This is a genomic window from Streptomyces sp. NBC_00576, assembly GCF_036345175.1.
Classification (GTDB): Bacteria; Actinomycetota; Actinomycetes; order Streptomycetales; family Streptomycetaceae; genus Streptomyces.
The window spans coordinates 2,991,525-3,914,270 of sequence record NZ_CP107780.1 but is presented as its reverse complement, the minus strand read 5'-3'; the positions used below and the strand labels follow the sequence as shown (position 1 = coordinate 3,914,270).

Below are 922,746 nucleotides of genomic sequence, written 5' to 3'. Positions count from 1 at the left end.
GCCGGGGCTCGGCCATCGTCGGCAGATCGGCGGTCGCCTGGCGCCAGCGGTCCGGGTCCAGCGGCATCTCGTCCCGTACGCAGACCACGGGTACCGGCTCGCGGTCGGCGCCCGGCACGATGACGACCTCGCGCAGCTCCTCCAGCCGGTCCATCAGCGTGTCCTCGACCTCCAGGTTGCTGTGCACGGAGTCGATCTGGTCGATCTCGCGGTCGATGAGATACAGCGCGCCGAGCCTGCTCCGGTACCCCATGTCGCCCATCTGCCACCACCCGCCGCCGTCGAGCTGGCGCTGGTACTGCTCGCGCGCGCCGAGGTAGGTGAGGATGCGGCCACGCGTACGGGCCTCGATGCGGCCCGGTTCGCCCGGCGCGGCGGGCCGGCCGTTGTCGTCCGTGACGCGGACCCGGGTGAAGCCGGGTATCCCGATCCCGACCCGGCGGCCGTCGGCCTTCGCGGCGTTTCGCCGGGTGAACCACTGGAAGGCGACGGGCCCGGTCTCGCTCTGCCCGTACAGCTGGATCAGCCAGGCGCTCCGGCGCTTCGATGCGCCGAGCAGCCGCCGTACGGTCCGCGGGTGGATCGCGTCGAACGTCGACCCGTACGACCGTACGCGCGACAGCGGTTGACCCGGTGCGTCCGCCAACTCCTCCCACAGGACGAAGGTGTTGGGGTGGGTCTCGACGATGCCGGGGCGGTGGCGGGCGAGCAGCGGGCCCACCGAGGCCGGGGTCGGATCGGTGATCAGGAGCAGCGGGCTGCCGAAGTGCAGGAGCACGCCGAGAAGATGGTAGAAGCGCGAGTGCACGAAGGACATGTGCAGCGCGGCCGTCTCCCCGCGCGTGGGCCAGCCCATCGCCTGCTGCGGTACGAGCCGGTTCCACATGGTGTTCGCGCAGTGCACGGCGAGTTTGGGGATGCCGGTGGTGCCCGAGCTGTGGGTGATCAGGGCGGGTTCACGGGGGTGGAGGCGGACGGGGGCGGCGGGCTCGGCGACGGCGTACATCGCCAGGGGTTCGGCGCCCGGTACGCCGGCGCCGGCATCGGCGTCCACGGCGAGGGTCCGGCGTACCAGCGGGGAGAGGTCCAACTCCGCGAGCGGACCGGTGAGTTTGGCGCTGTCGGTGAGCAGCCAGGGGCGGTGCAGACGGGCCAGCAGCTGGCCGACGACCGGTCCGGCGAGGCCGGGGGACAGCAGCACGGGGACCGCGCCGATACGGGAGACGGCACAGGTCAGCAGCACGATGTCGACGTTGTCCGTCTTGTGGACGACCACCTCCTCCGAGGGCCGCACCCCGGCCGCCCACAGCCGCGCCGACAACTCCTCGACCAGATCGGCCAGTTGGGGATAGCTGAGGTCGACGCCGAGGTCGGGGCTGACGTCGAGCGGCCGGTCCAGGGTGACGAAGACGGCTCCGTGGCGGTCGGCGGCCCGCCGGAAGACCGGGCCCAGATAGAAACCGCGGTCGGCGAGCAGGGGCTGCTGCTTTGGCATGCGCCCGTTCCCTTCTGAAGTACTGCGGGGGGTTGCAGTGGCTGCGGTGGTCACCAGGCGCCCTGGCGGACCAGATGGCGGCGGAGTTTCCCGGTCGACGTGCGGGGCAGCGACGGGACGAAGCTCACGCTCCGGGGCACCTTGAAGGCGGCGATACGGGCGCGGGCCAGCTCGATGAGTTCGGTCTCCAGTCCTGCCCGGGCCGGTCCGACGGGCACGACGAAGGCACGCAGCCTGCTGAAGCCCCGCTCGTCGGTGAGAGCGGCCACGGCGACCTCCTTCACCGCCGGGTGGGTGCGCAGTACGGCCTCCACCTCCAGCGGCGAGACCGTGATGCCGCCGACCATCTCCATGTCGTCGGCGCGGCCCAGGTGCCGGTAGCTGCCGTCCGGTTCACGGACCGCCCGGTCCCGGGTGGCCAGCCAGCCGCCGACCAGTGAACGGGCCGTCTCCTCGGGCCGGTTGAGGTAGCCGCTCGTCAACGTGGGCCCACGTACCCAGAGTTCACCCTCGGCGCCCTCGTCGGCGTCGGGCAACGGGAGCCCGGCGCGGTCGCGCAGCTCGACCTCGAAACCGGGGACGGGGCGGCCGACCGTACCGGGGTGGTTGTGGTCGAAGCTGTTGGCGCAGAAGGCGTGCCCTGCTTCCGTGGAACCGATCTGCTCCAGCACCGGAGCGCCGAGCAACTCGCCGATCTGCTGCCCGAGTCCGTCCGGCAGCCCCTCGCCGGCCGACACGGCGGCCCGTACGGAGGCGAAGCAGCCCTGGTGGCCGTTGCCCCGGTCGGCGACCAGGGCGGCGTACGCGGACGGCACGGAGTAGAGCAGCGTCACCCGGTGCCGGGCGACGAGTTCGTCGACGGCGGCCGGGGCCGGACGCCGGTCCACCAGGACGGCCGACGAGCCGGAGAAGAGCGGGAAGACGAAGGCGTTGCCGAAGCCGTAGGCGAAGAACAGCTTCGACACGGAGAGGGAGACGTCGTCCTCGGTGATCCGAAGGAGGCGGCGCCCGATGAGATCGTGGTAGGTCTTCGGGTCGCCGTGACTGTGCACAACTCCCTTGGGGCGTCCGGTGGTTCCGGACGTGTACTGCACGTATAACGGCGTGTGCGCGTCCACCGGGTGGGCGGTGGTGGTCGGTTCGGCGGTGGGGGCGAGGGCGGCGAGCTGATCGGCGCCGAGGAGCGGCCGGCCCGCGAAACGCCCCTCGTCGCCCGCGCCCTCCTCCATCCAGGGTCCGGTCACGCACAGCACGGCTTCGGCGTCCTCGGTCATGAACGCGTGGTCGGCGGGCGGGAGTTCGGGGTTGACCAGGACGGCCACGGCACCGAGCCGGGCAATGGCGAGGAAGGCGGTCACCCAGGTGATGCCGTCGGGCAGCGCGAGGACCACCCGGTCGCCGGCCCCCACACCGTGCCGGGCGAGCACCGTCGCCGTACGGGCGGCCAGCTCGTGCACCTCGCCGTGCGTCCAGGAACGGTGCCCCTGGTGGCTCTGGTGGAAGGCGGCCCGGTCGCTCCAGCCGCGCCGCTCGGCGAGAGCGGCGAGATGGGCGGCGAGGTTGCCGGGGGCGTCGGCGTCGGCAGGGGCGGGGGCGGGCGAGGACGCGGGTGCTGGGGGAGCGGTGGTGGCCGGGTGGGTCGTCATCGGGCGGCCTCCTCGGCGGCGGCCGACAGGGACGAGGACGGCTGGTAATCCTGGTATTCCTGGTACTTCTGGAATTCCTGGTACCGCTTCTCGTCCTCCTGGTAGGCCCGCATCTGCGCGGCCGTCTTCAGCAGCATCTCGTCGTACTCCGCGACCGGGTCCGAGGCGAGGACGATCGCGCCGCCGGCGCCCAACTGCATCTCGCCGTCGGCGATCACGGCGGTCCGGATGACGATGTTGAGATCCGCGCCGCCGCTGCATCCCAGGTAGCCGAGGGCCCCGGAGTACACGCCCCGCGCCTCGGTCTCCAGCGAGTCGATGATCTCCATCGTGCGGAGCTTGGGCGCGCCGGTCATGGAGCCGCCGGGGAAGCAGGCGCGGACGGCGTCCACCGAGTCGGTGCCCTCGCGCAGCCGTCCCTCGACGTAGGAGACGAGCTGGTGCACGGTGGCGTACGTCTCGGCGACCATCAGCCGGGAGACGCGTACCGTGCCGGTGCGGCAGACCTGGCCCAGGTCGTTGCGGAGCAGGTCGACGATCATCAGGTTCTCGGCGCGCGTCTTGTCGTCGGCGGCGAGCGAGTCGCGCAGGAGGTCGTCCTCCTCCGGGTCGTGGCCACGCGGGGCGGTGCCCTTGATGGGCCTGGCCTCGGCCATGCCGTCCCGGGTGATCCGCAGGAACCGCTCGGGGGAGGAGCCGGCCACATCGAGGTCCCCGAACCGCAGGAAGGCCGCGTACGGCGCCGGGTTGAGGCGCCGCAGGACCCGGTAGTAGTCGTACGAGTCCGGCGGGGCCGGCATCCGGGCCGCGTTGGTCAGACAGACCTCGTAGCTCGTGCCGGCCGTCAACTCCCGGTGGCAGGCCTCGATGTCGGCGAGATAGGTGGCCCGGTCGCGCACCAGCCACGGCTCGGCGGCGACGGGGTCCGGCTCGGCCGCCGGTACGGGCAGCGGCGGCTGTTCCCCTGACACGAAGGTGAGTTGGGCCAGCGCGCTGTCGAGCCAGTCGGCGGCCTCCAGCGTGGCCTGGGGGGTGTCCTCGGCGACGCAGACGGCGTACGTGTAGCCCTCCTGGTGGTCCACCGCGATCAGCCGGTCGGCGAACAGCCAGCAGGCGTCGGGGGTTTGGGCCCGGTGGACGTTGGGCGAGGCTCCGCAGTCGGCCTTCGTCTCGTATCCGAAGTAGCCGACGTATCCGCCGGTGAAGTCGAAGGGCAGTCCGGTGGCGTCGACATAGCGGGTCGTCAACTGCCGTTTCAGGTAGTCGAAGACGCTCGCCTTCACCTTGCGCGTGGGCCGTCCGTCCCGCTCGATCTCACAGACGCCGCTCGTGACGTCGTACCGCACGTACTCGGAGAGCGGACCGGACCCGTCCCCGAAGAACGAGAACCGCGACCGCCCCTTCTCGACCTGCGAACTGTCCAGCCAGAACGCGCGCGGCGAGTCGGCGTACATCCGGCCGAACGCGGCCTCCGTGTCCACGGCCGTGGCGATCCGGCGGGTGTGCAGACGGTGGGTGGGGCGCCGCTGCGGGGAGCGGCGCTGGGCGGGGATGCGGGCGGTGCGGGGGATGAGCACCGGGGAGGAGTGCTCGGGCATCGCCGCGGCGGTGCGGGTGACGGCGGTGTTCTTCGTACGGAGCTTGCGGGCCCGTTCCGCCGTGAGGTTGCGGAAGTTCATGAGCATGCGGCGGCCGTACTCGGTGAGGACCGACTCCGGGTGGAACTGCACTCCCCACAGGGGGCGCGTGCGGTGCCGCAGGCCCATGAGGACCCCGTCCTCGGCCCAGGCGGTGGCTTCGAGGGTCTCGGGCAGCGGCTCGCGCACGGAGAGGGAGTGGTAGCGCACGGCGGTGAAGTGCTGCGGCAGCCCCTTGAAGAGGTCCTGCTCGTCGTGCCGGATCGTCGACAGATGCCCGTGCCGGGGCTCGGGGGCCGGCACGATCCGGCCCCGCTCGCCGAGCGCGATCCCCTGGTGACCGAGGCAGACGCCGAGTACGGGTATCCGGGACTCGGCGAGTACACGTGCGCTGATCCCGAAGTCGCGAGGGGTGGCCGGGTGCCCGGGGCCCGGTGAGACGACGATGTTGTCGAAGTTGCCGAGGTTGTCGAATTCCACAAGAGTGTCGAATCCGCTGGTCGGCGCATCGTTACGGATCACCACCGGCTCCTCGCCGTTGACCTCGGCGATCAGCTGGAACAGGTTGTACGTGTACGAGTCATAATTGTCGATGAGCAGGGTCTTCACCCGCCCACCTCCCTTGCGTCGTTCATACCGTCGGTCATGCGGTTCGCCTTTTGTGGCGTCCACGAAGTGCCTGGAGCGGCGGGTAGAGCCATTTCTTGAAGAAACGCTGAAGACGCGGCATGAGAATCCAGGTGACGAGTGCCGTCACGGCCAGACAAAGCAGCAGAGTGCGAATGAGTGCATTGACACCGCCGAGGAAGGGAAGAATGGTCAGATTGAATATGAGCACGGGTGGAAAAACTGCGCTCATATTCACGAACCACAGCTTCCATTTGTCCGGGGGGCGTGGCGGAGCCGGCGCCTGGGCGGCGGCCGGTAAGTCGGTCTGGGAGTCGAACCACACCTTGGAGCCCTCGACGCTTCGGCGCCCGGTCTCCCGGGCGAGCCCCTCCACCCTGGCCGCCCACTGCGCCCAACTGGCGGAGTTTTCCCAGGCCAGGGCCGAACTCTCGCTGTCGAAGCGGTAGACCACATGCCACTCCGCCTCTCCGTCGACAAGGACACCACCCCCCAGAAAGCCCGGCTCACGCGCCCTCGCGCGCAGCACGGCCCACCCCCAGGAGTGGAACTCGGTCTCGCGGCCCGGGATCACTTGATACGCCACCGTGATGGTGACGGGATTCCTGGTCACGCCGTCGTATACGCAGCGGCAAGCGATCGCGCTCAAATATTCAACGAAGATTTTCGAAACCTCCGTACGAATGTCCGGAAGATGGCTGTTTGTCGTTCTTTAGGGTGGCTTTCTGTCTTCTTTCGAGTGATACCTGGGGTAACTTTTTCGGAATTGAGGAAAGGGCTTGCCGGGGTGAGTGGTAAAGCGGCACGATCGCCATTCGACCAACGCGAGGGAGATTTCATGTCCAGGTACGACTGGGATATGACCCACGAGGGAATCGAGCGGGCCCGGTCCGTGATCGAGCCGGTGCGAAAAGAAGTGACCGCCCACCCGATTTACCAGCGGATAAACACCAGGGAACACATGGCGACGTTCATGGAGCACCATGCGTTCGCGGTATGGGATTTCATGTCCCTGCTCAAGTCGCTGCAGCGGGAGCTGACCTGTGTCGACGTCCCCTGGGTGCCGCGCGGGTCGCAGGTGAGCCGGCGTCTCATCAACGACATCGTGCTCGTGGAGGAGAGCGACGAGCTGAACGGTGGCTTCACCAGCCACTTCGAGCTGTACTGCGCCGGTATGAGCGAAGCGGCGGCGGACACGTCCCGTATCGACACGTTCGTCGGTCTGGTGGGGGAGGGGCACGACGTGAGCTCGGCGCTGCGTGTCGCCCAGGTCCCCGGCCCCGCAGCCGAGTTCGTCCGTACCACGTTCGAGATCATCAACGACCGGCCGCTGCACTGCCGGGCCGCGGCGTTCGCCTTCTCCCGCGAGGACCTCATCCCGGACATGTTCGACCAGGTGATCAAGGAGGAGGGCACAGACCGGTTCCCCCTGTTCTGCGACTACCTGTCCCGGCACATCGAGGTCGACGGCGAGGAGCACACGCCGATGGCCATGCAGATGGTCGCCGATCTGTGCGGTACGAGTGACGCGCGGTGGGCGGAGGCGGCGGAGACGGCGACGGACGCGCTGGAGGCGAGGGTGCGGCTGTGGGACGGGGTGCTGGGGGCGATGAGGTGACCGTCTGCAGCCTGTCCGGCGTCTGAGGACGAGCGCCTTCGGAGTGGCGGGGGCACAACTGGCGCAACTCAGTCCGGCGCCTCACCGAAGCGCGCCAACGCCAGCGCCCCCACCACCGCCACCCCGAACCCCGCCACCGCCAGCCACCCCAGCCCCTCCCGCGTACGATCCCCCAGCCACACCACGCCGATCACCGCAGGCCCGATCGTCTCCCCGATCACCATTCCCGCCGTCGGCACCGTCACCGCCCCCCGCTGCAACGCCGACGTCAGCGCCAGAAACGCCGCCGCACCCCCCACCACCAGCGCATACACCGCCGCGTTTCCCACCAGCGCCCCCACCGACACGTCATCGACGAGCCGCACCGAAACCTCGACCACCCCGAACCCGAACCCCGCCGCCAACCCGAGCACCAGTCCCCGCCCCCGCTCCGGCAACCGCCCGCTCAGCAACCCCAGCACCAGCACACCCACGCCGGTCGCGAGCATCGCGTACCTCAGCGCGTCCGACCCGGCCTGCTCCCCCTCGGTCCCGGACGCCAGCCCCAGCATCCCCAGCCCGGCGCACACCACCCCCACCGCGGCCCACTCCACCCCGCTCAGCCGCACCCGCAGCAGCCGGGCGGCGACCACCGCGGTGACGGCGAGACTCGCGGCCAGCGCCGCGCCGACCGCGTAGATCGGAAGGGACCGCAGCGCCGCGATCTGGAAGAGGAAGCCGAGCCCGTCCAGGGCCAGCCCGGCGATGTACCGCCACTGCCGCAACGCCCGCAACAGCAACGCCGCGTCGCCACCCGGACCGCCACCCGCACCGGCGACATCGACCGCCGCCCGCGTGGCCATCGCCTGCAACACCGTCGCCGTACCGAAACAGACCGCCGCGCCGAGCGCGCACACCATTCCAAAGAGCACGAAGCGACTCTAGGCGGGCGAGGCGGGCGAGGCGGGCGAGGCGGCCGAGAAGAGGACAGGAGGAACAGGGGGCCAGCCGAGGGCAGCCCTTGGGCGATCTTTAAGCTGAGCGAAACACCAACGGGGAGACACGAACATGGCTGACGCACGCAGACAACTCCGCTCGGGCACCGTCGTACTCGGCGGCATGGGCCTGCTCGCCGCCGCCCTCACCGCCTGTTCCTCGGACGACCCCGACAAGCGCTGTGTCGACCGCGACAGCTACAACGCCGCCAAGGGCTACCAGGTCGTCGCCGACAAGAACTGCAAGACCGTCACGACCACGAACGGCGCCTACTACTACGGCGGCAAGAAGAAGTCCGGCTGGGTGAAGGGCGGCTCCTTCACCAAGTCCCGTAAGAGCAGCGGCAGTTCGAGCGACGACGACAGCAGCGGCACCGGCGTCCACCGCGGCGGTTTCGGCGGCGGCGACACCAGCTCGGGCGGCTGAGCCGCCGTGCAGCGCCGCACGATCGAGCCCCGCCCCGGCTGGCAGCAGACCGTCGAGGCGCAGGGGCTCATCTACCCGCTCACCCGCCTCCCCGACGACTCCCTGCGCCCCTACTGGGACGAGAGCGCGTACTACGTCTTCTCGCTCCCGGAGGTGGAGGCGCTGGAAGAGGTCGTCGAGGAACTCCACGGCATGTGTCTCGCGGCGGCCGACCACATCGTCACCACGAACCGTTTCGCCGACCTCGGCATCACCGACCCGCGCATCGCGGCAGCGGTCGCCGAGGCCTGGCACCGTCGCGCCGAACTCCCGTCCGTCTACGGCCGTTTCGACCTCCGCTACGACGGCGGCACGGAGCCCGCGAAGCTCCTCGAATACAACGCCGACACCCCCACCTCCCTCGTCGAGGCCGCCTCCCCCCAGTGGTTCTGGATGGAGGACCGCTTCCCCGGCGCCGACCAGTGGAACTCCCTCCACGAACGCCTGGTCGCCGCCTGGCAGAAACAGGCCGCCCTTCTGCCGCCCGGCAGCCCCCTCCACTTCGCGCACTCCGCCGCCGACGAACTCGGCGAGGACCTGATGACCGTCGCCTATCTGAAGGAGACGGCGGAGCAGGCGGGACTCGACACCGACTGGATCTCCATGGAGGAGATCGGCTGGGATCCGCTCTCCGGCCGCTTCGTCGACAACCAACTCCGGTTCATCCGCAGCTGCTTCAAGCTGTACCCCTGGGAATGGCTCACCACCGACGAGTTCGCGGACCAGGTCCTCGGCACGCTGGACAACGGCGGCGGCACGGGCAGCACCCTGTGGATCGAACCGGCCTGGAAGATGCTCCTCAGCAACAAAGCCCTCCTCGCCGTCCTCTGGGAGCTCTACCCGGATCACCCGAACCTCCTCCCCGCCTACCTGGACGGCCCACGGGAGCTGGCGCACACCACCGGCTACGTCGCCAAGCCGCTGCTCGGCCGGGAGGGCGCCGGCGTGACGATCCACGAGCCGGGCACCGCCCCCACCGCCGTCCTGGCAAGCGCCGAAGAACCCCGCTGCTACCAGGAGTTGGCACCCCTGCCCACCTTCGACGGCAACCACGTCGTCCTCGGCGCCTGGGTCGTCGAGGACGAGTCGGCGGGCCTCGGCATCCGTGAGTCGGCCGGCCTGATCACGGACGAGTACGCCCGCTTCCTGCCCCACGTCATCCTGTGAAGCCCGCACCGGTGACGTCGCTCGCATGGTGGACAGGACGGCCCGGACCTCCGGCCTGCCCGGTAGGCTGACCAGCGGGCCGTGACTGGCGCGCTGGGATGGGACCGACCATCGGGAAGCGGCCCCAGGATCCGTCGCAACCTGTTGTCGGGGTCCGTGAGTGAGTGCCGTGCGCCTGGGCCGAGCCGTGAACGCCGAACGCCACGTCCGGAGGTCCCCATGTCAGCAGAGCCCCTCTCCCCCGAATCCACCGCCTTCCGCAGCGCCCTCGACGTGATCCGCGCCGTCGAGCCGCGGGTCGCCGACGCCATCGGCCAGGAGGTCGCCGACCAGCGCGAGATGCTCAAGCTGATCGCCTCCGAGAACTACGCCTCCCCGGCCACCCTCCTCGCGATGGGCAACTGGTTCAGCGACAAGTACGCCGAGGGCACCATCGGCCGCCGTTTCTACGCCGGCTGTCGCAACGTCGACACCGTCGAGTCCCTCGCCGCCGAGCACGCCCGCGAACTCTTCGGCGCCCGGCACGCCTACGTCCAGCCGCACTCCGGCATCGACGCCAACCTCGTCGCCTTCTGGTCCGTACTCGCCGACCGCGTCGAGGTCCCGTTCCTGGAGAAGACCGGCGCCCGCCAGGTCAACGACCTCTCCGACGCCGACTGGGCCGAGCTGCGCCAGGCCTTCGGCAACCAGCGCATGCTCGGTATGTCCCTGGACGCCGGCGGCCACCTCACCCACGGCTTCCGCCCCAACATCTCCGGCAAGATGTTCGACCAGCGCTCGTACGGCACCGACCCGGCGACCGGCCTGATCGACTACGAGGCGCTGCGCACCTCGGCCCGTGACTTCAAGCCGCTGATCATCGTCGCGGGCTACTCCGCGTACCCCCGGCTGGTGAACTTCCGGATCATGCGCGAGATCGCCGACGAGGTCGGCGCGACGCTCATGGTCGACATGGCGCACTTCGCGGGCCTGGTCGCCGGCAAGGTCCTGACCGGCGACTTCGACCCGGTCCCGCACGCCCAGATCGTGACGACCACCACGCACAAGTCGCTGCGCGGCCCGCGCGGCGGCATGGTCCTGTGCGACGACTCCCTCAAGGACCAGGTCGACCGCGGCTGCCCGATGGTCCTCGGCGGCCCCCTCCCGCACGTCATGGCCGCCAAGGCCGTCGCCCTCGCCGAGGCCCGCCGGCCCGCCTTCCAGGACTACGCCCAGCGCATCGTCGACAACGCCCGCGCGCTCGCCGAGGGCCTCATGAGCCGGGGCGCCACCCTCGTCACCGGCGGCACCGACAACCACCTCAACCTGATCGACGTCGCCTCCTCGTACGGCCTCACCGGCCGCCAGGCCGAGACCGCGCTCCTCGACTCGGGCATCGTCACCAACCGCAACGCCATCCCGGCCGACCCGAACGGCGCCTGGTACACCTCGGGCATCCGCATCGGCACCCCCGCGCTGACCACACGGGGCCTGGGAACGGCGGAGATGGACGAGGTGGCCGGCCTGATCGACCGTGTCCTCACGGCCGCGGAGCCGGGCACCACGAAGTCGGGCGCACCGTCGAAGGCGTCCCACGTGCTGGACGCGAAGATCTCCGACGAGATCTCCCAGAGGGCGACGGACCTGGTGGCGGGCTTCCCGCTGTACCCGGAAATCGACCTCGGCTGAGATGTCTTCAGGGGCGCGGGGCCGCATCGATCTGCGGCTCCGCGACGGGGCGCGACCAGCCCCCACCGGCCCGCAGTCCCCCACGCACCGAACCACCCCCCACCTCCTGGGCCAATCTCACCCTCACCCTCTGAGAGAATGGTGAACATGGCCTCTGACCGTCCCCGCGTGCTCTCCGGAATCCAGCCGACCGCAGGCTCGTTCCACCTCGGCAACTACCTCGGCGCCGTCCGCCAGTGGGTAGCCCTGCAGGAGTCCCACGACGCGTTCTACATGGTCGTCGACCTGCACGCGATCACGATGCCGCAGGACCCGAAGGAGCTCACGGCCAACACCAGGCTGGCCGCCGCCCAGCTCCTCGCGGCCGGGCTCGACCCCGATCGCTGCACGCTGTTCGTCCAGAGCCATGTCCCCGAGCACGCCCAGCTCGCCTGGATCATGAACTGCCTCACCGGCTTCGGCGAGGCGTCCCGTATGACCCAGTTCAAGGACAAGTCCGCCAAGCAGGGTGCCGACCGGGCGAGCGTCGGGCTGTTCACGTACCCGATCCTCCAGGTCGCCGACATCCTGCTCTACCAGGCCCACGAGGTGCCGGTCGGCGAGGACCAGCGCCAGCACATCGAGCTGACCCGTGATCTCGCCGAGCGCTTCAACGGCCGCTTCGGCGAGACCTTCACGATCCCGAAGCCGTACATCCTGAAGGAGACGGCGAAGATCTACGACCTTCAGGACCCGTCGATCAAGATGAGCAAGTCGGCGTCCACGCCGAAGGGCCTCATCAACCTTCTCGACGAGCCGAAGACCACCGCCAAGAAGGTCAAGAGCGCGGTCACGGACACGGACACCGTGATCCGCTTCGACCCGCAGGAGAAGCCCGGCATCAGCAACCTGCTCGGCATCTACTCGACCCTCACCGGCACGGACATCGCCGAACTTGAGCGGAAATACGACGGCAAGGGCTACGGTGCGCTGAAGGTGGACCTCGCCGACGTCGTGGTCGACTTCGTGACGCCGTTCCAGGAGCGCACCCAGCAGTATCTGGACGACCCGGAGACGCTCGACTCGATCCTCGCCAAGGGCGCGGAGAAGGCACGAGCCGTCGCCGCGGAGACGCTCGCCCAGACCTACGGAAGAGTCGGCTTCCTGCCCGCGAAGCACTGAGAAGCGTTGAGAAGCACTGAGAAGCACTGAACCCCAGCCGCACGGGTACCAGTAGCACCGCACGGCGCACGACGCGGCATCAGAGCGCTGCACATCACTATGGTTGCGCCTGCCCGCAGACCCGCCGTGCCCGTACAGTCGATAGCCGACCGGTACGAGCAACAGCCCATATGAGCACCACAGGTACGAGCAACACCGAGCCGACGAACAGGAGACGACGTGGGGACCGTAACGATCGGTGTGTCGATCTCGGTCCCGGAGCCTCACGGCAGCCTGCTTCAGCAGCGGCGTGCGGGCTTCGGCGACGCCGCGGCTCACGGCATCCCCACCCACGTCACCCTGCTGCCGCCCACGGAAGTCGACTCCACGGCGCTGCCCGCCATCGAGGCCCACCTCGTCGAGGTGGCCGCCGCGGGCCGGCCCTTCCCGATGCGGCTCTGCGGTACCGGCACCTTCCGGCCGTTGTCGCCCGTCGTGTTCGTCCAGATCGTCGAGGGCGCGGAGGCCTGCACCTGGCTGCAGAAGCAGGTCCGTGACGCCTCCGGGCCGGTCGCGCGCGAACTGCAGTTCCCGTACCACCCGCATGTGACAGTCGCGCACAGCATCTCCGAAGAGGCGATGGACCGAGCCTTCGCGGAACTCGCCGACTACGAGGCCGACTGGCCCTGCACCGGCTTCGCGCTCTACGAGCAGGGGGCCGACGAGGTGTGGCGCAAGCTGCGCGAGTACACCTTCGGCGGGCCCGTCGTACCGCCGCAGGCGGCCCACGCGGAGCACGGCACCCTTCCGACCAGGTAGAACCACCACGATCAGGCACTTCCGGGGTACACGCTCACCATGGACTGGCTGAAGAAGCTCCCCGGCATCGGACCGATAGTCGTCCGCCTGATGGCCACGCACGTGTGGCGGTCGTACGAGCGTCTGGACCGCGTGAAGTGGTCGCAGCTCGCGGCGGCAATGACCTTCATCAGCTTCGTGGCACTGTTCCCGCTGCTCACCGTGGCCGCCGCGATCGCCGCCGCCACACTCAGCACCGGACGGCAGAACGAGCTGGAGGACAAGATCTCCGAGCAGGTGCCCGGCATCTCCGAGCAGCTGAACATCGAGGGTCTGGTCCAGAACGCCGGCACGATCGGCGTGATCGCGGGCGCCGTACTGCTGTTCACCGGCATCGGCTGGGTCGGCTCGATGCGGGAGTGTCTGCGGGCGGTGTGGGAGGTGCCCGAGGACGAGGGGAACCCCGTTCTGCGCAAGGCCAAGGACACCGGTGTGCTGGTCGGGCTCGGCGGCGCGGTCCTCGTCACGATCGCCGCGTCCACCGTCGCCTCGGCCGCGGTCGGCTGGACGGCGCGGGGGCTCGGCGTCGACGAGGCAGGCTGGGGCGCGGTCCTGCTGCGCCTGGCCGCGTTCGCCGTCGCCGTACTCGCCGACTTCCTGCTCCTCCTGTACGTCCTCACCCTGCTGCCCGGCGTGGAACCGACCCGGCGCCGTCTGTTCGTCGCCGCGTTGATCGGCGCGGCCGGCTTCGAGCTGCTGAAGCTGCTGCTCAGCAGCTATCTGCAGGACGTGGCGGGGAAGAGCATGTACGGCGCGTTCGGCGTCCCCGTGGCCCTGCTGCTGTGGATCAACTTCACGTCGAGACTCGTCCTGTTCTGCGCGTCCTGGACGGCGACACCGAGCAAGGACGCGTCCGGCGGGGCTGAGTAGTTCAGCCCGTCCGGCGTTTGAGGACAAGGCCCGTTCAGGGCCGTAGCGGGGGTCTGGGGGCGCAGGCCCCAGGGATGGAACGGGGGTAAGGGCGGCGGGGGCGCAATCCGCCGTCACCGCCTGCGCAGCGGCCAGCGCCGGTTGATCAGGAACGCGCCCCCCGCGAGCAACACCACCACACCACCGGTGATCCCGAGGGCGACACCGATGCCGCCCGCATCCGACCCGGACCCGGCGGACGCCTTCGCGACCGGGGACACGGAGGACCTGCCCTTGTCCGAACCCTCGCCGCCCCCCGCCTCACCGGAGTCGGAGTCGGTGGCACCGTCGGTCGACCCAGGCTGCGCGCTCGACCCCGCCACGCCCTTGGGAGCGACCAGCTCGCCCACCGGCCGCACCTTTCCGCTGGCCCGGAAGCCCCAGTCGAGCAGCCGGGCGGTCTCCTTGTAGACCTCGTTGTGCTCGCTCTTCTCCGGGTTCATGACTGTGACCAGCAGCACCTTGCCGCCCCGCTCGGCGACGCCCGTGAAGGTCGCGCCCGCGTTGGTGGTGTTGCCGTTCTTCACACCCGCGATGCCCTGGTACACGGAGATGTCCGGGGCACCGGCGAGCAGCCTGTTGGTGTTCTGGATCTCGAAGGAACTGCGAACCAGCTTGCCCTTCTTGTCCTTCTTCGTCTCGCCCGGGAACTTGGCCGAAACCGTCGAGCAGTACTCGCGGAAGTCCTTCTTCTGCAGCCCGGAGCGGGCGAACAGCGTCAGGTCGTACGCCGACGACACCTGCCCCCGCTCGTCGTAGCCGTCGGGGCTCACCACGTTCGTGTCGAGGGCCTGGAGCTCCTCCGCGTGCTCGTTCATCTCCTTGACCGTGGCCCCGACGCCACCGTTCATGTGGGACAGCACGTGCACCGCGTCGTTGCCGGAGCGCAGGAAGACGCCGAGCCACAGGTCGTGGACCGTGTACGTCTCCTTCTCCTTGATGCCGACCATGCTGGAACCGGCGCCGACATCCGCGAGCTCGGCGGGCGTGACCTTGTGCTTCATCGTCCTGGGGAACTTCGGCAGCACCGTGTCTGCGAACAGCATCTTCAGCGTGCTCGCCGGGGGCAGCCGCCAGTGCGCGTTGTGTGCGGCGAGGACGTCGCCGGACTCGGCGTCCGACACGATCCACGAGCGGGCGGTGACGTCCTTGGGGATCACCGGCACCCCGGCGGAGAGGTTCACCTGGGTCCCGGCCAGCCCGAGCCGCTGCCCGCCCACGCTCGACATGTTCGCCGGGGGCGTCACCGTCGGCGTGGTGCTCGGCGTAGGCGTGGCGCTGGGCGTCGGTTTGGGGGCCGCGAACGCCGGTACGGGCGCGGTCAGCGCGGCGGACAACAGGGTGGCGGAGGTGACCAGCAGGGTTCGCTTGGCGGTCTTTTTGGAGGCGGGCACGACGGAGAACGTACATGTACCGGCCCGTGAAATCGTACCGGCCACCCCACCCCGGCCACGGGCACCAGTACCGGGCGGCGATACTGGACGCATGAAGCTCAGCCGCCCCGTCTCCTGGTTCCTGCTCGCGTTCGGGGCGTGGAGCTGGGTCATCTGGGTCACTTTCATCAAGAATCTGGTCAAGGACGGCAGCGGACTCGCGTTCAATGACGCGGGCACTCCGACGGCGTACTTCTGGGTGCATCTGGTGCTCGCGGTCGTCTCCTTCGTATTGGGGACGATCGTCGGGGGCATCGGGTTGCGCGGACTGCGCGCTTTGCGCCAGACGTCATAACGGGGGACACACCCGCATGGTCATCGTCTTTCTGCTCGCCGGGCTTGCCGCGGTCGCCGCTCTTGTCGGGCTGCACTGGTACGTCTGGCGCCGCCTGGTGCGCGACACGACCGCCGGTCCCGGCCGCGCCCGCCGCGTCGGCACGGTGGTGTTCGTCGCGCTGCCCGTCATGATGGTCGGGGCCCTGGTCGCCGAGCGCGGCGGCGCGCCCTTCTGGCTCCAGCGCACGCTCGCCTGGCCGGGTTTCCTGTGGCTGGCCCTTTTCATCTATCTGGGGCTGGCCCTGATCGCGGGCGAGGCCGTACGGCCACTGCTGCGACGGTTCCTGGAGCGGCGCCGACCGGCCGGGGCATCCGTACCGCCCGCACCGCTGCGAAAGACGGAAACCGTACCGGCGGGGGCGTCCGAGACCCCGGAACCGGCACCGGGCACTCCCGACGCCCCGAGCGACCCGAGCGCCCCGGACACGCCTGCCTCCCCCCGCCTCCTCGCCGCTCCCTCCCGACGCCTCTTCGTCTCCCGTGTGGTCGCCGGCACGGCGGCCACCGTGGCGGCCGGGACGGTCGGATACGGCACGTACGGCGTCGTGCGCGGCCCCCGCGTGAAGCGCGTCACCGTGCCGCTGGCCAAGCTCCCGCGCGGCGCCCACGGGTTCAGGATCGCCGTCGTCAGCGACATCCACCTCGGGCCCGTCCTCGGCCGGGGTTTCGCGCAGAAGGTCGTCGACACGATCAACTCCACCCAGCCCGATCTGATCGCGGTCGTCGGCGACCTCGTCGACGGCAGCGTCAAGGACCTCGGTCCCGCGGCGGCGCCCCTCGCCCAACTCCGGGCGCGTCACGGGGCGTTCTTCGTGACCGGGAACCACGAGTACTTCTCCGGCGCCGAACAGTGGGTCGAGGAGGTACGGCGGCTCGGTCTGCGCCCGCTGGAGAACGCGCGCGTCGAACTGCCCGCCTTCGACCTCGCCGGGGTCAACGACATCGCCGGTGAGAGCGAGGGTCAGGGCCCCGACTTCACCAAGGCGCTCGGCGACCGGGACACCTCACGGGCGAGCGTGCTGCTGGCCCACCAGCCGGTGCAGATCCACGACGCCGTCGAACACGGCGTCGACCTCCAGCTCTCCGGCCACACCCACGGCGGCCAGCTGTGGCCCGGCAACATCATCGCCGACCTCGCCAACCCCACCCTCGCGGGCCTGGAGCAGTACGGAGACACGCAGTTGTACGTCTCCCGGGGCGCCGGCGCATGGGGCCCGCCCACCCGGGTGGGGGCGCCGTCGGACATCACCGTGGTGGAACTGGCGTCGACCGCGTGATCGCGACTGGGTGGTGCGGTCGATGATCACGTACTGTCGGCGGTGGTCCGCCGCGTCGCGCCCGTCGCCGGGCTGATCGCCCTCGTGGCCGGCGGGGCCATGCTCGCGGTGCTGCTCGTCGGAGACGGGGCGCCTTTCGCGCCCGCGCTCGGACAGAGCGCGCTCGCCGCGCTGACCTGTGGTGTTGTCTTCCTGCTGGTCGTGCCCGTGCCGGAAACGGTCACCGCCGTCCGAACGGCCTCCAACTACGGGCTGTCGCTGGAGCCGACGGCGGCACGGCTGCCCGCGGTCCGCCGGGTCACGGCCGACACGTCGGACGCCACGGCGTTCCAACTGGCCGACAGCGTCCTGCACGCCATCAAGAAGGCGCAGACCCCGGTGGTCGCCGAGGTACTGGAGCTGGGGCACGGAAGGGTCGCCCTGATCTGCGAGGCTCCGTACGGGCCCCCGGTCCAGGTGTCCGTAGACATCACCGTCGCCGGGGGCAAGGCCGTCGCGGATATCACCTGCCGACCCACGATCACCTGGAAACGCCTTGACGGCGGGGCGAGTTGGGCGATTGCGGGCATGCTGGAACGTCAGGTGCGGGCAACGCTGAACGAGAACTGAAACCGGCCGGACGCGAGCGACCAGCCACAACGCGTCCGCAGCCGACGAATCGGCCCACTCACACCTCACTCACGGGCGAACAACCCGCTCCGGCAGAGTGACCGTCACGGCCAACCCCTCGCCGGAGGCGGTCCGCACCGCGACCTCCCCACCGTGCGCCAGCACAACCCCCTGCACGATCGCCAGCCCCAGCCCGCTCCCCGCCCCACCCCCCGCCCGGAAGAACCGGTCAAAAATCCGCGCCGCGTCCTCCCGCTCCAGCCCGGGCCCCTCGTCCGCGACACACAGCCGCACGACACCGTCCACGCGTTCCACGCCGAGCCGCACGGGCACGTCGGCCGGAGTGTGGGTGCGGACGTTGCCGACGAGATTGCCCAACACCTGCCTGAGCCCCGACTCGTCGGCCCGCACCAGGATCGCCCCGTCGGCGTTCACGCTGACCGGCCGGTCCGGTTCCTGGACCCGCAGATCCTCCGCCGCGTCCCGCACCAGACGGCTCAGGTCGACGTTTCTCAGCCGAAGTTCGGGCCGCTGGTCGAGGCGGGCCAGCGTCAGCAGCTCGTCCACCAGGCGCCCCATGCGGTCCGCCTCGCCGTTCATCCGGTCCCAGGCGCGCCGCCGCTCCTGCGGGTCGGTCAGCATGCCCTTGTCGTACAGCTGGAGGTAGCCGCGTATCGCGGACAGCGGGGTGCGCAGTTCGTGCGAGGCGTCGGCGACGAACTGCCGCAGCTGGGCGGCGCTGCGCTCGCGGGTCCGGTACGCCGACTCGACCTGGTGGAGCATGGTGTTGAGGGCGACCCGCAGCTGTTCGACCTCAAGGGTGGCCTCGCGGCTGGACGGGACCCGACGGGTGAGATCGCCCTCGGCGATGGCCGTCGACGTCTCGACCATGTCCTCCAGGGGCGCCATGCGTCGGCTCACGCTGAACATGGTGAGCACGGCGAGCAGCGCCAGCAGCAGCGTCCCGACGGTGAGATCGAGCTTCAGGGCCTTGCCGAGGACATCGTGCAGGGCGTCCGTCGAGGTGGCCAGGAGCACGGTCGCACCGTCGGCGAGGTGGGCGGCGGTGACGCGGTAGGGGGCGTCCCGTACCCGGATGTCGTGGGGTTCGTCGTCGCGCGCGAGGGCGGCCGGGTCGGAGACGGCGCCGGCCAGGGCGCGCTGGTCGGCGGTGGCCTCGAACCCGGCGACGGGCATGGCCCGCCCCTTCTCGCCGACGACCACGAAGATGCCGTCGGACGCGAGGGAGTCGGTGCTCGGCGAACTACCGGCGCCGTCCCCGGAGTTGGACCGGTATCTGTCGGTGAGGGCGGCGAACGCGGTCAGCGAGTCGATCTGCTGCAGCGTGATCCGGGAGCCGCCGATCGAGTCCCGGGTGCTCATCAGCTGGGTGTCGACGCTGTCCTGCAGATACAGCCGCATACCCATCACGCTCACCGTGGTCGCCACGACGATGCCCAGGGCGAGCAGCGCGACATTGGCCAGCGTGAGCTTGATGCGCAGGGAGTGGATCCCGCGCTTGCAGCGGAAGGTGCGCCCCCATCCCGCCCCGAAGGCGCGCCCCCATCCCACCCCGATCCCCAGGAGACTCATGCCAGCCCGTATCCGACACCGCGCCGGGTGGTGATCACCGGCGGTCCGAGCGCGTCGAGCTTGCGCCGCAGATAGCTGATGTACGTCTCGACGACCGTCGACTCGGGAGGCGTGTGTTCGTACTGCCAGACGTGCCGCAGGAGTTGCTCCTTGGGCACGATCCGGCCGCCGTTGCGCACCAGGAACCGCAACAGCGCGTACTCCGTCGGGGTCAGCTCGACGGTGCCGCCCGCGCGGTGCACGCTGTACGTCGACTCGTCCAGCTCCAGGTCGCCCCACCGCAGGGGCGGCCGTTGCGGCAGCACGTCGGCGGGCCGGGTCCGCCGCAGCACGGCGGTGATCCGTGCGATCACCTCGTCGATGTTGAACGGCTTGGTGATGTAGTCGTCGCCGAAGCCGAGGGCGCCGACGATCTCGCCCGGCGCGTCCCGCGCGGTCAGGAAGACGAGGGCCAACTCGGGTCTGCGGTCGCGCAGTTCACGGCCGAGGGCCCGCCCGTCACCGTCCGGGAGCATGATGTCGAGCAGGGCTACGTCCGGCCGGGTGCGCTCGGCGAGGGTGAGCGCCTCGCGGACGGTGCCGGCGACCATCACCTCGAAGCGGTGGTAGCGCAGGGCGATGGCGAGGACGTCCGCGATGCTCGGTTCGTCCTCCACCACCAGCACGGTGCCTGTGCCTGTGCCCGTACCTGCGCCTGGAGCCGTCATGCCCCCAGTATCGGCGGGGCCACTGACAGCCGGGCCCCGTTCGCGCTTTGGAGTTCCTTGAGAGTCATGGCGGGCCGGTGTCCATGCCCGCGCGCCGCCACCAATCCTGTTGCCCAGGACCTGGGGGACCGACCGAACCAACCAACCAAACCAACCAGTCTGACGAACAAGGGGTGTTGAGCGTGGCGGCATTGGCGCGGTGGTGCTATCGGCACCGGCTGGTGGTCCTGTTGATATGGGTGGGGGCCGTGTTCGGACTGGGCTTCGCGGGCTCCGCCGCGGGCACGGACTACGCGAACACGTTCTCCCTCCCGAACACGGACTCCACACGTGCGTACGACCTGATGGAGAAGGCCTTCCCACAGGCCGCGGGCGACACCGACACAGTCGTGTGGAAGGTCGACGAGGGCACGGTGCGGGACGAGTCGGTACGGTCCCGGATCGAACCGAAGCTCGCGGAGATAGGGAAGATGGCTGGGGTCGGCGAGGTCACCAGCCCGTACGCCTCCGGCGGCGCCGCCCAGATCAGCGAGAACGGGCGGATCGCCTACGCCCAGATCACCTTCACCGAGCAGGCGAACGGGGTGCCCAAGAAGACGGTCGAGGACGTCGTCGACACCGCCCAGGCCGCCGAACGTGACGGACTGCAGGTCGAGTTGGGCGGCCAGGCGATCACCAGGACGCAGGAACCGCCCACCGGCATCGCCGAGATGGTGGGCATCCTGGCCGCGGCGGTCGTCCTGTTCCTCGCCTTCGGCTCGCTCTTCGCGATGCTGCTGCCGCTCGTCGTCGCGATCGCGGCCCTCGGCACCGGCCTGATGACGACCTCGCTGCTCAGCCATGTCACCGACGTGCCCGAAGTCGCCCCGCTGCTCGGCTCGTTGATCGGCCTGGGCGTCGGCATCGACTACGCGCTGTTCATCGTGACGCGCCACCGCCGAGGCATCCTGCGCGGCGCGCAGCCCGAGGAAGCGGCGGTGACGGCGCTCAACACCTCCGGTCGGGCCGTACTGTTCGCCGGCGGCACCGTCTGCATCGCGCTCGCCGGCATGCTGGTGATGAACATGCGCTTCCTGGACGGCGTGGTCATCGCGACCTCCCTCACGGTCGTCCTGAGCGTCCTCGCCGCGACGACCCTCCTCCCGGCGCTCCTCGGCCTCCTCGGCATGCGCGTCCTCAGCCGCAGGCAGCGCCGCCGGCTGGCCGCGACGGGACCGGAGTCGGCCGAGGCGAGCGGACTGGCGGCGCGCTGGTCGTCGTACGTCGAACGGCGCCCGCGCTCCACTGCGGCCATGGCCCTGGTGGCGATGCTGATCCTCGCGTTGCCCGTCCTCTCCATCCGCCTGGGCGCGACCGACCAGGGCAACCACCAGGAGTCGACGACCACCCGTCAGGCGTACGACCTGCTCGCGGAGGGCTTCGGTCCCGGCTTCAACGGCCCGCTCCAGGTGGTGGTCGCCAAGGGCGACGCGAACGCCCTCGTCTCGACGATCCGTACGACGGAGGGCGTGGCGCAGGCAGCGGCGGCGCCCCCGTCCCAGGGCATCACCGTGATCCAGGTGGTCCCGACGACGTCCCCCCAGTCGGAGCGCACGGACCAGCTGATCGACCGCCTGCGCGACGAGGTCATCCCGGCCTCCGGGGCCGAGGCCCACGTCGGCGGGGTGACGGCGATCTTCAAGGACTTCGCGGCGGTGACGGGCGACCGTCTGCCGTACTTCGTGGCGGCGATCATCTCGCTGGGCTTCCTGCTGTTGCTGATCGCGTTCCGCTCCATCGTCGTCCCCCTGACAGCCGCGCTGATGAACCTGATCGCGGCGGCGGCCTCCTTCGGCGTACTGGTCGCGATCTTCCAGTGGGGCTGGGGCACGGAGCTGCTCGGCGTCGGCAAGGAGGGCCCGATCACGGCGTTCCTCCCCGTCATCATGCTCTCCCTCCTCTTCGGCCTCTCGATGGACTACCAGGTGTTCCTGGTGAGCCGTATGCACGAGGAATGGGTCCACACGAAGGACAACGCACGGGCGGTCCGCGTCGGCCTCGCCGAAACAAGCAGGGTCATCAACTGCGCGGCCCTGATCATGATCTGCGTCTTCTCGGCCTTCGTCCTGAGCGGCGACATGGAGGGCGCGATGGCGGGCATCGGCCTCGCCGCAGCGGTCGCGCTGGACGCGTTCATCCTCCGTACGGCCCTGGTGCCGGCCGCGATGCACCTGCTCGGCAACTCCAACTGGTGGCTGCCGGCGGGCCTGGAGAAGCGCCTGCCGCATCTGGCGGTGGAACCGAAGGAGGAGACCGAGGTCCAGGAACCCGCCCGGCTGGAGGGCGGCGCCTCGGTGGTCCACGGGTTCGTCCGTGACTCGGAGGGCGCGCCGGTCGAGGACGCGTCGGTGACCCTCCTGTCGAAGGGCGGACGCCAACTGGACCGGGTCACCTCCCTGGCGGACGGCTCGTACATCCTCTCCGTCCCGTCCCCGGGCGCCTACCTGCTGGCGGCGACAGCGTCGTCGTACGGCTCCCGGGCCCGGCAGGTGACCGTGGAGGACAGTCCGCTGGTGTACGACGTGGAGCTGACGGAGGCGTCGGAGGAGGGAGCGGACGAGGTGGACGCGGTGAACTGACCGCGCTGGGCGCCTACTTGTCGACCTGTTCGCCCTTCCCGGACTCCTCGGGCTTCTCAAACTCCTCGGACTCCTCGGGAAGGGCGTTGGTCATCCCCGGCAGGAAGTCGCTGAACAGGTCGTGTACCTCGCGGACGAGCGGGCGCAGCACCCGGAAGCGGGCCAGGGACACACCGCGCGCGGTGAGCCGGGCGCCACGCCCGGCGAGCCGGTAGGTGCGCTCACGGCCCTCCGTACGGTCGTAGATCCAGTACATGACCATGCCCATCTGGGACAGCCACATCAACTCGGGCAGCACGTCCCGGAGTTCCTCCGGCACCTTGGCCTTCGACCCGGCAAGCACTTCCCGGTGGACGTCGATGGCCTGCACGCGCGCATGCTCCGACTCGGCGGAGAAGGGGCTGAGCGGACTGTTCGGGTCGGCGGCGGTCTTGAAGAACTGCACGGCGAACTCGTGGTAGGGAGCGGCCACATCGAGCCAGGCCCGGTGCACCCCGGCAAGCCGGGCCTCCAGCTCGGTCTCCCGGTCGAGTACCTCCCGCGCGGCCACCTGGTACTCGCGGGCCAGCTGGTCGTAGAAACCCTGGATCAGGTGTTCCTTGCCGGCGAAGTAGTAGTAGGCGTTGCCGACGGAGACCCCGGCCTCCTGAGCGATGGCCCGCATGGTCGTCTTGTCGTACCCCCGCTCCTTGAACAGCCGCATGGCCGTCTCCAGGATCAACGCACGCGTCTGCTCACTCTTGGCGGGAGCAGACGCAGGAGCAGATGTCTCAGGGGACCCAGGAGACTCAGGAGGCTCAGGGGACTTGGGGCTGTCTTTCGCTGCTGACACGGAAGGAGCCTAACCAGTGGAGCAGGTGCCGCTGTCACAGCCGGGTGGGGTGTGGACCCACCCGAAGCGCGGATCGTACGACCACCCGTCGGCCCGCTGGTACACCGGCCGGCCACCCCTGTCGGTGCCCCACTGGCGCCCGCGCCACTTGGCGGCGGCAAGCACGGCCCCCTTGGCGAGCCGGGCCCCGGCCGGGGTGGCGAACCGATGGGCGAGCGGCCGGTGCTCGCGCAACGCCCACAGCACGACGACCCAGGCACCGGCGCCGCGATAGACCTGCCCGGAGTCCCCGACGACGGTGATGTCGGCGAGGGTGGCGGAGTGGTCCAGGGTCGGGAACAGCGTCCGCGCCCGCTCCGAACCCGCCGGAACCATTGCCAGCGGCACCAGCTGAGGCTGCCGTACGAGCCACTCGCGCACGAAGGTGCACAACTCGCACTCGGCGTCGTACAGAACGGTGAGCCGGCGGACCGGGACGCCCCCCGTGGCGTCCCGGTCCGCGCGGGCGGTGGTGTCCCCCGACCCCACCGCGTTCATGTGGCTCATCGTGGTCACACCCCGGCCGTGGGGGCGACCCAGCCCTGCGGCGCGACGGGCGGCACCTGCTCCCGCTCCATGACACCCCGCCGACGGATCTTGCTGAGAACGAACACGTTGGCGAGGTGCATGACACCGAGCACGAGCAGCACGACACCGAGCTTGGTGGAGAGAGCCTCGAACACCTCCCGGGTGCTGCCGATGTCCCCGTCACCGCTCAGATAGAGGGCGACGAACCCGAGGTTGACGAGATAGAAGCCGACGACGAGCAGATGGTTGACGGCTTCGGCGAGCTTCTCGTTCCCGCGCAGCACATCGGCGAGAAAAACCCGCCCGTTGCTGCTGAGGGTCCGCGCGACCCAGACGGTCAGCGCGACGCTGACCAGCAGGTAGATGACGTATGCGACGACTGTGAGGTCCATGTCTTCGTCCTTGTCCCCGTACCCCTTGAACGACTTGAACGCGTTCAAAAGTGCTTACGGTGATGACTGTAGACCTGTTTTTGAACACGTTCAAGTGGCATCAGAGGTGGGCTGTTGTCGATGAGCCACGACGGGACGCGACGCGACTCGCCCTTGGGGGGCTGGACTTGGAACCGCCGTGGACGTCCTGGACGCCGTACGGCAGACGACCGCGCGCGGAAGATGTTCTACAGGCCGCCGAGTCCCGCAATTAGGCGGCGGCCGGGGGCTGCACTTCTGGAGGGTCGAGCAGGGCGGAGCAGGACACCGCCCTGACGGCGATCAACCGTCGGTGACCTCGTTCATGACCGCGCGAGCTCCGGCCGCTTCCGGTAGTCCGTGAAGCCGATGACGTTGCCCCACGGGTCGGCGATCTCGACGGTCCAGCCCGTGGCCACGGACACCGGGGCGTCGAGCGGGGTGACACCGGCCGCGGCCAGGGCGCGGGCCGCCGCCTTGGCGTCCGGTACCTCCAGCCACACCCGGGGCGAGGCCCACGGTGGCGGCCGGTGACCGAGCGCCTCCTCGACCCGCAGCAGCAGCCCCGGCGTCTCGGCGCCGACCCTCAGCACGGCGATCCCGGCCTCGTCGAGCCGGGCGGTGATCCCGAACCCGGCCCGCTCGTAGAAGGCCACCGCCTCGGCGAGGTCCCCGACGGGCAGCAGTACGTTGTCGAAACCGAGCAGTTCGTACGACTCGTGATCTGACATGGCGTCAGGTTAACGGGACGGTCGGCGGAATCCTGGGAGGCTGGAGATGGCAGGAGGGTGCGGTGACCAGCGCGATCAGGGAGTCCGCTTCGACTGCCCGGCTTCGAGGATCTCCGCCACATCGAGGCTGACCTTGGCGCCGATCGAGTCGGGGAGGGTGACGATCTCGCCGGGGGCGTGGATGCGGTAAGTGGTGTACGTGCTGCCCTCGGGGTTGGTGAGCACGTGGAGGCGCTGGTGCTTGCGGTCGACGACGACATAGACGGGTACCTTGGCGTCGGCGTACGCAGCGACCTTGATCTGTAGGTCGGCCTTCCAGTTGCTGGAGGTGACTTCCAGGACGAGTTGGAAAGCCACCGGCTCGTAGCAGTTGTTCTCGACGAAGTGGTCTTCGATGTCGGCGTCGACGACGACGAGATCGGGGATGGCGTAGTCCTCAGTGCCGCTGGGCAACCACAGACCGACGCCCTGAAGTACCTCTGTCTCGCTTCCGTCGATACCGGCTGCGATGAAGGGGTGCGTCAGCCTGCCCAGAGCGCGGGCGTGGGCGACGTCCGGGGGCGGGGACACGAGAATCAGGCCTCCGATGATCTCGACGCGGTAGCCCGGATTGCGCTCCATGAGACGGTTCGCCTCCGCGATCAGCGGACGTTCGCCGTGAGGCTGCTCGACAGCTGTTGCGGACATCAGGTGCCTCCCGTTGGGCTGGTGTCGAGGCCATCATCGTAGGCCGGAGGAAACAGTCGTGCCCCCTTCACACCGCGTCACCCGAACGTGTGCCCCCGCACGCCCGAGGGCCCCGTCTCCTGCGGAAACGGGGCCCTCGAACCCCGAGACCGACACCGAGATCTACCGCCCCACGCAGGACGACGGCACCCGTGTCGAGCACAAGACCGGCGGCAGCAACGGCGACAACAACGGTGAGTACTGGGTCGTCACCACCACGGACGGTACGAAGTACTACTACGGCCTGAACCAGGTCGGCGGCGGTCACGCCAACACCACCTCGGTCTCCACCGTCCCCGTCTTCGGCAACCACCCGGGCGAGCCCTGCCATGCGGACGCGTTCGCCGACTCCCGCTGTGGCGCGGGTAAGAAACAGGCCTGGCGGTGGGGTCTGGACAAGGTCGTCGACGTGCACGGCAACGCGATGGTGGTGAGCTGGAAGCAGGAGTCGAACTACTACGCGGTGAAGAAGAAGTTCAAGACCCCGGAGCAGTACGACCGTTTCGCGTACCCGTCGGTCATCGAATACGGCATGCGGTCGGACCTGACCAAGCCCTCGGCAACGGTCGAGTTCGGGGTGAGGCAGCGCTGCCTGAAGTCGGACGCGGTCTGTGACGCGGCGAACTTCAACAAGACCGAGGACCCGGGTGCGTACCGCCCCTGGTGGGACACCCCCGGCAACTTCAACTGCAAGTCCTCCTCCAAGTTGTGCCCGCCCTTCCCCTCCTTCTGGACGCAGATGCGTCTGGACACGGTGACGACGAAGGGCGCCCGCGCCGGCCAGACGGGGCTCGGCAAGGTCGACACGTACGAGCTGCACCAGTCGTTCCCGGAAGACTGGTACGACACATCCCCGGGCCTGTGGCTGAACTCGATCACCCGGCGCGGCTTCGCCCCGGGCGACACCACCGGCACGCTTCAGCACAAGGACGGCGTCAGCTTCGCCGAGTACTCCGTCGGTTCGAACTCCCCGCTGCGCACCCGCCTCCAGGACCGCCAGTTGCCGAACCTGGTCCTCACCGGCCCGAATGACCAGCGCCCCGGCTTCACTCGGCCGCGTATCGGTACCGTCGCCACGGAGTACGGCGGTGACATCGAGATCGAGTACAAGGGCGGCTGTGCCACCGAGCCGTCAGAGGACAAGGGCAGGAGCAACGGCACGTGCTACCCGGTGCGCTGGTCGCCGGATGGTGACGAGAAGACGCCGGCGAAGTCCTGGTTCAACAAGTACGTCGTCCACTCCGTGACCGAGACCGACAAGGTGACCTCGCACGGCAAGCCCGTCGTTACCAAGTACGGCTACTCCAGCCCCGCCTGGGCCAAGAGCGTCGACGAGTTCACCCGCCCCGCTCTGCAGACTTACAGCGACTGGCGCGGCTACCGCCAGGTGGCCGTCATCAAGGGCAGCAAGTCCAGCTCGCAGCAAGGCGACCCGCAGGCCCAGTCGTACTCCGTGACGCGCTACTTCCAGGGTGTCGGCGGCGCGGTCAAGGACTCCACCGGTGCCTACACGCTGGTGGACGACGACGCCCCGCAGTACGCGGGCCTGACCGCGGAATCCATCAGCTACCTCAACTCCGACAAGAAGGTCCAGCAGCGCGTCCTCAACTACCCTTGGTCGAAGCAGACCGCGTCCCGCGCCCGCGAGGCCGAGACCGGCATCGACCTTGAACCGCTGCTCGCCCACCGCGGCGCCATCAAGCGCACGGACGCGATCCAGACAGTCGACACGAGCTGGCGGGCCGTACGCACGCTCACCTCGTTCGAGGACACCTACAGCCTGCCGTACCAGGTGGAGACGGCTGTAGTGAAGCCGAACGGCTCTGGCGGCGAGACCCTCTCCGACCAGACCTGCACCAAGACGTCGTACGTCCACAACACCTCGGCCTGGCTCATCGGCCTGACCAAGGAACAGCGCTCCACAGGCACTTCCTGCGCGAGCTACGACTCGGCCGACCCGGCCAAGCAGCTCAAGTCCGCAGTGCGGTACAGCTACGACAAACTGGACCACGGGGCCACCCCGACGAACGGCGACATCACCTCCGTGGCCACGATCGACGGTGCCGGCACCTCATATTCGAAGGTCATCACGACGACCTACGACGACCTGGGCCGCAAGCGCTACGTCACCGCGCCCGGTGAGGGCACCAACGAGACCCAGTACGTCCCGGCGGACGGCGGCCCGGTCACCTCGATCAAGGCGATCAACGCCAAGGGCCACGCCACCACCACGACCTTCGACCCGGGCCGCAGCCTGGCGCTCACGGTCACCGACCCCAACGGCCGGGTGCTGAAGACCGAGTACGACGCGCTCGGACGTTCGGTGAAGGGCTGGTCGGCGTCCCGGTCGTCCGGCGGCAAGTCCGCAGACGTCCTGATCGAGTACCAGAACGCCATCGCCACCTCCGAGACGACGCGTCCGGCGGCGGTCACCACCAGGACCCTCAAGGACGACGGCACCTACAGCAAGCAGGTCACGATCTACGACGGCCTGATGCGCAAGGTCCAGGTTCAGGAGGAGGCCCACGGCCCCGGTCGGATTGTCACCGACACCTCGTACAACGACCACGGCCTCGTCGACGAGCAGACCGCCGGATACCTCGCCAAGGGCGATCCCGCGGTGGAACTGTTCACCCCGAAGTCGACCACGTCGATCCCGAGCTGGACCAAGACCCGCTACGACGGCCTGGAACGGCCGGTCCGTAACTCGACCTACTTCGACGGCAACTACCGGTACGCCACGTACACCACGTACACCGACACCAGCACCTATGTGGACCCGGCTGGCGGGACGGCACCCCGAACCCGCACGTACACGGACGCCCTAGGCCGGATCACCTCGGTCAAGCACTACAGCCGGGACGACTCCGACAGCGACACCGGTCGTACGACGGCCTACGGGTACGACGCCCGTGGCAACCGCGACAGGGTCACAGACCCGGCCGGCAACAGCTGGTCGTACACCTTCGACGCGCGCGGCCGTGTCACCTCCGCCACCGACCCGGACACCGGCAAGACGGAGACCTGGTACGACGCCGCCGACCGGCCCAACAAGACGACCAACTCCCGGGGGAAGACGACCTACACGGAGTACGACGACCTGGGCCGGCCCATCAAGGTCCGCGAGGGGTCCGAGACCGCCACCCCGGTCAAAGAGTTCACCTACGACTCCCTGCCCGGCGCGCTCGGCAGGCCGGTCGCCTCGATTCGCCACACCGGGAACGGCGACTACATCAGCCGGGCCACCGGCTACGACAGCGAGTACCGGGTCACCGGCCGGGAGACGGTCATCCCACCCCACACGATGACCACGGGCGTCGCCGGAACCTACACCTACGGGTACACCTACACCCCGGTAACCGGGCAGCCACTGTCGTACACCATGCCCGCCGTCGGTGGCCTGCCCGCCGAGAAGGTCATCACCCGCTACAACAGCGACGGCCTGGCCGAGTCCACCTCTGGCCGCGCCTGGTACACCTCGGACGTCACCTACTCGCCCTTCGGTGAGCCGCTGCGCACGGTCTCCGGCTCCCAGCCGTCCCGGGTGTGGACGACCAATTTCATCGACCCGCACACCGGCCGCCTCCAGCGCACGATCGCCGACCGCGAGACCGCGAGCCCGCACCGCATCAGCGACAGCTACTACTCCTACGACGTCTCCGGCACCATCACCTCCAACGCCCGCGGTTTGACCGAGGCCTCAGGCACCACCTGGGACACCCAGTGCTTCACCTACGACGCCATGGGCGAGATGGTGAACGCCTGGACGTCGAAGATCACCCCCGACGGCAAGGCCACAGGCTGCAAGGCGTCGAACGGCACGGCCTGGGGGCCCCGCACCGACTACGAGGCCTCGACCGGGCCGGTGGCCGACGCCCCCGACGCCGCGACGGACGTGTCGAGCCCGGACACTTCGCTGAGTTCGACCTTGACCGCCGCCGCACCCGCCTCCGCCACCGTCGCTACGGGCGCCAGCACCTACCGCCAGTCCTTCACCTTCGACTGGCTCGGCAACCGCGCCGCCATGACGGAGTACGACCCCGCGGATGCCACCAAGAACGTCGGCTACAGCTACGGCTACGACAGCAAGCAGCCCCACACGGTCGACTGGATCAAGTCCAGTCCAACCGGCAAGGGCGGCTCCTATACCTATGACACGGCCGGCAACACCGAGGTCCGCGACCTGTCGAACACCACGCAGAACCTGACCTGGACCCAGGAGAACCGGCTCGACACGATCACGGACGACGGCACCAAGACGACATACGTCTACGACGCCGACGGCAACTCTGTCCTGGAGAACTCACCGGCGGGCTCGACCCTGTACCTCGGCGAGACCGAGGTGACGACCAATGCGAGCGGGGCGATCACCAACGCCGCCCGGTCCTACGCCCAGTCCGGCGCCCCGACGGTCATCCGCAGCACCGCCAACGGCGCGACCACCGGCCACAAGATCAACGTCCTGCTCGCCGACCACCTCGGCACGGCCAACACCGCGGTCGAACTCGCCGGCACCCAGCTGGTGGCGCGCCGCGCCTACAAACCGTACGGCGAGATTCGCGGCACGAAGCCGTCGAGCTGGCCGAACAAGCGCGGCTACCTCGGCGTCGGCATCGACGACGCGGCGACCGGCCTGACCCACATCGGCGCCCGCGAGTACGACCAGTCATCCGGCCGCTTCCTCTCGGCCGACCCGGTTATCGACATCGCGGACCCACTCCAGATGAACGGGTACGCGTACAGCAACAACAGCCCGATCAGCAAGAGCGACCCGACGGGTCTGATGCTCGCTCCGGAGGACGGCGGAGGCGGCGGGTACGTCCACCCCAACCCCAATAAGCCCAAACTGAAGGAGAAGGTACTCGCGGACGGCCGCACGGCGATTTACGACGAGTACGGAATCGGTCACGTCAAGGGCGGCAAGTTTGCCAACGACGCCGAGCGACGGGTTCTGCAGAACTTGAACGCCGACCTCAAGGCGGCCGGACTCCTCACCGATGGGAAAAAAAAGGGCACAGGTGAAATCTATTACTTGCAGTCCGACAATAATCCGGTGGTAGGTAAAGGATATTTCACGGACAAAAACGGAAATCGGCGGTACAACGGCACGACGTCCGACTTCATTAAAGTCACATACGTGAGTGGGAAGATCGTCGACGTAATCGACTTCGATGCCACGAGCGCCGGGTCACCGACAAAGGATCTCGCTGAGATTACGAAAGACATCAACGGCAAGATGATCCCCAAGCCGGGAGGCAAGGAACAGGCCAACAACGTGGTATTCGTTGGCGCGAGCGAGGATCAGGCCAAGCAGGTCGCCGCCTTGTACGAGAATGACTCCCGAGTATCAGCGATCCATCCGGAGAGCGGCTACGACTCGCGAAGGGTATTCAACCCTTCTACCGGTAGTGCGAGCTCCGGGCGCGTCAGCCCGCGGATCCGTGGCCGTGTATTCGGTATCGCGGGATCACTGATGCCGTTTGCCCAGGCGAACAGCTATGTACGGAGCTTCGGCGTCTGGGGTGGAATGACGGAGATGGGTAAGGACTTCTTCGATCCGTTCGGATTCCACGACGCCCTGGAAGTCCCTACCGCGCAAAATCCGCCGATCTGATTAAATTTCCCGGGTCAAAAGTGTGCCCCCGCCTGCGTCCGGCGGGGGCACACTTTTGACCACAACAGACACCCGGTACTTCAGTACGGAGCCATCTCTAGGTCGCCGATCACGCTCAGACCAACCTGAGCCGCGAGCCAAGGCGCGCGTTCGGCCTCGTACTGCTTGACATGGACCCAAACCGTGTGATCGGTAGAGGGCTCTTCCAGTTCGAGGTCACGGAGGTTCACGCACAGCGTCACGAACGCGCCCCTGGCGCCACCGACACCCAGGCCCACTTCGGGGGCCTCAGGCCAGCCCATAAAGTCCCACCGCACGGTGGCCGGGCTGTCGCCCGCGACATCGAGGAACGGCCCCACCGTCTCAGGCGGCTGGCCCAAGGCCCTCAGTCGGACGGGGAAGTGCTCTGATGGGTTGTCCCCCGTCGCCGACGAGCCACCTGTGTCCCCTTTGGCGTGCCAGTTGGCATGTGCAAGCGTTTCCAGCATCGGTGCGAGGACTTCCGCAGAGGAGACAAGGGCCTCGAAGTCGATTTCGAGATCCCGGAGATCGGCGATCCCGAGCAGCCGCTCGACAATGTGCAAGGCCTCCGAGAGATCGGGCGTCCGTAGGATGGGCTGTGCGTAAGAATTAGACATGGGGGCCATTCTGCCACTGGCATGTCCTTGGCTGGTGGGCTACCCGACCTCTGCGTGCGTGCGTGCGTGTGTACGGCAGGCGCTCAGTACGGAGCCATCTCCAGGTCGCCAATCACCGTCAGGCCGACCTGCGTCGCGAGCCACGGTGCGCGCTTGGCCTCGACCTGCTTGACGTGGACGAAAACCGTGTGGTCGGTCGCAGGCTTCTCCAGGTCGAGGTCGCGGGCATTTACGCACAGCGTCACGAACGATCCCCTGGACCCACCGTACCCGAGGCCCACTTCAGGGGCCTCGGGCCAGCCCTCGAAGTCCCACCGCACTGCGGCTGGGCTGTCACCCAGTGATTTGATGAATGGCTCCACGATGTCGGGCGACATGGCCCAGCCTCTCATTCGGATGGGGAGGTGCGCCGTGGGGTCGTCTCCGTACTCTTTGGAGCCGTCGCTGTCCCCTTTGGCCCACCAGTCGGCGTTCGGCAAGAGTTCCATCAGCGTAGACAGAGATGGTGTCGAGGAGACCTGTACGTCGACATCGATTTCGAGCTCAGAGGTGTCGGCGATTCCGAGCAACTGCTCGACAATTCGCAATCCCTCCGAAAGGTTGGCTGTTCTAAGGATGGGTTGCGCGTATGAGTTGGACATGGCGGTATTCTGCTACTCGCATGTCAATCGGCCGGTGGGCACCCCGACTGCTGGGGTCGAACTCGCAGTGGCGGTCCGGTGGATCATCCGCCGTCCATGATCAGTTCGGCCTCGATTAGGCAGCCGTCGATCAGGTCCGGCCGGTACTGGATCTTCCGACGATGCCGGCTCGACCTGACGAGACGGTCTGGTCGCGTTCGCGGGCCATGCGAGCGCGGGGGCGGGGGTTTCGTCTTGCATTCCGCGGCCCGCGCCCCGAAATTCGGGGCTCGATGCGTCAGGAGTTGATGCGTTGCCCTGAAGCCGCGAACGTGCTGATCACACTCTGATCAGCCCTGCCGGCGTTGCGATGGTCGATCAGTACGCGGGAGAACTTTCCCCGGCTCATAAACCGGTTGCGAGATACGCTCGTCCACATGCCTGACTTCGTGCAAGTGTCGACGGCGACCGAGACGCGTGAGCAGGCGGTGGAGCTGGCTCGGTCGGTGGTGACCGGTCGGTTGGCGGCTGGGGCGCAGGTCGTCGGGCCAGTTGGCTCCGTCTTCTGGCATGAGGGCGAGTTCGGGACCGGTGAGGAATGGCAACTCCTCCTGAAGACCCGGGCCGACAGGTACGCCGAACTTGAGGCCCACCTCCTGGAACGCCACCCGTGGAAGAACCCGGAGATCTTGGCCGTGCCGATTGTGGCCGGGTCGGACGCCTACCTGCGATGGGTAAACGCGACCCTCCGGCATATGCCCGCAGAGTGATCGACTGTCAGGCTTGAGCCTTGTCCAGTGCCTCGGCAACTTCCGGAAGCGCCCGATGTCCACCAAGTCGTCGCAGAACTGGGGCAAGTCGCTCCCGCGGCCGGACAGAGGCCACCCCAGCGGAGAGATCGAGGGCGCGGCTCGTCACGGCGGCCGCCTGTTCGATCTCCCCGGCAGCCAGGTAGGAGTCGGCGAGCCAGGACATATACAGGCTCTTGTCCCGTGCGTGCGCGTCGTCGTACTCCGCCAAGGCCGTCTCCAGAGCCGGGACCGCGCGGAGCGGGCGCCGGAGTTCCGTCCAGCACCGGCCCGTCATGATGCTCAGTTCGTTCCGGTCGACCCACGCCACCCAGTCAGGCTGCGGCGCGTCGTCGATCTCCGCGAGCGCCGACTCTGCGGCAGCGAGGGCGCGTTCAGTCTCACCTGCGAGTCCCGCGACCGCGTACGCCCAGGCAAGCCGTTCCTGTAGCAGCGCGCGTACCCCTGGCGCCGCGTCAGGCCCCGCAGTGGCACACGAGCGGGCGGCTGTCTCTATGCCGGCTTGCCTATCGCCGCTGACTGCCTGGTAGGCGAGGAAGGCGAGCGCGTTGCCAGCGAGTGCGGTGTCTTCGGCCTCTATGGCAGTCGTGCGGCTTGCTTCGTACAGCCCGGTCGCATCGGAGTGTCTGCCGCTGTCGAACGCGGCCCAACCGGCTTGCTGGGCCTGTTCGGATAGCACGGAAAGCAGCGACTTGTACGTACCTTCGCTGTAGGTCGCGTCGCGGATCAGAGCCTTGGTGGCCTGGTACTCGCCCAGGTAGACGCGGTACGTGTCCCCGCCTCCGAGCACGTCGTCCAGGCGGCGTAGTCGCGTGGTGCGCTCCCGCAGCCGCTCGGGGAAGTCGCTTCCGACGCGGCGGCCCACCTTGGGGCGAGAAAGTTCGGGCAAACCCACGGCGAGCCCAGCCCCGGCCGATGACTTGAAGAACTCCCTACGCCGCACTTCGTTTCCGCCTCCTTCGGTGGTGATCGGATGTAGATGTCTGGGGAGCGCGCGGTGCGGTGCCGACGGTTCCTCCCACTCACGTCGGGCGAGACCGAGCATGGCTCCGGGGATGCGCAGCGCGTCGGCGATCCGGGCGACCTTTTCGAAGGTGGTCACACTGCCGTGCCCACGTGCCAGCAACCCGACGCGCTCCGGCTTGATGTCGCACTCGGCAGCGATCTTCGAGTAACTGATCCCCGCCTCACTCCGAGCGAGGCGGAACACCGTGCCGAAGTCGTGCGCCCTGATCGCGGTTCTCATGTCCGCACGGTCCAGGAGCCCGTGCGGGAGCGCGGTAGATGGTACGTAACCGGTCATGAGGCGTCCCGTCGTGCCCGCTGATGACAGTGTGCTGCACTCGGCTGGACCTCAGCCTACCCATGATGGGGATACCCACAGGTGGGAAGTCAGCAGCCTTACCAAGGCGGACAGTTGACGCGAAATACCCCGGCAACCGCGCGAACGGCCCCGGGGCGTGGCCAACACTGACCAGGAGCGTCGACATGTCGAAAACTACAGCCCCCGAGCGAGAACGTGACCCCGGGGCCAGGATGACGATCCACGTCTACACCGTGCGCAGCGGGACCGGTGAGATCGTCGAGGACCGAGGCACCGTCAGGGTCCTGGGGAGCGACGAGCCGATCCCCCTGAGGATCGCGTTCCCGCCCTGCGCCTGCCCGCTTCACCGGAAGCAGGAGCCCGCGCTGTGACCACCCGTGCCGCCCAGGACACCCCACCCCCCTCGGCGGAATGCACAGTCGCGCAGCGGCCGGAGTACGCGGAGCTGCACCGCACCTGTCGCCAGACCGAGGACGTCCCCTTGCCCCATGGAGGCGGGCTGCTGCTGATGCGCCGCTGTGGCTGCACCTGCCACGCCCGGGCCGCGGACGTGTCATGACGCCGCCGGGGCTGCACATGTGCCGTCACTGCGACCGTCTGATCCTCGACCCCGACGATGCGGTCGTGGTGGCGTACGTGCACGCCAACTCCGGGCCAGGCTGGGTGGTGTGGGCGCACAGTGCGCACGCGCACCTCGTACAGCCTGACCCGTACCCGCTCGCGCTGCTGGCCCGTATCCGCGCGCTCTGCGCGGAGAACTCCGCCACCTGAATCGGCGCCCCAGGGCCCGGTGACCGACAGACAGCACACGTCAGTCACCGGGCCCCTCATCGGACCGGACCGCCCCCTACTGCGGGAAGTCGGCCCGAACCGAGATTTCACTCGCAGCCCTCGTCGTTATGCCGCCAGCCCCCGCCCGAAGCAGCACGTTCCCGGTGCCGTACTGCCCCGAGATCAGTAGGTCCGCGTCGCCGTCCCGGTCGATGTCCCGCAGGCGGACGCCGAGGCCGAACATCTGCTGCTGCGCTGCGTTCCCCGGCACTCCCGCCGAAGCCCGCGTGAACCACTGGGAACCCGCGCCGGGCAGCCCGTTCCTGCCGCCGCGCAGGACATGGACGCCACCGGCGTCCGAGACCGAGCCGACCTTCTCCCCGATGGAGCTGACCGCGAGGTCCGGATAGCCGTCGCGGTTGGTGTCGCCGGCGGAGAGGGCGTAGCCGAAGGCGTCGCCCTTCGTGGCGTCCGTGTGGACACCCGAATTCGCCTGTGTCAGCCGGGAGTACCTGCTCACCGGGCCGGTGCTGCTCCCGCGCAGGATGACGACCGAACCTGCGCCCCTGTTGTACGGGACGTCGCTGACCACGAGGTCGCCGTAGCCGTTCTTGTCGAAGTCGGCGATGACACCCGTCGGGCTGTAGTCGGGCTGCGAGTTGTTGTACGTCGTGAGCCTGCCCGACGTGATCGTGGCTCCGCCGCGCAGGAACCAGGCGGCCTGCGTCATCCGGTCGTCCTTGTAACCCTGGCCGAGGACGTACAGGTCCGTGGCCTTGTCCTTGGTGACCCTTCCGGCGACGAGCCCGGTGGGTTCGCCCAGGTCCCAGTTCTCGTGCCGGGTGACCCTGCCCGTCGTACCGGTCGGGGAGAAGCCGCCACGGTAGATGTAGACCGTCCCGATCCCGTCCGCGATGGCCAGGTCCGGCTTGCCGTCGCCGTTGAAGTCGCCGGTCACGACTTCGTTGCCGAACCCGTAGTCGGCGCGGGTCGTGACGGGGACGCGGGACGCCTTGGCTCCCAGACCGGCCCTGGCACCCCACAGGATGGTGACCGCACCCGCCCCGGCCTTGCCGATCACCTTCTCCGACCGGTCGCCGATGGCCAGGTCGGCGTACCCGTCCCGGTTGAGGTCGGCGTTCGCGAGCGAGCTGCCGAACGAGTCGCTGTACCCTCCGGCGTCCCCGGCGACGCCCGGTATGCCGGCGCTGTTCTGCGTGAACCTCTTGCTTCTGGTGCCGGGACCCGTCGCGGTCCCGTAGGTCACGGTGACCGAGTCGCTGTCCCCGACCGCGTAGTCGCGGTAGCCGTCGCCGTTGTAGTCGTCGGCGTACCTGGCCGGGGTGGCCGCGTTCACGGGGCCTGCTGAGAGGGTGAGCAGTCCGCCGGTCAGCGCGACGGATGTTGCCGTCGCGAGGACCAGGCGAGCGGTGGCGCGTATGGACATGTGTCTCCTGCGGTACGCGGGGCCTTGCGGCTGCCCGCGGTGGTCTGGTCGCCCCCGTCCGGACAGGCCGTACGGCCGGGCCGCGCCGCGCGCGAACGGCATCCAGGAGTACCTGAGCCGAATTGAGCTGCTGTGGGACTGCGGCGCGCGCCGGACGGGGAGCGCACATAAGACCTGCGCGGTGTTCAGAGGGTTGTACGCCGTTGGGAGGGAGCTACGGCCAGTTTGTTCGGCAGTCCGGATCGGAGTGACTCCCGACAGCGGCAGCGCGCCACATCGTTCACCCTCCGCCTCCGCCTACGCCTACGCCTCCGCCTACGCCTACGCCTACGCCTACGCCTACGCCTCCGCCTCCGCCTCCGCCTCCGCCTCCGCCTCCAAGGCTCGCTACGCCCCGTCGACCCCGTCCCTCACAACCTCCCGCGCCACAACCTTCCGTGCACCCGCCAACTCGGCGGCGATACGCGCGCTCCGCTCGTCGTCCGCCGCAACCAACGCCGGAACCGCCGCCCCGTCGAGCAGCCGCCGGCGCCTCAAGTGGGTAGGCGGGTGGGTCGCGTCGACGCTGTGACCGCGCAACGCGCCCACGCGGCGCTGGCGTTCGTACTCGAACTCCGGGATGGAGTCGATATGCGCCGTCAACTCCTCCCACAGGCCGTCGCCTTCGGTGCCCCGGGTCTGTCCGCCGCGGCGCACGCGTCGGCTGTTCACCTCGCGGCGCAGGGTGATGACGATGGAGTCGGTGACGAGGAGACGGTCCATCAGGCCGACCGCCGCGCTCGTCGAACCGACCCGCGCCGCAACCGAGTCGGCGAGGTACTCGGCGCGCTGCTTGGCGCGCAGGGTGAGGGTGTCGAGCAGCATCAGTACGCCCAGGACGAGCAGCCGTGGCACGACGTACGCCAGGTTGGTGATCATCTGGAGGGCGTTCGTCGGGTTCGCGATGGGGGAGACGTAGTGGAGCCAGAGGCCGAGTGAGCGGTACGCCGTCCCCAGCACCAGGCCGCGCTGCGCGTCGCCGTTGCTGTAATGGCCCAACTCGTGGCCCAGCAGGGCGATTCGGTGCTCGGGGGTGAGGGACTCCCACAGGGGGAGGCCCAGGGTGAGCAGGCGGCCACGGAGGCCGTATGTCCGGACGCTCGCGTTCGTCTCGGCGTTGACCGCCACGGCATCCACACCCCTCGTGCTCGACGCCTCGGCGATCTCGTCGATCAGCGCGAACAGTTCGGGCGCGTCGGGGCGGCGCAGGACGACACCGTCGTCCTCATCCTTCGGGAGCCGGTTCAGCCTGGGACGCAGGGCCCAGCCCAGCAGCAACAGGAACACCCCGGGCAGCATGAAGAATCCGCCCCAGCCCCTCACCAAGCACCAGGCTCCGGTCACGAAGAGGACGGCCGTCACTCCGTGGATCAACAGCGCGACCGCGTACGCCAGCACGCCGTACACGTCACGACGAGCCCGCTGCTCCTCAGCCGTGTCCGTACTCATCGTGGCCAGCAGCTTCTCGCCGTGCCGCTGCGCCAGCGTGCGGCGCAGTGACTCAAGCCTGCCCTTCTTCTCCTCCGGGCCGCCCGGATCCACGTTCCAGTCGCAGGCCGGACACCACTTGGTGAAACGGCTGTCCGCCTGGATCTCCGTACCGCACTGAGGGCACCGACTGGACTCCAGCACGCCTTCTGTGATGGTGCGCATCGCTGCGTACCTCCCCCCGACCTCTCCCCAGAGGTCGCTCTGCTCATGACATGTTGGGGTCGATCATGTCAGGGACTCGAATGCGCTTGTCCGCCGTTTCCGTCCCGCAATACCGTGCTGAGGTGGATCTCTTCTCGCGCTCCTGGACGGCATTGCTCACCGCCGTCGCCGAAATCCCCGACGAGGACTTCGCGCGCCCCTCCGGCTGCACCGGCTGGCTGGTACGGGACCTGGTCTGTCACCTGGTCATCGATGCCCAGGACGTCCTGATCACCCTCGTCACGCCCACCGAGGCCGAGCCGACCGTCGACGCCGCCACCTACTGGGACGTCCGCACCGAACCCCCGACCGGCGACGACCCGCTCGACGCCCTGATCCCCCGCTTGGCCGCCGCCTACGGCGAGCCCGCGCTGCTCAAGTTCCACCTCGACGACGTCGGTTCCGCCGCAGGCCGCGCCGCCCAGCTCGCCGATCCCGCCGTCCGTGTCGGCACCCGCGACGAGGTGCTGACCGTCGGGGACTACCTCTCCGCGTACGTCCTCGAATGGACCCTGCACCACCTCGACCTGATCGCGTATCTGCCGCAACCTGTGCAGACGCCACCCGCCGAGACTCTCGCGGCGGCACGCGCATCGCTGGAGGCGATCGCGGGTGCGGGGTTTCCTGCCGCCTTCTCCGACGAGGACGCGCTGCTGATCGGCACCGGCCGCCGTACGCCGACGGACGCGGAGACAGTCGCCCTCGATGACCTCGCCGCGAGGCTCCCGCTCATCCTCGGTTGAGCGGACCGTCACCCGGGCCGGGGTGATTCCAAAAGGGGTACGGGGTGAGGCAGGGCACCGCCTCACCCCTACACCGACCGGGTCAGAGGCCCCGCCTCAACACCCGCCCACGCGCCCCGGACTCACCACCACATCGTCCATCCGCACGTCGTACGACGCCGGCGACGGGTTCCCCTGATACAGCTGCCAGCCCAGCTTCAGCTTGTCGAACGTCGGGAAGGCGAAGTCGGAGTCCTGGGCGCCGCCGTGATGGGTGGCGTCGACCGTCAGGTCGGACTGCTCGACCCCGTCGAAGTACACCGTGACCCGGCTGTCCGCGGCGTCGAGATGGAATTCCACGCAGTTCCACTTGTCCGCGACCGCCGGTGCCGACGTCTTCCACGACGTCCAGTCGCCCGTCGGGCCCAGATCGGAGCCGGCGCCCCAGAAGTTGCCCTTGTCCGTGGGGGCGTACTGGCCGCCCAGCGGGCGTACGAGGGTGGGGGAGTCGGCGCCGGAGGCCTCCGCGATCGTCCAGTGGGCCCAGTCGGGGGCCGTGGGGAAGGCGTCCACGCGCAGGCGCAGGCGGGCCCAGTAGCTGTTGCCGGGCGGGGCGAGGTCGGGGAAGACGACGAACGCGCGGCCGTTGCCCTCCGTACGGATGCGGAGTTCGCGGCCCTTGCCGTTCGCGCTCCGGGCGACGGTCAGGGTGCCGTTGGAGGTGTCCGTCGTCCAGCCGTGGCCGGCGGTGACCGGGCCGAGGGGGAGGTGGTCGAAGTTCTCCCGCGCGAGGGGTCGTTGGCCAAATGCCGTGTCTGTCGCGGGAGTTGCCGAGGCAGTGGGGGGTATCGCGAGCAGCGTGGCTGTCGTGGCTGCGACGGCCGACAGTGCTGCGATCGATTTCCTCAGATTGTTCATGTGCCCAGTCTGTAACGGGAGTTGACCAAGTTCCTAGTCATACTGATGGGTATTCAGGTACGTATGGGGCGCGAGTTGTCCGAGCGGCGTTGGTCGAAGGCGTTGGTCGAAGGGGGAGGGCTTCGTGCGGCGGCTGCTTGTGGTCGGGTTCGTGCCGTGCGGGCTCTTCGTCGGATGCCTCTGGGCCCTTGTGCGCGCGGGGAGTTTCGGCGGGCGTCGCAGCGACTGGGGTGCCGTCGTCCCCGCGACCTCCGGTGCCGTCGCCGCCACCCTCCTCGCCCTCACCGCGTGCGCCGGTCTCCTCGCCCTTCTCCTCCAGCCCTTCCAGGTACGGGCCGTACGCGTCCTGGAGGGCTACTGGGACCGGTGGCCGCTGACCGCTCGGCTGGCCGGCGTACTCGTCGAGGTGCAGCGGCGGCGCTGGGAGGCGTTGCGGGAGCGGGCGCAGGGCGGCAGGACATCGAGCGGGGCATCGAGAGGAGCGGCGGGCCGTCGCGTACGCGCTGACGCAGGTCGACGGCTCGGCGCCCGCCCACCCGTCGACGTACTTCTCCCCACCGCTCTCGGCAACGCCCTGCGCGCCGGCGAGATGACTGCAGGGGAGCGCTACGGCCTCTCCACCCTCGCCTCCTGGCCCCGCATATACATGCAGGTCTCCGACCGTATGTCCGACGTCCTGCGCTCCACCCGCGACGCCCTGGACGTGGCGACCAACCTCTGCTGGAGCTTCCTCGCTCTGACGGTCGTCTCGGCGACAGCCCTGTACGACGAACCCGCGTACCGCTGGCTCAGCGCCGCCGCCCTGCTGCTGGCGGCGGTCGCGTACAAGGGTGCGGTCATCGCGGCGCAGTCGTACGCGGGGCTGATGCGGGTCGTGTTCGACGTTCACCGGTTCGACCTGGTGGACGCGCTGCACCTGCCGCTGCCGGGCACGCCCGAGGAAGAGGACGCACTCTTCGCGGGCGTCTCCGACCTGCTCACCGGTCGAGGGCGGCCCGATCTCCCGTACGACCACCATCGCGCCGACCGCCGCCCGCGCGGGCTACACCCGGACGATGCCCACCGCGCCGCAGACCCCCAGCACATGGATCGTGAATCCCCTTGAGAGGTCGGCCGGTTCCACCGGGTCGACGCCCGTCTCCCCTATGTGCGTGAGCACCGCCCCGGACGCGTGCACCCGCACCGCCCGGTCTTTCGGGACCGTCACCTGTACATGTCCCGCGATCGCCGTGAGGTGCACGGTCGTCTCGCCGTCGGCCGGCGCCTGGGTCAGGTCGGCACGCAGGTCGCCCAGTACGGCCCGGACGGTGACCGTCCCGCGCGACCCCTTCGGCATGGTGACCCGGCCGGTCGTCAGGAACCGGGTCCAACTGGTCGTCCGGGCATCGTGCGAAGCCGCCAGCGCGAGCCCGGCGCCGGCCACGACGAGTACGCCGGGCAGCGCGATGTCCTTCACCTCTCGGGTGCCGGCGCCGTCGGACATCGCCAGTCCGACCAGCGCCACGGTGCCGAGGACGAGCGGTCCGATGTACGAACCCGTGGGCATCGCCGACCTGAGCAGGTTCAGCAGAGCCACGGCCAGGAGGATCCACGGCCACCAACGGGCGACGAACATCAGTGCCTCGCCGGTCCGCCGAGCGGAGTCCCCGGCGAGAAAGCAGCCGACGCCGAGCACGACGATCCCCGTCCACACCCGAAACCGAGACGCCCGGTTCCCGACGCCGCCGTTCACCATCGCCCGTCCACTTCCACTTCGGCCGCAATGGGGAGGCGGCGCGTGGCGCAATCGTAGTGGCCGGTTGTGGAGGGGCTGTGATCAGGGGGAGGACTGCTTGGCCCCGGAGAGCTTGGTGCGTATGTGGTCCATGAGATCGAGGTCCTGTTGCCAGAGTGCGATGGGCGGCAGATCGCGGTAGTCACAGGTGGGTGTGTGACGGCCGGCCTTTCCGTGCAAATCGCGGAAAACCGTGTTCCGTGGCGCACTGCGTGGCCGGATGGACTCCTCCCATTTCTTGAATTCGGCCTCGGTATAGACGACGTACTCGCCCTCGGGGAAAAGTGGGGTGTCGCAGTAGAGGCAGCAGGGTCTGCCGTCCTCGGGCGGGAATCCGGGGAGTTCGATGTCAGTCAGCATCTGGCGGCTCCTTGTGAAGGATTCGGCGGACTGTGCGCAGAATTCGGCTGGGCGGATCGGCGACTCTCAGATGGAGATAGCTGATCCAGACACCGTCCACGATGGTCGCGACGAGGACGACCGCAGCGGCTGCCCAGCGCCACTCCGACTGCATACTGCACTTGGGCGGTACGAGCGCCGCGGCGACCCCAAGTCCCAGCAGGAGGGTTCCCCCGTTGAAGCAGTGGACCGCCGCGGTGTTGTACTTCCGCCACTTCTTCTGATCTTCCTGCTGCCTTTTGAACAGCGACATCTGTTCGGCATCGACGAATTCGATCGACTTCCAACTGACCAGGTCGTCGTACGAGTACAAGTAGAGGCGCCCCTGATAGCCCAGCTGAATGCTCGCGACCAGCGCCAGCGCCGAGATGACGAGCAGCAGGAGAATGGGGCCGGGCCAGCGGAATTCGTCGTCCGCTCCACCGACCACACCCGCGAGAGACAAAGCGGCGGCCGTGAGCAGTGGTGATGCCACGAAGAGCGCGGAACTGCTGGCCGGCCCGTAGCCCAAGGGTCTGGGCGCGTGCCAGGGCAGCCGTCTTCTCTGCGTGGATTCCCCGCCAGGTTCCAAGCCAGCCCCCTCCGAAAGCGCCGAAGACCACGCGTTCGGAGTGTGACCTACAAATGCGCCCCCTGGTAGCAGCGCAATCACGCCAAAAACGCCTGAGGGCCCTGTTTCTGTTGATACAGAAACAGGGCCCTGGGGCGAACTCGGTAACTCCGAAAGATCAGAACCGCCGAGTGATCAGCGCCCTCTTCACTTCCTGGATCGCCTTCGTGACCTCGATGCCACGAGGGCACGCGTCCGTGCAGTTGAACGTCGTCCGGCAGCGCCAGACGCCGTCCCGGTCGTTCAGGATCTCCAGGCGCTGCTCGCCCGCCTCGTCACGCGAGTCGAAGATGAACCGGTGCGCGTTGACGATCGCCGCCGGGCCGAAGTACTGGCCGTCGTTCCAGAACACCGGGCACGACGACGTGCACGCCGCGCACAGGATGCACTTCGTCGTGTCGTCGAACCGTTCCCGGTCCTCCGCCGTCTGGAAGCGCTCGCGCGTCGGCTCGTTCGTGTCCTTCGTGATGAGGAAGGGCATCACGTCGCGGTACGCCTGGAAGAACGGCTCCATGTCGACGACGAGGTCCTTCAGGACCGTCAGGCCCTTGATGGGCTCGACCGTGATCGGCTTGGCGGGGTTGATGTCCTTGATCAGGGTCTTGCAGGCAAGGCGGTTCTTGCCGTTGATCCGCATGGCGTCCGAGCCGCAGATGCCGTGCGCGCAGGAGCGACGGAACGTGAGCGAACCGTCCTGGTCCCACTTGATCTTGTGGAGGGCGTCGAGGACGCGTTCCTTCGGGTCGATCTCCAGCTGGAAGTCTTCCCAGACCGCCTCGGCCGCCAGCTCCGGGTTGAAGCGGCGGATGCGGAAGGTTGCTGTGATGTACGGGGAGTCGGCGAAGCCGGGCTCGGGCTCGCCGGCCGCGTCCGTCTTGTCCAGAACAGGGGTTGCCATCAGTACTTACGCTCCATCGGCTGGTAGCGGGTCTGGACGACCGGCTTGTAGTCGAGACGGATGGACTCGGTGCCGTCGTCGCCCACCTCGCGGTACGCCATCGTGTGGCGCATGAAGTTGACGTCGTCGCGGTTCGGGTAGTCCTCGCGGTAGTGACCGCCGCGCGACTCCTTGCGGGCCAGGGCCGACACCGCCATGACCTCGGCGAGGTCCAGCAGGTTGCCGAGCTCGATGGCTTCCAGCAGGTCCGTGTTGAACCGCTTGCCCTTGTCCTGGATCGAGACGTTCAGGTAGCGCTCGCGGAGTTCCGCGATCTTCTCCACCGCCGTCTTGATCGTCTGCTCGGTACGGAACACCATGACGTTCGCGTCCATGGTCTCCTGGAGCTCCAGGCGCAGCGCGGCGACCCGCTCCGTGCCCGTGGACTCGCGCAGGTGCTCCACCTGGGAGATCACCAACTCGGCCGGGTTCTCGGGGAGTTCGACGAAGTCGGCCTTCTGGCTGTACTCCGCCGCCGCGATACCGGCCCGCTTCCCGAACACGTTGATGTCCAGGAGGCTGTTCGTGCCGAGGCGGTTGGCGCCGTGCACCGACACACACGCGACCTCACCGGCGGCGTACAGGCCGGGCACCACGGTCGTGTTGTCGCGGAGCACCTCACCCTCGACGTTCGTCGGGATGCCGCCCATCGCGTAGTGCGCGGTGGGCTGGATCGGGATCGGGTCCGTGTACGGCTCGATGCCCAGGTAGGTACGGGCGAACTCGGTGATGTCGGGCAGCTTGGCGTCCAGCTGCTCCGGCGGGAGGTGGGTCAGGTCGAGGTAGACGTGGTCGCCCTCGGGGCCACAGCCACGCCCCTCGCGGATCTCCGTGTAGATGGACCGCGAGACGACGTCACGTGACGCCAGGTCCTTCATCACCGGCGCGTACTTCTCCATGAAGCGCTCGCCGTCCTTGTTGCGGAGGATGCCGCCCTCACCGCGGGCGCCCTCCGTCAGCAGGATGCCCATGCGCCAGATGCCGGTCGGGTGGAACTGGAAGAACTCCATGTCCTCCAGCGGCAGCCCGCGACGGTAGACCGCCGCCTGGCCGTCACCGGTCAGCGTGTGGGCGTTCGACGTCACCTTGAAGAACTTGCCGCAGCCGCCGGACGCGTAGATCACGGCCTTCGCCTGGAAGACGTGGATCTCACCGGTCGCCAGTTCGTAGGCGATGACGCCGGCCGACCGCTTCACACCGTCGACCTCGACGATCAGCTGGTCGAGGACGTAGAACTCGTTGAAGAACTCCACGCCCTCCTTCACGCAGTTCTGGTACAGCGTCTGGAGGATCATGTGACCGGTGCGGTCCGCGGCGTAGCAGGACCGGCGGACCGGCGCCTCGCCGTGGTTACGGCTGTGACCGCCGAAGCGGCGCTGGTCGATCGTCCCGTTGGGCGTGCGGTTGAACGGCAGGCCCATCTTTTCCAGGTCGAGGACCGAGTCGATGGCCTCCTTCGCCAGGATCTCGGCGGCGTCCTGGTCGACCAGGTAGTCACCGCCCTTGATCGTGTCGAAGGTGTGCCACTCCCAGTTGTCCTCCTCCACGTTGGCGAGCGCGGCGGCCATACCGCCCTGCGCGGCGCCCGTGTGGGACCTGGTCGGGTAGAGCTTCGTCAGTACGGCGGTACGGCTGCGCTTCGTCGACTCGATCGCGGCGCGCATGCCGGCGCCGCCGGCGCCGACGATGACGGTGTCGTACTTGTGGATCTTCATCAGGATTTCCTCAGTCCCTCAGCACCGTGGCCTAGCGGATGTTCGGGTCGAAGGTGAAGATCACCAGCGTGCCCAGCAGGATCGTGAACACCGTGGCGGTGTAGAGCAGGCCCTTGAGCCACAGCCGGGTGTTCGCGCGCTCCGCGTAGTCGTTGATGACGGTGCGCAGGCCGTTGGCGCCGTGCAGCATCGCCAGCCACAGCATCAGCAGGTCCCAGACCTGCCAGAACGGGGAGGCCCAGCGGCCGGCCACGAAGGCGAAGCCGATCTTGGAGACACCGCCGTCCAGCACCAGCTGGATGAGGAGGTGGCCCAGGACCAGCACGACCAGGACGATGCCGGACAGCCGCATGAACAGCCAGCCGTACATCTCGAAGTTGCCCCTGGTGGACTTCGGGGTCTTCTTGGTGCGCTTGCGCGGGGCCTCGATCAGGAGCGCCGGGTTGTCGGCGTCGTATCCCGAGAACGCGCCCGCGCCCTCGACGGGCCCGACGCCCGAGGCGGTGGATTCAGTCGTCGCCATGTCGTCAGCTCCCGAACAGTTCACGAGCGGCGTGACCGAGGACGGGGTAGATCGCCCCGATCATCAGCACGACCCACAGGCCGACGACGGTCCAGAGCATGTGCTTCTGGTAGCGCGGGCCCTTCGACCAGAAGTCGACGGCGATGACGCGCAGGCCGTTGAGCGCGTGGAAGAGGATGGCGGCGACGAGGCCGTACTCCAGCACGGCGACGATCGGCGTCTTGTACGTGGCCACAACCTTGTCGTAGGCCTCGGGGGAGACACGGACGAGAGCGGTGTCCAGGACGTGTACGAACAGGAAGAAGAAGATGAGGACGCCGGTGACTCGATGAGCCACCCAGGACCACATTCCTTCCCGGCCGCGGTACAGCGTTCCAGCCGGCACGGAAAACCCTCCGGGAGCGGGGATTGGGGCCGCGCCGGCTTGGGTGTCGGTCGGGCCCGGCCGGGTACGGTCCACCGGCCCTCGCCATCGTAGCGACGTGTTGTCGGAACGCTTACGGCGGCCCTACCGATGTGATCAAACAGGCTTCTTACGGGCTACTGGGGGCGGCTACTGGGGAGGGGGTGCGGTTCGTATGCCCGGTGACAGGTCAGCTGTGGCTGGTCGCGCCCCGCGGCGGAGCCGCAATATGTTGCCGCCCCGCGCCCCTCAGGGCGTTCCCCAACCGTTGCCTTGCCAGGCGCCGCAGCTCCTCCGCCGCAACCACCCGCTCCTCTTCCGGATCGTTCGTCAACCGTGACCGGATGCCTGTCAGGACCTGGTTGAGGGCCTCGTCCGGGGAGGTGCTGTCGACGTGGATGACGAACACGTGCCCGAAGCGACTCTCGTACGCCGCATGCGCCGCGCTCAGAGCCGTGTGGGCCGCGGAGTACACGCCGTCGGGCAGCGCGGGCAGCGCCTCCGCCGCCAGGGCCTCCGACAGGTCGCCCGGGGTCAGGTCGTACGCCGCCTCGTCCGCTGCCGCGAGCAGGGAGTCCAGGTCGGGGTAGGGGCGGTGGTCGGCGAGGCGGTGGGCCCAGCGGAGGCTGCGCAGGCAGGTGAGGAGCGCGCGCTCCACATCCTCGGCGGGGTCGGTGTTGAACCGCTCCAGGCTGGTGGGCGTAAGAGAACCCGGCAGGGTTGGACAGGGGGACTCGGTGCGCGTCTGTGCCGGCATGGCGAGCTGGCCGGAGAGGTGGGGAAGACGGGGCGCGGACAGCGTGAGTCCTCGGGTTCTGGGATTGATGTGTGGGATGTGCGGGAGAAGCGCCGCAGTGCCGCTCACATTATCGAGAGCGGTCAGGAGCCGTCCGATGGACGTGTCTGAATTTCACCCGAACGGGAGGTTTTCGGAACGTACGGTGGACGCTACCGGTGTAGTGGGGTCGTAGGTTCAGAGGTGGAGGCGATCCAGGAGGTGCGTGGCATGCGGGCGATACATGAGGTTCGGACAGGTGGGAACCGATGACCGGGCGGAGGCGGCGGGCTCCTGAGCGGAAACGGGGTCCAAGGAGGAAGACGTACGGACAGGGGTCCAGGTTGCTTCTCGGGGCCGGTGTTCTCGTCGCCGCCGGGGCGGTAGGGGTGTCCGTCGCTTTCTGGCCGGTCGGCGACGCGGGCACCGACACCGACACCGGCAGCACCGCCGCGTCGACCGGCGCTGCGCGCTCCTCGAACGTGGCCGAAGCGGCCAGCTCCGCACCCGCGGTCGGATCCCGCACCCCTTCCCCCGCCGCCCCCTCTCCAGCCCCCGCCCGCGTCTACCCCCTCTCCAAGGCCCCCCGCACCATCCCCGCCGTACGCGAGCACATAGCCGCCCGGGGCCCCGGCTGGCGCCCCGCCTCGACCGCCCGTGTGGTCGTCGGCGCCGGCGCTCTCGCCGACGAGGGGAGGCTGCTCGCCGGCGAGCTGAGGATGACGTACGGCGGGAGCGCCGCCCCTCGTGCCGGGGACGTCCAGCTCAAGCTGGACCCGGGACAGGCGCAGAAAGGCCCCGAGTCCTACACCCTCACCGTCAAGAACCGCCGCGTCACCGTCGCCGCGCCCGCCGAAGCCGGCGTCTTCTACGGCACCCGCACCCTCAAGCAGGAGGTGAGCGGCGGGAGCACCGCCCCCGAGGGCGTCGTGCGCGACCGGCCCGCCAAGCCGCAGCGCGGGCTGATGCTGGACATCGCGCGCAAGCACTTCACGGCGTCCTGGATCGAGGACCGCGTCCGTGAACTGGGCGACCTCAAGTTCAACGAGCTGGGCCTGCACTTCTCCGACGACCAGGGCTTCCGGATCGCCTCCGACACCCACCCGGAGATCGTCTCCAAGGACCACCTCACCAAGGCCGAGGTCCGCCGCATCCTCGCCCTCGCCGCGAGCCGTCACATCACCGTCGTGCCCGAGATCGACTCCCCGGGCCACCTGGGCGCGGTCCTCGCCGCGCACCCCGACCTCCAGCTGACCAACGCGCTAGGTACGCCGGCCCGCGGGGCGATCGACATCTCCAAGCCCGAGTCCGCGAAGATCGTCGACGACCTGCTGGGCGAGTACGCAGACCTCTTCCCAGGCCCCTCCTGGCACCTGGGCGGCGACGAGTACCGGGCCCTGACGGTCTCCAACCCGGCGGCTTCCTACCCTCAGCTCGCCGCCGCGGCCACCAGGAAGTACGGGTCCGGCGCCGGCGTCTCCGACCTGGCGACGGGCTGGCTCAACGACCGCGCCGCCACCGTCCGTGCCCACAACCGGACGGCTGTGCGCGCCTGGAACGACGGCTTCTACCAGTCGAGTTCGGTCCAGCCGGCCAAGAGCATCCAGGTCGCCTACTGGACCGGCAAGGAGATCGGCGCCCGGCAGCCGGCCGGGTATCTGAGCGCGGGCCGCAAGGTCGTCAACTACAACGACGAGTACCTCTACTACGTGCTCGGGCAGCCGAACACCTTCGTCTATCCCACCGGTGAGCGGATCTACCGGCAGTGGACCCCGCGGGTGCTGCGCGGCAGCACGGCCGTCTCATCGACGTACGACAGTCAGATACTCGGCGGAGTCTTCGCCGTCTGGTGCGACCTCGCCGGATCACAGACACAGAACCAGGTGGCCGTCGGAATCCGGATGCCGCTGCGGGCGACCGTCCAGAAGCTGTGGGATCCCCGGGCCCAACCACCCCTGTCCTGGACCGACTTCAAGAAGCTGGCGAACCGGCTGGGCTGATACGGCTGGACGCGGGGGCCGGGTGAACCGTAGGTTCCGCACGAGTAGTACACGTATTCGTATGCCGGGCGTGTCCCTGGGGGGAAGCGCCCGGCTTCTTGCCGACGGCACGGCCTCCCGTACCGTCGGTCTCGGGGGATTCACATGTTCAGCAAGCGCGGCCAGGATTCCGCTCCGACCGGCCCCGTCATCCAGCCGCACGGACCGGCATGGCTGCGTTCGCCGGTCGGACTCGGCAAGGCCGTCGCGGCAATGCTCGGCCTGGTCATCGCCGTCGACCTCTTCGCCGTCTACGCCGACATCACCATGTACGACGTGATGGGGTCCCTCGCGAAGAACAGCCACCCCTACGACATCTACGGCATCGTCCAGCGCGACGCCGATCGCGCGGACTCGCTCTACACCGCCGCCGGATACATACAGACGGCGACCTTCTTCGCGACGGCCGTCGTCTTCCTCATCTGGTTTCTGCGCGTGCGGGTCAACGCCGAGGTGTTCAACCCGTTCGGGCACAGGATGAAGCGCGGCTGGACGGGCTGGTGCTGGTTCGTGCCGATCGTGAGCCTGTGGTTCCCCCGCCGGATCATGCTGGACATCTGGGACGCGAGCAGCCCTGCGGGCACCCGCGCCCCGCACGTGCTCGTCAACGCCTGGTGGGCGGTGTGGCTCGTCGCGCTCTTCACCAGCCGGGACGATTTCGGCACGTTCGACCGCGCCGACACGGCGATCAGGATCCGGGACGGCGTCGTCCAGGTGCTGCTCTCCGACGCCACCGACATCGCGGCCGCCGTACTCGCGATCCTCGTCGTGCTCCGGCTGACCCGCATGCAACAGGAGAAGGCCCTGCGCGGCCCCGTCCCCGCGGACGTCTGACACGCCCGGCGTCAGATCACTGGCCAACCTCCTTGTCTCTGTGGTGTATTCGGCGCGGGCAGAGCGAGCAGAACCGAAACGCCAGGGGGATGGCATTGGGTTACTGGGGCTACTTGATCGTGGGCAGGAGCGAGCGGCCGCTCGCCGAGACCGACGCCCTGCGGGCGGTGCGCGACGGGCTGACCTCGCGAGAACGGCGGGACGACGGCTGGCAGGTGTGGGAGTACCCGAGCGGCGACGGTGACGTCGGTAGCATGAACACCCTCGCCCTGGAGACCGGCGCGCCCGCGCTCTTCGGGTACGTCATGGACAGCCACTGCGTGGTGCTGGAGGCGGCGGCGCCCGAGAGCGGGGCGTGGACCACCTGTCTCGCGCGCGGCGCCATGGCCGGGTACCTGGGCGCCGGACAGGGCGACGGTGCGGGGGCGGGTGAGGAGGACGGCGGGCTCACACTCGACGACTACTTCCTGGAACCCGGCGACGCCGCCGAACGCGCGGTCGACTGGGCCGCCGAGGCCGGCCATACGGTGAACGCCGGGCCGCTCCTCGACGTACTGACCTCAGAGCCCGACCCATTGGCCGAAAACCTGTTCTTCCGGTTCCTCGACCGACTTGGTGTTCTGCCCCTGTGACGCTCCGGGTACGTTGCACGCAGTAAGGGACAGCACGGGCTCCGTAAGGGATGGCGCCCTCGGAGGGAGGCGTGCATGAGCCTGGTGGAACTGATCGCTGATGCCGACGAGCGCGGCCTGACAGTCAGCGGACTGGCTTGTTTGGATCGGTGCGTGTCCCTCCTGGGCGGTGACGACGAGATCCTGCGCCCCCTGTGGGCCGGCCTCGCCGACGGCAGCGACGCGGAGGAATGGGCGACCCGGCTGGAACAGGCCCGCGTCAAGCTCAACGCCGAAGGCACCGCGGACGCCGTCGACCCGGCTGCCCCCGCCCCCACCTCTCCGGCCTCCGCCGAGAGCGAGGCCACCTTCCTCGCCCGGCGGATGCTCGTCGACGCCCCCGCCATCCGGTCCGCCGCCGGAGTGCGCGAGTGGGCCGACGCCTGTTCCGTCGCCGCGCTCCGCATCCACCGGCTCCTGGACGCCTCCGCCTCCGCCTCCGCCGCCGACGCGGCCTCGGTCGACTCCTGTCGTGAAGGCCGTACGGAGGGCATTTCGCCCCTCGTATCGGCCGAACTGCGGCGCCAGATCAGGGTCCTGGAACTGATCGCCAGTCATGGTTCCGGCGGGCTGCGGCAGGCGCTCGCGGTGTCGACGGAGGGCAGGCGCGTACTGCGCGCGGTGGTGTCGCGACGGGCACGCGGACGGGCCTGACCTCCCGAAACGGGTGGGCCGTGTGGTTTTCCTGTGTCGTTCCGGGATGGACCTGGGGTGGTCCCGCACCGATTTCCGTCGATCGCCGGAATCGGGTGCCACCGACCGCCACCTGCGCGCTTTCCTGGACTGTGACAGCACACCGAGCACCAGAACGAGCGATACGCCCGCAGGCCGCCGCGAAGCCCGTGCGGTGGGCCGCCGACACCGTCGCGACGATGCGCGAGGGCGCGCGGCTGCGCCTCGACTACTCGACCCAGAGCCTGTGGCGCGTCGACCGGATGATCGAGGAACTGCGCCGCGAGCAGACGCCGTACGCCGCCGTGGAGTCGGTGTTGCGCGGCTTCGGGGCGTACGCGGGTGAGGTGATCGTGCGGCAGGCCGGGGGCGCCGCGGAGTGGCTGGAGACGGACGGCGGGCACTGGATTCGTACGGCCGACGGGCGGTTCTGGGACCCGGTCGACGAGGCCCGCCGCTGTTTCGGCGGCCACGGGTCGCTGCGGCTGCTGTGCCTGGACGCGACGGCGATCTGAGCCGGCCCTGGGGTATGGACGTGGACGGCGGGTCCTGCTGGCCGCCGATGGCAACGACCGGGGCCGCCACCCCCCACAGGAGAGGCCCCGGCCGTCGCGCGGCACGGGCCGCGCGGCGGCCCGTATCTCCTACAGCGCCGCGGGCGCGTTTTCTGTCACACCGTCACGGCATCACGAGTTAGTTGCACGCTGGACGGACATGGACGAGGAGCACTTTGACGCCGTAACGTGCCTTTCGCTACAGGCTGCGGACAACAGGCAACTGCATCCACTGAGGTCTTGAGGTGTACGCGGTGCAGGGGGACGACGCGGAGCTGACCACCGCGGTGCTTGCGGCACAGGCCGGGGACGAGACCGCGTTCCGGACTGTGTACCGCTCGGTGCACCCACGGCTGCTCGGATATGTACGGACGCTGGTCGGCGACCCGGACGCCGAGGACGTGACGTCCGAGGCCTGGCTCCAGATCGCCCGTGACCTGAACCGATTCAGCGGGGACGCGGACCGGTTCCGGGGCTGGGCCGCGCGGATCGCCCGCAACCGTGCCCTCGATCACATACGTATGCGTGGGCGCCGTCCGGCGATAGGCGGCGACGAGACCGAGCTGTCCGGCCGGGCCGCCGACTCCGACACGGCGGGCGAGGCCATGGAGTCCCTGGCCACCGACAGCACCCTTTCCCTCATCGCCCGGTTGCCGCAGGACCAGGCCGAGGCCGTCGTCCTGCGCGTGGTCGTCGGCCTCGATGCCAAGACCGCCGCCGAGACCCTCGGCAAGCGCCCCGGAGCCGTCCGCACGGCGGCGCACCGCGGTCTGAGACGGCTCGCGGAGTTGCTCGGGGAGGACCCGGACGCGACCGCCTCGCTCGACGCGCTGCCACCTCCACGGGAACCGCACGGACGTGCGGTTACGTCGGCCGGTGTGACGCATACGCGTTCGCGGACGCAGAAGGACATGTGATGGCCGACGACGACCGGTACAGGTGGCTGGACCGCGCTACGGCGGAACGTTTGCTGAGCGGGGAGCCACTGGAGATTTCACTGGCGTCCGCGGGCCCCGAAGCCCGCGACCAGGCCCAGCAGCTCGCCAAGACCCTGGACTCGCTCTCCGTGGAGACCCCGCCGGGCAGCGCCGAGCTCCCCGGCGAGGCCGCCGCGTTGGCCGCCTTCCGCAAGGCCCGCCCGGTCCCGGACCCCGCCACCGTTGCCCCCGCGACCGTTACGCGACCCTCGTCGGACATGGGTTCGGACATGGGTCTCGTACGGGTGGGACGGTTCGGGAGTTCCGGCGCCGCCCGCCACAGTGGTGTCCGCCCGGCCCGCTGGGGCCGTCCCCTGCGCCTGGGGCTCGGTGCCGCGCTGGCCGCAGGCATGGTCGGCTCGGTCGCGATGGCCGCAGGCGTCGGCGTCCTGCCGAACCCGTTCGGCGGTGACGAGCCCGGCCGGCCCGCCGCCACCGTGTCGGCCGCCGAGTCACGCGACCCCATGCTGGCCTCGCCGTCTACGGACGGCGGCACCCGGGGCAAGAGCGTGCCGTCCCTGCCCGACGCCACGACCGGGGGCTCCGCCGACCGGGGCGCCGACGGGCGCGACGAGCCCCGGGCCCATCCGACCGACGGGGGACAGGGCTCCCGCTCCGACATGAGCCTGCCCGGCGACTGGCGCGGCGGCCTCGTCTCCTCCTGCCGCGACATGCGCAGCGGCAAGAGACTGGACGCGGAGCACAGACGGGCCCTGGAAAGGGCGGCCAAGGGCTCCACGAAGGTGCCGAAGTACTGCGAGAACGCCCTGAGGCATGAACCGGCCGTCCGCTCGAACGCCGACATCGGCACGGGCACCGGGGAGGGCAGGGGGGACATCGGCGCCGACGGCGGCCAGAGCGGCGCCGGTGACAACGGCGGCAAGGGCGACGGCGCGACCGGCGGCAACGGCCACGGCGACAGCGGTGGAAACGGCGACGGGAACGACCAGGACAACGGCCAGGGCAACGGCAACGGCCATGGCAACGGCGGAGGTCACGGCGGCCGGGCCGCGACGAGGCCGACGCCCACACCGACGTCCTTCACCGCCCTCAAGCCGGACGAGCCCCGCAACGTACCGGCCCCGGCCACCGACCCGTCGTACGGCATCCTGCCGCTGCCGACGGCCACCTGAGCCCCGCACGCCGCAGAAGACCTTTCCCCGCACAGCGCCGGGATTGACCGCAGCGCACCCTTCTGACCTGCGTAGACGCGAGCCGGGGACGTTCTCGCGTGCCGGGTGTGACATTTTTGGCGGTGCCGACGCAGTAGACAGTGAGCCGACTGGTCATCGGTTCCTCGCACAGAGCCGGGGTTCCCCCCGTACCTACGGCTCGTGCACCTGGCGCGGGCGGGACACGTTCCCCCGGTCCCGTCCGCGCCCCAGATCATCCCCTCCGCCGTCGCCGGCTCACCAGTAGATGACGACCTTGTCGCCGTTGCTCACCTCGGCGAAGATCGCGGCGATCGCCGTCTCGTCCCGTACGTTCACACAGCCGTGCGAGGCGCCGCCGTAGCCGCGGGCCGCGAAGTCGGCGGAGTAATGGACCGCCTGTCCGCCGCTGAAGAACATCGCGTAGGGCATCGGGGAGTCGTACAGCGTCGACACATGGTGCCGTGACTTCCAGTAGACCTCGAAGACTCCTTCCCGGGTCGGGGTGTACTGGCTGCCGAACCGCACGGACACCGTCGAGACGGTCCGGCCGTCGATCATCCAGCGCAGCGTGCGGCTCGTCTTGCTGATGCACAGCACCCTGCCCCGGAGGCAGCGCGGGTCGGGATAGGCGGCCGGCTGCCCGCCCATCAGATACAGCTCCCACTGTCCGGGCTCGCGCGTCATCCGCAGCAGCCGCTGCCAGGTGACGGTGTCGGTCCTTCCGGTGCGCGGCAGCCCGCGCTTGCCCTGGAAGCCCTTCACGGCGCTCTCCGTCAGGTCGTCGTACGACCCGGTCGGCCCGTCGTAGAGCCAGGCGACCTGGCGCAGCCGTGCCTGGAGTTCGCGCACGTCCCGCCCGCTGTCACCGCGCGACCAGAGAACGGCGGCGGGCGGCGCGGGGGGCGCCTTCTTCGGCGCGGGTGTCGAGGCCGGTGTCGGTGTCCGTGTCGGCGCCGGAGAGGTCGTGGCGCCGGGTTTGCCGTCGGCGGGCGGGTGTGAGACCTGGATGTGCACGGGCGACCGAGCGTCGCCGTCCGGGTCGGTGGTCTGCACCGTGCAGCCGCCCACGGCGAGAGCCGCGAGAACGGCGGAAATCACCTTTCGCATGTCCGTAGTACGCAAGCCGGACCCCCCGAAGCTCATCGTCCCTACCCCCATCCGTCCGTACCCCCATCCGCCCGTCCCATCGATGTTCCCCGCACATGACCGGGGACGAACTACGCGGCATTGTTGTGTGCGGCGACTGGCAAGCTACGCGGAGGCACACACCATGACGCGTGAGACCGAGTCGGGACTACCCATCGAACCGGTGTACAGGCCCGACACGCTCGCGGACTGGGACCCGGCTCAGAAGCTGGGCGAGCCGGGCGAGTACCCCTTCACCCGGGGCGTGTACCCCTCCATGTACACCGGCCGCCCCTGGACGATGCGCCAGTACGCCGGTTTCGGCACGGCTGCCGAGTCCAACGCCCGCTACAAGGACCTGATCGCCCACGGCACCACGGGCCTGTCCGTCGCGTTCGACCTGCCGACCCAGATGGGCCACGACAGTGACGCCGCGATCGCGCGCGGCGAGGTCGGCAAGGTGGGCGTGGCGATCGACTCGGTCGACGACATGCGGGTGCTGTTCGACGGGATCCCACTGGGCGAGGTGTCGACGTCGATGACGATCAACGCCCCCGCAGCGCTCCTGCTGCTGATGTACCAGCTGGTCGGCGAGGAACAGGGCGTCCCGGCCGACCGCCTCACGGGCACGATCCAGAACGACGTGCTCAAGGAGTACATCGCGCGCGGGACGTACATTTTCCCGCCGAAGCCCTCTCTGCGCCTGACCGCGGACATCTTCAGGTACTGCGGGGCCGAGATCCCGAGGTGGAACACGATCTCGATCTCCGGCTACCACATGGCGGAGGCGGGTGCGAGTCCCGCACAGGAGATCGCGTTCACGCTCGCGGACGCTGTCGAGTACGTCCGTACGGCGGTCGCGGCCGGTATGGACGTCGACGACTTCGCCCCGCGCCTCTCCTTCTTCTTCGTGGCCCGTACGACGATCCTGGAGGAGGTCGCCAAGTTCCGTGCGGCCAGGCGCATCTGGGCGCGGGTGATGAAGGACGGGTTCGGCGCGAAGAACCCCAAGTCGTGGATGCTGCGGTTCCACACGCAGACCGCCGGGGTACAGCTGACGGCTCAGCAGCCCGAGGTGAACCTGGTCCGGGTGGCGGTCCAGGGCCTGGCGGCGGTGCTCGGCGGCACCCAGTCCCTGCACACCAACTCCTTCGACGAGGCGATCGCCCTCCCGACCGACAAGAGCGCCCGCCTGGCCCTCCGTACCCAGCAGGTCCTCGCCCACGAGACGGACGTGACGGCGACGGTGGACCCCTTCGCCGGCTCGTACGTCGTCGAGAGGATGACGGACGACGTGGAAGCGGCGGCGGTCGCCCTGATGGAGCGGGTCGAGGACCTCGGCGGTGCGGTGGCCGCGATCGAACACGGCTTCCAGAAGAGCGAGATCGAGCGCGTCGCGTACCGCATCGCCCAGGAGACGGACGCCGGCGAGCGGGTCGTGGTCGGCGTGAACCGCTTCCAGCTCGACACGGAGGAACCGTACGAGCCCCTCCGCGTCGACCCGGCCATCGAGGCCCAGCAGACGCAGCGCCTCGCGAAACTCCGCGCGGGCCGGGACCAGCAGGCGGTCGACACGGCCCTGGCCGCCCTGAAGCAGGCGGCGGAGGGCACGGCCAACGTCCTGTACCCGATGAAGGACGCCCTGCGGGCCCGGGCGACGGTGGGGGAGGTGTGCGGGGCCTTGCGGGAGGTTTGGGGGGTTTATGTGCCCTCCAATGCCTTCTGAGCTGGGCGATTCGTCTGAATGGGTGATCGGAGGAGGAAAGCGCACGCCCCCGGTTACTCTCGTGAAGTGTGAGCCCTGAAAAGGAGGACGCCGTGGCCGTACTGCAACACGAGCTGACGTTGGGCGAAGCCGCCGACCAGCTTTCCCGTGCACTGCCTGGGCACCGCGTGGAGATTCTCCAGGGGAGGCTCACTGTGACACCACCGCCGGACGGCTCGCACGCGCTGTCGCTGACGAAGCTCAGCAGGGCGTTCGAACGCGCAGGTATCGAGGGAAGCGGGGTCGAATGGGTCCAAGGCGTCGGCCTCTGGCTGCCCGCGTTGCCCGAGGACTTCGCGATCCCTGACTTCTCCGTCGTCGACGAGGACTTCCGCGACGCCCACGTCACGAAGAACTACTACGCCCCGAACGTCTTCCGCCTAGTGGTCGAAGTGACCTCCTCCAACTGGTCCGACGACCTCTATGTCAAGGTCGAGTGCTACGCCCAGGCCGGCATCCCCGCCTACCTCATCGCGGACCGCAAGCACGGCGAGGTGCTCCTCTACGCCGACCCGGTCGACGGCAAGTACCCCGACCCTCAGCGCTTCAAGCGGGGCCAGAGCGTGCCTGTTCCGGAGTCCGTCGGCGTTCGCGTCGAACTCTCTACGGACACCCTCCTCGACGGCTGACCCAGCTGTACTGCCCAGCCAGGACGCCCATCCCCGCCGCGTACTCCGTCAGCCCCTCCGTCGTGGTGCCCGCCCAGCCGACGTAGCCGTCCGGGCGGACGAGGAACACCCCGGGGCCGTACGCCTCGTGCGAGCTGAGGTGGACGCTGGGGATGGGGAGCGGGTGCGGTGCCCTGGCCTCGCCCACCGTCAGCAGGGTCCAGTGCGGGCCGCGGAACGCGTCGAAGAGGCGTACGCCGTTCTCCTTGCCGTCCGGTGCGCGGTCGCCCGCGCGGACCTGGCCCGGGGCCGGGCGGGTCTCCCTCGTCAGTGACGAGTCGCGGTAGCCGAGGGTGAGCTGCCGGGTCGCCTCGCCGCGCCTGATCTCGCCCCGGTGGACGCCCGTCGAGATGCCGAGCATCTGCCCGGCGATCGGCCGGCGCTCCTCCTCGTACGTGGCCAACAGAGCCTCGGGCGCCCCGCCCCGCAGTACCGCGCCCAGCTTCCAGCCCAGGTTGTACGCGTCCTGGACGCTGGTGTTCAGGCCCTGGCCCCCGGCGGGGGAGTGGACGTGCGCAGCGTCCCCGGCGAGGAACACCCGGCCGGAGCGGAAGCTGTCCGCGAGTGCCGCGCGCGGGCGGAAGTCCGAGGACCAGCGGACCTCGGTCACGTCCTCGGGGGCGAGATGCGAGCGGGCGGCGGCGACCTTCCGGATGCCGTCCAGGGACAGGTCGAGATGTTCGCCCTCCGGGAACTGGGCCACCAGCTGGAAGTCCTCGGTCCCCGCCAGCGGGCAGATCGCGAGGAAGCCGCCGTCCCCGTGCGGCGGGAAGACGTGCCAGTTGTCGCGGTCCAGGCCCGTGATCCGTACGTCCGCAACGAGGATCGGGTTCGGGTCGACCGTCTCGCCCGTCATACCGATCCCCAGCGACCGGCGAACCGTCGAGCGCCCACCGTCGGCCGCGACCACGTACCGCGCGCGGACCGGCTCACCGGCGGCGAAGCCGACCGTCACACCCTCCGCGTCCTGCTGAAGCCCCACGACCTCGCGGCCGAAGACCACCCGCTCGCCCAGCTCGGTCAGCCGCGCGAACAGGATCTCCTGCGTCCTCCACTGCGGCACCATCCACGGTTCGGCGCCGTACGGCGAGTCCTCGCCGCCCTCCGTTTCCTCCGCCGGGTCGAACATCCGGTGCTCGCCCACCCGCTCGCCGCCCTGCCAGATCATCCCGACCGGGTACGGGCCGCCGGCCGCCCGGATCGCGTCCACCACCCCGAGGTCGTCGAAGACCTCCATCGTGCGCGGCTGGATCCCCTTGCCCCGCGACCCGGGGAACAGCCCCTCGGCCCGCTCGACGACCACCGCGTCAACCCCGCGCCGCGCGAGGTCCACGGCGAGCGCCAGTCCGGTGGGACCCGCGCCCACGACCAGTACGTCAACCATCATGACCTTCTCCTTAACGTTGTTAAGTTGCCCTGCCCTCCGAGCGTGGACTTAACGGTGTTAAGTTGTCAAGCGTGAGTACGGAATCACCGGAACCACCGGAATCACCGGAGCGACCCGAACGGTCCGGACGGCGCGCCCCCCTCGACCGCAAGCGCGTCGCCGACACCGCCCTGAAGCTCCTGAACGAGGTCGGCCTCGACGGGCTCACCCTGCGTGCCATCGCCAAGGAGCTGGACGTCAAGGCACCCGCCCTGTACTGGCACTTCAAGGACAAGCAGGCCCTGTTGGACGAGATGGCCACGGAGATGTACCGGCGTATGGTCCGAGGCGCCCCCCTCGACCCGGGCCTCGGCTGGCGGGAGCGGATGCTGGTGTCCAACCGCGGACTGCGTGCCGCGCTGCTCGGCTATCGCGACGGCGCGAAGGTCTTCAGCGGCTCGCGCTTCACCGGCACCGAACACGCCGTCCAGATCGAGGCGAACCTCCGCTGCCTCGTCGACGCCGGCTTCACCCTCGCCCAGGCGGTCCGCGCCACCATGACGGCGTACGTGTACACCGTGGGCTTCGTCACGGAGGAACAGGGCGTCCACCCCGTTCCCGGTGAGCGCCGCGAAGGGTATGACGTTGAGGAGCGGGCCCGGCGGATGGCCGACTTCCCGCTGGCGGCCGCGATGGGCGGCGAGCTCTTCGAGGGGTACGACCGACAGTTCGAGGAGGGACTGGACCTGCTGCTCGCGGGGATCGAGGCGAAGTACGTGGGCACGCCGTGACCCGGCGTCCGGGCCCGCGCCGACTTCGCCACCGCACAGCTTCCTGCGGGCTGGATCACAAGTCACGGCTGTAGGACTGGCGGTGAAGAGCCGACGTCCGGCGTCCGAGCAGCGCCTGCCGTCACTCGGTCTGCCGTTGAGAGAGCCCAGGTGTCCCCGTGTCCATCCGCCCCCCGACACTTTCAGTGATCGTCCCCTGCTACAACGTCGAGTCCTACGTCCCGGAGACGGTGACCAGCCTCCTCAACAACGACCAGGACGACTACGAGTTCATCTTCGTCGAGGACCGCTCGACGAAGGACAAGACCTATGAGGCGCTGCTGCAACTGACGAAGCGGCTGAGGAACAGCAGGGTCGTCCGGCACGAGCACAACGGTGGTCTGGCCACCGCGCGCAACACCGGGATCGACCTGGCCGAGGGCCGCTACCTCGCCTTCCTCGACGGCGACGACTGGCTGGCCCCGGGCTACCTCAACAGCCTCGTGGACGCCGTCGAGCGCTTCGACGTGGACTTCGTGCGCACCGACCACGTCCAGGTCACTGGCATCGAGCGCGCCGTCCACCGCGCCCCCGAGGGCCGCCGGCACCTCGCCCTCGACCCGCGCGACTCGATCCTCCCCGTCGACGAATCCACCATGGTCGACTACCCCTACGCCTGGGCCGGCATCTACCACCGCCGGCTCCTCGACAGGGGACTGCTGCGCTTCCACGACGGGTTGCGCACCGCCGAGGACCGCCCCTGGATCTGGGACCTGCACCGCAGAGCCGACTCCTACGCCGTCGTCGGCCTGCGCGGCGTCTTCTACCGCCGGGGCGTCATGACCTCCCTGACCCAGATCGGCGACGTGCGCCAGCTCGACTTCTTCCGCGCCTTCGATCTCGTACTCGCGGAGCTCGCGGGCGACCCCGAGGCCGGGCGGCTGCGGAAGAAGGCGCTGCGCAACTACTGCGTCGTCATCGCGCACCAGCTGCTCGAACGGGACCGGTTCGAGCGGAACGTGGCCGCGAGGCTGCGGCAGCTGAGCGCCGAAGCGCTGAACCGGATGACCGAGGACGAGCTCCGTGAGGCTCTCGTCGGCATGGGCGAGACCCGGATGCACATGCTGCGGCGCGTGCGGGGCGGCATGAGGGGAATCGCGGCATGATCCAGCTCTTCTTCTCGGCGACGCAGTACGCCGCCGCGACCGTCACGGCCGCGATCCGCGCCGGACTGTTCGGCCCGCGCGAGGACCACAGACGCATCCTCGTGGTCAGCAACACCGCCCCGATCCCCGAGGTCAGCACCCCGCTGGACCGGATGGCAGGGTTCGAGAAGCTGCGCCCCGAGTTCGACGAGGTGCGCTCCTGGAACGAGTTCGTCTTCCCGCACCACCCCACCGCCTGGTCCCCGACCGCCCAGGACGCCCCGATGTGGGAGAAGGCCGTACGCCTCGCCTGGAACCTCGGCGACCAGCCCGTCGAGATCGCCTGCGAGTCCATCCAGGCCAACCCCTCCCGAGCGGTCGCCGACATCTTCGCGGACAGCCCCATCCACGTCTACGCGGACGGCCTGATGAGCTACGGCCCCACCCGCAACCGCATCCCGCACGGCATGAGCAGCCGCATCTACCGTGTCCTGCACCTCGACCTGATACCGGGACTGCGCCCCATGCTGCTCGCCGAGTACGGCGTGGAGCCGGTGGCGATCCCGAACGAGCCGATCGTCGCCGTACTGAACGAGATCGGTGCACACGGCGCGGACCTCCTCGCCGAGTGCCTCCCGGCCGAGAACCGGCCCACCGCCGTGCTGCTCGGGCAGTACCTCTCCGCCATCGACCTGATCTCGCAGGAGGAAGAGGAGGAGCTGCACGTACGGATGCTGTGCGCGGCGGCGAAGGCCGGCCACACCGGCATCCTGTTCAAGCCCCACCCCAGTGCCCCGGCCGCGTACTCCAGCTCCCTGGAGACCGCCGCGAGGGAGCTGGCCGTGCACCTGACCGTGCTGCGCGAGCCGGTGCTCGCCGAGACGGTCTTCGCCTGTCTGAAGCCCGCGCTCGTCATCGGCTGCTTCTCCACCGCCCTGATGACCGCCGCGACCTTCTACGGCATCCCCGTCGCCCGCGTCGGTACGGAGATGCTGCTGAGCCGCATCACACCGTACGAGAACAGCAACCGGATCCCGCTCACCATCATCGACGCGGCGCTGCCTGACGCCGAGCACGGGCCGGCGGACTTCATGGCCGCGCCGACCGACGCCGGGGTGGTCGAGCGGCTGACGCCGCTGGTGCGCGCGGTGGGGTACTGCATGCAGTCCCGCAAGCATCCCGACCTGCGCGACGAGGTCGCCGCCTGGCTGAGCACCCAGCTGGCGGCGAACGCCCACTACTTCAAGCGCCGCCGCCTGACCAGCCTCCGCCTCCCCGGCGGAAGCCCGATCCGCGCCGAGACGCTGCGCCGCAACCCGACGGTACGGAAGGTCGTACGGCGTATCCGTGCCGTACAGGCGCAGCGCTGACCCGGTGGGGCCGGTTCAGGCCTTGTGGAACCGGGCCGCCTGAACCGTCATCGCGCGCTTCAGTCGGGGCCCGAACGGCTTCTCGACCAGGCGGTAGATCGCATAGGCCAGGACGAGCATGCTCGTGATGGTGGCGGCCAGTGTCAGGTACGGGTCGAGGCCGAGGCCCCGGTGCAGCACCCGGATGAAGAACCAGCCCAGGTGCTCGTGGATCAGGTAGAAGGGGTACGTCAGCGCGCCCGCTATCGTCAGCCAGCGCCAGTTCATCCAGCTCAGCCAGCCCAGGGCCACCACGGCGACGGCCACGAAGGCGAGCAGCACGAGGACCTGGATGACGTGCGGGTTGCGGTGGAAGTCGCCGGTCGCGCCCGGGTGCCACAGGTCCGTCACCGCGTAGCGCTGGCCGAGCAGGAACGAGACGATGACTATGCCCCAGGTCAGCAGGTCGCTGCCGAACTTGTGGATCAGGAAGAGCGCCAGGCCGCCGATGAAGTAGGGCGCGTACTCCGGCATCACGGTCGCGTTCACCAGCGGGTCGTCGGTGACCCCGGCGAACGCGCTGGCGAGCGTCCACAGGAGGCAGAAGATCACCACGCTCCGGTAGTTGACGCCCTTCCAGACCACGAGCAGCGCGAACAGTGCGTAGAAGCGCACCTCGGCCCAGAGCGTCCAGCACACGCCGAGCACCCGGTGCACGCCCATGGGCTGCTGCAGCATCGTGAAGTTGACCAGGATCTCGTCGGTCCGCAGCGGGTGGACGACCACGGGCAGCAGATACGCGGCGACGGTGATGATGACGATCGCGACCCAGTACGCCGGGTAGAGACGGGCGATACGTGAGCGGAAGAAGTCGCCGATCGTCCGGCCCCAGCTGCTCATGCAGATCACGAAGCCACTGATGACGAAGAAGAACTGCACGCCGAGACAGCCGTAGACCGCGGCCTGGGACAGGGTCGGGAACATCAGGCCGGGCGACTGGTCCCAGGACTCCGAGATCGTGCCGCCACGACCGGAGTAGTGGTAGAAGCAGACCATCAGGGCGGCCAGGAGACGCAGCCCGTCCAGCGCGCGCAGGCGGCTACCGCCCCCGCGCGGGGCGGGCACGGCGGGCACGGCTGGGCCGGCCGGTTCGGCGTCCCCGCGCGTACCCGGCGGCGATGCCGGATGCGGGGGTGCCATGGTCTGGTCGGCCGCGGTCATCGTGAAGCCTTTCGGGACAAGGGCTGTGGGCAGCAGGGACCGAAGGGGTCAGGGGCAGCACACGGCACCCGCACAGGAGTTGTACGGGTGAAGGATAGGACAGTGTATTGACGCCCGAGGGCACACATGGGTTGCCCCCCGTTTCGAAACGAAACGGGGGGCAACTGTCGTGCGGTTCAGCCCGCTTCTACTTCTTCACGGTCTTGCCCAGCGCGCGCGCCCGGCGAGCGATGCGGCGCACGGTCGCGTTGCGCGGGATGAACGCCAGCTGCACGGGTACAGAGCCCGGCAGGGCCAGCGCGGTCAGACGGCGGCGCTTGAAGTAGCGCCAGGTGTGCGCGTCGAGCCGCGTGGAGAGGTACTTCTCCGCCTCCGGCCGCAGCCGGGGATAGATCTTCGGCTGCATGCAGAACCCGACGGCCTTGACCAGTCCGGCCAGGTCGTCGTCCACCTGCTTGCGCGAGGGCATCGCCCACTTGGCCACCGCGGAGGCGTCCTCGAGATCGGGCAGCAGCGCGTCGACGATGGTCAGGGGCACCCGGTTGCTGTTCTGGTAGGGCGCGAGCCGCTCCAGCAGGGTGTCCGTGCCGACCCGGGCGACCGGGATCCCGTACAGACCGGCCGCGGTGAGCAGTCCGGTGGAGAAACAGCCGACGACGAGCGAGGGCCGGGTGTGCTGGAAGAGCACCTCGGCGAGCACGGGCCGGTCCAGCACGGTGAGCTCGGCGCCGAGCTTCTTCGCCTCGTTCTCCAGGGTGTGCGACCAGTGCGCGGGCGCGACCGGGTGCGGCTTGAAGACGATCCGGCGGTGTCCTCGCGCCACGGCACCGCGCATCATGCGCAGGTGCAGCTCCTCCTCCTCCTCGGGGGTGAGGATGCTGAGCGCCGAGAGGTACTGGCCGAGCAGCAGGGCCGGGCGGTCGCCGGAATCGGCCGCGGTGACCGTCTCGCCCTCGGCCTCGTCCTCGGTGGCCGCGGCCTCCGCGAGTTCGCCGAGGACCTTGAGGAACGCCTCGGACGGCACCAGTTCGGGCTCCACCCCGAACTCGGTGAGCAGCAGCGGCTTGAGCCCCGGTACGAGATCGAGGTGCAGCAGCCGTCTGATGCTGGTGCCGACCAGCGCGTCGATCTTGTCGCGAGTGGGGCCGTAGCTCATCAGGCCGTCCGCGTAGACATCGACGGGCGCGCCGGTGAACAACCGGCACAGCGCGAGCGCGGGATTGACCTGGACGGACTCGACAGCCAGCTGGATGTCGTCGTCACCGAGGTTCCACAGCAGCCGCAGATGCCGCTCCCATATGGGGATGTCGTCGGCGCGCGGGCTCCAGCCGCTGGGGTGGAACGGGGAGATGGCCTCGTTCCACGAGAGGACCTCGTCGAAGCGCTCCCGGACCCGGTCGAATCCGGACATCTCATCGAGACCGGGGGTGATCTCGGGGGCTGCGGTGTTGTTGGTGACCAACAGCAGCCGCCGGTCGGCCGGTTCGAACAGCCCTGCGTCCAGCGCGGCGGCCACCGTGGCGGCGCCGTACAGCGTGGACGCGCAGAAGATCTGAGTGGTGCGAGCCATCAGCCGGCCACCTTCTCGGCGGCAACGGGCCTGCGCCGTACCCGGCGCAGTCGGCCGGCGCGCGTGGCGTCCATGGAGTTGATCGCCTCCGTGAGGACATCCTGCGGCATCCGCTTCAGGGCGGCGGAGCTCAGTGAGCGCAATTCTCGAGCCACGGCGGGTTCGAACCTCTCGATCGATCCGAGATGATGGGCCATGATCGCGCAGTACGTGCGCACTGCTTTGGGCAGCAGCCTATCGGCCTCGGCATCCCGGGCGGTCTCCTCGATCACCTGGTCGAACGCCCGGATGAAGTCCAGTTGCCGTACGTCACCGATCTGCGTGAGCGACGACGTGACCCCGCGCCGGTAGAAGACACCGAGCAGCCCCACCGCGGCGAACGACTCCGCCTCCCGGTGCAGCTTCCAGATCCACGGCCGGTCCTCCGCCGTCCGCAGCCCGTCCGTGAAGTGCAGGACGCCACGGTCGACGAGTCGACGGTGGTAGATGCCCGCCCAGGCATAGGCGTAGTCGACGGACGTGGTGCGGTCGGTCGGCAGAATCGCTTCCCGCGGCGACATCACCACCCCGCGCCGGCCGTGCGGGACCCGGTGGATCGTGCGTGCCTTGCCCGTGCACTGCACATGATCCGTACGGACGAAATCGCAGCCCAAGTCCTCAATAGAGGCGAGGAGTTGGGAGAAATAGCCGGGTGCGAGCCAGTCGTCGCCGTCGAGGAACGTGAGGTATTCGCCACGCGCTTTGTCGATACCGGTGTTGCGGGCGGTGGCCAGTCCTCCGTTCTTCTCGTGGCTGACCAGCACGGCGCCCGGCAGCTCGCGCTCTGCGCGCGCGAGGATGTCCGGAGTCTCGTCGCGCGAGCAGTCGTCGACGAGAATGAACTCGAAGTCCTCGCGCGCGTTGGCGCTGAGGCTCTTCAGAGTGTCGGGCGCATATTGCTGCACGTTGTAGAACGGCACGATGACGGAGAGCTTGACCACGCGTCCAGGTTAGAGCCTCTCCGGACCTCCTACTTTACCCGGGGTTTGATGTGGGGCGAACTACATGTGTCGGGCTGGTGAATCACGGGGGTTTCTGCATGTATGGCGCCCCGAATCAAGCTGAGTCGATCTTTTGTTAACCCTTTGTTGCCTCGGGATTGGGCGGAAGCACCCCATGTCGGCTTAAGGTCTTGGGCGTGCCAGCCAGTACCTCGAGCCCCATGCGGGTCGCCGTCCTCGCCGATTCCGACACTCGGTGGAAATGGGGTGCACTCACCGCCAGTCGTATTTCTCCTGATAATTCAGACATTCACCTCGACGGCTACCTCCTCAGAGGCAGGGCCACGCCCACGGCCCGCCAGCTCCAGGAGGTCGGCGTCAAAGCCGACTCGCTGCGCGAGGTGACCGCCCTGGAGTTCCTGCGGGCCATGGAGCAGGAGTCGTACGACATCCTCGTGCTCGCCCTGGTGGGCGGCGGTGTCCAGGCGATGCTGCACGGCCTCGGCCAGGTCTGGGCGGACAACGCCGAGCGACCCGTGGTCGTCACCGGCTATGTCGGTGTCGTCTACGAGAAGCTCACCGACGGCCTCCTGCTTCGCCACGGCGCCGACCTGGTTCTCGCCAACTCCCGCCAGGACGCCGACCGATTCAAGGCCGTATACGACGGCGTCGGTGCCGATTCGTCCTCTGTGACCGAAGTCGCACTCCCCTTCCTGGGTGGCGCGTCCTACACAGGTGAGCATGGTCACCCGTACACGGTGGTGTTCGCCGCTCAGCCCTCCGTCCCGGAGAGCCGCAAGGACCGTACGTATCTGCTGGACCGGCTCGTGCAGCACGCCACGCTGCACCCCGAGCGCGAGGTGCTGCTCAAGCTGCGCTCCAAGCCCGGCGAGCACACCACGCACATCGAGGAACTGCCGTACCAGAAACTGGCCCAGCGCGCCGACCTTCCGCCCAACTTCAAGCTCGTCTACGGGCACATGGGCGAGGTCCTGGACCGTACGGACCTGCTGGTCACCATCAGCTCCACGGCCGCGCTGGAGTCCCTGCACCGCAGCATCCCGACCGTCGTGCTGAGCGACCTGGGCGTGCGCGAGGCGCTCGGCAACCACCACTTCGTGGGCTCCGGCTGCCTCGCCTCCTGGGAGCAGCTCGACGCGGGTCACCAGCCCGCTCCGGACGCCCACTGGGTGGCCCGCCAAGGTGTCGCTGCTGATGGCTCGTACGAGACGGCGTTCGACGCGGCACGCGACAGGATCGACCGTCTTCTGGGATCCTCGAAACTTCCGCCCCTGGCCCCGTACTACACACCGATGACGGCTCCCGGATATTTGCCGGGTATTCTCGCTCGGCACCACCTCGGCCCCGACGGCGTTCCGCTGCCCGGAGCGCCGGCCGCCGACAAGGAGCCGGGAGCGGTGCGGCAGATCGTGCGTCGCGCGGCCCGCGGCGCCTACCGGCACGGCGTGCAGCGCGTCGCGCCCGTGATCCGGCGGATGGGGGAGCTGTGACCCACCGGATTCCCCGTCAAGCACGCGAAGAGCGTCAAGGAGTACAGGCAATGTCCAACCCGGAGTCCAACCCGGAAGCGGGCCGAGCGACCGCGCGGCCCCGCGTGCTCGCGGTCATTCCCGCGAGAGGCGGCTCCAAGGGCGTCCCCGCGAAGAACCTGCTGCCCGTCGGCGGGGTCCCGCTGGTCGCCCGCGCGGTGCGCGAGTGCCTCGCGGCCAAGCTGGTCACGGACGTCGTCGTCTCCACCGACGACCAGGCGATCGCCGCCGCCGCCCGCCAGGCCGGCGCCGAGGTCGTGCTGCGCCCCGCCGCCATCGCCGGTGACACCGCGACCTCCGAGGCCGCCGTCCTGCACGCCATGGACGCCCACGAGACACTGCACGGCACCAAGGTCGACGTGGTCCTGCTCGTGCAGTGCACCAGCCCGTTCATCGTCCGCGAGGACGTCGACGGCGTCGTCAACGCGGTCGTGCACAACGGTGCGGACAGCGCGCTGACCGTCGCCCCCTTCCACGGCTTCATCTGGCGCGACGCCGCCGACGACCCGCAGGCGGTGCCCGGCGAGCGCACGGCCGTCGAGGGCGGCACCGGCTCCGTGGCCACCGAGACGGTGACCGTCGGCGGCGGCTATGGCGTAAATCACGACAAGTCCTTCCGGCCCCGCCGCCAGGACCGCCCCCAGGACCTCCTGGAGACCGGCGCCGTCTACGCCATGAACGCGACGGGCTTCCGCCGGTCGAAGCACCGTTTCTTCGGTCACACCGAACCCGTGCGTACCGACCCGGCCCGCGTGCTGGAGATCGACGACCCGCACGACCTCGCCCGCGCCCGGGCCCTCGCGACGCTCTTCGACGCGAACCGCCCCGGCGCCCTCCCGACCGCCGACGACATCGACGCGGTCGTACTCGACTTCGACGGCACCCAGACAGACGACAGGGTGCTGATCGACTCCGAGGGACGGGAGTTCGTCTCCGTGCATCGCGGAGACGGACTCGGCATCGCAGCGCTGCGCAAGAGCAGCCTCAAGATGCTGATCCTGTCCTCGGAACAGAACCCGGTAGTCGCCGCCCGCGCACGGAAGCTACAGCTGCCCGTGCTGCACGGCATCGACCGGAAAGACCTCGCGCTGAAGCAGTGGTGCGAGGAGCAGGGCATCGCGCCGGAGCGCGTGCTCTACGTCGGCAACGACGTCAACGACCTCCCGTGCTTCGCCCTCGTGGGCTGGCCCGTGGCGGTCGCGAGCGCCCACGACGTTGTGCGCGGCGCCGCACGCGCGGTCACCACCGTTCCCGGCGGCGACGGCGCGATCCGAGAGATCGCCAGCTGGATCCTCGGCCCCTCTCTCGACCCCCTCAACAAGAAGTAAGGAACCAAAGTCATGACCTCCACCCGCTTGCGCTCGTTCGGTTCGAAGACCGCCGGCCCCGGTCAGCCCGTCTACATCTGCGGCGAGATCGGCATCAACCACAACGGTGACCTTGAGAACGCCTTCAAGCTGATCGACGTGGCCGCCGAAGCCGGCTGCGACGCGGTCAAGTTCCAGAAGCGCACCCCGGAGATCTGCACCCCGCGTGACCAGTGGGACATCGAGCGCGACACCCCCTGGGGCCGCATGACCTACATCGACTACCGCCACCGTGTGGAGTTCGGTGAGGACGACTACCGCCAGATCGACGAGCACTGCAAGAAGCGCGGCATCGACTGGTTCGCCTCCCCGTGGGACACCGAGGCCGTCGCGTTCCTGGAGAAGTTCGACGTCCCGGCCCACAAGGTCGCCTCCGCGTCCCTGACGGACGACGAGCTGCTCGTCGCCCTGCGCAAGACCGGCCGTACGGTCATCCTGTCGACGGGTATGTCCACCCCGAAGCAGATCCGTCACGCGGTCGAGGTGCTGGGCAGCGACAACATCCTGCTCTGCCACGCGACGTCGACCTACCCGGCGAAGGCCGAGGAGCTCAACCTCCGCGTGATCAACACGCTGGAGAAGGAGTACCCGAACGTCCCGATCGGCTACTCCGGCCACGAGACGGGCCTGCAGACCACGCTGGCCGCGGTCGCCCTCGGTGCCACCTTCGTCGAGCGTCACATCACCCTCGACCGCGCGATGTGGGGCTCCGACCAGGCCGCCTCCGTCGAGCCGCAGGGTCTGGTCCGCCTCGTCCGTGACATCCGCACCATCTCCGAGTCCCTCGGCGACGGCGTCAAGAAGGTCTACGAGTCCGAGATCGGCCCGATGAAGAAGCTCCGTCGCGTCACCGGCGTCATCGCCGACGCCGAGGTCGCGGCTGCGGCGGGCGAGCCCGTCACCGCCTGATCCGCACCACTCAGCGGCTTCACCGGCGTCAGCCGGTGACCACTCCGTCCACGCGGATCCCCCAGTCCGTACTCACGGAAGCGACGGTTGTACGTCGATGAGCCCACGCGCCGGTACCACCGGCCCCCAAACTCTCGCCTTCGTCGAGAGCCCGGTCCAGCTTCTGAACGTGCTGGAATGGGCGCATGTGCATGCGCATGCGCCTAGCCCGGAGGGGGCCGGCGGTCCGGCGCCGGCTGTTTCCGCCCGCAAAAAGGGCAAAGTCCCCGGACAGGCGTCGCGTCGCTGGCGCAGAGGCCAGAGCCGGCCGGAGATCCTCCGGGAACCTGCCGGTGGCGGACTGACCCTGGTGGTCCTCTCCCCGGTCGATCCGATGACCCGGGGCCAGCTGCGCCGTATGGCCGAGCTCGCCCGCGAGGAGGGCCACGAGGTCCGCTGGGAGGACGCGCGGGACGGTACGTCGGCGCCCTTCCGTACGATCGGCGGCCTCGCCCCCCTGCTGCGCAGGACACGGCGGATCGTGATGGGGGACCCGTTCTCCCGTTACGTACAGGTACTTCTCAACATCACCAAGGCCCGCGACCTCGTCGTGGTCGACGACGGCACGGCGACCATGGAGTTCGTCTCCCAGCTCGCCCGCGGTGAACGCCTGGTGCGCTGGCACCGCAAGTCCCAGCGCCCCGGAGCGCGGGACCTGCTGTTCATCCCGGTGTCGTCGAAGGCCCGCCGCCGGCTGACCCCGGGCGGCAGGCGCCGGGTCGAGATCTTCTCCTCGATGCCGATCGAGGAGACTCCCAAGGGCGTCGAGGTCACGTACAACGACTTCGCCTGGACCCGCTCCCGCTTCGGCCCCCCGCACATCTCCGAGGGCGCGGACATGGTCGGCACCTCGCTGGTCGAAACAGGCGTGGTCGACGCCGACCGCTACCGCGAGGCGGTCCGCACGCTGGCCAAGGCCCACGGCGTGACGCGCTACTTCGCCCACCGCCGCGAAAGCCCCGAGAAACTCCACGACCTGGCGGCCTGCACAGGCCTGGAGGTGGTCCGCCCGGACCTCCCCCTGGAACTGATCGCCCGCCGCGGCCCCATCGGCCGTACGATCCTCAGCTTCCCCTCGACGGTCGTCCACACCCTCCCCCTGGCCCTGGCGGGCACGGACGTCAAGGTCGCCGTCTGCGACATCGACCCGGCCTGGCTGACCGCGAACGCGTCACCACGGGCACAGGGGTTCCTGTCGGGCGTCACGGGATCGGCCCGGGACGTGCAGCGCGTGTCGACGGAGTCGGGCCGCCCGACGAAGGAAGCGAAGGCGACGGGCTGAACGCCCGTTCCACCGCCACCCCGCGACACCTCACCCCGTGAGGTTTCTCACGCGCCCGCCGCCACACAGAACTCGTTGCCCTCAGGGTCCAGCAGGACGACATGGTCGTCGTAGCGGGCAAAGACGGTGGCGCCCAGAGCCGTGAGCCGGTCGAGCTCAGCGCTGAGGTCCGGCGTCGACAGGTCCAGGTGCAGCCGGTTCTTGACGCGCTTGGGCTCCGGGACGAGCTGGACCCACAGCCGGGGGCCGCCGTCCCGCGGCACCAGAAGAACCGTCGGGTCGTCCTCCGGTCCGGCGATTCCCAGCCCGCGAAGACGGGCGAGTTCGGCCTCGTCGTACGGGGCGACGGCGTATCCGTCGAGCGCGGCGGCCCAGAAGCGGGCCAGCGAGGCGGGGTGGGCCGAGTCGACGACGATGTCGTGGAGGCGTGCCATACGCCGATGATGCTCGCCACTGCCCCGGGCTACGCCACCGGTTTCCGCGCCAGCAAGTACGCGCGCAGGCGCGTCTCCTCCTCGTACGGCTCCCGGACCGTTTGCGCGTGCAGGGTCAGGCCCGCCTTGGTCAGGAGTTCGGCCACCCGGTCCGGGGTGCGGAAGTAGTAGTCCAGGGACATCTCGTGGCCGAAGCGTTCCGTGAGGTGCAGGTGGTCGTCCTCGGGGCCCGCCTGGAAGCCGAGCAGTACGTGGCCGCCGGGGGCCAGGACGCGGTGGAACTCCGCGAACACCGTGGGCAGGTCGCTGTCCGGGACGTGAATGATCGAGTAGAGGGCCAGGACTCCGCCCAGAGTCTCGTCCGGGAGATCCAGAGCCGTCATCGAGCCGACATGGAACCGGAGTTCGGGGTGGGCCTGGCGGGCCAGCGCCACCATGCGCGGGGACAGGTCCACGCCGAACACCGGTACGCCGAGGGCGTGCAGTCTCGCGGTCACGTAGCCGGGGCCGGAACCGATGTCCGCGACGGGCTCGGGGCCCCGGGCCCGCACCAGCTCGGCGAAGGCGGCGACGAGGGCGCGGTCCAGGGGGAGGTCCGCCAAGTGGTCCGAGTATCGCTCTGTGTAGTCGGCGGCCATGGCGTCGTAGGACGCTCGGGTGGCGTGGAGGAAGTCCGGTGAGTCCGGTACGGAGGCCTGTACGGAGTCCGGTACGGACGTCTGGTTCGGGGCGGTCACGTAGGTGCACGTTACCCGGGGGCGGTGCGGGGGAGGGGGCGTTCTCGCGGGCGACGGCGAGAGTTCATGTGATGTGACCGTGGACGTTTCGGTGGGTGGACGGTTCCGTCGACGCGGTGGACGGCGTGGCATCGTGGACGCAGGGAGACGGAAGCGGCTGCCGGGAAAGGGCCGCGAGTCTACCCATCCCAGTTAGCGAGTATGCCTCTGGCGGTCAGATTTTCTTCCTCTAACAGGTTGAAATTTTGTTGATCGTGGGTCATTCCACCGCCAGGGCGTCCTACCCTTCAGAGGGTGAACCAATTGATGTACCGAGAGTCCGAGGCCGATCTCCCCGGGGAAGCCGCGCTTCCCGGCACACTGCCGGAGGCGTTGCGCGCCGAACTCGTCGCGTTCCGACGCGACCTGCACATGCACCCGGAGCTCGGCAACCAGGAGTTCCGCACCACCGCCGCGATCAAGGCACGGCTCGAGAAGGCCGGCCTCAAGCCGCGTGTGCTCGACACCGGAACCGGGCTCATCTGTGACATCGGTGACATCGGCGTCGACCCCGAGGGCCAGGACAGCGGCACCGCCGTGCCCGTGCTCGCCCTGCGTGCCGACATCGACGCCCTCCCCATCCCGGACACGAAGAGTGAGTGTTCGTACCGTTCCACCGAGCCCGGCCGCGCCCACGCCTGCGGCCACGACGTGCACACGACCGTCGTTCTCGGTGCCGGGCTCGTCCTCGCCGACCTGCACCGGCAGGGCCTGCTGCCGCGGCCGGTGCGGCTGCTCTTCCAGCCCGCCGAAGAGGTGCTGCCCGGCGGCGCCGTCGACGCGATCGAGTGCGGCGCGCTCGACGGGGTCGGGCGGATCATCGCCGTGCACTGCGACCCGAGGGTCGACGCCGGACGGATCGGGCTGCGCCACGGGCCCATCACCTCCGCCTGCGACCGGCTGGAGATCTCCCTCGACGGCGCCGGCGGTCACACCGCGCGCCCCCACCTCACCACCGACCTCGTCACCGCCGCCGCCCGCGTCGCCACCGACGTGCCTACGCTCGTCGCCCGCCGCGTGGACGCCCGCAGCGGGTTCTCCGTGGTCTGGGGGCGGATCGAGTCGGGGCACGCCTGCAACGTGATTCCGCAGCACGCCGAGCTCTCCGGGACCGTACGGTGCCTCGACCTCGAGACCTGGCACCAGGCGCCCGACCTCGTCCACGCGGCCGTCGACGAGATCGCCAACCTGTACGGGGCCAAGTCCGAGATCACCTACGTCCGAGGGGTGCCGCCCGTCGTCAACGACGCGGACGTCACCGAGCTGCTGCGCGACGCCATGACCTCCCGGCGGGGCGCCCACTCCGTCGAGGACACCACCCAGAGCCTCGGCGGCGAGGACTTCTCCTGGTACCTGGAGCACGTGCCCGGCGCGATGGCCCGGCTCGGCGTGCGCAAGCCGGGGGAGCGGGGGGTGCGCGATCTGCACCAGGGCGACTTCGACGCCGACGAGCACGCGATCACGGTCGGCGTGGAAATGTTCACGGCCGCCGCGCTGATCGACGCGCTGGAGCGGAAGGCGTAGGAACGGCTGGGGAGGGGTACTTCCAGGGCACCAGGCGCGGCGCCCCTCCCGTGCCCGTTTCGGGCGCCTTCATCCTTTTGCTTCACTCCCGCGTAACCGTGAGTGCGTAAACGTAACCCCTCTCGGCACGAATCGATAACGGCCTTCCACAACCCCGTTCCCCTCCCTGTCTACGCGCGTTACTGTGCGCCGCAATCGCTGCCGCAGGTGGCGCATTGGGAAAGCGGGCCGGGGACGGTGCCGTGGGGATGAAGGGGTGCCTGCTGTGCGTCTTATTTCTCGGAGGACTCGGTTCTCTCAAGCTGCGGTGACCGTCGCGGTCGTCGCCCTCACGGCTGTCGGTTGCGGTAAGACCAGCACCAGCGCGGGCAGCTCCGACGATGCGTCCGGCAAGTACACGGGCAAGGGCATCGGCCTCGCCTACGACATCGGCGGCAAGGGCGACCAGTCCTTCAACGACGCCGCCTACGCCGGCTTCGAGAAGGCCAACGCGGAGTTCAAGATGGGCGGCCGGGACATCGAGCCGCAGGACGGCGAGTCCGACGCGGACAAGGTCCAGCGCCTCACGCAGCTCGCCCAGGCCGGCTACGACCCGGTGATAGGCGTCGGCTTCGTCTACGCGCCCGCCGTCAAGGAGGTCGCCGCCAAGTTCCCGAAGATCTCCTTCGGCATCATCGACGACGAGCAGGTCAGCGCGAAGAACGTCACCGACCTCGTCTTCCACGAGGAGCAGGCCTCCTACCTGGCCGGCGTCGCCGCCGCCAAGGTGACGAAGGTGAACCACATCGGCTTCATCGGCGGCGTGGACATCCCGCTCATCCACAAGTTCGAGGCCGGCTTCGTCCAGGGCGCCAAGTCCGTCAACCCCAGCATCAAGATCGAGTCGCAGTACCTGACGGAGACCCCGCAGGAGGGCGGCTTCTCCAGCCCCGACAAGGGCAAGGACGCCGCGAGCGGCCAGATAGAGTCCGGGGCCGACGTGCTCTACGCCGCAGCCGGTCTGTCCGGTCAGGGCGTGATCTCCGAGGCCGCCTCCAAGAAGATCTGGGCGATCGGTGTCGACTCCGACCAGTACAGCCAGCAGGCGCTCGCCGCGTACAAGGACTACATCCTCGGCTCGGCCCTGAAGAACGTCGGCGGCGCGGTCTACGACCTGGCCAAGTCCGTGTACGAGGGCAAGCCGCTGACCGGTGTCCAGCGCGCCGACCTCAAGTCGGGCGGCGTCGGGTTCGCCGACACCAACCCGAAGTACAAGGCGATGACGGACGTCGTGGCCGCGGTCGACAAGGCCAAGCAGGACATCATCGACGGCAAGGTGACCGTCAACACGAAGTGACACCGACAGGGCGATGAGCCGAGTCGGACAGCGAGCAGCGCCCCGGTCCACGAGACCGGGGCGCTGCTCGTCGTTCTGGAGAAGTCGTACGCCAGAACCGGGGAAAACCGCCGCTCACGCCATCCAGAAGAAGACCGCCGTCATCCGCTTCTCCGCCAGCGTCGTCCCGCAGTAACCGGTCGCGCTGTGCACGAGGTTGGCGTTGTACAGGAGCAGACGGTTGTACTTGTGCGGGACGCGTACGTCCTCCTCGAAGGCGTCCGGTGCCACGAACCGCGTGCCCAGCGCCTCGACGAGGTTGTTGTGCGGGGCCTGGACCGTGTTGCCGCCGAGGCGTCCACCGGGCAGGGACTGGCGGAAGAAGCTGGTGCCGCAGTCCTTGGGGACGCCCGGGTTGAGATAGAGCACGGCCGCGTACCGGCACAGTGCCCGTGAGTCCGTGTGCGGACGGGGCGTGCTCTCGCCCTCGCCGACCACCTGGACGCAGTTGTGGTTGAGGGTGCCGCCGCCGGGGGCCTGCTGGACCCAGAGTTCCTTCGCGCCGGTCGCCTGCCGGACCAGCCGTTCGATCCGCCCCAGCTCGGCGGGTTCGAGACCCGGCATGGCCCGCAGCCCGGGCCAGCTCTCCGAGGTGTACGGGTGGCCCTCGGTCCAGTCGTCCTTGGCGAGGCACCGCTCGCGTACGGCGTCCACGCCGGGCAGGACGTCGTCGAGGACCCAGTAGTCGCGGCCCTTGGTGGGCTTGCGGTACGGCAACACGGGTAGTGGGGGGCGGGAGGCCTGCGCGGTACGGGCAAGGGGCGCCCTGGAGGAGGGAGGTGGCTGTGGGGGCATGCGCCAGAACGTAGGGCGGGCTTGGTTTTGACTGTGTCTGTACTCGGTCAACCTTGTCCCGGCTTTGGTCAACCTTCGGTCAGCGGACCGCTGACCCGGTCTCGCTTGATACGCCCGGCCGGGCATCGTTCCTGCGTATACGCCGCTTGCTTCCCGCGAGGGGCGCGTTCCTGTCCGTAGTGTGGGCGGCGACTGCGGCCACAGCTCGATAACGGACCGGACAGTTGGGGTTTTCCGTCTGGTCTACGCGCGTTACGCTGCGGCGGAACCTGCGCCTGGTATGGCGCTTGCACAAAGGAGTCCCTTCCCATGCGCCGGCTGTCCCGAATCGCGGTTGCGGGTATCGCGTCCGCCACCCTCGCCCTCACTGCCTCTGCCTGTGGCAGCTCGTCCTCGTCCTCCAGCAGCAGCGACAGCGAGGGCAAGGGTCTCGCCCTCGCCTACGACGTCGGCGGCAAGGGCGACCAGTCCTTCAACGACGCCGCGACCGCAGGTATGGACAAGGCCGACGCGGAGTTCGGCTACAAGAGCAAGGCCGTCGAGCCGCAGGACGGCGAGTCGGACGCGGACAAGGCCCAGCGCCTGGAGCAGCTCGCCAAGCAGGGCTACAACCCGGTGATCGGCGTCGGTTACTCCTACGCGCCCGCCGTCAAGGAGGTCGCCGTCAAGTTCCCGAAGGTGACCTTCGGCATCATCGACGACGACCAGATCAAGGCCGGCAACGTCGCCGACATGGTCTTCACCGAGGAGCAGGGTTCCTACCTCGCCGGTGTCACGGCCGCCCTCACCACCAAGACGAACGTCGTCGGCTTCGTCGGCGGTGTGGACATCCCGCTCATCCACAAGTTCGAGGCCGGCTACAAGCAGGGCGTCGAGGACACCAAGAAGGGCATCACGGTCAAGTCGCAGTACCTGACCGAGACCGCTCAGGAGGGCGGCTTCGCCAGCCCCGACAAGGGCGAGAACGCGGCCGAGGGCCAGATCGACGCCAAGGCGGACGTCATCTACGCCGCCGCCGGTCTCTCCGGCCAGGGCGTCATCAAGGCCGCGGCCGCGCACAAGATCTGGGCGATCGGTGTCGACTCGGACCAGTACAAGCAGGACGCGCTGGCCAAGTACAAGGACTCGATCCTGACGTCGGCCCTGAAGGACGTCGCCGGGGCGGTCTACAACCTGGCCAAGTCGGTCAAGGACGGCAAGCCCGCGACCGGTGTCGTCCGCGCCGACCTTGCCTCCGGTGGTGTGGGCCTCGCCGACTCCAACCCGGTCTTCAAGGACAACGCCGAGCTCCAGGCCGCGCTGAAGAAGGCCGAGGCCGGCATCAAGGACGGTTCGATCAAGGTCAAGACCTCCTGACGTCAGGGGACTTGAGCGTGACCGGTCGGGCGCTGTAATAACAGCGATACGGCCACGGAACGGGGTGCGGAGAGGATGGCCGATCCGCACCCCGTTCGCGCAGCAGAACGCCCGGACTGGCACAGTACGGATCGGTACGGATCAATCAGTAAATGATCAAGTCCGATCAGGTCCGGGCACTATTTTAAAGCAGGGGCGCTACGCGCGTAGAGAGGCCCCTTTCCCAAGGAGAGTGCGCCATCGACGCGTCCAGCAGCCCTCCGCCCACCGCTCAGTCGACGACCGCGGTCGAGCTGGCGGGCATCACCAAACGGTTCCCCGGTGTCGTCGCCAACCACGACATCCACCTCACGGTCAAAAAGGGCACCGTGCACGCCCTCGTCGGCGAGAACGGGGCCGGCAAGTCCACCCTGATGAAGATCCTCTACGGCATGCAGAAGCCGGACGAGGGCACCATCGCGGTCGACGGTGAACAAGTGGCCTTCTCGTCGCCCGCCGACGCCATCGCGCGCGGCATCGGCATGGTCCACCAGCACTTCATGCTCGCCGACAACCTCACCGTCCTGGAGAACGTCGTCCTGGGCAGCGAGAAGCTCCACGGCATCGGCGGCGGCGCCCGCAAGAAGATCAGGGAGATCTCCGACCGCTACGGGCTCAGCGTCCGCCCCGACGCCCTCGTCGAGGACCTCGGCGTCGCCGACCGTCAGCGCGTCGAGATCCTCAAGGTCCTCTACCGGGGCGCCAGGACCCTCATCCTCGACGAGCCGACGGCCGTCCTCGTCCCGCAGGAGGTCGACGCCCTCTTCGAGAACCTGCGCGAACTCAAGTCCGAGGGCCTGGCCGTCATCTTCATCTCCCACAAGCTGGGCGAGGTCCTGTCGGTCGCCGACGAGATCACCGTCATCCGGCGCGGTACGACGGTCGGCACGGCCGTCCCCGCCGAGACGACCCCGCGTCAGCTCGCCGAGCTGATGGTGGGCAGCGAGCTGCCGACGCCGGAGACCAGTGAGTCGACGGTGACGGACCGCCCGGTGATCGAGGTCCGCGACCTCATCGTCATCGACAAGGGCACGATCCAGCTCAGCAACCAGACATCGGCCGGCCTGCTGATGTCCGAGGTGCACAGCGGCACGGTGAAACTCGCCGTGGACAACGTCACGTTCACCATCCACGCGGGCGAAGTCCTCGGTATCGCCGGCGTCGAGGGCAACGGCCAGACCGAGTTGATCGAGGCCCTCATCGGCCTCAAGAGCGCCGACTCCGGCACCATCGCCCTCGCCGGTGACGAGATCACCGCCTGGCCCACCCGCAAGCGCCGCGAACAGGGCATCGGCTACATCCCCGAGGACCGCCACCGTCACGGCCTGCTCCTCGAAGCCCCGCTGTGGGAGAACCGTATCCTCGGCCATGTCACCGAGAAGCCCAACAGCAAGGGCAAGCGCGGCTTCTGGCTCGACCCGAAGGGCGCCCAGGAGGACACCCGCCGGATCGTCGAGGCGTACGACGTCCGCACCCCCGGCATCGACGTCACCGCCGCCTCCCTCTCCGGCGGCAACCAGCAGAAGCTGATCGTCGGCCGTGAGATGACCCACAAGCCGCGCTTCCTGATCGCCGCCCACCCCACCCGCGGTGTGGACGTCGGAGCCCAGGCGCAGATCTGGGACCAGATCCGCGAGGCCCGCCGCGAAGGCCTGGCCGTGCTGCTGATCTCCGCCGACCTGGACGAGCTGATCGGCCTGTCGGACACCCTGCGCGTCATCTACAACGGCAGGCTGGTCGCCGACGCCGACCCGGCCACCATCACGCCGGAGGAACTGGGCTCGGCCATGACGGGTGCCGCGTCCGGCCACCTGGAGCACGTCGAAGAACCCGCAGCGAGCACAGCGACCGAAGCCAGCGCGGCAGACACCGCCCCGGAGGACGAGGCCCGATGAAGAAGTTCGACAAGGAGCGGCTGCTCCTCGCGCTGGCCGGGCCGGTCATCGCGCTCGTCGCGGCGATCGCCCTGACCTCGATCGTGCTGCTCGCCTCGGGCCGAAACCCGTTCGAGCCGTACTCCCTGATGCTGGAACAGGCGTCGTTCTCCGACGTCCAGGTCCTGATCGTCAACCAGGCGTCGATGTACTACATCGCCGCCCTCGCGGTCGCCCTCGGCTTCCGCATGAACCTGTTCAACATCGGCGTCGACGGCCAGTACCGCCTCGGCGCGATGATGGCCGCCGCGGTCGGCGCCAACGTCTCGCTGCCGTCCTTCCTCCAGATCCCCCTGCTTCTCCTGGTGGCCATGCTCACCGGCGCCTTCTGGGCCGGAATCGCGGGCATCCTGAAGGTCACCCGGGGAGTCAGCGAGGTCGTCGCGACGATCATGCTCAACGCGATCGCCACCAGCCTCATCGGCTGGCTGATGCTCTCCGACAACTGGGGTGTCCAGGTCGGCAACAACAACACGACCGGTGTGCTGAAGGAGTCCGGCTGGTTCCCGGGCATCGACCTCGGCGCGGACGTCGGCGAGATCTACGGCCTGGTCTTCCTCGCCGTCCTCATGGGCATCCTGTACTGGGCCGTCCTCAACCGCACCCGCTTCGGCTTCGACCTGCGGGCCACCGGTGAGTCCGAGTCCGCCGCCGCGGCCTCCGGCGTCGACGCCAAGCGCATGGTCCTCATCTCGATGCTGATCTCCGGCGGTGTGGCGGGCATGTCCGGCCTGCCGCTGCTGCTCGGCGAGGTCCACACCTACAGCCTGAGCTTCCCCGCGGGCCTCGGCTTCACCGCCATCGGCATCGCCCTCCTCGGCCGCAACAACCCCGGCGGCATCGCGTTCGCCGCCCTGCTGTGGGCCTTCCTCGACAAGGCGTCCCCCGCCCTCGACTACGCGACCCCGGTGGCGTACGAGAAGGAGATCGCCACCATCATGCAGGGCCTGATCGTCTTCGCGGTCGTCATCTCGTACGAGGCCGTACGTCAGTGGGGCCTGCGCCGCCAGCAGCGTCAGGTGGGCGCCGAACTGGCCGCAGCCGCCGCCGACAACCACACCACCCAGAAGGAGGTGGCGGCCCGATGAGCACCCAGACCATCGCCAAGCCGCAGGCGCAGCAGCCCGGCAAGGGCAGCCGCCGGATCTCGCTCCCGGTACTCCTGCTGATCATCGCGGGTGTGCTGATCCTGACGTCGATCGTGCGCCTGATCACAGGCGCCGACGGCATCACGTCCACCGGTCAGATGTCGACGGCCCTGCGGCTCGCCGTCCCGATCGGCCTGGCCGGCCTCGGCGGTCTGTGGTCCGAGCGCGCGGGCGTCGTCAACATCGGCCTCGAAGGCATGATGATCCTCGGCACCTGGTTCGGCGCCTGGGCCGGTTACCAGTGGGGCCCGTGGGTGGGCATCGTCTTCGGCATCATCGGCGGCTGCCTCGGCGCCGTCCTGCACGCCATCGCGACAGTGACCTTCAACGTCAACCACATCGTCTCCGGTGTGGCCATCAACATCCTGGCCCTCGGCACCGCCCGGTACCTGTCGAAGTTCACCTTCGAGGAGGCTGAGGGGGGCTCCTCGAAGCAGTCCCCGCCGATCGACTCGCTGGGCACCTTCGACATCCCAGGGCTGTCGAGCTGGCTGGACACGCTCAACCAGAAGCACTGGTTCCTGATCTCGGACATCGCGGGCCTCGTCGGTGGTCTGGTCACCGACCTCTCGCCCCTGACGGTCATCGCGGTGGCCCTCGTACCCGGCACCTGGTGGGTCCTGTGGCGCACCGCCTTCGGCCTCCGGCTGCGTTCCTGCGGTGAGAACCCGGTGGCGGCCGAGTCGCTCGGCGTCAACGTCTACAAGTACAAGTACCTGGCCGTGATCATCTCGGGCGGCTTCGCCGGCCTCGGCGGCGCGTTCCTGTCGATCGTCGCCTCGAACGTGTACCTCGACGGCCAGACGGCAGGGCGCGGCTATATCGGCCTCGCTGCGATGATCTTCGGCAACTGGATGCCGGGCGGACTCGCCCTCGGCGCGGGCCTGTTCGGCTACACCGACAGCCTCAACCTGCGCGGCGGCACGACCAACGTGCACGCGCTGATCCTGCTCCTCGCGATCCTGCTGGTGGTCGGTGCGGCCTACCTGGTGTGGAAGAAGCGGTACGTGCCCGCCGTGGTCACCGCGGCCATCTCGGCCCTGATGTTCGTCTGGTACGTCAACACGAACGAGGTCCCCCGCCAGCTCGTGACGGCGGCGCCCTACATCGTGACCCTGCTCGTCCTCTCCTTCTCGGCGCAGCGCCTGCGGATGCCGAAGGCGGACGGCATGCCGTACCGCAGGGGGCAGGGCAAGTGACGGAGACCGGGCCCACGAACGCCGAGCCGGTCGAGCCGGTCGACTGGGAGAAGCTGCGGGCGGTGGCCCGGGACGCGATGTCCCGGGCGTACGCCCCCTACTCCGGTTACCCGGTCGGCGTCGCGGCCCTGGTCGACGACGGCCGCACGGTCTCGGGCTGCAACGTCGAGAACGCGTCGTACGGGCTGGGCCTGTGCGCCGAGTGCGGACTCGTGTCCGAGCTCCAGCTCACCGGGGGCGGCCGGCTGACGCACTTCACGTGCGTGGACGGCAAGGGCGACGTCCTCGTCCCGTGCGGTCGCTGTCGGCAGCTGCTGTACGAGTTCGGCGGCGCGACCCTGCTGCTGGAGACCCCGGCGGGCATCCTGCCCCTCTCCGAGATGCTTCCCCAGGCTTTCGGCCCGGACCATCTCACCAAGTAACTCCCGTACGGCCCCCCGGAGTTGGTCGCGCGCCTACTCCGGGGGGCCGCACCGTTTCGCAGAACAACCGGTTCGCAGAACCACCGGAAGGAAGCCAAAGCCATGACGATGCTGTCGATGGATGTCATCTCCGTCATCCGCACCAAGCGGGACCGCGGCGAACTCAGCGACGAGCAGATCGACTGGGTCATCGACGCGTACACCCGCGGCGAGGTCGCCGACGAGCAGATGTCCGCGCTCGCCATGGCGATCCTGCTGAACGGCATGAACCGCCGCGAGATCGCCCGCTGGACGGCGGCGATGATCGCGTCCGGCGAGCGCATGAACTTCGCCTCCCTGTCCCGCCCGACAGCCGACAAGCACTCCACGGGCGGCGTCGGCGACAAGATCACCCTCCCGCTCGCCCCCCTGGTCGCGGCCTGCGGCGCCGCCGTACCGCAGCTCTCGGGCCGGGGCCTCGGCCACACGGGCGGCACGCTGGACAAGCTGGAGTCGATCCCGGGCTGGCGGGCGCTGCTCTCCAACGAGGAGATGCTGAGCGTCCTGGACGGCACGGGCGCGGTCATCTGCGCGGCGGGCGACGGTCTGGCCCCGGCCGACAAGAAGCTGTACGCGCTGCGGGACGTCACGGGCACGGTCGAGGCGATCCCGCTGATCGCCTCGTCGATCATGTCGAAGAAGATCGCGGAGGGCACCGGCTCCCTGGTCCTGGACGTGAAGGTGGGCACCGGCGCCTTTATGAAGACCATCGAGGACGCGCGGGAACTGGCGTCCACGATGGTGGGCCTGGGTACGGATCACGGGGTGAAGACGGTCGCGCTGTTGACCGACATGTCGACGCCGCTCGGTCTGACGGCGGGCAACGCGCTGGAGGTGCGGGAGTCGGTCGAGGTCCTGGCGGGCGGCGGCCCCTCGGACGTGGTCGAACTGACGCTCGCCCTGGCCAGGGAAATGCTGGACGCGGCGGGAATCAAGGACGCGGACCCGGCGAAGGCACTGGCCGACGGTTCGGCGATGGACGTGTGGCGCCGGATGATCGCGGCCCAGGGCGGCGACCCGGACGCCCCGCTGCCGACGTCGAAGGAACAGCACGTCATCAAGGCGCCGTCCTCGGGCGTCCTGACCCGCCTGGACGCATACGGGGTCGGTGTCGCCGCCTGGCGGCTCGGCGCGGGGCGTGCACGCAAGGAGGACCCGGTACAGGCGGGCGCGGGCGTCGAACTCCACGCCAAGCCGGGCGACGCGGTCACGGCGGGCCAGCCCCTGCTGACCCTCCACACGGACACGCCGGAGCGCTTCGAGTACGCGCTCCAGGCAGTCGAGGGCTCGTACGACATCGGCGCGGCGGGCACCGACTTCGCGGCGGCGCCGGTGGTGCTGGAGCGGATCGCGTGAACCGGTAGGCAGAGCGGTGCGCCCGGGCGGAGGAGTCCCTGCCCGGGCGCTTTTTCGGTCAGCCCAGCAGGGCCGCGACGACCACCAGTACCGGTACGGCCAGGACGGTCGACAGCAGGATCGACTCGCGGGCCAGGGTCACCCCGACGCGGTAGCGGCCCGCGTACGTGAAGAGGTTCTGGGCGGCGGGCAGGGCCGAGGTCACCACCACGTCGAGCAGCGGCGCGCCGTGCAGACCGAAGACACCCACGCCCAGCGCCCACGCGGCCACCGGCTGACCGACCGACTTCAGGGCGACCGACAGCAGTACGGGAGTCCGCTCCGATCCGCGCAGCGGCCACGTGCTGCCGGACAGCGAGATACCGAAGGCCAGCAGCACCGCCGGGACGGACATGTTGCCGATCAGGGTCAGCGGGTCCATGACCGGCGCGGGCAGGCTGAGCCCCGTCGCCGACACCAGCACCCCGGAGAGCGAGCCCACGGCGACGGGATTGCGCAACGGCGTGATCAACTGCCGCCACAGGGGGCCCTTCTCAGCGGTGCTCGTCAGATCCAGGACGGTCAGCGCGATCGGCGTGACCACGATCGTCTGGAACAGCAGCACCGGCGCGACGAGCGAGGCATCACCCAGCACATACACGGCGATCGGGATACCGAGGTTGCCGGAGTTGACGTAGCTGGAGCAGAGGGCGCCGATCGTCGTACGTCCCGCACCCCAGCGGCGTACGACGCCCACCGCGACGAAGACACTCGCCGCCGCGATCGTGCTCAGCGCGGTGATCAGGAGCCGGCTGGAGAAGATCACCGACAGGTCGGCCCGGGCGAGCGTGGTGAACAGCAGGGCCGGGGTGGCGACATGGAAGGCGAGCTTGGTCAGAACCTCGCGTCCGTTGTCCCCGAGGTAGCCGCGCAGCCCGATCGCATAGCCGACGCCGATGACCACGGCGATCACCGCGAACCCGGTCAGCACGCCCTGCACGGAGCCTCCTTCGCGGAGGAGGAAAGAAGGCCGTGGGGTATCGCGGGCGGGGTTGGTTCGTGGGGCATACACGTAACCCTCCGGGGGAGGAGGGTGGCGCGTCAAAGCGATCTCAACGGGTGGGCGATGAGTTACGCGCACCTGCCCGGTCTACCGTTCGTGGACGCCATGACACCCGCTGTACTCGTGCTGGCCGGCCCCGTCACCCGTGAGGAGGTGCCGGGGCTGTGCGAGGTCGTGCGTACGCTGCTGGGTACCGGCCTGACGGCCGGCGGTGGGGGTGGTCGTGACCCGGTCGTGGTGTGTGATGTGGCGGGGCTGGGGCCGCCGGGGCTGGGCGCCGTGGAGCTGCTGGCTCGGCTCCAGCTCACCGCCCGCCGGGCCGGAGGCCGGATACGCCTCCGGGACCCGGCACCCGCCCTACTGGCCTTCCTTGACCTGGTCGGTCTCAGCTTCGATGTCGCTGTCGAGGGGGAGCGAGAGGGGGAGGCCGAACAGCGGGAACCAGCGCTTCGTGTCGAGGAAGCAGTGGAACCCGGTGATCCGGCCGTCTGAGATCTCCAGCACCTGGACCGCCCAGGGGGAGAAACCGCCCGTCTCCTCGTCCGGCTTGTACTGGGCGAAGCCCGGCAGTCCGTTGACGGCGACCGGCACGAGGTGCGAGCCCGCGCAAGCGGCGCCGAGCGTCGTCATGAAGCCCGTGATGTCCTCCGGCCCGGTCAGCCACAGGTCGAACGGCGGCATCGTCATGACGGCGTCCTCGTGCAGCAGCGCGGTGAGGGCCGTCATGTCGTAGCCCTCGAACGCGGCGACGTAACGGTCGAGCAGTTTCTGCTGCTCTTCGCTGAGCGGGTCGGAGACGGTGGCGTTGGCACCGACGCCGCTCCCGTCCCGGTCCCGCTCGGCGAGGGTGGCCCGGGCCCGCTGCAGGGCGCTGTTGACGGACGCGACCGAGGTGTCGAGGAGTTCGGCGACCTCGCTCGCCTTCCAGGCCAGCACCTCGCGGAGGATCAGCACGGCCCGTTGTTTCGCGGGGAGTTGCTGCAGGGCAGCCATGAAGGCGAGCCGGACGGACTCCTTGGCCACGGCGGCCTCCGCCGGGTCCTCGACGGTGGGCAGCACGCGGGCGTCCGGCATCGGTTCCAGCCAGGTGTTGTCGGGGCGAGGGGAGAGGGCGGCCCGGGCGAGAGGGCTGGAGTCGGTGAGGTCCATGGGGCGGGCGCGTTTGTTGCCGGCGGTCAGCATGTCCAGGCAGACGTTCGTGGCGATGCGGTACAGCCACGAGCGGAGGCTGGAGCGGCCCTCGAACTTCTCGTAACTCCGCCAGGCGCGGACCATGGTGTCCTGTACGGCGTCCTCGGCCTCGAAGGAGGAACCGAGCATGCGGTAGCAGTACCCGGTCAGTTCGACGCGGTGCCGTTCCAGTTGTACGTCGAGGTCTGTCGCAGTAGCCGTACTGTCACCCATCGCCAACCCACCCCATGGCTGCCTTCGTCGCCCCATCGCGACCCAACACGATGAAAGCTAGCGCAGCCCACTGACAACGGCCCGTGGAGTGGGAAAAGGTGCAGGTGAGGAGCATTCTCTTCGCCCCCGCCGCCCCTACCCGTCCCATCCCTGGGGGCTGCGCCCCCAGACCCCCCTTCGCGCTGAACGCGCTCGTCCTCAAACTCCCCCAGAGGGGGGACCCCCAGACGGGCTGAACTACTCAGCCCCTCCGGCGATCGGGACGGGTAGGGGCGGCGGGGGCGTGGAAGACCCTTCGGTCACGCAGCCGTCGGCACCCGCACACTCCGTGCCGCCCGGGACCCCATCACCGTGACCGTCACAACCCCGAGCACCGCCAGCAGTCCCAACGCCACGGTCCCCGACCAGCCACCCGCGTGGAACGCCACCGCGCCCAACGTACTGCCGGCGCTGGAGCCGATGTAGTACGCCGACTGATACAGCGCCGACGCCTGCGCCCGCCCCTCCTTCGCCGTGTGACTAACCGCCGACGACGCCACCGCGTGCCCCGCGAAGAACCCCGCCGTGATCAGGACCAGGCCCAGCAGAACCACCGCCAGGGTGTCCGACAGCGACAGCAGCAGGCCTGCCGTCGTCGTACCGCCGGCCAGGTACAGCGCACCCCGCCGCCCCAGGCGGGCCACCAGCTTCCCCGCCGTCGACGCCGACACCGTACCCACCAGATACACCAGGAAGACCGAGCCGACGATGCCCTGGGGCAGGCCGAAGGGGGCCTCCGTCAGGCGGTACCCGATCACCGTGTAGACCCCGCCGAACACCGTCATGAACAGCGCGCCGATCGCGTACAGGCGCCGCAGCAACGGGTTCGCCAGATGCGTACGCACCGTGCGCGCCAGCACCCCGGGCCGCAGCGAGCCCGTACGGAAGTGACGCGGCGCGGGGAGCAGCAGCCGGAAGGCCACCGCGCAGCCCACAGCCACGACGCCGATCACGGCGACGGCGACCCGCCAGCCCCACTCCTGCGCGACCCAGCCCGTGATGACCCGGCCGCTCATCCCGCCCACGCTGTTGCCGGCCACGAACAGACCGATCGCCGTGATCAGCGCCTTGGGACGGACCTCCTCGGCCAGATACGCCGTCGCCGACGCGGGCAGCCCCGCCAGCGCAGCGCCCTGCACCGCCCGCAGCGCGATCAACGCGCCCAGCGAGGGGGCGAACGGCACCAGCAGCCCGACCGTCACCGCCACCACCAGCGACGCCGTCATCAACGTACGCCGCCCGAACCGTTCCGACAGCGCGCTCATCGGGAGGACGAAAAGGGCCAGCGCACCGGTCGCCGCCGACACCGTCCAGCTCGCGTCGCTGGCCGGCACCCCGAACTCGCCGGAGATCAACGGCAGCAGTGCCTGCGTGGAGTACAGGAGGGCGAAGGTCGCGACGCCCGCGAGGAAGAGCGCGAAGCTCATCCGCCGGTAGCCGGGCCCACCCGGGGCCATCCGGGAGTCGACGACGGGAAGCGAGGGGCGGGAGGGAGAGGCGGCGCCCGTGATCACGGACGCCCCGGTACTGGCAGCAGGCATGCCTCGAAGTTACGTACGCCCCCGTTCATCCGTCCAATGCATGGAAACCCCATAATCGTTCCCATGGTGCATCAGCAGAGGTCAGACGCCCGCCTGTCACCGTCCAGTGACACAGAAGACATCGTCACCGCTCTCGCCCCACGCCTCTCCTACTTCGCCGGAGTCGCCCGCACGGAGCACGTCACCCGCGCCGCCCACGAGATGCAGGTCCCGCAGTCGACGCTCTCCCGGGCGATGGTCCGCCTCGAACAGGATCTCGGCGTGGACCTCTTCGCCCGCCGGGGACGGACCGTCTCCCTCACCCCCGCGGGCCGTACGTTCCTCGCCTCCGTCGAGCGGGCCCTCGCCGAGATCGGGCGGGCCGCCGACGAGGTACGCGCCGACGCAGACCCCGCCACCGGCAAGGTCGCCTTCGGATTCCTGCACACCATGGGCGCCGAGACCGTCCCCGGCCTGCTGCACGCCTTCCGCGCCGACCACCCCCGCGTCCGCTTCACCCTCGTACAGAACTACGGCGAGGCCATGATCGAACGCCTGCGCTCGGGCGAACTGGACCTCTGCCTCACCTCCCCCGTCCCCGACGCCCCTGACCTGGTCGCCCGCCGCCTGGACGAACAGAAACTCCGCCTCGTGGTCCCCGCCGACCACCGCCTCGCCACCCGCAGACGAGTCCGCCTCGGGGAAGCGGCCGACGAAACCTTCGTCACCCTCGAACCCGGCTACGGCCTCCGCCGCATCACCGACGACCTCTGCAAAGAGGCCGGCTTCCGCCCCCGAATCGCCTTCGAGGGAGAGGAGGCGGAGACCTTGCGGGGCCTGGTGGCCGCCGGGTTGGGGGTGGCTCTCCTCCCACCCCCGGCCGTCCCCCGCCCGGGCGTGGCAGAACTGACGGTCACCTCACCAAGAGCGGCGAGGGAGATCGGCGTCGCTTGGCTCGACGGCCACCCGGACACCCCGCCGGTGGCAGCCTTCAAGCGTTTCCTGCTGTCAAGAAGGGGCAACCTGCTCCCGACGTGAGGGCGCGCGGACCCGCTTTCAGGGGCGCGGGGCTGTGACATTTGCGGCTCCGCCGCGTGGGCGCGACCAGCCCCCACCCACCCGCACCCCGAACACAACCCAAAGCCCCCGAACCTACCGCCGCAAAGACCCACCGAACCCCGCAGCCAACGGCATCCTCAACCCCAGCGGCGGCGGAGCCATCAACGCATCGTGCACAGGCCGGGAAAACCCGTGCCCGAACAGCACCCCCATCACGAAGTCCACCGCCAGCGCGTGCACTTCGCGCCGGTACTGATGCAACCCGTGCCCGTCCGCATGCACTTCGAACCGGCAGATGTCCCGGTTCGCCTTCTTCGCCCGCGCCGCGAACCGGAACGACAGTTCGGGATCGGTCCGTTGGTCGTTCGTGCCGTGCACGATCAGCACCTGCCGTCCGGTCAGCTGCCGTACCGGTTCCGGCGGCGCCGCCACGTCCTCCTCGGGCAGCCAAGGCGCCAGCGCCAGTACGGAGTTGACGGCCTCGTGATCTGCCGCGCGCAGTGCCGCCCGGCCGCCCATGTCGACGCCGGCGAGGCACACGGATACGTCGCCGTACCGCCGTACGATCTCGTCGACGGCCCATCGCGCGTCGTGTGCGAGCTGCGCCTCGCTGCCGTTCCAGCCGCGGTAGCGGTAGTGGACGACGTGCACGGCCAGTCCGTCCGTACGGCCCGCGCGGGCGAGCCGGCGGCCCAACGCCCTTACGGAGGCGGCCGCCAGCACGGGCGACGGCTTGCGGGTCGAAACCTCGTCACCGCTGGGAAGCAGCAGGACCACGCCGCTGACCGACGTCGGCTCCGGGCCCAGTACCTTCCCGAGCCGGGCCCGTCGTACCGGCGTCACTTGGTGTGCCATGGCAGAACAGTGTCAGAAGCAGCGGTGTACGCCACCCGTTCTCGCGGTCACCGTTACGTATCGGCGGAAACGTACAGGCGAAGAAAACGTACAGGCGAAGAAACGGAGAAGAGGAGGGAGGGACAGCGGGTGATCTACGCGCGTAGGAGTTAGAGTGCGGAAATGACGAGCCAGAGTGATCGGACGACGAGTCAGACGGGCCAGGCGAGTGAGACGAGTCAGGCGAATGAGACGAGTCAGCAGACGAGCCAGAGCGTGAACACGAGCGGGAGCTCCGGTCCCAGTCCTACCCCGGACCAGATCCGCCGCGCCCCCAAGGTCCTTCTCCACGACCACCTCGACGGCGGCCTGCGCCCCGGCACCATCGTCGACCTGGCCCGCGACACGGGCTACGCCCAACTCCCGCAGACCGACCCCGACAAGCTCGGCGCCTGGTTCCGGGATGCCGCCGACTCCGGTTCCCTGGAACGGTACTTGGAGACCTTCGCCCACACCTGCGCCGTCATGCAGACCCGCGACGCCCTCGTCCGGGTCGCCGCCGAGTGCGCCGAGGACCTCGCCGAGGACGGCGTCGTCTACGCGGAGGTGCGGTACGCGCCCGAGCAGCACCTCGAAGGCGGGCTCACCCTCGAAGAGGTCGTCGAGGCCGTCAACGAGGGCTTCCGGGAAGGCGAGCGGCGGGCCCGGGAGAACGGTCAGCGCATCCGGGTCGGGGCCCTGCTCACCGCCATGCGGCACGCCGCCCGCTCGCTGGAGATCGCCGAACTGGCGAACCGGTACCGCGATCTGGGCGTCGTCGGCTTCGACATCGCCGGTGCCGAGGCCGGCTTCCCGCCCACCCGGCACCTCGACGCGTTCGAGTACCTCAAGCGCGAGAACAACCACTTCACCATCCACGCCGGTGAGGCCTTCGGGCTCCCCTCCATCTGGCAGGCCCTCCAGTGGTGCGGCGCCGACCGGCTCGGCCACGGTGTGCGCATCATCGACGACATCCAGGTCCAGGACGACGGCTCGGTGAAACTCGGACGCCTGGCCTCCTATGTACGGGACAAGCGCATCCCCCTCGAACTGTGCCCCAGCTCCAACCTCCAGACCGGTGCCGCGGCCTCCTATGCCGAGCACCCCATCGGGCTGCTGCGCAAGCTGCACTTCCGCGCGACCGTGAACACCGACAACCGGCTGATGTCCGGTACCGGAATGAGCCGAGAATTCGAGCATCTTGTCGAAGCGTTCGGTTATACGCTCGATGACCTGCAGTGGTTCTCGGTCAATGCTATGAAGTCAGCATTCATTCCTTTCGATGAACGACTGGCGATGATCAATGACGTCATCAAGCCCGGATATGCCGAGCTGAAATCCGAATGGTTGTTCCGGCAGACCGCTTCCACCAGCGGTTCTGTCGAGGCGCAGACCTGATCAGGAGGTTCGGAAAGCGGTCGGGTCGGGTCGGCTCGGCTGCTTTTCGATGTTTGCGGCGAGTGGCTTCTCGTGTTTACGGTCGTGGACCGCTCACATCCTCGTCATCGCATTCAAGGACGCATTCACTATGAAGCAGTCTGCTGCCAAGACCCTCGGTGTCGCCGCTCTCGGTGCCGCCTTCGCCGCGGCGGGTGCGGGTGCCGCCAACGCAGCCCCGGCCCTCCCCGCCCTCCCCGACTCCGCCGCGCTGGGCTCCGTGACCCAGACGCTGCCCGTGGAGAGCGCGTCGAAGGCTCTGCCGGGTGCCGCCGAGGCCGTGGCCACGGGCCAGGGCGCGGTCGGCGCGGGCGTGGCCGCCGCGCAGCCTGCCGTCACGAAGCTGCTGGCCGAGGGCCCGACCGCGCCGGTCGCCGGTCTGCTCGGCGGCCTCCCGCTGCAGGGCCTGCCCACCCACGGCCTCCCGGTGAACGGCATTCCGCTGGGCTGACCCACGCCGTGAACGCGCCGATGGGGCGCACCCCTTCACCCGGGGTGCGCCCCATCGGCGTACCAGCGCGTCGTCAGGGTCGGCTACCAGGCAGCGTGGGCCTTGTTCTCGTACTTCTCGGAGGGCAGCAGGATCCACATGGCTATGTAGAGCAGGAACTGCGGGCCGGGCAGCAGACACGAGAGCACGAAGATCACGCGCATCGTCGTCGCGGAGGTGCCGAAGCGCCGTGCCAGCGCGGCACACACTCCGCCGATCATGCGGCCGTTGGTGGGGCGGGCAAGGGCGGTCATGGCGTCTCCTCGGTGAGTCCGGTGAGGGGACCGGCCTTTTCCGGTCGCCTCATCTGTACTCAACGTTACGGACGCACAGCGGACGAAGCGTCGCTCTACGGGGCGATCCCGACCCTGGGAATCGTCGGGGTCCTACCCTGAGTCGCGTCCTCCGTACGGACGGCAGCCAGGCGCCTGCGGTCGCTCCTGCGGCGGAGCCAGGACCGTGCGGCGGGCACCATGGCGACATGCGCGAGACCCACGCCCACCGTGTTCAGGAGCAGCGCGTCGACGTCCATGACCTGACCGGGCACGCCGGTCTGCAGCAGCTCGATGCCGAGCGAGATCAGGGCACCCGCCATGACCGTACGCACGAGCGACGCGAGCGGGGAGACATCGAGCCGCCCGTCCGCCATCGGCAGCAGCACACCCAGCGGAGCCAGCAGGGCGAGCCCCTCGATGATGTGCCGGGTCGCGTCCTGCCAGCCGAGGGTCAGATCGGCCCGTATGCCCGCGAAGGGCTGCAGGTTGGCGGGCAGTTGCCACGGGACGTCGAGCGGACGCAGCGTGATCCAGGCGACGAGCGCGAGATGGGCGACGAGGAGGACACCTCCCGCCGCGCGGATGCGAATGACGGCACTTTCGCCGCCCGAGCCTTGACGCTGCACGCCCCCCAAGACGCGAGGGTCGGCACGATCGGTTCCGGGTTGCCCCGGTGCAGGGGGGTGAGTCGTGTGCCACACGGGGGCCGGCGTCGCTCCGGCCCCGTCCGCCAGGGCCCCGCGGTCAGGTGGCCCTTTTGCCGCGCGCCCCGCGGCGGAGCCGCAGAAAGATACAGCCCCGCGCCCCTGAAGGGGCGCGGTTGTGCACCCGGACTCACCGGGACCGGTCAGCTGCCGTCTACCCCCGACGACGGCGGTACCTGGGCCCCCGGCCTGGAACGGACCTCCGGTGTGCACGCGTACCGGCGCAGCGGGTCGGTGTCCGGGCCGCCCAGGACGACGTGGCCGTCTCCCTCGGCGGCGGCCGAGTCGGAGAACGTGCAGACGATCTGGGCGAGGGCGTACGACGCGAGGTCGTCCGGGGTGGTGCTCAGGCGCAGGGCGTCCTCGGGGTCCTTCGGGCCCGGGCCGCGCACGCTCATCCCGCCCCGTACGTCGGTCGTGTAGCCGGCCGCGGTCTCGCTCGCCGCCGGAGTCCTGGCCAGCTCGTCCAGCAGCCCCTGGGCCACCAGGACGCGCCGCTGCGCCTCCGCCGTACCGTCCGGGACGCGCACCGCGCGGTCGACGGTCACCAGCTGGGAGGCGCACAGGAGGAACACCTGGACCGGGACGCCCGCCGACGTCTGCGCGGCGACGTTCGGCGCGGAGGGCCCGGGGACGTCGGAGAGGGAGCACGGGACGCGGGAGGGCGCCGGACCGAAGTCCGTCGGAACCTCGGTGGCGCGGATCCCGCAGCCGGCGAGCAGCACCGCGAGCACCGCGAACAGCGGGACGGCCGCCGCCCAGGGGCGTACGCCCCGCACTCGTCGTACCCCCTGTACGCCCCGTACGTGCCGTACGCCTCGTATGTTCGTCACGCGCTCTCCCCGTCGCCGTTCGCCCCGTCCGGCTCGGCCGGTGTCTCCGTCAGTGCCGACGGGTCCCTGGGGAGCCGCAGGGTGAACACGGCGCCGCCCTTCGGGGAGTTGGCGGCGGTGATCTCGCCGCCGTGGATGTGGGCGTTCTCCAGGGCGATGGACAGGCCCAGGCCGCTGCCCTCGGAGCGGGGGCGGGAGGCGCTCGCCTTGTAGAAGCGGTCGAAGACGTGCGGCAGGACGTCCTCGGGGATGCCCGGACCGTGGTCCTGCACCTCGATCAGCAGGTCGCTGTCGGACGCGCGCACCGACACCCGTACCGGCGAGCCGCCGTGCTTGAGGGCGTTGCCGATGAGGTTGGCGAGGATGACGTCCAGGCGGCGCGGGTCGAGGATGGACATGATGCCGCGCTCGGCGTCCAGTTCGACCGCGTCCAGCCAGGCGCGGGCGTCGATGCAGGCCGTGATCTGGTCGGCGATTTCGACGTTGTCGAGGACCAGCCGGGCGGTGCCCGCGTCGAAGCGGGTGACCTCCATCAGGTTCTCCACCAGGGAGTTGAGTCGCCGCGTCTCGCTCACCACCAGCCGTACCGCCGGTTCGATCATCGGGTCGACGCTGCCGGTCTCCGCGTCCAGTTCCTCTTCGAGGATCTCCGTCACGGCGGTGATCGCGGTGAGCGGCGTACGCAGCTCGTGGGACATGTCCGCCACGAACCGCCGCGAGGCCTCGTCCCGGGCGCTCATGTCGGCGACCCGCGTCTCCAGCGACTCCGCCGTGTGGTTGAACGTCCGGGCGAGGTCGGCCAGTTCGTCCGTGCCCGACACCCGCAACCGGGTGTCCAGCTTCCCCTCGCCGAGCCGCCGGGCCGCGATACCGAGGCGGTGCACCGGCTTCAGTACGGTCGTGGCGGCGGCCTGCGCGAGCAGCGCGGAGCCGATCAGCGCGAGGCCGGTGGCGATGCCCAGCGACCAGGCCAGCGAGTTGAGATCCTTCTCCTCGGGCTCCAGCGACTTCAGCATGTAGCCGGCCGGACCGCCGCCGATCACCTTCGTGCCCGCGACCAGGTACGGCTTGTCGCCGTCGATGGTCCGCTGCCAGTACAGGTGGTACGGGTCCTTGTTGTTCGAGGTGACCGACTGCCGCTTGCCGACCGCCGTACGCAGCGACTTGGGCACGTCCGTCAGCGAGAAGGTGTCCAGCGCCCCGGAGTTGCCGACGACCGTCCGCCCGCTCTCGTCCTCGGCGACCAGCAGCACACTGAACCGCTGGCTGCTGGCGGCCATCTGGCCCGCCGTGTGCTGGAGTTCGTCCTGCGTGGGGTGTGTCGGCAGCACGCCCGCGCGATTCTGCATCTCCTGCTGGAAGTCGCGCAGCACCGCGTCCTGGGTACGGGTGAGCACGGCCTCGCGGTTGAGCCAGTACGCGATCCCGGACGCCGACACGGCCGCCGTCAGCGCCACCAGGCCGAAGACCACGACCAGGCGCAGCCGCAGGCTGGTGAAACGCAGCCCGGAAAGTATCGCCTTGCGCGCCGCGGCCCAGCCACGGAGCTTGCCCTGCGGTTTGGTCACTGAGGCGAGTCCAGTCGGTAACCGACCCCGCGGACGGTACGGATCAACGTCGGCGACGACGGCACGTCCTCGACCTTGGCGCGCAGCCGCTGCACACACGCGTCCACCAGCCGCGAGTCGCCCAGGTAGTCGTGCTCCCACACCAGCCGCAGCAACTGCTGGCGGGACAGCGCCTGACCGGGCCGCCGGCTCAGCTCCAGGAGCAGCCGCAGCTCGGTGGGCGTCAGCTGCAGATCCTCGCCGTTCTTCGTCACCGTCATCGCCGAACGGTCGATGACCAGCGAACCGAAGGTCGCCGAGTCGTTCGACTCACGCTCCCCGCGGCGCAGCACGGCCCGGATACGGGCGTCGAGCACGCGCCCCTGCACGGGTTTGACGACATAGTCGTCGGCGCCGGACTCCAGCCCGACGACCACGTCGATGTCGTCGCTGCGCGCGGTGAGCAGAATGATCGGCAGTTGGTCGGTGCGCCGGATGCGTCGGCACACCTCGAATCCGTCGATGCCGGGCAGCATCACGTCCAGAACGATCAGATCCGGCCGCTGCTCACGCAGCAGCTTCAGACCGTCCTCACCGGTGGCAGCGGTGGCAACCCGGTGGCCCTGGCGCGTCAAAGACAGCTCCAGGGCCGTACGGATGGCGTCGTCGTCCTCGATCAGCAACAGGGAAGGCACGGATGCATTCTGGCCCATGGCCGGGCCGGGCTGCGACTGCCAGGGGGTTGTCGGGTGATTTGGGGGTGCGCGCGGGCGTCTACCGCGTGTTGCTGTGACCCAGCCGTGATGTTCCTGAGACGGGGCCCTGTTGCACGCCTGTGACAGTCGGCGGACACCGTCATGAAGTGGCGTGGGCAAGCTTCTCGGCACAGGCAAGGAAGCACCACGAACCGAGCCGAAGACCGGGAAGTCCACGACGGGGGGCGCGAGATGAGCAAGCTGCACAGCACTAGCGCGAACGCAGTGATCACGCGTCTGCACGACGTCACCCGGACCACCGAGAAGTCCGGTGCCGTAAACGGGCGGGGGTGCGTTCGCGGCACCGGGCGTCAGCACACCACGTACATGTCAGTGGTTGACGCGCACACCGGGGGAAGCGTAAGCGGCGCCACGGGGGAAACGGGGCGCACGGGGGCGGCGTACAGGGAGTCCACGGGGGAGCGTTGCTCGCTGTCGGAGGCGGAGTTCACCGCCTACGTCCAGGAGCGCCGCGCCTCCCTGTACGCAACCGCCTACCACCTCACCGGTGACCGCTTCGAGGCGGAGGACCTGCTCCAGAGCGCGCTGTTCTCGACGTACCGCGCCTGGGAGCGGATCAGCGACAAGGCGGCGGTCGGGGGCTACCTCCGCCGCACTATGACCAACCTGCACATCAGCGCGTGGCGTCGCCGCAAGCTGAACGAGTACCCGACCGAGGAACTGCCGGAGACGGCCGGCGACACGGACGCGATGCGCGGCACGGAGCTGCGCGCGGTCCTGTGGCAGGCGCTGGCCCGGCTCCCCGAACTCCAGCGGACGATGCTGGTCCTTCGTTACTACGAGGGCCGCACGGACCCGGAGATCGCGGAGATCCTCGACATCAGTGTCGGCACGGTGAAGTCCAGCATCTGGCGGTCGCTCCGCCGGATGCGTGAGGACGAGGTCCTCAGCTTCGGCCGTGACGAGGAGGAATCCTTCGGGGAGCTCGTCGCCTGAGGGTGTGGGGGAAGCACCGCTCAACGGGGGAGCGGTCAACGGGGGAGCGGTAAACGGGGGGAAGCACGGGGGAGCACCACCAGAGGGGAACCACCGGGGCTGGGGGGCCGCGGGGGTAGCACCACACGGGGGAAGCACAAAGAGAGCGGGACTGGAGGGCCGGGGGGTCCAACCAGTCCCGCTTTTCGTGTACGTGTACGTGTGCGCGAGTGCGGGGTGAAGTACGGGGTCAGGCTGCCGTACTCGTCTGTGGGCGGCGGCCCGCTGCCGCGTCCGCCAGTCTGCCCATCGCCTCGTCCCGGTCGCACGCGTGCGCGCCCAGGGCCGTCTGGCGGGCGACGATGGAACGCTCGGCGCGCATCAGCCGCCAGCCGCGGCGCAGCAGGAACGGCACCGACTTGCGGCCCTCGCGCAGGTCCCGCAGGAAGCGCCGGCGGAACGTCTTGACCGGCCCCCGGCTAAGACAGAGCGCGTCCGCGAGGACGCCCTCCTCCTGGCAGCGCGCGACGATCTCGGCGGCGAAGATGCCCTCCGCGATGAACAGCGGGGTCCGGCCGATCTCGACGCCCTCCTCGCCCGTACGGGCGCTCTGCGAGATGTCGTACACCGGGACGTTCGTACGACCCGTGCGGCACAGCTCGGTGATGGCGGTGACCGCCGCGTCCGCGTCCCACGACTGAGGGTGGTCCCAGTCGATGTCGGTGCTTCCCAGGACCTGCGGCAGCGTCGGGTCGGTGCCCTCCTTGTAGAAGTCGTCGAGCCGCAGGACCGGGAGACCGGAACGGGCGGCGAGGAGGGACTTGCCGGAGCCGGAAGGGCCGCAGAGCAGCACGACTCGCGTGGGTATGGGCGGGTGGGAGGTCACGAGACACCAGTGTGAGGCATCGGGCGCCCACCTGCCCACACCCACGCGAGTCGGCTTGCGTCACACCTCGACACCGTTCCTGTGGACTGAGCGGGAGTTGAGCCCGTTCAGCCGCGCGCCCCGAACGGTCTTGGGCGAGCTGGTACCCGGTGTCCCAGGTCGCACGACCACGCCAACCCGAACGGCCCAGCGCGCCGCAAGCCTGGAAGTCGCCCATCACGCGATCGAGCTAATCCAGCCTCGCCCTCCTCGGCGAGCAACTACTACCCTTCGTGTCGTCCTGATTACCCAGCGCACCAGAAGGCGGCCACCACTCATGGCACGACGCACGTCCACCCAGAACCAGACCGCTCAGCGCGCCCTGATCGCCCTCGCGGCCACCGGCGCTGCCCTGGGGGCGGGCGCCGCGACGGCCTCCGCCGCAGAGGGCGGACCCGCGGTTGACGTCGTTCGCACCAACCCCAGCACCTCGTTGGGCCAACTCGCCCCGCAGTCCGGCCTGGCGGCGCTCACCGGCTCGGTCGGCTATGTCACGGGTGCGATCCAGGGCCTCAAGCCCAACCCCCTTGCCGGTACGGGTGTCGACCCGCTGGACAACGGGGTGGGCACCCAGCTCGCCGACTTCCAGCCGCTGACCTCGCAGGCGTTGACCGGTCCGGTCGCGCAGGCGCAGTCGATCGGCAGCATCCCGGTGCTGGGCCAGGCCGCGGGGCTGCTGGGCGGCTGAACGCCCGCCCGACGACAGAAGAGGGCCGCGCCTCCCCGGACGGTGGGAGACGCGGCCCTCGGCTTCGGCGGCAGACGCCGTCGGCCGGTCGGTCAGTACGAGGAACCCGACGCGCCAAGTGAACCCGTCGGGTGCCAGACCGTCTTCGTCTCCAGGAAGGCGGTCAGTCGTTCGGTGCCCGGGGTGGCGAACCAGTGCGCGTTGTCCACAGCCTGTGGACGGAGGATGCGCTTGAGGTTGTCGGCCGCCGCGATCTCCAACTCCTTCGCGAGACCGTCGTCGGCGCCCGCGCCCGCCAGGTCGATCGCGTTGACGTCCTGGTGCGCGGCCAGGGACGGGGCGATCTCCGCCGTACGGCCGGAGAGGATGTTGACGACTCCGCCCGGTACGTCCGACGTGGCCAGGACCTCGCCGAGGGAGAGCGCGGGAAGCGGTGACTTCTCGCTGGCGATCACGATCGCCGTGTTGCCGGTGGCGATCACCGGTGCGAGCACCGACACCAGGCCCAGGAAGGACGACTCCTGGGGGGCGAGGACGACGACCACGCCGGTCGGTTCGGGGGAGGAGATGTTGAAGTACGGCCCTGCTACCGGGTTTCCGCCGCCTACGACCTGGGCGATCTTGTCCGTCCAGCCCGCGTACCAGACCCAGCGGTCGATCGCCGCGTCCACCTGGGCGGTGGCCTTCGGCTTCGACAGGCCCTCGGCGTCCGCGACCTCCCGGACGAACTGCTCCCTGCGGCCCTCCAGCATCTCGGCGACGCGGTAGAGGATCTGGCCCCGGTTGTACGCCGTGGCCCCGGCCCAGCCGCCGAACGCCTTGCGCGCGGCGACGACCGTGTCACGGGCGTCCTTGCGGGAGGCGAGGGGCGCGTTCGCCAGCCAGTTGCCCTTAGCGTCGCTCACCTCGTACACCCGGCCGCTCTCGGAACGCGGGAACTTCCCGCCCACGTACAGCTTGTAGGTCTTGAAGACGGACAGACGTGTGTCCGGTCGTGTGTCCACTCGTGCGTCAGACATCGAGGTACGCCTCCAGGCCGTGGCGACCGCCCTCGCGGCCGAAGCCCGACTCCTTGTAGCCGCCGAACGGCGAGGTGGGGTCGAACTTGTTGAACGTGTTGGACCAGACGACGCCGGCGCGAAGCTTGTTGGCCACGGCGAGGATCCGTGAACCCTTCTCCGTCCAGATGCCCGCCGACAGGCCGTACTGGGTGTTGTTGGCCTTGGCGACGGCCTCGTCCGGGGTGCGGAAGGTGAGGACCGAGAGCACCGGGCCGAAGATCTCGTCGCGGGCGATGGTGTGCGCCTGGGTGACGTTCGTGAAGAGCGTCGGGGCGAACCAGTAGCCGGAGGACGGGAGTTCGCAGGCCGGCGACCAGCGTTCGGCGCCCTCCGCCTCGCCCGCCGCGACGAGCGAGGTGATCCGGGCGAGCTGCTCGGCGGAGTTGATCGCGCCGATGTCCGTGTTCTTGTCCAGCGGGTCACCGAGGCGGAGCGTGGACAGACGGCGCTTGAGCGAGTCGAGCAACTCGTCCTGGATCGACTCCTGTACGAGGAGCCGGGAGCCCGCGCAGCAGACCTGGCCCTGGTTGAAGAAGATGCCGGTGACGATGCCCTCGACCGCCTGGTCGATGGGGGCGTCGTCGAAGACGATGTTGGCGCCCTTGCCGCCCAGTTCGAGGGTGAGCTTCTTACGACTGCCGGCGACGGTGCGCGCGATCTCCTTGCCGACGGCGGTCGAGCCGGTGAACGCGACCTTGTTGACGTCCGGGTGCGCGACGAGCGCGGCGCCCGTGTCGCCGTAGCCGGGAAGGATGTTGACGACGCCCTTGGGCAGGCCCGCCTGGCGGCAGATGTCCGCGAAGAAGAGGGCGGAGAGAGGCGTCGTCTCGGCGGGCTTGAGCACGACCGTGTTGCCGGTAGCCAGGGCCGGGGCGATCTTCCAGGCCAGCATCAGGAGAGGGAAGTTCCAGGGGATGACCTGGCCCGCGACGCCGAGGGGGCGCGGATTCGTTCCGAAGCCGGCGTGGCCGAGCTTGTCGGCCCAGCCGGCGTAGTAGAAGAAGTGCGCCGCGACGAGGGGCAGATCGGCGTCCCTCGTCTCCTTGATGGGCTTGCCGTTGTCCAGGGTTTCCAGGACGGCGAGCTCACGGCTGCGCTCCTGGATGATGCGGGCGATGCGGAAGAGGTATTTGGCGCGCTCGGAGCCGGGCAGCGCCGACCACTTCTCGAACGCCTTGCGGGCGGCCTTCACCGCACGGTCGACGTCCGCCTCGCCCGCCTGGGCGACCTCGGAGAGGACCTCCTCGGTGGAGGGGGAGACCGTCTTGAAGACCCTGCCTTCGGCGGCTTCCACGAACTCGCCGTCGATGAACAGGCCGTAGGAGGGGGCGATGTCGACGACGGCGCGGGACTCGGGCGCCGGGGCGTACTCGAATGCGGAGCTGAAAGGGGATGCGGATACGGATGCCATGGTGATCAGTCCACCGTCACGTAGTCAGGGCCGGAGTAGCGGCCGGTGGCCAGCTTCTGACGCTGCATCAGCAGGTCGTTCAGCAGCGAGGACGCGCCGAAGCGGAACCAGTGGTTGTCGAGCCAGTCCTCGCCCACGGTCTCGTTGACCACGACCAGGAACTTCACAGCGTCCTTGGTGGTGCGGATCCCGCCGGCCGGCTTGACGCCCACCTGGATGCCGGTCTGCGCGCGGAAGTCGCGTACGGCCTCCAGCATCAGGAGGGTGTTCGCGGGTGTCGCGTTCACGGCGACCTTGCCGGTGGACGTCTTGATGAAGTCGGCCCCGGCGATCATGCCGAGCCAGGAGGCGCGCCGGATGTTGTCGTACGTCGACAGCTCGCCGGTCTCGAAGATGACCTTGAGCCGGGCGGACGCCCCGCAGGCCTCCTTCACGGCGACGATCTCCTCGTACACCTTCAGGTAGTCGCCCGCGAGGAAGGCGCCGCGGTCGATGACCATGTCGATCTCGTCGGCACCGGCGGCGACGGCGTCACGCACGTCGGCCAGCTTCACGCCGAGGGCGGCGCGGCCGGCGGGGAAGGCGGTGGCGACGGAGGCGACCTTGACGGCGGAGCCGGCGACGGCCTCCTTCGCGACGGCCACCATGTCGGGGTAGACGCAGACCGCGGCTGTGGCGGGCGCGGTGCGGTCGGTCGGGTCGGGGCGGACCGCCTTGGCGCCGAGCGCCCGGACCTTGCCCGGGGTGTCCGCGCCTTCCAGCGTCGTCAGGTCGACCATCGAGATGGCGAGGTCGATGGCGTACGCCTTCGCGGTCGTCTTGATGGAACGCGTGCCGAGGGAGGCGGCGCGCGCCTCCAGGCCGACCGCGTCGACGCCGGGCAGCCCGTGAAGGAAGCGGCGCAGCGTGCTGTTGGACGCGGTCACGTCCTTGAGCGGGAGTGCGGTGGATGCAGTGGTGGGCATGGTCACAAGCCGAGCATATCTACGCGCGTAGCGGCTGTACAGCCCCGGAGAAATAGCTGGGGGTGGGTGTGGGTTTTCTCGCCCCCGCCGCCCCTACCCGTCCCATCCCCAGGGTTCCGCCCCTTCGACCCCGCTGGAGCTGCGCCCCAGACCCCCTTCGCCCCAGACCCCTTCGCCCCAGACCCCTTCGGCCTGGACGGCCGCGTCCTCAAAACGCCGGACGGGCTGGGTACTGGCACCGGCGGCAAGGGTTGTTCGAGGTGTCGGGCAGAATCGGGGGCATGACGACCCCGGACCACCCGTCGCCCGCGCAGGGCCCTACGCAGCCCGAGTCTCCCGACCGGATCTATCGGGCACCCTCCTCCCTCGTGGCCGGAGTGCTGCTGCTCGGGCTCGCCGGCTGGCTCGGCGGTGACGCGCTGATCGTCGGCCACGGGCGGACGCCTTGGCTGGCACTCGCCACGCTGCTCTTCGCCGTACCCCTGGTCGTCGCCTTCACGCTGCGGCCCGCCGTGTTCGGGAACGACCACCGGCTGCGCGTGCGCAACCCGTTCCGGGTCGTCGTGGTGCCCTGGGGGGCCGTCGCCGGGTTCCGGTCGGGCTTCTCGAACGAGGTCGTCGTCGAGTCCGGTGCCAAGTACCAGCTCTGGGCCGTCCCCGTCTCGCTGCGCGCGCGCAAGCGCGCCAACCGGGCCGAGACGCGTGCCGCCCGCGAGGCCGACGGAGGTGGCGGACGGCCGTCCCTGATTCCGCCCGGTCCGACCCGGGCCCAGAACGACCAGATCATGGACGACCTGAGCCAACTGTGGGAGGCCCGGCAGAAGGCGGCCACCTCACAGGGCGAGGTGACCGTGAAATGGGCGTACGAGATCATGGCGCCCGCCGTCGCGGGTGCGGTTCTGCTGGCGATTCTGCTCGCGGTCGGCTGAGCCGCGTGGCCTTCCCCGACGAGTCGCTGCGGCTGCCCTCCGCCTCCATACCCGACGGCTGCCAGGACTGGACCACCGCCCGTGCGGCGGGCTGGTCGGCCGCGCTGCCGCCGCGCTGGACCTTTCTGCGGGTGCGCCGGTCGGTCGCGGCCGGTCTGGCCACCCTTGTGCTGTGCGTGGGCGCCCTGGTGGCGATGGCCGGCGGCCTGTGGCCGTTCGTCGCGGCCGGGTTCGCGGTGTACGTGCTGTGGGTGCTCGCCCGGCCCGAGCTCGTGTGGGTCGGCGCGCCCCTGCTGTTGCTCGCCCTCGCCGCGGAGGCCTCCTCGAAGTCGTGGGGGCTGACCGCCTTCGGAGTCGTGGTCGTGCTGGGCTCGTGGGCTGTCGTGGCCGTACGGCTGCGGGCGCGGAGCGAGCAGCTGGAGCGGGCCGTGGAGGCCGCCGGGGGCGTCGCCGTACCGGTGCCGGGCGCAGACGTTCCCGTACGGCGTGGGCAGCTGCTGTTCGTGCTGGGGTTCGTCGTGCTCGGGCTCGGCCTGTTGACCGGGAGCACCGCCGGATTCTGGGGCTCGGCCGAGGACCAGGAGGGTGCCTGGGTCGTCACCGTCTTCCTGGCCGGCCTGGGGGCGACCGCGCTGGCCTCGGCATGGCTCGGCCGGCAGCGGGCGGGCGCGCTGCGCGCGACTCCGGTGCCGGTGCTGCGCGTGCTCGTACGGGACGACGCACAGGGCACTACGGAGGTGTACGCCGCCGACGATCTCACCACCGAGCGGCCCCTGTTCACCGTCGACCTCACCTCCTTCGACGAGGACGACGACGATGATGACGACGACGGCGTTGACGTTGACGATGACGCGGGGGACGGGGACGGGGATGAGTCGGACGGCGACGACGAGATTCGGCGGATGCTCCTCGGTCTCGACGACGACACCCTCGGGCCGGTCCGGGAAGCCGTTCTCTACGGTGCTCCCTTCGACGGCGCCGAGGTTCTCGTCGTCAGCGCAGACGAGGATCCCGAGCAGCCGCCGCTGACGGAGTGGTCGGCGGGGCCGGTCCGGCCGCTGTCGCCGGACGCGGGGCGTCGACGGGTTGCCAAGCACCGCGAACACGCGGCGGACAGCCTCCAACTGGAGCTGCAGGGCCGGGAGTTGGCCGGGCAGCAGGCGGCCGACGGCAAGGTGCGGCGGTGGCGGGCGGGGTGGCTGGACTGGCTGGCCACCGCGTTTCTCGTGCAGTGGGGCCTGTGGCTGGTCTGGGGCTGGTTCGACGAGCCCGGCATGTCGATGTGGAAGCTGGCGCTCATCCCCCTGCTCGGGCTGTACGGGGCGGTCCGCGTCCCCATGAAGCTCGCCTGGCGCGTCACGGCCGACCGGTCCGGTGTCTGGGTCACCGGGCTGCGCGGACCCCGCCATGTGCCCTGGGACGACCTCCGTTTCGTACGCTGCCGGTCCCTGGAGCTGAAGATCGACTGGCAGGACGGCGACTGGGCGGTCTCCGCGCCCCGCTGGGCCTGGCTCCAGCGCCGCCGGGGGCTCACCCACCCGTACGACGCCCTGGCCGCCGAACTGACCGCCATGCGCCTCGACGCCGGACTGCGGCCGACCGGCGAGAGCGGCGCGGCGGAACGGGGTCGGCCGGTCTGGCCTATGGCCGCGGTGCTCGCGTGCGTGTGGGTGGTGGCGTTGGTGGCGACGCGCTGAGCCGGTGAGGGTGCGATCTGCCAGGCCGGCCCCTAGGAGCCCTAGGGTGCGCTCGGCCAGACCAGGACCATGTACGCGCCGCAGTACGCCGACAGCGCCACCGCCGTCGCCAGGGCGATCGTACGGAAGCGGCGGGACGCACGGGCGAGATGGACCGCCAGGGGCAGCAGGAGAGGGAAGGCCGGGACGAGGAAGCGGGCGCGCGGGTAGTAGACGCCGCCGCTGCCCAGGACGATCGCCAGCAGGACGCCCGTGAAGACCAGCAGCGGGAGGGGCTGGCGGTCCCAGACCGACAGGACGAAGAGGCCGGCCGCCCCCAGCAGGACCGCGGTCACCATCACCAGGAACAGCTCGGGTGTCGAGTCGTACATCAGCAGCTCCCGCATCCTGCGCAGGGTCAGCGCGCCCCCGTCCATGTCCTGGCGCCACAGGCGCTGTACGGCGAAGTAGCCGTCCCAGCGGCCCAGCCGCAGGCCCACCCACCCGACGTACCCGAGCCAGCCGAGCGGGGCGAGGACGGCGGCCGCGAGGACACGGGGGGAGCGGTGGCGGCGGAGGGCGAGGAGTGCCGTGAGCGATACGGCGGCGGCCACGGCGACACCGGTGGGGCGGGTCAGTCCGGCGAGGACCGCGAGCGAGGCCGCCCACAGCCAGCGGCCCGTGAGCACCGCGTACAGCGACCAGGCCGCCAGCGCAGTGAACAGGGACTCCGTGTACCCCATCCACTGGACCGAGCCCACCGGGAACGCGGCCCACAGCGCGGCCAGGACGATGCCCGTCCGGCGGTCGTACAGGCGCTCCCCGACGGCGAAGACGCCCCACGCGGCGACGAGCGACGCGACGACGGCGAACGCCAGGCCCGTACTGGCCCGGGTGCCCGGGGTGAGGACGGCGAGCGCCTTGACGAGGGCCGGGTAGAGCGGGAAGAAGGCAAGGCTGCCCGAGTCCTGGACGGAGCCCAGGGTGTGCGGGTAGCCGTGGTCGGCGATGCCCAGGTACCAGTCGGCGTCCCACCGGGTGGCCAGGATCGGCCAGACGCCGTGGTGCTTGTGGTGCGCCCAGAGGGTGAGGAGGAGCAGGCCGGTGGCGCGTACCGCCGTGTAGGCGAGGAGGGCGGGGATCGCGCGGCGGAGGGACTGGAGGACCGAGCGGGAGAGGCGCGCGGGTGGGGCGGCGACTGTGCTGGTCGCGGTGGCCGGGGTGGGCTTCGGCCGGGTGACCGTCGAGGACACGGGGCGGCTCCAGGTACGTGGCGACGGGGCGGTACCGGGTCACCGTTCCCCGGAGGGCGGTGGGAATGGGGGAGCGTGCGGCGGTCGTGCGTCAGCTGGCGTGCGCAAATCACTCGATGGGGTGCCCCCGGTCGGGGGACCCCATCGAGTGCGAGGGGTTTTCGTGGTTGGCTGGCCGGTTGGTTGGCTGGCCAGCAGCTCAGATGCCTGCCGCCGCGGAGAGGTCCCGCTTGATCGTCTCCAGCAGGTCCGTCGCCTTCGTCCGGGCCGCCGCGAGGTCCGCGTGCGTGGGCACCGGGAGGACGACCTCCAGGTAGCACTTCAGCTTGGGCTCCGTACCGCTGGGACGGACGATGACACGGGCCCCGTCGAGCGTGTAACGCAGGCCGTCCGTGGGCGGGAGCGTCTCCGTGCCCTTGGTGAGGTCCTCGGCCTTCGTGATCGGCAGGCCCGCGAGGTGGGTCGGGGGCTGCTCGCGCAGACGGCTCATGGCGTTCGCGATGACCGACAGGTCCTCGACGCGGACCGAGAGCTGGTCCGTGGCGTGCAGACCGTGTTCGACCGCGATGTCGTCGAGCAGGTCGAGGAGCGTACGGCCCTCGGCCTTCAGCTCGGAGGCGAGTTCCGTGATGAGCAGCGCGGCCGTGATGCCGTCCTTGTCGCGTACGCCCTCGGGGTCCACGCAGTAGCCGAGGGCCTCCTCGTAGCCGTAGCGAAGGCCCTCGACCCGGGCGATCCACTTGAAGCCGGTGAGGGTCTCCTCGTACGGCAGCCCCGCCTTCTCGGCGATCCGGCCGAGGAGGGAGGACGAGACGATCGACTCGGCGAAGGTGCCGCGCGCTCCGCGGCGGACGAGGTGGGTGGCGAGGAGGGCTCCTACTTCGTCGCCTCGCAGCATGCGCCAGCCATCCGCTCCCGGCACAGGTACGGCTGCCGCGCAGCGGTCCGCGTCCGGGTCGTTCGCGATGATCAGGTCCGGGTTCGTCTCGCGGGCCTTCGCGAAGGCGAGGTCCATCGCGCCGGGCTCTTCCGGGTTGGGGAAGGCGACGGTCGGGAACTCCGGGTCGGGGTCGGCCTGTTCGGCGACCAGCTCGGGGGCGGGGAAGCCGGCCCGGGCGAAGGCGGCGAGAAGGGTCTCCCGGCCGACGCCGTGCATCGGGGTGTAGACCGTGCGGGCGGTACGGGGGGAGTCGGGGGCGAGGACGGCGTCCGTACGGGCCAGGTAGGCGTTCAGGACGGTGTCGTCGAGGGTTTCCCAGCCGGCTTCCGGGCGCGGTACGTCGCTCAGCGCGTGTACGGCGTCGATCTCGGCGGCGATCTCGGCGTCGGCGGGCGGGACGATCTGTGAACCGTCGCCCAGGTACACCTTGTAGCCGTTGTCGCGGGGCGGGTTGTGGCTGGCGGTGACCTCCACGCCCGCGACGGCGCCGAGATGCCTTATGGCGAACGCCAGTACGGGGGTGGGGAGGGGGCGGGGGAGAACGGCTGCCTTGAGACCGGCGCCGGTCATCACGGCGGCGGTGTCCTGGGCGAAGTCCGCCGACTTGTGGCGGGCGTCGTAGCCGATGACGACGAGGCCGTCGGTCTGGCCCTTGGCCTTGAGGTACGCGGCGAGGCCGGCGGCGGCGCGGATGACGACGGAGCGGTTCATTCGCATGGGGCCGGCGCCGAGTTCGCCGCGGAGGCCTGCGGTGCCGAACTGGAGGGTGCCGGTGAAGCGGGTGGTGAGTTCGGGGAGGTCCTGGGCGTCGATGAGCTTGGCGAGTTCCTCACGGGTTTCGGCGTCGGGGTCCTCGGCCAGCCACGCCTTGGCCCGGGCGATGAGTTCGTCGTCGTGCACGTCGGGTGCCTCTCGTTGTGGTGGTGCGGGGCGGGGCGGGGCGATGTGGTGCGGTGCGGTGCGTGGTCGGGTGCGGGTCCATTGTTCTCGCCCCCGCCGCCCCTACCCGTCCCATCCTGTACCTGGGGGCTGCGCCCCCAGACCCCCCGTCGCGCTGAACGCGCTTGTCCTCAAACGCCGGACGGGCTGAGGGTGCGGGCCGGTGCGTGGGGTGTGGCCCCGGGCTGGGGGGCGCCTGGCCCGGGCTGGGGGCGCCTGGGCTGGGGTGTGGGCGCTGGTGGTGGGGGTGTGGGGCGGGGCTTGGGGTGGTGGCTGGTGGTGGGGGTGTGGGGCGGGGCTTGGGGTGGTGGCTGGTGGTGGGGGTGCGGGGCGGGGCTTGGGGGTGGTGGCCGTGTTCTGGGGGTGCCGGTCGGTGTCTGAGGGGTGCTCGCCCGGGCTGAAGGAAAGGAGCAGCGGGGGCGGGTGAGCTGAAGGAACGGTGGGGGCGGGTGGGTGGAAAGTGCGGCTGGGCCCGAGGCGCTTGTCCTCGAACGCCGGACGGGCTGGAGACGCCGGCCGGCGTTTGAGGGGTGCGGCCAGGCTGAAGGAACGGTGCGGGCGGCCGGGTGGGAAAGGGAGGCCCCGTCCCGTACCCGCTACAAGCGGTCCAGCACCTGCGCCAGCAGCGAGCCCATTTGCGTCGCGCTGTCGCGGCCCGCCTGGAGGACCTCCTCATGGTTCAGAGGCTCCCCCGTCATCCCCGCCGCGAGGTTCGTCACCAGGGAGATGCCCAGGATCTCGGCGCCGGCCTCACGCGCCGCGATCGCCTCCAGCACCGTCGACATCCCGACGAGGTCCGCGCCGATCGCCCGCGCCATCCGGATCTCCGCCGGCGTCTCGTAGTGCGGGCCCGTGAACTGGGCGTACACGCCTTCCTCAAGGCTGGGGTCGATCTCCTTGCACAGGGCGCGCAGTCGCGGCGAGTACAGGTCCGTCAGGTCGACGAAGTTCGCACCGACGATCGGGGACGTCGCCGTGAGGTTGATGTGGTCGCTGATCAGGACCGGCTGGCCGGGGCGCATGTCGGCGCGCAGGCCGCCGCAGCCGTTGGTCAGGACGATGGTCTTGCAGCCGGCGGCCACGGCGGTACGGACACCGTGCGCCACGGACGCGACGCCCCGGCCCTCGTAGTAGTGCGTGCGGCCCAGGAAGACCAGCGCGCGCTTGTCCCCGATCCGGTACGAGCGGATCTTGCCGCCGTGGCCCTCGACTGCCGGCGGCGGGAACCCCGGCAGCTCGGTCACCTGGAGCTCGGCCTCGGGGGCGCCCAGGGCGTCCACGGCCGGTGCCCAGCCGGAGCCCATCACGAGGGCGACGTCGTGGGTGTCGGCGCCCGTGAGCTCCCGCAGGCGCGCGGCGGCGTCGTCGGCGGCGGAGTAGGGGTCGCCCTGGATGTCGTCCGGAAGAAGAGATGCGTTCACGCGCATGAGGGTATCCGGTTCGAGCCTACGCGCGTAGATGACGGAGGTTACGGGATGGTGATCGTTGTCTTGTCGTTTCCAACCAAAGGGCGGAGGGAGTCCGGGGAGGACTCAACAGGGACGTTTTCTCAGTTCCATCACATAGTCGTGCGGAGCCCCCGCCGACTCCGCGGCGTCGGCGATCTCGCCCAGGTTCCGGGCCGACGGCAACCCGCCCTCGTACCCGTTGAGGACGTACACCCACGCCGGTTCCTCGCCCTCCAGCGTGTCGACGCGCAGCCGCATCCGGCGGTAGATGTCGAGGCCCACGCCCTCCCACCGGTCCAGCGAGTCCTCGTCGAGCGGGGCGATCTCGTACAGGGCGACGAAGACCTGCGAGCGGGGGGCCTCGACGATCGTCGGGAGGGCGCCCTCCCAGCCCATGTGCTCGCCGGCGAAGGTCAGCCGCCAGCCGGTCAGCCAGCCGGTGGCACGCAGCGGCGAGTGAGGTGCGCGACGCGTCATGAGCCGCGCGTCGAGATTGCCGGCGTAGGCGGCGTAGAGCGACATGGATCGAGAGTACGGCAGCGGGCACGGCCGTCACTCCGACAGCACACGCCTCTTCCGCCCCCGCACAAGCGTCCGCCTGTGCCCGGCCACGCACCCGTCGGCCACTCCCTCCTTGTACCCGTCCACAGTCCGCCTCGTACCCGGCCCGGACCCGTACGGTGGCCCCGGGGCGTCGGCACGCCGGGGCGTACGGGACAATGGAGTACGTGACTCGGATCGTGATCATCGGTGGCGGACCCGGCGGCTACGAAGCGGCGCTGGTGGCAGCGCAGCTCGGCGCGGAGGTGACCGTCGTCGACTGCGACGGTCTGGGCGGGGCGTCGGTGCTGACCGACTGCGTACCGTCGAAGACCCTTATCGCCACGGCCGAGGTGATGACCACCTTCGACTCGTCGTACGAGGAGCTGGGGATCATCGTCGCCGACGACACCCCACCGGAGCAGCAGGCCGCTCGTGTCGTCGGTGTCGACCTCGACAAGGTCAACCGACGGGTGAAGCGCCTCGCCCTCGCCCAGTCGCACGACATCACCGCCTCCGTCACCCGGGCCGGCGCGCGCGTCCTGCGCGGCCGCGGGCGGCTCGACGGTCTGCAGGGCGTCGACGGCTCCCGGAAGGTCGTCGTACGGGCCGTGGACGGGAGCGAGGAGACGCTCGTCGCCGACGCCGTGCTGATCGCCACCGGCGGACACCCGCGTGAGCTGGCCGACGCGCAGCCCGACGGTGAGCGCATCCTCAACTGGACCCAGGTCTACGACCTCACCGAGCTGCCCGAGGAGCTCATCGTGGTCGGTTCCGGTGTCACCGGTGCCGAGTTCGCGGGCGCATATCAGGCCCTCGGGTCCAAGGTGACCCTCGTGTCGTCGCGCGACCGTGTGCTGCCGGGTGAGGACCCCGACGCCGCAGCCGTCCTCGAAGAGGTCTTCCGGCGCCGCGGTATGAACGTCATGGCCCGCTCCCGCGCCGAGTCCGCCAAGCGCGTCGGCGACCGGGTCGAGGTCACCCTCTCCGACGGGCGGGTCATCACCGGCTCGCACTGTCTGATGGCCGTCGGCGCGATTCCCAACAGTGCCGGAATGGGGCTGGAGGAGGCCGGGGTCAGGCTCCGCGACTCCGGGCACATCTGGACCGACAAGGTGTCGAGGACGACCGCCCCGGGCGTGTACGCCGCCGGTGACGTGACCGGCGTCTTCGCCCTCGCGTCCGTCGCCGCGATGCAGGGCCGTATCGCCATGTACCACTTCCTCGGCGACGCGGTGGCCCCCCTGAACCTGAAGACCGTCTCCTCCAACGTCTTCACCGACCCCGAGATCGCCACCGTCGGCTACACCCAGGCCGACGTCGACGGCGGCAAGATCGAGGCCGTGGTCGTCAAACTGCCGTTGCTGCGCAATCCGCGCGCGAAGATGCTCGGCATCCGGGACGGCTTCGTCAAGCTGTTCTGCCGACCGGGCACCGGGATTGTCGTGGGCGGGTGTGTCGTGTCGCCGCGCGCCTCCGAACTCATCCATCCGATCTCGATCGCCGTCGACAACAATCTGACGGTCGAGCAGATCGCGAACGCGTTCACCGTCTATCCGTCCCTTTCGGGATCGATCGCCGAGGTCGCCCGGCAGCTTCACACGCGCAAGGCGACGGGCGAGGCCTGACGGCCGGGAGGCGGAGGGGAGAGCGACTTCCCGCTGGTCATGGGGAGTTGTGGTCCATTCGCACGGCATAAGCGGCCGAGATAGGCGCGTATACCACTTCCCGTACCTCCATGCGAACAACTTCTGTTATTCGGCGCATACTGCTGAAAGCAGACGGTCGTTGGGGTTACTGTCAGTTTCGTGTTCGCTGCAGAACGTCGTCAATTGATCCTCGAAATGGTGCGTGCCAATGGAGCCGTGTCGCTCCGTGAGCTCGCCCGCGTCGTCCAGACCTCCGAAGTGACCGTACGGCGGGACGTGCGCGCACTGGAGGCAGAAGGACTCCTCGACCGCCGGCATGGCGGTGCGGTATTGCCGGGCGGGTTCACGCGGGAGTCCGGCTTTCCGCAGAAATCTCATCTCGCGACCGCCGAGAAGACGGCCATCGCCGACCTCGCCGCGAGCTTCGTCGAAGAGGGCGAAGCCATCGTGGTCGGGGCGGGGACCACCACGCAGGAGCTGGCACGCCGGCTCGCGCGGGTTCCCGGGCTGACCGTCGTCACCAACTCCCTGTTGGTGGCCCAGGCGTTGGCCCACGCGAACAGAGTGGAGGTCGTGATGACCGGCGGCACTCTGCGCGGTTCCAACTACGCCCTGGTCGGCAGTGGCGCCGAGCAGTCCCTGCACGGGCTGCGGGTGTCCAAGGCCTTCCTCTCCGGAAGCGGGCTCACCGCCGAACGCGGGCTGTCCACCTCCAACATGCTGTCGGCGTCCGTCGACCGCGCGCTGGTGCAGGCCGCCGCCGAGGTCGTCGTGCTCGCCGATCACACCAAGCTCGGTTCGGACACCATGTTCCAGACCGTGCCCACGGATGTGATCACCCGCCTCGTCACCGACGAACCGCCCGTCCACGACGACCGCGCCGGTACGGAACTCCAGGCCCTGGCCGACCAGGGAGTGCAGATCGCCGTGGCCGGATCGTCGGGCTCGGGAAACGGTTCCTCGGGAAACGGGGCGCAGGGCGGTGATCACGCTCCGGCGCGCCAACAGCGCCGGGACGTGCCGCTTCCGAACCCTCGCCGGGGACAGCTGCCCGGCGGCGCGGCGGGCCATCCGCTGCGCGGCACGATGCTGGGCGAGCAGCCCGGCGGACCCGGTGAGCGCGAGCGGGAACGGGCCCGGGTGGCGGACCTCCGCCGCCGCTGACTGTCGTACGGACCCGGGGCATGCGTACGGGGGCATGCGTACCGGGCCGTACGAAGCGGGTCAGCGGGGTACGGCCTTCAGGCCCCGCAGTGTCAGGGTCAGGAGGCGGTCGGCCAGGTCCGGGTCGTCCGGGGTCTCCTCCGCCGCCAGCGCGATGGCGTTGGTGAGCTGGAGCAGGTCGCCGATGGCCACGTCGGTGCGGAGGGTGCCGGCCTGCTGGGCGCGGGTGAGCAGGGCCGCGCCCGCCTCCCGCATCGGGTTGCTGCACCTGGCCAGGGCCGAGTCGGTGTCGTGCGACACCGACATGAGCGCCCGTGCCAGGCCGCGGTACTCGCCGGCGTGCGTGACGATCTCGCGCAGCCAGGTCACCAGCGCGGCGCACGGCTCCGGGGCGGTCAGCAGTTCGCGGGAGCGGGCCAGCAGGTCGCTGACCGCGTCCTCGAAGACAGCGCTCAGCAGGGCGGGCCGGTTGGGGAAGTGGCGGTAGAGGGTGCCGATGCCGACGCCCGCGCGCCGTGCGACGTCCTCCAGGGAGGCGTCCGTCCCATGCTCGGCGAAGGCGGAACGCGCCTCGGCGAGCAGCCGCTCGTAGTTGCGGCGGGCGTCGGCACGTAGGCCTGCCGGCGGCTGGGCCATGGTTCACCTGCCCTTCCTGTACTTGTTCCGTGGGTTCAGCATGCCATCGGCCCGTCGCCGTGGGGTGCGGTGGGTGGTTGCCGGGTGCGGGTCCGGTGGGGGCTTGTCGCGCCCACGCGGCGGAGCCGCAAATCGATACAGCCCCGCGCCCCTGACGTACGGGCGCTGCGCGCACCGTACGTCAGGAACGGAAGCGCCCGGTGCACTGATCGCTCAGTGCACCGGGCGCCCTTCTCAATGTCGTACGGTCTGTCAGTCCTTGATCTCGCAGATCGGTGCGCCCGAGGTGAGGGAGGCGCCGACCTCGGCGGCGAGGCCCTTGATGGTGCCGGCCTTGTGCGCGTTGAGGGGCTGTTCCATCTTCATCGCTTCCAGGACGACGACCAGGTCGCCTTCCTTGACCTCCTGGCCCTCCTCGACGGCCACCTTGACGATGGTGCCCTGCATCGGGGAGGCGAGGGTGTCACCGGAGGCCACCGGGCCCGACTTCTTGGCCGCGCGGCGCTTCGGCTTGGCGCCCGCCGCGAGGCCGGTGCGGGCCAGGGACATGCCCAGCGAGATGGGGAGGGAGACCTCCAGGCGCTTGCCGCCGACCTCGACGACCACGGTCTCGCGGCCCGCTTCCTCGTCCGCCTCGACATCGGCGGGCGCGGAGAAGGCCGGGATGTCGTTGACGAACTCGGTCTCGATCCAGCGGGTGTGGACCGTGAAGGGGTCCTGGCCGCCGGTGAGTTCGGGGGCGAAAGCGGGGTCGGTGACCACCTTGCGGTGGAAGGGGATGGCGGTGGCCATGCCCTCCACCTGGAACTCCTCCAGGGCGCGGGCGGCGCGCTGGAGGGCCTGTTCACGGGTGGCGCCGGTGACGATCAGCTTGGCGAGCAGTGAGTCCCAGGCCGGGCCGATGACCGACCCGGACTCGACGCCGGCGTCCAGGCGGACACCGGGCCCGGAGGGCGGGGCGAAGGTGGTGACGGTGCCGGGGGCGGGCAGGAAGCCGCGGCCGGGGTCCTCGCCGTTGATGCGGAACTCGAAGGAGTGGCCGCGCAGTTCCGGGTCGCCGTAGCCGAGCTCCTCGCCGTCGGCGATGCGGAACATCTCGCGGACGAGGTCGATGCCGGCGACCTCCTCGGTGACCGGGTGCTCCACCTGGAGGCGGGTGTTGACCTCCAGGAAGGAGATCGTGCCGTCCGTGCCGACGAGGAACTCGACGGTCCCGGCGCCGACGTAGCCGGCTTCCTTCAGGATCGCCTTGGAGGAGGAGTACAGCTCCGCCACCTGCGCCTCGGACAGGAACGGGGCGGGCGCCTCCTCCACGAGCTTCTGGTGGCGGCGCTGGAGCGAGCAGTCACGGGTCGAGACGACGACCACGTTGCCGTGGGAGTCGGCCAGGCACTGTGTCTCCACGTGGCGGGGCTTGTCGAGGTAGCGCTCGACGAAGCACTCGCCCCGCCCGAACGCGGCGACGGCCTCGCGGACGGCGGAGTCGTACAGCTCCGGGACTTCTTCGAGGGTGCGGGCGACCTTCAGACCGCGTCCGCCACCGCCGAAGGCGGCCTTGATCGCGATGGGCAGGCCGTGCTCCCGGGCGAAGGCGACGACCTCGTCCGAACCGGAGACCGGGTCGGGCGTGCCGGCCACCAGCGGCGCGCCGGCGCGCTGGGCGATGTGGCGGGCGGCGACCTTGTCGCCGAGGTCGCGGATGGCCTGCGGGGGCGGGCCGATCCAGGTCAGCCCGGCGTCGATGACGGCCTGGGCGAAGTCGGCGTTCTCGGAGAGGAAGCCGTATCCGGGGTGGATCGCGTCCGCTCCTGAATCCTTGGCGGCCTGCAGCACCTTGGCCATGTCCAGATAACTGGTGGCCGGGGTGTCACCGCCCAGGGCGAACGCCTCATCCGCGGCGCGGACATGCAGAGCGTCCCGGTCCGGGTCGGCGTATACGGCCACGCTCGCGATCCCGGCATCCCGGCAGGCCCGGGCAACGCGGACAGCGATTTCGCCACGGTTGGCGATGAGCACCTTGCGCACGATTGAGGCTCCCTCCTTGAAACAAGCCGAGTTTAGGGACTGCCGACACGATGCATCGACCCGTCCTCACTGGTGAGCTTGCCCACACGGAGCGTGATGCGAGGCTAGCTCGACCCGCGAAATCCCTTGTCGCACCTATGTACGCAGGACTCCATCCGGAAACCCTAGTCCCCTGATGTGGTCAAGGTCTCTGTGAGAGCGTGCTGCGGCCCACTCGGTTTCTTTGTGGGGTCCCTACGAACGGCCCAGTGATTCTTTGCCCACCGATGAACCTTCCCCGAACCCTTGTCCACGCGTATACCCGTGAGTAGCGTTCAAGATGTACCGAACGTACTAGTGGTAACAGCAGACTTGCTCGGGCGGCGCTCGTGCGGCAGTCGAAAGTGGGTGGGGGCCGGTGGTCCGCAGACCGGTGGCATGGATCGTGGCGGTCGTCCTCTTCGTGGAGGCGTTCGGCATCGCTGCGCTGAACTGGTTGCTCGGGATAGTCGTCGACCGCCAGAAGATGTCCCTCGCCGGCCTCGACCCGGACATGATGTCCGTGTCCTCGAAGATCGGCGGCCTGGTCTTCGGCGCCTACTTCGCGCTGTGCGGCGTGGTGGCCCTGCTCGTCGCCCTGCGCGACCGCTCCCCGGCCGGCCTCGGCCGCATCCTGCTGATCAGCGTCGCCGTGGTGCACGCGCTGCTGGGGGCCTTCGCCTGGGGGCTGGTGGGTGTGCCGGCGTTCCTGACCATGGTCGCGGTGCTGACGCTCGTGGTGCTCCTGCTGATGACGTACGACAGGCAGAACGGCACCGCGGCCAAGGCTCCCCATGACGGCACGGACGGCACGGGCGGCGGCTCCCCGGCCGCGGACAACGCCGGCTCGCCCCTGACACCCCCGCCGACCCCCAGCACCCCCTGACCGCTGCTTCCGCTTCGACTGCTACTTCTCCCGGGGCGTCCACAACTCCGTGATGCCGACGCCCAGTTCGGCGAGCAGCTTGCGTACGAGCGGCAGGCTGATGCCGATGACGTTGCCGTGGCCGCCGTCGATGCCGTCGATGAACGGTGCCGAACGGCCGTCGAGGGTGAACGCCCCGGCGACGTGGAGCGGCTCGCCCGAGGCGACGTACGCGGCGATCTCCTCGTCCGTCGGCTCGCCGAAGCGGACCACGGTGGACGCGGTGGCCGAGACATGGCGCCCCGCGGCCGTGTCGTAGACGCAGTGCCCGGTCTGGAGCGTGCCCTCCCGGCCGCGCATCGACTTCCAGCGGGCGGTGGCCTCCTCGGCGTCGGCGGGCTTGCCGTACGCCTGGCCGTCCAGGTCGAGGACGGAGTCGCAGCCGATCACCAGCGCGCCCCGCACCCCGGGCTGCGCGGCCACCACGGAGGCCTTGGCCTCGGCGAGGGCGAGGGCCAGTTCGGCCGGGGTCGGCGCGGTCACGGCGTCCTCGTCGAACCCGCTGACTATCACCTCGGGGTCGAGTCCGGCCTGCCTGAGCAGATTGAGCCGGGCGGGGGACTGGGAGGCGAGCACGAGACGGCGGCGCGGCTGATCGGTCATGCGGCCAGGGTATCGGCGGCCTGCGGGCCTACCGCACGCCGAGCACGATCATCGCGAGCAGCATGGCCAGCGCCATGAGAAACCCGAGCCGCCGAAGCATCTGCTGCGCGTCGCGCAGTTCCTTCGGCGGCTCGTTCTTGGGGTCGGACCACAGCATTCCACTAGCGTGCGGCTTGGCGGGTCGGGGGCGCCTGAGTACGCGTACTCAACTTGCCCGAACGGTTCCGCTCAGCCCGGCCAGTAGGTGCGGCTCCAGGATGTCGGGCTCGGGTGGGGCAGGTGGTGGGCGGCGATGCGGGACGGGTCCGCCCACGCGTCCGTGGTGCCGGGTGCGCCGGGCGGTATGGAGGACGCCGCCACGGCGCGGGCTCGGACCACCGCCAGGGCGGCGGCGAGCTCCTCGGGGGTCGGGTTGCCCCGTACGACCTTGATCGTCATGACGCCGGCTCCTTAAAGCGGGATGTTGCCGTGCTTCTTCGGGGGCAGGGACTCGCGCTTCGTACGGAGCTGGCGCAGCCCTCGTACGACATGGCGGCGGGTGTCGGACGGCAGGATCACCGCGTCGACGTAGCCGCGTTCGGCCGCGATGTAGGGGTTGAGGAGGTGGTCCTCGTACTCCCGGATCAGCCGGGCGCGGACCACGTCGAGATCCTCGCCGTTCGCCTCCGCCTCGGCGATCGTGCGGCGGTGCAGGATGTTGACCGCGCCCTGGGCGCCCATCACGGCGATCTGGGCGGTCGGCCAGGCGAGGTTGAGGTCGGCACCCAGGTGCTTGGAGCCCATGACGTCGTAGGCGCCGCCGAAGGCCTTGCGGGTGATGACCGTGATGAGGGGGACGGTCGCCTCGGCGTACGCGTAGATCAGCTTGGCGCCGCGACGGATGATGCCCGTGTGCTCCTGGTCGACGCCCGGCAGGAAGCCGGGGACGTCCACGAAGGTGATCACCGGGACGTTGAAGGCGTCGCAGGTGCGGACGAAGCGGGCCGCCTTCTCCGACGCGTCGATGTCGAGGCAACCCGCGAACTGCATCGGCTGGTTGGCGACGATCCCGACCGGACGCCCTTCCACCCGGCCGAACCCGGTGAGGATGTTGGGCGCGAACAGGGACTGCGTCTCGAAGAACTCGGCGTCGTCCAGGACGTGTTCGATCACCGTGTGCATGTCGTACGGCTGGTTCGCGCTGTCCGGGATCAGGACGTCCAGTTCGCGGTCCTCGTCCGTGACGGTGAGGTCCGCCTCCTCAGGGAACAGCGGGGGCTCGCTGAGGTTGTTGGACGGCAGGTACGACAGCAGCTGCTTGACGTACTCGATGGCGTCCTTCTCGTCGCCGGCCATGTGATGGGCCACGCCCGAGGCGGAGTTGTGGGTGCGCGCACCGCCCAGCTCCTCGAAGCCGACGTCCTCGCCGGTGACCGTCTTGATGACGTCCGGGCCGGTGATGAACATGTGCGAGGTCTGGTCGACCATGACCGTGAAGTCGGTGATGGCCGGCGAGTACACGGCGCCACCGGCGCACGGCCCCACGACGAGCGAGATCTGCGGGATGACACCGGAGGCGTGGGTGTTGCGGCGGAAGATCTCGCCGTACGCGCCCAGGGACGCCACGCCCTCCTGGATACGGGCGCCGCCCGAGTCGTTGATGCCGATGACCGGACAGCCGGTCTTCAGCGCGAAGTCCATGACCTTGACGATCTTCTGGCCGTAGACCTCGCCCAGCGCACCGCCGAACACGGTGAAGTCCTGGGAGAACACGGCGATCGGACGGCCGTCCACGGTGCCGTAACCGGTCACCACACCGTCTCCGTACGGGCGGTTGTTCTCCAGCCCGAAGTTGGTCGAGCGGTGCGTGGCGAACTCGTCGAGTTCCACGAACGAGTCCTCGTCGAGGAGCAGTTCGATCCGCTCACGGGCCGTCAACTTTCCCTTGGCGTGCTGCTTCTCGACAGCCCGTTCCGATCCGGCGTGCGTCGCCGCCTCGACGCGGCGCTGCAGGTCCGCGAGCTTGCCAGCGGTGGTGTGGATGTCGATCTGCGGCGGCTGTACCGGCTCGGCCATCGGGATGCGGCTCCCTGCAAAGAGTGACGTGCTCAGAAGGGGGATGGGCTACTCATCCGTAGCGTAGTGGGGTGCCTACCCATCGGCAGTGCGGCGTTTACCACACTCATCTCCTCTTCACAGAAGGGCAGGGAAGATCTCCGGAAGGTGGCACGTGAACACGCGGCCACGCATATGCTCAGGATGTCGCGGCGGGACACGCCGGAGAGGTGACATCGCGAGACCGGTCGAGCACCTGTGAACCTCAGCCCTCAAGGGCTGGAATCCATCCCCCTCTGCGGGATCGAGGATGTCAAATCTAGTGTGGCTTGCATGATGGAGACGCCACCGAACGATGAAGGTAACCCGCCCGACGGGCACGGTGAGCCGAGGTCGGACCGCTGGTCCGACCTCGACCGCCCCCCTCTGAACGCCGCTGGCCTGCGCAGGGCTCTCGTGCGCGAGGGCAGCCTGTGGTCCGACGTGAACGTGGTGCGGAGTACCGGCTCGACCAACGCGGACCTGGTCGCCCTGGCGACCGCGGGCAAGGCAGCCGAGGGCGTGATCCTGCTCGCCGAGGAGCAGACCGCCGGACGCGGTCGGCTGGACCGGCAGTGGACGGCGCCTGCTCGTTCCGGACTGTTCTTCTCCGTGCTGCTGAAGCCGACACAGGTGCCGGTGACCCGCTGGGGATGGCTGCCGCTGCTCACCGGGGTCGCGGTGGCGACGGGGCTGTCACGCGCCGCGGGCGTCGATACGTCCCTCAAATGGCCCAATGACCTGCTGGTGAGCGTGGGAGGCGCGGAGCGCAAGGCGGGCGGGATCCTCGCGGAGCGGGCCGGTACGGACGGTGTGGTGATCGGCATCGGCATCAACGTCACCCTGCGCGAGGACGAGCTGCCGGTGCCGACGGCGGGGTCGCTGGTCCTGGCGGGGGCTGTGGGGACGGACCGGGATCCGCTGCTGCGGGCGGTGCTGCGGTCGCTGGAGCAGTGGTACCTGCGGTGGCGGGCGGCGGAGGGGGATCCCGTGTTGTCGGGGCTGCAGGAGACGTATGCGGCGGGGTGCGCGACGTTGGGGCGGACAGTGCGGGCGGAGTTGCCGGGGGACCGGAGTGTGGTGGGGGAGGCGGTTGCTGTGGACGGCGACGGAAGGTTGGTGCTGGCCACGGGGGAGGGGGTGCAGGAGCCGGTGGGGGCGGGGGATGTGGTGCACTTGCGGCCGGCGTGAGGTGGATTTTCAGCCCGTCCGGCGACTGAGGACAAGGCCCGTTCAGGGCCGGAGCGGGGTCTGGGGGCGGCAGCCCCCAGTGAGGCTCACACCAACTCCGGCGCGTCGTCCCTGCTGGACCCAGCGGAGCGAGGCCGTATCGTTGAGGGCGGTCGATATCTGACCGTGACAGATCGGAAGGGCAGCAGGCGTGACCGTCGACGACACGGGCTCTGACGCGGCGGGCAGCCGGGTGGATGGGCAGGACGCCGACCCCGGTGATGACCCGCTCGCCCTGCGTCTGGAACAGCTCATCCTCGGTGCCGAGCGGCGCTACACCCCCTTTCAGGCGGCCCGCAGCGCCGGTGTCTCCATGGAACTGGCGTCCCGTTTCTGGCGGGCGATGGGCTTCGCCGACATCGGGCAGGCCAAGGCGCTGACGGAGGCGGACGTACTCGCGCTGCGCCGGCTCGCCGGTCTCGTGGAGGCGGGGCTGCTGAGCGAGGCGATGGCCGTGCAGGTGGCGCGCTCCACGGGGCAGACCACCGCCCGTTTGGCCGAGTGGCAGATCGATTCCTTCCTGGAGGGGCTGACCGAGCCGCCCGAGCCCGGAATGACGCGCACCGAGGTGACGTACCCGCTGATCGAGCTGCTCCTGCCCGAGCTGGAGGAGTTCATCGTGTACGTCTGGCGGCGCCAGCTCGCCGCCGCGACCGGGCGGGTCGTGCAGGCCGCCGACGACGAGGAGATGGTCGACCGGCGGCTCGCCGTCTGCTTCGCCGACCTGGTCGGGTTCACGCGGCTGACCCGTCGTATGGAGGAGGAGGAGCTCGGCGAACTCGTCGAGGCCTTCGAGACCACGGCCGCCGATCTGGTGGCGGCGAACGGCGGGCGGCTCGTCAAGACGCTCGGCGACGAGGTGCTGTACGCGGCGGACGAGCCGGGTGTGGCCGCCGAGATCGCGCTGCGGCTGATCGAGACGATGGCGCACGACGAGACGATGCCCGAGCTGCGGGTCGGGATGGCCTTCGGCACGGTGACCACCCGCATGGGCGATGTGTTCGGGTCGACGGTGAATCTGGCCTCGCGGTTGACGTCGATAGCGCCACGGGATGCCGTGCTCGTCGACGCGGCGTTCGCGGAGGAGCTGATCCGTACCGGGGACGCGCCCGCCTCCGAGGCGGAGGCGGCCGAGGCCGCTGCCGCCGCGGAGAAGGAGGGCGAGGAGCCGCCGGTGTACCGCTTCGCGCTCCAGCCGATGTGGCAGCGCCCGGTGCGCGGGCTCGGCGTGGTCGAGCCCTGGCTGCTGACCCGGCGGGCCGGCCCCGTCGCATAGGGCCTGCACAGGGCTGACCCGGCCGCTCGTCAACCCGCCTGACCCGCCTACTGAGATTTGCCGCGTGATGTCGCGAGGGGGCGCTGACCTGCGAGGGCTGGCATCGTTCCGGGCCATCAGACGAAGATCACCTGTAGTCGCGAGCCGAGAACCTGTCTTCGACGGCAGGCGCCTTGTGCGATCTTCGGCGACCTTCTAGCCTCAGTCCACCATTGGCGATCAACGTGACGGGGGACGTGACGCGGTGAACGACGCCATCACAGCGGCTGAAGGCACCGGCAAGCCCGATGCGTCCAGTCGTTCCATACGTAGTCTGCTGGCCCACTGGGGCCCCACGATCGTCTTCAACATCGCCGGGCCGATCCTGCTCTACGGCTACCTGACCGATCACGGGTGGAGCAAGGCGCATGCACTGATGCTCGCCTCTCTGCTGCCGTTGGGGGAGATCAGTGTCGTCTACGCGCTCCGCCGCCAGATCGACGACTTCGGCGTCTTCACATTGATCACGATGGGCTTGACGCTGGTGAGCATGGTGGCGTTCAACAGCGCCCGTGCGATCCTGATCAAGGATTCGCTGCTGATCGGCATCATCGGCCTGGGGATTCTGCTGACGCTGGTGATGGCGCGTCCGTTCGCGTACTACATGGGCCGCAAGTTCGCCACCGACGGCACCGAGGCGAGTCGCGCCTGGTGGGAAAGCTTGTGGCGGTACGACGGCTTCCGGCGCACCCAGCGGACGATCACCATCGTGTGGGGCGTCGCGTTCGTGGTCGAGGCCGCCGTTCGCGTCCTGCTGACGTACATGTTGTCGACGTCGATCATGGTGAGCGTCAGCAGCATCGGGCCGTTCGCGGTGCTCGTCTCCCTGGTCTTCTGGACGATCCGCTACAGCCGGCGCAAGCAGGCCCAGGCTGAGCGGGCGCAGGGACCGGTCGAGGCGCCTGGTGCCACGGGTCTGGCCGGGAACGGCACCGTGACCTGAGAGCAGCCCTTGCTGGTGATCATTGCGTGAAGTGCCGGAGCGGCCTGATCCCTCGCGGGTCGAGGCCGGTCCTCTGCGACATCGCGCGGCGAAACTCAGTAACCCGCCTCCGTCGTGATGGCTCAGTGGCGGTGGTTCAGCGCGTCCACGCACAGGCCGATGAGCGGTACGCACACCCCGCCGGGCGCCGAGGCCTCCGGTGCCGGTGCGGGGGCCCGCGAGGGCTCTGGCGTCGGCGTGGGGGCCGGTGCCGCCTGCTGCGGGGGCTGTGGCTGGGGCTGAGGCGCCATCGCGGCCGGTGCCGGAGCCGTCGGCCGCAACTGGCCGGGGGTGGTGACAGGCGCCGGTGTGCTGGGCTGCTGCGGGATCGTGGTGGCGTCGGCGGCGGGCGCGAGAGACGTGGGCAGCGCGCCGAGGGGCATGGGCCGCAGGGGGCCGGTCGTACTCGGGAGAGCCGTCGGGAGCGCGGGCGCGGTCGGGACGGGGGTCGCGCCGCCCATGGGGGCGCTCGCCGACGGGTTCGCCGTGGGGACTCCGTCGACGGTGGCCACCGTGTTGCCGGTGCGGTCCGCCGAGGTGTCGTCAGCCGTGGTCGCGTTGGTGTCCGTGGCCAGGTCGGTCTGGGCCTGCGCCCTGCCGACGCCGCCCACTCCGCCGTCGGGCGTCATCCGTACGAGGCTCAGGACCCCGGCGGCCAGCGCGAAGCCGCCCGCCGCGAGCAGCACTTTGCGGGGGCGGGGCTTGCGGTGCCGGCCCCGGGGGCGGTTGACGAGGGGGGTGGTGGGCGTGGTCTCGGGTGCCGGGGGCGTGGCGCGGGGCGGGGGAGGCGTCCATGCCCGGGCAGGGGGCGGGGACTGAGGCGGTGACTGGGGCGGGACCCGTGGCGGGACCTGGGCGTGCCTCGGTGTGCCTGTCTCGACCGGCCTCGTCGCTGTGTCCGTCATCGCGATCCCTCCCCGTTGCGCTCGTGCCCCGGGTGCGCCGTGGCGGAGCGCACGTTATGCGCTCCTGGCAGCGGATTTCGGGAGACCGGTGCGATGTCACCCGAACGAGGAGAGGGGGTCCCTTCTCCGTCTGTTCTTCCCCTGGGCACGGGCGGGCTGCGATGATCGGGGCGGCTGTAGTTAACCTGCGTTAACCAGGAGGGTGTCATGGGTGAGGAGCGGTCCGAGGAACGGTCCGAGGAGCGGTTCGGGGAGTTCGTTGTGGTGCGGCGGCACGATTACGTCGCCGAGCTCGTCCTCGATCGGCCGAAGGCCATGAACGCGGTCTCCTCCGCCATGGCCCGGTCCATCGGCGGCGCGTGTGCGGCGCTGGTCGCCGACCGTGACGTACGCGCGGTGGTGCTGACCTCCACCCATGAGCGGGCGTTCTGCGTCGGGGCCGATCTCAAGGAGCGGAACTCGATGTCCGACGCCGAGCTGGTCCGGCAGCGGCCGGTGGCGCGGGGTGCGTACACGGGTGTGCTGGAGTTGCCGATGCCGACGATCGCCGCGGTGCACGGGTTCGCGCTGGGCGGCGGGTTCGAGCTGGCGCTGTCCTGCGATCTGATCGTGGCGGACTCCACGGCCGTGGTGGGGCTGCCGGAGGTGTCCGTGGGGGTGATTCCGGGGGGCGGCGGTACGCAGTTGCTGCCCCGGCGGGTGGGGGCGGCGCGGGCCGCCGAGCTGATCTTCACGGCGCGGCGGGTGGAGGGGGCCGAGGCGCGGGAGCTGGGGCTGGTGGACGTGCTGGTGGAGGAGGGGCGCGACCGGGAGGAGGCGCTGACGCTGGCGTCCCGGATCGCGGCGAATTCCCCTGTCGGGGTACGGGCGGCCAAGCGGGCGTTGCGGACGGGGTTCGGGTTGGACCTGCGGGCGGGCCTTGAGGTGGAGGACGCCGCGTGGCGTTCCGTTGCCTTTTCCGGCGACCGGGCGGAGGGGGTGGCGGCGTTCGCCGAGAAGCGGGCGCCGGTCTGGCCGGGTGAGTAGGGGGGCGTTGTCAGAGCTCCTCCGGGCGTTGTAAGGGCCCTTCCGTAAGGGCCCCCTCGTTCGCCCTCTCGATGTCTCAATTCATCCCAAACATTCCTAACCTGGGTCAATGGGTGAGGAAAGCCGGCTCCGCGCCGTCGTGACGCTCGCGCAGGGCATGGCCGCCGCGCAGAGCCCCCGCGAGTCCTGGCGTGCCGCCGCGCTCGGTGGGTGTCACGCGCTGGCCGGTAACTTCGCCGCGCTGTCGGTCTGGGAGCGGGAGCTGGGGCGGCTGCGGGTCCTCGTGAACGTGGGGGAGCGGGCCGCCGACGAGGAGGAGTTCCCGGAGGGGGAGGCCTACCCCGTGCACGAGTTCCCGGAGATCGCCGAGTTCCTGCACGAGCGATGGGCGGGCGGTGGTGAGCCCAACGCCTGGGTCGAGACCGCCGAGGGGCCGGCACGAGGGCCGTCGGCGGGGCGCGCCGGGTACTGCCATCAGCGCGTCGCCGCCCTACGGCGCCGGGGGCGCGGCTGCTGTGTCGTCGCCCCCGTCGTGCTGCATGGCAGGGCCTGGGGTGAGCTGTACGTCGCCCGGCCCGCCGGTGCCCCCGTCTTCGGCCGTGCCGACGCCGACTTCGCCACCGTCCTGGCCTCTGTCGTCGCCGCCGGGATCGCCCAGACCGAGCGGCTGGAGGAGGCGCGGCGGCTCGCCTTCACCGACGCGCTCACCGGGCTCGCCAACCGCCGCGCGGTGGACGCCCACCTCGACGAGGCGATCGAGCGGCACCGGCGGGACGGTGCCGTGGTCAGTCTGGTCGTCTGCGATCTGAACGGGCTCAAGCGCGTCAACGACAGCCTGGGGCACGCCGTCGGCGACCGGCTCCTCGAACGGTTCGGATCCGTGCTGTCGCTGTGCGGGGCCATGCTGCCCGGCGCCCTCGCCGCCCGGCTCGGCGGCGACGAGTTCTGCCTCCTCGTGGTCGGTGCGCCCGTCGACGACGTGGTTCGGGCGGCGGGCGAACTGTGCCGTCGCGCCGCCGAGTTGGAGCTGGGGGAGGGGGTCGCCTGCGGGATCGCGTCGACCGCCGACGCGATCGGGCCGGTGCGGACGGCTCGCCGGTTGTTCCGGCTCGCCGATGCGGCGCAGTACCGGGCGAAGGCGGTCCACGCGGACCGGCCCGTGGTCGCGGGGCGCGAGGGCCCCGACGACCCGGTCGTCCGGCTCGCTGACGCGAGGCCCTCCGGGGAGGAAGTTGTTGAGCGGCGGCGGTTCCGTGGGCGGCGGTTGTGAGGTGCGGGGGGTTGGTGCGGGCCCTTGCTGGGGGCTGCGCCCCCAGGCCCCCTCCGGCCCTGAACGGGCCTTGTCCTCAATCGCCGGACGGGCTGGGGGTGCGGGCCGGTGCTTGGGGGTGAGGGCGGGTGCTAGGCGTGCGGGCGGGTGCTGGCGTGTTGTAAGGGGTGTACCGGGCACCCGGTAGTGACATCTTGGAATTCACTGCGTACGCTCCTGAATATGGATATGCACACTGTGGTGGTGGGGACGTCCGGGACGACCGCGGCCGACGTGCTCGCCGTGGCGCGCGGCGGGGCCCGGATCGAGCTGTCCGGCGAGGCTGTCGCCGCCCTCGCGAAGGCCCGCGGAATCATCGACGCGCTGGCCGCCGAGCCCACGCCCGTCTACGGCGTGAGCACCGGGTTCGGTGCCCTGGCGAGCCGGCACATCAGCCCCGAACTGCGGGCCCAGCTCCAGCGCAACATCGTCCGCTCGCACGCCGCCGGCATGGGTCCGAGGGTCGAGCGGGAGGTCGTACGGGCCCTGATGTTCCTGCGGCTCAAGACCGTCTGCTCGGGGCACACCGGCGTACGGCCCGTGGTCGCGCAGACCATGGCCGACCTGCTCAACGCCGGCATCACCCCGGTCGTGCACGAGTACGGCTCCCTCGGCTGCTCCGGAGACCTCGCACCCCTCTCCCACTGCGCCCTCACGCTCATGGGCGAGGGCGACGCGGAAGGGCCGGACGGGGTGGTGCGGCCGGCCGGTGAACTTCTCGCCGAGCACGGCATCGCGCCCGTCGAGCTGCGTGAGAAGGAGGGCCTGGCCCTCCTCAACGGCACCGACGGCATGCTCGGCATGCTGATCATGGCCCTCGCCGACCTCGACACCCTCTATAAGTCCGCCGACGTCACCGCCGCGCTCTCGCTGGAGGCGCTCCTCGGGACCGACAAGGTGCTCGCGCCCGAGTTGCACGCCATCCGGCCGCACCCGGGTCAGGGGGCCAGCGCGGCCAACATGCTCGCCGTGCTGAGGGGTTCGGAGCTCACCGGGCATCACCAGGACGGCGCGCCGCGTGTCCAGGACGCCTACTCCGTGCGCTGTGCCCCGCAGGTCGCCGGTGCCGGGCGGGACACCATGGCACATGCGCGGCTCGTCGCCGAGCGGGAGCTGGCCTCGTCCGTCGACAATCCCGTCGTCCTTCCCGACGGGCGCGTCGAGTCCAACGGGAACTTCCACGGCGCTCCGGTGGCGTACGTCCTCGACTTCCTCGCCATCGCCGTCGCCGACCTGGGGTCGATCGCCGAGCGGCGCACGGACCGTCTCCTCGACAAGAACCGCTCGCACGGGCTGCCGCCGTTCCTCGCGGACGACGCCGGGGTGGACAGCGGGCTGATGATCGCCCAGTACACGCAGGCCGCTCTGGTCAGCGAGTTGAAGCGGCTCGCCGTACCCGCCTCGGCCGACTCGATCCCGTCCTCCGCGATGCAGGAGGACCACGTCTCGATGGGCTGGTCGGCGGCGCGCAAACTCCGTACGGCCGTCGACAACCTCGCCCGGATCATCGCCGTCGAGCTGTACGCCGCCACGCGCGCCATCGAGCTGCGGGAGGGTCTGACGCCCGCGCCCGCGTCCCAGGCCGTCATCGACGCCGTACGGGCGGCCGGGGTCGAGGGGCCGGGGCCGGACCGGTTCCTGGCGCCCGACCTCGCCGCGGCGGACGTGTTCGTGCGGGGTGGGCAGGTGGTCGCGGCGGTGGAGCCGGTGACCGGGCCGCTGCAGTAGCCGCCGCGGTGCGGGGGTCGGGGCCCTGCCGGTGCCGCCGGACGGGGCCCCTTTTCTTCGACGGTCAAAAAAACGTCAAGTTCTCCAAGTTCCGCAAAAACTTGGTATCCCGCGTCCCGATCCCGCTCAGAACCCCAGGCGTTCCCGCCGCAGCGAATACACCACGAACCCCGCGCCCAGGGCGAGGCTGAGTGTGCCGCCGTAGACGTACGGGGTGGTGTCGAAGGTGCCGGTGTCGGCGAGGCGGGTGCCGTCGTCGGCGGCCGAGTCCGAGGTCGTCGTGGATGTCGACGTGGCGGTGGTCGTGCTCCCACTCGTGCTCGTGCCGGTGGTCGTACTGGTGCTTGTGTTCGTTTTCGTCACGGATATCTGACGAGTGAAGTCCGACATCGTGGACATGGACGTGTCCGCTCTGTGCTGCCGCTCCACCGACTTCTCGGCCGTCGCGTTGGCGGACGGGACGAACCACAGAGCACCCAGGAGGGTGCCTGCGGCGGTGGCGGTCAACAACGATCGATGTGCGGATGACACGGAATATCGATCCCCTTGTGGCGCTGGCGAATTGGCCGTGGCCCCGATGCTAATGAAAGGCGCGGGTCGTGGGAAAGTTGCGGGAGCTGTGAGCCGTACGCTCTCCGACCATGAGCACATCAGAGACATCACGTTTTGTACGACTTCGGGTGGAACTGGTCGTCGAGGTCGACGACGTGGACGCCCTGACGAAGGCCGCGCTGCAGCGGATCGCCGGTGACGCCGAGATGCCGGCCGACGAGCGGGTGCACGCCGAGGACGCTGTGACGGAAGACACCGCGGAGGCGCTCGCGTACCTCGTGGACCCGTTCGACCTGATCGGAGAGGTGCCGGGGACCGAACTGGCACAGGCCTCGTGGAGCAGCGAGGAGATCGACTACGACCCGGATTCGCCGGATTGGGATCTGGACGAGGATGATGACGTGGAAGGCGACGAGGTGGTCGGGGAGCGGGTCGACGGCTGACGCGGCTGGGGAGAATTCGTGACCCCGGGCGGCAACCGCCGACCGGGGTTTCGTCGTCTCAGAGGGAGCAGTGACCGGCATGGGCACCACGCGACCCGGTGGAGTACAGGACGGGCGGACAGCCTCCTGTGACCCAGGCGACGTGGTGTGCCCCACACATCAGGTGAATGTGGAACGGGACGAACCGGTCGTAGCGTTGAAGCTTGTTACGGGTACTTGTCAGGTTCCGTACGGGGACTCGTGAGTCCCGGCGGTTGACGGTTCGGGGATTCGGCAACGATGGAGAAGCGTGTGATGACGGACAGTAGGCGGCGCAAGGGTCTGATGGCCGCGTCCGCCCTGCTCGGTGGCGTGCTGGTGCTCTCTGCGTGCAGCGGAGGCGACAGCGACAGTGCCTCCAAGGGCGACAGCGGTACCGACACCTCGCAGGCCAAGGCCGACGAGGCGGCGGCCGAGAAGGCCTCCGAGGCGCAGATCAAGATCACGCCAGGGGACGGTTCGAACAACGCCTCCATCAACAACGCCGCCCAGGTGGCGGTGACCAAGGGCACTCTGACGGCCGTGGAGATGACGACGGCGGACGGTACCGCTGTCGCCGGTGAGATATCGGCCGACAAGACCAGCTGGAAGCCGAGCGGCCAGCTGGAGCGCGCCACCACCTACAAGGTGACGGCCGAGGCGAAGGACGCCGACGGCCGCGCCGCCCACGAGAACGCCTCGTTCACCACGGTCGCCGCCGCGAACAGCTTCGTCGGCTACTTCACTCCCGAGGACGGCTCGACCGTCGGGGTGGGCATGCCCGTGTCGATCAACTTCGACAAGGCGATCACCGACAAGTCTGCCGTGCAGAAGGCCGTCACGGTCTCCTCGACCAGTGGGCAGGAAGTCGTCTGCCACTGGTTCAACGACACCCGTATGGACTGCCGGCCCGACGACTACTGGCAGGAGAACTCCACCGTCACGCTGAAGCTGGCGCTCGACGGAGTGGAGGGCGCGAGCGGTGTCTACGGCGTGCAGCAGAAGACGGTCACGTTCAAGATCGGCCGCAACCAGGTGTCCATCGTCGACGCCAAGACGAAGACGATGAAGGTCACCCAGGACGGCAAGGTCGTCAAGACCATCCCGATCTCCTCCGGTTCGCCCGAGAACAAGACGTACGAGGGCAGGATGGTGATGTCGGAGAAGTTCAAGGAGACGCGCATGAACGGCGCGACCGTGGGCTTCACCGACGACGACGGCAAGGGCGAGTACGACATCAAGGACGTGCCGCACGCCATCCGGCTGACCACGTCCGGCACCTTCGTGCACGGCAACTACTGGAGCCCCGACGGGACCTTCGGCAGCGCCAACGTCAGCCACGGCTGCGTCGGCCTGAACGACACCAAGGGCGCCAACGACCCGAACAGCGAGGGCGCCTGGTTCTACGACCACTCGATCATCGGTGACGTCGTGGACGTCCGGAACACCGGTGACAAGACGGTCGACCCGGCCAACGGCCTCAACGGCTGGAACATGAGCTGGGCGGACTGGAAGGCGGGTTCGCAGGCCTGACGATCCGTCGGCCCGGACTCTCCTGACTCCCCGATTTCCGAGGGCGGTCGCTCGTACGAGCGACCGCCCTCGGCGTTTTCACAGCAGTTCTGACGCTGATCACAGCCTTCTCATGCGTCTCTTATGCGGGGCTTATCGCGTCATCACGCGGCGTACCTAGCTTGCGGCCATGTTCTTCACCTACCTGAGGCGCGAACTGCGCCGCCGCCGTAAAGCGGCACTCGTCGTCGCCTCCGGGCTTGCGCTCGGCATCGCCCTGGTCATCGTGGTCACCTCCGTGTCCTCGGGCATGTCGAAGGCGCAGGACAAGGTCCTCGAGTCGTTGTACGGACTCGGTACCGACATGACCGTCACCAAGGCCGCCGCGGCCCAGACCGGCACCGGTGACACCCAGCGCCGGCGCTTCCAGTTCGACGCCCAGGGCAACGACTCCGACACGGAGCAGAGCAGCGACCGGGTGTTGGTCCAGGGCTTCGAGACCCTGGCCGCCTCCACGGTCACCAAGGTCGGTACGCAGAAGGGCGTTTCGGACGCCGTCGGCGGGCTGAGCCTCCAGGTCATCAAGGTCAGCGGCCAGTTCAGGCAGGGCCAGTTCCGGCAGGAGGAGCAGAGCACAGGCGGCAACCAGGGCGGCGGATTCCCCCGCGGCGGCTCAACGGGCGCTCCGGAGGGGCGGGTTGAGGGCGGTGGCGCCGAGTTCGACGTCAACAACTACTCGGTGTACGGCGCCGACGTCACCAAGCCGGAACTCGGGCCGCTGACCTCCTCGAAGATCACCAGCGGACGCACCTTCACGACCTCCGAGACCGACGCCAAGGTAGTGGTCGTCGACGCCTCCTACGCCAAGGAGAAGAAGCTCAAGGTCGGCAGCACGGTCACCATCAAGAGCGTCAAGTACAAGGCCATCGGCATCGCCACCCCCGAGAGCGGCGACGCGGCGGCCAACCTGTACATCCCGCTGAAGCAGGCCCAGACCCTCAGCGACTCCAAGGACAAGGTCACCACGATCTACGTCCAGGCGACGGACTCCCAGCAGATCAGCTCCGTCAAGTCGACCATCCAGAAGAACATCTCGGGTACGACCGTCACGACATCTGCGGATCTCGCGAGTACCGTCTCCGGGTCCCTGTCCACCGCCTCCGACCTGGCCTCCAGCGTCGGCAAGTGGCTGTCCATCGCGGTGCTCGTCGCCGCCTTCCTGGTCGCGGGCCTGCTCACCTCCTCGGCCGTCTCCCGGCGGGTGCGCGAGTTCGGCACGCTGAAGGCGCTCGGCTGGAAGTCCGGCCGGGTCACCCGGCAGGTCGTCGGCGAGGCCATCGTCAACGGGCTGGTGGGCGGTGCCCTCGGGATCGCGCTGGGCCTCGCGGGTGCGTATGCCGTCACCGCGATCAGCCCTGAACTCCAGGCGGAGCTGGGCAGTTCGGGCGGCAACGCCGGTCCCGGCGGCGGGGGCGGCTTCCCCGGGGGTGGTGGCGGCTTCGGCCGGCAGGCCGCGTCCAAGGCCCTGACGGTCGCGCTCACCGCGCCCGTCGCCGTCTCCACCATCGTCCTCGCGGTCGGCCTCGCCGTCACCGGCGGCCTGATCGCCGGCGCGTTCGGCGGCTGGCGCGCGTCGCGGCTGCGTCCGGCGGACGCGCTGAGGCGCGTCGAGTAACGAGGGGCTCGGCTGCGGCCGGCGGGGACTGGACCCACCTGAGGGGCGCGGGGAACTGCGCGACCAGCCCCCACCGGCCCGCAGCCGACAAACGACCGCCACCACCCCGAATCTCACGCAGGAGCCACCATGTACGAACTCAAGGGCGTAACCAAGCGCTACACCCGAGGAAAAGAAGCCGTCGACGCCCTCGCGGGCATCGACCTGACCATCGCCGACGGCGACCGCCTGGTCATCCAGGGCCCCACAGGCGGCGGCAAGTCCACGCTGCTGCAAATGCTCGGCGGCCTCGACCGCCCCACCGAGGGCAGTATCGATCTCGACGGCACGGATCTCGCCAAACTGTCCGAGAGCCGCCTCACCAAAGTCCGTAGCGAGAACATCGGGTTCGTCTTCCAGAGCTTCAATCTCATTCCGACACTGTCGGCCCAGGAAAACGTCGAGACCGCTCTCGTACCGCTCGGCGTCAAGGGCAGGGAACGCCGCGAACGGGCCGCCGAGGCCCTGAAGTCGGTCGGGCTCGGAGAGCGCCTCGGGCATCTGCCGGGGGAGATGTCCGGCGGCCAGCAGCAGCGCGTCGCCATCGCTCGTGCGCTGGTCAAGCAGCCCAAGGTGCTGCTCGCCGACGAGCCCACCGGGAACCTCGACGAGTCGATGCGCGACGAGATCATGGACGTACTGGAAACCATGTGGAAGGAGCTCGGGCTCACTTTCATCATGGTCACGCACGATTCGGCGATCGCGAAGAAGGCCCCGCGGGTGGCCACAATCCGTAAGGGAAAGATCACCGTGAAGGAGAACGCGGGCGCGTAAGGGAGAACGCGGGCGCGCAAGGGAGAACACCGGCGCGTAAAGGGAACAGCGGCGCGCAGGAATTCGTCACTGCCTCGTAACAGCCGACTCGTCAACGTCCAGTCTATTGAGCGGCTGATCACCCCTCGGCATAATTCACGGTCGGGGGGTGTGTGCGCATGCGTGCGGAACTCCCCCAGCCGGGTGAACGGGGAACTTGCCCGGCACTTCAGCCAGCGCTCCAGGGGGAGACTTGCGCAAACAAGTGAAAAGAGTATGCGCGGCAACCGTAGCCACGGCAGCCGCAGTTGCCCTCGCGGCGGGCATGACCGGCCCGGCGTCCGCGAAGGGCGAGGCGAAGGCCGAACAGCAGCGCGTGACCAGTGCTGCTGCCCAGAAGCTCAAGCCGGCGCACCGCATCACGCTGATCACCGGTGACCGGGTCGCCGTCGACGCCAAGGGTCGCGTCGTCGGCCTGGAGCGGGCGGCGGGCCGCGACAAGATACCCGTACAGATCCGCAAGGTCGACGGGCACACGCTCGTCGTTCCGGCCGACGCGGCCCGTCTGGTCTCGGGCGGCAAGCTCGACCAACGGCTGTTCGACATCACGGAGTTGAACAAGGAGACGACCCGGAAGTCCCAGCAGAAGGGACTGAAGGTCATCGTCGGTTACGCGGGGGCGGCGACCGCCACCAAGGCCGACGTCCGCGACGCGGGCACGCTGCGCCGGACGCTGAAGTCCCTGAACGCGGACGCCGTGCAGACACCGCAGAAGGACACTCCCGAACTCTGGGACGCGGTGACCAACGGCGACAGGACCGCCGCCGGGATCGCGCACATCTGGCTCGACGGCACCCGCAGGGCGAGCCTCGACAAGTCCGTGCCGCAGATCGGCGCGCCGAAGGCGTGGGCGGCCGGCTACAACGGCAAGGGCGTCAAGATCGCCGTCCTGGACACGGGTGTCGACGCCACCCACCCGGACCTCAAGAACCAGGTGATCGCGGCCAAGAACTTCTCCACGGCCACCACCACCGCCGACAAGGTCGGCCACGGCACGCACGTCGCGTCCATCGCGGCGGGCACCGGCGCCAAGTCCGGCGGCAAGTACAAGGGTGTCGCACCCGGCGCCAAGATCATCAGCGGCAAGGTCCTCGACGACACCGGCTCCGGTGACGACTCGGGCATCCTCGCCGGCATGGAGTGGGCGGCCGAGCAGGGCGCCCAGATCGTCAACCTCAGCCTCGGCGGCCAGGACACCCCCGAGGTGGACCCGCTGGAGGCGACGGTCAACAAGCTGTCCGCCGGGAAGGGCATCCTCTTCGCGATCGCGGCGGGCAACTCCGGTCCGGAGTCGGTCGGTTCACCGGGCAGCGCCGACGCGGCGCTCACCGTCGGCGCGGTCGACGACAAGGACCTGCTGGCCGACACCTCCAGCACCGGCCCGCGCGTCGGCGACGGCGCCATCAAGCCGGACGTGACCGCGCCCGGCGTGGACATCACGGCCGCCTCCGCCAAGGGCAGCCTCATCGAGCAGGAGGTCGGCGAGAAGCCGGCCGGGTACCTCACCCTCTCGGGTACGTCGATGGCGACACCGCATGTGGCGGGCGCGGCGGCGATCCTCAAGCAGGAGCACCCGGACTGGACGTACACCGAGATCAAGGGTGCGCTCACCGGGTCCGCGAAGGGCGGCAAGTACACGCCGTTCCAGCAGGGTTCGGGCCGTATCCAGGTCGACAAGGCCATCAAGCAGACCGTGATCGCCGACCCCGCGTCGGTGAGCTTCGGCACGCAGGCGTGGCCGCACACCGACGACACCCCGGTCCCCAAGCAGCTGACGTACCGCAACCTCGGCAAGACCGACGTCACGCTGAAGCTGGCGGCGACCGCGACCAACCCGAAGGGCCAGGCCGCTCCGGCCGGCTTCTTCAAGCTGTCCGCGACGACGCTGAAGGTCCCGGCGGGCGGCAAGGCCTCCGTCGGCTACACCGTCAACACCAAGGTGGGCGGCACCCTCGACGGCACGTACTCCTCGTACGTGACGGCGACGGCCGGTGCCCAGAGCGTCCGTACGGCGGCGGCGGTCAACCGTGAGGTCGAGTCGTACGACGTCACGGTCAAGCACATCGACAAGGCTGGGCAGCCGACCGGCGAGTACTACACGGTCGTCGATGGCTACAGCGGCCTGGCCACCGGCCGCTACTACGAGGTCCCGCCGGCGGCCACCGGCACCACGATCGTGCGGCTGCCCAAGGGCACGTACCTCCTGGACGCGTGGATCGCGAAGGACTTCACCAAGCCCGACCTGGGCGGTGACGGTCTCGACTGGCTGGTCCAGCCGAAACTGACGGTCACCAGGAACACCTCGGTGACGATCGACGCGCGCACCACCAAGGCGGCCGACATCACGGTGCCGGACGCAGGTGCCAAGCCGCAGAGCGTGACGGTCGACTATCTGTACGAGGTGCCGGGCATCACCGTGGGAGTCAACCTCGACTCCTTCGCGAATCTGCGGATGGCCCACATCGGCGCGGAGGTCACCGGCCTCTCGCAGACCTGGTTCGGCCAGTTCAGCAAGGGCGCGGGCGCGGAGTACGACGTGATCACCACGGCCAAGGTGAAGAAGATCCAGGGCAACAAGGTCCGCCACTTCAAGGCGAGCGAGTTCGCCACGGTGTCGAACCGCCTTGGTGCCGGGTCGCCCCACAAGACCGGTGCGCTCGGCGTGATCGCCCTGCTGCCCGAGGACGTCAGCTTCGGCGGGCTCGTCGAGCAGGCGCTGCCGGGCACGCGTACGTCGTACATGTCCACGGGTGAGAAGGTCCAGTGGATCTTCGAATTCACCCAGTTCAAGGGCAAGAACGCACAGGGTGTCCCGATCCCCGAGGCCTCCTACACGCTCGGTACCCCGGAAACGCTGAAGGCGGGCAAGAAGTACACGCGCACCTTCAACACCGCGGTCTTCGGCCCGCGGCTGCTGCCCGACTACGGCCTCTTCCGCGACGGCAACTTCATCTACGGTCTGGTGCCGCTGTTCGCCGACGGTGCGGGCCACCCAGGCTCGTCCGACTTCACGTCGGTGACGACGACGCTCTACCGCAACGGCAGGAAGGTCGCTACGAACGACGATCCGCTGTTCGCCGAGAAGGCGTTCACGGTTCCGGCGGGCGACGCCGCGTACAAGCTGACGACGTCGGTCAAGCGCAGCGTCAAGGTCGCCCAGGCGTCCACCCGGATCGACGCGAGCTGGACGTTCCGGTCGAAGAAGCCGGGGGAGGACGGGGCTCAGCTGCCGGCCTCCTCGGTCCGCTTCAACGCGGCCGTCGGCCTGGACAGCAAGGTCGCGGCGGGCAAGAGGGCCACGTTCCCGGTCGTCGTCGAGGGCGCGGCGCGCGGCCGCAACCTGAAGACGCTGTCGGTGTACGCGTCGTACGACTACGGCAAGACCTGGAAGAAGCTCACCGTGAAGAACGGGAAGATCACCGTCGTGAACCCGAAGAAGGGGGCGGCGATCTCCTACCACGCGAAGATCACCGACAAGAAGGGCAACAAGTCGACGATCTCGATCTACAACGCGTACTACGGCAAGTAGGTCGCCGGAGGCGTGTGGGCGGACGGCCTGTCGGGGGGATGTCTCCGGCGGGCCGTCCGTCCGTGTTTCTCGCCCCCGCCGCCCCTACCCGTCCCGTCCTCGGGGGGCGCTGCCCCCGAACCCCCGAACCCCCGAACTCCCGCTCCTCAGACGCCGGAGGGGCTGGGGGAGCAGCCCCCAGTTCAGGAACTCGCGCCCGCCTTCGTCGCGTCCCGCCCCCAGCTGGCCAGCAGGCGCAAGCCCTCCGCCGACGGTGATCCCGGTTCCGCGCTGTAGACGATCAGTATCTGGTCGCTGTCGTCCGGGAGCCTGAACGACTCGAAGTTCAGGGTCAGTTCACCCACCAGAGGATGCTGGAACCGCTTCACCCCGTGGCTCTTCTCCTTGACGTCGTGGGTCGCCCACAGCCGCCGGAACTCCTCGCTCTTCACCGACAGCTCACCCACCAGCGCGGACAGCCTCGGGTCCTCCGGATAACAGCCGGCATCCATACGCAGATGGCAGACGATGTCGATCGCCTTCTGCTCCCAGTCCAGGAACAGGTCGTGGTACTCGGGCCGCAGGAACACCAGCCGCGCCCAGTTGCGGTCCTGCGGCGGCAGCTCGGCCCAGTCCCCGAAGAGGGACGCGGTCATCGCGTTCCACGCCAGGATGTCCGTACGCCGCCCTGCGATGTACGCCGGTACACCGTCCAGCGTGTCGAGCAGTTGCCGCAGCGTCCCGCGTACGACCTGCGTCCGCACCGACGGCTTCTTCTTGTGCTGCTTCGGCTTGGCGAGGTGGGTGAGGTGGGCGTGCTCGGCGCCCGTCAGCCGCAGGGCGCGGGCGATGGCGTCGAGGACCTCCGCGGAGACGTTTCGCCCGTTGCCCTGTTCGAGTCGCGTGTAGTAGGCGACGGACACCCCGGCCAGCTGGGCGAGCTCCTCGCGGCGCAGCCCGGGCACCCGGCGGTGCCGCCCGAAGTCCGGCAGCCCCACGTCCTCCGGCTTGAGCCGGGCCCGCCGGGTGCGCAGGAACTCGCTGAGCTCGGCACGCCGGTCCAGCGCACCGCCGGTGTTCCGCCCGTTCGCGGAGGCGTTCGCCGGATACGCTGATTCGGGATGTTCGTCCATACGGTCCAGTATTCCCGGTCGTACGAACACGAGCCTGACCCCGCCAGTGGTAGGACCGCTGGACGTACGCAGAAGCGTGGACTGGGTGAAAGCTCAAACGTTCGGCACACTGGTTGTCGCACCCGGTCAGAAGGCGGCCGGGCGTGAACCCCCTCTAGGAGAACTCCCGGCATGACCACCACAGTCGCTGCATACGCCGCCCCCTCCGCCAAGGCTCCGCTGGAGCGCACCACGATCGAACGTCGCGAGGTCGGCGAGTTCGACGTGCTGATCGACATCAAGTTCGCCGGTATCTGCCACTCCGACATCCACCAGGCCCGCGAGGGCTGGGGCGAGGCCATCTTCCCGATGGTGCCCGGCCACGAGATCGCCGGTGTCGTCGAGGCGGTCGGCTCCGGCGTCACCAAGTTCGCGGTCGGCGACCACGTGGGCGTCGGCTGTCTGGTCGACTCGTGCCGCGAGTGCGAGAACTGCAAGGCCGGCCTGGAGCAGTACTGCCTCAAGGGCGGTGTCGGCACGTACAACGCCCTCGACAAGAACGGTGAGCCGACCTACGGCGGCTACTCCGAGAAGGTCGTCGTCGACGAGAGCTTCACCGTCCGCATCCCCGACGGCCTCGCCCTCGACGTGGCCGCGCCGCTGCTCTGCGCCGGCATCACCACGTACTCCCCGCTGAAGCACTGGAACGCCGGCCCCGGCAAGAAGGTCGCGATCCTCGGCATGGGCGGCCTCGGCCACATGGGCGTCAAGATCGCGCACGCGCTCGGCGCCGAGGTCACGGTCCTCTCGCAGTCCCTGCGCAAGAAGGAGGACGGCCTGAAGCTGGGCGCCGCGCACTACTACGCCACCAGCGACGAGGCCACCTTCAAGGAGCTGCGCGGCACCTTCGACATCATCCTGTCCACGGTGTCCGCCCCGCTGAACCTGGACAGCTACCTGTCGCTCCTCAAGACGGACGGCGCGTTCGTGAACGTGGGCGCCCCCGAAGAGCCTGTCGCGCTGAACCTCTTCTCGGTGATCGCCGGCCGCAAGACCCTCGCCGGCTCCGGCATCGGCGGCATCCAGGAGACCCAGGAGATGCTGGACTTCTGCGCCGAGCACGGCCTGGGCTCGGAGATCGAGCTGATCAGCGCCTCGGAGATCAACGACGCGTACGAGCGGGTCCTGGCGAGCGACGTCCGCTACCGCTTCGTGATCGACGCGGCGACGATCTGATCCGTCGGGTGAGACGCGGGTGATACGCGGGTGAGTCCCGTGTGAGGTGAGGGCCCCGGCGGGTGGTGAACGCCGGGGCCCTGCCTACGGGGCGTACGGTCATCCGGCCCCGCTGGTGTCGTCGAACGTCCACACGGCGTGGGCGCCCGGGCCGACGACCAGGGTCGAATGCCCGAGCCGTTCCTCGTGCCGGTGTTTCACGGGCCGGTTGAGGGACATCTCGACCCGTCGCATCCCCGCGTGTTCGCGCGCGACGACGTCGTAGCGGATCGTGGTGCCGCCGCCCTGCGCGACGACGCCGCCGTTCGCCACCGGCCGGACGGCGAACCCGCCGGCCCGCAGCAACGGCACCGTGGCGGCGAGGTCGCGTGCGGTGACGGCGAGGCGTACCGAGGTGACGTCCCGCATCAGGTGGTCGCGGTAGAGATCGGGCAGGTAACGCTCCCGGCCGACGTCACCGGGGAAGGCGGCCGGCTCGGTGTTGCTGCGCGGGTCGGCGAAGTACTCGGGCGTGTACTCCATCGCCCAGGCGCCGTACGCGTCGTACTGGAGGGTGGTGAGGACAGCGTCGAACCACGGCACCGGGACGCCGTCGCCGAAGTCCCGCGTCTGGCGGAACAGGACCGGGTCGGTGACCCCTTGCTCCCGCAACCGCTCGATCACGGTGGCCTGGTCACCGGCGCGCTCGGTCGACAGCCCCGTTCCGGCGGAGCCGAGGGTGCCGTCCTGGCCGGGTACGTCCCCCACCCCGAACAGCTCGAGATAGGTCTCGCGACCCATCAGATACCGGCCGGTCCAGGTCTCGCCGCCGGCCCCGGTCGTGGTGCGGACCTGGAAGTTGGCGAACTCCCGCAGATAGGCGGAGTGTTCGACGGCGTCGGCGGTCTCCCGGTCGAACACCCCGTAGGCGTGGTTGTAGTAGAGCAACTGCCGTTCAGGCGACGGTGGTTGGTCCTTCTGGGCGGGCGCCGCGTTCGCGGCGCCTCCCTGCACCGCCGCTGCGAGGGCCACCGCGATGACCATGATCATCCGTAACGTTCTTCGAAGCAGCATGCGAGCGATCGTAGGCCGGAGGATTTGCGTCCGCTGTCGGTTTTCGGGACGCCTGTGCCGGTGCTCGTACCCGTACCCGTACCCGTATCGCAGGTCGCTCGTGTCGCACAATTGCTTGGTGATCGACGGGACTTCGCCGACAACGGCCCGAGACTCGCCTCAGCTGGTCAAGGACGACGAGTTGACCGCGCACTCCGTCGTGGCCAACAGCACGATGAACCGCGAACGGGTGCTCACAGGCGTCAACAGCTACACGCGCGAACTCGGCTTCGACCCGGCCGAGTTCCTCGGCGGGTGCGGCCCCGCCCCCTCCTGGCTCGACCTGTGCAGCGGAGAGGGACTGGCCCTCCGCGCGGCGGCCCCGCACCTTCCACAGGCCACCACGATCACCGGCGTGGACCTGGTGGGCCCGCTGCGGCCGGCAGCCCTGCCCGACGGCCTCGAACTCATCACCGCCGACCTCGGCCAGTGGTCCCCGGCGCGCTGCTACCACCTCATCACCTGCGTCCATGGCCTCCACTACATCGGCGACCGCCTCGCCCTCCTGGAACGGGCGGCCTCCTGGCTCACCGACGCGGGCCTGCTGGTCGCCCACTTCGACCCCGTGACACTACGGCGCCCCGACGGCACCGACGCCTCCCGCCCGGTCCTCGCGGCACTGCGCGCCGCCGGCTTCGCGTACTCGGCCCGGCATCACCGGCTGACCCTGCGGGGCGGGAGGCCGGTCGGGCTTCCCTTCACCTACCTGGGCGCCGACCCCGACGCGGGCCCCAACTACACCGGGCAGCCCGCTGTCGCGTCGTACTACGGGGATCGGGGTGTGGGGCAGGTGGTGTAGCCGCGCAGCCCTTTCAGCGCACGGTGTCGCCGACGAGCACGAACGGGGCGCGAACCTCGCTGCCGTCCGGCAAGCGCCAGCCGGCGGTGACGTGCCCCTGAGCCTCGCTTGTGTCGATGCCCGGGGCCTGCTGCTCCGGCGTCGGGAGGGTGCGCGTCACTTGGAGGGTCAGGGAACCTGCAACGGTTTCCACGACCACGGCGGTGCCGTGCTGCCCATCGGTGACGGCAACCGACGCGACCTCGGCGGAGACCCCGGCCCCCGTGAAGTAACCGGTGACAGTGGGGTCGGGGGTGTCGCTCAACCCCTGGGCCTGCGCCTCGGCACGGCCTTGGAGGAACGCGAGGAGCTGACCGACGACCACCGGGTCGTGGGTCCCGTCGTACACCCACCGCTTGCCCAGCACCCCGTGCTCGGTCGTCCCGACGAGCGCCTGGTCGGCTCCGTCGAGCGGCGCGCCGCGGTAGCTGAGCGGCACGTGGTAGGAGACCGGCGTCTCGCCCGAGGCGTCAGTGACCACCATGAACTCGATGCCGACCTCCCCGTCCGGATCATCGAGCCGAAATCCGCCGACCTTGGTCAACTCCGGCTCACGCGCCCCACCGACGTACCAAGGCCGCGTGGGAAGCCAGGCCGCCAGCAGCTCCAGCTTGGTGGGGGTCAGGGTCGTGTGGTGGATGAGAGCCATGCCTCGTGAACTTCTTCCGGTGACGGAAGATTCCCCTCTGTTACCTCCTCCTGTTACCTCCTCAACAGCGCATCGGCGAAGTCGTCCGCCGACGCGGGTGACACGAACTCGCCTGGCGGAAGCTCGGCCTGCTGGCGATCAGGCCCCGACCGCCACGAGCACGCCGGCACCGGCCCACGCCAGTCCCGCGACCTGCAACTTCAGGTTGGACAACTCTCGTTGCGGGGTCACTCCTCCTGCTTCTGCTGCGCCGAGTGAGCCGCCGCTCGCAGGGCGCGTACGGCAGGCAGGTCGCGGTTCGCCGGGAGCCACGCGAGGAAGGAGACCGACTCACCGAGCTCGGGGACGTCGACATAGACGAGCCCCGGGCGTGGATAGAGGCGGCGTGCCGAGGCCGGAAGGAAAGTGATGGCCTGCCTTTGCAGGACCGCCAGGACCATGGCCTCGGTGTCCCGCACCAGGGGCCCGAATCGCACCCGAGTCCCGTCGGGTCGGGGATTGACGGTGAGGTGATCCCACCATGTACGGGGCACTTCCCGTGGCATGTCGACGACCATGCGGTCCGCAAGCTGAGCCAGTGTCAGAGTCTCCTCGCAGGCCAGGGGATCAGCTGCCGCCAGGCACACGACGCGCGATTCCGTGGCCAGTCGACAGCTCTGGAACCCTGAGGGCAGCGGACCGCGCAGGAACGCCGCGTCGACCTCTCCGTTAACCAGAAAGTCGAACTGCTGGACAAAGCCGAGGGTGCGCACCTCGACCTCAAGGTGGGGATGATGGTCACGTAGCTGGGCAAGCACAGCACTGGCATGCGGCATGGCGGCCTCAGCGCCGAGCGACCCGACCCGTACTTTTCCGGTTACCGCCCCGGCGTGTGAGTCGGCCACCTGAAGCAGCCGATCCAGCTTGTTGATGACCGCCCTGGACTCCTCAGCAACCGCGCGTCCCGCGGGCGTCAGCCGTACGACCCCACCCCCGCGTTCGATCAACGAGACTCCCAGGCGCTCCTCCAGAGCACGGATCTGCTGACTGAGTGCGGGCTGCGAGATGAACATGCGTGAGGCCGCCCGCCCAAAGTGCAGTTCCTCCGCCACGACGAGCAGTAGGCGCAGTTGGTGAACACTCGGATGACGCAGGCTTCGATGACGCCTGTTCCCGGCAACCATAGAGATGAGGTTATCGGACCATCGACGTATCCTCCCCGGTGCTTCTCTGGCGCAGTCGACCTGTTCCGGGTCAGCATGGCGGGGCGAGATCCGTGTTGCTTCGCAGTCCGACCCACTGCGAAAAATCGGGGGGAAGTCTCACTTGTTGCACCCCATATGCCCGATATGGCGGAGAAGCCTGCTTCCGATGCGGCATAGGTATGGGCATGGGCACGACTCGTCCCTCCGGCCCTACCCCCGATGGCCTGCACTGCACATCGCGCCGTGAGCGCCCAGGGGGTCACGGCGACGCCAACAGCGACGCCAACAGCGACGCCATCGGGGAACCACCACGCGTTCGACGGCAGCGTCCAGCCGGAGGTCGACACCCCACACTGCCCATCGCCAAGGAGGTATCCGTGCTCCGTCTGCACTTCACCGCCGACGACCTGAAGAAGATCCGGCTCCTGCGCCACCCTGATCCCACGTGGGAAATCATCTGCAGCATGTGCCGATTAAAGACCGACGAGGGGCAGACGGCGTTCGGTACGTGGCGGAGCACGACGCGTCACCGGCTGCTCCGTGACGAGAGGCTGCGCGCGGCTCTGTCTCCCCTGCGTGGGCTGGTGCCCAGCGTCGGCTACATCCCTGACTTCTTGACTCCCTCAGCCGCGGATGGACTCCCGGCAGCGCTGGACACGATCTGCAGCACTTCACCCCGTGAGGTCTCACACCAGCTCACCCGGCTGGACACCGTCCAGCGCGGGATCGGCAGGCCGGGCACGGCGCCACGCCCGAGCGACACCAACCTCCTTGTGATCGCCAGGGCCCTGGATACGTACTTCGAGACGACGGTTCGGCCGCACTGGCCGCGCATGCGTGCCGTGGTGGGAGCCGATGTGGACGTGCGCACAAGAACGTTGCTCGACGGCGGTGTCCAGGCGCTCCTCGAAGGTCTGGCTCCGTTCGCCCGGTGGCGGGACCCGGTCCTTGAGGTGGACTACCCGGTCGACCGTGACGTGTCACTGGACGGCCGGGGGCTTCTCCTCATTCCGTCCTTCTTCTGCTGGCGGCGTCCGACCGCCCCGGCCAACCCGGCACTCCCGCCCGTCCTCGTCTATCCGGTGGCCAAGAGTCCTTGGGACCTGGCCCAACCGTGGGGAACGGGGGCCGCCCGTCTCCTCGGGCGCACCCGTGCCGCCATCCTGTCCGCCATCGCCCGCCGGGACGGCCGCACGTCCTCGGACGTCGCTCACGCCGTCGGGGTCGCTCAGTCCAGCATCTCCTACCAGATCACAGTCCTGCGCGAGAGCGGTCTGGTCAGCAGTCAGCGCAGTGGGAAGTGCGTTGTTCATACCGCCACGCCGCTCGGCCTGCAGATCCTCGAAGCCGGCCACTGAGGTTTTCGGCTCAGCGTCGGATGGTGATCTCCGCCGTATGCCGGGCCCCCTGACTTGACGTGGCGGGTGCTGCGGACGGCTCGTCCTCTGCGCCCGGCAGGCCTCCCGGGCGTGACACCCGGAAGGCCCGACGGCGGGAGTGCGACGGTCAGAAGCCGCAGTTGGTGACCCACTTGTGGGAGGAGATGCGGTCGTTCCACTCCGACGGGATGTTGCCCGAGCCCCCGTTGGGAGCGCAGGTGGAGGCGCCCACGTAATTGATGTCCGCGTACACGCGCACGTCGCCGAAGGAGCCCGGGTAGCCGCTGTTCGACCAGAGGGGGCTGAGTTCGTATGCCGAGGAGTTCGCGTAGTTCGCGGACCCGAAATGCCGCGACGCACACGAGTTGTTCACGTTCTCGTTGTCGATCTTCACGGAACAGGGCGGGGCTGAGGGCCCGAGAGCAATTACCGTGCCCGGAAGATCGACGGACCGCACAGTTCCGGCACAGGGACATGCGTGACATCCGTGCCGCTCCCGCGGCCAAGTCCAGCGCCGGAGTTCAGAGTTCAGAAAACGTTCTGGAGACAAGCCCGATGAAACTCGCCAAGCGAATCATCCTCACCACCACAGCTCTCGCCGCCGTATCGGCCGGCACGCTCCTGAGTGCGACGGTCGGCCAGGCCGCGGTCTCGCAGCCCGCCCGCCACGGTGTCGACGCTCCCGCCGCGCTGAAAGTCCCCGACGGCAACAGACTGACCGGCGTTTTCTCCGCCGAAGGCGTCCAGACCTACACCTGCACCGACGGCGCCTGGAAGCTGCTGGAGCCCGCCGCCACCCTCTGGGCCAAGAACGACCACTCCCGCCGTGCCGTGGCCCTCCACTCCCGCGGCCCGGTCTGGGTGTCCACCGTGGACGGCAGCGCGGTCAACGCCGCCGCCGTCGCCAACTCCCCCAAGACCGGCACGATCCCGGAGCTCCTCCTGAAGTCGACCGCCACGCGCGGCACCGGTGTCTTCGCCGACGTCTCCTACATCCAGCGCCTCAACACCCGCGGCGGCGTCGCCCCTGCCGCTGCCTGCACCGGCACCGACCAGGTGAGCGTTCCCTACTCCGCGACGTACACGTTCTACAAGCCGACCAAGTAGTCATCGCTCGTCATCGCTCGTCAACTTCCTTGAATCCAGGGCCACAAGCGACGTAAGCGACGGTCCCCGGTACCGCCAGGCACCGGGGACCGTCGCGTACCCGGCTGATGCGGGCATTCCTCGCCGGCACAGACCAGCCCTTTCCAACTGCTCCAACGGGACGAGTCGCCGTGTCGCCGTGGCGCCGCATGGGGGCGACGCCACGGCCAGTCGGACGAGGGCGCAGACTCCCGCAGAGTCCGCACCGCTCGCCCGCTCGCCCGCTCGGACAGCGTTAGCGCAGGTCATGACACCGGCCGAGTGCGGTGCGGCGTACCAGACGTCCACGGTCGGATCGTCATGCGGTGGCGCAGGAGCCACCGCTGTACAGCCATCCGATCTGGCCACGCCGATCGGGCAGGAGACACCGATCCCGACGAGGCCGCGCGGCCATGCCCCTCGGCTGCCGCGTCCGCCCGGGTGTCGTGGCCGGGGATGCGGAGCCTGGGGGAAGGGAGGACGATGGAAAAGCAGGCCGCGGCGCGATCACTGTCCTGGGGGACGTGGAGATGCGACATGCCGGTTCACAAGGTCCGCCCGGACATCAGCGTTCTGACTGACAGCCTTGAGGTGCCGGGGATTGGGCACCTCCCGGTGAACGCCTTCGTACTGCTCGCTGCGCAGCCCGTCGTCATCGACACGGGACTCGGTCTGCCCGACCGGAACTTCCTGGAGGCGGTCGGTTCCGTGGTGGATCCGGCCGATGTGCGATGGATCTGGCTCACGCACCCGGATCGTGATCACACGGGTGGGATCTTCGACCTCCTCGCTGCGGCGCCCGAGGCGCGTGTCGTGACCACGTTTCTCTCCGCCGGGCTCATGTCCTGTGAGCGGCCGCTGCCGCTAGATCGTCTGTATCTGCTCAATCCGGGCCAGAGCCTGGATGTCGGCGACCGTACCCTCACGGGGTTCAGACCGCCGTTGTTCGACAACCCGGCGACCGTTGGCCTCTTCGACGACCGGTCGGGCGTCTGTTTCAGCTCCGACTGCTTCGGTGGGCCGATGTCCAGTACCGAACTGGCACAGGCTGACGACGTCCGCGCGGTCGGGGTCGAGGACTTGCGGGCCGCACAACTGCTGTGGGCCACGGTCGACAGCCCGTGGGTGCACAACGTGGACGTCCAGAAGTTTCTCGATACCTTCCGACTGCTGCGGGACAGGAATCCGGAGCTCGTCCTCTCCACGCATCTGCCGCCGGCCCCGGGAGTAACCGGGGCGATGATCGACACGCTGGGCTCGGCACCAGGAGAATCGGCGTTCATTGGGCCGGACCAGGCGGCGCTGGAACAGATGCTGGCCGGGTTCGAGCCCACCGGCGGTGCGCACCAGCCCGCACCCGGCAGCCCGGCATGACTCCAACGCCGCCTCGGGCAGCGGCCGAGTTCCGATGCCGGAGCAACACCGGTCGGGCGAGACACCCCCGAGTGCGTCTCGACGGGGTCACGGCCTCACGGCGTGTAGTAGGCGGCGTACTGGGCCGAGTGTCCCTCGACAGAGAAGGCGTCGAAGTCGCCGGCCGCCTCAGCGTGCGGCAATCGCCGCAGCGCCGTGCTCCTTGTCCGCGCGTGGCGACCGGGGCGCCAGCGCTCTGGAACGTGTCACGCCGATCGCGCAGCGCCCGCTGATCAGCCGGTGTGCCGGTCCGTGGAGAGTAGCCACCACCACCGTCGGCGTTCCGTGACGAGGGTGGCGGCCACCAGGAGAGACACGAGGACTGCCGCATAGACGGGCCATACCGACCACGCGGCGATCACGGCAGCAGCGAGTTGGAGCAGCACGAGCAGGATCGTGACCGTACCCGAGACAGGGATGATCACCTGTGCCTTGTCCCCCGGCGTCGAGAAGACGGTCGGCAGACCGACCAGCACCACCACGGCCAGGACGGCGAGCAGCCACGAGTACGTGGACAAGGCCCACGGGGTGGCCACCCAGGCGACGAGTTCCGCGGCGAAGCGCAGAACGGATGGGATGCGGTCGTCCGGTCTTTCCATGTACGCCCCCCAGACTGTGCCGAAGACTGTGCCGACCAACAGCGGGAGATCCTACGACGAGTCACGCGACGCCAAGAGCCCAGCCCAGTAGGCGGCTCAGTCACAGCCGCTCCCACCACCACAGCTGAAGTTGCTGCCCGAGCCGGTGTCGGAGTCGGAGTCGGAGTCGGAGTCCAGGGCCTTGCCCATGCGGATCAGAGCCCGGCCCAGACCGGACGGGACCGGCCGTGCGCTGACGACGCCGCGTCGGACCGGGCCGTTCGGGAGGGCAGCGGGACCGCCGAAGACGTAGTCCGCCAAAATCCTCGCCCTGCTGGGCCGCCCGTAGTCGCCGTCTGCCCAGCCGCGTCAGTCGGCGCCCGGTCTCCTTCGCCAGGCTCCGCGCAGCGAGCCGGGCCGTGCTCACAGACCTTTTGAGGCGCTGCTCTCCTGGGCTTCGAGAAGCTCGTCAGCGTGCTCGATCGCCCAGCGGCCGAGCGTCATCATCGGGCCCTCGACCAAACTCTGTCCCAAGCTGGTCAGGGCGTACTCGACGCGAGGCGGCGCCTCGGCGTGTGCGTGGCGTTCGACCAGTCCGGCGGCGAGCAGACGGTGCAGGGACTCGGTAAGAACCTTGTCGCTGATGCCACCGATCGCGGTGCGCAGCTCACGGCGTCGGCGCGACCCCACGCGAAGAGCCGCCAGTACGACGGGATCCCAGGTGTGGCTGAAGAGATCAGTGGCCGCGCGCAGACGGCAGTCGGCGACGAAATCGAGGCAGTGGGCGTCGTGATCAGTCATCTCGCCGCCCATCATCCGGTGTTGGTCACGCACCGATCAGTGCGTAACGCTCTGCATACCGTGCCTACCCAACCAATCACTGTTTGAGAGGCGGCGACGATGCGCATCGGGATCCTGGGAACGGGGACACTTGCGGCGGCCCTGGGCGAGGGCTGGGCACGTGCGGGGCATGAGGTGGCGATCGGCGGGCGGTCGCAGGTGAAGGCGGAGAGGCTTGCCGAGCGGCTGGGGCACAGGGTGCTCGCCGTTCCGCCGCGTGAGGTGGTCGTCGGGCGCGATGCGGTGCTGCTCGCCGTGTCATGGGACGGTGTCGAGGACACTCTGAAATCGGTGGGCGCGTCGGACGGCGTACTCGACGGGACGCCGTTGATCGATCCCACGAACGCTGTCGCACATGGTGTCGGCACTCTGCTCACCGGACAGGGGGAGTCGATGGCGGGGCGGATCGCCGGGCTCGCTCCAGGCGCCCAGGTCGTGAAGGCGTTCCATCTCTTCCCCGCCGGCCAGTGGACAAGCCCGCCCGACGGCGGCCGGTCCCGGGTGACGGTGGCGATGTGCGGCGACGACCCGACGGCGCTGCGTGTCGTCGGCGAACTGGTCCGTGACGTCGGCGGGATCCCGGCGACTCTGGGGGCGCTGGATCGCGTCCGTCAGTTGGAGGAGGTGGCGGGTTTCGTCATCGGCCTGGCTTTCGCGGGCTTCGACCCCAACTCCGCCGTCCCTCAGGTCCCTTCACAGTCATCGGGTGCGTAGTAGGCGGCGTACCAGGCCGAATTCCCTGCGACGGAGAAATCCTGTCCTTCGGCAGGCCGATCACGTGACGTTGCCGCCACCGAGGCAGGAGACTGGCCTGATGGAGTTGATCTTTTCCGGCCGAGTGGTCGAATGGCGCGGACCGTCGCCGTACTACTTCGTTCCTGTGCCGGACGAGGATTCCGCCGACATCCGCGAGGTGGCCGCAATGGTCACCTACGGCTGGGGCGTGATCCCAGTAGAGGTTCAGATGGGCGAGGTCGTCTTCCAGACATCACTCTTCCGTTGCTTTGATCATCAAGTGCTCTCAGTAATCCCGGCGTTTCTGCCGGAATGGTCCGTAACGGTTTCACCAGAGTGCGAGTTGCGTCCTGGTGGCCTGTTGACGGTCTCCCGTTTCCTTCCCGGCCCGGGGGCTGGGGATTGCGCCACCTGCCTGCCCCGTCCCGGCTTTGCGGCGCGGGCGGGTGGTGCGGGTCTTGCGGTCGGCTCCACGGGGCTTCGACTCCGCCTCGACGGCGTTGTCCAGGTCTCCGGCCACTCCGGTACCTGTCGTGCGGGCCGCGAGGGCGACCAGGTTGTGTCCTGCGTTGGCGTCCCGGTCAAGGACGAGGCCGCAGTTGTCGCACTCGAAGACGCGCATGCTGAGGGGCAGTTTGGCTTTCACCACACCGCAGCGTGAGCAGGTCTTCGAGGAGGGGAAGAAGCGGTCGGCGACGACAAGGCGCGTACCGTGCCGACGGGTTTTGTAGGTGAGCTGGCGTCGGATCTCGCCGAACGAGGCATCCGCGATCCGGCGGGACAGGCGCCGGTTGCGGCCCATTCCGGCGACGTTGAGGTCTTCGACGACGATCGTGCCGTACTGGGAAGCGAGGCGGGTCGTCATCTTGTGGAGGGTGTCCTCGCGGAGGTTCGCGACCCGGTGATGGATCTTGTTCCGCGCCTGATTGGCCTTTTCCCAGCGCTTCGATGCCTGCTGCCCGGTGCGCCGGTCCGGCCCCTGTCGGCGCGAGACGGCACGGCTGGCATGGCGCAACTGCTTCTGGGCGCGGTCGAGGTGGCGTGGGTTCGGCTCCTCGCTGAGAACACCGTCGCTGTCCGCGTAGACGGCGAGGGTCTTGATGCCGAGGTCGATACCGACCGCCGCATCCGGACGGGTCACTTTCACCAGCTGGTGCTTCTGCTCGACCTGGAGAGACACGAACCAGCGGCCCCGGTCCAGGCATGCGGTCGCAGACAGGACCCGCATGTTCCCCGCGTCGATAAGAGCTCGCAGGTCAGCTCGGTTCTCGTGGAGGCGCACGGTGCCGATCCTGGGCAGGGTGATGTGCCTGCCGTCAGGCTCGATGCGGATCGTTCCGGTGGTGAACCGGCAGGCCAGGCACGCTTTCCGTTTCGGCTTGAAGCGGGGGATACCCATCTTTGGGCCCTTGCGCTTGCCGCTCTTCGACTTCGCATAGTTGTCGAACGCCGCCGACGCGTTTGCCAGGCCGGTGTTGTACGCCTCCTTGGAGTTCTCCTCCCACCAGCCGGCAAAACGCGCGTTGATGCGCTTGTCCTCGTTGAACGCCTTGCGCAGAGAGGGCAGCGACCACGACCGCCACGGCGTCAGCTCGTCCTCGCAGATGCCGTACGACTGCTCGGCCTTGCGCTGCCACCACGCGGCGGTGATGTACGCGACCGCCCAGTTGTACGCTGCTCGCGCGGCACCTGCGTGCGAGTGCAGGTGGCGGGTGGTCGTGGCGTTCGGGTCCAGTGCGAGCTTGTGCGCGAGGACGGTGAAACCCGGCTGCGGCGTGAATTTCTTCATCCGGCCGCCTCCGGACCAGTGGCGGCGGCGACGGCCCGGGCGGCGCGGTTGTGCGCGGAACTACGGCCGTACAGGCGGGCGCACATCGAGGTCAGGACCTCGGTGATGTCCCCTGCGAGGTCGTCGGCGGTCTCTGCCGGGTCGAGGACAAGCAGGCGCCGTCCGGTGGCGGAGAGAGCGGCTTCCAGGTGTTCGACGCCGAACCGGGCGAGGCGGTCCCGGTGCTCGACCACGATCGTCCCCACACCCGGATCGGCGAGCAGCCGGTGCAGCTTGCGGCGGCGCCCGTCCACCCCCGAGCCGACCTCCGTCACCACATCAGCGACCGCATACCCCTGGGCCGTTGCACCCTGCACGGTACGGGCGACCTGACGTTCCAGGTCCGCTTCCTGGTCACCGGACGAGACACGGCAGTACGCCACGACCCGCCCGGCAGCCGACGCGGCGGGCTCGGTCACCAGCCAAGTACCGGACGGCGTCTGGACGACCGGGACCGGCATACGGCCCTCTCTCGCCCAGGTCCACGCGGTCTGGTAATGCACGCCGTTGCGTACTGCCCACTCGGAAAGCTTCACGACATCAGGCTATTCACTGAGAATACTGGATATCCACTGAAAGAAATGGGAACTGTTGTCCACCCCAAGGACAGCGGCTACCTGCTGCCCCTCAAGGTCGCTGTGCGCAAGCAGTGCGCCCTTGCAGCAGGGGATGACGTGACAGTGAAGATGACCGTCTCCCTCCAATGAATCCCCACCCCGCCAGGGTCCGCAGTCACAGTGCCGGTGAACTGGTTGTGGTCTGCCCGTGCGGCTTGTTGATCCATGTTGGCGACAGTCGTCTACCGGTTTCCAGCCAGACGCCGTAGCATCTCGACGACGTTCTGGATCGTCAACTCGACTTGTTGGCGGGCCTGTTGGGATACAGCAGTGCGCGGGGGAGTGACGATGGGGGCTCGAAATCCATGGGGCGAGATCCCGGAAACCGTGCCGGGCGCGGCGGTGGAGCGGCAACTCGGCGCCGGTCGATACGCCTTTCGCACACGGACCAGTGCGGTGTCCTGGTGGGGCTCGTTCATGCTCCTCCTCGTCACGGCGTTCTGCGTGATGATGTTTTTCGTCATCAGTGGTGAGAGTGAATGGACGAACGCGATCCTCTTCATCATCCTCGGCGCGTGCACCTTTCTCGGGGCGATTGCCGTCCCCCTGGTCGCACGGTTCAGACCGGTCGCATGGTGTGCCGTTTTCGAGAATGGTGTCGTCTACCAGTACGGTTCGCAGCCACCGATCGCCGGGGCCTGGGACGAGATCACCGGATGTCAGCGTCAGGCGACGGACCTCGTACGCAACGGGGTCACCATGTCCACTACACATTCCGTGTACGTCCAGATGCCCGTCGGCAACTTCATGGTGTCGGGTGACACACCCGACGCTCAGGAAATCGGCGCCCTGATCGCGAACAGCTGGGTCGCGATCCAGAACCGGATCGCCGAAGAGGACGCCACGGTCCGAATGGCCGAACTGGGCGCGTTGTTGGAGACCGGTGGGCGAGTGGAGTTCGGGCCGTTCACGGTGAGCCTGGCCGGACTCGAGCACGAGGGCACTGTCATGGACTGGAAGAAGATCAGCGAGATCGAGCTGATGGGATCGACCGTCTGCGTGGTGGTGACCGGTGAGCGTAAGCCGGTCCGAGAGCCGGTCGAGGCCGTGCCGGACGCTGTTCTGTTCCTCACCGTGTCGGACGCCTTGTGGCGGGCTGCGCGGCAGACCGGGTGAGTCGGAGGCCGCTCGTCCCGACCACTACCCATCAGAACTGAGCTGGCCCCGCGGACCAGGTCGGCAGGGGCTGTCGGGCGGGCACGGAATCGCCTGGAACCCTCGCGCGTTGAGGGGAGTGGGCATGGCATGCCGGTGGTGTGTGAACCGAGTGGCCCGAGTGACCGAGCTACAGATACTGGAGGGGCCTCGATGACTGCGCAGACGCAGAGGGCGGTGCTGGCGGGTGGATGCTTCTGGGGGATGGAGGACCTGATCCGCCGACTCCCGGGCGTGACGGCGACCCGGGTCGGATACACCGGCGGGGACGTGGCGAACGCGACGTACCGGAACCACGGCACGCACGCGGAGGCCATTGAGATCCTTTTCGACCCCGCGGGCACCGATTTCCGCGCCCTCCTGGAGTTCTTCTTCCAGATCCACGACCCCAGCACCAAGAACCGCCAGGGCAACGACATCGGTCTCAGCTACCGCTCGGCGATCTACTACGTGGATGACGAGCAGAAGCGGGTCGCCGAGGACACGATCGCTGATGTGGACGCCTCCGGACTGTGGCCGGGCAAGGTCGTCACCGAGGTGGAGCCGGTCGGCCCTTTCTGGGAGGCCGAGCCCGAGCACCAGGACTATCTGCAGCGTTACCCGAACGGCTACACCTGCCACTTCCCGCGCCCGGGATGGCGACTGCCCGCCCGCACGGAGGGCTGACCGCGCGGCGGCCAGGCGGAAGGCGGAGGCAAACCGGCCGACCGGCCGACCGGCCGAGGTGGTGGCGGCGCCATCGACGCCGCCCGCATGCCGTCCGTAACCGTCGCTGCGGCCGGCTGGGTCAGTCCGCCATGGCCCCGAGTCCCGCCCCCGCCCCCGTGGCCTCCTGTTTCGCCCCCGCCGACACGACCGCCTGCGCCGACAGGTTCCGGATACGGCAGTAGCGCGCCGTCATCCCCGCGCCGTGATAGCGCCACGGCAGGGCTTCCACGTACCCGTCGACCAGTCTGAACTGCTCGATCGCGGCCTCGTCGCGGTCCTGGAGGGCGAGGTAGTACGCCAGGAGGTGCCGGAGTTCCGGCAGGCGCGGGTGGGTCGGGTCGGCCGCTGCGGCGTCGGCCAGGCCGGCGTTCACGCGGGCGATCATCTCGGGGGTGCGGTCGGCGGCGCTGTCGGCGGATTTGTCGGAGTCGTCGTGTTCGAAGTGGGCGATCAGCGGGAGGACCGTCAACAGGCTGCCCAGCGGGGCGGAGGCCGCAGCGCGCTCGGCGAACTCGGTCGCGAGCTGCTCCGAGCCGCGCCACTTCTTGCACCAGTACTGCAGCGCCGAGAAGTGGGCCTCGTAGTGGTGCGGGTCGCGGGCGGTGAGCTGCGACCACAGCCTGTCCATCTCGGAGTGGGGGTAGCCGAGCCCGAGCGCGGTCCAGATCTCCGTGACGTACGGGGTCGGGTCGTCCGGGTTGAGAGCCGCGGCCCTGGCTGTCTCCTCGCGGGAGCGCTGCAGCAACCGGTGGAATCCCGCGAACTGTTCGCCCGTCGTGTTGCTGGCCACCTTGGCGCCCCGGATGTTCCAGGCGAGGATCACCGTGCTGCGGGCCCGGACCAGGGCCGCGTCCGGGTCGTCAGGGCTGTTCGGCCCGGCGGCCTCCCAGGCGAGCAGCCAGCCGTCGTCCTCGGCTGCGATGTCCGCCAGCAGGTAGGTGGCGAGGGAACGGCGCTCCCAGTCCCGGCCGATGGCGCGCAGCAGTTCGGCGGCCGCCTTCCAGCTGCCGTCGCCGCCGCCCCGTACCGCGTCGAGCGCCGCGTCCCAGCCGACCGGCAGCGGTCCCGCGGACTTCGTGCTCTGGCGTTCGGCGGGGAGCAGTCCGAGTTGCTCGGCGGCCTCCGCACCGCCGTCACCGTTCTCGCTGCCGCCGGTTCCCGACGTCTGAGCGGCGAACTCCTTGACGAACACCCCGCCCAGCCAGAGCACGACGATCAGGGTGGGCACGGCCAGGATGCCCAGGATCCACAGCAGTACGGTCATCGGGGGGCGTCCGTTTCTCGGGAGGCGGGGTCGCGGGGAGCCGGGGGTAGCAGGGCGCGCAGCGGGACGGTGTCCGGCGGGTCGGCGAGAGCCCTGTCCACGGCGGTGGCGATCGCGGCGTCGAGCCCCGGGTCACCGTCGTCCGGCGTGCCGCCCGGCGCCGGGAGCAGGCGGGCCTTCGCCGGCTGCGCCCAGGAGAACTCCCAGCGCATCCGCGACCGCGCGCTGAACTCCGCCATCACCATGCTGTGCAGCGAGTTGTGCAGGGTCGGGCGTACGAACTCGCGGAACGCCCGCCCCTTCGCCGCGGCCGCCTCGTCCGACAGCGGCAACCGGCGTGCCAGCTGCCACAGTTGGCCGTTGTCGATGAGGGTGAGCAGGGCCGGGAGCGCGGGACGGCTCTTCGTGTAGAGGGCCAGGGCACGGTGCAGCGGGGTGTTGAGGGCGGCGAGGTTGCCCGCCATCGCGTCGTCGAGGAGTTCCTGCCAGTCGGCGGTACGCGGCAACAGCCGTACCTCGTCCGTGAGGACCGCGTCCTCCAGTGCCGCGTACGTGCGCTCCTCGTCCGTGAGGAGGCTGATGGCCGCGCCGTGGGCCTCGTCCGCGCGGCCGTCGGCGGGGAGCAGCTCGATCCGGCGTACACGGTCGGCGACGGGCGGGTGGGAGTCGTACGGCGAGGCCGGTTCCGTGGACAACTCGCTGCGCAGGCCCGCCAGTTCGAGCTGGCGGGCGGTCAGCATCCGGCCGAAGCCGCCGAACACCTCACCGCGCGGCGGCAGCAGCCCGGCGTCGGTGCCGAGGGTGGCGTAGCTGCGCACGTAGAACCCGAACGCGCCGTCCAGCACCGGGATTTCGCGCAGTGCCGACGCGATGGCGTCGCGGCCGGTGATCCGGGCGGCCGAGGCGTCGGCGGCGTACTCCTGGCGGCGGGAGTCGGTGAGTGTGGCGCGGAGGTACAGCTTGGCGTACGCGGTGTAGATCCGGGCCAGTGTGCGATACGTGATGCCCGCGCCGCCCGTGTCGATCTCCCGCGCTTCCTTGCCCCTGGCCTCGGCCTTGGCGTTCTTGCGCTCCTGCCGGGCCCGCTCCCGGGCCTCCGTGCTGCCCGCGCGCTCCTCGAAGTTCCTTACCGTGCGCTGGAGTTGGACGCGTCCGCGCAGGGTGAGGGCGGCCAGGCGGGTGTCGGAGCCGGCGTAGTGGCCGAGTTCGTGGGCGAGGACCGCGCGCAGCTGGGCCTCGGTCAGGCCCTGCATGAGGGGTACGCCGAGGTAGAGCCGGCGCGGACCGGGCAGAAGGCCGAGCAGGTGGGCGTCCTCGCTGACGGCGGCGTTGACGTCGCCGGTGAGGACGATGCGGGACGGGGCGCGGGTGTCGACCTGGTCGGCCAACTCCCTTACAGTGCGCCAGAGTTCCGGCTCGTCCGCCTCGGACACGGGCAGCCCCGAGGGCTCCTCGCCCTTCGGTGTACGCAGCATGAGCAGGCCGCGGACCAACGGAATCGCCAGCAGTACGGAGACGACGGCCAGCTTGGTCGCGACGGCGGCCGGCGCGTGCGCGAAGAGCAGGTAGTCGGTGCCGGCGAGCACCGCCAGCAGGAGCACGCCGAGCAGATAGAAGCCGGCGAGCAGTACGAGAGCGCGCAGCGCGCGCAGGGTCGAGCCCATCGGGCCGGGATCCCTCCACGGGGAACGGGGACGGTAGGAAGGGCGCGCGGCCGAGCGGTGGGGTCATGACCGGCGGGTGGGGGAAAGCGGAGTATCGCCTACAGGCCCGGGGGCAGGCAAGACATGACCATGCCACCCGGTGTCCACTTACCCGCGGGCCCCCTCGCGGACGTTCCCCTGCCCTCTCCCTGCCCTGCCCCCTCCCTCACTTCAGCAGCGTCGCCGGACTGCCGCCGTTCGCCTCGTACCCCGCCACCGCCAGTGCCCGGTACACCGCGAACTCCCCCGCCGGGTCGGCGGTGAGGGTCCACGGGAGGGCGCCCACATGGCCGTCGACGTGCACCAGCTGGTTCATCGCCTCCGCCCAGCGCTCGGAGCGCACCAGGAAGAAGATCAGCAGGTGACGTACGTGAGCCAGCATCGGGTCGCCCGGCCGGGCCGCGTGGACCGCGTACAGGGCGCCGTGGATCGACTTCGTCACCACCTCGCTCTGGTAGAAGCCGCTGACCAGGTTCACCTCCGGGAGATGCTCGAAGACCGCGAACAGGGGCATCGCCGCAAGCAGCGAGCCCTGCGGAGCACGGGCCGCCGCCGCTTCAGCGAACGACATCGCCAGCGCCCGCGAGCCGTGCCACTTCTCGCACCAGTAGTGCAGGGCCGCGAGATGGGCCCCCATGTGTTCCGGCGCGCGGTCGAGGATCTTCAGCCAGAGCTGCTCGAACTCCGGCCGGGAGTACGCCAGTCCGCGCGCGACCGACAGCTCGACGATGTACGGGACCGGGTCACCGGGGGAGAGGAGCGCCGCGTCGCCGCACGCCGCCTTCGCCTCCTCCATGATGATCCGGAACTCGTCCGTCCCGGGCGTCGACGTCCGCCACGCCTGCTGCACCAGGAACTCCGCGTGCACCGCCGCGCCGCCCGCGTCCTTGGGCGCCTCCGTCCGCCACACCCGCAGCCACTGGCCGCCAGGCGACTCGCTCACCCCGCCGGGGCGCTGCTGCAGCTCCAGCGACGCGGCGCCCGCGAAGGCCTGTACGCGCTGCCAGCGCCGCTCGCCGTCCTTCTCCGTGCCGGCCAGCAGCTGCGCCGCCGCTCTGTAGTCCTGCGTGCGCTGCACGACGTCCAGGACGTCCAGCAGGTCCTGGTCGGGGCCGGGCATACGGATGTCCAGTGCCTCCTGCCGGACGAAGCCGTAGTTCGCCGGGTCCGCGGCGTCCGGGTCACCGGGGGCGACCTGCTGAATACCGGCACTCCTGCGCCGCATGAACGGCAACACCACGAAGCCGATCATGACCAGCGCCATCAGGACCCAGAGAATCTCCATGCCTCAAGCGAACCAGACGCCTCTGACAATTGGCGAACCCGGTCGGAATAGTCGGGACAGTCGGGACAAAGACCTCAGGAAGCGTTCCGGAGCCCTCTGGAGCCGTCCGGCCGGCCGGCGGGCCCGTCCCGGCACCCCGGTTCCGTCCCGTGCCGGTCCGCCCCCGGGGCCCGCTGCGGCCCTGAACCGCCCCAGCAACCCGGATATCCCGGAGCCGGTCCCGGTTCGCCCGGCACCAGACCGATCTGCCCTGGGGCCCGCATTCGGCCCGTGCCACTAGCGCTCGGTCCGCCGGGCCGCAAACCTCTCCGGTCCGTCGTGCGTCCCGTGCCGGTCCGCCCTCGATCCCCGAGCCCGCTCACCCCGGCCCCGGATCCAACCAGTCCCAGCCTCCAGAGGCCGTGGCCGTCACCAAACCCGCGGGCGCACTACCCTCGGTGCACATGAGCGACAGGCACATCAGTCAGCACTTCGAGACCCTCGCGATCCACGCGGGCAACACCGCGGATCCCCTCACCGGCGCGGTCGTCCCGCCGATCTACCAGGTCTCGACCTACAAGCAGGACGGCGTCGGCGGGCTGCGCGGCGGTTACGAGTACAGCCGCAGCGCCAATCCGACCCGTACCGCCCTCGAAGAGAACCTCGCGGCCCTGGAGGGCGGTCGCCGTGGTCTCGCGTTCGCGTCCGGACTGGCGGCCGAGGACTGCCTGTTGCGTACGCTGCTCAGCCCCGGTGACCACGTGGTCATCCCCAATGACGCCTACGGCGGCACGTTCCGTCTCTTCGCGAAGGTCGTCGCCCGGTGGGGAGTGGAGTGGTCGGTCGCCGACACCAGCGACCCCGCCGCCGTACGCGCCGCCCTCACCCCGAAGACCAAGGTCGTGTGGGTGGAGACCCCCTCCAACCCCCTCCTGGGCATCACCGACATCGCCGCCGTCGCGCAGATCGCCCGCGAGGCCGGCGCCCGGCTCGTCGTCGACAACACCTTCGCCACGCCCTATCTCCAGCAGCCGCTGGCGCTCGGCGCGGACGTCGTCGTGCACTCCCTGACCAAGTACATGGGCGGCCACTCGGACGTCGTCGGTGGCGCGCTGGTCACCGGTGACCAGGAACTCGGCGAGGAACTGGCGTACCACCAGAACGCGATGGGCGCGGTCGCCGGGCCCTTCGACTCCTGGCTGGTGCTGCGCGGCGCCAAGACGCTCGCGGTGCGGATGGACCGGCACAGCGAGAACGCCACCAGGATCGCCGACATGCTCACCCGGCACGCGCGCGTGACGCGCGTTCTGTACCCGGGGCTCCCGGAGCACCCCGGTCACGAGGTCGCCGCCAAGCAGATGCGGGCGTTCGGCGGCATGGTGTCGTTCCAGGTCCAGGGCGGCGAGGAAGCGGCCGTCGAGGTCTGCAACCGCGCCCAGGTATTCACACTCGGCGAGTCCCTCGGCGGCGTGGAATCCCTGATCGAGCACCCGGGGCGCATGACACACGCGTCCGTCGCCGGGTCGGCCCTGGAGGTGCCGGGCGACCTCGTACGCCTCTCCGTGGGCATCGAGAACGTCGACGACCTCCTGCAGGACCTCCAGCAGGCCCTCGGCTAGACACCGGCCGTGACCCGGTCCCCGCGACCGGGTCTCACCAGCCCGTCGGGGGTGGTGTCGTCTCTGACGGCGGCACCACCCAGGGCTGGACCGTCGCCGCCCACACGGCGAAGACGACCACCGCGGCGACCAGCAGCACCCACATCAGCCGCCGTGCCGCCCGCCTGCGCCGCAGCATGCGGCTGCCGCGCCGTACGACCTCCACGTACAGGTCCGGCGGCACCGGAGGCGGCGTACCCTCCATGACCTGCCGCGCGGCGACCTCCCGGTCCCGCCGGCTCATGACGGCACCACCTTCGGGCCGGCCACGGCCGGCGCCGGGCCCCGCGGCGGGTGCAGAAGCGTCGCCGTCGCCCGGTCGCAGATCGCGTGTACGCGTTCCGTGGGCAGGCCGAGCAGCGCCGCCGTCTGCTCCTCGCCGACCCCCTCGTACAGCCGCAGGACCAGGACCAGCCGTTGCTGGGGGGTGAGCAGGGCCAGGGCGCTGCCGGGGTGCGGGCGGGCCCGGCCGAGACCGCCGTACTGGTGCCAGGCCCCGCGTGCGAAACGGACGGCGAGGTACTGGCGGGCCCGGTCGTACGGGTCCTCGCCGCGCATCCGGTCCCAGCACGCGTACGTGTGCGCGAAGGCGTGCGTGAGCAGGCGCCGCGCGCGCGGGTTGTCGCCCGGCGCCTCTGCCGTGAGCAGCGTGGCCGTATGCAGCAGTCGGCCCGCCGCGCCCGCGACGAACGCTTCGAAGTCCCGGGCCGGGCCGGCACCTCGGGACGGCTGCCGTTCTCGCACCGTGCCTCCCGCCGTACGACAAGGACCCGGTCTCATCTGAGGCCAGATGCCGCCGCCGGTCAAGGGTCAGGAGGCACCCACGCACGCGTGTGCACGACGCCGATCACGACGATTCGGCACCGGCGGCGTCAGGAGCTGGGCTCCGGTTCCCCCACCGGGATGCCCTGGGCCGCCTGGCGGGCGGAGAGCGCGGTGTTGAAGCGGGTGAGGAGCGTGCAGAACACCTCGCGCTCCTCCGGCGCCCACTCCTGCGTCAGCTCGGCCATCAACTGACGCCTCGACGACCGCACTTCCTCCAGCCGCGACAGCCCGCGCGGGGACAGCTGGAGGACCACCGCCCGGCCGTCCTCGGGGTGTGAAGTGCGCTTGACGAGGCCCGTGTCGACGAGCGGAGCCACCTGCCGGGTGACCGTCGACGAGTCGATGCCCATGCTCGCGGCGAGCGCCTTGACGCCCATCGGGCCTTCCTTGTCGAGGCGGTTGAGCAGCAGATATGCCGCACGGTCCATCGAGTTGCGCACCTGCCCGACTCCCCCGAGCCGGGTCTGTTCGGCACGGCGCGCGAACACCGCGACCTCGTGCTGCAACGTGTCGAGGAGACCGCTGTCACCGACGGTCGTCATGTCCATCGACATTTCAGGTGTTGTGGGCATGGCCGGGGGCTCGCTTCATCAAAGGGGTGCTGGGTTGGGGGACAGGGTACGCGGCCGAAAGGCGGCCCGTACCGACGCTGCGAAAACCGATCTCGGAGCTTGGTCACACCGCGAGCCCGCGCCTGTGAACTGCGAGACTTGAGTCATGAGCTACAGCACGGCTGACTCCTTGCACTCCCTGAGGCCCGTCACACTCGACGACGTACGCGGTGCCCGGAAGATGCTCCTGGGCGTGGCGCGGGTGACGGCCATGGAGGGCAGCCGGCATCTGTCCCAGCTGGTGGGCGCGCCGGTGCACCTCAAGTGCGAGAACCTCCAGCGGACCGGGTCCTTCAAGCTGCGGGGCGCGTACGTCCGTATCGCCGGGCTGCTGCCCGAGGAACGGGCCGCCGGGGTCGTCGCGGCCAGCGCCGGCAACCACGCGCAGGGGGTCGCGCTGGCATCGGCGCTGCTCGGGGTGCGTGCCACGGTGTTCATGCCGCAGGGCGCCCCGCTGCCGAAGATCAGCGCCACCCGTGAGTACGGCGCTGAGGTGAGGCTGCACGGTCAGGTCGTCGACGAGACGCTGGCCGCCGCGCAGGAGCACGCGGAGCGGACGGGCGCGGTTTTCATCCACCCCTTCGACCACGCAGACATCATCGCCGGGCAGGGCACGGTGGGCCTGGAGATCCTGGAACAGTGTCCCGAGGTACGCACGATCCTCGTCGGGATCGGCGGCGGCGGCCTGGCCGCCGGGATCGCGGTCGCCGTGAAGTCGGTGCGGCCCGACGTACGGATCGTGGGTGTGCAGGCGGCCGGCGCCGCCGCATATCCGCCCTCGCTGGCGGCCGGGCGGCCGGTGTCGGTCGCGAACCCGGTCACCATGGCCGACGGGATCAAGGTCGGGCGGCCCGGTGACGTGCCGTTCGGGATCATCGGCGAGCTGGTCGACGAGGTCCGCACGGTCAGTGAGGACGAGCTGTCGGCCGCGCTGCTGCTCTGCCTGGAGCGCGCCAAGCTCGTCGTGGAGCCGGCCGGGGCGAGCCCGGTCGCCGCGCTGCTGAGCGATCCGGGGGCCTTCGAGGGGCCGGTCGTCGCGGTGCTGTCCGGCGGCAACGTCGATCCCGTGCTGCTGGAGCGCATCCTGCGCCACGGTATGGCCGCACAGGGCCGCTACCTGGCGGTTCGGCTGCGTCTGACGGACCGGCCGGGCGCCCTCGCGACGCTTCTCGGGGTGTTGTCAGTGGTCGACGCTAATGTCCTCGACGTGAGCCATGTACGGACCGATCCGCGGCTCGGGCTCACGGAGGCGGAGGTCGAACTACACCTTGAGACGAAGGGGCCGGCGCACTGCGCCGAGGTCGGCCTGGCCTTGCGCGAGGCCGGTTACACGGTCATCGGCTGAGGCCGGAGCCACAGCCTCGCCCGGATCCCGCTGGGATCTCACTCGGACGGGTGGCTCTGGGAAAAACGCATTGAGAGACGCGATACATCGCGTTATGGTGTGTGTCACGCCGCTGCGCGCCGCCCTTTTCGAGCTCCTTATGTTCCTCCTGCTGGCCGGGCGGGGCAATGGAGAAAAATTTAGGCTGCTCGCGGTAATCCCCAACGACGTGGAGAACTGATATGCCAGGCGCCATCTATGCCGAAGGCCTGGTGAAGACCTTCGGTGACGTAAGGGCTCTGGACGGCGTCGATCTGGACGTCCCGGAGGGTACGGTCCTCGGCCTGCTCGGGCCGAACGGAGCGGGCAAGACCACCACGGTCCGCTGTCTGACGACCCTGCTGCGGCCCGACCGCGGCTCGGCGGTCGTCGCGGGCATCGACGTCCTGAAGCACCCCGACGCCGTCCGCCGCTCCATCGGCCTCTCCGGCCAGTTCGCCGCGGTCGACGAGTATCTGACCGGCCGCGAGAACCTCCAGATGGTCGGTCAGCTGTACCAGATGAAGGCGAAGGCGGCGAAGGTCCGCGCGACCGAACTGCTGGAGCAGTTCCACCTCGCGGACGCCGCCGACCGCCCCGCGAAGACGTACTCCGGAGGCATGCGCCGCCGGCTCGACCTCGCGGCGGCCCTGGTCGTCTCACCGCCCGTGATGTTCATGGACGAACCGACGACCGGCCTCGACCCACGCAACCGTCAGCAACTGTGGGAGGTCATCAAGCAGTTGGTCTCCGGAGGGACGACGCTGCTGCTGACCACGCAGTATCTGGAGGAGGCCGACCATCTCGCGCACGACATCGCGGTGGTCGACCAGGGCCGTGTCATCGCCCGCGGCACCTCCGACCAGCTCAAGGCCCGCACCGGCGGCGAGCGCGTCGAGGTCGTCGTGCACGAGCGCGAGCACATATCGACCGCCTCCGAGGTGCTCAGCGCCTTCGGCAAGGGCCAGGGCGAAGTCGCCGTCGAGGAGCACATGCGCAAGCTCACCGTGCCCGTCACCGGCGGCGCGAAGCTCCTCGCCGAGGTCATCCGCGAACTGGACACCCGAGGCATCGAGATCGACGACATCGGCCTGCGCCGCCCGACCCTCGACGACGTCTTCCTCTCCCTGACAGGCCACGTGGCCGAGGTGAAGGACGAGGGAAACGGCGCGGAGAGCGGCAAGCAAGCCGGCAAGCAAGCCGGGAAACAGGGCGCGAAGCAGAGCGGAAAGGAGACCGACAAGTGAGTGCCGTCACCGACGCGGTGCCCGTAGTGGCGTCCACGAACCCCCTCAGCCAACTGATCCGCGACTCCCTGGTCGTCGCGAAACGGAACCTGATCCGGATGTCCAGGATTCCCGAGATGGTGATCTTCGGGTTGATCCAACCGATCATGTTCGTGGTGCTGTTCGCGTACGTCTTCGGCGGCTCCATGAACATCGACGGCTCGGCGGACCCCGGCACCTACCGCGAGTTCCTGATGGCCGGCATCTTCGCCCAGACCGTCACCTTCGCGACGGCGGGGGCGGGTGCGGGCATCGCCGACGACATGCACAAGGGCCTCATCGACCGCTTCCGCTCCCTGCCCATGGCACGCGGCGCGGTACTGACCGGACGGACGCTCGCCGACCTCGTGCAGACGGCGCTCACGCTGCTCGTACTCGCCGTCGTCGCCCTGCTGGTCGGCTGGCGCACGCACACCAACATCGGTGAGGTGCTCGGTGCCTTCGGGCTGCTGCTCCTGGCGGGATACGCGTTCACCTGGATCGGCGCCCTGATCGGCCTGTCCGTGCAGACGCCCGAGGCGGCCACTTCCGGGGGCCTGATCTGGCTCTTCCCGGTCACGTTCGTCTCGAACGCGTTCGTGGACTCCAGCAATCTGACTCCCTGGCTGCGTCACATCGCCGACTGGAACCCCTTCAGTGCCACCGTGCAGGCCTGCCGGGTACTGTTCGGCAACCCCGGCGTCTCACCGTCGGACGCCTGGCCCATGCAGCACCCGGTGTGGGCCTCGGCCATCTACTCGGTCCTGATCATCCTCATATTCAGGACCCTCGCGGTCCGCAAGTACCGCTCGGACACTGCATGACGGCGCCCTGGGCATGACGATGCCCCCGGCGCCGGGAGGGCGCCGGGGGCTCGCAAGGGTCGAGGCAGGGGGTCCGAGAGGTCAGGCCTGGTAGGGCACGGCCTTCAGGATCTTCACGGAGGCGAGCTTGCCGTTGGGCAGCTCGTACTGGGCGTCCGCGCCGACCTTCTTGTCGCTCACTCCACGGCCCAGCGGGGACTGCGGCGAGTAGGTCTCGATGTCGGCGCTGGCGTACTCGCGCGAGGCGAGCAGGAAGGTCAGCGTGTCGTCCTCGTCGCCGTCGAAGGCGATGGTCACGACCATGCCGGGCGCGACCGCGCCGTTCGCCGCCGGAGCCTCGCCGACCTTCGCGTTCTCCAGGAGCTGGGTCAGCTGGCGCACACGGAGCTCCTGCTTGCCCTGTTCCTCCTTGGCCGCGTGGTACCCGCCGTTCTCGCGCAGGTCGCCTTCCTCACGCGCAGCGGCGATCTTGGCGGAGATCTCCGTGCGCGCAGGACCAGTAAGGTGCTCAAGCTCGTCCTTGAGCTTGTTGTACGCCTCCTGGGTCAGCCAGGTGACGTTCTCGCTGGTCTGGGTCACAGGTGCTCCTCGTAGGTACTGGGATACAAAGCATCGCCCTACCAGAAGAATGTTCCTTCACGGATGGGCGAAACCACGAGCCTAACAATTCAGCGGCGGCAGGGGGAGGACATAAGCCATCAGAAATACGTCAACGCAGGTCAGCGCTTGTGTGATGAGAGTGACCCCGTCGATTGCCCCAGGTGCTGACCCCCGGCGGCGGCCTCAGGCGGTGTGACAGCCGAGCAGTTCGGCCGTAGTGCCCTGGGACGTCGTCCGGAGGGTGACGAGCCTGTCGATACGCGTGGCGTCGCCGTCGAAGCGGAAGTCGGCGCGGCCGACCTCGGCGCCGTTCTCGGCCTGGGAGCGGACCGTGCAGTAGCCGTTCGTGCCGGAGTCCTTGCGGACCTCCAGATGAACCTTGACCGAGTCGTCGTACGTCTTGAAGGTGATGATCTCGGCGCTGATCTTGTTGCCGACGACGTAGTGGTAGCCGAACCAGCCGAGCACGACGAGCAGTACCGCTCCGAGGACAGCGGCGGCGATCTTGAGCTTGCGGTCGGCGCGCTCGTCCGTGGAGCGGCCGTACCGTCCCTCGGGCACTCGCGTGGTCGCCGTACTCATGATCGTCCTCTCCGCGAGGGCCCTGGAAAGGCGGGCCCCGGAATTATTGGCCGCTCGGTTCGGTCACTATAGAAGCCGCTCATCGCACCCGCTCACACCGGATGCCGACTTACGAGGATTGAGTCTTGACTGACCAGCTGCGACTGATGGCCGTGCACGCGCACCCCGACGACGAGTCGAGCAAGGGTGCGGCCACCATGGCGAAGTACGTGTCCGAGGGGGTGGACGTGCTCGTCGTGACCTGCACGGGCGGGGAGCGCGGATCCATCCTCAACCCGAAGCTGCAGGGCGACAAGTACATCGAGGAGCACATCCACGAGGTACGGAAGAAAGAGATGGACGAGGCCCGCGAGATCCTCGGCATCAAGCAGGAATGGCTCGGCTTCGTCGACTCCGGCCTGCCCGAGGGCGACCCGCTGCCGCCGCTGCCCGATGGCTGCTTCGCCCTGGAGGACGTGGACAAGGCGGCCGGCGAGCTGGTGAAGCAGATCCGCGCGTTCCGCCCGCAGGTGATCACGACGTACGACGAGAACGGCGGGTACCCGCACCCCGACCACATCATGACCCACAAGATCTCGATGGTGGCCTTCGAAGGCGCGACGGACACCGAGACCTACCCGGAGTCGGAGTTCGGCCCGGCGTACCAGCCGCAGAAGCTGTACTACAACCAGGGCTTCAACCGGCCGCGTACCGAGGCGCTGCACAACGCGCTGCTCGAGCGCGGGATGGAGTCGCCGTACGGGGACTGGCTGAAGCGGTGGTCGGAGTTCGAGCGCACCGAGCGCACGCTGACCACGCATGTTCCGTGTGGCGAGTTCTACGAGATCCGCGACAAGGCGCTGCTCGCGCACGCCACGCAGATCGACCCCGACGGGGGCTGGTTCCGGGTGCCGCTGGACCTTCAGCGGGAGGTCTGGCCGACGGAGGAGTACGAGCTGGCGAAGTCGCTCGTGGACACTTCCCTCCCCGAGGACGACCTCTTTGCGGGCATCCGCGACAATGCCTGACATGAGCGCAAGCGCAAGCCTGGCAATGACGCACCTCGTCTCCTTCGCGGCGGAGGTCGACGAGGACAAGGTGACCCCCGGTGTCCTCGGCTTCATCGTGTTCGCGGTGATGGCTCTCGCGGTGTGGGGGCTGATGAAGTCCATGAACAAGCAGATGGGCAGGATCGAGTTCAAGGAGGCGTCGGACTCCGAGGAGACCTCCGGCGCCGCCAAGGAACCGGCCAAGGGCGCGGTCAAGGGAGCGGCCAAGGGCTCCGCGCCGGAGTGAGGCCGCACCGGGTGCCCGGCACCCGGTGTCCGCACCTCCCGCCCTACCGCCGGCCGGCCGCCGCCACCGGTACCCCCATGACCTCCCGGGCGTGCCGGTTGGGGATCATGCCCAGCCGCCATGCCTGCCAGCCCGACTCCAGGGAAACGCCGCGCTCCAGGAGGAGCTGGTAGGCCTCGGCATAGTCGTCGAGTTTCTCGTCGCGCGAGGGGTGGCGGGCGCGGGAGAGCTGCGTCAGCTCCTCCTGGGCCACCGCCGTGCCGATGTCGACGCCGCCGGGGGCCGCGTACGGCAGGAGGGTGCAGCGCAGGAAGCGCGCCCAGTCCTCGCCGCGCCGGTCGCCGTACGAGGTGAACAGGCCGATCGCCTCGTCGCACAGGGCCAGCGCCTGCTGGGTACGGGCGTTTCCCGCGTCGACCACCGCCAGCTCCAGGCAGGTCCAGGCCTCGCCGTGGGCCACCCCGATGCGCTGGAAGTCGGCGCGGGCGTCCACCAGGAGCTGGCGGGCGAACCCCGAGTTGCGCAGTGAGCCTGTCTGGACGGCCCGCTGGTCGCGGGTGACGCGGGCCGAGTGATGGCGGGCGCAGGCCAGGCCGTAGACGTCCCGGATACGGGAGAACATGGTGCGGGAACGTTCCAGCTCGCGGACCGCGAGATCCAGGTTGCCCGTCTCCTCCAGGGACTGGCCCAGGTAGTAGACCGACCACGCCTCGCCGCGCGCGTCCTCGTTGTCCCGGTGGACCGCCGCCGCCCGGCGCAGCCCGTCCACCGCCGCCGACGCGTCCCCGGCGACCAGCCGCGCCCGGGCCAGCTGGGTCAGGGCCCAGGCCTCGCCACGGGCGTCGCGCGTACGGCCGTACAGCTCGAGGGCCGTGCGCAGTTCGGACTCGGCGCGCGGTACGTCGCCCATCCGCAGGCCCAGTTGGCCGAGCTGGAAGTGGGCCCACGCCTCGCCGTGGATCGACTCGCCCTCCCGGTGCAGGACCAGGGAACGGGTCAGCAGGTCCCACGCCTCGGCGAGGCGGGAGCGGTCGCGTTCGACGGCGGCGAGGGCGTGCATCGTCCAGGCGCGGTCGGTCGCCAGTTCGGGGGCCTGCTGGAGATCCAGGGCCTCCTGGAGCTTCGCAGCCGCCTCGACCAGATTGCCCTGGTGGTGCAGCGTGATGCCGAGCGAGCACAGCGCCCGGGCGGCGCCCGCGTCGTGATGGGCCTCCATGTACAGCTCGACGACCGAAGTGAGCGTCGTGCGCGCCTTGTCCAGCTCGCCCAGCTGACGGGCCGCGATACCCGTACGCCACTGCACCGAGCGCACCAGCAGACCCTGGTCCACGGACTCCGCGAGCTCACTGATCTCGCCGAGCCGGTAGAGGTCGCCGCGCAGCAGGCAGTAGTCGCACAGGGCGCCCAACAGGTTGAGTACCGCGGCCTGGTTGACGCCCTCCGCGTACCGCAGGGTCGCCGTGATGAAGCTCGACTCGTCGTCCAGCCAGCGCAGCGCCTCGTCGAGGGAGGTGAAACCGTGCGGGCTGAAGCGGTCCGAGCGGGTCGACATGTTGCCGTCGACCAGGCGCAGCACCGAGTCGGCCAGCTCTCCGTAGCTCACGATCAGACGTTCCTGTGCGGCCGTGAGCTCCGCCGCTTCCTCCTCGTCGAGGAGGCGGGCCTGCGCGAAGGCGCGGACCAGGTCGTGCAGGCGGTAACGGCTGCCCCGGACGTGGTCGATCAGGCCGGCGCGGGCGAGCGCGTCCAGCTGACGGGTCGCCTCCGTCCGGTCAGTGGCCAGGAGGGCCGCGGCCGCCGCGGCGCCGAGCGAGGCCCGCCCGGCCAGCGCCAGCCTGCGCAGCAGCCGCCGGGCAGGTTCCGACAGGTCGGTGTAGCGCAGCCACAGCACCCGCTCCACCGGCTCCACCGGGCCGTACGCGCCCAGATCCGTGGCCAGTTGGCGCTGGCTTCGGGGGCCCAGCGACGAACCCGCGATGCGCAGCGCCAGCGGCAGCCCGCCGCACAACTCCCGTATCCGGTCGGCGGATTGGGAGTCGTAGGGTCCCGGCTCGGCTTGCGCGGACGCGCCCAGCAGTTCCTCCGCGCCCGCCGGGTCCAATGCCTCGACGGGCAGTTGATGAACCCAGAAAGGCAGGTCGGCCGGAAGATCGAGGGGCTCCCGGGCGGTGACGACGACGAGGCTGTCGGAGCGCTCCGGGATGAGCGTGCGGACCTGCTCGGGGTCCTGGGCGTCATTCAGGACGATGGTCACCGGGACACTGGTGAGGTGCTGGTTGTACAGCTCGCTCAGCCTTCTGACCTGCTGGTCCGGTGACGAACGCTCACGGAAGAGCAGTTGCTCGCGGGAGGCGCCGAGCCGGTTCAGCAGGTGCAGCAGGGCGTCGCGGGTGGGCAGCGGCGGCTCCCCTGGGCTGTCGCCGCGCAGATCCACCACGCAGGCACCCCGGAACTGGTCCCGCAGATCGTGCGCCGCGTGGATCGCGAGCGCGCTGCGGCCACTGCCGGGCGCGCCGTGCAGGACGACCACGGTGGGCCGGGTCTCCGTACTCGCCCGGGCCGCGTGCACCCACTGCCGGATACGGGCCAGTTCCTGCCGCCGGCCCGCGAACGGCTCTTCCGGATCCGGGAGTTGGGCGAACGACTGCTCAAGAAGGCTGCGGCTGCGGGCCGCCGCGCTCTTGTCGCTGCCGCGCAGCCTCGGCCCCGGCTTCGTCGGCCCGGTGGACGCGCTGAGCACCCGCTGCTGGTCGAGGAACGGCCGGATACCGCGTACCTCAAGCGCCGTCAGCCACGTCAGCCGAAGCTGCTCGGGACCGCCGGGCTGGCTCACCGCACCGGCGCGATGGTGGGCGGCCGGCAGATGGGCGGCGGTCACCTTGAGGACGGTCGCGGCGGCGCCCACCACGCCCACGGTCAGCGCCGCGCCCACGGCGGTACCCGTACCGGTGCCGAGCGCCACGTCGGCGATGCCCGCAGCGAGCGCGGCAACAGCAGCCACCAGCAAGGGAGTTCCGGCGCCCTCCCGGGCGTAGCGCTGCCCGAAGGTGAGCTGCCCGGCCTTCGCTTCGTCGAGCGCCCGCGTGTACGCCTCGTACTCCGCCGCGGACGACTGCGCCATGGTGTCCAGCGCCCCGCGCGCCCGAGTGAGCAGCACACCCCCGTCGGTACGCCCCCCGGACCGCCGCACCTCTTCTTCCACGGCCCGGCCCAACAGCCGCTCGGCTTCCGCCCGGTGGCTGTCCCGCATGGTGTCCCCCTCTGACGTCACCTGCTTTGCCTATGAGTGTCCGTCGCGGAAGGCAAGAGCGCGAGAGGGCTGTCGATCAGTGGAGCCGGTTCCGTGACGTTCGAGTGACTCGCTCGTTCATCCGTATGTCGAGATCATTGTCGATCCGGGGGTGTTGTGGACAAGCGTGCCGAAGGTGGACAGGCCGGACTGATTCCAGTTGTTTCCTATGCGCGGACGTCCGAGGACATCCGCCGACGTGACGGGCACGGCGTGCGCCATCAGTTGCGCATCAATGAGCGGACCGCGCAAGAACATGGCTGCACGGTGGTCGAGGCCTACAGCGATAACGGCATCAGCGCGTCCAAGGCGGGGGTGGTGCGGCCTGAATTCAACCGTCTGGTCGCCGACCTGGTGCGTGGGCACACCGACAGCGGACAGCTGATCGAAGGGGTCGTCTGCGTCGCGGACGACCGGCTGTATCGCCGGGCAGAGGATCTTGCACGGTTCTTCGAGGCACTGACCTGTCGGCCGGGACGCGTTTACGTCGATGCGGAGGGCGTCCGAGATCCCTACTCGCAGGATGGGTTGATGCAGGCCGTGCGATCGCTGAACGAGGCGATCACGGAAACGCGAATCCGGAGCAGGCGGCTGACGGACTGGCACTGGGCGCGCGCCGTCGAGGGGGTGCCGCACAGTGGGCCGCGTCCGTTCGGCTGGCGAGAGGACAGGATCACCCTTCACCCGGATGAGGCGCTACTCGTTGAGCAGGCGATCACGGACCGCATCAAGGGGAAGGCGATCCGGGCCATCGCGCGTGACTGGTGTGATCTCGGAGTTACTGGCACCCGTGGCGGCAGACCCAACGCTCAGACCGTCACGCAGATCATTACCGCACCTCGCGTGTGCGGCTACCGGGCGAACAGGGGCGAGCTGCTGCTGGTGCCGGAGACGCGGCAGCCAGTGCTGGGCCAGTGGGAACCCATCGTGGCTCCAGATCAGTGGCAAGCGGTATGCGGGACGTTTTCGCCCGGCAGTCTCTACCTGCACAGGGGCAGCGGTGCTCCGAGACTCACCGACATGAGAAAGCCTGCCCCCAGTCGCCTCGCCACTGGCTTTCTCCGTTGTGGGGTGGAGCGCCCCGACGGCACGATGTGCTGTGGTGCGATGTGCGCCCAGAAAGGGAGAAGCAAGCGGAGTCCCTACGTCTATGCCTGCCGTAGCTGCGGGCGATGTGCCATCAGCGGGCCGTTGGCCGACGAGAGCCTGGAACACCTGCTGTTTCCCGAAGCTACAGAGCATGTGAGGCTGCCGGAGTCTGTGCGACAACGCTGGCAGTCCGGCGAGATGGGCCTCGAGGAGAAGCGACGAGCTATCGCGTCCGTCTTCACCCATTGCATCGTCCGACCTGGTGCGAAGGGAAACCGCGAGTGGGACTACGCGAGGCTGGAGCCCGTCCGGCGCTGAGCGGATCGGGTGGTATCGGTGGGCGTGACCGTATGAGAGGTGGCCGTCCTACGGTTGGCCGGGCCTGTCCGGCAGGATGGACCCCATGGCGAACCGACTGGCCCATGAGACGTCCCCCTATCTCCTCCAGCACGCCGACAATCCGGTCGACTGGTGGCCCTGGTCGGAAGAGGCCTTCGTGGCGGCACGACAGCGAGGGGTTGCTGTCCACCTGAGCGTCGGGTACTCGAGTTGCCATTGGTGCCACGTCCTAGCTCGTGAGAGCTTCGAGGACGAAGCAGTCGCCGCCTTCATGAACGAGCACTTCGTGAACATCAAGGTCGACCGCGAGGAGCGTCCCGACGTCGACGCCGTCTACATGGAGGCCGTCCAGGCGGCGACCGGCCAGGGCGGCTGGCCCATGACGGTGTTCCTCACGCCCGACGCCGAACCCTTCTACTTCGGCACCTACTTCCCGCCCGAGCCGCGCAGCGGCATGCCCTCCTTCCAGCAGGTGCTGGAGGGAGTCCGTGCCGCCTGGGCCGACCGGCGGGACGAGGTCGCCGAGGTCGCCGGGAAGATCACGCGGGATCTCGCCGAGCGGGAGGTCCAGTACGGCGGCACCGAGGCGCCCGGCGAGGAGGAGCAGGCGCGGGCGCTGCTCGGGCTCACCCGGGAGTACGACGCCCAGCGCGGGGGATTTGGTGGTGCCCCGAAGTTCCCGCCGTCCATGGTCCTGGAGTTCCTGTTGCGGCACGGCGCCCGTACGGGCGCCGAGGGGGCGTTGCAGATGGCCCAGGACACCTGTGAGCGCATGGCCCGGGGCGGGATCTACGACCAGCTCGGCGGCGGCTTCGCCAGGTACTCCGTCGACCGGGAGTGGGTTGTGCCCCATTTCGAGAAGATGTTGTATGACAATGCACTTTTGTGTCGCGTGTACGCCCACCTCTGGCGTGCCACCGGCTCCGAGCTCGCCCGGCGCGTCGCTCTGGAGACCGCCGACTTCATGGTGCGCGAACTCCGTACGAACGAAGGGGGGTTCGCGTCCGCGCTCGACGCCGACAGCGATGACGGGACGGGCAGGCATGTCGAGGGCGCCTATTACGTGTGGACGCCGGCCCAGCTCGCCGAGGTGCTCGGCGCCGAGGATGCGGAGCTTGCCGCGCACTACTTCGGGGTGACGGCGGACGGCACCTTCGAGGAGGGGGCCTCGGTTCTCCAACTTCCGCAGCGCGAGGGCGTGTTCGACGCCGATAAGGTCGAGTCCATCAAGGCGCGGTTGCTCGACGCCCGTCGCGAGCGGCCCGCTCCGGGGCGTGACGACAAGGTGGTCGCCGCCTGGAACGGGCTCGCTGTCGCCGCGCTCGCCGAGGCCGGCGCCTACTTCGAGCGGCCCGATCTCGTGGACGCCGCGCTGGCCGCCGCAGATCTCCTCGTACGGGTTCATCTGGACGACCGGGCCCAGCTCGCCCGTACCAGCAAGGACGGGCAGGTCGGGGCGAACTCCGGGGTGTTGGAGGACTACGCGGATGTCGCCGAGGGGTTCCTCGCGCTTGCCTCCGTGACGGGGGAGGGGGTGTGGCTGGAGTTCGCCGGGTTCCTGCTCGACCATGTGCTCGCGCGGTTCGTCGATGCGGAGTCGGGTGCTCTGTACGACACCGCCAGTGATGCCGAGCAGCTCATCCGGCGGCCTCAGGATCCGACCGACAACGCGGTGCCCTCCGGGTGGAGCGCGGCGGCCGGGGCGCTGCTCGGTTACGCCGCCCAGACCGGTGCCGAGCCTCATCGGGCCGCTGCCGAGCGGGCGTTGGGGGTGGTGAAGGCGCTCGGGCCGCGTGTGCCGCGGTTCATCGGGTGGGGGCTCGCTGTGGCCGAGGCGCTGCTCGACGGGCCGCGTGAGGTTGCCGTGGTCGGGCCTTCGCTTGCTGATCCGGCCACAACGGCTCTGCACCGTACGGCACTTCTGGGCACCGCTCCGGGGGCTGTCGTCGCGGTGGGGGTCGCGGACAGTGACGAGTTGCCGTTGCTCGCCGGGCGGATTCTCGTCGGCGGTGAGGCGACCGCGTACGTCTGCCGTCACTTCACCTGTGACGCGCCGACGACCGATCCGGAGGGGTTGCGTATCGCGTTGGGCGGCTGAATCCGGCCTGGGCGGCCTGAATCCGGCCTGGGCGGCGGCCGGCAGGCGTGTCCGCGTCCTTGCGGTGTTTCGCCCCCGCCGGACGGGCTGGAAACGCGGGCCGGCGCTGAGAGGGTGCGGGTGGGCGGGGAAGAATCGGTGCAGGTCAGAGCGTTGGGAGCCCGTGTTCGAAGACGTTCACCGTGCGGTCCACCAGGTCGGCCAGGTTGTCCTTGAAGTCGTTCTGCGCCCAGTAGACGGTGACCTCCGACAGGCCGCCGATCAGGGACATGGCGTAGACGCGGACCTCCAGGTCGGCGGGGTCGCGGCCGGTGCGTTCCGCGATGACGCGGCAGAGGAGGCGGCCGGTTTCGGACATGCTCTCGATCATGCGGGAGCGGACCGCCGGGACCTCCAGCATCAGACGGCTGCGCAGCCGGGTCACCTCGGGCTCCTCGACCCTGCTGACGCCGACCGCCTTCTTCAGGATGTACCGCAGGGAGTCGAGCCACGGTTCGTCCGCCGGGCGGGCGCGCAGTTCCTCCTCCATCACGGAGTCGTACTCGTCGGTGAGCACGATGTCCTCCTTGGTGGGGAAGTAGCGGAAGACCGTGGACTGCGACACCTCGGCGCGCTCGGCGATCTGCTCGATGGTCGTGGCGTCGTACCCCTGGTCCTCGATCAGTTCGTACGTCGCGGCACGGATCGCCATCCGGGTCTTGATCTTCTTCCGCTCACGCAGGCCCAGCTGGGGGCGGTCGGCGAGGGGAGAGGTGCGTGCGGCCGTCATGCGCTCATTGTCGGCCATCGGGTTGGGCAGTGGCTATTTCCGGGGTGGCGGCCGGGGTGTTGGGGAGGAACGCGGCGGCCAGCAGTGCCGCGACCAGAGCGGCCACTCCGCTCACCAGCAGGACGACGCCCATGCCGTGGACGTACGCACTGTTCGCGGAGGTCAGCAGCTGCGCCGATTCCGTCCGCTCCGCGATCAGGTGGGCCGCCACCACCGAGTCGCCGGCCGTGTCCTTGAGGCCGGCGGGCAGGCCCGTGACGTCGAGGCGGTCGCGGAACGTGCTCGCCAGCAGGCTGCCCAGCAGCGCGATGCCGATCGCGCCGCCGACCTGGCGCAGCGTCATCAGCAGCCCCGAGCCGCTGCCCGCGCGGTCGGCGGGCAGCGCGGCCAGGGCGCCGTCCATCGCCGGGACGACGGCGAGGCCGAAGCCGACGCCGGCGACGGTCAGCCACAGGGCCGTGTAGCCGTAGCCCGCGTCGACCGTCGTACGGCTGCCCAGGATCGCCGCGAAGGCCAGGATCACCAGGCCGGCGGTCACCGTCGCCCGGGAGCCGAACCGGGCGACCACGGGCTGCGCCGCCCGCGCGGCCACCGTCAGACCGGCCATCAGCGGCAGCAGCCGTACACCCGTGCCCAGGGCGTCGCTGCCCAGTACCGCCTGGAGATACGGCGGCAGCACGAACATCAGGCCGGACAGGACGAACATCACCAGCGTCGCCGTGACCGTGTTCAGCAGGAAGCCCCGGTGGGAGAGCAGCGTCATGTCGAGCATGGGGCGGGCGGCGCGGCGTTCACGCAGGACGAGGGCCGCGAGGAGTACGGCCGCGGCGGCGAACAGGGTGAGAACCAGCGGGTCGGTCCAGCCCCGGGTGGGGGCTTCGATGATCGCGTAGATGAGCGCGCCCAGGCCCGTCGCCGTGAGCGCCGTCGAGACCACGTCCACCCTGGGGGAGGCCGGGTCGCTGGTCTCGGGGAGCAGGAACACGCAGGCCGTGATGCCGATGGCGACCATCGGGACGTTGATCAGGAAGACCGAGCCCCACCAGAAGTGGTTGAGCAGCCAGCCGCCGATGATCGGGCCCAGCGGCATCCCGAGAGCGGAGCCGGCCGAGATGACACCGACGGCCTTGGTGCGCTCGTGGGGCGGGAAGAGCGAGGGCAGGACGGAGAGGGCCAGGGGCATGACCAGGGCCGCGCCGATGCCCATGAGCGCGCGGGCCGCGACGATCCAGTTCACGTCACCGGCCAGCGCCCCGACCAGAGACCCGGCGAGGAAGACGCACAGCCCGGCGATCAGCATCCGGCGCCGCCCGAAGCGGTCGCCGAGGAGGCCGGCGGGGAGCATCAGCGCCGCGAACACGACGATGTAGGCGTCCGCCATCCATTGCTGCTCGCCGGTGGACGCGCCGAGCTGCTCGGCCATCGTGGGCAGCGCGACGTTGAGGATCGTCATGTCGAAGCCGAGGACGAGCATGCTCGCGACCAGGGCGCCCAGGGCCCACCAGCGGCGGGGATCGAGGGGTGGGGTGGTGTGCGTACCGGTGTCCGCACCAGTGACAGTAGCCATGAAATGAGAGTAACTCCCAAAAGGTTGTTACTGTCAATCGAATGTGGGCGTCGGTACGCAAAAAATGGCCGCGGCTCGGAAGCCGCGGCCATGCAAGGGGAGGTCAGGGACTGCTACTGCTACTGCTACTGCTGGTAGGCCACCATCGAGATGCCGATGTAGTGCGCGACGAAGGCCGCGAGGGTGAGGGAGTGGAACACCTCGTGGAAGCCGAACCAGCGTGGTGACGGGTTGGGGCGCTTGAGTCCGTAGATCACGCCGCCCGCGCTGTAGAGCAGCCCGCCGACGATGACCAGCACCAGGACGGCGATGCCGCCCGCGCGCATGAAGTCCGGCAGGAAGAAGACGGCCGCCCAGCCCATCGCGATGTAGCAGGGGGTGTAGAGCCAGCGTGGGGCGCCGACCCAGAACACGCGGAAGGCGATGCCGGCCAGGGCCGCACCCCAGATGCCCCACAGGAGCCACTGACCCTTGCTCGCCGGGAGCAGCAGCATCGTCAGCGGGGTGTAGGTGCCCGCGATGATCAGGAAGATGTTCGCGTGGTCGAGTCTGCGCAGGACGCCGTCCATGCGCGGGCTCCAGGTGCCGCGGTGGTAGAGCGCGCTCACGCCGAACAGCAGGCAGGCGGTGAGAGCGAAGATCCCGCAGGCGATGCGTGCCCGGCTCGAACTGGCGAGCGCGGTCAGTGCCAGACCGGAGATGAGTACGGCCGGAAACATGCCGAGATGCAGCCAGCCGCGCAACTTGGGCTTGATCTCATCGGAATGTGGCAGCGAAAGCGGCCGTGGACCGTGGCCGACGGCCGGCGAGTCCAGGGGCGCGTCGGGGGCGGACGCAGTCATGACGGCCATCGTACCTACGTAACCGTAAGTTACGCGTCAGTTCGGGGGTGGGAAGGGTCGGAAGTGGCCAGCCTCTCATGTGTATTGGGGCTGTGTCGGGGCTGTATGGGGACTTCGTCGGGGCCTCGGGTGCGCGAGGTGAATGCGTGGTGACCCAGAGGAAACGCCTGGGCGGGCGTCGGGTGAGTGGCGATGGTCACGTCGCTCACGTGTGAGGCCCTCTGGACAGATGGGCGCTCCGGTCGGATGATCAAATGAGTGCGGTCGGCACCGGATGAGCGCCATTGATCAACATCGTGAAGCATCCGGGTCGCAGCCCCCAAGGGGCAGAAGACAACAAAACCCTCATTCAAGGAGCAATCGTGGCGCGCGACATCGCGGCTCCCGTTCCCCCTGACACCTTCCGCTCAGGCACCGTCCCGACCAACCACAAGCAACTGATCTCGTGGGTCAACGAGATCGCAGAACTGACGCAACCGGACAACGTGGTCTGGTGTGACGGATCCGAGGCCGAGTACGAGCGACTGTGCGAAGAGCTCGTCCAAAAAGGCACCTTCAGGAAACTGGACCCGATCAAACGCCCCAACTCCTACTACGCGGCCTCCGACCCGTCCGATGTCGCGCGTGTCGAGGACCGCACCTTCATCTGCTCCGAGAAGGAGGAGGACGCGGGTCCGACCAACCACTGGAAGGATCCCGCCGAGATGCGGGACATCTTCGCGGGGGAGAAGGGCGTCTTCCGTGGCTCGATGAAGGGCCGGACGATGTACGTCGTCCCGTTCTGCATGGGCCCGCTCGGCTCGGACCTCTCCGCGATCGGTGTCGAGATCACCGACTCCGCGTACGTCGCCGTCTCCATGCGCACGATGACGCGCATGGGCAGCGCGGTCCTCGACGAACTCGGCAGTGACGGCTTCTTCGTGCGTGCTGTGCACACGCTCGGGGCGCCGCTGGCCGAGGGCGAGGCCGACGTACCGTGGCCGTGCAACTCCACGAAGTACATCTCGCACTTCCCGGAGAGCCGCGAGATCTGGTCGTACGGCTCCGGGTACGGCGGCAACGCGCTGCTCGGCAAGAAGTGCTACGCCCTGCGCATCGCGTCCGTCATGGCGCGCGACGAGGGCTGGCTCGCCGAGCACATGCTGATCCTCAAGCTCACGCCTCCGCAGGGCGAGTCGAAGTACGTGGCGGCGGCCTTCCCGTCGGCCTGCGGCAAGACGAACCTCGCGATGCTGGAGCCGACGGTCGGTGGCTGGACCGTCGAGACGATCGGCGACGACATCGCGTGGATGCGCTTCGGCGAGGACGGGCGCCTCTACGCCATCAACCCCGAGGCCGGCTTCTTCGGCGTCGCACCCGGCACCGGTGAGCACACCAACGCCAACGCGATGAAGACGCTGTGGGGCAACTCGGTCTTCACCAACGTGGCGCTGACCGACGACGGCGACGTCTGGTGGGAGGGCATGACGGAGGAGACTCCGGCCCACCTGACGGACTGGAAGGGCAACGACTGGACGCCGGAGTCGGGAGTGCCGGCCGCCCACCCCAACGCCCGCTTCACCACCCCCGCCTCCCAGTGCCCGATCATCGCGCCCGAGTGGGAGGACCCGAGAGGCGTGCCGATCTCGGCGATCCTGTTCGGCGGGCGGCGCGCCACCGCCGTACCCCTGGTCACGGAGTCCTTCGACTGGAACCACGGTGTCTTCCTGGGCGCGAACGTGGCCTCCGAGAAGACGGCCGCCGCCGAGGGCAAGGTCGGCGAGCTGCGCCGCGACCCCTTCGCCATGCTGCCGTTCTGCGGCTACAACATGGGCGACTACATGGCGCACTGGATCGACGTGGCGAAGGACAAGGACCAGTCCAAGCTGCCGAAGATCTACTACGTCAACTGGTTCCGCAAGAACGACGAGGGCAAGTTCGTGTGGCCCGGCTTCGGTGAGAACAGCCGTGTCCTGAAGTGGATCGTGGACCGGCTGGACGGCAGGGCCGAGGGCGTCGAGACGCCGATCGGTGTTCTGCCGGCCAAGGGCGCGCTCGACACGGACGGTCTCGAACTCTCCGAGTCCGACCTCGACTTCCTGCTCACGGTCGACAAGGACGTGTGGCGCGAGGAGGCGGCGCTGGTTCCCGAACACCTCAACACGTTCGGCGAGCACACCCCGAAGGAACTGTGGGACGAGTACCGGGCGCTGGTGCAGCGTCTGGGCTGAGGCCCTGACTTCCCGCAGTAGTTGAAGCTCCGCGGCCGGTCGGACTTGCCCTGACCTGCGACGTCGTCATGACCGGCCGCGGTATCAACGTTCCGATATCGCTCATTTGTGCGATTGATCACCCGTGGTGATGGTTTTTCGGCGGCCAGAGAGCGCAATACGGCCCTCGGGCCGGCGAAACTCCGCGCGGCCGGCGCAAAGCTGCCGACATGCTCACATCGGCCAGATCACGCGCATCACGCGCATCACGCACATCGCTCATCTCTCGCCTGAGACCGGCGGCCCGCACCGGCGTTGTGGCGGCCATCGGCCTGGCGCTCGTCCTGACCCTTCCGGGCACCGCGATCGCGGCCCCGGGCGACCTGGATCCCACCTTCAGCGGCGACGGCAAGGTGCTCACCGGCATCGCCGACGACGACCAGGCCCGCGACGTGGCCGTGCAGTCCGACGGCAAGATCGTCTCTGTCGGCTCTTCCGCCGACTACTCGGTGTCGGAGAGCCGCTTCGCGCTGACCCGCCACAACGCCGACGGCACCCCGGACACCAGCTTCGGCGGCAACGGCGGCGACGCGGCCGGCACGGTGACGACCCTCATCAACAACATGGGCCCGAACCTCCAGTGGAGCGAGGCCAACGCCGTGGCGCTGCAGGCCGACGGCAAGATCGTCGTCGTGGGCATGAGCTGGCGGGACTACGAGGACTGCTGCTGGTTCGTGGTGGCCCGCTACAACGCCGACGGCACCCTGGACAACACCTTCAGCGGCGACGGCAGAGTCTTCGCCGACATCCCCGGCCCGACCGAGGCCCGCGACGTGGCGATCGACTCCAGCGGCAGGATCGTCGCCGCCGGCTACACGGGCGGCAACATGGCGGTGCTCCGCCTCACCAGTGACGGCACCCCGGACACCACGTTCGGCGGCGACGGCACGGTCACCGCCAATCCGGCGGGGCCGGTCCTTCAGGAGGGCGGCGACGGCCGTGCACTGGCGTTGCAGCCCGACGGGAAGATCGTCGTCGGGGGCCAGGTGGGTTCGACCCGTTTCGACTTCGCTCTGATGCGCTTCAACACCAACGGCAGCGTGGACACGAGCTTCGACGGCGACGGCATCGTCCGCACCGACTTCGGCGCCTACGAGGCCGTGGAGTCCCTGGCGGTCCAGCCCGACGGCAAAATCGTCGCGGCGGGCTCCAGCGACGACCGGGCCGCGCTGGCCCGCTACAACGCCAACGGCAGCCTGGACACGAGCTTCGACGGTAACGGCCAGGTGATCACGCCCGCCGCCGGCGTCGCCGACATGGCGCTCCAGCCGGACGGGCGGATCGTCACCGCCGGTGGCAGCGGCGGCAACTTCTCGATCCTGCGGTACACCACCGGCGGCAGCCTGGACAGCGGCTTCGGCACCGGCGGTCGGGCCACCGCGGACTTCGGCGGCTCCGACACGGCGTACGGCGTGAAACTCGACTCCGCCGGCAGGATCGTCGCGGCCGGCGCGGGCGGACCGAACAGCGACTTCGCCCTGGCCCGCTTCGAAGGCGGTGGCAGTACGCCGCCGCCCCCGACCGGCCCGGACCTGTCGGTCACGAAGAGCGGCACCAGCACGGTGTCCATCGGCGACCGTGCCACCTACACCCTGACGGTCACCAACACCGCCGCCGCCACCACGGCGACCGGCGTCACCCTCACCGACACGCTCAGCGGCCCCGCCGCCTCGGTCGTCTCCGCCGCCACCACCCAGGGCACCTGCACGACCAGCGCCACCGGCGCGACCTGCAACCTCGGAACCCTCCCCGCCGGTACCCCCGGCGCCACGGTGACGATCGTCGTGGAACCCCGCGCCACCGGCACCCTCAGGAACACCGCCACGGCCGCCGCGACCCAGAACGACCCCGCCCCGGGCAACAACACCGCCACGGCGACCACCACCGTGAACAACTCCCGGGGCTGCACGATCATCGGCACCAGCGCCGCCGAGACCCTGAACGGGACGGCCGGCAACGACGTGATCTGCGGTCTCGGCGGCAACGACATCATCCGGGCCGGGAACGGCAACGACACCGCCCACGGCAACTACGGCAACGACAACATCGATGGCGGCTCCGGCGACGACACCCTGAACGGAGGCCCGGGCAACGACACCCTGACCGGCTACATCGGCAACGACCGGCTCATCACCTCCGACGGCGTCGGAGGCAACGACACCGCCAACGGCGGTGCCGGCTTCGACACCTGCACCACCGACCCGGGCGACACCCGCATCAGCTGCCCCTGAACAGCAGCACGCTGTACGTCAGTCGCCGATCCCGCCGCTGCGCGGCCCCCGGCCCTCCAGGTAGCGGGTGTGGGACTCCTGACGGCGGGCCTCGATCTCCCTGAGGCCCGCCGCCAGCCCCTCCGCCTCCTGCCGCAACAGCCCGAGCTGCCGCTCCAGCTGCCGTTCCGGCGGCTCCTGCCCCGGCGCCAGCCGCGTCCACCACCGCGCCCGTACGAAACTGTCGACGGCCTCGGGCAGGTCCTGCCGCACGATCCGCGACAGCGCGTACACCCCTTCCGGATCCTGGGCCAGCACCTCCGTCACCCACCCGGGTTCCAGCAACGCGCCGACGAGTCCGGTCAGTTCGGTGACCTGCCCGGCCGCCGCGGGCGGCAGCTCGATTTGCCCCAGATAGGTGTCCAGCCGCTCGAAGTCCCCCCGCAGTTCGTCGAGTTGGGCGGAGAGCTCGGCCGACGGGTCCGGGAAGTCCGGCAGGGGCTGCCGCTCCGGCGGGGCGATCAGCGCGCCCGCGCCGTACAGCCCCGCGACGACGAGCGGCCAGTACGGCCCCGCCAGACCGGTGAAGGTCAACACCAGGCCCACCAGCCCGCACGCACTGCCGGCGATGTTCTTGCGGGACTCCAGCAGCCCGACGAACCCCGCGAACCCGACGAACCTACTGGTAGCCACGGATCTCCTTGAACGCGCCGTCGAGCGAACCCTGCTGGGCGTCGAAGAGACGGCCGCCGGTCAGCTCGGCGATGTGCGTCAGCTCGGAGCGGTCGGAGTCGCCGAAGAGGATGGGGAAGACGGGGATCTCCCGCTGCCGGCCCGGGAGTTGCCGGTAGAAGCCGTCGAACTCCGCCGCCTTCGCGCCCGCCGTGTTCTCGCCGTCCGTCATCAGCACGATCGACGTGAACGTGTCGCGGTCGGCGCGGAGTTGCTCGTACGCCTGCTCCAGCGACGTGTAGATCGCGGTGTCGCCGTCCGCTTCGAGCGCGTCGGTGTCCCGGCGGATCGCGTCGAGTCCGCTCTGCGGATCGGTGGGGCTCACGACATGTGTCCGCACACTCTTCACGTCCGACCCGAACGACATCAGCGTGACCTCCTCGCGGTGCCGGAAGTCCCCGGTGAGGCCGCGCAGCGCCTCCTTGAGGCCGGACAGCCGGTCGCCCTCCATCGAACCCGAGGTGTCCAGGACGTACACGGTCCGGGAGGGGCGGCGCAGCTTGTTCTCGTACGCGTCGAGCAGACCGTCGGCGACGGACCGGCTGCCGGGGAAGGGGAGTTCACGACGGCGGGAGGTCCCCAGACCGGTCGCGGGCGGTACGGAGGCGACGACCGGGCGGCGGTGCGTGACGTCGGTGATCTCGCGCTGCGTCGCCGTGGTGCGCAGGGCCTCCGTCAGCCGGCGGACCTCCTCCCGGGTCGCGGCGTCCGTCGACGCGAGCGAGGTGATCGGGTAGTCGGCGGTGACGACCCCGTCGCGCGGGCGGATCACCGTGAGCCCCGGAATGCTCTTGAGGACGGACTCGTAGTTGAGCAGGGCGTCCACCGTGCCGCGCCGGTCGTAGGCGGCGGCCAGCCAGCCCGACGAACTGGATGTCAGCTTCTGCCCCTTGAAGAACTCCTTCAGCCGCGGGGACGCCTTCTGCACGTCCGCGTCGGTCAGCGCGGACTGCGCTCCGGAGAGTCCCGAGGCTACCGAAACCAGCGTGGAGAAGCCGGAGTTGGAGCGCGCGGGGTCCGTCATGCCGTACGTCAGCTTCCCGTCCCGTACGGCCTCCTCGACCTGGGACCAGGTGACCTGGTCGGGCTTCCAGCCCAACTCCCTTACGGTGGCGGCCTTGACGCCGATGGCAACCGGGCTCGACATGATCGGCGTCTCCGACACGACCTTCTTCGCGGCGTCGGGACGCAGCCGCAGATAGTCGTTGGAGGACAGCCACAGCGCGTCGTACCGCCCGTCCGTCTTCCCCGTCGCCAGCATGTCGATCGCGTCGAGGGTGCCCATGTAGGTGGGCCGGACCTTGATGCCGGTGTCCTTCTGGACCTTGTCGAGGACGGGCGTCATGTCGGAGAGCTCGCTGGAGGCGAGGACGCGGAGGGTGCCGGGCTCGGGGGAGCCGTTGTCGAGGAGGGGATCCGGCTCGTCCTGCGGTGTGCAGGCGGTCAGCATCAGCAGGATGGTGGCGGCGATCAGTGCCGCGGCGGCCGGTCGCCGTCTCATATCTGGCCTCCGTCCAACGCGCTCCGCGACCGGCTGCGCTCCAAGTAGGCGCTCGCGTGCTGGAGTTCGGAGGTCAGCGACTCCACGGTCGCCGCCATCGCCTCCGTCGCCTGGACCTTGTAGGTGTCAATGGTGTCGAGGGTGCGGTAGATCTGCTGGAAGGCGTTCTTGAGGGTCTCCGCCCCTACGGCGGGGTCGGCGGCGATGCGCTGGATCTCCCCGCTCTGGGTGGCGAGCATTTCCGCGTTGCCCCTGATGAGGTCCTCGGTCGTGCCACGCAGCGCGTTGACCTGCTCGATGACCTTCTTCTGGTTGTCGAGGGCGGCGGCCAGCATCACGGAGATGCGCAGCGCGGACACGGTCGTGGTGGCCGCGCGGTCGACGCCCTTGATCAGCTCGTCGTTGTTGCGGCGTACGACGTCCATGGCGAGGTAGCCCTGTGCGCACACCGCGAGCTGGGTCAGCAGGTCCTGGTGCTTCTGCCGGACCGGGAAGAGCACGTCGGCGCGCAGGTTGTCGGCGCCCGCCGGGTCGGCCGCGTCGACGCCGCCGATGTGCTGCTCGACGGCGGAGTCCAGGGCCTCCGTCAGGACGACGTACTCCTGCAGCTTGCCCATGGTCTCCCACAGGCGCACACGTTCGGTCTGCAACGCCGCGCTGTCTCTGCGCAGTTCGTCCTGTCCGCCGCGCAGTGAGCCCACGATCTTGTTCAGGGTCGCCTGCGAGGAGGCGTACTTGGCGACGTGGTCGCGCAGTCTGTTGCCGCCGGGAAGCTTGGAGAGAAGCTTCCGCCCCTTGCCCGTGGGCAGGTCACGGGGGTCCAAGTCCTCGACGACGCGCCGGAGTTCGACGAGCGAGCCCGCCACCTGCGACTGGGCGTCCCCGCCGTTGCTCGGCAGGCTGCGCACGGCCCGTTCCAGCATGCGGTTGGACTGCGCGGCCGCGGTCCGCATCTCACCGGCGCCGAGTCCGGTGATCTCCCCGACCCGGCCCGCGAACTCGGGCGAGCGGGCGTCGAGGGCGGCGAGCTGTCCGACGTACTCGGCGGCCTTGCGGGCCATATCCGTACGGACACTGTCGTCGACGGGGACGAGACCGCCGGCCTTCTCGCGCGGCACTGCCGCGACGGGCTCGGGCGGGGTGAGCGTGAAGATGTCGTCGCCGCTCTGACTGCTGTTCTGGCTGGTGTTCGGGTTCGGTCCCTGGCCCGGCTGTCGGCCCGGCTGCTGGTTCGACTTCTGGTAATTCACGGGTGATCCCCCCTGCTTACGACTGTCCTCGGGCCCGGCGCGCCATCTCGTGCAGCACCCCGGAGGTGGGCACGGGCGCCTGCCGGACGCCGGTCAGTCTCTGGTTGAGGTAGGCGGCGTGGGCCGCGGTGGCCGCGACGAACTCGGCGGCGTCGCCCTGCGGCCGGAACCCGTGCCGGACGGCGAGCTTGCGCAACACCGGGTCGTCGCTGAGGAGTTCACCGAGGGCGCGGCCCTCTTCGGTCAGCGGTACGACGGTGTGGTCGCTGTTGGCGGTGGTGTCGGGGTAGAGGACGGTGAGGTCACCGGCGTCCTGTTGACCGCCGTTGCCGTTTCCGTTACCGCTTCCATTGCCTTCGCCGAGCAACGAGGCCACCTGCGACTCGTACACCAGCACCAGCGGGTTTCCGGCGCCGCTCACGAAGTCCCGGAACGCCGCGTCCGAGCTGGGCTGTTGGGCGCCCTGGACGCTGACCAGCTTGCGCATCAGGGGCGCCGTGCGGTTCACGTCGGCGCCGCTCGCCACCACCCGGCCGCCGTTCGCCACGTAACTGGTGGCGGCGAGATAGAGGGCACCGGAGCTGGAGCTCTCCGGGTCGGTGGAGGCGATGTAGAGGGTGCCCGTCAACTCCCCGTATTTGTCGGCGCCCTTGAGCTGCTGCCAGGTGCGGTCGTTGTCGGCGGCGGCGAGATAGGCGCCCATCTTGAGGGTGCCGCGGTGCTGGCCCTTGTCGAGCGTCGCGAGTCCGCCGGCGGCCAGTACCTCGGCGGCGTTGCGGTGGGCCACGACGACGAGCGGCGAGTAGAAGGGGCGCGGCAGGGGCTGCCGTGCCTTGTACTTGGCGGCCAGCTCGTCGGCGGGCGCCTGGCTGGACGGGAAGGCGAAGTCGTAACCCTTGAGGTCGAGACCCTCCATGGCCCACGACCCGGAGGTCTCCGTCCGCACGGTGTAGCCCTTGGCGGCAAGGGCCTTCACCACGTCGGGATCGGCGAAGAACTCCGCCTTCTCCGACCCGATAACTCCACGCACGGTCTTCGTTGCCGTGCTCTGGTCCCCGTTGTCCCGGCCCGCCACGACGGCTGCCACCACGCCGCCGATCAGCAGGACCGCGAGGACTATCCCTGCGATTCGTCTCACGCCGGGAGCGTGCTCCCGGAATCCAACGTTCCCCGGCTAGAAGGATGAACGGACGGTGAAGCACTGGTCCCGGTACGCAACGGGAATCGGCCACGGCGCGCCCGAAGGGGCGCGGGGAACTGCGCGACAAGCCACGACGCACCCGCACTCGCCGAACAACATGTACCCCTACGGCGAATGGGCGCCCCGGCCCAAGCGAACGCAGTGCTGTGGCACCCGGTCCGCGCGTCGCTGCGGGAGCGCGCGGACCGGGGCCGTCGAGGGGAGCCCGGGGAGGAGGCGGGGGCTCAGTGGGACGCGAGGGCGCGGGGCCCGGTGGCCTCGGCGTGGGCGTCCATGCGTTCGGCGGCGAGGATCGCGGCGGCCGTGTCGGCGCGGGAGGCCGCGACGACCAGGGCCCGTCCGGCGAGCGCGTGGGCCCGCTGGTGCAGGGCGGTGAGGTCGGGGCCGACGGTCGCGGGGGCCGAGGCGCGGAGCGGCGTACGGCCCCGGCGCAGCCTGCTCACCTGGGAGGCGAGGCGCTCGGCGGCGGCTTCCAGGTCTGCGGAGGGTGCGAGGGTGCGCAGCTCGTCGGTGGCGGTGAGGAGTGCGGCGAGATGGCCGGCCAGCTGAATGTCCAGCTCCTCCTCGCGCGTCCTGTGAGGGAAGTCCGAGGCTGTGTCGGCCAACGCGTCGCGGGTGCTGTGCACCGACGGGGTGCGGATCGGTTCGTACATGGGGAGCTGGCCTCCTGTGCGCTGACAGGAAGCCATCCTAGCTTAGATTCAGTCTAAAGTTGAGCCCGATCGCGGACGGGGTGTCGTGCCCGCGGTTACGGCTGGCTGTAGCCGTCCAGGAAGGTGCCGATGCGGGTCACCGCGTCGCGCAGGTCGCCGACCGTGGGCAGTGTGACGACGCGGAAGTGATCCTTCTCCGGCCAGTTGAAGCCCGTACCGTGCACGACCATGATCTTCTCGCGGCGGAGCAGGTCCAGGACCATGCGCCGGTCGTCCTTGATCTTGAAGACGTTCGGGTCGAGACGCGGGAAGAGATAGAGCGCGCCCTTCGGCTTCACACAGCTGACGCCCGGAATCTGCGTGAGCAGCTCGTACGCGACATCCATCTGCTCCTTGAGCCGCCCGCCCGGCAGCACCAGGTCGTTGATGGTCTGGCGCCCGCTGAGCGCCGCGACGACACCGTGCTGGCCCGGCATGTTGGCGCACAGGCGCATGTTCGCCAGGATCGTCAGGCCCTCGATGTACGAGTCGGCGTGCGCGCGGGGCCCGGAGATCGACATCCAGCCGACCCGGTAACCGGCGACGCGGTACGCCTTCGACATGCCGTTGAAGGTGAGCGTGAGGAGGTCGGGGGCGATCTTCGCGGTCGAGGTGTGCGTGGTGCCGTCGTACAGGATCTTGTCGTAGATCTCGTCCGAGCAGACGAGGAGGTTGTGGCGCCGGGCGATGTCCGTCAGCCCCCGGAGCATGGCGTCGTCGTACACCGCGCCCGTCGGGTTGTTCGGGTTGATGATGACGATCGCCTTGGTGCGGTCGGTGACCTTGCGCTCGATGTCCGCGAGGTCCGGCATCCAGTCGGCCTGCTCGTCGCAGCGGTAGTGGACCGCCGTACCGCCGGAGAGGGAGACCGCCGCCGTCCACAGGGGGTAGTCGGGGGCGGGTACGAGCACCTCGTCGCCGTCGTCGAGCAGGGCCTGCATCGACATGACGATCAGCTCGGAGGCGCCGTTGCCGATGAAGACGTGCTCGACGTCCGTCTCGATACCGAGGGTCTGGTTGTGCATGACGACCGCGCGGCGCGCCGCCAGCAGCCCCTTCGCGTCGCCGTACCCGTGGGCCGACGACACGTTGCGGAGGATGTCCTCCAGGATCTCGGGCGGACACTCGAAGCCGAAGGCCGCCGGGTTCCCGGTGTTCAGCTTGAGGATGCGATGCCCCGCCGCCTCAAGCCGCATCGCCTCTTCGAGAACCGGGCCCCGGATCTCGTAACAGACGTTGGCTAGCTTGGTCGACTGGATCAGCTGCATGTCCGTGAGCTTACGGCCGGGTAACGCATCCTGCGTCGTGTTTTCCACCACTTGAGACGGGGAAGAGTGGGGCGCCGGGTGGGTTGCCGGGCAGGTCACACGCCCGCGCCCCCCTGATCAAGAGCGCTTGTCTCCGACCACGCAGAAGGGGTGACCGGCCGGATCAGTGAGGACCCGCCACCTGTCCTCATTCGGCTGGTGATCCGGTTTGCCCGCGCCCAGTTCCAGCAGGCGGGCCTCGGCCCTGTCCAGGTCGTCAACCGCGAAGTCGAGATGAATCTGCTGGGGAACCGTCCGGTCGGGCCAGCGCGGAGCCTGGTAGTCGTCGACGCGTTGGAAGCCGATGAAGAGCCCGTCCTCACCGGTGAGCCCGGCGAAGTCGGCGTCGGATTTCGGGTGGGGTTCGAGGCCGGTGGCCTGCTGATAGAACGCCACCAGAGCCAGTGGGTCAGGGCAGTCGAGTGTTATCGCACGCAACTTCATCTGCAGGGACACAGCACCTCCGGGCGATCGGTTGACTGCGGCGGGTCAGTAATAGTGGACCAGGCAGAACTCGTGATCTTCGGGATCGGCCATCACGACGACCACGCCCTCGTCGTAGTCGTGCCGTTCGCCGGTGAACCGGCCGCCGAGGGCGAGGACCTGGGCGATGCCCGCTTCGATGTCGTCGACTGCGACGTCGAGGTGCAGGCGGACCTTGCCGTGCTTCGGCTCGGTCACGGGCTGGAAGACGAGACGGGGCTGCGGGTCGCCGGGATGGCCGAGGTAGACCCAGCCGGGCTGGGCCGACCCCGGCGGGCGGTCCAGCAGTACGCTCCAAAAGGCCGCCGTCCTTTGCACGTCGACGCAGTCGACCGTCACTCCGACCCAGCGGTTCGCCATGCCGTCAGTACTCCTGTGAAACGCGTGGGTTCCCGGATTCCTGCGGGTCAGACCTTCAGAACTCGGACGAGACTTCCGCTTTTGGGGAGTCAGGTAGATGGGTTCCTCGATGCTGGTGTGTAGATCGACTGTGCAGACCGCGCCCTCATCTGTGTGATACCGGGGTCTGACGGGATCCGCCGACAGGGGTACGACCAAGTAACCCTGGAGCCGGACGTGTTGTGGAGAACCAGGGCCTAGCTTCGACTGCATGATCTCCAGACATCGCAGGGCCACTGTGGCCACTCTGCTCACCCTGGCCCTGTCTGCGCCGCTTTTGGGTGCCACACCGGCCGCCTCCGCCAACGCCGCGCAAGCCGCGCCCCAAGTCCCATACAGCAGCGGGTTAGAACTACCGTCCCCCGCCGGTCCGTACCCCGTGGGCCGCCGCACCCTGCACCTGGTCGACCGGAACCGCACCGATCCATGGGTGCCGGCGGCCGGTAACCGGGAGCTGATGGTGACGGTGTCCTACCCGGCACGCTCGGCGAGTGGACTACCCGCGGCATACATGACCGACGAGGAGGCGCAAGTCCTCTTGGAGGCGAGGGGACTCGGTGGTGTGGTGCCCTCCGAAACGGTTGCCGGGGCGCGTACCCATGCGTACGTGGGCACTCGCCCGGCGCCAGGGCGCTTCCCCCTGGTGCTGCTCTCCCCGGGCTTCTCGATGCCGCGCACCACACTGACCTCGCTCGCTGACGATCTCGCGAGTCGAGGCTACGTCGTCGCCTCGGTGGACCACGCGTACGAATCCGTCGGCACTGCTTTCCCCGGGGGCCGGATGCTGACCTGTGTGGCCTGTGAACGGGTCGACACTCCAGAGGAGCAGGCGGCTGTCGTGCGCGGCCGGGCCAAGGACATGTCCTTCGTGATCAGCGAGTTGACCAGCGGCCGACAGGCCGGGGTGCTGTCCCAAGTGATCGACCCGAACAGGATCGGAATCGGCGGGCATTCGATCGGGGGTGCGACCGCGGTGGCAACCATGGCCGCCGACGGTCGTGTGCGGGCGGGGTTCGACCTGGACGGTGACTTCTTTCTGCACCCTGCTGCGGCAGGGCTCGGCGGGCGCCCGTTCATGATGCTCGGCGCCGAGTCCACCCACAGCCCCAGCAGCCCGACAACCGACTGGCCTAAGGCATGGAAACACCTGAACGGCTGGAAACGCTGGCTGACCGTGGCTGGCGCCGAACACTTCTCCTTCACGGACCTGCCGTATCTGGCCGGGCAGTTGGGCCTGTCGGACCCTGCTATACCGCTGTCCGGAGAACGCGGGTGGCGCATAACCCGCGACTACGTATCAGCCTTCCTTGACCTTCACCTGCGGGACATATCGCAGCCGCTCCTCGATGGCCCCACGGCCACTCATCCTGAGGTCGCATTCCAGCAGCCGTGACCTGGCGCCCGGTAACAGTGCCGCTACCTGAGCAGCTTCGCGGTTCGCTCCGGGTAGGCGGTGCCGACATAGCGCATGGCGGTCGCCTCAGTGATGCCGAGGAGCCTCATGAGTGTGAGCGGGTCGCCGGTGGTGAACGCTTCGTCGAGGATCCGGTCCTGGCGCAGCCTGTCGAGGGTCTGTCCCTTGGGCAGGACCTTCTGCATGGTGATTCGGTGCACGGCCGGGTAGTCCGGGTCGGGGGCGGTCTTCTGGGTGACCAGCAGGTGGGGGTTGGCGCTGGTGGGCCAGCGCTGGTGACGGTAGGTGAGCCAGTCGGCGGCCAGGCGGTGGGTGAGTTCCTCCAGGTAGAGGGTGTGCCGACGCAGGCCGCGGCGCAGTTCGAGGGTTCCGCGGGAGAGGTTCAGGTCGGCGGTGAGTGCGGTGCGGATCTCTGCGGCGGGGACAGCATGGATGGCTGCCAGAGCGATGGCGAGCCGCGCGAACGGGGTGGCGGCTTGGTCGAGCAGGCCGGCCAGCACGTCGGAGGGAACCGGCCGTGGGATGCCGGTCAGATCGCCCACGGGAAGGTGGCGAACAAGATCGCGGAAGACCAGCCGTTCGCGCTTGAGCGCCCGGAACAGGCTGCGCAAAGCGGTGGCGCGCTGGCGGCGGACGGTCCCCTCCAGACCGTCCATCGTGGCCTGGATGTGGTCTGCGGTGACTTCCCGAAGCGTCGTCATGCCGGCCGCCGTCCACGCATTGAGGACGGGCCGCAGGTTGCTCAGGTAGCGGCGGATGCCCTCCCAGCTGCGCGGCTCGTTTTCCCGGGGGCCCTGGCCGCGCAGCGCCTGCACCCATGCGTCGACCTCCTCGGCGACGGGTTGGGGCAGCGTGGCCAGAGCCCTCTCGATCCAGGCCAGATCGCGGTCCCGGTGCAGTCCGGGGTCGTCGACGAGCAGGCCACGGGTGCGCAGGAACTGGCAGACAGGCTTGGCCGCGAGGTGCGTCTGGAGGCGAGCCAAGTCGTGGACGTCGCGCTCGTGGAGGGCGTTCTCGACTCCGAGCCAGTGAGGTTCACCAACAGTTGGCGGGAACCCGCGCGTACTCCATTAGTTGTCGTGCGGGATGTCGGCGGTTCGGGCTCCATCGGCCCATCGGCCCGGCGACCCACGGGGGCCAGAAGCTGCGCTGAGGCGGAGCAGCCCGACGAAGTGGGCGCCGACCGCACCGAGGCCTGTCACTCCGAAGGTCCGACCCCTCACACGTTGCCCCGCGGGGTGTACTCCTGCACCGTTCGAAGCACTGCCACCAGCACCGGCTCAGGCAGTGGACGGCGGGTGTCTCGCGTCATCGTGCTCAGCCGCCGAACTCTCCATCATTGACGCCCGTGCTGAAGGCATTCCACTCCGCGGGGGCGAAGAAGAGGACGGGGCCGTGAGGTGCCTTGCTGTCGCGTATCGCGCGGCCTCCGTCGGCGGTTTGGGCTACCTCTACGCAGTCGTTGTTGCCCGTCGCCGACGAGGCCGACGACTTCCTGAAGGCCGTGACGATGTTCCGGTTCTTACTCACTTGCCTCTTCTTCCTGGGAGATGCTGTCAATCGTCTGCCGGAGGAACGCGAGGCTCTCCTCGGGGCTCAGCGCGGCGGACCGCAGCGTGTCGAAAGCGTGCCCGTAGTAAGCCAGTTCTTCCTCGTCCTCGATGATCAGTGTGCTTCGCAGCGCGTCGAAAGCTACGGCTTCGGGAGCCCATTCCTTGTCGAAGGAGAAGGCGACGAAGGGGTTGGCGACCCTTGCCGGTGCCCATTGGCTCTGCGGAAGGATCTGGATCGTCACGTTCTTCCGCCGCGCGACCTGGACGATGTGCTCGATCTGTTCGCGGTGATCCGAACGGCTCGGCATCGGGGAGGTGAGCACGGGCTCCCAGATGACGGCGGCGAAGCGCGCGCCCGTCTCCTCGAAGGTCCGGCGGCGCTCCTGGCGGACCTTGATGCTCTCTTCGATTCTGTCTTCCGGCATTATCGACGGATTTCCCTCGAAGATCACTCGCGTGTACTCGGGGGTCTGGAGGATTCCGGGGATGAACATGGTCTGCCAGGTACGGATGAAGGACGCGTCCGCTTCCAGCGTCACGAAGTCGGCGAACTCGTCCTTGAACGTCGCTTGGTAGTCCGCCCACCAGCCGCGCTTGTTGCTCCGGCGCGCCAGGTTCTCGAGCTGAGCGCGCCGCTCCGCGTCCTCGATCTGGTAGAGGTCGAGGAGGATGCGTACGTCCCCTACGCGTGCCGCCGACTGCCCCGACTCCAGTCGGCTGATCTTGGACGTTGAGCAACCGACGGCTTCGGCCGCGTCCTTCAGGTCGAACCGAAGACCTTCGCGGTACTTGCGCAGCGCGGTCCCGAGTCGTCGGCCACGAATCGCAGGCCGTCCACCTGATGACATGCCGCCCCCTTTCAGTGCTGGTTCCCAGTCTGCCCACCAGCTTGGTGTGCCCGCCAGCGAGTTGCCTGATGAGTGTGATGCAAGCTTGCATCGAGATTTCATTGCGTAGCTACTCGATCCCACGCTACGTTCGTTGCGTGACCTTCCGTTCTTGAGTGAACACGGGAGGTGACTGGTTCCGCGTGTCCGTAACCCGCAGGAGGACGCATGTCCGGGCGCACGCACAACAAAAGGTTCCGTTTACGGAAGGAGTCGGTGCCGGTCGCCCGTGACCACGTCCGCGCGATATTGACCCTGTGGCTGCTCGGCGAACTGGCCGACGACGCGGAGTCGATCGTGTGCGAGCTGGCGGCCAACGCGGTCGTGCATGCCAAGGGGGTCGGCGAGTTCTTCGAGGTGGGGCTGCGTCGGCGTGACGGCGTACTGATCGTCGAGGTGTCGGACTCGTTCCAGTGGCGGATGCCCGAAAGGTGCGACGCGGATCCTGGTGGCGTCGGCGGGCGCGGGCTGGTCATCGTCGAGGGGCTGTCCGACAAGTGGGGCGTGCGGCCCAGGGAGACCGGCAAGACGGTCTGGGCTCACCTGGTCATCAACCGTGGGGGAGCGGCGTGTTGAGCGCGGGGCTCGCGCCGCCCACCGCCTTCGATGTGGGCTGCGTGGCGTACACGGTCTCCAATCGCTCGCTGTACGAACTCGGCGGCCACCGCTCCAAGTCTGCCTGGCTCGCCATGGTTTGGCTGGTGCGGCGGGCCGGACACATCGTGGACCAGCTCGACCCACCGGCTGCCGCTCCGGTGCGGGCGTGGATGTCCGACGGTTGCGAGCACGCGCGAGCCTTGCTGCGGCTCGGCCAGCAGGAGACGTACGCGTACACGATCTGCGACGGCGACGTGCGGTACGTACTAGCCGTCGCCCCCGTTGTCCTCGTACGCCACGATGCCGACCAGGAGGCGACGTGCGCCGCAGCCTGATGCACCGTCCCGGGTCCTTCGTTCGGCAGGGCTGGTGGTGCGAGTTCACCGCGTACGCCATGGCAGATGGCGGCAACGGCGGGGCAAGACTCCGAGCGAACGCGGTCGATACCCCGGAACGGGCGCTGGTGTGGATGCGCCTCGCCGTGCGTGTCCTGCTCTCCGCGTTCGACCCCGAGGACACCGAGCGGGCGTTCCGGTGGCTCGACCACGGTCAGTGGGAGGGGGTCATGCGGCTCCGGGCCGGCGAACCGTATGCGTTCGTCGCGTCCTCAGGGGAGACGCGTGTCGAGTGGTCCGCCCGACCTGTGCTGTTCCTGCCTTTGATCTGCGCCGATGATGGTCAGCAGTGTCCGTGTCCGCCCATGACTTCTGCGTCTCCAGGCAACCGGCCAGGTCAGTGACCTGCGGAGATCTTCCCCGCGGGTCGCTGACCTGGCAGTCGGGAGGGAGAACGCCTCACTGAGTGCCGTGGCGTCAGGCCGGATCCCCGTTGGTCTCCTCGATCTCCTTCAGGAGGGCCTTTCGCTTCTTCGCTGAAAGAGAGTCGCCGGCCACGCTGTTCATTGCCCAGGGGATGGGACACGGACCTTCATGCCGCGGGTCCGGGCACAGTACGTCTACGAGCCGGTCCATGAGCTCCTCGTGCTTGGCCGATGTTGTCACCAAGGCGATATTCACCTGCCACAGCCTCGGCTCCTCCGCCACACTCTCGGGTTCATGCTTGTCCGCGTCGTTCATGATGTGGTCCTTGTGTACGGAGCTCTTTCCCATGTGCCGCGCCTTCGCAGGTCGGGCGGCGGGCGGAGCGGTAGCGGGGTGGTGCCATGACGTACTGCGCGCAAGTCGAACGTGTTTTCGGTACGGGGTGTCGGCCGGGTGTGGTTCGCTGCCGGGATGACTCAGGACAGGGAGACCGTCGTCTTCGCATCCGCCGAGGCGTTCGAGACATGGCTCGGCGAGAACCACGCCGCCTCGCCCGGCATCTGGCTCAAGCTCCGTAAGAAGGGCCCCGGAATCGTCGCGCTGGACTACGCCCAGGCGCTCGACGTGGCGCTCTGTTACGGGTGGATCGACGGCCAGAAGGCTGGGCTCGACGATGAGTGGTGGCTGCAGCGGTTCACCCCGCGCAGGGCGCGCAGCAGGTGGTCCAAGGTCAACCGGGACAAGGTGGCCGCCTTGATCGAACAGGGCCGGATGCGTCCGCCCGGGCTGGCGGAGATCGACCGGGCCAAGGCGGACGGCCGCTGGGAAGCGGCGTACGACAGCCCGAGGACCGCCACCGTGCCGGACGACCTCGCGGCGGCCCTGACCGCCGAGCCGGCCGCGGCTGCGTTCTTCGAGACCCTGGACCGGCAGAACCGCTACGCGATCCTGCACCGCGTCCAGGAAGCGAAGAGGGCCGAGACCCGGGTGCGTCGGATCGAGAAGTACGTGGCGATGCTGGCGAAGGGGGAGAAGTTGCACCCGTAGGGGTGAGGGCGCGCGCGGCGCTGTGGGGCCTTGCCGCGCCTGTGCTCTGCAAAGGGGCCCAACTAGCTCTGGACCTGGGTATGTTGACCTCGGCGATCTTATCGAGGGGGGCGGCGGCGCATGAGGTTCTCGCTGCTGAACGACGAGCCCGTGACCGTGCCGCAGGCCGATTTGCTCGGCACCGGGCGGGCCGCGCGGGAGCTGGCCCGGCTGCTGCACGACTCCCGGACGGCGACCCCCTTCACGCTTGCCGTCGACGCCGGGTGGGGGATGGGCAAGAGCAGCCTCATGCGGCTCGTCGAGGCCGAGCTGCGGCAGCGCGAGGACGTCGAGATCGTCTGGTACAACGCCTGGACGTCCACCGGTGCCGATGCGCTGGAAGGGCTCATCAAGTCGGTGCTGATGAAGTTCGACCGGCGCCTGCTGCGGCGGGTGATCCACGGCGCGTCGGAACACGGGACCTTGATACGGGCCCTGCGGACGATCCTCACCGTGGCCTCGGCGCCGTTCGGTGTGGCCGGCCTCGTCGACCAGTTCTGGCGTGACCTCTCGGTCGATCCGAAGGCCCGCAACGAGATGCGGGACGCGCTGCGCGACCTCGCCACCGAGTGGGCCGACTCTGCGCAGCACGAGCCGCGCCGCCTCCTCGTCGTCTTCGTCGACGACCTCGACCGCTGCTCGGAGGAGACGGTCCTCGCGGTCTGTGAGGCGGTGAAGGTCTATCTGGACGTGCCGGGGCTGGCCTTCGTCATCGGCTGCGACCGGGCCGCGCTCGGGCCGGCCGGGCTGCTGCGGGACCTCGGGCCGGCCGGGTCCGCGTTCATGGAGAAGGTCTTCCAGACGAGCTACCGGCTGCCGGTGGCGGGCGGACCCGACCTGGAGACATACGTCCGCCACTGCGCCGAGCGCGCCGGGCTGCGCGAGCTGCTCGACGACGACATGGTCCGGCTCATCGCCGACCGTTCGGCCCGCAACCCGCGCCGGATCAAGCGGCTCATCAACGGCTTCGGACTGGAGTGCGCGCTCAACCCGGTCTGGGCGCGATTCAAGTCGGAGGCGGTGATCCGCACGCTGCTGCTCCAGCACCTGTACGCGGACTTCTACCGGCTGCTCGTCGCAGGTGACGGCACGTACGCGCACGCGGCCCGTGAGTTCCTGGAGTACCGGACGGCCCGGCACGTCCTCAGCCAGTGGGCGCGGGCGGCTCCGGAGGCCTGGCGGACCACCCTCGACTCCGTGACCGGGCACGGTCTGCCCGAACCGCAGCCGGACGACTCGGACAGCTGGGAGGCCGTCCTCGTCCGGCTGGAGGAGGAGCTGCCGACCGCGTTCCCGGTACTCGCGCGCGATCAGAACTTCGTCCACCTCGTCGAGGAGTGGATGGCGCTGCCGCAGGTGGACGAGCTGGTGAAGCAGTTGCAGGAGGGCGGCGCGCCGCCGGTCACCGCGATCCGCGCCGACGGCGATCGGGAGACCCGCGAGACGGTCGCGGGCTCGGCCGCCTACCGAGGCATGCGCATCCTCTGGGTCGACGACCATCCGGAGGGGAACCGGACCTACCTCCGCCAGCTGGAGGCCCACGGAGCCGATGTCCTGGTGGCCGAGAACGGATGGACCGCCCAGCGGATTCTCGGCACCCACCCGGTGGATGTGCTGATCTCCGACGTGGCACGCGGCACGGACCGGGACGCCGGTTTCACGGACCTTGCGAGCTGGCGTGCGCTGCGGCTTTTCGACGGGCCCGCGGTGTTCTTCTCCGGTCGGGTCACGCCCGCCCGCGAGCGGCGGTCCCGTGAACTCGGGGCGCGCATCGCGGACGGCGGCAACACGCTCTTCGCGTACATCGACGAGGCATGTACGGAAATCCGCCAACGCCCGTCCTGAAACAACTCCTTGCCCACCAGCCTCTCTGTGCTCACAATGCACATGACAAGTCGGAAAGTGGCCGGAAGACCTCCGTTCACTGCCGTCTCAGAGTCTCAGAGGGGACCCCCACACATGAACAAGCCTCTCCTTGCCGCGCTCGCAGCCCTGGTGATCACCGGGGCGGGAGCGGCACCCGCGGTCGCCGCGCAGGCCGACACGGCCGCGCCGGTCGCGAAGAGCGCTGTCACCAAGGCGGCACCGGCCATCCAGGCCGTCAACTTCGCCGGTACCGTCTCGCTCTCCAACTGTTCCGGCTCGCTCGTCCGCTTCCCGAACTCCGAGGCCAACGACCCGGCGCTGGTCATGTCCAACGGGCACTGCCTGGAGACGGGCTTCCCGGAGGCCGGCGAGGTCATCGTCAACCAGGCGTCCACCCGCACCTTCGGGCTGCTCAACGCCTCGGCCACCCGCGTCGCCACCCTGCGCGCCAGCAAGATCGCGTACGCCACGATGACCGACACGGACGTGTCGATCTACCAGCTCACGACCACCTACGCGGCGATCAAGAGCTCGTACAACATCAACCCGCTCACGCTCAACACCACCCACCCGGTCGTCGGCACCGCGATCACCGTCGTCTCCGGCTACTGGAAGCGCACGTACGCCTGCAACGTCGACGGCTTCGCCTACCGCCTCAAGGAAGGCGAGTGGACCTGGAAGGACTCGGTCCGCTACACCTCCGCCTGCCAGACCATCGGCGGCACCTCGGGCTCGCCGGTCGTCGACAACGCCACCGGCAACGTCGTGGCCGTCAACAACACCGGCAACGAGGACGGCGCGCGCTGCACCGACAACAACCCCTGCGAGGTCGACGCCAACGGCACGGTGACCGTCCGCGAGGGCATCAACTACGCCCAGGAGACCTACCAGATCCCCGCCTGCTTCGGCCTCGGCAACAAGCTCGACCTGAGCGCGAGCGGCTGCACCCTGCCGAAGCCGTAAACAGGTAGTAGGCAGCAGGTCGCAAGTAGTACGTGGCTCAGGCGGGCGGTCAACTGCCGGTACGGCGGACCGCCCGCCCCGCCAGTACGTCCGTTCTGCGGCCGTCCTCCATCACGAACCGGCCGTCGATCAGCACGTACGGGATGCCCGTCGGGAGTGTGCGCGGCGCCTCGAAGGTGGAGCCCGCCGCCACTGTCGCCGCGTCGAAGAGGACCAGGTCGGCACGGTAGCCCTCGCGGACCAGGCCCCGGTGCGGCAGGCGCAGCCGGGCCGCCGGGCGCGAGGTCAGGTGGGCCACGCACTCCTCCAGGGAGAGGACCTCCAACTCCCTTACGTACCTGCCCAGATACCGCGGGAACGTGCCGTACGCGCGCGGATGCGGCTTCGTGCCCTGCAGGATGCCGTCCGAGCCGCCCGTGTGGACGCGGTGGCGCATGATCGCGCGGACGTTCTCCTCGTGGCCGACGTGCTGGAGGATCGTCGTGCCCAGGCGGTCGGCCAGGAGGAGGTGGCGGGCCGTCGTCCAGGGGGTCTCCGCCCGTCCGGTCGCGGACTCCTGAACCGTGCGGCCCACGAAATCGCTCAGCGCCGGGTCCGTCACCCCCGAGATCTCGATCGTGTCCCACTCGACGGGCACGCCGTGGCAGCCGTCCGCGCCGACGACCTCCAGGTGGTGGCGGACACGTTCGGCGGTGTCGGCGTCCGTCAGGCGGCGCAGGATCGCCTCCGGTCCGCCCTCGCTCGCCCAACTCGGCAGCAGTGCCACGAGCGTTGTGGAGCCGGGGGTGTAGGGATAGGTGTCCAGCGTCAGGTCCGCTCCCGCCGCCAGCGCCTCGTCGAGCAGTGACAGCAGCTCCGGTGCCCGGCCCTCGTTCACGCCGAAGTTCATGGTGGCGTGGGCGAGATGGAGCGGGCAGCCCGCCTCGCGGGTCAGGTTCACCATCTCCTCGTACGCCTCCAACGCGCCCGCTCCGTACGAGCGGTGGTGAGGGCAGTAGTAGCCGCCGTACGACGCCACCACCCGGCACAGCTCGGTCAGTTCGGCGTCCTTGGCGTACATGCCGGGTGTGTACGTGAGCCCGGACGACATGCCCACCGCGCCCTGCTCCATCCCCTCCGCGACCAACTGCCGCATCCGGTCCAGCTCCTGGGGTTTCGCCTCCCGGTCCTCCCAGCCGACGGCGAGCATCCGAACCGTGCCCTGCGGGATCAGATACGCCGCGTTGACGGCGATGCCCGCGCCGTCGAAACCGTGGTCCAGGCGGTCCAGGTACTCGCCCACGGAACGCCAGTCGAAGTCGATGTCGTCGCCGTGGCCGTTCCAGCCGGTGATCGCGCGGCGGACCTCGGCGAGGGTGCGGTCGTCGACCGGGGCGTACGACAGCCCGTCCTGGCCCAGGACTTCGAGCGTCACCCCCTGTGCGGCCTTCGCGCTGTGGTCGGGGTCGCGGAGCAGGGCGAGGTCGCTGTGGGCGTGCATGTCGATGAAGCCGGGCGAGAGGGTCAGGCCCTCCGCGTCCAACTCCCGGCGCGCCTTGGGGCGTTGGCAGCCGGCTGCGGCGGCCTCCTGGACGATCGAGACGATCCTGCCGCCGTCGACCACGACATCGGCGCGGTACGACGGCCCGCCGGAGCCGTCCACGACGTCCGCGTCCCGAATGACGAGCTCATCCATGGCTGAGTCCCCTAGAAGAACGTACGGATGTAGTCGACGACCGTGCCGTCCGCCTCGGCCAGCGGAATCAGCTGCCACTTGTCGAAGGACGTGCACGGGTGGGACAGGCCCAGGCCCAGCCAATCGCCGACCTCCAGGTCCGCCTCCGGGGCCGTACGCAGCCAGGCGTGCTGGTCGGAGAGACCGGTGACCGAGATGCCGGTGGCGGGTCGTTCCGGGCCCCCCTCCCTGCGGACCACCTGGGGAAACGGCAGGTCGAGGTCGTACGCCGCGTCCCGCTTGCCCGCGTTCACGAAGGCCTGCTCGGGAGAGGGGCGGGAGACGACCTGCGTCCAGAGCCGGAAGGCGGGCTCCAGGGCACCCTCCTCGGGGACCCGGTTGAACGGGGTGATCTTGCGATAGTGGCCGTCGTCGTGCGAGACGTACGCCCCCGAGCGCAGCAACTTCAGGACGGGGAGCGACAGTTCGGGGATCTCCGCGAACACGTCGGCGACCGCGTCGAACCAGGCGCTGCCGCCGGCGCTCACCACGATCTCCTCGATGGACGCGTCGGCGAACCGCCCCGCCTTGTCGAAGTCCGCCGCCAGCGCCACCAGCCTCCGCAGCCACGCCCGCACCCGCTCCGGGTCGGCCCGCGGCACCTCACCCTCGTACCCCGCGACCCCGACCAGCCGCAGCGTCCCTGCGGCGGCCACCGCGTCCGCGACCGCCGCGCACTCCGCCTCCGTACGCACGCCGGTCCGGGCGCCCTCGCCGGCGCCGAGTTCCACGACCACGTCCAGTGGACGGGCAGCCGTCCCCGTGAGAGCCGCGTCCATCAGTTGCACCCCGCGCACGGAGTCGACGTAGCAGATGAAGTGGAAGCCGGGGTCGGCTGCCAGTTCCGTGGCGATCCAGCGGAGAGCCGCCGGGTCCATCAGCTCATTCGCCAGGAAGACCCGTTGGACGCCGAAGGCGCGGGCGACGCGCACCTGGTGCGGGACCGCGAGAGTGATGCCCCAGGCGCCGTGGTCGAGCTGGCGGTGGAAGAGCTGGGGGGCCATGGAGGTCTTGCCGTGCGGGGCGAAGGAGAGGCCGTGGCGGGCCGCGTACGTCTCCATCAGTTCCAGGTTGTGGGTGAGGCGCTCGGCGGAGAGGGCCAGCACGGGGGTGGTGAAGCCGCCGGTGAAGAGGTTGCGGCGCTGGGCGGTCAGCTCGTCGACCGTCAGGCCGTCGGCGTCCGGTGGGAGGCCCTTGAAACGGGCGTCGACGCGTTCGGCGGCCAGACGCGCGAGCGCCCCGGTGCTCTTGCTGCCCTCGGTGCTCCCGGTGGCCATGGAACCTCCCCGATCGGATGCGATGCGTTGCGCTACATGCAACGCTCATTGCGTATATCGCTCACTGCTGTCTAACATCTCGCCCAACGCGGGGTCAACGGAGCCGCCGCCTCCCCCGCACCATCTAGGAGCTACGACGATCGTGACCCTCACCGGACCCTGTAACGCCCCCGACGTCGTGGACGTCGTCGCGCTCGGCGAGTCCATGGTCACCTTCCTGCCCTCCCGGCCGGGCCGCCTCGCCGACGTCCCGTCCTTCGACCGGACCATCGGCGGCGCCGAGTCCAACGTGGCATGCGCTCTCGCGGCCGCCGGCCACTCCGCCCGCTGGATCAGCCGCGTCGGCGACGACGGCTTCGGCGACCACCTGGTCGAGGCGATCGGGTCGTACGGGGTGGACGTGGCGTTCGTACAGCGTGATCCGGCGCGTCCGACGGGGGTGTACTTCCGTACGGCGGGGGACCGGGCGACCGACGCGCACGAGGTGGCGTACTACCGGGCCGGGTCGGCGGCCTCGGTGATGTCGGCGGGGAGCGTGGATCTGGAGGCGGCGCGCGCGGGGCGGGTGCTGCATCTGTCCGGGATCACGGCGGCCTTGTCCGGCGACTGCCTCGACCTTCTGTGGGAGCTGACGGAGCCCCGGGCGGGGCGGCCACTCGTCTCCTTCGACGTCAACTTCCGCCAAGGGCTGTGGGCCGACAGCGACGGTCCCCGCGTTCTGCTGGATCTGGCCCGGCGGGCCGACCTCGTCTTCGTCGGGGCCGATGAGGCGGAGGCCGCGTGGGGGTTGCGTGGCGCGGGCGATATCGCGGGGGCGCTGCCCGAGCCGGGGCTCGTGGTCGTCAAGCTGGGCAAGGGCGGGGCTGTCGCCTTCCACAAGGACTCCGACGGGCAGGCCGGACTGGCCGGACTGGCCGGACTGGCTGGCCTGGACGGGCTGGACGGGCTGGACGGACCGGAAAGGCTGGAGGACGCCGACTGCGTCTCCACCCACGTCCGGGCGCCCCACGTCGACGTCGTCGCGGCAGTCGGCGCCGGTGACGCCTTCGCCGCCGGGTTCCTCGCCGCCACCCTGCGCGGCCTCCCCGTACCGGACCGCCTCCGGCACGGCCACCTCATGGCCGCCGCCGTCCTCACCGCCCCCGGCGACCTGGCCGCACCGCCCGCCCGCGACCACGCCGATCGACTGGTCGCTCTCGACAAGCGTGCGTGGGAGACACTTCGACTCGGCCCCGGCTGGACCACCCAGGCCCAGGATCCGCACCAGGATCCGCACCAGGACGTGCACCGGACCGAGGAGGAGGTACGCACCCCATGAGCCAGACCGTCGACCGCGCGCTGAGCATCCTGCCGTTGCTCGCCGAGGGCCCCGCCGACCTCGGCAAGGTCGCCGACCGGCTCGGCGTCCACAAATCCACCGCCCTGCGGCTGCTGCGCACCCTGCACGAGCACGGGCTCGTCTACCGCCAGTCCGACCAGCGCTACCGTCTCGGCGCCCGCCTCTTCGCGCTCGCCCAGGAAGCCGTCGAGAACCTCGACATCCGGGAGATCGCCCACCCCCACCTCGTACGCCTCAACGAGCAGTGCGGGCACACCGTCCACCTCGCCGTGCACGAGGAGGGCGAGGTGCTGTACATCGACAAGGTCGAGAGCCGCTACCCGGTGCGCATGTACTCGCGGATCGGGAAGCCCGTCGCCATCACCGTCGCCGCCGTCGCGAAGCTGCTGCTCGCCGATCTGCCCGAGACCGAGCGGCGCGCGCTCGCCGACAAGTTCGACTACCCCATGTACACCTCCCGCTCCACCCCCAACGCCCTCGCTTTCCTAGGGGAGTTGGAGAAGGTGCGCGACCAGGGCTGGGCCACCGACCTCGGCGGTCACGAGGAGTCCATCAACTGCGTCGCCGCCCCGGTCCGCGGTACCGACGGACGCGTGGTCGCCGCCATGTCCGTCTCCGCCCCGAACGTCGTCGTCACCGCCGACGAACTCCTCACCCTGCTTCCGCTGGTGCGCCGTACCGCGGATGTCATCAGCGGTGAGTACTCCGGCAGAACTCCAGCAGCCAAGGAAGCCAAGGAATCCACTCCATGACAGACATGACAGACATGACAGGCAAGACGGACAAGATCGCGCTCACGCCGAAGACCCACGCCACCCCGCCCGCCAGGTTCTCCCACGGTGTGCGGAAGGGGAACATCCTGCAGGTCGCCGGTCAGGTCGGCTTCCTGCCCGCCGTCGAGGGGCAGCCGCCGACGCCCGCCGGGCCGACCCTGGCCGAGCAGACCCTCCAGACGCTCGCCAACGTCAAGGCCATCCTGGAGGAGGGCGGCGCGAGCTGGGACGACGTGATGATGATCCGCGTCTACCTCACGGACGTCGATCACTTCGCCGAGTTCAACGCGATCTACGACCGGTACTTCGCCGGGCTGGAGGGGGCGGCTGCCGCCCGGACCACGGTGTACGTCGGGTTGCCCAAGGGGCTCCTGATCGAGATCGACGCTCTGGCGGTGCTCGGCTAGGTGAGCGTGTTCGTGTGGGCAAGGGGCTGTGGGCGAGTGATCTGTCTTGATCTCGCTTGATCTCTCTGGCCCCTGCTGTCCCATGACACAGCAATGTCCGCCATACTTCCGCCTGTGGAGCAGCGCATAGGTTCGAGCAGCCAGCCCCTGGAAACCGCCGCGGTCGACCCGGCGGCCATCCCCGGGCTCACTTCACCCGTGCCGGCCGAGCCGGAGGACGGGGTCCCGGAGTCGGCGGAGGAGGCCGCGCCGGGGGAGGCCACCTCGGCGGCCGAAGCGGAAGAGGAAGCGGAAGCGGAGACCGAGGCAGAGATCGAGACAGAGGCCCCCGAGGGCCCGGTCTTCGAGGCGTCCGACCGCCGGGCGAAGATCATCGCCGACCACAGCGGCGTACGGCTCTACCTGGACGACCAGGAGTGCGAGTTCCGCTGGGACGAGATCGGGGCCGTGGAGACGGAGACGTCACGCTTCGGCAAGCGGTTCACGGTGACGGTCCACACCCCGGACCGCCGCTGGTACCCGGTCGAGATCGAGGCGAAGGCGAAGTCCCAGCACCAGGAGTGGGAAACGGAGCTGGACGCGGTCCTGGACACCTACTTCGAAGACGAGAAAGACGAGAAAGACGAGAAAGACGAGAAAGACGAGAAAGACGAGAAAGACGAGAAAGACGCCGAAGAGGCGGTAGCCGCCGAAGAGGCTGAGGAGAGCGCCTCTTAAGGGGCGCGGGGAACTGCGCGCTCAGCCACAGCGGAGCCGCAGTTCCCCGACCACCTCACTCGGCAACCCCTAGCTGCAGTACTGGGCCTGCTTCCCGATGGACCGGTACATGCAGTCCGAGTTCTCGAGAAGCTGAAGCACCGCATCCCGGTTACGGGCCGTCTCCCGGTCGATCACCTCGTCGGGCGGATAGAACCCGCCACCCGAGCTGGACGACGGGTACATCTCGAAGGTGTACGAGAAGATCTTCTGACTGCCCCAGAGGTAGTCGTCGATCGAGCCGTCCGTGATGTACAGGTCGCTGGACTGCTCGGGCGTGTAGCCGTTGCTCGCGGCCATCTTCCCGCCGACCGTGGCGAAGGCGTCCCGGTCGTCCTGGGTCATGCCTGTCGTGGTGTTGGCGGTGGTGTACCCGAAGGGCCACAGCACCAGTTCGCTGTACGTGTGGAAGTCGATGCCCGTCTTGATCTGCTGGACGCCGCCGACGACCCGGCTGCGGACGAAGTTGGCGACCACCTTGACCTCGGGCGCGGACTCGGCGGACGCACCGCGGTACGTCTCCGACGAGGTCGAGCCGGAGGAACCGCCGCAGCAGCCGAAGCGGTAGTTCCAGTTGCGGTTGAGGTCCGTGCCGACGTTGGACGAACCGCTGTTGGGCTGGCGGTTCTTGCGCCACGAGCGGTACGAGCCGGTCGCGATGTCGTACTCGCCGCCGTCCGGGTTGAGGTCCGGGATGATCCAGATCTCACGGGAGTCGATCATCGACTTGACCCGGGAGTCGGTGGCGTAGGTGGAGGTCAGATTGCGCAGCAGGTAGAGCGCCATCTCGACGGTGAGATGCTCACGGGCGTGCTGGTGATGGGTGAACAGCACCTCGGGCTCGGCCTCGTCGGTGCCGACGTTGTCGCTGAGCTTGATGGCGACGATGTTCCGGCCCGAGTACGAGGTGCCGATGACGCGCTGGCTGGCGATGGAGGAGTTGGCCGAGACAAGGGAGTTGATCTCCGTCGTCATCTCCGCGTAGTTGTGATAGCGGGAGTCGGCCGTGGGGAAGTCGAGCAGCCGTACGTCGTCGGCGCTGCTGGAGCGGTCCGGGGCCGAGCCCGAGCCCAACAGGGTGATCTCGTAGCCGCGTTGGGCCAGTTTCTTGGCCTGGTCGGCGCGGCCGGAGACCACGACCCTCTCCTCGTCGGCCTCGTCCACGGTCACACCCGACGCCATGATGTCGGTACGGACGTCGGACGTGGAGTTCGCGAAGTTGATCTCGTACTGGCGGATGTCGTCCGCCGAAGCCGCTGGGCGCTTGGCGCTGGTCGCGATGGCGTCGGGTGTCGTGGAGGTGACGCCGACGGCGAGGGCGAGGGACAGCAGGCCGACGGCGGCGGCGGACCGTCGGCCGCTGCGGGCGCCTGAGCCTCGTATGCGAAGTCGCATGAAGTCTCCTGATTTCTCCGGGAGTTCCGGGTTCTCCGGAAGCTGGGGAGTGGAGCGGGGGGTGGTTCTTCGGTGCGACGGACTGGTGCGGGTGTGCGGCTCATCGTGCGGCTATGACATGGGCAGGTCAAGAGCGCATAAAGGGTGAGGACGTGAACCGGCTGGCCGAGAAGGGGGGAGGATACGCGTGCCCACGCCGTCCGTCGTGGCTCCTCGCCAAGTGCACACGTGCGTGTGACCTGCGTGTGTGAACTGCAGGGAGCTGTTGGAAGGTACTGATCATGGGCGGATCAGCGCCACGAACGGATCGCCGATCACCGGCGACGGTCTGCCGAACACCGGCCGAACCGCCCGTCGAGACCACGAGCTTCGTCGACCGCCGCGCCGAACAGGCCGAAGCCCGCGCCCTGCTGGCAAGAGCCCGCCTCGTCACCCTGACCGGGCCGGGCGGCGTCGGCAAGTCGCGCCTCGCCGCCCGTGTCGCGGCACGCATGACCCGCGCCTTCCCGGACGGCGTCCGTTTCGTGCAGCTGGCCGGTCTGGCCGACCCTGACCTCGTACCGCGGGCCGCCGCCGAGGCGTTGGGCCTGTACGACCACTCCACGCGCCATCTGCCGCAGACCCCGGACGCCCTGGCCGACCAGCTGGGAACGCGCCGCCTCCTCCTGGTCCTCGACAACTGCGAACACCTGCACAGAGCCTGCGCCGAACTCGCCGGCGCACTCCTGCACCGCACCACCGGCGTACGTGTCCTCGCCACCAGCCGGCACCGCCTGGGCCTGACCGAGGAACACCTGCTGGACGTACGGCCGTTGCCGACCCCCGATCCGGACAGCGACCTCTCCGCGGCCCACCGCCACCCGGCCCTCGCGCTCTTCGCCGACCGAGCCGCGGCAGCGGTCCCGGGCTTCACGCTCACCCCCGCCAACCGCACCACAGCGGCCCGCCTGTGCCGCCGCCTGGACGGCCTCCCCCTGGCGATCGAACTCGCCGCGGCCCGCATGACCGACCCAGGCGGCCTCAACCTGAACATCGACGACCTGCTCGCCCGCACAGACGACGACCACCACACCGACACCGACACCCACACTCACATTCACGCCGATCACCGCCATCGCAGCCTGCGGGCGGCGGTCGACTGGAGCCACCAACTGTGCACGCCGGACGAGCGGTTGGTGTGGGCACGGGCGTCGGTGCTGGCCGGAGACTTCGACCTGGAGACGGTGGAGGCCGTGTGCGGGGAGGGCACCGACGACATCCTGGAAGCCGTGACCGAACTGGTCGGCAAGTCCGTACTGAGCCGGGAACCGGGCCCGGCCGGCGGCGTACGGTACCGGCTGCTCGACACCCTCCGGCAGTACGGCCTCGACCGGTTGGGACAGCGCCCCGGGGAGGAACGGGCCACCCGGCGCCGGCACCGCGACTGGACGCAGGCTCGGGCGGCGGCGTACGAACGGGCCTGGTTCGGCCCCGGCCAACAGCACATGGCCGCCCGCCTCCACGCCGACCGGGCCAACCTGCGCGCCGCTCTGGACTTCAGCCTCGGGGCGAACGGGGGCGCCCCCGACGACGCGTTCGCCGCCCTCCGTCTCGCCGGCACCCTCTGGTTCCACTGGTACGCGTGCGGCGCCCCCGGCGAGGGTCGGTACTGGCTCGACCGCGCCCTCGAAGCGAACCCCGAGCCGAGCCGTGAGCGGGCCCGGGCGCTGTGGGTCTCCGGGCTGCTCGCTCTGCTCACCGGGTCACCGGAAGACCGCGCCCGGGGCAGGCGGCGAGCCGAGGAAGCGCGCGACCTCGCCCGGCGACTCGGGGACGCCGCCGAGGCCGCGCACGCCGGGTTCGCCGTCGGGGTCGGCCTGCTCCTCGACGGCGAACCGGCCGCCGCCCTGCGGCACTTCGAGGACACCGTGGCGCAGGACCCCGTACCCGGCGGGCATACCGGCCTCGCCGGCCTCGAACGCGTCCAACTCGCCTGTGCACTGGCCTCGTTGGGCGAGACGGACCGGGCGGTCCCCTTCTGCGAGGACGCCCTGCGGGTGTGCGAGGAGTACGGCGAGGAATGGGTCCGCTCGTGCGTCCTGCGGGCCCTCGCCCTCGCCCACACGGCCCGCGCGGACTGGCACCGGGCCGAACCACCCGCCCGAGAGGCCCTGCGCATCGGGCACACCCTGCACGACGTCCTCGGCATCGCCCCCACCCTCGACCTGCTCGCCCTCATCGCGGCCTCCGACGACCACGACCACGAGCGCGAGCACGACCGTGAGAACGGCCACGAACGCGCCGCCGTCCTGCTCGGCGGCGCCGACAGCGCCAGGGCCACCCCCTTCGACTCCGTACGCCAGGACGCCGAGACCCGGGCACGCGAGGGCCTCGGGCGACGGGCGTACGAGCGGGCGTACCTTCGTGGGAAGGCCTTCGACCTCACAGGGATCGTCAACTACGCGTTGGGGGAGGGCGAGTCGGCCGACCGGAGCCCCGAACCGCCGTCCGGCCTCACCCGCCGTGAGACCGAGGTCGCCGCGCTCGTCGCCGAGGGCCTCGCCAACCAGCAGATCGCCGACCGCCTGGCGATCGCCCGCCGTACCGCCGAAGGCCACGTGGAACGCATCCTCGGCAAACTCGGCTTCGCCAACCGCACCCAGATCGCCGCCTGGGTGGCAGCGCATCGCTGACGCCGCGCTGTGCGTGCGTACGGAAACAGGTATTTCTACCCGCGCGCGGGGGCGCCCGTGGAGGCGATGCTGAAGACATGCTGCAACTCTCCGGGGACTCCGGGGGACACGGCCCGGATCCCGTCCCTCGGTATGGCTCGTACCTCCAACCCCCGCTGGGGGCAGGCCATCTGAGCGTCGAGTACGACCCGTGCCCCACCGCCGCCCGCGAGGCCCGGGCCGAGATACGCAGGCAGTTGGAGGAGTGGGGCCTGACCGGCCCGAAAGACCTGACCGGCCGGAAAGACCTGACCGGCCGGAAAGACCTGACCGACCGGGACGACGACCTCCTCCATGTGGCGGAACTGCTCGTCAGCGAGCTGGTCACCAACGCGGTGCTGCACGCCGCGAGCCGGTTCACGCTCACCCTCTCGGCCGCGCACGGCGTCCTGCGCTGCGAGGTCACCGACACCGGCCGCCGTACTCCGCGGGTGCAGTGCGCGGGGGTCGCGGAGAGCGGTCGGGGGATGTTCCTGGTGGATGCGCTCGCGAGGCGCTGGGGCTGCCACCAGGACGGGCCGGGCAAGACCGTGTGGTTCGAGCTCGGCACATGCGGGTCCGACGGCTGTGGTCGGCGACAGCTGTAGCAACCCGTGGGTTCCGGACGCCGGATGCCCTGGCTGTCCACCTCCGGCTCCGGAACGCCCTCTTGTGCGCCTCCACCCCTTTGCGCTTTCTTTGCTCCATGGCGGACACCACAGGAAACACCTCGGCAGCAGGGGCTACCGGCACCCCGGGTACCTCGGGCGCCAACACCGCTCCACGCAAGTCCAGTTGGAAGTACATCGGCCCGGGAATCGTGGTCGCCGCGACCGGCGTCGGCGCCGGCGACCTGGTGGCGACGCTCATCGCGGGCAGCAACTTCGGCTACACCCTCCTGTGGGCCGCCGTACTCGGCTGCCTGGTGAAGATCTCCCTCGCCGAGGCGGCCGGCCGCTGGCACCTCTCCACCGGCCGCACCCTCTTCGACGGCTGGGCGAGTCTCGGCCGCTGGACGACGTACTTCTTCGTCGCGTACGTCGTGATCTGGGGCTTCGTCTACGGCGCGGCGGCGATGTCGTCGAGCGCGCTGCCGCTCCAGGCGCTGTTCCCGGACGTCATGGACCTCAAGGCATGGGCGATCCTGTGCGGCTTGTCGGGCCTGGTATTCGTCTGGTTCAACAAGTACGAGGTCTTCGAGAAGGTCATGACGGTGCTGGTGGGCGTGATGTTCGTCGTCACGGTCTACCTGGCGATCCGGGTCACCCCGAACCTCGGGGACGCCTTCGCCGGCCTGCTGCCCGTCCTCCCCAACGAGAAGGACTCGATCCTCAACACACTGGGCCTGGTCGGCGGTGTGGGCGGCACCATCACCCTTGCGGCGTACGGCTATTGGGTCAACGCGAAGGGCTGGACCAACACCGGCTGGATGAAGGTGATGCGCCTCGACAACCGCGTCGCGTACGCGACGACGGGCATCTTCGTGGTGGCGATGCTGTTCGTGGGAGCGGAACTGCTCCATTCGGCCAATGTGGCGATCGCGAGCGGCGACAAGGGCCTGATCCAGCTGAGCGACATCCTGGAGGACAAGTACGGCTCGGCGACCGCGAAGTTCTTCCTGATCGGCTTCTTCGCCACCTCCTACACGTCGTTGATCGGCGTCTGGCACGGCGTGAGCCTGATGTTCGCGGACTTCGTGGAACGCTTCCGCGGGACCCGGACGACGGGCGAGGAGGTCGCCTCGGGCACGCGCGAACGGTCGTGGCCGTTCCGCGCGTACCTGCTGTGGCTGACCTTCCCGCCCATCGTCCTGCTCTTCCAGGGCCAGCCCTTCCGCCTGATCATCCTGTACGGCGTCCTGGGCGCGGCCTTCCTCCCCTTCCTGGCCGGCACGCTGCTGGTCCTGCTCAACTCCTCCCGCACGCCCCCCGAATGGCGCAACCGGCTGCTGAGCAACGCGATGCTGGTGATCGCGGGCCTGCTGTTCCTGGTGCTGTGCGTGAAGCAGGTCTGGGACCAGCCGTGGTCAGAGTTCTTCTGAGCCCGTTCAGCCCTTCGGCGGCGGCTCAGTTGGGGGCCGGCAGCAGCCCCGCCCACTTCGAGTCGGTGGCGATCGTCTTGAGCTGGTCGAGGGTCAGGGCGGGATTCTCACGGGTCGGGCCGGTGATCTGGCTGGCGGAGTTGAAGGCGCTGACGACCACCCGCAAACCGTCGGGCCAGATGGCGTCGGCGGTCCGCATGACGAGCCCCTTGCCCTTGTTGTCTCCGGCGCCCTGACGGACGACGACCTTGATCCCGTCGGGCAGGGTCACGGCGCCCGAGCCCTCGCCGAAGAGATCGTCCTCGATGTCCTTCATGTTGGGCTGCACGTTGATCTGGACGAAGCTCTTGCCCTTGCCGTCGTCGACGACGACATACCCGAACCCGGTGCCCGGGCCGCTCTTCCCGACCACGCTGAGGCCCTTCGGGAGCAGGCCGGTGAGTGTCGTCACGATGGCGTCGCTCTCGACCTCCGCGGGCTCGCTCGACGTCGGCGGCTTCGAGGACTCGGCGGCCTTCGGGATGGCGTTGATGGCCCTGAGCCATGCCGGATCGGTGACCACGGTCTTCAACTGCCCACTGTCGAGGGGAGGTTCGGGTCGACTGATGGGCGCGTCCTTCTCGGCGGCGGCGTTCCACTCCATCACCGTCACCTGCTCCCCCTCGTTGGTGACGAGGTCCGCCGTCCACAGTTTCGTGTCGACGCGGCGGTCCGGATACTCGTACCCCTTGAGGATCCTGAGCAAGGCGCCCCCGGGCAGCGGGCTCGTCACGCACTCGTCGTACGGGACGAACGCCTTGTCCGGGCACTCGGCGATCTCCCGGGCCTGCTGTCCCCCCGGCTCGATCCGGCCGAGGTTGACGGAGAGAGCCGCGGCGCCCTTCCCGTCGTCGAACACGGCATACGCGTACGGACCCAGCTTCGAGGCGGTGCCGCGCGACCGCTCCTCACTGTAATCGCCCTGAGGCAGCAACCCCTTGAGGGTGCTGAGCAGTTGGGCGCCGGAGACAGGCGACGGGGCGGCGCTGGTAGTGGCACTGGGGGTGGCGCTGGCGTCACCGGGTCCCACGGTCGTCCCGCCGGCCCCGACGGCCCGCTGCCCGGTGCCGTCCCCTCCCCAGGGCGCGACCAGCGCGCCGCCCACCCCCACCAGCGCGATCGCGGCGGCGCCGCTCACGACAGCGGTCCGGCGCCGCATCCGGAGCCTGCGCCCGCGGGTCTCGCCGCCGGCGACGAGGGCGGCACGATCGGCGTCGAAGGCACCGCCGGCGTTGCGCAGGGCGGCACCGAGCCGGTCCTCGAACTGGTCGTCTCGATGATCAACGGACATGGCGAACCACCATTTCTGCTGTGTACGGGAATGTGTACCGGAACGGTGAGGGGATGCGGGGGAGGAGGGGAGCGGGAGCTTCTCGGGGGAACGTGGGCCTCAGCGGGCGGCGTACTCGCCGAGTTCCTCGCCGAGGAGGGTGCGCAGCCGGGCGAGGGCGCGGACGCAACGGGTGCGTACGGCGGCCGAGCTGACGTTCATCGCGCCGGCCGTCTCCTCGATGGAACGGTCCTCCCAGTAGCGCAGGACGACCACCGCCCGGTCCTTGGGCGCGAGTTGGGCCAGCGCCTCCACGAGGGTGAGCCGCATGGTCACGTCGGCCCCGGCGGAGGGAACGGGCACGTCGGGCAGCACGGCGGTGGCCCGCTCGGTACTGCTGCGGCGCCGCTGATGCGCGAGAAAGGTGCGGGTGAGCACGGTCTGCGCATACCCCGCCGGGTTGCTGGCCCGGGAGACGCGCCCCCAGTTGACGTACAACCGCCCGAACGTCTCCTGCACCAGGTCCTCGGCGAGGTACGTGTCCCCGGCGGTGAGCAGACACGCGGAGCGGTACAGATGCCCCGCGCGTGCCGCCGCGAACTCCGCGTACCCGTCCGCGCGGACCTTTCTCATACGTTCCCCCTGCTGCCTGCGGTGCGCTCAGGTTTGGGCGCGTGGACTGCCTTCACCTCATTGATGCGGTGGGTGGGGGGAAATGTTTCAGAGGAGAGGGGACTGATTTACGCCGGGGCGGCGATGTGCCGCCCGGTCAACGGGCGGGGGAGTCGGCGCAGCGACTGAAATGTCGGAGAGCGTGCCGTTGCCATCGGCGTTGCGGTGCGTGTCGGTGGCTCGAGGGGGACCCGAAGTCCCGCCCTCGATCCCGTTGTCGGCGCAGGCCGGGGCGCCGCCCAACAGCACCGAACCGACCCCTATCGATGAGATCAGCGCGTGCGACCGCGTTCTCAGGGCTGGCACTTGTCGCTCCCTCTTTGCGAAATGATCTTCTCGATGGCCCAGACGCCCTTGTCGTTCCTGTGCAGCTGGGTGTTGTAGAGGACGTAACTGTTCTTCGTGACCGGGGTCTTGTCGATCTTCTTCGGGCTCAAGTACATGTCGTACGCCTTGCCCTGGTCCTCGCAGTACACGAGGGAGGCGCTCTCCTCCCCGCTGACGGTGGCGACCGCGTCGTAGTAGCGGTAAGTGCCGGTGACCCGCGCTTTGGCGTCGACGTACGCCCTGATGAACGTCTCCGTGGCGGCCGCTGCCTCGCCTTCGTAGTAGTGGAGGTAGGACTTGTCTAGGGCGTTCTGGTTCACGATCGCGAGGTCCACGGCCTTGATGGACTGTTCGCTGTCGGTCAGGATGGCGTCCTTGTCCGTGTCACCGGTCCTGGGCCAGTCGAACGTGTACGTCAGGTCGGACGGCAGCTCGATCTTCGGCCGGTCGGTGGAGGCGGCTGAGGCGGTCGCTGTCGGCGATGCCGAGGTGCCGCTGCCGGTATTGGCGTCGGCGATCTTGTCGTTGTCCGTCGACTTGCTGTCGCCGCTGGCACAGGCAGTCAACAGCAGGGCCGCGGACACGACGAGTGCGGCAGCAACGGGCAAAGAGCGGCGCTTCAAAGTGGACTCCCCGTGAGACAGATGTGTTGCAAAGCCCATACGGTATCGGGGGCCTCGGACAACCCTGCCCGAGACCTTCTGGTCGCGCCGAGCCCGGCCGGTGCCGGTAGGGGTGTGTGGGCCCGGGTAGGGATTGAGAGCATGGAGTACTGGAAGGTGGACTGGCTGCACGATTTCCAGTTCGAGGCGACCAGGATCTACAACGAGATCGGTGACGACGGCTACGAGGTCCGAAAGGTCTACCAGTACAGGGACGGGCGCAATCTGAAGGCTGACGAAGTCCACGAATCCGATGAGATCGGCCTCGGTACGACTCCGGTCGGCCCCATCGAAGACGTGGTTGCCCAGTCCGAATTCGAGGCCGTCGTGATCGCCCGTCAGGAATTCGAGACGGAGTGGCAAAGCGCGTCCTGGCCAGCTGGGACACACGCGTAGGCGCGGCCTGTGACCAGCTCACCGACTTGTAGCACCTTCACCTCGAACTCCCGTGTCCAGTAAGTTCGCGTGTGTGTACGGCTGTTGTCGTTGAGGTTCGGGGTGACGGGGGTTGCGGATGGCGGGGTACCGGCCGGCGGACTGGCATGTGCTGGACCTGGACCTGGATCCGACCCCGGGTGATCCGGACCGTGTGCGTCAACTGGCCCGTACGCTGCACGACTTCGCCGATGATGTCGCGGACGCGCTGCGGTTGATCAAGGGGATGGCGCAGGAGAACGAGACGCTGGAGTGGGCGGGCAAGACCGCCGAGGTCTTCCAGGACGAGTTCTCGGATGTGCCGAAGAACCTGAAGAAGCTGAAGAAGTCGTACGACCTGTGCGGCGACGCGCTGGTGGATTACTGGCCGAAGCTGGAGCGGGCGCAGGCGCTGGCCGACAAGGCGCTGGCCAAGGGCCGGGAGGCACAGGCCGATCTGTCCTCGGCCAAGTCCCGCCTGTCTTCCGCCGATTCGTGGGTGACGCGGGCCGGCAAGGAGTCCGACAAGTACAAGGACGATCCCACTGGCAGCAAGGTCGCGGATCCGCCGGACGAGGCGAAGGTCCGGGCCGCCACCCGCGACGCCCAGCACGCCAAGACCGCCCAGAGCAGCGCCCAGTCGGACGTGGACGGCGCGCAGTCGGCGTTGGACGCGGCGAAGAAGATGGCCGAGGACGCGCGCAAGATGCGTGAGGACGCGGCGGGCGAGGCGAAGCGGAAGATCGACGAGGCGTCGGACGCCGGTATCCAGAACCGGAGTTGGTGGGAGGACGTCGGCGACTGGTTCGTCGACAACTGGGACAGCATCGTCGCCGTCTGCAAGGTTGTCGTCGCGGTGGTCGGGGTCGTGGCGATGATCATCGGAGGGCCGATCCTCGGTGCCATCGTGCTGATCGCGGCCCTCGTCGTCCTCGCGGACACGCTCTACAAGTATTCCAAGGGACAGGCGTCCCTGTGGGATGTGGGCTTCGCCGCGCTCGACTGCATACCGGGCATGAAGGGGCTGACCACCCTCGGCGGCCTCGCCAAGGGCATGAAGTCGTTCGGCAAGCTGGGCCTCAAAGGCATGGCTCTGGGCGCGCGCGGTCTGGGCAAGAGCGCCAAGGGCATGGTTGGCGACGGCGCCAAGGGCGCCTACAACCGTCTGAAGAGCAAGATCAAAGGCTGTGGAGACCCGGTCGACGTTGCCACCGGACAGATGTTCCTGGTGGAGCGGGACGTTTCACTCCCCGGAACTTTGCCTCTCTCCTTCACTCGGCGTGTTGCCTCTGGTTACCGGACCGGTTGGTGGTTCGGCCCCACCTGGGCCTCCACGATCGACCAGCGTCTGGAGATCGACGATCAAAACGTCGTCTTCGTGACCGAGGACGGCATGCTGCTGGAGTATCGGCGCCCTGAGGTTCCGAACGTTCCAGTGCTTCCTGAGGCGGGCCCGCGCTGGCCGCTGGTCCGCCTGAACGCAGGTGGCTACCGTATCGACGACCCGATCTCCGGCCGTAGTCAGCACTTCGCGACGCCCGAAGGGCAACTGGCCCTGCTGGAGTGCATATCCGACCGGAACGGCAACACGATCGAGTTCGACTATGACGACGACGGCGTTCCCGGTGCGATCCGGCATTCCGGCGGCTACCACCTCAAACTGACCGTGGAGGATGGCCGGGTCACAGCCCTCAGCCTGGCCGACGCGGCCGAGGACGGCTCCGATGCCACGATCAAGCGGTACGGCTACGAGGACGGCAATCTCACCTCGGTGACCAACTCATCGGGCCTGCCCATGGCGTTCACCTACGACGAGCGCTTGCGTGTCACGTCCTGGACCGACACGAACAGCAGCAGATATGAATACACCTACGACGACCAGGACCGCTGTGTGAAACAGGGCGGGGAGGCTGGGTACGCCACCAACTTCTTTGCCTACGACGGTACGGATCCGGCATGGCCAGGGTGCCATGTCACAGCGGTCACCACTGGCGAGCGAACAGTGTCGAGCTTCATCATCAACAACAACTGTCAGGTCGTCGCCGAGATCAACCCGCTGGGCGGCACCTTGCGTGCCGACTATGACGCCAACCACCATCTCATCTCCACGACGGATGAACTCGGCCTGACCACGCGCCTTTTGAACAATGCACTCGGCCAGGCCACTGAGGTGATCGATCCCGACGGTGCCGCTATCCGCTATACCTTCAGTGATCTGAATCTGCCGATCTCCATGGAATTGTCGGATGGTTCCCGCTGGCTGCGGCAGTACGACCAGGCCGGAAACTGCACGGCCGTAACTGACCCGGCTGGCGTGACCACCCGCTACGTGTACAACGAGCGCGGCCATCTCTCCGCGGTCACCGACGCACTGGGCTGCACTACCACTGTGCGATGCGATCCGGCGGGTCTGCCCGTAGAGAACGTCAACCCTCTGGGTGCGACCACCTCTGTTGAGCGGGATGCCTTCGGCCGGCCTACCGTACGGGTCGATCCACTGGGACACGCCACACGGTTCTCCTGGACCGTCGGGGGACTGGCGTCACAACGGATTGCACCGGACGGAGCCGTCGAGTCGTGGATGTATGACGGCGAAGGGAACTGCACGAGCCATACCGATCCGGTGGGCGCTGTCACCACGTTCGAATACACGCACTTCGACCTGGTCGCCGCACGCACCGGGCCTGACGGTGTGCGCCACGAATTCATCCACGACACAGAACTGCGACTTGTACGGGTCATCAACTCCACCGGGCTGAAGTGGAATTACGCATACGATGCGGCTGGGCGCCTTGTCTCCGAAACCGATTTCGACGGCCGGACCCGCACCTACACTCTCGATGCCGGCGGGCACCTGACCAGCCGTACAAATGCCCTCGGCCAGACAGTGCGCTATGAGCGCAACGCACTTGGACGGATGATCCGCAAGGACGCCGAAGGGCAGATCACCACCTTCGACTACGCCGCTTCCGGCCGACTCGTCGGCGCCGTCGGTCCGCTTAGCACGTTTTCGCTCGAACTCGACGAGCGCGGCCTGCGCCGATCCGAAACCGTCAACGGCCGCACGCTCAGCTGTGCGTACGATGCCGTGGGGCGCCGGACACGCCGTACCACACCCGGCGGTGCGATCAGTACGTGGAGTTATGACGCGGCGGGCCGCTCGGCGGAACTCACCACTTCAGGGCGTTCGATCGGCTTCGACCATGACGAGTCCGGCCGGGAGACCGCACGTCGCTTCGGTGAGTCGATCACCATGGCCCACACCTTCGACATGGTGGGCCGACCTACTACGCAGCAGGTGCTCACAGACGCGGGTGTGATCCAGCAACGTGCCTTCACATACCGCCCGGACGGCTCCCTGACCGAGATCGACGATCAGCTGAACGGCGTCCGGCGTTTCGACCTTGATGTCGCCGGGCGCGTCACCGCTGTCCACGCCGGGAAGTGGTCCGAGACCTATGCCTACGACGACGCGGGCAATCAGACCTCGGCCAACTGGCCTACGACCCACCCTGGCCACGAGGCCACCGGGCAACGCACCTACATCGGCACCAGGATCACCCGAGCCGGAGGTGTCCGCTACGAACACGACGACGCGGGTCGAATCGTGCTGCGCCAGAAGACCCGGCTGTCCCGCAAACCAGATACCTGGCACTACACATGGGACGTTGAGGACCGACTGACCTCCGTCACCACACCCGACGGCACGCTCTGGCGCTACCAATACGATCCCTTGGGGCGCCGCATCGCCAAACAACGCCTTGCCGCCGACGGCGAAAGCGTTCTCGAGGAAACCTCGTTCACTTGGGACGGCCACGTTCTCTGCGAGCAGTCCACCACGGCCGAGAACCAGCTCCACACGGTCGTCCTCACTTGGGACCACGACGGCCGACGCCCCCTGGCCCAGGCGGAACGCATTACCACCGCGGATTCTCCCCAGAGCGTCATCGACCAGCGGTTCTTCGCCATCGTCACCGACCTCGTCGGCACGCCGAGCGAACTTGTGGACGAAACCGGCGACATCGCCTGGCGCACCCGCGCCACTCTCTGGGGCACCACTACTTGGAACAACGACGCGACGGCCTATACGCCGCTCCGCTTTCCAGGCCAGTACTACGACCCCGAAACCGGCCTACATTACAACTACTTCCGTACCTACGACCCGGAAACGGCTCGCTACCTCACTCCCGATCCCCTCGGTCTGGCACCCGCCCCCAACCCGGTCACCTACGTGGACAACCCGCATACGTGGATGGACCCCCTTGGCCTGGCGCCGGGATGCGGAGAACCAGTCGGACGTACTCTGGAGGAGGCAAAGGCACAGGCTTTGAAGGATGCTGGCATTCCTGAAGGATCCGTACCTCTCGAAGTCAACAATCATGTCCCGGCCACCACACCGGAATGGCAGGGATCAAAGCAGTTGATGGGGGAGGACCACCAGCCCATCTACTACACGGAAGAGGTTTACGAGCACCCCAATGGAGAGGACCTCGTGGTCTTCCAGGATCACTGGTTCGGGCATCAGAAGCCAGGTGAACCTGGCTATCAGGGACCACATGTGCACGTGAGACCTTTCGAGGACACCCGCAACGGCCAGATCCCCGGTGCCGAGGAGCATTACTACTATGACCGTTGAGAGTTTTCTCGTGAATCCGGAAGCACTCAATTCGCTCTATGGCCATGTCCCGGATCTCGTTGACGTCAGGATCAGATCGATCAATCTGAACTGGCGCGGACCCACGGTAACCCTCCGCATCGACCTGCCCTTCTTTCCCGGCTCGGCGCCACAGGAGTGGACCGATGCGGGTACGGACACGGTGCAGTGTCAACTTCAGTTCCTGGCAGTGGAGAACATCTCCCTCACCGGCTGGGACCCGCCGGCCGTCGGCCGCGTCGAGATGTCTTCGTGGGGCAGGGAGAGTCGTATGCGGGTAACCGCAGACGGTCGAGGGGTGGCGCTCCGATTTGACTGCAGTGAGTCCGTGCGCGTCGGCCATGTGAGCGCATTCAGAATCCAGGCCGACGGATCGGACGATGGACCGCATCTCTTCGTGAGCAAGATCGACGCCCGGCGGCACACCTTCCTTCCCTCGACCGATGAGAAGACGTTCTATGAGCGCTGACTGGTCGCAACTCCTCGCATCTGCCGAATACTTGGGGGAGCTGTACGACGGTGCCCCGCCCCCGACTGACGCGTACGACCTCTTCTACGTGCACATCGACGAACGGGAGGACTCGGTGACTCTGGGCTTCGACACCAGGGCCTTCCCGCTGAAACTGCCCCCCGAATGGAGGGGAAAGGACTTCAACGCCTTCGAGTTCCACCTGTTCTTCACGGGGGTTACCGGTCTCCGGGTCACGGGCTGGGGGGCTTCTGAAGCCAAGGTGATCGATCTGACCGTCGACGATGGAGGGCACTTCGACGTGGCCCTCGGGTCTGAGGCCTCCGGTATCGCGTTCCGTGCTACTGCGGCCCGTCTGGCCAGAACGCGCGCCTATCTCGCTTCGGGCAACCTTTGAAATTGAGGGGAAAGCCGCCCACGGCGCGGGTATGTCCCTGGTCCAGCACCCGTGCCTGTCCTGGATGGGTGTGGCTCTCCTGCGGGGAAGCTCTGAGCTGGGAGAACGCTGGTTGGCGATGTGGGCCGGGTTGGTGTCCTTCTACTGTGGCGGGTGAGGTAGGGGGCGTCGACGGTGTCGTTGATCGAGGAGTTGGAGGCGCGGGAGGCGGCAGCCCGTGTCCGGGTGGAGGAACTCGAGGTGAAGATCGTCGAGTTGACCTCACGGCTGGTGGGCGAGCGGGAGGCGTGGTCGCGGCTGCGGGTGACGCGCGAGACGGTGGCCGAGGTGCTCGCCGAGCTGTCGGGGCAGGACGTGACCGAGGCTGCGCCGTTGCGGGAGAAGGCGCCTGCCGCCACTTGATCGGCGACCGCCTCGACAACACCGGCAGCCGCTGGGGCCTGACCGGCGCTGAAGATGTACTCAGGCTCCGTGCACTCATCGACAACGGCGACTTCGACGCCTACTGGGCGTTGCACCTCGCCCGCGAGCACGACCGCCTTTACCCCACCCCCTACCAGCACGACTGCGACCTCATGGCTTGATCAAGCACTCCCCCTGAACACGAATCGCATCCAACTGGGACTGGACCTCACGGAGGCTTTGATGCAGATCGCTTCGTTGCCGCACATCGATGAGCACGCGACGGTCATTGAGGCGGGGGTCGACGACGTCTGGCGCAGTCTGGGCGAGATGCTGGACCGATCCTTCTCGCGTCCTGGTGTGGTGGGCTACGCGAGACTGGTGGGATGCGCCGACTGCACAGCGACTGGGCCACGGCCCCTTGCCGAAGGCTCGACGGTGCCCGGTTTTCGAGTGGTCGCTGCGGTCCCGGGACGGGAGCTGGTCCTCGAGGGGCGCCATCGTTTCTCCTCCTACGCCCTGATCTTTCGCCTCGAACACGTCAGTCCGGGTCGATCACGGTTGCGCGCCGAAAGCCGAGCCGTTTTTCCCGGCCTGGCCGGCGGCATCTACCGACGGCTCGTCATCGGGACGGGCGGGCACGTGGTTGGCATGCGGCGCCTCCTCTCAGCAATCCGCCGCCGATCCGAGTAGCGCACACACGATCACGGTCCCGTCCTCATAGACGAGCTACACCCGTCTTGGATCGCCCCGCGTGCGGTCCTCGCCTAGAGGAGGTGGTCGGCCTTGCCCGCCTTGATGTCGAGGATGAGTGTGCGGAGCGCTTCACGGGTGTCGGTGAGGTAGGTGTCCTCGGCACCGGCTACGGCTATGTAGGCGTTGCCGGTGGGATCGGTGCCGAGGCGGAAGCAGGAGTTCCCCTCGCCGCAGAACGGTTCGTCCCAGGTGATGTCGTTCATGGACGGCTCCCTCAGAGTTGGTCGGCGATGTCCTGGACGAAGTTGCGCGATGCCTCGGGTGACAGGGCGAGGCCCACGCTCGCGCCCACCTTCCCGGCGGACCCAAACCGTCCAACCCCCGAAACCCTCCGCTATAGCCTGACCCTCCCTGCGGCTCTGGCTAGCCCGGCGATGGCGAGGGCGACGGCAGGGGCAGCCCTACGGGCGCACGGACTGACCGACATGCTGGACCCGGCGCTACAAGCGGAGCCGAACTGACAGCCACCGCCTGCCAGTTCACAGAGTCCCCGGACTTTTACCTGTCCCTCCGCTACCGCTCCGCCACCCTCCGGGTGATCGTCTACGACAGCCACCCGCGCCACACCCAACCGAACCTGGCGGCAGCGTGCGACACCTGTCGCCGAGCCGCCCTCCGGGTCCTGGCCTGCGTATGCCGGGCCTGCGAAGGCACTGGGGCTTCGGCGCGTCCCGCGAACCAGGCGGCGGGACGCGCATGTGGGCGACGCTGCCGCGAGAGACGGCAGCGAAGTACGGGCGGAAGGGGAACGGGAGTCGACTCAGCGGTTGACGGCCTGGATCTCCTGAACCACGACGGCTTGCTCGGCCCCGAACTCACCGTCGGGCAGTGCCTGCGGGTTGTTGACACCCGTACCGGTCCAGTGGATCTTCCAGGTGATGGTGGCGCGGAGCGGGTAGGTACCGTCGCCGGAGGAGCGCAGGTACTTCACACCGCAGGGCGGCGTCTGGCTCGCCTTCCCGGCGGCATACGGCTCCCCGATACGCCCGTTGACGAACGTGCACACACCGGACGCGGGGTAGACCTGCGCGTCGGCGGTACCGGGCTCGATCTTCAGGGAGACGGGCTCGGCGACGGTAGTGGCCTCCATCCCCAGAATCTGAACGCGCGCGGTCACGGAGACGGGCTTGAACTGCGCCGAGTCCAGCCAGGCCCAAGTCGGAAGGTTCACCTTGGTCGCGGCGGCGGGGGCGAGGGTCACCTTGGTGGAGGGGACGCGGATCTCGTTGTAGGCGAGTCCGGCGAGGATTGCCGGGGTGATCACGTTGTCGATGTTGGCGGGCGGGGCGTCGCCGGTGTCGACCCAGAAGTAGTCCTCTTTGCAGGCGTCCCAGCCCGGCGGGTAGGACTTGTTGACATACGGGCCCCACCAGTAGCCCTTGCCCGTCTTGTCCTTGTTGAAGTCCTTCGAGTGGTCGTCCTCGTCGAGGTACTTCTTCCGCTGCTCGGCATCCCACTCGTAGCCCGTGGACTCCGCCTCCCAGACCGGCTCCTTGACCTTCTGGAGCTGCTCGGGGGAGTAGGTCGGGGCATACCAGCAGGCGGGCGGCGTCCAGTTGGTGGAGGCGGTGACAGGGCCGACCGACTGCCCGGAACCGTTGTTGTCGCGGTCGAAGACGACAGCGCCGGCGGTCGCGGAGAGGGTGCCGTCGGCGCTGGCGTTGCCGTTCGGTCCGTTGGCGCCGGGGTTCTGGGCGTTGCCGTCCAGTGTGTCGTCGGCGTGCGCTACTCCTGGAAGCGACAGGAGCGGCACGAGCATTGCGACGGCTATCGTGGCCGACAGAGTCCACGGCTTGCGTGTCAGGGCTGGCACTTGGCACTCCCCACTTCAGAGACCATGTTCTCGATGACCCAGACACCCTCGCCGTTCCGCTTGAGGGACGTGTGGTAGATGACGTAGCTGTCTGCGGTGACCTCGGTCTTCTTGACCTTGTTGGTTTCCAGGTACTTGACGTATGCCTTGCCCTGGTCCTCGCAGTAGCTGAGCGAAGCCGTTCCGTCGTTGTCGACCTTGAGGTCCGGGGCGTAGAAGCGATAAGCACCCGTGATGCTTGCCTTGGCGTCCACGTACTTCTTGACGAACTTTTCGGTGCCGGCCGCCGCTTCGCCTTCGTAGTAGTAGAGGTAAGCCTTGTCGAGGGCGTTCTGATTCACGATCGCGAGGTCCACGGCCTTGATGGACTGTTCGCTGTCGGCCAGGACCGCGTCCTTGTCCTTGTCGCCGGTCTTGGGCCAGTCGAAGGTGTACGTCAGGTCGGACGGCAGCTCGATCTTCGGCCGGTCGGCGGAGGCAGCCGATGCCGACGCGGATGCCGTCGGTGATGCCGGGGTCTCGCTCCCGGTGTCGGCGCCGGCGATCTTGTCGTTGTCCTTCGATCCGCTGTCGTCGCCGCCACAGGCAGTCAACAGCAGGGCTGCGGACGCGACGAGCGCGGCAGCAACGGGCAAAGAGCGGCGCTTCACAGTGAACTCCCCGTGAGACAGATGTGCTAGCAAAGCCAAGACGCTATCGCTGGGACCGTTGGTTCCGCCAGGCTGCCGAGGTTGCGCTGTGGCAACGGCAAAGGTTGATCGCCGTACCGGCGGTCCCCCCGACGTCGCTCTTCCCATTCCCCGTTCAGTGCCGGTGAGCGCGAGATCCCACACTCAGGACTGGCATACGGAGCTCCCCCGTTGGGACGTCAGGGTCTCCGTGATCCAAATGCCGTGCTCATCACCCCGCAGGCGGCTGCTGTAGAGGACGTAGCTGTTCTTCGACGCCGCGGTCACGTTGGTCTTGCCGGTCGTGAGGCTCTTGTTGTACGCCTTGCTCTGGTCCTCGCAGTAGACGAGTCCGGCTGTGCCGTCACTGTTGACGTTCACTTTGGCGTCGAAGTACTGCTTGGCGCCGGTGATGCGGTCCCTGTAGTCCACGAACTCCTGAATGAACTTCTGGCTCCCGGCCGCCGCCTCGCCTTCGGAGTAGAACTGGTACGCCTTGTCCAGCGGGTTCTGCTTGGCGATCGCCATGTCCACGGCCTTGATGAACTGTTCGCTGTCGGCCAGGACCGCGTCCTTGTCCTTGTTACCGGTCTTGGGCCAGTCGAAGGTGTACGTCAGATCGGACGGCAGCTCGATCTTCGGCCGGTCGGCGGAGGCGGCTGAGGCCGAGGCGGATGCCGTCGGTGATGCCGAGGTCTCGCTCCCGGTGTCGGCCCCGGCGACCTTGTCGTTGTCCTTCGATGTCGATTCGCCGTCGGCGCCGCCACACGCCGTCAGCAGCAGCGCCGCCGTCGCGACGAGCGCGGCGGCAACGGGCAAAGAGCGGCGCTTCACAGTGGACTCCCCATGAGACAGATGTGCCAGCAAAGCCCTTACGGTATCGGGGGGTTCTCGGTGAGTCGGCCCGGGCACGACTCTGGTCGCTCCCAGCGAGGACTCCCACTTCCTTCACCTCGAACTCCCGTATCCAGTAAGTTCGCGTGCGCGTACGGCTGTTGTCGTCGAGGTTGGCGTGACGGGGGTTGCGGGATGGCGGGGTACCGGCCGGCGGACTGGCATGTGCTGGACCTGGACAAGGACCCGACCTCGGGTGATCCGGATCGCGTCCGTCAACTGGGCCGTACGTTGCATGACTTCGCCGATGATGTCGCGGACGCGTTGCGGTTGATCAAGGGGATGGCGCAGGAGAACGAGACGCTGGAGTGGGCGGGCAAGACCGCTGAGGTGTTCCAGGACGAGTTCTCGGACGTACCCAAGAACTTGAAGAAGCTGAAGAAGTCGTACGACCTGTGCGGTGACGCGCTGGTGGATTACTGGCCGAAGTTGGAGCGGGCGCAGGTCCTCGCCGACAAGGACCTGGCCAAGGGGCGGGAGGCACAGGCCGATCTCTCCTCGGCCAAGTCCTGTCTCTCTTCCGCCGATTCGTGGGTGACGCGGGCGGCCAAGGAGTCGGACAAGTACAAGGACGATCCCACCGGCAGCAAGGCCGCGGAGCCGCCGGACGAGGCGAAGGTCCGGGCCGCCACCCGCGATGCTCAGCACGCCAAGACCGCCCAGGACAGTGCCCAGTCGGACGTGAGTGGCGCGCAGTCGGCGTTGGACGCGGCGAAGAAGATGGCCGAGGACGCGCGCAAGGTGCGTGAGGACGCGGCGGGCGAGGCGAAGCGGAAGATCGACGAGGCGTCGGACGCCGGTATCCAGAACCAACGGCGCGGGCGAGTCCATCGACTACATCCGCGACGCCTTCGGCACGGTGGCGCAGCAGCACACGACGGAAGGGGCCACCACGTACACGTATGACCCGGTCGGAAATCTGCTTCGAGTGGTCGGCGGCCAGACCGAGTTGACCTACGAGCGGGACGCCCGCGGCAGGGTCCTTGCCGAAACCTGCAACGGCGCGACCGTGCGCTCGGTCTACGACGTGCTGGGCAGACGTATCCGCAGGGTGACCCCGTCGAACGCGGAAAGCACCTGGGAGTACGACGGAAACGACCGGCCCACGCACGCGTTCGTCACCCTCGGGTGCGCCGTCATCTGCTGGCGACGACTGCGCACTGCACTTTGTCGAGAGTAAGGGCGGGCGATCGCCCCAGGGAATGGCCTGCTCGATGCGTCAGAACACATTCGTAGCAATCGGGCCCGCACAGCCTCACATCCGGGATCTCAGCACGTCGATCTCGCAGCCCGGCGCGGAGGGGTCGAAGCCATGCTCGATCAGCCAGCGAACTGCCAGCAGGCTTCGCAACGACCACCACGCGTGGATCACGTCGAGGTCGATGTCGGTGCCATAGCCGGCGATGACGTCGTCGAGGCGCTCCTCGTGTCCGAGCGTGAAGGTGGCGAGGTCGTACAGGGCATCACCCTGGCCCGCCTCGGACCAGTCGATGATGCCCGTGACCTCGTCGCCGTCGACGAAGACATGCGCGATCTGCAGGTCGCCGTGCGTGAACGCCGGAATCCACGGCCGGAGTGCGGCCTCGGCGACCTGGCGGTTGCGGGTGACCAGGTCGGCGGGCAGGACACCGTTCGTCACGAGCAACTCGCACTCGTCGTCGAGTTCCGCCGCCAGCGCGACGATGCTCCGCCCGGCCCGGCCCGGCAAGGGCGGCAGGGGCGCTTCGTGCAGCTTCCGGATGGCGGCGCCCGCCGCGGCCCACGCCGCCGGCGACCCGGTCGACGGCCCGCCGAGGCGCCCGAGCGTCGTACCCGGGAGTGCGGCGATCGCGAGCACGGGCGGCTTGCGCCACAGGACCTCCGGGGTCGGGACCGGCGCGAGGGACATCGCTTCGACCTCGACGTCGATGCGCGCCTGATCGGCGTCCACCTTCAGGAACACGTCACCGACGCGCAGAGTCGCGCGCTCGGAATGGGCGACGACGACTTTGACCTCATCCATGGGCGACCAGTATCCCGGGGATGATCGCCGACGTCGCCAGGTTTATCGCGTGCGCGGAGTGATGGCGGCGGTGAATGTGCGCGCGGCGGGCAACCCCATGCATGGGGTGCCGAAGCCCATTTGCGACTCCTGCCAAGATGTTCTTGATCGGTTGGGGGTTCGAGGGGTGTCCTAGATGAGTGAAAAAGTTCGGCATTGGTCCACAGAGACCGAACAAGTACTCCGGAGGGCCGGATGGCAGCCAGGCCGTTCGGTGCCCACCGCCACGTGGGAGTCGATTCTGCGTGAGCGTGGGGAGTTCGAGGTCCACGAGGCCGCGCGACGATTCCTCGCCGAATTCGGAGGCTTGGTGACCTATGGCTGGCCGCCGGACTCGATCCTGACCCGGTCAGCCATCAGGTTCGACCCGCTCAAGGCCGAGTGGGACAGCGAGGCCTTCGCCAGGCTGAGCGAGGAGGCCGGGACTCTTCTCTGTCCCGTCGGCCAGGCCGACAGCGGGAACAGTTATCTGGGCATCGCCGCCGACGGGGCGGTCTACCTGGCCAGGGAGCACGCGGAGTTGCTTGCCGGAGGCGTTGACCAGGCGCTCGATCGACTCGTGCAGGTGCAAGGAACGCAAGCGGGTGTCTGGGCGCCTGATGTTCCGGTGTCAGCTCACTCGTTCTGGGACCGGATCGAGGCCGTCACACCAGGTGCCGATGCTGAGCGGCGTTGGCCCGCGGAGACGGACCGAGTGCTGCGCGCGGCCGGCTGGTACCCCGGCCGTTCGGTTCCTACAGCCACGTGGGAGAGCATCCTGCGCCAGCAGGGCGAGTTCGGGATGCATGAGGCAGCACAGCGGTTCCTTGCCGAATTCGGGTGTGTGGGCATCCCGCATCGGGAGCCGCGGGATTCGATGCCATGGGGTGAATTCCGGCTCGATCCACTCCTGGCCATGTGGGACGACGAGATCCTCGATGACCTCAGTGAGCAAGCAGGTGCTTATCTCTACCCCGTCGGCATGATTGACCGAACCAACCAATACCTTGGCGTTGCGGAGGACGGTGCGGTCTATGTCGGAATGGACTCCGTAAGGTTGCTCGCCGCCACGCCTGACGAGGCTTTGAAGGAACTTACGAGAAGAATTCGATAGCTGAAGGAGATCTCGTCACCCGAACGGATTGATCACGAGGGTCCCTGTACTCGGTCCCGAGGTCGACCCACCGTCCGCCCTGCCGACTGCAGGACACCGCCTCCTCTGTCACATGCTCGATACGCTCACGCCATGACTGCGGACGAGCGTATCGAGCAAGCCGAACTCCTCTACGAACGTGCCGTGTTCGGCGGAGACAGCAGTGCGCTGGTGTCCGCTGACCGGAACCTCGACGAGGTCGAGGCGGACCTCGCACTGACCCGTGGCAAGGTGATCCACGCCCGCTTTCTGGGGAGGCGCGTCGAGGACGCACGGGAGTTGGAGCTCTTCGAGCGTGCGGCGGAGCTGTACGGGCGGCTCGGTGATGTGCGGGGCGAGAGCGAGGCGGTGTTCTGGGTCGGCGCCTTCCACCAAGTGGTCCGCGACGACACCGAGGCCGCAGTGCCCGCCTTCGAACGTGCCCTCGATCTTGCCAACCAGGCCGGCGACCGCCTGACGACCTCCTACGCGTTGCGGCACCTCGGTTTCGTCGACCACGTGGCCGGCCGCCTGGACGAGGCCCGTGCGTGCTTCGAGGAGTCCACCCGTCTCCGCCGGGAGCTGGGATTCCTGCCGGGGGTGGCCGCCAACCTGATCGGGCTGGCATATCTGGCCGCCCAGCAGGAGCGGCGCGATGACGCGGCGGCGCTGCTCGAGGAAGCGACAGAGCTGGCCGAGAACACCGACTCCCATGGCGTACTGCGCTGGGTGGCAGAAGCCCGCGAGGAGATCAAGCTGCCGTGAGGCGCCGTCCTTCCGGCGTGGCCCGCAACTGTCGCCCGGATCACCCTGGTTGAGGGGTCAGCCGTGGTGGTCCGCTGTCGTCGGAGCTTCTGCGGCGGCTCTTATGGCCGCCCGCCGCGATCTCAACTCCCCTCTGAACATGAATCCCCGCAGGACCGCGACGGCGAGAAACAGGACGCCGAAGCCGAATCTGGCCCACCCTCCGACTTGGATGGTCCAGTAGAAGCTGATGCCGCAGAAGAAGAGGCAGATGGCGATGACCAGGGGTTCGCGGATGTAGAAGGGCAGGGCGCGGAGTATCAGGTTGAAAAGCATCCGGGCAGTGGATCAGGCGTGGACCCCGCACGCTGTGATGGAGGCCACAATTCCGCAGGTGAGGATTACGCGTGGACCTGTCGAAGGTGTGAAGAATCCTGGCAGACCTGCCCTCGAAAGGTGCATCGGCTCCGTCGGGTGGCCGCCGTCAACTACCCTCCCCGGCACCCGACTTGTGGCATATTCGCCTCACTCTGCGTCGATCAAGCTCCACCTTCCGTTAGTTGATCTAGAAGATTCGGTGTTGAGCGGGCCATGCCGTGGATAAGGTGCTGATGCAAGAGGACGTCACAGGGGCGATCTGAGGCGGTGGCCGACCACCCCGCCGCAGTGAACGGGGTGGTGTGCAGCGTGCCGACCGCGATAGCCGTCACCAGTACCGATCTGGTGCTCCCACCGCATGACCGGCAGACGCCACCCGCCGCCGTCCCGTCACTCGACAGCCTCGACGGGGCCCTCATGGGGATGCACACGCTCGTCGAGCAGCACGGGTATGTCATCGCCCTCTACCCGGCGTCCACGGACGCGGCCGTCACCCGGCGGCTGCACACCGTGCGTTCCGTCCTGGAGAGCGACCGCATCGCGCTGCTCGCCGTCGATCTGCCGCCCCTCGGACTCGCCCTGCTCGCCCAGCAGTTGAGGCAGCTCTCCATGTGCGACTTCAGCCCGGGCGTGCTCGCCTCCTCTGCCCGGCTGCTCGCCCACTACATCTACGCCGGCGCCCATCTCGGCTCCGTCGCCAAGCTCGACCGGGTGCCCGTTTCGCTCAAGTCGCACGCCAAGTCCTGGGTGCCGGGCGCGCAGTTCGCCGTACTGGCCAACCCGCGCGCCCAGCTCGTACGGGTGGGTCAGGAGGAGCTGGCCGGGCCCGAGTTCGGGACGCGGCTGCTCGTCGCGCAGGGGCAGGCGCCCTCCGACTGGGTCACCGCGACCCTCGCACCCGCCTGGCGCGTGCAGGGAGTCGCCCCTGTTCCGCTGCCCGCGGAGTCCGCGCGCTGGTGGGGGACCGGGAAGATCGTGGAGTTCGCGGCCGGGCTGCACGACGTCTCCGTGCTCTACCAACTGGTCTCCTCCGTACGCCGCGAGGAGTGCCATTGGTGCGGCCTCGAACTCATCGGCGACCGCTGCGGATTCTGCGCCGCGCCACTCGCCCCGCCTCCGGAGCTTCCCGTGGCCCTCGGGCGGGCAGGAACCCCGGCAGGAGCATCAGGAACATCAGTACGAGCGCTGCCCCGAGGTACGACGTAAGAGACGTAAGAGACGTAAGAGACGTAAGAGGCGCACGCACAACTCAACACGAGACACAGCACAGCACAGCCCAACCCACACCCAAGAACAGCCCGACCCTCGCCAAGCACAGCCCCACCCGGCACGACCGCTCGACCCCGTCCGTCCCCACCCCCGATCGAGGTTGTCCGCGTCATGAACTCACGCCAGCGCCGCGGCGTCATCCTGCTGGTCCTCTCGACCCTGTGCGCCATCGGTGCCTTCGTCGGAGTGCTCTCGGTGATCCGCGACGTGAACTCCAAGGTCGGCCCGGAGGTGACGGCGTACCGCCTCAAGAGCGACATCGCGCCCTACAAGGAGCTCACGGCCGACCAGTTCGAGAAGATCTCCATGCCGAAGCGGTGGTTGTCGGAGACCGCTGTCACGCGCGTCTCCCAGATCCGCGGCAAGGTGGCGGTGACCCAGTTGGAGAAGGGCTCTCTGCTGCAGACCGACATGATCGTCGACCGGCCCGAACTGGCCGCGGGTGAGCAGGAGATCGCGATCATGATCGACGCGTCGACGGGTGTGGCCGGAAAGATCAACCCGGGCTCGGTCGTCAACATCTACGCCACCTTCGAGTCCAAGGACAGCGACAAGGGTGTCGACGAGGCCAAACTGCTCGTCACGAACGCGCGCGTCATCGACGTAGGCAAGCTCACCGCCCTCGAATCGGGGCAGTCGAGCAACGAACGCCGGCGTACGGCGACGGAGGCCGTCCCGATCACCTTCGCGCTCAAGACGCTGGACGCCCAACGCGTCGCGTACGCCGAGTCGTTCGCCGAACACGTCCGCCTGTCCCTGGTCGCGGGCGGCGAGCTCACGGCCGTCCCCGGCGCCGCCGACCGTACGTACACCCTCGACAAGGACAAGTAGGAGGCGGGCATGAGGTCCGTACGTACGAAGCCGCAGCCCCAGCGACGGTCGTCGCAGCCCCAGCGCCAGTCGTCGCAGCCTCAGCGACGTTCGCAGCCGCAGGCATGCCTTCCGAGGGCGCGCCGATGACCATCCGCATCCTCCCCGCCACGGCCGACATCGAGTCGGCCCGTGCCCTGAGCACCCTCCTCAGCCGCCTCCCCGACGCCGAACCCGCCCCGCCCGTCGCCGACTCGACCGCGCTGCTCGACACCCTGGCCAGGATGGCCGCCGAGTCCCTGGACGAGTTGCCGGAAGTCGTCCTCGTCCACGAGCGGATAGGGCCCCTCCCGGCCCTCGACCTCGTACGCGACCTCGTGATGCGCTTCCCGGCCGTCGGCGTCGTCCTCATCACCGCCGACCCCAGCACCGGCGTCCTCACCGCCGCCATGGACTCCGGCGCCCGCGGCATCGTCCAACTGCCCCTCACCTACGACGCCTTGGCCGAGCGCGTACAGGCGGCGGCGGCCTGGTCGTCGGGGATGCGGCGCCATCTGGGCAGCAGTGCACCGGAGTTGTACTCAGGACCGGGCGGTACGGTCGTCACCGTGACCGGCGCCAAGGGCGGCGTCGGCGCCACTGTCACGGCCGTCCAACTCGCCCTCGCCGCAAGGGCGTCGGGCCACACCGTCGCCCTCCTCGACCTTGACCTCCAGTCGGGGGACGTGGCCTCCTACCTGGACGTCCAGTTCCGCAGGTCGATCGCCGACCTGGCCGCGATCACGGACATCAACCCGCGCGTCCTCCAGGACGCCGTCTTCACCCATGACACCGGCATCGGCCTGCTCCTCGCCCCCGCCGAAGGCGAACGCGGCGAGGAGGTCACCGACAGGGTGACCCGCCAGGTCGTCGCCGCCCTGCGCTCCCGCCACGACGTCGTGGTCGTCGACTGCGGCGCACGGATGGACTCGGCCACGGCCGCCGCCGTCGAGATGGCCGACCACGCCCTGCTCCTCGTCACCCCAGACGTCGTCGCCGTACGCGCCGCCAAACGCATGGTCCGCCTCTGGGACCGCCTCCAGATCCGCAAGGCCGAGGAGACGTTGACGGTCGTCAACCGGCAGTCCAAGGGTGCGGAGATCCAGCCCGCCCTCGTCGAGAAGGTCACCGGCACCAAGGTCGCCCGCGCGACGATTCCCGCCGCGTTCAAGGAGCTTCAGGGCGTTGTGGACGCGGGACGGCTCCAGGACCTGGACGCCCGGTCGACCGTGAAGCAGGCCCTGTGGGCGCTCGCGGGGGAGTTGGGGCTGGTCGTCGTTCACGAGGGGGGCGGCGGCAAGCGACGTAAATCGTCCTCGTCGTCCTCGTCGTCCTCGGACCGGGGCGCACTGTCCCTGCGCCGACGAGGGGAGCGCGGCGACCGAGGAGCGGTGACCCTCGAATTCGCGGGCATGTTCCCGCTGTTGCTCGTCGTGATGAGCATCCTGTGGCAGTGCGTGCTGTACGGCTACACGTACTCCCTGGCCGGCAACGCGGCGGACGAGGCGGCCCGCGCGGCGACCGCGGCGTACGCCCTCGACCCCACCGTCTACGCGGGAGCCTGCGAGGACGCGGGCGGCGAGAACCTTCCCGGAGCCTGGAACGGCGCCTTCATCCGCTGCGATCCCGACGGCGGGGTAATGAAGGCCACCGTCCGCGCCCAAGTACCACTGTTCTTCCCGGGGTTCGACGTGAACTGGAAGGTGATCGGCGAGGCGGGCGCGGCGCTGGAGGGAGACGAGGGCTGATGAGGACGAGGAGCTTTCGGAGCCGTCTTGCGAACCGCATCCGGGATGAGCGGGACCGGGGTTCCTCCATCCTGGAGTTCACCGGCTTCCTCCCGATCCTCATCATCATCGGCCTGGCCTGCATCCAGCTCGGCCTGATCGGCTACGGCATCAACCAGGCCGGTACGGGCGCCCGCGCGGCTGCGCGGGCCACCTCCCTCGGAGGCGACGGGGTGGCAGTGGGCGCCGCCTCCGTCAGCGACTGGCTCAACCCGGAGGTGGACGCGCCACTGGGCGCGGGCGACACGACCACCGCCACCGTGATCGTCCATGTCCCCGCGATCATCCCGATCTTCGACGAGTGGGACGTACGACGATCCGCCACCATGCCCAACGACGAAGACAACTGATCGTGAACCGGCAACCAATGGAGAGGAGTTGAGACAGAGACCATGAGCCTGCGCTCCCGCATAGCCTCCGCCGACGACAACGGCAACGGAACCGCGCGCGAGGACGGCCACCTCGTCGCCGTCTACCGTGCCAAGCTCCTCGAAGAGATCGACCTCGCGGAGATGTCCAGCCTCGCCGCAGCCGAACGCCGCGTCCGTCTGGAACGCGTCCTCGGCCACATCATCAGCCGCGAGGGCCCGGTACTCTCCTCCGGCGAACGCTCCCAGCTCATCAGACGGGTGGTCGACGAAGCCCTCGGCCTGGGCGTCCTCGAACCGCTCCTCGCCGATGCGTCGATCACCGAGATCATGGTCAACGGCCCGGACTCGATCTTCGTGGAACGAGCGGGCCGCGTCGAACAGCTCCCCATGCGCTTCGCGTCGAGCGAGCAGCTGATGCAGACCATCGAGCGGATCGTCTCGACGGTCAACAGGCGGGTGGACGAGTCGAATCCGATGGTCGACGCCCGCCTGCCCACCGGCGAGCGGGTCAACGTCATCATCCCGCCGCTCTCCCTCACCGGCCCGACGCTCACCATCCGCCGCTTCCCCCGCGCCTACACACTCCCGGAGTTGATCGACCTCGGCTCGCTGGACGAGCAGATGCTGATGCTCCTGGCCGCGTTCGTCCGCGCCCGCTTCAATGTCATCGTCAGTGGCGGAACGGGCACCGGGAAGACCACCCTCCTCAACGCCCTCTCCGGCCTGGTCCCCTCCCGCGAGCGCATCATCACCATCGAGGACTCGGCCGAACTCCAGCTCCAGCAGGAGCACGTGATCCGCCTCGAATCCCGGCCGCCGAACGTGGAGGGCAAGGGCCAGATCACCATCCGCGACCTGGTCCGCAACAGCCTGCGCATGCGCCCCGACCGCATCATCGTCGGTGAGGTCCGAGGCGGCGAGACCCTCGACATGCTCCAGGCGATGTCCACGGGCCACGACGGTTCTCTCGCCACCGTCCACGCCAACTCGGCGGAGGACGCGCTGATGCGGCTGCAGACCCTGGGCTCGATGTCCGAAGTCATGATCCCCTTCGAGGCGTTGAAGGACCAGATCAACTCGGCGGTGGACGTGGTCGTCCAGTTGGCCCGCCACGCCGACGGCTCCCGCCGCGTCGCGGAGATCGCCCTGCTCGTCTCCCACGGCCGCGAACAGTTCCGCATCGTGACCGTCTCCCGCTACGTCTCCCGCCCGACCGGCCCCGACCGCGTCGCCCAGGGCTATTTCGAACACCTCCCGGTGCCCCGCCCGGTCGCCGAGAAGCTGTACCTGGCGAACGAATCGCTGCCCCCGGCGTTCGGCGTGGCCGAGTTGCTCGACGTACTGGACTCGAGGCAGGCGATCGGATGAACACGCGGACGGCGACGACCATTTCAAGGATCAGTACGAGTACAGGGATCAGTACCAGTACAGGGGTCAGTACCAGTACAAGGACCAGTACGACTATGCGGAGCGAGCAGCCATGAACAACTCGGTCCCGCTGGCGTTGGGTGCAACCGTGCTGTGCTGCACACTCGCCGTCGCGGGCGTGCACACGTACGCCACCGGCCGCGCCCAGCGCCAGGCACTCGAGGACCGCCTCTCCGGCGGCGGTGTGCTGCGCATGGCGTCCGGCCGCGTACGCCGGTTCGCGGCCGTCGACCGCCGACTGCGCCGCACCCGCCTCGGCCGCACGATCCACCTCCGCCTCTCGGCGACCGGACTGGACCTGACAGCGGGCGAGTTCTTCACGTACGTCGCCGGTGTCGGCGTCGCGCTGTGGCTGCTGGCAGCCTCCGTACTGGCCCCCTTCTTCGGCCCGATCGCCGCGCTGGTGACGGTCTGGGGCGCGGCGATCTTTCTCAACTGGCAACGCCAGAAACGTATCGAGGCGTTCATCAACCAACTCCCCGACGTGGCCCGCCTGCTGGCCAACGCCACGGCGGCCGGCCTCGCCCTGCGAACGTCGCTGGCGATGGCGGCGGAGGAGCTGGAGGCCCCGGCGGGCGAGGAACTGGCCCGGGTGGCCGACCAGTTGACGCTGGGCCGGACGGTGGACGACGCGCTGGGAGAACTGGCGGAACGCCTGCCGTCCCGCGAACTGGTCGTACTCGTCACCACGTTGGTGCTGGCGAACAAGGCGGGCGGCTCGGTGGTCAGCTCGCTCCGCAACCTCACCCAGACCCTTGAGGACCGCAAGGAGACGCGCCGAGAGGTCCGCACGATGCTGTCGGAGGTCAACGCGACCGCCTTCACGGTCCCTTGCCTGGGCCTCGGCTCTCTCCTCCTCGTCAACTCCTCGAACGAGGGCGCGCTGGAGAAGGTGACCGGCTCCGCCCTGGGCCAGGGCCTGATCCTCCTCTCTCTGGGCCTGTACACGGTCGGCTTCTTCGTCATCCGCCGCCTGGGCAAGATCGAAGTCTGAGGGGAGTGAGTGACCGGATGCTGCCACTGCTGCTGGCCTTGTTGATGGCGATCGCCGTCGGGGGCGCCCTGCTGGGCATCCGCATGATCCGAGCCGACGCCAAACTCCCCTCCGACCTGCTCCTCGCCCTGGAGGTGGGCGGCACCCGGGTCTCGAAGGCCGACTCGGCGGTGGACCGCATGGGCATGCGCTTCGCCCCTCTGGTCCTGCGCCTGATGGGCCCCCGCCGGGTCGACGCGAAACGCCTGCGCATCGACATGGCGGGCAACCCCGGCGGCCTGACCATCACCCGCTACGCGGCCCGTCGAGCGGTCTACTTCACCTTCGGTATACTCCTCGGTCTGATCTTCCTCACCAACGGCCAACTGATCCTCGCGGTCATCACGTTCGCCTTCGGAGTGACGGCTGCGGACGCGGCGATCTGGCAGGCGGTACGGGAACGCAAGGACGTCATCGACCGCACACTCCCCGACTTTCTGGACGTGCTCGCGGTCGTGGTGTCGGCGGGCCTGGGCTTCCGGCAGGCCCTGGACCGGGTGGCGGAGAAGTACGAGGGCCCCTGGGCGGACGAACTCCGCATCACACTCCGCCAGATGGACATGGGCGTCAGCCGCCGCCAGGCCTTCGACCAGCTCCGCAAGCGCAACTCCAGTGAACAGGTGGCCCAGTTCGTCTCGGCGCTCCAGCAGGGCGAGGAACTCGGCTCCCCGATCGCCGAGACCCTGATCCAGATCGCCGCCGACATGCGCCGCACGGACGCCCAGGAATCCCGCCGCCGCGCCGCGAAGACGATCCCCAAGGCAACCCTCGTCACCCTGGTGTTCATGCTCCCGGCGACGATGATCCTCATCGCAACGGGAATGTTCCTCGGTTCGGGTACGAACTTCGGCTCGATTCTGGGGCGTTGACGATGATGAAGACGTTGGTGACGAGGATGCGGCGCCGGGGGGAACGAGGCTACGACCCGACCGCCGGCTACCTGGCCGACGACGCCCCGGCCCCCGCGACCGTCCGTCTCCAACTGAACGCCCTGCAGGCCCTGTGCCGCCAGGCGTTCGCGGTGCGCATGACGATGATTGCCCTCGGCACCCCCTTCGCCATGACCAACACGGTGGAAGGCCCCCCGCGTTACACGGTCCTCGTGGCGGCCGTGCTTGGCATCACGGCCTCGTACGCCATGTACCGGGACTGGGACCGCCTGGCCCCCCGCCTCCTCGCCCACCCCGCCCTGATGGCGGCGGACCTGACGCTCGCGGCCATACTCCTGCTCACCGCGTCACCCGCCTCCCCTCTCGCCTACGCCACGGCGTGCACCCCCCTCCTCGCCGGCCTCCTCTACGGCTGGCGAGGCTCGGGAGTCTTCACGGGCCTGCAACTGGTGGTACTCCTCACGGTCTACCGAGCCTGGGAAGCCCGCCCGGGAACAGGCACCAGCACGCTCCTCATAGCGGGCTTCTGCATCGGCGCCGGCATCATCGGTGTCACCTTGCGCAACCTGATGTTCCGCTTCGGTACGGCGAGCGAGGCACTCGCGGAGGCGAACTCCCGTCTGGCGGTCGCGGAGGCGGTGGAGTCCGAACGGGCGCGCCTGGCAAGGGAGATGCACGATTCGGTCACCAAGACCCTGTACGGCCTGTCGTTGGCGGCAGAGGCCCTCGCGGCATCGGCGAACGGCGGAACTGCGAACCCGGACCCGGAATCGGTACGGCGCCACGCGGCGCTGGTGGCCTCGGCGGCCCGCCGAGCGGCGGCGGAGTCCCGCGACCTCCTCACCGACCTGCGCCACCACACGGACCTGACGGCACCGGACGTAGATCTGGTCGCCGAACTGACCCAGAGGGCGGCGGAGTTCGAGCAGAGCACGAGAATCCGTACGCGTCTGAAGACGCCCACCGGAAGGCTCGACGCCCTCCCGCACCGGACGGCACACCACCTCCTGGCGATCGTGTCGGAAGCCCTGGAGAACACGCGCAGGCACGCGGACGCGACGAGCGTGACGCTGGAGGCGGAACCCTCCGGGGACGGCCTGACGCTCCGCATCACAGACGACGGAGTAGGCCTCCCCGCCCCACTGAACCTCGAAGCGACCACCAGAACAGGCCACTTCGGCATGCTGGGCATGGTGGAACGGGCGAGGTCACTGGGTGCGGTGATTCACCTGGGCCGACGGGAGGAAGGGGGCGCAGAGATCCGAGTCGACGTGAGGTCACCCGGACTCGACTACGTGCCCCGGCCCCGGAAGGAGGTCGTATCGCATGCCCGGAGATGAATGGCCACAGCCGCTACGGGTGTTGGTGGCGGACGACAACCCCGTCGTACGGGCAGGCCTGACGGCACTGCTGGGCGGCCACCCGGACATCGATGTGGTGGCGGAGGCGTCGAACGGCACCGAGGCGGTGTCGGCGGCGGAGCGCGTACAGCCTGACGTGGTGTTGCTCGACGTACGCATGCCCGGCACGGACGGCCTCACGGCCCTTCCCCAACTGGTCTCGCTGGCCCCGGTGATGATGCTGACGTACAGCAGCGAGCCGGAGATTGTGCGGCAGGCGCTGCGCAGAGGCGCTTCGGGCTACCTGATCCACGGGGGTTTCACGGCGGAGGAACTGGCGGAGGCGGTACGGGCGGTAGGCAGGGGGGTGAGAGTGATGGCACGGGCGGCGAAGGCACCGCACGCCTCCGTACTGAGACCGGACGTCGCGGATTCGCTCAGCGTTTCCTACGAACCGAACGAAAGCTCTTCGCATTTGCAACCATTTGTGGCACCCTTGCGGCAAACTCGAGATGCCCGGCTCGGCCGCGTGGCGACACTCGCCGCCCGCGACCACGGCCGACCGGACTTCGGTTTGAGTTTGAGGGAGGTGGAGGTCATGGATCTCATCGCAGCGGGGGTGAACAACCAGCAGATCGCCGCCACCTGTTTCATCAGCGAGAAGACAGTCAAGAACCACATCAACCGCATCTTCGCAAAGCTGCAGAGTACGACACGGAGCGAAGCGATCGCCCAGTGGCTGGGTACGGCTCGGGAGTGGTGGCTGTGATGAGGCGTACCGCAGAGGGAAGTTGGGTCCCCGGACCCACGCGGAGTAGACCGTCTTTCACGTACGGTGGCCGGGTCAGTATTGACGTTCGGCGGAAGGGCAGGCGCAGTGGACAGGTTCAACAGGTGGACGTGGACTGTCGTTTCCCGGATGCAGGGCAGGCAGCGGGACAGGGGAGCCGGGTTCGTGGAGTATGCCGGCCTGATGATCATCGTCGCCGGGATCTTCGTGCTGATCAAGAGTCTCAATCTGGGCGGCCTGATCTCGGGGGCGATTCGCACTGCGGTCACCAGCGTCACCGGCGGCTGACCGCCGCACGAGTTCTCAGCGACCGTGGGCAGACTCTGCCGATCTACATCTGGCTGACGGGAATCCTGCTCTTCGCCGCCGTCGCCTTCTTCGTGTTCGCGCAAGCAGCGTCCGTCCGCAACGGAGCCCAGTCCGCGGCGGACGCTGCGGCGTTGGCGGCCGCACAGGACGCCCGGGACGAACTGGTGGACGGCTTGGTCGCCGCCATCGAGGCGGACGACGATGACTGGCTCGACTGGCTGAACGGTGACGAGTCAGTGGGCGATGGCGCCCAGGCCGCTGCGCAGGCACTGGCAGCCGACAACGACTCCGTCCTTGAGGGCGAGGCCGTGCAGGTCATGCAGGACGGATATCCCGGATTCCGGGTCAACATCCAGACCAACTACACCGTCGGCAACTCGATCATTCCAGGCACCGAGAGCATGAAGGGCAGGGCCCACGCGACCGCTGTCATCCAGCCGCGCTGCGAGAACGTTCCCCCCGTTGATCCCCTGGATCCCTTCGAGTTGGACTGTGACGGCGAAACCGTGACCATCGACCCCGGTCATTTCAATCCAGGCGACTTTCCCGACGCGTCTGAGCTGTTCTCTGTGCATCTGGTCCAGTGAGAGGAAGTCGTACCGATGAAGTTTCGGCACACCATGAAGAGCCGTAGGGCAGTGACCGCGGTGGCGATCGCGACCGGGTTGCTCCTCACGGTGGCGGGCTGCGGGGGAGGAGACGGCGGCAAGACGGACGAGAAGGCGTCTTCATCGGCACCCAGCCAAACCCAGAGTGGCGGAGACGAGAAGACGGAGTCCCCGGCGCCGGCCGCCGAACCCGCACTGGCCGAAGTGAAGAGCGGCGACATCACACTCACCGTCACCTCGGCAGTTCGTGATCAGGGTGGCTTCGTGACGGTGAACGGCACGGTCACCAACAGCGGCGGGAAGTTCTGGGTCGCGGCGGACTGGCTCGGTGACGAAAATGAGCTGATCAAGAACGGCCCCTCTCTCGCCGGAGCGTCGCTGGTAGACAGCAAGGCCAAGAAGAAGTACCTCGTCCTTCGGGACACCGATGGGCGCTGCCTGTGCACGAAGTTCGAGGGAGGAGGCGTCGACACGGGACAGACGGCCGACTGGTTCGCCCAGTTCCCCGCTCCTCCGGAGGGTTCCAACCAGGTGAACTTCCAAGTCGGCACGATGCCCCCGGCGTCGATCGAAATCTCCGAGGGCGAGTGACCATGGCCGTCACCTGTCGCTCCACCTCAACAACCGTTCTCACGGCCTTGGCGGTACTGGCCACCCTTTGCCTGACGGGTTCACCCGCTGCCGCGGACGACGACCCAAACGCACTCCTGGGCACGGTCACCACATCTCCACCCCCAGAGGTGGACCCGAACAGCCCCGGCCTGAAACTGGCGGACGGCGCCACGCTCGCCGAATCCAAGGTCCTGGACATCATGTCGGTCGTGGAGGACATGGGCGGCGAGGAACGCCGAGTGGACACCAGTGAGAGCGTGACTTTCGCGCTCCAGGCCGAAGTCCTGTTCCCGAAGAACAGCTCAAAACTCAACCCCGAGGCCCGCTCCCGCATCCGGGCGATCGCCGACGAGATCAAGGCCCAGAAGGCCACGAGCGTCAGGGTCTTCGGCTTCACCGACAACCTGGGCTCGTACGCCCACGGTCTGACCCTCTCCAAGAACCGCGCGGAGGTGGTCCACGACGAACTGGCCGCCGGCCTGGGCGCGGACATCACCTTCCAGGTACGCGGCTACAGCGAGGACTACCCGATCGCCGACAACACCTCGGAGCAGGGCCGCCGCAAGAACCGGCGCGTGGAGGTGACGTTCCAGAAGGCGGACTGAAACCGAGTCCGAGTCCCTACGACTCATGCCCCCGCCACCTCAAACCACGCCGAACTCAGCCGGCGAGCAAGGCACGCGCCCACTGTTCTTCGCGCTGTTCGATGTATTCGGCGTCGCTCCGCCAGGCGTCGCCGTGCCCTTCGGCCCAGAGCGTCGCCCACGGCTGGTTGCCCTCGGCGGCCTGCTGACGCAGGAAGTCATGCATGGCCCGGGTACGGCGTCCCAGCAGGGGCACCAACTCACGCCGCTCGCCCTCGTCAAGCCCGTAGGCGTCGGCGAAGACCCGCAGTCGGCTGTCGGCATCGGCACGCTGCCAATGCGGATGCGCGGACAACTGAATGAAGCCCCGCATTGCGTAGGCGACGTCCCAGAGGCGAGTACCGGGCCCGGCGGTGTCCCAGTCGATGAAGGCCCACGCGTCCTCCCCCTCGGCCACGAGGTTCCAGGGGGCCAGGTCGTGGTGGGCGATGATGTCAGCCCCCTCGACGGGGATCAGCACCTGCCACTGGGCGTCGGGCGGCGGGGTGAACCCCTCCACGGCATCGTGGAAGTCCCGGACCAGACGCGCCACGCGAGCCAGTCCTTGCGAGGTCTCCACCAGCGCGAACCGGTCGGGCCAGATCACCTCGCCCCTCACAAAGCTCAACACCTCCCGGCCCTGCTCATCGATGCCAAGGGGCCGAGGCGCCGCCCGGAAGCCCACCTCGTGAAGATGGGCCAGCAGCGCATGCACCGCTGGAGTCCACGGTCCCGCCGGGCGCCGGACGGTATCACCGACCCGGACGACACCGGCGCTCATGTTCCCGCCGGACAATGGCTGCTCTTCGTCGTGTCGCACGGTGGCAGTCTGGCCGACCTGCCTTTGCCGATCACCTCAATTAGAGGGGACTTCTCCACCTGGAAGCGCCAGGGTTGGGGGGGGGCAGGGACCTGTCGTGCCCGAGGGAGCGGGTCGGCGCTCCTCCTCGTTCACACCAGGTGGTCCGCTTTCCCGGCCTTAATGTCCCGGACCAGCGCGAGGAGGGCCTCGCGACTGTCTGTCAGGTAGCGCTCTTCTTGTCCCGCGACGGCTATGTAGGCGTTGCCGTCGTTGTCGGTGCCCAGGCGGAAGCAGTTGTTGCCTTCCCCGCAGAAGGGCTCTTCCCAGTGGATGCCGGTCACGATCTCTCCCCTAAAGTTCGCGGGCGATCTGGTGGATGAGATCGCGGGAGACCGTCGGTGACAGTGCCGCGTTGTCCATCCAGTCCAGGTGGACACGGTACTTGCTGAGCTGCGCTTCGGCGTGGGTGAATTCGGGCCCGTGTGCGGAGTCGAGTTGCACCGTGTCGAGCTGAGCCACCACCCCGTCCGCGTAGAGCAGCGCGTGTCCCGCTCCGGGGAAGCCGCTCACGGTGAACGGGATGACTCGCACCTCCACGTTCTCTTGCTCGGACGCCGCGCACATGCGCTTCAGTTGATCCCGAGTCACTTCGGAACCGCCGAACGGCATACGGAGGGCCGCTTCGTGGACATAGGCGGCGTACGGGACTGGCTGGGGACGCGCGAAGACCTGTTGACGCTCCAAGCGGTGGGCGACACGCAACTCGATCTGCAGTCTGGACAGGGGCGGTAGGACCGCGGCGAAGACCGCGCGAGCGTATTCCTCGGTCTGGAGCAGTCCTGGTACGTGCATGATCTGGACCGTGCGTACGCGCGCGGCGTGCCACTCCAACTCCGCGATGTCGAGCAGCCCGGCGGGCAAGCTGCCCCGGTGCTTCTCCCACCACCCGCGTTCCTTGCTGCCGACCATGTCGGCCAAGGATGAGAGCGCCTCGACGTAACGAGCGTCCGTGCAGCTGTAGTTGCAGGCGAGCGTGCGGACCCGTTCGGCTGAGAAGGGCCGGATCCCGGACTCCATGTTGGACAGCCTGGTCCGGTCGATCCCGAGCAGACCGGCTGCGTACTCGGTCGTACAGCCGGCCGCGAGACGCATCTTGCGCATCTCGGCACCGAGCCGTTTCTGCCGCTCTGTTGGCGTGGTCCTGGTCGACATGCCATCCCCTCTAGGCCTGGATGGCTCACAGTCTGCCCACCAGGCATTCCCCCGGTCCACTCGGTAGGGGGTAATTATCACTGAATCGATGGACACTGTGACTCCAATACCTTTACCTTCGGTGACGTAGTGACTACACAACGCACTGCCGGAAGTGCATCACGTGTGCCTGCTCGCACCTCCTTCCCTGGAGGGGCAGGCTCACGTCAGGGAGACGGGCCGCCGGCTGCATGTACCGCACGCGCGTCGAATCGCCTTCGAACGCGCCACTCGCGCAATGGAGTTGCCATGACTACAGCTGCCCTCGCAATCACCTGCCCACTGTCCAACGACCTCCTGCCCACCGCGCCACCCGAGCCGGAGAAACTCGCGTACAGCCTCACCCTGCCCGCCGCGCCGACGAGCGCGGCGATCGCGAGGGCGGCCGCCCGCACGGTGCTGCGCATGCACGGCCTGCACGACGTAACCGACGCGGCGGTCCAGGTCGTGAGCGAACTGACGTCCTGCGCCTGCCGTTTCACAACCGCCGACGACATCTACGTCTCGCTCCGTTATCGCGACGGAGCGCTGCGCGTGATCCTCTACGACGCCCACCCCCGACACGCCCACCCCCGCTTGTCGGCAGCCTGCGACGCCAGGCGCCGCGCGACCCTGCGGGTGCTGGCCTGTGTTGTGCGCGCCTGTCAGGGCAACTGGGGCTTCGATGCCGCCCGGGAGCCGGGTGGCGGTACGCGTTTGTGGGCGGTGCTGCCGAGGTCGGGGGCGCGGACGTACGGGGTGCCGGGGGGAGGGTGCGAATGAGTGAAGCAGGACCGGACGCGGTAATCGCGACGCGAGGTGATGCCTGTGTTCGGGGTGTGTCTCGGTGGGCACTGGGCGAGCGCCTTGGGATGACCATTGACGTGGTGGAGGTGCTGGAGTTGGGCGGCATGTTGCCTGTCGTTGTTGGCCTTCTGGCCCGGTTGGCTGGAGCGCTGGTTGGCGCGGTGAATCTGCATGCCGGGTCGACGGCGTCAATGCCCTGACCTTCGGGGAGCGGGTGGCGTAGGCCGCTGAGCACCTCTTCGCCCACTTTGCCGTGCAACCGTTAAACGGCCTGCTCACTGCGCTCAGTGGTGAGCAGGCCGCCGCGTTATGTAACTGTTGTAGGCCTAGCGGGCTGAATGTTGGCCGGTTTGTTCACATACGTCCTGATGGTTGACAGGCTTCAACATGGTCTCTCCCGACGCGGACGGATAGCGTTGGTTCGCCAATGAGAACCCTCGCCCCACCGGGAGTTGACCGTGACCCGCCGTCCCATGTTGCTCGCAGCGATCGCGCTGACCGCTGCTGCGGCCCTGTCACTGTCCGCATGCGGGAGTGATGACAGTTCCAACAGCAAGGACAACGACAAGATCGCGGGAGCCGACACCGGAAGCGAGGCGCCAGCATCCCCGAGTGCCTCAGCCTCGGCGACCCATGACCGCCCGAAGATCGCATTGCCGTCGGATGTCACGTACAGCTTCGAGTGGACGAAGACCGGCAACGCGGACAAGGACGCTGTGCTCGACGATGCCGAACAGCGCATCAAGGCCGTGGACTTGGCCATTGCTGAGCAGGACCCGCTTCACACGGCTTACCGCTTCTACTCCGAGGGCACAGCAGCAGCTGGAAGCCAGGCGTACATCCAGGAGTTCGTCGACCACAAGGCGCGCACAACAGGCCTGACCCGCTATTACAACGAAAGCGTGACGGTCAAGAGTGATGGCACCGCTGCCCTCCTGTACTGCGAGGACCAGAGCAAGGCGTACAACAAGTTCTTGAAAACCGGCAAGACAGACGTCACGCCGGTCACGAAGGACAGCTACGTCATCTATGCCAGCACGCTGCGCAAGAACAAGAACGGCGTCTGGGTCACCGAGACTCTGGACTCGCAGCGGGGGAGCGCAAAGTGCCAGCCTTGATTCAGCGAAAACACCTGCTCGTTTCAGGACTGACGGCCCTGGTCCTGGCAGTTGCCACTCCCGCACACGCCGAGAAGGGATTCGGCGGCACTGACGGCCAGACGAACCAGAAAGCCGATGCCGACGGCGCTGGCAACCTTTCTGTGTCCGCAGGTGGTGTTGTTTTCGACCGCTCGAAGAACGGCAGCGGCAATTCCTCGGGCGCGTTGACGCCAACGACGTCCTGGACGCCGCCCGCCTGCTGGTATGCCCCGACGTACACGCCCGAGCAGCTCCAGAAGGTCAAGGAGCCGGTCTGGCAGGCGGAGTCCACGGGGTATGAGTGGGATGCCGAGCAGCGGAAGACGTTCCTCAACGAGGACGACCACTCGAAGGACTTCAACAAGGACAAGACCGGCAAGGGCTATTGGTGGGGCTCGTATGTCAACAAGTCCTACCCGCCGGGCTGGGACGCCTGCACCAAGGACTACTTCTGGGTCGACACCGGCGACGCCCCGCCCGCCGACATCGACAACGTCGTCACCCCGGAAATCCTCGCCGGACTCGCCTACAACGAAATCCGCGTCCCCTCCACCAAGGTGACCCTCGCCCCCGCCGGCGCCACCAAGGTCAATCTTCCGACCTGGGCCTGGCTGGACGGTGCTGACTTCAAGCCGGTCTCCGTCACGGCGTCCGTACCGGTGCTCAATTTGTACGCGACCGCGACGGCAACGCCAGTGTCACTCAGGATCGAGCCAGGCACTGCGGACGCGATGACCTACCCGGCTTCCGGCGCCTGCGAGATCAACAACGGCAGCATCGGCGAGCCCTACGCCCAGGGCAAGGCCCACGACACTCCGCCCTGCGGTGTGAAATACCTGCGCTCCTCGGGTGACGCCTCGTACCCGCTCAGTGCGACGGTCACCTGGAAGATCACCTGGACCGGTTCCGGTGGCGCCGGCGCTGACCTTCCCGACGGCAGCTTCGGCGCAACCCAGGATGTTGTCGTACAGGAGATCCAGGCCGTCAACCGCTGAGCTACGTGAAGGAACTGTCGCGAGATGCCCACTTCCGTGTAGGAGGCGGGCATCCACGCGATGTCTCACAAGCGGCACGGTTAGAGTTCCCTGCCAGTGCCCTACTCATGGCAGCAGGGGATAGGGAGAAGGGACGGGCGTGTGGCGGACCGGTTGGCCGTTGATGGCGATGAGCTCGCGCACTTCATGAAGTTGCTTAAGAAATCCAGCAATTCTTTGAAGGGCCTGCGTAAGGCGCTGAGTGATGCCAATGTCAGCGGGCTCGGCACGGACGATCTAGACTCCGCATGCCAAGACTTCCAGGAGGACTGGAAGTACGGAGCCGAGGAGATCGGTAAACAGACCGATGATCTTGCCGACATCATCGGGAAGAGCAAGGACAGTTACCGTGAGGTCGACAAGGCGCTTGAAGAGGCTTTGAAGAAGGCCCGGGATGGCAAGGGCGGAGCCAAAAAATGACGCTCGCACCCGGGGTTGAGCCTTCCCCTTACCCGGACTCCCAGGCCCGCAGGAACGGCGATCTTCCGCAGGGCCTGAAGTCATATCCGCCCCTCCCGAATCCCAACTACCATCACCTGGGGTTCAACCCCGTGCCGGGCGACACTGAGACAGTGCGAGGGCTGCACAAGAAGCTCTCCAGTTGCGCGAAGGTGCTCGAAGAAGCGCATGAGCTGGTCACCAAGTTGATGGACGGCAGCTACTGGGAAGGTGACGCGGCCGTCGCCTTCCGGGAGCAGCTCGACGGTGGCCCGCTGCCGCTCAACCTGAAGAACGCGGCGCACTCCATCCGTAAGGCGGCCAGGCAACTGGGCAGCTGGGAGGACGAACTCGACGACTTCCAGCGTCGTGCGAAGCGTCTCGAAGAGGACGCAAAGGCAGCCCAGGACGCGGTGGACCGCGCGAAGGGGCGCGCGACCGAGGCCGGCGATGCTCCGGGCCTGGACAAGAAAGGCGCCGATCACGACGCCGCGAAGAAGGCGCTGAGCCGCGCGAACTCGGATGTGGAAGAGGCCGAGGCCGAGCTGGAGAAGGTTCGCGGTAGGGCCCGGACGCTGGCGGAAGAGCACGAGGACAAGGCGAAGTACCGGGCGTCGAAGATCCACGACGCGACGAAGAAACTGGCTCCGCACGAGCCGGGGTGGTTCGACGACGCCCTTGATTGGATCGAGGACAACCTTCCAGACATCCTGAGCTTCGTGGCAGGAGTCATCGGATTGGTGGCCATCGTATTCGCTGGTCCGCTGGGAATCGCGATGGTAGCGGCGCTGATGCTCACAGCGTCTGCTCTGAGCGCAACTGCGTTGGGATATCGACTCTCTGCGGATCCCGAAACATGGGCGTCCTTGAAGGACGGCTTCACCAAGGGGGAGTTCGACGCTGATTTCTGGAGCAACGCGGTGTCGGTGGGGGCAGACGCGATGGGCATGCTGCCAGGAATCGGGGCGGCAGTTGTCGGGGTCAAGGGGACAGTGACGGCTGTGCGGACGGGGAGTGAAGTGCTCTCACTCGGGCAGAAGATGGCCACGTTCGGTACCAAGACAATGGACAGCATGGGAGGCATCGCCCAGTTGGACAACCCGCTCATTGCTCGGGCGGTGCGAGGCTTTAGCAATCCCGAAGCGGCGGCCAAAGCGGTCGCAGTGACATCGAGTGCGGTCGGCGTAGGTACTGGGGGCTTCGGCCTGTACAACAGTGCGGTGGACGCGGACGACGATGGCGTCAAGGACGGAGCCGTTGCCGGCATCGACGGCGCACGTCTCATCCTCGACAACGGTGGCATCCTCGATCTCGTCCGCCATGTCTTCTGACGCTTCCTGATTGGAGAGGTACAGTCCATGACTCCCACTGACCACCCGATTGCCTGGGAGAATTCAGCCACCCGTCGGGCTTGGACGGTGCACATGGCGATGAATGTTGCTGGCTTCATCGGCTGGATTGCCGCTTGGGTCGGCCTGCTGTATGTGCTTATCGTGTTCTTGTCACCAGGGTTCGTTTTCCTTTTCGTGTTGCCTCTCGGATATTGTTTCTATCGAGCCGTAACTCAGCTGCGCTACTTTCCTCCGGCGTTTCGCATGCGGCGCATTCTGCGGACCTATCCGTGGCAGGCAATGCGCGATGCTCCACATGGATTGAGTGGCCATCCCGACGTGCCCGACAAGCATCACGGTTGGTTTGAGTTCCCCAACCCTGCTCGGCCCGATCAGCTACTTGCCCTAGTTTTCTCTCAGCATCTTCGTACAGAATGGTGGCACCGCCGGATGGCTCCCCGAGCCAAGCCGCAACTGAAGTCGCAGATTAGTGTTATCTGGTTCGCTGGCGATCCGCGCTTCATCGGACTTATCGCCGCATCCACTCACGATGAAGATGCGCCTCGTCGTATGCAAGTTCTTGAACAGCGGACAGAGGTAGTGGGCGGCCAGGGTCTTGCGGACTGGGGTGCTACTCCGGAGGACATCGAGCGCGGTCGAAGCGTAGGTATTTACCCTGCCCATTCCTGATATGCGTTCGGAATGTATCGTGAAGACTCCCATGTTTGTCCTGCATAACTCCGTCAATGACCCTCAAGCGGAACTCTGGTTTGCCGAACTCGCCGGATTTACTGCCCTCCCCTTCGAAGCCTTTCTCTCCGCGCCCGGCTCCCCAGCCGCTGACAGCCTGCGCGTAGCCATCGCTCCATTTCTCGACTCGGCGCCTAATGACCTGGTACGCCAACAGTTCATCGCCAACGTCGCGTCGGGACAGCAGCTGCTGGGAGCTCTCCGCGAGATCGGTACGGTGCACTGCTCCATCGGCCTGCACCGTGACGACGTGGGCGAGACAGGCGCGAGCGGCAACCACCCGCTGCTCTCCTTCTTCACGATCTCCTGGCGTGACACGGCCGTCGCCCCGCGCGGCGTCACGGCGGCACGCGCGGTGACATCCACCGACGGGCACACAGGCATCGAGTTCCTCGAACTCCCTTGTGGGCCTGCGACGATCAGTGAGACTACGCTCAAGCCTTCAATCGAGAGCGGCCTTCCACAGCAGCCCCTTATCCAGATTCATGCGCATCTGCCACATCCTGATTGCAAGCGCTTGGCCGTTCTTACAGTCAGTACGACTGCGGTGGCCCGCCGAGCAGAATATCGCGCGATTCTTCAACAGATCGCCGAGACAGTCAGCTTTGAGAATCCCCTGGACTCCGGGACGCTAACTACGTGAAAGTGCGCGTGGCAACAGCACCTTGAGGGAGATTCGGTTAGTACCGTGAGTCCCAGTGCCGCTAATAATCGGTGAGGTGTGTGTGCCGTGCGGAAAGTCGTATTGATGATGTCCGTCTCCCTCGACGGATACTTCGAGGGTCCCAACCGCGAGATCGACTGGCATATGGTCGACGAAGAACTTCACCGGTACTTCAATCTGCGGACCAAAGCCATGGGTGCCTTCCTCAGCGGGCGTGTCACCCATCAGCTCATGGCCGACTTCTGGCCCACTGCGGACTCCGACCCCGGCAGCACGACGGAAACCATGGTCGAGTTCGCCGGTATCTGGCGGGACATGCCCAAGTACGTGTTCTCCCGGACCCTGGAGCATGCCGACTGGAACACCACCATCGTGCGGGAGGTCGTTCCGGAGGATATTCGGGCGCTCAAGGAGCAGCCGGGCGGGGATCTCGCGGTCAGTGGGGCCGAGCTTGCCGCCGAGTTCATGCGGCACGACCTTATTGACGAGTTTCAGCTGTGCGTTCATCCCGTGCTGATCGGACGCGGCAGGCCGCTCTTCCTCCAGGCCGACAGCTTCATCCGGCTCCGGCTCATCGAGTCACGTACCTTCGGCAACGGCGTCGTACTCCTGCGGTACGAGCGTGTCAGCAGCGACGGCCAGTAATGGTGTTGTACTGCGCAGCCCCGCTCGATAGGAAGGCCCTATGACCACCCTCGGCGTCGTCTTCCGCCCCCAACTCCCGCCCGAGCGGCTGCGTGCCCTCGCCCAACTCGCCGACGCCACCGGGATCGAGGAGCTGTGGCTCTGGGAGGACTGTTTCCGCGAGGGAGGTATCTCCGCTGCCGCGGCTGCCCTCGCCTGGACCGAGCGCGTCCGAGTCGGGGTGGGCCTGCTCCCCGTACCGCTCCGGAATGTCGCCCTGACCGCGATGGAGGCCGCCACCCTGCACCGTCTGTTCCCGGGGCGGGCCATCCTCGGCCTCGGGCACGGTGTGCAGGACTGGATGGGGCAGGTCGGGGCGCGGGTCGCGTCGCCGCTCACTCTGTTGCGGGAGTATCTGCTCGCGTTGCGCGCACTGCTCGACGGTGAACGGGTCACCGCCGAGGGGCGGTACGTGAAGCTGGACGACGTCGGCCTCGACTGGCCGCCCGAGCCCGGGCTGCCCCTTCTCGCCGGGGCCACCGGGCCCCGTTCGCTCCGGCTGGCCGGGGAGGTGGCGGACGGGACCGTTCTCCATGCCGGTACCGCTCCCGACGGGGTGCGTCAGGCCCGGCAGCTGATCGAGGAGGGGCGGGTGGCCGCCGGCCGGACGGACGCGGCGGGGCAGACCCATCGTGTCGTCGTCTATCTCCTCGTCGCCACCGGGGTCGACGCCGACGACCGGCTCCGTGCCGAACTCGCTGCCGAAGGACTGGCCTCCGTCCCCGATCTCGGCGTCGCCGGGGACGCCGGTGCCGTTGCCAAGGCCGTGGGGCGCCTCGTCGAGGCCGGGGCCGACACTGTCATCGTGCAGCCGACCGGGGACGAGCCCGACCCCGAGGGCTTCGTACGGTTCGTCGCCGAGGAAGTCCGGGCGCTCGTCCCCTGACTCCGGTTCCCCTGACACCGGTGACCCGGTGACCCGGTGACCCGGTGACCCGGTGACCCGGTTCCCCGGACCCGCTGTTCCCCAGGCCCCGCTCGCCATCCCGGCAATGTCAGTGGCCCCTGCCAGACTCCCCACCATGACCGAAACCGATGACGTACAGCTCCGCGACGTCGTGGAAGCCGACCTGGAGTTTCTGCTCGCGTACGAGAACGACTCCGAGGCCGTCCGGCGGTCGCGGTTCACGCCCCGGCCGCGGGACGCCTTCATGGCGCACTGGAAGTCGAAGATCCTGGGCGACAGCACCGTGTTCGTGCAGACGGTCACCGTGGACGGTGAGCCCGCCGGCCACATCGTCGCCTGGTGGGAGGGCGAGCAGGGCGTCGGCGGACATCGCTTCGTCGGGTACTGGCTCGGGCGGCCGTACTGGGGGCGGGGCGTCGGGAGCGTCGCCCTCGGGCTGTTTCTGCGGCGCGAGACCAATCGGCCCCTCTACGCCGATCCCTTCGCCGAGAACACCGCCTCGGTCCGTCTCCTCGAAAAACACGGCTTCCGTCGCACCGGCACGGTCCGCCACGGCGACAACGAGCACCTCATGCTCGTCCTGGACGCCGACAGGTCATGAACTGTCAGGGCAGGCAAAGGCAGGCAATGGCAGTTCATGACACGCGTCATGACGGTTCGTACTCGCCCGTCGCCCCGTCGATCAGCTCCCGCACGACGTCCATGTGCCCCGCGTGCCGCGCCGTCTCCGCCGTCATACGGACCAGGACCCAGCGCAGCGAGCACTCGTCGTCCCGCCACGTCGGCTTGCCCAGGGTGTCCAGGGGGAGTTCCGTCAGTACGCGGTCGGCGGCGGCGCGGGCGCGGGCGTAGAAGTCGGTGATCTGGGCGGTGGTCTCGTCGGGGCCCGCGGTCATGTCCTCGCCGAGGTACGGGTCGAACCAGAAAGGCTCCGTCTCGCGGCCGAACGTCTCCACGAACCAGCCGTACTCGACCGACGCCAGATGCTTCACCAGCCCCAGCAGACTCGTGCCCGACGGTGTCATCGGCCTGCGGACCTGCTCCTCGTCCAGGCCCTCCAGTTTCCACAGCACCGCGTCCCGCTCCTGGTCGAGCTTCGCGCGCAGCGTCGTCGTCTCGTCATCGGCGTACAGCATGTCCCGGACCACCTCTGCTTCTGTTCCGCTTCCGCGTACTTCCGTCGTTGCGGCGGAAATTATCAGCGGCCACTGACAACCAGCTGCGAATATCACCCTCATGTCTGCGCCCGAGCCCACCACCCCCGTGCATGCATCCACCCTCGCCCCCACCCACACCTCCGCCTTCGAGCAACTCCTCGCCGAAGGCGCCGCCGTCCCCACCGACGGCTGGGACTTCTCCTGGTTCGACGGGCGGGCCACCGAGGCGCGGCCCTCCTGGGGGTACGCCCGGGCCATGGGGGAGCGGCTGGCCCGCGTGTCCGCCGCGCTCGACGTGCACACCGGGGGCGGCGAGGTACTCAACACCGCCCCGAAGCTGCCCCCGCTCACCGTCGCCACCGAGGGCTGGCCGCCGAACGTCGCCAAGGCCACCGCGCTGCTCCACCCGCGCGGCGCGGCGGTCGTCGCCGTACCGGACGACGCGCCGCTGCCCTTCGCCGCCGACGCCTTCGACCTGGTCGTCAGCCGGCACCCCGTCTCCGCGCACTGGACCGAGATCGCCCGAGTCCTGCGACCCGGCGGTACGTACTTCGCCCAGCACGTGGGGCCCGCCAGCGCGTACGAACTCGTCGAGCACTTCCTCGGACCGCAGCCGGACGAGCGGCGCAGCGGGCGCCACCCCGACCGTGAGCGTGCCGGCGCGGAAGCCGCCGGGCTGGAGATCGTCGACCTGCGCGCCGAGCGACTGCGGATGGAGTTCTACGACATCGCTGCCGTCGTGCACTTCCTGCGCAAGGTGATCTGGATGGTGCCCGGTTTCACCGTCGATGCGTACCGCCCGCAACTCCGGTCCCTGCACGAACGGATCGAGGCCGAGGGTCCTTTCGTGGCGCACAGCAGCCGCCATCTCTTCGAGGCCCGCAAGCCGTCCGGCTGACCCGCTGACCTCGACCGACCGGAGCCCCTGCTTCCGGTGCAGAAGAAATCTGGCGCGAACTGGCGAGTGACTGCCGATCGATCTGCCGAGCGCCTGCCTTGGCCAAGCCGGCCCTTGAGTCGCACCTTGATCTTCGCGTCGCCGGATAATTGGGGCGATCTACTGCATTACGTAACTTATCTCCAGCAAACTTCCGGATATCGTTCGCTGGCGTCCGAATATTGGCGAAATCTCAGCGAGGGGGGTGGGGGTGACCAGGGTCGACCGGGACCCCTCGCTCGATGCGCGAGACATGTGTGCGTATGCCCGAAAAGGCTTCACGAGGTTTCCACATCGTTATCGCGGGGGTTCGTGAGCGCGGGGTGTCGTCGCGTAAATTTAGGTAAAGGTAATTCGCGTGAGCAAAGCGCGCGGGTGGCACCGTGCAGAGGAGGGGCCTGCGCGGTGCCGTACCTACCCCCCTCGGGGCTCGTCCGAGTCTGCCCCGCTCCTGCTCAGTGGTCCTCCGGTGCCGCGCCGTCGGCCCGGATCAGGAGCCGTACGCCCCGCCGTACCCCCCATCGTTCCAGCGCCCCGGCCTCCGCCTCCAGGACCGACCGCACCCAGGGGCGGGGGAGTCCAACTCGGCCCGGGCGCATGGTTCTTACCGTCCGGACCCGCGCGTTTGCGTCCAGATAGGCGACGTCGATCGCGAACCGCATCCCGAATGTGTGAACCGAACTCGCGGGCGTCAGCAGCAGTGCGCCCTCGATTCCGTCCCGGCCCAGCAGCCCGCGCCGGCGTGCTCGTCCCGACTCGGCGAGCTCCAGCGGAACCGGCTCCGGCGTCTGGGCGGTGGTGAATGTGGCCATGGCTGCGAAGTTAGCGAGGGCGTCAAGCCGGCGTTCGCGACCGGGTCGCCCTTGGGAGGGACGCCGGGCCCGAAGGCATCGCCCGCACCCGTCCGGTATCCGAATCGCGCTGAAGCGGCCGGGGGTCTGCGCCATGGGGGTGAAACGTGCCGGATCCCTCTGGATGTCCTCGGATCCCTCGATTTTTCCTGGGAATCAGCTGTTTTCCAGCCATGATCCGGCCATGAAAACGGCCTTCCGGGGCCATCCACGCGTCGTCGGGCGACTTCGGAGAGTAGTTGTTCGGCGCTGATGCGCGCAGCATCACTCACGAAGGGTTATGGTGGAAGCCCCCCCTCGGGCCGGTCCGTCTCCCCCCCCACGGACCGGCCCGTTTTTTTGTGCCCGCGACGAAGCCAGCCGGATACCGCCGCCCTCCGACCCCTTCTCCCCGGGCGCAGGGACCCGTTCCCCAGGCCTCGGTTCCCCCAGGCGCAAGACCCCCCGCCTCGCAGCGGTACGCTTCCTCCTCCGGGGATCGCCACCCCCGAGGACCGCCATACGGGCAGGGATCGCGCCAGGGATTGCGCTCGGCCGCGCCTGTCCGATCCGTACGGAGGGGCTGACAAACACGTGAACCTGCGCGAAAACCTGCGCCGGCTGCTGGTCAGGGTCTACACACGCAGGGTGGAGGGCCACCTCGACCACGACCAGGTGCCCAAGCACATCGGCGTCATCGTGGACGGCAACCGGCGCTGGGCGAAGGCGGCGGGCTCCACCACCGCCCAGGGGCACAAGGCCGGTGCGGACAAGATCGAGGAGTTCCTCGGCTGGTGTTCCGAGACGGACGTAGAGGTCGTCACTCTCTGGCTGCTCTCCACGGACAACCTCACCCGTCCGCAGGCGGAGCTGGCACCGCTTCTCGGGATCATCGAGAACGTTGTGACCTCCCTCGCCGCCGACGGCCGCTGGCGCGTCCACCACGTCGGCAACCTCGATCTGCTCCCGGGTCAGATGCAGAACCAGATCAAGGAAGCCCAGGAGTCCACCGCCCATGTGAAGGGCGGAATACTCGTCAATGTCGCCATCGCGTACGGCGGCCGGCAGGAGATCGCCGACGCCGTGCGCTCGATGATGCTCGACGCCCACGACAAGGGCACCTCGCTGGAGGAACTCGCCGAGAACGTGGACATCGACCTGATCGGCAAGCACCTCTACACCAGCGACCAGCCCGACCCCGACCTCGTCATCCGTACCAGCGGCGAGCAGCGGCTGTCCGGGTTCATGCTCTGGCAGACGGCCCACTCGGAGTACTACTTCTGCGAGGTCTTCTGGCCGGCCTTCCGCAAGGTCGACTTCCTGCGCGCCCTGCGCGACTACGCGGCCCGCCACCGCCGCTACGGCAATTAAGAGCTCCGCCGGTCAGGTGGTTTTTCGCTGCCGGCAGGTGGGGGCTGGTCGCGCCCCGCGGCGGAGCCGCAGATCGACACAGACCCGCGCCGCTTAACGGCTTTGGGACGGAAGTAACAAGGAGTTCACCAGCGCGCCGCCATGTGGTGTGGCATGGCCGCGCATGTTCGAGGGCATAAGGCAAGCAGGTCGACACCCGAACCACGGGTGTCGTATCTCAGCGGACGGCACGGGGCCGTCCGCCCGGGAGGCCCTTTGCACCAGCCCGACCGTGTGGTCACAGCACGGGCGAACAGGCGGAGGGCCGGTTCTCGGCCCGCGCATTGCGGCCGTCGACCGGTCCAGATCTCCTTCGTCGCTCCCCGACCTCATCCGAGGGGGTACGTCCTTCCGTGGTGACCAGCACAAAGCGCCGTATGCCAGACCGGCGCACCTATGTTCTCGACACCAGCGTCCTGCTGGCCGATCCAGGCGCCCTGAACCGCTTCGAGGAGCACGAAGTCGTGCTGCCGATCGTCGTGGTCACGGAACTGGAGGCCAAGCGGCACCATCCCGAACTCGGGTACTTCGCCCGACAGGCGCTACGCCTGTTGGACGAGTTCCGGGTCCGGTTCGGTCGTCTCGACGCCCCGATTCCGATCGGGGAGCTGGGTGGGACCGTCCGTGTCGAGCTCAACCACTCGGACCCCAGCGTGCTGCCAAGCGGCTATCGCCTGGGGGACAACGACTCCCGCATCCTCGCGGTCGCCCGCAACCTGCAGGCCGAGGGGTACGACGTAACTGTCGTGTCGAAGGACCTGCCACTCAGGATCAAGGCCTCGTCCGTCGGTCTTCTCGCCGAGGAGTACCGCGCGGAGCTGGCCATCACGGGCTCCTCCGGCTGGACCGGAATGTCCGAACTGACCCTGGCCGGCGAACAGGTGGACCTCCTCTTCGAGGAAGGGCACGCCTACGTCCCCGAGGCCGCCGAACTACCGGTGCACACCGGTCTGACGATCCAGTCGGAGCGAGGCAAGGCTCTGGGGCGCGTCACGTCCGAGGGCAACGTCCGCCTCGTACGCGGGGATCGCGAGGCGTTCGGTATCAAGGGGAGGAGCGCCGAACAGCGGATCGCGCTCGACATCCTTCTCGATCCGGACATCGGGATCGTGTCGATGGGCGGCCGGGCCGGCACCGGCAAGTCGGCGCTCGCGCTGTGCGCCGGTCTGGAGGCCGTGCTGGAGCGGCGGCAGCACCAGAAGGTGATGGTCTTCCGGCCGCTGTACGCGGTGGGCGGGCAGGAACTCGGCTATCTGCCCGGCTCCGAGTCCGAGAAGATGGGCCCCTGGGCGCAGGCGGTCTTCGACACCCTGTCCGCGGTCACCAGCCGCGAGGTCATCGAAGAGATCACCTCGCGCGGCATGCTCGAAGTGCTGCCCCTCACCCACATCCGCGGCCGGTCGCTCCACGACGCGTTCGTGATCGTGGACGAGGCGCAGTCGCTGGAGCGGAACGTCCTGCTCACCGTGCTGTCCCGAATCGGCGCCAACTCGCGGGTGGTTCTCACCCATGACGTGGCACAACGGGACAACCTGCGCGTCGGCCGGTACGACGGTGTCGTAGCCGTCGTCGAGAAGCTGAAGGGCCACCCGCTCTTCGCGCATGTCACCCTCAACCGGTCCGAACGCTCCCAGATCGCCGCCCTGGTGACCGAAATGCTGGAGGACGGGCACATCTGACCCTCGTTGTGTAGATAGGGGAGTTGGCGATATCGGCGCCGTCCGGCAAAAGGCGAAGAGCCTAGCTGGGCGGCGCTTCCGCGTCTGCGGCTTTCCTTAAATCACCTGGGGCAAACGAGGTGTGAGCTTTCACACGCAACTCAGAATTGCCACCCGGCGTCCGGTTGCGGCAGAGTCTCACTCCTGTCAGGCCCCGCATACGACACATCTGTACCCCCAGTAGTACGGCACCACAGAAGCACCGCCTTCAACTCCATACCGTCGTCGTATGCCGCCCGCACACCACGCGGCGCTCCCCGCAAGGGAGTTGCCCGGCGGGCCCGTGCCTCCCGTGACCCCGCAGTTGGGAGGACAGCGTCTTGGGGCAAGATTGCGTCCGCCAGGGTCACCGAAGCGGGCGATGCTGGAAGGAAACCGTGTGAGCCGGATTTCGGTCCGGGGACTGGCAGTGGCCTCGGCCACCGCGGTCACCGCTGTCGGCGCAGTGACTGGTGTGGCCTCGGGCCAGACCGCGACCCCCAACGACGCCGAGGCACTGGTAGGCGACACCACGCTGCTCACGGACATTCCCGTGGGTTCCCAGGCCCAGGTGCAGACCGCGTCCCTGACGCAGCAGGCCGACGTTCAGGCCATCGCCGCCGACGTCACCGCCAAGAAGGACGCCGAGGAGTCTGCCCGCAAGCAGGCCGCCAAGGACGCGGTGGCCAAGCAGAAGGCCGCCGAGAAGGCCGAGGCGGAAGCCAAGGCGCGCAAGGAAGCGGAAGAGGCGGCCAGCCGTTCCGCGGCGCGTGAAAACGCCTACTTCCCGGTGCAGAACTCGTACTCGATCGCCGACGTCCAGGACATGGCGCGCCAGATCGTCCCGGCGGACCAGTTCCAGTGCTTCAGCAACATCGTGGACCACGAGTCCAGCTGGAACTACCAGGCGGACAACCCCAGCTCCGACGCGTTCGGCCTTGTGCAGGCGCTCCCGGGTTCCAAGATGTCCTCGGCCGGCGCCGACTGGGCGACGAACCCGGCCACCCAGATCAAGTGGGGCCTGAGCTACATGAACGACCGCTACGACAGCCCGTGCGGCGCGTGGAACTTCTGGCAGGCCAACAACTACTACTAAGTCTTCTGGGCCCGCTGCGTCTGCTTCGGATTCTGCGCTCAGTTGTCTCAACCTTTCCGAGCCCCTCGCCGTCCTTCGGTGGGGGGCTTCGGCCGTGTACGGTCAGACGCGGACCGCTGCTCCCGAGGCTCGCGAGCTGTAGGGGAGAGCGGTGGGCAGAGGGAGAGACGGGGGACGAGGGCGGATCATGTCGCGAGTGCCGCAATGGCTCGGCCGGATCGGTGTCCGGCTGACCGAGATGGGCGAGCGGTTGGACGCACGCCGGGCCGAGGTGGAGAAGGAGCACACGGACGACGGGCTCTCGCCGCACGGCACTGAGCCACCGCGCCGACCGGACAGCTCACGGCCCGCGCCACACTCCGCCCCCGGACGCGGGCCCGAGGACACGCCCGGGCACACGTCCGCGCACCCGCCCGAGCACGAACAGTCTCCGTCCGCCGTCACCGCTAGCACCCTCACCGATTCTGGCGCGGTCGCGGTCGCAGTCCGGCCCGAGCCTGCCGCCGTCGTCCCGTGGGGCGTACGGGTCGCGGCCGAGGCGGGCTGGCGGTTGCTGGTGCTCGCGGGCACCCTCTGGGTGCTGATGCGGGTCATCAGTGCCGTCCAACTCGTCGTCTTCGCCTTCGTGGTGGCGCTGCTCATTACCGCGCTGCTCCAGCCCGCGGTCGCCCGCCTCACCCGCTGGGGCATGCCGCGCGGGCCCGCGACCGCGCTCACCGCGATCCTCGGGTTCGTCGTGATGGGGCTGATCGGCTGGTTCGTGACCTGGCAGGTCATCGAGAACACCGACCAGCTCTCCGACCAGGTCCAGGACGGCATCGACGAACTGCGCAACTGGCTGCTCAACAGTCCCTTCCACGTCACCGACAAGCAGATCAACAAGATCGCCGAGAACCTGCGCGACGCGATCGGCGCCAACACGGACTCGATCACGTCGGTGGGCCTGGAGGGCGTCACGGTCGTCGTCGAGGCGCTGACCGGCATACTCCTGGCGGCCTTCTCGACCCTCTTCCTCCTCTACGACGGCAAGCGCATCTGGGAGTGGACGCTGAAGCTGGTCCCGGCGGCGGCCCGTCCCGGTGTCGCCGGCGCGGGCCCGCGAGCCTGGCACACACTGACGGCCTATGTGCGCGGCACGGTGATAGTGGCCCTGATCGACGCCATCTTCATCGGCCTCGGCATCTACTTCCTGGACGTGCCGATGGCCGTCCCGCTGGCCGTCTTCATCTTCCTGTTCTCCTTCATCCCGCTGGTGGGTGCGGTCGCCTCGGGCGCCCTGGCGGTGGTGGTGGCGCTGGTGACCCAGGGCGTCGTCACGGCGGTGGCGGTGGTGGCGGTGGTGCTGGCCGTGCAGCAGATCGAGGGCCACATCCTGCAGCCGTTCATCCTGGGCCGCGCGGTCCGGGTCCACCCGCTGGCGGTGGTGCTGTCCGTGGCGGCGGGCAGCATGGTGGCGGGGATCGGCGGCGCGGTGGTCGCCGTACCGCTGGTCGCGGTGACCAACACGGTCGTCGGCTATCTGCGCGTGTACTCCCAGGCCCACACCCAGGATTCGGCGGTGCTACGCCACGCACCGCAGCCGCGCGGAGCCACGTCGGCGGAGATCGCGCTGACCAGGGCTCAGCGGGTTGCCGCGCAGCCTGAGCAGGGTGCGCCGCCCTCCGACCCGCCTGCGTAGGCCCCAAGGGGCGCGGGGCTGTGACACTGGCGGCTCCGCCGCGTGGGCGCGCGACAAGCCCCCACCGGCCCGCAGGCGAATGAACCCGCACAAGGGGTCAGTTGAGCACCTTGAGGGCCGGCCCCAGGGCGATGAACAGCGGGATCAGTGGGGCCAGGGCGGCGGCCAGAAGGGTGGCGGCACGATAAGGCGCGTCCAGGCGCGGTGGAGGCGCCAGGAGACGCTCGACCCGGTCGCCCAGCTGCCCGCGGGTACACGCGCAGGACAACACGCCCCGGTGCCGGTTGAGTTCGATCAGGGCGAGTGCGGTGGTGCGGTGGCCGCAGCGCCGGGACGCGGTGTCGTCGGCGGCCAGTTCGACCAGGCGGTGCGTCTGGTTCCGGAAGTGGGTGAAGACCGGGACACGCGGGAAGCCGGTGGCCAGCGCCTGCGAGAGGTTCAGCAGCCAGTCGTGGCGGGCGCGGGCGTGACCGAGTTCATGGGCGAGTACGGCGTCCAGCTCGTGGTCGGACAGCCGGCGCAACGCGCCCGTGGTGACGACGAGTTGGGGCGTCGGCCCGGGCATCAGCCAGGCGTCGGGATACTCGTCCTCCAGAACCAGCAGCGGCCCCCGGGCAGCCGGGAAACCGGCGGGCAGGTCCGGCGCGCGCTCCCGCAGATGTACGCGCCGCAGTCGACGCCGCCTGCGCGCCTCCGCGAGTTCCCGGGCGAGCATGGCGACCGTCCAGGCCGCCCCGCAGGCCAGCAGCAGCGTCAGTACGGTGAGCCAGACGGGCGCCCGCCCCAACTGGTAGGCGGCGGTGACCGAGGGCGGCGCCGGCGCGAAGGCGTGGGCCCGGACCGTGCCGAACGCGGCCGTCGTGCCCAGCAGCAGCGCGGCGAGGCAGCACACCAGGACGGTGGCGACCAGGCACTGCCACACCCACAGCCCCAGCACCGGCTCCCGGTCGGGCCAGCCGGCCCGGGTCAGCACGCGCGGCAGGACGGCGGCGGCGGTCAGGGCGACGGCGGCCATCAGCGCCAGGACGACGGTCATGCGGGTGGCTCCCTCAATCGGAGAAACACGGTCCTCGCGGCCGGTACGACGAAGGCGGCGACGAACGGAGTGAGGGTCCGTCCATTGTCGGACGTACCGCGTGCCGCGTCCAGTCACCCGCCCCGACCGGCGAAACGCGGCTGCCCGGCGGCTACTCGGCGAGGATCGCCTCCGCGTCCAGGGTCGTGCCGACGGCCTGGACGACCGCCGCGATCCTGAACGCCGCCTGTACCGTCTCCCGGTCGACGCCCGCGCCGCGCAGCACCCGCTCGTGCGCGTCCAGACAGGCTCCGCAGCCGTTGATCGCCGACACCGCCACCGACCACAGCTCGACATCGGTCCGCTCGACGCCCGGGTCGCCGAGGACGTTGGCCCGCAGACCGGCGCGCAGCCGCACGTACTCCGGGTCGGAGAGCAGATGGCGGGTGCGGTGGAAGACGTTGCTCATCGCCATCACGGCGGCGGTCGAGCGGGCGGCTGTGTACGCCTCCGGTGAGAGGCGCGCCCTGGCCTCCGGCGCCAGCTCGCGCAGCACATGCGGTGAACGGGACGCGATCGCGCAGACGAGCACGGTGCCCCACAGCCGCTGCCCGGTGAGCCCGGAACGGTCGATGACCGAGCGCAGATTGAGGCGCAGGTCCGCCGCGTAGTCCGGCAGGGCGGACTCGAGTTCCGCGAGGCTCATACCCACTCACCACCATTGATCAGGGGAATCGATACAATCTGTCATGTTGATCAGTGAAAGCTATCAGTTCGGGTGAGGGGTACGGGTATGGCCGCGGCCAGGAACACCGATGGGCGCCGTCGGCCCAGTCTCGCCCAGTTGCGTGCCTTCGTCGCCGTCGCCGAGCAGCTGCACTTCCGGGACGCCGCCGCCGCGATCGGCATGAGCCAGCCGGCTCTCTCGGGCGCCGTCTCCGCCCTGGAGGAGGCCCTCGGTGTCACCCTGGTGGAGCGCACCACCCGCAAGGTGCTGCTGTCGCCCGCCGGTGAGCGGCTCGCCGTACGTGCCCGGGCCGTGCTGGAGTCCGTCGACGCGCTGATGGAGGAGGCCGAGGCCGTGCGCGCGCCCTTCACCGGCGCCCTGCGGCTGGGCGTGATCCCCACCGTCGCGCCCTACCTCCTGCCCACCGTCCTGCGGCTCGTCCACGACCGTTTCCCGGACCTCGACCTCCAGGTCCACGAGGAGCAGACCGCCGGCCTCCTCGACGGGCTCACCACCGGGCGCCTCGACCTGCTTCTGATCGCCGTCCCGACCGGCATGCCCGGCCTCCTCGAACTCCCCCTGTACGACGAGGACTTCGTGCTTGTCACGCCCCTCGACCATCCACTCGGCGGGCACACGGACATCCCGCGTGAGGCGCTGCGCGAGCTCGACCTGCTGCTCCTGGACGAGGGGCACTGTCTGCGCGACCAGGCGCTCGACATCTGCCGCGACGCCGGGCGCGTGGACGCCCCGGTCACCGCCACGGCCGCCGGTCTGTCGACCCTCGTCCAGCTGGTGGCCGGCGGCCTCGGCGTGACGCTGCTGCCGGACACCGCTGTCAGGGTCGAGGCGGGCCGCAGCGACCAGCTCCGCACCGGTCGCTTCGCCGCCCCGGCCCCGACCCGCCGGATCGGCCTCGCGATGCGCGCGGGCGCGGTGCGGGGCGCGGAGTACGAGGAGCTGGCGGCGGCTCTGCGGGAGGCGCTGAGACCGTTGCCCGTACGGGTGCTGGGCGACTAAACAGGTGACTGTTCGATCAAATGAGCGTCGAACAAAGACCGTTGAACGGCGAGAGATTTCAACTTCCGTCAGGTAGCAAGACCCCGGTCTGCATATGCGCCCGGACTGATACACATACCCCCTCAGTGCTACGCGTCAGGCGTATGTGCGAAATGGCGATGGGCAAGGCCAAGGGGAGTGATGTCGGTCATCCGCGATTCCATATCCGCCACCGCCGCCGCGTCCGCATCCGCCCGTGACTCCAGACCCGAATCCGAATCCCCGGATTCCCTTGGCCGGATCGGCTACGGCCTGCTGCTGAACTCCCTGGCCGACTGCGGGCGCGAGGAGTTCACCGGGGCGCTGCACGCGGCCGGCAGCCCCGGCGGGACCTTCCACTTCCGGCGCGGTCTCGTCGTCGGCGCCGAGAGCCCGGGCGCCCCCGGCCCGGAGGCGCTGCTGCTGCGTTCCCGCCGGATCAGCGGGGAGGACTGGGCCGAGCTGGTGCGGGAGGCCGGGGGAGCGCGCTGGCCGGGCGCGGAACTGATCAGGCACGGGTACGCGGGCGCCGTCCAGCTGCGCGTCGTCTGCATGATGGCGTTACGGGACGCCGTCTTCGCGGTCGTCGCCGGCCGCGTAAACGCCTGCGAACGCGACCCCGGGGCCGAGCCGCTCGCCCCCGTCCCGGTGGGCGAGGGGCCGGTCCGCCTGCTCCAGGACGCCAACCGCAAACTGGCCGCCCTCGCCGCCCTGCCCCACCCGGTACGCCCGAACCGTGAGCGTCCGAGCCCGAGTTCGGCACCGGTTGCAGTCGCTGAGGGGCGACTCACCCCCGTACAGCAGGAGTTGCTTGCCCACGCCGACGGCCGGCGGACCGCCCGTGACCTCGCGTTCCGTACCGGCCGGGGGGTGTACACGGTGACGGTCGAGGTGGCGCGGATGACCGGTGCCGGGCTGCTGGAGTGCGCCGAGGGCGCCGCGCCCCTCCCGGTCGTACGGGTGCCGCAGGAGGGACTGCGGCAGCGCAGGCCGCCCCCGCCGTCACCACCTCCGCCACTGCCGCCCCCGTACGTCGACCCTGCCGTCGTCACCCCGCTTACCGCCCTGCCCCGCCGTGAACCCGGCGCCAGTGGCATCACCGAAACTCTCGTCCCGGAAAAGCGCGGGACGAGCTGGAAAGGGTTCTTCCGCATGCGGAACGGAACTCATGATTAATAGAAGTCATAGGGGAGTTGAGTACATGGACCACAATGCGCTGGCCATGGAAATGCGCGATCTGCGCGAAAAAGTGGAAGGAATCACCGACACGGCAATTGCCGCCACCGACGGACTGCTCATAGCGGCGGACACCGCGGAGTCGATCGACCCCGAAGGCCTCGCCGCCATCGCCGCCGCGGGGCTCGGTCTCGCCCGCCGGGCCGCCCAGGCGACCGGCCGCGGCACCCTGCGCCGGACGGTCACCTACGGCAGTCAGGGCTGTGCCGCGTTCTACGCCGTCGGGGACACCGCGCTGATGGTCGTACTCGGCGACGAGGGCGTCGACCTGGACCGGCTGCACCGCGCGACCCAGCCGGCGCTGCGCCGTATCGGCTCGATCCTCACCGCGACGGACCCCGCCGTGGCGACCGAAGGAGTGTGAAGGAAAGGATGGCGACGAAACGCATGACCACAGGTTTCTCCGACCAGGTCATGAGCCTGGTCAAGGCGCTCCGTACCGATGCCCCCGAGTGTGTCGCGTCCGGGGTGGTCGACATGGCCACCGGGATGCTGCTGTCGTACGAGACGGTCGACAACCATCCGCCGGAGGTACTCGACCTGCTGGCGGGCGCGACCCTCGACCTGTTCCAGGGCCGTACGGTCGTGATGATCGAGGACGTGTTCAAGGAACGGCGGGGCACCCCGAGCGACCAGCACTTCTTCCAGGAGATCCTCGTCAACAGCGAGAACCTCACTCACCTGTTCGTGCGGCTGAACGAGCAGCAGGACGTCGTCGCCGTGGTCGTCTGCCGCAAGGCGGTCAACGTCGGCATGCTCTTCGCCCAGGTGCGGCGGGTGGTCAAGGAGTACAGCCTCTGAGCGGAACGCCGACGGGCCCCTCGAGGGGCCCGTCGGCGGGGGTGCGCGGGAGGGTCACTCCGTGCGCAGGCCCTCCGCGCGCATCAGCCGCAGCAGCGGCGGCAGGCTCAGCAGCGTCACCAGGAGGACGACTCCCGCGCCGATGCCGGTCATCGCCAGTACGGCGGCCCAGTCGACGTGGACCGACCTGCTCGTCATCTTCAGCAGGACGACGCCCAGGGTCAGTCCCACCACCGACGACAGCATCAGCCCCAGTCCGATCGGGATCGCCGTCTGCCACAGCACCGACAGGCTCAGGGTGCGCCGCCGGGTGCCGAAGGCGACCAGGGACGACAGCAGCTTCCGGCGCTCGCGCAACTGCTCCAGCTGCGAGACCAGCAGGCTCACCCCGATCAGCAACAGGACGCAGGTCGCGCCGACGAAGAGGCCGGTGCGGATCGAGTTGAACTGCTTGGTGCGGTCGCTCGACGTCCAGGTGTCGGGCGCCGTGAGAGGGTCGATCCGCGCCGCCGTGTTGCGGACCAGGTCGTGGGCGTCCGCCACCTCGGGGTCGAGGCCGATGAAGATCCGTCCGGCGGCCTCCGCCACGGTCTCCTTGGGCAGGGCGCCCGGCGTGGCGAGGATGCCGCCGTGCTCGACCCCGGACGGGTCCTCGCGCACGCCGGCCTGCTTGAGGCCCGCCGGCACCGTCCAGGCGTCCGACGGCTTCGTCGTCGCCAGGGCGCGGTCCGAGCTGATCCACAACTCCCGGCCCGGCTTGACCATTCGGGGCGTCACCGTGTCGTACTCGGCGCCCCGCACGGTGAAGGCATCGCCGTCGCGGCACGAGGGCAGATGGCCCATCTCACGCAGCGTCGCGCAGTCGCCGATGGTCAACTCGACAGAGTTTTCCGGGTCTTTGGCCTTATCGCCGACCGAGGCGGAGGAGATCACGGTGATCTTCCGTACGCCCTTGGTGCTGGTGAGCTTCTGGGCGGCCGAGGCCGGGGAGACGTTGTCGGGAACGCTGAACTCCATCTGGGCCCGGTCGAGGTCCTGGTCCGACGCGGTCGTGTAGGCGCCGGAGACCCCGGCGAAGAACATCTGCAGCGCGATCGCACCGGCCACCGCCACCGCGATGCCGTTCACCATGCGCGCCGCGGTACCGCTGCTCAACTGGAGACGCCGGACGGCCAGTTGCCAGGAGAGCCCGCCGGAGCCGAGCCGGGCGACGGTCGCCTCGACGACCCAGGGCAGCAGCGCGGTCACCCCGACGAGCAGCAGCGTGACACCGGTGATGACGAGGAGGTCGTTGAACTGCCCGGCGTCGTTGCCCTGCCCGATCATGGGAGAGAGCGCCGCGATCCCGCCCAGCGGCATCAGCAGCCGCCACCACAGCCGACGGCGCGGCGGCCTGGCCGTACGCACCACGCCGAGCGGTTCGATCACGACACCGCGCAGCGCGAACAGGGTGACCAGCACTGCGGCCACCGGGACGGCGACCCCGACCAGGACGGCCAGCGCGGGAGCCGGATTCAGATCGCTGGGGAAGACGCTCATGTCGAGGATTTCGACGTAGCCCGCGGCCTGACGGCCGATCAGGAAGAAGACGGCGCCGAGGACGAGCCCGACCGCGGCGCCCGCAAAGGCCTCGCCCGCCGCGATCCGCCGGGTCATCATGCCGTCGGCCCCGACCAGCCGCAGCGCGGCCAGCCGCCGGTCGCGCCGCTCACCGCCGAACCGTACGGCCGTGGCGATGAAGACACCGACCGGCATCAGCAGCACCACGAAGACGACGAGGGTGAGGAGGAGCAGGACGGGGTCCATCCCCTCGGAACTCGATTCCAGATCCCCGAACCGGTTGATCCGCGCGTTCACACCGTTGGTGAGGTGCTCCGCGAGATTGTCGGCGCCCCGGTAGAAGGCGAGTTCGGCCGGTCCCCTGAGCCCGTTGTCGTCGATGGTGCCGACGATCCGGTCCGGCAGCCGCTCCCGCAGCAGCTTGCCGTCGCCGGACTTCAGCAGCCTTTCGAGAGCGGGCGAGACGACCATCTCCCCGGCCGCGGGGAGTTTGTCGACCCCCGGCGGCAAGGGCGCCCGTGGCCCCTCGGCCTCCAGTGCCCGCCCGCGTATGTCGTCGGCGCGGAAGTTCGTGTCCGCCATGGCGACGAGCAGCGTGTTGTCGGCCTTCGGCATCTGCGTGTCGACGTACATGATGTTCGTCCGGGCGCTCTCGCGATCGCCCCGGGCCGCCAGGGCGCTCGGGATGGCGGTCGTCAGCAGCAGCAGCGCCACCCCGAGCCCGACCCCGACGGCCGTCAGCAGGACCCGCCCCCAGCCCTCGCGCCCGCCCGTGAAGGCGAACCGGACCCCCAGCCCCAAGTCCCTCGTCCACTGCCGAGCGCTCATACGACGCGCTCCATGTCCCGTGACTTCCCGTCCCGTACGACGATCTCGCGGTCCGAGTAGGCGGCCACCCGTGCCTCGTGGGTGACGAGCACGACGGCCGCGTTGGTCGACCGGGCGGCCTCGGTGAGCAGCTCCATCACGCGCTCGCCGTTGAGCGAGTCGAGGGCACCGGTGGGCTCGTCGGCGAACAGCACCCGGGGACCGGTGACCAACGCGCGTGCGACGGCAACCCGTTGACCCTGACCGCCGGACACCTCGCCGGGCCGCTTGCCCTTGAGGTCGTCGACCTCCAGCCGCTCCATCCAGGACAGTGCGGTCCGCTCGGCCTCCTTGCGGGAGGTCCCGTTGAGACGGAGCGGGAGCGCCACGTTCTCGACGCAGGTGAGTTCCGGGACGAGCTGCCCGAACTGGAACACGAACCCGAACTCGGTGCGCCGCAGCTGACTGCGCTGCGCGTCGCTCATGCCGGCCATCTCACGCCCGTTGTACGTGATGGACCCCGAGTCGGGCGGCACGATCCCGGCGAGACAGTGCAGCAGGGTCGACTTGCCGGACCCGGACGGGCCCATCACGGCGACGACCTCGCCGGGGTGGATCGAGAACTCGGCGCCGTCGAGCGCGTTGGTCGGGCCGTAGGCCTTGCGCAGTTCGCTCGCGACGAGCAGGGAACCGGGAGGAGGGGTCGAGGTCATCGGGCCGTCACCGCCAGAGCGAGTTTGTCGAGACGCGCGGCGGTCAGTTCCAGCCAGCGCAGATCGGCTTCGAGGTGGAACAGGGCGTGGTCGCAGATGAGCTGGTCGGCGAGGTCGCCCTTGCGCTTGCGGTCGGTCAGGATGCGCATCATCCGCAGGTGCTCGGAGCGCTGCGTGTCGAGGATGTCACCGGCGTTCCGGTGCGTGAGCAGCGCGAGGACGACCTTCGTGTAGAGGACCGACTGCAGATACGGCTCGGGCTTCTCGGGCGTGGCGAGCCACCGCTGTACGTCGGTGATCCCGGCGTCGGTGATCGCGTAACGCTTCCGCTCGGGGCCGTCGCCGGCCTCGATCCCGTCGACCTCGACGAGCCCGTGCTTCAGCAGTCGGGACATCGTCGAGTAGACCTGCCCGTAGTGCAGCGGGCGATCATGACCGAACTTCTCGTCGAAGGCCCGCTTCAGGTCGTAACCGTGTCGGGGGCCGGACTCCAGGAGTCCCAGAAGGGTGTGACCGATGGACATGGGGAGGACTATACGCACGGGGTATACGTGGTGTGTATACCTGCCGTGTATAGAGCGTGGGAGGGGGTGCGGGATGGGGTGTGAGTGCGCAGGTGGGAGCCGATTGTCACGGTTCTGTCACCGGGCACTCTCCGGCGGCGGGCGGGTGCATCTCAGTGCCGGACGGGCATCTTCAGCCCGTCCGGGGGTCCCCCCTCTGGGGGAGTTTGAGGACGAGGCCCTTCAGGCCGACGGGGGTCTGGGGGCGGAGCCCCCAGGGGGACGCCCGCGCCGAGGAATCGGCCCCGCTTCCCCCGGCAGCCTTCCCGCCTCCGCCAACGCCCGCCGCAACAGAAACTCGATCTGCGCGTTGGCCGAGCGCAGCTCATCCCCCGCCCACCGGGCGAGCGCCTCGTACACGGCAGGGTCCAGCCGCAGCAGCACCTGCTTGCGCTGCTGTTGCGGCCGCCGCTCGGGGCGCTCGGGGCGTTCGAGGTCCTCGGGGTTCTCACCCGCCGAACCCCCGGAGGGACCACTCACTGGTACAGGGACCCCGTGTTCAGGACCGGCTGCGCCGCTCGGTCGCCGCACAGCACCACCAGCAGGTTCGACACCATCGCCGCCTTCCGTTCGGAGTCCAGCTCCACGATGTCCTGCTCGGTGATCCGGGCGAGCGCGGCCTCGACCATCCCGACCGCGCCGTCGACGATCAGCCGCCGTGCGGCGACGACCGCCCCCGCCTGCTGCCGCTGGAGCATCGCGGAGGCGATCTCGGGAGCGTACGCGAGGTGGGTGAAGCGGGACTCGATGATCTGGACGCCGGCCGCCGCCACGCGCGCGTGCAGCTCGACGGCCAGCTTCTCGGTGATCTCCTCGGCGTTGCCGCGCAGCGAGAGCCCGTCCTCCTCGTGGGCGTCGTACGGGTACTCGATGGCGATGTGCCGGACGGCCGCCTCGGTCTGGGTGGCGACGAACTCGATGTAGTTGTCCACCTCGAACGTCGCCTGCGCGGTGTCCTTGACCTTCCACACCACGACCGAGGCGAGCTCGATCGGGTTGCCGTAGGCGTCGTTGACCTTGAGGACGGCCGTTTCGTGGTTGCGGACCCGGGTCGAGATCTTCGTGCGCGAGGTGAGCGGGTTCACCCAGCGCAGTCCGTCCTGCCGGATCGTCCCCCGGTACCGCCCGAAGAGCTGGACGACCCGGGCCTCGCCCGGCGCCACCGTGTTCAGGCCGCACATGGCGATGAAGGAGCAGAGGCCGACCAGGATGCCGGGCACGATCAGCGCGGCCTTGGCCCCGCCGCCGGAGACGGCCGTCGCGCTGACGACCATGCCGACGCCGAGCGCGAGTCCGACCAGCCCCACCAGCAGGGCGAGTCCGCCGCCGATGCTGTGGGCGGGAAACTCCCGGACCTGCGGGTCGGGCATGTCGGGCAGATCGGCGTCGGGATCGGTGGTCGGAGTGGAGTTGTCCGTGGTCATGGATGGCCCCCGTTTCATGGTCTGGTGTCGCCAGACCCTAGCAGTGTTCTAGCTAAGTGATATCACTTTAGCTCGCCCGGCAACCTTCCGCACCCCCCAGTAGTCGGTTCCAGTGGGGTGGGTGCTGATTGTCACGTCCGGAAAAGGCGGGATCGAAATCTCGTCGTCTTATCTGCCGGTGTTATTTTTCTGAGCTGACCTGAGCCACGAACCTGTGTGACGTGCGAGACGGAACACAAGAAGGAACCGGAGCGAAGCGAACTCATGGGACGAGCGGACGAGAGACGAGCGCGGCAGCAGCGCGGTGGCCGCCGCGCGGCGCCCAAGCGCTCGCCCAGAGACACGTCGACCGGAACCGAGCACGGGACCGAATCCGAGACCGGGACCGGGGGCGGCACCGCGACCGCGACCGCGACGGCGCCCCAGGGCCGGGCAGCCAGCAGGGCGGCGGCGCGGGGCAAGAGTGGCAAGGGCGGCAAGGAAGGTAAGAGTTTCATCCGCCGGCTCTTCACCTGGAAGAAGATCCTCGGCGCGTTCTTCGGCTTCATCCTGCTCGGCATGGGCGCCTTCATCGTGCTGTACCTGATGATCGAGGTGCCCGCAGGCAATGCCGCCGCGAAGCTGCAGAGCAACATCTACAAGTACAGCGACGGCACCGTCCTCGCCCGCACCGGCACGGTGAACCGCGAGATCGTGGACCTGGCCGACGTACCCAAGAAGGTCCAGTTGACCTTCGTCGCCGCCGAGAACAAGTCCTTCTACAAGGACTCCGGCGTCGACCTCAAGGGCACCACCCGCGGTCTGATCAACACGCTGTCCGGCAAGGGCAAGCAGGGTGGTTCGACGATCACCCAGCAGTACGTCAAGAACTACTACCTGGACCAGAACCAGACCGTCACACGCAAGCTGAAGGAACTGGTCATCTCGCTGAAGGTGGACCGCGAGAAGTCCAAGGACTTCATCCTCGCCGGCTACATCAACACCAACTACTACGGCCGCGACTCCTACGGCATCCAGGCCGCCGCGCAGGCCTACTACGGCGTCGACGCCAAGCGCCTCACCGTCGCGCAGGGCGCGTACCTCGCCGCGCTGCTCCAGGCGCCGAGCCAGTACGACTGGGCGGTCGCCTCCGACACCGGCAAGAAGCTGGTGACCGCGCGCTGGAACTACGTACTCGACAACATGGTCGAGGAGGGCTGGCTCGACAAGACCGAGCGCGCGGCCATGAAGTTCCCGGTGCCGAAGCCCCCGAAGGGCGCCCCGGGCCTGGAGGGCCAGACCGGCTACCTCGTCGACGCCGCCAAGGGCGAGCTGGCCAAGCAACTCGTCACCCAGGGCACGGCCAGCGACGCCGAGGACGCCAGGGCGCAGGTCGACGCGGGCGGCTGGACGATCACGCTCAACATCGACCGGAAGAAGCAGGTCGCGCTGGAGCAGGCGGTCAAGAGCCAGCTCACCAGCAAGCTCGACGCGAAGAAGCGCAAGGTCGACGGCAACGTCCAGGCCGGTGCCGCGTCCGTCGACCCGAAGACCGGGCGGGTGCTCGCGCTGTACGGCGGTGTCGACTACTTCAAGCACTTCATCAGCAACGCGACCCGGCGTGACTACCAGCCCGCGTCCACCTTCAAGCCGATCATCCTCGCGGCGGCCATGGAGGAGCAGGCGCGTACGCAGGGCGGCGATCTGATCAACCCGGACACGATCTACGACGGCACGAGCGGCCGGCAGGTCGTCTCCGACGGCAAGAAGGTCGGCTTCGGCCCGCCCAACGAGGACGACGACGACTACGGCGACGTCACCGTCCAGACCGCGATGAACAAGTCGATCAACTCGGTGTTCGCGCAGATGGGCGTCGACGTCGGGATGTCCGAGGTCATGAAGGTCGCCGACGAACTCGGCCTGGACACCGAGGGGTTGCAGGCGGTGCCCGCGCAGACCCTCGGCACGATGGGCGCGAGCCCGATGGAGATGGCCGGCGTCTACGCCACCCTCGCCAACCACGGCCGCAAGGTCACCCCGGCCGTCGTGCAGTCGGCCGAACACAAGGACCGTACGGTCGAGTTCGACTCCTCGCTCGGTGAGCAGATCATCACCCGCGAGGCAGCAGACACCGTCACGTCGGTGCTGACAGGCGTGGTCAACGACGGTACGGCCCGCGTCTCGGTGGCCCAGGCGAAGAACCGCAAGGGCCAGCAGGTGGCCGGCAAGACGGGTACGTCCGACGAGAACAAGTCGGCCTGGTTCACCGGCTACACGCCGGGTCTGGTCACCTCGGTCGGCCTGTTCGGCGAAGACACGAAGGCCCGCAAACAGGTCTCCCTGACGGGCGCCACGGGCCTCATCACGGCGGGCGGCGGCCGGATCAACGGCGGCGGTTACCCGGCGAAGATCTGGGCGGAGTACACCTTCGGCGCGATGGGCAAGGTGACCAAGTTCGACCTGGACGCCACGCAGGGCGCGGGCGTGAAGCCGACGCCGACGCCGACACCGTCCCCGACGCCGTCCCCGACGCCGACCCCGACGCCGACCCCGACGCCGACGCCGACGCCGACGCCGACGCCGACCCCGACCCCGACCCCGACGCCGACCCCGACGCCGACCCCGACCCCGACGCCGACCCCGACCCCGACGCCGACCCCGACCCCGACGGGCGGCGGGCCGGGCGGGATCACACTGGAGCCCGGAGACCCGGGCGACGGGCAGTAGGTACGTACGAGGAAGGGCCCCCGGTGATCACCGGGGGCCCTTCCTCGTACATGCGACCTCGTTCATACGACCGTGACCGCTCACGTCCGGTTCAGTTCGAACCAGACCACCTTCCCCGTGCTCAGCCGGGTCGCACCCCAGCGCCGGGCCAGCCGGTTGACGAGATACAGGCCACGCCCGCCCTCGTCCGTGGCCCGCGCCTGCCGCAGCCGCGGCAGCTGCGGTACGTCGTCGCCGACCTCGCAGCGCAGTACGTCGGTCCGCAGCAGCCGGAGGGTGATCGGCTTGGTCGCGTAGCGCACCGCGTTCGTCACGACCTCGCTGACCAGCAGCTCCACCGAGTCCGTCAGGTCCTCCAGACCCCAGCGGGACAGGGCGCGCCGGGCGAGCCGGCGGGCCCGGCCGGGAGCCGCGTCCTCCGGGTCCAGGTACCAGTACGCGACGTCGCTCGGCGCGATGCCGTCGAAGCGGGCGGCGAGCAGCGCGATGTCGTCGTCCCGGTCGCCCGGGCCGAGCATGTCGAGGACCTCGTCGCACAGGGCTTCGAGGGGCGGCGGATGGTCGGGCCCGGTCAGCTGGGCGGTCGCGGCGAGCTTCTCGCGCAGCTGCTCGATGCCGGTCCAGACGTCCCGCAGCCGGGACTCGACGAGCCCGTCGGTGTAGAGGAACAGGGTGGCGCCGGCGGGCGCGTCCAGCTCGACGGCCTCGAAGTCGACACCGCCGACGCCGATGGGCGCGCCGGACGGCACCTTCAGCACCTCGGCCCGGCCGCCCAGGTGCAGCAGGACGGGCGGCGGATGACCGGCGTTGGCGATGGTGATCCGGTGCGATACCGGGTCGTACACCGCGTACAGGCAGGTCGCCATGCGGTCCGTACCGAGCCGCTGGGCCTGTTCGTCGAGGTGGTGCAGGACCTCCTGCGGGGGCAGGTCGAGACCGGCGAGGGTCTGCGCAGTCGTCCGCAGCTGGCCCATGATGGCCGCGCTGGTCATGGAGTGCCCCATGACGTCGCCGACGACGAGCGCGACCCGGCTGCCGGGCAGCGGGATGGCGTCGTACCAGTCACCGCCGACGCGGGCGGTCTCGGCGGCCGGGAGATAGCGGGAGGCCAGCCGCACGCCTGTCGGGCGCGGCAGGGTCTCCGGCAGCATCGTGCGCTGCAACTCGTCGGCGATGTAGGCCTCGCGGCCGTACAGCACCGCCTTGTCGATGCCGAGGGCGCTGTGGGTGGCGAGCTGGGCGGCGACCAGCAGATCGTCCGTCTCGAACGGGATCCGCTCCGGCCGGCGCAGGAAGAGCGCGGCCCCGATGACCCGCCGCCGGCCGCGCAGCGGGGCGAGGATCGCGCGCTGTCCGTCCGGTACGTCCAGATCGCAGCCCTCGCCGAGCAGTTCGGGCAGGGCGGCGCGGGCGGCGGGCGCGTCCGCGAAGACGGGCCGTACGCCGCGCAGCACCTCGGCGAGCGCGCCGCCGGGACGCACCTCGCACAGTTCGGCGCTGACCGGGGACAGCTCGGGCGGGGGCTGCGGGACGGCGGAGGTGGCCAGGAAGCCGTTCTCGGTGTCCCGCTCCGCCGGAAGCCGGTCGGTGCGGCGCAGCCGCAGCACCAGCGGTCCTGTGGGCCGCTCGTCGCCGACGGGCAGCGGGTCGCGCAGATAGACGAGGATCGTGTCGGAGAACGTCGGCACGGTGGCCCGGCACAGCCCCATCACGATCTCGTCGAGGTCGATGCCCCGGGCGATCCGCCGGGTGGCGGCACCGACGAACCGCAGCCGGTCGCCGTCCCGCCGCATCGGCAGGGGGGTGCCGGCGGGGTTGCCCTGCCCGGAACGCCGCTCCTTGCCCGCAGATGCGCCCGAGAGCGTCTCGGCGCTGTCGGTGGGCCCGGGGACCTCGGCGGGCGCGCCGACGCCCGTGTGGTTGCCCGTGGCGTGGTTCTCGGCGGCGTGGTTCTCCGTGCCGGGGCGGGCCGTGTCACCGTCCGGCTGGACAGGGATGCTGTCCGGCGCCGGACGCGGGCGGTGCGCGTCGGGCTCGGTCGAGGACTGCTGGTCGGGCTGCGAGTGCTCGGGGCCGGGGATGGCCGGGGGGCCTGCGGAGTTGGGGCCGGTGGAGCCGGACGTACCGGTACCAGTACCCGAGCTGGATGCCATCGCGCCTGTTCCCGCCTCTGTTCCCGCTGTTCCCGCGTCGTGCGCGGCCGTACCGGCGCCGCCGACGGTCTCGGGGCACTCCGAGCCTGTCACAGAGCCTGCGGCGGCCTCCAGCCCACCGGCGGCCCCTCCCTGCCCTGTTGTCTGCTTCGGCAGCGGCAAGGCCGCCGCCTCCGGGGAACGCAGAAGCGCCCCGCGGGTGTCCGCGGGGTTGTCCGGCCGGCCGTTGTCCGGTCGCCGGTGCTCGTGCGAGGTGGGTTGCTCCGTCACGCGTGTCGAATCCATCCGTCCGGGGCTGCGCGTTGTACACGCAGTTGGTCCCGCCGACTTCCCGATACCCGGAATACGTGCCCCAGGAACGGAAAACCGGCGTGGTCAGGGGTTGTTCCTGATGCACCGGCGAGCCCTGTTCGGCCCGGACCGGTGTTGCCCTCGTACGCCTCGCTCACGTCCTGCCGCCCCTCGGTGACGTATGGTCAGGCCCAGCGCATGTTCCGGGAGTTACGGTTGTGCGCCCTTGTGGAGGACGATCCTACGGTTGTGCACCGGGGGCGCATCAAGGGTCTCATGACGACATGTGCGCGGGCGTACGGTCCCAGTCCTCCGGCAGTGACGGTACAGCCCACGACGGATCCGGGCGCCAGTGCTGCCAGCCATCAGCGAACGGTGCCCCCCAGGCCTCGATGACCTCCACCGCCGAACGCCCCGCTTTCCTTACCCGTTCGGCGAGTTGGGCGTCCATCAGTCCGGCCTGCTGGGCCTGCGCGAACTCGTCCTCGTCACGCCATTCCCAAGTCCGGTCGGGATTCACGGTGATGTCGAGGAAGTGGTCCTCGGAGTCGACGCCGCCGGCCCAACGGGCAAGCGGCTCCTCCAGGTTCACGTACCAGTTCTTGAACTGCCAGCCCGGCTCCCAGAAAAGCCACACCGACCAGGGCTCGGCGGGTCGCGCCAGCTTCAGCACCCCGGTGCCGAACCAGCGGTCGCGCTGCACGGTCCGGGGCTTGGTGTACCGCGACTCCAGCGGCTCCACATGCACGGGCGTACCGTCCGCCAGCACGGGTTTGACGCACTCGGTGCCGGGGGCCATCCACACCGCGAGCACCTCGGGATCATCCCGTACGACGGTGACGGGCCGCGCGATGTGGAAGCGCTCGCCGGAGTTCTCACGGTACCGCCACAGGACTTGACTCCCGGGGGACCAGTACGCCGCCGATCCGCCCGCTTCCACTCGTCTCAACGCTCCGTCGTCTGTCATGGAGAGATATTAGGTGCCCCGGGCATACGATGCTGCGGTGCGTGTCACGGTTCACGCCGGTGGCCGGATGACGTTACGGGCGCGTCATCCGCAGGACATCAAGCGCCGTGTCGAGCTGCTCCACGGTGAGGTCGCCGCGCTCCACATACCCTGATTCCAGGACGACTTGGCGGATCGTCTTCTTCTCGGCGAGCGACTTCTTGGCCACCTTGGCGGCTTCCTCGTACCCGATGTACTTGTTCAGCGGCGTGACGACGGAGGGCGAGGACTCGGCGTACTCACGCGCCCGCTCCCGATGGGCCACGATCCCGTCGACGGTCCGATCGGCAAGCAGCCGCGAGACGTTGGCTAGCAGCCGCACGGACTCAAGAACATTCTTGGCGATGACCGGCAGCATCACGTTGAGCTCGAAGTTCCCGGCGGCACCGGCGGTGGTGACGGTGAGGTCATTGCCGATGACCTGCGCGGAGACCATCAGCACGGCCTCGGGGATCACGGGATTGACCTTGCCGGGCATGATGGACGAGCCCGGCTGAAGATCGGGCAGGCTGATCTCGGCGAGCCCGGTCCGCGGCCCGGAGGCCATCCACCGCAGATCATTGGCGATCTTCGTCAGCCCCACGGCGATGGTCCGCAGCTGCCCGCTGGTCTCGACGATCCCGTCCCGCGCCCCCTGAGCCTCGAAGTGATCGCGAGCCTCGGTGAGGGGCAGCCCGGTGGCGTGGGCGACCTCCTCGATGACGGCGGCGGAGAACCCGGGCGGGGTGTTGATGCCGGTCCCGACGGCGGTACCGCCGAGGGGCAGCTCGGCGAGCCGGGGCAGCGAGGCCCGCAGCCGCTCCACGCCGTACCGCACCTGCGCCGCGTACCCCCCGAACTCCTGCCCGAGGGTCACGGGCGTGGCGTCCATGAGATGCGTACGCCCCGACTTCACGACGTCGGCGAACTCCTCGGACTTGCGGGTGAGGGCGTCGGCGAGGTGGTCGAGAGCGGGGATCAGATCGCGGGTGACGGCGGCGGTGGCGGCGATGTGGATCGAGGAGGGGAACACGTCGTTGGACGACTGGGAGGCGTTGACATGATCATTAGGGTGTACGTCTCTGCCGAGCCGCTCACTGGCAAGGCCGGCGATGACCTCGTTGGCGTTCATGTTGGACGAGGTCCCGGAACCGGTCTGGAACACGTCGACGGGAAAGTGCTCGTCCCAAATCCCGGCAGCGACCTCGTCGGCGGCCTCCTGGATGGCGTCGGCGATGTCCTTGTCGACCACACCGAGCCGCGCGTTGACCTTCGCGGCGGCACCCTTGATCCGGGCGAGCGCCTCGATATGGGAGCGCTCGATACGTTGCCCGGAGATGGGGAAGTTCTCGACGGCACGCTGCGTCTGGGCCCGCCACTTGGCGTGGACGGGGACGCGTACCTCCCCCATGGAGTCGTGCTCGATGCGGTACTGCGGGTCGGGCGTTGTCATCGTCGTACCTCCGGAAGGCACAGCGCGGGTCCGGGGGGACGTATTCCCCGTACCTGTGGCTGTCAGCCCGTTGGGGGTCCCCCCTCTGGGGGAGTTTGAGGACGAGGCCGTCCAGGCCGAAGGGGGTCTGGGGCGCAGCCCCAGCGGGGCCGAAGGGGCGGAGCCCCTGGGGATGGGACGGGTAGGGGCGGCGGGGGCGAAACAAACTGACGCGCACCCCCACCTCCACCGCCCCGAACCCGCCTACGCCAGCCCCGGCCCCCGCACCGGAATCGACGTGAACGTAGGCGCCGGCGCCGGATCCTTGAAGAAGTCGTTGCCCTTGTCGTCGACGACGATGAACGCGGGGAAGTCCTCGACCTCGATCTTCCACACCGCCTCCATACCGAGCTCCTCGTACTCGACGACCTCGACCTTCTTGATGCAGTCCTGGGCGAGTCGCGCGGCCGGGCCGCCGATGGAGCCGAGGTAGAAGCCGCCGTGCGCGTCGCACGCGTTGGTGACCTGCGCCGACCGGTTCCCCTTCGCCAGCATCACCTTCGACCCACCCGCCGCCTGGAACTGCTCGACGTACGAGTCCATGCGCCCGGCCGTGGTCGGCCCGAACGACCCCGACGCGTACCCCTCAGGAGTCTTCGCCGGCCCGGCGTAGTACACCGGGTGGTCCTTCAGGTACTGCGGCATCTCCTCGCCCGCGTCCAACCGCTCCTTGATCTTGGCGTGCGCGATGTCACGCGCCACGACCAGCGGCCCGGAGAGCGACAGCCGCGTCTTCACCGGGTACTTGGTCAGCGCGGCGAGGATGTCGTCCATGGGCTGGTTGAGGTCGATCCTGACCACGTCGGACGCCTCGTCGAGATGCTCGTCCGTCGTCTCCGGCAGGAACCGCGCCGGATCGGTCTCCAATTGCTCCAGGAAGACACCCTCCGCCGTGATCTTCGCGACGGCCTGCCGGTCGGCCGAGCAGGACACGGCGATGGCGACGGGACAGGAAGCCCCGTGCCGAGGCAGCCGAACCACCCGTACGTCGTGGCAGAAGTACTTGCCGCCGAACTGCGCGCCGATCCCGATCTTCTGCGTCAGCTCGAAGACCTTCTCCTCGAGCTCCTTGTCCCGGAAGCCGTGACCGAGCTCGGACCCCTCGGCCGGGATCTCGTCGAGGTAGTGCGCGGAGGCGTACTTGGCGGTCTTGAGCGCGTACTCGGCACTCGTGCCGCCTACCACGATCGCCAGGTGGTACGGCGGACAGGCGGCCGTACCCAGCGAACGGATCTTCTCCTCCAGGAACTTCATCATGGAGGCCTCGTTCAGGACGGCCTTCGTCTCCTGGTAGAGGAACGACTTGTTGGCCGAGCCGCCGCCCTTGGCCATGAACAGGAACTTGTAGGCGCCACCGTCGGTGGCGTACAGCTCGATCTGGGCCGGCAGGTTGGATCCGGTGTTCTTCTCCTCCCACATGGTGAGCGGAGCCATCTGCGAGTAACGCAGGTTCAGGTTCAGATACGCGTCGTAGATGCCCTGGGACAGGGCCGCCTCGTCCCCGCCCGTCGTGAGGACGTTCTGCCCGCGCTTGCCCATGACGATCGCCGTGCCGGTGTCCTGGCACATGGGGAGCACGCCCGCCGCCGCGATGTTGGCGTTCTTCAGCAGGTCCAGGGCCACGAACTTGTCGTTGCCCGACGCCTCGGGGTCGTCGATGATCCGCCGCAGCTGCGCCAGGTGGGCCGGCCGCAGATAGTGCTGGATGTCGTGGATGGCCTCGGAGGCGAGCTTGCGCAGCGCCTGCGGCTCGACCTTGAGGAACGTGCGCCCGTCGGCCTCGAAGGTGGAGACACCCTCGGAGGTCACCAGCCGGTACGGGGTGGTGTCCTCTCCCATGGGGAGCAGATCGGTGTACGCGAACTCAGGCATCTCGCCCATTCCTCACTCGACGAAGACAGCGGCCTGCCTTCATTGGCGGGCGCACACCAGCGTATGACCTGCCGGACAGGAGGAGCTTGTTAGGTAAGACTCAGTTGAGAGGGGACCAGCTCGAACGAGGTCGCCCGTCGGTCTGTCCACATGTCTGTCCACGCGTCCGTCCACACCCCTAGTCGCGATCTATCGCGTTTGGGTACGCTGCTTTCGTGGACCTTCAGAAGCACACCGAACCACGCCCCTCGGAACTGCGCGCCTCGGACGCGGACCGCGACCGCATCGCGGACCTCCTGCGCGAGGCGCTGGCCGAGGGCCGCCTCACGCCCGACGAACACGCCGAGCGCGTCGAGGGGGTGCTGAGCGCCAAGACGGTCGGCGAACTGGAGGTCTTCGTACGGGACCTGCCCGCCGGCCACCAGCCCTATCAGTCCTACCAGTCCCGCGCGCCCCGGGACGCGGGATGGGCGTACACCCCCGCGCCCAACCGCCCCACCCCGGGCGCGATCCCGCTCGACCCCGACGAGAACGTGGTGGCGGTCTTCAGCGCCGCCGTCCGCAAGGGCCGCTGGCGCGCGGGCCGCCGTATGCACGCGTACGCGATCTTCGGCAGCGTCGAGATCGACCTCAGCGAGGCGATATTCGAGTACCAGCAGGTCGTCATCAAGGCGATCTCGGTCTTCGGCAACGTCGAGATCCGCGTCCCGGAGAACGTCTCGTTGCGCGGCACCGGCGGCGGTGTGCTCGGCAACTTCGAGGTGAGCACGCTGGATTCGGGTGATCCCGACGCGCCCGTGGTCTATGTGGACGGGCTGGCGATACTCGGAAATGTCGAGGCGAAACCCAAGCGGGGCAAGATGATCGAGGACATCCTCGACCGGGTCTCCCGCAAGGTCGACAAGGGTTTGCGCAAACATCTGGACCGTTGACGGTTGTGAATTCGGTCGCACCCGAAGCGATTCGGTCAGGTCGCGACGCCTCGACAACGCCCTGGAACCTCAGTGGTCGGGAACTCAGTGCATAGGCGCGCGCACAGCGGGTAGGGCTTGCTGCATCGTCTCTTGGAGGGTGCCGTGGGCTTCACGCGGAACCCGGTACGCCCGGCACGCGCGCGCCTTGCGATCGCACGCCCCGGACGCACCGGACCCGTCGCCCCGGTCCACGTAGGCCCCACGGCTCCCTCCAGCTCGCGAAGAAGCCGTCGTCAGGAGTAGACCGTGCTGCAACCGCCGCATTCGTCCCTGCAGGTCGCTGCCGTTCCGCCCCAGCGGGTGCCAGTGCGAGAAAGGGACCAGGACGCCCCATGGCACACCGAGGCGGTGTGCCGGCGCGACGAGGCGGGTCTCTTCTTCGCCCCTTCCAAGGAACCGACCGCGGCCCGGCTCTCCCGGGAGGAGGCGGCCAAGCGCGTGTGCGGTGGCTGTCCGGTGATGGTCGAATGCCGCGAACACGCACTGCTGCAACCCGAGCCGTACGGAGTCTGGGGCGGCCTCACCGCCGCCGAACGCCGCGTGGTCCTGGCCAGGCGCCGCCGCCGCGAAATGGAACTCAAGAAGACCAGCCACGACACGATAGCCGCGGCGGGCTGACCCGACCTGTCACAGCGAAAGGGGCGCCCCTCCGCACAAGGGGCGCCCCGACAGGGGTGCGGGGCTGTGACTACTTGGCGCGATCGAAGTCGATCGCGCTGTACGCCCGCAGCTTGCTGAGCCGATGCTCGGACGAAATCTGGCGAACCGTCCCCGACTTCGACCGCATCACGATCGACTCCGTCGTCGCCGTCTCCGACCGATAACGAACCCCCCGCAGCAACTCACCGTCGGTGATCCCGGTCGCGACGAAGAACACGTTCTCACCGGAGACCAGGTCGTCGGTCAGCAGAACGCGGTCGAGATCGTGCCCCGCGTCCACCGCCCGCTGCCGCTCCTCGTCGTCCTTCGGCCACAGCTTGCCCTGGATGGTGCCGCCGAGGCACTTCACGGCGCAGGCCGAGATGATGCCCTCGGGCGTACCGCCGATGCCCAGCAGCAGATCGACGCCGGTGCCCTCGCGCAGGGCGAGGATCGAACCGGCGACATCGCCGTCGGAGATCAGCTTCATGCGCGCGCCGGTCTCCCGGATCTCCTGGATGATGCCGACGTGGCGCGGCCGGTCGAGGATGACGACGGTGACGTCCTCGGGCGTGACCCGCTTGGCCTTGGCGACCCGGCGGATGTTCACGGAGACGGGCGCGTTGATGTCGACGAAGTCGGCGGCGTCCGGCCCGGTGACCAGCTTGTCCATGTAGAAGACGGCGGACGGGTCGAACATCGACCCGCGGTCGGCCGCCGCGAGGACAGCGATGGCGTTCGTCATGCCGTTGGCGGTCAGGGTCGTACCGTCGATGGGGTCGACGGCGATGTCGCACTCGGGCCCGGTCCCGTCGCCGACATGCTCCCCGTTGAAGAGCATGGGCGCCTCGTCCTTCTCGCCCTCACCGATGACGACGACGCCGTTCATCGAGACGGTCGAGACGAGGGTCCGCATGGCGCGCACCGCGGCACCATCGGCGCCGTTCTTGTCACCGCGGCCGACCCAGCGGCCCGCGGCCATCGCGGCGGCCTCGGTCACCCGGACGAGTTCCAGGGCGAGGTTGCGGTCGGGAGCCTCGGAGGGGACTTCGAGTTCGGACGGCAGATGATGATGCTCGGTCATCGAGACGCACCTTTCTGATACGGCGACGGCCGGACGAGGGTGTTGGCCCCGACTCTATCGTCAGGCAGACAAAATGAGCAGGGGGCCCCACGGATGAGCGGACCGGTGCACCTGCGACGATAGGGAGCGTGGCAGGTTCGAACGGCAAGAACGGCAAGCAGAAGACGGTCCGGGACATGATTCTGTCCCTGGGCCTCATCAGTCTCGCGGCGGGAGTCATCTACCTCTTCCTCCCGCACGACGACTCCGCTCCCGACCTCAAACGGGTCGACTACCGCGTCGAGTTGCTGACGGCTCGCCGCGCCGCGAGCTACCCGGTGGTCGCGCCCCAGGGCCTGTCGGCCGACTGGAAGGCGACCTCGGTGCGCTTCTCGGGCGCGAACTTCGACGCGTGGCACCTCGGCTTCCATGACTCCGAGGGTGAGTACGTGGCGGTGGAGCAGTCCGCTCAGAAGCCGTCCGTCTTCATCGACGAGGCCACCCAGCGCGCCCGGGAGACGAAGGTCACCCAGCGCATAGGGGACGCGACGTGGACGCGGTACGAGGGCGGGCAGTACGACGCGCTGGTCCTGCGCGACAAGGGCTCCACGACGGTGGTGACGGGCACGGCGTCGTTCGACCGCCTGACGAAGATGGCCCAGGCCCTGAGGACGACGTAGGAAACCAGGCAGGTGCGACTGAGGCCCCCGGCACGAGCCAGGGGCCTCAGTCGTGAATGCGTCGGTTGCGTCGGTGTGCCTCAGACGGTGGTGATGACGTCGTCGTACGCCAGACGCGGGGAGCGCGGGTACCAGGCGTCGGCGCCCGGCTTGCCGATGTTGACGACCATCAGCGGGGTGTGGTCGCCGTCCAGGAACTCCTTCTGGACACCGGCGAAGTCGAGACCGGTCATCGGGCCGGCGGCGAGGCCGGCGGCACGCACGCCGATGATGAAGTACGCGGCCTGCAGGGCGGCGTTGAGGCCGGCGGCACCCTCACGGGCGGAACGCTCGCTGAAGAAGAGGTCCTTGGCCTGGGGGAAGGCCGGGAGCAGGGCCGGCAGCTCCTCGTGGAACTCGTTGTCCGCGGAGAGGATCGCGACCAGCGGGGCGGTGGCGGTCTTCGCCTGGTTGCCCTCGGCCATGTGCTGCACGAGGCGCTCGCGGGCCTCGGCGGAGCGGACCAGGGTGATGCGCAGCGGGGTCTGGTTGAAGGCGGTCGGGCCGAACTTGACCAGGTCGTAGATCGCCTGCACCTGCTCGTCCGACACCGGCTCGTCGGTGAAGGTGTTCGCGGTACGGGCCTCGCGGAACAGCAGGTCCTGGGCGGCGGGGTCAAGAACGAGGGACATGGCAAACCTTCTGTAGACGTGCGCCGGATCCGTCGGGATCGGCTGACGACATCGACAGTACAAAAATGAAGTTCAAGGTTCAACAAAACCCGGCGGATGGTGATCCGCTTCACAGAAAGCGAGGCGGGACCACCGCCAGATCACTCGGAGCCGGAGCCGGACCCGTCGTCCTCCTCGCCGCCCGCCCCGGACCGGCCCTCGGCCAAGGCCGCGTCGAGCCGCTTGCGCGCACCTTCCAGCCACTGCCGGCACACCTTGGCCAGCTCCTCTCCGCGCTCCCAGAGGGCGAGGGACTCCTCCAGGGTCGTACCGCCGACCTCCAGTCGCCGTACGACCTCGATCAGCTCGTCCCGTGCCTGCTCATAGCCGAGCGCCTCGCTCACGTTGCTGGTCATGCGCCCACCCTAGACATCGACTCGGACAGTGAACTCACCCTCGGCGACCCGCGCCCGCAGCGCCTCGCCGGCCACCACCTCACCCGGATCCCGGACCACGTGCCCGTCGGCCTGTTGCAGCACCGCGTACCCGCGCCGCAGGGTCGCGGCGGGGGAGAGGCCCACCACGCGCGCGTGGGTGTGGGACAGCTCGGAGTCGGCGCGGTCGAGAAGGTGACCGAGGGTGCGCCGCGATCGCTCGACGAGGGAGGTGACCTGGTCGGCCCGCTCGTCGATCATCCGATGCGGATCCTCCATGACGGGCCGCGCGAGGGCGTGCGCGAGTCCGCGCTCCTCCCGCTCGACGAAGCCGTGAACGGCCCGCCTGGCCCGATCGAGCAGCAACCGCACCCGTTCGTACTCCTCACCCACGTCCGGGACGACCTTCTTGGCGGCGTCGGTGGGAGTGGAGGCCCGCAGATCCGCCACGAAGTCGAGCAGCGGCTGGTCGGGCTCGTGCCCGATGGCGGAGACGACGGGCGTACGACAGGCGGCGACCGCCCGGACGAGCTGCTCGTCGGAGAAGGGCAGCAGATCCTCCACGCTCCCGCCGCCCCGGGCCACCACGATCACATCCACCTCGTCGAGATCGTCCAGCTCCTTCACGGCCTGGACGACCTGCGATACGGCGTGCACGCCCTGCACGGCGACGTTGCGCACCTCGAAACGGACGGCCGGCCAGCGGCGCCGGGCGTTCTCCAGGACGTCCCGCTCGGCGGCGGACGCCCGTCCGCACACGAGCCCGATGAGGTGGGGCAGAAAGGGCAGCGCCTTCTTCCGCTCGGCGGCGAACAGTCCCTCGTTGGCGAGGGCCTTCTTCAACTGCTCCAGCCGGACGAGCAGTTCCCCCACCCCGACGGGCCGTATCTCGGTGGCCCGCAGCGACAACTGCCCCCGAGGCGCGTACCACTCGGGCTTCGCGAGTACGACGACGCGGGCCCCTTCGCTCACCACATCGGCGACGGCGTCGAACACCTGCCGATAGCAGGTGACGCCGACGGAGATGTCGTGCGAGGGGTCACGCAACGTCAGAAACACCACGCCCGCGCCGGGCCGCCGTGACAACTGGGTGATCTGCCCCTCGACCCACACGGCACCGAGCCGGTCGATCCACCCCCCGATGAGCCGCGACACCTCACCGACAGGCAGCGGAGCGTCAGCTGACGTATTGAGAGCCATACCGCGAGACTAACGGCCACCACTGACACACCGGGCACCTTGCAACCCGTCCGGCGTTTGAGGACGAGGCCCCTTCAGGGCCGACAGCGGGGGTCTGGGGGCGCAGCCCCCAGGAACAGGATGGGACGGGTAGGGGCGGCGGGAGCGCAAACCGCACAATCATCGCCACACCGAGCGCGGCCTTACGATGGTTCACATGACCGCTTCGCCTGGCCGCCGTGTCCTGCTCGCCGCCCCCCGAGGCTACTGCGCGGGCGTGGACCGCGCCGTGATCGCCGTCGAGAAGGCCCTCGAACAGTACGGGGCCCCCATCTACGTCCGGCACGAGATCGTGCACAACAAATACGTCGTACAGACCCTCGAGAGGAAGGGCGCGATCTTCGTCGAGCGCACCGCGGAGGTCCCCGAGGGATCGATCGTCATGTTCTCCGCGCACGGCGTCGCCCCCGTCGTGCACGACGAGGCCGCCGCAGGCAAGCTCGCGACCATCGACGCGACCTGCCCCCTCGTCACCAAGGTCCACAAGGAAGCCGTCCGCTTCGCAGGCGAGGACTACGACATCCTCCTGATCGGTCACGAGGGCCACGAGGAGGTCATCGGCACCTCCGGCGAGGCCCCGGACCACATCACGCTGGTCGACGGGCCGAAGGACGTTGCCAAGGTCGAGGTCCGCGACCCGTCCAGGGTCGTCTGGCTGTCCCAGACCACCCTCTCCGTGGACGAGACGATGGAGACCGTCGACGCCCTCAAGGAGAAGTTCCCGCAGCTGATCTCCCCGCCCAGCGACGACATCTGCTACGCCACCCAGAACCGCCAGCTCGCGGTGAAGCAGATGGGCGAGGAGGCGGAGCTGGTGATCGTCGTCGGCTCCAAGAACTCCTCGAACTCGGTCCGCCTGGTCGAGGTCGCGAAGCTCGCCGGCTCCCGCGAGGCGTACCTCGTGGACTTCGCCGACGAGATCGACGAGGCCTGGCTGGACGGAGTGTCGACGGTCGGCGTCACCTCGGGCGCGTCGGTCCCCGAGATCCTGGTCGAGCAGGTCCTGGAGTGGCTGTCCCGGCGCGGCTTCGAGGACGTGGAGCTCGTCAAGGCGGCCGAGGAGTCCATCACGTTCTCCCTGCCGAAGGAACTGCGCCGCGACCTGCGGGCGGAGGCGGCGGAGCTGGTGGGCCGGCGCAAAGGCGCGGCGCCCGCACATACCCCCTCGGGTGAGTGACTGTCAGTCGTACGCCGTAACGTAGAGCCATGCACATTTTCGGCGTGGACATCGGCGGGTCAGGGATCAAGGGCGCCCCTGTGGATCTGGACAGGGGCGACCTCGCGGAGGAGCGCTTCAAGGTGCTGACCCCGCACCCGGCCACGCCCGACGCGGTGGCGGACGGCGTGAAGGAGGTCGTCGGCCACTTCGGCTGGACGGGCCCGGTCGGGATCACCTTCCCGGGCGTGGTGACGGACGGCTCGACGATCCGTACGGCGGCGAACGTCGACAAGAACTGGATCGACACGGACGCGCGCGCGTTGCTGAGCGACCGCCTTGGCGGCCTCCCGGTGACGGTGCTGAACGACGCGGACGCGGCGGGCGTCGCCGAGATGCAGTTCGGCGCCGGCCGCGACCGCAAAGGCACGGTCGCCCTCCTCACCTTCGGTACGGGCATCGGTAGCGCCCTCTTCGCCGAGGGCGTCCTGGTCCCGAACACGGAGTTGGGCCACCTGGAGCTGCACGGCCACGACGCGGAGACCAGGGCGTCCACCAAGGCCAAGGACGACCACGAACTGACCTGGGAGCACTGGGCCCAGCGCGTCCAGAAGTACCTGGCCCACGTCGAGATGCTGTTCTCCCCCGAGCTGTTCATCATCGGCGGCGGCGTCAGCCGAAAGTCCCAGAAGTTCCTGCCGCTGATCGAGGGCATCCGGGCGGAGATCGTCCCGGCGCAGCTGCAGAACAACGCGGGGATCGTGGGCGCGGCGATGCGGGCGGCCAAGAAGGCGTAACCGGGCGGGGAGATGCGGGACGGGCGGCCAGGAGAACCCCCGGTAGGGCGACCGGAGAACCCGGTGCCTCACACGGGCGTGCGGGTCCGCCCCGGCCGCCGGTTCATCAGGCGGACCTTCCGCACGGTCGCGATGGCACCCGCGACGAGCGTCCCCCCGTACAGCCAGCCGGCCTCGGTGGCGAGTGCGGTGACGATGCCCATCAGGCGGGCGAAGACACCGTCACCGTCTGCCACGGGCAACAGGCCCACGGTGAAGGCGATGGGTGCGACGACGGGCGCGGTCACCAGGTCCGCGCCCCGCACCCAGGCCGCGGTCAGCACGCACACCGGCAGGAACAGCACTCCGTACGCCGTCAGGGACGCCCCGAACAGCAACTGGTCGAGACAGCCGAGCGCGAACATCAGCGCGGCGCAGAACAGCCCGCCGCCGAGACCGGTGAGCCGGGGGTTCGGCATCCGCCGCAGAGCCTGCACGACCGGTGGAGCGGACCGTCGGGCGGTGGCCGCGGGCCGCCGGGATCCGGCCGCCGCCTGCCCTGCGGCACGGCCGCCGCGCGGGGCCGGCGGGGCGCCGCGGCCGGGCCGGGCGGGGCCGGAGCGCGGGGGACGGTGTCGGATCCTGTGTTGCTCCACTGGACCAACCTAGGTGGGCCTGTGCACGGAACAACCCCTCAGACACGCCGAACAGGCGGTCAAGACACGCCGACGGACAGACCGCGGACCGACCTTGGCCAAGGGTTCGATACGGCGCCGGACGGGGGGTACGGCAGCCCGTAGACTGAGGGATCGTCTCCACCCTCCTCACCCTCCTCTCGTACGGGAAGTCGCAACGTGTCGCTCACGATCGGAATCGTCGGTCTGCCGAATGTCGGCAAGTCGACCATGTTCAACGCCCTGACCAAGAACGACGTGCTGGCGGCCAACTACCCGTTCGCCACGATCGAGCCGAACGTCGGCGTGGTCGGTGTCCCGGACGCGCGCCTCGCGAAGCTGGCCGAGATCTTCGGCTCCCAGAAGATCCTTCCGGCGACCGTCGACTTCGTCGACATCGCGGGCATCGTGAAGGGCGCCTCGGAGGGTGAGGGCCTGGGCAACAAGTTCCTCGCGAACATCCGCGAGTCGGACGCGATCTGCCAGGTCATCCGCGCCTTCCAGGACGAGAACGTCGTGCATGTCGACGGCAAGGTCTCGCCGAAGGACGACATCGAGACGATCAACACCGAGCTGATCCTCGCCGACCTCCAGACGATCGAGAAGGTCCTGCCGCGCCTCCAGCGGGAGTCGCGCATCAAGAAGGACATCGGGCCGAAGGTCGCGGCGGTCGAGGCGGCGAAGGAGATCCTGGAGAAGGGCGACACCCTGTTCTCCGCGGGCATCGTCCAGGGTTCCGGCAACGAGGAACTCCTCCACGACCTGCACCTTCTCACCACCAAGCCCTTCCTCTACGTCTTCAACGTCGACGAGGACGAACTGGTCGACGAGGCCTTCAAGGACGAGCAGCGCGCCCTGGTCGCCCCCGCCGAGGCGATCTTCCTCAACGCGAAGCTGGAGGCGGATCTCGCCGAGCTCGACGAGGAGGAAGCGCTGGAGCTCCTGGAGTCGGTGGGCGTCGAGGAGCCCGGCATGGCCACCCTGGCCCGCGTCGGCTTCGACACCCTGGGCCTGCAGACCTATCTGACGGCCGGCCCCAAGGAATCCCGCGCCTGGACCATCAAGAAGGGCGCCACCGCCCCCGAGGCCGCCGGAGTCATCCACACCGACTTCCAGAAGGGCTTCATCAAGGCGGAGGTCATCTCCTTCGACGCCCTGGTCGAAACGGGCTCGGTGGCCGAGGCCCGCGCCAAGGGCAAGGCCCGTATGGAGGGCAAGGAGTATGTGATGCAGGACGGGGACGTGGTGGAGTTCCGGTTCAATGTATGAATTTCGCCACGTCGCTGACCTGGGGAAATGAGATACAGAAGGAGAAGCGGCCGTCGATGCCGGGCTGGTCTGGCCCGGCATCGACGATTCGTTGTCGTCTCGCATCCCTCAACCGGCCGGTGTGCGAAGACGAAACCGTGCGGCCGTTCGTCGGCACCGGCCTTCAGCGGATGATCGAGGTCAGCACGTCCACGCCCAGATGCGTGAGGCGGTCCGTGTCCAACCGGTGGTAGATCTGTCGGCCGTCCCGCCGGGAGGTCAGCAGACCCACCTCGCGCAGGCGTCCGAGGTGGCGGGAGACCTGGGACAGGGTCATCCCGGTCCGTACGGCCAGGTCGGATGTGGTGATGGGTTCGTTCACCAGGTGCCGGCAGAGGGACAGTCGCGCGGGGTCGGACAGGGGCGCCCTCCGGGTCGTGGAACTGCATCCGATCGAACTGCAACGGGACGGCCCGCGCGATGCCGACCGTGGCATCCCCCGGCTCGCCGACCCGCCCACCGCGGAGCGCATCCTGCGACACCTGCAACGACTCTCCAACGGTGGATCACTGACGCATTGACGTAATGTTTGCGTCACTATACGGTGTGTGCATGCTCTTCCCCACGCCTGTTCTCAATGCCGAGGATCAGCGCGTTCTTGGCGAAGTCGACGATCTTCGCCACTCGTTGCGCCTACAGGTCCGGTCCGCTCCGTCGAAGTGGACTGAGGGGCTGCGTAAGTTCTTGACAGCCGACGCGGTGGCGGCCTCCAACTCGATCGAGGGCTTCAAAGTGTCCACGGTCGACGTCGAGGATCTTCTCGAGGGCGAGCGGGATGTCGATGTCTCCGAGGAGGACCGCGAGGAGACGCTCGCTTATCAGCGGATGATGACCTATATCCAGACGCTGCACGATGCCTCGGACTTCCGTTATGGCAAGGAGCTCCTCAACGCGCTCCACTGGATGCTGCAGGGACACCGGCACAGCCCGAGGAAGCCGGCCGGGCAGTGGCGACGCGGAGCGGTGTACGTGACGGACGTCCGCGACTCAAGCATCGCGGCATACACGGCGCCGGACGCGGCCGATGTGCCTGCGTTGACGGGCGAACTGGTCGAGTGGTTGAACACGGACGATGGCACCCACCCACTGGTGCGGGCCGCCATGGCGCATCTGCATCTCGTTTCCATCCATCCGTGGGCGGATGGAAACGGCCGTATGTCCCGGTCCCTCCAAACACTCATGATCGCGAGAGAGGGAGAACTGGCCCCCGAATTCTCCTCGATCGAGGCTTGGCTGGGGCGCCCCGGCAATACATGGGAGTACTACCGGGAGCTGCAGCGCCGGGGTGCCACCTACCGCCCCGACCAGGACGTCTCCGACTGGGTTCGCTTCAACCTCACTGCCTACCACCAGCAGGCGCAGACCGTACGTAGTCGCCTGGATCGTTCGAGTCGGGTGTGGGTCCTGCTCGGTGAGTTCGCGGAGGTCCGGGGGCTGGAGGAGAGGGTGGTTTCTGCTCTGCATGACGTGGCGATGTCCGGGCGGGTGCGTCGTACACGCTACGAACGAGCGGAGGACCTGAGCCTGCAGCGGGCCCAACGCGACCTGCGGGATCTGGTTGCGGCCGACGTCCTGACACCGGTCGGCCGTACCCGTGCCCGCTTCTACACCGTCGGCCCCGCCTTTCCGGAGCCAGCTCTGGAAGCGGCTCGGACACCGCTGCCGCTGGCCGATCCGTACCCGCGCTGAGGACGTCGCGCGGTCACGTCCGCCGATATGGTGGAACTGTTCGGAGTTCGCGACGGGCAGGGTTTCTGACGCTCATCAAGAAACGTGCCCGGCCCGCCGGAGGATGCCGGCGGGCCGATGCCCCATCGTGTGCCGTTGTCGGTGGCGGGTCGGGTCAGTCCTTGCCGGAGAGCCGCCAGATCTGGTTCTTCTTGGTGTTCAGGGTGCTGCCGGTGTCGCAGGTCCACTGGTGGACGAGGGCGCCGGGTGCGGTGGAGATGGTGCTGACGTCGACGCACTTGCCGCTGTGCGATGCGACGAGTTGGTAGTCGTGGCTGTTGCCCAATGCGGTCACCGTGCGCAGGTTGAACCGCTGGTTGGTGCCGCCGTTGCAGGTCCACTGCTCGACGATGGCGCCGTCGGCCGTCGAAGCGTTCGCGACGTCCAGGCACTTGCCGCTGAAGTGGTTGACGACGGTGTAGGTGCCGGCCGCGCCGGTGACGGGGTGGAAGTCGAAGCGCTGCTCCTGGCCGGTGCCGCAGGTGTTCTGCCGGTACTGGGTGCCGTCGGCGGTCGACTGGGCGGGGTTTTCGAGGCAGAGCCCGCTGTGCTGGGCGACGGCCGTGGAGGAGAAGCCGGTCGAGGCGCCGATGTGCAGGCTCGCGGGCGCGAAGGAGACCTGGTCGAGGTGGGGCGCGGAGCTGGAGCGCATGGGCTGTCCGATGTCGCTGCCGCCGCCGGAGTAGACCAGGCCGATGGTGGTGCCGTCGTAGTCGTAGAGCTGTGAGGCGGTGAACTTGACGGCGTTGGCGCCCTTGGTGAGGGTCACGGGGACGGTGTAGTCGTTGAACTGGTTCCAGTGCAGGGTGTTGGCGAAGTTGACGCGCTTGGCGGCACCGCCGTTGACGCTGACGTCGGCGTGCTCGGCGTACAGGTCGGGGTTGTAGTGGTTGGAGGGCAGTTCCTCGGCGTTGGCGTAGCGCATGGTCATGGCGTACGTGCCGGCCTCGGGCGCGTTGACGTTGAGGGTGAGGGAGTTGGCGGTTCCGTTGCCGATGCCGGTGACGACGCCGCCGTTGGCCTGGCTGTAGGTGGTGTCGGCGGCCGCGGTGCCGGCGAGGGTACCGCTCTCGGCCTGGTAGGTGACGACATTGCCGGTGGTGACGGCGTCGGTGGCGCTGAACGGGGTGACGGCCAGGTCGTCCAGGGCGAGGGTGCCGCCGGTGCCGGTCACCTTGACCTTGTTGATGCCGCTGTTCAGGTAGACCCGGTTCGCGGAGGTGGACCAGGCGCCGGTCGTCGCGCCGGAGAGGGTCTGGTCGTCGGTGGCCTTGCCGTTGACGGTGAGGTCGGCCTGGCCGGTGTTGCGGTAGCGGGCCGTCAGGTCCGCGTAGCCGTCCCGCTCGGAGTACACCCAGAACGTGGCGGACTTGCCGGAGGTGAGGTTCACCGCGCCCGCGCCGGACTGGCCCTGGGAGGCGTAGGTGGCGGTGCCGCTGTCCGAAAGGTTGGCCTGCTCGGCCTCGTAGAGCTTGGTGCCCTGGACCGCGGCGTCCTTGTACCGGAGGTCGATCTTGTCGACGATGGCGTCGCCGACCGTGGTCGCGCCGTTGTCGCCGGTGGTGGCCAGGGTGATGGTGTGGCTGCCCGCGGTGAGGTGCACGGTGGTGTCGCTGTGCCCCCACACCACCCACTGGAAGCCCACCGGGATGTCGATCCTGGTCGAGGCGCCGCCGTCGACCCGCGCGTACACGTTTGTCGGGCCCTTGACGTCGGCGTCCTTGGCGTAGTTGTTGCCGAACACCGACAGGTCGTAGTCGCCGGTGGTGGGGACGGAGACGGGGAAGGAGATCACCGTGGTCGAGCCGGTGCGCAGGCCGCCGACGTCCTTGGTGCCGGAGGTGGCGAACTTGTCGAGCCTGCTGGGGGTGCCCTCGGTGTTGATGTTGTAGCCGCTGCCGCTGAGCGTGGCGTTCTCGGCCTCGTACGTGCCCGTCCAGGTGCTGTCGGAGGCGGTGGTGCTGCCGGTGCCGCCCGGGGAGACGATCACCTGGTACGCGGACATCGCGTCGAGGGTGACGGGCACGGTGATCGAGCCGTCGGTGCCCACGGAGACGTCGGCGTCGGAGAGCCGGGTCGGGGTGGCCGCTGCGCCGATGTAGCCGCTGTAGCGGTCCTGGAAGACGCTGACGTGCACGGTGCTGCCGAAGACCGCGGGGTCGATGTTCTTGATGACCGTGTTCGAGTCACCGCTGGTGCCGCCCCCGGCGAGGATGACCCGGGCCTGCTTCTTGGCCGTGTCGAGGCTCGCCAGACCCTGAAGGGTGTATGCGGCGTCGTTCTCGGCGCCGGTGACCTTGACGGTGTTGCCGCTCATGGAGGTGTACCAGTTGTACAGCCACCACTGGGCGTTGGGCGTGTTCTGCGCTGCGGCGGAGTCACCGAGGTTGCCGTTGATGTTCCAGTACGGCAGGTTGCCGTCGATCTTCTCGTCCTCCATGGCCGAGATCCACTGGACCATCTGGCCGGGGTCGGTCAGGTGGTAGCGGAAGGCGTACTCGTTGAGGTTGATCGGCAGGTGCGAGGGGATCCCCACCGAGGTCTCGGCCGCGCGGTAGTTGTCGACCGTGCTGCGCACGTCCGCCGGGCTGCCGAGGGTGTGCCAGGTCACGATGTCCGGCAGGCAGTTGTTGGCCTTGCAGTAGGTGAGGAAGCCCTTGAGGGCGGACTCGGTGTAGCTGGAGACGTTGGGGCCGGCCAGCCGCGCCTGGGGCCAGATGCCCTTGATGAAGTTGTAGGTCTGCCGCCACTCGGAGTTGAAGGCGGCCAGCGGCCCCGCCTGGGTGCGCATGCCCTGGAACCACATGCCGTCGGGCTCGTTGTAGGGGACGAGGACGACGCGGTCCTTGTAGGGGCTGGCCATCACCTGCTCGATCTGGGTCCTCATGGCTGCCTGGTAGGCGGCGTAGCTGGTGCGTTCGTAGCTGAACGTGCGGTACACGTCCGTCATGTAGATCATGACGTCCTTGCCGCCGCTGTCCACGAAGGGCTTGGCGATCTCCAGCGTGTCCGAGCCCGGGTGTTGCTGTCCGTCCTGGGCCTTCGTGTTGGTGGTCTGGAGGCCCATCCCCTCGATGAGGTTGTTGGTCGGCACGTCCGGGCCGTACAGGCCGTACAGCGCGCCGGAGGCGCCGTAGTGGAGGGCTCCGGTGGTGGTGCCCAGGTCCACGGTGAGGGTGGGGGTGGCGGCGGAGGCCGGCGTCGCCATCACCGTGGTGGCGCCGGCTGCGACGGTGAGTGAGAGCAGCGACGTGGTGATGCCGTGGAGAAGGCGTCTCGCGGTCGAGCGCCTTTGCCCGATTCTTGGCATGTGCTGATGTCCCTTCAGGGATGGGGCTTCTTGGTGCTGTGCCGGCCCCCGTGCCGGACGTTCTGGGTGGGTTGTCGCGCGCGGTTCAGACGACGGCGGCCGCGGTCTTCGCGTCCGCGCCGCGCCGCTGGTGGTCGCGGGCGAGGAGGAGGTAGCTGCTGGCGGTCCAGGTGTAGGCGCGGTCGCGTAGTCCCTCGCCGGTCAGGGCGTCGAAGTTCTCGGCGAAGCCGGAGGTTTCGCACAGGGCGCGGAAGCGGGCGCTGATCTCGTCCGCGAGGCGTTCGTGCCCGGCGCGGCGCAGGCCGTCTTCGATGAGGATGGTGGCGGGGGCCCAGATCGGGCCGCGCCAGTAGCCGTCGGGCTCATAGTGGGGGGAACCGGGGTGTTCGGTCGCCAGGCCGAATGCGGTGAGGTGGCCTTCGAGCTGTTCGGCCAGCCGGTCGCGGACCTTGGGGGGCAGGCGGTCGCCGAGCACGATCGGCATCAGGTCGAGCAGGCTGGCGCTCGGCGCGGGGGCTCCGCCGTGGGCCGGGCGGCTCAGGAACCGTTCGCCGTCCCACAACTCGTCCAGCAGGGCGGCCTGGAGGGCGTCGGCTGTCTCGGTGCGGCGCCGGGCGTCGTCAGGGAAGCCCAGTTCGGCGGCCAGCCGGGCCAGTTCGTCGAGTTGGAGGATCAGTACGGCGGCGAGGTCGGCGGTGACGGCCACGCGTGCGGGGTCGAAGGTGGTGGCGTTGTCCCAGCCGCTGTCGTTGCCGTGCTGGTAGTGGGGCAGGACCGCCGAGGGTGCGCGCCGGGCGGTGAGCCAGAAGTCCGTCCAGCGGGTCAGTCTGTCGTACGCCTCGTGCAGTTGCGCCGGAGCGAGCGGCTCGGGGAGCCGTCGGCGCAGGTGGCCGAAGGCCCAGCCGTGGATGGGCGGTTTGACGAAGTTGTACAGGACCTCGGAGTGGGTGACCGAGTCGGGCAGGGCCCCTGTCTCGTCCTGGTGGTCGAAGGGCAGCTGGTACTGGTCCCAGGCCAGTTCGGGGCGTCCAGGAGCCAGGGCCAGGGCGTTGAAGCAGTGGTCCCAGCTCCAGACCTTGTCCATCCAGTGCTTGGACATCAGGACGGCGGGCCGGGTGACCAGCCCCGCCGGGCGCACGGTCGCGGACCACACCACATACGCGGCGAGTTCGGCTGCCTGGGTGGCGGACGAGCGCCAGGGGGCGACCGCGTCGACAAAGTCCGCGAAGGAGTTCTGCCCTTCCTCGACGAGCTTGGCGAACGCCGCCGCCGACGCGTACGGCGGGCGGGACGTGTCGAGTTCCTCGACCGCGATCTCCCACGATCCGTCAGCTTCGGCGGCGACCGTGAGGCCCCGGTCGGCACTGCCAAGGGCCTGGCTGCCGGAGGTGTCGGTCACCGTGCCGGAGAGCACCGTGACGCGGTAGCGGCGCCCGGTCTCGTACGACGTGAACACGTGCGCGTCGGCGGCCGCGTCGTGGAAGAAGTAGGTGCCGCTGAAGGGGGTCAGCGCCCTCGCCGCCGCGGAGATGCGCAGCGACAGCCCCGTACCTTGCAGGCGGACGGTGTCCGGTGATTCGTAGGCGAGGTCGATGCGGCCGTCCGTACCGGTCCAGCTGAGCAGGCCCGGGGTCGCTTCGACGCGGGTCTCGGCGCGGTCGCCCGTCGCCCGGTCCAGGGGAATCAGGCTCAGGACGGCGTGCATGCCGTTCTGGTGCGAGACGAGGTGGAGGTCCTCGGCGTATGTGTTCTCCGCGACAACGGGAGAGATGTCGAACCAGGATCCGTGTGTGCTGAACGGGATGTCGTGGACGGAGAAGGCCGGGCCGGACGGAGCGGCGGTCATGGAGCGGCACTCGATTCTCGGGCAGGGTCGGCCGTCCGTCCGGTGTACGGACGGTGGGGACCGGGAGGAGATGGTGGGGGTCAGTCCTTGACGGCTCCGGCGGTGACGCCGGCGGCGACGTAGCGCTGGGCGAGGACGAGGATGACTGTGGCGGGCAGTGAGGCGACGACGGCGGTGGCCATGATGGCGTTCCACTGCTGGTTGTTGTTGCCGATGTAGTGGTAGATGCCGAGGGTGATCGGCTCGTTGGCGCCGCCGCCCGCGAGGGTGCTGGCGAAGATGAAGTCGGACCAGGACCACAGGAACGCGAACAGGGACACCGTGACGACCGAGTTGCGGCTCATGGGCAGGACGATCGAGCGGAAGGTGCGCAGCGGGCCGGCGCCGTCCATGGTCGCGGCCTGGAGGAGTTCGCCGGGGATGTTGGACATGAACGCGGTGAAGATGAGGACGGCGAAGGGGACGGCGAGGGTGGAGTCGGCGACGATCAGGCCGGGCACGGACTGCAGCAGGCCGAGCTGGAGGTAGATGGCGTAGAAGCCCATCGCCATGATGATGCCGGGGATCATCTGGGCGGCCAGCAGGACGAAGCTGAGGAGGCCGCCGCCGCGCGGGCGCAGTTTGGCCAGCGCGTAGCCGGCGGGTGCGGCCAGCGCCACGGTCAGTGCGACGGTGCCCAGGCCGATGACGAGGCTGGTGCCGAGGTAGGGCAACTGCTGGTCGAGGACGGCCCGGTAGCCCTCCAGCGTGGGCCGGGCGGGGAACAGGTCCGGCGGGCTTTTGCGCATGTCCTGGTCGCGGGTGAAGGACACGTTGATCATCCAGTAGACCGGGAAGAGCATGAACGCGGTCAGCAGGAGACCGACGGCGGTCTTCCACCAGGTACGGGGGCGTCGGTTCATGGCGATTCCTGTCATGACAGGGCCTGCTTTCGCTGGACCCGCATGTAGACGAGGCCGAAGAGCAGGGCGGCGACGACGAGGAGGTTGCCGACGGCCGCGCCGGGGCCGAAGGCGGGCAGCAGGTTGCCGAAGCCGAGCTGGTAGGACCAGGTGGCGAAGGTGGTGGAGGAGTCGGCGGGGCCGCCCTTGGTCATGATCCAGATGATGTCGAAGACCTTGAGCGTGTAGACCAAGCCGAGCAGGAGGGTGATGGCGGAGACCGGGCGCAGCAGGGGGAAGGTGATGCGCCAAAAGCGCTGCCAGGCGTTGGCGCCGTCGAGGGCGGCGGCCTCGTACAGGCTGGTGGGGATGGACTGCAGGCCGGAGTAGAGGACGACGAGGTTGAAGGGGACGCCGATCCAGATGTTCGCGATGATCACCGAGGTCAGTGCCCAGGACGGTGAGGTCAGCCAGTTCACCGGGCCGATGCCGACGGCGTGCAGGGTGGCGTTGACGATGCCGGAGTCGCTGTTGAGCATCCACGACCAGGTGGACGCCGACACGATCAGAGGCAGCAGCCACGGCACCAGGAACAGTGCGCGCAGGGTCGCGGAGAGCCGGAAGTGCTGGTTGAAGAAGACGGCGAGGGCCAGGCCGATCGCGTACTGGAAGACCAGGCACACGGCGGTGAACACCATGGTGTGCAGCAGGGCCGGGGCGAAGACCGGGTCGTCGAACACCGTCAGGTAGTTCTTCAGGCCCGTGAACGGGGCGTCCCCCTGCACGAAGGAGCGGACCGTGTAGTTGCGCAGGCTCAGATCGATGTTGCGGTAGAGCGGATACGCGTAGAAGAAGGCGAGATAGGCGACCACCGGGGCGAGGAAGGCCCAGGCGGCCCACTGCGGGGAGGCGGGCCGGCGCTGTCGCGGGGCGGCGGCCGGGGGCGGGGCGGCACTCGCCGCCCCGTTCCCCTCGCGCACCGGCAGCGGGTGGGGCGCTGGTGGGTTGCGGTTCATCAACGGGCCTCTGGCACTGGTTACTTGACGGCGGACTGGGCCGAAGTGAGCGCGTCCTTGGGGGACTTGGCGCCGCTGAGCGCGGACTGGACGGCCTTCCACATCTGCTCGGAGATCTTGGGGTACTTGGTGCCGAGGTCGTCACTGGTGCGGCCCTTGGCCGCCTTGACCGCGTCCACCCACGGCTTGAGCTTTGCGTTGGCCGCGACCTGCTTGTCCTGGACCTCACCGGTGGGGGCGACATAGGACAGGGTGGTGTCGGTGTCGTACAGGTTCTGGGTGCTGGTCAGGCAGGAGACGAGCTTTTGTGCGGTGGTGTAGCGGCCGGTGTCGTCCTGCACCGGGATGGTGACGAACTCGCCGCCCGTCGGGGCCGCCGCGTTGCCTCCTGCGGCGGCGGGCACGGGGATGACGCCGTAGTCGAGACCGGCCTTGTCGGCGCCCGCGAGCTGCCAGGTGCCGTTCTCCGCGAACGCGTAGTCGCCGCTCGCGAACTCCTGCCAACTCGTCGTCTGGGTGTTGTTGAGCACCGAGTTGGGGGCGTAGCCCTTGCCCAGCCAGTCCTTCCACAGGGCCAGCGCGGACACGCCCTGGGCGGAGTCGAGTTCGGTCAGTTTCGCGCCGGAGCCCCACAACCACGGCAGGAACTGGAAGCTGCCCTCCTCCGTGCCGATCGCGGAGAACGTGATGCCCTTCTTGCCCGCCTCCTTCACCTTCGCCAGCGCCGCGGTCAGCGACGTCCAGTCCCTGACCGAGGAGATGTCCACCCCGGCCTCCTTGAGCACCTTGTTGTTGTAGTAGAGGGCGAGGGTGTTGGCGCCGATCGGCGTGCCGTAGGTCTTCCCGCCCGACTGGCCGGCGCCGAGCAGGTTGGGATCGACGCCGGAGGTGTCGAGCTTGTTGTCGCCGGTCGTGGTGAGCACGCCCGCCTCCGCCAGCGTCGACACCACCGGGTTGTCGACGATCAGCACATCCGGGGAGTTGCCCTGCTGCGCCGCCAGCAGCGTCTTGCTGGTCAGGTCACTGGTGTCGAACGCCGTCCGCTTGACCTTCACACCCGCCTCGGTGCCACAGCCCTCCAGCAGCTTCGCCCACGCCGAACCCTTCGCGAACTGCGGGTACGGGTCCCAGATCGTGTACGTGGCGTCGTCCGCCGCCTTCGTGGAGGAGCCGCTCTTACCGGAGCCGCAAGCGGTGGCGCCGACGGTGACGGCGACGACGGTCAGGACTGCGGCGGTGAGACGCCGTCTGGCAGATCGGTTCATTGCGTGTTCCTCGTGGTTTTTGGCACAGGTGTGCCGTCGGATCGGCACAGGTGTGCTCTGAAGGGTGATCGCGGGTCGTCGGCTCGCCGAGCCCGGCGGTGAGCCGCTCAGCCGTCCGGCACGGGGAGCGGCGGGAGCAGGGGAGAGTGCGGGAGGAGGGAGGAGGGAGGAGGGAGGAGGGAGGAGGGAGGAGGGAGGGTCAGCGGTTCGTACGGGCACCTAAGCCCGTGGCCGGGCCGGTCGGCGTGGTGTCCGGGGGTGCGCTGCCGACGGGTGCGGTGCTCGCCCGCAACGAGATCGGCGGCGCGAGCAGGTGGTGCCGGGCCGGTGCGTCGGGGTGGTCGAGCCGCTCGACGAGCAGGTCGACGGCAAGGCGGCCGATCTGTTCCGCCGGTACGTCCGCAGCGGTGAGCTGCGGGGTCACCGTCTCCGCCCAGCGGCCGGCCACGACCCCGGTGACGGAGAAGTCGCGCGGCACATGGAGGCCGGCCTGGGCCAGCCCGCGGTAGAGACCGCCGAGCGCGGCCTCGTTCAAGGTGACCAGGGCGGTGGTGGCCGGGTCGTCGTGCAGGATCCGTTCCAGACAGGCCTGGCCGGACGCGGGGTCGTCCCCGCAGCAGTACGTCCTCACTGTCAGCCCGCGTTCCGCCGCGGCCTTGGTGAACCCTTCCAGGCCCCGGTGCGCGGACTCGTACCCGGCCTGCAGGAGCTGCTCCGGCCGGTTGACGAAGGCGATCCTGCGGTGGCCCAGGTCGGCGAGGTGGTGCACACACGCTGCCGCGAGTGCCGTGTGGTCCAGACCCACCCACCAGCTGCCCTGCGGGTGGGCGGTGCGGCCGATGGCGACGGAGGGGAAATCCACCGCGGTGAGGTGGTCGAGCCGGTCGTCCTCAAGCCGGATCTCCATCAGGATCGCGCCGTCGACCCGACGCTCGCCCAGCAGCCGCTGGAACGAGCGGTCGCTGTCCACACCGCTCGGAGAAAGCAGCACGTCGTAGTCGTAGGCCGCGGCGGCCTCGGTGACGCTGCCGATGAAGTCCAGCTGCATGCCTGTGTAGTGGTTCCCGGCCGGCGGGAAGACCAGACCGATGGTGCTGGTCCGGCCGTTGGCCAGGGCCCGCGCACTCGCGTTGGGCTGGTAACCCAGCTCGTCGATGACGCGCTGGATCTTCTGTCGGGTGTCCTCGGACACGGGACGCTTGCCGCTGAGCGCGTACGACACGGTGCTCCGCGAGACACCGGCCCTCTTGGCGATCTCACCGATGTTCACGGAACTCCTTGCTGAGATGTCGAACCGATTCGATGTTGTCAGGGAGAAAGTTGATCAAGCGCCGATGGTTGAATCGGTTTGCTGATGTCAGGGGTGTAACCGTTCCGGTGTCGATCGTCGAACCGGTTCGCGTGAAGTGAAGGTAGGAGCCGCCCGGGCCGGTGTCAACGCCTTGTTCCGAAATTTTCGTAACAGCCCGGAAATGTCGGTGTGCGGGAGCGTGGGAGCCGGCCCGCCCGGATTCGCGCGCGCTCACCAGCAGGTCAGGTGCCGGATCCGGCGCGGCCCGGGCGACGGAACCGGAACGGCTCGTCACCGGTCTCGCCGACGACACCGGCGCTTTCGTCGATGGGTTCCGCGCCGCGATGGGGCCACAGGTCCGAGCCGCGCACTCAGGTGGCGACCGTGCGGATGGTCGTGGAGGGACGCGCGGAAGGTGGAGAAAATCTGGTCAGTGGCAGTCAGGGAGGGCATCATCCTGGGAGTAAATTCTCCCCCTTTCGCCGATGCGTTCGGTGTCATGCTGGGACGCATGACCAGCAACGTTCCCCTCAATGAGCTGGGAGAATTCCTCAAGAAGCGCCGCTCCGAGCTGAGTCCGCGCACGGTCGGACTCCCCGAGACCGGCGGGCCTCGTCGGGTGGCCGGGCTGCGCCGTGAGGAGGTCGCCCAGCTCGCCAACATCAGCACCGACTACTACATGCGTCTCGAACAGGGCCGTATGCAGGCGTCCGCACCCGTCCTGGACGTCCTGGCCCGGGTGCTCCACCTGGATGACGACGAGCGTGGCTATCTCTTCCAGCTCGCGGGCAAGACCACCACCCGTACCCGGCGCCGCGGCCGGCAGAAGGTCCAGCCCCAGCTGCAGCGGGTCCTGGACGACCTGACCGCCACCCCGGCCATCGTGCAGGGCAGACGCGGGGACATTCTGGCCTGGAACACACTGGCCGCCGCGCTGGTCATCGATTTCTCCCGCCTCCCGGAGAAGCGCCGAAACTATCCCCGGATCCAGTTCACCGAACCGGCGATGCGCACCCTGTACGCCGACTGGGAGACCTCGGCGCAGATCTCCGTGGCCCAGCTGCGGATGGAGGCGGCGAAGTATCCGGAGGACCCTCGCCTGATCGAGCTGGTCGGTGAACTGTCCACGAGGGACGAGAAGTTCGCCCGCTGGTGGGGCGATCACCGTGTCGCCGGCCGCACCGTGGGCACGAAGACCCTCAACCATCCGGTCGTCGGCGAACTCGTCCTGGACTGGGACACCCTGACCGCCAGCACCGACCCGGACCAGCACCTGACCGTCTGGACCGCCGAGCCCGGCTCCCCCACCCACGAGCGGTTGAGCATCCTCGCCTCCTGGGCCGCCGACCAGAACCTGCCCGCGTCCCGGCCGATTGCCTGACGCAACGTCAGGAGCGGTTGAGGGTCTTCGTGTCCATGGAAAACCAAGGATGAAATCCAAGGATGGAAGACCAAGACGGAAGACCAAGGGGGGACAAAAATCTCCCAGTCACAGGCATGACTTGCGATGCCAGACTTCCCACCTGGACGGCCGCAGCCAGACGCTCGGTCGCCCAGGTCTGCGGTGACGACGATCCCGTCTCCTGCCGTGCCGCTCTGTACGGCCGATCCGTTCGTGATGCGAAGGCATGCCTATGTCCATTGAGCTCCCTGAATCTGCTGTTCCACCCCCCACCGGATCCGGCGAGTCCTCCCCGGCGCCCAGTCGGCGCACCTTCATCGCCACCAGTGCCGCGGTCGGCGGTGCGGTCGTGGCCGGAGGGACCTTCCTCGCGGACCCGGAAGAAGCCACCGCGGTGGGGGCGTCGCCCTCCAGCCGGGTCTCGTTGACGGTCAACGGCACCCGCCGCACCGTGACGGTCGACAACCGCACCTCGCTGCTGGACCTGCTGCGCGAGCACCTCGACCTGACCGGTTCGAAGAAGGGCTGCAACGCCGGCGCCTGCGGGGCGTGCACCGTGCTGGTCGACGGCCACCGGGTCAACTCCTGTCTGACGCTGGCCGTCCGGCTGGAGGGCACCGAGGTCACGACGATCGAGGGCCTGGCCGACGGGGACCAACTCCACCCGTTGCAGCAGGCGTTCATCGACGAGGACGCCTTCCAGTGCGGTTACTGCACGCCCGGCCAGATCCTGTCCGGTGTGGGCTGCATCCAGGAGGGTCACACCGGTTCGCACGAGGAGATCCGGGAGTGGATGAGCGGCAACATCTGCCGTTGCGGCTGCTACGTCAAGATCGTGCGCGCGGTCGAACAGACCGCCGCCCGGAAGTAAGGAGCGGCCCACCATGCATCCCTTCACCTACACCCGGGTCTCCGACACCCGCGAGGCAGTCAACGCCGGTCGCCAGGGCGGGCGTTACATCGCCGGCGGCACCACACTGGTCGACCTGATGCGCGAGACCGTCGAGCGTCCCGAGACGCTGGTCGACATCTCCGGCCTGCCCCTGCACGACGTCACCGTCACCGGGCGCGGGGGGCTACGCATCGGCGCCCTGGTGCGGATGGCCGAGGCCGCCGCCCACCCCAAGGTCCGCACCCTGTACCCGGTGATCTCGCAGGCACTGGAGCTGAGTGCCTCGGCCCAGCTCCGCAACATGGCGACCATCGGCGGCAACATCATGCAGCGCACCCGGTGCACGTACTTCCGTGACGTGAGCGCCGACTGCAACAAGCGTGAGCCGGGCTCCGGTTGCGCGGCACTGCACGGTGTCAACCGCTCGCACGCGATCCTCGGCACCTCCGACCACTGCGTCGCCACGCACCCCTCCGACGTCGCCGTGGCCTTCGCGGCACTGGAGGCGACCGTGCACCTGCTGGGCCCGGCCGGGCAGCGTGAAGTCCACTTCGCCGACTTCCTGCTGCGGCCGGGAAGCACCCCTCAGCGGGAACAGGCCCTCAGACAGGGCGAGTTGATCACCGCAGTGGAGATCCCGGCGCTTCCGCGTCCGCTCAGGTCGGGCTATCTGAAGGTGCGCGACCGGCAGTCCTACGAGTTCGCCCTGACGTCCGCGGCGGTCGCCCTGCACATCCGGGGCGGGGTGATCCGGGAGGCGAAGGTCGCCGCCGGGGGAGTGGGCACCGTCCCCTGGAAGCTGACCGGCGTCGAACGGGCCCTCATCGGCCGACGCCCCTCGGACGCCCTGTGGACAGCGGCCGCGGAGAAGGCGACGGAGGGGGCACGCCCGCTCACGCACAACCGCTTCAAGGTCGCGCTGTTGAAGCGGACCGTCGAACGTCAGCTGCGCATCGTAGGAGGAACCAAGTGAGCCCTCAGCCGCAGGCAGCCGTGGGCGCGCCGCTGTCCCGCGTGGACGGGCGGCTGAAGGTCACGGGCAAGGCTCGGTACGCCGCCGAGTTCGACGCCGAGGGGGTGGTGCACGCCGTCATCGTCGACGCGAGCATCGGCCGCGGCCGCATCACGTCCATCGACACCGGTGACGCCGAGGCCCATCCGGGCGTGCTGCGGGTGATCCATCACGGCAACGCGCCGACGCTGCCGTACCGCGACAACTCGGGCGGGTCGAACAACCTGCCCGGCCGCAAGGTGCGGGTGTTCCAGGACGACCGGGTTCTCTTCCACGGCTACCCGGTCGCCGTCGTGGTGGCCACCACCCTGGAGGCCGCGCAGCACGGCGCGAGCCTGGTGAAGGTCGGCTACGACCCCGAGCAGTCCTCGACGGACCTCGCCGAGGGCGAGCCGGGTGAGCCGGCCACCTATGCGCGCGGCGACGCGGAAGCCGGGCTGCGCGACGCGGACGTACGGCTGGACCTGACGTACAACCTGGCGCGCAACCACCACAATCCGATGGAGCCGCACGCCACCGTCGCCCGCTGGGACGGCGGCAGGCTCACCGTGTGGGACAAGACCCAGTGGGTGCCCGGCACGCAGCTGGAGCTCTCCACGGTGTTCGATGTGCCGCTGGACGACGTCCGGGTCATCAACCCGTTCGTCGGGGGCGGCTTCGGCAGCGGGCTGCGCTGCTGGCCGCACACCGTGGTCGCCGCGCTGGCCGCCCGGGAGACAGGCCGTCCGGTCAAGCTGGTCCTGACCCGGAGGCAGATGTACTTCGGCACCGGCTTCCGGCCCTCCTACGACTACCGGCTGAGCCTCGGCGGCGACCGGAACGGCCGCCTGGTCGCCGCGGACCACCGGATCGAGGCGGAGACCTCGTCGTACGAGACGTTCACCGAGGCCGTCATGTCGCCCGGCCAGATGCTCTACAGCACGCCCGGCGTCCGCCAGGCGTATCGGACGGTGCCGCTGGATGTGAACAGCCCCATCTGGATGCGCGGCCCCGGTGCCGCCACGGCGGTCTACGCCGTCGAGTCGGCCATGGACGAACTCGCCCACGAGCTCGGCATCGACCCGATCGAGCTGCGCCGCCGCAACGAGCCGGCCCAGGACCCGTCGAACAACGCGCCGTTCTCCACGCGCCGGCTGCTGGAGTGCTACACGGTCGGCGCCCGCGAGTTCGGCTGGGACCGGCGCAAGGCGAAGCCCCGCTCGACGCGTGACGGGGACTGGCTGATCGGCATGGGCATGGCCTCGGGCGTCTACCACACCGGAGTCGCCCCGGCCCAGTCACGGGCCCGCCTGAACGCCGACGGCACGGCGGTCGTGGAGTCCGCCACCAGCGACATGGGACCGGGCACCTACACCGCCCAGACCCAGGTCGCCGCCGACGCGCTGGGGCTGGCCGTGCGCGCGGTCGAATACCGGCTCGGCGACTCCCGGTATCCGCAGACCCCGCCGCACGGCGGCTCGATGACCATGGCGAGTGTCGGTTCCGCCACCCTCGACGTCTGCAACCAGCTCCGGCGGCAGGCGATCCGACTGGCCGTCGAGGACGAGGAATCGCCGCTGTACGGGGCCTCGGCCGACGAGGTCGTGGTCCGGGGCGGCCGACTGCACGTGGAGGGGGATCCGGCGCGCGGTGAGTCGTACCGGCGGCTCCTGACCCGCAACGACCGCGACCGCCTCGAAGCGAACACCTCCTTCTCCCCGCCGGGCGGCGAGCGGTTCTCCATCAGCGCCTACAGCGCGACCTTCACCGAGGTGGCGGTGGACGCGACGCTCGGTCTGGTGCGGGTGCGGCGGATGCTCTCCGTGTACGACGCGGGCCGCATCATCAGCCCCAAGCTGGCGGACAGCCAGGCTCTCGGCGGCATGGTGGGCGGCATCGGTGCGGCCCTGCTCGAGCACACGGTCACCGACCACCGTGACGGCCGGATCGTCAACGCCAACCTCGCCGACTACCTGGTCCCCGTCAACGCCGACGTCCCCGACCTCAGGGCGATCTACCTCGACGGGGAGGACATGCACGCCGACGCGCTCGGCGTGAAGGGCCTTGCCGAGCTCGTGATCTGCGGCGTGGCGCCCGCCATCGCCAACGCGGTCTTCAACGCCACCGGCCGCCGGGTGCGTGAACTGCCCATCACGGCCGAGACGTTGCTCTGACGCGCCGCGCCCCGGTCGGCGCACGGCTCACCGACCGGAACGTACACCGATCCGTCCGGTTGAGGGTCCCCAACGCCAGTCCGGCAGTGAGGAAGGCCCCTACCGCTGCCGGACTCCAGGGCCGTCGCCGCGCGGACCGCCCCTCCCCGGCGGCGTGGCGGCGGCCCGCCACCCCTTTGCACGAAGGACCCGTTCATGCTGAACATCGCGGACACACTGCACCGTTGGTGCCGCGAAGAACGCCCCTTCGCCCTGGCCACCGTCGTCAAGGTCCGGGGCAGCGCGCCCCTGCCCGTCGGTACGTCGGTCGCCGTGGACGAGGACGGCAACGCGGTCGGCAGCATCTCCGGCGGCTGTGTCGAGGGCGCGGTGTACGAGCTGTGCCGGCAGGTGCTCGACGACCGGGGCGCCCCCCAGCGTGCCCGGTTCGGCTACTCCGACGACGACGCCTTCGCCGTCGGCCTGACCTGCGGCGGCGAACTCGACGTCCTTGTCCAGCGCGTCGACCCCGGGACCCGGCCGTACCTTGCCACCGCCCTCGCCGACGTGGTGGAGGGGCGGCCTGCTGCCGTGGCCCAGGTTGTGGAGGGCCCGGAAGAGCTGCTCGGCGGGATGCTGTGCGTCGACGCCGCCGGAGGCATCCGTCACGGTCCGCTGACCGGAGTACTGCGCCGGGAGGTCGGCGCCCAGGCGTGGTCGCTGCTGCGGGCCGGACGTACGGCGCGGGCGGAGGTCGGCGGGGATGCCGAGACCTGCCCGGAGCGGCTGTCCGTGCTGGTCCACGTCCACGCCTCCCGCCCCCGCATGCTGATCTTCGGCGCCGTCGACTTCGCCGCGGCCCTCAGCCAGGCCGGCCGCTTCCTCGGCTATCAGGTCACCGTGTGCGACGCGCGTCCCGTCTTCGCCACGGCGGCCCGTTTCCCCCACGCCGACGAGATCGTGGTCGACTGGCCCCACCGCTACCTGGAACAGGCCGAGGTGGACACCCGTACCGCCGTCTGCGTCCTCACCCACGACGCCAAGTTCGACATCCCCCTGCTGCGCCTGGCCCTCGGCCTGCCGGTCGGCTATGTCGGCGCGATGGGCTCCCGACGTACCCACGACGAACGCCTGCGCCTTCTGAGCGAGGCGGGCGTGCCCGAGGGGCAACTGGCCCGGCTGCGCTCCCCGATCGGCCTCGACCTCGGCGCCCGCACTCCCGAGGAGACAGCGATCTCCATCACCGCGGAGATCGTCTCCCGAACCAACCGGGCAACCGGCCTGCCCTTGTCCGCCCTGGCCGGCCCGATCCACGCGGGTACGTCGAGCTGACTCGCCGCTCGCACTCGCCGCTCGCACCAGCAAAGTTGTGCATTATCTTGACGGCCGCAAGAAATGAGCCCTACATTCCTCCACGTCTTCGTTCAGCGCACTGAGCACCTGTCCGGTCCCGCTCCGTTACCCGCCCCCACGCAAGGAGCCGCTCCATGCCCGCAGGCACCCGCACCCGCACTCCCCGCACCCGTTCGCGCATCGCCCTGGCCCTCCTGGCATCGCTGACCTCCGCAGCGCTCACCACCCTCCCCTCCTCGGCCGCCCAGCCGGACGCGGCCGTCGCCGGCCACCTCACCGGCACCCTCTCCGACGGCGCCATCTGGATCGCCGACGTCCCCGAAAACTGGAACGGCACCCTGCTCGTGTTCAGCCACGGCTTCGGCACCCTGGTCGCCAGGAACGCCCCCACCGACGCCGTACGTACCGCGCTGCTCGCCAAGGGCTACGCGATGGCCGGATCGTCGTACGACCCGGGCGGCTCCATGTGGGCCCTGAACAGCGCCGAACGCGACCAGTTCGCCACCATCGACGCCGTCGCCGCGAAGATCGGCAAGCCGTCGCGCACGCTGGCCATCGGCAGTTCGATGGGCGGCCTCGTCAACGCGCAACTGGCCCGGGACGGCGGCGGCCGCATCGACGGCGCGCTCGGCCAGTGCGGACTGGTCGCGGGCGGCAACGACCTGGAGAACTACCAGCTGGACGCCGAGTACACGATCGCCCGCCTGCTGCTGCCCGAACAGGACGTGAAACTCGTACGGTTCGGCACGGCCGCCGAGGCCGCCGCCACCGCCGACCTGCTCACCAAGGCGGTCACCGCCGCCCAGGGCACCCCGCAGGGCCGCGCCCGCGTCGCACTGGCCGCCGCCTTCCTCAACCTGCCTGCCTGGGCGCCCGGAAAGGACCGGCCCGCCGCGACCGACTGGGCGGGGCAGCAGGAGCAGCAGTACGCGTGGTTCGCGCAGGGCATCCTGTCGTTCGTCGAGGGCGGCCGGTACGCCATCGAGCAGTCCGTCGGGGGCAACAACTCCTGGAACCGGGGCGTCGACTACGCCGGCCTGCTCGCCGCTTCCCAGCACGCGCCCCAGGTCCGCGCCCTCTACCAGGCGGCCGGCCTCGACCTGCGTGCCGACCTGCGCACACTGACCAAGAGGGCCACGATCACCGCCGATCCCGCCGCCGTCCGCACCGCGCAACGGACGTCCTCCGCAGGTCAGGGACTTGAGGTGCCCCTGCTCAACATTCACACCACCGCCGACAACCTGGTTCCCGTGGAGCAGGAGAACCGCTTCGCCGCCCGCGTCCGCGCCTCGGGTGACGGCGCGCTGCTGCGGCAGGCCTACATCGAGCGGCAGGGCCACTGCACGTTCACCACCGCCGAGACCGTGGCCGCCCTGCACGCCCTCGAACACCGCGTCGACACCGGCCGCTGGGACGACGTCGCGACCCCGGCCGCACTCCAGAAGTCCGCCACCGCGCTCGGCCTGGACGGGGCGGCGTACGTCCCGTACCGCCCGGCGAACCTGTCGGTCGGTCGCGACGCCTCGGCGCACAAGGCGGAGCGCTGACGAAGACCGCCTGATCTCCTGGCCGTCGGTGTACCCGTCCGCGAGCGTGGCGCCCGTGGAGGGGTACACCGACGTTTGTCATGGGCCGTCACCCGTGCGAAGTAGCGGTCGTTCAGGCGCGTGACCCCTGGGATGCGGTCGGTGCCCCGTTCCAGGGCTGGAAGGTCTCGGTGACCTGTCGCAGGCGCAGCTGTTCCAGAGTCTCCAGATGCCGTTCGGCGCGTTCGAGGAGGCCGTCGAGGTGCACGGGGTCGAGGCGGGCGTCGGCGTCGGCCAGCCGGCGCAGCGTCCGCCAGACGGCGGCCTTTCCCTCGACGCCCAGACGCAACAGCTCCAGCTCAAGCATGGGAGCGAGCGGAGAACGCCGGACGACCCGGCCGTTGGCCTTGAGCCGGCCCACCCGCTCTGCCAGCCGGCCCGCGACGATCTTGTAGCGGCGCACGGGGACATCGAGCGACCGCATGATCCGCAACAGGTCGGCACGGTCCTCGGCGATCTCGTCGGCGATCGGCCCCACGGCGTCGGCGAGCGCCGGGTCCCGCTCGGCCTCGGACTCGGCGAGCGACCGGGCCCGGTCGGTACCGAGGGTGGCTCCGGCGAGATGGTCGTTGAGGTAGATGCCGAGCAGGTCTGTGTCTGTTCGGTCCGTTCGGTCCGAGCGGTCGTACATGGGACCACTTCCCTTGGGATCGATGGCCGCGATCGACGGCACGTCGGCGGTGTCACCCCCGTTTGAGGGGGGCGAGCCACTCCTCGGAGTGCCCACGTCGGCGTGATCCACACGGACGGGCCCTGGTGGCCCGGGTTCACGAGAGACCCCGTAGACGTGTGCGTACACGTGTGCGTGGTGACAGCACCTGGTTCCGCGAGGGGCCGGTTTGAATCCGGGGACCGCGGGGCAGCAGCGTGCGTGTCGCCCACGCACGACCCGCGCAACGCGGGGACGGCCACAGCGCCCCCGCCCCGACCACCACCGCCTCGGCCCCAGTCGGCCTCGGCGTGCCATCCACAGACGCTGCGTCAGCTGCGCTGGACCAACACCATGATCAAGACTCTGTCCCCGCAGATCCTTTCGAGCCGGTGACGAGTCGAGTCCGCTACGAGTCGAGCTCGTGCCGCGGGGGTCCCGTTTCGGCCCTGTGGAGGCGTGCGCCACCTGCGGAAGCCGCTGTCCGTCTAGGCTGCTGCCCGAGCGTCTGAGCGGGTTGGCGCAGTCAGCGGACAGTGGTCTACGGGAGGGCTGACCTCATGAGCAGGGTCTGGTTCATCACCGGTGCGAGCAGCGGTTTCGGGCGGGCCGTCGCCGAGGCGGCGGTCGCCGCGGGTGACGTGGTCGTCGGCGCCGCACGGCGTACGGGCGCGCTGGACGGCTTCGTGGCCGCCCACCCCAAACAGGTCCAGGCGCTGCGCCTGGACGTCACCGACCTGGCCGCGGTCGAGACCGCCGTACAGGATGTCCTCGCCTGGCACGGGCGGATCGATGTGCTCGTCAACAACGCGGGGCGTACACATGTCGGTGCCGTCGAGGAGACCACGGACGCCGAGCTCCGTGACCTGTTCGACCTGCATGTGTTCGGGCCCGCCGCACTCGTACGCGCCGTGCTGCCGCACATGCGGCAGCGGGGCTCGGGCGCGATCGTGCAGATGAGCAGCGTGGGCGGGCAGCTCTCCGCCCCGGGCTTCGGGGCGTACAGCGCGACCAAGTTCGCGCTGGAGGGGATGTCCGAGGCGCTCGCGGCGGAGGTCAGGCAGTTCGGGATCAAGGTGCTGATCGTCGAACCGGGGGCCTTCAGGACCGAGTTGTTCGACGGCGGCCGTGCGGGCGCCAGCCGGGACCTCGGTGTCTACACCAGCACGGTCGGCGCGACGCGCCGGATGGTCGCGGAGAACGACGGCACCCAGGCCGGCGACCCGGCGAAGGCTGCGGCCCTGATCCTCGCCGCCCTGGACGCCGACGCCGGGCACACCCCGCTGCGCCTGCCCCTCGGCGACGACGCGGTCACCGCCGTACTCGGCCATCTCGACCAGGTACGGGGTGATGTCTCCGGCTGGGAGAAGCGCGCGCGGGCGACGGGTTACGACGACGCGTGACGTTTCGGTCGCGCGGAACGTGCGGAACGTCAGGCCGGTGACGCCGGCGCCAAGCCCGTCTTGAGCCCCGCCCCGCACAACGGCACCACCGCCGTTCGCGCCCCCAGCGCCCCCTCCCGTACCGCGGCCCAGCAGGCCACGCCGGTGGACTCCACGTACAGCCCCTGGGACGCCAAGTCCCTTTGCGCGTGCCTGATCTGATCCTCCGTCACCGTCAGGAAGGTGCCGCCCGAGTCGCGCACCGCGCGCAGGATCTGGCGGGCCCGGGGCGGGTGGGGGATCGCGATGCCCTCCGCGAGGGTGGGCGACATCGGGGGCGGGGCGGTGCCGGTGAGGTCGCTGGCGCCCTCCGCCCAGGCGTGCGCGAGCGGGGCGACCGCCGCGGCCTGCACGGCGTACAGCGCGGGGCGCCGGTCGATGAGGCCCGCCGAGTGCAGCTCGGCGACGGCGAGGGCCGCGCCCAGCAGCAGGGTGCCGTTGCCGACCGGCACGACGATGACGTCCGGGAGGCGGCCGCCCATGTCCTCCCACAGCTCGTGGACGTATGTCTTCGTGCCGTGCAGGAAGTACGGGTTGTAGACGTGGGACGCGTAGAAGGTGCCCGGGGCGTCCGCCGCCTCGCGGGCCGCCGCAGCGGCGGCCGCCCGGTTCCCGTCGACCAGGATCACGTGGGCCCCGTGCGCCTGGATCTGCTCCAGCTTCTTCGCGGAGGTGCCCTCGGGCACGTACACCGTGCAGGGCAGCCGGGCACGGGCACAGTACGCGGCGATCGCCGTCCCCGCGTTGCCGCTGCTGTCGGCGATCACCTGCCCCGGGTTCAGCCGGAGAGCGAGCTCGGCCAGGAGCACGGCGCCCCGGTCCTTGAAGGAGAGGGTCGGCATCAGGAAGTCGAGCTTGGCCGAGATGCCGTCGCGCAGTTCGACCAGGGGGGTACGGCCCTCGCCGAGGGTGGTCGTGGGGGTGGGGAGAGGGAGCGTTTCCGCGTAGCGCCAGAGGGAGTTGACCCTGCCGGTGAGGGATTTGAGGGCCGCCGGGGTCGGTGCGAAGTCGAGATCCAGGGGGCCGCGGCAGAGGGGGCAGCACCACGTGAGGGTGCCTGCGGGGACGCGGGTGCCGTCCGCGGGGCAGTAACAGTCCGGCAGTGGGGTCATGTACGCAGAGTAGTTGCGTACGGCTTTCCCGGACATTTCAGCCCGACCGGCGTTTGAGGACAAGGCCCGTTCAGTGCCGTAGCGGCGGTCTGGGGGCGGCAGCCCTCAGGGATGGGACGGGTAGGGGCGGCGGGGGCGAAACTCCCTTACCATGCGCCAAGTCGCACGCCAGTTCACATCACCCGACGAGGAGCCCGGCACTCGTGGCCATACCCCCGCCCCCCGGACCCGACCAGCCGCCGTACCCCTCGTATCCGGGCCACCCCCAGAACCACCCCCAGGGCTACCCGCAGAATCACTCCCAGGGCCACCCCCAGGGCTACGCCCAGAACTACCCCCAGGGCCCCTACGCCCCCTGGTCCCAGGGCTACTCCCCGTACAACCGCCCGACCCCCGTCAACGGCGTCGCCATCGCCTCCCTCGTGCTCGGCATCCTCTGCTTCCTGCCCGCCCTCGGCCTCGTCCTCGGAATCGTCGCGCTCGTGCAGATCCGGAAGAAGGGGGAGCGCGGCAAGGGCATGGCCGTCACCGGGTCCGTGCTGTCGACCGTCGGGCTCGCGCTGTGGGCCCTGCTGTTGGGCACCGGGGGCCTGTCCGAGGCCTGGGACGGTTTCAAGGACGCCGCGAAGGAGAACAACAGCACCTTCTCCCTCGCCAAGGGCGACTGTTTCGACGCCCCGGAGGGCTCCCTGGAAGGCCTCGCCTACGACGTCGACACCGTGCCCTGCTCCGGTGCGCACGACGGCGAGGTCTTCGCCAGCTTCCAGATGCCGGCCGGTTCCTACCCCGGCGACGACCGCGTCACCGACATCGCCGACGACAAGTGCTACGCCCTTGAGGACCGTTACGCGATGGACGCCTGGGCCGTGCCCGACGACGTCGACGTCTACTACCTCACCCCGACCCGCCAGAGCTGGCGCCTCGGCGACCACGAGGTCACCTGCGTGTTCGGCAACATCGACACGAACGGCAGCCTCACCGGTTCGCTGCGCAAGGACGAGACGACGCTCGACGCCGACCAACTGGCGTACCTGAAAGCGGCCCACGTGCTCAACGCGGCGATGGACACGGCGCCCGACGAGGAGTACGTCGAGGACGACCTGCCGGGGCACAAGAAGTGGGCACAGCGGGTGACGGCCGCGCTCGACGAACAGGCCCGCCTGCTCACCGAACACCGGTTCGCCGCGGCCCCCGCGCCCAGCGTCGCCGCACTCGTGAAGGACCTGCGCAACGCACGCGGGGAGTGGGCGAAGGCGGCCGAGGCCACCGACGCGGACACCTTCTACGACCACTACGACACCGGCGACAAGCTGCTCGACGTCGGCCGGACGGTCACCGCGCGCAAGGCTCTGGGGCTCGCGACGACCCCTCCCTCGTACGAGCAGGAGGGTGACAGCGGCGGCAACGGCGGAGGTAGCGGGGGCGGTGGGGAGGGGGACACCGGGATCGAGGTGTGAGGTGTGGGGTGTGATGACGGCCGGAACGGGGAGAACGTGCCTGCGTCGTCGAACTTGCTTCGTCGTGCCTGCGTAAACGCCTGCGTCCCGCCCGCGTCATGCCATCCGGAGACGCAAGTCATCACATCGAGTGATTCTCTGGCCTTTGCTTGCATGTCACAACCCATGGTTGCCACGCTGTAGCTGTCTGTACAACCTGATGGGAGCGGCCCGTGACATTCGGTGAGCAGCCGGCCTACCTGCGTGTCGCGGGTGATCTACGAAACAAGATCGTCGACGGTTCGCTGCCGCCCCACACCCGCCTCCCCTCCCAGGCCAGGATCAGGCAGGAGTACGGCGTTTCGGACACGGTCGCCCTGGAGGCGCGCAAGGTGCTCATGGCCGAGGGTCTCGTCGAGGGCCGCTCCGGGTCGGGCACGTATGTGCGTGAGCGGCCCGTGCCGCGCCGGATCGCCCGCTCCGGCTTCCGTCCGGACGGCGGCGCGACCCCGTTCCGCCAGGAGCAGTCCGACACGGAGGCGCGCGGCACCTGGGAGTCCAGCAGCGCGCAGGCCGCGGCGAGCGGCGCCGTCGCCGAGCGGCTCTCCCTGCTGCCGGGCGACCGCGTGATGTGCACGAAGTACGTCTTCCGGGACGCCGGCGAGGTGATGATGCTGTCCACCTCCTGGGAGCCCCTGGCCGTCACCGGCCGTACGCCGGTGATGCTGCCCGAGGAGGGCCCGCTCGGCGGGATGGGTGTTGTCGAGCGCATGGCGGCCATCGACGTGATCGTGGACAACGTCACGGAGGAGGTCGGCGCCCGCCCCGGCCTGGCCGAGGAACTGCAGGCCCTGGGAGGTGTCCCCGGGCATGTGGTGCTCGTCGTGCAGCGCACGTACTACGCCTCGGGGCGCCCGGTCGAGACGGCCGACGTGGTGATCCCTGCCGACCGCTACCAGGTGGCGTACCACCTGCCGGTGAAGTAGCTCGCCGGAGGCGGGTGCGCGAACAGGTGGCGCACCAGCAACCGCTGGGCCTGAGGTCACCCCAGGTCCGCTTCGAACAGCCGGCCCCTGAACCGGTCTGAGCCGACCAGTTGCAGCCGGATCCGGCCGGATCGAGTCGGATCCAGCGGGATCCAGCGGATCCAGTGAAGTACCCCACACGCCGGGGCGGTTGGCCCCCCGAACGCTCCCCTCTTCACCTGCGCCCCGCCAATCGCCGCCGCCCGCCGGGCCGTTGGATTCTGGCCGTTCTCGCAGGTCGTCCCAAGGGGCCCGGCGTGCCGCTGACCGGACACACCGTGCTCTTTCGACGGCGCGTTCGATGTAGTGCGCCCCCGCGCCCCTGGCCGGTTGGCGTACCTCTTTGTGAAAAGCCGTGTTCGCTGCGTAAAGGTTAGGCGTAGGGTCGGGCATATGCGGATTGCGGTTTCCTTAGCGGGCGGGGCGCGGCGCAAGCCGGGGGCGGAAAGTGGAGGGGCTCCATGAGCGACGGGACGATCACTCTTCCCTGGCTCGTCATACGGCAGGACGACAACGGCAATCGCTACCGCGTGGGCCGGTATGCGACGCGTGCGGAGGCTCAGAAGATCGCCGACAGTCTCGATGACCGCGGCCACAAGCAGCTCTACTGGGTCGAGCGGATCGGGCAGAACGGAACCCGGTGATCCGGCTCCCGTAGGCTCCGGCCCATGACGGAACGGACGGAGCGGACAGACCCCGCGGCAGGACCGAGGCGCGCGGCCGAGAAACGGATCGTGGTCGTGGGCGCCGCCCTGCTGCGCGACGGACGCCTCCTCGCCGCCCGCCGCAGCGCACCCCCCGAGCTGGCCGGCCGCTGGGAGCTCCCCGGAGGCAAGGTCGAGCCGGGTGAGGAGCCCGAGGACGCCCTCGTGCGCGAGCTCCGCGAGGAACTGGGCGTCGACGCGGAACCCGTCGAGCGCATCCCGGGGGAGTGGCCCCTCAAGGCGCCGTACGTCCTGTGGGTCTGGACCGTGCGGCTCCCGGCCGGCTCCGCCGAGCCGAAGGCTCTCCAGGACCACGATGAACTGCGCTGGCTGACCGCTGCCGAGATCTGGGACGTCGACTGGCTGGATCAGGACGTGCCGGCGGTACGGGAAGCGGCCGCCCGGCTGGGATGACGCTCCCGGGTCGATGTGCGGGCTTGTGAGGCGTGTGGGGCGCCCGATGTGTGCGCCTCGTACGCCGTTCGTGCCACAGTGCGCCCTCGGGAGCGGTAATGAGCGTCACATATCGGGTATGTGCCCAATAACCCCACGAAACCGGATATGGGTGGGTTGCTGGCCTGGGAAGTGATCGGCGTGATCGACACCGAAGGCGACTGCGTCGAGTGGAGCTTCCCGGCGGAGCCCGGCGCCGTCCGTGGGGCTCGGACGGTTGTGCGCGGACAGCTGCGCAGCTGGGGGCTCGACGCCCTGGGTGACATCACCGCGCTGCTGGTCAGCGAGCTGGTGACCAACTCGCTGAGGCATGCCACGGGGCCCATCGGTGTCCGGCTCGTGCGGCCCGTCGGCATCGTTGCCACGCTCCTGGTCGAGGTCTCCGACCCGCTGCCCGACCTGCCCCTCGAGCGCGCTGCCGGCCTCGACGAAGAGGGCGGCCGAGGGCTCCAACTGGTCGCCCACTCGTCCAGCCGTTGGGGCACCCGCCCCGCAGATGCGGGCAAAACGGTGTGGTTCGAGCTGTCGGTACCCGGATGAGCGGGTCGGGAACGGCCCTGGAGCGCCGGGCGTACCGACGGTGGCGGACCGTGTGCCGGGGTGAACAGACGTTGTACGTCCGCCCTCGCTCTGTCGACCGAGTGGTTCAGGCCACTGGCAGTTGTCGACAAGAGGGATTCGACCGGTGGTCCCCTGGTTAGAAGACTGGGAGTGTTGTCGCGGGCCGGTCCGAAAAGCATCGGGATCGTCCTGTGATCGTGAACACCGTGTTGTGGGGCGCCGTAGTGCTGGATACTGCGGGCAGCCGCCCCCGGTGACCGGTGCCGGACGCGGTGAGCTGGAGGGGACGGTTCGCGTGAGCGAGATACCAGCGAAGGCCACGGAGTCCAAGGACCCGTCGGGCGGCGCGAGTGGGAGGGCCACGGGTGATGCCGCGGCCGGCACGCCACGCCGTGCGTCGGATGTCCGGGGCCCTGGCGGCGGTGACGCGATACGCGATGCGACACGTGAAACCACGCGTGACACCATGGGCGATCCGGTGCGCGATACGACTCGTGACACCGCGCAGGACCACACGCGTGACGTGACAGGTGACCCCATGTGGCAGAGCAGCCCACCCGGCTCGATCTACGACTACATCAAGGTGGCGTCGTTCTCCATCGGCCCCGACGGCCTCGTCGACCAGTGGAGCCTGCGCGCCGAGAAGATCTTCGGCATCCCCGCCGCGCGGGCCGTGGGCATGGACCCCATCGAGGCGTTCATCGACCCCGATCTGCGCGAGCGCGGCCAGCGCAAGATGGCGGAGATCCTCGACGGCCGGGAGTGGACCGGCGTGGTCCCGTTCCGTATCCGCGAGCCCGAGCTGGGCGAGGGCGGCCAGCGGGAGGGGCTCGCCGAGGTCTATGTGATGCCGACGCGGACGGAGGAGGGCGAGAGGGCCGCCGTATGCATCGTCGTCGATGTCCGTACGCTGCGGCAGATCGAGACCGACCTTGCCGCCTCGCAGGCGATTTTCGGACAATCCCCGTTCGGCTTCCTGCTGATCGACACCGATCTCCGGGTCCGGCGCGCCAACGAGCGCTTCGCCTCCATCTACGGCGGCACGGTCGACGACCACCGGGGCTGCGGTGTGTACGACTACCTGCGCTCCCCCGAGGCCGAGCGGGTCTCGGCGACGCTCCGCCGGGTCCTGGAGACCGGTGACTCGATAACGGACATGCACATCACGGGCTTCGTGCCGGGTTCCGACGAGCGCCGGCACTGGTCGATCAACCTGTACCGCGTGCACAGCGGCACCGGCCGCCCCATCGGCATCGCCTGGCTCGGCCTCGACATCACCGCCCGCCGCGCCGCCGCCCGCGAGGCCGCCGCCGCACGGCGCAATCTCGCCCTTCTGAACGAGGCCGGCTCCCGCATCGGGAACTCCCTGGACCTGGAAACGACCGCACGCGAACTCCTCGACGTCGTCGTCCCCGGCTTCTGCGACCTCGCGACCGTCGACCTGTACCAGGGACTGCTGGCCGGCGACGAGACCCCGCCGGGCCTCGCCGACGGCAGCGCCGAACTGCGCCGCGTCGCCTTCGCCAGCGCCGTCTCCGACGCGCCCTTCGCCGGCGGCGGGGCGCCGGTGTCCGTCGGCGCCGTGCACCACTTCCCGTTCAACTCGCCCTGCGCGGACGCCCTGCGCACCGCCCGCCCCCAGCTCGTCCCCGCCGAGGACAACGGCGCCATCCAGTCCACGCTGGCCGTCCCGATGGTCGCCCACGACACCGTGGTCGGCCTCGCGCAGTTCTCCCGTACGAAGGGCAGCGAGCCGTTCGGGGAGCGGGACCGGTCGCTGGCCTGGGAGTTGGCCGCAAGGGCCGCCGTCTGTATCGACAACGCCCGGCTGTACAGGCGTGAACACGAGCGGGCGCTGATCCTCCAGCGCTCCCTGCTGCCCCCGGGCGACCCGGAGGCCTCCGGCCTCGACATCGCCTGCCGTTACCTGCCCGGCAACGCGGCCACCGAGGTCGGCGGCGACTGGTTCGACGTCATCGAACTCCCCGGCAACCGCACCGCGTTGGTGGTCGGCGACGTGATGGGACGAGGGCTGCGCGCTGCCGTGGCCATGGGGGAACTCCGTACCGCCGTACGCACCCTGGCCCTCCTCGACCTCGAACCGGCGGAGGTTCTCTCGGCGTTGGACGAGATCGCGCGCGGCCTCGGCACGCCCGGTGGGGTCCAGCAGGCCACCCGCGCCGCCCGCCAGCCCCGCGACGCCGATCTCTCCGAGGTGTACCTCGCGACCTGCATCTACGCGGTCTACGACTCGGTGACCCGCAGGTGCACCTTCGCCAACGCCGGCCATCTGCCGCCCGTGCTCGTCGAACCGGGCGAGGACGCGCTGATGCTCGACGTGCCGCCGGGCATGCCGCTCGGTGTCGGCGGGGAGCCCTTCGAGGAGGTGGAGGTCGAACTACCCGAAGGTTCGCTGTTGGCGCTCTACACGGATGGACTGGTCGAATCCCGCGACCACCCCCTCGACGAGGGCCTGCAGGCGTTCGTCGGCGCCCTCCGCGACCCCTCCCCGCAGCTGGAGGACGTCTGCGACCACGTCCTCAGCACCCTCGACACCCACCACGGCGAGGACGACATCGCCTTGCTGATGGCACGTGTCCAGGGGCTGCCCGCCGACTCCGTCGGCGACTGGACCCTTCCGCGCGAACCGCGCAGTGTGGGCCGCGCCCGCGAGTACACCCGCACCCAACTCACCGCCTGGGGCCTCGAACCCCTCATCGACACCACGGAGTTGCTGGTCAGCGAACTGGTCACCAACGCCCTGCGCTACGGCGAGGGCGAGATCCGGCTCCGGCTCCTCCTCGACCGCATGCTGGTGTGCGAGGTGTGGGACGCCGGCCTCGTCCAGCCGCGCCGTCGCCGTGCCCGCGACACCGACGAGGGCGGACGCGGCCTCCAGCTGGTCGGCCTGCTCAGCGCGGCCTGGGGCTCCCGCCGGACCCCGCGCGGCAAGACGGTGTGGTTCGAGCTTCCCCTGCCGGACGCGGGAACGGTCCTCGCGGACCCGGCGGAGGCCTTGCTGAGCCTGTTCTGAGCAGCCTGTTCTGACCAGTCTGTTGCGGAGGCACCGACGCGCTCTTACGGAATTCCTGGCGGATTCTTACGGTGCGACACCCCGCCGCGCACGCGTGGCGGGCCCGCCGAACGAACCCGGCGTGCCGCCGGTCAGCGCCTCGGCCTCCGCGTCCGGCAGATCGCCGAGCAGGATTCCGCCGAGGACCGCCCCGGCGACCCCGTTCGTGTGCTCGGGCCGGCCGCCGTACGGATTTCCGTGCGCGCGAACGTCCCGCTCTGCCAGCTCGCGGGCCTGCCGGGCGAAGGCGTCGGCCTCCGCCGGGTCCCGGTCCAGCAGCCGCCGCGCCTCGGCCAGCCGCGTCCGGGCCTCGGCGCCCACCGCGCCCCGGTGCGTGCCGACGAAGACGTCCGCGGCGTCGGTGGCCCACCGTGTGACGAGCCGGAGGGCACCGGGCACCGTTCCGAGGGGCGCGGACACGACCGAGACCCGGCGCAGGGCCTCCAGGGGGTCGTACGGCCCGGCGGCGGCCTCTTCCCGTACGGCGGTCAGCGCGGCCTCGGTGCGGCTGACATGCCCCTCCAGCGCACCGACGGGCTCCCTGTCCGCCGTGCCCTCGGCCAGCCGCTCCCGTGTCTCCACGACCGCCGTCTCCGCCTCGTCCAGCGCGTCCGGCACCGCCTGTGCGGCGGCGGCCAGTGCGGACGCAAGGCGGTCGACGCCGTCCACGAACATCTCGGCCTGGGTGATCGCGCCCTCGGCGGCGCGCAGCTGCAGCACAGCCCTTTCCGGGTCGCCCAGGTCGGCGGACTGACGGGCCCGGTTGAGCCCGGTCGTGGCGAACACCAGCCGGTCCTTCGCCTGTTCGACCTGGCCGGAGACGAGGAGCGAGGCGCTGGGCGCGTACCGCTCGCGCAGGTCGGCGAGGGTGGCCTCCGCCGCACCCGTACGGCCGGTCAGCTCGCGAAAACGTACCTCGGCGTGTCGGAGCGCGCCGCTCATGTCCTGTTCCAGGGCACGCAGTTGGTCGAAGCCGGCGGCCTCCGCGTCCAGTCGCCGCCCCGCGTCCACACACCGGGCGACGATCTCGTCGAGGGCGTCCCGGTAGGCGTCCGTCGGGTTGTCGTCGTACGTCTGGCGCAGTTGGAAGGCGGCCGACAGCTCGGTCTCCGCGTACCGCACGGCCTCCGTGAACGGCGCCACCGCCTCGGCTCCGAACAGCCCCTCCACAAAGCCGAGTTCCTCCCGGCTGGTGCGCAGGCAGTCGTCGGCCGCGACCAGTGACTTGCGCGCCTGCCGGTCGAGTTCGGGGGCTGTGGGCTGCGCGACCGGAAACAGGGCGGCGGGAGCCGTACGGGTCCTGACACGGCGTCTGCGGCGGGCGTAGCTGTACGCGGCCACAGCCGTCGCCGCGCCCGCCGCCACCAGGGGCAGGACCAGATCGCCGGTGGAGGTCTCCTCCTCCTGAGCGGCGACGGCCGGGGCCTCGGACACGGCCGGTGCGCTGCCGAGCACCGACACGGGAACCTCGTGGCTCTCGTGACCCTCTTGGTCCGCCGTCATCCCGGGCAGCACCAGCCACATCACGCCGATCAGCCCGCCCAGGGCGGTGTGCGCCACGCGCACGGGTATGTGGGAGGCGGCTCGCCGAGGCCGGCCCCTGGTAAGGGAGGGCGTCACATTTGTGAGCGTATGGGGGTGATCGCGGTCCCGCGACCGGGGTGAGGCAGGGGTGGCCGGAGAGGGGGAATGGGTAGGGTTTCCGGATACACGTTCGAAGGGGGTGGGGGATGCACGGGGACTGGTACTGGTACATGTCGGGAGCGTCGGCGCTGATTGCAGGCGTCCTGGTCGTGTCCGGTGTGGTGGCGGTCAGCACCGGACGGGTGCTGCCGTGGCAGCGACGGCAGATCTTGCGACCCGAGCTGTGGGGCTACTCGTCGATGCTCGTCGGCACGGGCCTGCTCCTGATGACGTGGGAGTCGTCGGACACGTTCGACGGCACCCCTCCCCTCGACGGGGCAGTTTGGTTCACCGGCCTGCTGCTGATGATCGCGGGCGGCTGGTTCCAGGAACTGTCCACGCGCCAGCCCCTCGACGCATGACCGGCACGCCCCGCAGGGAACTCACCGCCGCCGACCTCACGCCCCTCGCCCGCGCCGCCCTCGGCCGGAACCGTTCGCTGACCGGTGTCACCCGGGTGCGTGGCGGCAGCAAGAAGGGCGTCTACCGGCTCGCCCTCGACGACGGCACGACGGCCATCGCGTACGTCTGGTCGCCGGACGAGGACTTCTGGGACGCCGGCCCCGTCGACCACCGCGACCCCCTCGCCCACGCCACCGGCCTCGACCTGTTCACGGCCTCCCACGACCGCCTCACGGCCATCGGCGTCCGCACCCCGCGCCTCCTGTACGCCGACGCCGCGCACACCCACCTCCCGGCGGACGCGGCGGTCGTCGAGGACGTACGGGGACACCCGGGCGGCGGTGATCTGGAGGTGCTCCTGGAGCGCGACCCGAAGACGGGGGCCGAGGTCCTGGACCGGCTCGGGGGCCTGCTCGGCACGCTGCACAGCGCTACCGGACCCCGCCTCGGCAAGGTCGGCGTCGTCGACAAGGGCGGGACGTCCCACGGGAGTTCCTGCGAGCACGTCATCACGGACCGCGCGTTCCACGACCTCGACGACCTCGTCGTACGGCAGCCGCGAGCCGCCGCCCTGCACAGCGAACTGGCCGCGCTGCTACGACACCTGGCGGCCGAGGTCCGCCCCCGGACCGGCCCGCTGTCCCTCATCCACGGCGAACTCGGCCCGGACCACGTCCTGGTGACCCCGGACGGCGAACCGGCGCTCATCGACATCGAAGGCCTGCTGTACTTCGACGCGGAGTGGGAGCACGTGTTCCTGCGGCAGCGGTTCGGGACGCTGTACGACAGGCTGGCCGTCCCAGGCCTCGACCCGAACCGTCTGCGCCTCTACCGGCTCGCGATGCACCTCTCCCTGGCCACCGGCCCACTGCGGCTGCTCGACGTCGGCGCGTTCCCGGACCCCGCCTTCATGCGCGAGATCGCCGAACACAGCCTCGAACAGCTCATGAACTCTCTGAACGCCTCCTGATCTTCGAGCCCAGCCACACCAGCGGGTCGTACTTGCGGTCAACGGCCCTTTCCTTCAGGGGAATCAGCGCGTTGTCAGTGATGTGGATGCCCTCCGGGCACACCTCGCTGCAGCACTTGGTGATGTTGCAGTAGCCGAGGCCGTGCTCGTCCTGGGCGGTGCGCTTGCGGTCGAGGCCGGACTCCGCCGCCGCGTCCAGGGGATGCATGTCGAGTTCCGCGACGCGCATCAGGAAGCGCGGGCCGGCGAACGCGGGCTTGTTCTCCTCGTGGTCGCGGACCACATGGCAGGTGTCCTGGCACAGGAAGCACTCGATGCACTTGCGGAACTCCTGCGACCGGTCCACGTCCTCCTGCATCATCCGGTACTCACCGGGTGCCACCCCGTCCGGGGGCACGAAGGACGGCACCTCGCGGGCCTTGGCGTAGTTGAACCCGACATCGGTGACGAGATCCCGGACCACGGGGAAGGCCCGCAGGGGAGTCACGGTGATCGTCTCCTCGCGGGTGAACACCGACATCCGGGTCATGCACAGCAGCCGGGGACGTCCGTTGATCTCCGCCGAGCACGAACCGCACTTGCCCGCCTTGCAGTTCCAGCGGACGGCGAGGTCGGGGGCCTGGGTCGCCTGGAGCCGGTGGATGATGTCGAGGACCACCTCGCCGTCGTTCACCTCGACCGCGAAGTCCTTGAGCCCGCCGCCCTTCACATCACCGCGCCACACCTTGAACCGGGCCTCGTAGCTGCTGCTCACTCGTAGAGCTCCTCGTCGGTGAGGTACTTGACCAGCTCCTCTTTCTCGAAGAGGGCGAGCAGGTCGGGGCGGACGGGTTCGGTGGTCTCGCGGGTGAGGGCGATCAGGCCGCTCACCGGATCCGTGCCCGCCAACCCACTTGCGGGATCGGAGAGTTGGCACAGCAGGTTCACGTTGCGCCACCCGCGGTCCATCGCCGGATGGTCCTCCCGGGTGTGGCCGCCGCGCGACTCGGTGCGCTCCAGCGCCGCCAGGGCCACGCATTCGCTGACCAGCAGCATGTTCCGCAGGTCGAGGGCGAGATGCCAGCCCGGGTTGAACTGGCGATGCCCCTCGACGCCGGCGCGCTGGGCCCGTACCCGCAGCTCGGCCAGCTTCTCCAGCGCCTGTTCCATCTCGCCCTCGCGGCGGATGATGCCGACCAGGTCGTTCATGGTCTGCTGGAGCTCCTGGTGGAGCGTGTACGGGTTCTCCGGCGGGCGGCTGCTTTCCCCGTCCGGAGCCGGTTCCTCCGCCGAGAAGGGGCGCAGGGCCTCAGCCGCCGCCGTGTCGATCTGGTCGTCGTCCACCGGTGGGCGGGCATCGACCGAGTTCGCGTACTCGGCCGCGTGCAGGCCCGCACGGCGGCCGAACACCAGCAGGTCGGAGAGGGAGTTGCCGCCGAGCCGGTTGGAGCCGTGCATCCCGCCCGCGACCTCACCGGCCGCGAACAGCCCGGGCACCCCGCGGGCGGCGGCGGTGTCGGACTCGACCGCGATACCGCCCATCACGTAGTGGCAGGTGGGCCCGACCTCCATCGCCTCGGCGGTGATGTCGACGTCCGCCAGCTCCTTGAACTGGTGGTACATGGAAGGCAGTCGACGCCGGATCACCTCCGCCGGCATCCGCGTCGAGACGTCCAGGAAGACACCGCCGTGCGGGGAGCCGCGACCCGCCTTGACCTCGGAGTTGATGGCGCGGGCCACCTCGTCCCGGGGGAGCAGTTCGGGGGGCCGGCGGTTGTGGTCGGGGTCCTCGTACCAGCGGTCGCCCTCGGCCTCCGACTGGGCGTACTTCTCCTTGAAGACGTCCGGGATGTAGTCGAACATGAACCGCTTGCCGTCGGAGTTGCGCAGCACGCCACCGTCGCCGCGCACGGACTCGGTGACGAGGATGCCCTTGACGGACGGCGGCCAGACCATGCCCGTCGGATGGAACTGCACGAACTCCATGTTGAGCAGCGGCGCCCCGGCGAGCAGCGCGAGCGCGTGGCCGTCGCCGGTGTACTCCCACGAGTTCGACGTCACCTTGAAGGACTTGCCGATACCGCCGGTCGCGATGACGACGGAAGGGGCCTCGAGAACGAAGAAACGGCCGGTCTCGCGCTCGTAGGCGAAGACACCGGAGACTCGGTCGCCGTTTTTCATGACGCGGGTGACCGTGCACTCCTGGAAGATCTTCAGCCGGGACTCGTAGTCGCCGGTCTCCTTCTTGTCCTGCTGCTGGAGGGAGACGATCTTCTGCTGCAGCGTGCGGATGAGTTCGAGGCCGGTGCGGTCGCCGACGTGGGCGAGACGCGGGTACTCGTGGCCGCCGAAGTTGCGCTGGGAGATCCGGCCGTCCTTCGTACGGTCGAAGAGGGCGCCCCAGGTCTCCAACTCCCAGACCCGGTCCGGCGCTTCCTGCGCGTGCAGCTCCGCCATCCGCCACTGGTTGAGGAACTTGCCGCCGCGCATGGTGTCGCGGAAGTGGACCTGCCAGTTGTCGTGAGCGTTCACGTTGGCCATGGCGGCGGCGATCCCGCCCTCGGCCATCACCGTGTGCGCCTTGCCGAAGAGGGACTTGCAGATCACCGCCGTACGGGCGCCACGCTCGCGTGCCTCGATCGCGGCGCGCAGCCCGGCGCCGCCGGCGCCCACTACGACAACGTCCCATTCCTGGCGGTCGACCACGGACATCAGAAGCTGTTCCCTTTTCTTCTAGAAGATGGTCGGATCGTCGAAAGCGCCAGAGGCGACCAGGTACACGTAGAAGTCGGCGAGCGCCACGCTCACCAACGACGCCCAGGCGAGCAGCATGTGACGGGCGTTCAGTTTGCCGACCCACTGCCAGGCGCGGTACCGCACGGGGTGCTTGGAGAAGTGCTTGAGCTTGCCGCCGACGATGTGCCGGCAGGAGTGGCAGGAGAGCGTGTACGCCCAGATCAGCGTGATGTTGAGCAGGAAGACGAGGGTGCCGAGGCCCATGTGGCCCCAGTTGTAGTGCTCGTCGCGGAAGGCCAGGACCGTGTCGTAGGTGAGGATCCCGGCGACCACGAGGGCCGCGTAGAAGAAGTACCGGTGCATGTTCTGGAAGACCAGCGGGAAGCGGGTCTCGCCGGTGTACTTCTTGTGCGGCTCGGCCACCGCGCAGGCGGGCGGGGACGCCCAGAAGCCGCGGTAGTAGGCCTTGCGGTAGTAATAGCAGGTCAGACGGAAGCCCAGCGGGAAGATCAGGATGATGATCGCGGGCGAGATGCCCCACCAGCCGCCGAACAGATCGGCGTTGGGGCCGTGCCGCATGGGCGCGCAGTTGTCCGCCAGACAGGGCGAGTAGAACGGCGAGACGTACGGGGCCGCGTAGTAGTCGGCGTTCGCGAACGCCCGCCAGGTCGAGTACACGATGAACGCCAGCAGACCGGCGGCCGTGGCGGCGGGCGCCAGCCACCAGCGGTCGGTCCGCAGATGCGGGGCGTCGATGGCGGCGCGCGTACGGGTCCGTACGCCGCCGCTCTGCGGATGGGGGTCCGTATCCGGTGGTTCGGTGCCAGTGGCCAAGGGAGAGCTCCGGTCGGATTCTCAGGGGGCGTGCCGGTCACGGGCGCCGAGTCCTTCGTCGTCCGAGTCCGTCCACAGCGTGTTGTCGTACGGAGTGTCGGAGATGGACACGAGGTCGGGGCGCCGGGGTTCCGCGAGCCCTGGGGCGGCCTCACGGAGGAGCGCGAGGCTTTCCCGCAGGTGGTTGGCGTCACTGCGCAGGCGGCGCAGTTCCAGGCCGCCCTTGCCGATCTGCTGCTCCAAACGGCCCATCGAACGGAACAGGTCGTCGAGGCAGCGCTGGATGGATGTCAGTTCGTCGTTCACGGACATGACGTGACCTCACTTCGTAGGCCGGGGCCTTGGACGGCAACGTTCATGCGCCTGCGAGTGTTGCGCGTCACACCTGTCGGTGGGAAGGGATGTGCACCGATTGGCCGAGGCGCATCGGTGCATCCCGAGGGGTGCACTGCGCCGCACGGGTGGGCTTCCCGGCTGTCGCCGCCGTGTCGCCGTCGGTTGCCGAACCCTTTCCTCTTCAGTGGCGGCATCCATGTGATCAGCTCCATATACCGCCAAAAGTGATCATAACGCCCGCGGCTCCCGGAGGTAAGCAGAGATGTCCCACCATGGCGTCGGACTGCGCGCGGTAACGCGCTCGGTCGTCTTCCTCACCGCCGGCGTACTCGCCGTGCCCCTGCTCACCGCGTGCGGCGGTGACGAGGACGAAGAGAGCAAGCCGCTCGCCGGGCAGGACATCGCCCCCGCCGACCGCGCCCTGCTAGCCGACGGCGGCACTCTGCGCTGGGCCGTGGACTCCGTGCCGGAGACGCTCAACACCTTCCAGGCGGACGCCGACGCGACGACCACCCGCGTCGCGCAGGCCGTGCTGCCGTCGATGTACCGGCTCGACGCGAACGGGCGGGCCAAGCGCAACGAGGACTTCCTGGAGTCCGCCAAGGTCGTCGACACCGAGCCCAAGCAGGTCGTCCTCTACAAGCTGCACCAGCAGGCCGTCTGGAGCGACGGCCGGGAGATCGGCGCCGCCGACTTCGCCGCCCAGTGGCGTGCCCTGTCCGGCAAGGACTCCGCGTACTGGACCGCCCGCAACGCCGGGTACGACCGGATCGAGAAGGTGCAGCGCGGCGCGAACGACCTTGAGGTCAAGGTCACCTTCAGCCGGCCCTACGCCGACTGGAAGTCGCTGTTCTCGCCCTTGTACCCCAAGGAGGTCATGGGCACCCCGGACTCCTTCAACGACGGGGCGCGGCGCAAGCTCAAGGTCACCGCGGGGGCGTTCAACTTCAAGAAGGTCGCCAAGGCGGACGGCGACGTCGTCCTGGTACGCAACCCGCGCTGGTGGGGACGTGCCCCCCGCCTCGACAAGATCGTGCTGCGCGCCGTACCGCGCGACCAGCGCACCGAGGCGCTCGCCGCCGGCAAGGTGGACGTCGCCGAGGTCGACCCCGACGAGGCCGCGCGCATCGTTCTTGCCGCGCGCGGCAAGTCCACCCCGCAGCAGGGCCCCGCCGCCGCCCTCACCCCGGCCCGTGCCCTGCGTTCCTGGGCCCGCGCCCACGGTTCCGACAAAGCCGCCGCCAAGGAGGAGATCGGCGCCCAGCGAAAGCAGCGCGCCGCGGTCGCCGAGTACGCCGGGCAGCAGCAGTCGCTCAGCGCGTTCGAGGTGCGCAAGTCCCTCGAACCGGCCTACACCCAGCTCGCCCTCAACGGCGCCGACGGCCCCCTCGCCGACGAGCGCGTCCGCCGGGCCGTCGCCCGTGCGCTGGACCGCAAGGAGATCGCCGGTCTCGTACTCAAGCCGCTGGGGCTGCCCGCCGTACCCGTCGGCAGTCATCTCGCGCTCTCCGGACAGGCCGCCTACGCCGACAACAGCGGTGCGCTCGGCGGTCAGGACACCGACGAGGCCGAGGAGCTGCTCGCCGACGCGGGATGGGTGCGCGGCGGCCCGCTCAGGAAGCCCAAGCAGAAGGACGGCGAGAAGGTCGCCGGGGGAGAGGGGAAGAAAGCCAGCGCCAAGCCCGCCACGCCCAAGGCCTCCCCGAAGGCCAGTAAGCCCAGTAAGGCCAGCCAGGCGAGTGGCGCCGACGACGGGACCTACGTCGTCGGCGACGACGACAAGCCGTACGGCGAGCCCGTCCGTGAGGATCACCAGGACCCCCGGGATCTTCAGGGCGGTCAGGGCGGTCAGGGCAGTCATGGGGAGAAGAATCTCGCCCATGACGGCACGCAGTCCGTCCGCGAGCATCCGGACCAGGGCAGTGCGCCCGGTGCCTACGCGCCCAAGGGCACCCCTGTTCCCGCCGGGGCCGCCGCCGGGGCGCTCGCCAAGGACGGCAAGCCGCTGACCTTGCGGTTCGTGCTCCCATCGGGGCCGGGCTCGGCCACGCTGCGAGCCGTGGGCGGGCGGATCGCGCGGATGCTGGACCGGGTCGGTATCCGTACCACCATCACGAAGGTGTCCGACGCCAGTTATTTCAAGGATCACATCGCCAGCGGACAGTACGACCTGGCCCTGTACTCGTGGCCCGCGTCCGCCTTTCCCGCCACCGACGCCCGGCCCATCTACGCCAAGCCGGTGCCCGCCGCCGACGGGTCGCTCAACGTCGAGCAGAACTACACCCGCGTCGGCACCGACCAGGTGGACCAGCTCTTCGACCAGGCCATCGCCACTCTCGACGAGGGCAGGTCGGCCTCGCTGGTGCGCAAGGCCGACGCCCGGATCTGGGCGGCCGGCGGGTCCATTCCCCTCTTCCAGCGGCCCCAGCTCACGGCCGTGAAGAAGAACGTCGCCAACGTGGGCGCCTTCGGATTCCAGACCCCCCACTACGAGGACATGGGGTTCCTGAAGAAGGGCGCGACACCGGGCAGCAGGCCCTCGCCCCGACCGTGACGGTCGCCTCACCCGTACGGCCCGGCGAGCCCCTACCGCGCCGGGCCCGTACGATGGGGTAAGGCCGTGGCATGTTCAGCCCGGCAGGGCCCGCGTGACGCAGACGCATACGCAGGCCGTCCTCACCACTCCGGGAGTACGCCGCACTATGGCCACGCGCCACGACATCCGCAACGTCGCCATCGTCGCCCACGTCGACCACGGGAAGACGACACTGGTCGACGCCATGCTGAAGCAGGCCGGTGCCTTCGCCGCGCACGCCGCCGAGTCGCTCGACGACCGCATGATGGACTCGAACGACCTGGAACGTGAGAAGGGCATCACGATCCTCGCCAAGAACACGGCGGTGAAGTACCACCCGAAGGACGGGGGGGACGTCATCACCATCAACATCATCGACACCCCGGGCCACGCCGACTTCGGCGGCGAGGTCGAGCGCGGTCTGTCGATGGTGGACGCCGTGGTCCTGCTGGTCGACGCCTCCGAGGGGCCGTTGCCGCAGACCCGGTTCGTGCTGCGCAAGGCGCTCCAGCAGCGTCTGCCGGTCATCCTCTGTATCAACAAGACCGACCGCCCGGACTCCCGGATCGACGAGGTCGTCAACGAGACGTACGACCTCTTCCTGGACCTGGACGCGGACGAGGAGCAGATCGAGTTCCCCATCGTCTACGCGTGTGCGCGTGACGGTGTCGCCTCGCTGACCAAGCCGGAGGACGGCACCGTCCCGGCCGACAGCAACAGCCTGGAGCCGTTCTTCTCCACGATCCTGTCGCACGTCCCGGCCCCGTCGTACGACGAGGAGGCCCCGCTCCAGGCGCACGTCACCAACCTGGACGCCGACAACTTCCTCGGCCGTATCGCGCTGCTCCGCGTCGAGCAGGGCGAGCTGCGCAAGGGCCAGACCGTCACGTGGATCAAGCGTGACGGCACGATGTCCAACGTCCGCATCACCGAGCTGATGATGACCGAGGCGCTCACCCGCAGGCCCGCCGAGATGGCCGGCCCGGGTGACATCTGTGCCGTCGCCGGTATCCCGGACATCATGATCGGCGAGACCCTCGCCGACCCCGAGAACCCGATCGCGCTGCCGCTCATCACGGTCGACGAGCCGGCGATCTCCATGACCATCGGTACGAACACCTCGCCGATGGTCGGCCGCGGTGGCACCGGCAAGGGTGCCGAGAACAAGGCCGTGGTCAAGGACCGCAAGGTCACCGCCCGTCAGGTCAAGGACCGTCTCGACCGCGAGCTGATCGGTAACGTCAGCCTCCGCGTCCTCGACACCGAGCGTCCCGACGCCTGGGAGGTCCAGGGCCGTGGTGAGCTGGCGCTCGCCATCCTGGTCGAGCAGATGCGCCGCGAGGGCTTCGAGCTGACCATCGGCAAGCCCCAGGTGGTCGTCCAGGAGATCGACGGCAAGGTCCACGAGCCCGTCGAGCGCATGACGATCGACGTGCCCGAGGAGCACATGGGCGCGGTCACACAGCTCATGGGCGTCCGCAAGGGCCGGATGGACAACATGTCCAACCACGGTTCGGGATGGGTGCGTCTGGAGTTCGTCGTACCGTCGCGCGGCCTCATCGGCTTCCGTACGGAGTTCCTGACCGGTACCCGTGGCACGGGCATCGCGCACTCCATCCACGAGGGCCACGAACCCTGGTTCGGTGTGCTGACGACCCGTAACAACGGCTCGCTGGTCGCCGACCGCGCGGGTGCCGTCACCGCGTTCGCGATGACGAACCTCCAGGAGCGCGGTGTGCTGTTCACCGACCCCGGCACCGAGGTGTACGAGGGCATGATCGTCGGCGAGAACTCGCGCTCCGACGACATGGACGTGAACATCACCAAGGAGAAGAAGCTCACCAACATGCGGTCGGCCTCGGCCGACACGTTCGAGGCGATCGTCCCGCCGCGCAAGCTCTCCCTGGAGCAGTCCCTGGAGTTCTGCCGCGACGACGAGTGTGTCGAGGTCACCCCGGAGGCGGTTCGCATCCGCAAGGTGAGGCTGGACGCCCGCGAGCGCGCCCGCTCCGCGAGCCGCGCCAAGCACGGCTGACCAGGTACTGATCAGGTGCTGAAACGACGTTGATCTGACGTCACGAGGACCCGGCCCCCCAGTGGGGCGCCGGGCCTTCGGCGTGTCCGCGATGACACGCCGGAAGCAGGTTCTCCCGCCCTGACAGCATCTCTGTCCGCGCGCTGTGCGAGGCTGTTCGGATACCGGTGAACCAACGATCAAGTTTCGGACATGTAAACAGAAAACGATCCCTTTATGTCCGTTTGGTGGATTTACTGTTCGACGTGTCAAGCGCGCGTAGGTGTCAATCTTTGCAATTTTTGCTCAAAATATCGACGGTAGGGAGATCCCTATGCCTTCCGGCCTTGACGCGCGTTGACTTACTTGGCGAAAGTTCCCCCAAACCACAGAACCCGCCGGTATCTGTGCTGCGCTCAACTCTCCAACCCCCCGGGGGAAGAACACACATGACCAGTCCAGCCAAGGCTGAAGGCTCCGGGCCCTCGATCGCCTTGGACCCCGAGCTCGATACGATCCCCGGGCCGTCCAAGGACGTGAAGAACCTTGAGGGCCGTTCCCCCGGGCAGCTGATGTGGCAGCGCTTCAAGCGTGACCGTACCGGTGTGATCTGCGCCGTGGTAGTGATTTTGTACTTCGTGGTCTCACTGCTCGCGCCGCTGCTGGTCAAGCTGAGCGGGACCAACCCGTACACGCTGTACGGGCAGGACCCGACCTATGCGGACAAGCCCATCCTGGACCAGTTCGGGCTGCCGCTCGGCTACTTCGGCGGGGTCTCGGGGGACCACTGGTTCGGTGTGGAGCCGCAGTACGGACGTGACCTGTTCGCCATGCTGGTGTACGGCATGCGCACCTCGCTGTACATGGCGGTGGGCGTGACCGTGCTGCTGATGGTCACGGGCGTGATCATCGGTCTGATCGGCGGCTACTTCGGTGGCCGTACCGACTACTGGATCGGCCGGGTCACCGACTTCTTCCTGTCCTTCCCCCAGCAGCTGTTCTTCATCGCCTTCATGCCTGTGGTGACCGCGTTCTTCGTGGACCCGCGGGAGGAGACCCCCACGTACTTCCGCGCGTTGGCGATGTTGATCGTCCTGTGGCTGCTGGGCTGGATGAGCATGGCCCGACTGGTCCGCTCGACGGTGCTGTCCCTGCGGGAGCGGGAGTTCGTCGAGGCGGCCAAGGTGTCCGGCGCCTCGCCGTGGCGGATCGTCCGCAAGGAGATCCTGCCGAACGTGGTGACGCCGATCCTGGTGCAGTTCACGTTCCAGCTGCCCAGCACCATCCTCACCATCGCCTTCCTCTCCTTCGCCGGTGTCGGCTTCGTCGAGCCGACCCCGGACTGGGGACGACTGTTCGCCGCAGCTGCCAACTACACCGAGCAGGACGCGGCGTTCCTCTTCTTCCCCGGACTGGCGCTGGTGATCTTCGTCCTGGCCTTCAACCTCCTCGGAGACTCGGTCCGGGACGCTTTCGACCCCAAGTCCGGGCGCTAGACCGTCCATTGGTGGGGGGTGACTGCCGCCCCCGCGTCGGCCTACCAGCCGCGTCAGGCAGTACTCATGGATAACAAACGACAGGTAGGTATTCGCCACATGAAGTCCAACAGTTCGCGCAGAGCGCGCGCCGCAATCGTCGCCCTCGCAGCCGGTTCCCTCGCTCTCACGGCCTGCTCCAAGAACGAGGGCGGCAGCTCCGATACCGACTCGAAGAAGGACCAGCAGGAAGCGTCGGTGCAGTCGAAGCCGGTCGTCTACGCGGACGCCGCGGGCTCGACCGGTCCTGCCGAGGTGGTCGCGGGCGCCAAGACCGGTGGCACGATCAACGTGTACCAGGAGGCGGGCCTCTCCCACCTGGACCCGAGCCAGATCTACGTCTCCGACGCCGGTCAGGTCGCGAACCTGCTCTTCCGTCGCCTGACGCAGTTCAAGGAAGACGCCAAGGGCAACGTCACGGTCGTGGGTGACCTCGCCAGCGACTCGGGCAAGTCCTCGGACGGCGGCAAGACCTGGACCTTCACGCTGAAGGACGGCGTCAAGGACCAGAACGGCAAGGCCATCACCTCCGCCGACGTCCGTCACACCGTCGAGCGGCAGTTCGCGAAGTTCATCTTCGACGGCCCGCCCTACCTCCAGACCTGGCTCGCCGGCGAGAAGTACGCGTCCGACTACCGCAAGCTCCTGCCGGGCGGCGGCTTCGACGGCAAGCACCTGCCGGCCTCGGTCCTGGACACCCCGGACGCCAAGACCGTCGTCTTCCACTTCGACCAGGCGCGCCCGGACCTGCCGCAGACGCTGGCCATGGCCGGCTACGCCGTCGTCCCGGAGAAGACGGACACGAAGGAGAAGTACGACAAGGCCCCGGTCGCCACCGGCCCGTACAAGATCGCCTCGTACAAGGTCGGCAAGGAACTCGTGCTCGTGAAGAACACGAACTGGGACGCCAATTCCGACTCCGTGCGCCACCAGTACGCCGACGGTTTCGACTTCCAGTTCGGTGTCACCGAGGCGACCCAGACCAAGCGCCTGATCGCCGACCAGGGCGAGGACAAGAACGCCATACAGCTCACCGGCAGCGTCGAGGCCACGCAGATCCAGGACGTCATCGGCAACGCGTCCGTCAACAAGCGGGCGGTCAAGGGCTACCAGCCCTACGTCATGCAGCTGACGTTCAACCTCGACCGGGTCAAGGACATCAAGGTCCGTCAGGCCATCACCTACGCGGTCAACTCCAAGTCGCTCATCGCCGGTGAGGGCGGCGCCTACGGCGGCGACGTGGCCCCGAACTACTTCGCCCCGACCCTGCCGGGCTACGAGGCCTCGTACGACCCGTACGACCGTCTGAAGGCTCCGCAGGGCAACATCGCGAAGGCCAAGGAGATCCTCAAGGACGTCCCGGCGGCCGAGAAGAAGGTCGTCTTCGCCTACTCCAGCACCGAGGCCGGCCAGAAGCGCAAGGTCGCCATCGAGGACGCCCTGACCAAGGTCGGCTTCGACGTCGTGGCCAAGGAAGTCGACTCCGCGAGCTACTACGAGCAGATCGGCAAGCTCGACAACCCGTACGACATCTACATCTCGGGCTGGGGCCAGGACTGGCCGTCGCCGGGCACGGTCATCACGCCCGTCTACGACGGCACCCAGGTCGCCGACGGTTCCCCGAACTACTCCCACGTCAAGGACCCCAAGGTCGACGCGCTGATCAAGAAGGCCCTCTCCGAGGACCCGGTCGCGGCCGCCAAGACGTGGAAGGAAGCCCAGCACTACCTGCTGGAGAAGGTCATCCCGGCCGCTCCGCTGTGGTACACGAAGCAGTTCCAGCTCTCCGGTTCGAACATCGGCGGCGCCCGCTACGGCTCGGTGTCGAGCCTCATCGACATCACGCGCCTGTACGTGAAGTCGTAACTCTCTACGGCTGATCGCGGGGGTGCGCACCAGGCGGAGCGCATCCCCGCGGTTCCGTGAACCCTTCCCCACATCGTCTCCACCGTCTCCGCAGAGAGCAGCCCTCCCGCCATGTTTCAGTTCATCCTCCGGCGCACGGTCGGTGCCGTCGTCACCCTGTTCCTGATCGGTGCGGCCACCTTCTTCCTGTTCGTCGCCGCGCCCTCCGACTACGCCTCACTGGCCTGTGGCAAGGACTGCTCGCCCGCGAGACTCGAAGACATCCGTACGGCGCTCGGGCTCAACCTGCCCATCGCGCAACAGTTCTGGGACTTCATGTCCGGCATCGTGATGGGCCGTGACTTCCCGACCGGGCACTGCAGCGCACCCTGCCTGGGACAGTCGTTCTACTCGGGCGACATGGTCTGGCCGACCATCATGGACCGCTTCCCGACGACCCTCACGCTCACCGCGGGCGGTGCGATCGTCTTCGTCATCGTCGGTGTCGGCGCGGGTATGATCGCCGCGTACCGAAGCGGATCGATGGTCGACAAGATCGCCACCGGCGTGTCCATGGTGCTCAGTTCGTTCCAGATCTACGTGCTCGGCCCGATCGTTCTGCTGATCTTCGTCTACAGCACGGGCTGGATGGACAACCCTCAATACCACCCGGTCACCGAGAACCCCTGGACCTGGTTCACCGGCATGCTGCTGCCGGTGCTGGTGATGGCCACCATCTTCACCGCGCAGTACACGCGTATGGCACGCTCCTCGATGATCGAGCAGCTCGCGGAGGAGCACGTCCGCACTGCCCGCGCCAAGGGGATGTCCCAGAAGTACGTGTTCTTCCGGTACGCCTGGCGCGGCTCGATGATCCCGATCGTCACCGTCCTCGGCATCGACATCAGCGGCATGCTCGGCGGCGCCGTGGTCACCGAGCTGACCTTCTCGCTCCAGGGGATCGGCCGTCTCGCCGTGGAGGGCGCGCGGACCAAGGACCTGCCGCTCACCATGGGCGTCATGATGTTCGGTGCCTTCTTCATCCTGATCGTCAACATCCTCACCGACATCGCGTACGCCTACATCGACCCGCGCGTCCGGCTCTCCTAGGAAGAACGAACCACCGTGACCACACTGACCAAGACCGAGGACGCCCCGGCCCCGACCGGTCCGGAGAGCTTCCTCTCGGTGCGTGATCTGAAGGTGCAGTTCTCCACCGAGGACGGCATCGTCAAGGCGGTCGACGGCCTCTCCTTCGACGTCGAGCGCGGCAAGACCCTGGGCATCGTCGGCGAGTCCGGCTCCGGAAAGTCCGTCACCAACCTGACGATCCTGGGCCTGCACAACGCGCGCTCCACCACTGTCGACGGCGAGATCGTGCTCGACGGCAAGGAACTCGTCACCGCCACGGAGCGGGAGCTGGAGCAGCTCCGCGGCAACAAGATGGCGATGATCTTCCAGGACCCGCTGACCGCCCTCTCGCCCTTCTACACGGTGGGCCGGCAGCTGGCCGAGCCGTTCATGAAGCACCGGGGCGCCTCCAAGAAGGAGGCCAAGGACCGCGCCGTCGAGATGCTGGAGAAGGTCGGCATCCCGCAGCCGAGGATGCGCTACGACGACTACCCGCACCAGTTCTCCGGCGGTATGCGCCAGCGCGCGATGATCGCCATGGCGCTGATGTGCGACCCCGACCTGCTGATCGCCGACGAGCCCACCACCGCGCTGGATGTGACGGTGCAGGCCCAGATCCTGGACCTGCTCAAGGACCTCCAGCAGGAGTTCGGCTCCGCGATCATCTTCATCACGCACGACCTCGGCGTCATCTCGAACATGGCCGACGACCTGCTGGTGATGTACGCGGGGCGGGCCGTGGAGCGCGGCTCCGTCCGCGAGGTCCTGGGTGCGCCCAAGCACCCCTACACATGGGGCCTCCTGAGCTCCATGCCGCGCCTGGACGGCGACATCAACGAGGCGCTGGAGCCGATCCCCGGCTCGCCGCCGTCGCTGCTCAACCCGCCCTCCGGCTGCCCGTTCCACCCGCGGTGCGCCTTCAAGGACGAGGTGTCGGGCACACTGTGCACCGATGCCCGTCCGTCGCTGGGCGAGGGGCGCGCCTCCGCGTGCCACCTGACGGCCGAGCAGAAGCAGACCATCTTCATCGACAAGATCCAGCCCCGGCTGCGCTAGGGAGCACCGAGACATGAGCGACAACCTCACCCTCCCCACACAGCAGGGTTCCACCGGTACGTCGACCGAGGAACTGCTCAAGATCGAGGGCCTGACCAAGCACTTCCCGATCTACGGCGGCTTTCCGATCAAACGGAAGGTCGGCGCCGTCCAGGCCGTCGACGGGGTCGACCTGACGGTCGGCGTCGGCGAGAGCGTCGGCCTGGTCGGCGAGTCCGGCTGCGGCAAGTCGACGACCGGCCGGCTGATCACGCGGCTCCTCGAACCCACTGCCGGCAAGATCACGTACGCGGGCCAGGACATCACGCACGCCTCGCGCAGGCAGCTGGCGCCGGTCCGCTCCGAGATCCAGATGATCTTCCAGGACCCGTACTCCTCGCTGAACCCGCGGCAAACCGTCGGCACGATCATCAAGTCGCCGATGGAGGTCAACGGGATCGAGCCGACGGGTGGTCGGGAGGCGAGGGTCCGGGAACTGCTGGAGCTCGTCGGCCTCAACCCCGAGCACTACAACCGCTTCCCGCACGAGTTCTCCGGCGGTCAGCGCCAGCGCATCGGGGTGGCCCGCGCGCTCGCCCTCCAGCCGAAGCTGATCGTGGCGGACGAACCGGTCTCCGCGCTCGACGTGTCGATCCAGGCGCAGGTGGTGAACCTGCTCAAGAAGGTCCAGGACGAGCTGGGCATCGCGTTCCTGTTCATCGCCCATGACCTGGCCATCGTCCGGCACTTCTCGCAGCGCGTCGCGGTCATGTACCTCGGCAAGGTGGTGGAGGTCGGCGACCGGGAGGCCATCTACAACGCCCCCCGGCACCCCTACACCCACGCCCTGCTCTCCGCGGTGCCGGAGGTCGACATCGACGGGGACAGGGCGGGCCGCGAGCGCATCCGCCTCGCCGGTGACGTCCCCTCGCCGATACACCCGCCGTCGGGCTGCCGTTTCCGTACGCGCTGCTGGAAGGCCCAGGACAAGTGCGCGAGCGAGGAGCCCCCGCTGCTCCAGATCTCGGGCAACCGTGAGGGCCACCTGACGGCCTGCCACTTCCCGGAGGACCCGACGACGGAACCCCGCGACGAGGACGTCATCCTGGACCCGGCGCTCAAGGCGCTGGAGGCGGACGCCACGGAGGGCTGACCCGGAGTTCCGCGCGTCGTGCGGCGGTGGCGAACTCGGAGTGGGGGCGGGGGTCACGGACCCCCGCCCCTCGTCGTTGAAGGGACTCGGGAGCGCGGTGTTCCACCACGTCGAGCTGTGGGTGCCGGACCTGAACCGTGCGGTCACCTCCTGGGGCTGGCTCCTGGAGCGCCTGGGGTGCGTCCCGTACCAGAGCTGGCCGGAGGGCAGGAGCTGGCGGCACGGGGACACCTACGTGGTGGTCGAGCACTCGCCGGCCCTGCGCGGAGACCGCCACGACCGCCTGTGTCCAGGCCTCAACCACCTTGCTTTCCGCGTCCCTTCACGTCCGGCCCTGGACGCCCTGGTGATGGAGGCCCCGGCCCACGGCTGGACCCTGCTCTTCCCCGACCGGCATCCGTATGCGGGCGGGGCGGGGCACTACGCGGCATACCTGGAGAACGTGGACGGGTTCGAGGTGGAACTCGTGGCGGAGGGCCGACGGGCGGTGGCCCACTCGGCGTCCGTGACCTCGGCCGCGGTCGGCCCGTCCGCGGCCGGCTGAGGGCGACGCCGACGGCCGCGGGGCGGGCTCCGGTTCACCGTGGCAGGCGGTACTCGTCTCGGCGGGAAACGCGGACATCTTCCAGCGGGAGGACGTGGTGTGCCGGCCGGTGACCGGTCTCTCGCTCAGCCGTCTCGCGGTCGTCCGGCGGACGACGGACGACGGACGACCGCAAGGCTGTATGGATCTTCGTGGACGACGCCTGTGTCCAGTGCCTCTGCGATCAGACCTGGGGCGATGCGCACTCGGATGCGCCTGCCTCGTCACCGTCTTAATCGTTCGACATTCCGGGCGGGGTCCGGGACGCTGCGAGGCGGTGTTCCTCACATGGCCTGGAGGCCTCGTTGTCTTTCCCCACGATCCACAGCATCACCTTCGACTGCACCGGTGACCCCTACGATCTCGGCCTGTTCTGGAGCGAGTTGTTCGGCCGGCCGCTCGCCGACGACGACAAGCCCGGTGACCCGGAGGCGTTGATCGCCGACCCGGACGGCGGGCCGAGGCTGCTGTTCATCCGGGTCCCGGAGGGCAAGACGGTCAAGAACCGCGTGCACCTCGACCTGCAGCCGCACGGCCGCACCCGGGACGAGGAGGTCGAGCGCGTGGTCTCCCTCGGCGCCCGGGTCGTCGCGGACCACCGCCGGGCCGACGGCGGCGGATGGGTCCTCATGGCCGACCCCGAGGGCAACGAATTCTGTGTGGAACGCGGGGAGCTGGGCTGATCAGCAGACCTGCGCGGTGACGTAGTCGGCGTGGTACTCCGTGCGCTGCGCCGGCGTCAGATGGCAGGCGGCGCCGTGGGCGGCGGTGCCGGGCAGGAGGGGGCTCCGGTTCGCACAGCGGCCCGCCGGCACCTGTTCCGTGAACGCGCAGCGCGGTTCGAAGCGACAGCCCGGGAGCGGGTCGAGGAGCGACGGAGGTGTGCCCGGGATCGGGGACAGCGGGACGTCCACCGGGGCTTTCAGCGTCGGCATCGAACCCAACAGACCCCAGGTGTACGGGTGTTCAGGCGTCCGCAGTACCTCGCTACGGGTGCCGCGCTCCACCGCCCGGCCCGCGTACATCACCAGGATGTCGTCCGCCATACGGGAGATGACGCCGAGGTCGTGCGTGATGAAGACGATCGACGTGCCGAACTCCTGCTGGAGGTCTTTGAGCAGGTCCATGATCTGGGCCTGGACCGTGACGTCCAGGGCTGTCGTCGGTTCGTCGGCGATCAGGAGCTCCGGGTCGCACACCAACGCCATGGCGATCATCACCCGTTGGCGCATACCGCCGGAGAACTGGTGGGGGTAGTCGTCGGCGCGGAGCTGCGGCTGCGGGATGCCGACCCGCCTCAGCATCTCGACCGCACGGGCCCTGGACTCCCTGCGCGAGGCACCGGTGTGCTTGGCGTACGTCTCCGCGATCTGCCGGCCCACCGTGTGGTACGGCGACAGGGACGCCAGGGAGTCCTGGAAGATCATCGCCATCTTGTTGCCGCGCAGCTTCTCCAGCTCCCGTTCCCGCGCCGTCAGCAACTCCTGGCCGTCCAGGACGATCTCCCCGGCCAGCGTCGTGCGCGTACGGTCGTGCAGGCCCAGGATCGCCAGGTTCGTCACCGACTTGCCCGAGCCGGACTCGCCGACGATGCCCAGGGTCCGGCCGCGCCCCACGTCGAAGGACAGGCCGTCCACCGCCCTCACCACACCGTCGTCGGTGGCGAAGTGCACCTTCAGGTCCCGTACGGAGAGGAAGGGGGCGGCAGCCACCGGTTCGGCCAAGGTCACCAAGCCCCCTATGCCAGCCTGATCCGCGGGTCGATCAGCGCGTACACCGCGTCCACCAGGATGTTCGCCACGACGATCGCAGCCGCGGCCACCAGGACCACCCCCAGCAGCAGCGGCAGGTCGTTGTCCCGTACCGCCTTGATGGACAGGGCGCCGATGCCGTGCAGGCCGAAGGTCTCCTCGGTGATGATCGCGCCGCCGAGCAGATAGCCGATGTCGAGGCCCAGGATCGTGACGATCGGGCCCATCGCGCCCCGCCAGGCGAACCGGAAGAACACCGTGCGGCGGGACAGGCCCTTGGCGCGGGCGGTACGGACGTAGTCCTCGGCGAGGGTCTCCACGAGCTGGGAGCGGGTCATCCGGGTGTAGTTGGCGGTGAAGATGATCGCGAGGACGAACCAGGGCAGCAGCAGGCCCTTGAACCAGGCCACCGGGTCCTGGGTGAAGCCGACGCTGTCCTGGGGGCGGGGGAGGATGCCCCACTGGTCGGACAGGTAGTACATGGCGACGACACCGACGATGTAGATCTGCAGGGACGAGCCGACCAGCGAGATCGACGACGCGATCTTGTCCACGGCCCGGCCCTGCTTCACCGCCGCCAGCATGCCCGTACCGACGCCGAGGACCACGAACACCACCGTGCTGCCCAGCGTGAGGGACAGGGTGGTGGGGAAGCGGTTGGTGATCAGACCGAGGACCGGTTCGTGGTTGGTGAACGAGTAGCCGAGGCAGGGCGCAGAACAGTGGCCGAGGCCGGTGTAGTCGCGGCCCACGAACACGCCCGCCAGCCAGTGCCAGTACTGCAGCGGCAACGGGTCGTCGATGCCCAGGTTGCGCCGGACGAGCGCGAGCGTCTCCGGTGTGCAGAGCTTGCCGCAGGCGCTGCGGGCCGGGTCGCGCGGGGCGACGTAGAAGAGGACGAAGGTGATCGCGCTGATGACGAGGAGGATCATCAGCGCGCTGAGCGTCCGGCGGAGGATGAAGCGGTACATGGCGATCGGATTCCCTGGCGGAACCCCCGACACCGGTCCCTGGTGGTCGGGACCGGCGCCGGAGTGGTCGGGTTGTGCGGGGGTGGGGGTATCGATGAACTCCGGTGCGGTAACGCGCCCCTTAAGGGGCGCGGGGAACTGCGCGACCAGCCCCCACTGGGCCCGCAGCCGAAGAACCGCAGTTCCAGCTCTACTTCGCGTACAACTTGTAAAGCACGAACGACGAGTACAACGGGTCGTACTCGGCGCCGCCGACCTTGCTGCCGTACAGGTAGAAGCGGCGCTGATACGTCTCGGGGATGATCGGCGCCTCCTTCTCCATGAGCTCCTTGTCCAGGGCCGCCCACGCCGCGTTGGCCTGCGTCGGGTCGGTGATGGCCGCGGCCTTGTCGATCGCCGCGTCGACCCAGTTCACCTTCAGCTGGGAGACGTTGTTGGCGCCGTTGGCGATCGTCCGGCCGTCGAAGAGGGGCTGGAGCATGGTGTAGCCGGTGGGCCAGTCCGGGGACCAGCCGAACCACATCACGTCGAAGGAGTTGTCGACCTGCTGGGCCTGGTCGTAGTAGCTCGTCGACTCCACCGGCTTGATCACCGGGTCGAAGCCCGCCTCCTTCAGGGCGTTGGCGATGACGACCTTGGTCTTCTCATAGGCGTCGCTCCCGCCCTGCGGGTAGGTGTAGACGATCTTCTGGCCGAGCTTGCCGGCCTCCTTCAGCAGCGCCTTGGCCTTCGCGGTGTCGCCCTGCGGCTTCGTCAGCTTGCCGTAGATGTCGAACTTCACCCGGCCCGCCATGTCCGGGCCGAGGATCGTGGTCGCGTAGTCGCCGGCGGACGGACCGCCGTAGATGGTCCGGATCTGCTGCAACGGCCAGGCGTAGTTGAGTGCCTGACGGACCTTCAGGTCGGTGATACGCCTGCAGTTGATGGCGTAGTAGTACAGGCCTGTCAGCAGTCCGTCGACGGTACGGCTCTTCAGCGCGGGCGTCGTCAGCACCTTCTGGATGCGCTCGGCCGGCACCCCGCTGTACGCCATCAGCGCGTACTGGTCGGTCCCGGAGTCCGCGATCAGCCGGTCGGTGGTCTGGAGCGCCTCGGGGCCGAACTCGAAGGTGAACGAGTCCGGGTAGGCGTTGCGGATCGAGTCGGTCGCCGGGTCCCAGTGGGTGTTGCGGACCATCGTCAGGGACTTGTCGACGGAGTGCGCCTTGAGCCGGTACGGGCCGCAGGAGAACGGGTCCTTGTCGTACTTCTCCTTGGTGTCGTGCTTGGCGGACACCGCTCCGTAGGACTGCATCGCCAGCGTCCAGTTGAGGTCCGGGCGGGCCGTCTTGAGGTGGAAGGTGATCGTCTTCTTCGCGGTGTCCGTGACGACCGAGTCGAGGTGCTTGCCGTCGTACGGGCCCTTGTAGACCGAGCGGAAGTCGTTGCTGCCGGTCAGCGCGGCCTGGAGGTAGGTGGCGCCCTCGGTGGTGAAGCTCGCGAAGCCGCGCTCGATGCCGTGCCGTACGTCCTCGACGGTCAGCTCGCTGCCGTCCTCCCACTTCAGCCCGTCCTTCAGGGTGAAGGTCCAGGTCTTGCCGCCGTCCGCCATGGTGCCGGTGTCGGTGGCGAGGTCGCCGACGAGCTTCATCGCGCCGCCGTCGACGCGGTAGCCGGTCAGGCAGCGGATGTAGAGGTTGCCGACCTCGGAGTTCCACGAGTAGTAGATGCGCTGCGGGTCGAGGTGCGAGAAGTCCTGCGGGCCGATCGGCCGGATCGTGCCGCCCTTCTTCGCCCCCGGGATCTCCGGCGCGGGCCCCGTGGAGTCCTCCTTGGTGCCGATGCTGACCGCCGCGAACTTGGCGGTACCGGCCGCGCCGCCCCCCGACGTACCGCCACCGCCTCCCCCACCACTGCTGCACGCGGACAGGACCATGGAGCCGCCGGCGGCTACCGAGGTGGCTATGACGAAGTTTCTGCGGGAGAGAGACATGGGGTGTCCTGCCTGAATCAGGGAGAAGGGGTGTTTCTCGGTGTATCTCGGTGCTTCGGTGGTTCCGGATTTTCTGCGGGGCCGGTGGGGCGCGGGTGCGGGGCCGAGTGGGGCGGTGACGCGGCGCCGCTGTTCAGCGCCTGGTCTTCGGGTCCAGTGCGTCGCGCACGGAGTCGCCGAGGAGGTTGAAGGCGATCACGAAGAGGACCATCGCCAGGCCGGGGAAGAGCATGTACGTGATGTCGTTCTGGTAGACCTGCGCCCCGCGCTGGATCATCACGCCCCAGTCGGGCGTGGGGTCGCTGAGCCCCACCCCGAGGAAGGCGAGCGCCGCCTCGGTGGTGACGTACATGGGCAGCGCGAGGGTGGCCTGGATGAGGACCGGGGTCCACAGGTTGGGCAGCAGTTCCTTGAAGATGATCCGGGCCGGGGAGGCACCGGTGACCTTGGCGGACTCCACGAACTCCCGCTCGCGCAGGGCGAGTACCTCACCGCGCAGCAGCCGGGCGATGGGCGCCCAGCCGAACGCGGTCATCACGGAGATGAGGCTGACGACGGTCAGCCAGGTGGGGGTGTTCTCCTCCGGCGACACGAAGACGGAGATCATCACCGGCCAGAAGGCGATGAAGAACAGGGTGGAGGGGAACGCCAGCAGGATGTCGATGACCCGGCCGACGAAGCCGTCGATCCGCCCGCCCAGATAGCCGGCGGTGAGGCCGACGACGATGCCGAGCAGGGTGACCAGCACGGTCGTCACCGTGGCGATGAGCAGCGAGTTGCGGATGCCGTAGAGCAGCAGGGTGAAGACGTCCCGGCCGAGCTGCGGCTCGACCCCGAACCAGAAGTCGCCGCTGATACCGCCGTTGGGCCGGATCGGGAAACCGAATTCGTTGAGCAGACCGGTGCCGTTCTGGCCGTACGTCGTGTACGGGTCCTTGCCGTAGAGCTTGGCGATCAGGGGGGCGGCGATGCCCGCCACGAAGAACACCACGACCACGACGGCCGAGACGACCCCGGTCCGGTCGCGTCTGAAGCGCAGCCAGGCGATCCGCCCCGGCGAGCGGCCGGTGCCGCCGTGAGCCGGCGCGGTGGGCGCCGGTGGTACGGCACCGGATTCGGCCGCCACCTGGGGTGCGGTGGCGGAAGGTGTAGGCGAGGTCACATTGGGGACTTTTCAGCGCCGCTTCAGTCGCCGTCAATGATTTGTTGACGCCTTTGATCTGGACTTTTGCCCTTTGACTCAAGGGTGGCGCGCCACTTGGTTCAGCTTTGGACGGTCATGACCAAAGCGGGAGGGAGGCCTGGAGGGAAGCCCCGAGGGGCTTGAGTGGCCCCAGAAATCCGGGACGATCTTGCCAACGGGTTGAAATAACCGCATAAACACGCACGAACCGCGTTAACACGGAGGCAACTTGGCCGACCCGATCTCGATATATGGACGGGCCACTCTGAGGAACGTACGGCCGTGCGGGTGCCGTAAACGGGCCGGGGCTCGCCATGTAGCCCCGGCCCGTTGCCGTGCCTGCAGGAGATCTACGCCAGCCCCAACGCCCGCTTCAGGAAATCCACTTGAAGCAGCAGCAGGTTCTCCGCGACCTGTTCCTGTGGGGTCATGTGCGTGACGCCGGACAGTGGGAGCACCTCGTGCGGGCGGCCCGCGGCCAACAGCGCCGAGGACAGCCGCAGGGCGTGCGCGAAGACCACATTGTCGTCGGCGGTGCCGTGCACGACCATCAGCGGCCGATGCGGCTCGGCGGGGGACGACAGCCCGGCCTCCGTCACCAGCGAGCTGTTCGCGTACGCCTCCGGTGAGGTCGCCGGGTCGCCCAGGTACCGCTCCGTGTAGTGCGTGTCGTACAGCCGCCAGTCCGTCACCGGGGCCCCCGCGATGCCCGCGTGGAAGACGTCAGGGCGCCGCAGCACCGCAAGCCCCGCGAGCCAGCCGCCGTACGACCAGCCCCGGATCGCCACCCGGGAGAGATCGAGCGGGTAGCGCTCGGCGAGGTCCCGCAAGGCGTCGATCTGGTCGTCCAGCGAAACCGTGAAGTCCCCGTGGACCGCCTTCTCCCAGGCCGGCGAGCGTCCCGGTGTTCCGCGCCCGTCCGCGACGACCACCGCGAAACCCTGGTCGGCGAACCACTGTGAGGTCAGGTGCGCGTTGTGCGCGGCGACGACACGGGGTCCGTGCGGACCACCGTAGGGGTCCATGAGGACGGGGAGGGGAGTGACGCCGTCGTAGTCGGTCGGCATAAGCAGGGCGCATGGAATTCTGCGTGCGCCCCCCTGGGTGAGGGTCATGCGCGGGGACAAACCGGGGTCTTCGGCGTACGAGACGACGGCCGCCGCCTGCTTCCCCTCACGCAGCACCTGTACCTGGGCCCCCGGCCGGTCCGGCACCGCCGACACGAGCACGGTCACGCCCCCGGCGCGAACCGCCGAGTGCACGCCGGGCTCTTGCGAGACGCGCTCCAGCCCGAGCTCGTTCACTCGATAGACGTGCACTTCGCCGATCTCGGTGCCGACCGCCTCCGCACCTGCCGACGCCGCCACGAGCACATCGTCAGCCGATACGTCCAGCACCGCCCGGACGTGCAACTGCGGCCCGGTGAGCGGGCGTTCGCCCACCGCCAGCACTCGTGCGCCGCCCTCGTCGGCGATGCGCACCAACTGTCCGGAGGGGCTCCAGCACGGCACCCCGGGGAAAAGATCAAGCCAATGTGGATCTTCCTCCGCGTGCACCATCCGGGTCGCCCCCGTGTCCGGGTCCACGGCCAGGAAAAGCTGCCCGCGCTGGTCCCGCGACTGCACCAGAATCAGCGGCGCACCTGCCCCTGACCAGTGCACACGCGCCAGATACGGATAGCGCGCCCGGTCCCACACAACCTCCGTCCGCACCCCCTCAAGGGTGAGTACGAAGAGCCGCACCTCCGCGTTCAGGGTGCCCGCCGCCGGATACGCGACCCGCTGCGGCTCCCGTTCCGGATGCGCCGGATCGGAGATCCACCAGCGGTCCACGGGGGCGTCGTCGGCCCGCGCGACCAGCAACCGGTCGGACTCCGGGGACCACCAGAAGCCCCGCGACCGGGCCATCTCCTCGGCCGCGATGAACTCGGCCAGCCCGTACGTCACCGTCTCCGACTCGGGCTCCGCGAGCGCGAGGGCCTGCTCGCCGACCAGGTCGGTGAGACACAGGGCGCCGTCCGCGACGTACGCAACGAGCCGTCCGTCGGGGGAGGGGTGAGGGTCGATGACGGGCCCCAGGGTGGCGATCTCGCGCACTGTCCCGGCTTGCAGTTCGGCCACGAAGAGCCGCCCGGACAAGGCGAAGGCGGCCAGTTCGACGGCCGAGTCGGTGGCGTAGCCGACGATCCCGGCGCTGCCTTCACGGCTGCGTTCCCGGCGTGCCCGCTCCTCGGCGGACAGCTTCTCGTCGGCCCCGCCGAGGAGCGTGAACGGGTCGGCGGCCACGCGCTCGCCGCCGTCCGGGAGGTCGAGCACCCACAGCTTGTTCGCCCGGTCGGTACCGGAGGAGGACCGCAGGTAGGCGACCCGTGAACCGTCGGGCGCCACGGTGAACGCGCGGGGCGCGCCGAGCGTGAATCGCTGGGTGCGGGCGTGCCGGCGGGGGAAGGAGACAGGCTCGGTCGTCATGCCCCGACCATATTGGCCATGCGCCCCCTTGTGCGGCAGTGCGCCGACCGATGCGCGCGGGCGAATAGTTATGATCACTGGCGGCGAGTGGGTATGAACCTGCTGGCCACTGTATGGATCTACTGCCCCCATAGTCCGACCCCCCGCGTCCCTGGGCCCCTTGGAGGTGAGCCGCCGTGGCACTCTCGATTTCGGCGGTCGTGCTGCTGGCGATCATCGTCTTCTTGCTGATCAAGAAGTCAGGACTCAAGGGAGGGCATGCGGTTGTCTGCATGCTGCTGGGGTTCTACATGGCCTCATCGACCTTCGCCCCGACGATCAGCGACCTGACGACAAGCATCGCGGGCATGATCGGCGACCTCAAGTTCTGATCCCGGGCCCGCTGGGCAGCGCCGGTGGGTGGGCTGCCGGTGGGTTCCGGTGGACGCTGGTGGGCTCCGGAGGGTGAGAGGCCGGGGCCCGGCTTGTCCGACCTTCGGGCGAACACGACCAGGAACGGAGCGCTCGTTCAACGCGGCCATAATTGCCGTGGCGCCGTCGTGTTCACATGCCAAGCCGGTCTACAAGGCGCGAACTACCGGGCCGCGCGGGCCTTTCCTTTGCCCTTCTTGCGGAGCTTCCGTATCCGCTCACGCTCACGTGTCTGGCGCTTCTCGGCCCGAGCGTTCTGGATTCGGTAAAAGCCCCATCCCAGAAGTGCTGAGGTGGCCAGGCAAGCGATGAGGGCACTTCCCGTTCCAGGGATGTACTGGCAACCGTCCCTGTATGACGGGCAGTTCTTGCCGGGCAGAGAGGCGAGAAGGTACATCAGTATGGCGAATGCCGTTCCCCCGCAGGCCGCCGTGCCGACCCCATGACCTACCCGCCGCAGCCGCGACCCCCTGACGGTCAGTCCAGAGAGCCACGAGGCGCCGAGAAAGCCGAGGGCCACGACCACTCCGGCGGCAACCCCGAACGCCCATGACCCACCGGGCCAGTTGAGCGCCACTGGCGCTGTCGTCCGGGCGAACCACTTCCACAAGCCGAGCGCCATGACGACCAAACCACCGAGGGTGATCACCATCCCGGCAAGTGCGAAGCCCTCCCAAGCCCTGAACTCTCTGTTGGGCTCACTAGCCATCATTCACGCCCAGTGCAACGGTTCGGCCATCGTGTCGCCCAGCTCGGTCGAGTACGGCACGAACTCGGCCCAGGTGGCGGGGGCGAAGGCAAGACGGGGGCCTGTCTCTATGTTCTTGGAATCGCGCACGTGGATGGTGCCGGGGGAGGTGGCGATCTCGACGCAGGAGTCGCCCTCCGTGCCGTCGCTGTAGCTGCTTTTGAACCAAGCCAGTTCGGAGGGGGCGCCGGCGAGGTGCTTGCGGATCATGTCTCTCCCAGTAGTTGCTCGATGAAGGCGAGTGACTCCCCGGAGGTGAGGGCCTCGGCCCTGATGGTGCTGTAGCGCAACTCCAGGATGCGCAGTTCCTTCGGCTCTGTTGTCGGACGGCCGCTGAACGCCCCGTCGGAGCGCCCCACAGCCGTACCGTCTGCGAACTTCAGCAACTCGATCTTGCCATCCACCCCAGGATGCGCGCCGCTTTCCGTTGGCATCACCTGGAACGTTACGTTGCGCAGACGCGCCACTTCCAGCAAGTGTTCGAGCTGTCGGCGTCGCACCATTGTGCCGCCGATGCGACGACGCAGTGCCGCCTCTTCCTGGACGAAGCTCAGCGCAGTCACGGGTGATTTGTCGAAGACCGTTTTCCGTGCCATGCGGGCGGCTACCAGGCGCTCCACTTCCCCCTCCGAGTACGGCGGTTGACGAGCCTCGAACAGGGCACGCGCATGCTCGGGCGTCTGCAACAGGCCGTGGAGGCTGAGTCCGACGTACACGCCGATCTCCACCGCCTTCGCCTCCATCTTCGCGATGGCCCGAACCTTCTTCGGGTACTGGACCTTCTCCAAGTCCTCGTTCATGGCGGAGATCAGCCCGTCCGCCCCCAACGCTTCGTCCGCCTTCACCAAGTACTCGGGCCGAGCGATCCGCTTCCCGCCCTCGATCTTGTAGACCATGTCCTCGCCGTACCCGAGCGCCTTGCCGAAGTCGGCGGCGCTCATCCCCACCGCCTCCCGCCGCAGCTTCAGTTGCCGCCCGACGGTCTCCACGACGGCCACACCCCACGCGTCGTCCGGGTCCACCTCCCAACCCGGCTCGTCCGCCTCGCCCTTGAGCTGCCCCGCGTCGCCGTCCGCGCTCATGCCGCACCTCTCCGTCGTACCGCGCTGTACTTTGCCCCCGCCCTACCCGTACGCCCCGTCCGGACAGGCCGGACACGGCCGGACAAGCTCCGGACAGTCATCGTACGTATCGGCTGAGTCACTGCTCACGGTAAGCAGGTGCGGCCACTCTGAGTGACGTGAATCAAGAAACCGCCGCTCCCGAGGCCCAACCCGGACACGCCTTCCGCAACTTCAGCGTGCGTCTGTCTCCCACGCCCCGTGGCGCCCGTCTGGCCCGGCTGCTCGTCGCCGAGCAACTCTGTTCCTGGGGACTGCCGGTGGACCCGGCGCGTCAGATCGTGGCCGAACTGTCGGCCAACGCCGTCACGCACGGACGCGTCCCGGGCCGCGACTTCCGGCTCACCATGTACGTCATCGGCACCACCCTGTGCATCGAGGTGACCGACACCTGCGGGGATCTCCCACCCCGCCCCCAACACCCGTCAGACGACGCGGAGTCCGGGCGGGGCCTGGCTCTGGTGGAGGCGCTCGCCGACCGGTGGGGGTGGGGTCCGGGGCTGCGGCCGCACAAGACGGTGTGGGCCGAGGTGACCGTCGTACGGCAGGGAGGGAGCACGTGATGCCGAGGTCCCAGTGACGGCGCGCGATGTTCCACGGGAGCTGTGCGCGCCGTACTGGAGTAGGCCGCTCGGAGTGTTCCCGCTCCGGATCCTGGCCGCGTGGGTTCCGGCGTGACCGGCGCTCTTTCCAAAGGAACATCTGAAGAGAAAGAACCCCAACCAAGCCCCACCCCTCCCGCCCGCCGGGATGGCCACCGAGGGCCAGGCCGCCGCCAACGCGCAAACTCACCCGCGCGAGTGAACCTGGCCAACTCGGCTGGATTTGTGACCGGTTGCCTGCCCTACGCTCAGCGCAGCACCATCACCACAAACAACCGTAGACATGCGACGGCCCTCGCCGGGAAGGCAATCCCAAGGCGAGGGCCTGACCACCGAGGAAGAGGCAACTTCCTGATGGATACGAAAAACCTTAGCGTGCCCTCGCACGCCCAAGCCCGTATCGCGGGCAAGAATCACCCCCGCCAGCGTCCCAGTTCCGGCGTCTCCGGCATCGTCCACGACAACGCCCGCCACACCACCCGCTTCACGGTGATCGGCAACCACCTCGCCCAGCACCCCGAGTTGTCGCTGCTCGCGATCGGGCTGTCCGTGCACATCCAGTCGCTGCCCACGGGTGCCCGCGTCGATATCAAGACCCTAGCCAGGAAGTTCCCGGAGGGCCCGGACCGTATCGCCGCAGCCCTGCGCGAACTCGAAGCCCACGGCTACCTGCGCCGCCCCCGCGAACGCACCCCCAGCGGCCACATCGTCACCCGCACGGTCTCCTGCAACCAGCCCGGACGTCACGCTGAGGGCCACACCGATCGCCGTACGGAGGACGAACCCGAGCCGGGGCGTCCCACTCACGACGAGCCTGCGCCTGCCCCCGCCCCCGGACCAACCCGTCTAGCGCAGCCGAAGGCCCCCGTCCCGCCCAGGAAGCGCACCCCGCGCAAGCCTCTCCCCGCCGTACCGCAGCCCGCGTACGCCGGACCGGGCCTCCTCCAGGCCGCCACCGACCTCCTCGCCGGCCTTCGCCGCCTCGACCCCGACCTGCTCCTGTCGGCCTGCGACACGGCCCACCTCGCCCCCGGAGTCGCCGCCTGGCTGGAGCGCGACGTCAGTCCCACCGCCGTACGACAGGCGCTGACCAGTGACCTGCCGCCCGAAGGGATGCGCCGTCCGGCGGCCGTTCTGGCCCACCGCCTCACCGCCCAGTTGCCGCCCCTGCCGCCGTTCCGTGCCCCTGCCTCGCCCTCAGCCGTCCGCCACCCGCTCCAGAACTGCGGTGGCTGTGAGCGTGCCTTCCGTGCGCCCGAGCCCGGTCGCTGCCGCGACTGCCGATCCGATCTCCTGGAGGCCGCCTAGCATGAAAGTGACGATCCTTGCCCCCGGGCACAGACGACGAGGAGCGAGCGCCATGACCATCGCCCCGGACGATGCGCGACAGGGCGCCTCTCGCCTGTACCGGACCATGCGGGACTTCGTTCAGTCGACGGACGACGCCCTCCCCGGGAAATTCGAGATCACCAAGGAAGGGATCGTTCACGACATGATGTCGCCGGGGGGGCCTCACGAGGTGACGGCAGCGCACGTCAGCCGCCGTCTGGAGAAGTCCATGCCGGACGAACTGCTGGCCCACAACGGCACGCCCGACGTGGAGGACGAGCCAGAGGGCATCATGCGTCACCCCGACGTCATGGTGATCGCGTGGACCGATCTGAACGTCGAGGGCTCCATCGATCCCCGTACGGTCATCGCCGCCATCGAAGTGGTCTCCAAGTCCAACCCCGAGAACGACTGGGTCACCAAGATGCGTGACTACCCCCTGATCGGCATCCCTACCTACGCGATCTTCGACCCCCGCACCGGAACCGGCGCCGTCCTCACAGACATCCACCCCACCCCCGGCGGCCCTCGCTACGCGACCCGCAAGGACTTCGTCTACGGCGAGGACGTCACCATCGCCGACTGGACGATCCCGACGTCCGGTTTGCCGCGCTACCGGGACGAGGCCTCCTCCCCAGGGTGCGAGTCCTGAACGCACAGAAGTGCGCTGCGCAGCAGTAGAGCGGGGCCCGACCCCGGCCGATGTCGCGACTGCCGATCCGATCTCACCGGAAGCGCCCTCATGGTGCACAGTGCGACGACTACAGTGGTGGCATGAGTGTATTCACAGTTCGCATACCGGATGATCTCGACGTCGAAGTGCGCAAGGCCGCGGCTGACGCGGGGCTTTCGCTGAACGCCTACATGGTCCGCACCCTGCGCGAGCAGACACTCCGGGAGGCGCTGGCCGCTGTGGACGCTGAAGGTGCTCTGCTGGTCGACACCGGTGACGACGATCCGGCGGGGGACATCCGTTGAAGCGAGGCTCTGTCTGGGAGGTTCCGGTCGGCGAGGCCACTCGTACGGTCGTAGTGCTCTCCATCGACGAGGTGAATACGAAGTTCCAGGCAGCCGTGTGTCTGCTCCTGCATCCAGCAGGCGCCTACCCGGACACACTGGTCTCCGTGCCGATCACCGATCCGGTGCAAGCGGTCGCAGTTCCCGTGAACATCACCCAGTACGCCGCCCGGCGCTTCGAGAACGCCAAGCAACTGGGCGCGGTGACGCCCGAGACGATGGAGCGCATCGAGCGTGCCGTTCGCTCCGTTCTCGACCTGTAGGGCACCGATACCGGGTATTCGGAGCGGCGGGATCCGGAGGCCGACGAGCCGGAATCGGACAGTTTCGTCCGCAGTCCCGCCCGTCGGCTTGTCCGGGTGCTCGACGACGACCACCCCAACGATCACGACGAGGGGTGACGGGCGCCCAGGGGGCATCGGGCCGAAGCCCGCCGCCTCGTAGGCTGACCCCATGACGGAACTGCCCGACCGGCGTCTTCTTCTGGTGCACGCGCACCCGGACGACGAGTCGATCAACAACGGCGCGACCATGGCCAGGTACGCGGCCGAGGGTGCCCACGTGACCCTGGTCACCTGCACCCTCGGGGAGCGTGGCGAGGTCATTCCGCCCGAGCTCGCGCATCTCACCGGTGCCGCCCTCGGCGAGTACCGGCTGCGTGAGCTGGACGCGGCGATGCGCGCCCTCGGTGTCGCCGACCACCGTCTGCTCGGGGGAGTCGGCCGCTTCGGTGACTCCGGGATGATGGGGCTCGCCGACAACGACGACCCCGGCTGCTTCTGGCAGGCGGACGTCGACGAGGCGGCCGGGTACCTCGTCGAGGTGATCCTCGAAGTCCGCCCCCAGGTCGTCGTGACGTACGACCCGGACGGCGGCTACGGCCACCCCGACCACATCCAGGCCCACCGCGTCACCATGCGTGCCGTGGAGCTGGCCGCCGAGGCCGGCTGGAGCGTCCCCAAGGTCTACTGGAACCGCGTGCCCCGTCCGGTCGCCGAGAAGGGCTTCGCGCGTCTCCAGGAGGCGCTGCCGGGCCTGCCCTTCGCCAAGGCCGGCGCGATCGACGACGTACCGGGTGTCGTGGACGAGGAGCACATCACCACGGCGATCGACGGCACCGCGTACGCAGCCGCCAAGGCCGCCGCGATGCGCGCGCACGCCACGCAGATCGAGGTGGCCGAGCCCTGGTTCGTCCTCTCCAACCAGCAGGCCCAGCCGCTCTTCACGGACGAGTACTACGAACTGGTGCGCGGGGACCGGGGGAAACACGACTCGGCACGTGAGACGGATCTGTTCGACGGGCTCGCAGAGAGCGGTGCGCGGTGAGTGCGATGAGTGCGGTGAGTGCTATGAGTGCGAACGGAAAGATTCCTGCGGACGGAGCGCGTGGCAAAGCGGTGACCGGCGCTGGAAGAGGCACTGGAGGAGGCGCGGCCGGCGGTGGCAGTCTGCTGGCGCAGCCGCTTGTCGGGCCCTCTCCGGGGCGGGCGGTGGGCTACCTGGGGTTCTTCGTCCTCGGGGCCGTCGTGGGGGCCGCGGGCGCGCTCCTCCAGGCCGCGTGGTTTCCGGGCGGGCTATTGCTCGCGCTGGGCGGAGCGGCCGGGCTGTTTCTCGGCGGGGCGCGTGCCGTCGGCAGTCGCGCCGGGGCGGTCGCGCCCGCGGCCGGCTGGATGGTCGCCGTCGTCCTGCTCACCGCCAGCCGCCCGGAGGGAGACTTCCTGTTCGCCGCGGGAGTCGGCTCGTACCTCTTCCTCCTCGGCGGGATGGCTGTCGCTGTGATGTGTGCCACCCTCGCCCAGACGCGGCAACCGGACGGCTCCGACGTCCGACTTGGCAAGTGACGTACTACTTCGCCGCCGCAACCGCGTGGGGGTCCAGTGATGGTTTCTCCGGCGGTCGTGGGATACGCACCAGGAGTGGCCAGTATGGTGGTGCGCGCCGCCGAGCTGCCCGCGTGAGGTCGCGTCGGGCGGCGGAGCCAACCGGGAGAACCTGCCTTGAGTCGTGAAACTGACAGTCCGTCCTCCGGGCCCAACGGGCGCGGAGGTGCCGCCTACCCCTCGGGGACACCGCCGTACGGCACGCCCATGGCGTCCGACGGCGGTCCGGACGCGGGCCGTTCGGCCGCGGAGCCGGACGGGCCCAAGACCGAGACCACGCTGACGACCCGGATCCGGATCAACATCCCCGGATCCCGGCCCATTCCGCCGGTCGTGGTCCGGACGCCCGTCGCGGACACCGAGTCCTCCGAGGACACCGGAACGCATGCGCGGCCGAAGACGGGAGGCGACGGCAGAACGCCGGGCACGCCCCCGTCCAACGGCGCCGCCGATCCGTCCGCCGAACCTCCGGGCCAGCCCGGGGAGAAGACCAGCGACTGGTTCGCGCCGCGCAAGTCCGGTGCGCCCAAGGGTGGTCCGGGCGGCGGCGCGAGCAACGGCGCCGGTATGCCCGGCGGTTCGGGCCCCGCACCTGCGGCCCCCCGTCCTGGTGGTTCCAACGGCACCGGCCCTGTGGGCGCTTCACGTCCCGGCGGTCCCAACAGCGGCGGTTCCACGGGCTCTTCGCGTCCGGGTCTGGGCGTCATGGGCGCCGCGGGCAACGCGGGCGGCCCACGCGCCGCCGGCGGCGGTACGAAGGGTGCCGGGCTCGGCGGTGCCACAGGCGCCGGTCCCGTGGCGCCAGGGCACGGTGGCGGCACCGGTTCCTTCGACGTGTCCGCGCTGGCGGCCGGGGCGGGACCGCTGAGCACGCCTTCCTACCCGTCGGCGGGCAACCCCCGTAACCAGGGTGGTCCCGGCGCGGGTGCCGGTACCGGGGCTCCCGACGGCCGTGGTGAGCCGCGCCGCGACGACCTGCCGTACTTCTCGGACAACGGGCAGGGCGGCCAGGGCGGCCCGAACGGGCAGGGTGCCCCAGGCGGCCAGAACGGCTTCGGCGGTCACGCCGGCGGGTTCGGCCCTCAGCACGACTTCGCCGCCCAGAACGACTTCACGGCGCCCAACGACTTCGGTGACTTCGGCGGTCAGAACGGCCAGAACGGCTTCGGTCCCGGTGGTCCCGGAGGACCGGGTGGACGAGGCCCCGCGGGCCCGACCGGCGGTCCCGTCACCGGAGACGGCCCGGTCGTCCCGCCCGTCACCGGCAACGGCTCCGTCGCCCCCGGCGTGTCCGGCACCGGCCGGCTCGCCGCCGGGCTCAGCGACGACACCGCGATCCTGACCCCGCAGAAGCACGCCCACGAACCGGGCGGCGGCTACGGCGGCTCCGTGGACAACGTCTCCAGCTCCACCCTCACCAGCGGCATGCCCGTCGTCCCGACCGACCGGAACTCCCCGTTCGGGACGGGCACGCACCCCGACGGACCGCTTCCGCACACCCCGCCGAAGCTGCCCGAGCCGGTGTCGCCGAACACGCCCGCCGCTGCCGCGCCCAAGGGCAAGAAGAAGGCGAAGAAGAAGGGCCGCAGCAAGGTGACGCTGCTGTTCGTCGGCGTCATCGTCATCGGTGGTGGCGCGTACGGCGCCGGGCTGCTGATGAACCACTCCGACGTGCCCAAGGGCACCACCGTGTTCGGCGTCGACATCGGCGGCGGCACCCGTGACGAGGCCGTCAAGAAGCTCGACGACGCCTTCGACGACCGGATGACCCAGCCGCTGAAGCTGTCCGTCGACGGCAAAACGGTCGACCTCAAGCCGGACCAGGCGGGGCTCCAGTTCGACACCCAGGCCACGGTCCGGGCGGCGGCCGTCAGCGACTACAACCCGATGTCGGTGATCGGCTCGCTCTTCGGGCAGCAGCGGGTCGTCGAACCCGTCATGCCGGTCGACGAGGAGAAACTGGCCGCCGCGCTCCAGCGGGTGGCCGGCGGGGCCAGTTCGGCGAGTGACGGCACGATCAAATTCGTGTCCAGCAAGGCCGTCGCCGTCTACGGCAAGGCGGGCAAGGGCATCAACGCCGCCGCAGCCGCGGAGTCGGTCGAGAACGCCTACCGCAGCCAGGTGGAGAGCGGCACGAGCACGCCGATCCAGGTCCCCACCAAGGCGCAGGAGCCGACGATCTCGAACGCTGAGGTCGACCGGATGATGAAGAAGTTCGCCACCCCGGCGATGTCCGCCAACGTCACCGTCCGCGTGGACACCGGCGCGCCGGAGCTGGAGTTCAGCCCGAAGAACTCCCTGTGGAAGTTCCTCCAGGTGAAGCCGGTCAACGGCACCCTCGTCGAGGCGTACGACAAGGAAGCGCTCAAGGAGTTGTACGGCGCCACCTTCAGCCAGGTCCTGATCCCCCGCGGCAACGGCAACAAGACCCCGGTCACCGTCGAGGACGTCATCGGCGCGTTGCGCCCGGCCCTGATCAGCACGACCAACCGGGTCGGCGTCATCAACACCAACCCGACGTAGGGCTCCGCCGGTTACGCGGGTTCTCGGCCGCGGCTCCGGTGGGGGCTGGTCGCGCAGTTCCCCGCGCCCCTTCAGGGCGCGGGGAACTCACCCTCGTAATCCCTCCCGCACATGACATCTGTCACCCGCGAGTCAGGATCACCGGCACTGCCGGGCGGGTCGGGCCCGCGGCCACGATGGACCACATGGAAACCCCTTCCGTGGTCGCGTTCGACCAGGTCACCAAGAGCTACGGCGAGGTACGGGCCGTCGACGGGCTCACGCTCACCCTCCGGCCAGGCGAGACCGTCGCCCTTCTCGGCCCCAACGGCGCCGGCAAGTCGACCACCCTGGACCTGCTCCTCGGCCTCAAGCAGCCCGACAGCGGCACGGTCCGCGTCCTCGGCAAGAGCCCCCGGGACGCCATCGTGGGCGGACACGTCGGCGCCATGCTGCAGAGCGGCGGCCTGATGGACGAGGTCACTGTCCGCGAGCTCGTGTCGCTGGTCTGCGCCCTGCACCCGCGCCCCTTCCCGGTCGGGGAGGTCCTCTCCCGGGCCGGCATCACCCATCTCGCCGACCGCAAGGTCAACAAGCTGTCCGGCGGTCAGGAGCAGCGCGTCCGGTTCGCCCTCGCCACGGCCGGGGACAGCGCTCTGATCGTCCTGGACGAGCCCACGACCGGCATGGACGTCACCGCCCGCCAGGCCTTCTGGGCGACCATGCGCGAGCAGGCGGACCAGGGCCGTACGGTCCTGTTCGCCACCCACTACCTGGAGGAGGCGGACGCGATAGCGGACCGTGTCCTCGTCCTGCACCGGGGCCGCCTGCTGGCCGACGGCACGGCCGCCGAGATCAAGGCGAAGGCGGGCGCGCGCCGCATCTCCTTCGACCTGGAGGCACTGGCAGAGGAGGCGGTGTTGCGGACCCTGCCCTTCCTCACCTCCCTCGACGTGTCGGGGCAGACCGTCCGCATCCAGTCCTCCGACGCCGACGCGACCGTCCACGCCGTGTACGGACTCGGCCTCTACCCGCGCAACCTCGAAGTGGCCGGCCTGGGCCTTGAACAGGCGTTCGTCACCCTCACCGCCGCAGCCGAGGAGGCGCGCACAGCATGAACGACCTCATCCGACTCGAAATCACCCGGGCCCTGCGCAACCGCAAGTTCCTGTTCTTCTCGGTGATCTACCCCTCGGCGCTGTTCCTGCTGATCGCGGGCAGCGCGGACAGCACCACCAAGGTGCCGGGAACCGCTCTCAACCTCCCGACCTTCTTCATGGTCTCCATGGCCTCCTTCGGCGCCCTGACGGCCGTCCTGATGGGCAACAGCGAGCGCATCGCCAAGGAGCGCGAGAGCGGCTGGGTACGGCAGTTGCGGCTGACCCCGCTGCCGGGCCGGGGCTATGTGCTGGCGAAGACGGCGAGCGCGGCCGTGATCAGCCTCCCGTCGATCGTGATCGTCTTCGCCGTCGCGGCGGCGGTGAAGGACGTACGCCTCGACGCCTGGAAGTGGCTGGCGCTCACCGGGGCGATCTGGGTGGGCAGCCTGGTCTTCGCGGCCCTGGGGGTCGCCATCGGCTACCTGGCGAGCGGGGACGCGGTCCGTCCGATCACGATGATCGTCTACTTCGGCCTGTCCATGCTCGGCGGCCTGTGGATGCCGACGACGACCTTCCCCGGCTGGCTGCAGGACATCGCGAAGTGGCTGCCCACGCACGCGTACGCTGCCCTGGGGCGGTCCATAGAGCTGGGCGACGCCCCGCAGGCGAAGGATGTGGCGATCCTGGCCGTCTCGTTCGTCCTCTTCGCGGGCGGCGCGGCCTGGCTGTACCGGAAGGACACGCTGAAGGCGTGAGCAGCGTTGGCATCGGGCAGCGCCCGACGACCCCCAAGCGGCGGCTGGTGAAGTCCCTGTGGATCGGCATCTGGCTGGTCTACCTGGGCGCACCGGTCAGCGACCTCCTCCACGGCGGCCACAGCACGGGCGTGCGGGTCCTCGGCTGGCTGGGCCTGGTGGCCTTCGTGGCCTGGTACGCGGCTCTGGTCTTCCGTACGGGCCGCGGCGAGACGACCCGCCTGGTGGTGGCCTCCCTGGCGGTCCTCGCCGCCCAGTCGACCGTCCTGGCCCTCAGCCTGGGCCGCGAGTGGCTCGTCCTGTTCGTGTACGTGTCCACCGCGTCCGGCGCCGCCCTGCCGGTCCGGATGTCCCGCTGGGCGATCGCCGCCACGTCGGCCCTGATGACGGCGGTCGCGCTGGCGGTCCCCGGCGGTCACTCCTACCTGGCCTCGCTCCTCATCCCGGCCCTGCTCGGCGGCGCCGCCATGGCGGGGGTACGACAACTCGTCCGCACGACCATCGAGTTGCGCGAGGCCCGGGCCACGGTCGCCCAGCTCGCGGCGAACGAGGAACGTCTGCGCCTGGCGCGGGACCTGCACGACCTGCTGGGCCACTCCCTCTCCCTGATCACCCTGAAGAGCGAGCTGGCGGGCCGGATGCTCCCCGCCCACCCCGAGAAGGCGGCCCAGCAAGTGGCCGACATCGAGAAGGTGAGCCGCCAGGCACTGGTGGACGTCCGCGAGGCGGTGAGCGGCTACCGTCGGCCCCGGCTGGCCGGTGAACTGGCGGGCGCCCAGGTCGCGTTGACGGCAGCGGGCATCACGGCGGCGCTGCCCTCGGACATGGCCCCGACCGACGTCGACGAGGAGGCGGAGTCCGCCCTCGCCTGGACGCTGCGCGAGGCCGTGACGAACGTCGTACGGCACAGCGGGGCCCGGCGCTGCACGGTGGAGGTGCTGAGCCGGCAGACTCTGGACGGCCCGGTGCTCGAACTGTCGGTCGAGGACGACGGCTCGGGCAACGGCTCCGCCGGCGCCCCCGGGAACGGTCTCACCGGCCTCGCGGAACGCCTGGAGAAGGCGGGCGGCTCCCTGGACGCGGGCCGCATGAAACACGGCTTCCGCCTGGTGGCAAGGGTGCCGGTGAATCCGTCGCCCACTCCGGCGGACGTAGGATCCGGTTCATGACCCGCATGATCAAGGTCCTGTTGGCGGAGGACCAGTCGATGGTCCGCGAGGCGCTGGCCGCGTTGCTCGGCCTGGAACCCGACATCGAGGTCGTGGTCCAAGTGGCGCGCGGCGACGAGGTGTTGCCGGCCGCCCGGGCCCACGCCGACCTGGACGTGGCCCTCCTGGACATCGAGATGCCGGGCGCCACGGGCATCGAGGCGGCGGCCCAGCTCCACCGGGAGTTCCCGTCCCTGAAACTGGTCGTCCTCACGACCTTCGGCCGCCCCGGCTACCTCCGCAGCGCCATGGAGTCCGGCGCGGACGCCTTCCTGGTCAAGGACGCCCCGGCGGCCCAACTCGCGGAAGCGGTACGCAAGGTACTGGCCGGGGAGCGCGTCATCGACCCCACGCTGGCGGCAGCCGCGCTGGCGGACGGCGCCAACCCCCTGACGGACCGCGAACGCGAGGTCCTGCGCGCGGCAGCGGACGGCGCGACCAACGCCGAACTGGCGACCACTCTGCACCTGTCCCAGGGCACGGTCCGCAACTACCTCTCCACGGCCATCCAAAAACTGACGGCACGGAACAGAACAGAGGCAGTGCGGATAGCGAGGGAAAAGGGCTGGTTGTAGTTTTTCGTTGAGCTGACGGCAGGCTCACTTACCAACAAGGGCTGCGGGCAACTCCCCAGGGGCGCGGGGCTGTATCTATTTTGCGGCTCCGCCGCGTGGGCGCGACCAGCCACAGCGCACCCGCACCCGAAACGCAACCTCAGTTCAGCCGCGCTCGGGCCGCTCGCGCCTGCCCCCGCATCCGCTCGGCCGACGGCGGGTCGAACGTCGAAACCACCTCCGCGTACCCCTCGAGCTCAGCCGCCCCCGCCACGAACTCCCCCCGCCGCACCAGCAGCTGAGCCCGCTCATACCGCAACCGAGCCGGATGCGACGGCAACAGCAACGCCAACTCCACCGCCCACAAAGACACTTCCGACCGTTCCGGCCGCGCCGCCCCCCACGCCCGAACATTGTTCAGCACCCGCAACATCACATCCAACGGATCCGCGGGCCCCAGCATCGACGGATCCAACGCCTCCCCCGTAGCCCCGGCCACCAGCAACTCCGCGTCACTCCCGCTCAACACCCGCCCCCCGTCGAAGGGATCGGCAAGCACCTGCTCGTCGACCGGACCGAACCCCACGACGAAGTGCCCCGGCAGCGCGACCCCGTACACCGGCGCTCCCGCCCGCCGCGCGACCTCCATCCACACCACGGACAGCAGAATCGGCAACCCCCGCCGCCGCACCAGCACTTCGTGCAGCAGCGACGACTGCAGTCGCTGATAGTCGGCGGCGCCGCCACGGAACCCCTCCCGCCCGCCCAGGAGTTCGTGCAGAGCCGTCGCCCAGGAGCGCGGCCCGCCCGGCCGGAACGGCAACTTCCCTGCCAGCCGGTCGAGTTCCATCTGCACGGCGTCGACGCCGGCGTCGTCCAGCGCCCGGTCCGCGACCGCCCCCATCAGCAGACACAGCGTCGTCAGATCGGGCCGCTCGGCACGCGCCTCGGCGGCGAAGAGCCTGCGCAGCTCGGCGGACCGTTCGGGCCCCGGCGGATACGGAGGGGGATGAGGGAAACGCATACCAGGCCCGTGCCCTCTCACGCCGATCGATAGTGATGGTAGGAGTGATGCGCTCCGAACCCCATCGCGGCGTACAGAGCACGCGCCCCCGAGTTGTCTGCCTCCACCTGAAGCCAGGCAGCCGACGCCCCCTCCTCCAGCGCCCGCCCGGCCAACGCGGCCATGACAGCAGTGGCCAGCCCCTGCCGCCGCCGGCCGGGGTCCACCTCGACCGCGCCGAACCCGGCCCACCGCCCGTCCACGACACACCGCCCGATCGCGGCGGGAGCCTCACCCTCACCGCCCGGCACGGTCGCGAACCACACCGACGGCCCGCTCCCCAGCACCGCCAGTGCCACGTCGCTCACACCCTTGCGCTGATACCGCGAGAGCCATGCCTCATCGGCCTCCCGGGACAGCACGACCTCCGCCGTGTCCGTGCCCAGGTCGGCCACGGGCGCCAGCCCCCCGACCCACAGCTCGGCCGTCACCTCACGCGTCCACCCGCGCGCCTCCAGCTGCGCGCACAGCAGCTCCTGCGTGCCCTCGGCGCCGGTGGCGGTCTGGACGTAGGCGGGCAGGCCGCGCTCGCCGTACCAGCGCCGTACGACGGTCAGCGCCTCGTCGAGGGGGAGGCCGGGGTCTCCGACCGGCAGCACCGAGTTGGCCCGCCGGGTGAACCCGGAGGCCGCCCGCAGCTCCCACTCGCCCAGCCGCTCGCTCTCCACCGGCTGCCAGGACCGCGCGGAGACCCGCGCCAGCTCCTCGTACGAGGCGGCGGGACCCCGGCGGCGGGCGGGGGCCGCCGGGACGACCTTGCCCGCCACCAGGGACGCTTCCGCCACCCGGACGCGCTCGCCGTCCCGCCGTGTGATCAGAAGCACACCGGCGTCTTCGTCCCATGATGTGAGAACACCGACCGTGTCGGTGAACTTCTCACTACCCGGAGCTTCTTCGTTCAGCCGTCGAACAGAGACACGTTTGCCCACGTCAGCAGCGGTGATGCGGACCTTGAGACGGCCGGCCGCAGAGATTTCCACAGGTCAGTTCACCCCTCCTGTATGGATCATGCCCGGGAACGGAGATACTAGAGGCGGGCATCGACGACGCCGCGCTCCCGCGCGCCAGGTGGCGGAGCCTGTAGACGGCTCGCCAGCGCCCTATCGAGGAGGAACGACAGCGTGACCTACGTCATCGCGCAGCCTTGTGTCGACGTCAAGGACAAGGCGTGCATCGAGGAGTGCCCGGTCGACTGCATCTACGAGGGCTCCCGGTCCTTGTACATCCACCCGGACGAATGCGTCGACTGTGGAGCCTGTGAGCCGGTCTGCCCGGTCGAGGCGATCTTCTACGAGGACGACACTCCGGAGGAGTGGAAGGACTACTACAAGGCGAACGTCGAGTTCTTCGACGAGCTCGGCTCGCCCGGCGGCGCCAGCAAGCTGGGACTGATCGAGCGCGATCACCCCTTCATCGCCGCGCTGCCGCCGCAGAACGGCTGACCGGCGGCCCGCAGAGCCTGCGCCGCCTCGGTCCCGTACGGCCTGATCATCTTGATCTTGACCGCCGTACGGGACCGAGGCGTTTGGCGTACGCATGTACGCACGCACTTCGTACTTGAAAGTGAGCCAGATCCCGTGTCCGCAGTCTCCGACCGCCTCCCCACCTTCCCCTGGGACAAGCTGGAGCCGTACAAGAAGACGGCTGCCGCGCACCCGGACGGCATCGTCGACCTGTCGGTCGGCACGCCGGTCGACCCGGTCCCCGAGCTGATCCAGAAAGCGCTGGTCGCCGCGGCCGACTCCCCGGGCTATCCGACCGTCTGGGGCACGCCGGAACTACGCGACGCGCTGACCGCCTGGGTCGAACGACGACTCGGCGCCCGGGACGTCACCCACCGCCACGTCCTGCCGATCGTCGGCTCCAAGGAACTCGTCGCCTGGCTCCCGACCCAGCTGGGCCTGGGCCCTGGCGACAAGGTCGCCTACCCGCGCCTGGCCTACCCGACGTACGAGGTGGGCGCCCGCCTGGCCCGCGCCGAGTACGAGGTCTACGACGACCCGACGACGGACCTGGGCCCCACCGACCTCAAGCTCCTCTGGCTCAACTCGCCCTCGAACCCCACGGGCCGGGTGCTGAGCAAGGAGGAGCTGACCAGGACGGTCGCCTGGGCCCGCGAGCACGGTGTGCTGATCTTCTCCGACGAGTGCTACATCGAGCTGGGCTGGGAGGCCGACCCGGTCTCCGTACTCCACCCGGACGTGTGCGGCGGCTCGTACGAGGGGATCGTGTCCGTCCACTCCCTCTCCAAGCGCTCCAACCTCGCCGGCTACCGCGCCGCCTTCCTCGCCGGTGACCCTGAGGTCCTCGGCCCGCTGCTGCAGATCCGCAAGCACGGCGGCATGATGACCTCGGCGCCCACCCAGGCGGCGGTCGTGGCCGCGCTCGGCGACGACACGCATGTGCGCGAGCAGCGCGAACGGTACCTGGCCCGTCGTACGGCCCTGCGCGAGGCCCTGGTGCGGCACGGCTTCCGGATCGAGCACAGCGAGGCCAGTCTCTACCTGTGGGCCACCCGCGAGGAGTCCTGCTGGGACACCGTCGCCCACCTCGCCGACCTGGGCATCCTGGTGGCGCCGGGCGACTTCTACGGCACCGCGGGTGAGACGTTCGTCCGCGTGGCTCTGACGGCGACGGACGAGCGGGTGGCGGCGGCGGTCGCCCGCCTGTAGTCACCCTGTAGTCAGTACGACGGAGGGGCCCGGGGAAGATCCCCGGGCCCCTCCGCCATCACCTGGTCACCGCTGCTCGGGTCAGCCCAGCGGCAGACCCTGCAGGGGCAGCTGGCCGGCGCCCGGCAGGCCCTTCGTGGGGAGCGCGTCCGTGGGCAGGCCGCCCTTCGTGGCGGTCTCCGCGGTGTCGCCGAGGAGGGCGCCGGCGTCGCCCGTCGCTCCGCCGGCCGTCTTTTGCGCGGCGGGCGTGGCCTTCTTGGCGACCTTGCCGCCGGTCTTGGCCGCTGTCGGCACGGACTTCTTGACCGCGTCGCCACCGGTTTGGCCCGCGAGCCCGGAAACGTTCTGAGCCGCACCATCGACGGTGTTGCCCACGTTCGCCCCGTCCAGGGCGGTCAGGCCGCCGAGGTTCGGGGTGGCCGGCAGACCTGCGGGGGCCGCGCTGGCGGCGCCGGCCGCACCGACCCCGGCTGCCGCTCCCGCCGCTACGAGCAGCGCTGCACGGGCGATCCGGCGGGTCAGGGGGAGGGACATGATGCTCCTGAGTGTCGGTTGACTGTTGATCGTCCGGACTCGGACGCAGTGACTACCGCTCGAAGCCCCCTGAAGGTTGCGGCGCCGCAATGTAAAGAATTGGCAATGCGTCGCATTATCGGCTGCGGATAAAAACGGGCAAAGGGCACCCGGTCCGAAAGTCGGGTGAATCCTTGTGACGGGTTGCAGCCCTTTGTTCGCAAGGGTTCTGGCGGACAGTGCGCGGATGTGGGAGTGACTCGGCGAAAACCCGCGCAGACTTACACCGGGACCCGCCAGGAGTAACCCTCGCGAGTGACGTCCCGTACTCCTGTTCGTACTACTGCGCGGTGACGATACGGACCACGTCCGTGCCCTCACCTGTGCCCTTGACCGGGCCGTTCTCCGTGCCGACCGGGCGCCACTGGCTGTCGGTGTTACCGGCCGTCCATCGCCGCCCCGCGTACGAGACGTTCTCGATGTGCAGCGCGGAGGCGTTGGCCACCGCCCAGTGCGCCAGCTGCCAGCCGTGCTGCCGGACCGTCGACCCGGCGGCCTTGCCGGTGCCCGAGGGCACGGGAATCGTCACGGTCCGCCCCTCGGCGGCCGTCGTCGTGGTGGGGGAGGGCGAGGGGGCGGCTGCCTTGCGGCCCACCTCCGCACCGGCCACGGCGAGCACATCGCGGCCGAAGTCCCGTACGAGCGCCGCCCGTACGGCCTCCGGACCGCCGGTCGGGGTGTCGCTCGGGCGGCCCTCGCAGGTCAGGGTGGCCGCCGCGCGCCCGGTCAGGGCCGCCGCCAGCAGCACGGCGTCCGGCTCGTGCTTCGCGTATGCCTGCGGATAGCCGCTGCGCTGGACGCGCTGCGCGGCCACGGTGAGGGGGAGGCGTGAGTAGTCGGAGACCTTGACGAGATGGTCGTAGAACTCGCCCGCCGAGTAGGTCGGGTCCTGGATCTCCTTCGCCGTTCCCCAGCCCTGTGAGGGGCGTTGCTGGAACAGGCCCAGTGAATCCCGGTCGCCATGGGTGATGTTGCGCAGCCCCGACTCCTGGAGGGCGGTCGCCAGCGCGATGGCGACGGCACGTTCGGGCAGCCCACGCGCGGTACCGACCGCGGTGATCGTCGCCGCGTTGACCGCCTGCTCGGGGGTGAACTCGTACGCGGCTCCGTCGCCGTCGGCCGAGACGACCTCGCAGGCGGGTTTCCCGGTGCCGCCAGTGACGTACTGCACCGCGAGATAGCCCGCGACGGCGAGCAGGACCAGGAAGGACGCCCCACGGCGGAGGGGGCGGCCGCGACGCGTGTAGGTGGCAGACGACTCCGGCATTCGTACAAGGTACTGGAGAGTAGGGAGTGCGGCTTCAGTGGCGGGTGAGGGGGTGGCCGGAAGGAGGTGAAGGGGTGGTGTGAAGTGGTTTGCGGGGCAGCGGAATGATGTGCGGTGGGGCGGCGCGTTAGGGTCGTCGGCATGGCCGATACCCCGCTTGACCTCTCGTTGGACGCCGCCCTTCTGACCGCGTGGCTCGTCGACTTTCCCTCGGAGAGCGGCAGCGAGAAGCCGCTCGCGGACGCGATCGAGACCGCCCTGCGTGCCCTTCCGCACCTCGTGGTCGAGCGGTACGGGAACAACGTCGTCGCCCGGACGAACCTGGGCCGCGCGGAACGCGTGATCCTGGCCGGCCACATCGACACGGTCCCGATCGCCGACAACGTCCCCTCGCGGCTGGACGAGGACGGGGTCCTGTGGGGCTGCGGCACATGCGACATGAAGTCGGGGGTCGCGGTGCAGCTGCGGATCGCGGCCACGGTGACGGCACCGAACAGGGACCTGACATTCATCTTCTACGACCAGGAAGAGGTCGCGGCCGAGCTGAACGGCCTCAGGCATGTGGCCGAGGCGCACCCGGATTGGCTGGCGGGCGACTTCGCGGTGCTGCTTGAGCCGTCCGACGGCCAGGTGGAGGGCGGCTGTCAGGGCACGCTGAGGGTGCTGCTGAAGACGGCGGGGGAGCGGGCCCACTCGGCGCGCAGCTGGATGGGCTCCAACGCGATCCACGCGGCGGCCCCGATCCTGGCGAAACTGGCCTCGTACAAGCCGCGTTACCCGGTGATCGACGGACTGGAGTACCGGGAGGGGCTGAACGCGGTCGGCATCGGGGGTGGAGTGGCGGGCAACGTCATCCCCGACGAGTGTGTGGTGACGGTCAACTTCCGTTACGCGCCCGACCGTTCGGAAGCGGAGGCCCTCGCGCACGTACGGGAGGTGTTCGCGGACTGCGGAGTCACGGAGTTCGTCGTCGACGACCACAGCGGCGCCGCCCTCCCCGGCCTCTCGCACCCCGCGGCGGCGGCCTTCATCGAGGCGGTCGGCGGCACTCCGCAGCCCAAGTACGGCTGGACGGACGTGTCCCGCTTCAGCGCGCTCGGCATCCCCGCGGTCAACTACGGCCCGGGAAACCCGCACTTGGCGCACAAGCGGGACGAACGGGTAGAAACCGCAAAGATTCTGGCGGGCGAGGAACGACTGCGGGCCTGGCTGACGTCATGACCCGGCAGGGGGTCCGAAGTTGCCGGGAGGCGGCGCTTCATGGCGGACATGCTCACGTCCCCCGTCCGTAACCGGCGGAGATCTACGCTGAGGTGGAACGACAGTAGGTGGAGGAAGGGAGCGGCCATGGCTACCGGCAACCCCGAGGGCAAGAAGCAACCGCCGGAGGAGCAGCGGCTCGGACCGGTGCTGCGCAGGCGCGATCAGGTCCAGGCGAGCACCACCGACCAGCGTCTCCTCGACGCGGGCGGCCCCTCCGACTGGGTCCACACGGACCCGTGGCGGGTACTGCGCATCCAGTCGGAGTTCATCGAGGGCTTCGGCACCCTGGCGGAACTCCCGCCCGCGATCAGCGTGTTCGGCTCGGCGCGTACGCCGGCGGGCTCCCCGGAGTACGAGGCGGGCGTCCGTCTCGGCCGAGGCCTGGTGGAGGCCGGGTTCGCGGTGATCACGGGCGGCGGTCCGGGGGCGATGGAGGCGGCCAACAAGGGCGCGTGCGAGGCGAAGGGCGTCTCGGTGGGGCTGGGCATCGAGCTCCCCTTCGAGCAGGGGCTCAACCCCTACGTCGACATCGGCCTGAACTTCCGCTACTTCTTCGTCCGCAAGATGATGTTCGTGAAGTACGCGCAGGGCTTCGTGGTCCTGCCCGGAGGCCTGGGCACCCTCGACGAACTCTTCGAGGCGCTGACCCTGGTCCAGACGCAGAAGGTCACACGCTTCCCGATCGTGCTCTTCGGGAGCGAGTACTGGGGCGGCCTGATCGACTGGCTGAGGAACACGCTGATCGCCCAGGGCAAGGCATCGGAGAAGGACCTGATGCTCTTCCACGTCACGGACGACGTCGACGAGGCGGTGGCGCTGGTGTCGAAGGAGGCGGGGCGCTGAGCGCTGGGCTTGAGCGGCGGTGTCTCGGGGGCGCCGCCCCCGAACCCCCGCTCCGGCCCTGAAGGGGCCTTGTTCTCAAACGCCGGACAGGCTGAATATCCAGCCCCTCCGGCGTTTGAGGAGCGGGGTCCGGGGCGGAGTCCCAGAAGGATGGGACGGGTAGGGGCGGCGGGGGCGAAGACCCCCCTACGCCAACCCCCGCCGCGCCACCGCCGGGGGACGGTGGCCCGCGATCGACGTCACCATGTCCAGTACCTGCCGCGTCTCCGCGACCTCGTGGACGCGGTACACCCGCGCCCCCAGCCACATCGACACCGCCGTCGTCGCCAGCGTGCCCACCAGCCGTTCCTTCAACGGCCGGTCCAGCGTCTCGCCCACGAAGTCCTTGTTGGACAGGGACACCAGCACCGGCCACCCCGTCTCCACCATCTCCCCCAGCCGCCGCGTCGCCTCCAGACTGTGCCGCGTGTTCTTCCCGAAGTCGTGCCCGGGATCGATCATCACCGACTCCCGCGGCACCCCCAGCGCGACCGCCCGTTCGGCCAGCCCGACGGTCACCCGCAGGATGTCGGCCATGACGTCCTCGTACGCCACCCGGTGCGGCCGCGTCCGAGGCTCCGCACCGCCCGCGTGCGTGCACACCAACCCCACTCCGTACCGCCCCGCGACCTCCGCGAGCCGCGGATCGACGCCGCCCCACGCGTCGTTCAGCAGATCCGCACCGGCCTCGCACACGGCCTCGCCCACATCGGCCCGCCAGGTGTCCACGCTGATGATCACGTCGGGGAAACGGCGCCGCACCTCCGCCACGAAGCCGACCGTCCGCCGCGCCTCCTCCGTCGCGGTCACCTCTTCGCCCGGCCCTGCCTTCACCCCGCCGATGTCGATGATGGCGGCACCCTCTGACATCGCCTGCTCCACGCGCGCGAGCGCAGGCTCGTCGCGGAAGGTGGCTCCCTGGTCGTAGAAGGAGTCCGGGGTCCGGTTCACGATCGCCATGATCACCGGCTCGTGCGCGCCGAATTCACGCCTGCCCAGTCTGAGCATCGCCTGTGACCCCTCCTAGTACGTTTCCAGCACGTTCCTGTGCCCGGCCCGGCAATCAACCCTGTATTCGGCCGCCTGCGACCATAACTGCCAGACTCGCATGGCACGATCGGACCCTGCCGCATTCGGCACAGGCACTTTGATCAACCCGATCAAGCCGAACGAACCCGATCCACCTGATCAACCCGATCCATCCGAATCCCGTGGGGACCCAGCGATGTTGATGTTCTTGTTCCTGGTCGTCGCGCTCGCCGTCGTGGTCGCCGCGGTGACGCTGGCCGTGGTCGGCGGCGGCGAGAGCGCCGTCCTGCCCGAGGTCGCGCCCGAGCGGCTCCAGGACCCCCTGCCGCTCGACCGTCCGGTCGGCCGCGGCGATGTCGAGTCCCTCCGCTTCCCGGTCGCCGCCCGCGGCTACCGCATGTCGGACGTCGACGACGCGCTCACCCGCCTCGGTGCCGAACTCGCCGAGCGCGACGCCCGGATCGCCGACCTGGAGTCCGCGCTGGCCGGCGCCCAGGCCGCGCCGCGGGTCAGCATGGACAAGTCGGTCGAGGGGAACGAGCAGTGAGCGACGAAGGCGTGACCCTGGCCGGCCCCGACGGCGCTCTGCGCTGCCCCTGGGCGCTGTCCACGGAGGACTACGTGACGTACCACGACGAGGAGTGGGGCCGCCCCGTCCACGGCGACGACGCCCTCTTCGAACGGCTCTCCCTGGAGGCCTTCCAGTCCGGCCTCTCCTGGATCACCATCCTGCGCCGCCGGCCGGGCTTCCGTACCGCCTTCGCCGATTTCAAGATCTCGTCCGTAGCGGTCTTCACGGACGCCGACCGCGAACGGCTCCTCGCCGACGCCGGCATCATCCGCAACCGCGCGAAGGTCGACGCGACGATCGCCAACGCGCGCGTGCTGGCCGAGTGGGCCCCGGGTGAGCTGGACGAACAGATCTGGTCCCACGCCCCCGATGCCGCGACCCGGCCGGTCCCCAGGACCCTGTCCGACGTCCCCGCGATCACCCCGGAGTCGACGGCCCTGTCGAAGGCCCTGAAGAAGCGGGGCCTGCGCTTCGTGGGCCCGACGACCGCGTACGCACTGATGCAGGCGTGCGGGTTGGTGGACGACCACCTGGAGACGTGCGTGGCGAGAAGCACCCCGTAAGGGGGCTTCCGACGGCGCTCCGCCCCCCGAACTAACGACCCAAGTACTTCGGCTTCTCCTTGTTGACGAACGCCTGCACCGCGATCCCGTGATCCTCCGACGCGCCCGCCCGTGCCTGGAGTTCGTCCTCCTTCTCCAGGGTCTCCTCCAGGGAGTGGGTGAACCCGTACGCCATGGCCTCCTTGAGGGCCGCGTACGCCACCGTGGGGCCGGCTGCCAGGGCCCGTGCCGTCTTCTCGGCCTCGGCCCGCAGCTCCGCCGCCGGGACGACCCGGTTCGCGATGCCCAGTTCGTACGCCTCCTGCGCCTTGATGCTGCGCGGGAACAGGAGCAGGTCGGCGGCGCGGCCGGGGCCGACCACGCGCGGGAGCGTCCAGGAGACGCCCGAGTCGGCGGTCAGCGCCACGCCCGCGAAGGACGTGTTGAAGGCGGCCGTGTCCGCGACGACCCGGTAGTCCGCGGCGAGCGCGAAGCCGAAGCCGGCCCCGGCCGCGACGCCGTTCACGCCCGCCACCACCGGCTTGGGCATGCCCGTCAGCGCCCGCACGATGGGGTTGTAGTGCTCGCGGACCGTCGTCATGGTCTGGCCCGTGCCGGCCTCGCGGTCGGCGGCCAGCAGCCCGATGTGCTCCTTGAGGTCCTGGCCCACGCAGAACGCCCGGTCACCAGCGGCGGTCAGCAGCACCGCCCGTACGGCGTCGTCGGTGGCCGCCGACTGGACCGCCTCCCGGAGTGCGACCTTGGTCGCGATGCTCAGCGCGTTCATCGCCTCGGGGCGGTTCAGCGTGATCGTCGCCAGCCCGTCGTGCACCTCGTAGAGCACGGTGTCGGCCATGGGGGTCCCCTCCGGTGTCGCGGCTGCGTCGTCGTAGGTACTGATCAGTAAGTCCTCGTCCCATGACAGCATGGCGGAGATCACGAGCCGAGGAGAGGGTCGGTCATGTGACCTGCGTCAAAGAATTTCGGTTCGGCCGTGGTCGGTACGAGTCGGCGCGGCGGCGAAGTATCGCAGCCACATCGCCGAATTGAGTGGTTTTGCTCGCGCGCGTTGCCCAAGCGATGCCGACTGATGTTGGTCATAGGGTCCTGAGATGCGGGATAATGGCCTGGAAGCAATGTGTTCGATGCCGGTGACGTGCGTCCCATGAGGGGATGCGCGTGCCCTCCTAAGGGGCCGTCGGCGACGATGAGCTGGTTTCAGGAAGGGGAACGAGCATGGCGGCCATGAAGCCGCGGACGGGCGATGGCCCGCTCGAGGTGACAAAGGAGGGGCGGGGCATCGTCATGCGCGTTCCGCTCGAAGGCGGCGGTCGGCTCGTCGTCGAGCTGACCCCTGACGAGGCTGACGCCCTGGGCGATGCCCTCAAGAAGGTCGTCGGCTGACGCGCGGACGCGTCCATACCCTTTCAGCTGCCCCGGCATCGTGAACCTACGGTGCCGGGGCACTGTTTTGCCGTCCGTGAGCCAGTACGTGAACCACGAGACCCAAAGGGCTCAGCGCTTGACCGCGCACAGCAGTCCGTCACCCACGGGCACCAGGGACGACACCAGTTCCTGGCTCTCGCGCACCGCGCGTAGCAACTCCCGCAGCCGTATGACCTCGGTGGGCTGGGGACCCGAATCGACCGTCCTGCCGTTGGCGAAGACGCCCTCGAAAACCACCAGGCCACCCGTACGGAGCAGACGCAACGATTCAGCTAGGTAGTCCAGGCTCTCCAGCCGGTCGCCGTCGCAGAAGACGAGGTCGTAGCCGGCGTCCGCGAGCCGGGGCAGCACGTCCAGGGCGCGGCCCGGGATGAAGCGGGCGCGGTTGCTGGCGAAGCCGGACGCGCGGAAGGCCTGGCGGGCGAACTGCTGGTGATCCGGCTCGGGGTCGACCGTCGTCAGGACCCCGTCCGCGCGCATGCCCTGCAGGAGGTACATGCCCGAGACGCCCGTCCCGGTCCCGATCTCCGCCACCGACTTCGCGTCCACGGAGGCGGCCAGCAGCCGTAGCGCGGCGCCCGTGCTGGGCGCGACCGAGCGCAGCCCCGCCTCGCGGGCCCGGTCACGGGCCCAGCGCAGTGCTTCGTCCTCGGCGACAAAGGCGTCGGCGAACGCCCAGCTCGTCTGCCGGTTGCCGGTAATGACCCTCTCCTGTCCCCGCAGTTGCCTGGGCGTGACTGTATCCGTTGCGGCCGGGAACCTGCTGATGGGACCGGGCGTTTAGAGGGGTGCGGGACGAGGTGGGGCAGACAGGATAAGGACTAAGGGGGATGAGCGGATGGACCGGCACACCGAGAGCGCAGGAAACGCGGTGCAGGTGCTGACACGGCCGAACGAGCCGGATCAGCGCCCATCAATTTCTCCGAAAACCGCTTATCCGGAGCTAACGGGCGAGGTGGCTATGGTAGGGGCTCCACTGGACACCACCAGAGCCGACAGGGGAGGTGCGGCTGCGCCTGTGGATCGAGGAGGAGCGCTCCGGCGCCTTCTTGGATCAGCGGGCAGGCCGAAATCCGTGAACAAGACTGCTGCTGACCCCAGCCACGCCGCTGACCGAGCCCAGACCGCGACCTTCACCACCGACGCGGACGGGCAGGCGTGGACTCCGCCCACGTGGGAGGAGATCGTCAGCACGCACAGCGGCCGCGTCTACCGCCTGGCATACCGCCTGACGGGCAACCAGCACGACGCCGAGGACCTCACACAGGAGGTCTTCGTCCGCGTCTTCCGCTCGCTGTCGACGTACACGCCCGGCACCTTCGAGGGCTGGCTGCACCGCATCACCACCAACCTCTTCCTGGACATGGTCCGCCGCAAGCAGCGCATCCGCTTCGACGCCCTCGGCGACGACGCGGCCGAGCGTCTGCCCAGCCGTGAGCCCTCCCCGCAACAGGTCTTCAACGACGCGCACTTCGACGCGGACGTCCAGCAGGCGCTGGACACGCTCGCGCCCGAGTTCCGCGCCGCCGTCGTCCTGTGCGACATCGAGGGACTGTCGTACGAGGAGATCGCCGCGACTCTCGGCGTGAAGCTCGGCACCGTCCGCTCCCGTATCCACCGGGGCCGCTCCCAGCTCCGCAAGGCCCTCGCGCACCGCTCTCCGGAGGCCCGTGCCGAGCGCCGCTTCGCGGTGCCACAGGTGGCCGCGCTGGGAGGAGGGGGCGCGACCGCGTGAGTGGATCACGGCAGTACTCTGCCGAGCGTCGCCTCGCAGAGCAGCATCTGGGAGACCGCCTCTCCGCCCTGGTGGACGGAGAACTCGGTCATGAGACGCGTGAGCGCGTCCTGGCGCACCTGGCCACCTGCGCGAAGTGCAAGGCGGAGGCCGATGCACAGCGCCGTCTGAAGAACGTCTTCGCGGAAATGGCCCCGCCACCGCCCTCCGAGAGCTTTCTGGCCCGTCTGCAGGGCCTTCCCGGAGGAGGTGATTCCGACTCCGGCGGCTCACCGCTGGGCGGGGGAGGATTCGCCGACGGGCTCTCCGGATTCCCCGGGGGTCCAGGAGTCGGCTCAGGAGTCGGTTCAGGAGTCTTCGGGATGAGGGGGGAAGGGTTCGGGTACGTTCCCGCCCGTCCGCACACCTCCGTGCTCCCGTCCGCTCCGGGCCGGGGATTCCGTATCCACGACGTCGGTCGTCACGATGCCGACCGGTCGTCCTCGCGCGGCCTGCGGTTCGCGTTCGCCGCCGCCGGTGCGGTGTCGCTGGCCGCGATCGCGCTGGGCGGGGTGTCGACGGGCGTTCCCGGCGACACGACCGACGCCCGGGGCACCTCCGGGGGCAGCAATGTGACGCCGATGCGTCCGCAGGGCGGTGGGACCTCGACGGCTCCTGACAGCCAGCGGCGCCGATCGGGCGGTCCGCTGTTCTCGCAGGGACTGGGGCAGGGGACGTTCGGACAGACACCCTTGTCGTCGACAGAGGCGTCCGCGCCGCTGCTGCCGGGCATCCCGGCGCCGCCCACCGGGGGCCGGGAGCGCGAGGCCATGCATCCGCTGACCACGCCGGTCGTGGCCGCCGCCGCGGTGCTGTCCCCGCTCATACGCCCGCTGGCGGTCCCGCAGGTCTCCCTGAGCTCCTGGTCTTCGGCGCCCGAGGTGGCGGTCCAGGGTCTGCTGATGGCACCGGCGCCCGACTCGTCCCCCGCACCGTCCCCGTCCACCTCGGACACGGTCCGCTGACCCCGCGAACCTGGTTGAATCCGAGGTGCGGGCCGCACAACGGCGGGCCAGGTGTGGGGAGAGCATGAACGAGGGGAAGCCCGCGAAGGCCAACTGGTGGAGTCGGCCCCGGGAGGAATCGGCGCCCGTCCAGGAGGCGCCGATTTCCGGCCAGGATGCTCAGGAGGCTTCGGCCTCCGCTCCGGCTTTTGGTGAGGGAGTGTCAGGGGCGAGCCCGGCCGCCGCCGGTGACGAGGGTGACTTCGAGCTGCCGCCGCCTGTACTGCCTGCAGGGGTGGCCGACACGGCTGACGCGGTGCCCGCTGTCGAGGCAGGCACTCAGTCTCCGCACGACCCCGATCCCTACGGCACCCCGCCCTACGGCCATCCCGGCCCCTGGGCGCCCGCTCCGCCGGTTCAGCACCCCGCGATGACCCCGGCGCACGGTACGGCCGTGCCGGAGCCGCAGGCGCCCGCTGACGACCCCTGGCACCGCTACGACCCCTGGGCACCCTCCGCCCCCCTCCAACAGAACGGAGCCGGCCCCGTCGGCGGCCGGCCGGGGGCGCGCAAGCGTGGGTTGGCAGTCGGGGCCGTGTTGCTCGCGCTGCTCTCCGGGGGCATCGGTGGGGCGGCCGGGTCGTATCTGGAGCGTCATCAGGGGGACGGCGACCGTATTCAGCTGCCGCAGGCCGAGCGGGACGAGTCCGTCGGGCGGGCTCCGGACAGCGTGGCCGGGATCGCCGCGCGTGCGCTGCCCAGTGTGGTGACGCTGCATGTGCGCGGGGCGGGCGCGGAGGGCACCGGCACCGGGTTCGTGCTCGACGGCCGGGGACACATCCTCACCAACAACCACGTCGTCGAGCCCGCCGGCGCCGGCGGCGGGATAACCGTGACGTTCAGCGGCGGCGAGACAGCCCAGGCCGAGGTCGTCGGACGGGACAGCGGATACGACCTCGCCGTCGTCAAGGTGAGCGGAGTCGACGGGCTGCGTCCCGTGGTCCTCGGGAACTCCGACAACGTGGCGGTCGGCGACCCCGTCGTCGCCATCGGAGCCCCCTTCGACCTCGCCAACACCGTCACCTCCGGCATCATCAGCGCCAAGGAACGGCCCATCACCGCCGGGGGCGGAAGCGGCGACGGGAGCGACGTCTCGTATGTCGACGCGCTCCAGACCGACGCGTCCATCAACCCGGGCAACTCCGGCGGGCCGCTGCTCGACGCCCGGGCCAGGGTCGTCGGGATCAACTCCGCGATCCGTTCCGCCGACAGCGGCTCGGGACTGGACGGCACGCAGGCCGGTTCGATCGGGCTCGGGTTCGCCATCCCCATCAACCAAGGCAAGCGTGTCGCCGAGGAACTGATCAACACCGGGAGGGCGACCCACCCCGTAATCGGCGTCACCCTGGACATGGACTACACCGGCGACGGCGCGCGCGTGGGCACGAACGGCGACGACGGCAGGCCCGCGGTCACCACGGGCGGCCCGGGTGACCGGGCGGGCCTGGAGGCCGGCGACGTCATCACCGTGGTCGACGGCCGGCGCGTGCACTCCGGCGAGGAACTGATCGTCAAGATCCGCGCCCACCGTCCCGGCGACCGACTGGAGCTGTCCCTGGTGCGCGGCGGCAGGGAACAGACGATCTCCCTCGTCCTCGGCTCCTCCGGCGGGAACTGACAGAAACCTCACAGGTGGCGGGCCCGTACGGCCCTCCACAAGGCAAACATCCCGGAAAACCGGTCGCGTACACGCACTCTTGGGCCCCCGGACGGTACCGGTGGGACAGGATGGCCGGGTACCGTGGAACCGGCCCGGACCACGGAAGACCGCGAAGACCGCACGGACCACCGAGGGCCGAGGACCGAGGACATCGCAAGGAGCTTCAGGTGTTCAATGACATAGGACCGCTCGAGCTGGTGACGCTCGTGCTCCTCGCCGTGCTCGTCTTCGGTCCGGAGAAGCTTCCGAAGATGATCCAGGACGTCACGCGCACCATTCGCAAGATCCGGGAGTTCTCGGAGGGCGCGAAGCAGGACATCCGCCAGGAGCTGGGCCCGGAGTTCAAGGACTTCGAGTTCGAGGACCTGAACCCCAAGACGTTCATCCGCAAGCAGCTGGACAACGACGAACTGGGGCTCAAGGAGATCCGCAACGGCTTCGACCTGAAGAAGGAGATGGCCGAGGTCACGGACGCGGTCCACGGCCGCGAGTCGGACGCGCCGTCCTCCTCCCCGTCCTCCCCCTCCTCTTCTTCGTCGGGTTCCTCCGGTGGCACCGTCGACATGACGAAGAAGCCCGAGCCGGACGAGCGCCCGCCCTTCGACGCGGACGCCACCTGACCTTCGTAGGTCCGCGCGTGACGTGACTCATACTCCGACCGGGCCCCGGACGGCCCGATCCGGACGTCTGCGAGGCCCACGCGCCGGGCGCTTTCTCTGCTGCTCGGAGCGGTGTGGCTATGCTGCCGAGTTGTTGTGGGCCCGTGCATGAGCGAACGACGCCGCCCGAAGGGGGGCGGGCCGCTCCGGGCCGACGAGAACGAGGAGGCGTCCGGGTAAATGGAGACGACAAGTCGGGTGGGCGCGCAGGCGCCGGCCGCGGAGGGCGGACAACAGGTCCCCTCCGCCCGGCGCACGGTCGACGGCTATCTGCTGGCGCCCTTCCCTTGGTACGGCCTCGACGAGGCCTTCACGGGACCGCGCTGGCTGATGCAGGTGGGTACGGCGGCCGACGGTGCCGTCGCGCACGGTTCGATCGGGCACGGCGACGAACCCTCCGTACGGCACGAAGCCATGGGGGAGGACAAGGAGCGGTTCGCGGTGGTCGTCACCGTGGCCGCCAACCCCGTACGGCGCAGTGCGGACGGCACGGGGCTGCTGGAGGCCACCTCGGTGTCGTCGGCGGCCTGGCTGGCCGGTGTGGGGCTGCTGTCGTTCACCTGGCCCGGCCAGATGGACCACACCCTGCGCGACGACTGGCTGGACCAGCAGACGGAGACGGCGTGGGTCCTCGCGGACGATCTCGGCGGCGATGACTGGTCCACCCTCTCCCTCCCGGTCGACGGGGTGCCGACGCCCTTCCACTACCGGGAGTCCGAGTTCGGGTGGGTTCTCGCCGGGTCGACCCAGGAGGGTGTGCACGTGGGTGCGTACGGGCGCGGGATGAGCGCGTACGGGTTGGGCTTCGCCGTGATCAAGGATATTGGCGTGTACGCGTAGTCGGCGGTACGCGCTGGGGGCGCCCTCTTGGACGAGAGGGCGCCCCCAGCACGTACCAGGTACTGAAACTCAGAACTTGTTCCTCGGGGTGATCCCCAGCGACATGCCCGACAGGCCGCGCTGCCTGCCGCCCAGCTTGCCCGCGATCGCGCGCAGCGCGGACCCCGCGGGGGAGTCCGGGTCCGTCAGGACGACCGGCCTGCCGTCGTCGCCGCCCTCGCGCAGGCGGACGTCGATCGGGATGGAGCCGAGGACCGGGACCGTCGCTCCCGTCGTCCTCGTGAGGCCGTCCGCGACGCTCTGGCCGCCGCCCGTGCCGAAGACGTCGACCATCTCGTCGCAGTGCGGGCAAGGCAGGCCTGCCATGTTCTCGACCACGCCGACGATCTTCTGGTGGGTCTGCACGGCGATGGCGCCCGCACGCTCGGCCACCTCGGCCGCCGCCTGCTGGGGCGTCGTCACGACCAGGATCTCGGCGTTCGGGACCAGCTGGGCCACCGAGATCGCGATGTCGCCCGTGCCCGGGGGCAGGTCCAGGAGCAGAACGTCCAGGTCGCCCCAGTACACGTCCGCCAGGAACTGCTGGAGGGCCCTGTGGAGCATCGGGCCGCGCCAGACCACCGGGGCGTTGCCCGGGGTGAACATGCCGATGGAGATGACCTTCACGCCGTGCGAGGACGGCGGCATGATCATGTTCTCGACCTGGGTCGGACGACCCTCCACGCCCAGCATGCGCGGCACGCTGTGGCCGTAGATGTCGGCGTCGACCACGCCCACCTTGAGGCCGTCGGCGGCCATCGCCGCCGCCAGGTTGACGGTCACCGACGACTTGCCGACGCCGCCCTTGCCGGACGCGACCGCGTACACGCGCGTGAGGGAGCCCGGTTTGGCGAAGGGGACCTCGCGCTCGGCCTGGCCGCCGCGCAGGGCGGACGCCAGATCCTTGCGCTGGTTGTCGCTCATGACGTCCAGTTCGACGTCGACGCGCGTGACGCCCTCGACCCGCGAGACCGCCTCCGTCACCGTCTTCGTGATCGTGTCGCGCATCGGGCAGCCGGAGACCGTCAGGTACACGGCAACCGCGACCACCCCGTCCGCGCCGATCTCCACCGACTTCACCATCCCCAGTTCGGTGATGGGTCGCTGGATCTCGGGGTCGTTCACCGTCGCCAGTGCTTCACGCACCGCGTCTTCCGTAGCCATGACCCCGATGGTACGGGGCCGCACCAGCCCCCCGGAAAGCCCGTCACCGGTCTTCTACGTCACGCCCCCGCGGCCGTTCTGCCGGGAATATGCCGGGTCGGTCCGGCAGCGCGTCCGCATACCGCTCCTCCAGCTCCTTGACCAGGTCCTGGAGCTCGGAGCGGATCCAGTCCCGGGTCGCCACCTCGCCGAGTCCCGCACGCAGGGAGGCGATCTCGCGGGTCAGGTACTCGGTGTCGGCGATCGACCGCTCGTTCTGTTTGCGGTCCTGTTCGAGATTGACGCGATCGCGGTCGTCCTGCCGGTTCTGCGCGAGCAGGATCAGCGGGGCCGCGTAGGAGGCCTGGAGCGACAGCATCAGCGTCAGGAAGATGAACGGGTAGTGGTCGAAGCGCAGGTCGGCCGGTGCGGACACGTTCCACACCACCCACAGGATGATGACGACCGTCATCCAGACGATGAACCGCCCGGTCCCCAGGAAGCGCGCGATGCGCTCGGACATCCGTCCGAAGGCCTCCGGGTCGTACTCGGGCAGCAGCCGACGCCGGGGCGCGCGCGGCTGGTCGAGGCGCACCCGGGGACGGGGGGCCGCCGTGGCGCCCGTGGCCATGCGCTCGCGGGCGCCGGTCTCGCGCTCAGGAGTCATGGCCACCCGCTTCCCCGGCCTCGGTGCCATCGAGGTGGAACTCCGTCTCCCGCCAGTCCTCGGGCAGCATGTGGTCGAGGACGTCGTCCACGGTCACCGCGCCCAGCAGCGACCCGCTCTCGTCGACCACCGGCGCCGCCACCATGTCGTACGTCGCGAAGAAACCGGCGACGACCGGCAGTTCGGCGTCCGGGCGCAGCGGTTGCAGGTCGTCGTCGACGAGCGAGCCGACCAGCGTGTACGGGGGGTCGCGCAGCAACCGCTGGAAGTGGACCGCGCCCAGATACTTGCCGGTCGGTGTCTCGTCCGGCGGACGGCACACGTACACCTGGGCGGCGAGCGCGGGGGAGAGGTCGGGGTTGCGGACCCGGGCCAGCGCGTCGGCGACGGTCGCGTCCGGGCGCAGCACGATCGGCTCGGTCGTCATCAGACCGCCCGCCGTGTCCTCCCGGTAGGCCATCAGCCGGCGCATGTCGGCCGCGTCGGCGGGCTGCATCAGGCTCAGCAGCCGCTCCTTGTCGTCCTCGGGCAACTCGCCGAGCAGGTCGGCGGCGTCGTCGGGGTCCATCGCCTCCAGGACGTCGGCGGCGCGCTCCTCCTTGAGCTTGCCGAGGATCTCGATCTGGTCGTCCTCGGGCAGCTCTTCGAGTACGTCGGCCAGCCGGTCGTCGTCGAGGGCGGCGGCCACTTCGGCGCGCCGTTTCGGCGACAGGTGGTGCAGGACGTTCGCGAGGTCGGCGGGGCGCAGCTGCTCGAAGGTGGCGAGGAGGCTCTCGGCGCCCTGTCCGTCCTCCTCCAGGGAGAACCCGGTGACGGCGGACCAGTCGACGGTCAGCGTCTCGCCGGTGTTGCGCCGGAAGGCACCGCCGCGGCCCTTCTTCCGTACGAAGACCCGCTCGATCTCCCAGTCGCGGCGGGCCGGCAACTGTCGTACCGCCACATCCAGGACGGTGACCTCCTCGCCCGTCTCGCCGAGGGTGACGCGCCGGTCGAGGAGTTCGCCGAGGACGAGCCGCTCGGTGGGGCGCTGCTCGAAGCGCCGGACGTTCAGCACGCCCGTCGTGATGACCTGGCCGGACTCGATGCCGGTGACGCGGGTCATGGGCATGAAGACGCGGCGCCGGGTGGTGAGTTCGACGACGAGACCGAGCAGCCGGGGCGGACGGTTGCCGACGCGCAGCATGGCGACGAGGTCGCGCACGCGGCCCACCTGGTCGCCGTTCGGGTCGAAGACGGCCGTACCGGCGAGGTGCGAGACGAAGACACGGGGTGAGGCTGCAGCCATGCCGCGCCTCCTGCCTCGGTGTGCGCTGCGGGGAGCGCGTCGGATTGCGTCCAAGGGTTCCGAATTGCCTGCTCGGATGCGCTTCAGGCTAGCCCGTCCGGTTCGGCTCCGCCCTGGTGGGGGGTCCGGACGGACTGGCTCCGCCGAGGGCCGACGGCGGCGGTACGCTGCCGTCCACACCCCCTCAGGACACCCGTACGAGAGGCAGCCCCACCTGTGTCTGCGATTTACCGTGGCCGTACCCGCAGCGCCGGACTGGTGAGCGCGATGTGCGCCCTGGTCGTGACGGGGACAGGGCTGCTGACGGGTTGCGGTGCCGACCCGGACGAGGGCACGAACGGGGTCGGCAAGCTGCCGGCCGACACCATCCAGACCAAGACGCGTAAGGCCGCCACATCCGCCGACGCCGTACGGCTCTCCGGGACCGTGGTGACCAGCGGGACCACGTACACCCTCGACATGCGCCTCAAGGACGACGGCGGTACCGGCTCGGTCACCGCGAAGGGGTCGACGTTCCGGCTGCTGCGGGTCGGAGAGCACCTGTTCCTGAAGGCCGACGCCGCGTTCTGGAGCCACGAGGACAGCGGCAAGGGCGACGACGGCGACTCGGACGCGGCCGCCGCCGCGAAGCTCGGGGGCCTGTTCGTGAAGGTGCCGACGGGCGACCCCTCGTACAAGAAGTTCAGCGGCTTCACCGACAAGGACGTGCTCCTGGACGGACTGCTCACCCTGCACGGCAGCCTCGCAACGGACGGCCACCACAAGCAGTCGGGCGTCCGCACGATCCGCATCACCGGCGACAAGGGCTCCGGCGGCACCCTGGACGTCTCCCTGGAGGGATCCCCGTACCCCCTGCGCCTTGTGCGCGCGGGCGGCGCGGGGACGCTGCTGCTGAGCGACTGGGGCAAGGACTTCGCCCTGGAGGAACCGGCGAAGAACGAGACGGTGGACTACGGCCAGCAGCTCCCGTCGTCCTGAAGGGCGCTCTGCGCCCCTTCAGGGGCGCGGGGAACTGCGCGACAAGCCCCCACCGGGCCGCAGTGAACGAACCGCCTACCCCGCGGAGCGCTTGCGCTTCTTGAAGAGCAGGCGAGGCAACCCCGCCGGGATCGGCTCCCGCGTCGTCGCCGGCGTCGGCAGCGGCGGTGCCGACAACGAGCCGTCCGGCAGAGGGCGTGTTTCCCCCGCGCGCGGCACCAGCCGCACCACCCGGCATTCACGCGCCCATCGGTCCGGCATGCCCTCGCCGTCCGGCGCGTTCAGGCGCTTCCCCTTCAGCTCGGCGACCGCGGCCTCCCACTCCGGGGACTCCGGGGCCAGCTCCACGACCGTCGCCGCCCACGTGACGAGGCGCCCGCCCTTGTCCTTGCTGCGGACGGTGACCTCCGCCTCCGCCCCGTCGGCCAGCCCCGGCAGCGGCTGCTCACCGGGGCCGTCGCCGACCAGGACGGCCGCGCCCTCGTGCCATACGTGCCACAGGGCACGGGAGGGTCCGACGGGGCCCTTGACCCAGATGAGCCCGGACTTCTTCGTGGCCTCCTCGACGAGGGCCCGGTCGAGCAGCGTGTCAGTCATGGGCAGAAGGGTAGCGATGCCTGTCACAGCCAGCCGTTGCGCTTAAGCGTGCGGTGGATGCCCACACACATGCCGATCATGGCCGTCATGACCACGGGGTAGCCGAACTTCCAGTGCAGCTCCGGCATGTAGTCGAAGTTCATGCCGTAGACGCCGCACACCATCGTCGGTACGGCGATGATCGCCGCCCAGGACGTGATCTTCCGCATGTCCTCGTTCTGCGCGACGGACGCCTGGGCGAGGTTGGCCTGGAGGATCGAGTTGAGCAGCTCGTCGAAGCCGATCACCTGCTCCTGGACCCGGGCGAGGTGGTCGGCGACGTCGCGGAAGTACTTCTGGATGTCGGGGTCGATCAGCCGCATCGGGCGCTCGCTCAGCAGCTGCATGGGCCGCAGGAGCGGCGAGACGGCCCGCTTGAACTCCAGGACCTCGCGCTTGAGCTGGTAGATCCGGCCGGCGTCGGTACCGCGCGGGGCGCCCTTGCGGCCCGGCGAGAACACCTCCGTCTCGACCTCGTCGATGTCGTCCTGCATGGCGTCCGCGACCGCGACATAGCCGTCGACGACATGGTCGGCGATGGCGTGCAGCACCGCGGAGGGGCCCTTGGCGAGCAGCTCGGGGTCGTCCTGGAGGCGGTGGCGCAGCGCACGCAGGGAGCCCTGCCCGCCGTGCCGGACGGTGATGAAGAAGTCCCGCCCGGTGAAGCACATCACCTCGCCGGTCTCCACGACCTCGCTGCTCGCGGTGAGTTCGGTGTGGTCGACGTAGTGGATGGTCTTGAAGACGGTGAAGAGCGTGTCGTCGTACCGCTCCAGCTTGGGCCGCTGGTGGGCCTGGATCGCGTCCTCCACGGCGAGCGGGTGGAGCCCGAACTCGCTGGCGATACCGGAGAATTCGGCCTCCGTCGGCTCGTGCAGCCCGATCCACACGAAGCCGCCGTCGCGGCGCACCTTGCGCATCGCCTCGTGCGGCGTGAGCGTCCTCGGCGTCTGGACCCGGGCGCCGTCGCGGTAGACGGCGCAGTCGACGACGGCGGAGGGCGTCGAGGGGTCGCGGGTGGTGTCGTACGTGCTGCCGTCCTTGCGAAGGGAGGGACGGGACGGGCGGACCGCGGCACGCAGGTTGTGGATCATCGACATTTGGCAGGCTCCTTCGCGACAGGCAACGAAAGACCGCCGACAACGACTGGAACTGCCCGGAATGGGGACGTCCTGACTGAGGATGTTTGGCACGTCCACAAAGCGGGGAGCACCGCACCGTCGCGGTGGTGAGCTTCGCTACTGATTCAGAACTGACTGAGATCACATGGATCAGGCAAAACGAAACCAAGTGCTCTTCCGCGATGACGCGAATGCGAGAGGTGACAGCCAGCGGGAGTAGGCCGGAGCAACTACATCAGCGGGCGGAAGAGCGGGTGCTACTGCACGGATGACTTCGATCCATTGCAGCCCCACCTCCTCCGGCCGGTCCCTCGTGAGGGACGATCCATTTCCCCGTCAAGGGGAGCCCCCTAAGGGGAACTTCAGCGGTGTCGGGACTCGATCGCGACGCTTCTGCGTGCTGCCCCGAACCCGGCCAAGGGTAACAGCCGACGGAACTGTCAAGGTGCTCGTTTGCCCGTAACTGACGAGTTCTATGCTCGCGGCATGTCTGATGTTCTTCCTCTGGTCGAGGCCCGGCTGCGTACGACGCTGGGCGAACCGGACGCGCGCGCCGCGGTCACCTTCCTCGGCACCGACCGCGTCGAGGTGTTGCGTTTCCAGGACCGGGACCAGGACGGGGAGCTCGTCCGCTACGCCACGCTCGGCATGTCCGCGCAGCCGATGGCCGACCCCACCGCGGTGCTCGCCGACCCGGTGAAGGGCCCGCGCGCCGAACTGGTCATCTCCGTGCGGGCCGGCCTCGCCGACACCGACAAGGTGCTGCGTCCGCTCGCGATCCTCGCCGCGTCCCCGCAGGTCGAGGGTGTGATCGTGGCCCCAGGCGCTTCGCTCGACGTCGGGGAGCCGCTGTGGCCCGGGGCTCCCTTCACCTCGGTGCTGGTCGCCGAACCGGGCGGCCTGGTCGAGGATCTGGAGCTCGACGAGCCCCTGGACCCCGTACGGTTCCTGCCCCTGCTCCCGATGACCCCGAACGAGGCTGCCTGGAAGCGTGTCCATGGCGCCCAGGCCCTCCAGGAACGCTGGCTCACGAACGGGACGGACCTACGGGACCCGGCCCGCAGGTCCGTCCCGCTGGACTGACCCTCGTACGTGGCTTCGGAGTGACCGATCTCACCAACCGGCGGCGGAAACACGCCAGTTGGACTGGCTCTACCTCGCGAAGACGGCGACGCTGTCCTCGGTCGCGTGCTTGGTCTCCAGCTCCTCGGCATCGTGAGTGAGGGACTTCCGCCGTACGACGACCACGACCGCGCCGAGCACGGCTGTGACCGCGGCGACCACGAACGGCATGTGGATGTCGCTCCACTCCTCGATCTTCGGTGCGAAGTACGGGGCCGCGGCCGCCGCGAACCAGCGCACGAAGTTGTAGCCGGCGCTCGCCACCGGGCGCGGCGCGTCCGAGACGCCCAGCGCCAGCTCGGTGTAGACGGTGTTGTTCACGCCGATGAACGCGCCGGACAGGATCGTGCAGACGACGGCGGTGGTGTGGCTGCCGTAGCCGAGGGCCAGTACGTCGACGGCGAGCAGGACCAGCGAGCCGCCCAGCACCGTCAGTGAGCCGAACCGCCGCTGGAGGCGCGGTGCCACGAGCACCGAGGAGACGGCGAGCAGCAGACCCCAGGCGAAGAACACGGCCCCGGACTTGTACGGCGTCATGTCGAGCACGAACGGGGTGAAGGCCAGCACGGTGAAGAACGTGTAGTTGTAGAAGAACGACGAGATCGCGGCAGAGGCCAGGCCGCCGTGGCCGAGCGCCTTGATCGGGTCCAGCAGCGAGGTCTTCTGGGCCGGCTTCGGCTGTTCGTTCAGGAACACCGTGATGCAGAGGAAGCCGACGGCCATCAGGAACGCGGTGCCGAAGAAGGGGTAGCGCCAGCTGGCGTTGCCGAGCAGTGCGCCCAGCAGGGGGCCGCACGCCATACCGAGGCCCAGGGCGGATTCGTACAGCAGGATCGCCGCCGCGCTGCCGCCGGCCGCCGCGCCGACGATGACCGCGAGGGCCGTCGAGACGAAGAGGGCGTTGCCGAGCCCCCAGCCGGCCCGGAAGCCGACCAGCTCGGCGACCGATCCCGACGTGCCGGCCAGACCCGCGAAGACCACGACGAACGCGAGGCCGAGCAACAGGGTCTTCTTGCCGCCGATCCGGCTGGAGACGAAGCCGGTGACCAGCATCGCCACGGCGGTGATCAGGAAGTACGACGTGAAGAGCAGGGAGACCTGGCCGGCCGTGGCGTCCAGACCCTTGGCGATGGACGGCAGGATCGGGTCGACGAGCCCGATGCCCATGAAGGCGACGACTGACGCGCCGGCGGTCGCCCAGACGGCCTTCGGCTGCCGGAGGAGCCCTTCCGTACTTTCCGTGCTGCTGTGCATGCCTTCTCCTTCTCCTTCACGACTCGCGGGTGCGACCTGCGAGGAGATCGTTGGTGTATGCACATAGTAAGTTAGGGCGGCTAATTAATGCAAGCTACATCTAATTTCACCTGACGGAAGGGGTGGAAACGTGTCACTCCGGACGGGTGATCGTCCTTGACGGGAGGAAGGACGGAGAGGACCGTGGGGCTCTATGAGGGGCGAACCCAGTTGCCCGAAGTGTGGTGGCCGGGTCAGGGCTCCCGGACTCTTTTCCGACTCCTGGCAGTGTGATGTGCACGGGACGGTGCATCCACTGCAGCCCGTGATCCCGCCCAGCGTCGAGGCCCTCGATGTCGTGGTGCACCGCACCCAGGTGCCCGTGTGGATGCCGTGGCCGCTGCCCGTCGGCTGGCTGTTCACGGGTGTGGGCTGCGCGGGCGACGACCGCAGCGGCGGCCGTGCGACGGCGGTGGCCTGTACGGGCCCCGGCCCGCTCGGGGGCATGGGCGAGCTGATCCTGGTCGCCGAGGAACTCGGTGTCGGGCTCGGCGCGCGCTATGCGGGCATCGATGGGCCCGACCCGGGGCCGTACATGAACGTCGAGAAGCCGGCCGAGGCGAAGGTGCTGGCGGCGGGGCGGCCCACGCCGTTGTGGCATGTCACGGGTGGGCCCGATGATCGTGCGGTGTTCGCGGGTGAGGCGCTCGGGTTGTGGTTGTGGGCGGTGGTGTGGCCCGAGCAGTCCGGGTTGCTGATGTATGACGAGCTGGTGCTTACGGATCTGCGGGATGCCGGGGCTGAGGTCGAGCTGGTTCCCTGTGGGGCGCTGTCCCCTCGGTTGCTTCAGCCGTAGCGCTCCCCTGGGCGAGCCCCCGGGTGAGTCCGCGTAAGGGTCTCTCGCGAAGTTCAGGTGTGACAAGGTGGCCCCTGGGCCCGTTATGCTTGACGCGTCTCGTTCACCCCCGTCGTCGCCTGGAGTTCGCACCGTGCGCATAGATCTGCACTGCCACTCCACCGCCTCCGACGGTACGGACACGCCCGCCGAGCTGGTGCGTAACGCCGCTGCGGCCGGACTCGACGTCGTCGCGCTGACCGATCACGACACGACTCGGGGGTATGCCGAGGCGATCGCCGCATTGCCCGTCGGGCTCACGCTGGTCACCGGGGCCGAGCTGTCCTGCCGGCTCGACGGAATCAGCATGCACATGCTGGCCTACCTGTTCGATCCCGAGGAGCCCGCTCTGTTCGCCGAGCGTGAGCTGGTGCGGGACGACCGGGTGCCGCGGGCCCAGGGGATGGTGGCCAAGCTTCAGGTGCTGGGCGTGCCGATCACCTGGGAGCAGGTCGCGCGGATCGCCGGTGACGGGTCCGTGGGCCGGCCGCATGTCGCGACCGCGCTGGTCGAGCTGGGCGTCGTACCGACCGTGAACGACGCCTTCACCGGCAACTGGCTGGCCGACGGCGCCCGGGCCTACGTACCGAAGCACGAGACCGACCCGTTCGAGGCGCTGCGGCTGATCAAGGGCGCCGGCGGTGTGGCCGTGTTCGCGCATCCGGCTGCGAACAAGCGGGGGCGGACGGTTCCGGAGTCCGCGATCGCGGAGCTGGCCGCCGCCGGGCTCGACGGCATCGAGGTCGACCACATGGACCACGAACCGGCGACCCGGGCGCGGCTGCGCGGCCTCGCGGCGGAGCTGGGACTGCTGGGCACCGGCTCCTCCGACTACCACGGCAGCCGCAAGACCTGCGTGCTCGGGGAGTACACGACGGACCCCGAGGTGTACGGCGAGATCACGCGGCGGGCCACCGGGGCGTTCCCGGTGCCGGGGACCGGCGGAGTCTGAGGCCTCGGCCCCTCCGCTCGCCTTCCTCACCCCCCTGCCCGCTGCCCGCTTCCCCGTACCTACGCAAGGCTTGCCCACCCATGTTCGACGTCGCCGTCTTCGGCTCGCTCTTTCTCACCCTCTTCGTGATCATGGATCCCCCCGGGATCACCCCGATCTTTCTCGCGCTCACCGCCGGTCGCCCTGCCCGCGTCCAGAAGCGGATGGCGTTCCAGGCGGTCTGTGTGGCCGGCGGTGTGATCACCGTGTTCGGGCTGCTGGGGCATCAGATCCTGGACTATCTGCACGTCTCCGTGCCCGCGCTGATGATCGCCGGCGGGCTGCTGCTCCTGCTGATTGCCCTCGACCTGCTCACCGGCAAGACGGATGAACCCAAACAGACCAAGGACGTGAACGTCGCCCTCGTACCGCTCGGCATGCCCCTGCTCGCCGGGCCCGGCGCGATCGTGTCGGTCATCCTGGCCGTGCAGAAAGCGGACGGCGTGGCCATGCAGGTGTCGGTGTGGGCGGCGATCCTGGCCGTCCACGTCGTGCTGTGGGTGGTGATGCGGTACTCGCTGCTGATCATCCGGGTCATCAAGGACGGGGGCGTGGTGCTGGTGACCCGGCTCGCGGGGATGATGCTGTCCGCGATCGCCGTGCAGCAGATCATCAACGGAGTCACGCAGGTGATCCAGCAGAGCTGACGGCTGTCGGCCGTCAGGTGTGGCTCAAAAGCAGAACCCCCGTACGGCGTCGATGCCGTACGGGGGTTCTGAAGTCTGCTCGTCGTCCGCGAGCGTCGTTCGCGCGGTCGCGCGTTACGAGGCCGAGGTGTCGGCCGGGCGGATCCAGAGGCGCTGCCCTATGGCGGCTGCTTGCTGCACGATCCGGTTGACGGAGGCGGCGTCCACGACCGTACTGTCCACGGGGGTTCCGTCGACGTCGTCGAGACGCATGATTTCGAAGCGCATGGGCTTCTCCCTTCGTCTGGTCATCCTCCTGAGGAGAACTACTTGGTTACGTAGGTAGTCAACTACCCGCGTGTTACGAACATTCCCTACGCTAAGGAAATTTTTCGAACGTCTAACTACCACCCGGTAAGAGCCGTACAGAAGGTGTACAGGAGACTGACCGGGACCGGTTGTGTTCGAAGCGTGACCGCCGAGACAATGGAGGTATATGAACAACGACGACCACGCGGAGCTGAGCGCCCGCATCGACCGCACGAACGAACTGCTCCAGCGCATGCTCGCCGAGGTGGCGAAGACGCCCTCGACCCATGCGATCTTCGTCGACGCGGGATATCTGTACGCGGCGGCGGGACGGCTCGTCGCCGGAACCGAGGACCGCCGCTCCTACGAGCTGGACGCGGAAGGTCTCATCGAGGCGCTCATCGACAGGGCTCGCACGATCTTCGCGGACAGCCGGCTGCTGCGGGTCTACTGGTACGACGGTGCCCGGCGCCGCATCCACACCATCGAACAGCAGTCGATCGCGGAACTCCCCGATGTGAAGGTGCGCCTGGGCAACCTCAACGCCAACAACCAGCAGAAAGGCGTCGACTCACTGATCCGCACCGACCTGGAGTCCCTGGCCCGGCACCGCGCGATCAGCGACGCCGCGCTCATCGGCGGCGACGAGGACCTGGTGTCGGCGGTCGAGGCGGCGCAGGGGTACGGGGCCCGCGTCCACCTGTGGGGCATCGAGGCGCCCGAGGGGCGTAACCAGGCCGAGCCGCTGCTGTGGGAGGTCGACAGCCAGCGCACGTTCGACCTCGACTTCTTCAAGCCGTACGTCGCCCGGCGCACGGCCGCGTCCTACGAGTCGTCGGGTGGGACACGCCCCACGCGCGAGGACGTGCGGTTCGTGGGCGCTCAGATCGCGGCGAAGTGGCTGGCGGCGCGGGGGCGCGAGGCGCTGGTCGAACTGCTGCCCGGGCATCCGTATCTGCCCGGGTCCGTCGACCAGGACCTGCTGGTGGAGGCTGAGGGGCTGCTCCAGTACTCGCTGCGCGGACAGGCCGAGCTGCGGCGGGCGCTGCGGGACGGCTTCTGGGAGCACCTGCAGGCGCAGTACTAGGCCATTCCGGTTGTTACTGACCACTGCTGGGTTGCTGACTACTGCTACTGCTCAAGGGTGTCCCAGAAGTCGGCCAGGGCGCGCGCGGTCTCCAGCGGGCGGTCCGTGTTGGGGGAGTGCTCGGCTTCCGCGATGACGGTCCGGTGCGCGTGCAGTCGTAGCGCCATGTCGTCGAGCAGCGGGACGGCCCAGGTGCCGTCCTCCGTGCCGGACAGCACATGGAAGGGCAGCGGCACGGCGGCGAGTTCCGCCACCCGGTCCGGCTCGGCGCACAACTGACGCCCCGTGGCGACGAGTTGGGCCGGGCTGTTGCCCATCCAGCGGCGGCGCAGATCCTCGCGGTCGTCGAGCCCGGCGTCCACGGCGTCCACCGAGTCGAGGTCGCCGCCGCCGCTCTGCGGGTCGTCCATGGCCTGGATGGCCGCCCAGACGTCGGCCATGCTCATCACGGCGAGCGCGTCCCGCAGCAGTTTCGCGCGCTGCTGCTGCGCCTCGGAGATCTCGGCGGGGCCCGAGGAGATGAGCGTCAGCGAGACGAACGGGGAGTGGTCGCGGAGGACGGCGGCGCGGGCGATCTGTCCGCCGAGCGAGTGCCCGACGAGATGCACGGGGGTGCCGACGGCCGCCGCCTGGGCGAGCACATCCTGCGCCAACTCGGCTTGTGCGTACGCCGATTCGTCGTCCCGGGGGCCGGGCGACTCGAACTGCCCGCGCCCGTCCACGGCGACGGTACGGTACCCGCGCGCGGCCAGCGGCTCGTGCAGCGAGATGAAGTCCTCCTTGCTGCCGGTGAACCCGGGCAGCAGCAGAACGGTCCCCTTCGGCTCGGTGCCGGCGTCCGCGGAGGCATCGACGACGGCGAACTCACCACGCGCGGTACGCAGGGCGTACGCACGGGCGCCGGGGGGCGGGGCGAAGGTCGCAGGCCTGCTCATGCGTCGAGGTTATCCGGCGGACCCGAGGGGGAGGGCGGCGGCTCGGCACGGGGGCGGGGCGCTGCAGGGCCGGATCCGATCCGGTCGGAGGAGGACAGCGGCGCCTCAGAGGCGTAGGTGAGCGGGATGCGGTGCGGGCAGCCTCAGGCTGGAGGAGACGCCGACATCAGCCGCTGCCGCAGCGGGCGAGGGCGGGCCGTGGCCTGCGTCTCCGCCATGAACGCCGGAGAGGCCCAGGGGAACGCCGACGGCCCGGCCACCTGGTGGGCGGTTTCTAGGGGTCGTTGCAACACGTGGTCGTGTTGATCAGGCCGTGAGTAGTTTATGCAGGCGCTCGGCTGGGGTTTCCCAGCCGAGCGTTTTGCGTGGGCGGCCGTTCAGCTCGGTGGCGACGGCGTCGAGGTGTTCGCGGGTGTGGGCCGCCAGGTCGGTGCTTTTGGGGAAGTACTGCCGGAGCAGACCGTTGGTGTTCTCGTTCGATCCGCGCTGCCAGGGGCTGGCCGGGTCGCAGAAGTAGACCGGGACGTCCGTGGTGACGGTGAAGGAGCCGTGGGCGGCCATCTCTGATCCCTGGTCCCAGGTCAGGGACCGTCGGAGGTGGGTGGGCAGAGTCTGGACGGTTGTGACCAGTGCGTCCCGGACGCTTTCGGCGCCATGGTCTGCCGGCAGGTGCAGCAGCATGACGTAGCGGGTGGCGCGCTCGACCAGGGTGCCGATGGCCGACTTCCCGTCCTTGCCGATGATCAGGTCGCCCTCCCAGTGACCGGGCACGGCCCGGTCCTCCGCTTCGGCGGGGCGTTCGCTGATCATGACCATGGGGGTGGCGTATCGGGGTTGGCGCCGCTGGGCCTGGCGGCGGGGTTTGCGGTGGGCGCGGCCGGTGCGCAGGGCGCGGGCCAGTTCGCGGCGCAGCTCACCCCGGCCCTGGACGTAGAGGGCCTGGTAGACCGTTTCGTGGACCACGTGCATCTCCGGCCGCTGCGGGAACTGGGCCCTCAGAGCCTGGCAGATCTGCTCAGGGCTCCACCGTATGGCCAGGTGGTCCTGGATGAAGTCCCGCAGCTGGGGGTTCTGGCCGATCTTCCCGGGTTTGGGTCGGGGTCGGCGGGCATCGGCACGGGCCTGCGCGGCGTGCGGCCGGTAGTGGCCGCTGACCGGGTGGCGGTTGCGGCGGATCTCCCGGCTGACCGTGGACGGGCTGCGGCCCAGCTCGACGGCTATCGCACGGACCGTGGCCTTCTCCCGCAGCCGGTCGGCGATGTAAATGCGGTCGCTCTCGCGCAGATACCGCGAGGGACCGGGAGGAGGCGCCACCACGGTGACCGGTGACGCCCCGACGTTCCTGCCGGACGGCGCCCGGCCGTTACGCCAGCGCCGCCCGGTCTTCTCGTTGATGCCGACGATCCGGCATGCCTCGGTGTTGCTGTACCCCTGCTGCATGAGCTGAAGGTAGAGGCGCCGTTCCTCGGACAAGGGACGGCGCCCCTGGACAACGGACCGGTCCCGGACCTTGAAGTCCATCGCATCCCCTGAACTGGGGTGTTGCGACAACCACTAGAACCCAAGGTGGGGTGGGCCGGGCCGTCGGGGTGTGGCCGGTGCTGCGGAGGGCCGGGGCCCTCGGGTGATCAGGCCTCCACGGAGTCCGTGGCCGGCGCGGTGACCGTGGCCTTGCGGGTGGCGCGGCGCCTGGGCTTCGCCTCGGCGGCCTCCGGTGCCGTCTCCGCCACGACGACCGCCGGTTCGGCGGCCTTACGGGTCGTCCGGCGGCGCGGCTTGGCCTCCGCCTCGTCCGCAGCCTGTGCCGGGATGTCCGCGACGACCTCGACCGCCTTGCGTGCCGTACGGCGGCGGGGCTTGGCCTCGGTCGCCTCGGCGGTGTCTACGGCGGCTTCCGCGGCCGGCGCGGTCACCGTCGCCTTGCGGGTACGGCGCGGCTTGGCCTCCGCGGCCTCCGGCTCCACGACGACCGGAGCCTCGGCGACCTTACGGGTCGTCCGGCGGCGGGGCTTGGCCTCGACGCCCTCCGCGGTGTCCACAGCGACCTCCGCGGCCGGTGCCGTCGCCTTGCGCGTCGCACGGCGCTTCGGCTCCGGGGTCTCGGCCGAGGTCGGCTGGGCCGGGATGCCGGCCGTCTCCGTCACGACCACCGGTACGGCGGCCTTACGGGTGCGGCGCGGCTTCACCTCGACCGCCTCGACGGTGTCGAGGGCTGCCTCGGCGGCCGGGGCGGTCGCTGCCGCGGCCTTGCGCGCCGTACGACGCGGCTTGGCCTCGATCGCCTCGGCCGTTTCCACGGCGGCCACCGCGGCCTTGCGCGTCCGGCGGGGCTTCGCGGCCTCGGGCTCCGGAGTCTCCGGGGCGGCCTCGACCACGGCCACGACGGGCTCGGCGACCTTGCGTGCCGTACGGCGGCGGGGCTTGGCCTCGGTCGCCTCGGCGGTGTCCACGGCGGCTTCCGCGGCCGGGGCGGTCACCGTCGCCTTGCGCGTGGCAGTCCGGCGAGGCTTGGCCTCGACACCTTCCGCGGTGTCCACGGCGGCTTCGGCAGTCACCGTCGCAGCCACTGCCGTGGTCTTGCGGGGGGCACGGCGAGGCTTGGTCTCCGTGACGACCGGCACCTCGACGGCGTCGACGACCGGCTCCGCCGTCTTGCGGGTACGGCGGCGGCGCGGCTGCTCCTCCGGCGTCTCCGCCTCGGGGACGGCCGGGGCCTCGACCGGGATGACCTGGGCCGGAGTGGTCAGCGCGGGCTCCGCCGTCTTGCGGGTACGGCGGCGGCGCGGCTGCTCCTCCGGCGTCTCCGCCTCGGGGACGGCCGGGGCCTCGACCGGGATGACCTGGGCCGGAGTGGTCAGCGCGGGCTCCGCCGTCCTACGGGTGCGGCGGCGGCGCGGCTGCTCCTGCGGCGTCTCCGCCTCGGGGGCCGCCGGGGCCTCGGTGACGACCTCGGCCGGGGTGCCGGCCGGCGCGGACTCCGCCGTCCTGCGGGTGCGGCGTCGGCGCGGCTGCTCCGTGGCCTCGGGTGCCGGGGCAGTGCCCTCGGCCGTCGCGACCGCGGCCTCGGCCGACGGCTCGACGAACGTCGTCGTGGGGACCGTCACCGGCTCCGCGGCGGTACCGCGTGTACGGCGACGACGGCGCGGCGTACGGCGCTCTGTGGGCTGCTCGGACGAGGCGAGTGCCTCGGTGACCGGGGTGCTCGACGTGACCGGAGTCGTCGGCGCGTCCGAGGCGGCACCGCCACGGGTACGGCGGCGACTGCGCGGCGTACGCGCCGGGCGCTCACGCTCCGCCGACGGCGCGGCAGCAGCCGCCGGGCCGGAGGAGTGACCGGAACGACCACCGCGACCGCGCGGGCCACCGCGTCCGCCCGTCTCACCGAGGTCTTCGACCTCCTCGGCGCCCAGGCCGGCGCGCGTGCGCTCCGAACGCGGCAGCACACCCTTGGTGCCGACCGGGATGCTCAGCTCCTCGAACAGGTGCGGGGACGTGGAGTACGTCTCCGGCGGGTCGTTGAAGTTCAGCTCAAGCGCCTTGTTGATCAGCTGCCAGCGCGGGATGTCGTCCCAGTCGACCAGCGTGATCGCGATGCCCTTGGCGCCCGCGCGGCCCGTACGGCCGATGCGGTGCAGGTACGTCTTCTCCTCTTCGGGAGACTGGTAGTTGATGACGTGCGTGACGCCCTCGACGTCGATACCGCGCGCGGCCACGTCCGTGCAGACGAGGACGTCGACCTTGCCGTTGCGGAAGGCCCGCAGCGCCTGCTCGCGGGCGCCCTGGCCGAGGTCGCCGTGGACGGCGCCGGAGGCGAAACCGCGCTGCGCGAGCTGGTCGGCGAGGTCGGCCGCCGTGCGCTTCGTACGGCAGAAGACCATGGCCAGTCCACGGCCGTCGGCCTGCAGTATGCGTGCGACCAGTTCGGGCTTGTCCATGTTGTGCGCGCGGTAGACGTACTGCGCGGTGTTCGCGACCGTCTTGCCCTCGTCGTCCGGCGCGGCGGCGCGGATGTGCGTGGGCTGCGACATGTAGCGGCGCGCGAGACCGATGACGGCGCCCGGCATGGTCGCCGAGAACAGCATCGTCTGACGGCGGGCCGGCAGCATGTTCATGATCTTCTCGACGTCGGGCAGGAAGCCCAGGTCGAGCATCTCGTCGGCCTCGTCGAGGACGAGCGCGCGGACGTGGCTCAGGTCCAGCTTCTTCTGGCCCGCGAGGTCGAGAAGACGCCCCGGGGTGCCGACGATGATGTCGACGCCCTTCTTGAGGGCCTCGACCTGAGGCTCGTACGCCCGGCCGCCGTAGATGGCGAGAACGCGCACGTTGCGGATCTTGCCCGCCGTCAGCAGGTCGTTGGTCACCTGCTGGCACAGCTCGCGCGTCGGGACGACGACGAGGGCCTGAGGGGCCTCGGTGAGCTGCTCGGGCTTGGCGCGCCCGGCCTCGACGTCGGCGGGGACGGTCACGCGCTCCAGGAGCGGGAGGCCGAAGCCGAGCGTCTTGCCGGTGCCGGTCTTGGCCTGGCCGATGACGTCCGTGCCGGTGAGGGCGACGGGGAGCGTCATCTCCTGGATGGGAAAGGGAGTGATGATGCCGACGGCTTCGAGCGCCTCGGCGGTCTCGGGAAGAATTCCGAGATCCCGGAAAGTCGTAGTCAGGGCAATGCCTCTTCTGTGTACGCGGTGCGAGGCGAGCGCGGGGGTCGTGTCGGGACCGGGCCGGAAACTTCGGCCGCCTCACGGGCGGGCCGAGTGGCACGGGACCACTGCCGACGCTCGAGCGCTCGTACCGCTGAGGGTCCCTCCGAATTCCGTACGCATCGTGCCGTACGGACGAGGAGAGCTGTCGGGTCGGAGCCGATCGGGCCACCGACCGGGCATCCTCATTCGTGTGGCCCGTCGAGATACGTCTTTCAGCTCAGCGGGCGCATTACCACCATACCCCGGAATCGCGCACATGCGATGGCCGATTCGGTCACGTAGTGGTCGTCACACTGATTGAGCAGGAACTTCCGCCTTGCGGCCAGCGGGCTATTGTGCGCTTCATGACGACGCCTGACAACGCCTCCGGTACCCCCGAAACCCCCACAGAGACCGCGGCCGACGCCGCTCCCGCACCCACCGGAGTCGCCGCCCAGGACTGGGCGCAGGCAGCCACCGATCCGCAGTACCATGCTGCGGTCGTGGATCTCCTCGGAGCGCTCGCGTACGGCGAACTGTCCGCGTTCGAGCGGCTCGCCGAGGACGCCAAGCTGGCGCCGACGCTCCTCGACAAGTCCGAACTGGCCAAGATGGCGTCGGCGGAGTTCCACCACTTCGAGCAGATCAGGGACCGGCTCACCGAGATCGGCGCCGACGCGACCCAGGCGATGGAGCCGTTCGTCGCCGCGCTCGACGGCTTCCACAAGCAGACGGCGCCCTCCGACTGGCTGGAGGGACTCGTCAAGGCGTACGTCGGTGACTCGATCGCCAGTGACTTCTACCGTGAGGTCGCGGCCCGCCTCGACGCGGACACCCGCCAGTTGGTGCTGACGGTCCTCGACGACACCGGGCACGCGAGCTTCGCCGTGGAGAAGGTGCGCGCGGCGATCGACGCGGAGCCGCGGGTCGGCGGGCGCCTCGCGCTGTGGGCGCGGCGGCTCATGGGCGAGGCACTGTCTCAGTCGCAGCGGGTCGTGGCCGACCGGGACGCGCTGTCCACGATGCTCGTCGGCGGCGTCGCGGACGGGTTCGACCTCGCGGAGGTCGGCCGGATGTTCTCCAGGATCACCGAGGCGCACACGAAGCGGATGGCGGCGCTGGGACTTGCCGCCTAGCTTCCCTCGGCTTCCGTGGGGGCGGCTACGCCGTTGCCGATGATCGGCGGAGTCTGGTCGTAGGGCGGAGCAGCAGGGAGAGGGACGCGGCGGAGACGGCCGCCGCGCCCAGCAGGATCAGCACGAAGTGGCCGCCGCTCAGCGCGCTGTGCGTGACGAAGGCGCCGAAGAGGGCTCCGGCCACACCGGTCGACAGGACCAGGTGGCGTGCGGGGAGACGGTCGGGCAGCCGGCGGGCCGCCGCCCATGCCAGGGCGAGGCCGAGGATCGCGGAGCCGAGCGCTTCCAAGAACATGTCGGGGTCCCTCCCACTGCCTGCTGCGCATGACCTTCGTAGCCCGTCATACCCGTGACCTGCGGCGAGCAACCCACTTGTAAGGGTGACGTGTGGTCAACCTGTGAATGCGTATGGATGTCCGTATGCGTATGCGTATGCGGACATGGGTGGGGCCCGGCGGTTCGAAACCGCCGGGCCCCACCCATTGCGTATCCCTACAGCGCGCTGAAGCCCACCTTGCGGGCCGTCGGCTCGCCCAGCTCGACGTACGCGAGGCGGTCTGCCGGGACCAGGACCTTGCGGCCGTGGTCGTCCACCAGACTCAGCAGCGCCGACTTGCCGGCCAGCGCATCGGCCACGGCCTGCTCGACCTCCTCGGCGCTCTGACCGCTCTCCAGAACGATCTCGCGGGGCGCGTGCTGCACGCCGATCTTGACCTCCACGGCTATGTCCCTCCGACGGTCAGTGAAGTGCGCGGGCGTCCGCGCCGTACCCAGCACACATTAGCCCGGTGAGGGGACGTACATGTTCCGCGTGGGAACGCCAGGAGCGAACAACCAGTGGGAACAAACGGGCGGTCAGTGGTGCTCGGTGCCGTGCAGCGGGAAACCGGCGATGCCGCGCCAGGCCAGCGAGGCCAGCAACTGGACCGCCTGATCGCGCGGGACACTGCGGTCGCTGTGCAGCCAGGACCGTGCCACCACCTGGGAGAGGCCGCCCAGACCGGAGGCCAGCAGCATCGACTCCGCGCGCGAGAGGCCGGTGTCCTCGGCGATGACGTCGCAGATCGCCTCCGCGCACTCGTTCGTCACCTTGTCGACGCGCTCGCGCACGGCGGGCTCGTTCGTCAGGTCGGACTCGAAGACCAGGCGGAAGGCACCACCGTCGTCCTCCACATACGCGAAGTACGCGTCCATCGTCGCCCGGACGCGCTGTTTGTTGTCCGACGTCGACGCCAGTGCGGTGCGGACCGACCCGATCAGGGACTCGCAGTGCTGGTCCAGCAGGGCGAGATAGAGGTCGAGCTTGCCCGGGAAGTGCTGGTAGAGCACCGGCTTGCTGACTCCGGCGCGCTCGGCGATGTCGTCCATCGCGGCGGAGTGGTAGCCCTGCGCCACGAACACTTCCTGGGCGGCGCCCAGCAGCTGGTTCCGTCGGGCGCGACGCGGCAACCGCGTGCCCCGAGGGCGTGCCGCCTCAGTTTGCTCGATGGCTGTCACGCCGCCTCCCAATTTCGTCCACATGCGGTGTGCGCCGCGCCGCCATCGTACTTTTCGGTAACCCTGGTGTGCGCGGTCAGAGCGCAGAAATTCCTCGACCAGGCGACTGTATGTTCCGGCCTATTTGCTCAAATAGCAATAAATCCTGTGCGGGGTGCGGAGTGCGGGGACGGCTATCGGTAGTCGTCCTCGTCCAGTTTCACGACGCGGGCCTGTTCCGCGAGGTCGGCCTCGTTGGCCCGGTCCGTGTTCTCGCCGGTCAGTGGTGCGTCGTGCTGCGGGGTGACGTCCTGGTGCTGTTCGGCGGCGTCGCCCTCGGGGGCCTCGACGGCGAACTCGGTGGCGCTGTCCTCGGCCTCGTAGTCCTCGGGGTTCCTGATTTCCTCGAAGGTCTCCGGGCCGGTGGGGTCGACGGCCATGCTGGGCTCCCTTCCCGGGGGGTGCGGTTCCCCTACGGGTGCCCTGTTTACGAGCGTAGGAGACACAGGGACGGGATGCCATGCGATCGGGATCGCAGTCTGTGATGCCGAACACACGAACCACTGCGTGATCGTCTCGTAACATTGCCGCATGTCTTCGACCGAGCTGCCGTACGTGCCGGCCACCAATGTGCTTCCCAAGGTGGCGCCCGTCAGGGTCGCCGAGGGCGAGCGGCTGCGCTCGGTCGGTCTGCCGGGACTCACCCTGACCGTGCGGTCGCGGCCCCCCGCGCGCGAGGGGCTGCCGCCCGCGCTGTACGTCCATGGCCTGGGCGGTTCCTCGCAGAACTGGTCGGCGCTCATGCAGCTGAACGACGAGCTCGTCGACAGCGAGGCGCTCGACCTGCCGGGCTTCGGCGACTCCCCGCCGCCGGACGACGGCGACTACTCGGTCACGGGGCACGCGCGTGCCGTCATCCGCTACCTCGACTCATCCGGACGCGGTCCCGTGCACCTGCTCGGCAACTCGCTGGGCGGTGCGGCCGCGACCCGCGTCGCGGCGGTGCGGCCCGACCTCGTCAGGACGCTCACGCTCGTCTCACCCGCGCTGCCGGAGATCCGCGTGCAGCGCAACGCGGTGCCGACCGCACTGCTCGCCCTGCCCGGCGTGGCTCGTCTGTTCACCCGACTGACCGAGGATTGGAGCGCCGAACAGCGCGTCCGCGGGGTCACGGCGCTCTGTTACGGGGATCCTGGGCAGGTGACGCCCGAGGGATTCCGCAACGCGGTCGAAGAGATGGAACGACGGCTTCAACTGCCGTACTTCTGGGACGCCATGGCGCGTTCCGCGCGCGGGATCGTGAACGCGTACACGCTCGGCGGTCAGCACGGGCTGTGGCGCCAGGCCGAGCGCGTGCTCGCGCCGACGCTCCTCGTCTACGGCGGCCGGGACCAGCTCGTCTCCTACCGCATGGCCCAGCGCGCGGCACGCGCCTTCCGCGACTCCCGGCTGCTCTCGCTGCCCGACGCCGGACATGTGGCGATGATGGAATACCCGGAGACGGTGGCGTCGGCGTTCCGCGAACTGCTCGGAGACACGGCCGAGTTGACGGCGGATGCCGGTACTGTGGCACCGAGGACGGTCGGCAGTCGGGCCGACGCCGCGAACGCGGGGAGCTGAGACGCGAGGTGGGACGTCACAGCCGCCGCGGGCGAACCGACGGCAGCGCGAGTACGGGCAACACGGAGAACATCCCTGTGGTTCAACAGGGGCGGCAACCTCAACAGGGTCAGGCGCAGGGGCCGAACCAGGGGCAACGGCGGCAAGAGGCGCCGCGCTTTCCGGTTCCTGACGGCACCCCCGCTCATGGCTTCCCCCGCTTCTCCGAGGGCGCCCCCGCGCATGGGATGCCGCGTTTCCCGGAGGGAACCCCTGCACACGGCTTCCCCCGGGTCCGGGGAGGCGGACACCCCGAGCAGCGTGAATCCGGCGGCGGCTGGGGCGAGTTCGGCGGGCAGGCCGGGGTCGGTCCCGCCATACCGCGTCAGCGTCCCGCGCCCCCGAACGCGCACGGACCCCGACAGGCGTACGTCGATGCCTTCGACGCAGCCGGCCGGCCCGGTGCCGCAGTCGGCGATGCCGACCTCTTCGCGCCCCGCGCCCGGACGCCGCATCCCGCCGACACGCCCGAGACCGCCGACGCGTATGTGCCGCCCGCCGAAGTGGCGGTCAAGGGCAAGGGCGGCAAGGGGCGGGCGTTCACCGGGATCGCGGCTGCCGCCGTCACCACCGTGCTGGCGGTCGTCGTGGCCGGGCAGGTCACCAAGGGTGAGGACGACGGCGGCGGCGTACGGACCCAGACCGCGAGGGGCTCGGGCCAGGACGTACAGGGGTCAGGGGACTCCGCGGCGCGCAGTGACGGCCTTCCTGCCGCGCCCGGTGCGCCGGACGCGGTGACGACACTGACGTACGACCAGAAGATGGCCAAGACGTACGCGCTCGGCGCGGCCCTCAAGGGCTCGGGGAAGTTCGACGCGATCCGCGGGTTCGCCAAGGCGCCGGGGGCCGGGCAGAAGTACACGTACCGGGTGGACGTCGAGCAGGGGCTCGGACTCGACGGGGAACTGTTCGCACAGGCCGTGCAGAAGACGCTCAACGACGACCGTAGTTGGGCCCACAACGGTGGTCGTACGTTCGAGCGGATCTCCTCCGGCAAACCCGACTTCGTGATCACGCTGGCGAGCCCCGGCACCACCGCCTTCTGGTGCGCCAAGTCCGGACTCGACACCACCGAGGACAACGTCTCCTGCAACTCGACCGCCACCGACCGCGTGATGATCAACGCCTATCGATGGGCGCAGGGGTCCGAGACCTACGGCGACAAGATCTACGCGTACCGGCAGATGCTGATCAACCACGAGGTCGGCCATCGCCTCGGATACGGGCACGTGACCTGCGACAAGGACGGTGAACTCGCCCCGGTCATGCAACAGCAGACCAAGTTCCTCGACCATAACGGGATTCACTGCCGGGCCAACCCCTGGCCGTATCCAGGGAGTTGACGCGGGGCTCAAGGGCCACGTTGACATGGGTGGAAAGTTCGTTCATATTTTTGCGCATGTGGTCTAGTCATGCTGTCCGTCGCGCCGCCATCGAGCTGGCGCTGATCGGCGTGACCCCGCTCTGCGTGGCCGACATTCTCTGTCGCTGACACCCGCCCCCGGGCATGCGTGTCGCGACGTTCACCTTTGCCGTCACCGACTGACTTCTGTCATCGGCTGGCGGTTCTCGACGACCTGATGCGACCTGGCGCCCGGGCGGACGTGTGTTCACTTCCGTCTCACTCCTCGTCATTCCGTCTCATCATTCGAGAGGTCGTCTTCCGATGCGCCAACCGTCCGTCAGAGCGCGCCGCGTCGCAGCGGTGTCCGTCAGCCTGTTCCTGGCCGCGGGCGCCGCCGCGTGCGGTCCGAAGGACAACGATGCCAAGGGCGCGGACAGCGGCGACTCCAAGCCGCAGAAGGGCGGCACGCTCACCGTCCTGAACTCCAACCCGCAGGACGACTTCGACCCCGCCCGGCTGTACACCTCCGGCGGCGGCAACGTCCCCTCGCTCGTCTTCCGGACGCTCACCACACGCAACCGCGAGAGCGGGGCGGCGGGCGCGGAGGTCGTCCCCGACCTGGCCACCGACACCGGGCGCCCGAGCGAGAACGCGACCGTGTGGACGTACACCCTGAAGGAAGGGCTCAAGTACGAGGACGGTACGGCGATCACCAGCGCCGACATCAAGTACGGCATCGAGCGCTCCTTCGCCCCCGAACTCTCCGGCGGTGCGCCCTATCTGAGGGACTGGCTGATCGGCGCCGCCGACTACCAGGGGCCCTACAAGGACAAGGGCAAGGGCCTCGACGCGATCGAGACGCCGGACGACCGCACGATCGTCTTTCACCTCGACAAGCCCGAGGGAGAGTTCCCCTACCTGGCCACGCAGACGCAGTTCACGCCGGTTCCGAAGGCCAAGGACACCGGGACGAAGTACGAGGAGCACCCGATCTCGTCGGGCCCGTACAAGGTCGTCAGCAACGAGGGTGACGGCGAGCGGCTGATCCTGGAGCGCAACACCTACTGGTCCGCGGCCACGGACTCGGAACGCAAGGCGTACCCGGACAAGATCGACGTGCGGTCAGGGCTCGACTCGTCGGTGATCAACCAGCGGCTGTCCGCGTCCCAAGGGGCGGACGCCGCGTCCGTCACCACGGACACCAACCTCGGCCCCGCCGAACTCGCCAAGGTCACCGGTGACAAGGAACTGGCCGCGCGTGTCGGCACCGGGCACTTCGGCTACACCAACTACATAGCGTTCAACCCGAAGATCAAGCCGTTCGACAACCTCAAGGTGCGGCAGGCGATCTCGTACGCCATCGACCGTACGAGTGTCGTCAACGCGGCCGGCGGATCGTCGCTCGCCGAGCCCGCCACCACCTACCTGCCGAACCAGAAGTCCTTCGGGTACACGCCGTACGACCACTTCCCGGCGGGTGCCTCCGGGAACGCGGCCAAGGCCAAGGAGCTGCTGAAGGAGGCCGGTCACCCGAACGGTCTGACCGTCACCCTGACCCACTCCGACTCCAAGGACTTCGAGACCAGCCCGGAGATCGCGACCGCCGTCCAGGACTCGCTCAAGAAGGCCGGCATCACGGTGAAACTGGACGGGCTGGAGGACAACGACTACTCCGACACGATCCACGACGTGAACAAGGAGCCCGGGTTCTTCCTCGCCCACTGGGGTGCCGACTGGCCCTCCGGCGGTCCGTTCCTCGCCCCGATCTTCGACGGCCGGCAGATCGTCAAGGACGGCGCGAACTTCAACACCGGCTTCCTCGATGACAAGTCGGTCAATGCCGAGATTGACGCGATCAACAAGTTGACCGATCTTGACGCTGCCGCCAAGAGGTGGGGTGCGCTGGACAGCAAGATCGGCGAGCAGGCCCTGACCGTGCCGCTGTTCCACCCCGTCTACAAGCGTCTGTACGGCAAGGACGTCAAGAACATCGTGATCAGCGACTGGACGGGTGTCCTGGACATCTCCCAGGTCTCGGTGAAGTGACGACGCCGTGAGCGAGGTCCTTCTCGCCTCCCAGGCCGCCGGGACGGGTACGACACCCGTCCCGGCGGCCTCGGGGGCCCGTCAGTTCTGGCGGCGGTTGCGTTCGCAGCGTGCCGCCCTCGTCGCGGCGGCCGTCGTCGCGCTGCTCGTCCTGGTCGCGCTCGGCGCGCCGCTGCTCACCGCGCTCGCCGGCCAGGACCCGACCACCTACCACCCCGCCCTTGTCGACTCCGCGCGCGGAGGTGTCCCGACCGGCTCCTTCGGCGGGATGAGCGGCGACCACTGGCTCGGCGTCGAACCGCAGACGGGGCGCGATCTCTTCGCCCGGCTCGTCTACGGAGCCAGGGTCTCGCTGGGCGTCGCGCTCGCGGCGACTCTCGTCCAGGTGTTGATCGGCGTCGTGGTCGGCATTGCGTCCGCCCTGGGCAGTCAATGGGTTGATCAACTGTTGAGCCGTCTCACCGATGTCATCATCGCCCTGCCGCTCATGATCATGTCGCTGGCCCTGCTGGCGATCGTCCCCAGCAGCTTCCCGCGGCCCGTTCTCGTAGCCCTCGTCATCGGACTGATCGCCTGGGGTGGGGTCGCGAAGATCGTGCGCGCCCAGACGCTCACCCTCAAACAGCTCGACCATGTGGCCGCGGCCCGGCTCAGCGGCTGGGGCCCCTGGCGGATCGCCCGCCGCGAACTGCTGCCCGGCCTCGCCGCGCCCGTCATCACGTACGCAGCGCTTCTCGTCCCGACGAACATCACGGTCGAGGCAGCCCTGTCCTTCCTCGGCGTCGGCGTGAAGCCACCGACGCCCTCCTGGGGGCAGATGATCACCGCCGCCGACGTCTGGTACCAGGCGGCACCGCAGTACCTGCTGCTGCCCGCGGGCGCCCTCTTCGTCACCGTCCTCGCCCTCACCGTCCTCGGCGACGGCATCCGCACCGCCCTCGACCCGCGCGCGGCCTCGCGCCTGCGCGTCGGTACGGGCCGCAGGCGCGAAGCCAAGGCCGCGACGGAGAAGAAGCCCGAGGTCATGGTGGAGAAGAAGGAGGCCGGAGCGTGAACATCTCCGGTTTCGGCGGGTTCGTCGTACGCCGGGTCGTCGGCGCGGTCGTCACCCTCTTCGCCATCTCGGTGATCATCTACGTCGTCTTCTACGTCGCCCCCGGCAACGTCGCCCAGATCACCTGCGGGCCGCGCTGTTCCCCGGCCCAGGTGCACCAGGTCGCCGAGCAACTGCGCCTCGACGACCCTCTGTACCTGCGCTACTGGCACTTCCTGGAGGGCGTCTTCGTCGGCCAGGACTACTCGACCGGTACGTCCGTCGAGCACTGCTCGGCGCCCTGCCTGGGCCTGTCCTACCAGAGCGACCAGCAGGTCACCGAGCTGATCCTGGCGAAGCTGCCGGTCACCGGTTCGCTCGCGCTCGGCGCGATGGTGCTGTGGCTGCTCATCGGTGTCGGCACCGGAGTGCTCTCGGCCTGGCGGCGCGGCCGGCCCACCGAGCGCCTGCTGACCGGGCTCACGCTGGCCGGCACGGCCACGCCCGTCTTCGTCATCGGCCTGATCCTGATGATCGTCGTCTGCGGACAGCTGGAACTGCTCCCGTTCCCGCAGTACGTGCCCTTTACCGACGACCCCGAGCAGTGGGCCTGGAACCTGCTGCTGCCCTGGCTGTCGCTCGCCCTCATCGAATCCGCCAAGTACGCCCGCCTGACCAGGGCGTCGATGCTGGAGACGCTGGCCGAGGACCACATACGCACCTTCCGCGCGTACGGCGTCGGGGAGCCGTCCATCATCGGGCGGCACGCGCTGCGCGGGGCGGTGGCGCCCCTGATCGCCCTGAGCGCCACGGACTTCGGGTCGATGTTCGGCGGCGCGGTGCTCACCGAGACGCTCTTCGGGCTGCCCGGCCTCGGACAAGAACTCGTCGAGGCGGTCAAGGTCGTCGACCTGCCGGTGGTCGTCGGCATGGTCCTGGTCACCGGTTTCTTCGTGGTCATCGCCAATGCCGTCGCGGATGTGCTGTACGCGGTGGCCGATCGACGGGTGGTGCTCGTATGAGCCTGGACAAGGCCTCAATTGAGGCTCCGGCGGAGAACGTGGAGAGCAGTGCTCTTGTGGAGGTCGACGGCCTGACGGTCGCCTTCGGCTCCCTGCGGGCCGTGGACGGACTGTCGTTCCGGCTCGCGAAGGGCGCCGCGCTGGGCCTGGTCGGCGAGTCCGGCTCCGGCAAGTCCACGGTCGCGTCCGCCCTGCTGGGGCTGCACCGCGGTACGGGAGCGGAGGTCGGCGGCACGATCCGCGTCGCCGGAACCGACGTACAGCAGGAGTCCGAGGCCGGGCTACGGCGGCTGCGCGGGGCGAAGGCGGCGATGGTCTTCCAGGACCCGCTCTCCTCCCTCGACCCGTACTACGCGGTCGGTGACCAGATCGCCGAGGTGTACCGGGTGCACACGAAGGCGTCCCGGCGGGCCGCACGCGCGCGTGCCGTCGACGTACTGGACCGCGTCGGAATTCCGGACGCGGTACGGCGGTCCCGGTCGCGGCCGCACGAGTTCAGCGGAGGGATGCGGCAGCGCGCGCTGATCGCCATGGCGCTCGCCTGCGAGCCCGACCTGCTGATCGCCGACGAGCCGACGACCGCGCTGGACGTGACCGTCCAGGCCCAGATCCTCGACCTGCTGCACACTCTGCGCGAGGAGACCGGCATGGGCCTGCTGCTCGTCACGCACGACGTGGGTGTCGCGGCGGAGAGCGTCGACGACGTGCTGGTGATGCGGCACGGGCGCGCCGTCGAGCGCGGCCCGGTCACCGCCGTACTGGGGGCGCCGGCCCAGGCGTACACGCGTGAACTGCTCGCAGCGGTACCGCGCGTAGACGCGCGGCGGGTCCGTGGGGACGCCTCCGGCTCCGAGGAGGTCGTGCTGGAGGCCGTCGGCCTGCGGCACGAGTTCGGGCGTGGGAAGCGGGCGTTCGCGGCCGTGGACGACGTGTCGCTGACCGTTCGCCGGGGCGAGACCCTCGGGATCGTCGGAGAGAGCGGCAGTGGCAAGACGACGCTCGGGCGGATGCTGGTCGGGCTGCTGGAGCCGACGGCCGGTGAGGTGCGCTACGAGGGGCGTGTGCGGTCCGGGGTCGGTCCGGCCGTGCAGATGGTCTTCCAGGACCCCGTCTCCTCCCTCAACCCCCGACGCAGCGTGGGCGAGTCGATCGCCGACCCGCTGAGGGCGCGCGGCGAGAGTGACGAGGGGCGTGTTCGGGGGCGCGTGGGGGAGCTGCTGGAGCGCGTGGGGCTCGACCCGGCGCACTTCGACCGCTATCCGCACGAGTTCAGCGGCGGCCAACGCCAACGCGTGGGCATCGCACGAGCGCTGGCCGCCGAACCGCGTGTCATCGTCTGCGACGAGCCGGTCTCGGCGCTCGACGTCACGACCCAGGCCCAGGTGGTCGCCCTGCTCGGCGAGTTGCAGCGCGAACTCGGCCTCGCGCTGGTGTTCGTCGCCCATGACCTCGCCGTCGTACGCCAGGTCAGCGACCGCGTCGCGGTGATGCGGCGGGGACGGATCGTCGAGTCGGGCCCCGCCGACGAGGTGTACGACAACCCGCAGGACCCGTACACCCGGCAGCTGCTGGCCGCCGTACCCGCTCTCGACCCGGAAATCGCGGCCCGGCGCCGCGCCGCCCGGAGGGAGTTGACCCTGGCGTGACCGCACATGCGTTCGTGACCATGTGTGCGCGAATGATCCCTTAGCGCGACGGAACGCGGTCCGCACGGGAAAGTTACGACCGTTCACCCCTTTTGGTGGTGCGACGGACAACCGTCCGTCGCACCACCGCCATGTCCGCATACGTTCGTCCCGCTGCGAGCCGCCGGGTCAACGGCGGCTCCTCATACGGGAGATCGGGGGTGTGCTCGTGCGCATCGGACTGCTGACGGAGGGTGGCTATCCGTATGTGAGCGGTGACGCCAGACTCTGGTGCGACCGGCTCGTGCGCGGGCTCGGCGGACACGAGTTCGACATCTACGCGCTCAGTCGCAGCGAGCGGCAGGAGGACGAGGGCTGGATCGAGCTGCCGCCGCAGGTCAGCAGGGTCCGGACAGCTCCACTGTGGACGGCCGAGGACGACGGCGTGGCCTACGGCCGCCGTGCACGGCGGCGATTCGCCGAGGCCTACGGGGAGTTGGCCTCGGCCCTGGGCGGCGGGCCCGGCGCGGGAAACGCCGCGGACGGATCGAACGCGTCCACCGCTGAGGCGGACCGTTTCGGCAACGCGCTGTACGGGCTCGCCGAACTCGCCCGCGACGAGGGTGGGCTGGTGGGAGCGCTCCGCTCCGAGGCCGCCGTACGTGCTCTGGAGCGCGCCTGTCGTGCGCCCGGCGCGCAGGGAGCGGCGCGCGAGGCGCGCGTACCGGACCTGCTCACCGTTGCCGCGCACCTGGAACGCGCCCTGCGCCCCCTCTCGCTCGACTGGTACGAGGACGACGGACTCGGCTCGGTCGACCTGTGCCATGCCGCGGCCGGTGGCCCGGCGGCGCTCCCCGGACTGCTCGCCCACCACTTCTCCGGCGTACCCCTGCTGGTCACCGAGTACGGCGTCCCGCTGCGGGCGCACTACCTGGCCTCGGGCGCCGAGGACAGCGCCCCTGCCGTACGGTCCCTGCTCGCGTCCTTCCACGGCAGGCTGGCCTCGGAGATCTATCGGCGGGCCGCGCTCGTCACCCCCGGCAACACGCACACCCGCCGCTGGCAGGAGAGATGCGGGGCCGACCGGGAGAAGCTGCGCACGGTGTACCCGGGCATGGACGCGTCCCACTTCGCGGAGGTGGGCGAGTCGCCGGAGCCCACGGACACCGACACGCTGATCTGGGTCGGCCGCATCGAGCCCGCCAAGGACCTGATCTCCCTCCTGCACGCCTTCGCCGAGGTCCGCAAGGAGGAACCGAAGACCCGCCTGCGCATCATCGGCGCGGCCACGGGAGCCGAGAGTGAGGCATACCTCGGCCACTGCCGGGCGCTGGCCGCGCAGCTCTTCCCCGACGAGGCCGACGGCATTCACGCGGTCGGCGACAACCCGGTGTCGTTCGAGGAGATCGGCGGACCGGAGGCCCCGACGCTCGCGGAGGCGTACGCGGCGGGCGCGGTCGTCGTCCTGTCGAGTGTGGTCGAGGGCTTCCCGATCAGCCTGGTCGAGGCGATGTTCTGCGGACGGGCGACCGTGTCGACCGACGTGGGCGCGGTGGTCGAGATCATCGGCGGTACGGGGCTCGTGGTGCCCCCACGCAACCCGCGGGCGCTCGCGGAGGCGTGCGTGGCGCTCCTGCGCGACCCGGCGCGCCGAGAGCGTCTGGGCGCCGCCGCACGCGCCCGTGCCCTCGAACTGTTCACCGTCGAGCAGAACGTCGAGGCATTTCACGGCATTTACCTGGAGGTCGTCTCGCGCTGCCCGGTCAGCAGAGTGGTTTTCGACGACGCCGGCGAACCGCTCCCGTTCGCCGTCCCGGCGGAGGCCCACGTTGCCGGGCGCTGGACGCAGGCCGGCATAGGCGTGGTGGCCCGGGGCGGGCCCAGCTGGGCGACAGGACGCGCTTCCGCACCGGTACAGGCGACCCCCGTACCGGCCGGGGAGGGCGCGCGATGAGCGAGCTGGGAGAAGTGGACCGTCCCGGGACGCCGGACAGCCCCGGAGCCTGGGACGAACACTCGGAGGAGTGGCTCATGGGCGCCGCGGACACGAACGTACGAGTCACGGAGACGCCACAGACGCTGTCACAGACGTCCACACCCTCCACCCGTGCCGCGCGCCGAGGGACCGGAGACCCCGTGAAGGCGCTCATGCACAGACACCGCGAGCTCTGCGAGCGGGCGGTGGACCCCCTGGAGATCGCCGCCGGCCTGGAGGCCCACGGCGTGACGGACCGAACGGCCGCCCGCTTCCGCCACCGGGACGTGTTCTCCCTGGCCGAGGAGATGTACGCCCGGGTCTCCCAGGACGCGGAAACTGCACCGCGGCCCACCCCGCCGCCCGCCCCCGGCGTACGGGCCGACTGGGTCCTGCTCTCTGTGCTGCCGGGCGCCCTGGGCGCGGCGACAGTGACGGGCCTGCACTTCACCGAGGGCCGGGTCCGGCTGGCCGTGGCGACGCTGGGCGCCCTGACCGTCGCGCTGGCCGTACGCGCGGCACTCGGCCGGGGGCCGCTGAGCGCCAGGACCCATCCGGCGCCCGCAGGCACGTACACGAGCCGCACCCCGGCCTCCACGCGCGCGTGGACCTACTGGCTCCTCGCGTACGCACTCCTGGGCGACGCCCTGCTCACCGCCGCGCTGACGGGCGGCCCCAGCGGATTCCCGGCCGCGGTCCGGGATCTGTCCACCGCCCCTGTACTGGCCCTCACTTTCGCCGTTGCGCCGGCGGCCTGGTGTGCGCACCTCTTCGCAGCAGGAGCCCATCGCAAGCTGGCCGCCAGCCGTGGCCTGGCGGACTTCACGGCAGCCGTGAAACCCCTCCTCCTGGGCGCCTTCGCCCTCTTCCTGTGCATGTCGACAGTGCTCGTGGCGCTCTCCACGACGGTCCTGCACGAACCGGCGGCCTACACCACGACCGTCACCCTGGGCGCCCTGCTCCTGCTGGCCCGCCTCCTCACGGCACACCGCTTCACCCACGCCCCGGCGGTCGTCCTCGGTGTGGCAGCCGCAGCCGAGGCAGTGACCCTGACCACCGCCTTCGCGTCCCACCTCCCCGGCTGCGCCTTCCTGGCCGCCCCGGTGGACACGGTCGTGGCCGCCTGGGGGCCAGCAGGTATACCGGCCGCGGCGTGCGGAGGGGCCGCAGTGGTCCTCCTGCTCCACGCGATCCGCTCGCTGACCAGAGCGTCGGCGCACGCGATGCCGGGTGAGGCCGGATGACGCCCCGAACCACGACCACGGCAGACGACCGATTCCGCAACGCCAGGCCCCCCGTCACGAACGCACCCGCAACCCCCGAAGGAGTACACCGATGATCACCTCCCGACCCGGAGCCGGAGAATCCGCCGAGGGAGCCGTCCGATGAGGGTTCTGCTGATCGGAGCCAACGGCTATCTCGGCCGCTTCGTCGCCGACCGACTGCTCGCCGACCCCGCCGTGCAGCTCACCGTCCTCGGTCGCGGCGACGACGCCGACGTCCGGTTCGACCTCGCGTCCGGCAGCCCCGGCGCACTCACCCGCTTCCTCGACGCCGTCCATCCCGGAGTCGTCGTCAACTGCGCGGGCGCCACCCGTGGCGGTGCCCGCGAACTCACCCGGCACAACACGGTCGCCGTCGCCACCGTCTGCGAGGCCCTGCGGCGCAGCGGCTGCGGCGCCCGTCTGGTCCAGCTCGGCTGCGGTGCCGAGTACGGCCCCAGCCAGCCCGGTTCCTCCACGGCCGAGGATGCCGTCCCCCGCCCCGGCGGCCCGTACGGTGTCAGCAAGCTCGCCGCGACCGAACTGGTCCTCGGCTCCGGCCTCGACGCCGTCGTCCTGCGCGTCTTCTCGCCGGCCGGCCCCGGCACGCCCGCCGGCTCCCCGCTCGGCCGTCTCGCCGAGGCGATGCGCCGCGCGATGCAGTCCGGCGACGGCGAGCTCAAGCTGGGCGGTCTGGGCGCGCAGCGCGACTTCATCGACGTAAGGGACGTGGCGCGGGCCGTCCACGCCGCCTCGCTCTCGGCAGCGCAGGGCGTCATCAACATCGGCTCCGGTCGTGCCGTGCGCCTGCGCGACGCCGCCTCCGTCCTCGCCCGCGTGGCCGGATACGGCGGCACGCTGCACGAACTCGACGGCCCGCCCGGCCCCCTGAGGGCATCCATCGGCCACCCCCGAACCGACCCGGACCACGCCGCCCCGGTCGCGCACCCGTACCCGGACGGCTGCGGCAGCTGGCAGCAGGCCGACGTACGCACCGCGCGCGACCGGCTCGGCTGGCGGCCCCGGATCAACCTGGAGGAGTCCCTCGCAGACATCTGGATGGAGGCGGCATGCCGCATCTGACCAGTGCCAAGGCGGGCACCGCGAGCACCGGCGTACGCACAGGCTTCGGCATCCCGGGCTTCGCGCATCCCCTCGTCGCCCCGACCGAGTGGGGCCAACTGGCCCGCCCGGGCACGCCCCTGCACTGGGTCGTCCTCAACGTCGCCGACGGCCCGGGCAGCCGCCCCGATCCGCACTGCCTGGAGGCCGTCGGCCGTCTGCGCAACGCGGGTGTCCGTGTCCTCGGTCACCTCGACACGGTCCACGGGGCCCGCACTCACGGTGAGTTGACCGTCGAAGCGCAGCGGTACCGCGAGTGGTACAAGGCCGACGGCTTCCTCCTGAACCGCTGCCCGAACGACCGCACCGCGCTCCCCGAGATCCGCCGCACGGTCGGCGAGCTCCGCGCGGCGGACGACGACGCGCACATCGTCCTGGGCCACGGCACCCATCCGCATCCCGACTATGCCGAGCACGGCGACCAGCTCGTCACGTTCTCGGGCCACTGGAGTGACTACCGCTGGTCGCAGGTGGCCGAGTGGACCGCCGACCATCCGCCCGAGCGCTTCTGCCACTTCGTGCACGGACTGCCGCTCGGCCATCTCGACGAGGCGCTGCGAGTCGCACGCTGGCAGGGCGCCGCCACGATCTACTTCACCGACCGTACGGATCGTGGTGGCCGCACCGATGCCTGGGAGACCATGCCCGGCTACTGGGACGACCTCGTCTCGCGCCTTGGAACGGGTGTCTCGGAATGAAGAAGGGCGTGGCAGTGTTACGGGGAGAACAACTGTAGTGATTGACCGACCAACGGAGTCCCCGTGTCGCTGCCACCCCTGGTCGAGCCCGCTGGCGAGCTCACCGTAGACGAGGTCCGCAGGTACTCCCGCCACCTGATCATCCCCGATGTCGGGATGGACGGGCAGAAGCGGCTGAAGAACGCCAAGGTGCTCTGTGTGGGCGCCGGCGGCCTGGGTTCGCCGGCGCTGATGTACCTGGCCGCGGCGGGCGTGGGCACGCTCGGCATCGTGGAGTTCGACGAGGTCGACGAGTCGAACCTGCAGCGCCAGATCATCCACAGTCAGGCGGACATCGGCCGCTCCAAGGCCCAGTCCGCCCGCGACTCCGTGCTGGGCATCAACCCGTACGTCGACGTGGTCCTTCACGAAGAGCGGCTCGAAGCCGAGAACGTGATGGAGATCTTCAGCCAGTACGACCTGATCGTCGACGGCACGGACAACTTCGCGACCCGCTACCTGGTCAACGACGCGTGCGTGCTGCTGAACAAGCCGTACGTGTGGGGTTCGATCTACCGTTTCGACGGCCAGGCCTCCGTCTTCTGGTCCGAGCACGGCCCCTGCTACCGCTGCCTCTACCCGGAGCCGCCGCCGCCGGGCATGGTCCCCTCCTGCGCCGAGGGCGGCGTTCTGGGCGTGCTGTGCGCGTCCATCGGCTCCATCCAGGTCAACGAGGCCATCAAGCTCCTCGCGGGCATCGGCGAGCCGCTCGTCGGCCGTCTGATGATCTACGACGCCCTGGAGATGCAGTACCGCCAGGTCAAGGTCCGCAAGGACCCGGACTGCGCGGTCTGCGGCGAGAACCCGACCGTCACCGAACTCATCGACTACGAGGCCTTCTGCGGCGTCGTGTCCGAGGAGGCCCAGGAGGCGGCGGCCGGATCGACGATCACTCCCAAGCAGCTCAAGGAGTGGATCGACGACGGCGAGAACATCGAGATCATCGACGTCCGCGAGATCAACGAGTACGAGATCGTCTCGATCCCCGGCGCCAAGCTGATCCCGAAGAACGAGTTCCTCATGGGTACCGCCCTGGCGACCCTCCCGCAGGACAAGAAGATCGTCCTGCACTGCAAGACGGGTGTCCGCAGTGCGGAAGTCCTCGCGGTCCTGAAGTCCGCCGGTTTCGCGGACGCGGTCCACGTCGGCGGCGGTGTGATCGGCTGGGTCCACCAGATCGAGCCGCACAAGCCGGTCTACTGACCCGCGGTTCACCACCCTGTTCGGCCGGCGGGGGTCTCGCGCACCACAGGTGCCCGGGGCCCCCGCCGCCGTCATGAACAGACCTTGCCGTCCTGCGGCACCGTCCCGTCCAGCAGATACGCGTTCACCGTGGAGTCGACACAGTCGCTCCCACTGCCGTACGCCCCGTGTCCCTCGCCCTTCCAGGTCAGCATCACGCCGACGCCCTTGCCCAGTTCGTCCGCCATCTTGCGCGCGCCCTCGTACGGAGTCGCCGGGTCCCCGGTGTTGCCGACCACCAGGACGGGCGCCGCGCCGGGCGCGCCGACCTCGGGTGTGTCGTACTGACCGGCCACCGGCCAGTCGTGGCACCAGCCGGCCGTGTCCCAGCCCATGAACTCCCCGAACACGGGCGAGATCTTCCGGAACTCGGGCAGCAGCTTCTTGGTCCCCGTCACCGTCGGCCGCTGCTTGTCGTCCAGGCACGATATGACCCGTTGCGCATGTGTCGTCGTGCCGTAGTGGCCCGACGCGTCACGGTCGTTGTAGTTGTCGGCGAGCGCCAGCAGGTCCGATCCGTCGCCCTGCTCGGCCGCGTCCAGCGCGCTGGTCAGCGCCGGCCAGCTCTGCTCGCTGTACAGCGGCACGACGACGCCGGTGATCGCCAGGCCCTGGGTCAGCTTCCGCCCGGAGGACGTGGGCAGCGGCGCGGCGTCGATCCGCTTCAGCAGCGCCGCGATTTTCCGCGAACCCTGCTCCGGGTCCTGACCCGTCGACTTCAGATAGTCGTCGAGGGCGCGTTGGAAGCCCCGGGCCTGGTTCTTCGCGTGTCCCACCATGTCGGCGCTCGGGTCGACGACGGCGTCGAGGATCAGCCGCCCCACGTTCTTCGGGAACAGGTGGGCGTACACGCCGCCGAGTTCGGTGCCGTACGAGATGCCGAAGTAGTGCGTCTTCGTGTCGCCGAGAACCTGGCGCATCAGGTCCATGTCTCGGGCGGAGTCGGTGGTCGAGACATGCGCGATGAGGTTGCCGGCGGCCTTCTCGCAGCCCTTCCCGAAGTCGGCCGCGTCCTGGAGGAAGGCCTTCTCCTCGGCCGCGTCGTCCGGCGACGGGTCCACCGAATCGGCGGCCTGGATCTCCTTGTCGCTGCGGCAGCGCACGCCTTCGCTGGCGCCGACCCCGCGCGGGTCCCAGCTCACCAGGTCATAGCGCTGGCGGAGTGCGGAGACCGTGCCGGCGTACGAGGGCATCACGGAGATCCCCGACTGGCCCGGTCCGCCGAAGTTGAACAGGAGGGATCCGATGCGGTTGTCTCCGGTGGCCTTGGCGCGGATGAGCGCCAGGCCGATGGTCTCGCCGTCCGGCTTCGCGTAGTCCAGTGGCACCTTGAGTGTCGCGCACTGCCAGTCGCTGCCCGGTGTGGGGGAGTCCGACGTGCCTTTGCAGCGGCCCCAGTCCGGTTTCTGCGAGGTCAGTGAGGCGGGCAGTCCGGGCGAGGCCCGGGACGAGGAGGAGGCCGACGAGGAAGGGGCGGCGCCGGACCCCTTGCCGTCACCGCCGTCGGACGTGCCGCTGCTGCATCCGGCCACCAGCAACGCGGCGGCGCTAGCGGCCGTCCACCGTACGAAACGAGACATGCGAATTTCCCCCCTGCGGGCCGTCCGATCGGATCAGCGGATGGCGTTCCGGCCATGGTAGGCGGATCGCGTCGAGGCCGTATCAGCCTGTGGATAACGTTCTGACCTGCAATTTCTAGGTGCAGACGGTACCTGGTGCCGGTACCTTCCCGTTCAGCAGATAGCTGTTCACCGCCGTGAGTACGCAACGGTTCCCGCTGTCGTACGCGCCATGCCCCTGCCCCTTGTACGTCAGCTCGACACCCACGCCCTCACCCAGCGCCCCCACCATTTTCCGCGCGCCCTCGTACGGCGTGGCCGGGTCGCCGGTGTTGCCGACGACGAGGATCGGCGCCGATCCGGTCGCGCTGACGTCGGGGTGCTCGGCGGCGCCGGGCACGGTCCAGTCGGTGCAGCGGACCATGGACCAGGCCATGAAGTCGCCGAACAGGGGCGAGGCGGCGCGGAACTCGGGCAGCCTCGCCTCGACGTCCGCGACGGTGTAGCGCGCCTTCGCGTCGGAGCAGCTGACGGCCGTGTTCGCCGCGGTGATGTTGCTGTACTCGCCGTTCCGGCTGCGTCCGTTCAACGAGTCGGACAGCAGCATCAGGACCGTGCCGTCACCGTCGTACGCCTGTTCAAGGCCCTGGATGAGGTAGGGCCACAGGTCCTGGGAGTACAGCGCCTGCGTGATGCCGTTGGCCGCCGCGCTCTGGGTCAGCTCGCGCGGGAAGACGCCCGGGATCGGCTTCGCGTCAAGGTCCTTGAGGAGCTCGGCGATCCGATCCTTGACGTCCTGTGGGGTGTCGCCGACCGGGCAGTCCTCGGTCTTCGAGGCGCAGTCCTCGGCGAAGTTGTCGAGTGCGAGCTGGAAGCCCTTGGCCTGTCCGAGCGAGCCCTGTTCAGGGGTCTGGGTCGGGTCGACGACCGCGTCGAAGACCGCACGGCCCACCTTTTTGGGGAACAGGTGGGCGTAGACGCCGCCGAGTTCGGTGCCGTACGAGATGCCGAAGTAGTGCAGCTTGTCGTCGCCGAGGACCTGGCGCATCAGATCCAGGTCACGAGCCGCGTCGGTGGTCCGCACATGCGGCAGCACCCTTTTGGAGTGCTTCTCGCAGGCCGCGTTGAACTTCCGTGTGCTGTCCAGCAGATCGGCACGCTCGGCGGCGTCGTCGGGTGTCGTGTCCTGCTGGAAGTACACGTCGAGCTGTTCGTCGTCCTCGCACTGCACACCCGCGCTGCGGCCGACCCCGCGTGGATCGAAGCTCACCAGGTCGTAGCGCGTGCGCAGGGCCGCGTAGTCCGCGCCGAACGAGGGGAGCGCGCTGACTCCCGAGCCGCCGGGCCCGCCGAAGTTGAATATCAGGGATCCGATGCGCTTGCTCGTGCTGCCGCCGGCCCTCGCCCGGATCAGCGCGAGCCCGATCGTGTCGCCCTTCGGTTCGGCCCAGTCCAGCGGTGCCTTCATGGTGGCGCACTGCCAGGTGTCGCCGCCCGGCAGCGGGGACGGGGCCTCGCCACCGCCCTCCGACCCGGACGGCGCGGGACAGTCCTTCCAACTCAGCTTCTGGGCCGGCAGATCCTCGTCCGCGGGTCCGGAATCGTCGCTGCACCCCGCTATCAGTGACGACAGCATGAGCGCGGTGACCGTCAGGACAGCGGCACGCGGCCGGAAGGGTCTGGGCATGCCCCCATCCTGCGGTGGTACCCCGTGGGGCGCTCGGGGCGCGAGCCGTACGAGGTACCGCGCGCCCCAGGGAGTATCGGCACGAAGTCGCTCTCCCTAGAGGGAGCCCTTCCTCGTCAGGTGGTTGAAGAACAGCCAGCCGGGCAGCACCGGAATCCACAGGGTCAGCAGCCGGTAGAGCAGCACGGCGGGGGCGGCGACCTCCTTGGGGAGGCCCACGGCGATCAGACCGACCGTCAGGGTCGCCTCGACCGCGCCCACACCACCGGGAGTCGGCGCCGCGGACCCCAGCGCGTTTCCGGCGAGGAAGACGACGGCCACGCTGGCGAGGCTGAGCGAGGTCGACTCGTCGCCGAACGCCCGGATCGACGCGTCCAGGCACATCACGAAGCACGCGGTCAGCAGCAACATGCCGCCGATACCGGTGACCAGCTTCTGGGGGCGCTGCAGAACATCCAGCATGCGCGGGATGACACCGGCGAACAGCGACCTCACGCGCGTGGCGATGAATTTCCGCAGGAACGGCACCGAGGTCACCACGAGGACGAGCACCGCGACGGTCAGCAGACCCGCGATGACCGTCCGGGACGGCGACAGCGACGGTGTCTTCTCGGTGCCCGTCAGGTAGCCGAACGACAGCAGCATCAGGATGTGGCAGCCGAGCCCGAACAGCTGCGACGCGCCGACGCTGGCCACCGCGAGCCCCGGCCGCACGCCCGCGCGCTGCAGGAAACGAGTGTTGAGGGCGACGCCGCCCACCGCCGCGGGCGCGACGATCTTCACGAACGACCCGGCGACCTGCGCCGCCACGGTCCGCATGAACGGCACCCGCTCCGGGACGAAACCGAGCAGACTCATCGCCGCGGCGAAGTAACTCAACGCCGAGAACAGCACGGCCGCGATGACCCAGCCCCACTCGGCATTGTCGAACAGAGTGCCGAACTCGATGTGGGTGAGCTGGGAGAGCAGGAAGTACGCGCCGAACGCGCCGGCGATGAAGCTGATCAGCGTGCGGGGTCTCACCCGTTCCAGCCGGGCCGGTTCGACCGGCGCCTGGGGTCTGATCAGCAGTACCTGGTGGCGGATCTGGGTGAGCAGATCTTCTTCGCGGGCCCCCTCCAGGGCCTCGTCGATGGCCCGCTTCTCGGCTCGCTGCTCCGCCCGGACGGCCTTCTTGTCGGGCTTTTCCAGTACGACGGGCCGGGCATCGGCTTGGGTTGCCTCAAGCCGGGCCTGTTTGGCCAGCTGGGACGCCTCCAGGACCGCCTCGCGCTGACGCTGGGCGCGCTCGCGGGCGAGTTTGCGCAGCGTCGCGCGCGTGGAGCGCGACAGCGCGATGGGCTGGAGCATCGGCAGACAGTCCGCCACCGCGTCCGGGCCGAGCACCCCGACCGCCGACGCCACCGCGCGCTCGGCACCCACGCGCAGCCCCAGCGTCGACACCAGCTGGGCGATGTCCATGCGCAGCAGCAGGTCCCCGGCCGCGATCTCGCCGACCCGGAGGTCAGTGAGGATCACTTTGCCGGAACGATCCACCAGAATCGCCTCGCCGACCAGCCTGCGATGCGCGATGCGCCGCGACTGCAGGGCCTTCACCTGGTGCCAGGTGTTGCGCAGCAGCTCGTCGGTGATGTCCTCGTCGTTCAGCGAGTCCAGCGTGCGGCCTCCGGTGTGCTCGTAGACGAGCATCACGGCGTCGGGGCCGAGCTCGGAGGTCGCGATCAGCTTGGGCGCGTTGGCCCCGGCGGCGATCGCCGCGTAGGCGAGGAGAGCCTCCTGCTCCAGCGCCTGGCGCAGCGACTGGAGGCTGCTGCGCGTGGCCAGGCCACGCAGCGTGATGTTGCGCCACATGCGATAGAAGAAGTGCTGCGCCTGTTGCTCGCGGTCGACCACGGTGACGTCCAGCGGAGGGCCGTCCTCCAGGGTGACGAAGTACCGTCGGCCGCGGTCACCGCTGTCCGTCGTCTCCGGCACCTCCTCACGGGCCGCGCTCACCGGGCGGAAACCGACGTGCCGCAGGCCCGCCATCAGGTTGCGCCCGGTGGGACGCACGTTCGGCGAGCCGACCGCGTACAGCGTCCCGTACGCCACCGACCAGCCGATCAGCACCGTCAGGATGATCGAGAACGGTGTCGTGTAGCCGGTGACCAGCATCGAGAAGGCGTCGAGCAGCAGCACCACCCACAGCACGGCGCGCCAACGCGGCCGACGGGACATACCGACGGCCGTCATGTATGCGATGACCGGCGCGAGATAGCCGTGCACCGGGTCGGTGAGGGCGTGGATGTCGCCGGGGGAGGGCTGGGTCAGCGCCTCCTGGATGGAGTCGGGGGCGGCCTTGGCGACCCACAGATCGGTAGCGAGGGTCACCCCGTGCGCAAGGACCGCTGCGAGGACACCGTCGGCGATCCGCAGCCCGTCCCGCTTGATCAGCCGCTCGATCGCGAAGGCGACAGGCACCAGGAGGATCGCGATGCTCGACGCCAGACCCGCGATCTTGATCAGCAGGTCGGGTGCCTGGCCGGTGCCCTTGTTGATGTCCTGTTCGAGCCCCGAGGTGGTGCCGTGGGCGAACGCGGCGATCGCGAGCAGGACGACGATCGCGAAGACGCCCGCCAGGAGCCGCATGAGATCGGAGGGGCGGTGCACGCGCGCGGGGAGCAGCGGTTCGTCGCCCTCGACCTCCTCGGCGTGGGCGTCTTCGTCGGCGCAGTCGACGGCCGGTCCGGCCGGTGTCCGCTCGTCCTCGTGGCCGACGCCGTCGGCACCGGGGCGCGACGAGACCTCAGAGGTGTCCTCCGCGCCTTCGGGGTGCACGCCCTGATGCTTCATGGTCTCTTCTTGGTCTCGTATCACCGGTCACCGCCCGCACGATGGTGGCATGCCCCACTGACACACAGGGGCATCAGGGTGCGATGCGAGGGCGCACAGTCTGCCGCAAGCGCCGCTCCGGGGCGAGGGATACCGACGGTCGCCGCCTCGTCACATTGTCGGTGGGGTGGGGCAGGATGGGTCGGATGAGCGACGAGAGCCTTCCGGTGGACGCCCTGCCGGAGTACGCCGAGCGGGCCCTGGAGGCCGCGGAACAGATCCCGCCCGGGCGTGTCATGACCTACGGCGACGTGGCCGAATGGCTGGAGGAGGGCGGACCGCGCCAGGTCGGGCGCGTGATGGCCCTCTACGGAGGGGCTGTTCCGTGGTGGCGGGTCGTCCGCGCGGACGGCGTCCTGCTCCCGGGCCACGAACTGGAAGCCCTCGACCACTACCGCGCGGAGGGCACACCCTTGAAGGAGGCGAGCACGTCCGCCGAGGGGCATCTGCCGCGCCTCGACATGAGACGGGCGCGGTGGGACGGCGGCGAGCGGGCGGAGAGGCACACCTGACAGCTTCCGCCATCCGGCGGGCATCAGGGGGACCTGTGGCCCGTACGGGGTATACCGGGCACGTCCGTGCCATGGCGTACGTTCGTGGGGCGAGGGGCCCGGGTGGCGCGCGAGGCCGGAGGGAACATACGGAAGCCCTGCTTCCCAACCGCCCGGCGGCGTAGCGTCGGCCGCACCCACCCCCCTCACCTCCAGGCCACCGTTCTCCACGCGTGCCGCTCATCCCATCCGGCACCCGACCACCACCCCTCAACGACGGCGCTTCGCGCCGACAGTGATAGATGGCACACCCACCAGGACCGGCGAACCACGTGAGCTCCTCTTCCTCCACCAGGCGCCTGTCGCACCCCCAGGGGCGACAGGGGAACCGTGGCGCTTACCGACTGGTGCGTAACCCGCCCACGCGGCAGGATCCCCCTCGTCTGGACGCCGCACAGCGCGCGGTGGTTGACCACGCGCGGGGACCACTGCTCGTCCTCGCAGGCCCGGGAACCGGGAAAACCACCACACTCGTCGAGTCGGTGGCGGCCAGGATCGCCCGCGGCGGAGACCCCGAGCGGATCCTCGTCCTCACGTTCAGTCGCAAGGCGGCCGTCGAACTGCGCGACCGCATGGCACTGCGCATCGGAGCCGCCCGCGCTCCCCGCGCGACGACCTTCCACTCCTTCTGCTACGCCCTGGTCCGCGCCCACCAGGACAGCGACCTGTTCGTGGAACCCCTGCGGCTGCTCTCCGGCCCCGAACAGGACGTGGCCGTACGGGGACTGCTCGCCGGCCAGCCCGACCTGGAGCGGCTCGGGCTCGCCCATGTGCGCTGGCCGGACGAACTGCGCGCCTGCCTCACCACCCGCGGCTTCGCCGACGAGGTCCGCGCGGTTCTCGCCCGCAGCCGCGAACTGGGCCTCGGCCCCGACGCCCTGGACGCCTTCGCCCGGCGCATCGGCCGCCCCGACTGGCGCGCCGCTGCCGCCTTCCTCGCCGAGTACCTCGACGTACTCGACATGCAAGGAGTCCTCGACTACGCGGAACTCGTGCACCGCGCGGTACTCCTCGCGTGCCGCCCCGACACCGCCGGGCAGCTCGCCGCCCGCTACGACGCCGTCTACGTGGACGAGTACCAGGACACCGACCCGGCGCAGGTACGGCTGCTGCACGCGCTCGCCGGAGGCGGCCGGACACTCGTCGCCCTCGGTGACCCCGACCAGTCGATCTACGCGTTCCGCGGGGCGGACGTCAACGGCATCCTGGATTTCCCGGACGCCTTCCCGCGCGCGGACGGCCGCCCTGCCCCGGTCGAGGTCCTCAGGACCTCCCGCCGCTCGGCCGCCACCCCGCTGACCGCCACCCGCCTCCTCACCCAGCGCATGCCTCTGACCCGCCTCCCGGCCGAGAAGGTCCGCGCCCACCGCGGACTCGCCCCGGTCCGCGACGGAGGCCGCGTCGAGGTCTGCACGTACCCGACGTCCGGAACGGAGCTGGACAACATCGCCGACATCCTCCGCCGCGCACACCTGGAGGACGGTGTCCCGTGGGGCGAGATGGCTGTCCTGGTGCGGGCCGGCGGCCGTACGATCCCGACGGTCCGGCGCGCCCTCACGGCCGCCGGGGTTCCTCTGGACATCGACGGCGACGACCTGGCCCTGCGCCACGAACCGGCGGTGGCACCGCTGCTGACGGCGCTTCGAGCCGTGGCGACTGCGGAGGCGTCGGGCGCGGGCGAGGAGACGGACGTCCACGAGGCAGGGAACGACAACGGCGAAGCTGTCGACGTCGCCGTGCCGGGAGACACCGTCTGGCTCAGCACCGAAACCGCCCTGACCCTGCTCACCTCTCCCCTCGCCGGCATGGACGCCGCCGATCTGCGTCGCCTCGGACGCGCCCTGCGCGAGGAGGAGCGGGCCGCGGGCAACCCCGTACCGCCGCCCTCGGACGAACTCCTGGCCCGAGCGCTGGCCGAACCGGAACGCCTCGTCGCCCACGACCCGACGTACGCGCGAGGTGCCCAGCGCCTCGGTGCGCTGCTCAGGAAGGCACGTGAGCGGCTCGCCGGCGGCGGCACGGCCGAGGAGGCCCTCTGGGACCTGTGGAACGGCACACCCTGGCCAGGACGGCTGGAGCGGGCCGCCCGGCGCGGCGGCGCAGCCGGACGCAATGCCGACCGCGACCTCGATGCCGTGTGCGCGCTGTTCGCGACCGCTGCGCGCGCGGAGGAGCGCACCGGCGGCCGCGGCGCCCTCAACTTCCTGGAGGAGATCGACGCCGAGGACATTGCCGCCGACACCCTCACCCGCCGTGCCGTACGTCCCGACGCCGTACGCCTGATGACCGCGCACCGTTCCAAGGGCCTGCAGTGGCGCCTCGTGGTCGTCTCCGGTGTCCAGGAGGGCCTGTGGCCCGACCTGCGACGGCGTGGCTCCCTCCTGGAGGCCGACCGCATCGGCCGCGACGGCCTCGCCGAACCGCTGACCCCGGGAGCACTGCTCGCCGAGGAGCGGCGGCTGTTCTACGTGGCCACCACGCGCGCGCGTGAACGCCTCGTCGTCACCGCGGTGAAGGCTCCCGCCGACGATGGCGACCAGCCCTCCCGCTTCGTCACCGAACTCGGCGTCGAACCCAAGGACGTCACGGGCCGCCCGCGTCGTCCCCTCTCTGTCGCCGCCCTTGTCGCCGAACTGCGCGCCACAACAGTCGATCCGCGCGTCTCCGGCCCCCTCAGAGAGGCCGCGGCCCGCCGCCTGGCCCGGCTCGCCGCGCTCACCGACGAGGAGGGCCGCCCGCTCGTGCCGTCCGCCCACCCGTACCGCTGGTGGGGCATGTACGAGCCGACCGAGAGCAAGGTCCCGCTGCGCGACCGCGACCAGCCCGTCGTGCTCTCCGGCAGCGCCCTCGACCAACTCGCCAACACCTGCGCCCTCCAGTGGTTCCTGGGCCGTGAGGTGAAGGCCGACGCCCCCGCGACCGCCGCCCAGGGCTTCGGCAACGTGGTGCACGTCCTCGCCGACGAGGTCGCCTCCGGACACACCCCCGCAGACCTCGACGTCCTCATGGAACGCCTCGACTCCGTGTGGAACGCCCTCGCCTTCGACGCGCCCTGGAAGTCGACGCAGGAGAAGGCGCACGCGCGCGTGGCGCTCGAACGCTTCCTGACGTGGCACGTCGACTCCAGGCGCACCGGCCGCACCCCCGTGGCCAGCGAGCACGACTTCGACGTGACCCTCGGGGCAGGCGACTACGAAGTGCGCATCCGCGGTTCGATGGACCGCGTCGAGGCCGACGGCGAGGGCCGCGCCTACGTGGTCGACTTCAAGACCGGCAAACAGGCGCCCACCGCCGCCGAGGTCGCCCGCCACCCCCAGCTCGCCGTCTACCAGCTCGCCGTCCGTGAAGGTGCCGTCGACGACGCCTTCGACGGTGTGCGCCCTGAACCGGGCGGCGCCGAACTCGTCCAGCTGCGCCAGGGAGCCGCAAAGAGGGACGGCGGCGAGTCGCTGCCCAAGGTGCAGGCGCAGGCCCCCCTTGAGAGAGGGACAGGGGCGGAAGGGGAGGGGGAGTGGATCGGCGACCTGCTGGCCACCGCCGCCGGCAAGGTGCTCGACGAGCGGTTCACCCCGACCGCCGGTCAGCACTGCACCCACTGCTCTTTCAGGGCGTCGTGCAGCGCCCGCCCGGAAGGCCGGCACGTGGTCGAGTGATACCCACTGTCAGTGGCCGCCGCTAGCCTCTCTGACGTGCCAGCCAGTATCAGTGACCCCGAACAGCTCAAGGAGCTCCTGGGTATCCCGTTCACCCCGGAGCAGACGGCCTGCATCACCGCGCCGCCCGCCCCGCAGGTGATCGTGGCCGGAGCGGGGTCCGGCAAGACCACGGTGATGGCGGCACGCGTGGTGTGGCTCGTCGGCACCGGCCAGGTCGCCCCCGAACAGGTGCTCGGGCTCACCTTCACCAACAAGGCCGCCGGTGAACTCGCCGAACGCGTCCGCAGGGCACTCGTCAAGGCGGGCGTCACCGACCCGGACGTCATCGACCCCGACAACCCGCCCGGCGAACCGGTCATCTCGACCTACCACTCCTTCGCCGGTCGCCTCCTGACCAACCACGGCCTGCGCATCGGCCTCGAACCAACGGCCCGCCTCCTCGCCGACGCGACCCGCTACCAGCTCGCCGCGCGCGTACTGCGCGAAGCCCCCGGCCCGTACCCGGCACTCACCCGCTCCTTCCCGGACCTCGTCAGCGACCTTCTGACCCTGGACGCCGAACTCGCCGAACACCTCGTCCGCCCCGAGGAACTGCGCGCGTACGACGCCGAGCTGGTGCGCGCCCTGGAGGGCGCCAAACTCACCAACGCGGACCTGCGCAAGGTCCCCGAAACGGCCGCCGCCCGCCGTGAACTCGCCGAACTGGTGACCCGCTACCGGGCCGCCAAGCGCGAGCGCGACCTGCTGGACTTCGGCGACCAGATCGGCCTCTCCGCGACGCTGGCCCGCATCCCCGAAGTGGGCCGCGTCCTGCGCGAGGAGTTCCGGGTGGTGCTCCTCGACGAGTACCAGGACACGTCCGTGGCCCAACGCGTCCTCCTGGCAGGGCTGTTCGGCGGCGGCACCGGCCACCCGGTGACCGCGGTCGGTGACCCCTGCCAGGCGATCTACGGCTGGCGCGGCGCCTCCGTCGCCAACCTCGACGACTTCCCCGAGCACTTCGCCCACGCCGACGGCGGCTCAGCGGTCCGCCAGTCGCTCAGTGAGAACCGCCGCAGCGGAGGCCGCCTCCTCGACCTCGCCAATGGCCTCGCGGAGCCCCTGCGCGCCATGCACGCGGGCGTGGAGGCCCTCCGCCCCGCACCCGGCGCAGAGCGCGACGGCCAGGTGCGCTGCGCGCTGCTGCGCACCCACGCCGAGGAGATCGACTGGCTCGCCGACTCCATCGCCCACCTCGTACGCACCGGCAAGGCACCCGGCGAGATCGCCGTCCTGTGCCGCACCGCCACCGACTTCGCCGAGATCCAGGGCGCGCTCGTCACCCGGGACGTCCCCGTCGAGGTCGTCGGGCTCTCCGGGCTGCTGCACCTGCCCGAGGTCGCCGACCTCGTGTCCGTGTGCGAGGTGCTCCAGGATCCGGGGGCCAACGCCTCCCTGGTCCGGCTGCTGACCGGCCCACGCTGGCGCATCGGCCCGCGCGACCTCGCCCTGCTGGGCCGCCGGGCCCGTTTCCTCGTGTCCCACGCGCGCGTGGGCGACGCGGACGACCCGGACCGTCGGCTCGCCGAGGCCGTCGAGGGGGTCGACCCCGCCGAGGTGATATCGCTCGCGGACGCTCTCGACACCTTTCTGGAGACACCTCTGAGGGGCGAGAGCGACAACGACGGGCTGCCCTTCTCACCGGACGCGCGTGTGCGATTCGCCCGGCTCGCCACCGAACTGCGCGACCTGCGCCGCTCCCTCGCCGACCCGCTGATGGACGTGCTGCACCGTGTGCTCGCCGTCACAGGCCTGGAGGTGGAGCTTTCGGCGTCCCCGCATGCCCTGGCCGCCCGTCGCCGCGAGACCCTTTCCAACTTCCTGGACATCGCCGCCTCGTTCGCCGCTCATGAGAGCGAGGCGAGTCTGCTCGCCTTTCTCGGCTTCCTGCGCACAGCGGCGCAGTACGAGAAGGGCCTCGACAACGCCCTGCCCGGCGGCGAGAACACCGTCAAGGTGCTCACCGCCCACAAGTCCAAGGGCCTGGAATGGGACGTCGTGGCCGTCCCGGGCCTGGTCACCGGAACCTTCCCCAGCGACCGGGGCCGCGAGAAATGGACCTCCCAGGCCAAGGTCCTGCCGCACGGACTGCGCGGCGACACCGACACGCTGCCCGACATCGAGGCCTGGGACTCCCGGGGCATGAAGGCCTTCCAGGAGGCGATGAAGGACCACCAGCACACCGAGGAACTCCGCCTCGGCTACGTCACCTTCACGCGCCCCCGCTCCCTCCTGCTCGGCTCCGGACACTGGTGGGGACCCTCCCAGAAGAAGCCCCGGGGCCCATCCGACTTCCTGCAGGCCCTCTACGACCACTGCACGGCCGGACACGGGGAGATCGAGGCCTGGGCGGACGAACCGGAGGAGGACGAGGAGAATCCCGCCCTGCACGCGACGAGCGCCGACCAGTTGTGGCCCCTGCCCCTGGACGACGCCGCGTTCCGCCGCCGCCGGGCCGCTGCCGAGACGGTCCTCGCCCACCTGGAGACGCTCCCCTCCCACGAGGACGGCCACCCCGCCGCCGCGCAAGACCCCGATGCGTTCGACGACCCGGACTGGCCCCCGCCGCCGGACGACGAGCCTCTGTACGAGGATGACGGGCCCCTCGGCGACGGCCCTCTCGACCAAGACGCCCCTTTCCCCGCGGAGGACGACGCCGACTGGGACGCCTGGACCACGGACCGGCCCGAACCGCCCGCACAGACGCCACCCCACGCGCGCGTGCCCCGCACCGGACACGGCCACGACCGCCCGCCCACCGTGCCACACGCCCGCAGACACCCCGCCGAAGCGGATCTCACCCCCGAGGAGGCTCGCGCAGTCGCCTCCTGGGACCGCGACCTCGACGCCCTCACCGGGGAACTGCTGCGCGCGCGGGAGAGCGTCACCGACGTTCCCCTGCCCGCGTCGCTGACCGCGTCCCAACTGATGCTCCTGGCCGCCGACCCGGATGCCCTCGCGCAGGAGCTGGCCCGCCCCATGCCACGCCCCCCGCAGCCCGCCGCCCGTCGGGGCACCCGCTTCCACGCCTGGGTCGAGGCCCGCTTCGAGGAACTGCAGCTCCCCATGCTGGAGCCTGAGGAACTGCCCGGCAGCGACGCCGAGATCGCCGACGAACGCGACCTGGAAACCCTCAAGGACGCCTTCGAGCACACCGTGTACGCCCAGCGCACGCCTTATCGGGTCGAAGCACCCTTCCAGCTCGACATCGCCGGACGTGTCGTACGGGGCCGGATCGACGCCGTCTACAAGGAAGGCGACGGCGAGGAAGCGACGTACGAGATCATCGACTGGAAGACCCACCGCGCCCACACCGCCGACCCCCTCCAGCTCGCCGTCTACCGGCTGGCCTGGGCCGAGCAGCAGGGCGTGCCGCTGGAGGCTGTCGGGGCCGCCTTCCTCTACGTGCGCAGCGGCGAGACCGTACGGCCCGACGATCTCCCGGACCGGGCCGCGCTGGAGCGGCTGCTCCTGGACGAGCCGGCCGCGTTCGAAGTACCGGACGAGGATGTCAGCGCGGGCCGATAAGCTCATGACCATGAGCCAGGCCCCGGACAGCGCCGTCCGTACGTACATCGAGCAGCACCGCGCCGTCTTCCTCGACGACCTCGCCGAGTGGCTGCGCATCCCGTCCGTGTCGGCCCAGCCCGACCACGCCGCCGATGTACGCCGCAGTGCCGACTGGCTCGCCGCCAAACTCAGGGAAACCGGCTTCCCGACCGTCGAGGTCTGGGCGACACCGGGTGCACCTGCGGTCTTCGCCGAGTGGCCCGCCGACGACCCCGCCGCCCCCACCGTTCTCGTCTACGGCCACCACGACGTGCAGCCCGCAGCCCGCGAGGACGGCTGGGACAGCGACCCCTTCGAACCGGTCGTCCGGGGCAACCGCCTTCACGCGCGCGGAGCCGCCGACGACAAAGGCCAGGTGTTCTTCCACACACTCGGCGTCCGCGCCCACCTCGCGACCACCGGCCGCACCGCACCCGCCGTCCATCTGAAGATGCTCGTCGAGGGCGAGGAGGAGTCCGGTTCCATCCACTTCCGCTCCCTCGTCGAGGAGCGCGTCGACCGGCTCGCCGCCGACGCCGTGATCGTCTCCGACACCGGCATGTGGGCCGAGGACACCCCCACGGTGTGCACCGGCATGCGCGGCCTCGCCGAGTGCGAGATCCAGTTCCACGGACCGGACCAGGACATCCACTCCGGCTCCTTCGGCGGCGCGGTGCCCAACCCGGCGACCGCCGTCGCCCGACTCGTCGCCGCACTGCACGACGAGCACGCGCGCGTGGCGATACCTGGCTTCTACGAAGGCGTCAGCGACCTCACCGACCGCGAGCGCGAACTCCTCGCCGAACTCCCCTTCGACGAGGAGCAGTGGCTGCGCACCGCCAAGTCGTATGCCACCCACGGGGAAGCCGGACACACCACCCTGGAGCGCGTCTGGACGCGGCCCACTGCCGAGGTCAACGGCATCGGCGGCGGTTACCAGGGGCCAGGCAGCAAGACGATCGTCCCCTCTTCGGCCATGGTGAAGCTCTCCTTCCGACTGGTGGCCGGCCAGGACCCCGACCACATCGAGAAGATCGTCCGCGACTGGACCGAGAACCGCGTCCCTGCCGGAATCCGGTACGAGATCACGTTCGCGGCGGCCACGCGCCCATGCCTGACCCCCCTGGACCACCCGGCCCTGCAGTCCGTCGTACGCGCCATGAGTCGCGCCTTCGACAAACAGGTCCGCTACACGCGTGAGGGCGGCAGCGGCCCGGCCGCAGACCTCCAGGACGTCCTTGGTGCCCCCGTGCTCTTTCTGGGCATCTCCGTTCCCTCCGACGGCTGGCACGCCCCCAACGAGAAGGTGGAGATCGACCTGCTCCTCAAGGGCGTCGAGACCACCGCCTACCTGTGGGGCGACCTGGCCGGGAACTGGCGCCATGAGTCCTGACGACCCTGTCCGGTCCGGACAGGCAGACGCCCCGGGGCACACTGGAAGCACCGCCCCGAACCCGCGCGAACTCGCCCGAAAACCGCCATCCTCCATCCGTCCCCACCCACGTCCCGCTGAACCGCCCGCCGAAATATCCGTTCCACCGGGGGAGTTGGAAGCACCTGTGACCACCTGGACCGACCACACCGCCGACCGTCCCATCTCGCTCACCGCCCCCAGCGGCATCGACCGGGCCGCGCACCACCGGCTCGACGAGGCCTGGCTCGCTGCGGCGTGGAGCCACCCCACCACCCGCTGCTTCGTGGTCTCCGGCGGCCAGGTCCTCATCGACGAGACGTCCGAAGGGCGTACCGAACTCGTCATGACCCCCTCCTTCGAAGCCCCGCTCACCGAAGCGCACCGCTACTTCCTGGGCAGTGACGACGACGGCACCAGCTACTTCGCCCTTCAGAAGGACGCGCTGCCCGGCCGCATGGACCAGTCCGCCCGCTCTGCGGGGCTGCGCGAGGCCGGCCTGCTCCTCTCGCCCCGCGACGCGGGCCTCATGGTGCACGCCGTCGCCCTGGAGAACTGGCAGCGCCTGCACCGCTTCTGCTCCCGCTGTGGCGAGCGCACCGTCATCGCCGCCGCCGGCCACATCCGCCGCTGCCAGGCCTGCGGCGCCGAGCACTACCCGCGCACCGACCCGGCCGTGATCATGGCCGTCACCGACGAGGAGGACCGCATCCTCCTCGGCCGCCAGGTCCACTGGCCCGAGGGCCGCTTCTCGACGCTCGCCGGTTTCGTCGAGCCTGGTGAGTCCATCGAACAGTCGGTGCGCCGAGAGGTGTTCGAGGAGGCCGGCATTGTCGTCGGCCAGGTCGAGTACGTCGCCAGCCAGCCGTGGCCGTTCCCGTCCAGTCTCATGCTCGGCTTCATGGCCCGTGCCGTCTCCACCGACATCGAGGTCGACGGCGACGAGATCCACGAGGCTCGCTGGTTCTCCCGCGAAGAACTGCGCGCAGGGTTCGAATCGGGCGAGGTCCTCCCGCCGTACGGCATCTCGATCGCGGCCCGCCTGATCGAACTCTGGTACGGCAAGCCGCTGCCGAAGCCGGGCAGCGCGCTCTGAGACGCGAGGGCAGCCCCTGAGCCGGTCTGCGGGGCGCGCCGCGCATGCGAAGACCCCCGTACGGCCACCGGGCCGGTCGGGGGTCGGGGACACGCGGGTCAGGCGCCGAGGGCCTGCTTCACCTGGGCGAGGCTCGGGTTGGTCATCACGACCTCCGGGCCGGCGTTGGAGGGAACCACCAGCACCGTCGGAACGGTCTGGTTGCCGCCGTTCGCCTTCTCCACGAACGCCGCAGAGTCCGGGTCCTGCTCGATGTTGATCTCGTTGTACGCGATGCCCTCGCGGTCCATCTGGCTCTTCAGCCGACGGCAGTATCCGCACCATGTGGTGCTGTACATCGTCACAGTGCCCGGCATGTCTTTCGCGCTCCTCAGCAGTTCGGGGGACGGGTGCTCGCTGTGGTGGAACGTACGCGAAGCGGCCACCATTCCCGCGGGGGGTATCCGAAAGAACGACGCCTGCCGCATTAGTACGACTGGAAGGGCCTGCCTGTGGACAACCTGCTCACCCGTCTCCGGCGACCTGGCAGCATGGCGGTGTGACAGCAGCAACGCACTCCACTCTCTTCCCGCAGGTTCCGGACTCGGCCGACGCGGTGCTCGACGGACTCGATCCCGAGCAGCGCGAAGTGGCCACCGCCCTGCACGGTCCGGTGTGCGTGCTGGCAGGGGCCGGCACGGGAAAGACCCGGGCGATCACCCACCGCATCGCCTACGGCGTACGCGCCGGAATCCTCCAGCCCTCCAGCGTGCTCGCCGTCACCTTCACCAACCGAGCCGCCGGTGAGATGCGCGGGCGACTGCGCCAGCTCGGCGCCGGCGGAGTCCAGGCGCGCACTTTCCACTCGGCCGCGCTGCGCCAGCTCCAGTACTTCTGGCCGAAGGCCGTCGGCGGCTCCATGCCCCGCCTCGTCGACCGCAAGATCCAGCTCGTCGCCGATGCCGCAGCCGCCTGCCGTATCCGCCTCGACCGGGGCGAACTGCGGGACGTCACCGCCGAGATCGAATGGTCCAAGGTCACCCAGACCGTCCCCGCCGACTACGTGCCGGCCGTCGCCAAGTCCGGCCGTGTCGCCCCCCGCGACCCGGCCGAGATCGCCCAGCTCTACGCCGCCTACGAGGACCTCAAGCGGGACCGATCCGTCATCGACTTCGAGGACGTCCTGCTCCTCACCGTCGCGGTCCTCCAGGACCGGCACGACATCGCCGAACAGGTCCGCACCCAGTACCAGCACTTCGTGGTCGACGAGTACCAGGACGTCAGCCCGCTCCAGCAGCGGCTGCTGGAGCTATGGCTCGGGGAGAGAGACAGCCTGTGCGTGGTCGGCGACGCCAGCCAGACGATCTACTCGTTCACAGGAGCAACTCCTGACCATCTGCTCGACTTCCGCACCCGCCACCCCGGTGCCACTGTCGTCAAACTGGTCCGCGACTACCGCTCCACCCCCCAGGTCGTCCATCTCGCCAACGGCCTGCTCGCCCAGGCCCGGGGCCGCGCCGCAGAACACCGCCTGGAACTGGTCTCCCAGCGAGACCCCGGACCCGAACCCGGCTACACCGAGTACGCGGACGAACCCGCTGAGGCCGAGGGCGCCGCCCGCCGCATCCGTGACCTCGTCGCCATCGGCGTCCCGGCCAGCGAGATCGCCATCCTGTTCCGGACGAACGCCCAGTCCGAGACGTACGAACAGGCACTCGCCGACGCCGGAGTGCCCTACCAGCTGCGCGGCGCCGAACGGTTCTTCGACCGGCCCGAGGTGCGCAAGGCCATCAGCGCGCTACGTGCCGCCGCCCGCTTCGGAGGCAACGACTCCCTCCTGGACGACGTCGTCGACCTGCCCTCCCAGGTGCGTGCCGTGCTGTCGGGGGAGGGGTGGACCAGCGAACCGCCGGCAGGCTCCGGGGCCGTCCGGGAGCGCTGGGAGTCGCTGGCCGCACTGGTGAACCTCGCTCAGGACTTCACGGCTGCGAAACCGGGCGCCACGCTAACCGACCTCGTCGCCGAACTCGCCGAGCGGGCGAACGCCCAACACGCCCCGACCGTGCAGGGCGTCACCCTGGCCTCCCTCCACTCGGCCAAGGGTCTGGAATGGGACGTCGTCTTCCTGGTCGGAGTCGCCGAGGGCATGATGCCGATCACCTACGCAAAGACCGATGAACAGATCGAGGAAGAGCGGCGCCTCCTGTATGTCGGAGTGACGCGCGCGCGAGAACGCCTGCACCTCTCCTGGGCCCTCTCCCGCGCGCCCGGGGGCCGACCGAACCGGCGCCCCAGCCGCTTCCTCGACGGCCTGCGCCCCGGCTCCGTCACCACCGCCGTCCGGACCGGCACGGTCGGTTCCGGCGGCATCGAGCGCGGCTTCGGAAGCAGCCCCGGGGCGGCCCCGCGCCGGACCCAGAGAACCCCGGCCCGGTGCCGGGTCTGCGGGCGCACACTGACCGACGCGGGCGAGATGAAACTGATGCGCTGCGACGAGTGCCCCTCGGACATGGACGAGGGGCTCTACGAACGGCTGCGCGAGTGGCGGGCGGTCCAGGCGGCGCGCAGTGGGCAGCCTGCCTTCTGCGTCTTCACCGACAGGACCTTGATGGCGATCGCCGAGACCATCCCGGACGAAGAAGGGGAGTTGGCACGCATCCCCGGCGTCGGAGTGCGCAAGCTCAACCGGTACGGAACCGACGTTCTTGCCATCTGTGCAGGTCAGGAAGTTGCGAGGGAGGGTGGGGGTGACTGATTCAAACTCGTCGGAAAAATGGTTTGCGCATGCCCCGGCAATCCCCATAGGTTCTTAGCCACGGGTACAGAGTCTTCTCAGAAGGCCTGGCTCCGTGCTGTACTTCATAGTCGTATATCCGTTGGACTGGTTCACCCCAGTCCCCCAAGACGCCGAGAGGAGGCGAGTCCAGTGATCAGCATCAACACCAGCTCTGTCAGCACGGTCAAAATGACCGATCTCTCGGCCGTCTCCCTGTGCATGCTCGGCGTCTCGAACCTGGGCACCGGTCTGTCCGGCATTCCTGCCGTCCGGCCGGCGTCCACCGTGTCTCTCGCGGGTCTCCCTGTCCGTGAGCGCAATGAGCGACCGAGTAAGGCACTGGAAGCAGGAGCAGTAGTGGCACAGGCCCCGGCCTATGCCTTTGCGGCCGGTGCCGGATCCCTCAAGCAGACGACGCAGCACCACACGATGTGGGCCTTCCGTGGGCCAGAACCCTGGAGTGATCCAGCCTGATTGATCAGGCCGGCGCCTTCAGGGCCGCGGAACCCCATCCGGGATCCGCGGCCCTTCTGTTTTCCCCGAACGGGGACGACGGAGTGAAGGGGCCTCGGGACAAGAGAAACCCGCCGGTACCAGCCGCACCCGGCCCAACAGGGCCGGAACGACCAGACGAGGAAAACAAACCGTGCAACTCGAAGCGCACGCCCCGTCCGTACCGCCTTCCGAAACGATCCCCCCGCCCGGCCTCACGGAGGACTGCACCTTGATCCCGCTCACTGCGCTCACCGCGCTCGACGACGCCATCGAGAACCTCGGCGTACCCGTCCCCTGCCGCTCCTACGACCCGGAGGTCTTCTTCGCCGAGTCGCCGGCCGACGTCGAGTACGCCAAGTCCCTCTGCCGCACCTGCCCGCTGATGGAGGCCTGCCTCGCCGGCGCCAAGGAGCGGCGTGAGCCCTGGGGCGTCTGGGGTGGCGAACTGTTCGTCCAGGGTGTCGTCGTGGCCCGCAAGCGGCCCCGTGGCCGTCCGCGCAAGAACCCGGTCACAGCATGAGCATCACAGGAACGATCGACCGCCCCTTCACGCACGACCCCAAGAAGCAGGCCCCTATGACGCCGACCAGCAGCGAGCCTGTCGGCTCCGCGACCCAAGACTTCACCACCACCGGTGCGAACGACTCGCGCCAGAACAGGACCCGAGAGATGCAACTCATCCCAGAAGCCCTGGCTCGTGCGCATATGCACGACCGCCTTCAGGAGGCCGAGCGGGAACGCCGCGCGCACAGCGTGGTGACCGCCCGTCGGCTCCAGCGCCGAGCGGAGCGTGCCTCGCTGCGCGCCCGCCGTGCGCTTGCCATGGCGGTCATGCAGTAACGACCACGGCAGCTCGGCAGTAACAGCAGCCGCTTCCCGCGGGGGCCGGTCCGTCCGAACGGACCGGCCCCCGCTGTGCGTTGCGCGCGCCCGACCGCCGGTCACGGCGATACCGTCGCCGGGTGACGAGTCTTCCCGGTGACAGTGACGTTCCCGGCGGCGGTGACGACAGAGATTCCTCGGCAGGACCCCGCCCCGTCGCGTGCGCCCGCTGCAGCACGTGGGCCGAGGGACCGCCGCTGACCTGGACCTGCTCGGTGGAGAACGGCACGCGTCACTACCTCTGCGACACATGCGCTCGGGAGAACCTCAGGGCGATCGAGGGGCGGCCGGACTCGGCTTGGTGGTGAAGTCGGCTCACGCCTCGGCAGCCGCCGGCTCCTCCTCGTCCTCCGGCAGGAAGCCCGGCAGCCACTCCTCCAGTTCCGCACGCATGCGGACCGTAGCTCCCAGTTGGCACAGGACGCCGATGGTACTCAAGGTCACCCGGTGTATCAGGAGGTACGAAGGGGGCAGGTTGAGGCGCTTGCCCAGTTGGTGTGCCGGGGAGCGCGGGTCGGCTATACGGGCCGCCTGGCTGCGCATCCAGCCTCGGCTGAAAGTGAACTCGTCCGCCTCGGCCGGTTCGATGATCGGCAGAAGATAGTCGAGTACCGCCTCGGGATCCAGGTCGATCGAGTCCTTGACGAAGCCTTCCGCGCGGAGAGCCTCATAGACCGCATCGGCCTGGCCGTCCAGGGTCAGGCGCAGTGAGTGGCCGATCGTCGGGGGCAGACCGCCCGGGAGGCGGTCGACGGTGCCGAAGTCCAGCACGCCCAGACGCCAGTCCTCCTTGCCGGCCGGGCCGCCGGGCAGCAGGCGGAAGTTGCCGGGGTGCGGGTCGGCATGCAGGAGACCCGTGCGCGCGGGGCCCGAGAAGAGGAACCGGGCCAGCAACTGGCCCGCGCGGTCGCGCTGCTCCCGCGTACCGTCGGTGATCACCTCCGACAGTGGTATGCCGTCTATCCACTCCGTCACCAGGACCTGGTCGCACTGGTGGACGACGGCCGGTACCACGACATCCGGATCGTCCGTGAACTCCTCCGCGTGGGCCTGCTGGGCCTGGGCCTCCAGGCCGTAGTCGAGTTCCTCCGAGACACGGTCCCGGAGTTCGGCGATGAGCGGCTTGATGTCCATGCCGGGAATGAGGGGCCCCAACAGGCGGGCGAAGCGGCTCAACTGGGTCAGGTCGGAGAGCAGTGCCTCGCCGGCGCCCGGATACTGCACCTTGACCGCGACCTCGCGACCGTCGTGCCACACCCCCCGGTGCACCTGGCCGATCGAGGCCGCGGCGGACGGCTTGTCCTCGAACTCCAGGAACAGGTCCTGCCAGTCCACGCCGAGCCGTGCCTCCAGTACCGAGTGCACCGTGCGTGTCGGCATCGGCGGGGCCGCTTCCTGGAGCTTCGTCAGCGCAGCGCGGTAGGGGCCGGCGACCTCCTCGGGGAGGGCCGACTCGAAGACGGACAGGGCCTGCCCGAACTTCATCGCGCCGCCCTTGAGCTCGCCGAGCACCTTGAACAACTGTTCCGCCGTGCGCTGTTGCAGCTCGCGGCCGACGATGTCCGCCGACTCACCGACGATCCGTTTGCCGAGTCCCCAGGTGGCCCGCCCGGCGATGCCGAGCGGGAGCGCGGCAAGCTTGGCGGTACGGGTGACCGCCTTCCGGGGAAGATCAGACATGAGCCCTCCAAGTTCCGGACAGCCGCGCCGCGTGTGCCTTACGGCGTAACTCCGTCGACGGCCGTTGCTCCGCCATTGTCTCGTGCGACTCCCCGTCCTTAGAGGTGTGTTCCTCCTTACTCTTCTCCTCGGCACCGCACGGGCATGCGGGGTGCGCCCAGACCAGGCGGGCGTGCCAGTCGAGCCCGGGTACGGAAACCTCCCAACGGGCGCCCGCGGTGGACGGGGTCCTGCCGTCCAGGAAGGCGAGCGCGTGGCTCGCGGCCAGGCCCGCGACCGTCGTCGCCAGGGCCAGGTCACAGGCCCTGACCTGGCGTGGCCGTGCGGAACGCCACTGCGCCACCAGGCGCGGCCAGACGGGGTCCCGGTCGACGCGCCACCGGTCCAGACAGCCGGCGCAGGCCGTCTCGCCCGGCAGGACCAGCGGGCCCACGATGCCGGTTCCTTCCACGACGCCCACGTACAGATGCGGTGTGCCCGAGGTCACGAATGGTTCGGCGGCGGCCGGGTCGGGCGCGTGCACGGCGAGGTCGTCGCGTGGAGCGAGGATCACCAAGGAGAGACCGGGGTCGCTCTCACCGGGCGGCGACTGAGCGGCCGTACGCCGCGGTGGGCGGTCCGGCGCCGCCCGTCGGGCAGCGCGCCGCGCGGACTCGTCCCGGCGTTCGCCCACGGAATCGACGGGCAGGCCACCCGGTGCGACGTCCCATGGCTCGACCACCCCGCCGTCGCGCACATCGACGTGGCCCACGCCCGCACCCGCCAGCAGTGAGGCCACCACTGCGCCCACCCGGCCCGCGCCCCGGACCTGCACGCGCAGGGACCGCCGAGCGGCCAGCCGTGCCATCGCCTCACCCGGTGCCGGGGCGACCAGGGAGAGGGAGGCAAGATCGGGACCCATCCGCTCCAGAACCTTCTTCTTACCGCGCAGCGTTTCGACGGCCGGGCCGCCGCCAGTCGCGTCGTCGAGGAGGCCGGCGTCGCTGAGCCGCTCCACCAGCCCGTCGATATGGGCGGCCGGCAGGTCCATGCGGTGCCCTTCCTCATGGAGGAGCGGCAGCCCGCGAGTTCCGTCGAGCAGACTCAGGAAGCTGCCCGTGGCCGTGTCCATCGGGCCGAGTGTCATCGCATGAGCGGGCGTCATCCCGAACTGCACCGTGTTCAAATCCCGCCAGCAGGTGCGCAGCGCGCCCTTCATCATCGGGTGGGTGACACGCGGGTGGGTTTCACCCAGGTGGGTTGTGGCCGACAGCGCGACAGCTGTGTCCGACGCAGGCGCAGGTGTGGTGGTTGATCGCATGACAGGCCCCCGTAGCCAGTGAACGTCCCGGTTGAAAGTCCCTGTTTGTCGGTTGATTTCGGTGCTTGTTCCGCCGACGAGTGCCAGCATGCCCGGTTCGTTCATCGGGCGTCGAAAGTTGTCCACAGGTAGTGGATATTCGTCGTACAAATCAAACGCATGGTGGGGGATCACCGCGGAACCGTGCGGGAGTCAAGACTTCCCCCATGCACAGCGGGTAACGTCGTGCCGTGCCCGCCGACCCACTGCACCGCGCCGGAAACCCACAGCGCAGTACGACGAGCCAGCCGCCAAGCGGCTCGGGGGCGAGCGCGATCGAGGTTCGCAGGAGTGACCGGCGACGCCGGACGGTCTCCGCGTACCGCGAGGGCGATCGCACCGTTGTGCTCATCCCCGCCCGGATGTCCGAGGCCGAGGAACAGCGCTGGGTGACTGTCATGCTCGACAAACTGGCCGCCCAGGAGAGCAAGACCAAACGTGTGCCCGGCGACAACGAGTTGGCCGAACGCGCCGAGCAGCTGTCGGCCCAGTACTTCGACGGCCGCGCCCGACCCGCCTCGGTGCGCTGGGTCACCAACCAGAACACGCGCTGGGGCTCGTGCACCCCGGCCGAGGGCAGCATCCGTCTGTCGCACCGGCTGCAGGGCATGCCCGAGTACGTCGTCGACTACGTCCTCCTCCATGAGCTGGCACATCTGCTGGTGCCCGGGCACGGGCCCCGTTTCTGGCGGCTTCTGGACGCGTATCCACGGACCGAGCGGGCCCGTGGCTACCTCGAAGGAGTGGTCGCCGCCGACCGGCTGCCGCATCCGCCCTCCGCGCGCGGGGAGTGATCTCCGGGCCGCGAGTGCGTGGTGGCGAGGCGGCGTTGTGTACCGGGTTTGTACCGGCTCCGGCCGCGTCCGGAATTAGCCGTTAGCCTGACCCGACGCATTCGGCATTCGGGATGGGGGACGGTCGGTACGCATGGCCAGGGAATTCCAACGCGGCCACAAGGCCAGGATCAGTGATCTCACAGCGGGCACGGATCTGTACGTAGGCGTGCAGATCTCCGGACCGGGGCTGACCTTCGACATCAGCTGCTTCGGCCTCGACGCCGACGAGCGGCTCTCGGACGACCGGTACTTCGTCTTCTTCAACCAGCCGAAGTCCCCCGAGGAGTCCATCCAGATCCTGGGCGCTCAGGCGGGCGACACGGAGTCCTTCCGCGTCACGCTCGACCGGATCCCGCCGCAGATCCAGAAACTGTCGTTCACGGCCACGCTCGACGGCGCCGGGCAGATGTCGCAGATCGCCCCCGGATACGTCCGCATCGTCGCCGGCGGCGAGGAGGTGGCCCGCTACCCCTTCAACGGCTCGGAGTTCTCCACCGAGCGGGCCGTGATGCTGGGCGACTTCTATCTGAAGGACGTGTGGCGGTTCGCCGCGGTCGGACAGGGTTTCGACGGCGGCCTCGACGCGCTGCTGAAGAACTTCGGCGGGGAGGTCGCCGAGGAGGAGACGCCCCCTCCGCAGCAGCCCCAGACCGGTGCCGCTCCCAGCTTCGCACCGCCCGCGTTCGGCGCTCCGGCACCGGCCGCTCCGCAGCCTGTCGCCCAGGGTTTCGCGCCCCCTCCGGCAGCCATGGCGCCCCCGGCTCCGGCCCCCGCGCCGTCGATGCACGCGGCCCCCACCATCATTGCGCCCCTGACACCGCCCGGCGGCGCCCAGGTGCCGCCCCCGGCTCCGGCGCCCGCGCCCTACGGACAGCAGGGGCACCCGCAGCCCCCGCAGACTCCTTACGGCCAGGTACCCGGCCAGACCGGGTCGCTGCCCCCCGGCTACGGCCAGCCGCAGGCGCCCCAGGCCCCGCCCGGCTACGGGCAGTCGACCCCGCCCCCGGGCTACGGTCAGCAGCCCCCGTTCGGGCAGGTCCCCGGTCAGCAGGCTCCCTACGGGGTGCCACAGGGTGTACCGCAGGGCGGCGGGCAGGGCGCCGGCGTCACAGCCGCGCTCCAGCAGTTCAAGGAGACGCCGACCGGGCAGCGCTGGACTCAGCAGAACAAGAAGCTGATCCGCGTCGACCTGGGCATGGGCGGTCAGCCCGTGCTGGCCCGGCAGGGCAGCATGGTGCTCTACCAGGGCAAGGTCGACTTCAGCTACAAGGGCGCCGGATTCGCCGGCCGGATCGTGGGCAACGCGACCGGCCAGGAGATGCAGCTGATGCGCTGTACCGGCCAGGGCCAGGTGTTCCTCGCCGACAACTCCACGATGCTGCACCCCATCGAGCTCCAGGGCGACGGCATCTGCGTCTCCGCCGAGAACGTCCTCGCCTTCGACGAGAGCCTCCAGCACGAGGTCCGCCGCGTCGAGGGACACGGCATCCCAGGCGGCGCTCTGTTCACGATGCAGTTCCAGGGCACCGGCACCATTGTCGTGAAGACACACGGCGTCCCCGTCGTCCTGCCGGTCACACCCACCACATTCGCCGACTGCAACGCCGTGGTCGCCTGGTCGGCCGCCTCCCAGGTGGTCGTCTCCAGCCAGGTACGGATGCGCCGCAACGCCTACCCGGGCGACACCGGCGAGAGCGTCAACCTCCAGTTCCGAGGCGCGCCCGGCAACTTCATCGTCGTTCAGCCGTACGAGGTCTGAGGGAGCCCGTCATGAACCAGCCACTCGCGGGCTACGCTCCCGCACCCGTCACCGCTCGCATGGAGAACCACGGCAACCACATGCTGAAGGTCGCCATGCAGACCGGAAACGACCTCCTCGCGCGCGTGGGGTCGATGGTCGCCTACGAAGGGTTCGTCCAGTACGAGCCCAACCCGCCGGCCGTACGCCAGATCGCCAAGGACTGGATGACCGGCGAGGGCGCGCCCCTGATGAAGTGCTCAGGGGACGGCCTGCTCTATCTCGCCGACTACGGCGCGAACGTGGTCGTGATCAACCTCAACGGCGACGGCATCTCCGTCAACGCCACCAACCTGCTGGCCTTCGACGCGCACCTCACCTGGGGTGTCGAGCGGGTCAAGGGGCTGGCGAAGTTCGCCGGACAGGGCCTGTGGAACACCAAGATCTCCGGGCAGGGCTGGGTCGCACTGACCTCCCGGGGCAAGCCGATCGTCGTCGACTGCGGGGGCGGCGATGACGAGACGTACGTCGACCCGGACGCCCTCGTCGCCTGGTCCCCGAACCTCAAGGTGAAGGGCAAGCGCAGCTTCAAGGCGCAGTCGCTCATCGGCCGGGGCAGCGGCGAGGCCTACCAGATGGCCTTCTCCGGCCAGGGCATCGTCGTCGTCCAGCCCAGCGAGGACAGCACCGACCGTCTCCGGGTCCGGGGCTGAGGGGGAACCAGAACGCCATGCAGAGCCCACTTTTCGCGCACAACGACTCGCAGACCCAGGAACGCTGGAGTCTGCAGAACAAGCAGATGCTCCGGATCACCCTGGAGGGCCACGACGACATCCTCGCCCGCAAGGGCACGATGGTCGCCTACCAGGGACTGATGGAGTTCGACGCCGAATACCAGAGCAGCAACCAGGGCCGCTCGCGCGCGCACACGGGCGAGGGCCTGGACCTGATGCGCTGCCACGGGCAGGGCACGGTCTATCTCGCCAACCTCGCCCAGCACATCCATGTGATGGACGTGGAACAGGACGGCCTGACGGTCGACAGCAGTTACGTGCTGGCGATGGACTCCGGGCTGCACCACGAGGTCATCGCCGTGGACAGCCTGTACGGCATCTCCGGTTCCGGGAAGTACCAGCTCAACATCACCGGCCGCGGCAGGGTCGCCCTGATGACCTCGGGCGCGCCGCTGATGATGCAGGTGACGCCGGACAAGTACGTCAACTGTGACGCCGACGCGATCGTCGCCTGGTCGACCGGCCTGCGCGTGCAGATGCAGGCCCAGACGCACACCTCCGGAGTGTGGCGGCGCCGCGGCAACACCGGCGAGGGCTGGGAGCTCAGCTTCATGGGCAGCGGCTATGCGCTGGTCCAGCCCAGCGAGTTGCTGCCGCCGCAGAACGCCCAGGTCGGCCAGGGCGCCGCCGCCCAGTTCGGCATGGGACAGCACGGAGCCCGGGCGCAGAACCAGGGCAACGCCTGGAGCTAGCAGCACCGGGCAGGCAGGTAAGGGGCGACCACCAAGGCGGTCGCCCCTTACGCATTCACAGTCTGGCGCGGCTCGCTTCGAGCAGTCGTACGACTGAGTCGTCCGCTACGTCCGCCACCTCGGCGTAGGCGAACCAGCGCAGATCCAGGGACTCGTCGCTGATCGCCTCCACGGCTCCCCGCGGGGCCACGGCGGCGTACTGCACGTCCAGGTGCCAGGCACAAGGCGTGTGGTGCCGGTCCAGGCGGACCGGAGTGCTCTGGAGCAGACGCAGCGAGGGGATACCGGACTCCTCCGTGGCCTCACGGAGCGCGGCACCGGCGAGCGTGTTGTCGCTCCGCTCGCAGTGCCCGCCCGTCTGGAGCCACATTCCCAGCTTCTTGTGGAGCGTGAGCAGGACCCGCTCACGCTCCACGTCGACCACCAGAGCGCTGGCTGTGATGTGTCCGTCCTTGCAGTCCTTCCACATCCCGTCGGGATGGCCGTCCAGATGGTCCAGGTAGACCTGACGGAGATCCTGCTGATCCTCGTACTTCTCCAGCACCTGGACCGCGTTGTGGTGGAGAGTCACTCGGAGTCGTCGTCCTTCTTCAGGTTGGGCTTCTCGGCGGAGCCGCCCGCCGCCTCACCGAGCATCTTGTCCAGCTCGGAGAAGTCGAGCTGCTCGCGGTGCACGAAGCCGTCCGGATCGTCGAGGTCGGACGCCGTCGGCAGCATGTCCGGGTGGGCCCACAGGCCGTCCCGGCCGTCGACACCGCGCGCGTCCGTCAGCGACGCCCACAGGCGCGAGGCGTCACGCAGCCGACGCGGGCGCAGCTCCAGACCGATCAGGGTGGCGAACGTCTGCTCGGCCGGGCCGCCCGAGGCACGGCGGCGGCGCAGCGTTTCGCGCAGCGCGTCCGCGGACGTCAGACGGGGCTTGGCCGCCGCGTGCACCACCGCGTCCACCCAGCCCTCTACGAGGGCCAGCGCCGTCTCCAGACGGGCCAGAGCGACCTTCTGCTCCGGGGTGTCCTCCGGCTGGAACATGCCCTGCTGGAGTGCGTCCTGCAGCTGCTCCGGGTTCTGCGGGTCGAACTGACCGACCACGTCCTCCAGCTTGGCCGTGTCGACCTTGATCCCGCGCGCGTAGCCGTCGACCGCGCCGAACAGGTGCGAGCGCAGCCACGGCACATGGGCGAACAGGCGCTGGTGGGCGGCCTCGCGCAGGGCGAGATACAGCCGTACCTCCTCCTGCGGCACACTCAGGTCCTTGCCGAACGCCTCGATGTTCGCCGGCAGCAGCGCGGCCCGGCCCGTCGGGCCCAGCGGCAGACCGATGTCCGTCGAGCCGACGACCTCACCCGCGAGCACCCCGACGGCCTGCCCGATCTGCGTGCCGAACATGGCGCCGCCCATGGAGCGCATCATGCCGATCAGCGGGCCCGCCATGGCCTGCATCTCCTCGGGCAGGACATCGCCCATGGCCGCGCCGACACGCTCGGCGACCGGGTCGACCAGCTCCTTCCAGGCGGGCAGGGTCGCCTCGACCCACTCCGCGCGGCTCCACGCCACCGCGGAACCGGCACCGGACGGCAGCGACGTCGCGTCGTCCAGCCACAGGTCCGCCAATCGTACGGCGTCCTCGACAGCGGTGCGCTCGGCGGGACCGATGCTGGAGTCCTTGATGCCGTCGGACGTCCCCTGGGAGACCGTCTGGCGGGCGATCTGCTTGGCCATGTCCCAGTTCACCGGCCCGCCCTCGTACGAGAGCATCTGGCCCAGCTGCTGGAACGCGGCACCCAGGTCGTTGGGGTTCATGGAACCGAACATGGCTGCGAGTGGATTGTCGCCTCCGGGACCACCGAAGCCGGGCAGTCCGAAACCGAACGGTCCCTGACCACCACCGCCCTGTTGGTCCTCCTGCTTGCCCTCGTCGCCGTTCTCCGGCTCCTCCGGCGGAAGGCCGAATCCGAATGGGGTGTCACTCACGGGATTCCTCGGCTGGTAAGGCCGTCGGCTCTTTCGACGGCGGCTGCCCGACAACACCACCTAGCCTAGACACCGCCACCGGTTGGGGGCTCGGTGCTTCGCCGACTCCTGGCCTGCGGCAGGATGGATGTCACCTGGTACGTACGCGTCACGCGCGTCCTTACTGAAGACAACCGCTGGAGACGCCGGTGAGTTCCCCAGATCCGCAGGTTCGCGCAGCGCGAAACCACTCAACCAACCCGGGCGTACGCGGGCCAGTCGTCGCGGTCACCGGTGCCGCGACCGGGATCGGGGCGCTGCTCACCGAGCGGCTCGCCGCGTCCGTGGAGATCAAGCAGGTCGTCGCCATCGACGAGCGGCGCGGCGAGTGCGCGGCGGCACAGTGGCACATCCTCGATGTGCGGGATCCGGCCATCGCGGAGAAGCTGCGCGGCGCCGACGTCGTGGTCCATCTGGCGCTCGATCTTGACCTGGAGACGGACGGGGCCGCCCGAACGGCGTACAACGTGCGCGGGACGCAGACCGTGCTGACGGCTGCCGCCGCGGCCGGGGTGCACCGGGTCGTGCTGTGCACGTCCGCGATGGTCTACGGGGCGTTGCCGGACAACGAACTGCCGCTGGCGGAGGACGCCGAGCTGCGGGCGACCGCCGAGGCCACCGGGGTCGGGGACCTGCTGGAGATCGAGCGGCTCGCCCGGCGCGCACCGCGGGCACATCCCGGGCTCAATGTGACGGTGGTGCGGCCCGCAGTGTTGATCGGGGGTACGGACACCGCTCTGACCAGGTACTTCGAGTCGCCTCGGCTGCTTGTCGTGGCCGGGTCACGACCCGCCTGGCAGTTCTGTCACGTCGAGGATCTGTGCAGCGCTCTGGAGTACGCGGTGCTGGAGAAGGTCGAGGGGGAGCTGGCTGTCGGGTGCGACGGATGGCTGGAGCAGGAGGAGGTCGAGGAGCTCAGCGGGATCCGGCGTATGGAGCTGCCGTCCGCTGTCGCTCTGGGCGCGGCGGCCCGGCTGCACCGGATCGGGCTCACGCCTTCTCCGGCCGGAGATCTGGCGTACACGATGTACCCCTGGGTGGTGAGCGGGAGCCGGCTGCATGATGCCGGGTGGCGGCCTCAGTGGAGCAATGAGGAGGTGCTCGCGGAGCTGCTGGAGGAGGTTGCGGGGCGCCATACCGTGGTTGGGCGCCGGCTTGGGCGCAAGGACGCGACGGCTGCGGGGGCCGCGGGGGCGACGGTGGCGTTGTTGGGTACGGCGGCGTTGGTGCGGCGGGCTCGGAAGGCTCGGCGGCGGATCTGAGGCGGGTAGGGGGTGGGTTGTGTTTCGCCCCCGCCGCCTCCACCCATCCCATCCCGTTCCTGGGAGTGCGCCCCCAGACCCCCCCTACGGCCCTGAACGGGCCTTGTCCTCAAAACGCCGGACGGGCTGAAACGCAGTGGGGTGAGGCACGATGGGGGTATGGCATCCCTCAATGATCATCCCGGTGAGCAGGCGGCTCTGGAACCCATCAAGCTGGTTGCCGTTCGGGACGCGCCGCTGTCCCTGGACGAGGTTTTCCGCGCTGTCGGGGACGACTCCGCCGGGGGGACCGCCCTGTTCGTGGGCACCGTGCGGAATCACGACGGGGGTGCCGATGTCGATGCGCTCGGCTATTCGTGCCACCCCAGTGCCGAGGCCGAGATGCGGCGTGTGGCCGAGAAGGTCGTCGCCGAGTTCCCGGTGCGGGCGCTTGCCGCTGTGCATCGAGTCGGGGACCTGGCAGTGGGGGATCTGGCCGTCGTCGTCGCCGTGTCCTGTCCTCACCGGGGCGAGGCCTTCGCGGCCTGTCGGAAGTTGATCGACGACCTCAAGCACGAGGTGCCCATCTGGAAGCATCAGACATTCTCCGACGGGACCGAGGAGTGGGTCGGTGCCTGCTGACGGGTCTCCGGTTGCGTAACCACCCCCCGGGCGTGAGCGTTAACACGGTGGAGGTTAATCTGCTGATCAGTCAGTTGCGGTCGCTTGTTGGGGTTGGGAGGTCGGCATGGCTGCACTCGCCTGGTTGCTGATTCCGCTTGTGGCTGCGATCGGTGCCGGTCTCTGGGGCAGTTGGGCCAACCGGACGCGCAGGGCGCGCGGTGACGGGCCCGAACTCGACGGCTACGAGCGGTTCCGCGAGGCCATGGAGAAGTCCCGTACCTGAGCCACCGCACGGGCGGCCCTGACGGTGCGCCGACAGGACCGTCCCGTACTGTCGTGCCATGCCACGCCGCACCGCGACGCTGCTCGCCTCCACCCTGATGCTGATCGCGCTCCTGTGTGCCGGAGTGTTCATCCGCGTGCCGTATTCGGAGCTGTCGCCGGGGCCGACCGTGAACACCCTCGGGGACCACGGCGGCGAGCCGGTGCTGCAGATCTCCGGGCGCAAGACCTACGCGGCCACCGGGCACCTGAACATGACCACCGTTCGCGTCACCAGCGCCAACTACAAGATGAACCTCGTAGAGGCCGTGGCCGGGTGGCTCACGCACGACAGCAAGATCGTGCCGCACGACACGCTCTACCCGAACGGCAAGACCGAGGAGCAGTCGACCCAGGAGAACGCCGAGGAGTTCAGTGAGTCCCAGGAGAGCGCCAAGGTCGCGGCGCTGGAGGCACTCGATGTCCCGCTGCAGTCCTGGGTGATCGTCTCCACCGTTCTGAAGGGGTCCCCTGCCGAGGGCGTGCTGCACGCCGGTGATGTCATCAAGGCCGTCGACGGTACGACGGTCAAGGAGCCCGCCGACGTCGCCAAGCTGGTGACCAAGCACAAGGCCGGCGAGAAGGTCGTCTTCACCATCGTGCCCGCTGCGGAGCAGGCCGCCGCCGAGAAGGCGAAGCGGGCGGCAGACAAGACGCAGGACATCACCATCACGACCACCAGGTCCGCCGCCGACGACGGCGCCGAGCGCGCCATCGTCGGGATCTCCGCAGGCACCGACCACACCTTCCCGTTCACCATCGACATCAAGCTCGCCGATGTCGGAGGGCCCAGCGCGGGGCTCATGTTCGCCCTCGGTATCTACGACAAGCTGACGCCCGGGAGCCTCACCGGCGGCAAGTTCGTGGCCGGCACCGGCACCATCGACGACGACGGCAAGGTCGGCCCCATCGGCGGGATCGAGATGAAGACCGTCGGCGCGCGGGACAAGGGGGCTCAGTACTTCCTGACGCCGGCCGACAACTGCGCGGCCGCCGCCAAGGACACCCCCGAGGGGCTCACGCTCGTCAAGGTGGGAACCATTGGCGATGCGTTGAGCGCCCTCAAGGACATCCGCTCCGGCGACACCGGTGATCTGCCGAAGTGCGGCACCAAGTAGGCAGTCCGTAGGACTGCCACTCGCTATTCCGCGAACGTCGCCGACAGGGCCTCCGCCAGGCCGGGCACCAGGCCCGAGCCGGTGAGCACCTCCGTCGCCGCGTCCTTCTCGCGCAGGCGTACCGCCGAGTCCCGCGTGCCGTCACGCAGGACCGCGACCGTCATCCGGACCTCCTGACGGTTCGGGTGCGCGGCGACCCAGGCCGCCAGCTTCTTGTCGCTCAGCCCCTGCGGAACCGTCGCCTCCGCGGACGGCGGAAGCATCAGGCGCTCGACGGCGAGGGCGCAGCCGACCACCGCGTCCGGCCAGGCGATGGTGGCGAGGAACTCGTCCAGCGGCTTGCCCGCGGGGATCTCGTCCTGCTCGATGGGAGTGAGACCGGTGGTTTTCTGCTCGTCCGACAGGCCGAGCTGGGCCGCGAGAGCCGGTTCCTGGACCCTCAGTCGGGCGGTGTCTACAAGGGCGAAGAGACGAGCCGGCTGGTCCCAGCCGAGGCCGGAGGCGTACTCGTCGATCTCGAGTACGGCCCGGGTGAGCGGGTTCGCCGCCATGGGAGTGTTGGACATGGTCACAATCCTGCCTCGTTCATGGGCCGAAACGGGAACCGAGTAAAGCGTGAGTAAGTTGCATAGGTGAGGCCTCTACGATCACGAGGCCTGACGGATGGTCCGCGATCACGGGGGCCTGACGGACCGACAGCGACTTTTGAGGTGCCAACCTTGGCTTTCCAGATGCCGGACCGCGGCGGAGGCCCGCAGGGGCCACGGATCAGAGTGGGCCGCCCGTCCCGGCGCGTCCGGACCCTGCTCATGACGCTGGGCGTCCTTGCCGTACTCGGCATGGCGTTCATCATGTTCGCGGGGTTCTGGACGGACTGGCTCTGGTACCGCTCGGTCAACTACTCGTCGGTGTTCAAGACCACACTGTGGACCAAGATCGGTCTCTTCTTCGTCTTCGGCCTGCTGATGGCGACCGCGGTAGGTGTGAACATCTGGCTGGCGCACCGGCTGCGCCCGCCGCTGAGTGCCATGTCGATGGAGCAGCAGAGCCTCGACCGGTACCGCATGGGCATCGCCCCGTACAAGATGTGGCTGCTGCTCGGTATCACCGCCCTGGTCGGCCTCATCGCGGGCGCGTCCGCGTCCGGGCAGTGGCGGACCTGGCTGATGTGGGTCAACGGAGTGTCCTTCGGGCAGAAGGACCCCCAGTTCGGTCTGGACGTGTCCTTCTACGCCTTCGACCTGCCCTGGTACCGCTTCCTGCTGGGCTTCGGCTTCGCGGCCACGATTCTCTCCCTGATCGCCGCCGCTCTCACCCACTATCTGTACGGCGGGCTGCGCGTCACGAGCCCGGGGGCCCGTGCCACGGCTGCGGCGACCGGGCATCTGTCCGTGCTGCTGGGGCTGTTCGTCGCCCTCAAGGCGGTCGCGTACTGGCTCGACCGGTACGGCCTCGCGGTGAAGTCGAGCGACTTCAAGGCGACCGGCAACTGGACGGGCCTGCGGTACGTCGACGCCAACGCCTATCTGCCGGCCAAGACGATCCTGTTCTGCATCGCCATCATCTGCTCACTGCTGTTCTTCGCGACCCTGTGGCGGCGCACCTGGCAGCTGCCCGTCATCGGCTTCGGACTGATGGTCCTCTCGGCCATCCTCATCGGCGGGCTGTACCCGGCGATCGTGCAGAAGTTCCAGGTCCAGCCGAACGAGCAGGCCAAGGAAGCGCCGTACGTCACCAAGAACCTCAAGGCGACGCGCGAGGCCTATGGCATCGACGACGCGAAGGTCAGCGAGTACGCCGGACGCAGTGACACCGAGGACAAGACCAAGCTGCGCGACGACGTCGACGCCACGGCGAGCATCCGCATCGTGGACCCGAACATCGTGTCGCCGACGTTCCAGCAGCTCCAGCAGATGCGTAACTACTACGCGTTCCCGACCAACCTTGACGTCGACCGGTACGGCAAGGACGGCAAGGAGCAGGACACGGTCATCGGTCTGCGTGAGCTGAACCTCAACGGCATTCCGAAGAACAACTGGATCAACGACCACTTCCGCTACACACACGGCTTCGGTGTGGTCGCGGCCAAGGGCACCACGGCCGACGCCGAGGGCCGCCCGGTCTTCACCGAGTCCGACCTGCCGTCCATGGGTGACCTCGGGACGTATCAGCAGCGGATCTACTACGGCGAGAAGACCAGCCAGTACTCGATCGTCGGCGGTCCCCAGAAGGAGATCGACTACTCCGACGACGCCGGTGAGAAGACCACCAGCTACAAGGGGAAGAGCGGTGTCAACCTCTCCAACCCGATGAACCGCGCCGCGTACGCCGTCGCGTTCAGTGAGCCGCAGATCCTCTACTCCGGTGCCATCGGCGAGGGTTCGCGCATTCTGTACAACCGCACGCCCAAGGAGCGGGTCGAGGCGGTCGCGCCCTGGCTGACCATCGACGGTGACGCCTACCCGGCTGTCGTCGACGGTGAGATCCAGTGGATCGTCGACGCGTACACGACGACGAACGGTTATCCGTACGCCTCCCGCACCACCTTGGGTGACACGACGGCCGACTCCCTCACCGCGAACAACAACCAGCGTGCGGTGGTGGCCCAGCAGAACCAGGTCAACTACATCCGCAACTCGGTGAAGGCGACCGTCGACGCGTACACCGGCGAGGTCAAGCTCTACCAGTGGGACACCAAGGACCCGGTCCTGAAGACCTGGATGAAGGCCTTCCCGAACACGGTCGAGCCGAAGAGCGACATCTCGGCCTCGCTGATGGCCCATCTCCGGTACCCGCAGGACCTGTTCAAGGTCCAGCGCGAGCTGCTGACCCGGTACCACGTGAAGGACGCGCAGACGTTCCTCTCCGGCAGCGAGGTGTGGCAGGTGCCGGACGACCCGAGCAACAAGTCGGGCGACGCGGTGCCGCCGTACTACCTGAGCATGAAGATGCCCGACCAGAAGGCGCAGGCGTTCTCGCTGACGACGACGTTCACGCCGAACGGACGGGACAACCTGAGTGCCTTCATGGCGGTCAACGCCGAGGCGGGGACGAGTGATTACGGCAGGATCAGAATCCTGAAACTGCCGACGAGCAGAACGGTCGACGGACCCAAACAGGTCCAGAGCCAGTTCAACTCCGAACAGGACATCGCCGAGTCCATCAGGCTGCTGAGAGGTGGCGACTCGGAGATCGAGTACGGCAACCTGCTGACGGTGCCGCTCGACGGAGGTCTGCTGTACGTGGAGCCTGTCTACGTACGCGGCAGTGGACTCAAGTACCCGCTGTTGCGCAAGGTGTTGGTGACCTACGGCGGCCAGACCGCCTTCGAGGACACTCTCGATGCCGCGCTCAACAAGGTCTTCGGGGCGGAGGGCACGACCACCGAGCCACCGGACGAGGGCGGTGGTACGACGAAGCCGCCGCCGGCGTCCGACAACCCGACGGTCCAAGAGGCGCTCAACGACGCCCAGAAGGCCTTCGACGACGGCCAGGCAGCCCTCAAGAAGGGCGACTGGGAGGCGTACGGCAAGGCGCAGGCGGACCTTGAGGACGCGCTCAAGCGGGCCGAGGAGGCGCAGTCCGCGGCCGACAAGGCCGGCAGCGGGAGCGGTACCGGTGGTGCCGGGGACGGTTCCTCCGGTAGCGCGAGCCCCAGTCCCAGCAGTAGTCCAAGTACCAGGACAAGCAGCAGTCCCAGCAGCAGTTCAACCAGTGGTTAGTGCTGGTCGGAGGCCCTGCTGAGGCTGTGTCCTCCGCTCCTCCCGCGCCGTGGTACGGTTGCAACACAACGGCGCGGGGTGGAGCAGCTCGGTAGCTCGCTGGGCTCATAACCCAGAGGTCGCAGGTTCAAATCCTGTCCCCGCTACTGATCGCGAAGGCCCGGATCCTCCAAGGATCCGGGCCTTCGTGGTGTGCGAACGCATGTGCCGACCTGGTGAAGGCCGCGCCTTCCCGGGGCAGTTGAGGGTAACTGTGTTTGACTTGTCTCTCTGTGGGCATGTCGACAAAACGCTGTAGAGACCTCACTGGCTGCGGTATACCAGGTGTACCCAGGTTGCAGGTGGTGCGACGATGGACGTTATGGGGGACAAGGCAACTCTGTTGGAGACAGGGCGATTTGTGCAGCCTTCCGACCGGGACGAAACCGGCGAGGCGGTAGAAGAGGCACGCCAACGGCTCGCCGCCGAGGCAGGCGACGTCGAGGCGATGAGTGTCCTCGGAGCCATGCTGCTGCGCCGCGGTGATCTCGACGGAGCCGAGCCTCAGCTGCGTGCCGCCACCGCCGCCGGTGACCGCGCCGCCGCCAACAACCTCGGCGTCCTCCTTCACCAGCGCGGGTACGCCGACGACGCCGCCGGATGGTGGCGGATCGCCGCCGTCGCCGGCTCCGCCCCCGCCGCGCACGCACTCGGCCGCCACCACCGCGAGCGCGGCGACGAGCCGGCCGCCGAGTACTGGCTGCGTCAGTCCGCCGAACAGGGGCATGTGCTGGGCGCGTACGCCCTCGCCGATCTGCTGGAGCACCGCGGGGACGCGGCCACAGGCCAGTGGATGAGGGTCGCCGCCGAGCGGGGGCACCGGGAGGCCGCTTATCGGCTCGCCCGTGCGCTTGATCGGAAGGCTGCGGAAGGCCTGGAGGGTGCGGGCGCCGACGGCGGTGCGAGTGGCGGTGGTGCGAGTGACGGTGGAGTCGGGGAGGCCGAGCAGTGGTATCGGCAGGCTGCCGCGCGGGGGCATCAGCGGGCCGCGCTGCATCTCGGAGCCATTCTGGAGAAGCGCGGTGAGCTCAAGGAGGCCGGGCGCTGGTATCTGACGTCCGCCAAGGACGGCGAGGCCCGGGCCGCATGCGCGCTCGGGTTCCTGCTGCGCGACGCGGGGGACTCCGAGAGCGCCGCCGTGTGGTGGCTGCGGGCTGCCCAGGACGGGGACGGCAACGCCGCCAACGCGCTGGGCGCGCTGCACGCCGAACGCGGTGAGACCCAGACCGCCGAGCGCTGGTACCGGGCGGCCATGGACGCTGGGGACGTGAACGGTGCGTACAACCTCGGTCTGCTGTGTGCCGAGCAGTCGCGTACGGCGCAGGCCGAGCAGTGGTATCGGAGGGCCGCGTACGCCGGGCATCGCGAGGCCGCGAACGCGCTTGCCGTTCTGCTGCTTCAGGGTGGGGACGCGGCCGGGGCTGAGCCCTGGTTCTCGAAGGCCTCGGATGCGGGGAGCGTGGATGCTGCCTTCAATCTGGGGATTCTGTACGCCGGGCGGGGCCAGGATGCCGGCGCGCTGCGGTGGTACGAGCGGGCTGCCGGCGCCGGGCACACCGAGGCGGCGCTGCAGGTCGGGATCGTGCGGTTGCGGGACGGGGACGAGCGGGAGGCCGAGCGGTATCTGCGGTGTGCGGCGGGCGGGGGGAGCCCCGAGGCCGCGTATCGGCTGGCCTCGGTGCTCGACGCGCGGCGTCCGCAGGCGCCCGCGCATGAGCTCGGTGAGATCGCGCACGAGAAGACGGAGTGCGAGGAGTGGTACGAGCGGGCGGCATCCCAGGGACATCGGCGGGCGCAGGTGCGGGTGGGGATGCTGGCATCGGCTCGGGGGGACGTGGTGGAGGCGGCTCGGTGGTATCGGGCTGCGGCTGAGGCCGGGTCTCGCAACGGGGCGTTCAATCTCGGGCTGTTGCTGGCCCGTGAGGGGAGTGAGCCCGAGGCTGCGGTGTGGTGGGCTCGGGCGGCTGAGGCGGGGCATGGGCGGGCTGCGTTGCGGCTGGCGCTGGTGTATGCGCGGCGGGGGGAGTTGGCGGAGGGGCAGCGGTGGGCTGATCTGGCGGTTTCGCTGGGGCCGGGGGAGGTTGCGGAGCGGGCGGCTCGGTTGCGGGATGCGTTGCGGGAGGAGCTTTCTGCTTGAGGGTGCGGTGGGTGGGGGTGCGGTGGTGGGCGGTGGCTTTTTTCGCCCCCGCCGCCCTTACCCGTCCCATCCCGTTCCTGGGGGCTGCGCCCCCAGACCCCCCATCGGCCCTGAACGGGCCTTGTCCTCAAACGCCGGACGGGCTGGAGAGGCTGGCCTGCGCTGGAGGTGAAGGCCCGTGCTGGAGATGTAGGCCCGTGCTCAAGCGATTTGCCTTTGTGGGTGGGGTCGACGTAATGTTGCGTTTACCGACGCGGGGTGGAGCAGCTCGGTAGCTCGCTGGGCTCATAACCCAGAGGTCGCAGGTTCAAATCCTGTCCCCGCTACTTTAGGCCGAGGGCCGGAGTCCGATACAGGACTCCGGCCCTCGGTGCGTTTCCCGTTCAGGCGGGCGCGTGCTGTCGTACCGGGGCCCAGCAGCGGATGATGTCGCGGACCGAGACGATGCCTGTCGGTTCGCCGCCGTCCAGGACGATGAGGTGGCGGAAGCCGCCGTGGGCCATCGCGTATGCGGCCTCCTCCAGGGTCCAGGAGGGGGCGGCGAAGACGACGTCGTTGGTGGTGTGGGCGTGGGCGCGTTCCGTGTCGGGGCTCTGGCCGCGGCCGACGGAATTGAGGATGTCGCGTTCGGTGAGGATGCCGATTCCGCCGGCGTCCGGGTCGAGGACCACCGCCGCGCCGATGCGCCGCGCGGCCATCAGCGCGGCCGCCTGGCGGAGTGTGTGATCGGGGCCGATGGTGAGGACCACGGTGCTCATGGCGTCACGTACGAGCATGGGGTGGAGCCACCTCCTAGAGAGTTCCCGCCCCTGTTCAGTTTTTCACAAGTTCACAAGTGGGGGGAACTTCAGAGTGGCAGGTAAAGCGACGGTCAACAAGGGGGCGTGTGCGGCTGTTACAGGGCGTACGGGGGATCAGGGTCAGGATCAGTAGCGCTGGTTCAGATAACCCAGCATCTCGTCGTGCAGATGGCCGTTCGACGCTGCCGCGTCTCCGCTGTGCGGGCCCGGGCGGCCGTCGAGGCCGGTGAACGTGCCGCCCGCCTCCGTGACGATGATCGCGTTGGCCGCCATGTCCCACAGGGACAGCTCCGGCTCCGCGCAGATGTCGATCGAGCCCTCGGCGACCATCATGTACGGCCAGAAGTCGCCGTACGCGCGCGTGCGCCACACCTCGCGGGTCAGGTCCAGGAAGCCGCCCAGGACGCCGCGGTCCTCCCAGCCGGTGAGCGACGAGTACGCGAACGACGCGTCCGTCATCTTCGAGACGTTCGAGACGCGCAGCCGGGACGACGAGGAGAGGCTGCGGCCGGTGAAGGCGCCGTGGCCCTTCGCCGCCCACCAGCGGCGGCCCAGGGCAGGAGCGGAGACCAGGCCGACCACCGGCTGGAAGCCGCCCTCGCCCGCCTCCATCAGGGAGATCAGCGTGGCCCAGACGGGCACACCGCGGACGTAGTTCTTGGTGCCGTCGATCGGGTCGATCACCCAGCGGCGGGGGCCGGTGCCCTCGGTGCCGTACTCCTCGCCGATGATCGCGTCGCGCGGGCGGGCCCGCTGCAACTGGCCCCGCATCAACTCCTCGGCCGATTTGTCCGCCTCGCTGACCGGTGTCATGTCCGGCTTGGTCTCGACCTTGAGGTCGAGTGCCTTGAACCGGGCCATCGTTGTGGCGTCGGCAGCGTCCGCGAGGACGTGGGCAAGGCGCAGGTCATCGAGATAGTCGGGCATAGGCGAACCGTATCTTTCACGGCTGCCACCGGGCTACAGGGGGCGGCGGGTGCGATTACCCGCGAATACCCGCAGTTGTCCGGCTCAACCGGCTCTGTCGGCAGGGCTCGCGACAGCGTCGGGGTGCGAATGTCGATACGCGCCCCCCGGCGCTGTCGCGAACCCTTGACAGTGACTCCGTGCGCGTCAAACCTAAGGCGCAGAGCCGCTCGCCCCTGGGAGGCGGATGATGCCTGCAGCGCGGGATTCCTTGCTGGACGCCGCTTACACGGCGCTCGCGCGTCGTCCGTGGTCCGCGGTGCGGATGGTCGACGTCGCGGCGGCGGCCGGAGTGTCCCGGCAGACGCTGTACAACGAGTTCGGCAGCAAGGAGGGGCTCGCCAGGGCCCTGGTCCGCAGAGAGGCCGACGCCTACCTCGCGGGCGTCGAGCGGGCGCTGACCGGGCCCGCCGACCCAAGTGCCGGTGCGCGGGAGCGGCTCACCGCGACTGCCGAGTGGACGATGTCGGCCGCCCGCGACAACGTCCTCGTACGGGCCCTGCTGACCGGCTGCTGGAGCGAACGGCTGCCTTCGCCGACGCTGTCCGCCGTGCCGTCCTCCGCGGCGGTGCCCGCGCAGCGACGGGCCGACGGGCCGCTGCCCTCGCCCGGGGACTTCGTGGCCCTCGTCAGGGACCGTGCCGTGACCGTGCTGTCCGGTGGCGGCGCGGCCAGGTCGGAGGCGGCCGAGATGTCCCGTACCTGCGAACTGGCTGTCAGGCTTGCCCTGTCCTGTGTCGCCGCGCCCCCGGGGGAGGAGGGTGTCGCCGACCTCGTGCGGAGCGTGTTACGGCCCTCGGACGCCGCGGTGTGGAACTGAGCGCGCCTGGCGCCCCGTCCGGTGCGGCTAGTGCGACGAGCCCGACAGCTGCAGGCCGATCACGCCGATGATCACCAGGCTGATCGAGACGATCTTCAGGACGGACACCAGGTCGTCGAGGAAGATCATTCCGTAGATCGCGGTGCCCGCCGCGCCGATGCCGGTCCACACCGCGTACGCCGGGCCCACGTCGAGCTTCTTCAGGGAGAGGGTCAGCAGGCCGAAGCTGCCGAGGGCGAATATGCAGAACGCGATCGTCGGCCAGAGGCGGGTGAAGCCGTGGGACAGCTTCAGGCAGACCGCGAAGCCGACTTCGAGGAGTCCCGCCACAACGACCAGCAGCCACGCCATGTCTTGTCCCTCCCGTGTGCCACGTCGACTGCTTCGTCTGCTTCGTCACGCTCGGATCCGGCTCGGTGCGAGTATGCACTTACCGGCCCTCGCCTCTGCCAAACAACGCGGAGGTCAGTCGCCTTCCGTTCGCTCCCTTGTCGACAGCAGCCGACGCAGCGAGTAGAGCCGCGCCGGATCGGCGTGCCCCTTCTCCACCCACTCGTCCAGCGCGCAGTCGGGCTCGTCGTGACTGCACGCGCGCGGGCAGCCCTCCGTACCCGGTTCCAGGTCGGGGAAGGCGTGGATCACCAGGGACGGGTCGACATGGTGCAGTCCGAACGAACGTACGCCCGGGGTGTCGACCACCCAGCCCGCGTCGCCCGAGAGGGGGAGGGCCAGGGCGGAGGTGGTGGTGTGGCGGCCCCGGCCCGTCACCGCGTTGACGATTCCCGTCGAGCGCCGTTGGTCGTTCGACACCAGGGCATTGACCAGGGTCGTCTTGCCGACGCCCGAGTGGCCGACGAACGCCGTGATCTTGCCGTCCAGTTGCTCGCGTACGCGGGCCACGGCGGCCCCGCTCTCCAGCTCCTGACGGCTGGTGACGACGTACGGGATGTCCAGGGCGCCGTACAGCTCAAGGAGCTTGTCGGGCGGGGCCAGGTCCGACTTGGTCAGGACCAGGAGCGGGGTCAGGCCGCCGGCGTACGCCGCCACCAGGCAGCGGTCGATCAGACGGGGGCGGGGTTCCGGGTCGGCCAGCGCCGTGACGATGGCCAGTTGGTCGGCGTTCGCCACGACCACCCGCTCGTAGGGGTCGTCGTCGTCCGCCGTGCGGCGCAGGAGCGAGGTGCGCGCCCCGATGCGGACGATGCGGGCCAGGGTGTCCTTCTTGCCGGAGAGGTCGCCGATGACGGACACGTGGTCGCCGACCACCGCGGCCTTGCGGCCCAGTTCGCGGGCCTTCATCGCCATGACGATCTGGTCGTCGACCAGGACGGTCAGCCGGCCCCGGTCGACGGTGAGGACCATGCCGTCGGCCGCGTCCTCGTGCTTCGGGCGGATGTTCGTACGGGGTCGGTTGCCCTTGGGGTTCGGGCGAGAGCGGATGTCGTCCTCGTCGGTGTTCTTGCCGTAGCGGCGCATGATCCAGGTCCGCCCGTCAGTTCCCGAGCATTCCGGCCCACAGATCGGGGAAGTCCGGGAGGGTCTTCGCCGTCGTCGCCACGTTCTCGATCCGTACGCCCTCCACCGCCAGTCCGATGATCGCGCCGGCCGTCGCCATGCGGTGGTCCTCGTACGTGTGGAAGGTGCCGCCGTGCAGAGGGCGCGGGCGGATGTGCAGGCCGTCGGCCGTTTCAGTCACGTCGCCGCCGAGTTCGTTGATCTCCTTGGTCAGGGCCGCCAGGCGGTCCGTCTCGTGGAGGCGCAGATGGGCCACCCCGGTGAGGGTGGAGGGGGAGTCCGCGAGGGCCGCGACCGCCGCGATGCCCGGGGTCAGCTCACCGACCTCGCTCAGATCCACGTCGATACCGTGGATCGCGCCGGAGCCCGTGAACTCCAGCCCGTACGGCGTCAGTTCGCAGGAGCCGCCCATCTCCGTGAAGATCTCGCGGAGCCGGTCGCCGGGCTGGGTGGTGCGGGCAGGCCAGTCGGGGATCGTCACCTTGCCGCCGGTCACCAGCGCCGCCGCCAGGAAGGGCTGGGCGTTGGAGAGGTCCGGCTCGATGGTGAGGTCCCGGCCGAGCAGGGCGCCCGGCGTGACCCGCCAGACGTTCGGCTCGCCGCCCGACTCCGGGGTGTCCACCTGGGCGCCGACCGCGCGCAGCATGTCGACCGTCATCCGGATGTGGGGGAGCGAGGGCAGGGTCGCGCCGGTGTGGCGGACCTCCACGCCCTGGTTGAAGCGGGGGGCGGAGAGCAGCAGGGCGCTGACGAACTGCGACGACGAGGACGCGTCGATCGACACCGGGCCGCCGTCCAGGGCGCCGCTGCCGTGCACCGTCAGGGGGAGCGCGCCGCGACCGTCGTCGTCGATGCGGGCGCCGAGGGCGCGCAGGCCGTCGATCACACCGTGGAGCGGACGCTCGTACGAACGCGGGTCGCCGTCGAAGCGGATCGGGCCGTCGGCGAGGGCGGCGACCGGGGGCAGGAAGCGCATCACGGTGCCGGCGTTGCCGACGTCGACCGTGGCGGGGCCGTGCAGGCCGGAGGGGATGACGCGCCAGGCCTCGCCGGAAGTGGCCGGGTCCCCCGCGACGGAGGAGCTCGATGACACCGTTTCCTCGATGCCCACGCCCATCGTGCGCAGGGCGCCGGCCATCAGGAGGGTGTCGCGGGACCGGAGGGGGCGGCGCAGCCAGCCGGGCTCCGAGGCGAGGGCGGCGAGGACGAGGGCCCGGTTGGTGACGGACTTGGAACCGGGCACGTGGACCGTCGCGTCGACGGCTCCGCTTGCGTGCGGGGCGGGCCAGAGGGCGGTGTCTGCGGGGTTCGGGGCCATGGGGCCCACTTTAGTGGGGGTTCGGCGTACTGGGTTTGGCTGGGGAACGTGGGTCGTTTGTCGGCTGCGGGTGCGTTGTGGCTGGTCGCGCCCCGCGGCGGAGCCGCAAACAGACACAGCCCCGCGCCCCTGATAACGACGCCCCTACGGGGCGCGTCATACCTCCAGGAGCCAGCGCCCCCCGCCTATCAGTGAGCACAGGCTCACCGCGTGGAACAGGAACAGCCACATCCCCGCCGGTACGTGCGTGAGCCGGGACAGTTGGTCCGCGTCCGAGTCGCCCGCGCCGCCCCTCCTGCGCTTGGCCTGGAGTTCGAAGGCCGGGCGGACTCCGCCCAGGAGCAGGAACCACACCACCGCGTAGGCGAATGCCGCCTGGATCTGGGGGCCGGCGAGCCAGGACACCACCACGAAGGTGCCGCCGGTGACGAACACGGTGAGGGCGCCGTACGCGTTGCGGATCATCACCAGCATCGCCACCAGCAGTGCTGTGGCCAGCCACAGGAGGGCCGTGATGTGGCCGGCGGCGAGGAGCGCGGCGCCGCCGAGTCCGAGCAGCGGGGGAGCGGTGTAGCCGAAGGCGGCCGTAAGGATCATGCCGATGCCGTGGGGCTTGCCCCGGCTGACCGTGAGGCCGCTGGTGTCGGAGTGCAGGCGTATGCCGGTGAGGGTGCGGCCGGTCAGCAGCGCGACCAGACCGTGGCCGCCCTCGTGCGCGATGGTGATGGCGTTGCGCGAGAGGCGCCAGACGGGATGCGGGACGATCACGGCGAGCGCGGCGGCCAGGGTCGCGATCACCACCCACAGGTCGGGGTCGGGCTGGCTGCCGAATATCTCGTCCCAGAGGCCGACCAGCGAGGTGGATGCGGTGCTGTCCATTGTGGGCGGAGGCTCCCTAGCGTCGCGTCGAATCTGGCAGTGTGGCACGTATGTGCGGTAGGTATGCAGCGAGTCGTGCGCCCGAGGATCTCGCAGGAATCTTTGAGGTCGACAAGTGGGAGCCCGAGGAGACACTCGCCCCTGACTACAACGTGGCCCCGACCAAAGAGGTCTACGCGGTCCTCGACCGTCCTCTGAAGGACGCCGACGCTGCGTCTACAAGTTCCTTCGTCATGGGGAAACCGGTTCGGCAGCTGCGCAAGCTGAAATGGGGCCTCGTCCCCTCCTGGGCCAAGACGCCCGAGGGCGGCGCCCGGATGATCAACGCGCGCGCGGAGACCGTCCACGAGAAGCCCTCGTACCGTCGTGCCTTCACCACCCGGCGCTGCATCCTGCCCGCCGACGGCTACTACGAGTGGGTCACCGCGGCCGGCGAGCGTGAGCTGGAGGTCGAGGGGAAGAAGAAGCGGCCGCGCAAACAGCCCTACTTCGTGACCCCCGCCGACGGGTCGGTCTTCGCGATGGCGGGCCTGTACGAGTTCTGGCGGGACCGGACCCTGCCCGACGACCACCCGCGGGCCTGGTGGGTGACGTGCTCGGTCATCACCACCGAGGCCGAGACCTCCCCGCTCGCGACCGCCCCCGCCGAGGGCCCGCGTGCCCTGGCCGACATCCACCCGCGGATGCCCCTGATGCTCACCCCGGACCACTGGGACGCCTGGCTCGATCCGGCGCGTACCGATGTGGACGACCTGCGCGAGCTGCTCGCACCGCCACCCACGGGGCTGATGCGCGCATACCCCGTCTCCACGGCCGTGAGCAACGTCCGCAACAACGGGCCGGAGCTGCTGACCGAGCTGGAGGGGCCCGAGGAGGGCACACTCTTCTGATGTGAGCCCTTCTGACACGCGTACCGAGACCGTCGAGACCGACGCGGGCACCGCCCGCATCACCTGGCGACCCGCGGCGAAGGCCCGACTCGTCCTCGCCGTCAGCCATGGCGCCGGCGGGGGCGTGGAGGCGCGCGATCTCCAGGCCCTCGCCGGGGAGCTGCCCGCGCACGGTGTCACCGTCGCGCTCGTCGAGCAGCCCTGGCGGGTGGCCGGGAAGAAGGTGGCGCCCGCGCCGAAGACGCTGGACGTGGGCTGGCGGGGAATCTGGCCCGCGCTCGCGAAGCCCGGGCTGCCGGTGATCGCGGGCGGGCGCAGCGCCGGGGCCCGCGTGGCCTGTCGTACGGCCGGGGAACTGGGCGCCGTGGCCGTGCTCGCCCTCTCCTTCCCGCTGCACCCGCCAGGGAGCCCTGAGAAGTCGCGGGCCGGTGAACTGCTCGGGGCCGGGGTGCCCACCCTTGTCGTCCAGGGCGGCAACGATCCGTTCGGGAAGCCGGCCGAGTTCCCGACGGGGGAGTACGAGTTGGCGGAGGTGCCGTACGGCGATCATGGTTTCGCCGTGCCGAAACGGGCACCCATGGGGCAGGAGGAGGCGGTGGCGGTGATCACTGGCAGGGTCGTTGAGTGGATCGCGTCACTCGGGTGAGGGCCGGGAATGCCGGGCGGCGGACCACTGTTGTGCGGATCAGACACCACGAGCGTGGGGTGACCGTTCGTACGAGAGGAAGTCCGCCGCATGGGTTCGACCATCTGCCCGAATCGCCGCAGCAGTGCTGACCTGGACTGGACGGTGCTGCACGCGTCGAAGACCGCCCCTATTCGGGCGGCGGGCGGACCGGGTATTCGTCTATCCTCCGATTCGAGTGGGATCGGTTTCGGTTCCATCACATCGTCTGAGGAGGTGGGTCCGGTCACTGGGACCGACGCAGGGACCGAACACGGCCAGGCGGAGCAGCCCGAGGGCCCGGGCAGGAGTGAGTCGACCGTCGAGCGCAGCGCGCGCTTCGAGCGGGACGCGCTCGAATTCCTCGACCAGATGTACTCGGCCGCGCTGCGCATGACACGCAACCCGGCCGACGCCGAGGACCTGGTGCAGGAGACGTACGCCAAGGCGTACGCGTCCTTCCATCAGTTCCGTGAGGGCACCAACCTCAAGGCGTGGCTGTACCGGATTCTCACGAACACGTTCATCAACTCGTACCGCAAGAAGCAGCGCGAACCCCAGCGCAGTGCGGCCGAGGAGATCGAGGACTGGCAGCTCGCGCGTGCCGAGTCGCACATGTCGACCGGTCTGCGCTCCGCCGAGTCGCAGGCGCTCGACCACCTGCCCGACTCGGACGTCAAGGAAGCGCTCCAGGCCATCCCGGAGGAATTCCGCATCGCGGTCTATCTCGCGGACGTAGAGGGCTTTGCGTACAAGGAGATCGCGGACATCATGGGGACACCCATCGGTACGGTGATGTCCCGGCTGCACCGCGGCCGTCGTCAGCTGCGCGGCATGCTGGAGGACTACGCCCGTGACCGTGGCCTGGTCCCGGCCGGTGCCGGAGAGTCGAACGAAGCGAAAGGCTCGGGCTCATGAGCTGCGGAGAGCCGCATGAGACGGACTGCAGTGAAGTACTCGATCATCTCTACGAGTTCCTCGACCGGGAGATGCCGGACTCGGACTGCACCAAGTTCGAGGTCCACTTCGAGGAGTGCTCTCCGTGCCTGGAGAAGTACGGTCTCGAACAAGCCGTGAAGAAGCTCGTCAAGCGCTGCTGCGGTCAGGACGATGTGCCGACCGACCTGCGCGCCAAGGTCATGGGGCGGCTCGACATGATCCGCTCAGGGCAGGTCGTGCCCGACCACGACGTGGCTGCCGAGAGCTGACACCGTCGAACGTCGTCGGCCCCGCGAAAGCGGGGCCGATCGTCGTTTTTCTTTCAGACGTCCAGCCCGTTCTCGATCTTCTTCAGGCTGTGCCGGGCCAGCGCCAGGTTGCTGCGCGCCCGGTCGAGCGCGACGTACAGGAAGAGCGCGCCCTTGCTGCTGGCCAGCGGGCGGATCAGGTGGTACTGCCTGCCCAGCGTGATCAGGATGTCCTCGATGCTGTCATCCATGTCCAGCGAGGCCAGCGTGCGCATCTTCGCCCGTACGACCTCGGTGTTGCCGGCCGCCGCGAGCTCCAGGTCCAGGCCCGGGCCGCCGCCGAGGGTGCCGAGCGACATACCGCTGTCGTAGTCCACCAGAGCGACTCCGAGCGCCCCGTCCACGGTCATGGCTTCCTTGAGCGCTGTCTCGATGTTCATTCTGCTGCCCCAATTCCTCAGTGACGCTGACCGGTCGCTGTCCGTGCAACTACGATCGAACTCAAGCGACTTACGGGTCGCAAAACATCAACTTTGTTGTGTGTTACGAAAGTTGTCGTTCAAAGTACTGTGCAGCGGTGGTGCGCGAAGGGGGAATGGCGAAATGTCGACGGCAGTTGAGGCTTCGCTGGCCAGGTTCCTCGACTCCCCCGGCGTCACCGGTGTCGCCCTCGTCGACGCAGTCACCGGCCTCACCTACGGCGTGGCGGGAGACACCGTCGAGGCTGGGGACGGCCAGGAGAGCTCCGAGTTCGCCGCCCTGGTCGCCGAACGGCTGGGCCGGGCGGGCGCCGAGGGCGAGTTGGAGAGCGTCGTCACGACCAGCGTGCGACGCCATCAGGTCCTGGTCATGGTGGGCCGCCCGGCCGGCGATCCGCTGCTGCTGACGGCCGGACTCGACCGGGAACGGGCCAATCTCGCGCTCGCCGCGCGCAGCATGGGCGATCTGGCCGGCGAGGTGCTGGCATGACGGGCCCAATCGGCCCAATCGGCCCAATAGGCTCGGCCGGCCTGACTCGTACGACGGGCTTGAGAGCGCGGGTGGGTGCATGAAGGCGTCCGCCGCGCGCAACCTGCCCGCACTGCTGCTGGAGCTTCGCGAGGAGGAGTTCAGCGGCACGGTACGGGTCGCGGGCACGCCGGGCGGCACGCTCCATCTGCGCGACGGCCTGGTGGGCGCCGCCGAGACACCGGGTGCGCCGACCGCCGCCTCGGCCCTGCTGACCTCGGGCCGGATCGGCGACGAGGACTGGCTCGCCGCCTGCGCCGCACAGCGCGACGCGGATCTGCTCGGTAAACGCCTGGTGGCCGACGGACTGGTGGGCGCCGCCGAGCTCGAAGTCATCTGCACGGCCGCCGTGTTCGACGGGGCCTTCGCCATGTCGCTGGGCGCGCCGGGCAGTTGGGAGCTGAGCGACCGGGAGCCGACACTTCTCGCCCGACCGGGCGTGGAACCACGGCGGTTGACCGACGAGACCACACGGCGCATCGCGCTGCTCATCCACCTGTGGGGACCCCCGGGCGATCTCGCCCGAGTGCGCCCCATACCGGGCACGGGGGTCGTGGAGGGGCCGCTTTCCGGCCGGCACGAGGACATTCTGAACCAGGTCAACGGGCGCCGTACGGCCCGGGACATCGCCTTCGCGCTGGGGCGCGGGCTGTACGCCGTGATGCTGGACCTGATCCGCATGCAGACGCTCGGGCTCCTCCGGTGGGAGACCCCGACCGTTCCCGGCGGTCGGCCCAGCACGGCGCCGCGCGTCACCCCCGGCCGTACACCGGCCGCCGGCCCGCCGCCGTCGAGAACCGAGCCGCTGCCGAGGCGTATGCCCCGTGGCGGAGAGAAAGGGGGGAAGTGAGTGCGGACGATGGAAGAGATGACCCAAGCACCGACCGAGGTGCTGACAGCAGCACCGACCGAAGCGCTGACGGAAACGATGAGGGCCCCGCTGAGGGAAATGCGGGAATCGAGGGAAACGCCGGAAACGCGGCGGACCACGACGACCCGGGTGTGACCACACCCCCTCTGCCCGTACGGAAGCCGCTTCCCGTACGCGGTGCGGCGAACCCCGCCCTGCTGGGCCCCACGGCCGAAGAACTGGCCGCCGACCAACCCTCTGTCGAAACGCTGCGGCGGGTCCGCCACGCGTTGCGCGCTCTTCCGGAGCCCGACTGACCGCAAGGAGTACGTCCCATGGGTCCCCTGAGCTCCCCGAGTCCCCTGAGCGACAACCCGCAGTCCCCGCAGTCCTCCCAGTCCTCTCAACTGACCGGCATCCTGATCTCGTTGCGGGATCGGGTGATGGGAGTCTCAGAGAGCGTTCTGTCCACGGTGGACGGCCTTCTCGTCGTGGCCGACGCGGACGCCGTGCACCCCGAGTCGGTCGCCGCACTCGCCGCCGCGACGCTCGGAGTGAGCCGTCGAATCGCCGACCAGGCGAAGGTCGGCCCCCTGCGTGAAGTGGTCGCACGGTGCGGTTCCGGGCACGTCATCGTGCTGGCCGTCGGCGAACGCGCGCTGCTGACCGTGGTGGGCGACGACGGGCTGGACCTCGCCGCGTTCCAGCGTGAATCCCCGGCCACGGTCGAGGAGTTGACCAAGGTGCTGGCCGCGGATGTGGCGTACTGAGACGGTATGTCGCCGGCTCACTCGAACGGGCTAATCTGCGGCTCCTGAGGCCTGAGATTCGCCCAATGCCTCCGTACGGCCGCTGTCGGCCGCCCTATCCTCCGTGTCCTGGAGCCTGAACAGGCTGGTGCCGAACGTCAGCCCGGTCGGCCCCGGTCCGGGACTCGGGGGAGGGGAGCGCCATGCGGTCGATCACACCGTGGGCGCGTGTCTACGTCATCGCTGTCGCCGTGGGGGCCGTCCTCTGCGCGGCGCCCGTCCGGTTCACGCACACCCCCTGGGGCGCCGTGGCGCTGTTCGCCGCGCTGTGCGCCGCGTGCGAGCAGCTCGCGGTCGGCCGGTTCGGCGGGGGCCAGGGGTACGAGGGCCCGGGCGCCGCCGGTCCCGGGGGTGCCGGCAGCGGTCCGCCCCGGTGGCACACGCCCGTCCTGCTCGCCGGTGCCTTCCTGCTGCCGCCCGAGGCCGCCGCGCTCGTGCCGCTGCCGGGTGCGCTGCTCGTCCGGGGCGGGGAGCCCACGCCGTGGCTGCGCCGGCTCTGGCGGGCCGGACAGCTCGGGATCGGCGCCTGGACGGCTTCACGGGTACACGGGGCGCTCGGCGGGCCGGACACGGTCGTCACCTCCGACTTCCCGTACACGCTGGTCAGCGCCGGGGTGTCCGTGGTCGCGTTCTGCCTGGTCCTGGCCCTGCTCGACGGAGGCATCCTGGCGCTCGCCGAACGGGTGCCGGTGCGGCTGGCCTGGCGTGGACTGTTCGTACGGTCACTGGTGCCGGTCGGGGTGCACGGGCTCGCCGGGCTGATGATGGCCGTCCTGTGGCGCGGTCCGTACGGGCCGGTCGCCGCGCTCCTCGTACTGCTGCCGATGTGGGTGTCGTGGTGGGTGTTCGCGCAGTACCACCGGGAGCGGGCGGCACACCAGGCGACGATCAGGGCGCTCGTGCAGGCCGTCGACATCAAGGACGGGTACACGCGTGGGCACAGCGAGCGGGTCGGGCAGGCGTCGATGATGATCGCGCGGGAACTGGGCATGGACGACGAGCGGGTGGAAGTGCTGCGGTTCGCCGGAATTCTGCACGACGTGGGCAAGCTGGGCGTTCCCACCCGGCTGCTGCGCAAGGACGGGCCGCTGACGCCTCAGGAGCGGCGGGTGATCGAGCTGCACCCGGAGTACGGGCACGAGATGGTCCGGGGGATCGGTTTCCTCGGGGAGGCCCGGTCGGCGATCCTGCACCATCACGAGCGGCTGGACGGGAGCGGGTACCCCTACGGGCTCGTCGGCAGCCAGATCCCGGAGTTCGCGCGGGTGGTCGCCGTCGCGGACGCGTTCGACGCGATGACGTCGACCCGCTCGTACAGCAGGGCCCGGCCGGTGCAGGTTGCTTTGGCGGAGCTGGAACGGTGCGCGGGGACGCACTTCGACCCGGTGATGGTGAGGGCGTTGGTGCGAGGATTGGAGCGCGAAGGCGGATGGCATCCGGCGGTCACAGCGGACGGGGTCCAGTCGCAGGGTGATCACCCACCCACTGCACCTGTTGCCAGTCCGGCAGGAAAGCACCCCAAACGCATTCCCGGGCAGGTAGGCAGCAAAGGCGGGCCGGCATGACCTCGGCCTCGCGATTCCTTACCCTCATTCACACCGCCGCCGCCCTGCTCACCCTCCTCTCCCTCGCCCACACCCTCTGGTCCGGTCTCGACGAACGTGCCGTCGCGCTCTCCTTCGGGCTGCTCGTCCTGCTCGGCGAGCTGACCCGGTGGAGCGGGCCCGAGTCGCGGGAGGTGGCGCCGCTCGCCGCCGCCGCGGCCCTGTCGTACGCGCTGCTCGGGGAGGACGCCGGACGGGCCACGCATCACGGGGCGCTCCAGGTCGTCGCCGTCGTCGTCGCGGCCACCCTCGTCGGCTGCGTACCGCACGTCGCGCGCGGACAGGGGCCGACCGCCGACCACCTCGCCCGTCGGGTGCTCACCGCCGGGTTCGCCGCCAGTTGCTTCCAACCCCTCTACAACCAGGGCGTGTTCGAGGCATGGGGCGGCCCCGCCTACGTCCTGCTGCTCGTCGCGCTGCTCGGGCTCACCACGCTCTGCGACGCCGTACTCGCCGCCGCGCTCGCCCACTCGCGCACCGGCTGGCCCTTCGGTCCGCTGCTGCGGGACGAGCTGCGGGCCATGCTGGGGATCGGGACCGCCGTGTGCGCCACGGGGGTGGTCATGGCGCTCGCCGTCGCCGTCGTAGGGCTCTGGGCGCTGCCTGTCTTCTCGCTGCCGCTGCTCCTGACCCAGTTCGCCTTCCGGCGGTACGCGGGCGTGCGGGCCACCTATCGGCAGACGATCGCCTCCCTGGCCCGCGCCACCGAGATCGCCGGGTACACCCCGGCCGGGCACGCCCGGCGCGTGGCGGTGCTCAGCCGGGCGGTGGGGCGGGAGCTGGGGCTGTCCGAGCCGGAGCTGACCGTGCTGGAGTACGCGGCCCTCATGCACGACATCGGGCAGCTCAGCCTCGTCGACCCGGTACCGGCCGGGGCCACAGCCGTACTCCCGGTGGAGGAGCAGCGCCGGATCGCACTGCTCGGCGGGGCCGTCGTACGGCAGACGGGGGTGGCCGCGGCGGTCGCCGTGGTCGTCGAGCGGCAGGCCGATCCGTACCGGGAGCAGCCGGTCTCCGCGTGCATCGTGCGGGCGGTCAACGCGTACGAGGAGAAGGTGCGGGACGCCGGAGCGGGCGGGCCGCTGCGGGCGCTCGAAGAGCTGCGACTCGGTACCGGCCGGGATTATCAGCCGGAGGTGGTGGAATCCCTCGCCCGGGTACTCGCCAGGAATGGCGGAGTCGTTCACGAGCGCATCGGTTGAAGGTGGTGGTGGGAGAGGGGTGGACGGTCTTACGCTGCCCTCGGTTGGGTAACCCATGGGTAATGAGCGCCCCTCCAGCGGTCCGTGGTTGGATGCGAGGGAGAGGCTGTACGGGGGCAGAAGCCGGCCCACTCCACGGCACTGGCAGGCGGGAATCGTGAGGATCTTCGGCAAGGGGCGGCACCGGCCCTCCGCCTCATGGCGGCAGGCCACCGACCGGGCGTTCACGCTGATCGGCGACGGGCGGTACGAGGACGCGGGCGCGTTGCTGACACGTGCCGCGGATCTTGAACCCTGGCTGTCCGAGTCCTGGTTCAACCTGGCCCTGCTGCACAAGTTCCGGCACGACTGGGAGCAGGCCCGGGCGGCCGGTCTCCGCGCCGTCGCGCTGCTCGACCGGGAGACCGGGGCCCCCGATTGGTGGAACGTGGGCATCGCGGCCACCGCCCTCCAGGACTGGCCGCTGGCCAGGCGGGCCTGGCAGGCGTACGGGCTGCGGGTGCCCGGGGGCGCGACGGCCGCCGGTGAGCCCGTCGGGATGGACCTGGGCAGCGCGGCCGTACGGCTGTCGCCGGAGGGGGAGGCCGAGGTCGTGTGGGGGCGGCGGCTCGACCCCGCCCGTATCGAGGTGCTGTCGATCCCGCTGCCGTCCTCCGGGCGGCGCTGGGGCGAGGTCGTGCTGCACGACGGGGTGCCTCACGGAGAGCGGACCACCGCGGCCGGGCACTCCTACCCCGTCTTCGACGAGATCGAGCTGTGGGCGCCCTCGCCGGTCCCCACCTGGGTGGTCCTCCTGGAGGCCGCCGCCGAGGACGACCGGGACGCTTTGGAGCGGCTGGCGTCCGACGCGGGTTTCGCCGCGGAGGACTGGTCGTCGTCGGTGCGGTTGCTGTGCCGTATGTGTTCGGAGTCCCGGATGCCGTCCGACGAGGGTGACGGGGAGCATCTTGATCCGCACGATCACAGTGAGCCGGGGCATCCTGGGCCGCTGGGGCATCGTACGGACGGGCAGTTCTGGGCGCCGGAGCGGGAGTGTGGCATCGCTGCCCCGGCGTCGCTGGTCAGGGGGTTGCTGGACGGGTGGGTTGCCGACAGTCCGGAGACTCGGGCTTGGCGGGATCTCGAAGAGGTGTGTTAGGTCTCGTCTCGTGCCGGCTGCGGGTCCGTTGTGGCTGGTCGCGCCCACGCGGCGGAGCCGCACATCGGAACAGCCCCGCGCCCCTGTAGGGGCGGCCCCTATGGGGCGCTGCCCGTACCCTGTATCAGCAACTCTCCCCCCGAATGTTTGAGGAAGGCATCGTCGGTCATGGCGCAGCAGGACACCGATCAGCAGCACGTGGGCGTGCTTCCCGTGGACGACGAGGGCTTCGTCATCGACACCGAGGACGGCGAGGAGCGGGAGGCCGCCTGGCGTGAGCGCGGGACCTCGCGGCCCATCACGGTCGTCGGAAACCCGGTGCTGCACAAGGAGTGCCAGGACGTCACCGAGTTCGGCGCGGAGCTGGATCAGCTGGTCGCGGACATGTTCGCCAGCCAGCGCACCGCCGAGGGCGTGGGCCTGGCCGCCAACCAGGTCGGCGTCGACCTGAAGGTCTTCATCTACGACTGCCCCGACGACGAGGGTGCCCGGCACACCGGTGTGATCTGCAACCCGAAGCTGGTCGAGCTGCCCGCCGACCGGCGCCGGCTGGACGACAGCAACGAGGGCTGTCTCTCGGTGCCGACCGCGTACGCGCCGCTCGCCCGGCCCGACTATGCCGAGGTGACCGGGCAGGACGAGAAGGGCAACCCGATCAAGGTGCGCGGCACCGGCTACTTCGCACGCTGTTTGCAGCACGAGACCGATCACCTGTACGGCTACCTGTACATCGACCGGCTCTCCAAGCGCGAGCGCAAGGACGCGCTGCGGCAGATGGCCGAGAACGAGCCCCGGTACCCCGTCGTCGCGAACGACTGAGCACTTCTGAGGCACACGCACACGAACGGCCCCTGACCAGGGGCCGTTCGTGTGTCTGTCGTAGCGCTTCTGGTGATTCGGAATCAGTCAGACATGAGGCGAATCCTGGCAGCTTGGGGTAGTGAAGGAAGCAAATCCCTTCCCAGAACGGTCAGTTGTGGTGCTCGAGGCGGCGTTTCTCACGGCCGAGGTGGCCAGGAAGTGGCGCTTCGAACGGGTGCCCGGATCGCGCGACGCGGTCCGCGTGGGCATTCTCAGGCGGCCTCCGGGCCCTTGAACGTACGCCGGTACGCCTGCGGGGTGGTCCCCAGCGACCGTACGAACTGGTGGCGCAGCGCCGCCGCGTTGCCGAACCCGGTGCGCCAGGCGATCGCGTCCATCGTCTCGTCCGTCGCCTCCAGCAACTGCTGTGCCAGCAGCACGCGTTGCCGCAGAATCCAGCGGTAGGGCGTGGTGCCGGTCTCCTGCTGGAAGCGGCGGGCGAAGGTGCGGGGCGACATATGGGCGCGCTCGGCGAGCTGCTCGACGGTCACCTCCTCGTCGAGATGGCGCTCCATCCACACCAGCACCTCCCCGACGGTGTCGCACCGCGACCGGGGCAGGGGCCGCTCGATGTACTGGGCCTGCCCGCCGTCCCGGTGCGGCGGTACGACCATCCGGCGGGCGATGGCGTTGGCGACCTCGGGCCCGTGCTCCTCCCGTACGAGGTGCAGACAGGCGTCGATCCCGGCGGCCGTACCGGCGGAGGTGATCACCGGCCCCGCGTCGACGTACAGCACGTCCGGCTCGACCTGGATCCGCGGATAGCGCCTGGCCAGCTCCTCGGCGTGCCGCCAGTGGACCGTGCACCGCCGGCCGTCCAGCAGTCCCGCGGCGGCGAGCACGAAGACCCCGGAGCAGACGCTGAGCACCCTGGCCCCGCGCTCCACGGCCCGCCGCAGCGCGTCAAGCAGCTCCGGCGGATACTCCCGGTTCGCATAGGTCTGCCCGGCAGGTACGGCGATCAGGTCGGCGCTCTCCAGCCGCTCCAGCCCGTGTTCCGTAGCGACGGAGAAGCCCGCGTGGGTGCTCAGTGTCGGACCCTCGGCCGAGGCGACCGCGAAGTCGTACACCGGCAGGCCCTCGTCGCTGCGGTCGAGGCCGAAGACCTCGCAGACGACCCCGAGTTCGAAGGGATGCACTCCGTTGAGCAGGACGACGGCCACGTTTTCGAGCATGCTGCCAGTGTGCCTCGACAGTGGCAGGAAATCGAGGGTGTACGGCAGTCCTGCCACTGACGGTCAGGAGCATCCGGCGCGAGACTGATGTCCATGAACACAGCAACGGACAACATCGTCGGAATCCTCGCCGTCGTCGCGATCTTCATCGCCCTCGCTCTCCCGTCCCTGATCGGCCTGGCCCGCGACCGGCGCATCGACCGCCAGCTACGCGAGGCCCAGCGGACTCGCCGGGAGGCCGAGCGAATCGGCCCCACGGCGTTCCCCGCACGGCGGCAGCGCTACTTCACCACCACGGTGACCCGCCACTCCTGAATCCCCCGGCATGAGACCTGGCCGGTCCGGGCGGCGCACAGTGGCCGCGTGGACTCCAGCCGGATTCTGCCTGTCGATACGGCCTTGAAGGCGGCGCTCGCGTCGCCGGGTAGCAGGACGAGCCCGCTGTTGGTGGCCGCCAGGCCGAGACCGCTCACGGTGACCGGTTTCCAGGGCCGCTCGGAGGTCCCGTCCAGGCTGACACGGACCGTGTCGCCCACCGCCAGGCACAACGTACGGCCGCTGTCGCGGGCGCCGAGCGTCGTCACTGCCGTACAGCCCGCGGAACTCGGCGTCGGGCTCGTCGGGTTCGTGGTGGGGGTGGGGGCGAGGGAGAGAGAGGGAGCGGACGACACGCTGTTGCCGCCGTCCTTGCCGCTGTCGGTCCGGTCGGCGCAGCCTGCGACGGTGAGTGCGAGTGTGAGTGCCACGAGGGCGAGGGTCGTGCGGCGGCGGATCGTTCGGCGCATAGGGGGCCTCCTCTTCTCTTCGACGTGTCACCCGCACGTCCGGATCCCACACCTGGTCCCACAGCTGATCCCACACCGGAGCCCCGGCCGCGAAGGCGGCGACCGGGGCCCGGGGCGGAGCGGTGGTCAGCTGGTCGTGACGGCGGTGTCGTCGAGGACGAAGCTGGTCTGGAGCGAGGAGTCCTCGACACCGCTGAACTTCAGGGTGACGGTGGAGCCGGCGTACGAGGACAGGTCGAAGGACTTCTGGGCGTAGCCCGAAGCGGCGTTGACGTTCGAGTACGTCGCCAGGGTGGTCGATCCGGCGGTGACCGTCAGCTTGTCGTAGGCGGTGCTCGTGGAGGTCTCCTTGGTGTCGACGTGCAGGTAGAAGGTGAAGGTGGCCTTGCAGCCGCTGGGCACGGTCACCGACTGGGACAGCGTGTCGGTGTGCGCGGAGCCGTAGCCGTCCAGCCAGGCGTAGTACGAGCCGGCGTGCGCCGCCTCGCTGGTGGAGTTGCTGATGACGCTGGTGGACGCGGTCCAGGTGGTGTTGCCCGACTCGAAGCCGGGGTTGCCGAGCAGCTGGGACGAGGTGCAGGTGCTGCTGCTCGACCCGACGGTCCAGCTGAAGGAGGCGGAGCCGGAGGCGCCGGTGCTGTCTTTCGCGGTCACGGTGACCTGGTACGTGCCCGCGGTGGACGCCGTACCGGAGATCAGGCCGGTCGAGCCGCTGATCGACAGCCCGGTCGGCAGACCGCTCGCACTGTAGGTGAGGGTCGCCGCCGCACTGTCGGTCGCACTGATCTGCAGGCTGACCGCGCTGCCGGTGGTGGTCGACCGGCTGCCCGGGTTGGTGACGGTCACCGTGTTGCCCGTGGTGGTGCCCGAGGCGAAGGCGGTGGTGCCGTTGGGGGTGCCCCAGCCGGTGGGACCGTCGTAGCCGGTGGCCGCGGTGCAGAAGTACGAGGTGGAGCAGGAGCCGTTGTTGCCGCTGGTGACGTCGTACAGGTTGCTCGTGTGGCTGTAGGGGTACTTCGCCGGGTAGTCACTGGAACCCGGGGTACCGGCCAGCGCGTACACGCCCGCGATGATCGGTGCCGAGGCGCTCGTGCCACCGTAGACGGCCCAGCCGGACCCGCCATAGGTGTCGTAGACGGCCACACCGGTGGCAGGGTCGGCGACTGCGGAGACGTCCGACTCCATGCGCTTGGTGCACCCGGTGTCGGTCTGCCAGGTCGGCTTGGCGTCGTACGCCGAGCAGCCGGACCCGGTCCCCTCCGTGCTGCTGGTCTTCCACACGGACTCGGTCCAGCCGCGGGAGTTGGAGGACGTGGAGAGGGCGGTGCCGCCAACGGCGGTCACGTACTGGGAGGTTGCCGGGTACTCGGCGCCGTACGCGCTGTCACCCGCGCTGACCGTGATCGCGACACCGGGGTGCTTGAAGTACGAGGTGTCCTCGGTCGTCTGGGAGGACGCCTCGTCGCCGCCCCAGCTGTTGGACACGAACTTCGCGCCGAGCGCAACGGCCTCGTTCTCGGCGGTGCCGAGGTCGGAGTCGGTGGCGGAGCTGGCCTCGACGAGGATGATGCTGCAGTTGGGGCAGACGGCGCTGACCATGTCGAGGTCGAGTGCCTCTTCACCGGCCCAGCCGGTGTCGTTGGTCGGCAGCGAGGTCGTCGAACCGGTCTGGCTGACCTGCTTGAAGCAGCCGCTGGCCTTGGTGCAGGCGGACAGGCCGTACTGCGAACGGTAAGTGGCCAGGTCCGACTCGGCGTTGGGGTCGTTGTACGCGTCGACCACGGCGACTGTCAGGCCGGATCCGCCCGTTGACGGGAGGTTGTAGGCGCTGTGCAGATTGGCCGGGCTGAGCCCGGACGGCGCGGCGGCAGCGGCTGCTGCGGCCAGCCGCTGCTTGATGTCGGTCCGGCGCTGGGCGAAACAGGACACGTGACCGGGCTCTGCGGTGGCGCAAAGGTGCGTGGTCGGCACCTTCTGGCCGGCCTTGCCGGTCGAGTGGAACGTCTGCCGGTCCGGGGAGGTGAGGGCCTTGGAGTTCTGAGTGACACGGGAGGTGCTCGCGGCTGCGTGCGCTGCGGGTGCCGCGTGCGCCGGCGCCGCGACGAGTCCGGTGAGGCTGAGGGCGAGGGCGGGTGTGGCCGCGACCAGGAGTCTTCGCAGGCTCCGTCTGGGCTTACCGGTGGGTGTCTTACGCATGGGGGTACTGCCTCCGTCGTGGGAGTGGGGTTCTCGACGCTGGTGGCAGGCCTGTGACGCGCGTAGCGGCGGCAGAGCGCGTTATCGTCAGGGGCATGACACTTGGATGTTCCGTGATGCCGTTGTGCGCATGACAGGATGGCCAGAAAGTAGCCGGGGTCGACAAGGCCGGAACAGATGCGTCGGAAGAACTTTGCCGCTCCATAGGAGGTCCATGGACGGCCGATGGACGGTCCATGGACGAGGCCTCGCGCTTCATGGGGCCGGGCTTACCCTTCGGTAAGCCCGATCCCATCAGTGACGTGGCGTCAGAAATCCTCGTCGAGGTCGACCGTGCCCTCCACAGCCACCTGGTACGCCGAAGGGCGGCGCTCGAAGAAGTTGGTCAGCTCCTGGACCCCTTGCAGCTCCATGAAGGAGAAGGGGTTCTCGGAGCCGTACACCGGGGCGAAGCCCAGGCGGGCCAGGCGCTGGTCGGCGACGCACTCCAGGTACTGCCGCATCGACTCGGTGTTCATGCCCGGCAGGCCCTCACCGCACAGGTCCCGGCCGAACTGGAGTTCCGCCTCGACCGCCTCCCGCATCATGTCGGTCACCTGCTGCTGAAGCTGCTCGTCGAAAAGCTCCGGCTCCTCCTTGCGGACGGTGTCGACCACCTCGAACGCGAAGCTCATGTGCATGGTCTCGTCCCGGAAGACCCAGTTCGTGCCGGTGGCCAGGCCGTGCAGGAGACCCCGGCTGCGGAACCAGTAGACGTAGGCGAAAGCACCGTAGAAGAACAGTCCCTCGATGCACGCGGCGAAGCAGATGAGATTGAGGAGGAAACGGCGGCGGTCGGCCTGGGTCTCCAGCCGGTCGAGCTTCTCGACCTCGTTGATCCACCGGAAGCAGAACTCGGCCTTCTCGCGGATCGACGGGATGTTCTCCACCGCGTCGAACGCCGCGGCCCTGTCCGCCGGGTCCGGGAGGTAGGTGTCCAGCAGAGTCAGGTAGAACTGGACGTGCACGGCCTCCTCGAACAGCTGTCGGCTCAAGTACAGCCGCGCCTCCGGGGAATTGATGTGCTTGTAGAGCGTGAGCACCAGGTTGTTCGAGACGATCGAGTCGCCCGTCGCGAAGAACGCGACCAGCCGGCCGATCATGTGCTGCTCACCCTCGGACAGCTTCGCCAGGTCGGCGACGTCCGAGTGGAGGTCGACCTCCTCGACGGTCCAGGTGTTCTTGATGGCGTCCCGGTAGCGCTCGTAGAAGTCCGGGTAGCGCATGGGGCGGAGAGTCAGTTCGAAACCCGGGTCGAGCAGGTTCTTCTCAGCGGCGGTGGTCATCACTGGCAGGCCTCGCAGGACTCGGGGTTTTCCAGGGAGCAGGCGACGGCGTCGGGGTCGGCGGCCTGCTGGACGGGGATGGTCTTCTCGGGCTGAGCCTGCGCCTGTGCGGCGCGGGCGATACGGGTCGCCGGGCGTGAGCGCAGGTAGTACGTCGTCTTCAGGCCCGACTTCCAGGCGTACGCGTACATCGAGGAGAGCTTGCCGATGGTCGGCGTCTCCAGGAACAGGTTCAGGGACTGCGCCTGGTCCAGGAACGGGGTCCGGGCGGCGGCCATGTCGATGAGCCCGCGCTGCGGGATCTCCCACGCCGTGCGGTACAGGGCGCGTACGTCGGCGGGGATCCAGGCGAAGTCCTGCACCGAGCCGTTCGACTCGCGCAGCGCCTCACGGGTGCGGGCGTCCCACACGCCGAGGTCCTTGAGCTCCCGCACCAGATACGAGTTGACCTGGAGGAACTCGCCGGACAGCGTCTCGCGCTTGAACAGGTTGGAGACCTGCGGCTCGATGCACTCGTACACGCCGGCGATGGAGGCGATGGTGGCGGTGGGCGCGATCGCCAGGAGCAGGGAGTTGCGCATCCCGGTCGTGGCGATACGTTCCCGCAGCGCCGACCAGCGCTCGGGCCAGTTCAGCTCGACGTCGTAGTGGTCGGGGTGGAGCACGCCGCGGGCCGTACGGGTCTTCTCCCAGGCCGGCAGCGGGCCGTTGCGCTCGGCGAGGTCGGCGGAGGCCTCGTACGCGGCCAGCATGACGCGCTCGGCGATGCGCGTGGAGAGGGCCTTGGCCTCGGGCGAGTCGAAGGGGACGCGCAGTTTGAAGAAGACGTCCTGGAGGCCCATCGCGCCCAGACCGACCGGGCGCCAGCGGGAGTTGGAGCGGCCCGCCTGCTCGGTCGGGTAGAAGTTGATGTCGACGACCCGGTCGAGGAAGGTGACGGCGGTGCGGACCGTCTCGTCCAGCCGCTCCCAGTCGATGTCCCCGTCGACCACGAACGCGCCGAGGTTCACCGAACCCAGGTTGCAGACCGCGGTCTCCCCGTCGTCCGTGACCTCCAGGATCTCGGTGCACAGGTTCGAGGAGTGGACGACACTGCCCGGCTCGGCCGTCTGGTTGGCGGTGCGGTTGGCGGCGTCCTTGAAGGTCATCCAGCCTTGGCCGGTCTGCGCGAGCGTACGCATCATGCGGCCGTACAGATCACGGGCCGGGATGGTCTTGCGGGCGAGCCCGGCCTCCTCCGCCTTGCGGTAGGCGGCGTCGAACTCGGCGCCCCACAGATCGACCAGTTCGGGCACGTCGGAGGGGGAGAAGAGCGACCAGAGCGCGTCCGTGTTCACCCGGCGCATGAACTCGTCCGGGATCCAGTGCGCGAGGTTCAGATTGTGCGTACGGCGGGCGTCCTCACCCGTGTTGTCGCGCAGCTCCAGGAACTCCTCGATGTCGGAGTGCCAGGTCTCCAGGTACACCGCGGCCGCGCCCTTGCGCCGGCCGCCCTGGTTCACGGCGGCGACGGAGGCGTCCAGCGTCTTCAGGAACGGCACGATGCCGTTGGAGTGCCCGTTGGTGCCGCGGATCAGCGAACCGCGGCTGCGGATCCGGGAGTACGACAGCCCGATGCCGCCGGCGTGCTTGGAGAGGCGGGCGACCTGGTGGTAGCGGTCGTAGATGGAGTCCAGCTCGTCGACGGGCGAGTCGAGGAGGTAGCAGGACGACATCTGGGGGTGCCGGGTACCGGAGTTGAAGAGGGTGGGGGAGGAGGGGAGGTAGTCGAGGCGGCTCATCAGCCGGTAGAGCGCGGCGACTTCGTCGAGTGCGTGGACACCCGTCTTTGAATCAAGCACAGTGTCGTCGGCGAGACCGCTCGCGACGCGCAGCATGAAGTGCTGGGGCGTCTCGATGACCCGGCGCGTGATCGGGTGACGCAGGAGGTACCGGCTGTGGAGGGTGCGCAGCCCGAAGTACCCGAAGCGGTCGTCGCCCTCGAGGTCGATCAGGGCGTTCAGGCGGTCCGTGTGCAGCCGTACGAACTCGGCGGTGCGGTCGGCGATCAGGCCCTCCCGATGCCCGACCGCGACCGACTCGGAGAAGGATGTGACGCCCTGTGAGGCGGCCTCCGCGGCGATGGTGACGGTCAGCAGCCGGGCGGCCAGCCGGGAGTAGGCGGGGTCCTCGGAGATGAGGCCTGCCGACGCCTCGGTGGCCAGCTCGCGCAGCTCCGACATGTCGGCCCGCGCGGACCGGCCGCGCAACGCGGCTGCGGCGACCCGGCCGGGGTCGGTGTCGGGGAGGTCGGCGGTCAGCTCGGTCAGGGTCCGAAGCAGCGCGGTACCGGGACCGTCCGTCTCGCCTCTGGCCACTGGGGTCGCTGAAGCCGGTTCGGCTGGCGCGATGGTCACGTGGGGGCTCTCCCTCGCTCGGCACGGGGCCTTGCGGAGGGCAGCGGGGCACACGGACGCCTTACGGGTACGCGCGCGTCCACCGGCCCACTCCGCGAGGCCCGGACGTCAGGCACCCGGACCGGTCGGCCGGGCGCACTGTCGACAGGTCCTCGGACTGGACACGCGCACAGTCGTGCGGAGGCACGAATGGGCATGTGTACACCGTTGCGGGACAGTTCCGGATTCGCACCGGATTCCCCTGCGGCGACAGCGAGCATGAGCATACATCTTGTGCTGGGCCCTGGAAGCACCCCCACATGTTGTGTCGTATCGGTGAGTTGAGTGGATTGGAGGGGTACGACTACGGGCCGCCGGAGAAATCCGGCGGCCCGTAGTGGCGCCCCTTGAGCGGCGCGGGGCTGTATCGATATGCGGCTCCGCCGCGCGGGCGCGACAGGTCCCCACCGGCCCGCGGCGAACGAACCGCGTATCCGGCGGAGCCCTCAGTGTGCGGAGCCCGCTGTGGCCGGCGGCAGCTCCACTGCCACGCCCGGCTCGCCCGCGTCCGCCGTGTAGTCCGACGGCTTCGTCTCGTCCACGCCGTCCGGGGCCTTCAGCGCCTTCAGTGCGAAGGTGAGGACCACCGTGACGACGAGGTTCAGCACGAACGCCGTCAGGCCGATGTAGCCGATCTCGCCGATCCCCGGGATCTCCTTCGCGCTGCCACCGAAGTGCTTCTGCGTCGGAGACGCGACCCCGTACGCCGCCAGCGTGCCGTACAGCATGCCGACCGCCCAGCCGGCCAACAGGGCCCAGCGATGGAACCAGCGGGTGAACAGGCCGCCGACGAGCGACGGGAAGGTCTGCAGGATCCAGATGCCGCCCAGCAGCTGGAAGTTGATCGCGACCGTCTTGTCCATGGTCAGGACGAAGACCAGCGCGCCCACCTTCACCAGGAGCGAGACCAGCTTGGAGACCTTGGTCTCCTGCGCCGGTGTCGCGTCGGGCTTGAGGAAGTCCTTGTAGATGTTGCGGGTGAAGAGGTTCGCCGCCGCGATGGACATTATGGCCGCCGGGACGAGGGCTCCGATGCCGATCGCCGCGAAGGCCACGCCCGCGAACCAGGACGGGAACATGTCCTCGAAGAGCTGCGGGATCGCCAACTGGGGGTTGGTGACCTTGACTCCGGCCGCGATCGCCATGAAGCCCAGCAGGGCGAGCAGCCCGAGCATCAGGGAGTACAGCGGCAGGATCGTGGTGTTGCGGCGGATCACCTCACGGCTTCTGGAGGACAGCGTCGCCGTGATCGAGTGCGGGTACATGAACAGCGCGAGCGCGGAACCCAGCGCCAGCGTGGCGTAGGTCCACTGGCCGGCCTCGGCCGGGACCAGCGCGCCCGCCTTGGCGGCGGTGTACTTCTCGCTCGCCGCGCCGAAGACCTCGTCGAACCCGCCCAGTTTGATCGGGATGTAGATGATCGCCACCGCGATGACGATGTAGATCAGCGTGTCCTTCACGAACGCGATCAGGGCGGGGGCCCGCAGGCCGGAGGAGTACGTGTAGGCCGCCAGCACGCCGAACGCGATCAGCAGGGGGAGGTCCTTCACGAACCAGTTCGTGTTCTCACCGCCGCCGACGCCCATCACGTCGAGAACCGCCTGGATACCGACCAGTTGGAGCGCGATGTACGGCATGGTCGCGAGGATGCCGGTGACCGCCACCGCCAGAGACAGGCCCTTGGAGCCGAAGCGGCCGCGTACGAAGTCCGAGGTCGTGACGTATCCGTGCTTGTGGGAGACCGACCACAGGCGGGGCAGGAACGTGAAGATCAGGGGGTACACCAGGATCGTGTACGGCACCGCGAAGAAGCCCGCCGCGCCCGCCGCGTAGATCGCCGCCGGTACGGCCACGAAGGTGTACGCCGTGTAGAGGTCGCCGCCGAGCAGGAACCAGGTGACCCAGGTGCCGAACGACCGGCCGCCCAGGCCCCATTCGTCGAGGCTGTGCTCGTTCTCGGCCTTGCGCCAGCGCGTGGCCATGAAGCCGATGACCGTGACGGCCAGGAAGAAGATGATGAAGACGGCGAGTGCCACGCCGTTCACGCCGTCGTTCACGCGGACGCACCCCCGTCCTTGGGAGCGGCCTTGCGGGCGCGCTGGTCACGCTGCCAGAGCTGGTACGCGGTCATCGTCAGCGCGGTGGAGACGACCACCCACAGCATCTGGTACCAGTAGAAGAACGGGATGCCTATGAAGGCCGGATCGGCCTTCGCGTACGAACCCACCCACAGCATCGCGACGAAGGGTGCGAAGAGGCAGAGCCCGATGACTATGCGCATCGGAGTCACCACCGGTTGTTCTGCCACCGGTTGTCTCACTTCAGGCGCTTCTGGCATGTCAAGGCTCCGTCCCCTCACCGATTACCTGTTTATCTGTGATCGCGTGTGCAACGCGCAGGAAATCTACGGGACGGCATCGCTTTAGGGAACCGTCCCCAGGGGCTGATCGGGGGTGGATCCTGTGTGGCCGAGTGGCCCTACTCGGTGGGCCGCTTGAGCCGTGCCACGAACTTGTACCGGTCCCCCCGATAGACGGACCGCACCCACTCCACCGGCTGCCCGTCCTTGTCCAGCGAGTGCCGGGACAGCATCAGCATCGGCAGGCCCACGTCCGTGCCGAGCAGGCCGGCCTCGCGCGGGGTGGCCAGGGAGGTCTCGATGGTCTCCTCGGCCTCCGCGAGGTGGACGTCGTACACCTCGGCGAGGGCCGTGTAGAGGGACGTGTACTTCACAAGTGACCTGCGCAGGGCCGGGAAGCGCTTCGCGGAGAGGTGGGTGGTCTCTATGGCCATCGGCTCGCCGTTCGCCATCCGCAGCCGTTCGATGCGCAGGACGCGCCCGCCCGCCGTGATGTCGAGCAGCTCGGCGAGGGCGTCGTCGGCGGTGATGTAGCCGATGTCGAGGAGCTGCGAGGTGGGTTCGAGGCCCTGGGCACGCATGTCCTCGGTGTAGGAGGTGAGTTGCAGCGCCTGGGAGACCTTCGGCTTGGCGACGAAGGTGCCCTTGCCCTGGATGCGTTCGAGCCGCCCCTCGACGACCAGTTCCTGAAGGGCCTGACGGACGGTCGTGCGGGAGGTGTCGAACTCCGCTGCCAGCGTGCGCTCGGGCGGGACCGGAGTGCCGGGCGCCTGGGTCTCCGTCATATCGAGCAGATGTTTTTTCAGACGGTAGTACTTGGGTACGCGCGCGGTACGGACGGTAGCCCCACCCTCGTTCTCCGCACTGCTCACGTCGGTGCTCATGCTCCGCCTTCCCGGCTTCTGGTGCCGCTACGGCCGGCACCCCGCCGGTCCAAGTTCACATCGTGACACGGCTCACGCCGCGATTGACCTGTGAATGGTCTCGTCGGACCCCCGCGCACTCCGTGATCCCCTCTGTATACCTTCACGCCCCGCGCTGGTCTAGTCCACCGCAGGGAAAGCTGCGCCAAAGGCCGCACTCGGCGCTCCTTTGGAGTGGTCTACCTCGAACCAGATGGGTGTGCAGGGTATTTCCGCCACTTTCTTACTTAAAGGTTCCTGCATATGTAGGTCGCATAACGGCTGGTCAAAGGCGTTCCAGCACCCTTGACACGCTGTTTGGTCTGAGCCAAGCTCCGCCTACTGGTCTACACCATTGGTCCAGGTCCCTGAGGAGGGTGGCGTGAAGCGCAAGCTGATAGTCGCGATCGGTATCGCGGGCATGATGGTCTCCATCGCGGCATGCGGCGACAGCGGCAGCGGCAGCTCGGACAACTCCGGGGCCGACGCCAAGGAGCTGACCGTCTGGTTGACCGTGGACGCGCAGAACAACTGGCCCGAGCTGGTGAAGGCCGCCGACGCCACGCTGACGAAGGCGCACCCCGGCATCAAGATCAACCACGAGTACTACGGCTGGCCCGACAAGAACGCCAAGCTCGACGCCGTCCTCGCCACGGACAAGGCCCCCGACGTGGTCGAGATGGGCAACACCGAGATGCTCGGCTACATGGTCAAGGGCGCCTTCGCCCCCGTCGACCCGGCGAAGTTCGAGAACTCGGCCGCCTGGCTGGACGGCCTCAAGGCCTCCGTCACCTATGACGGCAAGACGTACGGCGTTCCGTACTACGCCGGTGGCCGCGTCGCCAACTGGCGCAAGGACGTGGCGGCTTCGGTCGGCGTCAAGTCCGCGCCGAAGACGTACGCCGAACTCACCTCCGCCCTGGACAAGATCCAGAAGAAGGAAGGCGACAAGTACAACGCCTGGTACCAGCCCACCCGCGACTGGTACGCCGCCATGTCCTTCGTGTACGACGCCGGCGGCTCGATCGCCGAGGAGTCGGGCGGCGAGTGGAAGGCGAGCCTCTCCTCGCCGGAGTCCCTGAAGGGCCTCACCGAGTTCAAGAACGTCGTCGACAAGTACATGCACGGCGACAAGACCAAGGACGAGTCCGACCGCTACATCGTCTACGGCCAGGGCAAGACGAGCATGATCTTCGCCGCCGCCTGGGAGGGCGCGACCGCCGAGACGCCGGAGAACGACAAGACCGGCAAGCTCAAGGGCAACCTGGAGAACTTCGTGATGCCCGGTCCGTCCGGCAAGAACATGCCGGTGTTCCTGGGCGGTTCGGACCTCGCCGTCCCGGTGAAGTCGAAGGCGCAGACGGTCGCCGCCGAGTGGATCAACGCCTACACCGGAGCGAGCGGCCAGAAGGGCCTGATGGCCAAGGGCAACCTGCCCAACAACAAGACCGACCTCGCCACGCTGAAGAGCGACCCGGCGACGGCGGTCCCGGCCACGGCGGCCGAGTCCAACTGGTTCGTGCCGATGGCGCCGGGCTGGGGCCAGGTCGAGAAGGCCCAGATCCTCCAGACGATGCTGCAGAGCATCGGCACCGGCAAGAAGTCGGTCGAGGCCGCCGCCAAGGAAGCGGACGCGGCGATCGACAAGGTCATCAACGTCAAGTAGCGAGCCGACGCGGGGCCCTACCACGGGGAGGGCCCCGCTCGCCCGCCAACTGAACCGACCTGGACGACCGCAACGACCGTACGACCTGAGGGACCGCTGAGGAGCGCGCGGATGAGTGCCGCTGATACGACCACACCTGCCAAGCTGCCGCCGTCGACACGGCACGCGCCGCCGTCACCGCCGCCCGGCACGGGCACACCACCCAGAAGACGGACGCCGAAGGGTGCCGCCGCGATTCCGTGGGCCCTGCTGGCCCCCTGTCTCCTGATCCTCGCCCTCGTCCTCGGCTATCCGCTCGTCCGTCTGGTCACCCTGTCCTTCCAGAAGTTCGGGCAGTCCCAGCTGTGGGGCTTCCAGCCGGCCGAGTCGGTGGGCTTCGACAACTTCAGCAACGTGCTCGGCGACGGCGAGTTCTGGGACGTCGTCGTCCGCACCATCGTCTTCGCCGTCGGGTGCGTGGTCTTCACGATGGTCGGCGGCATGCTGATCGCACTGCTGCTCCAGCGGGTGAGCGGCTGGATGAAGACGCTCATCAACATTGTCCTGGTCGCCAGTTGGGGCATGCCGATCATCGTGGCGACCACCGTCTTCAAGTGGCTGTTCGACTCCGACTACGGGATCGTCAACGCCCTGCTGAGCAAGCTGCCGGGCGTCGAGCTGATCGGCCACAACTGGTTCGCGAGCGGACCACAGGGCCTGGCTGTGATCATGCTGCTCGTCGTCTGGGGCGCGGTGCCGTTCGTGGTCATCACCCTCGGCGCGGGGCTGACCCAGGTCCCGAAGGAACTGGAGGAGGCGGCCCGGCTGGACGGCGCGGGCGCCTGGGGCGTCTTCCGTTACGTCACCCTCCCCATCCTCAAGCCGATCATCGTGATGCTCACGACCCTGTCGGTCATCTGGGACATGGGGGTGTTCCCCCAGGTGTTCGTCATGCGGAACGGCCACCCGGAGGCCGAGTTCCAGCTCCTGACCACCTACTCCTACGACCGCGCCTTCGCCGTCAACGACTACGCCCAGGGCTCGGCGATCGCCCTGCTCACCGTGGTGCTGCTGCTCGGCGTCGTGGCCGTCTACATGCGCCAGATGCTGAAGATCGGGGACGTTGAATGACCAGCATGACCAGCATGACCAGCACCACCGGCATGAGAGCGGTAGCCCCCTACGTACCCCGCAAGCCCCGCAAATCGAAGGCCGGCTGGAACCTGCTGGGCCTGCTCGTCTTCCTGACGGCCGGCTTCCCCGTGTACTGGATGCTGAACACGGCGTTCAAACCGGCGAAGGACGCGATCGACCCCGACCCGAGCCTGCTGCCGACGGGCTTCACCCTCGCCAACTTCCGCCGCGCGCTGAACATCGCCGACTTCTGGGGCCCGGTCGGCCGCAGCCTCATCGTGTCCCTGACGGTGGTGGTGATCGGCATCGTCGTGGGCATGCTGGCGGCCCTGGCCATCTCGCGGTTCGCTTTCCGCGGCCGGAAAATCGTCATCGTCGGCATTTTGGCCGTGCAGATGGTCCCCCTGGTCGCGATGATCATCCCCGTGTTCCTGCTCCTCAACGACCTCGACCAGTACGACCGGCTGACCGGCCTGATCATCACCTACCTCACCTTCATCCTTCCGTTCACGGTGTGGACCCTGCGCGGCTTCATCGTCAACATCCCGAAGGAACTCGAGGAGGCGGCGATGGTCGACGGCTGCTCCCGCACCTCCGCGTTCCTCCGCGTCGTCTTCCCCCTGCTGGCCCCCGGCCTGGTCGCCACCTCGGTCTACGGCTTCATCCAGGCCTGGAACGAGTACCTCTACGCCCTGATGCTGATGAGCCAGAAGAACCAGACCGCCACCGTCTGGCTCGGCAACTTCACCACCAAGCACGGCACCGAGTACGCCCCGATGATGGCCGGTTCCACGATGATGGCCGTGCCGATCGTCGTCCTCTTCCTCCTCGTCCAGCGCAAGATGGCCGCGGGCCTGACCGCGGGCGCCGTGAAGGGATAACCCCACCCGATGACGACACTCGCCCGCCGCCCGGACACGTTGACCCGCGACGCGCTCACGGTCCTCCAGCCCGGCTTCACCGGCACCACGGCCCCCGACTGGCTGCTGCGCCGCCTCGGCGAAGGCCTCGCCTCCGTGGGCCTGTTCGGCCGCAACATCACGTCTCCCACCCAACTGGCCGCCCTCACCGCCCAGTTGCGCGCCGAACGCGACGACGTCCTGGTCGCGATCGACGAGGAGGGCGGCGACGTCACCCGCCTGGAGGTCCGCACCGGCTCCTCCTTCCCCGGCAACCACGCCCTGGGCGCGATCGACGACGTCCAGCTGACGCGGGAGGTGGCGCACGAACTCGGCCACCGCCTCCGTGCCTGCGGGGTCAACCTCAACTGGGCCCCGTCGGCGGACGTCAACTCCAACCCCGCCAACCCCGTCATCGGCGTCCGCTCCTTCGGCGCGGACCCGGAGCTGGTCGCCCGGCACACCGCCGCCTATGTCACCGGTCTCCAGACGGCGGGCGTCGCCGCCTGCACGAAGCACTTCCCGGGCCACGGAGACACGTCGGTCGACTCCCACCACGCCCTCCCACGGATCGACGCGAGCCGTTCAGTGGTCCTCGACCGCGAGCTGTCCCCGTTCCGCGCCGCTTTCGCCGCCGGCACCAAGGCGGTGATGAGCGCCCACATCCTGATCCCCTCCCTGGACCCCGACCGCCCGGCCACCCTCTCCCACCCGGTCCTCACCGACCTCCTCCGCGGCGAACTCGGCTTCACCGGCCTGATCGTCACCGACGGGATGGAGATGCAGGCCATCGCGGGCACTTATGGCATCGAACGCGGCAGCGTCCTCGCCATCGCCGCCGGCGCCGACGCCATCTGCGTAGGCGGCGGCCTCGCGGACGACGAGACGGTACGCCGCCTGCGCGACGCCCTGATCAAGGCCGTCCGTACCGGCGATCTCCCGGAGGCCCGCTTGGCGGACGCGGCGGAACGCGTCAGGACCCTGGCGCACTGGACGTCGACCCCACCACAGGAGCCCTCTGCCACGAGGTCCACGGACGTCGGCCTCCTCGCCGCCCGCCGCGCCGTGGAGGTGACGCGCCGGGCGGACTCCGCCCCGTTCGACCCCCTCCGCGAGCCTCCGTACGTGGCCGCCTTCACCCCCGTGGCGAACTTCGCCGTCGGCAACGAGACCCCGTGGGGTGTGGCCGCCGAGCTGCTACGCCTCCTGCCCGGCACCCGCACCGGCACCTTCACCGGCGACGGGGCGGCCCAGGCGGCCCTGGCGGAGGCGGGCCCGAGCCGCATCGTGGCCGTGGTCCGCGACGAACACCGCCACCCCTGGATGTCCGCCGCGCTGGACACCCTCCTCGACGCCCGCCCCGACACGATCGTCGTCGAGATGGGCGTCCCCCAGGCCCCCCGCCGGGGCACCCTCCACCTGGCAACCCACGGCGCGGCCCGAGTCTGCGGACGCGCGGCGGCAGAGATCATCGCGGGGACCTAGCAGCCCGTACGACCACGAAGGCGCCGGCCCCCTTGAAAGGGGACCGGCGCCTTCCTTTAGGGGCGCGGGGCTGTGACATCTGCGGCTCCGCCGCGCGGGCGCGACAAGCCACGGACAGCCCGCACTCACCAGAAAACAGAACCCGGAAGACGCTTAGATCCCTTGCCACTCAGGCTTATTGACAAAAGTGTGCCGAAAGTAATCCGCAAGCTTCAGCTTGGAAGCCGCCCCCTCATCGACAACCACCGTCGCATGCGGATGCAACTGCAGCGCCGAGGCAGGACACACCGCGGCGACAGGCCCCTCCACAGTCGCCGCCACCGCATCAGCCTTACCCTCACCCGTCGCCAACAGCACCAGATGCCGCGCCTCAAGAATCGTCGCGATGCCCTGCGTGATGACGTGATGCGGCACCTGCCCGATGTCACCGTCGAAGAACCGCGCGTTGTCGATCCGCGTCTGCTCGGTCAACGTCTTGATCCGGGTCCGCGAGGCGAGCGACGAGCACGGCTCGTTGAATCCGATGTGTCCGTCGGTCCCGATCCCCAATAGCTGGAGATCGACCCCGCCGGCCTCGGCCAGCGCCCTGTCGTAGGCCTCGCACGCACCCCGCACGTCCTCGGCGGTCCCGTCGGGCCCCATGAAGGCGTCCATCCCGATCCCGAGCGGCTCCAGCACCTCGCGCCGCAGCACCGAACGGTACGACTCCGGATGCTCGGCCGGCAGGCCCACGTACTCGTCGAGCTGGGCTATTCGCGCCCGGGACACGTCCGCGGCACCGGAACTCACCTGGGCCGCGAGGGCCTGGTAGATGGGCAGCGGGGTCGAGCCGGTGGCCACGCCGAGCAGGGCGGTCGGCTTGTGCCGGAGCAGCTGTGCCATGGCCCCGGCGATGAGCTCGCCACCCGCCTTGGCGTCCGGAACGATGACAACTTCCACGCTGGGCCTGCCGATCTGGAGAGAGAACTCAAGAGAACGCGGGCGAACTCAGGAGCCGACGCAAGTCTCGATTAGAGGTCTCGGCCGAGACCTGGAGGGGGCTACGAAGGAAACATGTGGTTTAGACCAATCTAACAGAACTGGGTCCTGCGGCCCAGGTTCTACGTCAGTGAACCTCCCGTGGCATCCACCCAGCTTCCGGTCGTCCATCGCCCACCGTCCGACGCGAGGAACGCGACTATGTCGGCCACGTCCGCCGGCGCTCCCACCCGCCCCAGCGCCGACAGGGCCGCCGCCTCTTCCCGTGCGTCCTCGCTCGCCCGCAGCATCTCGGCCGTGCCGTCCGTTTCGATGATTCCCGGGGCGACCGAGTTCACCGTGATTCCCCTGGCGCCCAGAAGCTTGGACAGGTCCCGGCTGAGAATGTCCAGCGCGCCCTTGGTCATGGAGTACGCCGTGAGGCCCGGCATCGCCGCGGTGCGGGCGAGGCCCGACGAGATGTTGATGACCCGCCCGCCGTCCCGCAGCCGGTCGAGGCCGTACTTGGTGATGAAGTACGACGCCTTCACGTTCACCGCGAAGACCCTGTCGTACTCCGCCTCGTCGATCGCCTCGATCGACGTCGACACACCGATCCCTGCGTTGTTGACCAGGATGTCCACCCCGTCCGCCTGCTGATCGAACGCCTTCCACACCGCCTCGGCGTCCCCCGGCCGCCCCAGTTCGACCCCGATGGTGAACGCCGAACCGCCTGCCGCCTCGATCGAGGCGACCGTCTCCTTCGCGGCCGCCTCGTTCCGGCCGTAGTGCACCGCGACCCGTGCCCCGTCCCGCCCCAGCCGCTCGGCGATTCCCCTCCCGATCCCCCTGCTCGCACCCGTGACCAGTGCTGTCCTGCCCGTGAGTACACCCATGACTGACGCCCTCTCGTATTTCCATAGCGATCGCTACAGAAAAAACTGTACAACAGCCCGCCGACATTTCTCTAGTGCCCGCTATAGAATTCACTCCATGGTGAACGAGCAGCCCCCTGCCAGGGCGCATTCCGCATCCGTGCCCGCGTCCAAGCCGCGAGGCAGGCCCCGCTCCTTCGATCGCGAAACCGCGCTGGAGCAGGCGGTCCTCGCTTTCTGGGAGCGCGGGTACGAGGCGACCTCCGTCTCCGACCTCACCCGCGTCATGGGCATCGGTGCCCCGAGCCTGTACGCGGCGTTCGGCGACAAGCAGTCCCTCTTTGCCGAGGTCGTGCAGGTGTACGGGGTGACGCACGGTGCCTTCGGTGACCGCGCCCTCGCCGAGGAGCCCACCGCCAGGGCCGCGATCGGGCGGATGCTCAGGGAAGCCGCAGCCGAGTACACGGACCCCGGCCACCCCCACGGCTGCCTGGTGATCCACGCGGCCACCAACTGCACGACGCCCGAGGTCGAGGCCTCCTTGCGCGATCGGCGCAAAGCGGCCATCGCCGCCTTCGGGAGCCGTATAGAAGCGGATGTCGCGGCGGGCGAGCTGCCTGCCGGAACCGACGCGGGTGTGCTCGCCCGGTATGTGGGGGCGGTCCTCCAGGGAATGTCGCAGCAAGCGCGCGACGGTGCGAGCCGGGAGGAACTGGAGGCGCTCGCGGAAATTGCCATGGCGATCTGGCCCCGCACATGAACCAACAGGGCTAGGCTGCATGGTGGATGCTGGGACGTCCGAGTAGTTCCAACGGGCGGCCCGGAGACATCCGAACCGCTCGCGAAGCCACAGCAACAAACACTCTTCAACGCATGGACACGACTTGTGGTCTAGTCCACAATGCGTAGAGAAACGCACGATCGATCAGCTGTATGTATGACCAGAGCCTCCGTCTTCCCCGCACAGGAAGACGGATCGAGGAACCGGGGCTCTCTGCCCTGACTGCGCCGGCTCCTCATCCATCGGCCGCCCGGGACCGCACACCCCACGGCCGTTGCTGCTCCGGGCTGCGGTGCCGGGAGGGCTGAGGGTCCCTCTCAGGCGCCGCGGCCCGCGGGTGTCTCCGGGCCAGTTCGAGACCTCCCGCCCGCCACGGTTTCCGGCTATGTCCGAACCGGCGGGTACGCTCGCCACGTGCCCTCCATGAACGAACTCGTACGCCAGCACACCGCGCTCAGTGACTCCGACCTGGAGTGGCTGCACCTGCTGGTGTCGGAGTGGCAACTGCTCTCCGACCTCTCCTTCGCCGACCTCGTCCTGTGGGTTCCCACGCACGACGGCACCCGCTATGTCTCGGTCGCCCAGATGCGGCCCAACACCGGCCCGACCTCGTACCAGGACGACATGGTCGGCCACCTCGTCCCCCGTGGCCGCCGCCCCCTGCTGGACGCCGCCCTGGACGAGGGCCGGATCGTGCGCGAGGGCGACCCGGAATGGCGCGAAGAGGTCCCTGTCCGCGTCGAGTCGATCCCCGTGCGCCGGGAAGGGCGCGTCCTCGGGGTCATCGCCCGCAACACCAATCTCCTCACCGTCCGGACTCCGAGCCGCCTTGAGCTGACGTATCTCCAGAGCGCCTCCGACCTGGCCCAGATGATCGCCGCCGGATCGTTCCCCTTCTCGAACCAGGTGGTCGACATGGACGCCTCGCCGCGTGTCGGCGACGGACTGATCCGGCTCGACGCCGACGGCATCGTCCAGTACGCCTCGCCCAACGCACTGTCCGCGTACCACCGCCTCGGCCTCGCCTCCGACCTCGTCGGCCATCACCTGGGCGTGACCACGGCCGAACTCGCTCCGTCCCGGGGGCCGGTGGACGAGGCGCTCTCCAAGGTCGCCAGCGGCTGGGCGCCGCGCGAGTTCGAGATCGAGTCCGCCGACGGGGTCATTCAGTTCCGTGCCATTCCCCTCAAGCCCAAGGGGACGCGCATCGGTTCGCTCGTCCTGCTCCGGGACGTCACCGAACTGCGCCGCCGCGAGCGCGAGTTGATCACCAAGGACGCGACCATCCGGGAGATCCACCACCGCGTCAAGAACAACCTCCAGACGGTGGCCGCCCTTCTGCGCCTGCAGGCCCGGCGCATCGACTCGGAGCGCGGGCGCGAGGCCCTGGAGGAGGCCGTACGGCGGGTGGGGTCCATCGCGATCGTGCACGAGACGCTCTCCCAGAACCTGGACGAACGCGTGGAGTTCGACGAGATCGCCGACCGCGTACTCGCGATGGTCTCCGAGATCTCGCCGGGCACGGTCACCGGGCGGCGCACCGGGCGCTTCGGCATTCTGGACGCGGAGGTCGCGACTCCGCTCTCCATGGTGCTGACCGAGATCCTGCAGAACGCCCTGGAACACGGCTTCGGACCGGGCGACACCGGCTCGGTCGAGGTCTCGGCGGTCCGCGGCGGCACGACCAAGGAGTCCCGCCTCCTCGTCACCGTTCAGGATGACGGCGTGGGTCTCCCCGAGGGCTTCGACCCGCACCGCTCGGGCAACCTCGGCCTGCAGATCGTACGGACGCTGGTGGAGGGGGAGTTGGGCGGCACGTTCGACATGGTGCCGGCGCCCGAGCGCGGTACGCAGGTGATTCTCGACATCCCGGTGCGCGCCAACAAGTAGCCCGCGCACGGAGATGAGCCCAGGCAAAGCGATGAGCCCCGGACCATGGAACGGTCCGGGGCTCATGTGCTTGTTCGCGCTGTTGCTATGCGCATCGGGGGAACTGCGCGCTGCGGCTCGGGGGCGGGAGATGCGTACTCGCTGTACGCGCCGCCAAGCTCAGGCTGTTAGCGGGGTGGGTTGTCAGGCGGTTGCCTGGCGGGCCCGGTTGCGGGCGGCGCGACGCTTCATGGCACGGCGCTCGTCCTCGCTGAGACCACCCCAGACGCCGGAGTCCTGGCCGGACTCAAGCGCCCACTGCAAGCACTGCTCCATAACGGGGCAGCGGCGGCAGACGGCCTTGGCTTCCTCGATCTGCAGCAGCGCAGGACCGGTGTTGCCGATGGGGAAGAAGAGTTCCGGGTCTTCCTCGCGGCAAACGGCGTTGTGACGCCAGTCCATGGCTGCTACCTCTCCTTGGTATTACATGCACGTTGCTTGTGAATGTGAACGCTTTCACGAATCCCTCAACAAGTGAAGGGCCGATCATCAGACGGACTGATGTGGTCCTGTGAAGTGAGGAGGGGTTCTGGCTCTCTGTGGTGGCCGGTGTTGCGGGCCGTCCCGAGCGCCACGTAGAGACTCGCAAACCTCAGCGGCGGATACAACCCCTACCGGAAAGTTTTTTTTGATTCCTCGGTGTCGGCTCAGTCACAGCCGTACTTCCATGGGGTGGACCCTGGCCTAAACGTTCGAGTGGAAGGACTTTAGCCCGTTCCGCTCACACAATCACACGCAGTGCACGGCGTACGCCTGTGAACGTCACGCTCGTTCGCAGTCCAAGGTGGTCGCCGTCCATCTGGAGGGGCAGAGGGACCTTCGAATGCAAGGTGAAGTCCGTCAGGTCATGCAGGGACGTGGCATGCCTGCCATGGGGTCCCCGCTCGGGGGACGAAGTGAGCAACTGCATGCCATACCGGGCAACAGCGCTCGTCGACATGCGACTGAGACCGAGTACGTCGAGCCCGGTATCGAACGAAGCCTTAGGCGACGCGTACACCGGACGATTACCCAGATACGTCCAGGGGGACGTGTTGCAGACTATGGACAGCACCAGATCCGTCACCGGGTCGACGCCCGGCTGTTCCAGGGTGATCGTGCCGTGCCGGCGATTGGCCTCACCCAGGAACTGGCGCACGACCTGCCGCAGGTAAAGGGAATGTGTGGATTTACGGCCGCGCTCCCGCTGCTGTTCCACCCGGCCGATCACACCGGCGTCGAATCCCAGACCGGCGCAGAACGTGAACCAGCGCTCCGGCACGGACTCGTCCTCGGTGCCCGGTGTGCCCCTCGCGACACCGAGGCCCACTGTGCGCTCGCGGTTCTCGCGCAGGGCGTCCAGGAGGGCGCCGGTGGCCTCCACGGCGTCGTTGGGCAGACCGAGGGCGCGGGCGAAGACGTTCGTGGAGCCGCCGGGGACCACGGCGAGGCCGGGCAGCCGGTCCGGATCCGGCCCGTTGTGCAGGAGGCCGTTCACGACCTCGTTGACCGTCCCGTCTCCGCCGAGGGCGACGACCAGGTCTATGTCCTTGCTGTCCGCCGCCTGCCGGCCGAGGTCACGCGCGTGGCCCCGGTACTCGGTGGTGACCGCCTCGAGTTTCATCTCGCTAGCGAGAGCATGGGTCAGCACATCGCGCGTACGTGCGCTTGTGGTGGTAGCCGCCGGATTGACCACGAGAAGTGCACGCATGCGAAGCAGGGTACCTACTGGGTGGTACCCGGCCCAGGGCAGGTCAGAGATCAGTAAGAAACGCGGGGTCCAGCGCCGGAGTGCCCCCGGCTACCCTTCAGGGGTGAGCGCTGAGCAGACCCCCGCCCCGGAAACTCTCGAACCGACGGGGCCGCGGCCCCTGCGGCTGACCGCGGCTGCCGTGCTCGCCGCTCTGGAGGGGCTCGCCCTGGTGGTCGGCGGGGCCTTCATCCTCGTACTGGGGCTGACCGGCGATCCGGACGACCGGCAGCAGGCTGTCACCGGTGGCGTCACGCTGATCGTGCTCGCGCTCCTGCCGCTGCTCGCCGCGCGCGGGTTGCTGGGGCGGCGGAGTTGGAGCCGGGGGCCCGCCGTCATCACCCAGATCATGGCGCTGCCCGTCGCCTACGACCTGCTCCAGGCCGACAGCATGGCCATTCCGGGCGGGATCGTGCTGGGTGTCGTGGCGGTCACCGCGCTGGTGCTGCTGGTGAACCAGGAGGCGACCCGGGCCCTCGGGATCCGGGGGCCCGGCAACGCACCGGAGTAGACCCGAAGGGTTACTCCTCCACCAGAAGCTTCTCCCGCAGCTGGGCCAGGGTCCTGGCCAGCAGCCGGGAGACGTGCATCTGGGAGATGCCGACCTCCTGCGCGATCTGCGACTGCGTCATGTTGCCGAAGAAACGCAGCAGCAGGATGCGCTTCTCGCGGGGCGGGAGATCCTCGAGGAGCGGCTTGAGCGACTCGCGGTACTCGACGCCCTCCAGGGCCTCGTCGTACGAGCCCAGTGTGTCCGCGACCGCCGGGGACTCGTCGTCCGTGTCGGGGACGTCCAGGGACAGCGTGGAGTAGGCGTTGGCCGACTCCAGGCCCTCCAGGACCTCCTCCTCCGAGATGCCCAGCTTCTCGGCCAGCTCGTGGACCGTGGGGGAGCGGCCGTGCCGCTGCGAGAGCTCCGCCGTCGCCGTGGTGAGCGAGAGGCGCAGCTCCTGGAGCCTGCGCGGGACGCGGACCGCCCAGCCCTTGTCACGGAAGTGCCGCTTGATCTCGCCGACGACCGTCGGGGTCGCGTACGTCGAGAACTCGACGCCGCGGTCCGGGTCGAAACGGTCGACCGACTTGATCAGGCCGATGGTCGCGACCTGGGTCAGGTCGTCCAACGGCTCCCCGCGGTTGCGGAAGCGGCGCGCGAGGTGCTCCACCAGCGGAAGGTGCATACGGACCAACCGGTTGCGCAGCTCCGCGTACTCGGCGCTGCCGTCCGGCAGCGCGCGCAGCTCGTAGAACAGGGCGCGTGCTCCGCTGCGGTCCGTCGGGGAGTGGTGCGTGACCTGCACCGTCTGTTGTGCGCCCTGCGCGTCGTCTCGTTCGTGCTCGCTCATCGTCCCGCCCGTCGACCCTCCCCGAGTCCGCGCACTGGCGCGCACAAGGGAGACCTCACTTGGCCCTTCCAGGGGCGCACTCTGCACGGCACCTTTCCGATCCAGCTGCCCGTCGTCCACGAAGCCGGCCTCCGAGGGGTCGTCCTCCGGGTGCGGCCGGGCCTGCTCGGGGATGCCGGAGATCCCGGCGGTGGCGTCCGCCGTGTCCCGCGGCCCGTCCGGGCCGCCGCTGCCCGCCGCGGGCAGCTCCCGTGTGCCGCGTTCTTCGTCCCGCACCGGCCCGTCCCCGTTCCTCACGCCGGCCCGGGTCCCGCGCCGCGCTTCTTGTAGAGACTGATCGACACGGTCTTGTCCTCGGCGACGGTCGAGTCGACCTGGCCCGCGAGGGCCGACAGAACGGTCCAGGCGAAGGTGTCGCGCGCGGGGGCGTGACCGTCCGTGGTCGGGGCGGAGACCGTGACCTCCAGGGAGTCGTCGATCAGCCGGAACACACAGCTGAGTACGGAGCCGGGCACGGCCTGCTGAAGCAGGATCGCGCAGGCTTCGTCCACTGCGATGCGCAGGTCCTCGATCTCGTCGAGGGTGAAGTCCAAACGGGCCGCGAGACCGGCCGTGGCCGTACGCAACACCGACAGGTAGGCACCCGCGGCCGGCAGCCGGACTTCGACGAAGTCCTGGGTCGCGGGCTCGCCTGCGAACTGGGACACCCTCACCTCCAAGGTGGTACAAGCTCTTTCGGGGGCCGAGGGTCGCCCCCCGGGGGTAACGCGTACGTGGTTCAGCGGTGACGCTACCGCGCTCTCGACTTTCCTGTCCCCGAGACCCCAGCCCCTTGCTGTCACTCATAGTAAACCTATGGATACGCACAGTGGCTAGGGGTCTGCGGGCCCAATTGGGAAGAGCGCGCGCCGGGTTGACGTACCCAGACGTCAGACGGTCGAACCGTCCGGATCCAGGGTCACACGAGTACGCCCTCGGTCACCAATGCCCCTGCTCACGCGGGTGCGGGGCCGGGTGCGCGGCAATGTACGGTTTCCGCGCGGTCATACGAGAACGTGGTCGACGAAGCACCAGCGCCAGCTTTCGCCGGGTTCGAAGGTCCGCATCACCGGATGCCCGGTCTTCTGGTGGTGCTCTGTCGCGTGGCGCATCGGCGAGGTGTCGCAGCAGCCGACGTGGCCGCAGTCCAGACACAGGCGCAGCTGCACCGGGTGGGTACCGGCCGCCAGGCACTCCGGACAGGTCTCGCTCTTGGGCTCGGGTTCAGGGAGCGGCAGCGCGTCGGCATGCGTGCACTGTTTCATGATTGCCAGGTTACGACGGCTGTGCGCAAAGCCGCGCGGAAAGCCGGAGTGCGTGAAGTACCAGGGTGGGTGGAAACGAGAGTGGGCCGAAACCGATGCATGTGATGCCACTGCTCCTGCTGGTCGCGGGGAGCGCCGCCATTGCCGCCGGGGCCCGCCGCACCCCTGTCCCGCCCCCGCTGCTGCTGGTCGCGGCCGGCCTGGTGTTCGCGTACGTCCCTGGGGTGCCCGACTACGCCCTCGACCCGCATGTCGTCCTGCCGCTGATGCTGCCCCCGCTGCTGTACACGGCGGCCGTCGACAGCTCGTACCTCGATCTGCGCGCGCAACTGCGGCCCGTGGCGCTGCTGTCGGTGGGGTACGTACTCTTCGCGACGCTCGTCGTCGGCTGGGCCGCCTATCTGATCGTGCCCGGGTTGCCGCTGACCGCCGCGCTGGTGCTCGGCGCGGTCGTGGCACCGCCGGACGCCGTCGCGGCCACGGCGATCGCCCGCCGGGTCGGGCTGCCGTCGCGGGTCACCACCATCCTCCAGGGCGAGTCCCTGGTGAACGACGCCACCGCGATCACCGCGTACCGCGTAGCCCTCGCGGCGGCCGTGGGAGAGGGCGCGACCTGGGCGGGCGGGATCGGCGAGTTCCTGCTCGCGGCAGTCGGCGGTATCGGGATCGGCCTGATCCTGATGATGCCGATCCACTGGCTGCGCACACACCTGAGGGAAGCGCTGTTGCAGAACACGCTGTCCCTGTTGATCCCGTTCGCGGCGTACGCGGTCGCCGAAGCGGTGCACGCCTCCGGGGTCCTCGCGGTGGTGGTCGTGGCGCTTTATCTGGGCCATCGCGCGTGGCAGGTCGATTTCGCGACCCGTCTCCAGGAGGAGGCGGTCTGGAAAATGGTTGCCTTCGTTCTCGAATCGGCTGTCTTCGCCCTGATCGGGCTGCAGCTGCCGGTCGTCCTGGAAGGACTTGGGGACTACGAGGGTGTCGATGCCGCCTGGTACGCGATCGCCGTCTTCCTCGTGGTCGTCGTCACCAGGTTCGCGTGGGTGTACCCCGGGACGTTCGTGCCCCGGCTGCTGTCGGCGCGGATCAGGGAACGGGAGCCGAACCCGACCTGGAAGGGCGCGTTCGTCATCTCCTGGGCCGGGATGCGGGGGGTCGTCTCGCTGGCCATCGCCTTCTCGATCCCGCTCACGGTCGAGGGCGGCGAGGCGTTCCCGGAACGGAACCTGGTCCTTTTCCTGACCTTCACGACGGTCATCGGCACGCTGGTCCTCCAGGGCCTGACACTGCCCCCGCTGATCCGGCTGCTGAAGCTGCCCGGGCGGGACGCGCAGGCCGAGACGCTTGCGGAGGCGAACGCCCAGGCGCAGGCGTCCAGGGCGGCACAACGGCGCCTCCAGGGCCTGCTGGAGGACGAACGCAACGCACTGCCGCCTCCACTGGCCGATCGGCTGCGCTCGGTGCTGGAACGCCGTCAGAACGCCGTCTGGGAGCGTCTGGGCTCGGTCAACCCCGTTACCGGTGAAACGGTGGACGACGCGTACCGGCGGCTGTCGCGGGAGATGATCAGCACGGAACGCGAGGTGTTCGTGCGGCTGCGGGACGGGCGCCACATCGACGACGAGATGCTGCGGACGCTGCTGCGGCGGCTGGACCTGGAGGAGGCGGCGGCGTTCCGGGAGACGGAGTAGGGGGAGGCGGCTCCGGTCGTCTACGGGAACGGGCGGCCCGTGATCACCGCCGCGACGGTGGTCCCGTTCGCGAATGCGCCTGTCTCCGCCAGGGCGACAAGTCCGTACAGCATCTTGGCGACATAGAGACGTTCCACGGGTACGTCGTGACGGGCCTCGAAGTCGTCGGCGAAGGTGTGCAGTTCGGGGGGCGTACGGGCGTAGCCGCCGAAGTGGAAACGGTGGTCGAGGGTCCAGGAGCCGCGAGGCCCGCCGAAGGTGAGGTCCTGGAGGGCCCGTATCTCCGCGTCCAGGAAGCCCCCTTTGAGGACCGGGATGCCGAGGGCGCGCTGCTCGGGGGCGAGGCCGGCGGCCAGACCGGCGAGGGTGCCGCCGGTGCCGCAGGCGACCGCGACGACATCGGCGTGGCCGCGCAGCTCCTCACCGAGGGCTCGACAGCCGCGTACGGCGAGGGGGTTGCTGCCGCCTTCCGGGACGACGTATGCGTCCTTGGCGCCCGCCTCCAGGCGGACGGCGGCGAGGGTGTCGGGATCGGCTTTGCGCCGGTACGTCGATCTGTCGACGAAGTGCAGACGCATCCCGTTCGCCGCGCAGTGGGCGAGGGAGGGGTTGAGGGGGCGGTCCGCGAGTTCCTGACCGCGGACCACGCCGAACGTGGGCAGGCCCAGGAGGCGGCCGGCGGTGGCTGTGGCGCGCAGGTGGTTGGAGTAGGCGCCGCCGAACGTGAGGATCGGACGCCCGGCGGCGGCTTCCAGGTTGGGGACCAGCTTGCGCCACTTGTTGCCGATCAGGTCCGGGTGAACCAGGTCGTCGCGCTTGAGGAGCAGACGGAGGCCGTGGCGGGTGAAGCGGGGGTCTCTGAGTTCCTGGAGGGGCGTGGGAAGGGGCACGGGCCCATTGTTAGCCTCGGCCGGCACCTCCCGCCTCGGCCGGCACCCTTCCAGCACCGGCCCGCGCCTTCAGCCCGTCCGGCGTTTGAGGACAAGGCCCGTTCAGGGCCGTAGCGGGGGGTCTGGGGGCGCAGCCCCCAGGAACGGGATGGGACGGGTAGGGGCGGCGGGGGCGAGAAACCCCTACTTCAACCGATCCCGCACCCTCTCCCGCAGCCACTGCATGCTGAACCCCCGGGGATCAATCTTGCCGGGCTGCCATTCGCGGTGGCCGATGACCGACCGTTCCGTCCACCCGTGGTGGCGGCACAGCGCCGCGGCGACCTTCTCGATGGCGTCGAGCTGGGCCTGCGGCCAGGGATCCTCGCCGTCGCCGAGGTTCTCGCACTCGAAGCCGTAGAAATGACGGTTGCCGTCGGTGTTGGCTTCGTTGTCCGGCGGGAGGGCCTTCTCCACGATCACCGCACGCAGTACGTCGTCGTCGCCCAGGCCCGCGTGGTTGGCCCTGCCGTAGCCGACGAGGTGGACGCAGCCGTCCTTGGTGATGACGCCGTGGCACAGGGGGCCCGGCAACTCGGCGTAGCCCTCGCGGCAGAGTTCCACCGTGCGCTCGCTGCCCTTGGTCACCGTGTGATGGATCATCACGCCGTGGACCGGGCCCCAGGGGCCCTTGTGATTGCGGTTGTGGTGGGCCCAGTCGCCGACCTCGACGACGGTGACGCCTTCCTCCCTGAGCTGGTCCAGGAAGCCGGCAGCGGACATGGGTGGGGCCATGACCGTCTCCTTCGCGCTGCGCGACGGCCACCGGTCGTGACCGCCTCGTATCGCAGCTTGTACCGGAATCCAACGGTCAGGGGCGAATTGTTCGTACGGCGTGCGAGCCGATCCGGTCAGTGACGCCCCTATGGCGTCACCGGCCGTCACTGGCGCAGGAACGCGTCCCCGTTCACCGCGATGTGGCTCTCCAGGGCCTGCAGGGCCCGCTGCGTCGCGTCGGGGGAACCGCTGCCGCGCCGCTCCGCGTAGTACGCCGCACCCACCTTCTTGAGCAGGTCGCTGCCCGCCCGCTGGGCCTGTACCTCGTCGAGCTTCTGCTTGCCCTGCGTCAGGCCGCGCTGTGCCTGTTCCTTGGCGCGGTCCAGGAAGCCTGCCATCGGTGTCTCCTGTTCGTCGTCCGTCAATGGCTCAAACGCCCGGCCCGATCTTGAAGTTCCCCCGCGAGGCAATTCTCGTTCGCTCGGTCGAACGAGCTGACGAAGAACTCCTATGTGCCCACTTCGGAGATGATCCATTCCCGCTCATTCGTGTAATAGCACTGGCACGTTCGGTAAGGAAGGCTGGTGCGTGCAGGCGTCCGATGCGGGCGGACCCGATGGGAATCAACGCATCGACGCGTTACGTGTTTATGGGAGGCAGTTCTTTATGTCGGTAGGCGAAGAGATCCGCACTGAGCAGGACAAGCCGCAGCAGAGTCTTGGCACGTCGGCCGCGCGGAACCTGGCCACCACCACCAAGTCCGTACCCCAGATGCAGGAGATCAGCTCGCGCTGGCTGCTGCGGATGCTCCCCTGGGTGAACGTGCAGGGTGGTGCATACCGTGTGAACCGGCGGCTCACCTATTCCGTGGGAGACGGCCGTCTGACGTTCGTGAAGACCGGCGACCGTGTGGAAGTGGTCCCCGCTGAGCTGTCCGAGTTGCCGGCGCTGCGGTCCTACGAGGACGAGGAGGTGTTCGCCGAGCTCGCCCGGCGCTGCCAGCAGCGGGAGTTCGCACCCGGCTCGGAGATCGCCTCGTTCGGCAGCACGAACGACGAGGTGTTCCTGCTCGCCCACGGCAAGGTCGAGAAGATCGGCACGGGTCCGTACGGGGACGACGCCGAACTCGGCATGCTGGCCGACGGTGCGTACTTCGGCGATCAGGCGCTGCTCGACCCCGATGCCCTGTGGGAGTACACGGCCCGCGCGGTCACCGCGTGCACCGTGCTGACCCTCTCCCGTTCGCACTTCGAGCAGGTCGCCGAGCGTGCCGACTCGCTGCGCGAGCACCTCCAGGCGCTGAGCGCGATCCCGGAGCAGCACGCCAACAGGTACGGCGAGAAGGAGATCGACCTCGCGGCCGGCCACAGCGGCGAGCCCGACATCCCGCGCACGTTCGTCGACTACGAGGCCAGGCCCCGTGAGTACGAACTGAGCATCGCCCAGACCGTGCTGCGCATCCACTCCCGCGTGGCCGACCTCTACAACCAGCCGATGAACCAGACCGAGCAGCAGCTCCGTCTCACGGTCGAGGCACTGAAGGAGCGCCAGGAGCACGAACTCATCAACAACCGGGAGTTCGGGCTGCTCAGCAACTGCGAGTACGACCAGCGGCTCCAGCCGCACGACGGCGTACCCAGCCCCGACGACCTGGACGAACTGCTCAGCAGGCGGCGCGGGACCAAGTTCCTGCTCGCCCATCCGCGCGCGATCTCCGCGATCGGCCGTGAGCTGAACAAGCGCGGGCTCGTCCCCGAGACGATCGACATGAGCGGCAACCGCATCCCCACCTGGCGCGGTGTCCCGATCTTCCCGTGCAACAAGATCCCGGTCACCGAGGCCCGTACGACCTCGATCATCGCCATGCGTACCGGCGAGGCCGAGCAAGGGGTCATCGGGCTCCAGCAGGCCGGTATCCCGGACGAGATCGAGCCCAGCCTGTCCGTGCGGTTCATGGGCATCAACGAACAGGCGGTCATCAACTACCTGGTGACGGCCTACTACTCGGCGGCCGTCCTGGTGCCGGACGCCCTCGGCGTGCTGGAGAACGTCGAGATCGGTCGCTGGCGATGACCCGGGCCCACGGCCCGGCCGAGACCATCGAGACTCTGGATCCGGAGAGGCGGAACCCCATCGGCAGTCCGGCTCAGAGCCCTTCGGAGAGATCCCCGGAGTCTGTGGCAGGGGAGTGGCCGACCGTGGGTACAAGGCGCGCAGGCCAGGCCCCTTCCCCCGTACATGTACGGGGGAAGGGGGAGGAGCGGGTGGCGTCCGGCGGGTCGGACGGGCAGGACGCCGCCCTCATCCTGGAGCAGGCCCGGACAGTGGTCGATCCCGAGTTGCGTGGGGCGATCGAGTCCCTGCCCGGGGCCATGCGCCGCGTCGCGCTCTACCACTTCGGGTGGGAGCACGCCGACGGCAGCCCGGCGGCGGGCAACGCGGGCAAGGCGATCCGCCCCGCGCTGGTGCTGACCGCGGCCGCGGCACTCGGCGGCAGGCGGGAGGCCGCCGTACGGGCGGCCGCCGCGGTGGAACTGGTCCACAACTTCACCCTGCTGCACGACGACGTCATGGACCGGGACACCACCCGCAGACACCGGCCCACCGCGTGGACCGTGTTCGGCGACGCCGACGCGATCCTCGCGGGGGACGCTTTGCAGGCCCTGGCGCTGCGGCTGCTCGCCGAGGACCCGCACCCGGCGTCCGCCACCGCAGCGGCCCGGCTCGCCTCCTGCGTCGTCGAGCTGTGCGAGGGGCAGCACGCGGACACGGCCATGGAGAAACGGGGCACCGACGAGGTCACCCTCGACGAGTGCCTCGCCATGGCCGAGGCGAAGACGGGCGCGCTGCTCGGTTGCGCCTGTGCCCTCGGGGCGCTGTACGCGGGTGGATCGGCCGCGGACGTCGAGGCGATGGACGCGTTCGGCCGGGAGGCCGGGCTCGCCTTTCAGCTCATCGACGACGTGATCGGGATATGGGGGGACCCGAGCCGCACCGGCAAACCGGCCGGGGCGGATCTGGTCGCCCGTAAGAAGTCCCTGCCCGTGGTCGCCGCACTGGCCTCCGGCACTCCGGCGGCCGCAGAACTGGCCGAGTTGTACGGAGTTCCGTACGACGAGGGGCAGGAAGGGGCGCTGGAGCGGACGGTGCTCGCTGTCGAGCGGGCGGGTGGCAGGGACTGGGCGCAGCTCCAGGCGGCCGACCGGATGGCCCGCGCGATACACGAACTGTCCCGCGCGGTCCCCGACCCGGAGGCGGCGGGCGGCCTCCTGTCGCTGGCCGAGTTCGTGACCCGCCGCACCACCTGAGCCCCGGAGCCACCCGTGGCGGGGCGTACGGCCCTGACTCCGTACGCCCCGCGGCGGCGCTCCGGTCGACGGGTCCCGCACATCCCCACGGTGTGCGGGACCCGTCACATCTCGCACACCCGTTAGGCTCAACCGCCGAACGATCAGCGGCGGTTGAGACAAAAGGGGCGCGGCATGGGCGTGGCGATACGTACGGCGGGCGAGGGTGACCGGGAACTGGTCGTCCGGTTGCTGGACCGGGCGTTCCAGGACGATCCGGTGAGCGGCTGGGTCTTCCCGGACCCCGCGCACCGCCGCGCGACGCATCCCAAACTGATGGCCGCCTTCCTCGACATCGTGCTCGCCGAGGGGCGCGTCGACCTCACCGAGGACGGCACGGCATGCGCCCTGTGGCTGTCCGTCCCCGCCGACGCCCACCCGGAGAACGCGGAACAGGGCGACGATGCCGCCCAGTTGCGCGAGGCAGTCGATCCCGACAACGAGCGCGTCGAACTGATCGGGCAACTCACGGCCGGGATACACCCCTCCGGGCGCGCCCACGAGTACCTGTGGATGATCGCCGTCGCACCGGACAACCAGGGCCGGGGCCTGGGCACAGCTCTCGTTCAGCACGTCCTCGACCGCTGCGACCGCGAGGGAGTGGCCGCCTATCTGGAGGCGAGCTGCGCGCGCAGCCTCAAGCTGTACGAGCGGCTCGGTTTCGACCTCCTCGGCCGTCCCCTCGACCTCCCGGACGGCCCCCAGATGTGGCCCATGTGGCGCGAGCCTCAGGCCTGATCCCCGCTCACTGTCCCCGATGCGTCCGTCTGCGGTACGACCGTCGCCACGATCCGTTCCACCAGCCCCTCGGGGACGGTGACCCCCGGCAGCACGCCGTCCAGTACGCCCGGCAGTGTCAGGTGTTCCAGGAGCAGCCCGAGCATCGCGAGATAGAGCACCATGACGGTCTCGTCGCCGCCGGGCAGCCCGGCCGCGCGATGGAACTCCATGCCTTCTTCCAGGCCACCGCGGACCGATCTGGTGTACGAGGCGCGCAGTTCGGGGCGCCGGGTGGCTTCGAGGCGCATCTCCAGGAGGGCGAGGTACCCCGTGCGGTCGCGGGCGGCCCGGCCCATCAGGTCGTGCATGAAGGCCACGACGAGTGAACGGTCCCTGGGCAGTTCCAGCAGCCCGGCCAGCACCTCGGGGTCGGGCGCGAGCCGCTCGTGCAGCCGGGCGTCGATCTGCCGCAGCAGGTCGTCGCGCCCGGTGAAGTAGTTCGAGACGGTACCCACAGGTACGCCGGCCTCCGCGTCCACCGCCCGGAAGGTCAGCCCGCGCGCCCCCTCACGCGCCAGCACCTCGACCCCGGCGTCGACGAGACCCGCCCTGCGCTCCGGATTCCTGACCACCCGAACCTCCTTCCCGGTTTCCGAACTGTTCGATAAACCGCTTGTAACCACTACAAGTGAAGCACTATAAATGAAGTGGTCCAAGCGTCACACGACACCCTGCGGAAAGAGAACAGCTTGCGAAAGCTCACCTACTTCATCGCCTGCTCGATCGACGGCTTCATCGGGGACGAGAGCGGCGACGCCGCCTTCATGTACCCGTTCGTCGACGAGGCGTTCCTGGAGTTCCTGAAGACCGAGTACCCCGAGACCATCTCGACCGGAGGCCGCCGCGCCCTCGGCCTCGACGACCTGCCCAACCGCCGTTTCGACACGGTCGTCCAGGGCCGGGCCAGCTACGAGGTGGCCCTGAAGGAGGGCGTCACCAGCCCGTACGCCCACCTGCGCGAGTACGTCGCCTCGCGCACCCTGGGGGAGTCACCCGACCCGCACGTCGAGATCATCGCCGCCGACCCGGTCGCCAGGGTCCGCGAACTCAAGGCGGAGAACGGCGGGTTGGGCATCTACCTGTGCGGTGGATCGTGGATCGCAGGTGAACTGATCGACGAGATCGACGAGCTCGTCATCAAGACGTACCCGATCGTCCTCGGCGCCGGCATGCCGATGTTCGGGGCCGGCTTCGACGTCTCGGAGTTCGCTCTCGACGAGGTGCGCCCGTTCAAGAACGGGGTGCTCGTGCGGACGTACAGCAGAAAACGCTGAACCGGCAGAAAACGCTGAACCGGCGGAATGCGCCGAACCGGCGGGGAGCGCCCCCGCCGCTCCCGCAATACCCTGGAAGCATGGGCCGAGATGAGCACAACTGTCCCGACTGCGGACAGCATGTGACCACGGTGGTGCGGCGGTACAAGACCCTGGGCGCATGGGTGCCGAAGTGGGTCGCCGGGCCGTGCCGCAACGCCGAGTGCGAGGCGTACGTCGATCCGGCTGCCGAGGCGGAGGACGGCTCCGGCAGAGCCGCCCGATCGCCGCGGCCCGAGCCGAAGGAGCGGTCATGAAGTACCTGGTGACGGTCCGCGGGACGCAGGCGGACTACGAGGCCCAGAGCGGCAGGGCGATTGAGGGCGTCCCCGCCTGGACCGAGGACGACGTGCAGGCCATGTACACGTACATGGGTGCGATCAACGCCGACCTCGCCGAGACCGGCGAGTTCCTCGACGGGAACGGCCTGGCCGAACCCGTGCGGATCCGACACGTCACCGTCGGCGAGGACGGCGGCACGGTGATCACCGACGCTCCCTACAGCGACACAGAGGAGCTGACGGCTGGCTACTGGCTGCTGGAGTGCGAGAGCCTGGAGCGGGTCACCGAGATCGCCGCGCGCGTCACCCGCTGCCCGGTCCCGGAGGGTGCGCCGGCCCACCCCGTGGAGATCCGGCCCGTCATGGACGGTGCCGGGGACGTGTGAGCGCTCGTACCCCCGGCGCTATTTTGGGTTCATGCCTGAACTCCCGCACATACTCCACATCACCGAACGCGCCCTCTGGGACGCGGCCCGCGAGCGAGGCACGTACGAGATGTCGACGCGTGGCCGCACCCTCCAGGAGGAGGGTTTCATCCACTGCTCGACCCGGGCCCAACTCCCCGCCGTGGCGGCCTTCCTGTACGGCTCCTACGACGGTCCCGACGACCTGGTGGTGCTGGTCGTGGACCCCGCCCGGCTCGACGTACCCCTGAAGTACGAGGCCCCGAAGCCGGGTGGCGAGGAGTTCCCGCACGTGTACGGGCCGATCCCGGTGGCCGCCGTGGTGGACGTCGAGGCGTGGGGGTGAGCCGCAGGGCGTGGCGGCGGGCTGTGCTTGTGTGGGTGGTCGCGGTGGCAGTCGGCGGTGGGCTCACGGTGTGGCTGCGGGACTCGGCGGAGCCGCCGCAGACGTACGGCCGGTACGGGACGGGCAAAGACGATCCGGCACCGCTGCTTCGGCAGGACCTGGAGGATCTGTGCTCGGCGACACCGGGGGCTTCCCCGACGCCGGAGGAGACGTCCGGGGTGATCGTGGTTTGTGCGTCTGCGCCCCTTCGCTAGGCGAGCCTGTCCGCTGTCGTCGGCTTCGGCAGCCCGCCCGTCTCGGGGTCGCGGCCGGTGAGGCAGTACGTGGCGCCAGCCGGGTCGCGCATGACCGTCCAGTGGGTGCCGTGGGCGACGACCGTGGCACCCAGTCGCTCGTGGCGGGCGCGGGTCGCCCCGATGTCGGCGCAGGCCAGGTCGATGTGGGCGGAGGCGGTGGGCCGTTCGGCGCCGAGGCGCTGGAGGAGGATGCGGATCGGGAGGTTGGCCGGGGGCCGCAGGACGTGGAACTCCGGGAGTGAGCCGGTGAGGGATTCCCAGGCGGTGAGGCGCTCCCAGAAGGCGACTTCCGTGGCGTACGCGGTCGGCGGGATGTCGATGGCCACCTGGTCCAGGCGGCTGCCGTCCACCACGACGGGCCGTACCGTCTCCCCGTGCCAGGGCACGGCGCAGAACAACTGCCCAGCGGGGGACCGCAGCACGGCCCACCCGGCGTGCGTGGCGACGACCGTCGCTCCGAGCGCCGACGCCGATCCGACGAACGCGTCGACATCCTCGACGGCGAAGTCGAGATGGGCACCGCCGTCCCCGGCGTCCACCCCCTGGACCTTGACGCAGGCGTCGCCCTCGCCCGGCAACAGGGTCGCGAACTCGCCCTGCTCACCCCGGGTTTCGGACATCCGGGTGGCCGTGACGGCGGCCCAGAAGGCCTGTGCGGGGCGGAGGCGTCCGGCGGGCCGGTCGATGAAGGCGTAGGTCCAGCGGATGCCGTTGCCGTTGCCAGTGCCAGTGCCAGTGCCAGTGCCAGTGCTCATGGGATGATCGTAGGGTGGCGATCGTCCACGTCACCTGCGTTTTTTCCAGGAACAGGCTTTGCCCGCAGTTCGCCGCGAGTACGCCTGCGCTTGCTTCCATCGAACACATGGACCACATCACGTTCCTGGTGGCGGTCGTCATCGTGACGGCCCTGGCCTTCGACTTCACCAACGGCTTCCACGACACGGCCAACGCGATGGCCACCTCCATCGCCACCGGCGCCCTGAAACCGAGAACAGCGGTCCTGATCGCGGGCGTCCTCAACATCGTCGGCGCGTTCCTGTCCACCGAGGTCGCGAAGACGATCTCCGGCGGCATTGTCGACGACACGCTCGTCACCCCGGGGATGATCTTCGCGGGGCTGGTCGGGGCGATTCTGTGGAACCTGATGACCTGGCTGGTGGGCCTGCCGTCGAGTTCCTCGCACGCCCTGTTCGGCGGGCTGATCGGCGCGGTGTGGGTGGGCGCCGGCGCCGACGGTGTGCACTTCACCAAGGTCGTCGAGAAGGTGCTGATCCCGGCGCTGGCCTCGCCGCTGGTGGCCGGAATCGCGGCCCTGATCGCCACGTACCTCGCCTACAGGCTCACGGCCCGCGCCCGCAAGGACTCGGTGACCAAGGGATTCCGGGCCGGTCAGATCGCCTCCGCCTCCCTGGTCTCCCTCGCGCACGGTACGAACGACGCGCAGAAGACCATGGGCATCATCACCCTGACCCTGATCTCCGCGGGCGCGCTCGGCCATGACGCCGGCCCGCCGGTGTGGGTGATCGCCTCGGCGGGGCTCGCCATCGGCCTGGGCACCTATCTGGGCGGCTGGCGGATCATCCGGACCATGGGCAAGGGCCTGACCGAGATCCAGTCGCCGCAGGGCTTCGCCGCCGAGACGGCGTCCACGGCCGTCATCCTCACCTCCGCCCACCTCGGCTTCGCCCTGTCCACCACCCAGGTGGCCTCGGGCAGCATCCTGGGCGCGGGTCTGGGCAGGCGGCTGGCGGAGGTGCGCTGGGGTGTCGCGGGCCGCATGGTCATGGCGTGGCTGATCACCCTGCCCGCCGCGGCACTGGTCGGCGGGGTCTCCGCGGGCGCGGTCAGGTACGGCGGCGACTTCGGCACCGTGGTCGTCGCGCTGGTCGCCGTGGCGGTCGCGGCGGGCATCGTCCTCGCCGCGCGCCGCAACCCGGTGGACGCGCACAACGTCAACGACACCCACGAGGTCAGCATCAGGTCGACGGCGCCGACGAGCGTCGGTACGGCCGCGTGAGCGAGGGAGAACCCACATGAAGCTGGACTGGACCGCACTGGGCCAGGTCGCCGCGGTGAGCCTCGGGGTCACCGTCGCCGTGGTCGTCGTCTTCGCCCTCGGCGTCCTCGGACTCGCCCGGGTGGAGGGCGCGCGTGAGAATGACGGGAGTACCCACTCGCTCGGGTTCGCCCAGGCGGGGCTGTGCTTCCTGGCGTGTGCGGCGGTGGTCGCGTACGGCATCTACCTGATCGTGCCGCAGTTCCACTGACTGCCGCTGATGGCTACCGATCGCTACTGACCATTGATGTTGATGCCAAGGAGGCCGACGGTATGACACCCCTGATGTCCGGACTGAAGGTCGACTACAGCGACTACGACGAGCCCGTCCTCATCCGGCCGGACGGCAGTCCGGTCGAGACCTGGCGGGAGAACTACCCGTACCCCGAGCGCATGGAGCGCAGGGAGTACGAGTTGCACAAGCGGCTCCAGCAGATCGAACTGCTGAAGCTGCAGAGCTGGATCAAGCAGACCGGCCGCCGACTGGTCGTCGTCTTCGAGGGCCGGGACGCGGCCGGAAAAGGCGGCACGATCAAGCGCTTCACGGAGCACCTCAACCCGCGCGGCGCCCGCGTGGTCGCCCTGGAGAAGCCCACCGAGCGCGAACGCGGCCAGTGGTACTTCCAGCGCTACGTCGAACACCTCCCGACCGCCGGCGAGATAGTCCTCTTCGACCGCTCCTGGTACAACCGGGCCGGCGTGGAACGGGTCATGGGCTTCTGTACGGACGACGAGTACCGCCGCTTCACTCGCCAGACCCCGCTGTTCGAGCGCATGCTCGTCGACGACGGCGTCGACCTGATCAAGTTCTGGTTCTCGGTCTCCCAGGGCGAACAGCGCACCCGTTTCACGATCCGTCAGGTCGACCCCGTACGACAGTGGAAGCTGAGCCCCATGGACCTCGCCTCCCTCGACCGCTGGGACGACTACACGGCGGCCAAGGTCGCCATGTTCCGCGAGACGGACACCGAACAGGCCCCCTGGACGGTGGTGAAGAGCAACGACAAGAAGCGGGCGCGGGTGGAGGCAATGCGCAGTGTGCTGGCCCGTTTCGACTACACGGGCAAGGACGAGGAGGTCGTCGGCAGTCCGGACCCGCGCATCGTGGGCGCGGCGGCGAACCTGCTGGAGGCGGGGGAGGATGACGACGGTATGTGAACCGTCCACAGCAGGGAGCCTCTGACGTGCCCGACCGCTTGACCGCCACCGACCGGACCCGCCTCGCCGGGAGTGCGTACAGCAGCGACCGTGACCTGGCTGCCCGGCAGTCGCTCTACCAGTGGCAGACGCCCCGTCACGACCTGCCGGGCATTGCTGCCGAGCAGTTGAGCGGGGTGCGGGGGAGCGGGCGCGTGGTCGACGTCGGCTGCGGCAACGGCAAGTACGTCCAGCGACTGCGCGCGGACCGGCCCGACCTGGCCGTGCTGGGCCTGGACATCGCGCCCGGCATCCTCGCAGTCGTCCCCGGCCCGGTCGCCGTCGCGGATGTCACGCGGCTGCCGCTGGCCACGGGGAGCGTCGACGCGGCCCTGGCGATGCACATGCTGTACCACGTGCCCGATATCCCGCAGGCGGTGCGGGAGTTGGCCCGTGTCGTCGACCGTGACGGCCTGGTGATCGCCTCGACCAACGGCGAGCGGGACAAGGCCGAACTCGACGATCTGTGGCAGCGGGCCGCGAGCGACGTGCTCGGCACCGGACAGGAACCGACCCGGTTCTCGATCGGGGCCCGCTTCTCCCTGGAGAAGGCGCCGGCCTTCCTCGGGGAGGAGTTCGGCCGGGTGCGGACGATCGAACTGCCCAGCACCGTAACGGTCCACGACCCCGAGCCGGTCGTCGCGTACCTGGCGTCCTACCGTGCCTGGGCGGACCAGTACGACGTGCCCTTCGACGCGACGATCGAGCGGGCCCGCGCCATCGTCACCGACCGGATCGCCCGGCAGGGGGTGTTCGAGGTCGGTTGTCGGGCGGGGATTCTCGTCTGCCGACGTTGAGCGGGCTCGTAGCGGCCTGGGGCAGCGAAAAGGGCCGGTCGACTTCGACCGGCCCTTCCCTGAAGCCTCGCATCAGGCCTTCTTCGTCTCCCAGAAGATCTTGTCGATCTGGGCGATGTAGTCCAGCGCCTTCTGGCCCGTCGCCGGGTCGGTGGACGCCTTGGCGGCCGAGAGGGCCTTCAGGGCGTCGTTGACCAGCTGGTGCAGCTCCGGGTACTTCTCGAAGTGCGGGGGCTTGAAGTAGTCGCTCCACAGCACCGAAACATGGTGCTTGGCGAGCTCTGCGCGCTGCTCCTTGATGACGGTGGCACGCGCCTGGAAGTGCGGGTCGTCGTTGGCTGCCATCTTGTCCTGCACGGCCTTCACCGACTCCGCCTCAATGCGGGCCTGGGCCGGGTCGTACACACCGCAGGGCAGGTCGCAGTGAGCGCTGACCTTGACCTTGGGGGCAAACAGGCGGGAAAGCATGGAGCGTTCCTTCCTCGTGATCGTCTTCTCAGGTTGGACATTACTCCCTGAGGGAGGGGTTTTCGCGAGTGCCCCCATGGGCTTAGGACAAAAGTAGGGGGTGACACTGGGACTGGTGGAGGATGGAACCGGGGAGGTGCCGGGATGCCGGAGCTGTCGCAGGAGAGCGAACATGGGAGCGAAAACGGGAGCGAGCGCGGAGGGGTTGCGAAGCGCTTCGGATGGGTCGCCGTGACCGGCCCGTCGATGGTGCCCACGCTGTATCACGGCGATTTTCTCGTGGTGCGGTACGGGAACCGGGTCAAGGCCGGGGACATCGTGGTCCTGCGCCATCCGTTCCAGCAGGACCTGCTGGTCGTCAAGCGGGCCGCGGAGCGCCGTGAGGGCGGCTGGTGGGTCCTTGGGGACAACGCCTTCGCCGGCGGCGACAGCACCGACTACGGGACCGTGCCGCACGAGCTGATCCTGGGCAGGGTCCGGTTCCGGTACCGGCCGCTCAAGCCCGGTCAGCGTTCGCCGCTGGCGCTGCTGCGCTGGGCGGTCTCGGCCGCCAGGCTCGTCTTCTCGGACCGGTCCGCCTCCAGTCGTTTGCGGGCGCGGTAGGCGGCCACGTTGGCCCGGGTCGCGCAGCGGTCGGAGCAGTAGCGGCGGGAGCGGTTCGTCGAGGTGTCGAGGTAGGCGTTGCGGCAGGGCGGCGCCTCGCACAGGCCCAGGCGGTCCACGCCGTACTCGGTGAGATGGAAGGCCAGGCCCATCGCGGCGATGGCCGCGAAGCCCGCCGTCGCGTTCGACGGGTGGTCGGCGAGGTGCATGTGCCACAGCGGGCGGCCGTCGTCGTCCCGGAAGTCGTGCCCGGAGATCTGCGGGCTCACCGGGAACTCCAGCAGAAGTGAGTTCAGCAGGTCCACCGAGAGCGTCTCGTCGCCGGCGTCCGCCGCCTCGAAGACCGCGCGCAGACGGGCCCGTACGGAGCGGAACCGGGTCACGTCGGCGTCGGTGGCGCGACGGGCGGCCTGTTGGTTGACGCCGAAGAGATCGCGGACGGAGTCGATCGAGGTCAGCGAGTCCTTTCCGCGTGCCGGTTCCTCGGTGTTGACGAGGCGCACAGCGTAGTCCGAGTAATAGGCCAGTTCCACTTGTAGTCCTTACGAGGGCGTTCTATGGTCGTGGATGCGAGGAAGTAACGACTGACATTGCTTCCAGGGTATTACGCGTGCGTTCGAAGTGAGCGGCCGACGGAGGGGCTTCGATGACCACCAGTACCGGTACAAACGCCGAAATCGACTGGAATGCCTGGCAGGCGAGCTGGGACCGGCAGCAGGAGTGGTACATGCCGGACCGTGAGGAGCGGTTCCGGATCATGCTCGACATGGTCGAGGCCCTCGTCGGCCCCGCCCCGCGCGTGCTCGACCTCGCGTGCGGCACGGGAAGTATCACGGCCCGGCTGCTCGACCGGTTCCCGCAGGCCACCAGCACCGGCGTCGACCTCGACCCGGCTCTCCTCGCCATCGCCGAGGGCACCTTCGCCGGCGACGACCGCGTCACCTTCGTCACGGCCGACCTCAAGGACCCGAGGTGGACGAGCGGGCTGCCGTACGACTCGTACGACGCCGTTCTGACCGCCACCGCCCTGCACTGGCTGCACAGCGAACCCCTCGCGGACCTCTATGGCCGGATCGCGGAGGTCGTCCGCGACGGCGGTCTGTTCATGAACGCGGACCACATGATCGACGACAGCACGCCCCGGATCAACGCGGCGGAGCGCGCACTGCGCCTCACACGTATGGATCAGGCCAAAGAGAGTGGTGTCGTCGACTGGGCGCAATGGTGGCAGCTCGCCGCCCAGGACCCCGTCCTCGCCGGACCGACCGCCCGCCGCTTCGAGATCTACGGCGAGCACGCCGACGGCGACATGCCCTCCGCCCAGTGGCACGCGCGCGTGCTGCGCGAGAAGGGGTTCGCGGAGGCCCGTCCGGTGTGGTGCTCGCCCTCGGACACGCTGCTGCTCGCGCTCAAGTAGGCCGGCAACACGGAAGGGGCGGTACGAGGGATCTCGTACCGCCCCTTGCGCAAGTCTGCTGTCGTCAGAGCACCTTGGACAGGAACGACTGCGTGCGCTCGTGCTGCGGGTTCGTCAGGACATCGCGCGGGTTGCCCGACTCGACGACCACGCCGCCGTCCATGAAGACGAGACTGTCGCCCACCTCGCGGGCGAAGCCCATCTCGTGGGTGACGACGATCATCGTCATACCGGACTCGGCCAGGTCACGCATGACGTCGAGGACGTCGCCGACCAGCTCCGGGTCCAGGGCCGAGGTCGGCTCGTCGAACAGCATCAGCTTCGGGTCCATGGCCAGGGCCCGGGCGATCGCGACGCGCTGCTGCTGACCGCCGGAGAGCTGCGAGGGGTAGTTGCCGGCCTTGTCGGCCAGGCCCACGCGCTCCAGGAGCTGGCCCGCACGCTCGCGGGCCTGCGCCTTGGTGACGCCCTTGACCTGGACCGGGGCCTCCATGACGTTCTCCAGCGACGTCATGTGCGGGAACAGGTTGAAGCGCTGGAACACCATGCCGATGTCCCGCCGCTTCAGCGCGACCTCGCTGTCCTTCAGCTCGTACAGCTTGTCGCCCTTCTGGCGGTAGCCGACCAGCTCCCCGTCGACGTACAGGCGCCCGGCGTTGACCTTCTCCAGGTGGTTGATGCACCTGAGGAACGTCGACTTGCCGGAGCCGGAGGGGCCGATGAGGCAGAACACCTCGCCCGACTTCACCTCCAGGTCGATGCCCTTGAGGACTTCGACGGGGCCGAAGGACTTGTGTACGCCTTCGGACTTGACCATGGCGTTGACGCTGGTGCCGTCGGTCTTCTCCACTGAGGTCATGGGGGTCACCGCCGGTAGCCGGAGAGGGAGAACAAATTGGTCTTGATCTTCTGGAACGGCGTTGGCGGCAGCGTACGGCTGGAACCGCGCGCGTAGTACCGCTCGATGTAGTACTGGCCGACGCTGAGGATCGAGGTGAGGATCAGGTACCAGGCCGCGGCGAGGAAGTACATCTCCACCGGGGCACCGGACACCTGGCCGATGTCCTGGGCGTAGCGGAAGAGCTCCGGATACTGGACCACCGAGACCAGCGAGGTCGTCTTCAGCATGTTGACGACCTCGTTGCCCGTGGGCGGCACGATCACGCGCATCGCCTGCGGGATCACGATCCGACGCAGGGTCTTGGCGTGGCTCATGCCCAGGGCGTGCGAGGCCTCGGTCTGGCCCTCGTCGACCGACAGGAGGCCGGCGCGGCAGATCTCCGCCATGTAGGCGGCCTCGTTCAGGCCCAGGCCCAGCAGCGCCGTCAGCAGCGGCGTCATGAAGCTGGACCAGTAGTCCTTGTAGATCGGACCGAGGTTGATGTACGTGAAGACCAGGCCCAGGTTGAACCAGACGACGAGCTGGACCAGGACCGGGGTGCCGCGGAAGAACCAGATGTAGAACCAGGCGATGGTCGAGGTCACCGGGTTCTTGGACAGGCGCATGACGGCGAGCAGGATGCCGCCGACGATGCCGATCACCATCGAGAGAACCGTCAGGAGGAGGGTCTTCCAGACGCCCGTGATGATCCGGTCGTCGAAGAAGTAGTCCGGTACGGCGCCCCAGTTGATGTTGCCCTGGGCGAACGCGTAGACGATCGCGACGAAGATCGCGATCGCGACGACGGCCGAGACGTACCGCCCGTAGTGCCGGACCGGGATGGCCTTGATGGCCTCCGGTCCGGCCGGGGGAGTGTCCGCCGGTCCTGTCGTCTTGTCGATGTCAACAGTCACGGGTGTTGCCTTTCAGTGCCCGTAGCTTCCGTGAGCCTCGGGTCACTTGCCGCCGTTGACGGCGGCCGAGGTCACGGCGCCGTCCTCGACGCCCCACTTGGCGATGACCTTGCCGTACTCGCCGTTCTTGATGATCGCGTCGAGCGCGGCCTGCAGGGCGTCCCGCAGCTGCGTGTTCGTCTTGGCGACCGCGATGCCGTACGGAGCCGCCTCGACCTGCTCGCCGACGACCTGGAAGTCGTTGCCGCCGCCCGAGGTCTTCACCGCGTACGCCGTGACCGGGAAGTCCGAGGAGCCGGCGTTCGCGCCGCCCGCGCGCACCCGGGTCTGGGCCTGCTGGTCGTTGTCGTACGACTCTATGGCGATCTTCTTGCCACCCGTGCACTTCTTCGTCTCGGCCTTGGCGAGGTCCTCGGAGACCGTGCCGCGCTGGACCGCGATCTTCTTGCCGCACAGGTCGGACCAGGTCTTGATGCCCTGGTCGTCGCCCTTCTTGGTGTAGATCGACACACCGGCGGTGAAGTAGTCGACGAAGTCGACGCCCTCGCCGACCTTCTTGCCGTTCTCGGTGCCTTCCTGGCGGTCCTTGGTGTCGGTCATCGCGGACATGGCGATGTCGTACCGCTTGGAGCGCAGACCCGTGATCAGGGTGTCGAAGGTGCCGTTCTGGAACTCGAACTTCACACCGAGCTGCTTGCCCATGGCGTCCGCCAGGTCGGGGTCGATACCGACCGTCTTGCCGGAGCTGTCCTTGAACTCGACCGGCGCGTACGCGATGTCGGAGCCGACCGTGATGACGCCCTTGTCCCGGATCGCCTGGGGCAGCTTGGCGGCCAGCGGGGCAGAGCTCGTCGAGGCGGTGTCCGAGCCAGTGCCCTTGTCCTTGGTCTGGTCACCGCATCCGGTGAGCAGCAGGGCGCCCGCGACCGCGATCGCACCGACCGCGGCTAGCCGGTTCTGCGCAGCGGTCGTACGAAGGGTGGAGCTTGCGGTCATGGTGGGTTCCTCCGGCGGATGGATGGTGTGCCATTGGGGCCGGGGCCTACCCAGAGGGCGGACCGTACCGGCGGGTCGACTGGTGCACGCATCTTTGAGTGTCGCGACCTTGTGTGATTACGGCATCTTGCCATTCGGACTTGGTCCTTCAGGCAACCGGCTATGTCAAAATCGGATAACGGGTGACCCCCGTAGAGCGTCAGGTCGGTGCATCAGAGCCGGACCTTCCCGGATCTTCTACGGGAATCATTCGTTCCGGCCGGAAGATCTTCGGTGTATCTCGCCAGGTGAGCGGCTGTTGCATCCGCACGTACGGCTGCGTCAGGACTCCTGCTTCGACAGGGCCCCGACTCCTGCCCCGACATGCCCCCGACTCCCGCGCCGGCTGCTTCTCGATTTGATCGATCATGCCCGGGTATGTGGGCATGTGTGGTGATGAGTCGTGTCGCCCACGTGTGACCTTCGCGTTATGGGGTCGTCGTCGGTGTCCTCCGTCCGGTAAGAAGGTTCTTTACACCCCTCATCAGGGGCTCAGGGCGCGTGTGCGGCGCGCCCGTCGCGTTCGTGCCCGTGCGCATCACTCACCGGGGCCTTGCGCGGTGCCCGCCCACCCCTCACCAGGAGTGGCCACCCTCAAACCGTGAAGACCTAAGGGGTACAACAAAGTGGCAGCGGAGATCGTCAATCCTCGCAGCGACATCCACACCGACAGTGATGCCGGTGAGTTCGACCCGGCGTTCGCCCTGCACCGGGGCGGCAAGATGGCCGTGCAGGCCACCGTGCCCATCCGTGACAAGGACGACCTGTCCCTCGCGTACACACCCGGCGTGGCCCGCGTGTGCACCGCCATCGCCGAGCAGCCCGACCTCGTCAACGACTACACCTGGAAGTCATCGGTCGTCGCGGTCGTGACGGACGGTACGGCGGTGCTCGGACTTGGGGACATCGGCCCCGAGGCCTCCCTTCCGGTCATGGAGGGCAAGGCGATCCTGTTCAAGCAGTTCGGCGGCGTGGACGCGGTCCCGATCGCGCTGGCCTGCACGGGCGTGGACGAGATCGTCGAGACGGTCGTCCGGCTGGCGCCGTCCTTCGGCGGGGTCAACCTGGAGGACATCTCGGCACCGCGGTGCTTCGAGATCGAGCGGCGGCTCCAGGAGCAACTGGACATCCCCGTCTTCCACGACGACCAGCACGGCACGGCGGTCGTGACGCTGGCGGCCCTGCGCAACGCGGCTCGGTTCACCGGGCGGGAGCTCGGGGAGCTGCGGGGTGTGATCTCGGGCGCGGGCGCGGCGGGCGTCGCCATCGCGAAGTTCCTCCTTGAGGCGGGGCTCGGCGATGTCGCCGTCGCCGACCGCAAGGGCATCGTCTCGGCGGACCGGGACGACCTCACGCCGGTCAAGCGCGAGCTGGCCGAGCTGACGAACAAGGCCGGGCTGACGGGGTCGCTGGAGAGCGCCCTGGCGGGCGCCGACGTCTTCATCGGCGTCTCAGGCGGTACGGTCCCGGAGGCCGCGGTCGCTTCGATGGCCAAGGACGCGTTCGTGTTCGCGATGGCCAACCCGGACCCCGAGGTGCATCCCGATGTGGCGCACAAGTACGCGGCGGTCGTCGCGACCGGGCGCTCGGACTTCCCGAACCAGATCAACAACGTGCTGGCGTTCCCGGGGATCTTCGCGGGGGCGCTGCAGGTGCGGGCGTCGCGGATCACCGAGGGGATGAAGATCGCGGCGGCGGATGCGCTGGCCGCGGTCGTGGGTGAGGATCTGGCGGCCGACTACGTGATTCCGTCGCCGTTCGACCCGCGGGTTGCTCCGGCGGTGACGGCGGCGGTCGCTGCGGCGGCTCGGGCGGAGGGTGTCGCTCGCCGCTGAGGGTTGTTCGTCAGGTGTGGCCCCGTCGGTTGCGGCGGGGCCATTTCTTTCTCGCCCCCGCCGTCTCTACCCGTCCCATCCCTGGGGGCTGCGCCCCCAGACCCCCATCGCGCTGAACGCGCTCGTCCTCAAACTCCCCCAGAGGGGGGACCCTCGGACGGGCTGAAAGAGCCGGCGAACTCAACAGGGCGTGTGTCACAGCGCCGCCTCGTTCCCCCGGCCCCGCCGGGCCCCTATCGTCAAGGTCATGTTCGCTGCCTACGCCGCCCGCATCGACCCCGACCATCCGCTCAACGGGCTGGAGTTGGGTGATCGCCCAGCCCCGGAGGCGCGTCCCGGCTGGACGACGGTCGACGTCAGGGCCGCCTCGCTCAACCACCACGACCTGTGGTCCCTGCGCGGAGTGGGACTCCCCGAGGACCGCCTCCCGATGATCCTCGGCTGTGACGCCGCCGGCATCGACGCGGACGGCAACGAGGTCGTCCTGCACTCCGTCATCGGCCAGACGGGCCACGGCGTCGGCCCCAAGGAACCGCGTTCCATTCTCACCGAGCGCTACCAGGGCACCTTCGCCGAACAGGTCGCCGTACCGGCGTGGAACGTCCTGCCCAAGCCCAAGGAGCTCTCCTTCGCGGAGGCCGCCTGTCTGCCCACGGCCTGGCTGACGGCGTACCGCATGCTCTTCACCAACGCAGGCGTACGCCCCGGCGACTCGGTGCTCGTACAGGGCGCCGGCGGCGGTGTCGCGACCGCCGCGATCGTGCTCGGCAAGGCGGCGGGCCTGCGCGTGTTCGCCACGAGCCGGGACGAGGCCAAGCGGAAGCGGGCGGTGGAGCTGGGCGCCGTCGAAGCCGTGGAGTCCGGGGCGCGGCTGCCGCAGCGAGTGGACGCCGTGATCGAGACGGTCGGGGCGGCCACCTGGTCGCACTCGGTCAAGTCGCTGCGGCCCGGTGGCACGCTGGTCATTTCGGGCGCCACCAGCGGCGACCGCCCCTCGCACGCCGAACTGACCCGCATCTTCTTCCTCGAACTCAAGGTCGTCGGCTCGACGATGGGCACGAAGGATGAGCTGGAGGACCTGCTGTCGTTCTGTGCCACCACCGGCGTACGCCCCGTCATCGACGAGGTGCTCCCGCTGGACCGGGCTCGAGAGGGCTTCGAACGCCTCGAATCCGGTGACCAGTTCGGCAAGATCGTCCTCACCACGTCCTGACCACCGATCACGCGCATCCCCCTGCGGCGGGCCCGGGTTTCCGGGCCCGCCCTTCGCGTTCACTGCCGCATCGCGTCAACTGGGGTTGACAGTCGCAGTGCGTCAACCTAAGTTGACAATATGACCGAAGCAACAGATCTCGCCGAGCGCGCGGGCGACCGCGACCCGCGGGTCGGGCTGAGGGCCGTCTCCGCGCTGCGGAAGCTGGTCGAGCAGTTGGAGTCCGTGCAGGTGCGCAGTGCGCGCAATCAGGGCTGGTCGTGGCAGGAGATCGCCGCGGAACTCGGTGTCAGCAGGCAGGCCGTGCACAAGAAACACGGGAGGCAGTGATGTTCGAACGGTTCACGAACGATGCGCGCGCTGTGGTGCGGGGTGCCGTCGTGCACTCCGAGCGCGTCGGCAGCCGGTCTGTCGGCGCCGAGCACCTGCTGCTCGCGCTGCTCGACCGCGAGGCCGGCCGGGCCTCCTTCGCGCTGGCCTCGCTCGGGCTCGCCGACCGCAAGGAGCCGGTGAGGGCCGCTCTGGCCGACGCCCGGCGCCGGGCCGGGCTGTCCCAGGCCGAGGCCGACGCCCTCGCCGGGCTCGGAATCGACGTGTCCGACATCGTCTCCCGGGTCGAGGAGGTGCACGGCGTCGGCGCGATGTCCGGCGACCGCCGGGACGGGGGGTGGTTGTCGGGGCGCCGAACCTTCGGCCAGGACGCCAAGGAGGTGCTGGAGAGGTGTCTGCGCATCGCGGTGGCCCACCGTGACCGCCGTATCGGCGACGAGCACATCCTCCTCGCCCTCGCGGCCCGCCCCGGCGTCCCGTCGGAAGTCCTCACCGATCAGGGAGTCACGTACGAGGCCCTGGACCGTGTGCTGTACGGCGGGGGCGAGGCGAAGGCGGGCTGAGAAGGCGGGCGGCGAGGGGGTGTTGGCGGGGGCCCCGCGCCCTGGCCGCACCCCCCTCTCGCTCCGACTGTCACTCCCCCTCCTCCTCCCTTCACACCTTCGGTGTCCGTAGTTCCGCCCCCACCAGAGCCGCCGCCGCTGACAAGTGGCGGCGGATCTCGTGGAGTTGGGGTTCCGTGACGCCGTGGTCGCGGGCCGTGTCGCGGATGTCGTCGCGGAAGCGGTCGAGGAGGCGGTCCAGGTCGCGGGCCGGGTCGCCGGTGGGCGTCTCGTGGGCCCAAGGCGGTTCGTAGCCGGCCGGGAAGTCCGGGGGGGTGTCTGTGTACTCCGGACGTTCCGGGTGTTCCGGGTGTTCCGGGTGAGCCGGTTCCCGGGTCGCGGAGGGCGTGGTGGCGCCGGGGCGGGGGAAGCCGAAGTCCTTGCCCAGGCCCTGGCCGATGTCCTTGCCCAGGTTCTTGCCGAAGTCCTTTCCGAACTCGCCGAACTCCTTGGCCAGTTCGGTCAGGCCCTCCCGGACCCCCGTCGGCCAGTCGCCCCTGCTGAAGTGCTCCTGGACCTGTTCCTGAACGCGCCTGGCGATGCGCTGCACTTCCTCCTGGGCCTGGGCGCGGGCGTGGTCCTGGGCCTCCTTGGCCTGGCGCCTGGCCCGCTGGGCCTCCTCGCGGGCCCGGCGGCTCTCGTCCTTCGCGCGCCGGGCCTGCTCCTTCCACTCCTGCTTGGCGCGCCGCATCTCCTCCTTCGCGACACGCCACGCCTCCTTGTCACCGACGTCCGAGTGGTCCCCGTTCTCCCCGTGGTCCCCGAACGGAGCGCTCCGCCCGGCCCCGGGGCCTCTGCGGGCCTCGCTCGCCGCCGCGCGCACCTCCCGGCGCAGGTCGCCCGCCGCGCCCCGGACGTCGGCCCGGATCTCGGCGGCGAGTTCGGCGACCGAGTCGCGGATCTCCAGTTCCAGGTCGGCCAGTTCACCGCTGCGGTCGGCCAGTTCGGCGCGACCCGCGTCCGTGATGGAGTACACCTTCCGGCCGCCCTCGGTGGTGTACGTGACCAGGCCCTCAGCCTCCAGCTTGGCCAGGCGGGGGTACACGGTGCCCGCCGACGGGGCGTACAGCCCCTGGAAGCGTTCTTCCAGAAGGCGGATCACCTCGTAGCCGTGGCGAGGGGCCTCGTCCAGCAGCTTCAGCAGGTAGAGGCGCAGGCGGCCGTGGGCGAAGACGGGAGGCATGTCAGAGCACCTTCTTGTTCGTCGGACCGGAAGCGTCCGCCGGGGCCGACTGGTTCTCGGTGGACAGGGTGGAGTCGGTCGGCTCGTCCTCCCGCTGGGGGCGGCGGAGCAGGGCGATCGAACCGGAGACCGTCGTCGCCCGGAGCTTGCCCGTGCCCGCGCCCAGGCGACCCGTGACGCGGTGGGCGCCCCACTGGCCGTGGACGCGGAGGTCGTCGAAGGCGTTCGAGATCTTGCCGCTCGCCGTGTTCGCCTCCACCTCGGCGTCCGCCGGATGCGGGAGCCGGATGGCGATCTCGCCCGAGACGTTCGTCAGCTGTACGTCCGTCGGGCCCTCGGGGTCGAGGTCGACGATCATGGAACCGCTCACCGACTCGGCGCGCACGGACGGTCCGGAGCCCTCGACGACGGTGAGGTCGCCGGAGACGGAGTTGAAGCGAAGGTCGCCCGTGACCGCCTGGGCCTCCAGGTTGCCCGAGACCGTGTCGGCGCGGACCGGGCCGGAGAGGCCCACGAGTGTCGTGTCGCCGGTGACGCCCTTCACCACCGTCGGACCGTCGACCCCCGAGACCACGGCGCCGGCGCCGACCACGCCCACCTCGACGCGCGTGTCGGCCGGGACGGCCAGGGACACCACCGCGGAACGGCGCCAGCCCTTGCGGTCCAGCCATTTGAGGAGGCCCTTCCAGGGCAGGTCCTCGTACGCCACCGTCAGGACGCCGTCCTCCTGGGTCACCAGTAGAGGTGGGCCCTCGATTTCGGACACCTCCAGGCGGGCGGAACCATCGTCGGTGCCCACCACGTTCACTGTTCCGTTGACGATGCGTACGTGCAGGCCCGTGACGGGCTCGTCGAAGGTGAGCTTGCCGGGCTCTTTGACGGACCACTCGGACGTCGTGGACATGATGCGGACCCCCTGGGTGAACGGACAGGCTGAACAACTGAGGAGGCGACAGGGCGCAACGCGCCATATCGCGTCTTCTGCTATTCACGATATATCGCGCTCACGGGAAGTCAAGACACCCGTTCGGGGGATCCGGCCCACTCCCGACCGCTCCGGCTTACTTCGGACTACTCGTCGTCCTCGTCGTCCAGCCGTGCCAGCCAGGTCGCCAGGCGCTCCACCGGTACTTCGAAGTCGGGATTGAGGTCGACGAAGGTACGCAGCTGCTCGGCGAGCCACTCGAAGGTGACCTCCTCCTCGCCGCGCCGCTTTTCCAGTTCTTCGATGCCTCGGTCGGTGAAGTACACGGATGTTCTCCTGGGGACTGCTCGGGATTGCTCGGGGCTGGTGGGGGCTGGATCGGGTCCGGCTGAGTGGGGAACTCTCGAAGTCCGGTTGTCGTGCCCCTCCAGGTTATGCGCACGCATCAGGGGCCCGGCCTGCCGGAACCGCCCTCAAAGCCTGGGCGTCCACTACGACCCACCCGGCCGGGCATGACGAAGGGCCCGGCACCGGATCTCTCCGGTGCCGGGCCCTCCCCGCTGAACTGCTGAACTGCTGAACCGCTGTGCTGCCGGAGGCCTACGCCTCGAACACCTCACGCACCAGCTGCTCCTGCTCCGCCTGGTGACGCTTCGCCGAACCCACCGCCGGGGACGAGCCCGCCGGGCGCGAGATGCGCCGGAGGCGTTCGCCGTGCGGGATGTCCGCGCCGACCGCCAGGTCCAGGTGGTCGATCAGGTTGAGGGCGATGAAGGGCCACGCGCCCTGGTTCGCCGGCTCCTCCTGCGCCCACAGGTACTTCTCGGCGTTCGGGTACTTGGCGATCTCCGCCTGGAGCTCCGCACCCGGGAGCGGGTACAGGCGCTCGATACGGATGATCGCGGTGTCCGTGTTGCCGCGCTTCTTCCGCTCGGCCTCAAGGTCGTAGTACAGCTTGCCGGCGCAGAAGACGACCCTGCGGACGTCGGCCGGGTTCACGGACTCGTCGCCGATGACCGGGCGGAAGGCGCCCGTCGTGAACTCCTCCGCCTTCGAGGCCGCCGCCTTGAGGCGCAGCATCGACTTCGGGGTGAAGACGACCAGCGGCTTGTGGTGCGGGTTGTGCACCTGCCACCGCAGGAGGTGGAAGTAGTTCGACGGGAGCGTCGGCTGAGCGACCGTCATGTTGTTCTGGGCGCACAGCTGGAGGAACCGCTCGATGCGCGCGGACGAGTGGTCCGGGCCCTGGCCCTCGTAGCCGTGGGGGAGGAGCAGGGTGACGCCGGACGTCTGGCCCCACTTCTGTTCCGCCGCCGAGATGTACTCGTCCACGACCGTCTGCGCGCCGTTGACGAAGTCGCCGAACTGCGCCTCCCACATCACCAGGGACTCGGGACGGGCCAGCGAGTAGCCGTACTCGAAGCCCATGACCGCGTACTCGGAGAGCAGCGAGTCGTAGACGTTGTAGCGGGCCTGGTCGTCCGCGAGGTACTGGAGCGGGGTGTAGTCCTCGCCCGTGACCCGGTCGATCAGCACCGCGTGGCGCTGGCCGAACGTGCCTCGGCGGGAGTCCTGGCCGGAGAGACGGACAGGAGTGCCTTCGAGGAGCAGTGAGCCGATGGCGAGGGTCTCGCCCATACCCCAGTCGATCGTGCCGTCCTCGATCATCGCCGCCCGGCGCTGCAGCTGCGGCAGCAGTCGCGGGTGGACGGTGACGTGGTCGGGGATGTTGACCTGGGACTCGGCGATGCGCTTGACGACCTCCTGGGAGATCGCGGTCTGCACGGCCACCGGGAACTCGGCCTGCGGGTCCGGCACATGGGCCTCGGGAGCCTGCGAGATGGCCTCGCGGACCTCCGTGAACACCTTCTCCAGCTGGCCCTGGAAGTCCTGCAGCGCCTGCTCGGCCTCTTCCAGGGTGATGTCGCCGCGACCGATGAGGGACTCGGTGTAGAGCTTGCGCACCGAGCGCTTCTTGTCGATCAGGTCGTACATCAGGGGCTGCGTGAACGCCGGGTTGTCGGACTCGTTGTGACCGCGGCGGCGGTAGCAGATGAGGTCGATGACGACGTCCTTGTTGAACGCCTGGCGGAACTCGAAGGCCAGGCGAGCGACGCGGACGACGGCCTCGGGGTCGTCGCCGTTCACATGGAAGATCGGCGCCTCGATCATGCGGGCCACGTCCGTGGCGTACATGGAGGAGCGCGACGACTCCGGGGCGGCGGTGAAGCCGACCTGGTTGTTGATGACGATGTGGACGGTGCCGCCGGTGCGGTAGCCGCGCAGCTGCGACATGTTGAGCGTCTCGGCCACCACGCCCTGGCCCGCGAAGGCCGCGTCACCGTGCAGGGCGACCGGCAGGACCGTGAAGTCCGTGCCGCCCTTGTTGATGATGTCCTGCTTGGCGCGGGCGATGCCCTCGATGACCGGGTCGACCGTCTCCAGGTGGGACGGGTTGGCGGCCAGCGAGACGTTGATCTGCTCGCCGTCCAGGCCCGTGAACACGCCCTGGGCGCCCAGGTGGTACTTCACGTCGCCGGAGCCGTGCATCGACTTCGGGTCGAGGTTGCCCTCGAACTCCCGGAAGATCTGGGCGTACGACTTGCCGACGATGTTCGCGAGCACGTTCAGCCGGCCACGGTGGGCCATGCCGATGACGACCTCGTCGAGGCGCGACTCGGCCGCGCTGTCGATGACGGCGTCGAGGAGGGGGATGACCGACTCGCCGCCCTCAAGGGAGAAGCGCTTCTGGCCGACGTACTTCGTCTGCAGGAAGGTCTCGAAGGCCTCCGCGGCGTTCAGCCGGCGCAGGATGCGCAGCTGCTCCTCGCGCTCCGGCTTGGAGTGCGGGCGCTCGATGCGGTCCTGGATCCACTTGCGCTGCTTCGGGTCCTGGATGTGCATGAACTCGACGCCGGTGGTGCGGCAGTACGAGTCGCGCAGCACGCCGAGGATGTCGCGCAGCTTCATCAGGGACTTGCCGGAGAAGCCGCCGACCGCGAACTCGCGCTCCAGGTCCCAGAGGGTGAGCCCGTGCTCGGTGATGTCCAGGTCGGGGTGCTTGCGCTGGCGGTACTCCAGCGGGTCGGTGTCGGCCATGACGTGGCCGCGGACCCGGTAGGAGTGGATCAGCTCGAAGACGCGGGCGGCCTTCGTGACGTCGTCGTCGTGCGAGGCGTCGATGTCCTTGAGCCAGCGGACCGGCTCGTAGGGGATGCGCAGCGCCTCGAAGATCTCGTCGTAGAAGCCGTTCTCGCCGAGGAGGTAGTTCGCGACGACGCGCAGGAACTCGCCGGAGGCGGCGCCCTGGATGACCCGGTGGTCGTAGGTCGACGTGAGGGTCATGACCTTCGCGATGCCGAGCTTGTTCAGCGTGTCCTGGGACGTGCCCTGGAACTCGGCCGGGTAGTCCATGGAACCGACGCCCATGATGACCGACTGACCGGGCATCAGGCGGGGGACCGAGTGAACGGTGCCGAGGCCGCCGGGGTTGGTCAGGGAGACCGTCACGCCGGTGAAGTCGTCCATCGTCAGCTTGCCGTCACGGGCGCGGCGGACGATGTCCTCGTAGGCCTGCCAGAACTCGAAGAAGTTCAGCGTCTCGGCCTTCTTGATGCCCGCGACGACCAACTGCCGGTCGCCGTTGGGCTTCACCAGGTCGATGGCCAGACCGAAGTTGACGTGCGCCGGCTTGACCAGCGTCGGCTTGCCGTCCTTCTCCGCGAAGGAGTAGTTCATCGACGGCATGGCCTTGATGGCCTGCACCATCGCGTAGCCGATGAGGTGGGTGAAGGAGATCTTCCCGCCCCGGGCGCGCTTCAGGTGGTTGTTGATGACGATGCGGTTGTCGAAGAGCAGCTTCACCGGGACCGCGCGCACGGACGTGGCCGTGGGCACCTCGATCGAGGCGTTCATGTTCTTCGCCACGGCCGCGGACGGACCGCGCAGCGTCACGAACTCCGGGCCGTCCGCGGCCTGGGGCGCGGGAGCGGCCTGCGGCTTGGCGGCAGCCGGCGCGGGCGCCGCTGGGGCGGGCTTCGCGGCCGGAGCGACTGCCGGAGCGGCAGCGGCGGGCTTGGGAGCCGCCGCCGGGGCCGGAGCCGGGACGGTCGGGGTCACGGGAGCCGCGGGGGCGGCCGGAGCCGCTGTGGCGGTCGTGAGGGTCGGGGTGGTCTCTGCGGCCCCCGCGGCCGCAGTACCCGCCGTAGCCGTGGGAGCGGAGGCCGCTCCGGGCTTGTAGTCGGCGAAGAAGTCCCACCAGGCACGGTCTACGGAGTTCGGGTCCTGGAGGTACTGCTGATAGATCTCGTCGACGAGCCACTCATTGGGTCCGAACGCCGCCGCAGGGTTACCTGCGGGTTCGTCGGTCGAGATGCTCGATGAGTTACTGGGGGACTGTGGCGACACGGCGGCAACCGCCCTCTTCCGCTTCACATGGTGGCTTCACAAGGTGATGGACAGCGGGAATCAAGGCTACGCCCCCGTGGCCGAAAGGTCAGTCCGGGTTCGTGCATCGTCGCGTAAGTCACATCAACAATCGTGTTTCGGGGGGTGAAATGGCGGGAAACAAGCGGGGTTCCGGTCCGAAAGGGACACTCGAGGGAAGCCCTGATTGTCGCCCGGGCGCACGAAATGCGCGGGCCTGTGACCAATCACACGTGTCCACGCGCGTCCGCCAGCGCGGACGTAGGTGGATCTTGTGGCTCCGCTTCGAACTTTACGTCAACTTGGGACGGATGACTCTCCCGGAAGGGTGACCAAAATCCGGCAACCCCGCTCGGATTCGGCCACACCGATCCGGCCGCCGTGCAGATCGACCGCCCAGCGGGCGATCGCCAGCCCGAGCCCCGTACCGCCGTCGCTGCCCGGACCGTGTGGCGCACTCACGCCGCCGCGGTTGAACCGCTCGAAGACGCGGTGCCACTCCGAGCGCGGGATGCCCGGACCCTCGTCCAGGATCTCCAGCTCCAGCGACTCGGGCGGCGTCCCGCGCCGCGCCTTCACCGTGACCCGGCCGTGCGCGGGGCTGTGCTTGACCGCGTTGTCGATCAGGTTGGCGACGACCTGGTGGAGACGCTCCGGGTCCGCGTGCGCGATCAGCTCGGGCGGGTTGACGTCGAGGTGCAGATGGACGTCGTTACGGGTGTGGCCGCCGGAGCCCGACGCGATGCCCGCGCGCGTGGCGGCGAGCATGTTGGCCTCCTTGAGCACGCCGGAGAGATACGGCCAGACCTCGAACCGGCGCTTGCGCAGGGGTACGACCCCGTTGTCGAGCCGGGAGAGGTCCAGCAGGGTCTCCACCAGCCGCCCGAGTCGCTCGGTCTGCTTGAGCGCCGTACGCATGGTCTCCGGATCGGCGGCCGAGACCCCGTCCACGACGTTCTCCAGCACGGCGCGCAGACCCGCGATCGGGGTGCGCAGCTCGTGCGAGACGTTCGCCACCAGCTCTTTGCGCTGACGGTCCTGGGCCTCCAGCTCGTCCGCCATGACGTTGATCGTCTGGGCCAGGTCGCCCAGCTCGTCCCAGCGGTTCTCGCGCACCCGGCGTGTGTAGTCGCCGTGCGAGATGGAGCGGGCCACCGCGTTCATGTCGTCCAGCGGCGCGGTGAGCGAATGGGCCACGAACTGCGTTATCAACAGTGTGGCGATCATCGAGAAGACCGTGATGAAGCGGAGCTCCGTCTTGGTGTGCACCGCGATCATCGACAGACCGGTGGTGATCAGCACCGAGACGACGACCAGAGCACCCAGCTTGGTCTTGATCGAGAACGGACGGACGCCGCCCCAGGACTCTCCCCCGGGGCTCCTCCGTGCGGCCGGCCGCCCTCGGTTCATGGCGTCGGTGTCTCCAGCGCGTAGCCGACCCCGTGCACCGTACGGATCCGTTCGGCGCCGATCTTCCGGCGCAGCGCCTTGATGTGGCTGTCGACGGTGCGGGTGCCGGAGGCGTCCGCCCAGTCCCACACCTCGGCGAGCAGCTGCTCACGGGAGAGCACGGCGCGGGGCGTGTTGGCGAGACAGACGAGCAGGTCGAACTCGGTGGGCGTGAGATGCACGTCCTCGGAGCGCACCCGCACCCGCCGCTGAGCGTGGTCGATCTCCAGCTCGCCCAGCCGCAGGATGCCGGAGCGCGGCGTCGACGCGGCGATGGCGGCCCGCTCGACCCGGCGCAGCAGCACATGCACCCGCGCGGCCAGTTCACGCATGGAGAAAGGCTTCGTCATGTAGTCGTCGGCGCCGACTCCGAGCCCGACCAGCATGTCGGTCTCGTCGTCGCGCGCGGTGAGCATCAGTACGGGTACGGCCCGCTGGGCCTGTACCCGCCTGCATACTTCCAGCCCGTCGAACCCGGGCAGCATGATGTCGAGGATCAGCAGATCGGGCTGCCAGGCCTCGGCGGTGTCGACGGCGGCCGGCCCGTCGCCCGCGGTCTGCACGAGGAATCCCTCGGCGCGCAGACGGGCCGCGATGGCGTCGACGATCGTCGGGTCGTCCTCGACCACGAGAACCCGGCGCTGGGCGCCCGGAGTCGCCGTCGCGCCGTTCTGGGAGGTGTGTGTCTGCTCCATCGCCCGCCCCTGAAGTGTGCTTTCCGGAACCAGTGGGGTGATTCCTTGGCTGCGCTTGTCCGCGCATGACTGCGATTGACGCACGACTGATCGGATGAGTGATCGGCGTCGGGAAGCAGAGTACGGGCAGTCACCGCATCAGGGCTATCCAGGTCTTACGGCGAGGTGGACGACGTCGGGGACTCCTCGGGCAACCGGGATCTCTTCGGTGCGTACTGCCCGGAACCCGGCATTCCGTAGAGTTTGCTCAAATTCCAGGGAAGGTTGCGCGGACCACACAGCGAGCACCCCGTCCGGCCTCAACGCCCTTGCACAGCTTGCCAGTCCGGCCTGCGAGTACAGGCCTTCGTTGTCCTCCGTGACGGTCCAGCCGGGCCCGTTGTCGATGTCGAGACACAGCGCGTCAAATGTGGCGTAGGTCTCATTGACGTAATTCACGAGGTCGGCTGCCACGACCTCGGTACGGGGGTCTGCGAGGGCGTCGGAGCAGAGCGGGGCGAGCGGGCCGTCCCGGTGCCACCCGATGATCGCGGGTTCACGCTCTACGACGGTGATGCGTCCCCAGAAGGGGTCGGCGGCGGCGTGCGCGAGCGAGAACCCGACGCCGAGTCCGCCGATGAGGACACGCGGGGCGGGGGCATGGGGGGCGGTGGCGAGGGCGTCGCGGGCGGCGTCGATCAGCAGGCGTTCGGACCGGCCGTCCGAAGTGTCCATCAGGAAGCATCCGTTGGCGATGATCTGGAGTAACTCCCCGTGGCGCCGCAGCACTACTTCGCCGTACGGACCCTCGCGACGGTCCAGGACTTCGGGGGCTTCATGGAAGTCGGTCGTACGGGTCATGAGGCCATTTTGGCAGCCGGGTGGGGGTCGGACGTGGCCTTTGGCGGGACCTGTCGGCTTCCTGTGAATCGGCCGGTGCGTGGCGCGGGTCACAGACAGCGGCATGGGTGGAGGCGAAGGGTGGGGCGAAACGGAAGGAGCGCCTCACCGTGGAACGGGCCGACGCGAAGGGTGACGTGACGCCGGGTTCGCCGGCGCCCTCGGGCATGCCCGTCGCGGAGGGCGGACGGCTGCTTGACGGGATGCCGAGGCAGCGGGGCCCGGTGGAAGCGGTGTCCGCGCGGCCCGTGGTCGAGGAAGCCGCTGCCCCCAGGAGGCGGGTCCTCCGCCCTTGGCGCGTCCTCCCCACGCCCACCGGAACTCCGTTCACGTTCACGTTCGCCGCCGTCCTCCTGGTCACGGCCTTCGTCGCCGAACACGCCGACCCGGCCCTCGTGCACGTCCTCCACCAGGGCTCCAGCACGGATGTCGCCCATCTCGTACGGATGCCCGTGCCCGTGCTGGTCGCCAGCGCGCTGTGGGTCGTGGGTGGCGTGACCTCGCCGTATGCCGTCGTCTTCCTCCTCGTCCTCACTGCGCTGGAGCGGCGGATCGGGGGGCTGCGCACCGCTGGGGTGTTCGCGCTCGGGCATGTCCTGGCCACCCTGGCGACGGAGGTGCCGGTGGGGCTCGGCGTGCTGGTGGGGTGGCTGCCCGGGAGTTCGTTGCACCGGCTCGACTACGGGATCAGCTTCGGGGTCGCGGCGAGTGTGGGGGCGCTGGCCGGGCTGCTGCGGCCCTGGCTGGGGTGGCCGTTGCTCGTGTTGTTCGGCGGGACGCTGGTTCAGGATCTCGTCGCGTACACCGATCCGATGACCAACTGGGGGCATGTGATGGCGCTGGCCATCGGGGTCGCCATGTGGCCGTGGGTGGGTCTGGCCGGAGGCCCGGGCAAATCACGGAAAGTGACTGTCTGACTACTCTGATCCGGATAGCCTGCCCGAGAAGGGTGGGGTCGGCGAGTGCGCGGTCCCACTGGAGGTCGATGGTTACCGAGGGGGCCGGTGTGGGGGAGAGGCTGCGTGTCGCGGATGTCGAGCGGGTGCCGACGGAGAGGCTCGTCGCGCTGATCACCGAAAGCTTCGACAACCTCGTGACCGTGGCCATCGCGGAAGCCGTCCACGGGAGGTTCCTCCCGCCCCGCACCGGCCGTCTGTTGCGCAAGGCGGAATGGCGGCTGGACTGGCAGGACGCTCTGCTGTGCGCCGGCGGAGAGCTTCAGGTCGCCACCGAGCGGATGCGTTACTCCGGCGACCCCCGACTGGAGGTCACCGAGCACCGGCTGGGCCGGGTTCGCCATCGCGCCCACGAGGCCGCCGTACTGGTAAAGAAGTTGCGGCGCAACGACTTCAACAACAGCCGGGAACGCAAGAGCGGTATGAACTCCCACCTCACGGCCCAGGGTTGGCTGAGGATCGCGTTCCCGGACGAGTACGCCGAACTCGTCCAGCGGGAGCGCGCCCGGCGGTTCGTGAGCGACATGGCCGAGCCGCCCGCGTTCCGTGACGTGCACGACGAGATCGCGTACGCCGTCGGCGAAGGCCGGCTCGCCGCGCCGCGCTCCCCGGAAGTCGACGCGCTGCTGGCTGCCGGCGACACCGCCGTGCGGCTGGCCGCGGCCGACGACGCCAAGGAGCAGGACGAACGCGACATGGCGCTGCGTCACCCGCTGATGCTGAAGCGGTGGGAGAACGCCCTGCGGGAACTGGGGGCGATGGCCGCGGACCGGGCCTGCGCGGAGACGCCGCATGCTCTGGGCACGCTCCCCGACGACTTCTGCACGCTGCCTGAGGCAGAAGCGGTCGCGGTACTCAACGCCCGGCGCTTCCTCGCGGCCGTCCAGCAGCGGCGCATGGAGTGCAAGCGGTACATCCGGCAGATCACCCAGGCGTTGCGCGAACGAGCACTCGAAAGTCCGTACACGAGGGCTGTGTCCGAGGCCAAAGCGGCGGCCGACCGGCTCCTCGTCGACGGACATCCGGCCGAGTACGCCTTCATCCGCGCCGAGCTGCGCACGCACGAGGAGCACGTCGGCTATCTGCCCCTGTCCCTCGTCAGCAGTCCGCAGCGTGCCGAGATCAAGCGCCGGGTCCTGGCCGCCCTGTCGGACGGCACCTGGATGTACTCAGCGGTGCCGGAAGCGCACTGACACCGGCCTGATCCGCCTTCGCCCCCATGTACTTCGCGCTCGTCAGAAACGCCTCCACCCGCCAGCCCAACGCCTCGTACAGCGCCCGGCCGTCCGGTGTCCCGGCCAGAACGCCTCTCTCCGCGCCCTGGGCGACGGCCTCCTGCGCGAGCGTTCGCATCACGAAGGAGCCGAGTCCCCGGCGGCGGTGCGCGGGGGAGGTCTCCACCTGGTCGACGACCGCCGTGCTGCCCGTCGGGGCGAGCTGGCCGCGGGCCGCCCAGGAACCGTCGGGCGCCGCGAGCAGGACGCGGGTCACCCCGGCGCGCGTCCAGACGCGGACCCGGTAACCGTCGGGGGCGGGCGGCGCCTCCGTGGGCGTCAGCGGAACCGACATCAGGTAGCCCGGCTCGGGATCGACCCACCAGCCCTCGCCGAGCCAGCCGCCGACCCTCGCCGGGTCGTCGAACACCTTGAGCCATACGCCCGAGCCGGTCACCGCGTCGGCCACCTTCCGGACGGTCCGTTCGTCGACGTCGTCGTTCACCGCGTCGAGGACGTGCCGGGTGACGTGCTCGGCCGTACCCACGTCGATCGTGTATCCCCAGGGCTCGACCAGGGGCGGAGATGCCCCGCGCGAGACGACCCAGCCGTCTACCCAGGCCCGCACGGTTCCGTCCTTGTTTCCGCCCACGCCGACCCCTTGTGTAATAGCTGTTATGCGTTAATGAGTGTTACGTAGATGACTGTAGGCGGGTGCCCGGCAGTCGCGGCAGAGGTGATCGCTCACGGCGAACACGCCCCGGGGAACAATCAACCGCCGCCAAGCATTGAGTCGGCATAGCTCAACTTGAATGCCGAAGGGGAGATCATGGCTTCGACGTCCACACCGCTCACACTGCCCGTGCTGCCGCTCGACGACGAGGTCGTGCTGCCCGGCATGGTGGTTCCGCTGGACCTGAACGACGCCGATGTGCGTGCCGCGGTGGAGGCCGCCCAGGCCGCCGCGCGTACCGAGCCCGGCAAGCCCAGGGTTCTGCTGGTGCCGCGCATCGACGGGACATACCCGAGTACCGGTGTCCTCGGCACCGTGGAGCAGGTCGGCCGACTGGCCGACGGGGATCCGGGCGCCCTCATCCGTGCCCTGGGGCGCGTGCGCATCGGCGCCGGGACCACCGGGCCGGGGGCCGCGCTGTGGGTGGAGGGGACGCGGATCGACGAGACCGTCCCGGACCCCGTGCCCGGTCATGTCACCGAACTTGCCAAGGAATACAAGGCACTTGCCACCGCCTGGCTCCGCAAGCGCGGCGCCTGGCAGGTCGTCGACCGGGTACAGGCCATCGACGATGTTTCCACCCTTGCCGACAATTCCGGTTACTCGCCCTTCCTCAGCACCGACCAGAAGATCGAACTGCTGGAGACCACCGACCCGGTGGCCCGGCTGAAGCTCGCCACCCAGCAGCTGCGCGACCACCTCGCCGAGCAGGATGTCGCCGAGACCATCGCGAAGGACGTCCAGGAAGGCGTCGACAAGCAGCAGCGGGAGTTCCTGCTGCGGAAGCAGCTGGAAGCGGTACGCAAGGAGCTGCGCGAGATCAACGGTGAGCAGGACGGCGAGGAGTCCGACGACTACCGGACCCGCGTCGAGGCCGCCGACCTGCCCGAGAAGGTGCGCGAGGCCGCCCTCAAGGAGGTCGACAAGCTGGAGCGGTCCTCCGACCAGTCGCCCGAGGGCGGCTGGATCAGGACCTGGCTCGACACCGTTCTCGAACTGCCCTGGAACGAGCGGACCGAGGACTCGTACGACATCCAGGGAGCCCAGGCCGTGCTCGACGCCGAGCACGCGGGCCTGGAGGACGTGAAGGAGCGCATCACCGAGTACCTCGCCGTGCGCAAGCGGCGCGCGGAGCGCGGGCTCGGGGTCGTGGGCGGGCGTCGTGGTGGCGCCGTGCTCGCGCTCGTCGGGCCGCCCGGCGTCGGAAAGACCAGCCTCGGCGAGTCCGTCGCGCACGCCATGGGCCGGAAGTTCGTCCGGGTCGCGCTGGGCGGGGTCAGGGACGAGGCCGAGATCCGCGGGCACCGGCGTACGTATGTCGGTGCGCTGCCCGGGCGCATTGTGCGGGCCATCAAGGAGGCCGGGTCCATGAACCCCGTCGTTCTCCTCGACGAGATCGACAAGGTCGGCTCCGACTTCCGGGGCGACCCCGCCGCCGCGCTGCTCGAAGTCCTCGACCCGGCGCAGAACCACACCTTCCGCGACCACTACCTCGAAGTCGAACTCGACCTCAGCGACGTGGTGTTCCTCGCCACCGCCAACGTCCTCGAAGCCATTCCCGAGGCCCTGCTCGACCGGATGGAGCTCGTCCGGCTGGACGGGTACACCGAGGACGAGAAGGTCGTCATCGCCCGGGACCACCTGCTGCCCCGGCAGTTGGAGCGGGCCGGCCTCGAAGACGCCGAAGTAGCCCTGGACGAGAGCGCGTTGCGCAAGCTCGCCGGGGAGTACACACGGGAGGCCGGCGTCCGCAACCTGGAGCGGTCCATCGCGCGGCTGCTGCGCAAGGTCGCAGCACAGCACGAACTCGGGGAGCGGAAGCTGCCGTTCACCGTCACGGACGACGATCTGCGCGGACTCATCGGGCGGCCCCACCACGTGCCCGAGTCCGCCACCGACCCGGCCGAGCGGCGCACCGCCGTACCGGGTGTGGCGACCGGGCTCGCGGTCACCGGGGCCGGGGGCGACGTCCTCTACGTCGAGGCGTCGCTGGCCGATCCGGAGACCGGCGCCGCCGGACTGACCCTCACCGGGCAGCTCGGCGACGTCATGAAGGAGTCCGCGCAGATCGCGCTCTCCTTCCTGCGCTCGCACGGCGCCGAACTGGAGCTGCCCGTGGGTGATCTGAAGGACCGGGGTGTGCACATCCACTTCCCGGCGGGGGCCGTGCCCAAGGACGGTCCGAGTGCGGGCGTCACCATGACGACCGCCCTCGCCTCGCTGCTCAGCGGACGGCTCGTCCGGACGGACGTCGCCATGACCGGCGAGGTGTCGCTGACCGGGCGGGTGCTGCCCATCGGCGGTGTGAAGCAGAAGCTGCTCGCCGCCCACCGGGCCGGCGTCACCACCGTGATCATCCCGAAGCGCAACGAGGCCGACCTGGACGACGTCCCGGCCGAGGTCCTGGAGAAGCTCGACGTCCACGCCGTCACGGACGTCCGCCAGGTCCTCGAACTGGCGCTCACCCCGGCGGAGAACCCGGCGGAGGTGAAGGTTCCGGCAGCGGCGTGACGGACGCTGCCGGTCGGTGAGGGCCCGGGTCCCGGAAGGGGTCCGGGCCTTCCCGTACGCCGAATCGGTGCTTGGAGGGACCTGGATGACATGGTCGCTCCGAGCCTGCGAAATACTGTCCGAGCTGCGGCGACGGCCGTGTACGACGGAAACTTTCTTCAGCGGCGAAACCGGATCAGGGGTGCTGGCGTGCACGAGGACGGGAACGGCGAGGGGAGCCTCGGCAGGCAGCGTGTCGAGTCCACGGCGCCCGGGCGCGGGGTGGAGCGGGAATTCCTCGCCCTGGAGCGCGAGTTGACCGTGTTCCTGCGGCGCGCCCGGGCCAACTCCGGGGAGATGGCCCGCGAGGTCCATCCCGACCTGGAGTCGTCGGCGTACGGACTGCTGGTGCGGCTCGACGAGTGCGGGCGCCAGCGTGCCACCGAACTCGCGGCCTACATCGGCGTCGGCAAGGCCACCATGTCCCGCCAACTGCGCGCCCTGGAGCAGCTGGGCCTCATCGCCCGCGAGCCGGACCCGGCCGACGGCCGCGCCTGGCTCGTCCACCTCACGGACGAGGGCCGCGTCCGTTTCCGTAAAGTCCGGGAGGCGCGACGGGCGCGGTACGTGCGTGAGCTGGCCGCCTGGGACCGCGTCGAGGTGGCCGAACTGGCCAGGCTGCTGCATCAGCTCAACCTCGGCATGGAGAAGTAGCCCCCGCCGCCCCCACCGTAGCCGGCAGTTCATCGCCGCCGGGCTTCACAGCTCGACGTAGACCACCGTCGCGTCGTCGTGCGTCTTGCTGCGGCCCAGGCGCGGTCGGCCCCCGTCCGCGTCCGCCCGCTCCAGCTCCCGTACGCGGTGCACCAGCGCCCCGGCGCCCTCCTTGCGTACGGCGGTGAAGCAGGCCGTCCAGTCGCCCTCGCCGAACCTCTCCACCCAGCGGGTCGCACCGTCCGTCAGCGCGGCCAGGGCGCGGACCTCGGCGCGCGGGAGCGAGCCCGTCACCGCGCGGGACGCCACCGAGGGATCGGCCGCCGCCGTGAAGAAGCCGCCCTCCTTGTTACGTACCGTCGCGTCGGCGATCGCGTCCGTGGCCAGGGAGGCGCGGGGGACACGGGACAGCCGGTCGTCCAGGTGTGCGGTGACCGTGCCGTCGGGGGACCCGGTCAGCAGGGCCGAGTCGGACAGGACCAGGTGCTCGACGGTGGCCGGTGACCAGCGGGCGAGAACCACGGTCGCCTGAGGTGTACGCGGGTGAGAAAGGTCACAGGTTTGCACGTGGGCCTCGGCGGTACGAGAGATCGCCGCCGCCAGCACCTCGGTCAGGGGCATATCCCGTTGCGAAACCGACAGTTCGGTCAGGGCGCCGCCGAGGCGGGCCGTGTACCAGGGGACGGAATGCAGACAACCCGTCCCGGTCCTGGGGGGAGTCACCCCGTCCAGGAGGACGAGCGAACCGCCCTGTCCGGAGGCGGGAAGTCCGATCGCTGCGAAGTCCTCATTGGGGCGGGCCGGATCGCCGGGCTCCGTGACGAGTTCAGTGCGCATCCGGCCAGTCTGCACGAGCCCTCCACAAGCTTCTCAAAAGGCTGGCAACAATTGCCGAAACAGCGTGTAGCCGCTGGTCAGTCGCCTGATTTGGAAGGGAATGAGCTACTCCGTGAAGACGTCGCGGCGGATAATGTCAAAGCCCGCCGTCCACGTCCAACCGGCCTGCCGGGCACGGTGGCAGCACAGGCCAGAGGAACTTGCCGCCAACTCCCGGCCGAGGTTGACTCCTTGATGTTCACTCCTTTGAGTGGCGGGTCAGGTGACGCGCGCTCCCCGCCCACCGGCATGGGAGGGTCGGGAGCCGGACCGTGCCGGGGAACCGGAACCGTACCGGGTGAGCGGCAGGCCAGAACCATCCGGGCGGCCATGCAGTTGACGGATCGTCACCCCGGTCCCCACGGATCGTCACCCGGGCCCATGGGCACACGAGTCAGGAATGCGAGCACCGGTGCAGAAGACGCGGCCTCGGCGCACAGGCAGGCAGACAGCTCCCGCGGGGAGCGCTACCGGTGGCGCCCCGACCGATCCCGCGGGCCGGGGACGCCCCGCCCACGTCCGCAACCGGCTCATCGTGGCCGTCGCCGTCGTGGCCGCCGCGATCGCCGGGGCCGGCGCCCCGTCCGTCGTCGCCGCCTCCTCCCAGCTCCACGACTCCCAGGATCTGGTGACACTCGCGGCGCAGACCCAGGACTCCCTGACTCTCGCCCACTCGCTCGCCGACGAACGCGACGAGGTCACCGTCTACCTCGCCGCCGGCCGAGCCAAGGTGAAGGCGCCCTCCGAGCAGCGCACCACCCGCGTCGACCGGCAGGTCGGCGATCTGCTCGCGAACCCCGACACCCCGGCCGCGCTGCGCGCCGACCTGGACGACATCGCGTCGCTGCGCAAAGAGGCGCTCGCCGGGAAGAGCACCGCTCTCCAGGCGCACGAGACGTACTCCGCCGCCATCGTCGGCCTGCACCGTCTCGCCGAGCAGTTGGCCGAGCAGCAGCCGTCCCGTGCGGGCGCAGGCGCGTACGCATTCGCCGAGCTCGACTCCGCCGTCCAGCAGGCCGCCGCCGCCCGGGGCCTTCTCCTCGCCGCGCTCAGTGTGCCGACGTCCACCGAGTCCGTGTACGACCCGGTCACCGGACTGACCTCCGACCAGACCGTCACCACACCGGCGAACACCAAGCAGCGGGGCGCCCTCAGCGCCGCCGCCCAGCAGGCCCGTCTGCGCTCGGACGCGGCGCTCGCAGACTTCCGCGAGAGCGCCCCCGAGGCCGCCGTCGGCAGTTACGACTCCACGGTCACCGGACCCGAGGTCGACACCGCCGACAAGTACCTCGCCTCACTCACCGACCAGCCCACGCTGTCCACGCGCGAACTGGCCACCGGCCTCAGCGCCGTGGACGCGGCCCTCTCCGCCCGCGTCGAGCTGATGCGCGGCGTCGAGTCCTCCCTCTACGACCGCCGCACCAAGGCCCTCATCCAGCTCCGCGACGACGACGTCACCGACCTGGAGATCCGGATCGCCGCCCTCGGCGCCCTCCTCCTGGTCGCCGTCGGTATCGCCACCGCCATGGCCCGCACCCTCACCCGCCCGCTCTCCGTGCTGCGCCGGGGCACCGCCCGGCTCGCCGAGGCCGCCGATCCGCTCGTCGAGGAACCGGTCAAGTTCACCGGCCGCAACGACGAGTTCGCCCAGGTCGTCCGCTCCGTCAACGCCCTGCACACCCGTGCCCTGGCCGTCCACGAGCGCATCGCCACCCTGGAGGCCGACCGCAAGCACCTGGTCGGCCAGCGCCAGAAGATGGCCGACGCCCGTGAGGAACTGCGCGCCGAACTCGCCGACGCCGCCACCCAGTTGGCGCGCACCCGGGACAGCATCCACGGCACCTTCGTAAACCTCGCGCTGCGCACCCTGGGCCTCGTCGAGCGCCAACTCGCCGTCATCGAGGGCCTGGAGGAGCGCGAGCAGGACCCGGACCGGCTCGCCACCCTCTTCAAGCTCGACCACTTCGCCACCGTCATGCGCCGGCACAGCGAGAACCTCCTCGTCCTCGCCGGCGCCGAACACGGCCACCAGCACGTGGGTCCCGTCCCGCTCGTCGACGTGGTCCGCGCCGCCGTGAGCGAGATCGAGCGGTACGAGCGGGTACGCATCTCCGCGCTGCCGCCGCACGCGCATCTCGCCGGGTTCGCCGCCGACGACGTCAGTCATCTGCTGGCCGAACTCCTGGAGAACGCCACCTCGTTCACCCCGCCCGAGCTCCCGGTGGAGATCTCCGGCTGGCTCCTGGAGAGCGGCGAGATCATGCTCTCCGTCCAGGACGAGGGCATCGGCATGACCGCCGAGCGCCTGGTCCGCCTCAACTCCCGCCTCGCCGACTTCGATCCGGACGCCCCGCACGACACGTACGAGACGAGCGAAACGGGTGAGGCCGCCGAGAAGGAGGGCGGCGACGGGATCGGGCTCGGACTGTACGTCGTCGCGCGGCTCGCCCATCGGCACGGTGTGCGGGTGCAGTTGCGGGAGCAGAAGCAGGGTGGTGTCGCGGCGGTCGTCATACTGCCGAAGGCGCTGCTGGTCCCGGACCCGGCCGCCGTATCGCCGTCGGCCACGTCGACGCTCGGCGGCTCGACACTGTCCTTCCCGGGGGCCGACGCAGAGGTCAACTCCAATGTCCTGCAAGGGCGTTCGGAGGCCGAGGAGCCGGGCGGGGAACTGGAGGCGGAGCCGGACGAGGCGCCGGCCGACGACCTGATCCCGGCCGACGCACCGGACCCGATGATCGCCCTGGCGGAGCGAGCCGTACGGAACGCGGAGGCCGACGCCGAGGCTGACTCGGACTCGGACACCGGCTCGGACACGGACGTGCCAACGCCGGAGTCCGACCCCGCGCCCCTCCCCGCGTCCGAGATCACCATGGAACTGTTCGCGCCGGAACCCCCGGCCGAGGACACCGCCGAGCCGACCGTCCCCACGGCTCCCGACACCGACACCGACACCGAAACCGTCTCGGACCCCTATGCCATCGGCCCCGACGCGCACGAGCGCGCCGAGGAGGAGCCGGTCACCGACAAGGGGTTGCCCAAGCGGACCCCGAAGATCACCGCGCCCGCGGCGCCGCCGAGACCACGTATGGGATCCGTCGATGCCGAGGCACTGCGCCGCAGGCTCGGCGGGTTCCAGCGGGGTGCGCGCGACGGACACCGTGACGTGGAGGCGGAGATCGCCGAGCAGACGGGACGGTCGGCGCAGACAACACAGACAACACAGGCAACACAGACGGAAGAACCGGCACGTACGGCTCAGCCGGCACGCGCCGAAGAAGCCACGGGGGGAACAGTCGAGGAGGCAAGCAGTTGACCGCGCCCAGTACCTTCGGCCTGAGTAGTGAAGCCCGCAACCTGCACTGGCTGCTGACCAATCTCGTCGAGGAGGTGCCGGGACTGACGTCGGTCGCGGTCGTCTCCTCGGACGGGCTGCTCCTGCTCTCGTCCGACCCAGACAGGAACGCGGAACGTCGGCCTGACCAGCCGACCGGCCCCAAGGGCTCCGCCGCCGACCTCGCCACGATCGTCTCCGGTATCGGCAGCCTCACCATCGGCGCCGCCAAGCTGATGGACTACGGCGGCGTCAAGCAGACCATGGTCGCGATGGAGGACGGCACCCTCTTCGTGATGTCGATCAGCGACGGCTCGCTGCTCGGTGTGCACGGCTCCCCGGACTGCGACATGAGCGTGGTGGCGTACCACATGGCGCTCTTCGTGGGCCGCGCCGGCCACGTCCTGACCCCTGAACTCCGCAGTGAACTACGGGAGTCGATCGAGCGGGGGGCGACGGACAACGAGCCGGTCGGGGTCGGTCCGATGGCGGTCCGGGCAGTGCGGGACCGGTCGGCGGGGGGTGCCAAGTGAGTACGCCCGCCGTGCCCAGGTTGCCCGTCCGGGGCGGCGACCGCAAACCGGCCCGGGTACGCCCGTACTCGCTGACCGGCGGCCGGACCCGCTTCGGCCATGTACTCCTCGTCGAGACGTTCGTCGCCGCGATCGAAGCGTCCGAGGAGCGCAAGGAGTTGGAGAATGGTTCCCTCAGCACCCGGGTCATGCCGGAGCTGCGGGCCATCGTCGAACTGTGCCGCCGGATGCGTACGGTGGCCGAGATCGCCGCGCTGCTGAGGACGCCGCTGGGTGTGGTCCGCGTGCTTCTGAGCGATCTCGCGGACCAGGGAAAGATCCGTGTGTACGGAACCGGTCACGGGCCGGGGCAGCCGGACCGCGCGCTGCTGGAAAGGGTGCTGAGTGGACTCCGTCGTCTCTGACGTCGCCCGTGGCGTCTCCCCGCTTCTCCACCTCCCGCCGGAAGGTCAACTTCCTGCGGAGAAAGAGGAGTTGCGGCCGTGGCAGGAGGACCGCACCCGTGCGCCGATCGCCACGAAGATCGTGATCGCGGGCGGCTTCGGCGTCGGCAAGACCACGATGGTCGGCACCATCTCGGAGATCGAGCCCCTCCAGACGGAGGCGCTGATGACCGAGGCGAGCGAGGGCACCGACGACCTCACCGCGACCCCGGACAAGCAGACGACCACCGTGGCCATGGACTACGGCCGCGTCACGCTCGACGACGACCTGGTCCTCTACCTCTTCGGTACGCCGGGACAGCAGCGGTTCTGGTTCATGTGGGACGACCTGGTACGCGGCGCGATCGGCGCGGTCGTACTGGCCGACACTCGGCGGCTGAAGGAGTGTTTCCCGGCGCTCGACTACTTCGAGAGCTGCGGGCTGCCGTACGTCGTGGCCGTCAACCACTTCGACGGCAGCGCCGAGTTCGACGCGGCGGACGTGCGGGACGCGCTCACGGTGCCGGCGCACATACCTGTCATGATCATGGATGCGCGGCGCCGCCTCCCGGTGATCGAGACCCTGCTCGCCCTCGTGGGGCACGCGCTGGACGTCAGTCCCGAGTAACTGCGACAAGGGGAGAGAGCAGACCGTATGCGGAAGATACTCGTCGTCGGAGCCGGTCAGGCCGGACTCCAGATAGCCCTCGGACTCCAGTCGCACGGGTACGAGGTCACCCTGATGTCCAACCGGACCTCGGACGAGATCCGGTCCGGCCGGGTCATGTCCACGCAGTGCATGTTCCACACCGCCCTCCAGCACGAGCGCGATCTCCAGCTGAACTTCTGGGAGTCCCAGGCCCCGAAGATCGAAGGACTCGGCGTCTCGGTCGCGGCCCCCGGCTCGCACGACCCGGGCCCGACACAGCGCGCGATCGACTGGCTCGGCACGCTCGACGGCTACGCCCAGTCGGTCGACCAGCGGGTGAAGATGGCCGGCTGGATGGAGACGTTCGCCCAGCGCGGCGGCCAACTGGTCATCCACGGCGCGGCAGTTGGCGACCTCGACTACTTCTCCCGTACGTACGACCTGGTCCTCGTCTCGGCGGGCAAGGGTGAGCTGGTGTCGATGTTCGCCCGCGATCCCGACCGTTCCCCCTACCGCGAGCCGCAGCGCGCGCTGGCCGTCGCCTACGTCCACGGCCTGGGCCCGCGCCCCGAGCACCCGGACCTGGACGCGGTCCGCTGCAACCTGGTCCCGGGCGTCGGTGAGCTGTTCGTCATGCCGACGCTCACCACCTCGGGCCGCGCCGACATCCTGTTCTGGGAGGGCATACCCGGCGGCCCCCTCGATGTCTTCAACGGCGTCCGCGACCCGGCCGAACACCTCTCCCTGACCCTGGAACTCATGGAGCGGTTCACGCCGTGGGAGTACGCGCGGGCCACAAAGGCCGAACTCACCGACGCGGGCGGCACGTTGGCCGGCCGCTACACCCCCACCGTCCGTAACCCGGTCGGCCGGCTGCCCGGTGGCGGCCTGGTCCTCGGGGTCGCCGACGTGGTCGTGGCGAACGACCCCATCACCGGCCAGGGCTCCAACTCCGCCTCGAAATGCGCGGCTTCGTATCTCGCGTCGATCATCGAACAGGGCGAGAAGGAGTTCGACGAGACCTGGATGCGGGCCACCTTCGACCGCTACTGGGACACCGCCCAGCACGTCACCAAGTGGACCAACGCGATGCTCGCCCCGCCGCCGGAGCACATCATCAACCTCCTCGGCGCGGCAGGCCAGTTGCCCCCCGTGGCCAACCGCTTCGCCAACGCCTTCGACGACCCGTCGGACTTCGAGAACTTCTTCTACGAGCCAGACAAGACGGCCGCTTACCTGGGTTCGGTCGCGGGGGCGTAGTCACCGGATCCCGTGGGCTCTGTGGGCTCTGTGGGCTCCGTGGGGAGGGCGTAGCCCTCGTCCGAGCCCGCTGTGGCGTCGGCGGGGAGCTTCGGCGGGGTGTACCGCCCCAGGGGCTCCCCGTCCGGGTCCGGCCGTACGGCGCCCAGCACCGGGTTGGCCGCGACCGGCGACACCTTCACCTTCGCGCCCGGCCGCGGCGCCTGTACGACCATCCCGTCCCCGAGATACAGGGCCACGTGCGTCGCCTCGGGGAAGTAGACCACCAGGTCACCGGGGCGCAGCTCGGCCAGCGGGATGTGCGGCAGCCGCGCCCACTGCTCCTGGCTGGTCCGGGGGATGGGCCGCCCCGCCTTCTCCCAGGCCTGCGAGGTCAGCCCCGAGCAGTCGAACGTCGCAGGCCCCTCCGCACCCCACTCGTACGGCTTCCCGAGCTGCGCCACCGCGTGACGCACCGCCCGCTCACCGTCCTCGGACGGCTTCCGGTCGGCGCTGAGGGCGCCGGAGGTGATGAACTCCCGCTGTTTACCGGCTACTTGGTCGCGCTCCAACTCGGCCAGTTCGGCGAGCTGTTCGGTGCTCAGGGAGGCGAGCAGCTCCTCGACCGCCCTGAGGCGTTCCCGTACGAGGTCCCGGTCCCTCTTCTGCTTTTCGCCGAGGGTGAGTTGCTCGTCCAGGGCGGCACGGGCCGTACGCGCCAGACCGTCGGTGCGCCGCTCACCCCCGACCAGCCTGCCCACTGTCTCGGCCCGCTTCAGCGCCAACTGCCGGATCACATGGTCTTGTTCGAGCGCGTGCTGCGGATCGCGGGCCAGCAGCAGCCGTACGTACGGGGAGATGTCGGTGCTGCTCTGGTACTGCTGCCGGGCGAGCCGGCCGAGGGCGCCGCGCCGCTCGCGCAGGGAGAGCCGGGCGTGCACGAGCTGCCGGTCCAGCCGCCGCACCTCGGCGCGCTGCCGCTTCAGCCGCTCGGCGGTGGCGGCGTAGGTGTCGGTGGCCTGCTCGGCCTCGCGGTACAGCCGTTGAAGGTCCGTCAGGAGGGCGGCGACGGACGGCTCGTTGGCTTCACGGGGGGCGAGGGCAGGGGATCGGGTCGCTGAGGGGCTCGGGTCCGGTACGGCCAGTGCTGGGACCGGTGCGAGGAACGTGCCGGCCGCCATCGCCGCCGTACAGACCAGACGCAGAAGCCTTCCTGACACGTCATCACCTCCGGTGCGAGGCGGACCTTCCGCTCCGCACCGCGAGCTTGTGACGTGGGCGCGAGGTCCGCGCGGCGAGCGTGCGCGGTTCGGCCCAACCTCGTCACCCGTCGGTGTCGTCCGGCTTGCCCTGCGGCGTGGCGTTCAGGGCCTGCTCAGCGGATCATGCCGGAGACGCGGGGCCGCGGTGACATCAGCCGCTCCGCGGTGGGTGCCCGTCTGTGGCCTTGTCGTCGGGTGCCGAATCGCCCACTCTCGACTCCGCTCACCTGCGCTTATTCGGCACCGTGGCCATCCTCGGACCTGCTCGGCCGGGCAGGCCCTGGTCCCGTGGTCGGTTTCGACCACGGCCAGCGCAGTTTGCCGTCGCCGGGCTTGTCTCCCTCGGGGTCGTACGCGTACTTCCAGCCCGGGTGCAGGCCCAGCTTTCCCGGCCCGCCCCTGGGGACGCGCCGGTAGACCAGCACGGTCGGCGGGCCGCCGGCCGCGTCCGGCACCGGGACCTTGTACGTCTTCGGCGGGTGGCCGGTCGGCCCGAGCAGGATGGGCAGCACGCGGCCGTCCAGGGGGCCGCCCTCGAAGGCGGTGTCTTGGCTCTTCACGGGATCAGTTTCCGGTATCCGCGCCCAGCGCGTCGCGTACGACCGCCGCGGTCTGCGGGTCGCGTCCGGCCGTCACGGCGAGGGCCGCCATGAACTGTTCCACCAGCCAGTCCCGCAGCTCGTCGACCGGCGGCTCCTTGTCCTCGTCCAGCCAGATCAGCGAGGCCGCCTCGACCGAGGTGATCCACATCCGTACGGTCATCCGCAGCCGGGGGCCGGGTTCCGTGACCCCGAGATGGCTGAGGATGTGCTCGGCGGCGGTACGGCGGACCCGGTCCACTATGGCCGTCGTACGTGACGTCTCGACAACGCTGCCGCCCTGGAGGAGGGCGCTGAAGCCGGCGTCGTGCTCGTCGACGAAGGCGAGGTAGCGGTCGAGGGCGCGGGAGAGGCGCTGGGGGAGTGGGCCCTCGGGGGGTTCGTCGAAGCAGAGTTCGAGTTCCTCGGCGGCGGAGCGGAGCGCGGCCTCGTACAGCTGCTGCTTGCCGCCGGGGAAGTAGCGGTAGACGAGGGGGCGGGAGACTCCGGCCGCCTCCGCGACGTCGTCGAGGGAGATGTCCTCCGGGGGGCGGTGCGCGAAGAGGGAGAGGGCGGCTTCGAGCAGTTGGTGTCTGCGTTCCTCGACGCCGAGTCGTCGGTATGCGGGAGCGGGGGCGTCCGGGGTCATGACGAGCAGGTTAATCGCGGCACCGACTTGGGGCTGCCGCCCCAGCCCTCGCTTCGGCCTGAACGGCCTCGTCCTCAAGCCCCGGACGGGCTGGTTGGTCCCAGCAACCCCGACGAGATCCACAGCCTCCGCCCCACGCCCCGCAACACCCCGATGTCGTCCAGGAAGTCCGTGAGCCGCCGGGCCCCCGTCTGCATCACTTCCCGCCGGTGCCCGCTCGCCCGCACCTGCGCCACCGCCTCCGCCCTGTCCAGGCCCACGTTCGCGTAGACGTCCGGGTTGACGAACGCGACCGAGAACACACGGGCGAACTCGCCGGAGCTGACGCGGGTGTACTCCTGGGACCACCTGGGGGCCGTCACCATCTGGCGGCGGAGTTCCTCACGGGCGTAGCGGACGTGGCGGGCCTCCTCCACGACGTGGATCCTCGTCACGCCCCTGATCAGCGGCTGGACGCGCTCGTCCGGGAACGTCAGGCGCTGCATCCAGTCGAGGACCTCCTCGCCGAGCAGGGTCGCCGTGAAGGAACCGGGGGTGGTGGACACCGTCTTGAAGAAGCGGCCCAGGTTCTGGTGCATGCGGCTGACCGGGTAGTACGGGGTGCCGCCGCGGCTGATCAGGCGGGCGAACATCTTCGAGTGACGGCACTCGTCCTCGATCTCCGTCAGGGCGTAGCGGACGTGCGCGCTCGTCGCCGCCTTGTCGTAGATGTGCCGTACGAGGAGCTGCATCAGGATGATCTCGAACCAGATGCCGAGCGAGGCGAGCGCGGCCGCCTCGTGCTGGGAGAGCAGGATGCGCTGCTCCTCGCTCATCCGCTTCCACATCGGAGTGCCGTACAGGGAGACCAGCTCGGGCGGCCAGAACCACTTGCCGTCCTCGAAGGGGGCGTCCCAGTCGAGTTCCTTGTCCGGGTCGAAGGAGTGCTTGGCGGACGCGTCGAGCAGCCGCTCGGCCACCTGTTCCCGGTCCTTGAGCACGCCGAGTGCGTCGCGGAGTATCTCGGCTTCCGTCACTGTCGTCACATTCTTATGAGACCGCTTGTCAGCAAGTCGGTCAATCCCCTGGGCGCTACTTACGCGTAGCTTTACGCGCAGCCCAGTCCGGGGCTGTCCGGGGCTTATTCGGGGCTTATGGAGTCACCCAAGTGCAGTAGCGTGCTGGCGTGTCCACGACTCCGCCGCCCCAGCCGCCCGACAACCCCTACGGCCCGCCCCCGACTTCAGGGCCCTACGGCCAGCAGCAGCCGCCTCCGCCGCCGCAGCAGCCGTATCCGGGCCCGCCACCGGGGCCGTACCAGACCCCGGGCCCGACCGGCCAGAATCCCTACGCCCAGCAGCCGCCGCCCCCGTTCGCCTACGGGCAGCAGCAGCCCTACGGCGCGCCGGCCCCCGCCCCCTGGGGCGCGCCGCCTCCGCCGCCCAAGAAGAGCCGGCTCGGGCTCATCCTCGGCATCGTCGGCGGTGTCGTCGTGCTGGCCGTGGCGGGCGTGGCCGCCCTCTACTGGATCGGCGTGAAGTCTGACGCCGGCTTTCCCGACGCGGAGTACAAGCTGACGCTGCCGCAGAAGGTGCTCGACGAGAAGTACGAGCTCGCCGGCGACCTCTCCGGCGCCGAGGGCAAGGCCATCGAGGACGAGGCCGACGGCGCCTGGGACGCCCGGGACACCAAGGCCGTGGTCGGTCAGTACAGCCTCGGCGGCGACCAGGCCCAGGGCACGCTGGTGGTGTCCGGCATGTACGGACGGTTCAAGAACACCGACCTCGCCCGCAACAACATGATGAAGGGCGCGGCCGGCGGCGACGGTGCCAAGGTCGCCGTCAAGCCCAAGGACTTCAAGCCGGCCGGCTCCGACGTCACCGTGACCTGCGAGGTGCTCGTCCAGACCCAGCTCGGTACGGAGATCACCATGCCCGTCTGCGGCTGGGTGGACGGCAACACCGGTGCCTCGATCGCCGAGATCACCGCGGACACGGTCACGCAGAAGCCCGCCCAGGTGGACCTCGCGGCGGCCGCCGAGACCGCCGTCAAGATCCGCGGCGAGATCAGGAAGCCGATCGGCTGAGCGACTCCGGCACCGGAGTCGCGAGGCCGGGCGGGAACGACGTACGCAGGGTGAACGCGTACTCCGTCGGCCCGTGCGCACGCAGATGGAGGAGGCGGGTCTCCGCCTCCTCCACCGTCGGGCGGTGCCCTGCCGGCACCCACCACAGAGTTGTGACCGCCTCTTCCAGCCGCTCGAAGAACTCACGGCGGCGCGCCAGCAACTCCCGGTGCTGCCCCTGGTACATGAACGCCGTGAGAGCGTTCGTGTCCCGCCACACCGACATGTTCACCAGGATCCAGTCGTCGTCGAACATGTGCGTGTCGGTCGCGTCGCCCGTCTCGCCCTGCAGCCGCCAGACGAATCCGTCGGAGGCGTCGGCGACGGCGTTGACGGGGTCAAGGCCGTCGGCAAAAGGCTTCAACCGGTCCGAGTCCAAAGGGGCTTTGAGGCGGCCGATGTTGACCTGGGCGAGTTCGTACGCGGCGTCCGATGATGGAGTCATGGCCGCACGGTAGGTCGGGGGCCCGACCGTCGCACCCCCTTTTCTCACCCGCCGAGCACCGCCTCCATCACCGCCCGCGCGATCGGCGCCGCCGTCCCGCCCCCGCTGATGTCCGTACGGTCGGCGGAGGCGTCCTCGACCACCACCGCCACGGCCACCGTCGGCTCGACGTCCCGTTCGCCCTGCGCCCAGGAGACGAACCAGGCGTACGGCGTACCGGCGTTGCCGATGCCGTGCTGGGCCGTGCCCGTCTTGCCGCCGACCGTGGCGCCGGGAATCGCCGCGTTCGTTCCGGTGCCCCGCTCCACGACGTCCCGCATCAGCTCGCGCATCCTCGCGGCGGTAGAGGGATACATCGCCCGGAGCCGGCTCCGTACGCCCGAGGTCGCAACTGTCGTGCCGCTCGCGGTGGTTGTCCGCTCCACCAGGTAAGGGGAAGGCACCTGGCCGCCGTTGGCGACCGCCGCCGCGACCATCGCCATCTGCAACGGAGTGGCCCGCGTGTTGTACTGGCCGATCGCGGACAACGCCAACTGCGCCTTGTCGACATGGCGGTCGAAGGTGCTCCGCGCGACCGAGAAGGGAATGCGCAGCCCCGAGTCGTTGAACCCGAAGCCGTCCGCCGTGGCCGCCAGGTCGGCGACCCCCACGTCCACGCCCAGCTTGGCGAAGACCGTGTTGCACGACCAGGCGAACGCCTCCCGCAGCGAGACGTCCGCACACCCGGCGCCCTCGTTCGTCAGGGCCGTGGACGTACCGGGGAGGCGGTACGGGTCTGGGGAGTGGGTCGTCTCGTCCAGATCGGTGACCACCCCCGCGTCGAGGGCCGCCGCCGCCGTGACCACCTTGAACGTCGAACCCGGCGGATAGGTCTGCCGCACCGCCCGGTTGAGCATCGGCTTGTCCGGATCGCCGTTCAGCCGCCGCCAACTCCGTTCCACAGAACGCCTGTTGCCGGACAGCGCCGCCGGGTCGTACGACGGCGCGGAGACCAGGGCCAGGATGCGCCCGGTCGACGGCTCCACCGCCGCCACCGCGCCCTTGCGCCCGCCGAGACCCTCGTAGGCGGCCTGCTGGGCGGCCGGGTCGATGGTGGTCACCACCTTGCCACCGGGGTTCAGCGCGCGCGTCACGTCGTTCCACAGGGGGAACGGGGAGAGGAACGGATCGGTGCCCGACAGGATGCCGTCCTCGGCGTGCTCCAGGAACGTCGTGCCGTACACCTGGGAGGCGAAGCCGGTGACCGGGGCGTACAACGGGCCGTTCTTGTACGTCCGTTCGTAGCGGAGCTGCTCCCCGGTGTCCGTGGACCCGGTGACCGGCCGGTCACCGACCAGGATGGCGCCACGCGGCTGGCCGTAACGGGCGATCACCTGGCGGCGGTTGGCCGGGTTGTCGTCGTAGCGCTGTGCCTGGACGACCTGGACGCGGGTGATGTTGACGAGGAGGGCGAGGAGCAACAGGGCGCAGAAGAGGGCGGCGTGCTCGATGCAGCGGGTCATCTTCCGGGGTTTTCTTGCCCGTTCGGGTTGTCTCGTCATGCTGTGCCTCGTCGTGCTGTGCCTCGTCGTGCTGTGCCTGATCGTGGTGTGGATTGCCCGTCGTCGTCCTCTTTGTGCCGTCCGCGCGCCGAGTCGCTGATCCGGATCAGCAGCGCCACGATGATCCAGTTGGTGACGACGGACGAGCCCCCCTGCGCCAGGAACGGCATCGCCATGCCCGTGAGCGGGATGAGGCCCGACACCCCGCCCGCGATCACGAACACCTGGAGCGCGATGATCGAGGCGAGGCCTACGGCCAGCAGCCGGCCGAAGGGGTCGCGCAGCGAGAGGCCGGCCCGGTAGCCGCGCTCCACCAGGAGGGCGTACAGGATGACGATCGCGGAGAGGCCGGCCAGCCCGAGTTCCTCGCCCGCCGTCGCCAGGATGAAGTCCGACTTGGCCGCGAAGCCGATCAGGATCGAGTGGCCGAGGCCCAGGCCGGTGCCGAGGATGCCACCCGCCGCGAACGCGAACAGCGACTGGGAGAGCTGGTTGGGGCCCTGGCCGGCCTCGATCGACGCGAACGGGTGCAGCCAGTCCTCGACGCGGCCGTGGACATGCGGTTCGAGGGTGCCGACCGCGAAGGCGCCCAGCGCGGCCAGCAGCAGACCGACCGCGATCCAGCCGGTGCGACCTGTGGCGACGTACAGGAGGACCACGAAGAGGCCGAAGAAGAGGAGCGAGGTGCCGAGGTCGCGCTCCAGGACCAGTACGCCGACGCTGAGCAGCCAGATCGCGACGATCGGGCCGAGGACGCGCCCGGTGGGGAGCTGGAGACGGCTGAAGCGCCAGATCTGGCGGCCGGTGTAGGCGAGCGCGCCCCGGTTGGCGGCGAGATACGCGGCGAAGAAGACGGCCAGCAGCACCTTCGCGAACTCGCCCGGCTGGATGGAGAATCCGGCGATCCGGATCCAGATGCGGGCTCCGTTCACCGACGGGAAGAAGACCGGGAGGGCGAGCAGGACGAGGGCGGCGGTCACACAGACGTACGCGTACCGCTGGAGGACGCGGTGGTCGCGCAGCAGCACGACGACCACGATGAACAGCGCCACGCCGACCGTGGACCAGACGAGTTGGGCGGGGGCGGCCCGGTGCCCCGGTGTCTCCAGGTCGAGCCGGTAGATGAGGACCAGGCCGAGGCCGTTGAGCAGCACGCCGATGGGCAGCAGGAGCGGGTCGGCGCAGGGGGCGCGCCGGCGCACCGCCAGATGGGCGAGGAGCGCGAGTACGCCGAGCCCGGCGCCGTAACCGGCGGCGCCGGGCGGGACGGTGCCGTTCTTCGCGAGGCCCACGTCGCAGTAGCCGTACACGGAGAGGAGGACGGCGACGACGAGCAGGGCCAGCTCGATGCCACGGCGCCGGGGGACGCGCGGGGCTGGAACGGGGGGATCGGCGGGCTCCGAGAGCCAGGGCTTCGGGGATTCCTCGTACTCCGCCGCCACGGTGGTTCCGGGCTTCGTCATGTCCGGAATCTACCCATAACTCATGGAATGTTGCGTGCAGGTCAGCAGAAGCGCGGTGCGGCGCCGATGTTGTCGATGTACCGGGCGGCGCCCCAGGCCCAGGTGCCGTCCGTGAGGAGGTACCAGAGCGAGTTGCCGTCGACGTTCTCGCCGCCGGTCTTGCAGAAGATGTTGACGATGGAGCCCTGCGGGACGACCCGGATGATCGCGCTGCCACGGTTGGGCGCGCTGCGCAGCCGCAGTCCGCCGATGGCGGTGACGATCCCCTTGTAGGGACCGACGTTGTTGCTACTGGTGTTGTTGTTGTGCTGGCCCCAGTCGTTGTTGCTCGGCTGTTGCTGTTGCTGGTGGTTGTTGCTCGGCTGCTGCTGCTGGTTGTTGTTCTGCTGATTCCAGCTGTTGTGGCTCTGCTGCTGCCCACCGCCGTCGTTGTCGCTCTGGTTGCTCTGGTTGCTCTGGTTGCTCTGGTTGCTCTGGTTGCTCTGGTTGCTCTGTTGCTGCTGCTGGTTCCAGCTGTTGCCGTTGTTCTGCTGGCCCCAGTCGTCGTCGGCGGGACTCGCGAGTGCCGGGGCGATGGTGCCGACGGAGAGCGCGGTGGTGGCGACGGCTATGCCGAGGCGGGTCAGGGTGGTCCGCGGTGACATGTGGGCTCCTTTGTCCGGACAGAGCTGACTAACCGCCACGCTAGGAGCGGGTCGTGTAATGCGCCCGTCACGCTGGGCCGTTGGTGGCGAGTCCCCGCGATTCGGCCAGGGTGAGCGTCGCCAGAGCGCCGCCGCCCTCGCGCTGCGGCACATTGGCGAAGGTCAGCCGGGCGCCCAGTACCTCCGCCTGGCCCAACGCGATCGTCAGCCCGAGCCCGTGTCCGGTCGCCCCGCCCTCCGTACGGAACCGCTGCGGCCCGTGCTCCACCAGGTACTCCGGATAGCCGTCACCGTGGTCCCGCACGCTCACGACCGGCCCGTCGACGGCCAGCGTCACCGGCGTACGGCCGTGCCGATGGGCGTTGGCGACCAGATTCCCGAGCACCCGTTCGAGTCGGCGTCGGTCGGTGTCGACGAGGGCGTCACGGACGATGACGATCTCCGTGTCGGCTCCGACGGTTCCCGAGGCCCGTACGACCCGTTCGGCGAGGGCGCCGAGTGGCTCGGTGTCGGCCTCCAGCCGCTCCTTGCCCGTGTCCAGCCGGGAGATTTCGAGCAGGTCCTCGGTGAGCGTACGCAGCGCGGCGACCCGGTCCCTGACCAGTTCGGTCGGTCGCCCGGGCGGCAGCAGTTCGGCCGCCGCGTGCAGCCCGGTGAGTGGGGTGCGCAGCTCATGGGCCACGTCGGCGGTGAAGCGCTGCTCGCTCAGGAGTTTCCGTTGCAGCGAGGCGGCCATCGTGTCGAGGGCGGCGGCGACGGCGGCGACCTCGTCCGGCGGACGGCTCGGATCCTGCGTACGGACGTCGTCGACACGGGCGTCCAGGTCGCCGGCGCTGATCCGGCGGGCCACCTGGGCGGTCGCGTGCAGCCGGCGGGTCACCCGGGTCACCGCGAACGCGCCCACCAGCAGCGTCGCGCCGATGGCGAGGCCCGACGACCACAGGATCGCCCGGTCGAGGCCCTCGATCGTACGGGCGCTCTGCGAGTAGTCGAGCGCCACGGCGAGAGCGCGCCCGCCGTCCGCGGGTCCCGCCGCCCACATCGTCGGCACGCCGTCCTGGTCGGCGACCATCGTGCCGCGCTCCCCGGCCGCCGCGAGCGCCCGCAGCTCCGTGGGCAGCCCCTCGGGATCGATACCGGTGCGCGGCCGGAGGGCGTCCCCGGCCTCGTACGCCGCCGTGGCCTCCACGAGCCGGGACAGGGCACGGTCGCGGGCCTGGTCGACGGTCTGATGGGTCACCGAGACATGCACGAGGACGCCGAGCAGGGCGGCGAGGGCGCAGCACATCCCGGTGATGAACAGCGCGGCCTTGGCGGCGAGGGTGCCTGCCCATCCGGGCAGCGCGACCCTCACCGGGTGCTCGCGGACGAGGAGGCGGTGGGGGAGTGCGGGGCGCGCTTGGGTTTGTCGGGTTTGCCGGTACGGAGGAACTCGTCCCGGGTGAGCAGCATCGCCTTCTGTTCGGAGTCCCAGGTCCACTGGGTGCGGTACTCGTACCCCGGGATCTGCGACGGCGAGCGGATGATCACGGCCCGGCCGGCCAGTTCCACAGCGGTCACGGCGTCGTCGTTCGCCATGATCTGCACCAGCTTGTGCCGCTGGAAGGCGTACACGCGTACGGCCGTTCCGTTGCCCGGCAGCAGCCGGAAACCGAGGGCCATGTCGTCGCGCCCGTCGCCGGTGAGGTCGCGGTAGTAGGCCCTGAGGACGGGACAGGCGCCGGCGCCTTTTCCGCTCCCGCTGCCGCCCTTCCGGCCGCAGGACGCCATCCCGGAGGCCGTCCCTGCGTACGGGGGGTTGTCGGCGTACAGCTCGGGGTGCGCGGCGATCTCCGCCCGTACGACGGCCACCGGGTCGACCTTGCGGATGTCGTCGCCGGGGGCGGTGACGCCCTTCACGGTCTCGGTCTCGGCCTCGCCGTAGTCCCAGGCGGGGCTGGAGGCGGCGGGCAACTCGGGCCAGAGCCTGGCGGGTCCGACGGCGGTGGGGGTCGGCCCGGCGCCGTGCAGCCCACCGGCGTCGCCGCAGGCGGAGGTGGCGGTGGCGAGCGCGAGAACGGCGAGAACGGCGAGGGCGGCGCGGGAGGTGCGGCTGGGGTTCACTGCGCTCCTGCGGGCCGGGACGGGCGTGGCGGGCGTGACGGGCGATGGTCGAGCGACCCTCGACTCGTAGGCCACACCTTATTCGGATGGATGTCGCATTTACCGGATGGGTTGCTCCGGCCGTTCGGCCAACTCCGCCGGTTGCACCTGCCCCGCTTACTCCGCGAGCTCCTCCAGCAGGCGGGCCGTGGGCAGGCCCGTGCGCAGATACTCCACGAAGAGCTGGTTGTGCAGGGCCCAGGGGGAGCGGCGGGACCGGATGAGCCGGATCGCCTCGTCGACGCTGTGCCCGTCGCGGACGAGTGCGTGCGCGACGACGAGCCCCGAGCGGTTGTAGCCGCTGTAGCAGCGCACGAGCACCCTGCGCCCGTCCTCCTGCGCGGCGCACGCGGCCTCGGCGAGCCGGATCACGCCGGCCAGCTGCGTCCCGTCGAGCGGCCCGTCCGGGATGGCCCACACATGATGCTCAACGCCGGGATCGGGCCCGTACCCAGGCAGCTTGAGCAGAGTCATGACCAGGTCGAACTCATCGTGCACGACGGCGAATTCAAGCTCCCCCGGGCGCCTGGTGAACTCGTGTCCGCCCATCCACAGCCCGGGCACGATCTCGCTCCACGGCTCGCCCGGAGCCGGTACGTCGGGCTGCTTCCCGCGGGTCCGCAACTACGCCGCCTCCCCCACTCGGGCACCCAACTCCGCCCTCAACTCTCTACAAAGGTAACCGGGTTCTTGCCGTCGCAGCACCCCGCCTGTTCCCATGGTCGTGCGGGGAATGGGGTGAGGTGGATGAGCGGACTGCGCGTCGTACCGGCCTGGCGCCAAGGACACGACCGGTTGTACGTGTGCCTGACGGACGGGCGGAGCGTCGCCTGGTACGACCGTGAGTCGTCCCGGGTCAACCTGCTGAGCGACGACCTCAGAGGGGACGTACTGGAAGCCCTGGGACCGTTTCTGACGGGCCCGGTGACGGTGGGCCCGCCCCCGGTCCCCACTCCGGCGGAACTGGCCCGCCTCTCCCTCCATCCCGACGACGACCTGGCTCCGAACCGTCCCGGCGAGGCCCTCCAGATAGCCCTGGACCGCGACCCGGGCCCACCCCACCGCCTCCGCCCCGACCCCCGACGACGTGCCCTGACGGCCGAACAAGCGGTGGGCGACGCCCTGGAGGCGCTGGAGGGCGCGGGCTGGCACACCCTGCACTCGATCCCCCTCCCCGGCGGCGACCGGATCCACCACCTGGTGATCGGCCCGGGAGGGCTGTTCGCGGTGCACACCCTGTACGCCCGTAAGCAGCGGGTCCTGGTGGCCGACCCGATGGTCTCCCTGGGCCGCCGCGACCCCCGCCCACTGCTCCGCGGAGTCCGCTCGTACGCCGACCGGGCCGCGTACGCGCTGACAGCCGAGGTCCACCCCGTCCTGGCCCTGACGGACCCGGCCGACCTGAAGGTGACGGTGCCCCTGAGGGACGTCAGGGTCCTCCGGGACACGGATCTGTCGGGGCTGGCGCGGCTGGGAGGCCTACTGAAACCGGCGGATGTGGAGGCACTCCATGCGGTGGCTCGGGATCGGGGGACTTGGGGGCGGGTGTAGTGCCGTGACCGGATAGGTCGACCGTGTTGTGATCCCCCTGACATGGCACCAGAACAGACTTGCCTGACCACGAGGTGTCTGTAAGCACTTGTTTTGGGGTCTGGCCCAAGTTGTGTAAGCCGGCTACTCGTTGTAGCTGTTGATCTTTATGGCGGGGGTTCGGAAGTCGCCTTGATTTCGCTCCTCGTATGGCTGAGGTGCTCGACATTCGGTTGCCGTGAACGAAGATCCGTCTCCAGTGCAAGAGTTGTTGTTCCCGTCGAACACGAAGGTCGTGTTCACGTCCGCCGAGATGGACGGCGAAGCGATACGCGTCGAGGTGCGATGCACCGCAAGCGGCGCTTGTTGCCCGGCCTGCGGGGACTGGTCGGCTCAGATCCACGGCTCCTACCTGCGCTTCCCCGCGGACCTGGCCTGTGCCGGACGGCCGTGCGTACTGGTACTGCGAGTCCGCCGGTTCGTCTGCGCGAGCGCGGCATGCCCGCGGCGCACGTTCGTCGAACAGGTGCCGGGACTCACCAGGCGCCACGGCCGGGCCACCGAGCGTCTGCGGTCCACGATGAGCAAGGTCGGGCTGGCACTGGCCGGCCGGGCCGGCGCCCGCCTCGCCACACACCTGGGCATCGTCACCAGCCGCAATACGCTGCTGCGGCGGGTGATGGACCTCCCCGACCCGCCTGCGACCCGGCCGAGGGCGGTCGGGGTCGACGACTTCGCACTGCGCCGCGGGCACGTCTACGGAACCGTGGTGATCGACGCGGAGACGCACCGGGTCCTGGACCTGCTGCCCGAACGGGACGCCGCCACCCTCGCACCGTGGCTGGCCCGGCACCCGCAGATCGAGGTCATTTGCCGCGACCGCTCCGGGGCCTACGCCGACGCGGCTCACACCGCCGCACCACAGGCTCTGCAAGTCGCCGACCGCTTCCACCTGTGGCAGAACCTCGCCAACGCGGCCGAGAAGACGGTCGCCGCCCATCGCCCCTGCCTCCGTGACCTTCCCGTCCCGGCACCTCGGCCCGAACCTGAGTGGGAGACCACGGACGCGCCGGCCCCTGAGGACGACGAGCCGTCCGGAAAGTTCGCCGAACGCGCCCGGGTGCATCACGCGCTCGTCCACGACCTGCTCGCCCAGGGACTGGGGCTCCGGGAGATCGCCCGGCACCTGAGCTGGGGACGGCATACCGTCCAGCGGTACGCCCGCGCCGCCCGCTGGCAGGACATGGTCAAGGGCCGAAAGCGCCAACAGCCCAGCAAACTCGACCCGTTCAAGCCCTACCTGACGCAACGCTGGGCCGAAACCGAAGGGAAGGTGACCATCCTCGATCTCCACCGCGAGATCACAGCCCGAGGCTTCCGCGGTCACTACTCCACCGTCCAGCTGTGGGTCCGCAAGGCCCTGCCCGCGTCGAACGGCACCCCGCCGGCGCCGGCCGCGCCGTCGATCCGCCAGGTCACCGGCTGGCTCACCCGGCACCCCGCAACCCTCACCGAAGAAGAGAAGATCCGCAGGAAGACGGTCCTGGACCAGTGCCCGGAGCTGGAGACGACCGCCCATCTGGTCGGCTCGTTCGCCGAGATGCTCACCACGCTCGACGGCGGCCGGCTCACCGACTGGATCACCGACGCCATGACCGCCGGCCTCCCCGGCGTCAGCACCTTCGCCGTCGGCCTGGAAGCCGACTTCGACGCAGTGACCGCCGGACTGACCACCGACTGGAACTCGGGCCCAGTGGAAGGGGCAGTGAACCGGATCAAGATGCTCAAGAGGCAGATGTTCGGCCGAGCAGGCTTCCCGCTCCTCCGGAAACGCGTCCTCCTCGCGTGACCCTGCGTAGTCGGCCCACACAACTTGGGCCAGACCCCCAAAGAAGTGCTTACAAACAAACACCACGAGGCGAGTTGCGTCGCTCCGGGCGCTGCCCGTGTCAGTGGCACCCACTACATTCCCGGAATGGTCGAACTGGACTCCCTCCCCGCCACCCGCGACGCCTACGACGCCGTCGCAACGCGCTACGCGCAGCACTTCGCCGACACTCTGCGCGACCGGCCGCTGGAGCGTGCGCTGCTCGCCGCGTTCGCCGAGTCGGTGCGCGCTGGTGGGGAAGGCGAGGTCGCGGATCTGGGCTGCGGACCCGGGCATATCACCGCTCACCTACGGCGGTTGGGACTGCGTGCCTTCGGTGTCGATGCGTCGCCCGCGATGATCGGGCTGGCCCAGGAGGCCAACCCGGAGCTGCGGTTCGAGGTGGGCTCGATGGCGGCGCTCGACATCGCGGACGGCGCGCTGGGCGGGGTGCTTTCGCGATCCTCGATCATCCACATCCCACCGCAGGACCTCCCGACCGTGGTCGCGGAGTTCGCCCGGGTCCTGGCCCCTGGCGGTCACCTGCTGATCAGCTGCTTCGCCACCGACGACTCCGCGATCCCCACGCAGTCTTTCGACCACTCGGTGATGACGGCCTATCGCTGGTCGCCCGACCGCCTGGCGGGGCTGCTGCGTGATGTCGGCGTGAGCGAGATCGCCCGGGTGCTGTGCGAGCCGAAGCCCACCGACAAGCGGCAATTCCAGGAGCTGCAATTGCTGGCGGCCAAGAACTAGTGTGATGCGCCAGAAGTCTTGAGGGTTAGTTCTTCTCTGTTTTCTGGTTGTCGGTTCCGACCTTGGTGAGGTAGTCGGCGAGGGAGTTGAGGATCTCGTCGGCGGTCTTGGTCCAGGTGAAGGGCCGTGGGTTCTCGTTCCAGGTGTCGATCCACGCGGCGATGTCGTCCTCCAGGGCCTTCACGGACGTGTGGACGCCCCGACGGATGAGCTTGTCGGTCAACAGGCCGAACCACCGCTCGACTTGGTTCATCCAGGAGGAGCCGGTCGGGGTGAAGTGGACGTGGAAACGGGGGTGCCTGCCCAGCCACGTCTTGATGTCGGCGGTGTTGTGCGTGGCGTAGTTGTCGCACACGAGGTGGACGTCGAGGCCGGCGGGCACCGCCTTGTCGATCGTGACCAGGAACTTCTTGAACTCGATCGCCCGGTGGCGGCGGTGCAGTGCCGATATGACGGTGCCGTCGGCGATGTTGAAGGCCGCGAACAGGCTGGTGATGCCATGCCGGTAGTAGTCATGGGTACGCCGCTCGGGCATGCCCGGCATCATCGGCAGCACCGGCTGCGAGCGGTCCAGCGCCTGGATCTGGGACTTCTCGTCGACGCACAGCACCACAGCTTTCTCAGGCGGGTGGTGGTACAGGCCGACGACGTCGACAACCTTGGCGACGAACTGCGGGTCGGTGGAGAGTTTGAAGGAGTCCTGGAGGTGCGGCTTGAGGTCGAAGCGCTTCCAGATCCGCCCGATGGTGGATTTCGACAGGCCCGTGCGCTGGGCCATCGAGGCCCTTGACCAGTGCGTGTCCTTGCCCGGAGTGGACTCCAGGGTCGCCACGATGACGTCCTCGACCTGATCGAGCAGGATCGAGGGCGGCCGGCCCACCCGGGGCTCGTCGGACAGGCCGTCGAGGCGCTTGACGATGAACCTCGCACGCCAGCGTTCCACCGTCGACTCGTCAACACCCAGGTCGATCGCGGCCTGCCGGTTCGTCCCGCCCTCTGCACAGCGCAGCACGATCCTTGCGCGCAACGCCAGATACTGGGCCGTCTTCGCCCGCCTCGCCCACCGGATGAGCTGATCCCGCTCAGCCTCAGTCAGGACCAGGTCGGCCTTCGGTCGGCCGATACGAGCGGCATCCTCAAGCCCGGCCAGCCGCTCAGCGGCGAACTTCCCGCGCCACTTCCTCACCGTCGACACCGTCACGCCGACCTCTGCTGCCACACGCGCATTCGGCGCACCGTCCGCGCACGCCAGCACAATGCGCGCCCGCTCCACAAAACGTGGCGCCACCACCCCACTGACCCAACGGGACAACTCCGCGCGCTCCTCAGCGGACAGAGTGACTTCAACAGCACGAGGACCCGGCGACATACAAACAGGCTAGCGACTTAGCCCCGATATTTCTGGCGCATCACACTAGTGCTGCCACCAGAATGGTTCACCGGCTTGGCGGTACTGTCCGCGCATGAAGCAGCTCCCCTGCACTTTGGAAGCCCTTGTTGTGCGCACTGACTTCTCGGCGGACGGTGCCTGGGACGCTCTTCGGGCGGCAGTGTATTCGCCCAGCAAGGACGGCTTCTTGGCCAACGTCGCGCTCGTCGATGACCGGAGGTACGAGGGCTTGACGCCTGACCAGGCCATCGACCTGATCCATCCCTCGTACCGGCATCCCCTTCTTGTGCTGGCGGACTCCGCAGCTGTCACCTCGGCCGAACTGCCGCTCCTTGTGGTGGACCTGCGGGGTGATCGTGGGTGTTGTATCCGCGTTGTGGCAGCCGAGCTGTGGAGCATTGAGAACAGCCTCTCGGGCGCGAACATGGAATTCGAGGAGTTCGCCGGTTCCGTCGACGACGACGGTGTCTTCCGGGGCTTCTGAGTCACTGGCCGTCAGACTGCGGCGGCGAGGGGGCGTCCGCCCCAGTGGATGCCCTGCTCGCCGCGGATGCGGGCGCGTTCCCTGCGCTGGGCGGCGAGTACGTCGGGGTGGCGGGCGTTGGCGTTGCGCCAGCGCGGGTAGCGGTGCAGGGCCAGGGTGGTGGCCGTCTGTATGACGAAGTCCTCGTCGTCAGGGCTGAGTTGGCGGGGACGGCCTCCCGCCCACAGAGGGTCCAGACAGGCCAGGCCGATCTTGTTGAAGCGGTGGATCACATCGCGGACGGTGTCCTCGTCGGCCTGGACGAGCTGGGCGATCAGCGGGACGCGGTTTCCGCCGGCCGAGGCCAGCATCATCATCGCCCCTCGATAGCGCACCGAGCTGGTACTGCCCCGGCGCACGATCTGCTGCAGTTTCTGCCCTTCCTGATCGGTCAGTCGGCGCACCCGCACAAGCTCGGCCACCACACCTCCAGCGGTTGGAACGAACGTCACCATCCAGCCGCTCCAAAGGCCCACCCGGCGAACCAATGTGGTCAGAGCACTACTAGGTGGCGGTTCTGGGCGCTTGCATTGCGCGTGGTGGCCCGTCCCGTCGCCAGGGTGCGCTCGCGCTGATGGCCGCCCATTCCGTCGTACCTCGGAACGGCGGCCATCGGGAGGCGTACGTCCTACGCGCGGCCCATGATGTGCGAGGTGCCGGGTGACGTCTGGACGGGGCTGCGGCAGTCCAGTGCGGACGGTGGTGCCGGTTGGCCGTCGAGGGCGCGGCACAGGGCGGCGTGGAGGTGCTCGGCCTCGGCGGGGGTGAGGGTCAGGGTCGTGTCGGTGGGCTGGTCGCCGGTGCGGGTCAGACGGAGAGGGAGGGCGAAGCGGTTGTCTTCGGTGCGGTGGAGGGGGCGGCCGGGGGTGCGCTCGACCTTCCAGGTCATGACGGCTGCCCCTTCTCCTCGGGGTGCGCGATCCGCGAGAGGCGGTACGTACCCCATAGCTCCCGCCCGTCCTCGCAGCCGTCCCGCGCGCTGGTCACCCGCTTGCAGGTGTCGCACTTGCGGGCGTGCTCGAACCAGAGGCGGTAGGCGCGCAGCATGGTGTCTTCGACCTGCTGAGCGGCCGCCCTGACTTTCCCCGTGCTCATCGGCCAGCTCCGTTCAACTGCTGTCGAAGCGCCGTCTGTTGTGACCCCGTAGGCAGCAGCACGTAGGCGCGAACGAGCCCATCAGCATGCGACTGTGCCTCGAAGGGAGGTGGAATGGTGGGGGACTCCGCCTGCGGCGCCCTGCGGCGTCGGGCTCCGGCGAGGATGGCTTCCCACATCTGGGGTGATGGGTAACGGGGTGCCGGGTGCTGGACGACCTTCGGTAAGAGGCCCGTACGGGCGGACTTGTTGGGTGTGCGTGGTCCCGAGAACCAGGCTCTTACCCGTTTGAGGGTCTGGGCTGCGTAGCGCACGTTGCGACCTGTGGTCATGGCGTTAATGGTGGCCGCGTCAAGTCCCCATAACGAGGACTTCTAAAGGGCTTTGCGTTGCCGCTAAAGGGACTTCTGGTGACCTTTTCGAGTGAAGGCTGACATGGAGGAGGGCTCACTGTGACACTGTCGGCAGTGCTCTAGGAGGTGGAACAGTGGCCCGGTCCGCAGGAAACACCCGTCTGAAGTCGGCCCGACTGGCCGCGGGGTACACGTCACAGCAGGCACTTGCCGACGCTCTCGGCGTGGGAGTACGGCAGGTGCGGCGCTGGGAGTCGCCGAACCCGCCGTGGCCGCAACCGGACGTGCAGCAGGCGCTCACCCGTACGCTCGGCCAGGACCTTGAATCGCTGGGATTCACGCCACCGGACGGTGTGGCCGTGAACAGAGGGCATCGCACTGTGCTTGCCGCGACGCCCGTGGCAGCCAGTCTTGCCACGATCCCTACGCAGGTCGTGGCCCCTCTCCAGCCCGCCACCGTCGCAGCGGACTATGCGGTGGTGACGCGGTCGCACCGTCGCCTCTATTGGTCGGTTGCTCCGGCCACGCTGCACCCGCCAGTGCTTGCGCACGCGACCCTCGGGTGTGCGCTTCTGCCGGAGACGGCGGGGCAGACGCGTACGGCCGTTGCGGCTGCGCTTGCCGAGACCTTCATGCTTGCCGGCCGGATCGAGTTCTTCGACTTGCGTGAGCCGGAGCGCGCCGCGCAGACACTGCTTCGCGCGCTGCAAGCAGCAGCCGAAGCAGATGCGCCGCTGCTCGGCTCGGCGATTCTCGCCCACACCGCGTTCATCCCGGGGCGGGACGGTCGCCGGGACGAGGCTGCCGAGCGTATGACTGCAGCCCGAACCTACGCGCGCCGTGGCCCCGCCTCCGCAGAGCTCCTGGCGTGGCTCGACGCAGTGGAGGCCGAATGCGAGACCCGGTGCGGCAACTCCCGCACCGCACTGCATCTGATCGGGCACGCCGAAGATGTCTTGGCCTCGGGCTCTGAGCACGCATCGCCCGAATGGCTGGACTGGTTCAGCCCCGCACGGCTGGCCGCCTTCAAGGGCAACACGCAGCTCACGGCAGGGCACTTGCCACAAGCCCGCGAAACGCTGCTCGGCGTCCTCGACGCACTCAGCTCCGGCGAGGAGAAGCAGACAACCGTCATCCTGGGCGACCTGGCCGCCGTCGAGGCCGCGGCCAACGACCCCGAGGCCGCGTGCCGATATGCGCTGCGGGCGCTCGATCAGCTGGAACGTACCTGGTATGCGATGGGCATGGACAGGGTGCGCGAGGTGCGGCGGGCGTTGGTGCCGCACCAGCACAAGCGGTGCGTACGGGAGTTGGACGACCGGCTGTACGGCTGGTCGACGACGGTCAGCGCGCTGGCTCGCTGATGCTGTTGAAGTCCCGGATCAATGCGGGCAGTTCACGCAGACTTTCGATCCTGAACGTCGGCAGCTTCTCCGCCTCCTCGGTCCGCCACTGGATCGTTGCCCAAGGCCCGCGATGCACCAACGCGGTGTGCATGCCCGCCGCGACCGCCGGGCGCAGGTCGTTGTCGACCCGATCGCCGACGTACAGGATCTCGTCGTCTGTGAACGGGACGACTTCGGCGACGCGGCGGAAGAAGGCGGGGTCCGGTTTGCTTGCGCCCCAGTCGTCCGACGTCCCGATCAGATCGACGTCGTCGCTGAAAAGTTCCCGGAGGATTCTCCCGGCCCGGACCGTCTGGTTGCCCGCGATGCCCAGCCACAGCCCGTCGGCCCGGAGTTGAGCGAGCGCGGGTCGTACGTCGTCATAAAGATCCGCTTCGTCGAACGCTTCGGGATGTCCGGCGGCGGCACGCTTCCCGCGCTCCTCCTCCAGATCGAAACCAGGCCGGAACTCCTGGAAGGTCTCCCGGTAGTCACGACCTTGGGCGATGACCGCACCGAACACGGCTGCGAAGGTGTGGCGGGGCACCTGGAGCCAGTCGGCCCAAGTGCCGTACTCCCTGGTCTCGTCCACGAGACACTCGCCGACGTCGAAGACCACTGCGCGAATCATGAGAGCCAGCCTATCCAGGGCTTTACAGGGTCCTCACTTGCTTCGATTCGGTGCATGGACAGGAGCGCGATGAGCACCCGGCGTTCGTACTCCGCAAGGCCTCTGGCGAGTGCGGCCGCCGGAGGGCTGCCGGAGCTGTAGCGGGAGTGGGTTCACTCCTGTGTCGGCCCCGCCGCGAAAGCGTCCAGCTGCTCCTTCGACCACGAGAGCCTGCCCGCCCGCAGGTCTTCGACCACCGCGCGCACCCACTCCAGCTCCGCGGCCGTCATGGCCCGCAGGTACTCGGTCTCCAGGCGGGTGATGCGCGGTAGCCCCTGCTCCGCCTCAGCGGCCAAGGACGCTTCCAACGCGTCGAGCTGCTCCGCGAGGGCGTCGACCCGCCGCTCCAGTACGTCCGCCATCTCGGCGGACGTGAGCAGCAGAAGATTCGAGAGGGCGGCCGGGAACTCCGGGAACTCCTCCTTGGGCGCGGCGAGCATCGTCTCCAGCCAGGCGCGGGCGGTCTCGCGCCCCGCGTCGGTGACCTCGTACACGGTCCGCTCGGGGTACTGCTGATCGCGCCCGGTCTCGCGGACCGCGATCAGCCCGTCGCCATTGAGTCGCTCGATCGTGCGGTAGAGGCCCGCACGCTGCCTGACGTTGACGACCCGCTCCTTGCCCCAGTCCTTGACCAGCCGCTGGATGCCGTACGGATGCAGCGGCTGGTAGTGCAGCAGGGCCAGGACGGTCAGGGCGAGGGGCGAGCTGCGGGGAGCAGATGGGGTCATGGGCTTCACTCTAGGACTTTAGCCTCAGGTGAACTAGTTGACGAGATACTAGTTTCAATGTGACTATGAATCGTCAGTGCGACACCGCACAGAGAGGAACCATCGAGATGCCTGAGATATCCGAAGCGTCCTTCACCGAGCGCATCCACTCCGACCACGACCTCGTCAAGCACCTCGGCGACTGGACCGAGGCCGGCCGCTTCGAGGTCAAGGCCCGCCATGGCGCCGCCGTCCTCGACCTGCGTTCCCCCGGCCTCCCCGACGACGTCGAGATCCACCTCGACATGGACCGGGCGATGGTCAAACTGCTCGTCGACGACGGCACCGCCGTCGACCACTGGAACCTGAGGTGGACCGCCCGCGGCAAGATCAAGGACTCCCGGTCCTCAGCCACGGGGTCCATGGGCGCCAAGACGGCCGGCCGCCGCATCCACTTGTCCGGATCGGCGACGAACAGCGAGATCCGCATCCACCGCGGCGGCATCGCGATCCTGTCGGCGATGTTCTCCCGCGCGTATGTCCAGGATGTGCGGCACGCCCACAGGACCGGCGGCGTACCGACGATCGACGACCCGACCAGGGGCCACCAGTCATGACCCGCATGAGCAAAGCCCGCACCGCGCTGGTCATCGGCGGCGGCATCGCCGGCCCGGTCGCCGCGATGGCGCTCCAGCGTGCGGGTATCGAGGCCGCTGTCTACGAGGCGTACGACACCACCGCCGACGGGGCCGGCGGCGGCATGACCATCGCCCCGAACGGTCAGGACGCCCTCGACGCGATCGGCGCGGGCGACCTCGTCCGCGCCATCGGCACCCCGGTCACCGCCATGGGCCTACGGAGCTGGACGGGCAAGGACCTCGCGCGGTTCGCCCCGCCCGCCCGCCTTCCGGTCCCGCAGTTCGTCTGGCGCGCCGATCTCTACCGGGCGATCTACGACGAGGCAGAGCGCCGCTCCGTTCCCATCCACCACGGCAAGCGGCTGACCGGTACGACGGACACTGGCTCCGGTATCACCGCGCACTTCGCGGACGGTACCCGGGCGAGCGCCGACGTCCTGATCGGCGCCGACGGCATCCGCTCCACGGTCCGCTCGCTGATCGACCCGGCCGCACCATGGCCGAACTACGCCGGCCTGGTGTGCTTCGGAGCACGGCTGGACCCGTCAGCGACGCCCTCCATGCCCTCCATGCCCTCCACCGACGGTGTCATGTACCTGTGCTTCGGCAAGCGCGCGTTCTTCGGGTACCAGGTCTTCGACGACTCCTCGGCGGTGTGGTTCGTGAACCTGCCCCACCGCGCCCCGATGACCGTCGCGGAGGCTCAGGCGATCGGCGCGGAGGAGTGGATGCGCACCCTGCGGACCGCCTTTGCCGACGACCGCACCCCGGCCCTCGAAATGATCAGCCGTACCGACGCCGGCCAACTCCTCATCACCGGCCCGATGGAGAACATGCCGAGCGTCGCGAACTGGACCCACGGCCGCATGACCCTGATCGGCGACGCGGCCCACGCCGCCTCGTCCAGCTCCGGACAGGGCGCCTCCATCGCCGCCGAAAGCGCTGTCGAACTGGCCCGCTGTATGCGGGACCTGCCCTACGACCAGGCTTTCGCGGCGTACGAGCGACTGCGCCGGCCCCGCGTCGAACGGATCATCAAGCTCGGCGCCCGCACGAACAGCAACAAGACCGCGGGTCCGGTCGGCCGCGCCCTGCGTGACCTCGTGATGCCGATGGCCATGAAGCTGATCAACCCGGAGAAGATGGCCTGGCAGTTCGACCACCACATCGACTGGGACGCGAAGTCAGCCCCGCTCACCTGAACTCCAGCCGTCCGCCGTCCGCCGTCCGCCGTCCGTCGCAGGCCGCTCCCGTAGCCAGAGCGCCACGTCGCAGCTGAGACACCCGCCGACGTCGAAGACCACTGCGCGAATCCATGAGAGCCGCCCCAGCCATGGCTCGACAGGGGTCTGATGTGTCCGGAGTCGAGGTAAGGGAGACATGACGCCGTCCGGAACGGGCCCGGTCGAGCCCGTTCCGGACGGTGGTGGTCCGTCGGTTACGCGGTCACGAGTTGAACGGAGTGGCGCCGTCATCGGTGACGAGTCGCCACAGATGGTCGGCAGTACCGGTGTCGTCCCACTGCAGAGCCTGAGCGCCGGACGACGTGGACATCCCGTCGATCCCCAGAACCATGCCGCTGTTCTTGTTGATGATCTTGCAGTAGCCGCCCCCGGCGTCCACCACGGACCAGAGGTGGTCGGCGGTGAGGGTGTCGCCCCACTGCAGTGCGGTGGCACCGGCGGTCTTGGAGGCGCCGTTGATGCCGAGTACCTGGCCGCTGTTGGAGTTGAAGATCTTGTAGTAGCCGTTCTCGGCGGGAACGATCTTCCACTTGTGGTTCGCGGAGGTGGTGGCCGTCTGCTGCTGGATCGCGCCTCCGGGGGCGATCGAGGAGCCGGCGACACCGAGCTCCAGGTTGCTGTTCTTGTTGATGATCTTGACGTCCGGTGTCTCCGGGTACCAGGACTCCAGCTCGGTGACACCGACGAACTTGCCCGCCTGCGGGGTGAAGACGACCCGGAACTGGGAGGTCGTGATCGTCGGGAAGGTCACCTCGTTGGAGTTGTCGGCTCTTGGCGTGGCCGGGCTCTTGACCTGGCCGGGGACGGACACCCACGAGCCGTTGTTGAGGTACTGGACGGTGTAGCTCGCCGGGACGCGGATGTTCGCGCCGTCGTCGTACGTGTAGAACTTCACCTCGTTGATCTTGCGCGGTGCGCCGAAGTCGACGCCGAGGTGATCGCTGCTGTTCGGCGAGCCGGAGTTGGTCCACCGGTCGTCGGGGATCTTGTCGTACCGGATCCAGCCGTCGGTGGCCCGCAGCGGGGCGTCGAAGGTGTTGGGCTTGCAGGTCTGGCCGCTGTGGCAGTGCGGGCCGTTGGAGACGGTGTTGGTGTAGGAGGCGAAGGCCTTCGGGAAGGGCTGGGTGACGGTTCGGCCCAGCCAGTCCTGCTCGGCGGTCAGCGGGTTGGCAGCCACGTTCATCAGCCGCTGCTGCGGCGCCGGCGTGACGGGAGCGGCCACGTTGACGGTGGTGTTGCCGATGGTCGAGGACTGGTGGATGCGCTGGCCGTCCTGGAAGACCTGCAGGCCGCTGCCCTTGCCGTAGTGCGAGCCGTCCCGGTCCCAGCGGATCGAGAGGGTGTGTCCGTGGTACGGCACGTTCTCCACCGCGAACCAGTCCCAGCCGGACGGGATCAGCGGCTTCAGTACCAGCGTGTTGTCGGCCTGGGGCTTGATGCCCAGCAGACCGGAGAGCACGAGGTCGTTGAAGCTGGAGTGGTTGTAGTTCTCGCTGAAGTTGAATCCGTCGTAGATCCAGTCACCGGTGTCACCGTTGGCGGCCTCGGCGATGTAGGGCTTGCCGTCCTTGTGCTGGAGTTTGGCGAACTGGCTCAGCATGGACTGGTAGTTCTGCTTGGTGACGTAGCTCTGCGCCGGGTAGTCCTGGAGCAGGTTCGCCATGCCGGTGAGGATCTGGCTGGTCTGGAACGGCCAGCTCGGGCCGTTCCAGTGGCAGCAGTTGGCGTCGTCGCGCTGCTGGGAGGCCGGGATCGCCTGGTAGTTGAAGTAGGGGTTCGTCGCGATCCGGTCGATCTCGGCGAAGCCCGTCCCCTTGGTGAACTTCAGCGTGTTGGCCCCCGCCTTCATCGGGACCTGCACGGTGACGGACTTCGACTCCGAGAACTGCCCCCAGCTGCCGGTGGGGGCGTAGCTGACGGTGAGCGGGTTGGCGGTGTCGCCGTTCACGACGACATTGTGGGTCGAGGTGCTGGTGGTGCCGTTGGCGTAGTGGACGGTCACCGGGTACGTGCCGTTGCCGGGTGCGTTCACGGTGAAGGTGACGTCGCTGTCGGCGAAGTCGATCTGGCCGATGTACTTGCCGTTGGATGCCGTCGACGAGTCGTGGACGTTCGCATGAGTGACGGCGGCCTGCTCGGCCTCGTAGTCGTGCACCCGCTCCAGCGTCGTGGGCCCGAACGCCGCTCCGAACCGCTTCGGGTCCGTCAGGTACTTCCACGCCGTCGAGTACTGCGCGTCGGGCAGGTTGAACGCCCAGGGGGCGAAGCCCATCGCCTCACGCCAGGTCGTCCTTGTTTGCTTCAGGGTGCCGTTGGTGTTGTTCGTGTTGTAGACCTGCATGAAGAACTGGCGCTGCGGGTCCCAGAGCGAGTTCTGCACCCCGGCCTTGAGTGAGGCGGCCTTGTCGCTGTACTCGGTCGCGGTCGCGGAGTCCCCGGTCATGGTGGCGATCTTGCTGATCGCCTGGGCGGCGCCGAACATGTACGCGTTGATGGTGGGCCGGTAGCCGGGGCCGCCGCCGAACCAGTCGCTGCTGTGCATCGACGTCTCGGTGTACTCCGTGGCGTCGGACAGCGGGGTCTGGTGGTACAGGTCGCTGGTCGAGGCGGTGCCGTTCACCGTGATGTCGTTGGTGAAGTTGGAGTCCCACTTCTTGTACAGCGCGACGAGGTGCGGGAGATCGGCCTTGATCTCGGCCGCGTCACCGGTGACGAGGTAGCGCTGGTATGCGGCGCTCGTGATCCACTCACTGAAGTTCCGCGCCCCGGAGTTGCCCGCGCCGCGCAGCCAGAAGTCCAGGTAGTCACCGGCGTAGTCCTGGTTGCGCAGCCAGCGCCCGTCCAGGAGGTGGTAGCCGGTGGCGTCCGGCAGTGCGGTGTACGGGTTCCCGGCGTAGCCGATCGGCACGTCGTACTCGGTCGACACGTACCCCGTGCCCGGCACGGTGTAGCGGAGCGCCCGCTTGTAGGTGCTCCACCGGTAGTAGTAGACATCGTCGATGTCGTTGTCCGGGGTGTCCAGGAACGGGATGTTGTCCTTGTACCACTGCGGCTCGTCGAGCTGGTTGGCGGCGAGGATCGCGTCCTTGTCCAGTGCCACCGCGTTGGGATCGTCGGCCGCCTGGGCGGGACCTGCCCCCGGCCCTCCGACCAGCAGGGCTGTCGCCAGAATCGAACTGGACAGGGCGGCCGCCACGCGGTTGCCGCGTCTGGGTTGGTAGCGCATAGGGGGTGTCCTCCATTGGGCACGCATCCGAACCGTTCGAAATATCGAACCTTGTTCGAAATCCTGCGAGACCGTAGTGACACGCCGGAATCAATGTCAATAGAGGTGGCGATGTGGACCTTCTGGGGTTTCCGGTCGAGCCGGTCAAGCTCCCAGCAGGGGCGACAGCAGATCCCCGTACGACCGCAGCCTGGGCGCGATGTCCTCGGCCCGGAACGCGAGCTGGGCCGGGTTCGTGCACCCCGCCACCTCCTCCCATGTCACCGGGGTGGACACCGTCGGTTCCGTGCGCGCCCGGAGTGTGTATGGCGTCGCCGTGGTTTTCCGGGCCGCGTTCTGGCTGTAGTCGACGAAGACCTTTCCTGGGCGCAGGCTGCGGGTCATGCGGTGGACGACCAGGTGGGGGAGGGTGCGTTCCGCCTCGACCGCCAGTTCCTTCGCGTAGGCCGTGATCTCGCGGGACGGAGTCCGGTTCGCCGGCGCTGCCAGGAGGTGCAGGCCCTTCGAGCCGGACGTTTTCGCGTACGCCTCGATGCCGTCCGCCGCCAGCCGCTCCCGTAGCCAGAGCGCCACCTCGCAGCACTCGACGATCGTCGCCGGATGGCCGGGGTCCAGGTCCATGACCAGGCGGTCGGCCTCACCCGGGGCGCCGATCAGCCACTGGGGGGTGTGGAACTCGGTGACCAGGTTCGCCGCCCACATCAGCGAGGGCAGATCCTGGATCAGGACCATGCGTGCCGGGCCCTCCGAGCGTGGAACCTGCGCCGTCCTCACCCAGTCGGGCGTACCCGGTGGCACGTTCTTGGCGAAGAAGACCTGGCCGTCCGGGCCGTCCGGGTAGCGGAGGAAGGAGAGCGGGCGGTCGTGGAGGTGGGGGAGGAGGGCGTTTGCCGTGGTGGCGTAGTAGTGGAGCAGCTCCCCCTTGGTGAAGCCTGTCGCCGGGTGGATCACCTTCTCCAGATTGGAGAGGGCCACCCTTCGCCCCTCCACCTCCGTGATCGGCGTCATACGATGAGAATCCCATGAAAGTGGGGCAAAGCCACCCTGTTTGTTCTGTTCCTTCCCCTCGTGCGATCCATGTGACTCCTCCCCGTCCTGAAGGACGGGGCTTCCCGCTATGCCGGGTTGGCGTTGCGGCGGACCAGCCCGGCCCGTAGAACGTTGGTGGCTGCCACGGTGTCGGCGTGTGCGTGGTGGCCGCAGGCGAGGCAGTGGAACTTTTCCTGGGTGGGCCGGTTCTCCTTCGCGGTGTGCCCGCATTCGGGGCAGGTGCGGGAGGTGTTGCGGGGGTTCACGGCGATCACTTCCCGTCCGGCGCTTTCAGCCTTGGCGTGCAGGATCGTCAGGAACACCCCCCAGCCGGCATCGTTGATCGAACGGTTGAGTCCGGCCTTCGCCGCTGCTCCGTTGGGCAGGAACAGGCCTGCCCGGTCGGGGTCGGGCCTGGGTGTGGGGGCCTTGCTCATGTTGCGGATCTTGAGGTCTTCGTGCGCGATGAAGTCGTGTGCGCGGACCAGGCCGAGGGCCGTCTTGTGTGCGTGGTCGAGGCGCTGGCGCCGGACCTTGCCGTGCAGCTGGGCAACTTTGTCCACGGCCCGCTGGTGGTTGGCGGTGCGGTCCTTGGCCTTGCGGCGCGGGAACCGGGACAGGGCCTGCTGCGAGGCTTCGAGCTTCTGGGCCGCGCGGCGGCCGTGGCGCGGGTTGGGGACGAACTCGCCGTTCGAGTCGGCGAGGAAGTTCGCGATGCCCAGGTCGATGCCGACCACGCTGCCGGTCGCGGGCAGCGGTGCGGGCTGGTCCTGCTCGGCGGTGAGCACGACGAACCACTTGCGGCCCTCGCGCTTGACGGAAACGGTCTTGACCCGGCCGGTCACCGGGCGATGCTGGTTGACCTTGACGTGGCCGACGCCTTGGAGGCGGACACGGGTGACGGGGTCGTGCGGGGTGGAGTTGAACCGGCAGCCGTCCCCGTCCTTGGGGAAGTCCACCGTGTCGAACCAGTTCACCCCACGAAAACGCGGATAGCCGAGCGTGTCACCGGACTTGACCCGGCGGAAGAACGCGGCGAACGCCTTGTCGAGACGGCGCAGGGTGGCCTGCTGCGAGCTGAAGGACCAGCGGCCCTGACGCTCCGGGTCGAACGCCCGGATGTCCTTGAGCTGCCCGGACTGCATGCCGTACTTGACGCTGGTCTTCGACGGGTGCCGCCAGGCGTCACGGCGTTCCTGCAGGGCCGCGTTGTAGAGGGAGCAATGATCCCGCAGCATCTCGCCGAGTGCCTGGGCCTGGCGGACGGTGGGCCGCAGGAGGAACTTGTATGCACGGATCATCCAGCCCACCCCCTCCGGTCGAGTTCGCTCGATCTTACTACACTTGGTGTATGTCACCGCGCTGGGAACCAGATCCCGATGTCCGAAGAGGAAATCATGTCGTTTTCAACCTCCACGCGCACTTGGTGTTTGTCACGAAGTACCGGCGTGAGGTCTTCAACGACGAGATGCTGACGCGCTGCGAGGAGATCATGCGGGACGTGTGCCAGTCCTTCGAGGCCGAACTGCGGGAGTTCAACGGCGAAGGCGATCACGTCCACCTGCTCGTGCACTACCCGCCGAAAATCGCCCTGTCCAAGCTCGTCAACAGCCTCAAGGGCGTCAGCTCCCGCTACCTGCGCGCGGAGTACACGGGCCGGATCGGTACGGGATCCGTCTTCTGGTCCCCGTCGTATTTCGCGGGATCCTGCGGCGGCGCACCACTGAGCACCGTCAAGGACTACATCGACAACCAGAAGCGACCGACCTGAGCGTCACCCCACAGACGCAGAGAACTCCGGCGCTACGCGACGGTAGATCCACGTCGAGGACGGTGGTTCTCTGGGGGTGTGAGGCGTTCTGTTAGGCGAGTGCGTGGTCAAGCCGCAGGCAGAGGAAGGTTTTCTGAGCGCGAGGTTCTGCGACAGTTGTGATGGATCTCGTGGGTGCCCCCAGTTGGGGTGCCAGGAACGGTGTCACCAGCCGCGAACGGCGGATTACTCAGCCGACTTCGAATGTCGGGGTAGCGCGGATGTGGCCGTGGCCTCCGCGAGTGTGCCTCGACCACCCTTCAGTTCAGGCGCGTACCTGTGGATCGTGTTCCTGCTGGCGGCCAGGAGCTTCACAATGGAGCTGAACCGCAAAGGATTCTTCGCGAAGGTCTCTTTGCGAAGAACCCTTTGCGGACTACCGTGTGTCGCATGGCTGATGCAGTGGAGAGGCCGGATGGCCCGAACGTTGAAGAGGACTCGGTTGTCCTGGATGCCAAGGGGCTGCGTGCCCTGGCGCATCCGGTGCGCGTGCAGTTGGTCGGGCTGCTGCGGAAGTACGGTCCGTCGACGGCCACCCGCCTCGCGGAGCGGCTGGGTGTGAATTCCGGTACGGCCAGCTACCACCTCCGGCAGCTCGGCGCGGCCGGTTTCGTCGAGGAGGACACCGAACGCGGCAACGCGCGAGAGCGCTGGTGGCGGTCGGTGCACCGGACTACCTGGTTCAACGATCCGGAGCTGGCCGAGCGGGAGCCCGAGGCCGCACTGGCCTACCAGCAGTCCGTCGCCGCCATCTACACCCTGCGCACGCAGCAGACTCTGAACGAGCTTCAGACGATGCCCCGCGCATGGCGCAACACCTTCGACATGAGCGACTGGGCCTTGCGGCTCACGCCCGAGGAAGCCGCCGCCCTGTACCGGGAGTTGACGGAAGTCATCGCGCGCTACCGGCGAGACGCGCCGGAGACGGCGGCAAGTGCCCCCGAGGGAGCCGAGCGGGTCGCCGTGATCACGCAGATCCTGCCCGAACTGGATGCGCCTGCCGCGTCGTCGTTCCCTTCCGACCCTCAGGAAGAGGAAGGAAGCCCGACGTCATGACCGACGACGCCTCGGAGGCCGGCGTCATACCCGGCAAGAGGTCCTTACGGCCGCTGGGCGGGGTGCTGACGGCCATGGCCGTGTCGCTGACCGGCACGCGGATCTCCGTTGTGGCACTGCCCTGGTTCGTCCTCGTCACCACCGGCAGCGCCACCCAGACCGGACTGGTCGCCTTCTGTGAGATGACTCCCTACGTGGTGGTCAAGGCGTTCACCGGACCGCTGGTGGACCGGATCGGCCCGCGGGCTGTTTCCTGGACCACCGATCTGGCCAGCGCGACCGCTGCCGCCGCGGTTCCCCTGCTCCACGCTTTGGACCTGCTCTCCTTTCCCCTTCTGCTGGTTCTGGTCGCGCTGATCGGCGCGGCCCGGGGACCCGGCGACCTGGCCAAGGAGGTAATGGTCCCGGAAGCAGCTGAGCGCGGCCGGGTGCCACTGGAGCGCGCCACCGGTCTGGCCGGTGTGATCGAGCGGCTCGCCTCTACCGTCGGCCTGGCGGTCGGCGGATCCCTGGTGGCGCTGATCGGTCCCCTGACCGGACTCGCCGTCAACGCGGGCTGCTTCGCCCTCGGATCGGTGATCATCAGACTCGCGCTGCCTCGTGGCATGGGGCACGCGGCCGAGGAAGCCCCCTCGAAGACCGGGGGAACGGGACCGGGTTATTGGCGGCGGTTCGGCGAGGGCTTCACCTTCCTGCGCGGCGAGCCGCTGCTGCTCACCTTCATCGTCATGGTCGGCATCACCAACCTGCTGGACGCGGCGTTCACCTCGGTGCTCGTACCCGTCTGGGCCAGGGAGTCCGGCAACGGGCCGACTGCGATCGGCCTGATGGGCAGCGTGATGGGGGCTGCGGCGGTCGGCGGGAGCCTGATCGCCGCGGTGGTCGCGCACCGGCTGCGGCGGCGGGTGGTGGTTCTCACCGGGTTCCTGCTGGCTGGGGCACCGAGGTTCCTGATCCTCGCCTTCGATGCCCCGCTGGGGGTGGTATTGGCCGTCTTTGCGGTCAGTGGGTTCGGTGCCGGCTTCGTCAACCCAGTGATGGGGGCCGTCCTCGTCGAGCGGGTGCCGCGCCGGATGCTGGGCCGGGTCAACGCGCTCGGTGACTCGCTGGCCTGGGCCGGTATCCCTCTCGGCGGGCTGATCGCCGGGGCGGCGGTGACCGCTGTCGGACTCGTGCCGGTGCTGCTCACCTGCGGCGCCGGCTACTTCCTCACCACGAATCTGGCTGGACTGCGGCCGGAATGGCGCGAGATAGACCGTACGCGTGGGCGGGGCGTCCTGAAAGCGCGCGCCAAGGAAGACATCTCACAAAATAGTACAAATATGGCGAAATGATGTTTACGGGAGGGAGGTAGACCCTTTGGTTTCCTTCTCTCCGACCGCTCAGATAACTGCTCTTGTCTGACATTCCGTCTCCGCTTTCCCATCGAGCAGGACGGTTCCCTGGCGCGCCGATTTCAGGAGGCTCGTGCTTTGCGCCGACCGCTCTTGCCGGTGAGAGCTTTGATCAACTCCTCGCGGGTCATTGATGATCGACCGGGGATGTCGGCTTCGGATGCGCGCTGGTAGAGCTCGGCCTTGGTCAGCCCTTCCAGCCCTGAAATCTTCGAGGACTTCCCTGCTCTTCCTGGCGTACGGCCGGCGCGTTGTTCGGCCGCTCTCTTCAGCCGTGCCGGTGGACGGCCACCCGCGGCTTCGGGTGCTTCTTCTTCGCCGTTCTTCCTCGTGGTTTTGGCCTGCTCGACGCTGGCCCGCAGCGCGTCCATCAGGTCGATGACATTGGTGGAGCGCGGCGGCGGCTCGCCCTTCTCCACCGTCTGACCGGTGCGCTTGGCCTCCACGAGTTGGAGCACCTTCTCCTGGTAGGTGTCGTGGTACTCCTCCGGATTCCACTCGATGCTCAGCGCCTCGACCAGATGCACCGCCGTCTGTAGCTCCTTGTCAGAGACCTTCGTCTCCTCCGGAAGACTCCCGATCTCCCGGTGAGGGTCGCGGACCTCGTCCGCCCAGTGCATGGTGTGCATCGCCAGGACATCACCCTCGGCCTTCACTGCGACCAGATACTCGTGGTTGCGCATGACGACGGTCGCTATACCGACCTTGTTCGCCTGGGCCAGGGCGCTGTGGAGCAGGGCGTAGACCTTGGCGTACTCCTTGCCCTTGGGTGCCAGGTAGTAGGTCTTGTCGAAGAAGACCGGCTCGACCTGGTCCAGGTCGACGAACCCGGTGATCTCCAGCGACTTGGACTGGCCAGGGGCGATCTCGTCCAGTTCGCCCGGCTCGACGACTACGTACTCGTCCCCCATGTCGAAGCCCTTGATGATCTCCTCCATCGGGACTTCCTCGCCGGTGCGCTCGTTGACTCGCTTGTTGCGCACTCGGTCGGACGTTCCGCGTTGGAGCTGGTTGAAACGGATCGTGTGGCTTTCCGTCGCCGTGAACAGCTGCACTGGCAGGGCGACGAGCCCGAATGAGAGAGCACCGCTCCAGACCGCTCGGGCCATGGCCTTCCCACCTCCTGTATTTCCATGGCACCTCCCCTGGCCGCTGATCGCATCCCGGCATGCGCCACCTGGACGGTTCGGAGGAACAGGTGCGGTCAGCGGTGGGTCTGGTTGAGGGTTCGGGTCAGTTCTCGGTTGGCGGCACGTGCGGCCTGTAGTTCCTCGGTGCGGTCTTCGAGTTGGCCTTGGAGTTCCACCACTCGCTGTTCGAGGGTGGTGATCTGCCGCTGGAGGTGGTCGATGTCGGTGGGCGCTCCGAGGCCGGAGTCGCGCCAGGCCTGTTCACCGAGCTGTTGGGAGAGCCGGTTCTCCAGTTGCCGGACGCGGCCGTGAGCCGGGCGTTGCGTTCCAGGGCGTTCGCCAGGTCGGCTTGCAGGGAGGTCCTGCTGACCTGGGTGTGTCCTTCGCCGGACGGCGGCGCCGTTGCCGCGGTGTGGATGAGTTGCAGCAGGTCGCGGTGGCGGTAGACCTGTATCCCTGCGGAAATGACCGCAGCCCACGCAGCGGAATCGGACGGGACAGTCGCGTCGGCGTGACCTCTTCCCCCCTCCCCTCCCTACGTCACCCGCCGTAACGCCAGTACCGCGTTGTGGCCGCCGAATCCGAAGGAGTTGCTGAGGGCCAGATCCCCGTGGTCCGGCAGCGGGCGCGGGCCACCCCTCACCACGTCCAGGTCGATCGCCTCGTCCTGTTCCCCCGCCGCGCAGCCGATCGTCGGCGGGATCGTGCCGTGGTGCAGGGTCAGGGCCGTGGCCACCGCCTCCACTCCGCCCGCGGCGCCCTGAAGGTGTCCGAGGTGGCCCTTCAGGGCCGTGACGGGGACACGGGGTGTGCCCACCGTGCCCAGTACCGTCCGCAGCGCGTTCGCCTCCGCCAGGTCGCCGTCGATCGTGGCCGTGGCATGGGCGTTGATGTGGACCACGTCGGCGGGGCGGCCCCCGGCGTCCCGCAGGGCGCGGCGCAGGGCCAGGGCCACTCCGGTGCCTGAGGGGTCCGGCGCCGCCATGTGGTGGGCGTCGGCCGACAGGCCCCAGCCGGCTGCCTCGCAGTAGATGCGGGCGCCCCTCGCCCGTGCGTGTTCCTCGGACTCCAGGAGCAGGAAACCGGCGCCCTCGCCGTTGACGAAACCGTCGCGGTCCCTGGCGAAGGGGCGGGACGGCAAGTCCGCGGCGGGGCGCGTCGACAGGGCGCGCATCGCGGCGAACGACGCCATGATCGCCGGGGTGACGACAGCCTCGGCGCCTCCCGCGAGGGCGACGTCGACATGGCCGTACCGTATGCGGTCGATCGCCTGCCCGATCGCCTCCGTGCCCGACGCGCAGGCGCTGGTCACCGTGCGGGCCTCGCCCGTGATGTGCAGTGCCAGGGAGATCTGGGACGCCGTCTGCGACGGCACCGTCATGGGGGTGGTGAGCGGCGAGACCGTCCGGGGGCCCTTCTCGCGCAGTCTGCGGTCGCCGCCGACGAGGACCGACGCGTCGCCCAGGATCGCGCCCACCGACACCCCTACGCGCTCGGGGGCCAGGCCGCTCGCCACCGTGCCCGACCCGTCGAAGCCCGCGTCCCGCCAGGCCTCCCGCGCCGCCAGTACGCCGAACTGCGCGGCCCGGTTCATCCGGCGGGCCTGGGAGCGGGGGAACAGGCCGGCCGGGTCCACGGGGACCGTGCCCGCCACGCGGACGGGCAGGCCGGTGAACTCCTCGCCCGTCAACTCCCTTATCCCGCACCGGCCTTCGAGGAGGCCCTGCCAGAGGTCGGGGACTCCGACGCCGAGCGGGGTGACAGCGCCCAGGCCGGTGACGACGACCCGGCGGGCGACGACGACCCGGCGGGTGCCGGGGTGGCTGAAAGGTCCGGGGACGTCCGGCTCGGAACGCATGGCGAGGCTGCCTCCCGGAGTGCGGCGCGGGACGGTCGGCGCACCTCAACTCTGCCCATGCCAGGGGCAATTCATGCCGGGATGGTTCACGCTTCAAGCGTTAACGTGCGTTCACTACTTGCATGTGGGACTTGCGCGCGGGGTCTGCGCGCAGGGCCGGCCGGCCCCTCAGTCCCGCGGCCACGGCCGTCCGTCCAGCCGCTCCACATCACGGTTGAGGCGGCTCAGTTGGGCGGCGAAGTCCGCGACCTCCTCGGCCGTCCAGTCGTCCAGCACCTTGGCCAGGCCCTCCAGGTTCTCCGCGCGGTTGGCGGCCAGGCGGCGCTCGCCCTCCTCCGTCATCGCGAACTTTCGGGCCATACCGCCGTCGGGGTCGGGGATGCGTTCGACGATTCCGGCCCGGAGCATCGAGGCGGTCTGCCGGTTGAGCGTGGACGCGTCCAGGCCGAAGGCGGCGCTGAGCTGGCCGATGGACATCGGCCCCTCCACCTGGATACGGCCGAGCAGGATGTAGGCGCTGCGGTCGAGCCGCCACACGGCACCCCGCGCCGTCGGGGAGAGCAGGTGCATGTGCCGGCCGAGGAGCATCATCTCGAACTCGATCAGATCAACGGGTTTGTCCATGCGGCTACTTCCTTCGGCTCCTGAACGGGCCTTCCCCTCGGCGGGCCCTCCCTCAAGTTAGTGCGTTCCCCCGCAATATGTATGATGCACTTCTCGTGCATAATGCACATCTCTCCGAGGGAGCGCCAAGTGGACAGTCCCAAGCCCGACGCCGGCTCCGGCAGGGTTGTCGGCATCCTCGCCTTCGCCGGCATCGTGGCCGCGATCACGCAGACCCTTGTGGTCCCGCTGATCGGGGAACTGCCGAGCCTGCTCGACACCTCCGCCTCGAACGCCTCCTGGGTGGTCACCGCCACCCTGCTGGCCGCAGCGGTCGTAACCCCGGTCGCCGGTCGGCTCGGCGACATGTACGGCAAGAAACGCATGCTGCTCGTCTCGCTCGTGCCGCTCATCCTGGGCTCCGTCGTCTGCGCGCTGTCCTCCTCGGTGCTCCCGATGATCGCCGGGCGCGGACTCCAGGGCATGGGTATGGGCGTCGTACCCCTGGGCATCAGCCTGCTGCGTGACGTCGTACCGGCGGAGAAGCTCGGCTCGTCCATCGCGGTCATGAGCGCCTCCATGGGGGTCGGCGGCGCGCTCGGGCTGCCGTTCTCCGCGGCGATCGCCGAGAACGCCAGCTGGCGGGTGCTGTTCTGGGTCGTGGCCGCGCTGGCCCTCGCCGTCGCCACGCTGATCGCCCTCTTCGTGCCCGACGGGCGCGAGAACACCGCCGCCGGGCGCTTCGACGTGCTCGGCGCGATCGGGCTCGGCACCGCCCTGATCTGCCTCCTCCTCGCCGTGTCGAAGGGTGCCGACTGGGGCTGGGGCAGCGGCACCACCCTCGGGCTGTTCGCCGTCGCCGTGGTCGTGCTGCTGGCCTGGGGCTGGTGGGAGCTGCGCAACACCGAACCGCTGGTCGACCTGCGTGTGACCGCTCGTCCGCAGGTGCTGATGACCAACGCGGCCTCGATCCTCGTCGGGTTCGCGATGTACGCCCAGGCCCTGGTCATCCCCCAGCTGATGCAGCTGCCCAAGGAGACCGGTTACGGCCTCGGCGAGTCCATGCTGGCCATGGGGCTGTGGATGGCCCCGGCCGGTCTGATGATGATGGTCATGTCGCCGCTCGGCGCCATGCTCTCCGCCAAGTCCGGCCCCAGGATCACGCTCTCCGTCGGCAGCCTGGTCATCGCCATCGGGTACGGCATCTCCCTGCCGCTCGTCGGCTCCGGCTCCACCTGGGGTCTGCTCGCGGTGACCATCGTCTGCAATACGGGTGTCGGCTTCGCCTACGGCGCCATGCCGGCGCTCATCATGGGCGCGGTCCCGCAGTCCGAGACCGCCTCCGCCAACAGCTTCAACACCCTGATGCGTTCGATCGGCAGCTCGGTCTCGGCCGCCGTCATCGGCGTCGTCCTGGCCCAGATGACCACCGACTTCGGCGCCTTCGCGCTGCCCTCCGAGGCCGGTTTCCGGTCCGCCATGATGATCGGCTGCGCCGTGGGCCTCGCGGCCTCGATCGTCGCCTTCCTCATCCCGGTCCGCCCGGTGGAAGCCCCTGCGGCGGCCGAGGCGGCTCCGGAGGCACTCGCTGCCGAGGAGATGTCCGAGGCGTCCGAGGCCTGACACGGCCAACCGGCCCTCGCAACGAGCCGATCTCCCCGGGTTTCCGCCGGGGAGATCGGCTCGTTCTGTCGTGTCCTGCCTCTTGTTCGGGGAGGGGGCATGGAATTAGATGGTCTGTCAGTGTCGCCGGGCAGGCGCCTTTGGCCGTCCCGAACGGGCCTCTCAGGCATGCCCGGATTCGGCCGCCGCGATGCGGACATGAAGAATTTACAAGGTTCCCTTCGCCCGCCCACCGTGTTTCCCAGGCGTGAGGCGGAAGTGAATTCAACCGGGTTTCTGGCAGCTCGCTGACGGGCAGGGCGTGCCGCCGGGTCTGCGGTGACGTCGAAACTGATTGGAATTGGGCGGTTTTTCGGGACTTGGGATGGCCGGACGGCGGTGGCCGAATGGAATCGGCCGCATACGGAATGTTCCACGCCATGTTGACTCGTGAGTAATGTCGGCGCTAGCTTCCCGTTGGTTTCCCCCTGAGGTGAAGTGCGTCCGCGCCACACAAAACCCCCACCGTGCAGTTTCACCGAATATTTCGGAGAATCATGACGTCTGCCGTGCGCGCCGTTGACATGATCATTGGAGTCACCCCTTTCGGAGAGCCCGACGCCCGGCTCGCCGCCGCCGTCAGCCGCGCGGGCGGCCTCGGGGTACTCGACCTGGGCCTCGGCGACCGGAGAGCCAGAGACGCGCTGGCGCGAATACGCCGCCACGCGCCCCCTACTCCTGGCTCCTCCTCCGGCGCCTCCGGATTCCGCTACGGCGTACGGATCGGCCCGCACTGCCGGCTCACCCCCGCCGACCTGGTCGGTGACGACGGCCCCGACACCGTGATCCTCGCCCCCGATGTCGCCGCCGCCTCCGCCGCCTCCGACGTGTTCTGGCCGGTCGCCGAGATCGCCGCCCACCACCGCGTCCTCGTCGAGGTCACCGACCTGGCGGAGGCCCTCGCGGCCGTCCGCGCCGGTGCGCACGGGCTGATCGCCCGGGGCAGCGACGGCGGCGGCCGGATCGGCGAGCTCAGCACCTTCGTCCTGCTGCAACGGCTCCTCGCCGAACCGGGCATCGACCTCCCCGTCTGGGCCCGCGGCGGCATCGGCCCCCGTACGGCCGCCGCCGCCGTCGCCGGGGGAGCGGCGGGTGTCGTGCTCGACAGCCAACTCGCCCTGCTCGCCGAGTCCTCGCTGCCGGAGGCGACGGCTGCCGCGCTCCGCTCGATGGACGGCTCGGAGACCGTCGTCGTGGCCGGTCACCGCGTACTGCACCGGCGCGGCCCCGACGCCCCGCCCGTCCCGGCCGGTGATCCGGCGGCGGTCGCGGCGCTCCTCGGCGCCCAGGACCCACGCACCCAACTCCTCCCGGTCGGCCAGGACGGCTTCCTCGCCGCCCGCTTCGCCGCCCGCTGGGGCGACACCGGCCGCACGGTGCGCGCCCTCACCGACGCGGTGCGGGAGGTCGTACGCGATGTTGTACGGGGTGACGGGTCCGTACGTGCGTTGCGCGCCGGTTCCCCGATGAGCCGGGCCCTCGGCACCCGACTCCCCATTGCCCAGGGGCCGATGACCCGTGTCAGCGATCAGGCGCGATTCGCCGCGGCCGTCGCCGGGGGCGGCGCATTGCCGTTCGTCGCGCTGGCCCTCGCGAGCGGCGAGCAGACCCGGACCATGCTGGCCGAGACCCGGGAAGCCGTCGGCGACGACCGCCCCTGGGGTGTCGGTGTGCTCGGGTTCGCGCCCGAGGAGCTGCGAAACGCCCAGCTCGAAGCCGTACGGGAGCTGCGGCCGACCCATGCCATCATCGCGGGCGGCCGGCCCGCCCAGGCCGAGGCGCTGGAGCGGGCCGGGATCAGCACCTTCCTGCATGTGCCGTCGCCGGGGCTGCTGAAGCAGTTCCTGGAGGCCGGGGCCCGCCGGTTCGTGTTCGAGGGGTCCGAGTGCGGCGGCCATGTCGGACCGCGCGGCAGCTTTCCGCTCTGGGAGGCCCAACTCGCCGTCATCGAGGACTACTTGGACGGGGCCGAGGAGAGTGACGGCGAGCGGATCGAGGTGTTCTTCGCGGGCGGTGTCCATGACGAGCGGTCGGCCGCGATGGTCGCCGCCCTCGCCGCTCCACTGACCGCACGTGGTGCGTCCGTCGGGGTGCTGATGGGCACCGCCTACCTCTTCACCGAAGAGGCGGTGGTCTGCGGAGCGGTCCAGCCGCTCTTCCAGCGCCAGGTCGTCGACGCGACCAGTACCGCACTGCTGGAGACGGCGCCCGGTCATGCCACCCGGTGCGTGCCCAGCCCGTTCAGCGACAACTACCGTGAGTTCGAGGCGGAGTTGAGGGCCGACGGGGTGCCCGAGCGGCAGATCTGGGAGCGGTTGGAGCGGCTCAACGTCGGTCGGCTGCGGATCGCCAGCAAGGGCATCGAGCGGGACGCCGAGGGCGAGTTGGCGGGCGTGGACGAGCAACGGCAGCTCGCCGAAGGCATGTTCATGGCCGGGGAAGTGGCCGTACTGCGCTCGGCGACCACGAGCATCGACGCGCTGCACCACTCCGTGGCGGACGGCGCCGCCGACTTCCTCACCGAGCGGGCGGCGGAGCTGCGGGAGCGGCTCGGCGTGCATCCGCCCGAAGAGGCCGCGGCGCCCGCGCCCCTCGATGTCGCCGTCGTGGGCATGGCCTGCATGTTCCCGGACGCACCAGACCTCGCCGCCTTCTGGGCGAACATCCTCGGCGGCCACGACGCGGTGGGGGAGGTGCCGGCCGACCGCTGGGACCCCGCCGTGCACTACTCGGCGGCGGACGGGGACGGCGGCGTCACGTCGTCCAAGTGGGGCGGCTTCCTGCCCCGCATCCCCTTCGACCCGCTGTCGTACGGCATTCCGCCCACCTCGCTCGGCAGCATCGAGCCCGTCCAGCTGCTGGCGCTCGAAGCCGCCCGGCGGGCCCTGGCACACGCCGGATACGGCGAGCGGGGGCGGGAGTTCGACCGCTCGCGCACCTCGGTCGTCTTCGGTGCGGAGGCGGGCAGCGACCTGTCCAACGCGGGCACGCTGCGGGCCGTACTGCCTTCCTACTACGGCAAGGTGCCGGACGGGCTCGCGGATCAGCTGCCCCGGCTCACCGAGGACTCCTTCCCCGGCATGCTCTCCAACGTGATCTCCGGCCGGATCGCCAACCGGCTCGACCTCGGCGGCGCCAACTACACGGTCGACGCCGCGTGTGCCTCGTCCCTGGCCGCCGTCGACGTGGCCTGCAAGGAGCTGGTGGGCGGGACCAGTGACGTCGTGCTGTGCGGGGGTGCCGATCTGCACAACGGCATCAACGACTACGTGCTCTTCTCCTCGGTGCACGCGCTGTCCCCGACGGGGCGTTCGCGCGCCTTCGACAGTTCGGCGGACGGGATCGCGCTGGGGGAGGGCGTCGCGTGTGTCGTGCTGAAGCGGCTGGCGGACGCCGAGCGCGACGGTGACCGGATCTACGGGGTCATCAAGGGGGTCGGCAGTTCCAGCGACGGGCGTTCGCTCGGGCTGACGGCTCCCCGGCCCGAGGGCCAGCGGGTCGCGCTGCAACGGGCGTACCGCAATGCCGGGGTGTCGCCCGCCGAGGTCGGGCTCGTCGAGGCGCACGGCACCGGGACCGTGGTCGGCGACCGCACCGAACTCACCATCCTGGGGGAGGTGTTCAGCGAGGCGGGAGCCAAGTCGGGTTCTGTCGCGCTCGGTTCGGTCAAGTCGCAGATCGGGCACACCAAGTGCGCCGCCGGACTCGCCGGACTCATCAAGACCGTGCTCGCCCTGCACACCGGGGTCAAGCCGCCCACCCTGCACGTCAACAAGCCCAACTCCGCATGGGAGGCGGGCAGCAGTCCGTTCGTGTTCCACGGGCAGGCGCGGCCCTGGGTGACTCCGGCGCGCGAACGCGTCGCGGGAGTCAGCGCGTTCGGCTTCGGCGGCACCAACTTCCATGTGGTGCTGGAGGCCTACGCGGACTCCGCCCCACCGGCCCACACGCTCGACGCCTGGCCTGCAGAACTGTTCACCTTCCGGGCGGCCGATCCGGCGGGGGCGCGGCGGGCCATCGAGGACGTGCTGAAAGCGGCGGAGGACGAGCAGTCCGCCTGGCGGCTGCGCGATCTCGCGCTCGCCGCCTCGCGCCGCTCCGATGCCCGGTACGAGCCCGTGCAGGTGGCGGTCGTGGCGACGGATGCCGCGGGGCTCGTCGGGCAGTTGCGGCGGGCGCTGGCGGGGGAGCACGATCCGCGCGCCGGCGTCCATCTCGCGCCACACCGGCAGGAGGCCTCGGGCCAGGTCGCCTTCCTCTTCCCCGGGCAGGGCAGCCAGCGGACGGGGATGCTCGCCGACGTGTTCGTCGCGCTCCCCGAACTCCAGTACTACCTGGAACTCGGCCGCGACCACACCGACCTCCTCTACCCGCCCACCGCCTTCGACGACACCACCCGCGACCGCCAGCACACCGCGCTCACCGACACCCGGGTCGCGCAGCCCGCCCTGGGCATCGCCGGCCTCGCCGCCCACGCCCTGCTCACCACGGCAGGCGTCCGCCCGGACATGGCCGCCGGGCACAGCTACGGCGAACTCGTCGCCCTCAGCGCGGCCGGCGCCCTCGACCCGGAGGCCCTCCTCGCACTGAGCGCGGAGCGCGCGACCGCGATCCTCTCGGCCGCCGGTGAGGCAAACGGCGACGACCCGGGCACCATGGCGGCGGTGTCGGCGGGCGCCGAGGACGTCACGGCGGCCCTGCGCACCGCCGACGCGCCCGCCTCGGTCGTCGTCGCCAACCACAACTCGCCCAAGCAGACGGTGATTTCGGGTCCGACGGAGGCGGTCGACGAGGCCGTACGGCTGCTGCGCGCCGCCGGTCTCGGCGCGAAGCGCATCCCCGTCGCCTGCGCCTTCCACAGCCCGCTGGTCGCCGGGGCCGGCGAACGGTTCGCCGCGTCGCTGGCCCAACAGTCGGTGCATGCACCCGAGTTCACGGTGTGGTCCAACCGTACGGCCGCCCCGTACGGCGCCGACGGGGACGCCGTACGTGCCGAACTCGCCGCCCAGATCGGCGCCCCGGTCGGTTTCGTGGCCCAGATCGAGGCCATGTACGAGGCGGGCGCCCGGATCTTCGTCGAGGCCGGGCCCGGTTCCGTACTGACCCGGCTGGTCGGCCAGATCCTCGGCGACCGCCCGCACCGCACGGTCGCCTGCGAACCGCGTCCCGACAGCGGACTGCGCGGCTGGCTGGACGCACTTGCCCAACTGGCCGTCGCGGGGCTGCCGGTGCGCACCGGCTGGCTGTTCCACGGGCGCGACGCTGTCGACGCGACCCGGACCAAGGCACCCAAGCGCCCCGGCTGGACGGTCGACGGCCACCTGGTCCGCACCGCCGCCGGCGACCTCCTCCCCGGTGCCCTCGCACCGGCCCGACGCGTAGTGGAGACGACGACAGTGACCGCGAATCACCAGGACGGCGCCCCGGGCGCCGATGGCAGGGACGCGCTGATCTCCGAGTTCCTGCGCACCAGCCGGGAGATGGTCGCCGCCCAACGGGACGTCCTCCTCACGTACTTCGGCGCGGCACCGGGGCAGTGGATACCGGGGCCGGCGGGGCCGGAGGCCCTGGGGGTGGCTCAGACTCAGGTTCAGGTCCAGCAGGCCGTGCCGGTGTCCGCGCCGACGTATCCGCCGGCGCTCTATGCCGTGCCCGCGGACGCTCCCGCCCCCGCTGCCGTGGGATTCACGGAGGCGGATGTGCTGGCGGTGGTGCTGGAGATCATCAGTGAGCGGACCGGGTATCCGGTGGACATGATCGAGCCGGATCTCGATCTGGAGGCCGATCTCAGCATCGACTCCATCAAGCGCGCCGAGATCGCCGGTGAGTTGGCCCAGCGGCTCGGAGTCGGGGGCGGCGGCGACCTCACCGTGCTCGATGACGTCGAGTTGGAGGATCTCGCCAAGGCCCGTACGGCGGCTTCGGTGACGGGGTGGCTCGCGGCGCGGCTCACGACGGACGAGTCCCAGCCGGTGCCTGCTGCTGTCCCCTCCGCCCCCGCTGCCGTGGGATTCACGGAGGCGGATGTGCTGGCGGTGGTGCTGGAGATCATCAGTGAGCGGACCGGGTATCCGGTGGACATGATCGAGCCGGATCTCGATCTGGAGGCCGATCTCAGTATCGACTCGATCAAGCGTGCCGAGATCGCCGGTGAGTTGGCCCAGCGGCTCGGAGTCGGGGGCGGCGGCGACCTCACCGTGCTCGATGATGCCGAGTTGGAGGATCTCGCCAAGGCCCGTACGGCGGCCTCGGTCACCGCATGGCTGGCGGCGCGGCTCGCCGGGCCGGCCGAAGCACAGGAACAGTTGTCCCCACCGCAGCCCCTGCGGCCGGAGGCGGCAGACACGCCCCCGGAGGTCACCGGTGAGGCGCCGAAGCGCTTCCAGCTGCGGCCCGTACTGCTGGAGCAGCAGGACGGGAACGTGACCGGGAACGCTGCCGGTACCGGCGACCCCGCCGCCGCATTGAACGGGAAACGATTCGCACTCCTCGGTGACGCCGACGCCGGTGAGGTGGCCCGCGAGGTCGTGGCGCGGCTCGCCGGACATGGCGCCGACGCGGTGGTCCTGGGGCCCGAGCATCTGCTGACCGGGGCGGACGGGGCCGTTGACGGTGTGCTGTACCTCGACCCGCTGGCCTCCTCCCGGCCGCCGGTGCTGCCCGACGCGTTCCCTGTGTTCAAGGCGGCCCTGGCGCTCGGCCCGCGCTGGCTGTTCGCCGTACGGGTGGCCGCGGAAGGCGGCCCGGACGGCGCCGAGTTGAGGTCGGCAGGCCTGCACGGGCTCTTCCGGACGGTCGCCCGGGAGTACCCGGAGACGGACGCGCGGATCATCGACCTCGCTGTCGGTGACACGGGCGCCGCCGCGGTCGCCGACGCCCTGCTGGCCGAGTTGCTGGCCTCCGACCGCACCCCGGTCGTCCTGCGAACGGCCGCCGGGCGCCACGGACTTGAGCTGGTCGAAACCCCACTGGGCGCACTCGGCACCACCGGCGCCGGACCCGCCGGGGACGGCGCCGCCGAGGCAGCCGCCCTCGGACTGGACCGGGACAGCGTGGTGCTGCTGGTCGGCGGGGCGCGGGGCATCACCGCGAAGTTCGCCGCCTCGCTTGCGTCCGCCTCCCGCTGCCGGATCGAACTCCTCGGCCGGACACCCGCACCGGACGGCCCCGAGGACGCGGCCACGGCAGTCGCCCGGACGCGGACCGAACTGCGCGCGACCCTCGCCGCCCGGGGCGGACTGACCCCCGCCGAGATCAGCCGCGAGGCCGAACTCCTGCTCGCCCAGCGGGAGATCATTGCCACCCTCGACGAGCTCAAGGCCCTCGGCAGCCCGGCCCGCTACCACTCCGTCGACTTCAGGGAACAGGACGCGGCGCTCCAGGCCGTGAAGGAGATCCACGCCGAACACGGCCGCCTCGACGGGGTCGTCTACGCGGCCGGGGTGATCGAGGACCGGCTCATCGCCGAGAAGACCACCGAGTCCTTCCAGCGTGTGTACGGGACGAAGACCACCGGCGCCGAGACTCTGCTCGCGGCGCTGGAGCAACTCCCCAACAGCCCTGCTTTCGCCGTCCTGTTCGGGAGCATCTCCGCCGTCCTCGGCAACCGGGGTCAGGTCGACTACGCGGCTGCCAACGACGCCCTCCAGAGCCTCGGCGCCGCCTGGGCGTCCCGTACCGGGCAGCGGGCGCTGACCGTGCACTGGGGTCCGTGGGCGCCGACCGGCGGCCACACCGGCATGGTGACCCCCGAACTCGGGCGCGAGTACGCCCGGCGCGGGGTCAGGCTCATCGACCCCGAGGAGGGCACGGCCGCGCTGCTGCGTGAACTGGCCTGGGGCGAGGAGTCGGCGGACGCCGTCGTCTACACCTCGTCGGGCTGGTAACCGACATGACGGATCGTCACAATCGTCACGCACGGTCAGCGGACGGCACGTCGACGCCCGTGGCCATCGTGGGCATGTCCGTGCTGCTGCCCGGCGCCGCCGACCTCGACTCCTACTGGCGGAACCTGCTCGCCGGTACGGACGCCATCACCGACGTACCGGACGGGCGTTGGGACGCGGACGCCTACTACCGGCCGGACTCCGCCGGTGGCCGTGCCGTCGCCGACCAGGTGTACTGCAGGCGCGGTGGGTTCGTGGACGGGCTGGCGGAGGTGGAGGTCACCCGGTTCGGCATCATGCCGAACTCCGTCTCCGGCACCGAACCCGACCAGCTCATCGCCCTCAACGTGGCCGCCGCCGCCCTCGCCGACGCGGGCGGCGACGACCACCTTCCCGACCGGCACCGCATCGGCGTGGTCCTCGGCCGGGGCGGCTACCTCACCCCAGGCCTGGTCCGGCTCGACCAGCGGGTCCGTACGGCAGGTCAACTCGTCCGCACGCTGGGCGAGTTGATGCCGGAGCTGGATCCCGCCCAACTCGACCGCGTCCGTACGGCGTTCACGGACAAGCTCGGTCCCGACAGCCCCGAGTCGGCGATCGGGCTCGTCCCCAACCTCGCCGCCTCCCGGGTCGCCAACCGGCTCGACCTGCGCGGACCGGCGTACACGGTGGACGCGGCCTGCGCCTCCTCGCTGGTGGCTGTGGACCAGGCGGTCAACGAACTGGCCTCCGGCCGCTGCGACCTGATGCTTGCGGGAGGGGTCCACCACTGCCACGACATCACCCTGTGGAGCGTCTTCTCGCAGCTCCGCGCCCTCTCGCCCAGCCAGCGCATCCGCCCCTTCCACCGGGGCGCCGACGGCATCCTGATCGGTGAGGGCACCGGCGTGGTCGTCCTCAAGCGCCTCGCGGACGCCGAGCGCGACGGAGACAGGATCTATGCCGTCATCCGGGGCACCGGCGTGGCCAGCGACGGCCGCGCCGCCGGGCTCGTCAACCCCGACCCGGGTGGTCAGGCCCACGCCGTACGCCAGGCCTGGCGGGCCGCCGGACTCGACCCCGCGCAGCCCGGCTCACTCGGTCTCCTGGAAGCCCACGGCACGGCGACCCCCGCCGGTGACGCGGCCGAACTGGCCACGCTGCTGGAGGTGTTCGGGCCCGGCGAGAGCAACGGTGTGGGTGCCGGTGACCCGGCGGTGATCGGCTCCGTGAAGTCGATGATCGGGCACACCATGCCCGCCGCCGGGGTCGCGGGCCTCGTCAAGGCCGCCCTGGCCATCCACCACGGCACGCTCCTTCCCACCCTCCACTGCGACGACCCGCACCCGGCCCTCGCGGCCACCCGTTTCCGCCCACTGGACACGGCGGAGCCCTGGGAGACCACGGCCGAGCAGCCGGTACGACGGGCGGCGGTCAACGCGTTCGGGTTCGGCGGGATCAACGCGCACGTGGTGCTGGAGGAGGCACCGGGGGCGCGTACGAGGACGACGGTTTCCCCGAGCCCGACGGTGACCGTAGTCGAGCCCGAGCGTGTCCTGCTGCTCGCCGCCGACACCCCCGAGGGCCTCGCCGCCCTCCTGGACGCCGATGACACAGCCGTACTCGCCGCCGGTCTCGACGCCACCCGTACGCATCCGCAGGCCGGACGTACCCGGCTCGGCATCGTCGACCCGACCGCGAAGCGGCTCACGCTGGCGCGCAGGGCGGTCGCCAAGGGACGGGCGTGGCACGGCCGTAGCGACGTCTGGTTCCGCCCCGAGCCGCTACGCGGGGACACAGAAGGCGAGTTGGGCGGGCTGGCCTTCGTCTTCCCCGGCCTGGAAGGCGACTTCGAGCCGCGCGTCGACGACATCGCCGCCCACTTCGGTCTGGACGGTGTCCTCCCGGCCGGTGAACGGGCCGAGGTCGGAGACGTGGGCCGGCACGGATTCGGGGTCGTCGGGGTCGGGCTGCTGCTCGACCGGGCGCTGCGCCGCATGGACGTCGTCCCGGACGCGGTGGCCGGTCACAGCGTCGGCGAGTGGACGGCGATGACGGCCGCCGGGCTGTACGACGGCGACGAGGTCGGCGCCTTCATGGCGACCTTCGACCCCGACACGGTGACCGTGCCGGGGCTGGCGTTCGGGGCGCTCGGCGCGCCCGCCGACCGGGTACTCGTGGCGCTCGCCGAGGAGGGCTGGGCGGACGTCGGCATCGTGCTCTCGCACGACAACGCGCCCGGCCAGTCGATGGTGTGCGGCCCGGCCGCGGCGGTCGAGGAGTTCGTCCGGGCGTTCCGTGCCCGGGGTGTGCTCAGCCAGGTGCTGCCCTTCCAATCCGGATTCCACACACCGATGTTGGCGCCCTACCTGGCCCCGATCGAACAGGCGGCGCGCCGCTTCCGGCTCCGCCCGCCGACGGTTCCGGTGTGGTCGGGGACCACGGCGGCACCCTTCCCGGCGAGCGAGTCGGCGGTGCGTGAGCTGTTCGTACGGCATCTGCTGGAACCGGTGCGCTTCCGGCAACTGGTCGAGGCGATGTACGCGGCCGGACACCGGACCTTCATCCAGGTCGGCACCGGCCAGCTCGGCTCCCTCATCGGCGACACGCTGTCCGGGCGCGATCATCTGGTCGTCGCCGCCAACTCCCCGCACCGCGGGGGGCTGGCGCAACTCCGGCGCTTGGCAACGGCGTTGTGGGTATCGGGGAGGACGACGGCGCCGGCGCTGCCGCTCTCCGCCGCAAGTTACGCCTCCGGCGACTCCGCTCCCCATGCTGCCGGTCCCTCCGACCGCTCCACGGAGCCGGCCCGCCTCGGGAACTCCGTGCGGGGGGATCGGCCGTCCGAACGTCCACCCGTCCGCCTCGACCTGGGCGGCGCCCTCGTCTCCCTCGACGAACCGACGCTCACGCGACTGCGCGCGGAACTGGGTTCGGAACTGAACCTCGCGGGGCCTGCGGTCACCGGGGCCCCGGTGACCGCCGCGCTGCCGCGCGTCGGAGGGTCGCCGGTCGCCACTCCTGCACCAGTGACGGTGACTGTCCAACGAAGGCGTGCCGCAGGGGTGTTGGGCGTTACGGAGACACCCGGCGCGGCCGGTCTCCCGGGCGCCGCCGGGCTGACCTCGTCGCTGGACGCGCTCGCCGGCCGTTTCCCGGCCGCCGCCGAACTCGGCGCCCTGCTGCGGGAGACGGCGGACACCGCCGCCGAGCTGATCGGCGTGGGTCACCGCCGTCCGGGTTCCGCCGCGGCCTACACAGGCGGCGCCGCGCAGGGTCCGGGCGGCCCTGCCGGGGGCGCCCACATGGTCGGCCCCGCAGGTACCGCGCTCACCGGAGCTTCCCGAGAGGCCTCCGCGACGCCCGCCGAGGCTTCCCGGCAGGCACTGGTCCCGCCCGACGGCGCCTCCCCGCAAGCCCCTTCGATACCCGCCGGAGCCTCTCCCCAGGCCCATAGCACGCCCACCGGCACCTCCGGACCGTCCCCCACTGCCCCGGGCACCGCGCCCTCCACCGCCCCGGCCACCGCTCCGTACCCCGCCCCGGGCACCGTGCCTTCCACCGCGGTCCACCGCACCCCGGGCTACCCGGCCCCCGCGCCGGGCACCGTGCCCTCCACCGCCCCGGCCACCGCTCCGTACCCCGCCCCGGGCACCGCGTCCTCCACCGCGGTCCACCGCACCCCGGGCTACCCGCCCCCCGCGCCGGGCACCGCGCCCTCCACCGCAGCTCACCGCACCCCGGGCTACCCGGCCCCCGCGCCTCGGTCCCCGCTCCCGCGTCCCCGATCAACCACCCCCGGCGCCCGACCGTTCCCCCCGACGCCGCCCACGGCCCCCACGGCCCAGGCGGCCCCACCCCCCTGGCGCACCACGGTCCACGTATCCCCGGACACCATGCCGTACCTCCTCGACCACTGTTTCTTCCCGCAGCGCCCAGGCTGGCCGGACGTGTCCGACCGGTGGCCGGTGGTCCCGGCGACGACGATCGTGCAGCACATGATGGAAGCGGCCGAGCAGTCGGCGGAGCGGACGGACCCCGGAGCCCGAGCGGTAGCCGTAGCCGTCGCCGTCCACGGAGCCCGCTTCGACCAGTGGCTCACCGCCACCCCGCCCCGCGACGTGGACGTGACCGTCACCCCCGTCCCCGCCACCCCCACCCACCGCGCCGTCGCCTTCGGCCCCCGAGCCCGGGCCACCGTCGAACTGGCCACCGCCTACCCGCCCCCGGCGACCCGCCCCACCCCCTGGCCCACCGACCCCACCACCGAAACCGAACGCATCCCCGACCACACCGCCGCCCAGCTCTACGCCGAGCGCTGGATGTTCCACGGCCCGGCGTTCCAGGGGGTCACCGAGCTCACCGCGCTGGGCGAGGCGCACGTGCGGGGAGTCATCACGACGCCGCCCGCGCCCGGCTCGCTGCTCGACAACGTCGGGCAGATCCTCGGGTACTGGATCATGGCGACGCGCACCGAGCGGACGGTCGTGTTCCCGGTCGGGATGCGCGAGATGCGGTTCTACGGGCCGCACCCCGAACCCGGCACCGACGTCGACTGCTTCGTACGGATCACCTCGCTCACCGACACCGTCCTCGAAGCCGACGTCCAACTGACCGTCGGCGGCCAGGTCTGGGCCGTGCTGAGCGGCTGGCAGGACCGACGCTTCGACAACGACCCGCAGACCAGGCCCGTGGAACGCTTCCCCGAGCGCAACACCCTCTCCCAAGCCCGCCCGGGCGGCTGGGTACTGCTCCACGAACGCTGGCCCGACCTCGCCTCGCGGGACCTCATCATGCGCAACTCCCTTGGCGGGGAGGAGCGTTCACAGTACGAGCGACACGCGCCGCGCGGTCGTCGGCAGTGGCTGCTCGGCCGGATCGCGGCCAAGGACGCCGTACGGCGGTGGCTCTGGGACCGGGAGGGCGAGGGGGACGTGTTCCCGGCGGAGATCCGGGTGCACAACGATCCGACCGGGCGGCCGTACGTCACCGGGCTGCACGGCCGGACCCTGCCCCCGCTGGACATCTCGCTCGCCCACTGTGCCGAGGCGGGCGTGGCGATCGTACGGCCGCACCGGCCCGGTAGCTCCGCCCCCGCCGGAGGCCCGGGTACGGGGCCCGGTATCGACATCGAGGAGGTCGTCGAGCGGGACGCCTCGACCCTGGCCACCGCCCTCGGCCCGGCCGAACTCGCCCTGGTCCGCGCCCAGTCGGCCGCCGCCGGTGAGTCCGAGGCGCTCTGGTTCACCCGCTTCTGGGCCGCCAAGGAAGCGGTGGCGAAGGCGGAGGGCACCGGATTCGGCGGCCGGCCAAGGGACTTCGCGGTACGGGAGGCCTCGGACGCGGGCGACCGGCTCACGGTCTCCGGGCGGCTCGCACCCGCCTACACCGTGCACTGCGAGCAGACCGGCAATCCCCCCGGACTGCCGGACAGGGAGTACGTCGTGGCCTGGACAACCGGATCACCCACCGAGGAAAGGGAGTTGGAGCGATGAGCCTCAACGGGCAAAGGACCGGAACCGTCGGCGAGGAGGCGGTGCTCGCCGACCTCACGGGCATGCTCGCGACCCTCCTCGACGAGTACGGCCTCGACGACGTCGAGATCCGTATGGACACCACCTTCAACCGCGATCTGGAGCTGGAGAGCATCGACCTGGTGACCCTGGCCGGGCTGCTGGAGGAGAAGTACGGCAACCGGGTCAACTTCGCCGAGTTCCTGGCCGGGATGGAGTTCGACGAGATCATCGAACTCACCGTCGGGCGGCTCGTCGAGCACGTCGTCGCCAGTCTCAAAGCGGCGGAGGCGGGCTGACCATGGCGATCGTCGACATCGGCGGCGGCCTCAGGCTGCACGCCCAGCGCATCGGCCCGCGCGGCGGACGGCCGGTCACCGCCACCGCCGTCCTCGTGCACGGCCTCCTCACCGACAGCCTGGCCAGCTACTACTTCACCGTGGCACCCGCGTTCGCCGCCTCCGGCATCAACGTCGTCATGTACGACCTGCGCGGCCACGGCCGCTCCACCCGCCCCGCCACCGGCTACACCCTCGACGACAACATCGACGACCTGGAGGCACTCCTCGACCGTCTGGAGGTGACCGGCCCGGTCCATCTCGTCGGCAACTCCTACGGCGGGACGGTCGCGTTCGGATACGCGGCCCGCCACCCCGAGCGTGCCGCCGGCGTCTCCCTCATCGAGTCGGAACCCGCCACCGCCGCCTGGGCGGGCAAACTCGACGGCATCCTCGGCCGGGTCATGCACCAACTGGCCCACAACGAGGCCGACGCCATCGCCTGGATCACCGCCAACCGCAGCCAGAACACCGCCCGCCTCGCCAAGGGCGCCGCCAGACTGGCCCGCGAGACCACCCTCGCCCAGGACATCCCGGCCAGCCGCGTACTGACCGAGGACGAGATAAGTTCCGTACGCTGCCCGGTACTCGGCGTGTACGGGGGTGACTCGGACCTCGCCGAACTGGCGCCCTGGATGGAGTCGGTGCTGCCCGACTGCCGGACCGTCGTCGTGCCGGGGCACGAACACTCGGTGCTCGTCGAGGCGTCGGGGACGGTCGGCGGGCACATCCTGTCGCTCGTTCTCGGTGCGGCTGCTCCGGTTCAGCTGGCGGGGGCGGAAGCGCGGTGAGCCGGTTCCTGTTCGTCGTGCCGCCGCTCGTCGGGCACATCAACCCGGCCGTCGGGGTCACCGCCGAACTCGCCTCACGCGGCCACGAGTCGGCCTGGGCATGCGCCGATCCGGGGCTCGTGCGGCGGCTGGCCGGAGAGGACGCCACCGTCTTCCCGTGCGCCGGGCCCGTCCCCGGCTCCGGTGACGGCGTACGGCCGCCGGACATGCGTGGGCCCGAGGCGCTGAAGTTCCTCTGGGAACGGTTCCTCGCCCCGCTCGCCGAGGAGATGGCCGCCGGAGTCGCCGCCGCCATAGGGGAGTTCGGTCCGGACGTCGTCGTCGCCGACCAGCAGGCCCTCGCCGGTGGCCTCGTCGCCGAGCGCCTGGGCCTGCCGTGGGCCACCTCGGCCACCACCTCCGCCGAGTTCACCGACGTACTCTCCGGCATGCCCAAGGTCGCCGAGTGGCTGGACGAGCTCCTCGCGGGCCTCCGTAGCCGCGTCGGCGACCCTGCGGGCACCGCAGACCCACGGTTCTCCCCGCACCTCGTACTCGCCTTCAGCACACCGGAGTTCGTCGGCCCCGACGCCCGGACGGGCGACCAGATCCGGTACGTCGGCCCGTCCGTCGCCGACCGGCCCGCCCCGCCCGGCTTCCCCTGGGACTGGCTCGACCCCGCCCGCGCCACGGTCCTCGTCACCCTCGGTACGGCCAACACCGATGTCGGCGCACGCTTTCTGACTGAATGTCATAGCGCTGCACGGGAGCGGGCGGACCGGATGCAGACGGTGATCGTCGACCCGGCGGGCGTACTCGGAAGCACCCTGGGCGGGGAGGACGAGAAAGGCGTACTGATCGTCCCCTCCGTCCCCCAACTCCCGCTCCTCGAACGGGTCGACGCCGTCGTCTGCCACGCCGGGCACAACACCGTGTGCGAGACCCTCTGGCACGGGGTGCCGCTTGTCGTCGCGCCCATCCGGGACGACCAGCCCGTGGTCGCCGGGCAGGTCGTGGCGGCCGGGGCGGGTATCCGGGTGCGGTTCGGGCGGGTCACCGCGCCGAAACTGGGCGCCGCGATCGAGGCTGTACTGCACGAGCCCGGTTATCGCTTCGCGGCGGGCCGGATCCGTGCCGCGTTCCGGGCCGCCGGAGGTGCCTCCGCGGCGGCCACCCATCTTGAGCAACTCGCCATCGGCGCGCCCGCCAAGGAGACGGTATGAGTGACGACGAGCACGAGACCAACGCACCGGAAGCACAGGCCACTCCGAGCCGGACCGAGCAGGTGGCCGCCGTCCGGCCCACGTACCAGGCCGACCTGGCCTTCGGCCTCGACCGGTTCTTCGAACCCCCGCGCACCCGTTGCCCCTGGTGCGGCTCGGCCCGGCTGGAGACGCGGCTGCGGACCACCGACCTGCTCCAGCACAAGCCCGGACGGTTCGTGCTCGACCGCTGCCAGGACTGCCGCCACACCTTCCAGAACCCCCGGCTCAGCGCCGCCGGGCTGGAGTTCTACTACCGGGACTTCTACGACGGACTCGGCGAGAAGCAACTCGGCAACACCTTCGCGGGCCGCACGAAAATGTACGAGCAGCGGGCCCGGGCGCTGCTCCCCTTCGACGACGCGCCCAAGAACTGGCTCGACGTCGGCACCGGCCACGGCCACTTCTGCGAAACCGCCCGGGTTGTCCACACAGGCACGACCTTCGACGGGCTGGACTTCACCGACGGCGCCGAACTCGCCGAGCGGGCGGGGCGCGTCGAGCGCGGCTACCGGGGGAGCTTCACCGAACTGGCCCCCGAACTCGCAGCCCGTTACGACGTCGTCAGCATGTTCCACTACCTGGAGCACAGCACCGAGCCCCCGCTCGAACTGGAGGCCGCACGGCAGGCCATCCGCCCCGGCGGTCATCTGGTGATCGAGGTCCCCGATCCCGACAGCCGCTACGCCAGGCTGCTCGGCCGGTGGTGGCTGCCCTGGCTCCAGCCCCAGCATCTGCACTTCGTCCCCGTCGACAATCTCCGGCAGCGGCTCACCGACCTGGGCTTCACCGTCGTCCTGGAGCAGCACGCCGAGCCGCACGACCCCGTCGATCTGCTGGCCGCCGTCTGGCTGGCCCTCGACAACGCCGCCCCCCGCGACAACCTCCCGTGGCTGCCGCACCCCCCGAACGCCCTGCGCCGCGTCCTGCGCGGAGCCCTGCTGCTGGCCGGTGTCCCGGCCCTGATCCTGGGCACCCTGCTGGACCGCTTCGCCGTCCGGCCGATCTCGCACCGCCTGGGAGTATCGAACGCGTACCGCCTGGTGGCCCGCCGGGACTGACCGCGCCGCGTGTCACAGCACCTTGGCGCGCACCAGCATCGACAGCACGAGGGCGCCCGGCAGCAGCGGCAGCCAGACCGTCAGGACGCGGAAGCCGACGACGGTCGCGGTGGCCAGGGACAGCGGGGCGCCCAGCGCGGCCAGCGTGAACACCAGGGCCGCGTCGACGGGCCCGATCCCGGCCGGCGCGGGTACGGCGCCGACCGCGGCGCTCGCGGCGAGGTAGGCGAAGAGCACGTCCGGCCAGGCGATCGGCAGCCCGAGCGAGGCCCCGACGCAGGCCAGCACCGCCGCCTGGCACAGCGAGAAGCCCGCGGCGCCGCCCCAGAGCGCGGCGACCCGGACGGGCCGGGTGTGCAGCCGCCGCGCGTCGGTCAGGGCGGTGCGCAGACCGTCGAGCAGGGGGCGCCGCAGCGGACGTACGAAGGCGAGAACCAGCGTCACGACGGCCACCGTGGCGGCCACGCCCAGGACGATGGGCAGCAGTGTTCCCTGGTCCGGGAGGAGGTCGGCGGTGCCCAGGGAGGTCGGGAAGGTCGCCAGGAGCGCGAGGATCAGCAGGAGCTTCGCCACCGGTTTGACCAGCGAGTACAGGGCGAGGGACGCGGTGGCGCGGGCCAGCGGGATGCCGCGGCCGGTCAGGAAGCGCAGCGTGACGGCGTGGGCGCCGAGACCGGCCGGCAGGACGTTGTTGGCGGCGCCGGCGGCGAACTGCGAGGCCAGCAGCAGCCCGGGCGGCAGGCGCTCCGGGATCGCCCCCTGCCGGGCGAAGGCGGCGGAGACCCAGCACAGGAACGTGAACGCGGCCCCGATCGCGAGCCACCCGGGGTCGGCGGTGGTGAGCTGCCAGGCCCCGTCGTGCAGGACCCGCCAGTTGTCCGCCGCCCAGATCCCGATGAGCAGGAGCGGCAGCAGACAGAGCACCCGGCGGGCGTGCCGGGCGGCGGGGAACCGGGAGAAGAAGGAGGCGCGGGAAACCGCGACGGGACAGTCCGCGGCGCCCAGGGAAGGGGGCTGGACCGTCGGAGCGGGCGGGGCTATGGGGACTATGGGCAATGAGGACACAGCGCGCGTCGTCCTTCCACGTGGCGCCCACGCGCTGCGGGGGCGGACGGGGGGAAATTGAAGAGCGAAGCAAGGGGGACGGCAGGAGCGTTCCCGGTCCGCGTGACGGGGTGGTGTCCAGGAAGAGAAGGGGTGCGGGCGGACGGGCGACACAGGTGATACCTGAAGCTATCTGTCAGAGTCTCCCCTCGTCGCCTCCTGTCAACCGGTCAATACGTTCTTTTCGCGACGTCCGTTCAACGCCCGCGTGCGGCCCTCGGTTCCCGCCGCCTCGCCGAACTCGCTCAGCGCACCCTCGACGATCGCCTCCAGCCGCGCGTGATGCGCGCCCCGCCAGTACAGACGCTCGCAGACCGCACACTGCGCGAAGACGTCGTACGTACGCCGGGTCCCGTCCTCCAGCCGGTCGCCGACCGTCTGCTTGTCGGCCTGCTCCAGCCGTCCGTTGCAGGCGGTGCACCGGGTCCACGGGGCGAGTGCGGGCGCGAACCGGTCCAGTACGTCCCGGAGCTGGTCGTCCGGACGGTCGCTGTAGATGTACGCGCCCGCCCACAGCTCCCGGCGCCGCAGCAGCCCCCGGTCCCGGGAGAGCAGCACGCGTTGCTCGGCCGCCGACAACGCGGCCAGCGCCGGATCGCCGATGTCCTCGCTCTCGTACGCCGCGTCGACACCCAGGAGCCGCAGCCGGCGGGCGAGCGTGCCCAGATGCACGTCGAGCAGGAACCGCAGCGGCGCCCCCGGCACCGACTGGGGTCTGACGACGGCACCGACCTCCACCGTCTCGCCCGCCCCCGGCACATGGGACACCGCCACGTCCCGGCCGTCGACCAGCAGTTGCCCGGCTTCCGTGAGCGGTACGCCCAGCGACTCCACCACGTGCCCCAGTGAGGACGATCCGTCGGTGACCACGGTGGTGGGCCCGGCACGTCGCTCGGACGGGACGAAAAGCCGCAGCTCAGGGGCGAAACTGATGACGATCTCCGGTCTGCTCACCCTTTCAGCATGTCATCGACCCGGCCGGGAACGCCCGGTGGTTTCCGGTGCACTACTCTCGGCGCTCTCAACACCCCGGTCCGGTTACCGCGACCTGGGAGGTCGACCTCGCTGGTGGGGGAGTACGGCAGCATGCAGTTCGAACGTACGGGCGTGCCCGGTTACGAGGTCGTCGAGGTCCTCGGCCAGGGCGGGTTCGCCACCGTGTACCGGGCCCGCCAACTGGCCGTGGGCCGCGAGGTCGCCCTCAAGATGGACAGCCGGGTCCTGGCCACCGACCGCGACCGACAGCGGTTCTTGCGCGAGGTCACCGCGGCCGGTCAGCTGTCGGGCCACCCGCACGTGGTGGCGGTGTACGACGCCGGGGTGCTCGACGACGGCCGCCCGTTCATGGTCCTGGAGCTGTGCTCCGGCGGCTCGCTCGGCGACCGGCTCCACCGGCAGGGCCCGCTCCCGGCCGCCGAGGCGCGTGACATCGGCGTACGCATCGCCGACGCGCTGGCCGCGGCCCACGCCGGCGGTGTACTGCACCGCGACATCAAGCCGGGCAACATCATGATCGACCGGTACGGAAACGTCGGCCTCGCCGACTTCGGACTGGCCGCGATGCCCCGCCCCGGCCAGGAACTGTCGGTCACCCGGGAGGCGTTGACGCCCGCGTACGCCCCGCCGGAGGCGTTCCGGCTGGCCGAGCCCACCCCCGCAGGGGACGTGTACTCCCTCGCCGCCACGATCTACGCCCTCGTGCACGGCAGGCCCCCGCACTTCCCGCAGGAGGGCAGCCTCGGTATCGCGGAGGTCATCGTCCGGCACACCTGGCCGCTGGCGGACCTCCCCGGCGTGAGCCCACGCTTCACCGAGGTCCTCCGCCACGCCATGGCCCCGGACCCGGCCGACCGCCTGCCGAGCGCGGCGGCGCTCAGGGAAGCGCTGGCCGCCGTGGACCTGGCGGACCCGGGCGGCGCCACCCCGGCCCCCGTTCCCGCCTCCGTTCCTGTCCCCGCGGTCGCTCCGCCCTCCGTCCTGCCCACCACCGTCCCTTCTTCCGCCGCCTCCCCGCGCCGGAAGAAGGCGCGTCTGCGGGTGTCGGTCGCGGCGGTGGCGGTGGTCGTCGTCGGTACGGGCGGGACGGTGGCGTACCAGTACCTGCCGCCCTCGACGACCGAGGCACCCACCACCGGACCCTCTGCTTCCGCTTCCGGTACGGGCGAGCCGAGCGGGTCGGCCCAGGCCGCGAACGCCGGTTTCGGCGTACCGACGACGACCGAGGACTGCCCGGCGGCCAACATCGCCGGCCTGGACGGCCGCTGCACCACCACCGCCGAATGCTGGGGCGGCATGGTCGTCATCGTCGGCATCGTCAGCGTGAACCGCTCCGACTGCCTGGTGTCACACCCGTGGGAGACCTTCGCGATAGCCCCGCTCCCGTCCACCGGGATGACCAACAACCAGCGGGAGCTGGAGAACCACCCGGACGTGCTGAATCTCTGCTCGCTCAAGGTCCTGGCCGAGTCCAGACGGGGCGACGCGGTCAAGATCGACCCCGCCCGCTGGACCGTCGACGTACTCCCGCCCACGCAGACCGAGTACGCCGACGGCCTGCGCGTCATGCGCTGCGTGGCCACCATCACCGGGGAGCAGTCGACGGGGGCGCACTTCCGGCCACGGTCGTGAGAGTCACAATCCACTGTGATCCACCTCACAAAAAAGCCGTACGGGTCTACAGTGGAATCGCTTGAAGGAAGTGATCCCGTTGTCCGTCGCCTGGGACGCCATCGGCGGTCTCGTCGATGCCCATGAGCGTTTTCTGGCCGGTGCGCGGGTCGACTCGGATGTACGGGACTCGGTGCTCGACTCGTGGAAGCGATGCCGGTACGCAGGGGTCGAGCCGGACCGGCTGCTGATCCCGTACGCCCCCGACCTGACGCTCGACCATCGGTTCCTGCGTGCCGCCGAGCCCGTGCTGAAGCGCCTCACCGTATCGCTCGCGGAGCTGAACACGACCGTCGCGCTCTGCGACGGACAGGCTCGTATGATCCAGCGGTACGGCGGCGACCGGGCCCTGCGCGCCCGCCTCGACGGGGTCAACTTCGCCCCCGGATTCGACGCCTCCGAACGAGCCGCGGGTACGAACGGTGTCGGCACCGCCCTCGCCGGCCGCAGCCCCGTCTATGTCGCCGGCCGTGAACACTTCGCCGACTGTCTGCAACCGTTCGCCTGTGCGGGCGCGCCCATCCGCAACCCCCTCAGCGGCCGCATCGAAGCCGTCCTCGATCTGACCTGTCTGCACGACGACGGTGACCCCGCGATGATGCGGTTCGTCCGGGAAGCCGTCCGTGACATCGAGACGCGGCTGCTGGAGCAGGCCACCGAGCGGGAACGGGCGCTCCTCACCGCGTACCGCCGGGCCGACCACGCCGCGCACGGCCCGCATGTGAACGAGGGTGCCGTCGGCGGCTGGCCGCCCCGGCTCCAGACCCGGCCTCCGCACGTAACCGCAGGTCATGAGCCCGCCCGCGACGGCGACGCGCTCGGCCCGATCGACCTGGCGGTCCTGCGTGAGAAGGCCGAGGCGCTGATCGCCGCGCCGCACCGCACCCTCGACGAGGTGCTGCTGTCCGGCGGCCGTAGCGCCACCCTGCTGCGCCGCCAGATCGAGGGAGCGGCCGGCGAGACGGGTGTGGTCGTCGAGGCCCGGGTCCTCGGCGGCCCGCGCCTGCGCCACACCGCTCCCACCGCCAACCCGGTCGCGGGCGTCCCGACCGTTCCGCAGCCGACCCGGACGCCCCCCGTCGTCCTGCGCGCGGTCCCCGACCAGCCGCCCCCGTCGCCGGCGCCCACCGAAACCGACGCATGGCTGCTCCTCGTCGGCGAGCCCGGCGTGGGACGGCTCGCCGTGCTGGCCCGCAGGCGGCTGGAGCTGCTGCACGACGCCGGGGTCCGGATCGGCACCACCCTCGACGTCACCCGCACCGCCGAGGAACTGACGGAGGTGGCCGTCCCCCGCTTCGCCGACTTCGCCGCGGTCGACCTGCCCGACTCCGTGCTGAGGGGCGAGGAACCGGGGCCGCTCGGCGCCGACACCCCGCTGCGCCGGGTCGCGCTGGGCGCCGTGCACGAGGAGTCCTGGCTGTACGGGATCGGTGAGGGGGTCCGCTACGTCGCCTCCACACCGCAGGCCCGCGCCCTGGAGAGCAGGCAGCCCGTGCTCGAACCGACGCTGACCGCGGACAGTGACTGGATCGCGCAGGATCCCGTGCGGGGCGAGCGGGTGCTCCGGGCAGGCATCCATTCACTGATCACCGTGCCGCTGCGAGCCCGGGGCACGACCCTCGGCGCGGTCCAGTTCTACCGCTCCGAGCGACCCGCGCCCTTCGAGGACGACGACGTCTCCCTGGCCCAGGAGCTGGCCGGACGCGCGGCGATCTGCATCGACAACGCCCGCCGCTACACGCGCGAACGCAACACCGCACTCGTCCTCCAGCGCAGCCTGCTGCCCCGGGGGCGGTCCGAGCAGAACGCCGTCGAGGTCGCCTACCGCTATCTGCCCGCGCAGGCCGGGGTCGGCGGCGACTGGTTCGACGTCATCCCGCTCTCCGGCGCACGCGTGGCGCTGGTGGTCGGCGATGTCGTCGGGCACGGGCTGCACGCCGCCGCGACGATGGGGCGCCTGCGTACCGCCGTACACAACTTCTGCGCGCTGGACCTGGCCCCCGACGAACTCCTCACCCACCTCGACGACCTGGTCGGACGGCTCGACCGGGGCGAGGGCTGGGCCGTGGAGAACACCTACCAGGACTCGGGGATCATCGGCGCCACCTGTCTGTACGCCGGCTACGACCCGGTGTCCCGGCGCGTCTCCCTCACCCGCGCCGGGCACCCGGTCCCCGCGGTCGTCGCTCCCGACGGCACCGTGGACTTCGTCGACCTGCCGCCGGGACCGCCGCTCGGTCTCGGCGGGACGCTCTTCGAGACGGTCGAGCTGGAGCTTGCCGAGGGCAGTCAACTGGTGCTCTACACCGACGGGTTGATCGAGGACCGGCTCCGGGACATCGACGTCGGCATGGACCGGCTCCGGACCGTTCTGGGCTGCGCGGGGCGGGCCCCGGAGGACACCTGCGAGGCGGTCCTCGACGCCCTGCTCCCCGCCCGGCCGGCTGACGACGTGGCCCTGCTGGTCGCCCGTACACACGCGTTGGGACCGGATCAGGTCGCCCAGTGGCCGGTGCCCCGCGATCCGGCGTTCGTCTCCCACGCCCGAGCGTCGGTCACCGACCAGCTCACCGCATGGGGCCTCGAAGAACTGGCCTTCAGTACCGAACTCGTGGCCGGCGAACTGATCACCAACGCCCTCCGCCACGCCTCCGGCCCGGTCCAGCTCCGGCTGCTCCGCGACCGCGCGCTGATCTGCGAGGTCTCCGACGGCAGCAGCACCTCGCCACGACTGCGCCGCGCGCGCACCGAGGACGAGGGCGGCCGGGGCCTGTTCCTCGTCGCCCAGCTCGCCGAACGCTGGGGTACCCGCTACACGGCCGACGGCAAGATCATCTGGACCGAACAGCCCCTGCCGCGTCCGATCCCGTGACCTGCTTCCGTGAGCCGGTCCGACTGTCCGGCATCCGGGCGGTGGTTGACGTACGGCGAGACGTACTGCTCAATTGTTCGCATGGATGCCCAGCAGCAGCGCTTGGTTACGCGCGGCCACATCGACCTCTGTCGAGTGTGCTCCGCCGCGTGTCGCGCCTGACTCGGCAGCGGGTCGTCTGACCGGCCCCGTCTCTCCCTTCTTCTCTTCTCTCCCCTTCTTTCCTTTGCGCCTCCCCCTTTCCTGACGAGCCGTCAAGTGCGGCCGTGCGCAGGGCTGTTCCGTGCTGCCCGCGTGCGAGGGCCGCCCCTCCAGGCAGCTCCAGGGAACCTGAGAAAGGCCGTTTCCCATGCCCGTGGAATTCCTTGGCATCGCCGCGACCAACGACGGCTCCGAAACCAACCCGCGCTCCGGCGCCGCCTTCGACAGGGAGTACACGCTCCGACTCGCCCGGGCGCACGAGGACCACGGCTGGGACCGGGTGCTGTTCGCCTACGGATCGGGATCGCCGGACCCCGTGCCGGCCGCCGCGTACATCGCCAGCAGGCTGGAACGCCTCCAGATCCTGCTGGCCCACCGCCCCAACGTCTCCTACCCGACCTTCGCCGCCAAGACGTTCGCCACCCTCGACCAGATCAGCGAGGGCCGCCTGACCGTCCACTTCATCACCGGCGGCAACGACCAGGAGCAGGGCCGCGAGGGCGACACCCTCACCAAGGACGAGCGGTACGCCCGCACCCGCGAGTACATCGGGCTGGTCAAGAAGATCTGGACCACCCACGAGCCCTTCGACCACGAAGGCGACCACTACCGCTTCCACGACTTCGTCAGCGACGTCTTCCCCGTCCAACAGCCGCGCCCGAACGTCTCGTTCGGCGGCTCCTCGCCCGCCGCGTACGCAGCCGGGGGCGCCGAGGCCGACATCTACTGCCTCTGGGGCGAGCCGCTGGAGAAGACCGCCGAGCAGATCGAGGCCGTGAAGGCCGCCGCCAAGGCGGCGGGCCGCACCGACGTACCGCGTATCCAGGTGGCGTTCCGCCCGATCATCGCCCCGACCGAGGAGCTGGCCTGGGAGAAGGCCCACCGCACGGTCGGTGCGATCAAAGACCGTAAGGAGCGGGGCGAGTTGATCAGCAGGCGCCACAACGGGGGTGCACAGCCGCAGAATTCGGGCTCACAGCGCCTGATCGCCATCGCCGAGGCCGGCGAGCGCTACGACCGCGCCCTGTGGACCCCGACCGCCGCCGCAACCGGTGGCGCGGGCAACTCCAACGCTCTGGTAGGCACCCCCGAGACCGTGGCCCGGGCCCTCCTCGACTACTACGACCTCGGCGTCGACATCCTTTCCGCCCGCGGATACGACCTGCTGGGCGACGCCATCGACTTCGGCCGACACGTGATCCCGATCGTCCGCGAGGAGGTCGCAAGGCGTGACGCCGAGCGCGCGGCCCGGGGTACGCAGATACTCGCGGCGGCGGTGAACGGATGACCTTCGTAACGCAACCACCTGCAAAGACGCGCCAGTTGACGGTACGCCAAGTCACCGTGGCCGACGCTCTAGCGGCACCCCTGCTGCGTGAACTCGGCGACGAGTACTCCGCCCGCTACGGCAAGGACGCCCACGCCGAACTCGCCCGCTACCCCGACGAGGAGTTCACGGCGCCGTACGGCGGTGTCCTGCTCCTGCTCCTCGAACACGGCGAGCCGGTCGCGGGCGGCGCGTTCCGCCGGTACGACGCGGGCACGGCGGAGCTGAAACGGATCTGGACACACTCCGCCCATCGGCGCCGCGGCCTGGCCCGCCGGGTCGTCGAGGAGCTGGAGCGTGAGGCGGAAGTCCGGGGTTACCGGCGGATCTACCTCACCACCGGCCCCCGCCAGCCCGAGGCTCGCGGCCTCTACCTGGCCACCGGCTACACACCTCTCTTCGACACGACGGCCGACCCGGAAACCATCGGCAAACTGCCCTTCGAGAAGCACCTGAGCGGTCCCGGCTGAAGTGGGGTGCGCGCAGCGCCCCCACAGGTGCGCGGCCGCATCTGTCTGCGGCTCCGCCGCGGAGCGCGACCAGCCCCCACCAGCCCCCACCGGCCCACGGCAGACCGTCAAGCCCCGATCACCCCTCACCCTCGGACAGGAACCCCACCATGGGCCTCACCACCGACTCCACCGCACCACCCGGCAGCCGCGAGGCCTCGCAGGCCCCGCCATCCCCACCCGCCCCGGAGGACCCCGCCTCCCTCAAGGTCGTCCCCGTCCGCCACTACGCCCGATGGGCGGCAGCCGTCGCCGTAATCGTGCTGATCGCGCAGTTCGCGCACGGGCTGGTCACCAACCCCGTCTGGGAGTGGGGCGTCTTCCGCGACTACGTACTGTCCGAGACGATCGTCCAGGCGGTCGGAGTGACCCTCCAACTCACCGCCTACGCAACGGTGTTGGGCTTTCTCCTCGGCACGGCACTGGCCTTCATGCGGCTGTCGCGGAGCCCGGTGCTGCAGACCGTCGCCTGGACGTACATCTGGATCTTCCGGTCGATCCCGATGATCGTCCAGCTGGTCTTCTGGTTCAACCTGGGCGCTCTGTACGACCGGTTGGGCATCGGCATCCCCTTCGGGCCGGTGTTCTGGTCCATCGACAGCAACACCCTGATCGGCACCATCGGCGCCGCGATCATCGGACTGACGCTGCATCAGGCCGCGTACGCCGCCGAGATCGTCCGGGGCGGTGTCATCGCGGTCGACCAGGGCCAGCTGGAGGCCGCCGCCGCGCTGGGCATCCCCCGGCTGCGGCAGATCCGGCGGATCGTGCTCCCGCAGGCGATGCGCGCCATCCTGCCCACGGCGGGCAACGAGATCGTCGGCCTGCTCAAGGGCACCTCGGTGGTCTACGTGATGGCGATCAGCGAGCTCTTCTACCAGGCCCAGGTGATCTACGGCCGCAACGGCCGGGTGATCCCGCTGCTGCTGGTCGCCACCGCCTGGTACGTCGTCCTCACCTCCCTGCTCACGGTCGCCCAGTACTACGTGGAGCGCCACTACGCCCGAGGCGCCAACCGCACCCCGCCGCCCACCCCGCTCCAGCGTGTACGGCGCTTCGTACGCGACCTGCGTACGGCGGCGGCCCAGCGAAGCCAGTACCCCCTAGGAGGCACCCGATGAGCGATGTGATGGTGGATGTCCGGGGCGTCCACAAGAGCTTCGGCCCGCTGGAAGTGCTGCGCGGCGTCGATCTCCAGGTCCGCGCGGGCGAGGTCACCGTGATCCTCGGCCCCTCCGGCTCCGGCAAGTCCACACTGCTGCGCACCATCAACCACCTGGAGAAGGTCAACCGCGGCTGGATCAGCATCGACGGCGAGCTGATCGGCTACCGGCGCTCCGGCGACAAACTGCACGAGCTGCGCGAGAAGGACGTACTGAAGCAGCGCACCCACATCGGGTTCGTCTTCCAGAACTTCAACCTCTTCCCGCACCTCACCGTGCTGGAGAACCTCGTCGAGGCACCCGTCTCCGCGCTGCGCCGCCCGCGCAAGGAGGCCGTCGCCACAGCCGAACGACTCCTCGAACGGGTCGGTCTCACCGACAAGAAGGCCGCCTATCCACGGCAGTTGTCCGGCGGGCAGCAGCAGCGCGTCGCCATCGCCCGCGCACTCGCCCTCGAACCCAAGGTGCTCCTCTTCGACGAGCCCACCTCGGCCCTCGACCCGGAACTGGTCGGCGAAGTCCTGGACGTCATCAAGGACCTGGCCAGCACCGGCACCACCATGATCGTCGTGACCCACGAGATCGGCTTCGCCCGCGAGGTCGCCGACACCGTGGTGTTCATGGACGGCGGAGTCATCGTCGAACAGGGCACCCCCACGGCCGTCCTGGACGCCCCGCAGCACGAACGTACCCGCGCGTTCCTCTCCAAGGTCCTCTGACCGCCCTTACCCGGTATCCCACCTGTCCCACTCAAGGAGTACGACCGTGTCCATCAACCTCGTCCGCCGATCCACCGCAGCCGCCCTGGGACTCGTCTCCGCACTGGTCCTCGCCGCCTGCGCCAACCCTTCGGACGGCGGTACCACCGAGGTCGCGGCCACGAAGGGCGCCGGCAGCGGTACGAAGATCAACCTGAGCCCCGACCAGAACCGTGTCACCACCGGAAAGGTCGACTCCATAGCCGCCGAACTCCCGGCGAAAATACGCGACAGAGGCACGCTGGAGATCGTCTACTCCTCGGGCAGCGCCGCCCCGTTGGGCTTCTACGCCACCGACAACAAGACCAGGATCGGCGTCGAGTCCGACCTCGCCCACCTCGTCTCCGAAGTGCTCGGCCTCAAGCCGGACTTCAACACCGTCTCCTGGGAGAACATCTTCGTCGGCCTCGACAGCGCCAAGTACGACGTCGGCTTCAGCAACATCACCGTCACCGAGGAGCGCAAGGAGAAGTACGACTTCGCCACCTACCGCGAGGACAACCTCGGCTTCGAGGCGAAGAAGGGCAGCGGTCTGAAGATCACCGGGCCCAAGGACGTGGCGGGCAGGACCATCGCCGTGGGCAGTGGCACCAACCAGGAGAAATTGCTCATCGAGTGGAGCAAGGAGGACGAGAAGGCCGGCCTCAAGCCGGTGAACATCAAGTACTACCAGAACGACAGCGACACCTATCTCGCCCTCCAGTCCGGCCGGATCGACGTCTACCTCGGCCCCAACCCGACCGCCGCCTACCACGCGGCCGCCACCGGGAAGACGGAGGTCGTCGGCACCTACTCCGGTGCCGGCTCCACCCTCCAGGGCCTCATCGCGGCCACCACCAAGAAGGACAGCGGCCTGGTCAAGCCGCTCGCCGACGCGATCGACGAGATCATCGAGAACGGCACGTACGGCAAGGTGCTGGAGCGCTGGGGCCTGTCCAACGAGGCCGTGACCAAGTCGGAGATCAACCCGCCGGGGCTGCCCAAGACCAACCAGTAGCCGATACGGGCAGACCCGGGTCCGGCCGACCCGGTACGGGCGGACTCGGGCCCGGCCGACCCGGTACGGGCAGACCCGGGTCCGGCCGACCCGGTACGGGCAGACCCGGGTCCGGCCGACCCGGTACGGGCAGACCCGGGTCCGGCCGACCCGGTACGGGCAGACCCGGGTCCGGCCGACCCGGTACGGGCAGACCCGGGTCCGGCCGACCCGATACGGGCAGACCTGGGCCCGGCAGACCTGGGCCCGGCAGACCTGGGCCCGGCAGACCCGGGCCCCGGCAGACCCGGGCCCCGGCGGATCGACGTCCCGGTGGATCGACGCCCCGGGGGGGCTCAGCGCCAAGGCTCCTCGGGTGTGCACACGAGGTGGAAGTCGGTGAAGTCGGCGGTGAAGGTGGCGTCGACGAGATCCGTGGCGTGGATCCCGGCCATCGAGCCGGTGAAGCGCAGCCGGGAGCCGTGGTCGTCGGAGAGACGGCTGAAGTCCAGCGGCGGGCCCACGGGCCGGCGGGTACTGTCCTGGACGTACCAGAACGACGCGTCGGCGCCGTCGACGGTCACCCCCAGGGTGAGCGGACCCGTCGCGTCGACCTCCGTGGCCGCCACCTGCCGCGTACCGGACTCGTCGCGTTCCCGCAGGCTGAGGACGGTACGGCCGGCGCCCTGCCACTGCTGGCCGCGCTGCGGTTCACCCGCCGGCTCCGCCCACGTCACGTCGAGGCTCAGCCAGGCTTCGGCGCTGTACCGGAGGACCAGCCCGGCGGCCTGGGTGAAGGTCAACGGCCTTGCCTCGACGGTGACCTGGGCCGTCGCCCGGTGCTCGGTGATGCGCTGCGCCAGCAGGCTGTGCGCCCACCGGGACTCGGGTCCGTGCCGTCCGCGCAGCCGTATCCAGCCGGGGCGGGTGGCGGTGTCGGCCCACGACGGGTCGGGCGCGGCCCGCAGGGTGCTCCAGGGCCAGCCCAACGGCTCGTCGGTGAACGGGAGTCGGGGCACATCAGTGTCGGGATCCGGGTCGGGGTTGGGACACGTGGGTACGTCGATATCGACCTCGACCGCCGGGTGATGGCCGCCCTGCCGCAGCCTGGGCCAGCCCTCGGCGTCCCAGGTCAGCGCCTGGATCGCGGTCTCCCGGCCGAGGGTGCAGCGCATGCCCTCGGGGGTACGCAGCGGGCGGGCCGCCAGATGGCTCAGGATCCAGTCGCCGTCCGGTGTCTCGACCAGTTCCGCGTGCCCCGCCTTCTGCAGCGGCACCGACGGGTCGTCCCGCGTCGTCAGCAGAGGCCGGCCGTCGAGCTCGTACGGCCCGGTGATCGCGCGACTGCGCGCGACCCGCACCCCGTGCTCGAACCCCGTACCGCCCTCAGCCAGCACAAGGAGGTACCAGCCGCCGTGCCGCACCAACTTCGGTCCCTCGATGAGGCGTTCGTGCTGGAACAGCAGATGCGTGTCGCCGGTCCGGGTCAGGGTGTCGCGGTCCAGCTCGGTGAGCACGATGCCGGCGAAGCGCTGTCCGCCGGGGCGGTGGTCGCTCTGCATGTTGAGCAGCCACAGCCGGCCGTCGGCGTGGAAGAGGGCGGGGTCGAAGCCGTGGCTCGCGACCCGGCGCGGAGCCGACCACTCGCCGTCGACCTCCGCGGCCGTACTGACGTACGTGTCCAGATCGAAGTAGGGCGTACCGACCGAGCGCACGATCGAGAAGACGACCCAGAACCGCTCGCCGTCCCAGCTCAGCGAAGGCGCCCAGACACCACCGGAGTCGGGCACCCCGGCGAGCGAGTCGCCCGGGACGGCACCCCGCACGTGTCCGGCGTACTCCCAGTGCGCCAGGTCCCGTGAGCGGTGGATCGGGATCGTCGGGAACCACTCGAAGGAACTGGTCGCCACGTAGTACCAGTCGCCGACCCGCACGAGGGACGGGTCGGGAGCGAAACCCCGGATGACCGGATTGCGCACGAGGGTCACTTGAGGGCTCCCATCGTGACGCCGGTGCGCCAGTAGCGGCGCATCGCGACCATCATGATCGCCATCGGGACGATGGAGAGAAGGGCGCCGGTCAGGACCAGGCTGGTGAGGTCGATGCCGGACTCCGCGCGTTTGCCGGACCAGTTGTAGAGGCCCAGGTTGAGCGTCCAGTTCTCCTGGCCGCGCAGCACGGTCAGCGGCAGGAAGAAGGCGTTCCACGTGTTGACGAAGGCCAGCAGGAAGACGGTCGCGCCACCCGTCGTCATCATCCGCAGCACGATGCTGAAGAAGATCCGCAGCTCACCGGCCCCGTCGATACGGGCCGCCTCCAGGAGTTCGAAGGGGATCGTCGCCTCGGTGTACACCTTGGCCAGGTACACGCTGAACGGGTTGATCAGACAGGGGATCAGCATCGCCCACGGGGTGTCGACGAGCCCGATCTCCGAGAACAGCAGGTAGAGGGGGAGCGTGAGCAGCGCGATCGGGATGAGGAACGAACCCACCACAGCCGCGAACACCACACCGCGCCCGGGGAAGTCGAAGCGGGCGAGGCCGTAGCCGGTCGCGAGGGCGATCAGTGTGCCGCCGAGGGAGCCGACACCGGCGTACAGGAACGAGTTGGCCGTCCAGCGCAGGAAGATGCCGTCCTCGTAGGTGAACACCTGATGCAGGTTCTCCCACAGATGCCAGCCCGAGAACCACAGCCCGTTGCTCTGGTAGAGCCCCGTACGGTCCTTGGTGGCGGCGATGATCAGCCAGTACACGGGGAAGAGGCTGTACGCGCTGGCCAGCACAAGTCCGACCAGGACGAACCGTTGACCGCCGCGCGAACGGCCCCTGGAATCAGGGCGGTTGAGGCGCCGTGCGGCAGACGACTGGGACCGCTTCGGGGACTCGGCGGTGGCGCTGGTGGTCGTCGTGGTGGCCATCAGTCGGTCTCCTTCGAGGTCAGCCGGTAGAAGAGGAAGGAGGCGACGCCGAGGATCAGGGCGAGCAGGACCGACAGGGCGGCGGCGTAGTGGTAGTTGCCGGCGTTGAAGGCCTGGTTGTAGATGATCATGATCGGGGTGAAGCTGTCGTCGACCGTCTGCGGCGTGATGTTCCGGAACAGCGCGGGCTCGTTGAAGATCTGCAGCATCTGGATGATCGAGAGCATCCCGGTCAGCACCAACGCCCCCCGCACGAACGGGATCTTGATGCTCAGCGCGACCCGCCACTCGGTCGCGCCGTCCAGACGCGCGGCCTCGAAGAGCTCACGCGGCACGCCCTGCAGCGCCGAGTAGATGATCACCATGTTGTAGCCGATGCCGTGCCAGGTCAGCAGATTGCCGATCGACGGCCACACCATCGACGGCGAGAAGAAGTTCCAGTCGAAGCCGAGCAGATCGCCGAGCGGGGTGAGCGGGCCGACGTCGGGGCTGTAGAGGTTGATCCACACGACCGCGGCGACCACCCCCGGGATCATGTACGGGACCAGCAGCATGATCCGGAACCGGCTCGCCGCCTGTGCGGTGAGCGCGTCCAGGAACAGGGCGAGGACCAGGCTGACCAGCAGCATGACCGGGATCTGCACGCAGGCGAACACCACCACGCGCAGCACGGAACCCATGAACTTCGGGTCCGTCAGGCCCTGTCGGTAGTTGTCGAGGCCGGAGAACTCGTCGGTGGTGCCGCCCAGACCCAGCCCCGAGGACTGCGAGTGGTACAGCGACTGGTAGACGGCGTACCCGATCGGCAGCAGATAGAGGAAGACGAAGCCGAGCTGGAAGGGCACCGTGAAGGCGGCGCCCTTCCAGCGCAGAGAACGAATCATCGGGATGTGCCTCAGCCCTTGACGTTGATACCGCGGGACTTCAGGTCCTTGACCGTCCACTCCTGCATGTGCGCCAGGAGTTCGGTGACCGTCTGCTTCTTGCTGACCACCTGGCCCCACTGGCTCTGCAGCTCGGAGAACATCGCGGTCCAGTCCGGACCGAAGGTCCAGTCGGTCGTCACGGTCGACAGGCTGTCCTTCACGATCTGCTGGGCAGGCTGGTAGTTCGAGCCGAGCAGCTTCTCGGAGATCGCCTCGGGCACGTACGTGTCACTGTCGGCCAGCGCCGGCATCACCCCGCTGCCGGTCTCCGGACTCGCCATCGTCTTGACCGCGCCCGCGTCGGTGGACATCCACAGCGCCGCCTCGGCGGCCTGCTCCGGGTGCTTGCACTGCTTGGACACCAGCGTCAGGTTGCCGCTCTGGTTGGTCCCGGCCGGCGTCTTCGCGGCCTCACCCTTGTACGTCGGCCAGGGGGACAGCGCCCACTTGCCGAAGGAGTCGGTGAAGTTCTGCACCATCCCGGACATCTGCCAGGTGGAGATCTGCCGGGTCGCGGTGCCGCCCTTGTCGTAGTTGCGCTGCACGGCCGCGTAGTCGGCGAAGGACAGCTTCGAGTTGAGGTCGTTGTCGATGATCTCCTGGATCACCTTCGCCGCCTTGAGGGTGCCGGCATCCTGGAAATCCACCTTCCAGGCGTCGCCGTCGATGGCGTACCAGTGGGCGCCCGCCTGCATGGCCAGCACCTCCAGGGTGCTGGGGTCCTCACCGGCGTAGTTGGTGATCTTGACGCCGTGCTTGTTGAGGACCTTGCCCGCCGCGATGAACTCGTCCCAGGTCGCCGGGGCCTTGAGCCCGTACTTCTTGAAGATGTCGGTGCGGTAGATCGTGAAGGCGGGCGCCGAGGCGGTGGGTACGCCATAGACCTTGCCCTGGACCTGGCCGACGGCCCACGAACCCGGGTTGAACTTGTCCTTGCTCGACCCGACGTACTCCGTGATGTCGGCCAGCGCGCCCTGCGCGACCCAACTCGTCACGTACTCACCGGTGTTCTGCAGCAGGCAGGGAGCGTTCTCGGCCTTGACGGCGTTGCTCAACTGCTTCTGCATCGTCAGCTGGTCGGTCACCTTCGTGTACTTCAGCTGGACGTCCTTGTGCGACGCGTTGAACGCCTTGACGACCGCCTCCTGACCGTTCGCCCACCCCCAGAAGTCGAGGGTGACCGGCCCGGAGGCCCCCGAAGCGTCGTCACCGGACCCGGAGCCGGACCCGCCGCAGGCGGAGACGGTGAGCGCGAGAGCGCAGACAACTCCGGCGAGTGCGGGGCGCCTGAATCTGACGGACATGAGCGTGCTCCTTAGGTATCACCACGACGTTCCACAGGAGTGGGGGGCGGGTCATGCAACCGGGGGTCATGTAACCGTTTGCCGTGCTGGACGCTAGGCCGGGTGCGGTCGAGAAGCAAGAGGTCGTGAGATCCCCGTTTCGCGCATCTTGCTCGCAAGTTACGGTCCGACACCGGTGACCTGCAGGTTTTGCTTCGGTGTCAGTCGGTATCGGTTCGGGAAAGCGGCAGGCCTCTGATCGCGCTTCCGGTGGCGCCATTGACCGATTCGAAGAGTGGACCCTAGCGTGGAATACGTTTACATCACTTCGTTTCCGTCCTCGATCCCGTTTCCAGTTCTCGTTCCCAGTTCCCGTTCCCGGTCCTAGTGCGCTTCCGCACCGAAGCAGGAGTCCCATGTCTCCCGAGCCCGTCGTGTCCACCCCCCACCTCCCGGTCGCCCTGTTCGCGATGGACCCGGTGCACCTGCCCGAACTCTTCCCGCCCGCCCTGATGGAACGGCTGCTGGAAATGGCACGGATCGATCCCGCACTGGTCGTCCAGGACTTCACCGACCCGGGGGCCGCTGCCGCGCTGGCCGAGGCGGAGGTGCTGATCACCGGCTGGGGCTGCCCGCACATCGACGCCGACGTCCTGGCCGCCGCACCCCGGCTGCACACCGTCCTGCACGCCGCGGGCAGCGTCCGCAGTCTGCTCGGCGACGCCGGCTGGGAGCGCGGGCTCACCGTCTCCAGCGCGGTCCGGGCCAACGCGCTCCCCGTGGCCGAGTACACCCTGGCCGCCGTCCTCCTCGCCGGAAAGGACGCCTTCGGCCTGCGCGAACGCTTCCGCCGCGAGCGGGTCCACCCGGCCCCCCACGAATACACACAGGTGGGCAACCTCGGCCGCCGGGTGGGCGTGATCGGCGCCTCACGGGTGGGCCGCCGGGTACTGGAACTACTCCGCCCGTTCGAACTGACGACCACGCTGTACGACCCGTACGTGGACGCCGAGGAGGCCAAGGCGCTGGGCGCGACCTCCCTCTCCCTCACGGAACTGCTGCGCACCAGCGACATCGTCACTCTGCACGCCCCGGACATCCCGGAGACGTTCCGCATGCTCGACCGCGACCGGCTCGCCCTCATCCCGGACGGCGGCGTCCTGGTCAACACCTCGCGGGGCGCCCTGGTGGACCACGAAGCGCTCACCGCGGAACTGGTCTCCGGCCGGCTCGGCGCGGTACTGGACGTGACGGAACCGGAGCCCCTGCCTGCGGGATCCCCTCTGTACGAGCTGCCCAACGTATTCCTCACGCCGCACATCGCGGGCTCCCTCGGCAACGAACTCGCCCGTCTCGGCCGGACGGTGGTGGAGGAACTGGCACTGCTCAACGCGGGGTTGCCGCTCGCGCACCGGGTGCGGCACAGCGATCTGGCGAGGAGCGCGTAGGCGCGGGCCGCGCGGGGGTCACGTCCGGACATGTGATCGCGACATGTGATCGCCATATGTAATCGTTCTCACCGAGAAGGGAGGGAGTTGCTGCACAGCCCCGGTCGGCATACCGGCGATGCAGTAACGTCGGAACGTGACGGAGAACGGAACCGAAGCCCGGAAAACGGGCCCTCGCGCCACCCCGGGCAAGCGCAGACGAAACGGCGCCGACGGCGACGGCCCCAGCACGATCCGCGACGTCGCGGCCAAAGCGGGCGTGTCGGTGGCAACCGTTTCCAGGGCCCTGGCCGGCAGCCACCCCGTCTCCGTCGCAACCCGCGCCCGCGTCATGGCGGCGGTCGAGTCCCTCCACTACGTGGTGAACGTCCACGCCAAGGCCCTGTCCGGCGGAGTCGCCGGTCCCGTCGCCCTGGTCATGGACCAGATCATCGGCCCGTCCTTCGCCGACGTAGCGGCAGGAGTGGAGCAGGAGGCCGCGGCCCGAGGCCGACTGAGCCTGGTCTGCACCACCCACGGTGACCAGAACCGCGAGCACGATCTCGTCCAACTGATGCGGGAACAGCACGCGGCGGCCGTCATCCTCGTAGGCGGTGCGGTACTGGACGAGGCGTACCACGAACGCATGGCCGACTACGCCAGAGCGCTGGACGCCGCCGGCTCCCGCCTGGTGCTGTGCGGCCGCCCGCCCCTACCGGGCGACCTCCCGGTGACCGTCGTCGAGTACGACAACCGCGGCGGCGCCTTCCAGGCAGGCGACCACCTCCTCACGGCCGGCCACCGCCGCATCCTCTACCTCGGCGGCAACCCCGCGATGAGCACCGCCGAACAACGCCGCGCAGGCTACCTCCAGGCGCTGCGCGCCCACGGCGTCCCCTACGCCGACGAGTTGGACATCCCCGGCACCTACACCCGCGCCTCGGGCTACGACCGAATGCGGGCCGCCCTGAATGCGGGCCTGGACTTCACGGCGGTCTTCGCGGGCACGGACATGGTGGCCACGGGGGTACTGGCGGCACTGCGGGAGGCGGGGCTCGACGTCCCCGGCGACATCTCGATCATGGGCTTCGACGACGTGCCCTTCGCGGCCGACCTCTCGACGTCGTTGACGACCCTCCGGGTGCCTTACGAGGACCTGGGGCGCACGGCGGTACGGCTGGCACTGGACGGGGAACGGCGCGCCGCGGGGGGCGATCACGTGATCCTGGGGACGCAGCTGGTTGTGCGGCAGTCGGTGCGGGCGCCGGGGGCGGGACGGAAGAGGCGGGGGCGGGGGTGACGGGGGACCGGCACCGCTCTTTCGGCGAAGCCACTGCGGACGCGCGCCTGTTGGCGGCCGCTTCGGCCACGACTGACGGCACAGTGGAAGCATGAACGCAGACGACAGGAACCTTCTCGGCCGCGGACGCGTGGCGACCAGGCTGCCGGCCCAGGACCTGGACAGGGCGCGGCGTTTCTACTCCGAACAGCTCGGTCTGGAGCCCGTCGATGAACGGCCCGGCGGGCTGCTGTACCGGTGCGGAGACACGGAGTTCGCACTGTTCGCGTCGTCGGGAGCCTCCTCCGGCACTTTCACCCAGATGGGATGGCAGGTCGACGACGTCGAGAGGGTGGTGGCGGAACTCAGGCAGCGCGGAGTGGTGTTCGAAGAGGTCGACGTGCCCGGGATCCGGACGAAGGACGGGATCGCCGAGATCGAGGGGAACTACCCGAGCAAGGGCGCGCGGGGTGAACGTGCTGCCTGGTTCCGTGACAGCGAGGGCAACCTGCTGGGCATCGGCGAGCCGGTCGTCTGAGTCGTCCGGCCGGTCGTCCGAGACGAGTGCCGGACCGGTGCGGTGCCCGGGTGCTCGTCTCGTCTTCCTGGGTGCGGGGGCCTGAAACGTCCTGGGGGAGGAGACTGGGGGAGAGGCTGTCGGTGCTCGCGAGGCGGTGTCGACCATGGCGAAGACATGTCGTACGAGAGTGCGGATGTGGCGCTGGAGGCGGAATTCTCTCCGGCGGCGCAGTGACGTCATCGAAGCCTGGGTCGTGCTGATCGCCGCGATCGTCGCCATAGTGGGGGGCCTGGTCGCGGGGGTGACGGTGGCACAAACAGCGGAGGAGAGCCTGAATCGCCAGCGACTGGAGCGCCGTACCGCCTCGGCCGTACTGACCGAGGACGCGCCGGGAATGAACGTGGCGCGCGTCGTCGGCGAGGACCGTGTGTGGGCCACTGTGCGGTGGACCGCGCCGGACGGCTCTGCCCGCACCGGTCTGACCCAGGTGCTCCCCGACACCGCGAAGGGCACCCCGGTGACGGTGTGGACGGACCGGCAGGGCCGGCTTGAGCCGAAGCCCGGCAGCCCTGCGGCAGCGCGCTTCCAGGGAGCCTGGGCGGGCACTCTGGCCGCCATCAGCGCCGGCGTTGTCGTGATCGGGGCCGCACAACTCGTGCGCGGACAAATGGACCGACGGCGCATGCAGGAATGGGCCGACGAATGGCAGCGCGTCGATGGACGCTGGGGCCGGGCGACCAGTTGAACGGCCATTCGGGGCGTGAGAACTACCCCGCGGCTACTCCTCGGCTACCCTGCGGCGCCCGTGTGCAGCGCGGTGAGCACGTCCTGGTCGGTGAGCTGGTCGAAGTGCTCGTACCACAGGCCGACGGCCATGAAGGAGACCGGACGGTACAGGCAGACCACGTCGTCGGCCTCGGCGCGCAACAGGTCCGACGCCTCGGGTGAGCCGACCGGCACGGCCAGCACGATCCGCTCGGGCGCCTGCCGCCGTACGGCACGCACCGCGGCCCGGGCCGTGGCACCGGTCGCAAGGCCGTCGTCGACGACGATCACCGTACGTCCCCGCAGATCGGGGGCGGGGCGGCCCTGCCGGTAGAGCTGCTCGCGGCGGTGGAGTTCGGCACGCTCCCGCTCGATGGTCTCGGCGAGGTCGGCCCGGCTCAGGCCCAGCTGGTCCAGGGCGCCCTCGTTGAACAGCGGCTCGTCGTCCCCTGCGATCGCCCCGACGCCGAACTCCTCCTGGAAGGGGGCGCCGATCTTGCGTACGACGAGCACGTCGAGCGGGGCGTCGAGCGCCCGGGCCACTTCCTGGGCCACGGCGACACCGCCCCGGGGGAGGGCGAGGACGACGGGGTCCGGGAGGGCGCCCTTCTCCTGCCGGATCCGCAACTGTTCGGCCAGTCTGCGTCCGGCCTGCCGTCGGTCACGGAACTGCATGACGGATGCCACCCCTTTCGCACATAGGAGTCAGCCCCCTGGGCCGAACCCGTAAGTCCGGTGCCTCCGCGTACCCCGTCCCGCACAGGTCGATGCGAGGCAAGGCGGCGGTTCTCACCCGGTCTCACCCGGCCGCGGTCTTCAGACGGTCGTCGCACCACTGCCGGGCGGTGTCGGCGACCAGGTCCAGCGCGCCGGGCTCCTCGAACAGGTGGGTGGCGCCCGGCACGACACGCAGAGTGTGCGGACCGCTCAGCCTGCGGGCGGCCTCCTGGTTGAGCCGCAGCACATGGTGGTCCTCTCCGCCGACGATCAGCAGGACCGGGATCCGTACGGCCTCCAGGGCGTCACCGGCCAGATCCGGCCGTCCGCCGCGCGAGACCACGGTCAGGACCCGGGAGGGCCGCTCGGCGGCGGCGACCAGGGCCGCGCCGGCACCGGTGCTGGCGCCGAACAGGGCGACGGGAAGGCCCCGGGTGTCGGGCTGGACGTCGAGCCAGTCGATCGCGGCGACCAGCCGGCGAGCCAGCAGGGTGATGTCGAAGCGGTGCTCGCCGGTCGCCCTGTCGTGCAACTCCTCAGCTTCGGTGAGCAGGTCGATCAGCAGGGTGCCGAGTCCTGCGGTGCGCAGTTCGGCGGCGACCGCACGGTTGCGCGGGCTGTGCCGGGAACTACCGCTGCCGTGCGCGAACAGCACGACCGCTCGGGCGAGCGTCGGCACGGCGAGATCGCCCGCCAGTTCGGTTTCGTTGACGGGCACCGTGACCAGTTGGGAGATCATCTGCCTCGTCTTCCTCCTCGATAGTTATGACATGACCTGATGTGTCCTTATCGCTCCAGGAAGCGTCGCAACCGGGAGTGCGGCCAGGTGTTGATCACGTCCTCCTTGGTGAGCCGGCCGCGCTGTGCCGTACCCACGCCGTATCGCATGTGGGCCAGGTGGAGGGTGGAGTGGGCGTCGCTGTCGATCGCGAACTTCACGCCGTGCCGCCGGGCCCGCAGGATGTCCTCGTCGCGCAGGTCGAGCCGGTTTGGATGGGCGTTGATCTCCAGTGCGGTACCGGTGCGGGCGCAGGCGGCGAAGATCTCGTCGAGGTCGGCGTCGATGCCCGGCCGCTTGCCGAGGACGCGGGTGGTGGGGTGGCCGATGATGTCGACGTACGGGTTCTCGCAGGCCCGGACGATCCGTCGGGTCAGCGCCTCGCGGTCCTGGTTGAAGTGCGAGTGCACCGAGGCCACGCACAGGTCGAAGCCGGCCAGGAAGCCGTCCGGCCAGTCCACGCCGCCGTCGGGGGCGATGTTCAGCTCCACACCGTGCAGCAGCCGCATGCCGCCCCGCCTGCCGTACGCGCGGTCGAGCCGCCGTACCTGATCGCGCTGGGCCAGCATCCGCTCGTCGGTCATGCGCTGCATGTACAGGTCAGGACCGTGGTCGGTGATCGCGTAGTAGGCGTAGCCGCGCTCCGCCGCAGCCCGGACCATGTCCTCCAGCGGGGCGAGCCCGTCGGTGAGGTCGGTGTGGGTGTGCAGGTCGCCCCGGATGCCGGACTCGGTGACGAGGTCGGGGAGATCGCCGCGCTGTCCGGCCTCGATCTCGCCGCGGTCCTCGCGCAGGGGCGGCGGGATCCAGGGCAGGCCGAGCCGTGCGTACACGTCCTCCTCCGTCCGGGAGACGATCATCTCCCCGCTCTCGGCGTCGAACAGCCCGTACTCGGAGAGCTTCAGCCCCTGGCGCACGGCGATCTCACGGATGCGGATGTTGTGCGCCTTGGAGCCGGTGAAGTACAGCAGGGCGGCGCCCCACGAGTCGGGCGGCACGACCCGGAGGTCGATCTGCAGCCCCCTGCCGGTGCGTACCGATGTCTTCTTCGCGCCGTGGGCGATGACCTCCGTGACGTAGGGCAATTCGGTGAACGCCCGCATGAGGGGCATCGGCCGCTTCGCCGCGGCGAGGACGTCGATGTCGCCGACCGTCTCCCGGAAGCGGCGCAGCGACCCGGCGTAAGTGCACCGCAGGCAGCCGGTCACCCGGGACAGCTCGGCGACGGTCTCCTCGGCGAGATCGAGGGCCACGTCGAGCTGGACGCGGTCCCCGGAGGACCGCAGCAGCTCGATGCCGTGGAGGAGGTTCTCCTCCGTCCTGGGGCCGAAGCCCTTCAGGTCGCGCAGCCGCTCGGCGTGGATGGCGTCGGCCAGTTCGTCGACGGAGGAGATCCCCAGCTCCTCGTGCAGCACCAGGGCCTTCTTCGGACCGAGTGCGGGGATGGCCGTCAGCTGCCGGACGCCGGCGGGGATCCTCGCCCGCAGCTTCTCCACGGCGGACACACTGCCGTCGCGGAAGTACTCGACGACCTTCTCGGCGATCGACCTGCCGACACCGGGGATCTGCTGCAGGCCCTTCACGTCGAGCGTGCCGACGTCGGCGTGGTGACCACCGATCGCGCGGGCAGCCTTCTCGTAGACACGCGCCTTGAACGCGTCTCCGCCGGTGATCGAGATCAGGTCCGCATACTCCCGGAACAGCGCGGCGACCTCGTCGTTGGACCGAGCCACACCTCCAGGGTAGGACGGAGCCGGCGGTTGACGGTGGTGTATCGATCGGCCTTGGACGGGTACACGAATCGGGCGGAAACCGACGCCCGTGGGAAAACCGGTGAAATGAGACGTTGAATCGGTGACAGGCGATGACTGCGAAGACCGACAGGAAGTCCGGTAGAAAGACGACCGGCGCAGCAGACAAAGCGGTGAGGAGAGCGGCGGACGAAGCAGTGGTTCGTGCCCTGCTGGACCGGCAGCGGCGCACCTATCCGGCGCAGGCCGGCATCCGGCTGCGCAATACCCCGGCCCCGCTGTACCAGACGCTCGTACTCGCGATACTCCTCAGCGCCCCCATCAGGGCCGACACCGCGGTGTCGGCAGCCAAGGCGTTGTTCGACGCCGGAATGCGTACCCCGCGGTCCATGGTGGACGCGTCCTGGCAACAGCGCGTCGACGCACTCGGCGAGGGCGGCTACCGGCGCTACGACGAGCGGACCTCCACGATGCTGGGCAATGGAGCCCAACTGCTGCTGGAACGCTACGGCGGCGATCTGCGGCTCCTGCGCGAGGAACCCGACCCGAAGAAGGCCCTGTTGGACATACCCGGGATCGGGCCCACAGGGGCCGACATCTTCCTTCGTGACGTACAGGGCGTATGGCCGGAGCTCGCGCCGTACATCGACCACAAAGCCCTGGACGGGGCCGGCCGGCTAGGCCTGCCGACCTCACCCGACAGGTTGAGCGGCCTCGTCCCCGGCCGCGAACTGCCCCGGCTGGCGGACGCCCTGGTCCACGCGGCCCTCGACAACACACTGGCGGACGAGGTGCTCGCTGCGGCCGGGGGCGCGTGAACAGTCCCTCCGGACAAAACCTTGCGTGCGGGCCACTGCCACTGACAGTGGCGCAGTTCCTGGAGCGCGACCTGAGGAAGGGTGGGAGTCAGTGGGACTGCCTCCCCCTGGCTGACGTGAGTACGACGGCCTGGTGCGGGACATGCTCGCGGTGCCCGGCGCCGAACCGGGCACGGCGCTGGTGGCGGTGTCCCGTTGTGGTGTCGAGGCCGGTCTGCCTCTTGCGGCGCACTGGGGTCCGGAAGACCTCGTCCGTGCCTGGCGGTAGTCAGGGAACCGCCAGGGCGGTCATGGTGATGGAGCCGGGCCTCGGGCGGCCCGTGGCAGTAGGCATCGACCGTCCTCTGAGAACCTTCCGGGCATCGAAGCTCATACACGCGGCCGTGTACGCGCTGTCCAGCGCTACGTCTGGCTCCACCACCCGGGATCAGCACCGTTCGCAGGTCTATCGCGATCAGCGCGCAGCAACGACAAAGAGCCGGACCCAGTGAGACTGGGTCCGGCTCTTGAAGTCTGGCACTTCAGCAGGTCAGCAACTAATTCACGCTGTTCCGGCTTCTGTGCCCCCGGCAGGATTCGAACCTGCGCACACGGCTCCGGAGGCCGTTGCTCTATCCCCTGAGCTACGGGGGCGTGTCTGGCGCGTTGCGCGGCGACGAGTAGAACCCTACCAGCTCGTTCGGGGTGATCAGGAACGGGTTTTGGGGGTCGCGTCGGACCTTGTCGGCGCCCGATCGTGCCGGTGGAAGTAGGGAAAAGCCGGACGCGGTGGCCGGTCTCGACCTACCCTCGAGTTGTGCCGGGCGTGTCCGGCCGGGTGCTTGTTGTGGACGACAACAAGGTGATCCGGCAGCTGATCAGGGTCAACCTCGAACTGGAGGGTTTCGAGGTCGTGACCGCGGCTGATGGTGCCGAGTGTCTGGATGTCGTTCATCAGGTGTGCCCCGATGTCGTCACCCTCGACGTCGCGATGCCTCGGCTCGATGGTCTGGGCACCGCCGCTCGGCTGCGCGCCGACCCCCGTACCCGCGACCTGCCCCTCGCCATCATCAGCGCCTGTACGCAGTACGAGGTCGAGGCCGGGCTCGATGTCGGGGTCGACGCGTTTCTCGCCAAGCCGTTCGATCCCGCCGAACTCATCAGCCTCGTACGGCGGTTGGCGGAGCGGGGGCGAGACGACGCCCCCTTCGAGAGCGCCCTCGCACCACCCCTCGGCGCCCCGAGCGAGACCGAGCGCGTCGGCCGGGCCGCCAGCGGCTGACCCGGGCACTGTTCCGCCGAACCCTGGTCCCGCACCCCGTTCCGCCCTGATCACCTCCACCCTCACCCCCAAACCCAGTCGCCGACCCACCCCCCTCCTCCCATACGCTTGTCCCGTGACCCCCGTCGAGCTCTCCCGTACCGTGCTGTGCGCGGTGCGTCGTGCTGTCGACGCGGGAGAGCTGAGTGTCGCCGTCCCCGCACGCGCCGTCGTTTCCGCGCCCGGGCCTGGTGGTACCGGGGACTACGCCACCAACATCGCGCTGCAGCTGGCCAGGCCCGCAGGCCGCACCCCCCGCCACGTCGCCGAAGTCCTGCGCGACCGGATCAGCGCCGCCCCCGGCGTCCGTGGCGTCGAGATCACCGGGCCCGGGTTCCTCAACATCAGCCTCGACAGCGCCGCCCCCGCAGCCCTCGTACGTGAGATCCGCACCCAGGGTCTGCGCTACGGGCACAGCGACGCCCTCGCCGGACAGGTGCTGTCGGTGCGGCTCCCCGTCGCGCACGAACCCCGGGCCGAAGTCGTCGCCGACGCGCTCGTACGGATCGCCGCCACCCAAGGCGCCCGCGCCCATCTCCACCGCGGCACCGGCACTCATGACGATGACGTTGCCCCCCAAGGCGCCCGCGCCCATCTCCACCCCGGCACCGGCGCCCACGAGGATGAGGACGACGTCGAAAGCGTCGACCTCCGCACCCTTCCCCCCGCCCCCCGCGACCCCACCCCCCTCGGCCCCGACGCCGCCCGCTGGGCACTCCTGCACCCCGCCCCGCACGACCGGCCCCGTATCGGCGCCGAGCATCTGGTCCAGCGGGAGAGGAATCCCCTCTTCCGGGTGCGGTACGCCTACGCCCGTACCCGCGCCCTCGGTCGCAACGCCGCCGACCTCGGCTTCACCGCGTACGCCGGTGACCTCACCGACGTACCACCACCCCCTCTTCTTGCTGTCCTCGCCGACCACCCCCGCCAACTCCTCGGCGCCGCCACCCATCGCGCCCCGGACCGGCTTGCCCGGCATCTCGTCACCCTTGCCGATGCCACACTCGCCTTCCTGCCCACCGTGCTGCCGCTCGGCGACGAGAAACCCTCGGCCGCCCACCGGGCCCGGCTCGCGCTCGTCGAAGCGGCCGGGACGGTGCTGGCCGGCGGCCTGTCCCTGCTCGGTATCGACGCACCCGAACACCTTTGAAATACCTCTGACACCACCGAGGAAGCCGTACAGCCATGAGCCGTTCCGCACACCCCGCCGGGCCCCGTCACGCTGATGTGCTGCCCGAGGGGCACCCCTCCGCGCCGCCCGCCGACCTCAACCACCTGGACCGGAAGGTCTGGGCGTCGACCGTCACCCGTACGCCCGACGGTGTCGTCAGTGTCGGAGGGATCGAGGTCACCCGGCTCGCCGAGGAGTTCGGGACCCCCGCGTATCTCCTCGACGAAACCGACTTCCGTGAGCGCGCCCGTGCCTGGCGTACCGCCTTCGGGCCCGACGCCGACGTCTTCTACGCCGGCAAGGCGTTCCTCTCGCGTGCCGTCGTGCGGTGGCTGCACGACGAGGGGCTCAATCTCGATGTCTGTTCAGGTGGCGAGCTCACCACCGCCCTCTCCGCCGGTATGCCCGCAGACCGCATCGCCTTCCACGGCAACAACAAGTCCGTCGACGAGATCGAGACCGCCATTCGCGCCGGTGTCGGCCGGATCGTGCTCGACTCCTTCCAGGAGATCGTCCGCGTCGCGCACATCGCGCAGTCCCTCGGTAAGCGGCAGCGGGTGCAGATCCGTATCACCGTCGGTGTCGAGGCTCATACGCATGAGTTCATCGCGACCGCCCACGAGGACCAGAAGTTCGGTATTCCGCTTGCCGGTGGGCAGGCCGCCGAGGCCGTGCGGCGGGCGCTGCAGCTCGATGGGCTTGAGCTCATCGGTATTCACTCGCACATCGGGTCACAGATCTTCGACATGTCGGGCTTCGAGGTCGCCGCGCATCGCGTTGTCGGGCTGCTCAAGGACATTCGCGACGAGCATGGGGTCGAACTGCCCGAGATCGACCTCGGGGGTGGGCTCGGAATTGCCTACACCAGCGACGACGATCCTCGTGAGCCGCACGAGATCGCCAAGGCGCTCACCGAGATCGTGAGCCGTGAGTGCGAGGGCGCGAAGCTGCGCACCCCTCGTATCTCCGTCGAGCCCGGGCGCGCCATCGTCGGACCCACCGCCTTCACCCTCTACGAGGTCGGCACGATCAAGCCTCTCGACGGGCTGCGTACGTACGTCTCCGTCGACGGCGGGATGTCCGACAACATCCGGACCGCGCTGTACGACGCCGAGTACAGCGTCGCTCTCGTCTCGCGGACCTCCGAGGCCGCGCCCATGCTGGTGCGGGTCGTCGGCAAGCACTGCGAGAGCGGGGACATCGTCGTCAAGGACGCCTTCCTGCCCGCCGACCTGGCACCGGGTGACCTCATCGCGGTGCCGGCGACCGGCGCGTACTGCCGGTCCATGGCCAGCAACTACAACCACGCCCTGCGCCCGCCCGTCGTCGCCGTGCGGGACGGGGAGGCTCGGGTGATTGTCCGGCGGGAGACCGAGGAGGATCTTCTCCGTCTTGACGTCGGATGACCGTGGGACAACCCAGGACAGGCGGACGGCGGAAGATCTCCTGTCTTCCGCCGCTCGGAAAACGAAATAAACATCTCACGATCCGGACGATGGGTAGAAAGTTCAGTCCGGTGAGTGAGACTTGTCGAACCTAGACGGTATGAGGAAACGAGGTCGGATGATGCGTACGCGTCCGCTGAAGGTGGCGCTGCTGGGCTGTGGGGTTGTCGGCTCAGAGGTTGCGCGCATCATGACGACGCACGCCGACGATCTCGCCGCCAGGATCGGCGCTCCCGTCGAGCTTGCCGGGGTTGCCGTGCGGCGGCCCTCCAAGGTGCGTGAGGGCATCGACCCCGCCCTCGTCACCACTGATGCCACCGCTCTCGTCAAACGCGGCGACATTGATGTCGTCGTCGAGGTCATCGGCGGTATCGAGCCCGCCCGCGCTCTCATCACCGCGGCCTTCGAGCACGGGGCGTCCGTCGTCTCCGCCAACAAGGCCCTCCTCGCCCAGGACGGCGCCGCTCTGCACGCCGCCGCCGAGGAGCACGACGCGGACCTCTACTACGAGGCCGCCGTCGCCGGTGCCATCCCGCTCATCCGGCCGCTGCGCGAGTCCCTCGCCGGCGACAAGGTGAATCGTGTGCTCGGGATCGTCAACGGCACCACCAACTTCATCCTCGACAAGATGGACTCGACCGGGGCCGGCTATCAGGAGGCCCTCGACGAGGCCACCGCCCTGGGGTATGCGGAAGCCGACCCGACCGCCGACGTCGAGGGTTTCGACGCCGCCGCCAAGGCCGCCATCCTCGCCGGAATCGCCTTCCACACGCGCGTGCGTCTCGACGACGTCTATCGCGAGGGCATGACCGAGGTCACCGCCTCCGACTTCGCCTCCGCCAGGAACATGGGCTGCACCATCAAGCTGCTCGCCATCTGCGAGCGGGCCGGGGACGGCCAGTCCGTCACCGCGCGCGTGCATCCGGCCATGATTCCGCTGACGCATCCCCTCGCCTCCGTGCGCGGCGCCTACAACGCCGTGTTCGTCGAGTCCGACGCCTCCGGGCAGCTGATGTTCTACGGGCCCGGAGCCGGCGGTGCGCCGACGGCCTCCGCCGTGCTCGGTGACCTCGTCGCCGTGTGCCGCAACCGGCTCAGCGGGACCACCGGGCCCGGCGAGTCGGCGTATGCCGCACTGCCCGTTTCGGGCATGGGCGATGTGGTCACTCGCTATCACATCAGCCTTGACGTCGCCGACAAACCGGGTGTTCTCGCCCAGGTGGCCACCGTGTTCGCCGAGCACGGGGTTTCCATCGATACGGTTCGGCAGACGGGCAAGGACGGCGAGGCCTCCCTTGTCGTCGTCACCCATCGTGCGTCCGACGCCGCCCTGGGCGGAACCGTCGAGGCGTTGCGCAAGCTCGACACCGTGCGGGGTGTCGCAAGCATCATGCGGGTTGAAGGAGAGTAACCAGCAATGACCCACCAGTGGCGCGGAATCATCGAGGAGTACCGGGACCGGCTGCCCGTCTCCGACAGCACGCCGGTCGTGACGCTCCGCGAGGGCGGCACGCCCCTCGTACCCGCGCAGGTGCTCTCCGAGCGCACGGGCTGCGAGGTCCACCTCAAGGTGGAGGGCGCCAACCCGACCGGGTCCTTCAAGGACCGCGGTATGACCATGGCCATCAGCCGGGCGAAGGAGGAGGGCGCGAAGGCGGTCATCTGTGCCTCCACGGGCAACACGTCCGCCTCCGCCGCCGCGTACGCCGTGCGCGCGGGCATGGTTTCGGCCGTTCTCGTGCCGCAGGGCAAGATCGCCCTCGGCAAGATGGGGCAGGCGCTGATCCACGGCGCCAAGATCCTCCAGGTCGACGGCAACTTCGACGACTGCCTCACCCTCGCCCGCTCCCTGAGCGACAACTACCCTGTGGCGCTGGTGAATTCGGTCAACCCCGTGCGCATCGAGGGGCAGAAGACGGCCGCCTTCGAGATCGTCGACATGCTCGGCGACGCGCCCGACATCCACGTCCTGCCGGTCGGCAACGCGGGCAACATCACCGCGTACTGGAAGGGCTACACCGAGTACGCCGCCGACGGCATCGCCCGGCGCACCCCGCGCATGTGGGGGTTCCAGGCGGCCGGCAGTGCCCCGATCGTGCGCGGTGAGATCGTCAAGGACCCCTCGACGCTCGCCACCGCGATCCGTATCGGCAACCCGGCCTCCTGGCAGCAGGCGCTGGCCGCGCGCGACGACTCGGGCGGTCTCATCGACGAGGTGACGGACCGTGAGATCCTGCGCGCCTACCGGCTGTTGGCCGCGCAGGAAGGCGTTTTCGTCGAGCCGGCGTCCGCCGCGTCCGTCGCCGGTCTGCTGAAGCTGGCCGAGCAGGGCAAGGTCGACCCGGGCCAGACCATCGTCTGCACGGTCACCGGCAACGGCCTGAAGGACCCGGGCTGGGCCACCGAGGGCGCACCGAAGCCCGTTGTCGTCCCGGTGGACGCCGCGACCGCCGCCGAGCGACTCGGACTCGCGTAGACCGGGTACTGACCACCTGAACCGGGGTTCTCCCTACCCAGTCCCTAGGACGGGTGCACAGGGGGCTTACGACACGCATCGTGCGCCTCCTGTGCGCCCTATGTCGCCACAGAACCTTCCTTCGATAAGCTGGGGTGAACCCGCCCGCCGCATATGCCCCCGCGTATGGCACGGCGCCGCGTTGCCTCAGCGGCCTGAGGGCCCCCATGTACGTCCTCAGCCGTATTTCAGTGTCGTATCGAGTGTCATCGAATGTCTTCGACGAAATCGCAGCTCAAGGAGAGTCATCGAGCGATGGCCGGTCCAGCGTTCCGAGCCGCCGCCGTCCGGGTGCGCGTCCCCGCCACCAGCGCCAATCTCGGTCCGGGCTTCGACGCCCTGGGCCTGTCGCTGGGGTTGTACGACGACGTAGTTGTCCGGGTGGCCGACTCCGGGTTGCACATCGATATCGCGGGCGAGGGCAGCGAGACCCTCCCGCGCGACGAGAACCACCTCCTCGTACGGTCCCTGCGCACCGCCTTCGACCTGTTGGGCGGGCAGCCGCGCGGCCTTGAGATCGTGTGCGCCAACCGCATTCCGCACGGGCGGGGACTCGGGTCCTCCTCGGCCGCCATCTGCGCCGGCATCGTCGCCGCGCGGGCCGTCACCATAGGTGGCGACAGCCGCCTCGACGACGAGGCGCTGCTCGAACTCGCCACCGAGATCGAGGGACACCCCGACAACGTCGCCGCCTGTCTGCTCGGCGGGTTCACGCTCTCCTGGATGGAGTCCGGAGCCGCCAGGGCGATCAGGATGGAACCCGCGCGTTCCGTCGTTCCGGTGGTTTTCGTACCCGGGAAGCCGGTACTCACAGAGACCGCGCGGGGTCTCCTGCCGCGTACCGTCCCGCACGTCGACGCCGCGACCAACGCGGGGCGCGCCGCCCTGCTCGTCGAGGCGTTGACCAGGCGTCCCGAGCTGCTGCTTCCGGCCACCGAGGACCGGCTGCACCAGGATTACCGAGCCCCCGCCATGCCGGAGAGCGCGGCGCTGGTGGAGCGGCTGCGGGCCGACGGCATCCCCGCGGTGATCTCGGGCGCCGGGCCCACGGTCATGGCGCTGACCGACGAGGCCACGGCAGACAAGGTCTCCCGGCTGGCGGGCGAGGGCTGGGCCGCCAACCGGCTCGGCCTCGACGCCCGGGGCGCGAGCGTTCTGCCGCTCGCGGCGCCCGGAGAGAGCTAGGCGACGACATCAACGGGGTGACAACAAGCGCTGCGACAAGCGGCGCTGTGACATGCGGCGCTGAGGCACGAGGCGCTGAGACATTCAACTACATACGGTTGCCGGATTTGGAGAGGGGGAATGTTTGTTGGATCCGGTAGTGTTAACCTCAAGTCTGCACCCGACCCCACCATGGCGAGGTGCTTTGTGTCCCCGTCCGGGACAGACATTCTTCCGGGAGCCCCCCAAGCCACTCTGTGTTTCACGCGGCGTTTCATTTGTCGTGTGCAGGCGCTGAGCGGCATTCAGGGCACGCTCCGGAACCGGTGTGACCAAGCCGCCTGACACGGACACTCAGTGTCATTGGCTTTGGGAAACGCCATCACCAGAAACCTCTTCCGCCGCTTCGGCGGACCACCGCCCCGGCACGGTCCACTCATGAAGGACCGATGCCGGACAGCAAAACCGGTCGCCGTGCCAGACAGGCCGACGTCCGCTCCAGGGAAGGACCCTTCGTGAGCGACACCACCGATCTGATGGGCGCACGTGTCGAGGAGACCGCTGCGGCGCCCTCCACGGACGCCTCCGCGCCTGCCACGGGTGCCGGCTCCCGGCGGCGCCGCGGTACCGGCCTCGACGGCATGGTGCTGGCCGAGCTGCAGCAGGTTGCATCCGGCCTCGGTATCAAGGGCACTGCGCGGATGCGCAAGAGCCAGCTGATCGAGGTCATCAAGGAGGCGCAGGCCGGGGGCGGAAGCCCCAAGGCCGCAGCTGCCCCCGCCGGGGACGCCGCCGAGACCAAGCCGAAGCGCCGCGCCACCTCCAAGGCCCGTACGGGCGAGGACACCGCGCCCGCCGCCGCCGAGAAGAAGGCGGCCGTGCAGGTCGTCGAGGCGCCCGCCGAGAAGGCCGTGGCCCAGCAGCAGATCGAGATCCCCGGCCAGCCCGCCAGCGACGACGCCCCGGCCGAGCGCCGCCGGCGCCGCGCGACCGCCGAGGCCGGCAGCCCGGAAACGGTTGTCGCCGAGGCGAAGAGCGAGCCGAAGGCCGAGACTGCGGCCGCGCAGACGCAGACCGACACCGGTGACGGGGACGGCCGCCAGGGCCGCCGCGACCGCCGGGACCGCAGCGACCGCGGCCGGGACCGCGACCGTCGGGGCACCAAGGCCGACGAGCAGCAGGGCGGCACCCCGCAGCGTGGGACCCAGCAGGGCCAGGCGCAGGGCGGCGGCCGTCAGGACCGCCAGGACCGTCCCGAGCGCCAGGACCGTCAGGACCGCCAGCAGCGGGACACCGGGCCGCGCGACACCGGGCCGCGGGACAACGGGCCGCAGGACGACGACGACTTCGACGGCGGACGCCGTGGCCGTCGTGGCCGCTACCGGGACCGCCGTGGCCGTCGCGGACGCGAGGAGTTCGGCCCGAACGAGCCGCAGGTCGCCGACGACGACGTCCTGATCCCCGTCGCGGGCATCCTGGACATCCTCGACAACTACGCCTTCATCCGTACGTCGGGCTACCTGCCGGGCCCCAACGACGTGTACGTCTCCCTCGCTCAGGTCCGCAAGAACGGCCTGCGCAAGGGCGACCACGTCACCGGCGCGGTCCGTCAGCCGAAGGACGGCGAGCGCCGCGAGAAGTTCAACGCGCTGGTACGTCTGGACTCGACCAACGGCATGGCCCCCGACTCCGGTCGCGGGCGCCCCGAGTTCAACAAGCTGACCCCGCTCTACCCGCAGGACCGCCTCCGTCTGGAGACCGACCCGGGCGTCCTCACCACCCGCATCATCGACCTCGTCGCGCCGATCGGTAAGGGCCAGCGCGGTCTGATCGTGGCCCCGCCGAAGACCGGCAAGACCATGATCATGCAGGCGATCGCCAACGCGATCACGCACAACAACCCCGAGTGCCACCTGATGGTCGTCCTGGTCGACGAGCGTCCGGAAGAGGTCACCGACATGCAGCGGTCGGTGAAGGGCGAGGTCATCTCCTCGACCTTCGACCGCCCGGCCGAGGACCACACCACGGTCGCCGAGCTGGCCATCGAGCGCGCCAAGCGTCTGGTGGAACTGGGCCACGACGTCGTCGTACTCCTGGACTCGATCACGCGTCTGGGCCGTGCGTACAACCTCGCCGCCCCGGCCTCCGGCCGCATCCTGTCCGGTGGTGTCGACTCGACCGCCCTGTACCCGCCGAAGCGCTTCTTCGGTGCGGCCCGCAACATCGAGGACGGCGGCTCGCTGACCATCCTCGCCACCGCGCTGGTGGACACCGGGTCCCGCATGGACGAGGTCATCTTCGAGGAGTTCAAGGGCACCGGCAACGCCGAGCTCAAGCTCGACCGGAAGCTCGCCGACAAGCGCATCTTCCCGGCGGTGGACGTCGACGCGTCCGGTACCCGTAAGGAAGAGATCCTGCTCGGCAGCGACGAGCTCGCCGTCACCTGGAAGCTGCGCCGGGTGCTGCACGCGCTCGACCAGCAGCAGGCGATCGAGCTGCTGCTCGACAAAATGAAGCAGACGAAGTCGAACGCCGAGTTCCTGCTCCAGATCCAGAAGACGACGCCGGGCGGCAACAACGACTGACCGTCGGCACAGCGGCGGACCCGCGTCCGTCGAGCAGTAACCAGCAAAGGGTCACCTCCCGTTCCGGGAGGTGACCCTTTGTGACGTATGCGACAAGTGTACGATCGCGCTCTTCGGGTCCGTTCTCGTGATGTGCCCGAACTGACGATCCCTAGGGGGGACTTGAGTGGGAACAACCATGTCTGGTGACGGTCGGCACAGACGTCGTATGCGCGTCCTCGTGCCCGTCGTCGCGGCCGGCCTCGCCGCCGCGGTCACCGGCGCGCTGATGATGTCGTCCGCGAACGCCGCCACCGCCCTGCCGCAGTCCACCGTCGCCGTGGGCCACAGCACGACCGGTGCCGCCGAGTTGAAGCAGCGGATCGCGGGCGCGGTCGCCGGTGACCGCACGCCGGGCGCCACGACGAAGAAGTCGGCGCCGACCGCCGGCGCCGTCGACGGCACCAAGGACGCGAAGATCATCGGTGGTTCGACGACCACCATCTCGGCGGCCCCGTTCATGGCCCAGCTCTTGTACCGCGACGACCGGGGACTGGCCTTCTTCTGCGGCGGCGCCGTCATCGCGCCGACGAAGATCCTCACCGCCGCGCACTGCGTCAAGGGCTACAACTGGGCGGACTACGGCGTCGTCATCACCGGTAGCGCGACGCTGCCGGACGCCGGCGGGAACACGAACGGGGCCGTGGCCGCCGTTTGGCGCCAGTGGAACTACCCGACGTACAACTCGACGACGCTGGACCACGACATCGCCGTCCTGACGCTCGACCGCGCCGTCAAGGCCGCGCCGATCCGGATGACGACGGCCGGCGACACCGTCTCCTACAAGGCGCTCACCAACGCCAAGGTCTACGGCTGGGGCCGCACCAGCTCCACCAACGAGAACGTCTCCCGGACGCTGAAGACGGCCACGCTGCCCATCCAGTCCGACGCCACGTGCTCGCGCGCCTATGGCCGCGGCTTCTTCAAGGGCCACATGGTCTGCGCGGGCAAGCCCGCCACCGGCAGCGACGCCGGCACCACCAGCGCCTGCAACGGCGACTCCGGCGGCCCGCTCGTGGTCGGCGGCAGGGTCGTGGGCGTCGTCTCCTGGGGTGTGGCGAACTGCGTCGAGAGGGGCGCCTACAGCGTCTTCTCGAAGGTCACGTCGTACGTCGGTGCCGTGTACCCGCGGGTCGAGGACGCGAACCTCAACGACGACCACCGGGCCGACCTGTGGCTGCGCCGTGCCTCCACCAAGATCGGCTACGAGAAGTACTCCACGGGCGCCGGGTTCGGCCCCAGCCAGCCCGGGGACAACCGGGGCGCCGTCAACGTCGTCCTCCAGACGGACCTGAACCGGGACGACTACCAGGACCTGGTGTTCCGCGACAGCGCCTCGGGCGCCGTCTACTGGGAGCACTTCGTGCCCGATCTCGAGGGCGGCGAAGGGGTCTGGGCCACGAAGAAGATCTACAGTGATTGGAAGACCCGCACCCAAATCATCACCCCCGGTGACGTCACCGGCGACTACAAGCCCGACCTCCTCTCGGTCGACTCCGCGGGCGCCCTGTGGATCTACCCGGGCGACGGCAACGGCGCCTTCGGGGCGCCGTCCAAGGTCTCCACCAGCTGGAACCAGTTCAACTCGGTCGTCGGCCACGGCGACTTCAACGGTGACGGCAAGGCCGACCTCCTCGCCCGCAGCAAGACCGGCTCGGTCGGCTACCTGTTCAAGGGCAACGGCAGGTCCGGCCCCCAGGCCTTCGCGGCCCGGGTCAAGGTGCGCACCTGGAACACCTTCAACACCCTGGTCGCACCCGGCGACGTGACCGGCGACGGAAGGGCCGACTTCCTGGGCCGTACGGTCGCCGGATCGATGTACCTCTACCCGGGCACAGGCAAGGGCACGAGCGAGATCTTCGGCACACCGAAGGTTGTCGGAACCGACTACAAGCAGTTCGACATCATCAGCTGAACCCGCAGGTGAACGGGGTTCTCCGAGAAGTTTCGGAAGAGTATCCCGCCCGTACGGTCGTGCACTGTGCCCTTCGCACCACGCGAAGGGCACAGTGCGTTGTGCAACCCTTTTTCCGTAATGACCGTCTGACTGAGCGGTTACGACGGAAACAGGACTGTCCCTGAAAGCAGGGGGTAACCGACCGGACGAGACCGAGGGAAGCGCATGTCCGCCGAGAGCAATCCGCTTGATCCAGCGAAGAGGCGCAGCCGTCGCAAGCCCCGCGGCAGGCGCTCCAAGGCGCTCCTCGTCGCAGCCTGGGTCGCCGCGGGCATCGTCGTGCTCGGCGGCACCGGCCTCGGATACGTGTACTTCAAGCTCAACGGCAACATCAAGAGTGTCGACATCAACCAGGCCCTCGGCACCGACCGCCCTACCAATGTCGACAACGGCTCCGAGGACATCCTGGTCCTGGGCTCCGACACCCGCTCCGGCGCCAACAAGAAGCTCGGCGGCGGTACGGACGACGGCAGCGCCCGCTCGGACACCGCGATGATCGTCCACGTGTACGAGGGCCACCAGAAGGCCAGTGTGGTCTCCGTCCCCCGGGACACCCTCGTCGACCGCCCCCGGTGCGCCGACGCCAAGGGCGTCACGCACGACGCGGCCTCCGGCGTGATGTTCAACTCCGCGTACACCACGGGGGGCGCCGCCTGCGCGGTGAAGACCGTCGAGTCGCTCACCGGGCTCCGTATGGACCACTACATCGAGGTCGACTTCGCCGGCTTCCAGAAGCTCGTCGACGAGCTGGGTGGCGTGGAGATCACCACGACGAAGGACATCAAGGACTCGGACAGCCACCTGAACCTGAAGGCCGGCACGCACAGGCTGAACGGCAAACAGGCCCTCGGTCTGGTCCGTACCCGCCACGGCGTCGGCGACGGCTCCGACCTGGGCCGCATCCAACTCCAGCAGGCGTTCATCAAGGCCCTCGTCGACCAGATCAAGGACGTGGGCGTCCTGACGAACCCCAAGAGGCTCTTCGATCTGGCAGACACCGCCACCAAGGCCGTCACCACCGACTCCGACCTGGGCTCGGTCCGCTCCCTGACCTCCTTCGCGACGGGCCTCAAGAGCATCAGCTCCGCCAACATGACCATGATCACCATGCCGGTCGAGTACGACCCGGCGAACCCCAACAGGGTCATGGTCGACAAGAGCAGGGCCCGCTCGGTCTGGAACGCCCTGAAGGCCGACCAGCCCATTCCGGCAACCGCGACCAAGGGCACGGCAAAGGGCGACGCGGCAGGCGTGGTGAGCTGAAAACAGGGGGCGCAGCCCCCGTTTCCAGGGGCGCGGGGCTGTGAATTTACGGCTCCGCCGCAGGGCGCGACAAGCCGCAGCGGACCCGCGCCGAAGCCGCAGGGAATACCTGAGGGCAACCCCCGGTTTTGGGGGATGCGCCCAGTCCTGGCAGACTGGTACGTCGGCCCCGGTTCACGCCACCGCACCCCGCGGCAGCGACCCGGCGCCCTCCCGAAACTAGGAGAATCCCTTGAAGCGCGAAGTCCACCCCGAGTACGTCGAGACGCAGGTCAGCTGCACCTGTGGCGCGTCGTTCACCACCCGCAGCACGATCACGAGCGGCAACATCCGCGCCGAGGTCTGCTCCGAGTGCCACCCGTTCTACACGGGCAAGCAGAAGATCCTCGACACCGGTGGCCGCGTGGCCCGCTTCGAGGCCCGCTTCGGCAAGGCCGCTGCCGGCTCCACGAAGTAGCGAGGCACCAGCGCCGGTCCACGGTCGCCCTCCGGGGCGTACCTGGACCGGCGTTTTTGGTCGCCCGCCATCCCCCACGCACCACACGTTTTCAGGAGCCACCATGTTCGAGGCCGTCGAGGATCTGCTCACCGAGCACGCCGACCTGGAGAAGAAGCTCGCCGACCCGTCGGTCCACGCCGACCAGGCCAACGCGCGCAAGCTCAACAAGCGCTACGCCGAGCTGACCCCGATCGTCACGACCTACCGCTCCTGGAAGCAGACCGGGGACGACATCGTCACGGCGAAGGAGTTCGCCGTCGACGACCCCGACTTCGCCGCCGAGGTCAAGGAACTGGAGAAGCAGCGCGAGGAGCTCACCGAGAAGCTGCGCCTGCTGCTGGTTCCGCGTGACCCCAACGACGACAAGGACGTGATCCTGGAGGTCAAGGCGGGCGCCGGCGGCGACGAGTCCGCCCTGTTCGCCGGGGACCTCCTGCGGATGTATCTCCGTTACGCCGAGCGCGTCGGCTGGAAGACCGAGATCATCGACGCCACCGAGTCCGAGCTGGGCGGCTACAAGGACGTCCAGGTCGCCGTGAAGACCAAGGGCGGGAACGGTGCCACCGAGCCCGGCCAGGGCGTCTGGGCCCGCCTGAAGTACGAGGGAGGCGTGCACCGCGTACAGCGCGTGCCCGCGACCGAGTCCCAGGGCCGGATCCACACCTCCGCGGCCGGTGTCCTGGTCACCCCCGAGGCGGAGGAGGTCGACGTGGAGATCAACCCGAACGACCTCCGCATCGACGTGTACCGCTCCTCCGGTCCCGGCGGCCAGTCCGTCAACACGACCGACTCCGCGGTGCGCATCACGCACGTTCCCACCGGAGTCGTCGCTTCCTGCCAGAACGAGAAGAGCCAGCTGCAGAACAAGGAGCAGGCGATGCGTATCCTGCGCTCCAGGCTCCTCGCGGCAGCCGTGGAGGAAGCGGAGAAGGAGGCCGCGGACGCCCGCCGCAGCCAGGTCCGCACCGTCGACCGCTCCGAGAAGATCCGTACGTACAACTTCCCGGAGAATCGCCTCTCGGACCACCGCGTCGGCTTCAAGGCGTACAACCTCGACCAGGTGCTGGACGGCGACCTCGACGCCGTCATCCAGGCCTGTGTCGACGCGGACTCCGCAGCGAAGCTCGCGGCAGCGTAAGCCCCGTACGAGCCCCGTACGAGTGACGAGTACCGGAGGACCAGCGTGCAGCAGAACATTGGGGGACGGCCCCCGAGCCCCCGCAGCTTGCTGCTCGCGGAGGTGGCCCAGGCCACCCAGCGGCTGGCCGACGCGGGCGTGCCCTCGCCGCGCAACGACGCGGAGGAGCTCGCCGCGTTCGTGCACGGTGTGAAGCGCGGCACGCTGCACACCGTCAAGGACATCGACTTCGACGCCCGCTACTGGGAGGTCATCGCCCGCCGCGAGGCCCGCGAGCCGCTCCAGCACATCACCGGGCGCGCCTTCTTCCGCTACCTGGAACTCCAGGTCGGGCCGGGCGTGTTCGTGCCGCGCCCCGAGACCGAGTCGGTCGTCGGCTGGGCCATAGACGCGGTCCGCGCGATGGACGTCGTCGAGCCGCTGATCGTCGACCTGTGCACCGGCTCCGGCGCCATCGCGCTCGCCCTCGCCCAGGAGGTCCCGCGCTCCCGGGTGCACGCCGTGGAGCTGTCCGAGGACGCCCTGGCGTGGACCCGCAAGAACATGGAGGGGTCCAGGGTCGACCTGCGGCAGGGCAACGCCCTGGACGCCTTCCAGGACCTCGACGGCCAGGTCGACCTGGTCATCTCCAACCCGCCGTACATCCCGCTCACGGAGTGGGAGTACGTCGCTCCGGAGGCCCGGGACCACGATCCCGAACTCGCCCTGTTCTCGGGCGAGGACGGCCTCGACCTCATCCGGGGCCTGGAACGCACCGCCCACCGTCTGCTGCGGCCCGGCGGCGTCGTCGTCGTCGAGCACGCGGACACCCAGGGCGGCCAGGTGCCGTGGATCTTCACCGAGGAACGGGGCTGGGCCGACGCGGCCGACCACCCGGACCTCAACAACCGCCCGCGCTTCGCGACCGCCCGCAGGGCCACGCCGTGAGCATCACCCAGACTCTCTACCCCCAGCAGTACGTGTACGAGGAGGCCCGCTAAATGGCTCGGCGATACGACACCAACGACGCGACCGACCGCACGACCGGTCTGCGCGAGGCCGCGTCCGCCGTCCGCCGCGGCGAGCTGGTGGTCCTCCCGACCGACACGGTGTACGGCATCGGTGCCGACGCGTTCTCCTCCGAGGCCGTCACCGACCTGCTGGAGGCCAAGGGCCGCGGCCGTGGCATGCCCACGCCCGTCCTGATCGGTTCCCCGAACACCCTGCACGGCCTCGTCACGGACTTCTCCGAGATGGCCTGGGAACTCGTCGACGCCTTCTGGCCGGGCGCCCTCACCCTCGTCGCCAAGCACCAGCCGTCCCTCCAGTGGGACCTGGGAGACACCCGCGGCACGGTCGCCGTTCGCATGCCGCTGCACCCGGTGGCGATCGAGCTGCTGACCGAGGTCGGCCCCATGGCGGTCTCCTCCGCCAACCTGACGGGCCACCCGGCCCCCGAGGACTGTGACGCCGCCCAGGAGATGCTCGGCGACTCGGTCTCCGTCTACCTGGACGGCGGCCCCACGCCCGGAATCGTCCCGTCGTCGATCGTCGACGTCACGGGCAAGGTGCCGGTTCTGCTGCGCGCGGGCGCACTGTCGGCCGAAGAGCTGCGCAAGGTGGTCCCCGACCTTGAGGTGGCGAATTGACTGCCCCTGACGCGGGGCGTGGCATAGGCACGCGTACGGGGGGCACGGGGGCTCAGCACTGGAACGGGGCCTCGCGGGACGCCTTCCGCATCCTCTATGTCAGCACCGGCAACGTCTGCCGCTCACCGATCACCGAGCGGCTGACCCGGCATGCCCTGGCGGACCGGCTCGGCGACCCGCTGTGGGGCGGCCTGATCGTGGAGAGCGCCGGTACGTGGGGCCACGAGGGCGCGCCCATGGAGGCCAACGCGGAGGCGGTCCTCGCGGAGTTCGGCGCGGACCCCTCCGGGTTCACGGGGCGCGAGCTGCTCGACGAGCACGTGATCCGGGCGGACCTGGTGCTGACGGCCACGCGGGACCACCGCGCGCAGGTCATCTCCATGGGCCACTCGGCGGGCCTGCGCACCTTCACCCTGAAGGAGTTCACCCGCCTGGTGAAGGCGATCGACCCGGCGACCCTGCCGCCGCTGGACGACGGCATGATCGAACGCGCGCGCGCCCTGGTCCGCGCTGCGGCCGCTCTACGCGGGTGGCTTCTCGCGCCCACCGCGGAGGCGGACGAGGTGTACGACCCGTACGGGGCGCCCCTGACGTTCTTCCGGTCGATCGGGGACGAGATACAGCAGGCGCTGGACCCGGTGGTGACGGCACTGACGGGGGTCGCGGCGCGTACGTAGGCGGTTCGTAGGTGCACCGGGCGCACCCGCTCTCCCAGGCCTACATTGGACATACGTCACCGTCGACGTCCGGAGTCCACCATGTCGGTCACGCGTGCCCTTGAGGGCGATGTCGCTGTTGAGGTACTGCGCCGGCAGGACCCCGAGCTTGCCGAGGTGCTGCTCGGGGAGATCGAACGGCAGTCGACGACGCTCCAGCTGATCGCCGCCGAGAACTTCACCTCGCCGGCCGTGCTGGCCGCGCTCGGCTCGCCGCTGGCCAACAAGTACGCCGAGGGGTATCCCGGCGCCCGGCACCACGGCGGCTGCGAGATCGTCGACGTCGCCGAACGCGTCGCCGTGGAACGGGCCAGGGCGCTCTTCGGGGCCGAACACGCCAACGTCCAGTCCCACAGCGGGTCTTCGGCCGTTCTGGCCGCCTACGCCGCCCTCCTGCGCCCCGGTGACACCGTCCTCGCCCTCGGGCTGCCCTACGGCGGCCATCTCACCCACGGGTCGCCCGCCAACTTCTCCGGGCGCTGGTTCGACTTCGTCCCCTACGGGGTGGACGCGGAGAGCGGGCTCATCGACTACGAGCAGGTGCGCGCCCTCGCCCGTACGCATCGCCCCAAAGCCATCGTCTGCGGTTCCATCACCTATCCCCGGCACATGGACTACGCCGCCTTCCGTGAGATCGCCGACGAGACGGGCGCCTACCTCATCGCGGACGCCGCCCACCCCATCGGGCTCGTCGCCGGGGGAGCGGCGCCCAGTCCCGTGCCGTACGCCGATGTCGTCTGCGCGACCACCCACAAGGTGCTGCGCGGGCCGCGCGGCGGGATGCTGCTGTGTGGCGCGGAGCTCGCAGAACGGGTCGACCGGGCGGTTTTCCCGTTCACGCAGGGGGGCGCGCAGATGCACACGATCGCCGCCAAGGCCGTCGCCTTCGGCGAGGCGGCGACCCCGGCCTTCACGGCGTACGCCCATCAGGTGGTCGCCAACGCGCGGGTGCTGGCGGCGGGGCTGGCCGCCGAGGGGCTGGTCGTCACCACGGGCGGGACCGATACGCACCTCATCACGGTGGATCCGGCGCCGCTGGGAGTGGACGGGCGCACCGCACGGGGGCTGCTGTCCGCCGCCGGCATGGTTCTGGACTGCTGTGCGCTGCCCCATGGGCAGGCGCGTGGGCTGCGGCTCGGGACGGCGGCGCTGACCACGCAGGGGATGGGGGACGCCGAGATGGCGCGGATCGCGGTGCTGTTCGCGGGTGTGCTGCGTGGGGCTGTCGAGAGCGGTGGGGCGCGTGAAGAAGTGCGAGAGCTGGCCGGTAGATTTCCGCCGTATCCCGGGCGGTGAGGGGTAGTCGTCAACTCGTGCACAGGCACGCGTGCAACCATCGTCGCTACCCGGAAGTCCCCAACCTTAAGCGTCCCTCGCTAGGGTGTGGGGCCTGGATGACCAGCGAGACCTGTGGGGAAGCCCGTGCGTGAATACCTGCTGACGCTCTGCATCACGGCCGCGGTGACGTATCTGCTGACAGGGCCGGTACGGAAGTTCGCGATCGTGGCCGGAGCGATGCCGGAGATCAGGGCCCGTGACGTGCACCGGGAACCCACTCCGCGGCTCGGCGGGATCGCGATGTTCTTCGGGCTGTGCGCCGGACTGCTGGTCGCCGACCACCTCACCAACCTCCACGAGGTGTTCAAGAACTCGAACGAGCCGCGGGCGCTGCTCTCCGGCGCCGCGCTCATCTGGCTGATCGGTGTCCTGGACGACAAGTTCGAGATCGACGCCCTGATCAAGCTGGGCGGCCAGATGATCGCCGCCGGCGTCATGGTGATGCAAGGGCTGACGATCCTGTGGCTGCCGATCCCCTCCGTGGGCAACGTCGCGCTGACCCAGTGGCAGGGCACCCTGCTGACGGTGGCGCTGGTCGTCATCACCATCAACGCGGTCAACTTCGTGGACGGCCTCGACGGCCTCGCGGCCGGCATGGTGTGCATCGCGTCGGCGGCGTTCTTCCTCTACGCCTACCGGGTCTGGGTCTCGTACGGCATCGAGGCCGCCGCCCCGGCCACCCTGTTCTCGGTGATCCTGATGGGCATGTGCGTCGGCTTCCTGCCGCACAACATGCATCCCGCCCGGATCTTCATGGGCGACTCCGGGTCGATGCTCATCGGGCTGGTGCTGGCCGCCGGCGCGATCTCCATCACCGGACAGATCGACCCCGACGCGATGAACCTGTTCTCCGGGTCCGAGCGCAACACCGTGCACCAGATGGTGCCGGTCTACATCCCGCTGCTGATGCCGCTCACCATCATCGCGATCCCGGCCGCCGACCTGGTGCTGGCCATCGTGCGGCGCACCTGGCGCGGACAGTCGCCGTTCGCGGCCGACCGGGGGCATCTGCACCACCGGCTCCTGGAGGTCGGGCACTCGCACAGCAGGGCCGTCCTGATCATGTACTTCTGGTCGGCGCTCATCGGCTTCGGCGCCTTGTCCTACTCGGTCAACAACGCGTCCATGTGGATCGTCCTCAGCGTGGTGGCACTGAGCGCGATCGGACTCGTACTCCTGCTGCTGCCGCGCTTCACGCCGCGCACCCCGCGCTGGGCCGAGCGCTTCGTGCCGCCCCGCTACCGGCGCAGCCGGACAGCGGAGGCCGGGGCGACGGCGCCCGCGATGGCCGGTGAGGAGGCCGCTCCGGAACACCGGGCTCCGGTGCGGGCCGGCGTCTCGGGAGTCAACGGGGCGACCGCGATCGGCGCCCGTTCGCGGCTTCTGGACCAGCGCAAAGCAGGGTCGTCGCGCTGACGCAAGGTAAGAATCTGACTAACACTTTGCTTGAAACAGAGAGAGTAGGCAGAGGGTAAAGCGTCCCAATACCAGACAAGTCGGCGCTGGTTCTGCACAGACGTGCAGGTTCACTCTCATGTGTGACGCCGAGCACACCATCCAGGTAAAGACCTCATCAAATAGTTTGTGATACGGTTCACGAGAACCCCGGACAGAGCCGAAGGACCGCAGTGCGACGGTCGGTTGGCGTGAGTTTCACCGCTCGAACCGGGGACTACGCTCGTCCATGACGACACCCCACGCCCCCTGCGAAAGCGGAGTTGCCGCCATGCCGTCCAATGACGTCCGGACCCTGCTTCAAGCCGCTGTGCCCACAGCCGCCGTCGGCGCTCTTGCCGCCGTCGTCAGTGCTGTGGTCGCCGGTGCCGAAGGGGCGATCGGGGCGGTCGTCGCGACGCTGGTCGTGATTCTCTTCATGGGAATCGGGTTTTACGTTCTGCAGCGCACTGCCAAAACGCTTCCGCATCTGTTCCAGGCCATGGGCCTGATGCTGTACGCGGCGCAAATTCTTCTGCTGTTCATCTTTCTCGCGGCGTTCAAGAACACGACGCTGTTCAACCCCAGGGCTTTCGCGCTCACGCTGGTCGCAGGCACACTCGCCTGGATCGCGGCGCAGGCGCGTGCCCACATGAAGTCGAAGATCCTCTACGTTGAACCCGACTCCACGACGGGGGACAGGCCCGAAAAGACGGGGCACTCGTCGTGAGAGGTAGGGCCGGGATAAGGGCGTGTGAGAGATCCTGCTATCGTCCGGTGCCAACTGCGGCATCGCGGGCGCGGGCATCTGAGCTGACGCCTGCTCAATCGCGAGGCTTGATGCCCCACAGCCGCCCCCACATCCGTAACACCAGTCCAGTGCCGACCCGCGGCTGCGTGCCGCGCCGACACAACGAGGTTGCCGTACCCATGCGTCACGCCGAAGGAGCCCGTGGTGAGTGCTGACCCGACGCAGGTGCTCGCCTTCGAGACCGATTGCCACCTCTTCGACGGTTGTGGCTTCCCGGCTCCGGGCCTGCATTCGTTCATGTTCGAGCCGCTTTGGGGCGACGCAGACGGCAACGGGCTCTACTTCAACAAGCCCATGCTGCTCGCTCTGCTCGGGTCCATCATCGTGGTGGGATTCTTCTGGGCGGCGTTCCGCAAGCCCAAGATGGTTCCCGGCAAACTGCAGATGGTCGCCGAGGCCGGTTACGACTTCGTCCGGCGCGGCATCGTCTACGAGACGATCGGAAAGAAGGAAGGCGACAAGTACGTACCGCTTGCCGTCTCGCTCTTCTTCTTCATCTGGATGATGAACATCTGGTCCATCGTCCCGATCGCCTCCTTCCCGGTGACCTCGATCATCGCCTACCCGGCGGTTCTCGCGGCCATCGTCTACATCACCTGGGTCTCTCTGACCTTCAAGCGGCACGGCTTCGTCGGCGCCTTCAAGAACTTCACCGGTTACGACAAGTCGCTGGGCCCGGTGCTCCCGCTGGCCATGACGATCGAGTTCTTCTCGAACCTGATCGTCCGCCCGTTCACGCACGCCGTGCGACTGTTCGCGAACATGTTCGCCGGTCACACCCTGCTGCTGCTCTTCACGATCGCCAGCTGGTACATGCTGAACGGCATCGGCATCGCGTACTCGGGTGTCTCCTTCGTGATGGTCATCGTGATGACCGCCTTCGAGCTCTTCATCCAGGCCGTCCAGGCGTACGTCTTCGTCCTCCTGACGTGCACCTTCATCCAGGGCGCGCTCGCCGAGCACCACTGAGCACCGTCCCCAACGCATACCTAGTCGTCCGGTGGCCAACCCCCACCGGTCCGTAAAGAGAAGGAAGAACTGGCATGTCTACCCTTGCTGCTGTCACCGGTGACCTCGGTTCCGTCGGTTACGGTCTCGCTGCCATCGGTCCCGGCGTCGGCGTCGGCATCATCTTCGGTAACGGCACCCAGGCTCTCGCCCGTCAGCCCGAGGCCGCCGGCCTGATCCGTGCCAACCAGATCCTCGGCTTCGCGTTCTGTGAGGCGCTGGCCCTCATCGGCCTCGTCATGCCGTTCGTCTACTAAGACGAATCACGACGACAGCCCCATTCGACGAAAGGCACTGATGTGAACCACGCACTGGTTCAGCTGGCGGCCGAGGCGGAGAAGGAAAACCCTCTCATTCCGCCGTGGCCGGAGCTTGTCATCGGCCTGATCGCCTTCGTCATCGTCTTCGGCTTCCTCGCCAAGAAGCTCCTCCCGACCATCAACAAGGTTCTGGAAGAGCGGCGCGAGGCCATCGAGGGCGGTATCGAGAAGGCCGAGGCCGCTCAGACCGAGGCCCAGAGTGTCCTCGAGCAGTACAAGGCTCAGCTCGCCGAGGCTCGGCACGAGGCCGCGCGACTGCGCCAGGAGGCGCAGGAGCAGGGCGCCACGCTCATCGCCGAGATGCGCGCGGAAGGCCAGCGGCAGCGCGAGGAGATCGTCGCCGCCGGTCACTCCCAGCTCGACGCCGACCGCAAGGCCGCCTCGTCCGCGCTTCGCCAGGACGTCGGCAAGCTCGCCACCGAACTGGCCGGCAAGCTCGTCGGTGAGTCCCTTGAGGACCATGCCCGGCAGAGCCGCGTGATCGACCGTTTCCTCGACGACCTTGAGGAGAAGGCCGAGGCGACTCGATGACCGTGCACGGAGCCAGTCGCGAGGCTGCCGCCGCCGCACGGGAGCGTCTCGACGCGCTGACGGACTCGACGTCCGCCGACGCGAAGAAGCTGTCCGAGGAGCTGGCCGCGGTCACCGCGCTGCTGCACCGCGAGGTGTCCCTGCGTCGGGTCCTCACCGACCCGGCGCAGTCCGGAGAGGCCAAGGCCGAGCTGGCCCAGCGCCTCTTCGGCAGCCAGGTCGGCGGGCCCACCACCGACCTGGTGGCCGGCATGGTGCGCTCCCGCTGGTCGCGTTCGCGCGACCTGGTGGACACGCTGGAGGAGCTGGCGGACATCGCCGACCTCACGGCTGCCCAGCAGGCGGGCGCGCTCGACAACGTCGAGGACGAGCTGTTCCGGTTCGGCCGGATCGTCGCTTCGAACACCGGTCTGCGCGCCGCGCTGACCGACCGTGCCGCGACGACCGGCGCCAAGGGCGAGCTGCTGCGCAGCCTGCTCGGGGGCCGGGCCGCCGCCACGACCGAGCGTCTGGTGACGCGCCTTGTGACCGCGCCGCGGGGACGTAGCCTGGAAGCGGGACTCGAGTCCCTGTCCAAGCTCGCCGCCGAGCGCCGGGACCGCATGGTCGCCGTCGTCACCTCCGCGGTTCCGCTGAGCGACCCGCAGAAGCAGCGCCTCGGCGCCGCCCTCGCGAAGCTCTACGGCCGTCAGATGCACCTGAACCTGGACGTGGACCCCGAGGTCCTCGGCGGGATCCGGGTGCTGGTCGGCGACGAGGTCATCAACGGCAGCATCGCGGACCGCATCGAGGACGCCGGCCGCCGCATGGCGAGCTAGCTCGCCCGGCAGCCACGCAGAACGCAGCAACTCAATACTCGTAGTACGTACTTGACTACGGCCCTGGTTGGGCCGTGCAGAGGATTCACCTCTTATTGGGGGGAGTCCCCATCCCCCCAAGTGAAACTTCGGGCCCAACAAGGAGAGCAGGGAACCCAGATGGCGGAGCTCACGATCCGGCCGGAGGAGATCCGGGATGCGCTGGAGACCTTTGTCCAGTCGTACAAGCCGGACGCGGCCTCGCGCGAGGAGGTCGGTACGGTCACCCTTGCCGGCGACGGCATCGCGAAGGTCGAGGGCCTGCCCTCGGCCATGGCCAACGAACTGCTGAAGTTCGAGGACGGCACCCTCGGTCTCGCGCTCAACCTCGAAGAGCGCGAGATCGGTACCGTCATCCTCGGCGAGTTCAGCGGTATCGAGGAGGGCCAGCCGGTCACCCGTACCGGCGAGGTCCTGTCGGTGGCGGTCGGCGAGGGCTACCTCGGCCGTGTAGTCGACCCGCTCGGCAACCCGATCGACGGCCTCGGCGAGATCGAGACCAGCGGTCGTCGCGCCCTTGAGCTGCAGGCTCCGGGCGTCATGGCGCGCAAGTCGGTGCACGAGCCGATGGAGACGGGCTACAAGGCCGTCGACGCGATGACCCCGATCGGCCGCGGCCAGCGTCAGCTGGTCATCGGTGACCGTCAGACCGGCAAGACCGCTCTGGCCGTCGACACGATCATCAACCAGCGTGACAACTGGCGCACCGGCGACCCGAAGAAGCAGGTCCGCTGCGTCTACGTCGCCATCGGCCAGAAGGGCTCGACCATCGCCTCCGTGCGTGGCGCCCTCGAAGAGGCCGGCGCGCTGGAGTACACGACCATCGTCGCCGCCCCGGCGTCCGACCCGGCCGGCTTCAAGTACCTGGCGCCGTACACCGGTTCGGCCATCGGTCAGCAGTGGATGTACGAGGGCAAGCACGTCCTCATCATCTTCGACGACCTCTCGAAGCAGGCCGACGCCTACCGCGCCGTGTCCCTGCTGCTGCGCCGCCCGCCGGGCCGTGAGGCCTACCCGGGTGACGTCTTCTACCTGCACTCCCGTCTCCTGGAGCGCTGCGCGAAGCTCTCCGACGAGCTGGGCGCGGGCTCGATGACCGGTCTGCCGATCGTCGAGACCAAGGCCAACGACGTCTCGGCGTTCATCCCGACCAACGTCATCTCCATCACCGACGGCCAGTGCTTCCTGGAGTCGGACCTGTTCAACGCCGGTCAGCGCCCCGCGCTGAACGTCGGTATCTCCGTCTCCCGCGTCGGTGGTTCGGCCCAGCACAAGGCCATGCGCCAGGTGTCCGGCCGACTGCGCCTCGACCTCGCCCAGTACCGTGAGCTGGAGGCGTTCGCCGCCTTCGGTTCCGACCTGGACGCCGCGTCGAAGTCCCAGCTGGAGCGTGGTCAGCGACTGGTCGAGCTGCTCAAGCAGGCTCAGTACGAGCCGATGGCCACCGAGGACCAGGTCGTCTCCATCTGGACCGGTACCACCGGCCGGATGGACGAGGTGCCGGTGGGCGACATCCGCCGCTTCGAGAAGGAGCTCCTGGAGTACCTGCACCGCAAGGAGCAGGGCCTCATGACCTCCATCAAGGAGGGCGCCAAGATGTCGGACGACACCATCACCGCCATCGGCGACGCCGTCGCGGAGTTCAAGAAGCAGTTCGAGACCTCGGACGGCAAGCTTCTCGGCGAAGACGCTCCGGCCGCCGCGGCCAAGTGACGACGGAAGGGACCTGACTCATGGGAGCCCAGCTCCGGGTCTACAAGCGTCGCATCAAATCCGTCACCGCGACCAAGAAGATCACCAAGGCGATGGAGATGATCGCCGCCTCGCGTGTCGTCAAGGCGCAGCGCAAGGTGGCGGCCTCCGCGCCGTACGCGACCGAGCTCACCCGCGCGGTCACGGCGGTCGGTACCGGGTCGAACACCAGGCACCCGCTGACCACCGAGGCCGAGACGCCGACCCGTTCCGCGGTCCTGCTCCTTTCGAGCGACCGCGGTCTGGCCGGCGCCTTCAACTCCAACGCGATCAAGGCCGCCGAGCAGCTGACGGCGCGCCTTGAGGCGGAGGGCAAGGAGGTCGACACGTACATCGTCGGCCGCCGCGGTCTGGCCCACTACAACTTCCGCGAGCGCAAGGTCGTGGAGTCGTGGTCGGGCTTCACCGACCAGCCCACGTACGCGGACGCCAAGAAGGTCGCGGCTCCGCTCATCGAGGCCATCGAGAAGGAGACGGCGGACGGCGGCGTGGACGAACTCCACATCGTCTACACCGAGTTCGTCTCGATGATGACGCAGAACGCGGTCGACGGCCGTCTGCTGCCGCTCCGCCTCGACGAGGTGGCCGCGGAGTCGACGGGGAAGGGCGAGATCCTTCCGCTGTACGACTTCGAGCCGTCGGCGGAGGACGTCCTCGACGCTCTGCTGCCGCGGTACGTCGAGAGCCGTATCTACAACGCGATGCTCCAGTCGGCCGCTTCCAAGCACGCCGCCACGCGCCGCGCGATGAAGTCGGCCACCGACAACGCGGGAGACCTCATCACGACGCTCTCCCGACTTGCCAACGCGGCCCGACAGGCCGAAATCACCCAGGAAATCAGCGAGATCGTCGGTGGCACCGCAGCCCTGGCCGACGCGACCGCGGGGAGTGACAGGTAATGACGACGACAGTTGAGACGGCCGTTGCCACGGGCCGCGTCGCCCGGGTAATCGGCCCGGTCGTCGACGTGGAATTCCCCGTCGACGCCATGCCGGAGATCTACAACGCCCTTCACGTCGAGGTGGCCGACCCGGCCCTGGACGGCGCGAAGAAGACGCTGACCCTGGAGGTTGCCCAGCACCTGGGTGACGGCCTGGTCCGCACGATCTCGATGCAGCCCACCGACGGTCTGGTCCGCCAGGCCGCGGTCACCAACACGGGTACGGGCATCACCGTCCCCGTCGGTGACTTCACCAAGGGCAAGGTGTTCAACACCCTCGGTGAGGTACTGAACTCCGACGAGCAGTACGAGGGCGAGCGCTGGTCCATCCACCGCAAGGCCCCGCGCTTCGACGAGCTCGAGTCGAAGACCGAGATGTTCGAGACCGGCGTCAAGGTCATCGACCTTCTCACCCCGTACGTCAAGGGTGGAAAGATCGGCCTGTTCGGCGGTGCCGGCGTCGGCAAGACGGTGCTCATCCAGGAGATGATCTACCGCGTCGCCAACAACCACGACGGTGTCTCCGTGTTCGCCGGTGTCGGCGAGCGCACCCGTGAGGGCAACGACCTCATCGAGGAGATGGCCGACTCGGGCGTCATCGACAAGACCGCGCTGGTCTTCGGTCAGATGGACGAGCCCCCGGGCACCCGTCTGCGCGTGGCCCTGGCCGGTCTGACCATGGCGGAGTACTTCCGCGATGTGCAGAAGCAGGACGTGCTGTTCTTCATCGACAACATCTTCCGCTTCACCCAGGCCGGTTCCGAGGTCTCGACCCTGCTCGGCCGTATGCCCTCCGCGGTGGGTTACCAGCCGAACCTGGCCGACGAGATGGGTCTCCTCCAGGAGCGCATCACCTCGACCCGTGGACACTCGATCACCTCGATGCAGGCGATCTACGTCCCCGCGGACGACCTGACCGACCCGGCCCCGGCCACCACGTTCGCCCACCTCGACGCGACGACGGTTCTCTCCCGTCCGATCTCCGAGAAGGGCATCTACCCGGCCGTGGACCCGCTGGACTCCACGTCCCGCATCCTGGACCCGCGCTACATCGCGGCGGAGCACTACAACACCGCGATGCGCGTCAAGACGGTTCTGCAGAAGTACAAGGACCTCCAGGACATCATCGCGATCCTCGGTATCGACGAGCTCGGCGAGGAGGACAAGCTCGTCGTCCACCGTGCCCGTCGCGTGGAGCGCTTCCTGTCCCAGAACACCCACGTCGCCAAGCAGTTCACCGGCGTCGACGGGTCGGACGTACCGCTGGACGAGTCGATCGTGGCGTTCAACGCGATCATCGACGGCGACTACGACCACTTCCCGGAGCAGGCGTTCTTCCTCTGCGGTGGCATTGAGGACCTCAAGGCCAACGCCAAGGAGCTGGGCGTCTCCTGACCCCCGCGCTCTTGGGAGAGGGGCAGGGGGGCACCCTTCGCGGGGTGCGTCCTGCCCCTCTCCGCACACCCACTAGAATTGATCCCAACACCCGGTACAACAGCCGGGTGGTGACCCGAGGAGCCAACCTTGGCTGCTGAGCTGCACGTCGAGCTGGTCGCTGCCGACCGTCAGGTCTGGTCCGGCGAGGCCACCCTGGTCGTCGCGCGCACCACGTCCGGCGACATCGGCGTCATGCCCGGTCACCAGCCGCTGCTCGGTGTGCTGGAGTCGGGCCCGGTGACCATCCGTACGAGTGATGGTGGAACGGTCGTCGCCGCGGCGCACGGCGGTTTCATCTCGTTCGCGGACAACAAGCTGTCGCTGCTGGCGGAGATCGCTGAGCTGGCGGACGAGATCGACGTCCAGCGCGTCGAGCGGGAGCTCGAGCGTGCGAAGGCTGAGGGCGACGCCTCTGCCGAGCGGCGCGCGGATGTCCGACTGCGGGCCGTGGCGGCGCGCTGACCACAGCGCACCAGTGTGATGCTTTGCCTCAGCCGCGGCTGGGACCGGTTACCGCCGGTCCTGGCCGCGGCTGAGGCGAATCCGGGTGTTTTTTCTTTTCCGTTACCTAGGAGACGAGGAGGTCGGTGTCGATGATCCTCGCTCTGACTGTGTGCGGCTTGGTAGTGGCGCTCGCGCTGGTGGGCCTGTTCGTCTTCGGGCTGCGCCGCCGACTCATCCAACGCTCCGGCGGTACGTTCGACTGCAGCCTGCGCTGGGACGTACCCGAGAAACCCGACCCCAGCGGCAAGGGCTGGGGCTACGGTGTCGCCCGCTACAACGGTGACCGGATCGAGTGGTACCGCGTCTTCTCGTACTCCCCCCGTCCGCGCCGCGTCCTGGAACGCTCGTCGATCGAGGTGGCCGGCCGTCGCGCCCCCGACGGCGAGGAGGAGCTGGCACTGCTCTCGGACGCGGTCGTGCTTGCCTGTGTCCATCGGGGGACGAGACTGGAGCTGGCGATGAGCGACGACGCGCTGACCGGTTTCCTCGCCTGGCTGGAGGCGGCGCCTCCCGGGCAACAGGTGAACGTGGCCTGACATGCATGCGCAGGAGGGCGGGGCTGGTTCCGTACGTACGGAACCCGCCCCGCCGCCTGTTGCCTGCCGTGCCGGTGGCTACGCCAGGCCGCCGCTGATCGCGCTCACCAGCTCCCCGTTGCTCGTGTCGCCGCTGAACTCCCAGAAGAACGCGCCGCCCAGGGACTGGTTCTTGGCCCAGGTCATCTTTCCGGCGATCGTCGCGGGAGTGTCGTACGACCACCAGTTGCTGCCGCAGTACGCGTACGCGGTGCCGGCGATCGTGCCGGTGGCCGGGCAGGACGTCTTGAGGATCTTGTAGTCCTCGATGCCCGCCTCGTATGTGCCCGGTGCCGCGCCGGTCGCCGTGCCGCCAGGGGCGGACTGGGTGACGCCGGTCCACCCGCGGCCGTAGAAGCCGATGCCCAGCAGGAGCTTCGCCGCCGGGACGCCCTTCGCCTTCAGCTTGGCGATGGCGTCGGCGGAGTTGAAGCCGGCGGCCGGGATGCCGGCGTACGAGGTGAGCGGCGAGTGCGGGGCGGTCGGGCCGTCCGCGTCGAAGGCGCCGAAGTAGTCGTACGTCATCACGTTGTACCAGTCGGCGTAGGCGGAGGCGCCGCCGTAGTCGGCCGCGTCGATCTTGCCGCCGGAGGAGCCGTCGGCGGTGATGGCCGCGGTGACCAGGTAGTTCGCCCCGAACGTCGTACGCAGCGCCGACATCAGGTTCTTGAAGGCCGCCGCACCTGACGTGTCACAGGTCAGGCCGCAGGCGTTCGGGTACTCCCAGTCGATGTCGATGCCGTCGAAGACGTCCGCCCAGCGCGGGTCCTCCACGACCGCCTTGCAGGAGGCGGCGAAGGCGGCCGGGTTGGCGGCGGCCTGGGTGAAGCCGCCGGAGTAGGTCCAGCCGCCGAAGGAGTACAGCACCTTGATGTTCGGGTACTTGGCCTTCAGTTGGCGCAGCTGGTTGAAGTTGCCGCGCAGCGGCTGGTCCCAGGTGTCGGCCACGCCCGACACCGACTGGTCGGCGGTGTAGGCCTTGTCGTAGGCGGCGTAGGTGTCGTCGACGGTGCACTTGCCGTCCTTGACGTTGCCGAAGGCGTAGTTGATGTGCGTGATCTTCGACGCCGAGCCCGAGGTGACCAGGTTCTTGACGTGGTAGTTGCGGCCGTAGACGCCCCACTCGGTGAAGTAGCCGAGCTTGACCTTGTTCCCGGTGGGCGGGTTCGTGGTGCCGCCGGTGGTGCGCACGGCGACCGCGCCGCTCACCGGGCCGGTCTGGTCGGCGGTGTCCCGGGCCTGGACGGTGTACGAGTAGTCCGTACCGGCGGTCAGACCCGTGTCCGTGTACGAGGTGGCCGTCACCGTCGCGACCTTGGTGCCGTCGCGCAGGACGTCGTAGTTCTTGATGCCCTTGTCGTCTGTGGCCGAGGTCCAACTCAACTTGGCCGAGGTGTTGGTGATGCCGGAGGCCGTCGGAGTGCCTGGCGCGGAGGGGGTGTTGTCGCCGGGCACCGTGCCGCCGCTGCAACTGCCGCCGTTCAGCTTGCAGTTGGCAGGGGAGCCGGTGCCGCTGCCGTTGAAGCCGAAGGAGACGGTGGCGCCGGGGGCGAGGGTGCCGTTCCAGGACTTGTTCTTGGCGGTCCAGTGGGTGGAGCTGGAGGTGACGTCGGCGTCCCAGGCCGAGGTGACGGACGTACCGGAGGGGAAGTCCCACTCGACCGTCCATGAACTGATCGACGTGGTACCGGTGTTGGTGACCGTCCACTTGCCTTCGAAGCCGGTGCCCCAGTCCTGGGTCTTGGCGTAGGTCGCGGTGGCCGATGAAGACGCAGCTGCCGCCTGTGTCGGTCCCGCCAGGCCCACCAGGGCGGCGAGGGGGAGCAGCAGGGTCGTCAGGCCTGCCGTACATCTTTGTCCGAAGCGCATGCCGCGCCTCCTTGGAGGTGTAGGGGGTGGGGGTGAGACTGAGCCTTCGCACCCACAGTGCCGCGAGAATAGGAAGGTCTGGACCATGGGTCAATAGGTCTGGACCACTTCGCGTGAAGGCTCGCCTGATTCCCCTAAACCCCCAACTCCTGTGCCAGTACCGCCGCTTGGACCCGACTGCGCAGCTCCAGCTTGCCCAGCAAGCGGCTGACGTGCGTCTTCACCGTCGCCTCCGCCATGTCGAGGCGGGTCGCGATCTCGGCGTTGGACAGTCCCTCGCCGAGACACGACAGCACCTCGCGCTCACGGCGGGTGAGGGCGTCCAGGACGGCGGGCTCGGCGCTCGGCTCCCGTACCGGCCCGGTGGCGAACTCGGCGATCAGTCGCCGGGTGACCGCCGGCGCGATCAGCCCCTCGCCGCGCGCCACCGTCCGTACCGCCTCGATCAGGTCCTTCGCCTCCGTGTTCTTCAGGAGGAAGCCGGAAGCCCCCGCGCGCAGCGCCCCGAAGACGTACTCGTCGAGGTCGAAGGTGGTCAGCACCAGGACGTCGGCGAGCTGTTCGGCCACCACCTGCCGCGTCGCCGACACCCCGTCCAGGCGCGGCATCTGAATGTCCATCAGCACCAGATCCGGCCGTAGTTCACGGGCCAGCGCCACCGCCTGCTCGCCGTCCGGCGCCTCTCCGACCACCTCGATGCCGGGCGCGCTGCCCAGAATGAGGACGAGCCCCGCCCGTACGGCCGACTGGTCCTCGGCGACGAGCACCCGGATCGCCGCTCCTGCTGCTGTCATACGTCTTCTCCTTCGGTGAGGGGCAGCGCGGCGCGCACGGCCCAGTGGGCGCCGTTCGGTCCCGCCGTGAAGGTGCCGCCCAACAGCGAGACCCGCTCCCGCATCCCGACCAGACCGGCACCCGAGCCCGGTGCGCGCGGACTGTCGTGACCCTCGTGCGGGCTGGTCACGGCGACGCTCAGCGAACCGTCCCGCCGGGTGAGCGCCACCGTGACCCGGCCGGGGGAGGCGTGCTTGAGGGCGTTGGTCAGGGACTCCTGGACGATGCGGTACGCGGCCAGCTCGACCGGGACCGGCAGGGCGGCGTGGTCGGTATCGGTGTCCAGGGTGACGTCGAGGCCGTTGGTGCGGGCACCGTCCACCAGTGCGCCGAGACCCTCCAGCGTCGGGGCCGCCGCCGGTTCCAGGTCGCCGCCGCTGTCGCGCAGGATGCCGATCAGGCGGCGCATCTCGGCCAGTCCCGCCACGCTGTTCTCACGGATGACGCCGAGGGCCTGTTTCGAGGTGTCCGGGTCGTCGATGGAGAGGGCGGCCGTGGAGTGGATCGCGATGGCGGAGAGGTGGTTGGCGACCAGGTCGTGCAACTCCCTTGCCATCCGCGCCCGTTCGGAGGTCACCGCCTGGGTGCGGTCCAACTCGGCAAGCAGGGCGGTCTGTTCGGCGCGCAGCCGGGCCGAGTCGGCGGCGTCGCGGTGGTTGCGTACGATCAGACCGGTGGCCGCGGGCGTGAACGCCACGATGCCGACGACCACACCGACGAGCAGCGCCTCCGGCACCCGCCAGACCGCGAAGGGCACGATCGCGGCGGCCACCGCGAGCAGCCCGGTGATCCAGGGGACCCGGCGGGCGGTGGCGGGCGGGCCGTACAGCACGGCCGCGTACACGAGGTCCGTGAACATCACGACAGTGGCCAAGTTGCCCTGCGTGACGACGTCCACGGTCAGCGCGGCCATGCCGACCAGCAGGCCCGTACGCGGACGGATCCGCCGGAGCAGTTCGCAGCCGGCGGTCACGACGAGCGGCAGCAGGATCGGCCAGCGCCCGTCCAGGAGCACGAGCGGATCACGGGCCGCGCGGGTGCCGAGACCGACGCCCCAGATCAGCAGTCCGCCGAGCAGCCCCGCGAGCGCGATGCGCACGTCGTCGCGGTGCGGGCGGGGAGGTCGCGGGGCCATGACTCCATCCAACACGGCCCGGGCGCCGCCCGCCTGATCCCCGGGAAGGGTCCCCAACTGCATCTTTCGATGTACCGCGACTTCCTCACCGCCGACGACGAATCCGGCACGTCCCGCCGGGAGCCTGGAAAGGTGACGGAGAGGAGCGAACTGTGATCGTCACACTGATCATCGCCTGCGAGGTCGGCTTCTGGGTGCTGCTGGCGCTCGGCCTGACCGTCCGGTACCTGCTCAAGTGGCGCCGCACCAGCGTGGCGCTGCTGCTCTGCGAGCCACTGCTGGAACTCGTGCTGTTCGTCGTCACGGCGATCGACCTCAGGAACGGCGCCGAACCGGGCTGGGAGCACGGCCTGGCCGCGCTCTACATCGGCTTCACCGTGGCGTACGGCCACTACATGATCCGCTGGCTCGACGGCCACGCCGCCCACCGCCTGGCCGGGGGCCCGCCCCCGCCGAGCCCGCCCCGCTACGGCATGGCGCGCGCCCGCCACGAGGGCCGCCTGTGGCTGCGTACCGTCGTCATGGCGGCGGTCGCGTGCGCGCTGCTCCAGGCGGCGGTCTGGTACGTCGGCGACGGGGACACGTCGTCGCTGCGGTCCTTCCAGGGGACGGCCCTGCGGATCGCCGGCATCCACGGGCTGATCGCGCTGACGTACACGATCTGGCCGAAGAAGGACCCGGGCGGGCCCGGAGGAGAAGCCGGGAGCGCCGGCCGGGTCACCTTCGAGAAGGAGAGCGCACGGCGATGAGCGGGACGACGAAGAACCTGCTGGAGGGCGCCGCCACCCTGGTGACCGGCCTGGTGCTGTGGCTGTTCGCCGGGGATGTGGAGCTCCCCTTCGTCACCTTGACGAAGGTGGGCGTGGTGATGATGTGCGTCGGGGGAGCACTGCTCCTGACAGGCCTGTTCCAGGTGGCACGCTCACCGAGGGGCAAGCGATAGGGAGGCGAGGCCGGTCGGCCCCCTCAGCGCTCCCCGCCCGGGACCCAGAGCACGTCCCCGACCGCCTTGTTGGCGGTACGCGCCAGGATGAACAACAGGTCCGACAGCCGGTTCAGGTACGTCGCGGTGAGCGGGTTCATCGCCTCGGCGTGGACCTCCAGCGCCGCCCATGTCGAGCGCTCGGCCCGGCGTACGACCGTGCACGCCTGGTGCAGCAGGGCCGCGCCGGGGGTGCCGCCGGGCAGGATGAACGAGCGCAGTTTCTCCAGGTCTTCGAGGAACCGGTCGCAGTCCGCCTCCAGCTTGTCGATGTAGGACTGCTCGACCCGCAACGGAGGAAACTCCGGGTTCTCGGCCACCGGCGTCGCCAGGTCCGCGCCCACGTCGAACAGGTCGTTCTGCACGCGCGTCAGCACCTTGACGACCTCCACCTCCAGCCCGCCCAGCGCGACGGCGGTCCCGATCACCGCGTTCGCCTCGTTGGCATCGGCGTACGCCGAGATCCGCAGATCGGTCTTGGCGACCCGGCTCATGTCACCGAGGGCGGTGGTGCCCTTGTCGCCGATCCTGGTGTAGATACGCGTCAGATTGACCATGCGGCCAATCTAGACGCTCCTCCGATGTGGGCCGAGTGGTGACCAAGTGCCCTCGGACAGAGGTCGGCCCCGGCTGACATCTTCGGGCTCGCGCATGCGTTCTGGGTTCGTATCCGCGTGGACATACGGGTTACAGGGCGTGGAGACCTCGGCATCAGCCGGTCTGTGAAGCGCCAACCAGCGTGAAACCGCAAGGAATTAGCGCTCCGACCGCTGAGGTCGGAATCCCTTCGGCTTCGGCCGTCGAGAGGATCGTCAAGTCCGTCAGATGAGACGTGGCCAACGTGATCGGCGTCTCACGCCATGAGACGTGAAACGCGTTACTAAGCGGTCACACAACCGCTCACGACCGCTAAGGTCCGCCGGAGAGGCCTTGTCGAGGCCCCTATCAAGGCACACATAAACAGCGCGTCAGGGGAGTCGCACAGTGGCACGGAAGCTTGCCGTCATCGGAGCCGGCCTGATGGGTTCCGGCATCGCCCAGGTATCCGCCCAGGCGGGCTGGGACGTCGTACTGCGCGATGTCACCGACGAAGCGCTCACCCGTGGCACCGACGGCATCAAGTCCTCGTACGACCGGTTCGTCGGCAAGGGCAAACTGACCGCGGCCGACGCCGAGGCCGCCCTCGGGCGCATCACCGCGACCACCGACCTGGATGCGGTCGGCGACGCGGACATCGTCGTCGAGGCGGTGTTCGAGAAGCTGGAGGTCAAGCACGAGATCTTCCGCGCGCTCGACAAGATCGCCCGCGACGACGCCGTGCTCGCCTCCAACACCTCCGCCATCCCGATCACCAAGATCGCCGCCGTCACCGACCGCCCGGACCGGGTCGTCGGTGCGCACTTCTTCTCTCCGGTGCCGATGATGCAGCTCTGCGAGCTGGTCCGCGGTTACAAGACGAGCGACGAAACCCTCGCCACGGCACGGGAGTTCGCCGAGTCCGTCGGCAAGACCTGCATCGTCGTCAACCGGGATGTCGCCGGTTTCGTGACGACCCGGCTGATCTCGGCGCTCGTCGTCGAGGCGGCCAAGCTGTACGAGTCCGGTGTCGCCACCGCAGAGGACATCGACCTCGCCTGCAAGCTCGGCTTCGGGCACGCCATGGGCCCGCTGGCCACCGCCGACCTCACCGGGGTCGACATCCTGCTGCACGCCACCAGCAACATCTACACCGAGTCCCAGGACGAGAAGTTCGCTCCTCCGGAGCTGATGCGCCGGATGGTTGACGCCGGTGACATCGGCCGTAAGAGCGGGCAGGGCTTCTACAAGCACTGAGCAGTACCGAGCGCTACTGAGAAACGACGAGTAGTACTGCTGCACCGCAGTACCGCACGTAGTCAACAGACAGGGAAACCGCACGAACCCCTGGGGTATCACCCTGTGGGGTGAATTGAGTATCGGTTCGCTCACAGACGGCAACCTGACCGCCCCTCAGGCAGTCAGAGGTTGCATCACCTACCTACGCGGAGCACGACACGCACTGACGGGGAGCGCATATGTACATCAGGGGCGACCACGCCGAGCTGGTCGTCGGGGGCCGCCTCGACGTCCGCAGCGCGGCGGACGCCCGTACGGTCCTGCATACGGCCGTCGACACCGGCGTCGGCGATCTCGTGCTGGACCTGTCCGAGCTGGACTCCTGGGACGCCACCGGACTCGGGGTGATCATGGGGGCCCACCGGCGGTGCGGGCGGTGCGGCAGACGGCTCGTGCTGCGCGACGTACCACCGCAGATGCAGCGCCTGCTGGTGGCGACCCGGTTGCACCGGATTCTGGCGATCGAGGGTGGTATCGGGGTGGAGTCACTGCCCAGAGTGTGAACCAGAGTCTGAAAACGCGCTTCATGCACAATACTCACGAGACTGTGACGTCTCGGACGGCGCGGTACCCCGGCCTGTCGTAGATACTGTGCGAAGGTTTAGGGTTCGGTCGCCCGCTGCCTGACATCCCACGCGGGCCCGGACCAGAAGCGACAGCGCAGTGTGCGGCAAGGCCGGGAGGGGCCTGGGTCTTGTGACCACACGACGCTTTTGGGGGGCTTGAACCTTATGGACCCGAACAACCAGGGCTCCGAGGAGTACGGCCACGACGCCGACGGCACGACGCCGCGTCAGCGCCCGCCTCGCGACGCCCTCACATCCGACTTCGGCCAGCACACACCCGCGCTCGCCCGCACGGTGCAGCTCGTCTCGGGCGACTACCTGCTCACGATCAACCCGGTCGACGGCAGCGAGATAGAGGTCTGCCCGCCCGGCGAACGGCCCGGCCGGCCCGTCAAGCTCACGGCGGCCGAGCGCGCCGAGATCACCCGCGCCGCCCGGCCATCCGTACCGCCCGGGCCCCCGCAGCCCGAACTGCCGCTCCTGGAGCGCGACGGCGAGCGCGAGCGGCTGGTGCGGCTGCTGGCCCGCGGCCGTTCCGTACGCCTCACCGGCCCGGCCGGCTCTGGACGCACCACACTCCTCGACGCCGTCGCCGCCGACTGCGCGGACCTCGCGCCCGACGGCGTGGTCCGACTCACCGGCTTCCACCGCACCCAGAGCGACCTGCTCTACGACCTGTTCTACGCCGTCTACAGCGCACCTCTGTACCGGCCGGAACCGGACGAACTGCACGCCCTCGTCCGCGAGGTCGGCGCGGTCGTCGTCCTCGACGACGTGGAGTTCGGCGGCGCCGCGCTCGACGAACTCCTCGACGCGACCCCCGAGTGCGCCTTCCTGATCAGCGCCACCCCCGACGTGCCCGCGCCGTCCGCCGACTCGCTCATCGAGGAACAGTTCCTCGACGGCCTCGACCGGGCCGGCGGCCTGGAGCTCCTGGAGCGCGCCGTCGGCCGCGTCCTCACCGAGGAGGAGTCCAACTGGGCCGGCGACCTCTGGTTCGAGTCCGAGGGCCTGCCCCTGCGGTTCGTCCAGGCCGGTGCCCTGCTCAGGCAGCGTGACGGACTGCGCGCCCGCGCCGACGCCTTCGACGAGTTCGGCGTCTTCGAGGACACCCCGGTCGACGCGCCCTTCGAGACCGGCGCCGAGGACGACGTACCGCTGCCCTCCCTCGCCGAGGGCGCCGCGCCCGCGCCGCTGCTCGCCTCCCGGCTCAGCACGTCCGCGCGGGAGACCCTGCGGTTCGCCGTCGCGCTCGGCGGCGAGGTGCCCCACCAGGCCCATCTGCCCGCGCTGGTCGACGACGCCCACGCGGACGCCGCTCTCGGTGAGCTGCTCGGCTGTGCGCTGGTCTCCCCGGTCGGCTCCCACTACCGGCTCGCGGCCGGGGTGCAGACCCAGTTGGAGGCCGCCGGATACGGCGACGGCGCCCAGGACCGGGCGTTCACCGCCGCCCAGCACTACGCCTGGTGGGCCGGACACCCGTCCGTGGCCCCCGAGCGGGTCTGCGCCGAGTCCGACGCCCTGCTCGCCGCCCTCGCGGTGCTGGTCCCCGCGACCACACCGCCGGGGGAGGACGAGGAGAGCACGGCCGTACAACTGGCGCGCACGGCAGCGCCCGCCTTCGCGGCCGGCCTGTACTGGAGCGCCTGGGAACGCGTCCTGCTCTGCGGCGCCGAGGCCGCCCGGCTCTCCGGAGAGGTTGCGGAACAGGCCTATTTCCACCACGAGTTGGGCATTCTCGCGCTCTGCGGTGAACAGCTCGACATGGCCCGTACCGAGCTGGAGGCCGCCCTCGGCCTGCGCGGTGCCGTCGCCGACAAGCGCGGCACGGTCGCGGGCCGCCGCGCTCTCACCCTGGTCGCCGACCGGGCCGGCGACACCCCCGGCCTCGGCTCCGGCCCGGTTTCCACGGCGGGCGAGGAGGTGCCGGACGCACGGTACGAGGAGTCGGCGTCGCCTCCCGGCGGCGTCCCGGCCGTCTTCGGGGCCGCGGGCTATCCGCCGCTCAAGCCGTCGCCCGCCGGTTCCGGTTCGGCTTCCGGTACCGGTTCTGGTTCCGGCTACGGGGCCGGTGACTTCGCGCCGACCGTGATCGCGTCCCGGTCCGGGGGCGGCGGGGCGCACAAGGTCTCGGGCATCCAGCGGCTCGTGGGCGGTGCCCGGCGCAACCTCGTGGCGGCCGGTGCGGGCGCCCTGCTCGCGGCCGTGCTCGGCACGGTGGTGACGCTGGGCGCGACCTCGAACCCCAACGACGCGCCGTCCGACCAGGTCGGCGTCAACCCGTCCGCCAGTGCGGGCACCGACGACGACAGCCTGGGCGCCGACAAGGCCGACAACGGCGGCAGCGGCGGCAGCGACAGCAACGGCGACACCGGTACGGCCACCAGCCGCCCGACCGACCCGGGCCCCGACGGGACGATGGGCACCTCGGACGACCCGACGCCGCCTCCGACGGGCGGTGGTGAGGAGCCGTCGGACGAGCCTTCGGGGACGAAGACGACGCCGGGTGGCGGGGGCGGCACCGGGGGAGGCGGTGGCGGCGGTACGGCGACCTCGTCTCCGACGGACCGCCCGACGACGACCCCGCCCACCGACGATCCGACGACCACGCCGCCCACGGATGATCCGACGACGACCCCGCCGACGGATGATCCGACGACCACGCCGCCCACAGACGGTCCGACGACGTCGCCGGAGCCGTCCACCACCCCGGACACCACGACCACGGCCAGCGGCCCGGCCTCCAGCCCGGTCCAGACCGAGACGGCGAGTGAGCCGGCGAGCGCCCCGGCCGCCGACACCAGCGCACCGGTGATCTGACAGCACGCGGAAGGGGGCGGGCCCGTAACAACGGGCCCGCCCCCTTCCGCGTCAGCCACAGCCAAGCCCCGCAGCCGTGAACCGGCGTCAGAACAGCCGCAGTTTGTCGTCCTCGATGCCGCGCAGCGCGTTGTAGTCCAGGACCGCGCAGCCGATGCCCCGGTCCGTGGCGAGGACGCGGGCCTGGGGCTTGATCTCCTGGGCGGCGAAGATTCCGCGGACCGGAGCGAGGTGCGGGTCGCGGTTCAACAGGTCCAGATAGCGCGTGAGTTGCTCCACGCCGTCGATCTCGCCGCGCCGCTTGATCTCCACCGCGACCGTCGCACCGTCGGCGTCCCGGCACAGGATGTCGACCGGGCCGATAGCCGTCATGTACTCGCGGCGGATGAGGGTGTAACCGTCGCCGAGAGTCTCGATGCGGTCGGCGAGGAGTTCCTGGAGGTGTGCTTCCACGCCGTCCTTGATCAGGCCGGGATCAACGCCCAGTTCGTGCGAGGAGTCGTGGAGAATCTCCTCCATCGTGATGATGAGTTTCTCGCCCGCCTTGTTGATGACGGTCCAGATCCCCTCATCGTCTCCGGCCCCCTCCTTCAACGTGCAGGGCGGAGACATCCAGTTGAGAGGCTTGTAGGCGCGGTCGTCCGCGTGGATCGAGACGCTGCCGTCAGCCTTGACCAGGATGAGACGGGGGGCCGACGGGAGATGAGCGGTGAGCCGGCCCGCGTAGTCCACGGAACAGCGCGCAATGACGAGACGCATGGTCGGCAACGCTACTCGACGTGCGGTGGTCCACGCGATTCGCCCACCTCACAGTGGTGACGGGGGCTCGGTGGTCCGAAGGAACATGCCAGTGGCAACTGTTCGTTGTTGGCTGATTGTGTTCCTACGGGGACGGTTCTGACCGGTCCTGTATCCGCGTTTTCCTGGTGCCGTCACGGTCCGTTGCTTACGGTAGTAACCGGGAGGTCGCGATGCATGTACGGAGCGTGCTCGGTGTCGCGGGCTCCCTTTCCCTGTCAGGCAGCCCCCGCGACCCGGGGGTGCGAGAGGAGAACTCATGTCGCTCGACGTCTCACCGGCCCTACTCGAACAGGCCGAGCGAGGCGAGGTCGACGAAGCTGAATTCGTCGACTGCGTCCGGACCTCCCTGCCCTACGCATGGGAGATGATCAGCTCCCTGGTGGCACAGCTGAAGGTGGACGGCGGAAACTTCGCCGACAACCAGACGCCGCCGCCGGACGAGCAGGCACGTGGCCAGCTGCTGCGTGCGCTGGCGAGTGACGCGATACGCGGCGCGCTGCAGCGGCACTTCGGTGTGCGGCTGGCCTTCCAGAACTGCCACCGGGTGGCGGTGTTCCCGCTGGACTCCTCGGTGGACGTCAAGCTGGCCCGCTTCACCTCGGTACGCAGTCAGTTGCTGAACCAGTCCCCGGAATTCCGGGACTGCTGAAGCGATTTGGGGCAACGGCTTGCCGCTCCGTACGCGGGAGGTGTTTCTGTACGGGGCGGCAAGCTCCCTGCGGCAGCCGGGTGTTCAGCGTGGTCAGCGCAGCTGGGTGATGACCTCGGCCCCCAGCCGCCGTACGTTCTCCTCCGTGGCCGCCAGGTCACCGGAACCCTCGACGAGCAGGGCGAAGCGCGAGATGCCCGTCCGTTCCGAGGTCGCCGCGAGGCGGTCGGCGCACAGCCGGGGGGTGCCTACCGGGTGCAGTCCACAGAGGAGTTCGGTGTAGGCCACCGGGTCCCGCATCGAACGCTGCCGGCCGTCCACCGTGACATGCGCTTCCAGCCCCTGTCGCAGCCAGCCCGGCATCGCCTTCATCAGCGTCTCCACCGCGTCCGTGCGCCGGTCCGCGATCTGGCAGACGCCGGCCGACACATGGGCGGCGCCCCGGATCTCGTCCCCAGGACGTCCCGCCGCGCGCGCGTACTGCCGCCACAGGGCGACCATCTCGGCCTTCTCCTCGTCCCCGACATGCATCCCGAGGAGCATCGGCAGCCCGCGCTCGGCGGCCAGCCGCACGCTCGACGGCGAGGTGCACGCGACGACGACCTCGGGCCCCGCGGTTTCCGTCAGCGACTCCGACGGGCGGGGTACGACGGGCACTTCGCGGAACCCGAACCGGTCGCCGTCGGCCGACACGGACGGTTCGCGCAGCCAGCGGAGCAGCAGATCGAGTGATTCCGGGAACGCCTTCTCGTACGCCTCAAGACCCGTCCCGAACACCTCCAGGTCGACCCACGGTCCGCCGCGCCCCACGCCCAGCGTGAACCGCCCGCCGGACGTCAGATGCAGCAGCGCGGCCTGTTCGCCGAGCGCCACGGGGTGGGTGGTGGGCAGCACGCTCACCGCCGTACCGACCCGGATGCGCCGGGTGTGGCCCAGCAGCAGAGCGGCCAGGGTCGTCGCGGACGGGCAGGTGCCGTACGGCACGAAGTGGTGCTCCGCCAGCCAGGCAGTGTCGAGCCCCGCCTCGTCGGCGACCTCGGCGGACCGGACCGCTCGGTGCAGTGCCTCCCCCTGGCCCTGGCCCGGGAACTGGGCCGCCAGCACAAAACTTCCTACGCGCATCGCTCTTTCCTGCTTCCTAGGCCCCGACACGGAGCTCCCCCGCACGGCATAACCGTGCGACACGTGCCGAAGTCACGGCTTGGCGGAGAGATTGGCGGATTGTCTGCAGAATGAGGCAGCCGAGTAGGGAGCTTCCTGGGGTCTGCCTGGGGGAGGCCCGGGAACCGACGCGGGATTCGAGCGAGGATTCGGGCAGAAGTTCGAGAGAGTTCGAGAGAAGTCGTGCGGAGATGGTGACTTACATCTACCCCGGATCGCGCCGCGTAGGCTGGAGACGCCCCATGCCCCCTGAACCGCTCCGTGAGGTGTCCTGTGTCCCCGCGTCGCAACCGCCCCCAAGGCCCCGGCGGCTCGTCCGGCCGGAGCGCCGACGAGGACGACTCCGGCCGCTACGGCGGCTTCCAGTCCTCGGAGAGCTGGCAGGGTGAGAACTGGAACGTCCGGCATGTGGCGGGGGCCAGCGCCCAGGGCAAGACGTACCGCTGCCCCGGCTGCGACCAGCTGATCCCCTCCGGCGTCCCGCACGTCGTCGCGTGGGCCGAGCACGCGGGCGTGGACGACCGGCGGCACTGGCACAAGGCGTGCTGGAACGCGAAGGACCGCCGCACCACGCGGGTGCAGCGGTCCCGTAACGCACCGAGGTTCTGACCGGGTTTGTCGAACTCGCCCAGCAGCCGGGGGAGTTCACGCGTCCGGGTGAATCACACGTCCCGGCGGTCCAGCAGCACGAAGGCGCCGACGATCGCCGCGGCGGTCACCCCGACGAGCAGGCCGAGCTGTGCGCCGCCGGCGGCGTTCTCGTTGTCCAGCCCGAAGATCTTGGCGAGGGCGTTGGGCGCGTTGTACTCCATCATCTTCTCGCCGATCGTCCGCATGCTCTCGGACAGCATCAGGAACGCGGGCAGGATCGCCGGCACCAGGACGAGGCCCAGCATCGCGGTGATCGCACCCGCCGAGTGACGCAGCATCGAGCCGACCGCCAGGGCGAGCACACCGAGCAGCGAGACGTACAGCGCGCCCATGACGACCGTGCCGCCCCACGCCTCGCCCTCTTTGCCGGTGTGCATCGCCTCGGTCACCAGGCCGATGAAACCGATCGCGAAAGCGGACGTGACGAACGCGACCGCGAAGAAGATGATCAGCTTGGCGGCGAGCACCCGGTGGCGCTGCGGCGAGGCCGTGAACGTCGTACGGATCATGCCCGTGCCGTACTCCGACGAGATGACCAGCACGCCCAGCGTGATCAGGCAGATCTGTCCGAGGACCAGCCCGAAGAACGCCGGGATGGTGTACGGCACATCGCTGAAGTCCTCGCCGGTCGTCTGCGCGGCGACCAGCAGGCCGATGCCGATGACGAGGACCAGGAAGACCCCGAGCGTCCACAACGTGGAGCGCACCGACTTGATCTTCGTCCACTCGGAGGCGAGGGCATGCCCGAGGTGCGTGCGCGTGATCGGGATCGGCGAGGTGTACGGGGCGTACGAGGGGCCGGGCGCCGCCTGCCAGTTGGGCGCGGCCTGCGGTGGCCGCTGCTGCGTCGGGGGCTGCTGGGGCGTGCTCATCGGGCGTCCTCGGGCTTGGTCAGGGCGGGGGCGGCGGGAGCGGCGGGCGCCTGCTGAGGGGCGGCGGCGGGCTGCGCGTACGGGTTCGGGTGGTCGCCGACGGGAGCGCCGGGCCCGCCAGGTGCGCCGTACGGCCCGGCGGGCCGGCCGTGCTGGCCGGGGTCCGAGAACGGCGGCTGACCGCCCTGCTGGGGCGGCGGCGGGGCGTACCAGTCCGGCTGGCCCTGCCCCGCCACCGGCATCTGCATCGGCGGCTGTGCGCCAGGCGGCGGCAGCTGCTGGAGCCCGGCCTTCTGGTCGACGGTCGAGCGGTAGTCGACGGCGCCCTGCGTCATCCGCATGTACGCCTCCTCCAGCGACGCCTGGTGCGGCGACAGCTCCCACAGGCGTACGTCGGCGGAGTGCGCGAGGTCGCTGATCCGGGCCAGCGGCAGGCCCATGACGCGCAGCGCGCCGTCCTGCTCGGGCAGCACCTGGCCGCCCGCCTCGGTCAGCGCCGCCGTGAGCTTCTCGCGCTGCTGAGGCTCGGTCTCCGGGGTGCGTACGCGCGCGAAGTCGGCCGAGTTGGTGGAGATGAAGTCCCGCACGCTCATGTCGGAGAGCAGCTGTCCGCGCCCGATCACGATGAGGTGGTCGGCGGTCAGCGCCATCTCGCTCATCAGGTGGGAGGAGACGAACACGGTCCGGCCCTCCGCCGCGAGCGCCTTCATCAGGTTGCGCACCCAGAGGATGCCCTCGGGGTCGAGCCCGTTGACCGGCTCGTCGAAGAGCAGCACCTGGGGGTCGCCGAGCAGCGCGGCGGCGATGCCGAGCCGCTGTCCCATGCCGAGCGAGAACCCCTTGGAGCGCTTGCGGGCCACGTCCTGGAGCCCGACGACCCCCAGCACCTCGTCCACCCGCCGCGCCGGGATGCCCGACAGCTGGGCCAGGCAGAGCAGGTGGCTACGGGCGGACCGGCCACCGTGCACGGCCTTGGCGTCGAGCAGCGCGCCCACCTGGCGAGGGGCGTTGGGCAGCTTGCGGTAAGGGAAGCCGCCGATGGTCACCTGGCCCGAGGTGGGCTGGTCCAGGCCGAGGATCATCCTCATCGTCGTCGACTTGCCCGACCCGTTGGGGCCGAGGAAGCCGGTGACCGCCCCCGGCCGCACCTGGAAGGAAAGGTCGTACACGGCCGTCTTGTCGCCGTAGCGCTTCGTCAGCCCGACTGCCTCGATCATGCTCCGCACCCACCGAAAAATTCAGGACAGCAGGGCATACGCCCCCGTAAGGGTTAGGAGCTTAACCGGGCGCTGACGGTTCCCCCCAAGAAGCATCAAAAAATGTCGGGTCCATGACCGGGCGAGGGGGACGGGGAAAGGTGGGCGCGGGGAACTGCGCGCCCAGCCCCCACCGGGCCGCGGCGAATCAACCGCCTGGCTGGCGAAGCGCCTACGCATCCCGCTTCTTCAGCAGCACGTAACCGCCGAGCAGGGCCACGACGACCCACCCCACCATGATCGCGAGCCCGCCCCAGGGCCCGTACGGAGTGTCGTTGTCGACCGGGGTGACCACCTGCATGATCTTGCTGCCGGCCTGGTCGGGCAGGTATCGGGCGACCTTCTTCGTCGCCGAGACGGCGCCCAGGATGTTGGAGATCAGGAAGAAGAACGGCATCAGCACCCCGAGCGACAGCATCGGGCTGCGCAGCATCGCGGCCACGCCCATGGAGAACAGGGCGATGAGCGTCATGTAGAGCGCCCCGCCGATGACCGCGCGCAGTACGCCCGTATCGCCGATGGACGTCGAATGGCCGCCCAGCATCGCCTGCCCGAGGAAGAACGCGGCGAAGCTGGTCACGACCCCGACCACGAAGGCGAGCCCGGCCGCCACCGCGAGCTTGCCGGCGAGGAACATGCCGCGCTGCGGTACGGCGGCCAGCGAGGTGCGGATCATGCCGGTGCTGTACTCGTTCGACACGACGAGCACCCCGAACACGATCATCGCGAGCTGCCCGAGACCCATCCCCGCGAAACTCGTGTACGTCGGGTCGAAGGAGAGCCGGTCCTTCTCGCTCAGGTCGCTCCACTGGTTCTTGAAGAGCAGCGAGATCAGCGCGCCGAGCGCGATCGTGACCACGGCCGCGAGTCCGAGCGTCCACACGGTGGACGCCACCGACCGGATCTTGGTCCACTCGGACCGGATGACCTGGGCGGCCGTCATGACCGGTCCTCCTTCCAGCCGTCGCCCCACGCCCCCACGGGGGAGCCGGGCGGGGGACCGGCCGGGAGGCCGGGTGCGGTCGGTGCGTCGGAGTGCGCGTGGTACTCGACCGACTCGGCGGTCAGCTGCATGAACGCCTCCTCCAGGGAAGCCTGCTGGGGGCTCAGCTCGTGCAGCACGAGGTGATGCTGCGCGGCCAGCTCACCGATCCGCTCGGCCTTCCCGCCGTCCACTTCGAGCGTCTCGCCGCCGGCCTGAACCGCGGTGATCCCGGCGGCGTACAGGACATCGAGCAGCCGTTCGCGCTGAGGGGAGCGGATACGGACGTACGAACGCGAGTTCTGCTCGATGAAGCCGGCCATGGAGGTGTCGGCGAGCAGCCGTCCCTGTCCGATGACGACGAGGTGGTCGGCGGTCAGCGCCATCTCGCTCATGAGATGGGAGGAGACGAAGACCGTACGGCCCTGGGCGGCCAGCGATTTCATCAGGTTGCGGATCCAGTGGATGCCCTCGGGGTCGAGGCCGTTGACCGGCTCGTCGAACATCAGGATCCGCGGGTCGCCGAGCAGCGCGCCCGCGATACCGAGCCGCTGCCCCATGCCGAGCGAGAACCCCTTCGCCTTCTTCCGGGCGACCGAAGTGAGCCCGACGGTGTCCAGGACCTCGTGCACGCGCGCGCGGGGGATGCCGTTGCTCTGAGCGAGACAGAGGAGGTGGTTGAAGGCGCTGCGTCCGCCGTGCATGGCCTTGGCGTCGAGGAGGGCGCCGATGTACTTGAGGGGGTCCTTGAGCCGGTCGTAGTGCTGACCGTCGATCCGGACGTCACCGGCGGTGGGGCGGTCGAGGCCGAGCATCATCCGCATGGTGGTGGACTTGCCGGCGCCGTTGGGGCCGAGGAAGCCTGTCACGATGCCCGGTCTGACGGTGAAGGTCAGATGGTTGACCGCCATTTTCTCGCCGTACCGCTTGGTCAGCCCCTCTAGCTCGATCATGCGGCCACGCTAGTTCGGGGGTTGGGGCGGTGCCAGTTGGCTCTGCCGGGCGGGGGGTCACGTGTGCCGGAACTTTTGGTGAACGTGGGTTCGTCTTTTTTTGGGGGGTGGCCGCCGGTGGGTGGGGTGCCCCGCCGTCGTGGCTTGTCGCGCCCGCGCGGCGGAGCCGCAAGTGTCACAGCCCCGCGCCCCTGAAACACGCCGGCACCCCTCGTACGAGGGGTGCCGGCGTCTACAGCTGTAACGCGACCGTTCGTCCTACTGCTTACCGCGACTGCTGGGCCGGAACCCCACGCGTGATCGGCTCGTCGTCCACGGCCGGGGCGCCGGCGGCGGCGACCGCGGCTCCCGTCAGGGTGGCGAGCATCTCGCGGACGTTCGTCAGCTGGGCGTTGATCGAGTCACGGCGGTTGGTGAGAGCCGCCAGCTCGCGCTCCGATTCCGAACGGATCCGGTCGGCCTTGGCGTTCGCGTCGGCCACGATGTCCTCGGCCTGGCGCTGGGCCGTCTCGACGGTCTGGCGGGCGCGGCGCTCGGCGTCCGTGCGCAGCTTCTCGGCCTCCAGGCGGAGCTGCTCCGCGCGGTGCTCGATCTCCGCGAGGCGCTTCTCGGCCTTGGCCTGACGGGACGCGAGGTCGCGCTCCGACTGCTCACGGCGCTTGGCGAGGTTCGTCTCGAAGTCCGCGGCGGCCTGGGCGGCCTTGGCGCGGGTCTCCTCGAAGAGAGCGTCCGCCTCCTCGCGCTTGGACTGCGCGTCCTTCGTGGCCTCCTGGCGCAGCTGCGAGGCGTCGCTCTTGGCCTTCTCGACGATCCGGACGCCCTCGTCCTCCGCCTTGGACTTGCGGTCCGCAGCGAACGATTCTGCGTCGTTGCGCACCTGCTGGGCCGCCGACTCGGCGAGCTCACGGTGCTGCTCGGCCGCGCGACGGGCCTCCTCGCGCAGGTCCTTCGCCTCCTCCTCGGCGAGTCGGAGGATCTTCTCGACGCGCGCGCCGAGACCGGCGTACGACGGCTCTGCGTCGCTGACCTGAGCCTGGGCGTTCTGCGTTTCGAGGTGGAGCTCCTCGATGCGCTTTTCCAGAGCAGTGATACGAGCCAGAGCGCTGTCACGGTCGGAGACGAGCTTCGAGATGCGTTCGTCCACCTGAGCGCGGTCGTACCCACGCCGCACAAGCTCGAAGCCGTAGGGGGAAGTGTCGCTCATGGGGTTCCTGTCGAATGAGACCGGTGAGGTGATAGGGGGAATCCTAGGGGTCCAAGCGGCGTGTCATCGAGCAGTCACCCGATTGATATGGAGAATGAGACCCCTTTTGAGTGGCTAACCGGCGGACTCCTTGCCAAAGAATTGGTCAAAGACCCCAGAAAGCCCCACAGAATGCACGCAACGCACCCTCCCGGCTAGCCCTCTGACGACTTGCCACCCGAACGAGTCACCCCTGCGGCAGCGCCCGCCTTGACGCCGCCGTCCTTGGCCGCCGACGGGGCCTCAAAAGACTCCAACGCTTCCAGGACGTCCTGGACACGGGAAATCTCCGCCTGGATGTCCTCGCGGCGCCGGACGAGGATCTCGAGCTCGCGCTTGCCCTCCTCGACCGTGGCCTTCGCCTCGCGGATCGCCTCGGCCCGCAGCTCCTCGGCCTCCCTGATCAGCGAGCTCTTCTTCTGCTCGGCCTCCTTCAGGAGCCCCTCGGCCTTCTTGACGGCGGCGATCCGGACCTTGCCCGCCTCGGAGTTGGCCTCCGAGACCAGGTCCCTGGCCTTCGCCTCCGCCTTGGCGAGCTGCTCCTCGGCGGCCGTGATCAGCGCGTCGCAGCGGTCGCCGGTCGACCTCATGGTCTCGGCGGCCTCACGGCGGGCCCGCTCGTGCAGGCTTTCGATCTCGGTCGTGATGCGGTCGCGCAGCTCCTCCGCGCGCTCCCTTATGGCGGTGGCGTCCCGGCGCGCGCCGACGAGCAGCTCGTCCGCGTCCGTACGGGACTTCTCCACCGTCGAGTTGCCCCGGGCCGTCGCCTGGGCCACCAGCCGGTCGGCCTCGGTGCGGGCCGCGCCCACCATCGAGTCGGCCTGCGCCTCCGCCTCCGCGGTCGTCTTCTGCGCGGCCTGCTGCGACTCCGACAGGAGCTTGTCGGCCTCGGCGGCCGTCTCCGTGATGAGCGTGTCGACCTGCTCGGCCGCCTCGGAGCGCCGCTTGTTGGCCTCCTTGCGGGCCTCGTCCAGCGTGCTGTCGGCCTCGTCGCGCGCGGTCGACATGAGCCGGTCGGCCTCCGCGGCCGCCTCGGCCTGGACCCGCTGTGCCTCGGCACGGACCCGCTCCGCGTGCTGCTGCGCCGAACCGACCGTGTCGGCGGCCTCGGCGCGCAGCCGCTCCGCTTCCCCGGCCGCCTCCGAGATCAGCTGCTCGGCCTTGGCCGTGGACTCGGCCCGGACGCGCTCGGCCTCGGCGTTGGTCTCCTCGGTGAGCCGCTCCGCCTCCGCCGTCACCTCGGTGATCAACGTGTCGGCCTGCGTCGCCGCGTCCGAACGGATCCGGTTCGCGTCCTCGCGGGCCTCCGCACGGCTGCGCGCCGCGTCCTGCTCGGCGCCCGCGATGGTGTCCGAGGCCTCGGTACGCACCCGCTGGGCGTGCGCGGAGGCGTCCTGGCGCAGCCGCTCCGCCTCGGCGATCGCGTCGCCCACCGTGCGCTCGGCGAGCGCCTTGGCGTGCTCCGACGCCTCCGCCGCCTCGCGCCGCACCCGACTCGAGTCCTCCGAGGCCCGCTCCCGCTCGGAGTAGGCATCGGCGCGGACCCGGTCCGACTCCTCCTGGGCCTCTCGCCGCATCCGGTCGGCGACATGCTCGGCGGCGGAGCGCAGCCCCTGGATCTCCTCCTGGGCCTGCTCGTGCAGCCCGGACACCGACTCCCGTACCTGCTGGGCGTGCTGTTCGGCGGCAGACACCATCTCGTTGGCGCGCCGGTCCGCCTCCTCGACCAGCCGTACGGCCTCGGCCTGGGCGTCCTCCACGCGCCTGCGCGCCGACGCCAGCAGCTCCTCGCTCTGCTCGCGGGCCCGCTCGCGCTCCTGGTCGGCCTCCTGGCGGGCGGAACCGAGGGTCTCCTCGGCCTCGCGCCGACGCCGGGTGGCCTCCTCCTGAGCGGCGGCCAGCGTCTCCGACGCCTCCGTCGCCAGTCGCTCGGCGGCGGCCTGCGCCTCTGCCCGTACCCGGTCGGCGGTGTCCTGGGCCTCCGTCTTCAGCCGCTCGGCCTCGGCCACCGCCTCGGACCGCAGGCGTACGGCGATGGCCTCGCCCTCCGCCCGGGACGCGGACGCGTCCGCCGCCGCCTCGTCGCGCAGCCGCTGGATCTCCGCGTCGGCCTGCGCCTGCAGGCTCCGGATGCGCTCGGCGGCCTCGGCGCGCAGCCGCTCCGACTCCTCGGAGCCCTCGCGGCGGATCCGGTCGGCCTCCGCGCGGGCGTCGGTGAGCGCCTGCTCGGCGGCGGTGAGCCGGTTCTCGGCCTCGGCGTGCAGCCGGGTCAGCTCGGCGCCGGCCTCGTCGCGGCGCGCCTCTATGGTCCGCTCGGTCTCCTCGCGGAGCTCGCGCGCGGCCTGCTCGGCGTCCGCCGTGATGCCCTCGGCCTGCTCGACGGCCTCCGCGCGGTGCCGCTCGGCCTCCTTGCGGGTGCGCTCCAGGGTCTCCTCGGCCTGTCGGCGCAGCGTCGTCGCGCGCTCGATGGCCTCCGTACGGACCTTCTCGCTGTCCGTCTGGGCGGTCTGGCGCAGCTCGTCCGCGTCCGCCTTCGCCTTGGCGAGCAGCTCCTCGGCGGTCCTGGCCGCCTCCTCGATCTGCTGGACGGCCTCACGGCGCGCCTCTGCGCGGATGCGCTCGCCCTCGGCGACCGCGTCGGCACGCAGCTGCTCGGCCTCGCCGCGCAGCCGCCGGGCCTCCTCCTGGAGTTCGACGGTCTTGGCGCGGTACTCCTTGGTGTCGTCCTTCGCCGTGCCCTTGAGCTGCTCGGCGATGTCGTGCGCCTCGGCGCGCAGTCGGTCCGCCTCGGCCTCGGCCTCGGCGCGGATGCGCTCGGCCTCCTCGGTGGCCGCCTTGGTGGTCGACTTGGCGTCCTCGGACGCCTTGTTCAGGACGTCCTCGGCGGTGCGGGCCGCCTTCGCGAGCTGGGAGGCGGTCTCCTCGGCGGTGAGACTGCGGGCCGTCTCCTCGGCCTCCGTGACGATCTTGTCGGCCTTGGCCTTGGCGTCCGCGACGATCTCTTCGGCGGACGCCTTGGTGGCCTCGGCCTCCTGGCTGGCCTCGGTGACGAGCCGGGCGACCTGCTCCTTCGCCGTACGGGTGCGCTGTTCGTTGGCCGACTCGGCGCTGGAGGTCGTCTTGGCGGCGGTCTCCTTCGCCTCGGTGACGACCTTCTCCGCCTCGGCGCGTGCCTCGCGCAGGGCGGCCTCGGCCTCCTGCATCCGCTGCTCGGCGGCGCGGCTCAGCTCGGTGGCCTGACGGCGGGCGCTGTCCGACTCGGTCGCCGTGGAGCTGCGCAGGTGCTCGGCGTGGTCGGCGGCCTCGCGGGCCTCGGAGGTCGCGCTGTTCAGGAGGCGCTCGGCCTCGGCGCGTGCCCGGCGCAGCAGTTGGTCGGCCTCCGCGCGGGCGGATTCGCCCTCGCTCTGCAGCCGCTGCCTGGCTTCGTTGGCGACCCGCTCGGCCTCGGCGCGGGCGGCGGCGAGCGCCTGCTCGGCCTCGGCGCGCGACTCGTCGACGAGCCGGCGTGCCTGGGACTCGCTGCGGGCCCGCAGCTGCTCGGCCCACGCCACGTTCTCGTTGACGTGCGACTCGACGGTCTGGCGTCGCTCGGACAGCTCCTGATCGAGCTGCTGGCGACGGGTGACCGCCTCCTGGTGCAGCTCGGCCTGCAACCGGGCCGCCTGCTCGGCGTGCTCCTGCAGGATGCGCTGCGTCTGGGCGCGCGCCTGGGACATCTCGCGCTCGGCGTCCTGGCGGAGCTGGTCCGCCTGGATCTGCGCGTTGCGCAGCAACTGCTCGGCCTGATATCCGATGTCACCGCCGTCATAGGCGGGCCGGGACATGAGGGTGCGGCGCGCCTCGTGAAGCTTGGCGCGCAGCACCTCGACCTGGTAGCCGAGGTCCTCGGCGTGCTGAATCGCCTTTTCCCGCTCGGTCTTCAGCCGCTCCATCTCGGCCTCGAACCGAGAGAGGTGGTCGACGTCAGCCGCCGGCTCTCGCTCCTGGCGTTCGTAGCCCCGCACTGCGCGGTCCCATCCGTCCCTGGTCGCAACCTTCTCCGAACGAGCCACGTCCGTCCACTGAACGGGGCCCCCCGGGGAATGGTGTCAGATCAACGGTGATGCACGGTCTCCCGCCCTCACCCTCGGCCCTCGAAACCCGTACCCCGGCCCTCGGATCCCGCACCTCCACACACCGGGATCCGGGCCGCTTCCCGACAACACGGCAGCGGCCGTCCCCAACCCTACCGGCCCATATGTACGAGGGTCAGTGCTCAGGTGACTCAACAGCCACCGAAGTGACCAGTTCTGTCAGTACTCCGTGGCAATCCTTCGGGTGCAGGAAGGTGATCCGCGACCCCATGGAGCCGCGCCGTGGCTCCTCGTACAGAACGCGTACGCCCTTGCTGCGGACGTCCGCGGCATCTGCGTCCACATCTGCCGTACCGAAAGCGATGTGGTGCACGCCCTCCCCGTTCTTGGCGAGCCACTTGCCCACGGCGGAGTCCTCGCGGGTCGGCTCCAGGAGCTGGAGGTAGGAGGCGCCGCCGTCGTCCGTGTTGTTGATCTTCAGCATGGCCTCCCGCACGCCCTGCTCCTCGTTGACCTCGGAGTGGAACACCTCGAAGCCGTACGTGGCCCGGTAGAACTCGACAGTTTTGTCGAGGTCGAAACAGGCGATCCCGATGTGGTCGATTCGCGTCAGCATGATGTCAGTGCAGCGCTCCGGTGACGGTTACGCAACGTGCGCGCGATCACACCGACGGCTGGATGACGGCGGGACTACCGCTCAGTACATTCAAGTAAACCCTCGTTCACACTCCTCAGCTCCCCAGCTGAAAGGGGATCGCACCTCATGTCAGGAACGAACAGCAGTACCTCGGTGATCGTCGCGGGCGCGCGTACGCCCATGGGACGGTTGCTGGGCTCGCTGAAGACCTTCTCCGGAGCCGACCTCGGCGGCTTCGCGATCAAGGCCGCCCTCGACCGTGCAGGAATCGGTGGCGACCAGGTGCAGTACGTGATCATGGGCCAGGTCCTCCAGGCCGGTGCGGGCCAGATCCCGGCCCGTCAGGCGGCGGTCAAGGCCGGCATCCCGATGAGCGTCCCGGCGCTGACCATCAACAAGGTGTGTCTGTCGGGCCTGGACGCGATCGCGCTGGCGGACCAGCTGATCCGCGCCGGCGAGTTCGACATCGTGGTGGCCGGTGGCCAGGAATCGATGACGAACGCCCCCCACCTGCTCCCCAAGTCCCGTGAGGGCTTCAAGTACGGCGCGATCGAGATGCTCGACGCGATGGCGTACGACGGTCTGACCGACGCCTTCGAGAACATCGCCATGGGCGAGTCGACGGAGAAGCACAACACCCGACTGGGCCTTCTGCGCCCCGAGCAGGACGAGATCGGGGCCCTCTCCCACCAGCGCGCGGCGGCGGCCCAGAAGAACGGGGTGTTCGAGGCGGAGATCACGCCGGTAGAGATCCCGCAGCGCAAGGGCGATCCGATCGTTTTCAGCCAGGACGAGGGCATCCGGGCGGAGACGACGGCGGAGTCGCTCGGCAAGCTGCGCCCGGCGTTCACGAAGGACGGCACGATCACGGCGGGCACGTCGTCGCAGATCTCGGACGGCGCGGCGGCCGTGGTCGTGATGAGCAAGGCGAAGGCCGAGGAACTCGGCCTGGAGTGGATCGCGGAGATCGGCGCCCACGGCAATGTGGCGGGCCCGGACAACTCCCTCCAGTCCCAGCCCTCCAACGCCATCCTGCACGCGCTCAAGAAGGAGGGCCTGGGGGTCGAGGATCTTGACCTGATCGAGATCAACGAAGCCTTCGCGGCGGTCGCGGTCCAGTCAATCAAGGACCTCGGCGTGTCCACGGAACGGGTGAACGTCAACGGCGGTGCGATCGCCCTGGGGCACCCGATCGGGATGTCCGGCGCACGGCTCGTACTGCACCTGGCCCTGGAACTGAAGCGGCGCGGCGGCGGCGTGGGCGCGGCGGCCCTGTGCGGGGGCGGCGGCCAGGGTGACGCGCTGATCGTGCGGGTACCCAAGGCGTAACGGGTATCGATACGGCTGTGATCGGAACGGAGTTGTGATGCAGGACGTCCCCACGCTGGTGGCCCAGGCCAGGGAAGGCCGGCCACGGGCCGTGGCCCGGCTGATCTCCCTGGTGGAGGGGGCGTCCGAACAACTCCGCGAGGTCATGGCCGCGCTGGCTCCGCTGGCGGGCAACGCGTACGTGGTCGGCCTGACGGGATCACCGGGCGTGGGCAAGTCGACGTCGACCTCGGCGCTGGTGACGGCATACCGGCGGCAGGGCAGGCGGGTCGGTGTACTCGCCGTCGACCCGTCGTCGCCGTTCTCCGGCGGCGCGCTGCTCGGCGACCGGGTGCGGATGTCGGACCACGCGTCGGACCCGGGCGTCTACATCCGCTCGATGGCGACCCGCGGCCACCTCGGCGGCCTGGCCTGGGCGGCCCCGCAGGCGATCCGCGTCCTGGACGCGGCGGGCTGCGACGTGATCCTGGTCGAGACGGTGGGCGTGGGCCAGTCCGAGGTGGAGATCGCCGCGCAGGCGGACACCAGCGTCGTGCTCCTCGCCCCCGGGATGGGCGACGGCATCCAGGCGGCCAAGGCGGGAATCCTGGAGATCGGCGATGTGTACGTCGTCAACAAGGCGGACCGGGACGGCGCGGACTCCACGGCCCGGGAGCTGAACCACATGCTGGGTCTGGGCGAGTCCAGATCCGCCGGCGACTGGCGCCCCCCGATCGTGAAGACGGTCGCGTCCAGGGAAGAGGGCATCGAGGAACTGGTCGAGGCCCTGGAGAAGCACCGCGCGTGGATGGAGGAGCGCGGGGTGCTGGCCGAGCGCCGCCGGGCCCGCGCGTCCCACGAGGTCGAGACGATCGCCGTCACGGCCCTGCGCGAACGCATCGGCGACCTCCATGGCGACCGACGCCTGAGCGCCCTGGCGGAACGGATCGTGGCGGGCGAACTGGACCCCTACCGGGCGGCGGACGAACTGGTCGCGGGCCTGACGGACCTGATGGAGAAGTGACGGCGACAGCCAGGCAGCAGACAGGCAGCAACAGCAGACAGAGGAGGGCCGGTTTTCCGGTGGTCGACTCGCTGGGCCCGCTGCTACGTTGACCGGCATGTTCCTCCTCTTGGCATAGGTGCCGCCCCACACCACGGCGCCCGGCCCGCACTCGTAGCGCGGCCGTCGTGGTGATCCGGCGTCCCCTTTTCTGCCACGGCGCTCGCTCGACGCGCCGCCTCCCAGAGGAACTTCGCATGTCTGCGCCCTCGACGAACTCGACGACCTCGACGCGGCCTTCCTACGCCGCCGTCCTGCGTATCCCGTACGCCCGCCGCACCTTCGCCACCGCCCTGCTCGGCAGGCTGTCCTACGGCATCGTCCCGCTGTCCGTGATGCTCGCCGTGACCCGGGCCTCGGGCTCGTACGCCGTGGCCGGCGCCGCGATGGCGCTCTTCGGTGCCACCGTCGTCCTCCTGGCGCCCGCCAGGGCCGCCCTCATCGACCGGTACGGGCCGCGCCGGTCGCTCGTACCCCTGCTGCTCGCCCACCTCACCGCGCTCGGGCTGCTCACCGTGGCTGTCTGGAGCCCGGGTGCGCCCGCGTTCGTGCTGGGCTCCCTCACCGCCCTCGCGGGCGCCTGTGCGCCGCCGCTCGGGCCGACCATGCGGGCCGTGTGGAGCAGGATCGCCGAGGATCGGCAGCTGCTGCAGCGGGCGTACAGCCTCGACGGTGTCGCCGAGGAACTGCTGTTCGTCTCGGGGCCGTTGCTGGTGGGTGTCCTCGCCGGGTTCACCGTGCCGGCCGTCGGCATCGTCGTCGGGGCGGCCTTGATGGCGGCGGGCACCGCCGGGTTCGTGACGTCGCCCGCGGTACGGGCGATGCGCCCCGCCGCACGCAGTGCCCCACGGAGGACGGACGGCGGCCGGCGTGTGCTGGGCCGCATCCGGGGGCCTGTCGGCGCCGCCGCGGGTGTCGGGCTCGCCCTCGGCTCCCTCGACCTCCTGGTCGTGGTGTTCGCCGGGCAGCACGGCCACGGCGGCGCGAGCGTGGCCTGGGTATTGGCCGCACTGTCCGCCGGAAGCGCCGTCGGCGGGTTGCTCAACGGCGCGGTGGCCTGGCGCCGGCCCGCCCGGATCCGGCTCGCCCTGCTGGCACTCGGCCTGGCCCTGGCACTCCTCGGCGCGGGACTCGCCCCCGGCCTGGGCACCCTCGCCGTCACCATGGCGGTGGCCGGGTTCTTCGTGTCCCCGGCCCTGACCACCGCGTATCTCATCGCCGACGAGACGGTGGCACCCGAGGCGCGCGTCCGAGCCGGGACGTGGGTCAACACGGCGACCAACGCGGGCAGCACGATCGGCTCCGCCGGGGCCGGGGTCCTCGCGGGGCACCTGCCGGTGGCCGTCTGTTTCGCCCTGACCGGCGGGGCGGTTCTGCTGGCGGGTCTGGGTATCTCAGCTGATCCGGTGTTCCGAGGGCGAGGCCTGTTCGGCCCGGGTCCTTTTTCCCACCCACCCGCCTCCACCGCACTTGCAGCCCAGGCCGTACCCCTCCAGCACCGGCCCGCACCTCCAGCCCGTCCCGGGGTCCTCCCTCTGGGGGAGTTTGAGGACAAGGCCCGTTCAGGGCCGTAAGCGGGGGTCTGGGGGCGGTAGCCCCCAGGGATGGGACGGGTAGGGGCGGCGGGGGCGTTCTTCTCAGTCGTCGTCGGAATGGTCCTGCGTGACCTTGCCCGTGTCCAGGGCGACCTTCCATTCGCTCGCCCTGCCGTCCTTCACGGTCTCCACGCTCCACGCCACCGCGCCGCTCTCCTCATCGGCGCCGACCTCGGTGACCGTGCCCTTCGCGGCGGCGCCGAGGGCAGCCTCCCGGGCGTCGAACCTCGCGCCCTTCAGCGCGGCCAGCTCGGCGCGGTCCTCGCTGTCGCTGTCGTCGTCGGTGTCGCGGTGTGCGCCCAGCACCTTCCCGGTGCCGGAGACGTCGACGTCGTACTCGGCCCCGTCACCCCGCACGACATCCACGCCCCACGTGCCGGCACCGGCGCCGTCGTCCTCCAGCTCGGCGGAGACGGCGGTGCCCGGCGTGTGCCGGAGCGCCGCCGCGATCGCCTCGGCGGCGGTGACGCCGCTCCCGCTGACCGCCGTACGGTCGTCGGCGTCGTCGCTCCGGTCGTCCGTGGCGTCGTCTGCGTCTGCGTCGGCGTCTGCGTCGTCGTCCCGGTCGGAGACCACCTGCACGTTCGCGCCCGTCGCAGGCCGCGTCGCTGTCTCCTCGTCGCCCGCCGCGAAGGCCGCGACGGTGCCGCCGGCCAGGGCGGCGGCGGTGAGGGTGGCGATGACGATGTTCCGCTTCATGGGGTTTCCTGCCTTTTCGCTCGCTTCGATGACGAGAACCAAGCTGCCCGAGGCCGCCTGAAGCAGACCTGAAGTCACCTGAAGGCGCCTTCAGGTTCGTTTTGCGAGGCTGTACGCATGCGACTGTTGATCGTCGAGGACGAGAAGCGACTGGCCCTGTCGCTCGCCAAGGGCCTGACCGCCGAGGGCTACGCCGTGGACGTCGTCCACGACGGCCGCGAGGGCCTGCACCGGGCCACCGAGACGCCGTACGACCTGGTGATCCTCGACATCATGCTGCCCGGCCTCAACGGCTACCGCGTCTGCGCGGCCCTGCGCGCCGCCGGGCACGACGTACCGATCCTCATGCTCACCGCGAAGGACGGCGAGTACGACGAGGCGGAGGGCCTCGACACGGGTGCCGACGACTATCTGACCAAGCCGTTCTCCTACGTCGTCCTGGTCGCCCGCGTGAAGGCGCTGCTGCGCCGGCGCGGGTCGGCCGGGGCCTCGCCCGTCCATGTGGTCGGCGAGCTGAGAGTCGACACCGCGGCCCACCGCGTCCACGTCGGCGAGGACGAAGTCACCCTCACGGCAAAGGAGTTCGCCGTCCTGGAGCAGCTCGTCGTGCGGGCCGGCGAGGTGGTGTCCAAGGCGCGGATCCTGGAACACGTCTGGGACTTCGCGTACGACGGCGACCCGAACATCGTCGAGGTGTACGTCAGCACCCTGCGCCGGAAGCTCGGCGCCCCGCTCATCCGGACCGTGCGCGGCGCCGGATACCGGCTGGAGGCGTCGCGGTGAGACGCGCTCTCGGCTCCGTACGGGCCCGGGCGACCCTCGGTGCCACCGTCGTCGTGGCCATCGCGCTGTTCGCCGCCGGGACCGCCGTACTGCTCTCCCTGTGGTCCAACCTGAGCGGCCAGGCCGGTACGCAGGCGGAGCGGACCGCGCGGGCGGTCGCCGCCGACCTGGCGGCCGGGACGGCGTACGACAAGCTGTCGCTCGATCACGACGACCGGCCCGTCCAGGTCGTCGACACGTCCGGGCGGCTGGTCGCGGCCAGTGAGGACCTGGAGCGGATCAGCGGCACGGGCGTCGAGGCGGTGCGCCCGAAAGCGCCGACGGGCAACGGCGGTGACGACAGCGGGACCGCGGACGACGATGACGACGGCTCCCTCTCGCCCGGGGAGATCGACGACGACGTCGTCTTCACCGACGGGTCCGCGACCGTCGAAGGGGACGAGGCCGACTACCGGTTCGCGGCCGTGCGGGTCGAGGTCGACGGCAAGGGCACGCTCACCGTGTACGCGGGCGCGCCGCTCTCCGTCGAACAGAGCGCGGTCAGCACCGCGTTGACCGTCATGCTGATCGGGTTCCCGCTGCTCCTCGGTGTCGTCGCGGGCGTCACCTGGCTGGTCACCCGGCGTGCGCTGCGCCCCGTCGAGGGCATCCGGGCCGAGATGGCCGCGATCACCGCCTCCCAGGACCTCGCCCGGCGCGTCCCCGTGCCGGACACGCACGACGAGGTGGCCAGGCTCGCCCGGACCACCAACGAGACCCTGGCCGCCCTGGAGGCCTCCGTGGAACGCCAGCGCCGGTTCGTCGCCGACGCCTCCCACGAACTGCGCAGCCCCATCGCCTCCCTGCGCACCCAGCTCGAAGTCGGCGCCGCGCACCCGGAGTTGCTGGATGTCGACGGCGCCGTCGAGGACACCGTACGGCTGCAGCGCCTCGCCGCCGATCTGCTGCTGCTCGCTCGCCTGGACGCGGGGGAGCGGCCCGCCGGCGCGTGTTTCGACCTCGCGGAGCTGGTCCGGGAGCAGGCGGAAGGGAGGGTGGGGGTGACGCCGGGAACAGGGCCGGAAACAGGGGCGGTCGTGGAAGTCGCCGGGTCCCGGACGCAGTTGGGGCGACTGGTCGCCAATCTGCTGGACAACGCGCAGCGGCACGCCCGGTCGGCGGTCACCGTGTCCGTGCGGCGGGAGGGCGAGCGGGCCGTGGTCGAGGTCGCCGATGACGGGGACGGGGTGCCCGAGGACGACCGGGAGCGGGTCTTCGAGCGGTTCGTACGGCTCGACGCCGCCCGCAGCCGCGATGACGGCGGCGCCGGGCTCGGACTCGCCATCGCCCGGGACGTCGCCGTACGGCACGGCGGCACGCTGACCGTGCGGGAAGCGACCGCAGGCGGAGCCCTGTTCGAGCTCCGCCTGCCGGTCACCTGATCCGTCGGAGGGGTCCTACGGGCGGCCTCGGTGGCCGCGCAGGTGCTGCGAGATCGGCTTGAGCGACGAGCTGAGCTCGGCCAGTGCTTCCGGGGTCAGCAGATCGATGAAGTGCCGCCGTACGGACGCCACATGATGGGGCGCGACCTTGTTCATCGTGTCCATGCCCTGTTCGGTGAGCACCGCGTACAGGCCCCGCCGGTCGGACTCGCAGTTCTCGCGGCGGACCAGGTTCGCGTTCTCCATGCGGGTGATCTGGTGGGACAGTCGGCTCTTGGACTGGAGGGTCGCGGACGCGAGGTCACTCATCCGCATGCGTACGTTTTCGGACTCGGAGAGGTTCACGAGGATCTCGTAGTCGTTCATCGTCAGGCCGAACGGTTGCAGGTCCTTTTCGAGCTGGTAGGTCAACAGCCTGTTGACCTCCAGGTGGGTGCGCCAGGCGCACTGCTCCGCGTCGGTCAGCCAGCTTGTGGCCGTCTCGGTCTCCATGAATGAAGTCTACCTAAAAGGTTGAAAGGCGAACTAGTGAGGGTTGGGTGACGGCGCGCACACGTTCGACGTCACACTCCGCAGACTACCGCTCACAGCCCGAAGCGACGCTGGAGGTCGCCGAGCTGTCCGGGAAGGCGTGGTACGCCCGGTTGCTGTGGATGGCCCGCGGGGGCCCCGCCGCCACCCGGCACTCCGGGCTCGTGCGGAACCGCGCCCGTGGCCTGCTCGGCCATGAGTGTCTCGGAGGACTGCAGCAGCACCGTACCGGCCCCGACGAACTCGAACTGGTGCTCCTCGCCGGAGGCCCCGCCGATGCCCGTCATCGCACGTAGACCGCCCATCAGGCCCGTCATGTACCCATGGTCGTAGTGGTGGCAGGGGGAGGGGCAGTCGGCCCAGCCGACCAGGGCCTGCGGGTCCACCCGGATCGGGGGTTCCATGAACACCACTGGGCCGTTCGAGGCGGCCACGAACTTGCCCGTTCCGATGAGGGTCAGGAAGCCCGGCACGATCGACTGCTTGAGCGCGAGACTTGGCTGAAAAGCGAGAAGGTTGCCTGAGCGAATGGTCAGGTTGCCCTCCTCCAGGTCGTACGAATTCACGTCGAAGGCCCGGTCGGCGAGCAGCATCTTGCCCGAACCCTCGGCGACGACCCAGTCGCTCGCGTGCAGAGGCGAATGAAAAGACGTACGGACAAGACGGTCCAGGCGGCCGTGTCCGATGCCGTTGAAGTCGATCGAGCCGTAGTAGGCGATCATCTTCCCCTTCTGCAGGAACCACTGGCTCCCCTTGAGCTCCACACAGAAGGTGTAGTTGTTGACCTTGTCGTCGGACGGCAGCGTCATCGGGTCGTGGACGACGGGCCCCGCGCCCGGGTAGGTGGTCACAGCTTCTCCTCCGACGCCTGTACGTACACCGCACCACTGCCGCTGAGCTCCAGCTGGAACGCCTCGCCCGAGCCGCGGCCCACCATGTCGCGCCAGCCGAGCGCGGTGGACAGCTTGTTGCGTACGTCGCCGTGGTGCGCGACGTACGCCTGCGGGTCGACATGGACCGGGCGCTGGGGGGTGATCGGCACCTCGATCACGCCTCCGTGCGCCATGACGGCGACCGCGCCGTGCCCCTTGAGGGTGGTGGTGAACAGCCCCTGGCCCGTCACCTGCCCTCGGACCATGCCCATGACGCCGCCCTGTGAGCCCATGAACATCGTGCCCTGCTGGAGTGTGCCGTCGAAGGCGAGGAGGCGGTCCGCCTCGACGCACAGCGTGTCCCCGGTGAGGCTGATGACCTGGATGTGGTGGCCGCCGTGCCCGAAGAGGACCGTGCCGCTGCCCTCGACGGTCATCAGCGGGGTGGCCTCATTGGCGACCCGGCGGCCGATCATCGACATGATCCCGCCCTGCCCGCCCTGCATGTTGGGCGTGAAGGACACCTCGCCCTTGTAGGCGAGCATCGCCCCGCGCTGACTGAACAGGCGCTGACCGGGCATGACGGTCGCCTCGATCATCTTGGAGTTGATCTCAGTGAAGGGCATGTCACACGTCCCCGGCGATCGTGTTGCGCTCACTGGGCTGGACGTACACCAGGCCGTCGCCCTCGAAACGGATCTGGAAGGCCTCGCCGCCGCCCTCGCCCATGAGCGTGCGGAACGTCACGCCCGACTGGAAGGACTGCCGGACGTTGCCCTGGTGCGCGATGTACGCCCCCGGGTCGACCGTCAGCGGGAACTGCGGGCTCACCCGCAGCACCACCGCCGGCCCGTCCGACATGATCGCCGCCTGGCCGTGCCCCTCGACGGTCGTCGTGAACAGACCGTTGCCCTGGGAGGCGCCGCGCATCCCGGTGAACGACGTGCCGGTGCGCAGGCCCGCGTCGGTCGCCAGCAGGTTGCTCGACTCGACGTACAACTTGTCCCCCTGGAGGCCGACAAGATTGATCTCGGAGGCCCGGTCGGCGAACCAGCACGTCCCGTGCCCCTTCACCTCCATCAGTGTCATCTGCTCACCGGTGATCCGCCGGGTGACCATCCCCCGGATGCCCTCACCGCCGCCGCTGAGCTTCTTGAAGTCCATCTGCCCGTCGTACGCCACCATCGAGCCGTTCTTCGCCTTCACGGCGTCCCCGGTCATGTCGATGGCCAGCACCTTGCTGCCTTGAAGTCGAAACATCGCCACGGGGCGAAGGTAGCCCGCCGGACACCCCCGGCAACAGATCCCGAAGGTGGAGATCGCCCCTGAACCTCCCCCTAAGGGACGCCCGACCCCGGGAGGGAGACACCCCCGCCCCGGCCGTCGGGCCGCGAATGCCACAATGGGCAAACGCTTGTGCGTCCGTTCACAAAGCGACCCCCTCGCAAAGCGACCCACCGAAGGTGACCCGTGGACATCAAGACCGCCTCCGCCCTCCGCCGCCTGCGGCTGGTCTCGGCCCCCGAGGCCGTTTCCTTCCTCCTCCTGCTGGTCTGCTCGGTGCTGAAGCGGACCACGGACTTCAACGCGGTGCCCGTCATGGGCATGGTCCACGGCATCCTCTTCGTCCTCTACGTGATCTTCTGGGCGGACGCCTGGAACCGCACCAAGTGGTCCCTGAAGACCGCCGCCCTCTACTTCGTCCTCTCCGTCCTCCCGACCGGGGGCTTCTTCGCCGAGCGCAAGCTCCGCCGCGAGGCCGAGCACGCGGTCAACGCGGCCATCGCCTCCCGGGTCCGCCAGGAAGAGGCCTACAAGTCATGATCGTCGCCTTCTCCGTTACGCCCCTCGGCGTCGGCGAGGACGTGGGGGAGTACGTCGCCGACGCCGTACGCGTCGTCCGCGAATCCGGGCTCCCCAACCGCACCGACGCGATGTTCACGTCCATAGAGGGCGACTGGGACGAGGTCATGGACGTCGTCAGACGCGCCGTCGCCGCCGTGGAGGAACGCGCGCCGCGCGTCTCCCTCGTCCTCAAGGCCGACATCCGCCCCGGAGTGACCGACGGTCTCACCTCCAAGGTGGAGACGGTGGAGCGCCACCTTTCCCCGTGATCCTCTCCTCGTAACCCTCAGCCGGTAACCGGCCGCGCATTTCCACCCGCATGGACGCACCCAGTTCGACATGCCGACCTGTCTCCACTTTCGTGGGGATATCGGATTCGTTCGATCACTGGAGGGCGCTGTGCGGCCGGAGGGCTACGACTACGACACCCACAGCCGACTGGCCGGACCCCTCACCGAGGCGCCGGCCGGATCCCCGTACCGCGTCCGGTACACCTCGCTCCTCTCCCGTGAGCCACGCCGAATACGCGCCGTCCTGCTCATGACCCTCGCGCCCCTGCTCACCGGCGCGCTGCTCGTCTACCTCGTCTGGCCCACCCACTGGGTGGAGCGCGAGGGCGGTGAGAGATGGCTGGTCCATCTCGACATGGTGATGCTCATAGCCATCGGGCTGATCGAGCTGTTCATGCTCGTCAACGTGGTGTCCATCGCCCACGCCACCATGGTCGCCCGCGACCCCGTGCCCGTCGTACCCGAGTCAGGCACCCGCGTCGCCTTCCTCACCACGTACGTCCCCGGCAAGGAACCCCTCGCGATGGTCCGGGCCACCCTCGAAGGCGCGACCCGCGTCCACCACCCCGGCCCCCACGGCGTCGACGTATGGCTCCTCGACGAGGGCGACGACGAACAGGCCAAGGCGCTCTGCGCCGAGCTGGGCGTACGGCACTTCAGCCGCTACGGGGTGCCCGAGTGGAACCGGGCCAAGGGCGTCCACAAGACCCGTACCAAGCACGGCAACTACAACGCGTGGATCGCCAGGCACGGCGACGAGTACGACTTCTACGCCTCCGTCGACACCGACCACATCCCGCTCCCCAACTTCCTGGAGCGGATGACGGGCTTCTTCCGCGACCCGGACGTCGCCTTCGTCGTCGGCCCCCAGGTGTACGGCAACTACACCCACCCCGTCACCAAGGCCGCCGAGTCGCAGCAGTTCCTCTTCCACGCGCTCATCCAGCGGGCCGGCAACCGCTACCGCGCCCCCATGTTCGTCGGCACCAACAACGTCGTACGCATCGCTGCGGTCAAACAGATCGGCGGGCTGTACGACTCCATCACCGAGGACATGGCCACGGGGTTCGAGCTGCACCGTCGCCGCAATCCGAGTACCGGGCGCCACTGGCGGTCCGTCTACACGCCCGACGTCCTCGCCGTGGGCGAGGGGCCCGCCTCCTGGACCGACTTCTTCACCCAGCAGATGCGCTGGTCGCGCGGCACGTACGAGACGCTCTTCAAGCAGTACTGGAAAGCGCCCTTCACGATGCCCCCGGGCCGGCTCTTCTCGTACACGCTCATGCTCGTCTACTACCCGATGACGGCCGTCAACTGGTTCCTCGGCATGCTGAGCTGCTTCCTCTTCCTCTGGTTCGGGGCCTCAGGCACCCAGGTTGCGGCCTCCGTCTGGCTGATGCTCTACAGCGACGCCGCCGCCCTCCAGATCGGGCTGTACCTGTGGAACCGGCGGCACAACGTCTCGCCCCACGAACCCGAGGGTTCCGGCGGGCTCGCAGGCATGGCGATGTCGGCGCTCTCCGCGCCGATCTACCTGAAGTCGTTCGGCGCGGCCCTGCTCCGCCGCCCCAGCCGGTTCGTCGTCACGCCCAAGGGCGGGGACGTCAGCCCCGACCGGCTGCTCACCTTCCGCGTCCATCTCTTCTGGGCCGCGCTCCTCACGACGTCACTCGTCGCCTCCGTCCACCTCGGCCACACCCATGGGGCCATGCGCACCTGGGCCGTCCTCGGCACGGCGATCTCCCTGGCCCCGGTCGGGGTGTGGATCGCCACCCGCCGAAAGGAGCGCAAGGAGCGCAAGGGGGGCAAGGAGCGTGGCGAGATCAGGGAAATCAGGGACATCAGGGAGGTCGGGGAGGTCGGGGAAACGAGGGAGCGCGAGGAACCCGCGATCGTCACCAGCTCGGTCGCTCCGGTCGCTCCGGTGGCCCCGGCCTCCAGCACCCCGACAGGAGGGAACTAGGCCATGGCCTTCCAACTGTCGAAGAAGACCAAGAAGACCGCCCTGGGCATCGGAGGCGTCACTTTGCTCGCCGGTCTCAACGCCCCCGCCATGCTCGGCTTCGCCAGCGAGCGGTACCACGAGTACAAGATCGCCCAGCCCGGCTACCAGGCCAAGTACGGCTCCTGGAGCGCGATCGACATCCCCGAGGAGTTCCGCACCAACGCCATCCACGCGGCCCTGCTGCACACCGGCAAGGTGCTGATCGTCGCGGGCTCGGGGAACGAACAGAAGAAGTTCGACAAGGGGTCGTTCGACACCATCCTCTGGGACCCGAGGACGGACACCTTCAAACGGATCGCCACCCCCGACGACTTCTTCTGCGCCGGACACGCCCAACTCCCCGACGGACGGCTCCTGGTGGCCGGCGGCACCGCCCGCTACGAGCTCCTCGACGGCGAGGTCGAGCGGGCAGGCGGCGGGATGCGCGTCAAGAACGAGAACCCCGACAAACCGGTGGTCCTGAAGAAGGGCACCCGCTTCCGCTCGCCGTCCGGGGTCGAGTACGTCAGCAGGTTCGACGTCACCGTCCCCAAGGCCAAACGCACCCAGAAGATCACGTACAACGCGGCCGGGGTCATGCAGCCCTGGGTGACGAAGGTCGTCCCGAGCGAGGCCCGGGTCTTCGTCGAGGCGGCCCAGGCCGGGCCCGTGTCGATCACCGCCAAGCAGGCGCAGTACGAGATCGTCGGCCTGAAGGGCGAGGACGCCGACAACACGTACGGCCTCTCCGAGAAGATCACCATGGACAAGCAGGACTTCCAGGGGATCAGGGCGGCCTACGAGTTCGATCCGAAGGCCGAGAAGTACCTCCCGGTCGACCCGATGGACAAGGCCCGCTGGTACCCGACCCTCGTCGGCCTCGACGACGGACGGGTCCTGGCCGTCTCCGGTCTCGACGACGTCGGGGCGATCGACCCCGGGGACAACGAGATCTACGACCCGAAGACCAAGAAGTGGACCCCGGGCCCCAAGCGCTACTTCCCCACCTACCCCGCCCTCTTCCTCACCAAGGGCGGCAAGCTGTTCTACCCGGCCTCCAACGCCGGTTACGGCCCCGCGACCAAGGGCCGCGCGCCGGGCCTGTGGGACCTGAAGAAGAACACCTTCGAGAAGGTGCCGGGCCTGACGGACGCCGACGAGACCGAGACGTCCGCCTCCGTCCTCCTTCCGCCCGCGCAGGACCAGAAGGTGATGATCATGGGCGGCGGAGGCGTCGGCGAGTCGAAGAAGGCGACGCGCCGCACGGCCGTGGTCGACCTGAAGAAGGACAACCCGGTCTTCGAGGCCGGCCCCGACCTCCCCCAGGGCACCCGCTATCTGAACAGCGTCCTCATGCCGGACGACACGGTGTTCACGTCCAACGGCTCCGCCGACTACCGGGGCCGCAGCGCCAGCAACATCCTCAAGGCGCAGTTCTACGACCCCAAGGCCAACGCGTTCCGTGCGGCGGCCTCCCCGAAGGTGGGCCGCAACTACCACTCCGAGGCGCTGCTCCTGCCCGACGGCCGGGTCGCCACCTTCGGCTCCGACCCGCTCTACGACAACCAGCAGAACACCAAGCTCGGTCACTTCGAGCAGCGGATGGAGATCTTCACCCCGCCCGCGCTGCACAGATACGGCAAGAACCGTCCCGTACTCGGGGACGGCCCCCAGGAGACCGACAAACTCGGCCGCGCGACCTTCGCCACCACGCACCCCGAACGGATCTCGAAGGCCCGCCTGATGCGCCCCAGCGCGGTCACCCACACGACGGACGTCGAACAGCGCTCCATCGACCTCCCCCTCAGCAAGGACCGCACCTCGGTGACGGTCGACGTACCGAAGGACCGGACGCTCGTGCCGCCCGGCTGGTACATGCTGTTCGTGACCGACGCGAAGGGGACGCCGTCGGAGGCGAAGTGGATCCAGGTGCGGTGACGTGTGACGCGAAGACTGTGCTGAACCGGCTTACCGGGTACGGAAGTTACGGGCCGGCCCGAGCGCGTACTCCGGCCACCACCGCCCGGCCGCCGGTCCGCCCCGGCGGGTTGCACCAGGCGTCGCTCCCGGGGCCGCCCGGCGGCCCGTTCAGGGTCGGTGGTGAGCGTTGGCGATCAGTCGGCAATCGCGCGATAAGCGGACCGACCGCCACGGATACGACACCGGGGGCGGCCTGGGGCACGCCGGGCGGGACCGAGGGGCGAGACGGGGGCTGACCGCGATATGACCGGCCGGTAAGGTCTGGTGCCGTGCCGAAGCCGCTCAGTCTCCCCTTCGACCCCATCGCACGCGCCGACGAACTGTGGAAGCAGCGCTGGGGAAACGTCCCGTCCATGGCCGCCATCACCTCGATCATGCGCGCGCAGCAGATCCTGCTCGCGGAGGTCGACGCGGTGGTGAAGCCGTACGGTCTGACGTTCGCGCGATACGAGGCGCTGGTGCTCCTCACGTTCTCCAAGGCGGGCGAGCTGCCGATGTCCAAGATCGGCGAGCGTCTGATGGTCCACCCGACCTCGGTCACCAACACCGTGGACCGCCTGGTGAAGTCGGGCCTCGTCGCCAGGCGTCCCAACCCGAACGACGGCCGCGGCACCCTCGCCACCATCACCGAGAAGGGCCGCGAGGCAGTCGACGCGGCGACCCGCGACCTGATGGCGATGGACTTCGGCCTCGGTGTGTACGACGCGGAGGAGTGCGCGGAGATCTTCGCGATGCTGCGGCCGTTGCGGGTGGCCGCGAGCGACTTCGACGAGGATTAGGCCGGGCGGCAGGGGTACCGGGGCCGACCGGGGCCGCCGGAAGATCGCTGGAAACCGGTGGTTACGCTCGTACGCATGAAGAAAAGCGTGCTGACCCGCTACCGCGTCATGGCCTACGTCACCGGTGTGCTGCTGGTTCTGCTGACCCTCGGGGTGTTCGCCAAATACGTCCTGGACATCAAGGGCGCCGACAGCTTCACGAGCGTCGTCGGTATCGCGCACGGCTGGCTGTACGTCGTGTACCTGGTCTTCGCCTTCGATCTGGGCTCCAAGGCGAAGTGGCCGGTGAGCAGGCAGCTGTGGGTCCTGCTCGCCGGCACCGTCCCCACCGCCGCGTTCTTCGTGGAGCGCAAGGTCAGCCACGAGCTGGCGGCGCAGTTCGCGGAGCCGACGCCGGTGGCCGCCAAGGCGTGACGGCGTAACGACGTATCGGCTACTGGTTGCGGCCCAGCCCCAGTACCAGCACCCGGGTGAAGGCTTCCGCCCACTCCGGGTCCACCGGCTCCGCACTCACCAGCGTGCGGTGCACCACCGCTCCCGCCACCATGTCGAAGATCAGGTCCACCGCGCGGGCGGCCTCCTCCGGGTCCGTTTCCGGGGGGAGTTCGCCGCGCTGCTGGGCGCGGGCGCGGCCTTCCAGGACGAGGCGCTTCTGGCGGTCCACGATCGACGCGCGGATGCGCTCCCGCAGGGCGTCGTCGTGCGTCGACTCCGCGACTACCGCCATCAGGCCGCTCTTCGTCTCCGGGCGCACCAGGATCGCCGCGAACTGGAGGACGACGCCCTCGATGTCGGCCGCGAGGCTGCCCCGGTCGGGCATTTCGAGTTCGTCGAAGAGTGCCGCCACCGCGTCGACGACCAGTTCGTTCTTGCCGGGCCAGCGGCGGTAGAGGGTCGTCTTCGCCACCCCCGCACGCGTGGCCACGTCCCCCAACGTCAGCTTGGACCAGCCCAGTTCGACCAGGGCGTCCCGCGTCGCCGCCAGGATCGCCGCGTCCGCTGTGGCGCTGCGGGGGCGTCCCGTACGGCTGACGGGCGTGCGGCTCTGCATGGCACGACCATAACCGGCCAATCCTGTCCTGTGAGGTCGTGAGGGAGGTCACTTGGGGGCGGTTCCCAGGAGGCTGCGGCTACCGTTACGCTACGGCTCGTAGCGAAAGCAGTGTCCATCGACCAGGAATCGACCAGGACCGCTTTTCACGACGGCTTTCACATGTACGCGCCGGACGGGGGAGGATAGACGCATGCAGCCACGGAACATGTCCATGAGCGGGGTCGTCGACCTCGCCGCGGTGAAGGCGGCCCAGGAGGCCAAGTCGAAGGCGGAGCAGGCGCGCGCCGAAGCCGCCCGCCAGGGTGGGGGAGGGGCCGTCTCCCCGGCCGACCTCGTCATCGAGGTCGATGAGGCCGGGTTCGAACTCGACGTCCTGCAGCGGTCCACCGAAGTGCCCGTCGTCATCGACTTCTGGGCCGAGTGGTGCGAGCCGTGCAAGCAGTTGAGCCCCGTTCTCGAGCGGCTGGCCGTCGAGTACAACGGGCGCTTCGTCCTCGCCAAGGTCGACGTCGACGCCAACCAGATGCTGATGCAGCAGTTCGGCATCCAGGGGATCCCGGCCGTCTTCGCCGTCGTCGCAGGGCAGGCGCTGCCCCTCTTCCAGGGCGCCGCCGGCGAGGTGCAGATCCGGCAGACCCTGGACCAGCTCGTGCAGGTCGCCGAACAGCGCTTCGGCCTCACCGGCCTCGTCGTCGACGCGGACGCCGCACCCGGTGACCGGCCCGTCGCCGCCGCTCCCCAGGCCCCGGTCGGGCCGTACGACGCGCTGCTCGAAGCCGCCGTGCAGGCCCTGGACGCGGGGGACTTGGGCGGTGCGGTGCAGGCGTACAAGAACGTGCTGAGCGACGACCCCGGGAACACGGAGGCCAAACTCGGCCTCGTGCAGGCCGAGTTGCTCCAGCGCGTGCAGGGCGTCGACCCGCAGCAGGTGCGCAAGGACGCCGCCGAGAAGCCGCAGGACGCGGGGGCGCAGATCGCCGCCGCCGACCTGGATCTGGTGGGCGGCCATGTAGAGGACGCCTTCGGGCGACTCATCGAGACGGTGGGGCGTACGGCGGGCGACGACCGGGATGCCGCGCGGCTGCGGCTGCTGGAGCTGTTCGAACTGGTCGGCGCGGACGACCCACGGGTCGCGGCGGCCCGGCGGGCGCTGGCGCGGGCGTTGTTCTGACCGGTCGGTCGGGTGGCTGTCCGGGGTGGGCTGCGGATCGACGATCGATCAGTGGTCTGACCTGTCGCTAAACATGGCGGCGGGTGTTGTCCGCGTGAAGGATTTGCGGATCGAGTGTCAATGCGGCCGCGCTTTACCAAATCTTGGTAAACGCGGCCGCTGTTACTTGGAGTAAGCCAGGGGCGTCGCGCTGTCGGGTTTGAGGCAAGAAGTTGCTGGTTTGTCACCCCCCTGAGGACCACCCAGCGTTGTCGAACGACACCCGCGTGTCGTTGCTCGGTTATCTGCCCGTTACTAGCCAGTAACGAACCCCCTTGTGCGGGCGGCGAGAATGCACCACGATCGGCGACGCTCGGTCCTATCCCGTACGCCGACAGCCAGTCGGCCGGACGGGAGTTGTTGGGTCCCCACCGGGCAGAGTCGGCGGCAGTGGCGCCGGCTCTCGGACAGGGGGGTCTTCGCCTTCGGGTGGAGCCTGTCCGGCAAGGTTGTGCGTGATGTGCGTCAGGCGCGACCAGTGGTTGTCGCTCGGGGGTGATCGCCGGTGATTCGGGCGCTGTTCGCGCCGTCGAGCGCGGGCGCTCTCCTTACCGAGGACGTAGCACTTCTCCCATCCCTGCCCGGCTGAGCCGCCGTTATGGGGCAGTCAGGGCCAGGAGATGTACGTCCGAGAAGGAGGAAATATGGAGTCCCAGGTGCGTGGCGGGACCAGATGGAAGCGTTTCGCTGTGGTGATGGTGCCCAGCGTTGCCGCTACGGCATGTATAGGTGTTGCCCTCGCGCAGGGTGCTCTCGCCGCTTCGTTCAGCGTTTCCGGTCAGTCGTTCAAGGTGACGGCGGATCAGCTCAACGGTAAGGGTTTCTCGCAGTATGGGGCGATCGACACGGGTTACACCCTGTCGGGCGACCAGGCGATGCACCCTGTCGCGGTCTCGGCGTTCAACAGTGCCGAGATCACCAAGATGTGCCAGTCCGTGGTCACGCCGAACATCCCGATCATCGGTTCGGTGACCCTCAGGCTGGAGGCCGGCGGCGGCGGTACGCCGGTCAAGGCCGAGAACCTGTACATCGACGTCGAGGACCTGGAGGCCAACGCGGTCTTCCACGGCATCGACATCGGCGTGGCAGCCGGTTCCTTCAACAAGGGACCGAAGGTCAAGTCGGACGAGATCACGGGTAAGAAGGCGAACCCGTACGGTTTCGGCCAGCAGGCCGACTCCGTGGAGCTCTCCAAGGTGAAGCAGACGGCGTGGGCCACCACTGCCGGAACCTTCGAGCTCAGTGGTCTCTCGATGAAGCTGTCGAAGGGCACTGGCGCCGAGTGCTACTAAGCACTCAGTGACGGGCGGGGCCCGATGGTGCCCCGCCCGTTCGCTCTCCTACACCGCATCAACACTCATCACGGCAACACCGCTCCAGGGAGCTGTTTTCCATGAACGCCGAGTCGCCCGCGCAGGACGAGCACTATCTTCACGTCTTCAAGCGGAAGTTCCGCGACTGGCGGGGTACCCGCCCGTTCTGGGCAGGCCTCCTGGTCCTGCTCGCCGGCTTCCCGATCATGTACTTCCCGTACTTCAACCTCCAGATCGGCCATCTCACGATGGCGATGTCGACGACGGCGGGCGCGGGATCCCTGATCATCGGTGTGCTGCTCGTCGTACTCGGTATCAACCTCTGGTTCCAGAAGCACGTACGGACCTTCGCCGGCACCGCCGCGATCCTGCTGGGACTGGTGTCCCTCCCGGTCTCCAACTTCGGCGGGTTCATCATCGGCTTCCTGCTGGCCCTGGTCGGCGGCGCGCTGGCCATCGCCTGGGCGCCTGGTGAGCCGGAGTCGAAGTACGGGGAGCCCGCGCGCAAGGACACGGATGCGGCCCTCGCCGCTGCGGCCCCTGTGTCTGCCGAGGCCACCGACGGAGCGGACCCGGTTGCGGCGCAGAGCCGACTGGACATGAGCAAGCCGAACGAGCCGTACGAGCCGAACGATCTGTCAGGAACGAGCCCGGTGAACGGGGCGAACGGGAGGCACAGTGCCGGCTGACGAGGTGACCCATGGGACTGACGTGGACACGTCCCGCGGGAGAACCGGGCCGCGGCATGCGGCCCCGAAAAAGCCGCTGTTCACCAGGTTCCAAATGCCCGCCGGCAAGGCGATAGCCCTGGCGGCGATGCCGACGGCCGTGTTCATGGGCCTGGGGTTCACGCCGACGCTCGCCAACGCCGATGACGCTCCGGCGTCCAACAGCCAGGCGGCCGAGGAGTACAAGGACTGCGTCGCGGCGATGGAGGACGACGCCTCGGCGTCGGCCACCCCGTCGGCGTCCCCCACGGACAGTACGTCCGGCGAGGACTCCGACGAAGCGACGCCGACTCCGTCGGCCACCGCCGGCGACTCCGACTCGGGCGACGACTCGGCCTCGGGCGACTCCTCTTCGTCGGATTCAGGTTCCGACGACGCGGCCGAGCCCACCCCGACCCCGACGCCCTCGGCGGGCAAGACGACGTCCACCGGCAGCACCGGCGGCGACAGCGACAAGGCCACGCCCACCCCCTCGGCGAGCGCGAGCGCCCCCGAGGAGAAGAGCGGCGGCCTGCTGGACACCATCGGCGACGCGATAACGGGCATCTTCACGGGCGGCACCGACTCGTCGAGCGACACGGCGTCCACGACCTCCACGGAGTCGACGGAGACCACCGATTCGGCCCCGGCCGCCAGCCCGACGCCGACCGCGTCACCGGCGGCGAGCCCGGAGACGGCGGCCAAGGACACGACCGACACCGCTACGGTCAAGGACACGACGCCGAAGGTCACCGAGGTCCTCAAGGACGCCACCGACACGGCGGCCAAGGCGGCCGAGGACGCTACGAAGGCGACCAAGGACACCACGAAGGCGGCCGCGGACACCACGAAGGCGGCTGAGGACGCCACAGCCTCCCCGAGCGCCTCCGCGAGCCCCACGCCGGACGCGGACGACTGCCCTGTCGCTACCGACGACGAGGGCGGTGTCGACAACACCATCCGGCTGCCCGACGACCCGTGGATCCTGCAGGCCAGTTCGCTGCTGCTCAAGGGCGCGGACTACCAGGGCATCGTCAAGGTGCGCACCGCCAGCGGCACGGTCAAGGAGGTCCTGAAGTACGTGATCTCCAACGGCACGGAGATCGGCGACCTGCACCAGATCGTCAAGGACGACCTGTCGGGCAAGACGTACCACGTCGAAGCCAGGAAGGGCGACCCGAAGTCCACGATCACCGACGGCAAGACGATCATGTACACGGAGAGCATCTCCGGCAACCTGTTCGGCCTGATCCCGGTGACGTTCAGCCCGAAGAGCCCTCCGCCCCTGAACATCCCCCTGATCTACTTCACGAACGTGAAGGTCATCCAGGCAGGCCAGTTCGGCGGCACGCTGACGGTCCCCGGCCTGCACCAGTACACGACCTGAGCGCCCACCACCCCGTTCGGGAGCCGCACCGAGGCCTGTGGCCCGACCCACCGCTGTTGGCGGGGGTCGGGCCACAGGCCTGTGCTGAGGTGAGAGCGGTGGTCGAACGGAATGGCGAATTCAAGGGTTGGCTCGGCAAGGTCATCGAGAAGTGAGAGGCGGCGGAATGCGTCATCGATGAGGTGACGCCGTCGAGCAGCAAGGGCGTCCAAGGCTCGGTGAGCAGTGCCGTATACCGCGCTGGGAACGGTGCGTGCGGGGCTCGCCACGCAGGCCGATGCCACCCTCGCTGCCATCAAGCCGGATCCTGCTCGCGTTTCGGATCTGTCCGGCTGACTGCTCACCGACGTCATACGGCCCACGCGAGGATGGGTGCATGAACAACCGTTCCAGCGAAGTACCTACGGAGCTCTACCGGGATCTGGTTGGACCGGGCGGCCTGGTCGAAGCGTTGGCTCGCGAGATGCCTCCACGCGGGCACTGTGTCGAGCTCCTGGCTCCCGTCGAGGGGGCCGATCCTGCGGTCGCTGCGTGCTGCACCCGTGGGGAGGCGCGGTTCGCCGTGTACGCGACCAACCGCGAGGAACGCGAGTTCCGTCTCGAAATATCAACCGACACCGGCTGGCGGTGGGGTGCCTTCGGGAGCACGTCCGACCTCGCCGTGGTCGCGGCAATCCTGCACGCCTGGTGCGGTGGCGCGTCGATCGACCGACTGCGGCGTGACTGGCCGCTTCTCGCAGGTGACCCGCTGGACGCGGCACCGCCAGGCAGGGTGGTGTCGACCGCTTGGCGGCTGACTTTGGAACGCTCGCCGGTAATCCGGCTCGGCGACGCCGAACTAGCCGAGGCTCTGTACGCGCAGCCAGCGCTACGCGTGTTCTTCCCGTTTCCGTCACACGGCGAGTTCGGCCTGCTGAGCAGCACTGCGGATCCATTCCACGAGGAGGTCCCGCGGGTGAGACCAGCGGGAGATAGTTTGTGGGACGTGGTCACACCGTGGTCGCGGCAGGCGCAGTCATGTGTGCTCGGAACTCGGCTCAGTGCTCGCGAGGCCGCAGCATTGGTTGCCGCGAACGTCCCCGCCGGCAGCGGTCCGGCCATCGAGGGAGGTTGGCCGACCGACCCCAGTACCGCCTGACTCGGGCATCGAGCGCTCCTGGGCGGGCCAAGCTGGCGCCCGGAGCGCGCTACTTGGCCAACCTGGCCAACTGCGACGTTCAGTCACAGCTCGTGATCGTGTTACGAGCTCATTGGGGGAGGGAAATGAGTGCTGCGGACGAGCTTTCCCGAGCCTTGGTGACGGGCACGTTCCTCGGCGTTGGCGCCGGATCTCCGCTGGCTGAAGTGGAGAATCGGCTCGGAGTCGGTGTGCGGCAAATCCACGGGCGGAAGCCGAATCGATTCCTTCGGGTCGATTTCGGATTGGTGGAGGTCACCTTCGACGGTGAATCAGAGCGGTTATGCCGGTGGCTGACCATTCACCTACACCGGCTCGACGACGTCCCCGGGATGGCTGTGGAAGTTCTTGAGAGATACGATCTCGACTTCTCCGGCGCAGTCACCTGGGGGCAGTTGTCGGCCGAGGTCCGGCATGCTGCTGAACCTGTAGTCCCGCCGACCGTTGAGGGGCTGCGTCCCCCGGTGGCGCCGCTGCGCTACAGGATTCCCACGGTGAAGGCGACTGTCCATCTGTCCCAGCTCGTGGAAGGCGATGAGCGCAGCAGGGTGATCGAGATGATAACGATCGGCGTCTGAGCAGCGCATCCATGGGAAGGGCAACTCCTCCGGGAGCGGCCCTTTTCGGTCGGCCGGAAGTGAGCCGCACGCGCTCCTCAGCCCAACTGGGAGAACGTTCGAGGTGCCATGGAAAGGTATAAGGCGCGTGGCTGCTGATCTCTCTCCGGCTCTCGGCGAGGTGCTGCGGCAGCTCGCCCAGGCCGTCGGCCAGTACGAGGACGATGCCTCGTTCGCCGACGATCACGACCGCTGGTCCCTCTACCGTGTGGCGATGGACACCCCAGCCGCCCTGCCGCTGCTGTTCGAGGCGGTGTCCCTGGAGCCGGACGGTCCGCTGGCATCCGGAGTCGTCGGTGACGTACTGGAACGAGTTCCGGGGGACGAGCGCGAGCGATGGGTACGGATCCTCCCGCCGACGGTGCGCGACTTCTCTGCGCGCCGGGCGCGGGACCTCGGGGTCCTGGAATCGCTCAAGCAGGGCGCCATGTCGGCAGAGGCCGTCGACGATCTCATCGACGGATGGTCCGACTGGCTTCAGCTGCGAGCGGTCCGTGTGACCACTGACCAGGACGCCCTGCGTGTTGTCTCTCAAAGGGGCCGGACCAAGAGGATCAGGCAGGCTGCCATCGACGCCCTCCGGCAGCGCTGAGTGCTCCGCAGGAAGCGCCGCGATCGGACGGCTGTGCCCCGCCGGGCGTTGGCCGACGCTGTTGGTTAATTCGGGGCTTCTATTTCGGCCCCGCTGAGCTTCGGCTCTGCGGGGCCGAATGCTGCGAAGTGGCTGGTGCGGGTGCGGATCCGGGTGTTCGGTGAGGTGGGCGAGGCTGATGGCGGCGCCAGTAACCCGCCGCACCCCCGCTTCACCTCCTCACACGCCCGCCCCCGCAAATTCCCGAGCCCCCTGCCAAGGCAGCACAGCCCACATCCGCGTGCCACCCCCAGGCTCCCGAGCCTCCCCGAACCCCCACTCCCCACCGCACCCCTCCACCACGCACCCCAGAACCCGCAACGCATCCCCCCTCCGCTCATCGCAAGCCGCAGCCAGCCGGGGATGAGTGTGCCTGCGGTGTCCGTCGTAGAGAACGACCTGCAGCTCCCCCTCCCACCACCGCAGCGACACGTACACCGAGGCATCCGCAGCGAACCGGAACGCGCAAGCCGTCAGCTCACCCACCACCTGCACCGCAGCGTCCGCCATCTCCTCCAGCCCATGCGTCTGGAGAACAACCCGAGTAGTAGCCCGGGCAACCCTTGAACTCACCGCCTCGGCAGGCAGGGTGAAGCCGTACGTGAGCGTGTCCGGGGAGGGCGGCGGCGCCTTCGTGAGGTCGGTCGAGATGGGACAGGCCGAGGCGGCGAGCGAAGCGGACATAGTGAACTCCCTTGCTGGACAGCGGACTTGACGCAGCCGACGTACACCCGACCGGTGGCTTGTCTCCCTGGCGCGAGCGCACCCCTCCCAGGGAAGGAGGACGCAGGCAGGCTCGCGCGATGCGCTTCCGAGTGATGCCGGGCCGTAAGCGACTAGTAACCAACCGTAGACCATGGCAGGAGTACATGTACTACTCTTCGCGGAAGTCCGGGTGGACCAGGGGAGCACCGCAGCGGCAGACTGGCCCCGTCACGCAGCCGAACAGGAGGGGCGCATGCCGCCGAGGAGCAAACCGACGGAGCGTCAGAGGCGGTTGGGCGCCGAACTGCGCAGGATGCGCACCTCGGCCGGGATCAAGACGGAGCACGCCGCCCGGCTGCTGAACGTCCCCCGTACGAACGTGCCCAACATGGAGTCGGGCCGCTCCGGCATCAGCGCCGACCGCGTGCGTACTCTCGCCGCCAACTACGGTTGCGCGGACGAGGAGTTCATCGAGGCCCTGGCAGCCATGGCCGCCGGGCGCGACAAGGGCTGGTGGGAGGAGTACCGGGACCAGCTCCCGGACGGCTTCCTGGACATCGCCGAGATGGAGTGGCACGCCAAACGACTGCGGATCACCGTCAGCGTGCACCTGCCGGGACTGCTCCAGACCGAGGACCACGCACGCGCCGTGTTCCGAGCCGTGATCCCGCCCCTGCTCGCCCCCGACCTCAACGCGCGCCTGGCCCACCGGGTCGACCGGCAGCAGGTACTCGACCGGACGGATCCCCCGGCCCTCGACGTCATCCTTCACGAGGCCGCGCTCCGCATGGAGTTCGGCGGATCCCCCGTCGCGCGGCGGCAGTTGCAGCACCTGCTGCACGCGTCCGAACGTGAGGCTGTGACGATACGCGTCATCCCGTTCAAGGCGGGCGGCTTCCCCGGCGCAGGACAGTCCGTCGTCTACGCCGAGTCGGCCGTCCCCCGCCTCGACACCGTGGAACTCGACAGCACACACGGCCCGGAGTTCATCGACACCCAGGCGCAACTCCACAAGTACCGCGCCCACCTCGACGCGGCCGAAGCCGTCGCGCTCGCCCCCGCGCCCTCACGGGACTTCATCCGCACCCTTGTCAACGACCTCTAGGAGACCCGTGCCCGACATCACCTGGGAAGAGCCCTACTGCGGCGAAGGCGCCAACTGCTTCCGCATAGGCACCGACCCCCACAACAACGCCTACATCGCCATCGCAGGCCAGGAGGACACCTACCTCACCGACACCCGAGACGCCCTCCGCACCCTCATCCAGGACATCAAGGCCGGCAAAGCCGACCACCTCCTGTGACCAGTTCGCCAAGACCTGTTGCCGAATTCAGCGCGAGTTCGACGTCCTACCGCGGGTCCTCCGCGGAGTCGGACAGGGCCTGGTCCTGGTCCTGGACATGGTCGGGTGCCTTCTGGATCGGATGGAGCGTGACCTCTCGTTCCTCCGGCAGCCAGTCGGCGTCGTCCTGGCCGAGTTGGATCGCGGCGGCGACGAGCTTTCCCGTGTCGACGTGGTAGGCGCCGTCCTCGTCCGGTTCCGCCTGCATCACCGCGTCGGTGATCGGGACCGAGACGTACCGCTCCTCGACGACCGTACGCCGCAGCCTGAACGACACCGAATACGTCGCCATGATCTCCCCCTGTTGTATCTGTTGCTCGCCGTCTCCGGCAGGTCGAACGCCAACCTATGACACCTCCCGGAGCTTGAGGAGTGCGTCTTCTGGCGCCCGGTCCCACGGCCGGCCGGATAACACCGAGGGCGCCCCCTGTCGCAGGGGACGCCCTCAAAAGCCGTACAAGCGCCCGATCAGGCGTGTTCGCCCTCGCCCAAGTGGTGCACGCGGACCATGTTCGTCGTGCCCGGGACACCGGGCGGGGAGCCGGCTGTCATGACGACGATCTCGCCGACCTTGAAGCGGTTCAGCTTCAGCATCTCCTGGTCGACCAGGGAGACCATCTCGTCCGTGCTGTTGACGAACGGGACGACGTACGAGTCGACGCCCCAGCTCAGGGCGAGCTGGTTGCGGGTGCCCTCGTCGGTGGTGAAAGCGACGATCGGCTGGGCGGCGCGGTAGCGGGAGAGGCGGCGGGCCGTGTCGCCGGACTTGGTGAAGGCGACCAGGCCCGTGCCGCCGAGGAAGTCGGCGATCTCGCAGGCCGCGCGGGCGACCGAGCCGCCCTGCGTCTTCGGCTTCTTGCCGGGGACGAGGGGCTGGAGGCCCTTGGAGAGGAGTTCCTCCTCCGCCGCCACCACGATCTTCGACATCGTGCGGACCGTCTCGAGCGGATACGCGCCGACCGACGACTCCGCGGACAGCATGACCGCGTCCGCGCCGTCCAGGATCGCGTTCGCCACGTCGGAGGCCTCGGCGCGCGTCGGGCGGGAGTTGGTGATCATCGACTCCATCATCTGGGTCGCGACGATCACCGGCTTGGCGTTGCGCCGGCACAGCTCCACCAGGCGCTTCTGCACCATCGGGACCCTTTCGAGGGGGTACTCGACGGCGAGGTCACCGCGGGCCACCATCACACCGTCGAAGGCCGCGACGACGGCGTCCATGTTGTCGACCGCCTGCGGCTTCTCCACCTTGGCGATGACCGGTACGCGGCGACCCTCCTCGTCCATGATCTTGTGGACGTCGTCCACGTCCCCGGCGTCACGGACGAAGGACAGGGCGACCAGGTCGCAGCCCATGCGCAGGGCGAAGCGCAGGTCGTCGATGTCCTTCTCGGAGAGTGCCGGGACGTTCACGGCCGCGCCGGGCAGGTTGATGCCCTTGTGGTCCGAGATGACGCCGCCCTCGATGACGATCGACTTCACCCGCGGACCCTCGACGTCCAGGACCTTCAGCTCGACGTTGCCGTCGTTGATCAGGATCTGGTCGCCGCGCGACACATCACCCGGGAGGCCCTTGTACGTCGTACCGCAGATGGTCTTGTCACCGGGGACGTCCTCGGTGGTGATGACGAACTCGTCGCCCCGCACCAGCTCGACGGGGCCCTCCGCGAAGGTCTCCAGGCGGATCTTGGGGCCCTGCAGGTCGGCGAGGACACCGATGGCCCGGCCGGTCTCCTTGGCGGCGGCCCTGACCCGGTCGTACCGGCCCTGGTGCTCGGCGTGTGTGCCGTGGCTGAAGTTGAACCGGGCCACGTTCATTCCGGCCTCGATCAGCGACACGAGCATTTCATGGGAGTCGACCGCGGGGCCGAGAGTACAAACGATTTTCGAACGGCGCATGGGGCGATCCTATCGGTTTGTTTCGCTTCGGAATATTCCGCCTGGTGGACGACGTAGAAGGCACGGACTGGACACAAAGGGGCGGGATAGCGCTCAGGTGAGGCTCTTCCTGCAATGTCACCTCAATGTTCGTCCAATATCCGTTAAGTGTCTTCACTTGTCCGTTCTCACAAGCGCGTACGTCTGTGTCGCGATCTCCAGCTCCTCGTCCGTCGGGACGACCGCCACCGCGACCCTTGAGCCCGCGGGAGAGATCAGCCGGGCCTCCTGGCTCCGTACGGCGTTCAGGGCGCCGTCCACGGCCACGCCGAGGCCCTCCAGGCCCGCCACCGCCGCCTCGCGCACCGGCGCCGCGTTTTCGCCCACTCCTGCCGTGAACGCGATGGCGTCCACCCGGCCGAGTACCGCGTAATAGGCGCCGATGTACTTCTTCAGACGGTGGATGTAGATGTCGAAGGCCAGCCGGGCCGCCGGGGCGTCCGCGCCGCCCTCGTCGATACGGCGGCGGATTTCCCGCATGTCGTTGTCTCCGCACAGGCCGAGCAGGCCGCTCTTCTTGTTGAGAAGAGTGTCGATCTCGTCCGTGGACATTCCGCCAACACGCGTCAAATGGAAGATGACGGCCGGGTCCAGGTCACCGGAGCGGGTACCCATGACGAGCCCCTCCAATGGCGTCAGCCCCATGGAGGTGTCCACGCACCTCCCGCCCCGCACGGCGGACGCGGACGCCCCGTTGCCCAGGTGCAGCACGATCACGTTCACGTCCTCGGGCGCCCGGCCCAGCAGCCGCGCCGTCTCCCGCGACACGTACGCGTGAGACGTGCCGTGGAACCCGTACCGCCTGATGCGGTGCTCGTCGGCCGTCTTCACGTCGATCGCGTAGCGGGCCGCCGACTCCGGCATCGTGGTGTGGAAGGCCGTGTCGAAGACCGCGACCTGGGGGAGGTCGGGGCGCAGGGTCTGGGCCGTGCGGATGCCGGTGAGGTTCGCCGGGTTGTGCAGCGGAGCCACCGGGATCAGCCGCTCGATCTCCGCGAGGACCGTGTCGTCGATGACCGTCGGCTCGGTGAAGGACAGGCCGCCGTGCACGACCCGGTGACCGATGGCCGCCAACTCCGGGGAGTCCAGGCCCAGTTCGTCCTTCGCAAGCTCTTCCGCCACCGCCTTCAGAGCCGCCTCGTGGTCGGCGATCGGGCCCGTGCGCTCGCGGGACGCGCCGCCGGTCGCCAGCGGGGTGTGCTTCAGACGGGACGTCTCCTCGCCGATGCGTTCCACCAGGCCCACGGCGAGGCGGCTGCTGTCGCGCATGTCGAGCAGCTGGTACTTCACCGACGACGAGCCGGAGTTGAGGACGAGGACGCGGGTCGCGGTCACTGGTGGGGCACCTTCTGAGTGGGGACCTGGCTGGGGACTGACCCGGCGGTCTGGGCCTGGATCGCCGTGATGGCGACCGTGGTGACGATGTCCGGGACCAGGGCGCCCCGGGACAGGTCGTTGACCGGCTTGCGCAGGCCCTGGAGGACCGGGCCGACGGCGATCGCGCCGGCCGAACGCTGCACGGCCTTGTAGGTGTTGTTGCCGGTGTTGAGGTCCGGGAAGATCAACACGCTTGCCTGGCCCGCGACTTCGGAGCCGGGCAGCTTGGTGGCGGCCACGGTCGGCTCCACGGCCGCGTCGTACTGGATCGGACCTTCTATCCGGAGGTCCGGGCGCCGCGAGCGGACGAGTTCCGTGGCCTCGCGCACCTTGTCGACGTCCGCGCCCGAACCCGACGTACCCGTCGAGTACGACAGCATCGCGATCCTCGGCTCCACGCCGAACTGCTCGGCGGTGGCCGCCGACTGGATGGCGATGTCGGCCAACTGCTCTGCGTTCGGGTCGGGGTTGACCGCGCAGTCGCCGTAGACCAGGACCTTGTCGGCCAGGCACATGAAGAAGACGGACGACACGATCGACGCGTCCGGCTTGGTCTTGATGATCTCGAAGGCGGGGCGGATCGTCGCCGCCGTCGAGTGGACGGAACCCGACACCATGCCGTCGGCCAGGCCCTCCTGGACCATCAGGGTGCCGAAGTAGTTGACGTCCGAGACGACGTCGTACGCCAGCTCGACCGTGACGCCCCGGTGCGCGCGGAGCGCGGCGTACTTCTCGGCGAACCGGTCCCTCAGCTTGGAGGTCTGCGGGTCGATCAGCTGGCAGTCGCCGAGGTCTATGCCCAGGTCGGCGGCCTTCTTGCGGATGCCGTCGACCGGGCCGAGCAGCGTCAGGTCGCACACGCCCCGGCGCAGCAGCACCTCGGCGGCGTGCAGGACGCGCTCCTCCGTGCCCTCGGGGAGGACGACCCGGCGCTTGTCGGCGCGGGCGCGTTCGAGGAGCTTGTGCTCGAACATCATGGGCGTGACCCGGTCGCTGCTGGGTGCGGAGACGCGCTTCAACAACTCGGTGGTGTCGACGTGGCGTTCGAACAGACCCAGCGCCGTCTCCGCCTTGCGTGGCGTGGCCGCGTTCAACTTCCCCTCCAGGGAGAAGAGTTGGGTGGCGGTGGGGAAGCTCGTGCCGGCCACGGAGACGACCGGGGTGCCCGGGGCGAGACGGGCGGCGAGGGTGAGGACCTCGTCGCTGGGGCGCTCGTTCAGGGTCAGCAGGACGCCCGCGATGGGCGGCGTACCGGCGCTGTGCGCGGCCAGGGCGCCGACGACCAGGTCGGCGCGGTCACCGGGGGTGACGACCAGGCAGCCGGGGGTCAGCGCGGTCAGGAAGTTGGGCAGCATCGCGCCGCCGAAGACGAAGTCCAGCGCGTCACGGGCGAGGCCCGAGTCGTCGCCGAGGAGCACCTTGCCGCCGAGCGCGTGGGTGATCTGGGCGACCGTCGGTGCGGAGAGGGCGGGCTCGTCGGGGAGGACGTAACAGGGCACGGGAAGGCGGGGGAGACGAGGGAGGCCGGAGTTGAGACCCTCGGCGATGCCGGCGCGGTCCTCGCGGGCGACACGGTTGGCGACCATGGCGAGGACGTCACAGCCCAGCGCCTCGTACGCTCGGTACGCGTTGCGCGTCTCGGCGAGCACCGACTCGGCGGTCTGGTCGCGTCCGCCGACGACCGCGACGACGGACGCGCCGAACTCGTTCGCGAGGCGGGCGTTGAGGGCCAGCTCGTCCGGGAACTGGGTGTCGGCGAAGTCGGTGCCGAGGACGAGGACGACGTCGTACTCGCGGGCGACGCGCAGGAAGCGGTCGACGAGGGTGGAGACGAGTTCGTCGGTGCCCTGCTCGGCCTGGAGCGCGGACGCCTCCGGGTAGTCCATGCCGTACACGGTCGCCGGGTCCTGGGAGAGGCGGTAGCGGGCGCGCAGCAGCTCGAAGAGACGGTCCGGGTTGTCGTGCACCAGGGGGCGGAAGACGCCCACGCGGTCGACCTGCCGGGTCAGGAGTTCCATGACTCCCAGCTCGACGACCTGGCGGCCGTCTCCCCGGTCGATCCCGGTCACGTACACGCTGCGGGTCGTCACGCGTGCTCTCCGTTTCCTTGTTCGTGGTTGATCGTCGTCGCTCGTCGTAGATCGTTTTGGTGCGCGCAAAAATCGCCCACCGGAGTGAGCGGAACCCTCTTGACAGTACCCGCGGCACTGGCTACGACGCCCGACAGGATCGAGGGCTCCGCCGGGGCGTGAAACAATTGGAGTGGCTCACCGGCATCACAAGCGAGCAGAGCGATCACCACGATCACAGCGAGCAGGAGACACAGCACGATGCGCATCGGAGTTCTCACCGCAGGCGGCGACTGTCCGGGCCTGAACGCAGTGATCCGGTCGGTCGTGCACCGAGCGGTCACTCAGTACGACGACGAGGTCATCGGCTTCGAGGACGGTTACGCGGGGCTCCTCGACGGCCGCTACCGCACCCTCGACCTCGACGCCGTCAGCGGCATCCTCGCCCGCGGCGGCACCATCCTCGGCTCGTCCCGTCTCCAGCGCGACCGGCTGCGCGAGGCCTGCGAGAACGCGCAGGACATGGCCCGCGAGTTCGGTATCGACGTACTGATCCCGATCGGCGGCGAGGGCACGCTGACGGCGGCCCGGATGCTGAGCGACGCGCGCCTCCCGGTCGTCGGCGTCCCCAAGACCATCGACAACGACATCTCGTCGACGGACCGCACCTTCGGCTTCGACACGGCGGTGGGCGTCGCGACGGAGGCGATGGACCGCCTGAAGACCACCGCCGAGTCGCATCAGCGCGTGATGGTCGTCGAGGTCATGGGCCGGCACGCGGGCTGGATCGCCCTGGAGTCAGGCATGGCCGCCGGCGCGCACGGCATCTGCCTGCCCGAGCGACCCTTCGACCCCGATCACCTCGTCAAGATGGTCGAGGAACGGTTCGCGCGCGGCAAGAAGTTCGCCGTCATCTGCGTCGCCGAGGGCGCGCACCCCGCCGAGGGCAGCATGGACTACGGCCACGGCGCGATTGACCAGTTCGGCCACGAGCGCTTCCAGGGCATCGGTACGGCACTGGCGTACGAGCTGGAACGACGGCTCGGCAAGGAGGCCAAGCCGGTCATCCTCGGCCACATCCAGCGCGGCGGCACGCCCACCGCGTACGACCGCGTCCTCGCGACCCGGTTCGGCTGGCACGCGGTGGAGGCCGCGCACCAGGGCCAGTTCGGGCGGATGACGGCGCTGCGCGGGACGGACGTGGTGATGGTGCCGCTGGCTGAGGCGGTCACCGAGTTGAAGACGGTCCCGAAGGACCGGATGGACGAGGCGGAGTCGGTCTTCTAGGTCTGGATGGTCAAGGGGCGTAGAGGCGAAGGCGTCGATCCTCGCCCAGAAGTGCTCCACGATCCGGTCGAGGAAGTCGCGTCCGATGTGACTCGCCTCGGTCGCCGCGGAACCGTCCGACCAGGTCAGGGTGGCGGTGAGCTGCCCCCGGTAGTAGCGGTGCAGCTCCTGGAGGGTGCTCTCCAGGAGACGCCGGTTCAGCGGGACCAGCTTGTTGACGGGGCGGACGTACGCCTGCCAGCGCGTCGTGACGGCGCTGCGCAGCAGGCCGGCGAGCTTGCCGTCGAGGCCGGTGAGGGTGATGAAGTCGGCGAGCGAGAGAGCGAGCACCTCGGCGAGAATCGCGGACTGCCGCTCGGTGCCGCGCCACTCCCCGCTCTCCTCCATCCGTATGTAGACGAGGAGTTCGAGCCCGACGGCCCGGGCGACGTCCTCGGCCCTGAGGCCGCGCGCGGCGCGATGCTCGCGCAAGGTGCCGGGGTGGCCGATGAGTTCGCAGGGCGCACACCACAACACACCTGCGAGAGCGGTGAGTTCATGCTTGCCGGGGGCCATGATGCCGCGTTCCCAGGCGATCACGTGGTCGGGCGTGATGTACGGCAGTCCGTACGAGACCCGCATCCCGTACGCGACATGTTCGGGGCCCATCCCGAGGGCGGTACGGAGTCTGCGGGCGGCGTGGGCGTCGAAGGGCGGGGTCGGCGGCGTGGGCGGTGGGGGCGGAACTGTAGGTCGGCGCACGCGCCACAAGCTAGGGGTGCCAGGCGGCGGTGACTACGTTCTGTTCGGCCACAATTACGGATTGTAGGAAGCTACGGCCGGGCGGGTGTTCCGGGGTGCTTCAGGGGTCGCCTCGGGGTGGCTGACCGTCGCGGGGTGGCGGCGTCGCGAGGACTCTTCGCGGTGGGTGATCGTGCAAACGGCAAGGTGGTGGGGCATATGCACGCCTGTCCGTCGGTTGCGCGTGCGGGATCGGGGCGGCTGGGGTGTCGGTCGTGTGGGCATGTTTCGAAGATCTGTACGGTACGGTCGGGGGCTCGGCCGGGCGGGTAACTGGCCGGTACTGGCGAGTACTTGCGGCGCGATCCTTGCGGTTCGGGGGTGGCGGACATGATGAGGCCGGGTGGGTGGCTTCGGAGGGTGGTGGTCGTGTGAGCGGCAAGGCGGAGCAGGAGCAGGGGCAGGGAGTGGGCGCGGGCGGAGTGCAGAAGGTGGAGGGGCATATTCGTGAGCGTCTGCTGGCTCCCAACTTCTGGCACCTCGCGACGGTCGGCGCCGACGGGATGCCGCAGGTGTCGCCGATGTGGGTCGACATCGAGGGCGACCACGTCATGGTCAACACGGCCATCGGCCGCGTGAAGGAGGAGAACCTCCGCCTCAACCCCAACGTCTCGCTCTCCCACCACGACCCCGAGAACCCGTACGACCGCGCGGAGATCCGGGGGTGCGTGGTGCGGTTCGTGGAGGGCGAGGAGGCGGAACGTTCCATGGACCGGCTCACCAAGAAGTACATCGGCGAGGACCGGTATCCGTGGCTTCTGCCGGGGGAGCGGCGCGTGATGCTGCTCATCGAGGTGACGCGGGTGCGGCGGGTTGTGGGGGTGGAGCCGTTCCGGCCCGGGGTGCTGCCTGAGGTGTGAGCGGGGTGCGGTGCTACGGGGTCGGGGCGGGGGCGCTACAGCCACGCCCCGTCTCCATGATGGACGCCCTTCGTCCGGGCCCCGCCCGAGCGGCCCGGGGTGGCGCCGGTGGGGACATGTAAGGGCGGCGGATCCCGCGCGGCAGGGACATGTAAGGGCGGCGGATCCCGCGCGGCAGGGACATGTAAGGGCGGCGGATCCCGCGCGGCCGGCGACCGGAACGCGAAGAACGCGTCTCGCTGGGGACACCCGGTATGGGCCGCCGCATGACCGAGGCCTCGAACCAGTGGGTTCGTGCGCCCTGATGGACTGCGCCCCGCCCGCCGGTCACTCGGGACAGTCGCTGATTTTCATGACGCTCACCTATTGCTCGCGCCGGTGATGGCGCCGTAGCCTCCCTGAGGCCACCATACATCCGATGACTTTGGGCGTAGGGCGTACACGGCCTGGTCCGGCTATCGGCCGATCCGGCCGCGCCACGCCCAGCCACCCAGCTCCGCGAGCCTCCCCATCCGTCATTCCCCCTGCAGGCCAGGCCACCGCCCCCTCAGGCGGGCAGACAGTCCAGTCCGCACTGCACCCCGCAACATTGTTCAGCCAGCAATCATCGGATCTATCTCGTAGAGATCCGTACCTAAAGGGGCATCAATGCCGCTGTTCCCTCAAAAAGCCACCGGCTGTTTCGGTGTGCTCGGCGCGCTGCTGTGCGCCGCGGTCGTCGCACCCACCCCCGCGGCCGCTGCCACTTCCACCCCGCTGTACGCGTCGCCCACCGGCTCGGGCAGCACCTGCACGGTCAGCGCGCCCTGCAGCCTGGCCGGCGCCAAGACCAAGGTGCAGGGCCTGGTCTCCGGTATGGCTGCGGACATCGACGTGTATCTGCGCGGCGGGACCTACCGACTCGCGGAGGCGTTCGCCCTGGGCCCCTCGGACTCCGGGAAGAATGGTCACAAGGTGGTCTATGCCGCCTACCCGGGCGAGAAGCCGGTACTCAACGGCGCAAAGAAGATCACCGGTTTCTCGGTGTACGACAGCGCGAAGAGCATCTACCGGGCCGCGGTGCCGGCCGGCACGCAGAGCCGACAGCTGTTCGTCGACGGGGTGCGCGCCCAGCGGGCCCGCGGCCCGCTCAACCCGGGCGGCTTCACTCTCAGCGGGTCCAGCTTCACCACCAGCGACACCTCCTACGCGTCGTTCACCAACGCCTCCTCGGTGGAGGTCGCGTACGACAAGGACTGGAAGCACATGCGGTGCCCGCTGGCGGGCATCACCGTGCCCAGCGGCGGCGGATCCAGCCTCAACGTCGACCCGGACTGCTTCGTGGACAACAACACCTCGGTGGTCAATCGGGGCTTCCCCTTCAACGGCGCCGGTCTGCCCAAGCTGGACGGCGTCACCTGGGTGGAGAACGCCTACCAATTGCTCGACGAACCGGGCGAGTTCTATCTGGACAGCGCGGCGGACTACCTCTACTACAAGCCGCGCACCGGTGAGAACCTCAGCACTGCGGACGTGGAACTGCCCGTACTGGAGAAGCTGGTGGACGCCAGCGGCACCCCGGGCCACCTGACCCCGGTCAACGACAATGACTCGAACGCCATGTACACCGGCGCGTGGTCCACCTCCACCGGGCGCACCTACGGCGACCTGAACGCCGATGTGCACGCGGCCACCACCAACGGGGACTCGGTGAGTTACACCTTCACCGGCACCGGCCTGGACGTGCTGTCGGAGGTCAACAGCGACGAGGGCGGCATCGACGTCTACGTCGACGGCACCAAGACCCAGAGCGTGAGCGCGGCCGGCTCCACCCGGCTCGCCCAGCAGGTCATCGCCTCGGTGAGCGGGCTGACCAAGGCGCAGCACACCGTCAAGCTGGTCAAGACCAGCGGCACCTACATGGTGATCGACGGCTTCACCGTCATCCCCGACACCGTGGCCCCGGTCCACGACATCACCTTCCAGGGCCTCACCTTCGCCTACACCACCTGGATGCTCCCCTCCACCGTCGGCTACATCGACAATCAGGCGGGAGTGCTGTGGGACGCCGCCACCCAGGCCCCGCTCCGCATTCCCGCGGCCGTCCAGATCCACCGCGGCTCCGACATCAGCCTCACCGGCAACGAGATCACCCACACCGGCGGTAACGGCGTCGACCTGGCCGACGGTACGCAGGACACCTCGGTCACCGGCAACTTCATCCACGACACCTCCGGCGGCGGCGTCTACGCCGGAGAGGTCGACGACTACTACCTCACCGACACCGCCCGGATGACCACCGGCGACACCATCTCGCAGAACTGGATCGAGCACGTCGCCCTGGACTACCGAGACGCGGTCGGTATCTGGGGTGGCTACACCCGCGACCTGACCATCGCGAACAACGACATCGGCCACACCGCCTACTCCGGGATATCGCTCGGCTGGGGCTGGGGCTACGCCTCCCCCTGCAGCATGCAGTCGGCCCAGGGCCTGTCGACCTGCCGCCACGGCACCATCTACGCGGGTGACAACCAGATCCTGAGCAACCACGTCCACGACGTGATGAACGTCCTGCACGACGGCGGCCCGATCTACACCAACGGCGGCCAGGGCAACGGCGACGGCTCCGCCACCTCCGTGACCTCGGGGAACCTGCTCGAGGTGACCAACCACACCAACCAGGTGATCTACCACGACGAGGGCAGCTCCTACTGGAACACCCACGACAACGTCGTGCGCCTCGGAGGGGGCAACTGGGTCGGCATGTGGACGCCGACCATCCATGACAACAACATCCACGACAACTACGCGGACCGGTCGTCGTACGACAACCGGGGCACCAACATCACCCTGGCCCAGTCGACAATCGTCTCCGGCGGCGCCTGGCCCGCCGCGGCACAGGCGATCATCGCCGCGGCCGGACCGACAGCCGCGTTCCGGCCGCTCACCGGCCTGATCGACGACGACGACACGGCCATCAGCTACACCGGCTCCTGGAGCGGCAGCGGCTACCGCGGCCTCGGTGACCTTCACGACGCCCTGCACGCCACCTCCACCAACGGTGACAGCGCCACCCTGACCTTCACCGGCACCGGGGTCTCCGTGATCGGGGAGAAGTACAGCGACCAGGGCCAGATCGAGGTCTTCGTCGACGGCACCTCCAAGGGCCTGTTCGACACCTCCGCCGCCACCCGCCAGGCGCAGCAGACCGTCTACAGCGTCAATGGTCTGACCGCCGGCAGCCACACCATCCAGGTCGTCAAGCGCAGCGGCGCGTACGCCACCGTGGACGGTTTCGAGGTGACCGGCACCTACAACAACACCAACGCCTCCGTCGCCTACAACGGAAACTGGGATCGCTTCGCCAACCGCGGCCTCGGCGATTACCAGGACGACGTCCACGCCGGCACCGTCAACGGCGACTCGGTCACCGTCACCTTCATCGGCACCGGGATCGACGTGATAACCGAGACCAACACCGACGAAGGCACGATCGCGGTTTCCCTCGACGGAGCCTCGAAGGGAACCGTCAACGCCAACGCCACCAGCCGCCATGTCCAGCAGACCGTCTACACAGTCAGCGGTCTGCTGACCGGACGGCACACCCTCACCCTCACCAAGAACAGCGGCACCTACATGGTGATCGACCGGTTCGACGTGAAATGACCCGACCGCGGCCTCGGTCGCACAGCAGCCGCCCGGCCATCCCTGGCACGGGCGGCTGTCCTGTTTCGCTCCCCCCGCAGCCGAGCCGCTGTCTCCCTCACCCCTTGACCGCCCCACCCAAGGCAAACCCCCCACCCACCCGCCGCGCCACCAACACATACAGCAAAATCACCGGCGTCGAATAAATAACCGAAAACGCAGCCAACTGCCCATAGACAACCGTCCCCCGATTCCCGAAGAAATCATTGATGCTCACGCTCGCCGGCATCTGATCCGGCGTGAGCAGCAACATGAACGGCACAAAGAAGTTCCCCCACATCATCACGAACGAGAACACCGTGACGACAGCCACTCCCGGCCCCATCAACGGCAACACAATCCGCACCAGGGACTGAAACGACGAAGCCCCGTCCGTCCAGGCAGCCTCTTCCAGCTCCCTCGGCACCCCGTCCATGAAATTCTTCATCAGCCAAATAGCAAAGGGAAGCTGAGAAGCCGCAAAGAAGAAGATCGTGCCCTGCATGGTGTCGATCAGATTCACCCGCACGAAAAGCGCATAAACCGGCACCATGATCGCGGTGATCGGCAGACAGGTGGCGAACAGCACCGTCAGCAGAAACGGCCGGTTGAACCGCGACCGGAACCGCGACAACGGATACGCGGCCAGCGCCGCACACACCACCGTCAGCAGCGTCCCACCCCCGCACAGCACCAGACTGTTGAGCAGCGGCGTGAACGTGACGTCGTCCGTGAGCACCGCGTCGAAGTTCCCCAACGTCAAACCGTCCGGAACCCTCACCCGCAGATCAGCCCGCGGATCCAGAGCCGACAGGACAACCCACGCGAGAGGCAGCACGAAAGCCCCCGCCAGAACCAGAAGCCCCGCATCGGCCGCCAACCGGCGGTTCGCGCGCCGGGACTTCATCGTCGCCCTCGTGACCACGGCGTCTCACACCTCCGTACGCAGCAGTCGCATGTACACCACCGAGAACAGAGAGCCGACGACCAGCAGCAACAAAGCCACCGCAGTCCCGTACCCGATCATGCTCTTCTGGAAGGCCTGTTCGTACATGAACAGGGGCAGCGTCTGACTCCTGTTCCCCGGGCCGCCCCTCGTCATCACCCAGATCAGGCCGAACACCGACAGGGTCTGCAGCGTGTTGAGCATCAGGTTCGTGCCGATCGAGCGACGGATCATCGGCAGCGTGATGTGCCACATCCGCCGCCAGCCCCCCGCCCCGTCGACCTCCGCGGCCTCCGTGATCTCCTTCGGGATCTCGTTCAGCGCCGCCGAATACACCAGCATCGAGAACGCCGTACCCCGCCACACGTTCGCGAACGACACCGCCAGGATCGGCAGCGTGAACAGCCAGTTCTGGGACGGCAGATGGAGCCAGTCGAGGATGGCGTTCAGGGTGCCCTCTCGCCTGAAAAAGGCGTACAGCAGGAACCCTGCCACCACCTCCGGCAGTACCCATGCCGTGATCACGATCCCGCCCACCACCGTCCGCACCGGCTTCGACGCGCGCTGCATCAGCGCGGCCAGCGCCAGTCCCAGCGTGTTCTGGCCGATGAGGGACGACAGAACCGTGAAGACGAGCGTCAGCCATACGGCGTTCAGGAACGCCTCGTCCTTGAACGCCGTACGGAAGTTCTCGAAGCCGATGAACGACGACTCGGCCTGGCCCGTCAACTGCAGGTCGGTGAAGGCGATGTAGGCGCAGTACGCGATCGGGCCGGCGAGGAAGAGCACAAGCAGAACCAGCGCCGGTGTGACCGGAAGCGTGCGGGTCAGGGTTCTTGTCAGAGAGCGCCCGGTCGCGCTCACCGCTTCTCGACGACCTGGTCGCCCGTCGCCGACTTCAGCGCCTCGTCGTACGCGCTCGCCGCCTCCTCCACCGACGCGTCGCCCGTCGTCACGCCCTCCATGGCCTCCTGGATGGCCGTCGAGACCTTCGGGTACGCCGGATACGCCGGGCGGTAGTGCGTGCTCGCGACCAGGTCCGTGAAGAACTTGATGCCGGGCTGGGCGTCGACGTACGCCGGATCGGCCGCAACGTCCTTCCGGACCGCGATGCCCGAGTTGGCGACGTACCACTTCTGGGCGTTCGCCTTCGTCTGCATCGTCTTGATGAACTCGAAGGCCAGGTCAGGGTTGGCCGCCTTCGACGGGATCGCCCATGTCCAGCCGCCCGACATGCTCACCTTGCCCGGCGCCTGGCCGTTCTGGGTCGGCATCGCCGCCAGGCCCAACTTCGTCGACCACTCCGGCCATTCGTGACCGCTGCCCGGCAGCCAGTCCTGGGGGAGCCAGGAGCCGTCGAGGTTGATGCCCAGCTTGCCCTCCGGGAGCAGTTCGCCGCGTACCCGGGTGCCGATGTTGGGGTCGAGGGCATCCCCGACGTCAGGGCCCAGCTTCTCCTTGTACACCGTTTCGACGAAGGTCAACGCGTCCTTGAAGGCCTTGCTCCCGGCGATCCACTTCTTCGACGAGCCGTCGTACAGCGGGTCCGAGGTTCCCGCGCCCTCCGTCCCGTACAGGAGCATCTCGAAGCCCTGCATGGTCGCCCCTTCGCCCACCGGCTTGCCCGTGTAGACGTTCAGGGGGATGGCGTCCGGGACTTTCTCCTTGATCGTGCGGGCCGCGGAAAGGACCTCGTCCCATGTCTTCGGCTGCCAGTCGGCCGGCAGGCCCGCCTTCTTGAAGATGCCCTTGTCGAACCACAGTCCACGCGTGTCCGTGCCGTCCGGGACGCCGTACGTCTTGCCGTCCTCCGCCTTGGCCGCGGTCTTCGCCGTGTCGATGAACTGGTTCCAGTCCGGCCACTTGGCGAGGTAGGCGTCCAGCGGCTTCAAGTACCCGCTGGTGATGTCCGAGTTGATGAGGAAAGTGTCCTCGTAGACCAGGTCGGGGGCCGTCTTGGGGGAGCGGAGCATCTGCTGGACCTTGGTGTAGTACTCCGAGTCCGGGGCCTTGATCGGGACCAACTCCACCTTCTTGCCCGGGTTGGCCTTCTCGAACTGTTTCCTGATGTCCGCGAGGAAGGTGTCCATCACCCTGATGGAGTTGTCGGTCGACTGTTTGAAGGAGATCTTCACCGTGTCCGGATCACTTCCGGAGCCGCCGCCGCAGGCTGTGAGGGAGCCGGCGGCGATGGTGAGGGTGGCGGCAAGGAGTAGACGGAACGGGGTAGTTGGGCGGGCGGCGGTGGGGCGCACGGGCACGACCTCCTACTGGCCTACTGGCGACGTCGTTGTGGCCGAGATGGCTGCCCCGTGAACGTAGAGCGATGGTCCAGTCCGGTCAATGACCTTGCAGCGTCTACCGGTTGCTTCGCTCAGCGTGCCCGCTGGGCCTTCGCTAGCCCTTGACCCACCGGTACTGCAGCTCCGGCCGCCCCACCTGCCCGTACTGCGGGCTCCGCGCCGCCCGCCCCGCGTCCACCAGGTGTTCCAGGTAGCGCCGGGCCGTGATGCGTGAGATGCCGACCTCCTCGGCGACGCCGGCCGCGGTGAGCCCCTCGGTGCTGGCCCGGAGGGTCACCGTGACCCGTTCCAGGGTGGGGGCGCTCAGGCCCTTGGGGAGGGCGGCGGGGCCAGGTGCGCGCAGGGTCGCCAGGGCGCGGTCGACCTCGTCCTGGCCGCTCGCCTCGCCGGCCGACGCGTGATACTCGGCGTACCGGACGAGGCGGTCCCGGAGGGTCGCGAAGGTGAACGGCTTCAGTACGTACTGCACGACCCCCAGCGAGACCCCCTCCCGTACCACCGCCAGGTCCCGCGCCGACGTCACCGCTATCACGTCCGCGTGGTAGCCGGCCGCCCGCAGCGAGCGGGCCAGTTGCAGACCGTGGCCGTCCGGGAGGTGCAGGTCGAGGAGGAGCAGGTCGACGGGCGTACGGTCCAGCGCGCGCCGCGCCTCCGCGCCCGTGTGCGCCTTGCCGACGGCCGTGAACCCGGGCACCCGGCCCACGTACATGACATGCGCGTCGGCGGCGACCGGGTCGTCCTCCACGACGAGAACGCGGATGGGGTCGGTCGTCGTATCTCTGCGCGTCGTATCTCTCGGGTCGGTCATACGTCGCCTCCTGGCAAGGCGGGCTCGGCGGCATCGCCGGGTTCGGCGGGTTCGGCGGGTTCGGCGGACTCAGTGGTGGACCTGGCGGTGGATCCGGCAGTGGGCTTGACGGGCGCGCGACGCCCCATAGCGTCTGCCGAGGCCACCGTAGGCGCATCGCCCGCAGACGCGGCCACCGTTGGCGCCGCCACCTTAGGCAACGGCAGCCGTACCTCGAACTCCGCCCCGCCGCCCGCCGCCTCAGCCACTGTCAGCGTGCCCTCGTGACGGGCCACCGCCTGCCGTACGAGGGCCAGCCCGAGACCCCGCCCGCCCGGTCCCGCCGGTTTGGTCGTGAAGCCCCGTTGGAAGACCGCCTCCGCGTGCGCCGGGTCGACGCCCGCGCCCGTGTCCGAGACCCGCAGGACGAGCAGGGAGTCCTCGGTCAGGGCCGTCACCGTCACCCGTGAGGCCCCCATGCCGCCCTCCACGCTTCCCTGGGCCGCGTCCACCGCGTTGTCGATGAGGTTGCCCAGGATGGTGACCAGGTCGCGGGAGGGGAGCGTGTCGGGGAGGAGGCCGTCGTCGAGGCTGCTGTCCTCGGACACCACCAGCTCCACGCCCCGCTCGTTCGCCTGTGCCGTCTTGCCGAGCAGCAGGGCGGCCAGGACGGGTTCGCTGACCGCCGCGACCACCTGGTCGGTGAGCGCCTGGGCCAGTTCCAGTTCGGCGGTCGCGAAGTCCACGGCCTCCTCCGGCCGGTCCAGCTCGATCAGGGACACGACCGTGTGGAGGCGGTTCGCCGCCTCGTGCGCCTGTGAGCGCAGCGCCTGCGTGAACCCGCGCTCGGAGTCCAACTCGCCCATCAGGGACTGGAGTTCCGTCACATCGCGCAGGGTGACGACCGTGCCCCGGCGCTCGCCGCTCGACACCGGGGAGGTGTTGACGACCAGGACCCGGTCGGCGGTCAGATACACCTCGTCGACGCGCGGCTCGGCCGACAGCAGCGCACCCGTCAGCGGCGCGGGCAGCCCCAGCTCGGCCACGGACCGGCCGACGACGTTCCCCTCGTCGGAGACGCCCAGCAGCTCCCGCCCCCCGTCGTTCATCAGCGCCACCTTGTACTGCCCGTCGAGCATCAGCAGCCCCTCGCGTACGGCGTGCAGGGCGGCCTGGTGGTAGTCGTGCATGCGGCTCAGCTCGGCCGCGTTCATCCCGTGCGTGTGGCGGCGCAGGCGCGCGTTGATGACGTACGTGCCGACCGCGCCCAGCGCCAGCGCGCCCGCCGCGACCCCGAACAGTGCCGTGACCTGGTCCTGGACCCGGGCACTGATCTCCTCGACCCGGATACCCGCGCTGACCAGCCCGATGATCTCGCTGTCGGCGCCGCCGGCGCGGATCGGGGTGACCGCGCGGACGGACGGGCCGAGCGTGCCGGAGAAGACCTCCGTGAACGACTCGCCCCGCAGCGCGCGTTCCCTGTGCCCGAGGAAGCGCTGACCGATCTGGTCCTTGTCCGGGTGGGTCCAGCGGATGCCCTCGGGGTTCATGATCGTGATGAAGTCGACGTCCGTGTCGTGCTGCACCTGGAGGGCGTACGGCTGGAGCAGCGTCGTCGGCTGGGGGGCGGTGCTTATCGCCTCGCGCACCGAGGGGGCGTCCGCGACGGAACGGGCGACGGCCATCGCCTGGCGGCCCGCCGCGTCCTCAGCCTGGCTGCGGTCGCTGAGGTACGTGAACAGCGCACATCCGGCCACCACGACCGCTATCAGCACGGCCTGCATCGTGAACAGCTGGGCGGCCAGGCTGCGGGGTCCGGGAACGCGGGGGAAGCGCATGGTGCCAGTCTGCCTCTCCTTATAAGCGTGAACTAAATGAACGGAAGGGTGACCGCCCTCACAGGCCGGGGGATAGTCACGGCATCGCAGGGACGCGATTCACGGGCCTTGGCCTGTTTTCGGTCGCCGCCCGCGACCCCGCAGCACCATCGCATCCCCAGCACAACTTTCTCCCCATCCCCCGGACGTGAGCCGCACGCCGGTGATGCCGACGACGACGTCAAGGAGGGCAGCCGTGGCCACCTCATCCTCAACGGCACCTGCCGCACCCGCCGCCAAGCGGGACCGTACCCACTACCTCTACATCGCGGTCATCGCCGCGGTGGCCGCCGGTATCGCTGTGGGTCTGATCGCCCCGGACTTCGCGGTCGAGCTGAAGCCGATCGGTACCGGCTTCGTCAACCTGATCAAGATGATGATCTCGCCGATCATCTTCTGCACGATCGTGCTCGGAATCGGTTCGGTACGGAAGGCCGCGAAGGTCGGCAAGGTCGGCGGTATCGCGCTCGGCTACTTCGTGCTCATGTCGTTCGTCGCACTCGGCATCGGCCTGGTCGTCGGCAACCTCATCGAGCCGGGCACCGGCCTCGCGCTGACCGACGCCGTCAAGGAGACCGGCCAGGCGCAGGTGTCGGCCGAGGCCAAGGACACCACCGAGTTCCTGCTCGGGATCATCCCGGCGACGTTCGTCTCCGCGTTCACCGTGCCCGAGGTCCTCCAGACGCTGCTGATCGCCCTGCTCGCCGGGTTCGCGATCCAGGGCATGGGCTCCACCGGGGCGCCGATCCTGCGCGGCGTCGAGCACATCCAGCGCCTCGTCTTCCGCATCCTCGGCATGGTCATGTGGGCCGCGCCCGTCGGTGCGTTCGGCGCCATGGCCGCGGTGACGGGGTCCGCCGGCGTCGACGCGCTCAAGCAGCTCGCCATCCTGATGCTGTCCTTCTACCTCACCTGTTTCCTCTTCGTCTTCCTGGTGCTCGGCGCGCTGCTGAAGATCTTCACGGGCCTCAACGTCTTCTCGCTCTTCAAGTACCTGGGCCGTGAGTTCCTGCTGATCCTCTCGACCTCCTCCTCCGAGTCCGCGCTGCCGCGCCTCATCGCGAAGATGGAGCACCTGGGCGTCAGCAAGCCCGTGGTCGGCATCACCGTCCCGACCGGCTACTCGTTCAACCTCGACGGCACCATGATCTACATGACCATGGCGTCCCTGTTCATCGCCGACGCCATGGGTACGCCCATGGCGGTCAGTGAGCAGATTCCCCTGCTCCTCTTCCTGCTCGTCGCCTCGAAGGGCGCGGCGGGTGTCACCGGCGCCGGTCTCGCGACCCTGGCCGGCGGTCTCTCCTCGCACAAGCCCGCCCTGGTCGACGGCCTCGGCCTGATCGTCGGCATCGACCGCTTCATGAGCGAGGCCCGCGCCCTCACGAACTTCGCGGGCAACGCGGTCGCCACGGTCCTGATCGGCACCTGGACCAACGAGATCGACAAGACGCGCGTCGCGGAGGTCCTCGCCGGTCAGCACCCGTTCGACGAGAAGACGCTCATCGACGAGAACGACGGCTTCCACCCGGACACCGCTGACACCGAGATCCCCGAGCAGGGCGGCGAGAAGGAACTGGCCAAGGCCTGACACCGGCCATTGCCTGCCATTACCCGCCGTCACCGGCTCACTGAAAATCCCGGAAGACTCATCCCGGAAGACTCATCCCGGAAAACTCCGGGTGGCTGGACACTCCCCCGTAGTCCAGCCACCCGGCCTGGGGCACCCCGGCAGGTCCGCCGGAGCACCAGGACCCCGAAAAACGCCGAGCGGCCAGGCTCTCCCCGTAGCCTGGCCGCTCGGCCATTTCTGCTTCTCTGCGACAGAACAACGGAACGACGGGACGACGGGCATTGCCCGTCTCAGTCGCTCAGCTCGGCCACCAGCGCGGTGGCCCGGGGGACAGGGACGCCCGCCGTGGTCAGCAGGGTGACCGCGGCCGATGGGCCCGCCTCCTGCGCTGCCAGGAGCCCGTCGTTCACCGCCTCCATCAGTGCGAACAGCATCTGCTCGTGCACGTACGCCAGCGCCGGCGCCGGCAGCGGTGAGCTGAACACGCCCTCCTCCAGGCCCTGTCTGAGCACCTCGACGCAGGCCTCGCGGACCGGCGTGAACCGGTCGCGGATGCCCTGCACGGTGACGCTGCGCTGGGCGAGCCCGACGAGTATCCGGTAGCGGTCGGCGACCTGCCAGACCGCGAGGGTGGTCCTGGCGACGCACTCCGCGGGATCCTTTGCGCCCTCACGCCCCTCGGCGTACGCGGCGGCCACCGCCTCGACGGCGCCGTCGAGCAGCGTGCTGATCAGCGCCTCCCGGCTGGGGAAATGCCCGTACACGGTTCGTCTTACGACACCTGCCGCGCGCGCGATCTGGTCCATCGAGGCGTCTGGGTCGCGCAACAGTTCGGCGAGGGCGATGTCGAGTATGCGGCGGCGGTTGGTGTCTGCGCGGCTGGTGGTGCCCGTGGTCATGGCTGACATTGTGCCTTCCCTTCCTTCTATTTGCACAGTGCTGTGCAGTTGAGTATGTTGCACATTATTGTGCAACTGCACGTCACTGTGCAAAATGATCAATGGTAAGCAAGCCAGGAAGGCGAACCCGTGGCCATGCGACTCGTCAGGCTCGTCAGGACGCAACCCGTCGAGAGGATGACCCGCCCCTACGCCCGGCGCTGGTGGGCGCTCCTCGTGCTCTGCCTGAGCCTGCTGATCATCGTGATGGCGAACACCGCCCTCACCGTCGCCGCCCCCGACATGACCCAGGACCTCGGCCTGTCCAGCGCTGACCTCCAGTGGGTCATAGACGGTTACACCGTCCCGTACGCGGCCCTGATGCTGCTGCTCGGCGCGATCGGCGACAAGTACAGCCGGCGCGGGGCGCTCGTGCTCGGCCTGGTCGTCTTCGGGGCAGGGTCGATCGCCGGTTCACTGGTCGGCAGCGCGGCCGGCGTCATCGCGGCCCGTGCCGTCATGGGTGTCGGCGCCGCACTGATCATGCCCGCGACGCTCTCCCTCCTCGCCGCGACCTTCCCGCGCGCCGAACGCGCCAAGGCGATCACCCTGTGGACCGCCACCGCCGGACTCGCCATCGCGGCCGGCCCACTGGTCGCGGGCGCGCTGCTGGAGAACCACGGCTGGGCGTCGACGTTCCTGATCAACGTGCCGATCGCCGCACTCGCGATCATCGGCGCCCTCGTCCTCGTACCGCCGTCCAAGGCGGGCCACCACGACCGGATCGACTACGTCGGCGGGCTGCTGTCCGTGGTGTGGATCGGCGCGCTGGTCTACATGATCATCGAGGGGCCGCACTTCGGCTGGGGCGTCAAGGCGGTCACGGCGGCGGTCGCCGCAGGCCTCGGCCTCGTCCTCTTCGTCGTGTGGGAACTGCGCCACCCGCGCCCGGTCCTCGACGTACGCCGCTTCACGCAGCGCCGGTTCGCGGGCTCGAACCTCGCGGTCGCCCTGTTCTTCCTGGCGGTCTTCGGCGCGTTCTACTACCTCACGCAGCACCTCCAGTTCGTGCTCGGCTACGACGCCCTGGACACCGGCCTGCGTATGCTGCCCCTCGCCGGCGCGGTCTTCGTCGGCTCGGCCCTCACCGGCTACTTCACCCCGCGCGTCGGCATGAAGGTCACGGTCACGGCGGGCATGGTCGGCGGTACGGCGGCCCTCGCGCTGCTCTCGCAGGTGGACTCCGGTTCTTCGTACGGGACCTTCGTCGCGCCTCTCATCGTCCTGGGCCTCGCGATCGGCCTGGCGCTCTCCCCGTGCACGGACGCGATCATGGGGGCGTTCCCCGAGGCCGAACTGGGCGTCGGGGGTGCGGTGAACGACACCTCGCTGGAGCTGGGCGGCTCGCTCGGCATCGCGATCCTCGGCTCGCTGCTCTCGACGTCGTACGCCTCACACCTCACCGACGCGACGAACGGCAGCAAGTTGCCGGCGGGCGCGCTGAGTTCGGCCCAGGATTCGGTCGGCGCGGGCTACCAGGTGGCCCAGGCGATCGGCGAACGGGCCCAGCAGCTCGGGGCGCAGGCATCGCAGGCGGCGAGCGCGGGGAAGCCGGAACAGGCGGCCGAGTTGAAGGCGCAGGCCGCCCAACTCGCCCAGGGGGCACGCCAGATGGCGGACGCGGTCGGCTCGTCCTTCTCGGACGCGGTGGCCCACACCAGCCTGATCGGGGCGGTGATCCTGGGGGTGGGGACGGTACTGGTCGCCGTGCTGCTGCCGGGGAAGGGGCGCGGGGACGGTCGTACGGAGCCCGCCGCGGAGGTATCCGGGCGGTCGGTGGAGGCTGCCGAGGTCGCCGAGGCGTCCGAGCTCACGCGTGCGGGTCGGTGATCTCCCGCAACAACGTGAGCGCCGAGACACACCAGCCGGGCCCGTCTGTCGGACGGGTCCGGCCCCTTCATCTCGGAGCCGGGTGAGTGGACCGGCAGCGAGATCGGCTTCCACATCATGCCCACGGCCGGCGGCACCGAGCTGCGGTTCACGCACGTCGGCCTGGTGCCGGACGTCGAGTGCTTCGGCGCGTGCTCCACGGCCTGGCTGCACGTCAACGGCAGCGTCTCAGATCAGCTTAGTGATCCTGTGTCAGACGTGGTGTCTGGCAGCGGGATGTCCCATCGTGGCGGGGTGGCGTGGGTGTGCAGGTGGAATCCTGCGCCCAGTGCTGCTCCGCGTGGCCGGTGACCGGCTGTGGTGGGGGTGCTGGTCGTGGTCACGTTCTGGTGCCGGTGGGCTGCGCGGGGCAGCCGGGTCCGGTCCGTTGGTGCGTGTCCCTCCGGACGCTTGCCCGCCGGGCCCGTGGGGCTGGTGGGGGAGGGTGCCCTGCGTCGCCTGGGCGCGGGGCGTGTGGAGCGGGGCCGGGTGGGGCCGGTCTTGGACCGGTCCGGCCGGCTGGCTTGGGTAGTGGTGGGGGTGATGACTGCCGTGGTTTCGAGTCTGTCGACCACGGTGCGGATCACCATCTGACCGGTGGTGCGGTCGGTGACGGTCTTGGCCTGGTGGGTGAGGCCGCGTGCGACGATGCGTTGCCATGCCCCGTGGTCGCGGTCGCCCTGCCAGCCGCAGTCCGGCTGGGGGCAGATGGCCCATTTCCAGCCCGGGGTGGTGGGGCGGTCGGGGGCTTTGCGGTGGCGCAGCGGGGTCAGGCAGCGGGGGCAGTGCCGGGAGGTGTTGCGGGGCGGGACGGTGACGACGGCGATCCCAGCCTCGGACGCCAGGTGCCGCATCCGCTCCATGACCTGGCCGCGCACGGTTTGGGAGAGGCGGGTGTTCATGATGCGGCCCATGCCTTTGGCTTCCATCGACCGCAGGTCTTCCACGTATATGACGGTGGCTTTGGCGGCGATGGCCTGGTCGACCGTCCAGCGGGCGGCGGCCCACGCCAGGGCGTCGTTGAGGTTGGTGCGGCGTGCGCTGACGCGGCGGATCTCCTCGCGCAGGACCTCGTGCCGGGCGTGCAGCGGGTGTCCGGTGTCGTCGGGATCACCGGTGTCCGTCGATGAGCCGCTGGTAGTGGTCGGCCTTGGTGTGCAGGCTCTCGGACAGGCGGCGCAGCCGGTGCTGCGCGCGCAGCAGACCACGGGCACAGGCAGTACGGGCCGTCTCCCCCGCACCCAGCGGCAGCCTCCGGCTCACCAGTCCCCCCTTCCCCGGCCCGTGGTGCTGTCATCCGATCAAAGACACCCCGGCGAAAAGGTCACGCATTCGATCTGAGCACTCGCATACGACACCGGCGCCGACGCGGGCATCGAACACATGGCAGGGGCGACCGGCAGATGACGCATCACTACGGATACCAAAGGAAACCCGTGAGCCTGATCACCACGGGAGAGGGCCTGCCCGAGCCGTGGTGACCGGCGGCCGGGCGGGCCAGGGCGGTTCAAAGCCCTGACGAGGCGGCGGGGCGAGAAACTCAGCGGCGGAGATCGGCCACGAGGCGGAAGCGTTCCAGTACCGCCGGTGTCGAGTCGTCCACGGTGAACCCGGGGTCGTCCAGCGCCGCCCGCATCTCCTGGCTGTGCCAGAACCGCTCGTGACCGGCCCGCCACGCGGCCACGTCGGCATAGCCCTCGCCTTCGTCGAGCGCGTGGGCGAGATCCACCTCGGCCAGCGGGACGACACGTACACCGGTGACCTCGATGATCCCGACCGGCCGATCGTCCGAGTCGACGACCACCGAACGGCTCCCGACCTCCGGCAGAGCCTCCCCCTCGTGCTCGTAGTCGACGACGAGCCCGGTCGTCGAGGTCTTGGAACCGTCGAGAATCGCGGCGACGAGCCGGTCGCGCAGCGGACCGGGAAAGGCGAACTCGGCTTTCGGGAGGTTCTCGCGTCGAGGATGCTGCTCGGAGGTCGTCATGGCGTCACCGTAGGGGGCAACTCCCTCTCCAGGCACGCCAGATACACGTCACTCGCCCTGCCCCCCAGCCGCGCCGAGCGTCTCGGCGACCGCTCGGGGCAGCCACTCCTGTACATGACCGAAGGTGAACCCCAGCTCGGTGGCCCGGGAGTTGTCCATGCCGTACGAGCGGGCGAAGGAGAACGGGGAGATCTGGCCGACGTCGACGTTCTGGAAGACGGTCCTGCCGTCCGGGATGTGCAGGGCCACGGCCGCGCACAACTCCTCGGTGGTCAGCAGGCCGTGGGAGGCGGCGTTGACCGGCCCGGCGAAGTCCTCGCCCACCGTCCAGAACAGGAAGTCGGCGATCTCCTCGACGTGGATGTAGGTCGCGGGCCGGTTCTCGGTCGGTACGGCTATCGGTGCGCCGGTACGGATGCGCTGGGCGTAGTGGTCGAGCCGGCCGGTGAAGTCGTCGGCGCCGCCCAGGACATGGGCCACGCGTACGGCGGTGTACGTGAACTCCGTGCCGCCGTCCGCCGTCGGGCTGCCGGCCGCGAAGACCGCCTCCGCCTGGCGCTTGCCCTCACCGTAGTGGGTGTCCAGGAACTCCGCTTTGTGCCAGGGGAGTTGGAGATCGACGGGAACGTCACGCGGATCGACGGCGTCCTCGCGCACGGGGACAACGATGTCCTCGTAGACGAGGGAGTCCTCGTACTCGTACACCTCGATCGTGGACGTCAGCACATAGCGCCGGGTACGGCCGCCGCCGAAGACGCGCCGGGCGATCGCCGCCTGGCGGGGCGTGTAGCAGACCTGGTCGACGACGACGTCGAAGGTACGGTCACCGAGAGCGGAATTCAGGGCGGCCTCGTCATCGCGGTCGGCGACCAGGTGAATTGCCCCGGCGGGCGGAGAAGCGGAGCCCCGGTTGAGAACCGTCACCCGGTCTCCGGCGGCTATCAGCCGGTCGATGAGCCGCTTTCCGAAATAGCGATTGCCGCCTATGACCAATACGTCCCGCATGATGTTCCTCCCCGTAGCGGATCTTGTGATCATAATTCTCCCGACGGACGAGCGAGTTCTGAAGGGGAAGTCATGGGACATCCGGCCGAGACGCCGAAAGAACCACGGCGGCTGCGGGTCGCGGCCAACGAAACGTCGGTGGCCTTCGACGCGTTGGACCGGCAGATCCTGGAGCTTCTCCAGAGCGACGGCCGGATCAAGCTGAGCGAGCTGGGCAGGAGGGTGCGGCTGAGCCCGGCGGCGGTCACGGAGCGCGTACGCCGGCTGGAGTCGGCGGGGGCGATCACCGGATACGGCGCCCGGGTCGCCCCCTCGCGCCTCGGCTACGGCATCCAGGCCTTCATCCGGGTCAACCCGCACGGCGGCTACACGCTCAAGCACCCCAGGACCCTGGCGCTGCTCGCCCGCCCCGAGGTCATCGAGGTGCATCACGTGGTCGGCGAGGACTGCTGGATCCTCAAGGTGGCCGTCGAGGACACGGTCCATCTGGAGGAGGTCCTGGAACAGACGTCGGCGCTGGGCCGGACGACGACGTCGATCGTCCTGTCGTCCCCGGTGGAGGGCAAGCCGCTGCTGCCCCCGGGGTGAGCTTGCTGGGCTGGGCTCGGCCGGGACGGGCTGCGCTTGCCTTGACGTCGGCGTCAAGGGCTACGTTCGTACGTATGCGAATCGGCATGCGAATCGGCGAGCTGGCGGCGCGGGCCGGGACCACCACACGGACCCTGCGGTACTACGAGTCGCGCGGGCTGCTGCCCGCGCGGCGCACGGACAACGGCTACCGCGCCTACGACGAGGACGATCTGAAGCTGCTCCGGCAGATCAGGACGCTCCAGGACTTCGGGTTCGACCTGGAGGAGACCCGGCCCTTCGTGGACTGCCTGCGGGCGGGCCACCCGGAGGGCGACTCCTGTCCCGCGTCACTCGCCGTCTACCGCCGCAAGCTCGACGAACTCGACGCGTTGATAGGCGAGTTGCAGTCGGTACGGGCGAAGGTCGGCGAACAGCTCACGCGGGCTGAGCGTGCGCGCGACGAGTTGGCGGCCGAGGCGACGGCGGTTCCGGGTGGCCCGGAACCGGAATGCGAGTGGGGAGGACGGACGCGATGATCAAGGCAGCGGGTGTTGCCGAGGTGACGGACGCGGACTTCGAGGCGGAGGTGATCGGGGCGGAGTTGCCGGTCCTGGTGGAGTTCACGGCCGACTGGTGCCCCCCGTGCCGCCAGATGGCCCCGGTACTGAGCGCTCTGGCGGCGGAGGAGTCCGACCGTCTGAAGGTGGTCCAGCTGAACGTCGACATCAACCCCCTGACCACGAACGCCTACCGGGTCCTGTCCATGCCGACGTTCATGGTGTTCCAGGGCGGCGAGCCGGTGCGGTCGATGGTGGGGGCGCGACCGAAAAGGCGGCTGCTGGAGGAACTGTCCGACGTACTCTGACGCACTCAGCCCTGCGCTGAAACCAAAGAAATCCCCCGAGCGATTGCGCTCGGGGGATTTCTTTGCGTATATTCGATGGTTCGCGACTTTATCGGGATCGAGTCGATCGAGTCGCGGAAAAGTTCAATGAGCAGAGTATATCCGAGCGGGAGCGGAATTGTCAAACAGGGGCGCAAACACGGAATCAACTCACGATGAATTGCGCGGGGAACAGGAATTCGTCGACGGGCTCTACGCCCGCGTCGACATCCTGCGCGGTGACACCGAGCACTCCGTCACGGACGCACTCGCGCAGGGCAGTACGCCGATGCAGGCCCGGCTCGAACGGGACGTGCTCGTCGCCGAACGGTCGGGGCTGCTGGCCGCGCTGAACGCCGTCGACGGATCGCTCTGCTTCGGACGTATCGATCTCACCTCCGGTGTCACCCACCACATCGGCCGTATCGGACTGCGCGCCGACGACGCCGAGCGCACCCCGATGCTCATCGACTGGCGGGCCGAGGTCGCACGCCCCTTCTATCTCGCCACCGGGCACACCACGATGGGGCTGCGCCGGCGCCGGCACATCAGCACCGACGGGCGGCGCGTCACCGCACTCCACGACGAGATCCTCGACCTCGGGGACGAGACCCGCACCGGCTACGAGGACCCCTCCGGCGATGCCGTACTGCTCGCCGCACTCGACTCCGCCCGCACCGGCCGGATGAACGACATCGTGCAGACCATCCAGGCGGAGCAGGACGAGATCATCCGTGCCCCGCATCGAGGCGTCCTCGTGGTGGAGGGCGGGCCCGGCACCGGCAAGACGGCCGTCGCGCTCCACCGGGCCGCCTACCTGCTCTACGAGCACCGCGAACTCCTCTCCAAACGTGCCGTGTTGATCGTCGGGCCCAACCCCGCCTTCCTGGGCTACATCGGCGAGGTGCTGCCCTCGCTCGGTGAGACCGGTGTGCTCCTGGCGACCGTGGGTGAACTGTTTCCCGGTGTGAAGGCCACCGTCGCCGACACCGCCGAAGCCGCTGCGGTCAAGGGGCGGGCCGGGATGGCGGACGTCCTGGCAGCCGTCGTACGGGACCGGCAGGGGCTGCCCGACCCCGTCATCGCGATCGAGCACGACCGGGACATCCTCATGCTCGACGCCGGTCTGGTGGGCGTGGCCAGGGAGCGGACGCGCGAGGCGAAGCTGCCGCACAACGTCGCGCGCGAGCACTTCGAGGGGCACATCCTCAACACGCTGACGGAGATGGTGGCGGAGCGCATCGGCACCGACCCGTACGACGGCAGCAATCTCCTCGACCCCAGTGACATCACCCAGATCCGCGACGACCTGGCCGAGAACCGTGAAGTCTGGGCTGCCATCGACCAGTTGTGGCCCCGCATCGGCCCACGACGGCTGGTCGCGGACTTCCTCGCCGCACCCGAGGGGTACGTGTCGGAGGCCGACGCGGACGCCATCCGGCGGCCCGTCACCCGGGCCTGGACGACGGCCGACGTACCGCTGCTCGACGAGGCGGCGGAACTGCTCGGCGAGGACGACCGGGTCGCCCGGGCTCTGGCGGAGCGCGAGCGCAGCAGTCAAGTCGCTTACGCGCAAGGTGTGTTGGACGTTTCGTATGCCTCCCGTACGTATGAGTTCGAGGACCTCCACGCGGAGGAGTCCGAGGTGCTCTCCGCGCACGACATCATCGATGCGGAACGGTTCGCCGAGCGGCACGAGGAGGACGACCTGCGCAGCGCCGCCGATCGGGCCGCGGCCGACCGGACCTGGGCGTTCGGGCACATCATCGTCGACGAGGCGCAGGAACTGTCGCCGATGGCGTGGCGGCTCCTCATGCGGCGCAGCCCGACCCGGTCGCTGACCCTGGTCGGCGATCCGGCGCAGACCGCCGAGCCCGGCGGGGTCGGGGCCTGGTCGGACATCCTCGCGCCGTACGTCCAGGACCGCTGGGAGCACGCCCGGCTGGGCGTCAACTACCGGACACCGGCCGAGATCATGGACCTCGCGGCGGCCGTGGTGAGGGCGGAGCGGTCGGACTTCGAGCCGCCGAGGTCCGTACGGTCGACCGGGGTTCGGCCATGGGTGCGAGCCGTCGACGGTGGTGACCCCGCGGAACTCGCGGAGGCCGTGGCGAAGGCCGTCGGCGAGTTGGCGCCCGTCGAGGGGCGGCTCGCGGTGATCGCACCGCGCGAGCTGCACGGGGAGTTGGCGGCGCGGCTCGACGGCGTGGAGGCGGGGGTGGAGCCCGATCTGACGCGGGGCGTCGTGCTGCTCGATCCCCGGCAGGCAAAGGGGCTGGAATTCGACTCCGTGCTGGTGGTGGAGCCGGGAGCCTTCGGCACGAGTGATCTGTACGTGGCGCTGACCCGGGCCACTCAGCGCGTGGGCGTGCTGTACCGGGGGGAGTTGCCGGGGGCGTTGGCCGCTGCCTCTGCCGCTGTCGAGGGGTGATGGCCGGCGGCTGATCGCGTGCACCAAGGGTCACCGAGGCGTAACAGTTCGCGCCATGGTCACTGCACGTGTACGGCTGGTGCGGTATGCGTGTCGGTATGGAAGCCCATCCCTTCGCGACCGCGCCGGCCGACAGCCCGGCTCTAGAGTCGTTGCCCGTGGAACCGCTGTTGACGTCGGAGTTCGACGCCGACCCGGGCGGGGTGTACGCGCGACTGCGGCGCACCTACGGACCGGTGGCGCCGGTGGGGCTGATGGGCGTACCGGTGTGGCTGGTTCTCGACTACCGCGAGGTGCTGGAGGTACTGCGGAACGAGAGTGTGTGGCGGCGTGACGTGCGGTACTGGCGGGCCCGGGCACAGGGCCGGCTGCCACCGGACTGGCCGCTCCTGGCGGGGTACGAGGTGCGGCAGACCATGTTCATGGACGACGAGGAGCACCTCGCCGCCCGGCACACCCATCATGCGGCGCTGCGGCCGTTCCAGGACGGGCAGACCCCACAGGGCTGGGAGCTGCGGGCGACGGTCGCGCGGTACGCCGACGAGCTGATCGGGATGCTGGCGGCCGAGTCGGGCACGGTGGGGTTCGCCGATCTGGGGGCGCAGTACACGCGGCCGTTGCTGCTGATGGTCACCACGAAGCTGTTCGGGTGCCCCGTGGAGCTCGGGGACGAGCTGGTCATGGACCTGTGGCGGATGCTGGACGGCGGGCCGGACGCGGGGCCGGCGACGGGGCGGGCGCTGGCCGCGATGACGCGGCTGGCCGCGCATCGGCGGGCGCGGCCCGGGGACGACCTGACGTCGTACATGCTGCTGGCCGACCCGGAGCTGTCGGACGAGCAGTTGGGGCGCGAGCTGTTCATGAACGCGGTGTACCTGAACGACATCACCGGGAACATGGTGCTGAACACGCTGCTGGAGGTGTTGCGCGGGAACGCGACCGTGCGGCGCAGTCTGTCGGCCGGGCAGCTCGGGGAGACCGTGAACCGGGCGGCGCTGGCGAGTCCGCCGGTCGCCAACATGTGCTTCCGGTTCGCTGCGCGGGATGTGGCGTTGGGGAACTTCTGGATCCGGGGCGGGGACATCGTCTCGCCGTCGGCCGCGGCGGCGCACGGGGACCTGATGGCGATCGGGGCGTCCCACCTGGTCGGGTCGGCCGTGAGTACGCGGGCGCATCTGGGGTGGGGGGCAGGGCCGCATCAATGTCCCAGTGCGGCACGGGAGTTGGGCGGGATGATCGTGAGTACGGCGGTGGGGCGGATCTTCGACCATCTGACCAAGGCCGAACTGACTTTGCCGGCGGATCAGTTGCCGTGGCGGTCGGGGCCGGTGGTGCGGGGGTTGCGGTTGTTGCCGGTGAGATATGAGCTGAGCGGTGGGGTGGGTGGGCGGGGGGTTGCCGGTGCTGGTGTCGGTGGCGGGGTTTGGGGGAGACGGCTGTGGTGGGGGCGGCGGTGGTGTCCGGTGGGGATGGGCAGGTCAAGGGGTTGCTGGGGGCGTTGCGGAGGTTGATGTTCGGGGGGCGGTGAGGCGGGGGGTGCGGCGGGGTTTGTTTCGCCCCCGCCGCCCCTACCCGTCCCATCCTGTCCCTGGGGGCTGCCGCCCCCAGACCCCCGCTTCGGCCCTGAAGGGGCCTCGTCCTCAAACGCCGGACGGGCTGAAAGGTGCCGGTCGGGCTGAATGGTGCCGGGGCTACGCCGGGCGCAGCCAGATTGTTGCCAGGGGGGGCAGGGTTGCGTGGATGCTGGTTGGGCGGCCGTGCCAGGGCTGGGGGTCCGGTTTCAGGGGGGACGGGTTGTGGATGTCGGTGCCGCCGTAGCGAAGCGCGTCCGTGTTGAGGGATTCCTGCCAGGCCGGGACCGTTTCCGGGACGCCTATGCGGTAGTCGTGGCGGACGACGGGGGAGAAGTTGCTGATCGACAGGAGAGGGGCGCCCTCCGCGTCGTAGCGGACGAAGGCGAAGACGTTGTCCTCCGTCGCGTCCCCGACCAGCCACTCGAAGCCCGACGGGTTCGTGTCCAGTTGCCAGAGGGCCGGGGTGTCGCGGTACACCGTGTTCAGGTCGCGGACCAGGTCCCGAACGCCCCGGTGGTCCGCCTCCGCGCCGTATGCGGGGTCGAGCAGCCACCAGTCGGGGCCATGGGCCTCCGACCACTCCGCGCCCTGGGCGAACTCCTGGCCCATGAAGAGGAGTTGCTTGCCGGGGTGGGACCACATGAAGGCCAGGTACGCCCGCTCGGTGGCCCGTTGCTGCCACCAGTCGCCCGGCATCTTCGACACCAGGGAACCCTTGCCGTGGACCACCTCGTCGTGGGAGATCGGCAGGACGTAGTTCTCGCTGTACGCGTACACCATGGAGAACGTCATCTCGTGGTGGTGGTGCTTGCGGTGGATCGGGTCGTGCTGGACGTAACCGAGCGAGTCGTGCATCCAGCCCATGTTCCACTTCAGGCCGAACCCCAGGCCGCCGAAGCCGCCGGGGCCGATGTGGTGCGTGGCCCGGGTGACGCCGTCCCACGCCGTCGACTCCTCGGCGATCGTCACGACCCCCGGCACCCGCCGGTACACCGTCGCGTTCATCTCCTGGAGGAAGGCGACCGCGTCCAGGTTCTCCCGGCCGCCGTGCTCGTTCGGCGTCCACTGGCCCGGCTCGCGCGAGTAGTCGAGGTACAGCATGGAGGCGACCGCGTCGACCCGCAGGCCGTCTATGTGGAACTCCTGGCACCAGTAGACGGCGTTCGCCACAAGGAAGTTGCGGACCTCCCGCCGGCCGAAGTCGAACTCCAGGGTGCCCCAGTCGGGGTGAGCGGCCCGCAGCGGATCCGAGTGCTCGTACAGCGGGCGCCCGTCGAACTCGGCCAACGCCCAGTCGTCACGCGGGAAGTGGGCCGGAACCCAGTCCATCAGTACGCCGATGCCGGCGCGATGGAGGGCGTCCACCAGGTACTTGAAGTCGTCCGGGGTGCCCAGCCGGGCCGTGGGCGCGTAGAACCCGGTGACCTGATAGCCCCACGAGCCGCCGAAGGGGTGCTCCGCCACCGGCATCAGTTCCACATGCGTGAAGCCCAGGTCCCTTACGTAGGCAGGGAGTTGGTCAGCGAGTTGACGGTACGTCAGACCTGGGCGCCAGGACGCCAGATGGAGCTCGTAGATCGACATCGGGGCCTCGTGCGCCGGGGCCTCGGCCCGCCGCGCCAGCCACTCCCCGTCCTCCCACTCGTGGTGTGAACCGTGCACGATGGACGATGTGTTGGGCGGGACCTCGGTCCGGCGGGCCATCGGGTCCGCGCGCTGCGTCTTCGAGCCGTCCGGGCGCGTGATCTCGAACTTGTACAGCTCACCCTCGCCGACGCCCGGCACGAACAGCTCCCACACCCCGGTGGAGCCCAGCGACCGCATCGGATACGCCGTACCGTCCCAGAAGTTGAAGCCCCCGGTCACCCGGACCCCGCGCGCGTTCGGCGCCCAGACGGCGAAGCGGGTGCCGGTGACGCCCTGGTGGGTCATCGGCTCCGCGCCCAGCGCCTTCCACAGCTCCTCGTGCCGGCCCTCGCCGATGAGATGCAGGTCCAGATCACCCAGCGCGGGCAGCAGCCGGTAGGCGTCCTCGGTCTCCTGCACCTGCTCCTCGTACGCGATGACCAGCCGGTACTCCGGGACGTCCCGCAGCGGCAGCGCACCCGAGAAGAAACCGTCGCCGTCGTCGTGCAGCTCGGCCCGCAGCTCCCCGGACACGACGGTCACCGACCGGGCGTACGGCCGCAGCACCCGGAATGCGACCCCACCCGGCAGAGCGTGCGCGCCCAGGACGGAGTGCGGGTCGTGGTGCGTGCCGGCCAGCAGCCGTTCGCGGTCGGCGGCGTCCAACGCGGGGGAGGGGAGGAGGACAGCCGTCTTGGAGGTGGCCTCGACCGGATGAGAGGTGGGCGCTTCCGTCTCCGGTGTCTCCACGGTCGCCGGTGTCTCCAGAGACTCTAGGGTTGCCGGTGCCTCCAGGGTCTCCGGCGTCTCCGGGGAATCCTGCGTGTCCGGGTTCTTCGGCGTCTCCGGGGTCTTCGCCACCTTCTTGCCCGCCTTCTTCTTCCCAGGGTCCTTCTTCTTCGTCTTTTTCGTGTTCTTCGAGCCGCTGGACGGGGGGCGCGGGGTCACAGGCGGGGGCCTTTCGGGGGTGAGGTGAGGTGTGGCGGGGGCGAGGTGACGCAGGAGGTCAGCCGGGTGCGGACAGCCGGTGTATCGCCGACATCGGTACCGGAAGCCAGTCCGGACGGTGCCGGGCCTCGTACACCACCTCGTACACCGCCTTGTCCGTCTCGTACGCCCGCAGCAGTACGGGATCGGTACGCGGGTCCCGGCCGCAGGTCTCCGCGTACCCGGCGCAGTACGCGGCCCGGCACACCGCCGCCCAGTCGGGCGACCGGGGATGGAGCGAGTGGGCCGCGTAGTCGAAGGAGCGGAGCATGCCCGCGATGTCCCGTACCGGAGGTTGCGGCAGCCGCCGTTCCGCGAGCGGCTTCGACGGCTCGCCCTCGAAGTCGATCAGCGACCACTCCCCGGACGGCGAACGCAGACACTGCCCGAGGTGCAGATCGCCGTGGATGCGCTGGGCCGTCCAGGTCTGGCCCTCGGCGGCGAGGTCGGCCAGCGCCTCGTACGCCGAGCGCAGGCCGGGCGCGTACGGGTGGAGAGCCGGTACGGCCTGGATCGCCGCGTCCAGGCGTTCGACCATGCCGTCGACCAGCGGGCGCAACTGCGCGTGGCCGAGCGTCACCGTGGGCAGCGCGCGGGCGAGCGCCATGTGCACCTCGGCGGTGGCCCGCCCGAGCGCCCGCGCCTCCGCGCTGAAGTCCTCCCCCTTGGCCAGCTCGCGCAGCGCCAGCTCCCAGCCGTCGGCCGCACCCCGAACGAAGGGCTGGAGAACGCCGAGTACGTAACTGTCCTCGGCGTTCAGCTCCGCATCGGGATCGGTCGTCCCGGCGGCGTCGGCGCGTATCCACGCCACCGGGGCCGGTACCCGGGGGCAGCCCACGCGGGCCAGCGCCAGCGGCAGCTCCAGGTCGGGGTTGACGCCCGGTACGACCCGGCGGAGCAGCTTCAGGATGAACGTATCGCCGTAGACGATCGACGAGTTGGACTGCTCCGAGGTCACCATCCGGGCCACCAGCCCCGCGGGTATCTCACCCTCGCCCCCACCGTCGTCCCTGGCTGCGCCCTTGCCGTCTCCGCTTCCGTCCCCGCTTCCGTTCCCGTCCCGGTCGAAGCGCAGCGCGCCGATCCGAGCCCGGGTCCGCATCGCCTCCAGGAGCACTTCGGCCGGCCGGGCGTCGTACAGGGCGTCGTACACCGTCCGGCCGCTCAGCGGGCCCCGGTCCACGTGTCCGATCAGCGCGGGCGCCAGCCGGGGCGGCAGCGCCTCGCGCACACCTATGAGGAGCTGGTAGCAGTCCCCGGGGCCCTGCAGCGCGGGCTGATGGGCACGTACGAGGAGGTGGTACAGACCCAGCTGTGTGGTGATCGGCAGCAGTTCGGTGGCCGCCACCAGGGAGAAGTCGGTGACCGGGCGTCCTTTGCCGGCGAACCAGCGCTGTCTGGGCAGCCATTCGCGCAGCAGTGGATCAAGGGACGCGAGGAGGTCGGGACCTGTCGTGGCGGAGCGGGTGATGGCTTCCGACATGGCGTCGCGTCCTTTGCCCGGGGCGGGGTGTGACTGATGCGTGCCCCGGGCGGGACGGGGGAAACCGGCCCGCCCGGGGTTCGGCACATGTGACCACGTACGACGACGCACGACCACGTACTACGCGGTGGCGTCCGTCGCGTCCTTCCGCAGCCGGAACCAGTAGAAGCCGTGGCCTGCGAGGGTGAGCAGGTAGGGGAGTTCACCGACGGCGGGGAAGCGGACTCCGCCGATCAGTTCGACCGGGTGTGCGCCGCTGAACGCCCGTAGGTCCAGCTCGGTGGGCTGGGCGAAGCGGGAGAAGTTGTGGACGCACAGGACGAGATCGTCCTTGTGTTCGCGCAGGAACGCGATCACGGCCGGGTTGGAGGAGGGCAGTTCGGTGTAGGAGCCGAGGCCGAAGGCGGGGTTCTGCTTGCGGATCTCGATCATGCGCCGGGTCCAGTGCAGGAGCGAGGACGGGGACGACATGGAGGCTTCGACGTTGGTGACCTGGTAGCCGTAGACCGGGTCCATGATCGTGGGCAGGAAGAGGCGGCCGGGGTCGCTGGAGGAGAAGCCGGCGTTCCTGTCCGGGGTCCACTGCATCGGCGTGCGGACGGCGTCGCGGTCGCCGAGCCAGATGTTGTCGCCCATGCCGATCTCGTCGCCGTAGTAGAGGATCGGCGAGCCGGGCAGGGACAGCAGCAGCGCGGTGAAGAGTTCGATCTGGTTGCGGTCGTTGTCGAGGAGGGGGGCCAGGCGCCGGCGGATGCCGATGTTGGCCCGCATGCGGGGGTCTTTGGCGTATTCCGCCCACATGTAGTCGCGTTCCTCGTCGGTGACCATTTCCAGGGTCAGCTCGTCGTGGTTGCGCAGGAAGATGCCCCACTGGCAGTTCGAGGGGATGGCGGGAGTCTTGGCGAGGATTTCCGAGACCGGATAACGCGATTCGCGCCGCACCGCCATGAAGATGCGCGGCATGACGGGGAAGTGGAACGCCATGTGGCATTCGTCGCCGCCGCTTTGGTAGTCACCGAAGTAGTCGACGACATCCTCGGGCCACTGGTTCGCCTCCGCCAGCAACACCGTGTCCGGGTAGTGGGCGTCGATCTCCTTGCGCACGTGCTTGAGGAACTCGTGCGTCGCCGGGAGGTTCTCGCAGTTGGTGCCCTCGGCCTGGTAGAGATACGGGACCGCGTCCAGACGGAAACCGTCGATCCCCAGGTCCAGCCAGAACCGCAGCGCGGAGATGATCTCCTCCTGCACCGCCGGGTTCTCGTAGTTGAGGTCCGGTTGGTGGGAGAAGAAACGGTGCCAGTAGTACTCCTTGCGGACCGGGTCGAAGGTCCAGTTGGAGGCCTCGGTGTCGACGAAGATGATCCGGGCGTCCTGGTACTGGTCGTCCTTCTTGGCCCAGACGTAGTAGTCGCCGTATGGGCCTTCGGGGTCGTTCCTCGACTCCTGGAACCACGGGTGCTGGTCGCTGGTGTGGTTCATGACGAAGTCGATGATGACGCGCATGCCGCGTTGGTGGGCGGCGTCGACGAACTCGACGAAGTCGGCGAGGTCGCCGAACTCGGGGAGGACGGCGGTGTAGTCGGAGACGTCGTAGCCGCCGTCCCTCAGGGGTGATTTGAAGAAGGGGGGCAGCCAGAGGCAGTCGATGCCGAGCCACTGGAGGTAGTCGAGTTTGGCCGTGATGCCCTTGAGGTCGCCGACTCCGTCACCGTTGCTGTCCTGGAAGGACCGGACGAGGACCTCGTAGAAGACGGCGCGTTTGAACCACTCGGGGTCCCGGTCCTTGGCGGGAGTGTCCTCGAAGGTATCCGGGACAGGCTCATTGACGATCATGTTGTGGGTGACCCTCCGATCTGCGGGGTGGACGGTCGCAGGACGGTCATGATGTGCGCGGGGCGAGTACCCGGTTCCAGGCGCACGTAGTTCGTCCTGCCCCATTGGTAGGTTTCGCCGGTCAGCTCGTCGCGTACCGGCACCGACTCGTGCCAGTCCAGGCCGAGTTGCGGCATGTCCAACGAGACCGTCGCCTCCTGGGTGTGGTGAGGGTCGAGGTTCACGACCACCAGAACCGTGTTCGATCCCCGGCGTTTCGAGTAGACGATCACCGCCTCCTGGTCCGCGTGGTGGAAGTGGAGGTCACGCAGCTGACCCAGAGCCGGGCTGCGCCGTCGGATCGCGTTGAGCGTCGCTATCAATGGCGCGATGCTACGTCCGTCACGCTCCGCCGACTCCCAGTCGCGGGTACGCAGTTGGTATTTCTCGGAGTTCAGGTATTCTTCGCTGCCCTCGCGCAGGGGGGCGTTCTCGCACAGTTCGTAGCCGCTGTAGATCCCCCAGGTGGGAGAGAGCGTCGCGGCCAGCACGGCACGCGCCTCGAATGCCGGACGGCCGCCCTGCTGAAGATACTCGTGCAGGATGTCGGGGGTGTTGACGAAGAAATTCGGCCGCATGTACGCGGCCGCCTCCCCCGACAGTTCGGTGAGGTACTCGGTGAGTTCGGCCTTGGTGTTGCGCCAGGTGAAATAGGTGTAGGACTGCTGGAAGCCGACCTGGGCCAGGGCGTGCATCATCGCGGGGCGGGTGAACGCCTCCGCCAGGAAGATCACGTCCGGGTCGGTGGCGTTGATGTCCGCGATCACCTGTTCCCAGAAGACGACCGGTTTGGTGTGCGGGTTGTCGACGCGGAAGATCCGCACCCCGTGGGCCATCCAGTGCCGCAGGACCCGCACGGTCTCGGCGATCAGGCCGGGCAGGTCGGCGTCGAAGGCGATGGGGTAGATGTCCTGGTACTTCTTCGGCGGGTTCTCCGCGTACGCGATCGTCCCGTCCGGGCGGTGATGGAACCACTGGGGGAACTTGTGCACCCAGGGGTGGTCCGGCGAGCACTGCAGCGCGAAGTCGAGCGCCACCTCGATCCCGTGCCGGGCGGCCTCGGCGACGAAGAAGCCGAAGTCCTCCAGCGTGCCCAGATCCGGGTGGACGGCGTCATGGCCGCCGGCCTCGGAACCGATCGCCCACGGCACCCCCACATCCTGCGCGGACGCCGACAGCGTGTTGTTGGGGCCCTTGCGGAACGTGTGCCCGATCGGATGGATCGGGGGCAGGTAGAGGACGTCGAAGCCCATCGCGGCGATCGCCGGCAACCGCCGCGCCGCCGTCCGAAACGTCCCGTGCGGGTGTTCGGGCGTCCCCTCGGAACGGGGGAAGAACTCGTACCAGGCCCCGTACAGCGCCCGCTCCCGCTCCACCACCAGCGCCAACGGCTCACTCGACGTCACCAGCTCACGCAACGGATAGCGACGCAACACCTTGTTGACGGCTGGTGTGAGGGCCGCCGACAGCCGGGCAGGCGCCGGGCGTTCGACGTCCCGGAGGGCCTCGGCGGCGGCCAGGATCACGTCCCGTTTGCCCTTGTTCTTCGGTACGCCGGTGGCGGCCCGCTCGTACAGCAGCGCGCCCTCCTCCAGCACCAGTTCCGTGTCGATCCCGGCCGGGATCTTGATGCCGGCGCGGTGCCGCCAGGTGCTGATCGGGTCGCCCCACGCCTCCACGGTGTACGTCCACTCACCGGGCGCGTCGGCCTCGACGGTGGCGCCCCAGCGGTCGGTGCCCGGGGCGAGTTCGCGCATCGGCGTCCAGCGGCCGGGGCGGCCCTTCGGGTCGCGGAGCACGACATTGGCGGCGACCGCGTCGTGGCCCTCACGGAAGACGGTGGCCGAAACCTCGAAGGCCTCCCCGACCACCGCCTTGGCCGGACGGCGCCCGCCCGTGACGAGGGGGCGGACATCCAGGACGGGGATACGGCCGACCGCGGTGCCCGTGGCGGAGGGACGGGGCGGGCTGCTCCGGGGGACCTGGGCCGGTTTCGCGGCCGGAGGAGCGGCGGAGGGCGTGTTCGAGGTGGGTCGCCTGGTGGCGGACGGGGTGTCCACTGCCGGTCGGCCTGTGGCGGACGGTGTGTTCGAGGCGGGTTGGCCCGTGGCGGAGGGCGTGTTCGAGGTGGGTCGGCCGGTGGCGGACGGGGTGTCCACTGCCGGTCGGCCTGTGGCGGACGGTGTGTCCGAGGCGGGTTGGCCCGTGGCGGAGGGCGTGTTCGAGGTGGGTCGGCCGGTGGCGGACGGGGTGTCCACTGCCGGTCGGCCTGTGGCGGACGGTGTGTCCGAGGCGGGTTGGCCCGTGACCGAGGGCGTGTTCGAGGTGGGTCGGCCGGTGGCGGACGGGGTGTCCACTGCCGGTCGGCCTGTGGCGGACGGTGTGTCCGAGACCGGTCGGCCCGTGACCGAGGGCGGGTCCGGGGTCGGCTCGCCCTTGGCCGAGGGTGTGGTGCGGGCCGTCGGACCGGCGTCGGCGGGGTGCTCCGGAGCCGGTTGCTCCGGAACCCTCGACCGGGCGCCGGTGGATGTCTTCCGGGCCGGAGAGGGTGTCTCCGGGGCGGCCGGCGGGACGGCGGTGTCCGGCGGGTGTATCGGTGGTGTGCCGGTAGTGGATGTCGGGGGTGCTGCCGAGTGGTGCGTGGCGGGCATGACCGCTCCTGTCCGCGTCAACGTGGGTGGGCGGATGGATGTGGGGAGGGTGTCCAGCGTGGTGCACCCCAGTCGTGTACCGGGGGAGCCTTCCCACCCTATTCGGGTAGGCAATCCGGCACTTTGCTAACTACTCACGCGTATGTCTGCGCCCAGGATCAGCCAGGTTGGCGAACGACATCGGCCCCGTCCGGCGGACGGGGCCGACAACGGCACAGTGCTCCTAAGAGAGCGGTGTCCGCAGGAGTTTGTTCGGTGAACCAGTTCCCTTGTCGAAGACTTTCCCGGACGTCGCCAAACTCGTCAGCGCCTTGGCGACTTGAGCCGGAGTGGATTTCGGTTGTTCCGCCAAGTAGAGGGCGGCCGCCCCCGCCGCGTGCGGCGCCGCCATCGACGTCCCGGAGTAGGCCACCCGGCCGGTGTCGCTCGCGTACGACGCCGAGGTGATCGTGACGCCCGGGGCGAACAGGTCGAGACTCGGTCCCCAGTTCGAGAAGTCGGCCCGGTCGTCCGTCGGCCCGGTCGCGCCGACGGTGATCGCCTCCTTGACGGCGGCCGGGGAATGGTAATCCGCCCGCTCCCCGTCGTTCCCGGCCGCGACCGTGTACGTCACCCCGGACGCGATCGAGTACCGTACGGCCGCGTCCAGTTGGGCATTGCGGTAGCCACCGAGGCTCACATTGGCGACGGCGGGTTTCCTGGCGTTCCGCGTCACCCAGTCGATACCCGCGATGACCTGCGCCGTCGTTCCGCCGCCCGCGTTGTCGAGGACGCGTACGGAGACGACCCTGGCCTTCTTCGCGACGCCCAGGGCCGTGCCGGCGATCGTCGCCGCGACGTGTGTGCCGTGGCCGTTTCCGTCGCCGGCCCATCTGTCACCGCCGACGAAGTCCCAGCCGTAACTCGCGCGTCCGCCGAAGTCCTTGTGCGAGATACGGATGCCGGTGTCGATCACGTACACCGTGACGCCCCTGCCCGCCGACTCCGGCCAGGTGTAGCCGTCATTGAGCGGCAGACCGGCCTGGTCGATCCGGTCCAGGCCCCAGGACGGCGGATCCTGACGGCCCTGTTTTCCGGGTTTTCCGGGTTTTCCGGCGCGGTCGTACGTGATCCTGGTGTCCTGGGCGACCGAGGCCACGCGGGAGTCCGCCGCGAGGCGTGCGGCCTGTCTCTCGTTGGCCTGGATGGCATAGCCGTTCAGGACGGTGCTGTAGGTGTGGCTTATTTTCGCCCCGTACTTCGCGGCGAGTCTCTTGCCGTCCGCCGACGAGGCCGCCGTACCCCCCTTGAGGGTCACCAGGTAACTTCCGCCGACGGAGCCGGGTTCACCGGCGCCGGCTATGTGACCTTCCGGGGCGGCGTGCGCGGGTGCGGTGACCGAAAGCACCGCGGCTGTGGTCGCGGCGGTCAGGCCCGCCGCCCAGCGCAGACGTCTGGTGCGCGTCCGTTTCATCGTTGGAGTTCCCCCTCCTCGGCCGCCGACACCGGGCGGCCTTCTGCGCAGCCTCTCGTGCGGGGAGAAGTGTTACAAGGTGGCCTACGGGGGTGGAATCGGCCATATCGGCAGGCGGTCCGCAACGGGGGCGCGTAATACGCGCCATGGTTCCAACGCTCCCTCCCCGATACCGTCAAGGGGTTGATGACGGGACGCACATGGCCGTGTGTCCTTGCGTACGTACAGGTTTGACATCACGCACGACCACCGAGGTGGCATGTGAAGGCGATCCGTCGGTTCACCGTCCGTCCCGTTCTCCCCGAGCCCCTCCGGCCGCTCAGTGACCTGGCCCGCAATCTGCGCTGGTCCTGGCATGCGGAGACCCGCGAACTCTTCGAGTCCGTCGACCCCGAGCGCTGGGCCGACTCGGACTGCGACCCCGTACGGCTCCTCGGCAGCCTCTCGCCCGAGCGGCTCACCGAACTGGCCGAGGACCGCCGCTTCCTGCGTCGCCTCACCACGGTCGCCGACGACCTCCACGAGTACGTCACCGGCACCCGCTGGTACCAGACACAAACACAGACACAGGCGCAATCTCAGGGTCAGGGCGCCGAATTCCCCGCCGCCATCGCCTATTTCTCCCCTGAGTACGGCATCACGGCCGCCCTGCCGCAGTACTCCGGCGGCCTCGGCATCCTCGCCGGGGACCATCTGAAGTCGGCCAGCGACCTCGGCGTACCGCTGATCGGCGTCGGACTCATGTACCGGCACGGCTACTTCCGCCAGTCCCTCTCCCGGGACGGCTGGCAGCAGGAGCACTATCCGGTCCTCGACCCCAACGAACTCCCCGTCGCCCTCCTCAAGGAACCCGACGGCTCCCCGGCCCAGGTCTCCCTGGCCCTGCCCGGCGGCCGGTCGCTGCGGGCCCGGGTCTGGCTGGCGCAGGTGGGCCGCGTACCGCTGCTCCTCCTCGACTCGGACGTGGAGGAGAACGACCTCGGCGAACGGGGCGTCACGGACCGGCTGTACGGGGGCGGCAGCGAGCACCGCCTCCTCCAGGAGATGCTGCTCGGCATAGGAGGAGTGCGCGCGGTCCGGACGTACTGCCGCCTCACCGGCCACCCCGCCCCCGAGGTGTTCCACACCAACGAGGGCCACGCCGGCTTCCTCGGTCTGGAACGGATCGCCGAACTCTGCGACGAGGGACTGGACTTCGACGCGGGGCTGGAGGCGGTCCGCGCGGGCACGGTATTCACGACGCACACCCCCGTCCCGGCCGGCATCGACCGCTTCGACCGTGAACTGGTCGCCCGCCACTTCGGCCCCGACGCCGAACTCCCGCGCATCGACGTGGAACGCGTGCTGAGCCTGGGCATGGAGACGTACCCGGGCGGCGAGCCGAACCTCTTCAACATGGCGGTGATGGGCCTGCGGTTGGGCCGTCAGGCCAACGGAGTCTCCCTCCTCCACGGCCAGGTGAGCAGGGAGATGTTCGCGGGGCTGTGGCCGGGATTCGACCCGGCCGAGGTTCCGATCACCTCGGTGACGAACGGTGTGCACGCGCCCACCTGGGTCGCGCCGGAGGTGTTCAGGCTCGGTGCCCGCCAGATCGGCGCGGAGCGCACCGAGGACGCGCTGACGGTCGGCGGTTCGGAGCGGTGGGACGCGGTCGCGGACATCGCCGACCAGGACATCTGGGAGCTACGACGGTCCCTGCGTGAGCAGTTGGTGGTGGAGGTACGGCAGCGGCTGCGGGCGTCCTGGCGTCAACGCGGCGCGGGTACCGCGGAGTTGGGCTGGATCGACGGGGTGCTCGACCCGGACGTCCTGACGATCGGATTCGCGCGCCGTGTCCCCTCGTACAAACGCCTGACCCTGATGCTGCGCGACCGCGACCGGCTGCTGGATCTGCTCCTCCACCCGGAACGGCCGATCCAGATCGTGATCGCGGGCAAGGCGCACCCGGCGGACGACGGCGGCAAGCGTCTGATCCAGGAGCTGGTGCGCTTCGCGGACGATCCACGGGTCCGTCACCGCATCGTGTTCCTCCCCGACTACGGCATGGCGATGGCGCAGAAGCTGTACCCGGGCTGCGACATCTGGCTCAACAACCCCCTGCGCCCGTTGGAGGCCTGCGGAACGAGCGGTATGAAGGCGGCGCTGAACGGCTGCCTCAACCTCTCGGTCCTGGACGGCTGGTGGGACGAATGGTTCCGGCCCGACTTCGGCTGGGCGATCCCCACGGCGGACGGCGTCGCGGGCACGGACCCCGACCACCGGGACGACGTGGAGGCCGCGGCACTGTACGACCTGCTGGAGCAGCGAGTGACTCCCCGTTTCTACGAACACGGTGAGACCGGCCTGCCCGACCGCTGGATCGAGATGGTCCGCGAGACCCTCACCCACCTCGGCCCGAAGGTCCTGGCCGGCCGTATGGTCCGCGAGTACGTGGAACGCCTGTACGCCCCCGCGGCCCGCGCCCACCGCACCATGACCCCGGACACGGCAAGGGAGTTGGCGACCTGGAAGTCCCGGGTGCGCTCCGCCTGGCACACGGTGACGGTCGACCACGTCGAGACCTCGGCGGCGACCGCCCCCGCGCTGACGGCGGAACTGGGGAGCACTCTCTCGCTCCGGGTGCGGGTGGGCCTGGGTGAGCTCGCTCCGGACGATGTCGAGGTCCAGGCGGTCTCGGGGCGAGTCGACTCGCAGGACAGCATCACCGACGCGACGACGGTGCCACTGAAGGCGGTCGGCGGGCCCGACCTGGAAGGGCGCTGGCAGTACGAAGGGCCACTGTCGCTTCATCGGACGGGGCCCTACGGGTACACGGTGCGGATTCTGCCGGCGCACCGGCTGCTGGCGTCGAGCGCCGAGATGGGGCTGGTGGCGGTGCCTTCGGAGGAAGTGGGGGAGGGGGCGGGGGTTCTGATGCGGTGACGTGCCTCGGTGAACCTTCGGTGTCCGAGGCCGGGGGACGGGCATGGGGGCAGAGGTGAAACCTCACTTGGGGCGGCCCGCGCGAGGCGGGTCGTCCCGGGACAGCACACTCGACCGTCACGGCTCGGGCAGACGGTGGATCAGTTGCCGGCGACATGCGCGGGGGCGTGGCCGAGCCCTTCGATCAGCGCCGCAAGGTCGTCCTCGTCCTGCCTGCGGGTGCCCTGGCCCGTCACCTTTTCGCTCTGGCCATGGCCGCGGCGGTCGTACGAGATCACGGTGAAGGACGCGCGGACGTCGGCCTCGATCGCGGCCTGCCAGCTCTTGTGGTCGTTCCACGAACCATGGACGAGAACGAGCGGCTCGCCCTCACCCACAGTCTCGTAGTAGAGATTCACGCTGTCGGCGCGTACATGTGGCATGCCGTGTCTCCTCGGGGGGATCAAGGGCGACGGGTTCCCGAGCGCCGCCACGGAGGTCTCTACCAGCCCCCTCCGATGTCCGGCTCGGCGCCGCGCCGCGAGGGTCCCCCGCGAGCGTGTACGACGTACGGCGACGTCAGTCCTCCCCGTACCCCCCGCACAGCCGCCGCAGCACCACCCCGCACCGCCGTGCATAGGCATGCTGGAGCCCTCGGGTCGCGGGACCGGCCGCCCTGGCGTACCACTTCGCGGGGCGGCTGAACGCGCTGATCGTCAGCCACACCGTGCCGTCGCCCGTGCGGTCCACGACGAAGGACTCCTCGCCGCACTCCGGGTGGCCGGCCAGGGTGCCGTACGCCCAGCCGGCGCGGCGGTATTCCTCCACGGTCCAGACCACGCGGCAGGGGGCCTTTATGACACCGGCGAGGGTGACGGTGACATCGACGTCCGGGGCCGCCCGTTCGGAGGTGGCGTCGATGCCCACGCCCATCGCGCGGTGCATCTCCCAGGTGAGGACGGCCTCGGAGGCGCGCCGGAAGACCTCCTCGCCCTCGCCGATGCGGGTGCGTACATGCAGGTGGTGGAAGCCGGGCGGGGCACGGAAGCCGCGCTCGCGGGTCGCGCCGACCTCCGCGTACGTGAAGGACATGGGACCCAAGGGTAGGGCGAGGGATACGGGTGGCTGTGCGGCGGGGTGCTGGATGCGGACACACGTACGACGGGGCGGTCCCCGGAAATGCCTTCGTTCCGGGTACCGCCCCGCCGGTCACCTGCTCACTCACCGCTCATGCCGAGCGGCACGTGTCACTCGTCACTCGTCACGCCTTGACGTTGACCGCCGCCCAGGCCGCGTTCACCGCCGCGTACTCGGTGCTGCTGGCGCCGTACAGGGCCGAGGCCGCCGACAGGGTCGCCGTGCGGGCGCCCTTGTAGTTGGTCGTCGACGTCATGTACGTGGTCAGCGCCTTGTACCAGATCTGGACGGCCTTGGCGCGGCCGATGCCGGTGATCGTGGTGCTGTTGGACGTCGGGGAGTTGTAGCTGACCCCGTTGATCGTCTTCGCGCCGCTGCCCTCGGAGAGGAGGTAGAAGAAGTGGTTCGCGGGACCCGACGAGTAGTGCACGTCGAGGTTGCCCAGGGTGGAGGACCAGCTGTCCTTGGACCCGCCGTCCTTGCTCGGCTTGTCCATGTAGCGCAGCGGCGAGCCGTCGCCGTTGATGTCGATCTCCTCGCCGATGAGGTAGTCACCGACGTCGGAGGAGTTCGCCGCGTAGAACTCGACCGCCGTGCCGAAGATGTCGGACGTCGCCTCGTTCAGGCCGCCGGACTCGCCCGAGTAGTTCAGGCCCGCCGTGTTGGAGGTGACGCCGTGGGTCATCTCGTGGCCGGCCACGTCCAGCGAGGTCAGCGGGTGCGTGTTGCCGTCGCCGTCGCCGTACGTCATGCAGAAGCAGCTGTCGTCCCAGAACGCGTTGACGTACGCGTTGCCGTAGTGGACGCGGGAGTACGCGGCGACACCGTTGTTCTTGATGCCGGAGCGGCCGAACGTGTCCTTGTAGAAGTCCCACGTCTTCTGCGCGCCGTAGGCGGCGTCGACGGCCGCGGTCTGGTCGGCGGTCGAGCTGGAGGCCGCGCCGGTGCCCCAGGTGTCGTCGGCGTCCGTGAACAGGGTGCCGGCGGACGAGCTGGTGGCGTGCGCCTTGTTGTACGTCTTGTGGCCGCCGCGCGTGCCGTCGGTCAGCTGGTACGTCGAGCCCGACAGCGTCGTGGTCAGGGAGACGGTGCCGGAGTACAGGCTCTTGCCGGTGCCGGTCTCGATGCCCTGGTACTCGTACAGCTTCTTGCCGGTGGCCGCGTCGGTGATGACGTGCAGCTCGTTCGGGGTGCCGTCCTCCTGGAGGCCGCCGACGACGGTCTCGTAGGCGAGGGTCGGGGTGCCCGAGGCGGCCCAGATCACCTTGCGGGGGGCGCCGGCCGCCTCCGACTTGGCGGAGCCGGCCTTCTTGGCGAGGGTGACGGCCTGCTTCTCGACGGCGGCCGGGGTGACCTCGGGAGTGAGGTCGGTGACCTTGATGGCGGCGTTGTGCGCTCTGGTCACGCCCTTGGTCACGCCGGCCGCGTTCTCGTGCACGACGAGGTCGCCGCCGAGGACCGGCAGGCCCGCGTAGGTGCGCTCGTAGCGGGTGTGCAGGGTGCCGTCGGCGTCCTTGATGACGTCACGGACGACGAGCTTCTCCTTGGCGCCGAGACCTATCTCGTCGGCGGTCGCCGGGGCTTCGGCCGCGGCTTCCTTGATGAGGGCCGTGCGCGTCGCGGGGGACAGCGTGATCGGCACCGCGGCGGCCTTGGCCGTGGTACCGGCCGGCTCGCTCTCCGCGGAGGCACCGGTGGTCAGACCGGTGGTGATGAGGGCTCCGGCCGCGACGGCGGTGGCGATGGCCAGAGTGGTGCGCTTGTGACGCGCGTAGAGGGGGGTCACGCGGACTCCTTTTGTGGGGGTTCCGGGCGGTCTTGGGGTGATCGACCGGAAGTACTTGTGGAGCTGGAGTGCTACTGCGGCGTGCGGTGGAAGAGTGACATTGGGGGCGCGTACATGTCATGACCCCAAAGTGATGTTGGCTGAAAATCGACTGCCGGGTGAACATTTCGTGCATGTAACACGACGCGATCTTGGTAAAGCGACAACAAAGATCTGGCACGGTGCCAACAAAAGCGCAGTACGGGAGCGGTAAAGACGGCGCCGCCCCGGTGAGTTGATCCACCGGGGCGACGCCCTGCCGCTCACGGGTCCTGAACGGTGCTCGAACGGGCCCTCAGTCGCTGTGTGTTCAGGCCGACGGGAAGGTGATCTTCCAGCCGTTGATCCTGCCGGTGTCCTGCGCCGCCTTGTCCTGGACCCTCAACTGCCAGGTCCCGTTGGCGACCTCGGAGGAGGCGTTGACCGTGAACGGCTCGCTCACGTCGTCCGCCGAGTCCGAGGAGCTGAACGGCTTCAGGTTGTAGACCGAGCCGTCCGGCGCCACCAGATCCACGACGAGGTCGCCGCGCCAGGTGTGCGTGATGTTCGGCGTGACGACCAGGTTGGTCGGCGCGTTGCCGGTGATGCCGGTGACCGCGAGCGACGAGGTCACGGCGGCACCGTTGTCCGGAATCGATACTGCGGTCGCGGACTCGAAGGAGGTGCCGGTGCCACCGCCACCACCGCCGGGACGCGTACCGACGTTGATACCGGCCCACGCGTTCTGCACGGCCGTGTACTCGGCGCTCGTCGTGCCGTACAGCTCACCGGCCGCCGCGAGGGTGCCGGTACGGGCCGCCGCGTAGTTGGTGGTCGACGTGAACTTCGTGGTGAGCGCGCGGAACCAGATCTTCTCCGCCTTGTCCCGGCCGATGCCGGTCACCGCGAGCCCGTCCGAGGTGGACGAGTTGTAGCTGACGCCGTTGATGGTCTTGGCGCCGCTGCCCTCGCTCAGCAGGTAGAAGAAGTGGTTCGCGGGACCCGACGAGTAGTGCACGTCGAGGCCGCCCAGGCTGGAGGACCAGCTGTCCCTGGACGCACCGTCCTTGCTCGGCTTGTCCATGTAACGCAACGGCGTGCCGTCGCCGTTGATGTTGATCTCCTCGCCGATGAGGTAGTCACCGACGTCGGAGGAGTTGTTCGCGTAGAACTCGACCGCGGTGCCGAAGATGTCCGAGGTGGCCTCGTTGAGACCGCCGGACTCACCGCTGTAGTTGAGGCCCGCCGTGTTGGCGGTGACGCCGTGCGTCATCTCGTGGCCGGCCACGTCGATCGAGGTCAGCGGGTTGGCGTTGCCCGACCCGTCGCCGTACGTCATGCAGAAGCAGGCGTCCTGCCAGAAGGCGTTGACGTACGCGTTGCCGTAGTGGACGCGCGAGTACGCGCCCACGCCGTTGCCCTTGATGCCCGAGCGGCCCTGGACGTTCTTGTAGTAGTCCCAGGTCAGCGCCGCGCCGTAGTGGGCGTCGGCGCCGGCCGACTCCAGGTTGGACGCGAGGCCGTTGCCCCAGACGTCGTCCGGGCCCGAGAAGAGGGTGCCGGTGCCGGAGGAGCCGCGGTTCAGGTTGTACGTCTTGTGGCTGCCGCGCGCGCCGTCGGTCAGGTTGTACGTCGAACCCGACTGCGTGGTGGTGAGGTCGACCGAGCCGCTGTACACCGTGTTGCCGGTGCCGGTCTCGACGCCCTGGTACTCGAAGAGCTTCTTGCCGGTGGCCGCGTCGGTGATGACGTGCAGCTCGTTCGGGGTGCCGTCGTGCTGGAGGCCGCCGACGACCGTCTCGTAGGCGAGCACCGGGGCGCCGGAGCCGGCCCAGACGACCTTCCTGGGCTCCTTGCTGAGCTTCGGGCTCTTCGACTCCGCCTTCGCGGCGGTCAGCGCCTGCTTCTCCGCCTTCGCGACGGGCAGCGAGGCTGTCGTCGTCGCCACCTTGATGGTGGCCCGCGACGCCTTCACGACGCCTTCCGTGGCGCCCGACTTGGCGGTGTCGACCACCAGGTCGCCGCCGAGGACGGGGAGTCCGTCGTACGTGCGCTCGTAGCGCGTGTGCACGGTGCCGTCGCCGTCCTTGAGGACGTCACGGACGACGAGCTTCTCCTTGGCGCCCAGGCCGAGTTCCTCGGCCGTCTCCGCCTTGGTCGCGTTGGCCTCGGCCATCAGCGCGGCGCGCTGGGCGGGGGACAGCTTGACGGACTCCGCGCCCGGTATGACCTTGCCCGCGGCCGACGGTGCCTTCTCCGGGGCTGCAGTGGCGGCACCGGACTGAACTGCCGCTGCCAGTAGGGCGGTTACCGCGACGAGGGCGCCGGTGGCGACCCGTCGCTGGGTGGCGCGGGAGAACTCGGTGGAGGTGGCGTGGGGGGCGCGTCTGTGGGACTGGCGTCTCAACACTGACTCCTTCTGCTTGGCCACTGGTCGAGTGGCCAGGGGGGACCGAACGGTGGTCGTCCGTCCGGGGCAGAACAGGTGCGTGCGGATGCGCGGCGAAGAACACAGCGGTGTGGCTGTGGAGCCGCTGTGAAGGTGCCGTGGGAAGAGTGGCAGGCAGGGCCGTACGCTGTCAGGACCGCGTCAACAAGTTGGCTGGAAAAGGTTCGTTGTCCGGTTGGTCATGTTCGCTATACGGGCTATTCAATCTTTTGCCATAGAAGTCGCCTGCTGCTCCCCGTGCCACGACCGCCACAGCGCCGCGTACGCCCCGCCCGCCGCCACCAGCCCCTCGTGCGTGCCGAGTTCGGTGAGACGTCCCTCCTCCATCACGGCCACCCGGTCCGCGTCGTGCGCCGTGTGCAGCCGGTGCGCGATCGCGATCACCGTCCGCCCTTCGAGTACGGCGGCCAACGCGCGCTCCGTGTGACGCGCGGTCGTCGGATCGAGCAACGCCGTCGCCTCGTCCAGGATCAACGTGTGCGGGTCCGCCAACACGACGCGGGCCAAGGCCAGTTGCTGGGCCCCTGAACCGTCGGTCGACTCCCCGTCGGGACCGAGCTCGGTGTCCAGCCCGGCCGGCATCTCACGCACCCAGTCGGCGGCGCCGACAGCGGCCAGAGCCGCCCACAACTCGGCGTCGGTGGCGGCCGGTTCGGCGATGAGGAGATTGTCCCGGACCGTGCCCAGGAAGACGTGGTGCTCCTGCGTCACCAGCACGACCTGGCGCCGCAGCTCCTCGGGCCCGAGCGAGGCGATCGGTACGCCGCCCACTGTCACCGTGCCCGAACGCGGCTCGTCGATGCCCGCGAGCAACCGGCACAGCGTCGTCTTGCCCGCCCCCGACGGCCCCACCACCGCAAGCCGTTCACCCGGCCGCACCGTCAGATCGACCCCGCGCAGCACCTCGCCCCCACGGTCGTACGCATACCGAACCCCGGTCACGTCGATCCGGTCGCCCACCGGCACCGGCGACGCCTCGGACCCGCCCCTGGGCGCCCGACCGAGCCCCTCCACCCGCGCGAACGAGGCACTGCTGCTCTGCAGTTGCTCCATCCACGTGAGCACCTCGTCGAGAGGCGCCTCCAACTGCCGCAGATACAGGGCAGCCGCCACGACCGCGCCCAGACTGATCGTCCCCTGCCCGTGCAACGCACCGCCCACCACCAGCACGACGACCACGGGAAGGACGTACGACACCTCCACCGGCGGAAAGAACACGGTCCGCAGATACAGCGTGTGCAGGCGCCGGCGCCGGGAGTCGTCCAGCGCCTCCCGGCTCACCGCGACCCGCCGCTCCTCAAGCCCGAACGCCTCGACCGTGCGCGCGCCCGAGGCGGTCGCCGCGAGAATTTCAGCCACCTCGGAGTTGGCGGACCCCTCGGCGAGATACGCGGTACGCGCCCGGCGCAGATACCAGCGCAGCGCGAACCAGATGCCGGCCTGCGCGAGCACCGCGGACAGGCCGAGCAGCGGATCGAGCGCGAACACGGCGCCGACGATGAACAGACACTGCACCGAGGCGATCAGCAGTTCCGGCCCCGCATCGCGCAACGTCGTGCCGACCGTGCTGACGTCGGCCGTTCCCCGGGCCGTCAGATCGCCGGTCCCGGCCCGCTCCACCACCGACGCGGGCAGCGCGAGCGCCCGGTCGACGAACTCCTCCCGCACCCGCGAGAGCGTCCGCTCCCCGAACCGGTACCCCACGTACCGCGCCCAGCGCGCCAGCAGCAACTGGGCCACCGCGCACACCACGATGACCAGCCCGAGCCGGTCCACGGCCGAGACCCCGGCGCCCGCCCGCACCTCGTCGATGATCCGCCCGAGCAGCCACGGCGCGACGAGCCCGGCCCCGGCGGCCAGCGAGTTCAGCAACAGGAGCGCGACGAAGGCACGACTGTCGGCACGGATCAGCCGAACGGCGGCCCGGCGGACGTCGGCCGCGGTGGCGATGGGCAGTTGGGCACTCACCGTACGGACTCCTCGATGTTCTCCAGGCCCTCTTCGCCGGCCAGGTCCTGCCGGTCCTGCCGGCCTTCCTCGTCGATCTCGTCCGCGTCGCGTGCCACCAGGGCCCGGTATCCCGGTTCCTCCGCGAGCAGGCGCTGGTGGCTGCCGACGGCCGCCGCCTTGCCGTCGATGAGGTAGTACACGGTGTCCGCCCGGTCCAGCAGCAGGGGCGATGTGGACGCCACGACGGTCGTACGGTCCGTGCGCTCGCCGCGCTCGGCGCGCAGCCGGTCCGCGACGGCGGCCTCGGTGTGCGCGTCCAGCGCCGACGTCGGCTCGACGGCGAGCAGCACCTCCGGGTCGGCGAGCAGCGCCCGCACCAGCCGTACGCGCTGCCGCTGCCCGCCGGAGAGGTTGCGGCCCTGCGCGTCGATCGCCGAGTCCAGCCCGTCCGGCAGCCCGAGGACGATGTCGTCGGCGACGGCCGCGCGCACCGCCCGCGCGATGGCCTCCTCGCCGTGCTCCCCGCGCCCGGAGACCAGTTCGCGCAGGGTCCCGGCGAACAGGTCGGCCTCGTTGTCGGCGACCAGGATGCGGGCGCGCACCTGGGCGAGGGCGATCTCGTCGAGCCGTACGCTGCCCCAGGTCGCCGCCGACGGCGCGAACCGGCCGAGCCGGTCGACGACGGCGGAGGCATCGCCGGGCCGGGCACCGGCGAGCGCGGTCAGCCGCCCCGGTACGACTCTCACGCCGGAGTCGGGGTCGTGGAGTGCGGACGGCGACGCGGGCGCGTCCAAGCCCCGGCCACCGCCGCCGCTGCTGTCGTCGTCGGGGTCGAGCGCCAGGAACCGTACGACCCGCCGGGCGGCCACCAGGGCCCGGCTGATCTGGAAACCGCACTCGATGAAGAACGCCACCGGCATGATCAGCACGGCGACATAGCCGTACACCGACACCAACTCGCCCACGCTGATCGACCCTTGGGCGGCGAGCCGGGCCGCGAGCCAGGTCACCAGGGCCAGGAACAGCGTCGGCAGCCCGACCCCGAGCGCCTGGATCCAGCTGCTCACCGCCCCGACCCGGTACCCCTGCTCCTGGAGGCGGCGCGAGTCACGCCGGAAGGCGTCGGCGAACAGCCCTTTGCCGCCGAGCCCGTTGAGGACGCGCAGTCCGCCCGAGAGGTCCCCGATCCGGGCGGTCAGGACGCCCTGACGCTCCCGGTACGACGACTCCACTCCCTGCAGCCGGCCGAGCAACGGCCCGACGAGGACGGCGACCACGGGCACGCCGAGCAGGATCACGGCGGCGAGCGTCGGTGACACCGACAGCAGCAGTCCGGCGACCACGCTGTAGGAGACGATCGCGCCGACACCCGGCCCGACGAACGTCAGCGACTGGGCGATCGTCTGCACGTCACCGACGCCGATCGTCACGACCTCCCCGGCCCCGACCTGCCGGGGCAGCGCGGCCCCCAGCCGCACGGCCTGCCCGATCACGACCTTGACCGTACGGAAGTTGGCGTCCATCCGGACCCGGGTCATCGTGCGGTGCCGCATGATACTCAGCCACGCACTGAACGTCCCGGCGGCGAGGATCGCGCCCGCCCAGCCGGCCAGCACGGCCTGGTCACCCGGTTCGAGACCGTCATCGACGGCCCGGGACAGCAGATACGGCGACAGTGCCATCAGCGTCGTCCAGGTGCTGCCCAGCAGCGCCCCGACCGCACACCGCCGCCACTGCTGCCGCACCAGCCACAGCAGATAGCGGGCGGGGCCACGGGAGTCGGGCGTGCCGGGATCCTCGTACGCGTCGATCATTTACCCGTCGTCCCCGTTCCGTGCTGTGCCGTTCCGTCCCGTACCCAGTGCTCATGACCCCACGAACTCACGCGCTCACGCCAGGCTGTCCCGCCAGGCCCGGTGCAGATCCGCGAACCGGCCCGTACCGGCGATGAGTTCGGCCGGGGCCCCGTCCTCGACGACCCGTCCGTGCTCCATCACCAGCACCCGGTCGGCGATCTCGACGGTCGACAGCCGGTGCGCGATCACGACGGCCGTACGCCCCTTCAGTACCGTCGACATCGCCCGCTGCACGGCCCGTTCACCCGGGATGTCGAGCGAACTGGTCGCCTCGTCGAGGATCAGCACCGCCGGATCGGCGAGCAACGCCCGTGCGAACGCGACCAGTTGGCGCTGCCCCGCAGAGATACGGCCACCTCGTTTGCGTACGTCCGTGTCGTAGCCGTCGGGCAGGGTGGTGATGAAGTCGTGGGCGCCGATCGCCTTGGCCGCGCGCTCGATCTCCTCGCGCTCGGCGTCCGGGCGGCCGATGGCGATGTTGTCGGCGACGCTGCCGGAGAACAGGAAGGCCTCCTGCGTCACCATCACGACCCCGCGCCGCAGGTCTCTGCCCGACAGGTCGCGCAGATCGACGCCGTCGAGGAGGACGTGTCCCTCGGTGGGGTCGTAGAAGCGGGCGAGCAGCTTGGCCAGGGTGGACTTGCCGGCGCCGGTCGAGCCGACGACCGCGACGGTCTGCCCGGCCGGGAGGGTGAGGTCGAAGCGGGGCAGCACCTCGCCGCCGGTGCGATAGGCGAACCGGACCCCGTCGAAGACGACCTCGCGCCCCGGGTGCTCGGACTCACGTACCGGAAGCTCCCGCGGAGCCGACGGCTCCGGGACCGAGGGTGCCTGGGCGAGCAGCCCGGAGATCTTCTCCAGGGAGGCGGTGGCCGACTGGTAGGAGTTGAGGAACATACCGAGCCGGTCGATCGGGTCGTACAGCCGGCGCAGATACAGCACGGCGGCGGCCAGCACACCCAGCTCCAGCGAACCGTCCGCGACCCGGTGCGCACCCCACAACACCAGCGCCGCGACAGCCGTGTTGGCGACGACCCGGGAGCCGACGACGTAACGGGCCATCTCCAGGATCGCGTCGCCGTTCTTCCGCTCGTGATGCCGGTTGAGAGCCTCGAACTCCGCGTCGTTGGGGGCCTCGCGACGGAACGCGCGCACCGGCCGGATGCCGTTCATCGTCTCGACGAACTTGACGATGACGGCGGCGATCGCGGTGGACCGAAGCGCGTACACCCGGCCGGCCCGGCGCCGGTAGAGCCGGACGAGGAGGTACAGCGGCACGAAGGAGGCGATGGCGAGCGCGCCGAGGCTCAGATCCAGCCAGAGCAGGACGGCCGAGATGTAGGCGAAGGACAGCGCGATGGTGACGAGTTCCTGGAGCCCGTCGTTCAGCAGCTCGCGCAGCGACTCGACGTCCGCCGTGGAACGGGAGATCAGCCGGCCCGAGGTGTAGCGCTCATGGAAGTCGAGGCTGAGCGCCTGCGCGTGCCGGAAGATACGCCCGCGCAGATCGAGCAGCGCGTCCTGACTGACCCGGGCGGCGGCGGAGATGAACCAGTACTGCAGCCCGCCCGAGGCCAGCGCGCAGAGCAGATAGCCGACCCCGACCGCGACGAGCGGCCCGTTGTCGTGGTCGCGGAAGGCCGGTACGGCACGGTCGATGGCGTATGCGACGAGCAGCGGGCCCGCCTGGACGGCCGCCTGCTGGAACAGCAGAAGCACGGCCGTGAGGGCGACGCGCCCCCTCATCGGGGCGAGAAGGGACCGGAGCAGGGCGGCGGTGGCGCCCTTGGGGGTGGGGAGGTCGTCCTGGTCGAAGGGGTCGTCGGGGGAGGAGGAGGGGGATCGGGGATCGGTGAGGGCGGCTTTGGCGTCCTGTTCGGCGTCCGGCCTGGCGGGCTGGTCGTCGTCGGGGGTCGGCGCGGTGGTCGTGGGCGCCGTCATCGGGCGGCCTCCTCGAAGCTGTCGGTGCTGTCGGTGCCGTGGGGGGTGTCTCTGCGGTCGGTCTCCTCGTCCGCGCCGGCCATCAGCCAGGCGTACTCGGCGTTCGTCCGCAGGAGTTCGTGATGCGTGCCCACGGCGGCGATACGGCCGCCGGAGAGCAGGGCGACGCGGTCGGCGAGCAGGACCGTGGACGGGCGGTGCGCCACGATCAGGGCCGTGGTGTCGGCGAGGACCCGGCGCAGCGCGGCCTCGACGGCGGCCTCCGTGTGCACGTCCAGCGCGGACAGCGGGTCGTCGAGGACGAGGAACCGGGGCTTGCCCACGACCGCCCGGGCCAGCGCCAGCCGCTGCCGCTGGCCCCCGGACAGACTGAGGCCCTGCTCACCGACCTGGGTGTCCGTCCCCTGCGGAAGCGAGTGCACGAAATCGGCCTGCGCCACGGAGAGCGCGTGACGCAACTCGGCCTCGCCCGCCTCGTCCCCGGCACCCATGAGGACGTTGTCGCCGACGCTCGCCGAGAAGAGCGTGGGTTCCTCGAAGGCGACGGCGACCAGGGCACGCAGCTCTTCCCTGGGCAGGGCGGCGATGTCCTGCCCGTCGAGGGTGATGCGCCCCGAGGTCACCTCGTGCAGTCGGGGGACGAGCGCGGTGAGCGTGGTCTTGCCGCTGCCGGTCGTGCCGACGAGGGCCATGGACTCGCCGGGACGGATGCGGAGGTCGACGCGGTCGAGGACGGGCGGGGAGTCGGCGGGGGCGTCGGGATACCGGAAGGAGACGTCGTGGAAGCGGAGTCCACGCTCGGCGCCCGAGGAATCGGCGACAGCGGCAGGGGGTCCGGCCCCCGGAACCACCTCTTCCGGAACGACCTTCCCCTCACCCTCGGGATCCTCGTCCATCACCTCGAAGTACCGTTCCGTGGCGGTGGCCGCGTCCTGGCTCATCGCGAGCAGGAAGCCGATGGAGTCGACGGGCCAGCGCAGGGCGAGGGCCGTGGACAGGAAGGCGACCAGCGTGCCGGCCGACAGATCGCCGTCGGCGACCTGCACGGTCCCCAGCACGAGCGCCGCCCCGATCGCCAGCTCCGGCAGCGTGACGATCACCGCCCAGATCGCCGACAGCAGCCGGGCCTTGTGCAGTTCGGTCCCGCGCAGTGTCCGCGACAGCTCACGGAACGCCCGCGCCTGACTGCGGTGCCGTCCGAACCCCTTGATGATCCGGATGCCGAGGACACTCTCCTCGACGACCGTCGTCAGGTCGCCCACCTGGTCCTGTGCGCGCCGGGCCACGAGGTGGTAGCGCCGCTCGAAGACGATGCACACGATCAGTACGGGGATGGCGGGCCCCAGGATCACCAGCCCGAGCGACCAGTCCTGGACCAGCATGATGATCACGCCGACCAGGATCGTCACCGCGTTGACGAACAGGAACGTCAGCGGGAAGGCGAGGAACATCCGCAGCAGCTGCAGGTCCGACGTCGCCCGGGACAGCAACTGCCCGGACGGCCACCGGTCGTGGAAGGCGACCGGCAGCCGCTGGAGCCGCCGGTACAGCCCCGCCCGCATCGCCGCCTCGACCCCGGCCAGCGGCCGGGCCACCAGCCACCGCCGCAGCCCGAACAGCAGCGCCTCGCCGACCCCGAGCAGCAGCAGCCACAGCGCCCCGAACCACACACCGCGGGAGTCATGGTCGGCGATCGGCCCGTCCACCATCCACTTCAGGACGAGCGGAATCACCAGCCCCATGCACGACGCGAGGACGGCGACGACGGCGGCGGCGAACAGCCGCGCGCGCACCGGCCGCACATAGGGCCACAGTCGCAGCAGAGTGCGTACGGCGGAACGGCCGGCGTGGGCCGCGGGGTCCTTTGCGGTTGCACGTGTCGTGGACATCGAACCGAGCCTACGGACCACCACTGACAGTGCCTACCGAGTTTTGACCCGAACTCGGTCGGCCGAAGGTCCTACGACCTGCATGTTCGAGAAGTCGTACATGCGCATCAACCGATCGGCTGATGCCGTTCCGAGCGCGTCGGCCGATGTGCCGACCCTTCCCGCAGCGCGACGCTGATTGCATGTCCGTCATCGAAGTAAGCGAACTGCGCAAGTCCTACGGCGGCCGGCCCGTCGTGGACGGCATCTCCTTCGCGGTGGAGGAGGGCGAGATCTTCGGCATCCTCGGCCCGAACGGCGCCGGCAAGACGACCACCGTCGAATGCGTGGAGGGCCTGCGCGTTCCCGACGGCGGCCGGGTCCGGGTCGCCGGCCTCGACCCGGTCACCGACCACGAGGCCACCAGCCGGGTCCTGGGCGCCCAGCTCCAGCAGAGCGAACTGCAGGCCAAGCTGACCGTCCGCGAGGCCCTGGAGCTGTACGCCGCCTTCTATCCACGCCCGGCCGACTGGCGCCCGCTGGCCGAGCGCCTCGGCCTGACCGACCGTCTCGACGCCAGGTTCGGCAAGCTCTCCGGTGGCCAGAAACAGCGCCTGTTCATCGCGCTCGCGCTCATCGGCAGCCCCCGGGTCGTCGTCCTCGACGAACTGACGACAGGCCTCGATCCCCGCGCCCGCCGGGACACGTGGCAGCTCATCGAGGACGTACGGGCGAGCGGGGTGACCGTCCTCCTCGTCACCCACTTCATGGAGGAGGCGCAGCGGCTCTGCGACCGGATCGCCGTGATCGACAAAGGACGGATCGCCGCCCTGGACACCCCGGCCGGTCTGATCCGCCGCTCGGCGGGCGCCACGGTGATCAGTTTCACACCGTCCGCGCCCTTGGCCGAGGACACCCTGAGCACGCTTCCGGCGCTCGCGTCGGTCGACTACAGGGACGGCCGCGTCACCCTCTCCGGCACCGACGAGACCGTCAACGCCGTCATCACCCTCCTCGCCCGCAGCCATGTCACCGCCCACCAACTCCGTGTCACCGACGCCACGTTGGACGACGCGTTCCTCGACCTCACGGGACAACCTCAAGAAGGCAGGGCGGCATGAGCGTCATGAACACATCCATCGCCGACACCGCCGTACTGAGGACCGAGATCCGGCTGCTGCGCCGCGAACCCGGCGCTCTCTTCTGGATCCTGCTGTTCCCGACGCTCCTCCTGGTGATCCTCGGCTCGATCCCCTCCTTCAGTGACCCCGAAGCCGACCTGGGCGGCCTGCGGACGATCGACGTGTACGTACCGGTGGCCGTGCTGCTCGGTCCGATCGTCGGCGGGCTCCAGTCCATGCCGCAGACCCTCACCGGCTACCGCGAGCGCGGCATCCTGCGCCGGATGGCCACCACCCCGGTCCGCCCCGCCGCCCTGCTCTCCGCACAGATGCTGGTGTACGGCGGGGCGGCCCTGACCTCGTCGCTGCTCGCCCTCGCGGTGGGCCGGTTCGCCTTCGACGTACGACTGCCTCGGCAGCCCTTCGGCTACGCCCTGGCCCTCGTCCTGACCGTCCTGGTCGCCCTCGCGCTGGGCGCGGTGATCTCCGCGCTGTCCCGGACGACGAAGGTCGCGGGTGCGATCGGGTCGGCAGTGTTCTTCCCGTCGATGTTCTGCGCGGGCCTGTGGGCGCCGGTGCAGACCATGCCGGACGTGCTGGCCAGGATCGTCGGCTGCACCCCGTTCGGCGCGGCGGCCGAGGCACTGAACCGGGCGGCGGCGGGGAACTGGCCCGGCTGGGACCACCTGGGCGTGCTGGTGGCCTGGACGGTACTGCTGACGGCCGGCGCAGCGCGCTGGTTCCGGTGGGAGTAGCGGGAGCCATGGGGGTAATGGGGGTAGGGGACGGTCGGCGGTCCGTGCAGACTGGGGACATGACCGCGGCGGACACAGAGAACGACCGGCGCATGGAGCAACTCCACATCTGGGGGCCGTACGGGCTGCTCGGTGTCAGCGTCGTCCTCGCGGCCGTCTCCGCCGAACTGATCGACGGCCCCGTCGAGTGGCAGGCCGCCGGGGCCCTGGTCGGCGCCGCGCTCGCGCTCCAGGCCTGGTGGCACGGCACCCGCTCGCGGCGGGCCGATCGTGGCCGGACCCCTTCCCGGGCGGGGACGGCTTACTACATCGTCCGCTGGGCGATCGCCTTCCTGCTCACCTGGATCAACCCGTTCTTCGCGTTCTACGCCGCCACCGGCTACATGGACGCCGACGAGCTGATTCCGGGCATGTGGCGGCGGCTCGGGCTGTTCGCCAGCGCGGTCACCGTGGCCGCCGCGCAGGCCGGCGGATTGTTGTTCGAGAGCGGGGTCCAGTGGGCCGCGTTCGCCGCGCTGCTGGTCGTCAACTTCGGTCTGCAGGCGCTGGTCGCCCACGCCACCGAGCAGGAGGAGCAGCGCTCCCGCGACCGGGCCGTCACCATCACCGAACTCGAACGCACCAACACGGCGTTGCAGCAGGCCCTCGACGAGAACGCCGCCCTGCACGCCCAACTCCTGCACCAGGCAAGGGAAGCGGGCGTCGCGGACGAACGGCGCCGGCTGGCCGCCGAGATCCACGACACCATCGCCCAGGGCCTGACCGGGATCATCGCCCAGCTCCAGGTGGTGACGAACACCCCCGACCGGACCCAGGCGCGCGAACACATCGACCGCGCCATGAAACTGGCCCGCCACAGCCTGGGCGAGGCCCGCCGTTCCGTACAGAACCTGGCCCCCGTGGCCCTGGAGAACGACGGACTGCCGGAAGCCCTGAAGAAGACGGTCGCGGACTGGGCCGAACGAACGGACGCCCGCGCCGAGTTCACGGTCACCGGCCCGGCGGAACACCTGCACGCCGAACTCTCGGCGACCCTCCTGCGCATCGCCCAGGAAGCCCTGTCGAACGCCTCCCGCCACGCCCGAGCGTCAAGGGTCGGCGTCACCCTGACCTTCCTCGGCGACGAGGTGATCCTCGACATCCGCGACGACGGCGAGGGCTTCGACCCGCTCGCGGTCCGCGAACGCACCCGCTCCGGCGGCTTCGGCCTCGACGGCATGCGCGCCCGCGCGGAACGCATCGCGGGCGCGCTCACCGTGGAGTCCGAGCCGGGCCAGGGCACGGCGGTCTCGGCACGCGTACCGTTGGTGCGCCATGACAACTGAGCCCTCCGATGCGCCCATCACCCTGCTGATCGCCGACGACCACCCCGTCGTACGGGACGGCCTGCGCGGCATGTTCGAGTCGGCGCCCGGGTTCGCGGTCCTCGGTGAGGCGTCGAACGGCGTAGAGGCGGTGGGACTGGCCGTCACCCTCGACCCGGACGTCGTCCTGATGGACCTGCGGATGCCGGGCGGCGGCGGAGTCGACGCGATCGCCGAACTGGCCCGCCGTCGATCCCGGGCGAAGGTCCTCGTCCTGACGACGTACGACACGGACTCCGACACCCTCCCCGCGATCGAGGCGGGCGCGACCGGCTACCTGCTGAAGGACGCCCCGAGGGACGAACTCTTCACGGCGGTACGGGCGGCGGCCCAGGGCCGCACGGTCCTCTCCCCGGCGGTGGCCTCCCGGCTGGTCTCCGCGGTCCGCACCCCGGGCAACGAGCCCCTCTCGGCCCGCGAACGCGAAGTCCTGGCCCTGGTCGCCAAGGGCACGTCGAACCGGGAGATCGCCCGCGTCCTGTTCATCAGCGAGGCCACGGTGAAGACCCATCTGACCCACCTGTACACCAAGTTGGGCGTGAAGGACCGGGCGGCGGCGGTGGCGACGGGGTACGAGCGGGGGATCCTCGGTTAAGTCGGCGTAACCGGGGCGAGGTCGGCTGACTCGGGTAAGGCAGGAGCCCGTTGGCGATGTCCTCCCACGCGGCCTTCAGCTCGGCGAGCAACCCGGGCCTGTTTCGCGGCCCGGATCTTCGCGGCGATCTCGGCACCGGTCTCCTCGTCGCCCTTGGCGAGCCAAGGCCAGTGCGGGGTGGTCATCTTCTCGGCCGTGAGCGGCCGAGCGTGTGTACTCGGTCGTTCACACCTTGTCGCGCTCCCGACTGTCCCCTACGGCAGGACGGTCACGGGTCGCATCTCCCGCTCCGGCTGAACCGGTGGCGGGACGGGCATGGTGACGAATGCCCACGCCGAGCGTGCGCGGTCGCGCACGTTGACCCCGGCGACGTGGTCGGCGGGCCCAGCGAGGCCACACCGACGACAGGAGAAATGGTCCCGGTCGGGCCGGTTGGCCCGCTCGGTGTGCCCGCAGCGCGGACAGCGTTGTGAGGTGTAGGCGGCGTCCACCTCAAGAAACGGCACCCCGGCCTTACGGGCCTTGTAGGCGAGGTGCTGCCCGAGCTGACGGAAGGGCCAGGAGGAGAGAGTGCCCCGCTGGTCGCGGCGTAGCCGTACCCGCTCGCGGATCCCGCCGAGTTCCTCGACGGCGATCCCTCGACCGGTGCGTTGCGCGACAGACACGATCTCCTTGGAAATCCGATGGTTCACATGCGTAGCATGACGCTGCTCCTTGCATGCACGGCGGGTCAGGAGCCGCCGGGCCGAGCGAGTGTTCTTTTTCTGTAGTTCGGTGCGTTTGCGAGCTTGCCAGCGGCGATACCGTGAGAGGCGGCGGCCCTGATGGTTGATTCCGTCGCTAGTGGTGGCGAGGTTGACGATGCCCCGGTCCACCCCCACCCAGTCCGCTGGCTCATACACTTGCGGATCTGGGATCTCGCAGGTGGCGATCAGGAACCACTTGCCGCCTCGGCACACCAGGTCGCTCTCGCCCTTGCGGTGCGCCGCGAGGGTCTTGAGCTGGTCGGGCGAGCCGGTGTAGCGGATCCCCTTCATACGCCCGTCCACGGTCCAGATAGAGACAGTGCGTGCGTCGTACTGCCATGACAGACAGCGGTCATCGAACGGCTGGGCTGCCTCTGGACGGAAGACAATAGGCGAGCTGACCGCCCTGCGGTAACGCCGGGAGGTGGGCAGGCCCAGATTCCCGGCCTGCAGGTTGGCCTTCAGGGTTGTGTAGGCGTCGACAACCTTCTTCACCGCCCGCACCGCTGGCTGCGCGGATAGCCCGAAGGTCGACTTCAGCTCCGCGTACACCTCCTTCTGTAGGCTGTTGCGGTCCTTCAGGCCCTTGGCGGAGGCAACGGTGGAGGCGTGCGTGGCCGCCCGATTACAGGCACGCAGAGTCGCCTCCAGCGCCGACGCCTGCACGGGCGTCGGCAGCAGCTTCACCTGCACCACCAGCTTCACAATCCCGGACCGTAGTACGGCAACCGCACACGTGATCGCCGTTCACCCGGGGATCATCAGCACAGGTGACATTCAGAATGATTGTTCGCATTACCCGGCTCCGCCGGCGGCCAGGGGCAGGTTTTCAGGCGCGGCCCACAATGTGAGCGGTGCTGGGGGAGGTCTGCATGGATCTCCGGCAATCCGGTGCGGACGGTTGCACGGGGCGGCCGTCGAGAGCGTGGCACAAGGCTGCGCGCAGGTGTTCGGCCTCGGCCAAGGAGAGCAGAAGCTCGACATCCGCTGTGATCTCGCCGTTCCGGGACAACCGCAAAGGTAACGCCAATCGGTCGTCGCCGGTGTGGTGCAGTGGGCGCCCTGGAACGCGTTCGATCCTCCAACTCATGAGGTTCCGCCGATTCGTGCAAGGCGGTACGTGCCCCACAGTTCACGCCCGTCCGTGCACCCGGCCTGCGCCTTACCGGCCGAGCGCGGCCGGGACCGGGACCGCCGTGGACGACTCGGAAAGCGTGAAGTCCAGGAACTGGAGGCGACTGCACATGCTTTCCGCGCATGGGACCACAAATTCGGCGGAGGCTTGCGCCGGAAAGCAGTCATCGGGCAACTCAACGAAGTAGCCGGCCATTTGGAAGAGCAGCAAACACCGGCAGTGCAACAGAGTTTGTTCCGTGTGATGGCTTATCTCGGTGGCACGGCCGCCACGATGACCTGGGACTCGGGGATGCAGGGGCAGGCCCAGAAGTACTACCTGCTCGCGCTGCGGGCGGCTCACGCCGGTGGCGATGCGGTGTTCGGCGCCAACGTACTGGCGGGCATGGCACGGCAGATGCTCTGCCGGGAGCGTCCTGGAGACGCCCTGGAGCTTGTCCACCTGGCTCAGAAAGGCGTACGGAGTAACGGCAGGCCCGCGTGTTCGGGCCATGCTGCACACCCGTGAGGCTTGGGCCTACGCGGCTATGGGCCGTGGCGCTGCTTTTCGGCGGGCCACAGCTGAGGCGACCGAGGCCCTCAGCGACGCAGAAGCCCTGGAAGAGCCGTACTGGATCGCCTACTTCGATGCCGCTGAACTGGCGGGCGTAACCGGTGGCCGTCTGCTCGAACTCGCCCGCCAGGACCCACGGCAGTACGCCGACGCCGCCGCCGACTCCATTCGGCACGCCCTCGCGACGCGCGGCCCCGAGGCCGGGCGGAGCCACGCCCTGGACCTGATCGGCCTGGCCGAGTGTCACTTCCTCCAGGGAGATGTCACCAGTGCTGTCGACCGCACGCGTGCTGCCGCCGATGCGGCCGGGCGGACCCAGTCCAACCGGGTGCGAACGCAGCTCGGCCAGTTGTACCCGTACACAGTGAGGCGCAATACGTCCCGGGCCATGAGCGAGGCGCGCACCATGATCCGCGATGTGCTGGCCGGCTGAGGGAACCGAGAGGGTGCTGACGGCCAACTGACCGGCGTCTCCTGCCTGGCCAAGGGTGCCGACGCCCTGTTCGCGGAGGTGGTCCTGGAACTCGGCGGACGACTGGTCGCGGTCATCCCCTCCCAGGACTACCGGCAGAACAAGGTCAAGCCGGACCACGCCGAGACCTTCGACCGCCTCATGGCATCGGCCGACGAGGTGCTCGTACTCCCGCACGAGGCGGCCGACCGGTCGGCGTACGAGGACGCCAACCGGACCCTGCTCCAGCGCGCCGACCGACTCGTCGTGGTCTGGGATGGCGAGCCTCCCACCGAGAAGGGCGGCGGCACGGCGGACACGGTCCTGGAGGCACAGGAGGCGGGACTGCCCGTCGAGGTCGTATGGCCCGAAGGAGCGGCCCGTCGCGGATGAGCGGTGCCGGCAAAAGCGCCGGTCCCGGATCGCCGCGTCCTGTTGGTTGAGGGACGGCTGCCTGCGCCTTCGCCAGGAATGCTCATATCTCGGCTGCCGATGCCGGGTCGGGCTTCAGGGAGGGCCAGTGGTCCCGCGTCGACCGTGTCGTACCCGAGGATGTCGAGCAGTTCGGTTGCGCGCCTACGCTTCGGGTTGCGGATCCGTCCGCAGGTACCGGCCCCAGATCCGGGCCTTGCGATAGGGGCCATCCCCGCCGCTGTCGTACTGAGGCGCGTCAAAGGTGACCCAGTACAGAAGCTCGCCACTGAGCGCGTGAGCATGTTCGTTGGGTACAGGCGCACCCATGGCATTGATCGTTCCGGGAAACTCGACCTGCCACGGACCGTCCCAGTCCGGGTCCCGAATGACCGTGACCCGGCTACCCGGCGCCAACGCACCAGTCGGCCATGTCTGGCTCAAAGGACGACCGAGGATGCGCTCCATCACCTGGCGGTCATCCACATCCGCAGGAATAGGGTCGGAACTGTCTGTCATGGCGCCCACCCTGCCCGCACCACTTCAGAAGCACCAGAAGATAAAAGACAAGGCGAGGGTCTGTGCCCGTTCTGTCGCCACTGCGATGCCGGCAGAGCCGAAGCGGTCCCGTCGTAGAGCCGTTGGGCGAGCGCGGGCCGGTCCTCGGTGAGCTTCGGCCGGTGCCCGCCGACCCGCCCTCGGGCCCGCGCTGAGGCGAGCCCGTCGTTCGTGTCCGCCACGATCGGTTCGCGCTGGAGCTCTGCCAGTACGGACAGCATCCCGAACATCGCCTGCCCCGCATGGGAGGCCCGTCTCGCTGCCTACCGACGTAGGACTGCCTACCGTGTGGCCGCTGGGACCTCCGGGCGAGGGTCGATCGGTGTGAGCACTCCGAGGCGGTCCTCGACCTCCTGGGCGGCATCCAGGCACAGGTCCTCCCGGAACGCGCGCCCGACGATCTGCACGCCGGACGGCAGGCCGTCGGTCACTCCGGTCGGTACGGCGACCCCGGGTACGCCCGCGAAGCTGGTCACCGTGCACAGGCGCATGCCCGAGCCGACTCGGTCCCGCCCTGCCTGGTCGCGTGACTCCAGCCCCGGCTCGACGGCCGGCTCTGTGAACACCGGCCCGAGCAGCAGCGGGTACTCGTCGAGGAACTCCGCCCAGGAGCGGCGGATGCCCAGCCAGACCCCCATCAGCTGCATGAACTCCGCCGCGGTCGCGGGCGGGGTCTTCTCCATCGTCATCTCGATGTAGCGGTCTCCGCCCTCGCCGAGCAGTGTCCGCACCACCGGCCAGGTCGGGGCGAATTCGGTCACGACGATCCGGTGGTACGCCTCAAGTGCCTCATCCAGCCGCGGAACGTCCGCCATCTCCCGCACGTCGTACCCGGCGTCCCGCAGCGCGTCGGCCGCGGCCGCGACAGCACCGCGGACCGTGGAGTGGACGCCGTGGCCGCCGGGATCGGCGACGACCGCGACCTTCACCGGTCCCGGCAGCGGCTCACCACGGACGGGCACCGGTACGGCCCGCGGGTCCCGCGGGTCGGTCCCGGCCAGCGCCTCGTATGCCAGCCGCAGGTCGGCGATCCTGCGGGCCAGGGGCCCGTCGGTGACCAGCATCTGTGAGGCTGGTCCTGGGTCGTCCGGGCCGAGAATACGGTGGTCGGCGGGGAATCGCCCGGCGGTGGGCTTCAGTCCCGCCACGCCGCAGAACGAGGCCGGGATCCGTACTGATCCGCCGGAGTCGTTGCCGAGCCCGAGCGCGGCCATGCCGGTGGCTACGGCCACTGCGTCGCCGCCGCTGGTGCCCCCCGGAGTCCGGCTCCGGTCCCACGGGTTGACGGTGTCGCCGAACAGTTCGCTGCGGGTGTGCATCCCGGCCAGGATCAGGGTGGGTATGTTGCTGTGCCCGATCGGTATGGCTCCGGCGGCACGCAGCCGGGCCACCGGGGGTGCGTCGGCCGTCGCCACCAGATCGCGGAAGCGCGCGATACCCATCGTGGTCGGCACGCCTTCGACGGCGGTGGTCTCCTTCACCGTGAACGGCACCCCTGCCAGAGGCCCCAGCTCTTCGCCTGCGGCCCGGCGTAAATCCGTCCGCGCCGCGGCTTCACGGGCACGCTCGGCCATCAGCTGAGTGACCGCGTTGACCTGCGGGTTGACGTCGGCGATGCGGTCCAGGTGGCTGTCGACCAGTTCGGCAGCCGATATGTCTCCACGGCGGACCGCCTCTGCCTGGGCTGCGGCCGGCATCTTCCATAGGGCATCCCGCACGGTTCTTGTCCTCCCCATTCAGGTGTCGAAGGGCTCGCGGCGGAACCATAACCCAGAAGCGATACGCTCGTATTGGAAAAAGGAGGCGCCCGAACATGCCCAAGCAGGTGGACTACGAGAGCCGACGCCGACGGATCGCCGAGGCCGTCTGCCTCCTCGCTGACCAACACGGGCCTGAGGGGGTGACCATGCGTGACGTCGCCACCCGAGCGGAGGTCTCCCTGGGCGCCGTTCAGCGTTGCTTCGGCAACAAGGAGGAGATGCTCCTGTTCGCCGTCGACCACGTCGGCGAGCGCATCACCGAACGTGTACGGGCCCACCTGTCCAGCAGTCCGGCCCTGTCGGCCGCTACCGTCCTGGGCCACGCGGCCACCGAGATCGCCCTGCTCCGCAGAGAGCACCGCGCCGAGGCACGGGTGTGGCTCGCGTTCGTTGCCCAGGCCGCCGTCAGCGAGCCACTCGCCGCCAAACTCAGAATCAGTTACGCCGCTCTCCAGGGCCTCCTCGTCCGCCTTATCACGGAGGCCGACGAGAGCGGCCGGGCCGACGATGATCCCGCGACGCTCGATCCGCAGCGTGAGGCCCGGGCCCTTCTCGCCCTCGCGGACGGCCTGACCAGCCATGTGCTCATAGGACACTTGACCGCCGAGGAGGCCGAGGACACCCTGCACACGCATTTGGTCCTCCTCCGGGAACGCCTCCGGACCAGCCGTCCCGGAAAGGCCGTCTGACCGGCGGGCCACTTGTTCCCCGGCGTCCTGGCTAGGACTCCGGGGCCACCACCCGCAGCAACAAAACCGCCCGCCCCGGCACCCGAATTTCCTCCCCCGCCAGATACCCCACCCCCGGCGCCTCCCCCTGCTCCTCCCGCGACGTGTCGACGACGACCTCGTACCGTTCCGCCCAGGGCGCCCCCGGCAGCGCAAAGCTCGTCGGGGCGTCCCCGGCGTGCAGTACCGCGAGGAAGCTGTCGTCGATGATCGGGGCGCCCCGGGCGTCGCGGCCCGGGATGTCGCGGCCCGACAGATACATGCCCAGAGTCGGCGCCGGGGCGTACCAGTCGCGTTCCGTCATCTCCGTGCCCCTTGGCGTGAACCAGGCCAGGTCCCGCAGCCCGTCCGCCGAGTGGGCTCGACCGGAGAAGAACGCGCGTCGGCGCAGTACGGGATGCCGGTGCCGCAACTCGATGAGGCGGGAGGTCAGTTCGGTCAACGCCCGCCAGCCGGGCTCCTCCAACAGCCCCCAGTCCACCCAGCTGATCTCGTTGTCCTGGCAGTACGCGTTGTTGTTGCCCCCCTGGGTGCGCCCCAGTTCGTCGCCCGCGACCAGCATCGGAACGCCCGTCGACAGCAGCAGAGTTGTCAGCAGGTTCCTCAACTGGCGTCGCCGCAGCGCCTGTACGTGCTCGTCGTCCGTCTCGCCCTCCGTGCCGCAGTTCCAGGCGCGGTTGTCGTCCGTACCGTCCCGGTTGCCCTCCCCGTTGGCCTCGTTGTGCTTGCGCTCGTACGACACCATGTCGCGGAGGGTGAAACCGTCGTGCGCCGTGACGAAGTTGACCGAGGCGTAGGGGCGCCGACCGCCCCACGCGTACAGGTCGCTCGACCCCGACAGGCGGTAGCCGAGGTCCCGTACGTCCGGCAACGCGCCCCGCCAGAAGTCCCGTACCGCGTTGCGATAGCGGTCGTTCCACTCCGTCCACAGGGGTGGGAACGCGCCGACCTGGTAGCCGCCGGAGCCGACGTCCCACGGCTCCGCGATCAGTTTCACCCGGCGCAGCACCGGGTCCTGCGCGATGACCGCCAGGAAGGGGGAGAGCATGTCCACGTCGTGCATCGAGCGGGCCAGGGCCGCCGCCAGGTCGAACCGGAAGCCGTCCACCCCCATCTCCGTCACCCAGTACCGCAACGAGTCCGTGATCAGGCGCAGTACGTGCGGCTGGACCACGTGGAGGGTGTTTCCGCAGCCCGTGTAGTCGGCGTAGCGTCGCGTGTCGTTCTGCAGGCGGTAGTAGCCCCTGTTGTCTATGCCGCGCAGCGACAGGGTCGGGCCGTGTTCGTCCGCCTCCGCCGTGTGGTTGTAGACCACGTCGAGGATGACCTCGATGCCCGCCGCGTGCAGTGCGTGCACCATGCGCTTGAACTCGCCGACCTGCTGGCCCGCCGTACCCGTCGCCGCGTAGCCCGCGTGCGGGGCGAAGTAGCCGATCGAGTTGTAGCCCCAGTAGTTCTTCATGCCCCGGCGCAGGAGGTGGTCCTCGTGTGCGAACTGGTGCACCGGCAGCAGCTCCACCGCCGTCACGCCCAGCTTCGTCAGGTGTTCGATCGCCGCCGGGTGCGCCAGGCCCGCGTATGTGCCGCGCAGTTCCTCCGGGATGCCCGGGTGCAGCTTGGTGAAGCCCTTGACGTGGACCTCGTAGATCACCGAGTCCGCCCACGGCGTTTTGGGGCGGCGGTCGTCCACCCATTCGTCGTCGGGGGCGTCATCGTGGACGACGACTCCCTTCGGGACGTACGGCGCCGAGTCGCGGTCGTCGCGCACGGTGTCGGCGACCTGCTGCTGGGGCCAGTCGCGGACATGCCCGTACACCTCGGCGGGCAGGTCGAAGTCGCCGTCCACGGCCCGCGCGTACGGGTCCAGGAGCAGCTTCGCCGGATTCCAGCGGGCGCCGGTCCACGGGTCCCAGCGACCGTGCACGCGGTAGCCGTATCGCTGACCCGGCATGACCCCGGGCACGAAACCGTGCCAGATCTCGTGCGTCAGTTCGGTGAGAGGGACGCGGGTCTCCACCTCGCCACCGCCCCCACCCTCCTCCTCCACCTCTCCGAACAGGCACAGTTCCACCGCCTCCGCCCCGCCCGCCCACAGCGCGAAGTTGGTGCCCGACACCCCGTCCGGGCCTGTGCGAAAACGTGCGCCCAGTGGCATCGGTGTCCCCGGCCACACGGGTACGGCCGGCAGAGCGGCGCGCGGCGCGCCGTTCAGCACGGTGGTGGGGTGTCCTTCCTTGACGGCGCGTTGTTCCGCGACCGCCTTCTCTTCGGCTGTGCTGGACACCTCTCCGCCTCCCGCGACTCGTCGAACGAGTGAAACGAAGTTCTGCGTCGTTTCTCCCCCCTGTTCTGCCCAGAGCGTGGCTCGCACTCACGTTTCCCCAGGGCGGGCCGCGTCGTTGGGTCGTGCGTGAGGCACGTACATGGGCGCGCTCGGCGCGCGAGGGCCGGGCTGGTCGCCGTACTGACATGGGCAGGACTGCTGGCCGGAGCCGCCGGCTGCACTTCGGAGGGGGTGGGCGGGGCGGATTCGGTGTTCGGGAAACCGCGGGCGCCGCAGGACGTGATCCGCGTCTCGCCGGACGACGGCAGCCGCGCCGTGCGCCCCGACAACCCCCTTCTCGTACGGGTGCCCAGCGGGCGTCTGGAGTCGGTGCGGGTCGTCAGGTCCCAGGATGCGCAGGAGTCGGTGGTGGCCGGGCGGATCGCCGACGACGGACTGACCTGGCGGCCCGAGGAGGCGCGACTCGCGCTGGCCGCCAGGTACACGGTCGACGTCGTGGCGCTCGACGGCCACGGACACCGTTCGGCCCGGCACACGACCTTCACCACGTACGTGCCCGATGAGCGGTTCATCGGATACGTCACCCCGGAGAACCGCGCCACCGTCGGCACCGGAATGATCGTGTCGCTGGAGTTCAACCGCGAGGTACGCGACCGCGCCGCCGTCGAACGCGCCGTCCACGTCACCGCGGAGCCCGCCGTCGAGATCCGCCCGCACTGGTTCGGCGACGACCGCCTCGACTTCCGGCCCGAGGAGTACTGGGCACCGGGCACCGAGGTCACCGTCGATCTGGCACTGCGGGACGTCGAGGGGGCGCCGGGGGTGTACGGGGTCCAGCGGAAGACGTTCACCTTCACCGTCGGCCGCAGCCAGGTCTCGCTGGTCGACGCCGCCGCGCACACCATGGAGGTGCGGCGCGACGGCGATCTGCTCGCCACCGTGCCGATCACGGCGGGGGCGCCGAAGACCACCACGTACAACGGGAAAATGGTGGTCCTGGAGATGCTCGAAGTGACCCGGATGAACAGCCGTACGGTCGGCTTCGGCGGCGAGTACGACATCCCGGACGTGCCGCACGCGATGCGTCTGACCACCTCCGGCACCTTCCTGCACGGCAACTACTGGGCGCCGGACGCCTTCGGCAACACCAACGTCAGTCACGGCTGCGTCGGGCTGAGGGATGTGAAGGGCGGCAGTTCGGACAGCCCGGCTGGCTGGTTCTTCGACCGGAGCCTGGTCGGCGACGTCGTCGAGGTCGTCCACAGCAAGGACAAGCAGATCGCTCCCGACAACGGACTCGGCGGGTGGAACATGGGCTGGAAGGAGTGGAAGGCGGGCAGTGCCTTGAAGTAGCGGGGAGTTGGGCGACGTGGCGGCAGCGGTCACCGGAAGGCTGGAACGGTCAATGGCGTGATGTGAACGGTCGGGTCCGACAATCTGATGATGTTGGGACGAAACAGTGACCTTCAGGGGCCGCCGGGGGGTGTGACCTTGTGCTTAATATGCGCCCGGGTGCGCGGGACGCACCGGGGAAGTGGGCCTGAGTCAGGCCACGGGGAGGGGAGAAAGCTTGAACGCGCGACCGATATCGGGGGCTTCGGCGGCGGCACGGCGGGGCGGGACACGGGGCATACGGGGGAGCAGGGGGCCGGTAGCGCTGCTCGCCGGTGTCCTGCTCGTCGCCGTCACCGCGTGCGGCGGGGGCGGCGGCTCGGACTCCGGGGCCGACGACGCCAAGCCGAAGGCCAAGGACTCCAGCACCGCGGAGACCCAGCAGTCGCAGGCGGTCGTCACCATCGCGCCCAAGGACGGCGCGAAGTCAGTGGACACCAACGGCGCCCTCACCGTCAGCGCCGCCAAGGGCAAGCTGACCGAGGTCAAGGTCGAGGACGGCAAGGGCAACGCGGTCGCGGGCGCGCTGACCGCCGGCGACACCAAGTGGGCGCCCTCATCGCATCTCGCCGCGTCGACCACGTACAAGGTGCACGTGGTGGCGAAGGACGTCGAGGGGCGTACGGCGGCGGAGGAGTCCTCCTTCACCACCCTCACGCCGAAGAACACGTTCGTCGGTACGTTCACGCCCGAGGACGGTTCCAAGGTCGGCGTGGGCATGCCGTTCTCGATCCGCTTCACCCGGGGCATCACGCACCCCGAGGACGTCGAGAAGGCCATCACGGTCAAGACCGAGCCGGCCGTCGACGTCGAGGGCCACTGGTTCGGCAACGACCGCCTCGACTTCCGCCCCGAGAAGTACTGGGCGCCGGGTACGAAGGTCACCGTCGCCCTCGCTCTCGACGGCGTCGAGGGACGCCCCGGCGTCTACGGCAAGCAGGCCAAGCAGGTCTCCTTCACCATCGGCCGCAGCCAGGTCTCCACGGTCGACGTCAAGACCAAGAAGATGGTCGTACGACGGGACGGCAAGGTCATCAAGACCATCTCCGTCACCACGGGCGCGCCCGGGTACGAGACCTGGAACGGCCAGATGGTCATCACCGAGCGCCTCGAAGTGACCCGGATGAACGGCGAGACGGTCGGCTACGGCGGCGAGTACGACATCAAGGACGTCCCGCACGCCCAGCGCCTGACCACCTCCGGCACCTTCATCCACGGCAACTACTGGGCGCCGGACGCCTTCGGCAACTACAACGCCAGCCACGGCTGCATCGGCCTGCGGGACGTGCGCGGCGGCTACGACGGCAAGGTCGCGGCGGCCTGGTTCTTCAACCGGTCGATGATCGGTGACGTGGTCGTCGTCAAGAACTCCAACGACCGGATCGTCGACCCGGACAACGGCCTCAACGCCTGGAACATGTCCTGGGAGAAGTGGAAGGCGTAGCTCAGCTGCGTTGTTGACGGGCCCGGTGTGACTGACAGCACCGGGCCCGTTGTCGTTAGTCCCCGTTAACCTGCCTCCATGACTGTGCATCTCGAAGTCGCCGAAGGTGTGGGCACGATCCGGCTGGACCGGCCGCCCATGAACGCGCTGGACGTCGCCACCCAGGACCGCCTCAAGGAGCTCGCCGGGGAGGCCACCCGTCGGGAGGACGTCCGGGCGGTCGTCGTGTACGGCGGCGAGAAGGTGTTCGCGGCCGGCGCCGACATCAAGGAGATGCAGGCCATGGACCATGCGGCGATGGTCGCCCGGTCCAGGGACCTGCAGGATTCCTTCAGCGCCGTCGCCCGTATCCCCAAGCCGGTCGTCGCCGCCGTGACCGGCTACGCCCTCGGTGGCGGCTGCGAGTTGGCGCTCTGCGCGGACTACCGCATCGCCGGCGACAACGCGAAACTCGGTCAGCCGGAGATCCTGCTCGGCGTGATCCCCGGCGCGGGTGGTACGCAGCGATTGGCCCGGCTGATCGGCCCGTCCAAGGCCAAGGACCTGATCTTCACCGGACGGATGGTCAAGGCCGACGAGGCGCTGTCCCTCGGTCTGGTGGACCGGGTGGTGCCGGCGGCCGACGTGTACGCCGAGGCGCACGCCTGGGCCGCGAAACTCGCGCAGGGCCCGGCGATCGCGCTGCGCGCGGCGAAGGAGTCGATCGACGCGGGGCTGGAGACGGACCTGGAGACCGGGCTGGCGATCGAGCGGAACTGGTTCGCGGGCCTGTTCGCGACTCAGGACCGGGAGATCGGGATGCGGAGCTTCGTGGAGGAAGGTCCCGGTAAGGCGAAGTTCCTCTGAAGCGCCCGCAGTTGACGCGACGTCTTATCCGGGTCCCTCGATAGGGCGGTTTATGGGAGCCTTGAGTCAAACTTGAGCCTGTCTTGTCGAGGGGGCCTGTCGCTTGCCCGAAAGTGAGCTTCCGCCGCAGGTCAGAGGGTCTTTAGGCGCCGATGAAATGCCATCGGAATATGCCGAACGGTCAATTCGGAATGACATGTTCCGGGGGGCGTATTCCTCCGGAACGGCCCCGGCGGACGGCTCGGACGGCCATGATGGGGGCATGGCGGGGCTGGAGGGCATGGAACAGCCGCGGGGACACGGCCGTGCGACGGCGGCGCGGTGGTCGCCTGCGGTGGAGGACGAACGGGCGCTCAAGGCGCTCGAGTTGTTCGGAAACCCGACGGAGGCCGAGGTTCCGCTGCCGTCCCGCCCCGAGTCCGCCGCGACCGCGCGCCGTCTCGCCCAGGTCGTCATCCTGCGCCACTGGGGACTGTCCCCCAAGATGACCGAGGACGCGGTGCTGCTCGTCTCCGAGCTGGTGGGCAACGCGGTGCGGCACACCGGCGCGCGAGTGTTCGGCCTGCGGATGCGCCGGCGCCGGGGATGGATCCGGGTGGAGGTCCGGGACCCCTCGCGGGGGCTGCCGTGTCTGATGCCGGTTCAGGAGATGGACATCAGCGGGCGGGGACTGATGCTGGTGGACAAGCTCTCCGACCGGTGGGGCGTCGACCTGCTGCCGCGCGGGAAGACGACGTGGTTCGAGATGCGGGTCGCTGATCGGTAGGGCGCGCGGGCGGGTGCGAGGCTGTCCGACGGTATGGGCGGGCCGCCGATCGGGCTAATCGCCTGTTTTGCTCGCCAACCCCCCTTAAATGGGGCGGGTGACCACGACCGACCGTCGAGCGGTGCTGCGTGCGGGCGCCGGGTTCGTTGCCTCGGGGGCGCTGACCACCGGGTGCGCGACCGGTACCGCCACCGGCGGTGCCGCCGCTCACCCCGCCGCCCCCTCCTCCCGTACCCCGGCCTCCCGTCCCCCGGCTACCCCGGCTACCCGTACTCCCGCCCCCGCTCCTGCCCCTCTCCTGCGCTACCCGGCCCAGATCTTCCACGGCCCCCGCGACCACCCCAGGGTCGCCCTCACCTTTCACGGCAACGGCGACCCCGCCACCGCGCACGCGCTGCTCGCCGCCGCCGAGAAACACGGCTCCCGGATCACCGTGTTCGCCGTCGGGACCTGGCTCGACGCCCATCCCGGCCTCGCTCGCCGCATCCTCGACGGCGGCCATGAACTCGGCAACCACACCCTCCGCCACCTCGACATCAACGCCATGCCGGAGGCGGATGCCGAGGCCGAGATCAGGGGGTGCGCCGAGCGGCTGAAGCGGCTCACCGGGTCCATCGGCACCTGGTTCCGGCCCTCGCGCGGCGCCCTAGCCTCCCCGCTCGTCGAACGGCTCGCCCGCCGGGCCGGCTACCCGCACGTCCTCTCGTACGACGTCGACTCCCTCGACTTCACCTCGCCGGGCGCCCCCACCGTCGTACGCAACGTCATGGCCGACGTCCGCGCCGGATCGATCGTGAGCCTGCACTTCGGATACGCGGACACGGTTGCCGCGTTCCCCGGTCTCCTGCACGAACTCGACCGCCGCGGCCTGCGCGCGGTGACCACCACGGAGTTGCTGACCTGATGCCCCTCACCGCCATCGCCCGCGCTCTCGTCACGGGAGCCGCGCTCACCGTCCTCGCCGGACTCGCCGGCTGCGGCACCGAGCCCCGGGACCAGCCGGACCGGACCCTCGGCACGGTCGAGCCCGCCGTACCCGTCAAACCCGTCAAGCCTGCCGTACCCGTCAAGCCCGTGGTCCAGGGGCTGCGCGGGATGCCGCCCGTCCTCCACCCGCGTGATGTGTACGCCGCCGACCGGCCGAACAGACTCTCCCCGGTCGTCCGGGACTTCCCGTCCCGCGTCTATGTGCCCAACACCGAGTCCGACACCGTCTCCGTCATCGATCCGAAGACGTACGAGATCGTCGAGACGATCCGCGTCGGGCGCCAGCCCCAACACGTCGTCCCCTCCTGGGACTTGAAGACCCTCTGGGTGAACAACAACCGCGGCCACACCCTCACGCCCATCGACCCGAGGACCGGGAAGGCGGGCGAGCCGGTCGGCGTCCACGACCCGTACAACCTCTATTTCACGCCCAACGGCAAGTACGCCGTCGTCATGGCCTCCCTCGACCGCGAGCTCGTCTTCCGTGACGCGCACACCATGAAGCGCGTCAAGGCCGAGCCCGTCAGCTGCTACGGCGTCAACCACGCCGACTTCTCCTTCGACGGCCGGTACTTCATCGTGTCCTGCGAGTTCAGTGGCGAACTGCTCAAGGTCGACACCGAGAAGATGAAGGTCGTCGCGCAGCAGAAGCTGCCCTACGAGGGGGCGATGCCGCAGGACGTCAAGATCTCGCCGGACGGCAAACGGTTCTATATCGCCGACATGATGGCCGACGGCATGTGGGTCCTGGACGGCGACAAATTCACCCGGCCCACCCTCCTGCCCACCGGCAAGGGCACCCACGGGCTGTACGTCAGCCGCGACTCCCGCGAGATGTACGTCTCCAACCGGGGCGAGGGCACCGTCTCCGTCTTCGACTTCGAGAAGGGCGAGGTCACGAAGAAGTGGCGGCTGCCCAACGGCGGCAGCCCCGACATGGGTGGCGTCTCCGCCGACGGCAAGGTCCTCTGGCTGTCCGGCCGTTACAACGCCGAGGTGTACGCCATCGACACCCGGACCGGTAAGCAGCTCGCCCGCATCAAGGTGGGCAGCGGCCCGCACGGTCTCGCCGTCTACCCACAGCCCGGCCGCTATTCACTCGGCCACACAGGCATCTTCCGCTGATCCGGGCCAAGTTGGCCCGCCTTCGCCACATCACGCCGGGTGACACGCCGCCGATCGAGTGATGATCCCCGACCCGCCGCCGCAGACCCGACATGGTGCACCCATGATCACAACTCACCTGCGGCGGCGGACCGCTGCCGTCGCCCTCTCCCTGGCAGCAGTCTGCGCGACCTCGGCCGCCACCCTCCCCGCAGCCGCCCCGAAGACCGCGGCTGCGACCTGTCCCCAGTTCGACGACCCGGTCAAGGCCGCCGTCGACCGCCGCGTCGACGTCGACCGCATCACGCCCGAACCGGTCTGGCGGAAGACCTGCGGCACCCTCTACCGCAGCGACGGCCGCGGCCCGGAGACCGTCTTCGCGGAGGGCTTCAAGCCCAGGGACGTCATCAACGGCGAGTACGACATCGAGAAGTACGTCCTGGTCAACCAGCCCTCCCCGTACGTCTCCACGACGTACGACCACGACCTGTACAAGACCTGGTGGAAGTCGGGCTACAACTACTACATCGACGCCCCGGGCGGCGTGGACGTGAACAAGACCATCGGCGACACCCACAAGTGGGCCGCCCAGGTCGAGGTCGCCTTCCCCGGCGGTATCGATCGGAAGTACATCATCGGCGTCTGCCCGGTGAACAAGACCACCAAGGTCGAGATCATGAGCGGCTGCCAGAGCAACCCGCACTACGAGGCGTGGCACTGAGCGCATGAGGAGCGCCACGCAAGGGGCGTTCCGCAAGGGGCGCGGGGAACTGCGCGCCCAGCCCCCACCGGAGCCGCAGCAAAAGAACTGCACATCCTGCGGAGCTACTAGTGGGCGAGGAGCAACGCCTCCCCGCCCACCGGCACAAACCCCGCCGCCTGGAACGCCCGCACACTGCGGGCGTTCCCCGGAGCCATCTGCGCCCACACCGGCTCCCCGCCGCTCAGCTGCCGCGCGGCAGACGCCAGCGCCCGGCCCAGCCCCCGGTGCCGTACCGCCTCCGTCACCTCCACCGCGGCCTCCAGCCGACCCGCGACCCCGCGCCCGAGGATGAGCACCCCGCCGTCGGCCGCCCACACCCGGACGTCGGCACGGTGCTTGTGGGCCCGGGCGACCCGGTGATGGCCGGGATCGTCGATCTCCGTCAGCGTCAAGGGGGGATCGCCCTGGACCGGGGAGGCCACCGCGAGCAGGTCGATCGTCTCGTTGGAGCGGCCCGTACGGTCCATGAGGGCGGCCAGGAAACGCGGGTTCATCGGCGCGGAGAGCGGGTCGCTGTCGACACCGGCCAGGGTCCGGCGTACCCAGTCCGGGTCCTCGTCCGTGAAGACGACCGCGTGCGCGGTGAAGGCCAGCACCCCGGCGTCGCGGTGGGACGCCTGGGGCACGATGGTCGTACGGCCGTCGGGGGGCGGGAACACGCCTCGCGCCACGGAGTCGAGAATGTCCTTCAGAGTTTCCCCCACAGTGCCCCTCCCGGCCCCTTGAGTCTCCACCCGCTGGAAGGCCCAGACTCGCAAACATGATCGACGACGGCACCGGATATCTCACCATCGGCGAACTGGCCCGGGCCACCGGCCTGACCGTACGGACCATTCGCTACTGGTCCGACGAGGGCGCCCTGCCGCCCGTGACCCGGTCGTCCGGCGGTTACCGGCTGTACGACGCCGGGTCCGTGGCCCGCCTCGAACTGATCCGCACCCTGCGTGAACTGGGCCTCGGCCTGGACCCCGTACGCGCGGTGCTGGCCGGGGAGACGACGGTCGCGGAGGTGGCCGCCACACATGTGGCGGCGCTGGACGCGCAGATCCGGACGCTGCGGGTGACCCGTGCGGTGCTGTCGTCCGTGGCGAGACGCGGTTCGACCGCGGAGGAGATGACACTCATGCTGTGCCTTCTGGGGGATACCCCCAGACCCCCGAACTGGCGCGGCTGTCGGCCGCCGAACGCAAGCGGATCACCGACGACTTCATGGAGGAGACCTTCGGGGGCCTCGACACCGCGGACCCCGACATTCGCACCCGGCTGCGATTCGGCATCGGCGAACTGCCCGAGGACCCCACGCCCGAGCAGGTGGACGCCTGGGTGGAGCTGGCCGAGCTGATCCAGGACCCGGGATTCAGGGCGCGTATGCGGCAGATGATCGAGTTCAACGCGGCGGACCGGGGGCCGGACGTACCGGCCGGTACGTCCCTGTGGTTCATGAGCCGTCTGGTGCAGCTCGCGGGCGAGGCACGGGAGCGGGGCGTCGACCCCGGGTCGGCGGAGGCCGGCGAAGTGCTGGCCGGACTGCTCGGCAACGCCGACCGGGCTGCCGTACTGGAGCGCATCGAGTCCGCGGCGCAGAGCGAACTGGCCCGCTTCCGGGAGCTGAACGCGCTGGTTCGCGGTACGGACCCGCTACCGACACACCGTGAGGAGTTCGCGTGGGTGGTCGCGGCGCTGCGTGGCCGCGTGGCCAGCTAATCTGACCCCGTCAGCAGTACGTACATGAAGGGGCGGGTCCCGGTGGCGGACATCGAGGAAGCACGCAAGCAGTTCGAGCGGATCGACACGAACGGTGACGGTTTCATCACGGCCGCCGAGTTCAAGTCCGCCCTGGCGCAGGAGGGCGACTGGAACGTCACCGAGTCCGTGGCCGAGGTCATCATCGCCTCCCGCGACCTCGACGGTGACAAGCTCCTGTCGTTCGACGAGTTCTGGACGTACCTGAACAAGTAGCGCGAAGCGGTACGGAGTAGTACGGAGTAGTACGTGAGAGGGCGCCTGCCGGATCGTCGGTGGGCGCCCTCTCACGTTTCCGTCAGTGCGCGGGCCACGAACGTGTCCAGGACGCCCGTACCGACCTCCACCTCGCGCTTGCGGCCCTGCCAGTCGACGACCGTGTGGGCTCGGGCGGCGTCGCGCAGGGCCCGGACCTCGGAGCGGTCGCCCCTGCCCTCGTGGACGGCCATCGCGCCCAGCGCGGCCCTGGCCCACTCGCTCGCGCAGGCCAGCCACGGTGACGCCGATGTACGGAAGGCGGCCGGGACGCTGTCGCGGGCCCCGGCCAGGACCGTCAGCCGGGCGCGCAGGGCCTTCCCGGCGGTGATGCCGCCGCGCCAGTACGCCGACGTCAGCGCGGCCAGGTCGGGGGCCTGTACGGCGTTGACGCGGGAGGCGCGGTTGACGTCGGCGAAGGCGCGCAGGGCCGTGAGGGCGCGGGAGTCTCCGGTGGCCAGGGTGGCGAGGCCCGCGTCGAGGGCGGCCTCGGGGCGGTACCTCCCCGGGTTCCAGGTGTAGGCGGCCAGGGAGAACAGGGCCGGGGCGGAGGCGGTGGCCTGGTTCATCGGGTTGGCGGTGAGGCCGGCGACCGTGCCCGGCAGAGTGCGGTCGCGGCCCTCGTAGGGGCCCAGCAGGAGGTGGCCCGGTGTGTAGTCGTTGACCGGGTAGTTGTCCCAGACCAGCACCGGATGGGCGTACGTGCTCCGGGCCGCGCGGGCCTGGGCGGTGCGCAGCGTGGGGGAGACGACCTGGGGGCCCGTCCACATCACGGTGACGGCCGGGTCGAGACGGGCGGCGAGGGTGCTCCTGTACGCGCTGGGCCGGGACCCCGTGTACTCCGTGGGCACGGTGATCAGCGGCGCCGCACCCCGGTGCGTGCCGACGAAGTCGCGCTGGACCCGGTTGAGGAGATCGGCCTGGGCACGTGCGACGGCGGCCTTGCCGGTGCCGTACGCCGACCGGTCCCGGGCGCAGTTCCAGCGGCTGATGTCGATGTCGTCGAGGGGTACGGCGAACGAGCGCACCCCGATCTCCCACAGCTGCCGGAACTTGCGGGTGAGCGCGGCGGTGTCGGTGGGGGAGCTGTAGCAGACGGTGGGGCCGGGGGAGAGGGCGTGGACGAAGGTGATGTGGTCGGCGGTGGCCCGGCGGACCAGGGCGCTCAGTGAGGTCAGGCGGGATGCGGGGTACGGGTCGCGCCAGCGGGTGCGCAGGTAGGGGTCGTCCTTGGGCGTGTAGATGTATGTGTTCAGCTTCCAGCGGGCCGCGAAGTCAAGCTGTTCCAGACGCTGTTGCTGGGTCCAGGGAGTGCCGTAGAAGCCCTCGACGATGCCCCGGGTCGAGGTGGCGGGCCAGTCGCGGATGTGTACGGCGGGCAGGTCGGCGCGGGGTGCGGAGGAGCCGACCGGACGCACGAGCTGGGCCAGGGTCTGGGCGGCGTGGAAGGCGCCGGCCGGGTCGGAGCCTGCGAGCACGACACGGGGGCGGCTTTTCGTGTCGGCGCCGACTGCGAGGACGTAGCCGCCGGGCGGGAGCTTCTTCGGTGGCTCAAATCCGAGGGCGACGAGGGTTGTTGACGCTTCGTCAGAGGTTTGTGGGACCTCGGAGGCGATGGTGAGCAGCAGTTCGTTCCGCTGCGGGTGGTCGCCGTAGCGCACCTGGTGGACGCCGGCCTCGCGGAGGGTCCGGGCGACGGCGTCCAGGGTGGCCGTGTTCGTCCCGGCGTCGGAGCGCAGCGCGACCGTCCGGCCGATCGGCACCGTGCCCGGGCCCGGGCGCACGCTCTGCGGTGTCGGCCACAAGGCGGGCACCCTGGCCGGGAGTTGGACCGCCCTGTCGTCCTCTTCCCCCTTGTTGTCGCCGGGGGCCGGTGAGGCGGGCGTGGACGAACGGATGCTGCCCGTGGCGCTTCCGGGGGCGCCCGGTTCCTGGGAGCCGTGAGTGAGGAGGCTCGCCAGGAGCAGGCCCACCACGGCCAGGGTGGCGCCGATCAACAGCGCCGGAGGGGCGGGCCATTGACGCACAGAGTCCCCCTCGGTGTCTCAACCGCTGTCTCTCCGTCCGTGCCGACCCTCCCCCTACCCCGTCCGGGCGAGGGTTATGACGGATCGCCAGATACCGCCCGGCAGCCGCATAAACGGGGCAAGCGCCCTCTTACCTGTTTGTGTGTCGTCATGTCGGAAAAGATGCCGATGTGTCAAATCAGCCACACTGTGCGCCAGTTGGCGTAGACACTGCTGGTGTATGGCCCTTGCATGGAAGGGCCGGGGCGTTCGTGGCCCGGCCCGGAGCACAGGAGGACGGACATGGTGTCGCCGGACCCCTTCAGCTACTGGATCGTGCTGCTCGACATCGAGGATTTCAGTCTGCGCCCGGAGAACGCCCAGGCCACCCTGCACGAAGAGCTCTACGACGTGGTCGAGTTCGCACTCGGCAGAGCCGGACTCGGCTTCGCCGGCTGCCCTGTCCAGGACCGCGGCGACGGGATGCTGATCCTCGTCCCCGTGGACACCAGCCCGACCAGGCTGCTGCGGGAACTCCAGCGCGGGCTGGACGACGCGCTGCTGGCACACCGGGCGAAGTACAACGAGGACCATCGGATGCGGCTGCGGGTCGGCCTCAACCAGGGACTCGTGATCCGGCAGGGCGAGCGCTGGACCGGCACGGCCATCAACGACCTCGCCCGGCTGGTCGACGCGGGCCCCGTCAAGCAGGTCCTCGCCGAGGCGCGGCGGGCCCTGCTCGTGGTGGTGGTCTCGGAGAACGTCCACACGTCGGTCGTGCTCGGCGGCTACCCGGGCATCGACCCGGCGGCCTATCTGCCCGCCGACTTCGTCACCAAGCACGGCGAACCGCGCCGAGGCTGGGTCACCGTACCCGGCTACGCGGCGCCACCAGGACTTCCCGCGGATCCGGGGGAGCCGCCCGGCCGGGCAACAGGGGGAGCTCAGGCCCCGGGCGGCGGAGCGGGAAGAGCCGGCGGCGGAACCGGCACGGGGAGCCCGGTTCCGCCGCCCACGCTCACCGCACGGGATGTGACGGACAGTCAGATCGCTGTGGGTGAGGGGGCGAAGGTCGTCGGCCGTGACGACGTGGGCGGCAACGTGTACTACATCAACGCGCCCGTGGACGAGCGATGAGCACGCCCGGCACTCCGGCGCCCGCACCCGCGCCCGCCGCGGCTCCCGTACCGGCGCCCGCGCCGTCCCCCGGTCCGGCTCCCGCGTCCGGACCGCCCGGCGCCTCCGGCGACGGCGGCGCGCCCCCGGCGGGCGGTGACGGACAGGGCGGTTCGCCGGGCGCCGACGGCGGGGCGCCGTCGGGGGACGCGGGCGGCGGGGCCGACAACGTCGGCGTCGGCGCGGGAACGCGGGCCAGAGGGGCCACCAACCGCACCGGGCAGGGCAGTCTGCGCGCCGGGACACTGCGCGAGGCGTGGACACACATCGGCGGGGACCGGGTCCACGGCGACAAGATCGTCGTCCAGGTGGCGGCCGGTGAACGGGACGTCGTCATGCGGGCGCTGTCCGCGACCACCGTCGAGACCGTCCGGCACGCCTTCCAGGCGCCGCCCCGCTGGGACGACGTACTGGCCGACGCCTGGCAGCGGCGGTCGGTCGTGCTGCGGGGGCCCGGTGGGGCGGGCAAGACCGCGGCCGGGGTGCGGCTGCTGATCGCCGCCCAGGTGAAGGCCTGGTACCTGCTCGACTCCGTCGCCGAACTCAGCCGGCTCACCGACCTGAAGCAACTCGGCAGCGGGGCGGGCCTGTTGCTGGACCGGCCGCCCGACCTGGGCGAACTGAGCGGCTCCCTGCTCCAGGGGCTGGAGGAGCTGCTGCGTCGCGCGGACGCCCGGCTCGTCCTGATCGCGGGTTCCGAGGCCGAACTGGGGCGCGGGGCGGGCGAGTACGTACGGCGGATCGACCGACCGGGCACACTGCACACCGTCCTGGAGGCCCATCTCACGCATCTCGTCGGCGAGTTGGAGGCCGAGCGCGCGCTCGCCGCGGCCGGTGTCGGCGACCTCGCCACCGAACTCCTCGACGACCATGCCGCCTGTCGGGACGCGGCCCGCCTCGCCGAGGTGCTGGCCCACGAGCACAAGGCCGGGGCCATCGACACCGACCATGTGCGCACCCGGATGGACCGGGCAGGCGGGGAGACACCCGAGGAGTGGTTCGAGGGGCTCGGCGACACCGGGCTGCGCACCCAGGCCGTCGCCCTCGCCGTCCTCGGCGGGCTGCCCCAGGAGGACGTGGCACTCGCCGCGACCCTGCTCCTGGAGTGGTTCCGCAGCGAGCGCGGCATCCTCACCCCCAGCGTCGAGCACGGTCCCGTACCGCTGCGGCACGACCCGTTCGCGCAGTCCCGGCGGCTGCTCGCCGAGAAGCTGCGCGCCCGGACCGTCGGCGCGGTCACCCGGGGCAGCCTCGGGCGACTGCCGTGCACGGTCGCCGAGTACCGCGACCCCGCCTATCCGCCCCGGATCATCCGGCACGTCTGGTCCGAGTACCGCATCCAGCGTGAACTCGTCGGCTGGCTCGCGGAGTTGGTCGACTCGCCCACCCAGCAGGTGCGCAGCTTCGCCGGGACCGCCCTCGGACTGATCGCCACCGAGGCCTTCGAGTACATCGCCAACCAGGTCTTCGCAGGGTGGGCCCTGGACGAGGACAGCGGCTGGCAGCGCCGCGAGGCCATCGGGTACGCCCTGCGGGTCTGCGCCCGCGACCCTGCCCTGCGCGGCGGCGTCCGGGCGCTCGTCGACGGCTGGTACCTGAGCGACGTCTGGCAGTACCAGGCGGCGGCCGCCCGTGCCTACGGGCTCTGTCTGGGCGGCGCCGACCTCACCGCCGCCGTCGCGGCGCTCACCCGGCTCGGCACCGTCGACAACATCCAGGTCGCCATCGCGATCGGCGACAGCTTCGCCGACCTGCTGGAGGAGGACCTCGCCGCGCACGCCCTCGTGGTGCTGCGCGCCGTGGCCGAGATGGCGCACACCGCCGAGAGCCGCGCCTGCGGACACCTCGTCTTCCTGATCCTCGCCGACACCCTCCTCTCCGAGGAACCTCCGACCCCCGGCATCGCCGCACGCAGCCGACCCACCCTCCTGCGGCTGGCCGCGGCGGATCCGCCGGGCGGTGAACTGCGGCGGCTGCTCGGCTACTTGTGGGCCGAGGTGATCGGCGGCGAACTCTTCGGCGAGGAGGCCGAGGCCGTGCTCCAGAAGTGGGCCGCCCAGGCCGAGACCGATCCGCTCCTCCTGGACGACCTGGTCCGCATCCTCGTCGACGACGTCGCCGCGCGCAGTCCCCGCGCCGGCCAGATCCTCCAGCGCCATGTCGCCCACTGGAACGAACGCGACTGCTTCCGTCCCCTGCCCCGCTCCGCCGCCGTCCTCGGCAGCGCCCTGCGACCGAGACCGCCCGCTCCGCCCGATCGGCCAGGAGGTGCCCGGTGACCCAGCCGGTGTCCTTGATCGTCAACCAGTCGCCGGTGCCGCGCTTCGCCGTCGGCCCCACCAAGGCGCGCGAACCCCACCTCGCCGTCGTCTACGCCACCGCCTCCGGCGAGGTGGTCTGCATCGACGGCCGTCCGCTCAGCCCCGGCCAGCAGGTCTTCTCCCGGTACCGCACCCGGTACGAGGTCGACATGCGGCCCCAGCACCGCAGCGCGGTCCTGCGCAACAACCCGCTGGTCTCCCGGGACGGCGTCCACGCCTTCGAGGTCACCCTCTCCTTCACCTTCCGCGTCGACGGCTGGAAGGGCGCCGAGGACTTCGTGCGGGCAGGCCTCACCGACCCGCTGCCCCTCGTCCACGGACATCTGATCAGCCTGTTCCACGGTGCCGGACAACTGTTCTCCATCGAGGACTCCTTCGGCCTGCAGCGCCATCTGAACCAGCTCTGCGCCGCCCCGGCCAACCTGCCGCAGGGGCTGGTCGTGGACGGCTGCCGGGCCTCCGTGCGCCCCGACACCAAGGCGCTGGCCTTCCTGGAGTCGCTGATCGACGCCGACTGGAAGGAACGCCGGGACTCCGCCGAACACCTGCCCGCGGTGGGCGGCGCTCACCGGGGCGGCCAGCTCGACGCGATCAAACAGAGCTACGAGATCGAGTCCACGAAACGGCAGGCCGACTCGTTCGCCGGCATGCTCACCAACAGCGAGGGCCTCATCCGGCACTACCTGGTCACCCACCCGGGCGACGCCGCCGGCGCCTTCGAGATGAGCCGCCAGCTGGAGGCGGCGCGGATGGCCACCGCCGAACTGCAGAACCAGCGTGCCCTGGGCCTGTTCCAGGTGATGGCCGAGAAGGGTCTGATCGTCGCCGGCGACCTCGACCTGCTGCGCCAGCAGCTCACCGGCCAGGTCGGCATGGCCACCGGCGGCCACGTCCCCCTCTCGGCCACGGCCCCGCCCGCACTCCCGGGCGCCCGCCCCTGGGACGCTCCGGCGACGGCCCCGGCCCAGCTCACGGCGCCGCCGCAGCAGACGCCGGCACCCATGCCCCCGCAGCAGCAGCCGGCGCCGGGACAGCCGCAGATGTACGAACCCACGCTGGTGGTGCCGGTCCAGTCGGACGCGGCCCCCGCTCCGGCCGCCTTCTCCGGCGCCGCCCTCATCTATCTCGTCCTCGACGAATCCCTCGACCGTGGCTGCCTCGACGAACTCAACCGGGGCCTGGCCTCCCTGCACTCCGCGCTCTCCGGCGCCCCGGGCGTCTCCGCCGCGCTGCGGCTGTGCGTGCTGGGCATGGCCGCCGCCACGGAACTGAGGCTGCCCCTGGACACGGTGCTGCCCAGCACCCGCACCCCGATCCTCACCGGACGCCCCGGACTGTCGTACGCCCACGCCTTCCGCACCCTCCAGGCGCTGCTGCGGCAGGACGTCGCCCTGGTGAAGACGCAGCGTACGCAGGTGCTGCGGCCGATCGTCTTCTTCCTCACCGGCGGTGTCCCCGACGAGGGCATCGGCTGGCGGAGCGCGTACGCCGAACTGGTCGACCAGGGCGGCAACTCGGTGGCCCCGCACATGATCGCCCTCGGCCTGGGGAGCGCGGAGGCCTCGACGGTACGGGTGCTGGCCACCCGCCCCGAGTTCGGCTTCATGGCGGCCCCGCACCAGGACGCCGCCTCGGCCGCCCACAGCGTCGCGGCCTTCCTGCGGGACACGATCGTCGGCTACGGGCAGCGCCTCGGCGCGGGCGACCCGCAGTTCACCCTCGCGGCGCCGGACGGGTTCCGGTCGGCGGAGGACGCGCTGTGACCGCAGTGGCGACAAGGCAAGTGCGGACAAGAACGAGTAAGGACAAGTGACGATGATCGAAAGCAACCGGGGGCACTTGCTTCCCGTCTATGTCCTGGCCGACGAGTCGGGGTCGATGATCCATCACATCGACGACCTGAACGACGGCCTGAGATCCCTGCACCAGGCGCTGCTCGGTGAGCCGATGGCCGCCGCCAAGGTGCGCTTCTCCGTCCTGGGCTTCTCCGACGACGTGATCGAGCGGGTCCACCTCGTCGACCTGCGCAGCGCCAACGAGTTCCCGCTCCTGACCACCCGCGGCATGACGAGCTATGCCACCGCCTTCGAGGACCTGATCAGCCGCATCCCCGCCGACATCCAGGGCCTCAAGGCCGAGGGGTACCAGGTGCACCGGCCCGCCGTGTTCCTCTTCAGCGACGGGCTGCCCAACAGAGGGGAGGACTGGCGGGACGCCCATCGACGGCTCACCGACCGCCAGTTGACCCTGGGTGCGCCCAACATCATCGCTGTCGGTATCGAGGACGCCGACGCGCAGACCATCAACGCGGTCGCCACGCAGCCCGAGTTCGGGTTCATCGTGAACAAGGGCGTCGAAGTCGGCGACGCCATCGCCAAGTTCTGCACCGCCCTCACCAGGAGCGTCATCGCCTCGGGCCGTTCGCTCGGCTCGCCCAACCCGCAGCTCACCGTCGACAAGCCGGAAGGCTTCACCGTCGCGATCGATGTGATCTGACGTGGCCCTGTTCGGCAAGCGGCAGCCCGACCCGGAGCGGCGGCCCGACCCGGCCCAACAGCCCGACCCGGGCCAACAGCCCGACCTGGCGCGGCAGTTCGCCCCGGCCGGACAGTCCGGGACGCACCACGATCACGCCGCGAGCGGCAGCATGAGCGCCCCCGACCCCGGCACGGCTCCCGACACGGCCCCCGATACGGAGATCGCGCCGCCGGAGCCGGCACCCGAGTCGGTCGGGGAGCCCGTGCGGAAACCGGTGGGGGAAGTCGTGGGGGCCGCCATCGCCGGGCACTGGCGGCCCATCGTCGTCGGGAAGCCGGTCCCGCCGTTCGAGACCGTGCCGCCGCGCGGGCTGTCCTACCGGCCGGACACCGTCTGCGACGGCTGGCAGACAGGGAAGATGGCCCTGCGCCTCGCCTCCGTACGCGGCAACCAGCACCGTTACGAGGGCCGGCCCCGCGAGGACGACGCGGCGGCGGCCTGGGACCAGGACACCGGAACCGTGGTGTTCGCCGTCGCCGACGGGGTCTCCAGCGCACGCCAGCCGCACATCGGCTCCCAACTGGCCTGCCGCAGCGCCGTGGACGAGATGCTCAACCAGGTCCGGGGCGACGGCGAAGGCTATGTCGCCGACTGGGACAAACTGGTGTCCACCGTCCACTGGCAGCTCGTCGAACAGGCCCGCCGCATCCTGCACCGCCCCGACGCGGGCCCCGAGGAGACGGCCGAACTGCTGGCGACCACCCTGGTGGCCGGGACGGCGACACCCACCGACCAGGGCGTCTTCGTCCACCTGATCTCGATCGGTGACTCGGGCGCCTGGCAGATCAAGCACGACCGGTTCTACCGGCTGACCGGCGGCAAGGCGGCGGCCGGCACGGACGGGCTGTACTCCTCGACGGTGGACCCGCTGCCCTTCGTACCGGGAGTGATCCGTCCGCTCTCCTTCGCCCTGGAACAGTGCACGGTCCTGCTGGTCGGCACGGACGGCTTCGGCGACCCGCTCGGCGACGGAACGGGGGCCGTCGCCCGGCACTTCTACTACGGACTGCAGGCCCCCGTACCGCCGTTGGGCTTCGCCCACCTGCTCGACTTCTCCCGGGAGACCTACGACGACGACCGCACACTGATCGCCCTGTGGCCGTGGAACGACGCACCGGGAGGCACCGGTTGATGACAATCTCCTGGGTCGGACGGGACAAACTCGGCGACCTCGCGGCGAACCGCCTGGGGGACGGCGGACAGGGCGTCGTGTACGCGGTGCCCGACCCGCCGGGGAAGTTCGCCGGCGAGTACCTCGCGTACAAGGAGTACCTGCCGACGGTGACCAGCGACGGCGACGCGCTCTACGAACTGGTCTACTTCTTCGACGAGTTGGGTCGCACCGACCGGCACGACCACGCCTTCCTGGACAAGCGGCTGACCTGGCCGATCGCGCTCGTCTACACCGGCGATCGGCCGACGCGGCCCTCACCGCGCGACAATCCCGGCACCACGGTGACCGGATTCCTGATGCAGCGGATCACCGAGGAGTTCGAGCTCGACAGCAAGCTGCTGGGCAAGGTGAAGCCACAGGGCATGGAGTTCCTGCTCAATGTCGACGGTTACACCCGGTCGCTCGGTCTGGACGTCGACGACGCGCGCCGGCTGCGGCTGCTCATCGACCTGGCGGCGACCATCAACCGGCTGCACCGGCACCGGGTGACCGTGGGCGACCTCTCGCCGAAGAACGTCCTGTTCATGCTGGATCCCTCTCCCAAGTGCCTGCTGATCGACTGCGACTCGATGCGGCTGGCCGGGAAGGACGTCCTGCCCCAGGTGGAGACGGACGACTGGGCCGTGCCGGAGGCGGCGAAGGCGACGCCGGCCTCGGACACGTACAAGTTCGGGCTGATCGCCACCAGACTCTTCAACCGGCACCAGTCGAGCACCGATCTCACCGGGCTGCGGAACGTGTCGTCGGCCCTGGCGAACCTGGCCGAGCGCAGCAGGGTCTCCGATCCGGGCGCGCGCCCGCCGATGTCGGAGTGGCTGCGGGTCCTGGAGCAGACACGCGTCCAACAGAGGCAGAGGCCGCAGGCGCCGGCGCCCCCGCGGCGGCAGCCGCCGCAGCCGAGTCCGCCGCTCCCGCCTCAGCAGCAGCCGGTGACGCGGCCGAACACCGGCTTCCAGTTCCCCTCCCCGGGCTCGAACCCGCCCCCGAACCGGCCCTACCAGGGGCCGGTGACGCCGTTCCCACAGCCCAACCAGCCAACTCAGCCAACTCAGCCGACCCAGTCGACGCCGTACACGCCCTACACGGCTCCCCGACAGACCTCCCGGAGGACGGCCGGCCACCCCTCCACCCCGGGCCTCTCGACGGCCGGCCGCGCCATCGGGGTGGTCGTGGCCCTGCTGATCGTCGCGGGAGTAGGACTGGCCGCCGCGCGGTACGCCCCGACCCTCAAGGACGCGTTGAGCGGCGACTCGCCCTCCGATTCGTCCTCTTCTGCATCGTCCGCATTCCCGTCGCCGTCCTCGTCGGACGCGAGCATCAAGTCGGCACCCCTCCCCACCGAACCGACCGAGACGCCGGCGGAACCGGTCGTGGTGGACCAGGTCGAGGCCCCCGGCGCTACCGTCGACTTCTCGCAGGTCGTCGACGATCGGAGGGCCCGCGGGGTGGCGACGATGTTCGCCCACTTCTACGGGGCGATCAACGAGCGCGACTACGAGAAGGCGATACGCGGCTACGACCCCGACTCCCGGGTGGTGAACGTCGATTCGGCCAAGAGCAGGCAAGGGTGGACGCGGGAGATGAGCACGACGCGCGAGTCCGACATCGCCCTGACCGGTCTGTCGAGCGACGGCACGTACACCCTCGCCACGGTCAGCTTCCGCAGCAACCAGGACCCCGGGTACGGACCCGCCTCGGACCCCGACGACACGTGCGACGACTGGACGATCACGTACCAGTTGACCCACACGAAGGGCTACCGCATCTTCAAGGCGCCCAAGGAGGGGGTGAGTTACACCTCCTGCTGACGGTCACCCCCCGAACGCCTGCCCCTTCAGCTGATCGACCGACCGGATCAGCAGCGACTGACGCCCCGTCACGATCCAGCCCCGCCCCCGCCATTGCTCCAGAACCCGGCTCACCGTGCGCCGTGAACTGAGCACCAGCCCCGCCAGGTCGTCCTGCGACAACGGCAGGGTGATGCGTACGCCGGTGCCGTCCGGGTCGGGGTGGCCGCAGCGTTCGGCGAGGTCGAGGAGGAGGGCGGCGAGGCGCACCGGGACCGGTTCGGTGATGCCGGTGCGCTGGAGGTCGGCCTCACGCAGGCGCCCGGACAGCGTCTGCTCCAGGGCGGCAGACACTCCGGCGCTGGAGCGTGCCAGCGCCTGGAAGCGGACGGCCGGCAGATGCAGCAGGTCGACCGTCGTCGCCGTGAGCAGCGAAGCCGAGCGGCGTCTGCGCTCCAACCCGGCCTGCTCACCGAGGAGTTCACCGGGACCGCGCAGGGCGAGCAGCGCACGGTAGCCGGCGTGGGACTGGGCGACGACCTTGACCCAGCCGCGCAGCAGCACCACCAGATGGTCGGAGTCCTCCCCCTGCGCCAGGAACTGCTCGTCGGCGGGCAGCGACGTACGGGTCGCCACCCGGAGCAGCGCGTCCCGGTCGGCGGGGGCCAGGGCCTCCCAGAAGGTGGCCGGATGGCGGCTGTCGGTGCCCGTCTCGGCCATGGAGCGCCCCCGGTCCAGGTGTGCGGCTGTGCAGAGGATATGTCGGCAGTCACCTGTCGGTCGACGGTAGCCGGATCCTTCAGACGGTCGCCCAGTCCTTCAGCGCCGCCTTGGTTGTGAAATCGGCGACGTTCGTGTCGACCGGGTCGTCGGTGTACTGGTGGAAACGCCACTTCGCCTTGATACGGGGCTTACCGGCCGTCACATAGTCGGCTATCCACAGTCCGTCGCCCGCGTAGGAGGTCTCGTCGACGTTGAGCCAGTAGCTCCTGTTGCAGTAGAGGACGACCCGGTTGTCCGGCCGCAGCTGCTTCACCTTGCGTATGAAGGTGTCCTTCTCCGCGTTCGACGCGTGGGTGCCGTCGCCCGTCGTCTCCCAGTCCACGGCGAGGATGTCGCCCGCCTTCTCCGGGGCCTTGCTGACGAAGTACTCGGCCTGGGCGGTCAGGTTGCCCGGCCACAGGAAGTGGTAGAAGCCGACCACGCAGCCGGCGTCCCGGGCTCGCTTCGTCTGCGCCGCGAGCTTGGGGTTGACGTACGAACGGCCCTCCGTCGCCTTGATGAAGACGAAGGAAAGGCCGTCCGTGCCGTAGGTGGAGGACTGGTACGCGCTCACGTCTATGCCGCGCAACATGGGGTTCTCCCTGAAGTGCAGGTGGGGGGACAGGAGTTGGTGTGTTCTGTCTGTTCCCCAGCTTTGCACACGTGATCCCGCGGGAGAGGAGCGTGCGGGAACGCGATGTCGGAAAGCCGCCAGCATCATGCCGAGCCGGTCACGAGAATCGACCTGGTGACATTCCACAATGCCCGCTGACCGGGCAGCGGGACTGCGGGGCAGCAGGGTCACGGAGTCCGGCTTTCACCGCGCTCTGCAACCCCGGAGGCACAGTCCGGTGTTACAAGGTCATGGAACCGTCTGACGAGGAACCGCGATGACGACACTTTTCACCACGCTCGACAGCCCGCTCGGCGAACTGCTGCTGGTCGGCGAGCGGAGCGCGACCGCCCCCGGCGGCACCGCCCTCGCCTCGCTGTCCGTCCCCGGACAGAAGGGCGGCGTGACCCCAGGGGCCGGCTGGCTCCGGGACGTGGACGCGTTCACCGGGATCGCCGGACAGCTGGCCGCCTACTTCGCCGGCACGCTGACCCACTTCGACATCGAGTACGTCCCCTCCGGTACCCCCTTCCGGCGTCGGGTCTGGGAGGCGCTGGAGAACATCCCGTACGGGACGACCTTCACCTACGGCGAGATCGCCGCCCGGATCGGGGAACCGCGCGGCGCGGCCCGGCCCGTCGGTACGGCGATCGGCGCCAACCCGCTGCTCGTGGTGCGGCCCTGCCACCGGGTCGTCGGGGCGAACGGGTCGCTCACCGGCTACGCAGGCGGCCTGGAGCGAAAGCAGCTGCTGCTCGCCCTGGAAGGCATGACGTTCCCCGCCGCTCTGCCCGGCAGGGACGAATGACCGCCGGCCTCCGCCGGAGCGTCGACGAGGCCGACCGGTCCGCGCTCGCCGACGCGCTGGACACGCACGGCTGCGCCCTGACGCCCGAGCTGCTCGGCCCCGACAAGTGCCGGGAGATCGCCGAGCTGTACGAGCGGGCGCTGACGGTGCCACGGTCCCGGATCGCCACCGTGGTGACGCGGCGTCCGCGTCGGTCGCCGCGGCCTTCGGCGAGGCATGGGAGGCGCGCGGCGGCACGGTCCTCGCGGTCGTCGACCGGCCCGAGACAGCGGCCTCCCGACTGCGCCCGGTCCGCCGGCTGACCGCGCCCGCCCCCGACGCCTGAGTGATCGCCGCGGCCCCGGCCGGCTTCGTCCAGCTCGCCCGCCGCCTGCGGCACAGCACCGACACTCGAGCAGCAGGTGTGCGGTGGACGAAGCCGAGGACCCCGGTGGCCTGCTGGCCACCGGGGTCCTGTCGTACTGGCCGGCCTGAGCGGAGCCGGTCCGAAACGGCCGCGTCAGAAGCTCTTGTGGAACCCGGCGTCGACCGCGTAGTCCGAGCCCGTGGTGCTCGCCGAGCGCGGCGAGGCCAGCAGCAGGACCGCGTCGGCGACCTCCTGCGGGTTGATGAGGCGGCCCGTGACCTGGCCCATCAACTGCGGGGCGATGCTCTCCATGACGCTGTCACGGTCGGCGCCCGCCATGCCGGCGATGATGTCGGCCGCGCCGCCCTCCTCGGTCCACCAGGCGGTCAGCACGGCGCCCGGGGAGACGGTGTTGATGCGGATGCCCTGGGCCCCGAACTCCTCCGACAGCGCCTTGGTCAGGTTGGACAGACCCGCCTTGGCGGCGCCGTACTCGATGTTGACCGGTGCGGGCTGGCGGGCCATTCCGGTGGAGACGTTGACGATGGAGCCGCCGCCGCGCTCGATCATGGCGGGGATGGCCGCGCGGATGGCACGGACGGCCGAGAACAGGTTGAACTCGAAGATCGCCTGCCACTGCTCGTCGCTGCTGTCGAAGAAGCCGGTGCGCGGCATGGAGACACCGGGCGGCGGGCCGCCCGCGTTGTTCACGAGGATGTCGATGCCGCCGAAGTGCTCGATCGCGCGGGCGACGACCTGCGCCGGCGCCTCGGCGTCCATCAGATCGGCGGGGACGTGCAGCAGGTCCGGGCCCGCCAGCTTCTCCAGTTCCGGGGTGCCCTTGCGGGAGACCGCCACGACCTTGGCGCCCTCTTCGAGCAGCGAACGCGTGATGGCCAGGCCGATGCCCTTGGAGGCTCCGGTCACCACAGCCACGCGGCCGGAAAGGTTGAGATCCATGCTTGTCCTTCGCTAGATCGAGACCCTCGCCCGTGAGGCAGGGGAGAACTCAGTGGCGCGCTCTCACAGGTTTGAACACCGGCCTCCCCCAACGGGTTGCACCGGCCCGGGGCTGCAACCGGCCATCGGACGGCGGGGTTCTGAACACCGTCCCCTCCCGCGGCGTCCCGCCCGCACAGCTCAGTGGTGCTGCTGGTCCCGTGCGCCCCGCTGCCGGCCGACGCGACCTCTCCCTGAGCCTGATCGAGGCGCACTGGGTGACCGATCCCTGTACGTCGCGCCGGGCGGCGGCCTGCAACTGCTCAGGGGCCGGCTCTGCGACCGGTACGGGGCGCGTCGGCCAGGCGGTGACCGCAGCCGCGATGGTCCCGGCCGCCAGGTGTGTGCTGTTCACCGTGGTGCGGGAGGCGGAGCGGCGCAGGCCCCTCGCCCGGCGGACGGCGTTCGGCGGCGTCGGCGCTGTCGTCGGCAAGTGCCGGCGGGCGGCCTGGCGGCCGGCCACTTCGGCCGGCGCTGGGCGTTCCGGCTGGATGTCCCGCTAGTTGCTGGGTGCCGCAGCGGCGGCCCGGCGGCTCGGCCCTGACGTACGCGAAGGCCACCCGGACGACACCGCCTTGGATGTCCGCGAGGCGCTGAGGCGGGCCCGGGCACCCGCTGACGCCTACTCAGACCGACACGGGCCGACAGCTCTTGCAGGCGCGATAGCCCGCCCGCTGTGCGTCCCGCGCGGTCGCGAACGGCACCTGGTGCGGCGTGGTGATGCGCCGGGCGTGCGCACACGTGGGATGGCAGTAGATGTGAGTGGTGTCGCTGCCGAGGAACACCGCGCCGCTGTGCAGCCACCGGTGCACCCCGGCCATGTCGATCCCCTCGGCGGCGCGCAGCGCGTCACCGGTGCCGGGGAGGTACGCGGCGTCGCACGGCGCTCCGTTCTCGTGCGTCACCCGATGACAGGGGACGAGCACGACGAACGGGTTGCGCGCGAGCACGCCCAGGACGGCGTCGGTGTTCCCCGTGAACGCCGACGACGCCTCCCGGGCGACCCACGAGAGAGGGCGCAACTGCCCTGCGGGGATGGCCCGGACCGCTCGCAGGACGGCAGCCGTCGCCTCGTCCACGGGACCGGGGTCCAGCGGCAGCTTCTTGACCCGCCCGGTGCGCAGGGCGGTCTCCAGCCTGGGGAACGGCTTGCGCGTCGGGATCGCGGACCGGCCGGTACGGGAGCGGTGCGACTCCTCGAACCGCTCGGCTGTCAGTCCCGACGTGGCCAGCGCGGATCCGGTGACGGACTCCGGCGCGAAGGCCACGAACAGTCCGCCTGCCGGTGAGTCCAGCCGCACATACGTGTCGTAGCGCTCACGCGGGATGCCCACGCGTTGCAGGACCCTCAGCGCGAAGTCCACGGGTACCGGCGGTGCGCCCAGCTCGCCGGCCGGAACCGCGCCGTTCTGCGACACGGGGGGCCCGCCGTGCTCCTTCCTGCTCATGTAGTCACCTCCCTCAGCTCCTCTTCCGTCGCCAGCAACCGACGCAGGTCGCCCATCGCACGCGAGACCTGGGCCTTGGCCGTCCCGACGGGACAGCCCTGGACCTGAGCGATCTCCGCATAGCTCATGCCCACCACGTGCCGCAGCACCACCGGTATCCGGTAGTACTCCGGTAACTCGGACAGCGCGGCGACCAGGCGGCCCTGGTCGTCCGTGTTCAGGGCCCGTTCCGCCGGGCCCGGATTCACGTCCGGCCAGTTGTCCTGGGCGTCGTCGACCCGGACGGCGGACACGGGGCGACGGGTACTGCTGCGTACATGATTGCGCCACACGTTCGCTGCGATGGTCATCAGCCAGGCACGCGGGTGCAGCGCCCGACGCCGCTCCGGGCCGTAGCCCTGCAGCGCCGTGTAGGCACGCAGAAACGTGTCCTGCCCCAGATCGTCCGCCTCGGCGGGCGACCCGGACATACGTAACAGGAACGCGTGCACGCCCTTGGCGTGGACGCGCACCAGTTCCGTGAAACCGTCGTCCAGATCCGTTGCCAACAGATCGGTCAACTGTTCGGCTGCGTTGTCCATCACTGGTAGAACACCATTCCCGGAAAAAGGGTTGCCGAAGGCTGGCACCAGTTCTCCGGAGCCTCCGCCTGCGCGCACACCTCGGCGTCGCAGGCCGCCGCGTAGACCCGTGACAGCGCCGATGACCCCTCAGCCTCGCCGGTGTCAGGCCGCCCCGTCCGTTCCGTCGAGCACGGTCGCCGGGATCTGTACGTTGATCAGTTCCCCGGAGCGCGGGTCGACGGTGACGCCCCGGCCGGGTTTGCGGCCGCGCAGGTGGGCGTGGGCCAGGCGGCTCCCGATGAAGTCGCCCTCCAGGATGCTCTGCGGGGCGAGGAGGACGCCCTTGCGGTGCCGTTTCAGGGCGCTGAGCCAGCCCATCGCGCCTGTCATGGTCTCCGCGGTGGCGGCGATGACGATGCCGATGCCGTGGTCCCTGCCCGACTGGGCCAGGGAGCGCAGGTTCTGGTCGATGTCCGGCAGGACGAACAGGTCGGCGTCGTCCACCATGACCACCCGGGGTCCGCTGCCGGACTCCAGGGCCACGGTGAACTCCTCGACCGTGGGCTCCGTCGCGGTGATCAGCTGTACTCCCGGATGGTTCCCGAGGGCGCGCAGCTGCGACTCCCGCGGGGCGAGGATCACCAGGCGGGTGCCGGAGGCGAGCAGCGAGACCGCCAGTGAGGCGAGGGTCGTGCTGCGTCCGGAGCCGGGCGGGCCGACGACCGAGAAGGTCGGTGCGGTGTCCGCGAAGTCCACGCCGACCGGCGAGACGTCGTCGCCGCCGAGGCCCAGCAGGCCCCACATCGGCCGACGGAACTCCGCCGACACCTTCTCGTACGCGTCGGTGAAGGTCACCTTCACCGGTAGCGTGCCGATGCGGGCGGGCCTGCGGTCCGACGGGAGTCCGGAGTCGCGCCGGGTCGCCTCGGCGCCGATCCGGCGCAGCGCCTCGGCCTGGTCCTGCCCGGCGGCACCGGGTGCGAGCAGCGCCACCTGGATCTCGGTACCGCCGTCGGAGGTCCAGCCGCGGCCGGGCTGGATGACGTCGGGGATGTCGCGTGAGCGCTTGCCGACGGCGTGGTAGTCGGTCCGGTCGTTCAGGCGCAGCAGCAGCTTGTTGTCGTTGAGCGCGGTGGCCCGTCCGGACAGCAGGGCCCGTTCGGAGGTGGCGACGACATGCAGGCCCGCGGCGGCGCCCTCTCTCAGCAGCCGGTTGAGCAACTCCACCAGGCGGCCGCCGTTGTGGTCGGCGACGGCCTCGATCAGCGCGTCCCAGCCGTCGATGAACAGCATGATGTGCGGCGGACGGGCACCGGCACCGACGATCTCGCGCAGCTCGGTGAGGTTGCTCGCGTGATGCTCGGTGAGGCGTTCCTGTCGCCGTTCCAGTTCCGCGTCGAGTCTGGCGAACAGCCGTTCCAGCCGCTCGATGTCACCACGGGGCACCACGGCGCCGCAGTGCGGGAGCACGCCCAACGCAGTCAGCGCGCCACCGGCGAAGTCGATGCCGTAGAGGTGGACGTCGGCGCTGGAATGGCCCTGGGCCAGAGCTCCGGCCATGGTGCGCAGCACCTGGGAGCGGCCGGAGCGCGGGATTCCGATGACGTACAGATGCCCGAACTCGGCGAGGTCCAGGCGGACGGGCAGCTGTGCCTGCGATTCGGGCAGGTCCGACAGGCCCCACGCCACCGGGGCGAGGCGGGCGCCGCCGGACTCCTCGGGTTGCGGCAGGTCGTCGATCAGGACGTCCGTGCCGAGGGCCGGCAACCAGGGGCTGGGCTGAGGAGCGCACCCGGCGAGCCGCGCCGCCTCGGACAGCGCCACCACCAGCGCGTTGAGGTCGGTGAGTACATCGTCGACCGCCATGTCCGCCGCGCTCTCCCCGCCGGGCTCCGACTCGGCCGTGCCGGGCAGGCCGACGGAGCGACCGAGGCGCTGCCAGTGGAGTTCGGTGCCCCAGATGCGGGACTCCTCCACGGGCTGCTGCTCCGTGGGATCCAGGGAGGGCTTCGCACCGGGCAGCGGGGTGCCGGCGTAGGCGGTCTGGAAGGGTACGACGGTGCCGTGGCCGAGGCGTGCGAGCGCGCGGCCGGGGGTGGCCGCGGAGATGCTGACGGCGTCCTTGGTGTCGATGACGTCCTGGCTCTCCGAGGAGTCCGTGACTCGCAGCGCGATCCGCAGATTCGTGTTGGCCCGGATGTCGGAGTTGATCACGCCGGCCGGGCGCTGGGTGGCCAGGATCAGATGGATGCCCAGGGAACGGCCGCGCTGGGCGATGCTCACCAGGCCGGGGATGAAGTCCGGGATCTCCCGGTACAGGGTGGCGAACTCGTCGATGATGATCACCAGGCGGGGCACGGGCACCAGCTCGGGGCTGCGGCGGCGCATGCCCTGGTACTCGGGCAGGTCCTTGGCCCCGGCATCGGCCAGGATGTGCTCGCGGCGGGTGAGTTCGGCTGCCAGCGAGGTCAGCGCGCGCTGCACCAGATGGCTGTCGAGGTCGGTGACCATACCGAGGGTGTGCGGCAGGTCCACGCAGTCCTTGAAGGCGCTGCCGCCCTTGTAGTCGACCAGGACGAAGGTCAGCTCGTCCGGCCGGTTGACCGCCGCGAGCGCGGCCACGAAGGTCTGGAGCAGTTCGGACTTGCCGGATCCGGTGGTCCCCGCCACCAGGCCGTGCGGACCGTCCTTCACCAGATCGAAGGCGACCGGGCCGTCGTAGCCCGCGCCCAGCAGGACGCCGGTGGACGCCGGCCGCTGCGCCCAGCGGGCGGCGACCTGCTCGGCGCTCGGCTGCGGCAGACCGAGGAGTTCCAGCAGCCCCACCTTGGCGGGCAGGCCCTCGGAGGCGTCCGGGGTGACATCGCGGATCGGGGCGATGCCCCGGGCCACGCGCTCGCACCAGTCCGGCTCGACCAGGTCCGGCCGGATGTCGGGGACGTCGGGCTGTCCGGTGCGGCGCAGGGTCAGCCGGTGGTTCTCGTGGCGGACCACGGCGGTGCACTCCTCCGGAAGGAGCCGTTCTTCCTGGTCCAGGCAGAGCGGGAAGATCCGGACGGCCGGACCCTCCCTGAGGATCGAGACCACGCCGGGTACGTCACGCAGGCGCCGGGCGCCGTCCATCACCACCAGGACGTCCGGTTCGCTCAGCAGCGCCTTGCTCATGGTGGACTCGGCCGCCCGCTGGCGGGTGCGCAGGGTCGAGACCAGTTCGGCGACCCGGTTGGCCACCGTCTCCGGGTCGTTGCCGATCAGGGTGACGGCGCCGCCCCGGGTGCCGGGCAGGCCGTCCCGGGAGTGGGGCAGCCAGCGCGCCCAGTGCCAGGAGTCCTGCGAGGCCTTGTCGGTGAGGACGACGATCCGCAGGTCGCGCGGGGTGTGCAGGACCGCGGCCTGGGCCGTCATCCAGCGGGCCAGGGCCCGGACCGGACCGGTCGCGCCGGCCAGACCCACGACGCCGTTCTCGACCAGGTCGACGCCGACCGGGGCGTCCGGGATCGTCCAGTGCACCGCGGTGTGGTTGTCCTCGCGGGCGGTGTCGTCGATGCCGAGCAGGGACGGCTGCGGGGCGGTGCCGATGCGCAGCGCCAGGTGGTCCGGGTCGCCTCGGCGCCGTTCCCACAGCCGGCGGCCCGGGCCGACCGCCCACAGTCCGGCGACCGCCGGATCGGGCGCGCTCTCGGTGCGCAACCGACGTTCGGTGGCGACCTTCTCCCGGACGTCCTCCTCCAGCGAGGCGCGGCGCTGCCGGTAGACGCGGGACCTCTCTTCGTAGTCCCTGCGGGCCTGTCGTCGCCCGCTGAGGTAGTTCGCCGCCATCAGCGCGGGCGACATGAACATGAAGATCAGATAGAAGTACGAGTTCATGAACAGCATCATGGAGACGCCGAAGACCATCGGGGCGAGGGCCACCAGCAGCGGGATCGGCCTGCGCGCGGGAGGGTCGGGCGGTCCGGGCAGCCGGAACCGCTCGGGTGCCAGATGTGGCAGCATGCGCGGCGGCCGGTTGAAGTCCAGGCTGCCGCCGCCCTCGGACGGCACCACCGCGGCGTCCCTGGGGGTCGGTTCGGCCAGCCGCAGCAGATACTCGCCGACGGACAGCTCCGCACCGACGGACCAGAGCACCCAGCCGTCGGGGAGTTCCGCGCTGCGGTCGGACACCTGCCCGGACCCGGCGGCCTCGGCGTCCGCGGCGTCTGCGGTGTCTTCATCGTCTTGTTCCGCCAGAGGAAGCAGCGGGGTGTTGGGCCTGCCCCGGTGCTCCGGCGGCTCCGGTACGGACAGTCGCGCCGGGCCGCCTTCAAGGAGCTCCACGATGGCCGACCCGTCCGGGCGTACGGTCACCCGGATGCCCTCGCCCGGCATGCCCCGGCCTTCGAGCGGGACGGCCGCGTCCTGAAGCGGGCCGACGCCGTGGGTGCCGAGGCCGAGCGGGTACACCCGTCCGGCGTCCGGGCCGCCCACCACCTGGAGTTCCACCACCGGGGAGTGGTCCACCCGGTGCGGCTGCGGCATGGCGTCGCGCTCGGGGCCGTAGGCGGTGGCGACCGGTGGCTGCGGGACGCCGAGGGCGACGACGCTGCCGTCCATGAGTCGGGTGGCGGCCAGCGGGGTGCCGGGGGCGAGGGGCTCGTCTCCCAGGTAGCAGGACGGGGCCGGTCCCGGGAGGGGCAGCGGAGCCCCGGTCTCGTCGACGTCGCCCGCGCGCAGCTGGGCCAGATGTGCGGCGACGTCCTCGACGGGGGTACCGCCGGACGCGGTGAGCAGTACGTCCTGGCGGCCGGCGGGGTCGCCGTCGGCGACGGTGGTGATGAGGAGTTTCACGTCTCCCCTTGGGGGTGGTTCGGGGGCGGGTTGTTCGGGGCGGTGTTTCGCGGTGCGTGGTGGAGTGCGGGCGTCGGTTCAGGGCGCGGGGCCCCGGGACCGACGTCAGAGGCTCGGGCACCCTCGTGGCTGGGGATCCCTCCGAGGAGGTGCGTGCCAGGCGTCGCGGGGCGGGCGGGAATCAGACGACACGCCTAGTCCTCTCGTGTGCCGGAGGAGGCCGCGGTGGTGCGGCCCCGTGCGGCGGTCGGTTCGGCGAGCAGGTCGGATCCGGTGGTGGTCCTGGCGGGGGCCGTGGCCTGGATGGTGGGTTCCGGCACCTCCTCCTGGAGGGCCTCCACTTCGTCGGGCGCCCGGGTCTCCTCGAGCTCGCGCAGCCGGCGTTCCGGGATGCGGGGCCGCGGCGGAGTGGGTGCGCCCCGGCGCGGGGTCGACGCGCGGCGCAGTCGGCGGCGGTCCGCCCGGACGGCGGCGGCGACGGCTCTGCCCAGCGGAGCCGAGTCCGCGTCCAGTCCCAGCTCGGGCGCGACCACCCGGTCGCGTCCGTCGACCCGCAGGGCCCAGCTGTGGCCCGCCACCCGGCCGTCGGCCAGGCAGACCACGGCGCCCGAGGCGGCGAGGGCGCTCAGCCGCCGCGCCTGCTCCGGGCTCGGGGCGGCACAGACGACCACGGTCGTGGCGGCCTGGCCGGACTCGTCGAACTCACCGTCCCCCTCGGTCTCCCGGTGCTCCTCGGCCGCCTCTTCCAGCTCCCGCAGGACGGTGTCGAGCCGCTCCCCCCGGTACTGCGGATGGACCCCGTCAGTGACGGTGACCGAGGCTCCGCTGCCGGGCCGGTCCAGCTGTGCGGCCAGCGCCTGGAGCAGCCGGGCCCGGGCGGTGGTGTCGCCCTCGACGGTGATCAGCCGTGGTCCGGCGGTCAGATCGAGGTGGACGACGGCGTCGTCCGCCATGCCGACGGCGACCGGCAGCGGACGGACGTACGCACCGGCGCGGGGCTGTGCGTGGGGCAGCGCGTCCTCCTCCGTCAGGGGAAGCTCCCAGCACTGCGGGCCGGCCTCGTCGGATGTCTCCCAGGGGGCGGGCGGCTCGGGCAGCGGGCGTGCGGCGATCTGTACGGTGGCGAGTCCGGGTTCCGTCCGCACGGCGTGCGGAACGGCCCCCGGCGCGTCGGCCAGGGCCGTCGCCGCCGCGTCCAGCAGCCGTCGTACGAGCAGGCCGCCTCGGAGGTCGGACAGTTGACGGGTCAGGGCACGTACGCCGCGACGGTGGCGGCGGTAGGTGCGCAGCGGTTCGCCGAACGCTCGCCGGGTCAGGGTCAGCTCACGCTTTACGCCGCGCCGAAAACGCCGCCAGCCGCCCCGCTTGCGGATCACGTGCCGCAGCAGCAGAAAGAGCAGCAGCAGAACCACCACGGACACGATGATGACCGTGAGCAGGGAGCCGTCGGGCTTCCCCATCGCGATGACGGAGCCGTGAGTCGGGTCGGGGCTCGTCGCGACAGCCCCGGTCATGCCGCCGCCGGCGTGTGCTCCGGGTGCCGGCGGCGCAGCTCCCGTATCGCGTGATGGGTCCGGGACTTCACCGTTCCCGGCGGTATGCCCAGGGCGTCGGCGGCGTCGGGACCGGAGCAGCCCAGGACGTAGACGTAGAAGAGCACTTCGCGGTGAGGGTGCGAGAGCCGGGAGAGGGCGTGGACCAGGAAGCGGCGCTGGACGGCCTGGCTCATCGGGTCCACGGTCTCGGCGTGCTTGTCCAAGGTGTGTTCGTGCGTGATCTCGGTATGTGCGCGCTCACGCCGGGCCCAGTCGATCACCAGGTTGTGTGCCACCCTCATCAGCCACGCCCGGGACGGTGACCAGTCCGGAGGCTGGTTCGCGGTGCTCTGCCAGGCACGGACCAGGGTTTCCTGGACGAAGTCCTCGGCACGCTGCCGGTCGCCGCGTATCAGGCCGCAGACATAGCGCAGAAGCGGGCCGTGGTGTTCTTCGTAGAGCTTGCGGACGGCTCCGTCGCCGGGGTGCGTGGACGTTCTCATAGATTCCCCCAGGACCGGCATTGATCTTCGAGCCGGTCCGGTCGGGCGCCGCAGGGGCGGCGTTGGCTGGGCAGGGGCTGAGCACGAATACCTGGGATGACCTCACGTTTCCTAAGCGGAATGTGAGGTTCCTCGGGGAGTCTATGAGCGGATCTGCAGTTTTCAAGGGGTCTTGAGAGGAACGTGAGGTTACCGACGTGAATGATGGCCCACTGAAACAATCGACAGCCGAACGGCAGGTTCGACAGGGGTGCCGGCCGGAGGGGGAATCCGGGGCGGCACCCCCGCTCGGGGTGGACCGGGTTCAGCTGGGGATGCCGCCGGCGATCTGCGAGTCCAGGTTGTTGACGGCGTTGCAGATGTCCCGGAACTGCTTGGAGAACTGGGTGATGTTGTTCACCGCCTCCGTCAGCGACTTGTTGAAGTTCGCGTAGGACGCCTGCATCTTCGGGCTGGTCGCCGTCAGCAGCAGGCCTCCCTGGAGGAGGTTCTCGACGTCGGCCTGCAGCGAGGACAGCTGGGGGACCAGCGTGTCGCTGACCGCGGAGTCGAGCTTCTTCGACGTTGCTTCGACTTCCTCGTCGTCAATGACGTTCTTGGGCATGGTGCACCTCGTTTTCTGTTGCCTGGGCGCGCACCGGTCGGTTCGGTACGCGATGGACCCGGCGGCGCCGAAGAGACGCGCGCAGGGAGCTTCGGGTGGGGGTCAGCGCCAGTTCTCGCCGAGCGTCCCCAGGGGAGGTTCGTCGCCGTAGCGTTCGTGCTGGGTGACGGATTCGCGCAGGTACCAGGTCCCGTCCTCGCGGCGCTGCCAGATCTCCTGGACCTCGTTGTTCGCGCCGGCCACGAAGCGGGTTCCCGTGGTCTCGTTGGTGACGACCTTCGTGACGGAACCGTCGGAGCCCGTGTAGTCGGTCCGGGTGACGCCCTCCTGCACGGTGGTCGTCTGCCCCGCGGCGGCGGAGCCGGACGGGTGGCCGCTGTCGTCGACGAGCGGGTTCTCCACCGTGAGATACGCGGGAGGCCGGTCCAGCCGCTGCTGGGGATCCTCCCTGCCGGCCTCGGAGTTGAGGTAGGTCTCCTTGTCCATCGTCAACCCCCAGTCGCCGCCGGGCCGCTTGGTCCAGATCTGGAGGGTGTCCCGGCCGGTCTCGTCGGTGACGTAGCGCCTCATCGTCCCGTCGGCGTCTCCCTCGGGGGAGGAGTCCAGATAGATCTTGGTGACGGAACCGTCGGAGCTGTGGATCGTCGTCACGGAGTCACCGTCCCGCGTCAGGGCGTGGTAGGTCTCGGAGTAGCTCAGCCCCGTGTTCTTGTTGGTGACGGTGGTCGTCGTCTCGACGGGGTCGCCGTTCCTGTCGACCTTGATCTCACCGTTCTCGTCGAGCTGGTACGACACCGTGGTGGTGTTGTTGGCGTCCTCGATGGTGAAGCCCTTGGGCACGAAGGCCTCGGCGGGCAGATCGTCCAGCTGACCGCGCATTCCCCTGAGCCGGCCGACGTCCACTTCGCGATCCGGGTCCTGGTCGCGCAGCTTGTCGTACTCCGCGCCGAAGCCGTCCTGGAGGTCCTGCTGCCGTTCCTGGGCGGCCTTCTCCTCCGCGGTCAGCGCGGCCTGCGCGTCCTCGGTGTCCGACTGGTCGTCCCACAACTCCTTCTGGCGGTCCTGCAGGTCCTTCGACTCCTGGTCCAGGGGGTCCAGCCGCCTCTGGAGGCCGGCGTGTTCGGCGTCCAGGCCGTCCTGCTTCGCCGCCACGGCGTCCTCGGCCTCCTGCTGGGTGGACTTCTCCAGGGCCCAGAGGTCCTTCTGCCTGGCCTGGAGTGCGTCCTGCCGCTCGGAGAGGGGCTCCTGGGCGCGGCTCAGCGCGTCCCGCTCGTCATCGAGTTCCCGCTGCCGCTCACGGATCGGGTCGAACGCCTTCTCCTGGTCGCGCTGTTCCTGCTCCAGGGCGTCCCATCGCCCGGCGAGCCCCTTGCCCTCGGACTCCCACAGGGCGTCCCGCTCCTTGTCCAGGGCGTCCTGCTTGTGCTGCCAGGCGTCGAGGTCCGCCCGGGTGGCGTGCCCGTTGGCCAGCAGGGTCTCGCGTTCCCGCCGGAGGGCTTCCTGGCGTTCCTGGAGGGCGTCCTGTTTGGCGTCGTAGGCCTTCTGCTCCTGTTCGAGGGCGGTGACCTTCTTCTCCATGGCCGCGTCCTGCTCTGCGCGCAGGGCCTTCTCGTCCGCCCAGAGCTGCTGCTGTCTGCGCTGGAGTTCCTCCTGCCGCTTCAGCAGGGGCTCCTGCTCCTTGCGGAGAGCCTCGTACTCCTTCTGCAGCTTGTCCCGCGCGACCTGGAGCTTCGCCTCGCGCTGCCTGAGGAGTTCCTTCTCCTCCTGCCAGAGCTGCCGCTGGCCGGCCTGGAGTTCGTCCTGCTGCTTCAGCAGGGGTTCCCGCCTCCGGGCGAGCTCCTCCTGCTCCTTGTTGAGCTCTTCCTGCCGCTTCTGCTGGGCCGCGGTCTCCTCGTCGAGCTTCCGCCGCTTCTCGACCAGGGCGTCCTGTTCCTTCTTCAGGCGCGCCTGCTGGGCTTTGTAGCCGGCCTCCAGTCTTCTGGCCTCGTCCGCGCGGAGCTTGCCGGCCAGCTTCTGCTTGCGCATCTCGTTCTGCCGGACGGCCTCGCCGCGGACCTGGCCGGTGACCTGCTGGGCGGCGCCGGCGGCGTGGGAGGCGTCCTGGTCGTAGAAGGCCTTGCCCGCCTGGTCCAGGAGGTTCCCGAGGTCGGTCATGACCTGCCAGCCCTCACGGAACGACTTCTTCCAGGCGCCGTAGAACTCCTCCAGCGCCTCAGCCGTCTCCCGGCGGGGGCCGATGTCACCGGCGGCGAACGTCTTGTCCGTCTGCGAGGTGACGTCCAGTTCGTCGCGGAGATGCCACAGATGGCGGGCGAGGACGGTCATCAGGTCGTAGTCGTAGGAAACGCGCACCATGTCTGCCGTCCTTCCTGGAAGCGGTCGTGCCCCGGTTCGTGTCCCGGTTCGTTTTCCGTGTGGGTGCCGAGCCGCCCTGTAGACGAGAAGTCGGGTCCGGATGGTTCAAAAAGATTTCGCCCGCACCGCACTGACCGGCGAAAACTGTGGCGTGCGCCACTTTCTTGAACTCTTCGCCCACCCCGGTACGTCTGCTTCCCGTACCCCAAGTCCCGGACCGCGAGGAGGACTCCTTGGCCACCTCCGACGAGTGGAGCAGAGTCGGATTCACCGGCAATCCGGTGACGGGAAATCCTGGCGCCGTCGAGAACGTCACCAAGGAGCTGCGCGACCTCGGCGATCTGGCCGGGCGGGTCGACGGCGGCCTCGACGCCCTGCTGACCAAGGCCGAGGACGGGGGCTTCGAGGGGCGGACCGCGGACGCGCTGCGTACGTACGTCAAGAACGAGCTCAAGACGTTCATGGCGAACATCAACCGCTCGTTCGAGATGGCGGCCGACGCCACGGCCCGCTACGCGCGCGCCCTCGGGGACTCTCAGGACCGGGCCGAGAACGCCGCCGACACCGTCGCCGCGCTGGAGCGCGTCGGCGGTCAGCCGCTCGCCGAGAACGATCCGGAGATGACCCGCGCCCGCAACGAGGTGGACGCGGAGATCGACACCATCCAGGCCGAGGGCAAGATCCTGGAGGACGCGCTGCGCGAGGCGGCCCGGCTGGTGTCGCGGCCTGTGAAGAAGCCGAAGAAGAGCTTCTGGAAGCGGTTCGTGTCGACGTTCTTCAAGGTTCTGGAGATCGTCGCGCTGGTCGTCACCATCGTCGCGGCCATCATCGGCGGCCCGCTGGGCCTGGTCGCCTTCGGGCTGGGAGCGGTGCTCTTCGCCAAGGCCCTCGTCGACTACGCCACGGGCAACGGCAACGCCCTCAGCCTGGGCCTCGCCTTCCTCGGCATCCTGTTCCCCTCGACGAAGGGCCTCACCACCCTCGGCGGACTGGCCCGGCTGGGCTTGTCGGGCGGCAAGGCCCTCGGCGGCGCCCTCTCCGCGGGCGGGCGGATGCTGTTCCGGGGCGGCAGGATGCTGTTCTCCTCCCCCGGCAGACTCCTGTCGCTGGCCGGACAGGGGCTCGTCCGGTTCGGCAGCGGGCTCGGCAGCCGCGCCGCGGGCGGGTTGATGGCGTTGCCCCGGGTCCTGTCCAAGACGCCCGCGATGCTGGGGTCGGCCCTGCGGTTCATGGGCGGATTCGCCCGGGGCACCTTCCGGCAGGGCCGGTCCGCGCTGACCCGCGACTTCGCCGAGTCGACCGCGTTCGTCGGCGGCGGCATGGCCGGACGGCTCGGCGTCTTCACGGCTCTGAGCCTGGGCCGCCTCACAATGACGGCACTGCTGCCCATGCGGTACTCCGAGATCGCCCGGTTCGGCTACCGGGGCGCCTTCCGCATGGGGTTCGTCGATCGCGGCATGCACTTCACCTCGCGGCCCCTCGGCACCCTGGGCAGGACGGGTTCCCTGGCCGGCGGCCTCGCGGAACTGACCGGCCGGAACCTCGACCGGGGCGGAAACCTTCGCCCGTTCGACGCCACGGACACCGACCGGCTCGCCGTCCCCGGGACCCCCGAGTTCAACGACACCCTCGACGAACTGGCCGACATCCCGATCACCTCGGTCACGGCACCCCGTACACGGGGCTTCAGTTCCCTGCCCGGCACCACGCCCGTCCGGATGCCGGGCCGTCTCGACGACATGGGCGTCCGGTTGAACACCCTGGACACGCTCGACACGGTCGGACTGCCGGTCGGTACGGTTCCCGGCGGACAGCGGTTCGGGCTCAGGGACGAGCTGCGGAACCTGGACACCCTGACGGGCCTGGAGCGCACCGGGACCGGGCTGCTCAAGCCGCTCGACGATCTGGCGGACCTGGCGGAACTGAGCCTCGACGGCAGGCTCGGCGGGCTGACCGGATTCCAGGTACGGCAGATCCTGGACGGCGAGATCGACCTGGTGAACGCCGCGCCGGACGGGGTCGTCCTGCGTGTCGGAAAGACCGATCCGGTGGACGTCCGGGTGCAGTTGAAGGACGAGGTGAAGGTCGACGTCCTCGGCCCGGCCGACCCCCGGGTCCCCACCTGGAACACGGCGAACGGCACCGACCGCCTCGACGAGCTCGGGATCAGGCTCGACGACCTCACCCGGCTGATCCCCGACACCGGCGACGACGCGCGCACCGCACGGGACCTGCTCGGCCTGGGGCCGGTCAGGACGGACCTCACCACGACCCCGCTCGCGAAGAGCCCCGGCTTCACGCCCCTGACCCTGCGGGACGTCGTCACCGGCGGGGCCACCGGCAAGCTCGCCACGGAACGCTTCCAGACCTGGGCGCGCACCCAGGCCACCCAGTTCCAGCTGGACACCGCCGGACGCAAGCTCTCCGAGATCGACGCACTGACCGACGTACCGCCGCTGGGCCGCACCCGGGCCGAGCTGGATCTGAGCGCCGCGAAGATCGACTTCAACCAGGCCCGGACAGCGTTCGACCGGCTGGGGATGAACCTGGACACGGTCCGCCGGGACGTCACGGTGATGATGATCCGCATCGACGGCTCGGCGGCCACCCTGCCCACCGGTGAACTGCGGCTGCTGGACGACCTGGGGCGGCCCACGGGCCAGTGGATCACCATGGAGCCCGGGCCGACCGTCAACTGGGTCCTCAAGGGGGACTCCGGGGTCGTACCCGACGTCAGGGTGACCGTGACCGACGGCGTCTTCACCCTCACCCCGCCCGACGGCCTCGTCACCAGGATCGGCCTGGACGGCAGACCCCTCCTCGACGACATCCCCGTCCGGCCGGCGTCGCCCGCGGGTCCGCCGGCCACACCGCAAGGGGTGGATCCGGTGCGGGCGCCCGTCACGCCGGAGGTGACGGCGCCGTCCGTGCCGCAGGTCCACTGGCTGGTGCGGCAGGACATGGACTTCTCGGCGACGGTGGGCAAGTCCGGGGTGAAGACACAGCTGACCGGGGAAGGTCTCGTACCGGTCAGGATCGACGGCACCATCACACCGCTCCAGGCGGTGTCCACCGCCAATGCCAAAGTGTTCAAGGAGAAGAGCCAGTTCACCGCGTTCTCTGTGCCCGGGGGCACCGGAAAACCCTTCGGGAACAGCGAGATCGGGCTCGATCTCGTATCCCTCACCAACGACATCACAGCCGGTGCGGACAGCGTCAAAGGTGTGCGGATCCTCTCCAACACCCAACTGCAGCAGGAGATCCTCAAGGAGATCCGGATCGCCGTCGGGGACTCGGCTCTGGAGATCCCGTCGAAGTTCACCCACCTGACGAAGAACGACGACATCAAGAAGTTCCTCGCCGAATACAACGTGCCGAAGAAGTTGGGCGCGTCGGTCGCGACGGACGTCAAAACGCTGCTCCAGGTGCGCCGCGACAACACCTGGCTCGTGCAGGGGACCATTCCGAAGGACTATCTGACGGGCCCCTATCCGACCGTCGAGTCCCTGAAGTACGTACCGGCCGCGCCGGCCACCACCACACCGGTCCAGGTATCCACGGACCTGCTGGAGTCCGCGGGCCGGGCCTCCGGTTCCGGGCTGCCGCCCCTGGAAACCCCGCAGTCGGTGCTGAAGACGGACGACTTCTTCATGTCGAACGTCGACCTGGAGCAACTGCACGGTGTCAAGCTCATCCGGCAGGACAACTTCCACGCCTTGGAGGTCGACAGCAAGGGCCTGCGCAAGTCGTACTTCAAGCCCGACCTCGGAATGGTCCCGGCCAACCCGGACGGCAGAACCACCGCCTTCCAGCATGTGGTGGGTGCCGAGCTCGCGGACAAGAAGGGGAACAGCCCCTTCACCTCGTTCGCCGTGTCCGGCGGCGAGAAGGTGTACGGCGACACGGAGTTCGCCCTCGATGTCCGCAAGCTGGGTCTGGACATCAAGGCCGGGAAACTGGAGAACGTGGGAATTCTCCCGGCCCGGGATCTCCAGCAACTGATGGGCGACCAGATCGAGCGGACCATCGGGAAGCGTCTCGACTTCTCGGGGCTCTCCGGGGCCGGCTCCCGCGACATCGTCGAGTTCCTCAAAAAGAGCGACGTCAATGTCGCGGGCCGGGGCGGCAAGGACTTGACCGGCACGATCGCCAGAGATGTCCGCGCGCTGCTCAACACCACCCGTGACCAGGAATGGCTGATCAAGGGCATTATTCCCAGGAGTTACCTGGAGGGCCCCTATCTCAGGGCGACAGCGCCCGAGGCCGCGGGTGGCCCGGTGGGGCCCGTAGGCGACGCGCTCCATGGACTCGACGAAGCCGCCGGCGACCTCCGGCTGTCGGACACGTTCAAGACGGACTTCGAGGTGAAGGCCGTCACCGTCGAGTGGCGTACCCAGGCCGGCACAAATTCCGGTCGGCTGCTGGAGTCGCGCGTCGGTGAACTGCCGCTGCTGGACCGCCTGGGACGGCCCACCGGTCAGTGGATCACCATGGAGCCCGGGCCGACCGTCAAGTGGGTCCTCAAGGCGGACGCCGGAACCGTCGTCCCCGACGTCCAGGTGCAGATGGTCGACGGTGCGTTCACCGTCACCGCTGCCGACGGCGTCGTCACCAGGTTCGGCGCGGACGGCCTGCCGTCGGCGGGCCTCGGTGATCCGGGTTCGGTCTCCCTCCCGGCGTCGCCGCGCACGAGCCTCGACGAGGTGGTTCTGTCCTCGCCCGGGGACCTGGACCGGCTGGCCTTCGCCGCCGACCGCTCTGTCGACATCCAGGCCATCACGCCCGCACCGGTCTGGCGCGAGACCGACGAGACGCTGTGGCGCATCGGCGGCAAGCGCGGCCTGGACCAGATCTTCTCCGAGGGATTCACCGTCCGCGACGCCCTGGAGACCAACCTGGACGTCATGGTCAGGACCGGCCAGCCCTCCGCGTTCGTGAGCACCACCACCGACCGGAACCTGATCTGGGACGGAGTCTTCAAGTTCGAGATCGAAGCCTCCGGCGGGATCGACGTCGGCAGGAGCTTCGAACGCTCCATGGGCCCGGACGCCTGGCGGGCATCGGGCTGGGCGTCGGAGAACGAGATCGCCTTCCCCGGCGGTATCGCCCCGGAGTTCATCCGCGGCGCGTACCGGATGGACGCCCAGCACAACCTCCTCGAATGGATTCCGAACCCCAACTTCCGGGGCAGCGACCCCCTGCCCGAGCTCGCGGCGGATCTGAGGGCCGCCGGGGAGGGCACGCCGGGTCTGAGCGCGCTGGACTTCCAGGGCCTGTCCCTCGACGACCAGTTGAGGCTGCTGGACCAGCTCGACCTGGGCGAGAGCAGGGCCTTCGACGACCTCGACTCCCTGAACGGGGTCGACGCCCTCGACGAGGTCGGAAGCCAACTGGACGATGCCGGCCATCTGTCGGACGACTTCACCTTCGACCGCTTCGACGCGCCCGCGCCCCGCACCGAGACCGTGCTGGCGGACCCTCAGGAGTTCGCCGGAGTCACCGGCTTCCGCACGGAGTGGCAGCGGACGCCGCTGGCGGACGGCGGGTTCGCGCTCACCGGCAAGGCCGGGGACATCCGGATGGTGGTCACCGCTGAAGACGTCCTCCAGTTCCGAGACGTCCGGCTCCCGGCCGGCGACGGCTTCCTCCGCTTCGACGCCGACGCGGCGTCCGGCTCCCTGCCCCGCATCGTCGGCGAGGACGGCCTCCCGCTGCCCGGCGGTGCGGTGATCGAACCGGTCAGGGGCGCACTTGGCGTGGTCACCGGTGTACGGGTGCGGTCACTGGACGGCGCCTGGACCGGCCGCTTCGACCTGGACGGTACGCGGCTGTCCGAGCAGCTGACCCTGTCCGGCCCCGCCGGCGGCCCGCCGACCGGCTCCCGGCTGACCACGACATTCGCCCAACTGCCGGGAGGCGCACAGTCGGCGACGCACCGATTGACCGTACCGGGGGCTGCCGACGGCGCCTTCGACGTCGTACGGCTCGACGGGGATCCGGCGCGGCGGCTGCCGGGCGGGTTCGCGGTGACCGACACGGCGACCGGGGGGCGGTTCGTGTTCGACCGGGGCGGCCGGTTCGTGGACCTTCCGGTGGACGGGGCGCCGCCGGTGCACCTGGACCTGTCCGGGGCGGCGGTGCCGGACACGCCCCGGGGCCGGCCCCCGGCCCTCGACCGCCTCGGCGATCTCGGTGGTGAACCGGGCTCGCTGAACCGGCTCTCGCCGCCGGATCTGGCACGTGCGGACCTGCCGCATGCGGACCTGACATCGCAGCCCGCCGGGTTCGGCGCCCGGTTCACGGCGGACGTGACCGACGGCGTCCCGACGCCGGTGAATCCGGCACGGTTCGACGGTATGCCCCTGTCCGGGGCCGACGAGCTGACGGATCTACGGCTGCGGGTCACGGAGTTCCCGGCGACCGATCTCGCGCCGGCGTCGTTCCGGATCGATGTGGTGGACTTCGGCGCCACCGGTGGTCCGGTGCGGCTGGAGAACACGACAGTGACCCTCCACGAGGGCGGCGGGCTGAGCATCTCGGGGCCTCGGGGCGGTGTGCGTTGGCGGTTCGACGCCCAGGGGCACTTGGAACACCGGGAACTGCCGCTGACCGGCACCGACTTGGCCCTGCGCTTCACCGACGACGCCCTCGACCCGATGCCCAGGGTGGTCGGTCCGGACGGGGTGCCCGTCCAGGGGGCGACTCTCACCCCGGTCCGGGACGCGGCCGGCACGCTGAGCGAGCTGACCGTGCGGGTGCCCGTGCCGGACGCGGACGGGCTCACGGCGGTGTGGCGGTTCGAACCCGGCGGTGCCCTGCGCCAACAGGAGCTGCCGCTCACCCTGCCCGGCCTCGACGGCCCGGCCGGCCTGGGCGTCAAGGTGACGATCACCCCCGGCACGGGCGGGACCACGACCAGGCTCCTCGAACTGACCGGGCCGTCCCACCTCACCGGTTCCTTCCGCCTAGGGCCGATGGACGGCGCCCTCGCCGGACGGCTGCCGAACGGCTTCACGGTCACCGACACCGTCACCGGCGCCCGTTTCCACCACGACGCCGGCGGTCGCCTCGCTCTACGGGACCTGCCCGCCCGGGACGGCTCCGGCTTCCTCCGCTTCACCGAGGGCGCCACGCCCGGTACCCCGCCGGTCCGGCTCGACGACCTCGCTGACCACGGCGACTTCGCCGGTGACCTGGGCGATGCGGCGCAGATCTTCGACCGTACGCTCGACGAAGCGAGCGGCGTGCGGGGCCCCCTCGACGACCTCGGCCGCCTCACGGGTCCGGACACGCCGCACACCGACGCGCCCCTGCGACTGGACGATGTCGGCCCGGAGGAACGGGCACTCGTCGACGCCCTCTGGAACGACCTGGTCCGGGACGTACGGCCCCTGTCCGCCGACGAACTGAACCGCGTCATGGGCCCCGACTCCGCACGCACCGACACGCTCTCGGAACTCGGCGACCTGTCGGACACCGAGCTGGAGGCCCTCCGGGCACGCCTGGACAACCTCCGGCGGATGGACGGGGACGAGGACGCCGAGCTCCAGGGCGTGCGCGTCCCCCGGGACGTCCAACTGCCCGGCGACCGGGGCATGTTCCGTTTCGACGTGGACGACCCCGGCGGCGTACCGCAGCTACTGGACCCGGCAGGCCATGAACTGCCCGGGTTCCGCGCCGAGTTGCTCGACGACGGCCGGATCGCCCGCATCCCCACCGGGCCGGGCGCCCAGCCCCTGGAGCGGACGGTGTTCGACCCGGCGGGCACGCTGCTGGAGGAGACCGTCGCCGTACGGGTCAAGGGCGGAAAGGTCAACGGCCAGTACTGGAGGATCGACCACGCCACCGGCAAGGCCGTACGGCTGGACCCTTCGGGCAACCCGCTCACCGGCCGCTTCGACACCGCCACGGTGGAGAAGTCGGCCACCGGTCAGTTCAGGCTGATCGGCGAGGGCAAGGTGACGCTGTTCGAGCGCGAGGTCCTCGGCAACGGCCATGTCCTCCACCTCGACCTGGACCGGTTCGGCCGGGCCCGCTGGACCGAGTTCGACCAGGCCGGGAACAGGCTGCGGGCCGGGGAGCGGATCTTCGACAGCGACCGCAGGACCTTCCACGACACGCTTCCCTACCGTTGGGCCCCGGTGGACGTCCTCGACGTGCGCACCTACACCAAGGCCCTCGACGGCGGTCTGATCCGGGCGGAGACGAACGCGAAGGGCGACTGGGTCTGGACGCGTTTCGCCAAGGACGGCACCGAGGCACTGCACGGCACCCGCGAGTGGTCCTGGACCCGGATCGGCTACAAGGACACCTACCTCGACCCGGCCACCGGGCAGCATGCCGTGGCCCAGCGGCGGGGTGACATATGGCCGTTGAACGGTTACCACGGCTCCCGCCAGTACCTGGAACACCAGCTGCTGTCCGGCCCCGCCCCCGGCGGAATGCGGGCGAACCCCCTGGTGCACACCGCCGTCGGCCCGAACAACAAACCGATCGACTTCGTCGACGAACTCACCGAGGAACTCGCACAGCTCGCCGACGGCGGCACCCTGCATGTCACCCGTATCTCCGACCAGCGACTCCCGGCGGCAGCCTGGTACCCGCGTGCGGGCCACGGCCGGTTCGACGGCTTCTTCCGGAACTTCGGCACCGGCGACTCCATGTTCCAGGTGTCCAAGTGGACGGAGACCGCCGCCGACGGCACCAAGCTGCGCGGCGTCCGTCTGGTCTCGCACGGCGGTACCAGCTGGCAGGACATCGACCGGTTCGGCCGGATCGTCCGGGAGACCCGCACACTGGAGAACGGCAACGTGATCGAGGTGGGCCGCAGCGTCGGCGACGCCAAGCAGTGGGCGCCCGCCCCGAAGTGGAACGCTTCCGCGGCCCCGTACGAACTGCCCTGGCTGGATACGAAGAGTGGCACCGCCGGCACCCGCCATGTCGCCGCCGACGGCAGCTTCGAGGACGTGTTCACGGGCCCCCGAGGGAACGAGCTGCTGGCCATGCGCTCGCAGGGCACCGGTGTGCGCGAGTACCTGGCCGAGAACCCGGCACGCGGCCTCGGCGCCGACGACATGTCCGGGGTGTGGGTGGACAAGAACACCCAGCTCCAGATCACGGGCCGACGCGACCACTGGGGCGATCTGTACGTCGAGTCCCACGGCGACCCCCGCAAGGACCATTGGACCTGGCAGGCCACCGGCCCCGACGGGGAGGTCACGGAGGGCATCCGCATCCAGAACCGCGGCTCGCTGTACTCCCGTACCTGGGACGACTCGTTCATCGACTTCGAGCGGCTGGAGAACGGCCACCGCGGCGCCGCGATCCGGGAGCGCGCCGTCACCGGCGACGGCACCGTCTGGGTCGACGCCACCCGGCAGTCCGGCGACACCTGGTCCTGGCAGCGGATCAGCGCCGACGGCACGGTCGACTCGAAGGGCATCCGCACCTACCAGGACCTCGCCAAGGGCCGCTGGAGCGACCACATCGGCACCGACGTCGTGCGGTATCGCGACGGCGGCCGGGTCCGCGAGTACGCGTACACGGTGAACCAGCCGGCCGTCGCACCACCCGTGGACCCCGGCCGCATCACGCTGGCCGATCTCCTCGCCCGGTCCGCGCGCCACTTCGAGCCGGACGTGTCGGCCACCGTGAACCGGGAGGTCTGGCAGGAGTTCGACATGGGCAAGGTGGTCCACCGCCGGGATCCCGTGGAGGGCGCCGAGGGCCGGTTCCGGGAGTCGGAGTCGCTGTGGAACCAGTGGCGCGAGTACCAGGACGGCCGACTGGTCGCCCAGCGCACCCTCACCGGACGGGTCTGGGTCACCGACGCCTTCGGCCGCTGGTCCGCCTTCGACAGCGCCAAGCTGCCGGAGTTCAGCAGTCTGCCCAAGGTCGGCGGAGAGGTGGGCCTGGACGGGCACCGCAGCTGGCGGCTCATCGGGCGCGAGGTGGACTTCCGCGGCTACACCACCGAACTGCGCGGCTACAACCGCGAGTTCCGCGATGTGTTCCACGACATCTGGACCGGTGTCGAGGACGGCTCCTCGGCCTCCATGCCGATGTGGCGGCACCAACTGCGCAAGGCCGTCCTCGACTTCACCATGGGCTATCTGCTCGAGTTCGGCACCAGCTTCGCCGTGTCCGCCATCACCGCGGACCTCGGCAACACCAGGTTCGACCCGATCACGGCCCTCCAACGGGCGGCCATCAACGGCGCCATCGGCGGCGGCATCCGCGTCGGCGTCAACATCGCCTACGACACCACGCGCCTCGGCTACCTCAAGTACGGCCTGACCAACCTCGACCAGGGCCAGGACTGGAACCGTCACCCGCTGGCCTCCAAGGACGACTGGGACGGCGAGTGGACCGTGTACGAGAACCCCACCCGCTGGCGCTCCGGTTCGTACGACTACTTCAACAGCCTGGGAGTCGGTGTGCTCACCGGATTCGTCAACAACGCCGTCAACGCGGCCGTGTTCGGGGTGAACGGCCAGAAGCGCACCGGCGTCGACGCCCTCGAAGCGGGTGCCTGGGGTGCGGCGGGTTCGGCCTTCGCGGGCATCACCAGCGGTCTGTTCCGGTACACCTGGCACGCCACCGCGGGCTCGCGGATCTTCCACCGCGGCGGCCCCGGCGAGCTGATCTGGCAGGCCGCCGAGGGGATAGGCGCGGGCACCCTCAACTACGGGCTAAACAACAAGGACACGGCCAACATCCTGCCGTCCCGCGCCTTCCCGTCCTCGGGCAGCACGCCCACCACGCCGCCCACGACACCACCGGAGTCGCTGACCGTCGACCCGGCCGCCCTCCCCGACGGAACGGACCTCCCGTGACCCCCACCTCCACCGTGCACCGGGTCGCCCCCAAGGGCCGCGGCACGCACCGCAGCATCGCCTCCGCCGTGCGCGCCGCCCGCGACGGCGACGAGATCCGCATCGCCCCGGGCGAGTACGTCGAACAGCTGCTCGTCGACCGCGCGGTGCACCTGCTGCCCGAGGACGGCTCGGCGCACGCCGTACGACTGCTGGCCGCGTCCCCCGGGCGGCCCGTACTGGAGGTCGCCGCCCCCGGCGTACGGATCGAGGGCATCGCCCTGACCGGACAGGACCCGGGGCTGCCCGCCGTGCTGGTCGGCGCCGGGGACCTGGAGCTGGACGCCTGTGAGATATCCGGCGGCCGCGTCGAGGCGGGCGGCGACTCGTCGCTCGCCCTGACGGACTGCCGGGTGTCGGGGGCGGGGCTGGCCGCGGTGCACGTCAACACCACCGGCTCGGCGCGGCTGACCCGGGTCGTGGTCGAGGACATCCAGGGGACCGGTGTCGTCATCGCCTCCCGGGCCACCGCCGAGGCCACAGAGCTGACGGTACGGCGGGTCACCGGGTCCGGTGTCCGCGTACGGGGCGACGCCCGGGCCGTGCTGCGCGACTGCCGGATCTCCGGCCCGGGACGCAGCGGGCTGCTGGTGGAGGACGGGGCGGCCCTCACCGCGCTGGACTGCCGGGTGGAGGAGACGGCCGGTGAGGGCATCCGCGTACTCGGCAGTTCACCGCGTCCCGCGGACCGGGGGAGCGCGGACCGGGAGAGTACGGCCGGCGGCGTCCTGCTCGCCCGCTGCGAGGTCCTGCGCACCGGCACTGACGGGGTCGCCGTCTCCGGCACAGGGGACGTCCTGCTGCTGAACTGCCGACTGCGGGACGGCTCGGGGCCCGGGGTGAGCGCGGACGGCGAGAGCCGCACGGAGCTGGTCGACTGCCAGGTCGACCGGGCGCACGGCTCGGGTCTGGTCGCCCGGGGCTCCGCCCGGCTGACCGCCGAGGGCACGTCGGTGACCGGCAGCCGGGCCAACGGTCTGCTGGCAAGCAACCGTTCCGAGGTCCACATGGCCGCCGGCGACCTGACGGACTGCTCGTTCAGCGCGGTGCACGCCTGCGACGACTCCCGGGTGACGCTCACGTCGTGCCGTATCGCGTCCACGGCGGAGCACGGGATCCGGGCCACCGACCGAGCCGGCCTCACCGTCGAGGGCGGCCGCATCACGGACTGTGGACTGACCGGGGTGCAGATCGACAGCGCGGCCGAGGCCCGGATGCGCGGCCTCTCCGTGGTGCGCGGCCGGGCCGGGATCACCACCGAGTCGACGGGGACGGTGGTCCTTGAGGAGTGCGACGTCACGGGCGCCGAGCGGGCCGGGATCTCCTGCGGCACCGGGACGACCCCGGTACTGCGGGACTGCCGGATCAGCGGTACCGGCACGGCCGGCCTGGTGATCGGGGAGCGCGCCACACCCAGCGTCGAGGGCTGCACGGTTCGGGACGCCGCCGGCTCCGGTCTGGTGGTGGGCCCGCAGGCCGAACCCCGGGTCCGGTCCGTCACGGTGGCCCGGACCGGCAAGAACAGCCTGTTCGTCGGGGAGAAGGCCCGCGGCACCTTCGAGGACTGTGTCTTCGCAGGCGCCGGCAGGGACGGCGCGGCCTTCCCGGCGCTGCACGTGTCGGCCGGCGGCGCACCCGTACTGCGCGGCTGTCTGGTCCGGGACACCGAGGAGGACGTGGCCCTGGAGAAGGGTGCCCGGCCGGTGTTCGACGACTGCCTTTCACGGGACGTGAAGAACCCGTCCCTGCCCACCGGCGCGGACCAGCCCCTGGCGGCCACCGGCAGCCCGGGAACGGACCCGCAGACCACCGCGCGGGAGACCGAGGCACCCCCCGAGGACACCATCGAGGACCTGCTCGCCGAACTCGACGGCCTCGCCGGACTGGACCGCGTCAAGCAGGACGTCTCATCCCTGGTGAAGCTGATGCGGATGGTGCGCCGCCGCGAGGAGATGGGCCTGGCACCGCCTCCGCTCAGCCGCCACCTCGTCTTCACCGGCAATCCGGGCACCGGCAAGACCACCGTGGCCCGGCTCTACGGCCGCATCCTGGCCGCCGTCGGCCTGCTGGAGCGCGGCCATCTGGTCGAGGCCGACCGCTCCGCCCTGGTCGGCGAGTATGTCGGCCACACCGGCCCGAAGACCTCACGCGTCTTCCAACAGGCCCGGGGTGGGGTGCTGTTCATCGACGAGGCGTACTCCCTCACCCAGTACGCCGGCTCGAACGACTTCGGCCAGGAGGCGATCGCCACCCTGCTGAAGCTGATGGAGGACCATCGCGACGACGTGGTGGTGATCGTCGCCGGATACCTCAAGGAGATGGAGACGTTCGTCCGCTCCAACCCCGGCCTCGCCTCCCGCTTCAACCGCACGCTGCTCTTCGAGGACTACGGCAGCGCCGAACTGGTCAGCATCGTGGAGCACCAGGCCGCACAGCACCAGTACGAACTCGCCCCGGACGCCCTCGACGCACTCACCGCGCGCTTCGACGCGATGCCCCGGGACCGGGGGTTCGGCAACGGCCGTACCGCGCGCCAGCTGTTCCAGGCCATGACGGAGCGTCAGGCGTACCGCGTCGCCGAGCTGCCGGACGTCTCGGAGTCCGACGTGATGACGCTGAGGCCGGAGGACATCCCGCAGACACCGTGAGCTCAGCCCTCCGACCTGCAGACCTCTGACTCCCAGCACCCAGTGACTTCCCACCACGGACGCCCGCGTAAGGACCGACTCTCATGCCGCACACGCCCGACCCCCAGCAAGGTGACCGCCAGGAAGGCGAGTTCGCCGATCTGTTCGCCCGCAAGGCACGCACTCCGCTGCGGGGCTTCCTGCCCGGCCGCCGGGTCTGGAACGCGGTCGGCGGCTCCGCGGCCGCGGTCCTGGTGATCGTCGGGTCCGCCTCGGCCGTCTCCGCCATCGACTGGAGCGCCGGCGACTCCGACAAGGTGACCAGCGCGGCGGACAAGGAGGCACCGCAGGAGAGGGAACACGCCGACACCGCTGAGAAGCCGACGACCGCCCCGTCCGGGACGGACAGCAGGGGGGAGAACAGCGGCAGGAAGAACCCCGAGGTCGTCTACGTGCCGGTGTCGGGCGGCGCAGGCGCAGGTGCGGGGGCGGGGGCGGCCGCGTCGACTCCGAACCCCGGCCCGACCGACAGCACCGAAGGAGCCTCCGGCTCGACCGTCAGCAAGGAGGAACAGAGCTCCTCGCCGACGAACCGGGCCACCCCGCCGGGCACGACGACCAGCTACCTGTGGTCGGACGGAAGCGTAGACACGGCCGACGACAACGCCTACTGGGACCAGAGCGTGGTCACCGTGAAGTCCACGAAGCCCCTCAGCAGCCTCAAGGTGGTCATCAAGATCATTCAGACCGGCGGTGTCGCCGGCACCGGGACCTGGAGCAGTCTCGGGGACAAGGTGTCGGTGGCCACGGGAGCGAGCAGCGGGGAGCTGGACTATGTGGTGACACTGAAGGCGGGGAACACGCTGGACCCCGGTACCTACGTCTTCAAGTTCCAGTACAACCACGACCAGGGCAACCGTGCCGCGGGCGGCGACCGCTACAACGTCACCGCCGTGGCCACCGACTCCGACGACAAGTTCCGCGCAGGCGGCTTCTGACCTCTGCCCCCTCAACACATCGATGATGTCGACCGCCGGCCCGCCCCGGGCCGTCTCCTTGTACCTGACGGACATGCGGGTCGCTTTTGATCACGGCATTGACCTGCGGCTTCGACATGCGCAGGCTCAAGCAGGCGCCGCAGCCGACGGTAACTCGCCCACCCGGGTGCGGCAGTCGCCACGCCCGGGTCGGCGGTGGGGAGGAGCAACCCCAGGGGCCTGGCCGAGCGCCCTGGCACGCAGCCCGCCGCCCCTCTCGACCAACCGGACCCTGGGCTGTGGATCGTCGCTATGCTGGCGGGGCCCAAGACCAAGGTTCCCCGCGGACAAGGTGGTTGGCGATGCTTTACATCGCGTTTCTGCGCGGCATGAACGTTCCTGGCCGTTCGGTGAAGATGGACTATCTGCGCAGTCTGTTCAGCGGCATGGGCTTCAACTCGGTCCGCAGCTACATCCAGAGCGGGAACGTCTTCTTCGAATCCGACGAGGACGACCGGGCGGTGCTGGGTGACACCATCAGCACGCACCTGCTGGACGTCCTCGGCTACGAGGTGGCGGTCTGCCTGCGGACGGTCCCGGAGTTGGAGGCGCTGATCGCGCTCGACCCGTTCAAAGGGGTCTCTGTCACCGACGACATGCGGTGCTGCGTGGTGTTCGCGACCGAGCGGATCGATCCGGCGCTGGAGCTGCCGATGATCTCTCCGAAGAAGGACATGGAAATCATCCGCGCCAACCCGTACGAGGCCTTCGTCGTCTGGTACTTGATCAACGGCAAGGCGCCTGCCGCGAAGGGCTTCCAGGAGCGTGTGCTCGGGCCTGACGCGACCACGCGCTATTTCCACACCGTCGTCAAGATCCTTGACGCCGCCAAGAAGGGCGCGGTCTGACCCTCAATAGTGGGCGGAACTCCGACCTACCACCTCTTAGCGGCGCTTCCTGTGGGCTTGATCCAAGGCCGGGTGGTCAATGCTCTGCGAGCCCTTACTACCCTGCCTTGGATCAAGCCCACAGTGTCAGTCATCCCGGCTGTTACGCCTCGAAGTCGTACTCCAGCGTGACATCGCAATTTCCGTCGGGGCGTGCGGTGTAGCCGCCCTTACCGGTGAGACCCGCCAGCCCTTCGGTCGCCGACCCCGGCACCACAAACCACCGTGCGCTGGCCACACCACCCTCCCAAGTCCCCTCGCACTGGAGCACGAAGGACCCCTTCCGACCGCCCAGAGTGCCGGTGACGGACTGCAGACCGACGAAGCTCGCGCTCGTATCGGTGGGGTAGACCATGAGGGTCTCGGCCGACCCCGCTCCCTCGATGTCTCCGCTGAAGGCGTTGGTGAAATGGGCCTTGGTGAGTTTCGGGGTCTCGGCTTCCTCTGCGTAGGGCTTCTCGTCCCAACCAGTGATCGCATAGCTGCCGGTGGCCTTGGTGGTCATCTGCGCCTCCATCGAAAAGCCTGTTGAATTCGGGACTGGGTCACCCGTTGCGCGCGGGGATGTTGATGTGATCCAACCCTCCGTGCTCGAGCGCTCACGCTACAGCTTCCATGCTTGACACACATGTGCTCGCACGTCTCGTCCGCAGCCACCGACCGGCCGGCGGAAGCTCTGCATGATGGTGTCGCGGACGGGTCGGCGGCTTCGCATCAGGTGAGCAAGGAACCGCTTGGGGAGCACCACGAGCCCTCCGGCGCTTGCTGCGTCTGACGATCATCAGGACCAGGGCGAGCGCGGCCAGGTAGTCACGGTACGAGTTGGCAAGGTTAGCGGCGACGGTGAGCGTCCCCGGATGCGAGTCGCCGAATACCTGCGCGCACTGGGCGACCAACGGTTCGAGGGTGGCGATGGACCGTTCGAAGTCCCCAGCTCCGTGGTAGGCGTGGCCCAGGTTCGAACGGACCTTCATGGTGAGTTCGTGCTCGGCGCCAGCGAGCGCTTCGCAGCGGGCGAGGGCCGCCGTGAGCAGCGGAACGGCGCGGGCGTCATGACCGAGGCCCTGGAGATAGAGTGCAGCGCTCGCGTACCGTCCGGCGGGAAAGGTGTCAGCGTGTCCGTCAGGAGTGGTGGCCGCGAGCGCGACGAGGTGCGGGAACAGCCGATCCCAGGCGGGGGACCGGCCAGAGTCGGGCGGTTCTCCCAGGGGGGCGACCGCAGCGCTCAGCAGCCGTTCGGCCTCTAGCCTGCCGGTTGGCGCGCTGTCACCGATGGGCGGCTGGTTCCGGAGTGTGGTCTGGACGAGGCGGTGGATGCTCACCGAGTCCTGAGTGAGGGAGACCATGCAGTAGACAGCAAGCACCCCAAGGGCTTCGTGAAGGTCGTCGCTGTCGTCGGTGATAGGGGTCAGCAGTCCAACGGGGATGTCATCGGGGGCCAGCCACGCCAGTGTGGACAGGACGCGGACTGCCAGAGGGTTGCGCTCCGTGAGGGTGCTAATCGTCTGGCGCCAGATCCGGGCGACGGTGCGCTCTGGGTCTACACCTTCGGGAGCCTTGTCCAACGCGCCTATCAGCCTTCGGCGGTAACGTTCGATGCTGATCGTCGGGTTCTGCGCGAGGTAGCCGCCGGCCTGCATCAGGGCGATGGGAAGCTGCCCCAGGTCGGCTGAGAGGGCCCGGGTCTCCTGTATCTGACGGTGGGTCGGCGAAGTCGCGCCGAGCACCTGGCTACAGAGGAGTTCACTCGCTGCAGCCAGGTCGAGTACGTCGAGGGCCAGCGTTGCGACGGAGGTCGGCCAGCTAGCTGATCGTCGGCTGGTGGCGATGACGTGGCCGTTAGACGTGCTGACGTAGGGCTGCAGATCGGCCGGATCCTCAACGTTGTCGAAGATCAGCAGCCACCCCGGATGCCACTGCAGCCACAACATCGCCCAGGCGGCGCGATCTTTGGTAGACGCGCTGCCGGCCCACACGGGGATCAGCCGCAGAGCGAGGTCGGCCAGCGATTGCTCGATGTGGTCGGGTGATGCGGCGGCAATCCACCACAACACGGTGTAGTCGCGACGGTGTCTGTGGGCATACGTAAGCGCGAGGGTGCTCTTGCCGACGCCGCCGAGGCCTTGGACGACGGCAGTCCCGGCGGCCGGCTGCCCGAGCGTGCCGCGCAGCCAGCCCAGCTCGCTCGTGCGGCCGAAACACAGGGGGAGCGGCGGCAGGTTGGTGAGCCCGGCAGGTGCCTGGACATCGCGCGCCGAGTTCAGCAACTCGGCCGTCAGAACGTTGACCGGGCCGGTGATCGCTGTCCCGATGTGATGGGCGGCGACGGATCCAGCCCCTATCGCCTGGAAGGTGAAGTCCGTCACCGCAGGACCCGCCGACTCTCGTGGCGAACGGTGACCGTCGACCTTTCTCTGCCCGACGGCCTACTGCGTGCCCCCATCTCAGTCCCCTCTGCAGGCCGGCTGGATGTCTCGCTCTCCAGCACGGAGCGTACGCGTTGCCCATGTTGGGTCAGTATCGGCTGAGCGGCGGCGAGAGTTGCATGGAATCGGGACTTCGTCGCTGACACGATCGTTGATCGTGAGGCCGGGCACGCTCTCTGCAGGAGCCAGGTTCTCAAGACTCCTCAGTCTCAGTTGTGGTCTCAGTGGGCGGGGAATCTGGGGTGGTCCATCTTCGTCCATGGTCGTCCGACATCAACACTGACCAGGTGTTTCGTTCTCGTGGTGGATGCCTGTGGAAGCCGGTGGACCAAGATTGGACAACTCGTAATGCGTAGATCCCGGGTTCGCATCCCCGAAGTCCTGGTAGGTCGGCCGGGCCCGGTTCACGACCAGGTGAGGGTCGCCGCATTCCACGTACGGGTGGCGGCATCGCCCTTAAGAAGTGTGTCTGCGAAGGCGGTGACCTGTCGGACGACGTCGGTGAAGCGTTCGGGGTGGCCGGTTGCGGCGGCGCCCTGTCGGCGACGCCAGGCGGTGTAGGAGGTCTGGCGACGTTCTCCGAGGTCGGTGATGGTGATGCTGAGGGGTTTCAGGGAGATGCCGCGGTGTCGGGCGGTGGCGGTCAACGCCGTGGTGAGTTCTTGGCCGTCGAGGTCGTTGAGGGTGAGCAGGCGGTAGAGGTCCGCGTAATCCCGGTCGCGGGTGTTGAGGTCGCCGAGTGAGACGGCGGTGGAGAGTTTCTCGGCGATGACGGTGGCGAGCGGGTAGCCGAGGATCTGGAAGCTCTCCGGCGTGAGCTGTTGGGGGTAGTCGATGACCCGGGGGCCGGGGGTGACGGGGTCGCCGAAGCTGACATCCAGTTGGAGCTTGAGCCGGGCCCGGGCGATGGAGGCGGCCATGGACAGGCGTACGCCGTGGTACTCGTCCTCCTCGCGGATGGGGACGGTCTTGAGTGTCGCGGGATCGAATGCGACTCCGTCGTCGATCTCGGTGGCGGCGATGACCGCGATCCTGCGGATGATCTCGGTTTCGGTGCCTGGGAACGAGCGGCCGAGGATGTCGATGTCACGGGTCATCCGGCGGGCGCCGAACTGGGCCAGCAGCAGGCCGCCCTTGAGGACGAAGTGCTCGCGGCCGAGAGGTGATGCGGCCAAGCGGTAGAGGAACCGTTCGAGGACGTACTCGACCATGATCTCGTCCGTGGACCGGCTGGTGCGGCGGGCCAGGTTGCGCAGGTCGTTGTAGACGCGGCCGGCGGTGGTGTCGCGTTTGGGGTTGGCCATCAGGCGAGCACCGCCTCAACGGCCGGGCGGATGATGGAAAGGGCGCCCAACTCACGTGCAACATGCTGGAGTTCGCTGACTCCACTGCGCCCCTCTCGGCGCAGGTAGCGGCCAAGCGCGGACAGAGCGAGGGTCTCGCCGATGCGGCTGCGGTGGCGCATCGCGTCGACGACGCTGCGGGCTGCGTTGTACACGGGGATGGTCTCTCCCGGGGCTGCTTCGAACCGTTCGATGCCGAGGGTGAACGTCGTCGGGGTGTACTGCGCCACCACGCTCGGCGGGTAGGAAATTGTGGGGCGGCGTGTACCGCGGGGCACGGCGATGTGTACCGCTGCGGGGATGTCGTCGATCAGCTCGTGCAAGGCCAGAGCGGATTCGCCGCACACGACGGCGCGAGGAGCCCGTGCGCACACGGCCAGCAGATCCGCGTGCGCGGTCTCTGGTGCGTCTGCCCGTCGGTAGACCCCCCGGGACAGTTCGTCTATCTCTCCCTCCGCGACCAAGGACGCCAGATCACGAGGGGAGAGTAGGACCTGACGTGCTTGCGCCGTAGTGAACGTGGGGGAGAGGCCGGTCAGCCGCTGCTCCAAGCGCGAGTTCTCCGCAGCACTCATGTATCGAATGGTACCCCTCTGGAGGCTTCAGGGGATCGATTTGATACATCCTGGCGACGGTTGGCGGTCAGGGCGAGTCGGAACAGCGATCGAAGATGTCACGAACCCCCAGGTCAGGCTCCCGTCCCATGGGATTTCCTGGGGACTTTTCGGGGACTTTCAAGCCTGTCCCAGGGACTTTTCGGGGACTTTCCGCCGAGTAAGCTGGGAAGGCACTGACAGCACTGAAAGACATGAACGCGCTGGTCAGGGCCCATCCCCTCAGCACTCGATGATGTTCACCGCCAGCCCGCCCCGGGCCGTCTCCTTGTACTTGACGCTCATGTCGGCCCCCGTCTCCTTCATCGTCTTGATGACCTTGTCCAGGGACACCTTGTGCGAGCCGTCCCCCCGCATCGCCATCCGCGCCGCCGTGACCGCCTTCACCGCGGCCATGCCGTTGCGCTCGATGCACGGGATCTGGACCAGGCCGCCGACCGGATCGCAGGTCAGGCCGAGGTTGTGCTCCATGCCGATCTCGGCCGCGTTCTCGACCTGCTCGGGGCTGCCGCCCAGCACCTCCGCCAGCGCGCCCGCCGCCATCGAGCAGGCCGAGCCCACCTCGCCCTGGCAGCCGACCTCCGCGCCGGAGATGGACGCGTTCTCCTTGAACAGCATGCCGATCGCGCCGGCGGCGAGCATGAAGCGGACCACGCCCTCCTCGTCGGCACCCGGCACGAAGTTGAGGTAGTAGTGCAGGACCGCCGGGATGATGCCCGCGGCCCCGTTCGTCGGGGCCGTAACGACCCGGCCGCCCGCCGCGTTCTCCTCGTTCACCGCCATCGCGTACAGCGTGATCCACTCCATCGCGCGCGCCAACGGCTCGCCCTCCGCCCGGAGTTGACGCGCCGACATCGCCGCGCGCCGACGGACCTTGAGCCCGCCGGGGAGGATGCCCTCGCGGGACATACCGCGCGAGACGCACGCCTGCATCACGTGCCAGATGTCCAGCAGACCGGAGCGGATCTCGTCCTCGGTGCGCCAGGCCCGCTCGTTCTCCATCATCAGCGCGGAGATCGACAGACCCGTCTCCTGCGTCAGGCGCAACAGCTCGTCGCCCGTGCGGAAGGGGTACTTCAGTGCCGTGTCCTCGAGCTTGATCCGGTCGGCGCCCACCGCGTCCTCGTCGACGACGAATCCGCCGCCCACCGAGTAGTACGTCTTCGACAGCAGCTCCGTCCCCGAGGCGTCGTACGCCCACAGGGTCATGCCGTTCGCGTGGTAGGGCAGCGTCTTACGGCGGTGCAGGACGAGGTCGTCGTCGAAGGAGAAGCCGATCTCGTGGTCGTCCAGCAGCCTGAGCCGCCCCGACTCCTTGATCTGCTCCACCCGTGCGTCCGCGCCCTCGACGTCCACCGTGCGCGGCGAGGCGCCCTCCAGGCCGAGCAGCACCGCCTTGGGAGTGCCGTGGCCGTGTCCGGTCGCGCCGAGCGAGCCGTACAGCTCCGCGCGGACCGACACCACCGCCCCGAGGACCTCCTCGTTGCGCAGCCGGCGGGCGAACAGCCGGGCCGCGCGCATCGGGCCGACCGTGTGGGAGCTGGACGGGCCGATACCGATCGAGAACAGGTCGAAGACCGAGATGGCCACGGGAACTCCTCAGAACGGGGGCGGTGGGCTCCGCACAGGGCGGAGCCCACTCACCCCAGGGGTACTACTTGGTCAGGCCGGGATACAGCGGGTGCTTGTCGGCCAGCGTCTTCACGCGGGCCTTCAGGCTGTCGACGTCGAACGACGGCTTCAGGGTCTCGGCGATGACGTCCGCGACCTCCGTGAAGTCCTCGGTCGTGAAGCCGCGGGTGGCCAGCGCCGGGGTGCCGATCCGCAGGCCCGACGTCACCATCGGGGGACGCGGGTCGTTCGGGATCGCGTTCCGGTTGACGGTGATGCCGACCTCGTGGAGACGGTCCTCGGCCTGCTTGCCGTCCAGCTCGGAGTTCCGCAGGTCGACGAGGACCAGGTGGACGTCCGTACCGCCGGACAGGACGGACACGCCGTGCTCGCCGACGTCCGCACGCACCAGGCGCTCGGCGAGGAGCTGCGCGCCCTCCACCGTACGCCGCTGGCGCTCCTTGAACTCCTCGCTCGCCGCGACCTTGAAGGAGACGGCCTTCGCCGCGATCACGTGCTCCAGGGGGCCGCCCTGGAAGCCGGGGAAGACAGACGAGTTCAGCTTCTTCGCGAACTCCTTCTTCGCCAGGATGATGCCGCCGCGCGGGCCGCCCAGCGTCTTGTGGGTCGTCGAGGTGACGACGTCCGCGTAGGGCACCGGGTTCGGGTGCAGCCCCGCCGCGACGAGACCGGCGAAGTGCGCCATGTCGACCCAGAGGTACGCGCCCACCTCATCCGCGATCCGGCGGAACTCGGCGAAGTCGAGCTGCCTCGGGTACGCCGACCAGCCCGCGATGATCACCTTCGGCCGGTGCTCCTTGGCGAGCTGCTCCAGCTCGGCCATGTCGACCAGACCGGCCTCGTCGACGTGGTAGGCGACCACGTCGAACTGCTTGCCGGAGAAGTTCAGCCGCATCCCGTGGGTGAGGTGGCCGCCGTGGGCCAGGTCCAGGCCGAGGATGGTGTCCCCGGGCTGGGCCAGCGCGAACAGCGCGGCCTGGTTGGCGGAGGCGCCCGAGTGCGGCTGCACGTTGGCGTACTCGGCGCCGAACAGCTCCTTGACCCGGTCGATCGCGATCTGCTCGGCGACGTCGACGTGCTCGCAGCCGCCGTAGTAACGGCGGCCGGGGTAGCCCTCGGCGTACTTGTTGGTGAGAACCGAGCCCTGGGCCTCCATGACGGCGACCGGAGCGAAGTTCTCCGAGGCGATCATCTCCAGGGTGGACTGCTGGCGGTTCAGCTCGGCGTCGACGGCGGCGGCGATGTCCGGGTCGAGCTCGTGCAGGGGAGTGTTCAGAAGCGACATGGGGCAGTACGTCCTTACGCCTGTCTTGAGCCTGGGTGTCTCAGCTGCCGGAGAACGCGGTGTACTCGTCCGCGGAGAGCAGGTCGCCCGGCTCGTCCGCCACGCGCACCTTGAAGAGCCAACCGCCCTCGAACGGGGCGGAGTTCACCAGCGACGGGTCGTTGGAGACGTCCTCGTTGACCTCGGTGACCTCACCGGAGACCGGGGAGTACAGATCGCTGACCGACTTGGTCGACTCCAGCTCGCCGCAGGTCTCGCCCGCGGTCACCGTGGCACCGACCTCGGGAAGCTGGACGTACACGACATCGCCGAGCGCGTTGGCCGCGTGCTCGGTGATACCGACCGTCGAGACGCCGTCCTCGGCGCCCGACAGCCACTCGTGCTCCTTGCTGTAGCGCAGCTGCTGGGGGTTGCTCATGGCCTGAATTCTCCTGTACGCGGGGGACTGGTCATGCATGGGGTACTACAGGGACTGCCCGTGAACAGGCAGGACACACGGGACAGCGGCTGCTCCTGCCGCCGGAGCGACAGCCAGGATCACTTCCGGCGCTTGTAGAACGGCAGCGCCACGACCTCGTACGGCTCGTGAGTGCCCCGGATGTCCACGCCGACCCCGGCCGTGCCCGGCGCCGAGTGTGCGGCGTCGACGTACGCCATCGCGATCGGCTTCCCGAGCGTGGGGGAGGGGGCGCCCGAGGTGACCTCGCCGATCACCTTGCCGCCGGCGACGACCGTGTACCCGGCGCGCGGGACGCGACGGCCCTCGGCGACCAGGCCGACGAGGACCCGAGGCGGCTCGTACGAAGCACGCTCGGCGGCCTCGCGCAGGGCCGCGCGGCCCACGAAGTCGCCCGCCTTGTCGAACTTGACGACCCGGCCGAGCCCGGCGTCGAAGGGGGTGAGGGCGGTGGTCAGCTCGTGCCCGTACAGCGGCATGCCCGCCTCCAGGCGCAGCGTGTCCCGGCAGGACAGACCACAGGGGACGAGTCCGACCGGCGTACCCGCGTCGGTCAGCGCCTGCCACACCTTCTCCGCGTCACCCGGCGCCACGAACAGCTCGAAGCCGTCCTCGCCGGTGTATCCGGTGCGCGCGACGAGGGCGGCGACACCGGCGACCGTGCCGGGCAGGCCCGCGTAGTACTTGAGGCCGTCGAGATCGGCGTCGGTGAGGGCGGCGAGGATGCCGGGGGCCTCCGGGCCCTGTACGGCGATCAGCGCGTAGGCGTCCCGGTCGTCGCGGACGAGTGCGTCGAAGCCGTCGGCGCGCTCGACGAGGGCGTCCAGTACGACCTGTGCGTTCCCGGCGTTGGCCACGACAAGGTATTCGGATTCCGCGAGTCGGTAGACGATCAGGTCGTCCAGGATGCCGCCGTCGGCCCGGCAGATCATGGTGTAGCGGGCGCGGCCCACGGCGACGGACCCGATGTTGCCGACGAGGGCGTAGTCGAGCAGGGAGGCCGCTTCCGCCCCCGACACGGTGATCTCGCCCATGTGGGAGAGGTCGAAGAGGCCGGCCTTCGTGCGTACGGCCAGATGCTCGTCGCGCTCGGAGCCGTACCGCAGAGGCATGTCCCAGCCGGCGAAGTCGGTCATGGTGGCGCCGAGCGAACGATGCAGGGCATCGAGCGCGGTCAGACGCAGAGGTGTGCTGCTCATCGGTAGTGCTCCCAGGGCATGACGGCGAGGTCGTTCCTCCCCATCTGTCATCGGAACCTGAGAGGTTCGCCATGAAGGACATGGCTTGCACCGTGGGTGGAGCCACTGGTCACGACGACCTGCGGCCCGCTTTTCAGATGTGCCTCGCCCGCGCGGTAACGGGGCCTGAGAGATTCAAGGGAGGGACTTGCTCCTTCGGCGCCCGGGTACCCAGAGGTGCCCGGAACTCTCCCGCGCGGATTCAAGCGGCCGGTATGCAGTTGGCGGGCACATCATCGCACGCATTCCTTCGGCACGGCAGGGGGACCCTTCACAGGGGGGACACAGCCCCGCCTGAGCGCACATATCCCCTGTAGCAGGCCTGTTGCAGTAAGGGGACCCAAACGAGAGACACCGCGTATTACCTTCTCTTTACACTCGACGGGGACGGTACTTCCCGACCCCATGGGAGGACCAACACGGTGAACAGGACCACGGCGTACGCGACGAACTCGGCCCTCGGACTGACCGACGCGCTGCCCAAGCAGCCGGCCGCCCCCGTCCGGGAGGAGTGCGCTGCGCGCCCGGAACCCGTGATCCGCGATCTGCGGGAGCGCTCGGGCCACAGCCCGCACGGCCTCACCTTCGGCGCCCGCGACCTCGTCGTGGTCACCGGCCTGCCCGGCAGCGGCAAGTCCACGCTGATGCGCCGGGCGGTGCGCGCCACCGGCATCGACTCCCAGAACACCCGCGACCACTGGGACGCCCGTACGCCCTCCTTCCTCCCCTACGCCGTCTACCGCCCCCTCGTCCGCCTCGCCCACTACGCCGGACTGCGCCGCGCCCTGCGGTCGGGCGCCGGAGTCGTCGTGCACGACTGCGGTACGCAGGCCTGGGTGCGCGGCTGGCTGGCCCGCGAGGCCCGCCGCCGGGGCGGCACCCTGCATCTGCTCCTCCTCGACGTCACCCCGGGCGAGGCCCTGGAGGGCCAGCGCGAACGCGGCCGGGGCGTCTCGCGGTACGCGTTCCTGCGCCACCGCCAGGCCGCGTCGCGGCTGCTGCGCTCCGTGGAGAAGGGGAACCTGCCGGAGGGCTGCGGCTCGGCGGTGCTGATCGACCGGGACGCGGCGGACACGCTGCGCAGGATCGACTTCGCAGACTGACCGCCGTATCTGCCGGGGCCGGTTAGGGTTTTGCTCATTAAGGGACTCCCCTTGAGGGACTCAGGACAGCGGTTCACAGCAGGCGGTAGGCAGATGGACATCCCGGCGGACTTCCCCCCGGACTTTCCCGGGGGCTTCCCCGCACCGGCACACCCCCATTCGCACGGCGGATGGCCCGGCAACGAGCTGGAGGAGGTGCTCTCGGCGTCCCTCGGCGTGCCCGGCGCGGGCGCCCGCCTCGTCGAGGTCCTCGGCCGCAGCTTCGTCTGGGTCCCCCTCCCCGCCGGCGGCGGCCCCTACTCCGGCCCCCTCGACCTGCCCACGCTCGACATCCAGGGCCAGGCGTATGTACCGGTCTTCAGCTCGGAGGAGCAGTTCCGGCAGGTCGTCGGCGCCCATGTGTCGTACACCGTGGCCCCCGCCGTCGAGTTCGCCCGCGGCCTGCCGCCCCAGGTCGGCATCGCCGTGAACCCGGACGGAGTGGTCGGCGTCCCCCTGCCCCCGCCGGCCGTCGCCGAACTCTGCCGCTCCGGCCGCACCGTCCTCGACGGCGTAGCCGGCGGCGGTCGCGTCCGCCTCTACGAGCCCAACTGGCAGGAGGAGCCGGTCGACTTCCTCACCGCCGCCTCGTCGGAGTTCGCGGGCACGGGCGTCGTACAGACGGCCCGCCGCTGCCTGGCGACCATAGAAACGGCCGCCCCCGTCATGTTCATAGGCGTCGAGCTCTCCCCCTGGGACCCGGTGGCCCGCACCATCCCCATGGACGCCCTGGGCAGGGCGCTGACCCGCGCGGCCTCGCCCTGGCCGGTGAACCTGGTCTTCCTGGACATAGCCCAGGACCCGGTGACCGACTGGTTGCGGGCAAAGGTCCGTCCCTTCTATCAACACGGGGGCTGAGAAGCGCCCCGAAGGGGCGCGGGGCTGTGGCATTCTGCGGCTGCGTCGAGCGGGCGCGGCCAGCCACAATGGGCCCGCAGCCGCCCGAGCACAGCAAGTCCCGAGCTCTTGGGCGGCCTTCCGCAGACCGTGGTGTCAGCGGCGCCGCTTAAGCTAAGAAACGCACAACTCGGTCAGGGTTACGAAGGGGCGATAATGGTGAGCGCGTCGGGCACGGCCGCGGCCGGTCAGGTCGAGCACATGCTGCGCCAAGTGACGCCCGGGCGTTACGACGCCTACGAGGCGCTCCTGCGCGCCCTCGCGACCCCCTCCTCCGGCCAGATCTGGATGCTGCTCTGGCACGGCCAGGCCGGCTCTCCCGACGCGCAGTACGGAAACATGCAGGTCGACGGGTACGGCTACGCGCCCTGCGTGACCTCCGCCCAGGAGCTGTCGGTCAGCGGCTGGAACAGGTCGTACGAAGTGGTCGACGGCCTCGACGTGGCCCGCACCCTCTATCCGGACCAGTACGGCCTGTGGCTCAACCCGCACTCCCCGGGCGGCGGCGTCGGCATCCCCTGGCTCGACCTGCGCAGGATCGCGACCGGCCTGGAGCGCCAGCCCGCCGGCCCCCTGCGACTGGCCGAACCCGGCATCGAGATCCCGCAGTTCTACGCCCTCCTCTCGCAGAACGCCCACCGCACCCCGGCGATCCGCTCCCTGCGCCGCGCCTGGGTGCAGCCGGCGCTCGGCGCGCCGTACCTCGCCATCGGGCTGGACGTGTACGACACCTCGCCGCCCGCCGTGGACTCGGTGCGCGCGATGATGCAGCAGTCGATCGGTGCGGTCCCCGAGGGGCTGCCGGTGTCGACGGTCGCCATGTCGGACGAGCAGGACCCGGTCGTCATGTGGCTGCGCGCGAACGCCCGCCCGTTCTACGACCGGGAGGCCCACGCGGTCGCCGCCCCGCCCCAGACCCCGCAGGCTCCGGCCGCGGGATACGGGTATCCGCCCGCGCGGGGACGTTACTGAGCACCCCCGGAGCATGGGCGCGTCACTCTACGGTGACCGCGCACAAGAATCACCGCGTTGTCTCCGCGCGTAGATCAAGGTGAAATAATCGACCTTACGAGTAATGTCCCCATTGGTGCCCGTCCGGCCCCCGTTACCCGGCGTTCGGATAACGGAATCCCCAGGACAGCATCACGGTTGCGCATCCATTCACCTCCAAGTCTGGTGACAGATCGCTGAACCGTTGAAGACTCCCGCAACAGGGGGTTGTTCTCCCCTGCGTACAACGGACTAATCACGCCGCTACCGCGGCAAGTGTGAGCCGGCTACCGCCGGTTGAGAGGGGTCCCTGCCAGATGACGGCACCACTGCACGAGCCGACCGCGGAAACGGCCCCGAGTGCGGCCGAGGAAGCGGCGTTGGCCGGCGCCGATGCGAAGGCCGTCCAGGGTCGTTCTCTGGGCCGGATCGCCTGGGAGCGGCTCAAGCGGGACAGGCTCGCACTCGCCGGCGGCATAGTGGTGGTCCTCCTGACCCTGATCGCGGTGTTCGCGCCGCTGATCGCCGGGCAGGACCCCGACGCCTATCACGAGAACCTGATCGACCCGCTCTTCGGTACGCCCAAGGGCGCCCTGGGCGGAATCAGTAGCGACCATTTCTTCGGCGTCGAACCGGTCAGCGGCCGCGACATCTTCGCCCGCATCGTCTACGGCGCCCGGATCTCGCTCCTCGTGGGCTTCCTGTCCGCGCTCGTCGCCGTCGTCCTCGGAACCGTCCTGGGCATCCTGGCCGGCTTCTTCGGCGGCTGGGTGGACTCGGCCATCAGCCGGGTGATGGACGGTCTGCTCGCCTTCCCCCAACTGCTGTTCATCATCGCGCTGGTCTCCGTCATGCCGAACGAGATGCTGGGCCTGACCGGCACGGGCGTACGGCTGTTCGTGATGATCCTGGTCATCGGTTTCTTCGGCTGGCCCTACATCGGGCGCGTGGTGCGCGGCCAGACGCTCTCACTGCGCGAGCGCGAGTACGTCGAGGCGGCCCGCTCCCTCGGTGCCGGGCGGTTCTACATCCTGTTCAAGGAACTGCTGCCCAACCTCGTCGCCCCGATCATCGTGTACACGACGATGATGATTCCCACCAACATCCTCACCGAGGCGGCCCTCAGCTTCCTCGGAGTGGGCGTCAAGCCGCCCACGTCCTCGTGGGGCCAGATGCTCTCGGCCGCGATCGACTACTACGACTCGGACCCCATGTACATGGTGATCCCGGGTGTGGCGATCTTCATCACCGTTCTTGCCTTCAACCTCTTCGGCGACGGCGTGCGTGACGCGCTCGACCCGAAGGGCTCCCGCTGAACCGCCGTACCCCAAGCGACCCGTGGACCTTGCACGGGGTCTCTCATCTATTCGGAGGATCCGAGATCGTGACTACCCAACGCACCTCAGGGCGGCGCAAGCAGGCCATGGCCGCTACCGCTGTGGTCGCCGCGCTGCTGACCACGGCGGCGTGCGGCGGCGGAGGCGATGACGACGGCGGTACGAAGAACGGTGCCGCCGGTTTCGACGCCGCCAACAACAAGGTCGCCCAGGCCTCGCTGGTCAAGAAGGGCGGCGAGCTGAAGTTCGCCGCTTCGCAGGACGCCGACTCGTGGGACACCACGCGTGGTTACTACGGCTTCATGTGGAACTTCTCCCGGTACTACAGCCGCCAGCTCGTCACGTACAAGCCGGAGCCCGGCAAGGCCGGCGCCCAGGTCACCCCCGACCTCGCCAACGGGCTCGCCAAGGTGAGCGACGACGGCAAGACCTACACGTACACGCTGCGTGACGGGGCGACCTGGGAGGACGGCAAGCCGGTCACGTCCCAGGACATCAAGTACGGCATCGAGCGCGTATGGGCGCAGGACGTGCTGTCCGGCGGCCCGATCTACCTGAAGGACGTGCTGGACCCCAAGGGCGAGTACAAGGGTCCCTACAAGGACACGTCCAAGGACAAGCTGGGCCTGAAGGCGATCGAGACGCCGGACGCGAAGACCATCATCTTCAAGCTGCCGGCGGCCAACTCGGACTTCGAGTACATGCTGGGACTCACCTCGGCGTCCCCGGTCCGCCAGGACATGGACACCAAGTCCAAGTACGGTCTGAAGCCGTTCTCCTCCGGTCCGTACAAGTTCGAGTCGTACGAGCCCGGCAAGGACCTGGTACTGGTCCGCAACACCGCGTGGAAGGCCGCCTCGGACCCGGTCCGCAAGGCCTACCCGGACAAGATCTCGATCAAGTTCTTCACCAACGCCAACGACCTGGACGCGCGCCTGATCGCCGGTGACTACGACCTGGACATCGGCCAGACCGGCCTGCAGGCCCAGGGGCGCACCACCGCGCTCAAGGAGCACAAGGCCAACGTGGACAACCCGACCTCGGGTTACATCCGCTACGCCGTCTTCCCGCAGAGCGTGAAGCCGTTCGACAACATCCACTGCCGCAACGCGGTGATCTACGGCGCCGACCACGTGTCGCTGCAGACCGCGCGCGGTGGCCCGGTCGCCGGTGGCGACATCGGCACCAACATGCTCCCGCCGTCCGTTCCGGGTTCCGAGGGCCAGAAGTACGACCCGTACGAGCTCGCCACCAAGAACAAGAGCGGCAACGTCGCCAAGGCCAAGGAAGAGCTGAAGGCCTGCGGTCAGCCGAACGGCTTCAAGACCACCATCGCGGTCCGCAACAACCGCCCGACCGAGGTGGCCACGGCCACGTCCCTGCAGGCGTCGCTGAAGAAGGTCGGCATCACCGCCGACATCGACCAGTACGACGGTGCGCAGACCTCCGGCATCATCGGCAGCCCTTCGAACGTGAAGAAGAAGGGCTACGGCATCATCATCATGGGCTGGGGCGCGGACTTCTCGTCCGTCCAGGGCTTCGGTCTGCCGCTGTGGGACAGCAAGTACATCCTGGACAGCGGTAACAACAACTTCGGCCTGATCAAGGACAAGGCGATCGACGGCCTGTTCGACCAGTACAACACCACGCTGGACGACGCGGGCAAGGCGAAGATCGCCACCGAGATCAACCACAAGGTCATGGAGGGCGGCTACTACCTGCCCTTCGTCTTCGAGAAGTACATCAACTGGCGCTCCAACCGGCTGGCGAACGTCTACACGACCGATGGCTACAGCGGCGTGTACGACTTCGTCAACCTCGGTCTGAAGTCCACGAAGTAATCCCGGCACACCCGCCGAACGGCACGAAAGGCAGGTGAAGGCCGGCGCAGCCGGACCGCGGGCCACCGGAAGACCTCCGGTGGCCCGCGCTCCAGCAGCGGGCCGAGAGCTGTGCTCGCTTACCTCATCAGGCGGCTGTTCGCCGCCGCAGTGATGCTGGTGGTCATCATCGTGGTGGTCTTCTGCATCTTCTTCCTTGTCCCCAAGTGGGCGGGGGTGGACCCCGCCCTGAGCTTCGTGGGCAAGCAGGCCGACCCCGGCGCCGTCGAGGCGATCCGGGTGAAGCTGGGCCTCGGTGACCCGATCTACTCCCAGGTCTGGGAGTTCTTCAAGGGCCTCTTCGCGGGCCGCACCTACGCGGCCGGCGGCGACGTCACCCAGTGCGCCGCGCCGTGCTTCGGCTACTCCTTCCGCAGCGAGCAGGCCATCTGGCCGCTGCTGACCGACCGCTTCCCGGTGACCCTGTCGCTCGCGCTCGGCGCCGCCGTGCTGTGGCTGGTCTTCGGTGTCTCGGCGGGTGTGCTCTCCGCACTCAAGCGGGGCAGCCTGTGGGACCGTGGTGCGATGGTCATCGCCCTCGGCGGTGTCTCGCTTCCCATCTACTTCACCGGTCTGCTCAGCCTGGCGATCTTCTCCTACGGACTGGGCTGGATCGACGCGCAGTACGTGCCCATCGAGGAGAGTTTCACGGGCTGGCTCGGCGGCATGATCCTGCCGTGGATCACCCTCGCCTTCCTGTACGCGGCGATGTACGCCCGGATCACCCGCGCCACGATGCTGGAGATCCTGGGTGAGGACTACATCCGTACCGCGCGGGCGAAGGGCCTCAAGGAACAGACCGTCATCGGCAAGCACGCCATGCGCTCGACGATGACGCCCATCCTGACCATGCTGGGCATGGACCTCGGCGCTCTCATCGGCGGCGCGATCCTGACCGAGACCACGTTCAGTCTTCCCGGACTGGGCCAGGCTGTGCTCGTCGGCATCAAGAACCAGGACCTGCCCATCATTCTGGGTGTCACCCTGATCACCTCTCTCGCGGTGCTCATCGCCAACCTCGCGGTGGATGTCCTGTACGCCGTGATCGACCCCCGAGTGAGGCTGTCATGACCGAACTCAACAAGAGCGGAGCGGCCGTGGGCGAGCCCACCACCGCCCTGACGGCTCCGACCGCCTTCCTCGAGGTGCGCGACCTGAAGGTGCACTTCCCGACCGACGACGGCCTGGTCAAGTCCGTCGACGGGCTCAGCTTCCAGCTGGAGAAGGGCAAGACCCTCGGCATCGTGGGCGAGTCGGGCTCCGGCAAGTCGGTCACCTCGCTCGGCATCATGGGCCTGCACAGCACCGGCCAGTACGGCAAGCGCAAGGCGCAGGTGTCCGGCGAGATCTGGCTGGACGGCACGGAGCTGCTGTCCGCCGACGCGGACTACGTGCGCAAGCTGCGCGGCCGTGACATGTCGATGATCTTCCAGGACCCGCTGTCGGCGCTGCACCCGTACTACACGATCGGCCACCAGATCGTGGAGGCGTACCGCATACACAACAAGGTCGACAAGAAGACGGCCAAGCGCCGTGCCGTGGAGATGCTCGACCGGGTCGGCATCCCGCAGCCCGACAAGCGGGTCGACAGTTACCCGCACGAGTTCTCGGGCGGTATGCGGCAGCGCGCGATGATCGCGATGTCGCTGGTCAACAACCCCGAACTGCTCATCGCGGACGAGCCGACGACCGCCCTGGACGTGACCGTCCAGGCGCAGATCCTCGACCTCATCCGTGATCTGCAGACGGAGTTCGGCTCAGCGGTCATCATCATCACCCACGACCTGGGTGTCGTCGCCGAGCTGGCCGACGACATCCTGGTGATGTACGGCGGCCGCTGCGTCGAACGAGGGCCGGCCGAGAAGGTGTTCTACGAGCCGCGGCACCCCTACACCTGGGGTCTGCTCGGTTCGATGCCGCGCCTGGACCGCGACCAGCAGGAGCGCCTCATCCCGGTCAAGGGCTCCCCGCCCTCCCTCATCAACATTCCGTCCGGCTGCGCCTTCAACCCGCGCTGCCCGTACGCGGACGTCCCCAAGGACAACGTCACCCGCACGGTCCGTCCCGAACTGGCCGAGGTCGGCAGTCGGCACTGGGCCGCCTGCCACATGACGCAGGAGCAGCGGGAGCGTATCTGGACCGAAGAGATTGCGCCGAAGCTGTGAGCGAGAAATCCGAGGACGCGGCAGTGACGAATCCCGCGCAGAGCAAGGGCGCCGTCCTCGCCAAGGACGCCGCTCCCGGCGAGACCTTGCTGAAGGTGACCGGCCTCCAGAAGCACTTCCCGATCCGCAAGGGTCTGCTCCAGCGGCAGGTCGGCGCGGTGCGCGCGGTCGACGGCATCGACTTCGAGGTCAAGTCCGGCGAGACCCTGGGCGTCGTGGGCGAGTCGGGCTGCGGCAAGTCGACGATGGGCCGGCTGATCACGCGGCTGCTCGAACCGACCGCCGGTACGGTCGAGTTCGAGGGCAGGGACATCACACACCTCGGTGTCGGCGGGATGCGCCCGCTGCGCCGCGACGTGCAGATGATCTTCCAGGATCCGTACTCGTCCCTGAACCCGCGGCACACCATCGGCACGATCATCAGCGCTCCCTTCCGGCTCCAGGGTGTCGAGCCCGAGGGCGGCATCAAGAAGGAAGTCCAGCGGCTGCTGTCGGTCGTGGGTCTCAACCCCGAGCACTACAACCGCTACCCGCACGAGTTCTCCGGCGGTCAGCGCCAGCGCATCGGCATCGCCCGCGCGCTGGCCCTGAAGCCGAAGCTGGTCGTGGCGGACGAGCCGGTCTCCGCGCTGGACGTGTCGATCCAGGCCCAGGTCGTCAACCTGATGGACGACCTCCAGCAGGAGCTGGGCCTGACATACGTGATCATCGCGCACGACCTCTCGGTGGTCCGGCACGTCTCCGACCGGATCGCGGTGATGTACCTCGGCAAGATCGTCGAACTGGCCGACCGCGAGTCGCTCTACAAGGCGCCGATGCACCCGTACACCAAGGCGCTGATGTCGGCTGTGCCGATCCCGGACCCGCGGCGCCGGGCGGCGAAGAGCGAGCGCATCCTGCTCCAGGGTGACGTGCCCTCGCCGATCTCACCGCCGAGCGGTTGCCGGTTCCACACCCGGTGCTGGAAGGCGACGCAGATCTGCACGACGGTCGAGCCGCAGCTCGTAGAGCTCAAGCCCGGTCAGCGTGTCGCCTGCCACCACCCGGAGAACTTCGAGGACCAGGCCCCGCAGGACACGGTGCTGCTGACGGTCGCCAAGGAGGCCGCGGCGCTGGTGGCCGACGAGGTACTGGCGGAGTCGGCGGAGACATCGGCGGCGGTGGCGGCGGAGGTGGCGGCCGAGACCGCCGGCACCGAGACCGCCGGTACCAAGACAGCTCCGGAGGAGCCGGAAGCCGACGGTAAAGAATAGGTCCGTCGAGAATTCAATAGGGAATTTTTACCAACGCGTGTGCCCCGGTTACCAGTTCACTGGTACCGGGGCACACGCGTTTATCAATTCCGGGTCATCGGCCGGTCAGGAACTGGTTTCCCAGTAGTGCCAGCCGACGGAAGTCGCGGGCAGCTTGGCCGTGCCCGAAGCAAGAGTGGTCGTCTTGCAACTGGGCTCCGTGCGATTCGACTCCCAGCTGACCTTGTAGCCGTTGGAGCCGTACTGCAGATTTCCGTACTTACGGGCGTGGATGTCGTGCGAGTAGGTGTGTCCGGTCGTGACGGCCACGGACTTGGTGATGCTGCCGCTGACCGAGGCCTTGGCCGCGGCGAACAGGTAGCTCGCGCTCACCTCCAGGGAGGTGGAGAGGCTGTACGTGATGGTGGAGGCCCTGGTGACGGAGGCGGTCATGGTGCCGCCCGGGCCGTCCTTGAGGTAGGCGCCCTTCGCGGGAAGCCGGTAGCCCGTGTGGGACTTGATCAGAACCCCGTAGGTAACCGGGCACGACCGCTTCGGTGTGACGAGTGCCGAGGCCGGGGCTGCTCCCGCGAGGACCGGCATGGTGCCGGCCAGAACGAGCGCGGCGAGTTTTGCTCTCTTACGCATGTGAATCCCCCATGTGAGCGTTCCGGATTCCGCTGTGGCGGAAATCCGTTTGGTCGTGAGTGACCTTACGAAGCTTGATCGAGGCCGGTCAATGGAATTCCATGGAGTTGAGCAAGAGTTGAGCTTGCCGATTCGAGGTCAACTCCCGTGGCTTTTCGGTCTGTTCGGCTCCGGCGGAATTCGCTGGAGAATATCGGTCATCAATCAACCGGTGATGCGTGACGAGTTGGCAAAGTCATGGACATGCCCGAACGGGAGGGTGCAGAGTCTGACATGTCGGTCTGATCGGAACATGCCTCGAAGGGATATCTCATGGCACTCTCCCGTTCGGCACGTTTAGGGGCCGTCGCCACCGCGGCGGCCTCTTTCCTTGTCATCGCCGCTTCCTCACACCCGGCCCCGGGGGCCGACGGCATCGGTGACTCCTACTTCCCGCAGCTCGGCAACGGCGGCTTCGACGCCCGCCACTACGCCCTCGACCTCGCGTACAACCCGGACACCGACCGACTCGACGGCCGTACGACCATCACCGCCCGCGCGACCCAGAACCTCTCGTCCTTCGATCTGGACCTCCAGAAGCTGGAGGTCACGCGGGTCGAAGTGAACGGCAGACGCGCCCAGTTCACGCGCCAGGGCGACGAGATCCGCATAACACCCCGCGGCTCCCTGTCCAAGGGGCGGGAGTTCGAGGTCGCCGTCACCTACGGCGGCGTGCCCGAACCGCTCACCGGACCCATCGTCTTCGGCTCCGACTACGGGTGGATGAAGACGCCCGACGGTGTCTTCGTCGCCTGTGAACCCAATGCCGCCTCCACCTGGTTCCCGTCCAGCGACCACCCCGACGACAAGGCCGCCTTCGACATCCGGATCAAGGCGCCGAAGGGGCTGACCGCCGTCTCCAACGGCCGGCTGGTCTCGACGTACGACAAGGGTGGCTCGACGTACACCCACTGGCGTGAGAAGAAGCAGATGGCGACCTACCTCGCCACCGCGACCATCGGGAAGTTCGACGTCAAGACGGGCGTCACGCCCGGCGGGACGCCGATCTACGTGGCCATCGACCCGGTGCTCGCGAACAGCAACAGCGTCGACGTGTACGCGGTGACGGCCGAGGCCACGGACTACTGGTCGAAGGTCTTCGGGCCGTATCCGTTCGAGGAGACCGGGGCGATCGTCGACGACATGCCGGCGGCCGGGTTCTCGCTGGAGACGCAGACCAAACCGGTGTACTCGGCCGTGCGCAACGAGACGACCATCGTGCACGAGCTGGCCCACCAGTGGTTCGGCGACTCCGTGTCGACGGAGCGCTGGAAGGACATCTGGCTCAACGAGGGTTTCGCGACCTACTCCCAGTGGCTGTGGGCCGAGTACAAGGGCACCCGCTCGGCGCACGACTCCTTCCTCGCCGGGTACAACTCCCGCCCCGCCGCTAACGCCTTCTGGCAGATCGTCGTCGGCGATCCGCAACGGGACACCATGTTCGCCTCGGCCGTCTACCAGCGCGGCGCGATGACGCTCCAGATGCTCCGCGAACGCATCGGTGACCCCGCCTTCTTCAAGCTGCTGCCCACCTGGACCAGGCTGCACAAGTACGGCAACGCGAACACCGACGACTTCATCCGGCTCGCGGAGAAGATCAGCGGGCAACAGCTCGACGACCTGTTCCAGACATGGCTCTTCACGACCGGCAAGCCTGTCTTGTAGGTCACCAAACGTTCCAGCCTTGCTTTGTAAGGTGCATACCCGTTTCTAGGTCAGAATATGGGGGTGATACAGCAGCTCTTCAACCCCTCCGTCCAGCACACCCTCGACCTCGTCGGCATCTTCGTCTTCGCGATCTCCGGCGCCCTGCTCGCCGTCCGGAAGAACTTCGACGTCTTCGGGATCGCCGTACTCGCCGAGGTCACCGCGCTGGGCGGCGGGCTGCTGCGGGATCTGGTCATCGGGGCGGTGCCGCCGGCGGCGTTCAGGGATCTCGGGTACTTCCTGACGCCGCTGCTCGCCGCCCTGCTCGTCTTCTTCCTCCACCCGGAGGTGGAGCGCATCCAGGCGGGCGTCAACGTGTTCGACGCGGCGGGGCTCGGGCTGTTCTGTGTCACGGGCACGGTGAAGGCGTACGACTACGGCCTGGGCCTCACCGCCTCCGCCGCCCTCGGTCTCGCGACCGCCGTGGGCGGCGGAGTGCTGCGTGACGTCCTCGCCAACGAGGTTCCCTCGCTGCTGCGTTGGGACCGTGACCTGTACGCGGTCCCGGCGATCGTCGGCTCCGCCCTGGTCGTCCTCTGCATCCGCTACGACGTGCTCAACCCGGTCACCAGCGGGCTGGCGGTCGTCACGGCCTTCGTACTGCGGCTGCTCGCGATGCGGTTCCACTGGCGAGCGCCGCGCGCGTGGAACCGGCGGTCGACGGCTCGTGAGGAAGAGTCCGGGTAACGGAGCCGGAGCCGGCCGTGCCGTCGCCCGCCTTCCGGCCGCCCGCGTCGAACTGCTGGGTGAGCCAGCGGAACACCGTGGTGATCTGGGGGCGCCACAGCGCCATGTTGTGGCCGCCGGCGCTGCGCGGCAGGTACACCACGTCCACCGCCGTCGGCGACTTCGCCACCTTCCGCAGGGCCAGGCCGGCCTCGTAGCCGTCGCCGGACTCGCCGGAGACGTACAGCGCGATCGCGGGCGGGACGCGGTCGTGCTTGAGGATCAGGTACGGGTTGTTCGCGGCCCGTAGCTGCGGGTTCTGCGCGGTCAGCGATACGGGTTCGCCCATCGGGTCGTTGTAGCCGGACATGGACACCGCGGCCCGGTAGCGGTCGGGGTGCGCTATGGCGAGCTTCGCCGCGCAGTGCGCCCCGGCCGAGTAGCCGGCCACGGCCCAGCCGCCGGGCCCGCTCTCGGCGCGGAAGTTGTCCATGACCATTTTCGGTACGTCGACGCTGAGCCAGCTGTCCGCGTTGACCCGGCCCGGAATGTTGGCGCAGCCGGTGTCCGCGTCGGCGATGAGCGTCGTGCGGGGCGCCACCAGGATGAAGGGCGTGATCGAGCCGCTCTTCATCAACGGCAGCAGTTGCCCGGGCGCGTGCAGTGAACCGAACCAGGCCTTCGGTGAACCCGGGTAGCCCGGCAGCAGTTCGACGACCGGGAAACTGCGGTGCCGGTAGGCGGCCTCGTGGTACTGGGGTGGCAGCCAGACGTAGACCTCGGCGTCGACGCCCGACACCCGGCCTCTGAGGTCGGTGACCTCGACGCCGCCGGCCGCGTGCATGCCCGGCCCGCTGCCCTCGTGGAACGTCTGCCTCATCTTCGGCAGCCTGCGCAGCGAGATGCCGCCGGTGCCGTCGGGGCCGAGGTCGGCGGCGGCCTGGACATGGTCTCCCGTGCCGAGGAGGTCGCCCCAGTTGTCGTACAGGTTGTTGGCGTTGTTCACCACCAGGAAGACCAGGGTGATCGCCGTGCCCTGGGCGAACAGCACCATCAGCAGCCTGGCGGCGCCGCGCACGAGCGCGGGCCCGCGGACCCGGGACCAGAGGGCGAGGGGCAGCAGTACGGCGACGGCGGCGAGCGCGATCGTCGTGATGAGAAACGGCGTACCGGTGAGGCTCATGTCTGGGAGGAGGAGGAACCGGTGCCGGAGGTCACGGCTTCGGACGAACCCTTACCCAAGACATTCCGGGCACTTACCAAGCGGCAGAGCGTCGTCGATCCGAAAAAGCTACCGCTTAGTATTCTTCTGTTGTACCGTTCAGGCATGCCAGAAGCAGCTTCCGTCCAGGCCGTGCGAGCCAGCATCGGCGACAGCGAGTTCGACCGCGACACCGCCGTCACCCGGCGCGCGCCCGGCGTCTACGACGCCGAACTCTCCGCCGGCTGGACCGTCATCAACGCCGTCAACGGCGGCTATCTGCTGGCGGTACTGGGCCGCGCCCTCGCGGACGCCCTCCCGCACGGCGACCCGTTCAGCGTCTCCGCGCACTACCTCACCGCGTCCCGCCCCGGTCCGGCCGTCGTCCGCACGGACGTGGTCCGCACCGGACGCTCGCTGTCGACCGGTCAGGCCTCCCTCTTCCAGTACGACGACGAGGGCCAGGAGGTCGAGCGGATCCGGGTCCTCGCCTCCTACGGCGACCTGGACGCCCTTCCCGACGACGTCCGGACGACCGCCGAGCCCCCCGCGATGCCGCCCATGGACCAGTGCTTCGGCCCGCAGGACGCACCCGCACCCATCCCCGGCAGTTCCACCATCACCGACCGGCTGATGCTCAAACTCGACCCCGCCACGCTCGGCTGGGCACTCGGCGCACCCTCCGGAAAGGGGGAGATGCGGTCCTGGTTCGGGCTCGCCGACGGCCGCGACGCCGACCCCCTCTCGCTGCTCCTCGCCGTCGACGCGCTGCCGCCGACCGCGTTCGAGATCGGCATGTCCGGCTGGGTCCCGACGGTCGAACTGACCGTGCATGTCCGCTGCCGCCCGGCGCCGGGCCCGCTGCGGGTGTCGATAACGACCCGCAACCTGGCCGGCGGCTTCCTGGAGGAGGACGCCGAGGTCTGGGACAGCGCGGACCGACTCGTCGCCCAGTCACGGCAGTTGGCGAGCGTACGGCTCGGGTGAAGGGCTGAGGGGCCGAGGGGCTGAGGACCGCGCGGCGGCTTCTGTCACGGACCTGTACCAGCGGGTAGTTTGCTCTCCGGAGAGAAAGGCCAGGTCAGGCGCGTTCTTATGGACGCGCTTTACCTGACGCACAGGCGGGAAACAGGGCGGGCTCAAGGAACCACCAGGTGTCATTGATTCGATGCCTGCCTCGAAACTTCCTCATCTCTCCTGCATCTTTCCTGGAGTTGTTTCTCATGAAGCGTGTGCGTCTCGTCCCCGCCGTGGCTCTGCTGGCGCTGTCCCCGCTGGTGCTCACCGCCTGCGGTTCGGGTGACTCGTCGACCTCGACCAGCGGCAACTCCGGTACCTCCGGGCAGAGTTGCCAGGCCCCCTCGGGCATGCCGTCGGGCGCCCCTTCGGGTGCGCCGAGCGGCGCCCCGTCAGGGGCCCCGACCGACGGTGCCTCAGGGGCTCCATCGGGTCAGCCGACCGGCGCGGCTCCGTCCGGCGCGCCCTCGGGCATGCCGTCCGGCGGCCCGGGTCGCGGTCAGGGCGGTGGCGGTGGCTGTGGTGGTGGCCCCGGTGGCGGTCAGGGCGGCCCTGGGCAGGGTCAGCAGATCCAGCGGCAGGGCTGACGGGCTGCGGGCCAGGAGGCCTCGTACGGGTACGACATGGGCGGCGCGCTCGACGGACGGGCGCGCCGCCCACGTGCGTTCCGGGGGTGGTCCACCGTCGGTCAGGCCAGCCAGTGTCTGCGGCCGATGGCGATCAGGCGCATTCGGCGGGTCGCCAGGTGGGCCACCTGTTCGCGCTGTGCCGCCGGGGCGTCCAGGGTCTCCAGGAACTGGGAGGCCGTCACCAGCATCTGGTCGACGTACAGACCCGCGAGCATCAGCAGGTCCTCCTCGGTCCAGCCCTGGGACTCGGGCTGTTCGGCCAGCGCGTCCCGCACCTCCTCGGCGAACCGGGCGAGTTGGTCCCGGATGGCCTCGCGGACCGGCTGGACCCCGCCATGCCGTTCGCGTGCGATGAAGCGGACGTGGGCGGGCTGCGCCTGGACGTGACCGGCGATCAGGTCGACCGCGCGGACTATGCGGTCCTCGCTGTCGCCGGAACCGGACACCGTCGTACCGATCATCGGGTGGAGGCTGCCGAGCGCCTCCTCGACGAGCGCGATACCGAGGTCGGCGGTGGAGCGGAAGTGCCGGTAGAAGGCGGTGGGGGCGACTCCGACGGCACGGGTCACCTCGCGCAGACCGAGGCTGCTCAGGCTCTGGTCCTCCAACAGGCCGAGCGCCGCGTCCAGGAGCGCCTGCCGGGTCTTCTGCTTCTGGACCTGTCGGACGCCGAGAGTGTGACTCATGCCATGCAGTTAACAACTGTTCTCTGTAATTGAAAAGCCGGAAAGCGCGCTAGACTCAAGAGTCAGTGAACAAGTGTTACTACAAGCGTTCACTGAACTGTAACGAAAGGGATCTCCTCCCATGTTCTTCCTCGTAGCCGTCCTTCTGCTGCTGGGCATGGTGCTGGGCACCGTCGCCCATCTCCCGGTCTCGTTCACCGTCCTGGCCGCCGCCGGTATCGCCGCCTGGCTCGCCGTCTTCGCGCTCCGTGAGCGCCTCGCCCGTCGGAGCTGATCACCATGCAACTCACCGCATCGGCCACCGGCCGTACCGAGCGCACCGCTCCCCGCGACGCCGACGGCATGGCTGTCGCGTCCTTCGTCCTCGGTCTGCTGGGCCTGCTGGTCCTCAACGTCTTCCTCGGCCCCGTAGCCATCGCGCTGGCCGTCGTCGCCCTCTGGCGCGGCACCAAGCGGCCCGGCCGGGCCATCCTCGGCCTCGGTCTCGGCGTGGCCGACCTGGTCGTGCTGGTCACCCTCATGGAGCTGGACAACACCGTCTCCTGGAGCTTCTGACCACCGTCGGCCCGGTCCTGGGTGGCGTGGGCGTACTCCTGACGGTGCGCAGATAGCGTGGGCGCCCTCCCCTCGGTCCCTTCACCGGGGCGCCGTAGAATCACGGCACCATGGCATACCTCGACCACGCCGCGACCACCCCGATGCTTCCGGAGGCGGTCGAGGCAATGACCGCGCAGCTGGGCGTCACCGGCAACGCCTCCTCACTCCACGCGGCCGGCCGCAGGGCCAGGCGTACGGTCGAGGAGGCCCGTGAGACGCTCGCCGAGTCGCTGGGTGCCCGGCCCAGCGAGGTCGTGTTCACCTCGGGCGGCACCGAGGCCGACAACCTCGCCGTCAAGGGGCTGTACTGGTCCCGGCGGGACGCCGATCCGGCCCGCGTCCGCGTTCTCGCCAGCCCCGTCGAGCACCACGCCGTTCTCGACGCCGTGCACTGGCTCGGCGAGCACGAGGGCGCCGTCGTCGAGTACCTCCCGGTCGACTCGTACGGCCGAGTCCATCCCGACGCCCTGCGTGAGGCCGTCGCCCGCGACCCCGGCAGTGTGGCCCTGGCCACCGTGATGTGGGCCAACAACGAGATCGGCACGATCATGCCGGTCCGTGAACTCGCCGACGTGGCACGCGAGTTCGACATTCCCCTGCATGCCGACGCCGTGCAGGCCTTCGGTCAGGTGCCACTCTCCTTCGCCGACTCCGGGCTCGCCGCGATGACCGTCTCCGGCCACAAGGTCGGCGGCCCGTACGGCATCGGCGCGCTGCTGCTGGGCCGCGAGTACAGCCCCGTACCCGTGCTGCACGGCGGCGGGCAGGAACGGCACGTGCGGTCCGGGACCCTCGATGTGCCGGCCGTCGCCTCCTTCGCGGTGGCCGGGCGGATCGCCGCCGAGCAGCAGGAGTGGTTCGCGCACGAGATCGGCGCCCTGCGCGACTCCCTGATCGAGGAGGTGCGCAGGGTGGTGCCGGACGCGGTGCTGGGCGGCGACCCGGTCGACCGGCTGCCCGCCAACGCCCACTTCACCTTCCCCGGCTGCGAGGGCGACTCCCTGCTGCTGCTTCTGGACGCTCAGGGCATCGAGTGCTCGACGGGGTCCGCCTGCACGGCCGGTGTGGCCCAGCCCAGCCATGTTCTCCTGGCCACCGGTACGGCCCCCGACCTGGCCCGCGGCACCCTGCGCTTCTCCTTCGGCCACACCTCCACGCAGGCGGATGTGGAGGCGGTGGCGAAGGCGATCGGCCCCGTGGTGGAACGGGCACGGGCGGCGGGCCTCAGCTAGCCGAGGGGCAGGTTGGGCACCCTGCCTCACCAGGCCCGCTCAGCTGTCCATCACCATGAGGGCGGCCATCATGCCCTCGTCCTCGTGTTGCAGCAGATGGCAGTGGAGCATGTACATGTACGTGTCGTCGGTGAAGTCGGTGAACTTCATCGCGATCTTGATCGAGCCGCCGCCGACCACCTCGTAGGTGTCGAACCAGCCCAGGTCGGTGCCGGTGGGTGCGACTCCGTTGATCGCGATCAGCTGGAACGGCACGTCATGCAGATGGAAGGAGTGTTCCAGCTGGGTGGTGTTGGAGATCGTCCAGACCTCCTCGGCGTCGAGGGTGGTCATGATCGTCGCCATCGAGGCCATGGTGGTGCCGGACTTGCCGTTGATGTTCATCGCCGTGCCCACCTGCCCCAGCGTGACCGTGCGGGCGGCGAAGTCCGTCGTGTCGTACCGGGTGATCGTGTTGAGCGAGCTCGGCAGGTCGGCCGGGGTGTCGGAGGCGTCCGGCGTGACGGTCAGGAAGTCGTACGTGCCGCTGCCGCCGCGAACCCAGCCGGTGGTGACGACGGTCTGCAGGGTCACCGCGGCGCTGAGATCGAGGACGAACTCGGCGCGGGCACCCGCCACCAGCCGGATGGAGGTCACCTCGGTGGCCTCGGTCAGATAGCCCTGGTCGGTGGCTATCTGGGTGAGGGTCCCGCCGTCGCTCCGCTGGACGGTCATGATGTCGGAGGGGGAGGCGTTGAGCACCCGGAACCGCGTACGGGTTTTGGTGGCCGTGAAGCCGAGGGTGGTCGCGTCGACGTTGGTGCCGTTGCACAGCACCGGATAGGACAGGCCGGCGGAGAGGTAGCCGGTCAGGTTGTACTTGATGTCGCCCGAGCTGTCGGCGGCCAGACACTGCAGGATGAGCGGGATGTCGTCGACGCCGTACTCGCTCGGCAGCGCGGCCGAGGCGTCCGAGTCGTCCTCGACGATGATCATCCCGGCCAGACCGTGGACGACCTGCTCGGCCGTGGTGCCCAGGGCGTGCGGGTGGTACCAGAGGGTCTTGGCCTCGTCCTTGATCTCGAAGGTGGGCGACCAGGTCGTGCCGTCGGCGAAGGCGTTCTGCGGGCCGCCGTCCATCTTGGGCGGGACGTGGGCGCCGTGGAAGTGGACGCTGGTGTCCGCGCCCAGGGTGTTGGTGATGTTCAGCAGGACGGTGCTGCCGTTGGTCCACTTCATGGTCGGGCCGAGGTACGACCCGTTGTAGCCGGCCGTCGTACTGGTGACGCCGCTGACCACCTCGCTCGTCCCGGTCTTCGCGGTCAGGGTGAATGTCGTGGTGCCGTCGGCGGTGGTGCCCTCCAGCAGGTCCGGGATGTTCAGGGTGGTGTCGGCCGCCGCGGCCTCGAAGGCGTTGCCGTCGGTCAGCATGGCGAAGGTCGCCCCCGCCGCACCTACGGCCGCCAGCCCGGCCCCGGCCATTCCGCCGAGGAACTTCCGCCGGTGCATGCCCTTGCTCTTTGTGTTGGTCATGTTGCTCATGGCAGCGGAGCTTTGGGCCAAGGGCTGTGTGAGGACTGAGGGAAACTTTGGAAGTCCGGCGAGAACCTGTGGAAACCGAAAGCGTCGCCCTGATGCTCAACTCTGCGAAAACACAGGCGAGTTGGCGGCGCGCAGGTCAGGATCTGCGGACCGGACACTTCGGGCGGCCGGCACTCATTCCAAGCTCATAACCTTGAGCCATATGATGTACGTCACGCCGATTTTCGCACCGGAGCGGTGCGGGCCTGTGTCACGAGCCGCAGGTACTTCTCCCAGTCCCACCCTTTCCCCGGATCGGTGTGGTCCGTGCCCGGCACCTCCACATGCCCGATGATGTGCTCCCGGTCGACGGGTATGTCGTACCGCGCGCAGACCCGGGCCGTCAGCCGCGCCGAGGCGGCGTACATCGCGTCCGTGAAGTCCTCGGGCTTCTCCACGAAGCCCTCGTGCTCGATGCCCACGCTCCGCTCGTTGTACTCCCGGTTGCCCGCGTGGAACGCCACGTCCAGCTCGCGGATCATCTGGGTGATCCGCCCGTCCTTGCGGACGACGTAGTGCGCCGCCGCTCCGTGCCCCGGGTCCTGGAAGACCTTCACCGCGCTGGCGAAGCTGCCCTGCGTGACATGGATGATCACCCGGTCCACGGCGTAGTCGTCGGGCCGGTCCGCCATCCGCCAGTTCGCCGAGGAGGCCGCCACCCAGCGCGCCCCCGTGAAGTCGACCTCGCCCTCCTTGCGCGGCTTGGACACCCCGGGCACCCGCCACCACAGGTGCCCCAGCTCGTCGCGCGCGAGCACGCCCGTGGCGACGGCGGCCACCGCCCCGCCGATGAGCAGGGCGCGCCGCCCGATCCGCCGGTCGCCGTCCTTGGGCGCCCTCCCGTGCCCCTCGCTCCGCAACTGCTGGGGGATGTCCTGCGAAAGGCCGCGGCCGGTGTCCCGCCGAGCCTGTGTTTCCTCCATGTGAGCGTGAACGGATACTCGCGCGCCCCGGTTCCCGGCGCCCCGTACCCTTGAGGGGTTATGACTCACACCTCGCAGCAGCCCCTCCGCGTACTGGCCGCCATGTCCGGCGGCGTGGACTCCGCCGTAGCCGCCGCCCGCGCGGCGGAAGCCGGCCACGATGTGACAGGCGTCCACCTCGCCCTGTCCGCGAACCCGCAGTCGTTCCGCACGGGCGCGCGTGGCTGTTGCACCATCGAGGACTCCCGCGACGCCCGCCGTGCGGCCGACGTCATCGGCATCCCCTTCTACGTGTGGGACCTCGCCGAACGCTTCCGCGAGGACGTGGTGGACGACTTCGTCGCCGAGTACGAGGCGGGGCGCACCCCCAACCCGTGCCTGCGCTGCAACGAGAAGATCAAGTTCGCCGCGCTCCTCGACAAGGCCCTCGCCCTGGGCTTCGACGCGGTCTGCACGGGCCACTACGCCCAGGTGATCGTTCTCGAGGACGGCACGCGCGAGCTGCACCGCGCCTCCGACATGGCCAAGGACCAGTCGTACGTCCTCGGGGTGCTCGACGACCGTCAGCTCGCCCACGCGATGTTCCCCCTCGGCGACACCCTCACCACCAAGGACGAGATCCGCGCGGAGGCCGAGCGGCGCGGCCTCGCGGTCGCCAAGAAGCCCGACTCGCACGACATCTGCTTCATCGCCGACGGCGACACCCAGGGCTTCCTGGCAAACCGCCTGGGCCGCGCCGAGGGCGACATCGTCGACGAGTCCGGCGCGAAGATCGGCACGCACGAGGGCGCGTACGGCTTCACCATCGGCCAGCGCAAGGGCCTTCGCATCGGCACCCCGGCCGCCGACGGCAAGCCGCGCTACGTCCTCGACATCTCCCCGGTCGACAACACGGTGACGGTCGGCCCGGCCGCCGCCCTCGACGTCGACGCGCTCACCGCCATCAAGCCCCGCTGGTGCGGAGCGGCCCCCACCGGCCCCGGCACCTACACCGCCCAGCTGCGCGCCCACGGCGGCGAGACCGAGGTGACCGCCGAACTGCTCGACGGCACCCTGGAGGTCACGTTCACCGAGCCCGTACGCGGGGTGGCACCGGGCCAGGCGATCGTCCTGTACGACGGCACCCGCGTCGTCGGCTCGGCGACGATCGCCACGACGAACCGGGCCACGGCGGGCGTGAACTGAGCCGTCTCGGTTCGGTCTACAGGGTCTCGACCTCGTAGAAGCAGAGGTGGTCCTTTATCCGGGCCACCTCCGGGTTCGGCTCGGGGTATGCCCAGACGAGGTCCGCGGCGTCCGGGAGGGACCAGTAGGACGCCGTGCCCTTGAAGGGGCAGTACGTGTGGGTGTCGGAGGGCGTCAGCAGGTCGAGGCGGACGTCCTCCGCGGGGAGGTAGTACCGCGGGGGCAGGCCGGTCTCGCGCAGGACGAGGGCCCGCTCGCTCTCGGCGAGCACCTGGCCGCCGTGGACGACCCGTACACGCTCGGTGTGCTGCTCGATGGTGATCGTGTGTCCTTCGGTCATGTCGAAAGAGCGTTCGCGGAGCCCGGGTTGTTCCCGGATCCGCCCGCGATCCGCCCGTGATCCTCCCGCGTACGGTGAGGGCATGAACATCTGTGTCTTCCTCTCCGCCGCCGACCTGGACGACCGTTACACGCGCCCCGCGCGGGAGTTCGCGAAACTGCTCGGCAAGGGCGGGCACACCCTCGTCTGGGGCGGCTCGGACGTGGGCCTGATGAAGGTGGTGGCGGACGGAGTCCAGGAGGCGGGCGGCCGGCTGCTCGGCGTCTCGGTGGACTTCCTCGCGGCCAAGGCACGTCCGGGCGCCGACGAGATGGTGATCGCGCGCGACCTCGGGGAGCGGAAGCGGATCCTCCTGGAGAAGGCGGACGCTGTCGTGATCATGGTGGGCGGCACCGGAACGCTCGACGAGGCCACGGAGATCCTGGAGCTGAAGAAGCACCGTAAGACGGACATGCCGGTGGTGCTGCTGAACACGGCGGGCTTCTACGACGGACTGAAGGAACAGTTCCGCCGCATGGAGACCGAGGGATTCCTGCCCCGCCCGCTCACCGACCTGGTGTTCTTCGCGGAGGAGCCGGTGGGGGCGCTGGCGTACCTGGAGGAGAGCAGGGGAGTGGCATGACGGCCGGCCCCGTGATGCGAGCATGGCGGGCATGGCTACACATGTGATCACCGGGGCGGGGTCGGGTATCGGTGCGGCGGTCGCGCGGCGGCTGCACGCGCGCGGGGACGAACTCGTGCTGCACGCGCGGGACGCGGGGCGCGCGAAGGAGTTGGCGGCGGAGTTCCCGGGGGCGAGGACTCTGGTGGGCGACCTGGCCGATCCGGACCGGCTGTCCTGGGCGTTCTCCCACCAGGCGCTGCCGGAGCGAGTGGACTCCCTGCTGCACATCGCGGGGGTGGTCGATCTCGGCCCTGTTGGCGACCTGACCCCGAAGACCTGGCGCCACCAGCTGAACGTCAACCTGATCGCCCCCGCCGAGCTGACCCGTCACCTCCTGCCCCAACTCCGCGTCTCCCAGGGCCAGGTGATCTTCGTCAACTCCGGCGCGGGCCTGAACGCGAGTGCCAACTGGTCCGCGTACGCCGCGTCCAAGCACGGCCTCAAGGCCCTCGCGGACTCGTTGCGCCAGGAGGAACACGAGGCGGGGGTGCGGGTGACGACGGTCTATCCGGGGCGTACGACGAGTCCGATGCAGGAGAAGGTGCACCAGCAGGAGGGCAAGGAGTACGACCCGTCGAAGTGGATCGACCCCGAGTCGGTGGCGACCACGATCCTGCTGGCGCTGGACCTGCCCCGGGACGCGGAGATCAACGACGTGACGGTACGCCCGGGTCGCTGACGGGGCCTGTCCTCAAACGCCGGAGAGGCTGGGTGTTCCAGCCTCTCCGGCGTTTGAGGAGCGGGGGTTCGGGGGCAGCGCCCCCGATGGGGGTCCCCCCTCTGGGGGAGGGACGGGTAGGGGCGGCGGGGGCGAAGAAACATAGGCTGCCTCACGTGAACGCGAACCCCACCTTCGGCCCCGCCACCGGCATCGGTTCCCTTCCCGGCGGCGACGCCCGGGAAGCCGCCAAGGCGGCCACCGGGACCTTCGAGACCTTCCCCTTCCTGCCCGAACTCCCCGCCCGCGGCCCCGGCGCCGACATGATCGGCCGCACCATCGGCATGCTCGTGGAGATGTACGCGCGCGTGGAGCCCAGCGGCTGGCGCCTCGGTGACCGCCCGGGCCGGGACACCAAGCGGGCCCGTTCCTGGCTCGGCGAGGACGTCGACGCGCTGGAGGAGTTCACGCAGGGGTACGAGGGCCAGGTGAAGGTACAGGCCGTGGGCCCCTGGACACTGGCCGCCGGCCTGGAACTCAGGAACGGTGAGCTCGCCCTCTCCGACCCCGGCGCCTGCCGCGACCTCGCCGGCTCCCTCGCCGAGGGCATCCGCCTCCACCTCGACGAACTGCGCCGCCGCATCCCCGGAGCCCAACTCGTCCTGCAGCTCGACGAACCGTCCCTCATCGCCGTACTGCGCGGCCACGTGAGGTCCGCCAGCGGCTACCGCACCCACCGTGCTCCCGACCGCCAGGTCGCCGAGGCGACCCTCCGGGAGGTCGTCGCGGCGGCCGGCGACGGGCCGGTCGTCGTTCACTCCTGCGCGCCGGACGTCCCGTTCGCCCTGCTCCGCAGAGCCGGTGCCGCCGCCGTCTCCTTCGACTTCGCACTTCTCACCGAGCGTGACGACGACGTGATCGGTGAGGCGGTGGAAGGCGGTACGCGCCTGTTCGCCGGTGTCGTGCCGGGCACGGACGGCCCATTGTCAGACCCTGCCGGTAGCGTCAGTGGGGTCAGGTCGTTGTGGCGCAGGCTGGGGCTGCATCCGGGGCTTCTCGCGGAGGCGGTCACGATCACTCCGTCGTGCGGACTCGCGGGCGCTTCCCCGCAGTACGCACGACAGGCGCTCGCCCACTGCGTCCAGGCGGCGAGATCACTCGCGGACAACCCAGAGTAACGGGAGGACAATACGGTGGCCGGCGAACAGCACGCACAGACCACATCGGTGCCCGCCGAGGCGCGCGACAGGCACGCCCAGCTCGCCGAGCGCATCGAGGAGCACCGCTTCCGGTACTACGTGAACGACGCTCCCGTCGTCAGCGACGCGGAGTTCGACAAGCTCCTGCGCACCCTGGAGGCGCTGGAGGAGGAGCATCCGGAGCTGCGCACTCCCGACTCCCCGACCCAGAAGGTCTCGGGGGCGTACGAGACGGACTTCACGTCGGTCGAGCACCGCTCGCGCATGCTCTCCCTCGACAACGCCTTCGACGACCTGGAACTGGCGGCGTGGGCGGAGCGCGTCCACAAGGACGTCGGCGCATCCGAGCACCACTTCCTGTGCGAGCTGAAGGTCGACGGCCTCGCCGTCAACCTGACGTACGAGAACGGGCGTCTCACGCGCGCGGCGACCCGCGGCGACGGCCGCACCGGCGAGGACATCACGCCCAACGTGCGGACGATCGCCGAGATCCCGGATCGGCTGACGGGTGGACGCGTCCCGGACCTGGTGGAGATCCGCGGCGAGGTCTACTTCCCGATGGAGAAGTTCGAGGAGCTGAACGCCCGCCTGGTGGAGGGCGGTGACAAGCCGTTCGCCAACCCGCGCAACGCGGCGGCCGGTTCGCTCCGCCAGAAGGACCCGCGCGTCACCGCCACGCGCCCGCTGCACATGGTGGTTCACGGCATCGGCGCCCTGGAGGGCTACGACCCGCTGACCCGCCTCTCCGAGGCGTACAAACTCCTCCACGAGTGGGGCCTGCCGACCACGCGGTACGCGAAGCAGGTCGACGACCTCGACGGCGTACGGGAGTTCATCGCGTACTACGGCGAGAACCGGCACTCCGTGGAGCACGAGATCGATGGGGTCGTCGTCAAGCTCGACGAGATCCCGCTCCAGGGCCGCCTCGGCTCGACCTCGCGCGCCCCGCGCTGGGCGATCGCCTGGAAGTACGCGCCCGAGGAGGTCAACACCAAGCTCATCAACATCCGCGTGGGCGTGGGGCGTACGGGCAGGGTCACGCCGTACGCGCAGGTCGAACCGGTCACGGTGGCCGGCTCGGAGGTCGAGTTCGCCACCCTGCACAACCAGGACGTCGTCAAGGCCAAGGGCGTACTCATCGGCGACACCGTGGTGCTGCGCAAGGCCGGTGACGTGATTCCGGAGATCCTCGGCCCGGTCGCCGACCTGCGCGACGGCACGGAGAAGCCCTTCGAGATGCCGGCCGAGTGCCCCGAGTGCGGTACGCCGCTGCGGCCCATGAAGGAGGCCGACGTCGACCTTCGCTGCCCCAACGGACAGAGCTGCCCGGCCCAGTTGAGGGAGCGGCTGTTCTATCTCGGCGGGCGCAAGTGCCTCGACATCGAGAACTTCGGTTACGTGGCCGCCGCCGCGCTCACCAAGCCGCTGGAGCCGGCCGAGCCGCCGCTCGTCGACGAGGGCGACCTCTTCGACCTCACCATCGAGCGGCTGCTGCCGATCAAGGCGTACGTCCTGGACCAGGACAGCGGGCTGCCCAAGCGTGACCCGAAGACCGGCGAGGAGAAGATCGTGACGGTCTTCGCCAACCAGGAGGGCGAGCCCAGGAAGAACGCGGTCTCGATGCTCGCCAACATCGCCGCCGCCAAGGAGCGTCCGCTGGCCCGGATCATCACCGGTCTGTCGATCCGGCATGTCGGTCCGGTCGCCGCCGAGGCGCTGGCCCGTGAATTCCGCTCGATCGAGCGCATTGAGCAGGCCTCCGAGGAGGAGTTGGCGACCACGGACGGGGTCGGCCCGATCATCGCGGCCTCGCTCAAGGAGTGGTTCGCGGTGGACTGGCACCAGGAGATCCTGCGCAAGTGGCGGGCCGCCGGAGTCCGGATGGAGGAGGAGGGCTCCGGTGAGGACGAGGGGCCGCGCCCGCTCGAAGGGCTCACCGTCGTCGTGACCGGCACCCTCGAACACCACACCCGGGACGGCGCGAAGGAGGCGCTGCAGAGCCGTGGAGCAAAGGTGACCGGTTCTGTTTCGAAGAAGACGTCTTTCGTGGTTGTGGGTGACAATCCTGGTTCGAAGTTCGACAAGGCCATGCAGTTGAAGGTGCCTGTTCTGAACGAGGACGGCTTCGCCGTCCTACTCGAACAGGGGCCCGAGGCAGCGGCCGAAGCAGCGCTTCCGCACCAGGAATAGGGGAGGAACAGGGGAGGAACAGGGGTTGAAGACCACCCGATCGGCGCATACCAGATGCATACGGGTGGCCGGTCGCATTCGGGCAACCGTCGACGACTGCTGCACGTGGAAGCCTTCTGCGGCCTACTGTTGACGTATGCGCCTGCCGTGCCCGGATGCGGTTTCGGACGCGGTGCTGTTGACGGTTGACGGACAGCGGACCGCGTGGCGTGGGCACCGCCGGCTGTGAGAGGGACGGGAATGGAACCGACCGATAGCGCCGCCCCTCCCTCAAGGCTGCGCCGAAGCCGGATATCCGGCTTCTGGCGTTGGGGTTCCGGCCTCCTCGCGGGCCGCCCCGAGCCGGGCCGGGAACAGGGTGCGGCCCGCCGGACGGCACGGTTCCTGGACCGGGCGGGTATCGGCGTAGGTACGACCGGACCGGCGGGCAGGACGGGTGGGAGCGGCGGCACGGGGCAGCGCATCGTCGCCGACAGCAGGGTGTCGACCCCGCTGACGGCCCACCTCACCGCCGAGGAACGCGTCGCCCACCTGCACGCCCATGACCCCGCACGCCAGCTGTCCTGGCCCGCGCTGCCCGCGGCGGTCGTCGCGTCGGCCGGGTTCGTCCTGGGCGCAGGCTTCTATCGCGGCTTCACCGGCCACAGCGCGCTCTTCCCCTCCGGCACCGTCGGCTGGGCCTTCGCCGTGCTCACCGGTGTCATCGTCGGCCACCTCGTCGCCCTCGGCCGCGCCCGCTGGTGGGGCGGCACCGGATCGGGCTCCGCCCTCACCCTCGCCGTACTGCTGCTGTACGGGTGGGTGCCGGCCGGCATGGTCAGCCTCACCGTCGTCGTCCTGGTCGGCATAGCCCGGCGCCACCGCTGGCGGCAGGGCATCCTGCACGGCTCGGTGGACATCCTCGGCATCGGCGCCGGCGCGCTGGTGCTCGCCGCGTTCGGCCGGATCCCGTCCGTCGAGTCACCGTGGGACCCGATGACCTGGAGCGTCTACACGGCACCCGAGGTGATGCTGATCGCGGTCACCTACCTCGGGCTCACCCGCACCCTGCTCTGGTATCTGCACACCCCGCGCGGAGGACTGCCCACGGTCGCCCGCTCCGCCCTGGTCAGACAGGGCCTGGTCGCTATCGCGCTGCTGGCCATCGCGCCGCTGATCTGCGTCGTCGCCGTCGCCCTGCCGATCCTGCTGCCGCTGTTCGCCATCCCTCTCATCGCTCTCGACTCCACCCTGTGGATAGCCAGGGCCCGGGCCGAGGAACAACTGCGCGACCCGCTGACCGGACTGCCCAACAGACAGTGGCTCCTGGAACGGACCTGGACGGCCCTCGACGATGCCGAACGCATCGATGCGCGGGCCGCGTTGATGCTCATAGACCTCGACCGCTTCCGGTCCGTCAACGACACACTGGGCCACCTCGCCGGTGACCGCCTCCTCCTCCAGATAGCGGACCGGCTGCGCCTCGCCCTGCCGCGTGGCGCCGAGGCCGCGCGGCTCGGCGGCGACGAGTTCGCCGTCTTACTGCCGGTCGTCGACTCCACGACGTCTGCCACCCGCGTCGCCCGCAACCTGGTCGCCGTGCTCGGCTCCCCGCTCGACCTCGACGGACTCACCCTCGTCCTGGAGGCCAGCGCGGGCCTCGCCGTCTTCCCCGACCACGCGCTCGACGCGGAGGGGCTGCTGCGGCGCGCGGACGTCGCGATGTACCAGGCGAAGCGGGACCGCACGGGCGTCGAGGTGTACGAGATCAAGCGGGACTCCAACACCCCGGACCGGCTGGGCCTGCTGGGCGACCTGCGGCGCGCGCTCGACGCGCACGAGGTCGAGCTGCACTACCAGCCCAAGGTGCGCTTCGACGGGCAGGTGGCCGGCCTGGAGGCGCTCGTGCGGTGGGTGCACCCGGAGCGCGGGAAGGTGCCGCCGGACGAGTTCATAGCGATCGCCGAGTCGTCCGGGCTGATGCCCCACCTCACGGAGTACGTGCTGGAGACGGCGCTCGAACAGGTCGCGAAGTGGCGCTCCCAGAAGCTGTTCGTCCCGGTCGCCGTCAACGTCTCCCCGAGGGACGTCCACACTCCCGGCTTCGCCGGTTCCGTCGCCGCACGGCTGGCTCGGCACGGGGTCCCGCCGGGGGCGCTCCAGCTGGAGATAACGGAACACGTGCTGCTGGAGGACCCGCAGAGGGCCGCGGACACGCTGGCCGCGCTCACCGCGCACGGCGTGAAGATGTCGCTGGACGACTTCGGGACGGGGTACTCGTCGCTGGTCCATCTGCGACGGCTGCCGGTGAGTGAGCTGAAGATCGACCGGTCGTTCGTGGCGCGGCTCGCGGTGGACACGGAGGATTCGGAGATCGTGCGGTGCACGGTGGATCTCGCGCATTCTCTGGGGCTGCTTGTTGTCGCCGAGGGTGTTGAGGACGACGAGACGTGGGAGCGGTTGCGGGACATGGGGTGTGACGCGGTGCAGGGATGGCTTGTCGCCGCTGCGATGCCTCCGGAGGAGGCCACGGCCTGGTTGTTGGCGCGGGGGACTCGTGGTTGGCAGCGTCCGCGGGCGGCTTTGCCCGCCGCGGAGTGAATCGGGGAGATCTTCCACCCGCGCACCGCCCGTTTGCCGCCCGTCAAAAGGGTGCCGTCGCCTGTGGAGGGCTCTCGCCGGTGGTGGCCTCGGGTGCGCTGCAGCAAACCCGTGCGCGGGTTGTTCTCCCTGCCCCCTAGGATTGGGGCCAAAACCCACACCGCACTCACCCAGAGGATCGCTGCATGCCTGGCATCACGCGCGAGGAGGTCGCCCACCTCGCACGGCTGGCGCGTCTGGAGCTGAAGGGCGAAGAGCTCGACCACTTCGCAGGACAGCTCGACGACATCATCGGCGCGGTCGCCCGCGTCAGCGAGGTCGCCGACCAAGACGTACCGCCGACCTCGCACCCGCTGCCGCTGACGAACGTCATGCGCGCGGACGAGGTCCGTCCGTCGCTCACCCCCGAGCAGGCGCTCTCCGGCGCCCCCGCCCAGGAGCAGCAGCGTTTCAAGGTGCCGCAGATCCTGGGGGAGGACTAATCACCATGACGGACAACAGCAACGTCAACATCATTCGGCTCACCGCCGCCGAGACCGCAGCGAAGATCGCCTCCGGCGAGCTCACCGCCGTCCAGGTCACCGAGGCCCACCTGGCCCGGATCGAGGCCGTCGACGAGAAGGTGCACGCCTTCCTGCACGTCGACCGGGAGGGCGCCCTCGCCCAGGCCCGTGCCGTCGACGCCAAGCGCGAGCGCGGGGAGACGCTGGGCCCGCTGGCCGGCGTACCCCTCGCGCTCAAGGACATCTTCACCACCGAGGGGATCCCGACCACCGTCGGGTCCAAGATGCTCGAAGGGTGGATTCCGCCGTACGACGCGACCGTCACCAAGCGGCTGAAGGCCGCCGATGTCGTCATCCTCGGCAAGACCAACATGGACGAGTTCGCCATGGGGTCGAGCACCGAGAACAGCGCGTACGGGCCGACGGGCAACCCGTGGGACCTCACCCGCATCCCCGGTGGCTCCGGTGGCGGTTCCTCCGCCGCCCTCGCCTCCTTCCAGGCGCCGCTGGCCATCGGGACGGACACCGGCGGTTCCATCCGCCAGCCCGCCTCCGTCACCGGCACGGTCGGCGTCAAGCCGACGTACGGGGCCGTGTCGCGGTACGGCATGGTCGCCTTCTCGTCCTCCCTCGACCAGGGCGGGCCCTGCGCCCGTACGGTCCTGGACGCGGCGCTCCTCCACGAGGCCATCGCCGGGCACGACCCGCTCGACTCCACCTCGATCGACGCGCCGGTCCCGCCGGTCGTCGAGGCCGCCCGTAACGGCAGCGTCGAGGGTATGCGCGTCGGCGTCGTCAAACAGTTCCGCGGCGAGGGCTACCAGGCCGGCGTCATCCAGCGCTTCGACGAGTCCGTCGCGCTCCTCAAGGAGCTGGGCGCCGAGATCGTCGAGCTGGACTGTCCGTCCTTCGACCTGGCGCTGTCGGCCTATTACCTGATCGCGCCCTCCGAGTGCTCGTCCAACCTCGCCCGCTTCGACGGGCTGCGCTACGGCCTGCGCAGCGGCGACGACGGTACGCACTCCGCCGAAGAGGTCACCTCGCTCACCCGCGCGGAGGGCTTCGGCCCCGAGGTCAAGCGCCGCATCATGCTCGGCACGTACGCGCTCAGCTCCGGCTACTACGACGCGTACTACGGCAGCGCCCAGAAGGTCCGTACGCTCATCACCCGGGACTTCGAGAAGGCGTTCGAGTCGGTGGATGTGATCGTCTCCCCGACCACGCCCACCACCGCCTTCCCGATCGGCGAGCGCGCCGACGACCCGATGGCGATGTACCTCGCGGACCTCTGCACCATCCCGACCAACCTGGCCGGCAACGCGGCCATGTCCCTGCCCTGCGGTCTCGCACCGGAGGACGGACTGCCGGTCGGGCTCCAGATCATCGCCCCGGCGCTCAAGGACGACCGCCTTTACAAGGTCGGGGCCGCCGTCGAGGCCGCCTTCGTGGAAAAGTGGGGGCACCCGCTGCTCGAGGAGGCACCGTCGCTGTGAGTAAAGCTCTTTCGAAGGCCAAGGGCTTCAAGAAGTCCAAGTCCGGCACGTACCTGTCCATCGCGACCACCGCGTTCGGTGCCCTCAGCGTCGCCAAGCAGGCCAAGAAGGCCCGCTCGGAGAACGACACGCTGCGCCTCATCGACGCGGCCGTGTCCGCCGCCGCCATCGTCACCGGCCTCGCCATCCTCTACCGCGAGCTGAAGCGGCTGGGCGACGACGACGTCCTGCTGGGCTGAGAGGGAAGTTTTCACCGTGACCACCACGACCGACGAGTTGGTGTCGTACGAGGACGCCCTGGCGACGTACGACCCCGTCATGGGCCTCGAAGTCCATGTCGAACTCGGTACCAAGACCAAGATGTTCTGCGGCTGTTCGACCGAGCTGGGCGGCGAGCCCAACTCGCAGACCTGCCCGACCTGCCTCGGCATGCCCGGCGCGCTCCCGGTCGTCAACGCGATCGGCATCGAGTCCGCCATCAAGATCGGCCTCGCGCTGCACTGCGAGATCGCCGAATGGTGCCGCTTCGCCCGGAAGAACTACTTCTATCCGGACATGCCGAAGAACTTCCAGACCTCTCAGTACGACGAGCCGATCGCCTTCAACGGCTACCTCGACGTCCAGCTGGAGGACGGCGAGACCTTCCGCGTGGAGATCGAGCGCGCCCACATGGAGGAGGACACCGGCAAGTCGCTGCACGTCGGCGGCGCGACGGGCCGTATCCACGGTGCCTCGCACTCGCTCCTCGACTACAACCGCGCCGGCATCCCCCTCATCGAGATCGTCACCAAGCCGATCGAGGGCGCCGGCGAGCGCGCTCCCGAGGTCGCCAAGGCGTACGTCGCCGAGCTGCGCGAACTCATCAAGGCGCTCGGTGTCTCGGAAGCCCGCATGGACCAGGGGCAGATGCGCTGCGACGTGAACCTGTCGCTGCGCCCGCACGGCCGCGAGAAGTTCGGCACCCGCAGCGAGACGAAGAACGTCAACTCGCTGCGTTCCGTGGAGCGTGCCGCCCGTTTCGAGATCCAGCGGCACGCCGCCGTACTGAACTCGGGCGGGACGATCATCCAGGAGACCCGGCACTTCCACGAGGACACCGGGTCGACGACCTCGGGCCGCGTGAAGGAGGAGGCCGAGGACTACCGGTACTTCCCCGAGCCGGACCTGGTGCCGGTGGCCCCCTCCCGCGAGTGGGTCGAGGAGATCCGCGCCGGGCTCCCCGAACTGCCGCTGGCCCGCCGCAACCGGCTCCTCGCGGAGTGGGGTGTCACGGCGACCGACATGCAGTCGATGCTCAACGCGGGCGCCATCGACCTGATCGTCAGCACCATCGACGCCGGTGCCGACGCGGCTTCCGCCCGCAAGTGGTGGATGGGCGAACTCGCGCGCAGCGCCAACGAGTCGGGCACCGCGCTCGACGCACTGGCCATCACGTCCGAGCAGGTCGCACGGGTCGCCGCGCTGGTCACCTCCGGCGACCTGAACGACAAGCTGGCCCGCCAGGTCATCGAGGGTGTTCTCGCGGGTGAGGGCACTCCGGACGAGGTCGTCGAGAAGCGCGGTCTGAAGGTCGTCTCCGACGACGGCGCGCTCAACACGGCCGTCCAGGAGGCCATCGCCGGCAACCCGGGCATCGCCGACAAGATCCGCGGCGGCAAGGTGGCCGCGGTCGGCGCCCTGGTCGGCGCGGTCATGAAGGCGACCCGTGGTCAGGCCGACGCGGCCCGCGTCAAGGAACTGATCCTTGAGCAGCTGGGCGTCAGCGAGGGCTGAGCCAAGCAGTCGAGCAGCACCTGAGGGGCGCATCGGTATTCCGATGCGCCCCTCAGCCTTTACTGCGTCTTACGTCTACGTGATCACGTACGGCGCCCCACGACCCGTACGAAGCCCAGGGATCGGCCCTGGTCGGCGCGCATCAGCTCCACCTGGTCACGGGCCATGCCCGCCATGAACTCCTCGGTGCTCGCCTCGGCGCACACCTCGCTCCACAGCAGCCAGTCCCGCCAGCCGTCGGGCAGCCAGTCGGCGGCCTCCACCGTCACGGCCCCGCTGCGTGTCCACTGCCGCCGCCACCAGTCGGCGGAGTGGAACGCCCAGAACTCCGGGTCCCAGAACGGCTTCAGGTGCTCCGGCGGCTCCACACCGTCCGGCTCCTCGCGCAGCGCCGGCATGACGACACCGATCCGCCCGCCCGGCTTCAGCAGCCGGGTGAGGCTCGGCAGATACAGGTCGTTCGTGCCGAAGTACTGGTAGGCGTCGATGCTCACGATCGCGTCGAACGACCCGTCACCGAACGGCAGTTGGTGTGCCTCGGCATACACGGGCAGTACCCGGTCGGCGACGCCCGCCTCGGCGATGCGGCGCGCGTTCTTGCCGGGCTGGATCCACAGGTCGGCGGCGGTGACCTGGACGTCGTACTCCTTGGCGAGGAAGACGGACGTCATGGCCTTGCCGCAGCCCAGGTCGAGCACTCGGGCGCCCGGCGGGAGGGTGTCGAGGCCGAGCGCGGGGGCCAGCCACTCCAGCAGCCACAGGGCGTGCGGACCCATCTGGTTGTCGATGGTCCAGCGCGCGTCGTACCGGCTGCTGCGCGGATAGCCGGGGTGCGTCAGACGGTCGGTGAGGTGGTCAGCGAGATGGTCGTTCGAGCTTTTGTTCGAGGTTCCTGATGTGATGTCGGACATCGGTGAACGGGCTCCTTGGGTTCTGCGGTGAAGAAGAACGGAATGCTTCGGAGCTCGGTCGGACCTTCAAACAATGCACCTGCTCGGGTCGGCGGCGAAAAGCCGGATACGGACAGTCGACGGCCGGACGCTAGCAGTGGGCATCCGGCGTCCGCATCCGAATTCTCAGGTGGGCGCGCTACGCTCCCGCGCCATGGACGTGCACGAGAACCACGAGAACGAGGGGGAGTACGAGGACACGGCGCTGGACGCGCGGCGCGCCCGCTGGACGGCGACCGGAACCGGGGCGCTGCTGGCCCTCGCGGGGCTCGCGGCCTCGACGCTGCGCCTCACGGGCTCCGCGCCTGTCCTCGTACCCGGCGCGTACGCATTCGGCGCCGCCGTCTGTGCGCTCGCGTCGGTCCTGGGGGCGCGGGGGCGTACCCGACGGGCGCTGTGGCTGCTGATCGTCGGGGTGATGGTGATGGCTCTCGGGGACCAGTTCGACTGAGTCTTCTCCTTGGGTGACAGAGTTCATTCGATTGTCCTGTGACGTGACTCGCAGTCTTGTGAAAAAAGGCACTAACGAGTCCAACGATCACCATCGCCTGCAACAGTGGTTCGGCATCGCTCTTGCCTTCTTTCGTTTCTTTGCGGGCTGTTCTGTTCATTCACGACTGTTCCCGGTCAAAGATCCACATTTCATCCAGGGAGCACGTCTGTGGCAGTCCTCGCACGCTGGTGTGTCAGGCACCGCCTGGTCGTCCTTCTGATCTGGCTCGGCACCTTCGCCGGCGTGACCGCTGCCGCCGCCGTCATGGGCTCGGCGTACTCGAACGACTACGAAGCCCCCGGCACCGAGTCGGGCCGCGCCACCCAGCTCCTGGAGGAAGGTTTCCCCGGGCTCGGCGGCGACACCGACACCGTCGTCTGGCGCACCGCCTCCGGCACGGTCCGCGCCGCCGACGTCGAGCAGACGATGACCCGCACCCTGGACCGCATCGCCGACCTGCCCGGGGTGGCCTCGGTCGTCAGCCCCTACGAGGGGCGCGACGCCAGCCGCATCAGCGCCGACGGGCGTACGGCGTACGCCACCGTCACCTTCGGCAAGTCCGCCGAGGACATCGGCGAGGGCGAGGCGCGGGCCGTCGTCGATGCGGCGGAGGCGGCGCGGGCCGACGGGCTCCAGGTGGAGCTGGGCGGCAGCGCCATCGCGCTCACCGAGTCGTCCGGCGGACATCTCGCCGAGGCCGTCGGCGTGATCGTCGCGGCCGTCGTGCTGTTCCTCGCCTTCGGCTCGCTCGCCGCCTCCGCGCTGCCCATCGCCACCGCGCTGGTGAGCGTCGGTACGGCGTACGCCGGGATCGTGCTCCTCGGGCACGCGATGACCGTCGCCGACTTCGCGCCCATGCTCGGCATGCTGATCGGGCTCGGCGTCGGCATCGACTACGCGCTCTTCATCGTCACCAGGCATCGACGCGGCCTGAAACGGGGTCTGCCGGTCGCCGAGGCGGCCGTCAATGCGGTCACGACCACAGGGCGCGCCGTCGTCTTCGCGGGTGCGACCGTTTGCATCGCTCTGCTGGGGATGCTGATCCTGCGGCTGGACTTCCTCAACGGGGTCGCGATCGCGGCTTCGCTGACGGTGATCCTGACCGTCGCGGCCTCGGTGACCCTGCTCCCCGCCCTGCTGTCGTTCATCGGGCCGCGCGCCCTGAGCCGGCGCGAGCGGCGCAGGCTGGCCGAGCACGGGCCCGAGCCGGAGCTGCCCACCGGGTTCGCCGCCCGCTGGTCCGCGTTCGTCGAGCGCCACCCCAAGGCGCTCGGCGCCGCCGCCCTGGTCGTCATGGCGCTGCTCGCCCTGCCCACCTTCTCGCTCCATCTGGGCACCTCCGACCAGGGCAACAACCCTCGGTCGACGACCACGCGCCAGGCCTACGACCTCCTCGCCGACGGTTTCGGCCCCGGCGTCAACGGCCCGCTCACCCTTGTGTCGCCCGTCTCCGACGCTGAGGACAAGCTCGTCCTCGACAACCTCGCCGCGACCCTGCGGACCACCGAGGGCGTCGCGTCGTCCTCCCCGGTGACCTACAGCGCGAACGGCTCCACCGGGTACCTCACCGTCGTACCGGAGTCCTCCCCGCAGTCCGCGCGGACCAGTGACCTGGTGGAGCGGCTGCGCGAGAAGGTGCTCCCGCGCGCGGAGACCGGCACCTCGCTCGACCTGCACGTCGGCGGGGTCACTGCGAGCTACGACGACTTCGCGGATGTGATCATCGGCAAGCTGCCGCTGTTCGTCGGTGTCGTGATCGGCCTGGGCTGTCTGTTGCTCCTGCTCGCGTTCCGGTCGATCGGCATTCCGCTCAAGGCCGCCGCGATGAACGTCGCCGCCGTCGCCTCCTCGTTCGGTGTCGTCGTCGCGATCTTCCAGTGGGGCTGGGGGAGCGAACTGCTGGGCCTCGGCAGCGCGGGCCCGATCGAGCCCTTCCTCCCCGTGATCATGGTCTCGGTCCTCTTCGGGCTCTCCATGGACTACCAGGTCTTCCTGGTCAGCCGGATGTACGAGGAGTGGCTGGAGACCGGCGACAACCGGCGGGCCGTCCGGGTCGGCCTCGCCGAGACCAGCCGCGTGATCAACTCCGCGGCCGTCATCATGATCTCCGTCTTCCTCGCCTTCGTACTGAGTGGCGACCGGGTGATCGCGATGTTCGGCATCGCCCTGGCCGCCGCCGTCGCCCTCGACGCCTTCGTCCTGCGTACGCTCCTGGTGCCCGCGCTGATGCATCTGCTCGGCGGCGCCAACTGGTGGCTGCCCCGCTGGCTCGACCGCCACCTGCCGCGCATCAGCATCGAGCCGCCCGAGTGCCGCGTTCCCGGCGAGCAAATGCCGGGCGTGGAGGAGGCCGCCCGTGCGAGCATTCCGGGCGTGACCGAGGTGAAGGTCATGGACGTACGGGATGTACTGGTGAAGGAGCGACCGCAGGATGTACGCGATATCCCTGGGTGACGACGGCGCCGAACTGCGGCCCCTGGAGCCCTGGCACGCCGAGGAGTTCCTCGCACACCTCGACCGGGGGCGGGACTTCATCACCCGGCACATCCCCTTCGGGATGAAGTCCACGGACCTCGACTCCGCGCGGGAGCAGCTCCAGCGGTACGCCGACCAGCGCGCCGCCGACACCGGGTCGCTGCACGGGATCTGGCTGGACGGGAAGCTCGTCGGCGGGGTGCTGTTCCTCAACTTCAGCGCGGAGCAGGGCAACTGCGAGGTCGGCTGCTGGCTGGAACCGGCCGGCACCGGACGCGGACTGATCACGCGCGCGATGCGTGTCCTCATCGACTGGGCGATCGACGTACGCGGCATGCACCGTGTGGAGTGGCACGCGTCGTCCGCCAACCAGGCGAGCATCAACGTGGCGCGGCGACTGGGCATGAGCCGTGAGGGCCTGCTGCGGGAGAACTATCCGCACCGGGGGGTCCGAGCGGACACCGAGATCTGGTCGGTACTCGCGCCCGAGTGGCACGACGCACGCGCGCGTGCCGCTCACTAAGAGCGCGTTCGCCCACTTCTTCGCCAAGCGGGCCGGTTCCGTGACGGGGAGCTGACCCTGGTCAAGACGAGTGAATCGCTCGACATCGTGTGGTCGCGCCCGCTGCCCCAGGGAGCGAAGCCGTCCACACTGGTGCCAAGCCCCTTCCCGTCATCGAAGCGGTGGTCGGAATCGATGTCGGCCTGGACCACCTCCTGGCCGTGAACGCGGGCGCGACGAAGCAGAGAACCCACGGCGCAAGCCGTAGGAATCCCCCTCGTTCGCGAGGGGGAGGAAGCCAATAAGGAACTTCTCAGAAAAAGTCCGTACGGTGCGAGGTATGGGAACCAAGACAGCAGACGAGACCGGCGCCGAGACCGGTACCGAGGCAAAGAGCGACGACGCGAAGAGCGGCGGGGAGACGGTGGACATCACCAAGGACGAGCAGCCGACGGAGGCCACGGCCGAGGTCGAGGTCCTGGGCGACGCGGACGAGTACGAGGGCGAGGACCTGCAGGACCTTGACGGCGCGGAGTTCGCGGCCGAGAAGGAAGGCCCCTCCGGCGTGGGCCAGGGCGCTGCCGCCGTCGTGTCCGCGGTGCTCGGCTTCGTCTCGCTCACCGGTAGCTGGATGGGTACGGTCGCCGGCGCACGCGAGGGGATCAACGGCCAGCTGGCGATGCAGGCCGCGTCGTCCGCGAGCGTCGCCACCCAGGTCAAGGAGATCTACGGCGACGCCTGGCAGGCCACCGCGCTGTGGGGCGGCATCTTCGCGCTCGCCGCGCTGCTCGTCGGTGTCGCGGCCATCGCCCGGCCCGCGTTCGGCGCTCCGGGGAAGCCGCAGGCCGGATGGATCAAGTCGGTCTCCTGGGCGGGCGTCGCGCTCAGTGTCCTCGGACTGCTCCTCGCGGTCCTCAAGTACACCGACGTCATTCTCGGCGTGCCTTCCGGAACCTGACGCGTCACCGCAGGTCATGAGGGGCCTTAGGCCAGTCGTAAGCACCTTACGGCTCGGCTGGGGCCCCTCACCCGTTTCTAAGGCCCCCACCCCCTCGGAAGATGCGGAACTCTCCCGATGTGGCGGACCCCCCTGGGAGACGAAGGTTGAGACATCGCAGAGAGCGAAGACCGACCAACCTCGTCAGAGACCTGAGGGGCACACCATGTTCGAGTACGAACTCCACCAGATCCGTTCCGCCGAACTGCGCCGCGAGGCCGCGGACGAGCGTCTGGCCCGGGAGGCGGTCCGCAGCGCCCACGCCGCCCGCCGCGAGGCAGCCGGCCGAGCCGCAGAGGGCGAGGTGCATCCCGACCGCACGCGCCGGCACTGGTTCACCCGGGCCGCGTGAGCGCCGGGGCACGGGGGCCCCGCAACGGGCCGGCCGCCGTCACGGCGACCGGCCCGTCCAGCGCGTTGTCCAGCGCGTCGCCCACCACCCCGTCCATCGGCCAGATAACCAGTCCCGCGATGTCAGAGCCCTGTGCGATGCTCTGGCCCGTGGAGACCAGGTCCGTCTGTCCGGTGTTCGTCGGTCGCGGTGACGAGTTGGGGGTGTTGCACGACGCGCTCGCCCGCGCCGCCGCCGGTGAGCCGCAGGCGTTGCTGCTCGGCGGAGAGGCGGGGGTCGGGAAGACGCGGCTGGTCGAGGAGTTCGCGGAAGCGGCAAGCGGTCGGGGCGCCGTCGTCGCGCTGGGCGGCTGCGTCGAGATCGGCGCCGACGGGCTGCCCTTCGCGCCCTTCTCCACCGCGCTGCGCGCCCTACGACGCGCACTGCCTGACGAGTTGGCCGCCGCCGCTGCCGGGCAGGAGGAGGAACTGGCCCGACTGCTGCCCGAGTTGGGCGAGGCCGGCGCCGGACGGCACGACGAGGAGGGCATGGCCCGCCTCTTCGAACTCACCGCGCGCCTCCTGGAACGCGTCGCCGCCGACCGCACAGTCGTCGTCGCCCTCGAAGACCTCCACTGGGCCGACGCCTCCACCCGCCACCTCCTCGCCTACCTCTTCCGCACCCTGCGCACCGGCCGCCTCGTCGTCCTCGCCACCTATCGCGCCGACGACATCCACCGCCGCCACCCGCTGCGCCCCCTCCTCGCCGAACTGGACCGGCTGCGCACGGTCCGCCGGATCGAGCTGAGCCGGTTCAACCGCGCCGAAGTGGGCCGCCAGATCGCCGGCATCCTCGCCGCCGAACCCGAACCGGCCCAGGTCGACGAGATCTTCGACCGCTCCGACGGCAACGCCTTCTTCGTCGAGGAACTCGCCGTCGCCGCCCACGAGGGCTGCCGCACCCGGCTCACGGACACCCTCCGCGACCTTCTCCTCGTCCGGGTCGAAAGCCTGCCTGAGAGCGCCCAGCGGGTCGCCCGGATCGTCGCCGAGGGCGGCTCCACCGTCGAGTACCGGCTGCTCGCTGCCACCGCCGGACTCGCCGAGGACGACCTCATTGAGGCGCTGCGTGCGGCCGTCGGCGCCAACATCCTGCTCGCCACCCCGGCCGGCGACGGCTACCGCTTCCGTCACTCCCTGGTCCGCGAGGCGGTCGGCGACGACCTGCTCCCCGGCGAACGCTCCCGCCTCAACCGCCGCTACGCCGAGGCCCTGGAGACCGACCCGACCCTCGTCCCCGCCGACGAACGCACCATGCGCCTGGCGAGCTACTGGTACCACGCCCACGACCCGGCCAAGGCCCTGCCCGCCGTCCTGGACGCCTCGGTCACCGCCCGCCGCCGGTACGCCTACTCCGAGCAACTGCGGCTCCTGGAACGGGCGATGGAGCTCTGGGACGTCGCCCCCGACGCCGTACGGACCACCCTCCGCCCCGTCGACCACACCGAGGTCTACCCGCCCTGCGGCTGCGACCCGGCCACCACCCCCCTGCACTACCTCGACCTGATGGCCGAGGCCGCCGTCGCGGGCCGGCTGTGCGGGGAGCGCGAACGCGCCCTCAAGATCATCAAGCGCGCGCTGCACCTCCTGGAGGACGACGGCGACCCTCTGCGCGCCGCCTGGTTCTGGTGCCAGCGCTCCCGCCTGGTCCAGGGCCTGTCCCGCGGCGACGGCTGGCAGGAACTCGGCACCGCCCAGGAACTCGTACGCGGTCTGCCGCCCTCGGAGGTGCACGCCGAGGTCCTGGCCAACGTCGCCGCCTGGTCGATGCTGCACTCGCCCGGCCCCGACGCCCTCGCCGCCGCCGAACAGGCGGTCGAGTACGCCCGCATGGTGGGCGCCGACGAGACCGAACTGCACGCCCGTCTCACCCACGGCGGCCTCCTGATCGACGCCGGGGCCATGGAGACCGGGTTCGCGGAGATGCACGAGGTCAAGGAACGGTCGGTCGCGGAAAACATCTTCTTCGTCGCCGGACGCGCGTACGTCAACCTCCCCTCCGGACTCGAAGCGGTGGGCCGCTCCCGCGACTCCGTGCCCATCCTGGAGGAGGGCGTCGCCTACACCCGTAGGTTCGGGCTGCTGGACTCCGAGGCCTGGGTGTGGGGCAACCTCTCCGAATCGCTGTACTCGCTCGGCCGCTGGGACGAGGCCGCCGACGCCGCGACCCACGCACTGCGGCGCGGCCACAGCACCAAGCCGCGGGGCGCCGGCGCCATCTGCCTGGCCCGGCTCGCCCTGGGACGGGGCGACCTGCCCGAGGCCGCGCGCCAGCTGGCCACCGCCCACGAGCACTTCGGCACCCACGACCCCATGCCCCAGCACGATCTGCTGCTCGCCCTGGTCGCCATCGGCGTCGCCGTCGCCGAGGGCCGCCTCCTCGACGCCCGCACCGAACTGGGCCACGTCCTGGACACCGGCTTCCCGCCCGGCACGCACCGCTACGGCTGGCCGCTGCTCCTGGCCGCCGCCACCGCGGAGGCCGACGCCCGCGCCCTGGCCACGGCCGAGGCGGGACGTCCCGAGACCCTCGCCCGCATCCTCGACACCGCCAAGAAGCTCACCACGGACGCCCCTGTCTGGCTCGCCCACGAGCAGTGGGTCCGCGCCGAACTCCAGCGCGCCGACGGCACGGCCACCCCCGACACCTGGTCACGGCTCGTCACCGCCTTCGAGGCCCTGGACCGCCCCTACGACCTCGCCCGAGTCCGCCACCGCCTCGCCGAGGCCCTGCTCACGGACGGCGTAGAGCCCGACGACCGCGACCGGGCGACCGAGCTCCTCCGCCTGTCCGCCGCCGTCGCCGACCACCTGGGAGCCCGCTCCCTCGCCGAGGCCGTCACCCGCCTCGCCCAGCGCGCCCGCCTCACCCCGACCGGTACCCCACCCCGTCCCGCGGCGGACCCGGCCGAGTCCCTGGGCCTCACCAGCCGCGAACGGGACGTCCTGCGCCTGGTCTCCGCCGGCCGCACCAACCGCCAGATCGCCGAGGAACTCTTCATCTCGCCGAAGACAGCGAGCGTCCACGTCTCCAACATCCTGGCCAAACTGGGCGTCGCGGGGCGGGGAGAAGCGGCGGCGGTGGCGCATCGCCTGGGACTGTTCCCGCTGGAGGCGCTCCCTGCCCCGACGGCCGGGTGAGGGCGAGAGTTACGCTGCTAGGACCTGTCGTCGCATTCCCACCTGCCTGGCGGCGTCAGGTGCGCCCTCCGGGCGGACGACGGGAATGCGATTGACAGGCCCTAGGGACCCAGGCCCACGGGAGGCCCCGTGTTCAACATGTTCGAGGAGCTCTTCGCACCGGGACGCAAGCACACGCGTGACGAACAGAAACGCCTGGAGCTGACCCGCGAGGACGTCGGCGACGGCGACCCCGGACGCGGGCCGATAGACCTCGCGTCCGGAAAAGTCGTCGTACGCCGGTCCGAGCACCCGGAGGAACCAGAAGAGTCTGAGCAACCTGGGCAACCGGATCAGCCGGCTCCGCCTCACGTCACCTGAAGCTCCAGGATCCGGTCGTCCCCGCCCTCCGGCGACCCCCTGCCGTCCGTCTCGCTCGTCACCAGCCAGAGCTTGTCGCCGCCGGCCGACACCACTGTACGGAGCCTGCCGTACTCGCCCTCGAGGAACGCCTGCGGGTCGGCCGCGGCCTCCGTGCCCTTCAGGGGGACGCGCCACAGGCGCTGGCCCTTCAGCCCCGCCATCCATATCGAGCCCCCGGCGTAGGCGATGCCGCTGGGGGACGCGTCGTCCGTGTGCCACTGGGCGACAGGGTTGTGGAACGCGGCGTCGTCGCTGTCGCCCTCCGCCTGGGGCCAGCCGTAGTTGTCGCCCGGCTTGATCTGGTTGAGCTCGTCCCAGGTGTCCTGGCCGAACTCCGCGGCGAACAGACGCTGCCTGGAGTCCCAGGCGAGGCCCTGCACATTGCGGTGGCCGTACGAGTACACCGGGGAATCGGGGAAGGGGTTGCCCGGGGCCGGTTCGCCCTCCGGGGTCAGGCGCAGGATCTTGCCGCCCAGCGAGGACTTGTCCTGGGCCAGCCCGGTGTCGCCGCTCTCGCCCGTGCCCGCGTACAGCATCTTGTCCGGGCCGAAGGCGATCCGGCCGCCGTTGTGGATATAGCCCTTGGGGATGCCCCGGAAGACCGTGTTCGGGGCGCCCAGTTGTTCACCCGCCGGCTTCTCCTCCTCGTACAGCAGGCGGGCGATGCGGTTGTCCGACTCCGTCGTGAAGTACGCGTAGACCATGTGGTCCGACGCGAAGGAAGGAGACAGTGCGAGGCCCAGCAGACCGCCCTCGCCGGCCGCCGAGACGCCCGGCACCTCGCCCAGCACCGTCTTCTTCCCCGTCTCCGTGTCGACCCGCGTGATCGTGCCCTCGTCACGGGAGGAGACCAGGAGATCGCCGTCCGGCAGTGGGGCCAGGCCCCAGGGGGTCTTCAGGTCCTCGGTGACCGTGCGCACCACCTTCACCGAGCCCTTGGCCGGTGGGGCTTCCTCGGTCGCCTGCGCGGAGGGCGACGCCTGCGTACCCGTACGGCTCGGCGACGCGGTGTCGTTGCCGCCCGAGCCACCGCCGCCGCCTCCTCCCTCGTCGGAGGAGCAGCCGGCCGTGAGCAGGAGCGTGGCCGCGGCCAGTACGGCCGTCACAGCTCTACGTTGCACGATCATGGTCCCTTCGACGCGACGGGTTCTCCTTGTCATACACCGCCGGCGCCTCACGAGTTCCCGATCCCCGAAGCCTGATTCCCCGGCCTCAGTCCCACGACCCCTGCGCCCTGGGCAGTCCCGCCACCTCGGCCAGGTCCGCCGCCGACAGCCGCACCTGTGCCGCCAACGCGTTCTGCGCCACCCACCGTTCGTGCTTCGCCCCCGGTACGGGCACCACGTGCCGACCCTGTGCGAGCACCCACGCCAGCGCCACCTGGGCCGGGGTGACGTCCGGCCCGATACGGTTCGCCACTCGGCGCAGGCCCGCCACGATCGGTTGGTTCGCGGCCATCATCTCGGCCGTGAAACGGGGATGCCGGGCCCGGATGTCCTCCGGTTCGAAGCCCTCGCCGGGGGTCAGCGTCCCGGTCAGGAAACCGTTGCCCAGGGGCATCGCCGCCAGAAAGCCGATCCCGCGCGCCACGCACCACGGCAGCAGGGTGTCCAGCGCCTCCCTCGACCACACGGACAGCTCGGCCTGTACCGCGCTGACCGGAAACACCTGCTGCACCCGCTCCAGTTGGCGGACCGTCGCGTCGTGCAGCCGCGCCCCCGGCCCCGCCCCCGACCGGCGGCCGGCCCGCGCGCCCATCGCGGACAGCCCCAACGCCCGTACCTTTCCCGCCTGTACGAGTTCGGCCAGCGCGCCCCAGGTCTCCTCGACGGGAACCTCCGGGTCCGCGCGGTGCAGTTGGTAGAGGTCGATGACGTCCGTCTGGAGGCGGCGCAGCGAGGCGTCGCACGCCCGTTTCACGTACCCCGGGCGGCCGTTGGCCACGATGTGCTGATCGCCTACCAGCAGACCGACCTTCGTCGACACGAAGGCGTCACGGCGCCGTTCCCTCAACACCCGTCCCACCAGCAGCTCGTTGGTGAACGGGCCGTACATGTCGGCCGTGTCCAGCAGCGACGAACCCTCGTCCAGGGCCCGGTGCACGGCCCGCACCGACTCCTCGCCACGCTGCCGAGACGCGCTGTACGCCCAGCTCATCGGCATGCACCCGAGGCCAACGGCCCCCACTTCGAGCGCCGCCGCGCCGATCGTCCTGCGCTCCACTGGGTCGTGAACCTCTCTCTCCTTGCACCCCAAACCTAACCTCTGTACGCACAGGGGTTCGCCTACGCTCGTGACCATGACTGCTGACGTGTGGCTCCCCATCCCGCCGGAGGAGATCAAGGGCCTGCCCGAAGGGCCCCGCTACCTCTTCTGGAACGGCGATCACGACTACCCCGGGGACCCGGCCGACTGCGCGTTCTACGTCGTCCCGTACATGAAGCCCGTCGAGCTCTGCGTACGCCCCCTGCCCGACATGACCCACGTCCAGGTGCTGCAGACGCTGTCCGCCGGAGTCGACAACATCCAGCCCGGGCTCGGTCATCTGCGCCCGGGTGTACGGCTGTGCAACGCGCGCGGTGTGCACGAGGCGAGCACCGCTGAGCTGGCCCTCGCCCTGATCCTGGCCTCGCTGCGCGGCATCCCCGACTTCGTGCGGGCCCAGGACAAGGGGGAGTGGCGGGGCGGGTTCCGGCCGGCGCTCGCCGACAAGACCGCCCTCATCGTCGGCTACGGCTCCATCGGCGCCGCCATCGAAGACCGGCTCGCGCCCTTCGAGCTCGCGCGGGTGGCGCGCGTCGCGCGCTCTGAGCGCACCACGGCGCGCGGACCGGTGCATCCGCTCACCGAACTGCCCGCCCTCCTGCCCGAGGCGGATGTGGTGATCCTCACCACGCCCCTCACCGATCAGACAAGAGGGCTGGTGGACGCCGAGTTCCTGGCGCGGATGAAGGACGGCGCACTGCTCGTGAACGTGGCCCGCGGGCCCGTCGTCGACACCAAGGCACTGCTCGCCGAGCTGGAATCCGGGCGCCTCACGGCCGCCCTCGACGTCACCGATCCGGAGCCGCTGCCTCCGGGACACCCCTTGTGGCAGGCGCCTGGCGTGCTCATCAGCCCCCATGTCGGCGGCCCGACCTCCGCGTTCCGGCCGCGCGCCGAGAGGCTGCTGGTGGACCAGCTGAGTCGCTTCATGAACCAGGAGCCGTTGCGGAACGTGATCCTTACTACGGGGAAGAGCGACACGTAGTCCGGTTCGGACACCCTCCGCATTCCCCCGGATGCGGGGTGTGTCGGTGTCGCCACTTCTCGTTACGGAGAGTAGAGGAACTATGTCCCTGAGTGACGAGACTGGTGTATCGTCCCGACAGGGGCTGCGCCGCGCACAGATCGGCGCCGGGGATGGATATTGCAGACTGTGAGGGGGGCGACGGGCGATGCACGGCCAATGGACGAACGATCCGACGCGGCGGGACCGCCGACGGCAACCCTGGCGCACGGCCACGCGCAGACGCGGCCACAGCAGCCATCACCAGCACCGCCGGCACAGCGCTCGCCGGAGGCACGAGCACCCGGTATGCCGGTGCGCGCGGGACACGGGCGTGGTGCGGGCCCGGAGGGTCCGGTGAGTTCCCCCGGGGCACTGTTGGCCCGCCTACCGGTCTCCGGTGGAGGGACGAGCCTGGTCTCGCAGCTCGTACTCGCCCTGGTGTGCGCGGGATACGCCGTCGGTTCCGCGTTCGGCTGGGGTTCATCCCGACTCGCCCTGATCATGGGCGACTTCGGGCTGAGCGCCGCGGCGGCCACCGCGGCCGTGTCCTGCTTCGTCTACGCCCGCCGCCGTATCCGCTTTCGACCCGCCTGGCTCCTGTTCGCGCTGTCCTCCGCCATGGCCTCCCTGGGCAACCTCGTCTGGGGCTGGTACGAGGTCGTGCTCGACCAGGACGTGCCCAGCCCCAGCCTCGCCGACCTGTTCTTCCTGTGCTTCGCTCCGCCCGCCATCGTGGGACTCCTGGTCCTCGCCAAGCGGCCGGTGACAAGGGCCGGCTGGGTCTGCATGGTCCTCGACGCCTGGCTGATCGGCGGTTCGCTGCTCACCCTGTCCTGGAGCCTCGCCCTGGCCCAGGCGGCGAGGTTCGACGGGCCGAGCGTCGGGCACGCCGCACTGTCACTGGCGTACCCGCTGCTCGACATCGCTCTCATCAGCATGGTCCTGGCGCTGCACTTCCGGCGCTCCACGGTGAACCGCTCCGCCGCGAACACCGCGATCGGCGCGCTCGCCCTGACCGTGGGCTGCGACGCCCTGTTCACCTCGCCCCTGATGCACAACAACTACCACTCGGGCCAGCTGCTCGACGCGGGCTGGTTCGCCGGTTCGCTGCTGCTGGCGTACGCGCCATGGGTCGGCTCCGGCCACGGCGGCCCGGGCGAATCCGACGGGCACACGCGCGTGGTGCACGAACACCGCCCCGCCCGGCAGCACCCGGGCAGGCCCGGCGGGCCCCGGCCCGTACCCCGCCAGGGCCACGCGTCGGCCCCCGGGCAGGGCCACCCGACTGCCTCCGGGCAAGGACAACCGGTCGCACCGGGAGGCGATCACAGCCGGTATCCGGTCAACCGGCCCATCACCGGCTCGCTGGCCGCGCTCACGCCGTATCTGGCCGCCGCCGTGTGCACGCTGGGCATCCTCTACAACGTTCTCAACGGCCGCAGCCCCGACCGCGTGGTGCTCATCACCGCGGGCGCCGTCGTCCTCGCGCTGGTCGTGCGCCAGGGCATCATGCTGCTCGACAACATCACCCTCACCCAGGAACTGGCCCAGAAGGAGAACCACTTCCGCTCCCTGGTGCAGGGCTCCAGCGACGTCATCATGATCGCCGCCCCGAACGGGATGCTGCGGTACGTCAGCCCCGCCGCCGCCGGGGTCTACGGTCAGGCTGCGGAGGACCTCGTGGGCACCGAACTGGCCCATCTCATCCACCCCGAGGACCTGGGCTGCGTGGTGCACGAAGTGCGCCGCTTCCTCGCCGCCAGCCCCGGCGAAGAACCCACCACCCGCATCGAGTGCCGCTTCAAGTCCGGTGACGACGGCTGGCTGAACGTCGAGTCCACGGTCAACCGGCACCACGGCGGCCTCATCTTCAACAGCCGGGACGTCACCGAACGGGTGCGGCTCCAGGCACAGTTGCAGCACAACGCCGAGCACGATCCACTCACCGACCTGCCCAACCGCGCACTGTTCACCCAGCGCGTGCAGCAGGCCCTGTCCGGCCGCCGCTCCACCGACCGCGGCACGGCCGTCCTCTTCATCGACCTCGACGGTTTCAAGGCCGTCAACGACACCATCGGGCACCAGGCCGGGGACGAGCTGCTCGTCCAGGCCGCCCGCAGGCTCCAGGACGCGGTCCGGTACGGGGACACCGCCTCCCGCCTCGGCGGCGACGAGTTCGCCGCCCTGATCGTCGGAGACGGCACCCGGGACCGCAGCGCGCGTGAACGCCACATAATGGAACTGGCCGACAGGCTGCGCCTCACCCTCTCGCAGCCGTACGACATCGACGGCAACGATGTCCGGGTCAACGCCTCCATCGGCGTCGCTTTCGCGGAGCCAGGACTCGGCGCGGGCGAGCTGCTGCGCAACGCCGACCTGGCGATGTACCGCGCGAAGGCCTCCGGCAAGGGCCGCGTGGAGCTCTACGCGCCCCAGATGCAGCAGGACGTCGTACGGAAGGCGGAACTGGCCACACGCCTGCGTGCCGCCCTGCACGACGGCGAGTTCGCGCTGCTGCACCAGCCCGTGGTGGCGCTGGACAGCGGCCGGATCACCTCGGTCTCCGCCCAGGCACGCTGGCGCTCCTCCCAGGGCGTCCTCTTCACGCCCGCCGAGTTCCTGCGCGTCACCGAGGACGGCGACAAGTCCGCCGAGCTGGACCGCTGGATGCTGGAGGAGGCCGTCGAACAGGCCGCCGAACGCGCCGCGACCGGGCTCGCCGTGCCCGTCGCCGTCCGGATGAGCGCCCATCGGCTCCTCGACCGCTCCCTGCCCCTCGGGTCGATCGAGACCCTTCTGACCCGCCACGGGCTCCCCACGGGTGCCCTGGAGATCGAGTTGGCGGACACCGACCCCCGGGTCTCCCTGGACGAGCTGGAGCGCCGGCTGAACGCCTTCAGGCTGCTCGGCGTACGGATCGCGCTGGACGGCTTCGGCAGCGGCTACGCGGCGATCACGGCACTGCGGCGGCTCCCCGTCGACGTACTGAAACTCGACCGCGGTCTGGTCGAGGGCGTCGTCGAGTCCCCGCGGCTGCACAAGATCACCGGCGGGCTGCTCAGAATCGCCGCCGACCTCGGGCTCCAGTCCGTCGCCGACGGGGTGGACCTGCCGGAGCAGGTGGTCGCCCTGCGCGCGATGGGCTGCACACACGGACAGGGCATGGCCTTCTCCGGTCCGCTGGACGAGTACCGGCTGCGCCGGGCCCTGTCCACCGGCCGCTATCCGGTGCCGAACGGTCCGGCCGAGCCCGCGTTCGCGGGGGGTGGTTCCGGGGTGTACACAAGTACAGGTGTGCCCGCTGTTTTCGGGGGCGGTACAGCCCTCCGCTCACATAATGAGACTCCCGTCCCACCCACTTGACAGTCGGTGCGTGCCGGGGGGAGGGTCGACTCCATGCGCACCCGAATTCTCGTACTTGGAAAGCGCGTCGGCTGACGCTGGTGAACGTTTCGGACGGACCCGGAACTCCCAGCGACCGCACCCGGCGCGCTCCCCTCGCTTGCCTCACGGCACGAGGGGTTTTTTGTTGCACTGGTACCGGTCGAACAGCGACGCAATCGCAACGCACACCGCACAAACCTCGCAAAAACCCTCAGCATCGAGAAGAGAATGCCGATGACCGAGCAGGCCACCGGGGCCCAGCACCCGCAGCCGCGGCCCCGTTCCGGAGGACATCAGTCCGCCCCCGAGTACGTCACGGGTGCGAAGTCCCTCATCCGCTCGCTTGAGGAGGTCGGGGCCGAGACGGTATTCGGCATTCCGGGCGGCACCATCCTGCCGGCGTACGACCCGATGATGGACTCCACGCGGGTGCGCCACGTGTTGGTCCGCCACGAGCAGGGCGCCGGCCACGCGGCCACCGGTTACGCGCAGGCCACCGGCAAGGTCGGCGTGTGCATGGCGACGTCCGGGCCGGGCGCCACGAACCTGGTCACCCCGATCGCGGACGCGCACATGGACTCCGTGCCGCTGGTCGCGATCACCGGGCAGGTCGTGTCCAAGGCGATCGGTACGGACGCCTTCCAGGAGGCGGACATCGTCGGCATCACCATGCCGATCACCAAGCACAGCTTCCTGGTCACCAAGGCGGAGGACATCCCCCGGGCGATCGCGGAGGCGTTCCACATCGCCTCCACCGGCCGCCCGGGCCCGGTCCTGGTCGACATCCCCAAGGACATCCTCCAGGCCCAGACCGTCTTCCAGTGGCCGCCGGTCACCGACCTGCCCGGCTACCGCCCGGTGACCAAGCCGCACGCCAAGCAGATCCGCGAGGCCGCGAAGCTGATCACCGCGGCCAAGCGACCCGTCCTCTACGTCGGCGGCGGCGTCATCAAGGCCCACGCCACCGCCGAGCTGAAGGTCCTCGCAGAACTCACCGGAGCGCCCGTCACCACCACCCTGATGGCGCTCGGCGCATTCCCCGACAGCCACCCGCTGCACGTGGGAATGCCGGGCATGCACGGTGCGGTCACCGCCGTCACCGCGCTGCAGAAGGCCGACCTGATCGTCGCCCTCGGAGCCCGCTTCGACGACCGTGTCACCGGCAAGCTGTCCAGCTTCGCCCCGCACGCCAAGATCGTCCACGCCGACATCGACCCGGCGGAGATCGGCAAGAACCGCGCCGCCGACGTCCCGATCGTCGGGGACGCCCGCGAGGTCATCGCCGACCTGGTCCAGGCCGTGCAGAAGGAGCACAGCGAGGGCCACGCCGGTGACTACACCGCCTGGTGGAAGGACCTCAACCGCTGGCGCGAGACCTACCCGCTGGGTTACGAGCAGCCCGACAACGGCTCGCTCTCCCCGCAGCAGGTCATCGAGCGCATCGGACAGCTCGCCCCCGAGGGCACGATCTTCACGGCGGGTGTCGGCCAGCACCAGATGTGGGCCGCGCATTACATCCAGTACGAGAAGCCCGCGACCTGGCTGAACTCCGGCGGCGCCGGAACGATGGGGTACGCGGTCCCGGCCGCGATGGGCGCCAAGGCGGGTCAGCCGGACCGTACGGTCTGGGCGATCGACGGCGACGGCTGCTTCCAGATGACCAACCAGGAACTCACCACCTGCGCGCTCAACAACATCCCGATCAAGGTCGCCATCATCAACAACGGCGCCCTCGGGATGGTCCGCCAGTGGCAGACCCTGTTCTACAACCAGCGCTACTCCAACACCGTGCTGCACTCAGGTCCCAATGACGTCAATCCGGACGCCAAGGGCACCCGTGTCCCCGACTTCGTGAAGCTGTCCGAGGCGATGGGCTGCTACGCGATCCGCTGCGAGTCCCCCGACGACCTCGACAAGGCCATCGAGGAGGCGAACTCGGTCAACGACCGCCCCGTCGTGATCGACTTCATCGTCCACGAGGACGCCATGGTGTGGCCGATGGTCGCCGCCGGCACCTCCAACGACGAGATCATGGCCGCCCGGGACGTCCGCCCCGACTTCGGCGACAACGAAGACGACTGAGCGAGAGAGACCCCCAGAGACATGTCCAAGCACACCCTCTCCGTCCTCGTCGAGAACAAGCCAGGTGTCCTCGCCCGGATCACCGCCCTGTTCTCCCGGCGCGGCTTCAACATCGACTCGCTCGCCGTCGGCGTCACCGAGCACCCCGAGATCTCCCGCATCACCATCGTGGTCAACGTGATCGAGGCACTTCCCCTCGAACAGGTGACCAAGCAGCTCAACAAGCTCGTCAACGTGCTGAAGATCGTCGAACTGGAATCCGGCTCGGCCGTTCAGCGTGAACTCGTTCTGGTGAAGGTGCGCGCGGACAACGAGACGCGCTCCCAGATCGTCGAGATCGTCCAGCTCTTCCGCGCCAAGACAGTCGACGTCTCCCCGGAGGCCGTCACCATCGAGGCCACCGGCAGCAGCGACAAGCTGTCCGCCATGCTCAAGATGCTGGAGCCGTACGGCATCAAGGAACTGGTGCAGTCCGGCACGATCGCGATCGGGCGCGGCGCGCGCTCGATCACCGACCGGTCGCTGCGGGCCCTCGACCGGTCGGCATAACAGCGGATTCGGGCGGTCGGGTGATACCGGCCGCCCGTATACCGAGACCCCGAAACCTCCCTTACGCCCGCCGTCATACGGTGGGACGCAACACCTGCACTCAAGGAGAGAACCCAAAGTGGCCGAGCTGTTCTACGACGCCGACGCCGACCTGTCCATCATCCAGGGCCGCAAGGTCGCGGTCATCGGTTACGGCAGCCAGGGCCACGCCCACGCGCTGTCGCTCCGCGACTCTGGTGTCGACGTCCGTGTCGGTCTGCACGAGGGCTCCAAGTCGAAGGCGAAGGCCGAGGAGCAGGGCCTGCGCGTGGTGACGCCCGCCGAGGCCGCCGCCGAGGCCGACGTCATCATGATCCTCGTCCCGGACCCGATCCAGGCCCAGGTCTACGAGGAGTCCATCAAGGACAACCTCAACCAGGGCGACGCGCTGTTCTTCGGCCACGGCCTGAACATCCGCTTCGACTTCATCAAGCCCCCGGCCGGCATCGACGTCTGCATGGTCGCCCCCAAGGGCCCGGGCCACCTCGTGCGCCGCCAGTACGAGGAGGGCCGCGGCGTTCCGTGTATCGCGGCCGTCGAGCAGGACGCGACCGGCAACGCCTTCGCGCTGACCCTGTCGTACGCCAAGGGCATCGGCGGCACCCGCGCCGGCGTCATCAAGACGACGTTCACCGAGGAGACCGAGACCGACCTGTTCGGTGAGCAGGCCGTTCTCTGCGGTGGTACGGCCGCGCTGGTCAAGGCCGGTTTCGAGACGCTGACCGAGGCCGGCTACCAGCCGGAGATCGCGTACTTCGAGTGCCTGCACGAGCTGAAGCTGATCGTCGACCTCATGTACGAGGGTGGCCTGGAGAAGATGCGCTGGTCGGTCTCCGAGACCGCCGAGTGGGGCGACTACGTCACGGGCCCGCGGATCATCACGGACGCGACCAAGGCCGAGATGAAGAAGATCCTCGCCGAGATCCAGGACGGCACGTTCGCGCGTGAGTGGATGGCCGAGTACCACGGCGGTCTGAAGAAGTACAACGAGTACAAGTCGCAGGACGAGCAGAGCCTGCTGGAGACCACGGGCAAGGAGCTGCGCAAGCTCATGTCCTGGGTCAACGACGAGGCGTGACTGAGTCGGTCGGGCCGTGACGCCGGTGCTGGCCGGCGTCACGGCCTGGCTGTCTGCCGGGGGCGCTGCCCCGGACCCCGCTCCTCACCTGCCGGAGGAGCCGAACACAGCACGTGCGAGTGATCCTTCCGCGTAGCCGCAAGGACGCCCTCGTAGCGCCACTACACTGCCGTACTACATTCGCGTCAGGCCCACAGCGTCGTGCGTCTTCCACGCGGTAGCCCCTCCACACCGCCTGCGGCCGTCGGGACGGCCGTCCGCATAGGACTGAGTGAGGACCTCACGTGAGCTCGAAACCTGTCGTACTCATCGCTGAAGAGCTGTCGCCCGCGACTGTCGACGCGCTCGGCCCGGACTTCGAGATCCGGCACTGCAACGGAGCGGACCGAGCCGAACTGCTCCCCGCCATCGCCGACGTCGACGCGATCCTGATCCGCTCGGCCACCAAGGTCGACGCCGAGGCGGTCGCCGCCGCCCGCAAGTTGAAGGTCGTCGCACGAGCCGGCGTCGGCCTCGACAACGTGGACGTGTCCGCCGCCACCAAGGCCGGCGTGATGGTCGTCAACGCCCCCACCTCGAACATTGTCACCGCCGCCGAGCTCGCCTGCGGTCTGCTGCTGGCCACCGCGCGCCACATCCCGCAGGCCAACACCGCGCTCAAGAACGGCGAGTGGAAGCGCAACAAGTACACGGGCGTCGAGCTGGCCGAGAAGACCCTCGGTGTCGTGGGCCTCGGGCGCATCGGCGCGCTCGTCGCACAGCGGATGTCCGCGTTCGGCATGAAGGTCGTCGCGTACGACCCGTACGTCCAGCCTGCTCGGGCCGCGCAGATGGGCGTCAAGGTGCTGTCCCTGGACGAGCTCCTCGAGGTCTCCGACTTCATCACCGTGCACCTGCCGAAGACCCCCGAGACCCTCGGTCTCATCGGCGACGAGGCGCTGCACAAGGTCAAGCCGAGTGTCCGCATCGTGAACGCCGCGCGTGGCGGGATCGTCGACGAGGAGGCGCTGTACTCGGCGCTCAAGGAGGGGCGCGTCGCCGGCGCCGGTCTCGACGTGTACGCGAAGGAGCCCTGCACGGACTCCCCGCTGTTCGAGCTGGACCAGGTCGTCTGCACCCCGCACCTCGGCGCGTCCACGGACGAGGCGCAGGAGAAGGCCGGTATCGCCGTCGCCCGCTCGGTGCGTCTCGCGCTCGCCGGTGAGCTGGTCCCGGACGCGGTGAACGTCCAGGGCGGCGTCATCGCCGAGGACGTCAAGCCGGGTCTGCCGCTCGCCGAGAAGCTCGGCCGCATCTTCACCGCGCTCGCGGGCGAGGTCGCGGTCCGCCTCGACGTCGAGGTGTACGGCGAGATCACCCAGCACGACGTGAAGGTGCTGGAGCTGTCAGCGCTGAAGGGTGTGTTCGAGGACGTCGTCGACGAGACCGTCTCGTACGTCAACGCCCCGCTGTTCGCCCAGGAGCGTGGCGTCGAGGTGCGGCTGACGACCAGCTCGGAGTCGGCCGACCACCGCAACGTCGTCACCGTGCGCGGCACGCTCAGCAGCGGCGAGGAGGTGTCGGTCTCCGGCACGCTGGCCGGTCCCAAGCACCACCAGAAGATCGTCGCGGTCGGTGAGTACGACGTCGACCTCGCGCTCGCCGACCACATGGTCGTGTACCGGTACGCGGACCGGCCGGGCGTCGTCGGCACGGTGGGGCGGATCTTCGGTGAGGCCGGGATCAACATCGCCGGGATGCAGGTTTCCCGGTCGGTGGCGGGTGGGGAGGCGCTGGCCGTCCTGACCGTCGATGACACGGTTGCCCCTGGCGTGCTGGCCGAGGTCGCCGACGAGATCGGGGCGACGTCTGCTCGCTCGGTGAACCTGGTCTGAGTGACCGTCTCTGGGGGCTGCCGCCCCCAGGCCCCCGCTTCGGCCTGAACGGCCTCGTCCTCAAGCTCCCCCAGAGGGGGGACCCCCAGACGGGCTGAGATTGCCGGGCGGCGCTGAAAAGTGGCCGTTGGCCAGGCTGCAAGTGGTCGTCGGCCAGGTCTCGAACGCGAACGCCGGGTGGGCTGGGTATCCCAGTCCACCCGGCGTTTTCCGTTGCCCTAGACGCAGCAGCCCTCCGTCTCCTCCACCACCGTCTCCCGCACGGTCACCCCACGGAGCGTCCGCGCCGCCAGCACCGCCGCCCCCAGCAGCAGCACCACCCCGGCGATCGCAGCGGCCTGCATTCCATGGGCGTACGCCTCCCTGGCCGCTGTGACCAGCGCGTCTCCCGTGCGCGCCGGGAGCTGGTCCGCCACCGCGAGGGCGCCGCCCAGGGTCTCCTGGGCCGCGGCAGGCGCCGAGGCCGGGATGTCGTGGCGGTAGACCGCCGTACCGATCGAGCCCAGTACGGCCATGCCCAGCGCGCCGCCGAACTCCGCGCCCGTCTCCAGCAGGGAGGACGCGGCGCCCGCCTTGTCGAGCGGGGCGGTGCTCAGGCCCAGGTCCATCATCTGGGACATCACGGTGACGATGCCGGCCGCGAGGATGCCCGCGCCGGCCAGTACCAGCCACAGCGAGTCCGTCCCGACCAGGGCCAGCAGCCCGTATCCGCAGGCCGCCGTGACGAAGCCGCCGGCGACGACGTGGGCGCGCTCCACGCCCCGCTGGACCAGAGCGGCGGCGAGCGGTGCGGCGATGCCGACCAGCACCGTCGGCAGCAGGCCCCACAGCGCGGCCTCCAGGGAGCTCTTGCCCAGCACCGACTGGAGGTACTGCGTGGTGAAGTACGCCGAACCCATCATCGCGAACGCCGAGAGCAGGTTCAGGAAGACGGCCGGGCCGAAGCCCCGCCCCCGGAACAGTGCGGGGGAGATGAGGGGTGAGGCCGTCGTGCGCTGCCGCTGGACGAAGAGGTACGCGAAGAACAGGCCGACGGTGACCGAGAGGACGTACTGCGTGTGCCAGCCCTCGGACGGGATCTCCTTGAGGCCGTAGATCACGGGAAGGACGGCCGCCATCGACAGGGGGACGCTGAGGAGATCGAAGCGGCCCGGGTTCGGGTTCTTCGACTCGGGGAGCAGGATCGGGCCCAGGACCAGCAGCAGTGCCATCGCGGGCAGGTTGACCAGGAAGACCGAGCCCCACCAGAAGTACTCGACCAGCAGGCCGCTCATGACTGAGCCGAGGGCGATGCCGCCGGTCATCACACCGGACCACATGCCGATCGCCTTGGCGCGCTGGCCGGGGTCGCGGAACATCGTGCGGATCAGGGCCATCGTCGACGGCATCAGGGTGGCGCCGCCGATGCCGAGGACCGCGCGGGCCGCGATCAGGGTCTCGGCGCTGTTCGCGTAGGCGGCGAGCAGTGAGCCCCCGCCGAAGGCGGCGGCGCCCATGAGGAGGAGCCTGCGGCGGCCGATGCGGTCGCCGAGCGAGCCCATCGTCATCAGCAGACCGGCCAGGACGAAGGCGTAGATGTCGAAGATCCACAGCTGCTGGGTGCCGGTCGGCTCCAGGTCCGCGCTGATCGCGGGGACGGCGAAGTAGAGGACGGACACGTCCATCGAGACCAGCAGCAGCGGCAGCATCAGCACGCCCAGCGCGGTCCATTCGCGGCGGCCGGCGCGGGTGCCGGGGGAAGCGGTCGTGCTCGTCGGGTTCGTCATGGCAAGGAATGTACGGCTGTATTAAACGGATGTCTAGAACGGTTGTGTAATTCGTTTGTCTAGGACGGCCGTATGGACCGCGGGTAGGCTGGACACATGGGACACCGTGAGGATCTGCTCGAAGGCGCCAAGCGCTGCCTGCTGGAGAAGGGCTTCGTGCGCACGACGGCGCGCGACATCGTCAAGGAGTCAGGGACCAACCTGGCGTCGATCGGTTACCACTACGGCTCGAAGGACAAGCTCCTCGCGGAGGCGTACGTCTCTCTGGTGGAGGGACTCTCCGACGACTTCAGCCCCGCCATGGGGACGGCCGGCGACACCGAGCCCGGCTCGCTCGACCGGTTCCAGGAGGTCTGGTCGAACATCATCGCCACCATGCAGGGGCCGGGTTCGCTGTGGCGGCTCAGCGTGGAGATCGTGGCCATGGGAGACCAACTGCCCACCGTCCGCGACCACTTGGCGAAGGCCCAGCGCGAGGCGGGGCGCGGCATCATTCCGCTGTTCCTCGGTGGGCGCGAGGAGGACCTGTCGGAAGGGGACGTCGACTCCGTCGGACAGTTCTACAACGCCCTGATGACCGGGCTCATCTGCCAGTACGTCTTCGACCCGACGACGGCACCGACCGCGGACCAGCTCACCGAGGGACTGCGGCGGGTCATCGGGGCAGCCAAGCCCTAGAGCCGCGCACCTTTCAGTGCCATGTGCAGCAGCAGGCGGTCCTCGCCGTCGTCCAGGTCCAGGCCTGTGAGTTGCTCCACCCGGGACAGGCGGTAGTAGAGCGTCTGGCGGTGGATGCCCAGTTCCGCCGCCGTACGGCTCGCCTGGCCCGCGAGGTCGAGGTAGACCTCGGCGGTGCGGGCCAGTTCCTGGTGGGCGGGGGAGAGCAGGGTGCGTACGGCGGGGTCCTGGGCCGTGTCCGGGGGCAGCGCCGTGAGGAGGCGGTACGGGCCGATGGCACCCCACTCCGCGACCGGGCCGAGGCGCGGTTCCGCGAGGGCCGCGCGGGCCGCCGCCGAGGCCTCGTGCCAGGCGGCGCCCAGATCGGCGAGGCCGGTACGCGGTGCGCCGACGCCGGCGGCGACCGCACCCTCCGTCTCCTTCAGCAGCCGGGACGCCACCGTCAGCGCCGGGGCGGGTACGTCCGTCGCGCGCAGCCGGATCAGCAGCGCCAGACTCTGGGCCGCCGTACCCCACGGCACCGTGCACACCGCCGTCGCGTGCGGCACCGCACGGGCCGACGGGGCGTCGTCCGGATCCGCCGACGGCCAGGGCGCCACGCACACCACCGCGTGCGGGCCCTCGCCGCGCGCCCCCAGGGCCGTACGCAGCGCCGCCACCGCCATGTCGCGCTGCCAGCCGCGCTCGGCGGTCAGCACCGTCCGGAACTCGCGGGTCAGGTCGGCGCTCGCCTGCGCGTCGTCCGCGAGCAGTGCGCCGATCCGGTCCGTCACCTCCATGGCCGCCGCCAACTGCTCCGCCGAGGGGCCCGGATCGTCGTCGAGCAGCCAGACGTAGGCGAGGACGACACCCCGATGGCGTACGGGGAGACAGATTCGCCCCCGGTACACCCCCGCCTCCGGTGTGGGCGGGATGCGGACCGGACCGGTCGCCCGCGTGATGCCGAAGCCCTCGAACCACGCGCGCACCGCCGACGTCGAGCGGCGCGTCAGGATCGAGCGGGTGCGGACGGGGTCCAGGGCCGACGTGTCCAGCTCGCCCTCGCTGTCGTACGCGCCGAAGGCGAGCAGCTCGAAGTCGCGGTTCTCCAGCGTCGCGGGGGCGCCGAGAAGCTCCGAGATGTCGTCCACCAGTTCCTGGTAGTCGCTGTGGTGATCGGCGTTCGGCTGGCTCATTCGGGCAATTCTTGCGCATTTCCGCGCCGCCTTCAGACATCTGTATGAGATCTGGGGCACGGATGCGTGACAGCTGTCGATGGCCGACGATCGGAGGGATCCTTAGGTTTCACGGTGGTTCTCCGTTCACCGGCCTTTTGTGGAGGTGCCCCGTGCTGGGTCCCGTGATTCTCGCCGCCTCGCGCAGCGACCGGATGCGCCGACTGATCTCGGCCGCCCCGGTGACCAGGCCGGTCGTCGACCGCTTCATCCCCGGCGAGACGGTCGACGACGTCGTGCCGATCGTCCAGGACCTCACCGACCGGGGGCTGGAAGTCACCCTGGACGTGGTCGGCGAGGACATCACCACCCCCGAGCAGGCCGCCGCCGCCCGCGACGCCTATCTGGAGCTGGTCGAGCGGCTCGGGGAACTGGAACTGGGCACCCGCGCCGAGATGTCCGTCAAACTGTCGCTCTTCGGGCAGGCGCTGGAGGGCGGCCACGAGCTGGCCCTCGCAAACATCCGGCCCGTCGTCGAGGCCGCCGCCGCGATCGGTACGACGGTCACGCTCGACGCGGAGGACCACACCACCCTCGACTCGATGTTCGCGATCCACGAGGAGCTCCGGAAGGACTTCCCGCAGACCGGCTGCGTCATCCAGGCCTACCTGTACCGCACCGAGTCCGACGCCCGCCGCCTCGCCGACTGCGGCAGCCGCGTACGGCTGGTGAAGGGCGCGTACAAGGAGCCCGCCGAGGTCGCCTACCAGCAGAAGTCCGAGACCGACAAGGCGTACGTCCGCATCCTGAGGATCCTGATGGAGGGCGAGGGATACCCAATGATCGGGTCCCACGACCCGCGCCTCATCTCCATCGCCCAGGAACTCGCCCGGCGCGCGAGCCGCAAGCCCGACGAGTACGAGTTCCAGATGCTGTACGGGATCAGGAGCGACGAACATCTGCGGCTCGCCGCCGAGGGACACCGGATGCGTGTCTACACCGCGTACGGGACGGACTGGTACGGCTACTTCATGCGGAGGCTGGCCGAACGCCCCGCCAACCTGCTGTTCTTCGGCCGCTCGATCCTCACCAAGGGCTGAGACCAAGGGATTTGGCCCCTGACAACACCCGCTCACTCGCCCCTCAAGGAGTTCGGAAGCAATGGACGCCGTCACCCAGGTCCCCACCCCCGTCAACGAGCCGGTGCACGGCTACGCCCCCGGGTCGCCCGAGCGGGCCCGGCTGGAGGTCAAGCTCAAGGAGCTCGCCGAGAACCCCGTCGACCTGCCGATGACCATCGGCGGCGCGCGGCGCATGGGCGGCGGTGAGCGATTCGACGTCGTACAGCCGCACCACCACAAGGCCCGCCTCGGCACCTACGCCAACGCCACCCAGCAGGACGCCCAGGACGCGATCGACGCGGCCCTCGCCGCCGCGCCCGCCTGGCGCGCGATGTCGTTCGACGACCGTGCCGCGATCATCCTGCGCGCCGCCGAACTGCTCGCCGGTCCCTGGCGCGAGACCCTCGCCGCCTCCACCATGCTCGGTCAGTCGAAGACGGCCCAGCAGGCCGAGATCGACTGTCCCTGCGAGCTGGTCGATTTCTGGCGCTTCAACGTCAAGTACGCGCGCGACCTGCTCGCCGAGCAGCCGCCCGCCAACTCCCCGGGCGTCTGGAACCGTCTCGACCACCGCCCCCTCGAAGGCTTCGTCTACGCGATCACCCCCTTCAACTTCACGGCGATCGCGGGCAACCTGCCGACGGCGCCCGCCCTTATGGGCAACGTGGTGGTGTGGAAGCCGTCCCCGACGCAGACCCACGCCGCTGTCCTCCTCATGCGGTTGCTGGAGGAGGCCGGGCTGCCCAAGGGCGTCATCAACCTCGTGACCGGGGACGGCATCGAGGTCTCCAAGGTCGCCCTGGAGCACCGCTCCCTGGCCGGGATTCACTTCACCGGTTCCACCAAGACCTTCCAGCACCTGTGGAAGACGGTCGGCGCGAACATCGAGAAGTACCGCTCGTATCCGCGGCTCGTCGGCGAGACCGGCGGCAAGGATTTCGTCGTCGCCCACCCGAGCGCCGACCGGGCGGTCCTGAAGACGGCCCTCACCCGGGGTGCTTTCGAGTACCAGGGGCAGAAGTGCAGCGCGACCTCCCGCGCCTACATCCCGGCCTCCATCTGGAACAACGGCTTCCGTGAGGAGTTCGCCGCCGAGGTCGACCACTTGACCATGGGTGACGTCAACGACCTCGGCAACTTCGTCGGCGCGGTCATCGACGAGCGTGCCTTCGCCAAGAACAAGGCCGCCATCGACCGCGCGAAGTCCGACCCGACGTGCACGATCGTGGCGGGCGGCTCGTACGACGACTCGGTCGGCTGGTTCGTCCGCCCGACGGTCGTGGAGTGCACGGACCCGGCGAACCCGGTCTTCACCACCGAGTACTTCGGCCCGTTCCTCGCCGTGTATGTCTACGAGGACGAGAAGTACGACGCCATGCTGACCCAGATGGAGTGCGTGTCCGACTACGCGCTGACCGGCGCGGTCATCTCCGGTGACCGCGCGGCAGCCGCGTACACGATGGAGAAGCTGCGCTACGCGGCCGGCAACTTCTACATCAACGACAAGTCGACCGGTGCGGTCGTCGGGCAGCAGCCGTTCGGCGGCGGGCGCGCGTCCGGTACCAACGACAAGGCGGGTGCCCCGCAGAACCTGATGCGCTGGACCCTGACCCGCGCCATCAAGGAGACCCTGGTCGCACCGACCGACTACACGTACCCGCACATGGGCTGACAGCTGACGGTTCACGGGGAACGCCGGGCCCGCACCCACGCGGGCCCGGCGTTCGTCATTTCGCCTTCTCGCAGGTCGTACGGCCCGGCTGCCAGCGACAGGCCAGTGCGGCGAAGCCGCCGTCCGCGACCACCGGTACGGCGAGGGCGTCGCCGCCTCGTACGACCCGCGCCTCCCGCACCAGACCCGACGGGCCGTCCGTCACCGTCTCCACCAGCCAGCGGCCGGCGCCGAGCCGCAGCGGTACGTCCGCCGTCCGCGCCGCGCCCGCGAACGTCCCGCCGATGAACCACCGGCCGTCCGCCGCGCGCCGGGCGAGTACGGCGGCCCGGCCCGGGTCGCCGGTCAACAGCCGGGTCTCCTCCCAGCGTCGGGGCAGCTGCTCCAGATAGCGGCGGGCCTCCGGGCGGGCCTCGTACGACTCCGGAGTGCCGGCGAGATTCTGGATGCCCGACTCGTACAGCACCGTCAGGCCCAACTCACCGGCGTCGGAAGCGACGTTGGGGCGGAACGGGCGGTGGAAAGCGCCCGGGGTGAAGTCCATCGAGCCGATCACGTTACGGGTGAAGGGGAGCGAGGCGAGCTGCTCGGCGGTGTTGTTGCGCTTCTCCTCGCCGCCCACGCCCTCCATGGTCATGACCTGCGGCCAGGTGCGCTGCATGCCCTTCGGGATGGTCGAGCCATGGAAGTTGACGAGGAGATGGTGGCGGGCCGTCGCTTCCAACGCCTCGTCGTACCAGCGCATCCGGTCCTGCGACTCCGAGTCCATGAAGTCGATCTTCACGCCCTTGACGCCCCAACTCGCCAGCGTGCCGAGCCACTTCTCGCGCTCCGCCGGGTCCGTGAGCAGGGTGTAGTGCAGCCAGACCTGGATACCGACACCTTTCGCCGCCGCGTACCGCACCAGTTCCGGCATCCAGTTGTTCGTCTGCCAGTCGGGGTCGATGACGTCCCATTCCCCGGGCTTGTAGTACCAGCCGGCGTCGACGACCTCGTACGGCCAGCCGCGCTCGGCCGCGTAGTCGACGTACTTCTTCTGCGCCGCCAGGCTCTGCCCGGCCTCCTTGCCGCCCGCGAGCCAGGTCCACAGGGCAGGGCCCGGCTTGATCCAGGACGTGTCCCGGACCCGGGAGGGCGGGGCGAGGTCGTCGACGAGGGTCGACTCCGTCACGGTGGTCAGGTCGCCGGTGACGATCGTGCGCCACGGCGTCGTCAACGAGCCTTGCGTTTCCACGGGTTCGTCGTTCCAGAGGCTCACCTTGTACGTCGGTGAGCCCGCCTCGTGTGTCAAGTGGGCGCCCGCGTAAGTGCCGTTGAGGTCCGACTCGGCGATGAGGGCGTAGCCGCCGGGCGTGTTGAAGAGGGCCTGCATCGAGTAGCCGCCCGCCGGGGCCGTTGCCGCCGACTCGTAGCGTTTGAAAGGGAGTTCGTTGTCGGCGCGGTAGGCGTTGATGACGGCCTGGGTGTCCGGGGGGAGGGTGAAGGCGGAGGCCTCGCGCAGGACGTTGCCGGTGGTGCGCGGCAGGGCGTAGCGGTAGGCGACGCCGTCCGGGGTCACCCGTACCAGCAGGTCGAGGCGGGCGCCCTCGGCCGTATGGAAGCGGAAGCGGGACTCGGTCATCCGGGCAACCCGCTTGCGGGACTTGCCCGTTGTGGACGCGTAGCGCTCGGTGACTGCTCGGGTGGTGCGGCTGGTCAGCTCCAGTCCCTTGGAGAAATCGGCCTGTTCGGTGACCAGGCCCAGGGGGGAGGGGGCGAGGACCTGTTCGCCGCCGCGTCTCACGGTGAGGGTCGGGCGGCCGTCGGCCGGGTCCAGTGCGACGACCGCCGTGGGGGAGCCGGGCGGAGCCTTCACCTCCCAGGCCGCCGCCGTCCCGGTATGCGGCCCGGTGGCCGCCTCGGCGGGCAGAGCTGTTACCGCTGTGGCAAGTAAGGCAGAGCAAAGTGTCAGCGCGATCGACATGAAGTACCTCTCCAGTCGTTCAGCCATCCGATGACTGTGAGGCTGGTGGGTGGGAATCGGGCTGTCAAGGTGTCGCGCGGCGCTATCTAGGTGTTGGAGGTCGGATCAATCGAGTTTCGGATCTCGCGGGTTGTCTCCGGGCGCCTCGGGATACTGGACTCATGGCCCCCACGCTGCGCACCGCCCACACGGCCGACCTCGCCTCCGCCGAACTCGCCGCCGCCCGCGGCCTCCTGGACGCCGCTTTCGACGGCAGCTTCGGTGACGAGGACTGGGAGCACGCGCTCGGGGGTATCCACGCACTCGTCCACGACGACACCGGTGTCCTCCTCGCCCACGGCTCGGTCGTCATGCGCCGCGCGTTGCACCGGGGGCGCTGGCTGCGCGTCGGCTACGTCGAAGCCGTCGGTGTCCGCACCGACGCCCGCCGTCGCGGCCTCGGTGGGCAGGTGCTGGGCGCGCTGGAGCGGTTCATCGACGGCGGCTACGACCTCGGTGCGCTGTCCGCGAGCGCCGACGGCTCCGCCCTTTACGAGGCCAGGGGCTGGCAGCTCTGGCCGGGCCGGATCAGCGCCCTCGGCCCGGACGGGGTGGTCCACCTTCCGGAAGAGGAGGGCGGTGTCTTCGTACGGCCGACTGTGGTCGGTTCGCTTGTCGGTTCGCTCGATCCGGCGGAGGGGTTGGTCTTCGACTGGCGGGATGGCGACGTGTTGTAAAGGGCCAGGTCAGTGGGGGGGTGTCCCAATCCGCCGTCTCAGATAGTAGGAAGTCCGAGTAATTGTGGAGACAGATGCCCTGTCCTCGCTTAGCTTTGTAGAAGCCGAACGTCTCGCTGGACCAAGCGAATGACGGTCGTGAGCCGGTGCCCCGTGCAGGCAACCCCTGCGGTGCCGCTGCTCCCCGTCCGACCCGGCGTCTCGAATCCCCCCTGCCGTACTCCCGGATTCCTTGAAGGAGTCGATTTCCCATGGCCGAGACGACCGTCCGCCGCCGAGTCCGCCACGTGTCCCCGACGAGCGAGTCCGACCGTAAGAACGCCGCCGCAGCCCTCCAGCGCGCCCTCGACCGCCGGGACAACGGCGGCCAGACGGGTCACTGACGGCAGTCCGCCGGCTCGCTACCCGCGCCGTACCTCGAAGTGGTCGATCCGCTCCCCGCTCTGCGCCAGCGCCGACACCGTGAGCCGGGGAGCCGCGCCCGGTGCGCCCGCCTGCGCCTCCACCGAGAGGAAGGAGTAGCCGGTGTAGCGCACGCGTGACCACTCCACGGTGTCCTCGTGCCGCTCCTGCGACTTCGTCCAGTAGAAGCTCTCCACCGACTCCCGGTCGGCGACCTTCCCCTCGAAGCTGTCCTTCACCCCGTTGGGGAACGCGTACAGGCTCTGGCCCGCGCCGCCCGCCGTGACGTACACGGTGCCGTCCCGCGTCGGGTCGGTCGACGCGCCGACCGGCACCTGCCGGCCCACCCGGCCGCCCCTGAGGGCGTCCGTCCGCTCGTACACATGGTTGTGGCCGTTGATTACCAGGTCCACCTGGTGCTTGTCGAAGAGCGGCAGCCAGGCGTCCCGTACCCCGCCGTCGGAGGCGTGGTTGGACGTGGAGTACGTGCAGTGGTGGAAGAAGACCACGACGAAGTCGATCGCGTCCGACGTGCGCAGCTCGGCCAGTCGCCGGTCCAGCCACGCCGTCTGGCGGCCGTCCGTGTGGCCCAGGTTCGCGGGGATCTCGTACGACACGTCGTTCGCGTCGAGCGCCACGACCCCGACATTGCCGTACGTGAACGAGTAGGCGCCCGGGGTGTTTTGGGCGTCGAAGCCGTTGTCCGGGAGTGACCAGCGGGCCGACTGGCCGCCGTAGCCGTTGGGCGAGTACCAGGCCTCCATGTCGTGGTTTCCGGTCGTCACCATCCACGGCACCGACTTCGCGACCGTCTCCGTCTGCTTCAGGAACAGGTCCCAGGCGGTCGGGTCGTAACTGTCCGACTTCTCGCCGTGGCCGGTGACGTCCGCGTAGCAGATGTCACCCGCGTGGAGGTGGAAGGCGGGGTTCCGGCCGAGGAGCACGTGATCGTTGGCGAGCGCGTCGGGCGTGACGCCCTGGTCGCCGAAGGCCGTGAACACGAAGCTCGCGGGGGCGGTGGCGGGTGCGGTGCGGAACGTGCCGAGCGTGGAGTTGTGCGCGCGGGACGCCGGGTCGAAGCCCTCGTGGCCGACGCCGTAGTAGTACGTCGTCCCGGGGCGCAGGCCGTCGAGGGCCGCGTGCACGTAGTACTGGTCCAGGTCGAGGCGTACGCCCGTCAGGCCCGGCGTGTGCAGGGCGCGGACCTCGGCGTCGATGCGCCGGCTCAGGTTCCCGGGCGTCGGTCCGACGCGTACGTACGGCTTCCGCACCGCGAACGGGACCTGCCAGGAGATCCGCATCTGGGTCTTCGGGTCGGCGCCGAACGCGAGGTGGCGGCCGAACGGGACGACGGCCGAGCCGGGCACCCTGCTGGTGGCGGGGGCCGGCGTATGGGTGCTCGACGAACAGCCGGTGAGCAGGCCACCGCCGGCCAGCGCGCCCGCCGTCACCAGCGCGCGGCGCCGGGTGAGCCGCGTGCGCAGGTACTCGTACTGCTCCGCCATGCTCATCCGGCGGGCCAGCTGCGGCGGAATGCCGACGTCGGGGGTGTCCGGGGGACTGTCCATGGGTGGGAATTTTGCAGCAATCCCCAACGTCCGGCTCACATACAGGTGAACGCCGGTGGAAGAGCGGCCGTTGGCGTGCATCTCCCATCCGGATCGTGTCCGTATCGCGGACACGGTGTGTCATCCCATGGGACCCGGAGTACGGTGCCGGTATGTCTCGCAGCATCAATCTCGCAGTGATTCCCGGTGACGGCATCGGCCAGGAGGTCGTGGCCCAGGGGCTGAAGGTGCTCTCCGCCGTCCTTCCGCAGGATGTGAAGCTGGAGACCAAGGAGTTCGACTTCGGCGCCCGGCGCTACCACGCCACCGGTGAGACCCTCACCACCGCCGACCTGGACGCGCTCAAGAAGCACGACGCCATCCTGCTCGGCGCGATCGGTGACCCGAGCGTGCCCTCCGGAGTCCTGGAACGCGGCTTCCTGCTGAAGCTCCGCTTCGCCTTCGACCACCACGTCAACCTGCGTCCGTCGAGGCTCCTCCCCGGTGTCGCGACCCCGCTGGCCGGACAGCCCGAGATCGACTTCGTGGTCGTCCGCGAGGGCACCGAGGGCCCGTACACCGGCAACGGCGGCACCATCCGCCAGGGCACCCCGCACGCGGTCGCCACCGAGGTGTCGCTGAACACCGCCTTCGGCATCGAGCGGGTCGTCCGCGACGCCTACGCCCGCGCCCAGGCCCGCCCCCGCAAGAAGCTGGCGCTCGTCCACAAGAACAACGTGCTCGTGCACGCCGGTCACCTGTGGACGGACATCTTCAACAAGGTGGGCGAGGAGTTCCCCGACGTCACCACCGAGTACATGCACGTGGACGCGGCGACGATCTACCTCGTCACGCAGCCCGAGCGCTTCGACGTGATCGTCACCGACAACCTGTTCGGCGACATCATCACCGACCTCGCCGCGGCCGTCTCCGGCGGCATCGGCGTCGCCGCGAGCGGGAACATCAACCCGTCCGGCGAGTACCCCTCGATGTTCGAGCCCGTGCACGGCTCGGCCCCGGACATCGCCGGTCAGGGCAAGGCCGACCCCAGCGCCACCGTGCTGTCCGTCGCCCTCCTGCTGCGCCACCTCGGCTACGAGTCCGAGGCCGCCCGCATCGAGGAAGCCGTCACCGGCGACCTCGCGGAGCGCGGCACCACGGCCCGTACGACCGACGAGATCGGCGACGCCCTCGCCGTACGAGTAGCCGGCTGACCCGCGGCGCTCACTCGAACGATTTTCGAAGCCGCCGGGTCGCATATGCACCCGGCGGCTTCTCTTACGTCCCCGCCGGGTGTCACCATCATCCCCTGGGTCGCATTTCACGCCCTTTTCGTCCATGGCCCCCTTCGCGCGATAATCGAACGCGGAGCCACGGACCGAGGGAATGCTCGGACGTCCTAACACCGGCCACTGCGGTACGGCGGCTGTACGGGCGTGAGCGCGGCCCGTCACACACAAAACCGGTGAAGGACACCCACTCATGACGACGCCCACGATCGAGCTCAAGCCCTCGGCCTCGCCACTTTCCGGCGCGGAGCGGGAGGCGATCCTGGCCAGCCCCGGCTTCGGCCGCCACTTCACCGACCACATGGTGACGATCAAGTGGACCGAGGGCCGCGGCTGGCACGACGGACAGCTCGTCCCGTACGGCCCGCTCTCCATCGACCCCGCGAACATGACCCTGCACTACGCGCAGGAGATCTTCGAGGGCCTCAAGGCCTACCGCCGCCCCGACGGCTCCGTCGCCACCTTCCGGCCGGAGAAGAACGCCCTGCGCTTCCAGCACTCCGCGCGCCGCCTCGCCATGCCCGAGCTGCCCGTCGAGACGTTCATCGAGGCCATCGACGCGCTCGTCCAGCAGGACCGCGACTGGGTGCCCGCGCACGGCGGCGAGGAGTCCCTCTACCTGCGCCCCTTCATGATCGCCACCGAGGTCGGCCTCGGCGTCAAGCCGGCCAACGAGTACCTGTTCCTGGTGATCGCGTCCCCCGCCGGCGCCTACTTCCCCGGCGGCGTCAAGCCCGTCTCCATCTGGCTCTCCGAGGACCGCGTCCGCGCCGTCCCCGGCGGCATGGGCGACGCCAAGACCGGCGGCAACTATGCGGCCTCCCTGCTCGCCCAGGCCGAGGCCGCCGAGCACGGCTGCGCCCAGGTCTGCTACCTCGACGCCGTCGAGCACAAGTGGATCGAGGAACTCGGCGGGATGAACCTGTACTTCGTGTACGGGGACCGCATCGTCACCCCCTCCCTCACCGGCTCCATCCTGGAGGGCGTCACCCGCGACTCCCTCCTCACCGTCGCCCGCGACCTCGGCTACACCGCCGAGGAGGGCCGCATCTCCATCGACGAGTGGCAGCGCGACGCCGAGAACGGCACCCTGACCGAGGTCTTCGCCTGCGGCACGGCAGCCGTCATCACACCTGTCGGCACGGTCAAGCGCACCGGCGTCGAGTGGCAGCAGAGCGGCGGCGAGCCCGGCAAGGTCACGCTGCGGCTGCGCGAGGCACTCCTCGACATCCAGCGCGGTACGGCCGAGGACAAGCACGACTGGATGCATGTCCTCGGCTGAGGGCTCGGCAAGGTAGGCGGTTCTCTGGCTGCGGGCCGGTGGGGGCCGAGCGCGCCCCGCGGCTGAGCCGCGGATCGGATACAGCCCCGCGCCCCTTTGGGGCGCGGGGCACCCGACCTGAACAGGAGACCTCTCGCGGACGCCCGAGTGTGCGTCCCGGTTGTACGCAATAAGGCCGATTGACCCTGTAGTGCGTGATGCGTTTGCCTCGAAGGGAGCCCTCGGCGCGGGGCCGGGGGGACAAGCGTTCACGGGGACTTCAGGGGGAAACATGTCCAGAGCCACAGGTGTGTCAGGAGCCTGGTCAGGGGCGGCGGCGCTGCTGCTCGCGTTCGGCGCGACGAACGCGTCCGCCGCGCCGCACACGCCGAGGGTGGATCGGGTGGAGCGCGTGAGCACCGCCGCCGACGGCAGCCAGTCCGACGGGGAGTCGATGAGCGCCGCGATCAGCGCCGACGGCCACCGAGTCGCGTTCACGTCCACCGCGCCGAGCTTCGGCTGCGCGCACTTCACCCCGTGCCTGCTGGTGAAGGACCTGCCCACCGGCGAGGTCACCAGGATCGACGTCGGCAGCGGCAACACCTACGGCTATCCGCTGCCGAGCACCGACGGGAGCCGTATCGCCTTCTCCGCGGGCACCCGGTTCATGGCTCCGTACCTGTACGACCGCGCCACCGGCCGCTCGGAGCGGCTGTGGCCCGAGAACCCGCCCGGCTTCAACGAGTTGGGCCGCGTGCAGTCGATCAGCCCGGACGGCACCCACGTCGCGTACACCATCGGCAACCGCAACGGCCCGGAGAACTACCGGCTGTTGTACGTACGGGACACGGCCACCGGCAGCGACGAGCTGATCTCACCGGCCGAGGAGGGTGACAAGGTCGCGCCCTCGATCAGCGCCGACGGCCGCGAGGTCGCCTTCCAGCAGGGCCGCAACATCCACGTCCGCGACCTCGACACCGGGGCCACGACCCGGGTCAGGGGCACCGAGCCCTCGCTCTCCGGGACCGGTACGCATCTCGCGTACACCTCGGCCGGCACCGTGTACCTGCTCGAACTCGCCACCGGCGAACGGCAGTTGATCAGCGTCGACCGCTGGGGCGGCCGCAACGACCTCCCGGCGCGGAATCCGTCCGCCAACTCCGACGGCACCGTCGTCGCGTTCGAGTCGGCGTCATCCGATCTGGTGAAAGGGGACACCAACGGGGTAACGGACGTCTTCCTGCGGACAGTGCAATGAGAACGACCGATCACGGGGGAACAACCATGTACACCTACCGGAAAACGCATCGTCGCGCCGCTCTGGCGGTCGCCGTCGTCGCGGCCGTGGCCTCGGCGGCGCTCACCGCACCCACGGCGGGCGCCGCACCCAGGGCGCCCTACACCGAGCCGATCAGCGTCACCCCCGAGGGGAAGGCGGGGAACGGCGCCACACAGACCTCCGTCATCAGCCGCAACGGCCGCCACCTCGCCCTCACTTCGGCCGCCGAGGACCTTGACCCCAATGTGCCGCACGGCGGCATGTACGTACGCGACCGGCATACCGGCAAGCTCCGTTTCGCCGGGTTCGGCGGCCTGTTGGCGGTCCTCGACGACGGCCGCTACGTCTACGTCCAGTACGCACCGTCCGCCGAGGACACCGACGTGTGGATCGACGACGTCGGCACGGCGAAGCGGGTGGGCTTCGGCATCGAGGTCCCCGACGGCTTCACCGGGCAGCCCTCCGAGGTCTCCGTGAGCCCCAACGGCCGCTACGCCGTCTACACGCTCCAGGAGACCGCCCAGAACAACAGCGGCGTAGTCTTCCTGCGCGACCGTGTCGCCGGCACCACCCAGCGGATCAGCCACCCCAAGCCGACCTGGGAGCCCCGCAACGCCTCGCAGCCGACGGTCAGCGACGACGGGCGCCGCGTCGTCTACCAGTACAACTACATGAACGGCCCGCGCGGCGACGACTGGGGCGACGTCTGGCTGTACGACCGCACCACCCGCAAGCACACCCAGATCGACCGCTCCCACGACGGCTCACCGACCGAGAAGGAGTCCCTGACCCCGTCCATCAGCGGCAACGGACGTACGGTCGTCTTCGAGTCCCGGGACACCCACCTGGTCCCCGGCGACACCGACGCCAGCTGGAACGTGTTCGTCCACGACATCCGCACCGGCAAGAACCGGCGCATCCACGGCACCCAGGGCGGCCCCGGCGAGGTCTACACCCGGGGCGCCGCGATCAGCGCCGACGGCCGCTACCTCACGTTCACGTCGGAGGTGACGGAGCCCGGCAGCCAGTACGGCAAGGAGTACCCCGTCTATCTGCGGGACCTGAAGAAGGGCACCACCACCCTGGTCACGCCCGACACCACTGGCGGCACCGCGACCGCCCAGGTCCTGCCGGGCCGGATCGCCGACGGCGCCCGCCGCATCGTCTTCCAGTCGTCCGACCCGACACTGATCCCGGCCGGCGACACCAACGACGGCGCCGACGCGTTCGTACGGCACCTGAGGTGATCAGCCCGGTGACCAGGCCGGTGATCAGCGCAGTGCTCGCATCCTGAGACGGAGGGTGAGCACGGAGGCGGACTGTGCCAGACTGCCTCCGTGCTCTCGTTCGCCACGATTATTGGCAGCAGGCGCGCCGGTCCGCAGTGACCACCACGTACGACCAGGTACGGGTGGCCTCTTCGTCCTCGACCCGCGCGCAGACCTCTCGCACCCGCGAGGGGTTTTTCGCTTTTCTGGCCCACCTCCAGCCAAAGAAGCAGCGCGAGGGATCATTGAGGGACGGTGGAGCCGGTCATTCCGGTAAAGACCGAGATCGACATCCTCAGGAGCCTTGAGATCATGACGGAAACCAGCGAACTCGACGACTCGTTCCACGTCTTCGACACCACCCTGCGCGACGGCGCCCAGCGCGAGGGCATCAACCTCACCGTCGCCGACAAGCTGGCCATCGCACGGCACCTGGACGACTTCGGCGTCGGCTTCATCGAGGGCGGCTGGCCGGGCGCCAACCCGCGCGACACCGAGTTCTTCGCCCGCGCACAGCAGGAGATCGACTTCCGGCACGCCCAGCTCGTGGCCTTCGGCGCCACCCGCAGGGCCGGCGGCAAGGCGAGCGAGGACCCGCAGGTCAAGGCCCTCCTGGACTCCGGCGCCCCCGTCATCACCCTGGTCGCCAAGTCCCACGACCGGCACGTCGAGCTGGCGCTGCGCACGACCCTCGACGAGAACCTGGAGATGGTCCGCGACACCGTCGCCCACCTGCGCTCCCAGGGCCGCCGCGTCTTCGTCGACTGCGAGCACTTCTTCGACGGCTACCGGGCGAACCCCGAGTATGCGAAGGCCGTCGTCCGGGCGGCGTCCGAGGCCGGCGCCGATGTCGTCATCCTCTGCGACACCAACGGCGGCATGCTTCCGGCCCAGGTCCAGGCGGTCGTCGCCACGGTCCTCGCCGACACCGGCGCCCGCCTCGGCATCCACACCCAGGACGACACGGGCTGCGCGGTCGCCAACACCCTCGCCGCCGTGGACGCGGGCGCGACCCACGTCCAGTGCACCGCCAACGGCTACGGCGAGCGCGTCGGCAACGCCAACCTGTTCCCGGTCGTGGCGGCCCTGGAACTGAAGTACGGCAAGAAGGTCCTGCCCGACGGTGCGCTGCGCGAGATGACCCGTATCTCCCACGCCATCGCCGAGGTCGTCAACCTGACGCCGTCCACGCATCAGCCGTACGTGGGAGTCTCGGCCTTCGCCCACAAGGCGGGCCTGCACGCCTCGGCCATCAAGGTCGACCCCGACCTCTACCAGCACATCGACCCCGAGCAGGTCGGCAACACCATGCGGATGCTGGTCTCCGACATGGCGGGCCGCGCCTCGATCGAGCTCAAGGGCAAGGAACTCGGCGTCGACCTGGGCGACGACCGTGAGCTGGTCGGCCGGGTCGTCGCGCGGGTGAAGGAGCGCGAGCTCCAGGGCTACACGTTCGAGGCGGCCGACGCGTCCTTCGAGCTGCTGCTGCGCGCGGAGGCCGAGGGCAGGGCCCGTACGTACTTCGAGGTCGAGTCCTGGCGCGCGATCGTCGAGGACCGCCCCGACGGCAGCCACGCCAACGAGGCCACGGTCAAGCTCTTCGCCAAGGGCGAGCGCATCGTCGCGACAGCGGAGGGCAACGGCCCGGTGAACGCCCTGGACCGCGCCCTCAAGGTGGCCCTGGAGAAGATCTATCCGCCGCTCGCCAAGCTGGAGCTGGTCGACTACAAGGTCCGCATCCTGGAGGGCAAGCACGGCACGCAGTCCACGACCCGCGTCCTCATCTCCACCTCGGACGGCAAGGGCGAGTGGTCGACGGTGGGCGTCGCCGACAACGTGATCGCCGCGTCGTGGGAGGCACTGGCGGACGCCTACACGTACGGGCTGCTGCGGGCAGGTGTGGAGCCCGCGAAGTAGGGAGCCGTATTCGGGCCAAGTGGTGCGAGGCGTGTTCGGCACCTTGACGGCTCACAGGGGCACTTGTTGACTCGCGGCGTGTTCCAAGCCACGAGGACACGCAAGGTGTTCCAGTGGACTCGGGGACTCAAGGACTCCTAGAGCCGAGGGATGGTCCATGCGCCGAACCGCCCTGCTTGTCTGCGCCACTTTGCTGACCGGGCTGCTGCCCCTGGCCGCCGCGGGCACGGCGGCCGGGGCCGACGACCCCGCCCCCGTCCCGGTGGACCGCTTCGAGGGCGAGGTCCCCTTCGCCTCCCCGCCCGCCGGTGGCATCTTCACCTGGGGTGGCGACAGCGACGACCCGCCCCGACTCGCCCTCACCGAACGGACGGACGCCCCCGAAGGCGCCAAGGTCCTCACCGGCACCTACGACATCAGCGGCTACGGCGGCTTCACCCACGATTTCGCCTTCGCCGAGCCCGCCCACGACTGGTCGGCGAGCAAAGGCATCCGCTTCTGGTGGGAGGGCCAGGGCAACGGCAGGAAGATCAGCTTCGAGCTGAAGGACGGCGGCGCCAACGGCGAGGCCTCCGAACTCTGGACGACCTCGTTCACCGACGACTTCACCGGCTGGAAGCAGATCGAGCTCCCCTTCACCGACTTCGCCTACCGCACGGACTACCAGCCGGTCGGCGGTATCGACCAGATCCTCGGACTCACCGAGACCTGGGGGTACGCCCTCACCCTCCCCGCCGGGATCAGCGGTCGATTCGCCATGGACGGCGTCGAGTTGTACGGCAAGGCGGATCAATCACGGCGCGCGTCCGTCACCACCGGCTCCGCCGTGTACCCGGTGAAGGAGGGCGGCACGGCGAAGGTCGGCGTCACTCTCGGCACGACCGGTTCCGCCCCGCTCACCGACCCCGTGACGGTCGCCTACGAGACGACGACCGGCGGCACGGCATCGGACGGCACCGACTACACGCCCGTCCGCGGCGAGATCACCTTCCCGGCGGGCACCGCCTCCGGCACCTCCCGCACGATCCAGGTCCTCACCCGCAAGGACAGGGCGGCGGAGTCGGCGGAGACGATCCCCCTCAAGCTCACGGTCACCGGAGCCAGGGCCCCGGCCGAGACACCGCAGATCGTCATCGACGCACACGGACTCCCGTATCTGAACGGCAAGTTGCCGGTGAAGAAGCGGGTCGCCGACCTCCTCTCCCGGATGTCCCTGGCGGAGAAGGCCGGCCAGATGACCCAGGCCGAGCGCGGCGCGGTCGCGGCGACGCCCGGTGACGTCGCCTCCTACGACCTCGGCTCGCTGCTCTCCGGCGGCGGTTCGACGCCCACACCCAACACCCCGGTGGCCTGGGCGAAGATGATCGACGGCTTCCAACTCCGGGCGCAGGCAACGCGGTTCCAGATCCCGTTGATCTACGGGGTGGACGCGGTGCACGGTCACAACAACCTCGTCGGCGCCACGATCCTGCCGCACAACATCGGCATCGGGGCCGCCCGTGATCCCCAACTCGCTTACGGCGCAGGGAAGGTGGCGGCGGCCGAGGTCAGGGCCACGGGCATCCCCTGGGACTTCGCGCCCTGCCTCTGCGTGGCCCGTGACGAACGCTGGGGGCGGACCTACGAGTCGTTCGGTGAGGACCCGGCGCTCGTCGAGTCGATGGAGACGGTGATCCAGGGTCTCCAAGGCCGCGCGAACGGACAGGACTTGAAGGACAACGACAAGGTCCTCGCCACCGCCAAGCACTTCGTCGGCGACGGCGGCACGACCTACGGCTCCTCCACCACCGGCTCGTACACCATCGACCAGGGCGTCACCGAGATCACCCGGAAGCAACTGGAAGCGGTCCACCTGGCCCCGTACCAGGACGCCGTCGACCGCGGAGTCGGCTCGGTCATGCCGTCCTACTCCTCCCTCGACATCGCGGGGGACGGCCAGGGACCGGTGAAGATGCACGCCCGCGCCGACATGATCAACGGCGTACTCAAGGGCCGTATGGGCTTCGACGGCTTCGTCATCAGCGACTGGCAGGCCATCGACCAGATCCCCGGCGACTACGCCTCCGACGTCCGCACGTCCGTCAACGCGGGCCTCGACATGATCATGGTTCCGAACGCCTACAAGGACTTCCACACCACCCTCGTCGCCGAGGTGAACGCCGGCCGGATCAACGGCAAGCGGATCGACGACGCCGTCTCCCGCATCCTCACCCAGAAGTTCAAGCTGGGCCTCTTCGAGCGCCCGTACGCCGACACGAGCGGCGCGGCGGACATCGGCTCGGCCGAACACCGGGCAGTGGCACGGCAGTTGGCGTCGAAGTCACAGGTCCTGCTGAAGAACGCCGACAGCGTGCTGCCGCTGAAGAAGTCCCAGAAGGTGTACGTCGCCGGGTCCAACGCCGACGACATCGGCAACCAGACCGGCGGCTGGACCGTCACCTGGCAGGGCTCCTCCGGGGACATCACCGAGGGCACGACCGTCCTGGAGGGCATGCGGAAAGCCGGCGGCAGCGTCACCTACTCCAAGGACGCCTCCGCCCCGACAGCCGGTTATGACGTGGGTGTGGTGGTCGTCGGCGAGACCCCGTACGCCGAGGGCGCCGGAGACGTCGGCAACGGCAACGACCTGCAGCTGAGCGACGCCGACAAGGCAGCGGTCGACCGGGTGTGCGCGGCGATGAAGTGCGCGGTGCTGGTCGTCGCCGGGCGCCCCCAGCTCATCGGCGACCGGCTCGGTGACATCGACGCCCTGGTCGCCTCCTGGCTACCCGGCACCGAGGGCGACGGCGTCGCCGACGTGCTCTACGGCAAGCGCGCGTTCACCGGCCAACTCCCGCTCACCTGGCCGAAGTCGGAGACCCAGCTGCCGATCAACGTGGGCGACACCGCGTACGATCCGCAGTTCCCGTACGGCTGGGGACTCACGACGAGGACCAGGATCCCGGAGGGCGGCGACAAGACCCTGAAGGCGCTGGCGATCGCGGCGACGGTGGCCGAGAGGTCCCACGACGCGAAGGCCGGACGCACGCTCGTCACCCAGGCGCGGCTGATCGCGCAGGCGAAGATCGGGCAGCACATCACCTCGGCCACCGCCAAGCCCTTCGCCGACGCCGACCATCTGCTGCTGACCGGACGGTACGGCGCGGCCGTGGAGAAGCTGAGGGCCGCGTACCGGGCGGCCTGAGCCGGGTGGGGACAAACGGAAATCGGTCCTGGTGGGGAGAGGGAGGGGCAGGGGAAGCGGGAGCCTCACCAGGACCGATGTCCGTTTCTCCCCTACTTCGGGTAGCTTCGAAGCTATGAAGGCCGTAGTGGTCCGTCCTGTCATACGTCTGCTGCTGGTGCCCTTCGTCGTGACACTCGCGGTACTCGCGCTGCTGACGGCCGCCGCGCCCGGCGCGCATGCGGCCACCGACCTCTCGAAGATCGCCGAAGCGCTGCGCGCGGGCCCGGTGTACGTGGACCCGGCCGCCTTCGACCTGCTGTCCTTGTCCGACGCCGACGCGCTCGCTGCCAAGATCAAGGACGCGGACAAGCCAGTCTTCGTGGCTGTCCTCCCGGCCGGCTACCCGACCAAGAACCTCTTCACGAACCTCCGAACGGAGACAGGCGTCACGGGTCTGTACGCCGTCCGCCTCGGCGACCGTTTCGACGCGCGGGCCGACGGCAGTGTGCTCAGCCAGTCGGCGGTCGGCAACCTGGTGACGGCGGTGCAGAGCGCCGGAGACACGAAGGCCCAGCTCAACGACTTCGTCGACGCCGCGCTGCGCGGCAACATCGGCGGTTCGGCGCCCGCCACCTGGAGCGGCTCGGGCGGTGGCGGTGACGGTGGGGTGGGCACCGGGGCGCTGATCACCGTCGGCGCGGTGCTGGCGGCGGGTGGCGCCGGCGCGTACGCCCTGGTCCGGCGGAACCGGCGGCGGCACGAGGAGGAGCGGCGGGCGGCGCTCGCCAAGCTGACGGTCGTCGTCGACGAGGACATCACCGCGTTCGGCGAGGAACTCGACCGGCTCGACTTCCACCCCGCCGAGGCGGGCGCCGACGACGCTATGCGCGCGGACTACGAACGGGCGCTGGACGCGTACGAGAAGGCGAAGTCGCTGATGGCGGCCACCCGGCGGCCGGAGGAGGTGCGCGCGGTGACGCAGACCCTGGAGGACGGCCGGTTCTCGCTCGCGCAACTCGCCGCGCGCCGCGAGGGCGGCCCGCTGCCCGAACGCCGCGGCCCCTGCTTCTTCGACCCGCGCCACGGCCCCTCGGTCGCCGACGCGACCTGGACACCGGCGGGCGGAACACCCCGCGAGGTCCCGGTCTGCGCCGCCGACCGGGCCCGCCTGGCCGACGGCCACGACCCGGCGGTCCGCGAGGTGGAGACCGCTTCAGGCCCCCGCCCCTACTGGGACGCGGGCCCCGCGTACGGCCCCTGGGCGGGCGGCTACTTCGGCGGCGGCATCCTCCCAGGCCTCCTCGTCGGCACGATGCTCGGCAGCATGATGGCCACCCCGTCCTACGCGGCCGACTACGGCGGCGGCTACGGCGATTTCCGGGATCCCGGCGGCTTCGATGGCGGCGACATGTCCGGCGCGGACTTCAACCCCGGGGACTTCGGGGGAGGGGACTTCGGCGGTGGCGGGGACTTCGGGGGTGGCGGGGGGTTCTGATCAGACGCGGGCCGGCACCGTCCAGCCTCGGCGCTACCTCCTCGATCGCCAACGGGTCCCCCGGCCCGCACCATCCAGCCCGTCCGGCGTTTGAGGACGAGGCCCGTTCAGGGCCGTAGGGGGGCTGGGGGCGCAGCCCCCAGTGATGGGACGGGTAAGGGCGGCGGGGGCGACACCCTCCGGCACGCAAGCCCCACGACGTACAGACACGGGTCCGGCGCTGAGAAGCGCCGGACCCGTGGACGTCGTACGAATGATGCCACCCAGGCGCGTCAGAGAGTCGACGCCGCCGAGGCGATGGCCGAGGCGAAGGTCGAGACCTCGGAGTAGACGCCGGGAGCGTTGCGCTGGGCGCAGCCGTCGCCCCAGCTGACGATGCCGACCTGGACGAACGCACCGGCGTTGTCCTTGCGGAACATCGGGCCGCCGGAGTCACCCTGGCAGGTGTCGACGCCGCCCGCCGCGAAGCCGGCGCAGATCTCCTCGCCGGCGACGAGGCCGCTGTAGAGACCGCCGTACGCCTTACAGGTGGCGTCGCTGATGAACGGCACCGTGGCCTTGAGCATGTAGCGCTGCTGAGCACCGCCCTCACGGGCCGCGCCCCAGCCCGCGACGGTGAAGTCACCGGTGTTGTACTGCGTGGTGGTGGCGATCTTCAGCGTCGGCAGGTTGATCGGCTGGGCGAGCTTGATGAGCGCCCAGTCCTTGCCTGTGCCGTTGTAGCCGGGGGCCTGGAGGACCCGGGTGGACCGGACCTGGACGCGGCCGGTGGTGGACTGGAGGTCCACGACACCGGCGGTGGCCGTGATGCTGGTGTTGGCACCCGAGCCGTTCACACAGTGCGCGGCGGTGAGCACGATCTGCTGCGTGTAGAGCGCACCGCCACAGCCCATGGAGAGCCGGACCATGAACGGGAACTCGCCCTGCGCGGCACGGGTTCCGCCGACGACGGGCGCCGGGGCGGCCTGCGCGGAGGAGAGCGGCTGAAGGCTGATGATCGCGAGCGCTGCGGCGCCGGCGGCCGCGGTTCTCTTGAGCGCGGTGATGAGCTTCTTCAACGTGATGCCTTCCGTGGGGGGTCGGACATACACAGAAATGTCAGGCTCATGCCAAATCAACAGAAAGAACTCGTGCTTTTGCTGGCATGAGCTGGTCAAAATCTGTTGAAGGATTATGCGAACGCTGTGAGCGGCCCCACAAGGGGCGAAATCCGGCCGCCCCTATCGGGCCAGCCGGCTCGCACGGATCGGACGCGTCGGCGCTATGCCGGGGTTGTGGCCGGGCTATGCGGACGCGTCGGGCAGCCGCAGCCACTCCGCCCAGGACAGATCCCGCCCGATGAAGCGAGGCTTCACGAAGGGCCAGTCGGCGGCGATCCACTGCGGTACGAGGGCGTCGAGAGCCCGCTCCACCTCGCTCCCGACGGCGCTGTCCACCACCCACCAGGAGACCTCGGCATCGGCGCCGGCCTTCTCGGGCGGATCGATGTAGACGCACCCGAGTTCGACGGTCTCGTCGTCATTGAGCAGCACGTAGTTGAACGACTCGTGGGCGTCGACCTCAGCGGCGTGCCGCTCCAGATCGGCGAGATTGGCCTCGTACGTGATGGTGGCGGCCGGCCACCCCCAGGCCTCCCCGAAGATGCTCCACAGCCGCTCGCGCGAGCCCATGACGGTCGGGTAGTCGAGCGCGGCGTCGGTCCCGCGAATCGGCCGCAGGTGATACCCGCCGGGTACCTCGACGTGCAGCGGGTGGGCGAAGTCGCGGGGGAGCCAGGTCATGGTCGGAGGCTAGCTTGCGGGTGGGCGGGGCGCACGGGGATATTCGGGACGTCAGACCAGGTCGAGGACACACGGCACCCCCCTGGCCACCCGTAGCCACGGTCGCGGGACCGGCGAGCAACGGCCGCACCACAGCCCCTCTGTTCAGCGCGCCGGTGGCGAATACCCCACTGGTCGCGGGAGCGTTGGAGGCGACACGCATGACGAGGGTGACGACGGTGACGACGGTCGATCCGATCCCGAACGACAGCCCGCTCCGGATAACCGCCCCCATGTAGAGCGGCGCCGGATGCGTACTGACCAGGATCGGCACCGCCCACCCGACAGGCGGCGCCCACAGTGCGAGGCCCCGGCCCGGACGCGGGACCACGCATGGCGCGACCTGCCATCAACCGGTTTTCCACCCATGGCGACAACGAACGACGGCGCACCATGAGGACGGAACCTGGCCTGTTTGACCGCTACCGTGCCCTCATGGCCACCCCAACCCCACCCGACAACCAAACGGACCAGGACCCCACGGACCAGCCCGCCGAAGTCCTCGACGGCGTACCGGTCGAGCCCTTCGCCGACGCCCCCGCCCTCGACGCCTGGCTCGCCGCCTACTCGGCAGCCCAGGCCGCCGGCCTGTGGGTGAAAGTCGCCAAGAAGGGCTCCGGTCTGGCCTCCGTCACCGCCGCCGAGGTCAATGACATGGCCCTCTGCCATGGGTGGATCACCGGTCAGCGCAGGAGCCTCGACGCCGCCCACTTCCTTCAGAAGATCACCCCGCGTCGGCGGGGCAGTGTGTGGTCGATGGTCAACGTACGGAGGGTGCCGGAGTTGGTGGCGGCCGGCCTGATGCGGCCCGGCGGCCTCGCGGAGATCGACGCGGCCAAGGCGGACGGACGGTGGGAGGCGGCGTACGAGTCCCAGCGCAACGCCTCCGTCCCGGACGACCTCGTTGCCGCGCTGGAGCGCGACCCTCGTGCCAAGGCGGCCTTCGAGGCGCTCGGCAGGACGGATCAGTACCAGGTCGTCCTGCCGGTGCTGAAGGCCCGCACGCCGGACATCCGGGCCGCACGCCTCGCGGCAGCCGTCGCCGGGTTGACGGAAGCGCCGGCAAGTCCGGCAAATCCTTGATCCTGAGCGGGAGTTGGGGCACCGACACGTCCGCCCGCCCGGTCGAGGACTGACTGTCCTGACCAGGCGGGCGGTTCGTTTCCGCTTCGAGGGTTCTGCGGGCGCCGACGCCGGCCCACCCGGAGCGGCGGTCGTCGCGTCACGCGTTCCTGATGGCCGAGATGTCGAAGTTCAGCTTGATCTTGTCCGACACCAGCACCCCGCCCGTCTCCAGCGCTGCATTCCACGTCAGGCCCCACTCCGAGCGCAGGATCTCCGCCTTGCCCTCGAAGCCCACGCGCTCGTTGCCGAACGGGTCCTTCGCCGCGCCGTTGAACTCCAGGTCGATGGAGATCTGCTTCGTCGTGCCGAGGATCTCCAGATCGCCGGTGATGCGGTAGTCGTCGCCGCCCAGGGACTCCGCCCCGGTGGAGCGGAACGTCATCGCCGGGAACTCGTCCGTCCGGAAGAAGTCCGCGCTCTTCAGGTGGCCGTCGCGGTCGGCGGAGCCCGTCTCGATGCTGTCCATCTTGATGTCGAGGGACGCCGTTGAGGCGGTGGGGTCGGTGCCGTCGAGGTGCAGGGTGCCCTCGAACTCCTGGAAGCTGCCCTTGACGTTCGTCACCATGGCGTGCCGGGCGACGAAGCCGATCGTCGTGTGGGACGGGTCGATCGTGTAGTCACCGGTCAGCGCGGCGCGCTCGGGGGCAACCGCGGTCGCCACGGACGAGGTGGGGGCGTCGCTGGCAGCGGCGTTCTTGCGGCCGAAGATGCTCATGGCATGACTCCTTGGGGACGGGGTGCCGAAGTTGTTGAATCTTGAATCAGTCCAACGAGCGTCACCGTAGTCCTATTCCGTTCAATATTCAACATTATCCAAGGAGTGTTCGTAGAGTTACTCCGCGTGTCGTAGTCTCGTCCGGTGTGACAAGGGTGCCGCCGCGACGCCTTTGTGTGACCTCCACAACGCGCACGCCCCCTGAGCAGTCGGGTCGGCTGCACGCCGGCGTTGTTCTGTTCAGGGGTACCAGGAAAACGCGCCGGAGACTGTACGGAGTCGACGGCCCGGTTTTCTTGCTCGGCTTCGTAAGGTCACTACATGACCGTTTTGGATGAGGCGCAGGGTGAGTTCGCGGGCGAGCCGACGGGGGAGCCGACGGACGCACGCGGGCGCGTGGCCGAGCTGCACGAGATCCGTGCACAGGCCCTGGCCGGCCCCAGCGAGAAGGCCACCGAGGCGCAGCACGCCAAGGGCAAGCTGACCGCCCGGGAGCGCATCGACCTGCTCCTCGACCCGGACTCCTTCAATGAGGTCGAGCAACTGCGCCGGCACCGCGCGACCGGCTTCGGCCTGGAGGCCAAGAAGCCGTTCACGGACGGTGTGATCACCGGCTGGGGCACGGTGGAGGGTCGTACGGTCTTCGTGTACGCCCATGACTTCCGTATCTTCGGCGGCGCGCTGGGCGAGGCCCACGCCACGAAGATCCACAAGATCATGGACATGGCCATCGCGGCCGGGGCGCCGCTGGTGTCGCTCAACGACGGCGCCGGTGCCCGTATCCAGGAGGGCGTCAGTGCCCTCGCCGGGTACGGCGGCATCTTCCAGCGCAACACCAGGGCCTCCGGCGTCATCCCGCAGATCAGCGTGATGCTCGGCCCGTGCGCGGGCGGCGCGGCCTACAGCCCCGCCCTGACCGACTTCGTCTTCATGGTCCGCGAGACCTCGCAGATGTTCATCACGGGACCGGACGTCGTCAAGGCGGTCACCGGCGAGGAGATCACCCAGAACGGCCTCGGCGGCGCCGACGTGCACGCCGAGACGAGCGGCGTGGCGCACTTCGCGTACGACGACGAGGAGACCTGCATCGCCGAGGTTCGCTACCTCCTCGCGATGCTTCCGCAGAACAACCGCGAGAACCCGCCGCGCGTCGAGTCCGAGGACCCCGCGGACCGGCGCAGCGACATTCTGCTGGACCTCGTTCCGGCCGACGGCAACAGGCCGTACGACATGGCCAAGGTCATCGAGGAGATCGTCGACGACGGCGACTACCTTGAGATCCACGAGCGTTGGGCCCGCAACATCATCTGCGCGCTCGGCCGCCTCGACGGCCGGGTCGTCGGCATCGTCGCCAACCAGCCGCAGAGTCTTGCCGGGGTCCTGGACATCGAGGCATCGGAAAAAGCTGCACGTTTTGTCCAGATGTGCGACGCTTTTAACATCCCGATCGTCACGCTGCTGGATGTCCCCGGCTTCCTGCCGGGCGTCGACCAGGAGCACGGCGGAATCATCCGGCACGGCGCGAAGCTGCTGTACGCCTACTGCAACGCGACCGTTCCGAGGATCTCGCTGATCCTGCGCAAGGCGTACGGAGGCGCGTACATCGTCATGGACAGCCAGTCCATCGGCGCCGACCTCACCTACGCCTGGCCGACGAACGAGATCGCCGTGATGGGCGCAGAAGGTGCCGCCAACGTCATCTTCCGCCGCCAGATCGCGGATGCCGAGGACTCCGAGGCGATGAGGGCTCGGATGGTCAAGGAGTACAAGTCCGAGCTGATGCACCCCTACTACGCCGCCGAGCGCGGTCTGGTCGACGACGTCATCGACCCGGCCGAGACGCGTTCGGTGCTCATCAGGTCGCTCGCGATGCTGCACACCAAGCACGCCGACCTGCCCTCGCGAAAGCACGGCAACCCCCCGCAGTGATCCCCGCGCGGTAACCCAGCGGACCCCTCGCGGTACACCCGCGGAAACCTCTCACACGGAGACTGTGACCTATGAGCGCCTCTGACATTCGCGTCGAGAAGGGCCACGCCGAGCCCGAGGAAGTCGCCGCCATCACGGCGATCCTGCTGGCCCGCGCGGCAGCGGTCCCGACGGCCGCCCCGGCCCACCGCGGCCACCCGAAGGCCGGCTGGCGCCGCCTGGAGCGCGAGGGCGGCTTCCGCGCCCCGCACAGCTGGCACTAGCCCCTGTACGACAAGAAGGGCCCCTCTCGTTGAGAGGGGCCCTTCTTGTCGTACAGGGGCGCGGGGCTGTATCGATTTGCGGCTCCGCCGCGGGGACGTGACAAGCCACTGGGCTGCCGCAGACGGCGTACAACCGTCCGAGGCAGCCCAGTGGCCGAAAGTCTGTCTACCGCAACCGAGCCATCAACGCGTGCTCCACGAGAGTGATCAACGCACTCTTCGCGTCCGCCCGATGCCGGGCATCCGTAGTGATGATCGGAGTGTCCGGCCCGATCTGGAGCGCCTCGCGCACCTCGTCCGGGTTGTAGGGCTGGTTGCCGTCGAAGCCGTTGAGGGCGATGACGAACGGCAGGCCGCTGTTCTCGAAGTAGTCGACAGCCGGGAAGCAGTCGGCAAGGCGCCTCGTGTCAACGAGGACGATCGCACCGATCGCGCCGCGCACCAGGTCGTCCCACATGAACCAGAAGCGGTCCTGGCCGGGCGTACCGAAGAGGTACAGGATCAGGTCCTGGTCCAGGGTGATACGGCCGAAGTCCATGGCGACGGTAGTCGTCGTCTTGTCCCCGGTGTGCGTAAGGTCGTCGATGCCCGCGGACGCGGACGTCATCACGGCCTCGGTACGCAGCGGATTGATCTCCGAGACGGCCCCGACGAACGTGGTCTTGCCCACGCCGAAGCCGCCCGCCACCACGATTTTCGCGGACGTGGTGGAGCGGGAAGGCCCTCCGCTAGAGCTTGCGAAGTCCACTGAGCACCCTTTCGAGCAAAGTCACGTCTGGCTGGCCGCCGGCGCTCTCGTCGCCGCCGGGCTGATGGATGGCGACCAGGCCTGCCTCCGCCAAGTCGGCGACGAGGATCCTGGCCACACCGAGAGGGATGGTCAGCAACGCCGAGATCTCGGCCACCGACTTGATCTCTCGGCAGAGGTTGCAGATTCGCTGATGCTCGGGCAACTGGCCCTGCATCTGGTGCGGCTGCGCAGTGGTGTGTACCAGCGCCTCGATGGCGAGCTGGTAACGGGGGCGCGTCCGGCCGCCGGTCATGGCGTAGGGACGCACCAGGGGATTGCTCGCGCCCCCTGCGGGCGACGGCTCCGGAGAGCGGCGCTGCGGCTGCACGGGCTGGATACGCGGCGCCGGCGGCTGGTCGTACGGCGACGGCCCGGGACCCTGCGGGTTCTGAGGCGCGTACGGCTGCTGCCGGCGGTGGCTCGGTGCGGAGGGGAAGTTGTATCGGTTCGGGTCACCCTGGCCCTGACCCTGGCCAGGGCCGTACGACCAATTGCCCGAGGGTGAACCGCCTGGGGGTGTTGCCACTTTCTTCTCCTCCTCCGACTGTGCCGGGCACCGCATCACTGTGGCGCCGCGTCCGAAACCTACCGTCCCGGGACGCCAAAACGCACCGTCTGACTGTTAGTTGAGAAGGCTCCCTTGGAGCTCCGCACGCAGATCGGGTGTCAGAACCGTGCCGGCACGGTCGACCAGAAGCGCCATCTCGTACCCAATGAGACCGATGTCGGCCTCCGGATGTGCAAGCACCGCGAGCGAGGAACCGTCGGAAACGGACATGAGGAAGAGGAATCCCCGCTCCATCTCCACAACCGTCTGGTTCACGCTGCCGCCCTCGAAGATGCGCGACGCACCCGCGGTGAGAGAGGTCAGACCGGAGGCGACAGCGGCGAGCTGGTCCGCACGGTCTCGCGGAAAGCCGTCGGACATCGCCAGAAGGAGTCCGTCGGCGGAGACCACCACCGTGTGCGACACCCCGGGGGTGTTGTCCACGAAATTGGTGATCAACCAGTTAAGGTTCTGCGCCGCCTGGCTCATCGGGCTCACACTAACGCTCCTGGTTGTAGGTGCTGTCAGGCCCACCGTGGTGATTCCTGGTGGCCTGGCCGTTCGTCTCACTACCTGCGGTGCGTCCCCGTTGGACGCCCCGGCGCAGGTTGCTCAACCTGCCCCGGATGTCCTCGGGGGCGCGGGAGACCGACGGGCCGCCCTGGGGAGTCGCTTCCGCGGCACCCTCGATCAGGTTGGCCTTCGGTACCCGGCGCGGCAGGCCGGAGGAGGTCACCCCGCCCGCCTTGGGCTTGCGGAGCTGTGAGGCCTGCTGCCAGCGCTCGTCGTTGGCCGAGCGCCAGTCGTCGGGACCGGTTCCGTTGCCGTTGCCGTTCGCGGTGCCGTTCTGCTCCGCGGGGGCCGGCGCCGGTGTCTCCTGGCCCACGTGCTGCCGGGAGGTGCCGTTGCTGGTGCCGCTCGCGGTGGATCCACGGCGGGGAAGACCGGCATCGGTCATGGTGTGGGCGGCGGAGGGTGCCGGTCCCGGACGCTCGAAGCCTACGTGATTTTGCTCACTCACGTCAGCGGCCTGCGCGGATTCCGGTTCCGGAGCGTACTCGGAGCGGTGCCCGTTCTGGTAACCGTCCGGCTGCGGCCAGTCATCCTGGTAGCGCCGCTCCTCGAAGGCCGAGAAGCTCTCCGGGGCGGAGGCGTGGGCCGGGGCGGGCTCTTCCTGGACAGGCTCCGTGTACGCGGGCTCCGGGTAGCCGCCGTTGCCGTTCGAGGACGGGTAGCCGCCGTTCGTCGACGGGTACTCGCTGCCGGTCGCCGGGAAGTCGTCCCTCTGCGGGAAGCCGTTGTTCCCGTTGAAGTACGGCTCCTCGTACGACGGCTGCTGCCGCTCCTCGTACGCGGTCTGCTGGTCGTAGCCCGCGAAGGGCTCCTCCAGGGCCGGGGCCTGGCCGTTCGGCGCGGCGGTGAAGTCGTCGCCGTACGCGGGGGCCTCGATGCCCTCCTGCGGGCCCGACTCGGGGTGCGCCTGGGCCTCGAGCTGCGCCCGGCGCTCCTCACGCATCAGGGAGCGGCCCACCGGGTCCAGCTCGCGGATGTCGTCCGGGACCTCGGTGTAGCGGCTGTCGTCGAAGCCGAGCTCGGCCGCCGTACGCATCGGCTGGCCCTGGACGGCCTGGAAGTTCTCGCCGACGTACTGCTGCTGCTCCGGGATGATCTGCGAGACGGTGAACTCGTCGCGCTGCAGCTGCTGCTCGCCACCGCCACCGTGCGTGATGGCGTCCGGGAGCATGACCAGCGAGGTCGTACCGGCCTGCTCGCCCGAGGGGCGGAGCTGGACGCGGATGCCGTGCCGGTCGGACAGCCGGCCGACCACGAACAGGCCCATGCGCTGGGAGATCGCGGCGTCCACGGTCGGCGGGTTGGCCAGCTTGTGGTTGATGTCCGCGAAGTCCTCGGCGGTGAGGCCGATGCCCTTGTCGTGGATCTCGACCATGATGCGGCCGTCAGGAAGACGGGTCGCCGTCACCCGGACCTTGGTCTGCGGGGACGAGAACGTCGTCGCGTTCTCCAGCAGCTCGGCCAGCAGGTGCACGAGGTCGGTGACCGCACGGCCGTGGATCTCGGCCTCCGGTACGCCCGACAGCTCGACGCGCTCGTACTGCTCCACCTCGGAGGAGGCGGCGCGCAGGACGTCGACCAGCGGGACCGGCTGGTCCCAGCGGCGGCCGGGCTCCTCGCCGGCGAGGACGAGGAGGTTCTCGCCGTTGCGGCGCATACGGGTCGCGAGGTGGTCCAGGCGGAAGAGGTTCTCCAGCTGGTCCGGGTCGGCCTCGTTGTTCTCCAGGTCGGTGATCAGGGTCAGCTGGCCCTCGATCAGGGACTGGTTGCGGCGCGACAGGTTGGTGAAGATCGCGTTGATGTTGCCCCGCAGCAGGGCCTGCTCGGCGGCCAGCCGGACCGCCTCGCGGTGAACCTGGTCGAAGGCGCGGGCGACCTCGCCGATCTCGTCCGTGGTGTTGATCGGGATGGCGGCGACACGGGTGTCGACGCGACCGGGGTCGGTGCGCGAGAGCTGGTCGACCAGCATCGGCAGGCGCTGCTCGGCGATACCGAAGGCGGCGTTGCGCAGCTGGCGCATCGCGCGGCTCATCTGGCGGGCCACCATGCCGGCCAGGATGAAGGCGAGGAGCAGGGCGACCACGACGGCCGCACCCACGATGAACGCGTCACGCTTGGCTTCGTCGGAGATGCTGACGGCCTCGTTCACCGCGCTCTTGGAGAGATCCGTCTCCAGCTTGAGGTACGCGTTGTACTTGAGGGTGGTGACCGCCATCCAGTTCTGGACGGTGACGCCCTTCGCCGCGAGGTCGGCACGGTCCCTCGAGTTGGTCGAGGGGAGCGAGGCGAGGTCCGTGATCATCTGGTTGGGGTCGGCCGGCGGCGGGACATAGGTGTCGCCCTTGGCCGCGGCGGCCTGGGCGGCCTGGGCGGCCATTTCCTTGCCCTGGGCGGTGACCTCGACGGAAGCGTCCTGCAGCTTCTTGGCGTCCTCGGCGGTACCGCCCGCGATGTACTCCGCGATGGCGATGCGCTCCAGGTACGCGTACGAGGAGAGGGCGATGCGCTGGCTGGCGAAGCTGCCCTGACCGGGGCCGGGGTTGGTCAGCAGGTGTATGCCGATGGCCCGCTCCAGCGACACGGAGGCCTTGGTGAGCGAGATCGCGTAGACCGTCCGGCCGTAGGCGGTGATGTTGCCCGTGCCCAGGCCCAGCTCGTTGGAGAACTCCATCAGGGTGTGTGTGACCGCGGTGTAGCTCTCCTCGGACTCCACGCCCCTGCGCTTGGAGGTGTAGGCCTTCGCGCGGATGTCCGCCAGCTGGGGCTCGACCTCGCGGAACAGCTTCAGCCGGCGCTCGACGCTGGGCTTGTCCGGGATGTTCTGGGCGGCGGCGTCGAAGGCGTCGGCGGCCTTGTCGGTGGCCGCGCGGGCCTTGACGACCGTCGGATCGTCCTCGCCCTTGCCCTGGAGCAGGGGCGCCGCGGTGAGGTCGCGCTCCTGGAAGAGAGCATCGCCGTAGACCAGGGCGGCCTGCACGAGGCGCGCGGTCTTCTCCGCGTCCTCGGCCTCCTGCCAGGTGTCGATCGAGCTCTTCACCTGGAAGCCGCCCATGATCAGGCCGACGACCACGGGTATGAGCAGGATCGCGTTCAGCCTGGTAGGCACGCGCCAGTTGCGCGGGGAGAAACGACTCCCGCTCGGGGCGGGTGGCGCCATCGGCTCCGAGCCGGGCACAGCGGCGGACGCCGCTCCGCGCGGCGGCGGGGTGAAGTTGCCCCGTGCCGACGGCTCGGGACCGTTCTTGCTTCGCCTCACTCGACCAACAACCTCTCGGCGGAAGGCACCAACGTTGTGCCGCAGTGTCTCAGAGCCCGGTAAGTCAAAGACTCTCTACAGGTGTACGTCTTTGACTATTAGGCAGTTCAGGCATTCCAGCACGTCAGCCTTCGCTCTTCCAAACGTCGGAATGCGAAGATCCGTAGTGATGTAAGCCCCAGATAAAACGGTCATAAAGAACGAGCCCCGTCAAAAGACGGGGCCTATGTGAGCGCAGCGAGACCAGGTGACCGCGACGCGTGGCCATACCACCAGATATCTCTGTCGAAACGTTATGAACACCGGGGCCGACCGTGTCAAAGGCCACAGTCGGCTCCGGTGTATCTACGACAACTGGCGTACAACATCGTAGATTTGGTTACCGCAGGCGTGCCATGAGCGCGTGCTCGACCAGTGTGATCAGCGCGCTCTTCGCATCCGAGCGGTGCCGGGCGTCCGTCGTGATGATGGGAGCGTCCGGGCCGATCTGGAGCGCTTCGCGCACTTCTTCGGGGTTGTACGGCTGGTGCCCGTCGAAGCCGTTGAGGGCGATGACGAACGGCAGGCCGCTGTTCTCGAAGTAGTCCACCGCGGGAAAACAGTCCGCGAGCCGGCGGGTGTCGACCAGGACCACGGCGCCGATCGCGCCGCGCACCAGGTCGTCCCACATGAACCAGAAGCGGTCCTGGCCCGGCGTACCGAAGAGGTACAGGATCAGGTCCTGGTCCAGGGTGATACGGCCGAAGTCCATGGCCACCGTGGTGGTGGTCTTGTCCCCGGTGTGGGTGAGGTCGTCGATACCCGCGGAGGCCGACGTCATGACGGCCTCGGTACGCAGCGGGTTGATCTCCGAGACGGCGCCCACGAACGTGGTCTTGCCCACGCCGAAGCCACCCGCGACCACGATCTTCGCGGAGGTGGTCGCCCGGCCCCCGTCAGAGCTTGCGAAGTCCACTGAGCACCCTTTCGAGCAGTGTCACCGCTGGTGCACCGCCGTTGTTCTCGTCGCCGCCCGGCTGGTGGATGGCGACCAGTCCGGCCTCGGCGAGGTCCGCGACGAGGATGCGGGCCACACCGAGGGGCATGGCGAGGAGCGCAGACACCTCGGCCACCGACTTGACCTCACGGCACAGGTGGCAGATGCGCTGGTGCTCGGGCAGAAGTCCCATCAGCTGGGCCGGGTCGGCCGTCGTGCTGATCAGCGCCTCGATGGCGAGCTGGTAGCGCGGCCGGGTCCGGCCGCCGGTCATGGCGTACGGCCTTACCAGCGGCTGGTCGCCCTCGTCCTCGTACGTATGAGCGTACGGATCATGAGAGGCGGTGGGCGGGGTCATGAATCCTCCGGGCGGGACAGCGTCGGTCAGTCGTGCCGTCTGACAGGGCCGGTGGGGGGATTGTGGCGGCCGGACGGTGTTTTGGTGAGGCGGGTGGATCCGGAGCGGTCAGTGGAGCAGACTGCCCTGTAGTTCGGCGCGCAGATCCGGGGTGAGCACAGCGCCCGCCCGGTCGACCAGGAGCGCCATCTCGTAGCCGACAAGGCCGATGTCGCAGTCCGGGTGAGACAGGACCGCCAGCGACGAGCCGTCCGAGACGGACATGAGGAAGAGGAAGCCGCGCTCCATCTCGACGACCGTCTGGGCCACCGTGCCGCCCTCGAAGATGCGCGAGGCACCCGCGGTCAGCGAGGTGAGCCCGGAGGCGACGGCGGCGAGCTGGTCGGCGCGGTCCCGGGGGAAGCCTTCGGACATTGCCAGAAGGAGTCCGTCGGCGGACACGACGACGGTGTGGGACACACCGGGGGTGTTGTCCACGAAGTTGGTTATCAACCAGTTGAGGTTCTGTGCCGCCTGGCTCATCTGGCTCAACTATCGCTCCTGCTGGTGAGTGGGGCTGGGGAAGCTGCCCGTCTGGTCGGAGCCGGTACCGGCCTGCCGACCTTGGGCGATGCCCCTACGGAGGTTGGTCAGTCGGCCGCGCACGTCATCGGGCGCACGCGAAACCGCCGGACCGCTTTGGTGCTGTTGCTGCTGAGCCGTACCCGGTACGAGGTTCGCACGCGGGACCCGGCGCGGAAGGCCGGAAGTTGTGACGCCACCGGCGGCCGGCTGGCGGACGCGCTCGGCCTGCCGGATCAGCTCGTCGTTCGGTGAGCTGCGCCAGGAGCTTGTCGCGGCCGGCGTGGTCGCCGGACGCGGGGGAGTGGGTGCGGAGGACGGCTGCGAGGGCGCCGAACCGTTGCCGTTGCTGCCGGCGCCGTTGCTGGTGCCGTTGGCCTGCGGCCGACCGTTCTGCGGCTGCCCCTGCTGACCCTGCCCATGGAACCAGTTGGTCTCCAGGGTGTCGTACAGCGGCGTCCGTCCGTCACCGGGGCCGCTCGCCGGCGGCAGTGCCTCCGGCTGCGGCGGGCGCGACGGGACCGGCGGACGGGAGCCGCCGAAGTCGGCGGGACCACGGCCCGCGCCCGGCTGCGGGCGCTCGAACTGGCCGGTGGACGACGGGTCCTGCTGACGGCGCGGCACCGGGCCCCGGTTGTCGAAACCGGAGGGCGCGGGGAACTGGCCGGTCGAGCCGGAGTCGTACCCGGTCGGCGCCGGGAACTGGCCCGTCGAACCGTTGTCGTACGACGGCGTGAACTGCCCGTTGTTCTGGGAGTGCTGGGGGTTCTGCGGGCCCTGCTGTCCGGCGGGCGGGGTACCGAAGACGTCCGAGCGGACGAACGACCCGTTGTTCTGCTGGCCGTTGCTGTCGGCGGAGCCGCCGTAACCCGGGATGGGGAACTGGCCGGTGTCCGAAGGGCCGCCAGGGCGCGGGGCGTTGAAGTCGGGACGGGCGAACTCGGAGGTGACGCCCGGGTTCTGGAGGTCGTCGATCCGGGGGATCGCCGGCATCTCCGAGGTCGCGGCCGGACCGTGCCGGTCGTCGATGCGCGGCATCCGCGAGGTGGAGTCCGGCTCCTCGTGACCGCGCGGGGTGTCCAGCGAGGCACGCGGCACCGGGGGCTGTGCGTTCTCGTCGCTCCAGCTCGGCCGCGACGGCGCGTTGCCACCGGGCAGCTCGGGACGCGCACCGCCACGCGGCGGGAGCTGCGGACGGCGCCCGCCGCCCTGTCCCTCCGCGCGCTGCGGCGGTACGGGGCCACGCGAGCCGCCGAAGGCGTCCTGGCGTCCGTTGTTGCTGCCGTTGTTGCCGAAGGCGTCCTGGCCCTGGCGCGCGCCCGGAGCGTCGCCGAAGCCGCCGGCCGCCTGGAGGCCCTGCGGGGCCCCCGGCGCCTGACCGCCGAAGCCGCCCGCGCCCGCACCGGCGGGAGCCGGCCTGCCGCCCTGCTGAGGAGCACCGGGACCCTGCGGTCCACGCGGCGCTCCGCCCGAACCCGGGCGACCGCCCGCGTCCCGGCCGGGCAGCGCGGCCCGTGCACCCTGGCCGCCGGAGCCGACCTGACCGCGCGGCGCGCCACCGGCGCCGAGGAGGCCGCCACCGGCGGGAGCGCCCTGGCCACCGCCCCGGCGGGCCGCGGCCACACCGGCGGCGGCCTGCGCGGCGGCGGGACCGCCCACGGGGGCACCGCCCTGGCCGGCCTTGCCCGGAGCGGGCTGCTTGCCGCCCTGGGCGACATCGACGGGGAGCATGACCAGCGCGGTCGTACCACCGGAGTCGGACGGACGCAGCTGGATGCGGATGCCGTGGCGCTGCGAGAGGCGGCCGACCACGAACAGACCCATGCGGCGGGAGACCGACACGTCCACGGTGGGCGGCGCGGCGAGCCGCTCGTTGATCGCCGCGAGGTCCTCGGGCGAGAGGCCGATGCCGGTGTCGTGGATCTCGATCAGGACGCGGCCGTCGGGCAGCGCGTGACCGGTGACCTTGACCTTGGTCTGCGGGGAGGAGAACGACGTGGCGTTCTCCAGCAGCTCGGCGAGCAGGTGCACGAGGTCGTTGACCACTCGGCCGGCGACCTCGGTGGTCGGCACGGACGACAGTTCGATGCGCTCGTACTGCTCCACCTCGGAGGCGGCGGCGCGGAGCACGTCGACCAGCGGGACCGGACGGGTCCAGCGGCGGCCGGGCTCCTCACCGGCGAGGACGAGAAGGTTCTCGCCGTTCCGGCGCATACGGGTCGCGAGGTGGTCGAGCTTGAAGAGCGAGGACAGCTGGTCCGGGTCGGCCTCGCGGGACTCCAGTTCGGAGATGAGCGACAGCTGACGCTGGATGAGGCCCTGGGAGCGGCGCGAGAGGTTGGTGAACATCGCGTTGACGTTGCCTCGCAGGAGGGCCTGCTCGGCGGCCAGTCGTACGGCCTCGCGGTGCACGTCGTCGAAGGCCGCGGCCACCTGGCCGATCTCGTCCCGGGAGTGCACACCGACCGACTCGACGGAGGTGTCGACGTCCTGCGGGTCGGACTCGGACAGCTGCTTGACCAGCTCGGGCAGCCGGTCCTGGGCGACCTTGGTCGCGGTGTCCTGGAGCCGGCGCAGCGAGCGGATCATGGAGCGGGCCACGACGAAGGCGCCGACGAGCGAGACACCGAGCACGAGCAGGATCAGCGCACCCGAGATGATCGCTTCCTGCTCGGCGTCGTTGCGCAGCTCACGAGCCTTCTGCTCCATGTCGTTGAGCAGCGTGAGCTCGATGACCTTCATCTGCTGGATCTTCGCCGAGTCCTGGTCGACCCAGTCCTTCCAGGAGCGCTTCTGCAGCCCCTGAATGCCCTCCTTGCTCTGCAGGATGCGCTTGGCGTAGAGGTCGGCCGCAGTGATCGTCGGGCTGCCGTCGTCGATCGTCTTGAGGAGATCCTCGGCGCCGTCGCCGTAGATGCTCTTGAAGCTGTCGAGCTCGGAGTCCTGGCTGCTCAGCGCCGACTCGGCGTAGAGCCGGTCGTTCTCGGTCAGCTTGCCGAACTTCTTGGGGTCCTCGGGCAGCGCCGCCGCGATGACCGCACGCTGGATGGACGCGTACTCCTTGGCCGACGAGAAGGCGGCCAGGGAGCGCGTACGCGTGATGATCTCGGGGTTGCTGGTCGCCTCGGCCATGTCCTGGGAGAGGTCGAGCAGCTGGGTGACGAGGCGGTGGTAGGACTCGACCGTCTGCGTCGAGTTGTTCCGGTCCTCGTAGGCGTTGCTGCGGATCTCGCTGAGGTTGCTCAGCTCACCGACGAGCCCCACCAGGCTGTCACGGACGCCGCTGAGAGTGCCGCTCTTGCTGGCGGCGTCGATCTCCTCGGAGCCGTCGATGAAGTTGGCGAGGGCCCGGTCGGTCTTGTCGCGTACGCCCTTGATGCCGATGTCATTGCCCGACGCGCCGTTCGCGAGGGGACCGGCCGACTGGTCGCGCTCCTCCTGGAGCGCGGCGGAGAGCTCGGTCGCCTGCTTGGTGATGTCGGTCAGCAGCCGCATGTTGTCGAGCTGCTGGATGTCGTCCATGTTGTCGCTGATGCGCAGCGCGCCGAGCGAGGTCGCCGCGACCACGGGGAGTGCGAGCAGCGAGACGAGACGGGTCGAGATACGCCAGTTGCGCAGAGCTATTCGCGTACCGGGGCCGCTCGGGCCCTTGGCGGGCTTCACGGGCGGTGTGGCGGCCGAAGGCCCACCGGTGGCGCCCTTTCCGCCGGGCGCACCACTGCCAAGGCGCGTCGACCGCTCGCCGTTGTCGCCGGTCAGAGCTGCCTGGCCCGGGTTCTGGGCGTGCTGGGGGGAGGAACCGTTACCGGTTCCGTTGTGTGGCTCCGGCTCCGCCGAAGCGCTGCCATCCCTCTTGAAACGTCCCTGCACTAGCGTCGCAACCTCTGGACCAGGCGCCCTTCCGCGTAAACGGACGGACGGTGTCGGCGTATAGGGGGCGCCCTGAAATACGCCCCCCATGGTGGTCGTGAGTAACCCGGCGCGGTTCCCCCTAACGTGCCGCCACTCGGCGCTGCTTCGCGCCCCCTGTGCGCCGGCTCGTTTCCGCGGCGGTCCGTGGAATTCCAGCACAGTGCCGGATCTCCAACAAGGCCAACAGGTCACGGTGTGACGACGATGACGCCTCGTGAGTACTCAGTCACGAGGCGTAGAAGGCGATTCTGTACATACCGGGCGAAAGTCCATGAGTCACATGGATAGTCGCGGTGTCCAGGTCGCCATGATCAGGAGCGGAATGAGGGCTTCAGTGAAGCAATGTCCGTTTCGTGGAGGGGGGTCGAGGGTCCGAATTGACCGCTTTGCCCATGGATTCGTGAGGAAACTCACATGCCCTTCAGGGGGTCTCTGTGACTTCCCCGGGGAATCGCATGTTTAGCCTGGCGCTTTACAGAGATGGCAAATCCGACAACCCGCGCGCGGACGGCGGCTTCCAGCCTCGCCGAGCGCCCGGACACGACAGGGTCGAGGGCTACAACAGTGAAGACGACGACGATGTTCCGCAACATCGCAAACCCGCGGCGCACGACGCTGGCGCACCTGACGGACGCCGACGAGCTGACGCCCGTCGAGCAGCCGGAGCACTCCGTAGACCTCCCCACGCAGACCGCCAACCCCCGCCGCACCATCCTCATGGACGCCCCGGTCGCGGCCTCCGTCGTGGAGTAGTACGCACGAGTGCCACCTGGTTGTTCAGGGCGGCCCCTGTGAATCCCCGTGTGTCAAGGGCGCCTCTGCCCCTCGTGCCCCGGCTTCCCGTCGTACGGAGGTCCACGAAGGGCGTGGGCGCCCGCGCTTATTGCGCGAGGCGCCCGCCCGCGGCGCGTTAGCCTGGACCGTCAGACGCCAGCCGGACCAGCAGAGGGGCGCAGGAATCCCGTGCGCATCGCCAGATTCTCCATCGACGGGAACGTCGCCTTCGGCGCGGTCGAGGGCGACAAGCCGGACGAACTAGTCCTGGACATCATCAAGGGCATCCCGTTCGCCGACTTCGAGCTCTCCGGCACGAAGGTCCCCCTCGACAAGGTCCGGCTGCTGCCGCCGGTGCTCCCCAACAAGGTCGTCGCCTACGGCCGCAACTACGCGGAACACGCGAGGGAACTGGGCAACGAGGTGCCCGACGCCCCGTTCGCCTTCTTCAAGCCGTCCACCTCGGTGATCGGCTCCGGCGACGAGATCCAGTACCCCTCCTTCTCCGAGGAACTGCACCACGAGGCCGAACTCGCCGTGGTCATCGGGCGGATGTGCCGCGAGGTCCCGCGCGAGCGCGTCAAGGACGTCATCCTCGGCTACACCTGCGCCAACGACATCACCGCGCGGGACGTCCAGAAGCGCGAGAAGCAGTGGGCGCGGGCCAAGGGCTTCGACACCAGCTGCCCCCTCGGCCCCTGGGTGGAGACGGACCTCGACCCCTCCGACCTCACGATCCAGCTCACGGTCAACGGCGAGCAGCGTCAGCTGGGCCGCACCAGCGAGATGATCCACTCCATCGAGGACCTGATCATCAACATCACCGAGGCCATGACGCTGCTCCCCGGCGACGTGATCCTCACGGGCACCCCGGCAGGCGTCGGACCGCTCACCGTCGGCGACGAGGTCGCCGTCACCATCGAAGGCATCGGCACTCTCACCAACAAGGTTGTCAAGCGTGGCTAGCGCACCCGACCCCGCCGTCCGAGTACGGTTCTGCCCGTCGCCCACCGGTAACCCCCACGTGGGCCTGGTCCGTACGGCCCTGTTCAACTGGGCGTACGCCCGCCACACCGGCGGCACGTTCGTCTTCCGCATCGAGGACACCGACGCGGCCCGCGACTCCGAGGAGTCGTACGAGCAGCTGCTGGCCTCGCTGCGCTGGCTGGGCTTCGACTGGGACGAGGGCCCGGAGATCGGCGGCCCGCACACGCCGTACCGCCAGTCGCAGCGCATGGACACCTACAAGGACGTGGCGGCCAAGCTCCTGGAAGCGGGCCACGCGTACTACTGCTACTGCTCCACGGAGGAGCTGGACACCCGCCGCGACGCCGCCCGCGCGGCCGGCCGGCCCTCCGGCTACGACGGCCACTGCCGCGAACTGACCGACGAGCAGGTGTCGGCGTACACCGCCGAGGGCCGCACGCCGATCGTCCGCTTCCGGATGCCCGACGAGACGATCACCTTCACGGACCTGGTCCGCGGCGAACTGACCTTCACGGCGGAGAACGTCCCGGACTACGGGATCGTACGAGCCAACGGCGCGCCTCTGTACACGCTGGTCAACCCGGTCGACGACGCGCTGATGGAGATCACGCACGTCCTGCGCGGCGAGGATCTGCTGTCGTCGACGCCCAGGCAGATCGCCCTGTACAAGGCGCTGATCGAACTGGGCGTCGCGAAGTCCGTACCCGCCTTCGGCCACCTGCCGTACGTGATGGGCGAGGGCAACAAGAAGCTCTCGAAGCGTGACCCGGAGTCGTCCCTGAACCTCTACCGGGAGCGCGGTTTCCTCCCGGAGGGCCTGCTCAACTACCTCTCCCTGCTCGGCTGGTCCCTCTCGGCCGACCAGGACATCTTCACGATCGACGAGATGGTCGCCGCCTTCGACGTGTCGGACGTGAACCCCAACCCGGCCCGCTTCGACCTGAAGAAGTGCGAGGCGATCAACGCCGACCACATCCGACTGCTGGACGTGAAGGACTTCACGGAGCGCTGCGCGCCCTGGCTCCGGGCCCCCTTCGCCCCCTGGGCGCCGGAGGACTTCGACGAGACGAAGTGGCAGGCGATCGCCCCGCACGCCCAGACCCGCCTCAAGGTCCTCTCGGAGATCACGGACAACGTCGACTTCCTGTTCCTGCCCGAGCCGGCCTCCGACGAGGCGTCCTGGACGAAGGCGATGAAGGAGGGCAGCGACGCCCTGCTGATCACGGCGAGGGAGAAGCTGGAGGCCGCCGACTGGTCCTCCGCCGAGTCCCTGAAGGAGGCCGTCCTGGCCGCCGGCGAGGCCCACGGCCTGAAGCTCGGCAAGGCCCAGGCCCCGGTCCGCGTGGCCGTCACCGGCCGCACGATCGGCCTGCCGCTCTTCGAGTCCCTGGAAATCCTGGGCAAGGAGAAGACGCTGACCCGCATCGACGCGGCACTGGCCAAACTGGCCGCGTAGTTCGGCACTTGGGAGGGCGGCGTCCGGTCCGGGCGCCGCCCTCCGCATGTGCCGGTACCGTCGATGTCATGACGATCCGCGCCGTGGTCTGGGACATCGACGACACCCTCTTCGACTACACCACGGCTGACCGCGCCGGCATGCGGGAGCAGCTCCTGGCCGAGGGCCTGCTCGACGGGTACGCGACTGTCGAGCAGGCCCTTGTGCGCTGGCGGGAGGTCACCGACCGGCAGTGGGCGCGGTTCGCGGCGAAGGAGATCGACTTCCCGGGACAGCGCCGGGAGCGGGTGCGGATGTTCCTGGGCGAGGAGCTGACCGACGCCGAGGCCGATGCCTGGTTCGACCGGTACATCGGGCACTACGAGGCCGCCTGGGCGCTCTTCCCGGACGTACTGCCCGCCCTCGACCTCCTCGCCGCCAGCCACCGGCACGGGGTGCTTTCGAACTCCAGCATCCGTGTGCAGGACCGCAAGCTGCGCGTTCTCGGCGTACGCGACCGCTTCGAGGCCGTCCTGTGCGCGGCCGAGCTGGGCTTCTCCAAGCCGGACGCCCAGGCCTTCCACGCCGCCTGCGACGCCCTTGGCCTGCCTCCGGAGCAGGTGGCGTACGTCGGCGACCACCCGGAGATCGACGGGCGGGGCGCCGTCGACGCCGGAATGCTGTCCGTGTGGATCGACCGGGGCGGCCTCGCCGTCGTCGAGCAGGCATCCACGGGCCCCCATCGGATCGCCTCTCTCGCCGAACTCCCCGCGATCCTCGGCGCCGATACCCGTTTTGGAGCGCCGTCCACCTTCGGGTAATGTTCTTCCTGCGCCGCCGGACAGCGGGTCGAAAGGCCAGGACCCGGAGGCGCAAGCTAGAACAAGAGCTCCGCAGGGGCTCGCGTTCCAGTGGCCTATGGTGTAATTGGCAGCACGACGGTTTCTGGTTCCGTTAGTCTTGGTTCGAGTCCAGGTAGGCCAGCTCGCAGATTGCTTCAAATCTGCACCCGTGGAGATCAGAATCCACACAAGCCCCCGTTGTGTAGCGGCCTAGCACGCTGCCCTCTCACGGCAGTAGCGCCGGTTCGAATCCGGTCGGGGGTACAGATCCTTCTCGGAGGGTCAGTCAGGGTCGCACCCGCTGACTTTCATGCAGGATCGCTAGGGCCCCCGTTGTGTAGCGGCCTAGCACGCTGCCCTCTCACGGCAGTAGCGCCGGTTCGAATCCGGTCGGGGGTACGTTTTACTCTGAATCGCCTTGGTCTATGGTGTAATTGGCAACACTACGGTTTCTGGTACCGTCATTCTTGGTTCGAGTCCAGGTAGACCAGCTCCGATCTGCGGCGGTGTAGTTTTAACCGCTTGCAAGATCTTCGCCCCCGTTGTGTAGCGGCCTAGCACGCTGCCCTCTCACGGCAGTAGCGCCGGTTCGAATCCGGTCGGGGGTACGTCAGTGCAAGATGGCCCTCCGCTTCGGCGGGGGGCCACCTTGCATTTACGGCCGTGTCGGCCGGGCATCAACAGGCCTTCGCGCAGGTGGTACTTGGTTGTCAGTGAAGGTCTGCCGCGGCGTTGAGGCCGACCCTCTCTGGCATTCGCACCCGTGGTCAGCCTGTGCGGCGCAAGGCCTCTGAGAGGCGAGCCGCCGCGTCGATGACCGCCTGGGCGTGCATGCGGCCGGGGTGGCGGGTCAGGCGTTCGATGGGGCCGGAGACCGAGACGGCGGCCACCACGCGGTTCGACGGGCCGCGGACCGGTGCGGAGACCGAGGCGACGCCCGGTTCGCGCTCACCGATGGACTGGGCCCACCCCCGGCGTCGTACGCCCGACAGCGCTGTCGCTGTGAAGCGGGCACCCTGGAGACCGCGGTGCAGGCGCTCCGGCTCCTCCCAGGCCATCAGGATCTGGGCCGACGAGCCCGCCTTCATCGTGAGCGTCGAGCCGACCGGGACCGTGTCCCTGAGGCCGGAGAGGCGCTCGGCCGCCGCGACGCAGATGCGCATGTCGCCCTGGCGGCGGTAGAGCTGCGCGCTCTCGCCCGTCAGATCGCGGACATGGGTGAGCACCGGGCCGGCGGTCGCCAGGAGGCGGTCCTCGCCCGCTGCCGCAGCCAGTTCCGCAAGGCGGGGGCCGAGAATGAAACGGCCCTGCATATCGCGCGCGACCAAGCGGTGGTGTTCCAGGGCCACGGCGAGACGATGTGCCGTGGGTCGTGCCAGTCCGGTCGCCGCGACCAGGCCCGCGAGGGTGGCCGGACCGGACTCCAGAGCGCTCAGGACAAGGGCTGCCTTGTCCAGAACGCCGACGCCGCTACTGTTGTCCATGAAACGATACTCGCGTCTCACTCTGTGAAACGCAAGTTCATTTTCCGGTGGAACGCGCCACCCTGGAAGACACAGCGGCCCGCCGACCAACGGGCCCGGCGGTGGATGTCCGGACAAGGGGTACGGGTGCTCGCCTCCACAAGATCTCTATCTAGTTGGGCCGGCGCCCACACAGGCCGGCCGAAGGGAAAGCGATGGGTAGGACACTCGCGGAGAAGGTCTGGGACGACCACGTCGTCCGGCGCGCCGAGGGCGAGCCCGACCTCCTCTTCATCGACTTGCACCTGCTGCACGAGGTGACCAGCCCGCAGGCCTTCGACGGCCTGCGCCAGAACGGCCGTAAGGTGCGGCGCCTCGACCTCACCATCGCGACCGAGGACCACAACACCCCGACCCTCGACATCGACAAGCCCATCGCCGACCCGGTCTCCCGGGTCCAGCTGGAGACGCTGCGCAAGAACTGCGCCGACTTCGGTGTGCGGCTGCACCCGCTGGGCGATGTCGAGCAGGGTGTCGTCCACGTGGTGGGACCGCAGCTGGGGCTGACCCAGCCGGGCACCACCGTCGTCTGCGGCGACTCCCACACCTCCACGCACGGTGCCTTCGGCGCGCTGGCGTTCGGCATCGGCACCTCGCAGGTCGAGCATGTGCTGGCCACCCAGACGCTGCCGCTGGCCCGCCCCAAGACCATGGCCATCACGGTCGACGGCGAACTGCCCGACGGTGTCACCGCCAAGGACCTGATCCTCGCCATCATCGCGAAGATCGGTACGGGCGGCGGCCAGGGCTACATCCTGGAATACCGCGGCTCCGCCATCGAGAAGCTCTCGATGGAGGCCCGGATGACCATCTGCAACATGTCGATCGAGGCCGGCGCCCGCGCGGGCATGATCGCTCCCGACGAGATCACCTTCGAGTACCTCAAGGGCCGCCCGCACGCCCCCGCCGACGAGGACTGGGACGCGGCGGTGGAGTACTGGAAGACGCTGCGCACCGACGCGGACGCGGAATTCGACGCGGAGGTCGTCATCGACGGCGCCGCGCTGTCGCCGTTCGTCACCTGGGGCACCAACCCCGGTCAGGGCGCCCCGCTTTCGGCGGACGTCCCCGACCCTGCTTCGTACGAAGACGCTTCGGAGCGCCTCGCCGCCGAAAAGGCCCTGGAATACATGGGGTTGGAGGCCGGGCAGTCGCTGCGCTCCATCAAGGTGGACACCGTCTTCGTAGGATCTTGCACCAACGGCCGTATCGAGGACCTGCGCGCCGTCGCCGAGATCGTCGAGGGCCGCAAAGTCGCCGACGGCGTACGGATGCTGGTCGTCCCCGGCTCCGTGCGGGTCGG

Annotated in this window: 808 protein-coding genes, 8 tRNA genes, 9 pseudogenes and 3 riboswitches (2 of these 828 running past the window's edge); of the genes and pseudogenes, 476 read left to right on the top strand and 349 right to left on the bottom strand. The window is 69.5% G+C overall.

Annotated features, from left to right (window positions below; all coding sequences use genetic code 11):
- The 4 genes in view from OG734_RS16525 to OG734_RS16510 are tightly spaced (at most 50 nt apart) and all read right to left on the bottom strand, a layout consistent with a single transcriptional unit that may run on beyond the window.
- Positions 1-1,495, bottom strand: partial view of a class I adenylate-forming enzyme family protein gene (locus tag OG734_RS16525; RefSeq protein WP_330288264.1) — the 5' portion only. The gene continues 92 nt to the left of window position 1, outside the view; only the first 1,495 of its 1,587 coding nucleotides appear in the window; its start codon is at positions 1,493-1,495; its stop codon lies off the left edge, out of view.
- Positions 1,496-1,545: 50 nt separating this feature from the next.
- Positions 1,546-3,141, bottom strand: coding sequence for a benzoate-CoA ligase family protein (locus OG734_RS16520; RefSeq protein WP_330288263.1), 1,596 nt, complete (start codon positions 3,139-3,141; stop codon positions 1,546-1,548).
- Positions 3,138-5,387 carry an aminodeoxychorismate synthase component I gene (pabB, locus tag OG734_RS16515; RefSeq protein ID WP_330288262.1) on the bottom strand — a complete coding sequence of 750 codons (2,250 nt, stop codon included), beginning with the start codon at positions 5,385-5,387 and terminating at the stop codon, positions 3,138-3,140. The genes OG734_RS16520 and pabB overlap by 4 nt, the downstream gene beginning before the upstream one ends.
- A 34-nt stretch (positions 5,388-5,421) precedes the next feature.
- Positions 5,422-6,054: an antibiotic biosynthesis monooxygenase gene (locus OG734_RS16510; protein WP_330288261.1), complete on the bottom strand. Its 633-nt coding sequence runs from the start codon at positions 6,052-6,054 to the stop codon at positions 5,422-5,424.
- A gap of 189 nt (positions 6,055-6,243) precedes the next feature.
- On the opposite strand from OG734_RS16510, the gene OG734_RS16505 reads away from it, so the two are divergent.
- Complete coding sequence (locus tag OG734_RS16505) at positions 6,244-7,023, top strand: DUF3050 domain-containing protein (RefSeq protein ID WP_330288260.1); 780 nt, start codon at positions 6,244-6,246, stop codon at positions 7,021-7,023.
- Positions 7,024-7,091: 68 nt separating this feature from the next.
- Here OG734_RS16505 and OG734_RS16500 read toward each other — a convergent pair whose 3' ends face one another.
- On the bottom strand, positions 7,092-7,922 hold the full coding sequence (locus tag OG734_RS16500; protein ID WP_330293683.1) for a hypothetical protein: 831 nt from the start codon (positions 7,920-7,922) through the stop codon (positions 7,092-7,094).
- Between the two features lie 148 nt (positions 7,923-8,070).
- Between OG734_RS16500 and OG734_RS16495 the strand changes: the two genes are divergently transcribed.
- The 6 genes from OG734_RS16495 to OG734_RS16470 all read left to right on the top strand — a co-directional run bounded on the left by OG734_RS16495 (position 8,071) and on the right by OG734_RS16470 (position 14,166).
- Complete coding sequence (locus OG734_RS16495) at positions 8,071-8,424, top strand: hypothetical protein (RefSeq protein ID WP_330288259.1); 354 nt, start codon at positions 8,071-8,073, stop codon at positions 8,422-8,424.
- A gap of 6 nt (positions 8,425-8,430) precedes the next feature.
- A complete protein-coding gene (locus OG734_RS16490) occupies positions 8,431-9,630 on the top strand; it encodes a glutathionylspermidine synthase family protein (RefSeq protein WP_330288258.1) in 1,200 nt (399 codons plus the stop codon).
- A 219-nt stretch (positions 9,631-9,849) separates the two neighbouring features.
- Entirely contained in the window at positions 9,850-11,298 is a 1,449-nt protein-coding gene (locus OG734_RS16485) for a glycine hydroxymethyltransferase (RefSeq protein WP_330288257.1), read from the top strand.
- A gap of 147 nt (positions 11,299-11,445) precedes the next feature.
- On the top strand, positions 11,446-12,459 hold the full coding sequence (gene trpS, locus OG734_RS16480; protein WP_330288256.1) for a tryptophan--tRNA ligase: 1,014 nt from the start codon (positions 11,446-11,448) through the stop codon (positions 12,457-12,459).
- A gap of 219 nt (positions 12,460-12,678) precedes the next feature.
- Positions 12,679-13,257 (top strand): 2'-5' RNA ligase family protein, encoded by a 579-nt coding sequence (locus tag OG734_RS16475; protein ID WP_330288255.1) that lies wholly within the window; start codon positions 12,679-12,681, stop codon positions 13,255-13,257.
- A 39-nt stretch (positions 13,258-13,296) separates the two neighbouring features.
- Entirely contained in the window at positions 13,297-14,166 is an 870-nt protein-coding gene (locus OG734_RS16470) for a YihY/virulence factor BrkB family protein (RefSeq protein WP_330288254.1), read from the top strand.
- Positions 14,167-14,279: 113 nt separating this feature from the next.
- Here the strand turns inward: OG734_RS16470 and OG734_RS16465 are convergent, their stop codons facing one another.
- Positions 14,280-15,599: a D-alanyl-D-alanine carboxypeptidase family protein gene (locus OG734_RS16465; RefSeq protein ID WP_330288253.1), complete on the bottom strand. Its 1,320-nt coding sequence runs from the start codon at positions 15,597-15,599 to the stop codon at positions 14,280-14,282.
- Positions 15,600-15,690: 91 nt separating this feature from the next.
- Here OG734_RS16465 and OG734_RS16460 point away from each other — a divergent pair, with 91 nt between their 5' ends.
- The 3 genes from OG734_RS16460 to OG734_RS16450 are packed head-to-tail and all read left to right on the top strand — an operon-like array spanning position 15,691 to position 17,860.
- On the top strand, positions 15,691-15,933 hold the full coding sequence (locus OG734_RS16460) for an SCO4848 family membrane protein (protein WP_330288252.1): 243 nt from the start codon (positions 15,691-15,693) through the stop codon (positions 15,931-15,933).
- A 16-nt stretch (positions 15,934-15,949) separates the two neighbouring features.
- Entirely contained in the window at positions 15,950-17,251 is a 1,302-nt protein-coding gene (locus OG734_RS16455) for a metallophosphoesterase (protein WP_330288251.1), read from the top strand.
- Positions 17,252-17,293: 42 nt separating this feature from the next.
- Entirely contained in the window at positions 17,294-17,860 is a 567-nt protein-coding gene (locus tag OG734_RS16450; RefSeq protein ID WP_330288250.1) for a hypothetical protein, read from the top strand.
- Positions 17,861-17,929: 69 nt separating this feature from the next.
- Here OG734_RS16450 and OG734_RS16445 read toward each other — a convergent pair whose 3' ends face one another.
- Positions 17,930-19,453: a sensor histidine kinase gene (locus OG734_RS16445; protein WP_330288249.1), complete on the bottom strand. Its 1,524-nt coding sequence runs from the start codon at positions 19,451-19,453 to the stop codon at positions 17,930-17,932.
- Complete coding sequence (locus OG734_RS16440; RefSeq protein WP_330288248.1) at positions 19,450-20,160, bottom strand: response regulator transcription factor; 711 nt, start codon at positions 20,158-20,160, stop codon at positions 19,450-19,452. The genes OG734_RS16445 and OG734_RS16440 overlap by 4 nt, the downstream gene beginning before the upstream one ends.
- Positions 20,161-20,351: 191 nt before the next feature.
- Here OG734_RS16440 and OG734_RS16435 point away from each other — a divergent pair, with 191 nt between their 5' ends.
- A complete protein-coding gene (locus OG734_RS16435; protein WP_330293682.1) occupies positions 20,352-22,778 on the top strand; it encodes an MMPL family transporter in 2,427 nt (808 codons plus the stop codon).
- Between the two features lie 13 nt (positions 22,779-22,791).
- On the opposite strand, the gene OG734_RS16430 is transcribed toward OG734_RS16435, so the two are convergent.
- The 5 genes from OG734_RS16430 to OG734_RS16410 form a co-directional block, all read right to left on the bottom strand.
- Complete coding sequence (locus tag OG734_RS16430) at positions 22,792-23,610, bottom strand: TetR family transcriptional regulator (RefSeq protein WP_330288247.1); 819 nt, start codon at positions 23,608-23,610, stop codon at positions 22,792-22,794.
- Between the two features lie 9 nt (positions 23,611-23,619).
- A complete protein-coding gene (locus tag OG734_RS16425) occupies positions 23,620-24,147 on the bottom strand; it encodes a thiol-disulfide oxidoreductase DCC family protein (protein ID WP_330293681.1) in 528 nt (175 codons plus the stop codon).
- Positions 24,148-24,161: 14 nt separating this feature from the next.
- Positions 24,162-24,569: a hypothetical protein gene (locus OG734_RS16420; RefSeq protein ID WP_330288246.1), complete on the bottom strand. Its 408-nt coding sequence runs from the start codon at positions 24,567-24,569 to the stop codon at positions 24,162-24,164.
- A gap of 341 nt (positions 24,570-24,910) precedes the next feature.
- Positions 24,911-25,318, bottom strand: coding sequence for a VOC family protein (locus OG734_RS16415; protein ID WP_330288245.1), 408 nt, complete (start codon positions 25,316-25,318; stop codon positions 24,911-24,913).
- Positions 25,319-25,393: 75 nt separating this feature from the next.
- Positions 25,394-26,005 (bottom strand): Uma2 family endonuclease, encoded by a 612-nt coding sequence (locus OG734_RS16410; protein WP_330288244.1) that lies wholly within the window; start codon positions 26,003-26,005, stop codon positions 25,394-25,396.
- 58 nt (positions 26,006-26,063) lie between these two features.
- Here OG734_RS16410 and OG734_RS16405 point away from each other — a divergent pair, with 58 nt between their 5' ends.
- Positions 26,064-31,658: an RHS repeat domain-containing protein gene (locus OG734_RS16405; protein WP_330288243.1), complete on the top strand. Its 5,595-nt coding sequence runs from the start codon at positions 26,064-26,066 to the stop codon at positions 31,656-31,658.
- Between the two features lie 80 nt (positions 31,659-31,738).
- On the opposite strand, the gene OG734_RS16400 is transcribed toward OG734_RS16405, so the two are convergent.
- Together OG734_RS16400 and OG734_RS16395 are read right to left on the bottom strand one after the other, a co-directional pair.
- A complete protein-coding gene (locus tag OG734_RS16400; RefSeq protein ID WP_330288242.1) occupies positions 31,739-32,296 on the bottom strand; it encodes a hypothetical protein in 558 nt (185 codons plus the stop codon).
- Positions 32,297-32,379: 83 nt separating this feature from the next.
- Entirely contained in the window at positions 32,380-32,937 is a 558-nt protein-coding gene (locus OG734_RS16395) for a hypothetical protein (RefSeq protein ID WP_330288241.1), read from the bottom strand.
- Positions 32,938-33,353: 416 nt separating this feature from the next.
- Here OG734_RS16395 and cutA point away from each other — a divergent pair, with 416 nt between their 5' ends.
- Positions 33,354-33,686, top strand: a complete 333-nt coding sequence (cutA, locus tag OG734_RS16390) for a divalent-cation tolerance protein CutA (protein ID WP_330288240.1) — start codon at positions 33,354-33,356, stop codon at positions 33,684-33,686.
- A gap of 7 nt (positions 33,687-33,693) precedes the next feature.
- On the opposite strand, the gene OG734_RS16385 is transcribed toward cutA, so the two are convergent.
- Positions 33,694-34,971 (bottom strand): XRE family transcriptional regulator, encoded by a 1,278-nt coding sequence (locus tag OG734_RS16385; RefSeq protein WP_330288239.1) that lies wholly within the window; start codon positions 34,969-34,971, stop codon positions 33,694-33,696.
- 242 nt (positions 34,972-35,213) lie between these two features.
- On the opposite strand from OG734_RS16385, the gene OG734_RS16380 reads away from it, so the two are divergent.
- The 3 genes from OG734_RS16380 to OG734_RS16370 are packed head-to-tail and all read left to right on the top strand — an operon-like array spanning position 35,214 to position 35,820.
- A complete protein-coding gene (locus OG734_RS16380) occupies positions 35,214-35,420 on the top strand; it encodes a hypothetical protein (RefSeq protein ID WP_330288238.1) in 207 nt (68 codons plus the stop codon).
- Positions 35,417-35,608 carry a hypothetical protein gene (locus OG734_RS16375; protein WP_330288237.1) on the top strand — a complete coding sequence of 64 codons (192 nt, stop codon included), beginning with the start codon at positions 35,417-35,419 and terminating at the stop codon, positions 35,606-35,608. The genes OG734_RS16380 and OG734_RS16375 overlap by 4 nt, the downstream gene beginning before the upstream one ends.
- Positions 35,605-35,820, top strand: a complete 216-nt coding sequence (locus OG734_RS16370) for a hypothetical protein (protein ID WP_330288236.1) — start codon at positions 35,605-35,607, stop codon at positions 35,818-35,820. Before OG734_RS16375 ends, OG734_RS16370 begins: the two co-directional genes overlap by 4 nt.
- A gap of 76 nt (positions 35,821-35,896) precedes the next feature.
- Here OG734_RS16370 and OG734_RS16365 read toward each other — a convergent pair whose 3' ends face one another.
- Together OG734_RS16365 and OG734_RS16360 are read right to left on the bottom strand one after the other, a co-directional pair.
- A complete protein-coding gene (locus tag OG734_RS16365) occupies positions 35,897-37,267 on the bottom strand; it encodes an FG-GAP and VCBS repeat-containing protein (RefSeq protein WP_330288235.1) in 1,371 nt (456 codons plus the stop codon).
- A 387-nt stretch (positions 37,268-37,654) separates the two neighbouring features.
- Positions 37,655-38,959 (bottom strand): M48 family metalloprotease, encoded by a 1,305-nt coding sequence (locus tag OG734_RS16360; RefSeq protein ID WP_330288234.1) that lies wholly within the window; start codon positions 38,957-38,959, stop codon positions 37,655-37,657.
- 122 nt (positions 38,960-39,081) lie between these two features.
- Between OG734_RS16360 and OG734_RS16355 the strand changes: the two genes are divergently transcribed.
- Positions 39,082-39,741, top strand: a complete 660-nt coding sequence (locus OG734_RS16355; RefSeq protein ID WP_330288233.1) for a maleylpyruvate isomerase N-terminal domain-containing protein — start codon at positions 39,082-39,084, stop codon at positions 39,739-39,741.
- Positions 39,742-39,837: 96 nt separating this feature from the next.
- On the opposite strand, the gene OG734_RS16350 is transcribed toward OG734_RS16355, so the two are convergent.
- Positions 39,838-40,638 (bottom strand): hypothetical protein, encoded by an 801-nt coding sequence (locus tag OG734_RS16350; RefSeq protein ID WP_330288232.1) that lies wholly within the window; start codon positions 40,636-40,638, stop codon positions 39,838-39,840.
- Between the two features lie 124 nt (positions 40,639-40,762).
- Here OG734_RS16350 and OG734_RS16345 point away from each other — a divergent pair, with 124 nt between their 5' ends.
- The gene (locus OG734_RS16345; protein WP_330288231.1) at positions 40,763-41,743 is read left to right on the top strand and encodes a hypothetical protein; all 981 of its coding nucleotides are present in this window, start codon (positions 40,763-40,765) and stop codon (positions 41,741-41,743) included.
- Here OG734_RS16345 and OG734_RS16340 read toward each other — a convergent pair.
- The 8 genes from OG734_RS16340 to OG734_RS16305 all read right to left on the bottom strand — a co-directional run bounded on the left by OG734_RS16340 (position 41,681) and on the right by OG734_RS16305 (position 47,756).
- Positions 41,681-42,373: a hypothetical protein gene (locus OG734_RS16340; protein WP_330288230.1), complete on the bottom strand. Its 693-nt coding sequence runs from the start codon at positions 42,371-42,373 to the stop codon at positions 41,681-41,683. The two genes, OG734_RS16345 and OG734_RS16340, sit on opposite strands and share 63 nt — an antisense overlap.
- Positions 42,374-42,454: 81 nt before the next feature.
- Positions 42,455-42,772 (bottom strand): hypothetical protein, encoded by a 318-nt coding sequence (locus OG734_RS16335; RefSeq protein ID WP_330288229.1) that lies wholly within the window; start codon positions 42,770-42,772, stop codon positions 42,455-42,457.
- A complete protein-coding gene (locus OG734_RS16330; RefSeq protein ID WP_330288228.1) occupies positions 42,762-43,286 on the bottom strand; it encodes a hypothetical protein in 525 nt (174 codons plus the stop codon). Before OG734_RS16330 ends, OG734_RS16335 begins: the two co-directional genes overlap by 11 nt.
- Before the next feature lie 253 nt (positions 43,287-43,539).
- Entirely contained in the window at positions 43,540-44,319 is a 780-nt protein-coding gene (locus tag OG734_RS16325) for a succinate dehydrogenase iron-sulfur subunit (protein WP_330288227.1), read from the bottom strand.
- Positions 44,319-46,073, bottom strand: a complete 1,755-nt coding sequence (gene sdhA / locus OG734_RS16320) for a succinate dehydrogenase flavoprotein subunit (RefSeq protein ID WP_330288226.1) — start codon at positions 46,071-46,073, stop codon at positions 44,319-44,321. The genes OG734_RS16325 and sdhA overlap by 1 nt, the downstream gene beginning before the upstream one ends.
- Positions 46,074-46,104: 31 nt before the next feature.
- Entirely contained in the window at positions 46,105-46,596 is a 492-nt protein-coding gene (locus OG734_RS16315) for a succinate dehydrogenase hydrophobic membrane anchor subunit (RefSeq protein WP_330288225.1), read from the bottom strand.
- Positions 46,597-46,600: 4 nt separating this feature from the next.
- Positions 46,601-46,981 (bottom strand): succinate dehydrogenase, cytochrome b556 subunit, encoded by a 381-nt coding sequence (sdhC, locus tag OG734_RS16310; protein WP_307626175.1) that lies wholly within the window; start codon positions 46,979-46,981, stop codon positions 46,601-46,603.
- 208 nt (positions 46,982-47,189) lie between these two features.
- A complete protein-coding gene (locus OG734_RS16305; protein ID WP_330288224.1) occupies positions 47,190-47,756 on the bottom strand; it encodes a 2-oxo-4-hydroxy-4-carboxy-5-ureidoimidazoline decarboxylase in 567 nt (188 codons plus the stop codon).
- Positions 47,757-48,118: 362 nt separating this feature from the next.
- Here OG734_RS16305 and OG734_RS16300 point away from each other — a divergent pair, with 362 nt between their 5' ends.
- The 7 genes from OG734_RS16300 (at position 48,119) to OG734_RS16270 (ending at position 54,654) form a co-directional block, all read left to right on the top strand.
- Positions 48,119-49,774 (top strand): beta-N-acetylhexosaminidase, encoded by a 1,656-nt coding sequence (locus tag OG734_RS16300; protein ID WP_330288223.1) that lies wholly within the window; start codon positions 48,119-48,121, stop codon positions 49,772-49,774.
- 144 nt (positions 49,775-49,918) lie between these two features.
- Complete coding sequence (locus tag OG734_RS16295) at positions 49,919-50,647, top strand: DUF4328 domain-containing protein (protein WP_330288222.1); 729 nt, start codon at positions 49,919-49,921, stop codon at positions 50,645-50,647.
- A gap of 95 nt (positions 50,648-50,742) precedes the next feature.
- Positions 50,743-51,279: a hypothetical protein gene (locus OG734_RS16290; protein ID WP_330293680.1), complete on the top strand. Its 537-nt coding sequence runs from the start codon at positions 50,743-50,745 to the stop codon at positions 51,277-51,279.
- A 75-nt stretch (positions 51,280-51,354) separates the two neighbouring features.
- Positions 51,355-51,972 carry a hypothetical protein gene (locus tag OG734_RS16285; RefSeq protein ID WP_330288221.1) on the top strand — a complete coding sequence of 206 codons (618 nt, stop codon included), beginning with the start codon at positions 51,355-51,357 and terminating at the stop codon, positions 51,970-51,972.
- A 131-nt stretch (positions 51,973-52,103) separates the two neighbouring features.
- Positions 52,104-52,505, top strand: coding sequence for a hypothetical protein (locus OG734_RS16280; protein WP_330288220.1), 402 nt, complete (start codon positions 52,104-52,106; stop codon positions 52,503-52,505).
- A gap of 293 nt (positions 52,506-52,798) precedes the next feature.
- Positions 52,799-53,461, top strand: a complete 663-nt coding sequence (locus OG734_RS16275; RefSeq protein WP_330288219.1) for an RNA polymerase sigma factor — start codon at positions 52,799-52,801, stop codon at positions 53,459-53,461.
- A complete protein-coding gene (locus tag OG734_RS16270; protein ID WP_330288218.1) occupies positions 53,461-54,654 on the top strand; it encodes a hypothetical protein in 1,194 nt (397 codons plus the stop codon). Before OG734_RS16275 ends, OG734_RS16270 begins: the two co-directional genes overlap by 1 nt.
- A gap of 276 nt (positions 54,655-54,930) precedes the next feature.
- Here the strand turns inward: OG734_RS16270 and OG734_RS16265 are convergent, their stop codons facing one another.
- On the bottom strand, positions 54,931-55,782 hold the full coding sequence (locus OG734_RS16265; protein ID WP_330288217.1) for a L,D-transpeptidase family protein: 852 nt from the start codon (positions 55,780-55,782) through the stop codon (positions 54,931-54,933).
- Positions 55,783-55,945: 163 nt separating this feature from the next.
- On the opposite strand from OG734_RS16265, the gene OG734_RS16260 reads away from it, so the two are divergent.
- Positions 55,946-57,526, top strand: coding sequence for an acyl-CoA mutase large subunit family protein (locus OG734_RS16260; RefSeq protein ID WP_330288216.1), 1,581 nt, complete (start codon positions 55,946-55,948; stop codon positions 57,524-57,526).
- A gap of 92 nt (positions 57,527-57,618) precedes the next feature.
- Positions 57,619-58,194 (top strand): Uma2 family endonuclease, encoded by a 576-nt coding sequence (locus tag OG734_RS16255; protein ID WP_330288215.1) that lies wholly within the window; start codon positions 57,619-57,621, stop codon positions 58,192-58,194.
- On the opposite strand, the gene OG734_RS16250 is transcribed toward OG734_RS16255, so the two are convergent.
- Positions 58,169-59,620, bottom strand: coding sequence for an FAD-dependent oxidoreductase (locus tag OG734_RS16250; protein ID WP_330288214.1), 1,452 nt, complete (start codon positions 59,618-59,620; stop codon positions 58,169-58,171). The two genes, OG734_RS16255 and OG734_RS16250, sit on opposite strands and share 26 nt — an antisense overlap.
- A gap of 71 nt (positions 59,621-59,691) precedes the next feature.
- On the opposite strand from OG734_RS16250, the gene OG734_RS16245 reads away from it, so the two are divergent.
- From OG734_RS16245 to OG734_RS16235, 3 genes are all read left to right on the top strand, one after another.
- Complete coding sequence (locus OG734_RS16245) at positions 59,692-60,390, top strand: TetR/AcrR family transcriptional regulator C-terminal domain-containing protein (RefSeq protein ID WP_330288213.1); 699 nt, start codon at positions 59,692-59,694, stop codon at positions 60,388-60,390.
- A gap of 158 nt (positions 60,391-60,548) precedes the next feature.
- On the top strand, positions 60,549-61,535 hold the full coding sequence (locus OG734_RS16240; protein WP_330288212.1) for a glycosyltransferase family 2 protein: 987 nt from the start codon (positions 60,549-60,551) through the stop codon (positions 61,533-61,535).
- On the top strand, positions 61,532-62,884 hold the full coding sequence (locus OG734_RS16235; RefSeq protein WP_330288211.1) for a polysialyltransferase family glycosyltransferase: 1,353 nt from the start codon (positions 61,532-61,534) through the stop codon (positions 62,882-62,884). Before OG734_RS16240 ends, OG734_RS16235 begins: the two co-directional genes overlap by 4 nt.
- Before the next feature lie 15 nt (positions 62,885-62,899).
- Here the strand turns inward: OG734_RS16235 and OG734_RS16230 are convergent, their stop codons facing one another.
- The 3 genes from OG734_RS16230 to OG734_RS16220 form a co-directional block, all read right to left on the bottom strand.
- On the bottom strand, positions 62,900-64,084 hold the full coding sequence (locus OG734_RS16230) for an acyltransferase family protein (protein WP_330288210.1): 1,185 nt from the start codon (positions 64,082-64,084) through the stop codon (positions 62,900-62,902).
- A 187-nt stretch (positions 64,085-64,271) separates the two neighbouring features.
- Complete coding sequence (locus tag OG734_RS16225) at positions 64,272-65,654, bottom strand: polysialyltransferase family glycosyltransferase (protein ID WP_330288209.1); 1,383 nt, start codon at positions 65,652-65,654, stop codon at positions 64,272-64,274.
- Positions 65,654-66,634 carry a glycosyltransferase family 2 protein gene (locus OG734_RS16220; RefSeq protein ID WP_330288208.1) on the bottom strand — a complete coding sequence of 327 codons (981 nt, stop codon included), beginning with the start codon at positions 66,632-66,634 and terminating at the stop codon, positions 65,654-65,656. Before OG734_RS16220 ends, OG734_RS16225 begins: the two co-directional genes overlap by 1 nt.
- Before the next feature lie 221 nt (positions 66,635-66,855).
- Here OG734_RS16220 and OG734_RS16215 point away from each other — a divergent pair, with 221 nt between their 5' ends.
- The 4 genes from OG734_RS16215 (at position 66,856) to OG734_RS16200 (ending at position 71,781) form a co-directional block, all read left to right on the top strand.
- Complete coding sequence (locus tag OG734_RS16215) at positions 66,856-68,145, top strand: DUF6716 putative glycosyltransferase (protein ID WP_443065090.1); 1,290 nt, start codon at positions 66,856-66,858, stop codon at positions 68,143-68,145.
- Positions 68,146-68,195: 50 nt separating this feature from the next.
- Positions 68,196-69,512 carry an N-acylneuraminate cytidylyltransferase gene (locus OG734_RS16210; protein ID WP_330288206.1) on the top strand — a complete coding sequence of 439 codons (1,317 nt, stop codon included), beginning with the start codon at positions 68,196-68,198 and terminating at the stop codon, positions 69,510-69,512.
- Positions 69,513-69,524: 12 nt separating this feature from the next.
- Positions 69,525-70,460, top strand: coding sequence for an N-acetylneuraminate synthase family protein (locus OG734_RS16205; protein WP_327697289.1), 936 nt, complete (start codon positions 69,525-69,527; stop codon positions 70,458-70,460).
- 97 nt (positions 70,461-70,557) lie between these two features.
- Complete coding sequence (locus tag OG734_RS16200) at positions 70,558-71,781, top strand: hypothetical protein (RefSeq protein WP_330288205.1); 1,224 nt, start codon at positions 70,558-70,560, stop codon at positions 71,779-71,781.
- 47 nt (positions 71,782-71,828) lie between these two features.
- Here the strand turns inward: OG734_RS16200 and OG734_RS16195 are convergent, their stop codons facing one another.
- Together OG734_RS16195 and OG734_RS16190 are read right to left on the bottom strand one after the other, a co-directional pair.
- Entirely contained in the window at positions 71,829-72,215 is a 387-nt protein-coding gene (locus OG734_RS16195; RefSeq protein WP_330288204.1) for a VOC family protein, read from the bottom strand.
- Positions 72,216-72,244: 29 nt separating this feature from the next.
- Positions 72,245-72,952: a class I SAM-dependent methyltransferase gene (locus tag OG734_RS16190; protein WP_330288203.1), complete on the bottom strand. Its 708-nt coding sequence runs from the start codon at positions 72,950-72,952 to the stop codon at positions 72,245-72,247.
- Between the two features lie 306 nt (positions 72,953-73,258).
- Here OG734_RS16190 and OG734_RS16185 point away from each other — a divergent pair, with 306 nt between their 5' ends.
- Entirely contained in the window at positions 73,259-74,515 is a 1,257-nt protein-coding gene (locus tag OG734_RS16185) for an amidohydrolase (RefSeq protein WP_330293679.1), read from the top strand.
- A 307-nt stretch (positions 74,516-74,822) separates the two neighbouring features.
- A complete protein-coding gene (locus OG734_RS16180; protein ID WP_330288202.1) occupies positions 74,823-75,851 on the top strand; it encodes a BMP family lipoprotein in 1,029 nt (342 codons plus the stop codon).
- Between the two features lie 114 nt (positions 75,852-75,965).
- Here the strand turns inward: OG734_RS16180 and OG734_RS16175 are convergent, their stop codons facing one another.
- The gene (locus tag OG734_RS16175) at positions 75,966-76,685 is read right to left on the bottom strand and encodes a DUF6445 family protein (protein ID WP_443064866.1); all 720 of its coding nucleotides are present in this window, start codon (positions 76,683-76,685) and stop codon (positions 75,966-75,968) included.
- A 309-nt stretch (positions 76,686-76,994) separates the two neighbouring features.
- Between OG734_RS16175 and OG734_RS16170 the strand changes: the two genes are divergently transcribed.
- From OG734_RS16170 to OG734_RS16145, 6 genes are all read left to right on the top strand, one after another.
- Positions 76,995-78,041, top strand: a complete 1,047-nt coding sequence (locus tag OG734_RS16170) for a BMP family lipoprotein (RefSeq protein ID WP_330288201.1) — start codon at positions 76,995-76,997, stop codon at positions 78,039-78,041.
- Between the two features lie 239 nt (positions 78,042-78,280).
- A complete protein-coding gene (locus tag OG734_RS16165; RefSeq protein ID WP_330293677.1) occupies positions 78,281-79,975 on the top strand; it encodes an ABC transporter ATP-binding protein in 1,695 nt (564 codons plus the stop codon).
- On the top strand, positions 79,972-81,102 hold the full coding sequence (locus OG734_RS16160; RefSeq protein ID WP_330288200.1) for an ABC transporter permease: 1,131 nt from the start codon (positions 79,972-79,974) through the stop codon (positions 81,100-81,102). The genes OG734_RS16165 and OG734_RS16160 overlap by 4 nt, the downstream gene beginning before the upstream one ends.
- A complete protein-coding gene (locus tag OG734_RS16155) occupies positions 81,099-82,361 on the top strand; it encodes an ABC transporter permease (RefSeq protein ID WP_330288199.1) in 1,263 nt (420 codons plus the stop codon). The genes OG734_RS16160 and OG734_RS16155 overlap by 4 nt, the downstream gene beginning before the upstream one ends.
- Entirely contained in the window at positions 82,358-82,783 is a 426-nt protein-coding gene (locus OG734_RS16150; protein ID WP_330288198.1) for a cytidine deaminase, read from the top strand. The genes OG734_RS16155 and OG734_RS16150 overlap by 4 nt, the downstream gene beginning before the upstream one ends.
- 111 nt (positions 82,784-82,894) lie before the next feature.
- Positions 82,895-84,178, top strand: coding sequence for a thymidine phosphorylase (locus OG734_RS16145; protein WP_330293676.1), 1,284 nt, complete (start codon positions 82,895-82,897; stop codon positions 84,176-84,178).
- Positions 84,179-84,236: 58 nt separating this feature from the next.
- On the opposite strand, the gene OG734_RS16140 is transcribed toward OG734_RS16145, so the two are convergent.
- On the bottom strand, positions 84,237-85,157 hold the full coding sequence (locus OG734_RS16140) for an AEC family transporter (RefSeq protein WP_330288197.1): 921 nt from the start codon (positions 85,155-85,157) through the stop codon (positions 84,237-84,239).
- Positions 85,158-85,283: 126 nt separating this feature from the next.
- Here OG734_RS16140 and OG734_RS16135 point away from each other — a divergent pair.
- Positions 85,284-85,547 (top strand): annotated as a pseudogene (locus OG734_RS16135) (STAS domain-containing protein); the annotation flags it as partial.
- 30 nt (positions 85,548-85,577) lie between these two features.
- Here the strand turns inward: OG734_RS16135 and OG734_RS16130 are convergent.
- Positions 85,578-86,624, bottom strand: coding sequence for a sigma-70 family RNA polymerase sigma factor (locus OG734_RS16130; RefSeq protein ID WP_330288196.1), 1,047 nt, complete (start codon positions 86,622-86,624; stop codon positions 85,578-85,580).
- A gap of 299 nt (positions 86,625-86,923) precedes the next feature.
- Positions 86,924-88,204 carry an MFS transporter gene (locus OG734_RS16125; protein ID WP_330288195.1) on the bottom strand — a complete coding sequence of 427 codons (1,281 nt, stop codon included), beginning with the start codon at positions 88,202-88,204 and terminating at the stop codon, positions 86,924-86,926.
- Positions 88,205-88,267: 63 nt separating this feature from the next.
- Between OG734_RS16125 and OG734_RS16120 the strand changes: the two genes are divergently transcribed.
- Positions 88,268-89,221: a LysR family transcriptional regulator gene (locus tag OG734_RS16120; protein ID WP_330288194.1), complete on the top strand. Its 954-nt coding sequence runs from the start codon at positions 88,268-88,270 to the stop codon at positions 89,219-89,221.
- A 114-nt stretch (positions 89,222-89,335) separates the two neighbouring features.
- Here OG734_RS16120 and OG734_RS16115 read toward each other — a convergent pair whose 3' ends face one another.
- Positions 89,336-90,097: a prolyl oligopeptidase family serine peptidase gene (locus OG734_RS16115; protein ID WP_330288193.1), complete on the bottom strand. Its 762-nt coding sequence runs from the start codon at positions 90,095-90,097 to the stop codon at positions 89,336-89,338.
- Positions 90,098-90,352: 255 nt separating this feature from the next.
- Here OG734_RS16115 and OG734_RS16110 point away from each other — a divergent pair, with 255 nt between their 5' ends.
- The gene (locus OG734_RS16110) at positions 90,353-91,513 is read left to right on the top strand and encodes an adenosine deaminase (protein ID WP_330288192.1); all 1,161 of its coding nucleotides are present in this window, start codon (positions 90,353-90,355) and stop codon (positions 91,511-91,513) included.
- A gap of 130 nt (positions 91,514-91,643) precedes the next feature.
- The gene (locus OG734_RS16105; protein ID WP_330288191.1) at positions 91,644-92,003 is read left to right on the top strand and encodes an ATP-binding protein; all 360 of its coding nucleotides are present in this window, start codon (positions 91,644-91,646) and stop codon (positions 92,001-92,003) included.
- Positions 92,004-92,086: 83 nt separating this feature from the next.
- Here OG734_RS16105 and OG734_RS16100 read toward each other — a convergent pair whose 3' ends face one another.
- From OG734_RS16100 to afsQ1, 5 genes are all read right to left on the bottom strand, one after another.
- Entirely contained in the window at positions 92,087-92,296 is a 210-nt protein-coding gene (locus OG734_RS16100) for a PspC domain-containing protein (RefSeq protein WP_164322241.1), read from the bottom strand.
- A gap of 95 nt (positions 92,297-92,391) precedes the next feature.
- Positions 92,392-92,943, bottom strand: a complete 552-nt coding sequence (locus tag OG734_RS16095) for a VanZ family protein (protein WP_330293675.1) — start codon at positions 92,941-92,943, stop codon at positions 92,392-92,394.
- Between the two features lie 221 nt (positions 92,944-93,164).
- Positions 93,165-93,800: a hypothetical protein gene (locus tag OG734_RS16090; RefSeq protein ID WP_330293674.1), complete on the bottom strand. Its 636-nt coding sequence runs from the start codon at positions 93,798-93,800 to the stop codon at positions 93,165-93,167.
- Between the two features lie 50 nt (positions 93,801-93,850).
- Complete coding sequence (locus tag OG734_RS16085) at positions 93,851-95,422, bottom strand: HAMP domain-containing sensor histidine kinase (protein ID WP_330288190.1); 1,572 nt, start codon at positions 95,420-95,422, stop codon at positions 93,851-93,853.
- On the bottom strand, positions 95,419-96,096 hold the full coding sequence (gene afsQ1 / locus OG734_RS16080; RefSeq protein ID WP_318323702.1) for a two-component system response regulator AfsQ1: 678 nt from the start codon (positions 96,094-96,096) through the stop codon (positions 95,419-95,421). The genes OG734_RS16085 and afsQ1 overlap by 4 nt, the downstream gene beginning before the upstream one ends.
- A gap of 252 nt (positions 96,097-96,348) precedes the next feature.
- Here afsQ1 and OG734_RS16075 point away from each other — a divergent pair, with 252 nt between their 5' ends.
- Positions 96,349-97,113 (top strand): SigE family RNA polymerase sigma factor, encoded by a 765-nt coding sequence (locus OG734_RS16075; RefSeq protein ID WP_330288189.1) that lies wholly within the window; start codon positions 96,349-96,351, stop codon positions 97,111-97,113.
- A gap of 229 nt (positions 97,114-97,342) precedes the next feature.
- Here OG734_RS16075 and OG734_RS16070 read toward each other — a convergent pair whose 3' ends face one another.
- Positions 97,343-97,978, bottom strand: coding sequence for a uridine kinase family protein (locus OG734_RS16070; RefSeq protein ID WP_330288188.1), 636 nt, complete (start codon positions 97,976-97,978; stop codon positions 97,343-97,345).
- A gap of 316 nt (positions 97,979-98,294) precedes the next feature.
- On the opposite strand from OG734_RS16070, the gene OG734_RS16065 reads away from it, so the two are divergent.
- Positions 98,295-98,705: a hypothetical protein gene (locus OG734_RS16065; protein WP_330288187.1), complete on the top strand. Its 411-nt coding sequence runs from the start codon at positions 98,295-98,297 to the stop codon at positions 98,703-98,705.
- A 92-nt stretch (positions 98,706-98,797) separates the two neighbouring features.
- Here the strand turns inward: OG734_RS16065 and OG734_RS16060 are convergent, their stop codons facing one another.
- Genes OG734_RS16060 through deoC form a run of 3 tightly spaced genes read right to left on the bottom strand, consistent with a single transcriptional unit; the run spans position 98,798 to position 102,142 of the window.
- Positions 98,798-99,724 (bottom strand): aldehyde dehydrogenase family protein, encoded by a 927-nt coding sequence (locus OG734_RS16060; protein WP_330288186.1) that lies wholly within the window; start codon positions 99,722-99,724, stop codon positions 98,798-98,800.
- Positions 99,717-101,177, bottom strand: a complete 1,461-nt coding sequence (locus OG734_RS16055) for an aldehyde dehydrogenase family protein (RefSeq protein WP_330288185.1) — start codon at positions 101,175-101,177, stop codon at positions 99,717-99,719. The genes OG734_RS16060 and OG734_RS16055 overlap by 8 nt, the downstream gene beginning before the upstream one ends.
- A 5-nt stretch (positions 101,178-101,182) precedes the next feature.
- Positions 101,183-102,142, bottom strand: coding sequence for a deoxyribose-phosphate aldolase (deoC, locus tag OG734_RS16050; RefSeq protein WP_330288184.1), 960 nt, complete (start codon positions 102,140-102,142; stop codon positions 101,183-101,185).
- A 281-nt stretch (positions 102,143-102,423) separates the two neighbouring features.
- Between deoC and OG734_RS16045 the strand changes: the two genes are divergently transcribed.
- Both OG734_RS16045 and OG734_RS16040 read left to right on the top strand, forming a co-directional pair.
- Complete coding sequence (locus OG734_RS16045) at positions 102,424-103,071, top strand: PH domain-containing protein (protein WP_330288183.1); 648 nt, start codon at positions 102,424-102,426, stop codon at positions 103,069-103,071.
- Positions 103,072-103,076: 5 nt separating this feature from the next.
- Positions 103,077-104,768 (top strand): hypothetical protein, encoded by a 1,692-nt coding sequence (locus OG734_RS16040; protein WP_330288182.1) that lies wholly within the window; start codon positions 103,077-103,079, stop codon positions 104,766-104,768.
- Positions 104,769-104,809: 41 nt separating this feature from the next.
- Here OG734_RS16040 and OG734_RS16035 read toward each other — a convergent pair whose 3' ends face one another.
- The 4 genes from OG734_RS16035 to OG734_RS16020 all read right to left on the bottom strand — a co-directional run bounded on the left by OG734_RS16035 (position 104,810) and on the right by OG734_RS16020 (position 109,849).
- Positions 104,810-106,000, bottom strand: a complete 1,191-nt coding sequence (locus OG734_RS16035) for a hypothetical protein (RefSeq protein ID WP_330288181.1) — start codon at positions 105,998-106,000, stop codon at positions 104,810-104,812.
- Between the two features lie 199 nt (positions 106,001-106,199).
- Complete coding sequence (locus tag OG734_RS16030) at positions 106,200-107,840, bottom strand: phospho-sugar mutase (protein WP_330288180.1); 1,641 nt, start codon at positions 107,838-107,840, stop codon at positions 106,200-106,202.
- Between the two features lie 635 nt (positions 107,841-108,475).
- Positions 108,476-109,300: a purine-nucleoside phosphorylase gene (locus tag OG734_RS16025; RefSeq protein ID WP_330288179.1), complete on the bottom strand. Its 825-nt coding sequence runs from the start codon at positions 109,298-109,300 to the stop codon at positions 108,476-108,478.
- 111 nt (positions 109,301-109,411) lie between these two features.
- Complete coding sequence (locus OG734_RS16020) at positions 109,412-109,849, bottom strand: gamma-glutamylcyclotransferase (protein ID WP_330288178.1); 438 nt, start codon at positions 109,847-109,849, stop codon at positions 109,412-109,414.
- Positions 109,850-110,046: 197 nt separating this feature from the next.
- Between OG734_RS16020 and OG734_RS16015 the strand changes: the two genes are divergently transcribed.
- Together OG734_RS16015 and OG734_RS16010 are read left to right on the top strand one after the other, a co-directional pair.
- The gene (locus tag OG734_RS16015; RefSeq protein WP_330288177.1) at positions 110,047-111,495 is read left to right on the top strand and encodes an NAD(P)H-quinone dehydrogenase; all 1,449 of its coding nucleotides are present in this window, start codon (positions 110,047-110,049) and stop codon (positions 111,493-111,495) included.
- 180 nt (positions 111,496-111,675) lie between these two features.
- On the top strand, positions 111,676-112,680 hold the full coding sequence (locus tag OG734_RS16010; RefSeq protein WP_330288176.1) for a DeoR/GlpR family DNA-binding transcription regulator: 1,005 nt from the start codon (positions 111,676-111,678) through the stop codon (positions 112,678-112,680).
- Between the two features lie 60 nt (positions 112,681-112,740).
- Here OG734_RS16010 and OG734_RS16005 read toward each other — a convergent pair whose 3' ends face one another.
- Positions 112,741-113,316, bottom strand: coding sequence for a TetR/AcrR family transcriptional regulator (locus OG734_RS16005; RefSeq protein WP_330288175.1), 576 nt, complete (start codon positions 113,314-113,316; stop codon positions 112,741-112,743).
- 252 nt (positions 113,317-113,568) lie between these two features.
- The gene (locus tag OG734_RS16000) at positions 113,569-115,341 is read right to left on the bottom strand and encodes an acetyl/propionyl/methylcrotonyl-CoA carboxylase subunit alpha (protein ID WP_330288174.1); all 1,773 of its coding nucleotides are present in this window, start codon (positions 115,339-115,341) and stop codon (positions 113,569-113,571) included.
- 397 nt (positions 115,342-115,738) lie between these two features.
- Here OG734_RS16000 and OG734_RS15995 point away from each other — a divergent pair, with 397 nt between their 5' ends.
- Positions 115,739-116,245, top strand: coding sequence for a hypothetical protein (locus tag OG734_RS15995; RefSeq protein WP_330288173.1), 507 nt, complete (start codon positions 115,739-115,741; stop codon positions 116,243-116,245).
- Between the two features lie 21 nt (positions 116,246-116,266).
- Here the strand turns inward: OG734_RS15995 and OG734_RS15990 are convergent, their stop codons facing one another.
- From OG734_RS15990 to OG734_RS15975, 4 genes are all read right to left on the bottom strand, one after another.
- Positions 116,267-116,887 (bottom strand): nucleoside triphosphate pyrophosphatase, encoded by a 621-nt coding sequence (locus OG734_RS15990; protein ID WP_330288172.1) that lies wholly within the window; start codon positions 116,885-116,887, stop codon positions 116,267-116,269.
- A gap of 28 nt (positions 116,888-116,915) precedes the next feature.
- On the bottom strand, positions 116,916-117,044 hold the full coding sequence (gene mmpB, locus OG734_RS15985) for a morphogenic membrane protein MmpB (RefSeq protein WP_330288171.1): 129 nt from the start codon (positions 117,042-117,044) through the stop codon (positions 116,916-116,918).
- 71 nt (positions 117,045-117,115) lie between these two features.
- Positions 117,116-117,325: an acyl-CoA carboxylase epsilon subunit gene (locus OG734_RS15980; protein WP_330288170.1), complete on the bottom strand. Its 210-nt coding sequence runs from the start codon at positions 117,323-117,325 to the stop codon at positions 117,116-117,118.
- Between the two features lie 12 nt (positions 117,326-117,337).
- Entirely contained in the window at positions 117,338-118,942 is a 1,605-nt protein-coding gene (locus OG734_RS15975; RefSeq protein WP_330288169.1) for an acyl-CoA carboxylase subunit beta, read from the bottom strand.
- A gap of 315 nt (positions 118,943-119,257) precedes the next feature.
- Here OG734_RS15975 and OG734_RS15970 point away from each other — a divergent pair, with 315 nt between their 5' ends.
- From OG734_RS15970 to OG734_RS15960, 3 genes are all read left to right on the top strand, one after another.
- Positions 119,258-120,151 (top strand): biotin--[acetyl-CoA-carboxylase] ligase, encoded by an 894-nt coding sequence (locus OG734_RS15970; protein ID WP_330293673.1) that lies wholly within the window; start codon positions 119,258-119,260, stop codon positions 120,149-120,151.
- A gap of 190 nt (positions 120,152-120,341) precedes the next feature.
- Positions 120,342-121,466 (top strand): adenylate/guanylate cyclase domain-containing protein, encoded by a 1,125-nt coding sequence (locus OG734_RS15965; protein WP_330288168.1) that lies wholly within the window; start codon positions 120,342-120,344, stop codon positions 121,464-121,466.
- Positions 121,467-121,710: 244 nt separating this feature from the next.
- Positions 121,711-122,448 carry a VC0807 family protein gene (locus OG734_RS15960; protein ID WP_330288167.1) on the top strand — a complete coding sequence of 246 codons (738 nt, stop codon included), beginning with the start codon at positions 121,711-121,713 and terminating at the stop codon, positions 122,446-122,448.
- A gap of 122 nt (positions 122,449-122,570) precedes the next feature.
- Here the strand turns inward: OG734_RS15960 and OG734_RS15955 are convergent, their stop codons facing one another.
- Complete coding sequence (locus OG734_RS15955; RefSeq protein WP_330288166.1) at positions 122,571-123,392, bottom strand: hypothetical protein; 822 nt, start codon at positions 123,390-123,392, stop codon at positions 122,571-122,573.
- A gap of 207 nt (positions 123,393-123,599) precedes the next feature.
- Between OG734_RS15955 and OG734_RS15950 the strand changes: the two genes are divergently transcribed.
- The 3 genes from OG734_RS15950 to hutH all read left to right on the top strand — a co-directional run bounded on the left by OG734_RS15950 (position 123,600) and on the right by hutH (position 127,455).
- The gene (locus OG734_RS15950; protein WP_330288165.1) at positions 123,600-124,418 is read left to right on the top strand and encodes an enoyl-CoA hydratase/isomerase family protein; all 819 of its coding nucleotides are present in this window, start codon (positions 123,600-123,602) and stop codon (positions 124,416-124,418) included.
- A 109-nt stretch (positions 124,419-124,527) separates the two neighbouring features.
- On the top strand, positions 124,528-125,688 hold the full coding sequence (locus OG734_RS15945) for a GGDEF domain-containing protein (RefSeq protein WP_330288164.1): 1,161 nt from the start codon (positions 124,528-124,530) through the stop codon (positions 125,686-125,688).
- A gap of 228 nt (positions 125,689-125,916) precedes the next feature.
- Positions 125,917-127,455, top strand: coding sequence for a histidine ammonia-lyase (gene hutH, locus OG734_RS15940; protein ID WP_330293672.1), 1,539 nt, complete (start codon positions 125,917-125,919; stop codon positions 127,453-127,455).
- 126 nt (positions 127,456-127,581) lie between these two features.
- Here the strand turns inward: hutH and OG734_RS15935 are convergent, their stop codons facing one another.
- Positions 127,582-127,986: a cell wall protein gene (locus OG734_RS15935; RefSeq protein ID WP_443064865.1), complete on the bottom strand. Its 405-nt coding sequence runs from the start codon at positions 127,984-127,986 to the stop codon at positions 127,582-127,584.
- Positions 127,987-128,096: 110 nt separating this feature from the next.
- Here OG734_RS15935 and OG734_RS15930 point away from each other — a divergent pair, with 110 nt between their 5' ends.
- From OG734_RS15930 to OG734_RS15910, 5 genes are all read left to right on the top strand, one after another.
- Positions 128,097-128,450, top strand: coding sequence for a hypothetical protein (locus OG734_RS15930; RefSeq protein ID WP_330288163.1), 354 nt, complete (start codon positions 128,097-128,099; stop codon positions 128,448-128,450).
- Positions 128,451-128,729: 279 nt separating this feature from the next.
- On the top strand, positions 128,730-130,001 hold the full coding sequence (locus OG734_RS15925; protein ID WP_330288162.1) for a L,D-transpeptidase: 1,272 nt from the start codon (positions 128,730-128,732) through the stop codon (positions 129,999-130,001).
- A gap of 169 nt (positions 130,002-130,170) precedes the next feature.
- Positions 130,171-131,655: an ABC transporter permease gene (locus OG734_RS15920; RefSeq protein ID WP_330288161.1), complete on the top strand. Its 1,485-nt coding sequence runs from the start codon at positions 130,171-130,173 to the stop codon at positions 131,653-131,655.
- A gap of 129 nt (positions 131,656-131,784) precedes the next feature.
- Entirely contained in the window at positions 131,785-132,468 is a 684-nt protein-coding gene (locus OG734_RS15915) for an ABC transporter ATP-binding protein (RefSeq protein ID WP_330288160.1), read from the top strand.
- Between the two features lie 304 nt (positions 132,469-132,772).
- Entirely contained in the window at positions 132,773-136,036 is a 3,264-nt protein-coding gene (locus tag OG734_RS15910; protein ID WP_330288159.1) for a S8 family peptidase, read from the top strand.
- A gap of 182 nt (positions 136,037-136,218) precedes the next feature.
- Here OG734_RS15910 and OG734_RS15905 read toward each other — a convergent pair whose 3' ends face one another.
- Positions 136,219-137,148 (bottom strand): helix-turn-helix transcriptional regulator, encoded by a 930-nt coding sequence (locus OG734_RS15905; protein WP_330288158.1) that lies wholly within the window; start codon positions 137,146-137,148, stop codon positions 136,219-136,221.
- Between the two features lie 171 nt (positions 137,149-137,319).
- Between OG734_RS15905 and OG734_RS15900 the strand changes: the two genes are divergently transcribed.
- Positions 137,320-138,363 carry an NAD(P)-dependent alcohol dehydrogenase gene (locus tag OG734_RS15900; RefSeq protein WP_330288157.1) on the top strand — a complete coding sequence of 348 codons (1,044 nt, stop codon included), beginning with the start codon at positions 137,320-137,322 and terminating at the stop codon, positions 138,361-138,363.
- A gap of 99 nt (positions 138,364-138,462) precedes the next feature.
- Here the strand turns inward: OG734_RS15900 and OG734_RS15895 are convergent, their stop codons facing one another.
- Positions 138,463-139,392 (bottom strand): DUF5829 family protein, encoded by a 930-nt coding sequence (locus OG734_RS15895; protein WP_330293670.1) that lies wholly within the window; start codon positions 139,390-139,392, stop codon positions 138,463-138,465.
- A gap of 142 nt (positions 139,393-139,534) precedes the next feature.
- Between OG734_RS15895 and OG734_RS15890 the strand changes: the two genes are divergently transcribed.
- On the top strand, positions 139,535-140,254 hold the full coding sequence (locus OG734_RS15890; protein ID WP_330288156.1) for a class I SAM-dependent methyltransferase: 720 nt from the start codon (positions 139,535-139,537) through the stop codon (positions 140,252-140,254).
- A gap of 13 nt (positions 140,255-140,267) precedes the next feature.
- Here the strand turns inward: OG734_RS15890 and OG734_RS15885 are convergent, their stop codons facing one another.
- Both OG734_RS15885 and OG734_RS15880 read right to left on the bottom strand, forming a co-directional pair.
- A complete protein-coding gene (locus tag OG734_RS15885; RefSeq protein WP_330288155.1) occupies positions 140,268-140,942 on the bottom strand; it encodes a maltokinase N-terminal cap-like domain-containing protein in 675 nt (224 codons plus the stop codon).
- A gap of 227 nt (positions 140,943-141,169) precedes the next feature.
- Positions 141,170-142,105 (bottom strand): LysR family transcriptional regulator, encoded by a 936-nt coding sequence (locus OG734_RS15880; protein WP_330288154.1) that lies wholly within the window; start codon positions 142,103-142,105, stop codon positions 141,170-141,172.
- A gap of 398 nt (positions 142,106-142,503) precedes the next feature.
- Between OG734_RS15880 and OG734_RS15875 the strand changes: the two genes are divergently transcribed.
- Positions 142,504-143,484: an ArsR/SmtB family transcription factor gene (locus OG734_RS15875; protein ID WP_330288153.1), complete on the top strand. Its 981-nt coding sequence runs from the start codon at positions 142,504-142,506 to the stop codon at positions 143,482-143,484.
- 148 nt (positions 143,485-143,632) lie between these two features.
- On the opposite strand, the gene OG734_RS15870 is transcribed toward OG734_RS15875, so the two are convergent.
- The gene (locus tag OG734_RS15870) at positions 143,633-143,899 is read right to left on the bottom strand and encodes a hypothetical protein (RefSeq protein ID WP_330288152.1); all 267 of its coding nucleotides are present in this window, start codon (positions 143,897-143,899) and stop codon (positions 143,633-143,635) included.
- Positions 143,900-144,060: 161 nt separating this feature from the next.
- Between OG734_RS15870 and OG734_RS15865 the strand changes: the two genes are divergently transcribed.
- Both OG734_RS15865 and OG734_RS15860 read left to right on the top strand, forming a co-directional pair.
- A complete protein-coding gene (locus tag OG734_RS15865) occupies positions 144,061-144,612 on the top strand; it encodes a DUF3455 domain-containing protein (RefSeq protein WP_330288151.1) in 552 nt (183 codons plus the stop codon).
- A gap of 555 nt (positions 144,613-145,167) precedes the next feature.
- On the top strand, positions 145,168-146,004 hold the full coding sequence (locus OG734_RS15860; RefSeq protein WP_330288150.1) for an MBL fold metallo-hydrolase: 837 nt from the start codon (positions 145,168-145,170) through the stop codon (positions 146,002-146,004).
- A 272-nt stretch (positions 146,005-146,276) separates the two neighbouring features.
- Here the strand turns inward: OG734_RS15860 and OG734_RS15855 are convergent, their stop codons facing one another.
- The 3 genes from OG734_RS15855 to OG734_RS15845 form a co-directional block, all read right to left on the bottom strand.
- On the bottom strand, positions 146,277-146,642 hold the full coding sequence (locus OG734_RS15855) for a hypothetical protein (RefSeq protein WP_330288149.1): 366 nt from the start codon (positions 146,640-146,642) through the stop codon (positions 146,277-146,279).
- A gap of 96 nt (positions 146,643-146,738) precedes the next feature.
- Positions 146,739-146,942 (bottom strand): hypothetical protein, encoded by a 204-nt coding sequence (locus tag OG734_RS15850; protein ID WP_330288148.1) that lies wholly within the window; start codon positions 146,940-146,942, stop codon positions 146,739-146,741.
- A gap of 102 nt (positions 146,943-147,044) precedes the next feature.
- Entirely contained in the window at positions 147,045-147,422 is a 378-nt protein-coding gene (locus OG734_RS15845) for a winged helix-turn-helix transcriptional regulator (protein WP_330293669.1), read from the bottom strand.
- 99 nt (positions 147,423-147,521) lie between these two features.
- Here OG734_RS15845 and OG734_RS15840 point away from each other — a divergent pair, with 99 nt between their 5' ends.
- On the top strand, positions 147,522-148,175 hold the full coding sequence (locus OG734_RS15840) for an NADPH-dependent F420 reductase (RefSeq protein WP_330288147.1): 654 nt from the start codon (positions 147,522-147,524) through the stop codon (positions 148,173-148,175).
- 100 nt (positions 148,176-148,275) lie between these two features.
- Positions 148,276-148,458 (top strand): annotated as a pseudogene (locus tag OG734_RS15835) (DUF1905 domain-containing protein); the annotation flags it as partial.
- Positions 148,459-148,524: 66 nt separating this feature from the next.
- Here the strand turns inward: OG734_RS15835 and tnpB are convergent.
- Both tnpB and OG734_RS15825 read right to left on the bottom strand, forming a co-directional pair.
- On the bottom strand, positions 148,525-149,985 hold the full coding sequence (tnpB, locus tag OG734_RS15830) for an IS607 family element RNA-guided endonuclease TnpB (protein WP_330288146.1): 1,461 nt from the start codon (positions 149,983-149,985) through the stop codon (positions 148,525-148,527).
- The gene (locus OG734_RS15825; RefSeq protein ID WP_330288145.1) at positions 149,982-150,560 is read right to left on the bottom strand and encodes an IS607 family transposase; all 579 of its coding nucleotides are present in this window, start codon (positions 150,558-150,560) and stop codon (positions 149,982-149,984) included. The genes tnpB and OG734_RS15825 overlap by 4 nt, the downstream gene beginning before the upstream one ends.
- Before the next feature lie 45 nt (positions 150,561-150,605).
- Between OG734_RS15825 and OG734_RS15820 the strand changes: the two genes are divergently transcribed.
- From OG734_RS15820 to msrA, 3 genes are all read left to right on the top strand, one after another.
- Positions 150,606-150,731 (top strand): DUF1905 domain-containing protein, encoded by a 126-nt coding sequence (locus OG734_RS15820; protein ID WP_330288144.1) that lies wholly within the window; start codon positions 150,606-150,608, stop codon positions 150,729-150,731.
- A gap of 198 nt (positions 150,732-150,929) precedes the next feature.
- The gene (locus OG734_RS15815; protein WP_330288143.1) at positions 150,930-151,757 is read left to right on the top strand and encodes a DUF6585 family protein; all 828 of its coding nucleotides are present in this window, start codon (positions 150,930-150,932) and stop codon (positions 151,755-151,757) included.
- A gap of 192 nt (positions 151,758-151,949) precedes the next feature.
- A complete protein-coding gene (gene msrA / locus OG734_RS15810; protein WP_330288142.1) occupies positions 151,950-152,462 on the top strand; it encodes a peptide-methionine (S)-S-oxide reductase MsrA in 513 nt (170 codons plus the stop codon).
- Between the two features lie 121 nt (positions 152,463-152,583).
- Here the strand turns inward: msrA and OG734_RS15805 are convergent, their stop codons facing one another.
- The 3 genes from OG734_RS15805 to OG734_RS15795 form a co-directional block, all read right to left on the bottom strand.
- On the bottom strand, positions 152,584-153,768 hold the full coding sequence (locus tag OG734_RS15805) for a hypothetical protein (protein ID WP_330288141.1): 1,185 nt from the start codon (positions 153,766-153,768) through the stop codon (positions 152,584-152,586).
- Positions 153,765-155,432, bottom strand: a complete 1,668-nt coding sequence (locus OG734_RS15800) for a M48 family metalloprotease (RefSeq protein ID WP_330288140.1) — start codon at positions 155,430-155,432, stop codon at positions 153,765-153,767. The genes OG734_RS15805 and OG734_RS15800 overlap by 4 nt, the downstream gene beginning before the upstream one ends.
- A 205-nt stretch (positions 155,433-155,637) precedes the next feature.
- Positions 155,638-156,756 carry a hypothetical protein gene (locus tag OG734_RS15795; protein WP_330288139.1) on the bottom strand — a complete coding sequence of 373 codons (1,119 nt, stop codon included), beginning with the start codon at positions 156,754-156,756 and terminating at the stop codon, positions 155,638-155,640.
- Positions 156,757-157,199: 443 nt separating this feature from the next.
- Between OG734_RS15795 and OG734_RS15790 the strand changes: the two genes are divergently transcribed.
- Positions 157,200-158,354, top strand: coding sequence for a cystathionine gamma-synthase (locus OG734_RS15790; RefSeq protein WP_330288138.1), 1,155 nt, complete (start codon positions 157,200-157,202; stop codon positions 158,352-158,354).
- A 34-nt stretch (positions 158,355-158,388) separates the two neighbouring features.
- On the opposite strand, the gene OG734_RS15785 is transcribed toward OG734_RS15790, so the two are convergent.
- The 3 genes from OG734_RS15785 to OG734_RS15775 form a co-directional block, all read right to left on the bottom strand.
- Complete coding sequence (locus OG734_RS15785; protein WP_330288137.1) at positions 158,389-158,637, bottom strand: hypothetical protein; 249 nt, start codon at positions 158,635-158,637, stop codon at positions 158,389-158,391.
- Positions 158,634-159,137 carry a sigma factor-like helix-turn-helix DNA-binding protein gene (locus OG734_RS15780; protein ID WP_330288136.1) on the bottom strand — a complete coding sequence of 168 codons (504 nt, stop codon included), beginning with the start codon at positions 159,135-159,137 and terminating at the stop codon, positions 158,634-158,636. The genes OG734_RS15785 and OG734_RS15780 overlap by 4 nt, the downstream gene beginning before the upstream one ends.
- A 128-nt stretch (positions 159,138-159,265) precedes the next feature.
- Positions 159,266-159,772: a MarR family winged helix-turn-helix transcriptional regulator gene (locus OG734_RS15775; protein WP_330288135.1), complete on the bottom strand. Its 507-nt coding sequence runs from the start codon at positions 159,770-159,772 to the stop codon at positions 159,266-159,268.
- Positions 159,773-159,935: 163 nt separating this feature from the next.
- Here OG734_RS15775 and ilvA point away from each other — a divergent pair, with 163 nt between their 5' ends.
- The 3 genes from ilvA to OG734_RS15760 all read left to right on the top strand — a co-directional run bounded on the left by ilvA (position 159,936) and on the right by OG734_RS15760 (position 163,281).
- Positions 159,936-161,174: a threonine ammonia-lyase gene (gene ilvA / locus OG734_RS15770; RefSeq protein WP_330288134.1), complete on the top strand. Its 1,239-nt coding sequence runs from the start codon at positions 159,936-159,938 to the stop codon at positions 161,172-161,174.
- Positions 161,175-161,395: 221 nt separating this feature from the next.
- Positions 161,396-162,439 carry an ATP-binding cassette domain-containing protein gene (locus OG734_RS15765; protein ID WP_330288133.1) on the top strand — a complete coding sequence of 348 codons (1,044 nt, stop codon included), beginning with the start codon at positions 161,396-161,398 and terminating at the stop codon, positions 162,437-162,439.
- Complete coding sequence (locus OG734_RS15760) at positions 162,436-163,281, top strand: ABC transporter permease (protein ID WP_330288132.1); 846 nt, start codon at positions 162,436-162,438, stop codon at positions 163,279-163,281. Before OG734_RS15765 ends, OG734_RS15760 begins: the two co-directional genes overlap by 4 nt.
- 81 nt (positions 163,282-163,362) lie before the next feature.
- On the opposite strand, the gene greA is transcribed toward OG734_RS15760, so the two are convergent.
- Positions 163,363-163,860: a transcription elongation factor GreA gene (gene greA, locus OG734_RS15755; protein ID WP_330288131.1), complete on the bottom strand. Its 498-nt coding sequence runs from the start codon at positions 163,858-163,860 to the stop codon at positions 163,363-163,365.
- 204 nt (positions 163,861-164,064) lie between these two features.
- Entirely contained in the window at positions 164,065-164,463 is a 399-nt protein-coding gene (locus OG734_RS15750) for a DUF4307 domain-containing protein (protein ID WP_330288130.1), read from the bottom strand.
- Between the two features lie 125 nt (positions 164,464-164,588).
- Here OG734_RS15750 and mca point away from each other — a divergent pair, with 125 nt between their 5' ends.
- Together mca and OG734_RS15740 are read left to right on the top strand one after the other, a co-directional pair.
- Complete coding sequence (gene mca, locus OG734_RS15745; protein WP_330288129.1) at positions 164,589-165,470, top strand: mycothiol conjugate amidase Mca; 882 nt, start codon at positions 164,589-164,591, stop codon at positions 165,468-165,470.
- Positions 165,463-165,738, top strand: a complete 276-nt coding sequence (locus OG734_RS15740) for a hypothetical protein (RefSeq protein WP_330288128.1) — start codon at positions 165,463-165,465, stop codon at positions 165,736-165,738. The genes mca and OG734_RS15740 overlap by 8 nt, the downstream gene beginning before the upstream one ends.
- A 43-nt stretch (positions 165,739-165,781) precedes the next feature.
- Here OG734_RS15740 and OG734_RS15735 read toward each other — a convergent pair whose 3' ends face one another.
- Positions 165,782-168,988 (bottom strand): tetratricopeptide repeat protein, encoded by a 3,207-nt coding sequence (locus tag OG734_RS15735; protein WP_330288127.1) that lies wholly within the window; start codon positions 168,986-168,988, stop codon positions 165,782-165,784.
- Positions 168,989-169,144: 156 nt separating this feature from the next.
- On the opposite strand from OG734_RS15735, the gene OG734_RS15730 reads away from it, so the two are divergent.
- Both OG734_RS15730 and OG734_RS15725 read left to right on the top strand, forming a co-directional pair.
- On the top strand, positions 169,145-170,434 hold the full coding sequence (locus OG734_RS15730; RefSeq protein ID WP_330288126.1) for a recombinase family protein: 1,290 nt from the start codon (positions 169,145-169,147) through the stop codon (positions 170,432-170,434).
- Between the two features lie 85 nt (positions 170,435-170,519).
- Positions 170,520-172,553 carry a thioredoxin domain-containing protein gene (locus OG734_RS15725; protein WP_330288125.1) on the top strand — a complete coding sequence of 678 codons (2,034 nt, stop codon included), beginning with the start codon at positions 170,520-170,522 and terminating at the stop codon, positions 172,551-172,553.
- Between the two features lie 145 nt (positions 172,554-172,698).
- Here the strand turns inward: OG734_RS15725 and OG734_RS15720 are convergent, their stop codons facing one another.
- The 3 genes from OG734_RS15720 to trhA all read right to left on the bottom strand — a co-directional run bounded on the left by OG734_RS15720 (position 172,699) and on the right by trhA (position 175,731).
- The gene (locus OG734_RS15720) at positions 172,699-173,322 is read right to left on the bottom strand and encodes a TetR/AcrR family transcriptional regulator (RefSeq protein WP_330288124.1); all 624 of its coding nucleotides are present in this window, start codon (positions 173,320-173,322) and stop codon (positions 172,699-172,701) included.
- Positions 173,323-173,326: 4 nt separating this feature from the next.
- Complete coding sequence (locus OG734_RS15715; RefSeq protein ID WP_330288123.1) at positions 173,327-174,889, bottom strand: MFS transporter; 1,563 nt, start codon at positions 174,887-174,889, stop codon at positions 173,327-173,329.
- 125 nt (positions 174,890-175,014) lie between these two features.
- On the bottom strand, positions 175,015-175,731 hold the full coding sequence (trhA, locus tag OG734_RS15710; RefSeq protein ID WP_330288122.1) for a PAQR family membrane homeostasis protein TrhA: 717 nt from the start codon (positions 175,729-175,731) through the stop codon (positions 175,015-175,017).
- 362 nt (positions 175,732-176,093) lie between these two features.
- Between trhA and OG734_RS15705 the strand changes: the two genes are divergently transcribed.
- Both OG734_RS15705 and OG734_RS15700 read left to right on the top strand, forming a co-directional pair.
- Positions 176,094-177,941 (top strand): phosphoenolpyruvate carboxykinase (GTP), encoded by a 1,848-nt coding sequence (locus tag OG734_RS15705; RefSeq protein WP_330288121.1) that lies wholly within the window; start codon positions 176,094-176,096, stop codon positions 177,939-177,941.
- Between the two features lie 296 nt (positions 177,942-178,237).
- Positions 178,238-180,211, top strand: a complete 1,974-nt coding sequence (locus OG734_RS15700; RefSeq protein ID WP_330288120.1) for a calcium-binding protein — start codon at positions 178,238-178,240, stop codon at positions 180,209-180,211.
- An 18-nt stretch (positions 180,212-180,229) separates the two neighbouring features.
- Here OG734_RS15700 and OG734_RS15695 read toward each other — a convergent pair whose 3' ends face one another.
- The 8 genes from OG734_RS15695 to OG734_RS15660 form a co-directional block, all read right to left on the bottom strand.
- Positions 180,230-180,883, bottom strand: a complete 654-nt coding sequence (locus tag OG734_RS15695; protein WP_330288119.1) for a hypothetical protein — start codon at positions 180,881-180,883, stop codon at positions 180,230-180,232.
- Entirely contained in the window at positions 180,870-182,423 is a 1,554-nt protein-coding gene (locus OG734_RS15690) for a substrate-binding and vWA domain-containing protein (RefSeq protein ID WP_330288118.1), read from the bottom strand. The genes OG734_RS15695 and OG734_RS15690 overlap by 14 nt, the downstream gene beginning before the upstream one ends.
- On the bottom strand, positions 182,420-183,577 hold the full coding sequence (locus tag OG734_RS15685) for a toxic anion resistance protein (RefSeq protein WP_330293668.1): 1,158 nt from the start codon (positions 183,575-183,577) through the stop codon (positions 182,420-182,422). The genes OG734_RS15690 and OG734_RS15685 overlap by 4 nt, the downstream gene beginning before the upstream one ends.
- A gap of 112 nt (positions 183,578-183,689) precedes the next feature.
- Positions 183,690-184,811 carry a hypothetical protein gene (locus OG734_RS15680; RefSeq protein WP_330288117.1) on the bottom strand — a complete coding sequence of 374 codons (1,122 nt, stop codon included), beginning with the start codon at positions 184,809-184,811 and terminating at the stop codon, positions 183,690-183,692.
- 287 nt (positions 184,812-185,098) lie between these two features.
- Positions 185,099-185,527 carry an SCO4983 family protein gene (locus OG734_RS15675; RefSeq protein ID WP_330288116.1) on the bottom strand — a complete coding sequence of 143 codons (429 nt, stop codon included), beginning with the start codon at positions 185,525-185,527 and terminating at the stop codon, positions 185,099-185,101.
- 95 nt (positions 185,528-185,622) lie between these two features.
- Complete coding sequence (locus OG734_RS15670; RefSeq protein WP_330288115.1) at positions 185,623-186,834, bottom strand: pyridoxal phosphate-dependent aminotransferase; 1,212 nt, start codon at positions 186,832-186,834, stop codon at positions 185,623-185,625.
- 117 nt (positions 186,835-186,951) lie between these two features.
- Positions 186,952-187,329, bottom strand: coding sequence for a VOC family protein (locus OG734_RS15665; RefSeq protein WP_330288114.1), 378 nt, complete (start codon positions 187,327-187,329; stop codon positions 186,952-186,954).
- A 33-nt stretch (positions 187,330-187,362) separates the two neighbouring features.
- Complete coding sequence (locus tag OG734_RS15660; RefSeq protein ID WP_330288113.1) at positions 187,363-187,716, bottom strand: VOC family protein; 354 nt, start codon at positions 187,714-187,716, stop codon at positions 187,363-187,365.
- A gap of 250 nt (positions 187,717-187,966) precedes the next feature.
- On the opposite strand from OG734_RS15660, the gene OG734_RS15655 reads away from it, so the two are divergent.
- A complete protein-coding gene (locus OG734_RS15655) occupies positions 187,967-189,148 on the top strand; it encodes an alpha/beta hydrolase family protein (protein ID WP_057611676.1) in 1,182 nt (393 codons plus the stop codon).
- 23 nt (positions 189,149-189,171) lie between these two features.
- Here the strand turns inward: OG734_RS15655 and OG734_RS15650 are convergent, their stop codons facing one another.
- From OG734_RS15650 to OG734_RS15640, 3 genes are all read right to left on the bottom strand, one after another.
- On the bottom strand, positions 189,172-190,152 hold the full coding sequence (locus OG734_RS15650; protein WP_330288112.1) for a hypothetical protein: 981 nt from the start codon (positions 190,150-190,152) through the stop codon (positions 189,172-189,174).
- Between the two features lie 334 nt (positions 190,153-190,486).
- Positions 190,487-190,699 carry a DUF397 domain-containing protein gene (locus tag OG734_RS15645; protein ID WP_330288111.1) on the bottom strand — a complete coding sequence of 71 codons (213 nt, stop codon included), beginning with the start codon at positions 190,697-190,699 and terminating at the stop codon, positions 190,487-190,489.
- Positions 190,692-191,570: a helix-turn-helix domain-containing protein gene (locus tag OG734_RS15640; protein WP_330288110.1), complete on the bottom strand. Its 879-nt coding sequence runs from the start codon at positions 191,568-191,570 to the stop codon at positions 190,692-190,694. The genes OG734_RS15645 and OG734_RS15640 overlap by 8 nt, the downstream gene beginning before the upstream one ends.
- Before the next feature lie 207 nt (positions 191,571-191,777).
- Here OG734_RS15640 and OG734_RS15635 point away from each other — a divergent pair, with 207 nt between their 5' ends.
- Together OG734_RS15635 and OG734_RS15630 are read left to right on the top strand one after the other, a co-directional pair.
- Positions 191,778-192,185 carry an ATP-binding protein gene (locus OG734_RS15635; RefSeq protein WP_330288109.1) on the top strand — a complete coding sequence of 136 codons (408 nt, stop codon included), beginning with the start codon at positions 191,778-191,780 and terminating at the stop codon, positions 192,183-192,185.
- Positions 192,182-192,541 (top strand): hypothetical protein, encoded by a 360-nt coding sequence (locus OG734_RS15630; RefSeq protein WP_330288108.1) that lies wholly within the window; start codon positions 192,182-192,184, stop codon positions 192,539-192,541. Before OG734_RS15635 ends, OG734_RS15630 begins: the two co-directional genes overlap by 4 nt.
- A 477-nt stretch (positions 192,542-193,018) precedes the next feature.
- Here the strand turns inward: OG734_RS15630 and OG734_RS15625 are convergent, their stop codons facing one another.
- Positions 193,019-193,282, bottom strand: a complete 264-nt coding sequence (locus OG734_RS15625) for a hypothetical protein (RefSeq protein ID WP_330288107.1) — start codon at positions 193,280-193,282, stop codon at positions 193,019-193,021.
- A gap of 156 nt (positions 193,283-193,438) precedes the next feature.
- Here OG734_RS15625 and OG734_RS15620 point away from each other — a divergent pair, with 156 nt between their 5' ends.
- The 3 genes from OG734_RS15620 (at position 193,439) to OG734_RS15610 (ending at position 196,882) form a co-directional block, all read left to right on the top strand.
- A complete protein-coding gene (locus OG734_RS15620) occupies positions 193,439-194,014 on the top strand; it encodes a YdeI/OmpD-associated family protein (protein ID WP_330288106.1) in 576 nt (191 codons plus the stop codon).
- Positions 194,015-194,134: 120 nt separating this feature from the next.
- Complete coding sequence (locus OG734_RS15615) at positions 194,135-195,898, top strand: P-loop NTPase fold protein (protein WP_330288105.1); 1,764 nt, start codon at positions 194,135-194,137, stop codon at positions 195,896-195,898.
- 114 nt (positions 195,899-196,012) lie between these two features.
- On the top strand, positions 196,013-196,882 hold the full coding sequence (locus OG734_RS15610; RefSeq protein WP_330288104.1) for a S1 family peptidase: 870 nt from the start codon (positions 196,013-196,015) through the stop codon (positions 196,880-196,882).
- Positions 196,883-196,931: 49 nt separating this feature from the next.
- Here OG734_RS15610 and OG734_RS15605 read toward each other — a convergent pair whose 3' ends face one another.
- Both OG734_RS15605 and OG734_RS15600 read right to left on the bottom strand, forming a co-directional pair.
- Positions 196,932-198,557 (bottom strand): N-acyl-D-amino-acid deacylase family protein, encoded by a 1,626-nt coding sequence (locus OG734_RS15605; RefSeq protein ID WP_330288103.1) that lies wholly within the window; start codon positions 198,555-198,557, stop codon positions 196,932-196,934.
- Positions 198,558-198,568: 11 nt separating this feature from the next.
- Positions 198,569-199,873, bottom strand: a complete 1,305-nt coding sequence (locus OG734_RS15600) for an amino acid deaminase (protein ID WP_330288102.1) — start codon at positions 199,871-199,873, stop codon at positions 198,569-198,571.
- Positions 199,874-200,015: 142 nt separating this feature from the next.
- On the opposite strand from OG734_RS15600, the gene OG734_RS15595 reads away from it, so the two are divergent.
- The 4 genes from OG734_RS15595 (at position 200,016) to OG734_RS15580 (ending at position 203,109) form a co-directional block, all read left to right on the top strand.
- Positions 200,016-201,191, top strand: coding sequence for a sugar kinase (locus OG734_RS15595; protein WP_330288101.1), 1,176 nt, complete (start codon positions 200,016-200,018; stop codon positions 201,189-201,191).
- Positions 201,188-201,964 carry an IclR family transcriptional regulator gene (locus OG734_RS15590; protein ID WP_330288100.1) on the top strand — a complete coding sequence of 259 codons (777 nt, stop codon included), beginning with the start codon at positions 201,188-201,190 and terminating at the stop codon, positions 201,962-201,964. The genes OG734_RS15595 and OG734_RS15590 overlap by 4 nt, the downstream gene beginning before the upstream one ends.
- 14 nt (positions 201,965-201,978) lie before the next feature.
- Positions 201,979-202,392, top strand: a complete 414-nt coding sequence (locus tag OG734_RS15585; protein WP_443065089.1) for a RidA family protein — start codon at positions 201,979-201,981, stop codon at positions 202,390-202,392.
- Between the two features lie 114 nt (positions 202,393-202,506).
- A complete protein-coding gene (locus OG734_RS15580) occupies positions 202,507-203,109 on the top strand; it encodes a hypothetical protein (protein ID WP_330288098.1) in 603 nt (200 codons plus the stop codon).
- Positions 203,110-203,178: 69 nt separating this feature from the next.
- Here the strand turns inward: OG734_RS15580 and OG734_RS15575 are convergent, their stop codons facing one another.
- Positions 203,179-204,543, bottom strand: coding sequence for a M14 family metallopeptidase (locus OG734_RS15575; protein WP_330288097.1), 1,365 nt, complete (start codon positions 204,541-204,543; stop codon positions 203,179-203,181).
- Positions 204,544-204,824: 281 nt separating this feature from the next.
- Between OG734_RS15575 and OG734_RS15570 the strand changes: the two genes are divergently transcribed.
- The 3 genes from OG734_RS15570 (at position 204,825) to OG734_RS15560 (ending at position 209,274) form a co-directional block, all read left to right on the top strand.
- The gene (locus tag OG734_RS15570; protein WP_330288096.1) at positions 204,825-207,215 is read left to right on the top strand and encodes an ATP-binding protein; all 2,391 of its coding nucleotides are present in this window, start codon (positions 204,825-204,827) and stop codon (positions 207,213-207,215) included.
- A gap of 77 nt (positions 207,216-207,292) precedes the next feature.
- Positions 207,293-207,841, top strand: coding sequence for an ATP-binding protein (locus OG734_RS15565; protein WP_330288095.1), 549 nt, complete (start codon positions 207,293-207,295; stop codon positions 207,839-207,841).
- Positions 207,842-207,939: 98 nt separating this feature from the next.
- Positions 207,940-209,274 carry an Nramp family divalent metal transporter gene (locus OG734_RS15560; RefSeq protein ID WP_330288094.1) on the top strand — a complete coding sequence of 445 codons (1,335 nt, stop codon included), beginning with the start codon at positions 207,940-207,942 and terminating at the stop codon, positions 209,272-209,274.
- 25 nt (positions 209,275-209,299) lie between these two features.
- Here the strand turns inward: OG734_RS15560 and OG734_RS15555 are convergent, their stop codons facing one another.
- From OG734_RS15555 to OG734_RS15545, 3 genes are all read right to left on the bottom strand, one after another.
- Entirely contained in the window at positions 209,300-210,604 is a 1,305-nt protein-coding gene (locus tag OG734_RS15555; RefSeq protein ID WP_330288093.1) for a hypothetical protein, read from the bottom strand.
- 99 nt (positions 210,605-210,703) lie between these two features.
- Entirely contained in the window at positions 210,704-211,216 is a 513-nt protein-coding gene (locus OG734_RS15550) for a SigE family RNA polymerase sigma factor (protein ID WP_330288092.1), read from the bottom strand.
- A 332-nt stretch (positions 211,217-211,548) separates the two neighbouring features.
- Complete coding sequence (locus OG734_RS15545) at positions 211,549-212,205, bottom strand: hypothetical protein (protein WP_330288091.1); 657 nt, start codon at positions 212,203-212,205, stop codon at positions 211,549-211,551.
- Between the two features lie 141 nt (positions 212,206-212,346).
- On the opposite strand from OG734_RS15545, the gene OG734_RS15540 reads away from it, so the two are divergent.
- The 7 genes and pseudogenes from OG734_RS15540 (at position 212,347) to OG734_RS15510 (ending at position 219,273) form a co-directional block, all read left to right on the top strand.
- Positions 212,347-212,640, top strand: a complete 294-nt coding sequence (locus OG734_RS15540) for a DUF6881 domain-containing protein (protein ID WP_330288090.1) — start codon at positions 212,347-212,349, stop codon at positions 212,638-212,640.
- A gap of 118 nt (positions 212,641-212,758) precedes the next feature.
- Positions 212,759-217,294: a DUF6531 domain-containing protein gene (locus tag OG734_RS15535; RefSeq protein WP_443064864.1), complete on the top strand. Its 4,536-nt coding sequence runs from the start codon at positions 212,759-212,761 to the stop codon at positions 217,292-217,294.
- Complete coding sequence (locus OG734_RS15530; RefSeq protein ID WP_330288088.1) at positions 217,284-217,781, top strand: Imm50 family immunity protein; 498 nt, start codon at positions 217,284-217,286, stop codon at positions 217,779-217,781. The genes OG734_RS15535 and OG734_RS15530 overlap by 11 nt, the downstream gene beginning before the upstream one ends.
- Complete coding sequence (locus OG734_RS15525) at positions 217,771-218,178, top strand: Imm50 family immunity protein (RefSeq protein WP_330288087.1); 408 nt, start codon at positions 217,771-217,773, stop codon at positions 218,176-218,178. Before OG734_RS15530 ends, OG734_RS15525 begins: the two co-directional genes overlap by 11 nt.
- A gap of 174 nt (positions 218,179-218,352) precedes the next feature.
- Positions 218,353-218,580 (top strand): hypothetical protein, encoded by a 228-nt coding sequence (locus OG734_RS15520; RefSeq protein WP_330288086.1) that lies wholly within the window; start codon positions 218,353-218,355, stop codon positions 218,578-218,580.
- Positions 218,553-218,762 (top strand): annotated as a pseudogene (locus tag OG734_RS15515) (ISKra4 family transposase); the annotation flags it as partial. The gene OG734_RS15520 and the pseudogene OG734_RS15515, both read left to right, overlap by 28 nt.
- Positions 218,763-218,823: 61 nt before the next feature.
- Complete coding sequence (locus OG734_RS15510; protein WP_330288085.1) at positions 218,824-219,273, top strand: hypothetical protein; 450 nt, start codon at positions 218,824-218,826, stop codon at positions 219,271-219,273.
- Between the two features lie 74 nt (positions 219,274-219,347).
- Here OG734_RS15510 and OG734_RS15505 read toward each other — a convergent pair whose 3' ends face one another.
- The 4 genes from OG734_RS15505 to OG734_RS15490 all read right to left on the bottom strand — a co-directional run bounded on the left by OG734_RS15505 (position 219,348) and on the right by OG734_RS15490 (position 222,651).
- Positions 219,348-219,539, bottom strand: a complete 192-nt coding sequence (locus tag OG734_RS15505; RefSeq protein WP_330288084.1) for a hypothetical protein — start codon at positions 219,537-219,539, stop codon at positions 219,348-219,350.
- A 557-nt stretch (positions 219,540-220,096) separates the two neighbouring features.
- Positions 220,097-221,149: a hypothetical protein gene (locus tag OG734_RS15500; protein WP_330288083.1), complete on the bottom strand. Its 1,053-nt coding sequence runs from the start codon at positions 221,147-221,149 to the stop codon at positions 220,097-220,099.
- Entirely contained in the window at positions 221,137-221,799 is a 663-nt protein-coding gene (locus OG734_RS15495) for a hypothetical protein (protein WP_330288082.1), read from the bottom strand. Before OG734_RS15495 ends, OG734_RS15500 begins: the two co-directional genes overlap by 13 nt.
- Before the next feature lie 183 nt (positions 221,800-221,982).
- A complete protein-coding gene (locus tag OG734_RS15490) occupies positions 221,983-222,651 on the bottom strand; it encodes a hypothetical protein (RefSeq protein WP_330288081.1) in 669 nt (222 codons plus the stop codon).
- A gap of 195 nt (positions 222,652-222,846) precedes the next feature.
- On the opposite strand from OG734_RS15490, the pseudogene OG734_RS15485 reads away from it, so the two are divergent.
- Together OG734_RS15485 and OG734_RS15480 are read left to right on the top strand one after the other, a co-directional pair.
- Positions 222,847-223,524 (top strand): annotated as a pseudogene (locus OG734_RS15485) (putative T7SS-secreted protein); the annotation flags it as partial.
- 46 nt (positions 223,525-223,570) lie between these two features.
- Positions 223,571-223,891, top strand: a complete 321-nt coding sequence (locus OG734_RS15480; RefSeq protein ID WP_330288080.1) for a hypothetical protein — start codon at positions 223,571-223,573, stop codon at positions 223,889-223,891.
- 75 nt (positions 223,892-223,966) lie between these two features.
- Here OG734_RS15480 and OG734_RS15475 read toward each other — a convergent pair whose 3' ends face one another.
- The gene (locus OG734_RS15475) at positions 223,967-224,713 is read right to left on the bottom strand and encodes a phosphotransferase family protein (protein ID WP_330288079.1); all 747 of its coding nucleotides are present in this window, start codon (positions 224,711-224,713) and stop codon (positions 223,967-223,969) included.
- Positions 224,714-224,888: 175 nt separating this feature from the next.
- Here OG734_RS15475 and OG734_RS15470 point away from each other — a divergent pair, with 175 nt between their 5' ends.
- Both OG734_RS15470 and OG734_RS15465 read left to right on the top strand, forming a co-directional pair.
- Entirely contained in the window at positions 224,889-225,845 is a 957-nt protein-coding gene (locus OG734_RS15470; RefSeq protein WP_330288078.1) for an SUKH-3 domain-containing protein, read from the top strand.
- Positions 225,846-225,977: 132 nt separating this feature from the next.
- Positions 225,978-226,628, top strand: a complete 651-nt coding sequence (locus OG734_RS15465; RefSeq protein ID WP_330288077.1) for a tetratricopeptide repeat protein — start codon at positions 225,978-225,980, stop codon at positions 226,626-226,628.
- Between the two features lie 57 nt (positions 226,629-226,685).
- On the opposite strand, the gene OG734_RS15460 is transcribed toward OG734_RS15465, so the two are convergent.
- Positions 226,686-226,943: a hypothetical protein gene (locus OG734_RS15460; RefSeq protein ID WP_330288076.1), complete on the bottom strand. Its 258-nt coding sequence runs from the start codon at positions 226,941-226,943 to the stop codon at positions 226,686-226,688.
- A gap of 309 nt (positions 226,944-227,252) precedes the next feature.
- Between OG734_RS15460 and OG734_RS15455 the strand changes: the two genes are divergently transcribed.
- The 13 genes from OG734_RS15455 to OG734_RS15395 all read left to right on the top strand — a co-directional run bounded on the left by OG734_RS15455 (position 227,253) and on the right by OG734_RS15395 (position 238,876).
- Positions 227,253-228,191, top strand: coding sequence for a hypothetical protein (locus OG734_RS15455; protein ID WP_330288075.1), 939 nt, complete (start codon positions 227,253-227,255; stop codon positions 228,189-228,191).
- Between the two features lie 174 nt (positions 228,192-228,365).
- Complete coding sequence (gene cpaB, locus OG734_RS15450; protein WP_330288074.1) at positions 228,366-229,085, top strand: Flp pilus assembly protein CpaB; 720 nt, start codon at positions 228,366-228,368, stop codon at positions 229,083-229,085.
- A gap of 125 nt (positions 229,086-229,210) precedes the next feature.
- Positions 229,211-230,851, top strand: coding sequence for an AAA family ATPase (locus tag OG734_RS15445; RefSeq protein WP_330288073.1), 1,641 nt, complete (start codon positions 229,211-229,213; stop codon positions 230,849-230,851).
- Complete coding sequence (locus tag OG734_RS15440; RefSeq protein WP_330288072.1) at positions 230,851-231,240, top strand: TadE/TadG family type IV pilus assembly protein; 390 nt, start codon at positions 230,851-230,853, stop codon at positions 231,238-231,240. Before OG734_RS15445 ends, OG734_RS15440 begins: the two co-directional genes overlap by 1 nt.
- Before the next feature lie 42 nt (positions 231,241-231,282).
- Positions 231,283-232,629 carry a CpaF family protein gene (locus tag OG734_RS15435; RefSeq protein ID WP_330288071.1) on the top strand — a complete coding sequence of 449 codons (1,347 nt, stop codon included), beginning with the start codon at positions 231,283-231,285 and terminating at the stop codon, positions 232,627-232,629.
- Positions 232,630-232,741: 112 nt separating this feature from the next.
- The gene (locus OG734_RS15430; protein WP_330288070.1) at positions 232,742-233,683 is read left to right on the top strand and encodes a type II secretion system F family protein; all 942 of its coding nucleotides are present in this window, start codon (positions 232,742-232,744) and stop codon (positions 233,681-233,683) included.
- Positions 233,684-233,700: 17 nt separating this feature from the next.
- Entirely contained in the window at positions 233,701-234,591 is an 891-nt protein-coding gene (locus tag OG734_RS15425) for a DUF5936 domain-containing protein (RefSeq protein WP_330293667.1), read from the top strand.
- Positions 234,592-234,593: 2 nt separating this feature from the next.
- A complete protein-coding gene (locus tag OG734_RS15420; protein WP_443065088.1) occupies positions 234,594-235,952 on the top strand; it encodes a sensor histidine kinase in 1,359 nt (452 codons plus the stop codon).
- Positions 235,939-236,721, top strand: coding sequence for a response regulator transcription factor (locus OG734_RS15415; RefSeq protein ID WP_330288069.1), 783 nt, complete (start codon positions 235,939-235,941; stop codon positions 236,719-236,721). Before OG734_RS15420 ends, OG734_RS15415 begins: the two co-directional genes overlap by 14 nt.
- 186 nt (positions 236,722-236,907) lie before the next feature.
- Positions 236,908-237,030: a hypothetical protein gene (locus tag OG734_RS15410; RefSeq protein ID WP_330294040.1), complete on the top strand. Its 123-nt coding sequence runs from the start codon at positions 236,908-236,910 to the stop codon at positions 237,028-237,030.
- Positions 237,027-237,638 carry a pilus assembly protein TadG-related protein gene (locus tag OG734_RS15405; RefSeq protein ID WP_330293665.1) on the top strand — a complete coding sequence of 204 codons (612 nt, stop codon included), beginning with the start codon at positions 237,027-237,029 and terminating at the stop codon, positions 237,636-237,638. Before OG734_RS15410 ends, OG734_RS15405 begins: the two co-directional genes overlap by 4 nt.
- Positions 237,639-237,653: 15 nt before the next feature.
- Positions 237,654-238,250 carry a hypothetical protein gene (locus OG734_RS15400; RefSeq protein ID WP_330288068.1) on the top strand — a complete coding sequence of 199 codons (597 nt, stop codon included), beginning with the start codon at positions 237,654-237,656 and terminating at the stop codon, positions 238,248-238,250.
- Between the two features lie 2 nt (positions 238,251-238,252).
- On the top strand, positions 238,253-238,876 hold the full coding sequence (locus tag OG734_RS15395; protein WP_330288067.1) for an OmpA family protein: 624 nt from the start codon (positions 238,253-238,255) through the stop codon (positions 238,874-238,876).
- A 55-nt stretch (positions 238,877-238,931) separates the two neighbouring features.
- Here the strand turns inward: OG734_RS15395 and OG734_RS15390 are convergent, their stop codons facing one another.
- From OG734_RS15390 to OG734_RS15380, 3 genes are all read right to left on the bottom strand, one after another.
- Positions 238,932-239,714 (bottom strand): aminoglycoside phosphotransferase family protein, encoded by a 783-nt coding sequence (locus tag OG734_RS15390; protein WP_330288066.1) that lies wholly within the window; start codon positions 239,712-239,714, stop codon positions 238,932-238,934.
- Positions 239,715-239,845: 131 nt separating this feature from the next.
- Entirely contained in the window at positions 239,846-240,037 is a 192-nt protein-coding gene (locus OG734_RS15385; RefSeq protein WP_330288065.1) for a hypothetical protein, read from the bottom strand.
- Between the two features lie 10 nt (positions 240,038-240,047).
- Positions 240,048-240,908, bottom strand: coding sequence for a helix-turn-helix domain-containing protein (locus tag OG734_RS15380; protein ID WP_330288064.1), 861 nt, complete (start codon positions 240,906-240,908; stop codon positions 240,048-240,050).
- Positions 240,909-241,196: 288 nt separating this feature from the next.
- Here OG734_RS15380 and OG734_RS15375 point away from each other — a divergent pair, with 288 nt between their 5' ends.
- The 11 genes from OG734_RS15375 (at position 241,197) to OG734_RS15325 (ending at position 249,281) form a co-directional block, all read left to right on the top strand.
- Complete coding sequence (locus OG734_RS15375; protein ID WP_330288063.1) at positions 241,197-241,709, top strand: ATP-binding protein; 513 nt, start codon at positions 241,197-241,199, stop codon at positions 241,707-241,709.
- Between the two features lie 89 nt (positions 241,710-241,798).
- Positions 241,799-241,933, top strand: coding sequence for a hypothetical protein (locus tag OG734_RS15370; RefSeq protein ID WP_330288062.1), 135 nt, complete (start codon positions 241,799-241,801; stop codon positions 241,931-241,933).
- 258 nt (positions 241,934-242,191) lie between these two features.
- Entirely contained in the window at positions 242,192-242,851 is a 660-nt protein-coding gene (locus OG734_RS15365) for a hypothetical protein (protein ID WP_330288061.1), read from the top strand.
- The gene (locus OG734_RS15360; RefSeq protein WP_443064863.1) at positions 242,839-243,867 is read left to right on the top strand and encodes a hypothetical protein; all 1,029 of its coding nucleotides are present in this window, start codon (positions 242,839-242,841) and stop codon (positions 243,865-243,867) included. Before OG734_RS15365 ends, OG734_RS15360 begins: the two co-directional genes overlap by 13 nt.
- 141 nt (positions 243,868-244,008) lie before the next feature.
- Positions 244,009-244,326, top strand: a complete 318-nt coding sequence (locus OG734_RS15355) for a hypothetical protein (RefSeq protein ID WP_330288060.1) — start codon at positions 244,009-244,011, stop codon at positions 244,324-244,326.
- Positions 244,323-245,675 carry a hypothetical protein gene (locus OG734_RS15350; RefSeq protein ID WP_330288059.1) on the top strand — a complete coding sequence of 451 codons (1,353 nt, stop codon included), beginning with the start codon at positions 244,323-244,325 and terminating at the stop codon, positions 245,673-245,675. The genes OG734_RS15355 and OG734_RS15350 overlap by 4 nt, the downstream gene beginning before the upstream one ends.
- A 27-nt stretch (positions 245,676-245,702) precedes the next feature.
- Positions 245,703-246,365 carry a hypothetical protein gene (locus OG734_RS15345; RefSeq protein WP_330288058.1) on the top strand — a complete coding sequence of 221 codons (663 nt, stop codon included), beginning with the start codon at positions 245,703-245,705 and terminating at the stop codon, positions 246,363-246,365.
- Between the two features lie 19 nt (positions 246,366-246,384).
- Positions 246,385-247,068 (top strand): hypothetical protein, encoded by a 684-nt coding sequence (locus tag OG734_RS15340; RefSeq protein WP_330288057.1) that lies wholly within the window; start codon positions 246,385-246,387, stop codon positions 247,066-247,068.
- Positions 247,069-247,155: 87 nt separating this feature from the next.
- On the top strand, positions 247,156-247,734 hold the full coding sequence (locus OG734_RS15335; RefSeq protein WP_330288056.1) for a dihydrofolate reductase family protein: 579 nt from the start codon (positions 247,156-247,158) through the stop codon (positions 247,732-247,734).
- A gap of 40 nt (positions 247,735-247,774) precedes the next feature.
- A complete protein-coding gene (locus OG734_RS15330; protein WP_330288055.1) occupies positions 247,775-248,659 on the top strand; it encodes an LLM class flavin-dependent oxidoreductase in 885 nt (294 codons plus the stop codon).
- Positions 248,660-248,795: 136 nt separating this feature from the next.
- A complete protein-coding gene (locus OG734_RS15325) occupies positions 248,796-249,281 on the top strand; it encodes a GNAT family N-acetyltransferase (RefSeq protein ID WP_330288054.1) in 486 nt (161 codons plus the stop codon).
- A 46-nt stretch (positions 249,282-249,327) separates the two neighbouring features.
- On the opposite strand, the gene OG734_RS15320 is transcribed toward OG734_RS15325, so the two are convergent.
- Entirely contained in the window at positions 249,328-249,816 is a 489-nt protein-coding gene (locus OG734_RS15320; RefSeq protein ID WP_330288053.1) for a DinB family protein, read from the bottom strand.
- A 100-nt stretch (positions 249,817-249,916) separates the two neighbouring features.
- Between OG734_RS15320 and OG734_RS15315 the strand changes: the two genes are divergently transcribed.
- Positions 249,917-250,735: a class I SAM-dependent methyltransferase gene (locus tag OG734_RS15315; protein WP_330288052.1), complete on the top strand. Its 819-nt coding sequence runs from the start codon at positions 249,917-249,919 to the stop codon at positions 250,733-250,735.
- Between the two features lie 494 nt (positions 250,736-251,229).
- On the opposite strand, the gene OG734_RS15310 is transcribed toward OG734_RS15315, so the two are convergent.
- Positions 251,230-251,586: a DUF192 domain-containing protein gene (locus OG734_RS15310; RefSeq protein WP_330288051.1), complete on the bottom strand. Its 357-nt coding sequence runs from the start codon at positions 251,584-251,586 to the stop codon at positions 251,230-251,232.
- 612 nt (positions 251,587-252,198) lie between these two features.
- Here OG734_RS15310 and OG734_RS15305 point away from each other — a divergent pair.
- The 4 genes from OG734_RS15305 to OG734_RS15290 all read left to right on the top strand — a co-directional run bounded on the left by OG734_RS15305 (position 252,199) and on the right by OG734_RS15290 (position 257,485).
- Entirely contained in the window at positions 252,199-252,975 is a 777-nt protein-coding gene (locus tag OG734_RS15305; protein ID WP_330288050.1) for an isoprenyl transferase, read from the top strand.
- 392 nt (positions 252,976-253,367) lie between these two features.
- Entirely contained in the window at positions 253,368-254,693 is a 1,326-nt protein-coding gene (locus OG734_RS15300) for a PhoH family protein (RefSeq protein ID WP_330288049.1), read from the top strand.
- A gap of 400 nt (positions 254,694-255,093) precedes the next feature.
- Complete coding sequence (locus OG734_RS15295) at positions 255,094-255,807, top strand: transglycosylase SLT domain-containing protein (protein WP_443064862.1); 714 nt, start codon at positions 255,094-255,096, stop codon at positions 255,805-255,807.
- A 187-nt stretch (positions 255,808-255,994) separates the two neighbouring features.
- Entirely contained in the window at positions 255,995-257,485 is a 1,491-nt protein-coding gene (locus OG734_RS15290) for an AI-2E family transporter (protein WP_330288047.1), read from the top strand.
- Positions 257,486-257,582: 97 nt separating this feature from the next.
- Here OG734_RS15290 and OG734_RS15285 read toward each other — a convergent pair whose 3' ends face one another.
- Complete coding sequence (locus OG734_RS15285; RefSeq protein ID WP_330288046.1) at positions 257,583-258,521, bottom strand: M56 family metallopeptidase; 939 nt, start codon at positions 258,519-258,521, stop codon at positions 257,583-257,585.
- A gap of 151 nt (positions 258,522-258,672) precedes the next feature.
- Positions 258,673-259,206 carry a carboxymuconolactone decarboxylase family protein gene (locus OG734_RS15280; protein WP_330288045.1) on the bottom strand — a complete coding sequence of 178 codons (534 nt, stop codon included), beginning with the start codon at positions 259,204-259,206 and terminating at the stop codon, positions 258,673-258,675.
- Positions 259,207-259,293: 87 nt separating this feature from the next.
- Between OG734_RS15280 and OG734_RS15275 the strand changes: the two genes are divergently transcribed.
- The 4 genes from OG734_RS15275 to OG734_RS15260 all read left to right on the top strand — a co-directional run bounded on the left by OG734_RS15275 (position 259,294) and on the right by OG734_RS15260 (position 262,302).
- Positions 259,294-260,247 (top strand): LysR substrate-binding domain-containing protein, encoded by a 954-nt coding sequence (locus OG734_RS15275; RefSeq protein WP_330288044.1) that lies wholly within the window; start codon positions 259,294-259,296, stop codon positions 260,245-260,247.
- 180 nt (positions 260,248-260,427) lie between these two features.
- Positions 260,428-261,441: a MarR family transcriptional regulator gene (locus OG734_RS15270; RefSeq protein ID WP_330288043.1), complete on the top strand. Its 1,014-nt coding sequence runs from the start codon at positions 260,428-260,430 to the stop codon at positions 261,439-261,441.
- 25 nt (positions 261,442-261,466) lie between these two features.
- The gene (locus tag OG734_RS15265) at positions 261,467-261,865 is read left to right on the top strand and encodes a roadblock/LC7 domain-containing protein (RefSeq protein ID WP_330288042.1); all 399 of its coding nucleotides are present in this window, start codon (positions 261,467-261,469) and stop codon (positions 261,863-261,865) included.
- Positions 261,866-261,873: 8 nt separating this feature from the next.
- Positions 261,874-262,302, top strand: coding sequence for a hypothetical protein (locus tag OG734_RS15260; RefSeq protein WP_319092234.1), 429 nt, complete (start codon positions 261,874-261,876; stop codon positions 262,300-262,302).
- Positions 262,303-262,356: 54 nt separating this feature from the next.
- On the opposite strand, the gene OG734_RS15255 is transcribed toward OG734_RS15260, so the two are convergent.
- The 5 genes from OG734_RS15255 to OG734_RS15235 all read right to left on the bottom strand — a co-directional run bounded on the left by OG734_RS15255 (position 262,357) and on the right by OG734_RS15235 (position 267,369).
- Entirely contained in the window at positions 262,357-264,690 is a 2,334-nt protein-coding gene (locus tag OG734_RS15255; RefSeq protein WP_330288041.1) for an ABC transporter permease, read from the bottom strand.
- Positions 264,687-265,382, bottom strand: a complete 696-nt coding sequence (locus tag OG734_RS15250) for an ABC transporter ATP-binding protein (RefSeq protein WP_330288040.1) — start codon at positions 265,380-265,382, stop codon at positions 264,687-264,689. Before OG734_RS15250 ends, OG734_RS15255 begins: the two co-directional genes overlap by 4 nt.
- The gene (locus OG734_RS15245) at positions 265,379-265,906 is read right to left on the bottom strand and encodes a PadR family transcriptional regulator (protein ID WP_330288039.1); all 528 of its coding nucleotides are present in this window, start codon (positions 265,904-265,906) and stop codon (positions 265,379-265,381) included. Before OG734_RS15245 ends, OG734_RS15250 begins: the two co-directional genes overlap by 4 nt.
- A 222-nt stretch (positions 265,907-266,128) precedes the next feature.
- Positions 266,129-266,425, bottom strand: a complete 297-nt coding sequence (locus tag OG734_RS15240) for a hypothetical protein (RefSeq protein WP_443064861.1) — start codon at positions 266,423-266,425, stop codon at positions 266,129-266,131.
- A complete protein-coding gene (locus OG734_RS15235) occupies positions 266,422-267,369 on the bottom strand; it encodes an SPFH domain-containing protein (RefSeq protein WP_330288038.1) in 948 nt (315 codons plus the stop codon). Before OG734_RS15235 ends, OG734_RS15240 begins: the two co-directional genes overlap by 4 nt.
- Before the next feature lie 264 nt (positions 267,370-267,633).
- Between OG734_RS15235 and OG734_RS15230 the strand changes: the two genes are divergently transcribed.
- Complete coding sequence (locus OG734_RS15230; RefSeq protein WP_330288037.1) at positions 267,634-270,075, top strand: transglycosylase domain-containing protein; 2,442 nt, start codon at positions 267,634-267,636, stop codon at positions 270,073-270,075.
- 80 nt (positions 270,076-270,155) lie between these two features.
- Here OG734_RS15230 and OG734_RS15225 read toward each other — a convergent pair whose 3' ends face one another.
- The 4 genes from OG734_RS15225 to OG734_RS15210 all read right to left on the bottom strand — a co-directional run bounded on the left by OG734_RS15225 (position 270,156) and on the right by OG734_RS15210 (position 276,868).
- Positions 270,156-272,228 carry a SpoIIE family protein phosphatase gene (locus tag OG734_RS15225; protein ID WP_443065087.1) on the bottom strand — a complete coding sequence of 691 codons (2,073 nt, stop codon included), beginning with the start codon at positions 272,226-272,228 and terminating at the stop codon, positions 270,156-270,158.
- A gap of 565 nt (positions 272,229-272,793) precedes the next feature.
- On the bottom strand, positions 272,794-273,486 hold the full coding sequence (gene fomD, locus OG734_RS15220) for a cytidylyl-2-hydroxypropylphosphonate hydrolase (RefSeq protein WP_330288035.1): 693 nt from the start codon (positions 273,484-273,486) through the stop codon (positions 272,794-272,796).
- Between the two features lie 73 nt (positions 273,487-273,559).
- Positions 273,560-274,957: a class II fumarate hydratase gene (locus tag OG734_RS15215; protein ID WP_330288034.1), complete on the bottom strand. Its 1,398-nt coding sequence runs from the start codon at positions 274,955-274,957 to the stop codon at positions 273,560-273,562.
- 243 nt (positions 274,958-275,200) lie between these two features.
- On the bottom strand, positions 275,201-276,868 hold the full coding sequence (locus OG734_RS15210) for a fumarate hydratase (RefSeq protein ID WP_330288033.1): 1,668 nt from the start codon (positions 276,866-276,868) through the stop codon (positions 275,201-275,203).
- A gap of 215 nt (positions 276,869-277,083) precedes the next feature.
- On the opposite strand from OG734_RS15210, the gene OG734_RS15205 reads away from it, so the two are divergent.
- Complete coding sequence (locus tag OG734_RS15205; protein ID WP_330288032.1) at positions 277,084-277,800, top strand: DUF1707 SHOCT-like domain-containing protein; 717 nt, start codon at positions 277,084-277,086, stop codon at positions 277,798-277,800.
- Positions 277,801-278,088: 288 nt separating this feature from the next.
- Positions 278,089-278,460: a WhiB family transcriptional regulator gene (locus tag OG734_RS15200; RefSeq protein ID WP_330288031.1), complete on the top strand. Its 372-nt coding sequence runs from the start codon at positions 278,089-278,091 to the stop codon at positions 278,458-278,460.
- Between the two features lie 70 nt (positions 278,461-278,530).
- On the opposite strand, the gene glpX is transcribed toward OG734_RS15200, so the two are convergent.
- Positions 278,531-279,565: a class II fructose-bisphosphatase gene (glpX, locus tag OG734_RS15195; RefSeq protein ID WP_330288030.1), complete on the bottom strand. Its 1,035-nt coding sequence runs from the start codon at positions 279,563-279,565 to the stop codon at positions 278,531-278,533.
- Positions 279,566-279,693: 128 nt separating this feature from the next.
- On the opposite strand from glpX, the gene OG734_RS15190 reads away from it, so the two are divergent.
- On the top strand, positions 279,694-280,224 hold the full coding sequence (locus OG734_RS15190; RefSeq protein WP_330288029.1) for a DUF4245 domain-containing protein: 531 nt from the start codon (positions 279,694-279,696) through the stop codon (positions 280,222-280,224).
- Between the two features lie 80 nt (positions 280,225-280,304).
- Here the strand turns inward: OG734_RS15190 and OG734_RS15185 are convergent, their stop codons facing one another.
- From OG734_RS15185 to xseA, 3 genes are all read right to left on the bottom strand, one after another.
- Positions 280,305-280,895 (bottom strand): malonic semialdehyde reductase, encoded by a 591-nt coding sequence (locus OG734_RS15185; protein WP_330288028.1) that lies wholly within the window; start codon positions 280,893-280,895, stop codon positions 280,305-280,307.
- 140 nt (positions 280,896-281,035) lie between these two features.
- Complete coding sequence (locus OG734_RS15180; RefSeq protein ID WP_330288027.1) at positions 281,036-281,290, bottom strand: exodeoxyribonuclease VII small subunit; 255 nt, start codon at positions 281,288-281,290, stop codon at positions 281,036-281,038.
- A 9-nt stretch (positions 281,291-281,299) separates the two neighbouring features.
- Positions 281,300-282,508, bottom strand: a complete 1,209-nt coding sequence (gene xseA / locus OG734_RS15175; RefSeq protein ID WP_330288026.1) for an exodeoxyribonuclease VII large subunit — start codon at positions 282,506-282,508, stop codon at positions 281,300-281,302.
- A 187-nt stretch (positions 282,509-282,695) separates the two neighbouring features.
- On the opposite strand from xseA, the gene OG734_RS15170 reads away from it, so the two are divergent.
- Entirely contained in the window at positions 282,696-283,724 is a 1,029-nt protein-coding gene (locus tag OG734_RS15170; RefSeq protein ID WP_330288025.1) for a 4-hydroxy-3-methylbut-2-enyl diphosphate reductase, read from the top strand.
- A 29-nt stretch (positions 283,725-283,753) separates the two neighbouring features.
- Positions 283,754-284,500, top strand: a complete 747-nt coding sequence (ppgK, locus tag OG734_RS15165; protein ID WP_330288024.1) for a polyphosphate--glucose phosphotransferase — start codon at positions 283,754-283,756, stop codon at positions 284,498-284,500.
- A gap of 68 nt (positions 284,501-284,568) precedes the next feature.
- Here the strand turns inward: ppgK and OG734_RS15160 are convergent, their stop codons facing one another.
- Entirely contained in the window at positions 284,569-284,958 is a 390-nt protein-coding gene (locus OG734_RS15160; RefSeq protein ID WP_330288023.1) for a DUF6542 domain-containing protein, read from the bottom strand.
- A 375-nt stretch (positions 284,959-285,333) separates the two neighbouring features.
- Between OG734_RS15160 and ychF the strand changes: the two genes are divergently transcribed.
- Positions 285,334-286,422 (top strand): redox-regulated ATPase YchF, encoded by a 1,089-nt coding sequence (gene ychF / locus OG734_RS15155; RefSeq protein WP_330288022.1) that lies wholly within the window; start codon positions 285,334-285,336, stop codon positions 286,420-286,422.
- Positions 286,423-286,585: 163 nt separating this feature from the next.
- On the opposite strand, the gene OG734_RS15150 is transcribed toward ychF, so the two are convergent.
- Positions 286,586-286,897: an ArsR/SmtB family transcription factor gene (locus OG734_RS15150; RefSeq protein ID WP_330293662.1), complete on the bottom strand. Its 312-nt coding sequence runs from the start codon at positions 286,895-286,897 to the stop codon at positions 286,586-286,588.
- Between OG734_RS15150 and OG734_RS15145 the strand changes: the two genes are divergently transcribed.
- Positions 286,839-286,982 (top strand): hypothetical protein, encoded by a 144-nt coding sequence (locus OG734_RS15145; protein ID WP_330294039.1) that lies wholly within the window; start codon positions 286,839-286,841, stop codon positions 286,980-286,982. The genes OG734_RS15150 and OG734_RS15145 overlap by 59 nt on opposite strands.
- Before the next feature lie 31 nt (positions 286,983-287,013).
- On the top strand, positions 287,014-288,150 hold the full coding sequence (locus OG734_RS15140) for a Fic family protein (protein WP_330288021.1): 1,137 nt from the start codon (positions 287,014-287,016) through the stop codon (positions 288,148-288,150).
- A gap of 154 nt (positions 288,151-288,304) precedes the next feature.
- Here OG734_RS15140 and OG734_RS15135 read toward each other — a convergent pair whose 3' ends face one another.
- From OG734_RS15135 to OG734_RS15110, 6 genes are all read right to left on the bottom strand, one after another.
- On the bottom strand, positions 288,305-291,499 hold the full coding sequence (locus tag OG734_RS15135; protein ID WP_330288020.1) for an RICIN domain-containing protein: 3,195 nt from the start codon (positions 291,497-291,499) through the stop codon (positions 288,305-288,307).
- 85 nt (positions 291,500-291,584) lie between these two features.
- Entirely contained in the window at positions 291,585-293,345 is a 1,761-nt protein-coding gene (locus tag OG734_RS15130; RefSeq protein ID WP_330288019.1) for an amylo-alpha-1,6-glucosidase, read from the bottom strand.
- A gap of 80 nt (positions 293,346-293,425) precedes the next feature.
- Complete coding sequence (locus OG734_RS15125; protein ID WP_330288018.1) at positions 293,426-294,247, bottom strand: carbohydrate ABC transporter permease; 822 nt, start codon at positions 294,245-294,247, stop codon at positions 293,426-293,428.
- Between the two features lie 11 nt (positions 294,248-294,258).
- Complete coding sequence (locus OG734_RS15120) at positions 294,259-295,242, bottom strand: carbohydrate ABC transporter permease (protein WP_330288017.1); 984 nt, start codon at positions 295,240-295,242, stop codon at positions 294,259-294,261.
- Between the two features lie 20 nt (positions 295,243-295,262).
- Positions 295,263-296,507 carry a sugar ABC transporter substrate-binding protein gene (locus tag OG734_RS15115; protein ID WP_330288016.1) on the bottom strand — a complete coding sequence of 415 codons (1,245 nt, stop codon included), beginning with the start codon at positions 296,505-296,507 and terminating at the stop codon, positions 295,263-295,265.
- A 199-nt stretch (positions 296,508-296,706) separates the two neighbouring features.
- On the bottom strand, positions 296,707-297,777 hold the full coding sequence (locus OG734_RS15110) for a LacI family DNA-binding transcriptional regulator (protein ID WP_330288015.1): 1,071 nt from the start codon (positions 297,775-297,777) through the stop codon (positions 296,707-296,709).
- Positions 297,778-298,297: 520 nt separating this feature from the next.
- On the opposite strand from OG734_RS15110, the gene OG734_RS15105 reads away from it, so the two are divergent.
- The 6 genes from OG734_RS15105 to OG734_RS15080 all read left to right on the top strand — a co-directional run bounded on the left by OG734_RS15105 (position 298,298) and on the right by OG734_RS15080 (position 306,136).
- Entirely contained in the window at positions 298,298-299,179 is an 882-nt protein-coding gene (locus OG734_RS15105; protein WP_330288014.1) for a helix-turn-helix domain-containing protein, read from the top strand.
- 253 nt (positions 299,180-299,432) lie between these two features.
- Complete coding sequence (locus OG734_RS15100) at positions 299,433-300,071, top strand: (2Fe-2S)-binding protein (protein ID WP_330288013.1); 639 nt, start codon at positions 299,433-299,435, stop codon at positions 300,069-300,071.
- Between the two features lie 13 nt (positions 300,072-300,084).
- Entirely contained in the window at positions 300,085-301,065 is a 981-nt protein-coding gene (locus OG734_RS15095; RefSeq protein WP_330288012.1) for an FAD binding domain-containing protein, read from the top strand.
- A complete protein-coding gene (locus tag OG734_RS15090; protein WP_330288011.1) occupies positions 301,062-303,257 on the top strand; it encodes a xanthine dehydrogenase family protein molybdopterin-binding subunit in 2,196 nt (731 codons plus the stop codon). The genes OG734_RS15095 and OG734_RS15090 overlap by 4 nt, the downstream gene beginning before the upstream one ends.
- A gap of 195 nt (positions 303,258-303,452) precedes the next feature.
- Positions 303,453-304,568, top strand: a complete 1,116-nt coding sequence (locus OG734_RS15085; protein WP_330288010.1) for an XdhC family protein — start codon at positions 303,453-303,455, stop codon at positions 304,566-304,568.
- 155 nt (positions 304,569-304,723) lie between these two features.
- Positions 304,724-306,136: an alpha/beta hydrolase gene (locus tag OG734_RS15080; RefSeq protein ID WP_330288009.1), complete on the top strand. Its 1,413-nt coding sequence runs from the start codon at positions 304,724-304,726 to the stop codon at positions 306,134-306,136.
- A gap of 112 nt (positions 306,137-306,248) precedes the next feature.
- Here the strand turns inward: OG734_RS15080 and OG734_RS15075 are convergent, their stop codons facing one another.
- Positions 306,249-306,806 carry a hypothetical protein gene (locus OG734_RS15075; RefSeq protein ID WP_330288008.1) on the bottom strand — a complete coding sequence of 186 codons (558 nt, stop codon included), beginning with the start codon at positions 306,804-306,806 and terminating at the stop codon, positions 306,249-306,251.
- Between the two features lie 578 nt (positions 306,807-307,384).
- Here OG734_RS15075 and OG734_RS15070 point away from each other — a divergent pair.
- Positions 307,385-308,227, top strand: coding sequence for an oxidoreductase (locus OG734_RS15070; protein WP_330288007.1), 843 nt, complete (start codon positions 307,385-307,387; stop codon positions 308,225-308,227).
- A gap of 29 nt (positions 308,228-308,256) precedes the next feature.
- Here the strand turns inward: OG734_RS15070 and OG734_RS15065 are convergent, their stop codons facing one another.
- The gene (locus OG734_RS15065; protein ID WP_330288006.1) at positions 308,257-309,378 is read right to left on the bottom strand and encodes a pyridoxal-phosphate dependent enzyme; all 1,122 of its coding nucleotides are present in this window, start codon (positions 309,376-309,378) and stop codon (positions 308,257-308,259) included.
- 203 nt (positions 309,379-309,581) lie between these two features.
- Between OG734_RS15065 and OG734_RS15060 the strand changes: the two genes are divergently transcribed.
- From OG734_RS15060 to OG734_RS15035, 6 genes are all read left to right on the top strand, one after another.
- Positions 309,582-310,835, top strand: a complete 1,254-nt coding sequence (locus OG734_RS15060) for a DUF4190 domain-containing protein (protein ID WP_330288005.1) — start codon at positions 309,582-309,584, stop codon at positions 310,833-310,835.
- 212 nt (positions 310,836-311,047) lie between these two features.
- Complete coding sequence (locus OG734_RS15055; RefSeq protein WP_330288004.1) at positions 311,048-311,800, top strand: GntR family transcriptional regulator; 753 nt, start codon at positions 311,048-311,050, stop codon at positions 311,798-311,800.
- 500 nt (positions 311,801-312,300) lie between these two features.
- A complete protein-coding gene (locus tag OG734_RS15050) occupies positions 312,301-312,483 on the top strand; it encodes an SPOR domain-containing protein (RefSeq protein WP_105968232.1) in 183 nt (60 codons plus the stop codon).
- A gap of 24 nt (positions 312,484-312,507) precedes the next feature.
- A complete protein-coding gene (locus OG734_RS15045) occupies positions 312,508-312,957 on the top strand; it encodes a (deoxy)nucleoside triphosphate pyrophosphohydrolase (RefSeq protein ID WP_330288003.1) in 450 nt (149 codons plus the stop codon).
- Positions 312,958-313,104: 147 nt separating this feature from the next.
- Positions 313,105-313,536 (top strand): ATP-binding protein, encoded by a 432-nt coding sequence (locus OG734_RS15040; protein WP_330288002.1) that lies wholly within the window; start codon positions 313,105-313,107, stop codon positions 313,534-313,536.
- 316 nt (positions 313,537-313,852) lie between these two features.
- Positions 313,853-316,591, top strand: coding sequence for a SpoIIE family protein phosphatase (locus OG734_RS15035; protein ID WP_330288001.1), 2,739 nt, complete (start codon positions 313,853-313,855; stop codon positions 316,589-316,591).
- A 66-nt stretch (positions 316,592-316,657) separates the two neighbouring features.
- On the opposite strand, the gene OG734_RS15030 is transcribed toward OG734_RS15035, so the two are convergent.
- Positions 316,658-318,190, bottom strand: a complete 1,533-nt coding sequence (locus OG734_RS15030; RefSeq protein ID WP_330288000.1) for a hypothetical protein — start codon at positions 318,188-318,190, stop codon at positions 316,658-316,660.
- Between the two features lie 170 nt (positions 318,191-318,360).
- Here OG734_RS15030 and OG734_RS15025 point away from each other — a divergent pair, with 170 nt between their 5' ends.
- Together OG734_RS15025 and OG734_RS15020 are read left to right on the top strand one after the other, a co-directional pair.
- Complete coding sequence (locus OG734_RS15025) at positions 318,361-318,675, top strand: hypothetical protein (RefSeq protein ID WP_330287999.1); 315 nt, start codon at positions 318,361-318,363, stop codon at positions 318,673-318,675.
- Positions 318,672-319,685 (top strand): phosphotransferase family protein, encoded by a 1,014-nt coding sequence (locus OG734_RS15020; protein WP_330287998.1) that lies wholly within the window; start codon positions 318,672-318,674, stop codon positions 319,683-319,685. The genes OG734_RS15025 and OG734_RS15020 overlap by 4 nt, the downstream gene beginning before the upstream one ends.
- Here OG734_RS15020 and OG734_RS15015 read toward each other — a convergent pair.
- Genes OG734_RS15015 through OG734_RS15000 form a run of 4 tightly spaced genes read right to left on the bottom strand, consistent with a single transcriptional unit; the run spans position 319,660 to position 323,546 of the window.
- The gene (locus OG734_RS15015) at positions 319,660-320,439 is read right to left on the bottom strand and encodes a succinate dehydrogenase/fumarate reductase iron-sulfur subunit (RefSeq protein WP_330287997.1); all 780 of its coding nucleotides are present in this window, start codon (positions 320,437-320,439) and stop codon (positions 319,660-319,662) included. The genes OG734_RS15020 and OG734_RS15015 overlap by 26 nt on opposite strands.
- Complete coding sequence (locus tag OG734_RS15010; protein ID WP_330287996.1) at positions 320,436-322,376, bottom strand: fumarate reductase/succinate dehydrogenase flavoprotein subunit; 1,941 nt, start codon at positions 322,374-322,376, stop codon at positions 320,436-320,438. The genes OG734_RS15015 and OG734_RS15010 overlap by 4 nt, the downstream gene beginning before the upstream one ends.
- 21 nt (positions 322,377-322,397) lie before the next feature.
- On the bottom strand, positions 322,398-323,234 hold the full coding sequence (locus OG734_RS15005) for a hypothetical protein (protein WP_330287995.1): 837 nt from the start codon (positions 323,232-323,234) through the stop codon (positions 322,398-322,400).
- 21 nt (positions 323,235-323,255) lie between these two features.
- Entirely contained in the window at positions 323,256-323,546 is a 291-nt protein-coding gene (locus OG734_RS15000) for a hypothetical protein (RefSeq protein WP_330287994.1), read from the bottom strand.
- Between the two features lie 286 nt (positions 323,547-323,832).
- Between OG734_RS15000 and OG734_RS14995 the strand changes: the two genes are divergently transcribed.
- From OG734_RS14995 to OG734_RS14955, 9 genes are all read left to right on the top strand, one after another.
- Positions 323,833-326,124: an ABC transporter family substrate-binding protein gene (locus tag OG734_RS14995; protein WP_330287993.1), complete on the top strand. Its 2,292-nt coding sequence runs from the start codon at positions 323,833-323,835 to the stop codon at positions 326,122-326,124.
- Positions 326,125-326,272: 148 nt separating this feature from the next.
- Positions 326,273-328,180: a translational GTPase TypA gene (gene typA / locus OG734_RS14990; protein WP_330287992.1), complete on the top strand. Its 1,908-nt coding sequence runs from the start codon at positions 326,273-326,275 to the stop codon at positions 328,178-328,180.
- A 428-nt stretch (positions 328,181-328,608) separates the two neighbouring features.
- Positions 328,609-329,655, top strand: a complete 1,047-nt coding sequence (locus tag OG734_RS14985) for an ABC transporter permease (RefSeq protein WP_330287991.1) — start codon at positions 328,609-328,611, stop codon at positions 329,653-329,655.
- Between the two features lie 99 nt (positions 329,656-329,754).
- The gene (locus OG734_RS14980; RefSeq protein WP_330287990.1) at positions 329,755-331,560 is read left to right on the top strand and encodes an ABC transporter substrate-binding protein; all 1,806 of its coding nucleotides are present in this window, start codon (positions 329,755-329,757) and stop codon (positions 331,558-331,560) included.
- 111 nt (positions 331,561-331,671) lie between these two features.
- Positions 331,672-332,649, top strand: a complete 978-nt coding sequence (locus OG734_RS14975; RefSeq protein WP_330287989.1) for an ABC transporter permease — start codon at positions 331,672-331,674, stop codon at positions 332,647-332,649.
- A gap of 15 nt (positions 332,650-332,664) precedes the next feature.
- Entirely contained in the window at positions 332,665-333,726 is a 1,062-nt protein-coding gene (locus OG734_RS14970) for an ABC transporter ATP-binding protein (RefSeq protein WP_330287988.1), read from the top strand.
- Positions 333,727-333,739: 13 nt separating this feature from the next.
- Entirely contained in the window at positions 333,740-334,858 is a 1,119-nt protein-coding gene (locus OG734_RS14965; protein ID WP_330287987.1) for an ABC transporter ATP-binding protein, read from the top strand.
- A 97-nt stretch (positions 334,859-334,955) separates the two neighbouring features.
- The gene (locus OG734_RS14960; protein WP_330287986.1) at positions 334,956-335,402 is read left to right on the top strand and encodes a VOC family protein; all 447 of its coding nucleotides are present in this window, start codon (positions 334,956-334,958) and stop codon (positions 335,400-335,402) included.
- A 344-nt stretch (positions 335,403-335,746) separates the two neighbouring features.
- The gene (locus tag OG734_RS14955; RefSeq protein ID WP_330287985.1) at positions 335,747-336,124 is read left to right on the top strand and encodes a VOC family protein; all 378 of its coding nucleotides are present in this window, start codon (positions 335,747-335,749) and stop codon (positions 336,122-336,124) included.
- Here OG734_RS14955 and OG734_RS14950 read toward each other — a convergent pair whose 3' ends face one another.
- The 5 genes from OG734_RS14950 to OG734_RS14930 all read right to left on the bottom strand — a co-directional run bounded on the left by OG734_RS14950 (position 336,125) and on the right by OG734_RS14930 (position 343,786).
- Positions 336,125-337,171, bottom strand: coding sequence for an ABC transporter ATP-binding protein (locus OG734_RS14950; RefSeq protein WP_443064860.1), 1,047 nt, complete (start codon positions 337,169-337,171; stop codon positions 336,125-336,127).
- 8 nt (positions 337,172-337,179) lie between these two features.
- On the bottom strand, positions 337,180-338,163 hold the full coding sequence (locus tag OG734_RS14945; protein WP_330287984.1) for an ABC transporter permease: 984 nt from the start codon (positions 338,161-338,163) through the stop codon (positions 337,180-337,182).
- A 190-nt stretch (positions 338,164-338,353) separates the two neighbouring features.
- Positions 338,354-340,135, bottom strand: coding sequence for an ABC transporter substrate-binding protein (locus OG734_RS14940; RefSeq protein ID WP_330287983.1), 1,782 nt, complete (start codon positions 340,133-340,135; stop codon positions 338,354-338,356).
- Positions 340,136-340,268: 133 nt separating this feature from the next.
- Positions 340,269-341,297 (bottom strand): ABC transporter permease, encoded by a 1,029-nt coding sequence (locus OG734_RS14935; RefSeq protein WP_330287982.1) that lies wholly within the window; start codon positions 341,295-341,297, stop codon positions 340,269-340,271.
- Between the two features lie 371 nt (positions 341,298-341,668).
- The gene (locus OG734_RS14930; protein ID WP_330287981.1) at positions 341,669-343,786 is read right to left on the bottom strand and encodes a S9 family peptidase; all 2,118 of its coding nucleotides are present in this window, start codon (positions 343,784-343,786) and stop codon (positions 341,669-341,671) included.
- Positions 343,787-343,962: 176 nt separating this feature from the next.
- Here OG734_RS14930 and OG734_RS14925 point away from each other — a divergent pair, with 176 nt between their 5' ends.
- Entirely contained in the window at positions 343,963-344,157 is a 195-nt protein-coding gene (locus tag OG734_RS14925; RefSeq protein WP_006375723.1) for a hypothetical protein, read from the top strand.
- Between the two features lie 752 nt (positions 344,158-344,909).
- On the opposite strand, the gene OG734_RS14920 is transcribed toward OG734_RS14925, so the two are convergent.
- Positions 344,910-345,155: a DUF397 domain-containing protein gene (locus OG734_RS14920; RefSeq protein WP_330287980.1), complete on the bottom strand. Its 246-nt coding sequence runs from the start codon at positions 345,153-345,155 to the stop codon at positions 344,910-344,912.
- A complete protein-coding gene (locus OG734_RS14915; RefSeq protein WP_330287979.1) occupies positions 345,152-346,027 on the bottom strand; it encodes a helix-turn-helix domain-containing protein in 876 nt (291 codons plus the stop codon). The genes OG734_RS14920 and OG734_RS14915 overlap by 4 nt, the downstream gene beginning before the upstream one ends.
- Positions 346,028-346,185: 158 nt before the next feature.
- On the opposite strand from OG734_RS14915, the gene OG734_RS14910 reads away from it, so the two are divergent.
- From OG734_RS14910 to OG734_RS14855, 12 genes are all read left to right on the top strand, one after another.
- Positions 346,186-346,629 (top strand): ATP-binding protein, encoded by a 444-nt coding sequence (locus tag OG734_RS14910; protein WP_330287978.1) that lies wholly within the window; start codon positions 346,186-346,188, stop codon positions 346,627-346,629.
- Between the two features lie 393 nt (positions 346,630-347,022).
- Positions 347,023-347,976, top strand: a complete 954-nt coding sequence (locus OG734_RS14905) for a helix-turn-helix domain-containing protein (protein WP_330287977.1) — start codon at positions 347,023-347,025, stop codon at positions 347,974-347,976.
- Between the two features lie 52 nt (positions 347,977-348,028).
- On the top strand, positions 348,029-348,649 hold the full coding sequence (locus OG734_RS14900; protein WP_330287976.1) for a Uma2 family endonuclease: 621 nt from the start codon (positions 348,029-348,031) through the stop codon (positions 348,647-348,649).
- A gap of 122 nt (positions 348,650-348,771) precedes the next feature.
- Positions 348,772-348,975, top strand: coding sequence for a toxin-antitoxin system HicB family antitoxin (locus OG734_RS14895; RefSeq protein WP_330287975.1), 204 nt, complete (start codon positions 348,772-348,774; stop codon positions 348,973-348,975).
- Positions 348,972-349,277 (top strand): type II toxin-antitoxin system PemK/MazF family toxin, encoded by a 306-nt coding sequence (locus OG734_RS14890; RefSeq protein WP_330287974.1) that lies wholly within the window; start codon positions 348,972-348,974, stop codon positions 349,275-349,277. The genes OG734_RS14895 and OG734_RS14890 overlap by 4 nt, the downstream gene beginning before the upstream one ends.
- A gap of 190 nt (positions 349,278-349,467) precedes the next feature.
- Positions 349,468-350,340, top strand: coding sequence for an N-acetyl-1-D-myo-inositol-2-amino-2-deoxy-alpha-D-glucopyranoside deacetylase (mshB, locus tag OG734_RS14885; RefSeq protein ID WP_330287973.1), 873 nt, complete (start codon positions 349,468-349,470; stop codon positions 350,338-350,340).
- Positions 350,341-350,363: 23 nt separating this feature from the next.
- Positions 350,364-350,855 (top strand): DUF6113 family protein, encoded by a 492-nt coding sequence (locus OG734_RS14880; RefSeq protein ID WP_330287972.1) that lies wholly within the window; start codon positions 350,364-350,366, stop codon positions 350,853-350,855.
- Between the two features lie 156 nt (positions 350,856-351,011).
- Complete coding sequence (locus OG734_RS14875; RefSeq protein WP_330287971.1) at positions 351,012-353,417, top strand: hypothetical protein; 2,406 nt, start codon at positions 351,012-351,014, stop codon at positions 353,415-353,417.
- Positions 353,418-353,593: 176 nt separating this feature from the next.
- Positions 353,594-354,514: an ABC transporter ATP-binding protein gene (locus tag OG734_RS14870; RefSeq protein WP_330287970.1), complete on the top strand. Its 921-nt coding sequence runs from the start codon at positions 353,594-353,596 to the stop codon at positions 354,512-354,514.
- Positions 354,511-355,251: an ABC transporter permease gene (locus OG734_RS14865; RefSeq protein ID WP_330287969.1), complete on the top strand. Its 741-nt coding sequence runs from the start codon at positions 354,511-354,513 to the stop codon at positions 355,249-355,251. Before OG734_RS14870 ends, OG734_RS14865 begins: the two co-directional genes overlap by 4 nt.
- Positions 355,248-356,420 carry a sensor histidine kinase gene (locus tag OG734_RS14860; protein WP_330287968.1) on the top strand — a complete coding sequence of 391 codons (1,173 nt, stop codon included), beginning with the start codon at positions 355,248-355,250 and terminating at the stop codon, positions 356,418-356,420. The genes OG734_RS14865 and OG734_RS14860 overlap by 4 nt, the downstream gene beginning before the upstream one ends.
- Entirely contained in the window at positions 356,417-357,034 is a 618-nt protein-coding gene (locus tag OG734_RS14855) for a response regulator transcription factor (protein ID WP_330287967.1), read from the top strand. The genes OG734_RS14860 and OG734_RS14855 overlap by 4 nt, the downstream gene beginning before the upstream one ends.
- Before the next feature lie 139 nt (positions 357,035-357,173).
- On the opposite strand, the gene OG734_RS14850 is transcribed toward OG734_RS14855, so the two are convergent.
- Together OG734_RS14850 and OG734_RS14845 are read right to left on the bottom strand one after the other, a co-directional pair.
- Positions 357,174-358,037, bottom strand: a complete 864-nt coding sequence (locus OG734_RS14850) for a transglutaminase-like domain-containing protein (protein WP_330287966.1) — start codon at positions 358,035-358,037, stop codon at positions 357,174-357,176.
- Positions 358,038-358,054: 17 nt separating this feature from the next.
- On the bottom strand, positions 358,055-359,056 hold the full coding sequence (locus OG734_RS14845) for a GNAT family N-acetyltransferase (protein ID WP_330287965.1): 1,002 nt from the start codon (positions 359,054-359,056) through the stop codon (positions 358,055-358,057).
- A 141-nt stretch (positions 359,057-359,197) separates the two neighbouring features.
- Between OG734_RS14845 and fdxA the strand changes: the two genes are divergently transcribed.
- Together fdxA and OG734_RS14835 are read left to right on the top strand one after the other, a co-directional pair.
- Positions 359,198-359,518, top strand: a complete 321-nt coding sequence (gene fdxA / locus OG734_RS14840) for a ferredoxin (RefSeq protein ID WP_003985062.1) — start codon at positions 359,198-359,200, stop codon at positions 359,516-359,518.
- Positions 359,519-359,653: 135 nt separating this feature from the next.
- Positions 359,654-360,748, top strand: coding sequence for a bifunctional succinyldiaminopimelate transaminase/glutamate-prephenate aminotransferase (locus OG734_RS14835; RefSeq protein ID WP_330287964.1), 1,095 nt, complete (start codon positions 359,654-359,656; stop codon positions 360,746-360,748).
- An 81-nt stretch (positions 360,749-360,829) separates the two neighbouring features.
- Here OG734_RS14835 and OG734_RS14830 read toward each other — a convergent pair whose 3' ends face one another.
- Together OG734_RS14830 and OG734_RS14825 are read right to left on the bottom strand one after the other, a co-directional pair.
- Entirely contained in the window at positions 360,830-361,282 is a 453-nt protein-coding gene (locus OG734_RS14830) for an ATP-binding protein (protein WP_330287963.1), read from the bottom strand.
- A 319-nt stretch (positions 361,283-361,601) separates the two neighbouring features.
- Positions 361,602-362,588, bottom strand: coding sequence for a heavy metal transporter (locus OG734_RS14825; RefSeq protein WP_330287962.1), 987 nt, complete (start codon positions 362,586-362,588; stop codon positions 361,602-361,604).
- A gap of 141 nt (positions 362,589-362,729) precedes the next feature.
- Here OG734_RS14825 and dapE point away from each other — a divergent pair, with 141 nt between their 5' ends.
- Both dapE and OG734_RS14815 read left to right on the top strand, forming a co-directional pair.
- Positions 362,730-363,809, top strand: a complete 1,080-nt coding sequence (gene dapE / locus OG734_RS14820; protein ID WP_330287961.1) for a succinyl-diaminopimelate desuccinylase — start codon at positions 362,730-362,732, stop codon at positions 363,807-363,809.
- Between the two features lie 126 nt (positions 363,810-363,935).
- The gene (locus OG734_RS14815; RefSeq protein ID WP_330287960.1) at positions 363,936-364,694 is read left to right on the top strand and encodes a TIGR00730 family Rossman fold protein; all 759 of its coding nucleotides are present in this window, start codon (positions 363,936-363,938) and stop codon (positions 364,692-364,694) included.
- 186 nt (positions 364,695-364,880) lie between these two features.
- On the opposite strand, the gene folP is transcribed toward OG734_RS14815, so the two are convergent.
- Positions 364,881-365,741: a dihydropteroate synthase gene (folP, locus tag OG734_RS14810; protein ID WP_330287959.1), complete on the bottom strand. Its 861-nt coding sequence runs from the start codon at positions 365,739-365,741 to the stop codon at positions 364,881-364,883.
- 217 nt (positions 365,742-365,958) lie between these two features.
- Between folP and OG734_RS14805 the strand changes: the two genes are divergently transcribed.
- Both OG734_RS14805 and OG734_RS14800 read left to right on the top strand, forming a co-directional pair.
- Entirely contained in the window at positions 365,959-366,309 is a 351-nt protein-coding gene (locus OG734_RS14805) for a DivIVA domain-containing protein (RefSeq protein ID WP_330287958.1), read from the top strand.
- Positions 366,306-366,896 carry a DNA-3-methyladenine glycosylase I gene (locus OG734_RS14800; protein ID WP_330287957.1) on the top strand — a complete coding sequence of 197 codons (591 nt, stop codon included), beginning with the start codon at positions 366,306-366,308 and terminating at the stop codon, positions 366,894-366,896. The genes OG734_RS14805 and OG734_RS14800 overlap by 4 nt, the downstream gene beginning before the upstream one ends.
- Positions 366,897-366,927: 31 nt before the next feature.
- On the opposite strand, the gene OG734_RS14795 is transcribed toward OG734_RS14800, so the two are convergent.
- A complete protein-coding gene (locus OG734_RS14795; RefSeq protein WP_330287956.1) occupies positions 366,928-367,731 on the bottom strand; it encodes an enoyl-CoA hydratase/isomerase family protein in 804 nt (267 codons plus the stop codon).
- Between the two features lie 380 nt (positions 367,732-368,111).
- Here OG734_RS14795 and OG734_RS14790 point away from each other — a divergent pair, with 380 nt between their 5' ends.
- Positions 368,112-368,279: a DUF3117 domain-containing protein gene (locus tag OG734_RS14790; protein ID WP_003966491.1), complete on the top strand. Its 168-nt coding sequence runs from the start codon at positions 368,112-368,114 to the stop codon at positions 368,277-368,279.
- Positions 368,280-368,390: 111 nt separating this feature from the next.
- On the opposite strand, the gene OG734_RS14785 is transcribed toward OG734_RS14790, so the two are convergent.
- Positions 368,391-369,089, bottom strand: a complete 699-nt coding sequence (locus OG734_RS14785) for an O-methyltransferase (protein ID WP_330293660.1) — start codon at positions 369,087-369,089, stop codon at positions 368,391-368,393.
- Between the two features lie 193 nt (positions 369,090-369,282).
- Here OG734_RS14785 and sigE point away from each other — a divergent pair, with 193 nt between their 5' ends.
- The 5 genes from sigE to OG734_RS14760 all read left to right on the top strand — a co-directional run bounded on the left by sigE (position 369,283) and on the right by OG734_RS14760 (position 374,258).
- Positions 369,283-370,056, top strand: coding sequence for an RNA polymerase sigma factor SigE (gene sigE, locus OG734_RS14780; protein WP_330287955.1), 774 nt, complete (start codon positions 369,283-369,285; stop codon positions 370,054-370,056).
- Positions 370,053-371,060 carry an anti-sigma factor family protein gene (locus tag OG734_RS14775; protein ID WP_330287954.1) on the top strand — a complete coding sequence of 336 codons (1,008 nt, stop codon included), beginning with the start codon at positions 370,053-370,055 and terminating at the stop codon, positions 371,058-371,060. The genes sigE and OG734_RS14775 overlap by 4 nt, the downstream gene beginning before the upstream one ends.
- 64 nt (positions 371,061-371,124) lie before the next feature.
- Positions 371,125-372,717, top strand: a complete 1,593-nt coding sequence (locus OG734_RS14770; RefSeq protein WP_330287953.1) for a S1C family serine protease — start codon at positions 371,125-371,127, stop codon at positions 372,715-372,717.
- Positions 372,718-372,926: 209 nt separating this feature from the next.
- On the top strand, positions 372,927-373,379 hold the full coding sequence (locus OG734_RS14765) for a sec-independent translocase (RefSeq protein ID WP_330287952.1): 453 nt from the start codon (positions 372,927-372,929) through the stop codon (positions 373,377-373,379).
- Positions 373,380-373,598: 219 nt separating this feature from the next.
- Complete coding sequence (locus tag OG734_RS14760; protein ID WP_330287951.1) at positions 373,599-374,258, top strand: hypothetical protein; 660 nt, start codon at positions 373,599-373,601, stop codon at positions 374,256-374,258.
- 69 nt (positions 374,259-374,327) lie between these two features.
- Here the strand turns inward: OG734_RS14760 and OG734_RS14755 are convergent, their stop codons facing one another.
- Genes OG734_RS14755 through OG734_RS14745 form a run of 3 tightly spaced genes read right to left on the bottom strand, consistent with a single transcriptional unit; the run spans position 374,328 to position 377,392 of the window.
- The gene (locus OG734_RS14755; RefSeq protein ID WP_330287950.1) at positions 374,328-375,461 is read right to left on the bottom strand and encodes an Mrp/NBP35 family ATP-binding protein; all 1,134 of its coding nucleotides are present in this window, start codon (positions 375,459-375,461) and stop codon (positions 374,328-374,330) included.
- 43 nt (positions 375,462-375,504) lie between these two features.
- The gene (locus OG734_RS14750; protein ID WP_330287949.1) at positions 375,505-376,107 is read right to left on the bottom strand and encodes a DUF1003 domain-containing protein; all 603 of its coding nucleotides are present in this window, start codon (positions 376,105-376,107) and stop codon (positions 375,505-375,507) included.
- Positions 376,097-377,392: a magnesium transporter MgtE N-terminal domain-containing protein gene (locus OG734_RS14745; RefSeq protein ID WP_330287948.1), complete on the bottom strand. Its 1,296-nt coding sequence runs from the start codon at positions 377,390-377,392 to the stop codon at positions 376,097-376,099. Before OG734_RS14745 ends, OG734_RS14750 begins: the two co-directional genes overlap by 11 nt.
- A 267-nt stretch (positions 377,393-377,659) precedes the next feature.
- On the opposite strand from OG734_RS14745, the gene OG734_RS14740 reads away from it, so the two are divergent.
- Entirely contained in the window at positions 377,660-378,370 is a 711-nt protein-coding gene (locus tag OG734_RS14740; RefSeq protein ID WP_330293659.1) for a hypothetical protein, read from the top strand.
- Positions 378,371-378,445: 75 nt separating this feature from the next.
- On the opposite strand, the gene OG734_RS14735 is transcribed toward OG734_RS14740, so the two are convergent.
- Together OG734_RS14735 and OG734_RS14730 are read right to left on the bottom strand one after the other, a co-directional pair.
- Entirely contained in the window at positions 378,446-378,967 is a 522-nt protein-coding gene (locus OG734_RS14735) for a hypothetical protein (RefSeq protein WP_330287947.1), read from the bottom strand.
- 23 nt (positions 378,968-378,990) lie between these two features.
- Positions 378,991-380,106: a magnesium and cobalt transport protein CorA gene (locus tag OG734_RS14730; protein WP_330287946.1), complete on the bottom strand. Its 1,116-nt coding sequence runs from the start codon at positions 380,104-380,106 to the stop codon at positions 378,991-378,993.
- A gap of 507 nt (positions 380,107-380,613) precedes the next feature.
- Here OG734_RS14730 and OG734_RS14725 point away from each other — a divergent pair.
- Positions 380,614-381,210, top strand: coding sequence for a suppressor of fused domain protein (locus OG734_RS14725; RefSeq protein ID WP_330287945.1), 597 nt, complete (start codon positions 380,614-380,616; stop codon positions 381,208-381,210).
- A gap of 69 nt (positions 381,211-381,279) precedes the next feature.
- Here OG734_RS14725 and OG734_RS14720 read toward each other — a convergent pair whose 3' ends face one another.
- Positions 381,280-382,503, bottom strand: a complete 1,224-nt coding sequence (locus OG734_RS14720) for an MFS transporter (protein WP_330287944.1) — start codon at positions 382,501-382,503, stop codon at positions 381,280-381,282.
- A gap of 193 nt (positions 382,504-382,696) precedes the next feature.
- Between OG734_RS14720 and OG734_RS14715 the strand changes: the two genes are divergently transcribed.
- The 3 genes from OG734_RS14715 (at position 382,697) to OG734_RS14705 (ending at position 385,015) form a co-directional block, all read left to right on the top strand.
- Positions 382,697-383,338 carry a DUF6758 family protein gene (locus tag OG734_RS14715; protein ID WP_330287943.1) on the top strand — a complete coding sequence of 214 codons (642 nt, stop codon included), beginning with the start codon at positions 382,697-382,699 and terminating at the stop codon, positions 383,336-383,338.
- Positions 383,339-383,471: 133 nt separating this feature from the next.
- Positions 383,472-384,329: a PHP domain-containing protein gene (locus tag OG734_RS14710; protein ID WP_330287942.1), complete on the top strand. Its 858-nt coding sequence runs from the start codon at positions 383,472-383,474 to the stop codon at positions 384,327-384,329.
- Between the two features lie 80 nt (positions 384,330-384,409).
- On the top strand, positions 384,410-385,015 hold the full coding sequence (locus tag OG734_RS14705; protein WP_164324508.1) for a MarC family protein: 606 nt from the start codon (positions 384,410-384,412) through the stop codon (positions 385,013-385,015).
- Between the two features lie 114 nt (positions 385,016-385,129).
- On the opposite strand, the gene OG734_RS14700 is transcribed toward OG734_RS14705, so the two are convergent.
- Positions 385,130-385,282: a hypothetical protein gene (locus tag OG734_RS14700; RefSeq protein WP_007384531.1), complete on the bottom strand. Its 153-nt coding sequence runs from the start codon at positions 385,280-385,282 to the stop codon at positions 385,130-385,132.
- A 208-nt stretch (positions 385,283-385,490) separates the two neighbouring features.
- Between OG734_RS14700 and OG734_RS14695 the strand changes: the two genes are divergently transcribed.
- On the top strand, positions 385,491-386,390 hold the full coding sequence (locus OG734_RS14695; protein ID WP_330287941.1) for an NYN domain-containing protein: 900 nt from the start codon (positions 385,491-385,493) through the stop codon (positions 386,388-386,390).
- Between the two features lie 44 nt (positions 386,391-386,434).
- On the opposite strand, the gene OG734_RS14690 is transcribed toward OG734_RS14695, so the two are convergent.
- The 3 genes from OG734_RS14690 to OG734_RS14680 all read right to left on the bottom strand — a co-directional run bounded on the left by OG734_RS14690 (position 386,435) and on the right by OG734_RS14680 (position 391,890).
- The gene (locus OG734_RS14690) at positions 386,435-387,325 is read right to left on the bottom strand and encodes an alpha/beta fold hydrolase (protein WP_330287940.1); all 891 of its coding nucleotides are present in this window, start codon (positions 387,323-387,325) and stop codon (positions 386,435-386,437) included.
- 306 nt (positions 387,326-387,631) lie between these two features.
- Positions 387,632-388,846, bottom strand: coding sequence for an IS30 family transposase (locus OG734_RS14685; RefSeq protein WP_330287939.1), 1,215 nt, complete (start codon positions 388,844-388,846; stop codon positions 387,632-387,634).
- 107 nt (positions 388,847-388,953) lie between these two features.
- Positions 388,954-391,890 (bottom strand): DEAD/DEAH box helicase, encoded by a 2,937-nt coding sequence (locus tag OG734_RS14680; protein ID WP_330287938.1) that lies wholly within the window; start codon positions 391,888-391,890, stop codon positions 388,954-388,956.
- A 470-nt stretch (positions 391,891-392,360) separates the two neighbouring features.
- Between OG734_RS14680 and OG734_RS14675 the strand changes: the two genes are divergently transcribed.
- Complete coding sequence (locus OG734_RS14675; RefSeq protein WP_330287937.1) at positions 392,361-393,140, top strand: ferritin-like fold-containing protein; 780 nt, start codon at positions 392,361-392,363, stop codon at positions 393,138-393,140.
- Positions 393,141-393,165: 25 nt separating this feature from the next.
- On the opposite strand, the gene OG734_RS14670 is transcribed toward OG734_RS14675, so the two are convergent.
- The 4 genes from OG734_RS14670 to OG734_RS14655 form a co-directional block, all read right to left on the bottom strand.
- The gene (locus tag OG734_RS14670; protein WP_330287936.1) at positions 393,166-393,435 is read right to left on the bottom strand and encodes a hypothetical protein; all 270 of its coding nucleotides are present in this window, start codon (positions 393,433-393,435) and stop codon (positions 393,166-393,168) included.
- Between the two features lie 197 nt (positions 393,436-393,632).
- Complete coding sequence (locus OG734_RS14665) at positions 393,633-393,860, bottom strand: DUF3107 domain-containing protein (protein WP_053743301.1); 228 nt, start codon at positions 393,858-393,860, stop codon at positions 393,633-393,635.
- 135 nt (positions 393,861-393,995) lie between these two features.
- On the bottom strand, positions 393,996-394,637 hold the full coding sequence (locus tag OG734_RS14660; RefSeq protein WP_330287935.1) for a TetR/AcrR family transcriptional regulator: 642 nt from the start codon (positions 394,635-394,637) through the stop codon (positions 393,996-393,998).
- 173 nt (positions 394,638-394,810) lie between these two features.
- A complete protein-coding gene (locus OG734_RS14655; RefSeq protein ID WP_330287934.1) occupies positions 394,811-395,056 on the bottom strand; it encodes a hypothetical protein in 246 nt (81 codons plus the stop codon).
- A 151-nt stretch (positions 395,057-395,207) separates the two neighbouring features.
- Between OG734_RS14655 and OG734_RS14650 the strand changes: the two genes are divergently transcribed.
- The 12 genes from OG734_RS14650 to moeZ all read left to right on the top strand — a co-directional run bounded on the left by OG734_RS14650 (position 395,208) and on the right by moeZ (position 409,645).
- Positions 395,208-396,236, top strand: coding sequence for an alpha/beta fold hydrolase (locus OG734_RS14650; RefSeq protein ID WP_330287933.1), 1,029 nt, complete (start codon positions 395,208-395,210; stop codon positions 396,234-396,236).
- A gap of 8 nt (positions 396,237-396,244) precedes the next feature.
- Positions 396,245-397,618 carry a DUF3152 domain-containing protein gene (locus OG734_RS14645; protein ID WP_330287932.1) on the top strand — a complete coding sequence of 458 codons (1,374 nt, stop codon included), beginning with the start codon at positions 396,245-396,247 and terminating at the stop codon, positions 397,616-397,618.
- A 56-nt stretch (positions 397,619-397,674) separates the two neighbouring features.
- Positions 397,675-397,767: an Ms4533A family Cys-rich leader peptide gene (locus OG734_RS14640; protein WP_319210749.1), complete on the top strand. Its 93-nt coding sequence runs from the start codon at positions 397,675-397,677 to the stop codon at positions 397,765-397,767.
- Between the two features lie 174 nt (positions 397,768-397,941).
- On the top strand, positions 397,942-399,666 hold the full coding sequence (locus OG734_RS14635; protein ID WP_330287931.1) for an ABC transporter substrate-binding protein: 1,725 nt from the start codon (positions 397,942-397,944) through the stop codon (positions 399,664-399,666).
- Between the two features lie 7 nt (positions 399,667-399,673).
- On the top strand, positions 399,674-400,720 hold the full coding sequence (locus OG734_RS14630; RefSeq protein ID WP_330287930.1) for an ABC transporter permease: 1,047 nt from the start codon (positions 399,674-399,676) through the stop codon (positions 400,718-400,720).
- Between the two features lie 2 nt (positions 400,721-400,722).
- Entirely contained in the window at positions 400,723-401,721 is a 999-nt protein-coding gene (locus tag OG734_RS14625; RefSeq protein ID WP_330293658.1) for an ABC transporter permease, read from the top strand.
- Positions 401,718-403,367 carry an ABC transporter ATP-binding protein gene (locus OG734_RS14620; protein ID WP_330287929.1) on the top strand — a complete coding sequence of 550 codons (1,650 nt, stop codon included), beginning with the start codon at positions 401,718-401,720 and terminating at the stop codon, positions 403,365-403,367. The genes OG734_RS14625 and OG734_RS14620 overlap by 4 nt, the downstream gene beginning before the upstream one ends.
- 208 nt (positions 403,368-403,575) lie before the next feature.
- Complete coding sequence (locus tag OG734_RS14615) at positions 403,576-405,300, top strand: DUF3492 domain-containing protein (protein ID WP_330287928.1); 1,725 nt, start codon at positions 403,576-403,578, stop codon at positions 405,298-405,300.
- Entirely contained in the window at positions 405,297-406,565 is a 1,269-nt protein-coding gene (locus OG734_RS14610; protein ID WP_330287927.1) for a hypothetical protein, read from the top strand. Before OG734_RS14615 ends, OG734_RS14610 begins: the two co-directional genes overlap by 4 nt.
- A gap of 141 nt (positions 406,566-406,706) precedes the next feature.
- Positions 406,707-407,666, top strand: coding sequence for an NAD-dependent epimerase/dehydratase family protein (locus OG734_RS14605; protein ID WP_330287926.1), 960 nt, complete (start codon positions 406,707-406,709; stop codon positions 407,664-407,666).
- Positions 407,654-408,403, top strand: a complete 750-nt coding sequence (locus OG734_RS14600) for a spherulation-specific family 4 protein (protein WP_330287925.1) — start codon at positions 407,654-407,656, stop codon at positions 408,401-408,403. Before OG734_RS14605 ends, OG734_RS14600 begins: the two co-directional genes overlap by 13 nt.
- Before the next feature lie 63 nt (positions 408,404-408,466).
- On the top strand, positions 408,467-409,645 hold the full coding sequence (moeZ, locus tag OG734_RS14595) for an adenylyltransferase/sulfurtransferase MoeZ (RefSeq protein ID WP_330287924.1): 1,179 nt from the start codon (positions 408,467-408,469) through the stop codon (positions 409,643-409,645).
- Positions 409,646-409,716: 71 nt separating this feature from the next.
- Here moeZ and OG734_RS14590 read toward each other — a convergent pair whose 3' ends face one another.
- The 3 genes from OG734_RS14590 to OG734_RS14580 all read right to left on the bottom strand — a co-directional run bounded on the left by OG734_RS14590 (position 409,717) and on the right by OG734_RS14580 (position 415,762).
- A complete protein-coding gene (locus OG734_RS14590; protein ID WP_330287923.1) occupies positions 409,717-411,264 on the bottom strand; it encodes an alpha/beta hydrolase in 1,548 nt (515 codons plus the stop codon).
- A 115-nt stretch (positions 411,265-411,379) separates the two neighbouring features.
- Positions 411,380-412,930 (bottom strand): alpha/beta hydrolase, encoded by a 1,551-nt coding sequence (locus OG734_RS14585; protein ID WP_330287922.1) that lies wholly within the window; start codon positions 412,928-412,930, stop codon positions 411,380-411,382.
- A gap of 96 nt (positions 412,931-413,026) precedes the next feature.
- On the bottom strand, positions 413,027-415,762 hold the full coding sequence (locus OG734_RS14580) for a lysylphosphatidylglycerol synthase domain-containing protein (RefSeq protein ID WP_330287921.1): 2,736 nt from the start codon (positions 415,760-415,762) through the stop codon (positions 413,027-413,029).
- A 185-nt stretch (positions 415,763-415,947) separates the two neighbouring features.
- Here OG734_RS14580 and OG734_RS14575 point away from each other — a divergent pair, with 185 nt between their 5' ends.
- The 5 genes from OG734_RS14575 to nudC all read left to right on the top strand — a co-directional run bounded on the left by OG734_RS14575 (position 415,948) and on the right by nudC (position 426,103).
- Positions 415,948-416,313 carry an MGMT family protein gene (locus tag OG734_RS14575; protein ID WP_330287920.1) on the top strand — a complete coding sequence of 122 codons (366 nt, stop codon included), beginning with the start codon at positions 415,948-415,950 and terminating at the stop codon, positions 416,311-416,313.
- 311 nt (positions 416,314-416,624) lie between these two features.
- On the top strand, positions 416,625-420,005 hold the full coding sequence (locus OG734_RS14570) for an ATP-dependent helicase (RefSeq protein WP_330287919.1): 3,381 nt from the start codon (positions 416,625-416,627) through the stop codon (positions 420,003-420,005).
- Positions 420,006-420,041: 36 nt separating this feature from the next.
- Positions 420,042-423,575 carry an ATP-dependent DNA helicase gene (locus OG734_RS14565; protein WP_330287918.1) on the top strand — a complete coding sequence of 1,178 codons (3,534 nt, stop codon included), beginning with the start codon at positions 420,042-420,044 and terminating at the stop codon, positions 423,573-423,575.
- 4 nt (positions 423,576-423,579) lie between these two features.
- Positions 423,580-424,989 (top strand): dipeptidase, encoded by a 1,410-nt coding sequence (locus tag OG734_RS14560; RefSeq protein WP_330287917.1) that lies wholly within the window; start codon positions 423,580-423,582, stop codon positions 424,987-424,989.
- A 166-nt stretch (positions 424,990-425,155) separates the two neighbouring features.
- Entirely contained in the window at positions 425,156-426,103 is a 948-nt protein-coding gene (gene nudC, locus OG734_RS14555; RefSeq protein WP_330287916.1) for an NAD(+) diphosphatase, read from the top strand.
- A 98-nt stretch (positions 426,104-426,201) separates the two neighbouring features.
- Here nudC and OG734_RS14550 read toward each other — a convergent pair whose 3' ends face one another.
- On the bottom strand, positions 426,202-426,459 hold the full coding sequence (locus tag OG734_RS14550; RefSeq protein WP_330287915.1) for a glutaredoxin family protein: 258 nt from the start codon (positions 426,457-426,459) through the stop codon (positions 426,202-426,204).
- Between the two features lie 182 nt (positions 426,460-426,641).
- Between OG734_RS14550 and OG734_RS14545 the strand changes: the two genes are divergently transcribed.
- The 4 genes from OG734_RS14545 (at position 426,642) to OG734_RS14530 (ending at position 430,193) form a co-directional block, all read left to right on the top strand.
- Positions 426,642-428,837 carry an ATP-dependent DNA helicase UvrD2 gene (locus OG734_RS14545; protein ID WP_330287914.1) on the top strand — a complete coding sequence of 732 codons (2,196 nt, stop codon included), beginning with the start codon at positions 426,642-426,644 and terminating at the stop codon, positions 428,835-428,837.
- Between the two features lie 171 nt (positions 428,838-429,008).
- Positions 429,009-429,332, top strand: a complete 324-nt coding sequence (locus OG734_RS14540) for a hypothetical protein (RefSeq protein ID WP_330287913.1) — start codon at positions 429,009-429,011, stop codon at positions 429,330-429,332.
- Between the two features lie 172 nt (positions 429,333-429,504).
- Positions 429,505-429,873 carry a WhiB family transcriptional regulator gene (locus OG734_RS14535; RefSeq protein WP_189147026.1) on the top strand — a complete coding sequence of 123 codons (369 nt, stop codon included), beginning with the start codon at positions 429,505-429,507 and terminating at the stop codon, positions 429,871-429,873.
- On the top strand, positions 429,870-430,193 hold the full coding sequence (locus OG734_RS14530) for a hypothetical protein (RefSeq protein ID WP_330287912.1): 324 nt from the start codon (positions 429,870-429,872) through the stop codon (positions 430,191-430,193). The genes OG734_RS14535 and OG734_RS14530 overlap by 4 nt, the downstream gene beginning before the upstream one ends.
- Positions 430,194-430,550: 357 nt before the next feature.
- Here OG734_RS14530 and OG734_RS14525 read toward each other — a convergent pair whose 3' ends face one another.
- Positions 430,551-431,915: an ABC1 kinase family protein gene (locus OG734_RS14525; protein WP_330287911.1), complete on the bottom strand. Its 1,365-nt coding sequence runs from the start codon at positions 431,913-431,915 to the stop codon at positions 430,551-430,553.
- Positions 431,908-433,116: a TOMM precursor leader peptide-binding protein gene (locus OG734_RS14520; protein ID WP_330293657.1), complete on the bottom strand. Its 1,209-nt coding sequence runs from the start codon at positions 433,114-433,116 to the stop codon at positions 431,908-431,910. The genes OG734_RS14525 and OG734_RS14520 overlap by 8 nt, the downstream gene beginning before the upstream one ends.
- Positions 433,117-433,445: 329 nt before the next feature.
- Between OG734_RS14520 and OG734_RS14515 the strand changes: the two genes are divergently transcribed.
- The 4 genes from OG734_RS14515 to OG734_RS14500 all read left to right on the top strand — a co-directional run bounded on the left by OG734_RS14515 (position 433,446) and on the right by OG734_RS14500 (position 437,314).
- Positions 433,446-434,048 (top strand): M48 metallopeptidase family protein, encoded by a 603-nt coding sequence (locus OG734_RS14515; protein ID WP_330287910.1) that lies wholly within the window; start codon positions 433,446-433,448, stop codon positions 434,046-434,048.
- A 133-nt stretch (positions 434,049-434,181) separates the two neighbouring features.
- Complete coding sequence (locus OG734_RS14510) at positions 434,182-435,849, top strand: TerD family protein (RefSeq protein WP_330287909.1); 1,668 nt, start codon at positions 434,182-434,184, stop codon at positions 435,847-435,849.
- An 11-nt stretch (positions 435,850-435,860) separates the two neighbouring features.
- Entirely contained in the window at positions 435,861-436,541 is a 681-nt protein-coding gene (locus OG734_RS14505; RefSeq protein WP_189147019.1) for an AIM24 family protein, read from the top strand.
- Between the two features lie 17 nt (positions 436,542-436,558).
- The gene (locus OG734_RS14500; protein WP_330287908.1) at positions 436,559-437,314 is read left to right on the top strand and encodes an AIM24 family protein; all 756 of its coding nucleotides are present in this window, start codon (positions 436,559-436,561) and stop codon (positions 437,312-437,314) included.
- A gap of 55 nt (positions 437,315-437,369) precedes the next feature.
- Here OG734_RS14500 and OG734_RS14495 read toward each other — a convergent pair whose 3' ends face one another.
- Both OG734_RS14495 and OG734_RS14490 read right to left on the bottom strand, forming a co-directional pair.
- On the bottom strand, positions 437,370-437,885 hold the full coding sequence (locus OG734_RS14495; protein WP_330287907.1) for an NUDIX hydrolase: 516 nt from the start codon (positions 437,883-437,885) through the stop codon (positions 437,370-437,372).
- Positions 437,882-439,285 carry a zinc-dependent metalloprotease gene (locus tag OG734_RS14490; protein ID WP_330287906.1) on the bottom strand — a complete coding sequence of 468 codons (1,404 nt, stop codon included), beginning with the start codon at positions 439,283-439,285 and terminating at the stop codon, positions 437,882-437,884. Before OG734_RS14490 ends, OG734_RS14495 begins: the two co-directional genes overlap by 4 nt.
- A gap of 188 nt (positions 439,286-439,473) precedes the next feature.
- Here OG734_RS14490 and OG734_RS14485 point away from each other — a divergent pair, with 188 nt between their 5' ends.
- The 4 genes from OG734_RS14485 to OG734_RS14470 all read left to right on the top strand — a co-directional run bounded on the left by OG734_RS14485 (position 439,474) and on the right by OG734_RS14470 (position 442,628).
- Complete coding sequence (locus OG734_RS14485) at positions 439,474-440,586, top strand: SDR family oxidoreductase (protein WP_330287905.1); 1,113 nt, start codon at positions 439,474-439,476, stop codon at positions 440,584-440,586.
- A 159-nt stretch (positions 440,587-440,745) separates the two neighbouring features.
- The gene (locus OG734_RS14480; protein ID WP_330287904.1) at positions 440,746-441,207 is read left to right on the top strand and encodes a molybdenum cofactor biosynthesis protein MoaE; all 462 of its coding nucleotides are present in this window, start codon (positions 440,746-440,748) and stop codon (positions 441,205-441,207) included.
- Between the two features lie 106 nt (positions 441,208-441,313).
- A complete protein-coding gene (locus OG734_RS14475; RefSeq protein ID WP_330287903.1) occupies positions 441,314-441,472 on the top strand; it encodes a hypothetical protein in 159 nt (52 codons plus the stop codon).
- A 58-nt stretch (positions 441,473-441,530) separates the two neighbouring features.
- Positions 441,531-442,628 carry a YlbL family protein gene (locus OG734_RS14470; protein ID WP_330287902.1) on the top strand — a complete coding sequence of 366 codons (1,098 nt, stop codon included), beginning with the start codon at positions 441,531-441,533 and terminating at the stop codon, positions 442,626-442,628.
- 23 nt (positions 442,629-442,651) lie between these two features.
- Here OG734_RS14470 and OG734_RS14465 read toward each other — a convergent pair whose 3' ends face one another.
- The gene (locus tag OG734_RS14465; protein WP_330287901.1) at positions 442,652-443,194 is read right to left on the bottom strand and encodes a PPA1309 family protein; all 543 of its coding nucleotides are present in this window, start codon (positions 443,192-443,194) and stop codon (positions 442,652-442,654) included.
- 144 nt (positions 443,195-443,338) lie between these two features.
- On the opposite strand from OG734_RS14465, the gene OG734_RS14460 reads away from it, so the two are divergent.
- The 4 genes from OG734_RS14460 to OG734_RS14445 all read left to right on the top strand — a co-directional run bounded on the left by OG734_RS14460 (position 443,339) and on the right by OG734_RS14445 (position 448,852).
- Positions 443,339-446,350: a UPF0182 family membrane protein gene (locus OG734_RS14460; RefSeq protein WP_443064859.1), complete on the top strand. Its 3,012-nt coding sequence runs from the start codon at positions 443,339-443,341 to the stop codon at positions 446,348-446,350.
- Between the two features lie 72 nt (positions 446,351-446,422).
- Positions 446,423-446,496: transfer RNA gene (locus OG734_RS14455), tRNA-Met, on the top strand.
- Between the two features lie 206 nt (positions 446,497-446,702).
- The gene (locus OG734_RS14450; RefSeq protein WP_330287900.1) at positions 446,703-448,526 is read left to right on the top strand and encodes a tetratricopeptide repeat protein; all 1,824 of its coding nucleotides are present in this window, start codon (positions 446,703-446,705) and stop codon (positions 448,524-448,526) included.
- Positions 448,527-448,778: 252 nt separating this feature from the next.
- Positions 448,779-448,852 (top strand) — tRNA-Met (locus tag OG734_RS14445).
- Positions 448,853-448,909: 57 nt separating this feature from the next.
- On the opposite strand, the gene OG734_RS14440 is transcribed toward OG734_RS14445, so the two are convergent.
- On the bottom strand, positions 448,910-449,302 hold the full coding sequence (locus OG734_RS14440) for a CBS domain-containing protein (protein ID WP_330287899.1): 393 nt from the start codon (positions 449,300-449,302) through the stop codon (positions 448,910-448,912).
- Positions 449,303-449,452: 150 nt separating this feature from the next.
- The gene (gene hisN, locus OG734_RS14435; RefSeq protein WP_329271150.1) at positions 449,453-450,253 is read right to left on the bottom strand and encodes a histidinol-phosphatase; all 801 of its coding nucleotides are present in this window, start codon (positions 450,251-450,253) and stop codon (positions 449,453-449,455) included.
- A gap of 229 nt (positions 450,254-450,482) precedes the next feature.
- Between hisN and OG734_RS14430 the strand changes: the two genes are divergently transcribed.
- A complete protein-coding gene (locus OG734_RS14430; protein ID WP_330293655.1) occupies positions 450,483-451,112 on the top strand; it encodes a TetR/AcrR family transcriptional regulator in 630 nt (209 codons plus the stop codon).
- Positions 451,113-451,139: 27 nt separating this feature from the next.
- Here OG734_RS14430 and OG734_RS14425 read toward each other — a convergent pair whose 3' ends face one another.
- From OG734_RS14425 to OG734_RS14410, 4 genes are all read right to left on the bottom strand, one after another.
- Positions 451,140-451,463: a DMT family transporter gene (locus OG734_RS14425; protein WP_330287898.1), complete on the bottom strand. Its 324-nt coding sequence runs from the start codon at positions 451,461-451,463 to the stop codon at positions 451,140-451,142.
- A gap of 114 nt (positions 451,464-451,577) precedes the next feature.
- Positions 451,578-452,588 carry a ribosome small subunit-dependent GTPase A gene (gene rsgA, locus OG734_RS14420; protein ID WP_330287897.1) on the bottom strand — a complete coding sequence of 337 codons (1,011 nt, stop codon included), beginning with the start codon at positions 452,586-452,588 and terminating at the stop codon, positions 451,578-451,580.
- 16 nt (positions 452,589-452,604) lie between these two features.
- Positions 452,605-453,945 carry a 3-phosphoshikimate 1-carboxyvinyltransferase gene (aroA, locus tag OG734_RS14415; protein ID WP_330287896.1) on the bottom strand — a complete coding sequence of 447 codons (1,341 nt, stop codon included), beginning with the start codon at positions 453,943-453,945 and terminating at the stop codon, positions 452,605-452,607.
- 156 nt (positions 453,946-454,101) lie between these two features.
- Positions 454,102-454,824 carry a M50 family metallopeptidase gene (locus OG734_RS14410; RefSeq protein WP_330287895.1) on the bottom strand — a complete coding sequence of 241 codons (723 nt, stop codon included), beginning with the start codon at positions 454,822-454,824 and terminating at the stop codon, positions 454,102-454,104.
- 50 nt (positions 454,825-454,874) lie between these two features.
- On the opposite strand from OG734_RS14410, the gene OG734_RS14405 reads away from it, so the two are divergent.
- The 4 genes from OG734_RS14405 (at position 454,875) to rsrA (ending at position 457,586) form a co-directional block, all read left to right on the top strand.
- Positions 454,875-455,714 carry an SOS response-associated peptidase gene (locus OG734_RS14405; RefSeq protein ID WP_330287894.1) on the top strand — a complete coding sequence of 280 codons (840 nt, stop codon included), beginning with the start codon at positions 454,875-454,877 and terminating at the stop codon, positions 455,712-455,714.
- Position 455,715: 1 nt separating this feature from the next.
- On the top strand, positions 455,716-456,360 hold the full coding sequence (locus tag OG734_RS14400; RefSeq protein ID WP_330287893.1) for an alpha/beta hydrolase family protein: 645 nt from the start codon (positions 455,716-455,718) through the stop codon (positions 456,358-456,360).
- Between the two features lie 255 nt (positions 456,361-456,615).
- On the top strand, positions 456,616-457,296 hold the full coding sequence (sigR, locus tag OG734_RS14395) for an RNA polymerase sigma factor SigR (protein WP_053744539.1): 681 nt from the start codon (positions 456,616-456,618) through the stop codon (positions 457,294-457,296).
- Positions 457,293-457,586, top strand: a complete 294-nt coding sequence (gene rsrA, locus OG734_RS14390) for a mycothiol system anti-sigma-R factor (protein ID WP_053744538.1) — start codon at positions 457,293-457,295, stop codon at positions 457,584-457,586. Before sigR ends, rsrA begins: the two co-directional genes overlap by 4 nt.
- Positions 457,587-457,639: 53 nt before the next feature.
- Here rsrA and OG734_RS14385 read toward each other — a convergent pair whose 3' ends face one another.
- Positions 457,640-458,005 (bottom strand): hypothetical protein, encoded by a 366-nt coding sequence (locus tag OG734_RS14385; protein ID WP_330287892.1) that lies wholly within the window; start codon positions 458,003-458,005, stop codon positions 457,640-457,642.
- Positions 458,006-458,168: 163 nt separating this feature from the next.
- Between OG734_RS14385 and OG734_RS14380 the strand changes: the two genes are divergently transcribed.
- The 8 genes from OG734_RS14380 (at position 458,169) to def (ending at position 464,995) form a co-directional block, all read left to right on the top strand.
- Positions 458,169-458,534 carry a hypothetical protein gene (locus tag OG734_RS14380; RefSeq protein ID WP_330287891.1) on the top strand — a complete coding sequence of 122 codons (366 nt, stop codon included), beginning with the start codon at positions 458,169-458,171 and terminating at the stop codon, positions 458,532-458,534.
- A gap of 79 nt (positions 458,535-458,613) precedes the next feature.
- On the top strand, positions 458,614-459,423 hold the full coding sequence (locus OG734_RS14375; RefSeq protein WP_330287890.1) for a hypothetical protein: 810 nt from the start codon (positions 458,614-458,616) through the stop codon (positions 459,421-459,423).
- A gap of 152 nt (positions 459,424-459,575) precedes the next feature.
- Positions 459,576-459,740, top strand: a complete 165-nt coding sequence (locus tag OG734_RS14370) for a hypothetical protein (protein ID WP_330287889.1) — start codon at positions 459,576-459,578, stop codon at positions 459,738-459,740.
- Positions 459,741-459,758: 18 nt separating this feature from the next.
- Positions 459,759-460,193 (top strand): roadblock/LC7 domain-containing protein, encoded by a 435-nt coding sequence (locus tag OG734_RS14365; RefSeq protein ID WP_330287888.1) that lies wholly within the window; start codon positions 459,759-459,761, stop codon positions 460,191-460,193.
- 182 nt (positions 460,194-460,375) lie between these two features.
- Positions 460,376-461,797, top strand: a complete 1,422-nt coding sequence (locus OG734_RS14360) for an HD domain-containing phosphohydrolase (protein WP_330287887.1) — start codon at positions 460,376-460,378, stop codon at positions 461,795-461,797.
- Positions 461,794-463,038, top strand: coding sequence for an HD-GYP domain-containing protein (locus OG734_RS14355; RefSeq protein WP_330287886.1), 1,245 nt, complete (start codon positions 461,794-461,796; stop codon positions 463,036-463,038). The genes OG734_RS14360 and OG734_RS14355 overlap by 4 nt, the downstream gene beginning before the upstream one ends.
- A gap of 157 nt (positions 463,039-463,195) precedes the next feature.
- On the top strand, positions 463,196-464,176 hold the full coding sequence (locus OG734_RS14350; protein WP_330287885.1) for a tetratricopeptide repeat protein: 981 nt from the start codon (positions 463,196-463,198) through the stop codon (positions 464,174-464,176).
- A 168-nt stretch (positions 464,177-464,344) separates the two neighbouring features.
- A complete protein-coding gene (gene def, locus OG734_RS14345) occupies positions 464,345-464,995 on the top strand; it encodes a peptide deformylase (RefSeq protein WP_189146994.1) in 651 nt (216 codons plus the stop codon).
- 254 nt (positions 464,996-465,249) lie between these two features.
- Here def and OG734_RS14340 read toward each other — a convergent pair whose 3' ends face one another.
- Positions 465,250-466,212, bottom strand: a complete 963-nt coding sequence (locus tag OG734_RS14340; RefSeq protein WP_330287884.1) for a GlxA family transcriptional regulator — start codon at positions 466,210-466,212, stop codon at positions 465,250-465,252.
- Between the two features lie 93 nt (positions 466,213-466,305).
- On the opposite strand from OG734_RS14340, the gene OG734_RS14335 reads away from it, so the two are divergent.
- A complete protein-coding gene (locus tag OG734_RS14335; protein WP_330287883.1) occupies positions 466,306-466,527 on the top strand; it encodes a hypothetical protein in 222 nt (73 codons plus the stop codon).
- Here OG734_RS14335 and OG734_RS14330 read toward each other — a convergent pair.
- The 7 genes from OG734_RS14330 to OG734_RS14300 all read right to left on the bottom strand — a co-directional run bounded on the left by OG734_RS14330 (position 466,494) and on the right by OG734_RS14300 (position 476,196).
- Complete coding sequence (locus tag OG734_RS14330) at positions 466,494-466,997, bottom strand: hypothetical protein (protein WP_330287882.1); 504 nt, start codon at positions 466,995-466,997, stop codon at positions 466,494-466,496. The two genes, OG734_RS14335 and OG734_RS14330, sit on opposite strands and share 34 nt — an antisense overlap.
- 126 nt (positions 466,998-467,123) lie before the next feature.
- Positions 467,124-469,193, bottom strand: coding sequence for a putative Ig domain-containing protein (locus tag OG734_RS14325; protein WP_330287881.1), 2,070 nt, complete (start codon positions 469,191-469,193; stop codon positions 467,124-467,126).
- A gap of 308 nt (positions 469,194-469,501) precedes the next feature.
- A complete protein-coding gene (locus tag OG734_RS14320; protein ID WP_330287880.1) occupies positions 469,502-470,518 on the bottom strand; it encodes a ribonucleotide-diphosphate reductase subunit beta in 1,017 nt (338 codons plus the stop codon).
- Complete coding sequence (locus tag OG734_RS14315) at positions 470,518-472,914, bottom strand: ribonucleoside-diphosphate reductase subunit alpha (RefSeq protein WP_330287879.1); 2,397 nt, start codon at positions 472,912-472,914, stop codon at positions 470,518-470,520. Before OG734_RS14315 ends, OG734_RS14320 begins: the two co-directional genes overlap by 1 nt.
- 126 nt (positions 472,915-473,040) lie before the next feature.
- Positions 473,041-473,180, bottom strand: a riboswitch (cobalamin riboswitch).
- A 219-nt stretch (positions 473,181-473,399) separates the two neighbouring features.
- The gene (gene mctP / locus OG734_RS14310; RefSeq protein WP_330287878.1) at positions 473,400-475,010 is read right to left on the bottom strand and encodes a monocarboxylate uptake permease MctP; all 1,611 of its coding nucleotides are present in this window, start codon (positions 475,008-475,010) and stop codon (positions 473,400-473,402) included.
- A complete protein-coding gene (locus OG734_RS14305) occupies positions 475,007-475,291 on the bottom strand; it encodes a DUF3311 domain-containing protein (protein WP_330287877.1) in 285 nt (94 codons plus the stop codon). Before OG734_RS14305 ends, mctP begins: the two co-directional genes overlap by 4 nt.
- A 140-nt stretch (positions 475,292-475,431) precedes the next feature.
- Positions 475,432-476,196: a GntR family transcriptional regulator gene (locus OG734_RS14300; RefSeq protein WP_330287876.1), complete on the bottom strand. Its 765-nt coding sequence runs from the start codon at positions 476,194-476,196 to the stop codon at positions 475,432-475,434.
- Positions 476,197-476,596: 400 nt separating this feature from the next.
- Here OG734_RS14300 and OG734_RS14295 point away from each other — a divergent pair, with 400 nt between their 5' ends.
- The 4 genes from OG734_RS14295 (at position 476,597) to OG734_RS14280 (ending at position 481,377) form a co-directional block, all read left to right on the top strand.
- On the top strand, positions 476,597-477,880 hold the full coding sequence (locus tag OG734_RS14295; RefSeq protein ID WP_330287875.1) for an extracellular solute-binding protein: 1,284 nt from the start codon (positions 476,597-476,599) through the stop codon (positions 477,878-477,880).
- Between the two features lie 111 nt (positions 477,881-477,991).
- Positions 477,992-478,990 (top strand): carbohydrate ABC transporter permease, encoded by a 999-nt coding sequence (locus OG734_RS14290; RefSeq protein ID WP_330287874.1) that lies wholly within the window; start codon positions 477,992-477,994, stop codon positions 478,988-478,990.
- A 14-nt stretch (positions 478,991-479,004) separates the two neighbouring features.
- The gene (locus OG734_RS14285) at positions 479,005-479,874 is read left to right on the top strand and encodes a carbohydrate ABC transporter permease (protein ID WP_330287873.1); all 870 of its coding nucleotides are present in this window, start codon (positions 479,005-479,007) and stop codon (positions 479,872-479,874) included.
- 9 nt (positions 479,875-479,883) lie between these two features.
- Positions 479,884-481,377: a glycoside hydrolase family 3 protein gene (locus OG734_RS14280; RefSeq protein WP_330287872.1), complete on the top strand. Its 1,494-nt coding sequence runs from the start codon at positions 479,884-479,886 to the stop codon at positions 481,375-481,377.
- Between the two features lie 153 nt (positions 481,378-481,530).
- On the opposite strand, the gene nagB is transcribed toward OG734_RS14280, so the two are convergent.
- Together nagB and OG734_RS14270 are read right to left on the bottom strand one after the other, a co-directional pair.
- Positions 481,531-482,316, bottom strand: a complete 786-nt coding sequence (gene nagB / locus OG734_RS14275; protein WP_330287871.1) for a glucosamine-6-phosphate deaminase — start codon at positions 482,314-482,316, stop codon at positions 481,531-481,533.
- A gap of 161 nt (positions 482,317-482,477) precedes the next feature.
- Positions 482,478-483,230: an SDR family oxidoreductase gene (locus OG734_RS14270; protein WP_330287870.1), complete on the bottom strand. Its 753-nt coding sequence runs from the start codon at positions 483,228-483,230 to the stop codon at positions 482,478-482,480.
- Positions 483,231-483,327: 97 nt separating this feature from the next.
- Here OG734_RS14270 and OG734_RS14265 point away from each other — a divergent pair, with 97 nt between their 5' ends.
- Together OG734_RS14265 and OG734_RS14260 are read left to right on the top strand one after the other, a co-directional pair.
- Entirely contained in the window at positions 483,328-483,969 is a 642-nt protein-coding gene (locus OG734_RS14265; RefSeq protein ID WP_330287869.1) for a TetR/AcrR family transcriptional regulator, read from the top strand.
- Between the two features lie 444 nt (positions 483,970-484,413).
- Positions 484,414-485,880 (top strand): sensor histidine kinase, encoded by a 1,467-nt coding sequence (locus OG734_RS14260; protein ID WP_330293654.1) that lies wholly within the window; start codon positions 484,414-484,416, stop codon positions 485,878-485,880.
- Between the two features lie 183 nt (positions 485,881-486,063).
- Here the strand turns inward: OG734_RS14260 and OG734_RS14255 are convergent, their stop codons facing one another.
- Complete coding sequence (locus OG734_RS14255; protein WP_006380970.1) at positions 486,064-486,321, bottom strand: WhiB family transcriptional regulator; 258 nt, start codon at positions 486,319-486,321, stop codon at positions 486,064-486,066.
- Between the two features lie 319 nt (positions 486,322-486,640).
- Positions 486,641-487,609: a diacylglycerol/lipid kinase family protein gene (locus tag OG734_RS14250; RefSeq protein WP_330287868.1), complete on the bottom strand. Its 969-nt coding sequence runs from the start codon at positions 487,607-487,609 to the stop codon at positions 486,641-486,643.
- A gap of 103 nt (positions 487,610-487,712) precedes the next feature.
- On the opposite strand from OG734_RS14250, the gene OG734_RS14245 reads away from it, so the two are divergent.
- On the top strand, positions 487,713-488,159 hold the full coding sequence (locus tag OG734_RS14245) for a hypothetical protein (protein ID WP_330287867.1): 447 nt from the start codon (positions 487,713-487,715) through the stop codon (positions 488,157-488,159).
- Between the two features lie 10 nt (positions 488,160-488,169).
- On the opposite strand, the gene OG734_RS14240 is transcribed toward OG734_RS14245, so the two are convergent.
- The 3 genes from OG734_RS14240 to OG734_RS14230 all read right to left on the bottom strand — a co-directional run bounded on the left by OG734_RS14240 (position 488,170) and on the right by OG734_RS14230 (position 490,295).
- Complete coding sequence (locus OG734_RS14240; protein WP_330287866.1) at positions 488,170-489,288, bottom strand: RNA polymerase sigma factor SigF; 1,119 nt, start codon at positions 489,286-489,288, stop codon at positions 488,170-488,172.
- A complete protein-coding gene (locus OG734_RS14235; RefSeq protein WP_053744517.1) occupies positions 489,285-489,698 on the bottom strand; it encodes an anti-sigma regulatory factor in 414 nt (137 codons plus the stop codon). The genes OG734_RS14240 and OG734_RS14235 overlap by 4 nt, the downstream gene beginning before the upstream one ends.
- A 336-nt stretch (positions 489,699-490,034) precedes the next feature.
- Positions 490,035-490,295, bottom strand: a complete 261-nt coding sequence (locus OG734_RS14230) for a UBP-type zinc finger domain-containing protein (RefSeq protein WP_330287865.1) — start codon at positions 490,293-490,295, stop codon at positions 490,035-490,037.
- Between the two features lie 95 nt (positions 490,296-490,390).
- On the opposite strand from OG734_RS14230, the gene OG734_RS14225 reads away from it, so the two are divergent.
- The gene (locus OG734_RS14225) at positions 490,391-491,986 is read left to right on the top strand and encodes a Na+/H+ antiporter (protein WP_330287864.1); all 1,596 of its coding nucleotides are present in this window, start codon (positions 490,391-490,393) and stop codon (positions 491,984-491,986) included.
- Between the two features lie 20 nt (positions 491,987-492,006).
- Here OG734_RS14225 and OG734_RS14220 read toward each other — a convergent pair whose 3' ends face one another.
- From OG734_RS14220 to OG734_RS14210, 3 genes are all read right to left on the bottom strand, one after another.
- Positions 492,007-492,876: a 1-aminocyclopropane-1-carboxylate deaminase/D-cysteine desulfhydrase gene (locus OG734_RS14220; protein ID WP_330287863.1), complete on the bottom strand. Its 870-nt coding sequence runs from the start codon at positions 492,874-492,876 to the stop codon at positions 492,007-492,009.
- A gap of 183 nt (positions 492,877-493,059) precedes the next feature.
- On the bottom strand, positions 493,060-493,650 hold the full coding sequence (locus OG734_RS14215) for an N-acetylmuramoyl-L-alanine amidase (protein ID WP_330287862.1): 591 nt from the start codon (positions 493,648-493,650) through the stop codon (positions 493,060-493,062).
- A gap of 146 nt (positions 493,651-493,796) precedes the next feature.
- Positions 493,797-494,030 carry a hypothetical protein gene (locus tag OG734_RS14210; protein WP_044473334.1) on the bottom strand — a complete coding sequence of 78 codons (234 nt, stop codon included), beginning with the start codon at positions 494,028-494,030 and terminating at the stop codon, positions 493,797-493,799.
- Between the two features lie 268 nt (positions 494,031-494,298).
- Between OG734_RS14210 and OG734_RS14205 the strand changes: the two genes are divergently transcribed.
- The 3 genes from OG734_RS14205 to OG734_RS14195 all read left to right on the top strand — a co-directional run bounded on the left by OG734_RS14205 (position 494,299) and on the right by OG734_RS14195 (position 497,717).
- Positions 494,299-495,705 (top strand): family 2B encapsulin nanocompartment shell protein, encoded by a 1,407-nt coding sequence (locus tag OG734_RS14205; RefSeq protein ID WP_330287861.1) that lies wholly within the window; start codon positions 494,299-494,301, stop codon positions 495,703-495,705.
- Between the two features lie 125 nt (positions 495,706-495,830).
- The gene (locus tag OG734_RS14200) at positions 495,831-496,940 is read left to right on the top strand and encodes a family 2 encapsulin nanocompartment cargo protein polyprenyl transferase (protein ID WP_443064858.1); all 1,110 of its coding nucleotides are present in this window, start codon (positions 495,831-495,833) and stop codon (positions 496,938-496,940) included.
- A 174-nt stretch (positions 496,941-497,114) separates the two neighbouring features.
- Positions 497,115-497,717, top strand: coding sequence for a GNAT family N-acetyltransferase (locus tag OG734_RS14195; RefSeq protein WP_330287859.1), 603 nt, complete (start codon positions 497,115-497,117; stop codon positions 497,715-497,717).
- Here the strand turns inward: OG734_RS14195 and OG734_RS14190 are convergent.
- Positions 497,708-498,331 (bottom strand): TetR/AcrR family transcriptional regulator, encoded by a 624-nt coding sequence (locus OG734_RS14190; protein WP_330287858.1) that lies wholly within the window; start codon positions 498,329-498,331, stop codon positions 497,708-497,710. The two genes, OG734_RS14195 and OG734_RS14190, sit on opposite strands and share 10 nt — an antisense overlap.
- A 117-nt stretch (positions 498,332-498,448) precedes the next feature.
- Here OG734_RS14190 and OG734_RS14185 point away from each other — a divergent pair, with 117 nt between their 5' ends.
- The 4 genes from OG734_RS14185 (at position 498,449) to OG734_RS14170 (ending at position 500,103) form a co-directional block, all read left to right on the top strand.
- Complete coding sequence (locus OG734_RS14185; protein ID WP_330287857.1) at positions 498,449-499,033, top strand: dihydrofolate reductase family protein; 585 nt, start codon at positions 498,449-498,451, stop codon at positions 499,031-499,033.
- A gap of 80 nt (positions 499,034-499,113) precedes the next feature.
- A complete protein-coding gene (locus OG734_RS14180; protein ID WP_330287856.1) occupies positions 499,114-499,329 on the top strand; it encodes a hypothetical protein in 216 nt (71 codons plus the stop codon).
- Positions 499,326-499,739: a YciI family protein gene (locus OG734_RS14175; protein WP_330287855.1), complete on the top strand. Its 414-nt coding sequence runs from the start codon at positions 499,326-499,328 to the stop codon at positions 499,737-499,739. The genes OG734_RS14180 and OG734_RS14175 overlap by 4 nt, the downstream gene beginning before the upstream one ends.
- A 31-nt stretch (positions 499,740-499,770) precedes the next feature.
- Complete coding sequence (locus OG734_RS14170) at positions 499,771-500,103, top strand: DUF952 domain-containing protein (RefSeq protein WP_330287854.1); 333 nt, start codon at positions 499,771-499,773, stop codon at positions 500,101-500,103.
- A gap of 250 nt (positions 500,104-500,353) precedes the next feature.
- Here the strand turns inward: OG734_RS14170 and OG734_RS14165 are convergent, their stop codons facing one another.
- The gene (locus OG734_RS14165) at positions 500,354-501,154 is read right to left on the bottom strand and encodes a VOC family protein (RefSeq protein WP_330287853.1); all 801 of its coding nucleotides are present in this window, start codon (positions 501,152-501,154) and stop codon (positions 500,354-500,356) included.
- A 107-nt stretch (positions 501,155-501,261) separates the two neighbouring features.
- Here OG734_RS14165 and OG734_RS14160 point away from each other — a divergent pair, with 107 nt between their 5' ends.
- The 4 genes from OG734_RS14160 (at position 501,262) to OG734_RS14145 (ending at position 504,449) form a co-directional block, all read left to right on the top strand.
- Positions 501,262-502,416, top strand: coding sequence for an inorganic phosphate transporter (locus OG734_RS14160; protein ID WP_330287852.1), 1,155 nt, complete (start codon positions 501,262-501,264; stop codon positions 502,414-502,416).
- Between the two features lie 16 nt (positions 502,417-502,432).
- Positions 502,433-502,666, top strand: a complete 234-nt coding sequence (locus OG734_RS14155) for a hypothetical protein (protein ID WP_330287851.1) — start codon at positions 502,433-502,435, stop codon at positions 502,664-502,666.
- 62 nt (positions 502,667-502,728) lie between these two features.
- Complete coding sequence (gene ppk2 / locus OG734_RS14150) at positions 502,729-503,613, top strand: polyphosphate kinase 2 (protein ID WP_330287850.1); 885 nt, start codon at positions 502,729-502,731, stop codon at positions 503,611-503,613.
- Positions 503,614-503,639: 26 nt separating this feature from the next.
- Complete coding sequence (locus tag OG734_RS14145; protein WP_330287849.1) at positions 503,640-504,449, top strand: class I SAM-dependent methyltransferase; 810 nt, start codon at positions 503,640-503,642, stop codon at positions 504,447-504,449.
- A 72-nt stretch (positions 504,450-504,521) separates the two neighbouring features.
- On the opposite strand, the gene sodN is transcribed toward OG734_RS14145, so the two are convergent.
- On the bottom strand, positions 504,522-504,917 hold the full coding sequence (sodN, locus tag OG734_RS14140; protein ID WP_005480378.1) for a superoxide dismutase, Ni: 396 nt from the start codon (positions 504,915-504,917) through the stop codon (positions 504,522-504,524).
- Positions 504,918-505,061: 144 nt separating this feature from the next.
- Between sodN and sodX the strand changes: the two genes are divergently transcribed.
- On the top strand, positions 505,062-505,520 hold the full coding sequence (sodX, locus tag OG734_RS14135; protein WP_330287848.1) for a nickel-type superoxide dismutase maturation protease: 459 nt from the start codon (positions 505,062-505,064) through the stop codon (positions 505,518-505,520).
- Here sodX and OG734_RS14130 read toward each other — a convergent pair.
- Entirely contained in the window at positions 505,424-506,053 is a 630-nt protein-coding gene (locus OG734_RS14130) for a CGNR zinc finger domain-containing protein (RefSeq protein ID WP_330287847.1), read from the bottom strand. The two genes, sodX and OG734_RS14130, sit on opposite strands and share 97 nt — an antisense overlap.
- Before the next feature lie 113 nt (positions 506,054-506,166).
- On the opposite strand from OG734_RS14130, the gene OG734_RS14125 reads away from it, so the two are divergent.
- Entirely contained in the window at positions 506,167-506,937 is a 771-nt protein-coding gene (locus OG734_RS14125; protein ID WP_330287846.1) for a class I SAM-dependent methyltransferase, read from the top strand.
- 64 nt (positions 506,938-507,001) lie between these two features.
- On the opposite strand, the gene OG734_RS14120 is transcribed toward OG734_RS14125, so the two are convergent.
- The 3 genes from OG734_RS14120 to OG734_RS14110 are packed head-to-tail and all read right to left on the bottom strand — an operon-like array spanning position 507,002 to position 509,727.
- Entirely contained in the window at positions 507,002-507,796 is a 795-nt protein-coding gene (locus OG734_RS14120) for an amino acid ABC transporter ATP-binding protein (RefSeq protein ID WP_330287845.1), read from the bottom strand.
- 5 nt (positions 507,797-507,801) lie between these two features.
- Positions 507,802-508,731 carry an amino acid ABC transporter permease gene (locus tag OG734_RS14115; RefSeq protein WP_330287844.1) on the bottom strand — a complete coding sequence of 310 codons (930 nt, stop codon included), beginning with the start codon at positions 508,729-508,731 and terminating at the stop codon, positions 507,802-507,804.
- 42 nt (positions 508,732-508,773) lie between these two features.
- The gene (locus tag OG734_RS14110) at positions 508,774-509,727 is read right to left on the bottom strand and encodes an ABC transporter substrate-binding protein (RefSeq protein WP_330287843.1); all 954 of its coding nucleotides are present in this window, start codon (positions 509,725-509,727) and stop codon (positions 508,774-508,776) included.
- 665 nt (positions 509,728-510,392) lie between these two features.
- Between OG734_RS14110 and OG734_RS14105 the strand changes: the two genes are divergently transcribed.
- From OG734_RS14105 to OG734_RS14090, 4 genes are all read left to right on the top strand, one after another.
- The gene (locus OG734_RS14105; RefSeq protein WP_330287842.1) at positions 510,393-511,601 is read left to right on the top strand and encodes an NAD(P)-dependent malic enzyme; all 1,209 of its coding nucleotides are present in this window, start codon (positions 510,393-510,395) and stop codon (positions 511,599-511,601) included.
- Positions 511,602-511,848: 247 nt separating this feature from the next.
- Positions 511,849-512,814 (top strand): zinc-binding dehydrogenase, encoded by a 966-nt coding sequence (locus tag OG734_RS14100; protein WP_330287841.1) that lies wholly within the window; start codon positions 511,849-511,851, stop codon positions 512,812-512,814.
- A gap of 120 nt (positions 512,815-512,934) precedes the next feature.
- Positions 512,935-513,144, top strand: coding sequence for a helix-turn-helix domain-containing protein (locus tag OG734_RS14095; RefSeq protein WP_330287840.1), 210 nt, complete (start codon positions 512,935-512,937; stop codon positions 513,142-513,144).
- The gene (locus OG734_RS14090; protein ID WP_330287839.1) at positions 513,144-513,707 is read left to right on the top strand and encodes a Clp protease N-terminal domain-containing protein; all 564 of its coding nucleotides are present in this window, start codon (positions 513,144-513,146) and stop codon (positions 513,705-513,707) included. The genes OG734_RS14095 and OG734_RS14090 overlap by 1 nt, the downstream gene beginning before the upstream one ends.
- Positions 513,708-513,798: 91 nt before the next feature.
- Here the strand turns inward: OG734_RS14090 and OG734_RS14085 are convergent, their stop codons facing one another.
- The 7 genes from OG734_RS14085 to OG734_RS14055 all read right to left on the bottom strand — a co-directional run bounded on the left by OG734_RS14085 (position 513,799) and on the right by OG734_RS14055 (position 523,263).
- Entirely contained in the window at positions 513,799-514,929 is a 1,131-nt protein-coding gene (locus tag OG734_RS14085; RefSeq protein WP_330287838.1) for a helix-turn-helix transcriptional regulator, read from the bottom strand.
- Position 514,930: 1 nt separating this feature from the next.
- On the bottom strand, positions 514,931-515,833 hold the full coding sequence (locus OG734_RS14080) for a DUF4097 family beta strand repeat-containing protein (RefSeq protein WP_330287837.1): 903 nt from the start codon (positions 515,831-515,833) through the stop codon (positions 514,931-514,933).
- 167 nt (positions 515,834-516,000) lie between these two features.
- On the bottom strand, positions 516,001-516,180 hold the full coding sequence (locus OG734_RS14075) for a DUF6104 family protein (protein ID WP_003992906.1): 180 nt from the start codon (positions 516,178-516,180) through the stop codon (positions 516,001-516,003).
- A gap of 274 nt (positions 516,181-516,454) precedes the next feature.
- Positions 516,455-520,261, bottom strand: a complete 3,807-nt coding sequence (locus OG734_RS14070; RefSeq protein ID WP_330287836.1) for a multifunctional oxoglutarate decarboxylase/oxoglutarate dehydrogenase thiamine pyrophosphate-binding subunit/dihydrolipoyllysine-residue succinyltransferase subunit — start codon at positions 520,259-520,261, stop codon at positions 516,455-516,457.
- A 315-nt stretch (positions 520,262-520,576) separates the two neighbouring features.
- A complete protein-coding gene (locus OG734_RS14065) occupies positions 520,577-521,689 on the bottom strand; it encodes a HAMP domain-containing sensor histidine kinase (protein WP_330287835.1) in 1,113 nt (370 codons plus the stop codon).
- The gene (locus OG734_RS14060) at positions 521,686-522,423 is read right to left on the bottom strand and encodes a response regulator transcription factor (protein WP_006383578.1); all 738 of its coding nucleotides are present in this window, start codon (positions 522,421-522,423) and stop codon (positions 521,686-521,688) included. Before OG734_RS14060 ends, OG734_RS14065 begins: the two co-directional genes overlap by 4 nt.
- Positions 522,424-522,567: 144 nt before the next feature.
- Positions 522,568-523,263 (bottom strand): spermidine synthase, encoded by a 696-nt coding sequence (locus tag OG734_RS14055; RefSeq protein WP_330287834.1) that lies wholly within the window; start codon positions 523,261-523,263, stop codon positions 522,568-522,570.
- Positions 523,264-523,412: 149 nt separating this feature from the next.
- On the opposite strand from OG734_RS14055, the gene OG734_RS14050 reads away from it, so the two are divergent.
- Entirely contained in the window at positions 523,413-524,219 is an 807-nt protein-coding gene (locus tag OG734_RS14050; protein ID WP_330287833.1) for a rhomboid-like protein, read from the top strand.
- A gap of 89 nt (positions 524,220-524,308) precedes the next feature.
- Complete coding sequence (locus OG734_RS14045; RefSeq protein ID WP_330287832.1) at positions 524,309-525,451, top strand: hypothetical protein; 1,143 nt, start codon at positions 524,309-524,311, stop codon at positions 525,449-525,451.
- Here the strand turns inward: OG734_RS14045 and OG734_RS14040 are convergent.
- A complete protein-coding gene (locus OG734_RS14040) occupies positions 525,381-526,124 on the bottom strand; it encodes a GNAT family N-acetyltransferase (RefSeq protein ID WP_330287831.1) in 744 nt (247 codons plus the stop codon). The genes OG734_RS14045 and OG734_RS14040 overlap by 71 nt on opposite strands.
- Positions 526,125-526,301: 177 nt before the next feature.
- On the opposite strand from OG734_RS14040, the gene lon reads away from it, so the two are divergent.
- The gene (gene lon, locus OG734_RS14035) at positions 526,302-528,716 is read left to right on the top strand and encodes an endopeptidase La (RefSeq protein ID WP_330287830.1); all 2,415 of its coding nucleotides are present in this window, start codon (positions 526,302-526,304) and stop codon (positions 528,714-528,716) included.
- A 189-nt stretch (positions 528,717-528,905) separates the two neighbouring features.
- Positions 528,906-529,409 (top strand): MarR family winged helix-turn-helix transcriptional regulator, encoded by a 504-nt coding sequence (locus OG734_RS14030; RefSeq protein ID WP_330287829.1) that lies wholly within the window; start codon positions 528,906-528,908, stop codon positions 529,407-529,409.
- A gap of 45 nt (positions 529,410-529,454) precedes the next feature.
- On the opposite strand, the gene OG734_RS14025 is transcribed toward OG734_RS14030, so the two are convergent.
- Complete coding sequence (locus OG734_RS14025; RefSeq protein WP_330287828.1) at positions 529,455-530,246, bottom strand: hypothetical protein; 792 nt, start codon at positions 530,244-530,246, stop codon at positions 529,455-529,457.
- A 451-nt stretch (positions 530,247-530,697) separates the two neighbouring features.
- Between OG734_RS14025 and OG734_RS14020 the strand changes: the two genes are divergently transcribed.
- From OG734_RS14020 to OG734_RS14000, 5 genes are read left to right on the top strand one after another with little or no spacing between them, the layout of a single operon-like run.
- The gene (locus OG734_RS14020; protein WP_330287827.1) at positions 530,698-533,601 is read left to right on the top strand and encodes a sensor histidine kinase; all 2,904 of its coding nucleotides are present in this window, start codon (positions 530,698-530,700) and stop codon (positions 533,599-533,601) included.
- Complete coding sequence (locus OG734_RS14015) at positions 533,598-534,152, top strand: roadblock/LC7 domain-containing protein (RefSeq protein ID WP_330287826.1); 555 nt, start codon at positions 533,598-533,600, stop codon at positions 534,150-534,152. The genes OG734_RS14020 and OG734_RS14015 overlap by 4 nt, the downstream gene beginning before the upstream one ends.
- Positions 534,149-534,556 carry a DUF742 domain-containing protein gene (locus OG734_RS14010; RefSeq protein ID WP_330287825.1) on the top strand — a complete coding sequence of 136 codons (408 nt, stop codon included), beginning with the start codon at positions 534,149-534,151 and terminating at the stop codon, positions 534,554-534,556. Before OG734_RS14015 ends, OG734_RS14010 begins: the two co-directional genes overlap by 4 nt.
- The gene (locus tag OG734_RS14005) at positions 534,537-535,202 is read left to right on the top strand and encodes a GTP-binding protein (protein ID WP_330287824.1); all 666 of its coding nucleotides are present in this window, start codon (positions 534,537-534,539) and stop codon (positions 535,200-535,202) included. Before OG734_RS14010 ends, OG734_RS14005 begins: the two co-directional genes overlap by 20 nt.
- 27 nt (positions 535,203-535,229) lie before the next feature.
- On the top strand, positions 535,230-536,483 hold the full coding sequence (locus OG734_RS14000) for a styrene monooxygenase/indole monooxygenase family protein (protein ID WP_330287823.1): 1,254 nt from the start codon (positions 535,230-535,232) through the stop codon (positions 536,481-536,483).
- Here OG734_RS14000 and OG734_RS13995 read toward each other — a convergent pair.
- The 4 genes from OG734_RS13995 to OG734_RS13980 form a co-directional block, all read right to left on the bottom strand.
- The gene (locus OG734_RS13995) at positions 536,456-537,682 is read right to left on the bottom strand and encodes a C40 family peptidase (protein WP_330287822.1); all 1,227 of its coding nucleotides are present in this window, start codon (positions 537,680-537,682) and stop codon (positions 536,456-536,458) included. The genes OG734_RS14000 and OG734_RS13995 overlap by 28 nt on opposite strands.
- 275 nt (positions 537,683-537,957) lie before the next feature.
- Positions 537,958-538,284, bottom strand: coding sequence for a hypothetical protein (locus OG734_RS13990; protein WP_330287821.1), 327 nt, complete (start codon positions 538,282-538,284; stop codon positions 537,958-537,960).
- Between the two features lie 4 nt (positions 538,285-538,288).
- Positions 538,289-538,951, bottom strand: a complete 663-nt coding sequence (locus tag OG734_RS13985; RefSeq protein WP_330287820.1) for a TetR/AcrR family transcriptional regulator — start codon at positions 538,949-538,951, stop codon at positions 538,289-538,291.
- 74 nt (positions 538,952-539,025) lie between these two features.
- Positions 539,026-539,976, bottom strand: a complete 951-nt coding sequence (locus OG734_RS13980) for an AurF N-oxygenase family protein (protein WP_330287819.1) — start codon at positions 539,974-539,976, stop codon at positions 539,026-539,028.
- A gap of 140 nt (positions 539,977-540,116) precedes the next feature.
- Between OG734_RS13980 and OG734_RS13975 the strand changes: the two genes are divergently transcribed.
- Positions 540,117-541,016, top strand: a complete 900-nt coding sequence (locus OG734_RS13975; protein WP_330287818.1) for a hypothetical protein — start codon at positions 540,117-540,119, stop codon at positions 541,014-541,016.
- On the opposite strand, the gene OG734_RS13970 is transcribed toward OG734_RS13975, so the two are convergent.
- The 7 genes from OG734_RS13970 to OG734_RS13940 form a co-directional block, all read right to left on the bottom strand.
- Positions 540,997-541,500: a DUF3291 domain-containing protein gene (locus OG734_RS13970; RefSeq protein WP_330287817.1), complete on the bottom strand. Its 504-nt coding sequence runs from the start codon at positions 541,498-541,500 to the stop codon at positions 540,997-540,999. The two genes, OG734_RS13975 and OG734_RS13970, sit on opposite strands and share 20 nt — an antisense overlap.
- Before the next feature lie 44 nt (positions 541,501-541,544).
- Positions 541,545-543,002, bottom strand: coding sequence for a penicillin-binding transpeptidase domain-containing protein (locus OG734_RS13965; RefSeq protein ID WP_330287816.1), 1,458 nt, complete (start codon positions 543,000-543,002; stop codon positions 541,545-541,547).
- Positions 543,003-543,037: 35 nt separating this feature from the next.
- A complete protein-coding gene (locus OG734_RS13960) occupies positions 543,038-544,504 on the bottom strand; it encodes an FtsW/RodA/SpoVE family cell cycle protein (RefSeq protein ID WP_330287815.1) in 1,467 nt (488 codons plus the stop codon).
- A gap of 41 nt (positions 544,505-544,545) precedes the next feature.
- Complete coding sequence (locus OG734_RS13955) at positions 544,546-545,148, bottom strand: SH3 domain-containing protein (protein WP_330287814.1); 603 nt, start codon at positions 545,146-545,148, stop codon at positions 544,546-544,548.
- Positions 545,149-545,215: 67 nt separating this feature from the next.
- The gene (locus OG734_RS13950; RefSeq protein ID WP_330287813.1) at positions 545,216-546,502 is read right to left on the bottom strand and encodes a HAMP domain-containing sensor histidine kinase; all 1,287 of its coding nucleotides are present in this window, start codon (positions 546,500-546,502) and stop codon (positions 545,216-545,218) included.
- Positions 546,499-547,251 carry a hypothetical protein gene (locus tag OG734_RS13945; RefSeq protein WP_330287812.1) on the bottom strand — a complete coding sequence of 251 codons (753 nt, stop codon included), beginning with the start codon at positions 547,249-547,251 and terminating at the stop codon, positions 546,499-546,501. The genes OG734_RS13950 and OG734_RS13945 overlap by 4 nt, the downstream gene beginning before the upstream one ends.
- Positions 547,252-547,407: 156 nt before the next feature.
- A complete protein-coding gene (locus OG734_RS13940; protein WP_330287811.1) occupies positions 547,408-547,914 on the bottom strand; it encodes a protein-tyrosine phosphatase family protein in 507 nt (168 codons plus the stop codon).
- 123 nt (positions 547,915-548,037) lie between these two features.
- On the opposite strand from OG734_RS13940, the gene OG734_RS13935 reads away from it, so the two are divergent.
- From OG734_RS13935 to OG734_RS13925, 3 genes are all read left to right on the top strand, one after another.
- A complete protein-coding gene (locus OG734_RS13935; RefSeq protein WP_330287810.1) occupies positions 548,038-548,841 on the top strand; it encodes a nuclease-related domain-containing protein in 804 nt (267 codons plus the stop codon).
- Positions 548,842-549,079: 238 nt separating this feature from the next.
- Positions 549,080-550,669 (top strand): ISL3 family transposase, encoded by a 1,590-nt coding sequence (locus OG734_RS13930; protein ID WP_330287809.1) that lies wholly within the window; start codon positions 549,080-549,082, stop codon positions 550,667-550,669.
- A gap of 126 nt (positions 550,670-550,795) precedes the next feature.
- Positions 550,796-551,443: a class I SAM-dependent DNA methyltransferase gene (locus OG734_RS13925; protein ID WP_330287808.1), complete on the top strand. Its 648-nt coding sequence runs from the start codon at positions 550,796-550,798 to the stop codon at positions 551,441-551,443.
- A gap of 25 nt (positions 551,444-551,468) precedes the next feature.
- Here the strand turns inward: OG734_RS13925 and OG734_RS13920 are convergent, their stop codons facing one another.
- The gene (locus tag OG734_RS13920; protein WP_330287807.1) at positions 551,469-552,812 is read right to left on the bottom strand and encodes an IS630 family transposase; all 1,344 of its coding nucleotides are present in this window, start codon (positions 552,810-552,812) and stop codon (positions 551,469-551,471) included.
- Between the two features lie 94 nt (positions 552,813-552,906).
- Here OG734_RS13920 and OG734_RS13915 point away from each other — a divergent pair, with 94 nt between their 5' ends.
- Positions 552,907-553,317: a DUF6924 domain-containing protein gene (locus OG734_RS13915; RefSeq protein WP_330287806.1), complete on the top strand. Its 411-nt coding sequence runs from the start codon at positions 552,907-552,909 to the stop codon at positions 553,315-553,317.
- A 155-nt stretch (positions 553,318-553,472) separates the two neighbouring features.
- Here the strand turns inward: OG734_RS13915 and OG734_RS13910 are convergent.
- The 3 genes and pseudogenes from OG734_RS13910 to OG734_RS13900 all read right to left on the bottom strand — a co-directional run.
- Positions 553,473-553,778 (bottom strand): annotated as a pseudogene (locus tag OG734_RS13910) (helix-turn-helix domain-containing protein); the annotation flags it as partial.
- Positions 553,779-553,984: 206 nt separating this feature from the next.
- Positions 553,985-554,245 (bottom strand): hypothetical protein, encoded by a 261-nt coding sequence (locus OG734_RS13905; RefSeq protein ID WP_330287805.1) that lies wholly within the window; start codon positions 554,243-554,245, stop codon positions 553,985-553,987.
- Positions 554,242-554,451, bottom strand: coding sequence for a hypothetical protein (locus tag OG734_RS13900; protein WP_330287804.1), 210 nt, complete (start codon positions 554,449-554,451; stop codon positions 554,242-554,244). Before OG734_RS13900 ends, OG734_RS13905 begins: the two co-directional genes overlap by 4 nt.
- A 487-nt stretch (positions 554,452-554,938) precedes the next feature.
- On the opposite strand from OG734_RS13900, the gene OG734_RS13895 reads away from it, so the two are divergent.
- Positions 554,939-556,168 carry a helix-turn-helix transcriptional regulator gene (locus tag OG734_RS13895; RefSeq protein WP_330287803.1) on the top strand — a complete coding sequence of 410 codons (1,230 nt, stop codon included), beginning with the start codon at positions 554,939-554,941 and terminating at the stop codon, positions 556,166-556,168.
- On the opposite strand, the gene OG734_RS13890 is transcribed toward OG734_RS13895, so the two are convergent.
- Complete coding sequence (locus tag OG734_RS13890; RefSeq protein ID WP_330287802.1) at positions 556,149-556,820, bottom strand: HAD family hydrolase; 672 nt, start codon at positions 556,818-556,820, stop codon at positions 556,149-556,151. The genes OG734_RS13895 and OG734_RS13890 overlap by 20 nt on opposite strands.
- 152 nt (positions 556,821-556,972) lie before the next feature.
- Complete coding sequence (locus OG734_RS13885) at positions 556,973-557,587, bottom strand: PadR family transcriptional regulator (protein WP_330287801.1); 615 nt, start codon at positions 557,585-557,587, stop codon at positions 556,973-556,975.
- 107 nt (positions 557,588-557,694) lie between these two features.
- Here OG734_RS13885 and OG734_RS13880 point away from each other — a divergent pair, with 107 nt between their 5' ends.
- Both OG734_RS13880 and OG734_RS13875 read left to right on the top strand, forming a co-directional pair.
- Positions 557,695-558,183, top strand: coding sequence for a hypothetical protein (locus OG734_RS13880; protein ID WP_330287800.1), 489 nt, complete (start codon positions 557,695-557,697; stop codon positions 558,181-558,183).
- Positions 558,180-559,406 carry an FAD-dependent oxidoreductase gene (locus tag OG734_RS13875; protein ID WP_330287799.1) on the top strand — a complete coding sequence of 409 codons (1,227 nt, stop codon included), beginning with the start codon at positions 558,180-558,182 and terminating at the stop codon, positions 559,404-559,406. Before OG734_RS13880 ends, OG734_RS13875 begins: the two co-directional genes overlap by 4 nt.
- Positions 559,407-559,650: 244 nt before the next feature.
- Here the strand turns inward: OG734_RS13875 and OG734_RS13870 are convergent, their stop codons facing one another.
- The 3 genes from OG734_RS13870 to OG734_RS13860 form a co-directional block, all read right to left on the bottom strand.
- The gene (locus OG734_RS13870) at positions 559,651-562,674 is read right to left on the bottom strand and encodes an MGH1-like glycoside hydrolase domain-containing protein (protein ID WP_330287798.1); all 3,024 of its coding nucleotides are present in this window, start codon (positions 562,672-562,674) and stop codon (positions 559,651-559,653) included.
- Between the two features lie 144 nt (positions 562,675-562,818).
- Positions 562,819-563,682: a non-homologous end-joining DNA ligase gene (ligD, locus tag OG734_RS13865; RefSeq protein WP_330287797.1), complete on the bottom strand. Its 864-nt coding sequence runs from the start codon at positions 563,680-563,682 to the stop codon at positions 562,819-562,821.
- A gap of 107 nt (positions 563,683-563,789) precedes the next feature.
- On the bottom strand, positions 563,790-565,004 hold the full coding sequence (locus tag OG734_RS13860; protein WP_330287796.1) for an RNA-guided endonuclease InsQ/TnpB family protein: 1,215 nt from the start codon (positions 565,002-565,004) through the stop codon (positions 563,790-563,792).
- Positions 565,005-565,054: 50 nt separating this feature from the next.
- Here OG734_RS13860 and tnpA point away from each other — a divergent pair, with 50 nt between their 5' ends.
- The 3 genes from tnpA to OG734_RS13845 all read left to right on the top strand — a co-directional run bounded on the left by tnpA (position 565,055) and on the right by OG734_RS13845 (position 567,903).
- Positions 565,055-565,474 carry an IS200/IS605 family transposase gene (gene tnpA / locus OG734_RS13855; RefSeq protein ID WP_330287795.1) on the top strand — a complete coding sequence of 140 codons (420 nt, stop codon included), beginning with the start codon at positions 565,055-565,057 and terminating at the stop codon, positions 565,472-565,474.
- A gap of 429 nt (positions 565,475-565,903) precedes the next feature.
- Positions 565,904-566,569, top strand: coding sequence for an ArsR/SmtB family transcription factor (locus OG734_RS13850; RefSeq protein WP_330287794.1), 666 nt, complete (start codon positions 565,904-565,906; stop codon positions 566,567-566,569).
- Positions 566,566-567,903: an MFS transporter gene (locus tag OG734_RS13845; protein WP_330287793.1), complete on the top strand. Its 1,338-nt coding sequence runs from the start codon at positions 566,566-566,568 to the stop codon at positions 567,901-567,903. The genes OG734_RS13850 and OG734_RS13845 overlap by 4 nt, the downstream gene beginning before the upstream one ends.
- A gap of 122 nt (positions 567,904-568,025) precedes the next feature.
- Here OG734_RS13845 and ku read toward each other — a convergent pair whose 3' ends face one another.
- Positions 568,026-569,072 (bottom strand): non-homologous end joining protein Ku, encoded by a 1,047-nt coding sequence (ku, locus tag OG734_RS13840; RefSeq protein ID WP_330287792.1) that lies wholly within the window; start codon positions 569,070-569,072, stop codon positions 568,026-568,028.
- Between the two features lie 179 nt (positions 569,073-569,251).
- Between ku and OG734_RS13835 the strand changes: the two genes are divergently transcribed.
- Positions 569,252-569,539 carry a hypothetical protein gene (locus tag OG734_RS13835; RefSeq protein ID WP_330287791.1) on the top strand — a complete coding sequence of 96 codons (288 nt, stop codon included), beginning with the start codon at positions 569,252-569,254 and terminating at the stop codon, positions 569,537-569,539.
- Positions 569,540-569,628: 89 nt separating this feature from the next.
- On the opposite strand, the gene OG734_RS13830 is transcribed toward OG734_RS13835, so the two are convergent.
- Both OG734_RS13830 and OG734_RS13825 read right to left on the bottom strand, forming a co-directional pair.
- Complete coding sequence (locus OG734_RS13830; protein WP_330287790.1) at positions 569,629-570,951, bottom strand: beta-ketoacyl-[acyl-carrier-protein] synthase family protein; 1,323 nt, start codon at positions 570,949-570,951, stop codon at positions 569,629-569,631.
- 168 nt (positions 570,952-571,119) lie between these two features.
- Positions 571,120-571,575: a MarR family winged helix-turn-helix transcriptional regulator gene (locus OG734_RS13825; RefSeq protein WP_330287789.1), complete on the bottom strand. Its 456-nt coding sequence runs from the start codon at positions 571,573-571,575 to the stop codon at positions 571,120-571,122.
- 129 nt (positions 571,576-571,704) lie between these two features.
- Here OG734_RS13825 and OG734_RS13820 point away from each other — a divergent pair, with 129 nt between their 5' ends.
- The 7 genes from OG734_RS13820 (at position 571,705) to OG734_RS13790 (ending at position 590,025) form a co-directional block, all read left to right on the top strand.
- Positions 571,705-573,177 carry an MFS transporter gene (locus OG734_RS13820; RefSeq protein ID WP_330287788.1) on the top strand — a complete coding sequence of 491 codons (1,473 nt, stop codon included), beginning with the start codon at positions 571,705-571,707 and terminating at the stop codon, positions 573,175-573,177.
- 536 nt (positions 573,178-573,713) lie between these two features.
- Positions 573,714-581,102 (top strand): SDR family NAD(P)-dependent oxidoreductase, encoded by a 7,389-nt coding sequence (locus OG734_RS13815; RefSeq protein ID WP_330287787.1) that lies wholly within the window; start codon positions 573,714-573,716, stop codon positions 581,100-581,102.
- Positions 581,103-581,107: 5 nt separating this feature from the next.
- Entirely contained in the window at positions 581,108-586,576 is a 5,469-nt protein-coding gene (locus OG734_RS13810; RefSeq protein WP_330287786.1) for a type I polyketide synthase, read from the top strand.
- A complete protein-coding gene (locus OG734_RS13805; protein ID WP_330287785.1) occupies positions 586,573-586,893 on the top strand; it encodes an acyl carrier protein in 321 nt (106 codons plus the stop codon). Before OG734_RS13810 ends, OG734_RS13805 begins: the two co-directional genes overlap by 4 nt.
- A gap of 2 nt (positions 586,894-586,895) precedes the next feature.
- A complete protein-coding gene (locus OG734_RS13800) occupies positions 586,896-587,723 on the top strand; it encodes an alpha/beta fold hydrolase (RefSeq protein WP_330287784.1) in 828 nt (275 codons plus the stop codon).
- Positions 587,720-588,925 carry a glycosyltransferase gene (locus OG734_RS13795; protein WP_330287783.1) on the top strand — a complete coding sequence of 402 codons (1,206 nt, stop codon included), beginning with the start codon at positions 587,720-587,722 and terminating at the stop codon, positions 588,923-588,925. Before OG734_RS13800 ends, OG734_RS13795 begins: the two co-directional genes overlap by 4 nt.
- Positions 588,922-590,025, top strand: a complete 1,104-nt coding sequence (locus OG734_RS13790; protein ID WP_330287782.1) for a class I SAM-dependent methyltransferase — start codon at positions 588,922-588,924, stop codon at positions 590,023-590,025. The genes OG734_RS13795 and OG734_RS13790 overlap by 4 nt, the downstream gene beginning before the upstream one ends.
- A gap of 12 nt (positions 590,026-590,037) precedes the next feature.
- On the opposite strand, the gene OG734_RS13785 is transcribed toward OG734_RS13790, so the two are convergent.
- The gene (locus tag OG734_RS13785; protein ID WP_330287781.1) at positions 590,038-591,090 is read right to left on the bottom strand and encodes a lysylphosphatidylglycerol synthase transmembrane domain-containing protein; all 1,053 of its coding nucleotides are present in this window, start codon (positions 591,088-591,090) and stop codon (positions 590,038-590,040) included.
- Between the two features lie 201 nt (positions 591,091-591,291).
- Positions 591,292-592,083 carry a Mut7-C RNAse domain-containing protein gene (locus OG734_RS13780; protein ID WP_330287780.1) on the bottom strand — a complete coding sequence of 264 codons (792 nt, stop codon included), beginning with the start codon at positions 592,081-592,083 and terminating at the stop codon, positions 591,292-591,294.
- A 132-nt stretch (positions 592,084-592,215) separates the two neighbouring features.
- Here OG734_RS13780 and OG734_RS13775 point away from each other — a divergent pair, with 132 nt between their 5' ends.
- From OG734_RS13775 to OG734_RS13745, 7 genes are all read left to right on the top strand, one after another.
- On the top strand, positions 592,216-593,757 hold the full coding sequence (locus OG734_RS13775) for a serine/threonine-protein kinase (RefSeq protein ID WP_330287779.1): 1,542 nt from the start codon (positions 592,216-592,218) through the stop codon (positions 593,755-593,757).
- Positions 593,758-593,827: 70 nt separating this feature from the next.
- The gene (locus OG734_RS13770; RefSeq protein ID WP_330293653.1) at positions 593,828-596,668 is read left to right on the top strand and encodes a SpoIIE family protein phosphatase; all 2,841 of its coding nucleotides are present in this window, start codon (positions 593,828-593,830) and stop codon (positions 596,666-596,668) included.
- Positions 596,669-597,017: 349 nt separating this feature from the next.
- A complete protein-coding gene (locus OG734_RS13765) occupies positions 597,018-598,157 on the top strand; it encodes an LLM class flavin-dependent oxidoreductase (protein ID WP_330287778.1) in 1,140 nt (379 codons plus the stop codon).
- Positions 598,154-598,666, top strand: coding sequence for a GNAT family N-acetyltransferase (locus OG734_RS13760; RefSeq protein ID WP_330287777.1), 513 nt, complete (start codon positions 598,154-598,156; stop codon positions 598,664-598,666). The genes OG734_RS13765 and OG734_RS13760 overlap by 4 nt, the downstream gene beginning before the upstream one ends.
- A gap of 149 nt (positions 598,667-598,815) precedes the next feature.
- Positions 598,816-599,826 carry an amino acid ABC transporter permease gene (locus OG734_RS13755; protein WP_330287776.1) on the top strand — a complete coding sequence of 337 codons (1,011 nt, stop codon included), beginning with the start codon at positions 598,816-598,818 and terminating at the stop codon, positions 599,824-599,826.
- Positions 599,823-600,587: an amino acid ABC transporter ATP-binding protein gene (locus tag OG734_RS13750; protein ID WP_330287775.1), complete on the top strand. Its 765-nt coding sequence runs from the start codon at positions 599,823-599,825 to the stop codon at positions 600,585-600,587. The genes OG734_RS13755 and OG734_RS13750 overlap by 4 nt, the downstream gene beginning before the upstream one ends.
- A 46-nt stretch (positions 600,588-600,633) precedes the next feature.
- Positions 600,634-601,623 carry an ABC transporter substrate-binding protein gene (locus tag OG734_RS13745; RefSeq protein WP_330287774.1) on the top strand — a complete coding sequence of 330 codons (990 nt, stop codon included), beginning with the start codon at positions 600,634-600,636 and terminating at the stop codon, positions 601,621-601,623.
- Between the two features lie 335 nt (positions 601,624-601,958).
- Here the strand turns inward: OG734_RS13745 and OG734_RS13740 are convergent, their stop codons facing one another.
- From OG734_RS13740 to OG734_RS13725, 4 genes are read right to left on the bottom strand one after another with little or no spacing between them, the layout of a single operon-like run.
- The gene (locus OG734_RS13740; protein WP_330287773.1) at positions 601,959-603,590 is read right to left on the bottom strand and encodes a family 43 glycosylhydrolase; all 1,632 of its coding nucleotides are present in this window, start codon (positions 603,588-603,590) and stop codon (positions 601,959-601,961) included.
- Positions 603,587-604,519, bottom strand: coding sequence for a carbohydrate ABC transporter permease (locus OG734_RS13735; protein WP_330287772.1), 933 nt, complete (start codon positions 604,517-604,519; stop codon positions 603,587-603,589). Before OG734_RS13735 ends, OG734_RS13740 begins: the two co-directional genes overlap by 4 nt.
- Positions 604,519-605,403: a carbohydrate ABC transporter permease gene (locus OG734_RS13730; protein ID WP_330287771.1), complete on the bottom strand. Its 885-nt coding sequence runs from the start codon at positions 605,401-605,403 to the stop codon at positions 604,519-604,521. Before OG734_RS13730 ends, OG734_RS13735 begins: the two co-directional genes overlap by 1 nt.
- A gap of 11 nt (positions 605,404-605,414) precedes the next feature.
- Positions 605,415-606,749, bottom strand: coding sequence for an ABC transporter substrate-binding protein (locus tag OG734_RS13725; RefSeq protein WP_330287770.1), 1,335 nt, complete (start codon positions 606,747-606,749; stop codon positions 605,415-605,417).
- A 395-nt stretch (positions 606,750-607,144) separates the two neighbouring features.
- Here OG734_RS13725 and OG734_RS13720 point away from each other — a divergent pair, with 395 nt between their 5' ends.
- The 4 genes from OG734_RS13720 to OG734_RS13705 all read left to right on the top strand — a co-directional run bounded on the left by OG734_RS13720 (position 607,145) and on the right by OG734_RS13705 (position 610,699).
- Positions 607,145-608,176, top strand: a complete 1,032-nt coding sequence (locus tag OG734_RS13720) for a hydroxyacid dehydrogenase (protein WP_330287769.1) — start codon at positions 607,145-607,147, stop codon at positions 608,174-608,176.
- Between the two features lie 136 nt (positions 608,177-608,312).
- Entirely contained in the window at positions 608,313-609,455 is a 1,143-nt protein-coding gene (locus OG734_RS13715) for a LacI family DNA-binding transcriptional regulator (protein ID WP_330287768.1), read from the top strand.
- A gap of 91 nt (positions 609,456-609,546) precedes the next feature.
- Positions 609,547-609,972, top strand: a complete 426-nt coding sequence (locus OG734_RS13710; RefSeq protein WP_330287767.1) for a VOC family protein — start codon at positions 609,547-609,549, stop codon at positions 609,970-609,972.
- Between the two features lie 145 nt (positions 609,973-610,117).
- Positions 610,118-610,699 carry an Rv1733c family protein gene (locus OG734_RS13705; protein ID WP_330287766.1) on the top strand — a complete coding sequence of 194 codons (582 nt, stop codon included), beginning with the start codon at positions 610,118-610,120 and terminating at the stop codon, positions 610,697-610,699.
- Between the two features lie 44 nt (positions 610,700-610,743).
- Here the strand turns inward: OG734_RS13705 and OG734_RS13700 are convergent, their stop codons facing one another.
- From OG734_RS13700 to polX, 3 genes are all read right to left on the bottom strand, one after another.
- Positions 610,744-611,394, bottom strand: coding sequence for a phosphoribosyltransferase (locus OG734_RS13700; RefSeq protein WP_330287765.1), 651 nt, complete (start codon positions 611,392-611,394; stop codon positions 610,744-610,746).
- Positions 611,395-611,518: 124 nt separating this feature from the next.
- Complete coding sequence (locus OG734_RS13695) at positions 611,519-612,175, bottom strand: dienelactone hydrolase family protein (RefSeq protein WP_330287764.1); 657 nt, start codon at positions 612,173-612,175, stop codon at positions 611,519-611,521.
- A 47-nt stretch (positions 612,176-612,222) separates the two neighbouring features.
- Positions 612,223-613,947 carry a DNA polymerase/3'-5' exonuclease PolX gene (gene polX, locus OG734_RS13690; RefSeq protein ID WP_330287763.1) on the bottom strand — a complete coding sequence of 575 codons (1,725 nt, stop codon included), beginning with the start codon at positions 613,945-613,947 and terminating at the stop codon, positions 612,223-612,225.
- 215 nt (positions 613,948-614,162) lie between these two features.
- On the opposite strand from polX, the gene OG734_RS13685 reads away from it, so the two are divergent.
- Positions 614,163-614,783 carry an endonuclease gene (locus OG734_RS13685; RefSeq protein ID WP_330287762.1) on the top strand — a complete coding sequence of 207 codons (621 nt, stop codon included), beginning with the start codon at positions 614,163-614,165 and terminating at the stop codon, positions 614,781-614,783.
- A 133-nt stretch (positions 614,784-614,916) separates the two neighbouring features.
- Positions 614,917-615,051 (top strand): hypothetical protein, encoded by a 135-nt coding sequence (locus OG734_RS13680; RefSeq protein ID WP_330287761.1) that lies wholly within the window; start codon positions 614,917-614,919, stop codon positions 615,049-615,051.
- Between the two features lie 293 nt (positions 615,052-615,344).
- On the opposite strand, the gene OG734_RS13675 is transcribed toward OG734_RS13680, so the two are convergent.
- Positions 615,345-615,416: transfer RNA gene (locus tag OG734_RS13675), tRNA-Arg, on the bottom strand.
- Between the two features lie 163 nt (positions 615,417-615,579).
- Between OG734_RS13675 and OG734_RS13670 the strand changes: the two genes are divergently transcribed.
- From OG734_RS13670 to OG734_RS13545, 26 genes are all read left to right on the top strand, one after another.
- The gene (locus OG734_RS13670) at positions 615,580-616,044 is read left to right on the top strand and encodes a response regulator (protein ID WP_330287760.1); all 465 of its coding nucleotides are present in this window, start codon (positions 615,580-615,582) and stop codon (positions 616,042-616,044) included.
- A 115-nt stretch (positions 616,045-616,159) separates the two neighbouring features.
- A complete protein-coding gene (gene nrtL / locus OG734_RS13665; protein WP_330287759.1) occupies positions 616,160-617,233 on the top strand; it encodes an ArgS-related anticodon-binding protein NrtL in 1,074 nt (357 codons plus the stop codon).
- Positions 617,234-617,268: 35 nt separating this feature from the next.
- Positions 617,269-618,660 (top strand): diaminopimelate decarboxylase, encoded by a 1,392-nt coding sequence (gene lysA, locus OG734_RS13660; RefSeq protein ID WP_330287758.1) that lies wholly within the window; start codon positions 617,269-617,271, stop codon positions 618,658-618,660.
- Positions 618,661-618,817: 157 nt separating this feature from the next.
- A complete protein-coding gene (locus OG734_RS13655; protein ID WP_330287757.1) occupies positions 618,818-620,110 on the top strand; it encodes a homoserine dehydrogenase in 1,293 nt (430 codons plus the stop codon).
- Positions 620,111-620,116: 6 nt separating this feature from the next.
- On the top strand, positions 620,117-621,175 hold the full coding sequence (thrC, locus tag OG734_RS13650) for a threonine synthase (protein ID WP_330287756.1): 1,059 nt from the start codon (positions 620,117-620,119) through the stop codon (positions 621,173-621,175).
- 294 nt (positions 621,176-621,469) lie between these two features.
- Positions 621,470-622,399: a homoserine kinase gene (thrB, locus tag OG734_RS13645; protein ID WP_330287755.1), complete on the top strand. Its 930-nt coding sequence runs from the start codon at positions 621,470-621,472 to the stop codon at positions 622,397-622,399.
- Positions 622,400-622,893: 494 nt separating this feature from the next.
- Positions 622,894-624,963, top strand: a complete 2,070-nt coding sequence (gene rho, locus OG734_RS13640; protein ID WP_330287754.1) for a transcription termination factor Rho — start codon at positions 622,894-622,896, stop codon at positions 624,961-624,963.
- A 208-nt stretch (positions 624,964-625,171) separates the two neighbouring features.
- A complete protein-coding gene (locus OG734_RS13635) occupies positions 625,172-626,917 on the top strand; it encodes a trypsin-like serine protease (RefSeq protein WP_330287753.1) in 1,746 nt (581 codons plus the stop codon).
- Positions 626,918-627,124: 207 nt separating this feature from the next.
- Positions 627,125-628,222 (top strand): LCP family protein, encoded by a 1,098-nt coding sequence (locus OG734_RS13630; protein WP_330287752.1) that lies wholly within the window; start codon positions 627,125-627,127, stop codon positions 628,220-628,222.
- 232 nt (positions 628,223-628,454) lie between these two features.
- Positions 628,455-628,679 carry a 50S ribosomal protein L31 gene (rpmE, locus tag OG734_RS13625; protein WP_164315309.1) on the top strand — a complete coding sequence of 75 codons (225 nt, stop codon included), beginning with the start codon at positions 628,455-628,457 and terminating at the stop codon, positions 628,677-628,679.
- Between the two features lie 103 nt (positions 628,680-628,782).
- A complete protein-coding gene (gene prfA, locus OG734_RS13620; protein WP_330287751.1) occupies positions 628,783-629,859 on the top strand; it encodes a peptide chain release factor 1 in 1,077 nt (358 codons plus the stop codon).
- Positions 629,860-629,946: 87 nt separating this feature from the next.
- The gene (gene prmC, locus OG734_RS13615; protein ID WP_327700331.1) at positions 629,947-630,786 is read left to right on the top strand and encodes a peptide chain release factor N(5)-glutamine methyltransferase; all 840 of its coding nucleotides are present in this window, start codon (positions 629,947-629,949) and stop codon (positions 630,784-630,786) included.
- 53 nt (positions 630,787-630,839) lie between these two features.
- Positions 630,840-631,487: an L-threonylcarbamoyladenylate synthase gene (locus tag OG734_RS13610; protein ID WP_189149585.1), complete on the top strand. Its 648-nt coding sequence runs from the start codon at positions 630,840-630,842 to the stop codon at positions 631,485-631,487.
- A complete protein-coding gene (locus OG734_RS13605) occupies positions 631,484-632,164 on the top strand; it encodes an arsenate reductase/protein-tyrosine-phosphatase family protein (RefSeq protein WP_330287750.1) in 681 nt (226 codons plus the stop codon). Before OG734_RS13610 ends, OG734_RS13605 begins: the two co-directional genes overlap by 4 nt.
- 81 nt (positions 632,165-632,245) lie before the next feature.
- The gene (glyA, locus tag OG734_RS13600) at positions 632,246-633,499 is read left to right on the top strand and encodes a serine hydroxymethyltransferase (RefSeq protein WP_330287749.1); all 1,254 of its coding nucleotides are present in this window, start codon (positions 632,246-632,248) and stop codon (positions 633,497-633,499) included.
- Between the two features lie 126 nt (positions 633,500-633,625).
- A complete protein-coding gene (locus OG734_RS13595) occupies positions 633,626-634,957 on the top strand; it encodes an MraY family glycosyltransferase (RefSeq protein WP_330287748.1) in 1,332 nt (443 codons plus the stop codon).
- Positions 634,958-635,267: 310 nt separating this feature from the next.
- A complete protein-coding gene (locus tag OG734_RS13590; protein WP_330293652.1) occupies positions 635,268-635,705 on the top strand; it encodes a hypothetical protein in 438 nt (145 codons plus the stop codon).
- A 225-nt stretch (positions 635,706-635,930) separates the two neighbouring features.
- On the top strand, positions 635,931-636,755 hold the full coding sequence (gene atpB / locus OG734_RS13585) for a F0F1 ATP synthase subunit A (protein WP_330287747.1): 825 nt from the start codon (positions 635,931-635,933) through the stop codon (positions 636,753-636,755).
- Positions 636,756-636,829: 74 nt separating this feature from the next.
- Entirely contained in the window at positions 636,830-637,051 is a 222-nt protein-coding gene (atpE, locus tag OG734_RS13580) for an ATP synthase F0 subunit C (RefSeq protein WP_030929126.1), read from the top strand.
- Between the two features lie 42 nt (positions 637,052-637,093).
- Entirely contained in the window at positions 637,094-637,645 is a 552-nt protein-coding gene (locus OG734_RS13575) for a F0F1 ATP synthase subunit B (RefSeq protein WP_330287746.1), read from the top strand.
- Between the two features lie 2 nt (positions 637,646-637,647).
- The gene (locus OG734_RS13570; protein ID WP_330293651.1) at positions 637,648-638,463 is read left to right on the top strand and encodes a F0F1 ATP synthase subunit delta; all 816 of its coding nucleotides are present in this window, start codon (positions 637,648-637,650) and stop codon (positions 638,461-638,463) included.
- A gap of 159 nt (positions 638,464-638,622) precedes the next feature.
- On the top strand, positions 638,623-640,215 hold the full coding sequence (gene atpA, locus OG734_RS13565; protein WP_330287745.1) for a F0F1 ATP synthase subunit alpha: 1,593 nt from the start codon (positions 638,623-638,625) through the stop codon (positions 640,213-640,215).
- A gap of 20 nt (positions 640,216-640,235) precedes the next feature.
- Positions 640,236-641,153: a F0F1 ATP synthase subunit gamma gene (locus OG734_RS13560; RefSeq protein ID WP_330287744.1), complete on the top strand. Its 918-nt coding sequence runs from the start codon at positions 640,236-640,238 to the stop codon at positions 641,151-641,153.
- Positions 641,153-642,589 (top strand): F0F1 ATP synthase subunit beta, encoded by a 1,437-nt coding sequence (gene atpD / locus OG734_RS13555; RefSeq protein ID WP_330287743.1) that lies wholly within the window; start codon positions 641,153-641,155, stop codon positions 642,587-642,589. The genes OG734_RS13560 and atpD overlap by 1 nt, the downstream gene beginning before the upstream one ends.
- 129 nt (positions 642,590-642,718) lie before the next feature.
- Positions 642,719-643,093 (top strand): F0F1 ATP synthase subunit epsilon, encoded by a 375-nt coding sequence (locus OG734_RS13550; protein WP_189149593.1) that lies wholly within the window; start codon positions 642,719-642,721, stop codon positions 643,091-643,093.
- A 131-nt stretch (positions 643,094-643,224) separates the two neighbouring features.
- Positions 643,225-643,671, top strand: coding sequence for a DUF2550 domain-containing protein (locus OG734_RS13545; protein ID WP_330287742.1), 447 nt, complete (start codon positions 643,225-643,227; stop codon positions 643,669-643,671).
- A 78-nt stretch (positions 643,672-643,749) separates the two neighbouring features.
- Here the strand turns inward: OG734_RS13545 and OG734_RS13540 are convergent, their stop codons facing one another.
- The 3 genes from OG734_RS13540 to OG734_RS13530 all read right to left on the bottom strand — a co-directional run bounded on the left by OG734_RS13540 (position 643,750) and on the right by OG734_RS13530 (position 647,548).
- Positions 643,750-645,579 (bottom strand): glycoside hydrolase family 18 chitinase, encoded by a 1,830-nt coding sequence (locus tag OG734_RS13540; RefSeq protein ID WP_330287741.1) that lies wholly within the window; start codon positions 645,577-645,579, stop codon positions 643,750-643,752.
- A 134-nt stretch (positions 645,580-645,713) separates the two neighbouring features.
- A complete protein-coding gene (locus OG734_RS13535; RefSeq protein ID WP_330287740.1) occupies positions 645,714-646,373 on the bottom strand; it encodes a response regulator transcription factor in 660 nt (219 codons plus the stop codon).
- The gene (locus OG734_RS13530; RefSeq protein ID WP_330287739.1) at positions 646,370-647,548 is read right to left on the bottom strand and encodes a sensor histidine kinase; all 1,179 of its coding nucleotides are present in this window, start codon (positions 647,546-647,548) and stop codon (positions 646,370-646,372) included. The genes OG734_RS13535 and OG734_RS13530 overlap by 4 nt, the downstream gene beginning before the upstream one ends.
- A 152-nt stretch (positions 647,549-647,700) precedes the next feature.
- Between OG734_RS13530 and OG734_RS13525 the strand changes: the two genes are divergently transcribed.
- On the top strand, positions 647,701-648,297 hold the full coding sequence (locus tag OG734_RS13525) for a hypothetical protein (RefSeq protein WP_330287738.1): 597 nt from the start codon (positions 647,701-647,703) through the stop codon (positions 648,295-648,297).
- Positions 648,294-648,491, top strand: a complete 198-nt coding sequence (locus OG734_RS13520; protein WP_330287737.1) for a DUF5708 family protein — start codon at positions 648,294-648,296, stop codon at positions 648,489-648,491. The genes OG734_RS13525 and OG734_RS13520 overlap by 4 nt, the downstream gene beginning before the upstream one ends.
- A gap of 23 nt (positions 648,492-648,514) precedes the next feature.
- On the opposite strand, the gene OG734_RS13515 is transcribed toward OG734_RS13520, so the two are convergent.
- Positions 648,515-649,087, bottom strand: a complete 573-nt coding sequence (locus OG734_RS13515; protein WP_330287736.1) for a cob(I)yrinic acid a,c-diamide adenosyltransferase — start codon at positions 649,085-649,087, stop codon at positions 648,515-648,517.
- A gap of 427 nt (positions 649,088-649,514) precedes the next feature.
- On the opposite strand from OG734_RS13515, the gene OG734_RS13510 reads away from it, so the two are divergent.
- From OG734_RS13510 to OG734_RS13500, 3 genes are all read left to right on the top strand, one after another.
- Complete coding sequence (locus tag OG734_RS13510) at positions 649,515-650,363, top strand: 3-hydroxyacyl-CoA dehydrogenase family protein (RefSeq protein WP_330287735.1); 849 nt, start codon at positions 649,515-649,517, stop codon at positions 650,361-650,363.
- Between the two features lie 221 nt (positions 650,364-650,584).
- A complete protein-coding gene (locus OG734_RS13505) occupies positions 650,585-650,908 on the top strand; it encodes an STAS domain-containing protein (RefSeq protein ID WP_006382151.1) in 324 nt (107 codons plus the stop codon).
- A gap of 228 nt (positions 650,909-651,136) precedes the next feature.
- On the top strand, positions 651,137-653,791 hold the full coding sequence (locus OG734_RS13500) for an ATP-binding protein (RefSeq protein WP_330287734.1): 2,655 nt from the start codon (positions 651,137-651,139) through the stop codon (positions 653,789-653,791).
- Positions 653,792-653,878: 87 nt separating this feature from the next.
- Here the strand turns inward: OG734_RS13500 and nucS are convergent, their stop codons facing one another.
- On the bottom strand, positions 653,879-654,550 hold the full coding sequence (gene nucS, locus OG734_RS13495; RefSeq protein ID WP_330287733.1) for an endonuclease NucS: 672 nt from the start codon (positions 654,548-654,550) through the stop codon (positions 653,879-653,881).
- Between the two features lie 298 nt (positions 654,551-654,848).
- On the opposite strand from nucS, the gene OG734_RS13490 reads away from it, so the two are divergent.
- Positions 654,849-655,241 carry an SCO5389 family protein gene (locus tag OG734_RS13490; protein WP_330287732.1) on the top strand — a complete coding sequence of 131 codons (393 nt, stop codon included), beginning with the start codon at positions 654,849-654,851 and terminating at the stop codon, positions 655,239-655,241.
- A gap of 93 nt (positions 655,242-655,334) precedes the next feature.
- Here the strand turns inward: OG734_RS13490 and OG734_RS13485 are convergent, their stop codons facing one another.
- Positions 655,335-656,363, bottom strand: coding sequence for an LLM class flavin-dependent oxidoreductase (locus tag OG734_RS13485; protein ID WP_330287731.1), 1,029 nt, complete (start codon positions 656,361-656,363; stop codon positions 655,335-655,337).
- A gap of 312 nt (positions 656,364-656,675) precedes the next feature.
- On the opposite strand from OG734_RS13485, the gene OG734_RS13480 reads away from it, so the two are divergent.
- Entirely contained in the window at positions 656,676-657,011 is a 336-nt protein-coding gene (locus OG734_RS13480) for an ATP/GTP-binding protein (protein ID WP_330287730.1), read from the top strand.
- A gap of 53 nt (positions 657,012-657,064) precedes the next feature.
- Here OG734_RS13480 and OG734_RS13475 read toward each other — a convergent pair whose 3' ends face one another.
- The 7 genes from OG734_RS13475 to mce all read right to left on the bottom strand — a co-directional run bounded on the left by OG734_RS13475 (position 657,065) and on the right by mce (position 667,048).
- Entirely contained in the window at positions 657,065-657,925 is an 861-nt protein-coding gene (locus OG734_RS13475) for an ABC transporter permease (protein WP_330287729.1), read from the bottom strand.
- Positions 657,922-659,142 (bottom strand): ABC transporter ATP-binding protein, encoded by a 1,221-nt coding sequence (locus OG734_RS13470; RefSeq protein WP_330287728.1) that lies wholly within the window; start codon positions 659,140-659,142, stop codon positions 657,922-657,924. Before OG734_RS13470 ends, OG734_RS13475 begins: the two co-directional genes overlap by 4 nt.
- A 211-nt stretch (positions 659,143-659,353) precedes the next feature.
- Complete coding sequence (locus OG734_RS13465) at positions 659,354-660,124, bottom strand: ABC transporter permease (RefSeq protein ID WP_330287727.1); 771 nt, start codon at positions 660,122-660,124, stop codon at positions 659,354-659,356.
- Positions 660,121-661,116: an ABC transporter ATP-binding protein gene (locus OG734_RS13460; protein WP_330287726.1), complete on the bottom strand. Its 996-nt coding sequence runs from the start codon at positions 661,114-661,116 to the stop codon at positions 660,121-660,123. Before OG734_RS13460 ends, OG734_RS13465 begins: the two co-directional genes overlap by 4 nt.
- A 265-nt stretch (positions 661,117-661,381) precedes the next feature.
- Entirely contained in the window at positions 661,382-662,320 is a 939-nt protein-coding gene (locus OG734_RS13455) for a cellulose-binding protein (RefSeq protein ID WP_330287725.1), read from the bottom strand.
- Positions 662,321-662,514: 194 nt separating this feature from the next.
- Positions 662,515-666,363, bottom strand: coding sequence for a polarized growth protein Scy (scy, locus tag OG734_RS13450; RefSeq protein ID WP_330293650.1), 3,849 nt, complete (start codon positions 666,361-666,363; stop codon positions 662,515-662,517).
- A gap of 244 nt (positions 666,364-666,607) precedes the next feature.
- The gene (gene mce / locus OG734_RS13445) at positions 666,608-667,048 is read right to left on the bottom strand and encodes a methylmalonyl-CoA epimerase (protein ID WP_330287724.1); all 441 of its coding nucleotides are present in this window, start codon (positions 667,046-667,048) and stop codon (positions 666,608-666,610) included.
- Positions 667,049-667,195: 147 nt separating this feature from the next.
- On the opposite strand from mce, the gene OG734_RS13440 reads away from it, so the two are divergent.
- The 3 genes from OG734_RS13440 to OG734_RS13430 all read left to right on the top strand — a co-directional run bounded on the left by OG734_RS13440 (position 667,196) and on the right by OG734_RS13430 (position 671,014).
- Positions 667,196-668,398, top strand: coding sequence for an acetyl-CoA C-acetyltransferase (locus OG734_RS13440; protein WP_330287723.1), 1,203 nt, complete (start codon positions 667,196-667,198; stop codon positions 668,396-668,398).
- Between the two features lie 37 nt (positions 668,399-668,435).
- Entirely contained in the window at positions 668,436-669,401 is a 966-nt protein-coding gene (gene meaB, locus OG734_RS13435; RefSeq protein ID WP_330287722.1) for a methylmalonyl Co-A mutase-associated GTPase MeaB, read from the top strand.
- A gap of 236 nt (positions 669,402-669,637) precedes the next feature.
- Positions 669,638-671,014 (top strand): MFS transporter, encoded by a 1,377-nt coding sequence (locus OG734_RS13430; protein WP_330287721.1) that lies wholly within the window; start codon positions 669,638-669,640, stop codon positions 671,012-671,014.
- A gap of 63 nt (positions 671,015-671,077) precedes the next feature.
- On the opposite strand, the gene OG734_RS13425 is transcribed toward OG734_RS13430, so the two are convergent.
- Positions 671,078-671,734 carry a PepSY domain-containing protein gene (locus OG734_RS13425; RefSeq protein ID WP_330287720.1) on the bottom strand — a complete coding sequence of 219 codons (657 nt, stop codon included), beginning with the start codon at positions 671,732-671,734 and terminating at the stop codon, positions 671,078-671,080.
- 117 nt (positions 671,735-671,851) lie between these two features.
- On the opposite strand from OG734_RS13425, the gene OG734_RS13420 reads away from it, so the two are divergent.
- Together OG734_RS13420 and OG734_RS13415 are read left to right on the top strand one after the other, a co-directional pair.
- Positions 671,852-672,517: a response regulator transcription factor gene (locus tag OG734_RS13420; protein ID WP_330287719.1), complete on the top strand. Its 666-nt coding sequence runs from the start codon at positions 671,852-671,854 to the stop codon at positions 672,515-672,517.
- Positions 672,514-673,938, top strand: a complete 1,425-nt coding sequence (locus OG734_RS13415) for a sensor histidine kinase (protein WP_330287718.1) — start codon at positions 672,514-672,516, stop codon at positions 673,936-673,938. The genes OG734_RS13420 and OG734_RS13415 overlap by 4 nt, the downstream gene beginning before the upstream one ends.
- Before the next feature lie 15 nt (positions 673,939-673,953).
- Here OG734_RS13415 and OG734_RS13410 read toward each other — a convergent pair whose 3' ends face one another.
- From OG734_RS13410 to OG734_RS13395, 4 genes are all read right to left on the bottom strand, one after another.
- A complete protein-coding gene (locus tag OG734_RS13410; protein WP_330287717.1) occupies positions 673,954-674,430 on the bottom strand; it encodes a MarR family winged helix-turn-helix transcriptional regulator in 477 nt (158 codons plus the stop codon).
- 92 nt (positions 674,431-674,522) lie between these two features.
- Positions 674,523-675,278, bottom strand: a complete 756-nt coding sequence (locus tag OG734_RS13405; protein ID WP_443065086.1) for an AIM24 family protein — start codon at positions 675,276-675,278, stop codon at positions 674,523-674,525.
- A 38-nt stretch (positions 675,279-675,316) separates the two neighbouring features.
- The gene (locus OG734_RS13400; RefSeq protein WP_330287715.1) at positions 675,317-675,967 is read right to left on the bottom strand and encodes an AIM24 family protein; all 651 of its coding nucleotides are present in this window, start codon (positions 675,965-675,967) and stop codon (positions 675,317-675,319) included.
- A 1-nt stretch (position 675,968) separates the two neighbouring features.
- Positions 675,969-676,601 carry an AIM24 family protein gene (locus tag OG734_RS13395; protein ID WP_044472491.1) on the bottom strand — a complete coding sequence of 211 codons (633 nt, stop codon included), beginning with the start codon at positions 676,599-676,601 and terminating at the stop codon, positions 675,969-675,971.
- Between the two features lie 210 nt (positions 676,602-676,811).
- On the opposite strand from OG734_RS13395, the gene OG734_RS13390 reads away from it, so the two are divergent.
- The 6 genes from OG734_RS13390 to OG734_RS13365 all read left to right on the top strand — a co-directional run bounded on the left by OG734_RS13390 (position 676,812) and on the right by OG734_RS13365 (position 682,633).
- The gene (locus OG734_RS13390) at positions 676,812-677,165 is read left to right on the top strand and encodes a DUF3817 domain-containing protein (RefSeq protein WP_330287714.1); all 354 of its coding nucleotides are present in this window, start codon (positions 676,812-676,814) and stop codon (positions 677,163-677,165) included.
- Positions 677,162-677,455: an MTH1187 family thiamine-binding protein gene (locus OG734_RS13385; protein ID WP_330287713.1), complete on the top strand. Its 294-nt coding sequence runs from the start codon at positions 677,162-677,164 to the stop codon at positions 677,453-677,455. The genes OG734_RS13390 and OG734_RS13385 overlap by 4 nt, the downstream gene beginning before the upstream one ends.
- Positions 677,456-677,585: 130 nt before the next feature.
- Complete coding sequence (locus OG734_RS13380) at positions 677,586-679,439, top strand: glycosyltransferase family 2 protein (RefSeq protein ID WP_330287712.1); 1,854 nt, start codon at positions 677,586-677,588, stop codon at positions 679,437-679,439.
- Between the two features lie 3 nt (positions 679,440-679,442).
- On the top strand, positions 679,443-681,398 hold the full coding sequence (locus tag OG734_RS13375) for a kelch motif-containing protein (RefSeq protein WP_330287711.1): 1,956 nt from the start codon (positions 679,443-679,445) through the stop codon (positions 681,396-681,398).
- Positions 681,399-681,709: 311 nt separating this feature from the next.
- Positions 681,710-682,219: a MarR family winged helix-turn-helix transcriptional regulator gene (locus OG734_RS13370; protein ID WP_330287710.1), complete on the top strand. Its 510-nt coding sequence runs from the start codon at positions 681,710-681,712 to the stop codon at positions 682,217-682,219.
- Between the two features lie 75 nt (positions 682,220-682,294).
- Positions 682,295-682,633 carry a DUF3817 domain-containing protein gene (locus OG734_RS13365; protein WP_330287709.1) on the top strand — a complete coding sequence of 113 codons (339 nt, stop codon included), beginning with the start codon at positions 682,295-682,297 and terminating at the stop codon, positions 682,631-682,633.
- 19 nt (positions 682,634-682,652) lie between these two features.
- On the opposite strand, the gene OG734_RS13360 is transcribed toward OG734_RS13365, so the two are convergent.
- Positions 682,653-683,270 (bottom strand): TetR/AcrR family transcriptional regulator, encoded by a 618-nt coding sequence (locus OG734_RS13360; protein ID WP_330287708.1) that lies wholly within the window; start codon positions 683,268-683,270, stop codon positions 682,653-682,655.
- Between the two features lie 193 nt (positions 683,271-683,463).
- On the opposite strand from OG734_RS13360, the gene OG734_RS13355 reads away from it, so the two are divergent.
- From OG734_RS13355 to OG734_RS13315, 9 genes are all read left to right on the top strand, one after another.
- Positions 683,464-684,444: a tetratricopeptide repeat protein gene (locus OG734_RS13355; protein ID WP_330287707.1), complete on the top strand. Its 981-nt coding sequence runs from the start codon at positions 683,464-683,466 to the stop codon at positions 684,442-684,444.
- Between the two features lie 683 nt (positions 684,445-685,127).
- Positions 685,128-685,775 (top strand): DUF6230 family protein, encoded by a 648-nt coding sequence (locus OG734_RS13350; RefSeq protein ID WP_330287706.1) that lies wholly within the window; start codon positions 685,128-685,130, stop codon positions 685,773-685,775.
- Positions 685,776-685,876: 101 nt separating this feature from the next.
- Entirely contained in the window at positions 685,877-686,485 is a 609-nt protein-coding gene (locus tag OG734_RS13345) for a DUF6114 domain-containing protein (RefSeq protein WP_330287705.1), read from the top strand.
- Positions 686,475-687,890: a hypothetical protein gene (locus OG734_RS13340; RefSeq protein WP_330287704.1), complete on the top strand. Its 1,416-nt coding sequence runs from the start codon at positions 686,475-686,477 to the stop codon at positions 687,888-687,890. Before OG734_RS13345 ends, OG734_RS13340 begins: the two co-directional genes overlap by 11 nt.
- A 376-nt stretch (positions 687,891-688,266) precedes the next feature.
- Entirely contained in the window at positions 688,267-689,028 is a 762-nt protein-coding gene (locus tag OG734_RS13335) for a DUF6193 family natural product biosynthesis protein (RefSeq protein ID WP_330287703.1), read from the top strand.
- A 125-nt stretch (positions 689,029-689,153) separates the two neighbouring features.
- Entirely contained in the window at positions 689,154-689,645 is a 492-nt protein-coding gene (locus OG734_RS13330) for a hypothetical protein (protein WP_330287702.1), read from the top strand.
- Between the two features lie 127 nt (positions 689,646-689,772).
- Complete coding sequence (locus OG734_RS13325; protein ID WP_330287701.1) at positions 689,773-690,276, top strand: hypothetical protein; 504 nt, start codon at positions 689,773-689,775, stop codon at positions 690,274-690,276.
- A 997-nt stretch (positions 690,277-691,273) separates the two neighbouring features.
- Positions 691,274-692,125 (top strand): helix-turn-helix domain-containing protein, encoded by an 852-nt coding sequence (locus tag OG734_RS13320; RefSeq protein WP_330287700.1) that lies wholly within the window; start codon positions 691,274-691,276, stop codon positions 692,123-692,125.
- A 7-nt stretch (positions 692,126-692,132) separates the two neighbouring features.
- On the top strand, positions 692,133-692,324 hold the full coding sequence (locus tag OG734_RS13315; protein ID WP_330287699.1) for a hypothetical protein: 192 nt from the start codon (positions 692,133-692,135) through the stop codon (positions 692,322-692,324).
- 46 nt (positions 692,325-692,370) lie between these two features.
- On the opposite strand, the gene OG734_RS13310 is transcribed toward OG734_RS13315, so the two are convergent.
- The 5 genes from OG734_RS13310 to OG734_RS13290 all read right to left on the bottom strand — a co-directional run bounded on the left by OG734_RS13310 (position 692,371) and on the right by OG734_RS13290 (position 698,016).
- Positions 692,371-692,655 (bottom strand): hypothetical protein, encoded by a 285-nt coding sequence (locus tag OG734_RS13310; protein WP_330287698.1) that lies wholly within the window; start codon positions 692,653-692,655, stop codon positions 692,371-692,373.
- 176 nt (positions 692,656-692,831) lie between these two features.
- A complete protein-coding gene (gene pyk / locus OG734_RS13305; protein ID WP_330287697.1) occupies positions 692,832-694,262 on the bottom strand; it encodes a pyruvate kinase in 1,431 nt (476 codons plus the stop codon).
- Positions 694,263-694,415: 153 nt separating this feature from the next.
- Complete coding sequence (locus OG734_RS13300) at positions 694,416-695,636, bottom strand: acetate kinase (RefSeq protein WP_330287696.1); 1,221 nt, start codon at positions 695,634-695,636, stop codon at positions 694,416-694,418.
- Entirely contained in the window at positions 695,633-697,768 is a 2,136-nt protein-coding gene (pta, locus tag OG734_RS13295; protein WP_330287695.1) for a phosphate acetyltransferase, read from the bottom strand. Before pta ends, OG734_RS13300 begins: the two co-directional genes overlap by 4 nt.
- Positions 697,765-698,016 (bottom strand): hypothetical protein, encoded by a 252-nt coding sequence (locus OG734_RS13290; RefSeq protein WP_330287694.1) that lies wholly within the window; start codon positions 698,014-698,016, stop codon positions 697,765-697,767. Before OG734_RS13290 ends, pta begins: the two co-directional genes overlap by 4 nt.
- Here OG734_RS13290 and OG734_RS13285 point away from each other — a divergent pair.
- Positions 698,009-699,034, top strand: a complete 1,026-nt coding sequence (locus OG734_RS13285) for an ATP-dependent 6-phosphofructokinase (RefSeq protein ID WP_330287693.1) — start codon at positions 698,009-698,011, stop codon at positions 699,032-699,034. The genes OG734_RS13290 and OG734_RS13285 overlap by 8 nt on opposite strands.
- A 33-nt stretch (positions 699,035-699,067) precedes the next feature.
- Here the strand turns inward: OG734_RS13285 and OG734_RS13280 are convergent.
- Positions 699,068-699,784: pseudogene (locus OG734_RS13280) on the bottom strand (helix-turn-helix domain-containing protein); the annotation flags it as partial.
- A gap of 452 nt (positions 699,785-700,236) precedes the next feature.
- Between OG734_RS13280 and OG734_RS13275 the strand changes: the two are divergent.
- Entirely contained in the window at positions 700,237-700,674 is a 438-nt protein-coding gene (locus OG734_RS13275; RefSeq protein ID WP_330293649.1) for a PPOX class F420-dependent oxidoreductase, read from the top strand.
- A gap of 648 nt (positions 700,675-701,322) precedes the next feature.
- Positions 701,323-704,322, top strand: a complete 3,000-nt coding sequence (locus OG734_RS13270; protein ID WP_330287692.1) for a hypothetical protein — start codon at positions 701,323-701,325, stop codon at positions 704,320-704,322.
- A 97-nt stretch (positions 704,323-704,419) separates the two neighbouring features.
- On the opposite strand, the gene OG734_RS13265 is transcribed toward OG734_RS13270, so the two are convergent.
- From OG734_RS13265 to OG734_RS13245, 5 genes are all read right to left on the bottom strand, one after another.
- Positions 704,420-705,247: a carbohydrate ABC transporter permease gene (locus OG734_RS13265; RefSeq protein ID WP_330287691.1), complete on the bottom strand. Its 828-nt coding sequence runs from the start codon at positions 705,245-705,247 to the stop codon at positions 704,420-704,422.
- A 24-nt stretch (positions 705,248-705,271) separates the two neighbouring features.
- Positions 705,272-706,150, bottom strand: a complete 879-nt coding sequence (locus OG734_RS13260) for a carbohydrate ABC transporter permease (protein WP_330287690.1) — start codon at positions 706,148-706,150, stop codon at positions 705,272-705,274.
- Positions 706,147-707,547, bottom strand: coding sequence for an extracellular solute-binding protein (locus OG734_RS13255; RefSeq protein WP_330287689.1), 1,401 nt, complete (start codon positions 707,545-707,547; stop codon positions 706,147-706,149). The genes OG734_RS13260 and OG734_RS13255 overlap by 4 nt, the downstream gene beginning before the upstream one ends.
- 136 nt (positions 707,548-707,683) lie before the next feature.
- Complete coding sequence (locus OG734_RS13250) at positions 707,684-708,397, bottom strand: response regulator (protein WP_189149644.1); 714 nt, start codon at positions 708,395-708,397, stop codon at positions 707,684-707,686.
- Positions 708,394-710,214 carry a sensor histidine kinase gene (locus OG734_RS13245; RefSeq protein WP_330287688.1) on the bottom strand — a complete coding sequence of 607 codons (1,821 nt, stop codon included), beginning with the start codon at positions 710,212-710,214 and terminating at the stop codon, positions 708,394-708,396. The genes OG734_RS13250 and OG734_RS13245 overlap by 4 nt, the downstream gene beginning before the upstream one ends.
- 205 nt (positions 710,215-710,419) lie before the next feature.
- Between OG734_RS13245 and OG734_RS13240 the strand changes: the two genes are divergently transcribed.
- Positions 710,420-711,844: a cation:dicarboxylate symporter family transporter gene (locus OG734_RS13240; RefSeq protein ID WP_443065085.1), complete on the top strand. Its 1,425-nt coding sequence runs from the start codon at positions 710,420-710,422 to the stop codon at positions 711,842-711,844.
- A gap of 272 nt (positions 711,845-712,116) precedes the next feature.
- On the opposite strand, the gene OG734_RS13235 is transcribed toward OG734_RS13240, so the two are convergent.
- Positions 712,117-712,734, bottom strand: coding sequence for a TetR/AcrR family transcriptional regulator (locus OG734_RS13235; protein WP_330287686.1), 618 nt, complete (start codon positions 712,732-712,734; stop codon positions 712,117-712,119).
- A 126-nt stretch (positions 712,735-712,860) separates the two neighbouring features.
- Between OG734_RS13235 and OG734_RS13230 the strand changes: the two genes are divergently transcribed.
- Positions 712,861-714,594, top strand: a complete 1,734-nt coding sequence (locus OG734_RS13230; protein ID WP_330287685.1) for an MFS transporter — start codon at positions 712,861-712,863, stop codon at positions 714,592-714,594.
- Positions 714,595-714,827: 233 nt separating this feature from the next.
- Here OG734_RS13230 and OG734_RS13225 read toward each other — a convergent pair whose 3' ends face one another.
- The 3 genes from OG734_RS13225 to OG734_RS13215 all read right to left on the bottom strand — a co-directional run bounded on the left by OG734_RS13225 (position 714,828) and on the right by OG734_RS13215 (position 717,625).
- Positions 714,828-715,874, bottom strand: a complete 1,047-nt coding sequence (locus tag OG734_RS13225; protein ID WP_330287684.1) for a zinc ribbon domain-containing protein — start codon at positions 715,872-715,874, stop codon at positions 714,828-714,830.
- A gap of 299 nt (positions 715,875-716,173) precedes the next feature.
- Entirely contained in the window at positions 716,174-716,620 is a 447-nt protein-coding gene (locus tag OG734_RS13220; protein ID WP_330287683.1) for an ASCH domain-containing protein, read from the bottom strand.
- A gap of 48 nt (positions 716,621-716,668) precedes the next feature.
- Positions 716,669-717,625, bottom strand: a complete 957-nt coding sequence (locus OG734_RS13215; protein ID WP_330287682.1) for an NAD-dependent epimerase/dehydratase family protein — start codon at positions 717,623-717,625, stop codon at positions 716,669-716,671.
- Between the two features lie 72 nt (positions 717,626-717,697).
- Here OG734_RS13215 and OG734_RS13210 point away from each other — a divergent pair, with 72 nt between their 5' ends.
- From OG734_RS13210 to OG734_RS13190, 5 genes are all read left to right on the top strand, one after another.
- Complete coding sequence (locus OG734_RS13210) at positions 717,698-718,213, top strand: Lrp/AsnC family transcriptional regulator (protein WP_330287681.1); 516 nt, start codon at positions 717,698-717,700, stop codon at positions 718,211-718,213.
- An 86-nt stretch (positions 718,214-718,299) separates the two neighbouring features.
- Entirely contained in the window at positions 718,300-718,731 is a 432-nt protein-coding gene (locus tag OG734_RS13205; protein WP_330293648.1) for a MerR family transcriptional regulator, read from the top strand.
- Positions 718,728-719,060 carry a thioredoxin family protein gene (locus OG734_RS13200; protein WP_330287680.1) on the top strand — a complete coding sequence of 111 codons (333 nt, stop codon included), beginning with the start codon at positions 718,728-718,730 and terminating at the stop codon, positions 719,058-719,060. Before OG734_RS13205 ends, OG734_RS13200 begins: the two co-directional genes overlap by 4 nt.
- A gap of 139 nt (positions 719,061-719,199) precedes the next feature.
- Positions 719,200-721,509 (top strand): HelD family protein, encoded by a 2,310-nt coding sequence (locus tag OG734_RS13195; protein WP_443065084.1) that lies wholly within the window; start codon positions 719,200-719,202, stop codon positions 721,507-721,509.
- 158 nt (positions 721,510-721,667) lie between these two features.
- The gene (locus tag OG734_RS13190) at positions 721,668-723,020 is read left to right on the top strand and encodes a cytochrome (RefSeq protein ID WP_330287678.1); all 1,353 of its coding nucleotides are present in this window, start codon (positions 721,668-721,670) and stop codon (positions 723,018-723,020) included.
- 180 nt (positions 723,021-723,200) lie between these two features.
- On the opposite strand, the gene glgB is transcribed toward OG734_RS13190, so the two are convergent.
- From glgB to OG734_RS13165, 5 genes are all read right to left on the bottom strand, one after another.
- Entirely contained in the window at positions 723,201-725,657 is a 2,457-nt protein-coding gene (gene glgB, locus OG734_RS13185; protein ID WP_330287677.1) for a 1,4-alpha-glucan branching enzyme, read from the bottom strand.
- 58 nt (positions 725,658-725,715) lie between these two features.
- On the bottom strand, positions 725,716-727,179 hold the full coding sequence (locus OG734_RS13180; RefSeq protein ID WP_330287676.1) for a maltokinase N-terminal cap-like domain-containing protein: 1,464 nt from the start codon (positions 727,177-727,179) through the stop codon (positions 725,716-725,718).
- A gap of 120 nt (positions 727,180-727,299) precedes the next feature.
- Positions 727,300-729,012 carry a maltose alpha-D-glucosyltransferase gene (gene treS, locus OG734_RS13175; RefSeq protein ID WP_330287675.1) on the bottom strand — a complete coding sequence of 571 codons (1,713 nt, stop codon included), beginning with the start codon at positions 729,010-729,012 and terminating at the stop codon, positions 727,300-727,302.
- Positions 729,009-731,111 carry a maltotransferase domain-containing protein gene (locus OG734_RS13170; protein WP_443065083.1) on the bottom strand — a complete coding sequence of 701 codons (2,103 nt, stop codon included), beginning with the start codon at positions 731,109-731,111 and terminating at the stop codon, positions 729,009-729,011. The genes treS and OG734_RS13170 overlap by 4 nt, the downstream gene beginning before the upstream one ends.
- An 814-nt stretch (positions 731,112-731,925) precedes the next feature.
- Complete coding sequence (locus OG734_RS13165; protein ID WP_330287674.1) at positions 731,926-733,155, bottom strand: S8 family peptidase; 1,230 nt, start codon at positions 733,153-733,155, stop codon at positions 731,926-731,928.
- A gap of 261 nt (positions 733,156-733,416) precedes the next feature.
- Between OG734_RS13165 and glgP the strand changes: the two genes are divergently transcribed.
- Positions 733,417-736,077: an alpha-glucan family phosphorylase gene (gene glgP, locus OG734_RS13160; RefSeq protein ID WP_330287673.1), complete on the top strand. Its 2,661-nt coding sequence runs from the start codon at positions 733,417-733,419 to the stop codon at positions 736,075-736,077.
- Between the two features lie 140 nt (positions 736,078-736,217).
- On the opposite strand, the gene OG734_RS13155 is transcribed toward glgP, so the two are convergent.
- The 8 genes from OG734_RS13155 to OG734_RS13120 form a co-directional block, all read right to left on the bottom strand.
- Complete coding sequence (locus OG734_RS13155; protein ID WP_330287672.1) at positions 736,218-736,499, bottom strand: alpha/beta fold hydrolase; 282 nt, start codon at positions 736,497-736,499, stop codon at positions 736,218-736,220.
- Between the two features lie 136 nt (positions 736,500-736,635).
- Positions 736,636-737,148 carry a DUF1990 domain-containing protein gene (locus OG734_RS13150; protein ID WP_330287671.1) on the bottom strand — a complete coding sequence of 171 codons (513 nt, stop codon included), beginning with the start codon at positions 737,146-737,148 and terminating at the stop codon, positions 736,636-736,638.
- A gap of 169 nt (positions 737,149-737,317) precedes the next feature.
- Positions 737,318-738,979, bottom strand: a complete 1,662-nt coding sequence (locus tag OG734_RS13145) for a M4 family metallopeptidase (protein WP_330287670.1) — start codon at positions 738,977-738,979, stop codon at positions 737,318-737,320.
- A 349-nt stretch (positions 738,980-739,328) separates the two neighbouring features.
- Complete coding sequence (locus OG734_RS13140) at positions 739,329-741,407, bottom strand: M4 family metallopeptidase (protein ID WP_330287669.1); 2,079 nt, start codon at positions 741,405-741,407, stop codon at positions 739,329-739,331.
- Between the two features lie 240 nt (positions 741,408-741,647).
- Positions 741,648-743,414 carry an ABC transporter ATP-binding protein gene (locus OG734_RS13135; protein WP_330287668.1) on the bottom strand — a complete coding sequence of 589 codons (1,767 nt, stop codon included), beginning with the start codon at positions 743,412-743,414 and terminating at the stop codon, positions 741,648-741,650.
- Complete coding sequence (locus tag OG734_RS13130; protein WP_330287667.1) at positions 743,411-745,210, bottom strand: ABC transporter ATP-binding protein; 1,800 nt, start codon at positions 745,208-745,210, stop codon at positions 743,411-743,413. Before OG734_RS13130 ends, OG734_RS13135 begins: the two co-directional genes overlap by 4 nt.
- 75 nt (positions 745,211-745,285) lie before the next feature.
- On the bottom strand, positions 745,286-747,193 hold the full coding sequence (locus OG734_RS13125; protein WP_330287666.1) for an ABC transporter ATP-binding protein: 1,908 nt from the start codon (positions 747,191-747,193) through the stop codon (positions 745,286-745,288).
- Positions 747,190-749,082, bottom strand: coding sequence for an ABC transporter ATP-binding protein (locus tag OG734_RS13120; protein WP_330287665.1), 1,893 nt, complete (start codon positions 749,080-749,082; stop codon positions 747,190-747,192). Before OG734_RS13120 ends, OG734_RS13125 begins: the two co-directional genes overlap by 4 nt.
- Positions 749,083-749,264: 182 nt before the next feature.
- Between OG734_RS13120 and OG734_RS13115 the strand changes: the two genes are divergently transcribed.
- From OG734_RS13115 to OG734_RS13100, 4 genes are read left to right on the top strand one after another with little or no spacing between them, the layout of a single operon-like run.
- On the top strand, positions 749,265-750,182 hold the full coding sequence (locus OG734_RS13115; protein WP_330287664.1) for an ABC transporter ATP-binding protein: 918 nt from the start codon (positions 749,265-749,267) through the stop codon (positions 750,180-750,182).
- A gap of 5 nt (positions 750,183-750,187) precedes the next feature.
- Positions 750,188-750,937 carry an ABC transporter permease gene (locus OG734_RS13110; protein WP_330293646.1) on the top strand — a complete coding sequence of 250 codons (750 nt, stop codon included), beginning with the start codon at positions 750,188-750,190 and terminating at the stop codon, positions 750,935-750,937.
- Between the two features lie 59 nt (positions 750,938-750,996).
- Positions 750,997-752,262: a sensor histidine kinase gene (locus tag OG734_RS13105; protein WP_330287663.1), complete on the top strand. Its 1,266-nt coding sequence runs from the start codon at positions 750,997-750,999 to the stop codon at positions 752,260-752,262.
- Positions 752,252-752,896: a response regulator transcription factor gene (locus tag OG734_RS13100; protein WP_330287662.1), complete on the top strand. Its 645-nt coding sequence runs from the start codon at positions 752,252-752,254 to the stop codon at positions 752,894-752,896. Before OG734_RS13105 ends, OG734_RS13100 begins: the two co-directional genes overlap by 11 nt.
- Before the next feature lie 254 nt (positions 752,897-753,150).
- On the opposite strand, the gene OG734_RS13095 is transcribed toward OG734_RS13100, so the two are convergent.
- Complete coding sequence (locus tag OG734_RS13095) at positions 753,151-754,347, bottom strand: RNA-guided endonuclease InsQ/TnpB family protein (protein ID WP_330287661.1); 1,197 nt, start codon at positions 754,345-754,347, stop codon at positions 753,151-753,153.
- Between the two features lie 673 nt (positions 754,348-755,020).
- Between OG734_RS13095 and OG734_RS13090 the strand changes: the two genes are divergently transcribed.
- From OG734_RS13090 to OG734_RS13080, 3 genes and pseudogenes are all read left to right on the top strand, one after another.
- Positions 755,021-755,284, top strand: coding sequence for a hypothetical protein (locus tag OG734_RS13090; RefSeq protein WP_330287660.1), 264 nt, complete (start codon positions 755,021-755,023; stop codon positions 755,282-755,284).
- A complete protein-coding gene (locus OG734_RS13085; protein ID WP_330287659.1) occupies positions 755,268-755,762 on the top strand; it encodes a hypothetical protein in 495 nt (164 codons plus the stop codon). The genes OG734_RS13090 and OG734_RS13085 overlap by 17 nt, the downstream gene beginning before the upstream one ends.
- A 27-nt stretch (positions 755,763-755,789) precedes the next feature.
- Positions 755,790-756,173, top strand: a pseudogene (locus OG734_RS13080) (hypothetical protein); the annotation flags it as partial.
- A gap of 183 nt (positions 756,174-756,356) precedes the next feature.
- Here the strand turns inward: OG734_RS13080 and OG734_RS13075 are convergent.
- The 3 genes and pseudogenes from OG734_RS13075 to OG734_RS13065 all read right to left on the bottom strand — a co-directional run bounded on the left by OG734_RS13075 (position 756,357) and on the right by OG734_RS13065 (position 758,485).
- Positions 756,357-756,710 (bottom strand): ferrous iron transport protein A, encoded by a 354-nt coding sequence (locus OG734_RS13075; protein ID WP_330287658.1) that lies wholly within the window; start codon positions 756,708-756,710, stop codon positions 756,357-756,359.
- A pseudogene (locus OG734_RS13070) lies at positions 756,707-756,985 on the bottom strand (hypothetical protein); the annotation flags it as partial. The gene OG734_RS13075 and the pseudogene OG734_RS13070, both read right to left, overlap by 4 nt.
- Before the next feature lie 45 nt (positions 756,986-757,030).
- A complete protein-coding gene (locus OG734_RS13065) occupies positions 757,031-758,485 on the bottom strand; it encodes an amidase (protein ID WP_330287657.1) in 1,455 nt (484 codons plus the stop codon).
- 77 nt (positions 758,486-758,562) lie between these two features.
- Here OG734_RS13065 and OG734_RS13060 point away from each other — a divergent pair, with 77 nt between their 5' ends.
- Positions 758,563-759,198 (top strand): TetR/AcrR family transcriptional regulator, encoded by a 636-nt coding sequence (locus OG734_RS13060; protein ID WP_330287656.1) that lies wholly within the window; start codon positions 758,563-758,565, stop codon positions 759,196-759,198.
- Positions 759,199-759,229: 31 nt separating this feature from the next.
- Here the strand turns inward: OG734_RS13060 and glgX are convergent, their stop codons facing one another.
- Positions 759,230-761,521: a glycogen debranching protein GlgX gene (gene glgX, locus OG734_RS13055; RefSeq protein ID WP_330287655.1), complete on the bottom strand. Its 2,292-nt coding sequence runs from the start codon at positions 761,519-761,521 to the stop codon at positions 759,230-759,232.
- A gap of 126 nt (positions 761,522-761,647) precedes the next feature.
- Between glgX and OG734_RS13050 the strand changes: the two genes are divergently transcribed.
- The 7 genes from OG734_RS13050 (at position 761,648) to OG734_RS13020 (ending at position 768,781) form a co-directional block, all read left to right on the top strand.
- On the top strand, positions 761,648-762,874 hold the full coding sequence (locus tag OG734_RS13050; protein WP_330287654.1) for a L,D-transpeptidase: 1,227 nt from the start codon (positions 761,648-761,650) through the stop codon (positions 762,872-762,874).
- Between the two features lie 217 nt (positions 762,875-763,091).
- The gene (locus OG734_RS13045) at positions 763,092-764,357 is read left to right on the top strand and encodes a L,D-transpeptidase (protein WP_443064857.1); all 1,266 of its coding nucleotides are present in this window, start codon (positions 763,092-763,094) and stop codon (positions 764,355-764,357) included.
- 78 nt (positions 764,358-764,435) lie between these two features.
- Positions 764,436-765,203 (top strand): enoyl-CoA hydratase/isomerase family protein, encoded by a 768-nt coding sequence (locus OG734_RS13040; RefSeq protein WP_330287653.1) that lies wholly within the window; start codon positions 764,436-764,438, stop codon positions 765,201-765,203.
- A gap of 262 nt (positions 765,204-765,465) precedes the next feature.
- Positions 765,466-765,969 (top strand): ATP-binding protein, encoded by a 504-nt coding sequence (locus OG734_RS13035; protein WP_330287652.1) that lies wholly within the window; start codon positions 765,466-765,468, stop codon positions 765,967-765,969.
- A gap of 88 nt (positions 765,970-766,057) precedes the next feature.
- Complete coding sequence (locus OG734_RS13030) at positions 766,058-766,873, top strand: polysaccharide deacetylase family protein (RefSeq protein ID WP_330287651.1); 816 nt, start codon at positions 766,058-766,060, stop codon at positions 766,871-766,873.
- Positions 766,873-768,081, top strand: a complete 1,209-nt coding sequence (locus OG734_RS13025; RefSeq protein ID WP_330287650.1) for a YVTN family beta-propeller repeat protein — start codon at positions 766,873-766,875, stop codon at positions 768,079-768,081. The genes OG734_RS13030 and OG734_RS13025 overlap by 1 nt, the downstream gene beginning before the upstream one ends.
- A gap of 103 nt (positions 768,082-768,184) precedes the next feature.
- Positions 768,185-768,781, top strand: coding sequence for an ADP-ribosyltransferase (locus OG734_RS13020; RefSeq protein WP_330287649.1), 597 nt, complete (start codon positions 768,185-768,187; stop codon positions 768,779-768,781).
- Positions 768,782-768,888: 107 nt separating this feature from the next.
- On the opposite strand, the gene OG734_RS13015 is transcribed toward OG734_RS13020, so the two are convergent.
- Positions 768,889-769,527 (bottom strand): GNAT family N-acetyltransferase, encoded by a 639-nt coding sequence (locus OG734_RS13015; protein WP_330287648.1) that lies wholly within the window; start codon positions 769,525-769,527, stop codon positions 768,889-768,891.
- 56 nt (positions 769,528-769,583) lie between these two features.
- Between OG734_RS13015 and OG734_RS13010 the strand changes: the two are divergent.
- Both OG734_RS13010 and OG734_RS13005 read left to right on the top strand, forming a co-directional pair.
- Positions 769,584-770,527, top strand: a pseudogene (locus tag OG734_RS13010) (helix-turn-helix domain-containing protein).
- Between the two features lie 42 nt (positions 770,528-770,569).
- Positions 770,570-770,782, top strand: coding sequence for an EF-hand domain-containing protein (locus OG734_RS13005; RefSeq protein WP_235479883.1), 213 nt, complete (start codon positions 770,570-770,572; stop codon positions 770,780-770,782).
- Positions 770,783-770,853: 71 nt separating this feature from the next.
- On the opposite strand, the gene OG734_RS13000 is transcribed toward OG734_RS13005, so the two are convergent.
- Positions 770,854-772,848 (bottom strand): beta-N-acetylglucosaminidase domain-containing protein, encoded by a 1,995-nt coding sequence (locus OG734_RS13000; protein WP_330287647.1) that lies wholly within the window; start codon positions 772,846-772,848, stop codon positions 770,854-770,856.
- A 282-nt stretch (positions 772,849-773,130) separates the two neighbouring features.
- On the opposite strand from OG734_RS13000, the gene OG734_RS12995 reads away from it, so the two are divergent.
- From OG734_RS12995 to OG734_RS12970, 6 genes are read left to right on the top strand one after another with little or no spacing between them, the layout of a single operon-like run.
- Complete coding sequence (locus OG734_RS12995; protein ID WP_330287646.1) at positions 773,131-773,964, top strand: hypothetical protein; 834 nt, start codon at positions 773,131-773,133, stop codon at positions 773,962-773,964.
- The gene (locus OG734_RS12990; protein WP_330287645.1) at positions 773,961-776,282 is read left to right on the top strand and encodes a hypothetical protein; all 2,322 of its coding nucleotides are present in this window, start codon (positions 773,961-773,963) and stop codon (positions 776,280-776,282) included. The genes OG734_RS12995 and OG734_RS12990 overlap by 4 nt, the downstream gene beginning before the upstream one ends.
- Positions 776,279-778,087, top strand: coding sequence for a vWA domain-containing protein (locus tag OG734_RS12985; RefSeq protein WP_330287644.1), 1,809 nt, complete (start codon positions 776,279-776,281; stop codon positions 778,085-778,087). The genes OG734_RS12990 and OG734_RS12985 overlap by 4 nt, the downstream gene beginning before the upstream one ends.
- 52 nt (positions 778,088-778,139) lie before the next feature.
- On the top strand, positions 778,140-778,820 hold the full coding sequence (locus OG734_RS12980; protein ID WP_330287643.1) for a vWA domain-containing protein: 681 nt from the start codon (positions 778,140-778,142) through the stop codon (positions 778,818-778,820).
- Between the two features lies 1 nt (position 778,821).
- Positions 778,822-779,994, top strand: coding sequence for a protein phosphatase 2C domain-containing protein (locus OG734_RS12975; RefSeq protein WP_330287642.1), 1,173 nt, complete (start codon positions 778,822-778,824; stop codon positions 779,992-779,994).
- Positions 779,994-781,844 (top strand): hypothetical protein, encoded by a 1,851-nt coding sequence (locus tag OG734_RS12970; RefSeq protein ID WP_330287641.1) that lies wholly within the window; start codon positions 779,994-779,996, stop codon positions 781,842-781,844. The genes OG734_RS12975 and OG734_RS12970 overlap by 1 nt, the downstream gene beginning before the upstream one ends.
- Positions 781,845-781,847: 3 nt before the next feature.
- Here the strand turns inward: OG734_RS12970 and OG734_RS12965 are convergent, their stop codons facing one another.
- Entirely contained in the window at positions 781,848-782,543 is a 696-nt protein-coding gene (locus tag OG734_RS12965) for a Crp/Fnr family transcriptional regulator (protein ID WP_330287640.1), read from the bottom strand.
- A 79-nt stretch (positions 782,544-782,622) separates the two neighbouring features.
- The gene (locus OG734_RS12960) at positions 782,623-783,177 is read right to left on the bottom strand and encodes a glycoside hydrolase family 25 protein (protein ID WP_330287639.1); all 555 of its coding nucleotides are present in this window, start codon (positions 783,175-783,177) and stop codon (positions 782,623-782,625) included.
- 298 nt (positions 783,178-783,475) lie between these two features.
- Between OG734_RS12960 and OG734_RS12955 the strand changes: the two genes are divergently transcribed.
- Both OG734_RS12955 and OG734_RS12950 read left to right on the top strand, forming a co-directional pair.
- Positions 783,476-784,006 carry a methylated-DNA--[protein]-cysteine S-methyltransferase gene (locus OG734_RS12955; protein WP_330287638.1) on the top strand — a complete coding sequence of 177 codons (531 nt, stop codon included), beginning with the start codon at positions 783,476-783,478 and terminating at the stop codon, positions 784,004-784,006.
- Entirely contained in the window at positions 784,003-784,308 is a 306-nt protein-coding gene (locus OG734_RS12950; protein WP_330287637.1) for a hypothetical protein, read from the top strand. Before OG734_RS12955 ends, OG734_RS12950 begins: the two co-directional genes overlap by 4 nt.
- 197 nt (positions 784,309-784,505) lie before the next feature.
- Here OG734_RS12950 and OG734_RS12945 read toward each other — a convergent pair whose 3' ends face one another.
- Entirely contained in the window at positions 784,506-785,312 is an 807-nt protein-coding gene (locus OG734_RS12945; RefSeq protein ID WP_330287636.1) for an SDR family NAD(P)-dependent oxidoreductase, read from the bottom strand.
- A gap of 200 nt (positions 785,313-785,512) precedes the next feature.
- Between OG734_RS12945 and OG734_RS12940 the strand changes: the two genes are divergently transcribed.
- Complete coding sequence (locus OG734_RS12940) at positions 785,513-785,854, top strand: hypothetical protein (protein ID WP_330287635.1); 342 nt, start codon at positions 785,513-785,515, stop codon at positions 785,852-785,854.
- Positions 785,855-785,977: 123 nt separating this feature from the next.
- Here the strand turns inward: OG734_RS12940 and OG734_RS12935 are convergent, their stop codons facing one another.
- The 7 genes from OG734_RS12935 to OG734_RS12905 all read right to left on the bottom strand — a co-directional run bounded on the left by OG734_RS12935 (position 785,978) and on the right by OG734_RS12905 (position 797,183).
- The gene (locus OG734_RS12935) at positions 785,978-786,799 is read right to left on the bottom strand and encodes an Ada metal-binding domain-containing protein (protein WP_330287634.1); all 822 of its coding nucleotides are present in this window, start codon (positions 786,797-786,799) and stop codon (positions 785,978-785,980) included.
- Positions 786,796-787,380, bottom strand: coding sequence for an RNA polymerase sigma factor (locus OG734_RS12930; RefSeq protein WP_330287633.1), 585 nt, complete (start codon positions 787,378-787,380; stop codon positions 786,796-786,798). Before OG734_RS12930 ends, OG734_RS12935 begins: the two co-directional genes overlap by 4 nt.
- A 144-nt stretch (positions 787,381-787,524) precedes the next feature.
- Positions 787,525-792,186: an FtsK/SpoIIIE domain-containing protein gene (locus tag OG734_RS12925; protein ID WP_330287632.1), complete on the bottom strand. Its 4,662-nt coding sequence runs from the start codon at positions 792,184-792,186 to the stop codon at positions 787,525-787,527.
- A gap of 194 nt (positions 792,187-792,380) precedes the next feature.
- The gene (locus OG734_RS12920) at positions 792,381-793,700 is read right to left on the bottom strand and encodes a hypothetical protein (RefSeq protein ID WP_330287631.1); all 1,320 of its coding nucleotides are present in this window, start codon (positions 793,698-793,700) and stop codon (positions 792,381-792,383) included.
- Positions 793,697-794,224, bottom strand: coding sequence for a sigma-70 family RNA polymerase sigma factor (locus OG734_RS12915; protein ID WP_330287630.1), 528 nt, complete (start codon positions 794,222-794,224; stop codon positions 793,697-793,699). The genes OG734_RS12920 and OG734_RS12915 overlap by 4 nt, the downstream gene beginning before the upstream one ends.
- A gap of 304 nt (positions 794,225-794,528) precedes the next feature.
- The gene (locus tag OG734_RS12910; protein WP_330287629.1) at positions 794,529-794,828 is read right to left on the bottom strand and encodes a hypothetical protein; all 300 of its coding nucleotides are present in this window, start codon (positions 794,826-794,828) and stop codon (positions 794,529-794,531) included.
- A 102-nt stretch (positions 794,829-794,930) separates the two neighbouring features.
- Positions 794,931-797,183 (bottom strand): hypothetical protein, encoded by a 2,253-nt coding sequence (locus OG734_RS12905; RefSeq protein WP_330287628.1) that lies wholly within the window; start codon positions 797,181-797,183, stop codon positions 794,931-794,933.
- Between the two features lie 233 nt (positions 797,184-797,416).
- Between OG734_RS12905 and OG734_RS12900 the strand changes: the two genes are divergently transcribed.
- The 4 genes from OG734_RS12900 (at position 797,417) to OG734_RS12885 (ending at position 812,569) form a co-directional block, all read left to right on the top strand.
- On the top strand, positions 797,417-808,018 hold the full coding sequence (locus tag OG734_RS12900; RefSeq protein WP_330287627.1) for a scabin-related ADP-ribosyltransferase: 10,602 nt from the start codon (positions 797,417-797,419) through the stop codon (positions 808,016-808,018).
- On the top strand, positions 808,015-810,705 hold the full coding sequence (locus tag OG734_RS12895; RefSeq protein WP_330287626.1) for a right-handed parallel beta-helix repeat-containing protein: 2,691 nt from the start codon (positions 808,015-808,017) through the stop codon (positions 810,703-810,705). Before OG734_RS12900 ends, OG734_RS12895 begins: the two co-directional genes overlap by 4 nt.
- 83 nt (positions 810,706-810,788) lie before the next feature.
- Positions 810,789-811,682 carry a hypothetical protein gene (locus OG734_RS12890; protein ID WP_330287625.1) on the top strand — a complete coding sequence of 298 codons (894 nt, stop codon included), beginning with the start codon at positions 810,789-810,791 and terminating at the stop codon, positions 811,680-811,682.
- A gap of 341 nt (positions 811,683-812,023) precedes the next feature.
- A complete protein-coding gene (locus tag OG734_RS12885; protein ID WP_330287624.1) occupies positions 812,024-812,569 on the top strand; it encodes a DUF1697 domain-containing protein in 546 nt (181 codons plus the stop codon).
- A gap of 142 nt (positions 812,570-812,711) precedes the next feature.
- On the opposite strand, the gene OG734_RS12880 is transcribed toward OG734_RS12885, so the two are convergent.
- The 8 genes from OG734_RS12880 to gcvT all read right to left on the bottom strand — a co-directional run bounded on the left by OG734_RS12880 (position 812,712) and on the right by gcvT (position 821,564).
- Positions 812,712-813,113 carry a DUF3224 domain-containing protein gene (locus tag OG734_RS12880; protein WP_330287623.1) on the bottom strand — a complete coding sequence of 134 codons (402 nt, stop codon included), beginning with the start codon at positions 813,111-813,113 and terminating at the stop codon, positions 812,712-812,714.
- A 94-nt stretch (positions 813,114-813,207) separates the two neighbouring features.
- Positions 813,208-814,974, bottom strand: coding sequence for a tetratricopeptide repeat protein (locus tag OG734_RS12875; protein ID WP_330287622.1), 1,767 nt, complete (start codon positions 814,972-814,974; stop codon positions 813,208-813,210).
- Positions 814,975-815,438: 464 nt separating this feature from the next.
- Positions 815,439-816,338, bottom strand: a complete 900-nt coding sequence (locus OG734_RS12870; RefSeq protein WP_330287621.1) for a nucleotidyl transferase AbiEii/AbiGii toxin family protein — start codon at positions 816,336-816,338, stop codon at positions 815,439-815,441.
- Complete coding sequence (locus tag OG734_RS12865) at positions 816,338-816,952, bottom strand: type IV toxin-antitoxin system AbiEi family antitoxin domain-containing protein (RefSeq protein ID WP_330287620.1); 615 nt, start codon at positions 816,950-816,952, stop codon at positions 816,338-816,340. The genes OG734_RS12870 and OG734_RS12865 overlap by 1 nt, the downstream gene beginning before the upstream one ends.
- 261 nt (positions 816,953-817,213) lie before the next feature.
- The gene (locus OG734_RS12860) at positions 817,214-818,581 is read right to left on the bottom strand and encodes an L-serine ammonia-lyase (protein ID WP_330287619.1); all 1,368 of its coding nucleotides are present in this window, start codon (positions 818,579-818,581) and stop codon (positions 817,214-817,216) included.
- A gap of 64 nt (positions 818,582-818,645) precedes the next feature.
- Positions 818,646-819,908 carry a serine hydroxymethyltransferase gene (gene glyA / locus OG734_RS12855; RefSeq protein WP_330287618.1) on the bottom strand — a complete coding sequence of 421 codons (1,263 nt, stop codon included), beginning with the start codon at positions 819,906-819,908 and terminating at the stop codon, positions 818,646-818,648.
- A gap of 40 nt (positions 819,909-819,948) precedes the next feature.
- Positions 819,949-820,326, bottom strand: a complete 378-nt coding sequence (gene gcvH, locus OG734_RS12850; protein WP_319209419.1) for a glycine cleavage system protein GcvH — start codon at positions 820,324-820,326, stop codon at positions 819,949-819,951.
- A gap of 119 nt (positions 820,327-820,445) precedes the next feature.
- Positions 820,446-821,564, bottom strand: a complete 1,119-nt coding sequence (gene gcvT, locus OG734_RS12845) for a glycine cleavage system aminomethyltransferase GcvT (RefSeq protein WP_330287617.1) — start codon at positions 821,562-821,564, stop codon at positions 820,446-820,448.
- Between the two features lie 34 nt (positions 821,565-821,598).
- Positions 821,599-821,707, bottom strand: a riboswitch (glycine riboswitch).
- Positions 821,708-821,808, bottom strand: a riboswitch (glycine riboswitch).
- Between the two features lie 217 nt (positions 821,809-822,025).
- Here gcvT and OG734_RS12840 point away from each other — a divergent pair.
- From OG734_RS12840 to OG734_RS12805, 8 genes are all read left to right on the top strand, one after another.
- Positions 822,026-822,706 (top strand): AAA family ATPase, encoded by a 681-nt coding sequence (locus OG734_RS12840; RefSeq protein ID WP_330287616.1) that lies wholly within the window; start codon positions 822,026-822,028, stop codon positions 822,704-822,706.
- 93 nt (positions 822,707-822,799) lie between these two features.
- Complete coding sequence (locus OG734_RS12835) at positions 822,800-823,603, top strand: enhanced serine sensitivity protein SseB (protein WP_330287615.1); 804 nt, start codon at positions 822,800-822,802, stop codon at positions 823,601-823,603.
- Positions 823,604-823,801: 198 nt separating this feature from the next.
- Positions 823,802-824,614 (top strand): enhanced serine sensitivity protein SseB C-terminal domain-containing protein, encoded by an 813-nt coding sequence (locus OG734_RS12830; RefSeq protein WP_330293644.1) that lies wholly within the window; start codon positions 823,802-823,804, stop codon positions 824,612-824,614.
- Positions 824,615-824,949: 335 nt separating this feature from the next.
- Positions 824,950-825,948: an ABC transporter permease gene (locus tag OG734_RS12825; RefSeq protein ID WP_330287614.1), complete on the top strand. Its 999-nt coding sequence runs from the start codon at positions 824,950-824,952 to the stop codon at positions 825,946-825,948.
- Positions 825,949-826,016: 68 nt separating this feature from the next.
- The gene (locus tag OG734_RS12820; RefSeq protein WP_330287613.1) at positions 826,017-827,810 is read left to right on the top strand and encodes an ABC transporter substrate-binding protein; all 1,794 of its coding nucleotides are present in this window, start codon (positions 826,017-826,019) and stop codon (positions 827,808-827,810) included.
- A gap of 111 nt (positions 827,811-827,921) precedes the next feature.
- On the top strand, positions 827,922-828,920 hold the full coding sequence (locus OG734_RS12815) for an ABC transporter permease (RefSeq protein WP_330287612.1): 999 nt from the start codon (positions 827,922-827,924) through the stop codon (positions 828,918-828,920).
- Positions 828,917-830,014 carry an ABC transporter ATP-binding protein gene (locus OG734_RS12810; protein ID WP_330287611.1) on the top strand — a complete coding sequence of 366 codons (1,098 nt, stop codon included), beginning with the start codon at positions 828,917-828,919 and terminating at the stop codon, positions 830,012-830,014. Before OG734_RS12815 ends, OG734_RS12810 begins: the two co-directional genes overlap by 4 nt.
- Positions 830,011-831,267, top strand: a complete 1,257-nt coding sequence (locus OG734_RS12805) for an ABC transporter ATP-binding protein (RefSeq protein WP_330287610.1) — start codon at positions 830,011-830,013, stop codon at positions 831,265-831,267. Before OG734_RS12810 ends, OG734_RS12805 begins: the two co-directional genes overlap by 4 nt.
- A gap of 105 nt (positions 831,268-831,372) precedes the next feature.
- Here the strand turns inward: OG734_RS12805 and OG734_RS12800 are convergent, their stop codons facing one another.
- Positions 831,373-831,894, bottom strand: coding sequence for a hypothetical protein (locus OG734_RS12800; RefSeq protein WP_330287609.1), 522 nt, complete (start codon positions 831,892-831,894; stop codon positions 831,373-831,375).
- A gap of 312 nt (positions 831,895-832,206) precedes the next feature.
- On the opposite strand from OG734_RS12800, the gene OG734_RS12795 reads away from it, so the two are divergent.
- Together OG734_RS12795 and OG734_RS12790 are read left to right on the top strand one after the other, a co-directional pair.
- Positions 832,207-833,598 carry a M1 family metallopeptidase gene (locus OG734_RS12795; protein WP_330287608.1) on the top strand — a complete coding sequence of 464 codons (1,392 nt, stop codon included), beginning with the start codon at positions 832,207-832,209 and terminating at the stop codon, positions 833,596-833,598.
- 63 nt (positions 833,599-833,661) lie between these two features.
- Entirely contained in the window at positions 833,662-834,327 is a 666-nt protein-coding gene (locus tag OG734_RS12790; protein WP_330287607.1) for a trimeric intracellular cation channel family protein, read from the top strand.
- Here OG734_RS12790 and OG734_RS12785 read toward each other — a convergent pair.
- Positions 834,227-835,489: an alpha/beta hydrolase gene (locus OG734_RS12785; RefSeq protein ID WP_330287606.1), complete on the bottom strand. Its 1,263-nt coding sequence runs from the start codon at positions 835,487-835,489 to the stop codon at positions 834,227-834,229. The two genes, OG734_RS12790 and OG734_RS12785, sit on opposite strands and share 101 nt — an antisense overlap.
- A gap of 144 nt (positions 835,490-835,633) precedes the next feature.
- Here OG734_RS12785 and OG734_RS12780 point away from each other — a divergent pair, with 144 nt between their 5' ends.
- Complete coding sequence (locus OG734_RS12780; protein ID WP_330287605.1) at positions 835,634-836,494, top strand: thioesterase family protein; 861 nt, start codon at positions 835,634-835,636, stop codon at positions 836,492-836,494.
- A gap of 236 nt (positions 836,495-836,730) precedes the next feature.
- Entirely contained in the window at positions 836,731-837,111 is a 381-nt protein-coding gene (locus OG734_RS12775; RefSeq protein WP_330287604.1) for a hypothetical protein, read from the top strand.
- A gap of 101 nt (positions 837,112-837,212) precedes the next feature.
- Here the strand turns inward: OG734_RS12775 and OG734_RS12770 are convergent, their stop codons facing one another.
- Positions 837,213-837,839, bottom strand: coding sequence for a TetR family transcriptional regulator (locus OG734_RS12770; RefSeq protein ID WP_330287603.1), 627 nt, complete (start codon positions 837,837-837,839; stop codon positions 837,213-837,215).
- A 121-nt stretch (positions 837,840-837,960) separates the two neighbouring features.
- Here OG734_RS12770 and OG734_RS12765 point away from each other — a divergent pair, with 121 nt between their 5' ends.
- From OG734_RS12765 to OG734_RS12755, 3 genes are all read left to right on the top strand, one after another.
- Entirely contained in the window at positions 837,961-838,113 is a 153-nt protein-coding gene (locus OG734_RS12765) for a hypothetical protein (RefSeq protein WP_203730513.1), read from the top strand.
- Positions 838,114-838,118: 5 nt separating this feature from the next.
- On the top strand, positions 838,119-838,394 hold the full coding sequence (locus OG734_RS12760; RefSeq protein ID WP_330287602.1) for a DUF4190 domain-containing protein: 276 nt from the start codon (positions 838,119-838,121) through the stop codon (positions 838,392-838,394).
- Between the two features lie 110 nt (positions 838,395-838,504).
- A complete protein-coding gene (locus tag OG734_RS12755) occupies positions 838,505-839,668 on the top strand; it encodes a cysteine desulfurase family protein (RefSeq protein WP_330287601.1) in 1,164 nt (387 codons plus the stop codon).
- 39 nt (positions 839,669-839,707) lie between these two features.
- Here OG734_RS12755 and OG734_RS12750 read toward each other — a convergent pair whose 3' ends face one another.
- Complete coding sequence (locus tag OG734_RS12750) at positions 839,708-841,180, bottom strand: multicopper oxidase family protein (RefSeq protein WP_330287600.1); 1,473 nt, start codon at positions 841,178-841,180, stop codon at positions 839,708-839,710.
- A gap of 221 nt (positions 841,181-841,401) precedes the next feature.
- Positions 841,402-842,151: an N-acetylmuramoyl-L-alanine amidase gene (locus tag OG734_RS12745; RefSeq protein ID WP_330287599.1), complete on the bottom strand. Its 750-nt coding sequence runs from the start codon at positions 842,149-842,151 to the stop codon at positions 841,402-841,404.
- Positions 842,152-842,211: 60 nt separating this feature from the next.
- On the opposite strand from OG734_RS12745, the gene mnmA reads away from it, so the two are divergent.
- Complete coding sequence (gene mnmA, locus OG734_RS12740; RefSeq protein ID WP_330287598.1) at positions 842,212-843,336, top strand: tRNA 2-thiouridine(34) synthase MnmA; 1,125 nt, start codon at positions 842,212-842,214, stop codon at positions 843,334-843,336.
- 16 nt (positions 843,337-843,352) lie between these two features.
- On the opposite strand, the gene OG734_RS12735 is transcribed toward mnmA, so the two are convergent.
- The gene (locus OG734_RS12735) at positions 843,353-843,676 is read right to left on the bottom strand and encodes a DUF427 domain-containing protein (RefSeq protein WP_330287597.1); all 324 of its coding nucleotides are present in this window, start codon (positions 843,674-843,676) and stop codon (positions 843,353-843,355) included.
- Between the two features lie 82 nt (positions 843,677-843,758).
- Here OG734_RS12735 and OG734_RS12730 point away from each other — a divergent pair, with 82 nt between their 5' ends.
- The 9 genes from OG734_RS12730 to gatB all read left to right on the top strand — a co-directional run bounded on the left by OG734_RS12730 (position 843,759) and on the right by gatB (position 854,736).
- On the top strand, positions 843,759-844,298 hold the full coding sequence (locus tag OG734_RS12730) for a TIGR00730 family Rossman fold protein (RefSeq protein WP_330287596.1): 540 nt from the start codon (positions 843,759-843,761) through the stop codon (positions 844,296-844,298).
- Between the two features lie 22 nt (positions 844,299-844,320).
- Positions 844,321-845,019, top strand: a complete 699-nt coding sequence (locus OG734_RS12725; RefSeq protein ID WP_330287595.1) for an SDR family oxidoreductase — start codon at positions 844,321-844,323, stop codon at positions 845,017-845,019.
- A 155-nt stretch (positions 845,020-845,174) separates the two neighbouring features.
- Complete coding sequence (locus OG734_RS12720) at positions 845,175-846,176, top strand: methionine synthase (RefSeq protein WP_330287594.1); 1,002 nt, start codon at positions 845,175-845,177, stop codon at positions 846,174-846,176.
- Positions 846,177-846,191: 15 nt separating this feature from the next.
- Positions 846,192-848,387, top strand: a complete 2,196-nt coding sequence (ligA, locus tag OG734_RS12715; RefSeq protein WP_330287593.1) for an NAD-dependent DNA ligase LigA — start codon at positions 846,192-846,194, stop codon at positions 848,385-848,387.
- 240 nt (positions 848,388-848,627) lie between these two features.
- Positions 848,628-850,967 carry a putative bifunctional diguanylate cyclase/phosphodiesterase gene (locus tag OG734_RS12710; protein ID WP_330287592.1) on the top strand — a complete coding sequence of 780 codons (2,340 nt, stop codon included), beginning with the start codon at positions 848,628-848,630 and terminating at the stop codon, positions 850,965-850,967.
- Between the two features lie 185 nt (positions 850,968-851,152).
- The gene (gene gatC, locus OG734_RS12705) at positions 851,153-851,449 is read left to right on the top strand and encodes an Asp-tRNA(Asn)/Glu-tRNA(Gln) amidotransferase subunit GatC (protein ID WP_015036350.1); all 297 of its coding nucleotides are present in this window, start codon (positions 851,153-851,155) and stop codon (positions 851,447-851,449) included.
- Positions 851,450-851,454: 5 nt separating this feature from the next.
- Entirely contained in the window at positions 851,455-852,963 is a 1,509-nt protein-coding gene (gatA, locus tag OG734_RS12700) for an Asp-tRNA(Asn)/Glu-tRNA(Gln) amidotransferase subunit GatA (RefSeq protein WP_330287591.1), read from the top strand.
- Positions 852,960-853,202, top strand: a complete 243-nt coding sequence (locus tag OG734_RS12695) for a hypothetical protein (RefSeq protein WP_330287590.1) — start codon at positions 852,960-852,962, stop codon at positions 853,200-853,202. The genes gatA and OG734_RS12695 overlap by 4 nt, the downstream gene beginning before the upstream one ends.
- 16 nt (positions 853,203-853,218) lie before the next feature.
- Positions 853,219-854,736, top strand: coding sequence for an Asp-tRNA(Asn)/Glu-tRNA(Gln) amidotransferase subunit GatB (gene gatB / locus OG734_RS12690; RefSeq protein ID WP_330287589.1), 1,518 nt, complete (start codon positions 853,219-853,221; stop codon positions 854,734-854,736).
- Positions 854,737-854,819: 83 nt separating this feature from the next.
- Here the strand turns inward: gatB and OG734_RS12685 are convergent, their stop codons facing one another.
- A complete protein-coding gene (locus tag OG734_RS12685) occupies positions 854,820-855,647 on the bottom strand; it encodes an SAM-dependent methyltransferase (RefSeq protein WP_330287588.1) in 828 nt (275 codons plus the stop codon).
- A gap of 193 nt (positions 855,648-855,840) precedes the next feature.
- Between OG734_RS12685 and OG734_RS12680 the strand changes: the two genes are divergently transcribed.
- The 7 genes from OG734_RS12680 to OG734_RS12645 all read left to right on the top strand — a co-directional run bounded on the left by OG734_RS12680 (position 855,841) and on the right by OG734_RS12645 (position 864,044).
- Positions 855,841-856,137, top strand: coding sequence for a hypothetical protein (locus OG734_RS12680; protein ID WP_330287587.1), 297 nt, complete (start codon positions 855,841-855,843; stop codon positions 856,135-856,137).
- A gap of 210 nt (positions 856,138-856,347) precedes the next feature.
- Positions 856,348-858,633: an MMPL family transporter gene (locus OG734_RS12675; RefSeq protein ID WP_330287586.1), complete on the top strand. Its 2,286-nt coding sequence runs from the start codon at positions 856,348-856,350 to the stop codon at positions 858,631-858,633.
- Positions 858,611-859,177, top strand: a complete 567-nt coding sequence (locus OG734_RS12670) for a GNAT family N-acetyltransferase (protein WP_330287585.1) — start codon at positions 858,611-858,613, stop codon at positions 859,175-859,177. The genes OG734_RS12675 and OG734_RS12670 overlap by 23 nt, the downstream gene beginning before the upstream one ends.
- A 319-nt stretch (positions 859,178-859,496) precedes the next feature.
- Positions 859,497-860,114: a hypothetical protein gene (locus OG734_RS12660; protein ID WP_330287584.1), complete on the top strand. Its 618-nt coding sequence runs from the start codon at positions 859,497-859,499 to the stop codon at positions 860,112-860,114.
- A gap of 205 nt (positions 860,115-860,319) precedes the next feature.
- A complete protein-coding gene (locus OG734_RS12655; RefSeq protein WP_330287583.1) occupies positions 860,320-860,505 on the top strand; it encodes a hypothetical protein in 186 nt (61 codons plus the stop codon).
- Positions 860,506-860,642: 137 nt separating this feature from the next.
- Entirely contained in the window at positions 860,643-863,684 is a 3,042-nt protein-coding gene (locus tag OG734_RS12650) for a helix-turn-helix transcriptional regulator (protein ID WP_330293643.1), read from the top strand.
- Between the two features lie 138 nt (positions 863,685-863,822).
- Positions 863,823-864,044 carry a DUF6191 domain-containing protein gene (locus tag OG734_RS12645; protein WP_443065081.1) on the top strand — a complete coding sequence of 74 codons (222 nt, stop codon included), beginning with the start codon at positions 863,823-863,825 and terminating at the stop codon, positions 864,042-864,044.
- Here OG734_RS12645 and OG734_RS12640 read toward each other — a convergent pair.
- Both OG734_RS12640 and OG734_RS12635 read right to left on the bottom strand, forming a co-directional pair.
- Complete coding sequence (locus OG734_RS12640; protein WP_330287581.1) at positions 864,032-865,213, bottom strand: PQQ-dependent sugar dehydrogenase; 1,182 nt, start codon at positions 865,211-865,213, stop codon at positions 864,032-864,034. The two genes, OG734_RS12645 and OG734_RS12640, sit on opposite strands and share 13 nt — an antisense overlap.
- A gap of 85 nt (positions 865,214-865,298) precedes the next feature.
- Entirely contained in the window at positions 865,299-866,309 is a 1,011-nt protein-coding gene (locus OG734_RS12635; protein ID WP_330287580.1) for an aldo/keto reductase, read from the bottom strand.
- Positions 866,310-866,385: 76 nt separating this feature from the next.
- On the opposite strand from OG734_RS12635, the gene OG734_RS12630 reads away from it, so the two are divergent.
- The 6 genes from OG734_RS12630 (at position 866,386) to serA (ending at position 876,363) form a co-directional block, all read left to right on the top strand.
- Positions 866,386-867,336 (top strand): 2-hydroxyacid dehydrogenase, encoded by a 951-nt coding sequence (locus OG734_RS12630; RefSeq protein WP_330287579.1) that lies wholly within the window; start codon positions 866,386-866,388, stop codon positions 867,334-867,336.
- Between the two features lie 327 nt (positions 867,337-867,663).
- Complete coding sequence (locus OG734_RS12625; RefSeq protein ID WP_443065080.1) at positions 867,664-870,720, top strand: EAL domain-containing protein; 3,057 nt, start codon at positions 867,664-867,666, stop codon at positions 870,718-870,720.
- A 255-nt stretch (positions 870,721-870,975) separates the two neighbouring features.
- Positions 870,976-872,823, top strand: a complete 1,848-nt coding sequence (locus OG734_RS12620) for an acetolactate synthase large subunit (RefSeq protein ID WP_330287577.1) — start codon at positions 870,976-870,978, stop codon at positions 872,821-872,823.
- Between the two features lie 21 nt (positions 872,824-872,844).
- On the top strand, positions 872,845-873,372 hold the full coding sequence (gene ilvN, locus OG734_RS12615) for an acetolactate synthase small subunit (protein WP_053739835.1): 528 nt from the start codon (positions 872,845-872,847) through the stop codon (positions 873,370-873,372).
- A gap of 118 nt (positions 873,373-873,490) precedes the next feature.
- Positions 873,491-874,489, top strand: a complete 999-nt coding sequence (gene ilvC / locus OG734_RS12610; protein ID WP_330287576.1) for a ketol-acid reductoisomerase — start codon at positions 873,491-873,493, stop codon at positions 874,487-874,489.
- 284 nt (positions 874,490-874,773) lie between these two features.
- Entirely contained in the window at positions 874,774-876,363 is a 1,590-nt protein-coding gene (gene serA / locus OG734_RS12605) for a phosphoglycerate dehydrogenase (RefSeq protein ID WP_330287575.1), read from the top strand.
- 218 nt (positions 876,364-876,581) lie between these two features.
- On the opposite strand, the gene OG734_RS12600 is transcribed toward serA, so the two are convergent.
- Entirely contained in the window at positions 876,582-878,129 is a 1,548-nt protein-coding gene (locus tag OG734_RS12600) for an MFS transporter (protein ID WP_330287574.1), read from the bottom strand.
- A gap of 96 nt (positions 878,130-878,225) precedes the next feature.
- Between OG734_RS12600 and OG734_RS12595 the strand changes: the two genes are divergently transcribed.
- Positions 878,226-878,807, top strand: a complete 582-nt coding sequence (locus OG734_RS12595) for a TetR/AcrR family transcriptional regulator (RefSeq protein ID WP_330287573.1) — start codon at positions 878,226-878,228, stop codon at positions 878,805-878,807.
- Here OG734_RS12595 and OG734_RS12590 read toward each other — a convergent pair.
- Entirely contained in the window at positions 878,804-879,982 is a 1,179-nt protein-coding gene (locus tag OG734_RS12590; protein WP_330287572.1) for a PucR family transcriptional regulator, read from the bottom strand. The genes OG734_RS12595 and OG734_RS12590 overlap by 4 nt on opposite strands.
- A 152-nt stretch (positions 879,983-880,134) precedes the next feature.
- Between OG734_RS12590 and OG734_RS12585 the strand changes: the two genes are divergently transcribed.
- Both OG734_RS12585 and pruA read left to right on the top strand, forming a co-directional pair.
- On the top strand, positions 880,135-881,061 hold the full coding sequence (locus tag OG734_RS12585) for a proline dehydrogenase family protein (protein ID WP_330287571.1): 927 nt from the start codon (positions 880,135-880,137) through the stop codon (positions 881,059-881,061).
- A 61-nt stretch (positions 881,062-881,122) separates the two neighbouring features.
- A complete protein-coding gene (gene pruA / locus OG734_RS12580) occupies positions 881,123-882,754 on the top strand; it encodes an L-glutamate gamma-semialdehyde dehydrogenase (RefSeq protein WP_330287570.1) in 1,632 nt (543 codons plus the stop codon).
- A 55-nt stretch (positions 882,755-882,809) separates the two neighbouring features.
- Here pruA and OG734_RS12575 read toward each other — a convergent pair whose 3' ends face one another.
- Entirely contained in the window at positions 882,810-884,744 is a 1,935-nt protein-coding gene (locus OG734_RS12575) for a glycoside hydrolase family 97 protein (RefSeq protein ID WP_330287569.1), read from the bottom strand.
- A gap of 134 nt (positions 884,745-884,878) precedes the next feature.
- On the opposite strand from OG734_RS12575, the gene OG734_RS12570 reads away from it, so the two are divergent.
- On the top strand, positions 884,879-885,433 hold the full coding sequence (locus OG734_RS12570; protein WP_330287568.1) for a GNAT family N-acetyltransferase: 555 nt from the start codon (positions 884,879-884,881) through the stop codon (positions 885,431-885,433).
- 251 nt (positions 885,434-885,684) lie between these two features.
- Complete coding sequence (locus OG734_RS12565) at positions 885,685-885,816, top strand: hypothetical protein (RefSeq protein ID WP_006374903.1); 132 nt, start codon at positions 885,685-885,687, stop codon at positions 885,814-885,816.
- Positions 885,817-885,834: 18 nt separating this feature from the next.
- On the opposite strand, the gene OG734_RS12560 is transcribed toward OG734_RS12565, so the two are convergent.
- Positions 885,835-887,403 (bottom strand): purple acid phosphatase family protein, encoded by a 1,569-nt coding sequence (locus tag OG734_RS12560; RefSeq protein WP_330287567.1) that lies wholly within the window; start codon positions 887,401-887,403, stop codon positions 885,835-885,837.
- A 152-nt stretch (positions 887,404-887,555) separates the two neighbouring features.
- Here OG734_RS12560 and OG734_RS12555 point away from each other — a divergent pair, with 152 nt between their 5' ends.
- The 7 genes from OG734_RS12555 (at position 887,556) to OG734_RS12525 (ending at position 899,057) form a co-directional block, all read left to right on the top strand.
- Entirely contained in the window at positions 887,556-888,596 is a 1,041-nt protein-coding gene (locus OG734_RS12555) for a 3-isopropylmalate dehydrogenase (protein ID WP_330287566.1), read from the top strand.
- Between the two features lie 268 nt (positions 888,597-888,864).
- The gene (locus OG734_RS12550; RefSeq protein WP_330287565.1) at positions 888,865-889,953 is read left to right on the top strand and encodes a branched-chain amino acid aminotransferase; all 1,089 of its coding nucleotides are present in this window, start codon (positions 888,865-888,867) and stop codon (positions 889,951-889,953) included.
- A gap of 271 nt (positions 889,954-890,224) precedes the next feature.
- Entirely contained in the window at positions 890,225-891,190 is a 966-nt protein-coding gene (locus tag OG734_RS12545) for a hypothetical protein (RefSeq protein WP_330287564.1), read from the top strand.
- Positions 891,191-891,216: 26 nt separating this feature from the next.
- Positions 891,217-892,458 carry a TolB family protein gene (locus OG734_RS12540; protein WP_330287563.1) on the top strand — a complete coding sequence of 414 codons (1,242 nt, stop codon included), beginning with the start codon at positions 891,217-891,219 and terminating at the stop codon, positions 892,456-892,458.
- 333 nt (positions 892,459-892,791) lie between these two features.
- Positions 892,792-894,396: a citramalate synthase gene (gene cimA, locus OG734_RS12535; RefSeq protein WP_330287562.1), complete on the top strand. Its 1,605-nt coding sequence runs from the start codon at positions 892,792-892,794 to the stop codon at positions 894,394-894,396.
- Positions 894,397-894,553: 157 nt separating this feature from the next.
- Positions 894,554-897,580 (top strand): glycoside hydrolase family 3 protein, encoded by a 3,027-nt coding sequence (locus OG734_RS12530; RefSeq protein WP_330287561.1) that lies wholly within the window; start codon positions 894,554-894,556, stop codon positions 897,578-897,580.
- Positions 897,581-897,695: 115 nt separating this feature from the next.
- Positions 897,696-899,057, top strand: coding sequence for a hypothetical protein (locus OG734_RS12525; protein ID WP_330287560.1), 1,362 nt, complete (start codon positions 897,696-897,698; stop codon positions 899,055-899,057).
- A 272-nt stretch (positions 899,058-899,329) separates the two neighbouring features.
- Here the strand turns inward: OG734_RS12525 and OG734_RS12520 are convergent, their stop codons facing one another.
- Positions 899,330-900,115, bottom strand: a complete 786-nt coding sequence (locus OG734_RS12520) for a S1 family peptidase (RefSeq protein WP_330287559.1) — start codon at positions 900,113-900,115, stop codon at positions 899,330-899,332.
- A gap of 225 nt (positions 900,116-900,340) precedes the next feature.
- Positions 900,341-900,838: an N-acetyltransferase gene (locus tag OG734_RS12515; RefSeq protein WP_330287558.1), complete on the bottom strand. Its 498-nt coding sequence runs from the start codon at positions 900,836-900,838 to the stop codon at positions 900,341-900,343.
- A 474-nt stretch (positions 900,839-901,312) separates the two neighbouring features.
- On the opposite strand from OG734_RS12515, the gene OG734_RS12510 reads away from it, so the two are divergent.
- Complete coding sequence (locus tag OG734_RS12510; RefSeq protein WP_330287557.1) at positions 901,313-901,960, top strand: YdeI/OmpD-associated family protein; 648 nt, start codon at positions 901,313-901,315, stop codon at positions 901,958-901,960.
- Positions 901,961-902,099: 139 nt separating this feature from the next.
- On the opposite strand, the gene OG734_RS12505 is transcribed toward OG734_RS12510, so the two are convergent.
- Positions 902,100-902,717 carry a YceI family protein gene (locus OG734_RS12505; RefSeq protein WP_330287556.1) on the bottom strand — a complete coding sequence of 206 codons (618 nt, stop codon included), beginning with the start codon at positions 902,715-902,717 and terminating at the stop codon, positions 902,100-902,102.
- Positions 902,718-903,038: 321 nt separating this feature from the next.
- Here OG734_RS12505 and OG734_RS12500 point away from each other — a divergent pair, with 321 nt between their 5' ends.
- Both OG734_RS12500 and OG734_RS12495 read left to right on the top strand, forming a co-directional pair.
- Positions 903,039-904,646 (top strand): acyl-CoA carboxylase subunit beta, encoded by a 1,608-nt coding sequence (locus tag OG734_RS12500; protein WP_330287555.1) that lies wholly within the window; start codon positions 903,039-903,041, stop codon positions 904,644-904,646.
- Between the two features lie 71 nt (positions 904,647-904,717).
- Complete coding sequence (locus OG734_RS12495) at positions 904,718-904,909, top strand: acyl-CoA carboxylase subunit epsilon (protein ID WP_330287554.1); 192 nt, start codon at positions 904,718-904,720, stop codon at positions 904,907-904,909.
- Between the two features lie 166 nt (positions 904,910-905,075).
- On the opposite strand, the gene OG734_RS12490 is transcribed toward OG734_RS12495, so the two are convergent.
- The 8 genes from OG734_RS12490 to OG734_RS12455 all read right to left on the bottom strand — a co-directional run bounded on the left by OG734_RS12490 (position 905,076) and on the right by OG734_RS12455 (position 915,840).
- Positions 905,076-905,657 carry a GTP-binding protein gene (locus OG734_RS12490; protein WP_026248371.1) on the bottom strand — a complete coding sequence of 194 codons (582 nt, stop codon included), beginning with the start codon at positions 905,655-905,657 and terminating at the stop codon, positions 905,076-905,078.
- Complete coding sequence (locus OG734_RS12485) at positions 905,638-906,225, bottom strand: DUF742 domain-containing protein (RefSeq protein WP_330287553.1); 588 nt, start codon at positions 906,223-906,225, stop codon at positions 905,638-905,640. Before OG734_RS12485 ends, OG734_RS12490 begins: the two co-directional genes overlap by 20 nt.
- A gap of 96 nt (positions 906,226-906,321) precedes the next feature.
- A complete protein-coding gene (locus OG734_RS12480) occupies positions 906,322-906,735 on the bottom strand; it encodes a roadblock/LC7 domain-containing protein (protein WP_330287552.1) in 414 nt (137 codons plus the stop codon).
- A 10-nt stretch (positions 906,736-906,745) separates the two neighbouring features.
- Positions 906,746-910,075, bottom strand: a complete 3,330-nt coding sequence (locus tag OG734_RS12475; protein WP_330287551.1) for a sensor histidine kinase — start codon at positions 910,073-910,075, stop codon at positions 906,746-906,748.
- A 379-nt stretch (positions 910,076-910,454) separates the two neighbouring features.
- Positions 910,455-911,030 carry a GTP-binding protein gene (locus tag OG734_RS12470; RefSeq protein ID WP_006375318.1) on the bottom strand — a complete coding sequence of 192 codons (576 nt, stop codon included), beginning with the start codon at positions 911,028-911,030 and terminating at the stop codon, positions 910,455-910,457.
- Complete coding sequence (locus tag OG734_RS12465) at positions 911,011-911,409, bottom strand: DUF742 domain-containing protein (protein ID WP_006375303.1); 399 nt, start codon at positions 911,407-911,409, stop codon at positions 911,011-911,013. The genes OG734_RS12470 and OG734_RS12465 overlap by 20 nt, the downstream gene beginning before the upstream one ends.
- Before the next feature lie 108 nt (positions 911,410-911,517).
- Positions 911,518-911,931, bottom strand: coding sequence for a roadblock/LC7 domain-containing protein (locus tag OG734_RS12460; RefSeq protein WP_044471908.1), 414 nt, complete (start codon positions 911,929-911,931; stop codon positions 911,518-911,520).
- Between the two features lie 9 nt (positions 911,932-911,940).
- Positions 911,941-915,840, bottom strand: a complete 3,900-nt coding sequence (locus OG734_RS12455) for a sensor histidine kinase (RefSeq protein WP_330287550.1) — start codon at positions 915,838-915,840, stop codon at positions 911,941-911,943.
- 606 nt (positions 915,841-916,446) lie between these two features.
- Here OG734_RS12455 and OG734_RS12450 point away from each other — a divergent pair.
- The 9 genes from OG734_RS12450 (at position 916,447) to OG734_RS12410 (ending at position 920,528) form a co-directional block, all read left to right on the top strand.
- Positions 916,447-916,635, top strand: a complete 189-nt coding sequence (locus OG734_RS12450) for a hypothetical protein (protein WP_330293642.1) — start codon at positions 916,447-916,449, stop codon at positions 916,633-916,635.
- A gap of 210 nt (positions 916,636-916,845) precedes the next feature.
- Complete coding sequence (locus OG734_RS12445) at positions 916,846-917,622, top strand: fumarylacetoacetate hydrolase family protein (RefSeq protein ID WP_330287549.1); 777 nt, start codon at positions 916,846-916,848, stop codon at positions 917,620-917,622.
- Entirely contained in the window at positions 917,615-919,099 is a 1,485-nt protein-coding gene (gltX, locus tag OG734_RS12440; RefSeq protein ID WP_330287548.1) for a glutamate--tRNA ligase, read from the top strand. Before OG734_RS12445 ends, gltX begins: the two co-directional genes overlap by 8 nt.
- A gap of 68 nt (positions 919,100-919,167) precedes the next feature.
- Positions 919,168-919,899 carry an HAD family hydrolase gene (locus tag OG734_RS12435; RefSeq protein WP_330287547.1) on the top strand — a complete coding sequence of 244 codons (732 nt, stop codon included), beginning with the start codon at positions 919,168-919,170 and terminating at the stop codon, positions 919,897-919,899.
- Between the two features lie 91 nt (positions 919,900-919,990).
- Positions 919,991-920,062 (top strand) — tRNA-Gln (locus tag OG734_RS12430).
- A gap of 49 nt (positions 920,063-920,111) precedes the next feature.
- Positions 920,112-920,184: transfer RNA gene (locus tag OG734_RS12425), tRNA-Glu, on the top strand.
- Positions 920,185-920,246: 62 nt separating this feature from the next.
- A tRNA-Glu gene (locus tag OG734_RS12420) sits at positions 920,247-920,319 on the top strand.
- A gap of 20 nt (positions 920,320-920,339) precedes the next feature.
- Positions 920,340-920,411: transfer RNA gene (locus tag OG734_RS12415), tRNA-Gln, on the top strand.
- Between the two features lie 44 nt (positions 920,412-920,455).
- Positions 920,456-920,528, top strand: a tRNA-Glu gene (locus tag OG734_RS12410).
- Between the two features lie 159 nt (positions 920,529-920,687).
- Here the strand turns inward: OG734_RS12410 and ndgR are convergent.
- Positions 920,688-921,404, bottom strand: coding sequence for an IclR family transcriptional regulator NdgR (ndgR, locus tag OG734_RS12405; protein ID WP_164323372.1), 717 nt, complete (start codon positions 921,402-921,404; stop codon positions 920,688-920,690).
- Between the two features lie 194 nt (positions 921,405-921,598).
- Between ndgR and leuC the strand changes: the two genes are divergently transcribed.
- Positions 921,599-922,746, top strand: partial view of a 3-isopropylmalate dehydratase large subunit gene (gene leuC / locus OG734_RS12400; RefSeq protein ID WP_330287546.1) — the 5' portion only. It continues 283 nt past the right edge of the window; only the first 1,148 of its 1,431 coding nucleotides appear in the window; it begins with the start codon at positions 921,599-921,601; its stop codon lies off the right edge, out of view.

Excerpts from the sequence above, each read along its gene's own strand:
- OG734_RS14530 (WP_330287912.1), top strand. The coding sequence starts at position 429,870 with ATGAGCATCACAGGAACGATCGACCGCCCCTTCACGCACGACCCCAAG.
- OG734_RS15720 (WP_330288124.1), bottom strand. The coding sequence starts at position 173,322 with ATGACGGCCGCACGCACCTCTCCCCTCGCCGACCGCCCCCAGCTGGGC.
- rsrA (WP_053744538.1), top strand. The coding sequence starts at position 457,293 with ATGAGCTGCGGAGAGCCGCATGAGACGGACTGCAGTGAAGTACTCGAT.
- OG734_RS14365 (WP_330287888.1), top strand. The coding sequence starts at position 459,759 with ATGGGTCCCCTGAGCTCCCCGAGTCCCCTGAGCGACAACCCGCAGTCC.
- hutH (WP_330293672.1), top strand. The coding sequence starts at position 125,917 with ATGCACACTGTGGTGGTGGGGACGTCCGGGACGACCGCGGCCGACGTG.
- OG734_RS13710 (WP_330287767.1), top strand. The coding sequence starts at position 609,547 with ATGAACGCAGACGACAGGAACCTTCTCGGCCGCGGACGCGTGGCGACC.
- sodN (WP_005480378.1), bottom strand. The coding sequence starts at position 504,917 with ATGCTTTCCCGCCTGTTTGCCCCCAAGGTCAAGGTCAGCGCTCACTGC.
- OG734_RS12780 (WP_330287605.1), top strand. The coding sequence starts at position 835,634 with ATGCCAGAAGCAGCTTCCGTCCAGGCCGTGCGAGCCAGCATCGGCGAC.
- OG734_RS15460 (WP_330288076.1), bottom strand. The coding sequence starts at position 226,943 with ATGCTTTTCAACCTGATACTCCGCGCCCTGCCCTTCTACATCCGCGAA.
- OG734_RS15330 (WP_330288055.1), top strand. The coding sequence starts at position 247,775 with ATGACCACCCTCGGCGTCGTCTTCCGCCCCCAACTCCCGCCCGAGCGG.
- OG734_RS13245 (WP_330287688.1), bottom strand. The coding sequence starts at position 710,214 with ATGCGCTTCCCCCGCGTTCCCGGACCCCGCAGCCTGGCCGCCCAGCTG.
- OG734_RS13165 (WP_330287674.1), bottom strand. The coding sequence starts at position 733,155 with ATGAAACGGACGCGCACCAGACGTCTGCGCTGGGCGGCGGGCCTGACC.
- OG734_RS14225 (WP_330287864.1), top strand. The coding sequence starts at position 490,391 with ATGCATGTGATGCCACTGCTCCTGCTGGTCGCGGGGAGCGCCGCCATT.
- msrA (WP_330288142.1), top strand. The coding sequence starts at position 151,950 with ATGACTGCGCAGACGCAGAGGGCGGTGCTGGCGGGTGGATGCTTCTGG.
- OG734_RS15615 (WP_330288105.1), top strand. The coding sequence starts at position 194,135 with ATGAGGTTCTCGCTGCTGAACGACGAGCCCGTGACCGTGCCGCAGGCC.
- OG734_RS13490 (WP_330287732.1), top strand. The coding sequence starts at position 654,849 with ATGTCGCTCGACGTCTCACCGGCCCTACTCGAACAGGCCGAGCGAGGC.
- OG734_RS16505 (WP_330288260.1), top strand. The coding sequence starts at position 6,244 with ATGTCCAGGTACGACTGGGATATGACCCACGAGGGAATCGAGCGGGCC.
- OG734_RS14690 (WP_330287940.1), bottom strand. The coding sequence starts at position 387,325 with ATGAGCAGGCCTGCGACCTTCGCCCCGCCCCCCGGCGCCCGTGCGTAC.
- OG734_RS16425 (WP_330293681.1), bottom strand. The coding sequence starts at position 24,147 with ATGAACGCGGTGGGGTCGGGGGACACCACCGCCCGCGCGGACCGGGAC.
- OG734_RS14995 (WP_330287993.1), top strand. The coding sequence starts at position 323,833 with ATGTCCCACCATGGCGTCGGACTGCGCGCGGTAACGCGCTCGGTCGTC.
- OG734_RS12785 (WP_330287606.1), bottom strand. The coding sequence starts at position 835,489 with ATGAGCCTCACCGGTACGCCGTTTCTCATCACGACGATCGCGCTCGCC.
- OG734_RS16285 (WP_330288221.1), top strand. The coding sequence starts at position 51,355 with ATGAGCCTGGTGGAACTGATCGCTGATGCCGACGAGCGCGGCCTGACA.
- OG734_RS15525 (WP_330288087.1), top strand. The coding sequence starts at position 217,771 with ATGAGCGCTGACTGGTCGCAACTCCTCGCATCTGCCGAATACTTGGGG.
- OG734_RS12980 (WP_330287643.1), top strand. The coding sequence starts at position 778,140 with ATGATCGAAAGCAACCGGGGGCACTTGCTTCCCGTCTATGTCCTGGCC.
- ppgK (WP_330288024.1), top strand. The coding sequence starts at position 283,754 with ATGCACATTTTCGGCGTGGACATCGGCGGGTCAGGGATCAAGGGCGCC.
- OG734_RS16495 (WP_330288259.1), top strand. The coding sequence starts at position 8,071 with ATGGCTGACGCACGCAGACAACTCCGCTCGGGCACCGTCGTACTCGGC.
- OG734_RS13960 (WP_330287815.1), bottom strand. The coding sequence starts at position 544,504 with ATGACGAAGCCCGGAACCACCGTGGCGGCGGAGTACGAGGAATCCCCG.
- OG734_RS15185 (WP_330288028.1), bottom strand. The coding sequence starts at position 280,895 with ATGTCCCTCGTTCTTGACCCCGCCGCCCAGGACCTGCTGTTCCGCGAG.
- OG734_RS15660 (WP_330288113.1), bottom strand. The coding sequence starts at position 187,716 with ATGGCGAACCGCTGGGTCGGAGTGACGGTCGACTGCGTCGACGTGCAA.
- OG734_RS13845 (WP_330287793.1), top strand. The coding sequence starts at position 566,566 with ATGACCGACGACGCCTCGGAGGCCGGCGTCATACCCGGCAAGAGGTCC.
- OG734_RS13410 (WP_330287717.1), bottom strand. The coding sequence starts at position 674,430 with ATGGAGACCGAGACGGCCACAAGCTGGCTGACCGACGCGGAGCAGTGC.
- ppk2 (WP_330287850.1), top strand. The coding sequence starts at position 502,729 with ATGACACCCCTGATGTCCGGACTGAAGGTCGACTACAGCGACTACGAC.
- cimA (WP_330287562.1), top strand. The coding sequence starts at position 892,792 with ATGACGGAAACCAGCGAACTCGACGACTCGTTCCACGTCTTCGACACC.
- OG734_RS15585 (WP_443065089.1), top strand. The coding sequence starts at position 201,979 with ATGACAGGCAAGACGGACAAGATCGCGCTCACGCCGAAGACCCACGCC.
- OG734_RS14170 (WP_330287854.1), top strand. The coding sequence starts at position 499,771 with ATGCCTGAACTCCCGCACATACTCCACATCACCGAACGCGCCCTCTGG.
- deoC (WP_330288184.1), bottom strand. The coding sequence starts at position 102,142 with ATGCCCACCACTGCATCCACCGCACTCCCGCTCAAGGACGTGACCGCG.
- OG734_RS15420 (WP_443065088.1), top strand. The coding sequence starts at position 234,594 with ATGATGAAGACGTTGGTGACGAGGATGCGGCGCCGGGGGGAACGAGGC.
- OG734_RS13540 (WP_330287741.1), bottom strand. The coding sequence starts at position 645,579 with ATGCGCTTCGGACAAAGATGTACGGCAGGCCTGACGACCCTGCTGCTC.
- OG734_RS14805 (WP_330287958.1), top strand. The coding sequence starts at position 365,959 with ATGTTGATGTTCTTGTTCCTGGTCGTCGCGCTCGCCGTCGTGGTCGCC.
- OG734_RS12970 (WP_330287641.1), top strand. The coding sequence starts at position 779,994 with ATGACAATCTCCTGGGTCGGACGGGACAAACTCGGCGACCTCGCGGCG.
- OG734_RS14620 (WP_330287929.1), top strand. The coding sequence starts at position 401,718 with ATGAGCCTGGACAAGGCCTCAATTGAGGCTCCGGCGGAGAACGTGGAG.
- OG734_RS16170 (WP_330288201.1), top strand. The coding sequence starts at position 76,995 with ATGCGCCGGCTGTCCCGAATCGCGGTTGCGGGTATCGCGTCCGCCACC.
- OG734_RS13250 (WP_189149644.1), bottom strand. The coding sequence starts at position 708,397 with ATGACCGACCCGAGAGATACGACGCGCAGAGATACGACGACCGACCCC.
- OG734_RS13850 (WP_330287794.1), top strand. The coding sequence starts at position 565,904 with ATGGCTGATGCAGTGGAGAGGCCGGATGGCCCGAACGTTGAAGAGGAC.
- OG734_RS15750 (WP_330288130.1), bottom strand. The coding sequence starts at position 164,463 with ATGAGTACGGCGACCACGCGAGTGCCCGAGGGACGGTACGGCCGCTCC.
- OG734_RS14695 (WP_330287941.1), top strand. The coding sequence starts at position 385,491 with ATGAACAACGACGACCACGCGGAGCTGAGCGCCCGCATCGACCGCACG.
- OG734_RS12480 (WP_330287552.1), bottom strand. The coding sequence starts at position 906,735 with ATGAGCCAGGCGGCGCAGAACCTTAACTGGTTGATCACCAATTTCGTG.
- OG734_RS13560 (WP_330287744.1), top strand. The coding sequence starts at position 640,236 with ATGGGAGCCCAGCTCCGGGTCTACAAGCGTCGCATCAAATCCGTCACC.
- OG734_RS12680 (WP_330287587.1), top strand. The coding sequence starts at position 855,841 with ATGGACGTGCACGAGAACCACGAGAACGAGGGGGAGTACGAGGACACG.
- OG734_RS15865 (WP_330288151.1), top strand. The coding sequence starts at position 144,061 with ATGAAACTCGCCAAGCGAATCATCCTCACCACCACAGCTCTCGCCGCC.
- OG734_RS12770 (WP_330287603.1), bottom strand. The coding sequence starts at position 837,839 with ATGAGTCACACTCTCGGCGTCCGACAGGTCCAGAAGCAGAAGACCCGG.
- OG734_RS15025 (WP_330287999.1), top strand. The coding sequence starts at position 318,361 with ATGCACGGGGACTGGTACTGGTACATGTCGGGAGCGTCGGCGCTGATT.
- OG734_RS14770 (WP_330287953.1), top strand. The coding sequence starts at position 371,125 with ATGAACGAGGGGAAGCCCGCGAAGGCCAACTGGTGGAGTCGGCCCCGG.
- OG734_RS14285 (WP_330287873.1), top strand. The coding sequence starts at position 479,005 with ATGACCAGCACCACCGGCATGAGAGCGGTAGCCCCCTACGTACCCCGC.
- OG734_RS12930 (WP_330287633.1), bottom strand. The coding sequence starts at position 787,380 with ATGGACAACGCAGCCGAACAGTTGACCGATCTGTTGGCAACGGATCTG.
- OG734_RS16315 (WP_330288225.1), bottom strand. The coding sequence starts at position 46,596 with ATGGCGACGACTGAATCCACCGCCTCGGGCGTCGGGCCCGTCGAGGGC.
- treS (WP_330287675.1), bottom strand. The coding sequence starts at position 729,012 with ATGATCGTCAATGAGCCTGTCCCGGATACCTTCGAGGACACTCCCGCC.
- OG734_RS13120 (WP_330287665.1), bottom strand. The coding sequence starts at position 749,082 with ATGTCCACGACACGTGCAACCGCAAAGGACCCCGCGGCCCACGCCGGC.
- OG734_RS14850 (WP_330287966.1), bottom strand. The coding sequence starts at position 358,037 with ATGCGTTTCCCTCATCCCCCTCCGTATCCGCCGGGGCCCGAACGGTCC.
- OG734_RS13530 (WP_330287739.1), bottom strand. The coding sequence starts at position 647,548 with ATGGCCCCGCGACCTCCCCGCCCGCACCGCGACGACGTGCGCATCGCG.
- OG734_RS15640 (WP_330288110.1), bottom strand. The coding sequence starts at position 191,570 with ATGTCATCAGGTGGACGGCCTGCGATTCGTGGCCGACGACTCGGGACC.
- OG734_RS13955 (WP_330287814.1), bottom strand. The coding sequence starts at position 545,148 with ATGTCACCGCGGACCACCCTGACCCGCCTCGGCATAGCCGTCGCCACC.
- OG734_RS15950 (WP_330288165.1), top strand. The coding sequence starts at position 123,600 with ATGGGTGAGGAGCGGTCCGAGGAACGGTCCGAGGAGCGGTTCGGGGAG.
- OG734_RS14965 (WP_330287987.1), top strand. The coding sequence starts at position 333,740 with ATGAGCGACAACCTCACCCTCCCCACACAGCAGGGTTCCACCGGTACG.
- OG734_RS13885 (WP_330287801.1), bottom strand. The coding sequence starts at position 557,587 with ATGACCCCATCTGCTCCCCGCAGCTCGCCCCTCGCCCTGACCGTCCTG.
- mce (WP_330287724.1), bottom strand. The coding sequence starts at position 667,048 with ATGCTGACGCGAATCGACCACATCGGGATCGCCTGTTTCGACCTCGAC.
- OG734_RS14475 (WP_330287903.1), top strand. The coding sequence starts at position 441,314 with ATGGCTGCACTCGCCTGGTTGCTGATTCCGCTTGTGGCTGCGATCGGT.
- sdhA (WP_330288226.1), bottom strand. The coding sequence starts at position 46,073 with ATGAAGATCCACAAGTACGACACCGTCATCGTCGGCGCCGGCGGCGCC.
- OG734_RS15065 (WP_330288006.1), bottom strand. The coding sequence starts at position 309,378 with ATGACCCCACTGCCGGACTGTTACTGCCCCGCGGACGGCACCCGCGTC.
- OG734_RS13760 (WP_330287777.1), top strand. The coding sequence starts at position 598,154 with ATGACCTTCGTAACGCAACCACCTGCAAAGACGCGCCAGTTGACGGTA.
- OG734_RS15925 (WP_330288162.1), top strand. The coding sequence starts at position 128,730 with ATGGAGAAGCGTGTGATGACGGACAGTAGGCGGCGCAAGGGTCTGATG.
- OG734_RS12810 (WP_330287611.1), top strand. The coding sequence starts at position 828,917 with ATGACCGAACTCAACAAGAGCGGAGCGGCCGTGGGCGAGCCCACCACC.
- lysA (WP_330287758.1), top strand. The coding sequence starts at position 617,269 with ATGAGCCGTTCCGCACACCCCGCCGGGCCCCGTCACGCTGATGTGCTG.
- OG734_RS15000 (WP_330287994.1), bottom strand. The coding sequence starts at position 323,546 with ATGTCCGTGAACGACGAACTGACATCCATCCAGCGCTGCCTCGACGAC.
- OG734_RS15610 (WP_330288104.1), top strand. The coding sequence starts at position 196,013 with ATGAACAAGCCTCTCCTTGCCGCGCTCGCAGCCCTGGTGATCACCGGG.
- OG734_RS13240 (WP_443065085.1), top strand. The coding sequence starts at position 710,420 with ATGCCGACGACGACGTCAAGGAGGGCAGCCGTGGCCACCTCATCCTCA.
- OG734_RS15475 (WP_330288079.1), bottom strand. The coding sequence starts at position 224,713 with ATGGATGAGGTCAAAGTCGTCGTCGCCCATTCCGAGCGCGCGACTCTG.
- OG734_RS15295 (WP_443064862.1), top strand. The coding sequence starts at position 255,094 with ATGCTGGAAGGAAACCGTGTGAGCCGGATTTCGGTCCGGGGACTGGCA.
- OG734_RS12620 (WP_330287577.1), top strand. The coding sequence starts at position 870,976 with ATGACCGAGCAGGCCACCGGGGCCCAGCACCCGCAGCCGCGGCCCCGT.
- def (WP_189146994.1), top strand. The coding sequence starts at position 464,345 with ATGGCGCAGCAGGACACCGATCAGCAGCACGTGGGCGTGCTTCCCGTG.
- OG734_RS13200 (WP_330287680.1), top strand. The coding sequence starts at position 718,728 with ATGATCAAGGCAGCGGGTGTTGCCGAGGTGACGGACGCGGACTTCGAG.
- OG734_RS15050 (WP_105968232.1), top strand. The coding sequence starts at position 312,301 with ATGAGCGACGGGACGATCACTCTTCCCTGGCTCGTCATACGGCAGGAC.
- OG734_RS14260 (WP_330293654.1), top strand. The coding sequence starts at position 484,414 with ATGAACGAACTCGTACGCCAGCACACCGCGCTCAGTGACTCCGACCTG.
- OG734_RS14120 (WP_330287845.1), bottom strand. The coding sequence starts at position 507,796 with ATGACCTCAGTGGAGAAGACCGACGGCACCAGCGTCAACGCCATGGTC.
- OG734_RS16020 (WP_330288178.1), bottom strand. The coding sequence starts at position 109,849 with ATGTCGCTCTACGCCGCCTACGCCGGCAATCTCGACGCGCGGCTCATG.
- OG734_RS14385 (WP_330287892.1), bottom strand. The coding sequence starts at position 458,005 with ATGAACATCGAGACAGCGCTCAAGGAAGCCATGACCGTGGACGGGGCG.
- OG734_RS13035 (WP_330287652.1), top strand. The coding sequence starts at position 765,466 with ATGGCGGGGCTGGAGGGCATGGAACAGCCGCGGGGACACGGCCGTGCG.
- OG734_RS13485 (WP_330287731.1), bottom strand. The coding sequence starts at position 656,363 with ATGCGCGTAGGAAGTTTTGTGCTGGCGGCCCAGTTCCCGGGCCAGGGC.
- OG734_RS15535 (WP_443064864.1), top strand. The coding sequence starts at position 212,759 with ATGGCGGGGTACCGGCCGGCGGACTGGCATGTGCTGGACCTGGACCTG.
- OG734_RS12915 (WP_330287630.1), bottom strand. The coding sequence starts at position 794,224 with ATGAGAACGTCCACGCACCCCGGCGACGGAGCCGTCCGCAAGCTCTAC.
- OG734_RS14465 (WP_330287901.1), bottom strand. The coding sequence starts at position 443,194 with ATGTCCAACACTCCCATGGCGGCGAACCCGCTCACCCGGGCCGTACTC.
- OG734_RS13265 (WP_330287691.1), bottom strand. The coding sequence starts at position 705,247 with ATGAAGTCCCGGCGCGCGAACCGCCGGTTGGCGGCCGATGCGGGGCTT.
- OG734_RS12745 (WP_330287599.1), bottom strand. The coding sequence starts at position 842,151 with ATGGAGGAAACACAGGCTCGGCGGGACACCGGCCGCGGCCTTTCGCAG.
- OG734_RS16185 (WP_330293679.1), top strand. The coding sequence starts at position 73,259 with ATGTACCGAGAGTCCGAGGCCGATCTCCCCGGGGAAGCCGCGCTTCCC.
- OG734_RS14830 (WP_330287963.1), bottom strand. The coding sequence starts at position 361,282 with ATGTCCCTCCCCCTGACCCGCCGGATCGCCCGTGCAGCGCTGCTCGTA.
- OG734_RS14320 (WP_330287880.1), bottom strand. The coding sequence starts at position 470,518 with ATGACCACCGCCGCTGAGAAGAACCTGCTCGACCCGGGTTTCGAACTG.
- thrB (WP_330287755.1), top strand. The coding sequence starts at position 621,470 with ATGGCCGGTCCAGCGTTCCGAGCCGCCGCCGTCCGGGTGCGCGTCCCC.
- prfA (WP_330287751.1), top strand. The coding sequence starts at position 628,783 with ATGTTCGAGGCCGTCGAGGATCTGCTCACCGAGCACGCCGACCTGGAG.
- OG734_RS14300 (WP_330287876.1), bottom strand. The coding sequence starts at position 476,196 with ATGAGCACCGACGTGAGCAGTGCGGAGAACGAGGGTGGGGCTACCGTC.
- dapE (WP_330287961.1), top strand. The coding sequence starts at position 362,730 with ATGGCCGATACCCCGCTTGACCTCTCGTTGGACGCCGCCCTTCTGACC.
- OG734_RS16295 (WP_330288222.1), top strand. The coding sequence starts at position 49,919 with ATGTTCAGCAAGCGCGGCCAGGATTCCGCTCCGACCGGCCCCGTCATC.
- OG734_RS13695 (WP_330287764.1), bottom strand. The coding sequence starts at position 612,175 with ATGATCTCCCAACTGGTCACGGTGCCCGTCAACGAAACCGAACTGGCG.
- OG734_RS13110 (WP_330293646.1), top strand. The coding sequence starts at position 750,188 with ATGAACACATCCATCGCCGACACCGCCGTACTGAGGACCGAGATCCGG.
- OG734_RS16445 (WP_330288249.1), bottom strand. The coding sequence starts at position 19,453 with ATGAGTCTCCTGGGGATCGGGGTGGGATGGGGGCGCGCCTTCGGGGCG.
- OG734_RS14080 (WP_330287837.1), bottom strand. The coding sequence starts at position 515,833 with ATGTCCACGACGTCCGAGTGGTCCGTCAAAGAGCCCGGCAAGCTCACC.
- OG734_RS14920 (WP_330287980.1), bottom strand. The coding sequence starts at position 345,155 with ATGATCCGCAAGCACCTCGCCGGCGCCCCCTCCGAACTGGCTTGGTTC.
- OG734_RS14725 (WP_330287945.1), top strand. The coding sequence starts at position 380,614 with ATGTCTGATGTTCTTCCTCTGGTCGAGGCCCGGCTGCGTACGACGCTG.
- OG734_RS14085 (WP_330287838.1), bottom strand. The coding sequence starts at position 514,929 with ATGCCTCCCGTCTTCGCCCACGGCCGCCTGCGCCTCTACCTGCTGAAG.
- OG734_RS14205 (WP_330287861.1), top strand. The coding sequence starts at position 494,299 with ATGTCGGTAGGCGAAGAGATCCGCACTGAGCAGGACAAGCCGCAGCAG.
- OG734_RS15790 (WP_330288138.1), top strand. The coding sequence starts at position 157,200 with ATGAGCGACAGGCACATCAGTCAGCACTTCGAGACCCTCGCGATCCAC.
- OG734_RS13130 (WP_330287667.1), bottom strand. The coding sequence starts at position 745,210 with ATGATCGACGCGTACGAGGATCCCGGCACGCCCGACTCCCGTGGCCCC.
- OG734_RS14410 (WP_330287895.1), bottom strand. The coding sequence starts at position 454,824 with ATGGACAGCACCGCATCCACCTCGCTGGTCGGCCTCTGGGACGAGATA.
- OG734_RS16225 (WP_330288209.1), bottom strand. The coding sequence starts at position 65,654 with ATGGCTCGCACCACTCAGATCTTCTGCGCGTCCACGCTGTACGGCGCC.
- OG734_RS15970 (WP_330293673.1), top strand. The coding sequence starts at position 119,258 with ATGGAGACGCCACCGAACGATGAAGGTAACCCGCCCGACGGGCACGGT.
- OG734_RS16455 (WP_330288251.1), top strand. The coding sequence starts at position 15,950 with ATGGTCATCGTCTTTCTGCTCGCCGGGCTTGCCGCGGTCGCCGCTCTT.
- trpS (WP_330288256.1), top strand. The coding sequence starts at position 11,446 with ATGGCCTCTGACCGTCCCCGCGTGCTCTCCGGAATCCAGCCGACCGCA.
- OG734_RS12500 (WP_330287555.1), top strand. The coding sequence starts at position 903,039 with ATGACCGTTTTGGATGAGGCGCAGGGTGAGTTCGCGGGCGAGCCGACG.
- OG734_RS13440 (WP_330287723.1), top strand. The coding sequence starts at position 667,196 with ATGTCAGGAACGAACAGCAGTACCTCGGTGATCGTCGCGGGCGCGCGT.
- OG734_RS13085 (WP_330287659.1), top strand. The coding sequence starts at position 755,268 with ATGCTGCACACCCGTGAGGCTTGGGCCTACGCGGCTATGGGCCGTGGC.
- OG734_RS15285 (WP_330288046.1), bottom strand. The coding sequence starts at position 258,521 with ATGACCGTCGTCCTGGCGCTGATGGCCGCCGTCGCCCTGACCGCCGCC.
- OG734_RS13635 (WP_330287753.1), top strand. The coding sequence starts at position 625,172 with ATGCGCGTCCTCGTGCCCGTCGTCGCGGCCGGCCTCGCCGCCGCGGTC.
- OG734_RS15555 (WP_330288093.1), bottom strand. The coding sequence starts at position 210,604 with ATGTCCGTTGATCATCGAGACGACCAGTTCGAGGACCGGCTCGGTGCC.
- OG734_RS14715 (WP_330287943.1), top strand. The coding sequence starts at position 382,697 with ATGAGGGGCGAACCCAGTTGCCCGAAGTGTGGTGGCCGGGTCAGGGCT.
- OG734_RS13935 (WP_330287810.1), top strand. The coding sequence starts at position 548,038 with ATGAGCGGACTGCGCGTCGTACCGGCCTGGCGCCAAGGACACGACCGG.
- OG734_RS15140 (WP_330288021.1), top strand. The coding sequence starts at position 287,014 with ATGCTCTTCCCCACGCCTGTTCTCAATGCCGAGGATCAGCGCGTTCTT.
- OG734_RS13880 (WP_330287800.1), top strand. The coding sequence starts at position 557,695 with ATGCCTGAGATATCCGAAGCGTCCTTCACCGAGCGCATCCACTCCGAC.
- OG734_RS12755 (WP_330287601.1), top strand. The coding sequence starts at position 838,505 with ATGGCATACCTCGACCACGCCGCGACCACCCCGATGCTTCCGGAGGCG.
- OG734_RS13805 (WP_330287785.1), top strand. The coding sequence starts at position 586,573 with ATGAGCCTCAACGGGCAAAGGACCGGAACCGTCGGCGAGGAGGCGGTG.
- OG734_RS13750 (WP_330287775.1), top strand. The coding sequence starts at position 599,823 with ATGAGCGATGTGATGGTGGATGTCCGGGGCGTCCACAAGAGCTTCGGC.
- OG734_RS12730 (WP_330287596.1), top strand. The coding sequence starts at position 843,759 with ATGAACATCTGTGTCTTCCTCTCCGCCGCCGACCTGGACGACCGTTAC.
- OG734_RS15250 (WP_330288040.1), bottom strand. The coding sequence starts at position 265,382 with ATGACCTCGACCCCTCCTCCCGGTTCCCTGCTCGTCGCGAGCGAACTG.
- cutA (WP_330288240.1), top strand. The coding sequence starts at position 33,354 with ATGCCTGACTTCGTGCAAGTGTCGACGGCGACCGAGACGCGTGAGCAG.
- OG734_RS15920 (WP_330288161.1), top strand. The coding sequence starts at position 130,171 with ATGTTCTTCACCTACCTGAGGCGCGAACTGCGCCGCCGCCGTAAAGCG.
- OG734_RS14760 (WP_330287951.1), top strand. The coding sequence starts at position 373,599 with ATGGAGACGACAAGTCGGGTGGGCGCGCAGGCGCCGGCCGCGGAGGGC.
- OG734_RS15815 (WP_330288143.1), top strand. The coding sequence starts at position 150,930 with ATGGGGGCTCGAAATCCATGGGGCGAGATCCCGGAAACCGTGCCGGGC.
- OG734_RS16485 (WP_330288257.1), top strand. The coding sequence starts at position 9,850 with ATGTCAGCAGAGCCCCTCTCCCCCGAATCCACCGCCTTCCGCAGCGCC.
- OG734_RS16400 (WP_330288242.1), bottom strand. The coding sequence starts at position 32,296 with ATGTCTAATTCTTACGCACAGCCCATCCTACGGACGCCCGATCTCTCG.
- OG734_RS14700 (WP_007384531.1), bottom strand. The coding sequence starts at position 385,282 with ATGCGCTTCGAAATCATGCGTCTCGACGACGTCGACGGAACCCCCGTG.
- OG734_RS13155 (WP_330287672.1), bottom strand. The coding sequence starts at position 736,499 with ATGCCACATGTACGCGCCGACAGCGTGAATCTCTACTACGAGACTGTG.
- OG734_RS13790 (WP_330287782.1), top strand. The coding sequence starts at position 588,922 with ATGAGTGACGACGAGCACGAGACCAACGCACCGGAAGCACAGGCCACT.
- OG734_RS14065 (WP_330287835.1), bottom strand. The coding sequence starts at position 521,689 with ATGAACCGAGGGCGGCCGGCCGCACGGAGGAGCCCCGGGGGAGAGTCC.
- OG734_RS14180 (WP_330287856.1), top strand. The coding sequence starts at position 499,114 with ATGGGCCGAGATGAGCACAACTGTCCCGACTGCGGACAGCATGTGACC.
- OG734_RS13590 (WP_330293652.1), top strand. The coding sequence starts at position 635,268 with ATGCCGTCCAATGACGTCCGGACCCTGCTTCAAGCCGCTGTGCCCACA.
- OG734_RS13330 (WP_330287702.1), top strand. The coding sequence starts at position 689,154 with ATGAGTGCTGCGGACGAGCTTTCCCGAGCCTTGGTGACGGGCACGTTC.
- OG734_RS15135 (WP_330288020.1), bottom strand. The coding sequence starts at position 291,499 with ATGCCAAGAATCGGGCAAAGGCGCTCGACCGCGAGACGCCTTCTCCAC.
- OG734_RS15230 (WP_330288037.1), top strand. The coding sequence starts at position 267,634 with ATGGGACGAGCGGACGAGAGACGAGCGCGGCAGCAGCGCGGTGGCCGC.
- OG734_RS14605 (WP_330287926.1), top strand. The coding sequence starts at position 406,707 with ATGAGGGTTCTGCTGATCGGAGCCAACGGCTATCTCGGCCGCTTCGTC.
- OG734_RS12990 (WP_330287645.1), top strand. The coding sequence starts at position 773,961 with ATGAGCACGCCCGGCACTCCGGCGCCCGCACCCGCGCCCGCCGCGGCT.
- OG734_RS13420 (WP_330287719.1), top strand. The coding sequence starts at position 671,852 with ATGCGACTGTTGATCGTCGAGGACGAGAAGCGACTGGCCCTGTCGCTC.
- mshB (WP_330287973.1), top strand. The coding sequence starts at position 349,468 with ATGACGGAACTGCCCGACCGGCGTCTTCTTCTGGTGCACGCGCACCCG.
- OG734_RS14095 (WP_330287840.1), top strand. The coding sequence starts at position 512,935 with ATGACCGAAGCAACAGATCTCGCCGAGCGCGCGGGCGACCGCGACCCG.
- OG734_RS16015 (WP_330288177.1), top strand. The coding sequence starts at position 110,047 with ATGGAGTACGTGACTCGGATCGTGATCATCGGTGGCGGACCCGGCGGC.
- OG734_RS15010 (WP_330287996.1), bottom strand. The coding sequence starts at position 322,376 with ATGTCCGTGGTCGACCGCCAGGAATGGGACGTTGTCGTAGTGGGCGCC.
- OG734_RS15575 (WP_330288097.1), bottom strand. The coding sequence starts at position 204,543 with ATGCGACTTCGCATACGAGGCTCAGGCGCCCGCAGCGGCCGACGGTCC.
- OG734_RS15690 (WP_330288118.1), bottom strand. The coding sequence starts at position 182,423 with ATGAGACGGCGACCGGCCGCCGCGGCACTGATCGCCGCCACCATCCTG.
- OG734_RS13125 (WP_330287666.1), bottom strand. The coding sequence starts at position 747,193 with ATGACGGCGCCCACGACCACCGCGCCGACCCCCGACGACGACCAGCCC.
- OG734_RS16155 (WP_330288199.1), top strand. The coding sequence starts at position 81,099 with ATGAGCACCCAGACCATCGCCAAGCCGCAGGCGCAGCAGCCCGGCAAG.
- OG734_RS12505 (WP_330287556.1), bottom strand. The coding sequence starts at position 902,717 with ATGAGCATCTTCGGCCGCAAGAACGCCGCTGCCAGCGACGCCCCCACC.
- OG734_RS13425 (WP_330287720.1), bottom strand. The coding sequence starts at position 671,734 with ATGAAGCGGAACATCGTCATCGCCACCCTCACCGCCGCCGCCCTGGCC.
- OG734_RS14905 (WP_330287977.1), top strand. The coding sequence starts at position 347,023 with ATGGATACGAAAAACCTTAGCGTGCCCTCGCACGCCCAAGCCCGTATC.
- ilvN (WP_053739835.1), top strand. The coding sequence starts at position 872,845 with ATGTCCAAGCACACCCTCTCCGTCCTCGTCGAGAACAAGCCAGGTGTC.
- ndgR (WP_164323372.1), bottom strand. The coding sequence starts at position 921,404 with ATGGACAACAGTAGCGGCGTCGGCGTTCTGGACAAGGCAGCCCTTGTC.
- mmpB (WP_330288171.1), bottom strand. The coding sequence starts at position 117,044 with ATGCTGTGGTCCGACCCCAAGAACGAGCCGCCGAAGGAACTGCGCGAC.
- OG734_RS15095 (WP_330288012.1), top strand. The coding sequence starts at position 300,085 with ATGCATCCCTTCACCTACACCCGGGTCTCCGACACCCGCGAGGCAGTC.
- OG734_RS12495 (WP_330287554.1), top strand. The coding sequence starts at position 904,718 with ATGAGCGCCTCTGACATTCGCGTCGAGAAGGGCCACGCCGAGCCCGAG.
- glyA (WP_330287618.1), bottom strand. The coding sequence starts at position 819,908 with ATGTCGCTTCTGAACACTCCCCTGCACGAGCTCGACCCGGACATCGCC.
- OG734_RS13815 (WP_330287787.1), top strand. The coding sequence starts at position 573,714 with ATGACGTCTGCCGTGCGCGCCGTTGACATGATCATTGGAGTCACCCCT.
- OG734_RS16335 (WP_330288229.1), bottom strand. The coding sequence starts at position 42,772 with ATGCTGACTGACATCGAACTCCCCGGATTCCCGCCCGAGGACGGCAGA.
- OG734_RS15115 (WP_330288016.1), bottom strand. The coding sequence starts at position 296,507 with ATGAACCGATCTGCCAGACGGCGTCTCACCGCCGCAGTCCTGACCGTC.
- OG734_RS15880 (WP_330288154.1), bottom strand. The coding sequence starts at position 142,105 with ATGGTTGCCGGGAACAGGCGTCATCGAAGCCTGCGTCATCCGAGTGTT.
- OG734_RS13395 (WP_044472491.1), bottom strand. The coding sequence starts at position 676,601 with ATGTTTCGACTTCAAGGCAGCAAGGTGCTGGCCATCGACATGACCGGG.
- glpX (WP_330288030.1), bottom strand. The coding sequence starts at position 279,565 with ATGACCGAGCATCATCATCTGCCGTCCGAACTCGAAGTCCCCTCCGAG.
- OG734_RS15225 (WP_443065087.1), bottom strand. The coding sequence starts at position 272,228 with ATGGCATCCAGCTCGGGTACTGGTACCGGTACGTCCGGCTCCACCGGC.
- fomD (WP_330288035.1), bottom strand. The coding sequence starts at position 273,486 with ATGACAGACGACGGAGCGTTGAGACGAGTGGAAGCGGGCGGATCGGCG.
- OG734_RS13285 (WP_330287693.1), top strand. The coding sequence starts at position 698,009 with ATGCGCATCGGAGTTCTCACCGCAGGCGGCGACTGTCCGGGCCTGAAC.
- OG734_RS13365 (WP_330287709.1), top strand. The coding sequence starts at position 682,295 with ATGAAGAAAAGCGTGCTGACCCGCTACCGCGTCATGGCCTACGTCACC.
- OG734_RS16410 (WP_330288244.1), bottom strand. The coding sequence starts at position 26,005 with ATGTCCGCAACAGCTGTCGAGCAGCCTCACGGCGAACGTCCGCTGATC.
- OG734_RS16395 (WP_330288241.1), bottom strand. The coding sequence starts at position 32,937 with ATGTCCAACTCATACGCGCAACCCATCCTTAGAACAGCCAACCTTTCG.
- OG734_RS14795 (WP_330287956.1), bottom strand. The coding sequence starts at position 367,731 with ATGGCCGACACCGTGCTCTACGAGGTGCACGACGGGCTGGCGACGATC.
- OG734_RS12800 (WP_330287609.1), bottom strand. The coding sequence starts at position 831,894 with ATGCGTAAGAGAGCAAAACTCGCCGCGCTCGTTCTGGCCGGCACCATG.
- OG734_RS13725 (WP_330287770.1), bottom strand. The coding sequence starts at position 606,749 with ATGTCCGTCAGATTCAGGCGCCCCGCACTCGCCGGAGTTGTCTGCGCT.
- OG734_RS13400 (WP_330287715.1), bottom strand. The coding sequence starts at position 675,967 with ATGCCCTTCACTGAGATCAACTCCAAGATGATCGAGGCGACCGTCATG.
- OG734_RS13040 (WP_330287653.1), top strand. The coding sequence starts at position 764,436 with ATGACTGTGCATCTCGAAGTCGCCGAAGGTGTGGGCACGATCCGGCTG.
- OG734_RS14940 (WP_330287983.1), bottom strand. The coding sequence starts at position 340,135 with ATGTCTCTCTCCCGCAGAAACTTCGTCATAGCCACCTCGGTAGCCGCC.
- OG734_RS12775 (WP_330287604.1), top strand. The coding sequence starts at position 836,731 with ATGAAGCGTGTGCGTCTCGTCCCCGCCGTGGCTCTGCTGGCGCTGTCC.
- OG734_RS14340 (WP_330287884.1), bottom strand. The coding sequence starts at position 466,212 with ATGCTCGAAAACGTGGCCGTCGTCCTGCTCAACGGAGTGCATCCCTTC.
- OG734_RS15160 (WP_330288023.1), bottom strand. The coding sequence starts at position 284,958 with ATGCCGAACCCCCGGCTCACCGGTCTCGGCGGCGGGCTGTTCTGCGCC.
- OG734_RS13915 (WP_330287806.1), top strand. The coding sequence starts at position 552,907 with ATGAAGCAGCTCCCCTGCACTTTGGAAGCCCTTGTTGTGCGCACTGAC.
- OG734_RS15380 (WP_330288064.1), bottom strand. The coding sequence starts at position 240,908 with ATGTCGACCAGGACCACGCCAACAGAGCGGCAGAAACGGCTCGGTGCC.
- OG734_RS15735 (WP_330288127.1), bottom strand. The coding sequence starts at position 168,988 with ATGCGGGACAGCCACCGGGCGGAAGCCGAGCGGCTGTTGGGCCGGGCC.
- aroA (WP_330287896.1), bottom strand. The coding sequence starts at position 453,945 with ATGGCCCCGAACCCCGCAGACACCGCCCTCTGGCCCGCCCCGCACGCA.
- OG734_RS12565 (WP_006374903.1), top strand. The coding sequence starts at position 885,685 with ATGGCCGAGACGACCGTCCGCCGCCGAGTCCGCCACGTGTCCCCGACG.
- OG734_RS15375 (WP_330288063.1), top strand. The coding sequence starts at position 241,197 with ATGACTACAGCTGCCCTCGCAATCACCTGCCCACTGTCCAACGACCTC.
- OG734_RS14430 (WP_330293655.1), top strand. The coding sequence starts at position 450,483 with ATGCCTGCAGCGCGGGATTCCTTGCTGGACGCCGCTTACACGGCGCTC.
- OG734_RS13465 (WP_330287727.1), bottom strand. The coding sequence starts at position 660,124 with ATGACGGCCGCCCAGGTCATCCGGTCCGAGTGGACCAAGATCCGGTCG.
- rsgA (WP_330287897.1), bottom strand. The coding sequence starts at position 452,588 with ATGCGCCGCTACGGCAAGAACACCGACGAGGACGACATCCGCTCTCGC.
- OG734_RS15565 (WP_330288095.1), top strand. The coding sequence starts at position 207,293 with ATGCTGCAACTCTCCGGGGACTCCGGGGGACACGGCCCGGATCCCGTC.
- OG734_RS12910 (WP_330287629.1), bottom strand. The coding sequence starts at position 794,828 with ATGCCCAAGAACGTCATTGACGACGAGGAAGTCGAAGCAACGTCGAAG.
- OG734_RS15415 (WP_330288069.1), top strand. The coding sequence starts at position 235,939 with ATGCCCGGAGATGAATGGCCACAGCCGCTACGGGTGTTGGTGGCGGAC.
- OG734_RS13385 (WP_330287713.1), top strand. The coding sequence starts at position 677,162 with ATGATCGTCGCCTTCTCCGTTACGCCCCTCGGCGTCGGCGAGGACGTG.
- OG734_RS13700 (WP_330287765.1), bottom strand. The coding sequence starts at position 611,394 with ATGCAGTTCCGTGACCGACGGCAGGCCGGACGCAGACTGGCCGAACAG.
- OG734_RS16380 (WP_330288238.1), top strand. The coding sequence starts at position 35,214 with ATGTCGAAAACTACAGCCCCCGAGCGAGAACGTGACCCCGGGGCCAGG.
- OG734_RS16305 (WP_330288224.1), bottom strand. The coding sequence starts at position 47,756 with ATGCCGGCACAGACGCGCACCGAGTCCCCCTGTCCAACCCTGCCGGGT.
- OG734_RS15625 (WP_330288107.1), bottom strand. The coding sequence starts at position 193,282 with ATGAACGACGCGGACAAGCATGAACCCGAGAGTGTGGCGGAGGAGCCG.
- OG734_RS13180 (WP_330287676.1), bottom strand. The coding sequence starts at position 727,179 with ATGTCGGAAGCCATCACCCGCTCCGCCACGACAGGTCCCGACCTCCTC.
- OG734_RS12765 (WP_203730513.1), top strand. The coding sequence starts at position 837,961 with ATGTTCTTCCTCGTAGCCGTCCTTCTGCTGCTGGGCATGGTGCTGGGC.
- OG734_RS14560 (WP_330287917.1), top strand. The coding sequence starts at position 423,580 with ATGACCATGAGCCAGGCCCCGGACAGCGCCGTCCGTACGTACATCGAG.
- OG734_RS15775 (WP_330288135.1), bottom strand. The coding sequence starts at position 159,772 with ATGTCGATGGACATGACGACCGTCGGTGACAGCGGTCTCCTCGACACG.
- OG734_RS16105 (WP_330288191.1), top strand. The coding sequence starts at position 91,644 with ATGAAGCAGTCTGCTGCCAAGACCCTCGGTGTCGCCGCTCTCGGTGCC.
- OG734_RS14125 (WP_330287846.1), top strand. The coding sequence starts at position 506,167 with ATGACCACCAGTACCGGTACAAACGCCGAAATCGACTGGAATGCCTGG.
- OG734_RS15210 (WP_330288033.1), bottom strand. The coding sequence starts at position 276,868 with ATGCCTGAGTTCGCGTACACCGATCTGCTCCCCATGGGAGAGGACACC.
- OG734_RS16100 (WP_164322241.1), bottom strand. The coding sequence starts at position 92,296 with ATGACCGCCCTTGCCCGCCCCACCAACGGCCGCATGATCGGCGGAGTG.
- OG734_RS13060 (WP_330287656.1), top strand. The coding sequence starts at position 758,563 with ATGCCCAAGCAGGTGGACTACGAGAGCCGACGCCGACGGATCGCCGAG.
- sodX (WP_330287848.1), top strand. The coding sequence starts at position 505,062 with ATGCCGGAGCTGTCGCAGGAGAGCGAACATGGGAGCGAAAACGGGAGC.
- OG734_RS12545 (WP_330287564.1), top strand. The coding sequence starts at position 890,225 with ATGTCCAGAGCCACAGGTGTGTCAGGAGCCTGGTCAGGGGCGGCGGCG.
- OG734_RS12890 (WP_330287625.1), top strand. The coding sequence starts at position 810,789 with ATGCCGCACACGCCCGACCCCCAGCAAGGTGACCGCCAGGAAGGCGAG.
- OG734_RS15795 (WP_330288139.1), bottom strand. The coding sequence starts at position 156,756 with ATGGAGATTCTCTGGGTCCTGATGGCGCTGGTCATGATCGGCTTCGTG.
- OG734_RS15820 (WP_330288144.1), top strand. The coding sequence starts at position 150,606 with ATGGGAACTGTTGTCCACCCCAAGGACAGCGGCTACCTGCTGCCCCTC.
- pruA (WP_330287570.1), top strand. The coding sequence starts at position 881,123 with ATGGACGCCGTCACCCAGGTCCCCACCCCCGTCAACGAGCCGGTGCAC.
- OG734_RS13290 (WP_330287694.1), bottom strand. The coding sequence starts at position 698,016 with ATGCGCATCGTGCTGTGTCTCCTGCTCGCTGTGATCGTGGTGATCGCT.
- OG734_RS13870 (WP_330287798.1), bottom strand. The coding sequence starts at position 562,674 with ATGCGCTACCAACCCAGACGCGGCAACCGCGTGGCGGCCGCCCTGTCC.
- OG734_RS15840 (WP_330288147.1), top strand. The coding sequence starts at position 147,522 with ATGCGCATCGGGATCCTGGGAACGGGGACACTTGCGGCGGCCCTGGGC.
- OG734_RS13755 (WP_330287776.1), top strand. The coding sequence starts at position 598,816 with ATGGGCCTCACCACCGACTCCACCGCACCACCCGGCAGCCGCGAGGCC.
- OG734_RS14550 (WP_330287915.1), bottom strand. The coding sequence starts at position 426,459 with ATGCCGGGCACTGTGACGATGTACAGCACCACATGGTGCGGATACTGC.
- OG734_RS15045 (WP_330288003.1), top strand. The coding sequence starts at position 312,508 with ATGACGGAACGGACGGAGCGGACAGACCCCGCGGCAGGACCGAGGCGC.
- OG734_RS14735 (WP_330287947.1), bottom strand. The coding sequence starts at position 378,967 with ATGACTGACACGCTGCTCGACCGGGCCCTCGTCGAGGAGGCCACGAAG.
- OG734_RS15130 (WP_330288019.1), bottom strand. The coding sequence starts at position 293,345 with ATGACCGCCGCTCCGTCCGGCCCGGCCTTCTCCGTCCACGACATCCCG.
- OG734_RS15170 (WP_330288025.1), top strand. The coding sequence starts at position 282,696 with ATGGTTCACATGACCGCTTCGCCTGGCCGCCGTGTCCTGCTCGCCGCC.
- OG734_RS13105 (WP_330287663.1), top strand. The coding sequence starts at position 750,997 with ATGACCGCGGCGGACACAGAGAACGACCGGCGCATGGAGCAACTCCAC.
- OG734_RS12885 (WP_330287624.1), top strand. The coding sequence starts at position 812,024 with ATGCTTTACATCGCGTTTCTGCGCGGCATGAACGTTCCTGGCCGTTCG.
- OG734_RS14525 (WP_330287911.1), bottom strand. The coding sequence starts at position 431,915 with ATGTCTGATCTTCCCCGGAAGGCGGTCACCCGTACCGCCAAGCTTGCC.
- OG734_RS12645 (WP_443065081.1), top strand. The coding sequence starts at position 863,823 with ATGTTCGAGGAGCTCTTCGCACCGGGACGCAAGCACACGCGTGACGAA.
- cpaB (WP_330288074.1), top strand. The coding sequence starts at position 228,366 with ATGAACTCACGCCAGCGCCGCGGCGTCATCCTGCTGGTCCTCTCGACC.
- OG734_RS15430 (WP_330288070.1), top strand. The coding sequence starts at position 232,742 with ATGAACAACTCGGTCCCGCTGGCGTTGGGTGCAACCGTGCTGTGCTGC.
- OG734_RS12510 (WP_330287557.1), top strand. The coding sequence starts at position 901,313 with ATGGCCACCCCAACCCCACCCGACAACCAAACGGACCAGGACCCCACG.
- OG734_RS15570 (WP_330288096.1), top strand. The coding sequence starts at position 204,825 with ATGGGCGGATCAGCGCCACGAACGGATCGCCGATCACCGGCGACGGTC.
- OG734_RS14865 (WP_330287969.1), top strand. The coding sequence starts at position 354,511 with ATGAACGACCTCATCCGACTCGAAATCACCCGGGCCCTGCGCAACCGC.
- OG734_RS14325 (WP_330287881.1), bottom strand. The coding sequence starts at position 469,193 with ATGCGTAAGACACCCACCGGTAAGCCCAGACGGAGCCTGCGAAGACTC.
- OG734_RS15655 (WP_057611676.1), top strand. The coding sequence starts at position 187,967 with ATGATCTCCAGACATCGCAGGGCCACTGTGGCCACTCTGCTCACCCTG.
- OG734_RS13825 (WP_330287789.1), bottom strand. The coding sequence starts at position 571,575 with ATGGACAAACCCGTTGATCTGATCGAGTTCGAGATGATGCTCCTCGGC.
- thrC (WP_330287756.1), top strand. The coding sequence starts at position 620,117 with ATGACCCACCAGTGGCGCGGAATCATCGAGGAGTACCGGGACCGGCTG.
- OG734_RS12920 (WP_330287631.1), bottom strand. The coding sequence starts at position 793,700 with ATGACCGGGGCTGTCGCGACGAGCCCCGACCCGACTCACGGCTCCGTC.
- OG734_RS13720 (WP_330287769.1), top strand. The coding sequence starts at position 607,145 with ATGTCTCCCGAGCCCGTCGTGTCCACCCCCCACCTCCCGGTCGCCCTG.
- OG734_RS16055 (WP_330288185.1), bottom strand. The coding sequence starts at position 101,177 with ATGGCATCCGTATCCGCATCCCCTTTCAGCTCCGCATTCGAGTACGCC.
- OG734_RS15980 (WP_330288170.1), bottom strand. The coding sequence starts at position 117,325 with ATGACGATCAAGGTCGTACGGGGCAACCCGACCCCCGAGGAGCTCGCC.
- OG734_RS12905 (WP_330287628.1), bottom strand. The coding sequence starts at position 797,183 with ATGGTGCGCGTTTCCTACGACTACGACCTGATGACCGTCCTCGCCCGC.
- OG734_RS13270 (WP_330287692.1), top strand. The coding sequence starts at position 701,323 with ATGCCGCTGTTCCCTCAAAAAGCCACCGGCTGTTTCGGTGTGCTCGGC.
- OG734_RS12570 (WP_330287568.1), top strand. The coding sequence starts at position 884,879 with ATGGCCCCCACGCTGCGCACCGCCCACACGGCCGACCTCGCCTCCGCC.
- OG734_RS15855 (WP_330288149.1), bottom strand. The coding sequence starts at position 146,642 with ATGGAAAGACCGGACGACCGCATCCCATCCGTTCTGCGCTTCGCCGCG.
- glyA (WP_330287749.1), top strand. The coding sequence starts at position 632,246 with ATGTCGGTCACGCGTGCCCTTGAGGGCGATGTCGCTGTTGAGGTACTG.
- OG734_RS15510 (WP_330288085.1), top strand. The coding sequence starts at position 218,824 with ATGCAGATCGCTTCGTTGCCGCACATCGATGAGCACGCGACGGTCATT.
- OG734_RS13345 (WP_330287705.1), top strand. The coding sequence starts at position 685,877 with ATGAACGCCGAGTCGCCCGCGCAGGACGAGCACTATCTTCACGTCTTC.
- OG734_RS12600 (WP_330287574.1), bottom strand. The coding sequence starts at position 878,129 with ATGACGAACCCGACGAGCACGACCGCTTCCCCCGGCACCCGCGCCGGC.
- OG734_RS15605 (WP_330288103.1), bottom strand. The coding sequence starts at position 198,557 with ATGGATGAGCTCGTCATTCGGGACGCGGACGTCGTGGACGGCTCCGGC.
- OG734_RS13965 (WP_330287816.1), bottom strand. The coding sequence starts at position 543,002 with ATGACCCGCTGCATCGAGCACGCCGCCCTCTTCTGCGCCCTGTTGCTC.
- sigE (WP_330287955.1), top strand. The coding sequence starts at position 369,283 with ATGGTAGGGGCTCCACTGGACACCACCAGAGCCGACAGGGGAGGTGCG.
- OG734_RS12960 (WP_330287639.1), bottom strand. The coding sequence starts at position 783,177 with ATGTTGCGCGGCATAGACGTGAGCGCGTACCAGTCCTCCACCTACGGC.
- OG734_RS13705 (WP_330287766.1), top strand. The coding sequence starts at position 610,118 with ATGGCGAAGACATGTCGTACGAGAGTGCGGATGTGGCGCTGGAGGCGG.
- OG734_RS16270 (WP_330288218.1), top strand. The coding sequence starts at position 53,461 with ATGGCCGACGACGACCGGTACAGGTGGCTGGACCGCGCTACGGCGGAA.
- OG734_RS14060 (WP_006383578.1), bottom strand. The coding sequence starts at position 522,423 with ATGGAGCAGACACACACCTCCCAGAACGGCGCGACGGCGACTCCGGGC.
- OG734_RS15290 (WP_330288047.1), top strand. The coding sequence starts at position 255,995 with ATGTCGCGAGTGCCGCAATGGCTCGGCCGGATCGGTGTCCGGCTGACC.
- OG734_RS15845 (WP_330293669.1), bottom strand. The coding sequence starts at position 147,422 with ATGACTGATCACGACGCCCACTGCCTCGATTTCGTCGCCGACTGCCGT.
- OG734_RS14585 (WP_330287922.1), bottom strand. The coding sequence starts at position 412,930 with ATGCCCAGACCCTTCCGGCCGCGTGCCGCTGTCCTGACGGTCACCGCG.
- OG734_RS14375 (WP_330287890.1), top strand. The coding sequence starts at position 458,614 with ATGAAGGCGTCCGCCGCGCGCAACCTGCCCGCACTGCTGCTGGAGCTT.
- OG734_RS15325 (WP_330288054.1), top strand. The coding sequence starts at position 248,796 with ATGACCGAAACCGATGACGTACAGCTCCGCGACGTCGTGGAAGCCGAC.
- OG734_RS14900 (WP_330287976.1), top strand. The coding sequence starts at position 348,029 with ATGACCATCGCCCCGGACGATGCGCGACAGGGCGCCTCTCGCCTGTAC.
- OG734_RS12625 (WP_443065080.1), top strand. The coding sequence starts at position 867,664 with ATGCCGGTGCGCGCGGGACACGGGCGTGGTGCGGGCCCGGAGGGTCCG.
- OG734_RS14730 (WP_330287946.1), bottom strand. The coding sequence starts at position 380,106 with ATGTCGATGATCCACAACCTGCGTGCCGCGGTCCGCCCGTCCCGTCCC.
- OG734_RS15270 (WP_330288043.1), top strand. The coding sequence starts at position 260,428 with ATGTCGGTCATCCGCGATTCCATATCCGCCACCGCCGCCGCGTCCGCA.
- OG734_RS14250 (WP_330287868.1), bottom strand. The coding sequence starts at position 487,609 with ATGCGTGCACTTCTCGTGGTCAATCCGGCGGCTACCACCACAAGCGCA.
- OG734_RS13920 (WP_330287807.1), bottom strand. The coding sequence starts at position 552,812 with ATGTCGCCGGGTCCTCGTGCTGTTGAAGTCACTCTGTCCGCTGAGGAG.
- OG734_RS14600 (WP_330287925.1), top strand. The coding sequence starts at position 407,654 with ATGCCGCATCTGACCAGTGCCAAGGCGGGCACCGCGAGCACCGGCGTA.
- OG734_RS13020 (WP_330287649.1), top strand. The coding sequence starts at position 768,185 with ATGATCACAACTCACCTGCGGCGGCGGACCGCTGCCGTCGCCCTCTCC.
- OG734_RS12685 (WP_330287588.1), bottom strand. The coding sequence starts at position 855,647 with ATGTCCGACATCACATCAGGAACCTCGAACAAAAGCTCGAACGACCAT.
- atpD (WP_330287743.1), top strand. The coding sequence starts at position 641,153 with ATGACGACGACAGTTGAGACGGCCGTTGCCACGGGCCGCGTCGCCCGG.
- gatC (WP_015036350.1), top strand. The coding sequence starts at position 851,153 with ATGCCTGGCATCACGCGCGAGGAGGTCGCCCACCTCGCACGGCTGGCG.
- OG734_RS15530 (WP_330288088.1), top strand. The coding sequence starts at position 217,284 with ATGACCGTTGAGAGTTTTCTCGTGAATCCGGAAGCACTCAATTCGCTC.
- OG734_RS12540 (WP_330287563.1), top strand. The coding sequence starts at position 891,217 with ATGTACACCTACCGGAAAACGCATCGTCGCGCCGCTCTGGCGGTCGCC.
- OG734_RS12870 (WP_330287621.1), bottom strand. The coding sequence starts at position 816,338 with ATGGCCAACCCCAAACGCGACACCACCGCCGGCCGCGTCTACAACGAC.
- OG734_RS15070 (WP_330288007.1), top strand. The coding sequence starts at position 307,385 with ATGAGCAGGGTCTGGTTCATCACCGGTGCGAGCAGCGGTTTCGGGCGG.
- OG734_RS14680 (WP_330287938.1), bottom strand. The coding sequence starts at position 391,890 with ATGACGCTCCCCGTCGCCCTCACCGGCACGGACGTCATCGGCCAGGCC.
- OG734_RS13430 (WP_330287721.1), top strand. The coding sequence starts at position 669,638 with ATGTCTGCGCCCTCGACGAACTCGACGACCTCGACGCGGCCTTCCTAC.
- OG734_RS13375 (WP_330287711.1), top strand. The coding sequence starts at position 679,443 with ATGGCCTTCCAACTGTCGAAGAAGACCAAGAAGACCGCCCTGGGCATC.
- OG734_RS16045 (WP_330288183.1), top strand. The coding sequence starts at position 102,424 with ATGACGACCCCGGACCACCCGTCGCCCGCGCAGGGCCCTACGCAGCCC.
- OG734_RS16360 (WP_330288234.1), bottom strand. The coding sequence starts at position 38,959 with ATGCGCACCATCACAGAAGGCGTGCTGGAGTCCAGTCGGTGCCCTCAG.
- OG734_RS14655 (WP_330287934.1), bottom strand. The coding sequence starts at position 395,056 with ATGGCCGTCGACCCCACCGGCCCGGAGACCTTCGAGGAAATCAGGAAC.
- OG734_RS14100 (WP_330287841.1), top strand. The coding sequence starts at position 511,849 with ATGTTCGCTGCCTACGCCGCCCGCATCGACCCCGACCATCCGCTCAAC.
- OG734_RS13115 (WP_330287664.1), top strand. The coding sequence starts at position 749,265 with ATGTCCGTCATCGAAGTAAGCGAACTGCGCAAGTCCTACGGCGGCCGG.
- OG734_RS15560 (WP_330288094.1), top strand. The coding sequence starts at position 207,940 with ATGGCGGACACCACAGGAAACACCTCGGCAGCAGGGGCTACCGGCACC.
- OG734_RS14650 (WP_330287933.1), top strand. The coding sequence starts at position 395,208 with ATGTCTTCGACCGAGCTGCCGTACGTGCCGGCCACCAATGTGCTTCCC.
- OG734_RS15260 (WP_319092234.1), top strand. The coding sequence starts at position 261,874 with ATGGCGACGAAACGCATGACCACAGGTTTCTCCGACCAGGTCATGAGC.
- OG734_RS15465 (WP_330288077.1), top strand. The coding sequence starts at position 225,978 with ATGACTGCGGACGAGCGTATCGAGCAAGCCGAACTCCTCTACGAACGT.
- OG734_RS15320 (WP_330288053.1), bottom strand. The coding sequence starts at position 249,816 with ATGCTGTACGCCGATGACGAGACGACGACGCTGCGCGCGAAGCTCGAC.
- ligD (WP_330287797.1), bottom strand. The coding sequence starts at position 563,682 with ATGACGCCGATCACGGAGGTGGAGGGGCGAAGGGTGGCCCTCTCCAAT.
- OG734_RS15805 (WP_330288141.1), bottom strand. The coding sequence starts at position 153,768 with ATGACCGTACTGCTGTGGATCCTGGGCATCCTGGCCGTGCCCACCCTG.
- OG734_RS15945 (WP_330288164.1), top strand. The coding sequence starts at position 124,528 with ATGGGTGAGGAAAGCCGGCTCCGCGCCGTCGTGACGCTCGCGCAGGGC.
- OG734_RS15600 (WP_330288102.1), bottom strand. The coding sequence starts at position 199,873 with ATGGCCACCGGGAGCACCGAGGGCAGCAAGAGCACCGGGGCGCTCGCG.
- OG734_RS15900 (WP_330288157.1), top strand. The coding sequence starts at position 137,320 with ATGACCACCACAGTCGCTGCATACGCCGCCCCCTCCGCCAAGGCTCCG.
- OG734_RS14640 (WP_319210749.1), top strand. The coding sequence starts at position 397,675 with ATGTGGTCTAGTCATGCTGTCCGTCGCGCCGCCATCGAGCTGGCGCTG.
- OG734_RS14750 (WP_330287949.1), bottom strand. The coding sequence starts at position 376,107 with ATGACTCCTGAGCGCGAGACCGGCGCCCGCGAGCGCATGGCCACGGGC.
- OG734_RS14215 (WP_330287862.1), bottom strand. The coding sequence starts at position 493,650 with ATGGCCCCACCCATGTCCGCTGCCGGCTTCCTGGACCAGCTCAGGGAG.
- OG734_RS15150 (WP_330293662.1), bottom strand. The coding sequence starts at position 286,897 with ATGCCACGGTCGGCATCGCGCGGGCCGTCCCGTTGCAGTTCGATCGGA.
- OG734_RS15400 (WP_330288068.1), top strand. The coding sequence starts at position 237,654 with ATGAAGTTTCGGCACACCATGAAGAGCCGTAGGGCAGTGACCGCGGTG.
- OG734_RS15670 (WP_330288115.1), bottom strand. The coding sequence starts at position 186,834 with ATGCAGCTGATCCAGTCGACCAAGCTAGCCAACGTCTGTTACGAGATC.
- hisN (WP_329271150.1), bottom strand. The coding sequence starts at position 450,253 with ATGCCCGACTATCTCGATGACCTGCGCCTTGCCCACGTCCTCGCGGAC.
- folP (WP_330287959.1), bottom strand. The coding sequence starts at position 365,741 with ATGCTCAGACTGGGCAGGCGTGAATTCGGCGCGCACGAGCCGGTGATC.
- OG734_RS12650 (WP_330293643.1), top strand. The coding sequence starts at position 860,643 with ATGCTCTGGCCCGTGGAGACCAGGTCCGTCTGTCCGGTGTTCGTCGGT.
- lon (WP_330287830.1), top strand. The coding sequence starts at position 526,302 with ATGGCTTCGACGTCCACACCGCTCACACTGCCCGTGCTGCCGCTCGAC.
- OG734_RS16200 (WP_330288205.1), top strand. The coding sequence starts at position 70,558 with ATGAGCCCACGCGCCGGTACCACCGGCCCCCAAACTCTCGCCTTCGTC.
- OG734_RS15440 (WP_330288072.1), top strand. The coding sequence starts at position 230,851 with ATGAGGACGAGGAGCTTTCGGAGCCGTCTTGCGAACCGCATCCGGGAT.
- mnmA (WP_330287598.1), top strand. The coding sequence starts at position 842,212 with ATGACTCACACCTCGCAGCAGCCCCTCCGCGTACTGGCCGCCATGTCC.
- OG734_RS16060 (WP_330288186.1), bottom strand. The coding sequence starts at position 99,724 with ATGTCTGACGCACGAGTGGACACACGACCGGACACACGTCTGTCCGTC.
- OG734_RS12835 (WP_330287615.1), top strand. The coding sequence starts at position 822,800 with ATGGACATCCCGGCGGACTTCCCCCCGGACTTTCCCGGGGGCTTCCCC.
- OG734_RS16175 (WP_443064866.1), bottom strand. The coding sequence starts at position 76,685 with ATGCCCCCACAGCCACCTCCCTCCTCCAGGGCGCCCCTTGCCCGTACC.
- OG734_RS14305 (WP_330287877.1), bottom strand. The coding sequence starts at position 475,291 with ATGCCAGAAGCGCCTGAAGTGAGACAACCGGTGGCAGAACAACCGGTG.
- OG734_RS15895 (WP_330293670.1), bottom strand. The coding sequence starts at position 139,392 with ATGATCATGGTCATCGCGGTGGCCCTCGCAGCGGCGGTGCAGGGAGGC.
- OG734_RS13310 (WP_330287698.1), bottom strand. The coding sequence starts at position 692,655 with ATGGCGACGTATTCGGTGTCGTTCAGGCTGCGGCGTACGGTCGTCGAG.
- OG734_RS13520 (WP_330287737.1), top strand. The coding sequence starts at position 648,294 with ATGAGCGGGACGACGAAGAACCTGCTGGAGGGCGCCGCCACCCTGGTG.
- OG734_RS15120 (WP_330288017.1), bottom strand. The coding sequence starts at position 295,242 with ATGAACCGCAACCCACCAGCGCCCCACCCGCTGCCGGTGCGCGAGGGG.
- atpE (WP_030929126.1), top strand. The coding sequence starts at position 636,830 with ATGTCTACCCTTGCTGCTGTCACCGGTGACCTCGGTTCCGTCGGTTAC.
- OG734_RS15910 (WP_330288159.1), top strand. The coding sequence starts at position 132,773 with ATGACCGGCCCGGCGTCCGCGAAGGGCGAGGCGAAGGCCGAACAGCAG.
- OG734_RS15930 (WP_330288163.1), top strand. The coding sequence starts at position 128,097 with ATGAGCACATCAGAGACATCACGTTTTGTACGACTTCGGGTGGAACTG.
- OG734_RS14160 (WP_330287852.1), top strand. The coding sequence starts at position 501,262 with ATGGACCACATCACGTTCCTGGTGGCGGTCGTCATCGTGACGGCCCTG.
- OG734_RS13405 (WP_443065086.1), bottom strand. The coding sequence starts at position 675,278 with ATGACGCTGCCGTCCGACGACAAGGTCAACAACTACACCTTCTGTGTG.
- gcvH (WP_319209419.1), bottom strand. The coding sequence starts at position 820,326 with ATGAGCAACCCCCAGCAGCTGCGCTACAGCAAGGAGCACGAGTGGCTG.
- OG734_RS15540 (WP_330288090.1), top strand. The coding sequence starts at position 212,347 with ATGGAGTACTGGAAGGTGGACTGGCTGCACGATTTCCAGTTCGAGGCG.
- OG734_RS14000 (WP_330287823.1), top strand. The coding sequence starts at position 535,230 with ATGCGGAAGATACTCGTCGTCGGAGCCGGTCAGGCCGGACTCCAGATA.
- OG734_RS13800 (WP_330287784.1), top strand. The coding sequence starts at position 586,896 with ATGGCGATCGTCGACATCGGCGGCGGCCTCAGGCTGCACGCCCAGCGC.
- OG734_RS16120 (WP_330288194.1), top strand. The coding sequence starts at position 88,268 with ATGGTGCATCAGCAGAGGTCAGACGCCCGCCTGTCACCGTCCAGTGAC.
- OG734_RS16250 (WP_330288214.1), bottom strand. The coding sequence starts at position 59,620 with ATGATGGTTGACGTACTGGTCGTGGGCGCGGGTCCCACCGGACTGGCG.
- OG734_RS15020 (WP_330287998.1), top strand. The coding sequence starts at position 318,672 with ATGACCGGCACGCCCCGCAGGGAACTCACCGCCGCCGACCTCACGCCC.
- OG734_RS14480 (WP_330287904.1), top strand. The coding sequence starts at position 440,746 with ATGGCATCCCTCAATGATCATCCCGGTGAGCAGGCGGCTCTGGAACCC.
- OG734_RS13500 (WP_330287734.1), top strand. The coding sequence starts at position 651,137 with ATGGACCCGAACAACCAGGGCTCCGAGGAGTACGGCCACGACGCCGAC.
- OG734_RS12595 (WP_330287573.1), top strand. The coding sequence starts at position 878,226 with ATGGGACACCGTGAGGATCTGCTCGAAGGCGCCAAGCGCTGCCTGCTG.
- OG734_RS14195 (WP_330287859.1), top strand. The coding sequence starts at position 497,115 with ATGGGCGTGGCGATACGTACGGCGGGCGAGGGTGACCGGGAACTGGTC.
- OG734_RS13150 (WP_330287671.1), bottom strand. The coding sequence starts at position 737,148 with ATGTCCTTCACGTACGCGGAGGTCGGCGCGACCCGCGAGCGCGGCTTC.
- OG734_RS16460 (WP_330288252.1), top strand. The coding sequence starts at position 15,691 with ATGAAGCTCAGCCGCCCCGTCTCCTGGTTCCTGCTCGCGTTCGGGGCG.
- OG734_RS13535 (WP_330287740.1), bottom strand. The coding sequence starts at position 646,373 with ATGACAGCAGCAGGAGCGGCGATCCGGGTGCTCGTCGCCGAGGACCAG.
- OG734_RS14915 (WP_330287979.1), bottom strand. The coding sequence starts at position 346,027 with ATGAGCGCGGACGGCGACGCGGGGCAGCTCAAGGGCGAGGCGGACGAG.
- OG734_RS13090 (WP_330287660.1), top strand. The coding sequence starts at position 755,021 with ATGGCTTATCTCGGTGGCACGGCCGCCACGATGACCTGGGACTCGGGG.
- OG734_RS15590 (WP_330288100.1), top strand. The coding sequence starts at position 201,188 with ATGAGCCAGACCGTCGACCGCGCGCTGAGCATCCTGCCGTTGCTCGCC.
- OG734_RS14755 (WP_330287950.1), bottom strand. The coding sequence starts at position 375,461 with ATGGCTACGGAAGACGCGGTGCGTGAAGCACTGGCGACGGTGAACGAC.
- OG734_RS14635 (WP_330287931.1), top strand. The coding sequence starts at position 397,942 with ATGCGCCAACCGTCCGTCAGAGCGCGCCGCGTCGCAGCGGTGTCCGTC.
- OG734_RS12640 (WP_330287581.1), bottom strand. The coding sequence starts at position 865,213 with ATGATCGTGCAACGTAGAGCTGTGACGGCCGTACTGGCCGCGGCCACG.
- OG734_RS15370 (WP_330288062.1), top strand. The coding sequence starts at position 241,799 with ATGACCATTGACGTGGTGGAGGTGCTGGAGTTGGGCGGCATGTTGCCT.
- OG734_RS14230 (WP_330287865.1), bottom strand. The coding sequence starts at position 490,295 with ATGAAACAGTGCACGCATGCCGACGCGCTGCCGCTCCCTGAACCCGAG.
- OG734_RS16440 (WP_330288248.1), bottom strand. The coding sequence starts at position 20,160 with ATGACGGCTCCAGGCGCAGGTACGGGCACAGGCACAGGCACCGTGCTG.
- OG734_RS13630 (WP_330287752.1), top strand. The coding sequence starts at position 627,125 with ATGTCCGCCGAGAGCAATCCGCTTGATCCAGCGAAGAGGCGCAGCCGT.
- OG734_RS16325 (WP_330288227.1), bottom strand. The coding sequence starts at position 44,319 with ATGGCAACCCCTGTTCTGGACAAGACGGACGCGGCCGGCGAGCCCGAG.
- OG734_RS16195 (WP_330288204.1), bottom strand. The coding sequence starts at position 72,215 with ATGGCACGCCTCCACGACATCGTCGTCGACTCGGCCCACCCCGCCTCG.
- OG734_RS14505 (WP_189147019.1), top strand. The coding sequence starts at position 435,861 with ATGAACCAGCCACTCGCGGGCTACGCTCCCGCACCCGTCACCGCTCGC.
- OG734_RS14175 (WP_330287855.1), top strand. The coding sequence starts at position 499,326 with ATGAAGTACCTGGTGACGGTCCGCGGGACGCAGGCGGACTACGAGGCC.
- OG734_RS12750 (WP_330287600.1), bottom strand. The coding sequence starts at position 841,180 with ATGACCAACACAAAGAGCAAGGGCATGCACCGGCGGAAGTTCCTCGGC.
- OG734_RS16065 (WP_330288187.1), top strand. The coding sequence starts at position 98,295 with ATGGCACGACGCACGTCCACCCAGAACCAGACCGCTCAGCGCGCCCTG.
- OG734_RS14500 (WP_330287908.1), top strand. The coding sequence starts at position 436,559 with ATGCAGAGCCCACTTTTCGCGCACAACGACTCGCAGACCCAGGAACGC.
- OG734_RS13655 (WP_330287757.1), top strand. The coding sequence starts at position 618,818 with ATGATGCGTACGCGTCCGCTGAAGGTGGCGCTGCTGGGCTGTGGGGTT.
- OG734_RS16500 (WP_330293683.1), bottom strand. The coding sequence starts at position 7,922 with ATGGTGTGCGCGCTCGGCGCGGCGGTCTGTTTCGGTACGGCGACGGTG.
- OG734_RS14975 (WP_330287989.1), top strand. The coding sequence starts at position 331,672 with ATGTTTCAGTTCATCCTCCGGCGCACGGTCGGTGCCGTCGTCACCCTG.
- xseA (WP_330288026.1), bottom strand. The coding sequence starts at position 282,508 with ATGGCTCTCAATACGTCAGCTGACGCTCCGCTGCCTGTCGGTGAGGTG.
- OG734_RS16385 (WP_330288239.1), bottom strand. The coding sequence starts at position 34,971 with ATGAGAACCGCGATCAGGGCGCACGACTTCGGCACGGTGTTCCGCCTC.
- OG734_RS12555 (WP_330287566.1), top strand. The coding sequence starts at position 887,556 with ATGTCTCGCAGCATCAATCTCGCAGTGATTCCCGGTGACGGCATCGGC.
- OG734_RS15040 (WP_330288002.1), top strand. The coding sequence starts at position 313,105 with ATGGGTGGGTTGCTGGCCTGGGAAGTGATCGGCGTGATCGACACCGAA.
- OG734_RS15235 (WP_330288038.1), bottom strand. The coding sequence starts at position 267,369 with ATGACCACGGACAACTCCACTCCGACCACCGATCCCGACGCCGATCTG.
- OG734_RS13475 (WP_330287729.1), bottom strand. The coding sequence starts at position 657,925 with ATGAGCACGCCCCAGCAGCCCCCGACGCAGCAGCGGCCACCGCAGGCC.
- OG734_RS12630 (WP_330287579.1), top strand. The coding sequence starts at position 866,386 with ATGACTGCTGACGTGTGGCTCCCCATCCCGCCGGAGGAGATCAAGGGC.
- OG734_RS14290 (WP_330287874.1), top strand. The coding sequence starts at position 477,992 with ATGAGTGCCGCTGATACGACCACACCTGCCAAGCTGCCGCCGTCGACA.
- OG734_RS14745 (WP_330287948.1), bottom strand. The coding sequence starts at position 377,392 with ATGGCTGCAGCCTCACCCCGTGTCTTCGTCTCGCACCTCGCCGGTACG.
- OG734_RS15105 (WP_330288014.1), top strand. The coding sequence starts at position 298,298 with ATGCTGGGACGCATGACCAGCAACGTTCCCCTCAATGAGCTGGGAGAA.
- OG734_RS13350 (WP_330287706.1), top strand. The coding sequence starts at position 685,128 with ATGGAGTCCCAGGTGCGTGGCGGGACCAGATGGAAGCGTTTCGCTGTG.
- OG734_RS15180 (WP_330288027.1), bottom strand. The coding sequence starts at position 281,290 with ATGACCAGCAACGTGAGCGAGGCGCTCGGCTATGAGCAGGCACGGGAC.
- OG734_RS13220 (WP_330287683.1), bottom strand. The coding sequence starts at position 716,620 with ATGACGACCTCCGAGCAGCATCCTCGACGCGAGAACCTCCCGAAAGCC.
- OG734_RS12525 (WP_330287560.1), top strand. The coding sequence starts at position 897,696 with ATGAAGGCCGTAGTGGTCCGTCCTGTCATACGTCTGCTGCTGGTGCCC.
- OG734_RS15990 (WP_330288172.1), bottom strand. The coding sequence starts at position 116,887 with ATGACCGATCAGCCGCGCCGCCGTCTCGTGCTCGCCTCCCAGTCCCCC.
- OG734_RS13230 (WP_330287685.1), top strand. The coding sequence starts at position 712,861 with ATGCGACTCGTCAGGCTCGTCAGGACGCAACCCGTCGAGAGGATGACC.
- OG734_RS13875 (WP_330287799.1), top strand. The coding sequence starts at position 558,180 with ATGACCCGCATGAGCAAAGCCCGCACCGCGCTGGTCATCGGCGGCGGC.
- OG734_RS15435 (WP_330288071.1), top strand. The coding sequence starts at position 231,283 with ATGAGCCTGCGCTCCCGCATAGCCTCCGCCGACGACAACGGCAACGGA.
- OG734_RS16340 (WP_330288230.1), bottom strand. The coding sequence starts at position 42,373 with ATGGTGAACGGCGGCGTCGGGAACCGGGCGTCTCGGTTTCGGGTGTGG.
- OG734_RS16125 (WP_330288195.1), bottom strand. The coding sequence starts at position 88,204 with ATGCCTGCTGCCAGTACCGGGGCGTCCGTGATCACGGGCGCCGCCTCT.
- OG734_RS16260 (WP_330288216.1), top strand. The coding sequence starts at position 55,946 with ATGACGCGTGAGACCGAGTCGGGACTACCCATCGAACCGGTGTACAGG.
- OG734_RS15080 (WP_330288009.1), top strand. The coding sequence starts at position 304,724 with ATGCCCGCAGGCACCCGCACCCGCACTCCCCGCACCCGTTCGCGCATC.
- OG734_RS14470 (WP_330287902.1), top strand. The coding sequence starts at position 441,531 with ATGCCACGCCGCACCGCGACGCTGCTCGCCTCCACCCTGATGCTGATC.
- OG734_RS15350 (WP_330288059.1), top strand. The coding sequence starts at position 244,323 with ATGACGCTCGCACCCGGGGTTGAGCCTTCCCCTTACCCGGACTCCCAG.
- OG734_RS14985 (WP_330287991.1), top strand. The coding sequence starts at position 328,609 with ATGACCAGTCCAGCCAAGGCTGAAGGCTCCGGGCCCTCGATCGCCTTG.
- OG734_RS12660 (WP_330287584.1), top strand. The coding sequence starts at position 859,497 with ATGGGAACCAAGACAGCAGACGAGACCGGCGCCGAGACCGGTACCGAG.
- OG734_RS15470 (WP_330288078.1), top strand. The coding sequence starts at position 224,889 with ATGAGTGAAAAAGTTCGGCATTGGTCCACAGAGACCGAACAAGTACTC.
- OG734_RS15955 (WP_330288166.1), bottom strand. The coding sequence starts at position 123,392 with ATGACGGACACAGCGACGAGGCCGGTCGAGACAGGCACACCGAGGCAC.
- OG734_RS13210 (WP_330287681.1), top strand. The coding sequence starts at position 717,698 with ATGGGACATCCGGCCGAGACGCCGAAAGAACCACGGCGGCTGCGGGTC.
- OG734_RS13030 (WP_330287651.1), top strand. The coding sequence starts at position 766,058 with ATGGGGCGGGTGACCACGACCGACCGTCGAGCGGTGCTGCGTGCGGGC.
- OG734_RS12950 (WP_330287637.1), top strand. The coding sequence starts at position 784,003 with ATGACCGCCGGCCTCCGCCGGAGCGTCGACGAGGCCGACCGGTCCGCG.
- OG734_RS13025 (WP_330287650.1), top strand. The coding sequence starts at position 766,873 with ATGCCCCTCACCGCCATCGCCCGCGCTCTCGTCACGGGAGCCGCGCTC.
- OG734_RS16470 (WP_330288254.1), top strand. The coding sequence starts at position 13,297 with ATGGACTGGCTGAAGAAGCTCCCCGGCATCGGACCGATAGTCGTCCGC.
- OG734_RS14405 (WP_330287894.1), top strand. The coding sequence starts at position 454,875 with ATGTGCGGTAGGTATGCAGCGAGTCGTGCGCCCGAGGATCTCGCAGGA.
- OG734_RS14705 (WP_164324508.1), top strand. The coding sequence starts at position 384,410 with ATGTTCGACGTCGCCGTCTTCGGCTCGCTCTTTCTCACCCTCTTCGTG.
- OG734_RS15315 (WP_330288052.1), top strand. The coding sequence starts at position 249,917 with ATGTCTGCGCCCGAGCCCACCACCCCCGTGCATGCATCCACCCTCGCC.
- OG734_RS16520 (WP_330288263.1), bottom strand. The coding sequence starts at position 3,141 with ATGACGACCCACCCGGCCACCACCGCTCCCCCAGCACCCGCGTCCTCG.
- OG734_RS12550 (WP_330287565.1), top strand. The coding sequence starts at position 888,865 with ATGACGACGCCCACGATCGAGCTCAAGCCCTCGGCCTCGCCACTTTCC.
- OG734_RS15425 (WP_330293667.1), top strand. The coding sequence starts at position 233,701 with ATGCTGCCACTGCTGCTGGCCTTGTTGATGGCGATCGCCGTCGGGGGC.
- OG734_RS14980 (WP_330287990.1), top strand. The coding sequence starts at position 329,755 with ATGAAGTCCAACAGTTCGCGCAGAGCGCGCGCCGCAATCGTCGCCCTC.
- OG734_RS15620 (WP_330288106.1), top strand. The coding sequence starts at position 193,439 with ATGACTCAGGACAGGGAGACCGTCGTCTTCGCATCCGCCGAGGCGTTC.
- OG734_RS16420 (WP_330288246.1), bottom strand. The coding sequence starts at position 24,569 with ATGGACCTCACAGTCGTCGCATACGTCATCTACCTGCTGGTCAGCGTC.
- OG734_RS14825 (WP_330287962.1), bottom strand. The coding sequence starts at position 362,588 with ATGCCGGAGTCGTCTGCCACCTACACGCGTCGCGGCCGCCCCCTCCGC.
- OG734_RS14880 (WP_330287972.1), top strand. The coding sequence starts at position 350,364 with ATGAGTGCGAACGGAAAGATTCCTGCGGACGGAGCGCGTGGCAAAGCG.
- OG734_RS13455 (WP_330287725.1), bottom strand. The coding sequence starts at position 662,320 with ATGAGCGACACTTCCCCCTACGGCTTCGAGCTTGTGCGGCGTGGGTAC.
- OG734_RS16205 (WP_327697289.1), top strand. The coding sequence starts at position 69,525 with ATGACCTCCACCCGCTTGCGCTCGTTCGGTTCGAAGACCGCCGGCCCC.
- OG734_RS12955 (WP_330287638.1), top strand. The coding sequence starts at position 783,476 with ATGACGACACTTTTCACCACGCTCGACAGCCCGCTCGGCGAACTGCTG.
- OG734_RS13515 (WP_330287736.1), bottom strand. The coding sequence starts at position 649,087 with ATGGTCAATCTGACGCGTATCTACACCAGGATCGGCGACAAGGGCACC.
- OG734_RS12560 (WP_330287567.1), bottom strand. The coding sequence starts at position 887,403 with ATGGACAGTCCCCCGGACACCCCCGACGTCGGCATTCCGCCGCAGCTG.
- OG734_RS13890 (WP_330287802.1), bottom strand. The coding sequence starts at position 556,820 with ATGATTCGCGCAGTGGTCTTCGACGTCGGCGAGTGTCTCGTGGACGAG.
- OG734_RS14165 (WP_330287853.1), bottom strand. The coding sequence starts at position 501,154 with ATGAGCACTGGCACTGGCACTGGCACTGGCACTGGCAACGGCAACGGC.
- gatA (WP_330287591.1), top strand. The coding sequence starts at position 851,455 with ATGACGGACAACAGCAACGTCAACATCATTCGGCTCACCGCCGCCGAG.
- OG734_RS15550 (WP_330288092.1), bottom strand. The coding sequence starts at position 211,216 with ATGAGAAAGGTCCGCGCGGACGGGTACGCGGAGTTCGCGGCGGCACGC.
- OG734_RS16235 (WP_330288211.1), top strand. The coding sequence starts at position 61,532 with ATGATCCAGCTCTTCTTCTCGGCGACGCAGTACGCCGCCGCGACCGTC.
- OG734_RS16230 (WP_330288210.1), bottom strand. The coding sequence starts at position 64,084 with ATGACCGCGGCCGACCAGACCATGGCACCCCCGCATCCGGCATCGCCG.
- OG734_RS15975 (WP_330288169.1), bottom strand. The coding sequence starts at position 118,942 with ATGGCCGAGCCGGTACAGCCGCCGCAGATCGACATCCACACCACCGCT.
- OG734_RS13100 (WP_330287662.1), top strand. The coding sequence starts at position 752,252 with ATGACAACTGAGCCCTCCGATGCGCCCATCACCCTGCTGATCGCCGAC.
- OG734_RS14895 (WP_330287975.1), top strand. The coding sequence starts at position 348,772 with ATGAGTGTATTCACAGTTCGCATACCGGATGATCTCGACGTCGAAGTG.
- OG734_RS12575 (WP_330287569.1), bottom strand. The coding sequence starts at position 884,744 with ATGGCTGAACGACTGGAGAGGTACTTCATGTCGATCGCGCTGACACTT.
- tnpA (WP_330287795.1), top strand. The coding sequence starts at position 565,055 with ATGTCACCGCGCTGGGAACCAGATCCCGATGTCCGAAGAGGAAATCAT.
- OG734_RS14685 (WP_330287939.1), bottom strand. The coding sequence starts at position 388,846 with ATGGACTTCAAGGTCCGGGACCGGTCCGTTGTCCAGGGGCGCCGTCCC.
- OG734_RS12465 (WP_006375303.1), bottom strand. The coding sequence starts at position 911,409 with ATGACCCCGCCCACCGCCTCTCATGATCCGTACGCTCATACGTACGAG.
- OG734_RS12515 (WP_330287558.1), bottom strand. The coding sequence starts at position 900,838 with ATGACCTGGCTCCCCCGCGACTTCGCCCACCCGCTGCACGTCGAGGTA.
- OG734_RS13215 (WP_330287682.1), bottom strand. The coding sequence starts at position 717,625 with ATGCGGGACGTATTGGTCATAGGCGGCAATCGCTATTTCGGAAAGCGG.
- OG734_RS13335 (WP_330287703.1), top strand. The coding sequence starts at position 688,267 with ATGAACAACCGTTCCAGCGAAGTACCTACGGAGCTCTACCGGGATCTG.
- OG734_RS16005 (WP_330288175.1), bottom strand. The coding sequence starts at position 113,316 with ATGGCCCAGCCGCCGGCAGGCCTACGTGCCGACGCCCGCCGCAACTAC.
- OG734_RS12725 (WP_330287595.1), top strand. The coding sequence starts at position 844,321 with ATGGCGGGCATGGCTACACATGTGATCACCGGGGCGGGGTCGGGTATC.
- meaB (WP_330287722.1), top strand. The coding sequence starts at position 668,436 with ATGCAGGACGTCCCCACGCTGGTGGCCCAGGCCAGGGAAGGCCGGCCA.
- OG734_RS15740 (WP_330288128.1), top strand. The coding sequence starts at position 165,463 with ATGCCTGACATGAGCGCAAGCGCAAGCCTGGCAATGACGCACCTCGTC.
- OG734_RS15725 (WP_330288125.1), top strand. The coding sequence starts at position 170,520 with ATGGCGAACCGACTGGCCCATGAGACGTCCCCCTATCTCCTCCAGCAC.
- OG734_RS13235 (WP_330287686.1), bottom strand. The coding sequence starts at position 712,734 with ATGTCAGCCATGACCACGGGCACCACCAGCCGCGCAGACACCAACCGC.
- OG734_RS15445 (WP_330288073.1), top strand. The coding sequence starts at position 229,211 with ATGACCATCCGCATCCTCCCCGCCACGGCCGACATCGAGTCGGCCCGT.
- OG734_RS12760 (WP_330287602.1), top strand. The coding sequence starts at position 838,119 with ATGCAACTCACCGCATCGGCCACCGGCCGTACCGAGCGCACCGCTCCC.
- gcvT (WP_330287617.1), bottom strand. The coding sequence starts at position 821,564 with ATGAGCAGCACACCTCTGCGTCTGACCGCGCTCGATGCCCTGCATCGT.
- OG734_RS12655 (WP_330287583.1), top strand. The coding sequence starts at position 860,320 with ATGTTCGAGTACGAACTCCACCAGATCCGTTCCGCCGAACTGCGCCGC.
- OG734_RS15800 (WP_330288140.1), bottom strand. The coding sequence starts at position 155,432 with ATGGGCTCGACCCTGCGCGCGCTGCGCGCTCTCGTACTGCTCGCCGGC.
- OG734_RS14155 (WP_330287851.1), top strand. The coding sequence starts at position 502,433 with ATGAAGCTGGACTGGACCGCACTGGGCCAGGTCGCCGCGGTGAGCCTC.
- OG734_RS12590 (WP_330287572.1), bottom strand. The coding sequence starts at position 879,982 with ATGAGCCAGCCGAACGCCGATCACCACAGCGACTACCAGGAACTGGTG.
- OG734_RS14425 (WP_330287898.1), bottom strand. The coding sequence starts at position 451,463 with ATGGCGTGGCTGCTGGTCGTTGTGGCGGGACTCCTCGAAGTCGGCTTC.
- OG734_RS14440 (WP_330287899.1), bottom strand. The coding sequence starts at position 449,302 with ATGCTCGTACGTGACGCCATGAGCACCGTGGTCCTCACCATCGGCCCC.
- OG734_RS14090 (WP_330287839.1), top strand. The coding sequence starts at position 513,144 with ATGTTCGAACGGTTCACGAACGATGCGCGCGCTGTGGTGCGGGGTGCC.
- OG734_RS14025 (WP_330287828.1), bottom strand. The coding sequence starts at position 530,246 with ATGCGCACTGAACTCGTCACGGAGCCCGGCGATCCGGCCCGCCCCAAT.
- OG734_RS13730 (WP_330287771.1), bottom strand. The coding sequence starts at position 605,403 with ATGATTCGTTCTCTGCGCTGGAAGGGCGCCGCCTTCACGGTGCCCTTC.
- OG734_RS14520 (WP_330293657.1), bottom strand. The coding sequence starts at position 433,116 with ATGATGAAGGGCGCGCTGCGCACCTGCTGGCGGGATTTGAACACGGTG.
- OG734_RS13460 (WP_330287726.1), bottom strand. The coding sequence starts at position 661,116 with ATGATCGAGCTAGAGGGGCTGACCAAGCGGTACGGCGAGAAAATGGCG.
- OG734_RS14270 (WP_330287870.1), bottom strand. The coding sequence starts at position 483,230 with ATGGGTGTACTCACGGGCAGGACAGCACTGGTCACGGGTGCGAGCAGG.
- OG734_RS14670 (WP_330287936.1), bottom strand. The coding sequence starts at position 393,435 with ATGTTCTTGGAAGCGCTCGGCTCCGCGATCCTCGGCCTCGCCCTGGCA.
- OG734_RS15765 (WP_330288133.1), top strand. The coding sequence starts at position 161,396 with ATGCCAGGCGCCATCTATGCCGAAGGCCTGGTGAAGACCTTCGGTGAC.
- OG734_RS14265 (WP_330287869.1), top strand. The coding sequence starts at position 483,328 with ATGGTGAACGAGCAGCCCCCTGCCAGGGCGCATTCCGCATCCGTGCCC.
- OG734_RS13775 (WP_330287779.1), top strand. The coding sequence starts at position 592,216 with ATGCAGTTCGAACGTACGGGCGTGCCCGGTTACGAGGTCGTCGAGGTC.
- OG734_RS13470 (WP_330287728.1), bottom strand. The coding sequence starts at position 659,142 with ATGATCGAGGCAGTCGGGCTGACGAAGCGCTACGGCGACAAGACGGCC.
- OG734_RS14330 (WP_330287882.1), bottom strand. The coding sequence starts at position 466,997 with ATGCGCCGAACGATCCGCCGCCGCACGACCCTCGCCCTCGTGGCACTC.
- OG734_RS14335 (WP_330287883.1), top strand. The coding sequence starts at position 466,306 with ATGAACACAGCAACGGACAACATCGTCGGAATCCTCGCCGTCGTCGCG.
- OG734_RS12460 (WP_044471908.1), bottom strand. The coding sequence starts at position 911,931 with ATGAGCCAGGCGGCACAGAACCTCAACTGGTTGATAACCAACTTCGTG.
- OG734_RS12435 (WP_330287547.1), top strand. The coding sequence starts at position 919,168 with ATGACGATCCGCGCCGTGGTCTGGGACATCGACGACACCCTCTTCGAC.
- OG734_RS12825 (WP_330287614.1), top strand. The coding sequence starts at position 824,950 with ATGACGGCACCACTGCACGAGCCGACCGCGGAAACGGCCCCGAGTGCG.
- OG734_RS12965 (WP_330287640.1), bottom strand. The coding sequence starts at position 782,543 with ATGGCCGAGACGGGCACCGACAGCCGCCATCCGGCCACCTTCTGGGAG.
- OG734_RS15675 (WP_330288116.1), bottom strand. The coding sequence starts at position 185,527 with ATGTACGAACCGATCCGCACCCCGTCGGTGCACAGCACCCGCGACGCG.
- OG734_RS15310 (WP_330288051.1), bottom strand. The coding sequence starts at position 251,586 with ATGGCCACATTCACCACCGCCCAGACGCCGGAGCCGGTTCCGCTGGAG.
- OG734_RS15100 (WP_330288013.1), top strand. The coding sequence starts at position 299,433 with ATGTCCATTGAGCTCCCTGAATCTGCTGTTCCACCCCCCACCGGATCC.
- OG734_RS14945 (WP_330287984.1), bottom strand. The coding sequence starts at position 338,163 with ATGTACCGCTTCATCCTCCGCCGGACGCTCAGCGCGCTGATGATCCTC.
- OG734_RS12670 (WP_330287585.1), top strand. The coding sequence starts at position 858,611 with ATGTACGCGATATCCCTGGGTGACGACGGCGCCGAACTGCGGCCCCTG.
- OG734_RS16115 (WP_330288193.1), bottom strand. The coding sequence starts at position 90,097 with ATGGCACACCAAGTGACGCCGGTACGACGGGCCCGGCTCGGGAAGGTA.
- OG734_RS12935 (WP_330287634.1), bottom strand. The coding sequence starts at position 786,799 with ATGAGCAGGAAGGAGCACGGCGGGCCCCCCGTGTCGCAGAACGGCGCG.
- OG734_RS14870 (WP_330287970.1), top strand. The coding sequence starts at position 353,594 with ATGGACCACATGGAAACCCCTTCCGTGGTCGCGTTCGACCAGGTCACC.
- OG734_RS15860 (WP_330288150.1), top strand. The coding sequence starts at position 145,168 with ATGCCGGTTCACAAGGTCCGCCCGGACATCAGCGTTCTGACTGACAGC.
- OG734_RS12530 (WP_330287561.1), top strand. The coding sequence starts at position 894,554 with ATGCGCCGAACCGCCCTGCTTGTCTGCGCCACTTTGCTGACCGGGCTG.
- tnpB (WP_330288146.1), bottom strand. The coding sequence starts at position 149,985 with ATGAAGAAATTCACGCCGCAGCCGGGTTTCACCGTCCTCGCGCACAAG.
- OG734_RS16370 (WP_330288236.1), top strand. The coding sequence starts at position 35,605 with ATGACGCCGCCGGGGCTGCACATGTGCCGTCACTGCGACCGTCTGATC.
- OG734_RS12945 (WP_330287636.1), bottom strand. The coding sequence starts at position 785,312 with ATGGATCTCAACCTTTCCGGCCGCGTGGCTGTGGTGACCGGAGCCTCC.
- trhA (WP_330288122.1), bottom strand. The coding sequence starts at position 175,731 with ATGACTGCGTCCGCCCCCGACGCGCCCCTGGACTCGCCGGCCGTCGGC.
- OG734_RS15395 (WP_330288067.1), top strand. The coding sequence starts at position 238,253 with ATGGCCGTCACCTGTCGCTCCACCTCAACAACCGTTCTCACGGCCTTG.
- OG734_RS14580 (WP_330287921.1), bottom strand. The coding sequence starts at position 415,762 with ATGAAGCATCAGGGCGTGCACCCCGAAGGCGCGGAGGACACCTCTGAG.
- OG734_RS16075 (WP_330288189.1), top strand. The coding sequence starts at position 96,349 with ATGAGCAAGCTGCACAGCACTAGCGCGAACGCAGTGATCACGCGTCTG.
- OG734_RS13830 (WP_330287790.1), bottom strand. The coding sequence starts at position 570,951 with ATGCGTTCCGAGCCGGACGTCCCCGGACCTTTCAGCCACCCCGGCACC.
- OG734_RS15125 (WP_330288018.1), bottom strand. The coding sequence starts at position 294,247 with ATGAACCGACGCCCCCGTACCTGGTGGAAGACCGCCGTCGGTCTCCTG.
- OG734_RS13735 (WP_330287772.1), bottom strand. The coding sequence starts at position 604,519 with ATGGCCACCACGACGACCACCAGCGCCACCGCCGAGTCCCCGAAGCGG.
- OG734_RS13505 (WP_006382151.1), top strand. The coding sequence starts at position 650,585 with ATGTACATCAGGGGCGACCACGCCGAGCTGGTCGTCGGGGGCCGCCTC.
- OG734_RS15345 (WP_330288058.1), top strand. The coding sequence starts at position 245,703 with ATGACTCCCACTGACCACCCGATTGCCTGGGAGAATTCAGCCACCCGT.
- OG734_RS14610 (WP_330287927.1), top strand. The coding sequence starts at position 405,297 with ATGAGCGAGCTGGGAGAAGTGGACCGTCCCGGGACGCCGGACAGCCCC.
- OG734_RS14720 (WP_330287944.1), bottom strand. The coding sequence starts at position 382,503 with ATGCACAGCAGCACGGAAAGTACGGAAGGGCTCCTCCGGCAGCCGAAG.
- OG734_RS16215 (WP_443065090.1), top strand. The coding sequence starts at position 66,856 with ATGCGGGTCGCCGTCCTCGCCGATTCCGACACTCGGTGGAAATGGGGT.
- OG734_RS13545 (WP_330287742.1), top strand. The coding sequence starts at position 643,225 with ATGATCCTCGCTCTGACTGTGTGCGGCTTGGTAGTGGCGCTCGCGCTG.
- OG734_RS14055 (WP_330287834.1), bottom strand. The coding sequence starts at position 523,263 with ATGACCCGTACGACCGACTTCCATGAAGCCCCCGAAGTCCTGGACCGT.
- OG734_RS15885 (WP_330288155.1), bottom strand. The coding sequence starts at position 140,942 with ATGGCTCTCATCCACCACACGACCCTGACCCCCACCAAGCTGGAGCTG.
- OG734_RS16415 (WP_330288245.1), bottom strand. The coding sequence starts at position 25,318 with ATGTCAGATCACGAGTCGTACGAACTGCTCGGTTTCGACAACGTACTG.
- OG734_RS12735 (WP_330287597.1), bottom strand. The coding sequence starts at position 843,676 with ATGACCGAAGGACACACGATCACCATCGAGCAGCACACCGAGCGTGTA.
- OG734_RS14790 (WP_003966491.1), top strand. The coding sequence starts at position 368,112 with ATGGCGGCCATGAAGCCGCGGACGGGCGATGGCCCGCTCGAGGTGACA.
- OG734_RS15785 (WP_330288137.1), bottom strand. The coding sequence starts at position 158,637 with ATGAGCCGGCGGGACCGGGAGGTCGCCGCGCGGCAGGTCATGGAGGGT.
- OG734_RS14280 (WP_330287872.1), top strand. The coding sequence starts at position 479,884 with ATGACGACACTCGCCCGCCGCCCGGACACGTTGACCCGCGACGCGCTC.
- OG734_RS14815 (WP_330287960.1), top strand. The coding sequence starts at position 363,936 with ATGGCTACCGGCAACCCCGAGGGCAAGAAGCAACCGCCGGAGGAGCAG.
- OG734_RS15075 (WP_330288008.1), bottom strand. The coding sequence starts at position 306,806 with ATGTACGACCGCTCGGACCGAACGGACCGAACAGACACAGACCTGCTC.
- OG734_RS16265 (WP_330288217.1), bottom strand. The coding sequence starts at position 55,782 with ATGCGAAAGGTGATTTCCGCCGTTCTCGCGGCTCTCGCCGTGGGCGGC.
- OG734_RS13205 (WP_330293648.1), top strand. The coding sequence starts at position 718,300 with ATGCGAATCGGCGAGCTGGCGGCGCGGGCCGGGACCACCACACGGACC.
- OG734_RS13905 (WP_330287805.1), bottom strand. The coding sequence starts at position 554,245 with ATGACCTGGAAGGTCGAGCGCACCCCCGGCCGCCCCCTCCACCGCACC.
- OG734_RS12995 (WP_330287646.1), top strand. The coding sequence starts at position 773,131 with ATGGTGTCGCCGGACCCCTTCAGCTACTGGATCGTGCTGCTCGACATC.
- OG734_RS13075 (WP_330287658.1), bottom strand. The coding sequence starts at position 756,710 with ATGACAGACAGTTCCGACCCTATTCCTGCGGATGTGGATGACCGCCAG.
- OG734_RS12710 (WP_330287592.1), top strand. The coding sequence starts at position 848,628 with ATGGAACCGACCGATAGCGCCGCCCCTCCCTCAAGGCTGCGCCGAAGC.
- OG734_RS15255 (WP_330288041.1), bottom strand. The coding sequence starts at position 264,690 with ATGAGCGCTCGGCAGTGGACGAGGGACTTGGGGCTGGGGGTCCGGTTC.
- OG734_RS16130 (WP_330288196.1), bottom strand. The coding sequence starts at position 86,624 with ATGGGTGACAGTACGGCTACTGCGACAGACCTCGACGTACAACTGGAA.
- OG734_RS14355 (WP_330287886.1), top strand. The coding sequence starts at position 461,794 with ATGACCTCGGCCTCGCGATTCCTTACCCTCATTCACACCGCCGCCGCC.
- OG734_RS13810 (WP_330287786.1), top strand. The coding sequence starts at position 581,108 with ATGACGGATCGTCACAATCGTCACGCACGGTCAGCGGACGGCACGTCG.
- OG734_RS14450 (WP_330287900.1), top strand. The coding sequence starts at position 446,703 with ATGGACGTTATGGGGGACAAGGCAACTCTGTTGGAGACAGGGCGATTT.
- OG734_RS16210 (WP_330288206.1), top strand. The coding sequence starts at position 68,196 with ATGTCCAACCCGGAGTCCAACCCGGAAGCGGGCCGAGCGACCGCGCGG.
- OG734_RS15905 (WP_330288158.1), bottom strand. The coding sequence starts at position 137,148 with ATGGACGAACATCCCGAATCAGCGTATCCGGCGAACGCCTCCGCGAAC.
- OG734_RS14510 (WP_330287909.1), top strand. The coding sequence starts at position 434,182 with ATGGCCAGGGAATTCCAACGCGGCCACAAGGCCAGGATCAGTGATCTC.
- OG734_RS14255 (WP_006380970.1), bottom strand. The coding sequence starts at position 486,321 with ATGGACTGGCGTCACAACGCCGTTTGCCGCGAGGAAGACCCGGAACTC.
- OG734_RS15215 (WP_330288034.1), bottom strand. The coding sequence starts at position 274,957 with ATGACAACGCCCGACCCGCAGTACCGCATCGAGCACGACTCCATGGGG.
- OG734_RS14855 (WP_330287967.1), top strand. The coding sequence starts at position 356,417 with ATGACCCGCATGATCAAGGTCCTGTTGGCGGAGGACCAGTCGATGGTC.
- OG734_RS13925 (WP_330287808.1), top strand. The coding sequence starts at position 550,796 with ATGGTCGAACTGGACTCCCTCCCCGCCACCCGCGACGCCTACGACGCC.
- OG734_RS15635 (WP_330288109.1), top strand. The coding sequence starts at position 191,778 with ATGTCCGGGCGCACGCACAACAAAAGGTTCCGTTTACGGAAGGAGTCG.
- OG734_RS15085 (WP_330288010.1), top strand. The coding sequence starts at position 303,453 with ATGCTGAACATCGCGGACACACTGCACCGTTGGTGCCGCGAAGAACGC.
- OG734_RS15280 (WP_330288045.1), bottom strand. The coding sequence starts at position 259,206 with ATGAGCCTCGCGGAACTCGAGTCCGCCCTGCCGGACTACGCGGCGGAC.
- OG734_RS14210 (WP_044473334.1), bottom strand. The coding sequence starts at position 494,030 with ATGGCAGGCTTCCTGGACCGCGCCAAGGAACAGGCACAGCGCGGCCTG.
- ilvA (WP_330288134.1), top strand. The coding sequence starts at position 159,936 with ATGAGCTACAGCACGGCTGACTCCTTGCACTCCCTGAGGCCCGTCACA.
- ku (WP_330287792.1), bottom strand. The coding sequence starts at position 569,072 with ATGGCCCGAGCGGTCTGGAGCGGTGCTCTCTCATTCGGGCTCGTCGCC.
- OG734_RS13320 (WP_330287700.1), top strand. The coding sequence starts at position 691,274 with ATGCCGCCGAGGAGCAAACCGACGGAGCGTCAGAGGCGGTTGGGCGCC.
- OG734_RS13900 (WP_330287804.1), bottom strand. The coding sequence starts at position 554,451 with ATGAGCACGGGGAAAGTCAGGGCGGCCGCTCAGCAGGTCGAAGACACC.
- OG734_RS15245 (WP_330288039.1), bottom strand. The coding sequence starts at position 265,906 with ATGTCCATCGGTCACACCCTTCTGGGACTCCTGGAGTCCGGCCCCCGA.
- OG734_RS14575 (WP_330287920.1), top strand. The coding sequence starts at position 415,948 with ATGAGCGACGAGAGCCTTCCGGTGGACGCCCTGCCGGAGTACGCCGAG.
- OG734_RS13985 (WP_330287820.1), bottom strand. The coding sequence starts at position 538,951 with ATGACCCCGGACGCCCCCGCTCCCGCATACCGACGACTCGGCGTCGAG.
- atpA (WP_330287745.1), top strand. The coding sequence starts at position 638,623 with ATGGCGGAGCTCACGATCCGGCCGGAGGAGATCCGGGATGCGCTGGAG.
- OG734_RS15715 (WP_330288123.1), bottom strand. The coding sequence starts at position 174,889 with ATGGCTACTGTCACTGGTGCGGACACCGGTACGCACACCACCCCACCC.
- OG734_RS16350 (WP_330288232.1), bottom strand. The coding sequence starts at position 40,638 with ATGAACAATCTGAGGAAATCGATCGCAGCACTGTCGGCCGTCGCAGCC.
- OG734_RS13610 (WP_189149585.1), top strand. The coding sequence starts at position 630,840 with ATGGCTCGGCGATACGACACCAACGACGCGACCGACCGCACGACCGGT.
- OG734_RS13860 (WP_330287796.1), bottom strand. The coding sequence starts at position 565,004 with ATGATCCGTGCATACAAGTTCCTCCTGCGGCCCACCGTCCGCCAGGCC.
- OG734_RS12795 (WP_330287608.1), top strand. The coding sequence starts at position 832,207 with ATGGCACTCTCCCGTTCGGCACGTTTAGGGGCCGTCGCCACCGCGGCG.
- OG734_RS15915 (WP_330288160.1), top strand. The coding sequence starts at position 131,785 with ATGTACGAACTCAAGGGCGTAACCAAGCGCTACACCCGAGGAAAAGAA.
- OG734_RS13065 (WP_330287657.1), bottom strand. The coding sequence starts at position 758,485 with ATGGGGAGGACAAGAACCGTGCGGGATGCCCTATGGAAGATGCCGGCC.
- OG734_RS13360 (WP_330287708.1), bottom strand. The coding sequence starts at position 683,270 with ATGCAGAGCCGCACGCCCGTCAGCCGTACGGGACGCCCCCGCAGCGCC.
- OG734_RS15265 (WP_330288042.1), top strand. The coding sequence starts at position 261,467 with ATGGACCACAATGCGCTGGCCATGGAAATGCGCGATCTGCGCGAAAAA.
- OG734_RS14590 (WP_330287923.1), bottom strand. The coding sequence starts at position 411,264 with ATGTCTCGTTTCGTACGGTGGACGGCCGCTAGCGCCGCCGCGTTGCTG.
- OG734_RS14360 (WP_330287887.1), top strand. The coding sequence starts at position 460,376 with ATGCGGTCGATCACACCGTGGGCGCGTGTCTACGTCATCGCTGTCGCC.
- nucS (WP_330287733.1), bottom strand. The coding sequence starts at position 654,550 with ATGCGTCTCGTCATTGCGCGCTGTTCCGTGGACTACGCGGGCCGGCTC.
- OG734_RS15275 (WP_330288044.1), top strand. The coding sequence starts at position 259,294 with ATGGCCGCGGCCAGGAACACCGATGGGCGCCGTCGGCCCAGTCTCGCC.
- OG734_RS14110 (WP_330287843.1), bottom strand. The coding sequence starts at position 509,727 with ATGACCGCAAGCTCCACCCTTCGTACGACCGCTGCGCAGAACCGGCTA.
- typA (WP_330287992.1), top strand. The coding sequence starts at position 326,273 with ATGGCCACGCGCCACGACATCCGCAACGTCGCCATCGTCGCCCACGTC.
- OG734_RS16160 (WP_330288200.1), top strand. The coding sequence starts at position 79,972 with ATGAAGAAGTTCGACAAGGAGCGGCTGCTCCTCGCGCTGGCCGGGCCG.
- OG734_RS13970 (WP_330287817.1), bottom strand. The coding sequence starts at position 541,500 with ATGACTCCATCATCGGACGCCGCGTACGAACTCGCCCAGGTCAACATC.
- OG734_RS14380 (WP_330287891.1), top strand. The coding sequence starts at position 458,169 with ATGTCGACGGCAGTTGAGGCTTCGCTGGCCAGGTTCCTCGACTCCCCC.
- OG734_RS13765 (WP_330287778.1), top strand. The coding sequence starts at position 597,018 with ATGCCCGTGGAATTCCTTGGCATCGCCGCGACCAACGACGGCTCCGAA.
- OG734_RS13355 (WP_330287707.1), top strand. The coding sequence starts at position 683,464 with ATGCAGCCACGGAACATGTCCATGAGCGGGGTCGTCGACCTCGCCGCG.
- OG734_RS14740 (WP_330293659.1), top strand. The coding sequence starts at position 377,660 with ATGTGCGCCCTGGTCGTGACGGGGACAGGGCTGCTGACGGGTTGCGGT.
- pyk (WP_330287697.1), bottom strand. The coding sequence starts at position 694,262 with ATGCGCCGTTCGAAAATCGTTTGTACTCTCGGCCCCGCGGTCGACTCC.
- OG734_RS12880 (WP_330287623.1), bottom strand. The coding sequence starts at position 813,113 with ATGACCACCAAGGCCACCGGCAGCTATGCGATCACTGGTTGGGACGAG.
- OG734_RS15505 (WP_330288084.1), bottom strand. The coding sequence starts at position 219,539 with ATGAACGACATCACCTGGGACGAACCGTTCTGCGGCGAGGGGAACTCC.
- OG734_RS14930 (WP_330287981.1), bottom strand. The coding sequence starts at position 343,786 with ATGACGACCGAGCCTGTCTCCTTCCCCCGCCGGCACGCCCGCACCCAG.
- OG734_RS16365 (WP_330288235.1), bottom strand. The coding sequence starts at position 37,267 with ATGTCCATACGCGCCACCGCTCGCCTGGTCCTCGCGACGGCAACATCC.
- OG734_RS12865 (WP_330287620.1), bottom strand. The coding sequence starts at position 816,952 with ATGAGTGCTGCGGAGAACTCGCGCTTGGAGCAGCGGCTGACCGGCCTC.